The sequence below is a fragment of the Pseudomonas vranovensis genome (assembly GCF_040438935.1).
GTDB classification, from domain to species: Bacteria; Pseudomonadota; Gammaproteobacteria; order Pseudomonadales; family Pseudomonadaceae; genus Aquipseudomonas; species Aquipseudomonas vranovensis.
The window spans coordinates 750,496-1,657,525 of sequence record NZ_CP159259.1 but is presented as its reverse complement, the minus strand read 5'-3'; the positions used below and the strand labels follow the sequence as shown (position 1 = coordinate 1,657,525).

Sequence of the window (907,030 nt, the reverse complement as noted above, 5' to 3'; positions counted from 1 at the left end):
GACCGGCTACTACCGGGTCGGTGAAATGATTCAAGGTCTGGGCTGGGAAATGTATCGCTATCCCGTTTCCCTTGATCAACTGCTCAAGGGCAACACAAACGAAATGGCGCTGCAGCCGCAGCCGGTAACCTGGCTCAAGCCCATCCGCGTCCCGCAGCCCGACACCTGGCTGAACAAGACAGGCTCGACCAATGGATTCGGCGCCTATGTCGCGTTTGTTCCGTCGAAGAACATCGCCATTGTGCTGCTGGCGAACAAGAACTACCCCAACGCCGAGCGAATAAAAGCGGCCCACGCGATTCTCGGCGCAGTGGACCGCTAGGGCCTCAAGGCGTGCCGTTACGCCCATGCAATCGGTAGCCTTCACGCGCATTCAAGCGGTCGTAGTAGGCCTGCACGGCGGGAAGCGGAGGATGCTCGATCGGGGTCTGAAACCAGCGATTGACCGACAGCCCAATGGGGATATCGGCCAGGCTGAAGGTATCGCCACTGACATACGCACCGGTGCGCTCCAGCTGGCGATCGAGAATCGTCATGTTGCGCGCCCAATTGCGGCAGGCCGCCGCAAGGGCTTCCGGGTCCTGATGCGCGGGCGACTGGCGAACCCGCGAGAGAAAGGCATAGCGCCATGCACCATTGAGGTCGGTGGCCTGCCAGTCCATCCATTGGTCAACCCGCGCCCGCAACTGTGGCGCGGTGGGATACAGGTGCTCACCGCCATAGCGATTAGCCAGGTAGCGGATGATGCTGTTGGACTCCCACAACACAAAATCGCCGTCCTGGATCACCGGCACCATTGCGTTGGGGTTGAGCGCCAGAAAGGCCTCGTCCTGGGTCGACTGGAAGCCCGAGCCCCACTCTTCGCGCTCGAAATCCAGGTCCAATTCAGCGCACGTCCACAGCACCTTGCGCACGTTGATCGATGAAGCCTTGCCCAGTATCCGTAGCATCACTCACTCCTGTGGGTTTATTGATCTGGATATGAGCACACGTCGCAACCTGGAATCCATCGTTACCTGAGCGTCGTCTCCTCACAATGCACGCCCCAAATACGGTGCCTCGTTTTGCGCCAAGGCACCGTGGGAGCTCTGCAGCAGTGTCCGTGGCAGTACAAAACCCTTGAATGGGCGCTGGGTGATCGGATTCAACGCTTTTTCAGAACTCAATTGATAGCGCATCATGCCATCGCCGGTCTTGAAGCTCAGATCGACGCTGGTTGCAGTTCGACCATTGAGACTGCCGCGGCCGAGCAGACGAAACATCGACCAGGGACCACGAAACTCCAGACTGCTGCTATTACCGTTCAACTTGATCAGGGTCAGGTTACTGCGCACCTGCTGACTGAGTGTATTGGGCCAGATCAGGCCAGTGATAATACTGGGGCCATGGGTGTATGAGACAAGTTGGCCATCGAGGTCCAGCACACTGGTACGCTGGTTTGCGCTCAGTCCCAATGGTTCGACGCTGAACTGCACACTCAGGCTTCCCCGATGATCGAAAAACGTCTCGCGAATGCGATCAGCAAGCTCCAACTGCTCAATGACGTCGGTGCGAACCAGGTAGCCGTTACGGCTGTGGGAGTACAAGGCGTCCAGATTGTCCTTTAGAAATACCTTCAAGTACTGATCCTGGAACTGCTGCAAACGGCCTCTGGGTCCGAAAAACGCTTCAAAGTCGTCCAGCGCTGCATCCGGCCCGCTGGCAACAAACGGATAGCGCCCGGCCAAGCGCTGCTGGAAGAAGCTGTAGACTTCCGACTCCCAACGTTTCTCCAGCTCACGCAGTGCTTCCTCCACCAATACTTGGGCGGTCTGATCCGCGACTTTCCGGATGTGCTGGTTTATCGGCTCAGGCAAGCCGGTTGCTACACGCTGCAATGTGCTGATCGGGTCGGGAGCAGTCATGGAGAAGCGGTTGAGTACCGTGCTGAGTGCGGCCTTGCCACGATCAGGGCTATCCTGTACCGCCTTGGCATAGTCATAGACCGCCATGACGGCATTAAGTGTTTCATCGTAGTTGGTCGGTTTGTCTCCCTTGGCCGCCAACAACTCGGCCAATCCGGAAAATGCCCTGCGGATCCCCATGGCTTGATGCGGGTGGGCAACATCGAGACTGGCTACCTCAAGTGCCTTGGCTGCTTGCCCCTCGACAACCGGCAGCTGCAGATTGATGACGGTGTTGTCGCGTACAACCTCCAGTAGCCGGCGCAGGGGTGCCGAAGGCCCGGTCAAGTGCTCCAGCACTGACACACCATGGGCCAGGTCTTCAAAATCAGTCACGGCCAACTGGTTCAAGGCCCGACGCCAGCTGTCAACGTAATCGGCATAGTAAAGCGCGCGGATACGCTCGGTAAGCGCCTGCTGGTCAACCGCCGAATAGTCCAGCCGGTCGCGCTCGCCCAGCGCCCATTGATCGACCATCGCCAAGTCTGTGATGCCCTGACTATTGGGTTCGAAGTAATCCTTGTATCCCTTGGCCGTCAGTAGCGGTGCCAACAACATGGCGTCCGAAGTCGGTTCGTCACGGGGGCTGGCCAAAGGCTGATACACCACATTGAAGGCCGGGCCGACCTCATTGCGTAAATCCAGCCCACTGTGCAGCTGCTCTTGGGCCTGCTGTTTCAGTGTCATGTAGATGCGCTGTGGCAAGGGCACCTTGCGTAACACGTGCTGCACCTGTGCAACTTGCTGGCGAAACTGTGGCAAATCGGCTTCTGCATAAGTCAGCGCATACTGCAGATGACGCATCAGGTCGCGCTGCACCTGGCCTTGGCCCGGGAATGCGGCCTGCCATTGACGCGCCATCCACTCCTCGACCATGTGCGGGCGGCGATTGTTCTTATCTTCGATCATCCGATACACACGCAAGGCTGCCATTTGCGCTTCACTGCCCTCAGGGGCTGCGTTCATGGCGTCGACAACCCCACTGGCTAGCGCCGGTAGAAACCGCCGCGACAACAAGGTCAAGTAAGCCTGGTCCACGGTTGGCCCAATAGACTTGCCCTGGTAAAGACCCGCGTCTGCCACCAACGGCCAAGCCGAGCGATAGTCCCCATACACCGAGACGGCATCACGAATTTGGTCCAGCGGGGCCAACAAGTTGCGCGCGGTCGGGTCGATTCGGGTGTCGATGTCGCGACCGCTGAACTCCTGACTCTTGGCCAGCACACTCATGGCCTTGTCGCGGTTGCCATCGAAATTGCGTTGCCAGGTCGCCACACCGATGGCGACGGCCAGCACCCCTAGCCCCGAGCTGACCCACAACAAGCGCCGCTTGCTGCGTGCCACCTTGACGTTGTCACCCGCCAGCCCCGCCTCCGGGTAGATGACCTTCCGGAACACCTGCTGAGCAAAGTAGACCTGCGGCGCCACCTGCGGCCTTGTATCACTCAGAGGCACCGCCAGCTTGTAGGGTTGGGCGGCAGCCCGTACAAAGGCATTGTTGGTTTCGCCCTGCTGGCACACCGAAGAAAAGTACAGGCCACGTACCAGCGCAGGGGTCGTGAAACGGTCGCTGCCCAGCGCCTCGGTCAAGAAGCGCAACAACGCAGGACGCAGACCGATCAGTTGGGCTTGCAATGAAAGGAGCCGCTGGCGCTGATCAGTCGAAGTGATCGCCCCCATGCAATCCAGTACGTGCTCTTCAAGCACCTCGAGCAAGTGATCATAGTGAGCTGCGCATTCTTCCAGCCAGGCGTCAAACGAGGTAACCGCGTCCAGCTTGAAGGTAAATCCAAGCATCTGCTCACGAACCGAAACGGGTAACCTGGCAAATAGCGCGTCAAAGCCCTCGATCAGATCGAACTTGCTCAACACCACATAGAGCGGCAGCCGCGACCCCAACTGACTGCTGAGCTCATACAGGCGAGCGCGCAGCACATGCGCCAGCTCGATTCTTTGTGTCGGCGAGGACTGCAATAAAGCGGACAGGTCAATAACCAGGACAATTCCGTTGAGGGCGCGGCGACTTCGGTTACGCGCCAGCCACTCCAGCAAATGGCTCCAGAGCCTGGCTTGCGTACCGGGCGGTAGCAATGGACGTGTCTTGGCTTTTGCGCTTTGCGCATTACCCTCGGTCGCAGCCTGTGCAACAAGCTCGCCCGGCGGGTCGATAATTACCGCATCGTTGCCAATCCACCAATCCACGGGATACGCCAGCTCACCATCTGCACGGCTGCGGGCCTGGGCCTTGCTCACGCGGGTCAATGCAAAGCTTTGGTCGGAACGCGTTATAAAACTCGACTTGCCTGCGTTCTCCTCACCCAATACCAGGTACCACGGCAACTGATAAAGCGCTCGACGCCCCCCTGCATTGTCGAGAAAATTGGCAAGGCTTCGATTCAGCGCGCCCTCCTGGGCTTGCACATAAGGCAAGCAGGGGTCGGCGACTACCGACGCTTCATGTCGACGCTCACCTTGCAGGCGCCGAAAGCGCGACCGCAACAACAAGGCCCAGAACAGCAAGGGCAGCAGCACGGCAAGAAGGCTGGCGATGCTACGGTGCGCCATACTGGCCAAGGGTTGCTGCTCACGCCAGGTCCATTGCGGCCCTAGCCACCAGATACCCACCAACAACAGCACTGTCCCAAATACCCACATCAGTGGCAAGACCCCGGTGACCCGACGCAATGCTGACAACCCCCAACGCTTGAAGTAATCCCGGAATTTCCCCATCGCAGACTCCTAACGCCCTGTTGGTCTAATCGTTCAGCCGTGACGAGCCGCCACACTGCTTGAGTTTCTGATAAACGTCGGGTTCCCACTGCGTGGCCATGGTTTCTTGCATGGTGCGCGCGACGCCTGCACACAGGTCACCTGCCAGCCATGACAACCCACGCGAAGCCAGCAAGTCAGCGGCAATCAACGTGGCATGGCAGCGCTCACGCGGCGAACGGTAGTCGCCCTGCAATGCCTGCAGGCGCAGTAGCACGTGCTCGACCCCTTCCTGCTCGAGCTGGGCAACAAGTTCTTCTCGCAAACGTTGAAATTCATGGCAGTGCGAGTCCGCCCCTTGCGCTGTCCCGCTGCCTTTCAGCCAGGCCATGCATTGCTCATCGACAAAGGCTGTGCCGTCGCTGAAACAAAGCTGCTGCATGGCTGGCAAGCGCCTGACAAAGCGCTCGGTTGCCTGGCGAATAGCTTCAGCCACTTCGCCCATGGCCAGTCGGTTGGCAATGCTAGCGGCCATGAAGCTCCCTCGCGCCCAGAATGGCGAGGCGACTACACTGCGCTCCACCCTGAGCAGCAGCTCAGGCTCGACCACCGTGCCGGACAAGGCATCCTGGTATCGACTCACGATTTCAACCGGGACGGCCATCAGCTCCGTACGCAGTTCTTTTCTGACAGGAGGCAACGCATGAACATGTGCCCACAGCCCAAAGCGGCGCAGTTGGTAACCCGTTGGGTCATAGATGTCCTGCTGATTGATGAACTCGGCCATGGTCAACACGGCGTGTCGAGTTTCGCGATCATTGCCCAGCGAAATACCGTTCTGAGCAGACAGTAGCGTCCGGCCAAGAGAGTCGTCGCTACTCGAGGGAACAATTGCCAATGACTGCTTTGACGGGCCGTCGCGGGCTGCGGTCGCCTGCTCCTCGAGCAATCGCTGCAGCTCCAGCAACGCTGCCTGGTCCAACTGCGCGCTACCTGAACACTTCATCAACCGTGCAAGTGATTCTTGCGCCAAGGCGCCGTGAGCGGGCACGAAGCTCGCCCGCTCCAGTGTCGGCAGCGTAGTTGCCAGGCGTTTGAGCAGTCCTTCGACGAGTTTGCGCTTGGTCAGGTATCCCGTCGGCCCCGGTTTAGGATAGGCACTTTCCCAATAGGTCTCGACCATACCGGCCAGCACGTTCACCACGGTACACCAGCGTTCCCAGCAGCGACGGCGCAACCAGGCGGTGCCCAGATGGACAAGAATGCGGAATTGCTTGCATCGGCTACTCAGGTACTGCTGTGAAGCTTCCTCTATGTACTGCCAGTCGATGTTGGCTTCCTGCAACCCGCCCAGCTTGACCATCTCCTGGTCGATTGCTTGATAGGTTTCGTCTTCAATGTCGAACAACCCGGCGGGCGTCTTCGAATCGATCGGAGCCAAGAGTAACGCTGCCACCTGAGCAGGTGCTTCGACTACCAATGACATGCTGTACGCGCCTGGTTGATCATGGGCGCCAGGGTGTTGCTATCGAACACCAGGCCATTGAGCAGCGCATTGTCGCTGCTGATGTGAATGTATTGCCAATCGAGCACGCCCTTCACCATCTCGATTGCGGTTCGACCGCGACCGACGTCAATCACCGTGCCATCTTCCATCACCTGCCAAGGCCGCTTGCTTGCAGCGCCGAGGTTGGGCCCCAAGCCAATGCTGACGCGACTGGTTTCCACAGGCTGTGCAGTGAGCAACTGCAGACGGGTAATGTTCTGCACACAGCTGATTGCCAAATAGGTGTGGGGATGTGCAGAAGCCGGTGCCGAAATCAATACCCGTTGCTGCTTGCCGTCGACGCTTTCATTCTCGCTGCTCATGACGAAACCCGATTGGCCAGGCGCTCGCTGCACCTCATTGGACATGATCAGGGTCCGGGTCGGGGCTGCAGGTTCCGGTATTTGCCTGACGGGTAACCGGGGTACCACTACCGGTGTTCCCGCCGCCTCATCAAAACATGCAAGACGCTCGACGTTGGAGACAATACCGGTGCAGTCACGCGGGCCACTTGCCTGAACTTGTCCCACACAGAACAACAAGTAACTCCCCAGCGTCCAACCAACATAACGATCCATCAGCGCCAACCCTGTCGTTGAAATTATACGTACCAATGACCTACCTCCGTCTGCACACTTGCACGGAAATACCTCACCAGTGAATCGGACGGGAGCTTAGGGTATTAACTTGGATAAAAACAAATAAACATGAAGTAACACCTTGCGACTCGACGCAAACACCTCACCCCATGCATCGTCTTAAAAAAAAGCAAGCACCTACTTACAGCCACCAGAATTTTCCTACAAACAGTTCGCAAACCATTTAATTGCCAGCACCTGATATTAGAAAAAGAAACTTCCTACAACCTGAATTGACTTAATGGAGTTCTCCACGCATGGCCAAGCCATCAAGCTCTGTCGCCCCCAAAGAACGTATAAACATAAAATATGTCCCTGCCACGGGCGATCAACAAGCGGAAGTCGAACTGCCGCACAAGATGCTGATAACGGGTGACTTTGGCCTGATTGATGATCGTGCCCTCGAAGACCGACAAGTCATGCGCGTGGACAAACACAACTTCAACAACGTGCTCGACGATGCTGACGTTCGTTTGGACATGAACGTGCCCTTGGCGCTGAGTCAGGCACCAGATGCAGAGATGCAGGTGCGCCTGCAGTTTCGATCGATCAACGACTTCGGGCCGGATGCAATTGCCCGCCAGGTCCCGGAGCTGAACAAACTACTTGAACTGCGTGAAGCACTGGTGGCCCTCAAGGGCCCGCTGGGTAACGTTCCGGCCTTCCGAAAGCAGTTGCAGTACCTGCTGAGCGATGAGCAGTCGCGCAACCAACTGGCCCAGGAGCTGGAGCTTGTTCTGGAAGCCCCCAACGAAGATTGACAGCCCGCCTTGAGTCCGGCCCTGCCGGTCTTGAAATCGACAACGGAGCGACACGATGCCAACTAGGACCACCCCGAACACGTCACCAACAACAGTGGGTGACCCCTGTCTGCTTGATCAAATCATGGCCGAAACCATGTTGCAGCCAACCCAGGAAGGTTACCTGATCGCCAAGCAAGGGGTTGCAGCATTTATTACGGAAATACTGAAAAGCAACGAGCGCGACCAACTCATCAACAAGCATCGTGTCGATCTAATGATTGCCGAACTGGACCGCGCACTCGGGCGGCAAATGGACATCATCTTGCATCAACCCGAATACCAGCAACTGGAATCAGCCTGGCGCGGCCTGAAGCTGTTAGTGGACCGAACCGACTTTCGCGAGAACATAAAACTCGAGGTGTTGCACATCAGCAAGAATGACTTGCTGGAAGACTTCGATAATGCCGGCGACATTACCAGCAGCGGTCTTTACAAACATGTCTACACCGCTGGCTTTGGACAATTCGGCGGTGAACCGGTTGCCGCCATGATCGGCAATTACTCATTTGGCCCGTCTTCCAGTGACATAAAGCTGCTTAGTTATGTCGCCTCCGTGGCCGCCATGTCACATGCACCATTCATCACAGCCCCCGGGCCTGATTTTTTCAACCTGAACAGCTTTGAAGACCTGCCTAATCTGAAAGAGGTGAAGGACATCTTTGAGGGGCCCCGCTTCGCCAAATGGCGCTCCTTTCGCGATGCCGAGGATTCACGCAACGTCGGATTGGCATTGCCACGCTTCATGCTGCGCCAGCCTTACGAGCGTAACGAACACCCCATAACCAGCTTCAGCTATGACGAAAACATTGACGGCGAGCACAGTAACTACTTGTGGGGCAATGCCGCGTTCCTGCTGGCCAGTTGCATCAACGAAAGCTTTGCCCGTTACCGCTGGTGCCCAAATATCATCGGCCCGCAGTCCGGCGGTGCGGTGGACGATCTGCCGGTTCATCTGTATGAGTCCCTTGGCCGGTTACAGGCAAAAATCCCCACTGAGGTGTTGATATCGGACCGCAAGGAATTTGAACTGGCCGAGGAAGGTTTCATCGCCCTGACCATGCGCAAGGACAGCGACAATGCCGCGTTCTTCTCGGCCAACTCGGCGCAGCGACCCAAGGTGTTCCCCAGAACGCCCGAAGGCCAGGAAGCACAGACCAACTACAAATTGGGTACTCAGTTACCTTACCTGTTCATCGTCAACCGCCTGGCCCACTACCTCAAGGTTCTGCAGCGCGAGCAGATCGGTAGCTGGAAGGAACGCCAGGACCTGCAAAGCGAACTCAGCCGCTGGATCAAACAGTATGTAGCCGATCAGGAAAACCCTTCTGCCGATGTCCGCAGTCGCCGTCCATTACGCGCGGCCCGAATTGAAGTGACCGATGTTGCCGGCGATCCAGGTTGGTACCAGGTTTCGCTCGCGGTACGCCCTCACTTCAAATACATGGGCGCCAACTTCGAGATTTCCCTGGTAGGGCGGCTCGACACCCAATGAGCAGCCTGTTTGAGCGCCTGAAATCCGATACACCTGCGCGGCGCCCGTCGCATTGCCAGGAATACGTCGCAGAGAAGTTCGAGGCGATCAAACAGCACCTGGAGCGCCTGCTGAACAGCCGTCAAGGCAGCTCGCAAAGTAGTCCAGCACTGGGCTTGCGCGACTTCAACGACCATGCACTAAGCCGCGGTGACGTATTGAAACAGATCGCTGCCGACATTCGTCGCACCATCCATTTGTACGAGCCGCGCATCAAGGTATGCGCAATACGGTGTCAGCCTGATCCCGAGGTCCCCCTGCAGTTGGACTTTCGACTCGAATGCCAACTGCAGGTACGCAACCAGCAACAGCAGTTGCAAATCGAGCTACTGGTCAATGGCCATAACCGCTACACCAAAGTGAGGTAAGCCATGACCCTCAAAGACCGCTTTGGCGAAGAGTTGAGCTACCTGCGAGAGTTGGGTGCCGAGTTTGCCCAGGACAACCCGCAACTGAGCCGTTTCCTGGGTGAACAAGGCGGGGACCCGGACGTCGAACGACTGTTGGAAGGCTTTGCATTTCTGACTGCCAAGTTACGCCTGAAACTCGAGGATGACCTGCCAGAGCTCACCCATTCACTGTTGCAAATGCTCTGGCCCAACTACTTGCGCCCCCTGCCCAGCGCGACGATCGTTCAGTTCACCCCTGTGGAGCAATCGATCAGCGAGCAACAATGCATTCCCAAGGGCGCTCGACTGTTCGCACACCCTGTCGAAGGCGTGGCCTGTGAGTATCGAACCTGCACAGAGGTCAATATCTATCCCCTTGCCATTGCCAATGTCGACGCCACGCATACGCGCGAACGCTCCACCGTGTGTATCGACCTGGACACCCTGGTGAACAGGCCCTTGAACACCTTGGGCTGTGATCGCCTTGACTTCCACCTCAGCGGTGATGACCGAAACGCACAGAGCCTTTATCTGTGGCTTTCGCACTACCTGAGCGCTGTCAGCATCACAGTCAACGGGGAACGTCGACAACTGCCGGCAAGCTCGCTGGCGTTTCCCGGATTCACCCCCGAAGAAGCACTACTGCCCTACCCTCGCAACGTTTTTGACGGCTATCGGATACTGCAGGAATATTTTGTCTTCCCGCAGCGCTTTCACTTTTTCACCCTGACGCAGTTGAGCCGCCTATGGCCCGATCAGGACAGCCGCAAGATCTGCCTGGAATTTCACTTCAGCCGCCCCCTGCCCGCGACCCTGCGTGTTGGTAATGGTGACTTCAGCTTGTTTTGCGCACCGGCAATCAACCTGTTCGAACACAGCGCCGAACCCATTGACCTTGCTGGCCACGCCGACCAGATACGCCTCACGCCCAGCGGCCAGCGCCCGGATGCCTACGAGATCTTCAGCGTCGACCAGGTGGCAAGCTGGCGCGTGGCGACGGATGGCAATAGCAGCGAACGGCTGCGAATCTTCCAGCCCTTCGAGTCATTCGCCCACGAGATTGAAGTCGCCCGGGGCCGAACGGCATTGTATTACCGCTGCAAAGTCGAAGAATCGCTACGGGGTGACGGGCTGGAACACCGAATCGCTTTCGTGCGCGGCGACGAGAGTGCCTACATCGGAGACTTGGAAACCGCCTCGGTAGACCTGACGTGTACCAACCGCAACCTGCCGCTGGCACTCGGCGTGGGCGACATCAGCCTCGCCACCGAGGCGACTCCTCCCCTGGCCAGTTACCGCAACATCACTCGTCCAACCCGCCCCTACCGCCCGGTACTCGACGGTCAACTGCAATGGACGTTGATCTCCAACCTGTCGCTCAACTACCTGTCACTGCTCTCGGCCGAGCCGCTCAAAGCTGTGATCAGTGCCTATGACTTCGCGGCCTTGCATGACATCCAGCAGGCCCGCGCCACCCGCAAGCGCCTCAACGGTATTGGCCAAGCCCGCACCGCCCCCCTGGACTGGTTGATCAAGGGCTTGCCCATACGCGGCCTGCAAACCCGGTTGGAGCTCGACCAGGACGCTTTCTTGTGCGAAGGCGACCTGTACCTGTTCGGCACAGTCCTTTCGCATTTCTTCGCACTGTACGCCAGCGTCAATTCCTTCCATCAACTGGAAGTGATCAACACAACCAACAACGAGCACTACACATGGCCTTTGCTGACCGGCAGACAACCACTGATCTAGCCAACACGTTGCTCGCCGAGGCCCACCAGCACAACTTCTTCCAATTACTGGAGCGGCTGCACGGGCTGCATGGCGATGACCTGGAGCCACAGCGCCCGATTGCCTCAGCACGTCAGCGCGTGTGGCTACGAAGCGATGCGTGCCTGTCGTTCCCCGCTTCCGACATCCGCAAGGCCGAACGTATGATGCAGACGTCGGACGGTCAGCGCTACAACGTCTGCGCTACCTTCTTCGGCCTGCACGGTACCGATTCACCCTTGCCCGGCTTCTATCTCGACCAGGTTGCCTATGAGCAAACTCAGGGCATCGGTATTCGCCCTGCCTTTCTGGACTTTTTCAACCATTACCTGCTCAGCCTCTTGCATCGCAGCTGGCGCAAGTACCGCTATTACATCCGCTTTCAGGCGCAAGCCAACGATGACTTTTCCCGCTATGTATTCGCCCTCATAGGCTTGAACGACGGGCAATTGCGTGGCAACACCGCCCTGCCCTGGGGCCGACTGCTCAGTTTTGCCGGCGTCATTGCCAGCCGTAGCCGCGCCCCCGGCACGGTCGCAGGGATCATCGCCCATTGCTTTGATTTGCCCTGCGTACAGATTCGTGAATTCGAAGCGCGTTCGCTCCGGCTTGATCCCCGACAGATGCTCAGCCTGGGCCGGCAGAACGGCCACCTGGGCAACGACTTTACTGTCGGCACGCGAACGCGCACGCGCAGCAGCAAATTTACCCTTGTCATTTCCCAGCTTACCCAGGTGCGCTTGCGTGAATTCCTGCCCAGTGGCGAGCACTTCGAACGGATACGCGCGCTCATCGACTTTCTCCTGCGCGACGGCTTGGCATATGACCTCGAATTGGTGCTCAAGGACGATGAAGTGCCTGCCTTTTGCCTGAGTCGCAACCACGGCACTCACCTGGGGTGGACCAGCTTCATTGAAATCATTCAAGGGCAATGCGAAGGCATTGTCAGGATCAAGGTACGTTCATGAGCCGTCTCACGTTGACCGTCTGCAACCCTGGGCGCCTGCAGCATGGGGTCAAGCCCAGCCACCAGCTTGATACCCGGGGCGGCACCATTGGCAGCCAGGGGGCTAGCTGGCGATTGAGCGACTGTGACTGCAGCGTTCAACCGATCCACTGCGAAATCCTCTGGACGGAAGGCTGCTTCTGTGTGGTCGATCGCTGCGGACAAACCTACCTCAACAACAATGACCTGAGCCTCGGAACACTCGCACCCGTGCGTTTGTGCGATGGCGACCACCTGCGTATCGGCGGCTTTCAGGTTCAAATCCATACCCTCACAGACGGAACCACACAGCATCTGGCACGCCACTGTGTGACGGCGTTGATCAATGAGCACGAACAGGTACTCGATACGTTCATCCGTGATCTCCCCGCCGAAGTGCCCATCCCCGTCCTGCGCAGCGCGCCGTCCCGGGTGTTCGCCGAACTGAGCCGAACACGGACAACGGGTGAAGGGCTGGACCCTCTGGCGGCGCTGGATGCACTGCGCTCACCTGCGCGACCTGAAGATTACTGGATCAACTGCACCCTGACATCGGTGCTCCCATGAGCCTGCGAACACACTCGATAATCGTGTCGCTATGCCTGGTGCTGGGTGGCTGCACCACTCTGGGCAAAATGGGTCAGGTCATCATGGACCCGTCGATTGCGGTCGGAGGCCTGGGGGACCAACCCACACAGGTAGCCCTGAGCCTGTACGCCAGCCCGACACTCAACGGCAATCCACGAAGTGTGGAACCAGCAGTAGCCGCGCATGCATCGGAAATGCCCCCTGCCCCTTATGCGGTGAGCCTCACCGCCGCAGACCCACACGCGCTGACTGGCAAACTGCTGGGCTTGCTGGCGCATCTTCAAAGCGAGTTTCCGGCCATGTCACCGGTACCGCCAGATCCGCAGGACACGCTGGAGCAATCACCCGCTGTGCTCGACAGTCTGGGGCACTACGAAGCGGCAGGCGTTCACTTGGCAATGCCGGGTACGCCACCTGCGACCGCGACCCGAATCGCCACACCGATTGCCGTGAAAGTGCTGCAACTACGCGATGACTCGTTGCTGTTGAACGCCACGTTCAGCGCCCTTGATGAGGACCTTCAGAAAGCATTGCGCAGCACCTACGTTCGTGATGACGACTACTTGTTGCTGCCAGGTCAGTTCAAGTTCGTACCGTTTGAAGCCATCGAACCGGCAACTCGATTCATCGCCGTGATCGCCAGTTACCGGGATAGAAACGATGTCACCTGGAAACAGGCACTTCGTATCGAGCCACACGGTCGCAAGGTCGCCTTGGCAGTACAGGTCGAAGATAAACAGGTGCTGTTGAAGGAAGAAAGCTGATGCCCGTCAACAGCCTCGCACACCGAAGCAACTCCACTCCATTCCTGGATTTCCACTCATGAGTTCACGCAACCCGGTCATCTGGCGCGAAGGTTTGTTCGTCAAGCCGCAGCACTTTCAACAACAAGCCCGGGCAACCGAGGCAGCGGCGCACCAGCGTTTTTCCAGTTTGAACCCGGCCTTCTACGGATTCAGCGAACTTGAACTGAACCAGGAGTACCTGACCTTCGGTAAAGTCGCCATCACCCGTGCCAGGGGCGTCATGCCCGATGGCAGCGTGTTCGATATTCCCGCCGACATGCCGCCTCCTGCCCCCCTTGAAATACACGACGGCGGTATCGCCAAGCGGGAACTCTACCTGTGCCTGCCATTACGCACAGAAGGCGGCTGCGAAGTGACCTGGCCCGACAGTGAAGCGACCCGCCGCTACATCGCCAGCCCACAGGAGCTCAAAGACACCCATACCCACGATGGCGATCTGGTTCAGGTGGAACTTGCTGTACCCAACCTGCAGATCAAGCTCGACAACGACGACAGCAGCACCTATACCCGGCTTGCCCTGGGCCGGGTACTCGACAAACGCCCCGACGGCAGCCTGCTGATGGACGAGACGTTCTACCCCACCAGCGTGTCCCTGCAGGCGATCCCCGCACTCAAGCGCTTTCTCGATGAGATTTCCGGCATGTTCCGCGAACGTGCGCGCAACCTGGCTACGCGCATCGGATCATCCGGGCAGTCGGGTGTCGCCGATGTGACCGACTTCAACCTGCTGCAGGCCCTGAACCGTTGGTTCCCCTACTTCCAGCACCTGGCGCGTCAGCCCCATGCGCATCCGGAGCAGCTCTATGTTGCCCTTAGCCAGGCCTGTGGCGAGTTGGTGACCTTTACCGATCACCAACGCTTGCCTCAGGAATACCCGGCCTATCAACACAACGCATTGCACACCTCATTTCGGCCGCTGGAAGAGACATTGCGTCGTGCCTTGGGCACCGTGTTGCAACCACGCGCCATTTCGCTGCCAATTTTCGAGCAACAGTACGGTGTTCTAAGCGCCAGCCTGGAAGACAGACGCCTGTTGGACACCGCCGCGTTTGTACTTGCAGTGCGCGCAAACCTGCCAGCAGAAAGTCTGCGCCAGCAATTCTTGCAAAAGGCCAAGGTGACGTCGCTCGAATCACTGACCGACCTTGTGCAACTGCAACTGCCCGGAATTCCCCTTACCCCCTTGCCCGTGGCGCCGCGCGAGCTGCCGTTTCATGCTGGTTTCAGTTACTTCGAGCTGGAGCGACGCAGCGCCGCCTGGCAAGCCTTGAAAGACAGCACAGGCTTTGGCTTCCACATTGCCGGCGAATTCCCTGACCTCGAGCTGCAGTTCTGGGCCATCAGGAGCGATTGACATGACTCCAGCCGACAACACGCCATATACGCTGGATAAAACGCTTCTGACGGCCCAGCTTCCGCGGCCCCCTGCCAGCACGCACGCAACGCCTGAGCCTGAGAAGGGCTCAACCACGCCATCAGCCAAGGCAGTACTTGATATCCACTATCCGGCAGACCCTGAATTCCAGCTGCGGGGTGGTTTCAAGAACCCGATGGTCGACGCCGCCATGCCACTGTTCGGTCTGGCCATGCGCCTACGCACAACTGATACCCCCAACGACATCGGTGCGTTGTACGCCGATGTACACAATCAGGTCACCACCGTGCTCGAAGAAATTCGCCTTCACCCCTACGAGCCGGCCCAGCAACTGGCCTATTCCTACGCGTTGTGCCTGTACCTGGACGAAAGCGTGTTGGGCACCACGTGGGGCAACAACTCCATCTGGAGCCACAAGCCGCTGCTCAGCGAGTTCCACCACGAGACGTGGGGAGGCGAGAAATTTTTCACCGTATTGTCGCGAATGATGATGGAACCTCAGCGCTACCACGACGTACTGGAGTTCATGTACTTGTGCCTGTGCATGGGGTTGAGGGGCAAATACGCCATTCAGCCCAAAGGCGATGAGGCCTTGCAAGGGATCATCAGCCGATTGCAGCGCATGATCCGTGACCTGCGAGGCACCACTCCCGAACAACTCAGCGACCCGTTGAGCAATGTGGCCTCACGCAACTTTCGCATCAATCGGCAATGGCCCTGGTGGAGTCCCTTGCTGATCGCCGGGGCTCTTCTGGCCACTTTGTATGGCCTCTACACCTACCAGTTGCAAGCGATCTCCCATGAGGTGCTGCAGTCGCTGGGCGCAATTCTTCGGCTATAGCCGGCGGCAACCACCAGACCGTTCAAACACCTGACAAGCGCCCGCACTGCCGTTTTGGCAGCCTGGCCTTGTTGCCCACGCCATCTACCGATGGCCACGCTCACAGGCTGTGAGCGTGATTGACAATGAAGCAGGAGATAACCATGCCAACACCCGCCTACATCAAAATCGAAGGGGAAACCCAAGGCAACATCACCCAGGGTGCCTTCACCTCCGACTCGGTCGGCAATGTGTTTGTCGAGGGTCACGAAGATGAAATCCTGGTACAGCAGATCCAACATCAGGTCACTGTGCCAACCGACCCGCAAAGCGGCCAGCCCGCGGGCCAGCGGGTACACAAGGCGTTCCGGTTCACCAGTTCGCTGAACAAAGCCACTCCGTTGATGTACCAGGCCCTGGCCAGCGGTGAAAAACTGCCGACCGTAGAAGTCAGCTGGTACCGCACCTCGTCCGAGGGCAAGCAGGAGCACTTTTTCACCACCAAGCTTGAGGATGCCACCATCGTCGACATCAACACTGTCTTGCCTCACGCACAAGACGAACAAAACGCCAACTACACCCAGTTGATCGAAGTCGCCATGGCTTACCGCAAGATTACCTGGACCCACACCACCGCTGGCACCGAAGGTTCGGACGACTGGCGCAAGCCGATCGAAGCCTGACCCTGTTACCCCTCATCAGGTCGAGAACAGGTTCGATGCCTGGGTGGGTACACCCAGGCCTTTTCAATTCGCCTTCGACCACGCCGGAGAACTGCCACTTTTCTCATTACTGTGGGCGCAAGGCCAATGGCAACCAAGCGCTGGCACTCAAGCCCGAACGGCTGCTCGACGCCATGCTTGCCATCGGCTGGAGAGCGCAGAACCACACTTGAGCATAAAGCCTCTCGTTGCTGCGACAATTTGTCGGTATGGTGGTATTCGGAAGATGGATGTTTACCCGCTCACAGGAAACCCAGAATGCCCCAACGTGAAGTCATCAATGCCTCCGTAAGCCCAAAAGGCAGCCTTGAAACACTGTCTCAACGTGAAGTCCAGCAACTGAGTGAAGCCGGTTCCGGCAGCCTGTATACCCTGTTCCGCCAATGCGCCCTGGCAATCCTCAACACCGGCGCCCATGTCGACAACGCCAAGACCATTCTCGAAGCCTACAAGGACTTCGAGGTGCGTATTCACCAGCAGGATCGCGGTGTACGCCTGGAGCTGCTCAACGCGCCGGCCGACGCCTTTGTCGATGGCGAGATGATTGCCAGCACCCGCGAGATGCTGTTCAGCGCCCTGCGCGACATCGTCTACACCGAAAGCGAACTGGCCAGCCAGCGCATCGACCTGGAAAGCTCCCAGGGCATTACCGACTACGTCTTCCACCTGCTGCGCAACGCCCGCACCCTGCGCCCGGGCGTGGAGCCGAAGATGGTGGTGTGCTGGGGCGGTCATTCGATCAGTACCGAGGAATACCAGTACACCAAGAAGGTCGGCCATGAGCTGGGCCTGCGCAAGCTGGACGTCTGCACCGGCTGCGGCCCTGGCGTGATGAAAGGCCCGATGAAGGGCGCGACCATCGCCCATGCCAAGCAACGCATGAGCGGCAGCCGCTACCTGGGCCTGACCGAGCCAGGGATCATCGCTGCCGAAGCGCCGAACCCGATCGTCAATGAGCTGGTGATCCTGCCGGATATCGAAAAGCGCCTGGAAGCCTTTGTGCGTGTCGGCCACGGCATCATCATCTTTCCCGGTGGCGCCGGTACCGCCGAAGAGTTCCTGTACCTGCTCGGCATTCTCATGCACCCGGACAACCGCGACCTGCCGTTCCCGGTCATCCTCACCGGGCCGAAGAGCGCCGAGCCGTACCTGCAGCAGCTGCACGCCTTCGTCGGCGCCACCTTGGGCGAAGAGGCGCAAAGCCACTACCAGATCATCATCGACAACCCGGCCGAGGTGGCCCGACAGATGGTCGAAGGGCTCAAGGAGGTCAAGCAGTTCCGTCGCGAGCGCGCCGACGCCTTCCACTTCAACTGGCTGCTGAAGATCGAAGAAGGCTTTCAGCGCCCCTTCGACCCGACCCACGAGAACATGGCCAGCCTGCAGTTGCGCCGCGATCTGCCGGCCCATGAACTGGCCGCCAACCTGCGCCGGGCGTTCTCCGGAATTGTCGCCGGCAACGTCAAGGACAACGGTATCCGCCTGATCGAAGAAAAAGGCCCGTACGAAATCCACGGCGATCCCGTGGTCATGCAGCCCCTGGGCAAACTGCTGGAAGCCTTCGTTGCCCAACACCGCATGAAGCTACCAGGGGGTGCTGAATATGTGCCCTGCTACCGCGTCGTAAGCTGATCCCCTCCTGCGTTTTATTGCGGACACAGCGTGTGTCCGCAATATTTGCTGCCATTTTCCTACACCCTTCAGTGAACCAGCCTACATAAAAGTGGTCTTTGAGCTGGCGGCTTGCGCGCACGCCCACGTTCACCGGCCCAGTCAGCGGGCTTTTATTTTTTATTTCACGCGAAGACCACCATGCCTATCTCTCGTCCTGTTCCTGCGGCGCTCGCCTCCCGTTCTTCCTTTTTCAACCGCTCACGCACCAGGCTGGCGGTCGGCATGCTCGGTGCTTTGCTGAGCGTATCAGGCGTGCTGCAGGCGGAAGAAACCACCAGCAACGAGCGCTGGGTCAGTGACAGCCTGACCACCTACGTACGCAGTGGCCCTACCGATGGCCATCGGATTGTTGGCAACCTCAAGTCCGGACAGAAAGTCACCCTGCTCACGACCCAGGGCAACTACAGCCAGGTGCGTGGCGAGTCCGGCGATACCGTGTGGATTCCCAGCGGCGATCTGCAGAGTGTGCCCGGCCAGGCCGAGCGCGTACCGCAGTTGACCGAGCAGGTCAGCCAACTGAGCGAGAAGCTCAAGACCATCGACGACAGCTGGAAGACTCGCGTGCAAGGGATGCAAGAAACCCTGGATTCGCGCAAGGCGTTGATCGATGAACTGGAAGCCCGCAGCAAGGCGCTCAATGCCGAACTTGCCGACACCCAGTCGGAATTGCGCAGTACCCAGGCGCGCCTGGGCGACGAGAATAAACAGGTGCTGATGCGCTACATGGTGTATGGCGGCGGGATCGCCGGTGCCGGCTTGCTGGCGGGCTTGATTCTGCCGGCCCTGACCCGTGGCCGTAAGCGCAATGATCGTTGGTTCTGATCTGTCGGCAATTCAACCGCAAACAGCGGAGTGACGTCGCTGCGGGATGCCCTTAATCTGCCAGGACTTATCCAGGGAAGATTGAGGCTTTGACGATGTCACCTGCTGAACTGCTGTTATACCGCCTCACCCTGCCCGCCCCGATCGGGCAGGTACTGATCGTCAGCAATGGGCACGAACTGGTCGGCCTGGAGTTCGACGAGCCAGAAATACGCCTGCTACGGCTGCTCCACACCCGCTTCGGCAGTGGCCTCAGATTACGCGAAACAGCGGATCTGGCGCCGTTCAGCACGCCGGTACAAGACTATTTTGCTGGTGACCTGCATGCCCTCGACGCGCTGGCGGTAGCCGCGGGTGGCACCGCCTTTCAACAGCGGGTCTGGACGGCATTGCGGCAGATCCCCACCGGCACCACTCGCACCTACGGACAAATTGCTGTCGCTATCGGCAGCCCCTCGGCGGCGCGGGCAGTAGGCCTGGCCAATGCCTTGAACCCGATAAGCCTGGCCATTCCCTGCCACCGGGTGATCGGCAGTGCAGGCTCACTGACTGGTTACGGTGGTGGTATTGAACGCAAGCGCTGGCTGCTGGAGCACGAACGCAGGGGCTGCCCGTGAGCGGCGGGCCATGGCGTTTGCTGGGCGCCGATGGTGCTGTGTATCTGAGCGATCAACCCGGGCAATTGGGCGGGCACCGCCGCAGCAAGCTCTATGGACGCCTGGATTGCCCCTGCGCACTGCGAGCCATCGCCCGGGGCGGCTATGTGAAGCAGCGGGTATTTTTTTGGGATGCACAGACGGCCCGCGCGGCGGGCTACCGACCCTGCAAGATCTGCAAGCCCTTTTGAGACATCACCCTCCGACGACGGCTGCGCACGCCTGGAGCCACTCGACCATCACCTTGACCCGCAGCGGTAGCGGCTCGCGCGGCGCGTGTACCAGGTAGTAGCCCTGCCCGGCCGTCGGCTCGAAGCCGCCCAACGGCAGTATCAGCAACCCCTGGTCCAGCAGCGGCTGTACCAGGCGCTGGCGCCCCATCGCCACACCGGCATGGTTGCTGGCGGCCAATGCACACAGGTCGGCGCGATCAAAGGTCAGGCCAGCGCTGGGCAGTTGCACCCGGTGTTGTCGGGCCCAGCGCTGCCACTCGGCGTCGAAGGCTGCGTGTTCCCAGGCCAGGGCATCGTGCAACAGGGTGCATTGGTCGAGGCGATCCGGCGCATCAAGCAGGCCGTGGCGCTCGGCATAGGCCCGGCTGCACACCGGCGCCACCTGTTCGGTCATCAACAGGTGGCTGGCCAGGCCGGGAAACTCGCCATCACCATAGAGCAGTGCCAGGTCGATGTGACGGGCACGAAAGTCGACGGCTTCGTTACCGGTACGAATGTCCAGGCTGATCTGCGGGTAGCGTTGCTGGAAGTCCGCCAGCCGCGGCACCAACCAGCATTGGGTGATCGACGGCCGCGCATACAGCGTCAATGCCCCGCTGACGCTGGCGGTCGAGTCCGGTTGCAGGGCTTCCTCCAGGTTTTCCACCACCCCCTGTATCAGGCGGTACAAGCGTTCGCCTTCCGCCGTCAGACGTATGCGTCGGGTCAGGCGCTCGAACAGGCGCAACGAAAGCGCCCGCTCCAGGCGGGCGATGCGATGGCTGACGGCACTCGGCGTCAGGCACAGTTCCTCGGCCGCCAGGGTAAAGCTCAGGTGCCTCGCGGCGACGGCGAAGGTATGCAGGTTGGCGAACTGGGCCCCGGTCAAGCGGGCGCTGAGGCGAGTCGGCAACGTCTGCACAGCTACTGCCCGGCCAATTCAACGCGGCCCTTGGCCAGGTAGGCGTCCATTTCCGTCCGCGGCACCATGCTGCCACCCGTGCCCCAGACCAGATGTGTGGCCTGCGCCATGCGCGTGTCACTGAGCCCCAGGCGCTGGCGATAGCCTTGCTGCTCCTGCAGCACCTGCACCATGCCCGGCACACCGGCCAGTGCCGACGGCTCCAGTTCATGGCCTTCGCAGGCCTGCATTTGCGCCAACAAGCGGTACAGGGTGGCGTCGTCCACCGTGTAGTAGCCATCGATCAGGCGCTGCATGGCCCGCCCGACAAAGCCGGAAGGCCGGCCCACGGCCAGGCCATCGGCGGCGGTGTGGTTGTCGATGCCGAAGTCGTATACCGAGACGTGGTCATGCAGGCCGGTGTAAACGCCGAGCAACATGCTTGGCGAATGCGTGGGTTCGGCAAACAGGCAGTGTACGGCGTCGCCGAATACCAGCTTGAGGCCAAACGCCACGCCACCAGGCCCACCGCCCACGCCGCACGGCAGATAGACGAACAGCGGGTGCTCGGCATCCACTGCGATGCCTTGCTCGACAAACTGGCGCTGCAAGCGCTCGGCGGCCACGGCATAGCCGAGGAACAGGTTGCGTGAGTTCTCGTCATCGACGAAATGGCAGTGTGGATCGGCTTCAGCCTCACGACGTCCCTGTTCCACCGCCACGCTGTAGTCGGCGCTGTATTCGCGCACCTCTACACCGTGGGCGCGCAGGCGATCCTTCTTCCATTGCCGGGCATCGGCTGACATGTGAACCGTGGCCTTGAAGCCCAGGCGCGCACTGATGATGCCGATGGACAACCCCAAGTTGCCCGTGGAGCCCACGGCAATGCTGTACTGGCTGAAAAATGCCCGCGCCGCGTCACTGTCCAGCCTGGCGTAGTCATCGCCCGGCTGCAGCAGGCCACCGGCCAGGGCCAGGTCTTCGGCGTGCTTGAGCACCTCGTAGATTCCGCCGCGGGCCTTGATCGACCCGGAAATCGGCAGCAGGTTGTCGGCCTTGAGCCACAACGCGCCGCCTTCTGGCAGTTGATGCTCGGCGCGCAACACTCCCTGCAGGGCGGGCAGCGCCAGCAACGGCGATTCGATGATGCCGTGGCTGGCACGGGTTTCGGCGAAGGCCGAGGCTATGAACGGTGCAAACCGCTGTAATCGCGCGCTGGCCTCGCGGACGTCTTCAGCGTTCAGCGGCACATCGCTCAAGGCCTGGGCGCTGGGTGCGATGGCGGGATTGAACCAGCTGGTTGCCCGCAACGCTACCAGCTCGGCGATCAGCGGGTGAGTCTGGCACCAGGCATCGACAGTCTTTTCCAGCGGCATTACGGTACTCCCTTGGCAATCGGATAGAACGATTAAGCGTCAGGCACCGGGCGCTTTACAACCGATGGTTGCTCACAGCATGGATGATCCCTGTTCAACCATGCGCCGCCGTGCAAGCCTGCCTACTTCTGCTACCTTGGGATTACCCCCTTCTCCGCATTTCGCACAGGTGACCCCTCATGGCGCGCACCACCCCCATCGAGCTGTACCGCAACATCGGCATCGTCGCCCATGTTGATGCCGGCAAGACCACCACCACCGAACGCATCCTGTTCTACACCGGGGTCAACCACAAGATGGGCGAGGTGCATGACGGCGCCGCGACCATGGACTGGATGGCCCAGGAGCAAGAGCGCGGCATCACCATCACTTCAGCCGCCACCACGGCGTTCTGGCAGGGCTCGACCAAGCAGTTCCCCGACAAGTACCGCTTCAACATCATCGACACCCCCGGCCACGTCGATTTCACCATCGAGGTGGAGCGATCGCTGCGGGTACTCGACGGAGCGGTGGTGGTGTTCAGCGGCGCCGATGGGGTGGAACCGCAATCGGAAACAGTCTGGCGCCAGGCCAACAAGTACCACGTCCCGCGCATGGCCTACGTCAACAAAATGGACCGCCAGGGCGCTGATTTTCTCAAGGTGGTCAAGCAGATCGACCAGCGCCTGGGGCACCACCCGGTCCCCATCCAGCTGTCGATTGGCGCCGAGGAACACTTCGTCGGCCAGATCGACCTGGTGAAGATGAAAGCCATCTACTGGAACGAAGACGACCAGGGCACCAGCTATCGCGAGGAAGCCATTCCCGCCGACATGCAGGACCTGGCCAATGAGTGGCGTGCCCACATGATCGAGGCAGCCGCCGAGGCCAATGACGAGTTCATGGAGCTGTACCTCAATGGCCAGGAACTGAGCAATGAACAGATCAAGGCCGGGCTGCGCCAGCGCACCCTGGCCAATGAAATCGTCCCGGCCATCTGCGGCTCCTCGTTCAAGAACAAGGGCGTGCCCCTGATGCTCGATGCGGTGATCGACTACCTGCCGGCACCGTCGGAAATCCCCGCCATCCACGGCACCGACCCCGACGACGAAGAGAAACACCTGGAGCGTCACGCCGACGACAATGAACCGTTCTCGGCCCTGGCGTTCAAGATTGCCACCGACCCCTTCGTCGGTACCCTGACCTTCGCCCGGGTGTACTCCGGCGTCCTGAGTTCGGGCAATGCCGTGCTCAACTCGGTCAAGGGCAAGAAGGAGCGGATTGGCCGCATGGTGCAGATGCATGCCAACCAGCGCGCCGAAATAAAGGACGTGTGCGCCGGCGACATCGCCGCGCTGATCGGCATGAAGGACGTCACCACCGGTGACACCCTGTGCGACATCAACAAGCCTATCATCCTCGAACGCATGGACTTTCCCGACCCGGTGATCTCGGTGGCGGTAGAGCCCAAGACCAAGGCCGACCAGGAGAAAATGGGCATTGCCCTGAGCAAGCTGGCCCAGGAGGACCCGTCGTTCCGGGTACGCACCGACGAAGAAACCGCGCAGACGATCATCTCCGGCATGGGTGAGCTGCACCTGGACATCATCGTCGACCGCATGCGCCGCGAGTTCGGGGTCGAGGCCAACATCGGCAAGCCGCAGGTGGCCTACCGCGAAAAAATCACCAGGACGTGCGAAATCGAAGGCAAGTTCGTGCGCCAGTCCGGTGGCCGTGGCCAGTACGGGCATTGCTGGATCCGCTTCGCCCCGGGAGAAGAAGGCAAGGAAGGCCTGGAGTTCGTCAACGAAGTGGTCGGTGGCGTAGTGCCGCGCGAGTATATCCCGGCGATCCAGAAAGGCATCGAAGAGCAGATGCAAAACGGTGTGGTGGCCGGGTATCCGCTGATCGGCTTGAAAGCGACCGTGTTCGATGGTTCGTACCACGACGTCGACTCCAACGAGATGGCCTTCAAGGTGGCCGCCTCCATGGCGACCAAACAACTGAAGGAAAAAGGCGGCGCCGTGCTGCTGGAGCCGGTGATGAAAGTCGAAGTGGTGACACCTGAGGAATACCAGGGTGACATCATGGGTGACCTGAGTCGACGTCGCGGGGTCATTCAGGAAGGTGGCGAGACCCCGGCTGGCAAAGTGGTGCGGGCCGAGGTGCCGCTGGGCGAGATGTTCGGCTACTCCACCCAGATGCGCTCCATGACCCAGGGCCGGGCGAGCTACACCATGGAATTCACCAAGTATGCCGAGGCACCGGCGAGCATTGCCGACGCGATCATCAAGAAACAGGGCTGACCACCGTGGGAGTGGGCTTGCCCCGCGATAGCGATCTCCAGTCACATCGCTATCGCGGGCAAGCCCGCTTGCGCACCAATACGATTGAACTCCCGCACCCGCCGCTTTTCCCAAGCTAACAAGCAGCCGAAAAGCCGCAGGTCACTGCCATGCCCAAGCCGTTGCAGGAATACGCGCACAAGCGCAATTTCGACGCCACCCCGGAACCTGCTGGAGCGCGCTTGCCCCGCGAATCAAGCGGCGCCCTGCAGTATTGCATCCAGAAGCACGACGCCAGCCACCTGCACTACGACTTCCGCCTGGAACTCGACGGCACCCTGAAAAGCTGGGCCATCCCCAAGGGGCCATCGCTGGATCCCAAGGTACGACGCCTGGCCGTTCATGTCGAAGACCATCCGCTGGACTACGCCAACTTCGAAGGCCATATTCCTGAAGGTCACTACGGCGCCGGTGATGTCATCGTCTGGGACCGTGGCGTGTGGCTGCCCGAAGGCGACCCACACAAAGACTATGCCAAGGGCAAACTGCGCTTTCGCCTGCAGGGCGAGAAACTCTCCGGTACCTGGAACCTGTTTCGCACCCACCTGGCCGGCAAGAAAGAACAATGGCTACTGGTCAAGTCGGCTGATACCCAGGCTCGCCCCGAAGCCGAGTACAACGTGCTGGAAGCCGAGCCCGACAGCGTCCTGAGCGACCGCACCCTGGTCACGGACAAGCCGCCTAGACCCCGTAGACCCCGGGCGAAAAAAGCCCCTCTCCCCGACAGTCTGAAACCCCAACTGGCCACTCTTGTGGAATCCCCTCCGGAAGGTGACTGGCGCTATGAGGTGAAGTTCGACGGCTACCGCGTCCTGGCTCGTATCGACCATGGCAAGGTGCAACTGTTCACCCGCAACGGCCACGACTGGACTGCCAAGCTGGCCCGTCAGGCTGCCGCCCTCAAGACACTGAAGCTTGAATCGGCCTGGCTCGATGGCGAAATGGTGGTGAACAACAGCGAAGGCGTAGCAGATTTCCAGGCCTTGCAGAACGCCTTCGACAGTGCCAGCGACGCGTCCATCCTCTACTACCTGTTCGATGCACCCTACCTCAACGGCGTCGACCTGCGCCCGTGTCCGCTGGAGCAGCGTCGGGCCGCGCTGGCCAAGGTACTGGAAGATGCAGACGACAGCTGCGTGCGCTTTTCCGCCGATTTCGACCAAACGCCTCAGGCCCTGCTCGACAGCGCCTGCCGCCTGCAACTCGAAGGCCTGATCGGCAAGCGCGCCGGCAGCCCCTACGTCAGCCGGCGCAGCAGCGACTGGATCAAGCTCAAGTGCAAGCAGCGCCAGGAATTCGTGGTCATTGGCTTCACCGATCCCAAGGGCAGCCGCGAAGCGTTCGGCGCATTGCTGCTGGGCCTGCATGACCCCGACACTGGCGAGCTGCGCTATGCCGGCAAGGTCGGAACCGGCTTCGACAGCGCCGGCCTCAAACGCATTCACCAGCGCCTGAGCCCGTTGCAGATCAAAAAAACACCGCTGGCCCAGCCGCCTGCCGGGGCCGAGGCGCACGGCGTGCACTGGCTCAAGCCCCAGGTGCTTGCCGAGGTCTCATACGCCCAGATGACCCGCGATGGCATCGTGCGCCACTCGGTGTTCCACGGCCTGCGCGATGACAAACCGGCCCGCGCCATCAGCCTGGAGCAGCCTGTGAAAACGCCGCCAAGTACCTCATGCCTGCACCTGACTCATCCCGAGCGCATTGTCGATGCCAGCACCGACGCTACCAAGCGCGACATCGCCGAGTACTACGCCCACGTGGCGCCCTGGATCCTGCCGCACCTCAAGCGCCGGCCGGTGGCACTGGTACGCGCCCCCGACGGTCTGGCCGGTGAGCTGTTCTTCCAGAAAAACGCCGCCCAGCTGAACCTTCCCGACGTTGAAAGCCACGACAAGGCCGAGACAGGCCAGGCCGTGATGATCATCGACCAGGCCAATACGCTGCTCGGTGCAGTGCAGATGAACACCCTTGAACTGCACACCTGGAACGCCACCGCCCAGGACTTCGACAAGCCGGACCGGCTGGTGCTCGACCTTGACCCCGATCCTGCCCTGCCCTGGAAAGCCATGCTCGAAGCCACTCAACTGACCCTGACGCTGCTGGATGAACTGGGTTTGCAGGTGTTTCTGAAAACCAGCGGCGGCAAAGGCATGCACCTTGTCGTGCCCCTCACCCGCCGCGCTGGCTGGGATGAGGTCAAGGCCTTCAGCCATGCCATCGTCAAGCACCTGGCCGGGCTGTTTCCAGAGCGCCTGTCGGCTGTCTCCGGGCCGAAAAACCGCGTGGGGCGGATCTTCATCGACTACCTGCGCAACGGCAAGGGCGCCACCACCGTGTGCGCCTACTCCTTGCGCGCTCGCGAAGGCTTGCCGGTTTCGGTACCGATCCATCGCGAGGAGTTGACCGAACTCAAGGGCGCCAACCAGTGGACACTGCACACCGTTGGCGAGCGCCTGGCCGAAGGCGATGATCCCTGGGCCGGTTACGCCAAGGTTCGCCAATCGATTACCAAAGACATGCGCCGCCGCCTGGGGCTTGAATGATGCGCGATCTGAACCTGATCGACCTGCTGCAATGGCCGGCCATGCTCACCACTGTGCTGGCCGCCTGGTGGATTGGCTCGCGCAAGCCCCAGCGCCGGCGCATCGGCTTTGCCTGCTTTCTGGCCAGTAATCTGCTTTGGACGCTCTGGGGCTGGCATGCACAGGCCTGGGCGCTGATCGTGCTGCAAATCTGCCTGTGCGCCATGAACCTGCGCGGGCTGAAAAAAACCACACCGGCCCAGGAGCAACGCTCATGACCCTTGCCCAAAACGACCTCGCCGTTGCCCTGATGCCCTGGCTCGAACAGGTCACAACCAGGCCTCTGGACACCCACACCGACCGGCTGCTCCAGACCTGCCTGGCGCAATGCCGGGCCAATGGCCTGGACCAGTTGCCGCTGCCCGGCCATGGCCGCACACTGCAGCGCTGGCAGGTACTGGCCCAGGTCGCTGCCGCCGACCTGGCCCTGGCCAAGCTCTATGAAGGCCATACCGATGCCCTGGCGATCATTACCGAGTGCGCCGCCACCGACCTGGACACGCGCGGTACCTGGGGCGTGTGGGCGGCCGAGCCACCGGATGCGCGGGTACAGATCGTCGCCCGTCATGGCCGCGAAGTGCGTCTGCAAGGACGCAAGGCCTGGTGCTCCGGCGCACTGCAGATCGACCGCGCGTTGCTCACCGCGTGGGATGAGCAACAGCGTCCGCAACTGGTGGCGGTCAGGCTCGATGATCCCGGCCTGCGTGTGCTGGGTACCGGCTGGCAGGCGGTGGGGATGGGCAGCACAGCCAGTGTCGAGGTCGCCTTCGAGCTATGCGCTGGGCAGCAGGTGGGCGACAGCGGGCACTACCTGAGTCGCCCGGGCTTCTGGCACGGTGGCGGTGGCATCGCTGCCTGCTGGTATGGCGCGGCCTCGGCGCTGGCCAATTACCTGCATGAACATTGCGCAAGCCACCAGGACCCCCACGCCCTGGCCCACCTGGGCGCGGTGGATGCGCAACTGGCCGGTGCGGCGGCGAGCCTGCGCGAAACCGCACAGTGGATCGACGGTCATCCGGGAGCCGATGCCGAGGTTCCCGTACGCCGCCTGCGGGCCCAGGTCGAAGTTGCCGCGACCGCCGTGCTGGCCCACGTCGGCCGTGCCCTGGGCGCTACACCCTATTGTCGCATTGCGCATTTCGCCAGGCTCGCCGCCGACCTGCCGGTGTTCCTGCGCCAGAGCCACGCGGAGCGCGACCTGGCCGAGCTGGGCCGCCGGGTGGCCAGTGCGCCAATGACGGAGTGGTCACTATGACAACCTTCCAGGCACAGGATCCAGGCACCCCGTTGGCCCAGTGGCAAGCCTCGGCGCAGCTGCAGGCGGTGCCGGCCATCAGTCTTGAGCAATTGCTCCCGATAGGCTGTCGACTGGTGGTCGTGGCGCCCCACCCGGATGACGAAATACTCGGTTGCGGTGGCCTGCTGGCCATGCTGCACGGGCGCGAGCCGGCACTGTTGCTGGTGTCGGTCAGCGATGGTGAAGCCAGCCATCCGCACTCCCAGCAGTGGAGCCAGGAACGTTTGCGCGAGCAGCGCCCACGGGAAAGTGCGGCGGCGTTGCGACGCCTCGGCCTGGACCTTGGCCAACTGCAGTGGCTGCGCCTGGGGCTGGCCGACACCACCGTGGCCCAGCACGAACGCTGGCTGGCGGAACACCTGGTCGGGCTGCTGCGGCCCCAGGACCGGGTATTGACCACCTGGCGCCTGGATGGCCACAGCGACCACGACGCCGTGGGCCGTGCCTGCGCCCGGGCGTGTGAAACCGTGGGTGCGCAACTGCTGGAGGTGCCGATCTGGGCCTGGCATTGGGCCCGCCCCAACGACCCGCGCCTGCCCTGGCCGCGTGCCCACAAGCTGTTTCTCGACCCCGGCGTGCGGGTGCTCAAGCAACAGGCCATTGCCGCCCACACCAGCCAGCTGCTGGCCGACGGCGACACCCCGGCGGTGCTGCTACCGACCACCCTGGTGCGCTTGCTGCAACCGTTTGAACTGGTGTTCACATGAGCATGCCGGCCGAGTACTTCAAGCAACTGTTCGCCCACAGCGACGATCCCTGGGCGTTTCGTACCCGCTGGTACGAAAAGCGCAAACGCGACCTGCTACTGGCCTGTCTGCCGCGCCAGCACTATCAGCGAGTGTTCGAACCGGCCTGTGCCAACGGTGAGCTCAGCGCGGCACTGGCCGAACGCTGCGAGCAACTGCTCTGCCAGGACCTCGATGCCACCGCCGTGGCGCTGGCACGCCAACGCCTGCGCCCATGGCCCCATGTTCGGGTCGATCAGGGTCACCTGCCGGGTGACTGGCCCGGCGGTGAGTTCGACCTGATCGTTCTCAGCGAAATCGGCTACTACCTGGACCCGGTCCAGTGGCTGGAGGTACTGGAGCACGCCCTGGCCTGCCTCGGCACCAACGGTGCACTGCTGGCTTGCCATTGGCTGCACCCCATCGACGGCTGCCCGCAGAGCGGCCATCAGGTCCATGCGCTGCTGGCCAAGCGCTTGGCGTTGTACCGTTGCGTGCGCCATGAAGAGGCCGACTTCCTGCTGGAGTATTGGAGCCTACAGCCCAGTGCCATCGACCTTGAGGAAAACTGCCTGTGATCGCCGTGATTGTCCCGGCCCACAACGAGCAGCACTTGCTCGGGCCCTGCCTGCGTGCCCTGTTGCACGCCCGCCGAGCGGTAAAAGCACTGGGCGAGGCGGTGCAGATCGTGGTGGTCCTGGATGATTGCAGCGATGCCACCGAGCAGGTGGCGCAGGCATATGGGGTCGAGGTGCTTAGCGTCAGTGCGCGTAATGTCGGCTATGCCCGGCGTGCGGGTGCGGCGCTGATGCTCGAGCGCGGGGCACGCTGGCTGGCCTTCACCGACGCCGACAGTTGTGTGCCGGTGGACTGGCTGGTCTGCCAGCTGGACTTTGCCGCCGATGCGGTGTGCGGGACCGTGCATGTGCCGCGCTGGCAGGCGTACCAGGACGCAGCCCTGCGCGCACGCTACCTGGCCCGCTACCAGGCCCGGGAAGGTCACCGCCACATTCACGGGGCCAACCTTGGCGTCTGCGCCAGGGCCTATGAACGGGTCGGCGGTTTTCAGCCCCTGGCCGTAGACGAGGATGTGCAACTGGTCAGTGCGCTGCATGCCAGCGGGGCGCACATCGTATGGACAGCCCTCAACAGCGTGTCCACCAGCAGCCGCGGCGATTGCCGGGTAAGCGGCGGCTTCGGCGACTTTCTCAAGCGCCTGGGCGAGCCCGCGCCGGGTCTTGAAGATAGGCCTTGAGGTAGTCGATCCAGGCGCGCACCTTGCGCGGTACATGACGGGTGTCGGGGTATAGGGCGTACACGCTTTGCCGGGCAAATCGATAGCCGGGCAAGGTATCGAGCAGCTCACCACTGGCCAGGTCGTCGGCCACCAGCCAATGCGGCAGCAACACCACGCCCATTCCCTGCAAGGCAAACGCCCTGAGGAGCGAGGCATTGTCCGCGACCATCACTGCCGGCCCGCGCCCCTGATAGACAGCGGCATTGCCGCAGGCGTCTTCGATTGGCCAGCTGTCGTGCTGCTGGAAACGGCTGTGCAACAACTGCGGCAGTTGTCCCAGGCGCTCGGGGTGGTCAAGCCCGCCCTCCATCTGGGCCAGCAGTGCTGGCGCCGCCACCAGGCACACTGCATAGCGATCCAGGCAAACACCACGGTAGCTGGAGTCGTGTACCTGCCCCAGACGGATGGCCACATCAACCCCGTCGCGCACCAAGTCCACCTGGGCGGTATGGGTCTGCAGGTGTACCTGCAACTGAGGATGTTGCCGGCAAAAGCCTTGCAACGCCGGCGCTAGCACCGTCAGGCCGTACTCCACGGTGGACGTGATCCGCAGGCTGCCCTGCAAGCCGCTGTGCTCGGCCCGGGCCTCATCGATGGCCACCTGCGCCGCCTGCACCACCTCCAGGCAGCGCCGGTAAAAGCGCTCACCCGCTTCGGTCAGGGCAACGCGCCGGGTTGTACGGGTCAGCAGGGTGACGCCAAGCTCGGCTTCCAGTTGCTTGATACTGAAGCTGACCGCGGCGCGAGTTTGCTGCAACCGCGCCGCCGCGCCGGTGAAGGAGCCGCTCTGCACCACTGCGCAAAACAGTTCGAAGCGGTCGAGGCTGACCATGCAATGCGCCCTTGATTGTCAAAATAATCTGCACAATCTGGCGGATATCAGAGGCTTATTCAAGCCCCTCGCGCCCTCTAGACTTCGTCTTTCCTTAATGCGCTGCCTACCATGCCCGCCCCTTCCAAAGTCGCTTTCATCTACCTGCTTGGCTTCGCCCTGGACCTGCTCAACCTGTTCGCCCTGGGCAGCGCCTACCCAGTGATGGGCCAGGAGCTGCAGGCTTCGGTAGCCCAACTGAGCTGGGTCAGCAACCTCTACCTGATTGGCCTGACCCTGGTGATCCCGCTGGGCAGCTGGCTTGCCCGGCGCATCGGCGAGCGCCAGACTCTGCTGCTGTCGCTGCTCCTGTTTGGCCTTGCCACGGTGCTTGCCGGCAGCGCGCGCGCTATTGACAGCCTGCTGCTGTGGCGCCTGCTGCAGGGGGTCGGCGGCGGGCTGTTGATTCCGGTGGGGCAAGCCATGGCCTACCGCGCCTGCCCGCCTGAACAGCGCCACGCCCTGACTGCGCGCGTGATGATGGTTGCCCTGTTGGTACCGGCCCTGTCGCCTGCCGTGGGAGGGATGCTGGTGGATCACGCCAGTTGGCGCTGGATCTTCTTCGCCCTGTTGCCGCTGACCTTGCTCACCGGCCTGTTGACCCTGGCCTGGTTACCGACACGCGTACCGCGGCCCGGTCCCGGCCCCTTGCTCGACCTTGCACTACTGCGCCAGCCGCTGTTGCGCACCGCGATGCTGGTGTACCTGTGCGTGCCCGGCGTGTTCATCGGCGCCAATCTGCTGGCCGTGTTGTACCTGCAAGCACAACTGGGGCTAAGCGCCACCTCCACCGGCGCGTTGATGCTGCCCTGGTCGCTGGGTGCCCTGGCGGCGATCAGTCTGGTGCGCTGGCGCTTCAGGCAATGGGGCCCGCGGCCTTTGCTGTGCGCCGGCATCCTGTTGCAAAGCCTGGCGCTGATCGGGCTGGCAATACCCGGGCTGGCGCAGTTGAAGGGGGTGCAGGTGTTGATCTTCCTGCTCCTGGGCCTGGGCAGCAGCCTGTGCAGCAGTAGCGCACAAAGCCTGGCCTTCATTGCCATCGCGCCCGAGCGCATGGGCGCTGCCAGCACCCTGTGGAATCTCAACCGACAACTGAGCTTTGGCCTGGGAGCTGGCGTGCTTGGGGCCATGCTCGACGCCTTGCTGCCTCGTCCCACAGCCTACACCCAGGTGTTTGTGCTGGCCGCTGCAATCACCCTGCTGGCCCTGCCGGCAGTACTCAAGCTACCCGGGGCGCAAGCCCTGGGGCTTTCCTCTACTGCGTTGGAATCCTGACCATGCCTACTGACCCTGTGTGTTTTGCCGCCGTCATCGACCTCCATGTGCTGATCCAGCAATGGTTGGCCGGCGCGGCCCAGAGCGATCAATTGCCCGCACTGATGGCGCACTTCAGCCCGTCGTTTTCAATGATCGGGTTGTCCGGGCTGCAATTGGACCATGCGGGACTGCACGCGTTGTTCACCCAAGCCTACGGCAAGCGCCCTGGCCTTGAGATCGGTATCGACGAATTGCAACTGATTGCACAAGCCGATGGCCTGACGGTGGTGCATTACCGCGAGCACCAGCACGATGCCCGGGTGCTGCACAGCGTACGGCGCTCGACGGCGGTGTTCGAGCAACTGAAGAATGGCAGCCTACGCTGGCTGCGCCTGCATGAAACGCCCTGCCCCTGAGGCTCAGGCTTTCTTGCGCGTCTTGCGGGGGGTGGCAGGTGCTTTCTTCTCGGTCGCCGTCGCCTTCTTCGCTGGCGCCTTGCGCCCGCCCAGGCTGCGCTTGAGCAGTTCGGTGAGGTCGATGATGTCGGCGCTCTTCTGCTCGCCTTCGCCCTCCAGCGGCTCGACCGTGCTGATCTTGCCCTGGCTGGCTTTCTCCTCGACAAGGTCCATGATGGTGTCCTTGAAGTCGTTGCGGTACTCATCGGGCGTCCACTGCCCGCTCATGTCGTCGATCAGCCGCTTGGCCATCTCCAGCTCGCGCTTGTCGAGGCTGGCCTCACGCACATTTTTGTCCAGCTCCAGGGCATCCAGGCTGCGTACTTCCTCGGGCCAGCGCAGGGTGATCATCACCAGCGCGTCTTCGAGCGGCCGCAGCAGCGCCAGGTGTTGCTGGGTGTGCAGCACGACTTTGGCCAGAGCCACCTTGCCGGTGCTTTCCAATGCCTCGCGCAGCAAGGCGTAGACTTTGCCACCGCGCTTGTCGGGGCTCAGGTAATAAGGCGTCTCGAACTGCTGCAGCGGTATCTCGCTGCTGTCGACGAAGGCGAAAATGTCGATGGTCTGGGTCGCCTCGGGACGGGCCTTGTGGATTTCCTCCTCGCTGATGACCACATAGCGACCCTTCTCGTACTGCACACCCTTGACGATATGTTCACGGCTGATTTCCTTGCCCGTGACCTTGTTCACCCGCTTGTAGCCCACCGGCTCCATGCTGCGCCCATCGAGCCAGTCAAAGTCGACCCGGTCGCTCTTCACTGCTGAATTGAGCGAAACCGGGATATGCACCAGGCCGAAGCTGATGGCACCTTTCCAGATGGCTCTGGCCATGACCGGACTCCTTTGAGGACCGCTGTTAGTGCATGCGACTACCGCCGGCCGCGAAGGTTTGATCCCGCCGACTCACGGCGTCGGATTGCCGCCGGTGACACCGAACACTTCCCCGGTGATATAGCTCGACTCCTGGCTCGCCAGCAGTACATACACAGGCGCGCATTCGGCCGGCTGGCCGGGACGCTTCATGGGCGTGTGGCCGCCGAAGTCAGGGATCTTCTCATCCGGCTGCCCGCCGCTGGGTTGCAGCACGGTCCAGATCGGCCCGGGGGCCACGGCATTGACTCGAATACCGCGTTCGATCACTTGTTTGGCCAAGGATTTGGTAAAGGCCACGATCGCCGCCTTGGTGGTGGCGTAGTCGAGCAACGTCGCCGAAGGGTCGTAGGACTGGATGGAAGCGGTGTTGATAATGGTCGCCCCTGCCGGCATCAGTGGTACGGCGGCCTGGCACAGCCAGAACATCGCATAGATGTTGGTTTTCATCGTGGCGTCGAACTGCTCGCTGCTGATCTGCCCCACCTGCTTGCGTGCCACCTGCTTGCCGGCGACGTTGACCAGGATGTCGAGCCCACCCAGTTGTTCATGGGCCTGGTCGATCAGCTCGCGGCAGAACGCTTCGCTTTTGATATCCCCCGGCAAGGCAATGGCGCGGCGTCCTTCGGCCTCGATCAGCTTGATCACCTCGCGGGCATCGGGCTGCTCAATGGGCAGGTAGTTGAGCACGATGTCGGCCCCTTCACGGGCAAAGGCAATGGCCACGGCGCGGCCGATGCCCGAATCGGCGCCTGTGATCAACGCCTTGCGGCCCCTGAGGCGGCCAAAGCCCTGATAAGTGGTTTCGCCGTGGTCGGGTTTGGGACGCATGTTCAGGTCCAGTCCCGGTGCCGGCTGGGACTGGGCCGGGAACGGGGGATGCGGGTATTGGGTCAGGGGGTTTTGCATCTGGTACTGATTGCGCGGTTTGTCGCTGGACATGGTGGCCTCCCGGTAGCGGATTCAGCGCCAGCAAAGCAGCGCCCGTTTCTACTTGGAAGGAATGGCATGGCCAAGGTTTGAATCGAAATGCTGCCGCGCCGACCAGCGGTCCGCTGGGTAAAAAAGCTGAACTCCAGGCCTGCTGACGTCTCGTAGATAGAACAGTGGATCGCCGCCTCACAGGAGTTATGCCCATGAATCGCCTTCCTTCCCGATTTGCGCTGGGCCTGTTTGCCCTGCTGGCCTTGCAGGCACAGGCCGGTGACAACACCTTCATCGACGAGGCCATGAGCGCCGGCATGGCCGAAATCCAGACCAGCCAACTGGCCCTGGAAAAATCCGACGCTGCAGACATCAAGGCGTTTGCCCGCCTGATGATCAAGGATCACACCCAAAGTAATCAGCAGTTGCTTGAACTGGCAAAAAAGCATGACCTCCCGGCGCCAAACGATGCCGCCCTGGCCGACAAGGCTCGTAAAATGATGTTGCAGGTGCAAGACGGTGCTTCGTTCGATGCCGCCTATGCCAGCCATCAGGTCGATGCCCATGAACAGGCGATCCGCCTGTTTGACGAGCAGCGCCAGTCAACCTCGGCCCCGGCAGACCTGCGCAACTTTGCGACCAATGCCTTGCCGACCTTGCAGCATCACCTGCAGGAGGCCAAGAAACTGGAAAACGAATACCGCGCGGCTGAATGAAGGAGGGCCCAGGCATGAGAATGGCAAACCGCGCCTGTGCGACCTGCCTGCAGATCGACTTTGTCCAGGATACCTTGTTTGGCCCGGTGGCCCGCAGTGCGGAATGCGAGGTGCAGCTGGCGCCGTTGAACCTCAATGGCTTGCCGGGATTGCAGATGCAGGTGCGTGCGCCGGTACCGGACAAGCTTGAGCGCTCCCACAGTGTGGCATTTACCTGGGAGGGCCGGATCTATCGGGGCATCGTGCATTACCACAGGCAGTGTGACGATGGCGGGCTGCAATTGCAGCTGGAATTGCAGTAACCGCCGGCAGCGTCATCCGTTCGGCGGGCAATCAGTAGCCGCTGCCGAAGGACGAGGCTGCGATCGACTGCGTAGCAGTCGCCAATTATCCAGCAGCCTTGCCAGAGGCACAGCCACAGCCACTGGCCGTACACGGTTTGCCGGATGGATGATGGTCGGCACAGGCCTGGCAGCAATACGCCTTGCCTTCACGCATCACCGCATTGGCGCCCACTTTGCAATTGCAGCCGGGGCAGGCACAGGTTTGCTCGTTCATGTCGTTGACTCCTGAGGTTGTGGTCGTCACTGATTACGACTGAACGCACCCTTCGATGGTTCAAAAAAGATGAACCCCCGGCACCCCGCCCGCCTCAATAGAACAGGGAGCGGCAATTCCGCCTTCTGTTCAGTCTGGAGGTCACCATGACTACCCACCTGCTCAAGCTCTTCACCCACCCAGGCGACGCCTGGATCGACATCCGCCACGAGGAAGAACAACACCCGCGCCACTACCTGCCCCACCTGTTGGTGTTTGCCCTGATTCCCGCCTTGTGCCTGTTCATCGGCACCACCCGTTTCGGCTGGAGCCTGGCCGGTACCGAGCGAGTGCGCCTGAGCGTGGGCAGCGCCGCGGAGCTGGGCATTCTCCTGTACCTGACCATGCTGTTAGGGGTTGCCGTCATGGGGGGATTCATTCGCTGGATGTCGCGCACCTTCGATACCCGCCCAAGCCTTGAACAGTGCATCGGATTCGCCGCATACGGCGCCACACCGTACTTTGTGGCAGGTATTGCCGGGCTGTATCCAGGCCGTTGGCTGGCGCTGATCGCCCTGCTGGCAGCCTCGGCCTATGCCACCTTTCTGCTGTTCATCGGCCTGCCCACCTTTTTGCGCCTGCGCAAGGAACAGGGCCTGTTGTATTCGACCAGCGTCTGGGCGGTAGGCTTGCTGGTGCTGGTGACCATCCTGGTGTCGATGATCCTGTTCTGGTTCGACGTGCTGGGGCCGGAATACATGCGCCCGGCAGCCTTGGGCTGAACCGGCCGCATGGGCCTCGGGCTCAGGCAATCGCCCTGGGCTTGAGGCCGGCGTGACTGCACCCGAGACGCTGTTCCTCACGCACCTGGGCCACCAGGTTGGACACGTCGTGGCAGGTGGTCAGGCTGTCCAGGCGTGTTTCGGTGACGATCAGGTCGTCGCCCTGCCCCAGCCGTATCGTCAGCCAGACACCATCGGTGCAAGTGACTTCACAGCACTCGGGCAGAAACGCCTGCTCGATGAGCTGGCGCAGTTCAAGGGTAGAAACACCGATCAGTGACATGGTGCGATCCTCGTGTCGGAAAGCCCGACTTCTCAGTTACCACCGCCAGGCTGGCCAAGGCCAATTGATATTGACGATGGTGCGCCGCTTGCCTCATGTACCCGGGCAATTACATGGGGTCTATCTAAGAAGAAGACTGCAGCTTGAGTGAAGTTCAGTGCACCAACCCAACTGCGCGATGAACGGAAGACCTGCGCCGTTCGTCATCTCACGACAGATAAATTTCAAACTTTGCAGCTTCCGCGATCGCCCAACCTGTACAAGGCAACACTGCCTTGCACTTCCATAGCACAGTGAGGAAGCACATCATGGCTAACAAAGACACTTCCAACCCCGGGAACTTCGCCAACGACCGCCAGAAAGCCTCCGACGCCGGTAAAAAAGGCGGCCAGGCTTCCGGTGGCAACGCGGGTGGCCAGACCCGTAAACCGGAAATGGGCAACAAGCCCGGCATGGGTAACAAGACAGACCGCAAGCCAAGTGGCGGCGGCCGTAGCTGATGGACGAACGACCGGCGCACCTTCGGTGCGTCGGTCTCGAGGCGCGCCGATGAGTCAGCAGGTGATTCATTTTCACTGCCAGATCGACCAGCGCACCACCGAGCGCTTTCGCGACCGGTGCCTGCAAGCCATCGACGAGGGGGCCGGCCAGCTGTTGCTGTACCTGTCGACCACCGGAGGCAGCACCAACTTCGGTTTCTCCATCTACAGCTTCATCAAGTCGCTACCCGTGCCGGTGTGCGCGGTAAATGCCGGCAACATCGAATCGATGGGCATCATCATGTACCTGGCCGCCGGTGTACGCATTGCCGCACCGCACTCGCGCTTTCTGATCCACCCCATGACGTGGCACTTCAGCCAGAGCGCGGTAGACCACTCGCGCCTGCGGGAGTACCTGTCGAGCCTGAACAACGACCTGGAACGCTACGTCCGTATCTTCGAGCTGGAGACGCTGCAGGCCGAGCGCAAGCTGGATATCTTCCAGTGCCTGTCGGCCGAAGAGAAAGTCATCCCCGCCTATGACTCCCTTGCCTGCGGCATCGCCCATCGCCTGGAACAGGTTGTGTTCGACAAGGATGCACGGCACCTGACGATCAGCGGCGAAGACTGAAATCCGATTGAATTTTTTTGCCGCACCGGGACTCAGTCATTGCAGTAGAAGGATTTTTCCAGCGACTGCACTGAAAGGATCGTCAAAGGCCCATGAACGACGCAAAACTCTTCGTGATCGACTACCAACTGCACGGCTCCCCCAAGTCTTTCATCATCCGTGCAGAGAGGATGGACAACGCCGAAGCCTGGCATTGGGCCAGTTGCGACGCGGGTGTTGGCAGGATTGGCCGTTATGGTCGGGAGCAGGTGAAAAAAGTCAGCAAGCCCCTGGCCGAGCGTTATGGCATCACCGCAGTGACCTGGCGCCAGACCGGTTAAGCGCCGGCCAGCGACGCCCACAAATGCTGGGCCGCATAAGCCCGCCACGGGCGCCAAGCCGGCGCGCGTTCGGCCAGTGGCACTGCGGCACCTTCCAGCATACGCAGGGCCTTGACCAGCGCCACATCGCCCAGCGGGAAGGCATCGGCCGCCCCCAGTTGGCGCAAGGCCAGGTACTGCGCGCTCCATGGGCCGATCCCACGCTGCCGGCACAGGCGCTGGACCCACGTCTGCAGGTCGCCATCGGCCCGCAGCAAGCGAGGATCGGCGAGCATCGCCAGCGCCATGCCAGACAAGGTCGCGGCCCGTGAACCGGGCATGCCCAGACCGCTGAGGTCGCCATCAGCGATGGCTTGCGCTACCGGGAATACATGGGTCAGACGCGGCTCGATGGCAAGCGGTGCGAGCAATGGCTGACCATGGCGAACCACCAACCGGCCCGCCAGGGTCATGGCCCCCGCCACGCTGATCTGCTGGCCCAGCACCGTGCGCATGACTTGCTCGAATGCATCCCAGCCCCGGGGGACGCGCAGCCCCGGTCGCGCGGCAATCAGTTGCGCCATGAGCGGGTCCTGAGCCAGTTGTCGTTCGATCAGACCGGGATCGGCATCCAGATCGAATACCCGCCGCACCCGGGCGATCAACCCCGGCAAGACCTGTCGGGGAAGCCCGTACACGCTCAAGGCCAGGCACCGCCCCCTGGCTGGCCGGCACTCGACCATGCCCTGGCGGGTACCGAGCCTTACCGTACGCCGGTAGACGCCTGCCTGCGTGACCTCTATCCCGACGATCGAGCGCGCCGCCAGAAACCCCAGCATCGACGGCCAATGATACGGCGCGCGGTACTTGAGCCACACCGTCAGCACCGGTTGGCCGCTTACCTTGCAGCGATAGGCATGAAGCGCAGTGGTCTGGGTCATCGGCAGGGCCTGTTGAACATGTTGGATACCGACAGTGATGTTACAAAGAATTTCAGACAAGTACCGGGGTCTATTCCATACCTGCCCCGTGGAATCGCAACCATGAAATTCGAACGCTTCGCCCAGGCCATGTCACGGCGCACCGGCAGCTCGCACACCTTCGTTCTGGCGTTGGTGCTGATCGTCATCTGGGCAGCCACCGGACCCTGGTTCGACTACAACGATACCTGGCAACTGATCATCAATACCTCGACCACCATCATCACGTTCCTGATGGTGTTCCTGATCCAGAACACCCAGAACCGCGACAACGATGTGCTGCACCTGAAGATCGACGAATTGCTGCGCGCCACTAAGGCTGCGCACAAGGCCATGCTCAACCTGGACGACCTGGACGCCCGGCAGCTCAAGAGCCTGTTGCAGGAATACAAGGAGATCGGCGCCAACGACGTTGAAGCCCTGGAGCCTGAACCAGACACTGCATCCGGACGCCGTGAGCGTCCGGATGCAGAGCGGTGACCGGTATTACTTACCGTTGGTGAGGGTGTTGTAACTGGTGATCAGGTTGCGGTAGTCCGGGATGTGGTTGGAGAACAGCGTACCCAGGCCCTCGATGTCGTTGCGCCAGTCGCGGTGCAGTTCGCACGCCAGGCCAAACCAGGTCATCAACTGGGCACCGGCTTGTGACATGCGGTCCCAGGCCGAATCACGGGTCAGCGCGTTGAAGGTCCCCGAGGCGTCGGTCACCACGAACACTTCAAAGCCTTCGGCCAGGGCCGACAGTGCCGGGAACGCCACGCAGACTTCAGTCACCACGCCAGCGATGATCAGTTGCTTCTTGCCCGTGGCCTTGACCGCCTTGACGAAGTCTTCGTTGTCCCAGGCATTGATCTGGCCAGGACGGGCAATGTACGGCGCGTCCGGGAATTGCTCTTTGAGCTCGGGTACCAGCGGGCCGTTGGGGCCGGTTTCAAAGCTGGTGGTGAGGATGGTCGGCAGGTTGAAATACTTGGCCAGGTCACCGACGGCCAGTACGTTGTTCTTGAACTTGTCCGGATCGATATCACGCACCAGCGACAGCAGGCCAGTCTGGTGGTCGACCAGCAGGACCGCGGCGTTGTTCTTGTCCAGACGGACGTAGGGTTTGCTCATGGTCTAACTCCTTGCGTTGGGATGTCGATGCCATGTGGGCATCCGACATGAGGGATCAGCGGGACGAATCCAGTTGTTCGTTTTCTGTGGCGACCTGTTGCGCCTTGAGGTAACTCTCGATCAGCAACTGGTAGTGCGGGAACACCGCGCTGTAGGCCTCGGCCCACTGCTGGGCATCCGCACGGTTCCAGGTGCGCTGTACTTCCGAGCAGACGGCAGCGGTGTCCATCGGTACCACACCGGCCTGCATCACACGGGCCAGGGTCACTTCCTGGGCCATCTTCGAATAGGTGCCGCTGGCATCGATCACGGCAAACACCTGGTAGCCGGCATTGACGGCGCTGATGCTCGGGAAGGCCATGCACACGCTGGTGATAGTGCCGGCGATGATCAGCTGCTTTTTACCGGTGGCTTCAACGGCGGCGACGAACTCGGGATTGTCCCAGGCGTTGATTTCACCTTTGCGTGCGACGTATTTAGCGTGGGGCGCGGCTTCGTGGATTTCCGGAATCAGCGGGCCGTTGGGGCCTTGGGGAACAGAGGCGGTGGTGATCACCGGGATCTTGGCCAGGCTGGCGATCTTGGCCAGGGTGATGGCATTGGCCCGCAGTTCGGTCATGGGCATGTCCTTGACCGTCTGGAACAGACCGCTCTGGTGATCGATCAGCAGCATTGCAGCGTTATCAGGGTCGATACGCGGGACCTGGCCATTGAAATTGGCAACGTTGGCAAATGTACTCATGACACATTCTCCTTGGGGGTGGAGTGCAGGTTGTGCCTGCCATCCGGGTCAAGGCCGCCCTGACGGACGGCCTTCGGGTTTATGAGACTAGCTGTCGTGTCGCGGTCCGCTCGGGCCGTTCATCTGTCCAAAACGCCCGGCACGAAAATCCTCGAACGCCTCGGCAATTTCAGCGTCAGTGTTCATCACGAACGGGCCGTAACCCACGATCGGCTCGTCCAGCGGCTCGCCGCTGAGCAGCAGCACCAGGGCCTCGGTTTGCGCTTCGAGCAACAGCTCGTCTCCGGCACGGTCGAACAGCACCAACTGCGCCGGGCCTACTGCACGCTCGCCGTTCACCAGCACCTTGCCGCGCAGCACCACCAGTGCCGTGCTGCGTCCTGCTGCGCTGGGCAAGCGCACCGGCGCACCGGGCTTGAGTTGCAGGTCCCAGACATCCATCGGCGTGAAGGTGTGTGCCGGGCCCTTATGGCCGCGGTACTCACCGGCAATCACCCGCAGGCTGCCGCTGCCGGCACCCAGGGGCACGGTAGGGATGTCACTGGCCAGCAAGGTCTGGTAACCGGCCGGGGCCGATTTGTCCTTGGCAGGCAGGTTGACCCACAGTTGGACCATCTCCAGGGTGCCACCCGACTTTGCGAACGCTGGCGAATGGAACTCTTCGTGCAGAATGCCGTTGGCGGCGGTCATCCACTGCACATCGCCCGGGCCGATCTGGCCGCCGGCACCGGTGGAGTCGCGGTGCTCCAACTCGCCCTGGTAGACGATAGTCACCGTCTCGAAACCGCGGTGGGGATGCTGGCCAACGCCACGACGGGCTGTGGTCGGGGTGAAATCGTGGGGGCCTGCGTAGTCCAGCAACAGGAACGGGCTGATGTGCTGGGCCAGGTTGTCGTAGGTGAACAAGCTACGTACTGGAAAGCCATCACCGACCCAATGTGGATTGGGGCTGCTGTAAACGCCTTGGATCTTTTTCATGAGAATGCCTCCTCTCGTGTATGGATATACCTTACGAGCGCAACGACATCTGCGGTAGATCAGTTAAACTGCCCTCAGCGTTCCATATGGAGAACACTGGTGGAAGACCTCAACGACCTTTACTACTTTGCCCAGGTGGTCGATCACGGCGGCTTTGCCCCCGCTGGCCGCGCCCTGGACATGCCCAAATCAAAACTCAGTCGACGCATCGCCGGCCTGGAAGAACGCCTGGGGGTACGCCTGATCCAGCGCTCGACCCGGCACTTTTCGGTCACCGAAATCGGCCAGGCCTATTACCGCCATTGCGTAGCCATGCTGGTAGAGGCCGAGGGCGCGGCCGAACTGATCGAGCGCAACCGTGCCGAGCCCCAGGGCGTGGTACGCCTGAGTTGCCCGACGGCCTTGCTGGATTTCTGGGTGGGGGCGATGCTGACCCGCTTCATGGTCCAGTGCCCGCTGGTGCAATTGCACATCGAAAGCACCAACCGCCATGTCGACCTGATCCAGGAAGGCATCGACATTGCCTTGCGCGTGCGCGTGCCACCGCTGGAAAGCAGCGACCTGGTGATGAAGGTACTGGCGCGCAGCACGCAGCACCTGGTTGCCGCGCCCGAGCTGATGCAGAGCCTGCCGGAGCGCCCAGTACCGGCGGACCTGAGCGCCCTCCCCAGCCTGCACTGGGGCAATCCGCAGCGTGATTACCACTGGAACCTCCAAGGCCCGGACGGTGCCAGTGCGAGTATTCGCCACACCCCGCGGCTGGTTACCGATGACCTGGTGGTATTGCGCCAGGCGGCGGTGGCCGGCGTGGGCGTGGTACACCTGCCGTTGGTGGTGGTACGCGAGGACATCGATGCGGGTCGCCTGGTTCGTGCAACGCCGAACTGGGCGCCGGAATGTGGCGTGGTGCATGCCGTGTTTGCATCGCGGCGGGGATTGCTGCCTTCGGTGCGCAGCTTGCTGGACTTTCTGGCCGCGGAGTTTGAAGCCAGCGACATCGCCTGACGGTGGGACTGTCGCCTCGCATCGCGGGGCAAGCCCGCTCCCACCGCTGCAGGAGCGGGCTTGCCCCGCGATGGTCAAATCCCACAAGCGCCGCGCACGGCTAACAGCATCACCACTAAAAATGGATACGCGCGCGGGGCAAGTCCAGACGTCGCCCCACTCCTACAGCAGGAACGCCTGTACACGCTCACTGCAGGCAGCAGGATCCTCCTGCATGAAACAATGCCCGCCGGCCACCTGCAAAGCCGCCACATGATGGTTGCCCTGCACCCAATGCTGCACTGATTGCGGCACAAACGGATAGGTATCCTCGCCATAGATCACCAGGCACGGCGTCTGCACCTGCGTCAGCGACGCCCACATCCGCCGCGGAAACGAACTGAAGATTTCCACCTCGCGACTTGGCCGGCACTTGAGCACCACGCCCTCGCCACAATCGCCAATGGCGTGTTCGATGTAGGACTGCAGTGCAGGTTCGCTCCAGCCCTTGAAAATCCCCCTGCCCTCCAGCGATGTCCGCGCGGCGGATCGATCCGGCCAATGGCTGCGCCGAGTGGCCGCCTTGCGCGCCAGCGCATGACGCTGGTGCAAACCCACCAGCCGGGCAGCGCCCATCAGGCCCATCATCCGGCGACTGAACAACACCGGGTCGAGCAGCACCGCACGCTGGAACAACTGTGGTCGCTGCGCCAGGATCAGGCCCGTGAGCACCCCGCCAAAGCTGTGGCCGACAGCATGACGTGCAACCTCGCCATACTCGCCGCGCCCGGCTTCGAAGGCCTCGATGGCAAGCTCGGCAGTACGGTTCCAGCCCGCGAAGGGGCCGCCATGATCGCTGTCGCCATGGCCTTGCACATCACACAACCAGAGGTCGAAATGCTCGGCAAGGCGCGCCAGCAAGGGCTGGTACACCAGGCTGCAAAAGCCGTTGCCGTGTAGAAAGTGCAGCAGGGGTTTACCGCTGGCGGGTGAGCGCCAGCCACGCAAGGTAAAGCCGGCACTCGTGTCATGGGACCAGGGAATCAACTGCATGTGCCCGCTTGCTCTTGTCAGGAAAAGCTCGATTCTACAAAGAGCAGCGGGTACAGGGATATCACCAGCAACGCGGCCATCAGGACATTGAACAGCATCAACCAGCGCGGTTTCTGCAAAACGCTGCGCAAGGCACTGCCGAACATCACCCACACACAGACGCTGGGCAGGTTGACCAAGGCAAATACAGTGGCGATGACGATCACATTGGTCACGTAGCCCTGGGCCGGCGTGTAGGTGGTGATCGCCCCCACCGCCATCACCCAGGCCTTGGGGTTGACCCACTGGAATCCCGCCGCGCCCCAGAAGCCCAACGGCTTGCGGCTTTGGCGATCACTGACCGACAACGGCCCGGAGGTGGCAATCTTCCACGCCAGGTACAGCAGGTAGGCCGCGCCCACGTAGCGCAATACGGTGTAGATCGGCGGGTAGGCTTTGAACACCTCGCCCAGGCCAAAGCCCACCGCCAGTACCATGACCATGAAACCCACGCTGATGCCCAGGGCGTGGGGAATCGAGCGGCGTACACCGAAGTTCACCCCCGAGGCCAACAGCATGGTGTTGTTGGGCCCCGGGGTGATCGAGGACACGAAGGCGAACAGCACGAAGGCAGTTATCAGGTCGAGTGAGCTGAGCATGGCGGGCGTTCCAAGGGGGTCAGGGCTGTATTGACACTAACGGAGCACTGCCCTGCCCCCACCATACAGTTGGCAAAAATATCGCCGCTACACTTGACTGTCCTGTTTACGCCAACGCCTCGGCGATGAAGTCCAGGCGGTCCTGGCCGAAGAACATCTGCTCGCCGACAAAGCAGCTGGGCGCACCGAAAACGCCGCGGCGCACGGCCTCTTCCGTAGCTTCCTTCAGGGCTGTCTTGACCTCGGCATCGGCCGTCCAGGCCAGGAACTGCTCCGCATCGAAACCCGCCTCCTGCAGTACCGCTGCCACTATCGCCGGGTCAGCCAGGTTGCGCTGCTGCACCCACAGGGCCTGGAACATGGCCGTGACATAGGCCTCGAAACGCTGCGGCTGGTGCAGTTGCACGGCCACCGCGCCGCGCATCAGGTTGAGGGTATTGATCGGAAACCCCGGCGGGAACGCCAGGGTCACGCCATAGCGCTGGGCAAAGCGTTGCATGTCGACGAACACATGGCGGGCCTTGGCCGGCACCATCGCCGGTGACGCATTGCCGGTGGCCTGGAACACCCCGCCCAACAGCATCGGCCGGTACACCAGTTGCGCCCCGTGACGGGCACAGAGGCTCGGCAGTTGGGTCCAGGCCAGATAACTGGCAGGGCTGCCCAGGTCAAAGAAATACTCAACGGTCTTGCTCATGGCACAGCTTCCTTTTTTGTTGTATGGGACTTACCAGCGCTCCATCCAGGGCCGCAAGTCGAGCTCGAAGGTCCAGGCATCACGCGGTTGGCTGTGCAGGTACCAGTAGCTGTCGGCGATGTGAGCAGGGTCGAGGATACCGTCCTGGTCCTTGAGTGCGTAACGCTCTGGAAAGGTGTCGCGGATGAACGCGGTATCAATGGCACCGTCTACCACCACGTGGGCGACATGAATATTACGGGGGCCAAGTTCGCGCGCCATGCTCTGGGCCAGGGCCCGGATACCGTGCTTGGCGCCAGCAAAGGCGGCAAAGCCGGCGGCGCCGCGCAAGCCAGCGGTAGCGCCGGTGAACAGGATCGTGCCGCGCTCGCGGGTGGCCATGCGTCGTGCCACCGCCTGACTGGTCAAAAAGCCCGCGAAACAGGCCATTTCCCAGATCTTGAAGTACTTGCGTGCCGTTTCCTCAAGAATGCTGCACGGCACGTTGGCGCCGATATTGAACACAAAGGCTTCGATCGGGCCGATGCTGCCCTCGATCTGCTCCACCAGTGCAGTCACCTCATCTTCCTTGCGCGCATCGGAGCCAAAGCCATAGGCCTCGCCACCGAAGGCGCGGATCTCGTCCACCAGCGGCTGCAGCTTGTCGACGCTGCGCCGGGTGACACAGGCGACATAACCCTCACGGGCAAAACGCTTGGCAATCGCCCCGCCGGTCGCATCTCCGGCGCCTACCACCAGCACCACTTTCTTGCCCTGGGTCATCCATCGCCTCCATTAGTAAACGATCATTTAGTTAACGAACGCTATGCTATGATCCTGGCTTCGTCAAGGTGCAAAACGGGACCCGCCAGCGTGCGCTACTCCACTACCCACAAAGAACAAACCCGGCAAAAACTGCTGGAAAGCAGCGGCGCCCTGGCCAAGCGCGGGGGCTTCAACGCCACCGGCGTTGCCGGTTTGATGAAAGCCATCGGCCTGACCGGCGGCGCGTTCTACAACCACTTTGCCTCGAAAGACGACCTGTTCACCGAAGTGGTACGCCGCGAACTGTCCCACAGCCCGATGGCCCAGCAACCGATGAACCGCGAGCGACTCGAGCGTTGCCTGGACCAGTACTTGACCCTCGCCCATGTGCACAACCGAGAAGGCGGTTGTGCCATCCCGGCCCTGGGCGCCGAAATCGCCCAGGCGCCGTTGCCCGTGCGTGAAGAAGCCGAGCACTGGTTGAGTGCCCTGCAACACGCCTGGGCCGATACCCTCCAGGACCCGGCCCTGGCCTGGGCGCTGCTCAGCCAATGCGTGGGCGCTCTGGTGATTGCGCGCATGCTGGCCTGCGAAAGCAGCCAGCAGGAAGTGCTCAAGGCCTCTCGTGAATTCCTGGCCGGAGCCCTGCATGATCACCCGTGAAGCTTATTGGCTTGGTCTCGCCCTGCTCTTGCCCCTGAATGCCCTGGCCGCCTGCCCCGCCGGGCAGTATGAAATCTGCCTGGGCACGTGCATCTGCTCGCCGTTCGATCCGGGCCAGGCCGGCACCGTGCTCGATGACCTCGGACGCATGGCCAGCAGCTCTCTGGCCCTTGCCTTGCAACAGGCGCGCAACACGGCTGCGGTTGGCGAGGTACTGCCGATCCCCTTGCACATTCGCGCCCAACTCGAACCCTATTACGACTTTCAGGTGCTCGACGCCGCGCGCTACAAGGTCGGCGACCAGCAGGCCCTGGACAGCGCCAACGCCCTGCTGCAGAACCCGGACGTCAACGCCGTGACCCTGATCGACATCATCGTCTTTCGCAACCAGGCCGATGCCGAGGACAACGCCGCGCTCTGGGCCCACGAACTGCAGCATGTGCAGCAGTACCAGCAATGGGGTGTGGAGGAGTTCGCTCGGCGCTACAGCCGCGACTTCGACGCGGTGGAAGCACCGGCCTACGAGATCCAGGCCAAGGTCAGCAAGGCCCTGCGCGAGCGCGCTTCCGGGCAGGCGCGCTGAACTACACTTAAAATTCCCACTACGGGAAATCGCCCGAGGTTGCCGATAGCTGCGACGACCCCGTTGACGTTGGACTTCTTACAGGAGAACACGCAATGGACGAAGCCAAGCTCAATGACTTCATGGGTAAGCTGGTCAACGACATGGGCGCCGCCGCCCTGCTGGCCAACCTGATCCTCGGCGATGAACTGGGCCTGTACCGGGCCATGGCCGACAGTCAATTCATCACCCCCGACGAACTCGCGAAAAAGACCGGCTGCAATGCCCGGCTGCTGCGCGAATGGCTGAGCGCCCAGGCGGCGTCGGGTTACATGGAACACCGCGATGGCCGCTTTCGCCTGCCCGAAGAGCAGGCCATGGCCCTGGCCATCGAAGATTCGCCGGTGTATGTCGCCGGCGGCGCATCGGTCATTGCTGCCCTCTACCACGACAAGGACAAACTGGTAGCCGCCATGCGCGGCGATGGCGCCCTGCCGTGGGGCGATCACCACCCGTGCATGTTCAGCGGCACCGAGCGGTTCTTTCGCCCCGGCTACCGTGCGCACCTGGTGGCTGAATGGTTGCCGACCCTGACAGGTGTGGTCGACAGACTCCAGGCCGGCGCCAAGGTCGCCGACATTGGCTGCGGCCACGGTGCCTCGACAGTGATCATGGCCCAGGCCTTCCCGGCGTCGCAGTTTCTGGGGTTCGACTACCACGCCCCGTCGATCACGGTGGCCAACCAGCGTGCCGCCGAAGGCGGGGTGGCCGCACGCGCGCAGTTCTTCCAGGCCAGTGCCAAGGACTTTCCCGGCGATGACTACGACCTGATCTGCTATTTCGACTGTCTGCATGACATGGGCGACCCGGTGGGTGCTGCGCGCCGTGCCTTCGAGGCGCTCAAGCCCGCTGGTACGGTGATGCTGGTCGAACCCTTTGCCAATGACAGCCTCGATGAGAACAGCACCCCGGTGGGCAGGTTGTTCTACGCAGCGTCGACCTTCATCTGCACCCCCAATTCACTGTCCCAGGAGGTGGGGCTGGGGCTGGGCGCCCAGGCAGGGGAAGCGCGGTTGCGGGCGGTGTTTCAGGAAGCGGGCTTCAGCCATTTCAGGCGGGCGACAGAAACCCCCTTCAACCTGATCCTCGAGGCGCGCAAATAACGCGTCAGTCCTCGGCTTCGGGGAAATTGCGACAACTCTTGCGCTCGGCCAGCTCCCTGTCACTGGGGCGCTGGTCGACGAACACGGCGTGGCCGTCCTTGTAGATTTCCAGGTAGCCCCAGTGCAGGTCCTGCTCGCGTTGGCCGGGCTTGGGTGGCTCGCGCCACCAGGGTTCTCGACTGATCGGCTCCATAGAGGTTGTCCAAGGCAAACATGACTTCACTATAGACCGCTGCACCACCGCAGCCAGCTACGCTGCCGATCGCAGCCTCGTACCTCGGCAGCGGCTATATGCCATTCCCTTCGCCGCTGCCGTCGGCCAGGTTCATCGAGGCGCACATTCAGGCATGCACCCAGCGCCGATGCAGCCCCCGCGCCAGCGCATCGAGCATGTACCCCAGCGCCCCAATCAACAGCACCATGGCCATCAATTCCGAGTAGGCCAGGCGGTCACGGGTATCGAGGATGAAGTAGCCCAGCCCGGCACTGACCCCGAGCATTTCGCACGGCACCAGTACAATCCACAAGATGCCGATCGCCAGGCGCACACCGGTCAGCACATGCCCCAGTACCCCCGGAATGATCACCTTGCACAAGGTCTCCCAACGCGTCGCACTCAAACTGCGGCTCAGCTGCAACCAGCGCGGGTCAAGCTGGCGCACCCCGGCTGCGGTATTGAGCAGAATCGGCCAGAGCGCCGCAAAGGCCAGCAGGAAGTAGATCGGCTGGTCACCCACGCCCATCAGCATGACCACTACTGGCATCCATGACAGCGGCGAGATCATGCGCAAGAACTGGAACGCTGGTGTGGTCGCCGCTTCCAGATGGCGGTAGCTCCCCACCAGCAACCCCAACGGCACGCCGATCAACAACGCCAGCCACAAGCCGATGAGGATGCGCTTGAGGCTCACCCACGCATGTTCGTACACCTCATGCTGGCCCAGCAGCTCGATCAGGCTGCTCAGGGTGGCCTGCGGCGAGAAGCGCGCCGACAGGCCATCGGCCTCACCGAACAGCTGCACACCCAGCCACCACACCAGCAACAAGCCGAGCAAGCCGGCGGCGCCCAGGGCGCCATGAACTGCGTGCTTGCCCATCAGATCGCAAACTCCTCGCTGCGCTCGAAACTGTCCGGCAAGCCGAACGCCTTGAGCCCGCCAACCGCCTCGATGCTGTTGCGCACAAAACGGTCATCGACCAGGTCGCGGGCAGTCTGCTGCGGGTCCAGCCCAGCCAGAAAGCCCTTGTCGCCCTCGATCAGGGTGTTCTGCAGACGGCGCACCAGTTCCTCGGTGTAGCTGGGGAACGGGTAAGGCTGGAAGTCGATGCGCTTCTCGTCCCACTGCGCATGCTGAATTGCACCGCTGGCGATATAGGCCGCACGGTCATCGGCAGACGGCGCCAGTACGTTGCTGAGCACCTGCGGTGTATGCGGGGTGTAGCGATTGGGGCCGGCCTTGGACAGCAACGCCGCCGCCTCGGCGCGGTGATCGCGGGTCCATAGCTGGGCCTTGACGATGGCGTTGACCACCTTTTGCGACCACTGCGGGCGATTGTTCAAGTCATGTTCGTGCATGAACACCACGCAACAGGCATGGTTGCGCCAGATGTCCCCGGTAAAGCGCTGTACCCGGCCCACCTTCAAGTCTTCTGCCAATGCATTGAAAGGCTCTGCGACGATGTAGCCGGCAATGCGCTTGCTGGCCAATGCGGGCGGCATGTCGGACGGTGGCAGTACCAGCAGGTTCACTTCATTGGCCGCAATCTGCGCCGTCGCAGGCTTGGACACCGGCTGCAGGCCATGGTCGCGGAACAACTGCTGCACCACCACGTTGTGGATCGAGTACCAGAACGGAATCGCCACGGTCTGCCCGCCCAGCTGCTTGACCTCGGCAATGCCCGGCGCCACGGTCAGGCCCGAGCCGCCCACATGGTTCCAGGCCACCACCTTGGCCGGCACCTTGCTGCCATAGCGCGCCCACACCGTCATGGGCGAGAGCAGGTGAATGACGTTGACCTGGCCGGAAATGAACGCCTCGATCACCTGGGCCCAGCTTCGCAGCAGCACCGGACGCTCGGCCTTGATGCCTTCGGCTTCGAACAGGCCATTGTTGTGCGCCACCAGCAACGGCGTGGCGTCGGTAATCGGCAAGTAGCCGATACGCACCGGCGCATCGGGATCGCTTGCGGCTCGCGCCTGCAGGCTGCTCAGCAGCGGCATGGCGCCACCGGCGGTCAGCAAGGCGCTGAGTTTGATGAAATCACGACGAGTGTGGGTGAAGTCGTCCAGGCACATGGGCAGTCTCCGACGGCAGCGGCAAAGGTTCAGGTGTGGGTTCGGTGCGGCTGGCCCGCCGAAGGGTTTTGAGAATGTCGATACGTAGCGCGCCCAACTCCTCGACCCGCTGCTCGCGAGGCTGCGGCAGGTCGATGTGCCATTGGCCCAGGGTGCGCGCCGGGTGGTTGCCCAGTAGCAATACCCGGTCAGACAACAGCAGGGCTTCGTCGATATCGTGGGTAATCAGGATCGCCGCCGTGTTGTGCTGGGCGATCAATTGCAACAGCAGTTGCTGCATGTCGGCGCGGGTCACTTCATCCAGGGCACCGAACGGCTCATCGAGCAGCAGCACCTGGGGCTGGCGCGCCAGGCAGCGGGCCAGCGCGGTGCGCTGGGCCATGCCACCGGAGAGCTGTGCCGGGTACTGATCGCGTGCAGGCTGCAGGCCGACCGCCTCGATGGCGTGATCGATCCGGGCACGGCGCTCGCTGGCGGCAATTCTGGGCTGACGGGCAAAGTCCAGGCCGAAGGCGACGTTCTTCTCAAGGCTGAGCCAGGGCAACAGGCTCGGGTCCTGGAAGGCCACCGCCAGCCGTGGGTGTGGGCCCTGCAGTGGCTCACCGAGCAGGCTGACGCTACCCGCGCGCGCCTGCTGCAACCCGGCCAGCACCCGCAGCAGGCTCGATTTGCCGACTCCGCTGGGGCCGAGGATGGTAATCACCTCCCCCGGCGCCAACTGCAGGTCAAAATCTTCCAGCACGCTCTGCCAGCCTTGGTCTCGCGGGTAGCCGAGGCTGACTCCGCGCGCTTCGAGTAACACCTGGGTCATGCTGCCGACGCCTGGCGCTGCAGTTCGGCACGCAGCTGTACCAGGCTCGGGGTGACAATCGGCACAAACGCCGACTCACGCCAGCGCCGGGCAAAGCCTGCTCCGAAGGCGGTGAGGTAAGCCTTGCCGCCGCTGGCCTGCAGTTCCAGTTGCACAGCGTCGGCCGCAGTTTCGGCCAACAGGATGCGCAGCTTGAACAAGGCCGCCGGCTGCGCCAGGAAACGGCCATCGAGCACACCTTGCTTGAGCTCGCGAACGGTGTTTTCCAGACGCTCGTTCAGCACGTTCAAGGTTTCGGCCAGGAACGAACGCGCGCCTTGCAAGTGCGCCTCGACTTCACTCAAGGAGCGCCGCGACAACCCGATCGCCATGCCGCACTGCAAGCCAAGGAACGCCGGACGCACTGCCGGCAGGAATTGCTTGGCGTTCTCGTGCAGCAACCAGTCACGGCTGACAGCCACCTTGTCGAAACCGAGCGCTGCCGTATTGCTGGACTGCAGCCCCATCAGTTGAAGATCGTCGGAGCGCGTCAGGCCCGCCGCGTTGTCGGGGATGGCCAGCACAAAGGGTGATGCGCCCTCCTCGTCGATGGCGGCTGCCACCACAAAGCCGCCCTTGCGCAGGTTGGTCACCCAGTACAGACGACCGTCCAGGGTCCAGCCGGCAGCCTGGGGGCTGGCCTTGACTTGCAGCGCCTCGATGCCGGAAAGGAATTTCATTGCGTTGGACAGGCCCGTGGCCCCGGCCAGCTCACCGCTGAGCAAGGACGGCAACAAGCGTTCGCGCAATCCTACATTGGGGCTTTGCAGCAGGTATTCGATAAAGGCGCGCTGGCCCCAGAACACAAAGGCCGCCGCCAGCGAGTGGCTGGCTACCTGGGCCACGGCTTCGATAGCATCGGCAACCGTGCCACCGCTGCCGCCCAGGGTCGGGTCGATGCCAGCGCGCAACACCTGGGCCGACGCCAGTTGACCCAGCACGGCCTGCGGGTCGCACTGACCCTGGTCGAGCGCTTCGGCCTGGGCATCGAGCCACCGAGCGAATGCGGGATCGAGCATGGGTTTACTCCTTTAAAAATGCGCCAGTAAACACTGGCGCCATCGATTCGTTATACCGAAGGCTGCCAGCGGTACTTGCTCAGCTCGTCATTGAGCGGGGTTTGGGCGAACACATTAGCAAAGTTGCACAACGTCGCGAGGCTCACGCCCAAAATCACTTCAAGTGCATGACCTTCGCTGTAGCCGGCTTCGCGGAAGGCGGTGTAACCCACATCGCTGACATCGCCACGGGTAGCGATCACCTCACGGGTGAACGCCGCCAGGGCTTCGAGCTTTTCCTGTGGCAGCTCGCCGCGAGCACGCAGGGCGTCGACCACGTCTTGCGGCAACTTGGCCTTGTTCAGGGCAACGGCAGTGTGGCCGGCCACGCAGAAGTCGCAGCCGTGGTTGGTGGCAGCGATCAGTTGCACCACTTCACGCTCGGCCAGGCTCAGCTCGGCCTTGCCATTGAGGGCCGAGACGGTGACGTAGGTTTCCAGTGCGGCCGGGGCGTTGGCCAGCACGCCCAGTAGGTTGGGGATGAAACCCGAGTTTTTGTGGGCGCTTTCCAGGAAAGGACGGGCAGCTTCCGGGGCGGTTTGCAGTGTGTGTAGAGTGACGCGCGACATGGAGTGGACTCCTGCATACTAGGGTGTGCTACCAGTCTGTTGGTTATAAGAAATACCTTCCATATTCTAGAGTCGCTATTACTTGCTTCTGAGTCTTTCCATTAGATGATTTCATCCAGCCCACTTGTCGATTGGTTATTAGAAAGCCTTGAGCTAGACGCCACGCTGTTCCATGTAGGGCGTTACTGCGGGGGCTGGCACGCCAGCACCCAGGGCCTGGCGCGGGCCAGTTTTCATTTGATCGTGCAGGGCCATTGCTGGCTGCACATCGACGACCAACCCGAGGCCATTGCCCTTGAAGCCGGTGATGCGGTGTTCCTGCTGCGCGACCTGCCTTATCGGTTGTCGGGTACGGCTGACGGCGAACGTGCCCGTGAGCAACCGCGCATGGCCATGCTGCCCCTGGACACCGGCGCCAACGACGGCGTGGGCCTGGTGTGCGGGTTCTTTCATTTTCACCCGGGGCTGTCGTCGCTGATTATCGAGGGCCTGGCTGACTGGATCATCCTGCGCGCCGGCGACCCTGCCCTGAGCGCCGCCACCGCCCTTTTCGAGTTGATCCTTGCCGAGTGCCAGCGCCAGCCGTCGCCCTCCTCGGCGTTGCTTGAGCGCTTGAGCCACCTGTTGTTTCTCTACGTGCTGCGCCAGCACGTGCAAGGCGACGCTGGCATGAATGGTCTGGTGGCCCTGGCCCGTCACCCGCAATTCGCGCCTCTGGTCGAACAACTGATCGCCCACCCCGAGCACCCCTGGCCACTGGAAAGCATGGCGGCTTGCACGGGGCTTTCACGTTCGGCCTTCTTCAAGCGCTTCACCGAACTGGCCGGAGAGTCCCCGGGGCAAGTGCTGCTGGCCCTGCGCATGCGTCATGCCTGCCAATTGCTCAAGGCCCACAATACCGTCGAGCAGGTGTGCGCCGCCGTCGGCTACCAGTCCATCGCCGCCTTCACCCGCGCCTTCAGCAAGGCCGTCGGCGTGCAGCCAGGTGCCTACCGGCGACAGCACGAGGGACGCTGAAGCAGTCACCGTGCGGTAATCGAACACAAGCGTCTTTCAGCCCTCAAGTTTGCCAGCAGCAGCTCCGATAGCAGACCACACAGCCCCGACTGCCCGGCACCGGGTGGCGCTGATAACAACTACAAAGGAGTACTGCCTGCATGTTCGCCGACTTGAAAATCCGCACTGGCATGTTCTGGGTGCTGGCGCTGTTCACCCTCACCTTGCTGTTCTCGACCCTCAGCGCCTGGCGCGCGGCAGTGGGCAGCGACCAGCAGATCACCGAACTGGACCAGACCGCGCACCAGGCGGACCGGCTGAACAACGCGCTGCTGATGGCGATCCGCGCCAGTGCCAACGTGTCTTCGGGCTTTATCGAGCAGAGCGGTGGCCACACTGAGAGCGCCAACAAGCGCATGGCAATGTCCGAACAGTTGATCGCCAACAGCCGTGGGCTGTTTGCCGAGCTGGTCGCCACTGCCCAGGAGCCTGCGTTTAGCGCCCTGGCCCTTGACCTTCAACGTACCTTCGATGAATACGCCCAGGCAGTGGCCGGCCAGCGCGAAGCGATGCGCATGAACGACCTGCAGCGCTACTTCAGCGTCAACACCAACGCCGGCAATGCCATGGCCCGCCTGCAGGCCTTGCGTCAGCAACTGGTGGCGGCCCTGAGCGAGCGCAGCCAGCAGATCATGCTTGAGTCCGACCGCCGCCTGCAGGCCGCCAAGGTGCTGAGCGTGGCCCTGGTGGTGCTCACGCTGTTTCTGGCCGCACTGTGCTGGGCTTTTGTCGCCCGCCGTGTGTTGCGTCCGCTGCTCGACGCCAGCGGGCATTTCCAGCGTTTCGCCCAGGATGACTTGAGCGTGACCGTGCAGGTCACCACCCGCGATGAAATCGGCCAGCTGTTCGCCAACCTTGCCCACATGCAAAAAAGCCAGCGCGTCACCCTGGCCCAGTTCACCGCCTACGCGGCGCAAGTGGCGCAGGCCGCGCAGGTGCTGGACAACATCACTGAACAGAGTACCCACAGCCTGCGCCAGCAGGACCAGGAGCTGGAACAGGCCGCCACCGCCGTTACCGAAATGACCACTGCCGTGGAGGAAGTAGCGCGCAATGCGGTGTCCACTTCGCAGGCAGCCAACGCCTCGAACCAGCTTGCCGAACAGAGCCGCCAGCAGGTCGGCGAAAACCTCGACGGCACCCGTGCGATGGCCGGCGAAGTGCAGATCAGCAGTGAGCGCCTGCAACAACTGGCCGGGCAGATTCGTGACATCGGCCAGGTACTGGAAGTGATCCGCGCGGTGTCGGAACAAACCAACCTGCTGGCCCTCAACGCCGCCATTGAGGCCGCCCGCGCCGGTGAGGCCGGGCGAGGCTTTGCCGTGGTGGCCGACGAAGTACGGACCCTCGCCTACCGCACCCAGCAATCGACCCAGGAAATCGAGCAGATGATCGCCGGGGTCAAGCAAGGTACCGAAGCAGCGGTGGCATCGATGCAGGCCAGTACCCAGCGTGCTCAATCGACACTGGGCATTACCCAGGCTTCAGGCCACGTGCTGGAAGGCATCTATAGCGCCATTGGCGAAATCAACGAGCGCAACCTGGTGATTGCCAGCGCGGCGCAAGAGCAGGCGCAGGTGGCGAGGGAGGTGGACCGCAACCTGTTGAACATCCGTGAGCTGTCGAGCCGCTCGGCGTTGGGCGCGCAACAGACGCGGGAGGCCAGCCAGGGATTGTCGCGACTGGCTGAGGAATTGACCGGATTGGTGGGGCGGTTCCGGGTGTGACCGTGATTGCGGGGCAAGGTAGAACTTGCCCCGCGATGGGGCTCAAACATCCACCAGGACCTCGAACCCACCAAAAATCATCCGCTGCCCATCGAATGGCATGGGGTTCTTGTCCGGTTGCAGCCGCGCATCGTCCATCACCTGCTTGAACCCGGCATCCCGCTTCTCGCGGGAAGGCCAGAGAATCCAGGAAAACACCACCGTTTCATCCGGCCTGCATTTCACCGCCATCGGGAACGAGGTGACCTTGCCGTCCGGCACATCGTCGCCCCAGCATTCGATGACCTTCAGGGCACCGGCTTCCTTGAACACGACGGCTGCTTTTTCGGCGTGCTGCTTGAATTGCTCGCGGTTGGCGGTGGGCACTGCAATGACAAAACCTTCGACGTAAGCCATGGTGATTACTCCTGCATTGGGGGTGTCTGCGAAGTAGTCGATCGGCTGACAAGGGAATCGACAACGCCCGCTGATCATCGACAAACGGCTGCAGGAGCAACTGCCTGGCACAGGCTCTGTGGGAGAATCCATGGTTCATGGCAAGGTCTCAAACAGCCTCTTGATCGGAAAGCTGCATCGGCCCTGTCGTTGGCAAGCCAGCGCCCACAGGTTCGGCGTCGCCCTGAGATACACCACACTTGCGGTACATACGAATCCTGTGGGAGCGGGACTTGCCCGCGATCGGCCGCGCAGCGGCCGTGTTCCAGGCAACTGCAGATTCGCGGGATGTTTTGGCCGCTCGCGGGGCAAGCCCGCTCCTACAGGTTCAATGCCTTGGCCATTTCCGCCGTCGGCTTCCACCCCAGCCCTTCATACACCGGCCTGCCCGCCTCGGTCGCATGCAGTACGGCGAAGTTGATACCTCGCTGGGTAAATTCTGCCTGCGCCAGTTGCATCAGTGCGGTGGCCAGGCCCCGGCGTCGGTAAGCAGGTTCGATAAACACGTTGAGCACATAGCCACGCTCACCTTGGGTCGGGTGGAAGGGATGAGGTGGCCAGTCGAGGGACATCAGGCCAATCGCCGCCACGGGTTGATCGGCGTCCAAGAAGGCAAAGCCGTAGTAGCGGCCATCGACCAGGCGTGGTTCAAGCCAGGCCCGGAAGTGTTCGGTCATCAGGCGCAATTGTGCAGGGTCACCGCTCGCTTCGAGGAACATTGCTTCGCGATGCGCGCAGATCATCTCAAGGTCGGTCGGCACCAGCCGACGGGGGGTCAATCCGGAAACGCTCATGGCCAGCACCTGGGGGGAGCGTTTGATGCTAGGCCGGGGCTATCCAGTCGGGTAGATACAGATCAAACGCAAACTCGGCATACAGGCTGAGTGCGGCGATGGATATTCCTCGCCCTACTCCGGCAACCCCGCCAGCCGAAGCCCTTCGGCAAACCGTGCAAGGTCTTCTGGGCGCTGGATCGGCAGCCACTCCCTCAACGTCGACACGCGCAGCGTGGGATCCAGCTGCTGCAGGCGCCCGGCGGCCTGCTGCGCCTTGTCCATCCGCCCGCTGAGCGCATAGCTGGCGGCCACCAGGGCAACCGGTGCCAAGAGGTTGGGCAGGTTGCCCAGGGCCTTTTCCGCCCAACTGCCGGCGGCATCGAAGTGCCCGGCGAAGAACTGCGCCAGCGCCATGCCGATCTGCATTCTGAACATTTCCGGGTCCAGCGGGCTCAAGCGTACCGCATGGGTGAGGTCGGCGATGGCGGCATCGGTTTCACCCCGGAATGCACGTAATATCCCGCCCAGGTACCAGGCCGGCGCCAGGTTGGGATTGAGCAGCCGGGCTCGGTCCAGCAAGGCAATGCCGCCATCGACATCACCGGCCAGGTGGGCCAGTGCATGACCGCCGCGGGTCAAGGCTACCGCATCGTCGCGGCCAAGGGTCACGGCCAGGCGCGCCAGGCGTGCTCCTTCGGCAATTTCCACCGCTCGGTTGTCCATCCAGCCATTCAATTTTCGCCAGAAGTGGCACCAGGCGGCCATGCCGTAGGCCGAGGCGTATTCAGGGTCCAGTTCGACGGCTTTGTAAAACAGCAGCAATGCCTGGTCAATGGCCTCGCGCGTGCCGTTGTGCAGTTTGGCAACGCCTTGCAGATAGTAGTCATAGGCGTCCAGGCTGTCGGTGGGCTTGCGCTTGGCCCGTTCGATCTCCGCCCGCTCAAGCTGCGGGGCAATGGCACCCACCACATTTTCGGTGACCTGGTCCTGCAACTCGAAGATGTCATCGAGCAGGCCTTCGAAACGCTCGGCCCACAGGTGAGTACCGGTGCTTGCATCAATCAGTTGGCCAGTGATGCGCACCTTGTTGCCGGCTTTGCGCACGCTGCCTTCGAGTACGTAGCGCACGCCCAGCTCCTGGCCGACGGCATGTGCATCCACCGCTCGGCCCTTGTAGGTAAAGCTGGTATTGCGAGCAATGACGAACAGCCAGCGCAGCCGCGACAGGGCGGCGATGATGTCTTCCACCACGCCATCGGCGAAATAGTCCTGCTGCGCATCGCCGCTGAGGTTATGAAACGGCAGCACGGTAATGGACGGTTTGTCGGGCAGCGCCAGTGCCACGGCCGGTGCAGTGGGCTCAAGGCTCACTGGCTCACCTTCCTCGCGCTTGATCTGGCCGACAAAGCGGTAGCCCTTGCGCGCCACCGTGCGCACCAGGCGTTGTTCCTCGCCGGTATCGCCGATGGCCTTGCGCACTGCATTGATGTGGCTGGTGATGGTTGATTCGGAGACGATCCGCTCGTCCCACACCGCCTTGAGCAACTCATCCTTGCTCATCACTCGCTCGCCGTTACTGACCAGCTGCAGCAGCAGGTCGAACACCTGTGGCCCGACGGCCACGACCTGACCGCGCAGGGTCAGCTCCCGGCGCTGCTGGTCGAGCACGTAGTCTTCAAACACGAATTGCAAAGTACGGATCCTTTGGTCGAGTGCTCTCGACTCCGTGTCCGAGCGGGCTGGTGGCTGCTTTCGATCATACGGCAGCCTGCCGGTCGCTGCACCGTCACGCAAGACGGCCGGCGAAATTGGACAGAAATCCAAGCACACTCGAAGGCAAACCCAAGGCGGGCACAAGGACTTCCCTCCTCTACCGGCGCACGCTCTGTACATCGACAGCAACGGTTGCCGTCGGCAAGCGGAGAAACACCATGAAGATCGTCGTTATCGGAGGCACCGGCCTCATCGGCTCAAAACTTGTGAACACCCTTCGTCAGCGCGGCCATGAGGCGCTCGCCGCCTCCCCCAATACCGGCGTGAACAGCATCACCCGTGAAGGACTGGCCGAGGCCATGGATGGCGCCGACATTGTCGTCGACGTCGCCAACGCCCCTGCCTGGGACGACCAGGCGGTGCTGGAGTTTTTCCAGACCTCGACCCGCAACCTGTTGGCAGCCGAAGCCGCTGCGGGTGTACGCCATCACGTGACGCTGTCGATTGTCAGCTGCGAACGGCAACCCGAGAACGGCTACTTTCGCGCCAAGGTTGCCCAGGAAAACCTCATCAAGGCCTCCGGCATGCCGTACAGCATCCTGCGGGCCACGCAGTTCTTCGAGTTTGTCGGCGGCATCGCCCAGTCAGCCACGGTGGGCGAAGAGGTCCACCTGTCGCCCGCGCTGATCCAGCCGCTGGCATCGGACGATGTTGTCGCGGCGCTGGCCGATGTCACCCTGGCCACACCACTCAACGGCACGGCAGAAGTCGCCGGGCCCGAGGCCATGCCAATGGACGAGCTGGTGCGACGCTTTTTCCACGCCACCCAGGACACCCGCAAGGTGGTCGCTGATGTACACGCCCGCTACTTCGGATCCGAGCTCGACGATCAATCGCTGACCCCGGGCAGCCGCAATCCGCGCCTGGGTGCCATCCGTTTCGAGGACTGGCTCGCAGCCCAGGCCGGGCGCTGAGCCTTCCCTCATCTACTTGAACAGGAGCACTGCCATGTTTAGCCGAACTGTACTGGCCGCCGTCTTTGCGACCTTGACCCTCAGCACGGCCTGGGCCGCCGAACCGCAGCCGGGCAAGGTCACGGTGGTGTTCGACCGCGCCCTGCCCAATGTACCGGGCAAGAGCATGAAGGGTGTGCTGGTGGAATACGCCCCTGGTGGCGCCTCCCCGGCCCATCTGCATCCGAAGTCGGCCTTCATCTATGCCACGGTGCTTGAGGGCGCGGTGCGCAGCAAGGTCGGTGACGCGCCAGAAAACGTCTATGAGGCCGGCGAAAACTTCGTCGAAGAACCCGGCGCCTTCCATGCCGTCAGCGCCAACGCCAGCACCACCGAGCCTGCCCGCCTGCTGGCGGTATTCGTGCTCGACAGCAGCGAGAAGGAGCTGGTCAAGCCGGTCAAGCCCTGACCCCCACTCACTGCCCGACCCTCGGCAGCCCAGCGTTGCCGAGGGCGCTGGCCCTGCACAGGACACACCAACATGAACGCCCCGCAAACCAGTGTCGACAGCGCCCCACACGCCCAGGTGCCTGACCCGCCACGCCCGGGCAAGCGCAAGGCCGTCGGCCTGTTGTTGTGCGCCAGTGCCCTGGCAGTGATGGTGGGCGGTTGGGTGATGGCATTCGGCGGCGCCAGCATCTCGACCGACAACGCCTATGTGCGCGGCGACGTCACCTCGCTTGCCGCCAAGGTGGCCGGTTATGTCACAACGGTCGAGGTCAGGGACAACCAGGCGGTGCGGGCCGGCGAGGTGCTGTTTCGTATCGATGACAAGGACTACCGTGCGCACCTGGCACAGGCCGCGGCCAATGTCAGCGCAGCCCAGGCACGCTTGAGCCATATAGACGCCCAGACCCGCTTGCAGCATGCCCTTATTCGCCAGGCACAGGCGCAGCACCGCTCGGCCGCCGCCGACATGAACCTGGCCAACAAGACCCATGACCGCAGCCGCAAACTGATCGTCAGCCACGCGGTCAGCCAGGCCCTGGTCGACGAAACGGGCGCAGCACGCTCCAAGGCAGTGGCCAGCGTGTCGGCGACCTCCGCGTCCGTGGACGCTCAGCAGCAGACCATTGCCGTACTGGTGGCCCAGCGCGAAGCCGCCGTGGCTGCGGTGATGCAGGCTCAAGCCGCACTGGACCTGGCCCGGATCGACCTGGACAGCACCGTGGTGCGGGCACCGATAGGCGGCATTGTCGGTAACCGCCAGGTACGGGTGGGCCGCTACGTGACAACCGGCGTTGCCTTGCTCGACATCGTGCCGGTCGACGATGTGTGGGTGGTGGCCAATTTCAAGGAAACCCAGCTTGAACAGCTGCAGCCCGGCCTGCGTGTGCGCATCACGGTCGATGGCTTTCCTGATGACGTGCTTGAAGGGGTGGTCGACAGTTTTGCTCCGGGTAGCGGCTCGGCCTTCAGCCTGTTGCCTACCGACAACGCCACCGGCAACTTTGTCCGGGTGGTGCAGCGGGTGCCGGTCAAGATCAGCCTGGCCAGCAACCCGCTGCCGGGGCGTATCGTGCCGGGACTGTCGGCGCGGGTCGAGGTAGCCCTTGGGGGTGGATCGTGAGCCGGGTAGCCGCTGCCCTGCTCCTGATGGGCATCGTCCTCGCCGCGCTCACTGAAGCAATCGCCAGCACCGTACTGGCTTTGGGACGCAGCGACATCATCGGCGATACCTACGCAACGCCCGATGAGTTCGCCTGGCTGGACATTGCTTACACCGCATTCAAGTTGATCGGTTTCATGACGGCACCCTGGTGGTTCAAGTGTTTCTACCCCCGGCACGTAATCCTGGCCGCAACCCTGATCATGGGCTTGGCGTGCGCTGGCGCCGCCCTTACCGCGCAACTGGAGCTGCTGGTGCTGCTGCGAGCGGTGCAGGGCTTTGCCGGCGCAACCGTGCTGGTCGGGGGGCAGGCCATCCTCTTTCGCACCTATGCCCGTGCCTACCAGCCCGTGCTTCAAGCCGTGTTTGCCATGGGCGCTGTGGTCGCCCCCGCTACCCTCGCGCCAGCCCTGCAAGGGTGGTTACTCGACAGCCAATCCTGGGCTTGGATCTTCTTCTGTGTAGTGCCCCTTGCCTTGATGGCGGCGGGACTACTCCTGTTCGTTGACGCGCCTGTGCCCCGCCGTCACCGCGCCCGGCATTTTGACTGGACAGGGTTTGTCCTGATGTCTTGCGGCCTGCTCTGTTTTACTTACGTACTCAGCCAGGGCAGCCGCTGGGACTGGTTTGAAGCGCCGCGGATCCTGTGGCTGACAATGCTCGGGACAAGTGCCTTGCTGGCGTTTGTCGGCCAGCAACTGCAGGCCGATGGCGAGCGTCTGCTGGATTTCACCCTGTTCAAGTCGAGTGATTTTGCGTTCGCCTTCATTGTCAGCTTTGTTGCCGGTGCAGCCCTGTTTGGCAGCGCGTACCTGATCCCGGCGTTCGCCCTGTCGGTGCTCGGGTTCACCCCAACAGACGCCGGCCTGTTGCTGTTGCCCAGCGGTGCGGTGTTTTGCGCCGGGCTGCTGGTGTCGGCCTACCTGTTTCAAGCGCGCCGAATCGCGCCATTTGTCACCGTGCCCTTCGGCATCCTGATGCTCATGCTGGCGATGTGGATGTTGTCGGGTTCTACCAGCGAAAACGGCAGTGACGACATGATGGCGGCCCTATTGTTGCGCGGCCTGGGGCTGGGCTTCCTGTTCCTGTCGATCACCTTGATTGCCTTCAGTCACCTCGGCAACCGCACCCTGGCCGCTGGCATCGGCCTGTTCAATACCGGGCGGCAGCTGGGAGGTTTGATGGGCGTTGCAGGATTGCAGACCCTGATCGATCACAACCTGGTCAACAATGCCGTGGTACTGGGGACGCACCTCATGCCAGGATCACCGGCCCTGTTCGAACGACTGTCGACCACCACGGCCTTGCTTGCCAGCAAGGGCCTGGATGCAGAGGCGGCAGGTCGGGCGGCGACTAATCTGTTGGGGCGGGTGGTGTCGGGACAGTCGATGGTGATTGCCTTCGATACGGCGTTTGTCGCGGTTGTCCTGCTGTTTGCCGTCGCGGCGCCTGTGCTGGTGGGGATCAAGATCGGGCTGGGGAAGTATGCCAATGGGTATTGATTGCAAATCATGCCTGCGCCTGCCCGGCACTTTGCGCTAATGTCGATCGCCAGAACTTCCCCAGCACAGGAATGCCCATGACATTGACTGCCGAACAACTGGTCAGCATTGCGATGACCAACCCGGTCAACGTTGCCGTCACCTCGCGCCTGCCCTCCCTGGGTCTGAGCCAGTGCCTGCTCACCGCGGGCTGCCTGTTCCAGGCAGTGTGGAACCGGCAAGCACAGCAGCCGGCCGGCTGGGGGATCAAGGACTATGACGTCTTTTACTTCGACCCGGACCTGTCGTGGGAAGCCGAGGATGAGGTGATCCAGCGCGCCGGGCCTATGTTCCAGGACTTGGGCGTGAACATCGAGGTACGCAATCAGGCACGCGTACACCTGTGGTATGGCGAGCGCTTTGGCCGGTCTTATCCGCAGCTGCAGTCGGCCAGGGACGGAGTTGACCGCTACCTGATTGCCGGGACTTGCATTGCACTGGACCCGGACACAGGCGAAGTCTATGCCCCTTATGGCCTGGAGGATGTGTCGCACGGATGGTTGCGGATCAACCCCAGGAACCCGCAACCGGACCTGTTCGCGCAAAAGGCCAGGAGCTACCAATCCCGCTGGCCCTGGCTGCAGCTTGTGTAGGCGCGGGCTTGCCCCGCGATGCGGTATAACCGTCGGATCGAGCCCCGCTACTACATCACGCGCAAGGAGGCACCCATGAGTGCACAGGGAAAAGACCGTCAGATCGACAATATCGAATTCAATGTCAGCGACATCGCCCGCAGCAAAGCCTTCTACGGCAGTGCGTTCGGCTGGAGTTTCGTTGACTACGGCCCGACTTACACCGAGTTCAGCGACGGTCGACTTTCCGGCGGGCTCACCACTGGCGAGCCCGTGCGACCGGGCGGTCCGCTGGTAATCCTCTACGCCGATGACCTGGAGCAGACCCAGCTAAGGCTAAAGGCCGCCGGCGCCACCATCAGCCGCGAGACGTTCGCGTTCCCGGGCGGGCAACGCTTTCACTTCATCGATCCGGATGGCTATGAGCTAGCGGTCTGGTCGGCAGCCGGGACTACCGGCTGATTCGTCGGCCACTCCTGCAAAAACGCCCCGATCATCGGCACCAACCACTCGGTCCGGGCTGTCACCTGCAGGTGATCGGTGCCTGGCAGCACCACCAACTGCGCCTGCGGCAGCAGCCTGAACAGCTCCACCGCATGCTCTGGCCGTACCACATCCGAATCTCCCACCACGATCAGGGTCGGCGCGGTGATACCGCCAATCACTTCTGGGGCAATGTCCTGGAACTCGCGCATCCGTCGCACCGCCTTGTCGTGCATCAGTTGCAGGTGCCCAGGCTCTGGTGCCACCGCCAGGTAAGCCTGCTGCAACGCCTCGGGCATGGTCTGGAGGCTGGCGGAATCGATCAGTTCCCATAGCCAGGTGTAGGCGCCAGCGCGGCTGACCAACGCCGAAGCCAGCATCAGCTTGCGCACTCTCCGGGGGTGCCTGATCGCCACCAGGGCGGCAATGGTGCCGCCATTGCTGAAGCCAAACAGGTCTGCCTGCCCGATACCCAGATGGGCCAACAGTCCCGCCGTATCATCAGCTGACTGCACGAAGCTGAAGGCCCGCTCAACGATGTCGGCGGTATGGCCGTAGCCCTGCTGTTCAAAGGCGATGACCTGGCGCTCGGCCGCCAGCGCCGGGAGGAGCTGGGCGAAGGAGGTCTCGATGGTGTCGCCACCGCCATGCAGCAGTATCAACGGTGGTTGGTCAGCCTGGTGCTCGCCGTGAATCTCGTAATAGAGGTGCAAGCCGTTTACGGGGGCGTAACCCGATTGTGGGGTGGTCATGATCGAGTGCTCGGGCTGGAGGGATGTATCTGGTCGAACGGGTGGAAGGGAAATCGACAAATCCAGCGCAGGGCAATCCCGCGATCTACCGCCTGTGAGCAGTCGACACACCCGAGTGGATATCTACGCAAACCTGATTATGCTTCAGCATGTGTTCAATATTTGCGCAATCGGTAGTCCAAGACATCAGCCCCAGGGCCTGGGTGCGGCAATATCGATGAGGTGCTCCGGCCTACAAGAACAAGACGGAGAACACTAATGGCGGCAATCGACAACACAACCTCAGGCAGCGCACCCAAACGCGGGATCACCCGGGAGGAGCGCAAGGTCATTTTTGCCTCCTCCCTGGGGACCGTATTCGAGTGGTATGACTTCTACCTCTACGGCTCCCTCGCCGCGATCATCGCCAAACACTTTTTCGCCGGTGTCAACGAAACCACCTCTTTCATCTTTGCCCTGTTGGCTTTTGCCGCGGGCTTTGCCGTACGCCCATTCGGTGCCATAGTGTTCGGCCGCCTGGGCGACATGATCGGGCGCAAGTACACCTTCCTGATCACCATTGTGATCATGGGCGTGTCCACCGCGATTGTCGGTCTGCTACCCAGCTACGCCACCATTGGCGTGGCGGCGCCGATCATCCTGATCACCCTGCGGCTGCTGCAGGGCCTGGCGCTGGGTGGCGAGTACGGCGGGGCGGCGACTTATGTGGCCGAGCATGCGCCACAAGGCAAGCGTGGCTACTTCACTTCGTGGATTCAGACCACCGCGACCCTGGGGCTGTTTCTGTCACTGCTGGTGATCCTGGCGTGCCGGACAATCCTCGGCACCGAAGCCTTCGAGGCCTGGGGCTGGCGGATCCCGTTCCTGCTGTCGATCCTGCTGCTGATCGTATCGGTGTACATCCGCCTGCAACTGAGCGAGTCGCCGGTGTTCCAGAAGATGAAGGCCGAAGGCAAGGCCTCCAAGGCACCGTTGACCGAGTCCTTTGCCCGCTGGGACAACCTCAAGATAGTCATCATGGCCCTGCTTGGCGGCACTGCCGGCCAGGCGGTGGTCTGGTATACCGGCCAGTTCTACGCACTGTTCTTTCTGCTGCAGATGCTCAAGATCGACCCACAGACCGCCAACCTGCTGATAGCCGGCTCGCTGTTGATCGGCACGCCGTTCTTCATCCTGTTCGGTAGCCTGTCCGACCGTATCGGCCGCAAGGGCATCATCATGGCCGGCTGCGTCCTCGCCGCTCTCACCTACTTTCCGATCTTCCATGCGCTGACCCAGTACGGTAATCCGGATGTGTTCACCGCCCAGGAGAAGAACCCGGTCACGGTGATTGCCGATCCCAACCAGTGCTCGTTCCAATTCGACCCGGTAGGCAAGGCCAAATTCACCAGTTCCTGCGACTTGGCCAAGAGCGTGCTGGCCAAGCGGGCCATCCCTTACGAGAACCAGAAAGCAGAACCGGGCGCGGTGGCGCAGATCCGTATCGGCGAGAACGTGGTGCAGAGCTTCGAGGGGACCGGGATGCCGGCTGCCGACTTCAAGGCCCAGAACGATGCCTTCGCCGTAACCCTGGGCACTGCACTCAAAAATGCAGGCTACCCGGAGAAAGCCGACCCGGCCAAGACCAACTACCCGATGGTGCTGTTGCTGCTGACCATCCTGGTGATCTACGTGACCATGGTGTATGGCCCGATCGCCGCGTGGCTGGTCGAGCTGTTCCCGACCCGCATCCGCTACACCTCGATGTCTCTGCCCTACCACATCGGCAATGGCTGGTTCGGCGGTTTCCTGCCGACGGTGGCGTTTGCCATGGTGGCGGCCACCGGGGATATCTATTACGGGCTGTGGTACCCCATCGTCATCGCGGTAATGACGGCCATCCTCGGCACCTTCTTCCTGCCTGAAACCAAGGACCGCGAGATCAACCAGATCTGAAGCTATGGCCTTGTCGCCGGCCGAGCCCGCTCTTGCGAGAGCTGGCTTGCCCGGCGACAAGGCCAGTGCAGCCTGGCTATCTCGTGGTGTCTGAATTACGACCCGCCCTGAATGTGCATCAGGTGCAACAGGTGCTCGACGATTTTCCCTGACGATACATCCGATGCCGCGCCCGGCTTGCGGGCCTCGCGCGGGGTGATACCCCGGTAGTAGATGTCTTGCAGACGAGGCAGCGCTCCCGCTCGAGCGTACCTTGCGGTGGTACAGGGTGCAGTCCTTGAGAGCAGCAGGCACAGAATCACCTTCTCGCGCAGGCTCCCGCGCGGTCGCTTGTCACCGGCACGGGCCATGGCCTCGAACAGTTTGTGCATGTAACACGAGAGGTGGAACACATCATCCTCATCCAGGGCGTGCCCCCGGCTGATGGCAACGTCGACCTGGCAGCTGAAGCGTCTGTGCTTTTCAATTTCCCGTTGTGCCCGCCCAGGGTGCAGAAAGTTACCCGCAGCCTCGATGACGTCGGCCTGCACGCCGTGTACCACGAAATCGAATCGCTGCTGGCCATGGCCGTCGTCTTCGCCAGACCGGCTGTGGTACAGCTCGATGGGCGGCAGCGATTTGTCTGCCTTGTCCGTTATCTCCTGCAACTGCACATCGAGCGTGAAGCCCAATGCATCCAGGTGAGACAGCGCCTGGCCGATAATCTCGCCGATACGCCGGCGATAATCGCGGTTGAACTGCCCCTGCTGCTCGAAAATAGCCCCTTCGACTTCGTTGATGTCCCAGAGGATTTCGTGCAGGTGCGCACAGGTATCGAGGTACCAGTAACTGAGTTGTGCTGGCAGATCGCGTGACCATGCCTGCTCGGCTGCGGCTGCAGTTTTGGACTGCTCGTCTCGCAAAGCCTGCAGTTCGGCCTGCAGTTGCTCGATCTGCTGCTGGTAGCCCTTGACAGTGATTTGATGCTGCTTGTCCTGAGCCTTGAGGCTCTTGGCCAGGTCAGTGGTGGCAGTCAGGCTACTGAACTGGGTTTGCCCCGGGGTCGCCAGAAAACTGGCTACCGGCACGCGCGCGCCCTGCCCCAACACCTGGTCACACCACTTGGCAAAGGTCATGCCTTGCGCAGCCTTCACCGACACGACCGCCTTCAGCGCCCGGTCCAACTGAGCCTCTTGCAGCGCGGAGAAATCCGCCAGCACGCCATATTTGCTCAGCACACTCAGCTGCGCCATCCGGGCCTTTTTCTCTGCACTCAACGCCTGCTCTCCATGACCGCCCCAACGGCAGGCACTCGCCTGCCGTCCATTGGGCGAGAGCATGCCAGCAGGCAAGGCAAAGTGCCAGCAGTGGAGCAGTTGCCTTTAACGGTCAGCTGAAGGCGTTGATGAACCAGGTAATCAACGGCAAGGCCACAATGTCGATGAGCACCGCACCACACAGCGGCACGATGATGAAGGCCTTGTAGGAGAACACTTTGTAGTGATCACAGATCGCGCCCATGTTGGCCACCGCGTTCGGTGTGGCACCCAGACCATGCCCCATGTAGCCCGCGCACAGCACCGCCGCGTCGTAGTTGCCGCCAAACAGGCGGAACAGCACGAAAATGCACAGCAACACCATGATCACTACCTGCACCACCAGGATCATCAGCAACGGCAGGCCCAGTTGTTCCAGTTCCCAGAACTTGAGGCTCATCATCGCCATGGTCAGGAACATGCCCAGGCTGATGTCGCCCAGGGTACTGACGGCGTTGTCGGGAATCTCGATCACCCGGGCACGATCGTTGAGGTTGCGCAGGATGATGGCGACGAACATTGCCCCGACATACACCGGCAAGACGATGCCCAGGTGTTCCTTCAAGGCGTCGCCGATCCAGAAGCCCAGCACCATGATCACCAACATGCAGGTCAGCAGGCGCAGCAGCACCGGTGCATCGAGGGTGACACTCGGCGACTCGTTGGCTTTTTCCAGGGCTTGCAGCGAGTCGACTTTGTCGGCCTGTACCACCAGCTTCTTACGGTCGATCAGATAGCGCGCCACCGGGCTGCCCAGCAGGCCGCCGGCAACCATGCCGAAGGTGGCCGACGCCAGCGCCGCCGTGGTTGCCCCGACCGTACCAAGGTTTTCGGCGATCGGCCCGAACGCGGCGGCCGCACCAAAGCCCCCTTCCAGCGACACGGCACCGGCCATGATCCCCAGCAATGGGTCAATGCCCAACGCCTTGGCCATGCCGACGCCCACCAGGTTCTGCAACAGGGCCAGGCCCCAGCAGGCACCCAGGTAGATGAACAGGATCTTGCCACCCTGGCGCAGCAGGCCCAGGCTGCCACCGAGACCGACAGTGGTGAAAAATGCCACCATCAGCGGTGTTTGCATGGCGGTATCGAGTTTGATATCCAGTAGCTGCTGGTCACGCAGCAGCCATACCACCAGGGCGAAGCCAAAGCCGCCAATCACCGGCGCCGGTACACAGAGTTGGCGCAACCAATAGCTGTGCTTTTTCAGTTGTGAACCCATCGCCAGCAGCAGGAGCGCCAGGGCAACGGTCGTCAGTGCATCGAGTTGCAACGTCAGCATGGTTAAACACTCTTGTTTTTATACTTGGATTAGTGGGGTTGTTGGGCTCAGTCAACCAGGCTCGCCAGTAGCCGCGCGCCGATACGGGCGGTACGTTGATCCTGGTCCAGGCCTGGGTTGAGTTCGGCGACATCAGCCATGCGCAACTTGCCGCTGGCCTTGGCACGCCGGGCCAGGTGCTCGACCACCATCAGATCGACGCCGTGGGCCGAGGGTGCGCTGACGCCTGGGGCCTGGCTTGCCGGTAGCACATCCAGGCACAGCGTCATGTACAAGTGGTCGATGCCATTGAGGAATTCATCGACAACGGCCTCGATGGCCGCAATGTTCCAGGGCTGCATCTCGCGGTCCAGGCAATAGCGCACGTTCAAGCGCGCAGCCTGGTCGAACAGGGCCTGGGTATTGTTCAGCTCGCTCACCCCCAGGCAGCAGTAGTCGAAGGCCATCCCAGCTGCTTCGCAATACTCGGCAATCTGCCGGAAGGGCGTGCCGGAGCTGCCGTGCTCGGCATGACGCAGGTCGAAGTGGGCATCGAAGTTGAGAATGCCAATACGCGGCTGCGCTTGCTGGCTGCGCAAGTGCTGGGCCAGGCCAAGAAAGCTCGCATAGGCGATTTCGTGGCCGCCACCCAGGCCCAGGGGCAAGTGGCCCTGGTCGAGCAACTGGCTGACGCGCTTGGCATAGGCCTGCTGGGCGCCCTCAAGGTCAGTTCCCGTGCAGACAACGTCGCCGCTGTCATAGAGCGGACGCTGGCCACGCCAAGCCAGATTGGCCAATGCCTTGCGCAGTGCGGGTGGCCCCAGGCGTGCGCCACTGCGGCCCTGATTGCGGGTGACACCCTCGTCACAGGCCAGCCCGACCAGCGCCGTTCCGGGCGGCTGTGCGCGGCTGTAGGCCTGCACCCACTGGTGCCAGCGCAGTGCCGACGATCCCTCGCCAGCATCAATACGGCCCTGCCAGACAGGCATGGCAAGATTTGCAGTCATGCGGGTACTCCTGGTTGATTCAGTCCAGCCGCGCACCGACGCGCAGGGCGACCTCACGGGTCCAGCGGGTCAAGCGGTCGCTGTTGTGCTCGGCGCGAAACGCCGGCGCCATCAGGCTGATTGCGCCGTGCAGGCGGTCGCGGCTGTCGAGGACCGGGGCGCTGACACCCCAGATACCATCGTCGATTTCACCCAGGCTGACGGCGTAGCCCTGGGCACGAATGGGGATGAAGCTCTGGCGATAGACCTCATAGCCGTCGGCATCCACGCCAAGCGCCTGAAGAATCGCCTGGCAACGCTCGGGCTCCATATGCGCCAGCAGCACTCGCGCCGAGGCGCCGACCAGCAGTGGTTGGGCCAAGCCTTTCTGATAGCAGCAGCGCAGTGGCTGCACGCTGTCGATCAACTCGATACAAATGGCCTGGCCATTGCTGGGCACCATCAAGGCCACGCTCTCCTGGCTGAGCTCGGCCAGGCGCTTGAGCTCGGGCTTGGCAAGCGATACCAGCAGCGCTTCGCGATCGAACTTCTTCGCCAGCTGCAAACAGGCAGGCCCCGGCAGGTAACGGCCGTGGCCGTTGTCCTCGGCCAGCCCCCACCGCAACAACGTTTTCAGATGCCGATAGGTACTGCTCAGCGGTTGCTGCAGCTGCAGGCTCAACTCCTTGGCCGACACGGCTTCGTTGGCCTGGCCGAGGGCGACGAGAATCTGCAGCAGGCGATCAGTCGGGGTGGTGTAGTTCATGTGTGCTCCTTGCGAACATGGTGCACAGAGTTTTCCCAGAGGATGAAACTGGATTCCCAGTGAGTGGGAAATTACTTGATTAAAGCCGACGAGAGGCGCCTGGGCGCCCCTCAACGAAAGGCCGCCGACGAACGTCAGCGGCGGGCGGGGCTCATTTCTTGCCAAATACCGGCCGGAAGAACGAACGTTCATAGCTGAGGATGCACCGGGTGTCCTCTGCGTACTGGAACGCGGCGATGCATTCAGGGTCGTTCATCGAGTCCTGGCGGTAACGCTCGTACTCGGCGAGGCCTGGAAAGGTGAACATCGCCAAGGCAATGTTGTTGGCGCCTTCGCTGGGCAGGAAGTAGCCGTGGTGCTGACCGCCGAAGCGCTCTACCAACGGGATCCAGAGTGTGCCGTAGTGTTCGAACTCGGCCAGTTTGTAAGGGTCCAGGACGTAACGTAGATAGCAGGTGACCATAGCTGTGCTCCTGTTGGTTTCGGGTAATCGCAAACGCCTATCCTCGCAGGTGGCGCATAAAACAAAGAAGCGAAATTTCCCACGCCAACTTAGGACCTTCCGGGAACGACTTACCTCGACGCAGCCTATAAGGTTCATGCCCTTGCCCCCTACAGGACAAGGACTTCCCTGCCGCGCCAGTCAGACCTGCGCTTTACCTTCCAGCCCCTGGCCAGCGAGGCACAGTTCGAGGTCATCGACTTCGACCTCGAAGAAGGCCTGTCCCAACCCTTCAGGCTTGCCCTCACGCTCTCCAGCCATGACCCCGACATCGCGTTCGCCGGCCTGCTCGACAACCCCGCGCGCTTCACCCTCTGGCAGGGCGAGGCCTGGTCAGCCGCCTCACCGTCGGCACCAGCGGCTTTCGCCGCACCCGCTACCAGGTGCTGGTCGAGCCCACCCTGGCACGCCTGGCCTTGTGCTCCGACTGGCGCATTTTCCAGGCCCTGAGCGTGCCGCAGATCATCGACAAGGTGCTCGGCCAGCACCGCATCTTCGACCGCAAGCTCATCACCACCGCCACCTACTCGCCCCGTGAGTACTGCGTGCAGGCCGGCGAAACCGACCTGCAGATCCTGGCCCGCCTGGCGGCCGAAGAAGGCTTGCTCTCAAATGGGCCGCAGGATTTACCTGAGCCTCCCCCCCCCTCCAGCCTCGTCTGTCTCGCCGACAAACTACCTTTCGCCGATTTCATGAATGGCGGCACTCGTTTCGCAGCAGCTTGACCAGCACACGAGGCAAGTTGTGGGCCCCCATCATGGTTCCGCTTCGGTTGCTCTGGCTGATCTGGGATGTCTTTCCGGAATACCTGACCGAACTCATTCAGTACAACGTGCCCTACACCACCTTCCCCCGCGCTATCGACGAGCTCTGCGGCTTTGCGGAAAAGCGCAAGCCCGTCATTCGCGTCAACGGGAAGATTGTCGACCGGTAACCCTCAAGGCGCCTCGGCAAACGCTGCCTGCGCGTCCCATCCTCCACCCAGTGCGGCAATCAACTGCACACTCGCCACCAGACGCCCTTGCAACAAGTTCAGCACACTACGCTCGTTGCTCAGTGCAGTGGTCTGTACATTGACCACGTCCAGGTAGGCAATCAGGCCAGCCTTGTACTGGTTATTGGTCAGGCGCAACGACTCGCGCGCCGAGTCCAGGGCTTCGCTGCGAATGCGGGCTTCGTCTTCGTAGACCTTGAGTTGCACCAGGTAGTTTTCCACTTCCTTGAAGCCGTCGAGCACGGCCTGGCGGTACTGGGCCACGGTCTGGTCATAGACCGCTTCACTGCGGTCGACCTCGGCTGACCGCTGGCCGCCGTCGAACAGGGTCATGGCCAGTTGCGGGCCAACCGACCAGAAGCGGTTCGGCAGGCTGATCCAGTCGTTGAAGCTGCTACTGCTGTAGCCGCCACTCATGCTCAGGGTCAGGTCGGGGAAGTAGGCGGCCCGGACGACACCGATGCTGGCGTTGGCCGACATGACTTTGCGCTCGGCCGAGGCGATGTCAGGACGGCGTTCCAGCAATTGCGATGGCAGCGCCAGCGGCACCTGCGGCAGTGCCGGGATGTCCTGGCTGTCGGCCAGGGCAAAGCCCGCCGGCGCCTTGCCCAGCAGTACCGCGATGGCGTTTTCCAGCTGGGCACGCTGCCACACCAGGTCGACCAGGTCGGCCTGGGTGGTCTTGAGCTGGGTTTGCGCCTGGGCTACCGCGTCCTTGCCGGAGACACCGGCACGGTACTGGTTTTCGGTCATGGTCAGTGAGCGCTGGTAGGCCAGGACGGTGGCTTCGAGCAGGCGCTTCTGTTCGTCCATGACCCGCAACTGCAGGTAGTTCTGCACCAGTTCCGACTGCAGGCTCAGGCGAATCGCCGCCATGTCGGCAAGGCTCGCCTCGGCACTGGCTTCATTGGCCGCCAGGCTGTCGCGCAGCTTGCCCCAGAGGTCGGCTTCCCAGCTCACACCGAGGGTGGTGCTGTAGGTGTTGCGAATACCACTGCTGTTGTTGCTCAGGCTTGAGCTGGAGCTGCCAGTCCCCTGGCTTGAACGGTTCTTGCCGGCGTTCAGGTCAAGGCTTGGAAACAGTGCGCCACGGGCACTGCGCACCAGGGCCTGGGCCTGACGGTACTGGGCCTCGTACTGGGCGACGGTCTGGTTGCTGGCATTGAGCTCGTCAACCAGGCCATTGAGCCGTGCATCGCCATACAGCTCCCACCAGGCGCCACGCGCCAGGGCGTCCGACGGATTGGCCTGGGTCCAGCCGGCAGCGTGCTTGAACTGCACTGGCGTGGGACTCTCGGGCCGATGGTAGTCCGGACTCAGGGTACAGGCGCTGAGCATGGCCAGGCACAGGCTGGAGGCCAGCAAGCGTGAACCCCGGGCGCCGAGCAGCTGCAGCGTGCGGTTGGAAAGGGTCGGACGTCGGGTCATAGCGGGGTTTCCAAAGCAGCGTCGGTGCGCACGCCACGCCAGTGATTGAAACGATGGCGCAGGCGGTCCAGATAGAGGTAGACCACAGGGGTGGTGTAAAGCGTAAGGACCTGGCTGAAAACCAGCCCGCCAATGATGGTCAGACCCAGCGGCTGACGCATCTCGGAGCCCTCGGCATGGCTGAGCAACAACGGCAAGGCGCCGAGGATCGCGGCCAGGGTGGTCATCAGGATCGGCCGCAGACGCAGCAGGCAGGCTCGGCGGATCGATTCCTCCGGGCTCAGTTGATCGTGACGCTCCAGTTGCAAGGCAAGGTCGATCATCATGATCGCGTTTTTCTTTACCACACCGATGAGCAGGAACAGCCCGAGCAGCGAAATCAGACTGAACTCGCTGCCCACCACGTACAGGGTGAGCAAAGCCCCGACCCCGGCCGATGGCAGGGTCGAGAGAATGGTCAGCGGGTGGATGTAACTCTCATACAGAATGCCGAGCACCAGGTACACCGCGAGCAAGGCTCCGAGGATCATCCACGGTTGCCCTTCCTGGCTCTTGGCAAAGGCATCGCCTGTACCGCCCACCTTGGCGATCACGTCCTCGGGCAAGCCGACCTTGGCCACGGCCCGCTCGACCGCAGCCATGGCCTGGTCCTGACTGTAGCCCTCGGCAACATCGAAGTTGATGTTCTCGGAGGCAAACTGGCCTTCATGGCTGACACGGTCATCGGCCAGGCTGTTCTCGTAGTGGGCAAAGGTTGACAGCGGTACCCGGGCACCCTCTGCGGTGATGACCTGGACCTGCTCCAGGGTGCGAGGGTCCTGGGCGTACTTGGGATTGACCTCCATCACCACCTGGTACTGGTTCAGGCTGTCGTAGATGGTCGAGATCTGTCGCTGGCTGTAGGCATTGTTGAGCACCGAGGTCACCATGCTCATGTCGATGCCCAGGCGCTTGGCCTGCTCACGGTCGACCACCAGAGTGATCTGCTCGGTGCCGCCGCCTTCGCGGGCATCGATGGCGGTCAGCTCAGGCAATGCCTTGAACGCGGCGACCACTTTCGGGTACCACTCACGCAGGGCTGACAGCTCGCTGCTTTGCAGGGTATAGAGGAACTGCGAGGTGCTCTGGTCGCGACCGCCGCCAAACTGCAGGTCCTGGTCGGCCATCAGGAACAACCGCCCTCCCGGCACCTTGGGCATCTCTTTGCGTAGCCGCTCGATGATCTTCTGCGCCGACTCCTTGCGCTCGCTGATCGGTTTCAGACGCACCAGCACCATGGCGTTGTTGGTGCCGCTGTTGCCGCCGATAAAACCTGCCACGCTCTGCACCGCAGGGTCCTTGAGCAAGGCGCGCCGATAGATTTCCATCTTCGGCTGCATCACCTGGAACGACAGGCCGTCATCGCCACGCACAAAGCCCATCAACTGGCCGGTGTCCTGCTGCGGCAGGAAGGTCTTGGGCACCACCACATACAGGGCGATGTTGACCGCGATGGTCACCAGCAGGCTCAACAGCGTCAGGCGTCGGTGGCGCAAGACCCAGTCCAGGCTCCGAGCGTAGCTTGCCATCATGCGCTGGTTGAGTTGCTCGCTCCAACGCTGCAGGCGGGTCTGCTCACCCTCGGGGTGGGCTTTGAGCCAGCGGGCACAGAGCATCGGCGTCAAGGTCAGGGAGACTACCAGCGAAACGATGATTGCCGCTGCCAGGGTGATGGAAAACTCGCGGAACAACGACCCGACAATGCCACCCATGAACAGGATCGAGACGAACACCACCACCAGCGAGAGGTTCATCGACAGCAACGTGAAGCCGACTTCCTTGGCCCCAAGGTAGGCGGCGCGCATCGGTTCCACACCTTCATCGATATGCCTGGAGATGTTCTCCAGCACCACGATGGCATCGTCGACCACCAGTCCCGTGGCAAGGATCAATGCCATCAGCGATAAGTTGTTCAGCGAAAAACCACACAGGTACATCACTGCAAAGGTGCCCACCAGCGAAACCGGTACCGCCAGGGTCGGGATAAGCGAAGCACGCAGGTTGCCCAGGAACAGGAACACCACCAGCACCACCAGCACCACAGCGATGATCAGGGTGTGCTCGGCTTCCTTGAGGGTCGCAGTGATCACTGGGGAGCGATCCATGGCCACGTCCAGCTTGACGCTGGCCGGCATTAGCGACTCAAGAGCCGGCAGCTGCTCCTTGATCTTGTTCACCGTCTCGATGATGTTGGCGCCGGTCTGACGGTTGATCACCAGCAATACCGCTTGCTGATCGTTGAAAAAGCCACTGTTGTAGCGGTTCTCCACCGCATCGCTGACCTTGGCCACATGGCTCAGGCGCAGCACTGCGCCGTCCTGGTAGCGAATTACCAGGGGCTCATAGTCCTTGGCCTTTTCCAACTGATCGTTGGCTTGTACCTGCCAGTTGCGCTGGCCGTCTTCGATAAAGCCCTTGGGCCAGGCGCTGGTTGGCGTTGGCGATGGTCTGGCGCACGTCGTCCAGGGCCACGCCGTACTGGTTGAGCAACTGCGGCTCGAGCTCGATGCGCACTGCAGGCAGGGAGCTACCGCCGATCTGCACCTCCCCTACCCCAGGCACCTGCGACAGGCTCTGGGACAGGATGGTCGAGGCCAGGTCATAGAGCTGGCCCTTTTGCAGCACGCTGGAAGTCAGTGCCAGCACCATGATCGGTGCCTGGGACGGGTTGAATTTCTTGTAGGTGGGCATGCTGCGCATGCCGCTGGGCAGCAAGTTGCGCGAGGCGTTGATCGCTGCCTGCACCTCGCGGGCCGCCGCATCGACATCACGGCCCTGGTCAAACCCCAGGATGACCCGGGTCGAACCTTGGCTGGAACTGCTGGTCAGCGTCGTGACCCCGGAAATCGCGCCCATGGAGCGCTCCAGCGGGGTCGCCACCGTCGAGGCCATGACCTCAGGACTGGCACCGGGCAGGTTGGCCTGGACCACGATCACCGGAAACTCGATCTGCGGCAGCGGCGCCACTGGCAGCAGGCCAAAGCTGACACCGCCCAGCAACATGATCGCCAGGCTCAGCAGCATGGTGGCTACCGGCCGGCGGATGAAAGGTGCGGACAGGTTCATGGCTGGGCCTGCACCACGGTGTCAGGCTGACGGCGCCAGCGACGGGACAGGCGGTCGAAGTACAGGTAGATGACCGGCGTAGTGAAGAGCGTCAGCACCTGGCTCACCAGCAATCCACCCACCATCACCAAACCAAGCGGCTGACGCAGCTCGGCGCCGGAACCGGTGGCGAGCATCAACGGGATGGCGCCGAACAGCGCCGCCAGGGTGGTCATCAGGATCGGCCGGAAACGCAACAGTGCCGCCTGGTAGATTGCCGTCTGCGGGTCCACGCCCTGGTTGCGTTCGGCTTCCAGGGCGAAGTCGATCATCATGATCGCGTTCTTCTTGACGATGCCGATCAATAGAATGATGCCGATGATGGCGATCATACCCAGATCGTTACCGGTCAGGATCAACGCCAGCAAGGCACCCACGGCGGCCGATGGCAGGGTCGAGAGAATGGTGACCGGATGGATGTAGCTCTCGTAGAGCACACCCAGCACGATGTACATGGTCACCACCGCTGCCAGAATCAGCAGCAAGGTGCTCGACAGCGAGGCCTGGAAGGCTTCGGCAGCGCCCTGGAAGCGAGTCTGCACGCCGACCGGCATGCCGATCTCCTGCTGCACCTGCTCGATCACCTTGACTGCCTCGCCCAGGGCCACGCCCTCGCCGAGGTTGAACGACATCATCACCGCCGGGAACTGGCCGATATGGGCAATGGCCAGTTGTGCCTGGCGTTGCTCGATGCGCGCCAGGCTCGACAGCCGTACCTGGCCGCCATCCGTGGCCTTGACGTGGATCTGCTCCAGTACCTGCGGCCCCAGTGTGGACGCCGCTTCTGCCTGCAGCACCACGCGGTACTGGCTGGCCTGGGTATAGATGGTCGAGATCTGCCGCTGACCAAAGGCGTCGTACAGCGCGTTGGTGATGTCGGCGACATTGATGCCCAGACGGCTGGCAGCGTCACGGTCGATCACCAGGAATACCTGCAGGCCCTTGTCCTGCAGGTCGCTGGCTACGTCAGTGAGTTCCGGACGCTGCTGCAGGGCATCGACCAGCTTGCCGCTCCACTGCGCCAGCAACTCGGCATCAGGCGACGACAGGCTGAATTGGTACTGGGTGCGGCTGACCCGGTCTTCGATGCTCAGGTCTTGCACCGGCTGCATGAACAGGCGAATGCCGATCAGCTTGTCGACCTCCGGCTGCAGGCGGGCAATCACCTGGGCCGCCGTGAGGTCACGCTCGCCATGGGGCTTGAGGTTGATCAGCAAACGGCCGCTGTTGAGCGTGGCATTGTCGCCATCGACACCGATGTAGGACGACAGGCTCTGCACTGCCGGGTCCTGCAGGATGATCGCACTCAGCGCTTGCTGGCGCTGGCTCATGGCCGCGAACGACACCGACTGCGGCGCTTCGGAAATGCCCTGGATGACGCCGGTGTCCTGCACCGGGAAGAAGCCCTTGGGCACCACCAGGTACAACAGCACAGTCAGGCCCAGGGTGGCCACCGCCACCAGCAAAGTCAGCGGCTGATGCCTGAGCACCCAGGTAAGGCCGCGGCCGTAGTAGTCGATCATCCAGTCGACCCAGGCTCCGCTGGCACGGTAGAACCGGCTCTGCTCTTCAGGCTTGGGCTCGCGCTTGAGCAAACGCGCGCACATCATCGGCGTCAGGGTCAGCGAAACTACCAGTGAAATCAGGATGGCCACCGCCAGGGTGATGGCAAACTCACGGAACAGCCGCCCGACCACATCGGCCATGAACAGCAACGGGATCAGCACCGCGATCAGCGAGAAGGTCAGCGAGATCAGGGTGAAGCCGATCTGCCGGGCGCCCTTGAGCGCGGCCTGCATCGGCGTCTCGCCCTCCTCGATATGCCGCGAGATGTTCTCCAGCATGACGATGGCATCGTCCACGACAAAACCGGTGGCGATTGTCAGGGCCATCAGCGTCAGGTTGTTGATCGAGAACCCGGCCAGGTGCATGACGGCGAAGGTGCCGATCAGCGACAGCGGTACTGCCACCGAGGGAATGATGGTGGCGCTGAAACGGCGCAGGAACACAAACGTCACCATGACCACCAGGGCAATGGCGATCAGCAACTCGTGCTGGACGTCCTTGACCGAGGCGCGGATGGTCTGGGTACGGTCGGTGAGCACGGTGACATCCAGGCCCGCCGGCAGGTTGTCGGTGATCGACGGCAGCATGGCCTTGATCCGGTCGACCACCTCGATAACGTTGGCCCCCGGCTGGCGCTGGATGTTCAGCAGCACCGCCTGGTTCTGGTTGGCCCAGGCCGCGAGACGCTCGTTCTCGGCGCCGTCGACGATCTCGGCAACATCCTTGAGGCGCAGGGGTGCGCCGTTGTTGTAGGCCAGGATCAGGTTGGCGTATTCCTCGGGAGAACGCAGCTGGTCGTTGGCATCGAGCATCGACACCCGGGTGGGGCCGTCGAAGTTGCCCTTGGGCTGGTTGACGTTGGAAGCGCCGATCAGGGTGCGCACATCGGCCAGGTTCAGGCCCGCCGAGGCCAAGGCATCGGGGTTGACCTTGATCCGTACCGCCTGGCGCTGGCCGCCGGCGATGCTGACCATGCCGACACCGCCGATCTGGGCGATTTTCTGCGCCACCCGGGTATCGACCAGGTCATTGAGCTTGGGCAGCGGCATGGTCTGGGAAGAAATGGCCAGGGTCAGCACTGGCGTGTCGGCCGGGTTGACCTTGTTGTACACCGGGGGCGCCGGCAGGTCGGTAGGCAGCAGGTTGGTGGCAGCGTTGATGGCTGCCTGCACCTGCTGCTCGGCCACGTCCATGTTCATGTCCAGGCTGAAGCGCAGGGTCAGCACCGAGGCGCCGCCAGAACTGGTGGAGGCCATCTGGGTGAGCCCGGGCATTTGCCCGAACTGGCGCTCCAGGGGCGCGGTGACCGCACTGGTCATCACCTGGGGGCTCGCACCTGGGTAGAGGGTCATGACCCGGATGGTGGGGTAATCGACCTGGGGCAATGCCGCTACCGGCAGCAGTTTGTAGGCGATCAGGCCGGCCAGCACGATGGCCAGCATGCTCAGGGTGGTCGCCACCGGGCGCAGGATGAACAGCCGCGAGAGGTTCATGCGCCAGCCTTGCCCTGGGTGCCCGGGGTGATGGCGGCGTCCTTCTTGTCCTGGCCCTGCAGGTGCTGGCCAGGGGTCACCGGTACTTCGGCGCTGTCGTTGACCACTTCAACATCGCTGCCGTCGCGCAGACGGTCAGTGCCTTCGAGCACTACCCGCTCACCCTTGGCCAGGCCTTCGAGGATCACCGTATGGTCGCCATCGCTGGCACCCAGCTTGAGCGGACGAATACGTACCTTGTTCTCCCCTTCCAGCACATACACGAACGAGCCATCGGTGCCGAACTGGATCGCCGCCGAGGGCGCCAGCACTACATCTTTGAGGGTGTCGGCCAGCAGGCGCACGTTGACGAACTGGTTGGGGAACAGCGCTTCGTCCTGGTTCTCGAAATAGGCCTTGAACTTCAGGGTGCCAGTGGTGGTGTCGATCTGGTTGTCGAGGCTGCGCAGCACGCCGAGCGCTTGCTGCCGGGTGTCGCCACGGTCCCAGGCTTCCACCGGCAGCTTGGCGCCGCTGCGGTAGCGCGCCAGCACGGTGTTGAGTTCAGATTCGGGCAATGTGAACGCGACGGTGATCGGCTGGGTTTGGGTGATCACCACCAGGGCGGTGGTGTCATTGGCCGCCACCAGGTTGCCGACATCGAGCTGGCGCAGACCCAGGCGCCCGGTGATCGGTGCGCGAATGCGGGTGAAGTCCAGGTTCAGCTTGGCGTCGCCGACGGCCGCCTGGTTGGTCTTGATCGTGCCCTGGTACTGGCCGACCAGTGCAACCTGGGTGTCGAGCGTCTGCTTGGCGATACTGTCTTCGGTATACAAGCCCTTGTAACGCTCCAGGTCGATCTGGGCGTTTTTCAGCTGCGCCTGGTTCTGCGCCAGGGTGCCTTCGGCTTGTTGCAGGGCGTTCTGGTAGCTGCGCGGGTCGATCTCGGCGAGCAGGTCGCCGCTCTTGACCTTCTGCCCTTCCTGGAAGTTGACCTTGACCAGTTCGCCGCCCACCCGGCTGCGCACATTGACGGTATTGGTCGCCGTCACCGTGCCCAGGGCCTTGAGGTACACCGGGAAGTCGCCCACGGTTGCCGGCTCCACACGCACCGGCACCGGCCCGCCAAAGGCGCCAAACCCGGGCCGCCCGCCCTTGCCTCCCGGCGCACCGGCTGCCTTGTGGGCGGCTGGCGACGGCCACAGCCACCAGCACAGGCCGGCGACCAGCAGCAGGATCAGCAGGCCGACAAGCCAGCGACGAGAGGAACGGGAACGAGAAAGCATCGGGTGATCGACCATTGTGCGGATAGGAATTCTTTTGAGGAGGCTGAACGATAAGCACTGCGGGCAGATAAGCAAAGCGCCTTTACCGGCAATTTACCTTGGCTTACGTTGGTAAGACGATGAAGTTTAAATAAAAACGGCCTGGACAAGGTCCAGGCCGCAACAACTCTTACAATTTGGCAGCTTCGCAGGCTTGCCCCGCGATCGGCCTTACTTCAGTACAGCCAATGCTGCATCGTAGTTCGGCTCTTCAGCAATTTCGCCCACCAGCTCAGCGTGCAGCACCTTGTCGTTCTCATCCAGGACCACCACGGCGCGGGCAGTCAGGCCGGCCAGCGGGCCATCGGCGATGGCAACGCCGTAGTTCTCGATGAACTCGCGGCCACGCAGGGTGGACAGGTTCTGGACGTTTTCCAGGCCTTCAGCGCCGCAGAAGCGCGCCTGGGCGAATGGCAGGTCGGCCGAGATGCACAGCACCACGGTGTTGTTCAGTTCAGCGGCCTTCTTGTTGAAGGTGCGAACCGAGGTAGCGCAGGTTGGGGTGTCGACGCTTGGGAAGATGTTCAGCACTTTGCGCTTGCCGGCAAGGCTTGCCAGGGTCACGTCAGCCAGGCCAGCACCAACCAGGGAAAACGCTGGAGCCTGGGCGCCGACTTTAGGCAGATCGCCTTTGACCTGTACCGGGTTGCCTTTGAGAGTCACTTGAGCCATGAGCTGAGTCCTTATGCGGGGGTGAGTAAAGGACCAGAGTTAATCATGAAAGTGCCCGGGCACCTATGGGGGAAAGTTAAATTGTTGCATTGCCAGACAATTTTTGTGGACAAACCAGTCATCCGAAAGCAGACAATCCTGCTTCCGGAGGGCCACTTCATCATCAGCTGAGCAGCGAGTACACCAGCGCAGAGATCGCCACCAGGCCTACGGCAACCACAAAGACGTTGGACATCTGCCCGCTGTACTTGCGCATGGCCGGCACCTTGCGGATGGCGTACATCGGCATCAGGAACAGGATCGCCGCGATCACTGGGCCACCCAGGGTCTCGATCATGCCCAGGATGCTCGGGTTGAGGGTGGCGACTATCCAACAGATCACCAGCATGAATGCTGCAGTCATGCGGTCCAGAGCCTTGGCACCTGGGCGCTTGCCGGCCTTGACGATCAACCCCTTGAGGCCTTCGCTGGCACCGATGTAATGGCCCAGGAACGACTTGGCAATGGCAATGAACGCAATCAATGGCGCGGCAAAGGCGATGGTCGGGTTGCTGAAATGGTTGGCAAGGTACGACAGAATCGACAGGTTCTGCGCCTTGGCTTCGGCCAGTTGGCCGGGCGTCAACGTCAGGACGCAACTGAACACGAAGAACATCACCATCGCCACCATCAGCAGATGGGCACGGCACAGGATCTGGCCGCTGCGCTCATCGGCGTGCACGCCATAGCGGCGTTTCTGGTCGACGGCAAAGGCCGAGATGATCGGCGAATGGTTGAACGAGAATACCATCACCGGAATGGCCAGCCACAACGTGTGCAGGAAGGCCGAACCCGACGGCAATTCGGTAGCGGTGGTAAGGATCCCGCCGCTCCAGTGCGGAATCAGGAACACCGCCAGAAAGGCCAGGGCGACGATAAACGGATAGACCAGCAGGCTCATGACCTTGACGGTGGCCTGCTCGCCACAGCGAACGATGGCCAACAGGCCCAGGATCAGCACGAACGACAGCACCGCGCGCGGTGGCGGCTCGATGTGCAACTGGTGCTCCATGAAGCTGCCCACGGTGTTGGTCAGCGCCACGCTGTAGATCAGCAGGATCGGAAAGATGGCGAAGAAGTACAGCAAGGTGATCAGGGCGCCCGCCTTGATGCCGAAGTGCTCTTCGACAACGTCGGTGATGTCGGCCCCCTCGCGCCCGGAGAGCACGAAGCGGGTCAGGCCGCGGTGAGCGTAGTAGGTCATGGGGAAGGCCAACAGGGCCAGAATCAATAAGGGCCAGAAGCCACCGAGCCCGGCGTTGATCGGCAGGAACAGGGTTCCGGCGCCGATGGCTGTGCCGAAAAGGCCCAGCATCCAGGTGGTGTCCTGACGGGACCAGTTGCCGAGGGCAACGGGGGTCGATTCGAAGCGTTGTTCAACGCTTTGGGCCTGCTCGTTCATCCGGGTGCAACTCCACTCGCAAACTGCAACAGGGCTGAGAGCAGCGAGCCAGAGGCCTCACCACTGCTCAACCATACAAAGAAGGGCGCGATTGTGCGCCCATTGGTTGCACTTGCAAAGTCTTGACCGAGGAGCGGTTGCACCTTTTACAACTACAAAAGCAAATGTGGGAGCGGGCTTGCCCCGCGATGGGCCAGCCCAGACGATACAGGTGTATTGGCTGAACCGAACTCATCGCGGGGCAAGTCGAGACGTCGCACCGCAGCTCCCACCCACAGGGATCATTGAACCGCAGCAATCGCCTCGGCTACTTGCTGCAGATTGTCCGGACGCAGGCCCGACATGCACACTCGGCCGCTGTCGATCAGGTACACACCGAACTCGTCACGCAGGCGACGCACCTGCTCGACGCTCAAGCCGGTGTAGCTGAACATCCCGCGCTGGCTCAGGAAGAAGCTGAAGTCCTGGCCCGGCAGCAGCACGGCCAGGGCATCTACCAAGCCCTGGCGCATTTCCAGGATGCGCAGGCGCATCTGTTCCACTTCGGCCGCCCACTGGGCATTGAGCACGGCGTCGCCCAGTACGGCCGCAACCAGTTGCGCGCCGAAGTTGGGCGGGCTGGAGTAGTTGCGGCGTACGGTGGCCTTGAGCTGGCCCAGCACGCTCTGCGCGGTATCGGCATCGTCACACACCACCGACAAGCCCCCTACCCGCTCGCCATACAGCGAGAAGATCTTCGAGAACGAGTTGCTGACCAGGCACGGCACACCGGCACGGGCCACTTCGCGAATGGCATAGGCATCTTCGGCCAGGCCTTCGCCGAAGCCCTGGTAGGCGATATCCAGGAATGGAATGAGGTTGCGCGCCTTGACCACCTCGATCACCTGTTGCCATTGCGCCTGGCTCAGGTCGACGCCAGTGGGGTTGTGGCAGCACGGGTGTAGCAAGACGACGCTGTTGGCCGGCAGGGTGTTGAGGGTTTCGAGCATGCCGTCGAAGTCCAGGCCACGGGTGCCCTGGTCGAAGTACGGGTAGGTATTGACCTTGAACCCTGCACCTTCAAAGATCGCCCGGTGGTTGTCCCAGGTTGGATTGCTGACCCACACCTGGGAGTCCGGGAAATAGCGTTTGAGGAAGTCGGCACCGACTTTCAGCGCACCGGAGCCACCGACCGTCTGCACGGTGGCAACGCGCCCGCCCTGCACGGCGGGATGATCAGCACCGAACAGCAGCGCCTGGATCGCCTGGCGATAGCTGTTCAAGCCTTCCATCGGCAGGTACAGCGAGGCTTCGTGAGGCTGGCCGGCCATGCGCCGCTCGGCTTCGCCAACCGCTGCCAGCTGCGGAACCACGCCTGCGGCGTCGTAATACAGGCCGATACTCAGGTTGACCTTGTTGGCACGAGGGTCGGCCTTGAAGGTCTCCATCAGGGACAGAATCGGGTCGCCGGCATAGGCATCGACATGTTTGAACACAGCGTGCAGCTCCTTGGGTCTGGGCAAAACGAAAAAGACTGTGCCGAGGATACCTGTAGCCGCGCCGAAGCAACATGTCCGTTGGTGCAACTAATCTGTGCATCCCTGCATGTCGCGGGCCGTACTCGGCCAAGGCAGCCAGCCTTGGGTGAAGGCAAGGTACAACAGCGCACAGACATTGGCCGTCGATGTCTTGTCGAGCATGTTGCGCCGATGCGTACGCGCGGTCTGGTCGCTGATACCCAGCGCACGGGCAATCTGCTTGTCGCTCAGCCCCTGGGCCAGGCAGCCAAGCACGTGCTGTTCACGTGCAGACAACGGCGTTGGCAACCTTGGTTGCCCGGCCTCAAGGTCGGGGCTGAGGCCAGGCACAGATAGCGCGCCACCAACGCACTGGCCCTGCCGACCTTGAGTTTGGCGTGCACATTCTCGCGGTGTTTGCGCGCCGTAGACAGGGCGATGAACAACCGCTGGGCGACCTCCCGATCAGTCAATCCTCGCGCAACCCACGACAGCACTTCGGTTTCCCGGTCGCTCAATCGCATGTTCTGTCCTTGAACTGTTCACTGCCGCGCGATGGCCTGCCGGCGCCTGAAACCCAAGCCTAGGACCTGCCAAGGCACTGTCAAGGCTTCCCCGGTTGGTCCTCTTTACATACCGCATTTGCCGAATGTTCCTACGCCATCGACGGACAGATCATTCAACTGCCGACGTTTTTCAACCCGGTGGTCGGCGGCAGGGAATGCCGCTGCGAGTCGCTGCTCGGCCTCACTCAATGGAAAAGGAATGCACACCATGAACTGGAACCGCTCGTTTACCGATCTGATCCGCAATGGCCGCGCCGCGTACTGGGGCAACTGGACCCTGGACCAGAAAATGAAAGTCGGCAGTGTCGGCTTTGTGTCCCCCGACAATGGCGACTTCACCCTGGTGCAGGAACAGGCTCCGGGCCTTACCGTCAGCACCCGCAATGCGCCCAACCAATGGAAGCTGTCGTCGAGCAATGTGAAGCGTACCCAGAGCAGCGTCAGCCTGGATGGCTCCGCCACCGACCCTGAAACCGGTACCAAGATCACCGCAGGCACGGAGGTCAAGTGGGACTTTGCCTCCTCCGGTTCCATCGCCTCGGAGTTCGGCATTGCCTCGGAGTCGTACCTGGCCGACCTCACCGTCCTGACCCAAGCGCAAACCCTGCAGTGGCTCAAAGACCAGGCGAGCCGGGTCAGTATGGCCTCGAGCAACGGCATCGCCCAAGGTTTTGGCGTGATCACCAGCGTCATCTACGCCACCAGCGGGCTGAACGTCGGCTCACAGGACAACAGCTCCTCGTTCTCGGTCACCGGCTCTGTCGGTGGCGTGCAGGACCTGTTGGCCAGCGCCGACGCCAAGGGCTCTTATGTGTCGACCAACCAGACCAAAAGCGTCGACCAGCACCTATGGCCCGACAAGGCCAGCACCTTGGCCAGCCAGCCGATCCCGATCGCCTACACCTTTGCGTCGTTCGACGGCGACCTGTTGATCCCCAACTGGATCACTCGCCTGGGCGGCCTGCAGATCCTGTTCAACAACAAGCCTGGCTGCACCTACATCACCGACATCACCCTCGACTACGACACCCCCACCGGCAAGCAGCACCAGTCGTTCAGCCTCAGCGGCGGCCTGTCGAAAACCGTCGGCAACATCCCGCTCAATGCCACCAACATTACCGCCCAGGTCAAGTTCAAGGGCGTGATGAACAGCGACAACTACAGCTTCAGCTGGCCCAGCCCGCTGGGCCAGTGGCTGACCGGCAGCCGGGAAATCCAGATGACCGGTGTATGGCCAGGCAAGACCTCGGCCCAGGACCTTCAGCGTTGAGCTGCGTGCTGATCACTCAATAAAAAAGCAGCCCGCAAGGGCTGCCGCGAGGACACCATCATGTGTAAATGCACATCGGATTTTTTGGTCAAACACGTCCGGATCCTTGGCCAGCGCCAGCCTGACGACCTGTACAACGAACTGATCATGCGTGATCTGGAAATACCCAGGCAGGCGATGGTCATTCTCAACGAGCCCATCACCAACAACCGTGAGAGCGTGGTCCACCGCGCGGGTATTGTGTTGCAGGCAAGGGCCGAAGAGTTCGGCCATGAATACCCCAACACCGTGATGTTCATGGATCTGACGACCTTGCAACAGGTCTGCACAACGCTGGACTCGTTACCGTCCAACCGACAGGACTTCAACTGCCGGGTGCGCATCCCCTGGATCGTGACGTGGAAAGGCGTCAGCAACTATGAAGTCATCGAGAATGCTTCAGGCTTTGCCGCCTCCACCGATGACAACGGCTACTGCAACCATTACCGCGCGCCGTTGACCGACGCGCAAAGCTATACCAATAACTGGAGCCCTAAAGGTCTGTAGCCACAAACCCCATCGTCAACCGTCGACGATGGGGTTCATCTTCATGCCTGCGCCATCGCCTGCAATTGCTCAAGCTCCTGCACCGTCAGGCTCACGCCCTCCTGGTCGGAGACCTCGCGCTCGCGAAAACGCCGCTCGCCCGGCATACGACTCAACCCCACCGCGTGCATCTGCTCCACCAACTGCCGGCTGCGCTCGGCAAAGTGATTGCCTTCAGCCTTGGCCGGATCAATGACAATGATCAATTGGCCGGTCCAGGGGGTTTTCGCCCCAGGGTGCTGTGACCAGTCGAACTCGAACGAGAAGTTGCCACCGGTCAACGCCGCAGCCAACAGCTCGACCATCATCGACAGTGCCGAGCCCTTGTGCCCGCCAAAAGGCAGCAATGCGCCGCCGTCGAGAATCTTGCGCGGATCGCGAGTCGGCTGGCCCTCGCTGTCTACACCGATGCCATCGGGCAGCATCTCACCCTTGCGCGCAGCGATCTGAACATCACCATGGGCCATGGCGCTGGTGGCCATGTCGAACACGATAGGGTCGCTCTCGGCACACGGCGCGGCAAAGGCAATCGGATTGGTGCCGAACAGTGGCTGGCGGGCACCGTGGGGCACCACGCAGGTCATGCTGTTGACCACGCTCAAGGCCACCAGCCCCTCTTCGGCAAACGGCTCGACATCGGGCCAGAGCGCAGCGAAATGATGCGAGTTGTGGATAGCCAGCACGGCGATCCCGGCACTGCGGGCCTTCTTCACCAGCAGCTCGCGGGCTGCCGCCAGGGCTGGCTGGGCGAACCCGCCGCCGGCATCGACGCGCACGAAACCACTGGCCACATCATCCACCACCGGCACCGCCTGGCCATCGACCCAGCCGCTGGCCAAGGTCGACACATAACCGGGAATACGGAACACGCCATGACTGTGAGCGCCGTCGCGCTGGGCGCTGGCGCAATTGTAGGCAAGGCTGGCGGCTACCGCATCACGGGTGCCGTTATGAACAAAAATGCGGTGCAACAAGGCCTGCAAGTCGGCAAAGGCAATCTGCGTGACAGCAGTGTCGGGGCGTGCGGACATCTGAAGCTCCCTTTTTGGATTTGGTATGGGCTGCAGCGCTGGGCATGGCGGGAACTCTCGCGCAGTGACAGCAAACTGTCAAATGTTGACTTGGTGACAGAAAACATTCATTTTCTGTTTTCAAGTGCAACCGCCTTCGAGAACTGCCCGTGAGCCAACCGATCAAGCAACGCCTGGAAAACAGCCTGCACAACGCAGCGGCTTCGGGTCGCAAGATCGCCAGCTACATGCTCGCCAACCTCACCGACCTGCCGTTTGAAACCTCGGCAAGCCTGGCAGCGAAAATCGGCGTCAGTGAGTCCAGTGTCGGGCGGTTCTGCCGTGCCCTGGGCTATGAGCACCTCAAGGCGCTCAAACACGATCTCAAGGACGATCTGGGCGATGGCCCCTGGCTGGTCGGTGATCGTTTGCAAGAATTCCGCCAACACCATGGCAAGGATGCCGCCGGCATCGCCCGCAGCCTTGAGCAAGAAGTCGGGGCGCTGGTGCGGGTCTATGAGTACAGCCGTACCGACGCCTGGCAAACCGTCAGCCAGCGCCTGGCGCAGCGGCGCAAGGTGTTCGTCGCCGGCTTTCAGACCGAGCGCGGCATCGCCCTGTGCATGACCCACCTGCTGCAGTACTTGCGCGATGGCGTGCAGGTGGTTGACGGCAGTGCCGGGCATTTTGGCGAGGTACTGCTCAGCGACCCGGCCGACAGCGCCCTGGTGGTGTTCGAAGCGCGTCGTTACTCACGCCATGCCCTGACCCTGTGCCGCAAGGCACACGAGGCGGGCATCCCGGTAACACTGGTAACCGACACCTTTTGTGACTGGGCCGATGCCAACGCCGATGAGGTGTTTCGTATCCCCACCGAATTCAATCTGTTCTGGGAGTCCACCGCGACGATGCTGTCGTGGGTACACCTGATGGTCAACGAGGTCTGCAAGAAGCTAGGACCGGATGTTGAAAAACGCTTGGAAGCAACTGCCGCTCTACACAACGAATTCGTTGGCTACACGTCAACGAGCAAACAATAGCAAGAGTGCAAACAACAGATCGAGGTGTGACATGAAACCCGTTATCCGCTTTGCAGGTGCGTGCGCCCTGCTGCTCGCCGGCATCACTTCGGCCCATGCCGAGACCCTCAAGATTGCCACTGAAGGCGCATACCCGCCGTTCAACTATGTCGATTCGGATAACCAGCTGCACGGCTTTGATGTGGACATCACCAAGGCCCTGTGCGAGCAGATGAAAGTCGAATGCACCCTCGTTGCCCAGGACTGGGAAGGCATCATCCCGGCGCTGATGGCCAAGAAGTACGACGCGGTGGTGGCCTCGATGATCGACACCCAGGAGCGGCGCAAGAAAATTGCCTTCACCAACCACTACTACAAGACCCCGCTGTCGGTTGCCGTACCCAAGGACAGCGAGATCAGCGACGCCCAGACCGATTTCAAGGGCTACACGGTCGGCGCGCAAGCCTCCTCGACCCAGGCCATCTACGCTGAAGACGTCTATGGCAAGGCCGGTGCCGACGTCAAACTCTACCCTACCCTCGATGAAGCCAATGCCGACCTCGCGGCCGGGCGCCTGGACGGTGTGATCGCCGACAAGTTCCCCCTCCACGAATGGCTGGGCAAGGCCGGCAAGGACTGCTGCAAGATCCTTGGCGACGTCAACGGCACCAAGGCCGACGCCTCGATTGCCGTGCGCAAGGAAGACACCGCCCTGCGTGAGCGGCTGAACAAAGCCCTGGACGAAATCGTCGCCAACGGCACCTACCAGAAGATCGCCAGTCGTTACTTCGACTTCGATATCTATCAGTGAGTAATCGCGGGGCGACGTCTCGACTTGCCCCGCGATCAACCCATAGAAGCACCGCTCACTCTTCCAGCAAGAGGGTTCGCCCATGCTCGACCAACTGTCCCTGTTATCTTTCGCCAGCGGCGGCTGGGGCCAGGCCCTGCTGGCCGGCGCCCTGGTGACCATTTCGCTGGCCCTGGCCTGCCTGCCGATCGGTTTGCCGCTGGGCCTGGGCGTGGCGCTGATGGCCCGCTCGCCCAAGCGTTTTCCGCGGGCCGTGGCGACCGTGTTCTCCACGGTTTTCCGTGGCCTGCCTGAACTGCTCACCCTGCTGATCATCTACTACGGCTGCCAGATCGCCGCGCAGAAAATCCTCGCTGCCATGGGCTATGAAGGCGAAGTGATGATCAACACCTTCCTGGCCGCAATGATTGCCTTCAGCCTGGTATTCGCCGCCTTCTCCAGCGAAATCTGGCTGGGTGCCTTCAAGACTGTCGCCAAAGGCCAGTACGAAGCCTCCCAGGCCCTGGGCCTGAGCAAGGCCACCACCTTTCGCAAAGTGGTGTTCCCGCAACTGGTACGCATTGCCATGCCGGGGTTGTCGAACAACTGGCTGTCGCTGCTCAAGGACACCTCGCTGGTCTCGACCATCTCGCTGGTCGACCTGATGCGCCAGACCAACCTTGCCGTCAGCGTGACCAAGGAGCCGATGTTCTTCTATGGCGTCGCCTGCCTGGGCTATCTGCTGTTCTCGGCACTGTCGGGCCGGGTCTTCGTGTACATCGAACAGTATTTCAGTCGCCACATGCGGAGCGCCCGGACATGAGCTTCGATCAACTGCTGGCACTGGTACTGGACCCCGACCTGCTCGAACGCTACGGCCCTCGCTTTATCGACGGCCTGCTGGTGACCGGCAAGCTGGTGGCGATTTCCTTCACCCTGGGCGCCCTGCTGGGCATGCTCCTGGCTCTGGCGCGGCTGTCGAACAACGTGCTGTTGCAGCGCTTCAGCGCCGGCTACATCTACTTCTTCCGTGGCTCGCCACTGCTGGCGCAGCTGTTCCTGCTGTACTACGGCCTGGGCTCGCTCAAGGCTTTCTGGCAGGACGTCGGCCTGTGGTGGTTTTTCCGTGACGCCTGGTACTGCACGGTACTCGCCTTCACCCTCAATACCGCGGCCTACCAGGCGGAGATCTTTCGTGGCAGCCTGCTGGCCGTTGCCCCCGGCCAGTACGAGGCGGCCAAGGCCTTGAGCCTTAAACGCTCGACGACTTTTTTCAAGGTGATCCTGCCGCAGTCGCTGATCGTTGCCATCGGCCCGCTGGGCAATGAACTGATCCTGATGATCAAGGCCAGTGCGATTGCATCGCTGGTGACCATCTACGACCTGATGGGCGTGACCAAGCTGGCCTTCTCGCGCAGCTTCGACTTCCAGATCTACCTGTGGGCCGCCGTGCTCTACCTGCTGATCGTCGAGATCGTGCGCCGCAGCCTCAAACACATAGAAGCCCGACTGGGCCGCCACCTGCGCTGATTGCCTGCTCTGTGAGGATCGTTCCAATGCATTGTCAAACCATCGTTCTGGGCGCCGGGATTGTCGGCGTCAGTACGGCCCTTCACCTGCAGGCCCGCGGGCGCAAGGTCATCCTCATCGACCGCGACGAGCCTGGCAGCGGCACCAGCCATGGCAACGCCGGGCTGATCGAGCGCTCGAGCGTCATTCCCTATGCCTTCCCCCGCGAGCTGTCGAGCCTGCTGCGCTACGGCCTCAATCGCCAGTCCGACGTGCGCTACAGCCTCACCCACGTACCGAAGATCGCCCCCTGGCTGTTCAAATATTGGCAAAACTCCTCCACCGCCGGCCTGGCCGTGGCCACCCGTGCCATGCTGCCGCTGGTGGAGCGCTGCGTGGAAGAGCACGATGCCCTGATCGAAGCGGCAGGGCTTGGCGAGCTGGTCAAGGCCAACGGCTGGATCGAGGTGTTTCGCAACGACGCCGCCTTCAGCAAGGCAAAGGTCGATGCCCATGCGCTCAAGCCCTATGGGCTGAACTACGAAATACTCGACCGCCAGCAACTGCATGCCCGTGAAGCGGACCTCACCCCTGATGTGGTCGGCGGCATCCACTGGCTCGACCCCAAGACGGTCACCAGCCCCGGCGCCCTGACCCGTGGCTACGCCGCGCTGTTCGTCAAACGCGGTGGCCAGTTCATCCATGGCGATGCGCGCACGCTGCGCCAGATCGACAGCGAGTGGCAGGTCGACAGCCGCCAGGGCCCGATCACCGCGCCCGAGGTGGTGATTGCCCTGGGTCCGCAGGCAGGCGACCTGTTCAAGCCGCTGGGCTACCGCATCCCGCTGGAGATCAAGCGCGGCTACCACATGCACTACCAGGGCCGTGACGGTGCCCAGCTCAAGCACTCGATCTGCGATGGCCAGGGCGGCTATGTGCTGGCGCCGATGGCCCAGGGCATTCGGCTGACGACCGGCATCGAGTTTGCCGCCAGCAGCGATGCCGCCAACGAGATCCAACTGCAGCGCTGCGAAGCCTTGGCGCGCAAGATCTTCCCGCTGGGCAAGCGCGTCGACGCCCAACCCTGGCTGGGCCGACGCCCGTGCCTGCCCGACATGCGCCCGGTCATTGGCCCCGCCGCAGGGCACAAAGGCCTGTGGTTCAACTTCGGCCACGCCCACCATGGCCTGACCCTGGGCCCGGTCAGCGGCCGCTTGCTGGCCGAGATGATGACCGGCGAAACCACCTTCACCGACCCTGCGCCCTACAGCGCGGCACGCTTCAATTGATCGCGGGAGAATAACAACATGACCGCTTCACTGAGCCTTGCATCCAGCCACCCTGCCGCGCAAACCGACCCGCGCAAGGTCGTGGTGCGTATCGAGGGGCTGAACAAACACTACGGCGCCTTCCATGTGCTGCGCGACATCAACCTCAACGTGCGCGAGGGCGAACGCATCGTCCTGTGCGGGCCTTCGGGGTCGGGCAAGTCGACCTTGATCCGCTGCATCAACCGCCTGGAAATCGCCGAGCATGGCAGCATCCGTGTCAACGACACCGACCTCGCCCTGACCACCCGTGAAGCGGGCCAGGTGCGCAGCGAAATCGGCATGGTGTTCCAGCACTTCAACCTGTTCCCGCACATGAGCGTGCTGGACAACTGCACCCTGGCGCCGATGACCGTACGCGGCCTGTCACGCAAGGAAGCCGAGGAGCGTGCGCGGTTCTATTTGAACAAAGTGGGCATCGAAAGCCAGGCCGGCAAATACCCCAGCCAGCTCTCCGGTGGCCAGCAGCAACGGGTGGCGATTGCCCGGGCGCTGTGCATGAAGCCGAAGATCATGCTGTTCGACGAGCCGACCTCGGCGCTGGACCCGGAAATGGTCGCCGAAGTGCTGGATGTGCTGGTGAAACTGGCCGACACCGGCATGACCATGCTCTGCGTGACCCACGAGATGGGCTTCGCCCGACAGGTGGCCGAGCGCGTGTTGTTTCTCGACGGCGGGCAGATCATCGAGGATGCCAGCCCCGAGGCGTTCTTCAACAACCCGCAGAGTGCGCGGGCCAAGGGGTTTCTTGCGCAGATTCTGCACTGACTGAACACATCGCGGGGCAAGTCTCGACTTGCCCCGCGATGTATTGATCAAGCCAATGTGAACGTCAGCACCGCGCGCCTGCGCACCTCCCACCCCGAAGCGCTGTTAATAATAATTAACTGCGAAATCGACGCCCGCACCGTGCCATCTGGCCTGCAGCCCTAAAATTGCACTTATGCAATGAGAGCCTTCGCCTGCGCAATCTGAAGTCGTTTGACATATTAAACGGCTCTGGCAAGCTGTATGACAGGTTTCGACCGGAAATGCTGGCCTAGCGCGGCGTTCCGGCAGTGCTCGAAACCTCAGGTAGCGCCCAGGTTTCAATTGCGCGCCTGCACAATAATGACAGGCCGCGCCTGTCCCAAGGTGACATATGCCCAACAGCAACATTGGCAATAAGAATCAAACCCTTCGTAAACCCGTCGTCCTGATGACCATGGGCTCCCAGGAGCGCAAAGGTCACGATTATCAGGTCATGACCCACAAATACATTACCCCTCTGGTTGAACACGCTGGCTGCGTTCCGGTGCTGGTTCCGACCTGCTGCGGCGTCGAAGACCTGGAAACCTACCTGGACATGGCCGATGGCGTGTACCTGACCGGTGCCGGCAGCAACATCGACCCGGCCCTGTACGGCCAGGAGAACGAAACCCCGGGCAAAGGCCAGGACCGCAACCGCGACCTGTTCGACATTCCGCTGGTCAAGCTTGCCATCGCCCGCGGCCTGCCGATCTTCGGTATCTGCCGTGGCATGCAGGAAATCAACGTGGCCCTGGGGGGTGACATCTACCAGAAGGTCTACGCCGAGCCTGGCTTCAACGATCACCGGGAAAACCCGGAAGATCCGGTCGATGTGCAGTACAGCGCGGTTCACAGCGTGCGTATCGAGCAAGGCACCTGGCTGCAGAAGCTGCTCAAGACTGACGAGATCCGCGTCAACTCGCTGCACGGCCAGGGCCTGAAAAACCTCGGCAAGGGCATCGAGCCACTGGCCCGCGCCGAAGACGGCCTGGTCGAGGCCATTCACGCGCCAAGCCTGTCGCCGTTCCTGTTCGCCGTTCAGTGGCACCCGGAATGGCAAGCCGCGAAGAACCCGGACTCCGTGAAGATGTTCGAAGCCTTCGGTGAAGCCTGCCGCAAGCAAGTGGCCAAGGTATCGGGCGTAAAGAAGCTTAGCTCCGCCGCCTGATGCAAACATTGTGGGGCAACTGCCCTTGTAGCCGCTGCCGCCAGGCTGCACAGCAGTCGCCCTGCTAATTCTACGGCCGCTTCGCGGCCGATCGCAGCCTGCTGGCAGCGGCTACTCCCCGCGATGCTTTTTAATGATCCCCATCAATAGCAATCCCCGCCCAACACGCGCACCCTGAACGAAGACTGCACGACCCAGCCACGCACACCTGTTCAGGAGAAATGGCCATGTCCCGCATGAAAGCGGCAATCTTCGTCGAGAAGAACCGCATTGTTCTGGATGAAAAACCCATTCCCGAAGTGGGTCCCTCCGATGCGCTGCTGCGCATTACTACCACCACCCTCTGCGGCACCGACGTGCATATCCTGCGCGGCGAGTACCCGGTCGCCAAGGGCCTGACCATCGGTCACGAGCCGGTCGGCATCATCGAAAAACTCGGCTCACAGGTCCAGGGCTTCATCGAAGGCCAGCGGGTGATCGCCGGCGCCATCACGCCCAGCGGCCACAGCTACGCCTGCCTGTGCGGTTGTGCTTCGCAGGACGGCCCCGGCACCGCGCACGGCTTTCGCCCGGCAGGTGGCTGGAAATTCGGCAATACCATCGACGGTTGCCAGGCCGAGTACGTCCTGGTGCCCGATGCCATGGCCAACCTGTCACCGATTCCAGATGGGCTGAGCGATGAGCAGGTGCTGATGTGCCCGGACATCATGTCCACCGGGTTCTCCGGAGCTGAACGCGGGGGCGTGCGCATTGGCGACACCGTCGCGGTATTTGCCCTGGGACCGATTGGCTTGTGCGCTGTGGCCGGGGCCAAGTTGATGGGTGCAACCACTATCATCGGCGTCGACACAGTCCCCGCGCGCCTGAGTGTTGCCCGCCAACTGGGGGCTACCCACGTGGTCGATTTCAAGCAAGGCAACGTGGTGGAGCAGACCATGGCCTTGACCCATGGCCGGGGTGTGGACGTGTCGATCGAAGCCCTTGGCACTCAATCGACCTTCGAGTCGGCGCTGCGCGTCCTGCGTCCGGGCGGCACGCTGTCGAGCCTTGGGGTGTACTCGTCCGACCTGAGCATTCCGCTGTCGGCCTTTGCCGCCGGCCTGGGTGACTACAGCATTGTCAGTACCCTGTGCCCCGGCGGCAAGGAGCGCATGCGCCGGTTGATGGAAGTGGTAGGCAGTGGCAGCGTCGACCTCAAGCCACTGGTGACCCACCGCTTCAAGCTCGACGATATCGAAGCGGCCTACGAGCTGTTCGCCCATCAGCGTGACGGGGTGATGAAAGTAGCGATCACCCCGTAAGCCCAGGCACGTGCTAGCGTGCAGTATCAGCAGCCGCTGAGCTGCACCGGGCGCCGCTCGCCGACAAAGAAAAACGGGCGCAGGCGCACGCCCACCAGGTTGCCGGCATAGGCGGCGACCAGCCACAACCAGCCATGCAGGCTGCCCGAGGCAATACCACTGAAGTACGCACCGATGTTGCAGCCATAGGCCAGACGCGAGCCGTACCCCAGCAGCAAGCCGCCCACCACCGCCGCGACCAGTGAACGCAGCGGAATGTTGAGGTTCGGCGCAAAGCGCCCGGCAAGCCCGGCGGCGAGCAAGGCCCCCAGCACGATACCGATGTCCATGACCGTGGTGATGTCCTGCCAGAGCGGCGAAGCCAGGGCCTTGGCGTTGGCAGGCGCTTGCCAGAACACCCAGCTGCCGACATCCACGCCCAGCCCGCTCAAGGTCTTGGCGCCCCACAAGGCGAACGCCGAGGTAATGCCCCAGGGGCGACCGGCCAGCGCCAGGGTGGCGTAGTTGAGGAGTGCCAGCGCTACCGCGCCCCACACCAGCGGCCAGGGCCCTTGCAGGAAACGGCGCAAGCCGCGCACATCGCTCTGCACCGGCGACTCCAGTTGTCCGTGACGGCGCTTCTCCAGCAAACGGGTCAGCCAGGCGATGGCGGCAAACACCCCCAGGCTCGCCACCAGGGCCGGCATCACGCCCCATTCCTTGACGATCGACGTGGCAGGCAATGAAGGCAGCGCAAACCACCAATCGGCATGGTGGGTCGCGGTCACCGAACCGATGATGAAGAACAGCAGCGTCACCAGCATGCGCGCATTGCCGCCGCCCACCGTGAACAGCGTGCCCGACGCACAACCGCCGCCCATCTGCATGCCGATACCGAAGATGAACGCACCGAACACCACCGACACCCCGATCGGGGCGACCAGCCCGGTCACTGGCGTGCCGAACAGGGTGCCTGCACTCAAGGCCGGGAAAAACAGCAGCACGGCCACGCTGAGCATGACCATCTGCGCACGCAGGCCAGCACCGCGGCGTTCGGTGATGAACACCCGCCAGGCCGAGGTAAAGCCGAAGGCAGCATGGTAAAGCGTCAGCCCCAGGGCCGCGCCGACGATTAGCAGCAAGACCTGTTGCAGGCCGGCGGCGCTGTTGAGGAAGAACGCACCTGCCAGCAACAGCGCCAGCGCACACATCGGAACAGTGAAGCGGCGCTCAGGCGCTGCTGAAATGGTAAGACCCATCGTGGTACTCGGATAAAGGCAGAACGGGTCGCGAGTATACCCCGATCAGACCGGTCGTTCGATGCCAGGACCCTGCAGCCGCGGCGCCCAGTCTTCGACTTCGGCCTTTTCCAGACGGCGCTCCAGGGTACGCCGCCAGGAGGGTGCCAGTGGCAGTGCCAGGCACTGGCGCAGAATGTCGGCGTCCACCTGCTTGTCGAACAACACTGACGATAACCGCGCCACAGACCATTTCGGGCAAGGCCGTTCGATCAATTCGATCAGCGCCCCTGCAGCCACCATGCCCTCCTCCAGCACGCGGTAATACCAGCCGGTACGGCCACTCTGCTGGACCCTTAACGACATGTCCCTGACCCCAAAGCGGTCATTGAGCTTCCAGCACGGCATGCGCCCCTGGGAGATTTCCAGCACCGCGCTGCCCACCCTCAGGCGATCCCCTAGGCACACCGTGTGCTCGGTCCAGCCGTAGGTGCTGAAGTTCTCGCCGAAGGCACCCGGCGCCTGCAGCAGTGGATGGCCACCCAGTTCCAGGGCCCATGCGTCGTAATGCTCGCGGGGGTAATGATGGATCGCCTTTTCCTTGCCGCCGTGTACCCGCAGGTCGCCCTGTTCGTCGCCGGCCAGGCCCAGCGCGGTCACCGCGACCTCCCCGGTACGCGGCTGCTTGTCGATGGCACTGTGCGAGCCCGGCCGGGTGTAGAGCACCGCCCTGCCGGTGAGTACGGTATCAAGCATCACGAGGTTTACCGTCATGGGCAGTCACTCCGTCAGTTCGGCGAGCTGATGCTCGCGGCAGATCAAATCGCATTCGGCCACGGCCAAAGGCTCCCGGGTCAGTTCACAAAAACCACCGGTGGCCGTAATGCGATGAAAGCGGCAGGTCTTGCACAGGCCGAAACCCGGTACGTTTTCGTTGCGCTGGAGGGTGCGCAACAGGTCGGCCAGCAACCCCTCCAGGTCCTGGGCGCGCGCGCCCATGCGCTCGGTGGCGGCGACCAGGAAGTCCGGCGGCATTACCGCGTCGAGCAAGGCCCGGGCGGGTTCGGTCAGGCTCAAGTGTACGCTGCGTTTGTCACTCACCGCCTGGGTCTTGAGGATCAAGCCCTTGGCCTCCAGGGCCTTGAGCGACTGCGACACCGTCCCCTTGGTCAGCCCCAGGTACTCGGTCACCGCCAGCGGCGTGTTGGAGTAGCGGTTGCAACGCGCCAAATACAGCAAGGCGCTCAATTGAATGGGCTGCAGATCCGCCAACAGCGGGTGCTGGCGAAACCAGACGCGGGTCAGGCTCGACAGCCTTTCCAACAGGTCGAATAGCACGGCGGGTGGCCTCGATTGATGACGTCGATAGATAGTATCGAATAAAAACTATATTGACAAAGACCGGGATAGGCTTAGGCTGTTTGGTATCGATTCGAAACCATAATCCCAAGTCGGAGTCATCCCATGAAACGCACACTCGCCTTCACCCTCACCTTGCTCGCCACCCAGGCCTGGGCCCATGAAAGCCCCGGCATCACCAGTGCCAAAGGCAATGCCGAGGCCGCCTTCGATCTGGTCCATACCCGGGTCTACAAGCAAGGTGACAACCTGGTGTTCGAGCAACTGGTCGACGGCAAGGCCGGCAGCCGCCTGCCCACGGCCAAGGGCGCGTTTGCCGGCGCCGAGGTCTACAGTTACGTGTGGCCCACCAGTCTTGACAGCAGCAGCGTAGGCTTCGACGCCAAGGCCGGCATCCTGGCCCTGGCCCTGACCTCGCATCCGGACTTCGACGACACACCCAAGCTCGATGAAAACCGTGACGGCAAGGCCGACAACGACGGTGGCCTGTGGCACTCCCACTGGGTGGTGTTGAGCAAGGATGAAAGCTGTGGCCCGGGCGGGCTCAAGGTGCGGGACATCCCCGAGGGGGCAAAACCGACGCTTCCGGCCACCTGGCCGGGTGCGCCGATCTACATCGATTCCCCCGGCTACGACCTGAGCCTGGACAAGAATGCTGCGCGGATCAGCGTGCCGCTGGCGGCAGTGGGCTTTCCACAGGGCTTCAACTACGACGGCGTGACGGCGGCGCTGAAGATCAATGCCGACCTGCACAACCCGTTGCTGTGCGTAAGCAGTGTGTGGGATGTCAGCTCGGGGGACCTGTCGTTGCCGGGCCGTTGGACGCTTAATAAGCAGTAATCTATCGCGGGGCAAGCCCGCTCCCACCCGTTTGTGAGTACCAGTGGGATCGGGCTTGCCCCGCGATCAACGCTGTAGCTATGCTCAAGCACATGGACACCACCCCGCCCACCCGTTCCCCCTGCCCGCCCGGCGCCTGCGATTGCGGCCGTGAAACGCTGCAGGACCTGCGCATCCTGCTGCTCACCCGGCTAGAAGAAAAGCGCCTGCTCGAACGCCTGGAAAACCTGCAGAGCCTGGCCGACCTCGAGCATATGCAGCGCAAGCTGTACGAGAACCTGGGCATTCGCCTGCGTATCAGTCCAAGCTTCAACGAAGTGCGGACCATGCGTGGTTTCACCATCCAGATCGACGACCTGCCGGGCCTGTGCCGCAAGACCCGCCAGAGTATTCCTGCCGCCATACGCCGGGCCCTGGAGCGTCAGCCGGAGATTGCCTACCGGCTGCTCGATGCCCACGACCTGTTGCGCGACGCCTGACCGCTCCTACCAGTTGTAGGTCAGGTCGGTGGTCAATGTACGCCCTTCACCGTAGTAGCAATCCACAGTGGTGCTGCAACGGCTGACATACTTTTTGTCTTCCAGGTTCTGCAGGTTGACCTGCAACTTGACGCCCTTAAGGCGCAGCGGCGACTGCTGGAAATCGTAGGAAAGCATGCCGTCATACACGGTATAGGACGGTACGTGGAAGTTGTCTTCGGCAAAGTCACTGCCGTCACTGCCACGCACATACCGCGTGCCCAGGCCCATCCCCAGGCCCGCCAACGGGGTATCGCCAATAAAGTGATAATCCAGCCACAACGAGGCCGTCATCGGTGGCGTGCCCGAAGGGTGGCGCCCATCGCGCCCGTCGTTGTCCTTGGTGTAGGTCACGTCGTTACGCGACACCGAGGCGATCACCCCCAGGTTGTCGGTCAGGTTGGCCTTGCCCTCCAGTTCCACACCGCGCGAACGCAATTCACCTATCTGGCTGCTGAAGGCCATGTCGTTCGGGTCGGTGGTAAGGATGTTCTGCTGCTTGATTTCGTACACCGACAGCTGGATGAAGCTGTCCTGGCCTGGCGGCTGGTATTTGACCCCAGCCTCGACCTGCTTGCCGGTGGACGGCTCGAACGGTTTGCCGCCACGGTCGGTACCGCTCAATGGCAGGAAGGATTCGGAGTAACTGACGTAAGGCGTGACGCCATTGTCGAAGGCGTAGCCCAGCCCGGCCCGGCCGGTGAACTTCTCATCCTTGACGTTGCTGAAGTTGCCGGCAATCGGCTGGCGGGTGTCCACCTCGACCCAGTCATAGCGGCCGCCCAGGGTCAGGAACCAGTTGTCCCACTTCAACTGATCCTGCACATACAGGCCCGTCTGGGTCACGGTGTTGTCCCAATCGTACGGTTGACCAAAATTCAGCGCTTGGCCGTACACCGGCGAATACAGGTCGATGATCGGCGGATTGCGGTCATACAGGCCGAGGAACTTGGAATTGGAGTGATAATAGTCGACCCCCACCAGCAGGGTGTGGGCCACATCGAAGGTGTTGAATTTGGCCTGGACCATGTTGTCGACGCCAAACACCTTGTTGCGCTGCGCCCAGTCGACGCCGTAGCGGGTCTGGTAACGCTGGTCGTCGACGCCGGTCTGCGGGTTGGTGACGAAACGGTAGCCATGCAGTGGTGCCCGGTAACGGTCGTCGACATAGGCGTAGCGGGTGTTCTGCTTGAGGGTCCAGACATCGTCAAGGGCATGGCTCAATTCATAGCCGAAGGTGTATTGCTCGCGGTCATAGGCATTGACGCCCGGCTCGCCGATAAAACGGCTGCGCTTGATCCGCCCGTTGGGGCTCTCGAACACCGTACCCACGGCAGGCAGGCCCTGGGCCTCCGGCACGCCATTGTCTTTCTGATAATGGCCGTAGAGCGTCAGGCGCGTCTGCTCGTTGGGGGCCCAGGTCAGGCTGGGCGCCAACACAAAACGCTGTGATTCGACGTAGTCGATCTCGCCATTCTTGTCGTAGCCGCTACCGGTCAGGCGATAAAGAAACTCGCTCTGCTCATCCAGTGGCCCGCCGAAGTCGAAGGAAGCGGCACGACGATCCTGGCTGCCGCCCCCCAGCACTACCTCGCGCAACGGGGCACTGGTCGGACGCTTGGACACCATGTTGACCAGCCCGCCCGGCTGGTTCTGACCATAGAGCACCGACGCGGGCCCCTTCATCACCTCGATACGCTCCAGCAAGTAGGGGTCGATCTGCAGCGCACCACCGGTACTGCCGCCCCCGTAGGGCAAATGCAGGCCATCCAGGTACAAGGGGGTCGGGCTGAATCCCCGCGAGGTAGGTTCGTCGAAGATACCGACACGGTCGGAAAAGCCCCCGCCGGTGATGCCGGGGGTATAGCGCAGGGCCTGGGTCACTGACTGCGAGCCCAGCGCCTTGATCTCTTCCTGGGTGATGATGTTGATGGTCTGCGGCGTTTCCAGCACCGAGGTATCGGTCTTGGTGGCGGTACCGGTGCGCTTGGCCACATAGCCCACTACCGGGCCCCAGGCGTCTACATCACCCTGGCCTGTGACCTGGGTGGCGCTCAGCTCCAGGGCATTACCGGCAACCGCAGGCTCCAGGCTCCAGGTGCCGCCAGCGGTGATACTCAAGCGCAGGTCACTGCCCCGCAGGGCCTGGCTGGCGGCCTGTTCAGGGGTGAACTGACCACTGACCCCGACAGCCCGCTTGCCTTGCACCAACGCAGGGTTCACCGACAGCACACGCCCGGACTGACGGGCTATGCGGCTCAGGCTTTCGCCCAGGTCGCCGGCGGGAATGTCGAAGGCCTGGGTGGCACTGACGGTGCGCTCGTCCTGCGCCAGGACGTACATCGGTGCGCTGCTGCCCAGCGCGATGGCAAGTGCCAGCAGGCTGGGGCGGATCATGGAATCGGGCATTGGCTGTGGGCTCGTTGAAAGTTGTTGTCCATAACGAGGACACGCCAGTAGCCGGATCCCCTCACGGCCCGCTGAATTTTTCAGTCAGATCACATCGATGCGGGTCAACCAACTACCAAGGCTGTCGACCCGTATGGGCAGGGTTTCACTCAGCGACAGCAAGGTGCGATCACTGTCGTCCAGCGGGAAGCTGCCGTACACGCGGATTTGTGCCGCTTGCGGGCTGATGCGCAGCAGCCCGGCGCGGTAGGGGCGCAAGGCCTCGACCAGATCACCCAGCGGCTCGTCGCGTACATCAACCCGGCCATCGGTCCAGCTGGCGCGGGTGCGCAGCGACGGTGCCAGGGCCTCGCTGTGCAGGCCGTCGAAGCGAAATGCCTGGCCCTGGTCAACCCTGAGGGGCGCATCACTGCCGGTACTGAGCAGCACACTGTGCTGCTGCACAGCCACCAGGCTTTGCCGATCTTCCTGGCGCATCACGAAACGCGTGCCGAGGGCTTGCACCCGGCCCTGGCGTGTAGCGACGACAAACGGCCGACCGGGTTCGGCGGCCACTTCGACCTGCAGCTCACCTTCGCGCAGCACTACCAGGCGTTGGCTGGCATCGAAGCGCAGGTCCACAGCGCTACGGGCGTTGAGACGCAAGCGCGAGCCATCGGCCAGGGTGTAGGTGCGGCGCTCGCCGGTACCGGTGTGCAGGTCGGCCAGCACATCACCCAACGGCATACGTCGATGGACAAGCCCCGCGCCGCCCAGCCCCAGCAACAGCATCGCCAGCCCCCCCCCCAGCACCTTGCGCCGCGACGGCGAAGCCTGCGTGCGCAGGCTGCGGCTGGCCATGGCCAACTGGCCTGGGGTGCGCTGCTCGGCCAGTTGCAGGTCGGCCAGGGGTTGCTCGAGCACCGCGTTGACCCGTTGCCAGGCCGTCTGGTGGCTCGGGCATCGCTGCAGCCACAGCTCGAAGGCGTGCTGCATGCGGCTGCGCGTCGGCGCTTGTTCGAGTTTGAGCAGCCAGCCCACCGCTTCGTGGGTAGCGCGATCGACCGGTACGTTACTCATTCAGGGCTCACACTCAGGCAATGCAAGAAGGCCCGGCGCAGGTCGCGTTCCACCGTCGCCAGCGATACACCCAAGTGCTCGGCAATCGACGGTTGGCTCAACCCTTCCAGGCGATGCAGAATGAAGGCGTGACGAACCCGTCGCGGCAACCCATCGAGCAGACGGTCGATCTGCGCCAGGGCTTCGCGTACCAACAGCACGTCTTCGGCGGACGGCATGCACTGCAGCGGCAAGCGCCCCAGCTCTTCCAGATACGCCTGCTCCAATGCACGCCGGCGAAACAGGTTACTGAGCAACCGTCGGGCAACCGTGGCCAGAAAGGCTCGGGGCTCCTCGATGGCTGGCAATGCCGTGCTGCCCATGGCCCGGACAAAGGTGTCCTGAGCCAGGTCGGCAGCGTCATGAGGGCAGTTCAACCGGCGATAAAGCCAGGCACGCAACCAGCGATGATGATCGCTGTACAAATGGGCCACGACAGCCTTTGAGTCGACAGAGCTGGTCACTTCGATCATCACGCGCTAATGGTAATTACTCGCATTATCGTGATGGCACCGTGAATATACAATCCCCCTTCCAGGAACAGATGACAGATGCCCGCCCTGACTCCCCGTGAGGTCTACCAGCAATTGCGCGACGCCGCCCTGGGTATTCGTGCGCTGCAGCCACTGGCGCCCTGCTCCACCCGCGGCCAGGTACACGTAGACATCGAGGGCTGGCAGTTGCTGCTGGACTTCGAAGGCCATCGCCTGCACCACTGCGAACACTGCCGCCACCCCGATGGCCGTGAGGGGTCGCTGGACACCTGGCAGCGCTACGGTACCGATCCGGTGAGCTTGCTGAGCACCTGGGAGTTGGCGCAGATCGAGCGGTTGTTGCTGGGCATCATGCAACGCTAGTTGCTACCCTGCCTGGCGACTGTCTGACCTGCACAACAAGGATGTGGTGATGCAACGATATACCCTTCGACCCGCACAACCTGGCGATGGCCAGGCAATCTTCGATGTTACCCACCAATCAATCAGCGCCTTGGCCAACGACCATTACCGCCCTGAGCAACTCAAGGGCTGGATGGGCGAACGAACACCCGCGTTCTATGAGCAACAGATCGAACACACCCAGATGGTCGTGGCTGTGCATGACGGCAGGATCGTGGGTTTTGTCGATGCAGCGCCCGGGGAAGTGACGCGCCTGTTCATCCTGCCCGAAGCCTCAGGTACGGGCCTGGGCGCGCGCTTGTTGCAGATCGGGATCGACAAGGCACGGGCTCCAGGCATCGACGTCATCAACGTGGAATCGACCTTGAACGCCGAGGGCTTCTACCAGAAGCACGGGTTCGTGACACGCCGCCGGGGAGTCTTCAGCCATGGGGTCGGTGGGCAACCCATCGACATCGTCCACATGGAACTGCACACGTAGGAGCGGGCTTGCCCCGCTCCTACAATAGACAGCCGGCTACACCACAGCCGATCACCACCAGCCACGGCGGTAGTTTCCAGCGCATCAACGCCAGCAGTGCCAGCAGCGCCAGGCCAATATCCACCGGATGCAGAATGGCGTTGGTCCACACCGGCTGATACAACGCCGCCAGCAGCAACCCGACCACCGCCGCGTTGATGCCCTGCATCGCCGCTTGCATGCGCAGGTTTTGCCGCAACTGCTGCCAGAACGGCAGCGCCCCCATCACCAGCAGAAACGACGGTACAAAGATCGCCACCAGGCACAGCACGCCGCCCGCCCAGCCCGACGGCCCGGTTTGCATCGAGGCACCGAGGAACGCAGCAAAGGTAAACAAGGGGCCCGGCATTGCCTGGGTAGCGCCGTATCCCGCCAGGAACGTTTCGTTGCCCACCCAGCCCGCGGGCACCACTTCGGCCTGGAGCAACGGCAGCACCACGTGACCACCGCCGAACACCAGCGACCCACTGCGATAGAAGGCATCGAACATCGCCAGGGCTGGGCTCGGCCAGCGCTCGGCCAATAACGGCAACCCCAGCAACAAGACAACAAACAGCGCCAGCCAACACATACCAGCGCGTTTGCTGACCGTGATCGGCAATGGTTCATGGCCGATGGCCTTGCCGGGCGTGAACAGAATAAGCCCCACCACCCCCGCCGCCACCATCACGCCTGCCTGCGCCCAGGGCGACGGCACTACCAGCACCAGAGCTGCGGCCATCAGCATCAGCGCAATCCTCGATGCATCTGGACACAACGCACGCCCCATGCCCCACACCGCCTGCGCCACCACCGCCACGGCGACCACATGCAGACCATGCAACACACCGGAGGGAATGGCAGCGCCAAAACCGGCAACACCCAGGGCGATCAGTATCAGCATGAGCGCAGAAGGCAGCGTAAAACCCAGCCAGGCGGCCAGCGCGCCCCGGTAACCTGCTCGCGCCAGCCCCAGGGCGATGCCGACCTGACTGCTGGCAGGGCCTGGCAGAAACTGACAGAGCGTCACCAGGTCGACGTAGCTGCGCTCGCTGAGCCAACGTCGGCGGGTGACGAACTCGTCGCGAAAATAGCCCAGGTGAGCGACCGGGCCGCCGAACGAGGTCAGGCCCAGTCGCAGGAAGATGAAAAAGACCTGCCACGGGCGGGGTGACGGATTGTGAGGCATACACGGTGTCTGATCGGCTGAGATGAACACAGTCTATCGCGGGCGACTGCTGCGCAGTCGATCGCAGCCTCGTTCCTCGGCAGCGGCTACACACGGGTGTAACCGCTGGCGACAGTCTGCGGCTCGCGTAGCCGTCAGAACGCTTTGCTGGCACTGACCACGACGGTTGCCGAACACAGGTCGTCATAGCCGTACCAACTCATGCATTCGCTTTTTTTCAGGTCGGTATCGATGTAGCTCAAGCCCCAGGTGACACCGACGAACTCGCGTGTCAGTTTGGCTTCCCACTCGTAGTAGGCGTCGCGATTATCACCATTGGTGGCCCAGAACGCGGGGTCCTTGACGTCGTTGTAGCCCAGCCGCAACTCCACCCCGACCTCGGCAGGCAAGGTGAAGCTGTAGCCCAGGTAGCTATAAAGGGTGTCCTGGTCCTTACCGAAGGCGTTGGGAGAATCACTGGAGTAGTTGACGCTCAGCTTGACCCCATACAGGTCGAGGATGGCGTAGACCTCGCTCATGTTGAACTGCCCTTCCTTGGGATAGCTGTACTTGAGATAGCCAAGGTCCAGGCTGATGGCATCGGTGGCCTGCCAGTACCAACCAGCGTAATAGTCCACCTCCTGGCGGGTCTTGTAGTCGAAGCCGTAGTCGACGTTCGAAGTCCAGGCGCCGACGTACAGGCCACTGCCGTGGATCAAGGTAGCACCCGCTTGCAGCGCCGGGTCGCCGAGGGTCTGCGACACGCCCCGGGAGCGATAGTCGCTGACGGCGGCCAGGGTCAGCTCCAGGTTGAAATCGTCGTTCAGGGTCAGGGCCTGACTGGTCAAAGGGACCAGCATCAGGCTGGCAACGGTAAAGATGGCGCGTGCGTTCATACGAAACCCTTGTTGTTATCGATGTACGGGCAGATTCGTGCAGGCGAGACCCGGCCCATCGCGGGGCAAGGAACCAGGCATCGTGGTCAGGGCGCGCGGTCAGGACGCCGGGGCGTAGACCTGTTTGCCGGCGAAGAAGGTTTTCAGCACTTGGGTATCGAACAACTCGTCGTTGCTGACCTTGAACACATCACGGTCGAGCACGATCAGGTCAGCCTGCTTGCCCGGCGCCAGCGAGCCGATCTGCTGCTCAAGACGCAGGGTCTTGGCGGCATTGAGGGTGTAGGCCTGGAACATGACCTGGCGGTCGACGCTCTCGTTGGCATTGAGTACCCCCAACGGTCCCTTGCGGGTGATGGCCTGGGCAATGGCGTTCCAGGGGTTGGGACTGGACACTGGCCAATCACTGGCACCGGCAATCGTCGCACCAGCCTTCTGCAGGGAATGGGCCGGGTATTGGTAGCCGTAGGCCGAGGCGCTGATGTACGGCTTGACCAACTCGACGGTGTAGCTCTCGCCAGTGGCCCAGAGCAATTGCATCGATGCGATCACGCCCAATTGCTTGAAGCGCGGAAAGTCCTTGGGGTCGACCAGTTGCAGGTGGCTGATGCTGTGGGCCTTGGGGGTGCTGCTGAGCGTGCGGGCATACGCCACGCCGTTGAGCGACTCACGCACCGCCCGGTCGCCCACCGCGTGCATGTGTACGATCCAGTCACGTTTTTCGGCTGCAGCCAGCAGTTCGCCGAAGTGCTCCGGCTCGATCAGCAACTGGCCGTTCTTTTTGCTGTTCTTGTACGGCGCAATCACTGCAGCAGTCTGGCCGGGGTACTCCAGAACGCCGTCGACAAACACCTTGATTCCCGGAAAGCTCAGGTTCGGTACCCCCTCGAACTGCTTCATTACCTTGGCCAGCACTTCAAGGTCGGCGGGCCGACTCTTGGGGTTGACGATCATCAAGGCGGCGACGTGGGCATTGAGCTCACCCTTCTCGGCCAGGGCGCGGTACAGCGGCAACACACCGACACTCTGCTCGGTGGCCTTGAAATCAAACAGCGAGTCGCCGCTACCGGCGTTCGAGGCGGCATCCATCCAGGCCGTGACCCCATACTGGTTATTGATCCGCACCGCCTCTCGGGCGGCCTTGATCATGACCTCTTCACTGGCGGGCGGAATCTGGCTACGCACCTGGTCCCAGCGCGACTCGGAGAAGTAACCGTTGGGGGTGAAGTCGGCGTCGTGGCCGACGTAGCTGCGGTCCTGCTCCGACATGCCCTTGACCAATGCCGCGTCGATGTTCAGGCGCTTGAGCATGGCGTTGTTGGCCCAGCCGGTATGGCCGTCGATACCGCCGAGCACCAGCGGTTGGTCCACCCAGTGCCCCTGGTTGAACACCTGGCCCAGCTCGCGGCTTTGCTCCCAATAGGCCGAGCTCACCCCGGCAATACTGATCACATCACCTGCCCGGCCGCGCCCCTCCTTGACCTCGGCCAGGATCCACTGCTCAAGTTCCGGCAGCGGTTTTTCTTCGTCTTGCAGGTTGGCACCCAGGCTGTCGAAAGCAGCCACCACCGGGTGACTGTGGGTGTCGATCATGCCGGGCATCAGCACCTTGCCGGCCAGGTCGATGCGTTGCGTATTGGCATCGGCCAGCGCGTTGATCTGGGCATCGCTGCCCACTTGCAGGATCTTGCCGTCCTTGACGGCCACCGCTTGCATCAGCCGCTGCCCGGGCTCGGCGGTGTACACCTTGCCATTGACCAGCACGAGGTCGGCGGCAGCCAGGGCGTGAAAGGACGAAACGGCCAGCGCGGTGGCCAACAGGGTGGGAATCAATCGTTGCATTGGAACGCTCTCTTGTTTTTATCGGGGCTGCGCACACCCTATAGCGCGCCGCCGAAGAGCGAACCTCTGCAAATGAGGAGGGTCAGGCGGATTTTTCACCCCCTGCAAGCCCGGAACGCAAGGCAGAGCCCAACTCCACCTTGCTCTTGACCCCCAATTGGGCGTAGCAGTTGCGCAAATAGGTGCGCACTGTGGCCGGGCTGAGCGACAGAATGCGGGCGATTTCCTTGTATGAATGGCCCGCGGCGAACAGCATCGCCGCCGTGCGCTCGCGGGGCGCCAGCATCACACCGGGTGGCGGCGCTTCCAGTGACAGGATCACATGCTCGCCATTGGGGCTCAGGGTCAGGGCACAACGTCCCAGGCGCATCACACAAGGTACTTTGTGCAACTGCGCGATCACCTCGGAGGGCAGCACCGAACCGTGCCAGCCCGGCACCTCGCGCTCGATCGCAGCGCACAGGCGCGCGCCGATGTGCAACAGGCTGCCATCCAGGCGTGCCACACCGAAATCACTGGCGCCGTTGCCGGTGTCGACCCGGATCATGTCCTGGACCTGGAACCGCCACAATTGCAGCAAGTGATCGCAGAAGGCGGCAAACAAGCCCTCTTCGCTGACATCGAACGCCACATCGTCAATACCCCGGTACAGGCAGACAAAAAAATTGAGCCCGCTTTCGGGCAGTTCGAAGGTAATGCACATCAGGTGGTAGAGGTCGTAGCGGCGGGCAAACACATTGACCGCTTCGACCGGGTCGGTGAATTCGCTGTCGCGCACCACCCTGCCCACCCTGGCCAAGGTGTCGTGGGCAAAGCTGTCGAAGCCGGCCACCTGGCGCCATTCGGCAGCGAACGCGTCGGGCAGGTCGATACGCCCGTGCATCCAACTTTGCGGCGCTACGCTGGCAGCGCCTGTAGACATCTCACCCCACCAGGCCGAGGCAAAGGGCACCAGCTCACGGAAGGACTGCAAGCCATCTGCGATAAAGTGCGAGCCGCCCTCCTCGCGCGCCAGGCTGGCCAATTGCAGAACACAACGATTGAACGCCTGCAGCGTTGCCATCGACAGCTGTGGTGCCACGTTGGGTATTCCTTGTTGTTGAGATTTTCGCGGGGCAGTGAGAGCGGGCTTGCCCCGCGATCGATCAGTACACCGCCCCGACCGGATACACGAACGCATTCACGTCATAGAACGGCGTACGCTGGTAAAACCACTGCAAGCGCGCACCGGGGCTGGCGGCAAAGGTCTTGTCGTCCTTGAGCTTCTTTTCGAACTCGGCCTTGAGCGCCGGACTCTCGGCAAGCATCTTGCGCGCCATGGGTTCCATCACGTATTCCTCGGGTTCTTCGGCCACCACCAGGGTCGAGTTGAAGAACCCCCAGGCCCAGAATGAATCCGGGCTTTCCGGGTACAGCAAATTGACCGCCAATACGCCCAGAGGCTGGTCAAGGTCGATGACCACCGAACCTGCCGGAAAGGTCTGCAGGCGCTCGAACGGCTTGCCCACGCCACTGACCGGCAGACGCCCTTCGTAACCGGGAATCTGGTTCGGTTGCGCGCGATCGGGCTCGAATCCGCCGGCCACCTTGACCTGGTCCATGCGATAGAGGGTGACCGCCATGGCAGTGGGCTTGTCCAGGGTGGTCATCTGGATGCCATGGGCCTTGAGCCGGGCAATCACCTCGCGCCATTGCGCGGGCACCACATACTGCTGCGGACGCTTGACCACAAGGTCCGGCTCGCTGTTGCCGGTGACCGGCACCGTCAGCTTCTTGGGCTTGTTGCTCCAGACAATGGTCTTGGCCCCCGTGATCGGCGACTGCTCGTAGCGGTAGTCTCCCACGGTGAACGGCGTAGTCTGCACCTTGCCTGGCTTCCAGGTGAGGGTCACGTCCTGCTGGGCTTCAAGACGCTCGCGGTCCTGGCGAATGGCTTCCCTGAGCGAGGCCGACTGGTCGCCGATCACCTGGATCATTTTCTTGAGCATCACGTAGTTGCCCAGCACCTGGGTCTGATAAGGGTGCAGCGCATGCTGCTCGATCAAGATCGACGGCACGTTGCGGATGTCGCCGTACTGGTTGGAGAACCGTGCGAAGTCGGTGCGGTATGGGTAGTAGCCCTGGCTCGGGTCCTGGTTGTCGTTCAGGCTGATGCACTCATGCACCACATGGCCGTCTGCCTCCAGGGCCTGGTACACCGGCGCGCGCATGACCGTGTCCATCCAGGCGCTGCTGGCCGGCGACCAGCCATTGCCGTTGTGGCAATAGGAACTGTCGTAGGGGTACATGGCGCCGTCGGTGGAGTGGGTGTCGGCAAAAAAGCTCAGGTCATAGGTATTGAACACCCAGGCGACGTTGCGGATCTCGGCGCTGTCGAGCTTGGTGAAATCGCGGTTGAGGTTGTAGTTCAGGCCGTTGACCCGCCAACCGGTTTCCTGCGGGCCGTTCTGGTTGATCCGGCCGTAGGCGCTGCGGCGCAGGTCGCCGTCGATGTTGACGGTGGGTATGAACAGAATGTTGACCTTGGCCAGCAGGCTGGCAAGCGGCTTGTCACCCGTGGTCATGTCGCGCAGCAGCATGAACATGGCGTCCTTGCCGTTGGCCTCGCCAGGGTGGATCTCGGCCTCGACGAAGATCGTCGGCTTGCCCGAATCGTTGAGCCCGGCCGGCGACTTGTCGACCTCAAGCGAAGCGATGGCCATCACCATCGGATGACCCTCGGCGCTTTTTTCCGGCAACTCGTGCAGCACGACACTGCCACCGGAAGCCGCCGCCAGCTTGGTCAGGTAGGCACGGGTTTCATCGTAGTTGCTGGTCTGGTTGAAGTTGCTGGCCTCGGCCTGGGTGATCAGCGGGTCATCCGCCTTGGCAATGTAGCGGGTGCTGGTCAGGGCTTGCTCGAACATCGGCGGCAGAATGCGCTGCTTGGCCGCCTCGGGATAACCGCTATCGTCGATATAGGAAGGCGCGCCGGGCAATGCCGCCAGTGCCGGCAGGCCTGCGCTCATCAGCATCGCGGCAACGAGGGGCTGCAAAAGCGGGTGTTTCATGATGTTTCCCTATCATGAGAGGCAGACGCCACCTTAAACCACAATGCCAAGCCAGACGAGAGGCAGACCACCATGCTCGAAAACCTGTTCACTTCCCTGCCTGCGGACACCACCCAGGAACACATCGACAACCTGCTCAGCCGCCCTGGCCTGCGCATTGAGCGCATCGTCTCGTTTGGCCAGGCCAGCCCACCGGGCTTCTGGTATGACCAACCGCAGGGCGAATGGGTCGTGGTCCTCAGCGGCTCGGCCGGGTTGCGCCTGGAGCACGAGGCAGTTGAACGCGTCATACGCCCGGGCGACTGCATCGAACTGCCCGCCCACTGCCGGCACCGGGTGGAGTGGACCGACCGTACACAAGCCACCGTTTGGCTGGCGGTTCACTGGAGTTGAAAGCGAGCCCCGCGTGATGGCGGCCGCATTGCGGCTGATCGCAGGCTGTTGCCAGCGGCTACGTAACCGCTGCCGAGGAACCAGGCTGCGATCGACTGCGCAACAGTCGCCATCCACTGGCATCGCAGGGCAAGCAGGCGCTTACAGGAACGGTTGTTCTTCACCGGGACTGCGGTCGAAATGGCGCTTGTATTCACGGCTGAACTGCGAAGTACTCTGATACCCCACCCGATGCGCCACCTGCGCCACCCCCAGCCCTTCACCGATCAACATCTGCTGGGCCTTGAGCAAGCGCAGCCGCTTGAGGTACTGCATCGGCGACAGCAACGTGCTGCGCTTGAAATGCTCATGAAAGGTCGAGGCACTCATGTTCGCGCACCCCGCCAACGCATCGACACTCAAGGGTTCGGCATAGTGCTCACGCAAATGACTGAGTGCCGCGGCGATCCGCGCAAAGTGCCCCTGCTGCTCCACCAATGCCCGCAACACCCCCGCCTGCGGCCCGCGCAGCGCCACATACAACACCTCCCGCACACGCGCCGCGCCCATCACCTGACTGTCGAGCGGATCCTGCAAACAACGCAACAACCGCTCGACACTGTCGCGCATGGCGTCATCCAGCACCGCCGAAGTCATCGACTCCGGCGTCTGCGCTGCGATTGCCTGGTCAGGCGGCAGCCCCATGCTCTGCACCAGCTCCCCCAGGACGATGCGGTCAATGGCTACCGAAACTCCCAGCAACGGCTCCTGTTCAGTGGCAAAGGTCTCGCACATGAATGGCACCGACAACGCCTGCACCAGATAATGCCCTGCCCCGTATTCCAGGGTACGTGGCCCCAGGCGCGCCAGTTTGCTGCCCTGGGCGAGGATCATCAGGCTCGGTTCATAGATTTGCGGGCTGCTGGCCACGTAGCGATTGGCCAGAAGCACCTGCACCTGGGGCAAGTGCGTTTCGACGAACCCCGGACGCACGGCCAGGGTACGGATCAACGAGCAAAGGGTGGCGTTGGCATCAACGTGGCGGGTCAGTTGCATGGGAATCCGAGATGGAGGAATAGACACTGCCATGATCGCAGCTTCAAGGGCCACTGTGTGCAAGTCTCAGCCAACTCCGGAGTTTTAGGCATGACTGACGGAGGATTGATGGTGGGCAGCCACCCTGCCCCTGCGGACAATGGGCGCTCATCCGCTTAAACGATTTAGCGAGGTCTCCATGTACACAGCAATCGGCTACGCCGCCCAGTCCGCCACTGCCCCCCTGGCCCCCATGACCTTCCAGCGCCGCGCCCTGCGTCCCGATGATGTGGCCATCGAGATTCTCTATTGTGGTGTGTGCCACTCGGACATCCACCAGGCCCGCAATGACTGGGGTATCGCCGTGTACCCGCTGATGCCCGGCCATGAAATCGTCGGCAGGGTCACGGCGGTGGGCGACAACGTCAGCCGCTACCAGGTCGGCGACAACGTCGGTGTCGGCTGTATGGTCGACTCCTGCCAGCACTGTGAAGCCTGCCGGGCAGACCTGGAGCAGTACTGCCTCGAAGGCCCGACCATGACCTACGCCACCCCGGACCGCATCGACGGCAGCAACACCATGGGCGGCTACTCCAACAGCATCGTGGTCAGCGAGCGCTTCGTCCTGCACATTCCGGCGGCCCTGGACCTGGCCGGCGCCGCGCCGATCCTGTGCGCCGGCATCACCACCTACTCGCCGCTCAAGCACTACGGGGTCAAGCCCGGCGACCGCGTGGGCATTCTGGGCATGGGCGGCCTGGGCCACATGGGCATCAAGTTTGCCAAGGCTCTGGGTGCTGAAGTCACCTTGTTCACCCGCTCGCAGAGCAAGGCCGAAGAAGCACGCCGCCAGGGCGCCGATCATGTGATCGTGTCCACCGACCCTGCGCAGATGCAGGCGGCGGCCGAGCAGTTCGACTTTCTGCTCGACACCATACCGGTACAACACGACCTGAACCCTTACCTGCAAACCCTGAAGTTCGATGGCGTACACATCCTGGTTGGCCTGATCGAACCCGTGGACCCTGCCCTGCATGCCGCCAACCTGGTGATGAAGCGCCGGGTGCTGGCCGGCTCCCTGATCGGCGGCATCGCCGAAACCCAGGAGGTGCTTGAGTTCTGCGCCGAGCACGACATCCGCTGCGACATCGAGATGCTCGATATTCGTCACATCAACGAAGCCTACAGCCGAATGATTGCGGGCGATGTGAAGTACCGGTTTGTGATCGATATGGCTACGCTCAAAGGCTGACGGAATTACTTCAGGTGCAGGGGCTCGCTCAAGGCCCCTGCCAGCCAACAGGGTTTCTCCAAGGAGAAGCAACCATGAGCAAAGCCAACGCCGGCGCCATCAAATCCCCACCTGCCAACCCTGCGGTCACCCGCACCCCGATTCCCGGCCGCGTGTTCGACGCCCGCCCTGACCGCCTGGATTTTCGCGACCTGCCTTACGCCCCTCCGCTGCGTTCCTTGCCGCCGTGCTGGCCGCCGCAGACTGACCTTGCGATGTACCTGAAAAGCTATGTGGCCCAAGGCCTGGTGCTGGATCAAGGCAACGAAGGTGCCTGTACCGGGTTCGGACTGGCCTGCGTGGTCAACTACCTGCTCTGGCTCCAGCACCTTGAACTGGGCAACACAGGCAGCTTCGAATCGGTCAGCCCGCGCATGCTCTATGAGTTGGCCCGTCGTTACGACGAGTGGCCGGGCGACGACTACCAGGGTTCAAGTTGCCGGGGCGCGCTCAAGGGCTGGCACAAGCATGGGGTGTGCAGTGAAACGCTCTGGCCATTTTCGACCCAGGGGTTCATCCGGCCGCGACCGCGCTGGGACACCGATGCCGCCAGGCGGCCACTGGGCGTGTACTACCGCATCAACAGCAATGCCGTGGTCGACCTGCAGGCAGCGATTTTGAACATTGGTGCGGTGTACGTCTCGGCGAGCGTGCATGACGGCTGGGAAACCCTCATGCACGCGCGCGCCACCTCTGTGCCGAAGAACCTCGACAGCCTGCCGGTCATCCCTCCTGCGCAATCGCCCGGCTCACTGGGAGGCCACGCCTTTGCAATTGTTGGCTATGACCACCGGGGCTTTGTGATACAGAACTCGTGGGGCACCCGTTGGGGGCGCTCAGGTTTTGCCGTGTTGCCCTATGAAGACTGGGTGATCCATGGCACCGATGCCTGGGCCTGCGCACTGGGTGTGCCGCAACAGCTATTGGTACCCGGCATTGGCAAACCCGGCAAGTCGGGGTTACGCGATCAGGTGTCCTCGGCTTTTCGCATTGGCTCCGGGCGTTCGCTGACCGGCCTTGACCGCTCGGCGCGGGTGCCGGGCAATCCGGTCGACGACCCTTGGCCGTTCGATCACCCGTTCAACGAACCTCGCTATCAGCCGGTCAGCACGCCGCGGGCCTATGAGCTCACCCTGGTGACCGGCAATGACGGTGAAATAGTACCCACCGATTTCACCCGTGGCCCGCTGGATCGCGCCGGGCTGGTCAAGGAAGTGGTGCATGAACGACCGCTGGCCTGGCTGCAGACACAACCGCAGAAAAAGCTGCTGCGCGTGGTGCTGTATGTCCATGGCGGGCTGAACAACGAAGACGAGTCGATCCAGCGCATTCGAGTATTGGCGCCGTATTTTCTGGCCAACGGTATCTACCCGCTGTTCATGACCTGGAAGACCGGCCCGGGCGAAACACTGGCCGACATGGCCGAGGACTGGCTGCGCAAACTGTTCGGCACCGATGAGCGTGCAAGTGGCGTGGAGGATATGGTTTCTGAGGCCAAGGACCGAGCCATCGAAGCCCTGGCCCATGTGCTGGGCACCGGGATCTGGTCGCAGATGCGCAGCAACGCCCGTGACAGCAGCCAGCCTGGCCATGGCCTGGATCTGGTGGGCCGGGCCTTGCAGGCGCTGGCAGCTGACCTGCAGGCCCGGGGTGCAAAACTGGAGCTGCACCTGGTGGGTCATTCGGCCGGGTCGATCTTGCTCGGCCATCTCCTCGACCTGCTAGGCAGAAACACGCCCCAACCGCTTAAAGTGCAGAGCTGCGAACTGTTCGCCGCCGCCTGCTCCACCGGCTTTGCCCTTGAGCACTACCTCAAGGCCCATGCCAATGGCGTGTTGAGCCTGGACCAACTCTGGCTGGATGTGCTGAGCGACAGCAATGAAAAGGATGATGGCCTGCCGACGCCGGAGTTTGCCGCGTATGGCAAGTCGCTGCTGTACCTGGTGTCGCGCGCCCTGGAGGATGTGCGCAAGCAACCCCTGCTGGGCATGGCACGCGCCCTGGACAAGCGTTTTGCCAACGACAAGGACCAATGGGATGCCAGCACTCTGCCCGCTGTTCAGCAGTGGCTGGCGAACTGGCCGACCAAGCCTGACCGCTTGCGTATCTGGCAATCGCCCCGGGTAAGGAACACCCGTGACGGCCAGCAGATACCCTCGACCCACGGCTCTTTCGACAACAACATTGAAGTGCTCACCTTCGTGCTCATGCGCATCTTGGGCAAGCAACTGATCGGCCCACTGGAATGGCTGGACTATTGAGCCGACAAAAAAGGGGCCGCACTGGCGGCCCGGCACGGCTCAAACCCCGGTAGCCTTGAGCATTCCGCGCTCGACAATAAAGTCGATGACCCGCTGCAGGCCCTGCCCGGTCTTGAGGTTGGTGAAGGCCCAGGGCCGTTCGGGGCGCATGCGCTGGGTGTCCTTTTCCATCACCTCGAGGGAAGCGCCGACGTAGGGCGCAAGATCGATCTTGTTGATCACCAGGAAATCCGACTTGGTGATGCCCGGCCCGCCCTTGCGCGGGATCTTCTCGCCTTCGGCCACATCGATGACATAGACCGTCAGGTCGGCCAGCTCCGGGCTGAAGGTGGCACTCAGGTTATCGCCGCCACTTTCGACAAAGATCACTTCGAGGTTACCGAATTTGCGTGCCAGCTCCTCCACCGCCGCCAGGTTCATCGAGGCATCCTCGCGAATGGCCGTGTGCGGGCAGCCACCGGTTTCCACCCCGACGATGCGCTCCGGGGCCAGGGCGCCCGCTTCGGTGAGGATGCGCTGGTCTTCCTTGGTGTAGATGTCATTGGTCACCACGGCGATTTCGTAGTGGTCGCGCATGGCTTTGCACAGGGCTTCGAGCAGTGCGGTCTTGCCGGACCCAACCGGGCCGCCGACACCGACGCGCAGGGGTTGCTGGTAGCTTTGCATGGGGCTTTCCTCAGGATCGGAACAATCGGGTGTATTGGGTTTCGTGACGCGCCGAGGCAATTGCCAGCAGTGGCAGGCCACCGCCGAGCTGGTCATCGGCTAACTCAAGGGCGTGTTCCAGCACCAAAGGCAGCTCGGCGCACAGATCACGCAGCAGGCTCTGGGCCGCTTGCTGCCCGAAGGGCACCAGCTTGACGCCGGCCATCACGGCCCCTTCAAGCCAGGTGAAGCCAAGCCCCAGGGCCAGGTCGCGCAACGGGATTTTCCAGTGCGCCCCCAGCCAGGCCATGCCCCCCAACTGGCTCAGGGCCAGGCTCGACCGCCACGCGGGCGCCTGGCACAACTGCCAGCCATCGAGCAGCCGTGCCAGGGCCATGCCACGCTGGCGCTCTTCCAGGCGCAGCTCGGCGGTTTCACGGTTGGCCAGCAGGAACTGGCTCCAGCGCGCGAACGCCTGCGCATCGTCGTCGCGACAGGCCTGGTACAGGCGCACCAGCAAGGGCCAGTCGATGCAGCCCAGGGTGTCGTCCAGCTGTTGCCGTTGCCACTGGCGAAAGCCTTCGGCGCCCTGAACCCAGCCCGCTTCCACCGCCCACTCCAGCCCTTGCGAATACGTGAACCCCCCCACCGGCAGGTTGGGGCTGGCCAGCTGCAGCAAGCGCAGCAGCTTCAGCTCAGTGCTCATCAGCCGGCCAGTACCAGTGCGGCGCCGGCCAACAGGCCGCCTCCGAAGGCTTTTTGCAGCCTGTCATGACGGCGCAGCAGGCAACCGCCGGCAAAACCTGCCAGCAACAGCAGGCCGCTGACGGTCACAAAACCTGCGCTGAACAACCAGAACGCACCGGGGCTGGCCTCAACGCCATGGGCCCAGCCATGGAACAGGGCGAACAGCGGCATGGCCAGGGCCAGCAACACTTGGCGGCGGGGCAGCAACAACGCGGCGGCAGCCACCAGCAGCGAACCGATGATCATCTGTTCCATACCGATCACGCCACCGAACAGATGGCCCAGCAAGGCGCCGCCAAACATCGCTGTCAATGTCAGCAAAGGCAGTGCCAGGGTACGGCCGGTCAGAGCTGCCAGTACGCCGGTGCCCAGCAGCATCAACAGGTGATCAAGGCCGGTGAGCGGGTGCAGCAAGCCGTCCTGTAAAGGGTTGGCGTCGTGGCCCGGATGGGCAAACGCAGGGACCGCGACCAGCAGCAAGGCAAGTGCCAGGGACGTTTTCATCGGGGTATCTCCTTATAAGAAATCAGTGGTGAGCGACGCGCACAAAGGGATGGTCGGTATGCGCATGGCTGTGCGGCGCGCTCTGGTAGGCACCGGCTTCGGGTTCGAACGGCGCCTGCTCCACGCTGACCTGCAGGCCCAGGCCACGGACCATTTCGTCCAGCACATGGTCGTGCTGGTAGCGCACAAAGCCGGCTTCGATCTGCAGCGGCACATGGCGGTTGCCCAGGTGATAGCTGGCCCGCGCCAGCAGCAACGGATCGGCGCAGCGCACCGTGGACACCTGCTCGGCGGCGGCCAGCACGCGGATCACCTCTGCGCCCTGCTCCGCCGCCAGCAACTCGCCGCCGCGCAGCAGTTGGCCACGTTCGAGCATCAGCCCGGCTTCACGGCCATCGTCCAGGGTGACGCGCACACGGCTCTTGATGCGGGTATCCAGGCTCAAGGTGACGGTGCCACTGACGTGTTCGGCGTCTGTGACCCGACGGGTCAAAAGAATCATGCTCGCTCCTTCAAAACAGAAAATAACGTTGCGCCATCGGCACAACGGTGGCCGGCTCGCACACCAGCAGCTCACCGTTGGCGCGCACCTCGTAGGTTTGCGAATCCACCTCGATCACGGGCAGCAAAGCGTTGTGGACCATGTCGCCCTTGCGCACCGTGCGACAGCCGCGGGCCACGCCGATCAGGCTGCGCAGGCCCAGTTCATGATGAACGCCGCGCGCCACCGCCGACTGCGACAGGAAGGTCATGCGCGTGGCATTGCGCGCAGCGCCCAGGGCACCGAACATCGGCCGGTAGTGCACCGGCTGCGGGGTCGGGATCGAGCCGTTGATATCGCCCATGGGCGCCATGGCAATCATGCCGCCCTTGATCACCAGAGCCGGCTTGACCCCGAAGAACGCCGGAGCCCAAAGCACCAGGTCGGCCAGCTTGCCGGCCTCCACCGAGCCCACTTCGTGGGCAATGCCGTGGGTCAGGGCCGGGTTGATGGTGTACTTGGCAATGAAGCGCTTGACCCGGAAGTTGTCGCTGTAACCGCTGTCGGGTGCCAGTGGCCCGCGGCGGCGCTTCATCTGGTCGGCGACCTGCCAGGTGCGCAGCACCACCTCGCCGACCCGGCCCATGGCCTGGGAGTCGGACGAGGTCATGGAGAAAGCGCCGATATCGTGAAGGATGTCTTCGGCGGCAATGGTCTCGCGGCGTATGCGCGACTCGGCGAACGCCACGTCCTCGGCGATGCTCGGGTCCAGGTGGTGGCAGACCATGAGCATGTCCAGGTGCTCATCCACGGTGTTGATGGTGTAGGGCAAGGTCGGGTTGGTGGACGATGGCAGCACGTTGGCAAATGCGGCGGCGCGGATGATGTCGGGCGCATGGCCGCCACCGGCACCTTCGGTATGGAAGGTGTGAATGGTGCGGTCGCCGATGGCCGCCAGGGTGTCCTCGACACAGCCGGACTCGTTGAGCGTATCGGTATGGATGGCCACCTGCACGTCCAGCTCTTCGGCCACGGCCAGGCAACAGTCGATGGCCGCCGGGGTCGAGCCCCAGTCCTCATGCAGCTTCAGGCCCACGGCGCCGGCGCGGACCTGCTCGCGCAGCGCCTCGGGCTGCGAGGCGTTGCCCTTGCCGAGCAGGCCGATATTGATCGGCAGCTCGTCGGCGGCCTGGAGCATGCGCGCCAGGTACCAGGGCCCGGAAGTGCAGGTGGTGGCGTTGGTGCCGGTGGCCGGCCCGGTGCCGCCGCCGATGAAGGTGGTGATGCCGGAGGTCAGCGCCTCTTCCACCTGCTGCGGGCAAATGAAGTGGATGTGCGAGTCGATGCCGCCGGCGGTGACGATCTTGCCTTCGGCGGCAATCACCTCGGTGCCGGGACCAATGGGCAGGGTCACACCGGGCTGCACATCGGGGTTGCCGGCTTTGCCGACCCCGACGATGCGGCCATTCTTGATGCCGATGTCGGCCTTGACGATGCCCCAGTGGTCGATGATCAGGGCGTTGGTCAGCACCAGGTCCATCGCCACGGTGGCGAGCATCTGGCCCTGGCCCATGCCGTCGCGGATCACCTTGCCGCCGCCGAACTTGACCTCTTCGCCATAGATCGTGAAGTCCTTCTCCACCTCCACCCACAGTTCGGTGTCGGCCAGGCGTACACGGTCGCCCACGGTGGGGCCGAACATATCGGCGTAGGCGCGTCGGGAAATCCGGCTCATCCCTGCACCTCCAGCTTGCCCATCACCTTGCCTTGAAAACCGTAGACCTCACGCTTGCCTGCGTACGGCACCAGGGTCACGGTACGCGCCTGGCCAGGCTCGAAGCGCACGGCAGTGCCGGCCGCGATATCCAGACGACAGCCCAGGCTGACCTCGCGCTCGAACACCAGGCAGTCATTGACCTCATAGAAGTGGTAGTGCGAGCCGACCTGCACCGGGCGGTCGCCGTGATTGGCCACGGTGACGCTGACCCGCGTGTAGCCCACGTTCAATTCGATGTCGCCGTCGGCGACCTGTACTTCTCCGGGAATCATCCTGCGCTCCTAGACAATCGGGTCATGCACGGTCACAAGCTTGGTGCCGTCAGGGAAGGTCGCCTCGACCTGGACGTCGGGGATCATTTCACTCACGCCCTGCATGACCTGGTCGCGGCTGAGCACTTCGCGGCCCAGGTTCATCAGTTCGGCGACGGTGCGCCCATCACGGGCCCCCTCCATCACCGTGGCACTGATCAGCGCCACCGCCTCCGGGTAGTTCAGCTTCAGGCCGCGGGCCAACCGACGCTCGGCGAGCAAGGCGGCGGTGAACAGCAGTAGTTTGTCTTTCTCTCGCGGGGTCAGCTCCATGGCGTTCTCTCAAGTGGCCCAGATACGCGGCGGGCATGGCGCCAGACCGACCACTTCGGGTCGCAAGGCATGCCAGATCCGCTGCAGGGTGAGTTGCAGGCGTTGGTTGTCGTGGTCCAGCAGACGCACCACCAGCAATTGCCCGAGCAAGGTCGCCCCGGCGGGAACGGCAAGGTGCTCGATCAGGCTGCGAGTCTGTTCGAGCAAGGCGTCGGTGGCCGGGTAGGCGCAAAAGGTGGCTTGCAGTGGGTAACCGCCGAGTTTTTGCAACTGGCCGCCTTCGATGCGCAGGCGTTCGTGCAGGCCGGGGTCGTCGGGCACGTCGATCTGCAGGCGGCTGTCCAAGGCACCGTGACTGAAAGGCTCGTTCATCACCGGGCGCCCCAGGCACAGGGTTTCCCAGGCCAACAGGCGTGCCCCGGGCTCCAGGCTGAAGCGATTTTCGAGGCGCACACGCGCACCGGGAAAGCAGATGCTGCCTTGGGGCAGCCACTCCAGGACGCTGTCGGCGGCCAGGTGAAAGTGCTGGTCGAGGGTCGAGGTCTGGCCGTTGCTGCGGTAGAACTTGGTGGCGCCGGGCATGGTCAGCAGCGCATGGCTGCCGGCGTCGAGGTGCACGTCGAGCACCAATTTGTCGCCACCGACCACTCCACCGGGCGGATGCAGCACATAAACGTGGCACGGGGCGCCCTCGGGGTAGAACGGGCGCTGCACCAAAAGAGGACCAAAATGTCGCCGCGCACCAATACAGGTCTTTTGCCCACGGCGTACGAAGCGCAGCACCAGTTCGGCGCGCCAGCCGGTGCCGTGGGCAGTGAGGTCCAGTGGTTGGGCAAGCGTCATGCATCTGATCCCTGTAAATACGGAGTCCGACGTATTTGATGGATCGGCTGTGCCTCGGGTTATACGGGGAAGCGTTCGAGGTTTGACCAATCGATCAGCAATCGATGCAGGGGGACAAAGCACATAGCGGGCCAGATGTGGGAATGCGCGCAACTGTCTTGAATCACGACCGCTGCACGGTCGATCGCAGGCTGTCGCCAGCGGCTACACCGGCAATCTGTAGCCGCTGCCGAGGAACGAGGCTGTGATCGACCGCACAGCGGCCGTAATCCAGGCGACGCCCTATTTGATGGTTACTGCGCCTGCGGCATCTCCCCGCGCGCCAACCGCGTATTGATGTCTTCGATCACCGCTGGCAGCTCTGCGATGGTGTCGATCAGGTAATGCGGGCGCGAGCCTTCGAACATCCGGCCGATACGGGCACGCTCCTGCTCCAGGATGTCCAGCGGCAAGGCTTTATAGGCCTCGTAGGTCAACCCCAGGGCATTGCCCGAGCAGGTCAGTGCGACGGTCCACATGCCCGCCTTGCGACCTTCGAGAATGCCCGGCCAGGTGTCGTCCACCTTCACGCAAGCCGCCACATCGTCGATGCCCAGGGCGATGACGTTGGCCAGGGCCTGGGCCGGCCAAGGACGACCATTGGGGGTTTCGTCGGTGGCCACCACATGGTCGGCGACGTAGCCATTGCGCTGCGCCAGTTCCACCACTTTTTCCATTACCACTTTCGGATAGCCCGAGCACGAGCCAATCTTCAGGCCTTGTTCCCGCAGTTGGGCAATCGCCTGCAAGGCCCCCGGAATCAACGCCGAATGCTCGGCGATCTTCTCGATCTGCAGTGGCATGAAGCGGTTGTAGATGGCGGTGACATCGTCATCGCTGGGGTTGCGCCCGAACACCAGGCGATAACGCTCGGCAATCTGCGGTTGATCGCACAAGGTGCGGATATGGTCCCACTTGCCCATGCCCATGGGGCCGCGGGCTTCCTCCAGCGATACGGCCACGCCGAACTCGGCAAAGGCTTCGACGAAGATCTGGGTCGGCGCGAACGAGCCGAAGTCGACCACAGTACCCGCCCAGTCCAGGACGACCGCTTGCAGGCGTTCAGGGTTTTGATATTGCATGGTGATTCTCCGGTTTTCAGGGATGAGAGTGCCCGCACCTTGCAGGCAAGGCGTTGTCGATGGGCCAGGGTTGAACGGGCTTAGCTGTCCGGTGGCACGCCGGTGTCGAACAGCTCGGCAATGATCGGGCGATTGCGCCGTATCGCCAGGCAACACAGGTAGTAGCTGATGTGAAACGGCTCCTCGGTAAACGACACGGCCTTGGTGCCAGGGCGGTCGGCGTATTCCACGGCGGCGACAAAGCCGATGCCGATGCCCTGCACCACCGCATGCACAATGGCCTCGCGGCTGTTGAGCTCCATGGCGCAGTCCAGGGGCACGCCATAACGCTGGCAGCCTTCCTCCACCAGTTGCCGGGTGCGCGAGGCCGCTTCGCGCAACACCAGGCGCTGGCCACTGATCTCACGTACGCTGACCTGCTCCTGCGAGGCCCACGGGTGGTCATCACGCACCACTGCCAGAATCGGCACCGTACGGTACAGGTGGGTGCTCAAGCGCTGGTCGAAGGTCGACAGCGCCAGGATCGCCACGTCGATATCGAAGGCATAGAGTCGCTCCAGGGTCTGCGCCTCGGTGGTGAACGAGGTGTTCAGGTCGATATCCGGGTACTGCTGCATCAAGCTGTAGGTCAGGCTCATGGCGATCGGTGGCGACACCGCGCCGATGCGCAGCATGCCTTGCTTGCGCTGGGCGAAGCGCTGCAGCAGCTGCACCGCTTCGTCCTCCTGACCGAACAGGCCCTGGGTGATGTCATACAGCTTGTGCCCCGCCGCGCTCAGTTCGATGTAGCGGCCGCGGCGGTGGAACAGCTCGACCGAAAACTTCTTCTCCAGGGTGCTCACCTGCTCGCTGACAGTAGGCTGGCCGACACTCAAGTACTCGGCGGCCAAAGTAAAACTGCCGGTCCTGGCCACCGCGTGAAATGAACGCAACCATTTGTGGTACTGGTACATGAGCAGCTTCCGCTTCCTGGAGTCGGTTCTAGGTTAGATGATCAACGTCGCACGAACAGCGCCACCACTGCACTGCACAGGCAACTGGCGGTGACGACGATAAAGATCAGCGAGGTATTGCCTGTGGTGTCGAGCATCCGCCCGATCAGCGGTTCGGCAAGACCGGCAAACAGGTACGACGAGAAGTTCATCACCCCCGTAGCCGTCCCGGCACGCTTGGCACCAACCAGGTCCGGGCACAACGCCCAAAAGCTCGAGGCCGGGCCATAGACAAAGAAGCCGCAGAGGAACAAGGCCACCAACCCCACGGTACTGTGGGCCGGCAAGCTCCACATCCACAGGCTGGTCAGGGCCCCCAGGAACATATAGAGCATGATCGCCAGGTAGCGCTTGGAACCGAACAGTTTGTCCGACACCCAGCCGTTGCTCAGCGCCCCCACTGCCATACCTACCGGCAAGGCCACGGTGATCCACTTGGGATCGATGAAGCTCTGGCCCGATTTCCAGTCGGCACCGAGAAAATGTACCGGCACCCAGACGATCAGGCCGTAGCGCGCCGCGTTCTGAAAGCCCAGGGACACCGCCGCAATCAGCAGCCGCACGTTCTTGAGCACAGCCTTGTAGCGCTGGGCCGAGCTCTCTTCGTTTTCATGGCCGACCTCATGGTTCTTGTCTTCGGCGTTGGCCACGCCGGTGTCGTCCAGCGGCTTGAAGCCCATGTCCTGCGGTCGCTCACGGGCCACCAGGTAAAAGACGATGCCACCGGCCAGCATCAGCAGCACTGGCAGGCGGAAGATCCAGCGCCACTCCAGGTGCAGCACTTCCAGCACTACCACCGAGGTGACATACGACAGCACCGAGGCGCAGCCCGCAGCAAATACATAGAAGCCATACACCCGGCCCCGCTCGCCGGCGCTCCACCAGTTCGACAGCAGTCGGCTGCCCGGCGCCCAGCCCAGGGCCTGGAAGTAACCATTCACGCCCCAGGGCAGGATCAGGCTCATGAAGCCACCGGCAAAACTGGTCACCCAGTTGGCCGCGCACGAGAGCACCGCGCCCAGGCTCATGATCCGCCGGCCGCCGAACTTGTCGGCCAGGTTGCCATTGATGGCCTGGCCGATGGCATAGGCCCAGAGCATGGCAGTGGAGGCCCAGCCGAGGGTTTCCTTGCTCAGGCCGAATTCGGCCTGGATGCCGGGAATGGCGAACCCGAAGGTTTGCCTGCCAGTGTAGAAAAACAGGTAGCAGAACATCGCCGCCAGCAACATTCGCCATTGCGCGGTGCGAAACGGTGACGCAGGGACAGCCAGACCGGACAGACTTTCGGCACGATTCATGATGATTTCCTTTTTTGTTCGCTAGCGCGAGCCACGGCCCGCGTTACGGCACTCTTGGTTGGTGCAACAGGAAACAGAGCGACCCTACAGGGCGCCCACTACGTTGGGAAACGAAATTCAGGCGGCGCTGGCGCCGATGAAATTCTTGCCCCGGGCGCCTTGCAAGGCGTGGGCGATCATCGCCTGGGCCTCGTCGGCACCGACGCCGTAGTCGGCAAAGTCGGTCTTCACCCCAAGGCTGTGCAGGAAGTTGCGCAAGCGTGTGCGGGCCTGCTCCAGGTCCGGGCCGAACACCCGCTGCAAGGTGCGGTCGCGACCGCCGTCGCGGCCCCAGGCCAGGCCCAGCACCAGCGGCAGCGAAAAGGAACAGGCAATGCCGTGGGGCAGGCCGTGGCGCAGGGTCATTTCATAGGAGATGGAATGCGCCAGCGCCGTTTTGGTGTTGGAGAACGCCATGCCGGCCTTGAGTGCGGCCAGCGCCATGCGTGCGCGCAGGTCACGGTTGCCCAGGTCGCGTTGCAGTTGGGGCAGGCAGTCGAGGATGTCTTCGATGGCCGACACCGCGAAGGTATCGGAGAGCGGATTGGCGTTGACGTTCCAGATCGCCTCAAGGGCATGGGACAGTGCATCCAGCCCGGTGGATACCGTCACCCCGGCCGGCACGGTAAGCATCAGGTCGGGGTCGACGATGGCCGCCTTCGGCCAGGTGCAGTCCAGGTGCAGCGAGTACTTCTTCTGCGCGGCGCTGTCCCAGATGGTTGCCCAGGGCGTTACTTCACTGCCGGTCCCGGCGGTAGTGGGGGCGGCGATCAAGGCCTTGCAGCGCGCAGGAGTGAACGGTTGGCCGAGGGCCAGCAGGTGCAGCAGCTCATCGAACTGCCCCGATTCGGTACCGACGATCAGCGCCTTGGCCGTGTCGATGGCACTGCCGCCGCCCAGGGCGATGACGGTCTGGCAATCGCCGGCCTCGGCCCAGAACCGCTCGTAGGTGGTGCGCAGTTGCGCCACGTCCGGGTTGGGTTGTACATCCTCGACCACATGACACAGGCGCTCACCCAGCAGGGCCTGCACCTGGTCGATCAAGCCCAGGGCGCGGGCCTCCGGAAAGGTCACCAGGGCAACCTGCTGGCCTGCAGTCAGGTCGCTGATGCGGCTCAGGCTGCCACTGCCGAAGCAAGTGGCCACCGGGTTATGGAAGTAGGCAGGCATGGCGGTTCCCTTTGTTGTTGTTTTGGCTGGGGACATAGTCATGGCCAGGTCGCCTGGGCTCAAATCGATTGATTCAAGGCTTGCATTGGCTGAACCGATAACAGGAATGGCAGTAACCCTTTGCACAACGACGACTCCAGTCAGAACGCTGAATCGCGGGCGAAGCCGGGCCGAGTCGGACCCTGGCTCGCCAGTCGAGATGATTGAAAAAGTGGGGTGACTCAGTGGCGGCTGGCGCCCTGGATTCGATGGCGCAGGCGGCTGGAGACCAGGTCGGCGGCCACCACCATCAGGGTGATGACGATGATGCAGGTGGCGGTTTCCTGGTACTTGAACAGCTTCAGGCTGCTGACCAGTTCAAACCCCAGCCCCCCTGCCCCGACCATGCCCAGCACCGTCGCCGAACGCAGGTTGACCTCGAAGCGGTACAACACCACGGCGATCCAGGCGGTGATTACCTGTGGTATCACGCCAAACACGATCACCTGCAACGGCCGGGCGCCCGTGGCCTGCAAGGCCTCGATCGGTCCCTGGTCGATCTCCTCGATGCTGTCGGCAAAGAACTTGCCGAGCATGCCCACCCCGTGCAGCGCCAGGGCCAGCACGCCCGGGAACGGTCCAAGGCCCACCGCCGACACGAACACCAGCGCCAGGATCAGCTCGTTGATGCTGCGGATCACGTTCAGGGTTTGCCGGGTGCCGGCATACAGCCAGCGATTGCCCTGCAGGTTGCGCGCGGCCAGGAACGCCAGCGGAATGGCGAAGACGATCCCCAGCAGAGTGCCCCACAGGGCGATCTGCAGCGTCTCGACGGCCGGCTGCCACAACCTTGGCAGGATGCTCAGGTCAGGCGGCATCGAGCGGGCCAGGAAGTCGCCGATCTGCGGCAGGCCATTGCTCAGCTCACTCCAACTCAATTGCGTGCCCTGGGCGCTCCAGTGCAGCAAGGTCACGGCCAGCAGCACCCAGGCGCCGGTGACGATCCACCCGCGTGGGGTGTCTGGGGTACTGACCAACCATTGGTAATGCGTGGGTTGTGGGTTCATCAGGCAATCCCTCCGCCAATCTGCATACACGGCACCGCTACCGGGGCCTGGTTGGCATCGGACGGGCGCTCGGCCTGTGGGTAGATGCGTTGCAGGCAGGCCTCGTCCAGCGTCTCGCGCTGGCTGTCGAACACCAGCCGACCATGGGCCAGGCCGACGATGCGGTCACCGAATTCACGGGCCAGGTCCACCTGGTGCAGGTTGCAGACCACAGTAATGCCCAGCTCGCGGGTAGCATCGCGCAGGTATTGCATCACCCGCCGGGCGGTCTTGGGGTCCAGGCTTGCCACCGGTTCGTCGGCCAGGATCACCTTGGGCCGCTGGGCCAGGGCCCGGGCGATGCCGACCCGCTGCATCTGCCCGCCCGACAGCGAGTCGGTGCGGGCGCAGGCCTTGTGCTGCAGATCGACCTGTTCCAGGCAGTTCATTGCCAATGCCACGTCGCTGCGGCTGAACAGCTGCAACAGCGAGGCCAGGGTCGACACCGAGCCCAGGCGCCCGGTGAGCACGTTCTTGAGTACCGACAGGCGCGGTACCACGTTATGGTGCTGGAAGATCATCGCCACCTGCCGGCGCAACTCGCGTTGCTGGCCTGCACCCATGGCGTCGATACCGGCAATCTGCAGTTCGCCGCTGTCGGCCTGGGCCAGGCGGTTCATGCAACGCAGCAAGGTCGACTTGCCGGCCCCGGACTGGCCCAGCACCACCACGAATTCACCGGCGCCGATGTCCAGGTCGATGCCCTTGAGCACGGCGTTGTCGGCGTAGTCCTTGGCCAGGCTGCGCACGCGGATCATTTCATGCTCCGTAGGTCGAGATCGAGGACCTTGGCGGTGTCGCGCACCACGTCATAAGCGGCATCGGTAGTCGGCTGAAAGCCGTTGAGTTGGCCCTGGTCGCCCCAGGGCACGTCCTTGATGTTGGCCATGGCGGTGGCGATTTTCTGCTTGAGGGCCGGGTCCAGGTCCTGGCGCCAGACCATCGGCGACTCGGGAATATCGGACGACGACCAGACGATCTGCAAGTCGTCCGGCTTGATATGCCCCTGGGCCACGGCGGAGGCATAGATACGATCCGCCACGGCCGCCGCATCGACCTTGCGGTTGGCCACGGCGAGGATGCTGGCGTCGTGGGAGCCGGAGAAAATCACCCGGGAAAATACCTTGTCCGGCACATAGCCAGCCGCTTCCAGGCCCGCCTTGGGAAACAGATGACCGGACGCCGAGCTCGGGTCGACGAAAGCGAAGGTATGGCCCTTGAGGTCGCTCAGTTGCTTGATGCCGCTGTCCTTGCGCGCCACGATCTGGCTGCGGTAGGCACTCTTGCCGGTCTTCTTGGTCACCGCCACGGCAAAGGCATCGACACCCGCCACCTGGTGCGCCAGCACATAGGAGAACGGGCCCAGGTACGCCACGTCGAGCTTGCCCGAACGCAACGCCTCGATCACGCCGTTGTAGTCGGTGGCCACGAACGGCTTGACCGGCATGCCCAACTGGCGCTCCAGGTCCGCCAGTACCTGCTTGCTGCTTTCGATCATGGCCTGGGAGTCTTCCGAGGGAATCAGGCCGATGCTCAACGACGATTGCGCAGAAGCCTGGGCGCAGGCAATCAAGGGCAACAGGGCAAAGCCGGTCAATCGGAGCAGTTTGGCGAACGGGTTCATGGGGAGTGTCCTGCAGGTGTTGTTTAAGGTCACTCCACACTAGGGGTGTCACGTGACAGTCACAGCTTCAATTCACTATGCGTTTTCCCGCAAAACCATTGATGGAAGCTATGGATGTCCACCACCAAGTTGCGCACCTTTCTCGCCGTCGCCCGCCAGGGCAGCTTCAGCGCTGGCGCCCGTGCCCTGGGTTTGAGCCAGCCAACGGTAACCACGCAGATCCAGGCCCTGGAACGTGACTACAACGTCGAGCTGTTCCATCGCCGCGGGCGGCGCATCGAGCTGACGGTAGTGGGTCGCCAACTGCTGCCCATCGCCCAGCAACTGGGCATGCTGGAACTTGAAGCGTTCAACCTGCTGCGCGACTCCGGCAAGCTCAATCGTGGGCAGCTCAAGATCGGGGCGGTGGGGCCCTTTCATGTCATCGAGATGGTCGATGCCTATCGCCACCAGTACCCGCAGATCGACTTGTCGATCAAGGTCGGCAACTCGGCCACAGTGCTGGCGGAGTTGGAAAACTATGTGACCGATGTGGGGGTGCTGGCAGGCCTGCATGAAGACCCGGCCTTCAGCGCGCAGTTGTATGCCCGCCACCCCGTGGTGCTGTTTGCCCATGTCGAGCACCCGCTGGCCCGCTTCGATGAAGTCCCCCTGCAAGCCCTGCAGGGCCAACCCCTGCTGCACCGCGAAAGCGGCTCCACTACCCGGCTGGCCCTGGAAAAAGCCTTGGTCGAGCATGAGGTCACGCCGCGGGTGGTGATGGAGATCGGCAGCCGCGAAGCCCTGCGCGAGGCGGTGATCCGCGGGATCGGCGTGGGCGCGGTGTCGGAGGCGGAGTTCATTGCCGATGCGCGGATCAAGACCATCCGTCTACAGGGCGATCCGGTACACACCGAAACCTACCTGTACTGCCTGGCAGAGCGGCGCAACAGCCAGGTGATTTCGTCATTCCTGGACCTGGTAAGTGCACGCGAGGGCTGCGCCTGAACTGAACAGGGTCATGCGCGTGCAACTTGAGCGAACCGGCGGCCCGCAGGTGCTGCAACTTAAAACGGTACAGGTACAGCATTGGCGAGCTGAGCGCCAGCCGCCTGGTGGCAACTGGACAGCGAAGCCGGGGTCTACTCCGTGCGCCCCGGCGGCCGCTTCAACAGCACGGCGACCACGGTGTTCAGAACGACAATTCGCCAATGGCGCCCCTAACGCTGATTCAGTCGCCCTCGTAGGCGTGCTCGAGTGCCGCGAGGTCCATCTTCTTCATTTGCAGCATTGCGGCCATGACCCGCCCGGCCTTGTCCGCGTCCTGATCCTCGATCATCTCGAACAATCGCACCGGTACCACCTGCCAGCTCAGGCCATAACGGTCCTTGAGCCAGCCACAGACCTGCGCCTGCGGGTCACCTTCTTCGCCGAGGGTATTCCAGTAGTGGTCGATCTCGGCCTGACTCTGGCAGTTGACCTGAAGCGAGATGGCCTCAGTGAATTTGAAATGCGGACCGCCATTGAGCGCACTGAACTGCTGGCCGTCGAGTTCGAAGGAAATCGCCATGACAGAACCCGCCGGGCGCCCGTGGATTTCGGTGCCGACATCGCTGTAGTAGCGGGTGCTGAGAATTCTGGAAGAGCCGCCGAAGGTCTGGATGTAGAACCGCACGGCCTGCTCGGCCTGGTGGTCGAACCACAGGCAGGGGGTGATGGTCTGGATGCGTTGCATGTGGGCCTCCCTTGAAATGGAATCGCGGGGCAAGCCCGCTCCTACGGGTAGGAGCGGGCTTGCCCCGCGAAGGGCCACCCAGGCAACAGAAGGCCCTTAGTAGTAAGCGTTCTCTTTCTGACTGTGGTCAGTCACGTCACGCACACCCTTGAGCTCAGGGATACGCTCGAGCAAGGTCCGCTCGATGCCTTCCTTCAAGGTGACGTCGGCCTGGCCGCAGCCCTGGCAACCGCCGCCGAACTGCAGTACGGCAATGCCATCCTCGACCACTTCGATCAGGCTGACCTGACCGCCGTGGCTGGCCAGCCCCGGGTTGATCTCGGTTTGCAGGTAATAGTTGATGCGCTCGTTGATCGGGCTGTCTTCATTGACCATCGGCACCTTGGCGTTCGGCGCCTTGATGGTCAGTTGGCCACCCATGCGATCGGTGGCGTAGTCGACCACGGCGTCCTCAAGGAACGGCACGCTGACGGCGTCCAGGTAGGCGGTGAAGCTGGCAAGACCCACGGCGGTGTCTTCCGGCTTTTCTTCGCCCGGCTTGCAGTAGGCAATGCAAGTCTCGGCGTAGGTGGTGCCTGGTTGGGTGATAAAGATGCGAATGCCAATACCCGGGGTGTTCTGCTTGGACAGCAGATCAGCCAGGTAATCATGCGCGGCGTCGGTAATAGTTATGGCGCTCATGGAAGTTCCTCACAGACTTGCCGGCAGTTTACGCCAACCTTGGCGCCGAACAAAGTCCTAGTAATTTTGTCGGGAAAGCGTTACAGGCACGGGGGCCCCCGCAGGCGGTGCGAACCAGCCACTCAACTGGCGGTAAAGGCGCTTTTCCAGCAGCAGGTAGCTACCCCAGGACAGCAGTGCAATCAACGGCACGCACAGGGCAAACACCGCATAAGGGCTCATCCCCAGGCGCTGGCTGGCGAACCAGCCACCGTACAGCACCAGCACATGCACCAGGTACACCGAATAAGAGCTGTCGCCCAGCGCCTTGAGCAACCGGTTGCCCTTGAAGTACGGCTCCAGCGACACGCAGGCCAGTACGATCAAGGCACTGGGCAAGCCCCAGTGCAGCAGGCGCCGCGACGCATCGAGAAAATGTATCGCCACCGCCGCCATTGCCAGCATCGCCAGCGGCAGCCACAGGCCCTGGACAATCCAGCCGCGCCGATACAGCACGCCGATGCCGATCCCCAGCAAGAACTCGTAGACGATGTTGTTGCGGTAGAAATGATTGAGCAGCCCGGCCCGGGTGAGCACCTCGCTGACCAGCAGCAAGACCACCGCCACCAGCAGTACCCGGTGCTGCTGGCGTACCAGAAATACCAGCGAGAACAACAGGTAGAAGAACATTTCGTAGTTCAAGGTCCAACCGACATTGAGCGTCGGGTACTGACCGTAGCCACCAGGGTTCTCCGCCGGGATGAACAGCAGCGACAACACGAAATGCTCAAGATCGACGGCCTGGTGCGGCATCCACTGCCGCGCCGTAAGCAGCAACAGGCCCATCAACGCGGTGTAGAACCAGTAGGCCGGCACGATACGCAGCGCCCGGTTGAGCAGAAACCGCTGGGGTGCGATGCCCTTGTCGCGGGTCGACAGGTAAATCACCATCCCGCTGATGACAAAAAAGATGTCCACCCCCACGGCGCCCCGGTCGGTGAGGAACTGGCCGATGGGGCCACTGGCATGGAAGTCGAAGAAGATCTGCATGAAGTGGTGACAGACCACCACCCAGGCGGCGAGCGCCCTCAAGGCTTGAAGCGAAAACAGCATCCGGATACCTGCTGGAAAATCCCACCCAAGCCCCGGCCGGAACCGGGGCCGCTTGCAGGTGGGACCGCAGGATGCCGGGAAAGGTCAACCGACCTTCCCGGCGGCGAGGCTCAGAGGTTCTCGTAGCGGTTCATGTCGAGCACGCCCGCTTCCACCGGATCAGTCTCCTGGATGTACGTACTCAGGTCATGGAAGTACTGCCAGAACTGCGGATGGCTGCGGCGCACGCCCCAACGCATGACCAGGCGCTCGAACTTGGCCGTATCGTCACGCGCCAGTTCCATGTCCTCGACAAACTCCGGCACGTCGCTGGCCGGAATGTTGAAGATGAAATTGGGGTAGCTGCTGAGCACGCCCGGGTACAGGGTCAGGCTGTCCAGGCCCGGCTGGTAGCGATAGGCCTCGCCGAGCATGAACGCCACATTGCTGTGGGCGCGATTGCGCATCAGGCTGTAGACCTGGCGCTGGCCGCCCTGCCCCTCGATGCGCAGCATCGTCGCCTCGGGCATCTGGCCGATCACTTTCAGCCCTGCGGCCGGGCGCGACACCAGGCGGCTCAGGGCCTGCTCGACGCCACGAAACTCCTCGCTCATTTCCGGGCGCGAGCAATAGGCGCTCATGCAACGGTTGATCGGATCGGGGGCGGCGTTGAGGCTGCCGGTGCGCTGGATCAGCCTGAGACCGAAATCGCGCTTGGGATCATTGGCTGCCAGCTTCAAGGCCGTCGGGGTATCGGTGTCGATATCCTCGTAGTCCAGCCACATCTTCACCTTGCCGCTGTTCTGGTACCAGTCGCTGAGGATCGCGCCCCGCTGATCGGCCGGCATCAGGCGCAGGAAGTTGACCTCGGCGCCATTGCGGATCAGGTCGAAATACAGGCGCGTCTGCGCCTGGTGCGAGACGTTGCCATACACGTCGAAGTTGACGGCCAACTGATAGTAGGTGCGCTCGAACAGGGGGTAGTCGAACAGCCACATCGTCTTGGGCACATCGCCAATCAAGCCCTTGGTCACCGAGGCGCTGTCGAAGTGACGGAAGATGGTCAGCAGCGCATTGTCGTTGCCGGCCCACAGGGTCGACCAGCTTGGCGGCGGCAGGTCGGCGTAGGTGTCGCGGCGCAGGCTCTCGTATTCGTTGCGCTTGTCGCGGTAGGCATGCCAGAGGCTGATGATGCTGCCCACGTCGTCGATCTGCCCGGGCATGGCCAGCAGCGGTGTGGCCTGGCCGCGGTATTCGGCATCGGTCACATAGCGGTCATGGGCCGGTTCCTGGAACAGCGCCCAGAAGTGGTCGCGGATCACGTCGGTAGCAATCTGGCCGCGGCACACCGGGCCACGGATGAAGGTGCGCACGAAGTACTCGGCGTTATCGAGCATGAACTGATAGCGGGCCACGGCGGGAATCGCTTCGAAGGTTTCGAAGGGGTTGGCGCGGTGGCGCGGGCCGTAGCCTGGCAGTGCATTGGCATGCCAGTCGCCGCTGTAGAACAGTTGCTTGACGCGCTTGAGCTTGTTCGGGCCCATCGGGTAGGTGATGTGGGTTTTATGCACGATCACGCCTTGCACCGGCATCAAGCGATAATAAAAGTCGGTGCCGGGCGGATCGTTGGGCCGGCGCGTGGCGATCAGGTCGATCGGCTGGCCGCTGGGCGTGCGCGAGCGCACCCACTGGAAGAAGTGCCCGCGCTCACCGCCCACAAAATGGATGTGGGCCAGGAACAAATGCTCATAGAGCCAGCGGCCGACCAAGGCCTCGGTCGAACCCGGGCGGTTGAGCAGCGCTTCCCAGTCGGCGATCTGCGCAGCCTCGGTGGCGCTTGGCCGGATCGCCTCGTGCTCCACCGGGGCACCGGCGGCAAGCCAGCGCTGCAGCGTCTGGTACTCGGCATCGGTAAGGCCGGTGACCGCCAGTGGCATGCCCTCCTTGGGGTGGGCACCGGCGTAGGCGTCGAACTCGCCCGGCTGCGGGCACATGTTGTTGCGGTTCAGGCCCAGGACGATCTCTTCGGGCACCTTGGCGTTGGGCGTCAGCGGTGTCTTGTGGCCCAGCTCAAGCATCCGTGCCATCAGCGCGGCCTGGCTGCCCTGGTTGTCGAGCACCGAGTAGAAACCCTTGCGCTGCCAGCCCCCGGTGCTTTGGGCATCGTAGAAAAGCCGCGTCGGGGCGACGGCCTTGCTGCGGTCACCCTGGTACACCGGCACCTTCGAAGCGCCGCGCGAGGCGCCCTCGGCACTGCCCAGGTTGAGCTGGCAGGCAGCGTCGTTGCAGGCGTGGCAGGCCACGCATTTCTCGGTGAAGATCGGTTGGATATCCCGGGTATATGAAATAGCCGGGCTCGATTGAGGGGCTTGCCCTAGCGCTGCGCCACTGATGAACAGGGCGAAAGCGCCGGCAAGTAAACGATGCACCATGTGCCGAATGTCCTGGGTATTGATAGCTTCACGATTCTACCGGTGCTGGCGGCGCGCCAACATGAATGAAATTCATGTAAACCTTCGACACGTCTAAAAACCGCGCAGCTTTGTTATTATTCCGCAACTTTTGTTTTCGCCCGACCAGGTAGTCCTATGTCTGACCGCAGCGCTCGTTTCCAAGCACTTCAGCAAGCACTCAAAGAGCGCATTCTGATTCTCGATGGCGGCATGGGTACTATGATCCAAAGCTACCGCCTCGAGGAACACGACTATCGTGGCACGCGCTTCGCCGATTGGCCAAGCGACGTCAAAGGCAACAACGACCTGTTGCTGCTCTCGCGCCCGGATGTCATCGCCGCCATCGAAAAGGCCTATCTTGACGCTGGCGCCGATATCCTCGAAACCAATACCTTCAACGCCACGCAGATTTCCCAGGCCGACTACGGCATGGAGTCGCTGGTGTACGAGCTGAACGTCGAAGGCGCGCGTATCGCCCGTCAGGTCGCCGATGCCAAGACCCTCGAGACGCCGGACAAACCCCGTTTCGTTGCCGGCGTGCTCGGCCCGACCAGCCGCACCTGCTCCATCTCCCCGGATGTCAACGATCCAGGCTTTCGCAACGTCACCTTCGATCTGTTGGTAGAAAACTACATCGAGGCCACCCGTGGCCTGATCGAGGGCGGCGCCGACCTGATCCTGATCGAGACCATCTTCGACACCCTCAACGCCAAGGCGGCCATCTTTGCCGTGCAGCAGGTGTTCGAGGAAGACGGCCTCGAATTGCCAATCATGATTTCCGGCACCATCACCGATGCCTCCGGCCGCACCCTGTCCGGCCAGACCACCGAGGCTTTCTGGAACTCGGTGCGCCACGCCAACCCGATCTCGGTGGGCCTGAACTGTGCTCTCGGCGCCAAGGACCTGCGTCCGTACCTGGAAGAGCTGTCGACCAAGGCCGGCACCCATGTCTCCGCGCACCCCAATGCCGGCCTGCCGAACGCCTTCGGCGAGTACGACGAAACCCCGGCCGAGATGGCCGTGGTGGTCGAGGAGTTCGCCGCCAGCGGTTTTCTCAACATCATCGGCGGTTGCTGCGGCACCACCCCCGGCCACATCCAGGCGATTGCCGAAGCGGCCGGCAAATACCCACCGCGCGCCATCCCGGACATTCCCAAGGCGTGCCGGCTGTCGGGCCTGGAGCCCTTCACCATCGATCGCAGCTCGCTGTTCGTCAACGTCGGCGAGCGCACCAACATCACGGGCTCCGCCAAGTTCGCCCGGCTGATCCGCGAAGAGAACTACACCGAAGCCCTGGAAGTGGCGCTGCAACAAGTTGAAGCCGGTGCCCAGGTGATCGACATCAACATGGACGAAGGGATGCTCGATTCCCAGGCGGCCATGGTCAAGTTCCTCAATTTGATCGCCGGTGAACCCGACATCTCGCGCGTGCCGATCATGATCGACTCCTCCAAGTGGGAAGTGATCGAAGCGGGCCTCAAGTGCATCCAGGGCAAGGGCATCGTCAACTCGATCTCGATGAAGGAAGGCGTCGAGGCCTTCAAGTATCACGCCAAACTGTGCAAGCGCTATGGCGCCGCCGTGGTGGTGATGGCCTTCGACGAAGTCGGCCAGGCCGACACCGCCGCGCGCAAGCGCGAGATCTGCCAGCGCAGCTACGACATCCTGGTCAATGAGGTGGGCTTCCCGCCTGAAGACATCATCTTCGACCCGAACATCTTCGCCGTGGCCACCGGCATCGAAGAGCACAACAACTATGCCGTGGACTTCATCGAAGCCTGCGCCTACATCCGCGACCACCTGCCCTACGCACTGAGCTCCGGCGGGGTGTCCAACGTCTCGTTCTCGTTCCGCGGCAACAACCCGGTGCGCGAGGCGATCCACTCGGTGTTCCTCTACCACGCGATCCAGAATGGCTTGACCATGGGTATCGTCAACGCTGGCCAGTTGGAAATCTACGACGAGATCCCTCCCGCGCTGCGCGAGCGGGTCGAGGACGTGGTGCTCAACCGTACCCCGGAAGGCACCGACGCCCTGCTGGCGATTGCCGACGACTACAAGGGCGGCGGCGCGGTCAAGGAAGTCGAGAACGAAGAATGGCGCTCGCTGCCGGTCGACAAACGCCTGGAGCACGCGCTGGTCAAGGGCATTACCGCCTTTATCGTCGAAGACACCGAGGAATGCCGCCAGCAATGCGCGCGGCCCATCGAAGTGATCGAGGGCCCGCTGATGAGCGGCATGAACGTGGTCGGCGACCTGTTCGGCGCCGGCAAGATGTTCCTGCCCCAGGTGGTGAAGTCCGCACGCGTCATGAAGCAGGCCGTTGCCCACCTGATCCCCTTCATCGAAGCCGAGAAAGGCGACAAGCCCGAAGCCAAGGGCAAGATCCTCATGGCCACGGTCAAGGGTGACGTACACGACATCGGCAAGAACATTGTCGGCGTGGTACTGGGCTGTAACGGCTACGACATCGTCGACCTGGGCGTGATGGTGCCGGCCGAGAAGATCCTGCAGACCGCTCGCGAGCAGAAGTGCGACATTATCGGGCTGTCCGGCCTGATCACCCCGTCGCTGGACGAGATGGTCCATGTTGCCCGCGAAATGCAGCGCCAGGATTTCCACCTGCCGTTGATGATCGGTGGCGCGACCACCTCCAAGGCGCATACCGCGGTGAAAATCGAGCCCAAGTACAGCAACGATGCGGTGGTGTATGTGACCGACGCCTCGCGTGCGGTGGGTGTGGCCACGCAGCTGCTGTCCAAGGAACTCAAGCCGGGCTTTGTCGAGAAGACTCGCCTGGACTACATCGACGTGCGCGAACGCACCGCCAACCGCAGTGCCCGTACCGAGCGCCTGAGCTACGCGCAGTCGATTGCCGCCAAGCCGAAGTACGACTGGGCCGGCTACCAGCCGGCAGTGCCGAGTTTCACCGGCGTCAAGGTGCTGGAGAACATCGACCTCAAGGTATTGGCCGAGTACATCGACTGGACGCCGTTCTTTATCTCCTGGGACCTGGCGGGCAAGTACCCGCGCATCCTCACCGACGAAGTGGTCGGCGAGGCAGCCACCGCCTTGTTCAAAGACGCCCAGGAGATGCTCGCCAAGCTGATCGACGAGAAACTGATCAGCGCCCGTGCCGTGTTCGGCTTCTGGCCGGCCAACCAGGTCAACCATGACGATATCGAAGTCTATGGCGCCGACGGCCAGCCGCTGGCCCAGCTTCATCACCTGCGCCAGCAGACCATCAAGCCGGACAGCAAGCCCAACTTCTCCCTGGCCGACTTTGTCGCACCCAAGGAAACCGGCATCACCGACTACGTGGGTGGCTTTATCACCACCGCCGGCATCGGCGCCGAAGAAGTGGCCAAGGCCTATCAGGACAAGGGCGACGACTACAATTCGATCATGGTCAAGGCCCTGGCCGACCGCCTGGCCGAAGCCTGTGCCGAGTGGCTGCACGAGCAGGTGCGTAAAGACTACTGGGGCTACGCCAAGGACGAGCACCTGGACAACGAAGCACTGATCAAGGAGCAGTACTCGGGCATCCGCCCTGCCCCGGGCTACCCGGCCTGTCCTGACCACACCGAGAAAGAAACCCTGTTCCGCCTGCTCGATGGCACCGCCATCGGCGAGACCGGCCCCAGCGGTGTGTTCCTTACCGAACACTTCGCCATGTTCCCCGCGGCGGCGGTCAGTGGCTGGTACTTCGCCCACCCACAGGCGCAGTACTTTGCCGTGGGCAAGGTCGACAAGGACCAGGTGCAGAGCTACACCGCGCGCAAGGGCCAGGACCTGAACGTGAGTGAGCGCTGGCTGGCGCCAAATCTGGGGTACGAGAACTGAAATCGCGGGGTAAGCCCGCTCCCACCGGTCAAGGTAGGAGCGGGCTTGCCCCGCGATCCGGTCTAGACTGAGAAAACTCCTACACCAAGGACTTACTCATGGACGACCCAGCCCAAGGCAAGCCACCCACCTTCTGGCAGATGCTGCAAAGCATCCTGGCAGCGGCGTTTGGCGTTCAAAGCGGCAAGAACCGCGCCCGCGACTTCAACCACGGCAAGGCCAGCCACTTCATCGCGCTGGGCACCGTGTTCACCTTGATTTTCATTCTGGTCTTGGTGGGGCTGGTGCAACTGGCCATGCACCTTACTGCCCGCTGAAATGCAATCCGCCCGCAGATGTCCATTCTGCGGGCGGTTCATGGTTACCCATCGCGTGATGTCACTGGTGGCTGACCCAGTACACGGCGGTCACGACTACCAGGATGATCAGACAGAGTATCGCCCAGGCATCGACACTGCTGTCACTCTTACCCGCTTTGGTCGAGTTTCCCATTGCATCGCCTCTTGTAGTGGTTATGGGAATGCATGTCACCCGTAGCAGTTAAGTCCAGCAATGCCCTTTGCTCAAGCAGGGGTTTTCAATAGTTGACCGGCGCCTCAAGAAAGGGGTAGCGGTAGTCCGCCGAATGCCCCTCGGCGCTGAAGCGATGAAAGTCCAGGCCATAGTCGTCCCGGCCTTGCTGGTTCAGCCAGCGGCGCGCCCGTACTGGATCGATCAGTTGCAGCGCCGGTATCTGGTGATCGCGATGACCATCACGGTCGATGGGCAGGTTGTGCGCATCATCGTGCAACAGGACCATGGCCCAGCCCCCCAGCGAAAAGTGCCCGCCCATCAACACGCTCAAGCGCCCGTCGATACGCGCCTGCAAGGCCTGCGGGGAGCTGTTGACAGCACTGAACAGCACATCCTGGCCCGGCATGCGCCCGGCCTCGGCAAACGCCTGCATGGCGCCAAAGGCCATCTCGTCATTGGCCGACCAGACCAGTTCGATCTTCGGGTAGCGCTTGAGCAGTTGCTGGGCCTGCTCAAAGGCCCGCTCCTTGCCCCAGCCGCCATACACCACCTGGCGCAGGCGCACCTCGGGGTGCTCGGCCAGGGCCCGGCGCATGCCCTTTTCGCGCAGTTGCGCAGCCGGCGTGGTCTTGATGCCGGAAAAAGCCAGCATCTCGATAGGCCGCGTGATGCCCGGCCGGGCGCGCAAGGCAATCAGTTCCTTGAGCATCTGGTAGCCCGCCTGCTCGTCATTGCCAACCAGGGTCCCGAGCACGGGCGCGTACTTGTCCGGATGCTCCTGGATAAGTCTTGCCTGATTTTCAGTCAGGCCGTTGTTGACCAGGAACAGCTTGACCCCGCTGTCGTGCGACAGACGGATGATTTCGGGCGCGATGTACTGCTCGTTGACCAGCACCAGGTAGTCGGGGCGCTGCGCACTTTCGAGTACCTGGCGTGCCTGGGTCAGCGCCAGCGCTGGCCGGCGCTCGCTGTACTGGATGCTCAGGTCCATTCCCAGGTCGCTGGCGGCGGCTTGCATGAAGCGCGAGTAACTGACCCAGAACGTTTCGTTGGAATAACCCGGATTGAGGAACACCACCGACGCGCCCTGGGCACTGGCCACCAACGGCAGACTCAGGCACAGACTTCGGCACAGGGCCTTGAGCATGCGGATTCGCTCCTGCCATTCAAACCGTCAATTATAAACACCAGCGGGGCCCAAACAGCCAAATGCCAGTCAGTCTCACTTAGTCCAAATGGTTCTTTTCATATGCAAAAACATCACTTTTGCGCATAAACGCAAACTGCTATCTTTCGTCCGCTCCGCTTGGGAGTGCGCGGCTGTGCGCGCGATTAGCTGCAAGCAGCTTGAGAACAGGACCCCTATGTACGTATACGACGAGTACGATCAGCGGATCATCGAGGACCGCGTCAAGCAGTTCCGTGATCAGACCCGCCGCTACCTGGCCGGTGAGCTGAGCGAAGAAGAGTTCCGCCCCCTGCGCCTGCAAAATGGCCTCTATATTCAACGTTTTGCCCCGATGTTGCGGGTCGCGGTGCCCTATGGCCAGCTGACCTCGCGTCAAACGCGGATGCTGGCGAAGATCGCGCGCGACTACGACAAGGGCTACGCCCACATCAGTACCCGGCAGAACGTGCAGTACAACTGGCCTGCGCTGGAAGACATCCCCGAGATCCTGGCTGAGCTGGCCACCGTGCAGATGCACGCCATTCAGACCAGCGGCAACTGCCTGCGCAACGTCACCACCGACCAGTTCGCCGGTGTGGCCGCCGATGAAGTGATCGACCCGCGCCCTTGGTGCGAGATCGTCCGTCAGTGGACCACCTTCCACCCCGAATTCGCCTACCTGCCGCGCAAGTTCAAGATCGCCATCAACGGCTCGACCAGCGACCGCGCGGCCATCGAAGTCCACGACATCGGCCTGGAGCCGGTGTACAACGCCGCAGGCGAGCTGGGCTTTCGCGTACTGGTCGGTGGCGGCCTGGGCCGCACCCCGGTGGTCGGCGCCTTCATCAATGAGTTCCTGCCCTGGCAGGACCTGCTCAGCTACCTGGACGCGATCCTGCGGGTGTACAACCGCTACGGCCGTCGCGACAACAAGTACAAGGCGCGGATCAAGATCCTGGTCAAGGCCCTTACCCCTGAAGTCTTCGCCGAGAAGGTCGATGCCGAAATGGCCCACCTGCGTGGTGGCAGCACGACCCTGACCGAAGCCGAAGTGCAGCGCGTAGCCAAGCACTTCGTCGACCCGGACTACAAGGTGCTCGACAACCTCGACTTCAGCGAGCTCGAACAACAGCACCCGGGCTTTGCCCGCTGGCGCACCCGCAACGTACTGGCGCACAAGAAGCCTGGCTACGTTGCCGTGACCCTGTCGCTCAAGCCGACCGGCGTTGCCCCGGGCGACCTGACCGACAAGCAGCTCGATGCCGTGGCCGACCTCGCCGAGCGCTACAGCTTCGGCCAGCTGCGCACCTCGCACGAGCAGAACATCATCCTGGCCGACGTCGAGCAGAGTCAGCTTCACGCCCTGTGGCTGGAACTGCGCGAGAACGGATTCGCTACGCCGAACATCGGCCTGCTGACCGACATCATCTGCTGCCCGGGGGGCGATTTCTGCTCCCTGGCCAACGCCAAGTCGATCCCGATCGCCGAATCCATCCAGCGCCGTTTCGACGACCTGGACTACCTGTTCGACATCGGTGAACTGGACCTGAACATCTCCGGCTGCATGAACGCCTGTGGTCACCACCACGTCGGCCACATCGGCATCCTCGGGGTGGACAAGAAAGGTGAGGAGTTCTACCAGGTATCCCTGGGTGGCAGCGCCAGCCGCGACGCCAGCCTGGGCAAGATCCTCGGCCCGTCCTTCGCCCAGGACGACATGCCGGATGTGATCGAGAAGCTGATCGACGTCTACGTTGAAAAACGTACCGAAGACGAGCGTTTCATCGACACCTACCAACGTATTGGCATCGACCCTTTCAAGGAACGCGTCTATGCAGCGAATCATTAAGAACAACGAAATCGTCGACGAAACCTGGCACCTGCTGCCCAAGGACGCCAACTTCGACGAGTTGACCAACTGTGATGACTACATCGTGCCGTTGCAGTTCTGGCGTGACCACGCCCATGTACTCAAGGCCCGCGACGGCGGCCTGGGTGTGTGGCTGGACGCCGATGAAGAAGCCGAGGAAATCGGCGACGACGTCGGACACTTCCAAGTGATCGCCCTGAACTTCCCGGCCTTCACCGACGGGCGCAACTACTCCAATGCGCGCCTGTTACGTGACCGCTACAAGTTCACTGGCGAGCTGCGTGCCATTGGCGATGTACTGCGTGACCAGCTGTTCTACCTGAAACGCTGCGGTTTCGACGCCTTTGCCCTGCGCGCCGACAAGGACCCGGTCGAAGCCCTGGAAAGCCTGAAAGACTTTTCGGTGACCTACCAGGCCGCCACCGACGAACCGCAACCGCTGTTCCGTCGTCGTTGACGAAAACGGCTCCCGTGCCATCCCTGGCGCGGGAGCCGTTTTGATTCCAGGCAACTACAAATGGGTAACCTGGCCTGGCAGGGTGTTCCAGATCGTTGCGGTCAGGTCCTCTACCAATCGCTGTTCTTCAGCGGCACGACGTTGTTGAATGGTTTCAATGTTTTCGAGGTAAACCTGGTCACTCATCCTTTCCTTGTCTTTGTCCAACGCTACGAGCCGGGAAAAATAGGGCCGGTTGGCCTCATCGAAACGTGCGCGATAGCGCGACTTGAGGAACTCCACCCAGAAATCCCGACTCACAATAGATGCCTTCAAGGCGTCGGCCGTCTCGCCTTCCAACACTTCGGTACCGGCAGCGTCCAGTAGTACCTGGCTGACTTCGGCCTTCCCCACATAGATCATGCGTCGCGGCTGCCCCGGAAGTTCGAGCCGCTCGGCCAATCCAATCCGGTAAGCCAGGCGAACTTCTACCTCGTCGACCGACCGACCCGCCTCACGCCGCACAGCGATCTCGCGCAAGGCAATTCGCTCGACAGCGTCCAGGCGACTCAATCCCCGCGCCAACTCCATCAGTGCATGTTCGGCGCCGACGACTGTCCCGCTCTCACGCGCTTCCTGTACCAGCGCCATCACTTCCAGCTGACTGAACACCAGGATCGTACCGTCGCCGCATGTATGCGGATGCGCCACAAACTCGAACAACTCCTGGCGCAGGCGCGTGCTGTTGTTGGCAGCCGCGAGCACCTTCCACACTCGCTCGCGCAACACGGCATAGCCACGCTGAAAGTCGGCGGTGTTGCGCAGGTCGTCGAGCAACCGGAAGAAGTCGCCGCTGTCCGGCTCAGCAGCCAACGTACCCCAGTACTGGGTTATCTGCGCACGCTGACCGGCATCGACGCCGACCAGCCACCGAGAGGAAGCGTGCGCCGGCGAGGCATCGACGCGTACATGCCCTGCTCGCTGCCCCGTCCTAATCCCGAATGTCGTACCGGTGCGCTGACGATAGCTGCCCAGGCGGGCAAGGCTCTGGGCATCAAGCGGATTACCGCTCAAATTGGTCACCGCATTGACCCAGTCGAACCGGGCGGCCTGGGCCGAGGGCTCGAGGACATCCGCCGGAATACGGGCAATCTGGTTGTCGCGCAAATCCAGGACCAGTAACCGTTGCAACTCAAACACGCCTGCCGGCCAGTCGTGGATGCCTGTATTTCTCAACGTCAAGTTGAGTATCTGCGGTAAATGGGTGAGCGCTGGCGGTCTGCCCAGGGGGTTGTTTTCCAGTTGCAAAAACTTCAGGTTGGTCAGTCGATTGAGCACCGACTGAGACGCTTCATTGATGACAAGATTGTTGTTCTGAAGACTGAGTCTGGTCAGTTGTTGCAACTCACCCACCACCTCCCCCAGCCTGTGCAAGCGATTGCCGTTAAGACTCAGCCAGCGAAGGCTACTGAACGCCCGAAGGAAATCATCCGATACGCTGCCCAAACCCATATTGGCAAGGTTCAAGTCGGCAACATGACTGAAGTCCGCCGATAAGCCCGGCAAGCTCCCCAAGCGTATGTCCCCCAGGTCCAGGCGATACCCAATACATCGACCATCGGCGCTGTGTACACGGATGGTCTCCCGACGCCACGCCTTCTTGATACGTTCGGCAACCCGGTACAAGTCAGCGGAACGCACCGTCCGGGCCCAGCCGTCGCCCGCATCGACAAGTTGGCGTCGATCGACCCAGCGGTCCAGGACCTCTACCAGATGTCGGTATTGCTCGTGGCGCTGCGTCAGTGCGGCAATCCGCTCGGCATCCGACGCCCCCAGCGCCTCCAGAAAGGGCCCGAGTTCATCATCACTCATCACGGGGTACAAGCTGTGCACCTGGCGCTTCAGGGCACTACTGAACCGAACACTCGCAGCGCCTCGGCCGCTGAGCGGGTACCCCACACGGCCATCAGCCAATCGCAGGGGCGTGCGCAACCAGGGCTGCACAGGTTGCTGACCAAGCACTGCCGAGGCGCGCAGCCGATCCCCCGCTGCAAGCCTGACCAATGCTGTGCGCAGGCGCTCATGATCGCTCAACTGCAGGCCCAGCGCCTGCCGCTCACTGTCCGGCAACGCCTTGAGCAGCGCGCTGGCCAGCGTATCATCGGTGGTCAATTCGTTACCCTGCGCATCGTAGGCACTGTATCCTGCGGGCCTGCACACCAAGGTCTTGGGCGTTCCGCTCGGCTCGCCCACCTCGGCGATGAGCGTGCCATTGACGCTGCCGTCGTATACCCGCAGGTGAATCTTCCCACTCCAGCCTGGCAGACCTTCGAGCATCCGCACCGCCAGACAGTCGCTGTCAAGGCTCGATAGCTGCGGCCAATAGATGCCCTCAAAGGCGCGGTTGAGTCGGATCTGGCGCTGATAGAGACGCGCCTCTTCGGCCAAACGCAAAGGCAGGCGGGCATCGGCACCCTGCATTTTCTCAAACTCCAGCGGGGTGGCATGACTGACGAGCTCTTCGCAGACCTGGGTCGGTAACGTCGCAAAACTCCGTTGCAGCAAGCTCGCTTCAGCGCTGGCCGAGTTGCCCGACGCGGCAAAGATTCGCTTGAACAGTATCCTGCGGCCGTGCTCCGCCTGTTGCGCCATCAGCGTGCGCAACGTCTGCAATCGGTCGGCACGCTGTACATGGACACCAAGCAATTGGTTGATGGCCTGCTCATCAAAGTCCCGCAGTACTATTTCCGGCAGTCGATTGGCAACCAGTTCACTCATCGGCACCTTGAGGGGTTCAACTCCAGGCCAGCGCTCCTGGCCGTAGTGCGTCGACACGGGCGAAAACTCGGCGCCGTCGATGACCTCGATCGGTCGGCGAGGCCACCCTGGCATTTCGATCGCCAACAAGGCAGCACAATCCCGGCCAACCCCACCTGGCAGGCCATTGCGCACGTTGCCGATCCAGGTATCGAGCTGACGGTTCAGCTGTAGACGTTGCAAGGTATCGATCAACAGCGGCGGCATCGGTGCCTGGGCCACATGCACGGTTCGCAGCACATCGTCACTGATACCGCTGATGTCGGCGGCGATCATCAACTGCGTATCGTCCACCCCCTCCGCGAGAGGGCCTAAGCGGCGCATCAGCTGGGTGCGGCGCCAGGTCAGCGGCTGCTCGCCATGCGCCACCCATCCGCCTTGACCGTTGTGCCGAAGCAGTGGTTGATACGCCAGGGGATCATGGGGATGAACCATGCGCCACTCACCGTGAGCGTCATGAGTGACTTCGTGGGTGCGATTGTCGAGGCGTATGTAGTGTTTGTCGGCTATCTGGAAAAGCCCTTGCTCGTTACTTTCGTGACCGACCAGCGCGATATCACTGGCATACGGTGTCAGGTCCGGTTTCCATAGACGAACCTGACCATCTGGTCGTTTGACCTGGACCAGGCAGTCCACGAACTCACTCGACTCCAGCCTGGCAGCCGCACCACCGGCCATTCCCAGCCCGGCCACCAGCGCGATGTTCAGCCCCACCGACTGCAAATGCGCCCACACCTGATCCAGGTCGCCATCCTCCCAGGCTTGAGCCCCCTCGACCACCTCATTGACCAGTTGCGCAGCACCGACCACGGCCATCACTTCGCTCAGTCCCGGTACAAAGAAGGCCGCCGCATTGAGCACGTTGAACCCGATACCTTCCCAGTACGCCAGGCGAGCTTCACGGGCTTGCTCGTCTGCGTCGGCGCTGGGTACGGCAAGGACTCTGGCGTCAGCCTTGAGTCGTTCCAGGTGGCGGTCTTGCAAGTAACCGAACAGCTCGGCGTCAATCGGCTCTTCACGTACCTGCAGGTTGCCGTGGGGATTGAACTGGCGGACATAAACGCCGTTGGCTTGTTGCACCTGGTGGTACAGCACACTGTCAAGCTGGTCCAGCACATGGGACTCCCGGGCCTTGCCCGCATACTGGCGCAGCAACACCTGATAAGCCGGCGAACCCAGATTGATGTGCAAGTCCTGCAAGGCCGCGAATGCCGAGGGGTACTCCTTCAAGGGACACAAGGGCGCGCCAGGCATATACACCACAATCGGCTCAACCTGCTCACTGTTCTCCCGGTCAGCGCCCATCACCACCACTTCGGACAACGGCGCACCGAACATTTCCATTCGCCAGCAACGCACCGGTTTGCCGTTGAAGTGCGCTGCGCGCTCCCCCTGCAACAGGCTGCTCAGCATCTGCCGGGCTTGCGCACTGATCGCCCCTTTCATGAAAGCGATCTGCATCTGAACCCGCAACTGGTCCTTGCGGGTGGCAATGGCCTGGGTACGTATCTGGACGCGGGTTTCGGGGGCCTCGAACACCTGTTGCAGGTGCTGCTGGTACCGCCCACCCAGGTCCAACTCATGGCACAGGCGGGCGAACCGGCTGGGTTCAATGTCCAGCTTGCTCTGATAGCGATAGCCAAAGCGCGGATACGCTTGCTCGGTTGCCGGCAACAGCTCCATGAGCAGTGCATCCTTAGGCGCCAGGGCGCTGCCCTTTTCAAACTTGGCGTCCTCGGCAAAATTCTGCAGGGCGGCCTGCATCAGGCTCTGACGACGCGGAACGTTCTTGACGATGAAACCAAGCAGATGTGATTCGGGATGAAACTGGACGAATTCCACCGTGTCCACGTCTGGTGTGATATCCAGCTCATGGGTCAGGCGCGCTCGAAACAAGGGCTCGGCAAACTCGCCGATGCCCTTGAGCGGTTTGAGGGAGGTTGCCAGTGCCTGGGCCGAGGCGCGTCTGCGAGCCTGATAGTCGAGCAACGCCTGGCGCTCGCCTGGCAGGGCACTGCTGAACCAGTCGGCAGTGCCGGTCGAGGTGAATTGCTCGGCGACCTGGTGGTTGCGCAAGCGCTCAACGTCGTCTGGCGTGGCGTGCTTGAGCCAGTCGGGCAAGCGGCTTTGCAGGAAGGGGCCATTGAGGCCGGGGATGGATATCGAGCGAGGGGTTGGCATCGCGGTTTCTCCTTGGGCGAATGAGACCGAAAGGAGAACCGCTTTACCGACGCCAAAGGCGCTACATAATGCTTATCGCCAGCGACCGAGCTTGCTCCACAACCCCAGCAGGGTGTTTTCGATCGACCCGCTGGCCGCCAGCCCTACCCGCTCCTGCAGGCTTTTACGCTCGGCGAAGTGCAGGTGGTACAGGTTCGATTCCCGTGCCCGCTCGCCCAGGTATTCATCGCTGGTCTTGAGTTCGTCGACCAATTGCTTGTTCAGCGCCGCGACACCCAGCCAGACTTCGCCGGTAGCCACTTCGTCGATATGCAACTGCGGGCGATAACGCGAAACGAAGTCCTTGAACAACTGATGGGTCACATCCAGGTCTTCCTGGAACTTCTCCCGGCCCTTCTCGGTGTTCTCGCCGAACACGGTCACCGTGCGCTTGTATTCGCCAGCGGTGAACACCTCGAAGTCGACATCGTGCTTTTTCAGCAGGCGATTGACGTTGGGCAACTGGGCCACCACGCCGATCGACCCGAGGATGGCGAAAGGCGCACTGACGATTTTCTCGCCAATGCACGCCATCATGTAGCCACCGCTGGCAGCGACCTTGTCGATGCAGATGGTCAACGGTATGCCCGCCTGGCGAATACGCGCCAGTTGCGAAGCCGCCAGGCCATAGCTATGCACCATGCCACCGCCACTTTCCAGGCGCAGCACCACTTCATCGCGCGGGGTGGCCAGGGTCAGCAATGCGGTGATCTCATGGCGCAGGCTTTCAGTGGCCGATGCCTTTATGTCGCCATCGAAATCCAGGACGAACACCCGCGATTTATCCTCGGGCTTCTTCTTGAGTTGCTTCTCGGCCTTGGCCTGCTGCTTGCGCAGCGCCTTGAGCTGGGACTTGTCCAGCAGGCTGGACTCCAAGCGCTCGCGCAAGTCCTTGTAGAACTCGTTGAGCTTGCTGACCTGCAACTGCCCGCCCCCCTTGCGCCGGCCCTTGCCGCGCAACCCGGCAATCGCCGACAGGACAATCAGAATCGCGATCACCAGGGTCGCGGTCTTGGCGAGAAAGCTTGCGTACTCTGCAAGAAACTCCACAGTAACTCCTTAACATGCCTGCGCCCCTGTGGCGCGAACCGATAGTCAAGCATACCGACGCGGCGGCACTGCTGCCAATGTAGGAAATTTCCGGAAATGCAGTTCAAACGCTCTTTTCAAACGCTTGTATGTTTTTCCGTTGACAGCCTGTCGACGGCGCCCTAACCTCGGCTCATTCTTCTTGCAGGCAGACGACGTGGGCAGCATCTACCTGATTCGACATGGCCAGGCCTCCTTTGGTGCAGACGACTATGACGTTCTCTCGCCCATGGGCATCCGCCAGAGTGAAGCACTCGGCGAGCACCTTGCCCAGTTGGGGTTGCGCCTTGATCGCTGCCTGGCCGGCGACCTGCGTCGCCAGCAGGACACCGCTCGCCTGGCCCTGGCGGCCATGCACAATGCAGGTTGCGAGGTCCCGCTGCTGGAAACCGATACGGCCTTCAATGAGTTCGACGCCGACGATGTGATCCGCAGCCTGCTCCCGGGCCTGCTGCCCGAAGAGCCCGAGGCCTTGCATATCCTGCGCAACGGTGCGCAGAACCGTCGCGAATTCCAGCGCTTGTTCGCCCTGCTTATCCAACGCTGGCATGGCGGTGAACATCAAAGTGATTGCCTGGAGTCCTGGCAGGGTTTTGTCGAGCGGGTCGATGGCGGCCTTTCGCGCGTACTGCAGCAAGCGGACAGCAACGACAACATTGCAATCTTTACTTCAGGCGGCACCATTGCCGCCTTGCTACACCGCGTAACCCGTATCACTGCCAGCCAGGCCTTCGAGCTCAACTGGCAGATCATCAACACCTCGCTCAGCCAACTGAGGTTTCGTGGCCGCGAGGTGGCCCTGGCCTCCTTCAACAGCCAGGCCCATGTGCAGCTGTTGAGGGTACCGGAACTCATCACCTACCGATGAACACCGGCGCGTTGTGACCTCGCCGGTCACGCCAATCACTTAATAAGGAACACACCATGAGCGATGTAGCAAAAGCCGTCGAAGCGATGAAAGCCAAATTCAACCCAGCTGCGGCTGCCGGTCTGGACCTGGTATTCGGTTTCAACATCACCGACGAAGACAAGCACTACGCCCTGATCGTCAAGGATGGCACCTGCGAAATCCAGGAAGGCGAAAACGTCGACGCCAACTGCACCCTGGTGCTGGACAGCGAAACCCTCAAGGGTATCGTCAGCGGCGACACCGACGGCATGCAGGCCTTCATGGGCGGCAAGCTGCGCGTTGAAGGCGACATGATGCTGTCGATGAAGCTCAGCGAGCTGTTCCCGGCCTGAGCCCTGCGCTGATGCCGAACAAAACCGAAGTCCTTGCGGCTTCGGTTTTTTTCGTCTGGTGGTTTCAGGCCAGGCATCAGGAGCGTTGATCGACCTGCAACACGCTGGCCTATAAGACCCTGCAAGGCTTGTTCGGGCCCGACGCGAGAATTAGATTAGCCAATAATCTCTGGCTTCGATCATAAGGTAAAAGCATGACGCTCACTGATCAGTCCACCCAGGTCCGCCCCGGCGAAGAGCTCGACGCCGCCGTCATCGCCCCTTACCTGAAGGCGCACATCGACGGCCTTAGCGGAACGCCGACCATCAGCCAGTTTCCCGGCGGCGCCTCGAACCTGACCTACCTGGTGCAGTACCCCACGCGCGAGTTCGTCCTGCGGCGCCCGCCGTTCGGCCACAAGGCCAAGTCGGCCCATGACATGGGTCGCGAGTTCCGCATCCTCAACCAGCTAAACAGCGGCTTCCCCTACTGCCCCAAGGCCTACGTCCACTGCACCGACGAGTCGCTGATCGGTGGCGAGTTCTACGTGATGGACCGGGTCAAGGGCATCATCCTGCGCTCGGACCTGCCGCCCGAACTGGGGCTCGACGCCGAGCGCACCGAGGCACTGTGCAAGAGCTTCATCGACCGCCTGGTCGAGCTGCACCAGGTGGACTACAACGCCTGCGGCCTGGGCGACCTGGGCAAGCCCGAAGGCTATGTGCAGCGCCAGATCGAAGGCTGGAGCAGCCGCTACGAAAAGGCCCTGACCCCGGACGCGCCGCGCTGGGAAACGGTGATTGCCTGGCTGCGCGAAAAAATGCCGGCTGACCACCCCAAGCCTGCCATTGTTCACAACGATTACCGCTTCGACAACGTCATCCTCGATGCCGACAACCCCATGCGCATCATTGGCGTGCTCGACTGGGAGATGACCACCCTTGGCGACCCGCTGATGGACCTGGGCAACACCCTGGCCTACTGGATCGAAGCCAGCGACCCAGCGCCGATGCAGCTGATGCGCCGCCAGCCGAGCAACGCCCCGGGCATGCTCACCCGACAGCAGTTCGTCGACTACTATGCCCTGCGCGCCGGCATCCAGATCGACAACTACGACTTCTACTACACCTATGGCCTGTTCCGCCTGGCCGGGATCGTCCAGCAGATCTACTACCGCTTCTACCATGGCCAGACCCAGGACAAGCGCTTCGCCCAGTTCATCCACATGAACAAGCTGCTGGAGCACATGAGTCTGCAGGTCATCGCAACGTCCAGCCTCTGACGACTACAACAAGGAAAACACCATGTCCAAGACCCAACTGTTCGACCTAGACGGCAAGATCGCCTTCGTTTCCGGTGCCAGCCGCGGTATTGGCGAAGCCATCGCCCACCTGCTGGCCCAGCAAGGCGCCCATGTAATCGTCTCCAGTCGCAAGCTCGACGGCTGCCAGCAAGTGGCCGACGCGATCATCGCCGCCGGCGGCAAGGCCACGGCCATTGCCTGCCATATCGGTGAAATGGAGCAGATCAGCCAGGTCTTCGCCGGCATCCGTGAACAGTTCGGTCGCCTGGACATCCTGGTCAACAACGCGGCGACCAACCCACAGTTCTGCAACGTGCTGGACACCGACCTGGGCGCCTTCCAGAAGACCGTCGATGTGAACATCCGCGGCTACTTCTTCATGTCGGTCGAAGCCGGCAAACTGATGCGCGAAAATGGTGGCGGCAGCATCATTAACGTGGCCTCGATCAATGGTGTGTCGCCGGGGATCTTCCAGGGCATCTACTCGGTAACCAAGGCCGCGGTGATCAACATGACCAAGGTGTTTGCCAAGGAATGTGCGCAGTTCGGCATTCGTTGCAACGCCCTGCTGCCAGGCCTGACCGACACCAAGTTCGCCTCGGCGCTGGTCAAGAACGACGCGATCCTCAACACCGCGCTGCAGCAGATCCCCCTCAAGCGCGTGGCCGATCCCAAGGAAATGGCCGGTGCCGTGCTGTACCTGGCCAGCGATGCATCGAGCTACACCACGGGCGTGGCGTTGAATGTGGATGGTGGTTTCCTGTCCTGATAAAAGCCTTGCGGGGCAAGCCCGCTCCCGCAGGGCAAGACAGTTGCTCTCACTGTGGGAGCGGGCTTGCCCCGCGAAGAGGCCCTGACAGGCGGCCTCGATCTCCATTACCATATCGGCCGTCAGGCGCAGCTCCTTCTGCGCCCAGCCGATTAAGCTCATGCCATGCCCTTCGAACTCAGCGTAGACCTCACCACCCTCGCCATTCTCGCCGCTGTCGCCTTTGTTGCCGGATTCATCGATGCCATCGCCGGAGGCGGTGGCCTGCTGACCACCCCTGCCTTGCTGACCGCCGGGATGCCACCGCACCTGGTGTTGGGCACCAACAAGCTCAGCTCGACCTTTGGTTCGGCTACCGCCGGTTTCACCTATTACCGCCGCAAGTTGTTCCACCCCGCACAGTGGCGCCATGCCTTGGGCGGCACCTTTGTCGGCGCCCTGATCGGCGCGGTAGTCGCCCATTACCTGCCGGCCGAATGGCTGAACAAGATGCTGCCGGTGATCGTCTTCCTGTGTGGCGTCTACCTGCTGTTCGGTGGCACGCCCAAGGCGCCGCTGGACGCCGACGTGCCGGTCAAGAAGAAGTGGCAACTCCCCCAGGGCCTGACCCTGGGTTTCTACGATGGCGTGGCAGGTCCCGGCACCGGCGCTTTCTGGACCGTCAGCACGCTGCTGCTCTACCCCATCGACCTGGTCAAGGCCAGCGGTGTGGCGCGCAGCATGAACTTCGTCAGCAATGCCGCGGCACTGTCGGTGTTCATCTTTTCCGGTCAGGTCGACTGGCTGGTAGGGTTGTCGATGGGCTCGGCGCTGATGGTTGGCGCCTTCTTCGGCGCGCGTACCGCCATCAGCGGCGGCAGCAAGTTCATCCGCCCGGTGTTCATCACCGTGGTGCTGGCCCTGACCGTGCGCCTAGCGTGGCAGCACTGGTTCGGCCAGGCCTAAGCGACGGGCCACGTACAGGTCGATCAGGTACCGGGCAATCGAGCGCCCTGCCGGCAACGGCGGGAGCGCATCGACCCGGAACCACTGGGCGTCCTCGATCTCGTCCGGCTGCATGACGATCTCCCCGCCCGCGTATTCGGCATGAAAACCCAGCATCATCGAGTGCGGGAACGGCCAGCACTGGCTGCCGACGTACTGGATGTTCTGCACCTCGATCGCCACTTCCTCGCGCACCTCGCGCACCAGGCAATCCTCGGCTGATTCGCCTGGCTCGGCAAAGCCGGCCAGGGTGCTGTAGACGCCGGTGACGAAGCGTGGAGAACGGGCCAGGAGGATTTCGTCGCCACGGGTGATCAGCACGATCATGCTCGGCGAGATGCGCGGGTAACTGCGCAGGTCACAGGGCTCGCAGAACATCGCCCGCTCCCAGTGGATCTGCTGCATGGGCTGGCCACAGCTGCCACAAAACCGGTGTTCACGGGCCCAGGTGCCGATCTGCGCGGCGTAACCAAGAATCTTGTAGGTATCGAAGTCGCCTTCGAGCATGAACTGGCGCAAGCCGCGCCAGCGGCAACCGGCTACAGCCTGCGGATTGCGCAGTTCAAGCAGGAACACCGGCTGGCCATCGAAATGGCCGATGCCGTGCTCGAACAACACGTCCAGCCCCTGACGCTTGAGCCAGTCGCGCGGGAACAGCGCGCCGTTGTCGTCAACCAGGAAGCCCTCGCGGCACCGGGCTACCGCCCAGCCGCCAGCGAGGTTTGTGTCCAGTACCGCGGTGGTCCAACGCACTGCCATGTTCCGGTTCCTTGCGCGGCCCGCCGCTGGTGTCAGTCGGCGAACTCGGGTTTCTGTTTGCTCATGTGGGCAGCCACGGCCACCCGCAGATCGGTGGATTGCAACATGGCGGCGTTCCAGGTGGCAATGTAGTCCAGGCCATCGTCGATACGGTGATCGCGCATATAGCTGATCATTTCTTTGGTGCCGGCCACGGCAATCGGGGATTTTCCCGCAATTTCGGCAGCAATGGCAAAGACTCCGTCGAGCAAGACGTCATGGTCATCGTAGACCCGATTCACCAGGCCGATACGCTGGGCCTCGTCGGCCTCGACATTGCGCCCGGTATAGGCCAGCTCGCGCATGATGCCGTCGCCGATGATCCGTGGCAGGCGCTGCAGGGTGCCAACGTCGGCGGCCATGCCCATGTCGATTTCCTTGATCGAGAACTGCGCGTCGCGGCTGCAGTAGCGCATGTCGCACGCCGAGACCAGGTCGATGGCGCCACCGATGCAGTAGCCGTGAATGGCCGCCAGGACCGGTTTGCGGCAGCTGTCCACAGCTGTGAACGAGGCCTGCATGCGTACAATGATCCGGCGCAGGGTCCGGGCGTTGCGCCCTACGTCCTTGCCCAGCTCGTTGGCCAGCGAGGCCAGCAGCATCAGGTCGATACCGGCGGAGAAGTGTTTGCCCGCACCGCTGATCACCACCGCGCGCACCGCATCGGTCTCGTCGATCCACTTGAAGATGTCGACGATTTCGCTCCAGAACGGCGCGTTCATCGCGTTGTACTTTTCCGGGCGATTGATCTGCACGTGGGCGATATGGTTGTTCAGTTCGACCTTGAATGCCTGGTAGTCGGTCACAGCGCGCTCCTTGAGGGGGAAGGACAATCGCAGGACTATATCAAGGCCTCAAGGCCGGGCTAGACCGCGCTTGTGCCAAAACCGGGACTTTTACCTTGATCTGACGGCCTGTATCCGGCACCTTTCGCACCTGTTGAATTATTAGGATACATTTTCATGTCCCGCTCCCTGGCCGGCGCCCTGGCCCACAACTTCCTCGGGCAGTCGCCCCGCTGGTACAAGGCGACCCTTTGCCTGTTCCTGCTGCTCAATCCGATACTGCTGTTTACCCTCGGTCCGGTAGTCACTGGCTGGGTGCTGGTGATCCAGTTCATCTTCACCCTGGGGATGGCCCTCAAATGCTACCCGCTGATGCCTGGCGGCCTGTTGATGGTCGAAGCGTTGTTGCTGGGGATGACCACACCCCAGGCGCTGTATGACGAACTGCAGCACAACTTCCCGGTGATCCTGCTGTTGATGTTCATGGTCGCCGGGATCTACTTCATGAAGGACCTGCTGCTGTTCGTGTTCTCGCGCATCCTCCTGGGCGTGCGTTCCAAGGCGATGCTGGCCCTGCTGTTCTGTTTCCTCTCGGCCTTCCTCTCGGCCTTTCTCGATGCCCTGACCGTCACCGCAGTGATCATCAGCGCGGCTGTGGGCTTCTACTCGGTCTACCACCGGGTCGCGTCGGGGACCAACCCGCGTGAAGAGTCCGACCTGGACAGCGACCACGACATCGCCCAACTGCAGCGCGATGACCTGCAGCAGTTTCGCGCCTTCCTGCGCAGCCTGCTGATGCATGGCGCCGTGGGTACCGCCCTGGGCGGCGTCTGCACCTTGGTCGGCGAGCCACAGAACCTGTTGATCGGCCATGAGATGGGCTGGCACTTCGGCGATTTCTTCTTCAAGGTCGCCCCCGTGTCCATGCCAGTGCTGGCGGCGGGCCTGGTAACCTGTGTGCTGCTGGAAAAGCTGCGCTGGTTCGGTTACGGCACCCTGCTGCCGGACAACGTGCGCGACGTGCTGGCCGCCTATGCCGCCGAAGACGATGCCCAGCGCACCGCGCAACAACGGGTGGCGCTGCTGGTACAAGGCCTGGCGGCCTTGATCCTGATCGTCAGCCTGGGCCTGCACATTGCCGAAGTCGGCCTGATCGGCCTGCTGGTGATCGTGCTGATTACCGCCTTCACCGGCATCACCGATGAGCACCGCCTGGGGCGCGCGTTCCAGGACGCGATGCCGTTTACCGCACTGCTGGTGGTGTTCTTTGCCGTGGTGGCGGTGATTCACGACCAGCAGCTGTTCACGCCGCTGATCCAGTGGGTACTGGCACTGCCAACCGAACAACAGCCAGGCATGCTGTTCATTGCCAATGGCTTGCTGTCGGCGATCAGCGACAACGTGTTCGTAGCCACCATTTACATCACCGAGGTCAAGCAGGCGTTTCTCGACGGCCACATGAGCCGCGAGCACTTCGAGACCCTGGCGGTGGCGATCAACACCGGCACCAACCTGCCGAGCGTGGCCACGCCCAATGGCCAGGCTGCGTTCCTGTTCCTGTTGACCTCGGCCATTGCCCCGCTGATTCGCCTGTCGTACGGGCGCATGGTGTGGATGGCGCTGCCCTACACCGTGGTGATGGGTGGATTGGGCTGGTGGGCGGTGACGTACTGGCTGTAAACCTGATCGCGGGGCAAGCCCGCGCCCACCGACACTCGGTAGGTGCGGGCTTGCCCCGCGATCGCTTCACCCGCTTTGCGCCCGGTCCCGCGCCGGGCACTGCGCCCGGTGCAGGTTCAACGCCGTATTGATGATCCCGATATGGCTGAAGGCCTGGGGAAAGTTGCCGAGCATGCGCCCGCTTAGCGGGTCGTACTGCTCGGCCAGCAGGCCGACATCGTTGCACAGCCCGCTCAGGCGTTCGTACAGGTTCTGGGCATCCTGGTCGCGGCCCAGTAGCACGTACACATCCGCCAGCCAGAACGAACACACCAGGAACGTCCCCTCCCCCGGCGTCAAGCCATCACAGCCGCTGTCGGTGTTGTAGCGCAGCAGCAGGCCATTGCGCAGTAACCGACGTTCGATCTGCTCAAGTGTGGCCAGAAAGCGCGGGTCGTCGGCCGGCAGGAAACCCGTCAGGGCAATCTGCAACAGGCTGGCATCCATCTCGGTCGAGCCGTAGGCCTGCACGAAGCAGCCCAATGCCGGGTCAATGCCCTGCTCACAGACTTCACGGTGAATCTTCGCCGCGACCTGCCGATAGTGCCGCGCCCGGGCCTGTCCTTCCTCGGTGGTGTCGCTCAGGCTCGCCGCGCGGTCAAAGGCCACCCAGGCCATCACCTTGGAGTGAGTGAAGTGCTGGCGACCACCGCGGACCTCCCAGATCCCCTCGTCGGGTTTGCGCCAGACCTTTTCCAGGTACGCCAGAATCACCCGCGAGATCGCCGCGCTGCGCGGATGCCGAGGCAGGCCCCCGCGTACCGCCTGGCAAAGGGCATCGGCCATTTCGCCATAGATGTCCAACTGGTGCTGCAGGGCGGCGGCGTTGCCAATGCGTACCGGCTGTGAGCCTTCGTAGCCGCTGAGCCAGGGCAGCTCAAACTCCTGCAAGCGACGCTCACCCGCCAGGCCGTACATGATCTGCATCTGCTCCGGGTTGCCCGCCACCGAGCGCAACAGCCACTCGCGCCAGGCCTGAGCCTCCTCGAAGTAGCCCAGGTTCATGAACGCCAGCAAAGTCATGGTTGCATCACGCAGCCAGCAATAGCGGTAGTCCCAATTGCGCTCACCGCCCAGGTGCTCGGGCAACGAGGTGGTCACCGCCGCAACGATGCCACCGGTGGGGGCATAGGTCATGGCCTTGAGGGTGATCAGCGAGCGTTTTACCAAGGCTGTCCAGGGACCGACATCAGGACAACGCCCAGCGAAAATCCGCCACTGCTCTGCCGTTTCTTCCAGGGCTTTTTCGACGGCAAACGGGGCCGGCAATGGCAAGTGGGAGGCTTGGTAGGTGAGGCTGAAGGCCAATTGCTGGCCCTGCTGGACACTGAAGCGACTGCCCACATGCTGGTCGTGGGAATGGGTCGCTACTTCACTGCGCAGTACCAGGCGATCCGGCCCCACTACCGCTGTCAGTACCAGGGGCTCGCTCTTTTCGACCCAAGGTACGCTGTTGCCGTAGTCGAAGCGCATGACCAGGTCCATCTCGAACGGCACGTGGCCTTCGAGCCCTTCGACCACGCGTACCACGCTGTTGTGATCGGCCAGGGGCATGCAGTCGATGACCCGGGCTCGACCACTGGCGGTGACGAAGGTGGTCTGCAGGATCAGCGTGTCCTCCAGGTACTCCCGGCTCACCTGCTCCACCGCCTCGCTGGGCGCCAGACGCCAACGGCCGTTTTCCTCCTCCCCGAGCAAGGCGGCAAATACCGCTGGTGAATCGAACCTGGGCAAGCACAGCCAGTCCAGTGAGCCATCGCGCCCCACCAGGGCAGCGCTGCGACAATTTCCAATCAATGCATAGTCTTCGATCAAGCCGGGCATCGGCCCTCCTCTTGCGTGCGTTAACCAATGCTGTGCCAGACCCTCCGATCCCGGGCCAGCAACTCGTCAGCCGCGGCCGGGCCGTCTTCACCGGCGGCATAGGGTTGCACCTCGCCGCCCTCCGCCCAGGCATCGAGAAATGGCTGCACCGCACGCCAGCCGTTCTCGATGTTGTCGGCGCGCTGGAACAGTGTCTGGTCGCCTGTCAGGCAGTCGTAGATCAGGGTCTCGTAGCCGGTGGACGGCTGCATTTTGAAGAAATCCTTGTAGGCAAACCCAAGCTCGACGTTCTCCATCGCCAGGGCCGGGCCTGGCCGCTTGGCTTGCAGGTCAAACCACATGCCTTCGTTGGGCTGGATCTGGATCTTCAAATAGTTGGGCTTGAGCTTGTCGACTTCGGTGTCGCGAAACTGTGCATAGGGCGCAGGCTTGAAGCAGATGGCGATCTCGGTATCGCGCACACTCATGCGCTTGCCAGTGCGCAGGTAGAACGGCACCCCCACCCAGCGCCAGTTGTCGATCATCACCTTCAGCGCCACGTAGGTTTCGGTCTGGCTTTGCGGGTCGACCCGCGGTTCCTCGCGGTAGCCGGACAGTTTCTTGCGTCCCAGCTTGCCGGCGGTGTACTGCCCGCGTACCGAGTTCTTCAGGGCCATGTTCTTCGACCAGGGGCGAATGGCGCCGATGACCTTGGCCTTCTCGCTGCGTACTGCATCAGCGCCAAATGCCGCGGGCGGCTCCATGGCAACCATGGCCAACAGTTGGAACAGGTGATTGGGCACCATGTCACGTAGGGCACCGGTATGGTCATAGAAGGCGCCCCGGGTCTCCACCCCGACAGTTTCAGCGGCGGTGATCTGCACATGGTCGATGTAATGGTTGTTCCAGAAGGCCTCGAACAGGCCGTTGGAGAATCGACTGACCAGAATGTTCTGCACCGTCTCCTTGCCCAGGTAATGATCGATGCGGTAGATCTGTTTCTCGCTCATCACCTTGAGCAGGCAGGCGTTGAGCGCCTCGGCGCTGGCCAGGTCCGAACCGAACGGTTTCTCCACTACCACCCGGCGAAAGCCCTCGGTTTCGTCGAGCAGGCCAGCGGCCCCCAGACGCTGCACCACTTCGCCGAAAAAGCGCGGTGAAGTGGCCAGGTAAAACACCGCATTGCCGCTTGGGTTCTTTTCAATCCGCTGGGCGATGGCCTGGTAGGTAGCCTCGTCAAGAAAGTCGCCGGTAAGGTAGCCAATGCGTTTGGCCAAACGGCTCCAACGCTTGTCGTCCAGGCACTTTTCGGCGCCTTCGCTGGCCTTGTCGCGCTCGCGCATGAACGCTTCCAGGCGTTCGGCGAATTCGGCGTCGGTGGCGCTGTTATGGTCCACCCCGACAATGCGCAGGTTTTTGTCCAGTAAGCCATCACGGCTGAGGTTGTAGAGTGCCGGCATCAACAGGCGCTTGACCAGGTCGCCGTTGGCGCCAAACAGGAACAGGGTGCAAGGCGGAGCCGCTTCGATCTGTGGTGTAGTCATTCGGGCTTTTTCTCGACATGGCCACCGAAACCGAAACGCATTGCCGAAAGCATCCGATCGGCGTAGGTGCCCTGCTGCTGACGTGAACGGAAGCGGGCGAACAGCGCACTCGACAGCACCGGCACCGGCACCGCCTGCTCCACGGCGGCATCAATAGTCCAGCGCCCTTCGCCACTGTCGGCCACCGAACCGCTGTAGCCGCCCAATTGCGGGTCTGCCACCAGGGCGTCGGCCGTGAGGTCCAGCAACCAGGAGGTCACCACGCTGCCGCGACGCCACACCTCGGCGATCTCGGCCATGTCCAGGTCAAAGCGCTGTTCGGCCGGCAAGGCATCACTGCCCTTGCTCTTGAGGATGTCGAATCCCTCGGCGTAGGCCTGCATCAGGCCGTACTCGATACCATTGTGGATCATCTTCACATAGTGCCCGGCACCTGCCGGGCCGGCATGGATGTACCCTTGCTCGGCGCACCCGGCCGGGCCCTGGCGGCCTCGAGTGCGGGGGATGTTGCCGACACCGGGGGCCAGTGTGGCAAACAGCGGGTCGAGGCGATCGAAGACCGCCTTCTCGCCACCGATCATCATGCAGTAGCCACGCTCCAGGCCCCAGACGCCACCCGAGGTGCCCACATCCATGTAATGCAGCTGCCGCTTGCCCAGGTCGCTGGCACGACGGATGTCGTCCTTGTAGAAGGTGTTGCCGCCATCAATGATCACATCGTCGGCGTCCAGCAGGTCGGCCAGTTGCGCGATGGTCTGCTCGGTCGGCTCACCCGCCGGCAGCATCACCCACACCGCGCGCGGCTTGTGCAGCTTGCCCACCAGCGCGCCCAGGTCATGCGCGCCGACAGCACCCTCGGCTGCCAGGGACTCGACGGCCTTGCGGTCGCGGTCATGCACCACCGTCTGGTGGCCGCCGCGCATCAAACGTCTTGCGATATTGCCGCCCATGCGGCCCAGCCCCACGATTCCCAGTTGCATGTGCCGATGCTCCCCTTGAATGAAAACTGCCGGTTCAGGCCTTCAAGGTTAGTCCAGCACCGGCAGACTTGGTTCAGCGACGAACGGCAAGACAGCAAGAAACAAAAAAGTTCCCATGCACTTAAAAAGAATTCAGAATCCCCGACCGACCGAGCAACTACGCTTGTACTCAACAACCAGCCATTTGCGAGGTGTGCAATGGGAACCCTTCTGGCGAAAATGCCGCCCCAGACGCTCTACGTCACCATTACCCGGGAAGAGTTGCGGCGCCTGCGGGAAGAACGCGAGCTGTTGCAACAGCAAGTCGCCACGCTGAGTCGACAGTTGGAACAAGCCAAGTCCGACAGTAAAAATTCTCTCGCCTGATACTCACGGGCAGGCTCTCCCCCACCTGCCCGTTCACTGTTGCCCCAACCCTACAACACCTTGGTCCAGAACTGCATGGCGCCATAGGCCGGGTCGAAGCGGGCATGTTCAAAACCGAAGGTGCGGTAGCTGCCCTGGGCTGCGGGATTGCCTTCGAGCACCTCCAGGGTCAGCTTGCAGCAGCCGCGCTGGCGGGCGATTTCTTCGACCTTGGTCAACATGCGCTGGCTCAACCCTTTGCCGCGATGAGCCGGCACCACCGACACGTCATGAATGTTCACCAGCGGCCGGCAGGCAAAGGTCGAGAACCCTTCAAAGCAGTTCACCAGCCCCGCCGGCTGGCCATCGACAAAGGCCAGCACGCTGAAGGCATGCGGCCGCCGGGCCAGCTCCTCCGGCAGCTGCGCCAGCAGGTGCGGGTCAAGCGCCTGGCCGCCGCCCATGGGGTCCCGGGCATACTGGTCCAGCACCAGGCCGATGGCTTCCGCGTGCATCGGGTTGCTGTAGCTGGCCTGTAAAACCAGAATCTGTTCGGCGGCGTCCATGGTCATCCTTGTCCCTGTAATAAGTGTTGCCCCGGCAAGGCTGGGGAAAGTCGGGCGATTGTACGGTATGACACAGACCGAAAGTAAAGTGACCAGCGGGTCACATTCCCCCACGTATCTCTCCTACACTCAGTAGCGGCCACGAGATTGTTCGGAAAACCAGGCTGAAAAAAGTCGAACTTTCTGAAATCGCAACAGGTCAGCAATTTAGTAGGCCATCGTTTCTGGTCAACCAGGCGCGGCCCACCCACCCCAATCTGTCACCACGCCGCCGGCACGGATCGCCGACTTGCGTAGCGCTTGCGCGCATGACGTCGGGGCATGGATCGCAATGCAACTCCACACATAGAGAGACGCCTTTAGCAGACACACAACAACGGGTGACCACACCCGCAACATAGGGACGGAGAGAAGTATGATCAGTGCCGCTGTCGAGCCTAACGTAGAGCATTTCACCCCGGACAACCGTGAGCCGCTGGCCACGCATTTCAATACGACAGCCAAGGCACCCGACGCCGACTCCCGGCACACGCAAAAACGCAAGGTATTGTTCGTCACCTCTGAAATTGCCGACCTGGTCAAGACCGGTGGCCTGGGCGATGTTTCCGCCGCCCTGCCCCGGGCCATGCGCCACCTGCACGACGTGCGCGTACTGATCCCCGGCTACCCGCAGGTGCTGGAAAGCGAGTACCCGATCCATCTGGTGGGAGAGTTGGGTGGGCACGCGGCGTTGCCGCCCTGCAAGATCGGTCGCATGGACCTGTCCGATGGCCTGGTGATCTATGTCTTGATCTGCCCGGAACTGTACCAGCGCGAAGGCACGCCCTATGGTGCCAACAATGGTCGAGACTGGCCTGACAACCACATCCGTTTTGCCCGTCTGGGCCTGGCCGCCGCCGAGATCGCCGCAGGCGAAGGCATGGTGCACTGGAAGCCGGATCTGGTGCATGCCCATGACTGGCCCGCAGGCCTGGCGCCGGCCTATATGCACTGGCGCGGTCTGCAAACCCCCACCCTGTTCACCATCCACAACCTGGCCTACCAGGGCGTGGTCAGCCGGGCCTGCTGCCCGGAGCTGGCCATCCCCGACCACGCCCTGCAACAGGAGGGCATGGAGTTCTACGGCAAGCTGTCGTTCCTCAAGGCGGGCCTGGCCTACTCCAGCCACATCACCACGGTCAGCGCCACCTACGCCCGGGAAATCACCACCCCGGACTTTGGCTGCGGCCTGGACGGCTTTCTTGGCAGCAAGGCCCAGCAAGGCCTGCTCAGTGGCATTCCCAACGGCATCGACGAAAGCTGGGACTCGGCCAGCGACCCGCACCTGGCCCGCCCGTTCAGCCTCAACGACTGGGAGGGCAAGGCGGTCAACAGCCGCCAGGTCCGTGAACTGTTCGAACTCGAGCCCTCCAGCGGCCCGCTGTTCGCGGTGGTCTCGCGGCTGGTCTACCAGAAGGGCCTGGACCTCACCCTGGGAGTGGCCGACTACATCGTCAGCCGGGGTGGCCAGATCGCGATCATCGGCCGCGGCGAGCCGGAAGAAGAACACGCCATGCGCGAACTGGCGCTGCGCTACCCCGGCCAGATCGGCGTGCGCATCGGCTTCAACGAAACCGATGCCCGGCGCATGTTTGCCGGCAGTGATTTCCTCCTGATGCCGTCGCGCTACGAGCCCTGCGGCCTGAGCCAGATGTACGCCCAGCGTTTCGGCTCGCTGCCGGTGGCGCGCAATACCGGCGGCCTGGCCGACACCATCGACAACGGCGTCACCGGCTTCCTGTTCGACGAATCCACCGTTGAAAGCTACCGCCAGGCCCTGAGCCGGGCCTTCTATGTCTATGGCAAGAAAGACCTGCTCAACGCCATGCGCTGCCTGGCCATGACCCAGCCCTTCAACTGGTGCCAGGCCGTGGAGCCCTATGCGCGGCTGTATGAGGAACTGGTGGAGCGGGCGCGGGTGATGGCGCGTTAAGGACGAGGTGGCAGGTATGCCCTTGAGGTCAGAGCCAATCGCGACCCACGGGGCCGTGATGCTTGATAGTGAAACCGCACGCTTTGCGTTATGGGCACCAGATGCCCACAGCGTAGAGGTGTGCCTGGAGCCGGATGTGCGCCACGCCCTTGAGCGCGGTGCCGACGGTTGGTTCAGCGCACGTCTGCCAGCCATCGCTGGCAGGCGCTACCGCTACTGCATCGACGGCGACCTGCAGGTGGCCGATCCGGCCTCGCGCTTTCAGCCTGAAGGCGTACACGGCCCCAGCCAACTGGTCGACCTTGCCAACTACCCCTGGCAGCACAGCCACTGGAACGGCCGCCCCTGGCCGGAGGCGGTGATCTACGAAGTCCACGTGGGCCTCATGGGCGGCTACGCCCAACTGATCCAGCAACTGCCGCGCCTTGCCGACCTGGGCGTGACCGCTATCGAATTGATGCCCCTGGGCCAGTTTCCCGGGGAGCGAAACTGGGGCTATGACGGCGTGCTGCCCTTTGCCCCACAGCACAGCTACGGCACGCCCGAGCAACTCTGCCATCTGATCGACCAGGCCCACGGCCACGGTTTGATGGTGCTGGTGGATGTGATCTACAACCACTTCGGCCCCGACGGCAATTACTTGAACCGCTACGCATCCGGCTTCTTTCGCCAGGATAAGCACACCCCCTGGGGGGCGGCCATCGATTTTCGCAGCCCGCAAGTGTGCGACTTTTTCATCGAGAACGCCCTGATGTGGCTGCACGTCTATCGCGTCGACGGCCTGCGCCTGGACGCCGTGCATGCCATCGGGCACCCCGAATACTTGCGCGAGCTGAGCCAGCGGGTGCGCCAGTCGCTGGCACCCGAGCGGCAGGTCTGGCTGGTGCTGGAGAACGAGCACAACCAGGCGCACCTGCTTGAACAGGCGTACGACGGCCAATGGAATGATGACGGTCACAACGCCCTGCATGTGTTGCTCACCGGCGAGCACGAAGCCTACTACGCCGACTACCGCCAGGCGACCATCCAGAAACTTGCCCGCTGCCTGAGCCAGGGGTTCGTGTTCCAGGGCGAAGCGGACCGCACCGGTCGCCCGCGCGGCGAGCCCAGCGCGCACCTGCCGCCCTGCGCCTTTGTGCTGTTCCTGCAGAACCACGACCAGGTCGGCAACCGTGCCCTTGGTGAACGCTTGACGCGGCTGTGTCCGCCCCAGGCCCTGCGCGCCGCCACCACCCTGTTGTTGCTGTCGCCAATGATCCCGCTGCTGTTCATGGGTGAGGAATGGGGCAGCGAGACACCGTTCCTGTTTTTTACCGACCACCACGATGAACTGGCCGACGCCGTGCGCGAAGGGCGACGGGCCGAGTTCGCCGGCTTCACCGCCTACGCCGACCCGTTGCAGCGGGCCGCCATTCCCGACCCCAATGCCCTGGCCACCTACAGCGCTTCGCGCCCCCTGGTGCCAGATACCCCTCAGCAACCCTGGCAGGCTTTTTACCGCCAGCTGTTGCACCTGCGTCACCAGCACATCGTCCCCCACTTGTCCGGCTGCCACGCCGAAGGCGCCGAGGTGATCGGCGACAAGGCACTGAGTGCGCGCTGGCGCCTGGCCGATGGTCGCACCCTGCGCATTGACCTGAACCTGAGCGCAGCACCGGTGCCCTGCATGCTGCCCCAGGTCTCGACTCACGTGTATGCCTGCACGAGCGAGCCGTTGCCCAGCGACCAACTCCCCCCTTTTGCCACCCTGGTCAGCCTGCTGCCCAGCCCATCGCCGGAGCCTGTCCATGACTGACGCACACCTGCAGGAACTGGCAGCCCTTGCCGGGCTTTCTGTGGACTGGATCGACGCCAATGGGCGAGCACAACGGGTCAGCGATGATGCCTTGCGCCAGGTACTGGCTGGGCTTGGCCATCCGGCCGACGACCCCGTAGCCATTGCCGCGAGCCTGGCCGCCCTGAGGACCGCCCACGACGCCCGGCACCTGCCGCCGCTGTTCACCGTCGATGAGCAGCAGGCGCTGGACCTGTCTGCCTACTTTGCCGCCGCCAGCCCCGTTCGCGTGCAGCTTGAAGACGGCAGCGAACAACACCTGCAGCTCGACCCGAACGCCGCCCTGGCGCCGGGACTGCCAGTCGGCTATCACCAGGTGAGCATCGATGAGCGTCACTTTACCCTCGCCGTTGCCCCTACCCGTTGCTTCAGTTTCAGCGATGCATTGCACACGCCAACGCCGCGCTGCTGGGGTATCAGCGCCCAGCTCTACAGCCTGCGCCGCTCCGGTGATGGCGGCTACGGCGATTGCCAGGCACTGGAGCAACTGGCCCGCAGCGCCGCCGAACGGGGTGCCGATGCCCTGGCCATCAGCCCGCTGCACGCGATGTTCGCCAGCGACACTGGGCGCTACAGCCCGTACTCGCCGTCCAGTCGCCTGTTCCTCAACAGCCTGTACGCCAACCCTTCCGTCATATTGGGTGAGCATGTGGTGCGCGTGGCCATCGATACCCTGGGGCTTGAACCGGCCCTTGAGAAGCTCGAAGCACTGCCGCTGATCGACTGGCCCATGGCGGGGGCGGCGCGCTACCAGCTGCTGCAGGTGCTGTTTGATGATTTCATCGACGGCGATCATCCCTTGCGGGCCGATTTCGACAGCTACTGTGCCCATGCCGGCGATGCCCTGGAACAACATTGCCGGTTTGAAGCGCTGCTGGCGGAGGCTTGCACCCGGGGCCTGAACCCCGACTGGCGGCAATGGCCGAACGCCTGGCATGACCCCCAGAGCCCCGAAGTTGCAGCCTTTGCCCGTGAGCACCGCGAACAGATCCAGTTTCACGCCTTTTGCCAATGGCTGGTCGAACGCAGCCTGCAGCGCGCTCAGGATGCTGCCCGCAGCAACGGCATGGCCATCGGCCTGATCGCCGACCTGGCCGTGGGCGCCGACGGTGCCGGCAGCCAGGCCTGGAGCCGCCAGGACGAGCTGCTGGCCGGGCTCAATGTCGGTGCGCCACCCGACATCCTCAACCGCTCGGGACAGAACTGGGGCATCTGTGCCTTTTCCCCCGAAGGCCTGCGACGCAATGGCTATCGCGCCTTTATCGAGATGCTGCGGGCCAACTTCGCCCATGCCGGGGGCCTGCGCATCGACCACATCATGGGCCTGCAGCGTCTCTGGCTGGTGCCACTGGGCGCCCATGCCCGTGACGGCGCCTACCTCAATTATCCGCTGGACGATCTACTGCGCCTGCTGTGCCTGGAGTCGGTGCGTCACCGCGCCGTTGTCCTGGGTGAAGACCTGGGCACCGTTCCCGCCGGGCTTCGGGAAAAACTCGGGCAGCGCGCCATTCTCGGTATGCGCGTGCTGCAATTCGAGCAGGACCCACCCGGCCACTTCAAACCCATTCTCGACTGGCCGGACAATGCCCTGGCCACCCCCAGCACCCACGACCTGCCGCCACTGGCCGGCTGGCTGCAGGCCCGCGACATCGACTGGAACCAGCGTCTGGGCCTGATCGATGCCATCACCGAACGGCACTGGCGCGAAACCCGTCAACAGGAGCGGCTGGGGCTGCAGCGTACCCTGGAGCACAATTACGGTGCCCTGGCCGACACCGATGGGCTGATCGACGCCTGCGTTCGCTTTCTCGGGCACACCCATGCTCCGTTGGTGTTGCTGCCGCTGGAGGATCTGCTGGGCATCGACGAGCAACCCAACCTGCCCGGCACAGTCGATAGCCACCCCAACTGGCGCCGTCGCTTTGCCCTGCCGGCCAATGCGCTGCTCGACGACGATGACGCCGCACGACGCCTGGAACTGCTCGCCCAGGCCCGCGAGCAGGCCTGGGAGCGCGACCGATGAAACCCTTGAGCGCCACCCTGCGCCTGCAGTTCCATGCCGGCTTCAGCCTCGACGATGCAGTGCCGCTGGTGCCCTACTTTTCCCGCCTTGGCATCAGCCACCTGTATGCCTCCCCGCTGCTCAGTGCCAGGCCGGGCTCGATGCACGGCTACGATGTGGTCGACCCGACCCGGATCAACCCCGAGCTTGGCGGTGAAGCGGCACTGATTCGCCTGGTGGCTGCGCTGCGCCAGCATGGCATGGGACTGATCCTGGATATCGTCTCCAATCACATGGCCGTGGGCAGCGACAACCCCTGGTGGCAAGACCTGCTGACCTGGGGCCGACGCAGCCGTTACGCGACGTTCTTCGATATCCAATGGCACTCCAGCGATCCCTTGCTGGAAGGCCAGTTGCTGTTGCCCTTTCTGGGCAGCGACTATGGCGCGGTGTTGCAGGCAGGTGACCTGAAGCTGCGTTTCGATTCAGCCAGGGGCAGCTTTCATGTACAGCACCATGAGCACCGCTTTCCCATCAGCCCGACCGACTACGGGCAAATTCTTTGCCTGAGCGACAGCACCGAGGTTCAGGCCCTGGGCATGCGCTTTGTCGCCCTGCACAGCGCAATGCAGGCCGCCGACAAGGCGCCAGGTTTGCAGCAGGAGCTGGCGGCGCTGGCCATCGAGTACCCCATCGATCATCTGCTGCCGGCCTTCGACGGCCGCAGCACCGAGGGTTTCGAGCGCCTGCACGGTTTGCTGGAAAGCCAGGCGTACCGCCTGGCCAGCTGGCGCACCGCGGCCGACGACATCAACTGGCGGCGTTTTTTCGACATCAACGAATTGGGCGGTTTGCGGGTCGAACGCAGCGAGGTGTTCGAGGCCACCCACCACATGCTCTTCGAGCTGATCCGCCGCGGCCTGGTCGACGGCCTGCGCATCGACCACATCGACGGCCTGGCCGATCCGCGCGGCTATTGCCGCAAACTGCGCCGACGGGTGGACCGGCTGCTGGCCGAGCGCCCCTTGAGTGCAGCGCTGGACCATTTCCCCATTTATGTCGAAAAAATTCTCGCCGCCAATGAACAGTTGCACAGCGACTGGGGCATGGATGGCACCACCGGCTACGAGTTCATGAACCAGGTCAGCCTGCTGCAGCATGACCCGACCGGGGAAGCCATATTGGGTGAAGCCTGGAGCGCCCTCAGTGAACGCCCGGGCTTCGCCGAGGAAGTACGCCTGGCCCGCCAGCAGGTGCTCAATGGCAGCCTGGCCGGCGACTTCGAGTCGGTGGCCCAGGCGTTACTGCAGGTGGCCCGTGACGATCTGATGAGTCGCGACCTGACCCTGGGCGCAATACGCAGGGCTCTGCAGGCACTGGTCGAGCACTACCCGGTATACCGCACCTACCTCAACGCCGCTGGCCGTCCCGTCGAGGACGAAGCCTTTTTCCAGCATGCCTTGCAGGGTGCCCGAAAAACCCTGGGCGAAGGCGACTGGCCGGTGCTCGATGCCCTGCAAAACTGGCTGGGAGGCCAGCCCTGGCGCCGCCTGCCCGCCGGGCGCGCACGCAAGCACCTGCGCCATGCCTGCATTCGCTTCCAGCAATTGACCTCGCCAACCGCCGCCAAAGCCGTGGAGGACACCGCCTTTTACCGCTCAGCGCTGCTGCTTTCACGCAATGATGTGGGCTTCGACGCCGAGCGGTTCAGTGCGCCGGTCGAGGACTTCCATCAGGTCTGCCTGCAACGTCAGCACACCTTCCCGCTCAACCTGCTGAGCACCGCCACGCACGACCACAAACGTGGCGAAGACAGCCGCGCGCGCCTGGCAGTACTGAGTGAGCGCAGCGCGTGGCTGGTCAGCCGGGTGGAGCACTGGCGAGAATTGGCAGCGCCCCTGCGCACCGAACTGGCCGACGGCGTGGCCCCTGCCCCCGGTGATGAGTGGCTGCTGTACCAGACGCTGCTGGGCAGTTGGCCGTTGGCCCTGGATGAAAGCGACCCAGTGGCCCTGCGCACCTATGTGCAGCGCTTGCAACAGTGGCAACGCAAGGCGTTGCGCGAAGCCAAGCTGCGTAGCAGCTGGAGCGCCCCGAACGACGTTTATGAACAGGCTTGCCTGGGCTTTGTCGAAGCCCTGCTGCTGGACCCGCAGAACCAGCAACTGCGTCATTCCATTGCCCTGGCCGCACAGTCCATTGCCTGCGCCGGCGCCCTGAACAGCCTCGGCCAGTGCCTGCTGCGCATGACCGCACCGGGGGTGCCGGACGTGTATCAGGGCAATGAATTCTGGGACTTGAGCCTGGTGGACCCGGACAACCGCCGCGCCGTTGATTTTGCCGAACGCCGCCAAGCCCTGGATGAAAGCACCAGCACGGCGCAGCTACTCCAGGATTGGCGCAATGGCCGGGTCAAGCAGGCGCTGATCAGCCAGGTGCTGGAACGTCGCCTGGACTATCCCGAGCTGTTTGCCGAGGGCCGTTACCTGCCGCTGGAGGTGCGCGGCAGACACGCCGAGCGGGTCCTGGCCTTTGCTCGCGTGGGTGACTCGGCGCGGGCGATCGTAATCGTCCCGCGGCTGGCCTGCGCCTTGCTTGCAGATACCCCGATTCCCTTGATCCCGGCGCAGAACTGGGACGACACACACCTGCTGTTGCCATCTGCCTTGTCACCTGCTAACTACACGGGACTTTTTGCCAGCAGCGCAGTCACAACCTCAAAGGAGCTGTTGCTCAGCGCTGTACTCAGGGAGTTCCCGGTCAACGTATTGATTGATCATGCCTAAGCCATCAGGAGCGTCGAGATGAGTGTCGAAGAAAAACGAATCCGCGAATTCGCCTACCAGATCTGGGAGTCCGAAGGTAAACCCGAAGGCCAGGAATCGCGCCACTGGGAGATGGCGCGCAAGCTGGCCGAAGCCGAAGCCCTGGCTCCCAAGGCCACCCCGCGCAAGGTCAAGGCCAAGCCGGGGGCGCCGCTGCAGGTGACGCCCGCCAAGCCGGCGGCAGCTAAAAAGCCGCGCAGTACGACCAAGAAACCGCCTGTTGCTTGATAGCCATCGCGGTGCGACGTTTCGACTTGCCCGCGATGTCCCAATACCAACAAGGAGTCCCATGACCAAGCCCAGACCCACCGACGCCCCCGTCGCCGAACCCTCGCGTATCCGCGAAGGCCTGCCCTTTCCGCTGGGCGCCACCTGGGACGGTCTGGGGGTCAATTTCGCCCTGTTCTCCGCTCATGCCACCAAGGTCGAACTGTGCCTGTTCGACTCAAGTGGTGAAGTTGAGCTCGAACGCATCGAGCTGCCCGAATACACCGACGAAATATTCCACGGCTACCTGCCCGACGCCCACCCGGGGCAGATCTACGGCTACCGGGTCCACGGCCCCTACGAGCCGCAGAACGGCCACCGTTTCAACCCCAACAAGCTGCTGATCGACCCGTATGCCAAGCAATTGATAGGCAGCCTGAAGTGGTCCGAAGCCCTGTTCGGCTACACCATCGGCCACCCCGACGGCGACCTGAGTTTCGATGAGCGCGACAGTGCGCCCTTCGTGCCCAAGTGCAAGGTCATCGACCCCGCCTACACCTGGGGCCGCGACCAACGCGTGGGCATTCCCTGGGAACGCACCATCCTCTATGAAGCCCACGTGCGCGGCATCAGCATGCGTCACCCGGCAGTGCCAGCCGGCAACCGCGGTACCTTTGCCGGGCTGATGTGCGACGAGTTGCTCGGTCATATCAAGCAGTTGGGGGTGTCTTCCATCGAGCTGCTGCCGATCCATGCCTACGTCAATGACCAGCACTTGCTGCAAAAGGGCCTGAACAACTACTGGGGCTACAACAGCATCGCGTTTTTCGCCCCACACCCGCGCTACCTGGCCAACGGCAAGATCGCCGAGTTCAAGGAAATGGTCGCGCACCTGCACGACGCCGGCCTGGAGGTGATTCTGGATGTGGTCTACAACCACACCGCCGAGGGCAACGAGTTGGGCCCGACCCTGTCGATGCGCGGTATCGACAACGCCTCTTACTACCGCCTGATGCCAGACGACAAGCGCTTCTACATCAACGACTCAGGCACCGGCAACACCCTGGACCTGAGCCACCCCTGCGTGCTGCAACTGGTCACCGATTCGCTGCGCTACTGGGCCGGCGAGATGCACGTGGACGGCTTTCGTTTCGACCTGGCCACCATCCTTGGGCGCTATCACGAAGGTTTCGATGAACGCCACAGCTTCCTCGTGGCCTGCCGCCAGGACCCCCTGCTCAGCCAGGTCAAGCTGATCGCCGAACCCTGGGACTGCGGCCCCGGCGGCTACCAGGTGGGCAACTTCGCTCCCGGCTGGGCCGAATGGAATGACCGTTTTCGCGACACGGTACGGGCCTTCTGGAAAGGCGACGAAGGCCAGCTGGCCGACTTTGCCGCACGCATGACCGCCTCTGGCGAGCTGTTCAACCGCCGCGGGCGACGGCCGTATGCCTCGATCAACTTCATCACCGCCCATGACGGTTTCACCCTGCGCGACCTGGTTTCGTACAACGACAAGCACAACGAGGACAACGACGAGAACAACCAGGATGGCAGCAACAACAACCTGTCCTGGAACCACGGCGCCGAGGGGCCGACCGACGACCCCGAGATCAACGCCTTGCGCCTGCGCCAGATGCGCAACTTCTTCGCCACCCTGCTATTGGCCCAGGGCACACCGATGATCGTCGCCGGTGATGAATTCAGCCGCACCCAGCACGGCAACAACAATGCCTACTGCCAGGACAGCGAAATCGGTTGGGTCAACTGGGACCTGGACGATGAAGGCGCGGCACTGCTCAAGTTCGTCAAGCGCCTGACCAAACTGCGCCTGGCTTACCCGGTGCTGCGCCGCTCGCGCTTTCTGGTCGGCGACTACAATGAGGCGATTGGGGTCAAGGATGTCACCTGGCTGGCCCCGGATGGCAGCGAGATGAGTGTTGAACAATGGCAGGACAGTCAAGGAAGGACGCTCGGCATGCTGATGGATGGTCGTGCCCAGGTCAGTGGCATCCCGCGACCGGGGGCCGATGCGACCTTGCTGTTGATCGTCAATGCCTACCACGATGCCGTCACCTTTACCTTGCCCCAGGTGCCCGAGGGCGAAAACTGGAACTGCCTGCTCGACACCGACCGGCCACAACTGCGCAAGGGCGAACAGCATGAGTTCGACTCGGCGCTGGAGGTAGCAGGACGGTCACTGGTGCTGCTGGAGTTGCAACGCGAGGACGACTCATGAAGGCCGGGAACTGAACCCGACCGGGGCCAGTCCCATGCAGTAGGCTTGCCGACAAGGAGCAATCGTGAATCTCGAACCGCACCCCACCCTCCTTGCAGATACCCGCCAGGCACCTCCGGTGCAGCGCTTGCGGGTGCTGACCGTCAACACTCACAAGGGCTTTACCGCCTTCAACCGTCGCTTCATCTTGCCGGAACTGCGCGAGGCGGTGCGCAGCACCCAGGCCGATATCGTGTTCCTGCAGGAAGTGCTCGGCAGCCACGACCGTCATGCCGCCCGCTACGCCGGCTGGCCGCAAACGTCGCAGTACGAATTCCTCGCCGACAGCATGTGGAGCGATTTCGCCTATGGGCGCAATGCCGTCTACCCGGACGGCCACCACGGCAACGCCCTGCTGTCCAAGTACCCGATCATCGAACACCGCAACCTCGACGTCTCGATCACCGGCCCCGAGCGCCGTGGCTTGTTGCATTGCGTACTGGATGTACCCGGGCAGCACCAGGTGCACGCCGTGTGCGTACACCTGTCGCTGCTGGAAAGCCACCGGCAAAAGCAGCTGCAGCTGCTGCGCCGACTGCTCGACTCGCTGCCGGTCGATGCACCGGTGATCATTGCCGGTGACTTCAATGACTGGAAGCTACGGGGCAACCGCACGCTGGGGTTGCACCGCGGGTTGCACGAGGCGTTCGAACGTCATCATGGCCTGCTTGCCCGCACGTACCCCGCCCGCCTTCCGTTGCTGCGCCTGGACCGTATCTACCTGCGCAATGCCAACAGTCACGCCCCGCAGATCCTGGGTAACAAACCCTGGAGTCACCTCTCCGACCACCTGCCCCTGGCCGTAGAAGTACACCTTTAGCAATGATTCGGCATAGCCACCACGGCTGAAAGAGCCGTGGCGACTATGAAACGTGAATAATTGTTAATTTTCAGCCAATTGGAGCATCCAATAGCTTGACAACAGATCTATAACGCCTTCTTGACGCCCGCCCGGTCCTCTCCTTAGCTACAAGTAATGCCGCATCCTTATTCCGAGCCTCTAGCTCGCGCCTTTCGGCGCGTGGCAGGAACTGTTTTTTGCTGGTTTGGGTCGCCCTCTGGTTTTGTCTTACAGCCCGTGACATCAGGCCAGGACCTTGGCTGTAATACAGAGGAGATCCGCCATGAAAAAAACTCCGACTCCTACGGGCTTTGAGTATGTTTTCTATGCGGTTTCCACGTCGCTGCTTCTTGCAACCCCGTTGGAAACCCATGCGTTGGGCCTGGAGGATAACGACCCGTTCAACAGCTTCATGCAGAGGCAAACCCAGGTAAAAGGACAAGACCTGCCGCCACCCACGCTGGTACTGGTACCCGTCAGTGCCAGTGGCCTGGGCCTGCACACCTTGAATGCATTTTCCGAACGCATGTCCGAGCACAACTCTCCGGCGGCCAGGGATGCCATTGCCAGCCAGTGGGCGCAGTTCTTCCCGGCACCGATGAAAAATGGCGCACCTGAACCTTCGCGCCTGGACGCGCGCACCCCGACCCTGCAGATCAGCCCGGACCTGTTCGTGCGTGAAACCGGCAGTGGCAATACTCACCGTGCCGGCTTCTTCGTTGGCCACAGTAACCTGCAGAGTGGTTTCGATGGCATGCACAAGCCCCAGGTCGGTGACAAGCAATCCACCGTCAGCCTCGATGGTGAAAGCCTGGGTGTGTACTGGAGCATGACCCACGCCCAGGGCTGGCACCTGGATGCCGTGGCCATGGGTACCCGTTTCGACATCAACGGGCGCAGCGAAACCGGCCAGCGCCTGGATGGCAATGGCCATGCGGTGACCTTGTCGGTTGAAGGCGGCTACCCTATCAGCCTGGGTGAGAACTGGACCATCGAGCCCCAGGCACAGTTGATCAACCAACAGTTCTTTCCTGGCAGCCAGACGCCGGCGGCTACCCAGCAAGCCTTCGATGAGCAACCGAACTGGACCGGCCGGGTCGGGGCCAAATTGTCGGCACGCTATAACCTGCGCGGCATGCCGATCGAACCCTTCCTGCGTACCAACGTCTGGTACGACTTCTCCCATTCCGACACTGTAAGCCTGGACCAGGTCGACAAGATCAGCAGCGGGCGCAACTCGGCCACAGTGGAAGTGGGATTGGGGCTGGTGGCACGGGTGACGCCCAAGGTCGCTCTGTTTGTCAGTGCCGACTACAGCAGCGATGTGGATGACAACGACTTGAATGGCCTGATCGGCAACCTGGGTGTGCGGGTCAGGTGGTAGGGCAGCAACTGTCTTGCACGGGCAAGGTTCTTTAGCCCCCACAGGTAGTGTATGTGCCGGTGGGAAGGGGCTTGCCCCGCGAAGGCCAGTGCAGGCAATACAGGCCTCGCGCGAGGAAAGCTCGCTCCAACAGTCAGGCGGGTCGCAGGATCAGCACGCCCAACGGTGGCAGGTTCAAGGCCAGCGACTGCGGCTGGCCGTGGCTGGGGATAGCCTCGCTGATGACCTCGCCCAGGTTGCCGTAGTTGGTGCCGGCATAGCCTTCGGCATCGCTGTTGAGCACCTCGGCCCAGCGCTCGCCAAAGGGCACCCCGATGCGATAGCGCTCCCTCGGCACCGGCGTGAAGTTCGCCACCACCAGCAATGGCTCGCCGCTCGCGCTCCAGCGCAGCCAGGCATAGACGCTGTTATGGGCATCGTCGCCGATCAGCCATTGGAACCCCTGGGGCAGGCAGTCCTGTTCGTGCAGCGCGCGCTCATCACGGTACAGGCGGTTGAGATCGCCGACCAGGCGCTGCACCCCCAGGTGCTCGGGGTACTTGAGCAGGTACCAGTCCAGTTCGCTGTCGTGGTTCCACTCGCGCCACTGGCCGAACTCGCAGCCCATGAACAGCAGCTTCTTGCCCGGATGGGTCCACATGAAGGTCAGGTAGGCGCGCAGGTTGGCGAACTTCTGCCAGCGGTCACCCGGCATCTTGTCGATCAGCGAGTGTTTGCCGTGGACCACTTCATCGTGGGAAATCGGCAGAATGAAATGCTCGGAGTAGGCGTAGATCAGCCCGAAGCTCATCTCATTGTGATGGTAGGTACGGTGGATCGGGTCGTTCTGGATGTAATGCAGGGTGTCGTGCATCCAGCCCATGTTCCATTTGTAGGCAAAGCCCAGGCCGCCCTGCTGGGTCGGCTGGCTGACCCCGGGCCAGGCCGTGGACTCTTCAGCGATCACCAGGGCTCCCGGCGCTTCAAGCGCGACCACATCGTTTAGGTGGCGAAGAAAGTCGATGGCCTCGAGGTTTTCCCGACCACCATGGCGGTTGGGCACCCACTCGCCGGCTTTGCGTGAGTAGTCGCGGTAGAGCATCGAGGCCACGGCATCGACCCGCAGCCCGTCGATATGAAAATGCTTGAGCCAATGCAAGGCCGAGGCCAGCATGAAGCCATGCACTTCGGTGCGGCCCAGGTTGTAGATCAGCGTGTCCCAATCCTGGTGAAAGCCTTCGAGGGGGTTGTCGTACTCATACAGCGCCGTGCCGTCGAAGCGCGCCAGGCCATGGGTATCGGTGGGGAAATGTGCCGGCACCCAGTCGAGGATCACCCCGATGGATGCCTGGTGACAGGCATCGACGAAGGCGGCGAAGTCTTCTGCACTACCGTAGCGTGCAGTCGGCGCGAACAGCGACAGCGGCTGATAGCCCCATGAGCCGCCAAACGGATGCTCCATGATCGGCATCAGTTCGATATGCGTGAAGCCCATCTGCTGGATGTATGGCACCAGTCGTCCGGCGAGTTCGCGCCAGTTGTAGAAGCGCGCCACTTCACCGGTGTCGTCCAGCTCGCATTGCCAGGAGCCTGCGTGCAGCTCGTAGATCGACAACGGTGCATGGGTCGCCTGACGTTCACCACGGACCTGCATCCAGGCCTGGTCCTGCCAGTCGTGTGCCAAGGGGCCGGCCACCCGTGAGGCAGTGCTGGGCGGCAGCTCCGTGGCGCGGGCCAAGGGGTCGGCCTTGAGCGGCAGGATGCCTTCGCGACCCAGCACTTCGTACTTGTAGGCTTCGCCGGCCGTCAGGCGCGGCACGAAGATCTCCCACACGCCGGAAGGATGACGCAGGCGCATCGGGTGGCGACGCCCGTCCCAGTTGTTGAAATCGCCCACCACCGATACTCGCCGGGCATTGGGTGCCCACACGGAGAAGCGTACGCCGTCGATGCCTTCTACCTGTGTCAGTTGCGCGCCCATGCTGCCGGAAAGGTCACGGTGGTTGCCCTCGGCAAACAGATAAAGGTCCATGTCCCCCAGCAGCGGGCCGAAGCTGTAAGGGTCTTCGGTCAGTTGCTCGCCTCCGGCCCAGTTGATCCGCAGCACATAGGGCTGGTGCTCGGGCAGGTGAGCGATGAACAGGCCCGGCACCGATTGCTGCTCGAGTTCGCCCAGCACCCGCCCGTCATCACGGGCCAGGGCTTGAGCGCTCAAGGCATTGGGCAAATAGGCGCGGACAAACTGGCCGCCTGCACCATCCGGGTGCGGGCCGAGCACGGCGAACGGGTCGGCGTGCTCGGCCCTGACCAGGGCGTCGCTGTCTCGATGACCCAGCCCGCCTTCCTCGCGCTTGCGTTGATTCATTACGTTTCTCCCCAGGTACTTGTCAGGCCATGCAGGCCATGCAAAGGCACGGCCAGCCAACTTGGGCGGTTTTCGGCTTCATACAGGATTTCGTAGGCGGCCTTTTCCAGGCTGAACAGTTCCAGTGCCGCGCGCTCGCCGTCGGCATGTTCCCAGGCATGGGGCATGGCCGCGGTGGCCAGCCCATAGGCCTCGACAAAGGCATGCCGGGCCTGGTGCAGATAACGCCTGGCAACCCGCTGACGTGCCTGCCGGGCACTGTCCGAGAGGTCGACACTGGAGGCACTGCGCAGCACCATGGCAGCAGCATAGTCGAAGGATCGCAACACGCCGCTGACATCCTTGTAAGGGCTGTGCCTGGCCCTGCGCTCCTCGAGCAGGCGCGCAGGCTCACCCTCGAAATCGATCAGGTAGGCATCGCCCTGTACTACCAGTACCTGGCCCAGGTGCAGGTCGCCATGCACGCGCATCAACAGGCCGCCCTGGGCTTGCTTGCTCAGGGCCATGACCGTGGCCAGCAGGTCCTTGCGTTGCTGTTGCAGGTCATCGACCACAGCCTGGCTTTCGGGGTCCAGTTCGCCACGGTGCTGTTTGAGCACGTCCAGGGCACGGGTCAGTTGCGCGCTGATCTGCTTGCCCCAGGCCTGGCAATCGCGGGCGCTGCTGACACGCTGCTGGAAGGCCGACTCCTTGGTTGGGGCTGCGAGCAGCAGATGCATTTCGCCCAGGCGTTGCCCCAGCAACGCGGCAAAATCGGCCAGGTCCTGCAGCGCATCGGTATGGGCATCCAGCGTTTGCTCGCCGGGCTCCAGTTCGTCGCGGATAGCGCGTTCCAGGTTGTTCTGGGTCCAGTCCCAGGCGTCCCCCTGGTTGCTCAGGTAGCCTTGGGCAATCATCAGCAGGTGCGGTTGTTGCTGGGCATCGATACGGCTGACCCAGCCCAGCAAGGGCGAGATATTGGTAAAGCCTGAGGCCGTGAGGTAGGCGCTCATTTCCAGCTCCGGATGCACCCCCGGGTTGACCCGGCGGATCAGCTTGAGCACCAGGCTGCCGCCGACCACCACCGAGCTGTTGGACTGCTCGGCCGAGAGGTAGCGCACCTCGGCGTCGTCACCCAGGTTCAGGGCGGCCAGCTGCTCGGTGGCATTGAAACACAGCTCACCTTCGGCACAGGGCAACCGGGTACCTTGCTTGCAGCCGAACAGCACGGCACGAACAAAGCTTTCCAGCACGAAGCCATCGGTGATCAAACCCACCTGACGCCCGCGCCGTACCCGCGCCAGGGCCAACTGCTGGGGGGGCGCGCTGTTGATCTGCTCTTCGCCGATCAGGCCGAATGGCAGTTGATAGCGACTGCTGTGACCGCCACCTTTGACTTCGATCTCACTGAGCAGCACCGGACTGGTCGGCGCACCAAAGCGCACGCCATAGGCAATGTGTACCTGATCGATGCGGGTTTCCTTGCCAGCGAACCAGCGGCGCTTGGGCAGGTACTGCGGCAGGATGCTGTCTTGAAGGGTGTAGCGGGCCGGTGCTTCGAGCAACTCTTCCATGCGCTTTTTCAGTACCAGCGTGGTGAACTCCGGCAAGCTCTGGGCCGGTTCCTGGTGCCAGCTGGGCATCTGGTCCTTGGGCGCCAGCAGGAACCAATAGAAGCCATAGGGCGGCAGGGTCAACAGGAACGGCAGTTGGCCGATGGGCGGGAAGGCACTGGCGCCGAGCATTTCCACCGGGACCATTCCGGCGAACTGCGACAGGTCGAGTTCGGCGGCCTGGGCGGCACGGGAGACGTTGGCCACACACAGGATGATCTCGCTCTTGCCGTCGGGGCCGGTGTATTCGCGGATATACGCAAGGATACGGCGGTTGGTTGGCGAGAGCATTTTCAAAGTGCCCCGCCCGAAGGCTTTTTGCTGCTTGCGCACCGCCAGCAGGCGTCGGTTCCAGTTCAGCAGCGAGTGCGGATCATGGGCCTGGGTCTCGACGTTGACCGAGGCGTAGCCGTACAACGGGTCCATGATCGGCGGCAACACCAGGCGTGCCGGGTCGGCACGGGAGAAGCCGCCGTTGCGGTCGATCGACCACTGCATGGGGGTGCGCACCCCGTCGCGGTCGCCCAGGTAAATGTTGTCACCCATGCCAATCTCGTCGCCGTAGTACAGCGTTGGCGTGCCGGGCATCGACAACAGCAGGCTGGAGAGCAGCTCCACCCGCCGCCGGTCACGCTGCAGCAAGGGTGCCAGGCGCCGGCGAATCCCCAGGTTGATCCGTGCCCGACGGTCTTCGGCATAGTAGTTCCATAAGTAGTCGCGTTCGCGATCGGTGACCATCTCCAGGGTCAATTCATCGTGGTTGCGCAGGAAGATCGCCCATTGGCAGTTGGGGGGGATCTCCGGGGTCTGGCGCAGTATGTCGGTGATCGGAAACCGGTCTTCCTGGGCCACGGCCATGTACATGCGCGGCATCAGCGGGAAGTGAAACGCCATGTGGCACTCATCGCCCTGCCCTTCGCCGAAATACAGCTGGGTGTCTTCGGGCCACTGGTTGGCCTCGGCCAGCAGCATGCGGTCGGGGTAGTTGGCGTCGATCTCGGCGCGGATCTGCTTGAGCACCTGGTGGGTTTCGGGCAGGTTCTCGTTGTTGGTGCCATCGCGCTCGATCAGGTATGGGATGGCGTCCAGGCGCAGGCCGTCCACCCCCAGGTCGAGCCAGTAGCGCATGACCCCGATCACCGCCTTCATTACCTGGGGGTTGTCGAAGTTGAGGTCGGGCTGGTGCGAATAGAAGCGGTGCCAGAAGTACTGACCGGCCACCGGATCCCAGGTCCAGTTGGACTTCTCAGTGTCGAGAAAGATGATGCGCGTACCGTCGTATTTCTGGTCGGTGTCGGACCATACATAGAAGTCCCGGGCCTTGCTGCCGGGCTTGGCGTGACGGGCCTTCTGGAACCAGGCGTGCTGGTCGGAGGTGTGGTTGATGACCAGCTCGGTGATCACCCGCAGGCCGCGCCTGTGCGCCTCGGCGATAAAGCGCTTCACATCGGCCAGGGTGCCGTAGTCGGGATGTACGGCCTTGTACTCGGCAATGTCATAGCCGTCGTCGCGCCGTGGCGAAGGGTAGAACGGCAGTAACCACAGGGTATTGACACCAAGTTCCGCGATGTAGTCGAGCTTGGCGATCAGGCCGGGGAAATCACCGATGCCATCGTTGTTCGAGTCGAAGAACGATTTGACATGCACCTGGTAGATGATCGCGTCCTTGTACCACAGGGGATCGTCGATAAAGGCTGTCGGGCGGGTACGCTTGGCCATGGTCGACTCCTTTCTAGAGGGCTTTTTCGATACGCCAGATTCCGAACGGCAGGTGCCAGGGCTCGATGCGCATCCATTGGGTCTTGCCGTGCCAGGTCCAGCGGTGGCCGGTCATCAGGTCTTCACCGAAGGTGTCGGCGTTGTCATCCAGGCCCAGCTCCCACAGCGGCAACTCGAAGTGCGCCTCCTGGGCGTTGTGCGGGTCGAGGCTGATGGCGATGAGGATGAAGTTGTCGCGCTCGGCGGTACGCTTGCCGAAATACACGATGTTGTCGTTCCAGGCATTGAAGAACGCCACGCCCAGGTGGGTCTGCAGCGCCGGGTTCTGGCGGCGGATGCGGTTGAGCTGAGCGATTTCGGCAATGATGTTGCCCGGCTGGGTGAAGTCCCGCGGGCGGAGCTGGTACTTCTCCGAATCCAGGTATTCCTCTTTGCCCGGTATCGGCGTGGCCTCGCACAGTTCGAACCCCGAGTACATGCCCCACAACCCCGAGCCCATGGTGGCCAGGGCGGCGCGAATGAGGAACCCGGCGCGACCGGACTCGTGGAGAAAATACGGGTTGATGTCGGGGGTGTTGACGAAGAAGTTGGGGCGGTAGCAATAGCGCCAGGGTGGCTGGTTGAGCTCCTCGAAATAAGTTTGCAGCTCGGCCTTGGTGTTGCGCCAGGTGAAGTAGGTGTAGCTCTGCGAATAGCCGACCTTGCCCAGGCGCGCCATCATCGCTGGCTTGGTGAAGGCTTCAGCGAGGAAGATCACCTCCGGGTGCTGGCTGCGGATGTTGGCGATCATCCAGTGCCAGAACGGCAACGGCTTGGTGTGCGGGTTGTCGACCCGGAACATCTTCACCCCTTCCTGTACCCAGCCCAGCACCACATCGCGCAGAGCCAGCCACAAGGCCGGCACGGCATCGGCGGCATAGAAGTCGACGTTGACGATGTCCTGATACTTTTTCGGCGGATTTTCCGCGTAGCGAATCGTGCCGTCCGGGCGCCAGGAGAACCAGCCGGGATGCTCTTTCAGCCAGGGGTGCTCCTGGGAACACTGGATGGCGAAGTCCAGAGCGATCTCCAGGCCGTGCTCGGCGGCAGCAGCCACCAGTCGACGAAAGTCCTCGCGGCTGCCCAGTTGCGGGTGGATGGCTTCGTGTCCGCCCTCTTCATTGCCGATGGCGTAGGGGCTGCCCGGGTCGCCGGGCTCGGCCTGCAGGGCGTTGTTGCGGCCCTTGCGGTGGCGTACGCCGATGGGGTGAATGGGCGGGAAATACAACACATCGAAGCCCATGTCGCGGATCATCGGCAGGCGTTCATGCACATCGTTGAAGGTGCCGTGCCGCTCGGGGTCGTCAGTGATCGAGCGGGGAAACAGCTCGTACCAGCTGGCAAACAGCGCCTGGCGCCGCTCCACATCCAGGGGGTATTCCGGACTGCGGCTCAGGAAGGTGCGGTGATCGGCTTCGCGCATCAAGCTGGCAGTATTGGCATGCAGCAACTGCGCCACCTGCTCTTCGTGGGTCAGGGTTGGCAGCGCCAGGCGCAGCCCTTGCAGCTGTTCGCGCAACAAGCCCTGGCTGCGTTCGATATTGTGATCAAGCAGCAGCAAGCCTTCCTGCAACTCCAATGGCACGGGTACGCCTGCATTGAATTTTTTCTCAAGGTCATGGCAATACGTGGCGAAGGGGTCGATCCAGGCTTCGATGCTGAACAGGTGCCGACCTTGCTCGATAACGGTGAACTCGGCCTGCCACAGGTCATTGCCAGCGAACGTCATCGGCACGCAGTGCCAGCGCCGGCTGTGGGCCTGGCGCCAATTGAGCATCACCGCCAGTGCATCGTGGCCATCACTGTAGACCTTGCTGCTGACCTGCACCGCCTCCCCCACCACCGCCTTGACCGCGAACAGGCCGCCATCGAGCAGAGGCTGGGTATTTTCGATCGCGATCCTGGGTTCGAGCAGGGCCTGAGACAGGCTGATGGCCTGGTCGGCGTGGTCATTGGCCGGGGCTGTACGGTCGGTTTCGAAGGGCTCATCGCGGGTCATCGATCCTTGCTCCGTTACGAGGTAGGCGTAAGAGTTCAGAGCAGATGGGCGGCGTGGGGTTCAAAAAAAATGAGCGATTGGCGCCCGGTGCAGTCGAAAACAACTGAGCCCGTCATCCATAACCCCCTTGCGAGGTCAGGCCATGAACATTCCCATCCCGGCAGAAACGCCCGATCCGAATATCGACGACCCGACGCTGCCACCCGAGGTGCCGGAGGAAGAGCCCGATGAATTGCCGGTCACACCGACGGTGCCACCCACCGTGGGCGACCCGCCCAGTGACGAGCCGCCGGTGAAAGCGTAGACGATCGCGGGGCAAGCCCGCTCCCACAAAGCCCACCGCTGTGGGGGCGGCGGTGCGACGGCTCGACTTGCCCCGCGACGGCCTCAACCCCTGGCCAGCTCCTCGATGCTGATCTCGCGCATCCTGAACTTCTGCACCTTGCCGGTCACCGTCATCGGGAACTCGTCGACAAAACGGAAGTAACGCGGGGTCTTGAAGTGGGCAATGCGGCTCTTGCACCACTGCTGTAGCTCGATCTCGCTGACGCTGTGGCCGGGGTGGAACTTGATCCAGGCAACGATCTCCTCGCCATAGCGCTCGTCCGGAATACCGATCACCTGCACATCGGCCACCGCGGGGTGGGTGAAGAAGAACTCCTCCAGCTCCCGTGGATAAATGTTCTCGCCACCGCGGATGATCATGTCCTTGTTGCGCCCGGCGATACACACGTACCCCGCCTCGTTCATGGTCGCCAGGTCGCCGGTGTGCATCCAGCCGGCCGGGTCGATGGCTTCGAGGGTCGCGTCGGGGTTGCCCCAGTAGCCCAGCATCACGCTGTAGCCACGCGTACACAGCTCGCCAATGGTGCCGCGCGGCACGATGCAGCCGTGCTCGTCGACAATCTTGCTTTCCAGCTGCGGCTGGGTACGCCCTACCGTGGTGACACGCAGCTCCAGGTCGTCATCGGGACCTGTCTGCAGCGACACCGGGCTGGTCTCGGTCATACCGTAGGCAATCTGCACCTCGCTCATGTGCAACTGATCGATCACCCGGCGCATCACCTCGATCGGGCAGGTGGCCCCGGCCATGATCCCGGTGCGCAGGCTCGACAGGTCGCGCTCGGTGCGCTGGGGGTGGTCGAGCATGGCGATGAACATGGTCGGCACACCGTAGAGCGCGGTGGCCTTTTCCTGGGCGACGGTGTCCAGGGTCAGCAACGGGTCGAAGGCGTCGTTGGGGTAGATCATGGTGCTGCCGTGGGTGATGCAGCCCAGGTTGCCCATGACCATGCCGAAGCAGTGGTACAACGGCACCGGGATCACCATGCGGTCGTGCTCGGTCAGGCCCAGGCTTTCACCGACCATGTAGCCGTTATTGAGGATGTTGTAGTGACTGAGGGTGGCCCCCTTGGGGAAGCCGGTGGTGCCGGAGGTGTACTGGATGTTGACCGGTTGATCGAACTGCAGGCTGTGCTGGCGGGCCAGGTAGTCGTCCGGGGTGGTATGCGCCGCCAAGGCTGCCAACTGCTCCCAGGCCAGGAAGCCTGCCGGTGGCGCGGCATCGAGGCTGATCAGCCCGCGCAGGGCCGGCAACAGCTCGCTGCAGAACTCGCCAGGCACTTGATCGCCGAGCTCGGGCAACAGCTCACCGAGCATGGCGTGGTAATCGGAGGTCTTGAAGGCACCGGCGCAGATCAACCACTGGCAACCCGACTGTTTGAGCACATACTCAAGCTCGCTGGTGCGATAGGCGGGGTTGATATTGACCAGGATCACGCCGATCTTGGCGCTGGCGAACTGGGCAATGCACCACTCGGCGCAGTTGGGTGCCCAGATACCCAGGCGGTCGCCGGTCTTGAGCCCCAGGGCCATCAGCGCCCGGGCGTGACAGTCAACGCTGTCGGCCAGTTGCTGCCAGCTGTAGCGCAACTGCTGGTGGCGCACCACCAGAGCCTCGCGCTGGGCAAAATGCGACACAGTATTGTCAAACGCCTGGCCGATAGTCATGGCCAGCAAGGGCTTATCCTGGCGCCCCTGGGTATAGCTCGGTTGATTCATGGCGGTCCCTTGTTGTGGTTGTTCTGGGAACTGATTCAAGCGGGTCCTACTCTGGCTGATATTTACGTTAACGTAAAGGTCATGGCGCGATTGACAGTGACCGACCGCAGGTTTACGTTAACGTAAAGGTGATTGATAGACCTGTAGCCGCGGGCTTGCCCCGCGATACTCCTGAAATCCAAGAACAAAAAGGTGCCCACATGCGTTATCCGACCCTGAACTTCGCCCTCGGCGAAACCATCGACATGCTGCGCGACCAGGTACAGTCTTTCGTCGCCGCCGAACTGGCACCTCGCGCCGCACAGATCGACCAGGACAACCTGTTCCCCGCCGACATGTGGCGCAAGTTCGGCGACATGGGCCTGTTGGGCATCACCGTCTCCGAAGAATACGGCGGCGCCGGCCTGGGCTACCTGGCCCACGTGGTGGCCATGGAAGAAATCAGTCGTGGCTCGGCCTCGGTCGCCCTCTCCTACGGCGCCCACTCCAACCTCTGCGTCAACCAGATCAACCGCAACGGCAACGCCGAGCAAAAAGCCAAGTACCTGCCCAAGCTGATCAGCGGCGAGCACATCGGTGCCCTGGCCATGAGCGAGCCCAATGCCGGCTCCGACGTGGTGTCAATGAAGCTGCGCGCCGAAGCATGTGGCGACCATTTCGTCCTCAACGGCAGCAAGACCTGGATCACCAACGGTCCCGACGCCAACACCTATGTGATCTACGCCAAGACCGACCTGGACAAGGGCCCTCACGGCATCACCGCCTTTATTGTCGAGCGTGACTTCAAGGGCTTCAGCCGCAGCAACAAATTCGACAAGCTGGGTATGCGCGGCTCCAACACCTGCGAACTGTTTTTCGACAACGTCGAAGTACCCAGGGAAAACATCCTCGGCGCCCTCAACGGTGGCGTAAAAGTGCTGATGAGCGGCCTGGACTATGAACGCGTTGTGCTCTCCGGTGGCCCGACCGGGATCATGCAGGCCTGTATGGACCTGGTCGTGCCCTACATCCACGACCGCAAGCAGTTCGGCCAGAGCATCGGTGAATTCCAGCTGATCCAGGGCAAGATCGCCGACATGTACACCCAGCTCAACGCCAGCCGTGCCTACCTGTACGCCGTGGCCCAGGCGTGCGACCGCAGCGAGACCACTCGCAAGGACGCCGCCGGGGTGATCCTCTATACCGCCGAGCGCGCTACCCAGATGGCCCTGGAGGCTATCCAGATCCTTGGTGGCAACGGCTACATCAACGAGTTCCCGGCCGGTCGCCTGCTGCGCGACGCCAAGCTCTATGAAATCGGCGCAGGCACCAGCGAGATTCGCCGGATGCTGATCGGGCGCGAACTGTTCAACGAAACCCGCTGAGCGAGTCAGCGGTTAGCTTCAAGCGACAAGCTGCAAGTAAAAGCAGTTGTAGCGCCGATCAACTCTTGCAGCTTGAAGCTTGCCGCTTGAAGCTGCGCCAGGAGCCCCGATGATTCTGAAATCCCATTTGAACCCCCGCGCTCCCGAGTTCGCCCAGAACAGCGCGGCCATGCTCGAGCAAGTCCAGGGCCTTCGCACGCTGCTGGCCAAGGTCCACCAGGGCGGCGGCCACAAGGCCCAGGAGCGGCACACCTCGCGAGGCAAATTGCTGCCGCGCGATCGCATCGACCACTTGCTCGACGCCGGTTCGCCGTTCCTGGAAATCGGCCAGTTGGCCGCACATGAGGTGTACGGCGAGGACGTACCGGCAGCAGGCGTGATTGCCGGCATCGGCCGAGTCGAAGGCGTCGAATGCATGATCGTGGCCAACGACGCCACGGTCAAAGGCGGCTCCTACTACCCGCTGACGGTAAAAAAGCACCTGCGTGCCCAGGCCATCGCCTTGCAGAACCGCCTGCCCTGCCTGTACCTGGTGGACTCCGGCGGTGCCAACCTGCCGCGCCAGGACGAGGTGTTCCCGGACCGCGAGCACTTCGGGCGAATTTTCTTCAACCAGGCCAACATGAGTGCCTTGGGCATTCCGCAGATCGCCGTGGTCATGGGTTCATGCACTGCAGGCGGCGCCTATGTGCCAGCCATGGCCGACGAAGCGATCATGGTGCGCCAGCAGGCCACGATCTTTCTGGCCGGCCCGCCGCTGGTCAAGGCGGCCACCGGTGAAGTGGTCAGCGCCGAGGACCTGGGCGGTGCCGATGTACATTGCAAGACCAGCGGCGTGGCCGACCACTATGCCGACAACGACGAACACGCCCTGGCCATCGCTCGGCGCTGCGTGGCCAACCTCAACTGGCAGAAGCTCGGCACCTTGCAGCAACGGGCACCGATCGCGCCGCTGTACGACGCCCAGGAGCTGTACGGCGTGGTGCCGGCCGATGCCAAGCAACCGTTCGATGTGCGCGAGGTGATTGCCCGGCTGGTGGACGGTTCGGTGTTCGACGAGTTCAAGGCACTGTTCGGCACCACTTTGGTGTGCGGCTTTGCCCACCTGCACGGTTACCCGATCGCCATCCTGGCCAACAACGGCATCCTGTTCGCGGAGGCTGCGCAAAAAGGCGCGCACTTTATCGAACTGGCCTGCCAGCGCGGCATTCCCTTGCTGTTTTTGCAGAACATCACCGGCTTCATGGTGGGTCAGAAGTACGAAGCCGGCGGTATCGCCAAGCATGGCGCCAAACTGGTGACCGCCGTGGCCTGTGCCCGGGTACCGAAGTTCACCGTGATCATCGGTGGCAGTTTCGGTGCCGGCAACTACGGCATGTGCGGCCGCGCCTACGACCCACGGTTCCTGTGGATGTGGCCCAATGCACGCATCGGTGTCATGGGCGCCGAACAAGCCGCCGGCGTGCTGGCCCAGGTCAAGCGCGAGCAGAGCGAGCGTAGCGGCCAGCCGTTCAGCGCCGAGGACGAGGCACGGCTCAAGCAGCCGATCCTCGATCAGTACGAACACCAGGGCCACCCGTACTACTCCAGCGCCCGCCTGTGGGATGACGGCGTCATCGACCCGGCACAAACCCGCGACGTACTGGGCCTGGCATTGTCCGCAGCCCTCAACGCACCGATCGAACAAAGCCGTTTCGGCATTTTCCGGATGTGAGCATGAGCGACTTCACTACCCTTGAACTGAACAAGGACTCCCGTGGTTTCGCCACCCTGTGGCTGAGCCGGGAAGACAAGAACAACGCCTTCAACGCCCAGATGATCCGCGAGCTGATCCTGGCCATCGACCAGATCGCCGCCGACGCCAGCTTGCGCTTCGTCCTGCTGCGCGGCCGTGGCCGGCATTTCAGCGCAGGCGCCGACCTGGCCTGGATGCAGCAATCGGCAGCGCTTGACTACAACACCAACCTGGACGATGCCCGCGAGCTGGCAGAGCTGATGTACAACCTGGCCAAGCTCAAGGTACCGACTCTGGCCGTGGTCCAGGGCGCAGCCTTTGGCGGCGCACTGGGCCTGATCAGTTGCTGCGACATGGCCATCGGCACCCGCGAGGCACAACTGTGCCTGTCGGAAGTACGCATCGGCCTGGCGCCTGCGGTGATCAGCCCGTTCGTGGTACAGGCCATGGGCGAGCGCGCCGCACGTCGCTATGCCCTGACCGCCGAGCGCTTCAGTGGCGAGCGCGCCCGTGAACTGGGCTTGCTGGCCGAGGCGTACCCGGCCGCCGAGCTTGAGCAACAGGTCGAACTGTGGATCGACAACCTGCTGCTCAACAGCCCCCAGGCCATGCGTGCCAGCAAAGAGTTGCTGCGTGAAGTGGGTCACGGCGAGCTGACCCCTGCCCTGCGCCGCTACTGCGAGAATGCCATCGCCCGTATCCGCGTGAGCCCCGAGGGCCAGGAAGGCTTGCGCGCCTTCCTGGAAAAACGCACACCCGCCTGGCAGGGCGAACCGTCGAACAAGGAGCCGCGCCCATGACCCGCACGCCATTGACTACCCTGCTGGTTGCCAACCGCGGCGAGATCGCTTGCCGGGTGATGCGCACCGCCAAGGCCCTGGGCCTGACCACCGTGGCCGTACACAGCGCCATCGACCGTGAAGCGCGGCACAGCCGTGAAGCCGATATCCGCGTTGACCTGGGTGGAGCCAAGGCCGCCGAAAGCTACCTGGACATCGACAAGCTGCTGGCCGCGGCCAAGGCCAGCGGCGCCCAGGCGATTCACCCGGGTTACGGCTTCCTGTCGGAGAACGCGGGCTTCGCCCGTGCCATCGAAGCGGCCGGGCTGATCTTCCTCGGCCCGCCGGCCAGCGCTATCGACGCGATGGGCAGCAAGTCGGCCGCCAAGGCCCTGATGGAGCAAGCCGGCGTCCCCCTGGTGCCGGGCTACCACGGTGAAGCCCAGGACCTGGAAACCTTCCGCGCTGCCGCCGAGACCATCGGCTACCCGGTGCTGCTCAAGGCCACCGCTGGGGGTGGCGGCAAGGGCATGAAGGTGGTCGAAAGCGAAAGCCAGCTGGCCGAAGCCCTGGCCTCGGCCCAGCGTGAAGCGCAGTCGTCGTTTGGCGATGCGCGCATGCTGGTGGAGAAGTACGTACTCAAGCCGCGTCACGTAGAGATCCAGGTATTCGCCGACCAGCACGGCAACTGCCTGTACCTCAATGAGCGCGACTGCTCGATCCAGCGCCGCCACCAGAAAGTCGTCGAGGAGGCCCCGGCACCAGGCCTGAGCCCGGCCCAGCGCCAGGCCATGGGCGAAGCGGCGGTCAAGGCCGCCCAGGCCATTGGTTATGTCGGCGCCGGTACCGTCGAATTCCTGCTCGATGCCCGCGGCGAATTCTTCTTCATGGAAATGAACACCCGCCTGCAGGTGGAGCACCCGGTGACCGAAGCCATTACCGGCCTGGACCTGGTGGCCTGGCAGATCCGCGTGGCTTGCGGCGAGCCATTGCCGATCACCCAGGAACAAGTGCCGCTCAATGGCCACGCCATCGAAGTACGCCTGTACGCAGAAGACCCCGCCAACGACTTCCTCCCTGCTACCGGGCAACTGGTGCTGTACCGCGAGTCGGCGCCGGGTGAAGGGCGCCGGGTCGACAGTGGCGTCAGTGAAGGCGACAGCATCTCGCCGTTCTACGACCCGATGCTGGGCAAGCTGATCGCCTGGGGCCAGACCCGCGAACAGGCACGCCTGCGCTTGCTGGCGATGCTCGATGAGTTCGCCATTGGCGGGCTGAAAACCAACATCGCGTTTCTGCGGCGGATCCTTGCGCACCCGGCGTTCGCCGAGGCCGAGCTCGATACCGGTTTCATCCCGCGCTATCAGGAACAGTTGTTGCCAGCCACCCAGCCACTGCCCGCCGCGTTCTGGCAGGCCGCGGCTGAAGCCTGGATTCAGAGCCAGCCGGTCCAGCACCGTGGCGATGATCGCCACTCGCCCTGGGCGGCAAACGCGGGCTTGCGCCTGGGCGTGCCGGCGCACATCAGCCTGCACTTGAATTGCAACGGCCAGGACCAGGCCGTGGGGCTCAGTCATGCGGCTGCGCCAACGCTGACACTGGACGGCGAACAGCTAGTGATCGAGCAGGATGGCCTGCGCCGTCGGCACTTGGCAATCCGTCGCGGCACCACCCTCTATCTGCAGTGGGACGGCGAGCTGCACGCGGTGACCCCGTTTGACCCGATTGCCGAGGCCGATGCCAGTCACAGCCACCAGGGCGGCCTGAGTGCGCCCATGAACGGCAGTATCGTGCGGGTATTGGTCGAGGTAGGGCAGACGGTTGAAGCGGGTGCTCAATTGGTGGTGCTGGAAGCCATGAAGATGGAACACAGCATTCGCGCAGCGCACGCCGGGACGGTCAAGGCGCTGTTTTGCCAGGAAGGCGAGATGGTCAGTGAAGGGGCTGTGCTGGTGGAGCTGCAAGAAGACTGAAAACACATCGCGGGACAAGTTCGCTCCTACTGTAGGAGCGAACTTGTCCCGCGATGCCGTTCAAAACCTCACAAACGCCTGCACCACCACACCCAGCACTTCACACTGCGCCGTGAACACTGCCTTGGGGTACGTCGGATTGAGGGGTTTCAGGTAGCGTTGGCCACCCTCCTCGATCAGTTGGCGAAAAACCGGGCCCGTGCGATCGGGCAAGCGGGCGATCACCAGCTTGCCCGGCGCGACGCTCACGCCCGTATCCACCAGGATCAGCATGCCCTCCGGCACACTCAAGCCCATTGGCGCGGTCATCGCATCGCCTTCCACCGGCAACCAGAACGTTCGCCCCAACGCGACATGGTCCGACGACTGGCGCACGCAAGGCCTTGTAGGCTCGATCGTCTCCAGGCCATCCCAGGACAGGATCGGGTAGCGAAAATACAGATCGTGCTTCTGGTGCTCCAGGTCCAGGGTTGCCGCCGATGTACCGGGCAGCACACCATAAGTGCCGCTGGTTTCCGACGTGTGCGAGGGAAACACCATCTGCAATGGCGGCAAGCCGACCTCGATCAGAATCTGGTTCAGCACCCTGAGCCTGGGCTCGCGTTCTTCGCGCAACCAATGCCCGACTGCACCCTGGGTGACCCCGATGCGTTCGGCGAGATTCTCCTGCGTGACTTTGAGTTCACGCATCCTGGCCTTGACCAGATCAGTCCAATTATCCATCGCTGGCACGATACGGACTGCTCCCTGACGCTCAATACACAAATTGTAGTATTTAAAAAGCGGTCACAACTACATTACGTATTATTATTCGCGCCTACCTTAGATCGCTTACCCATATGGCAGGTAGCCGAATGAAACAGACACTTCCTGAAATGGATATCAACCTGGATAACGAAGCACTGAGCACGAGCGACGCTGCCCGCAAAGCGCTGGATTTCTACCTCAATCCAACACCGGTGATACCGACAGCGGAGGAACCCTGGTTGATTCCGCGAGGAACCCTCAGCGGCCCTGAAGCGGCCGAACGTGCCGTGCAGTTGCTGCTGTGTGCCGAAGCCACCGCCTGCGAGTCGGCCAACGGGTTGCAGGGAAGGCCGCGACAACTGGCCTTGGCCGTGGTGCACATGATCAGCCTGGCCAAGGCCATGGTCGAACACCTGCCCACCGAACAGCGGTGTAGAGGGACAGAAAGCTAACGTGGGAAGTCGCTGCAATGACGGCGCCAGCGCCGCTCATTCAAGGAGGGAGCGCATTCGGTAAAGTTTTTTTACGGAATGACGGAAAATTCATTTGACTTGCAAATGATAACGATTATTATTGCTCACAACTGGTCGCGAGACTGGTTGGATAAACTGAAAGCCCTTAGGTCGGACTCTCAGATTATCTCCTCATCAGGCTAATCACGGTTTTTGACCCGGCTTTTTGCCGGGTCTTTTTTTTGGCTCTTCAGGCTAATGAAGGCGGGTGCTGCTTGAATGGCCGCGATGATAGCAAATGAATGTCTCATCGTGAAGGATGTAACGGCGCTTTGCAGAATTAGCACTTGAGAATCAATCTCGTTAAGACTAAGCTGTTGCAGCGTCACGGAGGACGCCCCCTTCCCCCTCTGAGCAAGGAGCTTGTACATGACACGTCTGCTGCTGCCCCTTGAGCATCAACCCGAATCCCAGCACCTTGCGGACGACACCCTGCTGCAACACCTGAAGAAGCTGCCGCGTCGCGTCCAGCAAGTCTTCCTCCTCAGCCGCCTCGACCAACTGAGCTTTGCCAGCATCGCCGAACGCCTGAGCCTGCCAGCACTGACTGTCGAACGCCACATGAACCAGGCCCTGCAGAGCGTACGCCCGCAAGGCGACGTCCTCGCGAGCATGGCCGGGCAATGGTATGTACGCTTGCAGAGCCCGCAGGTGACGGCCAGCGAGCGCATCGACTTTCGCCGCTGGCTGGACGCCGCCCCCGAACATCGCGAAGCCTTCCACGCCACCGAACTGCGCTGGCGCACCTTGCTGGCGCCGGCGCAGCGACTGGGGCACGACGCCTGGTACCGCGAGCCACGCGCGGCCTTGTCGGTGGGCGGTTGCTCGGTGGCCATAGGCCTGGGTCTGGCAGCATTGGCAGCGATCGGTTTCTGGTCCTGATCCAGGCGTGTAGAGTGGGTGCCACAACAACTCTACAGGTGCCTGGTGATGACTGTGACGCTGCCCCCTCTGCATATCGACTGCGATTTCGATTCCGGCAATATCCTGATCAACGATGCCAGTGACCCGCGCCTGACCCGCCTGGCTATACGGCCCGACACCCACAGCGGTCACTTCCAGTGGTTTCATTTCAAGGCCAGCGGCCTGACCCCAGGCCAGCAGCACGGCTTCGTCCTGGAGAACGCCGGCCAGTCATCCTATAACGGGGCGTGGACGGGCTACCAGGCAGTGGCATCCTACGATCAGCAGCACTGGTTCCGCGTCCCCACCCGCTTTGATGGCAAAGCCCTGAGCTTTGATCTTGCCGCCGAGCAGCCACAGGCCTGGTTCGCCTATTTCGAGCCCTACCCCCGCTCCCGCCACAACCAATTGATCGAACGCGCCAAGCACTTGCCGGGTGTCGAACTGTTGGCCACCGGCCGCAGCATTGAAGGTCGTGATATTCCCTTGCTGCGCGCAGGCGACAGTGCGCCCGGCAAACGCAAGCTGTGGCTGATTGCCCAACAGCACCCGGGCGAACACATGGCTGAATGGTTCATGGAAGGCGTGATCGATCGCCTGGAGCACAATGACCCGACGCTGCAGGCGTTGCTCCAGCGAGCCGACCTTTATTTGATCCCCAACATGAACCCCGATGGCGCCTTCCGTGGCCACCTGCGTACCAATTTCGCCGGCCAGGACCTCAACCGCGCCTGGCAGAGCGCAAGTATCGACAAGAGCCCGGAAGTGTTCTTCGCCCAGTCGCAAATGAAGCAGCACGGCGTCGACCTGTTCCTGGATGTACACGGCGACGAAGAAATCCCGCATGTGTTCACCGCCGGCTGCGAAGGCAACCCTGGCTACACCCCGCGCCTGGCTGAACTGGAGAAAACCTTCCGCGACAGCCTGTGCAAACGCACGGTGGACTTCCAGCAGGTTCACGGTTATCCGCGCTCGGCACCGGGCCAGGCCAACCTGACCCTGGGTGCCAACAGCGTCGGCCAGGCCTACGACTGCTTGTCGCTGACCCTGGAGATGCCCTTCAAGGACCACGACGACGCCCCCAACCCGCAAACGGGCTGGAACGGCCGACGCTCCAAGGATCTGGCTGACGCCGTGCTGGATGTCCTGGGACAGATGGTCGACACCCTGCGCTGAGGCGTGTCGACCGCTTTGATTGGCTTCAAGCCTGACCGTGGGCCTTGTGCTTGAGCTTCTCGGTGTCGACCCGCACGAACACCGAGTCGGCCGTCACGGTCAGCACATCACCGGCCCACACCTCGCAGATCACCCGGCTCTTGCGCCCTACCTCACCTTCGACCCGGGCCTTGAGCAGCAACTCGACCCCCATGGGTGTCGGCTTGAGGTAGGTCAGGCTCAATTGCCCTGTCACGCAGTCCAGGCGTGGCAGACTGCCGGGTTCACGGCCTTCGGCGCGGTAGTGGTAAGCCATGGCCGTCCAGTTGGAATGGCAGTCGACCAGCATCGCCAGCAGCCCGCCGTACACCAGCCCCGGCCATCCGAGAAAGGTGCTGTCCGGTGAGTGCCGGCAGATCAGGTGAATACCGTCCTCGTCCCAATGACTTTTAACGTGCAAGCCGCTTGGGTGGGAACAACCGCAGCCATAGCAGACGCCTTCGGGTGCGGCCAGTTCCTGGAGGGATAGCAGGTGGTTACTCATAAGCTTCCTGATTGTCTGTTTTAGAGGGAAAGCGAGGGTTGATAGTAACGTCGTGTAACGCAAAAGCCCATGAACCGGTCATGGGCTTTTTTGCGCTTCAACCTTGCAAAAGTGCGGGCTAGGCGCCTTTGCCCGATACCGCCGGTTGACCTGCCAGGGCGCTGGAGCCCGCTTTGCGCCGGGTCAGCGAGATCAGCAGAATGGCCAGGGTAACGCCTGCAGTCATCAGGGTTTCATAGCGGTAGGCCGGGCTGATCAGCATGTACCCCAGCACGGTGACGATTAGGCCGATCACCAGCCATGTGAGCCACGGGAACAACCACATTTTGAAGGCCAGTTCGGTACCTGCACGGTCGGTGATAGCACGCATACGCAGCTGCGATACGGCGATCACCAGGTACACCAGTAGAGCGATGGCACCCGTGGTCGAGAGCAGGAAGCCAAACACTTTGCCGGGGAACACATAGTTGACCAGGCATCCGGCAAACCCTGCAAAAGTCGAGAGGATCACCGCCACGGTGGGTACGCCGTTGCCGGAAATACGCTTGGTCATTTTCAGCGCCTCGCCGCGTGAGCCCAGCGAGTAGAGCATACGCGAAGCGGTGTAGAGTCCCGAGTTCATGCAACTGGTCACCGCCACCAGGACCACCAGGTCAACCAGCAACTTGGCCCCCGGTACGTTCAGCACTTCCAGCACGCGCTGGAACGAGCCCACGGATTTGAGCCCCGGGTCATTCCAGGCCACCAGCGAGACAATGAAGAAGATCGACACGATGTAGAAAATCGCGATGCGGTAGACCACCAGGTTGGTGGCCTTGCGGATCTTGTCTTTGGGGTTGGCGGTTTCGTCGGCTGCAATGGTGACGATCTCGGCACCAAAGAACGAGAAAATGGTCACCAGTACGCCGCCCAGCACCGCGCCGAAGCCGTTGGGCATGAAGCCCCCGTTGGCCCACAACTGGCTGACCCCGGAGGTCTGCTGCGCCAGTGGCCACACTCCGAACACCGCCAGGGTGCACACGCCGATGAAGGCCAGGATCGCCACCACCTTGATCAGGGCGAACCAGTACTCGAACTCACCGAAGTTCTTTACGCTGATCAGGTTGGTGCACGACAGCACGATCATGATCAGAAACGCGAACAGCCAGGACGGCACACCGGGGAAATAGGCATGGAGGATGTCGGCGCCGGCAATGGCTTCGACCGGGATGATCAGCACCCAGAACCACCAGTACAACCAGCCGATGGTAAAGCCGGCCCAGGGGCCGATGGCCTGGCTTGCGTACGTTGAGAACGAGCCACTGTTCGGGTTGGCGATGGCCATCTCACCCAGCATGCGCATCACCAGCAGCACCAGCAGGCCGGTCATGGCGTAGGAGATCAGGATGGCTGGCCCGGCCGTGGCGATGGCAGTGGATGAGCCGATGAACAGTCCGGCGCCAATGATTCCGGCAATGGAAATCATCGACACCTGACGGGAGGTCAGGCCATGTTGCAGCGAACGCTGTTTCTTTTGTTGTAGCGATGCCATGTTCAACCCTCAACTGGGTATGCCGCTGCACATCAGCGCAGCCGACAGGAATAGAGCAGATTTTTATTTTAAGGAGGACGCTTGTTGTTATCCGCGGCTCGTCCCACGCCGAATAAAAGTTATTCTCACCGGTGAAAAAAATGAACTTTGCGAGCAGGAAAAGACGGCCAGTTAGTTACCCTGGCCACTAAGGTTTGCCTACTGTGAATTTCAGTTGAAATCCTTGATGCGGGTCAGTATTAATCTAGAGGGCCGCCTGTCACAAACGACCTTTTAGAAACACATGATTCCATTACGGAATGACCTCACGCCTTTTTCGCCGGATTGACCGCCCATGTCCAAACGCCTGATGCCCTCGACCACCGCCCTGCAGTGCTTCGAAGCCGCCGCCCGGCACCTGAGCTTCACCCGCGCCGCCCAGGAACTGCACCTGACCCAGAGCGCGGTCAGCAAGCAGGTCGCCCAGCTTGAAGACATGCTCAGTCATCCCTTGTTCCAGCGCATTCGCCGGCGCCTGCACCTGACCCCGGCCGGCGCCCTGTACCTGACCGAGGTAAACAAGATCCTGGTCCAGCTGGACATGTCCAGCCGCTACATCCTCAGCTATGGCGGCGAAACCGAAGTACTGCGCATTGCCACCCAGCCAACCTTCGGCGAGCGCTGGCTGGTGCCCAACCTCAAGGGCTTTGGTGAGCGTTACCCGCGCATTCACCTGGACGTACGCAACGCACTTGAGCCCTTCGACCTGGTCCAGGCCAAGGCCGATATCGCCTTCTTCTTCGGCCAGGGCACCTGGCCCGGGGCAACCTGCATCGAGCTGTTCAACGAACAGGTGGTACCGGTGTGTTCACCGCAACTGCTGGCCCGCCACAGCTTCGACAGCGCCAGCGCCCTCACCGCGCACCGCCTGCTGCAATGCACATCGCGCCCGGAAGCCTGGCACGAATGGTTCCAGGGCCAGGGCCTGCACAGCGAAAACAGCTACCATGGCCCGCGATTCGACACCTTTTCCATGTGCATCCGCGCAGCCCAGGCCGGCTGCGGTATCGCGCTGATACCCCAGTACCTGGTGGCTGAGGAGCTGCAGGAGGGCAAACTGGTGATCGCCTGGGCACACGCCAAGCCCAGCGAGGGCTCGCACTTCATTGCCCATGCTGAACATGCCGCCGAAGTGCCCAAGGTGCGGGCGTTCGTTCAGTGGATCAACGAGCGTGTCCGTTTCCAGGGGAAACTTCAATAATTGCCGGAATGATTCCAATCCTTTAATTCGTTTGCGCGCCTGTCGGTTGTCTCGCTTATATACCGGCATAACTAATCAGAGGCCGCGTGCATATGAGCCACGAATTTATCAGTCAGTCCATCTCCGTAGTTCATCCGATAACGCTGTCCCACGGAAAAAACGCGGAAGTCTGGGATACCCACGGCAAGCGGTATATAGATTTTGTCGGCGGTATTGGCGTATTGAACCTGGGCCATTGCAACCCGAGTATTGTCGCGGCGATCCAGCATCAGGCCACACGCCTCACCCACTACGCATTCAATGCCGCCGGGCATGAGCCGTACATTGAACTGATGCAGCGCCTGGCAGCGTTCGTACCGGTGTCCTACCCGTTGAGCGGCATGCTCACCAACAGTGGCGCAGAGGCGGCGGAGAACGCCCTGAAAATTGCCCGGGGCGCTACGGGCAAGACGGCGATCATCGCCTTCGACGGTGGCTTTCACGGTCGCACCCTGGCTACCCTGAACCTCAACGGCAAGGTAGCCCCTTACAAGCAGCGGGTCGGCGTACTGCCGGGACCGGTGTATCACCTGCCCTTCCCCAGCGCCGATACCGGCGTGACCAGCGAACAGGCTCTGGCGGCCCTGGAGCGGCTGTTCAGTGTCGAGATCGATGTCGACGAAGTGGCGGCAGTGATCTTCGAACCGGTACAGGGCGAAGGCGGCTTCCTGGCCATGGAACCGGCCTTTGCCCAGGCGCTTCGCAGCTTCTGCGATCGTCATGGGATTGTGCTGATTGCCGACGAGATCCAGTCCGGTTTCGGTCGCACCGGCCAGCGCTTTGCCTTCCCCCGCCTGGGCATCGAACCCGACCTGCTGCTGGTGGCCAAGAGCATCGCCGGCGGCATGCCGCTGGGGGCCGTACTTGGGCGCAAGGACCTGCTCGACAACCTGCCCAAGGGCGGCTTGGGTGGCACCTATTCGGGTAACCCGATGGCCTGCGCTGCGGCCCTCTCGACCCTCGAACAGCTGACGGATGCCAACCTCGCCGCCTGGGGCGAGCTGCAGGAAAGCGCCATTGTCAGCCGCTACCAGCGCTGGCAGGCGCAGAAGCTGTCGCCCTGCCTGGGCCGTCTGACGGGAACCGGTGCCATGCGCGGCATCGAGCTGGTCGATGCCAACGGCGCGCCCGCCCCCGCGCAACTGGCCCGGGTGCTGGAAGCGGCCCGGGACGCCGGGCTGCTGCTGATGCCCAGCGGCAAGTCACGGCACATCATCCGCCTGCTTGCCCCGCTGACGATCGAGCCTGAGGTACTGAACGAGGGGCTGGACATTCTTGAACGCTGCCTCAGGTAGCGTTCACTGGCGTCAGGCGCCCGGACAATCGCTGGTCTAGCATTGTCTTACCCATGCGCCGCCGGTATTGGCCTATGTGGAACTGAACAGCAGTTATCACCCTGCGTGCCAATAAAGGTTCTCCGCCATGAACAGACCCCGTCGCGGGTTCTCCCTGCAGGTGCTCATCGGCCTGGCGATCATGGTCAGTACCCTGCTGCTCTGCGGGGTGCTGGCCTATCAGGGCTATCACGGCATCAAGCAGGCGCTGGTGGCCGCCTCGGCAGATTCCACGCACCAGTTGGGCCGCACCATCAACGAGCGCGCCCAACGCTTGATCGACCCGGTGCTCAGTACCATCCGCCTGCTGGCCTATGACCCTATCTCCCAGGCCCGCACTCTGTCACAGCGCCTCGACCGCCTGCCCTTGCTGGTGGCGAGCCTGAACGCCAACTCAACGCTCAGTGCGGTGTATGTCGGCTATCCCAATGGTGAGTTCCTGCTGGTGCGCGAGCTGCGCAACGCTACCGAGAAACACGACCTGCAAGCCCCGCCGGGCTCGGCCTACCTGGTACAGAGCATCAGCCAGGACAGCGCCGGCCAGATGCAGGGCGAATGGCGTTTCTACGACCTGCAACTGATGCAGCTCAAAAGCGTCGCCAAGCCTGATTACCGCTTCGACCCACGCACCCGTGGCTGGTTTGTCACGGGCATGGAGTCCGCAACTGCCGTGCTGACAGAACCCTATGTGTTCTTTACCACCCGAGAAATCGGCCTGACGGTAGCGCAGCGCAGTGTCGACGGTGCGGCAGTGATGGGCATGGATGCCTCGGTCAATGACCTGGGCGGCGAAGTCAAAGACCTGCGCATGACCCCCGGTACCGAAATGGCCGTGGTGGACAGTAAAGGTAACGTGATCATTTACCCGGATCTGCAGCGAGTGGTGGTCAGGGAGGGAGAAAAGCTGCGCTTGTCGCGACTGGACGAGCTGGGGGTAAGCAGCCTGGACTGGTTGCTGGCCAATGACCACAAGGGCCTGGACCCCATCCGCTATCATTCCGCCGGCCAGGACTGGTATGGCATTCAGGTGCCCTTGTCGTCCTTTATCCAGCATGACATCCGAATGCTTATTGCCATACCGGCCAGCGAACTGCTGACTGGCGCGCGCCGTGCGCTGCTCGAAGCGGCGCTATGGGCAGGCGCCTTGACTGCCCTGTTATTGATGGCGGGCTGGGCGCTGTCCCAGCGCATCGCGCAACCGTTGCAGGCGCTGACTCATCAGGTGCGGGCACTGGCCGGGTTCGATTTTGCCCAGAAGGTGGGAGTCAAGTCGCGGATCACCGAGGTGGGCGAGCTCAGCCAGGTGCTGGGCAGCATGTCGCGCACCATCAACAATTTTCAGGCCATCACCCTGGCCCTCAGCCGGGAAACCGACCTCGACAAGATGCTCGAGCAGGTGCTGGGGCAACTGGTGGACGCCACATGCGTCGAAGGCGGCGCGATATATCTGCACCGGGAAGAATCCCAAGTCCTGCAACTGGCGGCCCATTGCCGCAGTGACCCGTTCCCCCCGGAACTGCACCTGGCGACCCATTGCCCGGAAGCACTCAATACCGCTGTGGCTCGGGCGCTGCCGAGCCAGGTACACCCGCTGACTGTTGCGCTGAACGACCGCAGCGAGCGTCTGCTTGGCATCCTGGTACTGCAACTGGGGCCCGCCCAGCAGCAGCCGGGCGGCGTGCAGCAACCGTTCCGCCAGTTCGTCCAGGAATTGTCCGGGGCTGCGGCTGTTGCCATCGAAACGCGCCAACTGATCGAAACCCAGCAACGCCTGCTGGACGCCATCATCAAGCTGCTGGCCGACGCCACCGACGCCAAGAGCCCCTACACCGGCGGCCACTGCCAGCGGGTACCGCAGCTGGCCGAAATGTTGCTGGACAAGGTGATCGAAACCCAAAGTGGTCCTTATGCCGATTACCGCATGAGTGAAATCGAGCGGTATGAATTCAGGATCGCTGCGTGGCTGCATGACTGCGGCAAGGTCACCAGCCCCGAATACGTGGTCGATAAAGCCACCAAGCTGGAGACGCTGTACAACCGCATCCATGAAATCCGTACCCGCTTCGAAGTGCTGTGGCGCGACGCCGAACTGGAGCACTGCAAAGCCCTGGCCGCCGGCGGCGATCAACAGGCACTGCAAACGGCCCTCGACCGTCAAAGGGCCACGCTTCAAGAGGAGTTTGCCTTTGTTGCCACTGCCAACATCGGTGGCGAGTTCATGAGTAACGAGGCTATCGAACGCCTCCAGCAGATCGGCGCGCGGCGCTGGGTCCGGCATTTCGACAACCGCCTGGGCGTGTCCCGTGACGAAGCCGAGCGCCTGGCAACGGCGCCGTCGCCTGCCTTGCCGGTGCAAGAGACATTGCTGGCCGACCGCGCCGACCATCTCGTGCCCTGGGGCGAACGCAAGCCACCGGTGGACAAGCACGATCCGCGCAATATCTGGGGCTTCGACATGCGCTTGCCGGCGCAGGCCTACAATTATGGCGAGCTGTACAACCTCTCCATCCGCCGCGGCACCTTGACCGACGAAGAGCGCTTCAAGATCAACGAACACATCGTGCAGACGATCATCATGCTCAACACCTTGCCGTTGCCGAGCCACCTCAAACGCGTGCCCTCCATTGCCGGCAACCATCACGAAAAGATGGACGGTACCGGTTACCCGCGCCGCCTGCACAAGGACGACATGAGCATCGCCGAACGGGTGATGGCCATCGCCGACATCTTTGAAGCACTCAGCGCGGCGGACCGGCCTTACAAAACGGCCAAGACCCTCTCCGAGTCCGTGAAGATCCTCAGTTTCATGGCCCGCGACCAGCATATCGATGCAGAGCTGTTTCGCCTGTTCCTCACCAGTGGCGTGTATCGCCAGTACGGTGAGCAGTTCCTTGGGCGCGATCAGCTCGACGAGGTGGATATCGAGCCCTATTTGGCGGCGCTGGATAGCGCTTGACGGCGTCGCCCCTACCCTTGCGGCCCTACTGTAATGCGCCCGGCCAGTGTTCGACGCCATTGGCAAAATGGCGTGCGCGCAAGCCGCCGGCCTTGAGGGCGGCGACCGCATCGCGGGAAAACACGCACCAGGGACCACGGCAATAGGCGATTACCTCCTGGCTCGGTGGCAGCTCGCCCAGGCGCTGCTGCAACTCACGAAATGGAATGTTGATGGCGCCGGGCAAGTGGCCCTGGGCGAATTCGTCGGCGGGCCGCACATCAAGCAATGTCACGCTGTGCTCGCGCAAACGCTCGAGCAACTCTTCACGGCTGATGGCTTCCAATTGTTCGGGGGTGTGCTGGCTGTCGTCGAGCAGCTCGCGCATGGCGGCGCGGTTGAACTCGGCCAGTTGCCCAAGTGCGGCGAGCAGCCCGTGGATGGGGCCTTCGCCGAGGCGGTACAACACACGCTTGCCGTCGCGGCGGGTCTGCACGAAACCGGCCCGACGCAGGTGCTGCAGATGTTGCGAGGCATTGGCCACCGACAGTTCACACTGCTGCGCCAACTGCTCCACGGCACGCTCACCCTGAGCGATGGCGTCGAGCAGGTTAAGGCGATGGGCGTGGCCCAGGGTTCGGGCCAGTTCGGCGATATCGTGCTGAAATTGAGAGTTGAGGTCAGTCATTGACAGCACGGTAGCATTGACCAATCATTCAATCAATTCATTGAATGATAAACAGGAGAAACCCATGCTCGAAGGATTCATTCTCGCGGTGCTGATCGGCCTGACCGCAACGGCGCTGGCCGACCTGTGGACACTGTTCCAGCAGCGGGTACTCGATATCCAGGGACCGAACTGGGCACTGGTGGGCCGCTGGGTCGGGTATATGCCCCAGGGTCAGTTCTTCCATGCCAGCATCGCCAAGGCGCCGGCCTTGCCCTCGGAGCGTGTGCTGGGCTGGGCCACCCACTACCTGACCGGCATCGTTTTCGCCGCCGTTCTGCTGGCCCTCAACGGGCTGGACTGGGTACGTCAGCCTGTCTTGCTACCGGCGCTGGCGCTGGGTGTGGCGACGGTCCTGGCGCCGTTTCTAATCATGCAACCCGGAATGGGCCTGGGCATTGCCGCGTCGAAAACCCCCAACCCACCGGCGGCACGCGTGCGCAGCCTGGTGGCCCACATCGTGTTCGGCGTGGCCTTGTATCTGGCGGGGCTATTGTGGTCGGCCGTGCTGGCCTGAATCATCGACTGTGATGCAACCAGCACTTAATGCGGGGCCACAGGCCGGAGGGTGGTAGCTGCACCGGCAACAGCGCGGGCTCGACCGTGAGCCGTGGCTCCCAGCTATCCACCAGCGCCTTGAGTTCAGCATCATGGCTCATATGATGCTCGAACTCGGTGCGCGGCCCGGCTGCGAGGGTTCCCAGAACATACTCGGCAGCCAGTTGGTCAAGCTCGTCCTGGGGCTCGTTGTCATCAACATTGCTCATTCCCGGCACTCCGGCTGCGCAGCCAGGATTTGCCTGCGACCTACAGCATACAACCAAGGCCGATGGCTGGGTCGCGAGGGGATGAACGTTACAGGCCGAGTTCTTGAGGGGTGAGCATGTCGCATTCAAAGGCGATCCAGCCGCCTTCGAGCTCGGCATGACCGTTGACGATCGGGCCGTAGTAGCTCAGGCCGTTGTCCAAGGTGACGCAAATGTGCGTGGCCTTGTCGGGTGCTGCCAGGGCACCGACAAAATGCACCTTTTTCAGGGTTTCGGTCACCGCTTCAAGGCCGACCCGGATCGCGACGTTTTCCACCGCTTCGACGTCTTCGTGCAAGTCGTCGCTGACGGTCACGGTGGCTGTGTAGTTGTACATGCTTGAACTCCAACGACGGATAGATCGGCGTCTACTGACGCACGCGGGCGCCTAGGGTAAAGGACTGGCGCACAAAAATCCCGCGCACTTCGACATCCGGCGCCGGCAAAGGCTGGTATTGTGCGCGCCCGCCATGATCAATCAGGGAAACGACATTGACCGCTGAACAACACCTGACCTCGGACCTGTTCGAGGTCGACAAGCGCCTGGGCCTCAAGCCTGTGGTGGATTTCAACAGCTACCTGCAAAAAGCCTTCGGCGACGGCCCTTGCCGCTGCAGCCGCTGCCTGGCCACCGCCGGTGACGAGTCGGGTTACGAGCATGCGCACACCTTCGACCTGCAAGGCCAGACGGTCAATCGCCGCTTTGCCACGACCTCAGGCAGTGATGTGTTGCTGGTACTGAGGAAAGCCTGGTTGTCGTACACCAAGGCCGAGCTGTCGCCGCTGGGCAATCTGGACCTGGACACCCTGCGCGCCTTCGTCGAACCGCAACTGCACAAGCGCCTGGTGCCCCTGCTGCTGGCCAGCGGGTTGGTCCGTAGCATTGAGGGGCAACTGGTACTGCAGGTTCAGGCAGGCGACTGAATAGCGCCTGCCTGGCGACTGCCGCGCAGTCGATCGCAGCCTCGTGCCTCGGCAGCGGCTACAGAAACCAGTGTAGCCGCTGGCGACTGCCTGCAATCGACAGCACAGCGGTCGTGGCTCAAGTCAGTTCCCACACCCACGCGGTCACCCACCCACCGCCAACGCATAGGGCCCCTCGGCCAGTTGCTCGCGCAGAAATGCCACGCAACTGCGCACCTTGGCCGAGCTGCTCGAGCGCGCTGCTGTCACCGCCCAGACATCCGCCGGCTGGTAGTACGCCGGCAGCACCCGCACCAGCGATCCATCCTCAAGATTACTGACCACATCCCAGTAGGACGCCATGATGATGCCGTGGCCGTCCAATGCCCACTGGCGCACGATGTCACTGTGGTTGGCCGCCATGGGCCCGGTGACCTTGACCGTCTCGGCGCCGCCCGGACCGGTCAGTCGCCATACCCCGAAGCGGTCGTCGCGGCTGCGAAACAACAGGCAGTCCTGCTGCGCCAGTTCCGCCGGTACCCGCACCGGGCCGCGGCGCGCCAGGTAGTCGGGTGCCGCTGCCAGCACGCGCTTGTTTTCAGCAATACGATGAGCGATCAGGTGCTTTTCCTGCACCTCCCCCACGCGGATATCAATGTCGAAGTTCTCCCCGATCAAGTCCACCCGACGGTCCATCAGCTCCAGCCAGACATCCAGGTTCGGATGGCGCTTGCGCAGCAACGACAAGATCGGGGCGACATGCTCGCGCCCCAGGCGCAGGCTGGTGCTGATGCGCAAGGTACCGCGCGGCTCGCTATGCGCCCCGGACAGCGACTCGAGCATCGACTCGACGTTCTCGAGGATCTTCTGCGCCCAGATGAAGGCTGCCTCGCCATCGCTGGTGATGTTTACCCGTCGCGTGGTGCGGTTGAACAACTTCACCCCCAGCAGCGTCTCCAGGGTGGCGATACGCTTGCTGACGTGAGCCGGCGACAGCCCTATCTCGGTGGCTGCGGCAATGAAACTCGAACGCCGGGCCACTTCACAGAACAACTGCAGGTCGCGCAGCAGCGGATCATTATTCGCTAATAGCGCATTCTGATTCTTCATTCAGCCCGATTATCTCCCCAGCGTTTTTTATTAGCCTCTCACAAAACCGCCGCCGCGGTCAGCCTTGCCCACACAAGAACAATGAGAGCGCCATGACCACCCTACGCATTGCCGTCGCCGGCGCCGGCCTGATCGGCCGTCGTCACATCGAACTGATCCAGGCCAGCACCACCTGCCAACTCTGCGCGCTGGTCGATCCGGCACCGGCCGCCGCAGCACTGGCCCTGGCCGCCGGGGTGCCGTTGTACGCCTCGCTGGAACAGTTGTTCGCCGAACAGCGCCCGGACGGAGTCATCCTCGCTACGCCCAATCAACTGCATGTTCAAGGCGCCCTGGCCTGCGTCGAGCAAGGCGTGGCCGCGCTGATCGAAAAACCGGTGGCTCACAGCCTCGCAGAAGGCAAGCGCCTGCTGGCCATCGCCGAGCAACGCGGCGCACGACTGCTGGTGGGCCACCATCGCGCCCACAGCGCGATTCTCGACAAGGCCCGCGAGGTCATCGCCGAGGGCGTCCTCGGCAACCTCGTGGCGGTGATGGGCAGCGCCCTGTTCTACAAGCCCGATGATTACTTCGACGCCGCGCCCTGGCGCCGCGAAGCCGGGGGCGGACCGGTGCTGATCAACCTGATCCACGAGATCGGCAACCTGCGTTCGCTGTGCGGCGAGATCGTTGCCGTGCAGGCCCAGGCCTCCAGCGCCACCCGCAGCTTTGCCGTGGAAGACAGCATCGCCATCAGCCTGCGCTTCGCCAGTGGCGCCCTGGGCACCTTCATGCTCTCGGACACCGCCGCCTGCGCCCGAAGCTGGGAGCAGACCGCCCGGGAGAATCTCGATTACCCAAGCTATGCCGACGAAGATTGCTACGTGATAACCGGCACCCGTGGCTCGTTGTCGATCCCGACCATGCGCCTGAAGTACTACCAGCGCGATCAAGACCGCTCCTGGTGGAAGCCCTTCAGCACTGCTGTGGCGACACTGGAGCAGGCCGACCCGCTGCAACGCCAGCTGGGGCACTTCTGTCAGGTGATACGCGGCGAGGCCCAACCGTTGGTGACCGTGCTTGACGGCCTGCGCAACCTGCAGATCGTCGACGCCATTGCCCAGGCTGCCCGCAGCGGCCAGACCGTACTCACCGAATCGCTTTAACCCGCCGTACCTCCATAACAACAACAAACGGAGACACCCAATGGCCAAACATGCCGGGGGGCTGCACGCTACGCAGCAAACGAAAAAAGCCACGGCCAGTGGCTGGGTCGGTTCGGCCCTGGAGTACTACGATTTCTTTATCTACGCCCAGGCCGCGGCACTGATCTTCCCGCAGATCTTCTTCCCTTCCAGCGACCCCAGTGTGGCGATCATCGCCTCGCTTGCCACCTACGGCGTGGGTTACCTGGCGCGCCCGGTAGGCGCCTTCTTCCTCGGTCACTGGGGCGATACCCGCGGGCGCAAGAATGTGCTGTTGCTGTGCATGTTCCTCATGGGCCTGGCCACCGTCGCGGTCGGCCTGCTGCCCACCTACAACCAGATCGGCTACTGGGCGCCCGCGCTGCTGGTGCTGCTGCGCCTGATCCAGGGTTTCGCCGTGGCCGGGGAAATCGCCGGGGCGAGTTCGATGATCCTTGAACATGCCCCGCCCGGGCGACGTGGCTTCTTTGCCAGCTTTACCCTGCAAGGGGTGCAGGCCGGGCAAGTATTGGCCGCGGCGATCTTCCTGCCACTGGCCTACTTCATGCCCGAGGAAGCATTCAACAGCTGGGGCTGGCGGATTCCGTTCCTGCTCAGCGCCGCCGTGCTGATCGCCGCCTTCATCATCCGCCGCGAGGTGGAGGAACCCCAGGCGTTCACCCGCAAGGTCAACCCGCAGGTTCGCCAACGCTCGCCGATTCGCGATGCGTTCAAGTACAGCTGGCGCGGCATGCTGGTGGTGCTGGGGGTATCGCTGATGAACGTGATCCCGGTGGTGACCACCGTGTTTGGCGCCGCCTATGCGGTGCAGCCGGCCTACGGCGTGGGTTTCGACAAGAGCGTGTACCTGTGGATTCCGGTGGTGGGCAATATCGTCGCGGTGCTGGTAATTCCCTTTGTCGGCAACCTTTCGGACCGGGTCGGACGCCGGCCGCTGATCATCGGCAGTGCGCTGGGCTGCGGCCTGATGTCGTTCCTGTACCTGTATGCGATCAGCCTGCACAACCTGCCGCTGGCCTTCGCCGCCTCGCTGCTGATGTGGGGAATGATCTACCAGGGCTACAACGCGATTTTCCCCAGCTTTTTTCCCGAGCAGTTCCAGACCCACTATCGGGTGTCGGCCATGGCCATTGCCCAGAACGTCGGCTACATGTTCACCGCCCTGCTCCCGGCCCTGTTTACCGCCGTGGCACCGCCTGGCTCGGACAACGTGCCGCTGCTGATCGGCAGCATCACCTGCGTAGTGACCGCGATCTCGGCTATCGCTGCCTGGAGTGCGCCGGAAACCTACCGCACCCCCCTGGATCAACTCGGCCGCGGTGATGCCGTCGCCCTGGACAAACCCACCTATGACGCCCTGCGCGCCACCTCACTGACGGGAAATCTGCACCCATGACCACCCTGCTCGTGCTCAACGGCCCCAACCTGAACATGCTTGGCCTGCGTCAGCCCGACGTCTATGGCCGGGAAACCCTGGCCGATGTCCAGGCCCTGTGCGAACAGGCCGCCAGCCGCCAGGACCTGGCCCTGGAGTTTCACCAGACCAACCACGAAGGCCAGATGATCGACTGGATTCACCAGGCGCGTGGCCGGGTGGCCGGTATCGTTATCAACCCTGGCGCCTGGACTCACACCTCGCTGGCCATTCACGACGCACTGATCGCTGCCGAAGTACCGGTGATCGAGGTGCATATTTCCAACGTTCACCGCCGCGAAGCCTTCCGCCACCACTCCTATGTGTCGCTGGTGGCCAAGGCGGTGCTGGCCGGCTTCGGTACCCACGGCTATGTGTTGGCCATCGACCATTTCGCCCGTGAACTGCGCGCACAACAAGGAGGTGATGCATGAAAACACTCGCCAACCCCAGCCAACGGCTGCGCCTGGGTTTCGTTGGTGGCGGCCTGGAGTCGTCGATCGGCGCCACCCACCGCTACGCCGCTCACCTTGACGGGCACTTCGAGCTGGTCGCCGGGGTGTTTGCCCGCGACCCGCAGCGCAACCTGGCTGCCGCGCAGGCCTACGGCGTGGACCCAGAACGTATCTACAGCGACTTTGCGCAGATGGCCCGGGTCGAAGCCGGGCGCGCCGACGGTATCCAGGCGGTAGCGATCATGGCGCCCAATGCCGTGCATGTGCCAGCGAGCCTGGCCTTTCTCGAACACGGCATCGATGTGATCTGTGACAAGCCCCTGGCCACCAGCCTGGACGAGGCCAGAACACTGGTCGAGCGGGTGCGTCAGGGCCCGGCGCTGCAATTGCTCACGCACAACTACAGTGGCTATCCGATGATCCGCGAAGCCCGGGAGCTGATCGCCCGGGGTGCGATTGGCGAGGTGCGCCTGGTGCAGGTCGAGCACGCCAGCGCCTTCGGCACCCACCCGCTGGAGCAGCAAGGGGTCAAGAGCCTGGCCTGGCGCACCGACCCAAGTCAGGCTGGCACCTCGTCGGTACTCGCCGATGTTGGCGTACACGCCCACCAGTTGCTGCGCTTTGTCACCGGCCAGGAAATCAGCGAAGTTTCTGCCGAACTCAGCACCCTGGTGCCGGGACGCCGCTCCGACGACAACGCTCATGTAAAGCTGCGCCTGAACGGTGGCGCCCGCGGGATGCTCTGGGCAAGCTTTGTCGCCGCTGGTCATCGACATGGTTTGCAGATCCGGGTCTTCGGCTCGACCGGCTCGCTGTACTGGCACCAGGAAGAGCCGGAACGCCTGGAGCTGCGTCATCAGGACCAGCCCCATCAGGTACTGCGCCGTGGCGAAGCCTGGCTAAGCGATGCAGCGAAGCAGGCTACGCGGATCAAGGCTGGTCAACCGGAAGGCTTGCTCGAAGCTTTCGCCAACATCTACAGCGACGCCGCCGAGCTGATCCGGGCGCGACGCGAGCAACGCCCAAGCTCCCCACTGGTGCGTCTGTGTCCGAACGCCGAAGACGGCTTGCGCGGCATGGCTTTCATTGAGGCGTGTGTGCGCTCCGACCAGGACCAGGGCTGCTGGACCACGGTGTCCTGAGCCCCTTCGCTGCAGGGCTCAGTCTTCCAGCGGTTTTGGAGGCGCGGCCGGCTTCGCGGGTTTGGCAGGCTTGGCCGGCTTGCCATCTTTGCCCGGCTTTGCCTCTGCCACGGGAGCTGCCACGGTCGGTGGGGTAACCGCCTTCTCGGCAGCGGGCAATTCGTCCACTGCCTTGAAGATCGATTCAGGTTCGACCGAGCCATCGTGCTCGATCACATGCTTCTCGCCATCCTTGCCGACCAGAATCACCTGGGTGCCGGCACGCGCCCCCAGCTTCAGCTCACGGATCAGGGCCATGGTGGTCTGTTGTTCAAGGTTCTTGTCATCGCGCTTGCCGACCATGCCGGCAACGCTGTAGAGCACCAGGCTACGTTCATCGAAGGCCTTCTTGGTGGCCGGGTCCTTGAGCGCTTCGTTCAGGCCGCGCAGGGTCGGGTCGGCGGTGCTGGGGGCGATCACAATCAAGGGGCGGGACTTGTACAGGTCCTGGGTCAGGGGGGCGTCGTCAGCGAGGACGGGGCCGGCAATGGCCAGCAAGGTGGCGAGGGTCAGTGACCGGACGAGCATGCGCATCTCCTTCAAATTCCATGCATCAAAGACTACAGATCGCGTCGAAAGATCCGAGGTGCGAGCCTAAACTACAGGACGAATTCCGTGGGCTGGCCAAAGGTAACTTCCGATTTCCAAGTAGAACCTTCGCCTCGTCCAGAGACGGCTGACATCTGAATCTGAGGATAGCTGAAGCTGTCAGCCATGCCTGTCACCCCGCTGCCGAAGGACTGGACCATGAGCCTTGTCGAAATCCTGCTGTTGCTGCTGATACTTGCCACCGCCCTGGGCTGTGGCTTGATGGGCGGGCTGTTCTTCGCCTTCTCCAACTTCGTGATGAAAGCCCTGGAGCGCATCCCCGAACAAAGTGCGGTGACGGCCATGCAGTCGATCAACCAAGTGGTGCTCAACCGGTTGTTCCTGGCCTTGTTCTTCGGCACGGCGCTGACCAGCGTGGGGTTGTTGATCTGGGCCTACCAGCGCTGGCCGCTGCCGGGCAGCCTGTGCATGGCCATTGGTAGCGCGTTGTACCTGGCGGGCAATGTCGTGGTGACGATGCTGTTCAACGTGCCGAAAAACCAGGCCCTGGCCAAGCTTGATCCGGGCAGTGCCGAGGCCGCTGCGGCCTGGCAGCGCTATGTGCCGGGGTGGAACCGCTGGAACCATGTGCGCACGGTGACCGCGCTGGCGGCGGCTGCCTGGTTGATGTTGGCCCTGGGGTTGATCCGGGGCGTGTAGGAGCGGGCTTGCCAGCGAGGAGGCCAGTGCAGCGTGCCTGGCAGGTGGTGCCTGGATTACGACCGCTTTGCGGTCGATCGCAGCCTCGTGCCTCGGCAGCGGCTACACATGATGGTGTAGCCGCTGCCGATAGCCTGCGATCGAGCGCGCAGCGGTCATGGTTCAAGGCAGTTGCTCCCACAGGCAAGCTAGAACAAACCCATCTGCCGATCGATCAAGGCCGAAAAATCATCCTGCACAAACGGCAGGATGGCATCGGCCACCGGTTGCAGTTGGCGGGTCAGGTAATGGTCATAGTCGATGGCCGCGTGCCGGGTCTCCAATGGCTCGGGCCCGGCCACGGTAATCACATAGCTGATCCACCCACCATTCTGGTACTGGCGCGGGCGCCCCTGGCGCTGGTTGTAGTCATCAGCCATTCGCGCCGCCCGCACATGGGGCGGTACATTGCGCTGGTAATCAGCCAGGGGTCTGCGCAAGCGCTTGCGGTAGATCAGCAGCTCATCGTGCTCACCGGCCAGGGTCTTGCGCACGTATTCGCGCACGTACGCCTGGTAGGGCTGGCGGCGGAATATCCGTTCGTACAGTTCCTGCTGGAACTGCCGGGCCAGCGGCGACCAGTCGGTACGCACGCTTTCCAGGCCCTTGTAGATCATTTCTTCATGCCCATCACTGCGCTGCACCAGCCCGGCATAGCGCTTCTTGCTGCCCTCCTCGGCACCGCGGATGGTCGGCATCAGGAAGCGCTTGTAGTGGGTCTCGTATTGCAACTCCAGGGCGCTGTCCAGGCCGTAGGTACCACGCAGGTGTTCACGCCACCACTGGTTGACCTGCTGTACCAGGCGCCGGCCGATGACATCGGCATCGGCCTCGTCATGGGCACGCTTGAGCCAGACGAAGGTGGAGTCGGTGTCGCCATAGATCACGGTATAACCCTGAGCTTCGATCAACTCGCGGGTGCGGCGCATGATTTCGTGGCCACGCATAGTGATCGACGAGGCCAGGCGCGGGTCGAAAAAGCGGCAGCCACTGGAGCCCAGTACGCCATAAAACGCATTCATGATGATCTTCAAGGCCTGGGACAACGGCGCGTTGTGGTCGCGCTTGGCCGTTTCGCGCCCCTGCCATACGCGCTCGACAATCGCAGGCAGGCAATGCTGGGTACGCGAGAAGCGTGCGCCGCGAAACCCCGGCACCGAGCTTTCGTCATCCGGCGCACGCAAGCCTTCGACCAACCCCAGCGGGTCGATCAGGAAGGTGCGGATGATGGACGGGTACAGGCTCTTGTAGTCGAGCACCAGCACCGACTCGTACAAGCCCGGCCGCGAATCCATGACAAAGCCACCGGGGCTGGCTTCGTCCGGTCGCTCGCCCTGGTTGGGTGCAACAAAACCCTGGCGGTGCATCAGGGGGATATACAAATGGCAGAACGCAGCCACCGAACCACCACTGCGATCAGCCGGTAGCCCGGTGACCGTGGCACGCTCCAGCAAAAAGGTCAGCAGTTCGGTCTTGGCAAAAATGCGTGTAACCAGCTCACAGTCCTTGAGGTTGTAGCGGGCCAGGGCCGGCTTGTCCTCGGCAAACATGCGGTTGATCTCATCCATGCGCTGGTACGGGGTATCGATGGCCTTGCCTTCGCCGAGCAGAGTCTGGGCAACGTTCTCCAGGCTGAACGAGGGAAAGCTCCAGGTCGCCGAGCGCAGCGCCTCGATGCCGTCGATGATCAGGCGTCCCGAGGCACCGGCAAAAAAGTGCGTACGGCTGCCATGCTCGCGCCACTCCATCACCTCGCCCTCGCGTCCCAGGCGCAGCGGCACCTGCAACTGCTGGGCGTGAGCGTGCAGCACGCGCAGGTCGAACTGCACCAGGTTCCAACCGATGATCGCATCCGGGTCGTGTACGGCCAGCCAGTGGTTCAGACGCTCAAGCAATTGGCCGCGGCTGTCGCAATACTCCAGGTCGAAATCGATGCCCCGGGCGTCGCCATTGGCAGGCCCGAGCATGTACACCTGGCGCTGGCCGCAGCCTTCGAGGGCAATGGAATAGAGTTCGCCGCGTTCGGTGGTTTCGATGTCCAGGGACACCAGTTTCAGTGTCGGGCGGTAGTCGGGGGCGGGCTTGAGCTGGGCATCGTGCAGCACGCCGTGCTCATCTGGCGTGCCGCTGAAGTTGACCGGCGCGGTGATAAAGCGCTCCATCAGGTAGCGCTCCGGCGGACGGATATCGGCTTCGTAGACCTGCACTCCAGCGGCGCGCAGGCGCTTTTCCAGCTGGATCAACTGACGGTGCTGGCGGCAGTAGAGGCCCAGCACCGGGCGCTGTTCAAAGTCGCGAAGGCCAAGCGGGCGCAGGCTCACATCGCGCTCACCGCGCAGCACGGCCTGTGCTTGCGCCTCATGTGCTGCAGGAACAAACGCCACCGACGTCTGCACCGACAAGCGCACACGCCGAGGGCCCTGATCGGTGGCCAGCCAGAACTCCACGCAGGTACCTGCCGGGGTATCGCGCCAATGCCGGGTCAGGACAAAGCCCTGCTGTAACTCCACCGCTGCAACCTCAATACCGCTGGATAGGGAGTGATTCTACCCTAGCCCGCCACCCGGGCGCCCGGTGTAAAGCCATGGCGACGGGATTGCCCGGCAATCAGCAACGCAGCGCCAATCAAGGCGAGCAACACCCAGGCGAAACTGCCGACGCCCCACTGGGTCAGCAGTACACCACCCAGCAAGCCGCCGGCGGCTATGGCCAGGTTCCACACGGTGACAATCATCGACTGCGCCACATCAGCGCCCTCCCCGGCGGCGTCGGCGCTGGCCGTCTGCAAGAGAGTCGGCGCACCGCCGTAGGTCAGGCCCCAAACCGCCACGCTGAAAAACACCAGCGTCGGCGACTGGCCGGCAAAGCCAAGCACCAGCGCCACGGCACCAAAGCCTGCGAGGCTGAGCACGACCATGGTGCGCAAGTGCCGGTCGATCCAGGCGCCTACGAGGGCAATGCCGGCCAGGGCGGCGATACCGAACGTCAACAACACCAGCCCGGTGCTGGCGGCCATGTTCGCCGCCGCCAGAAACGGCACGATGTAGGTGTACAGCACGTTGTGGGCCAGCACCCAGGTGAGGATTACCAACAGCACGGCCACCACCCCCGGCGTGCGCAGCACCTGGGCGATTCCCGGGCGCTGGCCCGGCGCGTGCCCGTCGAAGTCCGGCACCTTGTACAGCACCCAGACGATCAGCAACACGCTCGACAGCGAGACCCAGGCAAAGGTCGCCCGCCAACCCACCCACTCGCCCAGCCAGGTACCGACCGGCACGCCCAGCGACAACGCCACCGGTGCCCCGATCATCGCCACGGCCATGGCCCTGCCTTGCAGGACCGGGCTGACCATGCGCCGTGCATGCCCTGCAATCACGCCCCAGGCAAGGCCTGCCGCGACCCCGGTCATGAAGCGTGCGAACAGGGTCAGCAGGTAAGACTGCGACACGGCGGTCAGGGTGTTGAACAGCAGGAAACCGACAATCGCCAGTAGCAACACCGGGCGCCGGCGCCAGCCCTGGGTCAGGGTCACCAGTGGAATGGCCGTGAGCAAGGAGCCCAGCGCGTACACCGTGACCAATTGCCCGCTCATGGCTTCGCTGATGTGCATGCCCGCCGAAATCTGCCCGAGCAACCCGGCGGGCAGGGTCTCGCTGAGAATGGCAATGAAGCCGGTCATTGCCAGCGCCAGCAAACCGCTGAGCGGAAAAGGCTGTTCGCTGGCCTCCTCGGGGGTGGTCTGGGCAGCAGCGCTGCAACTCATCTGAGTCATGGTGGAACTCCTGTTTGAAAGACAGGCGAACCTTACTGGCTGCGGCCACTACGGAAAAAGACGGGTACTATTCCGTACATCCAGGACACTGATGTCCGCAATAGGAGTTGCCCGTGGACAGTCTCAACGGTTTCGTGGTGTTCGTACGGGTAGCCGAAACCCGCAGTTTTGTCGCTGCGGCGCAATCGCTTGGTGTCAGTGCCTCGGCCATTGGCAAGCGAGTCGCGCGCCTGGAAGCCCGCCTGGGTGTGCGGCTGTTTCACCGCAGCACCCGCAGCATCACCCTCACCGCCGAAGGCACGGTGTTTCTGGAGCGCAGCCGGCGCATCCTGGCCGAGATCGAGGCCACCGAACTTGAACTGTCGCAATCGACGGAAACCCCGCGCGGGCGCCTGCGCGTCAGCCTGCCCCAGGTCACTGCGCTGGTAATGCCGGCCTTGAGCGAGTTCATGGCGCTGTACCCGCAGGTCGAATTGGACCTCGATTTCAGCGACCGCATGGTCGACATCATCGGTGAAGGGTTCGATGTGGTAATGCGCGGCGGTACGCCGTCGGACTCACGCCTGAACGCGAAATTCCTCGGCCACTTCCACCACTTGCTGGTGGGCTCCCCTGGCTACTTCCAACGCTGCGGCATGCCGCGTCACCCTGACGATCTGGCCGGTCACACCTGCCTGCATTACCGCTTCCCCAGCAGCGGCAAGCTTGAGCGCTGGCCACTGCGCAGCGAGCAGCCGGGACGCGAGTACGAAATTCCGGTGTCGATGGTCTGCAACCATGTCGAGACGCGCGTGTGCTTTGCCATGCGTGATCGCGGCATCACCTGCCTGCCGGATTTCACCGTACGCCAGCAACTGGCCAAGGGAGAACTGACTACGGTGCTGGACGACTTCATGGAGCGGCGCGGCAGTTTCTACTTGCTGTGGCCGTCGGGGCGGCAGATGCCGTCGCGCTTGCGAGTGTTCATCGACTTCATGAGTGAGCGGCTATTTACCGAACCGGCCTGTGGGAGCGGGCCCGACTATTAGTCATATAAATAATCAATGCCCTGCTGCGGCAGCTGCGGTGCGCTTTTCAGCAGGAACTCACCCAGCGCCCGCACCTGCCGGGCCTGGGGACTGGACCTGAGCCATGTCAGGTAATAACCCTCGCCGGTCGCCACAGCCTGTGGGAACGGCGTCACCAGCCGACCGCCCTCGAGCTCGACCTGGGCCAGTAGCAGGTCGGCGACGGCAACACCTGCGCCTTGCTGGGCAGCGGACATGCCCTGATCAAGGGTGTCGAACACTTGCCCACGGTCGATCGCCAGCTGCAGCGCCCCCAAGCGGGTGAGCCAGCGCCGCCAGTCGCGGCGGTCTGGCGAGGGATGAAGCAATTGGCTGGGGTCCAGTTCAGACAGCGCGCGGGCACTGGCGGCGCAGTGATCCGGGCTGCACACCGGTACCAGCCACTCATCGAACAGTCTGAGGCTGTCGACCTCGGCGGCAAAACGCCCATCGGCCAGCAGGATCGCGGCCTCAAAGGGTTCGCTGTAGAAGTCGACACGGTCGATATCCATCCAGACGCTCGATAACTGCACCCGACTGTGCGGCGCCTGCTCGCGATACTGGTCGAGGGCCTTGAGCAGCCAACGCACCGTGAGGGTCGAGGGTGCCTTCAGACGAATACCGCTGCGGTCTTTCCTCAACAGCCCGCAAGCGTTTTCAATGATCTTGAACCCGACCTTGAGCTCCTGGGCGAGCAGCCGCCCGGGCTCGGTCAGCGTCAGCCGGGGCCCGCGCCGCTGGAAGAGAGCGCAGTCGTACAGACTTTCGAGGGTCTTGATGTGGTGGCTGACAGCACCTTGGGTCAGTGCCAGTTCCTGGGCGGCGCGGGTGAAGGAGCCATAGCGGGCAGCCACCTCGAAGGCCCGCAATGCCTGGAGGGCGGGGATGCGTTCAGACATGGTCGAATTCAAGCATGAGTAAAACTAATAGAAAGCCATAGTAACAGGCGTTTTACAAGGGTCAGGGTGCTGCCGAAAATACCGCCAACCCTTTACCGCCCGAGCCTGCCGATGAACATCACTTTGCTGCTGTCCTATGCCCTGACCGTCCTGCTGTTGATTGCCACCCCCGGCCCGGTGGTGGCGCTGGTTGTCGACACAGCCGCCCGCGCCGGTCGGCGCCAGGCCGTGGCCACGGCGCTGGGCACCAACGGTGCATCCCTGGTGCTGATCGCCGTGGCGGCCGCGGTAATACTCACCAGCGTGGTAGTCGACCCGCGGTGGCTTGCGGCCTTGAGCCTGGTGGGCTGCCTGTTCATCGCCTACCTGGCGATGGGCAGCCTGCGCCAGGGTCGCCAGGACGACGCTGCCCGACCCGCTACTCGTGGTGCCCGGGGTGGCTGGTGGCAAGGGTTTGCCGTCGGCCTGTCAAACCCCAAGGACATCCTGTTCTTTGTGGCCTTTTTCCCACAGTTCATTCAGGTGAGTACCCATGCAGGTCACAGCCTGTTACTACTTTCCCTTGTGTGGGTGGTGATCGATGTGGCGATACTGGGCCTTTATATTTTCATGACACAGCGACTGATTGCCTCCCGCCATCACCACCTGATCCGCCTGACCAGCGGTGGGTTGCTGCTGGTGATCGCCGTGGCGGGGCTGTTCTACAATCTTGATGCGCTCCGCTCCTGATCCGGTGCGGGTTTGGACTGCGGTCCTGGTACGGTTAGAATGAACACCGAACACCCAGGCCCCTTCGAACCACACTATGGACAGTCGGATTGAACCCTGAACTTCACAGCCGTACCCAATTATTCATGCACAGCCGCCAGCACCTGCTTCAAAAAGGCCTCACCGTGATACGCGCGCAGGTTCTGCGCGGCCTGATCCTGGTGATGGCTCCTGCCTGCGCCCTGGCTGACGATTCGCCCATCGACCCGCATGCCGACCTCTTGTACCGCCAGGCCCTGACCTTTCTGGAGCAGGCTGAAGCCCAGAGCAGCGGCTTCAGTCTCAAGGCCAGCACCACCGACCAGGACCTGGCCCAGCAAGGCCAGGCGCTGGGGCGCACCCTTGCGCCGGCGGTGAGCCTGCTGAAAAAAGCTGTCGAGCGCGACCATCCCGTGGCCCGCTACCGGTTGGCGCTCTACTACATGACCTACCTCCCCGCCAGCCAGATTCCCGAGGCGGCCTGTCCGCTGCTGCAAGACAGCCTTGCCCAGGGCTTTGCGCCAGCCGCACTGGGGATCGAGACCTGGTGTACCGACTACAGCCAGAGCAGCGCCTTTGCCAGGGACCTTGAAAAAATCCCCGCCCTGGCCCCCCGCTACGCTTCCTACTACCCGCAGCCGGCCGAACGCCTGCAGTGCAACCGCCAGCAGCCTCAGGGGCTGGCCATGCAGTGGGGGCGCCAGCGTGACTATCAGGCTGAAATCTATCGCTTGCAGGGCAACCTCTACCCGGGGCAACGCCAGGTCTACTGGCAGAAGGCGGTGGACCTCAACGGTTGCTTTGCCGCCCAACAGCAGTTGCTCAGCCGCCACCACTGACACCCCGCCGCATGCGCGGGTGACCGCGCACAGCAAGATCGTTCAAGTCACCCGCCTGCCGCTCTGGCATGCTGTACATCCTTGTTCAGCTGCCGCAGATTTCCATGTCCAATCCTCCCTTCGCCCGCCAAGCGTTTATCCAGGGCGCCATTGCCATCCTGCCGTTATCCCTCGCCGTTGCTCCCTGGGGCTTGTTGGCCGGCTCGATGGCCATCGAAGCCAACCTGACCCCGTGGGAAGGCCAGGGGCTGTCGGCCATTGTCTTTGCCGGCGCGGCCCAGCTGGTGGCCATCGGCATGATCAAGGGCGGGGCCAACCTGTTCTCGATCCTCTTGACCACCCTGCTGCTGACGTCCCAGCACCTGCTCTACGGGCTGTCGATGCGTCCAGTGTTGTCGGGGCTGCCCACGCGCTGGCGCCTGGGCCTGGGTTTTTTGCTCACCGATGAGTTCTTCGCCCTCACCAGTCAGTACGACCAGAAGCAGTTCAACCGCTGGTATGCCCTGGGGGTGGGCCTGACGTTCTACATTGCCTGGAACCTGTTCACCCTGGTCGGGATCATCCTGGGGCAGAATATTCCGCACCTGGACCAGTTGGGCCTGGACTTCTCCATCGTCGCCACCTTCGTTGCCCTGATTGCGCCCCTGGTGCGCAACCTGCCCACTGTAGTGTGTGTCGCGGTGTCGTTGTTCAGCTCGGTGCTGTTCAGCTTCTGGCACTGGGAAACCGGCCTGGTGGCCGCAGGCCTGCTGGGCATGAGCGCCGGCTTCATCTGCCAGAAATTCAGTGGAGTGCGCGCATGATTTTTGCCTTGATTATCGGCATGGGCCTGTTGGTGTTTCTCAACCGCTATGCCTTTCTCGAACCACGCCTGCCTTTGCGCCTGAGTTCCAACGCGCGGCAGTTTCTGGGCTTTGCCGTACCGGGCATGCTCACGGCGATTTGCGGACCGATCATTTTCCTGCCCGGCCATCAGCTCGACCTGAGCCTGGCCAACCCCTACCTGCTCGGTTCGGGGGTGGCTGTAGTGCTGGTACTGTTGACCCGCAGCACCTTGATCAGCATGCTGGTGAGCATGGCTTTCTTCTTTGTCATTCGCTGGTGGTTGAACGGCACTCCATGAACGCAGCAGCACAAGAGCAGACCCGCTTCTGGCAAGCCCCGGCGCTGGGTGATATCGAGCTGTTGCACGCCCGGTACATCCAGCAGCGCTTTGCGCCCCATGTGCATGAAGGGTATGTAATTACCATTATCGAGTCCGGTGCCCAGCGCTTCTGGCACCGTGGCAGCGAGCACCTGGCCCCCGTGGGCAGCATGGTGCTGATCAACCCGGACGAGTTGCACACCGGGGCCAAGGCCCATGAACAAGGCTGGCGCTATCGCGGCTTTTATCCCGACAGCGAGCGCATTACCGGCGTGCTCGACGAATTGGAAATCAAGCGCGACGGCCTGCCCGGCTTCCAGGCCAGCGTGCTGCACGACCCGCAACTGGCCAAGGCATTCAGTTGGCTGCACAGCTCTGCCGAGCATGGCGCCAGCGCCCTCGAACAACAAACCGCCTGGCGCGAGGCGGTGTTGTTGCTGCTGCAGCGTCACGCCCACGTGGTCAGCCCGCGAACACCGGGCAATGAGCCGTGCGCCGTGGCCCGGGCCAAAGAGTTGATGGACAGCCGCCTGGCCTACCCGCCTTCGCTGCAGGAACTGGCCGAAGCAGTCAGCCTGTCGCCGTTTCATTTTGCCCGGGTGTTTCGCCAGGCCACCGGCTTGCCGCCGCATGCCTGGCTCAAGCAACGTCGCTTGAGCCGTGCGCGAGAACTGTTGAAGAACGATTGCCTGCCCTTCAATGTGGCGTTTGCGTTAGGGTTTTCGGACCAGAGCCACCTCAACCGGCAGTTCAAGCAGGCCTATGGGGTGACACCTGGGGAGTATCGCCAGGCAAAAGCACCGCGGGGCAAACACGCCCCCGAAGGAGCGGCGCTGCGACGTCTCGACTTGCCCCGCGTTCTGGATCCTCAAGCCGGAGCCGACGTCCGGATCAAGTGATCAAAGGCGGCCAGCGAAGCCTTGGCGCCCTCACCCACGGCAATCACGATCTGCTTGTACGGCACCGTGGTCACATCACCTGCGGCAAACACACCCGGCAGGTTGGTCTGGCCACGGGCATCAACAATGATCTCGCCACGCGGAGACAGCTCCAGCGTGCCCTTGAGCCAGTCAGTGTTGGGCAGCAAGCCGATCTGTACAAAGATGCCTTCCAGCGCGATGTCATGCAGCTCATCGCTATTGCGGTCTTTGTAGCGCAGGCCGTTGACCTTCTCGCCGTCGCCCAGCACTTCGGTGGTCAAGGCGCTGGTAATGACCTTGACGTTCGGCAGGCTGTGCAGCTTGCGTTGCAACACGGCGTCGGCGCGCAACTGGCTGTCGAACTCGATCAGGGTCACGTGGGCGACGATACCGGCCAGGTCGATGGCCGCTTCCACACCGGAGTTTCCGCCACCGATCACCGCCACGCGCTTGCCTTTGAACAGGGGGCCGTCGCAGTGCGGGCAGTAGGCAACGCCACGGCTGCGGTACTCTTTTTCACCCGGCACGTTCATTTCGCGCCAGCGGGCACCAGTGGCCAGGATGACGGCCTTGGCCTTGAGCGAGGCGCCACTGGCCAGGCGTACTTCATGCAGGCCGCCGTCCGTGGCCGGGATCAGCGCTTCACCGCGCTGCAGGTTCATGATGTCGACGTCGTACTGCTTGACGTGCTCTTCCAGCGCCATGGCCAGTTTCGGGCCTTCGGTTTCCTGCACCGAGATGAAGTTCTCGATGGCCATGGTGTCGAGCACCTGGCCGCCGAAGCGCTCCGCGGCAACACCGGTGCGAATGCCTTTGCGCGCGGCATAAATGGCCGCTGCGGCGCCGGCCGGGCCACCGCCGACCACCAGCACGTCAAAGGCGTCCTTGGCGTTGATCTTCTCGGCCTGGCGTTCACCTGCGCTGGTGTCCAGCTTGGCGAGTATCTCTTCCAGGCCCATGCGGCCCTGGCCGAAAACTTCACCGTTGAGGTAGACACTCGGCACGGCCATGACCTTGCGCGAGTCGACTTCGGCCTGGAACAACGCACCGTCGATGGCAACGTGACGCACGTTGGGGTTGAGCACTGCCATCAGGTTCAGCGCCTGGACCACGTCCGGGCAGTTCTGGCACGACAGCGAGAAGTAGGTTTCAAAGTTGAATTTACCCTTGAGGGCGCTGATCTGCTCGATGACTTCCGCGCCGGCCTTGGACGGATGACCGCCGACTTGCAGCAGGGCGAGCACCAGCGAGGTGAATTCGTGGCCCATGGGGATGCCGGCAAAGCGCAGGCTGATGTCTGCCCCGGGCCGATTGAGCGAAAACGAAGGACGACGGGCGTCGCTGCCGTCTTCGCGCAGGGTAATCAGGTTCGACAGGCCGGCGATTTCTACCAGCAAGTCGCGCAATTCGCGGGATTTCGCGCCGTCATCGAGGGAAGCAACGATCTCGATCGGCTGAGTGACCCGCTCCAGGTAGGCTTTCAACTGAGTTTTAAGCGTGGCGTCCAACATACGGGCGATTCCTTTTTCAAACGGTAGAAAGTAAAACGCCCGGGCGAAAGCGCCCGGGCGTTTTTGCGGGGCGGTGACAACGTCAGGTGCGGCAGACCACCGCCCTCGGCTGGCTCACGGTCTTAGATCTTGCCGACCAGGTCCAGCGATGGCGCCAGAGTGGCTTCGCCTTCTTTCCACTTGGCCGGGCAGACTTCGCCTGGGTGGGCAGCAACGTACTGGGCAGCCTTGATCTTGCGCAGCAGCTCGCTGGCGTCACGGCCGACACCACCGTCGTTCAGTTCGACGATCTTGATCTGGCCTTCCGGGTTGATCACGAAAGTGCCACGGTCAGCGATACCGGCTTCTTCGATCAGCACGTCGAAGTTGCGCGAGATGACGTGGGTCGGGTCACCGATCAGCGGGTACTGGATCTTGCCGATGGTGTCCGAAGTGTCGTGCCAGGCTTTGTGGGTGAAGTGGGTGTCGGTGGACACGCCGTAGATTTCAACGCCCAGGTCTTTGAACTCGGCGTAGTTGTCGGCCAGGTCGCCCAGCTCGGTCGGGCAGACGAAAGTGAAGTCGGCTGGGTAGAAGAACACCACGGACCATTTGCCCTTGAGGTTGGCTTCAGACACTTCGACGAACTTGCCCTGGTGGTAAGCAGTGGCTTTGAACGGTTTTACCTGGCTGTTGATGATAGGCATGAGTGACTCTCCTTCAGGGGGTTGAAAAATCTGATGGGAGAATCGTAGCTAATACACCGGCTCAATGCTCATTGGCAAAGCTGATGCTGCTGATTGGTTTTGGCTATAACGGGAGAGTATTAATAGAAGGGAATGGATGGAAGCATCGCGGGGCAAGCCCGCTCCTACGTTCTAGGAGCGGGCTTGCCCCGCAATAGCTCTACCCTCAACGAGCAGGCGTACGCAGCGTAACGAACTCCTCCGCCGCCGTAGGGTGTACCCCGATGGTCTCATCGAACTGCTGCTTGGTGGCACCGGCCTTGAGCGCAATGCCCAGGCCCTGGATGATCTCGCCCGCATCCGGGCCGACCATGTGGCAACCCAGCACGCGGTCGGTTTCGGCATCGACCACCAGCTTCATCAAGGTCTTTTCCTGCACCTGGGTCAGGGTCAACTTCATTGGCCGGAAGCGGCTCTCGAAGACCTGCACCTGGTGCCCCTGCTCCAGCGCCTGCTCTTCGGTCAGGCCCACGGTGCCAATTGGCGGCTGGCTGAACACCGCCGTCGGAATGTTCTGGTAGTCCACCGGGCGGTACTGCTCAGGCTTGAACAGGCGCCGAGCAACGGCCATGCCTTCGGCCAGGGCGACCGGGGTCAGTTGCACGCGGCCAATCACATCGCCAATGGCCAGGATCGAGGGTTCGGTGGTCTGATAAAGGTCATCGACGCGGATGAAGCCACGCGGGTCCAGCTCGACCCCAGTGTTTTCCAGGCCCAGGTTGTCGAGCATCGGCCGACGGCCCGTGGCGTAGAACACGCAGTCGGCTACCAGCTCGCGTCCGTCCTTGAGGGTGGCCTTGAGGCTGCCGTCGTCCTGGCGGTCGATACGCTGGATGTCGCTGTTGAACTGCAGGTCCATGCCGCGCTTTTCCAGCTCTTCCTTGAGGTGGGTACGCACCCCGCCGTCGAAGCCGCGCAGGAACAGGTCGCCGCGGTACAGCAGCGAAGTCTTGGCGCCGAGCCCCTGGAAGATACCGGCGAACTCGACAGCAATGTAGCCGCCGCCCACGACCAGCACGCGCTTGGGCAGTTCCTTGAGGTAGAACGCCTCGTTGGAGCTGATCGCCAGGTCCTTGCCCGGGATGTCGGGGATCTGCGGCCAGCCGCCGGTGGCGATGAGGATGTTCTTGGCGCTGTAGCGCTGGCCATCGACTTCCACTTCGTGGGCGCCGGTGAGCCTGGCGTGTCCTTCGAGCAGGGTCACCCCGCTGTTGACCAGCAAGTTGCGGTAGATGCCGTTGAGCCGCTCGATCTCGCGATTCTTGTTGGCGATCAGTTGACCCCAGTCGAACTGGGCATCTTCCAGCGTCCAGCCAAAGCCTGCCGCCTGCTCGAAGTCATCGGAAAAGTGGGCGCCATACACCAGCAGTTTTTTCGGCACGCAGCCAACGTTGACGCAAGTACCACCCAGGTAGCGGCTTTCGGCCACCGCCACTTTCGCACCGAATCCGGCAGCAAAACGCGCCGCGCGCACACCGCCGGAACCGGCGCCAATTACGAACAGATCAAAATCATGGGCCATTTCAGTCTCCTTGCCAGGCCGACAGCATACCCCCTGTCAGGGGCCGCAAACAAAAAAGCCACCCGAAGGTGGCTTTTTCATACAACACCGAAATATCAGTAGGCTTTGCCGGTCTTGTAGAAGTTTTCGAAGCAGAAGTTGGTCGCCTCGATGTAGCCTTCAGCGCCACCGCAGTCAAAACGCTTGCCTTTGAACTTGTAGGCAATCACGCAACCGTTCTGTGCCTGTTTCATCAGGGCATCGGTGATCTGGATCTCGCCGCCTTTGCCTGGCTCGGTTTCTTCGATCAGCTTGAAGATATCCGGGGTCAGGATGTAGCGGCCGATAATGGCCAGGTTCGACGGGGCGTCTTCAGGTGCCGGCTTCTCGACCATGCTGTTCACACGATAGATGTCGTCACGGATCATCTCGCCGGAGATCACGCCGTACTTGTTGGTTTCCTGCGGGTCGACTTCCTGGATGGCAACGATCGAGCAGCGGAACTGGTTGTACAGCTTGACCATCTGTTGCAGCACACCGTCACCTTCGAGGTTGACGCACAGGTCGTCAGCCAGCACGACCGCGAACGGCTCGTCGCCGATCAGCGGGCGGCCAGTGAGGATGGCGTGGCCCAGGCCTTTCATTTCGGTCTGACGGGTGTAGGAGAACGAGCACTCGTCGAGTAGACGGCGAATACCGACCAGGTACTTCTCCTTGTCGGTGCCCTTGATCTGGTTTTCCAGCTCGTAGCTGATGTCGAAGTGGTCTTCCAGGGCACGCTTGCCGCGACCGGTAACGATGGAAATCTCGTTCAATCCAGCTTCCAGCGCTTCTTCAACGCCGTACTGGATCAGTGGCTTGTTCACCACCGGCAGCATTTCCTTGGGCATGGCTTTGGTAGCAGGCAGGAAGCGGGTGCCGTAACCGGCTGCCGGGAACAAGCATTTCTTGATCATAAACGTCCTTAACAAGGGCTTTGCGTACGAAATTCGGCGCAGTCTAATCAGGCAGCAGTCACCTTACAATGCCCTGCCACCGGGCGACCGATGCCATGATAGAGAAATCCTAGTGGAGATAGTTCCCCCGGATCATAAATATTGCGCCCATCGAAGACCACGGGCATACGCATCAGGCCGCGCAAACGCGGCCAATCAGGTTGTCGGTATTGCTTCCATTCGGTCACCAGCACCAGGGCGTCGGCGCCTTCGGCGCACCCGTAGGGGTTGCCCGACAAACGCAGGCGGCCACTGGCCACGGCCTCGGGATAACGCTGCGCCACACCTTCCAGGGCCGCAGGATCAGTGGCCTGGACCCGCGCTCCGGCTGCCAGCAGCGCCTCGATCAACACCAGGCTCGGTGCCTCGCGCAGGTCGTCGGTGCCAGGCTTGAACGCCAGCCCCCAGAGCCCTACCACCCTGCCCTGCACAAAACCGCCAAAATGCTGGACCAGCGCCTGGAACAGCAGGGTTTTCTGCAGTGCATTGCGCGCCTGAACCGCATCGAGTATGGCTGTGGGATAGTCCGCGGCCCGGGCGGTATGGATCAAGGCCCGTACATCCTTGGGAAAGCACGAGCCGCCATAACCGCAGCCGGCGTAGATGAAATGGGTGCCGATGCGCGTATCACTGCCGATACCACGGCGCACCTGCTCGATATCTACATCGAGGCGTGCGCACAGTCCGGCCAGCTCATTGATGAAGGAGATTTTCGTCGCCAGAAAGGCGTTGGCAGCGTACTTGCTGAACTCGGCCGCCCTTGGGGTCATCAGCAGCACCCGATCATGGTTGCGCACGAACGGGGTGTACAGGCGCTGCAACAACGCCGTGGCATGCGGGTCGTCACAGCCCAGGACGATCCGGTCAGGGCGCATGAAGTCGTCGATGGCGCTGCCTTCCTTTAGAAACTCCGGGTTGCTCGCCACCGTCACGGATACCTTCAGCCCGCGGGCCTTGAGACCCTGCAGGATACGCCAGGCCACCTGTTCGCAGGTGCCCACCGGCACGGTCGACTTGTTGACCACAAGGCATGGCCGGACCAGCAGTTGTCCCAGTGCGTCGGCCACGGCCAGTACATGACCAAGATCAGCCGAGCCATCCTCCTGGCTGGGTGTTCCGACAGCGATAAAGGCCACATCGGCCTGCGCCACGCCGTTTTCCAGTGCCTCGGTAAAACTCAACTGACCGCTTGCCAATTGCGCCTTGAGCAGCGCGTCAAGGCCTGGCTCATGGATCGGGCATTCACCGCGCTGCAGGCGTGCGAGCCGTTGCCGGTCGCGCTCCACGCATACCACCTGGTTACCCATTTCGGCAAAACAGGCCGCCGTCACCAGCCCCACATAACCCGCTCCGATTACACACAGTCGCATGGCCGCCTCTCCTTGCTGGGATGCAGTCATTGCAACGAAGGGGTGTTGCACCGGCATGACGACTTGGCGTCATGCCGGTGACAAGGCGCTACTTGCCGGTGCCCTGGCCGATCAATACACCGTCAAGTTTCTGCCCGTACAGGTTGACCCCGTCATTGGCGTGGTACTTGAGGCGGGTCTTCTCGATCGAGCCTTCCACCAGGCGCGGGTCCTGCGGGCGTTCATGGCGGTTGATGAAGGCGGCGACGTCCCAGGCCTGCTGGTCACTCAGGCTGCCGGGCTTGCCCAGGGGCATGTTGTACTTGATAAAGGACGCGGCGGTGTTGATCCGGTGCATGCCGGCGCCCCAGTTGTACGAGTCCTTGCCCCACAGCGGCGGCATGACGTAGTCCTTGGCCACTTTCTGCCCTTCGCCATTGGCGCCGTGACAGATTGCGCACTGCTGCTGGTAAACCTGCTCGCCGCGCTTGAAGTCATAGCCCAGGGCAGGCTTGGGCACCTCGGGATAACCCCGACCCGGCGTTTCCACACCGATCGGCGCCTTGCTCGCCAGCCAGTAGGCATATACCGACAAGGCCGTCATCTCCGGGCTGTCTGCCGCCGGTGGCGTGCCGTTCATGCTGAACTGGAAGCAACCCTGGATACGCTCGGCGAAGGTGTTGACCTTGTCGTTTTTCTTGCGGTACGCCGGGTACATGGGATACGCGCCCCACAAGGGAGCCGAATTGCCCAGGCGCCCCTGGTCCAGATGGCAGTTGCTGCAGTTCAGACCGTTGCCCACCTTGTCGGGCATCATCCTCCGGGTATCGACAAACAAGGCGTGGCCCTGGCGGACCATTTTGCCGAAGGCGTTGTCTGGCAGTTCACTCTCGGCAGGCGGTGCAAACCCCGGGGCGCCGCTGGAAGGCGGAACCGTGATCTGCGACTGATCATCCATGGCTATCGGTGCGGCGTGGGCAGTGCCCAAAGCCAGGGCCAGCGCCCCGAACATCAATGGTTTCATGGCTTGACCTCCGGGCTTGCTGGGTTGGCGAAGTAGTCGGCAACCGCTTTGATTTCTTCATCGCTCATCGCCTTGGCAACACCGACCATCAACTGGTTCGGGTCGTTGCTGCGACTGCCGTCGCGCCAGGCGTTGAGTTGCGCCACCAAGTAAGCAGCCGGCTGATGCGCCAGTGGAGGAAAGTGCTCGCCAACCCCGACGCCGCCAGGGCCGTGACATTGCACGCAGCCAGGCAGCTTGCGACTCCAGTCGCCATACAGCGCCAGCTTCTGAGTGGCGTCGCCGGCCATCTGCTGGCGCCGGGTATCGGCCACCGGGTCGCTCGGCATGGTCGCCAGGGTGGTGGTGACCGCCTGGATTTCCTCATCGCTGAGGGCCTTGGCCAGTGGCTCCATGATTGGGTTCTTGCGGGTGCCGTCACGAAAATCGTGCAGCTGTTTGCTCAAGTACGCGGCAGGCAACCCGGCCAGGCGCGGAAAACCAGCCGCCGCCATGCCCTTGCCATCGGGGCCGTGGCAACCCAGGCAAGCCATTGCGGCGGGGTTCTGCCCGCCCTGGCTGAAGATTTTCTGGCCGTCTGCGGCATGAGCTGTGGTGACTGAGAACAGCAGCAGGCTGCTCATCAGGATTCGATCCAGTGGGATCATCACGGACTCCATTTTCTTGTTATAAGCTTAGGCTTATTAGTCATAAGCCAACAGATAGTAGGCCCATCCGCCGCCAGCGACAACGCTGTAGGACGCAAGAAAATGGCAAATCGCCAGCTGAAACGATTAGCTTGCTATTAAATAGCGTAACGGACTCAGCCCGAGATGCAGTGCGTTGCTGCAGTTTTTACATCGCCCAGGCGCAAGGGGAAATTGTTCAAGCGTTCATACAACTTGATACTGCTGCCGCCACCGCGTTCGTTGATGTCGACCAGCGCTGCGGGACCGGCGCCGACCTTCTGTGGCACGACCAGACGCAAGCCATCGTGGTGCTTCTCCACTTCCAGCGGGCCGCGGGTCTCGGCCAGCTCCTGCTGCACGCAAACGGCGTACTCCTGAGGCTTTTTGCCGGAGATCACGCTCAGGGTTTCCGGGGTGTTTTCGAGCTCCGAAACACTTGCACAACCCCCCAATGTCACTGCCAGCGCTGCTACAACCCACTTCATCAAGCTACACCTCCACCACGGAAAGACACTCTGACCGCGCCAAGTCCATTTTGCTCCCTTCGTTGGCAGATTTATCGCGCTGGCCGGTACGAAGGGCGCCAGCCCGACCGGTGATCATGGTATCGTTTCGGTTTGCCGACAGATCCATTGCGGAGAGCAACATGAAATTCGTACACCAGCGCGAGCACCTCAACGAGGATGACATTGTCGTCATCCACTGCTCCCAGCGCTGCAATATCCGTCTGATGAACGACGCCAACTTCCGCAGCTTCAAGAATGGCGGGCGCCACACCTATCACGGCGGTGCGTTCGTCGACTTCCCGGCCAAGATCACTGTGCCCAGCACCGGATTCTGGAACATCACCATCGATACCGTCGGCCCTCGCGCGCTGTCGGCCGTGACCAAGCCGACCTTCACCCACACCATCAAGATCATCCGCCGTTCGTCCTCGAAGCTGAGATAAGCCCATGAGCCAGACCATCAAGTACGTCATCAAGTACAAGCTCGACGGCGAGCGTCGTTTCGACTTCGCCCTGCTCAGCAGCGACGCGCCGGAGCAGGTCCAGGCCGCGCTGGAAAAACTGCACGGTGACGACGCCAAGAAAATCACCGACATCAAGGTGAGCAAAGCCCTGTAATCGCCACACCGCACAAGGAAGCCCAGGCATGAACCGTTGGCCAGATACCCGACTTCTTGACGTGTTCGGCATCGAAGTGCCGATCATCCAGGCGCCAATGGCCGGTTCCACCGGTTCGGCCATGGCAATTGCCGTGAGCAACGCCGGCGGCCTGGGCTCCTTGCCTTGCGCAACATTGGGCCTTGAGCAGATCCGCAGTGAGCTTGAAGCCTTCAGGCAGGCCAGCACCGGCCCGCTCAACGTCAACTTCTTCTGCCATCAACCGCCCCAACCCGATCCTGCCCGCGACGCGGCCTGGAAGCAGGCACTCAAGCCCTACTACGAGGAACTGGGCGCCGACTTCGACGCGCCAACGCCGGTGTCCAACCGCGCACCGTTCGATGACGCCACGTGCCAGTTGGTCGAGCAGTTCAAGCCTGCCGTGGTCAGTTTTCACTTCGGCCTGCCGGACGCTGACCTGCTGGAGCGGGTCAAGGCTACCGGGGCCAGGGTGCTGTCCAGCGCCACCACCGTCGACGAAGCCGTCTGGCTGGAGCAGCATGGATGCGATGCGATCATTGCCATGGGCTACGAAGCCGGCGGTCATCGCGGGATGTTCCTCAGCAACGACCTGAACACGCAGGTCGGCACGATGGCGCTGGTGCCCCAGATAGTGGACGCCGTGAAGGTGCCGGTGATCGCCGCCGGCGGTATCGGTGATCATCGCGGCATTGTCGCCGCCCTGGCCTTGGGCGCCTCGGCCGTGCAGCTGGGTACCGCCTACCTGTTGTGCCCGGAAGCCAAGGTGTCGACGGCTCATCGCCAGGCACTGCAGAACGCCAAGGACAGCGACACCGCCGTGACCAACCTGTTCACCGGCCGCCCGGCCCGCGGCATCAATACCCGGATCATGCGCGAACTGGGGCCGATGAGCGTGCTGGTGCCGCACTTTCCGCTGGCAGGTGGTGCGTTGATGCCGTTGCGGGCAATCAGCGAGCCCACTGGCAGCAGCGACTTCAGCAACCTCTGGTCTGGCCAGGCAGCGCGCCTGGGCCAGGCGTTACCCGCGGGTGAACTGACCCGCAGCCTTGCGCAAAAAGCCCTCGCTCAGTTACTTCGTTAAATCAGAGCTTTCCGTTTGTCGGACAATCGCTATATATTCATGTATACAACGATTACCCCTCAGCCCGTGGAGCTGTGTTTCATGAGTAAGTGCGCACCCCGTTTTGCCCTGGCCGCCCTGGCCGCGTACATGACCATCAACAGCGCCTGGGCCGATGAAGTCCAGGTTGCGGTCGCCGCCAACTTCACCGCGCCCATCCAGGCCATCGCCAAGGACTTTGAGAAAGACACCGGGCACAAGCTGGTAGCCGCCTACGGCGCCACCGGGCAGTTCTATGCGCAGATCAAGAACGGCGCGCCGTTTGAAGTCTTCCTGGCCGCCGACGACAGCACCCCGGCCAAGCTCGAAAGCGAAGGCGACAGCGTCAAGGGTTCGCGCTTCACCTATGCCGTGGGCACCCTGGCCCTGTGGTCGGCCAAAGAGGGTTACGTGGATGCCAAGGGCGAGGTCCTGAAGCAAAACCAGTTCAAGCACTTGTCCATCGCCAATCCGAAAGCCGCACCCTATGGCCTGGCCGCCACCCAGGTACTGGACAAGCTCAAGCTGACCGACGCCACCAAGGCCAAGATCGTCGAAGGCCAGAACATTACCCAGGCCTATCAGTTCGTCTCCACCGGCAATGCCGAGCTGGGTTTTGTCGCCCTGTCGCAGATCTTCAAGAACGGCAAAGTCAGCCAGGGCTCGGCCTGGATCGTACCGGCCACCCTGCATGAACCGATCAAGCAAGACGCGCTGATCCTCAACAAGGGCAAGGACAACCCCGCAGCCCAGGCGCTGGTGGATTACCTCAAGGGCCCGAAAGCCGCTGCGGTAATCAAGTCGTACGGCTACGAAATCTGATGCCTCTGGATGCCAGCGACCTGGGTGCCATCTGGCTGACCTTGAAACTGGCCAGCCTGACCACGTTGATTCTGCTGTTGGTCGGCACCCCCATCGCCTGGTGGCTGGCGCGCACGCGCTCCTGGCTGCGTGGGCCGGTGGGGGCTGTGGTGGCTTTGCCCCTAGTGCTCCCCCCCACGGTTATCGGCTTCTACCTGCTGCTGGCCCTCGGCCCGCACGGCTGGATCGGCCAGGCCACCCAGGCCATGGGGCTGGGCACCGTGGTGTTCAGCTTCACAGGCCTGGTAATCGGCTCGGTGATCTACTCGATGCCCTTTGTCGTGCAACCACTGCAGAACGCCTTCAGCGCCATTGGCGAACGCCCGCTGGAGGTGGCCGCGACCCTGCGTGCCACGCCCTGGGACTGCTTTGTCCATGTGGTGTTGCCGCTTGCCCGCCCAGGCTTTATCACTGCCAGCATCCTTGGCTTTGCCCATACCGTGGGCGAATTTGGCGTAGTGCTGATGATTGGCGGCAACATCCCCGACAAGACTCGCGTGGTGTCGGTGCAGATCTTCGACCACGTCGAAGCCATGGAATACGCTCAAGCGCACTGGCTGGCGGGTGCCATGCTAGTGTTCTCGTTCCTCGTGCTGCTGGCGCTGTACACCAGTCGCCGGGGCAAGTCGGCCTGGAGTTGAGTGATGAGCGCAACGATTCATGCGCGGCTCAAGGTTGCCCGCAACGATTTTGAACTGGATGTCGACCTGCAGTTGCCTGGGCGCGGCATCAGTGCCCTGTTTGGCCACTCCGGCTCCGGCAAGACCACCTGCTTGCGCTGCCTGGCCGGCCTGGAACGCGCGCCCGAGGCCTACATCGAAGTCAACGGCCAGGTATGGCAAGACTCGCGGCGCAAGCATTTCCTGGCCCCCCACTTACGCCCGATCGGCTATGTGTTCCAGGAGGCCAGCCTGTTCCCGCACCTGCCGGTACAGGGCAACCTGACCTTCGGCTGGCGACGCATTGACGCGAAAGATCGCAAGGTCAGCCTGGACCAGGCCTGCGCGCTGCTGGGTATCGAGCACCTGCTCGAGCGCAAGCCAGCCACCCTGTCCGGCGGCGAAGCCCAGCGTGTGGGCATTGCCCGAGCGCTGCTCAGCAGCCCGCAGCTTTTATTGATGGACGAGCCGCTGGCGGCCCTCGATGGGCCGCGCAAGCGCGAAATCCTGCCCTACCTCGAGCGCTTGCACGACGAGTTGGAGATCCCGCTGATTTACGTCAGCCACGCCCAGGATGAAGTTGCCCGCCTGGCCGATCACCTGGTGCTGCTGGAGCACGGCAAAGTCCAGGCCAGCGGCCCGATTGCCGCCACCCTTGCCCGCCTCGACCTGCCCCTGGCGCGGGGTGACGACGCCGGAGTCATCATTGAGGGCCAGGTGAACAGCTACGATCCGGGGTATCAATTGCTCGGCCTGCAACTGCCGGGCAGCGCCTTGCAACTGCGCCTTACCCACGACCCAATGGCCCTCGGCACCTCGTTGCGCCTGAAAATCCAGGCCCGTGATGTCAGCCTGAGCCTGGCCCACGAGAGCCAGTCGAGCATTCTCAATCGGCTGCCGGTGCAGGTCACCGGTCACCAGCCGGCAGATAACAGCGCCCATGTACTGGTGAGCCTGGAGGCCGATGGCAACGTGCTGCTGGCGCGAATCACGCGCTATTCGGCCGACCAAATGGGCTTGCATACAGGCCAGCAACTGGTGGCGCAGATCAAGTCGGTGGCACTGCTGGGCTGATCGCGAGGTCCATAGAACAGGCCCTCGCGATCGGACCCCGGACTATGCCCGACATTCCCCTGCCCGATGAGTTGCACTATGTCGATGACAGCCAGCCGGGCCTGCGTCGAAAAACACTGCGTGGGTCCTTTGTCTATGTCGATGCCGCGGGCCGGCGCATCAACGACCCCGTCACCCTGGAGCGCATCAAGGCGCTGGCCATTCCCCCGGCCTACACCGACGTGTGGATCTGTGCCGACCCGTGCGGCCACCTGCAAGCCACCGGGCGTGATGCACGCGGCCGCAAGCAATATCGCTATCACTTGCAGTGGCGGGACTTTCGCGACAGCCACAAGTACGGCCGCATGCTGGCCTTCGCCAACCTGCTGCCCAAGCTGCGCAGCCAGCTGGACAGCCACCTGGCACGCCCCGGGTTGGACCGGGAAAAGGTCCTGGCGCTGGTCGTGAGCCTGCTCGACACCACACTGATACGAGTGGGCAGCCGCCAATATGCCCGCGACAACCACTCATTTGGCCTGACCACCCTGCGCAATCGCCACGTCAAGGTCCAGGGCAGCGCCATACGCTTCTGCTTTCGCGGCAAAAGCGGCATCGAACACCAGGTGACCCTGCGCAACCGCCGCCTGGCCAATCTGGTCAAGCGTTGCATGGACTTGCCGGGCCAGGACCTGTTCCAGTACCAGGATGAACAGGGCCAACGCCATTGCATCGGCTCGGCCGACGTCAACGCCTTCTTGCAACAGCTGACCGGCAGCGACTTTACCGCCAAGGACTACCGCACCTGGGCGGGCAGCACCCTGGCTCTGAACCGATTGCGCACGCTGCAGTGGCAACCGGAGCCACAGGCTCGCCAGCAAATCGTTGAAACGGTCAAGCACGTGGCCCTGCGCCTGGGCAATACGCCAGCGGTGTGCCGACGTTGCTACATTCATCCGGCCTTGCTGGAGTGTTTTGCCCGTGGCGAGTTGGCCAAACTGCCAACTGCACGAAAACGCAAGGGCCTGGAGGTCGAGGAAGTTCGCCTGTTGTTGTTTCTACAGGGTATTGCCCCTTGAAATTGCCTTCGATTGACCATAGTTCTCATATCATGCAGAGAAATTTCCCATATTCGTCCAACCCCCCTATGCTTGCGGGTGTGAGCAGCGTTCGCTGCTGCGGAGCGCTCAATTGCCCCCTGGGGACCTGCTACTAAAGACTCACTACAGAATCTGTGTTCGGAGGAATTAATATCCGCCGAAAGCGTCTTTAATGAAGGAATAGAGGAACGCGTTGCGCGTGTTTCCGGCCGCTGCAGGCAAGGCCTGTGGGGCAACTTACGTTACCAAGGAGATATAAATGCTGATACTCACCCGCAAGGTTGGCGAAAGCATCGTCATCAATGACGACATCAAAGTCACCATTCTGGGCGTCAAAGGTATGCAAGTGAGGATCGGCATCGATGCACCCAAAGATGTCCAGGTGCACCGCGAGGAGATTTTCAAACGCATCCAGGCCGGCAGCCCGGCACCGGACAAAGGAGACGAGCATCACGAGTAACCCTCGCTGACTCAAGCCGCACGGATGCGCTTGACCCTGCCACGCAAGCCCTGGCAGCAGGCCGCAATGGCCTCATGATGGTTCGGGTGCGCCGACCAGCTCCTTGACCTTGGCAATCATCTTGTCGATGTCGAACGGCTTGTCGAACACAGCTACGAACAAGTCGGGATTGTCTCGCCCCTGATGGGCCTGGGCACCGCTCATCAAAATGACCGGCAAGCCCTGCAATTGCAATTCTTCGCGGATCTTTCTTGCCAGCTCTTCGCCATTGAGCTGCGGCATCATGTAGTCGGTGATCACCAGCTCCACGCGCTTTTCTTTCAAGAAATCCAGTGCCTTCTGCCCATTGCTGGCCGTTTCGACCACGTAGCCTTCATCCTCAAGGGCGTAGCCGAGGATATTGGCGATCAAGTACTCGTCGTCGACGACCAGAATCGTACTCATGGCAGTGCAGCCTGCAGACTCACGCGCCCTGCACCGGCGTCGCGGTACCGGACAGCACCGCCGTGGCCTGGGTGAAGGCTTTTTTCAGATCAATACCCTGGTCGCTGATGATCAGCTCCAACAGCGCCGGATCGTAATAGCTGTCCCTCACCTTGAGAATCGACAACAGGCGCTTGAGTTCCGAGTCCAGCTCGACAAATCGCATCAGCAGCAGGTTGTCGACGATGCTCGAGAGGTCTGGTGCAGGTGCGTTGATTTCTGATCCGAAGATATCGCGCATTTCCCAGGTGGCCATGACACAGACGTCACGGGCGCGCAGTTCGCCGGTCAGGGCGCGGAAGAATTCATTCAGCCTCGCAGGATTGGTCGCCAGTCGGGTGAAGGCGCCCAGGCTGTCGATCAGCACACGACGAATGCCATGCGCCTGGACGTGCTGCAGCAAACGCGCACCGACATCATCGAGCAACCCCTCGGTAGTTGGCTGCCAGACGATATGCAATGCGCCGCTACGCTCCAGGCCGGCAAAGTCATGGCCAAGGGCGCTGGCCTTGAGGCGCAAACGCTGGGGCGTCTCATAAAAGCCAAAATGCAGGCCGGGTGCATCGACAGTGGACGCGGCCAGGAAACTCACACCCAGGGACGTCTTGCCGATACCCGAAGGCCCCATCACCAGGGTCAGCGACGCGTCGGGCAACCCACCGCCCAGCAGCTCATCGAATACCTTCACACCACTGCCGACTCGGCCAAGCACATCGCTGCCCAAGCTGCTCGGGTGGCTGTAGAGCGATTCCAGCCTGGGGTAGACCTGCAGGCCGTGATCCGTGATCTCGCATTCATGCAAACCTGACAGCGCCCCGCTGCCTCGCGTCTTGCGCAGCTGGATGCGCCGGATCGAGCGGTTGCCGACCAACTCCTCGCCCAATTCGATCACACCATCGACCATGGTGTGCTCCGGGCTACCGTCGTCCAGTCGCGAACTGGTGAGAAACAGCACCGTGCAGCCCGCGAACGCCGCATGCCCTTGCAGCTCGGCAATGAATTTCTTGGTATCAAGAGGCGTTTCAGCCCGGGAGCGGGCGGTGAGCAAGCCGTCGACGATCAACAACGTAGCCTGGTGACGATTGATTTCCCCACGCAGCAACTTGACCACCTCGTCCAACCCTTCGCTCTCCAGCGTGTCGAATGCGCTGACAAACTGGATCTGATTGCCGATCAGAGCCGGATCGAAAAAGGCCAGGGTCGAAAGGTACTGGAACAAGCGCTCGTGGGATTCGCTCAACAAGGTCGCTACCAGTACTCGCCCACCCTGGCCGACATGGTTGAAGGCCAGTTGGTTGGCCAGAATCGTCTTGCCCGACCCCGGTCGCCCTTGAACAATGTAGGAGGCGCCGACGATCAGACCGCCCTTGAGTAGCGCATCGAGCCCAGTGATATCGGTGGCAAGTCGTTTGAGCTGTTCCACGATAGTGCGACCTGTTCAATTCGTCGTTGAGGTGACCGGTTGGTAGGCCGGCAGGTACAGCGTCATGCAAGTGCCGTTGTCGGCGCTGCTGACGACGGTGACCGCGCCATTGCTTTGCCTGGCAAAACCATAGACCTGGCTCAACCCTAATCCAGTTCCCTTGCCAAAGGCCTTGGTGGTGAAAAAAGGTTCAAAAATACGCGGCAGCACATGCGGGGCAATGCCTCGGCCATTGTCGCTGACATCCAGGCGCACAAAGCTGCCCTGCAGGTCATCGACCTCCCCTTGCAAGTGGCAGTTGCGCGCCCGCAAGTCGATCACCCCGTCGTGCTCGACGGCATCGCGGGCATTGAAGATCAGGTTGAGCAAGACCATCTGCAGTTGACTACCATCGACTTCGACATCCTGCACGTCTTCGTCGATCCGTATATGCAGCTCGATGTCTTTGGGCAGTGCCTGCCCGAGCAACATCCGCGTCGAATCGATCAAGGGGGGCAAGGCGACCCTTCCGGTGTTCATTGCCTTGTGCCGGGCAAAACTCAGCAACTGCTGGGTCATCTGGGTGCCCCGCTCACCGGCATCGAGAATATGCTCGAGCAAACGCTGGGTACGCTGCGGATCCCGGCTGCTGAGGGCCAGGCGGGCCGAGCCGAGAATGATGGTCAGAAGGTTGTTGAAGTCATGGGCCATGCCCCCGGTCAATTGGCCGAGGGCTTCAAGCTTTTGCGCCTGGAACAACTGCGCACGCATGGCATCGAGCTGCTGGGCTGCCTCGCGGCGGTCGGTGATGTCGCGGGTGACTTTCGCAAGGCCGACAATTTCGCCCTCCGTCCCACGGACCACATCCAGTGCTGCCAAAGCCCAGAACTGCGTGCCGTCCTTGCGCACACGCCAGCCCTCATCCTGGGCAACACCGGTACTCAAGGCCAACGCCAGGAGCCTGGCCGGCTTGCCTTCGACACAATCCTGCTCGGTGAAAAACAGCGAGAAATGCTTGCCGATCACTTCGTCGGCGCGCCAACCCTTGATCCGTTGTGCACCTGCGTTCCAGGACACTACATACCCATCGACATCAAGCATATAGATGGCGTAGTCCACCACCGCCTGCACCAGTTGCTCATAACGACTGGCATGCATGGTGTGTAAATCCGAGCGATCAGAAGGCCCCATGGCAGCTCCACGCAAATCGCAGACGTAGTCAAGAATAGACAGCATACGCTGCTTGCAACGACTCAGGCCCGGCAATTGTTCCGGTGTGTCGCTACTGTGTTTGCCTGGGGCGGGTCTTGAACACAAGGTACAGGCACCCCGCCAGAATCAGTGCCCCACCGGTAAACGCGTATACCCGCTGCTCGGTGGCAAGGTCCGGATCACTGCCCATCAACACCAGCAGTACACCCGATGCGATCAGGCTGAAAAACAGAAAGGCTGCTGCCAACCAGGCATTGACGAACAGCAAGCGCCAGAACCACCGGGCACGAGACCTGGGTGGCTGAGGTGAAGGGAGCTCGGGGGCAGACACGTCGCGACTGGCTCATGTTGGATCCAATGAGCGGTACAGTGGCCGAATGACATTTCGGTGTCAATTGCTCTATAGTCAGCCCTTCCCTGCTCGTATCAACCATTAATGAGGGCGCAACACTTGGCTGCCGACCCACGGATGAAAGGCATTCACGACGATTTGCACAGCACCGCACGCGAACTTGAACGTGTGTCGCGAGAGCTAGGAGGCCACGCCCGCTACCTGCAGTGCTCGGTCCACCACACCGATGCCGCCGAGGTGCTGGGGCAGATTCAGGGGCTGCAAGCTTCAGTTGAGCAACTTCGCGACGTTGCACATCGAATCCGTCGATAAGCCCCGCCCAAGCACACCTGGGGGCCGGCGTGCGGTTGACTCAAATATAACGATGAGTTATAAAGCACGCTTGATTGCGGAGGAAAAGCATTTTCCCCAGGGCTTTGATTCAATCGCGCGCCCGGTCGCCAGACGCTTTCAAACCTGTGCGAGTGTGGTGGAATTGGTATACACAGCAGACTTAAAATCTGCCGGCGTGAGCCTTGCGGGTTCGAGTCCCGCCACTCGCACCATCTTCTGAAAAAGGCGCCTTCAAGGCGCCTTTTTGTTGCCTGCGATTCATGCCCTTCCCTGCCTGCGGCGCAAAGGCTGCACGCACCTGCTATGGTGAAATTGCCCCATCACAAAGGAAGGCAGCCATGCGCTATACCCTGTTCGACAACCAGCGTGACGTGATCATCCTGCTTGCGCGGATTCTATTGATGATCCTGTTCGTGATGTCTGGCTGGAGCAAGATGACCGGCTTTTCCGGTACCGTCGAGTACCTCGGCTCCCTGGGCGCGCCCATGCCCCAGGTGGCTGCCGGGGTGGCAGTAGCCATGGAGTTCTTCATCGCAATACTGTTGATTCTCGGGTTCTATACCCGCCCACTGGCGTTTCTGTTCGCCCTGTTCGTGGTGGGTACCGCCGTTATCGGCCACCCATTCTGGAACATGGTCGACCCGGCGCGTGCCGCCAACAGCGTTCAGTTCTTCAAGAACATGAGCATCACCGGCGGCTTGCTGCTGCTCGCCGTTACCGGTGCCGGCAGATTCTCGGTAGACGGGCGATAGTTCCACCACTTTTAAGAGCGGGCTCGCCCGCGATAGCAGTCTGCCTGACGCACTGCATCGCGGGGCAACCCCGCGACTACAAGTCGTCCAGGGTATCGACGCCTTCGTCCCAGTCCACGTCGTCTTCTTCCTCATCCGCCGGATCATACATCGGGTCGACTTCGTCCTGTAGCGCGGGATCGGCGTCATAGAACTCATGATCCAGCAAGTGATCGTGTTCGGGTTCGTGAAGGTCTTGTTCGTCGTGCATCGAAGGTTCCAGATTTTCGCGCCTGTATAAGTGCGCAATGATTACAGCTCACTCCTGGCGAAGCAACGCGGCATTGGCCTGTCGAACCATCTGTACCCATTCACTGGCACTCACCGAGCCTGAGTGCTCAAGCCGCTCTGCAGCCAACAGGGCCTGGTCATATTCCGCTTCTTGCAGGGAGTGCTCGCCAAGATACCTGGCCCGCCATTCCAGCATCGCCGCAGCGCCTTGTTTATCGTCCATCCCCATCCTCACGTTGCGCTGATTGAAGGCACGCAATCCAGGTGCCGCCTGAAAGGCGGCGAGATTACACCACATCAAAGCCAATGAGAATTGTTTGCATTTTTACCCTTATCAGAAACAGACGAGCGGACAATCGCTTGCGCTGGGCATCTGCGTCGCAACGGCCTCGTGAGGCACTGTTTTGGTCGCTAACGACCTTGTTGGCTGTCAACACAGCGACTAATACTTAAGTCTTACCTGGGGAGGTATAAAAAATGCTGCCAAGATTCGTTGTCGTTCCAGCAGTGCCCATTGAGACGCATTCTGTACGCAACGGCACTCGATACTACGCAACTACCGTCACGGGAGGTTTTGACCTCTATGACAATCAGGAAAAGCTTCGACTCAAGCCCAGCTATCCCACCCGGGCCGAGGCCGACGCCGAATGCGCCAGAAGAAACAGCGAGCCCAGCTGTCACTATGCGGTCTTTCCTCAACTACGGACGGTTTGAGCCATACCTGATCCTTGCTGTTCAACGGTTGTCCCAGCGGCTCTTCGTGGCACTTGTCTGCGGGAGACTGGCAGATTCGGGCAACCCGCACAGGTGAGCTACGCTCAATAGGTTGACACGAGCGTGCTGTACTCGCGTCTGGCTGGTTTTATTTCGTTCGGGAGAACCGTTATGAAGTACCTGGCAGCGTTTATCGTCACACTGACACTGGGCAGTTCCGCCTTCGCCACTGAATGCGATGACAGCATCAAACAGCTCGAAAATATCGACAAGACCGACGGCCAGGCCCTTGCCGGTGGTAAGGTCGATGAGTTTCGCGAATTGCTCGATCAGGCCAAGCAGGCACAAAAAGCAGGCGATGAAGAGCTGTGCAATGCTTCAGCGCAGCGCGCCCTGCAGATCTACAAGGTTGGACGCAGCAAATAGGCGAACACCTTGACTCGGTCGCTGCCGCTTGAGCCTCCACGACCGCTTCGCGTTCGATCGCAGCCTGGCGGCAGCGGCTACGAGCAGGACTGCATTTCCTGCTGAATACTCCCCTGGCTAGTTTGTTCGAACTACCCGGATTTCCCCCTCAATATCCTCCCTTCTGCTGTCGCGGTTTCACCACCTGTCTCTCTAGTATCGAAGTCAAAAATCAACAATAACAATGGAGACAGGACATGACCCGCACAGGGAAATGGTCACGCCTACTTGCCGTGGCAGGTGCACTATTAATCGCGTCACTGGGTGTAGGCGCCGCCGACAAACCGAACATCCTGGTGATCTTTGGTGACGATATCGGCATGTTCAATATCAGCGCCTACAACCAGGGGATGATGGGCTACGAGACCCCCAACATCGACCGCATCGCACGGGAAGGCGCATTGTTCACCCACTCCTATGGCGAGCAGTCCTGCACCGCCGGCCGCTCGGCCTTCGCGCTGGGCCAGCACCCCTTCCGCACCGGCCTGTTGACGGTCGGAATGCCGGGCTCCGAGCATGGCATTCCGGACTGGGCACCGACGATCGGTGATGTGATGAAACAGCAAGGCTATACCACCGGCCAGTTTGGCAAGAATCACCTGGGTGATCGCGACCGGCATCTGCCAACCAACCATGGTTTCGACGAGTTCTTCGGCAACCTCTACCACATGAATGCCGAGGAAGAGCCGGAAACCTACTACTATCCCAAGGACCCCGAGTTCCGCAAAAAGTACGGTCCGCGCGGGGTGATCCACTCCTACGCCGACGGCAAGATCGAAGACACCGGTGCCCTGACCCGCAAGCGCATGGAAACCATCGACGATGAACTGGTGCAGGCCACCGAAAACTTCATCGACAAGGCACACAAGGCAGACAAGCCCTTTTTCGTCTGGTTCAACTCCACTCGCATGCACATCTGGACCCACCTGAAGAAGGAGTCCGAAGGCAAGACGGGCGTTGGCCTGTACCCGGACGGTATGGTCGAGCACGACGGTCATGTCGGTCAGTTGCTGAAAAAGCTCGATGACCTCGGGATCGCCGACAACACGATCATCATCTATACCACCGACAACGGCGCCCAAAAGTTCTCCTGGCCCGACGGTGGCACCTCGCCCTTTGCCGGCGAAAAAGGGACATCCAACGAAGGGGGGCATCGCGTGCCTTTGTTGGTCAAATGGCCCAAGGTCATCAAGCCGGGCAGCCACTACAACAACTTGATTGCCCACAACGACTGGATGCCCACGCTGGCTGCCGCCGCCGGAGACCCGACGCTGGTTACCGACCTGGCCAAGGGTGGCAAGCTCAACGGCAAGGACTACCGTGTCCATCTGGACGGCTACAACTTCCTGCCGTTTTTCAAGGGGGAGGAGAAGAGCAGCCCACGCGAGGAGTACTTGTACTTCAGCATGGGTGGTGACCTGGATGCGATCCGCTGGAAGGAATGGCGGGTCAGCTTCGCCACCATGGACGGCGATTTCGGTACCGCGTCGCGCAAGGTGACCAATGCCCCGATACTCACCAACCTGTTGGCCGACCCGTTCCAGACCGCTCGCCAGGAATCGCCTCTGTCCAAGCGCTGGGCAGCCGACCAAATCTGGCTGTTCGTTCCGGTACAGGCCAAGGTCAAGTCCTTCCTGGCCAGCCTGTCGCAGTACCCGTTTCAGGAAGGCGTCAGCCTGAACGTCGGCAATATCAACTACCAGAGCCTCGCGGTGAAGAAAGCGCTGATGGGCCTGAAGAACGCGCCACCTGCCAAGCCAGGCGAATAGAGGTAATCGAGGACCTGAAACACAAGGGCAGCCATTGGCTGCCCTTTTTCGTTGGCGCTGCGATCAGTGCGCTGCGAATCAAACGTCGTGCCACGACACCGCGCTTTCGGTCGCGGCTCGCGAGGTGAAAAAGCGATTGGCCGGCGCGTCGTGATCGGCATGCCCAAACGACACACCACACACCACCAACCGGCTTTCATCAATTGCAAAGTGGCGCCGCACAAACGCTGCATGGCTGGCCAATGCGGCCTGAGCGATGGCCCCGAGTCCCAGCGCCTCGGCAGCAAGCAGCAGGTTGGCAACATAACCACCACAATCGACGGCACCGTAGGTGCCGAGCCCTCGTTCGGTGGTAATGATCGCGACGTGTGGCGCCCCGAAGAGTGAAAAGTTGCGCAGCATCTGCTGCCGACTCGCCATTCGGTCACCCGGTGCAATACCGATACTCTCGTAGAGCTGCTGCCCACATTCGCGCCGGCGTTGTTGGTAAACCCCGTTATATTCAGCCGGAAAATCAAAGTCCGGCTGAGCGGAACCGGACAGCAACTCGGCTGCATAGGCAGCCCGAAACCGCTCCGTCGCCTCGCCACGGGTAACGATGACTTGCCAAGGCTGAGTGTTGCACCATGAGGCCGAGCGCTGGGCCAGCGCGAACATGTTCATTGCCACCTCATGCTCGACGGGCTGTGGCAAAAAGCCCCGGCAACTGCGGCGGCGGTGTAACAAGCGTTCCAACGTGTCGAGGGGTGCTGGATTCATCGTGGAGCCCTGTTCGATTCATGAAAATCATCCCGACACTAATGCTGAGGGGCGCTCCCTGGTTGGCACAACCACCTCCAGTGGGTGGGCAGGGAAGCACTCGGCATGCTTGTGTTTACTTTGCGTGGCCTCCGTGGGCAAGCCCTGCCCTGCTCATGCGGTCCCCCTGCGTTTTTGAATCAGCACCGCGAGCCCCGCCAGGAGAATGGCGAGCAGGTACGCAAACAAACCAAGGTTGATCCCCACAATCATTTTTTCCGAGCCATCCGTGAGCACCATTGAGCCCCCGTAGCCGTCACGCAGCCAGTAGGCCATCAAGAAGCCCCCGGTGACGAACACGGTAAGCAGGCTCGCCAGCCTGAGGTCATCCTTGCCCCACACAAGCCACACGCTGAATGCGCCAATGGCCGTATTGGTAAACAACTGCCACGTCTCGTGCAGACGCGCATGGGGCGCCCACGCCTGATTGAAGACATGGGTATCATTGATCTCGAGAATCGGTACAACGACGGCGTAAAAAACAATGCCAACGGTCACCAGGCACTTTTCCAGCATGTAAAACCTCCCTGTCCTGCGTTTATCCAACGTATCCGGCAGGCTGCTCATCCCGCTGCAGAGTGGTGCAGACCCGCCCATCATGCGACAAAGCGCAGAGGACGTTGCGGTCAATTTCGCCGGACTTGCGCAACTTATGGCGCCGAAACATTTTTTTCAGCGTTTTCAACCAGATACACCGACTTATTCAGGCAAAACAACTAGCCCACTCTTCCTATACTGCAGGGCGGCGTCCGCATGCCTGCGCGCTCCAGCGAGCCAGGGTGCTTGTTGTGCTGGCAAGTGGATAGCCGCTCTGCGGAAATGATAGGACAGGAATCGCCTCACGTTTCCATGCAACTAATAAGTCTAAGAACGAGAAAAGTGTAATGAATAAACAATCCATCCAGATTGCGCTGGCTTACATGTCCGTGGTGATCGGCGGCGGCTTCGCCTCCGGGCAGGAGGTACTGCAGTTTTTCACCGGCTATGGACTGATAGGCATTGTCGGTACTCTGGTCAGCGGTGTGCTGTTTGCCTTCCTCGGCATGCAGATCGCCCGGATGAGCTCGCAGATGCAAGCGAACTCCCACAAGGAAGTCCTTTACCGTTTGTTCGGTACTCGAATCGGCTTGGTCGTCGACGTCGTGCTGTCGTTCTTCCTCTACGGTGTCGGCGTTGTGATGCTGGCTGGCAGCGGCTCGATCTTTGCCCAGGAGTACAGCATGCCGCCGTTGTTCGGCGGTGTATTGATGACTGTGCTGGTGATCGCCACCCTGTGCCTGAACGTCAAGCGCATCATCAATCTGATCAGCGCAGTCATGCCCTTCCTGCTGGCAATGGTCCTGATCATCACCACCTACTCGATCTTCAACTACAACGCCTCGGTCGAGACCCTCGACGCCGTTGCCCGCGAGAACAACGAAACGGTCACCGGCAACTGGTTCGTCGGCGCCCTGCTGTACGCATCGTTCAACATCGCCGTAGGCTTCCCGATGCTGGCCGTTATCGGCGGCATGACCAAGCAGCCCAAGGCCGCAGCCGTCGGCGGCATACTCGGAGGCCTTGGCCTGGGCGCGCTGATCCTGCTGCTGAACATCGGCCTGTTCGCCAACATCAACCAGCTGCAGGGCATCGAGATGCCGTCGCTGGCATTGTCGGGGCGCATCTCGCCAATCCTTTCGGTGGTCATGTCGATCGCGCTGGTCTGCATGATCTACAGCACTGCGGTCGGTATGTTCTTTGCTTTCAGCGCCCGCTTTGCCAAGCCTGATTCACGCCGTTTCAAACTCGTCAGCGCAGTGACGGTTTGCGTGGGCCTGGCCTTGAGCCTGGGTGGTTTCAGCAAGTTGGTCGGCACCGTCTACCCACTGCTGGGCTACGTCGGTTTTGCACTGATCCTCGCCATTGGCTTCAGCTGGATTCGCGGCCGCTCCGCTGCCAAGGCGCAACGCGCCGAACTGAACGCCCTGTCCTGAGGCGCGTAGACAAACGCAGTCAAGCCCTTTCAGGGCTTTCCAAAAAACCGATGCCAGGTCCGGGCATCGGTTTTTTTATGCCCGTTCAACGGCCCCCGCCCTGTACTTCCATGTGGAGACGCACCGCTGTGCCTCCAGGCTGATCGGAGACTGTTTCCATTCGTTAACACTTGTAAGTTGATACTTACGAGCTAGGTTTGTTCCTAAAGCTCGGTACAGCACATTCCCTAGCAGGAGCGTTCAATGAGAATGGCAGCTCTATCCTTGACCAGCGTCGACGCAGCGTCATCAACTTCTGGTCCACTATTGTCACGCCCGGACACTGCAATCACTGTCTCGGCGGGATACTCGCCGGGACCGCACAATTCGCCACTAGGAGCTACACGATGAAGTCGAAGTACCTGATGATCACGCTCTGCGTCACCTCACTGGCACTCTCAGGCTGTGCCAGCAAGTATGTTGAATCCGATCAATATTCCGGTTTTCTCAAGGACTACAGTGCCCTGAAGGAGGAAAAGTCACCGTCGGGCGCGGCAGTGATGCGCTGGATCGACCCAAAAGTCGATGCCAACAAGTTCAGCAGCGTCTATATCGAGCCAAGCCAACTTTACCCCAAGCCTCAAGCGACGGAAAAAATCCCGGACACCACCTTGCAAGGCATCACCCAGTACTACAACCAGGCCCTGCAGACCCAGTTTTCCAAGGTCGTTCCGCTAGCCAAAGGCCCGGGACCAGGCGTGTTGGTCGTACGGCCGGCGATCACCGCCGTGAGTGCCAAGACCAAGGGGCTGCGTCCGTATGAAGTGATCCCGATCGCCCTGGTCGCCGCAGGCGTCAGTGCTGCCACCGGCATTCGCGATCAGGACACCAGCCTGTCGACCGAAGCGCAGTTTCTCGATGCCAGCAACAACAAAGTCGTTGCCCAGGTCGTACGCAAAGGCGCCGGTGCCGACCTGGAAAACTCCGACCAGGTCATGACGGCCAAGGACGCCAGGGCCGTGCTCGATGGCTGGGCCATCGACATGGTCAAGTCGTTCGAACAACTCAGAACCAAACACTAGGACACGGCCCAGATGCACAAAGCCCAGCGCGACGCTGGGCTTTGAGTACGACCTACGTGTGTGAGCACATCAGCGCTGCGTCCAGCAATCTTCCCTTGTCATACCAGGCATCTCGTTGATAGGCAGAGAATTGATGCTGGCTGCCGGAGCCGTGGACCTCGACAAGGCCAGTGGCTTTATTGGGGTCGGTGCTTTCAACAAAAAGCTTGAGCGTGTCGTTCTCCTTGACCGTGTAGGTTTTTGAGTTTGGACTGCCTTGAAGCTCATCCTGCACACATACAACATAATCGGGTGGACTCTTCCCCGTGCTACCAGAGGTGTAATCATCGCCCTCACGGATATCTGGGTTTTGTGCACAGCCTGCGAGCAAGCAGGCAACGAAAAGCGACAACGTCAAATCACAGGTGGCCGACCTTGAACCCTTCATGTGACACCTTCCGTCTGCCCCCGGGTAAATCAATGGATAGCTACGGATAAAAGCTGCCATTTTTTAGTTGTAGGCCAGACTGACACTCAACAAATCCATCGCCCCTAGAGCGTAGCGCTCGCCACAAATGAAGATTATTCTCGTTTGCTATCTTCCCTACGCTGAATCTGAATAACAACCTGCATCAGCGTGGGTAGTGTTGCCCCGCGCCAATTACAGCTAATCCGTACGTGGGGTTGCAGTGGTCCTGGATGCGCCCTTACGGCGATGGAGAATCCGCAGCAACAACGCGTCCGTGCTGCGCGGCTGCAGCAGACGGACAAGCCATGTCCCAGCAGCTTGGAATAGTGAGCATCGCGTCTGGACGTCTTTCCTGAAACGACTACTTTTAACTCTGTCAGTTGCCACCACACCCATCCTCCACAGTCTGGGACGGCCCCGGGCATGTTTCAAAGCAGGCATCGCATGCAATACAACTATTCGCACTTTGCGACCCACTGGTAAAGGAGCAAGTCAGATGACGCGCGTACGCAAGTGGCTACCCAGAGTCGCCTTGATGGCAACCTCGCTCATGGCGCTATCGGCAACTGCCGCCGCTGCCGACAAACCGAACATACTGGTTATCTTCGGCGACGACATCGGCCAGACCAATATCAGCGCTTACGCTGACGGCGTGGTGGGTTATGAGACCCCGAATATCGACCGCCTAGCCAAAGAAGGCATGAAATTCACCGACTACTACGCGGAGAACAGTTGCACGGCTGGGCGATCGACATTTATTACCGGGCAGTCGCCATTGCGCACTGGCCTCTCCAAAGTGGGTATGCCTGGTGTGCCGGTCGGGCTGCAGGCAAGGGATATAACGATTGCTCAGGCGCTCAAGGCCCAAGGCTATGCCACCGGTCAGTTTGGCAAGAACCATTTAGGGGACAAGGACGAATACCTCCCAACCAACCACGGCTTCGACGAGTTCTTCGGCAACCTGTATCACCTCAACGCCGAAGAGGAACCAGAGCGCCCGTACTGGCCAAAAAACAACGCTGCATTTGTCAAAGCTGCATCGCCACGCGGAGTGATCCACAGCTACGCCGATGGCAAGATCGAAGACACCGGTGCACTGAACAGCAAACGCATGGAAACAATCGATGACGAGACCACTCAGGCCGCCATCAATTTCATTGAGAAACAGGCCAAGGCTGACAAACCATTCTTTGTGTGGATGAACACCACTCGCATGCATGCTTTCACACATGTACGTGATTCCATGAAGGGCCAGAGCGGTATGCCAGGCAACGAATATGCCGATGGCATGCTTGAACACGACGGCGACGTCGGCAAGTTGCTCAAGAGCATCGATGACCTCAAGCTCGCCGACAACACCATCGTTGTCTACACCACTGACAACGGCCCTAATCAATGGTCCTGGCCGGATGCCGCGACCACACCCTTCAGGAACGAGAAAAACTCCAACTGGGAAGGGGCTTACCGCGTTCCAGCAATGGTCCGCTGGCCCGGGAAGATCAAGCCTGGCACCGTTTCTACCCAGATGTTCTCTGGGCTGGACTGGTTCCCGACCTTGCTGGCTGCAGCAGGCGATACCGATATCAAAGATCGCCTGCTAAAGGGAACCAACGTCGGAGGGAGTAACTTCAAGGTACACCTGGACGGCTTCAACCAGCTGGACTACTTGACGGGTAAGGCTGATAAAAGTGCTCGTAACGAGTTCTTCTACTTCAGCGATGATGGCGACCTTGTAGGCATGCGCTATGACGATTGGAAGATTGTCTATTGCGAACAGCGTGCACCCGGTGGCTTGAAGGTATGGAGCGAACCTTTCACGTGCCTGCGAGTACCCAAGCTCTTCAACCTGCGCATGGACCCGTATGAGCGTGCCGACGTGGTATCCGACCAATACTATGATTGGCTGACCAAGAATGACTACTTGATATTCGAGGGCACTCAGAAAGCGGCGGCTTTCCTGGAAACATTTGTCGAATACCCACCGAGCCAACGTCCTGCGAGCTTCAGTATCGACCAGATTCGCGCCGACGTAGATAGACGAATTGAAGCGAAAATGGATCAACAGAAGAAGTGAGTGATGCTGCACCAGCGTCCGCCCAAGGGCGGGCGCGCCCCGCTGTTTCACAGTAATCGTGAAAGCTCTGGACTCGTCCTGCAGTGCTCCAAAAGGTCAAGTCCAGCCTCCCTGCCGAAAAAGTCCGAGGCGATTCCCACAGGACAGACCGGCGCTCTTAGCCTTGACCGTCATGCACGGTTACCCTCACTCCGGTAGCCACAATCTCGTACTCAGTTTCAGATATTTTTTTCACGTCGCCGCCGAATTGCATCTCGAAATGCTTCAAGCCTTCATGCCGAACCATACCGTGTGGCGAGCGCTCAACGGTCTCGTCCTGATAGATGTTAATCACGTACTCCACGTTATCCGTGCCAACACCCATGATCTTTCCAACATACTTATCTGCCATGTCCGGAGTCCTTGCGTGAAGTCTCGAAGTAGCGGGTACCGACAGGCGCGTCCTTCCCTACCTGGAACCGCCGCGCCACAAAATCACGGTTTCACCGGCTGTGGCGCGGAAGCTTGAACATTTTCAACAACGCGAAGTGCTGCAGATTTGCCAGGAAAACTGATTACTTGAGCTGCAACCGAAGGTTGTTCAAATGCTCAAGTGCAGCCTCCTTCTCCTCCATGGCGGCCGGGCCCTCGCTGCCCATGATTGAGGAATAGGCGTCCTCGTAGACCTTCGCAACAATCTGAGCGCTCTCGGACCGCTTCAGGAAAGCCATTAGAAGGTGTTCAACTGCATCCACTTGCGCTTGATTCAAGCTCACAACAACCTCCTAGACCCGGCCCCATGCCGGTCACCCCGTAATAACCCATCCCACCCATAATTGCCACCATGGTGCATCCGGCCACGGAGGGCGACGCATGCAGGGCGTTCAGGGCTGGACAGCGGGCTGGCGTTCTGCCCAGACCTGATCGGATGAATATATTGGGACTCCAGATCAACAACCTCCAATGACCAGACACAAAGAGGCCGAAGCCTCTGAGCTTCGGCCTTCATCATTACGCCACTTGACGTGGTTTCGCCGACTCGTGACCAGCAGCAAATACCAGTGCCCGGCCAGTGCCCCAGGCCAACGCGCGAGTCATCGTTTCATGAGGTCGGGATGGGTAAGCCTCTTCCACAATGCGGTCTCCACTTTTGGCATATACCCCAATAAAAAGCTGAGTTTCCCCTGTGCGGGAAAGGCGGGTTTGAACATCAATCATGCTGCCGTCATCAAGGATTTCATCGTGATAACGATGGTGAAGGGTGGGGTCTGCCCAGGCCCAGAATACATCGCCGCGATATCTCATACCGAATCTCCTCTGATTACCCAGTAGGCGCGGTAACTGATGAGATAGATATCCATTTCGCTTATAGGCGACCATCGGTGCAATAACCATCCTTTATTGGCCGATACGGCATCCAAAAGCCCAATTCACCCTCTATTGAACAGCCGCTATTGGGCGGGAGGCATCGTCATGTCAAAGAAACTCAAGTCATCGCTGCTTGTACTTTCGGCTTTTCTGCGTGCCAACGAAAACCCCGCAGACGTTAATCTGCGGGGCTTTCAAAAAGGCAAGCCGACTATGCCTTCCATTCCAACCATTCACCTCGGCAGCTGGGAGATGAGTTTAATCCGCCCCGCCACCTATAGCCGGCCGCAAACTACCTGAGCAGGCCCGCAAACACCTTTGCCAGATTCTCCACCGAGGCGCGCATTTCGCCAGGCGTGTGTGCCGCGAACCCCATCAGAACGCCAACATCATTTCTCGGCGTCGCATGTAAGCCGCCAAGCCCCAGCAGGTCGATACCAACCGCTCTTGCCGCCGTGACCACAGCATCTTCCGAGAGGTCCTGGACGAAATGGCAGGGCATCTGCAGTCCTCCGGCCGGGATGCGCGGCGCTAGAAACTCTCCCAGGCGCTTGTGCACGAGTTCAGCTAGTACGTCCCGTCTCTCGCCATACAGCGCCCTCATGTTCCGCACATGAGCCGTGTAGTGCCCGCCTTCCATAAACCTTGCCAGTGTCAGTTGGGCAATGGACGCTGTATGCCCATCCTGCAGCGTGCGGGCGCTGGTCATCGGGGCGACGAGATTGGGCGGCAACAACAGATAGCCAATACGCAGCCCCGCGAACAGCGACTTGGTGAAGGTGCCGATGTAGAGTGTCCGCTCATGCGGGTCCAGGCCCTGCACGCAGGCAGTTGGCCTGCCTTCGTAGTGGAATTCACTGTCGTAGTCATCCTCGATGATCCAGCCACGCTGCTGCCTTGCCCATTCGATCGCGAGCAACCGTCTGTCAAGCGACAACGTCGCCCCGGTTGGGTATTGATGGGAAGGCGTAAGAAAAACCGCCCTGGCATTACTGGCCAGCGAGCTCATGCCCTCCACCTGCATGCCGCTATCATCCACCGGCACGGGAATGCACTTGAGGCCTGCGGCGGCAACAGCTTTGCGGGTGCCTTGGTAGAGAGGGTCTTCGACCAGCACCGGGTCGCCCGCATCCATGAGTAGTTGCGCGCACAGGCCAAGCGCCTGCTGTGAACTGGTGAGAATCAACACCCGATCGGCGGACGCCTTCGCCCCACGTTCAAGGTTGAGGTAGTCAGCGATTGCAATCCGCAGTGAAGCCATGCCTTGGGGCGCACTGTGATCCAGAGCCTGGGTGCCATATTCCTTGTACACCTGGCGCTCCAGCTTTTCCCAAATTGCCAAGGGAAAGCGCCGGGTCTCGGCTACCCCAGGTGCGAAGGGGCGCGGTGCTTGAAAGTTGTCCACGCCCCCGCCCTGAAGCATGTCCATCGCCCTGCGGCTGAGCTGAGGTGGGCCATCGCAGACAGCCTCGCGTTGGCGCTTTCGCATTGGCAGGTGCCGAGCACGTTGCGAAACGAAACTTCCGCTGCCCACGCGGCGCTCGATGTAACCCTCTGCATGCAACTGACTGTATGCCGCCTCTACGGTATCCCTCGACACGCCCAGGGAACGGGCCAAAGGACGTGAGGCAGGCAACGCCTTGCCGACCGGCAGCGCGCCATCAAGTACCAATTGACGAATCGCCCTCTGGATACGTACATGCAGCGACAACGTTCCATGAGCGGGGTCGGTCATCCAGGCTTTAACCGACTGCAACTGTGAGTGCTTGAACATTGGTCTGGTTCATTTGCAGAAAGTGGTAGGGCAATTCCGGCCATTCTATCGCTATAAATGCATTGTTTTCCGACCATTCTTCAACCGAAAGGGGTTCCACGATGACAGCTGCACAACAATTCGTTTCCGTTCGCGAGTTGGAACAGAGTGATTACCAACCATGGTCCCTGTACTGGGACCAGTATCAGGCGTTCTACAAGGTGGAACTGAGCGAGGACACGACAGAGCTGACCTGGGCTCGGTTCTTCGACCCTGCAGAGCCCGTGCACTGCGCCGTTGCCACGGAAGGTGAGCGGCTTCTCGGCTTCGTCCATTTTGTTTTCCATCGCTCGACCTGGGCGCGTAACAACTTCTGCTACCTCGAGGACCTGTACGTCTGCCCCACTGCCCGGGGGAAAATGGTTGGCAAGCAGTTGATCGAGTTTGTTCAGGGGCAGGCGCAGGAGAAACGCTGCGATCGGCTCTATTGGCATACCCAGGAGACTAACCAGACCGCACAGCGACTATACGATTGGATAGCCGAAAAGCCGGGGGTGATCGAGTACCGGATGGCACTGCCTGCGCTGGACTGAAGCGAATACCACACAACGCTTGCCCCCCCGCAGATCTACTCTGCGGGGCTCGCAATAATTAAGTTGGAATCACATGGCATTGACGGATTCTAGAATGGGTTCCCTATACCGCCATGCATCGAAACCACTGCGCGCACCTCATCAACCTCTGCCGCGCCGGTGATGCTCCCTCCCCTGGGAAAACAACAAACTGCTGCGCCAGTAGTTGCCGAAAACGCAGGAGAACTCACTCAGAACAGCAACCGGAGCATATCGGCCAACTGCCGGGACTCGGCATCGGCTGAACGACTGCAGGCTTTCAACGCTTGCTGCAGGCACACCACAAAACAGCGCGCTGCAGGATCCAGGGCCTGATCGCGCAAACGCACGACGCTGATGTCGCCCTCCTCCAACGTTTCATCCAGCGCCAGAGCTGTGGCCTTGCCGCGCAAAGGTTCACACAACAACATCGGTTCGGGCGAATAGCCCAACATGCCGGCATCGATGATCAGGCTGCTCAGCATGGCACTGGACTGGGCGCAGACGATGCGCCCGGGAGCAACGCTGTAGCCGTGGCGGCCAAACAGATGGCGCAAGACCTGATCCTGGCTGGCCTGGGTGAAGTTCATCACCCAGTCCTGCTCCAGCAACTGCCCCAACGACCGGGCCGTCCGCAGGGGATGTTTGTCGTTTGCCAATACCCGCATGCGATAGCGGGCCAGCGGTTCATGGGCGAACTCCTGACCGGGCAGATTGCCCGCAGGGCCGAGAGCAAACTGCATCTGGCCGGTGCGCAGCAATGACAAGCTGACTGCTTGCAAACCTTCGTAGAGCTCCAATTGCACAACAGGCATCTCGCGACGAAAAGCCTGCACCGCCACGGCCAGCAAGGTCTGTCCGAACCACGGTGTTACCCCCACGCACAGCCGCGTCGGCGCTTCGCCGCGCAGACTGGCAAGATCACGCTGGGCACTCTCCAACTGGCTGGCGATCTGCCGGGCATGGGGCAGCAAGGTCTGCCCGGCCACCGTCAGACGTGCCCCCCCGGCATGACGCGACAACAGCGCAAGCCCCTGCTCTTCTTCCAGCTCACGCAAGGCCCGGGTGATCGCCGCCTGGGACAACCCCAGGCCCCGCGCCGCCGAGCGAATGCCCCCACTGTCGGCCACTGCGATCAGGGCCTGTAACTGATGCAACTTCAAGCGTTTCTCCTGCCTGAACACCAAAGGTCGTCACGACAACCATTTTGCAGCTTATGTGCACCGCTTGCTGGCGCTAGGTTAGATCACGCGAACGCGCCAGCCAACGGGCCGCGCAGTGTCGCCTTGCGAACCAGGACAAGACAATATGCACGACACCGATATTGACCCCGGCATCAAAGCCATCACTCCCGCCATGATCGAGCTACGCCGGGCAATCCATCGCCAGCCTGAGCTGGGCTTTGAGGAATTTGCCACCCGGGAGCGCGTGATCAAACACTTGGAGGATTGGGGCTACGAGATCCACAAGGACATGGCCACCACCGCCGTAGTCGGTACTTTGCGTTGCGGCCAGGGTCCGTCACTGGGCCTGCGTGCAGAACTGGATGCCCTACCGATCCAGGAACACGGCACGCAACCTTGGGCCAGCGCTACACCGGGCAAGATGCACGCTTGCGGGCACGATGGCCATACAGCAATGCTGCTCGCCGCGGCCTGCGAGCTGGCCCGCGTGCGTAGCTGGCAGGGCACCTTGCACGTGTTCTTTCAGCCTGCCGAAGAAGGCCATGGCGGCTCAGGCGCCAAACGCATGCTGGATGAAGGCGTCTTCAAACTGTTCCCCTGCGACGCCCTGTTCGCCCTGCACAACTCGCCCGGCATGCCGGTCGGCAAGTTCGGCATATTGGCCGGCCCCTGCATGGCATCCACCGATAGCGTCAGCATTGTCATCCATGGCAAAGGCGGCCATGGCGCCATGCCGGAGAAGACCATCGACCCAGTGGTGATCGGCGCGTCATTGGTGTTGGTCCTGCAGACCATCGTCTCGCGCAATGCGCCACCTAGCGAAACCGCGATCATCACCATCGGCGCCTTCCTCGCCGGTGACGCCGCCAATGTCATCCCGCAGACCGCCGAGCTGCGTCTCAGTGTCCGCACGCTCAATCCGCAAGTCCGCAGCCTGCTGCGCCAACGTATTCAGACCCTGGCCGAATTGCATGCACAGAGCTATGGCGCACAGGCCGAAGTCAGCTTCGGTAGCGGCTACCCGGTGCTGGTCAATGACCCGACAGCCAGCCGACTGGCCGAGCAGGTGGTGCGAGACTGGCTGGGTGACGATGGCCTGGTGCATAACCAGAAACCCATTTGCGCCAGTGACGACTTCGCTTTCTGGCTGGAGCAGATACCCGGTTGCTACGTGCTGATCGGCAACGGCGACGGCGCTGGAAATTGTGAAGTCCACAACCCTGGCTACGACTTCAACGACCAGATCCTACCGCTGGGCGCAACCTTCTGGGTGCGGCTGGCGCAGCGTTTTCTCGACTGAATCGACCTCCCCGAGAGCACCATTGCGATGACAACAAAAACAACAACACTCGACCTCAACTGCGAACTTGTCCGACCGAAAAACCATCGGGCTATCGCCGCCATCTGCCTAGGCAACGCTCTGGAGTTTTACGACTTCCTGGTCTACAGCATGCTGGCGACGCTGATGGCCAGGCTGTTTTTTCCATTCGGTGACCATCCGCTGATCCCCCTGATGCTGTCGCTGGCGGTATTCGGCACTGGCTTCGTCATGCGCCCGCTGGGTGGCCTAGTGATCGGCATGTATGCCGACCGTGTCGGACGCAAGGCAGCAATGCGCTTGACCTTGTGGCTGATGGCAATCGGTTCTTTGCTGTTCACCGTTGCCCCGACCTACGCCCAGGCAGGACTGCTCGGTCCGGCCATCGTCATCGCTGCGCGATTGCTGCAAGGCTTCGCCGTCGGTGGCCAGATCGGCACCTCGACCACCATGCTGATGGAGTACGCCGACAAGCATTCGCGCGGCTACTACTGCAGCTGGCAGACCTTCAGCCAGAGCCTGGGTATCCTCATCGGCGGCTTGATGGTCATGGGCTTGAGCAACCTACTCAGCCCCGAGGCCATGGACAGCTGGGGGTGGCGCCTCGTGTTCGCCATGGGCATCCTCGGGATCCCGGTCAGTGAGTACATTCGCCATCGCCTGGAGGAAACCGTCGTCCATCGTCAGTCTCAGCGAACCAATCCACCGCTGTCGCGCTCCGGGCAGTTGGCACTGTTGCTGCAGCACCCGCGGCAGCTGCTCGCCGGTGTCCTGCTGGTGGTTGGCGCCACGGTGCCGATCTACACCATTCAGTTCTACCTGGCCAACCACGCCGTCGGCGTACTCGGCATGCCGCTGAGCGTCGGTGCTTGGGCAGCCATTTGCGCCTGCCTTCCGCCGTTATTGCTGTCGGCCCACGCCGGGCGCCTGAGTGATCGCATCGGCCGGCGCAAGGCTATTTTCTGGCCACTTCCGATACTGCTGCTGGCGATTTACCCGGCATTCCTGCTAATCAACCAGTACCCGAGCATTAGCATATTGCTGACCGTAGTGACCTTGCTGTGCATCCCCCTGACCTACACCATCGTGCCTAACCTGGCGATGCTGCCGGAACTGTTCCCCACGCAGATACGCGCCAGTGGCATGTCCCTTGCCTACTGCATCGGCGTGGCGCTGTTCGGTGGTTTTGCGCAGTTCTTCGCCGCCGGCCTGGTAAGCCTCACAGGCAGCCCCAACGCCCCGGCCTGGTACATCTTCGCCGCGATCCTGCTGTCGCTGATAGGTTTGAAGCTGGCCCCCGAGACCGTCGGCAAAGACCTCAGCTGAGTCACCCCCGCTCAAGGACGAGCACAACCATTCCCCCTTTTGCGACGCGCCATTGCGTCGTGCATCCAGCTGCGCGAAAAACAATAACAACAGGTGCTACAACCATGCCTCGTCCCCACGCCAAACTGCTCTGCGCTGCCCTGCTGACCGGCGACTCCTCGCTACTTCTGGCCAGCACCGACGGTTTTGTAGAAGCCAGCCGTCTTGAACTGATCAATCGCAACTACTACTTCAATCGCGACCTGCGCAACGGTGCAAGCAACACTCAAGGCGTAAATCCGAAACTACCGGCCAGTGATCGCAACGGCTACCGCGAAGAATGGGCTCATGGCCTGATGCTGCGCTATACCTCAGGCTACACGCCGGGCGCGCTGGGCCTGGGAGTGGATGCCCACGCCCAGCTGGGCGTCAAGCTCGATAGCGGCGCCGGTCGCACCGGCACTGCCCTGCTGCCGATCAACCACAATCGCGAGGCCGATGCGAAGGTCGAAGACCACTACAGCCAAGCGGGCGCCGCACTCAAGGTGCGGGCCTGGGGCACTGAACTGAAATGGGGCGAAATGCGCACCAGCACGCCTGTCTTCACCACAGCCGACAGCCGTCTGCTTCCAGAAATGGCCACTGGCATGTACTTGCGCAGCCAGGCGCTACCTCCCCTGCAGCTTGAGGCCGGACACTTCACCGCCTACCACGAATTTGCCTCAAGCAACCGCGATGACAGCCTGCGCACCCGCTACTCCGATGCCCAGGTCCGCAGCCTGGATTTCATCGGCGCCAGTTATCGCCTTGGCGATACCTTAGGGCTGAAGCTATTTCACGCCCGGGCAGAAGACAACTGGCTGCAGAACTACCTCAACCTCAACTACGATGTGCCCTTGAACAATGGACATGGGCTGAACTTCGATACCCATCTGTATCGCAGCGATGCCACCGGTCGGCAGTTGTCAGGGCCGATCGATAACACCAGTTGGAGCCTGGCGACCGCTTACCGCGTGGGCGCACACAGGCTCACCCTCGCCTACCAGCAGATCGATGGCGAAACACCGTTCGACTATGTCGGCGGCCTGTCGATCGACTTGACAAACTCGGTACAACTCTCCGACTTCAACGCCCCTGGAATGAAATCGCAACAGGTGCGTTATGACTTGGACTTGGCATCGCTAGGCATCCCCGGCCTGAATTTCATGACTCGCTACGTCACCGGCCGCGGTGCCAGTGACAGTGGCTGGACGCCCAGTACGCAGTTTTCGGGGGGCCGGCTTCGACCTATGGCATGTACGACGGTGCACGTTGGCATGAGCTGGATGTCGACATCCGTTACGTCGTGCAACAAGGCTGGGCCAGGGGCATGCTGCTGCGCACGCGGTTCGCCGTGTATCGCGGCAACCACGAAGCGGCGGCGGATCTGCAGGACATCAATGAAGTCCGAGTGATCGTGGAGCATCCACTTGATTGGCTGTAGGGCTTCGACAATGGTTTGGTTTCGGCTGGCACGCGGCTGGAGCGCATCAAGCTCAGAACCAGAGATCACCTGTCGCCGTTCTTCATTCTGAGCGGTAATGACAAGAGACTGTCGTGGGAAATGTTGCGTAACCGTTGGCAAGATGCGCGGAGGCTGTGCGGGTGAAAGCGGTCAGCGAGAGGAAGCCAGAACTTGCGGATCGGATTGCTCAATTTCAGTTTCGAGATACCAGGCCGAAGGCTGCAGCGGAAATCACTGACCTGGCCGACGCCAGCCTACTGCTGGGTCACTCCAAGGAGGGAATTACCGAGCGGGTTTATCGCCGCACAAAGGCCATCGGCAAGCCTTCCGAATGACAAAGTTTCGAAACTCCACCCTTTTCCGACCCACAAAAGAAAACCCCGCAGACGTTGATCTGCGGGGTTTTCAATAAGGAAGGCCGAGGACGGAATCGAACCGGCGTGGACGGTTTTCAATCCGTGATCTATTTACTTATTTTTCGAATGCTTACATAGCACTCGATTCCGCATCGAACCAAATTATAAAAACAGAAGCTCATAAAGAGTATCGCCACCCTTACATTTATCGCGAAACACAGGAGGTTTCGCTCGACGCCCCCATTAAAGTGCAAAGCGGAACTTCTCTAACCCGCCGAACAAGAAATAAATTGTAACAATGACCTCTTGAAATACTCTAAACACCTAGAAACCAACATTGACCGAGCAAAAATGAGAAACCTTGCCTTTTATAGCTGGATGGAAACCCAGTTCATTAAAGCCCGACCCAGTGGTAACGTATGCTTTCGCATTGCTCAGCAGAAGAAACACCATGAGCAAACTTGTTGGTTGAATAAAGGATTAACGAATGACTATCGAGCGAGAGATTTTCTCGGCCCTTATCGCGCAGAACGCATTTCAAGATGAAAAGCCGAGCGTACAAAGCTACGCCCAGCTAGCCGTCGACAAGGGATTTAGAGCGCTTTCGTCAAAGCAACAGGCAGTGGTAAGCCCTTTCCTGCAAAAAAAATGCGAGGGCATGAAAAAACCAAATGAAAAACATAACAACTGCCAGAATATTATAGGCGGTCGTGAATTGGTTACAGCCCTTGAAAAATCCGAGCGCTATAAAGGATGGCGCTGCGAGAGCTGCCGAAGTGCAGCTGAAAACCAATAAATCGATCCAAAGAGAGTAACAAGCTAAAGGCCCATAAAAACAACCAGAAAAACCACTCTTGCTCTCACTGCTCCTGAACGTTATTGCAGCAGGCCACCCTAGGCCTGCTCGCAGGTCTTTCTTTTCCTTAGGCCCTGATCAATAGCCTCGATCAAATCGCCGCTCACTCGTCACGCACTTGAGCACTTCGGAAAAATTTTGCACGACGCAGCCAAACCATTCTGCGTGTCTAATTTTCAAGGAGAAAATAGTGCCCATATATCAAATAGCACGGCTGGTTGTTTTCGGTATCGTCACACTCTGGTGGGGCTACCGATTGGACAAGAAGAACCGTCAAAAAGAGGTGGCCGCAAAAGACAAAGCGAAATAATAACCTCCCAGGGTCGCTGGCAGACATCCCTGATAACGGTTCCTGCATCGCCCAGGCTGGTGGTGCCGGCCAGTCAATTGTGTCGGGGTATCCGGCCTGCTCCGGTAGCCGGTTCAGGGCCACCCGGTATTTTTCCCAGGCCTTGAGCGCGACCACCTCTGCCTCGGTGGCTTCGTCGATATCGACCGTATCCTGCAGTGGGGCGATGGCAGCAACGGCAGAGGCACGGTAAGCGGCGGTCTCGGCGACCACGGCGGCCAAGTACTGCCGAGCTGCGGCCTGCTCTTTCATTTCCTTGGTGACCATACGAGTCCAGTCGATATTGCCGTTCATGCTCCCGACTCCTGGGCGGCGGGTTCTGCAACGACATCAGTCAGCAACGGCACTCGGCCACTCGGTGGGCTGATAATGTCCGCGGGGAACAGCGCGGCGTGCGGGGCATCGTCTGCGCAGGGCAACTGCAAGGTGATCTGGAGCTGGCCGTTGACCCGCTCCACCGGCGCGACAAACCATTCATACAGAATGGCAGCCTGCGGCAGTGGCCCCTTCAAGCAGCACAGCCTAGGTGCCCTGCTCGACTGCATCATGCGTCGAGCAGGGCAACACCTGTCACCGTTTTTCATCGTCAACGAGCATGGCAAACGGATAGCTGGTCGATGCTGCGCAACAGGTGAGCAGATGCGCGTGAGGCTGACTGGGTGAAGGCGGAAGTAGAGAAAAGCGCTGACCTGACCAACCGCATCGCCCAGTTCCAATTCAGGAATATCCGACCGAAAGCGGCTTCAGAGATCAACAATCTGAGCGATGCGAGCGTGCTGCTCGGCCACTCGAAACAGGGCATCACGGATGCGCGTTTACCATCGCGTCGGCGCCATTGCCAAGCCCTCCAAGTGAGGACCGTTTTGGGGCTGTCGTCTAATTGTTTTGGGACTTCCGAACTTTCCAGCGCACAAAGAAAAACCCCGCAGACGTTAATCTGCGGGGCTTTCAATAATGGAGGCCGAGGTCGGAATCGAACCGGCGTAGACGGATTTGCAATCCGGAGCATAACCACTTTGCTACTCGGCCTCAAATGCCAGAGACTCCCAAAAAGCAATCTCAAACATATACAACTCTTTAAGGAAATAACTCACTAAAACTGCTATCTCCTTGAAAACGCTAGCCTTTTCAGCTGCCTCGTTTTCGATGGACGCAATTATGTACTCATTCCTTTGTGCTGACAACCCCTTGAATTCAAAAAGTTTTATTTTTTTCAATCAAGAGCGCTGATGAGCAGTGCGCCGGGGTTTGCACGCAGGATTCGGGGTGACGCCAGCCCGGCAAAGGGTCTTATCATACAGGTTATGCCCCGCTCCGTTCCGGATATCCGCGCCAATGATGCAAACCGAACTGGATCTGTTCAACCCCACGAGCCCGCAGCCACCACAGTGGGTCGCTGCACGTGCAGTGGTACTGCCCGGTTTTGCCTTGCCCGCGGTACCGGTGTTGTTACCAGCATTGCGCACGGTCATCGGCGAGGCGCCCTTTCGCCATATGGTCACCCCAGGCGGATTGAAGATGGCGGTGGGGTTGACCAACTGTGGCCGCTTGGGCTGGGTCAGTGATGCTCAGGGCTACCGCTACAGTCCGGTCGACCCACTGAGTGGTCGCCCCTGGCCAACTTTGCCCGAAGCGCTGCTGAGGCTGGCCAGTAGCGCTGCCGATGCCGCCGGGTTTGAAGGGTTTGTACCCGATGCCTGCCTGGTCAATTGCTACCGCCCCGGTCATCGATTGAGCCTGCATCAGGACCGCGACGAGCGCGACTTTACTCAGCCCATCGTGTCGGTATCGCTGGGGTTGCCGGCGGTGTTTCTACTGGGTGGCCACAAACGCGGCGATCCCACCCAGCGTATCGAGCTTCGCCATGGCGATGTGCTGGTCTGGGGCGGCGAGGACCGGCTGCGCTTTCATGGCGTGCAACCGCTCAAGCCTGGAGTGCATCCGCTGCTGGGCAGTCGGCGGATCAACCTGACCTTGCGCTCGGCCGGATAACCCGCCGCCTGCCTTGACCGGCGCCAGGCAGGCGCTCCATGATCGGCCTCCTCCCCGCCTTTCAAGGAACGATTGCATGAAGCTGGAAACCCTGGCCATCCACGCGGGCTTCAGTCCCGACCCCACCACCAAGGCCGTGGCCGTACCGATCTACCAGACCACTTCGTTCGCCTTCGATGACACCCAGCACGGTGCCGACCTGTTTGACCTGAAGGTGGCCGGCAACATCTACAGCCGCATCATGAACCCTACCAATGATGTGCTCGAACAGCGTATGGCCGCCCTTGAAGGCGGGGTCGGTGCCCTGGCGGTAGCGTCGGGCATGGCGGCCATTACCTATGCCATCCAGACCGTGGCCCAGGCCGGTGACAACATTGTTTCGGTGGCCAAGCTCTATGGCGGCACTTATAACCTGCTGGCCCATACCCTGCCACGCTTTGGTATCCAGACCCGCTTCGCCGCCCATGACGACATCGACGCCCTCGAGGCGCTGATCGACAGCAACACCAAGGCGGTGTTCTGCGAGTCGATCGGCAACCCGGCCGGCAACATCGTCGACGTGCAGGCGCTGGCCGATGCCGCCCACCGCCACGGCGTGCCGTTGATTGTCGACAACACCGTGGCCACCCCGATCCTGTGCCGGCCGTTCGAGCACGGCGCCGATATCGTCGTGCATTCGTTGACCAAGTACATCGGCGGGCACGGCACCAGCATTGGTGGCATTGTGATCGACTCGGGCACCTTCCCCTGGGCCGATCACAAGGAGCGCTTCGCCCTGCTCAATACGCCCGATCCGTCCTACCACGGTGTGACCTACACCGAAGCCTTCGGCCCTGCGGCCTTCATCGGTCGTTGTCGGGTGGTGCCTCTGCGCAACACTGGTGCGGCACTGTCACCGTTCAACGCCTTCCTTATTCTGCAAGGCCTGGAGACCCTGGCTTTGCGCATGGAGCGCCACACCGAGAACGCCTTGAAGGTTGCCCATTACCTGCAGGCCCATGACCAGGTGGCCTGGGTCAAATACGCGGGCCTGCCCGACCACCCCGAGCATGACCTGGCCCTGCGTTACACCCAGGGCAAGCCGGCGTCGATCCTGTCGTTCGGGATCAAGGGCGGACAAGAGGCCGGGGCGCGCTTCATTGATGCGCTGAAGCTGGTGGTGCGGCTGGTAAACATCGGGGACGCCAAGTCCCTGGCCTGCCACCCGGCCTCGACCACTCACCGCCAGCTCAATGATGAAGAACTGGAAAAGGCCGGTGTGCCGCGCGACATGGTGCGTTTGTCGATCGGTATCGAGCATTGCGACGACATCATCGCCGACCTGAGCCAGGCACTGGAAGCCAGCAGGTCGTAACCTGCAGGAGCGGGCTTGCCCCGCGACAGCGATGTAACTGCCCGATCGCTGGCGCGAAACAAGCCCGCCCCACAAAGCTGTATATGCATACAGATAAAACTTGCCACTCCCTTCGTTCCTGCGCATGCTATGCCCTCCCCAGCCACAGAACGACACCCCGCCGGCATGCGCCTGTTTCTCTGCGAAAAACCCTCCCAGGCCAAGGATATCGCCAAGGTCCTCGGCGCCAACCGCCGGGGCGATGGCTGCTGGGTAGGTACCGATGTCACCGTCACCTGGTGCATCGGCCACCTGCTCGAAACCGCTCCGCCCGACAGCTACGATGCCCGCTACAAGCGCTGGGTTCTGGCCGACCTGCCGATCATTCCCAGCCAGTGGAAGATGCTGGTCAAGCCCAAGACTGCCAGCCAGTTCAAGGCAGTCAAGCGCCTGCTCGGTGAAGCCCGGGAGCTGGTAATCGCCACCGATGCCGACCGTGAGGGGGAGATGATCGCCCGGGAGCTGGTGGAACACTGCCGCTATCGCGGACCGATTCGCCGGTTGTGGTTGTCGGCGCTTGATGACGCCTCGATTCGCAAGGCCCTGGCCGCGCTCAAGCCCGGCACCGAGACCTTCAGCCTGTATCACTCGGCCCTGGGTCGCTCGCGTGCCGACTGGTTGATCGGCATGAACATGAGCCGGCTCTTCACCCTGCTCGGACGTCAGTCCGGCTACCAGGGCGTGCTGCCCGTAGGCCGGGTGCAAACGCCGACCCTGCGCCTGGTGGTTGACCGCGACCGCAGCATCGCCGATTTCGTGCCAGTGGCGTTCTGGGCCATTGATGTACAGCTCGACAGCGCGGGCACCCGCTTCACCGCGCAATGGCGGGCCGCCGAAGACGCCTGCGACGATCAGGGCCGCTGTCTCAATCAAGCCCTGGCCCGGCAGGCTGCAGCAGCCATCGGCAATGCGGTCGCTGCCCGGGTGGTAAACGTGGCCACTGAGCGCGTGCGTGAAGCCGCACCGCTGCCCTTCGACCTCGGCACCCTGCAGGAGCTGTGCTCGAAGAAACTCGGCCTCGGCGCCCAGGAAACCCTCGACATCGCCCAGGCGCTGTACGAAACCCACAAGCTCATCACCTACCCGCGCAGCGACTGCGGCTACCTGCCGTTGAGCCAGCACGCCGAGGCACCGACCATTCTTGCCGCCTTGCTGCGCGCCGATCCAAGCCTTGCGCCGTTACAGGGGCACTTGCAAGCCCAGCGCCGCTCACGGGCCTGGAACGACGCCAAGGTCAGCGCCCACCACGGTATCATCCCGACTGCCGCGGCCAGTGATCCGTTACGCTTGCCGGCCAAGTACAAGGCGGTCTATACCCTGATCCGGGCCCGCTACCTGGCGCAGTTCCTGCCCAACCACGAGTACGACCGTACCCAGGCCGACTTCGACTGCGCAGGCTTTGCCTTGCGCGCGGTGGGCAAACAGATCGTCGAGCCTGGCTGGCGCCGCGCCCTGCCCGAAGCCCTGACCCCGGCCAAAGGCCGTGAAGCGCCGGTGGCCCAGGTACTGCCGCCACTGCGCGAAGGCCAGGACTGCGCCGTGGCCGAGGTCAACCTCAAGGATTTATGGACCCAACCGCCCAAACCCTTCACCGAAGGGGACCTGATCAAGGCGATGAAGAACGTTGCCAAACTGGTGGACGACCCGCGCCTTAAACAAAAACTCAAGGACACCACCGGCATCGGCACCGAGGCCACCCGTGCCGGCATCATCCAAGGCTTGCTGGATCGCGGCTACCTGGTCAAGAACGGCAAGGCCTTGAGCGCCACCCCGGCAGCCTTCGGCTTGATCGACAGCGTGCCCCGGGCCATAGCCGACCCTGGCACTACCGCGATCTGGGAGCAGGCCCTGGACATGGTCCAGAGTGGCGAGATGAGCCTGGAAGAGTTCGTCGCCAAGCAGTCGGCGTGGATGACCAAGCAGGTGGAGCGCTGTGCCGGATTGAGCCTGACCATCAGCGGCCCTGCACCGGCGCGTGCGCCGTGGAAGAAGAAGCGCAAGAGCAGCACGCGCAAAGCCAAACCCAAACCGTAGAAGCAGGCTTGCCCCGCGATGCGATGCGACGCTCAGATCGCTATCGCGGGGCAAGTCGAGACGTCGCACCGCCGCTCCTGCAGGGTTATCTATGACCTCGGTTTCATGGCCTGCAGGGTATAGCTCAATGGCAGCCGCCAGCGGTCCTGGCTCAATACCCACTCACCGTTGTCCTGCAGGCTCATCTGCCCCGGCAAGGCTTCCCACGGGATGCTGTCATGCTCTACCAGCGCAGTGATCAGCAGGCCATGGCCCAGCAAGGCGCTGACGACCTCGCCCAGGCCATGGTTCCACTCGTGGGTGACGGTCTGTGTCAGCGGCGTGTCGGTCTGGACATAGGTCTGGTCACTGTCCCAGACCGTCGGCGCCTCACGCTCGAAATACGGAAACTCGATCACCAGTTTGTCGCGATGATCCTCGTTCACCGCCAGCAGCATCGGATGCCCTTCACGCAGGAACAAGCGCCCACCAGGCTTGAGCAACGCCGCCACGGTACGCGCCCAGCGCTCGATGCTGGGCAGCCAGATCAACGCGCCGATGCCGGTGTACACCAGGTCGAAGCTGCCCGCTTCCAACACCTGGTCAGCGGCGTACACATCCGACTCGACATAGTCGATCAACGTGTCGCAACGCTTGGCCAGGGCACGGGCTTGAAGCAGCGATTGCGCTGAAAAATCCAGCCCCGTCACCCGGGCTCCGAGTCGTGCGAGCGACAAGGTGTCAGTACCGATATGGCATTGCAGATGCACCGTGCGTGCGCCGTGGATATCGCCCAGACGTGGAACATCGAAGCGCACGACCTCGCTCAAATGCGCGGGGTCGGCAACAAACGCATCGACTTCATAGTCGCTGGACGCCGCATGCAGCGGCGCCCTCTCGTCCCAGCTCTGGCGGTTCAGTTCCATCGAGTCGCTCATGACAGTCCTTTCAGGGTAATCGGCGAAGAGCTGGAACTATAGTCGGCTCAAAGCGCCAGGCTCAAACTGACCATCAAGTTGCGCGGCTCGCCCGGCAGGTTCCACACCGCGTTGTAGCCGCGCTCGTAGTACTTGCGGTCGAACAGGTTGTTCAGGTTGAGCCCGACAGTGGCGTCTTCACTCACCTTATAGTGGGCCAGCAAATCCACCGTGCTGTAGCTCGGCAGCCGGAAGCTGCTGCCCGCCTGCCCCGAGCGCTCACCGACATAGTTGGCCGCCGCGCCTACATCCGACCCCTGCAGAAATCCGCTCTGGAATTCATACACGGCCATCAGGCTTGCGCTGTGTTGCGGTATACCCAGCAGGTCGCTGCCCTTGGGCAGGTTGGCATCGCCCTTGGTCACTTCGGCATCGATATAGGCATAGGCGCCAATTACCCGCAGCGCTTCGCTGAGCTGGCCGCTGAACTGCAGGTCGACGCCCTGGCTGCGCGCCTTTCCGGCTGCGATGCTGTCACCAAAGGCATCGGTGGTGATGACGTTTTCCTTGTCGATGTGAAACAGCGCCAGGGTCGCGCCCAGGCGGCTGTCGAACAGGTCGAGCTTCAAGCCCGTCTCGTAACCCAGGCCCTTCTCCGGCTTGTACACCTGGCCCCGGGTACCGATGCTGTTGGGCTTGAACGAGGTGGACGCATTGGCGAACACACCGACTTCAGGAGTCAGCTGGTACAGCAGCCCCACACGCGGGGTGGCCACGTCTTTCTTCTGCGTGTTGCTGACTTGGCTGGTGCGGTTCTGCGCCGTCTGTTCGATGTGCTCCAGTCGCACGCCGACCAGGCCGCGCAGGCGCTCGGTGAAGGTGATCTGGTCCTGCAGGTTGAGCGCATAGCTTTCGGTGCGTTCGAAGAAGTCGTTGGGGTTGACCAGCGCAGGCTTGGGTTTGCCATACACCGGGTTGTAGATGTCCAGGCCATAGGCGGGTGTCGTCACGCTCTGCGGGTACTTCTGGCTGTTGCGGTAGTTCTCGTATTCGAGGCCGATCAGGCTCTGGTGTTGCCAACTGCCAACGTCGAACTCGCCGTGCAGCTCGGCCTGGGTGATGGTGTCGTTCCACTCGAAACTGCGCTCGCGATAAAAACGGCTGAGCGTATTGCCCACCAGGCGTTGCGGCTCGGAACTGTTGCCCTTGAGTCGGCCCTGGGTGTAATGGTTGGCCAGGCGCAGCTTCCAGTTTTCGGAAAGGTAGTGTTCCAGGGTCAGGTCGAGCGTCTGGTTGTCGTTGTGGATACGCCCGTCATTGGGGTCGCCGAAAAAACGCGAGCGGCTGACCGGTCCCAGCTCGTTGTTCACCGCCGGTATACCGCGGTCGAACACTGACTCGGTGCGCGAGAACTCGCTGTCGAGCGACACCAGAGTGTCCGGGCTCAACTGCCAGCTCAGCGAGGGGCTGACGATGCGCCGCTCGCTGCCGACGTAATCGCGAAAGCTGCCATTGTCCTCCACCGCCATGTTCACCCGTGAAAGCACACGGCCGTCTTCGCTCAGGGGCGTGTTCACGTCCAGGCTGCTGCGGTAACGGTCCCAACTGCCGGCGCTCGCTTTGAAGTGAGTGAAGGCCTCGGCTTGAGGCCGCTTGGTGACGATGTTCACCAGCCCGCCCGGATCCCCTCGCCCATACAAGCTGGCTGCCGGTCCCTTGAGCACTTCGATGCGCTCGATGTTCGAGGTGTCCGGAGCGCTGTAACTGCCACGGTTGACGGCAAAGCCGTTCTTGTACAACTCGCCGGTAGTAAAGCCACGCACGCTGTAGTTGAGGAAAGTCAGGCCACCGAAATTGTTCTGCCGACTCACGCCGCCGGCAAAATCCAGGGCGCGGTCGATACGCGTGGTGTTGAGGTCATCGAGCACCTGGCTCGGCACCACGGCAATGCTCTGGGGCGTGTCGCGAATGTCGGTATCCGTCCGGGTTGCTGTGCTTGAACGGGTCGCGCGATAGCCCTGCACGGGGCCATTGGCGGTTTCTTCGAGTGGGCGATCGGTGACGCTCAAGGCATCGAGCAAGACCGGGGCGGCGGCCGCTGCTGGCAAGGCAAGCAATGAAACAGACAAACCGAGGGACAACCTTGCGAAGGGGGCGTACATGGGAGGCTCCTTAAAATTATGTAATAACATAACAATAAGGAGCGAAGCATAAAAGATTACCGGCCAAAAACCACCAGCTCTCCAGCTGTCGCCAGCACCAGGCTCAGGCCGCTATAGGAAAACCCGAACGCGCGCACTTCAAGCTCCACCCCCAACTTGTGAAACACCGCTGGCCGATGATACCGCGCGCCGTGCAGCCACGACCCTGGCTCGACCAGCAGCAAGTGCTGCTCGGGCCAGGCCAGGGTGATGTCTTCGATCATCCAGCCGTCGGCAGTGGCCACCGGCAGGCGGCCACCATGTATTCCGGCCATAGGGATCACCCGGTCCCGCAACGGCCCCAGGCCCCGGGTTTCCAGAAAGCGGTCGCTGCCCAAGTTGTCGGTGCGGTCGCGCGCGACCTTTTCGCCGGTGTGGCAGTCAATCACGCTGCGCCCGGAACTTGAGGCGACCAGCAACAGCTCGCTGTCGCGGTCAAAGCCGACTTCCATCAGGCCCACGATGCTAAGGCGCGCCTTCAACTGCCAGGGCGCGGGAGGTGGCGTGACCTGCAGTTGCACGATCTCGCGGCGCAGCGGGTCAAGGTGGGATGTGGGCATGTCGCGGCTCCATGTGTGGCGCGAGCGTCAGGTGTGTACCTTCGATTAGGCCCTATCCCGGACGCGAAAGCGATACGCCACACGCACATCGAGACGCGGTGCAAAGTGCCAATCTCTGGCATCATCCAGCGGTGCCGTCACCCCTGCCCTGCGGAGCTCAAATTGCCCACCCCTCGTCACTTCAGCCAGAAAACCAGTACAACAAACATGCTGAATCTCAAACACCCCCAGAGCCCCTCCGCGCCGGCCTACCGCGTGGGCTTCTTGCTGCTGGAGAACTTTTCCATGGCCAGCTTCACCGTGGCCATGGATGTGCTGGTCACCGCCAACCTGCTGCAAGCCGAGTTGTTCGCCATCACCCCGCTGTCGCTGGGCAGCGAACGCGTGACCAGCGACCTGGGCCTGGATATCTATGCGACCCGTATCGAGCGCAACGCGCTGGAGTCACTGGACCTGCTGGTAGTCTGCGGCGGCCTGCGCACGCCGCTCAAATACCCCGAACTCGACCGCTTGCTGGTCGATGCCGACGCCCATGGCCTGGCCCTGGGCGGGTTGTGGAACGGCGCCTATTTTCTCGGCCGCGCCGGGGTTCTGGACAACTACAGCTGCACCATCCACCCCGAACAACGGGCGAGCCTCGCCGAGCGCAGTGCGCAGAGCACCATCACCCCGGCAAGCTTTGTGCTGGACCGCAACCGCTTGACCGCCGCCAGCCCCAACGGCGCGCTGGAAATGATGCTGGCGTTGCTCAAGGTGCTACAAGGCGAGGCACTGGCGGGTGGCGTCGAGGAGATCCTGGCGTTTTCCGGTGCGCGTTTCCGGCGAGTGGACAGCAGCTCGAAAAAGTCCATGAGTGCGCCACTGCGCACCATTGTCGAGCTGATGGAAAACAACCTGGAAGAAACCTTGAGCCTGGACCAACTGGCGGAATACAGCGGGCGCTCGCGCCGCCAGATCGACCGCCTGTTCCAGGCCCAGCTGGGTACCTCGCCCAGCCGCTACTACATGGAACTGCGCATCACCAAGAGCCGGCGCCTGTTGCAGTATTCGGACCTGCCACTGATGGATGTCGCCATCGCCTGCGGCTTTGTCTCGGTGTCGCACTTCAGCAAGTGCTACAGCGCCTACTTCGGCTATCCGCCTTCACGGGAGCAGCGGCTGGGCGAATAAGCGCGACGACGGATGCCCAGGCTCATCATCCCTTCCAGCACCAGCACCAGCACCGCCAGCCAGATGGCAATGTACGTCGGCCATTGCGCTGGTGCGATAGTCTCCCCCAGCAGCACCGAGGCCAGTACCAGCAACACCGGCTCAACGTAGATCAACAGGCCGAACAGGGTCAGGTTCAGGCGCGGCCCCGACAGCGCCTGCAAGGCCAGGGCCGAGGCGCTGATCGCCCCCAGGCCCATTACCAGCCAGGGCAAGCTCGAACCACTGCCGGCCACACCCAGCACCACCCCGCCCTTGAATACCAGCAACAGGCTGACCGGCAGGCTCAGGCTCATGTCGAACCACAGCCCACCCATGGTATTGCTGTCGCTGACCCGACGCAGCCAGAAGTACAGCGGATAGCCCAATCCCACCGCCAGCACCGGCCAGGTAATGGCCTTGGCAATGGCAATCTGGTTGATGACGCCCAGCGCCGCCAACGCACATGCCAGTAGTTGCAGCCGGCTGATGCTGTCCTTGAAGGCCAGGCGACCGACAATGACCATGGTCAACGGCATCAGAAAGTAACCCAGCGACACATCCAGGCCATAGCCATTGATCGGTGCCCACATGAACAACCACAACTGCACACCGAGCAGCGTCGCCGACAGCAGGCGCACTGCCCAGAACAGGCGTTCTTCAAACACCCGCGCAAACAGGCGGCGTACTTCGTGCCAATGGCCGCTGGCGATCACCATCAGGGTCAGGCAAGGCACCGTCAGCAGGATGCGCCAGCCGTAAATTTCCTCACCACCGAGGTCTTGCAGCAAGTGGGTATAGGCATACATCACCGCGAACAGCACCGAGGCGAGAATATTGAGCACAACGCCAAGGGTGGCATTGGGGGTGCGAGTGTCCATGGTGCAAGCCTTCTGGTCAGGGGCAGAGGGTGATAATTTATTGCGTTGCGCCTGATAAGTGCCCTCGTTTTCCACCCAGCAAATGAGAAAATCTTGCACATGAATACTGCGCTCGACGACTTCGACCTAGCACTGCTCGACGCCTTGCAACAGGACAACAGCCTGCCCTTGCGCGAACTGGCCGAGCGGATACACCTGTCCACGGCATCGGTGCAACGACGCATGCAGCGGCTAAAAAAGGCCGGGTACATCCAGGCCAACACGGCAGTGATCGACCCGGAAAAAGTCGGCCAGGTGATCACCTTGATGGTCGAGGTACACGCCGACCGCACCCAGTCGGCGGACCTTCAGGTGATGAAACAGGCGTTTTCGGGGCCTGAAATCCAGCAGTGCTACTACGTCACCGGTGACGCCGACTTCATGCTGGTGCTGACGGTGGCGAGCATGGGCGAGTTCCAGGCCCTCACCCAGCGCCTTTTCCACGATAACCCCAATGTGAAATGGTTCAGGACCATCGTGGTGCTGGAGCGGGTCAAGTCGACCTTGCACGTGCCCCTGGTCTCCCACGCTTAAGGACCCTGGCGAATGGAAATTGCGCAGTCGCACATCCTGTACGAGACCGAACACTGGATCCTCAACCATCACCTGGCCTCTGCCCTGCCGGGTTACCTGATGCTGGGCACCCGCGCGCAGATCAACTCGCTGGCCGACCTGCCGCCTGAGGCACTGGTGCAAATGGGTAGTTTGATGGCCGACGTGCAACGGATCATGGAAACCGAACTCAAGCCCAGATGGCTGTACATCAGCCGCTACGGACACATGCCGGGGCTGGCGCTGCACTTTCACTTCATCCCGGTGTATGACTGGGTGGAGCGGGCATTCTGGCGGGATGAGCGTTATCGGGCGCTGCAAGGCTTCGGCTCGCGGGAAGCGGCGCAAAACCTCACTGATGGCGCGGAGCTGACGTTGTTCATCTGGCGGGAGTTCGGCGAAAGCCCCACCCCGCCGGCCATCGAAGGACCCGCGGTGGATGAGGTGATCGAACACTTGCGCCAAGCCTGCAGGAGCGGGCTTGCCCCGCGTTAGCCCTTGCCTGGAATACGGCCGCTACGCGAGTCACCAGCCTCGTTCCCCAGCAGCGGCGACAGGCCAGGCCTGTGCAGCCGCTGGCGATGGCACAAGTCAGTTCAATCCTGCTCCAGCGCCTCACGCAGCTCTTCGGCCGTGGCGTACTCACGCTGCGCCACCACTTGCCCCTTGTCCAGCTGCAACCACAGCACCTTGTCTTCGGCGCCTGCATAGCGCGTCGCAACGCTGCCCTCACGATCGAGCAGCACGCGGTAGCTGTAGTCGCGCATGGCCGGGATGGCGAACAGCTTGGAGATCAATGCCGGCATGCGCTGGATGTCAGCAACGAACACCGCATTGCGTTCCTCAAGATACCCTTTGGGACGATCAGCCAAAGCAGCCTTGACCAGCTTGGCACCCTCCATGTTGCTCGCCACCAGCAAGGTACGGGTCTGGTCATTGAGGCTGTATTCCTGGTCATGCTGATCCAGCAAGGTCCAGGGCGCCAAACGCTCGCCAACCTCGACGGCCTGGGCAAACAACGGCATCAGGCTCAGCAGTAAAACGATCGGGTATTTCACAAGTAACCTCATCGCAGAAAAAACCAGTGCCGATCCTACCTTGAATACCAACATGAGGCGTCACTACATCCACCCCAGCCATTTCCACCAGGTCGCCGCGAACACCAGCATCAGCAGATACCCGATCAAGGTGATCAGTATCCCGACACGGGCGAATTGCTTGGCACTGAAGGTCTCGGTGCCCAGGCACACCATGTTCTGAGGGGCGTTGATCGGCAAAATGAAGCCGTAGCTGACGACGAAACCCAGGGCCATGGTCATGCCCAGGCGGCTGAAATCACCCGGCAATGTCTGCAACACCGAGATAAGAATTGGCAGCAGCGCCGAGGTCAGCGCCGTGGCACTGGCAAAACCAAGGTGAATCAGAATCAGGAACGCCGCCAGGATCGCGAACACGCCCAGGGTGCCCAACTGATCCAGCCCGGTATGGGCCACCACCTGCGCGCCGAGCCATTGCCCGGCCTGGGTGGTCAGCAAGGTGGTTCCCAGGCTGATACCGACACCGAAGACAATCACCGTGCCCCACGGAATGCGCGCCTGCACATCTTTCCAGGTCATCACCCCAAGGCGCGGCAACAGCAGAATCACCAGGCCCGCATAGGTGGTCGAAGTGGTATCGAAGTGATGCAACTTGCCTTCAGTGGCCCAGGCCAGCAGCAACAGGACCGACACCGCCAACAGGCGCTTCTGCGCTCCGCTCATGGGACCAAGCTCGGCCAGGGTCTTGCTCACCGCTGCCTTGCCGCCGGGAATGCTGTCACTCTCGGGTGGCATCATCTTCAGCACGACGAAGATCAGCACCGCCGACATGATCACCGCCCACGGGGCACCGGCAACCAGCCAGTCGATCCACGACACCCGGGCGCCGAGCATCTTGTCCATGAAGCCCACCGTCAGCAGGTTCTGCGCCGCCGCCGTCTGGATGCCGATGTTCCAGATACTGGTGCCCTGGGCCACGATGATCATGATTCCGGCGGCGATGTTGGAGCGCTTGTCGACACCGAAGGCGGCAATCACCCCCATCATGATCGGTACTACACAGGCACTGCGCGCCGTGGCGCTGGGCACCACCAGGCTGAGCAGGATGGTCACCGCCACTGCGCCGAGCAGAATGCGCCGGGTACTGACACCCACGCTTGAGAGCGTCACCAGGGCAATGCGCCGGTCAAGGCCGGTATGGGTCATGGCCGCAGCAATGAACAGGGCGCCGACCACCAGGGCCAGGGCGCTGTTGGAGAACCCGGTCAGGGCCAGGCTGATGGCTGCGGACGAACCATAGGTGACCGAAGGGTCGGCCACGGTCGGTGCAGTACCGAGCAAAAAAGCCATGAGCGAGGTGATCATGATCGCGCTGGCCTCGTACGAGACCGCCTCGCTGATCCACACCACCACGGCAAACGCCAGAATCGCCAGTACCCGGTGCCCGGCCACCGGCAAGTCGGCCGGCAGCGGCAACAAGAGCACACCGATCAAGGCGGCAACCCCCACCAGCAGGCCGATCGGAACCTTCATTCGGGTGCTTTGCGCATCCGCTGCGCTGGCCGACGAACGCATGTGAATCTCCGTGCAATGTATGAGCGGCCATGATCGGATACATCCCCCACCGGCGAACTGATTCGCATCAATTACCAAGGAATCGAGCATTGTCCGACAAGAATGTAGTGCCACAAAAAAATCACTACAAAACATATTGACGCCGTTCATCGGCCCTTGCATGATGAGGTCGTCTCCCCGATCGGGGACACTGGCAAGGGTGTTCCAGGCAGCTCGAAGGATCCATGAGCTGTATGCGGATGGGTACTGCCCAAAAGGCAGCGTGTAAAAGCCCCCAGTTGCGACGCTGCTGTAGCAGCTTTCTTTCAACGCTACATGTGATGTGCGCCGAGTTTGAACTCAACTACGAATGGTCTAGGGGGCTTTATGATGAATCTGAACAATCAACCGACTGTTGACGAATTGGCCCGGCTGTTCGCCGCGCGCAAAGACACGCTCGACAGCCACATCCTCTGGGTCTGTGAACGCGGCGAAGTGCGTCTCGACAGCCTGGGGCCACTGACCGATGAAGCACAGTTCGAGCAACGTACGCCGAACATGCGCGCCCGGTTGAAGATGTACCGTCGTGGCCAGGGCTATGTCGGCAAGAAAGCCGCCGCCGACACCCAGTACGTAGGCCGCGTTCTGCAGACCCTGCAACACGAGTGGGCCGAGCTGCAGGACAAACCGGGGGTCGCGGTCATCGACCGCCTCTGCTAAGTCACCCAACGGCAACACGCAAAGCCCGATCCGCAAGGATCGGGCTTTTTTCATTGCCGCGCGCACTGGCTACAATGACCGCCTTTTCTTCAAGAGCATGCTTATGAACAGCCCCCTATTCGGCACCGGCGATGCCTCCTACCAGGCTGCTGGCGGTATCGACGGCCTACGCCGCCTGGTCGACGATTTCTACCGCCTGATGGACCAGACCCCAAGTGCCCGCCCGGTGCGCCAGATGCACCCGGACAGCCTCAAGGCCTCGCGGGACAAGCTGGCCTGTTTTCTCAGCGGCTGGCTCGGCGGTCCGGCGCTGTTCAGCGAACGCTATGGCTCGATCGCCATCCCCGCTTTTCATGCTCAATGGCCGATCGATCAGTCCCACAGCGATATCTGGTTGAGCTGCATGGAGCAGGCAATTGCGCTACAGGGTTACTCACCCGAGTTCGCCGAATACCTGCTGCGCCAGTTGCGCGTGCCGGCCCAGCGTATTGTCCAGGCCAGCCGCAACCGCCACGCTCAGGCCTGACGCCGCAGCGGCGCCTGCTCCAGCGGCAGCCAGCCGGTGGCCAGCGCGCGAGCACGCTCTACACCCCAGGCCATGGCCCGGGTCATGGTCTCGCCAGGGCGGTTGTCGTAGTACTCCTCCACCATTGCTTTGCCCTGGCGCGCATAAATGCCCAGGAACAGTTGCGTGGCGCCGGTGCGTGACAGCCTGACCTGGACGTCAATGCTGGTACCGTCACTGAGCGCTTCTTCATGGCTGCGGCTGTGCAATTGCGCATCCGCCCATTTCCAGAAAGTTTCTTCCCTGATACGCATCGACTGGCTCCTGTGTAGTTGACGGCGGGGCAAGTAAGTCATACCTGAGCGCGACAGGCGAGCGCCTATTTCGCATCCGTTGAGCAAGGTCAAATAATGCAGAAAAAACCCCGCCTATGGAGGCGGGGTGATGTGAACCTGTTCACTTTTTTGCCGGAACCCTGGGCATGAACCTGCCCTGCTTGGCGCGTTGCACATGGCTGGGCTTGACCTGGTCCGAGTCATCCAGGGTCATGTGGGCAAAGCCCAGGCGGTAAGCCGCCTGACCGCAACGCACCTGGCTGTTGATGGGAAATTCGTCGCCGTTGTCCTCGAAATAGGATTCGCTCATGCCCTGCCTCCCTCTGACAGCGGGGCGGTACCGGCAAGCAGATGTTTGCCCAGGAAAATACCGACCCAAGAGCCTCTGAGACTAGCCGGTCATTTAGAGACTTCCTGGCCGAAAACCAAAAAGCCCGACCAATGGCCGGGCCAGATTGTCGCACCCAAGGCTCAGCGGAGCTTGACGGCAGTACCGGTAACGAACACCACGACCATCCCGCCACGGGACGACGGCATGCTGATTTCATAGTCCAGCCCCACCACCGCATCGGCCTGCAGGCTGCGGGCACGGGCCTTTATCTCGTCGGTGGCCTGGATGCGTGCCTCTTTCAAGGCGCTTTCCAGGGTTTGCGAACGGCCACCAAAAAAGTCGCGAAAACTGGTGAACACATCCCGTACCACGTTGATGCCCTGTACCGACTCGGCGCTGACCACATCCAGGTAGGCGACGATCTGACGGCCTTCGACGGTGCCTGTGGTGGTGACAATCATGCTGCTCTCCTTCGGTCTTGCAGGGTGTACGCCGCACGCAGGTGGCGGCAAAAGAAGGCGATGGTAACAAAATCCCGCCGCCGCCCCGCCGCCATTTATACAAGCACCAACTTGTTTAACCCGACAGGCACACCTAGACTCCCCCACTCACATCCGCGAAGGAGTCGCGCATGCACCCTGCCCCTCAGTCTGCCTCCTGGGCGCAGCTACTCAAGGGCCGCAATGCCCTACGCTCGATCGCCCTGGCCGGTGGCGTGGGGTTGCACGCCATCAACGTCTACATCGTCACCACTATTTTGCCGACGGTGATCGCCGACATCGGCGGGCTGGCCTTCTATGCCTGGAGCACCACGCTGTTTGTGGTCACCTCGATCATCGGCTCGACCCTCTCGGCACGATTGCTCGAACGCCTCGGCGCGCGACGCGCCTTCCTGCTGGCATTGGCCGTGTTTGCCGCAGGCTCGGCCCTGTGCGCCGCCGCCCCGAACATGACGGTGCTGCTGGCCGGTCGCAGTGTGCAGGGGTTTGGTGGTGGCATCCTGTTTGCCCTGAGCTATGCCTTGATCCGTCTGGTGTTCGATGAGGCGTTGTGGCCGCGCGCCATGGCCATGGTCTCAGGCATGTGGGGCGTCGCCACCCTGTGCGGGCCCGCCATCGGTGGCGTATTCGCGGAACTCGGCCATTGGCGCTGGGCGTTCTGGTCGTTATTGCCGGTGGTAGCCCTGCTGGCCCTGATCGTGATCCGGCAACTGGGCAGCATCGTCGCCCCTGCGCCAACGCGCTCGCGCCCGCCCTATGGCCTGATCGCCTGCCTGGTCGTCTCGGTGCTGGTGGTCTCGACCGCCAGCCTGTCCAGCCAGTTGCTGTGGAACCTGTTGGGCATCGTCGCAGGTCTTGCCATCGCCGTGCTTATAGCCCGCCTCGACCGTCACCCTGAACGGCGTCTGCTGCCCACCGGCTCATACTCTCTGGGCACCCGTCTGGGCGTGCTGTACGCCATGATGTGCCTGCTGATCACAGCCATGACCAGCGAAATTTTCGTGCCGTACTTCCTCCAGCAGATCCACGGCCTTGGCCCGCTGGCCGCCGGCTACATGACTGCCGCCATGGCGGCAGGCTGGACCTTGGGCGCCCTGTTCGGTGCCGGCCGCTCGGGCGAGGCGGCCGAACGCCTGATGCGGTTCGGGCCTGCGGTGATCGTGGTGGCCTTGCTGGCCTTGGCATTGATGACACCCCAGGCGCATTGGCTGCACAGCGCAGCCGGTGTAGCGAGTTACTGCCTGGCCCTGGCCGGCGTCGGCCTGGGCATTGGCCTGGGCTGGCCGCACCTGCTGACCCGCGTGCTGAGTGCAGCCCGCCCGGGCGAGGAAAATCTGGCATCGGCCTCGATCACCACCGTGCAACTGTATGCCACCGCCCTGGCTGCTGCCCTGGCCGGGCTGGTGAGTAATGGCGCAGGCCTGGTTGACCCAGGCGGTGTAGCCGGCGCCCAGAATGCCGCCGCCTGGCTGTTCGGGCTGTTTGCCCTGGCCCCGGTACTGACGTTGCTGCTGGTCTGGCGCATCACCGGCACACCGGCCAAGGTCCCGGCCTGATGCATTGCGTATCCATCCTTGTGCAGGACGCCCACCGTGCATGACACCGCCGCTTCCCCGCTCCCGACGGCCACCGCCGAGCGCATTCTGTTTCTGCTCAAGACCCGGGGCCCGCTGAAAACCACCGACCTTGCCAGCCTGCTGCACATCAGCTTCGAGGCCACACGCCAACAGCTTCAAAAACTGCAGGGCGCGGACCTGATCGCTGGTATCAGCGCACCGGCCAGCGGTGCCGGGCGACCGTCACAAAAGTGGGTACTCACCGAGACTGCGCAACGACGCTTCCCCGACACCCACAGTGTGCTCACCTTGCAACTGATCGAATCGGTCGAGCAGGTGTTTGGTGCCGAAGGCGTCGATCAACTGATCAGCCGCATGGAGGCCACAAACCTCAAGGAGTATCAGCATGCCTGCAGCCAGGCCCGGAACCTGGAGGATAAGGTCCGCACCCTGGTGCAATTGCGCGAGCAGGCCGGCTATATGGCGCAGATGCAAACCTGCGACGATGGTTGGCTGATCATCGAGCACCATTGCCCGATCTGCGTTGCGGCCAGCCGCTGCCAGGGGTTCTGCCGCTCAGAGCTGCAGACATTCCAGGCGGTGATCGGCAATCAGGCGCAAGTGGAGCGCTGCGAACACCTGCTCTCGGGCGACCGGCGTTGCGTCTACCGTATCACCCCTGAACCCACCCTTAAGTCCACTACTGGGTGAACGGGCCTCCTGGCTCAGGCCTCGCCCTGGCCGGCCAGCCTGCGGGCGGCCATCAGCCTGGGACCGAACACATTGATCAGCAGCCCGGCCATCACCAGCAATGCGCCCCACCCCTGCAGCGGGCTCAGACGCTCATCGAGCAGCAACGCCGAAGAACTCAGGCCCACTACCGGGACCAGCAGCGAAAACGGCGCCACCTTGCCGGCCGGGTAGCGCGACAACAGGTAGCTCCACAAGCTGTAGCCCAGCATGGTGGCGACAAACGCCAGGTAGGCCAGTGACAGGATCGAGCTCCAGCCAATACCGCGCAGGGCGCTCTCGATCAGCACCGGCCCTTCCAGCCACCACGACAGTGCCAGGAATGGCAACGGCGGAATCAACCCGCCCCAGATCACCAGCGCCACCAGGTCGATGTTGCCGAACCGCCGGGTGATGATGTTGCCCATGGCCCACATGGCAGCGGCGCACAAGGTCAGGATCAAGGCGAAAAACGGCACGCGGGCGCCGTTCTCGCTGCCGATCAGGGCCAGCCCTGCAGCGGCGACCAACAGCCCCAGCACACTGGCTGCGCGCAGCCGTTCACCCAGGAACATCGCGGCAAAGAACAGGGTGAAAAACGCCTGCGACTGCAGGACCAGCGAGGCCAGCCCCGGCGGCATACCGTTGCCCATGGCCTCGAACAGAAAGGCGAACTGCCCCAGGGAAATGGTGGCACCGTAGGCGATCAACCAGCGCCACGGCAACTGCGGGCGCTTGATCAGCAACACCGCCGGGAACGCTACCAGGGCAAAGCGCAAGGCCCCCAGCAACATGGGCGGCAGGCCATCCAGGCCCACCTTGATCACCACGAAGTTGACGCCCCAGGCGATGATCACCACCAGTGCCAACAGCAAGTCCTTTAATGGCATAGTCCCCACCCGCTCTTTGTAATATTTGGCAACATCATAACCCCTAATCGGGGGAGGATCGCACACCCTCGGGGACTGCCTCCTAGCGCTTCGTCGAGGGAATGCGATTATCGGGCCGCGCGCGCTCCAGCTTGATGGCGATGAACTTGGACGTCGGCGTGTAGGTTCGGTCACCGTAGCTTTCCAGCGGCACCAGCGGGTTGGTTTCTGGGTAGTAGGCCGCCGCCTGCCCCTCGGGAATGTCGTAGGCCACCAGGGTAAAGCCGCTGACCCGACGCTCGCGGCCATCCGCCCAAAGCGAGACCAGGTCTACCTTCTGGTTCGGCGTGAAGCCCAGGCGGCGGATGTCCTGCTCATTGGCGAACACCACTTCACGCAGGCCGAACACTCCGCGATAGCGATCATCCAGACCGTACAAAGTGGTGTTGTACTGATCGTGGGAGCGCAGGGTCTGGAGGATCAGGTCGGGCTTGTCGCCGCGTGCCAGCACCGCATCATTGACCAATTGCGCAGGCAACGCGCTTGGGCTGAATTGCGCCTTGCCCGATTCCGTCTGCCACTGCCGCTCCGCCGCAGCGTTACTCAGGTGAAAGCCACCCGGGTGCTGCAAGCGCGCATTGAAATCTTCGAAGCCCGGCAGGGTGTCGGCGATCAGGTCGCGGATACGACTGTAGTCGGCCACGGTCCAGTCCCAGTCGATCGGCCGGTCACCCAGGGTGGCCTTGGCCATGCCGGCTACGATCCACGGCTCGGAACGCAGCAACGGCGAGTGCGGCTTCAACTGGCCATAGGACACATGCACCATGCTGAAAGTGTCCTCCACGGTGACACCCTGTGGACCTTCGGCCTGCACATCGATTTCGGTACGGCCCAGGCAAGGCAAGATCAACGCATCACGCCCAGTGACCAGGTGCGAACGATTGAGCTTGGTGGCGATGTGTACCGTCAGCTCGCAGTTGCGCAACGCCGCGTGGGTACGCGGGGTGTCGGGGGTGGCCTGGGCAAAGTTGCCGCCCAGGGCAATGAATACCTTGGAGCGTTTTTCCTCCATGGCCTGGATCGCCAGCACGGCGTTGTGCCCGTGCTCGCGCGGCACCTTGAATTCGAATCGCTGCTCCAGCGCGCCAAGCAACCAGGTGGGCGGCTTCTCGTCGATGCCCATGGTGCGGTCGCCCTGGACGTTGCTGTGACCGCGCACCGGCGAAAGACCTGCGCCCGGCTTGCCGACATTGCCGCGCAACAATTGCAGGTTGATGATTTCCTGCACGGTCGGCACCGAATGGCGGTGCTGCGTCACCCCCATCGCCCAGCACATGATCACCCGCTCGGCACGCCGGTACATGCGTGCCGCCAGCTCGAGTTCGGCCAGGCTCAGACCCGACTGCTCGACAATGTGCGACCAGGTGGTGGCATCGAGTTCCGCCAGGTAGGCGTCCAGGCCCGAGGTGTGCTCGGCAATGAAGGCGTGATCGAACACCGCCGGTTCACCATTGGCCTGGGCTTCGCGCTCCCACTTGAGCAGGAACTTGGCGATACCGCGCATCACCGCCATGTCACCGCCCAGGGCTGGGCGAAAGTAAGCCGTGTTGGTTGGCCGTGAGCCGTTGCTGAGCATTTCCAATGGATGCTGCGGGTGCTGGAAACGTTCCAGGCCTCGCTCTTTCAGGGGGTTGAAGCACACCACCTGGGCGCCGCGTTTGACCGCCTCTCGCAAGGGCTCCAGCATCCGCGGGTGGTTGGTGCCCGGATTCTGGCCGATGACAAAGATCGCATCGGCTTGTTCCAGGTCGTGATACACCACGGTGCCTTTGCCAACCCCGAGGGCCTCGCCCATCCCTACCCCACTGGCCTCATGGCACATGTTCGAGCAGTCGGGAAAATTGTTGGTGCCGAAGGCCCGCACGAACAGCTGGTACAAAAACGCCGCTTCGTTACTGGCCCTGCCCGAGGTGTAGAACTCGGCCTGGTCGGGTGAGTCCAGCGCATCAAGGTGGCGGGCGATCAACGCGAACGCCTCCTCCCACGAAGTCTCCACATAGTGGTCAGTGGCCGCATCGAAGCGCATCGGATGCGTGAGTCGTCCCTGGTATTCGAGCCAATAGTCGGTCTGGTCGGCCAGGGCGCTGACGCTGTAGCGGGCGAAAAAGCCCGGGGCGACAGAGCGCCCGGTAGACTCCCAGTTAACCGCCTTGGCGCCGTTCTCGCAGAACTTGACCATATCGCTTTCAGGCGATTCGCCCCAGGCGCAACCGGGGCAGTCGAAACCGCCGTTCTGGTTGGTCTTGAGCATGGCCCGCAGATTCTTGAACGCGTTGTCACTGCCCAGCCAGCTCTTGGTCACGCTTTTGAGCGCGCCCCAGCCGGCGGCCGGGCCATTATAGTTTTTGATGTGTTCGTCTTGACTCATCAGGATATTCCTCGATGTGCACGCAGCGGTTTGAACAATCTCAAGACAAAGCGCCGCCGTCCGGCATCATTAACGGGTGTTATTCAACTAACAGTCAGTTGCACACCGGCCACGCTTCAAGTTGTTCTACCGCTCCAGCCTATTGACCCTCTTCTGGCACGTCCAATCGAAAGTAATGACAGGATGATCAAGGATCTCTATCAAGCCACAACCAGCAAAATACGGGCCCTCCAGCCGTGATAGAGGGTACTTATCGGTTGGTCATTAAAAGCAATTTGACGCACCTTCCCGTGCTACCTATGCTCGACACAAGTTGGGAGAGTTATTTAATTAACGTTCAAAGAATGCGTTCACCACCACGACCCAATTGGCAATTAAAAAGAGGTAATGGCAACCGTGAATGCAACGGACAAGACACTGGTCGACGGCTTCAATCGAAAGATTGATTACCTGCGCATGTCGGTCACCGACCGTTGCGACTTTCGATGTGTCTATTGCATGGCCGAAGACATGCAGTTCCTGCCGCGCCAGCAAATCCTCAGCCTTGAAGAGCTGTACCAGGTGGCTGAACGCTTCGTTGCCCTGGGCACCCGCAAGATCCGCCTTACCGGCGGTGAACCACTGGTGCGCAGCGGCATCGTCGGGCTGTGTGCCCGCATCGCCGCCCTGCCGGGCCTGCGCGAGCTGTGCATGACCAGCAACGGCTCGCAACTGGGACGCCTGGCCGGGCCGCTGTTCGATGCCGGCCTTTCACGCCTGAACATCAGCCTGGACAGCCTCGACGCCCAACGCTTCAAGGCCCTGACCCGCACGGGCGACCTGGAACAAGTGATCGCCGGCATCGACGCCGCGCGCGCCGCCGGCTTTCGTCGCACCAAGCTCAACTGCGTGGTGCTCAAGGGCCGCAACGATGGCGAAGTCAATGATCTGGTGCGCTTTGCCATCGATCGCGAGCTGGATATTTCCTTCATTGAAGAAATGCCCCTGGGCGTCATCAGCGAACACCAGCGCAGCGAGTCCTACTGCTCAAGTGATGAGGTGCGCCAGCGTATCGGCGAGCAGTTCACCCTGATCGAATCGGCTGAATCCACCCAAGGCCCTTCGCGCTACTGGCGCCTGGCCGAGGCGCCGCAGATCCGCATCGGGTTCATATCGCCCCACAGCCACAACTTCTGCGCCACCTGCAACCGGGTGCGGCTGACCGTCGAAGGGCGCTTGCTGCTGTGCCTGGGCAATGAGCATGCCAGCGACCTCAAGCACGTACTGCGTGCTCACCCTGGCGACAGCACCCGCCTGGACCAGGCCATTTGCAACGCCATGGCCCTCAAGCCCTATCGCCATCACTTCGACGTCAATGGCGATGTACAGATCCTGCGCTTCATGAACATGACCGGCGGCTGAGTGCTGCCGCCGCCGATAGGACCTCCATGATCGTTCACCCCAAGCCCAACCTGCTCAACGTCCTGATCAGCCTCAAAGGCTCCATCGCCAAACGCATCGCCCGGCGCACCTTTATGGTCACAGCGCTCGCCTCATTGATTGTGCTGATCGAAAACCTGCACCCCGCGTTGTTTTCCAAGGTCAATGCCACACCCTTCACCCTGCTCGGCCTTTCGCTGTCGATCTTCATGAGCTTTCGCAACAACGCCTGCTACGACCGCTGGTGGGAGGGTCGTAAAGCCTGGGGGCTGGTGATCATTGAAGTGCGCTCGTTCATCCGCGAGAGCTGCGTGATTGCCGACGCCACGTTGCGCGAGCGACTGCTGCTGGGCCTGTGCGGCTACGCCCATGCGCTCAATGCGCGGTTGCGTGGTGAAGACGAACTCAAAGCGGTGCGCAACTGGGTGCCGGACGTACACACCCTGGCCGAACACAACATCAGCGACGCCATCCTGCAAGACACCGGCAGCACCTGCTCGCGCCTGGCAGAAGAACACACCATCAGCGAATGGCGCTACATGACCCTGGAGCAGCGCCTGCGCGGGTTGTCCGAAGCCCAGGCCGTGTGCGAGCGGATCAAGAGCACACCACTGCCCTTCCCTTACACCCTGCTGCTGCACCGCACCATCTACATGTTCTGTGTACTGTTGCCGTTTGCCATGGCCCAACCGCTGGGTTGGCTGGCACCGATTTTCACCGCGATCGTCAGCTACACCTTCTTTGGTCTGGACGCCATCAGCGACGAACTTGAAGACCCGTTCGGCCGTGAAGAAAACGACCTGCCCACCGATGCCATGGTACGCACCATCGAGCGCGAAATACTGACCGCGATCGGCCGTACGGACCTGCCCGCACCGTTGCAGCCGGTGGATTTTGTGCTCACCTGATCAATGCCTGAGGGGGCTGGTTTGCCGCTCGAACGGCGCCTGGACTGCGACCGATTCGCGGCTGATCGCAGCCTCGTGCCTCGGCAGCGATTAAGGTTGCAGGCCAAACCCGTAGCCGCTGGCGATAGCCTGCAATCGGCTGCGCAGCGGTCGCCCGGGCCTACGCCAGCAAACTGGCAAACGGGATGAAGTCGAGCGAATCGCCTGCCTTGAACGTGGTACCCACCGGCACCTCAAGCAGTCCATCCGCCCAGGTAGCACTGAGCAAGGTCCCCGAGCTCTGGTTCGGCTGCAACACCGCTCGACCCTGCTCGATACTGACCCGCAGGTACTCCTGACGTCGTCCCGCCCTGGGCCAGTCAAACCCGCAGACCACCGGCAAGCGCATCTGTTCGACCCGGGTACGCCCCATGCGACGCAGGATGTAAGGCCGGGCTAGCATCAGGAAGGTCACCAGCGACGAGCCCGGATTACCCGGCAATCCAATGAACGGTACGCCGTTGAAATGAGCGAAGGTAAACGGCTTGCCTGGCTTGATCGCCAATTTCCACATCAGCACCTCGCCCGCTTCGCGCAACAGTGATCCGATGCAATCGGCATCCCCTACCGACACACCACCACTGCTGATGATCAAATCGGCGTTGCCTGCCCGTTCAAGGGCTGCGCGTATCAATGCCAGCTCGTCATTGACCTTGCCCAGGTCGATGACGTCACAGCCCATGCGCTGCAACAACGACTGCAATACCACACGGTTGCTGTCGTGGATCTGTCCCGGGGCCGGTACCTCGCCCTCGCCCACCAGTTCGTTACCCGTGGACAGCAAGGCGACCTTGAGACTGCGCACAACCGATACGCGATAGATACCCTGGCACGCCAGCACCCCCAGGGCGATCGGACTCAACACCGTACCCTTGCCCAGCAGCAACTGACCGACAGCGGTCTCGCTGCCTTGCTGGCGAATGTTGGCGCCCTCGCGCAGAGTACCTTGCACGGCAATCCGACCGTCCTCCAGTACTGTGCAGTTTTCCTGCATCTGCACGCAGTTGGCGCCTTGGGGGATCGGCGCCCCGGTGAAGATGCGCGCACAGGTGCCCGGTGCCAGCGGCTCACCCGCCTGACCGGCAAATACGGTCTGGGAAACGGGCAAGGGAAAACCAATGGCATCGACCAGGTTGAAGGCGTAGCCATCCATGGCACTGTTCGACCAGGCTGGCGCATCGACAATCGCTACCACGTCACCGGCCAGCACACGACCCTCGGCATCGGCCAGGCCCAGCGTCTCGACCGCGTCGAGCGGGGCACGCTCTGCCAGCGTCAGCAGTTGGCCCAGCGCATCGTCAACCGCCAGTAGCGCAGGTGTATTCATTGGCGCGACTCACACAGTTGGCCAGGTTTCAGATGGGCGACAAAGTTGCAGGGCCGGTGACGGGCATCGAGCTGCTCGGCAAGAATCCCCTCCCAGGCGGTACGACAAGCGCCGGTGGAGCCCGGCACGCAGCACACCAGCGTACCGTTGGCCAGGCCCGCCAGGGCGCGGGACTGTACAGTGGAGGTGCCGATATCCAGGATCGACAGGGCACGGAACAATTCGCCAAAGCCCTCGATATGTTTGTCGAGCAGGCACGCGACCGCCTCGGGCGTGCTATCGCGGGCGGTAAAGCCGGTGCCACCGGTCACCAGCACCACTTGCACCTGCTCGTCGGCAATCCAGGTCGCCACCTGGGCGCGGATCTTGTAGATGTCGTCCTTGACCAGGGCACGCGCCACCAGGCGATGGCCCATCTCCACTGCGCGGGTGGCCAGCAGTTCACCGGAGGTATCGGTCTGGAAGGTGCGTGTATCACTGACCGTCAGTACGGCAATGTTGAGCGGCACAAAGACCGCGTCCAGTTTCACACTCATATCGGTAGGCTCACCAAGGTTCATTATCTACGGGCAAACTAGTGGCTGACGCCTGGGTCGTCCAATCGACAGTTCCCAACACCCCATCGACCTCATCTATTGGCAACGCACCGCTCTGGGCCGGGCTTGATCGACCTCACCTATCAGCCGTTCACGATTTCTCATTGGACGAATATCAGTGCCATCGGTAACACTGGATATTCGCTTCAGATCAATTGCCGGGCCGTGCCATGGACATCAAACAACTCAAGTTTCTCATCGCCCTGGACCAGACCCGCCACTTCGGCCAGGCCGCCGCCCTGTGCCACGTCACCCAGCCTACCCTGTCGATGCGCCTGCGCAACCTTGAAGATGAGCTGGACCTGGTGCTGGTGACCCGCGGCCAACGCTTTGAAGGCTTCACTGAAGCCGGTGAGCGTATCCTCGCCTGGGCCCGCACCCTGCTGGCCGCCTACGACGGCTTGCAGGCCGAAGCCGCCAGTTGTCGCGGGCAGATCGTCGGCAGCCTGCGCCTGGGCATGGTGCCACTGTCGAGCATCAACCCCATGAGTTTTCTCACCCCACTGGCCCAGCGTTACCCCGAGTTGCAGTTCCAGCTCTCGTCCCTGAGCTCGGAGCAGGTCATCGATGGCTTGAGCCGCAACCAGCTCGACCTTGGAATCTGCTATCTGGACCAGATCAACACCGCCTACTTCGAGGTGATTGAACTGGGCTCCACCAGCATGGGCCTGCTGTACGACACCCGCCACTTCCAGTTCGACCAGCCCGAGCTACCGTGGGACCAGATCAGCGACCTGCCCTTGGGGATGCTCTCCAAGGGCATGCACTATCGCCAGTCGGTAGACCTGAGCTTTCGCAGCCGGGGCCTGTACCCCAAACCAGTACTGGAGAGCGACTCCACTTACCAGTTGATCCAGGCGATCTGCACCGGCATCTGCTGCGCCATCATGCCGCTCAACTGCGGGCTGGACGACCTGAGCGAACACATCCGCATCGTGCCGATTGCCAGTGCCAGCGTGCATGCGCCCATCGGCCTGTTGCTGCGCCGCAGCGAACCGCGCTCGGCCCTGGCGGAAAAATGCTTTGCCGAGGTCAAGGCCCTGCTCGATAGGCCATGACGACAAGCGCCCGGATCAGGGCGTACGCTGCGCCAGGTCTTCGAGCAAGTCGGCCGAAGGCACGAAAAACAGCCCCCCGGTGACCGCCGTACTGAAATCCAGCAGGCGGTCATAGTTGCCCTCGGGGTTGCCGACGAACATGTTCTCGAGCATCCGTTCGATGGGCACCGGGGAGCGCGCGTAACCGATGAAATAAGTGCCGAACTCACCGGCACCAGGGCGTCCGAAAGGCATGTTGTCGCGCAGGATCTTCAACTCCTCGCCGTTGCTGTCGGTGATGACGGTCAAGGCACTGTGCGAGCAACTCGGCTTCACCGACTCGTCCAGTTCGATATCCGACAGTTTGGTGCGCCCGATAACCCGCTCCTGGGCCTCGACCGACAACGCATTCCACGCCGTCATGTTGTGCAGGTACTTCTGCACCAGCACATAGCTGCCCGCCCTGAACGCCGGATCTTCATCGCCAATCAAGGTAGAGGCCTCGGCCTTGCGCCCTTCCGGGTTTTCGGTGCCATCGACAAAACCGATGATGCTGCGCATGTCGAAGTAGCGAAAGCCCTGCACCTCGTCGACCACCGTGACCGCATCGCCCAGTGCCTGCATCAACTGGGTGGCCAGTTCGAAGCACAGGTCCATGTGTTCGGCGCGAATGTGCAGCAACAGGTCACCTGGCGTCGCCAGGGCACGGCGTGCTGGCGGGCCGAACTCACGAAAGCCATGGAGGTTTGCCGGACGTGGCTGACCGAACAGGCGATCCCAGGCGCTGTCAGCAAAGCCACAGACACACGACAGGTTGCCGCCCTGCGAGCGCTTGCCCACCGAGCGGGTCAGCCCGGCGACGTCGGCGCACCAGCCGCGTACCTGTTCGGCTGCCGCCTCGCCGGGGTTGAGGGTGACAACGAGGTAGATCGCGCTGCGGGTGATGGGACTGCAGACGGCTTGGGGTTCGGGCATCGATTCAGGCATGGAGGTGAATACTGTGAGGCTGAAAACCTGCAGCCTAGCAGAGCTGCAATGTTTCGACACATTCACTTGACCGTAATTGTATATACATGCTCATATCTGCTGGCGTCGCCGCCCCGCGTCCGGCCGGTGACCCGACCGCTCGACAACAACAATATGCGGAGATCCACAGCAATGACCCAGGCCAGCGCCCCGCGCAGCAAGCCCTTGATCGAGCGCCGCTCGATTGACTACATCCCGGAGAATGAACGGCACGGACGCCTCTACAGCCAGTTCACCCTGTGGCTGGGTGCCAACCTGCAGATCACTGCCATCGTCACCGGGGCCTTGGCCGTGGTGCTGGGCGGCGATGTGTTCTGGTCGTTGATCGGCTTGCTGATCGGCCAACTGGCCGGCGGCGCGGTCATGGCCCTGCATGCAGCCCAAGGCCCCAAGCTGGGCCTGCCGCAGATGATTTCCAGCCGCGTGCAGTTCGGTGTCTATGGCGCGGCCATCCCGATTGCCCTGGTGTGCCTGATGTACCTGGGCTTCACCGCCACCGGCACGGTGCTCTCCGGCCAGGCCATCGGCCAGTTGCTGAGCGTCAGCGACAGTACCGGGATCCTGATCTTCGCCGCGGTCATCGTCCTCGCCACGGTGTCCGGCTACCGCGTGATCCACTGGATCGGGCGCATCGCCAGCGTGTTGGGGATCATCGCCTTCGTCTACCTGTTCAGCCGCATCATGGCCATTGCCGACATCAGCCAGTTGCTGGAAAACCGCCACTTCACCTGGGCCTCGTTCTTGCTCGCGGTGTCGCTGTCGGCGTCCTGGCAGATCGCCTTCGGTCCTTATGTGGCGGACTACTCCCGCTACCTGCCAAGCAGCACCTCCTCGTTCAAGACCTTCCTCGCCGCCGGCCTGGGTTCGGTGATCGGCGCCCAGGCGTCGATGGTCCTCGGGGTGTTCGCCGCCGCCATTGCCAACGGCCAGTTTTCCGGGCGTGAAGTGGCCTACATCGTGGGCCTGGGGGGCACCGGTGCCACCGCTGCACTGCTGTACTTCAGCATCGCTTTCGGCAAGGTGACCATTTCCACCCTCAACTCCTACGGCAGCTTCATGTGCATCGCCACTATCATCAGTGGCTTTCGCGGGCACATCGACGTCAGCCGCCGCCAGCGCCTGCTGTTCGTGCTCGCCATTGTCGGTGCCTCGACGGTGGTTGCCTTGCTCGGCCAACACTCGTTCCTCAGCGCCTTCAAGTCGTTCATCCTGTTCCTGCTGACCTTCTTTGTGCCCTGGAGCGCGGTCAACCTGGTGGACTACTACTTCATCACCAAGGAACGCTACGACGTACCGGCGCTGGCCGATCCCAAAGGCCGCTACGGACGCTGGAACATGTCCGGCATCATCGTCTACACCCTCGGTGTGCTGGTGCAGATGCCGTTCATTTCCACCAAGCTCTACACCGGCCCGATGGTCGCCTACCTGGGCGACGTCGATGTGTCGTGGATCATCGGCCTGGTCGTACCGAGCGTGCTCTACTACCTGGTCGCCCGTGGCAAGGCCGCCCAGGCACCGGCGCGGATGATCCTGCCAGATGCCGTCCGTTCCTGAGCCGAGCCCTTCGGTTACCCACCGCCCTGGCGGTGGGTAACCACCGTTCGGCGCCCCAATCATTAACGACATATTTCTATGCTGTAATTGATCTTGTAGGCCACTTCACCCCTCGAGGGTACTGCCATGAAGATCAAACTGCCCGTTGTGCTGCTGCTTGCAGCCTTGTGTACGCTCCCCGCCCTCAGCACCACCGCACAAACCACCTCGTCCCCCGCCGACTCGGCCACCTTGACCACCCGCCTGGCCCTGCGTGATCTGTGGGTGGAGCATATTTTCTGGATTCGCAATTACGCCCTGGCCAACCAGCTGGGTGATCGCCAGCAAGCCGAAGTCGCCAGCCAGGAGGTGGTCAGCAACGCTACCGCCATCGCCAACAGCATTGCCCCGCTCTACGGCCAGCCTGCCGCAGATCAGCTGTTGAAACTGCTTGGCGGGCACTGGGGGGCGGTCAAGCACTACAGTGATGCCAGCGTCAGCCAGTCGGCCAGCGGCAAACAAGCGGCCGTGGCCGAGCTTTCCAGCAACGCCAAGGCCTTGGCCAAATTCCTCGCCACTGCCAACCCCAACCTGCCGGAATCGACGCTCAACACCCTGCTCGCCGCCCATGGTGGGCACCATGTCGCCCAGATCGACGAATTCGGCAAGAAGGACTACAAGACAGAAGCCGTCACCTGGAAACACATGCGCGAACATATCCTGGGGCTGGCCGATGCCTTGACGGCGGCATTGGTCAAACAGTTCCCGAACAAGTTCTGAGCGAGGTCAACCAATGTTCGAAGGCTTGGGACGCACCCAGCAGGATCTGCTCTCGGCACTGTTGTACAAGCCCGCCGGCATGAGCATTGAAGAACTGGCCGGCCAGCTGGCAGTCACCCGCACGGCTGTGCGTCAGCACCTATCGGCGCTGGAGCGTGATGACCTGGTGACGCGCGGTGAACTGCGCGCCACCGGTCGGCGCCCCGAGCAGTTGTATCAACTCAGCCGCCAAGGCCAGGAGCTGTTCCCGCGCCACTACCACCTGCTGGCGAATCTGCTGATTGGCGAGGTCGCCAGCTTGATCGGCGAAGAGGCATTGATTGGTCTGATGCGCAGCCTGGGCGAAAAAATCGCCCGTGACCTGAGCGCAACCCGGCTGGACGAAGCACAGATTGCTGCCCGCATGAAGGAGGTTGGCTACGAAGCCGAAGTGTTTTTCCGCTCAGGGGGCCCTGTGCAGATCGTCGCCCACAACTGCGTGTTCCATCAGTTGGCCGAGGCTCACCCGCAAATCTGTGAGCTCGACCTGGCGCTGATTGGCAGTCTGGGAGGTGGGCAGGTGCAGCACCTGGAATGCATGCTGCGCGGAGGACAGGTGTGTCGTTTTCAATTGTTGCGCGACGCCTCATAGCTTGGCGATCGACACCTCGGTGGATTTGACGAAGGCAATCACCTCACTGCCCACCCGCAATTCCAGCTCATGCACCGAACGGGTGGTGATCACCGAGGTGACGATTCCGGCGGAGGTCTGCACGTCGATCTCCGAAACCACCGGTCCTTCTATGATCTCCTTGACCGTGCCCTTGAACTGATTGCGTACGTTGATCGCCTTGATGGTCATATGCTGCTTCCTCGTTCTGGATGCACTGCCGCGCAGTGCTTGAGGTGGAGAGTGCGCTGCACCGATTAAAATTAAAAAGAATAAATACTTACTTAGTAAGATCGTTTAGAAATATAAAAAACGACATAACTAAAGATCTATAAGTTATTTATTTTAGATTTTTTAGATCATTTAGCATCACTGTATCTCTCCGAGCCCCAGTGAGCGCACCTTGCATATCGCCCCCTCAACCCCATTGCAGACAGCCCGGGCCCTGGCCAGCGAGTTTGCCCGCACCGTCGTCGAACGTGACCGCCAGGGCGGTACGCCCAAGGCAGAGCGCGATGCCATACGTCGCAGCGGCCTGCTGGCCCTGAGCATTCCCCGCGAGTTCGGCGGTCTGGGTGGCAGTTGGGCGCAAACCTTCGAGGTGGTGCGCGAATTTGCCCGAGTCGACAGCTCCCTGGCCCATGTCTTCGGCTTTCATCACCTGATGCTCGCCACCGTGCGCCTGTTCGCCACACCCGCGCAGTGGCAGCCCTGGTTCGAGCTCACCGCCCGCAAGCACTGGTTCTGGGGCAACGCTCTGAACCCGCTGGACACCCGCACCGTGGTCAAAGACCACGGCAGCTATCGCGAATTTTCCGGCAAGAAGAGCTTCTGCTCCGGCGCCAGCGACTCGCAAATGCTGATCGCTTCAGCCGTGGATGAAGCCGCCGGCGGCAAGCTGCTGATCGCCGCCATTCCCAGCGGCCGCAGCGGCATCACCCTGCATAACGATTGGCACAACATGGGCCAGCGCCAGACCGACAGCGGCAGTGCCACCTTCGAGCGGGTGCGGGTGGAGGAAAGCGACCTGTTGCTCGACCCTGGTCCCCTGAGCACGCCCTTTGCCTGCCTGAGGCCGTTGATTGCCCAGTTGCATTTCGCCCATGTCTTTCTCGGCATTGCCGAAGGCGCTTTCGAAGAAGCACGTCACTACGCCCTGACGGAGTCGCGGCGCTGGTTCAAGTCCCCGGTCGAGCAGGTGCATGAGGACCCATATGTACTCAATCACTTCGGTGACTTCTGGGTGCGTCTGCAGGGTGCGCGGGGCCTGGTGCAACAAGCCACCGCAGCGCTGGACGACGCCTGGAGCAAAGGCCCGGCGCTTACCGCCGAGCAACGCGGGCGCCTGGCAGTGACCATCGCCACCGCCAAGGTCGCCGCCAGCCGCGACGGCCTGGAAATTTGCAGCAAGGTCTTCGAAGTCACCGGTGCCCGTGCCACCCAGGCCTCGGTAGGGCTCGACCGCCACTGGCGCAACCTGCGTACCCAGAGCCTGCACGACCCGCTGGACTACAAGCTGCACGAACTCGGTGAGTGGGCCCTGAACGGGCAACTGCCGACTCCGACCTTCTACTCATAGTGTGACCGCCATGCAATTGTTGACCCTCCCGCCCTCACCGGCCCTGGCCACCTCGATCCGCGCCACGGCGCAGGTGTTCGAAGACCCCAAGTCACAGGCCCTGCTCGCGCACCTGCAACAGGTCGCCCCCAGTGAAGCCAGCGTACTGATCATCGGCGAGACCGGAACCGGCAAAGAGCTGGTGGCCCGCCACATCCACAACCTCAGTGGTCGGCGCGACAAGCCCTTTGTCGCAGTCAACTGTGGCGCGTTCTCCGAGTCGCTGGTAGAAGCCGAGCTGTTCGGTCATGAAAAAGGCGCCTTCACCGGCGCCCTGGGTGCCAAGGCCGGGTGGTTCGAGGAAGCCAATGGCGGCACCCTGTTCCTCGATGAGATTGGCGACTTGCCCATGGCCATCCAGGTCAAATTGCTGCGGGTATTGCAAGAACGCGAAGTGGTGCGCCTGGGGTCGCGCAAAAGTATCCCCATCGATGTACGGGTGCTGGCGGCTACCAACGTACAACTGGAAAAAGCCATCAACGCCGGGCATTTTCGCGAAGACCTCTACTACCGCCTGGACGTTGTCAGCCTGGAGCTGGTGCCTCTGCGCGAGCGGCCTGGCGACATCCTGCCGCTGGTGCGCCACTTCATCCAGGCCTACAGCCAGCGCCTGGGCTATGGCGCGGTGAGCCTGAGCAGCGAGGCCGAAGCCAGGCTGCGCAGCTATGGCTGGCCGGGCAATATCCGCGAGTTGGAGAACGTGATTCACCATACGCTGTTGATCTGCCGCGACGGTGTGATCCGCCAGCAGGACCTGCGCCTGTCGAACCTGCGCATCGAACGCGCCGACGACAACGGCGACTGCGACGACTCGGCCGACGGGTTGCTTGAGCGCGCCTTCCAGAAGCTCTTCGAGCAAGCGCCTGGTGCGTTGCATGAGAAAGTCGATGATGCGTTACTGCGCGCAGCCTACCGCTTCAGTCATTACAACCAGGTCCACACCGCCAACCTGCTCGGGCTTAGCCGCAACATCACCCGTAGCCGGTTGATCAAGATCGGTGAACTGGCGGTGAACCGGCGGCGGCCGGCCGAGACTGTTCAGGGAGAGCGCGTGCTGAACCTCTCCATCTGAACCAGGTACGACCTGAACTGGGCGCACTTCATGTAGGAACGGGCTTGCCCCGCGAGAGGCCGTCACAGAACTCACCATTCCGCCAGCCACACCGCATCGCGGGGCAAGCCCGCTCCCACCGAGGAACATCTCACCCGCCGGCGAAGGTGAGCGGCGGCTGAACCGGGTACGCGCCTATCGGTAGACATCCCGCCCCGCCTCCGGCGCCAAGTGTCGGAACACCAGCGCCGACGCCATGCACACCACTGCGCACACGCCCATCACCGTGGCGATATCCCCCACCCCTACCTGTTGCTCAGCCTTGAGGCTCATCAACACGCCCAATAACGAAGCCGCAATGCCCACCGACACGCTCATGGTCAATTGCACCGTGGCCGCCGACAGGCTGCTGGCCCTGCTGTGCAACCGCGCCGGCACATCGGCATAGGTCAGTCCGCCCATGGCACTGAACTGCAGGGAACGGATCAGCCCGCTGCAGAACAACACCAGCACCACCAGCCAGTAGGGCGTATCCAGGTCGAAGCGAGCGCAGGCCAGCAGGCTCAGCCCCGTCATTACCGCGTTGAGGCTCAAGGTTCGGCGAAACCCCAGGCGCCGCACGATCCGTACCGCCAGCAGTTTCACCACAAACGCCCCCACCCCGCCGGTAAAGGTCAACAGCCCCGCCTGTAACGGGCTCAGGCCAAAGCACAGTTGAAACAGCAGCACCATCAGAAAAGGCTGCGCCGCCGTGCCCAGGCGAAACAGGTTTCCACCCCAGTAGCTGAGGGCAAAGCTGCGCACCCGCAGCGGCGAAAAATCCAGCAAGGGCTGCGCACACCGCCGGGCATGGCGTACATACAGCAACGCCGCCAACGCCCCGAGCACCAGCAGTACCGCCACCCACCGACGCGCCAGCAAGCCGTGGCCCAACGCCTCGAATCCGAACACCAACGCCCCCAGGGCGACGCTGCTGAGCAGCAACCCGCGCCCATCCAGCGGCCGATCACTGGCGCCCGGGTAATCCGGGATGTGTCGCAGTACCAGGTAGATCCCCAGCACCCCGATGGGCAGGTTGACCAGGAAGATCCACTGCCAGGACAGCAACGTCACCATCAAGCCGCCCAGCGGTGGCCCGAGCATCGGCCCGATCAGGGGTGGAATGGTCAGGTACGACATGTTGCGCAGCAGGTCCTCACGCGGTGACCAGCGCAACAGGATCATCATCCCCACCGGCACCATCATCGCCCCGGCCGCCCCCTGGCACAGCCGCGCCAGGCACAGCTGCAGCAACGAGCCGGCCAGCGCGCAGGCCAGCGACGACAGGGTGAACAGCACCATCGCCAACACGAACAAGCGCCGTGGCCCGAAGCGGTCGGCAGCCCAGCCACTGACCGGCACCGCCAGGGCCGCGGCCAGCAGGTACAGCGACACCACCAGGTTCATTCGCACACTGGGCACGCCGAGTTCGACGCCCATCTGCGGCAAGGCGGTCATCACCACAGTGGCGTCGATCAGCTCCATCAACAACGCACACCCAATAATGACCGGCACCCGCCGAGACGTATTGGCGACCGGCGGGGTCAGGAGCGGCGCCTGCAGCGCGCCCAAGTCAGAACAACCCCGAGGTCGGCGGTGGCGTGTCGGTCAAGTACCAGGCCCCCACAGCCGCCGCCTTCCAATGACGCGGGTTGTGGTTGGCCACGGTGCGGGCATTGCGCCAGTGGCGGTCGAGGTTATGGCTACGCCCGGTGGTCGAGGCGCCGCCGACATCGAACAACAGCTCTGCGGCCTTGAGCGCCGACTCGGCGGCAATGTACTGCGCCTGGGCGACATCGATGGCGGCCTGATCGACCAGCGCCGGATCAAGGTCGGCGGCCCAGGCCCGGTCGATAGAGGCTGCGGCGCGCAGCACCACCGCTTCGACAGCGAAGGCCCGGGCCGCGATATCGCCGACGCTGTGTTGCACATACGGATCATCGACCGAGCGCGTGGCGCTGCTGTGCTTGATCGGGCGGGCATGCTCGCGGGCAAAGCGGGTGGCATCGTTCAGGGCATTGCGGGCGATACCTGCCTGCACCGTGGCCAGGAACAACTGCAGGAAGGGCGTGACGATGGTGCGTTTGCCCTCCTCCACGGTGCGCGTACGAATCTCGTCGGCATACACCCGTACATCGTTGAGCCGGGTGGTACCACTGGCCGTCAGGCGCTGGCCCATCGCGTCGAAATCGTCCAGCAGCTCAAGGCCCTGGCGATCACGGGGCAACACGAAAGAAACCGGCTGGTCGTCTTCATCCAGGGCCACGGCACTGACCCAGTCTGCATACAGGGAGCCGGTGCTGTAGTACTTGCTGCCACTGGCCCGGTAGTGCTCGCCATCGCGAACGATGCGCGCACTGATCGCGCCGTTGACCCCGCCCACTTCCCAACCGGCGTTGCCCAGCACCGCACCGTCCAGGTAACGGGCGAACCAGCGCTGGCGCTCCACCTCGGCGCCCTCGGCACGGGACGCCAGCAGCCCTTCGACAAAACCGAAGCCGGGGCGCAATGCCTGGGCGACGTTGGAGTCCACCGAAGCGATGCGCAGCAGCAGGCCGATCACATCGCTGACGCTGCCTCCCGGCCCGCCGTGGGCTTCAGGAATGCGGCAGGTGTAAAGCCCGGCCTCGGCGATCTGACGCACCGCCTCATAGGGCAACCGGCGTTCGCGTTCACGTTGTGCAGCGCCTGCGCCAATCAGCGGCAGCAGGTTCTCGGTGTTGCCCTTGAGGTCGTCCAGGTGACGGCGTTGGGGTACTGCAAGTAAGCCAGGCATAAAGCATCCTTGTACAAATCGGGCGAGTCAGATCGCCAGGCGGAGAAATTCAAAACGGGTGCACCGGCCGCTTTCCAGGTGCGGGATGGCATCGAGCAAGGCACGGGTATAGGGGTGTTGCGGGCGGTCGAAAACATCGCGCACCGGGCCGCTTTCCACCGCCACGCCGTCCTTCATCACCAGCACATGGTCGCTGACATGGTTGATCACCCCCAGGTCGTGGGAGATGAACAGGCACGCCAGGCCCAGTCGCTGCTTGAGGTCGTCGAGCAGCTCGAGAATCTGCGCCTGCACCGACACATCCAGGGCTGAAACCGGCTCGTCGCACACCAGCATCTGCGGCTGCGCCGCCAGCGCCCGGGCAATGGCGATGCGCTGTCGCTGGCCGCCGGACAGCTCGATCGGGCGACGCTCCAGCAGGCCCGCATCAAGGCGTACCAGGTCCAGCAGTTCCAGCGCTCGGGTGCGCCAGCTGGCGCGCAGGTGCCCGGCCACTTCCAGCGCCTCAAACAGCACCCGCTGCACGGTGTAGCGTGGATCGAAGGAGCTCAGCGGGTCCTGGAACACCACCTGGATGCTGCGCCGCAGCTGGCGTTTTTCACCATCGCCAAGGCTCAGCCAGGGCCGGCCCTTGATCTGGATATCACCGCCATCGGGGGGTTCCAGGCCGAGGATCATTCGGGTCAGGGTGGTCTTGCCCGAGCCCGACTCACCGACGATCCCCAGGGTGCGGCCCTTGTGCAGTTGCAGCGAGACGCCATCGACCACCGTGCGCAGTTGCCCGTCCGGGCCCTTGAAGGCTTTGCTCAGGCCCTGCACCTGCAACAGTGGCGCAGCGGTTTCGACCGGCGCCTGGCTAACCGCGGCCAGCGCGGGCAACTGGGGCCGGCGAAAATGCACGGCAGCACCCGCCTTGAGCAGGTACTGGGTGTAGGGGTGCTGCGGGGCCTGCAGCACCGCTTCGACGCTGCCCTGCTCGACGATCACCCCGTTGTGCATCACCGCCACCCGATTGGCCAGGCGCGAAACCACCGCCAGGTCATGGCTGACGATCAGCATGGCGGTGCTGTCGCCACGCAGCGATTCAAGCAGGTCCAGCACCTGGGCCTGCACGGTGGCATCCAGCGCCGTAGTGGGCTCGTCGGCGATCAGCAGGCGCGGGTTGCAGGCAATGGCCGAGGCGATCAATGCCCGTTGGCGCAACCCACCCGACAACTGCCAGGGATACTGCCGCGCCCGCAGTTCAGGCGACGGCACGCCCACCAGGCGCAGCAGTTCCAGCACCCGTGCCTGGCGCTGCTCACGGTTCAATGCGCCGTGCAGTTGCAGGGGTTCTTCGATTTCCTTGCCCACCGGCCGCAAGGGATCGAGCGAGCCCAGGGCGTCCTGCATGACAAAACCGATCTGCGCGCCGCGCACCTGGCGCCAGGCGCGCTCCGAGAACGCACGCAGATCCTGCCCGGCAAACGCCAGGCGACTGGCCTGAACCTGGGCATGGGCGCCGGTGAGCCCGGCCAGGGTGCGCGAGGTGACGCTCTTGCCCGAGCCGGACTCGCCCACCAATGCCAGGCACTCCCCGGCCTGCAGGTTGAAGCTGATGCCCTTGAGCACCGGCGCGCCGTTTGCAAAGCGCACCTGCAGGTCGCGCACATCAATCAAGGGTTCCAGCGGTTTGATGCTCGCGTTCATGAGCGTTTACCTTCGTTGCGGCGCAGCAGTTCGCGGCCGATGGCAGTGATCGAAACCACGGTGAGGGTGATCGCCAGGGCCGGCCAGGTCGCCAGCCACCAGGCGTTGGCCAGGTAATTGCGGCCAATGGCGAGCATGCCGCCCCACTCCGGCTCGGGCGGCGGCGCGCCAAAGCCGAGGAAGCTCAGGGCGGCGCCGGCGACGATAGTGCTGCCGATGCCGATGGTGGCCAGGATCAGGATCGGCTTGATGGCGTTGGGCAGCACGTGCCGCCAGATCACCTGACGCCGTGCCAGGCCCAGGGTAGTGGCCGCTTCCACATAGCCGGCACCGCGCACCACCAGGGTTTGCGCACGCACCAGGCGGGCATAGCGCGGCACACTTGCGACACCCACGGCGATGATAGTGTTGACGGCGCCCTGACCGAAAAAGGTGATGATCACCAGTGCCAGCAGCAGGTCGGGAAACGCCAGCAGCACGTCCACCAGGCGCATCACGGCACCATCCACCCAGCGCGGTCCGAGCCCCGCTGCCAGCCCCATCACGGTCCCCAGTACAAGGCCCAGGGCGGTGGCGCTCAGGCCCAGCACCAGCGAGGGGCGCACCGCGTACACCAGCCGCGCAAGAATGTCGCGGCCGTTCTCGTCGGTACCCAGCCAATGCAGGCTGCTCGGAGGCTGGAACGCCTGGCGCGCGCTGGCCTCCAGCGGGTCGGCCGACACCAGCCAGCCTGGCGCCAGCGCGGCCGCCAGCAGCAGCGCGACGAACAGCGCCGCCAGCACCAGGCCCGGGCGCACAGCCAGTTGTTGCAGCTGTCGACGCCGTCTGCCAAAGCGCGCCTGGGCCTGGATCAGCCCGGCACTGGGCAACACCGCGGCAGTTGAATTGAGCGGCGCCATCGGCCACCTCCAGTCACAAAGGGTTGGGATTCAAGGCGCCGGGTTGGGGACCTGGCGGTGGATCTGTTCGATGCGCGCCAGCGTCTCCTGGTCGAGCTTCACATCCAGCGCATCGAGGTTGTCGGCCAGTTGCACAAGGCTGGTCTGCCCGGTCAGGGCGCTGCTGACAAAGGGCTGGTTGATGACAAAAGCCAGGGCCAACTGCGCCGGGCTCAGCGCCAGTTCGGCGGCCAGGGCCACGTAGGCGGCAATGGCCTGGTGGGCGCCGGGGCTGTCGTAGCGATTGAAGGTGCGGTACACCGACGACAGCCGCGAGCCCTCGGGCAAGGCGCCGTTGAGGTACTTACCGGTCAGGGCACCGAAAGCCAGCGGCGAGTAGGCCAGCAGGCCGAGGTTTTCACGCTGGCTGAACTCCGAAAGGCCACCCTCGTACAGGCGATTGAGCAGGCTGTAGGGGTTCTGGATGCTGACAATGCGCGGCAGGTCCTGCTCGCGGGCCTGGCGCAGGAACTCGGCCACGCCCCAGGGCGTTTCGTTGGACACACCGATATGGCGGATCTTGCCCGCCTTCACCTGCTCTGCCAGCACCTGAAGTGTTTCGCCGATGCTCACAGTCTGGGCGTCGTCGGCCACATAGGGATATTCGCGCTGGCCAAAAATATTGGTGGTGCGGTCCGGCCAGTGCAGTTGGTAGAGGTCCAGGTATTCGGTTCGCAGGCGCTTGAGGCTGCCGTCCAGGGCCGCGACAATGTTGGCGCGGTCGTGGCGCGTACGCCCTTGGCGGATATGCGCGCCCGCCCCCGGCTGGCGTGCCGGGCCGATGATCTTGCTGGCCAGTACCACCTCATTGCGCCGCCCGGTTTTGGCCAGCCAACTACCGATGAAGCGCTCGGTGCTGCCCCAGGTTTCGGCGTGGGTTGGCGTGGGGTACATCTCGGCGGTGTCGATCAGGTTGATGCCGGCAGCCAGGGCCGCATCGAGCTGCTGGTGGGCGTGGCTTTCGCTGTTCTGGTGGCCCCAGGTCATGGTGCCAAGGCCGAGGATGCTGACCTGGATGTCGCTGTTGCCGAGTGTGCGTTTGATCATGGTGAGTCCGTGTGCGATAGGAGAATTCAGACAGCCGCGGCTGCCCGTTGGTATTGGCTGGCCGGGTACGGCAGGCCCAGGTGGTCACGCAGGGTGCTGCCCTGGTAGTCGTGGCGGAACACACCGCGCTTTTGCAGCAGCGGCACCACCTCGTCGACAAACGCCTCGACACCGGAAGGGAACATGTCGGGCATGATGTTGAAGCCGTCGGCGGCACCGGCACGGAACCAGTGCTCCAGGGTGTCGGCGACCTGCTCCGGGGTGCCGACCATCAGCCGGTGGCCTACCAGAATCCGCCGCGACAGCTCGCGAATGGTCAGGTTCTCCCGGCGCGCGAGGTTCAACTGGGCTTCGAGAAACCCATGGGAGCCGCGCTCGAAGGCATTGACCGGGCCAATGCGCTCCCACGGCAAGGGCGCGTCCAGTTGCAGCTCGCTGACCGCCAGCCCTACCCGCGCCGCCACCTGGTTGATCAGCCCTTCTTCGCCGTAATAGGCATTCAACTCATCGAAGCGCGCATGGGCCTCGGCCTCGGTGCTGCCGATCACCGTCGACAGCCCCGGCATGATCTTCAGGTGCTCGGGGTTGCGCCCCCACTGACGAGCGCGCTGCTTCATCTCCTGGTAGAACGCCAGGCCATCGACCAGGGTGGTCTGGGTGGTGAAGATTGCATCGGCATAGCGCGAGCCCAGGGCCTTGCCGCCCTCGGATGAACCGGCCTGCACCAGCACTGGCCGGCCCTGGGGCGAGCGCGGCAGGTTCAGCGGCCCCTTGACCGAGAAGTGCTGGCCGACAAAGTCGATGGCATGGACCTTGGACGGGTCGGCAAAGCGCCCGTCACGGGCATCGCCGATCACCGCATCGTCTTCCCAGCTGTCCCACAGTTTGAGCGTCACGTCGATGAACTCGTCGGCCCGGGCATAGCGGTCGACGTGACGCGGTGCCCCGGCCAGACCGAAGTTCTGCGCGGCGGCGTCGCCGGCGTTGGTGACCACGTTCCAGGCCGCGCGCCCGCCACTGATATGGTCGAGCGAGCTGAAGCGCCGGGCCAGGTTGAATGGGTCGTTGTAGCTGCTCGATGCCGTGGCGATCACGCCGATGTGCTGCGTCGCCAGGGCCACGGCGGTGAGCAGTACAGTCGGCTCCAGACGCCCGGCGGGCTGCTGGGCGATGTCACCGACCAGCGCCGGGCCATCGGCAAGGAAGATCGCATCGAGTTTGCCGCGTTCGGCGATGCGGGCGATGTTGCGGTAATACTCGACATCCAGGTAGGCATCGGCGGCCACCTCAGCCTTGCGCCAGGCCCCGGCGTGGGCGCCGAAGCCGAGGATATTCATACCGATGCTCATCTGTGCGGTGGACTGGCTCATGGCAACTCCAAAGTGAGGGGTTTCAAACGGCACTGGCTTCATCGCGGGCACCGGTATCCTGCTGCGCGGCATGCAATGCACGCCAGGCCGCACCCGGGCTGATGCCGTTCAGGTAGTAGTTGCCCAGTGCCTGCTCGCGGTACATCGCCGGATTGTGCGAGGCCAGGGTGCGGGCATTGCGCCAGTGACGGTCCAGGCGCCGGGCCTGGCTAGTGGCCGAGGCTCCGCCTGCCTCGAACAGCAAGGTGGTGGCTTCCAGCACTTGCTCCAGCACGATCTGCTGGGCCTGAAAGGTGCGGATGTCGGCCTCCACGTAATGGGCTTCGGTGACCGAACCGCTCTGCTCGGCTTCGTGTACCTGCTGCAGCACCTGGGCCACGTCCAGCACCAGGGCTTGCGCGGCATAGGCCAGGCTCGACAGGCGGCCGATCACCCGTTGCACCAGCGGATCATCCTTGGGGCTGGACTGCCCGGGAATGCCGAAGGCGCGGGTGCGGCCCTGCACGAACGCGGTGGCATCGCGCTGCACGGCGCGGGCTATACCGGCCAGGGTGGCCAGGTGGAACAGCTGGTAGAACGCCGAAAGGTACGACTCGGCGCGCAACTCGCCCGGTTTGAAGCGGCGCAATACCTGCTCCGGCGCCACCGCCACTTGATTGAAGCGGGTGGTGCCGCTGCCGCTCAGGCGCTGGCCAAAGCCGTCCCAGTCGTCTTCCAGGCGCACGCCAGGGGCCGAGGTCGAGACCACCACGCTGACAAAGTCCTTGTCGTCCACCGCCACCGCTGCCAGCCAATCGGCGTAGATGGCGCCGGTGCAGTAGTACTTCTCGCCATCCAGCAACCAGCCGGCTTCAGGCGCTGCGGGGTCGGCCGGGCTGAGCAGCACCGAGTTGCCGGTGGTGTCGGTGCGCTCGGCCATGGCCGCGCCCCACAGCTGCCCGGCCGCCACCTTGGTCAGCCAGTACTGCCGGGAATCGGCATCGTCACTGGAGAGCCGGCCTTCGACAAAGCCGAAGTGGGCACGGAAGATCTGCGGCAGGTTGGAATCTGCTTCGGCCAGATCGATCAGCAAGCGAAACAGCACCGGCAGGCTGACGTGCGAGCCGCCCTGGGCCAGGGGCACGCGTAGCGCACCAAAGCCCGCCTGGCGCAACCAGGTCACGGGGTCGTGAGCCAGCTGACGCTGCTGTTCGCGTTCGACCGCGCCTTGGCCAATACGGCTGAACAGCGGGGCAAAGCGTGCCAGCAGTTGCGGGTAATCCAGGCCGGCGCTGCTGGCGGCCTGTGGGGTGTGCGGTTGATGAGCAGTCATGGTGAGTCCTTGATGCGGGTTCATACCCGAGTGCTACGGGGGTCGACCCAATGGTTGATCAGGTCGACGACAAAGTTGACGACCACATAAATGGCCGCCGCCAGCAGGGTGATGCCCAGCAGCAACGGCATGTCCTTGCTCAGGGCGGCGTCGAGCATCAGCCGGCCGATGCCCTGGCGGGCAAACAACATTTCGATGATCACTGCGCCGCCCAGGAGGCTTGCGAAAACAAACCCCGACAGCGTCACCAGCGACACCAGGGCATGACGCAGCGCGTGCTTGAGACGCACGCCAGTCTCGGACATGCCCCGGGCCCGGGCCATGGCGATGAAGGGTTGTTCGAGGATGTCCTCAAGCGCCTGGCGCAGCACCTGGGTCAGCACCGCCGCAATCGGCAAGGCCAGTGCCAGGCTGGGCAAGATCAACGCCTGCCAGCTGCCGGAGCCCGAGGGCGGCAACAGGTGCCAACCAAATGAAAACAGCAACAACAACAGGATGCCGATCACGAACGATGGCGCCGACGACAGCACCAGCTCCGTGCCGGACACCAGCGAACGCACCCAACGCGGCCGGTTGGCGCTGAGCACCGCGCACACCAGCGCCAGCAGCACCGACACCAGCGCCGCGGCCAGCGACAGCTGCACGGTGGCGCCCAGTTGCCCGCCGATCACTTGCAGCACCGGCATGCGCAACCGGTACGACTCGCCCAGATCGCCCTGGGCCAAGCGCCCCAGGTATTGGCCGTACTGCACCAGCAGCGGCTGGTCCAGACCATATTCGGTGCGCACCTGGGCAATCAGCTCGGCACTGGGCATCGCCTCGGGGCCGCCAAGAATCGCCAGCGCCGGGTCGCCAGCACTGAGGTTGATGGCCAGGAAGGTCAGGGTTGCTGCGCCCCAGAGCACGCCGACACCGGCCGCAAGGCGCCAGAAAATACGCTGCAGGGTGTTCATAGGCCCTCCTGGTCGAGCCAGACGCTGGTGAAAAACGGGGTGTTGTGCGAGGTGTCGAAAATCAAGCCCTTGACCGCTTTGCGGTAAGCCAGCAGCACATGGCTCTCGAACACCGGTACCGCCGGAATGGTGTATGCCAGACGTTCCTGGGCGGTGCGGTAGAGCCCGGCCAGCTCAGCCGGGTCGGTAGTGCGCCGGGCCGCGCTGAGCACCCGGTCAAGTTCGGTGTCGCGAAAACGTCCGGCGTTCTGGCCGATCAACTTGGCCGTGCTGATCGCCTGGCTGTGGTAGAGAATGAACAGCCCGTCCGGTGTATTGGTGTGCCAGTAGCCGCCGCCGATCAGCTGGAAATCGCTGGCGTAGCGGCGCTGGGTGACTTGTGCCAGCGGCAGCAGGTCGATGTCGATTTCCAGGCCGATCTTTTTCAGGTCCGACTGGATGGCCACGGCGATGCTGCTGGGGTAGGCGGCGGTCTCGTAGGTGAGCAGGTGCGCGGCCAGGCGCTGGCCGTTCCTGACCCGATAACCCTGGGCATCGCGTTGCTGCCAGCCAGCCTGGTCGAGTATGCGGTTGGCCTCGTTCACGTCGTAGGCCAGTGCATCCTTGAACGCCGGGTCGTAGTAGCGGGTGTTGGCCGCGAGAAAATCACCCTTGGCCAAGTACTCGCCAAAGCCGGTGATCCACGCCAGGCCTTCGCGGTCGATGGCCTTGGCCACGGCCCGACGCACGTCGACGTCATCAAAGGGAAAGCGCTCGACGTTGAAGGTCAGGCTGCGAAACGGGTTGGCCTTGCGGATGCGGCTGCGCAGTTCGAGCGCGGGGTTGCTGCGAATCGCCCGGGCGTTCTGGGTCGGGGCATCGACGGTGAAGTCCGACTGGCCCGACTCCAGGGTACTGAAGCGGATCATCGGCTCAGGGACGATACTCAGCTCCAGGCGGTCCAGGTAGGCCTCGCCCTGGTGACGGGTCACGGCCGGCGCCCAGTTGTAGCCCTTGCGCTTGACGAAGTTAGCGCCCTGGTCACGGGTGTAGCTTTCCAGTACGAAGGGCCCGGAGCCGATCGGGTGCTCGGCGATGCTCTTGGGTGCTTCGAGAATCTGGCGGGGCGAAATCATGCTCAGCCAGGATTGCGCCAGCACATCGAGAAACGGCGAATAGGGCTCGCGCAGGTGCGCCTCGAAGGTGTACTCATCGATGATGCGCCCGTCCACATAGGGAGCAATGTAGGCCGCCGCCAGCGGCGACTTGGTGGCCGGGTCGCGCATGTGCTCAAGGTTGACCTGCAATGCGCGGGCGTTGAATTTCTCGCCGTCGCTGAAGGTCACGTCGTCACGCAGGTGAAAGGTGTAGGTCTTGCCGTCGGCCGAAATATCCCAGGCCTTGGCCAGCCACGGCGAGATGTTGCCCTGCTCGTCCTGGTACAACAGGCAGTCGAACAGGATGCGCCCCAGCCACTGCACATTGCCGTGGGAAATCGAGTGTACATCCAGGGTGGTGGTGTCCGAGGCGGTCGATACCCGCAGGGTGCCGCCGGACTTGCCCGGTGTGGCCTCGAAATAATCCTGGGCGGCATAGCTCAGGGTACCGTTGCTGAACGTACCATCGATTGCGCTGGTAGCGCCCTGCCCCGCGTCACCCGCAGGCTCGCAGGCCGCCAGGGCCAGCAGCGCGCCGAGCGCGCCCAGCCGTGTGAATACACTCATGTGGTTCTCCCGCGGGTGCCGAGCAAACGGCACCCGCCCCTGGCTCAGAAGTTGTAGGCGATACCGGTGTAGGCACCGAAACCGTCACCCGGATACAGCGCCGCGGTGTCCTGGCCCCTGGCGTCATAGGTAGGCAGCAGTGCGGTGGCGTAGTCCTGATCGGTGAGGTTCTTCAGGTCCAGGTACACCTGCCACTTGTTGTTCGGCGCGTCGTAGCCCAGGCGTGCCCCCCACAGGGTGTAGGACGGCGCGTAGAAACTGTTGGCGTAATCCACCGCCGTGCGCGAGGCCGAGCGCACATTGACCCCGGCGTAGAAGCCGTTGGCGTATTGGTAGAACAGCTCGCCCTGATAGATGTGCTTGGGCAGGCCGGGCAGCTCGTTCTTGCTGAACAGCGGGTCGTGCTGGTAGTGGAAGTCGTTGAGGGTGTAGGCCTGGCGCCAGCTCAGTACATCGCCGTTGGCCCGTTGCCACAACTTGGTGGTCAGCCCCGCTTCGACGCCCTGGTGAATGGTCGGGCTGGCGTTGGCGGTGGAGACCACCGAAGCCGAGGTGGTGGTCGCCGGGATGATCTCGACGTTGAGCAACTCGTCCTTGATCCAGGATTTGTACAGGGTCAGGCTGCCGTCGAAGATCTCCGAGCGACCGCGAATGCCCAGTTCCACGGTGTTGGCGCTTTGCGGCACCAGGGTCTTGGCGAAGTTGGTGGTGACCCCGGAACCGGAACTGGACCAGGAGCTGGGCGGGTCGATTGAACGGCTGACGTTGCCGAACACCTGCACATCGGGCGTCACGTAGTAACGCAGGCCTGCACGCGGCGCCAGCTTCCATTCCTGGTAGCGGTAATGGCTGGGAAAGCTGCTGGTGTTGGGCCGGTCGCTGAAGGTCACATCGACATTGCGCTTGACCTCGATGGCCGAGACGCCGGTAGACAGGTACAGGTTGTCGGTCAGGCCCAGGTCGTTGCCCAGGGTGAACACATGGTCGAAGGAGCCGTCGTACTCGACCTGCTTCTGCAGCACGCCAAGGTCTTTGTCACCCTTGTAGGTACGCACCCCCGAGCGGATGTGCTGGGTGCTGGTCCAGCCCACCGTGGTGGTGCTGGGCAGGCCCAGCAGTTCATCGCTGCGGGTGTAGTTGAGCGAGTAGTTGATGTCGCGCCAGTCCCAGTAGTTGGGGTTGACCGTGCTCTTCTTGCTGAGGATCTGCGGGTAGTTGTGATAGACCAGGCCGGCCACCAGCGTCGAGTCGTCGTCGAAGGTGTAGGTGGTCTTGCTGCCGACCCAGGTCGAGCCTTCCTTGGTGGAGTCGGCGCGGGTGGCCTGGGTGGCCGGGTTGGTCTGGGTGGCGTTCTTTTTCAGTTGCGCCCGGGTCAGGGTGCCCGAGTTCTCGTGGTACTCCTCGCGGTAGCGGATATACAAGCGGGTTTCGAGTTTCGGGTTGAAGCGATAGCCGAAGTTGGTCACCACGCCCTTGGCCTTGGTGAAGGTGAAATCCTGGTAGCCGTCGCGGCGCGAGTTGTCGACGCTGATGAAGTAATCGCCATTGCCTGCCGCGCCGCCGGTGCTCAAGGTCTGCTTTTGCCAGCCGAAGCTGCCGCCCTCGACCTTAATGCGGTTACCCGGCGCGGTGAGACCCGACTGGGTGACGAAGTTGATGGCCCCACCCAATGACAAGGCGCCGAACTCGAAGGCGTTGGCCCCGCGCAGCACTTCGGTGTAGTTCAGGCCCTGGGTGTCGAGCAGCTCATAGGGCGTGCCGCCGGCGCCGGTGAGTGCCAGGCCGTCGAACAGGAACTTGGTGCCTTCGCGGAAATAGCCAGGCGAGGTATTGGCGCCCGAGCCACGAATGGAAATCTTGATCGCGTCGTTGCCACCGGCGGCCTGGGCATACACACCCGGCTGGTAGGCCAGGGTGTCTTCCAGGGTCGCCGAGCGGCCCTTCTCCACCTCGGCCTGAGTGACCAGGCTGGTGCCCCCGGGGATTTCGTCCAGTTGCGCCTGGGCCTGTTCCACTGGAGTGACTTTTGCGGCCTGGACCGTCACGGTCTGCAGGCGTTGTTCGGGTGCTGCGCCGTCCTGGGCCTCGGCCAAGGGGGCCAGGGTCAGCAGTGCTGCGCCAACGCCGGCCAGTGTCCAATCTCTCCCTACTACTTTGGTCGAATGAATGCGTATTGCGGATGTTGCCCGAGGCACGAAATTCAAGGTCTTGCTCCCCACCTGATTAAAAAATAGGCGAGTTTCTATTGGTATAGTCAATCTCGAAGAGGGCTGTTGCAGCGACCGTGCCAACCTTTAAAACCCTTTGTTTACGGGTAGTTGGCACGCCATTGCCGGTTAAACCATTGTTCGGATTACAGGCGATGTGTGGATCTGCTGTTGCCTGACAAACAGTTGGCCAGGCGATAGATCAAGCCTTGGTAAAAAATGCTTTGATAGATTTGCTCGATAGGCTCATCGACAGCCTTGATTAGCCCGTACATTCAGTAAGGGAATACACTACCGCGCATCCGCGTCATCCGAGCCCTGCGCCAGACAGGGCCTGCAACCAATCGTGACCTCACCCCAGCCAACTGCGCTTGCGACGCCTTGTTGCCGGGCATGCCCATGCCTGTGGCTTTGTGCAGCCGCTAAAAAATAAGGAGATACCCATGGGACTCGGCAGACGCCAGTTCTTCAAGCTCTGCACCGCCGGTGTCGCCACTGCCACCTGTGCCTCCCTGGGCTTTGCCCCCGGCATGGCCCAGGCCACGCAGTCGCGCCAGTACAAGCTGCTGCGCGCCAAGGAAACCCGCAACAACTGCACCTACTGCTCGGTGGGCTGCGGGATTCTCATGTACAGCCTCGGCGACGGCGCCAAGAACGCCAAGGCACGTATCTTCCACATCGAAGGCGACCCGGATCACCCGGTCAGCCGTGGTTCGTTGTGCCCCAAGGGCGCGGGCCTGGTGGACTACGTCCACAGCGAGCAGCGCCTCCTGTTCCCCGAATACCGCGCGCCCGGTTCGGATAAATGGCAGCGCATCACCTGGGACCATGCGATTGAGCGCATTGCCCGGTTGATGAAGGACGACCGCGACGCCAATTTCATCGAGAAGAACGCCAAGGGCACCACGGTCAACCGCTGGTTGAGCACCGGCATGCTCTGCTCCTCGGCCGCCAGCAGCGAAACCGGCTCGCTGGACCAGCGCTTCACCCGCGCCCTGGGGATTCTTGGCACCGACAGCCAGGCCAGGGTCTGCCACGCACCGACCGTGTCGGCCCTGGCGCCGACCTTCGGCCGTGGCGCGATGACCAACAACTGGGTCGACATCAAGAACGCCAACGTGGTGCTGATCATGGGTGGCAACCCGGCCGAGGCACACCCGGTAGGCTTCAAGTGGGTGATCGAGGCGAAGATTCGCAACGGCGCCAAGGTCATTGTCGTCGACCCGCGCTTCAACCGCAGCGCCGCGGTGGCCGACATCTACTCGCCGATCCGCGCTGGCTCCGACGTGACCTTCCTGATGGGCGTGGTCAACTACCTGATCAGCCACGACAAGGTCCAGCACGAGTACGTGCGCCACTACACCAATGCCAGCCTTATCGTGCGCGAGGACTACCACTTCGACGACGGCCTGTTCAGCGGCTACGATGCCGGCAAGCGCAGTTACGACCGCAGCTCATGGACCTACGAGCTGGATGAAAAAGGCCATGCCAAGCGCGACCTGACCCTGAGCCACCCGCGCTGCGTGTGGAACCTGCTCAAGGCCCATGTCAGCCGCTACACCCCCGAGGTGGTCACTAACATCTGCGGTACACCCAAGGAGGACTTCCTCGAGATCTGCGCGATCCTGGCCAGCACTTGCGTGCCCGACCGCACCGCCACTTTCCTCTATGCCCTGGGCTGGACCCACCACACCAACGGTGCGCAGATGATCCGCGGCTCGGGCATGATCCAGCTGCTGTTGGGCAACATCGGCATGGCCGGTGGCGGGGTGAACGCCCTGCGCGGCCACTCCAACATCCAGGGCTACACCGACCTTGGCCTGCTGTCGCTGCGCCTGCCCGGCTACATGAACCTGCCCTCCGACGAGCAGACCACGCTGGCCACTTACCTCAAGCAGACCACCCCCACGGCGCTGCTGGAAGACCAGGTCAACTACTACAAGCACACACCCAAGTTCTTCATCAGCCTGATGAAGAGCCTGTGGGGCGACAAGGCCACCAAAGACAACGACTGGGGTTTCGACTGGCTGCCCAAATGGGACGACAGCTACGACGTGCTCAACTACAGCAACCGCATGTTCGAGGGCAAGGTCAACGGCTACATCGCCCAGGGCTTCAACCCGGTGGCGGCCTTCCCCGACAAGAACAAGGCCCAGGCGGCGCTGGCCAAGCTCAAGTTCCTGGTGATCATCGACCCGCTGGCCACCGAAACGTCGAGCTTCTGGCAGAACCACGGCGAGCAGCACGATGTCGACACTGCCGCGATCCAGACCGAAGTGTTCCGCCTGCCCTCCTCTTGTTTCGCCGAGGAAGACGGCTCGATCGTCAACTCCGGGCGCTGGCTGCAGTGGCATTGGGCAGGCGCCGCACCGCCCGGCGAGGCCTGGCACGATGGCAAGATCCTCGGCCACCTGTTCATGAAAATCCGCGCGTTGTATGAGAAAGAAGGCGGTGCCAACCCGGCTCCGATTCTCAACATGGCCTGGGACTACGCCGACCCGTTCGACCCCAAGCCCGAAGAAGTGGCCAAGGAGTCCAACGGCCGCGCCCTGGCCGACCTGCACGACGAGCAAGGCCAGCTGATCTTGCGCAAGGGCCAGTTGCTCAGCGATTTTTCGCAGTTGCGCGATGACGGCAGCACCCAGTGCTTCAACTGGATCTTTGCCGGCTCCTGGACCGAACAGGGCAACCAGATGGCCCGGCGCGACAATGCCGACAGCGGCCTGGGCTGCACGCCGGGCTGGGCCTGGGCCTGGCCGCAGAACCGACGCATTCTCTACAACCGCGCCTCGGCCGACCCCCAGGGCAACCCGTGGGACCCGAAACGCAAGTTGATTGGCTGGGACGGCCAGCGCTGGAGTGGCGTCGATGTACCCGACTTCGCCATCAACGCCGCCCCCGGCGGCAAGGTCAATCCGTTCATCATGCTGCCCGAAGGCCTGGGCCGGCTGTTCTCGGTCGGCGCCCTGAACGACGGGCCGTTCCCCGAGCATTACGAGCCGACCGAAAGCCCGCTGGCGAACAACCCCTTGCACCCGAACGTTACCTACAGCCCTACGGCGCGGGTGTACGAAAGCGACCGCAAGCGCATGGGCAAGCGCGAAGACTTCCCCTACGTGGCCACCACCTACTCGATCACCGAGCTGTTCCGTCATTGGACCAAACACGCGCGGCTGAACGCCATCGTCCAGCCCGAGCAGTTCATCGAGATCGGCGAAAAACTGGCCAATGACAAAGGCATCGTTCAGGGCGACACGGTCAAGGTGACCACCCAGCGCGGCTACATCAAGGCCAAGGCCGTGGTGACCAAGCGTATCCGCCGGCTGGCGGTGAACGGCCAGGATGTCGACACCATCGGCATCCCTTGCCACTGGGGTTACGAGGGCGCCACCCGCAAGGGCTTCTTGGCCAACACCCTGACCCCGGGCATCGGCGACTCGAACACCCAGACGCCGGAGTACAAGGCATTTCTCGTGAACATTGAAAAGGTCTGAGGGCGAAACCATGTCCATGCAATCCCAAGACATCGTCCGCCGCTCGGCCACCAGCGTGCTGACCCCGGCGCCACACACCCGCGATCACCAGGCTGAAGTTGCCAAGCTGATCGACGTGAGCATCTGCATCGGCTGCAAGGCTTGCCAGGTGGCGTGCAACGAGTGGAACGACCTGCGTGACGAAGTCGGCCACAACGTTGGCGTGTACGACAACCCGGCGGACCTGTCTGCCGAGACCTGGACGCTGATGCGCTTCGACGAAGTCGAAGACGAAAGCGGCAAGCTCGAATGGCTGATCCGCAAGGACGGCTGCATGCACTGCGCCGACCCCGGCTGTTTGAAAGCCTGCCCGCAACCGGGGGCGATCATCCAGTACGCCAACGGCATCGTCGACTTCCAGTCCGAGCACTGCATCGGCTGCGGCTACTGCATCGCCGGTTGCCCGTTCGATGTGCCGCGCATCAGCCAGAAAGACAACAAGGCCTACAAATGTACCCTGTGCGTGGACCGCGTTTCGGTCGGCCAGGAGCCTGCATGCGTCAAGACCTGCCCCACCGGTGCGATCAACTTCGGCAGCAAGCAGGACATGCTGCACCAGGCCAGTGAGCGGGTCACCGAACTGCAGGGCCGCGGCTTTGCCGGCGCCGGTATCTACGACCCGCAAGGCGTGGGCGGCACCCATGTGGTGTACGTACTGCAGCACGCCGACAAACCGCAGCTGTACCACAAGCTGCCGACCGACCCGCGCATCAGCACCGCCATCCAGGGCTGGAAAGGCTGGATGAAACCGGTGGCCGCGGCTGCGTTCTTCGCCACCCTGGCCGGCACCCTGTTCCACTACATCGGCGTGGGCCCCAACGAGGTCGACGAAGCGGACGAGAAACGTGAGGAGGACACCCACGCATGAACACCGACAAACTGATCCTGCGCACTCGCTTCATCGACCGCGCCTGCCACTGGTTCATGGTGATCTGCTTCTTTGCCGTGGCGTTGTCTGGCCTGTCGTGGTTCTTCCCCTCGTTCAACGGCCTGAACGCGGTGTTCGGCACCCCGCAACTGGCGCGTATCCTCCACCCGTTCTTCGGGGTCGTGGTGTTCGTGCTGCTGATGTTCCTGTTCGTGCGCTTTGTGCGCTACAACCTGCCCGAACGCGAGGACGTGCAGTGGTTCAAGAACGTCAAGCAGGTACTGGCCGGCAAACATGACCCGGCGCTGAACATCGGCAAGTACAACGCCGGGCAGAAGGTGCTGTTCTGGGGAATCATGGGCCTGATCAGCCTCTTGCTGCTCAGCGGCGTGGTGATCTGGCGGCCTTATTTCGCGCCGCTGTTCAGCATCCCGGCCATTCGCATCGGCTTGCTGGTACACGCCCTGGCCGGTATTGCCCTGATCCTGCTGATCATTGGCCATGCCTACCTCGCGTTCTGGGTCAAAGGCTCGATCCGCGGCATGGTCACCGGCTACGTCAGCCGCGCCTGGGCCAAGACCCACCATGACCGCTGGTACCGCCAGATCAGCAAGCAGGACAAGCCAGGGAGCAAACCATGAGCATCCACATGACCCCGGTGCAAACGCCCACCGGCGGCGTCAACGAGATCGTTGCCGTACTGCTTCCTGCACTCAAGAAGCGCTACAGCAAGCGTGCCGCGCGCCTGCGCCAACTGGCGCAGGGCCATGCCATGGGCGACTACCTCGACTTTTGCGCGCAACTGGCCCAGGCCCAGCAACAGTTGCTTGAACACATACCGTTGCCGTCGGCGCTGGTGACGGGTCTGGCTGAACGACTGGGCACAGGCCAGCCCCCCCTCGACAACGCCGATTACCCCCGTGATCGGTACTGGCAAACGTTGTTGCACGGCTTGATCGATCACTTGCACGCCGACGCCAACCCGGCAGTGCGCGCTACCCTCGACAGCCTTCGCGAGCACAGCCCCGAACAACTGGAAGACCTGGCCAGTGCCTTGCTGACGGGCGACTTCGAGCAGGTCGGCAGTGGCCAGGCACTGTTTGTGTGGGCGGCGCTGTCGCTGTACTTCACCCAACTGGCCAGTGCCCTGCCCGCGTCGGCCAGCGCCGCGTTGGGTGAACAGCGCCAGCACTGCCCGGTGTGCGCCAGCGCGCCGGTGGCCAGTGTAGTGATGACCGGCGCCCAGGCCGGCTTGCGGTACCTGCAGTGCAGCCTGTGCGAGTGCCGTTGGCACATGGTGCGGGTCAAGTGCAGCAACTGCGAAGGCACCGGCGCGCTGGACTACTGGTCGCTGGACCGTCAGGATGCCGCGTTCAAGGCTGAAAGCTGCAACGACTGTCACAGTTACCTGAAAGTCTTCTACCCGGAAAAGGACCGCGACCAGGAACTGCTGGCCGACGACCTGGCGTCCCTGGCGCTGGATGCCGAGGTGGAACGTGAAGGGTACGGGCGTAGTGGCATCAGTCCGTTTCTATTTCCGGGTTGATATCGCCCACCACAGAGGTTTCCCATGGGCCTGAAAAAATCGTCTGCTGAACTCAAGCGCGACCTCAAGAGCGTCGCCTCGAACCTTGAGCGCACAGCGGGTGAAATCAGCAAACTGGCCGAACGCATCGACGGCGTCGATGTGGTGGCCGTGTTGCACTTGATGAACCGGCTGTATAAAGACTCCGACAAGCTTCACGCGTATGCCGACGAAATCAAGAGCGGCCGTATCGTGCGGGGCAAGGCGGAGTAAACCATCGCGGGCCAGAGCACAGCGAATTGTGCTCTTGACTTTGATCGTCCGGCCCGTTGACCAGAAGGGCCGAACGGAGGTGTCGCGCAGCGTAGAGCCCCTGGTGGGGCGAGAATTCTGCCTACTTTTTTTCGACTGAAGAAGTAAGGCGCCGTAAGGGCGCAAAGGTGACTGCGCATCACCCTCAACAATGGTTAAACACACAAGGCCGAATCGCGGGGCAAGCCCGCTCGTACCAGTAGGAGCGGGCTTGCCCCGCGAGAAGCCTGTCCAGCCTGCACATTCGGTGTTGCCTGCATTACGGCAGCGGCGCGGCCGACCGCGGATGAATCCGCTCCCCCACACAGCAAGAGCACAGCGAAGGTAGGGCCCCTGGCCGCGTGGTACGGATCAACCCACCCGCCCCGCCACCAGCAACACCCCAATCTGCTCCGCCAACCCCAGCACCTGCAGATACACCGCACTATCAGCCAACAGGCTACGCCCCTCTCCCTGCTGGACCAGCGTTGCAGCCCCAAACCGATCCCCGAACAACATCAACGCCCGCGCACTGTCATCCTGGCGCGACGTCCAGCACAACCCCTGCACCTCAGCGCATTGCCTGTGAATCGCTTCGGCCCACAGCCGCGTCAACGGATACTGATCCTTCTCGGTATCGATCAACACCTTGCGCGGCACCCCCAGCTTGCGCAGCGCCTTGCTACCCAGATCCACCAACAACAAATCCTGCCCGCAGTGCAGCAACGAATGTTGCTGCCCCACCAGCTTGCCCTTGTCATAGGTTTTGAACCCGGCCACAAAGGGCACGTCATGAAACACCGTCTCCATCGCCGCACAATCGAAACTGGTGCCACCGTACAACGTCGGAATCGGCCGTCCATGCACATCACGAATCGGACTGAAACGCGCATTGCCCCGAAGGCCTGGATTGAATTGGTCAGCGCCATAGCAATCGAGGTGTACCCGATGAATCGGCGTACCCGCCGCCCAGGTCAGGGTCGATAGCTGCAGCCTGTCTGGCGGCTGCGGCGTATCAGCCATGGGCTACAACCTGCAGCTCATCCTCGGCAGCGGCAAGTACCCGGTCAGGCTCCCGGGCCAGCAGGTCCAGCGGACGCTGTCCCGCCAGAAAGCTGTTGGCCGACATGAACCAGTAGGCCAGGCCCCAGCTGTCTTTATGCTCGCCAAACCGCTCCAGCACCGGGGCCATGGCTTTCAACGGCCGGTAGCCGCCGGCAGCGTCCAGGCCATAGGCCGGAAAGTAATCCACACCATGGTGGCGCAAGGCAAAGATCGCCCCTTCACGCTTCCATTTGTTGGGTTGGGCGCTGGGGTTGCTCAGGCTGAACCCGGCAAGCCCGGCGATCTGCGCCGCGGTCAGCCACTCGCCGCTCTCCAGCACTGCCGTACGCGCCTGGGCCAGCATCGCAGCCTCCTTGAGCGCGGTGGGCGTGGGCGGCACCTTGGGTACCAGGGCCTCGACGATGGACTCCAGCGCCTGCCGGTGCTGGCGACCAACCAGGTCTTTGACGAACCCGGCAATGCTGGCAAAGGTTTCGGCAATGGCATCTGCCTCGCGCGGGCTGGCCTGGGCAAGGGCCACGGCGACGACTTTTTCGGCTTCGCGCTGCCGCTGCTGCTGCTGCTTAGGATCGGTCCGGCGGTTCATGGGACCTCCGCATGATTAGATCGGATATGAATAATTCATACTAATCCAGATCACCCTGCACCTCCATCCGCGCGCACTCGTGCCGACGACCGGCGCGCAAATCCTGTGGGCCGTCTTACACTTGGGGGAGTGTCTTTCCCCCTGCGTGCATGGAGCGCAACACAATGCCAAGCCTGGATTTTCTCATTACCTCCCTGATCGTCGTGCTGATCCCCGGTAGCGGTGTGATCCTGACCATCTCCACCGCCCTGGTGGCCGGCACGCGTGCCAGCCTGTACACGGCGCTCGGTTGCACCGCCGGGATCGTCCCGCACTTGCTGGCCTCGATCCTCGGGCTGTCGGCAATCCTGCACACCAGTGCCCTGGCCTTCCAGGCGCTGAAGTTCGCGGGCGTCGCCTACCTGCTGTACCTGGCCTACGCCACCTGGCGCGACCGCTCGGCCTTTGCCGTCGACAGCAACACCAAGGTCGGCAGCGCTGGCAGCCTGATGCTGCGGGCGGGCCTGTTGAACATCCTCAACCCCAAGCTGACCATTTTCTTCCTGGCATTCCTACCCCAGTTCATCACCCAGCAGGGTGGCTCGGTGACCGCGCAGATGCTCAGCCTCAGCGGGGTGTTCATGCTCATGACGTTGGTGGTGTTCATGTTGTACGGCCTGCTGGCCAACCTGTTCCGCCGCGCGGTGATCGAGTCGCCGCAGGTGCAGAACTGGCTGCGCCGCAGTTTTGCGGCATCCTTTGCCGGCCTGGGCCTGAACCTGGCGTTCGCCCAGCGCTGAGGAGCGCGTGCGATGAACCGCTGTGAGGTACTGATCGTCGGTGCCGGCCCCACCGGGCTGGTGCTGGCGTTGTGGCTGAGCAAGCTGGGCGTGAAGGTGCGCATCATCGACCGGACCGCCAGCCCCGGTACTACCTCGCGCGCCCTGGCGGTGCAGGCCCGGACCCTTGAGTTGTACCGTCAGTTGGACCTCACTTCGGCGGTCCTCGAGCAGGGCCACCGGGTGCCGGCGGCCAACCTCTGGGTCAAAGGCGAAGCAGCCGCGCGCCTGCCCTTCAGCGCAATTGGTGCCGACCTGACCCCCTACCCCTTCCTGCACATCTACCCCCAGGACGAGCACGAGCAACTGCTGATCGAGCGCTTGCGAGGTTTTGGTGTGGAAGTGGAGCGCCAGACCGAACTGCTGGGCTTCAACCAGGATGAGGGGGGCGTCAGCGCCCAGTTGCGCCACGCCGACGGGCTGCAGGCGCAGTGCGAAGCGGCTTACCTGGCCGGCTGCGACGGTGCCCGCTCGACCGTGCGCAAGGCACTGGGCATCGGTTTTCCTGGCGGCACCTACCAGCAGGTGTTCTATGTGGCCGATGTGCAGGCCCAGGGCCCGGCACTCAACGGTGAACTGCACGTGGACCTGGACGAGGCAGACTTTCTGGCTGTCTTTCCCCTGGCAGGCAGTGGCCGTGCGCGCCTGATCGGTACAGTGCGCGATGAACGTGCCGAACACCCCGATAAACTGCGCTTCGAAGATGTCAGCCAGCGGGCTATCGAGCACCTGAAGGTGCAGGTGCAACAGGTGAACTGGTTTTCCACCTACCGGGTCCATCATCGGGTAGCCGAGCAGTTCAGCCAGCAACGTGCGTTCCTGCTCGGCGACGCCGCCCACGTTCACAGCCCGGCCGGTGGCCAGGGCATGAACACCGGTATCGGTGATGCCATCAATCTCGCCTGGAAGCTGACCAGCGTGCTGCGCGGCCAGGCCGAGGACAGCCTGCTCGACACCTTCGAGATCGAACGCAGCGCCTTTGCCAGGCGGCTGGTGGCGACCACCGACCAGGTGTTCAACTTCATCACCGCCGATGGCCGCCTGGCCGGCCTGCTGCGCACCCGCCTGGCACCGCGCCTGTTCCCGCGAGTGGTAGCGTTGAAGTCGGCGCGCGAATTCCTCTTTCGGACGGTCTCGCAAATCGGCATCAACTATCGCGACATGCCGCTCAGCGTTGGCAGCGCCGGCCATGTTCATGGCGGCGATCGCATGCCATGGGTGGCCGATGACGGACGCGACAACTACAGCACCCTGACCCGCGTGCGCTGGCAAGTACAGGTGTACGGCGCGGTAGGTGCCGACCTGGTGCAATGGTGCGGCACCCGTGGCATACCGGTGGAGGTATTCAACTGGAGCGAAGCCCATGAAGCTGCCGGGCTGATGCGCGATGCGGTGTACCTGCTGCGCCCCGACAGCTACGTCGCCCTGGCCTGGAGCAACGCTGGGGCGGAGGTACTGGAGCAGTACTTTGCCGAGCGCGGGCTGACCGGCCGCTGATACGCGGCCGTCAGATCATTGCCTCGCCGCGCTTGCGGGCTGCACGTATATCGCGCCAGAGGGTCACCAGCAGCACCATCAGTACCACCAGCGAGATCGCCGGCCAGACCAGAAAATATACTGTCAACCACATACCACTTCTCCTTGTATCGAAGGTTGTTCACGCTGGAACGAGGTCACCCGCGTTGCCAGCAGGTCGAAGTCGAAACGCTCGTGGTTGCGCAGGCTCAGGGCCACGCAGACCACTGTGCTGACCCCGTAGGCGGTCAGCGAACCCAACAGCACGATGTACTCGCGCAAGGTGCCGATGAACGTCGGCAGCATGATTGCCAGTGCCACTGCAGCCACCGCAAATGCCGCCATGCGCCCGAAAAAGCCGAAGGTCATCAGCCCCAGCACCACCGCGCCACCCACCGCCGCGCAGATTTCGAAGAACACCGCCACCGCACCGTCGACCTGCACCAGTTCGAAGCGCACCACGGTGAACAGCAGCACCGCCGACAACACCGACCAGACAAAGGCGCGGTTGTTGACCCGGTCCCAATAGCAACTGGCGATCACCGGGAACACAATCGCTCCCCACAGGGCACCGACAAACACCAGCATGACCAGGATGTCGAACTTGAGACTGGCGAATACCACGCCGAACAGCGTGGCAATCACCATGGTCGCGCGCCCCCACCAGAGCATGCGACGCGGGTCCGGGTTGCCCTTGGCGAGGTTCTTGCCGTACACATCGGTCATGACGATCGCCGAAAGTGCGGTCAGGTCGGAATCGGCGGTCGATGACAGCGAGCCGATCACCAGAATGAAGAACAACGCAATTCCAACAGGGGGCAGGTAGGTCGAGGCCATCTGCGGAATGATGTTGTTCATGTCGCCGTTGACGGGCTCGAGCCCGGTGAACAACGCCAGCAGACCCAGCATGCCCAGGCCGATGACGATGGCGCCATAGCCGATGGTGGCAGTCAGGAAGGTCGGCTTGATCAAGTCTTCACGCACGGCGAACAGACGCTGGGCAATGGTCTGGTTGCCAATGGCATAGGCCAGCACGGCCACGAAGTACGGTGCGCCCTGCTCCAGGATCGCCTTGGTGGAGTAGAAGTCGGCTTGCTGGGCATCCAGGCGCCACATATTGGCGGCCAGCAGGTCGGGACCACCGGCATTGAAAAAGATCAACGGAATAATAATGACCGCGGCCAGGATCATCGCCACCAGTTGGGCGAAGTCGGTCATCACCGAGGCGCGAAAGCCCGACCACAGCGTATACGACAGTACCCCGAGACCGGCGATCAGCACGCCCTGGATGAAAGTCAGCGGGCTGAGCATCGACACCAGCGCACCCGCAGCCGTGAAATTGACCATCAGGCTGATGCAACTGCCAATGATGTTGGACACCGCCATGATCATCTGGCTGGAGGTGCCATGGCGGGCGTGAAGGATTTCGGCCAGCGTGTGGGCCTTGGGCGCCAGTTGGCGAAAGCGCCTACCGAAGGGGTAGATGAACAGGATCATCAGCGCGCCCCAGAAGCCATAGTGCAGTGGCCCGGAGAGGCCGTACTTGAAGCCCGACGTGGCGCTGGCATAGAACGAGGCGGCCCAGATCCAGGTGGCGATCATGCTCGCGCTCGACAGCCCGAAACCCACGGCGCTGTTGGAGACCATGAAACCATCGACGTTTTCGTTTTTCTCACGAATCAACAGTGACAGGAGGAAGGTGGTGCCGTAGAAGCCGACCAGCAGCAGAATCGCCGAGGTGGCTGACAGCTGAAAAAAAGCAGTGTCTTGCATCGTGTTTTCCCTTTCTCTTTCGCAGGTTCGGTCATGCATGACCAGAGGTGGCTGCGAGAAGGCCGTTTGCGCGGGGTGCGATGGGCGGCGAGCCCCATGGCCAAGCCGTCGAAACACTGAGCAGAATTGCGGATGCGCGTGGACTTGCGCGAATGTGCAAGACGCGCCTGGGGCGCGAGGTATCTGCGAAACAAGGCAGAGCGTGCTTCGACGCTGGGCGTCGGGCCACTGAGCGTGACCTGGATGTTGACCCGGCAAAAGCAGGGCCAATGGTGAATTGCGAGAGAGGGAGTATAGGGAGACAGGGGGCGATGGTCCAGCCTTGGACCCGTCCCCCTGAACGCTACAGCGGGCGATCGGCCATACCGGCATTGGCAAAGCGGTAGGTGGTGACCCCGCACAACAGCAGGCCGACCACTGCCAGCGAGCCACCCACCAGGCCGATATTGGCCAGCCCCATATGCACGCTGACCAGGCTGCCGATCAAGGCCCCGGCGCCAATACCGATGTTGTAGATCCCCGAGAACATTGCCATGGCCACGTCCGTGGCATCGGAAGCCAGGATCAGCACTTTGGACTGCAGCGCCAGGCTGAAGCACATGATCGAGATGCCCCAGAACACACTCAGCGTACCGAGCAGGCCGAAGTCGGCGGACAACGGCAACAGCAGCAACAGGCAGGCCGCCAGCATGGCAATGGCGGCAATCAGGAAACCGCTGGGGAAACGTTCGCTGTAGCGGCTGAACAGCACTGAGCCAAACACCCCAGCACCACCGAACAGCAACAGCAACACGGTGGTCAGCTCGCCACTGATCTGCGCGACGTTCAAGGCAAAGGGCTCGATGTAGCTGTAGGCGGTGAACTGCGCGGCAATCACCAGCGCCACCAGCACATACACCGTGACCAGTGCCGGGCGCTTGAACAACACCGGTACACTGCGCAGCGAGCCCGAGTTCTGGCTAGGCAGCAACGGCAGCGACTTGACCAGGCAAATCAAGGTCGCCAATGCCACCCCGGCAATGGCCAGGAAGGTGGTGCGCCAACCCAGCGCCTCCCCTACTACCCGCCCCAGGGGGATGCCCATGACCATCGCCAGGGTGGTGCCAGTCGCCAGCAGCCCCAGGGCCTTGGCCTGTTGCCCCGGCGGCGCCACCCGCACGGCCAGCGATGCGGTGATGGCCCAGAACACGGCGTGGGCCAGGGCGATGCCGATACGGCTGAGCAGCAGCATGCCAAAGCTCTGCGCCACCCCCGAGAGCAGGTGGCTGACGATGAACAACGCGAAGACGATGATCAGCAGTTTACGCCGCTCGATGTTGCGGGTGAGCAGCATCATCGGCAGCGACGCCAGGGCTACCACCCAGGCATAGATAGTCAGCATCAGGCCGACCTGGGCGGTTGGCATCTGAAAGCTTTCGCCGATGTCACTGAGCAGGGCCACCGGCACGAACTCGGTGGTGTTGAAGATAAAGGCCGCCAGGGCCAGGGCGATCACACTGAGCCAGCTGCCGGCTCGCGCATCCACGGGGGTATTCATCGGTGGGGGTGTTACTCCAGATCGATTGCAGTCGCAAGGCACGGATCGTGCGCCCAGCATGAAGCACCCAAGGCCGTCGGACCTGAGTGGAAGCGTGTGCGCAGAGGAATTGGTTATAAGTATGCGGGGTATCGCTTGGCGGCAAGGATAGTACGTCATGGGCCGGGTCACAACCGCGCGGCGGGCGTGCATCTGCAGTTTTAGCGGGCACTGCTACACTGAATTCGCACGCGGAGGATTACACCATGTCCGACAAAGAAATCACCAAACTTCTGACCCTGATCGACCATCGGCAGACCACATTGGCCAGCGCCTGCAAAGAGATTGCCGACTGGATCGACCGCCAGGGCGATATCCCGGTGGCCGGCAAGATCCGCGCCAGCCTCAAGGCGGTGGAAGCCGACGAAGCCCTGGTCAAAAAGACCCTGACCTCGCTCAACGTCGAACGCCCGCTACCGCGTTTTCGCTGATCGTCGCCACACCTGACATTAAGCTCAACCCGGCTTCATGGCTGTGCTGCCGCGTTTTTCATAATCGCGAGGACTTGTCATGCGTATGCCTCCCCTTCTGCTTGCCGCACTGCTTGTTGCCAGCCCGCTGGCGATGGCCAAGACCGAATGTTCCAAGGCCGACAAGGTCCAGTGGCAAGACCCGGACAACTTCCAGCAAGAGCTGAAAAAGCAAGGTTACGAGATCAAGAAGTTCAAGATCACTGACGGCAACTGCTACGAGATCTATGGCTGGGACAAGGACAAGCGCAAAGTGGAAATCTACTTCGACCCGGTCACGGGCAAGAAGGTGAAAGAAGAGATCGACTGACGTGAAGGCCGACACACTGCGCCTTTGGGACCCCATGGTGCGGTTTTGCCACGGGTCGCTGGTGGTGGCCTTTGTCGGGGGCTACTTCTTCACCGAAGAAGGTGATGGCTGGCACCGCTGGCTGGGCTACTACGCCGTGGCCATTGTGCTGGCCCGGACGCTATGGGGGTTTGTAGGTACACCGGCAGCGCGCTGGTCCGACTTCTGGCCCACCCCTGCCCGGCTCAAATGGCACCTGCACGCGCTGATCCAGGGCAAGGACTATCACCGCCTCGGCCACTCGCCCATCGGCGCACTGGTCATGGTGCTGATGATGCTGTTGATGGTCGGGCTGGGTGTCAGCGGTTTTCTGATGGAGGAAGTGGACTACTTCTGGGGTGAAGAACTGCCGCGCGATATTCACGAGTACATGGCCAACACCTTGCTGGGGCTGGCCTGTGTACACATCGCCGCGGCGGTGTTCGAGAGCCTGCGGCTTAAAGAGAACCTGCCGCTGTCGATGATCACCGGTAGGCGGCGCAGCCGCTGACTACAACACCAGGTGACTGCATGGCGCTTGCTGCGCAGCCGATCGCAGCCTCGTTCCTCGCCAGCCTGCGATCGGCCGCACAGCGGTCGTGGTCGGCAATCACAACCTCAGAAGCGATAGTTGGTGCTCAGCTCCAGGGTGCGCGGTGCGCCCGGAGTAATCAGGTCGACCGAGCCGTGGGCCGAGGCGTAGTAGTCGCGGTCGAACACGTTGCGCAAACGCAGTGCCATGTCCCACTTCGGCTGGTTGTACAGCAAGGCCGCATCGACGGTGGTGTAGGACGGCATCACCACCACGTTGTCCAGCGCGGTGTAGCGCTGGTCCACATAGTTGGCACCCATGCCCACCCGCCAGGTTTCGGTCAGGGAGCGCACCAGCCACAGGTTGGCACTGGTGCGCGGGGTCAACGTTGGGGTCTGGCCTTCGTTAGCTACGCCGTTGGTGCTGCTGTTGGACTTGGTGATTTCCGCATCCAGGAAGGCAAAACCACCATACACCTGCCATTTGTCTGTCAGCTGACCGCTGACGGTCGTTTCGACACCATCGGTACGCTGCTCGCCCGACAACACCAGGTTGGCCGGGTTGGCCGGATCGGTGGTCTTCATGTTGGTGCGCTCCAGGCGGAACACCGCAGCCGTCACCGACAGGCGACTGTCGAGCAGGTCCCATTTGGCACCGATCTCGTAGTTAGTGGTTTCTTCCGGCTCCAGCCCCTGGTTGCCGGTGCTCAGGGCAAACACCTCGGACGAGGGCTGGTAGGAGCGGCTGACCGATACGTAGTAGGACTGGATCTGGTCGGGCTGGAACACCAGGCCAATACGCGGGCTCCAAGTGGTGTCGGTACGGGTGAGGTCGGCGCCGCTGAGGTCATCGGCGTATTCCTGCTCGAACACGTCGTAGCGTACCCCGACCAGAGCCTTCCACTGCGGAGCCAGGTCGATCAGGTCCTGCACGTAGAAGCCGGCGGTGTCCTGGGTGGTGGTGCCCTTGGTGGTCTGGCGGTTGGCCTGGAACGGCACATCCACCAGCCCCTCGCGGAACACCGGTACCTGGGCCACGTTGTTCTGGCTGAACACCGACTGATCCTTGACCTGACGGCCCAACTCCACCCCGTACAGCAGGTTGTGGTTCATGCCGGCCAGTTGCGCCTGGTGCTTGAGCTCGGTCTGGTTGAACCAGCCGTCTTCGGTGCGCTGCACATTGCCGCGGTTGAGTTTGACCAGCAATTCACCATTGGCAGCGGTGACAAAACGCGTGGGGCTGGCATCGGCCAGGGTATTGTTGCGGTCCAGGTCGTAGTGGTAGTAGCGGCTGGTGTTGCTCAGAGTGAAGTCGTCGTTGAGGCGGTAATCAACGCCTGCGGTGAACGAGAACACTTCGCTGCGGGCGTAGTCGTCATCCGGGTCGCCGGCGCCAAAACGCTTGTCGCGGTCGACATCCACCGGGCGATCGCCCAGGGCGGGAATGCCGAAATCGATCAGGCGCTTGTCATACAGGTAGGTGGCGCCGACGGTCAGGTCCAGGTCGTCGGAGAGCTTGAAGTAGGCGGTCGGCGCGATGGCCTTGCGGTCGATGTAGCCGTCATCGCGGAAGGTGTCGCTGTCTTCCAGGGCGCCAGTGATGCGGAACGCTTTGTCGCCCTGCTGCTGGTCGGCCCAGCCAGCATCGAACTGGGTGCGGCGCTTGCCTTCGCTGTCGAAGGTTACGCCCGCTTCCTGCACCGGGTTGAAGTTGGGCTTCTTGCTGACGTTGTTGATCAGGCCACCCGACGACCCGCGCCCGTACAGCACCGCCGCCGGGCCCTTGATCACCTCGACCCGCTCGACATTGGAAAGGTCGCGATAGTACAGGGCATCGTCGCGCAGGCCATCGACGTACATGTCACCGATGGCGCTGAAGCCACGGATGGTGACCTGGTCGCGCTGGCCGTCGCCGTTGGACAGGCCGATACCGGGCACGTTCTTGAGCACGTCTTCCATCGACTGCGCGCCCTGGTCCTTGATCACGCTTTGCGGCACGACGTTGACCGTCTGCGGGATGTCGCGCAGCGGGGCATCGATTTTCAGCGCGGTCTTGCTTTCGCTGGCCTTGTAGCTCTGTTCTTCATAACTGCTGTTGACCGAGGTTGCCGGTATAGCCAGGGTTTCGGCTTGCAGCGCTGGAGCAACCAACATGCCCAGCACGGAAAGAGAGGCCGGGCGAATGCGCGAAAATGCCACCATGCGTTCCTTTTTGTAAAGATTGTAAAGAAGGGCGCGAATGGTAACGATTTGTAAATGAGAAGTGAACGCTATTACTGTAGAAGTTTTGAAGACGCGCACAAAAAAGCCAGGCTGCAGTCGTGGACTGCAGCCTGGCTTTTTTTAACCATCGCGGGGCGATCAATGCATGTGCTTGTGCTCATGCATTTCGGCGTTCAAGGCACGTACCGGCGCGTTGATCTCGAGGGTCTGCTTCTGGCCCTTGGCGTCTTCGATCACCAGGGTCAGGGGCACCTGCTCGCCTTCCTTGACCTGTTGTTTGAGCTTCATCAGCATCACGTGGTAGCCGTTGGGGTCGAGGCTGACGGCCTTGCCGGCGGGCAAGTCGACGCTCTGCACCTGCTTCATGCCCATGACGTCGTTGTTCATGGTCATCTGGTGTACCTGGACGATTTCGGCCACAGGCGACTGCACGTCCACCAGCTTGCTGTCGCTGCTGGCGGTCAAGGTCATGAAGGCACCGGTGGACTGCTGGTGCGCCACGGTGGCACGAACCCAGGCATCGGTGACGCTGGTGTCGGCCAATGCCGGCAGGGCCAGGCCGAAAACAGCCAGGGCGGCCAGGGTGCGTTTGAGGGTTGGATAGCGCATCAACATACCTCCATGACCGTGAGCAGATCTTCCGTACACTCTTTGGCGGTCAGTGAATGGGACAGTCCCAGGCGCAGCTGGCCACGGGAGTCGAAGACGTAGCTGGTCGAGGTGTGCGAGATCGTATAGGTATCGCCCGCCGGGACCTTTTCGTAGAACACGCCAAATTCCTTGGCGGCTGCGGCGGTTTCCTCAAGGGTGCCGGACAACGCCACGAACGAAGGGTCGAACGCCTTGACGTAGGCATCGAGCACCTCGGGGGTGTCACGTTCCGGATCCAGGCTGATGAACACCACCTGCAAGAAGCCGCCATCGCGGCCCATCAGCTTCTTGATCTGCGCCGCGCGCGCCAGGGTGGTCGGACACACCGCCGGGCACTGGGTAAAGCCGAAGAACACCATGGGCATGGTGCCCCAGAAGCTGGACAGCGTACGTTCGTTGCCCTGGGTGTCCTTGAGTTTGAAGGAACGGCCAAGGATCTTGTTGCTCATGTCCTTGCCGTACTTGAACGACAAGGCGCCACCGCCTCTGTCGCAACCTGCCAGAACCCCGAGGCTCAGCAGGCTGATCCCGGCCATGACCTGGCGCCGGGTCAGTAAATCAGTCATGTAACCATCCTTTTGGGAAGGTGTTTCGCCTCGTATGCGAGGCCTGTCGAAAAAGCGCGACATTTTGTCATGTGGGCCCGCCGGGGTTCCAGCGCCGATCGCTCCGTACGTCTGTAACCCTTTAATTACGGGGTGCGGCCCGTTGTCGCAGAATGTGACAAGAACCTCAACCAACCGATAACCCACTACCACCCTGCCCGCCCATCCGATCAAGTGCCTCACAAAGCTCACCTCTACCGCTATATAATTTTGTATATTGCGTGACGAATGGCCCAGCCAGGCGAGAACACCGATGGAAAACCTGTTGTATGAACCTACCCAGGGCACACCCGCCGGCGTGCCCTATGTCAGTGCCCGGGCGGTGGAGAAAAGGCCCAACGAGCCGGGGCGGCGCAATCGCGCGTTGATTTTGCGGGTTGCAGCCAAAGCGTTCGCCCGTAACGGTTTCGCCGCCACCACCCTGAGCGAGGTTGCGCAGTTGAGCGGTTTGCCCAAGGCCAACGTGAACTATTACTTCCTGTCCAAGGAAAACCTCTACCGGCAGGTACTCGACAGTGTCGCCCAGCGCTATCTGGACGCCTTTACCCAGTTGCGCCCGGAAAACTCGCCGCGGGAGGCCCTGGAGCGATTGATCCGCGCCAAGTTCAAGATCATTCGCACCCGTCCGTGGGCGGCGAAAGTCTTTGTCGCGGAAATGATGCACGGCGCGCGGCACCTGCCCCGCGAGCATGCGGTGCGCCTGCAGCATGAAGTGGACCGGGGTGTCGAGTGCCTGCAACAGTGGATCGACAACGGCCAACTGGCCGCCATCGATGCCCGGCACCTGCTCATCAGTCTCTGGTCGACCACCCAGGCCTATGCCAATTTCGGCGCCCACCTTGTAAGCGATGCGCACAAGAGCAAGGCCAGCGACACCGACCTGGACAACGCCGTGGCCAGCATCACTCGCCTGGTGCTGCGCGGCGTGATGCCGGCCTAGGCGCTCTGCACCTCGGCGTCGTCGGCCACCACGCGGTTACGGCCCCCGGTTTTAGCACCGTACAAGCGCTGGTCGGCGCGCTTGAGAATGGCCCCGGAAGCCTGCGAATCGACGCTGCGGCAGGCCACGCCGATCGAGATCGTGAGTGTTCCCACCTGGGCTATTTCGGTGGTAGCAACGGTATGGCGGATGCGTTCGGCAATGTCCCGGGCCGCCTCCAGGCTGGATTCCGGCAGCACCAGCACGAACTCCTCGCCACCGGCACGGCAGGCCAGGTCTTCGGCGCGGGAACACTGCTGAATGATCGCAGCCACCTGTTTGAGGGCGATGTCGCCGACGTCATGGCCAAAGGTGTCGTTGACCCGTTTGAAGTGGTCGATATCCAGGGCCAGCACGGCATAGTCGCGTTCCGTCTGATCGAGTGCTTGCAACGAGGCATCCATTGCCCGGCGGTTGGCCAGCCCCGTCAATGCATCGCTCTGGGCGGCCTGGCTGAGGCTGCCGATTTTTTGCCGCACCCGCTGCACGCTGCCGAGCAAGGCCTGGCGAATGGCCGCCGCCTCCCGGTACCAGGCATTGATGGCATTCAGCTCTTCAGACGTATTCGGGGCCGACAGGCGGTTGGCGCTTTTTGCCAGCTGCTGCAACGGCCGGGTAATCAACATGGTGCCGAGCAGAATCAATATCAGCCCCACCAGGCCCGCCGGCACGATCTTGATCAGCATGTCGCGCATCAGTGTTTCCAGCGGCGCCAAGGCCAGCGCCCTGGGCTGCTGCGCGACCACCGCCCAGTTGGCGTTCTTCACCTGGGCGTATCCGGCCAGCATCTGGATGCCCTTTAGGTTCGGCACATCCATGGCCCCGTTTTCGCCGCGCAAGGCAGCATCGACGGTCGGGCTTGAGGTAAGCACTTCGCCGATACGCGGATGATCAGAGTGATACAAAAGGCGCCGGTTGTCGTCGGCAACGAAGGCGTAGGTACCGTCATGGTGATAGTGGTTGCCGATCAGCGTGTGCAGCACGCCTTGGTCACGGATGAATACCGATGCACCAACGACACCGAGAAACTCCCCGGCCGCACTGAAAATGGGATTGGAGATAAACACGATCAGGTTGCCCGTTACCGTCACATAGGCATGACTGACCAGAGGGCGGCGCTCCTTGAGTGCCTGCTGGATTTCATCGGACCTCAATGTGGTACCGATCAAGTGCGCCTGATCGGGGTACGCCTGCAGGACCTTGCCACTGGCGTCGATAATGCGCACGGCGTTGAAGTCGGTGTCCTGGGCGTGCAGGCGCACGGCTTCATCCTTGAGCAACTGCGGGTTGCCAAAGTCCCGGGCAACCATCTGGCTGCTGTAGCCCAGATGATGGTGGGCCGAACTCAGGAACTGGCCGATGCTCGAAGCGACCTTGGAGGCGTAGGCGCGGTTCGCCTCCAGGCGTGAGTGGATCAACGCATCGCGCTGTACGCCATAGGCCACCCACAGGCTGTTGCACAGCGTGGCCATGACGGCCAGGAGGACGAAGGTAAGGATCAGGCCGCGTAGGCCGATGGCGTTCGGACGTAAGTACTTCATGCTTCCTGCCGTAGGTAAATCCTGCGTTTGTAGCCTAGCTGTTATGGGTCGCGGGGCAAGCCCGCGCCTACAGTGGAAGCGGGACCGTTACACCACGTCCACCCACTGCGCGCCCACCAGGCTTGCCAGGTGTCCTGGCTCGATCCGCACCGCAGCGTTGGGTGCGCCGCCTGCCGGGAATACAACGGAAAAGCTTTTGAGCGACACATCGCAATACACCGACAACGGCCGCACCAGCCCGAACGGGCAGACGCCACCGACCGGGTGCCCGGTCGCCTCTTCGACCTGCGCGGCATCGAGCATGCGCGCCTTGACGCCAAAGTGCTGCTTGTACTTGCGGTTGTCCAGGCGCGCATCGCCCCGGGTGACCAGCAGAATGACCTCCTCGCCCACCCGCAGTGACAGGGTCTTGGCAATCTGGCCATGTTCGACCCCCAGGGCCTCGGCGGCCAGGGCGACGGTGGCGGTGCTGGTACCCAGCTCGACGACTTCGATATCGGGGGCGTGATGGGCAAAATAAGCCCGGACTGACTGCAAGCTCATGAGTGACGTGTCCTTGTGATTGAGGCGTTGCGGTTTGACCCAAAGCCGCAATGGAACATGACCCCCTCACACTTGGCAAGCACCCGACCGGTCAGTGCAACGCCCGCGTCACCAGGAAATTCTGCAGGTCGGGTTCATCATCCAGCTCAATGGCCCGGACCGGCCGTGGCAACGCGTCGAGTACCTTGCGCCAGAATGCGTGGGCGGTTTCGTCCTGGTCGTAGTAACGGATCAACCAGTCGCTCTCCCCGCTCATCAATACCTGGCTGGCCAATGCGCTGGCGATGCCCTTGCGCCGGTAGCGCCTGAGGATGAACAGGTCGGCCAGCTCCAACGCATTGAACGCCGGCAGTTCACTGCGCTCGATCAGCATGAAGCCTGCAATGAAACCCTCGACCAGAATCAGGTTGGCGCTCCAGTCCGGCTCTTGCCAGTAGCGCAGCAGGTGCTCGTCATGAATGTAGAAACGGCCGTCCGCCTCCACGTCTTCCTGCTCCCAGTCCGAGGACTCATAGGCATAGAACTGGTAGAGGTTGCGGATCAGTTCGACGTGTTCGGGGCCGGTTTGCAGCAGCTCGACGGTGAGTTCGCTCATGGCTGGGCCTCGAAAGCAGACAGGCAGGAATCATGGATCGAAAGCATGGGGATCTCGGTCTAAAAACAAGGGTGCCTGATTGGCGGGCGCCATTGTTATCAATGCCGGATCGCGGGGCAAGTCGAGACGTCGCACCGCCGCTCCCACAAGGAGGTCCTCCATGAAGGCGATAGACCCACCACCGATGTCCCGCCGCAGCGTCCTCGCCTACGCGATCGTCCTGCCACTGGCGCTGCTGGCCTTGATCTTCCTGCCCGCCGGCAGTCTCACCTGGGCTCCCGGCTGGAGGTTTCTCGGCGTGCTGGTGGTGGGCTTTGGTGTCTCGGCCCTGATACTGGCCCGGGTCAACCCGGTGATCTACCGCGCGCGCAGCCGCTTTCAACCCGGCACCAAACGCTGGGACAAGGCCTTGCTGGCAATCATTCTGCCGGCGATGACCGCCGTGTTGCCCGTGGCGGCGCTCGATGCCGGGCGCTTTCACGGGTCATCAGTACCGGGCTGGATGGTACTGCTGGGCTACCTCGGCATTCTTGCAGGGATCGCGGTGACCGCCTGGGCGCAGGCAGTCAATCCGTTCTTCGAGCCCGGCGTACGTATCCAGTCCGAGCGCCAGCAACGGGTGATCGACAACGGCCCCTACCGCTTTGTCCGCCACCCCGGCTACATCGCCGCGCTCTGGCTATTTTTCGGCATGGCGCTGGCGCTGGGCTCGTTCTGGGCGCTGCTCCCGGCCGCCCTGGCCGCAGCGCTGCTGGTGGTGCGTACCGGCTGGGAAGACCGCTTGCTGCAGGCCGAACTTGCCGGGTACGCCGCCTACGCCCAACGGGTGCGCTGGAAACTGATGCCCGGCCTCTGGTAGCGCAAGCCTGGTCAGTAAGTACCGCGCAGGGTCAGCATAAAGTTGCGCGGGTCGCCGTAGTAGTTGCCATAGGTCGAGGTGCCGACGGTCTGGTAGTACTTCTTGTCGAACAGGTTGTTGCCGTTGAGCGCCAGGTCCCAGTGCTCGTCCAGTTTGTAGTCCACCAGCGCGTTCCAGGTGGCATAGCCACCCTGGCCGAAGTCGAACGGCACGTTGCTCTGGGCCACGCTGCCATCGGGATTGAAGCGCGTGGTGGTACCCGACACATAGGTGGCGCTCTGCACCTGCACACCGCCGCCCACCTTGAAGTCGTGCAGCACGCCTGGCAGGCGGTAGGTGGTGTAGAGCTTGAACAGGTGCTTGGGCATGACCGTGCTCAGCGGGACATCGGCACTGCGGTTACGGTTGAGGTTGAAGGTGTAGCCACCGATCAGGGTCCAGTCCGGCAGCAGCTCGCCAGAGGCTTCGATGTCCACACCCTTGCTTACCACCTTGCCGTTGCTCAGGTAACAGCAGCTACCGGCGAACAGGCTGCTGGTGCCGGCGTAGGCCGGGTCGATCACTGCCTCGTTTTCGCGGGTGGTGTAGTACAGGGCGATGTTGGTGTTCAAGGCGCCGTCGAACAGTTCGCCCTTGACGCCGGTCTCGTAGGTTTTGCCCTTCATCGGCTCGATCGGGCTGCCTGGCTGTGGGCCGGAGAGCTTGTTGGCCTGGGGCTTGTAGATTTCCGAATAGCTGGCGTAGGCCGACCACTGATCGCTCAGGTCGTAGACGATACCGCCGAAGGGCGTGAGTTTGGTGCCGATGCGCTGGTCGACATCCGACACCGGGCTCCACACATCGCCACTGCGGGTCTGGTAGGTCTGGTTGAAGTGATAGCGCTGGGCCCGGGCACCGACGATCAGGTGCAACGGTTCGGCCAACTGCAGGCGCAGGCTGGAGTACAGGCCGTACTGACGCTGAGCATTGGGGTTGTAGTCGCGGCTGTAGTCGGTGTGATTGGCCGGCTTCTCCCAGGGCGTTGCCGCCGGGTCGAAGACGTTCACCGGCCCGCCAAAGCCCGGGTGCGGCGCAGTGCCCAGCCAGCGGCTGTCGATGCGCTGGTAATCGGCGCCCACCACCAGTTGGTGATCGAGGCCAAAGGCCTGGAAGTCGCCGGCCAGGTTGACGTCGTACAGGTGCTGCTCGTTTTCCTGGCGGCTCTGGGTACCGTACCACGTCACCCCAGTGCCGGTGGTGGGGCTGACCGCATTGAGGGTAGAGGCGGTCTTGAACCAGGACACATCCCAGATGTTGGTGTACGACAGGTTGAGCTTCCAGTCGTCGTTGAAGCGGTGGTCGTACTTGGCGAAATACTCACGCGCGGTAGTGTCGGCAAACGCCCAGCTCTGGGTCAGGCCGGTGTGCCGCGGCAGGCCCAGGTCGGCACCGTCGCTGTAGCGTGGCACCGAACTCTGGGTGCCGTTTTCATGGGATTTGTTGTAGCGCACGCCGAAAGTGAACATGTCGGCGTCGGTGAGATCAGCCTCCATCACCCCGTACACCAGCGGCTTTTGTGTGCTGCGCTTGTCGACGAAGTACTGGCGGTCGGTATTGGCCACCACCAGACGCCCACGCAGGCGACCGTCCCAGCCCATGGGGCCGGTAAGGTCCAGCTCCTGGCGGTAGTTGTCCCAGCTGCCGGCGCTCAGGGTCAGCTTGAGCTGGTTGTAGGCCATTGGCCGTTTGCGCACCAGGTTGATAATGCCACCAGGGTCGCCCGAGCCACCGAACAGCGCCGCCGAACCACGCAGCACTTCGACGTGGTCGAACTCGGCCAGGTCGAAGATGTTCGAGGAGTAGAACGAGCCCATGGCAGTACCCAGCGCCTGGGGGGCAGCGCCGTCGATCTGCAGGTTCTGGATGGAGAAGCCGCGGGAGATGAAGTCCTGGATACGGAAGGTGGTGCTCTGGGTAATCACCCCAGGCGTGGCCTTCATCGCTTCGTTGATGTCGGTCATCTGCTGGTCTTCGATCAACTGACGGGTAATCACCGAGACCGACTGTGGCGTTTCCCGCAGACTGGTGGGCGACTTGGAACCGACGCTGATCAGGCCCGGCGCATAGCTGCCGGTGTTCTCGGTACTTTCCCCCATGCCCTGCCCGGCCACGGTGGTCACGCCCAGCTCCAGGGTTTGCCCGGACTGCAGATCGAGCACCGGCAACAGCACATAACCGTCGTCGCTTTGGCTGCTGCGATAGCCGCTACCGTCGAGCAAGGTGGCAAAACCGTCTTCCACGGTGTAGTTGCCGACCAGGCCATGGCTGGCACGCCCCGCCAGTTCATCAGCCTGGAACACCAGGGCGACACCGGCCTGCTGGGCAAAGCGGTTCAGCGCAGTGCTCAGCGGCCCGGCCGGAATGTCGTAACGCTGCTGGGACTGGGCCACAGCCAGTTGCGGCATGGCCACGACCACCCCGGCACAGGCCAGGTGAATACACAGCGCAATGGGGCTCAGGGTGGGTGAGGCAGCAAATCGACGCATGGTGCAACGGCTCCTGTTTTAATCATGTTGGCCCTTTGCTTGACGGGCCACGCTGACAATGCGGAACCGATGGAAATGATTATTTTTCAGCTGGTCGTCGTTCGATGCGCGTCCACAGCGGCGTAAACGACTGCAGACAGATCGGCAAGGCCTGGGCCAGCAGCTGCAAGGCACGCTGGGTATCGTCCAGTGGCAGTACGGCAGACACCTTCAGATCGGCCAGAGCCGCCGCATCGAATTGCAGGTGCCCGCGACGCTGACGCCCCAGTGCCTCCAGCACCTTGGGCAGCGGCCATTGCTCGACCACCAGTTGATGCCCCTGCCAGGCCTGCTCGAAGCTGGCAGGGTCGATATCCGGCAGCCGGCCCACTGCATCGGGACGCACCCATACGCGCCCGCCGCTGCGCACCTCCAGCGCCTGGCTGTGGTCCGCGCTTTGCGCCGCCACGCTGGAGTGCAACATGCTCAACTCGCTCTGGCCTTGCCCACGGCTGACCACAAAACGCGTGCCCAGGGCCTTGAAACTGCCTTCATCCGTGACCACCACGAACGGCCTGCCCGGGTCTGGCGCAACGTCCACCAGCACCTGACCGCGCAGCAACTCGACGCGACGCTGGCCACTGCCGAGGTTCAGATCGACAGCGCTGTTGCCATACAGGGTGATACGCGAGCCGTCTTCCAGCGTACGGGTATGCCACTCGCCTGGCGCGGTGTGCAGGTCGACGAACAGGTCATCGATGCGGTAGCCGCCCAAGTGCATCACCAGCCCCAGGTTGGCCAGTAGAACGCCCAGGCCCAACAGGTGGCGCGCACGCGGTACCTTGTTGCGACGCTTGCCGTTGGCCTCCAGTGCAGCCCGTACGGGCCGGCGCTGCGAGCACAGGCCGTGAAGCTGCGCAACCACGCTGCTGATGCGATCGAACGTGGCCTGGTGGCGGCTGTCGAGCTGGCGCCAGCGCTCGAACGCCTGGCGCTCCTGCTCGCTCAGCTCGCCTTCGCCCAGGCGCAGGACCCACTCGGCAGCCTGGGCCTCGATGCTGTCATCGACGTGCATTGGCCTCACACATCCAGGGCCTGGTTGCAGTGCATCAGCGCCTGCAACAGGTACTTGCGCACCATGCGCTCGGACACTTCCAGACGCTGGGCGATCTGGACCTGGGTCAGTTCGTCGAGGTAGTAGTCGACGAAGGCCTGGCGCACCTTGTCGTTCAGGCCTTCGAGTACAAAGGCGATCTGCTCCAGGGCTTCGAGGGTGGTGAGGATCTGCTCGGGTGACTGATGGCCTTCGAGCACATCGACGGTCAGCGCCAGCTCGCGCAGGTAGGCATCTTCGATGTGCTGGCGGCGGGCCTTGTCGATGATCAACCGGCGCGCGGTGGTGCTGAGGAATGCCCGCGGCTCGCGGATGCCCACCAGCGAATCGCGTGATCCCAGGATACGCAGGAACGTATCGTGGGCGGTGTCGGCGGCATTCTGCGGGCAACGCAGCTTGCGGCGCAGCCAGGTGAACAACCATCCATGATGCTCGTTGTACAGCTCATGGATCGCACGCTGGAAGGTCGGCTCGGCAGCAGACATGGACGCACCTGGAAAAGATGTAAGTGAGAATTGTTCCGAATGGTATCGACACTACGGTCGCCCGGCAACCGTTGAATCGATAGGCGCCTGCCCTTCAGCCCAACTCGCAGCTCCACATCTCCACCGCAGGCTGACTCGCCTGTGGCGGCCCCAGCCAATGGCTCAAGACCAGGCAGCGGCCGTCGATGCACAGGTGATAGTCCCCGGCCTGGGGCGTACGCCCCAGGCGCAGGGGCTGCAACGGCGGCAATTGGCGCTGGTAATGCCAACTGCCGTCGTGCAAGCGGGCATCGTCGGGGATCTCCATGCCAGCGCCCGAGCCCTTCACCCGTGCTTCCCCGAGCAGCAACCCCGAGGGCGCGACGCGATAGTCCTCCTCCCAGCGGACCTTCTCGATGCTGTGGTTCCAGGCCAGGGTGAAGTCGTCCACCAACAACTGGCTCCACACCACCCCGGCCAACCCCATGCACAATCCGATCACGCCAGCGCCACAGCCCTGCGGGTACGCCACAGGTGCTGGCCGAGCAACAGCAGGCCCAAGGCAAAGCCCACCTCATCGGTCATCGGCACCGCCAGAATCAGCAGGCCGCCCACGAGCAGTGCCATTACACGCTCCCACCAGGTCAGATGCCCTCTCAGGTAGCCGATCGACGCCGCGCCCCACAGCCCAATGGCAAACGCTGCCTTGAACACCATGTAGACACTCGCCCACACACTGTCACCCTGCAGCATCAGCGCCGAGTCGTAGACCGCCATGAACGGCACCACGAAACCGGCAGCGGCGATGCGTACCGCCCACAGGCTGATCTTCAGGCCCGACGCCCGGGCGATCGGCGCGGCGGCAAAGCAGGCCAGTGCCACCGGCGGCGTGAGGTCGGCGAGAATGCCGAAGTAGAACACGAACATGTGCGAAACGATCAGCGGAACACCCAGTTCCATCAATGCCGGCGCGGCGATGGAACTGGTGATGATGTAGTTGGGGATGGTCGGGATGCCCATGCCCAATACCAGGCAGGTGAGCATGGTCAGCACCAGAGACAACAGCAAGCTGTCCTCGCCGATAGCCAGGATGTAGCCCGCAAAGGTGGTGGCAATGCCGGTCAGGCTGACGATGCCGATGATCACCCCGACCAGCGCACAGGCGATACCCACTGGTACGGCATGACGAGCGCCTTCCACCAGCGCATTGAGACAGACCCGCAAGGTATCGCGCCCGCCCTTGATGAACCAGCAGACCGCCACCAGGGCAGCGATCACGGCAAAGATCACACTGATGCCCAACTGGAAGAATCCGGCACACAGCACCCCCAGCGCGATCCAGAATGCCACCCGCAAGCCGGTGCTGGACACCTTGAGAATCAGTGCCGAGCCGAGAATGACGATTGCCGTCAGGGCAAGGCCGACCATGCCTGAGAACAACGGCGTGCGGCCGGAGAACAACAGGTACACGAGCACGAACAATGGAATCAGCAGGTACCAACGCTCGCGCACCGCAGCCCAGGCATTGGGGCACTGGTCTTTGGGCAAGCCCTGAAGGTCGGCCTGCTTGGCCGAAAGGTGAACCATCCAGAACACCGAGCCGAAAAACAGCAACGCCGGAATCAGCGCCGCCTTGGCGACTTCGATGTACGGCACGTTGATGGTCTCGGCCATGATGAACGCCACTGCGCCCATCACTGGCGGCATCATCTGGCTGCCCATGCTGGCGGTGGCTTCCACGCCACCGGCAAAGGCCGGCTTGTACCCGGAGCGCTTCATCAACGGAATGGTGAACTGTCCGGTGGTGACCACGTTGGCCACCCCGGAACCGGTGATGGTGCCCATCAGTGCCGAGGACACGACCGAGACCTTGGCCGGGCCACCTACCTTGTGGCCGAACAGGCCCATGGAGAAGTCGGTGAACAGCTTGATCATGCCGGCCTGCTCGAGAAAGGCACCGAACAGGATGAACAGGAAAATGTAGCTGGCCGATACATAGGTCGGAGTGCCGTACAGCCCTTCGGTACCAAACGACAGCTGGTTGACGATCTGGTCCAGGCCGTAGCCACGATGCGCCAGGTCGCCCGGCAGGTATTCACCGAACAGTCCGTAGGCAAGGAACAGGCCACAGATGATCGGCAAGGCACTGCCCATGACCCGTCGTGCGGCCTCGAAGACCATGACGATCAGGATGAGCCCAATCACCATGTCGGCCTGGGACAAGTCACCCGAACGCTGGATCAGATCGCCCTCGAACCACCACTGGTACAACGCCGTGCCCAGGCCCAGCAGGCCCAGCAACCAGGCCAGGGGCTGGTACGGACGGGCCTTGCCGAGTGCCGGGTAGCTGAGGAACACCAGCATCAGCAAAAAGCCCACGTGCCCGGCACGCTGCACCTGGCTTGAGAACGGGTGGAAGGCTGCGGTAATTATCTGGAAGGTGGTAAAGGCCAAGGCGACGATAAACAGCGCCTTTGGCCAATTGCCAACGCCGGCCGTCAGGCCTTGTGGTTGTTCACTCATGGATCAGTACCTCGGTGATCACAAACGTGCAACAAGTCGGACCTGGCATGACCAGGCCCGACCAGCGAATACGCGATGGCTTACAGAGCACCTTGCTCTTTGAAGTAGCGCTCGGCGCCGGGGTGCAGGGGAATAGGCAGGTTCTGGGTGGCTGTCTCGAGCGAAATGTCCTTGGCCACAGAATGTGCGGTCGACAGGCGATTGAGGTTGTCGAACATCAACCTGGTCATCTGATAGGCCAGTTCATCGGAGACCTTCTCCTGGCTGACGAGAATATTGGCCACCGCCGCCGTCGGCACATCAGTGTCCTGACCGTCGTAGGTACCGGCCGGGATGGTGCTAGCCTGGTAGGCCGAGTTGCCGATGCTGGCGACGACATCAGCAGGAATGGCGACGAAGCGGATCTTCATGGTCGAGGCCAGGTCGCGGATAGCCGCCATGCCCAGGCCCGCCGACTGCAAGGTGGCATCGAGTTGGCGGTTCTTGATCAACTCGACCGACTCGGCGTAAGGCAAATATTCAACCTTGCCCATGTCTTCATACGAGAGGCCGGCAGCCTTGAAAATGGCCCGGGCATTGAGCTCGGTCCCCGATTTCGGCGCGCCTACCGAAATGCGCTTGCCCTTGAGGTCCTCCAGGGTCTTGATGCCGGACTCTTCACTGGCAACGACCTGGATATAGTTGGGATAGGTACTGGCAATCGCCCGCAGCTTTTTCAGCGGCTTCTTGAAGCCTGCTTCTTCTTCGCCGTTCCAGGCATCGGCTACCGAATCGGCCAGGGCCAGGGCCAATTCGCCACGGCCTGCCTCCAGCAGATTGAGATTTTCAACCGACGCCTTGGTGGCCTGCACCGATGTCCTGGAACCCTCGATACCTGCGCTATAGGCCTGCGAAAGGCCGACACCAATGGGGTAGTACACCCCGCTGGTACCGCCGGTGAGGATATTGATGAAAGTAGGAGCGGCGAATGCCGCACTGCTGGCGGTGAGGGCCGCTGCGGCAGCAAAAAGGCCCAGGCGCATGCTCGATCGCATAGGGTTGACTCCACTATGGTTTTGTTTTTCGAACCCCGGATTATGGTGACACTTGCCGGGCCCATCCTTCAGAACCGTCTGAAAAAAACGCCTTACTGGTGGCCCCCTGCCCTCTGTCACATTGGCAAACTCGCTTTCCTTTCAATAGCTTAGGTAGGCATCATGCGGGCTTATGGATTGACCCTCGCAACCGTTTTTCTTGCCACGTTGTCCCTTGGTTCGCACGCCAAGGCACTGGGCCAGAATGATCGCTATGTGTGTAGTTGGGGTTCGGATATAGCCGCTGGCGCGCAACAATCGAAGCTTGCCGGGGTGACCTTGTACTCGGCGCGCAAACGACTACAGGCGCGCAAATTCCCCAAACCCTGGATGCGCATGACCGCCATGGGCATCACCGAGCAGACCTACAACAGCCAGTCACGTCTCAAGCCTGCGGCCATCAAGCAGACCTACTACGAGCAGTGCGTCCACCACGCGGTGGCACGCCGGTAGTCACCCGGGGCGTGTATCATCCTCGACGGACTTTTCACGGACGCTCGATGGATGAAAGCGCTCTACCACGGCAGTTGCTTGTGCGGCGCCGTTACCTACCACATCGACTCGCCGATCAAGGCCGTCAGCCATTGCCATTGCAGCCAGTGCCGCAAAGGCCATGGCGCGGCCTTCGCGTCCTATGGCAGTGTGCCCGGTGCCGACCTGACGTGCCTGGACCCGCAGGGGCTGGTGCGCGTGTACCACTCTTCGCCGACGGTCAGCCGCAGCTTTTGCTCGTGCTGTGGCGCGAACCTGTTCTGGGCTGATGCGGCAGGCGCTTTTCCAGACTGGATCAGTATCGCCCTGGGAACGCTGGACACGCCCTTTGAACCTGCCCGGCAGAAGCATGTGCATATAGGGTCGAAGGTGTGCTGGTGGGTGGAAAGAATGGAATGACCACTCGGTAGCTACTGCCGTCAGGCTGCGATCGAGGGCATTGCAGTCGCAGGCACATGACCGCTTCGCGCCCAATTGCAGCCTGGCGGCAGCGGCTACCCGCGACTGGTCACGTTGGACAACCCGACAAACCCCACCATACTGACTCGTCACTGCAAGCAAGCACGCTAGCAGCCCCTGAATGATCTACACACTCCAAGGAGCTCCCATGGCAGGTTGGTTCGAGTTGGGCACCAGCAGTGACGGCCAGTACCGCTTTGTTCTCAAGGCCGGGAATGGTGAAGTCATCCTCACCAGTGAGTTATACAAAGCCAAGGCCTCTGCCGAAAGCGGCATCGCCTCGGTCCAGGCCAATAGCGGCACTGACGAACGCTATGAGAAAAAGGAGGCCAGCAACGGCAAGTTCCACTTCAACCTCAAGGCGGCCAATCATCAGGTCATCGGCACCAGCCAGTTGTACGCCACCGCGCAATCACGCGACGCGGGCATTGCCTCGGTGAAAATCAATGGCAGCAGCAAGACCGTCAAAGACAACACCTGAGTACAGCGTGTACCGGGACAAGTCCGCACCTACCCGGTAGGAGCGGGCTTGCCCCGCGATACCAGCGTGACCCAGTAACGACTGCGAGCTTGTACAGTGACCGGAAAATTGGCGGCCAGGTAAGCAAGGATCGAATCGGTGTCATGCAGCGGGAACGTGCCACTGACCGTATGCGATTCAAGCGCCGGCTCCCACCGCAAAACCCCCGGACGATAGCGTGAGACCTCGCGCAGAAACTCGCCCAGTGGCACATCCGTGACATTCAGCACACCGTCACGCCAATCCGGTGCGTGCGGGTCAAGACGCCCCATGGCGCCACTGCCATCGGCATACACCGTCAACTGGTCACCGTAATGCAGCGCCAGCGCCATTCCGTGCTTTATCTGCACCTGCACCGTGCCGTACAGCACGGACAGCCGGCAAACCCTGTCATCGCAACGCACGCTGACCTGCGCCTGGCCCACCGTTACCCGAGCCGGCCCGAAGTCGACATGCAAGGGGCGCGCATGGTTGACGCTCAGGGCAAGCTCGCCCTCGATCAGCCTTACGCAATGCTGAGCGAGGTCCAGGTTCACTGCCGTCGCGGTGTTCAATTGCAGCACGCTGCCATCTGCCAGGCGCACACCGCGTCGCTCACCAACCGTCGTGCGCAGATCGGCGCTCCATGCGGCCAGCGGCAATTGCCAGCCCAGCAACCCACTGCCCGGCACCGCAACGGCCAAGGCCAGCCCGTACTTGAGCATGGTGCGACGGCTGGCCTGTGTGCTCCCTGCCACGTTCATGACCAACCCCTGTGGCACGAATAAAGCCGCAGATGCTAATTGGCCATCACCTGATCGGCCAGCACTTTCTGCATGTGTGCGCCACCTTTACCGCGTGGACTGAAACCGCGCGCACTGCCCCTCCAGCCGATAACGCACTGTCACCAGTTGCCCGCTCGTGTCTTCGTAGGTAATCAGCATCGGCGCCGCTTCACAACCGCGGGCCTGTGGGGTCTGCTCGATCAAGCGGGCTACATCCATGGAAGTGCCAACGCGATAGTCCTGAACAACCGGGACGGGTTTTCCGATGCTTGCTGCATAGGCCTGCACTGCCTGCTCATGGGCAACCAGACGCGCATCCTTCACTTCTGGTGCCGAGGCCAGCGCGTTTTGGCCGGCCAGCAGCAACACCACCGCCGCCACCAAACCTTGCTTGCGCTTCATTTCGGCTTACCTCGCTCGTAGTGGCTCGATTTGCCAAGCCAAACACTCCTGAGCTTACGCCCGCAATGACAGACCGGCTACAAGGCGACACCCAGTGCATTGCGCAGCGCTGCGCCCCGGCTGTCGGAGGCCGCGCTGATCAACGCGTAGTTGTAGTCACCCTGGGACCAATAGCGAGCCTGCAGTTGTCCGTCGATGCGCTCGCCGCTGGGCATGCGCCCATAGTGCTCGCCGGGTGAACGCAGAAACAGGCTGACCCGCTGGCCGTGGGCATCTTCAAACACCAGCAAGGCGGCCGGGCCCTGCTCGTTGCTCAACAGCCGTGCCCCTAACGGGGTGAAGCCATAGACGGAAAAATCCGGCAGGTTGCCGACGTGCTTGAAATGCTCGCCCAGCCAGGCCTGCAGGCGAGCCGGGTCGCGGGCGCTGAGATCCAGGGCGCTGGCACCGGCGAACAACCGGTGCGCCTGCACGGCATCGGCCATGGGCGGGTTGCCGGCCAGCAGGCTCGACTCGCGTACGTGCCAACCGCCCAAGCCGCCAATCCCCAGTGTCACCAGCAAGACAGCGGCATTGGCCCAACGCCGCTGGCGCTTGCGGCGCAGTTCACGACGAATCGCCGCAGGTTCCAGTCGCGGGTTGGGGGCTCGCCCGGCAAGACCGGACAAGGCTACGCGCAAGTGCCGGGCATCGTTGCGCCAGCCTTCGACCCGGGCCGCCTGCTCGGGGTTGGCCGCCAGGTAACGCTCCACGGTGCGCCGACGCTCGCGGTCCAGGCGCTCGTCGACATAGGCATGCAACTCTTCTTCAGAAGGGATCAACTGACTCATTTCAACCTCCGCAACGCCGGGGGCGGTGTATTGCCCTCGGCCAGTTCGCGCAACGCCGTGCGCGCCCGCGACAATCGCGACATCACCGTACCGATGGGCACCTGCAACGCCTGGGCCGCCTCCTTGTAGCTCAGCCCCTCGACGCTGATCAACAGCAGCAAGGCCCGCTGCTCGGTGGGCAGGCGAGCGAAGGCGGCGAGGCCCGACTGGGCCAGGACGATGTCTTCGGTGGCATTGCCCGCCTCCTCCCCCCGCCCGAACCAGGCCAGCCAGCGGGCATGACGACGTTCCCGGCGCTTGCCATCGATGAATTGCCGATACAGGATCGAGAACAGCCAGGCCCTGAGGCTACCGTCCTCACGTTGCTGGCCACGATGGGTCAAGGCGCGCTCGACCGTGGCCTGAACCAGGTCGTCGGCGCTGCTGGCTTCACGGGTCAGCCACAAGGCAAAGCGGCGCAGCCTCTCGAGCATCTCGCGCAGTTGGTCGTCGTCCAGGTCGTTCATGTGCTGAGCCTTGGCCTGTAGGTGCGGCGGTGCGACTTGCCCCGCGATAAAATTTCAAGAAAGACGCCGGAGAAAGCAATTTATTCCCTGGCGCCGGAATAAATCCCCGCCCCCAACGTCGTACCGGCTCATTCATTGACCCGGATTGTTCCCATGAACACACCGTTACGCGGTACACCTCGCGCCTTGCGCCTGGCAGCCATCGGTGTCGGGCTGGCGGCCCTCGGCGCAGCCTTTGCTTACGCCGCCGGCTGGATCGGCGCCGAGCGACTGACCCCGCAACGCATCATCGACACCTTTGAAGCCCAGGGTGGCCACTTCCCCGGCTACCGTAAAAACCACGCCAAGGGCCTCTGCGTCAGTGGCTACTTCCAGAGCAGCGGCCTGGCCGAACCACTGTCCCGCGCCCGGGTGTTCAACCAGGCGAAGGTGCCGGTGATCGGGCGCTTCGCCATCGGCGGCAGCAACCCCTACAGCCCAGACACCAGTGTGCCAGTGCGCAGCCTGGCGTTGCAGTTCAGCAGTGATGACGGCCAGCAGTGGCGTACCGGCATGAACACCCCGCCGGTACTGCCGGTGAATACCCCCGAAGCCTTCTACCAGCAAATCCTGTCCATGAAGCCGGACCCCGCCACCGGAAAGCCGGACCCGGCCCGGATCCAGGCATTCTTTGCCGCTCACCCGGAGAGTGCGGCCTTTCGCCAATGGGCCAAGGACTACAAGGCACCTGACAGCTTCGCCAACTCAAGCTACAACAGCATCAATGCCTTTGCCTTGGTCAACGGCAGTGGTACGCGCCAGTTCGTGCGCTGGAGCCTGATACCGCAAACGCCGTTCGCGGCCCTGCAAAGCCCGATCGACGACCGCGACTACCTGCAGCACGACCTGCATCAGCGCCTGAGCGAGGGCGCATTGCGCTGGACCTTGCGCCTGGCCCTGGCCGAACCTGGCGATCCGGTCGATGACCCGTCGCAGCCCTGGCCGGCCCAACGCCGTAGCATCGATGCGGGCACCCTGGTGATCGAACAGGTGGACGGTCCCGAGCAAGGCGCCTGTCGCGACCTCAACTTCGACCCATTGATCCTGCCCTCGGGCATCGAACCCTCGGACGACCCGATCCTCGCGGCGCGCTCATCCGCCTACGCCGTGTCGTTCAACCGCCGCAGTCGCGAAGCCGGCCACCAGGAAGCACAACCATGAACGCCTCCTCACCCTCTGTCTTTCACCCCCTGGCAAGGCTGCTGCACTGGCTGATGGCGCTGCTGATCCTGGCGATGTTATTCGTCGGGGTGAGCATGGTCGTCGACCTGTCACCCCGCCACACCATGCTGATCAGCCTGCACAAAGCCATTGGCCTGGCCTTGCTGATACTGGTCGTGGTCCGTATTGCCATGCGCCTGACCTTGCCCCACCCTCCGCTGCCCCGCGATTTGCCGCCCTGGCAGCGCCTGGCCGCCGGCGCCTCGCACCTGGTGTTGTATGCCTTGATGCTAGCCATGCCACTGATCGGTTGGGGCATGCTGTCGGCCGGTGGCTACCCTCTGCCGCTGCACTTGCCGGCCCTGGTGCCGCACGACCTGCAGCTGTATGCCGTGTTGCGCCGAGCCCATGGCTGGCTGGCCTATGGGCTGTTCGCCACGGTGCTGGTACACCTGGGCGCGGCATTGGTCCACGCCCTGGTACGCCGCGACGGTGTGATGCGCAGTATGTGGCCCGGGCCGGTTCGGCCCGATCAGTGAGCCGTCCATGACCGGTATTGTCGGCCAGCCTTTTACGGCACAATGCCCGGCCCGCCTTCACTGCCTTGGATAGCCCATGAACGCCGCACAGGACCCTGCCCAACCCGATACAGCCCAAGCCACCTTCGACCTGCGCCCGCTGCTGATCGCCAACATGGCCTGCACCATGGCGATGATGGCGTTCGTCGCGCTGATCGGCCCCATCGCGCGCACTTTGGGGCTGGCCACCTGGCAGGCGGGGGCCGCGGTCACGGTGGCGGGGGTGATCTGGATGCTGCTGGCCAGGCCCTGGGGCCAGGCCAGTGATCGCCTGGGCCGACGCCGCGTGCTGCTGCTCGGCACGGCCGGCTTCACCCTCGCCTACTGGGCCTTGTGCCTGTTCATCGATACCGCCCTGCATCTGCTGCCCAGTGCCGCGCTGGCCTTCGCCGGCCTGGTGATCGGCCGCGGCCTGATCGGCGCGTTCTATGCGGCCCTGCCGGTTGCGGGTGCGGCGCTGATTGCCGACAACATTGCTCCGCAGTACCGCGCCCGAACCCTGGCGTCACTGGGTGCGGCCAACGCCGTGGGCCTGGTGATCGGTCCGGCCCTGGCGGCGCTGCTGGCACGCTACAGCCTGAGCCTGCCGTTCTATGCCATGGCGATCCTGCCGATGCTGGCGTTCCTGGTGTTGCTACTCAAGCTCAAGCGCCAGGAACTGCACCTCAAGCAACCACCGCGCCCGGTACGTCTGACCGACCCGCGCCTGCGCCGACCGCTGCTGGTGGCGTTCGTGGCCATGATCAGCGTGTCGGTGGCGCAGATCACCGTCGGTTTCTTTGCCCTCGATCGCCTGGGAATGGGCCCGGCAGAAGCGGCGCAAACCGCTGGCATTGCCCTGACCATGGTCGGTGTGGCGTTGATCGTGGCGCAATTGTTGGTGCGCAAGCTGCAGTGGCCCCCGCTGCGAATGATCGCCGTCGGCGCCAGTATTGCCGCCGTGGGCTTTGCCACTGCCGCCTTTGCTACCAGTGCGACCCTGCTGTCGGCGTGCTTTTTTGTTTCAGCCTGCGGCATGGGCTGGGTGTTCCCGGCGTTCTCGGCGCTGGCGGCCAATGCAATGGACGCCTCCGAACAGGGTGCCACGGCCGGGTCCATCGGCGCTGCGCAAGGCCTGGGCGTGGTCGTAGGGCCACTGGCCGGCACTCTGATCTATGCCGTCGACCCCCGCCTGCCGTACCTGATCGTCGCCGCGTTGTTGCTGATGATCGGCCTGTGGCCGCATCCGCGCCCGGCATCCGTACAAGCGGGCCGCTAATAGGTGACGGAATGTGCTTTAATGCTTCGCCCAAAATTTTCAACTTATAAGGCGGCTATGGACACGGGGACACGACTCAAACTGGTGCGTGAACGCAACAAACTCTCCCAGCGGGAGCTGGCCCGTCGCAGCGGGTTGACCAACTCGACAATTTCCCAGATCGAGCAGAACCGCGTCAGCCCCTCGGTCAGTTCCCTGAAAAAACTGCTCGAAGGCATTCCCATGTCCCTGGCGGAGTTCTTCAGCTTCGACGAGCCGCCACGCGAGGAACGTTTCGTCTTCCGCTCCACCGAACAGCCCGACCTTGGCAACAGCGGCCTGCGCCTGCTGCTGGTCGGCGCCAGTGTCGAGGGCCGGCAGATGCGCATGCTGCGCGAGCTTTACGCCCCCGGTGCAGACTCCGGCGATGAGCCGATCGTGCATGCCGAAGGTGAAGAGTGCGGCCTGGTCACCCGTGGCACCATCGAGCTGCGCGTCGATGGCCAGGTCAGCATTCTCAACTCCGGTGACGGCTACTACTTCCCCACCACCCTGCCCCACAGCTTCAAGAACATCGGCCCCGACGAAGCCGAGATCATCAGCGCCAACACCCCGGCGAACTTCTGACAGGGGGGGCTTGCTCCCGCCTGGCGACAGCCTGCGATCGACCGCTCAGCGGTCGTGGCTCAGGTCGCTCGCTCCTGCTCCCAGCAGTTGCTGGATCATGGCCATCGCCCAGCAATTGACCCATGCCATCGGCGGTACCCTGACCCTCAACAACCGACCGGGAGGCGGGCTGTGCGCGCAGGTGGATCTGCCGTCGCAACGACCATAGCGGCAGCGACTATTGCGCGGGCAACACTGCCGCCTTGTTCACGTCCTTGAGCAGGAACACCACGAACTTCGCCGGTTTGCTCTGGCTGGCGTTGCGCCCCACCGTGTGGATGTCGGCCGGGCCTTCATGAAAGCTCTGCCCAGGCATGAGGGTAACCTCCTTGCCCCCCTTCACGCCCATCACCACCGACCCTTCCAGCACATAGACAAATCCGTGGGCATCATGGCGATGCACGGGGTCGGCGCCACCTGGTGGGTACTCGACCTCCAGGATCAATACTTCCTTGCCCGGATAGTCGGGCAGCGCCTGGGTCATCACCGGCTTGACGCTGGGCGGTGGCGCAGTGGGTGTCTGGGCATGGACGCTGATGACGGCCATCAAGGGGAAAAGCATGAACAAAGACTGGATGCGCATGTCGCTCTCCTGGTCCGGTGTATCAATGTTGGACAGCGGTGGTTTTCAGCCAGGTCTGGAAGTGAATGGCGCCCAGGCGCGCACCGGCGTCGGGCGTCAACGAGCGGTCGTCGATGGGGGCGCCGAAGTAAGTGGCCTGGGGGTCGGCGATGACTTCGCGAGGGTCCTGGTTGTACTGCAGGTAGCTGCGCACAAATTCCACCAGCGGCAAGCGCTCGGGGCCGGCGACTTCCAGCGTGCGGTTGGCCGGGGCCTGCTCGGCACTGTCGGCCAGGGCCTGAGCAACGTCGGCCGATGCCACCGGCTGCAAGGCAGCGTCGGTCAAGCGCACCCGGTTGCCCTCAGCGCCAGAGTAGGCAATGCCCGCCATGAACTCGAAGAATTGTGTGGCGCGCAAAATGGTGTACGGCACCCCCGACTGCTTGATCAGTTCTTCCTGGGCCATCTTGGCGCGAAAGTAGCCGCTGTCGAGCATGCGTTCGGTACCCACCACCGACAGCGCAATGTGGTGGCCCACGCCCGCGGCCTTCTCAGCGGCAAACAGGTTGCGCCCGCAGGTTTCAAAGAACGACAGCGCCGCGGCATCTTCGAATGACGGGGAGTTGGATACATCGACCACCACCTCGGCACCCTGCAGCGCCGGGCCCAGGCCTTCGCCGGTGAGAGCATCGACGCCGGTTCTGGGAGAAGCGGCCAGCACAACATGGCCCTTCGCCCGCAAGTTGTTGCACAACTGGGCACCGATCAGACCGGTGCCCCCGATCACGACGACTTTCATGGCCGACTCTCCCACGGTTGGTTAGTAGCAACCCTTCATCGTAGTTCGTCGTACAACCGGGGGCGTGGCAGCGGATCAGTGGTTGTCGTGCAGTTGCCACTCGGCGCTCTGGGCGAAAAACGCTTGCGCGTTGTCTTCCAGGCTTTCCAGGTGATAGCCGCCCTCCTGCACGATCAGGCACGGCAGGCCCAGGCTACGAATTCGCTCGCCCAGGAGGGCGAAACCTTCGCGGGTGACGGCAACCTTGCTTTGCGGGTCCAGTTCGAAGATGTCGAAGCCCAGCGACAGCACCAGCACCTGCGCGTCAAAGTCCTTCACTGCGGCCAGGGCCAGGTCCAGGTACGCGAGAAAATCCGCCTCGCTGGCACCGTGGACCATGGGCAGGTTCAGGTTGTAGCCCTCCCCGGCGCCGCTGCCGCGTTCATCGGCAAAGCCAGCCACACCTGGGTAGAAGTTGGTGGGGTCGCCATGCACCGAGACGTACAGCACATCATCCCGGGCGTAGAAAATCTCCTGGATACCCTGGCCGTGGTGCATGTCGGTGTCGAGTACCGCCACTCGCTCGAAGCGCTCGCGCAGCACCTGGGCGGCAATGGCGGCGTTGTTCAGGTAGCAGAAACCACCGGCAGCTTCGGCACGGGCGTGATGGCCCGGTGGCCGGCACAGGGCATAGGCAGCCGGCTCGCCATCGAGCAGCGCCCTGGCCCCGGCCACCGCGCTTTGTGCCGACCAGTAGGCCGAGCGCCAGGTCAGCTCGCCCACCGGGCAGCTGCCGTCGGCCAGATAACAGGCCGCCTGGGCAAGGATGCCGCGCAGTGCGTTGGGTTCGCGCACGAAGATGTTCGACATCACTTCATCGCCCCAGTCTTCGGGTACTTCCTTCCAGCGTCGATGGGCCTCTTCAAGGAACGTCAGGTACGGCGCACCGTGTACCGCCAGAAGCGGCTGCAGGCCGCCATCCGTGGGCTCGACGATCTCGAAGCCCAGGCGCTTGGCCGCCTGCAGCAGGTGCCGAGCACGCTCGGGCACTTCCTGAGGCGTGCGCATCTGGCCGCGGGAATAGTAGCTGCGCGGGTGGTGCAGCAGCTGTTCGGGGTGAAAGTAGCAACGCATGAGCTTCTCCTTAATCGACCCGGCCGGCACGGGCCAGCACGGCGTTGAGCAGTACGTCGGCGCCCTGGCGCACGTCCTCGGGCAGCACGTCTTCGGCCTCATTGTGGCTCAGGCCGCCCACGCAAGGGATGAACACCATGGCGGTCGGGCAGTAGCGCGCCAGCAGGATCGCATCGTGACCGGCACCACTGACGATGGCTTGCTGTGCGTATCCCAGGCCGTCCACCGCCGCCTGCACGGCGGCCACGCAGTCGGCATCGAAGGGTGTCGCCGGGCTGACCCAGTGGCGGTTGATGGTGACCCTCAAGCCACGCAGCGCGGCGATCGCCCGCAAGCGCGCTTCGACCTGCAGCTCCATTTCTTCGATGGCGCTGTCGTGGTGGTGACGCAGGTCCACGGTGAACTGCAGCAAGCCGGGGATGGTGTTGCGCGACGACTTGGCGATGCTCAGCTCGCCTACGGTAGTCAGGCCCTCGGGGGCGAAGTCGCTGGCCAGTTGTTCGATGGCCTGGATCATCGGGGCGGCGCCATAAAGGGCATCCTTGCGCAGGGGCATGGGTGTGGTGCCCGCATGGGCAGCCATGCCCTCGACCTGCACATCGAGCCAGCGAATGGCCTGGCCACCGCTGACCACACCGATGTTCTTGGCGTTGTCCTCAAGGATCGGGCCTTGCTCGATATGCGCCTCGAAATAGGCATCCACCGCCCCGCCCAACGGACGTTCGCCGGCGAAGCCGGTTCGCTCCAGTGCCTGGGCGACACTGATGCCCTCGGCATCGCGTACCGCCAGCGCGTCCTCGAGCTTCATGCTGCCGGTGAACACCGCCGAGCCGAACATGGCCGGGGTGAAGCGGGCGCCCTCCTCGTTGGTCCAGACGGCGATTTCAAGCGGCTTATGCGTCTGGATCTTCAAGTCATTGAGACGACGTACCACCTCAAGACCGGCCAACACGCCATACACGCCATCGAAGCGCCCACCTTCGGGCTGGGTGTCGAGATGACTGCCCATCATCACCGGTGCGGCATCCGGATCGCACCCTGGGCGATGGGCAAACAGGTTGCCGATAGGGTCGACGCTCAGGGTCAGGCCGGCTTCACGGCACCAGTGGGCGAACAGCTCGCGCCCGGCCTTGTCTTCTTCGCTCAGGGCCAGGCGGCAACTGCCGCCCCGGGCGGTGGCACCCACTTCAGCCATGGCCATCAGGCTCGCCCACAGGCGTTCGCCGTTGCTTTTCAACATCACAGCTACTCCAGAACTCATCGAAATTTCAGGCCATTTCCAGGCGGTGGGCGGCAGCATGGCGGCGCGCCAGGGCCAGCACACAGAGCAGCGAAATCGCCGCAATCACGCTGTAAAACACTGCCATCGGCCACCATTGGCCGGTGAACGTGTGTGCAAGCCAAGTGCCCACCAGCGGCGTCAGGCCGCCAGCAATGGCGCCACACACCTGATAGGCCATGGAGATCGCGGTGTAGCGCACATGGGTGTCGAACATGCCACTCACGTAGCCTGCGATCACCGCATAGAACGACGCCATGCAGATCACCGCCAGGGCAATGCCGACAATGATCAACGGTGCCTGGCCGGAACTGACCAGCACGAACATCGGATAGGGCGAGGCCATGGCCAGCAGCGACACCAGGCACAGGAACCGGGTGGCGCCCATTTTCTCCGCCACCCAGGCAGCCATGGGCTGGATGCAGAACTGAATGATCGCCACCACGAACAGGCACTCAAGGATCAACGAGCGTGGCAAGGCCAACTGCTGGGTGGTGTAGGCGATCATGAAGGTATTGGTGAAGTACACCCCGGCAATCCCCAGGGTATTGGCGCCGATGCACAGCAGCAGTGGGCGCCATGCAGTGCGCAGCACTTCCATGACCGGTGCCTGCTCCTTGCGCTTGGCCTTGCTGGCCTGTTCGCGACTGGCGAGGAACTCCGGTGACTCATTGACCCCCAGGCGAATCGCCAGGCCCACCAGTAACAACAGCGCACTGGCCAGGAACGGCAGGCGCCAGCCCCAGCTCATCAAGTCTTCTTCAGGCAGGCGGGTGACCGCGCTGAAGGCCAGCAGCGACAGGATCAAGCCCGCCGGGCTGCCCAACTGGGCGAAGGAGGCAAAGAAATTGCGCCGGCCCTTGGGTGCGTGTTCTCCGGCCATCAACACCGCCCCGCCCCACTCCCCGCCCACGGCAATGCCCTGGACGATGCGCAGCAGGATCAGCAACACCGGTGCGGCGGCGCCAATCTGCGCATAGGTGGGAAGCAAGCCGATGCAGACCGTAACCACGCCCATCATCAGCAAGGTGATCACCAGCGACTTCTTGCGCCCGATGCGGTCACCAATATGACCGAAGACGATTCCGCCCAGAGGCCGGGCGAAAAAACCCACGGCGAAGGTGCCGAAGGCGGCCATGGTGCTGAAAAGTTTGTCATCGGAGGGGAAGAACAAGGCGCCGAACACCAGGGCAGCGGCAGTGGCATAAATGTAAAAGTCGTACCACTCGATCATGGTGCCGATAAAAGCGGCAGCCGCGGCCCGGCGAGGCTGGGGCGAAGCGGGAGGCGTCATGGGTCAGGCTCCTTTGATTATTTTTCTGGCAGGAGAGAACGGTGTGTCCGGGGCGCTCTGACGGCGCCTGTGCAGGATCGATTTTTTGCCTGGGGCTATGATTAGTCAATTTTCTATTTATTATTCACACTATTAGCCGCCCTTATATTTACAGAGCCCACCATGCCTGACCGCCTGCTCAACGACCGCCTGGACTGGAACCTGCTGCGTACCTTCCGGGTGATCGGCCAGGAACTGAGCATCAGCCGCGCCGCCGCCCGCCTGCACCTGACCCAGCCTGCGGTGAGCCAGGCGCTCAAGCGCCTGGAAGAACAACTCGGCCGCCAACTGATCGCCCGACGCGGCCCGCGCTTTGCCCTGACTGAAGTAGGCGAGCAGATCTTCCACCTGGCCGGGGAAATCTACGGGCAGATGTCCCAGGTCAGCGGTGTGCTGGAACAACCGGCGGATGAAGTGATCGGCAAGGTGCGGCTGCTGATGATCAGCCGGATCTGTTCCGAGCCCTTTGATGACTTCCTGGCCGAGTTTCATCGCCAGCATCCCCGGGTAGACCTGGAGATCGACGTAATGCGCAGCTCCGACATCATCAGCGCCCTGCAGGAAAAGACCGCGACCCTGGGCTTGAGCCTCAACCGTCGCCCGCAGCCGCGCCTGGAGCAGCGCTTGTTCCTGCGCCAGCGCTACGCCTTTTTCTGTGGCAAGCACCATGCGCTGTTCGGCAAGCAGCAGGTGGCCGAAGGCGACCTGCAGAAAGAGAATTTTGTCAGTTTTACCAGCGACCAGATTGGCGGGATGCTCTCGCCATTGACCATCTTTCGTGACCAGCAAGGCTTCAGCGGGCGCATCGTGGCGTCGTCGCCGAGCCTCGAAGAAGTGCGGCGTCTGGTGATTGCCGGATTTGGCATCGGTTGTTTGCCGGCCCATGTTGTGGCCGCGGATGTCGAGGCCGGGTTGCTCTGGCAACTGCCGCCCAATGAAGGGATTGCCGATGTCGACATTCACCTGCTGTGGAACCGTGAGCAACGCATGAGCCGGGCCGAGTCGGTGTTCATCGAGGCCGCTCAAGCCAGTTGTGGGCTGGCTTCGTAGCAGCGGCTACGGTTTTGCCGATAAATATCTGCAACACACCCCACACTGTCTATTTTATTAGACGTTCGTATTACACGCCATTCGGCCATAACTGTTGGTGTAGAGCACCAGGATTGATATTCCCCGACAAACTCTTGAAACAATTTGTCAGAATTTAATTGACACACCTCTGTCACCTTCTTATTTTCGCTCCTGCCTCACCTCCTTCAAAAAAATAATTCAAAACAAAACACGGGCCAGTGCCATCCATGATGCCAGTCTCTTCACGCGCACCCAGCAAGCAGAACAACGGACCCGTTCTCAGCGTTACCCCTCGCCAGCCCGCTCCTCAGAACCAGGAGCGCGCCCAGCATGCCCAGTAATAACGCCGCAGCCCCCGACGCCCAATTCAAAAAAACGCTCAAGCTCTGGCAGGTGGTGATCATCGGCCTGGCCTACATCGCCCCGATGACCGTGTTCGACACCTTCGGCATCGTCTCCGGCATTACTGATGGGCATGTACCCAGCGCTTATGTGTTGGCCCTGCTCGGCATCCTCTTCACCGCCGTGAGCTACGGCGTGCTGGTTCGCCGCTTTCCGGAATCCGGCTCGGCCTACACCTACACCCGCCGGGCGATCAATCCGCATGTGGGCTTTCTGGTTGGCTGGTCGTCGCTGCTCGACTACCTGCTGCTGCCGATGGTCAACGCCTTGCTGGCCAAGCTGTACCTGTCGGTAATGTTCCCCGAGGTGCCGGCCTGGGCCTGGGTGGTGGGTTTTGTGACGGTGATGAGCCTGATCAACATCCGCAGCATCAACCTGGTGGCCAACTTCAACACGCTGTTCGTGGCGATCCAGGCCATCATCATCGGTGTCTTCATCTACCTGACCGTGCGCGGACTGCACAACGGTGAAGGCCTGGGCACCACGTGGAGCCTGCTGCCGTTTGCCGGCGAAGACACCCACCTCAATGCGCTGGTGGCCGGCGCCACCATCTTGTGTTTCTCGTTCCTGGGCTTTGATGCAGTCACTACCCTGTCGGAGGAAACCGAGAACGCCGAGAAGGTCATCCCGCGGGCGATCTTCCTGATTGCGCTGATCGGTGGCCTGGTGTTCATCATCGTTTCGTTCTACATCCAGTCGTTCTTCCCGAACATGGACCGCTTCCAGGACCACGAGGCCGCACTGCCGGAAATCGCGCTGTATGTAGGCGGCAAGCTGTTCCAGTCGATCTTCATCTGCTGCACCTTCATCAATACCCTGGCCTCGGGCCTGGCCTCACAAGCCAGCGTGTCGCGCTTGCTGTATGTGATGGGCCGCGACAACGTCATCCCCAAGCGCTACTTCGGCCGCCTGCACAGCACTTGGAAAACCCCGGTGATCAATATCGTGATCGTCGGCTTCATCTCGCTGTCGGCTATTTTCTTCGACCTGGTGACCGCCACCTCGGTGATCAACTTCGGTGCGCTGGTGGCCTTCAGTTTCGTGAACCTGTCGGTGATCGTTCACTGCTACTGGCGAGAAGGCCAGAACAAGACCCTGGCCGACAAGTTCAAGTACCTGGTCGTGCCCACTATCGGTTTTTGTATCATCGCCATCCTGTGGCTGGACCTCGATGAGCACTCGCTGCTGTTCGGCGGGGTCTGGGCCGCGACCGGGGTGTTGTACCTGGCGTACCTGACCAAAGCCTTCAAGGTTGCGCCGCCGAGTTTCATTGCCGAGTAGAGCCCCATGAGAACAGCCCGTCGATATCGACGGGCTTTTGCGTTCAATACCGCCAACAATAAGGACGTCCCCATGCTGCTGCGCCGCCTGCTGATTCAATGGAAGATCACCCTGCTGGCAGGCCTGTGCCTGCTGGCCATCGTCGCGGTGCTGATGGCGGCGGCGCTGTTTCAATCCAGTCGCAGTGCCGCCCTGGTCAACAGCGCCAACACGCAGATACTCGACCAGAACGCCCGCCTGCGCCTGCACACTTATGCCCAGCTGCAGGCGTCGCGCATCCAGCGTTACTTCAAGGATGCCTACCTGTATGGCAACGGCGTCGCCCACCTGATGACGGCGCTCAAGGCGCAAGGCAGCGATAACCTGCGCCAGGTGCTGACGGCGCAGGCGAAAACGGCACTGGGCGACAATCCGGAACTGCTGGGCCTGTACCTGGTGTACTTGCCCGATGCGCTCGACGGCAAGGACAGCGCTTTCATCGATCAGGCCGACCTGGGCAGCAATGAGAGCGGACGCTTTTCCCTGTATTGGTCGCAACCAAAGCCCGGCCAACTGGAGTCCGAGGCGATGCCTGAGTCCATGCTCGCCGACACCACCCTGGGCGCCAACGGTTTTGCCTACAACCGCTGGTTGACCTGCCCATTGGAAACCGGCGAAACCTGCGTGATCGATCCCTACTTCGACACCGTCGGCGACCGTACGCCATTGATGACCAGCATTGCCATCCCGCTCAAGCAGGGCGGCAAGGTGATCGGCGTGATGGGCCTGGACATCAGCCTCGACAACCTGCAGCAACTGAGCCTTGAGGGTCGTCAGGAACTGTTCGACGGTAACGGCCAGGTCAGCATCATCAGCCCTGCCGGCCTGCTGGCCGGGCATAGCCGTGACGGCGGCCAGCTGAGCAAGAAGTTCGAGGCAGTGTTCGGCCCGCAAGCCAGCGCCCTCACCGCACAGATCCGCGCCGGCAAGGCGGCCGAATTCACCAGCGATGGCATGCTCCAGGTCAGCCAACCGTTTGTGCCGGTACCCGGTGCGCAGCCGTGGAACCTACTGCTGGAAGTACCCGAAGCGGTATTGCAGGCCCCGGCCATTGAGCTCAATGCGCGCCTGGACGCCCATAATACCCGCGCCAACCTGACCAGCCTGCTCATGGCTCTGGGCGCCGCCGTGCTCGGGCTGCTGGTGATCTGGATGACCGCCCGTGGCGTGACCCGGCCGATCCTCAAGGTGGCGGCGATGCTCAAGGACATCGCGAGCGGAGAAGGCGACCTCACCCGCCGCCTGGACTACAACGGCAAGGATGAACTGGGCGAACTGACAGGTTGGTTCAACCGTTTTCTCGACAAGCTGCAACCCGTAATTGCCGACGTCAAAACCTCGGTACAGGATGCACGCGGCACTGCCGACCAGTCGGCAGCCATCGCCAGCCAGACCAGCGCCGGCATGCAGCAGCAATTTCGCGAAGTGGACCAGGTGGCCACTGCCTCGCAGGAAATGAGCGCCACTGCCCAGGACGTTGCCCGCAACGCCGCCCAGGCGGCGGAAGCGGCGCGCGGTGCCGACCAGGCTACCCGTGAAGGGTTGGCGCTGATTCGCACCACTACCCGCGCTATCGAACAACTGGCCTGCGAGATGACCGCCGGCATGGAAGAAGTGCAACAACTGGCCAGCCGCAGCGAGCAGATCGGATCGGTACTTGAGGTTATCCGTTCTATCGCCGAGCAGACCAACCTGCTCGCCCTGAACGCCGCGATCGAAGCGGCCCGTGCCGGTGAAGCGGGCCGGGGCTTTGCCGTGGTGGCAGATGAAGTGCGCAACCTGGCCAAGCGCACCCAGGACTCGGTGGATGAAATCCGCGTGGTAATCGAAGGGCTGCAGCAAGGTACGCGCGAGGTAGTCGGCTCGATGCACAGCAGCCATCGTCAGGCTCAGAGCAGCGTGAGCCAGGCCGAGCAGGCGCTGCCGGCGCTGCAGCGGATTGGTGAGGCGGTGACAGTGATCACCGACATGAACCTGCAGATTGCCTCGGCCGCCGAAGAACAGAGCGCGGTGGCTGAAGAGGTGAACCGCAATGTAGCGAGCATCCGAGACGTGACCGAATCGCTATCCGGGCAGGCTGAGGAGTCGGCACAGATCAGCCAGGCGTTGAACCGCCTGGCCAATCATCAGCAAGGGCTGATGGCGACGTTCAAAGTGTAGAAGCCGCCTTGCTGCACTACCGCGATGTGGTTGGAAGATCGCGCTGGAGGGGCAAGCTCGCTGCTGCGGGCCGAGGGGACTCCCCGGCCCCTTGGCAGGCTACGAAGTCTTCCTTGCGCAGCGCTACCAAAGCAATCAGCGACACCACCCCGGTGCCGATGTAGAAGTACCACGGTGACGAAATATCCCCGGTCTGCTGGATCAGCCAGGTCGAAATGAACGGCGCACTGCCGCCGAACACCGCCACCGGAATGTTGTACGCCACCGCAATCCCCGTGGAGCGGATGCGCGTGGGCAGCAGTTCGCTCATGGTGGCGTAGGTGGACGAGGCATACAGCCCGAAGAAGATCGCCACCGCCATCAACGGCAGGAAGAACGAACCCGGCGTGGCCGTGGGCGCCGCCTTGAAGAACCAGTACATCGAAAGCGTTGCCAATACCCCCACCACTATCAGGAAAGGTTTGCGCCCGTAGCGGTCGGTGAACAGCCCGCCAAACGGCATGACGAATGCGGCCGTCAAACTGGCGATGAACACGTAGAGCAGCGTGGTACCACTGTCGAACTTGAGGATCCGCGACATGTAGGTGGAGGCGAACGTCAGTACCAGGTAGAAGATCGAGCTGTGCAGGGTGATGATGAAAAACACCAGGGTGATCGCCCGCTTCCATTGCCACACTTCACGCAGCGGTGCCTTCGAGGTTTCCCCGGCCCTCTGCAGCGCCAGGAACTCAGGGCTGTCCTCGAGTTTGAGGCGAATGTACATGGAGATCAGCCCCATGGGGCCGGCGACCAGGAACGGAATGCGCCAGCCCCAGTCCTGCATCATTTCCGCACCCAGCAGCCAGGTCATACCATTGGCGACCGCACCACCCAGCACCAGGCCAAGCACAGCGGTCACCATCAGCCAACAGGTAGAGAAGCCCCGCCGCCCGGGCCCTGCATATTCAGAGATGAAGCTGGTGATGGTGCCGATCTCGCCACCGGCAGAAAAGCCTTGAACGCAGCGAATCAGTACCAGCAGGATCGGCGCGGCGATACCAATGGAGGCGTAGGTGGGCAGCATGCCCAACAGGCAAGTGGAGCCTGCCATCATGACCAGGACAGTGATGAGCGTTTTGCGCCGGCCGACCCTGTCGGCCAGCGGTCCGAAAAACAGACCACCCAGTGGCCGGATGAAAAAGCTCAAGGCAAAGGCGGCAAAACTGCTGAGCAAACTGGTGGTCGGGTCGTCGGAGACGAAAAACGCCTGGCCGATGTACACCGCCAGAAAGCCGTACACGCCATAGTCGTACCATTCAATGAGGTGCCCAGAGGTTGCACCGATAAAGGCGCGGCGCCGTTGCCGGGCCGGGTTGTGCTGACGCGTTGCCATAGAAGTATTCCTGTCTTGTTCTTATTGATGGAAAACAGTCACGGGGAAACAACCGTACCGGGAGCCTCCTGCAGCCATTGACGCAGTGCAGTCTTGGGCACCTTGCCGTAGCTGTTTTTCGGCAATTCGGTGAGGAACACGTACTTCTTCGGCTTTTTGAACGACGCCATGCGCGCGACGAACCAGGCCGTGAGCGATCGTTCATCCAGCGGCTGGTTGTCACGGGCAACCACAAAGGCCACCACCGACTCGCCCCACTCTTCGTCCGCCTCGCCAACCACGCACACCTCGAACACCTCGGGGTGCAGCGCCAGCACCTCCTCCACCTCTCGCGGATAAACGTTGCTGCCGCCGGAGATGATCACGTCTTTGCAGCGGTCGGTGAGGGTCAGGTAGCCATGATCGTCAAAGTAGCCAATGTCGCCGGTCAGCAGCCAGCCATCGACCAGTGCCTCGCGTGTAGCCACCTCATTGCGCCAGTAGCCATGCATCACCGTCGGCCCACGCACGGCAATCTGGCCAGGCTGCCCTGCCGGCAGCGAGTGCAGCTGGGTATCGAGCACGCAGACATCCACACAGGCATGTGCCCGCCCCACCGAAGAGACGATGCGGGACCAGTCCGGGCGCTCACGATCGGCGATCAGCTCGCGGGACAAGGCGCTGATGGTCATCGGACTCTCCCCTTGGCCGTAGATCTGCACCAGACGCGGGCCAAAGGTGCTGAGCGCCTCCTGGAGATCGGCCAGGTACATCGGCGCACCACCGTACACGATGGTCTTGATGCCTTCGCCGGCATAGCCGATACACCGGGCCTGCTCGACCATGCGCTTGACCATGGTCGGCGCCGCGAACAGCGTTACGTTGCCCAGCTGGGTGGCAAGCCCGAACAGCTCGTCGGCCTTGAAGCCACGACTCTCGGGCACTACATGCCGGGCGCCGCAGCGTACATGGATGAAGTTGTACAGGCCGGCACCGTGGGACATGGGCGCGGCATACACCACGGCGTCCAGGGCACTCACCGCATCCACATCCAGCGGGTAACACAGCGACATTGCCGCCAGATTGCCATGGGACAGCATCACGCCCTTGGAGCGCCCGGTGGTCCCGGAGGTGTAGAACAGCCAGGCCAGGTGATCGGCGTTGCAGCTATAGGGGACGGGCTGGACACCACCGACATCGATCGTTGTCCGGCTGCGCCCCGCCATCTCGCGGCAGGCCAGCTCGTTGGGGGCAAAAACCTGCCCGTCATCCGTGAACAGTACCCGTGCCTGGGCGTTGTCAACGATCCAGCCGGCTTCGCTGCGGTGCAGCTTGCAATTGATCGGCACCACCACGCCGCCGACCCACCACACCGCGTACATCAGCTCCAGGTACTCGCAGCAGTTCTTCATGAACAGCGCCACGCGATCACCCGGTTCGACCCCGTGCTGGTGAACCAGCTCGTGGGCCAGGCCGCGCACCCTGGCAGCAAAGCCCTGATAGTCGGCAACCTGCCGCGCCCCTTCGAACAGCGCCGGACGCCCGGGCCAGCACTGGGCAGCGGCATGCAGCCAATTGGCAATATTCACCGTTACGCCCTCCGCGCCTGCAGCACCGTGGCGTAGTTGGCCACCGCCATTCCACCCATGTTGAACAACAGGCCGAACTCGGCATTCGCTGCCGCCAGGCCGATCGGGTTGCCGGTCAACTGGCCGAACGCCAAGGCATGCATCGACACCCCCGTGGCCCCCACCGGATGCCCCTTGGCCTTGAGCCCGCCCGACAGGTTTACCGGCAAAGTACCGCCGGCCTGCACGATCCCCTCTTCCAGTACCCGATGACCCTGACCTTTCGGCGCCAGGCCCATGGCTTCGTAGATCAGCAATTCGGCGATTGTGAAACAGTCATGAACCTCGGCAAAATTCAGCTCATCCAGCGTGACCTGCGCCTGGCTCAGGGCAGACTGGATCGCCCGCTGCGGGCCTTCGAACGCCAACAGGTCGCGCCGGGAAAGCGGCAAAAAGTCATTGACCTGAGCCATGCTGCGGATCGCCACCTCACGACGGAACTGCCTGGCGCGTTTTTCCGACGCCAGCACGATCGCCGCCGCGCCGTCGGTGACCAGCGAGCAGTCGGTCAAGCGCAGCGGCTCGGCGATGTGGGGGTTGCTCTCGGACACCGTATTGCAGTGCTCGAAACTCATGGCCTTGTGCATCTGCGCCAGCGGGTTGGCCATGGCGTTGTCGTGGTTTTTTGCGGCAATCGCAGCCATGGCCGCCAGCGGACTCTGGTAACGCTGGCCGTACCCCGCGGCTGCCAGCCCGAACAGCTGAGGGAAGCTCAACCCAGCCTCTTCTGCATCATGCTGATACCCCGCCCCGGCCAGGGCTTGGGTAACCTGTGCGGTGGAGTTCGAGGTCATCTTCTCGGCCCCCACCACCAGCACCAGCTCCGCAGCGCCCGAGCGAATCGCATTGATCCCCGCCTGAATCGCCGCCGCGCCCGAAGCACAGGCGTTCTCGCAACGCGTGGCGGGTTTGAAGCGAAGCGCAGGATCGGCCTGCAGCATCAACGATGCCGGGAAACCGTCGGGAACCAGCCCCGAATTGAAATGCCCGAGATACAGCGCGTCGATCTCCGAAGCGGCAACATCCGCATCCGCCAGCGCGGCACGGGTGACATCAACGATCAGATCTTCCAGCGTGGCATCGTTCAGGCGGCCAAAACGCGAATGCGCGGCGGCGACGATGCTGATGGAATCGGTAGCCATAGTTTTATCCTTGTGGTTGAACAGGCGTTCCCTACAATGGCCCCAACCTCCAGGCCCTCGCTATTCGTGCAACTACGTATAGGGATGAGTAGCCCGACTGATAGATACTGCGTGGGAAAACTCCATAGAAACGAGGGAGGCCTGCCCCATGACCGACCCAGCCCGACAACTGCAAGACCTTGAACGCCTGGCCTTCCAGGTGTCGCCCGCGCCACAAGTCATCACCGGCAACCGCCGCATGCTCGACCTCAACGAAGCCTTCCAGAGCTTGTTCGGCTACGAGCGTGATGAGCTGATGGGCGAACTGATCCTCAAGCTCTACCCGTCGCAAGCCGACTACCAGGCCATCGGCGAACGCAGCCTGAGCTGGCTGCGTCACGCCAGGAACGGTGCCTACTCTGACGAGCGTTTCATGCAGCACCACAGTGGCGAAGTCTTCTGGGCCCGCGCCAATGGCTACACCCTGACCCCGGATGATCCATTCCAATTGATGGTGTGGCATTTCGAGCGTATGGACCGGGTGTTCAGGCCTACCGTCAACCTCACGCCCAGGGAGCGGGAAATATCCGCCCATATTGTCAACGGACTGACGTGCAAGGAAATTGGCCGCAAGCTGAATATCTCGCACCGAACGGTGGAAGTGCATCGGGCGCGCCTGATGAAAAAGCTTGAGGCAAAAAACAGTGCAGAATTGGTGTCGCGGATTATTGTGTTGAACTGAGCAGCTCTCCCCCGACCCGCCACTCGTCGCATTTGGAAATATTACCTCAACTTCCCTCCAGCCTCTGGCGTGGCTATTGCACAAGCCGGCTCTAGCGGCCCCGGGAAGACGTAATTCTGACGCGGCAGCGGCCACAATAATTGCTTGTTATCGGAGATGCACCGTGTCGACGCTCAGTGAAATCGCAATGAACCACGCGAGAATGGTCAAAAGGCTGGCGGAGGAATCGCTTGAGCAGGAAGCTCGACTGCCACTGATCGTGGGTGGTTTCGAAGTATCAACCACTGATACACCTGAGCACATGCCGCTGCACTTCATCATGGACGCTCAAGACAGGACAATCGACCTGATCGCTGTCGCTGTCTGAGCGAGAGGAACGTCGAGCAGTCCTTGACAAATTTTTCACGGAGCAAGGTGCACATTACCCCTACTCTCTCGTGACACCTTAGGCCCGCTACTTGCGGGCTTTTCTTTGCCTGCCATTTCACCGGTTCAGTTGAGCAGCACTCAAACTTAGTGCAAGCTCCAAGGAACTCTCGCACCCGAAAAGGATTTCAAGGATGCCATTTCCACCAAACGAGCGAACCGCGCTGCTGGCACTCAAAGGCGTAGGTCCTACCGTCATCACCCGGCTTGAGCAGATGGGGATCGAAACGCTGGCAGAGCTGGGTAAATCGGATGTCGGCGACATCCTGGCTCAAGCATCGGCAGCTGTAGGATCAACCTGCTGGAAAAACAGTCCACAAGCCCGCGCAGCCATCACCGCGGCGGTTGATCTTGCCAGAGGGTCGATTGGAAGCAGCGTGGACGGGTAGGCTCGTTGGCTCTGCTCTTCTAGTTGCCGAGACAAACTTGTCTCGGCAACCTGATTGAGGTTGCAATCTTCGTCTTGGCAGGCGATTCGTGCGGACCGGATCGGATGATATTCCCGAAAAACCGCACGCATGAAAAAGCCCAACCTGATAAGATTGGGCTAAGTCATTGAAAATAATGGTCGGGACGGAGTGATTCGAACACTCGACCCCTTGCACCCCATGCAAGTGCGCTACCGGGCTGCGCTACGCCCCGACTGGGCTTGAAGCATGTTCCCCTAGTTGCTGAGAACGTTGAAGAATGTACCCTAACCTTTTGAATTATGGAAGCATTTTTTCCAAAATTCCCGGCCCGATAAAGACTACTTCTTCAGCACCACCAATACATCCTCAAGCTCGACAATCATCTGCCGGATCAGCTGTTTGTACTGGGTAGTGTCGTCCTTGGCTTCATCGCCAGAGAGGCGCAGTCTCGCCCCGCCGATGGTGAAGCCCTGGTCGTACAACAGCGCGCGGATCTGGCGGATCATCAGCACGTCCTGGCGCTGGTAATACCGCCGGTTGCCGCGTCGCTTCACCGGGTTGAGTTGCGGGAATTCCTGCTCCCAGTAACGGAGCACATGCGGTTTTACCGCACAAAGCTCACTCACTTCACCGATGGTGAAGTAGCGTTTGCCTGGAATCGGCGGAAGCTCGTCGTTATGACTTGGTTCCAGCATAAGCCTCAACTCGGGCTTTCAACTTCTGCCCTGGACGAAAGGTGACGACTCGACGCGCCGTGATCGGGATCTCTTCCCCTGTCTTGGGGTTGCGGCCCGGCCGCTGGCGTTTGTCACGCAGGTCGAAATTGCCGAATCCGGACAATTTGACCTGCTCGTTGTCTTCTAGAGCGTGCCTGATTTCCTCAAAGAACAGTTCGACCAATTCCTTGGCCTCACGCTTGTTCAGGCCCAGCTCCTCGTACAGCCGTTCGGCCATCTCAGCTTTCGTCAGAGCACCCATACGCTATTTCCTTAACGTGGTGTTCAACCTTTGTTCGAGCGAGGTGAGGATGTTTTGGGTCGCGGTATTCACCTCTTCATCATTAAGAGTGCGCGATGGATGCTGCCAGGTCAAGCCAACGGCCAGGCTTTTTCTATCAGGATCAATGCCTTTACCCTGATAAACATCAAACAGCCTGAGGTCTGTCAGCCATTCGCCTGCATTGTCACGAATTACTTCAAGCACTGAGCTCGAAGCAACATCACGTCCTGCCACCAACGCCAGGTCACGACGCACTTCCGGGAATTTCGACAACTCGCTGAACTTCGGCAGGCGACCTTCGGCCACCTCACCCAGGACCAGCTCAAAGACGAAGACCGGACGATCCAGTCCCAGGGTCTTGGCCAACTCCGGGTGGATCGCACCCAGGTAGCCGACTTCGCGACCGTCACGCTCGATGCGGGCGGTCTGGCCTGGATGCAGTGCAGGGTGCTTGCCCGGTACGAAACTGAACTCGGCCAGCGAACCCGAGAAGCCCAACAGTGCTTCGACGTCAGCCTTCACATCGAAGAAGTCGATGGTGTCGCGACCGTTGGCCCAGCCTTCCGGCAGGCGACTGCCACACACCACACCAGCCAACATTGGCTGCTGCTGCAGGTTGCCCAACTGGCCGACAAAGCGCAGGCCGCTTTCGAACAGACGCACGCGGTCTTGCTGACGGTTGAGGTTGTGCTGCAGCGACTTGACCAGGCCCGGCCACAGGGAGGCACGCATGGCCGCCATGTCGCTGGAGATCGGGTTGGCCAGCAACAGCGGTTCTACGCCAGGGCTGAACAGTTCGAACAGTTTCGGGTCGATGAAGCTGTAGGTGATGGCTTCCTGATAGCCGCGGGCAACCAGCAGGCGGCGCAGGGCCGGCAGCTCGCCACGGGCTTCGGCCTTGGCCTGCGGGGCCAGGCGCGCTTGCGGGTATCGAACCGGCAGGCGGTTGTAACCGTAAAGGCGGGCCAGCTCTTCGATCAAGTCGACTTCCAGGCTGATGTCAAAGCGGTGGCTGGGTACTTCGACCTGCCACTGCCCTGCTTCACCGCTGGTTTTCAAGCCCAGCGCGTTGAGCAGGCGCTCGACTTCAGCAGTGTCCATGTTCATGCCGAGCATCTGGTTGATGCGCTCGGAACGCAGTGCCACCGGTGCAATCTGCGGCAAATGCTGCTCGCTGACGGTTTCGATAACCGGACCGGCGTCGCCACCGACGATGTCCAGCAGCAGGCCAGTGGCGCGCTCCATGGCTTCGCGGGCGAGCTGCGAGTCGACACCACGCTCGTAGCGGTGCGAAGCGTCGGTGTGCAGGCCATAGGAACGGGCCTTGCCAGCGACCGAAATTGGCTCGAAGAAGGCGCTTTCAAGGAAGATGTCGCGCGTGGTGGCAGAAACACCACTGTGCTCGCCCCCCATGACGCCGGCGATAGCCAGGGCGCGGGTATGGTCGGCGATCACCAGGGTATCGCTGCGCAGTGCTACTTCCTGACCATCAAGCAGGACGAGCTTCTCGCCCTCCTCGGCCATGCGTACGCGGATGCCACCGTTGATTTCGGCGAGATCGAACGCATGCAGCGGCTGGCCCAATTCGAGCATTACATAGTTGGTGATGTCGACGGCAGCATCAATGCTGCGGACGTCAGCGCGACGCAGGCGCTCAACCATCCACAACGGAGTCGGACGCGACAGGTCGACGTTGCGGATGACACGACCCAGGTAACGCGGGCACGCAGCCGGCGCCAAGACTTCGACTGGGCGCACTTCGTCATGCACGGCGGCAATGGCGGGAACTTGCGGACGAGTGACCCGCTCTGCGTACAGGGCGCCAACTTCACGGGCAAGGCCAGCCAGAGACAGGCAGTCGCCACGGTTCGGGGTCAGGTCGACCTCGATGCTGGCGTCGTCCAGGTCCAGGTATACGCGAATGTCTTCGCCAACCGGAGCGTCGGCAGCCAGCTCCAGCAGGCCGTCGTTCTCTTCGCTGATCTGTAGCTCGGCTGCCGAGCACAGCATGCCATTGGATTCAACGCCACGCAGCTTGGCTTTCTTGATTTTGAAGTCGCCCGGCAGTTCGGCACCGATCATGGCGAACGGGATCTTCAGGCCAGGGCGCACATTAGGCGCACCACACACTACCTGGAAGGTCTCGCCGCCGTTGCTGACCTGGCACACGCGCAGCTTGTCGGCGTCAGGGTGTTGCTCGGTGCTCAGCACCTCACCGACGACGATACCGGTGAACTGACCGGCAGCCGGGGTAACGCTGTCGACTTCAAGGCCGGCCATGGACAGACGGGCAACCAGCTCGTCTCGGGATACCTGCGGGTTTACCCAACCGCGCAGCCATTTTTCACTGAATTTCATCCTGCTCTCCTGAAAGATTCGTTACGGGTGCGCGACCTAGCGAAATTGCGCAAGGAACCGCAAGTCGTTGTCGAAGAACAGACGCAAATCGTTGACACCGTAACGCAGCATGGCCAGGCGCTCGGCCCCCATGCCAAAGGCAAAGCCCTGGAACTCTTCAGGGTCGATGCCAGACATGCGCAGCACGTTCGGGTGAACCATGCCGCAGCCCATGACTTCCAGCCAGCCGGTCTGCTTGCAAACGCGGCAGCCTTTGCCGCTGCACATCACGCACTGGATGTCGACTTCAGCCGAAGGCTCGGTGAAAGGGAAGAAGGACGGACGGAAGCGAACCGCCAGTTCCTTTTCGAAGAACACCCGCAGGAATTCTTCGATGGTGCCTTTGAGGTCGGCGAAATTGATGTCGCGATCGATCAGCAGGCCTTCGACCTGGTGAAACATCGGCGAGTGGGTCAGGTCGGAGTCGCAACGATAGACGCGGCCCGGGCAGACAATGCGGATTGGCGGCTGGCTGGACTCCATGGTCCGTACCTGCACCGGCGAGGTGTGGGTGCGCAGCAGCATGTTGGCATTGAAATAGAAGGTGTCGTGCATTGCCCGAGCCGGATGGTGGCCGGGAATGTTGAGCGCTTCGAAGTTGTGGTAGTCGTCTTCGACCTCTGGGCCTTCGGCGATGCCGTAGCCGATATGAGTGAAGAACTGCTCGATGCGCTCCAGGGTGCGGGTGATCGGATGCAGGCCACCGGAGGTCTGGCCACGGCCCGGCAGGGTCACATCAATGCACTCGGCGGCCAGGCGGGCGCTGAGCTCGGCTTCTTCAAAAGCCGCCTTGCGCGCGTTGAGCACCTCGGTGACGCGCTCCTTGGCGTCGTTGATCAGCGCGCCAACCTTTGGCCGCTCTTCGGCAGGCATATTGCCCAGGGTCTTCATCACCTGGGTCAGCTCGCCTTTCTTGCCAAGGAATTGAACCCGGATCTGTTCCAGGGCATTGATGTCTTCAGCGCGTTCCACGGCCTCCAGGGCTTGGGAGACCAGCGCGTCCAGGTTTTCCATGTACAGACTCCAGATACAAAATAGGGGAAGAGCGCAGGCTCTTCCCCTATTAAGACGTTTAACACCCGGCGCCGGAAATGACGCCGGGTGATTGTCGGGGGTACTTAAGCCAGCGAGGCTTTAGCTTTCTCGACAATCGCAGCAAACGCCGCTTTTTCGTTCACTGCCAGATCAGCCAGAACCTTACGGTCGATTTCGATCGACGCTTTTTTCAGGCCAGCGATCAGGCGGCTGTAGGACAGACCGTTGATACGCGCACCAGCGTTGATACGAGCGATCCACAGAGCGCGGAACTGACGTTTTTTCTGACGACGGTCGCGGTAGGCGTATTGGCCTGCCTTGATGACCGCTTGCTTGGCAACACGGAAAACGCGCGAGCGTGCACCGTAGTAACCTTTAGCCAGTTTCAGAATTTTCTTGTGACGCTTACGAGCGATGACGCCACGCTTTACACGAGCCATGAGTAACTTCCTCTATCTTTGACCAAAAATTAACGAAGGCGCAGCATGCGCTCGACTTTTGCAACGTCCGACGCGTGCAGCAAGCTGCTACCGCGAAGTTGACGCTTACGCTTGGTCGACATTTTGGTCAGGATGTGGCTCTTGAAAGCGTGCTTGTGCTTGATGCCGTTAGCCGTTTTCAAGAAACGCTTGGCTGCACCGCTTTTGGTTTTCATTTTTGGCATGTTCGGATACTCCGCATTCAGTTGATAAACATAACCGCTAGGCCTGCCGTGCCCAGGTGGTTATTTCTTTTTCTTGGGGGCGATGACCATCAAAAGCTGGCGTCCTTCCATCTTAGGATGCTGTTCGACGGTCCCGTATTCGGCGAGATCAGCTTCGATCCGCTTCAACAGTTCCATACCCAGCTCCTGGTGGGCCATCTCACGACCACGGAATCTCAGAGAGATCTTGGTCTTGTCCCCATCACTAAGGAAACGTACCAGGTTGCGTAGTTTTACCTGGTAATCCCCTTCCTCCGTCCCTGGACGAAACTTGATTTCTTTGATCTGGATGATCTTCTGGTTCTTCTTCGCAGCGGCCTGTTGCTTCTTCTTTTCGAACAGGCTCTTGCCGTAGTCCAGGACTTTACAGACCGGAGGTACGGCATCAGCAGAGATTTCTACCAGATCCAGCTTCGCTTCTTCAGCGATACGAAGCGCTTCTTCAATCGAGACGATGCCCAACTGCTCGCCGTCAGCGCCAATTAACCGAACCTCACGTGCCGAGATATTCTCGTTGATCGGGGCTTTCGGTACAGCTCGTTTGTCTTGTCTCATATCACGCTTAATAGTAATTACTCCGAATCTTGGCGACCACGCCGGGAAACCGCTTGCGCGAGCAAGTCCGCGAATTGGGCGACGGGCATCGAGCCCAGGTCTGCACCTTCACGGGTACGCACAGCGACAGTTTGCGTTTCGACTTCCCGATCCCCGATAACCAGGAGATAAGGAACCTTGAGCAAGGTATGCTCGCGGATCTTAAAGCCAATTTTCTCATTTCTCAAGTCGGACTTGGCACGGAAACCGCTTTCGGCCAGAGTTTTTTCCACTTGCTGAGCAAATTCAGCCTGCTTGTCGGTGATATTCATGATCACCGCCTGGGTTGGCGCGAGCCAAGCCGGGAAGGCACCTTCGTAGTGCTCGATCAGAATTCCGACGAAACGCTCGAACGAACCGAGGATTGCGCGGTGCAACATCACTGGGTGCTTGCGACCGTTATCTTCGGAGACGAACTCTGCGCCCAGACGGATCGGCAGATTGAAGTCGAGCTGCAGGGTACCACACTGCCACACGCGGCCCAGGCAATCCTTGAGCGAGAACTCGATCTTCGGACCATAGAAGGCGCCCTCACCCGGCTGCAGGTCGTACGGCAGGCCGGCGCTGTCGAGTGCAGAGGCCAAAGCGGCCTCGGCGCGGTCCCACAGCTCATCGGAACCCACACGCTTCTCAGGGCGGGTGGAGAGCTTCATTTCGATGTCTTTGAAGCCGAAGTCGGCGTAGACATCCATGGTCAGCTTGATGAAGGCCGCGGACTCGGATTGCATTTGTTCTTCGGTACAGAAGATATGCGCGTCATCCTGGGTAAAACCACGCACCCGCATGATGCCGTGCAGCGCACCGGATGGCTCATTACGGTGGCAGGCACCGAACTCGGCCAGACGCAGCGGCAGCTCGCGATAGCTCTTCAGGCCCTGGTTGAACACCTGCACGTGGCAAGGGCAGTTCATCGGCTTGATGGCGTAGTCACGGTTTTCCGACTGAGTGGTGAACATGTTGTCGGCATAGTTGGCCCAGTGACCGGATTTCTCCCACAGGGAGCGGTCGACCACTTGCGGGGTCTTGATTTCCTGGTAGCCGTTGTCACGCTGCACCTTGCGCATGTACTGCTCAAGCACCTGGTACAGGGTCCAGCCGTTAGGGTGCCAGAACACCATGCCCGGCGCTTCTTCCTGGAGGTGGAACAGGCCCAGGCGCTTGCCGATTTTACGGTGGTCGCGTTTTTCCGCCTCTTCAATGCGCTGAATGTAGGCAGCCAGCTGCTTCTTGTCGGCCCAAGCGGTGCCGTAGACGCGCTGCAGCTGCTCGTTCTTGGCATCGCCGCGCCAATAGGCGCCCGACAACTTGGTCAGCTTGAAGGATTTGAGGAAGCGTGTGTTCGGCACGTGCGGGCCACGGCACATGTCGACATATTCTTCGTGGTAGTACAGGCCCATGGCCTGCTCATCCGGCATGTCTTCGACCAGGCGCAGCTTGTAGTCTTCGCCGCGGGCCTTGAACACTTCGATCACCTCGGCGCGCGGGGTGACCTTCTTGATGACATCGTAATCGGTGTCGATCAGCTGCTGCATGCGCTGCTCGATGGCCGCCATGTCGTCAGGCGTGAAAGGACGTTCGTAGGCGATGTCGTAATAGAAGCCTTCGTCAATGACCGGGCCGATGACCATCTTGGCGGTCGGGTACAGCTGTTTGACGGCGTGGCCGACCAAGTGAGCGCACGAGTGACGGATGATCTCCAGCCCCTCTTCGTCCTTGGGCGTGATGATTTGCAGAGTGGCATCGTGTTCGATCAGGTCGCAGGCATCGACCAGCTTGCCATCGACTTTACCGGCGACGGTGGCCTTGGCCAGGCCGGCACCGATGGATGCGGCGACTTCGGCTACGGATACGGCCTTGTCGAACGAACGTTGACTGCCATCGGGAAGAGTAATAATGGGCATGGCGCCTCCTCTCCTAGTGGTGACCCCTACCAAAGGTCACGTGGGTTGGGATGAGCCAGTACGCGATCCGCCCCTGTCCTTGCCTAAGCAAAGCCTGCCTCACAGTGGCAGAAGCCCGAGAGCCTGCCAGGGAACGAACCAGAGTGACTGGAAGTGGGTAAACAATTGAGTGGGGAGTTTCAAGCTGCAAGCGCCAAGAAAAAGCGTGCGGCAATCCCGAGCTGGGCATGCTAGCACAAAGCTTTGCGGCGATTGGCGCCTGGGCAGAAATATTCGGAAATTACGCCTTTGGGGTGAACTTGCGCGGATTTTTTCCGCTCAGAGTTTGTGAAGCGTCCTACTCTTGTGAGACTCGACCCCAAGGAGTGTTTGGTTATGCGACTTCAGTCTCTTCTGGCCCTGGCGGCTGCTTCTGCCCTGCTACTGCCGCTGGGGGCCCATGCCGGAAAGCTACCTGCAGGCTACCAGGCCAATTGCGTTGCCCAGGCGCAACAACAAGGCGTGGCAAAAACCGCGGCCGAACAGCACTGCACTTGCGCGGGCAAAGTGATCGAAAAGGAGTTCAGCGATGCTGAAATCAAGGACCTGGACAGCCGGGACGGCATCGACGCCAGCACAATGAAGCGCGCACAAGAAAAAGTTGCAGCCGCCTGCGCCCCGAAAAAATAGGCGTTTGGCCAGGTAATCCATCGCAAATTTGCTCCAGATCAGCAATCTGCGAAGGTAAAAGGGGCTACAAGCCCATAATTAGACTATGATGGTCGGCGTGCACCCTGTTGGCCTCGGCAACACCGCACTACTGAAAATCATGTTTCCTGGAGATACACCCATGTCTAATCGCCAAACCGGCACCGTAAAATGGTTCAACGATGAGAAAGGCTTCGGCTTCATCACTCCACAAGGTGGCGGCGACGACCTGTTCGTTCACTTCAAGGCTATCGAAACCGACGGTTTCAAAAGCCTGAAGGAAGGCCAGACCGTTTCCTTCGTTGCCGAAAAAGGCCAGAAGGGCATGCAGGCTGCACAAGTTCGTCCAGAGTAAGATCTGACGAATAAAAAAACCCGTCCATGTGACGGGTTTTTTTGTGCCTGTAGGCGCGGGCTTGTCTTGCGATCGCGATCGCAAGACAAGCCATAAAGGTCGGATTCAGCCGCAGTTGACGCGAGTGACAACGCCCTGGGCATCGGTATTCAGATTCAAACGCTCGGAACGGTACTCCAGCGTCATGACATCATGAGGTCCAATGGCGCGAGCCAGTTGCGAACCGCTGGCCTTGCGGGCCTGCTCCACCAGCTGGGGGGTCACCTGCTTGCCGACGGCGAACCCGGCACCACTGGCCTGGCAACGGCCGTCAGTGTTCGCAGCCACAGGCTCAGTCGTCTTCGACGAAGAACCGTCTGTGCTGCAACCGGCCAGAGCGGCAACCGCCAACAGGCTCATCAATGATGCACGGAACATGAATCCTCCTTTGAATTACAGAATGCTGTCCATCTGACAGCCTCGCTGGTTTTTCGTTGCAAAACCCGTCAAGTCTGCCTGAGCCAGCGCGCTCAAGGAAAAACCGAATCGTCACGGGATTTTGCGCAAGACCTCTCTGTCTTCAGTAAAGGTCGATGTAATCGCTCGCAGGTTTGGGCCAGTTATTCTTCAAGGCATTGAATACCTGCAACACCCAGCGCTCGTCTGCCGCGGCCTGCGCACCGACGCAACCGGATCCCGCTGCCCAGGTTTCCAGACGAAAGGCCAGCCCTTCGAGCTCACGACCACCCACCACCTGGGAAAGCCAGGCAATACCCCCGCGGTTGACCCGCAACTGGTTGTGCTGGGCGTTGTTGCCTGCGGCAAGCATGCTGCGCACGGCCTCAAGGGTGAACTGTTCGGGGTTGTTCAAATCGATCTGCACAGCGCGCTTCCGACAAACTGGAAACCGTTAGTTTGCCACGGCCCCTGCTCTTATGCCTAAGTCGCAGTGCCTTGCAGCGCCTTGACATGATTAACTGCACTCCTTGGGCAATGGCAGCTTGGCCTTGCTCTTCAATCGCCAGGGCCCGGCGTTTGAACCCACAGTGCGCGCAGTTTTTATCCGGAAACGTTCATGACAAGCCACACCATCGATGCCGACATCAAGGTCAAATGGCCCGAAGGCCAGAGCGCCTATAGCCCCGCCAGCGCCGAAGAGCTGATGCTGATTGCCGTCGACCTGCTGGTCAAAGACCTTGGTAACGAAGCCGCGCGCAGCTTCGTCGACCAGGTCTTCGAGCGCTACGCACACACTACGCCAGACGCCCAAGCCGCGTACTGAGCAGATCGAAAAAGCCCTGGGCATCGGCACTGTTGATCCACATCACATTCGCCGGTTGCCCCAGTGCGTCATGCCAGTCGGCAATGGTCTGGCCATAGGTCGGACCTTCGCGGCTGTCGACCTGCATATGGATCTGTCGCCCGGAAAACAGCTCAGGCTTGAGCAGGTAGGCGATCATGCTGGCGTCATGTACAGGGCCGCCGGGTAGGCCGTAGCGCGCCATGTCGGCGGTAACGTAGGCATCGAGGATATCCACCACCCGCGCGCTGGCCGCATTGCCCACGGCGGCCAGCTGCTGAAGTCGCGCCTCGCTGGTCAGCACCTTGTGGGTGACGTCCAGCGGCAGGTATGTCAACTTCACGCCACTGCTGAGCACCACTTCTGCCGCCTCAGGGTCGGCGAACACGTTGAATTCGGCCACCGGCGTAATATTGCCGCCATTGAAGTGCGTGCCGCCCATTACCACCACGTCCTTGATACCCCGGGCAATCTCCGGCGCCTGGATCAGTGCCAGCGCGAGATTGGTCTGCGGACCGAGCATGGCCACTGTGATACTGCGCGACTCGGCATTGCCGAGCATGTCGATCAGGTACTGCACCGCGCCGCCTGCAGCCAGGCCCAGCCTGGGCTCGTACACTGCAACACCCGGCACGCCCTCTTCGCCATGGATATCGGCCGCGTACACAGGGGCGCGCAACAACGGCCTGGAGGCTCCGGCATATACCGGGATGTCTTCGCGCCCTCCCCACTCCCTGGCCAGGCACGCATTACGCGAAGTCTTGCCCAGGCGCACGTTGCCGGCCACGGTTGTAATGGCGAGGATGTTCAGCTCATCGGGTGATGCCATGGCCAGTAGCAACGCCACCACATCGTCAGCACCCGGGTCGGTATCAATGATCAATTGGATCGGGGCAACCTGGGCGGACTTGGCCGTCAACAGGGACATCAGCAGCACTCCTTGGAGCAAACGATTGGCGAATACACCTAAAAGATCACACCTGCGATCAAGGCGATGTTGCTGTACGGCTTGCATTCACCGGTGCGCACCACAGCGCGGGCGCCACGACTGAGCTGCTTGAATTCGGCATGACTGAGCAGGTTGCGGACGCCGAGCTGGCCATGGGCAAAACATTGTTCAATGGTGGTCAGGGCGGGGGGATTGGCCTTGAACAGCTCATCGGCCAGCACGTGGCTTTCAACCTGCATTTCGCTGAGTACGGCACGCAAGGTACTGGCAAAGTCCGGGATGCCAGGCGTCAAGGCCAGGTCGATCAGCTCGACGCCGGGTGGCACCGGCAAACCGGCGTCGCCGATCACCAGGATGTCACCATGACCGAGGGAGGCTACAACCCTGGACAGGGCTATGTTGAGCAAGGCGGTCTTTTTCATGACTGCAACTCGACCAGATAGGGGATCGAAGGCTGGGCGCCAGCGCGAGTGACCGACACCGCCGCCGCGCGCTGGCCGAACGCGATAGCCTCGCCATCTTCCATGCCCCGCGCCAGGGCTGCAGCAAAGCCACCAACGAAGGTGTCGCCAGCGGCCGTGGTGTCCAGCGGCTGGACCACCGGCGCCGGAAAGTGGCGCATGCCCTGAGCACTGGCAAACAATGCGCCCTGGGCGCCAAGGGTGACAATCACGTTTTTCACCCCCAGGTTGCGCAGATGGCTGGCCGCCACCTCGGCGCCGGTCAGGTCAACTACTGGCAGGCCGGTCAGTGCCTGGGCTTCGCTCTCGTTCGGGATCAGGTAATCGATAGCGTCGTACCAGTGTTGAGGCAAGGGGCCGGTGCATGGCGCCGGGTTGAGGATCACCGTCTTGCCCAGCGCACGACCGCGCGCCAGGGTGTAGGCGACCGTCGCTGGCGGCACTTCCAGCTGGCAGATGATCACCTCGGCACCTTGCAGCAACTGGTCGAAAGCCTGCACCGACTCAGGCAGCAACTGGCCATTGCCACCGGGAATGATGACGATGGAATTCTGACTGCTGGCATCCACGACAATCAGCGCCAGGCCACTGGAGACCCCAGCGCACACGCCCACTCCCTGGCAGTCAATCTGCTCATCGAGCAGCGCCTGGCGCAGGTGCTGGCCATAGGCATCGTCACCCACCTTCCCGATCATCGCCACCGGCGCCCCCAGTCGCGCCGCGGCCACTGCCTGGTTGGCGCCCTTGCCGCCAGGGACGGTGGCGAAGGATTCGCCCGCCAGGGTCTCGCCCGCGCGCGGCAGCCGCTGGGCGCGGGCCACCAGGTCCATGTTCAGGCTGCCGACCACCACTACCTTGGCTTGCATGTTCGTGTTGCTCTCAGCGGTAATCATTGAAAAGGTCCGGACGCGGCGCAGTCGACTCGCGCAATACGATCTTTGGTGCAACGATGCGCTGCTCTGGCGCACCGCGCAGCGGCTGGGCGATGCGTGACAGCAACAAAGCCGCGGCACTTTCGCCCAACTCGCGAATCGACTGCCCCACCGTAGTAAGCGCAGGAAACACATAGCGACTGAGCTGGATGTCATCGAAGCCGATCACCGACAGCTCGCTCGGCACACAGATGTTGCGCTCGGCTGCCGCGCGCAGCACGCCGATGCCGATCATGTCGTTGCCGGCAAATATCGCCGTCGGGTGCTGGCCCTCCAGCAACCGCGCCGCCGCGGCGTAACCGCCCAGGCTGGTGAAGTCACTGCTGAGAATACGCTCTGGCGCCACCGTCACCCGGGCTTCAGCCAGGGCACGCTCGAACCCCGCGAGGCGCAGCTGGGCGACGCTGGTGTTGTCCGGGCCGCCAATGCAGGCGATATCGCGATGCCCCAGGTCCAGCAGGTGGCGAGTGGCAAGGTAGGCGCCCTGCTCATGGTCGATTCGTACGATGTCGGCCTCAACCCCCTCCAGCGCCCGGTCGACGATCACCATGGGCGTACGCACCGCAGCAAGGCTGTCGAGCAAATCGCTGTCTTCGCCCACCGAGGCAACGATCAGGCCGTCGATGCGCTTTTCCAACAGCACGCGCAGGTAGCTGCGCTGTTTTTGCGGGTTATCGTCGGAGTTGCACAGGATCACACAGTACCCCTTGCGCTCGCAGCCGTCCTCGATGCCTCGGGCCAGCTCGGCGAAGTACGGGTTGACGCTGTTGGGCACCAGCAAGCCGATGGTGGCAGTGCTTCGCGCCTTGAGCGAGCGCGCCACGGCGCTGGGCACATAGTCGAGCTCAGCGATGGCGGCTTCCACTTTCAGGCGCACCTGTTCGCTGACCGGCCGAGTCTTGTTCAATACATGGGACACGGTGGTGTAGGAAATCCCCGCCAGTGCCGCGACATCTTTGATCGTTGCCATTGTTCAATTCCGCCGGCTGAGCACGCCGGCTGACGGTAGGTGTCGAGGACCACGGCGATCACGATGACCGCCCCAGTGATAATTCGTTTGGTGGGCTCCGAAGCGCCGATCTGCGCCAGCCCTGCGGCCAGCACCGAAATAATCAACACGCCGAAAAAGGTGCTGATCACCGAGCCGCGCCCGCCCATCAGGCTGGTGCCACCGATGACCACGGCGGCGATCACCTGCAGCTCAAGGCCGGAACCTGCGTTGGGGTCAGCTGCCTCCAAGCGGGAAATCTGGAACAGCGCCGCGAGCCCGGCGAGCATCCCCATCAGCGAGAACACCAGGACCTTGTACGGGCGCGGATCGATACCGGCCAGGCGCACTGCCTCTTCGTTGGTGCCAATGCCGATCAGGTAGCGGCCGAACACGGTGCGGGTCAACACCAACTGGGCGAGGACAATGACCAGCAAGGCGATAATGAATGACGGCGACACGCCGAATGCCAGTGGGTTGGAGAGCCAGGCGAAGGCGTCTCCGATATAGGCGGTACGCGAATCGGTCAGTTGATACGCCACGCCCCGCGCCATTTCCAGCACACCCAGCGAAACGATGAACGAGGGAATCCGCCAGGCCACCGTAATTGCCCCGGTGACGCTTCCGGCCAATGTCGCCACGCCCATGCCCAGCAAGGCCGCCGGCAATACGCTCCAGCCCCAGCCCAGTATCGCCATACTGACCGCCGACGCCGCCAGGGCCAGCACTGAACCTACCGACAGATCGATGCCTCCGATGATCAGGACGAAGGTCATGCCCACCGCCAGCACCATCAGGTCGGGAATCTGGTTGGCCAGGGTGCTGAAGGTGCCATAGGAAAGAAAGTGATCGCTCAACAGCGAGAACAGTACGATCATGGCCAGCAATGCGCCTGCCAGGCCCAGGTAGGTACCCAGGCCATAGCAGGTACCGCTGCGCTTGTCGCGAGGGGCGGTGGTGTCCGGTACAGTGGTTTTCATAGGGCCGTCCTGGGTGCTGCATCGTGCAGCAGCGCATCTTGTTTTTCATAGCCGGCGAACGCCGCGGCCAGGAGTTGGTCCTGGGTCCAGTGCTCGCGCTCGAAGGTGTCGACCAGGCGCCCGGCGCTGAGTACGCCAATGCGGTCGCAGATCAGCATTAGCTCGCGCAGGTCACTGGAGACCACCACCAGCGCCTTGCCCTGGCGCGCCAGTTCGGCGAGCAGGCCGTAGATATCGAACTTGGCGCCAACATCAATGCCGCGGGTCGGCTCATCGAACAGCAACACGCTGCAGTCGCGCTCAAGCCAGCGGCCGATGACTACCTTCTGCTGGTTGCCACCGGACAGCTCCCCCACCACCTGGTCCGGGCTGGAGCTGCGAATGCGCATGGCGCTGATTTGCCGTTGGGCAAGCGCTCGCTCGGCGGCGCCGTCAAGCACCCCAGCGCGGGAAATCGCCGGCAGGTTGCCCAGGGCGATATTGGCGCTGATCGATTGCGATAACAGCAACCCCTCACCCTTGCGGTCTTCGGTGATCAAGGCGATGCCTTCACGCACGGCCAACTTCGGCGAGTGGATCTGTACCGGGCGCAAGGGGCTGCCCAGTTCAATACTGCCGCTGTCGGCTCGATCAGCACCATAAATCAGTCGCAGCAGCTCAGTGCGCCCGGCTCCGATCAGTCCCGAGAGGCCAAAAATCTCACCCCTGCGCACCTCAAAGGACACATCGCGAACCTTGTCGGCCCGACTCAGCCCATTGACCTTGAGGAGCGGCGCGCCAATCTGGCGCTGGCCCAGATCGATATGCTCGGCGAGTTCGCGACCCACCATCAGGTTGACCAGTTGCGCACTGCTGTAGCGCTCCATGGGCTCGACACACACCAGTTTGCCGTCGCGCAGCACGGCAATGCGCTGGGCGATACGCTTGAGCTCTTCAAGGCGGTGAGAGATGTAGACGATAGCCACGCCCCGCTGCTGCAGGCGCTCGATCTGGGTGAACAGCAACTCGACTTCGCGCGCGGTGAGCATGGCCGTCGGCTCATCGAAGATCAGCACACGGCAGTCGCCAACCAGATTGCGGGCAATTTCCACCATTTGCTGACGGCCGATACCCAGCTCGCCAACCGGCGTATCCGGGTCGATGGCCTCCAAGCCAACCTGAGCCATGGCTTGCTGGGCCATTTGGCGCAAGCACCTGCGGTTGATCCAGCCAGCACGACTGGGCAGGTTGTCGAGAAACAGGTTCTCGGCCACGCTCAGGGTCGGCAGCAGGTTGAGTTCCTGCATGACCATGCGCACACCCGCGTGCTCGGCGGCCGCGCGACTGCCCGGTCGGTAGGGCTGCCCCAGAAAATGCATCTGCCCGGTGCTGGGCACTTCAAGGCCGCCGATGATCTTGGAAAGGGTGCTCTTGCCCGCTCCGTTCTCGCCGGTGAGCGCCAGCACCTCGCCGCGATACAGGCTCAAGTCGATATCGCCCAGCACGGGCTGGGCGTAGGTCTTGCCGATTGCGCTGACTGAAAGTACAACATCCGCCGTCGCTGACATTGCCGATTCTCCTGGCGCCTGCCCTGTGGGGCAGGCGCACATTGTGCGACTACGGCTGGGTGACCAGCTCGACCGGGGTCTGAATGACGTTGTCCGAATCCACTTCAGGCTTTTCGCCCTTTAGCATCTTCAGTGCCGCCTCGATGCCGAACACTGCCTGTTTGGCCGCGTACTGATCGGCCGTGGCGAGCACGCGACCGTCCTTGAGCATCGGCTTGATCGCATTGATGTTGTCATAGCCGACCACCTGCACCTGGCCGGCCTTGCCCGCCGCCCGCACTGCCGACACCGCCCCCAGGGCCATGCTGTCGTTACCGGCCAGCAACGCCTTGATATCCGGGTGCGCATTGAGCATCGAGGCGGCAACTGCGTTGCCTTTGGCAATTTCCCAGTCACCCGACTGCACCGAGACCACCTTCATCTGCGCCGCTTCCATTGCATCCTTGAAGCCTGCGGTGCGCTGCTGGGCGTTGGTGGTGGTGGAGACACCCTCGATAATACCTACCTGGTCACCGGCCTTGAGTTTCTCCTTGGCCAGGTACTCACCCACCAGACGTGCGCCCTTGCGGTTATCGGGACCGACGAAAGGCACGCTGAGGTTTTTGCTCTTGAGCACCTCCGGGTCCAGGCGGTTGTCGATATTGACCACGGTGATGCCAGCATCCATGGCCTTTTTCACCACCGACACCAGGGCCTTTGAATCGGCAGGCGCGATGACCAGGGCATTGACCCCGGAAACGATCATCTGCTCGACGATACGAATCTGGTTGCTTGAGTCGGTCTCGTCCTTGATGCCGTTGGAGATCAGCGCGAAGTCACCTGCATGGGCTTTCTGGTAGGCCTTGGCACCGTCTTCCATCGTCAGGAAGAACTCGTTAGCGAGCGACTTCATTACCAGTGCAACCTTGGGCTTTTCATCAGCCAGGGCCTGGGACAAGGGTGCGGCAAGGGTAAACGTCGAGAGTACGGCGACAGCCAGCAGGCGCCCTGGGAACGGCAGCTTCATGGGTTTACTCCGGATCTTGTGATTTTTATCGGGTCGCAAACGTTTGCGTTAGCTCACTATGGAAATGTAACCAAACTTTGTCAAATCCGCTGCCGAAGACCGTCTGGATAGCGCGCGTAGGAATTATCGTTCAAAACAACCGTAAAACCGAACACTCCTTGCAGGCAATATTCGGAATTCCGAATATCCAGGGCCTTGAACCGCCTAAGACGTAAATCATTTTTTATAGCTAAATCAATCAGTTATGTATAAAAACCGACTAACGGGCGAGCTGGTACGCTTTCTGCTCCCTCCCCCGAGTTACACAGCAAACGCCATCAATAAGAGAGAACAATAATGAAAGCTGCGCTTACCTCCTTCGCCCCAGGGGCCTTGGCCCTTCTGCTGCTCCTGCCTACTGGTGTCAGCGCCAAGGAAGCCGAAAATCAGCAAAAACTGGCCAACGTCGTGATTCTCGCCACTGGCGGCACCATTGCTGGCGCAGGCGCCAGTGCCGCTAACAGCGCGACCTACCAGGCGGCCAAGCTGGGCGTCGACAAGCTGATTGCCGGCGTTCCGGAACTGGCCAACATTGCCAACGTGCGCGGCGAGCAAGTGATGCAGATCGCCTCCGAGAGCATCAGTAACGAAAACCTGCTGCAACTGGGCAAGCGCGTGGCCGAACTTGCCGACAGCAAGGACGTCGACGGCATCGTCATCACCCACGGCACTGACACCCTGGAAGAAACCGCCTACTTCCTCAACCTGGTAGAGAAGACCGACAAACCGATCGTAGTGGTGGGCTCGATGCGTCCAGGCACCGCGATGTCGGCCGACGGCATGCTCAACCTGTACAACGCCGTGGCCGTTGCCAGTGACAAGCAGTCGCGCGGCAAGGGCGTGCTGGTCACCATGAACGACGAGATCCAGTCTGGTCGTGACGTCAGCAAAACCATCAACATCAAGACCGAAGCCTTCAAGAGCCCATGGGGCCCACTAGGTATGGTGGTCGAAGGCAAATCCTACTGGTTCCGCCTGCCGGCCAAGCGCCACACCATGGATTCGGAGTTCGACATCAAGAAAATCAGCAGCCTGCCTGCCGTGGACATCGCCTACGGCTACGGCAACGTGACCGACACGGCCTACAAGGCGCTGGCCCAGAACGGCGCCAAGGCGATCATTCATGCCGGCACCGGCAACGGTTCGGTATCGTCGCGCGTCGTGCCCACCTTGCAGGAACTGCGCAAGGAAGGCGTGCAGATCATTCGCTCTTCCCACGTCAATGCCGGCGGCTTCGTACTGCGCAACGCCGAGCAGCCAGACGACAAGAATGACTGGGTCGTGGCCCACGACCTGAACCCACAGAAAGCCCGCATCCTGGCCATGGTCGCCCTGACCAAGACCCAGGACAGCAAAGAGCTGCAGCGTATCTTCTGGGAGTACTGAGTGAAATGCGCTGGCTCCCCGTGCAGGTGGGCCAGCGCCTCTCCCCTTCGGCCAAAATCGCACTGAACAGATTGCAGCAGCATCTGCGGTTTGGTGTCCGATGCGTTCTTTCACTGACGAGCAGTTGCGAAAAGACCCACAGTAAAATACTGTATGCGCATACAGCAAAACAAGGAACGCTTCGTGGCCACCACCTCCGCACCTGCCAGCAGTTACGAACAACTGGGCATTCGCATCCAGAAAATCATCAACTCGCCCACCGCACAAAAAGCGCGGGCTGCACTGATCTTCCGCCTGGAGCATGAGTCGCCCGACGACTGGGCAACCCTGCTCGAAGAAATCGCCGAGAACGACAACGTCACCCTCGCCTATCGCGACGACGGTGGCGTGCAGATTTTCTGGGTTGTGCCGAAGGAAGATTGATTGCGCATGAGCGTTTCGTTTTTTGCAGTCGCTTGCCTGCTGTTCAGTGTCACGGCCGCCCATGCCGATGCACCACGCACCTTCAGCGAAGCCAAGAAGGTTGCCTGGCGCCTGTATGCGCCGCAGTCCACCGAGTTCTATTGTGGCTGCAAGTACAACGGCAACAAGGTCGATCTCGCTGCCTGCGGTTATGTACCCCGCAAGAATGCCAACCGCGCCTCGCGCATCGAGTGGGAACACATTGTCCCTGCATGGCAGATCGGCCACCAGCGCCAGTGCTGGCAGGACGGTGGGCGCAAAAATTGCGCGCGCAACGACAAGGTCTTCCAGCGCGCCGAAGCCGACCTGCACAACCTGGTGCCGAGTATCGGCGAAGTGAACGGTGATCGCAGCAACTTCAGCTTCGGCTGGCTGCCCGAGCAGCGCGGGCAATACGGCTCGTGCCTGACCCAGGTGGACTTCAAGGCCAAGAAGGTCATGCCTCGCCCGTCGATTCGCGGGATGATCGCACGCACCTACTTCTATATGAGCAAGCAGTACAACTTGAAGCTGTCCAAGCAGGACCGACAATTGTACGAAGCCTGGAACAAGACCTACCCGCCGCAGGGCTGGGAACGCCAGCGCAATCAGCGGGTGGCCTGCGTGATGGGTCGCGGGAATGACTTTGTCGGCCCAGTGAACCTCAGCGCGTGCGGCTGAGGCTCAGGCCAGTGCTTGCAGGTAGGCACTGGCCTGCTGGTAGCGGGCCAGGCGAGCCATGTCTTCAGGGCCGGGAATGGCGATGCGCGTCAGGTCGCTGTTGTCGGCAAGGTCTGCCAGCTTGACCACCCGCGCCAGCGGGTCGCCTCCCAGGCGGATGACGAAGGCTTCGTAGCTTTCGTTATCGCGCCGACTCAACGCTTGCACCGCCGCCAGAATCTTCAGGGCGAAACCTTCACGGGCCAGGTCCGACAGGGTCATGGGCGAATCTTCAAGCACATCGTGCAGCACCGCGACAATGCGCTGCTCTACGGTCGATACCCGCAGCATCACCCGCAATGGATGCAGAATATATGCAGCACCACCCTTGTCGTGCTGCCCTTCGTGCGCCTTTGCCGCCACCGCAATGGCCCGTTCCAACGTCGACATTAGGCCCCTCCCACTCAACGCCCGCGCCATTCACGACGCGCCATGCTGTAGACATCGGTCAACCCGCCGCCACACAAAGCATAGTCAAGCAATTGTCCTTCGACTTCAAAGCCATGGCACTTGCACAACCCCTGAACATGCTGTTCGGTGGCACGCTGCAGGGTAATGACGGGGGATGCTTTCTTCATCACGGCTCTCCTTGCGTTGAGCCGTGAGTGTACGGGGCCGGGAAAGATGCTGGCTAGCGCGTCGCACCGTGCTGGATGATCACCGAGTCAGTCCCCAGGCGCGCCATCACATCGTCTTGCCGCGATTCGGCCTCGGCTTTGGTCGCGAACGGGCCAAGCAGCACCACCGGCTTACCGTCGCGATAGGCGACCGAAGACGGAATCTGCTTCTCGATCAGGCGTGCGGTCATGTCGCTCAGGGCGCCCATGTTCGGGCCCTGGACAATCTCGACATCCCAGCCTTCAGGGGCGGGCTGGTCAGCCAGGGCGTCGGCGCGGCGCTGCAGATCGGCACCGCCGCAGATTTCGCGAATACGCAGGTTGCTACCCTTGTCGGCGAGGAGAATCTCGTAGCCGTCGGTACCCTTGATTGCCACGTAGCTGCGGTATGGCAGGAAGGTGCCGGTATCGTCCTTGGTACGCACCTGGCCACAGATATCACCCTGAGTGTCGGTCCGTACGTTGGCGAACTTGGCTGTCTTGGGGTTTGGCAGCTGTTCGGCAATCTGCTTGTGAACACCTTCGATTTCGTTTTCACAGCCGGCCAGCGCCAGAACTGCCATTACCATCGCCACTTTGCGCACGCGTCTATCTCCTGAATACAAGCGGCGGATTCTAGCATTTATGGGGCGTAGCCGCTGCGGTCGGGCTGCGATCGGGCGCGAAGCGACCGCAATACTTGCATCGGCGGCAGTTGCACAGTTGATCGCAGCCTGGCGGCAGCGGCTACCGCATTCAGGAAACCGGAATGCAAAAAGGGCGATCCTTTCGGATCGCCCTTTCTGTCGAGATTTGGTAGGCACAATTGGACTCGAACCAACGACCCCCACCATGTCAAGGTGGTGCTCTAACCAACTGAGCTATGTGCCTGCTGTGGGGCGCATAATACGCAGGCATGTACCTGTCGTAAAGCGAAATTTCATAAAAAAATCAGCAGCTTTAGTCTTTCGAGCAAACCCGCCCAAAACAAAAAAGGCGACCCTTGCGGATCGCCTTCCTGGTACCGCCAGCAGGGGCGGATTTGATTTGGTAGGCACAATTGGACTCGAACCAACGACCCCCACCATGTCAAGGTGGTGCTCTAACCAACTGAGCTATGCGCCTGCTGTGGGGCGGCATTCTACGGAATCGGCTGACAGTGTCAACTCTTTTTTTCACGCTAAGCCACTGAATCTTAAAAATATTTATGAAAACCCCCAGTAAAGGATTTTCAACACACGACTAGCGGGTGTTTATTATTATTGATAGCATCGGTACAGTCGTAAAAAATATAAAACAGAGGTTTCGCAGCATGGCCAATACCCCCTACCCTCAATCCTACTACGCCGCATCGGCCAATCCGGTACCGCCGCGCCCGGCGTTGCAGGAAGAGGTCCAGACCGACGTCTGCGTGATCGGCGCCGGCTACACCGGTCTGTCCAGCGCACTGTTCCTGCTGGAAGCGGGCTTTAGTGTAACCGTGCTGGAAGCTGCCAAGGTTGGTTTCGGCGCGTCGGGCCGCAACGGCGGCCAGATCGTCAACAGTTATAGCCGTGACATCGACGTGATCGAGCGCACCGTCGGCCCCAAGCAGGCGCAACTGCTCGGCCATATGGCCTTTGAAGGCGGCCGTATCATTCGTGAGCGCGTGGCCAAGTACAACATCCAGTGCGACCTTAAGGACGGCGGTGTGTTCGCAGCCCTGACCGCCAAGCAGATGGGCCACCTGGAATCGCAAAAACGCCTGTGGGAACGTTTCGGCCACACCCAGCTGGAACTGATGGACCAGAAGCGTATCCGTGAAGTGGTCGATTGCGACCAGTACCTGGGCGGCATGCTCGACATGAGTGGCGGTCATATCCACCCGCTGAACCTGGCCCTGGGCGAAGCTGCCGCGGTCGAGTCGCTGGGCGGCAAGATCTACGAGCAGTCCCCGGCCGTGCGCATCGAGCGTGGCGCCAACCCTGTCGTCCATACCCCGCAAGGTAAAGTGCGCGCCAAGTTCATCATCGTTGCCGGTAATGCCTACCTCGGCAACCTGGTGCCGGAGCTGGCCGCCAAGTCCATGCCGTGCGGCACCCAGGTCATCACCACCGAGCCACTGGGCGAAGACCTCGCACGTCAGCTGCTGCCACAAGACTACTGCGTCGAAGACTGCAACTACCTGCTCGACTACTACCGCCTGACCGGCGACAAGCGCCTGATCTTCGGCGGCGGTGTGGTCTACGGTGCGCGCGACCCGGCCAACATCGAAGCGATCATCCGTCCGAAGATGCTCAAGGCCTTCCCACAGCTCAAGGACGTGAAGATCGACTACGCCTGGACCGGTAACTTCCTGCTGACCCTGTCGCGCCTGCCGCAAGTGGGCCGCCTGGGCGACAACATCTACTACTCCCAGGGTTGCAGTGGCCACGGCGTCACCTACACCCACCTGGCGGGCAAGGTGCTGGCTGAAGCCCTGCGTGGCCAGGCCGAGCGATTCGACGCCTTTGCCGAGCTGCCGCACTACCCGTTCCCGGGTGGCCAGATGCTGCGCGTACCGTTCAGTGCCCTCGGCGCCTGGTACTACAGCCTGCGCGACCGCCTGGGCTTCTAAGCCAGAACCCGGCTTGCGCCGTCACTGGCCCAGGGCGCTGACGGCCTGCCGGGCCGCTTGTTCCTGGCCCGCCTGGGCCAGGTCATTGGCCGCCTTGAGCCAACGATTACGATCTACCTGGGCCGGCAATTGGCCTGGCTGCTGCACCAGTACCGCCCACCCCCCCTCCTCGCTCCACGCCGACGTGAAATCATCGAAGTCCATCAGCATGCGCCTGTGATTACCGGAGCGCAGCAGTACACGCTGCTTGTAGCGGTCGTAACCGACCATCAAGGCATAGCGTGGCTGCGCCCAGAACGTCGAGCCTTCGGAATAACGCAGCAGCACCGGATTGCCGGCCGACACCTGCGCCAGCAAAGCGTTGAGTTTCGGCTCCAGCGGGTAAACCACCATGCCGTATTGACGGGCAACGTTCTGCATCGAGTCCTGCAGTTTATCCACGCCCTGAGGCAGGCCCAACTGCTGCTCAAGCAAACCTGGCGTAATACGCACCCCCTGTTGCGACAGCATGGCCGCCAGCGCCATTGGCGCGCTCTGATTGGCATTGCCGCGGTAGAACGGCACCGAACCGATTTCGACGCGCTGCGCCAGACCGTCCTTGATCGGGGCCGGTGGCTGGCTGGCACACCCCACCAGCGCAACAGCCAGCGCACAGGCCGCCAACAGGCGACGCGGGGAGGAACATGAGAAAGACAGTGGCAGCATGAACATTCGCTTGTGCTGATGCCCGGCAGACAGCGCCCGGCCCTGGGTTGCGATCATAGGCTGGCAGGCGGTGCGGGTATAGCCCGGTGGGGGCTTAGAACAAAGTAACCCAAGGGGCTAGACCATCGGTCCATGGCCTGCAACATGCCTTCGGCTAGACTACAGGGGTGTCCGCGCGACCAGCATCAAGGGCTGGCCAGGGACCTGAGGAGGCATACATGAGCCTGACAATGGCAATCCTGATGCTGGTCGGCGCCTGGTTGAGCGTCGCCGCCGCCATGCTATGGGGCGTCCTGCGGATTGCCCGCCGTCATCACCCACACCCTACCTTGCCGAAAAAGAGCAACGAGCCTGTACCTGCCCGGCGCAGTCGCCGGCATGCCGATGCGCATTGATCCCTGAAAGCATCGCGGGGCAAGCCCGCTCCCACGCTGTGTGGGAGCGGGCTTGCCCCGCGATTCACGCTTATCAACCGGTTATCAGCTTTCAGTCGCCTCACGCTTCAACCGTGCCCGACGCGACATGATGTTCAGCACCTCGATCGCCGTCGAGAACGCCATCGCCGCATACACATAGCCTTTCGGTACGTGGGCGCCGAAGCCCTCGGCGATCAGGGTCATGCCGATCATGATCAGGAAGCCCAGGGCCAGCATCACCACGGTCGGGTTGTCGTTGATGAACTTGGCCAGCGGGTCAGCCGCTACCAGCATCACGATCACGGCACTGATCACAGCAATGATCATGATCGGCAGGTGCTCGGTCATGCCCACGGCGGTAATGATGCTGTCGATCGAGAAGACGATATCCAGGATCAGGATCTGACCGATGGCAGCGGCAAAGCCCAGGGTGATGGTCGAGGACGCCTTGGCTTCAGCCTGGGCGCGTGGATCGACGCTCTCGTGGATCTCCTTGGTCGCTTTCCACAACAGGAACAGGCCACCGGCGATCAGGATCATGTCCTTCCAGGAGAAGGTATGCCCGAACACATCGACCACGGGTTCGGTCAGCTGGACGATCCAGGCCACGGTGCTCAGCAGGCCCAGGCGCATGATCAGCGCCATGCTGATACCGATGCGTCGCGCCTTGGAACGAAATTCCACCGGCAGCTTGTTGGTCAGGATAGAGATGAAAATCAGGTTATCGATGCCCAGCACGATCTCCATGGCCACCAGGGTGGCCAGGGCTACCCAGGCGGTCGGGCTTGCAGCGAGTTCCAACAAGTATTCCATGAATCAATCCTGAATCGAGGTAAGGGGTGGGTCAGATTTCTTGAGCGCTGTCATCGCGCTCGGATTTGCCGGCCTTGTCGCCACCCTGGGAGCCCGTGGCTTCACTCAGGGCCTGCTGGGCCGCGTCGTTGGTTTTATCGATGGCCTCCTTGGCCGACTCCGCTGCCTGGTTGAGCATCTGCTGGGCGGACTTTTCCGCCTGCTCGCAACCGCTCATGGCCAACAGGGCCAGCAGCAACACCAGGGGTGTACCGATGGATTTGAAGTGAAGCATCTGTGGATCTCCGTGCAAATGAATCAGTGCCCAGTCAGCAGCACCGTGATGGCTGGGGATTCTAAATATCTGGATACATCAGGAAAATTCGTATTTTCGGCAGTTATACTTCGGTTTTTACGAATCCGGACTCGGCATGCTCAATTATCGACAGCTGCACTACTTCTGGGTGGTCGCTCGCACCGGCAGCATCGTGCGCGCCGGCGAGCAACTGAACCTGACGCCCCAGACCATCAGCGGGCAGATCAGCCTGCTGGAGCAAACCTACGGCATCGAGCTGTTTCGCCGGGTCGGCCGGCAACTGGAACTGACCGAAAGCGGCCGCCAGACCCTGACCTACGCCGAGCAAATGTTCCAGATTGGCGGTGAGCTTGAGGCCATGCTGCGGGCACGCCCGGATGAGCAACAGATCCTGTTCCGGGTCGGGGTGGCCGATGTGGTGCCCAAGTCGATCGTCTACCGCCTGCTGGCACCGACCATGGACATGGAAGACGCCCTGCGCCTGAGCTGCCGCGAAGACAAACTCGAACGCCTGCTGGCGGACCTGGCGATCCAGCGCCTGGACCTGGTAATTTCCGACAGCCCCATGCCCAGCCATCTGGACATCAAGGGCTACAGCCAGAAACTGGGCGAATGCGGCATCAGTTTTTTTGCCACCCCTAGCCTGGCCGCCAGCCTCGGCGAGGACTTTCCGGCCTGCCTGCAGAACGCACCGTTACTGATTCCCGGCCAGGAAACCGTGGTGCGCAGCCGCCTGCTGCGCTGGTTCGCCGAACAACAACTGCAGCCCAGAATTGTCGGCGAGTTCGATGACAGCGCCTTGATGCAGGCCTTCGGCCAATCCGGCAGTGGGATTTTCATCGGCCCCAGCGTGATTGCCGATGAGGTGTGCAATCAGTACGGCGTCGAACTGATCGGCCAGACTGACGCCGTGATCGAGTCGTTCTACGCCATCTCGGTAGAGCGCAAGGTCAAGCACCCCGGCATCATCGCCATCACCGAAGGCGCCCGGCGCCAGCTGTTCAACTGGTAGTGCGCACCCGCGCCAGGCCCAGCGCCAGCGCCAGCAGCACCGACAGGCCAATCAGCAAGGCGGCGGAATAACCGAGACTGGCCAGACCCAGGCTGTCGATCACCCGGCCACCCATCACGGCCCCCAGGCCGATACCCAGGTTGGCCCCGGCGATATTCAGCGAAGCGGCAAAGGCCGGTGCCTGCGGCGCAGCCTTGATCACCCGCACATGGCTGACCAGGAACAACGCCGCCTGCGCAGCCCCCCAAATCGCCAGCGCCACGATCAGGCCGTAAGTGGAATGAATGCTCGGCACCAGGGCAATCAAACCCACAAGCATCACCGCGCAAAAGCCTGCCGACGCCAGCAAGGGGTGGCGATCCACAGCGCGGCCGCCCAGGCTGTTGCCAATCAGGCCCACGGCACCGAAGCCCATCAAGTACCAACCGACCCGCGCCCCGTCGAAGCCCGCCAGGCGTTCGAGAATGTCGGCCAGGTAGGTGTAGGCGGTAAACATGCCGCTGAACACCAGCACCGAGAGCAGCACATGCCCTTGCAGCAGACCACTGCGCAGCAATCCGAACTGACCGCGCAACGAAGTGACCTGGTTATGCCGTGGGGTGCGCGGCAAATAGAAGTGCAGCAGCAGCGCCTTGGCCAGGGCCAGTACCGCAAGCAGGGCAAATGCCGCGCGCCAGCCCAGGGCGTCGCCTATCAAAGTACCGACTGGAATACCGAATACCGTGGCACACACGACGCCAAAGCTGATTTTCGCGATGGCCCGGCCGGCATAGGCCGGGCCGACAATATCCACTGCCGTTTCACTGGCCAGCGACCAGAACACCGGCAAGCCCAGCGCTGGCAGCAACCGCGCCAGGCCCATCACATAGATGTTGGGCGCCAGTGCTGCCAAGGCATTGCAACCGGCGAACAACAGCAAAATGCCGACAAACAGGCGCTTGCGCTCAAGGCGCGCGCACCAGGCCGTGAGGAACGGCCCGAAGCAGGCCACGGTAAACGCAAACAGCGTGACCAGCAGGCCGGCCTGGGGAATGCTCACAGCCAGGTCCCGCGCAATGCCCGGCAACAGGCCGACAATCACGAACTCAGTGGTCAACACGGTGAAGCCTGCGGCAGCCAGCAACAGAATCGGCAGTAACATCTACACTCCAGAAGTTCTAAACATCCACGGCCCGCGGCCGTTTCGAGGGGGCGCGCATACTACACCCGCCGCGCGACCGTCTGACACAGGGCCGTCACCAAAAGTGGCTGCTGTGCTAAAGTCGCGCCCCTTTCACGGCCCTGAACGCCTGGCGCCCCTGCATTTTCGGCGTCGCGACGGGCTTGGAGCCCTCTTACAAGACCGAGAAACACCCGACATGACACCCGTTCTAAAGCTGTTGAGCCGTACCAGTCTGGTGGTACAGATCATGATCGGCCTGGTGGCCGGTATCGCCCTGGCCCTGTATGACCCCGAAGTCGCCCTGACCCTGGGCTTCGTCGGCAAGGTATTTGTCTCTGCCCTGAAGGCTGTTGCACCCATCCTGGTGTTCATCCTGGTCATGGCCTCCATCGCCAACCATAAGCACGGCACCGAAACCCACATTCGCCCGATCCTGGTGCTGTACCTGCTCGGCACGTTCGCCGCGGCCGTGGTCGCCGTCATCGCCAGCATGGCCTTCCCGTCGAACCTGACGCTGAGCACCTCGGACGTTGCCCTCAGTGCTCCTGGCGGTATCGCCGACGTGCTGCAGCGCCTGCTGCTGAGCGTGGTCGACAACCCGGTCAACGCCCTGATGAACGCCAACTTCATCGGTATCCTGGCCTGGGCAATCGGCCTAGGCGTGGCGATACGTCACGCTGGGCAAACCACCCGCACCGTAGTCGAAGACCTGTCCAATGGTGTGACCCTGATCGTGCGTGTGGTGATCCGCTTCGCGCCGCTGGGTATTTTCGGCCTGGTCTCATCGACCCTGGCCCAAGCGGGCCTGAACGCCCTGCTCGGCTACCTGCACCTGTTGGCCGTGCTGATCGGCTGCATGCTGTTCGTGGCGCTGGTGGTCAACCCACTGATCGTGTTCTGGAAGATCCGCCGCAACCCCTACCCGCTGGTGCTGCTGTGCCTGCGTGAAAGCGGCATCACCGCCTTCTTTACCCGCAGCTCCGCCGCCAACATTCCGGTCAACCTGGCCCTGAGCGAAAAACTCGGCCTGCACGAAGACACCTACTCGGTGTCGATCCCGCTGGGCGCAACCATCAACATGGCCGGCGCTGCCACGACCATCACCGTCCTCACCCTGGCAGCGGTACACACCCTCGGCATTGCCGTCGACATCCCCACCGCCATCTTGCTCAGCGTCGTTGCAGCCGTGTGCGCCTGTGGTGCTTCGGGCGTGGCTGGTGGTTCGCTGCTGCTGATTCCGCTGGCGTGCAGCCTGTTCGGCATTCCCAGTGAAATCGCCATGCAAGTGGTGGCCGTGGGCTTCATAATCGGTGTGCTGCAGGATTCGGCGGAAACCGCGCTGAACTCCTCCACCGACGTACTGTTCACCGCGGCGGCCTGCATGGCCAACGACCGTCACACTGCCTGAGCCTGACCCGCAGCCGGTGCGTCCTGCACCGGCTGCTTGTGTTTTACCCTGTCGCGCACCTAGGCTAGAGGCCTTACTTCGCAAAGAGACAGGGTCATGTCCGACGAAAACGAATCCCCTTCCGAAGCCCGTTTCAACAGCACCGAGATCCGCGTCCTCGGCTCGCTGATCGAGAAACAGGCCACCAGCCCCGAAACCTACCCCCTGACTTTGAACGCCCTGGTGCTGGCCTGCAACCAGAAGACCAGCCGCGAACCGGTGACGAACCTGAGCCAGGGCCAGGTCGGCCAGGCCCTGCGCGCCCTTGAGGGCCAGGGGTTGACCCGTTTGCAGATGGGCAGCCGTGCCGACCGCTGGGAACATCGTGTAGACAAGGCCCTGGAGCTGGTACCCGCCCAGGTCACCCTGCTGGGCCTGATGTTTTTGCGCGGCCCGCAGACGGTGAACGAACTGCTGACCCGCAGCAGTCGCATGCATGAATTCGAGGACGCCGAGCAGGTGGTACACCAGCTGGAGCGACTGATCGCCCGCGGCTTTGCCTTGCACCTGCCGCGCCAGGCCGGGCAACGGGAAGATCGCTACACCCACGCCCTGGGTGATCCGGCCGAGATCGAAGCGATTCTGGCAGCGCGCCAACAAGGACCGGAACGCAGTGGCGGTGCAGTGTCGCTGGAGCGAATCGAGGCCCTGGAAGCACGTATTGCCGCCCTGGAAGAACGCCTGGCCCAGCTGGAATAACTGGCGTCTGCCTGACGACCGCTGCGCAGTCGATCGCAGCCTCGTTCCTCGGCAGCGGCTACAGCGTGCAGGCCATGTCCGTGTAGCCGCTGGCGCCAGCCTGCGATCGGCTGCGAAGCGGCCGTAGTTTCAACCCAACCTGGCAAACGCCACTGCCAGCTTCACCTGTTCCGGCGTCGGCCTGACCCCGGTGTACAGCACAAACTGCTCCAGCGCCTGCAAGGCAATCACCTCAAGCCCAGTGATCACTGCCCTTCCCTGGCGTTCAGCCTCGATAATAAACGGTGTGCGCGCCGGCATCGCCACCACATCGAACACCAGCTGCGCCGCCGCAATCGCCTCGAGGCTGAACGCAAGATGCTCGGCCTCCACCCCGCCAGCCATGCCAATGGGCGTGACATTCACCAGCATCGGCGGGCACAGGTCTCCCAGGTCTGCCTGCCAGCGATAGCCACAGCTATCCGCCAACTGCCGTCCCGCCTGTTCATTGCGGGCCACGATAGTACCCTGGGTAAAGCCGGCATCCCGCAAGGCGCTGGCCACCGCCTTGGCCATGCCGCCACTGCCGCGCAAGGCAAACGCCGTGTTCGGATCGACCCGGTGCAATTCAAGCAACTGGCGCACGGCCAGGTAGTCGGTGTTGTAGGCCTTGAGCCTTCCACCGTCGTTGACAATGGTATTGATCGAGTCGATCGCCGCGGCCGAAGGGTCGATCTCATCGACCAGGGCCATACAGGCTTCCTTGTACGGCATCGACACGCCACATCCACGAATCCCCAGCGCGCGAATGCCACTCACCGCCGCGGGCAAGTCCTGGGTGGTCATGGCCTTGTAATAGAAATCCAGGCCCAGTTGCTCATACAAGTGGTTGTGAAAACGCACCCCGAAACTGCCGGGGCGACCGGCCAGGGAGATGCACAACACGGTGTCTTTACCGGGAACGTGGGCCATTTGAAACTCCTTTGCGTTCGAGTCGGCATTATGCACAGCGCTCGCGTCTACCGTTGATCGGCGCTTACAAAACCTTTACTCAGACGCACTGTGCAACGCTCGGTTCCCGCAGTCTTATAGAGGTATCCCCACGTGGGTGGCTCTGTGAGGAATTCGCGATGAACCGTCATCTGCCGTCAATCGCCCTGCTGGTCGGCGCCCTGGCTGCCAGCGCGCAGGTCGCCGCCCATGGTGGGGGTGGCGGTGGAGGTCGTGGCTGGTACGGCCCAGCCCCGCTGATTGGCGCGGCGGTGGTCGGCGCCGTGGTTGGTTCGACGCTCTATGGCGGGCGCGACCGCACGGTCTACATTGAGCGCCAGCCGGTCTACTACAGCCCACCACCGGTGTATTACCAGGTTCCCCCGCCGGTGTACTACCAACCGTACCCGGTGGTCGAGCGCTATGCACCGCCGCCGCCACCCTATTACCGCGAACGCTACTACGGCCCGCCGCCGGTCTACTACGGCCCGCCGCCGGTCTACTACGGACCGCCGCGCTGGTAAGGCCGGGTCGATGACAGTGATGAACACTATCGAGCCGGTTGATTTCAACCGGCTCACTTCACGACGTAAGGTAGGCCCATGAATCGCAGGAGAACACCCATGGCCCCTATCAGCATCATGTCCGTCATCGGCAGCGCCGTCCCTGCCTCGCTAAGGGAGCTGGGCCTGCTGGCCTGCTGGTACTTGGTCCGCGAAGGTGAGGCGGTGTCCGGCCCGCTGACCTCCCTGACCGATGCCCAGGCCCTTGCCAGTCGCCTGCAGTACCCCGGCATGCGCGCCTGAGGCCCAGGCACTTTTATCGTGCGTTGCTCCGCACAGCCCCTTGCCCCGCCATTTGGCGGGGCTTTTTATGCACGCGACATCTCCGGGAGACTCAATCCAGGGCCCCCGTGAGCACTTCGTAAATGATGCCGGTGGCAATTGCCACCAGGATCAGGTCCGTGCCAGCCTGCTGCCATTCATAGCCATCGTAGTGCGGAAGCCTGCCCAATAGCCTGCCGTCCAGTTTTTTAGCAATGCCGGGGGGCAGTGGCTTTCCTCTGGCCAGGTTCTTCTGGATTCCTGGAGGCAGCGCCGAACCCGGGCTCCAATAGTCGTGGTAGTCCGTCAGAATGTTGAACACATCACCACGATTGATGCTGGGCCCATAGCTCCAATCGCCGTGATCCGAGCCCTTGGATTTCCCCGCGCCGCCCTGGTTGCCAGGGTTATGAGATTTCTGTGAATTGCCCTTGCCGTTGCCTTGACCATTGCCCGGATCGGCCAGCGCACCCACAGAAGTTGCGGCCAACGCCAGGCTGGTCAGCGCTGCGATGAATGTCTTGGATCTGAACATATCCGTACTCTCGTAAAGGGGGAAATACCCTCTGCAATGTAGACGACGCCCGCCTGGAAAGTTCATCCTGCACGCCACTGAAGACGCACCCTTCGTGCCCAAAGAACGGGTACGGGATTAAATCTTTTTCATATTTGCCCCAGCAGATACAGGGCAATCGACAGCAACTCGGCCATACTCCAGAATGCAGCGGTTTTTTTGGGGGAAAACCCTTGCACAGCCAACGACATAACAACTTTTAGTGAGCCTCAACGTGAAAACTTCCCTTTCGATTCTAAGCCTGCTGCTGTTGCTCACGGGTACCGCGACTGTCCCCACGGCCGCTGCTGCGCAACCCCCCGCCCAGGTGCAACGCGATCCTGCCAAGTTGCATCTGGCTTCCGGCGCGGCGTTGTTGATCGATCTGCAGACCAACAAGGTGCTCTACGCCAACAACCCCGACCGGGTGGTACCGATTGCCTCGGTGACCAAGCTGATGACCGGCATGGTGGTGCTCGACGCCAAGCAGAACATGGATGAAATGCTCACGGTTACCATCGCCCAGAACAAGGAAATGAAAGGTGTGTATTCGCGCGTACGGCTGGGTAGCCAACTGAACCGCAAGGACATGCTGCTGATCACCCTGATGTCGTCGGAAAACCGCGCAGCTTCTACCCTGGCCCACAACTACCCAGGCGGTTATAGCGCCTTTATCAAGGCAATGAACGCCAAGGCCAAGGCCCTGGGCATGAGCCAGACCCGTTATGTCGAGCCCACCGGGTTGTCGCACAGCAACGTGTCCACAGCCCGAGACCTGGGCAAGCTGCTGCTGGCCGCGCGCAATTACCCGATGCTCAGCGAACTGAGCAGCACCCCCGAGAAAACGGTGGCGTTCCGCAAGCCCAACTACACCCTGGGCTTTCGCAACACCGACCATCTGGTCAACAAGAGCAACTGGGACATCAAGCTGACCAAGACCGGCTTCACCAATGAAGCCGGCCACTGCCTGGTGCTGTTGACCAAGATGGACAACCGCCCGGTGGCCATGGTGATTCTCGATGCCTTCGGCAAGTACACCCACTTCGCCGATGCCAGCCGGATGCGCCAGTGGCTGGAAACCGGCAGCGCCAAGCCGGCGCCGGCAGTGGCCATGCGCTACAAGTCCGAACGCAGCCAAAACCGCCCGACAGTCGACTGACCTCAGGCGCTGGTGCTGACCAGCGAACCTGAGCTTGCGCCACCGCTCTCGGTCAAGGCCTTGAGCAGTGCGGCGGTGGCCGCGCCCAGCGCCGCCATGGTGGCGCTGACGGCCGACTGCGCGGCGGCAACGGCGGCTGCCTTGGCGGTTTCTTCCATCCGGCTGGCCATTACCTGCTGCAGGTGCTTCTGCTGTTCTTCCAGCTGCTTATGCAGCTTCTCGATCATGTGTCGCAACTGCTTGACATGGGCAGGCTCCGAGTCGGCCCGCGGATCACTGGCGCCACTGGCCTGCGCCTTGGAATTGCGAAAGCTGGACGGATCAACCACCACGTTATCGTCCGAAGCCTCTGCAGATAGCTGCCCTGCGTTGACCGCAACCCGCGAACCGGAGGCCAGAGAGGTGCTTTGCAGGGGATTTCCGTTGAGCGTTACGGCACCGATGCCTGCCATGGAGGGATCTTCCTGATGGGTACTTGGGATGTCGTACGTATCGGCCGCCCTCGCAAAAACTTGAAGCAAATGGATATCCCGCACAAGCCGGCGACCTGCTATCGCTCCGGCTATTCAGGGTACGGCTCAGTAAGTACCGCGCAGCATCAATACAATATTGCGCGGGTCACCGTAGAAGTTGCCGTACATGGCGTTGCCAATGGTTGAGTAGTACTTCTTGTCAGTCTGGTTGTTGCCGTTGAGCGCCACGCTCCAGTGATTGTTCAGCCGGTAGTCGGCAAAGGCGTTGTACAGCGCAAAACCCGGCTGGGAGAAGTCAAGATTAACTTCCGAGACGTAGCTCGCACTCTGGGTCGTGATACCCCCACGCGCAGGTTCTCCAGCGCGCCGGGCATGCGGTAGCTCAGGAATGCCTTGCCCAGGTGCTTGGGCGTCAGGCTCAAGGCCGTGGCGGTGGTCGAGCCGCTTGCGGTCGCTACGTTGCGGCTATGGTTATAGGTGTAGCCAAAGGTACGCTCCAGGCGCTCGGTAATCCGTCCGCTGGCTTCGAAATCAATACTCTTGCCGATGGACTGGGTCACCGAAAACTGACTGAACGCGGTCGGACGCTTGCGCACCAGGTTGACGCTGCCGCCCGGTTCGCCGTTGCCCGAGTACAGGCCATCGGCACCCCGCAGAATCTCCACATGGTCGTAGATGGTCATGTCTAGGTCTTTCCCGGCGAAGGCACTGCCCCTACCGGCGTGCCGCCATCCAGGCGGACGTTAGTGATCTCGAACCCGCGCGCCAGGTAGCGCGAGTTGGTCATGCTGCCCTGGTAGGCAGTGAGGTCTGGGTGAGCACGTCATTCATGGAGGTCAGATGCAGGTCTTCCATCCGTTGCCGGGTGATGACGCGGATGCTCTGCGGGGTGTCCTTGATCGACTGGGGCATCTTGCCGATCGACACCCTGCGGTGTAGGCACCAGTGCCTTGCGTGGTCGCCCCAGCCCGGTGCCGGTGATGCTGGTAGTGCCGAGCTCCAACGCTGCGTCGTCGGGGGGGGGGCCAGCAACAGCACGGTACCGTTGTCGACCTGGTAAAGCAGGCCGCTGCCGCGCAATAGACGCGACAGGGCATCGTTGGATTCCATCGCACCGTTCACCGCTGCTGCACGCTTGCCTTCCACCAGGCTTGGCTCGTACAGCACCTGCACGCCCGACTGCTCAGCAAATGCGCGCAAGGCGCCGACCAGGCTCTGGGCCGGAATGCTGACGGTTACCGATGCAGCTTCGGCCATCGGGGCAAAACCCACTACGCCCAACAGCACCCAGGATGCGGAACGGGAGCGCGCCCTCCGGCAAAACGGCGACATCCGTGAACGCAAACGACGTGCGGCAAGCCCCATGACAACCCATGCATAAACAAGAATGATTATGTTTTAATTACGCGTTTCCAATTCGACGAAGCCGTGAATCCAAACCGGATAACTTTTTCGATCAATTTGCGAAAGGGCTGCATCGGCGGGGCTTTTCGGCAGCCGCAGGGGAGCGTCCTGGGCACGTGGGCCATGGACTGCCCCACTGGAATGGATGACAGATTGAGAAGATTTGCGACGGGCTGCCCTTGAAGGAGAGCCTTAGTAAGAATTAGATACATTTTCTTCAAAATAAGCAGACGGGTTTCGCCCTGCTCATCCGTCCTTATAGAGACGGGCAACTTATCTGACGAGATCGGCTGCCCACCGTTCACCTACAAAAGACAGGCTCATGTCGAAAAAGTCACGCTCAAAAATCTGGTTCCTGGTCCATAGCTGGCTCGCGCTGCCGATCTGGTTTTTCGTGCTGATCGTGTGTTTTACCGGCACATTGGCCGTGGTCAGCCAGGAGATCGTTTGGCTTGCCAACCCGGACGTACGCGCCACCAAGCCAAGCCCCGATGCCGAACGCCTCAGCTTCCAGCAAGTGCTCGATGCCATGCAAAAGGCCGAACCGGAGATGGCCGTGCGCTTTATCAGCCAGCCCGACGGCTCGCACTTTGCGCTGACTGCGGCGGTGACCTACCCCGACGGCAGCGCACCGACGCTCTACGTCAACCCCTATACCGGGGCGATCCAAGGCAAGAGCCCGTCGTTCAACTTCGAGGGTTTCACCCGCGCCCTGCACGGCTGGTGGCTGGTGCCCTTCACCAATGGCTACAGCTGGGGCTGGTACCTGGTGTCGCTGCTGGGCTTGCCGATGCTGGCGTCGCTGGTGACCGGCCTTGTGGTGTACAAAAAGTTCTGGAAAGGCTTTTTCAAGCTGCCACGGGCCAACCACGGCTCGCGAATTTTCTGGGGCGACCTGCACCGCTTGAGTGGAGTGTGGTCAATCTGGTTCATCGCCGTCATTTCCATTACCGGCACGTGGTTTCTGATCCAGGCGATCCTGGGCGACAACCACATCACCATTTCCACTGAGCCTGTGGTGCCAGTGATTGCCCGTGAAGATGTGCCGCGCAGCGAATCGGGCGCACCCGCCCCGCGCATCGACCTGGATGAAGCCGAGCGCATCGCCAAGTCACAGATTGCCGGCCTGGATGTGAGCTTCATCCAGATGCCGGGCAACGCCTACTCGCACCTGTACCTGGGTGGCCGTGGCTGGTACCCGCTGATGTTCCAGACGGTCAACGTCAACCCGTACAACAGCAAGATCGAGGCGCAGTTCCTGATCGAGGACCGTTCGCCCCTGGAGTTCGTCACCGAGTCCATGCGCCCGTTGCACACCGGTGACTTCGGCGGCCTGATCATCAAGTTGATCTGGGCCTTCTTCGGCCTGCTGCTGTCGTTGATGGTGCTCAGCGGCTTGCTGATCTGGACCAAGCGCACCGCCCAGGCCACCGCCGCCGCGCTCAAGCGCAGCGAGCGGGCACCACGCAAACAGGCCGTTAGCACCAACCCCGAGACCGCCACGGAGACCAGCGTATGAGCAAGGCAGCCGTCGAGACCGCCAGCCCGTTGAGCCGTTGGTGGCACAAGTGGCGTTTTCACTTGAATATCCTGTTGTTGCTGATCCCGTTGGGCTTCATGCCCAAGTACTTTGCCGATGCCGCGCTGTTTCGCGGAGACAGCGGCCTGGGTGAGCGCGAACTGGGTGATGTGCAGGTAGGGCGCTGGAGTGTGAAGCTGGCCGAAATGCGCGACGAAGCCCCGCGCCAGGACGGCCCCGCCGGTTACTTCAAGACGTTCAACCTGGCGCTGTGCCAAACCTGCATTCCCGAGGTCAAGGCCGTCTACCTGCGCATCGGCAAGCCGCGAAGCCTGCGCGCTGCCGGCACCATCTTCTTCGGCCCGCCCTACCGCATGAGCACCGGCCTGCCGGTACCGGCCAAGACGCGCCCGGACGCCGAGATCTGGATCACCCTCGAAGGCTGGGACGGCAGCATGCAGCAGGGCTCCATCCCCCTGGCCAAGGCCTCGCCGGCTACCGTGGCCTGGCTGAACAAACAAGGAGGCAAGTAATGACGTTTACCGCCCGCAGGCTGCTTGTGCCCCTGCTGTTGCTCGGCACCGCCGGCCCGGCCCTGGCCCACAACCCGATGTGCGAGTGCAAGCCCATCGACGGCGAGCAGATCGAATGCACCGGTGGCTTCTCTGACGGCAGCGGCGCGCCAGGGGTGACCCTGGATGTGATCGGCTACAACGAAGAGATCCTTGTGCCCGGCAAGCTTGGCGACAACTCCAAGCTGACCTTCAAGCGCCCGGAAGGTGAATGGTACGTGCTGTTCGACGCAGGCCCAGGCCACGTAGTGGAAATTGACTACGCCGATATCGGTGAGCCATGAGCCGGGTCCAGGTAGTGCGCCCCGCCGGTGCCGGGCATGAAACCCTTTATGTGCTGCTGGTGAGCCTGTTCATCCTGGCCATGGCCGCCGGGGTGGTGGCGCTGCGCGGCGAAAACCACGACGAGGTCAGCATCGAGGCCCATCAACTCGATGCCCGCCGCGACCTCAACGCTGCCGAACAAGGGGTGTATGCCGACCTGCGGGTGGCCTTCGAGGAAATCCAGCTGCTGCGCGAAGACCAACCGGCACTGGTCGAGGTGGCCGTGCTGGCCGAGGAAGGCTTCCCGCCGTTCGTGACCGATGCCAGTAGCGCCAGCCGTGGCGAGCATCAATGGCAGGTGCTGGGCGACCAGGCCTACCTGGGCCTGAGCCAGTCACCGAGCGTGGCCGGCAGCTTCCTGCTGCTGGTGCCCAGCGCCCATGACGGCGCCGCCGACATCTGGCTGCAGCGCAAGGCGGGCGCCAGTGCCCCTGGCGACTTCACCCCCGCTGCCCTGATCGCCGCCGGCTGGCAGCAGATCGCCGCCCACTACGACGCCGGTGTCACCCGCCAGCATCGCCACTGATACAAGGACGCCCCATGCTTCGCTCCGCCCTCGCCCGCCGTGTTCTGAGCCTGTTGATCGCCTGCGCCCTGCCAACCCTGGCCCTGGCCGACAACGGCAAGCCGCTGCGTATCGGCATCACACTGCACCCCTACTACAGCTACGTGAGCAACATTGTCGGCGACAAGGCCGAGGTGGTGCCGCTGATTCCGGCAGGCTTCAACCCCCACGCCTACGAGCCACGGGCCGAGGACATCAAGCGCATCGGCAGCCTCGATGTGGTAGTGCTCAACGGCATCGGCCACGATGACTTCGCCGACCGCATGATCGCCGCCAGTGAAAAACCGCAGATCACCGTGATCGAGTCCAACACCAACGTACCGCTGCTGGCCGCCACCGGTGTGGCTGCACGTGGTGCAGGCAAAGTGGTGAACCCGCATACCTTCCTGTCGATCAGCGCCAGCATCGCCCAGGTCAATAACATCGCCCGGGAGCTGGGCAAGCTCGATCCGGACAACGCCAAGTACTACAGCCAGAACGCCCGTGCCTACGCCAAGCGCCTGCGCAAGTTGCGCGCCGACGCCCTGGCCCAGGTCACCGAGGCGCCGGGCGCGGAGTTCCGCGTGGCCACTATCCACGCCGCCTACGACTACCTGGTGCGCGAATTCGGCCTGGAAGTGACCGCCGTGGTCGAGCCTGCCCACGGCATCGAGCCAAGCCCCAGCCAGTTGAAAAAGACCATCGACCAGCTCAAGGCCCTGGACGTGAAAGTGATCTTCTCGGAGATGGACTTTCCCTCGGCCTATGTCGAGACCATCCAGCGCGAGTCGGGGGTGATGATCTATCCGCTGACCCATATCTCCTACGGTGAGTACAGCAAGGAAAAGTACGAGGTGGAGATGAAGCGCAACCTCGACACTGTGGTGCGTGCGATCAAGGAGTCCAAGGCATGACCGTGGCCGAAACCGTCGTCAGCCTGCCTTGCGGGCCGGACATCGAATTTGCCGGTATCGACTTGACCCTGGGCCGCACGCGGATTCTCGACCAGGTCAGCTTCAAGGTCGCCGCCGGCAGCGTGCATGCACTGGTGGGCCCGAACGGCGGCGGCAAGAGCTCGCTGATCAAGACCCTGCTGGGGCAGATGCCGCACCAGGGCCAGTTGACCCTGACCTGGCCAAGCGACGCACAGATCATCGGCTATGTGCCCCAGGCCCTGGAGTTCGACCGCGGCCTGCCAATGACCGTGGACGATTTCATGGCTGCCATGTGTCAGCGCCGTCCCGCCTTTCTCGGCCTGTCGCGCAAGGTGGCGCCCGCCATCGACGCGGCACTTGAGCGGGTCGGCATGCTCGACAAGCGCAAGCGGCGCATGGGCGCCCTTTCCGGTGGTGAGCGCCAGCGCGTGCTGCTGGCCCAGGGCTTGATTCCGGCACCGCAACTGCTGGTGCTGGATGAGCCGATGTCGGCGCTGGACGAAGCCGGCATCCAGGTGTTCGAGCGTCTGTTGCTGGACTGGCGCGCCGCCGGCACCACCGTGCTGTGGATCGAGCACGACCTGCAGGCGGTCACGCGTTTGGCCGACCGGGTGACGGGCCTGAGTCGCCGGGTGCTCTTCGACGCCCCGCCCAAGCAGGCCCTGACGCCTGAGCGCCTGCTCAGCCTGTTCTCCATCCATCCGCGCAGCGAGAGCATCGCCTGATGAACTACGAAGAATTCCGCCTGCTGATCCAGGCGTGGGCCAACGCAGGCTACTTGCCCGAAGCCCTGGCCTACGGTTTTGTGGTCAACGCCCTGCTCGCGGGCCTGATGATCGGCCCGGTGCTGGGCGGCCTGGGCACGCTGGTAGTGGTCAAGCGCTTTGCCTTCTTCTCCGAGGCGGTGGGCCACGCGGCGCTCACCGGCGTAGCCATCGGCATCCTGCTGGGCGAGCCCTACACCGGGCCCTACGGCAGCCTGTTCGGCTACTGCCTGCTGTTTGGCATCTTGCTCAACTTCCTGCGCAATCGCACAGGGCTGTCGCCCGACACACTGATCGGCGTGTTCCTGTCAGTGTCCCTGGCGCTGGGTGCGAGCCTGTTGCTGATGCTGGCCGGCAAGATCAACGTTCACATTCTCGAGAACGTACTGTTTGGCTCGGTGCTCACCGTCAATCCCCAGGACCTGCTGGTGCTCGGCATTGTCGGCAGCCTGGTGCTGGCCCTGGCCCTGCCGTTGTACAACCGCATCATCCTGGCCAGCTTCAATCCGCAACTGGCAGCAGTGCGCGGCGTCGCCGTGAAGAGCCTGGATTACTTGTTCGTGGTGCTGGTGACCCTGGTGACCGTGGCGGCGGTGAAGGTGATCGGGGCGATCCTGGTGGGCGCCCTGCTGGTGATCCCGGCGGCGGCGGCGCGGTTGGTCAGCCAGTCGCTCAAGGGCTTTTTCTGGGCGTCGGTACTGATCGCCACCCTGAGCACCCTGATCGGTATCCTGCTGCCGATCGTGTTCGACCTGCCGGTGCCTTCGGGCGCGGCGATCATCCTCGTCTCTGGTGCCTTTTTCGCACTCGCCGCACTGGCACGCGGCCTTGTTCCACGCCTGCAAGGAAACCCGGCATGACCTTCAAGCTCCAACATCTGTGCCTGGCCCTGGCACTCGCCGGCCTGCCCTCCCTGGGCCAGGCCCAGAACACCCCGACGGCCCCTCAGCAACAGGCCACCACGACCACCGTCCTGGCCTCGCTACCCGTCACCCACGCCCTGGCGACCGCCCTGCTCGACGGTACCGCCGTCAAACTGCAGCGCGCGGCACCGGCAAACATTCCAGCTTCGCGTCAATCGTCGTACTTCAGCGGCCGGGGTGGCGCCAGCCTGCAAAAAGCCGCAAGCCATGCCGATGCAGTGATTGCCCTGCGCTCGATCTGGGGCGATGACCCGCTGTACCCGATGGCCCGCCGCAGCAACATCCGCATTATCGAAATCGACGCCGCCCGCCCGGTAGACGGCGCCTTGCCAGGGATTGCCGTACAGGGCAGCAACGCCTTTGCCGCCTACCCCTGGCTGAACCCGACCAACCTAGGACGCATGGCCGACGTACTGGCCAACGACCTGGGACGCTTGAGCCCAAGCGATCAACCGAAGATCCAGGCCAACCTTGCCAACCTCAAGCGCCAGTTGCTGGAACTGAGTGCCGGCAGCGAATCGCGCCTGGCCGAGGCCGACAACCTCAGCGTGGTCAACCTCTCGGACCGCCTGGACTACCTGATCAGCGGCCTGAACCTGGATCTGATCGACCACCCGCGGGTGGCGGACGACCAGTGGGACGCTGCCGCGCTCAAACGCTTGGGCGATGAACTCAAAGGCCAGGACGTGGCGCTGGTGCTGCACCACAAACAACCGAGCAAGGAAGTGACGGAAGTGATCACCACGAGCGGCGCGAAGCTGCTGGTGATCGACACCGACCCGCAGGACACCCTGGCGGGATTGAAGGCCAGTGTTGACCAAGTGGTAGCCGCCTTGCGGTAGGAGCGGGCTTGCCCCGCGATAGCAATCCCACAGTTACTTCGCATTGGCCGCTGCCTCTTGGCGACCGCTGCGCAGTCGATCGCAGCCTCGTTCCTCGGCAGCGACTACAAATTGCCGATGTAGCCGCTGGCGACAGCCTGCGATCGAGCGCGCAGCGGTCGTGGTTCAGACGGTGCTTTCACTTGGTTAACGCTTCATGCACCGCTCATAGCGCTCGTCCACCCGATTGGCAAACCAGGCCGTGGTCAACTTGCGGGTAATCTTCGGGCTCTTCAACTCGATCCCTGGCAGCTGCGCGCGCGGCAGCGTCTTGCCCGCCTTCCCTTCAGCCAACGCATACACTCCGCTATACAGCCGGGTCTCCTCGAACGCCAGGCTATCGCCCTTCTCCAGCTGACTGCGGATACTCGGGTTACGCAAACCAAGCTGCTCCCCCAACCGCCGCGCCGCCTTCTCGGTAGTGCCCGGAAAAATCGCCCCCGGTGCAATCAAGTCCCCGTCCAGCGCCAAGGTCACCCCACTGGCCCGGCTCAAGGCGCTCTGGAACGCCGCATTGCGACTGGCATACCACCCAGCGTTGAAGTCGGCGAATCGGTACAGCTGCCGCTCGTAATGACTGGGATACCCCAACAAATGAGCGATACCGAAATACATCCCGCCGCGACGGCTGAACACCTCCTGTCGAATCGTCCCCGAATGACTGTAGGGATACCCCTGCGCATTACGCTCGGCAAAATCGATACTCACCTGCATCGGCCCACCGGTATGCACCGGATTCAAATCCCCCAGCAGCGTCCGCCCCAGCGGCACCGTACCGATCAGGTCATCGAAGATCGCACTGAGTTGCTTCTCGCTGCGCACCACGCTCAACCGCTGGCTGTACGTCTGGCCATTGGGCGAACGCGTCTGCAACGCCGCGTTCACCAGCATCTGCGGGATATGCAAGCTGGCCGCGCGCCGGTCGATTTCCTGGCGGGCAATGCGGCCAAGCCCTGGTACTTGCGGGTCGGCCTGGAAGGTCGACTCCTGCTCGGTCACCGCCAGCACCGCGCACAGGTTGGAGCGGCTGGGGGTGATCTTCTGTGTGGTGAAGGCCGTCTGGATATCCCGGGCCCAACCCTCCCGGTCCTTGGTGGATGCAGGCAACAGCCGCAGAATCTGCGCCCGCACCTTCGCTGGGTCGCCTTCCGGTGCCTCGCGCTGGGTGACGCAACCCTGCACCGTCAGCAACACAGCAATCGCCAACAACCCTCCACTGAACCGCATGTACCGCCCTCGCCTGGTGATTGATCAGCAGCACAGTAGCGAGGGCCAGGACCGACTGCAATCAAGCGCCAGTTATTGGAGGTAGAAGTTGTAAGAGACCGGCAAGTGATCGGACGGTCCGGCAACCCCGACCCTGCCCGGCGTCAACGGCGCGAGCGTACCGTTGCTGACGGCGTAGTCGAGCATGTTTTGCGGGGCAGTGCTGGGGTGGGTGCTTCCATTGGCCGGAACCACTTGGGCGATGTCGGGAGGCGACACCCAGTTCCCGCGGTCTGCGTGCTGGGGATCGGACACCCGCGGGTCACGTTTGAAGTCTCCCAACATGACGTAGGGGGCACTGACATGCCAGCTGACTTCGCGCAACAGCCTCGGCGCGTTGGCTCCACCACCGGAAATGGCATGCAGGTTAGTCACCACAATGTCCTCGACCAGCCCCTGTAAACGCAGACGCAGCCCCAGTACAGGTCGGATGGGGGCGCCAGGGGATCACGCGGTACACCATCGGCAATGACCAGCGCCGACTGGATACTCAGGCCCGCCCGCTCCGCCACCACGATGGCAAGGTTCACCCGCAAACGTTGAACGTCGAGAAAGAACAGCTGGTAGCCCTCCGGACGGCTTGCAGTGCCTCCAGACCAACGATAGTGGTTGACGTCATGCGGCTGGCCGAACGGGTCGTCTACGCGCATCTGCTCCAGATGCAAAACGGAGAACGGCGCCACCCCGGCCTCCTGCAATACCACCACATCGTGTTCCCGGGCGAGCTGAGGTACGCGTGTGCGCCATTTGTAGTCGGTAGTTTGCGCTCCGCCCTGCAGGTTCCAGGTGGCCACGCTCAGGGCTATCGGGGCACCGCCCCGACTGCCACGGCCAATATCGATCTGTATGCCATCGTCACGCTCGCCGAGCCTGGCGTGATGGTAGTCACGTACCGCTCCATTCAAACGTATATGGGCATGCCAGGGCCCAATGGCCGCCCCCAACGATGATCTGCAACATGCGCAGCGCGTCAAACGCGTCGAGCGTATGGGGCCCTTCCTGGCTGCGCAGTCCATTCATCAACAAGGCATGATGGATAGGGTAGAGCGAAAGCAGCACCGCCAGGCTTGGAGCCCGCGGTGCGCGGGCAATGGCGAGGATCACACGCTGCTCGTTGCAAAGCCGCTGGAGCAGGCGGGTGAAGGCGCTGGCATACCCCGCCTGCAGCGTCTGGTTACTGCTGCGCATGAACAGCGAAGACATCCGGCTGGCCAGATACGCGCTGGTGGGGGTGCCTCCTCCGGCGAGCGAACGAGCAACTCGACAATCTCTCCAATAATAAAATCAAGCTGCGTTGCCAAGGAGTCGGCAGGCAGCCCGGCAATCAACAAATGGTCAATGTAGTGTCGAATATCCTGATTCAGTGGCATGGCACGAGTCCTTGGAAGAAGACAACTGCTCGGCGGGATACAGCTCAACCCTGACCGTGGTACAGCACGCACAACACACCGTCCTGAACCGCCATGGATACCTGAAACTTCGCCCCCAGGGCCAAACTGGTATCCGGCTCACTGACCACGTTGCCGTCGTAGCAAAAGAGATCGAGCGCCCTGCTTCCCAGGTTTCCTTTCCAGCCACTGAACACCAGCTTCAACAAACCATTGTGAATCGCCATCCCCGGGGAACTTGAATAGTCCTGTCCGATAAATGACTTGGCGCGCGTCCAGGCAGCGTCGCCATCAAACCTCAACAAGAGTGATCCCTTTCCGAGTTCATTATTGGCCACGATATGAATCAGCCCCTGATAACTGATGGCCACCGGATCGAGCGTGCAGGAAAGCTCGAGCGTGCTGTCCATCTTGAGGGTCTTCGCTTCACTCCACGTCAGCATGTCGCGCGTGGTTTTCCACAACACTGTGGTGGTGCCTGGCACCGTGTAGAACATATAGAGCCCCCGTTGTGCTCCACCACACTGGGCCCGCCACTGAACTGTATAGGGAAATCGATCGCGTTGAAGCCTCCACTGAGATCATCATATTCGCCAAGTTTGGCTGAAACGCTCAGCTCGCGAGGATGGTGCTGACCACTGCACAGCACATACAGTTTATTGTTGAACACAAAAATGGCGGGCGGTCCGGAAAGGCTTTCGATGCCGATCGCAACCGGGGCACTCCAGGAGGCGGCAGAGGGCTTGGTAATGAAACTGACGTGCTCATCCTCGCCATCTGCAATATAGGAACAGAACAACGTGCCCTTGTAGTTGACCACCCGGCAGCCATATTTCATGTCCGCCGGGGTGGCGAGCGAATTGCTTAAAACCCGAAACGACTGTTGGTGTACCAGCACTTCATGGTGACTGCCCCCTTTGAATGAGGGGACAGTAGATCTTGCATTACTGCGCACTGGCATTCGGAACCCGTTCATCGGCTTGACGCTCTATCCCGCACGCGGTTCACTGCCGGCGCTCAACTGTCTCCCGGTACGATGTAGGTTTTGCTGATATGCCGGAACTGCTCGTGACTGGAACTTCCCATCAGTTCGAATACCACCATCTCGCGGGTAACGATTTGCGCCCCTGCATCGCGCATGCGGCCGATGCCCGCAACCTTGCTAGCGCTGGTGCGGCTGTCACAGGCATCTTCGACCACGAACACCTGCTTGCCCAGCTCTCGCAGGCCAAGCACAGTCTGCAGCACGCACACATGGGTCTCCATACCGCAGACGATCACTTGCTCCCGGGCCAGTAGCGAGGCCGGCAGGCAGTTGGCGGCAACACAGGAGAAGTGCAATTTTTCCACCACCTCGGCAGCGGGCGAGGCCTCGATCAGCGCCGCAACGGTGTGGCCCAGCCCCTTGGGGTACTGCTCGGAAAACACCGTGGGTACGCCCAGCGCATGCGTAGCGGCCAGCAGCCAGCGAGTGCGGGCCAGGGTGCCGGTCGGGTCGCTGACCGCACCAATGAGCTTGTCCTGCACATCTATGACCAGCAGAGTGGCCTGGTTAGGCTTGATCAACATCCCTAGCACCTCGTCTTGAGTGAGCCGCCAAGGCTCGCCCAGCAGCAGCCGTGGCGTCAATGGCCGGCAAGTGACCGCCCACTTCACGCCGGACTGGAAAAATTCGCCGCAACGCGCCATCCTCCCCGCTTTTTTTCCCGCTCACCTCGCCAAGGACCCTGTTCATGCACGCCCAACCCCTGACCCCCAGCGAGTTCGAGTTCATCGAAGACACCTTGCTCAAGTATGGCGACGACCACTCCGTGCTCAACCCTTCCGAGCTCGACGGCTACTTCACGGCACTGGTGTCGAGCCCTGCGCAGGTGGATATCGCCGAGTGGTTCCCGGCCATTTGGGGCGGCAGCACCCCGGAATGGCAAAAGCCCGAAGAATGCCGCCGCTTCATCGACCTGTGCGTGCGCCACCTCAACACCCTGGCCACCCAGCTCGCTACCGCACCCGAGGCATTCAAGGCGCGCTTCGAACAAACCGAACATCGCGGCCAACCCCTGATCCTGGCTGAAGAATGGTGCTTTGGCTACGTGCGTGGCGTGGCGGTCGGCAACTGGCCGGCACTGGCCGAGCCAATGGCAGGCCGCCTGCAACTGATCACTGACTGCGCCGAGCAGGACAACTACGAACTGCCGGTGGATTTCGACGTGGTGCTGCATCGCCAGCGCGTGGCAGCCATCGAACCGGCTGCGCGGGCCTTGCATGATCATTGGCTGGCGCAACGCTGAAAAACCTGTAGTCGCTGCCTGACGGCAGCGGCTACAGGCGGATGCACCACGGATGGCTATAGTCATTGACTGACTCTTCTGCCAAGAGGTGCCCCCCATGCTCACCATCGGCTATGCAGCACAAACCCCGCAGGCGCCACTGGCGCCCTTCACCTTCCAGCGCCGCAGCCTGCGTCCCAACGACGTCGCCATGCAGATCCTCTACTGCGGCGTGTGCCACTCCGACCTGCACCAGGCCCGGGATGACTGGGGCTTCAGCCGCTACCCGATCGTCCCCGGCCACGAAATCATCGGCCGGGTAACCGACATTGGCAGCGCCGTTACCCGCTATAAAGTTGGCGACACCGTGGCTGTGGGCTGCATGGTCGATTCCTGCCAACAGTGCGACCAGTGCCGCAAAGGCGAAGAACAACTGTGCCGCGAGAACAACACCCAGACCTACAACGGCCTGGACCGCATCAGCAAAGAGCCCACCTACGGCGGTTACTCCAAGCACCTGGTCGTGCGTGAAGAATTCGTGCTGCGCGTACCTGACGGCCTGGACCTGGCCAAAGCGGCCCCGCTGCTGTGCGCCGGCATCACCACCTACTCCCCCCTGCGCACCTGGAACGTCGGTCCCGGCAGCCGCGTGGCGGTGATCGGCCTGGGTGGCCTGGGCCACATGGCGGTGAAACTGGCAGCCGGGCTGGGCGCCTTCGTCACCGTACTCAGCCGCACCCCGGACAAACTCGCCGACGCCCTGGAGCTGGGCGCCGACAACCTGCTGGTATCGACCGACGCCAAGGCAATGGCCGCTGCCCGTTCGAGCTTCGACCTGATCATCGACACCATCCCCGTGCGCCACGACGTATCGCCGTACATGGCCTTGCTGGACGTCGACGCCACGTTGGTGATCGTCGGCCAGGTCGGCCCCATCGACGAACAACTCACCGTGCCCTTTATCCTTGGCCGCCGACGGCTGGCCGGCTCGCCCATTGGTGGCATCGCCGAAACCCAGGAAATGCTCGACTTCTGCTCCCGCAAAAACATCCTTCCGGACTGTGAAATGATCCGCATGGACCAGATCAACGAAGCCTTTGAGCGCATGGAACGCTCGGATGTGCGCTACCGCTTCGTCATCGACATGGCCAGCCTGGACGACGCGGCGAAACCTTAAGCCTGATGACCCCATCCGCTGGGGTCATCACCCCCAGCCTGCGATCGGCCGCAAAGCGGTCGTAATCCAGCCCCCTCCAACCGTGCAGGCACCCGCCCATCTCCCGGCACTGGACACCAATGATGGCCAATTAGTAGCATCACATTCCAAAACCCGTGTTGTCCTACAAAAAACTAGCCAGGGAGGCTGCATGTCCACCATCGTCCACCGACCGATCCACGTCGCACCCCGCCCCACCCTCACCTGGACCGACACTTGGCAAGGCCCCGACAACGGCCTGATCCGTTGCTGGGAAATCGGCCGTGAACGCGCCCTCAAGCACCCGGAAATCGCCCAACGCTGCCTCGCCGGCGAACTCCCCGTGCTGGGCTGGAAAGGCGGTGTCGAACGCACGCTGAAAAAGCGTGAAAAATACGGCTCGCTGAAATACCTCGCCCAATGGCAGGGCCTGCGCGGCGAAGACCTGCGCATTGATACCAGTAACGAACTGACCCTCAACTGCTCGCGCACCGGGATGGTGGTGACCTTTACGCCGGATGCGACCAAGTACTACAACCCGCAGCTTGAGATGGAAGAATAAGGAGCGTTGCAACAGGGTCGGGCTGCTTGCTCGTCGGGGAAGCCTGAATGCCCGGACGGCAGCGTTCAAAAAGACCACCGATGATGTAAGGCGAACAACGCGAGGGGCAACTATTGGCCAGGAGCGGAGCCCAGCTGCTGGGCATTGAACCAACTCTGAAACGCATCGATTCAGTGACTGTGTAAAAGGCAGGGGCAGGATTTTTATCCGCCCCTGCAATTGCCTGGTCTCTTTCGAGAGCGAACCGATTGGCGTTCGCTGCAGACATTGCGCGCGTGACACCCGAGCAGGTTTTCAGCGTGCAATTTTCAATAGTTCAACTGACCACAACCCTGATTTTTCATCAGGCACGATCTGATGGATTTGGCCTGTATCAGCGCGCCTCAAGCAGGGAGGCGAGCGGTTTTGGCGCGTAGAGTGCACTTTGGAATGCCGGTACATATTCGTACTTCATCATTTTTCCAAGCTTCAAGGCGCGGAGGTATTTCGCCAGGCTGCCGTCGCCCAGTGTGAGCGTAGCCGAATCCACACCCCGGCTGTAGCCGTGACTGAGCTGGCGGGAAACAGCATACCCATAGGCCAGTTGGCCCAGGTGGTCGAGGTTAGTGAAGCTGCTGGTGACGATATCGACAACGTGAGAGCGCTCGTCGATCTTCTCGGCTTTGAAGGACACGTCGACTTTTCCGGTCTGGCTGTCGGTGATGTCATAGACCACAGAGTGAGCATCCTCTTTACGGTCTATACCGGTCAGCCATTTCGGCAGGTTGTAACCGATGACACCGCGAACCCTTGCACGCTCTGTATTGGCAGGAGCTGCACAGCTCCAACACTTCGGGCGGCATCAGTGCCCGGAGTGCGTCCAGGTCGGCCGTAAAGACTGCCGTTACTCGGCTGTTCGGGTAGTAGAAGTTTGGGGAGTACGACTCAAGGCCAATGTCGACCTTGTGTTTTTCCAATCCGTTGAACAGCTCAAATCGACGCCGGGTAGTTCTGCTGCAATCACTGACGAGGGAGGATTCGAGCGATAACGATCGTACAGGCCACCCTTGACGACGGGTACTGGGTGGCCTGCGATTATCTTTGTATCCGTAGGGCTGGGAATTTCAGGCGTCCCCGCCAACACATGGCTGGCAACAGAGCTGAACAGCAATCCTGTTAAAACGGCGCTGGCGAGTTTCAATCTCTCTCCAGGTGCTTGGATCAGCGTGATGGCATCGACCGGAAAATTTCACTGGGCACCTCCTGCGCCTTGATACTCCACGCCGTCACGCCAGTCGAGATTCGCCAGAGCAAGCCTTTGAGATCGCTGAAAAAACGTCAACGTTAAACCTGACTTTAATGTCAAACATCCGAGAGACAGATTTCAATGACCGCTTTGAGCGACATTCAACCCTCCATTCCACCGCTGTTTTTTGGCTCTGCACAACGCTCTGGAGCCCCCCCGAACCGGGTAGCTCCTGCCATAAAGTCATTCGCGATAGTTTTGAAGCTGAAGAAAGGCGTCAAGGCGTTCGTTGAGAAGCGCAATCCCGATTTTGCCGGGCGCGACTGACCCACCCTGCACGCTTACACCCTCCCCCGACAGCAGAGTCGTTACATGACACTCATGAAAACCCGTATCACCGAACTGCTGGGCATCCAGTACCCCATCATCGAAGGTGGCATGCAATGGGTCGGGCGCGCGAAGCTGGCCGCTGCTGTCTCGAACGCCGGCGCGCTGGGCATGGTGACGGCTCGCACACAGCCCACACCAGACGACCTGCGCGATGAAATCGAGCGCACCCGTGAGCTGACCTCGAAGCCTTTCGGCGTGAATCTCACCTTGTCACTGACCGCCAATGACGTGAACTACGACGGCTGGATCGACGCCATTATTCAAGGCGATGTACGCATCGTCGAGACGGCCGGCAACAACCCCATGCCCGTTATTGCCAAGTTGAAGGCGCATGGCATCAAGGTCATTCACAAATGCACATCGGTACGTCATGCCCTTTCGGCACAGCGCTATGGTGCAGATGTAATTTCGATCGATGGTTTCGAAGCCGGCGGGCATTGCGGCGAAGACGATGTGCCAGCCCTGATCATGATTCCTGCCCTGGCCAAGGTGCTGAAGATTCCTTTCATCGCCTCAGGCGGTATCGCCAACGGGCGCAGTATGGCGGCAGCGCTTGTCCTGGGCGCCGACGGCGTGAATATGGGGACGCGCTTCATGCTGACCCGGGAATCTGCCATCCATGACGACGTCAAGGCAGCCTTGTTGGCAGCGACAGAGCGCGATACCACGCTGATCAAGCGAACCCTCAAGCGAACGGCGCGCTTTTTCACCAATCCCGTCGCACAGGAAATCGTCGCACTGGAGCAGCGCCCTGGTGGCGCGACCTATGATGACTTGCAGCATCTGTTGTCCGGCCGTCGTGGCCTCGACGGCCTGGAGTCGGGTGATGTCGCGGCCGGTCTTATCTGTGCCAGCCAAGTGATCGGATTGGTCGACGATATCCCGACCTGCGCCGAACTGGTGACACGCATGGTCGCTGAATGTCGCGAAGGGCTGGAGCAGACGCTGGATCGTATGAACCGATAATCGACTCGATCATTGGGTCGTGATCGCGGCGAAAAAGGGCGAATGGCGTATCTTGTCGAGTTGTCGATCCGATCAACGCGCCAAGGAGAGCCCATGCTCAGTTCACTCATATTAAATGGTCAGCCACGAACGTCTGACCCATCGGAACTGATAGTCCCCTGGTGGAGCTTTACCAAAACAGTCCTGGCAGCGACAGCCCTCTCGCTGGTGCGTGATGGCCGGGTCGGATTGGACGAGCCAATGCCTGATCAACCTTTCACGTTGCGCCAGCTACTACGGCATGAGGCAGGTCTTGCCGATTATGGCGAACTTGCGGAGTATCACGCCGCCGTTGCCAACGGTGAGTCAGCCTGGCCGGCAAGTGAAATGATGCAACGCCTCGAGGGTACTCGGCTTCGATACAGCCCCGGAACCGATTGGCGCTACTCGAATGTTGGCTACTTGCTCATCGGCAGGCTTATTGAACGGCTGACTGATCTGGCGCTTGATGAAGCAGTGACTCAACGCGCGCTGATCCCGTTGGGCCTGGCGGGCGTCCGCTTGGCCAGAACGCGCGAAGCGTTGCAAACGACCCATCTTGGCAGCAGCTCAAACTATGATCCCGCCTGGGTCTACCATGGCTTGCTGATCGGCCCGATTTCACAAGCAGCGCTATTCCTGGATCGGCTCCTCTCGGGCAACCTTCTCTGCACGGCCTTGCTCCAGGAAATGCAGGCTGCACGAACACTGGGCGGTCCGATTCCCGGCCGCCCATGGATCACCCCCGGCTATGGGCTGGGTGTGATGCAGGGTTCAATTGACGGCGGATACTCCCTCTGCGGACACACAGGCTGCGGGCCTGGCAGTGTCATTGCCGTTTACCGTATTTGCGACGGTGACGCATCGGCGTGTTTCGCTGCTTTTGAGGCAGGCGCCAGCCAAGGGGCCGTCGAAGGCATCGTTGCAGAACAGCTGATAGATGCCCTGCGGCAGGAAGCGAAACACCTATAAGCTCTTTGGCGTCGGCCTCATGGTCCGCCCGATAACCGCCAGAGGTCGATAGCTGCAGCCCCGTCGACGCGCCCCCATCGCTTCAGCTATCGCTCAAACACAGCCGCATCAATTCAAACTCACACCTCGCCTGTACCAAGCGTTTCTCCCTCAAGGTGATAGACCGTCGGTTCTTCCGAGAAATACTCCTGTAAACCCATCATGAACAGCCGATGGTCTTCACTCGCTTCAAAACCCGGCGTGTGATCCTCGAGGGATTGCCATCGCACGATCAAGTTGAACCGCTCGGGGGTTTCAATTCCTTGCGCCAGCGTGTGCCCGAGGTAACCTTTTGCGCGGCCAAGCAAAGGTGCGACTTCGGCAAATGCGCGCTTGAACCTTTCAATGTGCTCCTGATGAACAGGTAGCAGAGCGATTTCATAAATCATGGCGTTGCCTCGACTGCAATCGCGATTTTGCCTTGAATACCGTTGTGGGGACTTTCCAGCCGGGCATGGGCAAGCGGGATATCGGCAAGCGAATACACCGCGCCCACATGCGGCCGCAGGTAACCGCGCGCGACCAACGTGCTCAACTCATCAAGCTTGCCGCGGTTCTGCCGGGTAAAGACGAAGTGATAACTCGCGTTCTTGCCCCAGGCCTGAACCAGGTTTTGTGGCTGAGCAATGTCCACGATCGAGACAACGCGGCCAAGCTGTGCGAGCGCGTCGGGGCTACGCGACAATGTGTTGCCGCCGACGGTGTCGAACACGACATCGACGCCGCGGCCCGCCGTTTCCCGCATGATGGCATCGACGTAATCCTCCTTTTCGTAGTCGATGATCACATCGGCACCCATACGGCGTGCGAACTCGAAGTTTGCTTCGCGCACGGTCGTGAAAACCTTCGCACCCATGGCTTTCGCCAACTGGATCGCTACATGGCCGACGCCTCCCGCGCCGCCGTGTACCAGAATGCTTTCCCCAACGCTGAGCCGCGCGCGCACGGCCAGGGCTTCCCACGCCGTTCCACCGACCAGGCTCAGGCTTGCCGCCTCAAGGTGGCTTAGCGAAGGCGGCTTGTTCCCGATGATGCTTACGGCGGCAACGTGGTACTCGGCATAGCTTCCAGGGCCGTCGAATATTTGCGGGGTGTACCAGACTTCATCGCCCGGCGCGAAGGCTGTCACACCCGGCCCGACGGCCTCGACAACACCAGAGACGTCGTGCCCGGTAATGGTCGCAAGTTGCACCAACCCGGAATAATCGCCACGTCGGACCTGATAATCCAACGGATTGATGGACGTTGCGTGTACCCGGACCAGGACTTGCCCTGTATGCGGCACAGGCTTGGGTACGTCGCACAGCTCGAACGATTCCGGGCCGCCGAATGATTTGAGTAGAACTGCTTTCATTGCAAAGCCTCGCTTCGTTGAACGCGCTTGTCCAAAAACTCACGGATGACGGGAATGATCTGCATGGCATGGGTTTCCAGCGCGAAGTGGCCGGTGTCATAAAAGCGAATGTCGGCGTTGGCAATATCGCGCTTCCAGGCCTCTGCCCCGGCTGGCAGGAAGAAGGGATCGTTTTTTCCCCAGACGGCCAGCAGCGGCGGCTGGTACTGGCGGAAGAACGCCTGGAACGTCGAATACATCGCAACGTTCGAGGCGTAGTCCAGAATCAGGTCGAGCTGGATATCGGCATTGCCAGGCCGGGATACCTGAAGCCCTTCCAGCGTGTAGCCATCGGGCGATACCAACCCCTTGTCGGATACCCCTTCAAGGTACTGCCATTTGATCGAAGCCGGTGTCGGGAAGTCGTGCAGGGCCTCGCGGTTCGGCTGGCTGGGCTCGCGCCAGTACCTCTGAATAGGTGCCCAGCTTTCGCCCAACCCCTCCTCATAAGCGTTGCCATTCTGAGAAATGATCGCCGTAACCCGAGCAGGATGTGCAATGGCAAGGCGCCATCCAACCGGGGCGCCGTAGTCGTGAACCATGAGGGCATAGTGGTCGAGGCTGAGCTGCTCGGTGAATTGCCCGATCGTTTCAGCCAGTTGGCTGAAGGTATACGCATACTCGCCCCGCGCAGGTGCCTCGGTGAAACCGAATGCCGGTAGATCCGGCGCGATCACGTGGTAGCGGTCGGCTAGCGCGGGAATGAGATCGCGGAACATGAACGACGAAGCTGCGAAGCCGTGCAAAAGCAGTACTGTCGGTGCGCCTGGCCGGCCTGCCTCACGATAGAAAACCTTTACGTCACCTACCTGTTCATAGCGGTAGTGAACCGGATGGGAAGCGGTCATGATGCAAGTCCTCTGTAACCGTTAAAATAAGAATTTGAAGGTTACTCACCATTTTGGTAACCTGTCAAAACAATTTTTGCGGTTACAGATCGATATGAACCCGACTACCGATACGCCACAGGGCGCGCTCTTCGTGGCTGACAACCTGGCCCTCGATTTCATCAACACGGAATACGGGGTCGGCGACCATCGACATGACTGTCTTGTTGATGACCAGAGCGTGGTCGGCTGGCTCAAGGCGGCGGGCCAGTTGCCCGCCATCGTTGGCGAGCAGATCCCGCATGGACTGCTGGCCCTTGCCCGCCAGCTTCGCGAGTGCTCGAGAGCGGTGGTCAGCGCCGCCATGAACGGCGTTCCAACGGACCTCAGCGTGATCAATCAAGTGCTGGAAGCGGGCCGCCCGGCGAGGATGCTGGAATGGGACGATGCCGTGCATGGGTTTCGCATCGACGTCCACCCGCGCGATAACAGTGCGGCAAGCCTGCTTGGGCCTGTGGCGGAGTCATTGGTGGCTCTGGTGACGAGCGACAAGTTCGAGTTCGTTCGCCAATGCGAGGCCCACGACTGCGTCCTGCTCTTCCATGACCTGACCAAGTCCCACCGCCGCCGTTGGTGCAGCATGGCGACCTGCGGCAACCGAATGAAAGTGGCAGCATTTCGATCCAGGAAGAAACCCTGAACAAGGGTGGGGAGACCTTCGCCGTGTGCCAGGTTTACAGGGCTGCGGCACGATGTCCGCTTCCGCAATTTGCAATAGATCCAGGCGGCGCAGCAGGCCCAGGCTTCGGCGTCCCCACGAGCTTTCACGCCGGGCGCGCAGAGGCTCCACACGCCAAGGCCCAGACCGCCAATGCGGCAGCACTGATCAAAGCCCCCAGCAGGCTGACCGCCATCCACCCCCAAAGCGCATACACCTGGGTCGCAGCGGCGGCCCCCAGCGCACTGCCAACCGAGTAGAAGCACATGTAGGCGCCGACCATACGACTCTGGGCATCGGGCCGAGCAGCAAAAATGAGACTCTGGTTGGTGACGTGTACCGCTTGCACCGCGAAGTCGAGCAGCACCACGCCGCACACCAGCGCAACCAGTGATGTCTCGGTAAAAGCGATGGGCAGCCACGACAGCACCAGCAGGCCCAGCGACAGGCCAGTGACGCGCTGCGCAAAACCTCGATCAGCCCAGCGACCGGCGCTTCTGGCTGCCAGCGCCCCTGCGACACCGGCCAGGCCAAACAGGCCGATGGCCGTGTGTGAAAGCGCTAATGGCTCAGCGCTCAATGGCAGCACCACCGAGCTCCACAGCACGGAAAATGCGGCAAAGGTCAGCATCGCCAACAGGCCCCTTACCCGCAACACCGGCTCGGTGATGAACAACGTGAACAGCGACCGGACCAGCGCTGGGTAAGACTGCTGGCGGCGTGGCGACTCGGTGGCGGGAACCACTTTCCAGAACACCACGGCGATGCTCAGCATCAAGCCCGCGGATATGAAATAAACCGCGCGCCACCCCGCAAGGTCGGCGATCAGCCCCGAGGTAAACCGGGCCAGGAGAATGCCCAGAACAATTCCGCTGGTCACGGTGCCCACGGCCTGCCCGCGTTGCGAGGGTGTTGCCAACATGGCGGCATAGGCCACCAGCACCTGAACGACTACGGCCAGCACACCCATCACGATCATGGCACCCAGCAGGGTCAGCCACTGCTGTGAGGCGCCCACGGCGGCCAGTGCACCAGCAGACAGAATCACCTGGATCAGCACCAGCCGTTTGCGATCAACCCTGTCGCCCAGCGGCACGATCAATAGCAGCCCCAGCGCGTAGCCGACCTGGGTGGCCGTCACCACCATGCCGATCATGCCCGGGGTCACGCCCAGGCTTTGCGCCATAGAAGCCAGCAAGGGCTGGGCAAAATAGACGTTGGCAACGGCCAGTGCACAGGTAACGGAAAACAACAGCGTGAGTAAGGGAGACAGCCCCGAGGGCTGTCTGATGAAACGTTGGTGGGTAAGGCCGGCATCTGCTGTCATGTTCGCCTCCGTGGCGCTAAACTGGTTTCAATTCGAAACCTGAGTGCATTGTTGTCAATTAAGGTTTCAAAATGCAACCACATTAAACCGACACTCCCTACCCCACAGGTAAATACGATGGTCGAAGGTACTGCACCGCCCAACAGCGAATGCCCGGTAGCAAGAACATTGGAGGCCATTGGCGATCGCTGGTCGCTGATGATCATCCGTGACGCATTTGACGACGTTCGCCGGTTCAGCGAGTTCCAGAAGCGTTTGGGCGTGGCCAAGAACATCCTCGCGTCGCGCCTCAAGGCCTTGGTCGAGGCAGGTGTATTCGACATTTGCCCGGCATCGGATGGCAGCGCCTACAAGGAATACGTGCTCACCGCAAAAGGACGGGAGATCTTCCCGGTGGTGGTGAGCATGAGGCAGTGGGGCGAGCGCTTTCTGTTCGAGCCGGGCGATACGCATTCCGTGCTGGTAGACAACGCGTCCGGGCAGGCGTTGATGCCGCTTGAGGTTCGTTCAGCCAGTGGTGAAGTCTTGGGGCCGTTTGACTGCCACAAAGTCAGACGTACTGCCGACGCCTCGTGAATCGACTGCCAATCCAACCGCTACCCGAACGACCTGATGGAAATCGCCATGCACCCGAACAAAGCCTGCGCTGTTGTCCTCTCCCCTGCGCCACGCCCTCGCCTCCTGCTGTTTCGTCATCCCCTGGCGGGGGTACAACTGGTCAAGGGCACCATCGAGGACGCAGAAACACCCGCTCAAGCGGCGGTGCGCGAGTTGAAGGAGGAAGCGGGCCTCAGCGCCAGCCACATCACAGTCGACCTGGGCTGCTGGGAGGCGGGGCACCTGGGCCAGGTCTGGTCGTTCCAGCTGTGTCAGGTGAATGAGCCGCTGCCTGAATGCTGGTCGCATCACACTCTTGACGACCATGGTCATGATTTCGAATTTTTCTGGGCCTCGCTCGATCAGTTGCCGTATGCCGATTGCCACCCGGTGTTTCGCCGGGCGCTCGAGTTTTTGACGATCGCACTGTCCCGCGCCCCTGGGTGACAGGATGCGGCCCTGCAAAAAAAACCCGGCTCAAGCCATGAGCCGGGTCCCTCGGCAACATCGCCGACAAGCGTCGATCAATGGGCCGGGCTGCTCAGCGTGTATGCAAGGCCTTGGCGCCTTTGCCTGCCGGCAGCAGCCAGGCGGCCAGCGCCGGCAGCAAGAGGATCGCGCCGAGCATGTTGACCAGAAACATGAAGGCCAGGAGGATGCCCATGTCGGCCTGGAACTTGAGGTTCGAGAAGGCCCAGGTGGCAATCGACAAGGTCATGGTCACCGCCGTGAACACCGACGCCGTGCCACGCTGCTTGAGCGCTTCGACAAACGCCTCGCGCAGGTTCGCCCCACTCTCGTGCATCTCGTGCTTGATGCGCTCGAACAAGTAGATACCGTAGTCCACGCCCACCCCCACACCCAGCGCAACCACCGGCAAGGTATTGACCTTCACGCCGATACCGAGCAGCGCCATCAGGGCGTTGCACAGCACCGTGACCAATGCCAGGGGAATGATCACGCAGAGGGTGATGCGCAGTGAGCGGAACATCCACAGGCACAGCAGCGTCACCGAGGCAAACAGCGCGCCGTTGACCAGCGTGTCGCCGGCATGCACCACTTCGTTGGTGGCGGCCATGACACCGACGTTGCCCGACGCCAACTGGAAGCTGACCTGATCGTTGTCATTGACCGCCTTGAACGCCTTGATCTTGTCCATCAGCCGGGTAATGGTATCGGCCTGGTGGTCGCGGGTGTAGATCGACACCGGAATGGCATTGCACGCGCTGTTCATGTACTCGGTACCCACGCGGGTGGCAAAGCCGACACCCTGGGCGATCTGGGCGGTGGACTCGGGCAGTACACGCCACTTCAAGTCGGTTTCAGCGTAGGCCTGGGTGATGTTGCCGACGAAGCCGGCCAGGCTGCGCACTGAAGACACGCCCTCGTCCTGACGCAAATACAGCTCCAACTCGTTGATCGGGTCGAGCACTTCCCGTTTCACGCAGGGCGTCTCCTCGCCCTGGGCTTTGACAATCACCTGCAGCAGGTCGACGCCAATGGCGAAGTCACGGGTGATGGCTGCCACGTCCTGGTTGTAGCGCGAATCGGGGCGCAGTTCGGGTACGCCCACGCCAATGTCGCCAACATGCAGCTGGCGAGCCTCGATAAGCCCCCACCCCAGCAGCAGCGCCGCGCACAGCAACGCCCAGGCCGCGCCGCGACGGGTCGCCAGCACGCCCAGCCGCTCCCATACGCCGGCACCGAGGGTTTCCTTGCCGCGCAGTTTCTGCGCATCGGCGGCAGACAAACGCATGAACGACAGCAGTATCGGCAGCAGCATCTTGTTGGTGACAATCATCACCGACACACCGAGGGTGGCGGTGATGGCCAGCTCGCGGACCATCTCGATGTCCACCAACGCAATCACCATGAAGCCCAGGGCGTTGGCCAGCAGCGCAACAGCACCCGGCACGAAGAGCTTGCGAAAGCAATTGCGCGACGCGGTGATGCCGTCTGCACCCTGCAGGGTTTCCAGTTTCCAGGCGTTGGTCATCTGCACGGCATGGGACACACCGATGGAGAAAATCAGGAACGGCACCAGGATCGACATCGGGTCCAGCGTCAGTTCGAGCAGCGGCAGCAACCCAAGCAGCCAGACCACCGGCACCATGGCGCAAATCAGCGCCCAGCCGGTCAGCATCAGCGAACCACAATACCAGTACAGCAGCAGAGCGCTGATGACGAAGGCAATCACAAAGAAGGCCAGGACATCAGAAGCACCCTCGGCGATATCGCCAATGGATTTGGCGAAACCGATGATGTGGATGCTGATGCCGGCCCCCTGGTTGTCCTGGCGGATCCGCTCAAGGGCATTGGCGACCGCCTGCAGGTCCAGGCGCTGGCCGGTGACCGGATCGGTCTCCTGCAGGTTGGCCACCACCATGGCCGACGACAGATCATTGGAGACGATGCGTCCCATCCAGTCGGACTTGAGCGTGCGCTCACGCACCTGGGCAATCTGCTGTGGGGTTCCGGCATAGCTGGAGTCCACCAGGTTGCCGCCGGTAAAACCGTCCTCGACCACCTCGGTGTAGCGCACGTTGGAGGTGAACAGCGAGGTGACCGAACTGCGCTCCACGCCGTTGATGAAGAACACTTCATCCGACACCTGGCGCAGTACCGCCATGGCCTGGGGCGTGAAGATCTCGCCCTTGTCGCTTTTTACCGCCAGCAGCACCTTGTTGGCCCCACCGAAGTCCTTCTGGTACTCCAGAAAGGTCTTCATGTACGGGTGGTGCAACGGAATCATCTTGAAGAAACCCGCCTCCACTTTCAGATGGGTAGCGCTGTAGCCCAGCGCCAGGGTGATCAGCATGAACAGCGCCAGCAACGGCTTGCGCTGGTGGAAAATCCAGTACGACACTTTACCGACCAGGCCCTGGGCAACGTTGTTGCGCGCCAGTTCCTCGTGCCTGCCTACGTATTTTTCCTGGATGCTCATGGGTGTGCTCCGGTGGCAATCAGCGAGGTGATACCGCGGTCACCGACAGCGAGCAGCCGCCCGCTGTCGAGCTCCAGCGCCTTGGCCAGGCTGGCGTGAGTGGATGGCAAGGCGGTGAAGCTGTGCCCCTGGTCATCGCTGGCCAACAACAAACCGCTGTTGCCAAACACCAGGACCCGCCCGGAGGCAAGCTCGACCGCACCGTTGAAGGCCAGGGTCGTTGCACTGTCGCGCTGGCTCCAGGTCTGGCCGCCATCACTCGACACCCAGAGGTTGCCGCGCATGCCGTAGATCAGCAGGTCACCGTTGCGCAACTGCTGGGCGCCGAACAGACTGCCGGCGTAGGGACTGGCCAATGCCTGCCAGGTTTCGCCACGATCACGTGATTGCGCCAGCGTGCCGCTCTCGCCCACCAGCAACCAGTTGCCATCGGCCAGGGCGATGATCCGGGAAATGTGCCGGTCGAACGCCTCTTCCACCACCGGCAGGCGCTCCCAGGTAAGGCCGTTGTCTTTGGACAACAGGTAAAGGCCGAACGCCCCCCAGGCGGCCATGCGCCCTTCGCCCATTGCCGCGACGCCAAGCAGTGCATCGCCATTGGCCGCTGTCTCGAGCGCCGTCCAGTGCCTGCCACCGTCCTCTGTGCGCAACAGCACGCCACCGTGCCCGACGGCAACGCCGACGTCGGCATTGGCAAAGGCCACGCCGCACAGGGTGCGAGTGGTTTGCGTGCGCACGGTTATCCAGCCTTGTGCCTGTTGATCGGCGACCATCACCACGCCCCGTTCGCCGACGGCGACCAGATGCTGCCCACTGTTCGCAAGGCCAAGCAGCAGGACATGGTTGGGACTGACTTGATAATCAAGCCCGGGCGGCTCGGCATGTGCAGCGGTGGCCAGCAGGCACAGGCCTGCGCCCGCCAGGAAATCCAGGAGGCGAATCGACATAGCAAAATTCCAGTGAGCATCGAGCGGACGGGCAGCCGCTCGATGCAGGGTTGACGAAAGCGGGTCCGGACTACTTGCCCATGCGCCGCAGGGCGTCAGGCTGGAAATCGACGAAGCGGCCCTTGGTGCCGAATTTCCAGGGTTGCTGCTCTTCGTTGGCAAGCCCTGCGAGGTAGTAGCTACCGTTGCTCAGGTCGTGCCAGATGTTGGCGCGATACCACGACACCTGAGCGTCGTAGTACTGGATCAGCGGATGCACACCCACACGCCACAAAGTGCCGCGGGTGTCATAGGCATCGCTGGCCAGTACGGTCCAGGAGTCTTCGTCCAGGTACATCACGCGCTTGCCATACACGTGCTTGGCATCCGGGCGCAAGGTGCCTTCGACCACCCAGACACGGTGCAGCTCATAGCGCATGAAATCCGGGTTGGGCGTGTTGGCAGTCAGGATGTCCTTGTACTTGGCTTGTTTGGAGCCGAGCTTGTAGTCGTTGTACGGCACGTACATTTCGCGCTTGCCGATCAGCTTCCAGTCGAAGCGGTCGGGCGCACCGTTGTAGCCGTCGAAGTCATCGGTCACCCGCAGGCCTTCGGTACCGTCGTTGACGTTGTCGTAGGCCAGGTCCGGGGCGCGGCGCACACGGCGCTGGCCGACGTTGTAGATCCACGCCGAGCGCACCTCCTTGACCTGGTCGATCGGCTCCTGCACCAGTTGCACGGTGCCCGCCAGGGTGGCCGGGGAAATGAACCGCGCCGAATAGTTGAGCAGGCGGTTTTCCGAGGACTTGTCCATGTTGGTGTCGAACACGCGGTTCTCTTCGAGACGCACGGTGTAGTAGTCCCCCCCGCTGCGCACCGGGAACGATGCGTAAGTGCGCTGCAAGCCGCCCCCCAGGTAACGCACATTGTGATTCCACACCGCTTCCAGGCCATTCGCTGGAATCGGGAACGGCGTGGTCGAACCATTGAGGTTGCTCACCCCGAAACCGTTGAGCTGGGCATGCACGGCCTCCTGCCTGACCTTCTCGGCAATCGACGGCGGCACCATGGCCGTGCGGTGGGTGGGATAGACCGGCATCGCAAAGGTGGGGTATTTGGCCAGCAGCGCCTGCATGCCCGGAGTGATCTTGTCCTTGTACTGTGCAAGGTTCGCAGCGGTAATGGTAAACAGTGGTTTTTCGTCGGCAAACGGGTCGATGTAGCCCTGCTCCGGGCTCCAGCCGGCTGGCGGTTGTGCCAGGCCACCGGTGTATGCGGGGATCGAGCCATCGGCATTGCCGGCCATCTCGCCGCCCAGCGGGGTCAGGTCCTTGCCCAGGCGCGCGGCCTGGTCGGCGGTGATCTGGGCATGTGCCTGGCCACTCAGGGCGAGCAGCAAGGCAGACGCCAGGCCGCCCAGGCGCGCGGCATGAAAAATAGTGCTCATGGGATGTACCTCTTGTTGTTCTGTCAGAAGCTGTAGCTGTAGTTGGCGGCGTAGAAATCGCGGTCGTGCAGGGGGTCGTACTCGGCGCTGTTGTCAAAGCTCACGTAGCTGAAATCGAGCTTGTGTTGTTGGTTGTAATCGAAGGTAATGCCCACCGCGCTGGTAATCCGGCCTTCGTTGAACTGCCCATCCATCGACACACCGTCAACGTCCTGGCCTAGGAAGGCATAGGGTGATGCCGTGATGCTGGTGCCCAGGAAGTTGTTGTAGTCCAGTTGCCCGCGCAGGCGATAACCCCAGGCAAAGTCGGTGACATACCCGTCGTTCTTGCAGCCAGCCGGGCTTGAATTGACCAGGTCAGGTACCGGGTTGGTACAGGTGCTGCCCCCGGCTGGAATCGTCGGTGACGAGCCCAGGCCGTAGATGAAGCCGCGGCCGTAGCGGCGGTCATCGTCGCCCTGCCCTACGTTGTTCCACTGAAAGCCCACCTCGGCCACCACCGTCAGGTTCTGGGCCTTGAGTACATTGGGGAACACGTTCACGCCATTGATCTGGAATTGGGTTTTCTCGTAGCGGTCCCATCCTGCGGTGAAGGGCGCGCTGTTGACCTTGACCGCCTGCAGCAGGTCGGCAGACGGGCCGATGCCGGCCAGGGCACCGTTGAGCAAGTCGCCGCCATTGATCTGCACGGGCTGGTTCGGCGAGTAGCTCAGTTCCGAGCCGATCGACCACCCCGCCAGCGTGGTGGTGAAACTCAGCCCGAACAGGCGGATGTCTTCCGGATACTCCCAGCTTGGCCCCACGAACTGCCCCTCGGTATTGCGCGCAATCGCGCCGGGCGTGCCGGCCTCCGGGAACTGCGACAGCGACGCCGAGTCGGTACTGCGCAAGCCCAGGTAGGGGGTGCGGGAGTGATAGTTGAGGTAGTACAGGCCCATCTCGCCATCGAGTGCATCGAGCGGAAAGCGAAACGCCACGCCCCACTGTCCACTGTCGTGCGGATCCTTGCCCTTGACCTGGGGCAAGTACGCACCGGCGGCAATCTTGGTCGGCGAGGACGGGTCGGTATCGCCCAGGAAGGTCCCCAACTGGCAGTCGCCGAAGTCATTGCCCACCGCACCTTCGGTTACCGACCAGTAATGACCGCAGCCTTCGATGGCGGTGCTCTCGTACTTGAGCTGGTAGAACGCCTCCATGGAAATCCCGGCTGGCAAGCCGATGTTGAGGTAGCCCATCCACACCGGAATCAGCGCTTCCTTGAGTTCCGTGCCAGGACGGCGCAAGGCGGGTACATCCAGCGGGTTGATCTGGTTGATGCCCTGGATATAGGCACTTTCACCCCAGTTGACCACCTGGCGTCCCAGGCGCACCTGCACTGGTGTTTCATCGAAGTAGTAGGTGTTGTAGGCGTAGGCATCGAGCAGGTAGACGCCGCTGAACTTCTGCAGATCGGCATAGCCGTCGTCATTGAGCGGCCTCTTGCGATACCCGCTGGAGGCACTGCCGAAATTGACGTCTTCGTCCTTGAGCGCCTGGTCGTACCAGCCCTTGACCCTCACCAGCCCGCCCATGTCGCCATTGCGCAGCGACAGATCGGTGACGAACTTGGCAATGGTCGAGACGCGGTCGCCTTTGTCGTAGTTGAGGTTGCCGGCATCCACCGAGCCTCCAGTACCGCCGGACTTGCCCAGCAAGGCGCCGTTGGCGGCGCTGTAGAGCGCGCGGTCCTGATCCTCCGCACGCCATTGCGAACCCACCGACAGCGTGGTGTTCCACTCCCCTTCCCAGCCATTTTCCAGCTGGAATGGCAGTGCCTGGGCGGCACCGGCCGACACGCAGGAAATGGCGACCGCCAGCGGTTTCACAAAGGTACGGACGTTATAGCTCTTATGCTGCATGCAGGTCTCCGCCATCATCGCCCTTACCGTGCGAGACCGGATTCGGTCCGCGGGGTGAGCGTTCTTGTTTGTTGGCGCAAGCATGCCCATGGGTGGAGCAGATCCATTTGTCCGTTCACGTCAGATATTTGTCATTAGCTACCAGCACTCCAATTAAGCTGTAGCCAAGGGATAAAAATCGGAGACGATGTCTTCGAACCCGGGAGGAGGTGCCCGTAGTGCCCGTATTTGGCCACCGTTTGAGTCATCACAATAAGAATCGAGACCATGACCGCCCTGATCAAAACCACTTCGCTGACAGGATTTGCGCAACTTGTGCGTGAGTTGAACGGCAATCCCGAGGACCTGTTACGGCAGATGCAGATCGAACCGGCGCTGCTCGACAACAGCTCGGCGGTAATCCCTTACCGGGCGATGATCAACCTGCTTGAATTGAGTGCCGAGCGTTTGCAGTGCATCGATTTCGGCCTTCGTCTTGCCGAACGGCAAAGCATCACGATCCTCGGCCCGCTGGCGGTGATCGCGCAGAATGCGCGCAATGTCGGCGAGGCGCTGGTCGAGATCATCCGTTTCCTGCACATCTACAGCCCCGGCATATTCATACACCTGGATACCGAGATCGACCCGGCACACCCCCACCTGATCTACGAGATGCGCCTGCGTCCAGCCCCCCGGCAACGCCAGGTGATCGAGTTGACCCTGGGCGTCATGTTCAAGACGCTGCACATGCTGTTCGGGCCTGGATTCCGCCCGCATTCAGTGCTGTCGCGAACCGAAGCGCGCTTGCCACAGAGTCGCTACCAGCGCTTTTTCGGCGCCCGTACCTATTTTGGCCAGGCGCAGAATGCACTGGTGCTGCTGCCGGGGCAGCTGACCAAATCGATCGACCAGCACAATCGCCAGCTGCACGACACGATGATGGATTACATCAGCGACATAGGTGCGGTGAACCCGTTGGATATTGGCAGCCAGGTGGAGTACTCGATCCGTCGCCTGCTGCCGACCCTGCGCTGCGCGCTGCCGTTGATCGCCGAGCAGATGGGCATGCGCGAACGATCCCTGCAGCGCCGCCTGGGCGAAAGCGAGCTGGTGTTCGAGGACATGGTCGAGGCTGCCCGCCGGGAGCTTGCCGACCTGTACCTGGCCGAAGCCAACATGCCCATGGCACAGATTGCCGGCTTGCTGGGTTATGCCGAGCAGAGCTCGTTCAACCGTGCCTGCCGGCGCTGGTACAGCATGTCGCCCCGGGAGCGCCGCGCACTGCTGCGTGCCGGCCAACAGGGGTTCGGCTGATACGCGAGTGAGCTGCCGCGTGGGCTTCGGCAATCCTGGTGGCCGGGCCTGGCGCAGCGGGCCGGCATGCAGGTGTGCATGCCGGCCTCACGTACTCAGCCGGCGGTGTAGTTGGCGTTGCCGGGGCGGATGTAGCGGGCCGGCTGCAGGCCGCGCTCTTTCACCAGGCGTTCGATGATCTGCATGATGTCGGTGGCGTCCATGACATTCACAAAGTTGCCGTCCTGATCGAAATTCACATTGGCCCCGTGAACCACCATGAACGTGTCGGTGGGTTCGGTGTTGTCTTGCGGCACCATGAAGGTGTGGATCGAGCCGCCCGGTTCGTAGAGGTAGCAACCCGCGGTCTGGGGCTGGTCCGGGAACTCGACGTAGTTCCACCTACCCGAGAGCGTGAACAAGTGGACAGGGCCGGTGTGGTAATGGCAAGGAAGCCGTACACCCGGCTGGAAGATTACCCGCAACGCCCATACCCCGAGGTTTGGGTCCAGGTACAGCGGCTGTACGTCAACACCGGGGAAATGCGGGGCCATCGCATCGGTGTAGATGGGCAAGTCCCGGGTGTTGAGCGTCAACAGTTCTTTGTGATCGAAAAGGGGTGTCGGCATAGGCATTGTTATTGTCCTCATTCGGGCTGTTGCACGAAACGGCGGTCGTGCCGAGGACATAGTGCGATGCGGCCCCGCTCAAAAATTGTCATCTGCGGTCAGCAACTTGTCAGTTGACGTCACATTGATGACCTTCCCGGCGTTCTTAACAATTGTTAATGCTGCCCCCCGCCTGACCTGCCCAGAATAAAAAAACAATAAACGACAGGAGTGCAGCATGCCTACACCACCCTTATGCGCGAACACGGTCTATGAGCTCTTCCAGGCGTCGGCCAGCGCTTATGGCGAACAACCCGCGCTGACCTACCTCAGCAGCCTGGACCCGTTTCAGGAGCAGCGCATCGGTTATGACGCGCTACTGGCCAATATCAACCGCGCAGCACGCCTGATCCTGGACCTTGCCGGCACCCGTAAACCGGTCGTGTCACTGCTGCTGCCGAACATTCCTCAAAGCCAGTACCTGCTCTGGGCCGCAGCCAGCGTTGGTGTTGCCAACCCGCTCAACCCGCTGCTCAGTGAGGATGCGCTGTACAACCTGATGCTCAAGGCGAAGACCGAATTGATCTTCGTAGCCGGGCCTATGCCAGGTTCCGACCTGTGGCAGAAAACCCTGAACGTCGCACAACGCCTGCCACACCCGGTCAAGTGTGTTTCGGTCATGGCGCCCGGAGGCGAGTACTGCTTCGACACCCTGCTCGAAGGCTATCGTGCCGATGCACTGGAGCCTGGGTTGCAGCCCCGGGCCGATGATATCGCCGCCTACTTTCACACCGGAGGCACCACCGGCCTGCCCAAACTGGCCCGCCACACCCACGCCAACCAGGTGGCGGCAGCGCACGCCTATGTACGCTGCATGGAAGCCGGCCCGACTGACGTGGCGCTCAATGGCTTGCCCATCTTCCATGTCGCCGGCGCGTTGGTGAACAGCCTGGGCGGCCTGGCGAGCGGCTTGCACATGCTACTGCCGACACCGTCGGGGTTTCGCAATCCCGAGGTGATCCAGCGTCACTGGCAATTGGTCGAGCACTACGGCATCACCATCAGTGGCGGTATACCGACCTCGGTCGCGGCAATGCTCGATGTCCCCCTGGGCAACCATGACATCAGCTCCCTGCGGTTCATGATCAGCGGCGGCGCGCCGGTGCCTGCGGCGCTTTGCGTACAGCTGCGCGAAGCCACCGGGCTGAATCTGTACCAGGCCTACGGTATGACCGAGGCAGCGGGCGTCATTACTTTGCCCAATCTGCAATGCCCCTCCATTCCCGGCAGCGCCGGGCACGTGAGTGGTGCAATGGAGGTGCGGATCGCCAGCAACGGTGAGATCTGCGTGCGCGGGCCGACGGTGTTTCCCGGTTATCTGGAGCAACGTGAAAGCCCGCTGGACAACGGCTGGCTGCGCACTGGCGACCTCGGCCGCCTGGACGAGCTGGGCAACCTGTACATCACTGGCCGGGCCAAGGACCTGATCATCCGCAGTGGCCACAACATCGACCCGGCACTGATAGAGAATTGCCTGGAGTCCCACCCTCAAGTTTCACTGGCGGCGGCCGTGGGCATGCCTGACGAATATGCCGGCGAACTGCCCGTGGTTTTTGTCCAGTTGCGCCAGGGCAGCCAGGCCAGTGCCGAGGCGCTACGCCAGTACGCCTTCGAAAATATCGCCGAACGCCCCGCCTGCCCGAAACAGGTCTTCCTGATCGACGCCCTGCCGGTCACAGCAGTGGGCAAGGTCGTCAAGCATCGCCTGCGCGAACTGGCGGCCGCATACATCTACAACGAACGTGCCCGGCAGCACTGCGGCGAAGCGTTCTGTGCAGAAGTCACCCAGCAAGGTGATGGCAGCCTCGTGGTCAATCTCGATAGCGTGCCACCTGAGCACCTACGCGGGTGTGCAGCACTGGCTGAGCGTCTGGGTATGCGGGCGCAGAGCGTCAACAGCCCAATTTGCGTTTAATCCGCGAGAAAGACACCGCATCCATGCTCAGGTAGCTGGCCAGCTGGTACTGCGGTACCCGCGCCAGCAACCAGCTTTCATTCTCCTGCAGCCAGCGATAGCGTTCCTCGCTATTGCTGGTGAGCAGCAGCGCCTCCCGCGACTCGTTGCGCAGCATGATTTCCCGGGTAACCTTGTCAAGCATCCCCTGCATCTGCACGCTGGGCCCTGGTTGACGGGCCAGAACCTGTAGTGGCACAGCCACCAGGTGGCTCTGTTCCAGTGCCTCAATGGTGTAGGTACACGGTTGGCGCTTCAAATAAGCGCTGAGCGAACCAACGATCTCACCTTCGCGAAAAAAAGCCTTGTTCCACTCCTTTCCTTCCGGCGAAGCATAGTAGTAGCGCACCAGGCCGCTGAGGATGACGAAGAAGTGCGTTGGCGTTTCACCGGCACGGATGATGCGCTGATCGCGGGCATAGTCACGCTGTTCGAGCACCTGCAACAGGTGCTCCCAGAGCCCGGGATCACTCACGCCATAACGGCAGAGCACGGCCCTGAACTGCGCTTGAGCACTCGCATCCAGGAGATTGTTCACAGCATTTCGCGCCCCGGGGAAGTGTGGTTGACGGCGCCAAGACAGGGTGAAGACAGGCAAGACAAGCCCCCGGAGCCTGTGAAAAATCAGCTATGCGACAGCGTCGCCCTGTGCGTCACGAAACAGCATAGCTACACACTCGGCAGTCAGCGCCGGTTCCTCGGCGCCTTCCAGCTCCAGCTGCGCCAGCAGAATCAACAGCGTACGCCCACCGTCCTTGACCTCGGCTGAATGCACCGAGGCCCGCGCCCGCACGCGCGAGCCGGCACGCACAGCGTTCTTGAAGCGTACGTTGGTCACGCCGGCATTGACCAGGCTGCTCACACCGGCAGGCACAATGCCCATCTGCATCATCAAACCACCGAGCAGCGACAGGTTCAGAAAGCCGTGGGCGATGGTGGTGCCAAAAGGGCTTTCGGCCTGGCAGCGCACCGGGTCGACGTGTATCCACTGGTGGTCTTCCGTACAGTGGGCAAATTCATCGATACGTGCCTGATCGACCGTGGCCCATTCAGAAACGCCGAGTTCCGTGCCAACGAACCGGGCCAGGTGGTCGTAGTGATAATCGAGGTTCATACAGTGCACTCCAGCGCGGCAGCATCTTCAAGAATCATGCTCGCGCCCTTCTCGCCAATCATCGTGACGGGCTGGTTGGTATTGCCGTTGACCAGGGTAGGCATGATAGACGCGTCGATTACGCGCAGCCCCTCAAGACCGTGTACACGCAAGCGCGCATCCACCACCGCCATCGCATCGCTGGCCGGTCCCATCTTGCAGGTGCCCACCGGGTGGTAGGCCGTTTCGACGTTCTGTCGCACCCAGGCTTCGAGCTGTTCATCGGTCTGCACATTCGGCCCAGGGTTGAGCTCGCACTTGTTGTGCGCTGCAAGGACCGGTTGGGCGACAATGTTGCGCATCATCTTGACGCCCAGTACCAGCCGCTGCAGGTCCCGGGCGTGGCTCAGGTAGTTGGGGTCGATCAAGGGCGGTGCCAGCGGATCACTGCTGCGCAGGCCGACGCGACCACGGGAAAGCGGACGGCCATCGTTGATCGCCATCGAGTAACCGAAACCGGATGCCGACAGCTTCATGTCACGTCCATGGTCGCGATACATGATAGGGGCGCAATGCAATTGCATGTCGGGCATGGATGCCTGGGGCAACGAGCGCACAAAGGCACCTGCCTCGATCACATTGGTGGTGAGCATGCCGCGGCGGCGGAATACGAACTGCACCATGGCCTGCACTGCCTGCAGCAGCGACGAGGGGTGCAAGGAAATCCCCCGGCGTGTGTGCGTACGCACGTTGAGCACCACAGCCAGATGATCCTGCAGGTTCTGCCCTACCCCTCCCAGCTCGTGGCGCACCTGAATGCCATGCTTTTCAAGCTCTTCCCGCGGACCGATGCCAGACAACAACAACAGCTGCGGCGACTGGAACGCACCGCCGCAGAGAATGACTTCACTGCCTGCCCGTGCCTGGCACACCTTGCCGTTGCGCATGTACTCCACCCCCACGGCCCGCTTGCCTTCGAGCAACACCCGTGTGGCGTGCGCACCGGTGATGATGCGCAGGTTGTCCCGGCCCCGTGCCGGTGCCAGGTAGGCCCGTGCGTTGCTGCAGCGCCGGCCGTCCTTTTGGTAGGCGCGTTGCAGGCAGGCCCCTTCTTGGTCGACGCCGTTTGGGTCGCTGCTGCGTGGCAGCCCGGCCTGCGTACAGGCCTCGATGAAGGCGTGTCCATAGAGGCTGGTCCAGCGCCGCTCAGCAATGTTCAGCGGCCCGCCCTTGCCGTGGAACGGTGCATCGGCAGGTTGGCTGGCGGGCTCGAAGTTTTCCGACTTTTTGAAAAAGGGCAAGACATCGCGAAAGCCCCACCCCGGGCACCCCAAACGCTCCCATTCATCGTAATCCCAAGGCTGCCCCCGGGTATTGACCGCCAGATTGATACTGCTTGACCCGCCCAGGCAGCGACCTCGCGGCTGAAACAGCCGGCGGTTCGCCAGCTCAGGCTGCGGTTCGGTTTCAAACAGCCAGTTGTAGCGACGGCTTTTCATCAGCGCCACAGCGCCGGCTGGAATCGCCACCAGCGGGCTCCAGCGACCACTCGGCCCAGCTTCCAGCAACAGCACGCGGTTGCTGGCACATTCACTCAAACGGTTTGCCAACACTGAGCCGGCGGACCCGCCACCGACAATAATGTAATCCCACTCGTTGCCGCTCATTTCAGGTACCTTTTTTATTGTTGTGCGGTCACATCAATTGAACAGATCAGGGTCGCTGTGGATGATTTGATCCCACAGCGGTTGTGCCTGAAACCAACCCGCGAACGGCGTACCGACCTGGGCACGCACGCCCAGCGCCGTTTCGTGAGCAATCAGCTTGGGCGTGCCAGGCGGCCATGGCCAGCAACTGCGCCTGACAGGAACGCTCCATCGTGATGAACCACCAGATGGCCTCGGCGACAGACTGGCCGACCGTCAGCAGGCCATGGTTCTGCAGGATCACCGCTTTGTGTTTGCCCAGCGCTTCGCCGATACGCACACCTTCGTCCACTTCGGTCGCGACACCGCCGAATTCGCTGTACAAGCCATGGTCTTCGTAAAAGGCGCAGGCATCCTGAGTGATAGGCGCAAGCTTGATGCCCAGGCTGGAAAACGCCTTGCCGTGCAACGAGTGAGCATGCGCAGCAGCAAGGGCATCGGGCCGTGCGGCATGGACATGCGAGTGGATGACCAGGGCCGCGCGATTGACCGCGTACTGGCCCTGGACAACACGGCCCTCATGGTCGACCAGAACCAGGTCTGAAGCACGAATACGGCTGAAACTCATACCAAATGGGTTAACCCAGAACCACTCGGACGGCCGCTCGGGATCACGCACGGTGATGTGCCCCGCCACGCCCTCCGAGAAGCCGAACCGGCCAAACAGTCGCAAGCCGGCGGCCAGCTGCTCTTTGCGGTATTGGCGCTCGTCGGCAATGCAGTCGAAGCTCGGTGGCTCTGGAATCCGGACCCCTTCGGGACGTGGGCCGAACAGGCTGTTGACCAGGGCTGCAGGTAGTTTTGTTGTCATTGTTGTAGGCTCCAGCGGCGCGAATCGAATGCACCATTGCAGGTTTAGGTGCTAAAAAAATAAACAAAAAACACTGAATTAACTTGACTGTTCACGAAGACAAACTTGACTATTCGCGAGTTCTTACTTCCCTTCACCAAGGCGCCGACAGGTAACGAGCTGATGAACAATTTCGTCCGAAGTGGCTCGCTTTCAGGCTTTTCCGAGCTGGTCCGCGAACTGGGCCAAGAGCCCGAGCGCCTGCTGCGCGAAACCGGCTTGAGTCAGGCGGTGATGCACTCACCGGACCTCTACATCCCGTATGTCGCGATGGCCGAACTGCTGGAACTGGCTGCCGTGCGCTGCAACGCGCCAGACTTCGGTGTGCGCCTGGGCAACCGCCAGGGCCTGGAGGTGCTCGGCGCGCTCGGCTCGTGCCTGTGCATACAGGCCACCGTGGGTGACGCCATGCAGTTGCTGCAACGAAACATGGACTTCCACGCCCACGGGCTGCTCTGGGAAATCAACACATCCGCATCGCATTTCGAGATCGACCTCAGGTTTGCATTTGCCCTGGAGGTCAATTGCGACCAACTCAATGCGTTGACACTGGCGGTATTCGCCCAAGGCATCCGGCAACTGCACAATGTCGATTTGCTGCCGCTGGAAGTAGGTCTGCAAATCCCCAGGCCTGCCAACACCCAAGCCTACGAAGATGTCTTGGGCGGCACAGTTCGCTATGACCAGCCGATAAACCGGATGAGCTACCCGGCCACCCTGCTGGAACAGCCCGTTGCGGTGGAGCAGCGCTGGCGCAATCACCTGACGCTGCAATGGCGAACCGGTTGGCAACGCCTGGCCCCAAACAACCTGGCCCGCCAGGTGGAAAGCGCCATCGATGCCTTGCTGCCCACGGGCGAGTGCAATCTGGCCATGGTGGCAAAGCTGGTAGAAATGCATCCACGCAGCCTGCAGCAACGCCTCCAGACACAGAACAGCAGCTTTGCGCACACGCTCAAGTCGGCCCGCCTGCGCTTGGCCAAGCACCACCTGACCAGCAGCACCATCGACCTGACCACCCTGGCGCTGAACCTGGGCTTTGCCGACCTCACCGCCTTCAGCCGCGCGTTCAAACAATGGACCGGGATGTCGCCACGAAAGTGGCGACAACAGGCCGACGCCCCATAAACGGCAGCCGAATGAAGGGAACCTCGCCGTACTCAACTCTTCATGCGGATCATCAGGTCGAGCATCTTTTCAACTTTTGCGCCGTATGGCGGCAGCATCATGTTGATCGCCCGAATCGGTCCCTGGTACAGCACCGGGCGCATTTTGGAGAATGTCAGGAAGCCCTCGTAGCCATGGTAATGGCCCATGCCGCTGTTGCCGATGCCACCAAACGGCGGGCTGTGGACACTGACATGCAACAGGCTGTCGTTGATGGTCACGCCCCCGGACAGCGTGTTGTAGATGTACCAGTCCGCCAGGCTACGCTCGTTGGTATAGGCATAGAACGCCAGCGGCCGCGGGCGACTGTTGATGTAGCCGGTCACTTCTTCGCGGGTGCGGTAGGTCTTGATCGGCAGAATCGGGCCGAAGATCTCGCGTTGCATCAGCGTCATGTCTTCGGTTGGATTGAGCACGATGGTCGGCGCCATGATCCGGCGGCCAGCATCGGGCGTCTGCGGCTCGATCAGATTGACCAGCGTCGCACCCTTGGCCTTGGCGTCGTCCAACGCCGCGTGCAAGCGGTCAAAGGAGCGCTGGTCGATCACCGCGGTGTAATCGCCGTTGTTGATGTTCGGATAGTGCTTGGCGCAGTAAGCCTTGGCCGCCTCGACAAAAGTGGCAACCTGGCTTTCAGGCAAGAACAGATAATCAACGTTGGTGCAGATCTGCCCGGCGTTGAACGTCTTGGCCCACAGAATACGCTGTGCGGCTTTCTCGATCGGAAAGTCCGGCGCGACCACAGCGGGCGACTTGCCCCCCAGCTCAAGCGTCACCGGCGTGAGATTGTGCGCAGCGTTGGCCATGACCGCTTTGCCGGTGGCAGGTGAGCCGGTGAAGAAAATATGGTCGAACGTCAACGCCGTAAACGCCGGGCCACGACCACCGCCGTCTTCGAAGAACGCCAATTTGCCTGCAGGGAAATAACGCGGCGCCAGTGTTTTCAGCAAACTCGCCAAGTGATTGGAGTTCTCCGACATTTTCACCATGGCGCTGTTGCCTGCAGCAAAAATGCAGGTCAACGGGTGAAAGGCCATGGCGATCGGGAAGTTCCACGGCACCACGACCCCGACCACGCCTATTGGCTGCGGGATGAGGCGGGCCCGCGCCAGCGGCAGTTGCATCGGATCAACGTGACGCTTCTGTGGCTTCATCCACTTCTTCACCCGCTTGATGGTGTCTTGCAAGCCATCCAGGGTGACTGCAATCTCGGCGAAGGTGGTTTCAAAGCGCGAACGGCACCCGTAATCCTTGTTGACCGCCTCGATGAGCGCTTCACGGTTATCGGCCACCAGGCGCACCAACGCCTTGAGGTCAGTCACACGCTGAGTGGCATCGGGGTAGCGGTTGGCTTCGAAATGAGCCCGCTGACTTTCCAGGCATTGAAAAAACTCAGCTGGGATTTCGACTTTAGCGTTCATAGATGTCTGTCCGTGCGGGGGTCGGCGCTTGAAAATATACAAATAGCAGTCAAAAAACTTGACCATCTACGAACTCAAACTTGACCATTGGCGAACAGGGTGTACATCGATGAACACCGGCAGGAGCGCGCTTGCCCCGCGATGCGGCTTGTCAGCCGCACCGCATCGCGGGACAAGCCCGCGCCTACCGGATGGCGGCCAAGTAGTGCGCTACCAGGGCATTGGCATGGCCGTGTCCCAGGCCATGCTCGGCCTTGAGTGCAGTCACCAGTTCCATGTGCTTTTTTGCGCCGAGTGCTTCCAGCACACTGAGCCAATGACTGATCGGCTGGCCGTACTTTTTCTCGATCGAAGGAAAGTACGAGGCCGGGCCTTTCACTTTTGAATCTTCGCTCATGATGCAATCCCCTAGGCGTGGAAAAACAGCATAGCCCGCGCCTGCAGTCAGTGGGGGCTGGCGGTAGCGAGGGGCTGCGAGATGGCCTCCTCATCTATCTGCGCCATGCTCATCTGCGCCGTTTCCTTCAACAACAACGAACACACCGCCACCAGCGCCAGTGCCCCGGCGCCATACAGCGCCGCGCCGATCTGGTAGCTCGCCGAGATCCCCGAGTAACGCATGCTGCGGGGAAACTGCTCTCCCAGGAATGCCGGGATCGGCCCCTGGGTCGCCCCCATCAGTGCGCCAGTCAGGCTGTAGGCAAACAGGGCAACGGCGAAGCGCTGCATATCGACCAGGTTGAAAAAGGCGAACAAGCCAAGAGCCATGACCAGCGCACCGAACACCATCACCGTGCGCCGCCCGAGGCGGTCGGACAAGTGCCCGAACAGCGGCGCCGACAGCACGATGGCAACCGACAAGGTCAGGTCGAACATCAAGGCATCGGTACTGCTGAAGCCCACTTGGGTGGCGTAGGTCAGGAAGAAGGTACTGCCAATGTAGGCGATGGTGCAGTAGCCAAAGGCAATCCCGGTGCACAGCAGCAGTTGCCGTGGCCGTTGACGCAGTGCTTCGGCCAGCGGGGCGCGTACCGGTTTGATCGCAGGTTGGGCGACCGGTGCTGGCGCCTTGAGGCGCGCGTACAGGCCGATCAGCACCAGGGTGCCGCCCAGCCAGAACGGTATGCGCCAGGCAAAATCCACCAGATTGTCGTTGTAGGCGGCACTGACCAGGGCAAACACGCCCGCCCCAAGAATGCCGCCGACGCCAATGCCCATGCTGGTGAAGCTGCCCCACAGGCCGCGCCGGCCAGGCGGCGCCGACTCGATGCCGAACAGCGCCGCGCCACCCCACTCGCCGCCCGCGGCAAAGCCCTGGACCAGGCGCAGCAGCACCAACAGGATCGGCGCGGCCACACCGATGCTGGCATGGCCAGGCAGGCAGCCAATGAGAAAGGTGCTCAAGCCCATGAGCAACAGGGTGGCGACCAGCACTTTCTGCCGACCGATGCGATCACCGTAGTGGCCGAACACCAGGCCGCCCAACGGCCGGGCGAAGAAGCCGGCACCGAAGGCACTGAAGGCCACCAGGGTTGCGGTCAGATGGTCCATCTGGGGGAAGAACACCTGGGGGAAGACCAGGGCAGCAGCGGTGCCGTAGATGATGAAATCGTAGAACTCCAGCGCCGTACCCATGCCGGAAACGCAAAAGGTCCGGAAGGCAGAGCGGGAGGACGCAGGATGGGAATGATCCGCATGCATTGTTGTTGTTCTCGTTGTGCGGGTGCCGCCGTGCGGGCGGCACCGGGCGGGTTCAGAAACGTTCGTAGCCGGCTTTGGCCAGGTGCAGCGGCGTACCCGCCACGTACTCCAGAACGCAGTGCTCGGTATCGATGCCCACGCTCAGCAGGGTTTCCCAGCGTTCGGTGTCGGGCATGCTCAGGTCCGGGTAGAAGCAGATCGGTGCGTTGGCGCCTTCGCCACCGCACATGGCCTGGGCGCGGGCGCGCAGGTCGGCACGGCCCATTTGCCCGACCACCTGTTCCAGATGACCCAGCCGGCACTGGGTGTCGGGGCGGTCGGCAACCTGTTCGCCCTCGCTCAGGTACGGGTCGAGGAAGTGGTTGGTGTGCAGCAGCCAGCCGTCGTCACGGGGCAACACCAGCGCTGTGCGCTCGGGGCTGAGCTCGATGCTCGCAGCACGCGGGCTGCTGTCTTCGCGGGAGAACACGGTGAGCACCGTGGACGCGCTGACCCGGGCCGAACGGGCCAGTTCGATGGCCTCCTCGACACTGCTCGCCTCCTCCAGCAAGCGACGGGCAATGGCATGTACCGGCACACCACCGCTATTGTTGTCGCTGCTGTGGTGAAGGATATTGAAGTGCAGGCCAACGCCTGCACTGTTGACGCCCAGCTTGGCCAGCATGCCGAACTCGCAGAACAGTTTGACGTGCATGCCGCGTGTGGTATCGAGCGCCAGCATCAGGCCATGGGGGCACAGGCTGTCGTGCCAGTCCCAGGTTTGCAGGGTCAGCGGCGCGCGCGGCCCGCGCGGGGCATGCACGGTGGTGGAGCATTCGTGGTGACGGGTACGTGCCGCCAGTACTTCGGTGCGGGCATTCAGGCTCGCCAATTGCCACAGCGGCAACTCGGCGCCACTGGCCATGGCGATCACTTCGGCGGCCAGCTCCGGGCGCCAGGCCTCAAGCGCCGCCAGGCTGTTTTCACCGATACGTTGTGCTTCGCTCAGGGACACGCCCACCCGGGGGAAGAAGTCCAGGTACAGGTGGGTGGTGTGGCGGATCTGCTCGGCGAAGCGCTCGCCGATCTGGCGGCCACGCTCGGCGGGGCTGTGGGTCTGGGTGACGAGGGTATGGATCTTCACTGCGCGAGGGCTCCTGGTACAGCGGGCTGTGTGGTTGCTATCGACCAAGCCTAACGACCCGTTCCGCGCCGATCATTGCCACAACCCGCACAACTTTTGTGCCCAACTGGAAAAACTCAGCCTCGCGCCCGGCCCTCCAGCCCCTGGCCGCGCAAGTGCTCGTGCAGCAAGGCGATGAAGGCCTGCACTTTGCGGGTGTTGCGCCGGTGCGGCAGGTACAGCACATGCACCCAAGGTCCGAATGCGCTCAGCGCACGCCAGTAGTCGGGCATCACCTCCACCAGTTCACCCTTGGCCAGATACGGTGCCGCACACCAGGTGGGGACGAACTGCAGGCCCTGGCCATCGAGCAGGCAAGCCAGCAGGAAGTCGAAGTTGTCGCTCACCAGCCTGGGCGTGGGCTGGCGTACCCGCAGCGATTGGCCCTCGCGTTCGATCCACCAGTAACTGCGGTTGAGCAAGGGGTGACGCAACAGCAGCCAGTCGTGCTGGGCGTAGTTCTCCAGGGTAATGGAATCACCACGCCGGGCCAGGTAGTCGGGGCTGGCACAAAGGATCACGCGGTTCTCGATCAGCGGCTGGGCAATCAGCTCGGGCTGGTCGGTGGGGCCGTCGCGCAACGACAGGTCGAAACCGCCGTCGATCAGGTCTTCGTTGGCATCGTTGAGGTTCACCTCCAGGCGCACTTGCGGGTGCTCGCGCATGAACCGGCAGCACACCTGGTTGAGGAACGCCGGGCCGAACGACGGCGGCGCGGTGATGCGCAACGTGCCGCGCAAGGCGTGCTGCAACTGCTCCACCTCTTCGGTGACCAACTGCAGGTGCATCAACGCCTGGCGGGCGCCCTCCAGGTAGATCGTCCCGGCTTCGGTCAGGGCCATGCGCCGTGTGGTGCGCTCGAACAGGCGCACGCCCAGCTCGGCCTCCAGATGGGCCACGGCCTTGGTGATGGCCGACGGCGTCTTGCCCAACTGCTCGGCCGCACGACTGAAGCTGCCCTGCTCGGCAGCGGCAACGAAGATGGTCAGGGCCGTCATTTTGTCCATGCTGGGTTCCTGTTCGGCACACGCGGATGCGTTCAAAACGCGCCGAGTATAGGCCAGGGATTATTTCCAAAGGGCGAAAAAAGTTGTGCCTGCCCTCGTCTTTAACCGCCCCCAGGCCTTGGCTAGGCTGCGGCTCCATCACAACAAGAACGAGGCATCGAATGAAGCAGTTCCTGAAAATGGCCCTCAGCGCCGGCCTGGCCTGCACGGCCCTGCCGGGTTTCGCCGCGGTGGACCTGATCCTGCACAACGCCAAGGTCTATACCGCCGAGCCGGGCCAGCCGCTGCAGCAGGCCGTGGCGGTGGAAGGTGACAAGATCGTCGCGGTTGGCACCGACGACGCAGTGCTGCGTTTGAAGGCCGATAGCACTCGGGCCATCGACCTGGGCGGCAAGGTGCTGATGCCCGGGATGCTCGATTCCCACTCCCACGCCATCAAGGGCGGCCTGCAAATGGAACTGGCCAACCTTGCCGGCGAGCAAATCCCCCTCGACCAGTTGGAGCAGCGCCTGCGTCAGTGGCGCGACGACGGCAAGGCGCGCCGAGGCGAATTCCTCAGCGTCGGCGGCCTGCCTTCGACTTACTGGGACAACATCCCGGCCCTGGAACAGCGCTTCAACCACGGCGAATGGGCCGCGCAACCGATTCTCTTTGCCGCCTATGACATGCACACCGGCTGGGCCAACCAGGCCATGCTGACGCGTGCCGGGGTCGATGCCAAGACGATCACGGCCCTGCCGGCCGAAGCACGCAACACCATTGGCCAGCACAAGGACGGCACCCCCAACGGCTTCCTCGTCGACGCCAGCTACTACCCAGTGAGCGACCTGTTGCCGCCTCTGTCCCACGACACGCTGATGACTGCCGGGCGCATGGCCCTGGATTACTCGAAAAAGCTCGGCATCACCGGTTGGATGGACCCGCTGGGCAACGAGCTGCCTGGGGCCGACGTCAAGAACAACTCGCTGGGCGTTCTGCCGATCTACAAGGAACTTTCCGACAAGGGCGAACTGACCGCCCACGTCGCGGCCCTGCTGATGGCCGACTCCAAGGCCCGCCCTGCCGACCTGGACGAACTGGACAAAGTGCGCCAGCAGTTCCAGGGCGTACACAACCTCACCTTGCCGGGTATCAAGGTATTCGCCGACGGTGTCGCGGAGATTCCGGCCCAGAGTGCGGCGATGCTCGAACCCTACAAGAACTCCGGCCAGCGCGGCGAGCTGCTGCTTGACCCAAAGCACTTCGGCGAGCTGGTCAGCGCCGCCGATGCCCGTGGCTGGCTGGTGCATGTGCACGCCATCGGCGACCGTGCCGTGCGCGAAACGCTCAACGGCATCGCACAGGCCCGGCGTGACCGCCACAGTGGCATCCCCCACTCCATCACCCACCTGCAGATGGTCAGCCCCAAGGAATACGCACGCTTCAAGGACCTCGACGTGATCGCCTCGATGCAGTTGTACTGGGCCAGTGCCGACGAATCCAACATCGACCTGGTCAAGCCCTACGTGGACGCCATGGCCTTCATGCACACCTTCCCGGCCCATTCGCTGCTCAAGCACGGCGCGACCATTGCCGGTGCCAGCGACTGGCCGATCACCACCCCGGACCCGTGGAAGGCCATCTACCAGGCGGTCAGCCGCAAGGGTTCCAAAGGTGTGCTCAATGCCGACGAAGCCATCGACCGCCAGGTGATGTTCCAGGCCTACACCCTCAATGCCGCCCGGGCCATGCGCCTGGAGCAACTGACCGGCTCGCTCAAGGTCGGCAAGCAGGCCGACATGATCGTGCTCGACCGCGACGTGTTCAGCGTTGCTCCCGAGGCCCTGCGTGACACCCAGGTCACCCAGACCTGGTTCGCCGGCCAGCAGATCTACGCCCGCTGAGCCCGCAGCACCCGTGGCAGCGCCGCGCCGCCACCCCCTGTAGCGCCCACAACAACAATAATGGAACGCCCTTCATGAACCCGCGCACCCTTATCGCAGGCGGTCTGCTCGCCTGCGCGCCGTTTGCCCATGCCATCGACCTCAACGAAGCCTTCAGCCTGGAAGCCAAGGTCGGTCTCTTCAGCGACTACCGCACCCGCGGCATCTCCCAGACCCAGAACGACCCGGCCCTGCACGGTTCACTGACCCTGTTGCACAGCAGCGGCCTGTATGCCGGGGTATGGAGTTCCAACGTCGACTTCGGCTTCGACAGCCGCACGCGTCAGGAGCAGGATTACTACGCCGGCTACTTCTGGCAGATCAACGACGACGTCACCCTCGACACCTCGTATATCCACTACGTCTACCCGCGCCAGAGTGCCCTGAACTACGGCGAGTACCATGCCGAACTGCGCGCCTGGGGGGTGCTGCTCGGGGGCAACTACTCGGGCGACTTCAACCGCGACCAGTCGATGCTCTACAGCTATGTAGGCTACGGCACGCCACTGCCCTACGACACGGGCCTGCAAGTGCGTTACGGGCGCAACGACTACAAGGACCCGAGCTGGTTTTCCAGCGACGGCGGCAGCCGCAGTGCCTACCACGAGTGGGAAGTGAAGCTCAGCCGCACGATGCTGGCCCTGGACTGGTCGCTGAGCTACATCGACACTGACCTGTCCCAGGCTGAATGCGCCAGCTATCTGGGCTTCGAGGATATCTGCAGCGCTGCCGTGGTGGCCTCGGTCAGCAAGACCTTCTGACGTTCCATCCTGCACACAGGCCCGACCGCTGCGCGGCTACCCAAAGGCTGTAGCCGCTGCCGAGGCTACGATCGCCTGCAAAGCAGTCGCCCGCTAGCGCGGGAACAAGAAGGTCACCGCCGCCCGGAAGCCCCAGCCCTGCGGGCCATTGTCCGGGCTGTCGAGCCAGTACCTGGGCCCAACCTGCACGGTCAGCGGGTGACCACTGATTTTCAGCAACTGGGTCACGGTCAGGTTGACCGGTACCGACCATTCGCGGGTTTGCCAGTCGTAGGTGGATTCGGTGTTGATCCCGTAGGTGGTCAGGCTGCTGTTGGTGTAGGAGAAAAATGGCTGCAGGAAGGTCTGGTTGACCTTGTCCTTGTCATCCGGCGGACTGCCGTCCAGGCCCCAGATATGGTTGGCCAGGATGCCCCGGGTCCAGCCGTTCGATTGTTTGAGCGCAACGGCTGTCGGGCCCAGCCCCCATTGCTCGCTGCCGAGCAATTCATCGCTGCCCGTGGGGATCAACAGCGCAGGGCCGGCTCCGAGTATCCAGCCGCTGTCGGTGGGCTGCTTGGGCGAGAAGAAAAAGCTCTGGGTGATGTCGCCAACACCGGATTTGTCCGCCGCACCACCCGACACCAGCCCGTGCTGATCGATGATCGGCAGGATGGTGCGAGAAATGAGGTTCCACTCGTCGTTCAACTCAAATGGCAGCACTGGCTGGATGTGCGTAACGCTGTGCATGCCCTCGCCCGACGGCCCGATCTTCTGATCCCAGTTGTATTGCACAGGCAGGCTGTACATGGCTGCTACCGGGTTGAGGGCTTTTTTGGCCAGCTCTGCCGAGTCCTCCGCCTGGGCGATTGGAGCCAGGCTCAACACCATCAACGAAACGGGCATCCATTGCATCACATTCATCGTCACTCACCTGTCTGCTCGGTACCGGGTTAGCGTAGGCAACTGTGAGGGATGTGCAATTCTGCACAGGAATGTGGGAGCTGCACGGGCTTCATCGCTGGCACGCCAGCTCCCACCGGGCGTTGCATGTTCGTCAATGGGCCGATGCGCCGCTGGCGCCGACACCGGTCTGGCCGCGTACGTACTGGTCCTCGAAGGCTTCGCGTTCGGCCTTGGCGCGGGCGCTCTGGTCGAGTTTCGAGAACACGTAAGCCGCCAGGAATGCCAACGGCATGGAGAACAACGCCGGCTGGGTATACGGGAACAGCGGCTCGCTGAAGTGGAACACATCGACCCACACCAGCTTCGAAAACACCACCAACGCCATCGCACTCACCAGCCCCAGGTAGCCGCCTGCCAGCGCACCACGGGTGGTCAGGCCACGCCAGAACATCGAGAGAAACAGCACCGGGAAGTTCGCCGAGGCGGCAATACCAAACGCCAGCGCCACCATGAACGCCACGTTGGTGTTCTCGAATACGATGCCCAGGCCAATCGCGACCAGGCCCAGCCCGAGGGTGGCGAACTTGGTCACTCGCAGCTCCTGCGCCTCGCTGGCCGTGCCCTTCTTGATCACCCGCGCATACAAGTCGTGGGCGATGGCCGAGGCACCGGCCAGGGCAAGCCCCGACACCACCGCCAGGATGGTGGCGAAGGTCACCGCCGAGAGAAAGCCCAGCAGCATGTTGCCACCCACGGCCTGGGCCAGGTGCATGGCGACCATGTTGCCGCCGCCCAGCAGTTTGCCGCCGGCCTGGCCACCTTCGAAGTACTGCGGGTCCTGGCTGACGATGACAATCGAGGCCAGGCCCAGCAGGAAGATCACGTTGAAGAAATAGCCGATGAAGCCCGTGGCATAGAGCACCGACTTGCGCGCCTCCTTGGCGTCGCTGACGGTGAAGAAACGCATCAGGATATGTGGCAAGCCGGCGGTCCCGAACACCAGGCCCAGGCTCAGCGACAATGCCGTCAGCGGATCGGCCAGCAGGCTGCCAGGTGCCAGCAGGCGATCACCCAGCCCATGGATGCTCATCGCGCGGGTGACCAGGGTGTCGTAGCTGAAGTTGAACTCGTTCATCGCCAGCAGCATCACCAGGGTGCCGCCCACCATCAGCAGGAAGGCCTTGATGATCTGCACCCAGGTGGTCGCCACCATGCCACCGAAGGTCACGTAGAGCATCATCAGCGCACCGACGATCAGCAGCGCGATGTGATAGTCGAGGCCGAACAGCAGCTTGATCAGTTGCCCCGCCCCGACCATCTGCGCCACCAGGTAGAAGCACACCACGGTCAACGAGCCGATCGCCGCCATGGTCCGCACCTTGCCCTGATCGAGGCGGTACGAGGTGATGTCGGCGAAGGTGAACCGCCCCAGGTTGCGCAGCCGTTCGGTCATCAGCAACAGCAGCACCGGCCAGCCGGCGAAGAAGGCGATCAGGTAGATGTAGCCGTCCATGCCTGAGGTGTAGATCAGCGCAGTGATGCCCAGCAAGGTCGAGGCCGACATGTAGTCGCCCGCCAACGCCAGGCCGTTCTGGAACCCCGAGATACCACCGCCGGCGCTGTAGAAGTCGGCGGTCGAGCGAGTACGCCGCGCGGCCCACCAGGTGATGGCCAGGGTGAAGACCACGAACACCATGAACATGCCGATGGCATGCAGGTTCAAGGGCTGGCGTGTTGCCGCCTCCATCGCTGGCGAAGCCAGCAGCGAAGTGGAGAACAACACCGTGCCAAGGGCGAGCAGGCAACGTGCGTTCATCGTGCCTCCTCCTGCTCGACCTGGGCGATCAGCTCGCGGGTCATGCGGTCGAACTCGCCATTGGCGCGGTACACGTAGAAGCCCGACAACGCGCAGAAGAACACGAACAGCGACACCCCGGCGACCACGCCGAAGGTCAGGTTCGAGCCCTCGGCAAGGCGCTGGCCGATCAGCTCGGGCCAGAACGACACCAGCCCCATATAGGCGTAGAACACCGCCACGATCACCACCAGAAGGCCCAGGGTGAGCCGGTTGCGTCGAGCCACCAGCTCGATGAATTGGGTGTTGCGCCGTATGCGTGCATACAAGGGACTGGAACTGGGCATGTGACCACCTCTGACGAAAGCACTTGTTGTTATTGGAAAAGGCGTGCGACGGGTCGATCAGTGTTCGATCTGGCAGGGCACCTCCTGTGGCGCTTTGGCCCACTCACGCAACACGAACTTCTGGATCTTGCCGGTCGCAGTCTTGGGTAGATCCACCAGCGAGACATGCCGCGGTGCCTTGAAATGCGCCAGTCGCTGGCGACACCAGAGGACCAACTCATCAACGCCGACACTGGTGGCGGCATCCGCGCGCAAGGTCACGAATGCATGGGGCGTTTCGCCCCAGTGCGGGTCGGGTCGGGCCACCACGGCTGCCTCGATCACCGCAGGGTGTTGATAAAGCACTTCTTCGATTTCCAGCGAACTGATGTTCTCGCCACCGGAGATGATGATGTCCTTGGAGCGGTCCTTGATCTCTACGTAGCCATCGGCGTGCAGCACTGCCAGGTCGCCGGTGTGCAACCAGCCATCGGCAAAGGCTGCGCGAGTCGCCGAGGCGTTGTTGAGGTAGCCCTTCATCACCGTGTTGCCGCGCACTACCAGCTCACCGAGGGTCACGCCATCGGCCGGCACCGGCTGGCCACTCTCGACGTCGAGTACGGTGGCTTCTTCAAGCATTGGGTGGGCCACGCCCTGGCGGCCCATGAACTGCGCACGGGCCTCCAACGGCAGTTCGTCCAGGCCCGGTTGCCACATGCACAGGGTGCTCGGCCCGTAGCTTTCGGTCATGCCGTAGGCATGGGTGATGCTGAAGCCACGCGCCTCCATGGCAGCGATCACGGCGCTGGGCGGCGCAGCGCCACCGGTGATCACCGCCACCGGCTGACCGGCGCGGTGCTCGAACTGTTGCTCGGCATGGATAAGCATCGACATCACCACCGGCGCCGCACTCATGTGCGTGACGCCGTGCTCGGCGATGGCGGTGTAGATCGAAGTGGTCTGCACTTTGCGCAGGCACACATGGGTACCACCGCACAGGGTCACCGCCCAGGTGTGGCTCCAGCCGTTGCAATGGAACATCGGCAGCGTCCACAAGTACACGCTGCGCGGCCCGAGCTGGAAGATCAGCGCCCCGGCACAGGCATTCAGGTAGGCGCCGCGGTGATGCAGCAGCACGCCCTTGGGGTCGCCCGTGGTGCCGGAGGTGTAGTTCAAGGCAATCGACTGCCATTCATTTTCCGGCAGCGAAAGCGCCCGCCGGGCATCGCCCTGGGCCAGGAACGCTTCGTAGTCCAGTTCGCCGATCAGCTCGCCGCCAAGGGCCTGGGCATCGTCGATATCGATCACCAGGGGCCGGCTCTCCAGCAAGCTCAGGGCCTGGCGCACGGTGGCACTGAACTCGCGGTCACAGATCAGCACCTTGGCCGCCGAGTGGCGAAGGATGAAGGCAATACTGTGCGCTTCCAGGCGAATGTTGATGCTTACCAGTACAGCGCCTGCCCCCGGCACGCCATAGTGCGCTTCAAGCAGCTCCGGCACGTTCGGCGCCAGCACCGCAACACGGTCACCGCGCTGCACGCCGACCCGCTCCAGCGCACTGGCAAGGCAACGGCTGCGTTGGTGAAGCTGCCGGTAGCTGTAGCGACGGCTACCGTGGATCACCGCGTCGCGGTCCGGATAGATGTGCGCGGCACGCTTGAGGAAGGACACGGGCGACAGCGGCACATAATTGGCGTCGTTGGGCGCAAGCTCCGCTTCAAACATCGAAGGCATCATGTAGGGCTCTCCTGACCGTCATCGGTCTGTTGTTGTGCTTGAGAGGCGTTGCAGCAGGCGGCCTACAGGCCGCTGCACAGATGCCCTCCATCGACCACGATTTCGGTACCGGTCATGGCCTTGCCGGCATCGCTGGCCAGCAGCAACAGCGCACCGTCGAGGTCCGTCGGCTGGCAGAACGCACGGCTGGGAATACGCGCACGCAGCTTCTCTCCCGCGTCGCTGCGAAGAAAATCCTCGTTCAGTTCGGTCATCACATAGCCCGGCGCCAGGGCGTTGACCCGGATGCCATGGCGCGCCAGCTCCAGCGCCATGGCGCGGGTCAGGTGGGCCAGTCCGGCCTTGGCCGCAACGTAGGGACTGACCGCACCGGCGACGCGACTGGCGAGAATCGAGGTGACATTGATCACACTGCCGCCGCGCTGCGCCTGCACCATCCGCCGCGCGGTTTCCTGGGCAACGCTCCAGGCGCCCTTGAGGTTAGTGTCGAGAATCTGGTCCCACCCCTCGTCGTCATAAGCCAGCACATTGCGGCTGTCGCTGACACCGGCGTTGTTGACCAGGATGTCCAGCGGGCCGACTTCATCGAGGCAACGGCAGATGGCGTCGCGGCGGGTGACGTCGAGCGAATGGGCGCTGGCCCGGCCACCGGCCGCCTGGATATCGTCCACCAGTTGGCGCAACGGCTCGCTGCGCCGCGCCGCTACCGCCACCTCGGCGCCAGCGGCCGCCAGGGTCAGGGCGAAATGCCGGCCCAGGCCACTGGAGGCGCCTGTGACCAGGGCACGACGGCCTTCAAGGTTGAACAGTTGGGCAATAACGGGCTGCATCAGTGCGCTCCTGTGCGGCGGTCGAGGATTTTTTTCGCCAGGCTCATGCGATGGACTTCGCTCGGGCCGTCGTAGATGCGAAACGGCCGGATGTCGCGGAAAATCCGCTCGACCACGGTGTCGTCGGTCACACCGCGACCACCGAGCATCTGCACGCAACGGTCGACTACCCGCCACAGCGCTTCGGCGCTGATCACCTTGGCCATGCTCGAATCGACATTGCCGCGCTGGCCCTGGTCGAGCACCCAGGCGCAATGCCAGACCGCCAGGCGCACCACGTGCAGGTCCATCATGTTGTCCGCAAGCATGAAACCGACGCCCTGGTGCTCACCCAGCGGCTTGCCGAACGCGTCTCGGGTACGGGCGTAGTCACAGGCGATGTCGTGGGCCCGACGGGCCGCGCCGAGCCAGCGCATGCAGTGGGTCAGCCGGGCCGGTGCCAGGCGTACCTGGGCATAGCGGAAGCCGGCACCGATCTCACCCAGCACGTCGCTGGCCGGAATGCGCAGATTGTCGAAGCGCAACTGGCCGTGCCCCCCGGTAAAGCAGCTGTCCAGAGAGTTGAGCTGACGCTCGTGGACAATGCCCTCGCGGTCCATGTCGGACAGGAACATGGTGGCGGTGCCGTCTTCCATGCGCGCCATGATGATCACGAAACGCGCGCCCTCGGCGCCGGTGATCAGCCACTTGTGACCGTTGATGAGATAGTCGTCACCGTCGCGGGTGGCCGTAGTACGCAGCATCGACGGATCGGAGCCGGAGCCCGGCGCCGGCTCGGTCATGGCAAAGCAGGAACGGATATGGCCCTGCACCAGCGGACGCAACCAGCGGTCTTTCTGCGCTTCGGTGGCGACCACGTCCATCAGGTGAATATTGCCTTCGTCCGGCGCATGGATGTTCAGCGCCACCGGGCCCAGCGGCGAATAACCGGCCTCTTCGAAGACGATGGCCTTGGCGATGTGGCTCAACGCCTGGCCGCCCATTTCGCGGCTGGCGTGCGGGGTCAACAGGCCAGCCTTGCGGGCGCGCTCGATGAGCTCCTGGCGCAGGCTTTCACCAGGGCCATGGGCGGTCTGGCGCGGGTCTTTTTCCAGCGGGATCACCTGCTCGGCGATAAAGGTGCGGGTCTTCTCTTGCAGGGCGAGCAGGTCGTCGGGGAGCGTGAAGTTCATGGCTGTCCTTGGGTGCTTGGCACGGTGCGGTATTCAAGATGGGCGACGGGTGCGCTCATGGCAGCGCCTTGGGATTGCTGATTGCCAGCTGTGCGAGGGTGGTCTGTTGCAGCGCCTCAAGCAGCCGGCTGCGTTCATCGCCACCATCGAAACGGCCTTCGCGGATTGCGGCAGCGAGCCCTTGGCGGGCGTCACCCAGTGACAACTGGCGGTCGTCCAGCAGCGCCTGCAGGTGCTCATGCTCCAGACCATCGGCGCTGTTTGCGTCCTGGTATTCGCGACCCGCGATGGCCATGGCATTGGCGACCATCAGGGTCAGGTAGCGTTTGTCGGCAGGCAGTGCCGGCAGCAGTTCCTGCAGCAGGGTCTGGCGAGCGATATGCAGCAGTTCGCGGGCGTCGGGGTGGTTCATTGTTTCGCTCCTGAGGTCAGGCGCAGGATTTCCAGTTCCAGCTCCGGCAGCAGGCGCCCGGTAAGCGCCAGCTCGAGTGACGGCTCTTCGCCCGAGAGATGGCGCTGGGTTTGTTGCAGGGCGATCACCGCCCAGCGCAAGGTCGCCATCACTTGCCAGTAATCGAGTTGTTCACGGTCGATGTGCAGCGCAGAAACCTCGCGGTAGCCGCGCAGAAAGTCCTCCAGTTGCCCGATGCCGCCTGCCTCGAGGTCTGGTCGAGCGAAGCGCCAGCAACGGGCGCAGAACCAGCCGATGTCTTCACGGGGGTCGCCCCAGCCGGTGAATTCCCAGTCCAGTACGGCCTGCAAGCCTGCTTCGTTGGCCAGGTAATTGCCGCTGCGATAGTCGCGATGCAGCAGGCACACCGTGCTGTCGGTCGGTGCGTTGAGCTCGCACCAGCGCAGGCCCCATTCCAGCACGGGGTGTGCGCCTTGATGGCGATCGAGAAAAGCGCGGTGCGTGGCGATGCTGGCCAGTGCCGGCGCGACGTCGGGCAGCGGCAGAAAGCCCAGCTCGCCACAGGGCGGGCGCAGTTGATGCAACCGCGCAAGGTTGGCACCCAACTCGGCAGCCAACTGCGCATTGCCTTCGGCAGCGCACTGGCCACTGAGCAACCGGCCCGCCGCAATGCCGGGCACCCACTCCATGAGGAAAAAGGCGCGGCCAATCACCGCCGGGTCCCGGCACAGCCACAGCGGCCGGGGCACTTTTACCCCGGCGCGATGCACCCGACTGAGCACGGCAAATTCCTGGGCGCGGCTCAGGCTAGCCGGCAACGCGGAGGCGGCGTCGCTGCGCAGAACCCAACGCTGTACACCGGCAAAGGGGCCGCCGTCGAGCTGCACGTCGAGCAGCCAGTTTTCCTGGATCGCCCCCCCTGAAAGCTGTTTGCGCTGCAAGATGACCACCCGCTGCGCCTGGGCCTGCTCGCCAATGAACGCCAGCAGGGGTTGATCGTTCGCCGCGTCGCTGTGTACGCCAGCGGCCTGGGATGCTGCGTTGAGACTGCTCATGACTCGATTCGCCCTGCCCTTGGGTATTTTTATCGGGGTTTGCGTATGGCGAATTAGCTATAGCAACGGCCGGGCCAACTCCTGTCAGTACAGCCATGATTCGCCGCCAAGCCCCGCTCTTGTTGGGCAGCGCAAGTTTGCTCGATCACCCTTGAGCGGCATGGCAGTGGAAAGCCGTTTCACTTCCGAATCAAATCTGTTCAACTCTGAAAAACAATTTCATCCTTGAATAGAGGAGCCCCACATGCCGCTGCCCCGCGCCCAGATCGTCGTGCTCATCAGCCACCTGCAACGCCCCGACCAGCAGAGCCGGCTGGCGCGGGTAGTCGAAGGGTTGATGGGCGACTTTGCCGAAGAGACCCGCATCCAGGTGCTCGACACCTCGGTGGACGAAGCGCTGCAGGTGGCCTGCGAGCTGGAGCGGCGCGGCGAAGTCGATGTGTTCGTGTGCGCTGGCGCAACGGCGGCCTACCTGCGCAAACACCTCACCCGCCCGGTGCTGTCGATGCGCATCAGCGGCGCCGACCTGCTGCGCGCACTGGAGCAGGCGCGCGCGCACTCTTCACAGGTGGCAATCCTCAGCTACAGCCACATCAATGCCGAACTGCAGGCCATGGCCGGGCTGTTCACCGTGCAGTTCCACCAGGCGTCCTACACCACCCTGGAGCAGGCACGGGCAGCGGTGGACCAGGTGGCGAAGCTGGGATGCCGTAGTGTCATCGGCTCGTCGACGGTGCTGGAACTGGCCGAGCAGGCGGGCCTGCATGGGGTGCTGTCGCTGAGCACCGAGACCGTACGCAAGGCACTGGAAGAAGCGATTGGCATTCTGCACAGCCAGCGCATCGAGATCGCCAAGCGCCAGCACCTGAACGGTGTGTTGCAACACATCCCCGCCGGTGTGGCGGCGATTGACAACCATGGCATCGTGCAGTCGCTGAACCCGGCGCTGGCGCTGCTGCTGGACCTGCCGCCCAGCGCTGCACTGGGGCGCCCGCTGCAGGAGTTGTGCCCGGCGCTGGACCTGGCGCAAGCATTGCGCGATGGCATCGGCGAGGAAAACCAGGTGATCCGCCTGGGGACCCACCAGGTGGTCAGCAACCTGCTGCCGATCCTGGAAAACGGCCAGCGTACCGGCATGGTGCTGACCTGCCAGGACACCACCGCTGTACAGCGCGCCGACCAGCGCATCCGCGCCTCGCGCCGCCCCGGTGCATTCGTTGCCAAATACCGGCTGGAACAGATCAGCGGCAACAGCCTGGCCAACCGCGAACTGCTGCGCCTTGCCGAGCGCTATGCCCTGACCGACTCGACCATCCTTATCACCGGCGAGAGCGGCACGGGCAAGGAACTGCTGGCCCAGGGCATCCACAACGCCAGCAAGCGACCCCATGGGCCGTTCGTAGCGATCAACTGCGCAGCCTTCCCCGAGTCGCTGCTCGAAAGCGAACTGTTCGGCTATGAAGAAGGCGCATTCAGCGGTTCGCGCAAGGGCGGCAAGCCGGGCCTGTTCGAGGCAGCGCATCGCGGCACGCTGTTTCTCGATGAAATCGGCGACATGCCGGTGTCACTGCAGACCCGCCTGCTGCGTGTGCTACAGGAACGTGAAGTGTTGCGCCTGGGCGGCACCGAGCCGATCTCCATCGACGTGCGCATCATCGCCGCCACCCACCAGGACCTGCGCGGCGCTATCGAGGCCGGACAGTTTCGTACCGACCTGTATTACCGCCTGAACATCCTGCGCCTGCAGACCCTGCCACTGCGCGAGCGACGCGAGGACATCGCCCTGATCGCCCGCGGTATCGTCCAGGGCCTGCTGGTCAGCGGCCAGCCACGCGGTGCAGGCGCCCTGCCCCCGGCCTTGATGCCGTACCTGCTGGAGTACCCCTGGCCGGGCAACGTGCGCGAGCTTGAGAACATCGTCGAACGCGCGGTGCTCTCGGCCAAGGAGCTGACGCATCATGGCGAGATCGACCAACAGCGGCTGGCGCGCTTGCTGCCTGAGTTGTTCGAACAACGCGAGGGCCCCTCGGCGCCTTTACCGGCAGTGACCGAAGACCTGCGCTCGCTGGGCAAGGCAGCGCAGTTGACGCATGTGCGCCAGACCCTGGAGGACTGCCAGGGCAATCACGACGAAGCGGCACGGCGGCTGGGTATCAGCCGCACGACCCTGTGGCGGCGCTTGCGGGGCTGATCAGCCCTTGTGGAAGCTGGCGCCAGTACCGCCTATGACCGCTTCGCGGCCGATCGTAGGCAAGACCAGCCCCATAAGTACTGTGCAGGGCAGCTTCTCCAGCAAAGCTCACACCACCGCTGTAGAAATAGGCTCGCCCGGCGAAACGGCCGGCACATGCGCCTGGTAAAAACACTTGAACGCCTCCGCCGGCATTGCCTTGGCGAAATACCACCCCTGGCCGAACTGCACCCCCTGACGGCGCAGGTAATCCGCTTGCGCCTGGGTCTCGATGCCCTCGGCGACGATCTGCAAGCCCAGGCTCCTGGCCATGTCGATGATATGGGTGGTCACCGAGCCGGCACCGGTGTCCGGGTCGAGGGTATCGACGAACGACTTGTCGATCTTCAGGATATCCAGGGGCAGTTGCTGCAGGTGCTGAAGGCTGGAAAAACCCGTACCAAAGTCATCGATGGCTGCCTGGTACCCCAATGCACGCGCCCGGTTCATGGCCGCCCGAGCGCTTTCGATCGCGACGAAGCCACGTTCTGTCGCTTCCAGCCAGATCTGCCCGGGATGCACTCCCGATTTATCCAGGGCACGCTCGAGCGCGGACAGGAAGCGGCCACTGCTGACATCCTCGGCCGCCAGGTTGATGGACACATGCAGGCTGCGATCCTCCACCAGCAGCGGGCCCAGGTCATGCATCACCTGCTCGAACACCTGATCGGTGATCGGCAGGATCAAGCCGCTCTTCTCGGCCAGCGGTATGAACAGGTCCGGGCTAACCAGGCTACCGTCCCGCCGGCGCCAGCGCAGCAGCGCCTCGGCACCGATGCAGCGGCCATCGCTCAGGCGCATGATTGGCTGGTAGTGAACAATGAACTGACGCCTGCGCACCGCCAGCCTCAGCTCGGCCAGCGGCGACAGACGCTGGCGTGTGCGCCTGATGAGCACCACCGCGAGCCCACCGGCAATCAAGCCGCCGATGGGCAGCAGCAACAGCTCCATTCTTATCAACCCTTGCAGCAACTCCTGGCGAGACAGTGCGGCAATGGCCACCCAATCGCCGCTGTGAACCAGGGTGTAGAGATAACCCTCCTCAAGCCCCTTGGCCGAGCCCGTATGCACGCGGCTCAGGAACCGCTCGACGCCCGGCCGCGAGGTACTGACCAGATGGCCACCCGCAGTACCCACTGCAAGATGGACGTTGTCTTCGAGGGGCACCTGGAGGAACTGCTCAGGGTCCACCAGCACGTTGAAGGCGGCGTACTGCAGGGCCATCATCGGTTTGGCGTGGACGATGTGCGGTTGCACACCAATGGATACACGCACGCCATCGGTGGTGGTGAAGTCTTCCCGCCAGGGCTTCACATGCTGGCCCATCGAGCCCCATGAACCGCAGGCGAAGACTTCTTCCTCGACATACCCGACCGACTTCACGGAAAACGTATTGATGGTCAACAGGCGCATCTCATCGATGCTTTCCGGTGTGCAGGGCACGAGGTGGGAGCCGGCAATGCGCTTGAGCGCGCCGGCCGCTTCATTGACGGTGCCACTGGCCCGGCCGGAGGCCACGACGGCCAGGGATTCCAGGCGTTGCTGGGCGGAGTGCAGATTGAGCATCCAAGCCAGATACCCCATCAGCAGAACCGGCAGAAGGACGCAAGGGAAACCCAGGAGGATGCTTTCCCAGACGATGCGTTTACGGTTCATGGTGCCGCCTTGGCCATTGGCCTGTGCCCAGCTACGTCAGCCTAGGCCTGCCCAGGCGCCGCCACATTGCCGCAGATCAACTTCCCCACCGGTGGCAACGGGCTTGTCCGCAATTGCGGTGTGCCAGGCAGATTGCTATCGCGGGGCAAGTCGAGACGTCGCACCGCCGCTCCTACAGGATCCGGTCCCACTGGGTTGCTACCTCCTGCACACTCGCGCATTTGATCCCGGCAAGATCGGTCGGGTAGTCGACACCCGGGTTCTCGCAAAACCGCGTGGCGGTGAATTGGCCGTTGCTGGCCCGCAGGATCAGGCCGGTGTCCTGGCACAGCGAACTGGCCAGGTACAGCACACCCGGTGTGACCCACTCCGGCTTGAGGTTCTCGGGCGGCTGGGTGATGCCCCACATGCGTGTCTTGGCCACCGGCGACACCGCGTTGACCAGGATGCCGTGCTCGCGGCCCTCCATGCTCAGTGCGTTCATGATGCCGATCTGCGCCATCTTTCCGGCCGCGTAGGCCGTCAGGCCGACCTGGGCGTATTGCGCATACATGGCGCGGTCGGAGGTGGTCAGCACCACCCGTGGGGCGGCGGAGCGCTTGAGGTGAGGCCAGGCATGCTTGCTCAACCAGATCGGTGCCTGCACGTTGATGCCCAGCGAGCGTTGCAGGAACGCAGCGTCTTGCTCTTCGATCGACTGATAGCCAACCCAGCCAGCGTTGTGGATTAGGATGTCGAGCCCGCCGAATCGCTCGATGGCCAGCGCCACCAGTGCCTTGCACCCCGCCTCCTCATCCAGGTTGCCTGCGTGTGCCACCACCTGCCCACCTTCGGCCTGCAATGCGCGTACGACGGCAGTTGCGACGCTTTCATCCTGGCCTGCGCCCGCCCGATCCGTACCCAGGTCGCTGATGACAACCCGGGCGCCTTCGGCCAGCAGGGCCTTGGCGTACGCGAGCCCAAGGCCTTGGGCTGCACCGGTGACGATGGCGACTTTATCTTTGAACAGCATGGTCCACTCCTTTGGCTAAGACTGCGACAGCCTAGCAGCCCTCAGCGGGCACTGGCATCCGCCTCGTGCTCGTCGGCAAAGGCCATGAACATCTCAAGGTCCAGCACCTCCAGCTTGATCCTGGCGATGAACGCCGAGAACGCCAGGTTGGCCGCCAGCAGCCGCAGGTCGCTGGCCCAGGCCGGGACATGGACCGGTCCCTTGAGCCAGCCTGAGTCGAACAGCGGCCCCAGGCGCACGGTATCGCTCAGGCTCAGGCGGCCGGCAAACAGGTGCCCGACCAGCTCCGGCCGGTTGTCGCGAATGGCGATGCGCATCAACGTGTGGACGCCAAGCAAACCGGTGAGGTAGGCCGCGTCCTTGGTGAACGCCGAGCCGCCACGCAGGTCGGCGCCACGGAAAATCCGTTGGGTCGAGCGGAAGGACTCCTCTTGTGACTGGCCCGCCGCCAGGAACCCTTCAAATACCTGGATGAAATCGGCGCCATCCATCGCCTGCTGGACCGCCAGCACACGCAGGGCCAGGCGACGCAGGCGGTTGATGTCCATGCTGCCGGTGAACAACTCGGCCAGGGTAGCGATGCCCTCCTGGGTCTGGGTGGTACGCGGCGCCCCCAGGCCCAGGCATTTGAGGTTGGGTTGCAACGCGCCGTTCTGCGCGGTGGCGACATGCACAAAGGCTTCGTGCTGCAACAACTGTTGCTTGTCCAGCTCCGAGAACAGTGCGCTGGCACGCAAGCGGATACGGCTCGTTCCGGCGATGGCCTTGGCGGCGAGGCTCGGGGCCAGCTTGATGGCGACCTGGCCGATGCCAAAAAAACGGTCCAGCTCCGGCTGCATCCAGGCAGCAAATTCTGCCGCCGGGATGTTGGCCTCGGTGGATGGAATACGGGGGCCGCCCAACAGCGCGTCGGTGGTGGTGAGGAAGAACCGGGCGGCGTCCAGCATGCTTAGCTGCTGCTTCGGATAATAGAAATCCGGTCGCCGGTACAGCGCCGAGGAATAGCCCGTGAAGGCCGGTGTGCCGATGGCACCCAGCATCCGTGCGGCGGTGGCGTAGCTGCGGGCGGTCATGGCCAGGTAGTGCCCGGCCGGGTGGCCTTCGTCGCACCGGCCGGCGAAGGCTTCAAGCGCGACAATGTCGCTGCTGTGGTCACGCGGGCGCTGCTCGACGTCGGGCAACCGCGCTTTGCCGCTGCGCCAGTTCGCCAGGAACACCGGCTCGACCCCATCGGGCCACGCCAGCGCATCCAGCACACGAATCTTGCGCGCCAGCAGCGGTAGCGCGGCATCGAGCTCGGTCAACATGGCAAGGCTCATGGCGAGACCCATTGGCGATGAGGTTTCATCGAATAAGCGTAGCCGCTGTCGGCAGGCTGCGATTGGCTGCGCAGCAGTCGTCTCAGGGCCCTGCGACCGCTTTGCGGGCGATCGCAGCCTGGCGGCAGCGGCTACAAAACCAGTCGCCCCAAGCGGCGTGGCAACTAGCCATCATTTAATGCTCAAGATCTATCTATCCATGGCCGATACCATTCGAACGTCCCGATAAAAATCGAGTGAACTCACCACGCCATGAACAGAAGTCTTCGTTTCAGCCACAAAATTCTTTTGGCAGCGTCTTTGATCGTGATGCTCGCCTTCACCCTGTTCACCCTCTACAACGACTACCTGCAACGCAATGCCACCCGCGTCAGCCTGGAAAACTACCTGGCCGAAATGGGCGAATCGACCGCCACCAACATTCGCAACCTGCTGGAGGGGCGGATCACGCTGGTGGAAAACCTGGCGCAGAACATCGCCCAGGAACCTGCCAATGCCGAGACGCTGATGGGCCAGCAGGCGCTGGTTTCGAGCTTCCTGACCGTTTACCTGGGCAAGGTCGATGGCGGCTTCAGCGTGCGTCCCGACACCAAGATGCCCGAGGGCTACGACCCGCGCCCCCGTCCCTGGTACAAGGACGGCATGGCTGCCAGCGGCGCGATACTCACCGAACCCTACATCGACTTGACCACCAACAAGACGGTGATCGGCATCCTCAGCAAGGTGTCCAGCAGCATCGGTGTGGTCGGTGGCGACCTGTCGCTCGAAGGCTTGGTGCAGATCATCAATTCGCTGAACTTCGGCGGCATGGGCTACGCCTTCCTGGTCAACGACCAGGGCAAGATTCTGGTCCACCCGGACCAGGCGCTGGTAATGAAATCGCTGTCAGACCTGTTCCCGGGGCGCACGCCGAGACTGTCCGGTGAGCTGACCGAGGTCCAGGCCGATGGCCAGGCCCGTCTGCTGACCTTCACGCCGATCAAGGGGCTGCCTTCGGCCAACTGGTACATCGGCCTGTCGGTGGACAAGAACAAGGCCTATGCGATGCTCAGCGAGTTCCGCACCTCGGCGGTGATCGCCACCCTGGTGGCCGTGGCGATCATCATCGCCCTGCTCGGCCTGCTGATCCGCGTGCTGCTGCAACCGCTGCACACCATGACCCGGGCCATGGAAGACATCGCCCAGGGTGAAGGTGACTTGACCAAGCGCCTGGCCATCCACAGCCACGACGAGTTCGGTGACCTGGGTAACGCCTTCAACCGCTTTGTCGAACGTATCCATACCTCGATCCGCGAGGTGTCCTCGGCCACCGAGCAAGTCAACGAAGTAGCCCTGCGGGTGGTCAGCGCCTCCAACTCGTCGATGGTCAACTCCGACGAGCAATCCAACCGCACCAACAGCGTTGCCGCCGCGATCAACGAACTGGGCGCTGCCGCCCAGGAAATCGCCCACAACGCAGCGCAAGCTTCGCAGCAGGCAAGCTCGGCGCGCCGCCTGGCCGAAGAAGGCCAGCAGGTGGTCGACCGCAACATCGCCGCCATGAGCCGCCTTTCCGACCTGATCTGCACCTCCAGCTCGCACATCGAGACGCTCAACAGCAAGACGGTGAACATCGGCCAGATCCTCGAAGTGATCACCAGCATTTCCCAACAGACCAACCTGCTGGCCCTCAACGCCGCCATCGAAGCGGCGCGGGCCGGTGAAGCCGGTCGTGGCTTTGCCGTGGTCGCCGATGAAGTACGCAACCTCGCGCACCGCACCCAGGAATCGGCGCAGCAGGTACAGAACATGATCGAGGAATTGCAGGTGGGCGCCCGCGAGTCGGTCGAAACCATGGGCCAGAGCCAGCGCCACAGCCAGGACAGCGTCGAAATCGCCAATCAGGCCGGTGAGCGCCTGGGCAGCGTGAACCTGCGCATTGGCGAAATCGACGGGATGAACCAGTCGGTGGCCACAGCGACCGAAGAACAGACCGCCGTGGTCGAGGCGATCAACATGGACATCAATGAAATCAATATGCTCAACCAGGAAGGGGTCGAGAACCTGCAGGCCACCTTGCGCGCCTGCGCTGACCTGGAACAACAGGCCAGCCGCCTGAAGCACCTGGTGGGCAGCTTCCGTATCTGAGCGCACTGACGGTGGGGGCCACTGTCGTACACAGCACTGGTGGGAGCCCCCAGTGCTGTTACGGCTCCAGCAGTTCGCTGATCCATCGAACGTGCCGGGCGACCTCTTCAGGCGCCGCCTGGTGTGCCAGGATCCGTTGCTTGAGCCGCAACCGGCGTTGCCATTTGCGCAGGAACGCCTCGCTGCGCGCCTGCATCAGCAACGGGCCGAAGTACAGCTCCAGGTCGGTGTACGCCACAGGCTCGCCACGCTCGGCGACGATGATCTCGTAATCGAAGCGGTTCTCGCGCAGCACCTCTTCATGGAGGATGCGGTAACCGTTTTCCATCAGCCACCGGCGCAATGGCTGTTCGCCGCCGTTCGGCTGCAGGATCAGCCGCGCCTTCCCGCACAGGCGCATGTTGTCGCGCTCGAGGATGTCGCGGATCGTCTCGCCGCCCATACCGCACAGACTCACGGCGGTGATCCCGTCACTCGGCTCGATCGCCGCCAGGCCGTTGGCCAGGCGTACGGTAATGTGCTGTTCCAGGCCTTCTTCGCGCACCGTGCGTTCGGCCGCGCGAAAAGGCGTCAACGCCACCTCGCCGGCCACCGCCGCCGCAATCAGGCCACGGCGCATCAAGGCCACCGGCAGATAGCCGTGATCCGAGCCGATATCGGCCAGGCGCGCCCCGGCCGGCACCTGCGCTGCCACGCGCTCAAGGCGCATGGACAATGTCTGTTCGTTCAACCGCTGCCCTTCTTCATTTGCCCGGATCGGGGCGCGATTCTGTCGGGCAATGCCGCGCATTTCAACCCGCCGGGAACAACTGACTTGGACCAGGACCGCTGCGCGCTCGATCGCAGGCTGCCGCCAGCGGCTACACGGTTTGGCCTGCACCTGTAACCGCTACCCGACCGCGCAGTCTTTTATCCGCTCACGCAGCCATTTCAGGCCAGGGTCGGTATCGAACCGGTTGTGCCAGTAGGCAACCAGTTCCGGCGCCGGAAAGTCGACCGGCGGCTCGTGGCAACTGAGGCCGAACGTTGGCGCAAAGACACGGGCGATCGGGCCCGGCAAATTGCAGATGTAGCCTGTCTGTGAAGCGATCACCGGCATCGCCATGAAGTTCTGCACCAGTACCCCGATGCGCCGGGCAAGGCCTCGGGCCTTGAGGGTGGTATCGATGATGTTGCCTTCGCGCTGGTGTATTTCGATCATCACCTGTGGCCGTTCGAGGTACAGCTCCAGGGGGAAGCGTCCGGGCGCAAGGCCTTCGCGCTCCCAGATCAGCGTAAGCAGGGAAACCGTGGTGATCGACTCGTGGCGCAGGCTCGCACCCTGCGCCATGGGCGTGCTGATGACCAGATCAATTTCACCTCGCTCCAGCAACGGCGCCAAGGTGCTGGCAGGCGGCAGCGGCACCACCTCGATCATCACCCCGGGTGCCTCGCGGGCGATGTGTTGGATCAGCCTGGGCAGGATCAGGAATTCGACGAAGTCGCCTGAGGCAATCCGGAACGTGCGCTGCGCTGCCCCCGGCAGAAAGGGTACGGAGCCTTGCAAAACGTCATCCAGCCGCGTCAGTGCATCACGCACCGGGCCTATCAGTTCGGTGGCGCGCGCCGTCGGCACCAAGCCGTTGCGCCCGTTCACGAACAGTTCATCGCCCAGCCGCTCGCGCAATCGTCGCAGGGCATGACTCACCGCTGGCTGGCTGAGTGCCAGGCGCTCGCTGGCGCGAGTGACGTTCTGTGTCTCCCACAAGGTGGCGAAAACCACCAGCAGGTTCAGGTCCAGGGTACGGGTATTAATATTCTGCATTCCCGGAATTCCACATATTCATTTCCTTCACGGTACAGGCTTTGGTGTAGTCGCTCCACCCATCATCTGTGCGAGCGCGCAACCATGAATAACAATAAAACCCTGCAAATGGGCTGGTTCATCCCAACCATTGGCGACACCACTGCCTTCAGTGATCCGACCAAAAGCATCTCGCAGTCCCGCGAGCATTTCGAGCGGGTGGCCGTTACCGCCGAAGAAGCCGGGTTCGATTACGTATTGGTGCCAGTGACCCCCTTCTGCTGGGACGCCTGGGTGACCGCCGCATTCGTGATTGCCCGCACCGAGCGTCTGAAGGCGTTGGTGGCGGTCAAGCCAGGCTTCATCCATCCGGTCGCCCAGGCAAAGATGTTCGCCACCTTCGACCAGATGTCCAAGGGCCGCATCTACATCAACCTGATCGCCGGCCTCAGTGAGAAAGATGCCTACGCCGAGGGCCAGATCAGTTCCAAGGAAGGGCGTTATGAGCAGATGGAAGAAGAAGTCGAGCTGATGAAACGCCTGTGGACCGAGGAAAGCGTGGAGCACGAGGGCAGGTATTACCAGGCTCACGGCCCGAAGATCATCCCGGCACCGCTCCAGCAGCCTCACCCGCCGTTCTTCCTCGGTGGCGGCTCCGAACAGGCCGCCGAAATTTCGGCCAAACACTCCTCGGTACACCTGTTCTGGGGCGATTACCCGGAGCGTATCGCCGAACAGGTCAAGGAAATGCGTGAACGCGCGGCCAAGTATGGCCGTGGTGAGGAGATCGAGTTCGCCATGCGTCTGCAGATCATCTGCCGCGAGACCGAAGAGCAGGCCTGGGCCGCCGCCGATGCGCTGGTCGATGGTGCCGACCCGGCCTGGACCGAGCAGGTCAAAACCATGATGGCTGAGTCTGTCGCCAACCAACGGCAGAAAGAACTGTCCCGAACGGTCGGGCGCAAGATGACCCCGCACCTGTGGACCGGCATCACCGAGGTGCGGCCCGGTGCCGGCGTGGCGGTGGTCGGCAACCCCCAGCAAGTCGCCGACCAGTTGCTGGCCTTCGTCGACGCCGGTTGCACCGGCTTCTGCCTCTCCGGCTACCCGCACCACGAAGAAGCAGAGCGCTTCGGTCGCCTGGTCATGCCACTGCTCAAGCGCTGAGTCACTCCACACCAACAACAATTAGCCGCTGGCACGCCCGGCGGCAATGGAGTCCATGTCAATGAACACTTCCAACTTCGAACCCCGGCAGTTCCGCCAGGCGCTGGGCGCCTTCACCACCGGCGTGACCATCGTTACCACCCGTGGCCTGGATGGTCAGGACTATGGACTGACTGCCAACAGTTTCAACTCGGTCTCGATCGACCCGCCGATGGTGCTGTGGAGCATCAACAAGGATTCCTCCTCGGCACACGCCTTTACCGAGGGCTCGCACTTTGCCGTGCACATTCTGGCAACTGACCAGGAGGTGTTGTCCAACCGTTTCGCCAAAAGCGCCAGCGACAAGTTCGAAGCGCTCGAGCTGCAACGCGGTCCTAGCGACATTCCCTTGCTCGATGGCTGCTCGGCTCGCTTCCAGTGCAAGACCACCTACCAGTACGAGGGTGGCGATCACATCATCCTGGTCGGTGAGGTACTGGCCTTCGACCGTGTCGACAAAGCCCCTCTGGTATTCCACGGTGGCGGTTACCGCCGCCTGCTTCCTGTGCAGAACAACATCGACGGCGCTCCCGCAGCGCGCTAGGGCAACACTGCGCGGTGTGCCGAACGCCGCGCGGCCTCGACTTCAACACTCAGTCCCAGAGGTAAACCGTCGATGACCCGTACAACAACTCTGCACACTGCGGCCGTGCCCTGCCCTGCACCGTGGCTACCCAGCCGTGGCCAGGCCAGCTATGCCCTGGGTGTGCTGCTGCTTGCCTATATGTTCTCGATCATGGACCGGCAGATTCTCAGTCTGCTGGTCGGGCCGATCCAGCAGTCCCTTCACGTCAACGACACCTGGATGGGCATGCTCCACGGTTTCACGTTCGCGGCCTTCTACTCCCTGGCAGGCCTGCCACTGGCCCGACTGATCGATCGTGGCAATCGGCGCCTGATTATCACGGTCGGCATCGGCGTATGGTGCCTGGCCACCGCTGCCAGCGGCCTGGCCACCGAATTCTGGCACCTGCTGGTGGCCCGCATCTGTGTGGCGGTGGGCGAAGCAGTACTGCTGCCGGGTGCCGTGTCGCTGATCAGCGACCTGTTCGTGCCACACAAGCGCGGCCGCGCCCTGGGTGTATTCGGCGCCGGCGGCCCGGTCGGTGTGGGGGGTGGTCTGCTGGCCACCGGCCTCGTGCTCGGCTACTTCAGCGCCCATCCCGTGACCTTGCCCGTACTGGGAACCCTGGCTCCCTGGCAGACCACGTTGATGTCCATCGGCCTGCCGGGGCTGATCGTACTGGCACTGATGTTTGGCGTACCGGAACCGCGCATGCGTGGTGCCAGGGTTGTGCCGGGGTCGGCGCCGCTGGGCGTGCCGCTGGCGGAAGTCGGGGCATTCCTGCGTAGCAACCAGCGTTCCTTCGCCACCATTGTGCTCGGACTGGGCTGCTACAACGCCGCAGTCTATGGCGGCGGTACCTGGGTGCCGAGCTATCTGGTACGCGAGTTCGGCTGGACTTACGCCAAAGCCGGCACCGTGATGGGGCTGATCATGTGCGTAAGCGCGCCTCTGGGTGTGCTCGGTGCCAGTTGGCTCGGGGAATTCTGGCACCGTCGCGGCGTGGAAAACGGCAACCTGCGCGTCGCGATCATCGCCAGCATCGGCCTGCCCGTGGGCGCGATCCCCTTGTTGCTGGCGCCCGATGCCTCCATGGCGCTGCCGTTCCTGGCCCTCACCGCCGCCTTATGGGTGTGCCTGTTCGGCGTTGGCCCAGCGTTGATCGTCGAGATGTCGCCCACGCCGATGCGCGGACAGTTCATCGCCTTGTTCACCGGTGTCCTCAACCTGCTCGGTGCCGGCATCGGCCCGGTGGCCATCGGCGTCATCACCGACTACGTGCTGGCCGACCCTGCCGCCATCCGCTACTCGATCCTGGCCGTCACGCTGATTGCCTGCACCCTTGCTGCAGTACTGCTGTCGGGTGCCCGGCGCAGCTTCAGCCGGACCCTGCAGTTGGCGCGTGGATGGCAGCCTGGCTCCAACTGTGCAATCCAACCCGGTAATAAACGAGACCCCTCATGAATACAATCAAAGGCAACTGTCTGTGTGGCGGCATCCACTACTCCAGCCACCTCGCCCCGCTGTCCACCGCAGTCTGTCACTGCATCGACTGCCAAAAGCAGAGCGGCAGCGCTTTTTCGGTCAACCTGCTGGTGCAGGCCGAAGGCTTCCTGGTCCAGGGCGTCAGCCTGGGTTGTTACGCCAAGGCCGGAGGCAGTGGCCTGCCGGTCAAACGCTACTTCTGCACCCGATGTGGCTCGGCACTGTATTCGGAAATCGCTTCGATGCCGGGCGTGCTGGCGGTCAAGGCCGGCACCCTGAGCCATCCGCGCAACAGCGCACCGAATCTGCACCTGTGGTGCGCCTCGGCACAGCCCTGGGTGGTGATCGACCGCTCCCTACCGTGCTTCGAGCAGACACCCACCGAGTGAACGACCACGACCCGGCGGAGGCTTGCTGCAACCGGCCGGGCACGAGATGCCTTTCATGACCAAAGACGTACAGTGCGCTGTGCCTGTCAGCGCTTTCAGACAACGACTGGCCCGCATGCAGGCCCTGGGCCCCGGATTACTGGTCAGCCTGGCCATCGCCATGGCCTCGGCGTTCATCGCTGACCATTATGGTGGCCCCACCCTGCTCTACGCCTTGCTGTTTGGCATGGCATGCCACTTTCTCAGTGAAGACAGCCGCTGCGTTGCGGGCATCACCTTCACCTCGCGGACGGTCCTGCGCCTCGGTGTGGCCTTGCTGGGCGTGCGAATCACTCTGGAGCAGATCGGCTCGCTGGGCTGGTTCACGGTGCTGGCGGCCGTATGCGCAGTCACCGCGACGATTCTGGTCGGCTGGATGAGTGCCCGCCTGCTGGGTGTACGTGACGACTTCGGGGTGTTGACCGGAGGTGCCGTCGCCATCTGCGGTGCCTCCGCGGCCCTGGCGATCTCCGCCGTACTGCCCAGGCATGAGCACAGCGAGCGCGATACGTTGCTCACGGTGGTCGCTGTAACCGGGCTTTCGACCGTGGCAATGATCACCTATCCGATTATCAGCAACCTGCTGGGCTTTTCGCCCGCGCAGGCCGGGACCTTTCTGGGCGGCACCATTCACGATGTGGCGCAGGTAGTCGGCGCCGGATACATGATCTCTCCGGCAACCGGCGACATCGCCACCGTGGTGAAGTTGTTGCGTGTCGCCCTGCTGGTGCCCGCAGTGGTGGTAATCGCATGGCTGTTTCGCAGGCAGCAGAGCACACAAGCGCACAGTGAACGGCGCATCCCGCTGGTACCGGGATTCTTGCTGGCGTTCATCTGCCTGGTCGCGGTCAACAGCAGTGGATTGATGCCGCACTTCGTTGTCCAGGCCCTGAGCGAAACCTCGCGAGCCTGCCTGGTGGTCGCCATCGCGGCCCTGGGCTTGAAAACCTCGCTGCAAAAACTGGCCACCGTTGGCTGGCGCCCCATCGCCTTGATGGTCGGCGAAACATTGTTCCTTGCGCTGTTGGTGATTGGCCTGCTGTACCTGGGCCGATGAATGAATGAGCGTTTTCTAACGTGAGAGCAACCCCATGAAAACAACAATAAAATTTGTGCAAACCGGCGCGCTGGCGCTTTCGCTGATGGCCTCGGCAGTGATGGCCAAGGTGTCCCCCGAGGAGGCTGCGCAACTGGGCACCACGCTGACACCAATCGGTGCCCTCAAGGCCGGCAATGCGTCGGGCAGCATTCCGGCCTGGGCCGGCGGCCTGCCCGCCACTGCGGGCACAGTCGACAGCAAGGGCTTTTTGTCCGACCCCTTTGCCGCTGAAAAGCCCTTGTTCGTCATCACCGCAGCCACGGTCGCGCAGCACAAGGACAAACTCACGGCGGGCCAACTGGCCCTGTTCGAGCGCTACCCGAGCACCTATAAAATCCCGGTGTACCCGACTCATCGCAGCGCAGCGCTGCCAGCAGACATCTACCCGGTGATCAAGGCCAGTGCGGTCAAGACCGAACAGGTCGATGGCGGTAACGGCCTGAGCGGCTTTGCCGATACCCGCTATTACGCCTTCCCCGTGCCGCAGAGTGGCATCGAAGTGCTGTGGAATCACCTGACCCGCTACCGGGGCGGCAACATCAACCGCTTGGCAACGCGGGTTCAGCCGCAAGCCAACGGCGATTTCAGCATGGTCCAGCTCGAAGACGAGATTTCGTATCCGCGCGAACTGCCGGGCCTGGACAAGCAGAAGGCCGAGAACATCCTGTTCTACTTTATCCAGCGCGTGACAGGGCCGGCACGCCTGGCCGGCAACGTGCTGCTGGTTCACGAAACCATCGACCAGGTGAAGTCGCCGCGCGATGCCTGGCTGTACAACGCAGGCCAGCGCCGGGTGCGCCGCGCGCCCCAGGTTGCCTACGATGGCCCGGCCACTGCCGCCGATGGCCTGGCCACCTCGGACAACTACGACATGTTCAACGGCGCGCCGGATCGCTACACCTGGGAACTGGTCGGCAAAAAGGAGCTGTACATTCCCTACAACAGCTACCGGCTCGACTCACCCAGCCTCAAGTATGCCGACATCCTGCAGGCCGGGCATATCAACCAGGACCTGACCCGCTACGAGCTGCACCGCGTCTGGGAGGTGGTGGCCAAGGTCAAGCCGGGGCAGCGCCACATCTATTCGACACGGCACATGTACTTCGATGAGGACACCTGGCAATTGGCAGAAGTGGATCATTACGACGGCCGCGGCCAGCTGTGGCGTGTGGGAGAGGGGCATGCCCAGCAGTACTACCACAAGCAAGTGCCTGGCTATACCGCCGAAGTGCTGTACGACCTGCAGTCTGGCCGTTATTCGGTGCTGGGCCTGAAAAACGAAGAAAAGCGCAGCATCGAATTCGGTGCCGTCGCCTCGGCGAGCAACTACACCCCGGCTGCACTGCGCCAGGCAGGGGTGCGCTGACGGGTAGGCGCTTCTGCCTTGAACCACGACCGCTGCGCGGCCGATCGCAGGCTGGCGCGGCTACATCAGCCTGGCCTGCACGCTGTAGCCGCTGCCCAGGAACGAGACTGTGATCGACTGCACAGCAGTCGCAACCCGGTCAGCAGATTGACCTCGGCATTGTCAGGCCCAAAGGTGGTTCGCTCCCGCCGGCTTGGGCCGGTAGGGGCGGGCTTGCCCCGCGATTTGGATGTGTGTGTTTATCCATTATCTGGGGTGGTGCTGAGTTACCCTTGTGCCCTTACGGCGCCCTACTTTCTTCTTGGAAAAAGTAGGCAAAACGCCTGCACCACCAGGTGCCCTACGCTGCGCTTCGGGTCCCCTCGCTCCGGTGTCGCTACGGGGCAATGCGAGCTACGCGTTGCAAGCAACTCTACGCTTCGCATCTTCGGCCAAGGCCGAAGGCGCTTTGCGCCAGCCCCTCCACGACACCTCCGCTCGGCCCTTCTGGTTAACGGGGCAGAAGATCAAGAGCACAATTCGCTGCGCTCTTGCTGTCCAGTGGTGTCCGTATGAGCAACTGTCTTGAACCACGACCGCTGCGCGGTCGATCGCAGGCTGGCGCCAGCGGCTACACCGGCAATTTGTAGCCGCTGCCGAGGCACGAGGCTGCGATCGACTGCACAGCAGTCGCATGGTGGGAGCGGGCTAGGCAGCCTGGCGGCGCATTGCCAGGATCGCCGCGCCAAAGCCGATGAATGTCGAGCCCACCAGCCGGCTGATCCACACCGAGAACGCAGGGCGTGTCAGCACACCCTTGGCCCGGGAAGCCAACGCGGCATAGACGCTCAACGACGCCAGTGACAACGCCATGAATATCGAGGTCAGGAGCAGGAATTGCGGCAGCAGCGCTGCGCCCTGGTCAATGAACTGCGGGAACAGTGCAGTGAAGAACATCGTCGCCTTGGGGTTGGTGGCCGCAGTCAGGAAGGCCGATTTGTACAGTTTCATGCGCGATGGCTTGACCTGACTACCACCAGCCTGGACATCCCCTGCCAGCATCGGGGTCTTCTTGAGCAGCTGCTTGGCACCCAGGTAGAACAGGTAGCCTGCGCCCAGGATCTTCACGGCGTTGAACATCCACTCCGAACTCGCCAGCAAAGCCCCCAGCCCCAACATTGCCGCAGCCGACAGGCAGAACAGCCCGCTGGCATTGCCGATCGAGGACCACACGGCGTAACGCGGCCCGTACGCCAGGCTGTTGTTGATCGCCATCAACGTCGCCGGGCCAGGGCTGGCGATGGCAATGGCTGCCACCAGGGTAAACGCGAGAATCGAGTGAAGGTCCATTTTCAGCTTCTTGGTACGCAGGTAGGGATTGGCATGTTACAGGACAATCGCGAGTTGTCTGAACAGCGCAGCCACAACAATTCCCGCCGCAATGGCCGGCAGCGGCTTGCGCAGCGCCAGCATCACCACGGCCGTTGTCAGCAAGGCGAGCCGCGCGCCGTTGTCACCAGTGACCGCCAATGGCGCCAGCACCGCCACCAGAACCGAGCCGGACATCGCACTGATGAACTGCTGCACCCGGTAGTTGATCGGAACAAAGGACATCACGAACACACCACCCCAGCGCGTGACCAGGGTGACCACCGCCATGATCAGGATGATGAGAAAGGTGCCGGACCCTGCGCTATCAATGCTCATTCTTTTTCTCCATCCACACCGCGCCCAGAATGCCTCCGGCCAGGGCGCCCACCACGACATGACTGTTTTCCGGCAAGTAGGCGTACGCCAGCAACGACGAGCCCGCCGCTACACTCCAGATGACCAGCATGCGCAGGTTCTTTTGCCCCCCGATCACCATGGCCAGCAAAAAGCAGCCCATTACCATGTCCAGGCCCAGGCTCACCGGGTCCTGGATCGCGCTGCCGAACACCAGCCCCAGCCAGCTGCCCAGTGCCCATGCCGACCACAGGGCGAGCCCACCGCCAAACAGCAACCCCAACCCCGACTTGCCAGCGTTGTAGGCCTGCATCGACATCGCCCAGTTGGCGTCCGAAACCACCAGCATCACACCGTAGCGCTTTGCCCGCGGAAGGTCGCGAAGCCAGGGGTACAAGGTCGCTCCCATCAACAGGTGGCGGGCATTGATTGCAAACACGGTGACCATCAACGGCACGACCGGCACCTGCTGCCCCCACAGATCCAGCGCGGCGAACTGCGCCGCGCCGGCAAACACCAGCGCGCTCATGAGCACCGTCGAGGCATCGTCCAGGCCCCGCTGTGCCGCGGCAAGCCCGAAGGCCACGCCAAACACCACAACAAACAGGGAAATGGGCAAGAGCTGTTTGAAGCCCTGCCCTACCTCCTGCCAATTCAGCGCGACTGCGCTTTTTTCAACGCTCAAGAAATCTCACCTCTTCTGTTGCTAGCGACAACACTGGGGTACTGCGAGCCCTACCATCCATCAGTTGGATCCCACGCCCGGAGCAGGCCACTAGACTTCATATGGGGGACGAAATCAACACACCTCACATCCGGAGATCTGTGATGAACAGAGCATCTTGGCTGGCGTTGGTAGTGGCGGTTGGGGCAGTTTCAGGCTGCGCGAGCAGGTCCGAGATTGTCGATGTCCCCCTCCAGGCTACCGCGCTGAACGCAACGCACATCGCACGCGCCACCCTCAGCCCGGTGGGCGATCAAACCAGCATCAAGCTCACGGTCGGTGGCGTGCCCCACGACATGGCCGTTTCCAACCGCCTGGACACTACGATCGTCGCGGGGTCATGCCAGCACCCGGGCAAACTTGCCTACACCACCCCGCAGGCCAACAGCGTCGACTATCCCTCGCTGGCACCGCGTACCCAGTACTGGGCACAGGCACCCGTGGCGTTGAGCCAACTGGCCAAGGGTGACCATGCCCTGGTCGTTCGCACCAGCCCTGCAGACGGCAGCCAGCCGCTGTTCTGCGGCGATATCAAAGAAGGCTAAAGGCAGGGCGACTGCGATACAGTCGATCGCAGCCTCGTTTCTCGGCAGCGGCTACAGATCACCCCGTGTAGCCGCTGGCGACAGCCTGCGATCGGCCGCGCAGCGGGCGTGAGTAAGTCAACGCCTCCTGTGTGTCAGTCCATCTCTTCAAGAGATGACTCCATCTGAAATCAGCACTACGGGTGTTGGCCAAAGCCTGCCTAAGATGAGCAACAACTCCCTACAAATGCCGCATGACCGACGCGGCGAACAAGAACCGGAGACTGCTCGATGCCCCTGCCCCACTCCCTGCGCGATGACCTGTGCCTGCTGCTCGGTGACCGGCTCTCTACCTCCGCCAGCGTGCGCGAACACCATGGCAGCGATATTTCCGCCCTCGACCCAATGCCGCCGGATGCCGTTGCCTACGCCAACAGCCTTGACGATATTGTCGGCATCAGTGTCGCGTGCTATCACCACGACGTGCCGATGATCGCCTATGGCAGCGGCACCTCGCTGGAAGGTTGGTTGCAGGCCACCCATGGTGGCGTGAGCATTGATGTCTCGGGCATGAACCAGATTGTCGAAATTCGCGTCGACGACATGGACGCCACCGTACAACCGGGTGTGACCCGCAAGCAGCTCAATGCCGCCTTGCACGGTACCGGGCTGTTCTTCCCCATCGACCCGGGTGCCGATGCGTCCCTGGGCGGTATGGCGGCAACCCGCGCCTCGGGCACCAACGCCGTGCGCTACGGCACCATGCGCGAAAACGTGCTGGGCATGACCGCCGTGCTGGCTGACGGACGCGTGATCAACACCGGTGGCCGGGCGCGCAAGTCTTCGGCAGGTTATGACCTGACCCATCTGCTGGTGGGCTCGGGCGGTACGCTGGCGACCATCGCCGAGCTGACCGTCAAACTGCACCCGATTCCGGAGGCCATTTCGGCAGCCGTGTGCCGATTCCCCAGTGTCGATCACGCCGTACGTGCGGTGATCCAGATCATCCAGCTGGGCGTGCCCATCGCCCGTATCGAGTTGCTCGACGCGCTGACCATGCGCGCCCTCAACGCCTACAGCAAGACGCAACTTCGCGAGGTGCCCTCGTTGCTGTTCGAGCTGCATGGCTCCGAGGCCGGTGTGAAGGAACAGCTGGAAACGGTGCGCATGGTCGCCGACGAACACCAGGGCCTGGACTTTGAATGGGCGGTGCATCCAGAAGACCGCAGCCGCCTGTGGCAAGCCCGCCACGACGGCTATTTCGCTGCCCTGGCCCTGCGCCCTGGTTGTCGCGCCCTGACCACCGATGCGGTGGTGCCGATCTCGCGCCTGGCCGACTGTATTGAAGCGACCGCCGCAGACCTTGCGGAAAATGGCTTGCTCGCCCCCATTTTCGGCCACGTAGGCGACGGCAATTTCCATGCGTTGATCCTGGTTGACCCTGACGATCATGGCGAAGTCGAACGCGCCGAAGCGGCCGCTCATCGACTGGCCGAACGCGCGATTGCCATGCACGGCAGTTGCACCGGCGAGCACGGCATCGGCTTGACCAAACAGCACTTCATGGCGGTTGAACACGGGGCTAACGCGGTGGATGCCATGAAAGCGATCAAGGCCGCACTGGACCCGAAGCAACTGATGAACCCCGGGAAGATTTTTCCTCGCGGACACGCCACCGGCTGAGGCGCTGTACCCTCACCGGCCCCGTACGTTCCCGTGCTGCAGGAAGCCCAAATGGAAATTCGCCAGATCAGATACTTTGTCGCTGTGATTGATTGCGGCAGCTTGTCCCAGGCCGCGCGCCAGGTGCATGTGGCGCAATCGGCCTTGAGCAAACAGATGTCGGCACTGGAGGACGAGCTGGGCGTGCAGCTGTTTCATCGCAGCCACAACGGCGTGGTCGCCAGTGAAGCCGGCAAGGTGTTCTATGAATATGCCCAGGGCATGCTCAAGCACCTGCTCGACGCCCGCGCCGCCGTCACCAGCAGCCCGGACGCGGTCAGCGGCTCGATCATCGTGGCGCTGCCGCAAAGTGTCGCCACCATCCTCGCCATGCCCTTGATGCGGGCGGTGGCCGCACGCTATCCGCAGGTAGCATTCCACCTCAATGAAGAGCTGACCGGCAACGTCATGGACCAACTGATCCGTGGCCGCGTGGACCTTGCCCTGTTCAGCTCTGCCGACCTGCCTGCACAGGTGCTGTTCAGTGCCCTGATCGAAGAAGACTTCTACCTGATCCACCGGGCCAATGCACCGGATGCACCGCCTGCCGGTGACGTGTCACTGGAACAGGCGCTGGCACGGCCGCTGGTGTTTCCCAGCCAGGCCCATGGCCACAGCACCCGCACCCTGGTTGAACAGGCAGTGGCACAACACGGGCTGACCGTGGGCGAGATCGCCATGGAGGTCAACTCCGTCCACATCCTCAAGAGCGCGGTCGAGGCTGGCATTGGCCACACCATCATGCCGTTGAACCTGGCCATGCGCGAAATCGAAGACGGGCGCCTGGTAGCCCATCGGGTTGCCGCCGAGGGGGTGTCGCGCACCCTGGGTATCTGCAGTTGCGCCTCGATGCCTGCCAGCCAGTTGAAAACGCTGATCAGCGAGTTGATCCGCGAAGTTGTCCGGGACATGTGCGCGTGCGGTGACTGGCCGGGAGGCCGCGCGCTCTGACCCGTTGCATTGCCATTTGCCGATTGCCCCTACAACAACAAGAAAGAGGCTCGAGATGACCCCCCTACCGCCACTCCCCGGCGACCTGCCGGACGCCGCACTGCACGCTGCATACCGCAAGACCGCGTGGCGGATCATTCCGCTGCTGATTGTCTGCTACCTGGTGGCCTACCTCGACCGGGTCAACGTCGGCTTTGCCAAGTTACAGATGCTCGATGACCTGAAATTCAGCGAGGCGGTATACGGCCTGGGCGCCGGCGTGTTCTTCGTCGGTTACCTGATGTTCGAGATTCCCAGCAATATCGCCCTGCACAAATTTGGCGCCCGACGCTGGATCGCCCGCATCATGATGACCTGGGGCCTGCTGTCGGCTGCGATGATGTTCATCGAAACGCCGATGACCTTCTACGTGCTGCGCTTTCTGATCGGCATCGCCGAAGCCGGTTTCTTTCCCGGGATCATCTTCTACCTCACCACCTGGTTTCCCAGCCATCGCCGCGGCGTGATGATTTCAATGTTCATCGCTGCCCTGCCGATATCGAGCATGCTCGGCTCGCTGATTTCCGGCTTGATCATGCAGTACTTCGATGGCGTGGCCGGTTACGCCGGCTGGCAGTGGCTGTTCGTGATCGAAGGATTGCCAGCGGTGGCATTGGGCGCTGCGGTGTTTTTCCTGCTGCGCGATCGCATTGCCGATGCCCGCTGGCTCAGCCCCGAAGAAAAGCGCGGGATGCAGGCGGCGCTGGATCGCGAAGCCAGGGCCAAGTCTGGTCACTCGTTGCGCGACGGTTTGCTGAACCCGAAAATCTGGCTGTTGGGCGGGGTGTATTTTTGCCTGGTGCTGGGGCAGTACGTCATCAGCTTCTGGATGCCCACCATCATCCGCAACAGTGGCGTCGCCGAGCCCTGGGCCATCGGCGTGCTGACGGCGATCCCCTATTCGGTGGCGACGGTGAGCATGGTGCTGGTGGGGCGCAGCTCAGACCGACTTCGCGAGTACCGCTGGCACCTGGCGATCTGCGCTTTCATTGGCGGTGCCGGGGTGGTGTTCGGTACGTTGTTCGGTGACAGCCTGTTGTTGTCGATGATCGGCCTTACCGTCGGCACGGCGGCGATGATCAGTAGCTTGCCGGTGTTCTGGGGCATGCCCACGGCGGTGGTCGGTGGCGCGGCCGCAGCGGCGGCGATTGCCTTGATCAACTCGCTGGGCAACGTGGCCGGGTTCTTCAGCACCATTGTGGTGGGCTGGTTGACGCAGCTCACCGGGAACACCCATGCAGCGATGTACTTCATGGCCGGGGCACTGGTGATCGGTGGGCTGCTGGGGTTGAGCGTGTCGCGTTCGCAAAGCGAAAGCAGCCCGCTGGCAGGCTTGCCCCGCGATGCGATGTGAGACACAGATCGCTATCGCGGAACATGTGTGAGCGGCGGTGCGACGTCTCGACTTGCCCCGCGATCCTGATTCAGAAAGCTCACCAGCTCACGGCCATGGCTGCTGAGTGATTCCCAGCCCTTGATGCACAACCGCAGCTCAAGGGTTGCCCAGCGCTCCCCCAGCAAGACCATCCGCACCGGCAACTCCTGCTCCATGCGCAGCGCGGTAGTCTGCGGCAGCATGGCAATGCCGGCACGCTGGGCGACCAGTTGGGCGATGGCCTCGAAGCTCGGGGCCCGCACACGGATCTGCAACGGCATGGCCAGTTTTCTCGCCCGCTCTTCGACAAAACGCTGCATGGCCCGCTCAGCCGGCAGGCCAATGAACGGGTAGCTCAGCGCATCGCTCAGGCGGGTGTGCTCGCACGCGGACAGTGGGTGCTCGTCAGGCACCAGCATCACCAGCCGCTCGTTGCGAAACGGCAACGACAGCACACCATCGCTGATGACACTGCCGTCATACACGCCGATTTCGCATTCGCCGGTCAGTACCGCCCGCATGACGTCGGCACTCCGGTACTCGGTCAGTTGCAGATCGACCTCGGGATAGTCGGCCAAGAATGCCCCCAGTACCGCCGGCAACAGGGTGCTGGTGGTCACGGTGGTGGCCGCCAGGCGCAGGGTGATGCGGCGCTGGCCGGCGAGCTCCTTGAGGGTGTCCTGTAGCTTTTGCGCCTCGCCCAGCACGCTGCGGGCCGCCTCCAGTACCAGCCGACCGGAGGGGGTGAGTTGCATGCCATCAGCCTTGCGCGTGAACACAGTAATGCCACAGCGCTCCTCGAACAGGCGCAGGCGGCTACTGGCGGCAGAGACTGCAACCGGAATACTGGCCGCCGCCTTGCTCAGGCTCCCGGTGGTGGCAATCGCGATCAGCAGGCGTAAGTCGGAGAGGTCGAAATGCACGTGGCGTTCTCTTTTGGCGAAGGCTTCGTTCGTAAAAATGCGATTCTTCGGAATTTACGTTCTCTTTAGAATAACCCCTGTCTCCATTCCTCTCCTGGGTTGCCCATGAATAATTTGCGTGCGTTGTGCCAGCGCTGCGTCCATAACGGCAGCCTGTTCGCGGTGCTGTCTGCCCTGGGGTTCAGCCTCAAGGCGATTTTCGTCAAGTTGTCGTATGCGGCAAGCCAGGTGGATGCGATCACACTGCTGGCGATGCGCATGGGCCTGGCCTTGCCGCTGTTTGCCTGGCTGGTATGGGCCAGCCGCGGCCCGAGCAACGCGCCGCTGGGCTGGGGCGATGGGATGCGGGTGATGCTACTGGGCTTGTTCGGTTACTACCTGGCGAGCCTGTTCGATTTCTATGGCCTTGAGTACATCAGCGCCGGGCTTGAGCGGCTGATCCTGTTCACTTACCCGACCCTGGTGCTGGTATTCCAGGCCATCGCCCTGCGCGAACGCCCTACCCTGCGCACTCTAGCGGCGATGGGTCTGTGCTACCTGGGCCTGGGGATCGCCTTCGTGCATGACGTCAGCGTCGCCGGCATGGGCAACCAGGTGATCGTCGGCGCGGCGTGGGTGTTCGCCAGTGCGGTGACCTATGCACTGTATTACTCGGGCACAGGCATCATGCTCAAGCGCATGAACTCCATGCGCCTGGCGGGGCTTGCGGGCGGTGCGTCATCGCTGATGGTGCTGGCCCATTATCTGCTGGTGGCCGATTTCGCCGGGCTCTGGCAACTGCCCACGGCGGTATGGGTGTATGCAGCGTTGATGGCGGTAGTGTCCACGGTGCTGCCAATCTATTGGGTAGCCCTGGCGATCCAGCGCATGGGCGCCACGCATACCGCCGCCGTCGGTAACCTGGGGCCGGTGCTGACGGTACTGGCCTCATGGGCGGTGCTCAGTGAGGAGGTGTCGGTGTACCAGATGGCCGGGTTGGCCCTGGTGCTGTTCGGGGTCTCGCAGTTGAAACCTGCGAAGGCAAAGGCGCAGGCACCCGAGCAGGTCGAGGCCGCCCCACAAAAGGCTTAGCGTGCAGGTCAGCTAGACTTGAGGGTCCTGGTGCCAGTCGTTGTGCAAGGCACCAGCCCCAAGCGTAGTTACTCTCACCGAGTCGACCTGAGTACACACCATCATGTGTAAATCATGTGATTCAACGTCCACGTCCACCCCCACCGATCGTCGTCGCTTTCTTCAATTTGCCGGTCTCGGGGCCAGCGCCCTGCTACTGGCTGGCGCGTTACCTGCACGGATGATCCAGGCCGCGGAGAAATCGTCTGCGCCCCCCAAACCCCAGAACGTCATGACGCCCGACCAGGCCCTGCATCGCTTGGTCGAGGGCAACGAGCGGTATGTCAGTGGCAACTCCGATACACACGACTTTCTGGATGAACGCGAAGCATTGGTTTCCGGCCAGAACCCGTTCGTGGCAGTGCTCAGTTGCTCCGATTCACGGATCGCCCCGGAGTACGCCTTCGACACTGCACGCGGCGATCTTTTCGCCATCCGTGTGGCCGGCAATTTTGTCACCGACGAAGGCCTGGCCAGCCTTGAATATGCAGTGGCCGTGCTCGGCGCCCCGTTGATCCTGGTGCTGGGCCATGAAAGCTGCGGCGCCATCGATGCCGGTATCAAGGCGGTGAAGGACCAGACCGTGTTCCCCGGGCATATCTCCAAACTGACTGACGCACTCAAGCCCGCCATCGAAAAGGTCATCAAGCAACCCGGCAATCTGATGGAGAACGCGACGGTGCAGAACGTCAAGGACTCCATCCAGCGCCTCAAAAACGCCACCCCGCTACTCACCGATGCCCTTGGCAAAGGCACGCTGAAAGTCGTCGGCGGTGTCTACCGCCTGAGCACCGGCAAAGTCGAGCTGTTTAGCTGAGGCCAGAAAACAAAAAAGCACCCGAGGGTGCTTTTTTGCTTACTGCCATTCAGCTGGACAACGCGGCCACCTTGGCCCGCGCACTGTGCAGCTTTTTGTAGCTTTCGATCAGCCGCAGGTGCTTGTCGAGCCCTTCAAGCTTCATGCTCGTCGGCGTCAGGCCGAAGAAGCGCACGCTGCCGTCCACCGACCCTGTCACCGCATCCATGCGCGGATTACCGAACATGCGGCGGAAGTTGACCTCGTAGTCGGCCATCTCCAACTCGTCATCGAGTTCCACCTCAAGCGCCACGTTCAAGGCCTGGTAGAACAACCCGCGCTCAACGGTGTTGTCGTTGAACTGCAAGAAGGTTTCCACCAACTCCTTGGCCTCGTCGAATTGCTGCAACGCGAGGTGGATCAGCAGTTTCAGCTCAAGGATGGTCAACTGGCCCCAGGCCGTGTTTTCGTCGAATTCGATGCCGATCAAGGTAGAGATATCGGTGTAGTCATCGAGCTCGCTCTCGATCAGGCGATCGAGCAGTGCCTGCAGGTCGTCTTCGTCCAGGCTGTGCAGGTTGAGGATATCGGCGCGGAAGAACAGTGCCTTGTTGGTGTTGTCCCAGATCAGGTCGTCCACCGGGTAGATCTCCGAGTAACCCGGTACCAGGATGCGACAGGCCGTTGCGCCCAGGTGCTCGTACACCGCCATGTACACTTGCTTGTCCATGCCTTCGAGAATGCCGAACAAGGTGGCGGCCTCCTCGGCGTTGGCGTGCTCGCCCTGCCCGGAGAAGTCCCACTCGACAAATTCGAAATCGGCCTTGGCACTGAAGAAGCGCCACGACACCACACCGCTGGAGTCGATGAAGTGCTCGACAAAGTTGTTCGGCTCGGTCAACGCATGGCTTTCAAAGGTCGGCTGAGGCAAATCGTTCAGGCCCTCGAAGCTGCGACCCTGGAGCAACTCGGTCAAGCTGCGCTCCAGCGCCACCTCAAGGCTTGGGTGCGCACCAAAGGAGGCGAACACACCGCCGGTGCGCGGGTTCATCAGGGTGACGCACATGACCGGGAAATCCCCGCCCAGCGAGGCATCCTTGACCAGGACCGGGAAGCCCTGTTCTTCCAGCCCCTGGATACCGGCCAGAATACCGGGGTACTTGGCCAGGACCTCCTGCGGCACATCCGGCAGAGCAATTTCGCCTTCGAGGATTTCACGCTTGACCGCGCGTTCGAAGATCTCCGACAGACACTGTACCTGGGCCTCGGCCAAGGTGTTGCCGGCGCTCATGCCGTTGCTCAGGTAGAGGTTTTCGATCAGGTTGGAGGGGAAGTACACCACCTCGCCGTCCGACTGACGTACAAACGGCAGCGAGCAGATACCGCGTTCCTCGTTGCCGGAGTTGGTGTCGTACAGGTGCGAGCCGCGCAGCTCGCCATCGGGGTTGTAGATCTCCAGGCAGTAGGCGTCGAGCAGGCCAGCCGGTAGCGCGTCTTTGCGGCCCGGTTTGAACCAGCGCTCGTCGGGGTAATGCACGAACGGCGCGTTGGCAATTTCTTCGCCCCAGAACTGGTCGTTGTAGAAGAAGTTGCAGTTCAGCCGCTCGATGAACTCGCCCAGCGCCGAGGCCAGGGCGCTTTCCTTGGTGGCACCCTTGCCGTTGGTGAAGCACATCGGCGATTGTGCATCGCGGATATGCAGCGACCATACGTTGGGAACGATATTGCGCCACGACGCGATCTCGATCTTCATGCCCAGGCCCGCCAGGATCCCGGACATGTTGGCGATGGTCTGCTCCAGGGGCAGGTCCTTGCCGGCGATGTAGGTGCTGGCGTCCGAATCCGGATTGACCATCAGCAATGCCTGGGCGTTGGCATCGAGGTTTTCCACTTCCTCGATGACAAACTCCGGCCCGGTCTGCACCACTTTCTTTACCGTGCAACGATCGATGGAGCGCAGGATGCCCTGGCGGTCTTTTTCGGAGATATCCGCCGGCAGCTCGACCTGGATCTTGAAGATCTGGTTGTAGCGGTTTTCCGGGTCGACAATGTTGTTCTGCGACAGGCGGATATTGTCGGTGGGGATGTCACGCGTCTGGCAGTAGAGCTTGACGAAGTAAGCCGCGCACAGGGCCGACGAAGCCAGGAAGTAGTCGAATGGACCCGGGGCAGAACCATCACCCTTGTAGCGAATGGGCTGATCGGCCACCACCGTGAAGTCATCGAACTTGGCTTCAAGTCGAAGGTTGTCGAGAAAGTTAACCTTGATTTCCATGCGGGATTACCATCGAGCAAAACAATTTGGCCGCCATTATCCGGTTTTTCACCCTGAAGTCCCGCGCTTTCGAGCGATGGCCGCTGACCGGTCCCGGGCTACGGCTTCACGACAGCGACTATTGCCTCGACCACGCCTTGTGCAAGGGGTAGATCGCGCTGCGCGTAAGAACGCAGGTTGGCTTGGGTGTCGCCCTCGGGCACTTCCTTGAGGACATGATTGACGCGGGGAAGCACCTTCACGATGGCGTCTGGCTTTGCCTTTGACAGCGCTCGGGCATCCTCGGTGTGTACCTGCAGGTCGTCAGTACCTTGAAGGATCAGCACCGGTCCATTGACGTTCTTGATGAGTTGCACGGGATCGACCTGGAAAATGCTGATCAGGTATCCCTGCACCTGCGGTCGAAACAATGGTTCCAGCGGCGCGGAGACCTCGGCCACCGTCTTGCCCTGCTCAAGCGCGCTGATGATGTTCAGTGCCTCGGGCATCAACGGCTGGTTGGCGGGGTTGCTTTCGAGCTGATCGCGCAATACCGAGGCCAATGGCCTGCCTGGTGTAGCGACCAGAATCAGGCCGCACAGGCGCGTGCTGTGTTGCGCCGTCTGCAGTGCGACCAGGCCACCTTCGCTGTGGCCCAGCAGCCAGATGCAACGCTGGCTGCCGCGATCAGCGAGGTACTCGACCCAGGCACCTACGTCGTAGGCATAGTCCTGCATCCGTACCTGATCCGGATCGGTGATCGCAGCCCGGCTGCCAAACATCCCGCGCTTGTCGATACGTACGGAATGGATGTCGCGTGCTGCGAGTTCCTGCGCGAGCAGTCGATAGGGCGCTGCACGGATACCCAGCGGGCTGTTGCCGTCTCGGTTGGTCGGACCGGAGCCGGGGATTATCAGCACCATGGGGGCCGAGGGCTCAGCCCCACTGACCAGGGTGCCCTGCAATGGCCCCTCAGGCCCGGGAATCTGCAACACCTGCTCGGCCATCGAGTGAATGGAAAACACCATCAAGAGCGCTGTGATCGACATCCTTGCCCGGCTCAAAGTCTTGAATCCTCATGGTTGTGCGCACGGTCCGAGTGCGCGGCAATGATTGGACCCCGCAGTCTGCCACAGTCCTTCAACGCCGATGCGCCCCTCCAAGGTTTCCCCAGGCTGCCGGCACGGGTATCCTCTGCCCCTCTAGAACACGCTTTCCAGGACGGTGACCATGACCAGGTTCCTTCTGCTGGCCACGGTGTTGTTGCTCAGCCCTGCGCTGATGGCCCAGCAGATCCAGCGCCAACTGGGCGATTTCGACTTCAAGCTGGGCACCAGCGCCTCGCGCACCATGGCCCAGGGGCTGATTTCGCCAGGCGCCATCGGCGCCTTTCACGGGGGTGTCGACCTGACCCACGCCGACGGCTGGTACATCGGCCAGTACGCACCGAGCATGGGCCTGACGCCCACCTCTTCCCTGCAGCTGGACAGCTACTTCGGCTACAAACAACGCTTCGACGACAGCCTGGGTTATGAAGTGGGGCTGATCCACTACAGCCACCCGACCCTCGCGGACCGCGACAGCTATGCCTTGTATGGTGGCCTGACCTGGCTGGGCAGCCGCCTGGGCGGCGCCTTCAACGACAAGCCCGCCAACCGCACCGGCACTCTGTTCGCCGACTTCGGCCAGTTGCCCATGGTGGATGTGGGCCTGACCCTCAAGCTTGCCTATCACCAGTTGGGCACACCGTATGCCCTGAGCAACGGCGGTCAGGTGAACAGCTTCAATGACTGGTCACTGAAGCTGTCGCGGCCGTGGTTCGGCATGGACCTGGATCTGATCTACAGCAATTCCAACCTCAGTGGCGGGGGATGTGATGCGTATTCGGGAATGAATACGTACTGCGACAGCATGGTGACGTTCAAGGCGCAACGCAGCTTCTTCTGAGGGACAGGAGCTGCTCTCGCGGGATCAAGTTTTACTTGATGTGCTGTACCCACGGCCACCACAGTGGCCCGTCGTGCCGCTACTCGACAATCGCCGGATGCGCCTGCACCGGGCCACCCAGCACCTCGCGGTACGAGGGCGGCTGCGTGCCGTCCAGATCGACAATGCCATACGCCAGCGCCGCTTCTGCGCCGATCAGCACCTGCCCGGATTGCGTCATGCGGTTCGAATCGCAATACAACGCGTGAATGACCTTGCCGGTGAACGCCGGGCTTTCCAGCACAAACGAGAAGTCCTCGTAGCGCTCCGGGTGGTCTTCCAATGCGCGTGTCGTGCGCTCCGTGCGCAGCGGGCCCATCCAGATGGACACCACCGCAACGTCATAGGGGCGAAGATCCACGGCCATGTCCTTGGCGAACTTGTCGACACCGGCCTTCTGCGCGCCATATGCAGCACCGTGCATATAGCAGTTCGAGCCGAATGACGAGGTAAACGCGATCAGCCCGCCCCGCCGCTTAGCCATCAGCGCAGCCGCATGCCAGCTCGCCACATAGGCCGAGCGCAAGCCGACATCAAGGATGTTGACAAGATCGAGCGACTTCTCCCAGAACGGGCCAGGCTCAATCAGTTGATCGTGCAGAAAGGTCGCGTTATTGACCAGGATATCGAGCCGCCCGCTTTCGCGTTCGACCCGTTCAAACAGACTCCGCACCTGCTCGTCATCGGCGTGATCACAGGCGACGGCGATGCCTTTGCCGCCCAACGCGTCGATCTCGCGCGCGGTCGCGTGGATCGTACCTGGCAACGGCGCGTCGCCCTCGTTCTGCGAGCGGCCGGTCACATAAACCGTCGCGCCTTCCGCGCCGAGCGCCAGTGCAATGCCTTTGCCGGCACCGCGCGACGCGCCTGTCACCACCGCGACCCGATTGCTGTGAGCGTTATTCATTGGCGAACGCCTGTGCTGCGGACTGAATGACCGGCACCGCGATTGGCTGAACCCCGGCAAAGCGCACACCGGGCGCCGTGTCCTCGTAGCTCGCCTCCAGGGTGGACGTTACAACGCAGCGCGTGGCAGAGATCTTCCACTGGCCGTCGATCTTGCGGTACTCATCCTCGTAGTACGCACCGAGTTGCGTGATGACGCGCGAGCGCGTGTCGATCATCTGGTAATGCAGGCCCCAGGTGCCGCGGGCTTGTGCGTGATCAAGGACATCGATCTGCGGGTTGACGCCGTGATGCATCTCGACGACGTGCGGGTGGCAGCCAAGCGCCTCGAAAATCGCCACCAGCTGATCGCGGTCCTCGAACGCACCGATCCGGCCATAGTCGATGCGCACCGGGCCTGACGCGAAGCAGTCGCGCATACCCTGCGCATCCTTGAGGTCGCAACAGGCCAGATAGCGCGCTTTAAGCCGGCGAATCGCCTCGGCGTCTTCGAGCAAGCGCAAACGCGATTCCAGTTCATCGGTGGGGGTCATGCCATCTCCTCGGGTCGTGCCGGTTCGTGAGCCTGGGCAACAAGGTACAAGCACCGCCACACCGAGCAGTAATCCAAACAGACGATGTGGCGTCTCAGCGCTCGTAGGCGCTCAGCGCAGCAGCCAGCATCTGGTGGACATGATCCCTGAGGGCCTTGGGCTCCAGCACTTCGATATCCGCAGCATTGGCCATCAGGAACAGTCGCAGGCCCTGCGAGTCGCGAATCGTGCAGGTCAGCAACCACCTGTCTGCGCAGGGGGCCAGGGTCTGGTCTTTATCAAGCGGATTTTCTGAAAGCCGGTTGTACAGGTTGTCCCTTAGACGAAGGCGCGTTAACTGGGGAGGCGTGTGCAGGGTCACGAGGTCTTTCTGGGCTTCGTCCGAATGAATATCGTAACCCTCCGGGTCTTGGATAGTGCGCTTGCCCGGCTCGACCTTGGTGATTCGATGAAGCATCAACGCACACAGTGTATTGGGCCCGTTGCTGCTGTACTTGCCTCGCGGCACGCCAGCATCGGGCGCCTTGCCCAGCCAGTTTTCTTCGGCGACAAAAGCAGAGAGATAGATATTGGAGTCCTGGTGCGACAAACCCAGTGGCTTGAGTTGGTAGATGCACTCGACACCTTCGGCATCGCGAGGCCGATACCAAACCTCCAGGGGCCTGTCCTCAAGGATGGCCTCCTGCAGACGCTTGAGGTGTTCGGCGTTGTGCTTGCCCGGCTGCAGTACCGTAAACCGGGTGCCGGAAGTAATGCGTTTGCTGAAGTCGAGCTTGCGCCTGGCACCATCCTGCATCACTAGGTCAGCGTAGTCCCGCAGGCCTTCGAGCTCATGGGTAGCTGACTGCAGGCCGAAGCGTTCGGCGTGCTGGAAAATGGCCGTGAGCGACATTGCGTCCGAGGGTGAAAGGACAAGCGAGTGGCTTCGGCCAACCGCTTTCCAGAGCAACTCCCGCCGGTCCTCCTTGCTCCTTTCGGATTGAACGTATTTCAGCCCTTTCAGCACCTTCAGGTCACGAATGGTGGTCTTTTCGTGATGGATATCACCGTCATCACCATGACGCTCGACCCAGAGGACCAGCTTCTTGTGAACGTCTGCGGTGGAAACGGGTTCACCGGCGGCATGGAGGATTTGTCGCAAATAATCACGACGGTGAGCACGATTGATCATTTTTTTAATTCAGGACAAGAAGTGTCCCTATTGGAGTTCAGGATGGTCCTCGTTGGCAAGGCAATCATGCGGTTAACGCAGCAGACGAGGGACACACACCATGAGCGACATCACGCTGTTGAAAGCGCTGATTGTTCAGCGCGCGATGGGGGGTATCGGCGCTGCTGAACTTCGCCAGCAGGTCATGCAGCAATCACCTCAGCTGACGGAGGCTGCGCTTCAGTCGGTCTTAGTGGGGTTGCAGGAAGAAGACCGGCTATGTGGTCACGAGGTTGAAGGCCAGTGGATGTACACCGCGATCGACAAGAACGATCCAGGCTATACCCCGCTGGAGTACAGCCCGCAATTTGCGGAGCAGATTATCGCGGCGTCGTGTGAGGCGTTTCATGAGATCGACGTGGACGACATGATCAGTCAACTCGATGCCATGATCGCCAAAGCGCGAGCGCGTCAGAACAACAGTTAATATCGAGCGCCCCTGCGCGGCTCAATTGAATGGAAGTAGAAACCATGGCAACGAAAGATGTGAAGTCGGCGATTATCAACGCCAAGCCGGGCATTCAGAAGTATCTGGCCCTGATGGAGCAAGTAGACAAGGTGAACGTCTCGACGGATGCCGTTTTTCGCCGCGCATACAACGGGTTCTACCGGGTTCAACGGCGCACGCCCTCCTGGTACGACACCTACTACAGCCTCATGGAGCAGTTGAAAGGCTCGAAGCCTACGTTTGCTGAGATTCTCGACCATTTGTACGCGGCCACTGAACGCTACGAACCCTCATTTTCCAGCAAACTGGTCGCGACGCTGCGGCCTGACAAGCCTGTCTGGGACATTCATGTGCTGCGCAACGTCAACCAGACGGCGCCCGCCTACCACTCCAAGACCAAGGTTGAAGACGCCAAGAAACGCTACGCGGACATCGAGAATTGGTACCAGAACTTCCTGCCATCCGATGAAGGCATCAGCTGGATCACACAGTTCAACGCACTGGTACCTGCGCACGACAAGCTGAGCGATCTCAAGAAAGTGGATTTCATACTCTGGCAGACGCGCGACTAGCAGCGGTGAATGGTACAGGCTTTGTACTTGGCCGCTCCGGAGCCTGCCAGGTTGACTCCACAGCGGCGAAATATGACCGGTATCGACGCGAAGCTGCCGTTGGTGAATGGCAGCTATCGGCCAGAAGCAGCCATTCCCAAACTCCACAAAATCCAGCAAGAAACCGAAGACCTGCCCCGCCAATCACAAAGGAAGCGGTCTGTCTTGAATGACCCGCTTCATGACCAGGGTAGAGGTCAGTCGTTGCACATTAGGCAAAGTCGAAAGGCTCTCATCGTAAAGTCTTTGGAAGGCTGGCAAGTCCTGGGCAATGACGTGCAGCAGGTAATCTGGCTCCCCAAATAATCTCTGGGCATCGACCACCTGAGGTATATCAATGAGCGCCGTCTCGAATGCCTCGACAGCGTGCCGGTCACCCTCTCGAAGGGTGGCAAAGACCATGGCAGAAAAATTCAGGCCCAATGCACCGGGGTCAAGCTGCGCGCGATAGCCCAGCAATACACCTGACGCCTCCAGTGCCCGCACTCGCCGATGGCAAGGAGAGAGACTCAGGCCTACACGTTCGGCAAGCTCAGTGACCGAAAGGCGACCATCTTTTTGCAGCTCAGCAAGAATCTTCCGGTCAATCCTGTCCACGTAGAAAAATCTCCCAACCTACAAATAAAAACGACCATCTTTGAAAGCTAATTCTAAGCCTATTTCATTAATCTTCCACCAGCCATTAACTACCGTTCACCTCTTGAGAGAACCAGAGGGACGGGCTTTGATTTGAGAACTGGAATGATGAATTACACGGTGAATTATGATCTGGCGCAGGTGACGCCATGACCTTCAATGTTTTGGTTGCCTTTTGAGCGGTGTCGATTTTGTTCGTCATCACGCCTGGAGCCGATTGGGCTTACGCGATATCCGCCGGCTTGAAGCATCGAGTCGTCATTCCCGCTGTGGGCGGACTGCTATCCGGCCACTTGATTGCCACAATGGTTGTAGCCGGTGGTGTTGGCACTCTGGTCGCAAACCACCCTGTGACCATGTCGGTGCTGACGATGGCTGGGGCGGGTTACCTGCTGTGGTTAGGCATCAATATGCTCGTATCTCCCTCTACACCGCGCGCGGATGAGGTTCAGGCGTCAGGCTCATGGAAGCGCTGGGCGCTCAAAGGGCTTTGCGTCAGTGGGCTAAATCCAAAAGTGTTCCTGCTGTTCCTGGCGCTCCTGCCTCAATTTGCCGACGCCACTGCACCTTGGCCTGTACCGATGCAGATGATTGCGCTCGGGCTCGTCCACACTTTCAGTTGTGGCGTGATCTACCTTCTAGTCGGATTTGGCTCGCAGGTTGTTCTGCGGACACGCCCAGCCGCCGCTCACCTGGTCAGTCGTTTTTCTGGAGCGGCCATGACCCTCATCGCCGTGGCTCTGTTTGCCGAACAACTGCTGCGTTAATACACCTTCTGATTCTCCCACCCTCGCCTTCCAAGGAGTCGTAATGAAAAGCCCTAGAGAGTGCGCTGCCGAAGGTCTCAAGGTCGGTGACCGGTTCACAGTAGTCCGTTGCTTTTCAGATGACGATATTCGTCAATTCGCGCACATTTCACGAGACTACAACCCGGTTCACTGTGATGCACGCTACGCGCAGCTATGCAGGTTCAAGGCACCCATTGCCCATGGGCTTCTGACTGCCAGCCTGGTCACCGAAATTGGCGGGCAGATTGGTTGGCTGGCGACAGGGATGAGCTTCGAGTTCAAGCATCCCGTTTACGCGGGACAACCGATTACCTGCCACTGGCTCATCGCTGATATTGATGAGCGGGGTCACGCAAAGGCCGAAGTCAGGATAACCAACTCAGAAGGTATCACGGTAGTGGAGGCGACAACCTCTGGTGTGCTGCCAAGAACTGACGAGCGTGAGCGCCTCACTCAGATGCTCTCTGAGGGAGATCCCACCAATGGTGCTGCCCGCCCCATGAATTGACTGCATGAAATGGGTCAATCTCGTCAATTCGTGACCGGCCGCTATGGGTCGGGAGCTGACAATCGGGAGCGGCCGCTTTCGACCCATAGCTGCCCTTCGCGCAGGGCAGCTTACGGCCAATTGCAGCCTTCGAGGGCAGGCAGAAACCGGCCAGAAGCGGATATCGATCTGTCGCGATGCCAGCCCCTCAATCAGTCAGCCGCTTCTCCATCGGTTGATAGACCAGCCCGGAAAACTCACCCACCTCCCCCGCCATCGCAAACCCGTAACGTTCATAAGCGGGCACTGAGGGCAGCGACGCCCTGACCGTCACCACATGGGCTCTGGCCTGCTCCAGCGCCGCATTCACCAGACGCTTCCCGACGCCGCGACGCTGCCAGCCAGGCGCAACGAACAGCATCGCCACATGGCGCCCTTCCTTGAGCTCAATCAGCCCCGTCAGGGCTCCGTCTGCGACACACACCAGCATCAGGTTGTCACCCATCATTCGCTCGGCAAACGCCTGCTGTGCGGCCACCTTGGCGAAAGTCTCCACGCCCTGCGCCGACAGCGAAGGCGCAACCGCTAGCGTGAACGACTCCAGGCAAAGGGCATTGGCGCTGGGCAAGTCGGCGTGCGTCATTTTGCGTATCTGCATGGCCATCTTCCGTGATTGAAATGTATGAGTCACTCTTCTCCAAGACAACTAGGGGTCAGCGGTCTGTTCGAGCAAATGCTTTCAGTCGCCTGCTGGCGTGTACCCATGGACTGCGGCATCAGCATGAACATATTTTTGCTTATCCGCTATGAAGGGAGTGTCGAGCGTGCCCAAGGCTATCGAAACCCAGTCGGCAAACGCCCCTTGTGTTCGTGACCAGAACAAGGTCGAACCACACTCCACGCAGAACTCGTGCACGACCGTCTCTGATGGGGCATCGGCTTTGATGCAGGTGGAACCCGCTAGTATGCGAAGCGCGCTGCGAGGAACGCTGCCATAAGACGCGAGCATCGCCCCGTGCCCTTTGCGACACCGGCTGCCGGTTAGCGCCCCCAACCCTCGACGGGGGTTACGGGGCACCTTGCATCGCGCGTTTGTCCGGCACATCGGAGTGACACCGGCGGAATACCGCAAGCGCCACGCGCGCACGGACTAAGATGGGAGCACCGGGGGCCGGGTTCTACGTATTTGCTCGATGACGAATGTTCCGATTAAGCTGGCGACATGACGCTATGAGGATGGATTCGATGTTGCGTATACCGCTAGGAATGGGCCTGTTGCTTGCCGCTGTGCTGGTCGAAGCGGCTCCGCTGCAGGTGCCCACCCCGGTCGAGCTCAAAAGCCAGCTCGAAAGTCTCAAGCCGGGTCAGTTTCTCTGGTACCCACAGGTCTCGCCGGTGGGGCCAGTGACCGTAGTGGTCAGCCTCACCGAGCAACGTGCCTACGTCTATCGCAATGGGATCGCCATTGGGGTCAGTACCGTGAGCAGTGGCAAGGCAGGCCGGGAAACCCCCACCGGGGTCTTCAGCATTCTGCAGAAAAAGGTCGAGCATAAATCCAGCCTCTACAACAGCGCCCCGATGCCCTACATGGAGCGACTGACGTGGGACGGCATTGCTTTGCACGCGGGCCATCTGCCGGGATACCCCGCCTCGCATGGTTGCGTGCGCTTGCCGATGGAGTTTGCCAAGAAGCTGTATGAAGTCACCGGTTTCAGTTCGACCACAGTCATTGTTTCCGATACCCATAGTGCCCCGGTGGAGGTCTACCACCCTGGCGTACTGGCGCCTACGGTCAGCGAAGGCAAAGCCCAAGGCCCGCTGGTATTGAGCAACCAACAGTTCTGGAACGATCCAGATCCGACCGCAGGGCCACTGTCGATCCTGATCAGTCGCGCCGACCTGCGCGCCTACGTGTATCGGGGTGGCCAGTTGATCGGCTCGGCACCAGCACTGTCGCAGGCAACCGGTCAGCATCGCAGTGGAATGGCGGTGTATTCCCTGCTGCAAAAGCCATCCGTCTTGGCGCTGGATGCCGCGCTGCCCTTACGCTGGTCGGTGGTAGGCCTGAGCAACCCGGAGTACGGCGATACACCCTATGAACAGCTGGGGCAATTGAACCTGAGCCCGGAATTTCGTGGTCATTTACTCGCGGCGATGGACGTCGGCACGATGTTGGTGATCACCGATTGGGCGTCCACCCGGGAAACCCGCAGCGAAGGGAAATTCACGGTCATCAGCACCGAAGACCACGAAGATCTTAAGCCATTGGTCAAGAAATGATCGGAAACCCACTAAAAATCAAGCAAAGTAGTGCTCTTTGGTTTCCGTATGACAAGCCTGCTTTCAATTGCAGGCAAGTCTTTAACAGGGTAATCCATGTCGATCTTCAAACCCGTGCGGGGAGCTATACGGCTCTCAGCGGCCAGTATTGGCCTGTTTTTCCTCAGCACCTGTCATACCGCCCATGCGCAATCCATGCCTAGCGCCACCGAGCTGAAGCAATTGGCGCCGAGCGCCAACCTCTCGACCCTCGCCCTGGCACTCACCGCCTATACCTGCGCCAGTCACAGCGACGCGGACAAGTTGCTGACGGTGATCGATTACTCCAAGGCCTCGCGTGACAAGCGTCTGTGGGTGTTCGACTTGCGCGCCAGGAAACTGCTGTTCGAGGAGTGGGTTGCCCATGGCAAGAACAGCGGCGCTGATGTGCCGACAACGTTCTCCAACACCCCGAACAGCTACCAATCCTCCATCGGCCTGTATGAGACCGGGCAGACCTATAGCGGCAAGCACGGCCGCTCGCTCCGCCTTCAGGGGCTGGAGCCGGGGTTCAACGACAACAGCATGTCGCGGGCGATTGTCATGCATGCCGCCGCCTATGCCGACCCCAAGGTCGTTCCCGGCCTCGGTCGCCTCGGTCGCAGCCAGGGATGTCCTGCCGTTCGCCCGGCAATTGCCGGCAAGCTGATCGATACGCTGCAACGCGGCAGCTATGTGTTCGCCTATTACCCGCAGCAAGACTGGCTGAAAAAATCGCGCTTCCTTAATACCCAGAGCTGTCCGCTGGCTAATCAATCGCTCGCCAGCAAGTAGGTGCTCGCCCTTACTTACGACCGGTTTCTGCCAGTCACCGAAGACAGCTTTGGGTTGGGAGCTGCCATCGGGAGCGGCCGCTTTCGACCCATAGCGGGCATTGCGTTCGGGCCTGGCTTGGGTAAGTAAGCAGGGCCAAACTCATCAGCTCCTTGAGCTTCCCCCTCACTATTGGCACATCCGACCCTCAGGATGGATTTTTCATCAGGCTTAAGGAGAGCGCCGTGTTTCCCATGAATGTGTGGTTCGCCTACACCGCCGCCTGCGTGCTGTTAGTTCTGGCGCCGGGCCCTGACAACTTGTTGGCCATCGGCCGTGGTCTCGACCAGGGAAAAGTCGCAGCGGCGGTATCAGGGATGGCTTCAGGCGCAGGCATTCTATTCACGTCGCAGCCGCTTCGTTAGGGTTGACCCTTCTAATGTAAACCTCGGTGCTTGCATTCTGGGTGATCAAACTCATGGGTGCCGGCTATCTGCTCTGGCTCGGCATCAAGGTCTTGCGTGCTCGCAGCCTGATCAGTTTTCAACCGGCATCGAGGCAATCTTTGCCCAGCATTTTTCTGACCGGGCTGCTTTCGGCTGCGCTCAACCCGAAGCCAGGCTTGTTTGTGCTGGCATTCATTCCCCAGTTCGTCGATCCGGCACGTGGATCGGTTAGCGTGCAGATGATGGTTTACGGCGTTTGGTTCGCTGTACACACAGCGGTGGGGTTTGCTTTGATGGGCGTTTTCGCCACGGTGCTATCTCGCTACCTGTACCAGCGACAACGGTTGGTGAATGGGCTATCCACGCCTCCATCCGCATCAAGAGCGCCTACCAGACCAACGCCCAGGCCTATGAACTGGCCGCCCCGAGGTCCGTAACCTGCTCTGGGGTTCGCAGCACACGCTGGAAATGAGCCTGGCGCTGATCGAGACGTTGCTGGATGAAGTAGAAGCACGGACGGCGACGTCAACGGTTCTGCAGCGCTCGGTTGAAGCCTTTCAAGCTGCAGTGAAGTAGTGACTGCGGGTTGACCAGGGGCCGCCGATGCGGCCCTTCGCACGCTGCGCATTGGCGCAGCAAGGTGGCGAACGGGAGCGAGTTCAGCCCGGCGCAGCAGTTTCGGCACGGTGGTGATTTGAACCACGACCGCTGCGCGGCCGATCGCAGGCTGGCGCCAGCGGCTACACCGGCAGTCCGTAGCCGCTGCCGAGGAACGAGGCTGCGATCGACTGCGCAGCAGTCGCCAGGTGGGAGGCGGTGCGAAGTCTCCACTTGTCCCGCGAGAGGCCAATACATCCAGCAAATCCGCTGTTGCCTGGAATACGACCGCTACACGGCCGATCGCAGGCTGGCGCCAGCGACTGCACCGGCAGTCCGTAGCCGCCCCCGATGAACGCATTGAACCCATTGTCAGCCGCATTGAACGGCGTGCACCCTTTAAAAATCATCGACCTCGGGCGCACGGAACGCCTTGCTGTAGTAGCCGGACGGGTCGAAACAACAAACCTGCTTCTTGCCGGCTGCAAGCATTTCGCAGGCATCACCAATTCGTTTTGCGCGCGTCTTGAGTTGCTTGGCTGAAGTAATCCAGTGAATCCAGTCGACGCGTGCGATGGTCGTCGTATTGTTCCAGACTTCACGAGCCTCGGGCGTGGCGGCCAAAGCCTCTTGAAAGTCCGTTGGGATGTCAGGCTCGGGTTCCTTCTTCACAGGGGCTAGCTCGAGTGTAACGATATCCCCAACGGCCGCGCCTGCGGCTTCGAGTAACGCGCTGCCAACCTGCAGCCAATGGCTCCGCTGGCCATCTGGCTCAAGGGTTGCCTGGAAAGGATGACCATTGATTGTGCCTTCGACCGTCGTCCTTCCTCGCCTCGGAAGCTGTTCACTCGCGTCTCTAGGCAGTACGACGAACGCCCACGACGTATCATTGCCAGGCTGTGCCGGACGAAGAAGCTTTGCCTCGAATCGGGATTTCGCGTCGATTGTTGTCATTGCTACGCCTCCAACTAATTCACCTATCTACACTATCCAGCGGCTGCTACTGACCGATAGCAACCACCGCAATTCCCGCACCGATCGCCCTACCCCTCAAGCACCTTGCACATGATGATTGTTTGCTCGGCACCGTAGAACTCGTCGCGCACTTTCTGAAAGCCAAGCGCCGCGTAAAAGCCCTGTGCCGTGATTGAAGAAGGTACGTGCACAATCTCAATTCCGGAACGGCGGGCGTCTGAAAGAATCTCGCTCATCAGCCGCCTGCCAATACCGCCGCCTTGATAGCACGGATCGACAAACACGCTTCTGATGACATCCATCTCCAGGCTCGCGGTGGCGATGATTCGCTGGTCGGCGGAGGCCACATAGACGTGACGCTGTTTCAGCAAACGCAGGATGGCCTGAGGGGAAAAGCTCTGCTCCACCCGAGCAATCACCTCCGGCGAATAGTCCTTTGAATTGCTTTCGCGCAGGGCGCTGATCACCACCAGGCTGATGCCGGATGCATCATCGTCAGTGGCACGACGAACATTACAGTCCATACCCGGCGCCTCATTGCTGCTGTTTTGTGTTGGATCGGTACAGCGCAGAGGGTAGCGCATGCCGGTGGGCAATCGTAAGGCAAGCCACAGAGGATGCGAAGGTGCCGGGCGAGCAAAGGATGGGGCTGATATCATTCAAGCATCCACCAGCCGGGTTAGACCATGAACCGTCAAAAAAAGATCAAGCAGCTACTGAAGGCGCATGCCAAAAAGGCCAGTGCCAAATTGGCACCGAAGAACAAGCCTAAATACATCAGCAAGGCTGATCGCTTGAAGCTTGCGGCTGAAACCGGCCAGGACTCAGACATTCCCACCGAGTGAGTAGCCCCGGACGTTGTGGGAGCCGGACTTGCCAGCGATTGACCGCACGGCGGTCGTCATTCAGGCCCCCGTGACAGGCAAGCTGCACTGGCCTCATCGCTGGCAAGCCATCTCCCACACGTTTTCTAGGTACCCGCTCCTGCTCAGATTGAGCGCTGGTTGACGCGGTTCATCAGTTGCTCTGCAGTTTCTTTGCGTTCCGAGTAGCGATCGACCAGAAATTCCTGACGATCGCGCAGCAGTACGGTGAATTTCACCAACTCTTCCATGACGTCAACCACGCGGTCGTAGAACGGCGACGCTTTCATTCGCCCCCCTTCGTCGAACTCCAGGTAGGCCTTGGGCACCGACGATTGGTTGGGGATGGTGAACATCCGCATCCAGCGCCCCAACACGCGCAACTGGTTGACCACGTTGAACGACTGCGAGCCGCCGCAAACCTGCATCACTGCCAGCGTCTTGCCCTGGGTCGGGCGCACGGCGCCCAGTTCCAGCGGGATCCAGTCGATCTGTGCCTTGAACACAGCCGACATCGCCCCGTGGCGCTCCGGCGAACACCAGACCTGACCTTCCGACCACAGCACCAGGTCGCGCAGTTCCTGGACCTTGGGATGGTCGGCCGGAACATCGTCGGGCAGTGGCAAGCCGGACGGATCGAAGATTCGTGCTTCGGCGCCGAAATGCGTGAGCAGGCGGGCAGCCTCCTCCACCAGCAAACGGCTGAACGAGCGCTCTCGGGTCGACCCGTAAAGCAACAGGATGCGTGGCTTGTGATCGCCGGGACTCAACACCTGGACGTTGTCGAACAGGCTGGGATCAAGGTTGGGCAGATGCTCTGACATGGGTCCTCCGGTTTAAAGCGTGCCGATGCGATCAAGCTCGCGCTGGCGTTCATCGCGGCCAAGTCGGCCAAAGGGAAGTGCGAGAAAGGCTTGGCAGCGTCGTTCAATTCGCACCAGGGTGGAACGGAAGGCAGCATCTATCGCCGCCTCGTCACCCGTCACCTCGGACGGATCTTCCAGCCCCCAATGGGACTTGAGCGCCGGGCCGAAATACACCGGGCAAGCTTCGCCGGCCGCCCTGTCGCAGACGGTGATGACGATGTCTGGCGGGCTGTCTTTGAATGCGTCGTTGCCCTTGCTGTGCAGGCCGTCGATGCAGATACCGGCCTGCTGCAACGTGGTAAGGCTGCGTGGCAGCACCTGCCCCTTGGGAAAGCTTCCAGCACTGACGGCTTCGATGCCTTGCGGTGCCAGGTGATTGAACAGGGCTTCGGAAAGAATGCTGCGGCAACTGTTGGCCGTGCACATGAACAGGATTCGCATGAGGGGAGGCTCTCTGGATCAGAATTCAACAACAGGCAACGTCGCGCACCGGACGACCATCCATGTGCTGCAGGCGTAGGGCGTTGTTCTTGAGCCAATCGGCATTGGCCTTCGCGGTGACGTGCAGGATTTGCCGGACCCACTCGGGCAGGTCCGGATTGAGCCGGTAATACACCCACTGGCCCTGGCGGCGATCGAGCAGCAGTCCATTGCTGCGCAACTGTGCGAGGTGACGGCTGATCTTCGGCTGGCTGTCACCGAGCGCACACATCAGCTCGCAGACACACAGCTCCCCCTGATCGGCAATCAGCAGGGTGGCGCGCACGCGGGTCTCGTCGGCCAGGCTCTTGAAGACTCCGGGGGGCGTGATCATGTAGCGCACTCTATATATGGGCTGGCGAATATACGCATTTCCATATATTTAATGCAACCCGCCCCTCCTTTGAATCCCATCCCAGAGCCTCATAGCCAGGTCGCGTAATCCGTGTAGCCCTGCGCGTTGCCTCCAAAGTACGTGCTGCGATCCGCCTCATTCAGTGGCGCATCCGCCTTCAGGCGTGCCACGAAATCGGGATTGGCCAGGATCATCTGTCCATACGACTCCAGATCAGCGAGCCCCGCGGTGACATCGTCCCCGATCTGATCCCGAGGACGACCCGGGCGATTCAGAATCAGCGTCTGCTTCCAGCGCTTGCGGATATCTGCCAGAAGCGCCTCGTCCCCCTGGTGCATGATGTGCAAGTACACGAGCCCCAGCTTGTCGAGTTCGGCCACCAGATAACGGTAGAGGTCAGGCCCTTCCACACCCTCGTCAATGCCCCACAGCGCCATACCGGGCGACAGGCGAATGGCCGTACGGTGCGCACCGATTTCTTCGGCGATGGCAGTGGCGACTTCGATGGCAAAGCGCGCGCGGTTTTCAATCGAGCCACCGTATGGGTCGGTCCGGGTATTGGCGCTTGGGGCGAAGAATTGCTGAATGAGATAAGCGTTGGCACCGTGAATCTCCACACCATCAGCGCCGGCCTCGATCGCGCGGCGAGCGGCAAAGCGGAAGTCGGCAACCGTCTGGCGCACCTCGTCGGTGGTTAAAGCACGTGGCGCCGGAATGTCCTGCATGCCGTTTAGCGTGAACATGGGCGTGTTCGGGCTGATGGCCGAGGGTGCGACACCCTGGCGATGATGCGGGGTGTTATCGGGGTGCGACATGCGTCCGGCGTGCATCAGCTGGATAAACAGACGACCGCCCTTTTCGTGTACCGCTGCAGATATTTTCTTCCAGCCCGCAACATGGGCGTCGGTGTAGATGCCGGGGGTGTTGAGGTAGCCCTGTCCGTCCTCCGAGGGCTGCGTGCCCTCAGCCACGATCAAACCGACACTGGCGCGCTGCGCATAATACTCGGCTGCCAACGCGCCTGGACTGCCATCGAATTCGGCGCGGCTGCGGGTCATGGGCGCCATGACCAGGCGGTTCTGCAAAGTGCTATGGCCCAGAGGGATGGAATCAAAAAGTTGGCGCATGAGGATCTCACTTCGAAGCAGGTAAGGATGAGTGGTGAAACGATCATCGCCTGCTTACGATTTGGGATAAATACGCTATTTTGGAAAGAATTAATCCATTAATGGCGCAATCAATGATCCCACTAAATGACATCGCGCTATTCGTCGAGGTCGTGCGAACCAAGAGCTTCGGCCGGGCGGCCGACGCCATGGGCATCCCCAGTTCAACGCTGTCGCGCCGCATCAGCGCGCTGGAAAAGGCCATCGGCTTGCGCCTGCTGCACCGCACAACCCGCAAAATCGAACTGACCGAGGCCGGCCAGCTGTACTTCGATCGATGTAAACGCATCGTTGACGAGGCTCGCCTGGCGCATGAACAACTGAGCGAGATGCTGGACCAGCCCAGCGGTGTGTTGCGGGTATCGATGCCGGTGGATTTCGCCAACATTTACCTGGCGCCCCTGATCGCCGAATTCGCTGGTCTTTATCCGGGTATCAACTTTGAATGCGACCTTTCGCCACGACGGGTCGACCTGGTCGCCGAAGCCGTGGATGTGGTCATTCGCATGGGAAACCCACCGGACTCTAACCTGATCGCGCGTCCACTTGCTCGTTTACCACGATACCTCTACGCCTCACCTCGTTATCTTGCGCGCTTTGGTGAGCCTGGCCATCCCTCGGAGTTGGTCAACCACCAATGCTTGCGATTGAACACGCCAAGCACCAATACGTGGGTATTGCATCAGGAACAGGAAGCTGTCGAAGTCGCTGTCGGCGGCCGGTTTCTGCTCAACAGCGTGGGGATGCTCAAGCGCCTGGCAGCGCTGGACCTGGGCGTCATCATCATGGAGAAAGAAATCGTCGCAGACGACGTGGAGAGTGGCCGGCTACGTCGAATCCTGGGGCAATGGCAGGCAAGCGCCGTTCCGGTTTATGCAATCACCGAGACACGGCTTTTGCCTGCGAAGACTCAGCGGTTCATCGAGTTCTTGCGGGATCGTTTGAGTGGATCGGGGGGTAGCGCATAAGCAATTGATCGCGGGGCAAGCCCGCTCCCACCTGGGCAACACAAAACCGCTAGGAGCGGGCTTGTCCCTCGATCGACTGCACTAGCGACGGTAGTAGCGGCGGTCGTCCTCGTAACGATGACGCATGGCCCGGTCATGGTGGCGCTCCCAATCACGATGGCGGGCAGCTTCGCGGCGCGCCTGCTCCCTGCGCCATTGATCCCGGCGCCAGTTGTCGCGGCGCCAGTCATCTCGACGATCATCCCAACGGTGGTCATGCCGGTAGCGGTCGTCATGGGCCAACACCGGCCCCGCCTGCTCACTGGCCAGGGTAGCCCAGGGGTTACCGGCAACCTGTACGGCTGCAACTTGCACAGGTGCGGTCTTGATCTGTGTTGCCGATGCCGAGCCCATTGCCGCGAACGCGAACAGGCCAAAGAGCACCATCCGTGGGACATGGAATTTCATGAGCGAGACAACCTCTGCTGATCGTATGAATATGTGGCCATCCGGCTGCACCTTGCAACCGAATGTGCCTATCCACATAGACCGGCAAACCGGAAAAAGTTCTAAGGCAGCTTCGCTTTAAATGCCGTTGATCAGCTCGCTTACCCGTCGTAGGTCACCTCGACCGACGCCACTCGCGCCTGCCCGTACGGCATATGCGGTGTGGAACTGCCTGGTCGAGTACACGATCGACCAGCACTGGCCCGCGCAGGTCAACGCCAACAACCTCTTCGACAAAACCTACTACCAGACGGTCAACTCCAGCGATGGCGGCAACGGGTACGGAGCGCCGCGCAACTACATGCTGACCTTGCGCGGTACCTTCTAGAAACGACTATTGCTGTGACCCCAGGGGCGCGGGCTATGATCAGGCAATACCCACCAGGCGTGCCTGACCTATGCCCGTTGACCTCCAAGCCCTTTACCCCAAGCTGATCCACCTGATGCTGGACACGGTCTTTGTAGTCGACCGGGACAACCAGATCGCCTTTGTCAGTGATGCCTGCCAGACGCTGCTCGGCTACCGTGCCGAAGAGCTGGTCGGCACGCCGATCACAGACTATATGCACCCTGACGACCTGGCGGCCACGCGTGCCTCGATCATCCGGGTAATGAATGGTCATTCCCACGTCGATTTTCGCAACCGCTATATCCGCAAGGATGGCAGTATCGTGCATATCCTCTGGGCGGCTTTCTGGTCCGAGGATGTGGGCGCGCGGATCGGTGTCGCCCGAGATGTGACGGCCCTGTGGCAGGCCGAAGAAGAACTGCGGTTTCTCGCCCACCATGATCCGCTGACAAAACTCATCAACCGCTCGGTTTTCAATGACCGGCTGGGCACAGCCCTGCGCACGGCGCAACGCCACAACAGCACACTGGCGTTGCTGTTTCTCGACATCAATGACTTCAAGGGCATTAACGATGGCCACGGCCATGCGGCGGGCGACCGGGTGCTTTGCGCCATTGCCCGGCGACTGGAGCACTGTGTACGGGAGACCGACACCGTGGCCCGGATGGGTGGTGACGAGTTCACGATACTGTTGACCGATGTCCAGTCTCCGGATGTGGTGCATGAGGCCGTGGCGCGTATCGTTGCAGTGATGGCCGAGCCGCTGGGTGAAGGGTTTGACGGCATAAGAATGCCGTCCTGCAGTGTCGGCGTGGCCTGCTACCCCCAGGACGGGGAAGATGCCGATACATTGCTCAGCCATGCCGATGACGATATGTACCGGGTAAAGCGGCAGCGATCTGCTGCCGGTTGAGAAGCTGGCGCACAGTACCCCGTGGGCGCTAGCGTGCCAGCGATGAGACCAGGGCGGCATGCCGATCACGTGGCGTGTGGAATGCGACCGCTGAGCGGTCGATCGCCGGCAAGCCCGGCTCCCACAAGGTCACCCTCAAAAACTCGCCTTGACCGACACCATGAAGTTGCGCGGTTCGCCATAGTAGTTGCCGAACGCCTCGGTACCGATGGTGGCGTAGTAGCGTTTGTCGAACAGGTTGTTGCCATTGAGCGCAACCGACCAGGTGTCATCGATGCGGTAGCCGATGCGGCCATTCCAGATCGCATACCCCGACTGGCTGATTTTTTCGTTACTGGAAGGTGAAACCCGGAAGTTGTCACTCTGTGCGTTCACGCCCGCACCGAGGGTGAACCGCTCCAACGAGCCGCCCAGTGCATAGTCTCCCCACAAGCGCAGCATGTGCCGCGGCACATAGGTGTTGAAGGCAGCGCCATCCAGGCTGGTGTCGATGTCTTCGAGGGTTTTGGTCTGGGTGTAGGTGTAACCGGCGAGCAGTTGCAGGCGCTCGATGACTTCACCGCTGATCTCGGCCTCGAAACCCTGGGCGCGAACCTTGCCGGCATTGACATAGCAATAGCCATCGGACGACGGGCAGGATGAGTTGTAGTCGGTCTGCGCCTGGTCTTTCTGGATCGTGCGGAACAGGTTGAAGGCGCTGTTCAGGCGACCGTCGAACCAGGCGCCCTTGATCCCCAGTTCATAACTCTGGCCCACCAGTGGCTTGAGCGACGAACCGTCCTCGGAACGGTAGTTGCCTTGGGGGGTGAAGATCTCTGCATAACTGGCATAGGCCGTGAGGTTCTCGTTCAGGTCCAGCAGCAGGCCGGCGAAGGGCGTGACCTGGCCGGTCTCCGTGGTGCTGGCGTGCTGCGAAGTGCCGGTGTTGATGAAGTCGTAATCGGTGTCGGAGCTATACCAGCTCACCCGGCCACCGGCGACGAACGTCAGTGGATCCGCCAGTTTCAGGCGCAAGGTCGAGTACACGCCTTTTTGCTTGGTCACCGAATTGACCGGCCCGCCACGGGATGAATTGTCGATGAAGTAGCTGTCGCTCGGCTCAGGAATGTGTTTGTCGGGGTTGAACACATTCTGGCGCTGCGGCAGAAACGCCACCGAGTAGAAATCGTCCTTTTTCGCCCGGCTGGCATTGAGGCCCACCACCAGCTCATGCTGCTGGCCAAAGCCCTCGAATCTGCCATCCACGTAGGCGTCGAGGCCGTAATCCACCTGGTCGTAGTTGTACAGGCTGCCCAGCATGCCGGTGGTATCCACGCCGGGTGTGACGGCGCCGGAGGCGAATGCGTACTTGATGTCCTGGGTGTTTTTTGAATAGACGCCGGCAACCTTCAGGGCCCAGTCGTCATTGATCTGGTGCCTGAGGTCACCAAAGAAGGTGGTGCGCTTGCTGCGCCAGGTGTTCCACGAAGGGTCCAGGCAGGTCGAGCGGCTGAGGTTCAGGTCGCTGCGGTCGCGGTAGCGCGGCAGCCCACCCCAGCATGGGTTGGCATCGACATCCTCATAGGCAATACCCAGCCCGACCGTGGTGTCCGGGTTCAGGTCAGCGTCGAGGGCACCGTAGTAGACCTGGTCCTTGCGACTGGCGTCGTCGATGAAATAGTGCCGGCTCTGCTCGGCGGCGACCGCCCGGCCACGCAGCGTGCCGGTGCTGTTGAGCGGGCCACCGGTATCGACCTGCGCGCGATAGTTGTCCCACGTGCCAGCGGACAGCGTGATGTCGGTATGCGCGGCCGCCTGGCCGCGTTTGCGCACGAAGTTGACCCCGCCGGCGGTGCCCCCGGCGCCTTTCATCATGCCTGCAGCACCGCGCAGCACTTCGACCCGATCGTAGTACGCCATGTCGCCACTGAAGCTGTCGGCCTGGACATAGAGGTTGCCCATGTCCAGCGGCACGCCGTCGTACTGATACTGCCCCGACATGCGAAAGCCGCGCGAATAGAAGTATTTACCGCCCATGGTCGAGTCGTACACGGTGATGCCCGGGGTCTTCTCCATCACCTGGTCGATGGTGGTGAGGTTCTGGTCATCGAGCAGCTTGCGGGTCATCACCGTGACCGATTGCGGCGTTTCCTTGAGGCTGTGCTCGCCCTTGCCGATGGTCACGGCACCGGTGGTGTACGAGCCGCTGTTCTCCGTGGTGGCGCCCAGCGTTTGGCCATCGACGTTGGTCACACCCAGCTCCAGTGCCGAACCGCTCGTTGCCACTGGCAACAGTACATAGGTGCCGTTGGCCTGGGGGACAGCTTGCAGCCCGCTCCCGGCCAGTATCCTCGCGAAGCCTTCGCTGACCCCAAACGCGCCTTTGAGCCCCGGCGAGTGCAAGCCCTGGGTCTGGCGCGCATCGAAGGAAATCGCTGCGCCTGCGGCACTGGCGAAATGGCTGAGCACCTCGGTCAGGCTGCCACCGGCGATGTCGAAAGTTTGCACCCGCTGCTGCGCCGGCACCTGCGCTGCCAGCGTTGCCGTCGACCATCCACCCGCCGCCGTTGCCGCCAGCAGCCCGACCGCTACTGCGCTCCCCAGACGACCTTTTTTGAACACCCCGGACATGCGTACCCTCCCCCAACAATCGATCAATAGAAACTCATTGAGGGATGAGCCGAACGATGCGCAGCAAAAGTGCAAATGCAAAAAAATTAGGTGCTGTAGCCGCTGCCACCAGGCTGCGCAGCAAGCGCCCTGTCAATGCACATCATGGCCTGAAACACTGGCCCAATAGCGGCTGTACCGGGTAACCCGTAGTGAAAATCCGCTCTCCAGCGCCGCCAGTGCCCTGTCGGTGTCATCGATGGGAAACGCGCCGGACACCTTCAATCGGGCAATGCGTGGATCACAGCGCAAGATGCCACTGCGGTAGCGCGACAGGTCGGCCAACAGTTCTGCCAGGGGGCGGTCGATGGCGATGATGCTGCCCTGTTGCCAGGCCCCCACCGATGCATCGTTGTGGCGCAGCCCACCCAATGCGCCGCCGCCGAAATCAACGGACTGGCCTGCCTCTACACGCACCGCGGAGCCACCACCCGGCACGCTGACCTGCACCGCTTTCTCGATCACTGCCACGTCACGCATCTGCCCCAGGGACCGAACGATGAAGCGGGTACCCAGCGCCAGCACCTCGCCATGGCCGGTCACGACCTTGAACGGCCGCTGCAACGGATCGGCTGCAGTACTCACAAGGATCTCGCCGCGCACCAGTTCCAGTACACGCTGTTGAGCGTCGAAGCGCAGATTGACGGTGGTGTCGGTGTTGAGCAGCAAGGTACTGCCATCGGCCAAGCGGAACTCACGGCGCTCGCCCACTGCGGTACGAAAATCGGCAAACAGGCTCCGCGAGGTTTCACTGCGCCAACCCAACCAGCCTACGGATGCGGCAGACGCCAATACCAGCACACTGCCCAGCACCTGGCGCCGGGAGCGATCAACCCCGCGCAATGCAGGCCCCGCCAGCGCGCCCGGCACATTCGCCATCTGCTCACCCACCGCCGCCATCCGTTGCCAGGCCTGCCGGTGCACAGGGTCGGCGAGCAGCCAGTCGTTCCAGGCAGCCCGATCCGCGTCGCTCGCCACACCGGAGCGCAGCCGCGCATACCACTGGGCCGCAGCGCGAATGGCTTTTGATTCGGCGGGGGAAAGGCTCATGCCTGCTGCATCTGGACTTGCATCAGGCAGCAATGCTCCATGGCCTTGGCCATGTAGGTGTTGACGGTGCGAGGGCTGATGTTCAACCGCTCGGCAATCTGCGCATAGGTCAGGCCGTCGAACTGGGAAAGGATGAACGCCTGCCGGACCTTGGTGCCCAAGCCGTGCAGCAGGCGGTCGATGTCCACCAGCGCCTGCAACAAGATCGCCTGCTCCTCCAGTGAGGGTTGCTGCGCTTCGGGCATGGCGGCCAGCGCGTGCAGATACGATTGCTCCAGCGAGCGGCGGCGGAACAGGTCGATCAACAAGCCCTTGGCGATCCTCGACAGGTAAGGCCGCGGCTCGCGAATCTCCAGTGCGTTGCGCGCCTTGAGGACCCGTACGAACGTGTCCTGCGCCAAGTCCGCTGCATCGCAGCGGTTGCCCAGGCGCTTGCGCAGCCAGCCATTGAGCCAGTCATGATGGTCGCAATACAAATCATTGACGGCACTGCGCAGGGAGAGATCGTTGGCGGGCATGACGAGGGAAAAATTCGCGAGTGATAATGACTCTTATTGTCACGGCTAAAACAAATGATTTGCAATAGCCTCTCCGTGTTTCAATGGCTCGCCTCAGCGCCTCTCATCAAGGATCATGCTTGTCGCTGATATTCAATTGCTCACAGCTGGCCTGTAGGAGCGGCGGTGCGACATCTCGACTTGCCCCGCGAAAGCGATCGCACTGGCACACCGCATCGCAGGGCAAGCCCACAAGAGACTGACTCTATCACCCCCCAACACTCCCGCTATTAGCCCTCGCCCTTCTCCACGACTAGCCTATATTTATCGCTGCACTGATCCGGCCGGATGGCTTCTGGGAAGGCGGTAACACAGCGGCGACAGCCGCCCTCTCCCGCAGTGGACATCAAGCCGATAACGAGATTGCCGCTTCGCTTGCCTGTCCGTGATAGCCATCCTGAGGTGAAACAGTCATGTCAAACGAGTCAAAATGCCCGTTCAATCATGCCGCTGGCGGTGGCACCACCAATCGTGACTGGTGGCCCGACCAGCTGAACCTGAAGATCCTGCATCAACACTCCAGCCTGTCCGACCCTATGGATGAAGGCTTCGACTACGCCAAAGCCTTCAAGGGCCTGGACTTTGCCGCCCTCAAGCAAGACCTGCGCGCGCTGATGACCGACTCCCAGGACTGGTGGCCCGCCGACTTCGGCCACTATGGCCCGCTGTTTATCCGCATGGCCTGGCACAGCGCCGGTACCTACCGTATCGGTGACGGCCGCGGCGGCGCAGGCTCGGGCCAACAGCGTTTCGCCCCGCTCAACAGCTGGCCCGACAACGTCAGCCTCGACAAGGCCCGGCGTCTGCTCTGGCCGATCAAACAGAAGTACGGCAAGAACATTTCCTGGGCCGACCTGATCGTGCTTACCGGCAACGTCGCGCTGGAATCCATGGGCTTCAAGACCTTCGGTTTTTCCGGTGGCCGCGCCGATGTCTGGGAGCCGGATGAAGACGTGTACTGGGGCTCGGAGAAAGTCTGGCTCGGTGGCGACACTCGCTACGGCAAGGCCCAGCCGCCCGGAGACGCCCCACTGGTGGCGGAGCCGTCGATGCACGGCAAAGAAGAAAGCCGCACCGACAACCCCGGCCGCAACCTGGAGAACCCGCTGGCCGCCGTGCAGATGGGGCTGATCTACGTGAACCCGGAAGGCCCCGAAGGCAACCCCGACCCGATCGCCTCGGGCAAGGACATCCGCGATACCTTCGGCCGCATGGCCATGAACGATGAAGAAACCGTGGCGCTGATCGCCGGCGGCCACGCCTTCGGCAAAACCCACGGTGCGGGACCTGCCGACAACGTCGGTGCCGAACCTGAGGCAGCAGGCCTTGAAGAACAGGGCCTTGGGTGGCGCAACAAATTTGGCACCGGTGTCGGTGCCGATGCCATCACCAGCGGCCTGGAAGTCACCTGGACCTCGAAGCCTACGCAATGGACCAACGAGTACCTGGAAAACCTGTTCAATTTTGAATGGGAACTGACTAAAAGCCCGGCCGGCGCCAATCAATGGAAACCGAAGAACGGCGCAGGCGCAGGCACAATCCCGCATGCCTTCGACCCGTCGAAAAAGCAGGAACCGCGGATGCTGACCTCGGACCTGGCGCTGCGCTTCGATCCGATCTATGAACCCATCGCCCGGCGTTTCAAGGAAAACCCCGAGCAATTGGCCGACGCCTTTGCCCGCGCCTGGTACAAGTTGATCCACCGCGACATGGGCCCGCTGTCGCGCTACCTGGGCCCGGAACTGCCCAACGAAGAACTGCTGTGGCAAGACCCGCTGCCCAAGGTCGACCATGCCCTGGTCAGCGACGCCGATGTCGCTGCGCTGAAGGCCAAGGTGCTGGGTTCGGGCCTGTCGGTGTCGCAACTGGTGTCGACTGCCTGGGCGGCCGCCTCAAGCTTTCGCGGCTCGGACAAACGCGGAGGTGCCAACGGTGGCCGCCTGCGCCTGGCACCGCAGAAAGACTGGGAAGCCAACCAGCCAGCACAACTGGCCGAGGTGCTCGGCAAGCTGCAGAGCATCCAGAGCGAGTTCAACGCCGGCGGCAAGAAAATCTCCCTGGCCGACCTGATCGTGCTGGCGGGCAATGCGGGGGTGGAGCAAGCGGCGAAAAACGCAGGCTACAGCGTCACTGTCCCCTTCTCCCCCGGCCGCACCGATGCCTCGCAACAACAGACCGATGTCGAATCCTTCAATCTGCTGGAGCCGGTTGCCGATGGTTTCCGTAACTTCATCAAGGCTGGGGTCAAGGTCAAGCCCGAGGCGCTGCTGGTGGACAAGGCGCAACTGCTGACCCTCACCGCGCCGGAGATGACCGTACTGGTGGGCGGCCTGCGGGTGCTGGGCAACAATGCCGGCAAGAGCGCCCACGGGGTGTTCACCAAACGGCCGGAGCAGTTGACCAACGACTTCTTCCAGAACCTGTTGGACATGAGCGTGGAATGGAAACCCACCTCCAGCGCCAACGACACCTATGAAGCCCGCGATCGCAAGACCGGCGAGGTGAAATGGAGCGGTACTCGCGTTGACCTGGTGTTTGGCTCCCATGCCCAATTGCGGGCACTGGCCGAGGTGTATGCCAGCAACGATGCCAAGGACAAGTTCGTCCATGACTTCGTGGCCGCTTGGACCAAAGTGATGAACCTGGACCGTTTCGACCTGGCGTAGGAGGCACGCCAAAACGCCCCGGCTTGAGGGTTCAGGCCGGGGCGTTTTTTTATTCTGATGCGTATTTTTCTGCGCTATCTGCATCTGTAATGCATGGCCTGAGACTCCGACAATAAAACCCTGTAAGGCGCGTTTGCCTCTTTCCTGTTCAATTCGGAGTTCCTATGGGCAAGCTTGCATTTTTCGTGGTTGGCTTTCTGGTGCTGGCTATCGGTATCGGCGCGCTGGGCACCATCTCTCCACTGTAAAAACCCTTGGTGCAATTGTCGTGAACCACGACCGCTGTGCGGTCGATCGCAGGTTGTCGCCAGCGGCTACGCGGGCCATCTGTAGTCGCTGACGAGAAACGAGGCCGCGATCGACTGCACAGCAGTCGCCAGGTAGGAGTAGCGGTGCAACGCTCCTACGCTGTCATCTTCATGTCATGGATCGAGTGGCAAGATCATCGCCCACGCTTTCAGCGTTACCGATGAACGAGCAAGGAACACTCGATGAAAAGCGACACCTCCCTGTTTGCGGCCATTGACCTGGGGTCCAATGCGTTTCGCATGATGATCGGCCAACCGGTCAAGCGGAACCGGCAATGGGTCATCGAAGAGGTGAAGTCCTTGCGCGAACCCGTCCGTCTGGCCGAGGGCCTGCACGGGGGTGCCCTGGATGAACTGGCGCTGGACCGGGGCTGGCAAGCCCTCGCCCGCTTCGGTAAGAAACTGCGCGGTTTCGAGCCTGGACGCGTGCGCGCAGTGGCCACCAGTGCCGTCCGCGAAGCGGCGAACGCCAGGCTGTTTTTGAGCGATGCCCAGCGTCACCTGGGGTTTCCCATTGATGTGATCTCGGGCGAAGAAGAGGCCAAATTGGTGTACGCCGGCGTCAGCCATCGCATCCCTGCGTCCGATGCCATGCGCCTGGTAGTGGACATCGGCGGCGGCTCCACCGAGCTGATACTGGGCCGGGGCGAGCAGGCCCTGCTGACCGAAAGCCTTACCATCGGCAGCGGCACCTGGAGTACACGTTTTTTCCCCGGCGGCCTGGTATCGGCACAGGCACTGCTGGACGCCGAGCGCTGCGCCACGCTGCAGTTCGAGAAAGTCGCCCGTCGTTATCGTCACTTGGGCTGGCAGCAGGCAATCGGCTCATCCGGCACCGCCCGAATGCTGGCCAAAGTGCTCAGGGCCAATGCCTTGAACGACTGTGGCGAAGGTGGGATCACCTATCGCGGCCTCTTGCGCCTGGCGGTGTTGCTGCTCGAGGCCGGGCATGTCAACTGCACCCACCTGGGCGGTTTGCAGCCCCATCGCCAGAACGTGTTGCCCGGTGGCCTGGCAATCATGCTGGCAGCCTTCAAGGCGTTCGGGATTACCGAAATGACGCCATCCGAGCCAGGGCTCAGGTTTGGTCTGCTGCATGGTTTGATGCAACAGCGTTGAGGTCAAACGGACACAAGCGTTGGCATCCGCGAGAAAAATCAGTACAGTCCCGAACGCTACATGACACGCTCACCTGAGGACGACCTCAGGCTCGAATACTGATCGGGGACGGCCCTGGACTTCCAAGGAAGCAGGCCGTGACCGATCTATCCGCACTCCCTACCTCCCCCCTGTCATTCACCCCGGCGCAGCGCTTTCGGTTCTGTCCGTCAGCCCCGTGTGCCTGTGGCTAACCCGTTCCCGTACGAAGATTTCAATGGCTTGAGCAACGCCACCTTGATCCATTCACACCGGGGACTGAACCATGACAGACACAGCCACTATCTCGCACAACTGGGCGTTCGGCGTCTTCTTGCTAGGCGTCGTCACGCTTTGCCTGTTGATGCTGGGCATCTCCAGATTCCTGGGCGGCAAGGCCTGGGGGCGGAGCAAGAACGAACCCTTCGAGTCCGGGATGCTACCCGTGGGTACCGCCCGCCTGCGGCTATCAGCCAAATTCCACCTGGTTGCAATTCTGTTCGTGATCTTTGAAGCCGAGGCGCTGTTTCTGTTTGCCTATGCCGTCTCGGTGAGGGAAACAGGCTGGGCCGGCTTTATCGGAGCGGTAATCTTCGCCGGCATCCTGTTGCTCGGGTTGGTGTACGAAGGCGCGATGGGCGCCCTCAATGGCGGCGTTGCAACAAAGCCCCGGGGTGCCGGCAAAAACGTCAACCCGCCATCGTGCTCACAGGGAGACTGACCCATGAACACAGCGCCAAGCCAGAACACCCTGTACAGCGACGCCATCAAGCGCCCACTCATTCCCCTCTCGACCTGGATACGCCTGACCGGCGCCTGGCTGGTGGTCGGCCTGTTCATGCTGCTGGGTGCAGACCTGCTGGGCAGCACCTTGAACTCGTTGACCTCGACCTGGGTGTTTCTGCTGCTGTTCTTCACGATCCTGATGGCGTCTTCTGGCGTGGTACACGAAGCCGACCACCTGGCACAGCAGCTGGGCGAGCCCTACGGCACACTGATTCTGACGTTGTCGATTGTCTCGATCGAAGTGATCCTGATCGCCTCGGTATTACTGGGGCCCGGCGAGTTCCCGAGCATTGGCCGGGATTCGATCTTTGCCGTGATGATGATCATCATGAACCTGGTCATCGGCATCTGCCTGCTTGCCGGCGCGGCGCGCAACGGCGAGCAGGCGTTCAATATCCAGGGTGCCAATGCCTACATTTCCATGATCGTGTTGCTCACCGCGATTGCCTTGATACTGCCCAACTACACATCCAGCACCGGCGAGTTCAGCGTCACCCAGGCGGTTGGCATTTCGGCGCTGACCCTGGCGCTGTACGCCGCATTCCTGTGGATGCAGATGCGCAGCCACCGGCGTTTCTTCATGCAACCACCCGCCGGCCAGATGAGCATTGCCCAACCGCAAGCGCGCAGCGAGACGCTGCAGAGCAGCGACCACACCTCGCTCGATCGCAAAGAAATCCTGGTACGTTCCCTGGTGCTGCTCGGGCTGATACTGCCCATCGTGTTGCTGGCGCACTACCTGGCCGTGGTGACCGACTACGGCATCGAGGCCGTCGGCGCCCCTACTGCGGTGGGCGGTGTGTTGATCGCGATCATTGTCTTCACCCCCGAGTCCATCACCGCCGTGAAGGCAGCGATCAACAACGAGATGCAACGGGCGATCAACCTGTGCCTGGGTGCATTTGTCTCGACCGTCGGCCTCACGGTGCCGGCGGTGCTGGTGATCGGCATGGTCACCAACAAGCAGGTGGTGATGGGGATTTCCAACACCGAAATCCTGCTCTTCGTCATCACTGTGGTGCTGACCATGCTGAGCTTCAACAGCCAGAAAACCTCACCGATTCAGGGCCTCATGCACCTGGTGGTCTTTGCAGTGTTCGGGCTTGTGCTTTTTTACCCTTGACTGTGGGAGCGGCCTAGGCATTGAGTTGCTGCAACACCACTTCCAACGGATGGCGCAAGGTGCGGTCGGCCTGGCGCTTGACCTGGCTACGGCATGAATACCCCGTGGCCAGCGCCTCCCCTTCCTTGTCCAGCTTGCCCGCCCAGGACTGCTCGAAGATGACCTTGGAGGTGTCCTGGTTGCGGGCTTCGTGACCGTAGGTACCCGACATGCCGCAGCAGCCGGTGGCTTCGGTGGACAGTTTCAGGCCCAGGCGGGCGAACACCTGCTCCCACTGGCGGGTACTGGCAGGGACGTTGGTCTTCTCGGTGCAGTGGGCCATCAACCGGTAGGTAGCGGTGACGCGGGTCGGCTGCTCGGGCAGTACGTCCATCAACCACTCCTGGGGCAGCAGCACGGTCGGGCAGCCACCCAGGCCTGGCACTTTCTGGTACTCCTGGCGGTACACCAGGGTCATCGCCGGGTCCAGGCCCACCAGCGGCACGCCGCACTCGGCCAGGGCGCTGAGCTGGCGAGCATTGCGGATCGCCGCCTTGTTGAAGGCACCGAGGAAGCCCTGTACGTGCAGCGGCTTGCCGTTGGCGCTGTAGGGCGCCAGGTACACGCGGTGGCCCAGGCGGTGGACCAGGTCGATAAAGGCCGCCAGCACCGGGGTCTCGAAGTAGCGAGTAAAGGCGTCCTGGACCAGGACGATGCTGCGCTCGCGCTGGGCCGGGGTCAGTTCACGCAGCGCCGGGATGCTGGCCATGCGCACATTGCAGCGGGTCAGCGTGGCCTGCAGGTTGTAGCGGCTGATCAAGGGGCTGTCGAGCATGCCGACATGACGCTCCAGCAATGTGCTCACCCACTTCGACCCCATCACGGCGTTGTACAGGCCGGGGGCATGGGCCAGGTACGGAATGCTGAACTCCAGCGAACCGATCAGGTAGTCACGCAGCGGCCGCTGGTAGCGCCCATGGTAGAGCTCAAGAAAGCGTGAGCGGAACTCAGGCACGTTGACCTTGATCGGGCACTGCCCCGCGCAGGATTTGCATGCCAGGCAGCCGGCCATGGCGTCGTACACCTCATGGGAGAAATCCGCCTCGCCCTTGTTGCGCGCCAGGTTGTTGCGCAGGCGCGTCGGCAGGCCCTTGAGCCAGGCCACCTTGCCCTTGGCGACGTCGAGCACGTCAATACTGGCGGCGCCCTGCAGGCGCAGCCATTCGCGAATCAGCGAGGCACGGCCCTTGGGGGAGTGCTGGCGTTCGCGGGTGGCTTTCCACGAGGGGCACATGGCGTCGTTGGGGTCGTAGTTGTAGCAAGCGCCGTTGCCGTTGCAATGCACGGCGCTGCCGAAGCTTTGCCACACGCGCTCGTCGATCTGGCGGTCGTAGTCGCCGCGCAGCGGTGCCTCGTTGACCTTGATCAGGCCCTGGGCGCTGTCGGGCGGGGTGCAGATCTTGCCGGGGTTGAGCTGGTTGTGCGGGTCGAATGCGCCCTTGAGCGCCTGCAGCGACGGGTACAGCTCACCGAAGTACTCGGGCACGTACTCCGAGCGCAGGCCCTTGCCATGCTCGCCCCACAGCAGGCCACCGTAACGCAGGGTCAGCGCCGCCACGGCATCGGAAATCGGCTTGACCAGCGCGGCCTGGGCGGGGTCTTTCATGTCCAGGGCCGGGCGCACATGCAGCACGCCGGCATCGACGTGGCCGAACATGCCGTAGGCCAGGCCATAGCTGTCGAGCAAGGCACGGAAATCGGCAATGTAGTCGGCCAGTTGCTCCGGCGGTACGGCGGTGTCTTCCACGAACGGCTGCGGGCGCACTTCACCTTCGACGTTGCCCAACAGGCCCACCGAGCGCTTGCGCATCGTGTAGACCCGGGTCACCGCCTCGGCGCCTTCGGCCAGGGTGTGGCCCAGGCGCTCCACGCCCTTGTCGGCCTGCAAGTGTGCGACAAAGGCTTGCACCCGCGCATTCACTTCGGCCGGGTCATCCCCGCAGAACTCCACCAGGTTGATGCCCAGGGTCGGGCGTTCGGCGTCGGCGGGGAAATATTCGGCAACGCTGTGCCAGACGATGTCTTTCATCGCCAGCATCAATACCTTGGAATCGACGGTTTCGATCGACAGCGGCTTGTGCGCCATCAGTGCATTGGCGTCGCGCAGGGCGTCCATGAAACTGGTGTAGCGCACGTTGACCAGCACGGCGTATTTGGGAATCGGCAGCACATTGAGCTTGGCCTCGACCACATAACCCAGCGAACCTTCGGCGCCACACAGCACGCTATTGAGGTTGAAGCGCCCTTGTTCATCACGCAGGTGCGCCAGGTCATAGCCGGTCAGGCAGCGGTTGAGCTTGGGGAAGGTCTGCTCGATCAGCTCGGCCTGGGTTTCCTGGATCCGTCGTGCGGTGCGATACACCTCACCGGCGCGACCGGGCTCGGCACAGGCAGCCTCCAGTTCGGCGTCGCTCAAGGGCCGGGTATGCAGGCGCTGGCCGCCGAGCAACACGCTATGCAGCTCCAGGACGTGGTCGCGGGTCTTGCCGTAGGTGCAGCTGCCCTGGCCGCTGGCGTCGGTGTTGATCATGCCGCCGACGGTGGCGCGGTTGGACGTCGACAGTTCCGGGGCGAAGAACAAGCCATGTGGCTTGAGCGCGGCGTTGAGCTGGTCCTTGACCACACCGGCCTGGACCCGCACCCAGCGCTCCTCGACATTGATGTCGAGGATGGTGTTCATGTGCCGCGACAGGTCGACGACGATGCCGTCGGTCAGCGACTGGCCATTGGTGCCGGTGCCGCCACCGCGCGGTGTGAGCTTGACGTCCTTGAAGCGTGGCTCGGCCATCAGGCTGGCAATGCGAGCGACGTCGTCGGCGTCCACGGGGAACACAGCGGCCTGGGGCAGGCGCTGGTAGATGGAGTTGTCGGTGGCCAACACCGTGCGGGTGGCGTAGTCAGCGCTGAGCTGGCCACGGAAACCTGCACTGCGCAGCGCGTCGAGGAAATCAGGGTACAGCGTGGCCGGTGCAGTGCTGGTCAGTCGGGCGATCATCGGGGGATGGCCTCATTTATGTCAGGCTAATCAGGAATATGTGCCGAAACGGTATGGTCAGTACACCGCCGGGTAGTGGATGATGCCAATGATCCCGTAGCCTTGCGCCCAGCACAAACGGATATTCCCGCAACCTTTGATGACTTTTACGAATGAATTACCGCAACCTCACCCCGTCCATGTCGTTATTGCTGGCCTTTGAGGCTGCCGCCCGGCATGAAAGCTACACCCGCGCCGCCGTGGAGTTGTCGCTGACCCAGAGCGCGGTCAGCCGCCAGGTCCAGGCGCTGGAGCAGCAACTGGGGGTGATGCTGTTTCGCCGCGAAGGCCGCACAGTCAAACTCACCAATGTCGGCCGCCTGTATCAGCGCGAAATCGCCGAGGCCCTGGGCCGGGTGCGCAGCGCCACGTTGCACGCCATTGCCCACCAGGCCGGCGGCGGCAGCCTGCGCCTGGCGACCCTGCCTACCTTTGGCTCGAAATGGCTGCTGCCGCGCCTGCATGCGTTCTACCGCAGCCATCCTGAGGTGATGGTGCATATCAATTCACGGATCGAACCGGTGGACTTCGCCACCAGCGGCATCGACGCCGCCATCATAGTGGCCACCAGCGACCTGCCCGGACTGATCTGCCATCGCCTGCACGCCGAAGAACTGATGGTCATTCTTTCCCCCACGCTGGCCGCCACTCGCCCAGCGTGGAGCCCCCAGGACATCAGCCAGCAGGTACTGCTCAGCGTGGCCAACAACCCCAATGCCTGGGGCGAGTGGTTCACCCACCACGGCCTTGCACACCAGGCCATGCGCCTGGGGCCGAGTTTTGAACTGACTTCGCACCTGATCCAGGCCGTGCGCGCCGACATCGGCATCGGCCTGGTGCCGCGTATCCTGATCACCGAAGAGCTGGCCAGCGGCGAACTGTGCAGCCCTGCCCTGCCTTATGCCAGTGCCCGCAGTTATTACCTGGTCTATCCACCGCGCAATCAGGCGTTACCGGCGCTGCAAGCGTTTCGGGAATGGTTGCTGGACAAGGCTGGAAAGGGACTGGCCGATTAATGTAGTCAAGAACCGACTGCCTGATAAACAGATTTGCTTTAAAAACGCCAGTTGATACTTCAACCCCATAAAATGGCACGCTTATTATTGGCGCCAACTTATTTAAGCCAGCAACTACTGGCGAAACCCGGGCCCAGGCACTGACTGTATAAATGTAACTTACAATTAATCACAAAGGCAGTAGACACGCCGTTCGACAGCGGCTACCACGCGCTTCAAAGCCCCCACTCCTAGCAAATTGCCATTATTTTTACGGCGCAGTCCTACACATAGAAAAAGAGCAGCTATGTTGCTAATTAACAGGTCCGCAACGGACCTCTGGTGCGCCGAAGGTGTCCCTGATGAAAACAACAATAATGGTTGCCGCTGTTACCGGTGCGCTAACAAGCGCCCTGCCTGCCCTTTCCGTTGCTGCACCCTCTACTGACCCGGTGTTTACGGTGGGCCTGATCGGGAACTATAGCGAACTGGAATTTGAAGGCCAACGCTCCAGCGATACGGAATATATACCTGAAGGTGGCCTGTTCATTAACTACGGCAATAAACTCACGGCGCAGAGCGGTCTGGTTTATCACGCCGAGCTCAGTGGCCAGTACGTGGAGCGCCAGGGAGAGCGGGTCAAGGACGCCCAGGCCGACCTGGACCTGGGCTGGCGCATGGCACTGGATGACAGCAACTTTATCGATGTGCTGCTGGGCGCAGGCTACAAATGGAACCGCTTTCACCCCGACTACAGCAAGTACGACATTGACCTCACCAGCCGCACGCCTTTCGCCAAACTTGCAATTGGCTATAACCATCTTTTCACCACGGCCACCGTGCGATTGGAAGCCGGCGTGCGTAAAACAATTGATGGCGATTCGCAGTTGGATATCAGTCGCGTCGGCGATGACAGCCTGGACTTGAAAGATACCAGCAACCCCTATGCCGAACTGCAGGTATTGTTCAATCAGCAGGGGAACTTCCCGGTGATGGCCACGCTGTACTACAGCCATTTCAAATACGCGCTGGATGGCCAGTTCCTCATCAACAACTTCGACAAGCAAACCCGAAATGAATATGGCGCCAAGCTGGGCTTGGTGTTCTGACGCTTGCGGGTCAAGCCTTCGGCTGATGGCTGGTCACGCAGTGGATGCCACCGCCACCCGCGGCAATGGCGTCGATGTTCAGTTGCACCACTTCGCGGCCGGGGTAGCACTGTGACAACAGGTCATAAGCAGCAGCGTCTGCCGTGTTGTCACCAAACTCGGGCGCAATGACCGCACCATTGATGACGAAGTAATTGATGTAACCGGCGGCAAAGTCAGGGTTGTTCCTGCTGAATTTGCTTTTGCGCGGTTTGAGCGGTGGCGACAGGGTAAGCACCTGCAAGGGGCGACCCTCGGCATCGGTGGCCTTTTTGAGGATTTCCAGGTGGGCCAACGTGACCTTGTGGTCGTATGAATCGGGATCGGTGTCGAGGTTGGCAATCACGACCCCGGGTTTGACGAAGCGGGCATAGAAGTCGACATGGGCGTCGGTAATGTCCTTGCCCTTGATGCCCGGCAGCCAGATGATTTTGCGCAGGCCCAGGCGCGCCTTGAGTTCTTTCTCGACTTCGGCCTTGCTCCAGTCGGGATTACGGTTGCGATTGATCCAACTGCTTTCGGTCATGATCCCCGTACCGTGGCCATCCACCTCGATACCCCCGCCCTCGCCCACCAGCTCGCTCTGGATGTAGTGTGCATCCGTCCTGTCGGCGACCAGCCCGGCCAGCTGCGCATCGTCTTCGTGCTGCTGCTTGTTGCCCCAGCCGTTGAAGTTGAAGTCCACCGCACCCAGGCCGCCCTCGTCATCGATGACAAAGTTGGCGCTGGTATCACGCATCCACACATCATCCAGTTCGGTAATGACGTAGGTGATGTTGGCGGTGCCGCAGCGCTCCTCGGCAAGCGCCCGTTCGTGCTTGCGGCAGAACACCGTGACCGGCTGGTAATGCGCGATGGTGCGGGCGATCTCGCCGATGGCTTGCTGCACGTCGGCGGTAAAGTCTTCCCAGATGTCTTCCTGGGCGCCAAAGGCGATAAACGCCCGCTGGTGGCGGTCACCTTCATCGGGCATGCGCCAGGTGCCCGCGCTGGCAGCGTGGGCGCGCGCGGGGTTGAGACCGAGCCCGAGCGCCACGGCCGCGCTGATGCCGGCAACGACCGAAGCCTGTTTGATGAAGTCACGACGCGTCGTCATAGATGAGTCCTTGAAGGGTTGCCGGAGCACTTACTGCGCGGTGGCGGTCTTGAATTTGGTCCAGGTGCGCATGCGGGCGCGCATGTCGGCCTGAGGAATGTCCTGGCCTGGAATCAGCCGCTCGTACGTGGCCTCGTCCAGGTAAATGTCCGGGTTATTGCGCATGCTCGCCTCGACATCCGGGCGCGCCTTGGCGTTGGACGTGGGATAGCCGGTGAAGTTACTGATTGCAGCCATGTTCTGCGGGCGCATGACAAAGTTGATGAAGGCATAGGCGTACTCCGGATGCCTGGCGTCCACCGGAATCGCCATGGTGTCCATCCATAAGGTAGTCCCCTCCCTGGGAACGCGGTACTGGAACCGGGTGGTTTTGCCGGCACTGTCGGCGGTGCGCTGCGCCTGGGTCATGTCACCGCTGTAGCCCAACGACAGGCATAGGTTGCCGTTGACCAGATCGGTCACCGGCTGGGACTGGAACTTGCGAATGTAAGGCCTAATCCTGAGCAGTACCTCGCTGGCCGCGGCCAGGTCTTCACGTCGCCCACTGCGCGGTTCGCGGCCCAGGTAATTGAGCACCACCGCCAGCACTTCATCGGGCGAGTCGATCATCGAAATGCCGCAGTCGCCGAACCTGGCCGCAAGCTCCGGTTTGAACAGCATGTCCAGGCTGTCGACCGGCGCATCGGGCATGCGCTGGCCGATCTGCTCGGCGTTGTAGGTCAGGCCGATGGTGCCCCAGGTATAAGGCACGGTAGCAGGGCTTGAATGCACATAGTGCGTGCGCAGTTTTTGCAGGCCAGGCTCGATATCGTTCATGGCGGTGAGCCTGGATTGATCCAGCACCTTCAGGCCGCCGGCACGCATCAGGCGCTCAGCCACAGTGTCGCCGGGGAAGATCAGGTCATAGCCGCTACCGCCAGCCATCAGCTTGGCTTCCAGGGTTTCGCTGCCGTCCATGACGTCATAGATCACCTTGATACCGGTTTCGGCGGTGAACCTGGCCAGGGTGTCCTCGGCAAAGTAGTCGGCCCAGTTGTACAGCCGCAGGGTTTTCTCTTCGGCGTGCAGCGATGCCATGCTGCACCCCAGGGCAAGGCCCAGCACGCACAGCAGACGGTTGTGGGCAGCGTTCATATCAGACTCCTTGGGCGTTCCAGCGAGCATTGAGGTGACGGCCGTCCTGGCTCAACAGCGGTCCGTACATTTCCGGCCGGCGGTCGCGGTAAATGCCCCAGCTCAGGCGCTCTTCGGCCATCGCTGCCAGGTCCAGACTGCTCAGCATCACACCGGTACTGCTGCGGTCGGCCTCTGCCAACAACTTGCCCTTGTGGTCGCAGATGAAGGAGGAGCCATAGAAGTCCATCTGCAAGTGCGCATCGGTGGTCGCCACTTCCCGGCCGACACGGTTGGCCGCCACCACCGGCAGGATGTTGGCGGCGGCATGACCGCGCATCGCCATCTGCCAGTGATCACGAGAATCCAATCCAGCACAGCCAGGCTCCGAGCCGATGGCGGTGGGAAACAGCAGGATTTCGGCGCCCATCAATGCCAGGCAGCGGGCGGTCTCGGGAAACCACTGGTCCCAGCAGATGCCCACGCCAATGCGCCCGGCAGCGGTGTCCCAGACCCTGAAGCCGGTATCGCCGGGACTGAAGTACTCCTTCTCCTGGTAGCCGATGGCGTTGGGGATGTGGGTCTTGCGGTACACACCGAGCAACTGCCCATCGGCATCGACCACGCTCAGGGAATTGAACCAGGCGTTGCCGGCCCGCTCGAACCAGCTCAACGGCAGCACCACTTCCAGTTCCCGTGCCAGTGCGGCGAAACGCTTGAGTACCTTGCTGTCGCGGTACTCCTCGGCCAGCGCCAGGTGCTTGTGGCTTTGCTCGATGCAGAAGTACGGCGTGGCAAACAGCTCTTGCAGCAGGACCAGCCGGGCGCCCTTGGCTGCGGCCTCTCGCACCAGCTGCTCGGCGTGGTCGAGGTTGTGTTCAAGGTTCCAGGTGCAAGGCATCTGGGTGGTGGCGACGGTCAGCAGGCTCATGGCATCAACCCTCCACCGGCCAGGCCGGCTGCTGCTGGGTGATGCAGTGCACCCCGCCACCGCCATGGGCCAGGTGGTTGATGCGCACCGGTACCACTTCGCGCCCCGGAAACGCCTGGGCCAATACCTGCGCCGCCACGTGGTCGGCATCGATGCCGTAGGCCGGCATGATGATCGCGTGGTTGGCAATGTAGAAGTTGGTGTAGGAGGCGCAGAACACTTCGGCGTCGGTGTCTACCGCTTCGCTGGCCTCAAACAGTTCGATCAGCTCGAAGGGGCGGCCCTGGGCATCGGTGGCCAGCTCCAGCGCACGACGGTTTTCCCGTACCACCTCGGCGTATGCCGAACCCTGGTCATGGGTGGCGTCCACCAGCAACACGCCCGGGCGAGCGAAGGCACACACGCCATCGACATGGCCATCGGTCATGTCGCCGGTCACGTAGTCGGGATCGCCCGGCAGCCAGATGGTTTTCTTGATGCCCAGCAAGCGGTTGAAGATACGCTCCATTTCGGCCTTGCTCATGCCCGGATTGCGATTGGGGTTGAGCAACACCGACTCGGTGGTGATCAGCGTGCCTTCGCCGTCGACATGTATGGCGCCGCCTTCGTTGCTCAAGGGCGTGCCGAAGCACGGCAGGCCCAGGCCATTGAGTACGCGGCGGGCCAGGCCTTCGTCCAGGTCATGGGCCGATTTGCCGCCCCAGGCATTGAAGCGCCAACTAACGCCCGCCACACCCTGCTGTGGGTGGCACACAAAGCTTGGGCCCGAATCCCGGCACCAGCTGTCGTTCACTGCCAGCGCGATCAACTCGATGTTTGGCCCGCACAGGGCCTTGGCACTGGCCACCGCAGCAGGGTCGACCACCAGCTTGACCGGCTCGAAGCGGGCGATGGCGTTGGCCACGCGGGCAAAGTCTTCCTGCACTTGCGCCAGGGTCACGCCCCAGCCCGACTCCCACAGCGCCTGGTTGTGGGGCCATACCATCCAGGTTGCCGCGTGCCGGACCCACTCTGCCGGCATCCACCACCCTTCGTTACGCACGTCGCTCTGTTGCATGACAAATACCCTTGAGTTAAGCCATTGTGTTCAATGAAAACTGCCTTGGCGGTCTTGGCATGCATGCTAAGGCTGTAAAAACGGGCAAACAAACGATGGATTTTGCAGAAAACTGATTAGGAAACCTTATCAATGCTCAAGCACTGGCCCCCACTGAGCAGCCTTCGCGGCTTTGAAGCGGCCGCCCGATTGGGCAGCTTTCACAAGGCGGCCGAAGAGCTGCACCTGACCCAATCGGCCATCAGCCAACAGATCCGCAGCCTTGAGGCCTACCTGGAACAGCCCTTGTTTTTCCGCAGCGGGCGCAGTGTCAGCCTGACCGATGCCGGGCACGACCTGCTCAGCACCACCCAGGCAATGCTGCAGCAATTGGCCGTGGGCATCCGTCGCCTGGGGCAATACCAGAAGCCCAATCAATTGGTGCTCAACACCACCCCGGCGTTCGCCCGGCACTGGCTGCTGCCGCGCCTGGGTGACTTTCGCCGCCAGCACCCGGAGGTGGATTTGTGGATCTTCACCACCGACGAAGTGCCCGACATGGCCAGCCAGACCATCGACCTGGCAGTGCGCGATGACATCAGCGCCCAGGCCGAATGCAGCTTCAAAGTGCTGCATGCCGACCGCCTCTATCCGGCGTGTCACCCCAGCGTGATGGCGCTGCCTCGAGAGCAACGCACCACCTTGCATGGCGAGCGGGAGATGGACTGGAGCCACTGGGCGGTAGAAGCCGGCGTCGATGTCGGCCAGCAAGACCAGGGGTTGAATTTCTCCGACCCAGGGCTGTTGCTCGATGCCGCGATCTCGGGGCTGGGCGTTGCCCTGGTCAGCGAACTGCTTAGCCAGCAGGCGCGTGAAAACGGGCTATTGCAACCCTTGGTGGAGCAGACCATTCGCGGCCCGAACTGGGCCTTGCTGACCCATCGCGACAGCGAACACGACCCCTTGGCGCAAAGCTTCAGTGGCTGGTTGCACGACAACCTGCAAGGCGCGGGTACACTACCGGCAACTTGACCCTGGCGCGGAAACCCTGCATGAAAGTTGGCGTGATCTCCGACACCCACGGCCTGCTCCGCCCTGAAGCGCTGGACGCCTTGAGCGGTTGCGAGCGGATCATCCATGCCGGCGATATCGGCAAGCCGGAAATACTCCAGCAACTGGCGGCCATCGCGCCCTTGCAGGTGGTGCGCGGCAACAATGACCTGAACCTGGCCTGGGCCGGCAGCCTTGCCGACCACCTGCGTTTCACGCTCAACGGCTGGCAGGTGCTGCTCGTGCATGACATTGCCGATGTGCCAGCGCTGCTCGATGACGGCATCCGGCTGGTGATCACCGGCCACTCGCACAAGCCTTTGATCGAATGGCGCGGCGGGCGCTTGTACCTCAATCCGGGCAGCGCCGGCCCCAGGCGGTTCAAGTTGCCGGTGACCCTGGCGTTGCTTGAAGTACTGCCCGAATTGCTGGAGCCGCAGCTAGTCTCTTTGGTGGAGTGACCCTTCACGCAAGCCCCGGCAAATTATGTACTAACTTGTTAATTAGCTTGCTAAGGGTATAATTCGGCCACCCCCCCTTCGAGTTTTTTTCGATATGAAGCACGCACCGCGCGCCGCTGGCGCCTCCTCATTCATCCTGGTTGGCCTGGGCGTGATCATCGCTCTGCTCGGCCTTGCACTGGCCGCTGGCGGTGTAAAGCTGGCCGGCCTGGGTGGTTCCTGGTACTTCTTGCTCGGCGGTCTGGCGATGGCGGTTTCCGGCCTGCTGATTGCCCGCCGCAAGCCTGCCGGTGCCTGGTGGTTCGCCGCCTTCCTGGTGGCCACCGCGATCTGGGCCCTGGCCGATGTGGGGCTGCAGTTCTGGCCGCTGTTCTCGCGCCTGTTCATGTTTGGCGCGATTGGTTTTGTCGTCACGCTGGTCTATCCGCTGCTGGCCCGTGCCAACGGCGCCACGCCGGGCCGTGGCGCCTATGGCGTAGCCGGCGTGCTGGCCGTTGCGCTGGTCATTGCGGTGATCAATATGTTCGTCGCTCACCCCAGCGTCGCGCCGACCGGCACCGGCCCGGGCATCACCCCGGTAGACCCTGCCACGGCGCAAAAAGACTGGGCCCACTACGGCAACACCGAGGGTGGCAGCCGCTTCGCAGCGCTGGACCAGATCAATCGTGACACCGTCAGCAAACTGCAAGTGGCCTGGACCTACCACACCGGTGACGTGGCCCTCAGCGACGGCAACGGTGCCGAAGACCAGTTGACCCCGCTGCAGGTCGGTAACAAGGTGTTCATCTGCACCCCGCACAACAACCTGATCGCTCTCGATGCCGATACCGGCAAAGAGCTGTGGAAGAATGAAATCAATGCCAAGTCGGCCGTGTGGCAGCGTTGCCGCGGCATGGCTTACTTCGATGCCACGGCCCCCGTCGCCCAACCGACCCAGCCTGACAGCTCGGCGATCATCGCCGCCAGCGTACCGGCGGGTGCCAACTGCCAGCGCCGCCTCCTGACCAACACCATCGACGCCCGCCTGATCGCGGTGGATGCCGATACCGGCGCGTTCTGCCAGGGCTTTGGCAACAACGGCCAGGTTGACCTCAAGGCCGGCCTTGGCAATGTGCCCGACAGCTACTACCAACTGTCGTCGGCGCCGCTGATGGCCGGCACCACCGTGGTGGTCGGCGGGCGCATTGCCGACAACGTGCAGACCGACATGCCCGGTGGCGTGATCCGTGGTTTTGACGTGATCAGCGGGCAGATGCGCTGGGCCTTCGACCCAGGCAACCCCGAAGACCGCAACGCCCCGACAGGCGACGCCACCTACGTGCGCAGCACGCCCAACAGCTGGGCGCCGATGTCCTACGACCCGGCCATGAACACCCTGTTCCTGCCCATGGGCAGCTCGTCCACCGACATCTATGGCGTGGAGCGCACCGCGCTGAACCACAAGTACGGCGCTTCGGTGCTGGCCCTGGATGCCAGCACCGGTGCTGAAAAGTGGGTGTACCAGACCGTGCACAACGACCTCTGGGACTTCGACCTGCCGATGCAACCCAGCCTGATCGACTTCACCAAGGCCGATGGCCAGTCGGTGCCTGCAGTAGTGATCGGCACCAAGGCCGGGCAGATCTTCGTGCTCGACCGTGCCACGGGCAAGCCGTTGACCCAGGTCGATGAAGTACCGGTCAAGGCGGGTAACATTCCCAACGAACCCTACTCGCCGACCCAGCCCAAGTCGGTAGGCATGCCGCAGATCGGTGCCCAGCAACTGACCGAAGCAGACATGTGGGGTGCAACGCCGTTTGACCAACTGCTGTGCCGCATCGACTTCAAGAAAATGCGCTACGACGGCCTGTACACAGCGCCCGGCACCGACCTGTCGCTGAGCTTCCCCGGCTCCTTGGGTGGCATGAACTGGGGCAGCCTGTCTACCGACCCGGTGCATGGTTTTATCTTCGTCAACGATATGCGCCTGGGCTTGTGGATTCAGATGATCCCGTCGCAGAACAAGGGCCAGGCCGCCTCCGGTGGTGAAGCGCTGAACACCGGCATGGGCGCGGTACCGCTCAAGGGCACGCCGTACGCGGTGAACAAGAACCGCTTCCTGTCGGTGGCCGGCATTCCATGCCAGGCACCGCCTTTCGGCACCCTCACCGCCATCGACATGAAGACCCAGAAAATCGCCTGGCAAGTACCGGTGGGCACCGTCGAAGACACCGGTCCCCTGGGCATCCGCATGCACCTGCCGATCAACATCGGCCTGCCGACGCTGGGCGGCACCCTGTCGACCCAAGGTGGCCTGGTGTTCATTGCCGGCACCCAGGACTTCTACCTGCGCGCCTTCAACAGCGGTAATGGTGAAGAAGTCTGGAAAGCTCGCCTGCCCGTGGGCAGCCAGGGTGGACCGATGACCTACGTGTCGCCCAAGACCGGCAAGCAGTACATCGTGATTACGGCCGGTGGCGCGCGTCAGTCCACCGATCGTGGTGACTATGTGATGGCTTACGCGTTGCCTTGATTCAACCCTTTTTTGCGGGCAAGCCCGCTCCTTGCAGGAGCGGGCTTGCCCCACGATCGCCTCAAAGATTCAGGAACACCCCTCAATGCTTTCCGCTTTGCGCATTACCTCCTGCCTGCTCACCACCCTTGTCAGCACCACTACCCTGGCCCAGGACGCCACCCTCACCGGTGACTGGGGCGGCCTTCGCCACCAGTTGGACGAACAAGGCATCAAATTCACCGGCGACTACAGCGGCGAGACCGCCTATAACGCCAACGGCGGCCTGCACCGCTCGGCGCGCTACTCGCAGAACATCAAGCTCGGCGTGCAGTTCGACCTGGAAAAACTGTACGCCGTGGACGATGGCGGCAAGGTCCAACTGACCCTCAACGACCGTCGTGGCAACAGCGCCTCCGAAGACATGGTGGGCAACCGCCTGCCGATCCAGGAAAACTACGGCGGCCTCTACACCCGCCTGACCGAACTGAGCTACGAGCGCACGCTGTTCACCCCGGCCCTGAACGTCAAGCTTGGCTACATGGCCATGGGCAACGACCTGGGCGGGCTGGACAGCGGCATCCTGTGCAACTTCATGAACGCCGGTTTCTGCGGGCATCCGCTGAACATGTCGGGCGGTAGCGGCTGGACCAACTACCCCAACGCCCACTTGGGGGTACGGGTCAAATACGACCTGTCGCCGGCCTGGCAGCTACGCGTGGCGGCATTCAATGTCGACCCCGAAAGCAACGGCAACGCCAGCCGTGCCTGGCACGTGGGCCCCAAGCACACCACCGGCACCGTGGTGCCGCTCGAGCTGGTGTACAAACTCGCGGGTGACCTGCCTGGGGAATACAAGCTGGGTTACTACTACGACAGCTCCGATGCCAAGCGTATTGGCAGCGACGATGAAGTGGCCGGTCGGGGCGGTCATTACCTGCTGATCGATCAGGCCGTCTGGAACTCCCAAGCTTCAACGGGCCGCAGCCTGCACGTGTTCGGCCAGTACTCGGCCGCGAGTGCGGCGGCGTCGCCCTTCAAGACCTGGTATGGCACAGGCCTGGTGCTGTACAAGCCGTTTGCAGGCCGCCCCCGCGATACCGTTGCCCTGGGCTATGGCCGTGCCGTGCCCAACCCCCGCAGCCGTGACGTGCAACAGGACGCCGCGCTGGCCAACGGCGAGGCGTTCCCCCACCTGGACAGCGCCGAACAGCTGATTGAACTGAGCTACGGCTACCAGGCCACGCCCTGGCTGACCTTGCGCCCGGATGTGCAATACATCATCGAGCCGGGGGCGTTCTCGGGCGAGCAGATCGACAACGCCCTGGTACTGGGCTTGCAGGTCAAGGCCACGTTCTAACGCGCCGCCACTGCCTCGATCTCCACCTGCATGCCTCCCAGCGCGAGCCTTGGCACCGGGATCAACGTGCAGGTGGGCTTCATGTGCGGGCCCCAGGCGCGGTCGGACTCAGCGACCCACTGACGCAGTTTTTCAGCCGAGTGATCGACGATCAGCAGCGTCAGCTTGAACACATCCTCAAGCCCCGCGCCGCGCGACTGCAACGCCGTCTGCAGGTTGGCCAGAGCCTGGCGGGCCTGGTCGGCAAAGTTGGCTGAAAGCCGCCCCTCGACGTCCTCCCCCCCTGCCCGGCGATATACAGCAGCATCGCCCCGGGGCTTACCTCGGCGACGTGGGAATAGGCGTTGGCGCTGGGGTCGTAGAGGCCCCGAGGGTTGGACAGGCGAAAGGTGCTGGGCATGAGGGAGGCTCCTGTGTGGAAAGAGCCTGCAGTGTCGAACCTCGACTTAACTTCAGGTCAAGCCCCTGCACGCGTAGCCGCTGCCGCCAGGCTGCGATCGGCCGCAAAGCGGTCGCAGAGTTGCCAGGCGGTAGCGGCTACCAAGTGCCTGCTATCATCCTGCCTTCACCCCAACTCGATGAGCCCTCTCAATGCACCTCGCCCCCGCCATCCCGGTTCTGCGCATCTTTTCGGTGGAAAAAGCCAAGGAATTCTATTTGGACTTTCTCGGCTTCACCCTCGACTGGGAACACCGTTTCGAACCCGCCCTGCCGCTCTATGTCCAGGTCCATCGCGACGGGCTCATCCTGCACCTGAGCGAGCACCACGGCGACAGCACGCCTGGCTCTACCGTGTTTGCACGCGTCGAGGATATCCAGGCCCTGCAGCGCGAGCTGATTGCCAAGCAATACGGCTATTCGCGCCCCGAAGCCCAGCACGTCGGCTGGGGCCTGCAAATGGAAATCGCCGACCCGTTCGGCAATCGCCTGCGTTTCTGTCAGCAGATCGAGGACTGAACGGTGCTTTACCTGCCAGGCACCGCGCACTAAGCTGCGTACCTGAACCGCTCGCACCGAGGTGTAGTCCGATGCGCCATTAATGCCGCCGTCTGTTCGACGGCCCGTCTTCATCCCCCTTTACCGGGGACGTTGCTGGCATTTCGTGGAGTGTCGTATGACCCCTGTCTCGATCCTGACGCTCGATGGCGTCGCCTTTGCCTTGCCCGATGGCAGGCCGTTGTTTACCGACCTGAATGAATGCTTCGACCAGCGCCGCACCGGCCTGGTCGGGCGCAATGGCGTGGGCAAGAGCCTCCTTGCGCAAATCCTCGCCGGGAACCTGGCACCCACCGCTGGGCACTGCCGTGCCACTGGCCGGGTGCATTGCCTGGCGCAGCAGATTGCCGGCCCCGACACCACCGTGGCGCAACTGGCCCAGGTCGGCGAGGTGCTCGATGCCTTGCGCCGCATCGAGGCCGGCAGTTGCTCGCAAGCCGACTTCGACACCGTGGGCGAACGCTGGGATATGCGCGAGCGCCTGCAGGCGCAATTGGCGCGCCATGGGCTGGAACAATTGGATGCAGACCGGCCGGTCGCCACCCTGAGCGGCGGCCAGGCCATGCGCGTGGCCTTGCTCGGGGCATTTCTCAGTGAGGCCGACTACCTGATCCTCGATGAGCCGAGCAATCACCTGGACGGTCCCGCTCGCGCCCAACTGCTCAGCCTGCTCAAAGAATGGAACAAGGGATTGCTGGTAATCAGCCATGACCGTGAACTGCTCGCGCACATGCAGCGGATCGTCGAGCTTTCGCCCCTTGGCCTGGCCAGTTACGGCGGCAACTACAGTGTGTATGCCCAGTGCAAGGCCGATGAAAGCGCCCAGGCCGAGCGCACGCTGGAGCGCCTGAAGCTGGAACGTCAGCGCCAGGCCCGCGAGCTGCAGCAACAACGCGAGCGGCTAGAGCGGCGCCAGGCCAGGGCTGGCCGGGAGGCGCGCGACAGTAACCAGGCGAAGATACTCCTGGATCGCAGGCAGGAACGCAGCGAAGCCACTGCCGGCAAACTGCAGCGCGACCATCAGGCCGCCCGGCAGGCTATGGCGCAGAGGGTGCGTGAAGCTGCCCGGCGGGTGGAGGCCAGCAACGCCATCGTCCTCCAGGCACCGGCCCCTGCGCGACAGGCGGGCAGCCCGCTGCTAACGCTGCAGGCACTGCGCCTGCCTTTCGGTGATCCGCTACAGGCACCGCTGGACGGGTGCCTGTACAGTGGCGAACGGGTCGCACTGATCGGCGCCAACGGCAGCGGCAAGTCGACGCTGCTCAAGGTGCTGGCAGGTCTTCTCGCACCCCATTCCGGCCACGTCGAGGTTCGCGTTGAAGTCGCCTACCTCGATCAGCACTGCAGCCTGTTGCCTGCCACGCAGTCGGTGCTCGACTACCTGCGCCGGCGCTCCGCCAGCCTCGATGAAAGCAGCCTGCGCACGCGTCTCGCGCAGTTGGGCCTGGGTGCCGAACGGGTGGAGCTGCCCAGTGGTGTGCTCAGTGGCGGGGAGCGCCTCAAGGCGGCCCTGGCGGGTGTGCTCTATGGCGATACGCCGGTGCAGCTATTGCTGCTGGATGAGCCGAGCAATCACCTCGACCTGCCCGCCCTCGCCGCCCTGGAAAACATGCTGTGCCAGTACCGCGGGGCCCTGCTGGTGGCCTCGCACGACACAATGTTTTTGCAGCAGTTGGGGCTGGACCGCGCGTGGCGACTGGAACGCTGAAACGACAAGGCCCCGTCCATTGCTGGACGGGGCCTTGGTTTACCCTGCTGCCTGGTGTTCAAACTATCGTACCTGCCCCGCGATTGGCGGCGGTCGTGGTACGTATCGAGGTCAGCGGGCAAAGCTTCGTTGAATTCATGGTGCGCCTGACTGAGTAGTCTGTCCAGCTCAATGTGCAGCCAGATGGCCCAACGGTAGTGGCCCATGGGGCTTGACCGTCTGGATGGCGAAATTGCTGCGAATATCGCTGACGCCCGGCAGTTTGAGCAGGGTGTCGATCAGAAAGCGTTCGTAGCGGCGCAGGTCCGGCACCACCACCTGGAGCAGGAAATCCGACTCACCCGACACCAGGTGCGCGGCAATCACTTCGGGCAAAGCCAGTACCGCGTTCTGAAAGGCCTGGGCGGCCGGTTCGTGATGGCGCTCGACCTTGACCCCGACGAACACTGTCAGGCCCAGGCCGACTTCGTTGCGGTCCAGCTGGGCCGCATAGCCCTTGATCATCCCCGCTTCCTCCAGCAGTCGGACCCGACGCAGGCAGGGTGACGGCGACAGGCCGATCATTTCGGCAAGCTCCACATTGCTCAGGCGAGCATTGCGCTGCAGGGCGTCGAGAATCTTGCGGTCAAAAGCGTCCAGGGTAATTTTTGGCATGATCGGTATATTCCTTTACTGACCGTGGCAGTTTATATCAATACACCCTGTATTCCACGCAACTTTCGCAAGCACCTGCCAGCCCCTCCCGGCATAGAATTTTCGCCTGACCATTGATTGCCGGGAGTGGGTGAAATGACTCAATACAGCATGTTTTGCGCCGCACTGCTGGTGGTGTACCTGGTGCCCGGACCGGACATGTTCCTGCTGCTCAATACCGGCGCCAGCGAAGGCCGCCGCCAGGCCCTGATGACCGCACTGGGCCTGGCCCTGGCGCGAGCCGCTCATGTCACCCTGGCTGCCCTGGGGCTGGCGGCGCTGCTGCGAACCCACCCCTGGGCCTTCGACCTGCTCAGTATTGCCGGGGGGTTGTACCTCGCCTGGTTGGGCTGGCAGTTGCTGTGCGCTCCGGTCTCGGCCTTGCCCAGCAGCACAACCACGGCCCGCAACCCTGGCCATTGGTCGGCCGCCTTGAAAAAAGGACTGCTGACCAACCTGCTCAACCCCAAGGCCCTGTTGTTCTGTTCGGTGTTGCTGCCACAGTTCATCAGCCAGACGGGCGGACCGATCGGCCAGCAATTTGCCATTCTCGGCGCGGTGCTGGTGGTGGTCGGGCTGGGATTCGACAGCTTCTATGCCCTGAGCGGTGATCGCCTGGGCCGCTGGGTGGCCGCCAGTCCCTGGAAACAAAAGCTGCAGAACCGCCTGTTCGGCACCCTGCTGATCGGCTTCGGTGCGCGCCTGGTGCTGCTGCGCGAGCTGGGCGGGTGACGATTTACGCTGATTTTCACTGCGACCATGGTCCAATCTATGACTGGGCGTTTCCGATCTGCACGGGATGTATTATCGTGGCTGCGTGCGCTATTTCAGCCGCCTGAGCCATCAGGCATATGCCAACCATTCGAGGGTGCCATGAGTAACGAAAGCATTAACTGGGACAAGCTGGGCTTCGACTACATCAAGACCGACAAGCGCTACCTGTCCTACTTCCGTAACGGCGAGTGGGACGCGGGCACCCTGACCGAAGACAACCAGCTGCACATCAGCGAAGGCTCGACCGCGCTGCATTATGGCCAGCAATGCTTCGAAGGCATGAAGGCGTACCGCTGCAAGGATGGTTCGATCAACCTGTTCCGTCCTGACCAGAACGCCCTGCGCATGCAGCGCAGCTGCGACCGCCTGCTGATGCCACAAGTGCCTACCGATGTGTTCATCGAGGCCTGCAAACAAGTGGTCAAGGCCAACGAACGCTTCGTGCCGCCGTATGGCAAGGGTGCCCTGTACCTGCGTCCGTTCGTGATCGGCGTAGGCGACAACATCGGCGTGCGTACCGCCCCGGAGTTCATCTTCTCGATCTTCGCCATTCCGGTCGGCTCGTACTTCAAGGGCGGCATGACCCCGCACAAGTTCCTGATTTCCGACTACGACCGCGCCGCACCACAAGGCACCGGTGCCGCCAAGGTCGGCGGCAACTACGCAGCCAGCCTGCAGCCAGGCTACAAGGCCAAGCAGGCCGGTTTCGCCGACTGCATCTACCTTGACCCGTTGACCCACACCAAGATCGAGGAAGTCGGCTCGGCCAACTTCTTTGGTATCACCGCCAACAACGAGTTCATCACGCCGAAGTCGGCCTCGGTGCTGCCGGGCATCACCCGCCTGTCGCTGATGGAACTGGCGCAATCGCGCCTGGGCCTGAAAGTGATCGAGGGCGACGTACTGATCAACAACCTTGGCCTGTTCAAGGAAGCCGGTGCCTGCGGTACCGCCGCGGTGATCACCCCGATCGGCGGCATCCAGTACAACGGCAACCTGCACGTGTTCTACAGCGAGACCGAAGTGGGCCCAGTTACCCAGAAGCTCTACCAGGAGCTGACCGGTATCCAGAGTGGCGACATTGAAGCGCCGGCGGGCTGGATCGTTAAGGTTTGATGACCTGACAGCATCGCGGGCAAGCCCGCTCCGGCATGGGGCGGGCTGCCTGGCGATCATGAATTTTTCTTTAACCCGGGCACCGCCTATTCTTTGGCACAATCAAGTCTCTACTCGCCGCCCAGGTAATAGCATGCTCCGCGTACTGACTATCGAAGACGATGCGGTCACCGCACAAGAGATCGTCGCCGAACTTTCCAGCCATGGCCTGGAAGTGGATTGGGCCGACAACGGCCGCGAGGGCCTGGCCAAGGCCATTGCCGGCGGCTACGACCTGATCACCCTGGACCGCATGCTCCCCGAGCTCGACGGCCTGACCATCGTCACCACCCTGCGCAACCTCAAGATCGTCACGCCGATCCTGATGATCAGCGCCCTGTCGGATGTCGACGAACGGGTGCGCGGCCTGCGTGCCGGTGGCGACGACTACCTGACCAAACCCTTTGCCTCCGACGAAATGGCCGCCCGCGTAGAAGTGCTGCTGCGACGCAACAGCGTGCCACTGGCGCAGACCCGCCTGCAGGTCGGCGACCTGGAGCTGGACTTGATCAGCCATGAGGCACGGCGCGGCGAGCACACCCTCAACCTGTTGCCCACCGAGTACAAGTTGCTGGAGTTTCTCATGCGCCACGCCGGCCAGGTGATTACCCGGATGATGATCTTCGAGGAAGTCTGGGGTTATCACTTCGACCCCGGCACCAACCTGATCGACGTGCATATCGGCCGCTTGCGCAAGAAGATCGACGCCGCCGGCCAGGCCCCGCTGATTCGGACCGTGCGGGGCTCGGGCTATGCCATTGCCGAACCCGTCTAAGGGCTGGAGCTCGTCCACCAGCCGTCTGCTTGCGCTCTACAGCTTTCTGTTCGTAGCCTGGAGCAGCATCCTCATGGGAGTGCTGTACTTCGAGGTTTCTGGCTACCTGAACAAACTCACCCGTCACTCGTTGCTGCAGCGCCAGCACCTGTTCGCGCACATGAGCGGCAAGCAGCTCGACGACGCCCTGATCGCAAGCCAGGCCTTCGAGGAACGCAGCTTCGATGCCTACGGCCTGTTCGATGCACAGTTCAATCCCCTCCTCGGCGGACAGGTCCGCCAGGTACCGGCAGACCTGGGACTGGACGGCAAGATCCATGAGTTGAACCGCTGCCTGGACGCCGACGACCCACACCTGCCCCGCGACAGCTGTGACGCGGTGGCGATCAAAGTGCGCGATGGCCGCTGGCTGATCCTGGTGCGCGACAACGGCTCGCTGTTCGTGGTTACTCGCATCATCCTCCATGCCCTGCTCTGGGGCCTGTCGCTGACCATCATTCCCGGCATCGCCGGCTGGTACCTGCTGCGCCGCCGACCGCTCAAGCGTATCCGCGCGATCCAGGCGACTGCCGAGCAGATCGTCGCTGGCGACCTGACCCGACGCCTGCCGCTGTCGCAGCGGCGTGACGAGCTGGACATGCTGGCGGCTATCGTCAACGCCATGCTCGACCGCATCGAGCGGCTGATGCATGAGGTCAAGGGTGTGTGCGACAACATTGCCCACGACCTGCGCACCCCACTGACCCGGCTGCGCGCCCAGCTCTACCGCATCCGCCAGCAGGCCGGCGACGACTCGCCCCAGGCCGAAGCGCTGGAGCAGGCCATTGGCGAGACCGACACGCTGATGGCGCGATTTCGCGGCTTGCTCCGTATCAGCGAACTGGAAGACCGCCAGCGCCGTGCCGGCTTTGTCGAACTCGACCCGCGAGCCCTGCTGCTGGAGATGCACGACTTCTACTTGCCGCTGGCCGAGGATGGCGAAATTCGCCTGAGCCTGGAGGTACCTGCCCAGCTACCACCGCTGCATGGCGATCGCGAGCTACTGTTCGAGGCGCTGGCCAACCTGCTCGGCAACGCCATCAAGTTCACCCCCGCAGGCGGCCAGGTGCGAATGCGCGCCAGCAGTGATGCCGGTGCTGTGCAGATTGAGATTGAGGACAGCGGACCGGGAATTCCCGAGGACGAACGCGGGGCGGTGTTGAAGCGCTTCTATCGCAGCGAGGAAGGCCATCGGCACCCGGGGTTCGGGCTGGGGTTGTCAATCGTTGCGGCGATTGTCGATTTGCATGGCTTTGACTTGGAGGTCGGGACGAGTGAGTTGGGTGGGGCGAGGTTGGTGGTGATTTGTCGGGCCCTGATCGCGGGACAACCCGCTCCTAAAGTGTAGGAGCGGGTTGTCCCGCGATTGATCAGTCGGCCAGGCGCCAGGTAGTCCCGCCCTTGCCGTCTTCCAGCACCACGCCCATGGCGGTGATCTGGTCACGAATGCGGTCGGACTCTGCCCAGTTCTTGTCGGCACGTGCCTGCAGGCGCACCTGGATCAGGGCTTCGACTTCAGCCGCATCGACCTTGCCTTCGGCACCGGCACGCAGGAAGTCGTCAGCATCCAGTTGCAGCACACCGAGCAAGTCACCCATCTCACGCAGGCGACCGGCAAGGCCAGCCGCGACCTCGGGCTCGCTGTCGCGCAGGCGGTTGATCTCGCGCACCAGGTCAAACAGCACGGCGCAGGCCTCGGGGGTGCCGAAGTCGTCGTTCATCGCCAGGGTGAAGCGGTCGACATAGGTCTCGCCACCCTTGGCCTCGACTCGCGGCAAGCCGCGCAGGGCATGGTAGAAACGCTCCAGCGCGCCCTTGGACTCGCGCAGGCTGTCTTCGGAGTAGTTGATCGAGCTGCGGTAGTGGCTCGACACCAACAGGTAGCGGACCACCTCCGGGTGATACTTGTCGAGCACGTCGCGAATGGTGAAGAAGTTGTTCAAGGACTTGGACATCTTCTCGCCATTGATGCGGATCATGCCGCAGTGCATCCACGAATTGGCGTACTGCTTGCCGGTGGCGGCCTCGCTCTGGGCGATTTCGTTTTCGTGGTGCGGGAACTCCAGGTCGTTGCCTCCGCCGTGGATGTCGAAGCTCTCGCCCAGGCAGCAGGTGGACATAACCGAGCACTCGATGTGCCAGCCCGGACGGCCCGGGCCCCATGGCGATTCCCAGCTCGGCTCGCCCGGTTTTACGCCCTTCCACAGGACGAAATCGAGCGGATCCTGCTTGGCTTCGTCGACCTCGATCCGCGCACCGATGCGCAGGTCTTCGATCTTCTTGCGCGACAGCTTGCCGTAGCCGACGAACTTGCCGACGCGGTAGTACACGTCGCCATTGCCGGGTGCATAGGCGTAGCCCTTGTCGATCAGGGTCTGGATCATCGCGTGCATGCCGGCGATATGGTCGGTGGCACGCGGCTCCTGGTCCGGCGGCAGAATGTTCAGGCGGCGCTCGTCTTCGTGCATCGCGTCGATCATGCGGGCGGTCAGCGCGTCGAACGACTCGCCGTTCTCGTTGGCCCGGTTGATGATCTTGTCATCGATGTCGGTGATGTTGCGCACGTAGGTCAGGTCGTAGCCGCTGTAACGCAGCCAGCGGGTGACCAGGTCGAAGGCGACCATGCTGCGGCCGTGACCCAGGTGGCAGTAGTCGTACACGGTCATGCCGCAGACGTACATGCGCACCTTGTTGCCTTCGAGCGGCTTGAAGACTTCCTTGGTTTTGCTAAGCGTGTTGTAGATGGTAAGCACGAGCGTTCCTCAGCTGCCCCACGAATCGCGCAGGGTCACAGTCCGGTTGAATACCGGGCGACCCGGCTGGGAGTCTTTCAGGTCGGCGCAGAAGTAGCCTTCGCGCTCGAACTGGAAGCGGTCTTCTGGCTGGGCCTGGCCCAGGGAAGGTTCCGCGCGACAACCGGTAAGGACCTGCAGCGAATCGGGATTGATGTTGTCGAGGAAGGTGCCGCCATCTTCGGTCTTCTCAGGGTTGGCCGAGCGGAACAGGCGGTCGTACAGACGCACTTCGCACTCCACGCTGGCCGCCGCCGGTACCCAGTGGATCACACCCTTGACCTTGCGGCCTTCAGGGTTCTTGCCCAGGGTGTCCGGGTCGTACGAGCAGCGCAGCTCGACGATGTTGCCTTCGGCGTCCTTGATCGCTTCGTCGGCGCGGATCACGTAGCTGCCGCGCAGACGCACTTCACCGGCCGGCTCCAGGCGCTTGTAGCCCTTCGGCGGCGCTTCCATGAAGTCGTCGCGGTCGATGTAGAGCTCGCGGGCGAACGGCAGTACGCGCACGCCCATGTCTTCTTTCGGGTGGCGTGGCAGTTCGAGGTTCTCGACCTGGCCTTCCGGGTAGTTGGTGATGACCACTTTCAGCGGACGCAGCACGCACATGGCGCGAGGCGCGGTGCGGTCGAGGTCTTCGCGGATGCTGAATTCGAGCATCGACATGTCGACCACGCCGTCGGACCGGTTGGTGCCGATCATTTCGCAGAAGTTGCGGATCGAGGCCGGGGTGTAGCCGCGGCGACGGAAACCCGACAGCGTCGACATGCGCGGATCGTCCCAACCCTGGACGTGCTGCTCGTCGACCAACTGCTTGAGCTTGCGCTTGCTGGTGATGGTGTAGTTCAGGTTCAGGCGGCTGAACTCGTACTGGCGCGGCTTGGCCGGCACCGGCAGGTGGTCCAGGAACCACTCGTACAGCGGACGATGGCCTTCGAATTCGAGGGTGCAGATGGAATGAGTAATGCCTTCGATGGCGTCCGACTGACCGTGGGTGAAGTCGTAGTTCGGATAGATGCACCACGTGTCACCGGTCTGGTGGTGGTGGGCATGGCGGATGCGATAGAGGATCGGATCGCGCATGTTCATGTTCGGCGAGGCCATGTCGATCTTGGCACGCAGCACACGCTCGCCGTCCTTGAATTCGCCGGCTTTCATGCGCGCGAACAGGTCCAGGTTTTCCTCGACCGAACGCTCGCGGAACGGGCTGTTCTTGCCAGGTTCGGTCAGGTTGCCACGGTATTCCTTGGACTGCTCGGGGGTCAGGTCGCAGACGTAGGCATCACCAGCCTTGATCAGCTCCACGGCCCAGTCGTGCAGTTGGTCGAAGTATTCCGAGGCGTAGCGCACCGGGCCGGTCCACTCGAAGCCCAGCCACTTGACGTCGCTCTGGATGGCGTCGATGTACTCCTGGTCTTCTTTGGCCGGGTTGGTGTCATCGAAACGCAGGTGACAGGCTCCGCCGAACTCCTGGGCCAGGCCGAAGTTCACGCAGATCGACTTGGCATGGCCGATGTGCAGGTAACCGTTGGGCTCTGGCGGGAAACGGGTGACGATGCTGCTGTGCTTGCCCGAGTCCAGGTCGGCCTGCACGATCGGACGCAGGAAGTTCGCAGGGACGGCGGGCGCGCCTTTGGCAGCGGCGTTGGGAGCGGTGTCGGCAGTGGGCTTGCTCATAGGATCCTTGAAATACGGGTACACGGCCTGGGTAGGCCGACTGAATCAAAGCGCTTATCATAGCCGAAGCGGTCGAGCTGCCGACAGCGCCCTGCCGACAAACTGGCGGGATATTCGACCGGCAATGCAAAAAAACTGCCGCGAGCCACGTATCTCGGGTTGTAGACTGTGCGTCAGGTTTACATCGCGTTGCGGCGCGACCCTATTTCAAATGCCTTGAAAGAGCGAATCCCAGCATGTCCAAAGTCAAATTGAGCACCAACCACGGCGACATCATCCTGAAACTGGACGCCGAAAAGGCCCCTAAAACCGTCGAGAACTTCGTTCAGTACGTTAAAGAAGGCCACTACGACAACACCGTGTTCCACCGTGTGATCAAGGGCTTCATGATCCAGGGCGGCGGCTTCGAGCCAAGCATGAGCCAGAAGAAAACCCGTGCCAGCATCCAGAACGAAGCGGACAACGGCCTGAAGAACACCAAGTACAGCATCGCCATGGCCCGCACCATGGAGCCACATTCGGCCTCGGCGCAGTTCTTCATCAACGCCTCCAACAACGACTTCCTCAACCACAGCGGCAAGAACGTGCAGGGCTGGGGCTACGCGGTATTCGGTGAAGTGACCGAAGGCCAGGACATCGTCGACAAGATCGAAGGCGTTGCCACCGGTTCCAAGGCCGGCCACCAGGACGTGCCGAAAGACGACGTGATCATCGAGAAAGCCGAGATCATTGAGTGATACTGCTGATCTCTGATCTGCACCTGCAAGAAGAACGCCCGGACATTACCCGGGCGTTTCTTGATCTGCTTGACGGACGTGCCCGCCACGCCCGGGCGCTGTACATCCTCGGTGATTTCTTCGAGGCCTGGATCGGCGACGACGCCATGACGCCCTTCCAGACCAGCATCTGCACTGCCCTGCGCGCCCTGAGCGACAGCGGCACACAGGTGTTCCTGATGCACGGCAACCGCGATTTCCTGATTGGCGAGCCCTTCTGCAAGGCCGCAGGCTGCACCTTGCTGGCCGACCCCTGTGTGGTGGAGATGGGAGGTGAGCCGGTGCTGCTGATGCATGGCGACAGCCTTTGCACCCTGGACCTTGCGTACATGAAGATGCGCCGCTATTTGCGCAACCCGGTCAGCCTGTGGATCCTGCGGCACCTGCCGCTGGGCACCCGGCAAAAACTGGCGCGCAAGCTGCGCAGCGAAAGCCGGGCGCAAACGCGGATGAAGGCCACCGACATCGTCGACGTGACCCCGGAGGAAGTGCCGCGGATCATGGCCCAGTATGGCGTGCGCACCCTGGTGCATGGGCACACCCATCGTCCGGCGATTCACAAACTGGTGGTCGACGGCCAACCGGCGCGGCGTATCGTGCTGGGCGACTGGGATCGCCAGGGCTGGGCGCTGGAGGTGGATGAGCAAGGGTTTCAGTTGCAGCCGTTTGCTTTTCCCTGATCGCTGATCGCGGGGCAAGTCGAGACGTCGCACCGCCGCTCCTACAGGTTGCGGGAGCGGCGGTGCGACTTGCCCCGCGATGTCTCAATGCCCCGCCGAAGCAGGCCCGGCCTTGGCCGCAAACGGCGGCCTGGCCAGCCACACCAGCAGAATCAACCCCGCGAACACCCAACCCATCAGGGTGAAGTAATCCACCGTCGACATCATGTATGCCTGGCTGCTGAGCATGCGCTCAAGCTGCGCATACGACTGCCCGTTCGCCCCGCCCAGGTGGTTGAGCGCCTCGCGGGTGGCCGGCTCGTAGGTGCTGATGCTCTCGCTCAGGTAGGCATGGTGCTGGTCGGCCCGGCGGATCCATATCCAGGTGGTCAGCGAGGCGGCAAAGCTGCCGCCCAGGGTTCGCAGAAAGGTGGCCAGGCCCGAGCCATCGGCAATCTGGTGCGGCGGCAGGTCCGAGAGCAGGATGCTCAGGGTCGGCATGAAGAACAGCGCCACGCCGATACCCATGAACAACTGCACCAGGGCGATGTGCTTGAAGTCCACCTCGTTGGTGAAACCTGCACGCATGAAGCAACTGGTGCCGATGGCCAGGAAGGCCAGGCCCGCCAGCAGGCGCAGGTCGAACTTGTGCGCGTACTTGCCGACAAAGGGCGACATCAGCACGGGTAGCAAACCGATCGGCGCCACGGCCAGGCCGGCCCAGGTGGCGGTGTAGCCCATCTGGGTCTGCAACCACTGCGGCAAAATCAGGTTGATGCCGAAAAAGCCTGCATAACCGAACACCAGGACAATGGTGCCGATGCGAAAGTTGCGGTGTACGAACAGTCGCAGGTTGACCACCGGGTGCTTGTCGGTGAGTTCCCATATGATGAATACCGCGATGAACACCACCGAAATCAGGCTGCCAATCACGATGAAGTTCGACTCGAACCAGTCGAGGTCATTGCCTTTGTCCAGCACGATCTGCAAGGCGCCAACGCCGATGATCAAGCACAGCAAGCCGACGTAGTCCATGGGCTGGCGACGAGTGCTGACGGGACGCGTGCGCATCTGCTGGCGCACCACCGCCGCGGCGAACAGGCCGATGGGCACGTTGATGAAGAAGATCCACGGCCAGCTGTAGCTGTCGGTGATCCAGCCGCCCAGAATGGGGCCGGCAATCGGCGCCACCACCGTGACCATCGCCAACAGGGCCAACGCCATGCCCCGCTTGGCCGGCGGGTAAACGGCAATCAGCAGGGTCTGGGTCATCGGGTACAGGGGGCCCGCAACAATACCTTGCAACACGCGAAAGCCGACCAGCTCCGGCATCGACCGGGCAATACCGCACAGGAACGACGCCAGCACGAACAGCAAGGTGGCCCAGATGAACAGTTTCACCTCACCAAAGCGCCGGCTCAGCCAGCCGGTCAGCGGCAAAGCGATGGCATTGCTGACTGCAAACGAGGTAATCACCCAGGTGCCCTGCTCCACACTCACGCCCAGGTTACCGGCAATGGTCGGCAGCGCCACATTGGCGATGGTGGTGTCGAGCACCTGCATGAAGGTCGCCAGCGACAGGCCGATGGTGGTCAGCAGCAGGCTCGGCGGCGTGAATGACGCGGTGTTGCTCATCGTGCGGCCGTCTTGCTGGCCGCGGCACTGTTGTCATGGATCAAGCGGGTGATCATGGCGTCGGCTTCGACCAATTGGCGGTCATACACCTTGGTGGTGAACGAGGCCTTCTGCGGCGGCAACTGGGCCAGCACCGGGCCGCTCTGGTCATGCATGTCGACCGTGACCTGGGTCGACAGACCGATGCGTAGCGGATGCGCCGCCAATTGCTCGGCATTGATATGGATGCGTACCGGTACCCGCTGGACGATCTTGATCCAGTTACCGGTGGCGTTCTGCGCCGGCAGCAAGGCAAAGGCACTGCCAGTACCGGCCCCCAGGCTGTCGATGGTGCCGCTGTACTTGACCTCGCTGCCGTACAGGTCGGCAACGATATCGACCGGCTGGCCGATGCGCATGTTGCGCAACTGGGTTTCTTTGAAGTTGGCGTCGATCCACAGCTGGTCCAGGGGGATCACTGCCATGGTCGCGGTGCCCGGCTCCAGGCGCTGGCCCAGTTGCACGGTACGCTTGGCCACATAACCGGTCACCGGCGCCACCAGGGTGGTGCGAGCAGCCGCCAGGTACGCCTGGCGCAGTTGAGCGGCAGCCGCCATCACTTCAGGGTGCGAGGACACCACGGTGTCATCGACCAGCGCGGTGGTGGTGTTGAGCTGCTGACGGGCATTGATCAGCGCGTTCTGGGCCGAGGCCAGGTCGTCACGGGCGTGGGACAACTCTTCCAGCGAGATCGCCCCGCCAGCGGCCAGGGTCTTGCGGCGGGTGTAGTTTTCCTGGGCCTTGGTCTGCTCGGCCTGACGCGCCGCGACCTGGGCTTTCATGCCATCAACGTTGCTGTACAGCCCGCGTACCCGGCGCACGGCGCGGGCCAGCTCGGCCTGGGCTGCCTGCAGGCCGATTTCGGCATCGCTGGGGTCGAATTCGATCAGCACCTGGCCCTCATGCACCAGGTCGCCATCGTCGGCGCCGATACTGACGACGGTGCCGGTCACCAGCGGAGTGATTTCCACCACGTTGCCATTGACGTAGGCATCGTCGGTTTCTTCGTTCCAGCGCCCGTACAGTTCATGCCAGGCCCAGACGGCGCCACCGACCACGACGATCAGCAGTAACAGGCCGAGCAGCCAGGTCTTGCGCTTGCGCGAGGTGTTGAGGTCCTGCGCGGCGTCGGCAGGCTCCGGAGTGTTGGCAATGGCCATGTCGAGTACCTAGGCTTACGCGTGTTCAGAAATGGAAGGCTGGGCTGCGGCAGTGCGCAGGGCCGTCAGGGTGTCACCGGCGGCGAGCAGGACCTTGGTCAGCAGGCCTTCAAGGCTTGCCAGCTCGTCCGGCGCCAATATGCCCAGCAGCTCGTTCATGGCTGCAGCGCCGATCTGCGGTAGCTGGTCGGCAAGCGTGTGCCCTTCCTCGCTCAGCGCCAGGCGCACCTGGCGGCGATCATCCGGACAGCGGCGGCGCAGAAGCAGGTCTTTCTGTTCCAGGCGGTCGAGCATGCGCGTCATCGAACCGCTGTCCAGGGCCAGGTAACGGCACAGCTCGGCGGGGGTGTCGACGCCGTACTGGGCGACGATGATCAGCACCTTGAACTGCGCGGCGGTCACGCCGAAGGCCTGCAGGTGGCTGTCGAGAATGCGGTCCTTGACCAGCGCGGCACGGCCCAGCAACAGGCCGAGGGTGCAGGACTGGAAGTTCTCGGGGGTGTAATGCGGCATGGCGGGAGATACCTGCTCAAGCAGTTAGTAACATAATGTTACTGCTTAAGCAGCTAACGTCAAGGCATTAATTAGCTAGCTCATTATCTGGCAAGCCGTAACCGCCAGGCTACGGCTACGGTGCAGTGGTCAGGGTCAGGGTCAGGCAGGAATTCCGCTGTGAAACCGGAACTCCTCATCCGGCGTGCTGATCAGTTCGGCTTCCACCGCCCTGACCTTCTCCACCACCCGCTCGATATCGGCCGCATCACCGTACTGGTGCGCCAGCTTCAGGTACCCCTGATAGTGGCGGGCTTCGCTATTGAGCAGCCCGTGATAGAACTTGCCCAGCTCTTCATCCAGATGCGGCACCAGCGCGGCAAAGCGCTCGCAACTGCGCGCTTCAATAAAGGCGCCGACGACCAGTGTGTCGACCAGCTTGACCGGCTCGTGGGTGCGCACCACCCGGCGTAACCCCGAGGCGTAGCGCCCGGCCGACAACGGGCGCAGGCCGATCTTGCGGCGCTTCATCAGGCGCAGTACCTGCTCGTGATGCACCAGCTCCTCGCGGGCCAGACGCGACATCATGTTGATCAGGTCCAGGTGGGTGTTGTACTTGGCCATCAGGCTCAGCGCGGTACTGGCGGCCTTGAACTCGCAGTTCTTGTGGTCGATCAGCAGGGTTTCCTGGTCGGCAAGGGCCGCCTGGACCCAGGCATCAGGCGTACGGCATCCAAGAAAGGCTTCGATTTCGGGAATAAGGGACATAGGCTCACAAACAGGCAGGGCAACGGCAAGACCGGCGATTATACCGGCGGCGGTGGCGATCACCAGTGACTATGCTTGATATGTATCAACGCCCATTGCACTTGGCGCCGACTATAGTCAGGCATTGGTCGCCATTTCTGAAGGGAGTTCACGCTCATGCAAGAAGTACGCAGCATCCTGGTGGTACTCGACCCCGAACACGCCCATAGCCGTGCGCTGACCCGGGCCAAACTGATCGCCGGTGCCACGGGCGCACGTCTGCATCTGCTGATGTGCGACAAAAAGCAGGACCACAGCGCCTTGCTCAGCCTGCTGGCCAGCCAGCTGCATGACGATGGCTTCGACAACGTGACCCATGAGCAGGCCTGGCACGACACCCTGCACGAATCGATCATCGATGTGCAGCAGGCCGAGGGCTGCGACCTGGTGATCAAGGAACATCGCCCGGACAACCCGCTGAAAAAGGCACTGCTCACCCCCACCGACTGGAAACTGCTGCGCCAGTGCCCCTGCGCGGTATTGATGGTCAAGCACGAACGGCCCTGGACCGGCGGCGTGATCCTCGCAGCAGTCGATGTCGGCAACCATGATGAAGCGCACCGCCTGCTGCACAAGAACATCATCGACCACGGCTATGAGATCGCCAACCTGGCCAAGGGCAATCTGCACGTCATCAGCGCCCATCCTTCACCGATGCTGTCGGCGGCCGACCCGGTGTACCAACTGAAGGAAACCATCGAGCAGCGCTACCGTGAGGAATGCAGCGCCTTCCAGGCCGAATTCGATATCAAGGATGATCGCCTGCATGTGGCCGAAGGGCCGGCGGATGTGTTGATCCCCTACACCGCCAAGAAATACGAGGCGGTGGTGACGGTGATCGGTACCGTGGCGCGCACCGGGATTTCCGGGGCACTGATCGGCAACACCGCCGAGGTGGTACTCGATTCGCTTGAGAGTGATGTACTGGTGCTCAAGAGCGAGGAGGCGCGCGTACACCTGACCGAGCTGGCACAGGGCTGACTTCCCGGCGGACCTTCACGACCTCATCGCTGCCAAGCAAGCTCCCACAAGCACCCCAGGCACCAACCCTGTGGGCGCTGGCTTGCCAGCGATGCTCTTGAACTCACCCCAAGGCATCCTTCAGAAAGCCCGGCGCGATGTAGCGCTGATAATGCGCTTCCGACAGCAGGAAAAATTCCCGATCAATGGCATCGCGCAACTGCGGCAATTCCCAGTCGCGAAACTCCGGCAACAACACCATGCCATAGGCTTCAAGGTCGCGTATGACCCGCGCGCCACGGGCGATCAGCTGGTAGGCCCAGCAGTATTCGGACTGGTGCGGCACGAAGCGGATCTTGCGCTGCTCCAGTTGCAGGCGCAGGCGCGTGGCATCAAAGACCTCAAGTTTGGCGACCATGACCTGCACCAGCAATTGCTCGAGGCGCAGCCAGACCGCACGCTTTTCGTCGTCGTTGTAGCCGTTCCAGTTGATCACTTCATGATGAAAACGCTTGCAGCCGCGACACACCAGATCCCCGTAAACCGTGGAACAGAGGCCGACACAAGGCGTTTTAATTGACTGATTGGACATGAAAAAGACAACAGCTTGGCGGTGGAACAGGCCGCCATGTTAGCCCTTTGTCTAACGGGGGTCACTCGTTAAAGTCCTACAGCGCGCCTTACCTTTATCCAGTTTTTACCGTAGAATCACCCGGCCTTTTTAAGGCGCCAAATGTCCGTTGGAAGCTGTTTTCAAAGCGTCACGAGCACAGTTCATCCGGTAGAACGGCGTTGGCCCGGGATATTCGCCTGTCGCATATCCCGCGCCAGCCCTCATCAGCCTCCGTTCTACAGGCGTAAAACTTTGAAAGCAGCTTCTGTGAGGATTTCCTGCAACCCTGGCTACGCGGCCCAAGAAGCCGTATTGCGCACGGGTGCTGGACTTTCTGGATGAGCGTCCCGGACACCCATTTGGGACCACTGATGAGGGTAATAACTGTGCTTGAAGCCTACCGCAAACACATCGAAGAGCGTGCCGCCCAGGGTATCGTGCCCCAGCCGCTTAACGCCGAACAAACCGCAGGCCTGGTCGAGCTGCTGAAGAACCCCCCTTCTGGCGAAGAAGCCGTCCTCGTCGACCTGATCACCAATCGCGTTCCACCAGGAGTGGACGAAGCCGCCTACGTCAAGGCTGGTTTCCTCTCTGCTATCGCCAAGGGCGAAGCCACCTCCCCGCTGATCAACAAGCAACGCGCCGTTGAGCTGCTGGGCACCATGCAGGGCGGCTACAACATCGCCACCCTGGTCGAGCTGCTGGATGACGCAGCACTGGCCGCCGTCGCCGCCGAACAACTCAAGCACACCCTGCTGATGTTCGATGCGTTCCACGACGTCGCCGAAAAAGCCAAGGCGGGCAATGCCCACGCCAAGGCTGTGCTGGACTCCTGGGCCGCCGGCGAGTGGTTCACCAGCAAGCCTGCGATCGCTGAAAAATACAGCCTGACCGTCTTCAAGGTCCCTGGCGAAACCAACACCGACGACCTGTCCCCTGCCCCGGACGCCTGGTCGCGCCCAGACATCCCGCTGCACGCCCTGGCCATGCTGAAAATGGCCCGTGACGGCATCGTGCCTGAGCAACAAGGCGCCATCGGCCCGCTCAAGCAGATCGAAGAAGTCAAAGCCAAAGGCTTCCCGGTTGCCTACGTCGGTGACGTGGTCGGTACCGGCTCCTCGCGTAAATCCGCCACCAACTCGGTGCTGTGGTTCTTCGGCGACGACATCCCGTACGTACCGAACAAGCGCGCCGGTGGCTTCTGCTTCGGCTCGAAAATCGCCCCGATCTTCTACAACACCATGGAAGACGCCGGCGCTCTGCCAATCGAGTTCGACGTATCGAACCTGAACATGGGCGACGTCATCGACGTCTACCCACACGCCGGCAAAGTCTGCAAGCACGGTACCGACGAAGTCATCACCACCTTCGAACTGAAGACCCCGGTGCTGCTGGACGAAGTCCGCGCTGGTGGCCGTATCCCGCTGATCGTTGGCCGTGGCCTGACCGACAAGGCTCGCACCGAGCTGGGCCTGCCGGTTTCCGATCTGTTCCAGAAGCCTGAGCAGCCTGTCGACACCGGGAAAGGCTATACCCTGGCGCAAAAAATGGTCGGCAAGGCCTGCGGCGTGACTGGCGTTCGTCCAGGCACCTACTGCGAGCCGAAGATGACCACCGTCGGCTCCCAGGACACCACTGGCCCGATGACCCGTGACGAACTGAAGGACCTGGCGTGCCTGGGCTTCTCTGCTGACCTGGTCATGCAGTCGTTCTGCCACACCGCGGCCTATCCAAAGCCGATCGACGTCAACACCCACCACACCCTGCCGGATTTCATCCGCACCCGTGGCGGCGTGTCCCTGCGTCCAGGCGACGGCATCATCCACAGCTGGCTGAACCGCATGCTGCTGCCTGACACCGTCGGTACCGGTGGTGACTCGCACACCCGTTTCCCGATCGGTATCTCGTTCCCGGCCGGTTCCGGCCTGGTCGCCTTCGCCGCTGCCACCGGCGTCATGCCGCTGGACATGCCGGAGTCGGTACTGGTTCGCTTCAAGGGCAAGCTGCAACCAGGCATCACCCTGCGTGACCTGGTACACGCCATCCCTTACTACGGCATCAAGAACGGCCTGCTGACCGTTGAGAAGAAGGGCAAGATCAACGCCTTCTCCGGCCGCATCCTGGAAATCGAAGGCCTGGACGAGCTGACTGTCGAGCAAGCGTTCGAACTGTCCGACGCCTCGGCCGAGCGTTCCGCTGCCGGTTGCACCATCAAGCTGCCAGAAAAGGCAGTGGCCGAGTACCTGAAGTCGAACATCACCCTGCTGCGCTGGATGATCAGCGAAGGTTACGGCGATGCCCGCACCATGGAGCGTCGTGCCCAAGCGATGGAAGCCTGGCTGGCCAATCCGGTTCTGCTGGAAGCCGACAAGGACGCCGAATACGCCGAGATCATCGAGATCGACCTGGCCGACATCAACGAGCCTGTGCTCTGCGCCCCGAACGACCCGGACGACGCCCGCCTGCTGTCCACCGTTCAAGGCGAGAAGATCGACGAAGTGTTCATTGGCTCGTGCATGACCAACATCGGTCACTTCCGTGCTGCCGGCAAGCTGCTGGAGAAGGTCAAGGGCTCGATTCCAACTCGCCTGTGGCTGTCGCCTCCAACCAAGATGGACGCACACCAGCTCACCGAAGAAGGCTACTACGGCATCTACGGCAAAGCTGGCGCGCGCATGGAAATGCCGGGCTGCTCGCTGTGCATGGGTAACCAGGCACGTGTAGCGGCGAACTCGACCGTAGTGTCGACTTCGACCCGTAATTTCCCGAACCGTCTGGGTGATGGTGCCAACGTGTACCTGGCCTCTGCCGAACTGGCTGCCGTTGCCTCAATCCTGGGCAAACTGCCGACCGTCGAAGAGTACATGGAATACGCGAAGAACATCGACAGCATGGCTGCCGACGTCTACCGCTACCTGAGCTTCGACCAGATCGCCGAGTTCCGTGAAGCTGCTGCGAACGCCAACATCCCGGTCGTTCAAGCGTAAGCTGACTTAGCGTAAAAAAACCCCGCCAATCGGCGGGGTTTTTTATTGGCTTCAGCTCAACCTGCAGGAGCGGGCTTGCCCCGCGCTACTATGCGACTGGCTCACCGCTATCGCGGGGTCGCACCGCCGCGCCTACAGATCAGATTACGAACAAGTCGACGAACCGGTGTACCGCTGTCGCTTCAAGCGCCGCCTGGTCCTTGCACAATGCAAAGATCTCACCCACCCGCTGCCCGGCAAAGCGTGTGGCAAGGTTGGCCTTGAACTTTTCTTCGAGCAACGGAACCCCCTCGGCGCGACGCCGGCGGTGGCCAATCGGGTACTCCACCACCACCTGCTCGGTACTCGATCCATCGCTGAAGAACACCTGCAGCGCATTGGCAATCGAGCGTTTGTCGGCCTCCAGGTATTCACGGGTAAATCGCGGGTTCTCGACGATCTCCATTTTTTCGCGCAACCGATCGATGATCGGGTGGGCGGCATGGAATTCATCCTCGTACTGCTCGGCCACCAGGTGGCCAAAAATCAACGGCACGGCGGTCATGTACTGAATGCAGTGGTCGCGGTCAGCCGCGTTGGCCAGCTTGCCGACCTTGGAGATGATGCGGATCGCCGACTCGTGGGTGGTGATGACGATCCGCTCTATCTCATGCAAGCGGTTACGCACCTGTGGATGCAATGCCACCGCTGCTTCACAGGCAGTCTGGGCATGGAACTCGGCGGGGAAGCTGATCTTGAACAGCACGTTTTCCATCACGTAGCTGGCAAACGGCTGGGAGAAACTGAACGAGCGCTTGCCTTCGGGCTTGAGCGCCAGGTCCTTGTTGGTATGGCTGAACAGCACATCGTAGAAACCCCACTGCGGCGCAGTGAGCACACCGGGCACCCCCATCTCGCCACGCAAGGCGATATCGGCCAGGCGCACGCCACGACTGGAGGCATCTCCCGCCGCCCAGGACTTGCGCGAGCCGGCATTGGGCGCATGACGGTAGGTACGCAAGGCCTGGCCATCCACGAACGCATGGGAAAGCGCCGACAGGAGCTGTTCGCGATTGGCGCCCATGAGCTTGGCGCACACCGCCGTGGAAGCCACCTTGACCAGCAGCACGTGGTCGAGGCCGACGCGGTTGAAGGCGTTCTCCAGGGCAATCACGCCCTGGATCTCGTGGGCCATGACCATGGCTTCGAGCACCACACGCATGCTCAAGGGCGCTTCGCCATTGGCCACGCGCTTTTGTGAAAGGTGGTCGGCCACCGCGAGAATGCCGCCGAGGTTGTCCGACGGGTGCCCCCATTCGGCGGCCAGCCAGGTGTCGTTGTAATCGAGCCAACGCACGATGCTGCCAATGTCCCAGGCCGCCTTGACCGGGTCCAACCGGTAACTGGTGCCCGGCACGCGTGCGCCATGGGGCACTACCGTGCCCTCCACCAGCGGCCCCAGATGCTTGGTGCATTCGGGGAAGCGCAGCGCCAGCAGGCCGCAGCCCAGGGTATCCATCAGGCAGTTGCGCGCCGTGTCCAGCGCCTCCCCGGATTCGACGGTGTAGGTGAGGACATAGTCAGCGATGTCCTGCAGCACCCGGTCGTAGTCGGGACGGTTGTTCAGATCAACGTTGGCACTCATTTCACATCTCTCTGTTGGGTAAACAGGGAGCCAGGCGCCGCTAACGGTTAGAAGGCATCACCGGGTACACGCACCCAGCCCTCCATCAGTATGCGAGCACTGCGGCTCATGATTGCTTTGGTTACAGTCCATTCACCGTTCACCTGGCGAGCCTCGGCGCCAACACGCAAGGTGCCCGACGGGTGCCCGAAACGTACGGCGCTGCGCTCGCCTCCGCCGGCCGCCAGGTTCACCAGGGTGCCCGGCACGGCGGCAGCGGTACCGATGGCAACAGCAGCGGTGCCCATCATGGCGTGGTGCAACTTGCCCATCGACAGCGCCCGTACCAATAGATCAACGTCACTGGCGGCCACGGTTTTGCCGCTGGACGACTGATAGGCTACAGGCGGCGAGACGAACGCAACTTTGGGGGTGTGCTGGCGCTTGACAGCTTCGTCTACGTGGGTGATCAGGCCCATGCGCACGGCACCGTGGGCACGGATGGCTTCAAAACGGGCCAGTGCCTGCGGGTCGCTGTTGATCGCGTCCTGCAGTTCCGTGCCGGTGTAGCCGATGGCTTCGGCCTGGATGAAGATGGTCGGGATGCCGGCGTTGATCAGGGTCGCCTTGAGGGTGCCGACACCGGGCACTTCCAGGTCGTCGATCAGGTTGCCGGTGGGGAACATCGAACCGCCCTCGCCGTCTTCGTCGGCGGCCGGGTCCATGAACTCCAGTTGCACTTCAGCGGCCGGGAAGGTCACGCCGTCCAGCTCGAAATCACCGGTCTCCTGCACTTCACCGTTGGTGATCGGAACGTGGGCGATGATGGTCTTGCCGATGTTGGCCTGCCAGATACGCACGGTGGCGGTGCCGTTCTGCGGCACGCGACTGCCGTCGACCAGACCGGCGCTGATGGCGAAGGAGCCGACCGCCGCCGAGAGATTGCCGCAGTTGCCGCTCCAGTCGACAAAGGCCTTGTCGATCGACACCTGGCCGAACAGGTAGTCGACGTCATGTTCGGGCTTGCTGCTGCGCGAGAGGATCACGGTCTTGCTGGTGCTGGAAGTAGCACCGCCCATGCCGTCGATCTGCTTGCCGTAGGGATCGGGGCTGCCGATCACGCGCAACAGCAGCGCGTCACGGGCGACGCCAGGAACCTGGGCGCGCTCGGGCAGGTCTTGCAGGCGGAAGAACACGCCTTTGCTGGTGCCGCCACGGATGTAGGTGGCGGGGATTTTTACTTGGGGTACGTGAGCCATGTCTGGGGTCCTGAGTGCGCTGTGGAATCGCGGGGCATGCCCGCGCCTACAGGGAGCGGGCTTGCCTCTCGACAATGCCCTGCCTTAAACGGTCGCCGATTCGAGGAAGTCCTGGGCAAAGCGCTGCAGCACGCCGCCGGCTTCATAGATCGACACTTCTTCGGCGGTATCCAGGCGGCAGGTGACCGGCACTTCAAGACGCTCGCCGCTACGACGGGTGATCACCAGGGTCAGGGTCGCCCGCGGGGTGCGTTCACCGACCACGTCGTAGGTTTCGGTACCGTCGATGTCCAGGGTCTTGCGGTTGACGCCCGCCTTGAACTCCAGCGGCAACACGCCCATACCCACCAGGTTGGTACGGTGGATGCGCTCGAAGCCTTCGGCGACGATGGCCTCGACACCCGCCAGACGCACGCCCTTGGCTGCCCAGTCGCGGGACGAGCCCTGACCGTAGTCGGCACCGGCAACAATGATCAGCGGCTGCTTGCGGTGCATGTAGGTCTCAATGGCTTCCCACATGCGCGTGACCTTGCCTTCCGGCTCGATCCGCGCCAACGACCCCTGCTTGACCTTGCCGTCTTCGCGAACCATTTCGTTGAACAGTTTCGGGTTGGCGAAGGTGGCGCGCTGGGCAGTCAGGTGGTCACCACGGTGGGTGGCGTAGGAGTTGAAGTCCTCTTCCGGCAGGCCCATTTTCGCCAGGTACTCGCCGGCAGCGCTGTCGAGCATGATGGCGTTGGACGGCGACAGGTGATCGGTGGTGATGTTGTCCGGCAGCACGGCCAACGGACGCATGCCCTTGAGCGTACGCTCACCGGCCAGTGCGCCCTCCCAGTACGGCGGACGGCGGATGTAGGTGCTCATCTCGCGCCAGTCGTACAACGGCGGCACCTTGGGACCGGTGTCTTCCTCGATGGTGAACATCGGGATGTAGACCTGGCGGAACTGCTCCGGCTTGACCGCTGCCTTGACCACCGCGTCGATCTCTTCGTCGCTCGGCCAGATATCCTTGAGGCGGATTTCCTTGCCGCCGACCACGCCCAGCACATCCTTCTCGATGTCGAAGCGGATGGTGCCGGCAATGGCATAGGCCACGACCAGGGGCGGAGAAGCCAGGAACGCCTGCTTGGCATACGGATGGATACGGCCGTCGAAGTTGCGGTTGCCCGAGAGTACGGCGGTGGCGTACAGGTCGCGGTCGATGATTTCTTGCTGGATGACAGGGTCCAGCGCACCGGACATGCCGTTGCAAGTGGTGCAGGCAAAGGCCACGATGCCGAAACCGAGCTGCTCCAGCTCATCGTCCAGGCCTGCTTCTTTGAGGTACAGGGCAACGGTCTTGGAGCCTGGTGCCAGCGACGATTTCACCCAGGGCTTGCGGGCCAGACCCAACTTGTTGGCATTGCGCGCCAACAGGCCTGCCGCGATCACGTTGCGCGGGTTGCTGGTGTTGGTGCAGCTGGTGATGGCGGCGATGATCACGGCGCCATCGGGCATCTGCCCCGGCACGTCTTCCCACTGACCGGCGATGCCTTTGCTGGCCAGGTCGCTGGTGGCGACGCGGGCGTGCGGGTTGGACGGGCCGGCCATGTTGCGCACAACGCTGGACAGGTCGAAGCGCAGCACGCGCTCGTACTCGGCATCGGCCAGGCTGTCGGACCACAGGCCGGCGATCTTGGCGTAGGTTTCCACCAGCTTGACCTGATCGTCTTCACGGCCGGTGAGCTTGAGGTAGTCGATGGTCTGCTGGTCGATGGAGAACATCGCAGCGGTGGCACCGTATTCCGGAGCCATGTTGGAGATCGTGGCGCGGTCACCCAGGGTCAGGGCGCGGGCGCCTTCGCCGTAGAACTCGAGGTAGGCACCCACGACCTTTTCCTTGCGCAGGAACTCGGTCAGGGCCAGTACCACGTCGGTTGCGGTGATGCCCGGCTGCGGCTTGCCCGACAGCTCGACGCCGACGATTTCAGGCAGGCGCATCCAGGACGCCCGACCGAGCATGACGTTCTCGGCTTCCAGGCCGCCCACACCAATGGCGATCACGCCCAGCGCATCGACATGCGGGGTATGGCTGTCGGTGCCTACGCAGGTATCGGGATAAGCAACGCCACGTTCGGCGTGGATTACCGGAGACATCTTCTCCAGGTTGATCTGGTGCATGATGCCGTTGCCAGGCTGGATCACGTCGACGTTCTTGAACGCCTTCTTGGTCCAGTTGATGAAGTGGAAGCGGTCTTCATTGCGACGGTCCTCAATGGCGCGGTTCTTCTCGAACGCCTGCGGGTCGAAACCACCGCATTCCACGGCCAGGGAGTGGTCGACGATCAACTGCACCGGTACCACCGGGTTGACCTGGGCCGGGTCACCGCCCTTGTCGGCGATGGCGTCGCGCAGGCCGGCCAGGTCCACCAGGGCGGTCTGGCCAAGAATGTCGTGGCAGACCACACGGGCCGGGAACCAGGGGAAGTCCAGGTCGCGCTTGCGCTCGATCAGTTGGCTCAGCGAGTCGTTGAGGCTGGTCGGGGCACAACGGCGCACCAGGTTTTCAGCCAGTACGCGCGAGGTATAGGGGAGACGGTCATAGGCGCCGGGCTTGATGGCATCGACGGCCGCACGGGCGTCGAAATAATCCAGGCCAGTGCCCGGCAGGTTCTTGCGAAATTCAGTATTCATGGCACAGGGACTCAATCACGGTAGGGTCGGGAGGCAATCCGGCCACCCCCTCCTTGCTGTTGTGGGTGCAGGCTTGCCCTGCGATAGCGATCTATCGATGACATCGCTTCGCGGGGCAAGCCCGCTCCTACCCGCAGGAGGGAGCGTCAGCCGTTTGCTCAGCGTTGTTCGATTGGCACGAACTTGCGCTGCTCAACGCCGGTGTACTCGGCGCTCGGGCGAATGATGCGGTTGTTGGCACGCTGCTCGAACACATGCGCCGCCCAGCCGGTCAGGCGCGAGCAGACGAAGATCGGGGTGAACAGCTTGGTCGGGATGCCCATGAAGTGGTACGCCGAGGCATGGTAGAAGTCGGCGTTGGGGAACAGCTTCTTCTGCTCCCACATGGTCTTGTCGATGGCTTCGGACACCGGGTACAGCACGGTGTCGCCCACCTCGTCAGCGAGCTTTTTCGACCAGCCCTTGATGACTTCGTTACGCGGGTCGGACTCTTTGTAGATGGCGTGGCCAAAGCCCATGATCTTGTCTTTGCGCTCAAGCATGCCCAGGGTGCCGTTGATGGCTTCCTGCGGGGTCTTGAACAGCTCGATCATTTCCATGGCCGCTTCGTTGGCGCCGCCGTGCAGCGGACCGCGCAGCGAACCGATGGCGGCGGTGATGCACGAGTACAGGTCCGACAGGGTCGAGGCACACACGCGGGCGGTGAAGGTCGAGGCGTTGAACTCATGCTCTGCGTAGAGGATCAGCGATACGTTCATCACCTTGACGTGCAGCTCGCTCGGCTTCTTGCCGTGCAACAGGTGCAGGAAGTGGCCGCCGATGGTGTCTTCGTCGCTGGTGCAGTCGATGCGCACACCATGGTGGCTGAAGCGGTACCAGTAGCACATGATCGCCGGGAACAGTGCCAGCAGGCGGTCGGTCTTCTCGTGCTGGAGGTCGAAGCTCAGCTCTGGCTCCAGGGTGCCGAGCACCGAGCAACCGGTACGCATCACGTCCATCGGGTGGGCGGTGACCGGAATGCGTTCGAGCACTTCTTTCAGCGCTTGCGGCAGGTCGCGCAGGGTCTTGAGCTTGCCCTTGTACTCGGCCAGCTGGGCCGCGCCGGGCAGTTCACCGTAGAGCAGCAGGTAGGCGACTTCTTCAAACTCGGCATGCTCGGCCAGTTCACGAACGTCGTAGCCACGGTAGGTCAGACCGGCTCCGGCCTGGCCTACGGTCGACAGTGCGGTTTGCCCGGCCACTTGACCACGCAGGCCGGCACCACTGAGTACTTTTGCTTCGGCCATTGTTTTTCTCCACTCTTGAATTTGTTATTGGATATCTGGCTAATCGCGGGGCAAGCCCGCTCCTACAGGTTCGAGACGTTCAACCCTTCTTCTGGGCGAACAGCGCGTCGAGGCTTTGCTCGAACGCGTGGTAGTTGATGGCGTCGTACAGCTCCATGCGAGTCTGCATGGTGTCGATGACGTTTTTCTGCGTGCCGTCGCGGCGCAGCGCGGTATAGACGTTCTCGGCAGCCTTGTTCATGGCGCGGAACGCCGACAGCGGGTACAGCACCAGCGAGACATCGACCGAGGCCAGCTCCTGGGTGGTGTACAGCGGCGTGGCACCGAATTCGGTAATGTTGGCCAGGATCGGCGCCTTCACGCGGTCGGCGAAGGTCTTGTACATGGCAAGTTCGGTGATCGCTTCCGGGAAGACCATGTCGGCACCGGCCTCGATGCACGCCGCAGCGCGATCCAGGGCCGCTTCCAGGCCTTCGACGGCCAGGGCATCGGTACGCGCCATGATCACGAAGCTGTCATCGGTACGCGCATCGACCGCAGCCTTGATGCGGTCGACCATCTCCTGCTGGGACACGATCTCTTTATTGGGACGGTGGCCGCAGCGCTTGGCGCCAACCTGGTCTTCGATGTGGATCGCCGCTGCGCCGAACTTGATCATCGACTTGACGGTACGGGCCACGTTGAACGCCGAGGAGCCAAAGCCGGTGTCGACATCCACCAGCAGCGGCAGGTCGCAGACATCGGTGATGCGGCGCACGTCGGTGAGCACGTCATCCAGGCCGGTGATGCCCAGGTCAGGCAGGCCCAGGGAGCCGGCAGCTACACCGCCACCCGACAGGTAGATGGCCTTGAAACCGGCACGCTTGGCCAGCAGCGCGTGGTTGGCATTGATCGCACCGACCACTTGCAACGGGTGTTCGGCGGCGACGGCATCGCGAAAACGCTGGCCGGGACTGCTTTTCTGACTCATGACTCACCTCGTGGGCTGGAAGCGTCCAGGTAGTGACGCTCGATGTTGCGTTTGGATGCGCCGATATGCCGGCGCATCAAGAGCTCGGCCAGTTCACCGTCACGGTCGGCGATGGCATCGAGAATCCGGTGGTGTTCGGCAAACGCCTGGCGCGGCCGATTGGGGGTGGCGGAAAACTGGATGCGGTACATGCGCACCAACTGATACAGCTCGCCACAGAGCATCTGCACCAGGGTGCGGTTACCGCTGCCCTGGATGATCCGGTAATGAAAGTCGTAGTCGCCTTCCTGCTGGTAGTAGCCAAGGCCTGCCTGGAAGGTGGCGTCACGCTCATGGGTATCGAGCACCCGTCGCAGCTCATCGATCTCGGCTACGCTCATACGCTCGGCAGCCAGGCGACAGGCCATGCCTTCAAGGGACTCACGAATTTCGTAGAGCTCGATCAGTTCGGCATGGTTGAGCGACACCACCCGCGCCCCGACATGCGGGATGCGCACCAGCAGGCGCTGGCCTTCAAGACGGTGGATGGCTTCGCGCAGCGGCCCACGGCTGATGCCGTAGGTGCGCGCCAGCTCAGGCTCGGAGATCTTGCTGCCCGGGGCGATCTCGCCCTTGACGATGGCGGCCTGGATACGCCGGAAGACGTTTTCAGAGAGGGTTTCCGAATCCTCTGCTACTGCGCCGGGGGCTTGGGCTGTGTCCAGCATATTGTCGACACCTCGTAAATCAATGAGGCCAAAACTAGCCAAATCGACAGCAAGAGTCAAAGACAAAATGAACATTGTCGACAATCGTCTAAGAACGAACTTCACTGTCCCCGGCGTTGTCTGAGTGCAGCCGCTGGCGCCAGCACACCAGCGTGATAGAATGCCGCGCCTCACACGAGGCATGAATAGTGTGCCTGTCATCAATTTGTGTTGCTGACAGATGAACGAGGAAGCTTGCGCAATACTGCCAGTGGCCTTGACCCGAACATCGCACAGCACCGCGCCAGGATTTATGAGACTTACGCCCCTCCCACTGTTGTTCAGCCTGTTCTTCCTGCCTGCCCTGAGCCAGGCCGCGGAAAAGACCGTGTACGGCCTTAATGAATATGCCCGCCTTGCCGATATCGACCTGGAGGTTGCCGCCAAGCTCGATACCGGGGCCAAGACCGCCTCGCTCAGCGCCCGCGACATCAAGCGCTTCAAGCGCAACGGCGAGTCCTGGGTGCGCTTCTACCTGGCAATTGACGCCGCCCACGCGCATCCGATAGAACGACCCCTGGCCCGCGTCAGCAAGATCAAGCGCCGCGCCGGCGATTACAACCCCGACGAAGGCAAGGCCTACACCGCCCGTCCAGTGATTGAAATGAACATCTGCATGGGGACGGCCAAACGCGTCATCGAAGTGAACCTCACCGACCGCAGCGCGTTCCAGTACCCGCTGCTGATCGGCTCGGAGGCACTCAAACACTTCGATGCACTGGTCGACCCAAGCCTTAAATACGCGGCCGGCAAACCTGCCTGCGCCCCTGACGCTCACACCGCAGAGTAATCCCGATGCGCTCTCTTACCCTTCATCTGAAAGTCCTGATCACCGTACTGGTGCTACTGGGCATCATTGTCACGGCCTATCAGATCTTCTTCCTCGGCATCCCGGTGACCGAAGACGAAACCGACGACCTTTGGAACATCGATGCCAAGGTCGAGTTCGTCGCCAACCCCAAGGACCCGGTCAAGGTACAGATGTTCGTGCCACCGCTGAGCCGTGACTATGTCAGCCTCAACGAGAGCTTCATCTCCAACAACTACGGGGTGAGCGTCAACCGCGTCGACGGCAACCGCAAGGTCACCTGGTCGGCCCGTCGCGCCAGCGGCAACCAGACCCTGTACTACCGCCTGGTCCTGACCAAGCGCTACAGCACCGAAAAAGCCAAGATCAAGGGCCCGACCTTCCGCGACAGCCTCGCTGTCGAAGGCCCGGAGAAGATCGCCGCCGAAGCCCTGATGGCGCCGATCCGCCAGCACTCGGCCGACGTCGAGACCTTTGTCAGCGAGACCATCAAGCGGGTCAACAACCTCAACGACGACAACGTCAAGCTGCTGCTGGCCGGCGACACCTCGTCGCTGAACAAGGCCAAGGTCATCGACCTGCTGCTGTCCATTGCCCACGTGCCGGTTGAGAAGGTCCACACCATCCGCCTGGTCGCCGACCAGCCGCAAACCCCTGAGCTGTGGCTGCGCAGCTTCAACGGCACCGACTGGCTGTACTTCAACCCGGATACCGGCGAGCAAGGCCTGCCGACCGACCGCCTGCTGTGGTGGACCGGTGACGACAACCTGATCACCGTCGATGGCGGCAAGAAAGCCAACGTCAGCTTCAGCCTCAACAACAGCGAGATGAACGCCATCCGCCTGGCCAAGCTGACCGACGAGAACACCGACGCCGACTTCCTCGAATACTCGCTCTACGGCCTGCCCCTGCAAACCCAGCAGACCTTCATGATCATGGTAATGATCCCGATTGGCGTGCTGGTGATCCTGGTGCTGCGCAACCTGATCGGCATCCAGACCCTGGGCACCTTTACCCCGGTACTGATCGCCCTGGCCTTCCGTGAAACCCAGCTGGGCTTCGGTATCATCCTGTTCACGGTGATCACCGCACTTGGCCTGTCGCTACGCTCCTACCTCGAACACCTCAAGCTGCAGATGCTGCCGCGCCTGTCGGTGGTCCTGACCTTCGTGGTGGTGCTGATTGCCGCCATCAGCCTGTTCAGCCACAAGCTGGGCCTCGAGCGTGGGCTGTCGGTCGCACTGTTCCCGATGGTGATCCTGACCATGACCATCGAACGCCTGTCGATCACCTGGGAAGAACGTGGTGGTGGCCATGCAATGAAAGTCGCCATCGGCACCCTGTTCGCTGCCTCCCTGGCTCACCTGCTGATGAGCGTGCCGGAGCTGGTGTACTTTGTGTTCACCTTCCCGGCGGTACTGCTGATTCTGGTCGGCTTCATGCTGGCGATGGGTCGCTATCGCGGCTACCGCCTGACGGAGCTGGTGCGCTTCAAGGCTTTCGTGAAGGCTGACGCCTGATGATCGGACTCTGGAAAACATGGAAAGCCCTGGAGGCCCGGGGCATCATGGGTATCAACCGGCGCAATGCGGACTACGTCCTCAAGTACAACAAGCGCAACTTGTACCCGATCGTCGATGACAAGATCATCACCAAGGAACGCGCCATCAAGGCCGGCATCCATGTGCCGGAAATGTACGGGATCATCTCCACCGAGAAAGAGATCGACAAACTCGGCGAGATCATCGGCGGGCGCAACGACTTCGTCGTCAAGCCTGCCCAGGGCGCCGGCGGCGACGGCATCCTGGTGGTGGCCGATCGCTTCGAGGACCGCTACCGCACGGTCTCGGGCAAGATCATCAGCCACGAAGAAATCGAGCACCAGATCTCCAGCATCCTCACCGGCCTGTACTCCCTGGGCGGTCACCGCGACCGCGCCTTGATCGAGTACCGGGTCACCCCCGACCAGATCTTCAAGAGCATCAGCTACGAAGGTGTGCCGGACATCCGCATCATCGTGCTGATGGGCTACCCGGTGATGGCCATGCTGCGCTTGCCAACCCGCCAGTCCGGCGGCAAGGCCAACCTGCACCAGGGCGCCATCGGCGTCGGTGTAGACCTGGCCACCGGCCTGACCCTGCGCGGCACTTGGCTGAACAACATCATCAGCAAGCACCCAGACACCACCAACGCGGTGGACGGCGTGCAACTGCCGAACTGGGACGGCTTCATGAAGCTTGCGGCCGGCTGCTACGAGCTGTGCGGCCTGGGCTACATCGGTGTCGACATGGTCCTGGACCAGGACAAGGGCCCGTTGATCCTCGAGCTCAACGCCCGTCCCGGCCTGAACATCCAGATTGCCAACGATTGCGGCCTGACCAAGCGTACCCACGCCATCGAGGCTCACCTGGAGCAACTGGCCAAGGACGGCAAACAGGAGACCGCCGAGGAGCGCGTGCGCTTCGCCCAGGCGCTGTTCGGTCACGTACCCTCCACCTGATGCAAACACCTTGTTCGCGTCAGCCCACAGCGGCTGACGTGGGCCAGGCGCTCAAGGTCGCAGTCAGCCCTAGGCGCATGTCCTGCACAGGACTACAATCGCCTCCCCGCATTCATAGCTGTTCACTTGCATGCCGACCTGTACGCTCCATCCCCTGCCCTACCTCGCCGACCCTGCAGACTACTTTGCGCGCATCCGCAAGGCACCCGGCGCCGTGCTGCTCGACAGCGCCCGCCCGAGCGCCGAACGCGGCCGCTACGACCTGCTCAGTGCCTGGCCGGTGCAAAGCCTGGTGCCCGAGGCCGGGGAACGCGGTGAGGCCTACCTGCAGCGCCTGCGCGCGAGCCTCGAGCACCTGGGCCGCGCCGAACTACCCGAGACCGTCGAACTACCCTTTGCCGGCGGCTTGATCGGCTATCTGAGCTACGACTTCGGCCGTCGGCTTGAGCAATTGCCCGAGATTGCCGTCGACGACCTGGGCTTGGAAGACGCACACCTTGGCCTTTACGCCTGGGCACTGATCAGCGATCACAAGCGCACGCAGAGCCAGTTGGTGTTTCACCCAAGCCTGGCCGAGGCCGAGCGCCAGCGCCTGATTGCACTGTTTGAAGGCCCGGCGACGAACGAGCAAGCGCACTTTTCCCTGCAGGCGCCGATGCGCGGTGACATCAGCGCCGAGGACTATCGCCAGGCGTTCGACCGGGTGCAGCAGTACATCCATGCCGGCGACTGCTACCAGATCAACCTCACCCAGCGCTTTCGAGCCCCCTGCCAGGGCGATCCGTGGCATGCCTACCAGGCCCTGCGCCAGGCTTGCCCGACGCCTTATTCGGGCTTCCAGCTGCTGGCCGACGGCAGCGCCCTGTTGAGCTTCTCGCCGGAGCGTTTTATCCAGGTCAGTGCAGGCCAGGTGGAAACCCGGCCGATCAAGGGCACCCGGCCACGCAGCGCCGATACCGCAGAGGATGTCCGCAATGGCGCCGAACTGCTGGCCAGCAAAAAGGATCGCGCCGAGAACCTGATGATTGTCGACCTGCTGCGCAACGACCTGGGTCGCACCTGCGAGATCGGCTCGGTAAAAGTGCCGGAGCTGTTCAGCCTGGAGAGTTACCCCAATGTCCATCACCTGGTCAGCAGCGTCACTGGCCGGCTGGCCGCCGACAAGGACGCTCTGGACCTGATCGCCGGCAGCTTCCCCGGCGGCTCGATCACCGGCGCACCGAAAATTCGCGCCATGCAGATCATCGACGAACTGGAGCCCAGCCGTCGGGCGCTGTACTGCGGCTCGTTGCTGTATGTGGACGTGCGTGGCGAGATGGACAGCTCCATCGCCATTCGCAGTTTGCTGGTCAAAAATGGGCAGGTGTACTGCTGGGGCGGGGGGGCGGTGGTGGCCGACTCGGACTGGCAGGCGGAGTATGAAGAGTCGATTACCAAGGTGAAGGTGTTGCTCAGGACGTTGCAGTGGCTTTGAACGCATCGCGGGGCAAGCCCGCTCCTACTGGAGCCAGCTTGCCCCGCGAAAGGCCGCTACAAATTCAACGACCGGTTGGACGCCTTGATGAACTCTTTCTTCAACGCCTCGAAGTCATGCACCGCTGGAAACTGCGGGAACTCACGAATCACGTTCTCTGGCGCATGGAACAGGATCCCCGCATCGGCCTCGCCCAGCATGGTGGTGTCGTTGTACGAGTCACCAGCGGCAATTACCCGGTAGTACAGGCTCTTGAAGGCCAGCACCGACTGGCGCTTGGGGTCTTTCTGGCGCAGTTGGTAGCCCGTCACCCGATCGGTCTCGTCGGTGATCAGCCGATGACACAGCAAGGTCGGGAAACCCAGCTGGCGCATCAGCGGCTGGGAGAATTCGTAGAAGGTGTCGGAGAGGATCACCACCTGGAAGCGCTCGCGCAGCCAGTCGACGAATTCAATGGCGCCGTCGAGCGGCTTGAGCGTGGCGATGACCGCCTGGATGTCGGACAACTTCAGACCGTGCTCATCCAGAATACGCAGGCGCTGCTTCATCAGCACGTCGTAGTCGGGAATATCGCGGGTGGTGGCCCGTAGCGATTCGATTCCGGTTTTTTCCGCGAAGGCGATCCAGATTTCAGGGACCAATACGCCTTCCAGGTCGAGACAGGCAATTTCCACAGCACACTCCTCGAACAACGCCAAAAATGGGAAGCCGCACTCTACATGCGAGGCGTCTGCCCGGGCAATTTTTGTTAAGATCGGCACATTACGAGCGCCAAGCGCCATTCAATGACCGGAAGCCGCCTGATGAGCCAACCCTTCGACGTCGCCGCCCTGGCCGCGACCTATGCCAACAAGTCCCCGCAAGACATCCTCAAGCTCGCCTTCGAGCACTTTGGCGATGACCTGTGGATCTCTTTCAGCGGCGCCGAAGACGTGGTGCTGGTCGACATGGCCTGGAAGCTGAACAAGAACGTCAAGGTGTTCAGCCTCGACACCGGGCGCCTGCACCCGGAGACCTACCGCTTCATTGACCAGGTGCGCGAGCATTACAACCTGCCGATCGAGATCCTTTCCCCCGACCGCAGCAAGCTCGACCCCTTCGTCAAGGAGAAGGGCTTGTTCAGTTTCTACAAGGACGGCCACGGTGAATGCTGCGGCATTCGCAAGATAGAACCACTGCGACGCAAACTGAGCACTGTCAGCGCCTGGGCCACCGGCCAGCGCCGCGACCAGAGCCCGGGTACCCGCAGCCAGGTGGCCGCGCTGGAAATCGACGGCGCGTTTTCCACGCCCGAGCGCACACTGTACAAGTTCAACCCGCTGGCACAGATGAGCAGCGAGGAAGTCTGGGGCTACATCCGCATGCTCGAGCTACCGTACAACAGCCTGCACGAGCGCGGTTTCATCAGCATCGGCTGCGAGCCGTGCACCCGGCCAGTACTGCCGAACCAGCACGAACGTGAAGGCCGCTGGTGGTGGGAGGAATCGACCCAGAAGGAATGCGGGCTGCACGCCGGCAACCTGATCAGCAAGGGCTGATCGCCAGGCGCACAAAAACCGGCTTCGGCCGGTTTTTTAATGCCTGCGCAAAAGTGACTTGCGTGGAAACCCATGTGTATCGCTACACCAATACACATGGACGCCATGACCCTGCACATCGAGCCCAGCGCCCGCGATCCAATCTATCGCTAGATCGTCCAGATCACCCGTCTGATCAGCGCGGGCATTAAAAAACCGGCGCCAGGGCCGGTTCTTTTGTGGCAGCGATACCGTATCAGTGTACCGGCAGCTCGACGCCTTCGAACAACTCTTCAAGCTCTTGCTTGTTGTGGCACTGGATGGCCTTGGCCATCACCTCGCGGGTCAGGTGCGGGGCGAACTTCTCGATGAAGTCGCACATGAAGCCGCGCAAGAAGGTGCCGCGACGGAAACCGATCTTGGTCACGCTGGACTCGAACAGTTCGCTGGCATCGAGCACTACCAGGTCGCTGTCGAGCTTGGGATCGACGGCCATCTTGGCGACGATGCCGACACCCAGCCCCAGGCGTACATACGTCTTGATGACGTCGGCGTCGGCGGCGGTGAATACCACCTTCGGGGTCAGGCCGCGGTGGCTGAACGCTTCGTCAAGCTTGGAGCGACCGGTGAAACCGAACACATAGGTCACGATCGGGTACTCGGCCAGGGCTTCGAGGCTGAGCTTGGGCAACTTGGTCAGCGGGTGACCCTGGGGTACGACCACACAGCGGTTCCAGCGGTAGCACGGCATCATCACCAGGTCGCCGAACAGCTCCAGGGCTTCGGTGGCAATGGCAAAGTCGACGGTGCCATCAGCGGCCATTTCGGCGATCTGCATGGGCGAACCCTGATGCATGTGCAAGGCTACTTCCGGGTACTGCTTGATGAAGCTGCTGATCACCGGCGGCAGGGCGTAGCGCGCTTGGGTGTGGGTGGTAGCGATCGATAGGGTGCCCTTTTTCTCGTTGGAGAATTCCTGGGCAATCTGCTTGATGCTTTCGACTTTGCGCAGGATCTCGCCAGCCGTGGTGATGATACGTTCACCGGCCGGGGTCACGCGGGTCAGGTGCTTGCCGCTACGGGCGAAAACTTCAACGCCCAGCTCGTCCTCGAGCAGGCGGATCTGCTTACTGATGCCCGGCTGAGACGTATACAGGCTCTGCGCTGTCGCGGAGACGTTGAGGTCGTGGTGCGCCACTTCCCAGATGTAGCGCAATTGTTGAAGCTTCATAGGTATCCCTCAAATCTGCTGGGGCGTCACCGGCAGCAGCGACGATTTATAACTATATTAGTGGTTTGAAGAATAAATCTAGAACTATTTTGGCAGTCTAGTACTAATCCGCTTACAACGCCCCCTCAGGCCTTCCTACGCCCCAGGTGCTGCGCCAGAGGCACCATATAAACCGGTACTGGCGACAGTTGCAGCAGGCGCACCGCAGTACGGCCAATGGGAATATCGACACCCGCCCCCTGGCTGTGGCTGCCGAAGATCAGCAGGTCGACACTCAGGCGCTGGGCCTGCTCCAGAATCACCTGGGCCGGATCGCCTTGGCGTACGCGCACAGCTTTGATCAGAGCCAGATCGGCCTCCTCCCCCAATTCGTCACGAAAGTTTTCCAGCACCCGCTGCTCGATGTTGGCCATGACACTGTTGACACCCTGGCTGTGCAATTCATCGAGGGTGCGTTCGTCTAGATAGCTTTGCAGCAGCGACTCGGCGAACTGCCCCATGGGTTCGACAGCGTGAATCACGTAGAGCTCTGCGTTGAAAGTTCGCGCCAGCGCCAGCGCGTGTTGCATGACAAAAGGCGCGTATACACCGAGGTCGGTGGCATAGAGCATGGAACGGATCATACGACCTCCTGAACTGCCGCCTGGGCAGAGCAAGCTTCAGCTTAGCAGCGCCCGGACAACGCGCCGTTCCGTCCAGCGCCGGGCGCAGAGGCCTCAGCCGAGGGTCGGTTCGTTGCTGATTCCATGGGGGACATGGCCGGTTGCCACAACGCTGCGCGCACGCTCGCAATGGCCTGCCTGGTCATCGAAGAACACATCGGCGGCAAAGGCTTCAAGGAACGCTGACTTGTCCAGACCGCCGAGAAACAACGATTCATCCAAACGGATATCCCACTCACGCAAGGTGCGAATTACCCGCTCATGAGCCGGCGCCGAACGGGCTGTCACCAGGGCTGTGCGGATCGGGCAGGCACCCTCGGGAAATTCCTTCTGCAACAGATTGAGCGCCGCCAGAAACGGCTTGAACGGCCCGCCCCGCAGCGGCTCGCGGGCCGATTGACGCTCGCTCGCCTGGAACGCCTCAAGGCCGCCCAACTGATAGACCCGCTCGGACTCATCGGAGAACAGCACCGCATCGCCGTCGAAAGCAATGCGCAGCTCATCATTGGCTGCGCGCTGAGCCCCGCCGGAAAGGATGGTCGCGGCGGCAAAACCGGCTTCCAGGGCGCTGCGCACATCATCGGCATCGGTGGACAGGAACAGATGGCAACCAAAGGCCGCCAGGTACGGGTAAGGGCTGCGTCCACCGACGAACGCTGCGCGGTAGATTCCCAGGCCATGATGCTCGATGGAGCTGAACACCCGCAGGCCTGTGTCGGCGCTGTTGCGCGATACCAGCACCACCTCGACCCGTGGTTGGCCGAGGTGGGCGTTGAGGCCAAGCAGCTTTTGCACCAGCGGGAAGGCATCACCCGGCGCCAGCACCTCGTCTTCGTGGTCAATCTGGTACTGACGGTAGGCTTCAACCCCTTGGGCCAGGTAGATACGATGACTGTCGCTGAGGTCGAACAAGGCCCGCGAGGAAATGGCGACGACGAGTTTGTCACCCAGGTTTTTGCTCATTCGTGGCTCCTTTGCGGGACCTCTGGCAGCGGCGGTGCGACGTCCCGACTTGCCCCGCGATTATCCTGGTCGATGAACGCCAGCGCCTGATACAACGCCTCGATGCGCGGCAAGCTGCACCCCGCCTCGCGCGCCCGGGCCAAGGGTTCTGCATAGATCACGTCCAGCTCAAGCGGACGCTGCCCAGTGAAGTCGTGATACATGCTTGGCCAGTAGTCGGGCATTTTTTCGGTCGCCGCGAATAAATGCTCAGCATAGCCTTCAGGCACTTCATGACCGCGCGAACGCGCGCCTTCGACTACCTCGGCCATCAGTGCCTGGATCAATGCCCGACTGTGCGGGTTGCTCATCAAGGCTGTGGTGTTGGCCCTGAGCAACACCGACAGGCCGTTGTAAGGCACGTTCCATACCAGCTTCTGCCAACGCGCCTGGGCAAGGTTGCCCATGGCCTGCGAATCGATACCGGCCGCGCGGAACAGGTCTGCCCCGGCCTCGGCAATATTCTGGCGCATCACCGCATCCACGGCAGGACCGCTGTGATAACCCAGATTCACCGCCCCCAGGGCCTGGTGACGGACAACCCCTGGCGCTTCGCGATTGACGCAGATATAGCACAGGCCTCCGAGCAGATGCAGGCTGGCGGGCAACAGCGGACGTAACTGCTCTTCAACACCCAAGCCATTTTGCAGCAGCACCACTTTGCAATCGGCCGCAGCAGCCTTGGCAATCACCGGCGCAAGCTCGGCATTGCTGGTGGTTTTGGCACCCACCAGCAGCCAGTCGCAGGGCGGCATATCGGCAACGTCGGCGTAGGCCTGAACCGGCATCTGCAGGGTGCCATGCACGGCGCTTTCAACCCTTAACCCGTGGGTGTTGACTGTGTCAAATTCGCTGCGCAGCAGGAAATGAACGTCCAACCCGGACCTGGCCAGCATCAACCCATAAAAGCCGCCAATGGCGCCGGTTCCGATGATGCCGACTCGTGGACTGCTAGTGCTCATCCTGCTTCCCTCGATTGCTAAATTTTTGTTCAGTTTTTTGACACTTGAATCAACCGCTTTTCGAACGATCACTATACTTAGGCGAGCAAGGTCAAAAAATCGACACGGAGTCGAGCATGCGTGGATACCTGCCACACCCGGACGATGTTCCGGTCGAACTGGTCTTACGCCAGTCGCCCAGCCTGTTTCGCCAGCGCCTGCACACTATCAGCCTGGGCGGTATCGCCTGCAACCATCCCCGCGCCTATCGCCGGGGCATGGCCATCGAAATGTTCATTCCATCACTTGGTGAGTCGGCACGTTACCCCGGCTACGTGGCTTGGTGTCAGAAGCACCAGGATGGCTACCGGGTCGGTATCGCCTTCATCGATGAACAGGCATTGTTCGGCGCGAGAATGAGCGAGCAGGTCTGCCAGATCCAGCACCTTTACCAGCAGCAGGCCCTGGACGAAACCACCTCGCCCGACCTCGACACCCTCGCCTGCCAATGGGTCAGCCTGCACGCCAGCGAGTTCTCCGAGGCCAGCCTTGAAGCCACGCATACCCGACAGATTCTCATTTAACGACAAAAACCCTGCCCCAGCGGGCTTACACACGCAGGAAAGCGGGCTCTGCCCATTGTCGAGCCACGGTGTAACGCGCTAAGGTTCGGCTCCCCGCTGCGTACAATCTTGCTGCTCCGCCGCACGGGGATCGCTGGCGGCCGGCACCCGTGACCTGACGAGTAACACGATGGCTGATTTACCGATCGATGACCTAAACGTTGCCTCCAACGAGACCTTGATCACCCCCGATCAGCTCAAGAAGGAAATTCCCCTGAGCGCCACTGCGCTCAAGACCGTGACTGCGGGCCGCGAAGTGGTGCGCAATATTCTCGACGGCAAGGACCACCGCCTGTTCGTGGTGATCGGCCCCTGCTCGATCCACGACATCAAGGCCGCCCACGAGTATGCCGAGCGCCTCAAGGCCCTGGCCGCCGAAGTGTCCGATACCTTGTACCTGGTCATGCGCGTGTACTTCGAGAAGCCACGCACCACCGTCGGCTGGAAAGGCCTGATCAACGACCCGTACCTGGACGACTCCTTCAAGATCCAGGATGGCTTGCACATCGGCCGCCAACTGCTGCTGGACCTGGCTGAAATGGGCCTGCCTACCGCCACCGAAGCCCTCGACCCGATCTCCCCGCAGTACCTGCAGGACCTGATCAGCTGGTCGGCTATCGGCGCGCGCACCACCGAATCCCAGACCCACCGCGAAATGGCCTCCGGCCTGTCTTCGGCCGTGGGCTTCAAGAACGGTACCGACGGCGGCCTGACCGTGGCGATCAACGCCCTGCAGTCGGTCTCCAGCCCTCACCGCTTCCTGGGTATCAACCAGGAAGGTGGCGTGTCGATCGTCACCACCAAGGGCAATGCCTACGGCCACGTGGTACTGCGCGGCGGCAACGGCAAGCCGAACTATGACTCGGTCAGCGTCGCCCTGTGCGAGCAGGCACTGGCCAAGGCCAAGATCAAGCCGAACATCATGGTCGATTGCAGCCACGCCAACTCCAACAAGGACCCGGCCCTGCAGCCACTGGTGATGGAGAACGTTGCCAACCAGATTCTCGAAGGCAACCAGTCGATCATCGGCCTGATGGTCGAAAGCCACCTGAACTGGGGCTGCCAGGCAATTCCGAAGAACCTTGACGACTTGCAGTACGGTGTTTCGATCACCGACGCCTGCATCGACTGGGAAGCCACCGAGAAAACCTTGCGCAGCATGCACGCCAAGCTCAAGGACGTGCTGCCCAAGCGCAACCGCGGCTGATCGCCACACACAAGAACGCCGGGCAATGCCCGGCGTTCTTGTGTGTGCGCTTGAATGACAGCCCAGGGCTGCCCTTCGCGATTCTCAAGCCTTGGTGGAGTGCCGCTGCTGGCGCTCCATGTAACGTTCCACGTACGAGCATGACGGAATCACGGTGTAGCCCATGTCTTCTGCATACTGCAACGCCTTCTCGGTCAGCGCCGCGGCAATACCCCGGCCCCGCAACGCATTGGGAACAAAGGTGCGGTAGATATCCAGGGTCTGCTTACCCAGGTCCATGTAGGTCAGGTAAGCACGATGACCGTCCACACTGGTCTCGAACTGATGACCAGCCTGGTCATGGTGGATGGACAACGCCTCGCTCATCACTACTCCTCGCGGGTCTTATGATCTGACCCTTACCTTACCGATGTTTGTCCGGCGAAGGAACCTCTACGCCACCCCGTGCCCGGTTGGACAGCAAGAACAGCATGGTCGTTCTCTGGCAAATGAGCACGTACAAATAGTAGGCGCCCAGGGCCCGGATACTCAAGGCGACTGGTCGCAAAAATCACGCACTTGCAGCAGGTGAACCAGGTGGCGCACAGCCGCCTGAACAGTTGCCGGATGTTGTAGTGCTAAGACGTTTGATGACACTTTAAGTCACCTTTAGTTCAACAAAAAGCAAGTTTGCTACACTCTCTTACGCCCGTACAGGCAGCGTCCAGGCGGTTTTCCAGAAAACCCGGTGTCGGCACAAGCGCAAGCGCATTTTTTTTCCAGTTCTTGCGCTCTGTCAGTTTACTTACTACAAGTAATGGGTACTATGTACGCCGGTCAGTTTCTCATTGTTGAGAGATGGCTATTTAATAGAAAGTCCTTGAAGGGGAACACGATGAACAACGTTCTGAAATTCTCTGCTCTGGCTCTGGCCGCAGTTCTGGCTACCGGTTGCAGCAGCGTATCCAAAGAAACCGAAGCTCGTCTGACTGCTACTGAAGACGCAGCAGCTCGTGCACAAGCTCGTGCCGATGAAGCCTATCGCAAAGCTGACGACGCTCTGGCTGCAGCTCAAAAAGCTCAACAGACCGCTGACGAAGCCAACGAGCGCGCTCTGCGCATGCTGGACAAAGCCAGCCGTAAGTAATAATCCCTCGGGATTGTTATTTGGAGCCGACCCACTTGTGGGTCGGCTTTTTTATTGCCCGAAAGAAAGTAACCCTGCACAAACGACGAGGCCTGCACAATGGCAGGCCTCGGGTACACCAACGCAAGGGTTACTGCATGTCTAGCGGTACGCTCGACACCATTGGCTGCTGGGCAGTGATCGGCACGGCGATTTCCACCGGCATGCCATCTTCGGCGGCGACCACATCACGCACCATGTCCCAGTTCATGCGCAGGTTGTTGGCAAGATCTTCACGCTTGAGCAAGGCGTTGATTACCGCGGTGTGCTTGTCGACCACCGAGGGATCACCTTTGTCATCCAACGGCGTGTGCGCCTCCAGATAGACCTTGCCAGCACTCACTCCGAACTTGTACGGCTCATTGATGATGCGCACCGCAACTCCGACCGGGGCCATCTTGGCCAGTTCCAGCACGTTGTTGTTGAACATGCGGAAGCAACCGTGGCTGGTACGCATGCCGATGCCGAACTTCTTGTTCGAGCCGTGAATCAGGTAACCCGGTACACCCAGGGTGAACTTGAACGGGCCCAACGGATTGTCCGGGCCAGCAGGCACCACGGTCGGCAGGATGTCACCGTCTGCGGCGTGCTCCTTGCGGATCGAGGCCGGCGGCGTCCAGGTCGGGTTCGGCGTCTTGGCGGTTACCTTGGTATTGGCGATGGGCGAGCCCCAGCCTTCACGACCGATACCGAGCGGATAGGTATGTACCACGTTCTGCCCTTTCGGGTAGTAGTACATGCGGTACTCGGCGAGGTTGATGACGATACCTTCGCGCGGGCCCGGCGGCAGGATGAAGCGGGTCGGCAGGATGATTTCGGTGCCGGCACCTGGCAACCAGGGGTCGACGCCCGGGTTGGCGGCGATCATTTCCAGATAGCCGAGGTCATTGGCAGTACCGATGTCGGCGAAGGTATCTTCGTACTTGGCCTTGATCACCTGGACCTGGCCAATGACGTCTTCACCTGGCGGTGGCAGGGGAAACTCCAGCGCAGCAGCAGGACCTGCCGCCAGCAGGGCGGCCAGGGACAGGCAACGGGTGACGGCGGGAAAGCGCGGCAACATCCGGGAAATCCTTCGCTAATTCAGTGAGGTCAAGACGACGATTGTACACCGCCCCCGGCACAATCGGGAGGGATCGAGGTATTTCAGGAGATGAAAGGCGCTCTCAACCGACTTCCAATTGTGGCCAGACCGGCCGCGTGCCGCGGCGCTGTGCATCGAGAATCGCCCGGCACAGGGTACACAGGCGACGGTCGCGATAGATACCGCGCTCGACAGTCGACCAGCGCGGTTGCGCCGGCAACAGCGTGCCGCACAAGGTACGGTCGGCCGAGCCGCCGAGTTCGAGCTGGCGGGCCACAAGATGGACGCGGATCTCCTGGCAGGCGAACAGGTCAAGCTGTTCGTCAGGCTCGATCAATTGATAGGCATACAGGGACCAGGCGGGACGCGGCATCGGGGGCTCCAAATCGGGGGCGCAACATTAGCCGAAAGCCGGTCACTATAAAAGCGTCAAAGCAGCGGTTTCAGTTGCGGCCAGGCATTTTCCAGCAACCTTTCCTGCGCCCCCTGCCCCGGATGGATGCCGTCGGCCTGCATCAGCTCGGGCACACCGCCCACCCCCTCAAGGAAAAATGGCACCAGCGGCACCTGTTTCTCGCTCGCCAGGTTTTCATAGACCCTGGCGAAAGCCGTGGTGTAGCGCACGCCATAGTTGGGCGGCAGGCGCATGCCCAGCAGCAGGACTTTGGCCCCCGCCTCTCGGGATCGGTCAATCATCGAGGCAAGATTTTGTTGCAATTGCGTAGGAAGCTGCCCACGCAGGCCATCATTGCCACCCAACTCCAGCACCACCAGCTCCGGTTTGTGCTCTGCAAGCAGCGCCGGCAGCCGCGCCTGACCGCCTGCACTGGTGTCACCGCTGATCGAGGCATTGACCACTTTACTGTCGAAACCCTCGGCCTTCAGCCGCTGCTCCAGCAAGGCAACCCAGCCCTGGCGGGTATCCAGGCCGAAAGCGGCACTGATACTATCGCCGACAATCAAGACGGTACCCGCTGCTGCGCCCTGGGCCATGCACATCAAGGCCAGGCCAGCACTCATAAACCACACTCGCATCGGATTCTCCATGGGCCCCAGCATTCTCACTGCGCGGAACCTTAGCAAAGTGGTTCCCAGCGCGGAAGGCGACCTGACCATCCTGCACGAACTCTCACTGGAATTGAAACAAGGCGACAGCCTGGCGATTGTCGGTGCCTCGGGCTCGGGCAAATCGACCCTGCTTGGACTGCTGGCCGGCCTGGACCTGCCCAGCGCAGGCTCGGTGACCCTCGCCGGCCATGACCTCGGCCCGCTGGATGAAGACCAGCGCGCCCGAGTTCGCGCCGAACACGTCGGCTTCGTGTTCCAGTCGTTCCAGTTGCTAGACAGCCTCAATGCCCTGGAAAACGTCATGCTGCCCCTGGAGCTGGATGGTCGCCGCGATGCCCGCGAACATGCCCGCAGCCTGCTGGAGCGGGTCGGCCTGGGCCAGCGCCTGAGTCACTCACCGCGCCAGTTGTCCGGCGGCGAGCAGCAACGGGTAGCGATCGCCCGAGCCTTTGCCGCCGAACCCGCGGTGCTGTTTGCCGACGAACCCACCGGCAACCTCGACAGCCACACCGGCGAGCGCATCAGCGACTTGTTGTTTGAACTGAACAAAGAACGCGGTACCACCCTGGTACTGGTCACCCATGACGAACGCCTGGCACAACGTTGCCGTCGTCTGATCCGCCTGGACGCCGGCCACCTGGTCGCGCCGCTGGAGCCCTGATGGCCCGCCTGCCGTTTTTCCGCCTGCTGGCACTGGCCGTGCGCCAGTTGCTGCGTGATGCCCGTGCCGGTGAACTGCGCGTGCTGTTCTTTGCCTTGCTGGTCGCTGTGGCGGCCAGCACGGCAATCGGTTACTTCGGCGCCCGCCTCAACGGCGCCATGCTGCTGCGCGCCACCGAATTTCTCGGCGCCGACCTGGTACTGCGCGGCAGCTCGCCCGCCCAGCCCGAGCAGATCAGCGCCGGCAAGACAGCAGGCCTGCAACACGCCCAGGTGGTCGAGTTCTCCAGCGTGATTGCCACCGACAACGGCATTCAGCTCTCTAGCATCAAGGCCGCCGACAACGCTTATCCGCTGCGGGGCGAACTGCGCAGCGCCCCCGAGCCGTATGCCAGCGAAACCCGTGGTGGCGGCCCGGCACCGGGCGAGGCCTGGGTCGAGTCGCGGCTTCTGGCGGCCCTGAACCTCAAAGTCGGCGATAGCATCGACGTCGGCATGAAAACCCTGCGCATGAGCCGGGTGCTGACCTACGAACCGGACCGTGCCGGCAACTTCTACAGCCTGACGCCCCGCGTATTGATCAACCTGGCCGACCTCGACGCCACCGGCGTGGTACAACCCGGCAGCCGGGTCAGCTACCGTGACTTGTGGCGCGGCGAGCCCGAGGCCCTGGCCACCTACCGGGACAGCGTCACCCAGGGGCTGGCGCCTAACCAGCGCCTGCAGGATTCGCGCGACGGCAACCAGCAGATCGGTGGCGCCCTGGGCAAGGCCGAGCGCTACCTGAACATGGCCAGCCTGGTTGCTGTGTTGCTGGCCGGTGTGGCAGTAGCCCTGTCGGCCAGCCGCTTTGCCACCCGCCGTTTCGATGCCAGCGCCCTGCTGCGCTGTCTGGGCCTGTCACGGCGCCAGGCGCTGAGCCTGTTCTGCCTGCAACTGGCAATCCTCGGCAGCCTCGCTGCCCTGGGCGGCGCCCTGATTGGCTGGCTGGCCCAACTGGGCTTGTTCCAGTTGTTGCAAGGCCTGATGCCGGCGCAGGTCCCCCCCGGGGGGCTGGCCCCAGCCCTGGCCGGTATCGCCACTGGCCTGGTGGCCCTCGCCGGTTTCGCCCTGCCACCATTGGCAGCACTGGGCCGCGTACCACCGCTGCGGGTACTGCGCCGCGACCTGCTGCCCGTACCACCAAGCAGCTGGCTGGTGTACGGCGCCGCCCTGCTGGCCCTGGGCCTGATCATGTGGCGCCTGAGCCTGGACCTGTTGCTCACCTTCGCCCTGCTCGGTGGCGGTCTGGTGGCCGCAGTGCTGCTTGGCGGCCTGCTGTTGCTGGGCTTGCGCAGCCTGCGCCGAATGCTGGCCGGCTCGCCCCTGGCCTGGCGCCTGGGCCTGGGCCAACTGCTGCGCCATCCGCTGGCCGCAGCCGGACAATCCCTGGCCTTCGGCCTGATCCTGCTGGCCATGGCCCTGATTGCCCTGCTACGAGCCGAGCTACTGGATACCTGGCAGAACCAGCTACCCAAGGACGCACCAAACTACTTTGCCCTTAACATCCTGCCCGATGACAAAAACAGCTTCCCCCAGCGTCTGAATGAGTTCTCCGCAGAAGCCGCCCCCCTGTACCCGGTGATCCCAGGCCGCCTGACCGACATCAACGGCCAGGCCGTGCAACAGATCGTCAGCAAGGAATCCACTGGCGATCGCGCCGTACAGCGCGACCTGAGCCTGACCTGGGCCGCCGACCTGCCAACGGGCAACGCCTTGAGCGAAGGCCAGTGGTGGCAAGCCAGCCCGGCCAATGGCGACGCCCTGCCCGGTGTCTCGGTCGAGGCCCAACTGGCGCAAAGCCTGAAGCTCAAGCTGGGCGACCAGCTGACATTCAACATCGGCGGCCAGCAACGCCAGGCGGTGGTCACCAGCCTGCGCACCGTCAATTGGGACAGCTTCCAGCCCAACTTCTACATGATCTTCCAGCCTGGCACCCTGCAGGACTTGCCAACCACATACCTGACCAGCTTCTACCTCGCCCCCGGTCACGATCAACAAGTGGTCGCCTTGTCGCGTGCCTTCCCGGCGGTGACGATCCTGCAGGTCGACGCCCTGCTCGAGCAGCTACGCAGCATCCTTGCCCAGGTGACTTTGGCTGTGGAGTACGTACTGTTGTTCGTGTTGGCGGCGGGATTGGCCGTGTTGTTCGCAGGGTTGCAGGCCACCCTGGACGAACGCATCCGCCAGGGCGCCCTGCTCCGTGCGCTGGGTGCCAGCCGGGCACTGTTGATCAAGGCACGGCGCATCGAGTTCGGCCTGCTGGGCGCCGCCAGCGGCCTGCTCGCCGCCATTGGCTGCGAGCTGATCACCCTGCTACTGTACCGGTATGCCTTCGACCTGACCTGGAGCCCGCACCCCTGGCTGTTGTTGCTACCGGTGATCGGCGCCCTGCTGGTCGGCGGCGCCGGAGTCTACGGCACCCGCCGAGCCCTCAATGCCAGCCCGCTCAAAGTGCTGCGCGAGGGCTGATCGCCCACCTGCCTCAAGTGGGCCCGGCCGGGCTCACTTGGCATCCCGAGCACTCCTCCCCGTACCACGCATCGACATCCGCAGCCATTGGCTCACGCCTTGCTAGGCTCACCCTGCAGCACCAATCCCTGGCGCCGTGATGGAGGTTCGCATGAGCATTACGAAATCTTTATTGGCATTGTCCGTCGGAGCAATCCTGTCGACATCAACAGTGATGATCCCTGACACCCTGTCCGGATTTTCGAGTGCCTATGCCAAGGACGGTGGCGGTGGCGGTGGCGGTGGACATGGTGGCGGCGGTGGGCATGGTGGTGGGCATGGCGGCGGTGGACACGGCGGAGGCAGCGGTGGCGGACACGGTAGTGGCAACGGTGGCGGCCATAGCGGCGGAAGCGGACACAGCGGCAGTGATCATGGTGACGGCCATGCCGGGCACAGCAGCACTGGCGAATCCTCCTCGGGTCGTTCTGGCACCCACGCCGAGCCGGGCGATGATCATGGCGTCCACGCGGGGGGCGAGCCAGGTGACGACAAGGGCGGGTTACGCTGACTCCCCCTCCCCGCTTTCGGGGCAATGACACCAGATCCGGTGTGCGCCTGACGTTGACACAAGAGCGCCAGGCGCTTTGTTGCGCCCCGTCGATGAGATATCGTTGAGCCGCCCACCCAATCGGCACACACCCTTAAGGATGAAGCTTGGCTACGAACATCATCACGCGAGAAGGCCACGAAGCACTCAAGAGCGAACTGGATCACCTGTGGCGCACCTACCGCCCCGAAATCACGGCAAAAGTGGCCTGGGCAGCATCGCTTGGCGACCGCAGTGAGAATGCCGACTATCAATACAACAAAAAGCTGCTTCGCGAGATCGACCGTCGCGTTCGCTACCTGCGCAAGCGCCTGGAAGACGTCAAGGTCGTCGACTACTCCCCTGAGCAGGAAGGCAAAGTGTTTTTCGGCGCCTGGGTGGAGATCGAGAATGACGATGCTGAACGCAAGACCTTCCGAATCGTCGGCTACGACGAAATCTACGGGCGCAACGACTACATCTCGATCGACGCCCCAATGGCCCGTGCGCTGCTGAAAAAAGAGGAAGGCGACGAAGTGGTGGTACAGACGCCGAGTGGAGAAGCGACCTGGTACATCAACCGCATCACCTACGGCTCGCCCCCGACTCCTGCAGACGCATAACGGTTGTCGAGTGTTTGCTGCCGGTGCGTGACTTGCACCGGTGCTAGTCCCGTCCCACGAAAGTGCCCCGGCACCTGGAACAGCAGACAAACACAACAACAGGGTCTGAAACCCATGCATGCCCAACGAAAAGCGCTGCACAACGAGTTGCACGCCCGCCCGTCGCTGTACTTCGACGAGCCGGCCCATGTTTTCCACCTGGCTTTTCTCGGCACTGCCGCACAATGCGACGCCCTGCTGCAACGCTGCTGCCCCGACACCTTCGAGCCCGATGCGGCCCAAGGCATCACCCAGCTGGACGGTCATCCGTTCAAATGGGAGCGCCACGCCGAATTCTTCACCTTGACGCTGGTGATGCCCGCTGCCAGCAGCGAACTCAACTGGACCACCCTCCCCCAAGCCCTGGCGCAGGCCATCGAACCCTGCCAGCAGCAGATCATCAACTCGGTGCAAGTGATCGTGCGCGATGAGACCGGTCTCGACCTTGCCTGCTACGGATTCAAAGACCCTTGCGGCTCCTGCGTTGGCGGCGGCGATGCGGTGGTGTGGAGCGATTTTCGCCTGACCGAAGACGGCACCAGCCGTTTTCTGTTCATCAACCGCCGCCTCAATGCCTATCGGCAAGGACGAATGATTCGCCGCCTGCTGGAAATCGAGACCTACCGGATGATGGCTTCGCTGGCACTGGACAACGCCAAGGCCCTGAGCAGTCAGCTCGATACCTATGACCGCACCCTGGTCAGCCTGTCGGAGCGCAACGTCGCCAGCGATGGCGGCAATGCCAAAGCGCTGCTCGAAGACATCGCCCAACTGTCGCGCCAGGTGGTGGGCAGCACGGTAAAGAACCGCCATCGTTTCAGCGCCACCCAAGCCTATGCGCAACTGGTGTTCGAGCGTTTGGGTGAACTGCGCGAAAGCCACGTCGCCGATTGCCAGCGCCTGGGGGTGTTCATCGAGCGGCGCTTCAAACCCACGGTGCGTTACTGCACCGCCACCGAACAACGCCTGGAACACCTGGCCGAAAGCGTGGCGAACCTCGGCGAGCTGCTGCAAGCACGCGTACAGGTTGAAATGGAAGAACAGAACGCCGAGATACTGCGCAGCCTGAACGCCCGCGCCGACACTCAGATCAAGATACAGCGGGCGGTAGAAGGCCTGTCGATCATTGCCATCACCTACTACCTGCTCAGCCTGCTGAAGCTGGTCTACAGCGGCCTGCACACCCTGGGCGCACCGCTCAGCGCGCGCGAGGCGCTATTGGGCATGGCGCCGTTGGCGATCCTGATCCTGCTGGTGATATTGCTGCGCATCCGCAAAGCCAAGGAGCATTGAGCGTCAGGCCTACGCGCGAGTGATCAGCCCCTGCCGAGCAACCCGGGTCAGGTGGCCGATCACCTCGGCGGCATCTTCGGCAGTGGGCGACTGGATGACGGCCAGGTCGAAACGGTCGCTGGCAAACTGGCTGAGCGATGCACGGGTATCGGCGAACTGAATCAGAAAAGCGGTAGCGCGGCCTTTACGACGAGGCCAGCCATCGAGATAACGCAGAAGCGTGGGCTGGTGAGAACCGCCCAGGAGAATACGCGGCACGCGCGCGGCCTGACTGGCAGGCAGAGGGCTCAAGCAGACACTGGTACGTGGACAACTCATGGAATGATACTCCGCCTCGCAGATCCCGCTGGGCTGCGGTGGGAGGCGTCACCGAACCAGCGTTTTAGCGGTATTTGGAAAAACCGAGAGGTTCCTCCTGCGCCCCGCAAGTAGCTGTTTAAATCGGCGCAAGTCAGCATGCTAGAGAAGCTGCTGCCTGGATGTCAACTCAGCTTCGCTTCAAGTGGCAAGCTTGAAGCCTCAAGCCGCAAGCAAGGACGAAGCGAATTGTGCTTTCGGTCTTGTTTTTGCTTTCTCCTACCGTTCGAGCGCCTTACGCTCACGGTCAAATGCCAGGAAGTACTTGTTCACACTGTTGACGTAACTGACCGGCCCCATCCCCACCTGCTCCATGGCAATCCGCTCAGTCTGAAAAAACCACTGGTTACCATTGAGCCCCCGCCGCCGCGCCTCGGCCCGCATCGCCTGCACCCGCTCCGGTCCAAGGTTATACGCCGCCAGCGTAAACGCCATACGCTCACGCTCATTCAACTGATTGCTGGAAAAGAACTTGCGCCGGATCAGCGCCATGTACCGCGCACTGGCCCGCACATTGCCATCGACGCTGCTGATGTTGCTCACCCCGACCCGCTGCGCCGCACTGGGCGTAATCTGCATCAACCCGTGCGCTCCACCGGCACCGCGGGCAGCGGGATTGAGCGAAGACTCCTTGAACGCCACCGCCGCCAGATTCAACCAATCGATATTCTGCTCGCTGGCATGGCGCTGCAGCACCGGCCTGAGTGCTTCCAACCGCTTGCGGTCACTGCGGGCCAACGGGTTATGTACCCGGTACAAACGCCGATAAATCCGCTCGAACGCTGCATCCTGATTCTGCGGTGGCTTATATCCCTGCAAAAAACGATCGACACTGGCGTGCAGCATCACGGCATCGCGCCGCACATACCAGCGCATGGCCTCGGGAGCCGCCACTTGCACCCTGCGATCCACACGCAGCTTGGGCATCACCCGTGCCCAGCGCTCGGCAATCGGCTGCTCGACCACTGTCAGGTGGAAGATGCCGGCCTGGACCATTTCCAGCACATCCTCCACCGCCAGAGTCGGGTCCACCCACTCGACCTTGATCGGCGCCAGTTTGCGCAAGGCCAGCTTCTGGTTGATCTCATGCAGGGTATCGCCGGCCGCACTGGCGCTGGTCAGCGCCAGCGTGCGACCGGAAAGCTGCTCGACTCGCTGGAAACTGCGCTCGCCCTTGCGCCCCACCAGTACCATGGGCACCTTGTCCACCACCGGATCGCTGGCCACCAGGCCGCGCGTGGAGGTCGGATCGAGCAGCTCACCAGGGGCTACCAGGTCAGCTTCGCCGCGTTGCAACGCCGCCAGCAATTGCTCCTTGGCCCGGGGAATGATTTTCAGGCGGATTTCCTGGCCGTCCTGGGCGCGGGCATTGAGGTAGTGCTCAAAGGCCCGCAAGCGGTGGTACTCGACACCTACCGGCTCGCCCTTGACCTCACCGGAGCTGTTGCGGCTCTGATTGACCAACACCTTGAGCACCCGGGTGCTGCGGATCTGCGCCAGGTCGCGAACCTGGGCCTTGGGTACCGACTGCTGCGGGCCGGGCAGGCGCGCGCTGGCCGGCCCTGCCTGAAGCAGACCGAGGCCCAGCACGATCAACAAAAACAGCGCACGCGTCATCCGTTTGAAGGCTCGCGGGGGTGGGGTTGGCGCCATAGCTTGCAGTCGTTCCATGACAATTGACCGCAAAAGACCACGACAACGCGTTGAAGTTCTTCGATTTATCGAAATTCCTCGAGCTTTGCTATGCTGGCCGGCTTCCGGCCTGAGGTAGCACCATGCAACTCATCGACATCGGCGTCAATCTGACCAATCCAAGTTTTGCCGACAAACATGCGGCCATTCTTGAACGCGCCGAGGCGGCGGGTGTGGTGCAAATGATGGTCACTGGCACCAGCCTTGAAGGCAGCGAACAGGCCCTGGAACTGTGCCAGGCACTGGATGAGAGCGACCAGCGCTTGTTCAGCACCGCCGGCGTCCACCCCCACGATGCCAGCAGCTGGAACAGCGACAGCAACCGCCACCTGCGCGCCTTGCTCGAGCAGCCCCGGGTACAGGCCGTAGGTGAATGCGGGCTGGACTTCAACCGCGACTTTTCGCCGCGCCCGCAACAGGAAAAGGCCCTGGAAGAACAACTGGCCCTGGCGGTGGCGCTGCAAATGCCGGTGTTCCTGCACGAGCGCGACGCCAGCGTACGCCTGCTGGCGATCCTCAAGGACTACCGCGACCGCCTGCCCGCCGCCGTGGTGCATTGTTTTACCGGCGAGCGCGCTGCCCTGTTCGGCTACCTGGACCTGGACCTGCACATCGGCATCACTGGCTGGATCTGCGACGAACGTCGCGGCACCCACCTGCACCCACTGGTCAGCAGCATCCCTGAAGGCCGCCTGATGCTGGAGAGCGATGCACCTTATCTGCTGCCACGCAGCCTGCGGCCCAAACCGAAAAGCGGCCGCAACGAACCGGCCTTCCTGACCGAAGTGCTGCGCGAAGTGGCCTTGCACCGCGGCGAAAGCCCCGAACAGCTGGCAGCCCACACCACCGCCTGCGCCCGCGCCTTCTTTAACCTACCCGCGATTATTTGACGCATATCAAAGCGCCCCTCTGATAGGCTCGGCACAATGATGGCACCTTGCCAACATTGTTTCCGCTCAATCAGAGAAGACCTTACATGGGTGCCTGGCTTAGCAATATCTCCCTGAAGTACAAGTTCTGGGCCGTCAACGCGGTGGCCTTCGTCACAACGCTGTTCCTGGTGCTGTATGCCGTTCACCTGGAGCAACAGGCCCGGGCACAGAATGCCCAGGACCAGGCTCAGGCCCAGGCGCAATTGCTCGCCGCCTGGCCTGCCGGGCAGGCCCTGCCGCACAACCGCCTGTGGCTGCAATACGCCCCCGGCACAGCGCCAGACTTTGACGGTGAACAGCTCCAGCCCCTGGCCAACGCCCAGGGCTGGGTGCAACTGCATGGCCTGGCACTGACCGGTAGCGATCCGCTCAGCGGCGCTCAGGTGATCAGCCGCGACGGTCAGCAGATCGCCGTACTCGCCCCCTCCCCCAGCCTGCTCCAGGTGTTCACCGACCGTTTCACCAACTATGCCGTCTGCGTGCTGATCCTGATGCTGGCGATGCTCTGCGCCTCGCAGTTGCTGATTCGCTTCCTCCTCAGCCAGCTCAACACCCTCAAGGATGTGATGCTGCACGTGGAGAAAACCGGCGACCTTTCGGCGCGGGTGCCGTTGTCGTGTGGTGATGAAGTGGGGCAGATGGCCAGTGCCTTCAACGCCATGCAGACCACCTACCACCGGGTGGTCAACACTGTGGCACGCACTGCCGCGCAGCTGGATTCCGGCGCCGCGCGCCTGGCCGCCAGCATGAATGACGTGCGCCACGGCATGCTCGGCCAGCAGAGCGAGACCGACCAGGCCGCCACCGCCATCAACGAGATGTCGGCCACCGTCTACCACATCGCCCAGCACGCCGGTGCCACCCGCGACCTGTCGCAGACCGCCGATACACTGGCGGGCAGCGGCCAGGCAGTGGTCAGCCGGGTGCAGACCTCGATTGCCGGTCTTTCCAGCGGTGTGCAGCAAACTGCCGAGATGATTCGCCAACTGGCCGAAGACAGCCAGAAGATCAACGGCGTGGTCGGAGTGATTCACAGCATCGCCGAACAGACCAACCTGCTGGCACTCAACGCGGCCATCGAAGCGGCCCGCGCCGGTGACCTGGGACGTGGCTTTGCCGTGGTTGCCGATGAGGTGCGCAACCTCGCCAAGCGCGTGCAAGCCTCCACCGACGAGATCACCACCATGGTCTCGGCGCTGCAGGCCGGCACCCGCGACGCCGTGGACTTCATGCAGGAGAGCTCGTTCAAGGCCGACGACTGCGTCCAGCAGGCCCAGGAAGCCGGTGTCGCCCTGGCCGAGATCACCAGCGCCGTGGCGCAGATGCGTGAAAGCAACACCCAGATTGCCGTGGCCGCTGAACAACAGAGCCAGGTGGCCGAGGAAATGAACCGGGCGGTGGTCAGCATTCGCGATGTCACCGAAGAGACCGTTCAGCAGACCGTCGACTCAGCTACCACCAGCAGCGAACTGGCCACCCTGGCCGGTGAATTGAACAAGGCCATCGGCCAACTCAAGCTATAAGGCCGATAGGCGCCACTCATTGGCCCCCTGACGGGGGCCGCACTATTCTTCAGACAGAACCCTGAGGAATTGCCCATGAGCAAACGCTTGCCCAACTTGCCCGCCTGGCAATGGCGTGGCTACCACCACAATCACCGCAACCCGACCAACCTGGTGTTGCACCTGATTGCCGTGCCGCTGTTCATCCTCGGTGTACTGCTGGTGTTGTCGGGGCTGTTCTCGCTGGACCTGGGACAACTGGCCGTCGGCATCATCGCCCTGATCGCCGGCCTTGGCCTCCAGCGCCAGGGTCATCGCCTGGAAGCCGAGCAACCCGAGCCCTTCAGCGACCGCAAAGACGCCATCGGCCGCCTGTTGGTGGAGCAGTTCATCACTTTTCCGCGCTTTGTCCTGAGTGGCGCCTGGTGGCGGGCCTGGCGTGACCGCCATCGCCACTAGGCGAAGACAGTCACCGTCTGGCGGCTGATCGCCAGCAATTCGCCCGAAGCCGTCCATAGGGCGGCTGCCGCGTGCCCGTAACCGTCACGAGCATGTTCGGTCTGTGCGCAGTACTTGAACCAGTCGTGGGTAGTGAGGCTTGGCACCGGCTGAATGAACTCGATGGTCCAGGTCAGGGTGCTGCCGGCCGCCGGCCTGTTCAAGTGCGAAAGCAACGTGGGCGGCCAGGCGTCCACCAGCGCCAGCAAGTGCGCTTCGCTAAAGGTTTCATCACCGCCCTCGTCACGCAACCTGACCCAGCCGCCCATGTTGCGCGAGGGGGTGTTGCTGAACGGGATACCGCCAATGGCCCAGCGCAGCGCCACGTGGCGCATGAACTCGGGGGTAACGCCTTTGATATAGGGCAGCTCGGTGGTGGATTCGTCCAGGCCTTTCATTTCGATGGCAGGCAACGCAGGCACATCGACCACCGAGTCGCGCCCGGCGCCAAAACTGCCTTGCATCAAGGTCACCACCTGGCCGTTCTGTACCGCTCGACCCAGCAGTGAACTGACCGCCTTGCCTTCGCGCAGCAGTTCCACCTCGAAGCTGATCGGCACTTCCGGCTCGGCCGGGCCAATAAAGGTGATGGACAGCGAACGCACCGGGCGACCCGGCGAGGTCTTGGCGCGCATGGTTTCGTACAGCAGGGCGGCCATCAGGCCACCAAAACAGGCACGACCTTGCGCCCAGCTGGCAGGAATGGTCACCGCCTGGGGATGCAGGCGGACCGCTTTGAGCAATTGCGAAAGATTCATGCCGGACTCATCCGTGGGAAAAATCCGATCTTAACCAGCGCAAGCGCCAGCGACAGCCCGCATTTCGGCCATATCAGCGGCTTATCGTTGCGCCAGAGCCTTCTGCAGGCGTTCCAGGGTGGTATCGGCACGTTGTTCGGCGCTGAGCACTTGTGCTTTCCACTGCTCAACACAAGGTGCCAGGTCGGGCTGCTGGTCGGCTTGCAGCAGCCACTGATGCAAGTCGTGCCAATCGCCCAGATCACCTTGCGCCCGTTTCAGCGCCCGTTGCAGGCGCTTGCCGGCGTGCTCCAGTTGCGGGTAGGCATCGGCGCCGTAGCGCACGCGCTTGATCAGCAGGCGCAGGCGATGACGGTCGTGGGCGGGATCGTCGAGGGCCTCGCGCAACTGCGTCCACTGTTTTTCCAGGCGCTTGTCGATGCGCGGGTGCAGTTTGCGGATCAAGCCTTCACGCTGGGCGGCGCGCAGGAAGATCGGAAAGGCATCGACAATCGCCAGCAACCGCGCAAGCTGCGCACTCTCGGCAACGCTGGCGAAGGTTTCCGTTCGGTGGGCCAGGCGCTGGCGTGCGGCCTCAAACTGCTCGCGTTCAAGCAATTGCGCTGCCAGCACTTCACGGTCGCGCAACGGCGTCGTCAATTCACCCAGCGCCTTGGCCGCGCCTTCAAGCTGCTCGACCCCAGGCAACTCGCGCAGTGGCCGCAACAGGCTGCGCAAGCGCCGGGTGGTGGTGCGCAGGTCATGCAACGCCTCGCTGTCGGTGTCCGCGGCAAGGCGGGCCTGGCAAGCGAGCAGGCGAACCTGCAGGGCCAGTACCTGGGCAATCACATGGTCGAGCATGGCCGACATGGTGTTCTCCTGTGTCAGCGACCGGCGCGGGATTCACGAATGTAGAAGCGGGCCTTCTCGGCCTTCTTGCTGCAGCCCTCAAACGCCTCGAACTGCTGCTGGGTCTTGGCCCCGGTCAACAGCGACAACGCCTTGGAGTAGCTGACAGTACCGGCAAAGCCTTCAGCCTTGGCCAGGTCGAGCTCTTTCCAGGCCGAATCCAGCTGATTGGCGCAACTGTCGCGGTAGGCGGTTTTACCTGCACAACCGGTCAACACCAGGGCAATCAGGGGCAGGCAGATCCAGGCTTTCATCGGTATTACCTCAAAAGAAATGTTCAAGTGGCGAGTTCGACGGCTACAAAGAAGAAAAGTGCCCGGCAAGCGTAGCGCAGCGCGTATGACGATTGAAGCACAGACACAAATGGGCGCATTGTTAGACCATCGATAAAGCACAGACGGGGGGCATCATGGGCAAACGCGTAGCATTGGTGCTGGGCTCGGGGGGCGCCCGCGGGTATGCGCATATCGGCGTGATCGAGGAACTTGAACGACGTGGCTATGACATTGCCTGCGTGGCCGGCTGTTCCATGGGCGCGGTAATTGGCGGCATCTACGCCGCCGGCAAGCTCGAGGAGTACCGCAACTGGATCGAAAGTCTGGATTACCTGGACGTATTGCGCCTGGTCGATGTCAGCTTCCGCCTGGGCGCCATTCGTGGTGAAAAGGTCTTCGGCCAGATTCGCAAGATCGTTGGCGAAATCAATATCGAGGAGCTGCGTATCCCCTACACCGCGGTAGCGGCCGACCTCACCAACCAGCAGGAAATCTGGTTCCAGGAGGGCTGCCTGCATCAGGCCATGCGCGCCTCGGCGGCGATTCCCAGCCTGTTCACTCCGGTGGTGCAAGACAACCGCATGCTGGTCGATGGCGGCATCCTCAATCCGTTGCCGATCATACCGGTGGTGTCCAGCCACTGTGACCTGATCATCGCCGTGAACCTCAACTCCACCAACCAGAAGCACTACCAACTGCCGGTGATCGAGCGCCCGGCGGCGTTCAAACTGCGTTTTGACAACCTGATCAACTCCCTGGGCTCGCACCTGCCGTTCCGGCGCAAACAAGCCGAGCAACTGATGCGCATCGAACAAGGGCTCGCGACCGAAGCTGCACAGATTCCCAACCCCTGGCTCAGTGATGCGGCCGACCCCGAAGCCCAGCAGCCCGCTGCCGCACCCGAGAGCGACGGCGCACCGAAATCGGCGAGCGGCTCGTTCATCATCGACAACGTCGGGCCAGCCTCGTTGCTGGACTTGATCAACCAGAGTTTCGAAGTGATGCAAACCTCCCTGGCCCAGTACAAGATCGCCGGTTACCCGCCGGATGTACTGATCAACGTGCCCAAGCGGGTGTGCCGGTTCTTCGAATTCTACAAGGCGCCGGAGCTGATTGCCCTGGGCCGGGAGATTGCGCGCGATACCATGGATAACTACGAGGCTGAGCGGCGCTGACTGGCCAAGAGCATCGCGGGGCAAGCCCGCTCCTACAGCCGTGGGAGCAGGCGTGCCCCGCGAAAACCATTACCCCGCCTCCGGCCCCACCAACCGATACCCCACCCCCGGTTCGGTGATGATGAAGCGCGGCGCCGTAGGATCATCTCCCAGCTTCTGCCGCACATGCGCCACGACGATGCGCAGGTAGTGGCTGTCATCGACATGGGTCGGCCCCCAGATGTCCTTGAGCAGTTGCTGCTGGGTAATCACCCGGCCAGGATGCGTGGCCAGTTGCGCCAGCAAGGCGTACTCCTTGCGCGTCAGGGCAATTTCAACGCCATCGAGGGTGACTTTGCGAAAGGCCAGGTCCACCGTCAACGGACCAAAGCTCGGCGCCACGTGGGGGGCTGCGCCCTGCGGCACCTGACGCAACAACGCCCGCACCCGCGCCAAAAACTCCTGAATACCGAATGGCTTGGTGACATAGTCGTTGGCACCGTTGTCCAGTGCCTCGACCTTCTGGATTTCACTGGCCCGCACCGACAACACCAACACCGGTACCGCGCTCCACTCGCGCAGTTCGCGCAGCACCTGCTGGCCGTCCATGTCCGGCAGGCCAAGGTCGAGCACCACAAGGTCCGGCCGGCTCAGCGCCGCCTGGGCCAGGCCTTCGGCACCGGTCGCCGCCTCCAGCACCTTGTAGCCCTGGGAACTCAGGCTGATGCGCAGGAACTTGCGGATCTGAGGTTCATCGTCGATGACCAGCAGGGTGGCGATCTGGCTCATGGGGCTTCGCTTTCAGGCTCGGGCTGGGTGGGAAGCGGCAAGCATAATGTGATGCAGGTGCCACGGCCATCGATACCCTCCTCCACACGAATATGCCCGCCGTGGGCACCGATCATGCCCTGGCAGATCGCCAGGCCCAGCCCGGTGCCCTGCCCACCTCGGTCGCCACGCGCGGCGGTGTAGAACATGTCGAAAATCTTCTCCCGGTCTACCAGTGGAATGCCCGGCCCTTCATCGCTGACAGCAAAATGCAGTTGTTCATCAACCGCCGCAACCTGCAACACCAGGCGGCCATTGGCAGGCGAAAAGCGCGCGGCGTTCTCGAGGACATTGACCAACGCCTGCTCAATCAGCGCAGCGTGTACAAACAACAACGGCAAGCCCTCCGGCACCTCGGTGGTCAACTGCAACGGCGCCAGCACCACACGCAGACGATTGAGCGCGCTGCCGACGATATCGGTCGGTGCCACCCAGTCACGGGCCAGTTTCAGCCCGCCGTGCCCCAGGCGTGTCATGTCCAGCAGGTTCTGGATGTAACGATCCAGGCGTTCGGCTTCATCGCGCGTGCCTTCGAGCAGTTCTTTCCGATCGGCCTGGGGGATCGCATCGCCAAGGGCCAGCAGGCTGTCGATACTGCCGCGCATGGCCGTCAGAGGCGTGCGCAAGTCATGGGACACCGACGCCAGCAAAGCGCTGCGCAACTGCTCGGTTTCGCCATGCAAGCGTGCCGCCTCCAGTTGCTCTGCCAGGCGCGCCCGGGCCAGCGCCTGGGCCAGTGGCTGGCTCAAGGCCTTGAGCAAACGCCGCCGTTGAGGCGTCAGGTTCTGGCCCTGCCGCGGGCGCACGCCCAGCAGCGCCAGCGGCGATTCGTCTACCGACAGTGGCCACCACCACCATCGACCATTGGGCAACGTATCGCTACCCAGCCCCGCTGCCTGATCGTGCTGCCAGGCCCAATCCGCCGCGGCACGCTCGTTGTCGCTGAACTGCGGACTGTCGCCGCTGGCCACCTGCAAGCGTCCGTCGGCACCGCGCTCAAGCAGGCAGACCTTGAATTCGTGCCAACCATCGAGGTGCTGTCCGGCGGCATTGAACACCGCCTGGCGGTCGGTGGCGGCAGTGAGCTTTCGCGACAGTTCCAGCAGTTGGTTGGTCTGTTCCTGGGTTTCGCGCAGCGCCTGCAACTGCCGACGCTGACGGGCAGCGAGGTTCCCGGTGAGTGCGGCCATGAGCAGGAAGAACAGCGAGGTCAGCACGTCTTCTTCACGCTGGATGCTGAACGAGAAATTCGGCGGAATGAACAAGAAGTCATAGGCCAGGAACGACATCACCGCACAGGCCAATGCCGGCCCCAGGCTGCTGCGCACCGCTACCAGCAGCACCGCGGCAAGAAACACCAGGGAGATGTTCGGCAGCGCCAGCACGCTGGCCACCCCCCAGGCCAGGCCAGTTGCCAACAGCGTGGCCACCAGGGCCAACAGGTAATGGCGCCACACCCAGGCCTTTTTCGCTACCGCACTGGGCGGCTCGGGTTTGTCGTCGCGGTCCAGTACGTTGATTTCCAGGCCATGGGCTTCACGCAGCAACCGCGTGGCCACGCCCGCGCCGAACAAGCGTCGGCGCAGGCGATCACGCGACTGCCCCACCAGCACCAGGTTGGCACGCCGTTCCAGGGCATGCTGGATCAGGGTCTTGGCCACTTCACCGGCACGCAGCAGCACTACTTCGCCGCCCAGGCGCTCGGCCAATTGCTGGGCCGCTTGCAGACGCTGGCGAGCGGTTTCATCACGCAGCTTGCCGTTATCGACATGCACCAGGCTCCAGGGCAAATGCCGCCGCTGCGCCACGCGGCAGGCATGGCGCACCAGGCGTTCGGCCTGGGCGTCGCCATCCACGCCAACCAGCAAGCGTCCGCGCAAGGCCGGGGCATCCTGGCCCAACTGGCGATAGCCGTGGGCAAGATCGGCATCGACCTGGGCAGCGGCGGTCTGCATGGCCAGTTCGCGCAAGGCGGTCAGGTTGGTCTGGCTGAAAAACGCATCGATGGCGGCGCGCGCCTGTTCGGGCACATAGACCTTGCCCTCGCGCAGGCGCTCAAGCAGTTCCCGCGGCGGCAGGTCGATCAGCACCAGCTCGAAGGCTTCCTGCAGCACCCAGTCAGGCAGGGTTTCGCGCACCTGCACACCGGTTATGCCGCGCACCTGGTCATTGAGGCTTTCCAGGTGCTGGACGTTGACCGTGGTGAACACGTCGATGCCTGCAGCCAAAAGCTCCTGCACGTCCTGCCAGCGTTTGGCGTGACGGCTTCCGGGGGCATTGCTGTGGGCCAGTTCATCGACCAGCGCCAGGTGCGGCGCGGCCTTGAGCAAGCCGTCGAGGTCCATTTCTTCCAGCTGCACGCCACGGTACTCCGAGCGCACCAGCGGTTGCTGCGCAAGCCCCGCCAGCAAGGCTTCGGTTTCGGCCCGGCCATGGGTTTCGACCACCCCCGCCAGCACCTGCACGCCCTGGCGCACCTGGGCATGGGCGGCCTGCAGCATGGCGTAGGTCTTGCCGACGCCAGGCGCCGCCCCGAGGAACACTTTGAGTCGGCCGCGCCCTTCGCGCGGCAATCCCGCCAACAACGCATCGGCGCGTTCGGAGTTGCTATCGCTCACTGCTCTTCCTTATTTCGAAACCGGGGCGAGCCGTTCGAGGGCTGCGTTCAAGGTCAGCACATTGACCACCGGCGGACCGATCAATGGCTGCAGGGTGGACTGCTCTACCAGGGCTTGCAAGGACTGTGTGGCAACCTGCCGCGCCGCCGCCACGCGCGGCAGCTGATAGGCCACGGCAGCGGGTGACAAATGCGGGTCCAGGCCGCTGCCGGAGGTGGTCAACAGGTCCAGCGGCACTGCCCCCTGCTGCTCGACATACTGCTGCGCAGCGCTGTCGGCGATACGCTGGGCCAGCGCCGGGTTGCTCGGCGCCAGGTTGCTGGCACCACTGGCCACGGTGGCGTAATCCGCCGCCGAAGGCCGCGGGTGGAACCAGGCATCGCCAGTGAACGCCTGGGCGATCAAGCGCGAGCCGCGTACCTGGCCCTGGTCATCGCGCAGCAGGCTGCCGTTGGCTTGCTCGGGGAAAGCCACCTGGGCCACCCCGGTAACCACTAGCGGGTACACCGCGCCGGTGATCAGGGTCATCAGCAGGATCAGGCTCAAGGCCGGACGAACGTAAGTTGTCATGGTCATCTCCTTGGTCTCAGACCAGGTGCAAAGCGGTGAGCAGCAGGTCGATCAACTTGATCCCGGCAAACGGCACGATCAGCCCGCCCAGCCCGTAGATCAGCAGGTTGCGGCGCAGCAGGTGCGCAGCGCTGGCCGCCTGCACGCGCACCCCGCGCAGCGCCAGGGGAATCAACACGACGATGATCAGCGCGTTGAACACAATGGCCGAGAGAATCGCGCTCTGCGGGCTGCTCAAGTGCATCAGGTTGAGCACGCCCAGCTGCGGGTAGATCGCCGCGAACAGCGCCGGCAGGATGGCGAAGTACTTGGCCACGTCGTTGGCGATCGAAAAGGTAGTCAGCGCACCACGGGTCACCAGCAGCTCCTTGCCCACCTGCACCACGGCCAGCAGCTTGGTCGGGTCGCTGTCCAGGTCGACCATGTTGGCGGCCTCGCGGGCGGCCTGGGTGCCATCGTTCATGGCCATGCCGACATCGGCCTGGGCCAGGGCCGGGGCGTCGTTGGCGCCGTCGCCGCACATCGCCACCAGGCGTCCGTCGTTCTGCTCCTGGCGAATGCGCGCCAGTTTGCGCTCGGGCGTAGCCTCGGCCAGCACATCATCGACACCGGCTTCGGCGGCAATGGCGGCAGCCGTCAACGGGTTGTCGCCGGTGACCATCACGGTACGGATCCCGAGCTTGCGCAGCTCGGCAAAGCGCTCGCGAATGCCAGGCTTGACCACGTCCTTGAGGTGGATCACCCCCAGCAGGCGCTTGTCGACACACACCAGCAACGGCGTACCGCCGCTCTGGGCGATCTTGTCCACTTCGCGGGACAACGCTGCTGGCATCTCCAGGCGCTGCATCCCCACGAAGGCCAGCACCGAGTCCACCGCGCCCTTGCGAAAGCGGCGCTGCTGGTAGTCGACACCCGACAACCGGGTCTCGGCAGTGAAGGCCACGGGCGTCAGTTGATCCGCAGCGGGCTCGTCGAAGTCATGCAGCTGGCGCAGGTACTCGACAATCGACTTGCCTTCAGCGGTGTCGTCTGCCAGCGAAGCCAGCAAGGCACCCTCGCCCAGCTCCTTGCTGGTGACTCCGGGGGCGGCATGCAAAGCACTGCAACGGCGGTTGCCAAAGGTAATGGTGCCGGTCTTGTCGAGCATCAGCACATGCACGTCACCGGCCGCTTCCACTGCACGACCGGAGCGGGCGATTACATTCAGGCGCACCAGGCGGTCCATGCCGGCAATGCCGATGGCCGACAGCAAGCCGCCAATGGTAGTGGGGATCAAGGTCACCAGCAGCGCCACCAGAAACACCAGCGGCAGGCTGCCGCCGGCAAAGTGGGCGAAGGGCTGCAAGGTCACCACGACCACCAGGAAGATCAGCGTGAGGCCGATCAGCAGGATGTCCAGGGCAACTTCGTTGGGGGTCTTCTGGCGCTTGGCGCCCTCGACCAGGGCGATCATGCGGTCCAGGGTCGACTCGCCCGGGTTGCTGGTGATGCGGACCAGCAACCAGTCGGACACCAGCCGGGTGTTGCCGGTGACCGCCGAACGATCGCCGCCGGACTCGCGGATCACCGGAGCGGATTCACCGGTAATCGCCGCTTCGTTGACCGCCGCAATACCTTCGAGCACCTCGCCGTCACCGGGGATCATCTCGCCGGCCATGACCTTGACCACATCGTCCTTGCGCAGGCTGGTCGCAGGCACCACCTCGAAACCGCCCGAAGGGTTACGGCGCCGCGCGCTGAGGCCCTGGCTACCGGCCTTGAGGCTGTCGGCGCGGGCCTTGCCACGACCTTCGGCCAAGGCTTCGGCAAAGTTGGCGAACAACACCGTGAACCACAGCCACAGGGCAATCTGCACCGCCACCGCCGTGGGCACATTGTTGTCGGGCACCAGGCTCAGCACGGTGGTGAAGAGCGCGGTCAGCTCCACCACCAGCATCACCGGCGAGCGCTTCAGTTGACGCGGATCGAGTTTGACAAAGGCCTGCACCAGCGCCGGGCGCCATAGCGCGGCAAAGGTGGTGGGTGCCGCAGAGGCCGGGGCTGCTTTCACTTCAGGAATCGGCATATTCATGATTCGCTCCTCAGAAACCCAGGCTCAGGTGTTCGGTAACCGGGCCCAGGGCCAGGGCCGGAAAAAGGTCAGGCCGCCAATCAGCAGGATGGTCACCACCAGCAAGGTGGCGAACAGCGGGCCGTGGGTGGGGAAGCTGTTCTCGCCCACCGGCGCGGCCTTTTTCATCGCCAGGCTGCCCGCCAACGCCAGCACCGGCAGGATGTAGCCGAAGCGGCCGATCAACATGCCCAGGCCAAGCATCAGGTTGTGGAAGGTGGTGTTGGCACCGAAGCCGGCAAAGGCCGAACCGTTGTTGGCACTGGCCGAGGTGTAGGCGTACAGCAACTGGCTGAAGCCATGGGCACCAGGGTTGGTCACCGCCGCCGCAGGACCCGGCAGGCTGGCCGCCAGGGCGCCGAGCACCAGAACCCCCACCGGCATCACCAGCAAGGTGGCCACCAGCAGTTGCACCTCCCGTGCCTGAAGCTTCTTGCCCAGGTATTCCGGCGTGCGGCCGATCATCAGGCCAGCCAGGAACACCGCGACCAGCACGTTGAGCAACATGCCGTAGAGCCCTGCCCCCACGCCGCCGAAAATCACCTCGCCAACCATCATGTTGACCAGCGCGACCATGCCGCTGATGGGGTTGAGGCTGTCGTGCATGTTATTGACCGAACCATTGGAAGCCGCGGTGGTGGTCACCGTCCACAGCACACTGGCGGTGGTGCCCAGGCGCATCTCCTTGCCTTCGAGCGGCGCGGCCTGCTCCACCTGCGGGTTATTCAGGCTCGGGTTGACCTGATATTCCGACCACAGTGCAGTCGCGCCACCGATCAGGAACAGCGCCAGCATGCAGGCGATGATCGCGCGGCTCTGGCGCAGGTCTTTGACGTAGTGGCCGAAGGTAAACACCAGCGCCGCCGGAATCAGGATGATCGAGGCCATTTCAAACAGATTGCTCCAGGCCGTCGGGTTCTCGAACGGGTGCGCCGAGTTGACGCCGAAGAAACCACCGCCGTTGGTTCCCAGTTGCTTGATGGCGATCTGGCTGGCCGCTGGCCCCAGAGGGATGGTCTGGTCGGCACCTTGCAGGGTCAGGGCCTGAACGTAATGACCGAAGGTTTGCGGCACGCCCTGCCACACCAGCAACAGCGCCAGCAGCAGGCACAGCGGCAGCAGTCCATAGAGGGTGGCGCGGGTCATGTCGACCCAGAAGTTGCCCAGGGTCTGCGCCGAGCGCCGGGCGATGCCCCGGCACAGCGCCACCAGCACGGCAAGGCCGGTGGCGGCACTGACGAAGTTCTGCACGGTCAGGCCGATCATCTGGCTCAGGTAGCTCACCGAGGCTTCGCCGCTGTAGGCCTGCCAGTTGGTGTTGGTGACAAAACTCACCGCCGTGTTGAACGCCAGTGACCATTCCTGGCCCGGCAGGTGCTGCGGGTTGAGCGGCAGGTAGCCTTGCAACAGCAGCACGGCGAACACCAGCACAAAGCCCGCCAGGTTGAACGCCAGCAAGGCCAGGGTGTACTGCTTCCAGCCCTGCTCGGCCTCCGCATTTACCCCGGCCAGGCGGTAACAGCCCCGCTCCACCGGCCCCAGCAGCGGCGACAGCCAGGTGCGCTGGCCTTCCATCACCTGGTAGTAAAAGCGCCCGAGCCAGGGCGCCGGTACCAGCACCAGCGCAAAGAACGCCAGCAGCAACGCGTAATCGTAACTGTGCATGGCCGCTCCTAGCCCCGGTCGGCGCGCAGCAGCGCGACCATCAGGTAGATCATCAACGCCACTGCCAGCAGCAGCGACACCCCGTCCAGAATGCTCATCGAATCTCTCCGTCCTTACGGCGTTTTGCCGCTGACGGTCATTGTCCGAAGAGGTGCTGTAAAGGTGCGAGACCGGGACCGGCTTGAACCCATAAAGAATGTGTAAAGACCGCCTTCAATGCCCCGCCAGTGCCCGCCACTGTGCCGGCTGCACGTAATGCAGGGCCCAGTTGATGACTGCCTCGGCCGGCATCGGCCGGGCAATGCCATAGCCCTGGGCGACATCGCAGCCCAGCCCCATCAGCAACTGGCCATGCTCCAGTGTCTCCAGCCCCTCGGCGATTACCTGGCGACCAAAAGCGCGGGCCAGGCCGATCACCGCGCGGGTCAGGGCCAGGTCGTCATGGTCGTGAAGGATGTCGCGCACGAATGACTTGTCGATCTTGATGGTGCGGGTGGGCAGGCGCTTGAGGTAACTGAGCGACGAGTAACCGGTGCCGAAGTCATCCAGCGAGAACTGCACGCCCAGCTGCTTGCAGGCCTCCAGGCACTGGCTGACCCGCTGGATATTCTCGATGGCCACCGACTCGACGATTTCCAGGTCGAGCATCTGTGGCGCCACGCTCGGGGAACTCGCCAGCAGGCGCTTGAGGCGCTCGACAAAATCGCTGCGCTGAACGTGTCGAGCGGCAATGTTCACACTCACTGGCCACACATGTCCGAGCTGCTGCCAACGCTGCATCTGCTCCAGGGCCTGGGCAATCACCCACTCGCCGATCTCGACGATCAGGTCGGTCTGCTCCACCAGCGGCAGAAACTCACCCGGTGCCACCAGCCCTTCGGCCGGATGCTGCCAACGCAGCAAGGCCTCGAAACCCAGCACCTGGCCGCTGCGCATGTTCACCTTGGGCTGATAGTGCAAACGCAGCTCGCCTTTGACCAGCGCCTGGCGCACCCGCTCCACGGTCTGGTGCGTGGCCTTGACCTCGCGGTCCAGCGACACATCGAACAGGTGGTAACGGTTACGTCCGCTCTGCTTGGCCACGTACAGCGCCTGATCGGCGTGACGCACCAGGGTGTCGGCGTCTTCGTTGTCGAGGGGAAACAGGGTGACGCCGATACTGGCGCTGACACTCACCTCCTGGTCACGGATCGAATACGGCGCGGCAATCGCCTTGAGTACCCGGTCCAGCGCCGCCTGCAGCGCCGACGGGTGTTGCACATGGCGCAGAATCAGTACGAACTCGTCGCCCGAAAGCCGCGCCACTGCATCTTCACCGCGCAGGATGCCCTTGAGGCGCTTGGCCACCTCCACCAGCAGCACGTCACCACTGGCATGGCCGTAGCCGTCATTGACCGCCTTGAAGCCGTCCAGGTCGAGCATGCACACCGCCAGGGCGATGCCTTCGCGACGGGAGAACGCCAACGCCTGGTTGAGCAGGTCGGAGAGGTAGGCGCGATTGGGCAAGCCGGTCAGCACGTCATGCCCCACGCGCCACTGCAGTGTGTGCAGCAACTGGCGCTTCTCGGTGACGTCGAAGCGGATCGACACGTACTTGCGCACCATGCCGCTGGCCGGGTCGATCAGCGGCACCATGGTGCTGTCGACCCAGTACAGCGAGCCGTCCTTGGCGCGGTTGCAGATCTCGCCTTTCCAGACCTTGCCGGCGACCAGGGCCCGCCACATGCCGTCGAAAAAGTCCCGATCGTGCAGGCCCGAATTGAGAATGCGGTGATTGGCCCCCAGCAACTCTTCGCGGCTGTAGCCGGAGATGCTGCAGAACTGCTCGTTGACGTAAGTGATCCGACCGCTCAGGTCGGTTTCGGAAAAAATCGCGGCCGCATCGACGGCCGCACGGTAGTTGTCATCCATGAAACGCTCGTTACCCTTCGCGTCAGCGGTTGAATCGCTCGACCAGGGCACGCAGGCCCATGGAAATGTGTTCCAGTTCTGCCCCGCGGGTGGCGGCGGCATTGGCGTTCTGTGCGGTGTGCTGCACGGTCCCTGCCACGGTGTTGATTTGCTCGGACACCGACTCGGCCACCGACGACTGCTCCTCGGCGGCAGCAGCCATCTGCTGGCTCATGTCGCTGATGTGCTCGACCGCCGCACGAATGCCCAGCAGTGCCTGCTGCGCCTCAAGTACCCGGGCGACGCCTTGTTCGGCCTCGTCAATACCCAGGCTTGCGATGTTCACCGCATCGACCGCGCCAGCCCGCAGGCTCTCGATGATGCCCTGGATCTGTAGCGTCGATTGACGGGTCTTGCCGGCCAGCGCGCGCACCTCATCGGCCACCACGGCGAACCCGCGCCCCTGCTCGCCGGCACGGGCCGCTTCGATGGCGGCATTGAGCGCCAGCAGGTTGGTCTGGTCGGCAATCGAGCGGATCACTTCGGCGGCGACCGAAATGTCCTCGGTCTGCCCGGCCAGGTGGGTTACCGCCTGATTGATCTGGCTGACCGTGCTGGCCAGCAACTGGATCGCGTCACGGGTGGTGCCCACCACGTCATTGCCCTGCCCGGCCAATTGGTTGGCCGTGTGGGCTTGGCCCGCGGTCTCGTGTACATGACGCGCGACCTCGGCAATCGAGGCGGCCATCTCGGTCATCGCCGCGGCGGTCATGTCGGTCTCGGCGCGCTGATCCAGCAGCGCCGACTCGGTATGGCGCGACAGACGGCTGGAGTCACCCGCCGCCTCGCTCATCTGCACGGCCAGGTCGCTCAGGCGCGTCAGTGCAGTCTTGAGCCGCGCTTCTTCACTGATCAGGATCATCTGCAACTGGGCCATAGGGCCCAGCGCATCACTGTAGGTCAGCGCCACAACCGGGTCGGCAAAGGTGTTGCTGGAGCAGCGGGCGATCTGCGCCAATTGCTGACCCATGCGCTGGTGGGCCCACAGGCCGACCAGGCCAAACAGCCCCAGCGTGATGCCATGGGCGGGCCAGCCGGGTAGCCACTGCTGGGCCGCAAGGGCGGCGCCCCCGGCAAGCAGCGGCACGCCCAGCACCTGCCCGAACTGGGCCATGCGACGTGTGGCCGAGACCGCAGGCTTGCCTTCGCGCAAACGGGCGTACAGTGCTTCGGCACGGCGCACCTGATCGCGCGTCGGCTTGACCCGCACCGACTCATAGCCCACCACCCGGCCACCTTCCAGGATCGGCGTGACATACGCACTGACCCAGTAGAAGTTGCCGTTCTTGCAGCGGTTCTTGACGATGCCCATCCAACTTTGGCCAGCCTTGAGGTACTGCCACATCTGCTGGAATACAGCTGGCGGCATGTCAGGGTGGCGTACCAGGTTGTGTGGGCTGCCGATCAGTTCCGCCTGACTGAAACCACTCATGGCGGCGAACTCGGCATTGCAGTAGGTGATGTTGCTAGCGGTATCGGTGGCAGAAATGAGCCGTTGATCCTCGCCGAACGTCTGTTCGACCGAGGTGACCGGCAGGTTGAAGCGCACGATGAAACTCCCTTTATAGCAGCAACAAGCAGCACGTCCGGGCCCTGGCCACTGTTTTTTAACTGATCGATTAAATAACCCTACTAATTACATCATATTTCTGTAACAAATAGTTATTGAAATCATAGCGACCAAATGCTAATGTCATTCAATAACTGGTTGATTATTAAGTAGATTTAGTGGTCGGCACGGACAAGTTCTGTCCCTGATTCGTTCGGATTTCAGGACATGTCCTATGGACCCCGCGCCTGCCGATCTCAAGAATCCAGCGCTGTACGATGCCAACCAGAGAACGTCGAATGTGCAAACCCTGCGATGCCCAAGAACAACAACCGGCAGTACCCGAACGACGTCACTTCCTGCGCCTTGCCGGGCTAGGCGCCAGCGCCGCAATGCTTACCAGCCTGTTGCCTGCCGGCGCCGCATTGGCCGGCCCCGCCCCCCAGGTACCCAAACCACAAAACCAGCTTGACCCTGACCAGGCGCTGGAGCGCTTGATGGCGGGCAACACCCGCTACATCCAGGGGGTGGCCAAGCGCCACGATTTCTTGTCCGAACGCGAGGCCCTGGCCGGCGGCCAGAACCCCTACGCTGCGGTGCTGGGCTGTGCAGATTCACGCATTGCCCCGGAGTACGCGTTCGATACCGGTCGCGGCGATCTGTTCGCCGTGCGCATTGCTGGCAACTTCGTCACCACCGATGGACTGGCCAGCCTTGAATACGCGGTGGCGGTGCTGGGCACCCCACTGGTAATGGTGCTGGGGCATGAAAGCTGTGGTGCGGTGGCAGCCGGGGTCAAGGCGGTCAAGGACGGCGCGCGGTTTCCCGGACAGATCCAGAGCCTGGCCGACGCTATCCGCCCGGCTGTGGAAAAGGTCATCAAGGCGCCGGGTGACCTGCTCAACAATGCAATCGAGCAGAATGTGCGCGAGACCGTGCATAACCTTACCGCCCGCTCAGCGGTGCTGAGTGAGGCGGTAAGCCAGGGCAAGCTGAAAATTGTCGGGGGCCTCTACACGCTGCAGAGCGGTCAGGTGCAGTTGCTGTCATGAACAACGGCAGGAGCAACTGACTTGCACAGACGCTGTGGGAGCCGGACTTGCCTGCGATCGGCCGCACAGCGGTCGTATTCCAGGCAACACCGGATTTGCTGGATGTATTGGCCTCTCGCGGGACAAGTCGATACTCCGCACCGCCCCTCCCTCCTGGCGACTGCTGCGCAGTCGATCGCAGCCTCGCTCCTCGGCAGCGACTACGGACTGCCGTGTAGCCGCTGGCGACAGCCTGCGATCGGCCGCGCAGCGGTCGTATTCCAGGCAACACCGGATTTGCTGGATGTATTGGCCTCTCGCGGGACAAGTCGATACTCCGCACCGCCCCTCCCTCCTGGCGACTGCTGCGCAGTCGATCGCAGCCTCGCTCCTCGGCAGCGACTACGGACTGCCGTGTAGCCGCTGGCGACAGCCTGCGATCGGCCGCGCAGCGGTCGTGGTTCAAGAAGGATGATTCGTGCTTTCAGAATCAGGCTCTTGAGCTCGCCTTCAGAAGTCAGACGAATCTGATTTTTATCCAAGGACGCACGCTCTACCCTCGCGGCTGTTTGTTTCGCTACATCGGTATGCATTGTGTCCAAGCTCTTTTTCCTGATTGCCGCAAGCTGCCTGTTTGCCAATCTCACCCTGGCCAACCCTGCACCAGAAACCCGCAAGAAGGCCGCCCCTGCCAAGCCCATGGCAACATCCGCCGGCGCCAGTCCCAAGCGCATCGACAAGGTAGTCAAGCGAGCCCATCAACTGATCGGTACGCCGTACCGCTTTGGCGGCAGCTCGGTCAGTACCGGCTTCGATTGCAGCGGCCTGCTGGTGTACCTGTTTCGCAGCGAGGCCGGTATTCATCTGCCGCGCACCACCCGCTCGATGCTCAATTCAAAGGCGCAAAAAGTCCCGCGACATAAACTCACTCGCGGCGACGCCGTGTTCTTCAGTCATAACGGCCGCAGTGCCGTAGGCCACGTCGGGATCTACATCGGCGGCAATCGTTTTATCCATTCGCCCAGGACCGGCAAGTCGATCCGCATCGACTCACTGAACAACAGCTACTGGAACAAGAACTATGTCGTCGCCAAGCGCTTTCACGACGCCCCGGTCACGCCGAAAACCCGGCGCCGGTAACGCAGGTACACCCCACAGAACTTCAGTCGGCAACGGCACCACCGAGCCAGCGGTGCGAGAGCGAGCCAGACGCGATCAATCATCATGCATCACCCTCACTGGTAGACGTTGATGGGGAGCGGCGACCGTCCTCGATTGACGAGGCAGGCGGACGTTGTTGCATAAGATGGCAGACAAATAGTGAATATCCCGCAGCGAGGATAGCGGCCACAAATAGATTACTGAGGAAGTCGATCCAATTTTTGGACAACTCCCCATTCTGTGGAAGGAGTGAATCTAGGGCGTACGACCCCATGATGACAGTACTAAATAACATCAGACGTCCGGGCATTCTACTGGTGGCTCGACTGGAAAAGTCTGCAGCGGTGGCCCGGTTGAAATCGAGCCCTACTTCTAAGCCCGTACGAAGCCCGCGAGGAATAGACCGTTGCTCAATTGTATGTTGCGTTGCCCGCAGCGTCATATCATCTATCATCTCGCCGACAGAATTGATCGCGCTACGTATTAACTCGTTCCGCTATTGAAAGGTCCCAATTGAGGCGGCGCTGGCACCGGCAGGAGACGCCACAGCACCCGAGAGCATACCTCCCGCCAATTGATTGACTCCGTAGGCTGCCGCTGACACACCCACCGCAGGTAGAGACAGTCCATTATTATTGTCAGACTGCCTGACATACATCTCAACAATGTCCCGCAAGACGCAGTACAGCTGCGCCGAAATAAGAGTAGATGCGCCTCGAGCCAGTGTTCCCGTCGCCTGCGCGCCCGCCAGTGCTATGAGGCTTCCAATACCCCCCAATACTCGTCCTGTTCTCGTGGCGCGGGTAGCCGTGTGATTGACTTCATCTCGAATTCCGCCCGCTATGGTCAACGCGACGGGTAGTGCTCCGAACGTGCCACCCATGACAGCACGGGCCGAGGAGGAAATGGCGTGACGCGAGAAAGCGGATTCCATTGCATAAGCAATGGATTGCCGAATAAGGGTGGGCACTCCAACGCTCAGCGAAATTCGCGACCAAGTAGTCAAAACATTTAGAGTCCAACGCTGACCCACTAGCATTCCTGGCCTCAATATTTCGTCACAGAAAAGTCTAATAGCGAAGTCAATATTACCCATCTGCTCGCCTGAGACGTGTGCACGTGATTGAACAACAACGACATCCATAACAACATCCTTTTGCAACCCAGGGGCCATTAGTTCGAAATCCTTGCGCGCCGATACTCATCCACCACTGCTTGCCAAGTGAATAAAGTACTGAACGACAAGCGAGGAAGCTAAGCAAAGTCTGCCGTGGGCGACATGGGATTAGTCCTAATTCTCTGTACTTATGTGTAAACGAGCACAACTAGAAAGATCAGTCTTTCTAATCGGGAATGTTCAAAATGAATCGCCCGCACGGAGCCATGGCTGCATCAGACGAAAGCGAAGAGAACGCCGTATGCGCCGATGGCTATCCACAGGCCGGCCCGCTGCTGGGCAGCCTCTCCAGCCGGCATTCAACAGCCGGACTAACCGGTCTTACCAGCTGGAATGTCCGGAGATACCGCCCCCCCACGCCGCTAGGGACGCGAACGACAGCGATCAGGAATCCTTTCAGGTGTGCGAACGCGCCTGTAAACAACTGATTCCCATAGAAACAGCCTCTGACCAGTTGCTTCTGACGAAGAATCCCTTGCCAATCCAGAAAATCCGCGCCTAAACTGGCCTCGCACTGGACATACCGGTAAGACCACAATAATTAAGTCCTCCGCTCTTTCGCCTTCCCCCGGTGATCGAAGCAAGGACACCGATCAGAGATCCCTCCCATGCTCAAATGGTGCTCGCGTTCGATCTTCCTCCAAGTAGTGCTGGGCCTCGCGTTAGGCATTGCCTGCGGCCTCAGCTTTCCCGAAGTTTCCCTGCAGCTCAAACCCTTGGGCGACGGCTTTATCAAGCTGATCAAGATGCTCATCGGCCTGATCGTGTTCTGCGTGGTGGTCAGCGGTATTTCCGGTGCGGGTGACCTGAAGAAGGTCGGGCGGATCGGCCTCAAATCGGTGATCTACTTTGAAATCCTCACCACCATTGCCCTAGTCATCGGCCTGGTGTTCGCCTTTACCTCCGGCATCGGCAGCGGTGCCAACATTCACCTGGACCAACTGTCAGCCGCCGAAGCCGGCAACCTGGCCGAGCGCGGCCAGCATATCCACGGCACCGCCGCCTTCCTCATGGACCTGATACCCACCTCGGTAGTAGGCGCCTTTGCCGACAACAACATCCTTCAAGTGCTGCTGTTCTCGGTGCTGTTTGGCAGTGCGCTGAACCTGGTGGGTGAAGCCGCCTCGGGCATCTCGCGGCTGATCAACGAACTGAGCCACGTAATATTTCGCATCATGGGCATGATCGTGCGCCTGGCGCCACTGGGCGTGTTCGGCGCCATCGCCTTTACCACCAGCAAATATGGCCTGGAATCGCTGCAGCACCTGGGTGGCCTGGTGGCGCTGTTCTACCTGACCTGCATGGGTTTCGTGCTGCTGATCCTGGGCACGGTGATGCGCGTGTCAGGCCTGCGTATCCTGCCGTTCATCAAGTACCTGCGCGAAGAACTGACCATCGTCCTGGGCACGGCTTCGTCCGACGCCGTGCTGCCACAAATCATGCGCAAGCTGGAGCATTTGGGCATCGGAAACTCCACCGTCGGCCTGGTGATTCCCACCGGTTATTCGTTTAACCTCGACGGCTTCTCGATCTACCTGACCCTGGCCATCGTCTTTATCGCCAATGCCACCGGTACACCATTGGCCATGACCGACCTGTTGACCATCCTGCTGGTCTCCCTGATTACCTCCAAAGGTGCCCACGGGATTCCCGGCTCTGCCCTGGTAATCCTTGCCGCGACCCTGACCGCCATCCCCGCGATTCCGGTGGTCGGCCTGGTGCTGGTGCTGGCCGTGGACTGGTTCATGGGCATCGGCCGGGCGCTGACCAACCTGATCGGCAATTGCGTGGCCACCGTAGCCATCGGCCGCTGGGAAGGCGATATCGACATGGAGCGGGCCAACAATGTACTGGCCGGCAAACAGGGCTTCAGCTTTGCCCAGCGCAAGGCCCCGACCGCCCACCAACAAGAGTTTTGAGTGACCGGGCCGGCACTACGGTGCCGGCCCCAGGAGCACAACATGCAATCGATCTCAGGGAGTGAACCGTGATCAGCTCATCCACCGTCGTCAACTCCGTGGTAGAAAAACTGCGCCAGGCCCTGGATCGTGGCCAATGGCGTTCGGGCGACATGCTCCCGGGCCAACGCGAACTGGCCGAGCAACTGGGCATCAGCCGCCCGAGCCTGCGCGAAGCGGTCACCGTGCTGGAAACCCTGGGCCTGGTGCGCTCGCTGCCCGGCAAAGGCGTGCTGGTGCTCGAACCCGGCAGCGTCGAGCCGATGCAGGCCCAGAACGCCGTGGCCGAAGCCAGCCTCGAAGACGTACTGCAACTGCGCTACACCCTGGAGCCATTCATTGTCGGCCTGGTAGCCCAGTCCATCAGCAGCAAGGAAATCGGCCAGTTGCGCCTGACGCTGATGGACATGCGCGAAGCACTTGAAGCCGAAGACAGCGAAGCGGGTGTCAACGCCTACATCGCCTTCCACGAAGAGCTGTTTACCCTGACCGCCAACCCGATCTTCCAGAACGTGGTGCAACAAACCAGCAATGCCCTCAAGCAAAGCGCCGGTGTACTGCGCAACTCGCCCGAGCACCTGGCCGCGCGACTGGAAGAAAACGAAGCAGTAGTACGTGCCATACGTAACAAGAACAGCGCCCAGGCCAGCGCGCAGATGCGCCACCACATCCTCCAGGAAGGCCGGCGCATGGGTATCGAACTGAACATCCCGGACGAACACCCGGGCAACTGACCTCAGGAGAGCAGTGATGACAGCCAGCGCCCAAGCCCCTGTGACCACCTTGCCACCGCTGCTCGCCCACGGCGAAGTGCGCCTGTCGGCCGAGCAGATCTACCCGCGCCTGTTCGACGCCATCCTCGAACAGCGCCTGGCCCCCGGCAGCGCCCTGCCCGAGCAGGCACTGGGCGATGCGTTCGGCGTCAGCCGCACGGTAATCCGTCGTGTCCTGGGCCGGTTGTGCGACCAGCAGGTGATCGTCCAGCGCCCCAGCCACACAGCGCACCTGGCAGCCCCCGACCCGCAACAGGCACGGCAGATCCTCAGCGCCCGGCGCCTGGCCGAAACCACCCTGATCACCCTTGCCGTGCAACGTTCGCGACCGGCCAAAGTCCGCCAGTTGCGCGAACTGGTTGCCCGCGAGCGGCAGAGCCATGAACAAGGCCAGCGCTGCACCGCGATCCGCCTGGGTGGCGAGTTCCATCTGAAGCTGGCGGAAATCGCCAACAATGCGCCCCTGACCCGTTTTCTCAACGGCCTGGTGCCACAGACGTCGCTGATCATTGCCCAGTATGAAAGCCGCCCGTGCAGCCACTGCGCCTGGCAGGAACATGCGGCGCTCATTGATGCACTGGAGAAAGGGGATGGAGAAGCAGCGTTGGCGTTGATGCATGAACATCTGGATCATATTGAGGCGAAGTTGGAGTTGGGCAGTTGAAGGCATTTGGAAAGTGAAACGTACGCTGCTGGCCGACAGCTGATCAGCAGCGCTCTACGATAAAGTGAAATTTCCCACGCAGTTTTAGGATCACCCAGGAACGACTTGCCCCCGCCCTGCCGTTTAAGGTTCGTGCCTTGTGCCACGCATGCTCAAGGACGCCTCATGTTCAGCCTGGATGAAATCTTCGCCATCAATCGCAAGTTCTGTGAACAGCTGAGCGAACCCTTCGACAACAGCCCCGCCGTCACCTGCACCCGCACTTTCACCCTCCTGCCCCTGCGCTACGCCGTCGTCGGTGGCAACCACGGCCAGCGCCAGCAACTGCCCGAGCTGCCAGCGCACCTGCACCACCCGCACCAGGTCGGCGAACTGCAGCACGCCAGCTATGCCATCCGCACCCTGCGCGAGGGCTTTCTCTATGTCCTCGAAAAACGCAAGACCACCGGCCGCTACACCTGGCACCCGCCCTACCGCATCGCCGCCAACGGCTTGCTGTCCCTGACCGAGCCCGGCCTCCCCCATGCCCCACCACCCCCGGCCTTCAGTGCCCAGGATGCAGGACGCCAGATCGCCTGGGCGTTCAATGTCCACGACCTCGACGACCTGCACGAACTGCGGCTGTTCTACAGCCCCGACCCGCTGACCCTGGCAGCGCAGCAACAGCTGCTGCGCCGGCGCGACAGCCTGCCCGCCCTCGACATCCGCAAGTACGCCGCTCCCTCCTGCGCCGTCCCCGCCCCCCATGTGCTGACCCACGACCAGCTCGACACGGTGGTCGACTTCGCCGCCGAAAGCGACCCGGCCCTGCGCAAACTGCTCGACGCCCAGCTCTTCGGCGGCCCGCAGGTGATCTCCAGGGTTGCCTCGCAGCAAATGCTCCAACCCGCTGCCGGCAAGGCCAACCCCCGCGGTATCGCCATCGTGGTCGAGGACGCCATCGGCATCACCCAGGAACTCAACGCCTGGCGCAATGCCGGGCTGGAACAGTTGAAGGACTGGCTGGAAAACACCCCGGCTCCCGACGCCAAGGGCAACCCCGGGCCCAGCAACGAGCGCAAGGTGCTGGTGGCCCAGGCCTTCACCGAGCTGCACAGGAACTTCAGTGAGCGCAAGGTTGCCGCCCATGTACGCAAACGTACCCAGGCAATCCGCGAACGGCTCGACGAAAGCAACAACACCATGACGGCGCGTCTTGATCCGCAGCGGTGGCAAGACACCAAGGAACAGATTCTCGAAGCCACCAGCGAGCTCCACCGTCGCGACCTTGAAGCCCGCGCGCAGACCGGCGAGTTTTCCAGGCTGTTCGACGAACGCTACCTGCCACGGGTGGACCTTGCGGCCATGCAGCAACAACTGGCCTGGTTCGAGATTGAGAGTAACAAGGCCCAGGCCGCGGCCGAAGCCCGGGCGGCGGATCACCTGAGCTGGCTGCAGCACCCACGACTGCAGGACGCCCTGGCCCTCTACGACCCCGACGACCTCATCAACGGCCTGTGCTTCGCCCACCAGACCGGCCTCTGCGTAATCGGCATGGAGGGCGTACCGGCCGGCGCCGACCTGCTCAGCCGCTGGTGGCGCGCCGACAGCGTGACCCCCGACAACCTGGCCCTGCGCAGCTTCACCTACAACCAGCGCAGCATTGCCGAAGCCCTGGAGCAAACCCGCACACAGTTGAAATACCAGCCCCTTGAGGGCGACGACCTGAAGCAGTTCGAGAACGCGCTGAAACTGAGCAAGGCGTTGGCCGCGCTGTTCAGCCAGGTGGACGGCCAGCTGGACCTGATCGCCCGACACGGCCATATCAACGCCGCCGGGGCCCTGGCCTGGCTCGGCCAACTGGGCCGTGAAGCCGCAAGGGCCGGCGCCCCCAACAGCCTGGATCGGGCGATGCACCGGCGCCTGGCCAGCTACCTCACCGCCTCGCTCGGTGAGCAAGCCGTGGCCCTGCGCCTGGCCGAACTTGCCCAAGCGGGCCAGGCGCCATCTTCCGGTCGCGTTTCCGCCCCAATCCTGCGACGCCTGGACAGCGCCTATGCCACCAGCCTGCAGAATGCCCACAGCAACTCGTTCTACCGACTGCGGGTGGCCAGCGGCCTGCTGTTGCTGGAGGCCAGCCTGTTGCTGTTGCAAGGGCGACGTGACGACAAGGATCGGCGCTTCTGGAGTGAAGTGGCTGCGGCGGGGTTGACCAGTGTGGCGGCAGGACTGGAACTGCTGGCAGTGGGTACCGGGCAGGCGCTGGCGAATGTCGGGCCGAACAGCGCCACCGCACGGGGGGCGCAGATCAGCCTGGGGCGGTATCGGCTGTGGGGGGCGGGGATGGCGGCTGCGGGGGGGTTGGTGAGTATCGGGTGGGATCTCAAAGACGGCGTTAATGCGTTCGCAAAGTCGGACGACCTATCGAACTCGCGACAAAGTACTATCGGCGCTGCCTACACAATAAGAGCGACTGCCACGCTTGCCCTATTGAGTGGGCAAGGTGGAATTGCCTTTTCCCAAGCAGGGGCTTACTTCCGGTGGCTGGCGCTGAAGGGTGGCCGCTTTATACCCGGCGTATTGTTAGATGTACTGTCCCGTTGGGCCACACGCTTAGCCGTCAACCAGACTGCCATACTGCTACTTGGTCGTATGGCTTGGGGGGGAGGCCTTATCGTGCTGACTGCCACCATTGTATTGCTGATACTCGATGAGAGTGCTCTGGAAAAATGGTGTGACAAATGCTGCTTCAGCCGCAATCGAGAGACCAACCGTTACAACAGTGCCGAAGATGAATTAAGCGCATTTTTCGATGCCATTGAAGGGACCCTATAGTGAATTTCGCAGAATGGGGCTTCTGGCAGGCCATGCTGGAAACAGATGAAGACCGCAAGAACGACAAAGAAATAGAAAAAAAATACGGTTTAAAAGAAATAGCCGCTTATGAATATGAAGACGATGAAAGTCAGAAAGAAGCGCAGCAGCGCGCCAGCGAAACACCGAGGACTCGAGGACCGGTATACGCACTCGATCAAACCATACTGGAAATTCGTTGTGGCATGCTGGAAGCAAAAAGGGGCCTTGTAACTCTATTTTCATTGGCGATCATCACTTTCGCATCAATCACCACCTTATTTTCCATCTACTTTCTAGCAAGAATGCTCAACCAACTTTCTTCCCAGACCCCATTCGATTTTTTCGCCACGATCCCGATTGCATTATATTCCACTATTGCAGTAGCTACCTTTGGGATCTATTTCAAGTACGGCTATCACCTTTCCCGCCTTGAAATGTTCACCTCTCGTCATTTACTGATCCGCTTCAACCGCAAAACCCAGCAAGTCTATCTACACCGCCCCAGCTACTGCGGTGGCATCGTGACCTTGCCCTGGAAAGGTGTGACCTCATCAGGATCCAGTGAAAACACCGCAATTGCCGACGGCATCGGCGTGCCACTTCTACTCTACTGGTCACCGCGCGTCACCGGCACCCTTCACCCTGAAGGCGCCTGGGTCGGCAAGGCCGGTAACAACCAGGCCGAGCTGCGTGACGAATGGGAGTTCATCCGCCGCTTCATGGACGAAGGCCCCCAAGGCCTGCCGCGGCCCCGCATCACCTCGCATTTCCCTTGGCCCTGGCAGGCCTTCACCCCACAGTTCGAAGGGCTCACCCACTATTTTCGTCGTGCCTCCCGAACAACCAAGGTAGGGCTGCTGCTGATCTGCCCTGCCTTCCTGATCATCGGTCTCGGCCATTGGCTAAGCCTGCTGCTGTGCTGGAAACCGCGCTGGCCGAAACTGATCCGCCAGGCCGGGCTGCCTGGCAAACCCATCCCACCGCTGACCACTCTTGCCGATCGCCCCCCACATATCCAGGAACGCTTGCGGGCCAACGCGCATCTGTGGACAGTGCGGCCGGGCAAGCGCCCCGAAAAGAAGCCTCGGCGCAGACGCGGAAAATCCGAAGTCGGTCAGTCTTGAACCATCGTTCCTGCAAAGTGCCGTCCGCTTACCTGCCCAAAACAGCCCCCAACAGCCTGGACCGGGCGAAGCATCGGCGCCTGGACAGCGCCACCGCACGGGGGGCGCAGATCAGCCTGGGGCGGTATCGGCTGTGGGGCGCGGGGATGGCGGCTGCGGGGGGATTGGTGAGTATTGGGTGGGATGTTCAGGACAGCATCGGAGAGCTTGATAGAAACACCACGCGAAATAATCTATTGGCTACTGCTTATGGTGCTCGAGCGATTGCAACTATCAGTCTATTAATAGGCCACGGCGGGATTGCTTTTTCCCAAGCAGGGGCCTATTTCGGTTGGCTTGCCATGCAAGCTCGAAACACGGGACAAGAAGCACGCTTTTTAACCCTGGCTCGACTGTCTACTCGCTTGACAACCAACCAGACCGCCATGCTCTTGCTGGGCCGTATGAGCTGGATTGGTGGCGCGATTGTTCTGGGGGCTACGGTGATACTCATGATTATCGATGAGAGCGCTCTTGAAAAGTGGTGTAGCCAGTGTTGCTTTAGCCGTAATACCGAGACAAAGAAATACAAAAATGATAGCGACGAACTCGGCGCACTGTTCGACGCCATCAACGAGGTGGTGTGATGTATTTTTTTGAATGGGGGTGTTGGAAAATGCAATTAGAGCGAGAGGACGCTCGCAAAGGCGATGAAAAATTTGATAGAAAGTGGGGCATTAAAAGAGAGCTACCCTATGAAAGTGAAGATGATGAAGATCAGGCCGCATCACGCTTTTGCGTCAGCGAGACACCAAAAACTCGAGGACCGGTTTATGTTTTTAGCGAAAACATAATAGAACTTCGCAGTGGCATGTGGGAAACAAAACGCGGCCTAATAACAATATTGTCACTTGCCTTTTTCATGCCAGTTTTTCTCTACTCAGGAGCCCTCATAGAATTAATCTTCACTTTTATTGAGAGCCTTATTGAACAGGAGACTTACAAACACCTCCTGTTTCCGGTGGTTTTTTATAGCCTTATGATATCAACGATTGCCGGGGTCTATTTCAAATTTGGCTTACGCATTTCCCGCCTTGAAATGTTCACCTCTCGCCATCTACTAATCCGCTTCAACCGCAAAACTCAACAAGTTCACCTGCATCGCCCCAGCTACTGCGGCGGCATCGTGACCTTGCCCTGGAAAGGTGTGACCTCCTCAGGCGCAAGTGATAAGACTGCAATCGCAGGAGGCGTAGGTGTCCCCTTGTACCTCTACTGGTCACCGCGCGTTACCGGTACCCTCCACCCCGAGGATGCCTGGGTCGGAAAGGCCGGCAACAACCAGGCCGAGCTTCGCGACGAATGGGAGTTCATCCGTCGCTTCATGGACGAAGGCCCCCAAGGCCTGCCGCGGCCCCGCATCACCTCGCATTTCCCCTGGCCCTGGCAGGCCTTCACCCCTCAGTTCGAAGGGCTCACCCACTATTTTCGTCGTGCCTCCCGAACAACCAAGGTAGGGCTGCTGCTGATCTGCCCTGCCTTCCTGATCATCGGTCTCGGCCATTGGCTAAGCCTGCTGCTGTGCTGGAAACCGCGCTGGCCGAAACTGATCCGCCAGGCCGGGCTGCCTGGCAAACCCATCCCACCGCTGACCACTCTCGCCGATCGCCCTCCGCATATCCAGGAACGCTTGCGGGCCAACGCGCACCTGTGGACAGTGCGGCCGGGCAAGCGCCCCGAGAGAAAAACAGGCGCTACTTTCCGCCGGCGACAACCGAAGCCCAACAACTCTGAACAGTCTTAGCCACCTTGAGCGGGTTTGCCCCGCGATGGACTGCAGTCCGGCCCCCTATGTCCGCTCCTATACTCAGATAGGTATACCCAAACGCCAGACTGTCCACAGAGGCTGCGATGTGAATCCGCCTTCCCCGCTCACCTTCCTTTTGCTCACCCTGCTGCTGGTGTTGGGTGGCTGCGCCTCCAGGCAAAAACCTGCCGAACCGCCCCCCGTGCAACTGAACCCCGCCACCTGGGAGCAGATTGACCGGGAGATTATCCAGGCCTCCCTGGCCGCCACCAGTTCGGTCAATGACTACACCCGACGCTCGATGCGGGTATGGAAAGACCGGGTACAGCAATACACCGAGAGCGATTTCATTCCCTGGTTCACCGGCTACTGGACCCAGCAATGGCTGACCATGAAGGTGGCCTGGTACAAGATGAACAGTGGTGACGGTAAAGATCCTCCGGAAAAGCGCCTGGCCCTGTACCTGCAGGAGCAGTATCACCAACGCGTGCTCGACCAGGTGGCCAAGGAGATCGACCCCGAGGCGATCCGTGACCGCGCCATGGAACTCTATATCCAGTTGCTCGGCCAGCAGCTGCAACAACTCGCCCAACGCTACCGGGCGCCACCCGAGCAGTTCAACCTGCGCCTGACGCGCATTCAGGCCATCACACTCGCCCCGCCCGCCACCCACAACGCCTCGCTGTACCAGTTGCTGTTCAGCAAATCACTGGCCGAGCAACCGGCTTATGCGGCATTGGTCACGCGCATGCACAGCGCCGTACGCGCCGGTACCCAGCGCTCGGATATCGGTTTGTCATCGGTGGCGCAGCAGGCCAGTGAGAAAATCGGTGCAACCCTGGCGCCGCGTGGTATTGCCAGTGCCGTGGCCAGCGCGGTGGGCCGCACCGCCGGTGCGCTGATTTCGGTGGTCGCCACGGGTTATGGGGTGTTCTCCCATAGCCAGGAGCAGCCGGCGATGATCGAGCAGTTGCGGGTAATCCTCAATGTGGCGCTCAACGAGGAGTGGCGAGAGCTGATGGAAAACCGCAAGACCGGGGCCATGGCCGGGGTGTACTACCTGTCGGGCGAGATCGAGGACGACTTGCTCGGCGCCACCCGCCTGCAAAAAGAACCGGACTCCGGCTCGCTGCGGATCGTCATCCCTGCCCAGTGATTCACGCCGCCGCAGCCTGCACTTGTGCCGAGGTCGGCAGGCCGAAGATCCGGTCGAATGCCCAGTTGTAGAGGAAGGTGTAGCAAGGGATCAGGATGATGAAGGCCAGGTCCACCAGGAAGGCTTCGACCAGGCTCATGTCCAGCCACCAGGCGATCAGCGGGATCAGGTAGATCACCAACGTCAGCTGGAAGCCAATGGCATGGGCAATCCGGCGGACGACGCTGCGTCCGCGCTTCACCTGCCGACTTTCCCAGTACTCGAACAGGGTGTTGTAGATAAAGTTCCAGGCCATGGCGATCGTGGTGATCATCACCGCCAGGGGGCCGGTATTGCTGGGAGCGGTGTCCGATAGATAGGCCAGCCCCAACGTCGACATGCACAGGCCGATCATTTCGTAGGCGGTCACGTAGACCAGTTTGCGTTTGACACCTTGCACTGTATTACCTCGAATCCGTTGTAAAGCGCTGCCGGAGCAGGCAGCAGAGGCGCGCTAGAGTGCGTCAATCTTCTTGACAGCAAAAGTAAACAGCTATCAGATTTACTGACAGGAGATTGGCCTTTGAATTTTTCCAGCGATAACATCGAACTGTTTCTCGCGGTGCTCGACTGCGGCTCGTTCTCGGCCGCTGCCCGCGCCTTGGGTCGGGTGCCATCAGCGGTGAGCATGGCCATCGGCAACCTTGAAGCCGAGCTGGGCTTTGCCCTGTTCCAGCGCACCCACCGTGAAACCCGTCCCACCGCACTCGCCCAGGCGCTTGAACCCCACGCCAGGATGATTGCCGCGCAGTTGAGTCAACTGCAGGTGCATGCGCTGGAGCTTTCCCAAGGCTTGGAAAGTACCCTGGCCATCAGCGTGGTGCCGGATATCGACCACGCTCCCCTGCTGAACGCGATCAAGACCATCAGCGAGCGTTATCCGCTACTGGAAATCGAGGTACTCAGCGCTCCCCAGGAGGAAGCCTTGCAGCTGCTGCACTCAGGTCGCGTGAGCCTGTGCCTGGCGTTCGCCAGATTGTCGGTCGACCCGCAGCAGCGTTTTCAGAACATCGGCATGGAGTCGCTGGTGGCGACCCTTTCACCGCACCACCCTGCCCTGCAGCGCCAGCCCCGGCAGATTGCCTACCTGGAAGACCTGGCCAATGTGCGCCAGATCGTGGTGGCCAGCCGCGACCTGCCGATTACCGACACCCGCGCGCTGATCGGCAAGGCGTTCTGGCGCACAGACAGCTTGAGCATGGCGCTGGAGATGGTCGAAGCGGGGCTTGGCTGGGGCGACTTTCCGTTGTCACGGGTGGCGCCGCTGATTGAGGCCGGCCGCCTGCTGCGCCTGGACTTCAAGAACACCCGCAACGAACTGCAGTTGCCGGTGCATGCCTTCTGGCGCCACAACCAGCCCCTGCAAAAGGCGGCGCAGGAACTGGTGAGGTTGTTGTAAAAGCAACGGTCTAGGACCACGACCGCTGTGCGGTCGATCGCAGGCTGTCGCCAGCGGCTACACCGGCAATCTGTAGCCGCTGCCGGGGAACGAGGCTGCGATCGACTGCGCAACAGTCGCCAGGTAGGCAGCCGTGCCCCCACAGCAGCCCACGTCTACAGACCTGCGGCAATCTGCCTATCAACCTTTCAGCATTGCGGCCGATACCCGTGAGAACAGGTACGAGCACTCGCCAAAAGCACCGCTCGGCACTCCTCTTCACTGGCACAAGGTCTCGGAACATGAACCTGAAATTTCGCCACAAGATCCTGCTGTGCGCCTGCGGCGTCGTGGTTCTGGCATTTGCGTTGTTCACCCTTTACAACGATTACCTGCAGCGCAATACCATTCGGCAGAACATCGAGTCCTCGGTCAAGCAAGCCGGCGCCCAGACGGCCAGCAGCGTGCAGAACTGGATGAGCGGCCGCATCCTGGTGCTGGAAAACCTCGCCCAGAACGTCGCCCACCAGGGCGCCAATGCCGACTTCCCCGGGCTGGTCGATCAGCCTTCGTTCACCAGGAACTTCCAGTTCACTTATGTGGGCCAGGCCAACGGCGTATTTACCCAGCGCCCGGACGCCAGGATGCCGGACGGCTATGACCCACGCCAACGCCCCTGGTACACCGCAGCGGTAGCCGCCAACCAGACCATGCTGACCCCGCCCTACATGGCGGCCGTCGGCGGCCTGGTAGTGACCATCGCCATGCCGGTCAAGAGCAAGGCCAACGGTGAGTTGATCGGCGTGGTCGGTGGCGACCTGAGCCTGGGCACCCTGGTCGACATCATCAATGCCGTGGACTTCGGCGGTATCGGCCATGCCTTCCTGGTCGACCGCAATGGCCAGGTGATCGTCAGCCCGAACAAAGACCACGTGATGAAAAACCTCAAGGACATCTACCCGGGCAGCAGCCTGCAGGTAGCCCCGGGGATTCACGACGTCACCCTGGGCGGCGAAGAGCGGATCATCTCGTTTGCCCCGGTCAGCGGCCTGCCATCGGCAGACTGGTACATCGGCCTGTCCATCGACAAAGACAAGGCCTATGCCGGCATCAGCCAGTTCCGTACCTCGGCCATCATCGCCATGCTCATTGCCGTGGCCGCCATTGCCGGCGTACTCGGCCTATTGATCCCGGTGCTGATGCGTCCGCTGACCACCATGGGCCGTGCCATGCAGGACATCGCCCAGGGCGAAGGCGACCTGACCCGCCGCCTGGTAGTAGAGAACAAGGACGAATTCGGTGAACTGGCCGGTGCCTTCAACCAGTTCGTCGAGCGGATTCACGCCTCGATTGCCGAAGTATCGTCGGCCACCCGCCAGGTACACGACCTGTCGGAGCAGGTAATGAGCGCCTCCAATGCCTCGATCATCGGTTCCGAAGAGCAGAGCCTGCGCACCAACAGCGTGGCCGCGGCGATCAACGAACTGGGCGCCGCCACCCAGGAAATCGCCCGCAACGCCGCCGACGCCTCGCAGCACGCCAGCGGCGCCAGCGAACAGGCCAACGATGGCCGTCAGGTGGTGGAAGAAACCATCTCGGCGATGACCTCGCTGTCGCAGAAAATCAGCCAATCCTGCGCGCAGATCGAAACCCTCAACACCAGTACCGGTGACATCGGCCAGATCCTCGATGTGATCAAGGGCATCTCCCAGCAGACCAACCTGCTGGCCCTCAACGCAGCCATCGAGGCGGCCCGTGCAGGTGAAGCCGGTCGTGGCTTTGCCGTAGTCGCCGACGAGGTTCGCAACCTGGCCCATCGCACCCAGGAATCGGCCGAAGAGATCCACAAGATGATCACCACCCTGCAGGTCGGCTCCCGCGAGGCGGTACACAACATGAACGCAAGCCAGGTGTCGAGCGAGGAAAGTGTGATGGTCGCCAACCAGGCCGGCGAGCGCCTGAGCAGCGTGACCCAGCGCATCGGCGAGATCGACGGCATGAACCAGTCAGTGGCCGCCGCCACTGAAGAGCAGACCGCCGTGGTCGAGAGCCTGAACCTGGACATCACCCAGATCAACGTGCTGAACCAGCAAGGCGTCGCCAACCTCAACGACACCCTGCGCCATTGCGATGCCCTGGCCCAGCAGGCCGGCCGCCTGAAGCAACTGGTCGACAGCTTCAAGATCTGACCGCTGCACTCTGGCGAGAGGCACACTGCGCCCCTCGCCAGTATTCCCCGCTACAGTGCGACGGCCCGTTTGAAACGACCGATGCGCAACCAGCCGATCAACACTGCCAGCATCAGCACAAAGCCCAGGTAACCGAAGAACGGATACACCTGGCCGACCAGGCTGATGAAGCCGATCAGGCTGCAGACAAACGCGGCTACACCTGCCGCCACCGAGCCCAATCGAAAACTGCGTGTTCCCGCCGGCAACAGCCGCGCCACGAACGAGTAGAGCGTGCCCACCGCCGTGTTGACGATCATGCCGAAGATGATCACGCACATCACCACGCCCAACGCCGGGGAAATCTCACTGGCAATCGAGAGCATCGGCATCGGCAGATCGGCCACCGAATCCAGCCGCGACAGCAGGCCCGCGCTCATCACCAGCATCAAGCCGCCCAGCGCCGCACCACCGAGGATCCCGCCCCAGATCGCGGTTTTCTCAAAGCGTGCCGAGCCCCCCAGAATCGCCAGGATCGGCGCACCGGCCACGATGTTGTACGACACATAAAGAAAGGCGCCAAGCAGCCAATGACTGGTGCCGGCCTCTTGCCGGCTGGCCACTTCATTCAGGGCCGTAAAGCTCAGGTCGCGGGTGAATACGGCGTATACGGCAATGGCACTGGCTACCAGGATCAAAAATGGCGTGACCGCACCAATCAGCACAATCACCTTCTGCACATCCAGACAGACCACGGCGATCACCAGCAAAGTCACCAGCATGCTGCCTGCCAGCGCCGGCACGCCAAACTGCTGCTCCAGCAATGCGCCGCCACCCGCCAGCATCACCACCGTGACCGCGAACATGAAGAAGGTGATCATCAAGTCGACGAACAGGCCCAGGTAGCGCCCGCAGATGGCGTACACCACATCCTTGTGCGAGACCGCCTGAAGCCGGTTGCCAAGGCCGGCCAGGGCCATGCCGAGAAAAGTGAACAGCGCCGCGCTGACCAGGGCGCCGAGCAGCCCCCAGAGGCCGAAGTCGACGAAGAACAGCAACAACTCACGCCCTGAGGCGAAACCTGCACCGACGATGACGCCGATAAACGCACCGGCAATTTTCAGCTGCTCTTGCATGTCTGAATCCTCTGGTCTGCTTGGCCCTGTGCGGGCCTTGTTGTTTTTGTCCAGCAATGCGCCAGGGCGGCGCGGGTGTTGCTCAGTCGTTGCCGATCCAGGCCTGCACTTCGATCTCCACATCCACACCCAGGGCAAGGCCTGCGCTGACGGTGGAACGCACCGGGTAGCCCTGGGTGAAGAATTCCTTGTACACCTCGTTGAAACCGGCGAAATGCTGCATGTCCGACAGCCATACCGTAGCCTTGACCACTTGCTCGAAACCAACACCGCATTCGGCAAGGGTTTCGCTGATGCGCTCAAGGGTGGCGCGGGTCTGGGCCTGGATATCGCCGCGCACCACTTCGCCTTCGCGGGTCATTGGCACCTGGCCGGAAAGAAACACAAAGCCACCGACCTTCACCGCCTTGGAGAACGGGAATGGCAAATGGCTGGGGATACGCTGGATGCTCGAAGACATGGAAAAGTCCTTCTACGGTGGTTAACGAAAACGTGCCGGTGACAAGCGCTGGGGCTCGACACCTTCGGCACTGAGGGATTGCGGCAACGGCTGGCCGAGCAGCAAGGCGGCGGCCAGTTGCGACACACCGGCCGCCGACTGGATGCCATAGCCACCCTGGGCGGCCAGCCAGAAAAAGGCCGGTTGCTCGGGATCCTGGCCAATCACCAGGTCGCCATCGGCGACGAATGAACGCAGCCCGGCCCAAGTGTGGCTGGGGCGGCGAATGCTCAACGTGGTCATGCTCTCGATGTTGTAGATGCCCAGGGCTACATCCAGCTCTTCAGGCATCACGTCCTGGGGCGCGACGGGGTCGGCGTTGGCCGGGGAGCCGAGCAACTGCCCGGCGTCAGGCTTGAAATAGAAGCTTTCATCAACACCGATCACCGCGGGCCAACTGGCAAAGGCCTGGTCTTGCGGGCCTTCGAAGGTGAAAGCGCTGCGTCGGCATGGCTGCAGGCCCACTGGCTGCACACCACACACGCGGGCCACTTCATCGGCCCAGGCGCCAGCAGCATTGATCAATTGGCGCGCCTGTACGCCGCTGCCATCGGCCAGGCTCAAGTGCCACAGGCCTCCATCGAAATAGCCTTCGACCACCTCGGCATTGCATTGCACCTGCCCCCCGGCCTGGCGAAAGCCACGCAGAAAGCCCTGGTGCAAGGCGTGTACGTCCAGGTCCATCGCGCCCGGCTCGTGAATGGCCCCGGCCAGGGTGTCGGCGCGCAGGCTCGGCACCAGTGCCAGCGCCGCCTGGTGGTCGAGCAGCGTGACTTCGGTGCCGTTGGCCAGGCCCTGGGCGTAGGTGGTGGCGAGCAGGTCCTGCTGGTCCAGGTTGGCGACATACAGGCAGCCGCGCGGTTCAAGCAACGGATGCTCGCAGAAACCCTGCGGCGGCGATTCATAGAATGCCCGGCTGGCGCGGGTCAGCGCCTGGATCTGTTCGGTGCCATAGGCCTCCATGAACATGGCCGCCGAACGCCCCGTGGAGTGATAACCCGGTTGGGCTTCACGTTCCAGTATCAGCACCTGCTGCGTGGGTGCCAGCCGGTACCCGAGAGAGGCACCGGCAATACCGCCGCCAATGATCACGCTGTCGAACGTCTGCGTCATAACCTTGCCATCGCCTGTTCAAGAAGCCGAAATTATCACTTATGAGAATTCTAATATATGAGAATTTAGAAATACGCAAGCGGCCACGGTAAGATGCCTGCCCTGATGCCCGACCGAGATCCTTGATGAGTGCCGACCGCTCCCCTGCTGCCGACCGCCCTGGCGCGTTGCCCCTGATCGACCGCGCCGAAGTCGGCGCCCGCCTGCGGTTGGTGCGCAAAGGCCAGCAATTGACCCTCAAGCAATTGTCGGAGCGTTCCGGGGTGCCGGTGTCGACCTTGTCGAAAATGGAACTGGCGCAGGTGTCGGTGAGCTACGAAAAACTCGCTGCGGCGGCGCGCGCACTGAACGTCGACATTGCCCAGCTGTTTCGCTCCACCGGCATGGGCGATGCCCCGGCGCCGACCACGGTGGTGGTCAACTCACTGCCCACCGCGCCCGGCTACAGCACCGGGACCTACGACTACCACCCCATCGCCGGGGAATTCCCCGAGCGCCTGATGACGCCGATGTATGCGCGGATCATTGCCCGCGAGCGGCAGCAGTTCGATGAATTCATCCGCCACCCGGGGCAGGAGTTTGCGCTGGTGCTCAGTGGGCGGGTACGAATCGTGTTCGAGACGGGCGAAACGGTGAGCATCGGGCCGCAGGAGACGGCGTACTTCAACAGCAACGTGGGGCACATCTACCTGTCGGAGACGGATGATGGCGGCGATGCCCATGTGATGGTGGTGATGACGGATCGGTGATCCAGCGGATCGCGGGGCAAGCACCCTCTGGCGACTGCTGCGCAGTCGATCGCAGCCTCGTGCCTCGACAGCGGCTACAGGCAAACCGGTGTAGCCGCTGGCGACAGCCTGCAATCGAGCGCGCAGCGGTCGTGATTCACACCGTTCAGGCAAACCGGTGTAGCCGCTGGCGATAGCCTGCGATCGAGCGCGCAGCGGTCGTGATTCACACCGTTCAGGCAAACCGGTGTAGCCGCTGGCGATAGCCTGCGATCGAGCGCGCAGCGGTCGTGATTCACACCGTTCAGGCAAACCGGTGTAGCCGCTGGCGATAGCCTGCGATCGAGCGCGCAGCGGTCGTGATTCACACCGTTCAGGCAAACCGGTGTAGCCGCTGGCGATAGCCTGCGATCGAGCGCGCAGCGGTCGTGATTCAGACCGTTATTGTTGACCCTCTCTCAGCTCACGGTCCTCCAGCGCATCCAGCAAGGCCTCTACCAACCCCTTGGCCATTTCCACCGAATGCAGGGTGGCCCAGAGAAAGCCCTTGGCGGCGTCGTCGATGCCATCGGATGCCTTGTGCGCCGTATCGTAGGCGCAGCGCAAGTACAACGAGGCATGTACCAGTGCGTCGTGAGGGGCAATGCCGGCGTTGACGGAGAAGAGCTGGGGATGGCCTGCGGCGCAATCGCCGAAAGGTTTGTCGCGGGTGGGATAGAGCGAAGTCGGTGGATCGGGGACAAGTTTTTTCATGGCTAACCCATTCAGTTGGGCTGCAACCCGTCGTTTCCACACTAAGGGTGGCAGCTGTACGCGGGGTGGAAAACCGAGCGAACGGGTAAGCCCGGCAGGCCAAAAGACCTCCCGCGCACAACTGCCATAACGACAACACCGTTCAACTTGCTCGAGTTTCCACACCCGATCGCTGCACCAGCAACGACCCGAGGAGCCTAGAAGGAGCGGCTTCCAAGGGCAATCAGAACGAGGTCGACAGACTGCGTACGATATTTCCTAGGATCAAAATTAGCCAGTCAAGAAACATCCGGAAGCACCCCGCCCGCACCCACCGTGGTTATAACCTAATAACGAACTAGTCTATTTGGCTATAAAAAAACCTTTATGCTGGCTGCCATCCGATCACGGGCACGTTGGGCGTTTAGAGATTATGGATGTAGGTTCTTTCGGCTTTACCATTGCAGGCCTCGTCGTAGGTTTTATCGTCGGCATGACCGGCGTCGGCGGCGGCTCCTTGATGACCCCCATCCTTCTCTGGTTCGGCATCAGCCCGGCCACCGCCGTCGGTACCGACCTGCTCTACGCCGCCATCACCAAAGCCAGCGGCGTGTGGGTGCATGGCAAAAACAAGAACATCGACTGGAAGATTACCGGCTGGCTGACCCTGGGCAGCGTCCCGGCGGCCGCCCTGACCTTGTGGTTCCTCAGCTCCCTGGACGCCGACACCCAGGCCGCCAACGCCGTGATCAAACAAGGCCTGGCCGTGGTGCTGATCCTCACCGCCCTGGCCATCCTGTTCAAAAGCAAACTGCAAGCCTTCGCCAGCAAACACGCCGGCGACCGCTACCACCTGAGCGGCACCAGCCTCAACCTGCTGACCGTTGTCACCGGTGTGATCCTCGGCGTCATGGTCTCGCTGACTTCAATCGGTGCGGGCGCCCTGGGCACCGTGGCATTGTTCCTGCTCTACCCGTTCCTGGTTACCCGCCGCCTGATCGGCACCGAAATCGCACATGCCGTCCCCCTCACCCTGGTCGCCGGTCTGGGCCATGCCAGCATGGGCAACATGGACTGGTCGCTGTTGGGCTACCTGCTGCTGGGGTCGCTGCCAGGCATCTACTTCGGCAGCCACCTGACCGGTAAAATTTCCGACAGCGTATTGCGCCCTTGCCTGGCAGGAATGCTATTGATGATCGGTTACAAGCTGGCGTTTTGATGGCACTCCATGAAGGCTAAATACCATTAGTCCGAAAGAATTGTCCTACAGTCCTCTGGCTTGACGCTTATGCCATCTAGCGATTAATCTCGCGGGCCTTTACAGCATGGAAGCTATCCGGTTCCCCCAAAACACGGCGCGGAACAGGGTTTTCCTGAAATGAATTCACCAGTGTGCCCGGCACACTGCTTCGCTTTGCGGTAAACATCTTGAAGCCTCGTTCTTCCTTCCAGATTCAAAAATCAGTCATCTTTGCCCTGGTTCTCCGCGAAGCGCGCGCGCGTTTTGGTGATCGTCGGATGGGGGCGGTCTGGACGTTGATCGAGCCTATTTGCCACCTCCTGATCTTCAGCGTGCTGTTCGCACTGATTCGCGGGCGTACAGTGGCCGGTGTCGAGTACCCGGTGTTCGTACTGGTAGGCATGGCCCCCTTCCTGCTATACCGCAACACCGCCCTGCGCTTGATGGACAGCCTTCGCGAAAACCGCTCTCTGTTCGGCTACAAGCAAATCAAACCTCTGGACACCTATATTGCTCGGGTGCTGGTAGAAACCTGCATCAGCGCAACCGTGTACGCAATTCTTGTCTTCGGCTTTGCCTGGTACGGGTTCGACATGTCTGTACACAGCCCACTGCAGTGGACGGCGACACTGGCGCTGGGCCTGTTGTTTGCCTTTGGCCTGGGCATGTTGCTGGCGTTGATCACCCACGCCCTGCCCAGCTTGAAGATGATCATCCGCATGGCCTTCTTCCCGCTTTACTTTATCTCCGGCGTACTCCTGCCAGCGGCCTACCTCCCTCAGGCCATGATGCCTGTGCTGCTGCTCAATCCGTTCCTGCACTTAGTCGAATTGATCCGCGCTGAAGTACTGCCTCACTACACCCCCGTCGATGGTGTGTCTGAAACCTACGTCATTACCTTCACCATCGTGCTGCTGTTCATTGCGCTGGGCAGCTACCGTGCCCGCCGCTTGCACCTGATGTCGACCAAGAACGGATAAGGACAGTCCACCGTGTTCGAACTTAAAAACGTCACCAAGTCCTATCTGACACCCAATGGTCGCCGATACGTCTTTCGTAATCTGTCGCTGGCGATTCCGCCAGGCAAGAACATCGGCCTGATTGGCCGCAATGGCGCGGGAAAATCCACCTTGATGCGCCTGCTTGGCGGGGCTGACATTCCAGACTCCGGCTCGGTAGTGACCGACCGCAGTATCTCCTGGCCCGTGGGTTTGACCGGTGGTTTCCAGGGCAGCATGACCGGCCGCGACAACATCAAGTTTGTGTGTCGGGTCTACGGCGCTGAAGGCGAGGCCATGCGCGAGAAGGTCCGCTACGTCCAGGAATTCGCCGAAATCGGCGACTGGATCGATGAGCCGATCAAGACTTATTCCTCCGGCATGCGCTCCCGCGTGGCCTTCGGCCTGAGCATGGCATTCGACTTCGACTACTACCTGATCGACGAAGTGATGTCGGTAGGTGATGCCCAGTTCAAGCGCAAATGCGCCGAAGTCTTCAAGGAAAAACTGCAGAAATCGAACGTCGTGCTGGTCTCCCACTCCATGCCAGAGATCGAGAAGCTCTGCGATATCGTCCTGCTGGTACGTGATGGCGGCATTCAGGTTTACGAAGACGTCGCCGAAGGCATCAAGGCCTACAACAGCTGACCCAACACCCCTTTTATCGCAGCACCGTTCCACATCAAGGATGCATCACATATGAGCAGTACGGGTAAAAACAAGGGCTGGCGCCTGGCGATTGGCATGGTGATCGTGCCGATGATCCTGGCGGCTATCTACTACGGCGTGTTCGCCTCCGACCGCTACGTCAGCTCCGCCCAGGTGGTAGTCCGCCAGGATGGCGGCAACCAGGGCGCCCAGGTACCAGGCCTGGCCACCCTGCTGACCGGCACCAACCCGGCCTCCCGGGAAGAAACCCTGTACCTGCGCGAGTACATCGTGTCGATGGACATGATGCTGCTGCTCGAAGAGCGCCTGCACTGGATCGAGCAATATGCCGCCCAGCGCAGCGACATCTTCTTCTGGCTCGACAAGGATGCCGAACGCGAAGACCTGCTCAAGTACTACCAGCGCATGGTGTCGGCACACTACGACGAAACCACCGGCCTGCTGCGCGTTGAAGTACAAGCCTTCACGCCAGAGCTGTCGGAGCAGATGCTGCGCACCATCCTCAAGGCCAGCGAGCACTTCGTCAACGAAGTGAGCCACAGCATTGCCCGCGAGCAAATGAAGTTTGCCAAAGGCGAACTGGAAACCGCCCGCGTCAACTACGCCGAACGCAAGACCGAATTGCTCGACTTCCAGAACATCAACAAGGTACTGGACGGTGGCAACACTGCCCAAAGCCGCGCCACCATCATTGCTGACCTCGAAGGCCAGTACACAAAAGAGCAGGCGGTACTCACAGAGATGCTGTTCAAACTGCGTGCAGACTCGCCACAGGTAAAACAGCAGAAACAAAAGGTCAACGCGATCACCCAGCAATTGGCCAAAGAAAAACGCCTGCTGGTTTCCTCGCCCAACGGTTCTCAACTGAACGTAGTCGCCTCGCGCTACCAGCAACTGACCCTGGATGCCGGCATCGCCGAGGAAAGCTACAAGACCGCAGTCGCCGCCCTCGACAACGCCCGTATCGAGGCCAGCAAAAAGATCCGCACCCTGGTCACCGTAGTCAGCCCCAACACCCCACAACTGGCCCTGTACCCAGAGCGCTTGTACAACCTGGCAACCATCCTGCTAGGCCTGCTCATGCTGTACGGCATTACCCGCTTCATCCTGGCTTCGATCGAGGATCATCGTGATTAAATCCCTTGTTGTCTCTCACAAGTTCAACCTGAAACTGGCAGCACTGACCCTCGCGACCCTGGGCCTGGCGGGATGTGGCGGCACCCTTTCCGGTGCCGGCCCGTACAAGGGCGACATCGAGGCCAAGAACCAGCCGTACAACCTGGTTGAAATCAACGCCAACACCATCGCGCCTTACATGCGCGGTGCAGTGCGCCCGGTACAGTCGAGCATCGCCAAGCCGGTGGCGCCCACCGCGCGCCTGATGGCTGGCGACATCCTCAATGTGCTGATCACCGACAACGCGCCGGAAGGCTCGGCGCTGTTCGCGCCACTGGCTACCGGCGGCACCCAGCTCAAGACCCGCATCGACGACCAGGGCATGATCTCCCTGCCCTACGTGGGCCGTCAGTTTGTGGCCGGCATGACCCTCAACCAGGTTGAGAACATGATCCGCAAGCAGCTCAAGGGCGTGACCACTGACGTGCAGACTCACGTTGAGCTGGTTGGCGACCTGTCGGGGTCGGTACTGGTAGCCGGTGCGGTAAAAGCGCCTGGTCGCTTCAGTACTCTGCAAGGCCCGTTGACCCTGCTTGACGCCGTCAACCAGGCGGGCGGCCCAGTACTGGAGCCGCATCTGGTTAATGTCACCGTGCGAACGGGCAACCAGGTTCAACAGTTCAACTATGAAGATGTACTGGCCGGCAACAACATGGTGCTGCGCCCGAACTCGGAAGTGGTGCTGGATCGCGCCCGTCAGCGATTTGTTGCGATGGGGGCCGTGCAGGAGCCGGGCTTGAAGGACCTGCCATCTCATAATACCAGCCTGCTTGATGCTCTAGGCAGCGTAGGCGGACTGCGCGAAGCCAACGCCAATCCAGAGGGAGTATTTGTGTTCCGCCTGGACGAAAACACTACAAGAAAACCAACTGTTCTTCGCCTGGATATGCGTGACCCAGCTGCAATTTTTTATGCACGCCAAATCGTGATAAAACCAGACGACACTATTTACGTAACAAATGCCGCCGTATATGAGTGGCAAAAAATCGTGACACCCATTGTGCAAACCTTAGTATTGAGCCGCGCCGTCGGCAACTAACATTTAGGCGCCCCAAAAATCCAAAAAAATGGCGCTATCGAACTAAAACCACCAGCAAACATTATTGCCAGGTAACAACCTGGCAATCTTAAAATCCGAAGTCGGAAAATCACGGCCAATTAAAGCTACTAACAATTTAAGGGATAGATATGAAAGTGGCAACCAACACCCCGCAGAACGAATCAAGCACAACCGAACCAATTAACATTGTGTTTTCAGCCGACCGGAAATTTCTTCCTTATTTTGCAACCTCTCTATACTCACTAATTTCAAACTATAAATCTCCACGCCCACTGCATGTTTATCTGCTTACAGATGAAAATTTTACAGTGGACGATGAAAAGAAAATTAACCTCATGCGTTCGAAGCGGAAATTCAAGCTCATCCCGCTCCCAATCGACGCAAAGCGCTTCATGAAAGTCAAAACCACAGAAGGAATCTCTGTGGCTGCCTACAATCGACTCTACATGCCATCTGCGCTCCCCCAAGATGTCAAAAAGGTAATATATCTAGATAGCGACCTAATTATCGAGCGATGCATATCGGAAATTTACGACCTCCCATTGGAGGGGATCATCGCGCGAGGTGTAGAAGACTCTATCAGTACATTCTACAAAACAAAATACGACCTTGACCCAACTTCACACCACATCAACTCTGGGGTAATGCTCTGCAATATCTCACTGATGCGAAAGATGAATGTAGAGGAATTGATCGAAGAATTCTTAAAAGTACATCAGTACCGAATCGTCATGGGTGATCAACAAATCATCAATGAAGTCCTCTACGATTACATCAAGCCCTTGCCCCTTATATGGAACGTACATGGCTCGATGTTCAACAAGAAGTGGATCAGGGAGAAAGTAGGCGTCGACAACTCACTCACCATCAAAGAAGTTGAAGAAGCTGTTGCCGCACCTGCAATCATTCATTACACATACAAGCGGAAGCCATGGATGTCCCTGGAGCACCCCCGTGCACGCACATGGCATCGCTATAACGAAAAAACACCATACAAGACTGGCTTGCCGCCAGATGCAAACCAAAAGAGCAGCCCACAGAAACCTATCTCCGGCCAAAAAACCGAACAACCAAACAAAAAAATTACGTGGGAGAGCCGTCTTAAAAAAGCAAATGGCTACCTAAAGAGCATTCTTCGGCTCCGAGAAACACGACTCTCGGTCAATCGACTGGAACGCTCATTGCTGGATCTTTCTCAAACGAAGCCACAGCAAGTCATCCTAAAACAGCATTCTTCAGGGCCCGAAATTCAAGTACAAGAAGCGTTGCTTCAACGAACTCTTTTTGAACGAGGCACCCTGCTAAGCAAGCAAAAATTCTCCGCACGTGCCTTTGCGGAATCCTTAAGTCCAGACAGTCCGGTTCTTTCTAATGCAATGCAAAAAGACTTAGACGGCGGCTTTAATGAAAATCTAAAAACAATCCTGCGCACCTCAAACATCGCTAGGCAAAATAATACAGACTCAGTATTCAATTTAATTTTGGTGTATAGAACGCACCTTCCCGAATTCTGGAACTGCATTAACAACTCACAATTCTACGGAACTCCGTTGATTTTTGCGGAAATGAGCTTTTTTTCTGCATTTTCAACCTACTTCGATAAATCATCAAAACCTAGCGAGCGAAAATGCCTAGGTTTTATACTAGATGACATGGGCCCATATTTCGATGCACGTCAACCTTCTCGTCTAGAAACAACACTGAATGATCCATTGTTCCATCTTGACAAACCCCAGCACCTGAGGGTGGAGCGGGTAATTAACAGTATTATCAAAAAACGTATTACCAAATATAATAAGTATGTACCAACCGAAGCCCCCAGCACGAACATTAAACCTAACTCTGTACTTGTTATCGATCAAAAACGGGGCGATGCATCAATCGATTTCGCCAAGGCAGACAACTCCACATTTGATCGAATGCTTAAATCAGCACTCGAGGAAAACCCTGGACACACCATTTACCTGAAAGCGCATCCAGACAACATTCACCGAAATGTCGACATGCAGTCCACAATTCTTGACCCCCGTATCAAAATTGTTTCGGACGACATATCAGCACCAGACCTATTGGATGCAGTAAGCAAAGTTTATGTGGTGTCCTCTCAAATGGGATTTGAAGCGTTAATTCGAGGTAAAAAAGTCGTGGTCTTTGGCCTGCCATTTTACTCCGGCTGGGGCTTAACAGATGATCGCACCCCCCTACCTCGCCGCAAAAAACAACGCACGATAGAAGAACTTTTTTATGCTGCTTGCATAAAGCTCTCGGTCTACCTCAACCCTCGCACTGCCGAGCTTGTAGAGATCGAAGAAATGCTAGACCTGATCATGAAAATGCGAGAACGCTTCCTCACTCCCACGATCAACGTCGCACAAAAGAAAATTTCAACCAAAAAAGCAGAAGTAGCTTAAAAACTTAAAGCAGGAAAGGCCCGCAATAGCGGGCCTTTTCTACAATTCACATAAAATACATTTAAACAAATAGCAATAAAACACAAACCACATCGACACACAACAAAACCGGCAGAAGCAATAACTTACGACCAATCACCAACCAACTCCAACCCCCCAGAAAAGTTAACTTCACCCCAATTGCTTCTCCAGCTTATCTATATATAAGCCAAGCTCAACCTTATGACGCTCGAGACCAATCAGATCTTTTTTTCCCGATAAAAACCCGAGACGCTCACTGATAGGCAACCGATCCGCATGCACCTGAAGTGCCTTAGGGGATCTCATCCAGTTCAGATCATAGTAATCTTTCATATCGTTCAGCAACCGAACATTTCCACTCTTTTCAATACTCAACTCAAACATACGTTCTAACAATCTAAGATCAGCCATCGGCCTAACAGACGAATGCCCAGAATCAGACAGCGAAAACATTTGACAAGGGATTTGTCTATTTATCTCAAAGACATGCCTAGCGTCCACCAGATGTAAATCATCATAAATTATATACACTTCATCAATAGCCGAATCCAAAGAAATGGGCTCCCCGTAGCTTTCGATTTCTTTATGCTCGGTGCGCCAACGCCTTTCGAACCCCCCCACTATACTCGGGTTAATACAAAACTGAGGAGATATAGCCAGAACGACATCAGCCTTCATACGCCGCGACAATCTAATTGCGGCATGCCCACCTAAACTCGCCCCCATTACCACCCGTTTCTCAAAGCCATCAAGGATTTTTTCACATGACTCAATAGCGGCCCCAATCTCACGAGTGTGAAACCAATGATTCCATTTAGAAATAAAAAAAAGCCCCGAATGTCCAGATCTAGATATTTCCGCCTCCCACCCTCCTTTCAAAGGCAACTCAGGAATCAGCCTCATTCTTTCGCCAGAAATATGTGAGTTAAACGTACAAATTAATTTCGATGAGTCTTTAGCCCCCCGAATAAAGACAACACTTAGATCGCCTCCAGAAAATATCTCGTACCGCTCACCAACCTTGTAATCACAATTTACTTTACCGAAATAGCTCATCCCTTTCACCCCTTGCCACCTATAAGCAAAATTCCTCGCCGACGCACCAAAACTGCTAGCACTCCTCTTAATCCTTTCAAGTAACCACCACCTATTAACCATTTAACTCTTCAAACATTACAGTCATTTATTCATTTATCTAAAATCAGCACAAACATATCGACATTGCGGACACCTGCCAAACCAATCCGCAAAAGCCCTCATCAACACACATCAGCACCACTCACTAAATTATATTGAGTTACTGCACGCACTGCCTTAATTACCATTATAAAAACCAACAAATCAATAGCTAGCCAAACAACGCCCACAAACCAACAACCTCTAACATAAAATAAAAAAAACAGCAAGCCGCCACATCATAAAAGACAGGCACAAGCCCACCAAGCAACAAGCAACAAGCAACAAGCAACAAGCAACAAGCAACAAGCAACACCAAGATTCAGCCTAAGCCACCCTACTACATCTCGGCGCCCCTTAAAACAAATGACAAACCGCCCCAACACTTGATAGACTCACTAGCAAACTAAACCAACCAACACACCAACAACCCAGGATCTTTTTAGGCTTTAGGTATTCTTAACCCTTTTGTTTCACCGATTATTTTTTGGCCACTACCATGATCAAAGTTACTCCCACTATTGAATGCTCTAATTCCGCACCTTTCGTCCTCTTCGGCGGCATCAATGTCCTAGAATCCCAGGACTTGGCTCTGACCGCCTGCGCCGAGTATGTACGCGTCACCGAGAAACTGGGCATTCCCTACGTGTTCAAGGCGAGCTTCGACAAGGCCAACCGCTCCTCCATCCACTCCTACCGTGGCCCAGGCATGGAAGAAGGTCTGCGCATTTTCGAAAAAGTGAAGGCTGAGTTCGGCGTTCCGGTCATCACCGACGTCCACGAAATCTATCAGGCCGCCCCGGTTGCCGAAGTATGCGACGTGCTCCAGTTGCCTGCGTTCCTGGCCCGTCAAACAGACCTGGTTATGGCCCTGGCCAAAACCGGTAAGCCGGTCAACATCAAGAAGCCTCAGTTCCTGAGCCCGTCGCAAGTGCAGAACATCGTGCACAAGTTCAAGGAAGCCGGTAACGACCAACTGATCCTGTGCGACCGCGGCACCTGCCTGGGTTACGACAACCTGGTGGTCGATATGCTCGGCTTCGGCGTGATGAAGCGCACCTGCGACAACCTGCCAATCATTTTCGACGTGACCCACGCCCTGCAACAACGCGACCCATCGGGCGCTGCGTCCGGTGGCCGTCGTGAGCAAGTGGTCGAACTGGCCCGTGCCGGCATGGGTGTTGGTCTGGCAGGCCTGTTCTTGGAGGCCCACCCGAACCCGGACCAAGCCAAGTGCGACGGCCCAAGCGCGCTGCCGCTGGATCAACTGGAGCCATTCCTGGCGCAAATCAAAGCTCTGGATGATCTGGTCAAATCGTTCACACAGCTGAACATTGCCTGAAGCTGCGTCTATTAAAGCAAGGATTGTGAACATGACAAGGACAGAACAACGGGTCGCTATTGTCATTCCCGCCCGCTATGGCTCCACTCGCCTCCCCGGCAAGCCGTTGGCCGATATCGCCGGCAAGCCGATGGTGCAGCACGTGTACGAGCGTGCCCTGCAGGTCGCCAATGCCCAGGTAGTAGTCGTTGCCACCGATGACGAGCGCGTCGCACAAGCCGTGCGTGCGTTCGGTGGCGAATGTGTAATGACATCACCATACCACCCCTCCGGTACCGACCGCCTGGCCGAAGTCATGGCTCAGGTTGATGCGGATATCTACATCAACCTGCAAGGTGATGAGCCGCTGGTGCGTCCGGCGGATATCGAAGCACTGGCTGCCGGCATGCTCGCCGACACCAGCGTGAAGGTTGGCACCTTGTGCCACTCGATCGACAGCCATGAAGCCGGCAATCCCAACACGGTGAAAGTGGTGCTGGCGAACAACGGCAATGCGCTGTACTTCAGCCGGTCGCCAATCCCTTACCCGCGCGACGGTGAAGTGGCGAACTACCTCAAGCATGTTGGCGTCTACGGTTATCGCCGCGATGTATTGGCCGACTACAGCGGCTTGCCGCAGCCGATGCTTGAACATGCAGAGAAGCTTGAACAATTACGCCTGATGGCCGCCGGTTACTGCATTCGCGCCTACCAGGTCGAGCCAACCGGCCCAGGCGTGGATACGCCGGAGTGCCTGGAACAAGTGCGCGCGCTGATGATCGGCCAGGTACCAACTGCGAAGCCCACGCTGAATGACGTTCGCCTAGTCATTACCGATGTCGATGGCGTCCTCACTGATGGCGGCATTTACTACGACTCCACTGGCGAATGCCTGAAGCGCTTCCATGTTCGCGACGGCATGGGCATGCGCCTGCTGGAAGAGAATGGTGTGCGTGTTGCGGTGTTGTCGGGTCGTGATTCTGCGACACTGCGCAAGCGCGTTGCCGATCTGGGCATTACCCTCTGCCAGTTCGGCGTGAAAGACAAGCAAGCAGCCTGCAATCAGCTGATGGCTGAAGCGAGGGTCAGCTCTGCACAAACGGCGTGTATCGGTGACGACTGCATCGACTTGCCGGCCTTTGCAGCCTGCGCCCTGTCGTTTGCCGTGGCCGATGCGCCTCAGTACGTCAAGGCAGCGGCTACCCATGTGCTATGTGCTGCAGGTGGTAACGGTGCGTTCCGTGAGGTGGCGGACGCAATTTTGTTTGCGCAAGGCAAGGATGCAGTGTTGGGCACTGCGGCAGGCTATGCCCAGGTTATGGCGAAAATGGCGCAATGATCTAAGGAATACGCTACCAACTGCCCCTCACTATCAAGTTCATAAAGAAAAATTTGAGTTGTCATGATTAAGAAATGTCTATTCCCCGCCGCCGGTTACGGCACCCGCTTCCTGCCTGCTACCAAAGCCATGCCCAAGGAAATGCTGCCAGTGGTGAACAAGCCACTGATCCAGTACGGCGTTGAAGAAGCGCTGGAAGCTGGATTGAACGAGATTTCCATCGTTACGGGTCGCGGCAAGCGCGCCCTGGAAGACCACTTCGACATCAGCTACGAGCTGGAAAACCAGATCAAGGGCACCGACAAGGAGAAGTACCTGGTCGGTATTCGCCGTCTACTCGACGAGTGCTCGTTCTCCTACACCCGTCAGACCGAAATGAAAGGCCTGGGCCACGCCATCCTCACTGGCCGCCCGCTGATCGGCGACGAGCCGTTCGCGGTCGTGCTGGCTGACGACCTGTGCGTCAACCTCGAAGGTGACGGTGTGCTGCAACAGATGGTCAAGCTGTACAACCAGTTCCGCTGCTCGATCGTTGCCATCCAGGAAGTCGACCCGCAGGAAACCAACAAGTACGGCGTGATCTCCGGCGAGATGATCCGTGACGACATCTATCGTGTGAACAGCATGGTCGAGAAGCCGGCACCTGAAGACGCCCCGTCGAACCTGGCCATTATCGGCCGCTACATCCTGACCCCGGACATCTTCAAGCTGATCGAAGAAACCGAGCCAGGCAAAGGCGGCGAGATCCAGATCACCGACGCCCTGATGAAGCAGGCGCAGAACGGTTGCGTAATTGCCTACAAGTTCAAGGGCAAGCGTTTTGACTGCGGTGGTGCTGAAGGCTACATCGAGGCGACCAACTTCTGCTTCGAGAACATCTACAAGACCGGCAAGGCTTACTGAAAACGGCCTAGATTCCAGAAACTCGTGAACGGCGCGCTTCTCTCAAACGTCTGAATTGATCTTCCAGCGCCCCGCCCGAGTTTCGGGAAACTTTGGCAAAGACAGCACTGTAGACTTGCACAAAAAAACGGGGCCATTTCCAGGCCCCGTTTTTTCTTGCCCCGACAACTTCATTTCAATCGAAAATTTCAACCACGCCCACAACCGCATCGTCATGGTCGGTAACAGCCAGGGCACGGATCTTGTTGTCCCGCATATAGGCTTCAGCTTCCGACAACTGCGCGTCCGACTTGATGGTGTGCGGATTGGCGGTCATGAAGTGAGCCACAGTGGTATGAATGATCCCTTCATTTTCGAGCAGCGCACGACGCAGGTCGCCGTCCGTGACGATACCGACCAGCTTGTTCTCGTCCATGACCACGGTCAGGCCCATGCGGCATTGGGTCATGACCATCAGGCAGTCGTGAAAGCTGGTGGCCGGGGCAACGACCGGTGCTGGCGAGTGCATGACATCACTGACGCGGGTCAGCAATTTACGGCCCAGGCTGCCGCCGGGATGGTAACGGGCGAAGTCCATCGGTTTGAACTGGATGGCTTCGATCAGCGCTACCGCCAGCGCATCACCCATGGCCATGGTCGCCAGGGTGGACGTGGTCGGCGCGAGATTGTTGGGGCACACTTCACGCTCGACGGAAATGTCCAGCCAGATGTCGGCGTGCTTGGCCAGGGTCGAGTTGCCATTGCCGGTCATGGCAATGAACTTGTTGCCAAAGGATTTGAGGCTTGGGATCAGCTTGATCAACTCATCGGTCTCGCCGCTGTAGCTGATCAGAATCAGCACATCGATCGGCTTGAGCATGCCCAGGTCGCCATGGAAGGCTTCGGCCGGGTGCAGGAAGAAGCTTGGGGTACCAGTGGATGCAAAGGTAGCAACCATTTTTTGCCCGATCAGGCCGGATTTACCCATGCCGCAGACCACGGTGCGTCCCTGGCATCCGAGGATCAGTTCAACAGCCTGCTGGAATTCGCCATTCAAGCGGTCAGCCAGTTGGGTAACCGCCTGGGCTTGAGCGATAAGGGCTTCTTTAGCAATTGCAAGGTGGTTCATTTTTTGACTTTCGTCCCTGAAAAACAACATGGTTTCGAGGGCGGAATTTTAAGGATTTTGCAACATTTAGAAAAGTGCATTTACACCTGTGTAGGCAATTTAAACAGTTTAATGTGCGCCCCATCCCACAGCGCTGCGCCTCTCGGTAAACTTTTCGTTGTGCCTGTGCGCTGTATGGCTCAGCATATTGTTACCAAAACCGCTACAAATCGGACAAACGGCAGTTGCCTAAGTTGAATTTCATGAATAGGGATCTACACCCCCTGCAAGGCTGCAGAACGCTTTATCGCTGGCAACAAGGCCGACTGGAACACCACCTACGCGCGCTGATGCCCCAATGGGGTGAACTGCCACTGGCTATCACCAGCCAGGACCTGGACTCCAACGCTTCATTCGTCAACTACGTACGCCACCACCAGCTTCTTGACCCCTGCACGGGCCAGTCGGTTGAGCTGGTCGAAAAATCGATTCGCAAGGTTGCTTTTATCGGCAGCCAAGAAGCGCGTTTCCACCGCGCCCAGGGCATGCTCAGCGGCAGTGAACACTTTCACTACCCCGCCTGCCTGGGGGTTATTGAAACCCCCGGCGAAAGCCTGATTTTCACCGAGTTCGTACGCGGTAAACCGCCGCACATGCAAGCCATCGCCAAACAGCTGGCACTGGGCATTGTCGAGCTTGAAAGTTTGAGCCATCGCCATTTGTGCAAGCAGCCCCTGCACAAGGCCCCACTGCTATGGACCATGGACTTCTTCCGGCCCTGGTTCCTGCTGCGCCCACGCTTCAACTTTGCCCGCTGCCTGCCCGAACTCGAGCGCCTGGCACAGAGCGATGAGCATTTCACGGGCCTGGCAGACAAGTTCAAGGCCTTCACTCCCGTGCTGGCCCGCCTTCAAGCTGCAGCCAAGCGCAGCCCCCGCTGCATCAGCCACATGGATTACCTGCGCAAGAACCTGTTCGTCGACAACGGAAAACTGCAGCTGATCGACTGGAGCGAGGTCAAGGTCGGGCGCGTGGGCTTTGATGGCGGCGCCTACCTGGGCAGCTTGTTCCGTCGCAAGGACATGAAAGTGTTCCTCGCAGCCCAGCAGGAATTCATCGAGGCCTACCGTGCAGCCTTGCCCCCGTGCTTTGACACCGACGAGGCCTTGCGCAACCTGAACTACATATTCCTGCTGACTGCGCTGTACCACTGCCTGCGCCCGGAAACCATCGAGGAGTACCAGGCAAAGGAACGCATGGCGGTGCTGCGGGAAAAGTACGACTACCTGCTCAGCCTGCTTTGAGCAACGCAAGGGTGTAGCAGCCCCTTGAGTCAGCCAGCAAAAACTCGGATATTTCTGATTGATTTGTACGAAATGTCCGTCATCCATTTGTTAATTTGTATTAACATCCGCGCGACATAATTTTCCCGATAGCCACCCTATCGGTTCTGCCGTGCGCAGCCACACACTCAAATGGATTTTCGCTCCACGTTTATGGATGACGCTTTTCCTCGCCCGCGCTTGTTGATCCTGTCCAAAGGTGCTCAACGCATTACCACGCTGCCCTCGCTGCTGCCCGATTTCGCGCTGCATAACGGCACCGTGGCCGATGCAGAGCAGGCCGAGCAGATCATGGCCTGGGGGCGCAAACCCAGCGCGCACAAGGCGATGGCCATCGCGGCGAAAAACAACAAGCCCATCCTGACCCTGGAAGACGGGTTTCTGCGCTCCGTAGGCCTGGGTGCCGATGACCCACCGCTGTCGCTGATCGTCGATGACGTGGGTATTTACTACGATGCCAGCGCTCCTTCGCGCCTGGAACAGCTGATCGCCGCCCCCCTGACTGCCAGTGAAAGTGAGCGCGCCCTGGCGCTGCAACAGCTATGGCAGCAACAGCGGGTATCCAAGTACAACGACGCCCGGATCGAGCCTCTCGATCTGCCAGACGACTGCGTACTGGTCGCCGACCAGACCTTCGGTGATGCCTCGCTGCAAGGCGCTGGCCCGGACGACTTCATGGCGATGCTTGGTGCAGCCCTGGAGCGCTACCCCACCAGTACGGTCCTGCTCAAGGTTCATCCGGATGTCGTTGCCGGCCGCAAGCAGGGGCATTTCGACCTGAAGGCACTGGCAAGCCACCCTCGTGTGCAGGTGCTGTCGCGCAATGTTCACCCGGCCGAGCTGCTGCCGCGCATGCGCGCCGTGTACGTGATGACCTCACAACTGGGCTTCGATGCGCTGCTGTGGAGCGTACCTGTGCATACCTGGGGCATGCCTTTCTATGCCGGCTGGGGCTTGACCCATGACCGCCTTCCGGCACCGTCCCGACGCATGCCGGCAAGCCTTGCACAGTTGATTCATGCAAGCCTTGTGGGCTACCCCCGCTATGTTTGCCCCGAACGCGGCCAGCCTTGCAGCCCGGAAGTGCTGATCAACTGGCTCGGCTTGCAACGGCGCCGTCGCAGCATGCTGCCGACCACGGTGCAGATGCTTGGCTTCAGTCGCTGGAAAGAACCACTGGTGAAGCTGTTCTTCGACGGTACGGCCATTCGTTTCGTCAAACCAGAGCATCCACTTACCGACAGGCATCCAGTGGTGTCCTGGGGCTGCAAGCACGACGCCGACCTCAGTGCGCACCCTCACCCGGTCCACCGCGTCGAAGATGGCTTCCTGCGCTCGGTAGGCCTGGGCGCAGGCAAGGCTCGCCCCTTGTCCTGGGTGGTCGACGACCTGGGTATCTACTACGACGCCACACGCCCCTCGCGCCTGGAACATATCCTGCGTACCGAGCCCTTCGAGCTGGCGCTGGTTGATCGAGCAAAAGCACTGCGCCTGGCCATCTGCCAGGCAGGCATCACCAAATACAACCTGCCCGGCAGTACCTGGCAGCGCCCCGCAAACGTACAACGGGTAATCCTGGTGACCGGCCAGGTGGAAGGCGACGCTTCGATCCGCTTCGGCGCCCTTCGAATCCGCAGCAACCTGCAACTGTTGCAGGCCGTGCGCAAGGACAACCCCGATGCCTGGGTGCTGTACAAGCCGCACCCGGAAGTACTGGCGGGCACCCGGGCGCGGGGCGATGACGAAGCCCAGACGGTGCATTGGTGCGATGAGGTCATTGGCGACACACCGCTGCAACAGTTGCTCGATACCGTCGACGAGGTGCATGTGCTGACGTCCCAGTCCGGCTTCGAAGCCTTGCTGCGCGGCGTGCCAGTCACCACCTACGGCCAGCCGTTCTACGCCGGCTGGGGATTGACCCTCGACCGCGGCCTGCACGACGACGTGCAAGCCCGACGCGCACGGCAACTGAGCCTCGATGAGCTGGTAGCCGGCACGCTGCTGCTCTACCCCACCTACGTCAGCCGCATCACCAATCGCTTCACCACCGCCGAACAGGCTCTTTACGAATTACAGCATTGGCACACGTTACCGCAGCCCGGAGCAACATCCAGATGGCAAGACTTGATTCAGCGCTTGAGCAGTTTATTGGGCTTGAAACGCCTGAGAAGCTGAAGGCGCGAGCAACGCTTCGCCCTCTAGCACCTCATCCGCGCAACAGCTTTCTGTTTCTACAGGGTGTCAGCTCGCCGTTTTTCAGTCGGCTGGCCAAGGCCCTGCGGGCCATCGACCAGTGCGTGAACAGCATCAGTTTCAATGTCGGTGATGTGCTGTACAGCGCAGGCTCGCGCACCGCTTATTCGGCCAGCCCCGATGGTCTGGAGGCCTTTTACAGCGAGCGCTTTCGCCAACTGGACGTCACCGACCTGGTGCTGTTCGGCGACTGCCGCCCGGTGCATCGCCCAGCGGTGGCCCTGGCGCGTCGCCTGGGCATCCGTGTGCATGTATTCGAGGAAGGGTATTTTCGGCCCTACTGGATCACCCTGGAGCGCGACGGCGTAAACAACAATTCGCTGCTGCCACGGGACCCCGACTGGTACCGCGACGTCGGCAAGCACATTGTCCGTTACGGCAATGGCAATGCATTCAAGCTGTCGTTTGTGTCTCGGGCCGCCCACGATATGCTTTATCACAGCGGCGGGGCGCTGAACAAAGTGTGCTTCCCCCACTACCGCACCCATGCGCCGTACAGCGCGGCCATGGAGTACGCCGGGTTTATCCGCCAAGGTCTTCGCTTACTGTTTGCCACGCGCCGCGCCAATCAGCTGGTAGACGAAGTGGCTCGCGAACACCGTCCGACGTTCCTGTTGCCGCTGCAACTGGACAGCGATGCCCAGATCAAGGACCACTCGCCGTTCGCCAATATGTTTGAAGTGATCGACCATGTGATTGCCTCGTTCGCCGCGCACGCACCCACGGCGGCACGCCTGCTGGTGAAGAACCACCCGCTGAGCCCGGGCCTGGTCGACTACCAGCGCATCACCCAGGCGCTGGCCAAGCAGTACGGTGTCAGTGACCGGGTCGACTTCCTGGCCACCGGGCACATGCCGACGCTGCTCTCGCACATTGCCGGGATGATTACCGTCAACAGCACCGCAGGTGCATCGGCACTGCTGCACAAGCGCCCGACCTTCGCCCTGGCCAACCCGATCTACGCCATGCCGGGGCTCACCCAACAAGGCAGCCTGGACGACTTCTGGCAGCATCCTGAAGCGCCAGACATGGCGTTGTTCCACCACTTTCGCAACACCGTCATCCACACCACGCAGGTCAACGGCGGCTTCTACACCCGCTGCGGCATCGACATGGCCGTGAGCAACTGCCTGGACGTGCTGATGGCGAAAACTTCAAGAATCGAAAACTACCTATGACGCACCACTCTTCACCCCGCTGCATCCTTATCACGGGTGCCACCGGCGGCATCGGTGGCGCGCTGGCGCCGGCCTATGCCGCGCCAGGCGTGACCTTGATTCTGCAAGGCCGCCGCCTGGACCGCCTGGAAGAAATGGCCAATGAATGCCGTGCCCTGGGCGCCTGCGTGTTGCTCGAGGCGCTGGACGTACGCGACCTGGACGCGCTACGCGCCATGGTGCGCCGGGTCAGCGATGCCGAGCAGCCCGACCTTGTACTGGTCGGTGCCGGCCTCAACACGGCGGTGGGCAGCAACGGTGAAGCCGAGTGCTGGGATGAAAGCCGCGCCCTGCTAGAAGTGAACGTGATGGCGGCGCTGGCCACGGTGGAAGCGGCCTTGCCGGCCATGCGTGCCCGCGGCCACGGGCAGATCGCCCTGTTCAGCTCGTTGGCGGGCTGGCGCGGCTTGCCGGTAACGCCAACCTACAGTGCCAGCAAGGCGGCAATCCGGGTGTATGGCGAAGCCATGCGCGACTGGCTGGCGCCGCAGGGCGTGAAGTTGAACGTGATTATCCCCGGCTACGTCGAATCGAAAATGTGCTTCGAAATGCCCGGCCCCAAACCGTTCCTGTGGACGGCCGAAAAAGCCGCCCGGCGCATCAAGCGCGGGTTGGCCGCGGACCAGGCACGCATCAGTTTTCCGTTCCCACTGAGTTTCGGTACCTGGCTGCTGGGGGTAATCCCGCAGCGCCTTTCTTCGTTCATCCTGCGTGGTCTGAATTACAGTGATTGAGTTGTCCATCCTGCAGGTCGGCGTTATCGGCCTGCTGCTCACCGTGCTGGTCGAGCGCCTGCTGGTCCCTCGCCCGAATCTGCGCCGCCCGTTGGGTTGCTGGCTGCTGCACAGCGGCTTGTGGTGCGCGTGCCTGGTGTTACTGTACGGTATGACCGCCCGCCCACTGTTCAGTGGCGTCAACGTGCTGTTGTTATGGTTGTTGATCGTGATGGTCAGCAACGCCAAGTACCACTCGTTGCGCGAGCCGTTTGTGTGCGCCGACTTCGAATACTTCAGCGATGCGGTGCGCTTTCCGCGGCTGTACCTACCGTTTTTTGGCTTCGGCAAGGCAGCGCTGCTGGCCCTGGGGTTTGTTGCTTACCTGTGGGCCGGGCTGACGTTCGAGGCGCCTGTGCCGGGTGGCCGTATCGAGGCGTTCTGGCTGGGGCTGGGTAGTTTGTTGCTGTTGAAGCTTGGCCATCGTCGCCAGGTGCCGAGCTTCGATGCCGAGGCGGACGTAAAACGCTGGGGCTTGTCTGCCAGCCTGTGGCGCTACTACTGGGCAGCCCGCGCGCCGGTTGACCGCGCAGCATTGGGCTCGGCGTTCAACACCCCTGCTCACGGGCCCGTTGCCGCGCCCCTTCCCGACCTGGTGTCGGTGCAGAGCGAATCGTTTTTCGATGTGCGCGACCTGTGGCCTGGCGTGAAAACCCAGGTGCTGAGCGAGTACGACCGCCTTGCCGGTGAGGCCCTGGCCCGTGGCAAGCTGCAGGTCGCCGCCTGGGGTGCCAATACCGTGCGTACCGAATTCGCTTACCTGACTGGCATCGCCAGCGATCGCCTTGGCGTACACCGTTTCAACCCCTACCGGGTACTGGCGCGCCAGGGCTTGCCGAGCATTGCTGCGCACCTCAAGGCCAAGGGCTATCGCACGGTCTGCATTCACCCGTACAACGGCAGCTTCTACGGTCGCAACAAAGTGCTGCCGGCGCTGGGTTTCGATGAATTCATCGACGTACGCAGCTTTGACAGCACGCAAAAAGCCGGCCCCTTCATTGGCGATTGTGCCGTGGCCGACAAGATTCGCGAACTGCTTCAAGACCCGACGCGCAAGCAGCCGCTGTTCATCCACGCCATTACCATGGAAAACCATGGTCCGCTTCACCTTGAACAGGTCGAGGCCGACGAACTTCCCAACTGGTTCGACCGTCCGTTGCTCACCGGCATGAATGACCTGGCGCCCTATGTGCGCCATATCGCCAACGCCGACCGCATGCTCGGTAAACTGCGCGACACCTTGCTCGCACACCCGAACGAAGCACTGCTGTGCTTCTTCGGCGACCACGTGCCGATCCTGCCGAATGTCTACCAGGCCATTGGCGCGCCGGCGGGCGATACCGATTACCTGATCTGGTCCAACCGCTCCCGGCCCGGCGCGCATCCAAGCCCTATTCGGGTCGAGGCGTTGTCCAGCCGCCTGGTCGATTGCGCACACCACCAACGCGCGCGCGCCGCTGTCGTTGGCGTGGCCTGAGTCGTGGTGACGATCGTGCTGGGGTCAACCCTTGCGCCGGCGCAAACTGCCGATCCTGCCTTGCAGCGGGTGGTGACCCAGGGGCGCGGCTCGTTGGCATTCATCCTGGGCAACACGGCCTGCCGCCAGCGCCTGCTCGGCACCTGCATCAACTGGGACCGGGTATTGCTGGCCATGGAACAAGGCCAGGCACTGGGGTATGTGGCTTTCAAGCATCACTTGCGTGGCCCCTTTGCCCTGCGCGTGCAGCCGTTTGTCCAGGAATTTGGCAGGATTCAAGGCTGGGTCCGCTTCGCCGCATTCTGCCTCAGTGAATACCGAGAATGGCGCTACTCGTTTCTGCTGTATGGATTGCGCGTGAACAAACCGGCACGTAACCGTGGCATCGGCTCTGCACTGGTGCAAGCCTGCTGCGCGCAGGCTGCAGCGGACGGCTTCAAGGACGTGTTTCTCGAAGTGCCGTTGAACAACGACCGTGCGCGGGCGCTTTACCTGCACAACGGCTTTCGCCTGTTGCGCAAGCGCTGGGTTCCCTTCCCGCCCGTGCGCAGCATGCACCGGCTCGCGGAGCCAGCCTTGTGAGCGAGCTGAAGGTCGACCTGCAGCCGCTGGTGAATGGCCCAGGCTGGATTGGCGTGATGTCCCAGTGGGTGGCCTGGAAAGTGCTGCACCTGCCGCAGTTTCTCGGCCCCGAAGGCCCACCCTGTTGGTTGTGGCGACGCGGGCGCAAGGCCCCCAACGGCCTGAAGGCCATCGCCGGCATCGGCTACAAGGACTCCTCGGCCCAGGCCCGAGTACTGTGCAAGCGCTGGGGGTTGCCCTACATCGCCATCGAAGACGGTTTTCTGCGCTCGTCTTCACTGGGTGTCGAAGGCGACACACCGATGTCGCTGGTGGTCGACCCGGTGGGCATCCACTACCTCGCTGATCGCCCCTCGTTACTGGAGAACATCCTCCAGGCGCCAGACGCGCTCACCCCTGCCGAACTGAACAGTGCCCGCCAGCTTATTGCGCTGATGCGCAGCAGCGGCATCGGCAAATACAACAATGCCCCGGACCTGGACCCGACAGATCCATTGGGGCGCGAGCGGCCACTGGTACTGGTGGTAGACCAGACAGCAGGCGACTACTCGATTCCCGGCGGCGGCCTGACCGAGGCCGACTACGTTCACATGCTCGATGCCGCCCTGGCGGAAAACCCCGATGCCGAAGTGCGCGTGCGCATCCATCCCGACTGCGTGGGCGGGCACAAGCCCAGTTGCCTGCTGGCCGCTGCCACCGCGCGGGGCGTCGCCCTGGAAGCCCGGCCAGTGTCGTGGGCATCCCTGGCACGCCGTGCCCGGCGGGTGTATATCGGCACCAGCCAGGCCGGGCTTGAAGCGTTGATTCAGGGAGTACCGGTGACCTGTTTTGGCCTGCCGTTCTACGCAGGCTGGGGCCTGACCGACGACCGCATGCCGATCCCGAGGCGAACGGCGCGGCCCGACCTGGTGCAACTGGTGGCGGCTGCCTATGTCCGCTACTGCCGTTATGTCGATCCGTTGACCGGGCAACTCACCGATGCACTCACCGTAGCCCGGCAACTGGCCCGAAAAAAAGCCCAGGACGCCGAGTTTGCCGGCAGCATCACCGTGCTCGGGGTCAAGCGTCACAAGCAACACAACATCCGGCGTTTTTTCAGCAGCCGCTGGGGTCACCTGACCTTCGCCGAAGACAGTCCGACCCTGGTGGCCGATGTCGCGGCCAGGCAGGGCAAGGTGATGGTGTGGGCCGCACGCGAACCCGCAGACCTCAAGGCACGTGCCGTCGCGCTCAATGTGCCGGTATGGCGCATCGAAGATGGTTTCTTGCGTTCCAATGGCCTGGGGGCCCTGAACGCACCGGCGCTGTCGCTGGTGCTCGACCGCAGTGGCATGCACTTCGATGCCAGCACCCCCTGCGACCTGGAGACCTGGCTCGAACAGATGGACTTCTACGCCGACGCCCTGGCCGAAGCCGCCCGCCTGCGCGAACGTATCGTTGCCCAGGGTGCCAGCAAGTACAACCTCAAGAGCACTGTTGATAACCAGGTTCGCGCCCGCCCCGGCCAACGCCGGATCCTGGTACCCGGCCAGGTGGAGGACGATGCCTCGCTGCGCTGCAGTGGCGGCGCCCTGCACGATAACCTCGAACTGCTCACCCATGTTCGGGCCAATGCCCCGGATGCCTGGATCGTCTACAAGCCGCACCCGGATGTAGAAGCGGGGAAACGCCGGGGCAACGCCCCCTCCGATGACCTGCTCGGACTGGCCGACCAAGTACTGCCGGGGGCTGACATCGCCAGCCTGTACGACCAGGTCGACGAGGTGCATACCCTCAGTTCCACCTCAGGCTTCGAAGCCCTGTTGCGCGGGCTGAAGGTCGTCACCCACGGCACACCGTTCTACGCCGGCTGGGGCTTGACCCATGACCACCAGCCTTTTGCGCGCCGCACCCGGCGCCTGACCCTGGACCAGTTGGTAGCCGGCGCCCTGTTGCGCTATGCGCGCTATGCCGACCCCCAGCACGCTTTGCCCTGCGATGCCTGGCATGCCCTGACATGCCTGTCGAACCGTCGCCCGCAGCCCCTGGCGCAGCACCCGCGCCTGCTACCGCTGCTCAATTACACCCGGACCATGCTCGGCTACGGCCGTACAGCGGTCCCACTGAAGGATTAGACCATGCCTGCATCACTGAAGGATCTGGGCCGTTATGCGGCGCTGCCCTGGCATTGCCTGCAACTGCTGACCCACGCCAAGTCGTTCGAGAACAACCCTGTGCTGGGCAGCGCCCGGCTCAATGCCCTGGGCCTGCACGTGCAGCGTCGTCAACTGGCCATGGGGATGGCGGCGATGCGTCGCCGTGCGCTGGCGCCAAGGTTGGAAGCGGGTGAGCTGGCACACTTTGAGGAGCAGGGCTTTTTCGTCCGTGAAAACGCCTTGCCTGCCGAGCAGTTCGCCGCCTTGCGGGCCGAGCTTGGCAACCTGCGCAGCACCGGTTGGGAGATGCGCCAGGGCAAGGCCGTGACCCGACGCGTGAGCCTTGATCTGGATGTGCTGGAGAAGAACCCGGCCAGCGCCGCGTTCGTGGCCGACCGCAGCGTGCGCGACTTGATCGCCTATGCATCGTCCAACACTGGCGGCATCACGTACCAGTTGCAGTCGATCGTGATCGACGGCGTCAATGCCGAGCAGGACCCGCAAACCCGCCTGCATGCCGACACCTTCCATCCGACGGCCAAGGCGTGGTTGTTCCTGGATGACGTGGAAGATGACCAGGGACCGTTCAGCTACGTGCCGGGCTCTCATCGCCTGACACCGGAGCGCCTGGCCTGGGAATACCGCCAGAGCCTGAATGCCGCGCGCTCGCCGGAGCAGATGCACCGCGAGGGATCGTTTCGGATTCACGAGCATGAACTGACCGGGCTTGGCCTGCCCATGCCGCGACGTTTTTCGGTGCCGGCCAATACGCTGGTGGTGGCGGATACATCGGGCTTCCATGCCCGTTGCCCGAGCTTGCGCCCGAGCCACCGGGTGGAAATTTACGCGAGCCTGCGGCGCAACCCGTTCATCCCTTGGCGCGGCGCCCACCTGTTCGCCCTGCCGTGGATTGCCAACCATCACATGCGATGGGACATTCGCCTGAAGCAATTGATGGGATTCGACAAGCGCAGCCACTGGCGTTTTATCGAAGCGCTGAACGCTTACGAAAAGCCGTACATCTGACCTTCGCGGCCGAGCGCAGACTGTCGCCAGCGGTTACGCCGGTAATCTGTAGCCGCTGCCGAGGCACGAGGCTGCGATCGACTGCGCAGCAGTCGCCTGGTAGGTGCAATTGTCTTGAAGCACGACCGCTGTGCGCTCGATCGCAGGCTGTCGCCAGCGGCTACGCCGGTAATCTGTAGCCGCTGCCGAGGCACGAGGCTGCGATCGACTGCGCAGCAGTCGCCTGGTAGGTGCAATTGTCTTGAAGCACGACCGCTGTGCGCTCGATCGCAGGCTGTCGCCAGCGGCTACGCCGGTAATCTGTAGCCGCTGCCGAGGCACGAGGCTGCGATCGACTGCGCAGCAGTCGCCTGGTAGGTGCAATTGTCTTGAAGCACGACCGCTGTGCGCTCGAGCGCAGGCTGTCGCCAGCGGCTACGCCGGTAATCTGTAGCCGCTGCCGAGGCACGAAGCTGCGATCGACTGCGCAGCAGTCGCCTGGTAGGTGCAATTGTCTTGAAGCACGACCGCTGTGCGCTCGATCGCAGGCTGTCGCCAGCGGCTACGCCGGTAATCTGTAGCCGCTGCCGAGGCACGAGGCTGCGATCGACTGCGCAGCAGTCGCCTGGTAGGTGCAATTGTCTTGAAGCACGACCGCTGTGCGCTCGAGCGCAGGCTGTCGCCAGCGGCTACGCCGGTAATCTGTAGCCGCTGCCGAGGCACGAAGCTGCGATCGACTGCGCAGCAGTCGCCTGGTAGGTGCAATTGTCTTGAAGCACGACCGCTGTGCGCTCGATCGCAGGCTGTCGCCAGCGGCTACGCCGGTAATCTGTAGCCGCTGCCGAGGCACGAGGCTGCGATCGACTGCGCAGCAGTCGCTCGGTGGGGTGGGAGCAGCCTCGCCCCGCGATACATCACGAAAGTCTGGCCATCTCTTCGGCGACGATGGCCACGGTGCTGATGATCTGTTCCTCGGTGTGTTCGCAAGACACGAAGAACCGCACCCGCGCCGCCTTCTCCGGCACTGCCGGGTAGAGGATCGGCTGCGCATTGATGCCGCGCTCGAACAACGCACTCGACAACCGCCCTGCCTTGAACGAGCTGCCGGTAATCACCGGGATTACCGCAAGCCCGGTGCTGGTGGCGGTATCCAGGCCGGCCGCTTTGGCCAGGCGCAGGAACAGTTCGCCACGGGCCTGTACAGTCTGCACACGCCCCTGATCACCCACCATGCACTTGAGCGCCGCCAGCGCCGAAGCGGTCACCGAAGGCGGTATGCCCACGCTGTACAAAAACCCCGGCGCCAGGAACTTGAGGTGCTCCACCAGCGCCGTGTTGCCAGCAATGTAACCGCCACAGCTGGCCAGGGTCTTGCTCAAGGTTCCCATCCAGATATCGACGTCATCACCCGCCAGGCCGAAATGCTCGCGAATGCCTTTGCCGGTCGCGCCCATCACCCCCAGTGAGTGCGCCTCGTCGACCATGAGGAAGACTTTGTGCTTGCGTTTGAGTTCGACGAAACGCGGCAGGTCCGGGTAGTCACCATCCATGCTGTAGATGCCTTCGACCACCACCAGCACCCGCTCGAAGTGCTGGCGCTGTTCGAGCAGAACCCGGTCCAGTGCCTGCCAGTCGTTATGGGCGAAGCTCAAGCGCCGCGCCCCCGACAACTGGATGCCCTGCAGCACGCTGTTGTGGATCAGTTCGTCATGCAGCACCAGGTCACGCGGGCCGAACAGGTAGCCAATGGTGGTGACGTTGGTGGCGTGGCCACTGACAAACACCACGGCATCGTCGACCTCATAGAGGTTCGCCAGCTCACGCTCCAGTTCGCGGTGCAACGGGCGGTCACCCGACACTGGCCGACTGGCCGACACCGAGGTGCCATAGCGATCAATCGCGGCCTTGGCCGCTTCGGCCACTACCGGGTGACCTGAATAGCCAAGGTAGTTGTAACTGGCAAAGTTGATGTACTCGCGGCTGCCGATGCAAGTTTCTGCACCCGCCGTACCTTCGTGCATACGAAAGAACGGATTGGCCAGACCCAGACGGGCAGCGCTCTGCTGCATCACCCGCAACTGCTGATAGCCGGGGTGCTGGTCGAAGCGGTAGAACGCCTCGGGCACTTTGAGCGCCGCCTGTTGTGCCTGCTCCAGGGTCGCGCCGCCGGCCGTATCGCCCGCCTCGCTGCGACGGCGTTCCAGTGCTTGCTGGATCAGCCGCTGCTTGATACCAGCGCCAAGGCCGGTGGGCGTTTTTGCAGTCATCGGACTATCACTCAATCAAACATCACTCAATCAAACGGTTAGGGACTGCAGTGTTATCGGCAAGCTCGGCGTTAAGTTCAGCGATTTGCTCACGGCTCAGCTCGCTGCCGTGGCGGGCCAGTACGTTCTCGGCAACGGCGGCAGGTGCCGACGCTTCGTTGGCCCCGCCATCACCGCGCAGCAACTCCAGAATGCGCACGCTGAGTTTGTCGATGCTGGAGCTTTCGCTGAGCTCCATGACCGGCAAGCGAATGCCGAAACGCTCTTCCAGCGCGACGACCAACTCGACACTCATCAGCGAGTCCAGCCCCAACTCTTGCAGCGGGCGCTGGGTGTCCAGGCGCGCGGCCGGCAACCGGAGGATTTCGCAGACTTCGTGCTTGAGCAGCTCGACAAAGCGCTCCAGCACTTGTTCATCGTCAAGCTCGGCAAGCATGCGCTGAATGTCTTCGGCGTCGTTGTCGTCGTCCTGTTCGCCGCCGTGGGCACGGACCAGCTCAACGAAGCGCGGTGTCGCCGCACTGGGCAGGAAGCGCGACAAGGCCTTCCATTCCAGCTCGAGCACACCGACACCATCGTCACCCTTGAGCAGCATCTGCTCCAGGTGCGCAAGCGCCACCTCGGCCCGCAGGGCTGCACCGCCCATACGGCTTTGCAGGGCATCCTTGATCTGCGCGTTGCGGGCCAGGAAGCCGACGTCGTCGATAGCGCCCCAGAGCACGGCGGTAGCTGCCAGCCCCAGGCTGCGGCGATGGCGAGCCAGGGCTTCGAGCCAATGGTTGGCCGCCACGTAGTTGGCCTGCCCGGGGTTGCCGAACAGGGTGGTGGCCGACGAGAACATCACGAAGAAGTCCAATGCCAGCTCACGGGTCAGTTCGTGCAGGTATTGCGCACCCTTGGCCTTGGGTTCCAGCACACGCTGCAACTGCTCGGCATCGAGGTTGCGAATAAGACTGTCATCGATCACCGTGGCCGCATGTACCAGGCCGCGCAATGGATAAGCGCTGGCATTGATGCGTTCGAATACAGCGCGCAGCTGCTGCGCGTCGGTGATATCGCAGGCCAGGGCCTGCACATCGATACCCTGGGCCTGCCATGCCGCCAGGGCTGGTTGCGCCTCGACGCTGGCCGGGCCACGGCGGCCGAGCAACACCAGGTGGCGCGCACCTTTATCCACCAGCCACTGCGCCGTGCGCAGGCCGAAACCGCCCAGGCCGCCAGTGACCAGGTAGGTGGCATCAGCACTGAGCTGCAGGTGCTGAACCGGCTGTTGGCGGGTTTCCACCAGTTGTTCGATCGGGTTGCCATAGGTGACCACGATCTTGCCGATCTGCCGGGCCTGCTGCATGTAGCGGAAGGCCTCGACCACTTGGTTGGCATCGAACTCGCGGAACGGCAACGGGTGGAGGATGCCCTGCTCGAAGAGCGCCATCATCTGCGCGAACAGGCGTCGGGTCAGGTCCGGGCGCTCGCTCATCAGTTGGTCGGCATCGATACCGAAGTAACTGATGTTGTTGCGGAACGGACGCAGGCCGATACGGGTGTTCTGGTAGAAATCACGCTTGCCCAGTTCCAGGAACCGGCCAAACGGCTTGAGCACCCGCAGGTTGCGGTTGATCGCTTCGCCCGCCAGGGAGTTGAGCACCACGTCGACGCCTCGCCCGCCGGTCATCGCCAGCACTTCGTCGGCATAGGCCAGGGAGCGTGAATCGAACACCTTGTCGACACCGAGCAGGCGCAGGAAATCGCGCTTTTCGTCGCTGCCGGCGGTGGCGTAGATCTCCGCGCCGCACCACTTGGCGATCTGGATCGCAGCGATGCCCACGCCACCGGCGGCGCCATGGATCAGCACCTTCTCGCCTGGCTCCAGGCGCGCCAGGTAATGCAGGGCGTAGTAGACGGTGAAGAATGTACTTGGAATGGTCGCCGCCGCCTCGAACGACATGCCATCCGGAATGCGCGCCACGGCGTTGGCGTTGGTCACCAGGCGGTTGGCAAAGCTGCACGGTCCGAAGCCCACCACACGGTCGCCCGGGGCGAAATCGCCAAGTACATCGGCGCCTTTGCCCTGCACCACGCCAGAGAACTCAAAGCCCAGGGTCGGCCCGGAGAAGCCGTTTTCGATGGCTTCATCCGACAGCAAGCCAAGGGCGAACATCACGTCGCGGAAGTTCAGGCCGGTGGCCCGCACGGCAATGTCCAGCTCGTCCGGGGCAGGCAGGCGCGGCTCGCGCACTTCCCAGCGCAGGTTGCGCAACTGGCCGGGCAGGTCGAAGCCCAAGCTGATGCGCTTGTCGGTATCACCTACTACCTGGGCCTGATCGTGCAACACGCGCAAACGCGGTACGTAGCGTTGGCCATCGGCAGTGATCGCAAGCTCGGTCTCGCTATCGGCGTGCAACAGCGCTGGCAGCAGGCTGTCGATCGGTGCACTGAAGGCCAGGTCGAGCAGGCGGACCTTGCAACTGGCCGACTCGTTCGCCAAGGTGCGGCCGAAGCCCCAGAACGCAGCATCGGCGATGGCATCGACGTTCCCGGCGTTCTCACCAGCGTACAGGTGAGTGGCAGCGCCGCGGGTCAACAGCCAGCATTGCGGCGCCATGCCAAGCGACTCGCACGCCTGGACCAGAGCAGCCGCCTGCATGCAGCGCAGGCCCTGGCCATCAAGGCCATGGTCGGTATCGAACCCGACCAGGTGCAGGAGCTGCTCCGGTGCCTGGTCCAATGCAGCGAGCTGCTGTGCCAGCGCCTGCGCATCGCCTGGCAGCAGCAGGCTGACCTGCTGGCCTTGCTCGCGCAGGGCCTGGGCCAATTGCGCAGCGGCGCCCTGCCCGGCTTCGGCCAGCACGGCCCAGCGTTGCATCGCAACGTCGGATGCGGGTGCGCATTTGCTGTCGGCATTTTCGGCCAGCAACAGGTAACTGCCACAGGCAGTGCCTGGCAAGGCTTCCAGGGTGTGGGTCAGGGTCAGGCCGTGGCGCTGCAGTTCATGCAGCCAGAACGATGGCCGCTGCTGCCGCGACAACGCCTGTTGCGGGCCCGCCAGCCACCAGCCGGCCTGGGCACCGAAGACGAAGTCGGCCCAGCGCGCCGGGTGCTGCGCCAGCAAGGCCAGTTGGCCGTGCGGACTGAGCCGGCTCGCGGCCTGGCGCAAGGCTTCACCGATGCTGTCCAGCGCCGCCAGGTCAGTGGGCGCCAGCACCCAGTCGAACACACGGGCATCGGCCAGTTGATCAAAGCCGATGATATCCAGCGCCGGGCAATCGTCGCGCAGCATCTGCGCCAGCTCCGGCTCCTGAACGCAGTAGCTGTAGTCGATGCGATCAAAGTCGATACCCGCGTACAGCGACTCGATAAAGGACTGGCCACCAAAGCCGAGCTCCAGTACGCGCAAGCGCTGACCCGCCGGCAAAGTGGCCAATCGTTGGGCGAGGGTCTCACGCACCCCGGCAAGCAGGCGTTGCTGGCCCGCTGCACCCAGTACCAGGCGTACCAGGTTGGCCCCGCTTGTTTCTCGCGGCAGCAGTTGTTCAAGGGCCTGGGTACCCTCCAGCAGGGTCGGCAAGTGGCGGCCGATACGGCCGACCGAATGAATGATCTGGAAGTGTTCCGGGTAGCTCCTGAACAGCTCCTGCCAGATGTCCTCGGAGGCAGGACGCTCGCCCGCCTCGACCATCTGCCAGTTGCCGTCGGCATCACGGCTCAGGCTGCCATCGTCATGGCCATGGCGCAGCAAGGTGGCCAGGTAGTCACCGGGCACGCCTTCGTGCTGCGACCACAGGGCAACCTGCTCGGCGCTCAACTGGCCGCCGGCCTGCTCGATCAGGTCGAGGACAAAGCTGGAACACAGGGCGTCGAGCAACGGCTCGACTTCATTGAGGTAACGCGCCTGCACGGCTTCGTCACCCAGCCCTTGCAGGTGGCCCACCAGCGGCGTGCAGGCCTGGGCCTCACGCAACACTGGAACGACCTGGCCCGGTGCAACAACCCCGACGTGAGCCATGCGCTTGATGTCGCCAGAGCGGTCTCGCTGCAGGCGCACGCCACGGAAGCGCGCATCCTTGATAAACAGCACGGCTTCGCCGGCCGCATCGAACAGGGTGAAATCCACCAGCAACGAATGCTCGGTGCGTTTGAGCTGCACGACCTCAGCCAGGCACGGCACACCGCCGGCCTTGGCAAAGGCGATACGACCGAACTTGACCGGAATGAACGCCAGGCCCTTGTTGCTGCCCGGTTGGCTGACCAGCAGTTCGGTGATCAACTGGAAAGCGCCGTCGAGCAAGGCCGGATGCAGGTGCAGCGAGGCCAGTTCAGCAGCGATGGCATCAGGCACGCTCAGTTGCGCCAGCACGCGCGCAGGCTCTACCCACACGGCAGATACCGCCTGGTAGGCCGGGCCGTAGTTCAGGCCAACCGCGCAGGTCAGCGCCAGGTGCTGCTCGCCGGTGAAGTCCGCCGGGCGCTGCGGCAGTGCCGGTGCACGACCACCGAGCAGCACGCCACGGGCTTCACCCGGCAGGCGCGCCACCACGTGCTGCACCCACTCTTCACGCTGGGCCAACGTGCGCGAGGTAACGCGCAAGGTGCCGTCTGCCTCTTCAACGTTGACGCGGATTTTCTTGCTGCCTTCGCTGCCGAGCAGCAACGGGTTATGAATTTCCAGTTCTTCGATATCGACGAACTCGCCCGGCTGGTGCAGCAAGGCCACCGCCAATGCCAGCTCGGTGAAACCGGCGCCGGGGAACAGCACCGACTCACCGACCTTGTGATCGCCCAAGGTGGGGAACAGTTGTGTATCGAGACGGTTTTCCCACGTCAGCGCGCGGTCGGCCAATGGATAGCCCAGCAGCGGGTGTACACGCTCGCGCTGCAGTACGCCGAAGGATTCGGCGCTGACCGGCAGCTGGAAGTGGTCTCGCTGCCAGGTGTAGTTCGGCAGGCGCAGGTTGTTGCCGGCCACCGGGAAGTGCGGCTGCCAGTCCGGCTCGGCGCCAGCAATCAGCAGCTTGGCCACGCAACGTTCCAGCAACGCCGGGCTGTTGTCCTTGCGCAGCAAGGTGCCGATCACTTGGCCAGCGAGCTCGCGCGCATTCAGGGCGTCGGTGACATAACCGCGCAGGATCGGGTGCGGACCGACTTCGACGTAGAGGTTGAAGCCCTGCCCCGCCAAGGCGTCCATCGCGCCCTGGAACAACACCGGGAAGCGGATGTTCTGCCACCAGTAGCGGCTGTCCAGGCGCTGGCCGTCCAGCTCGCCGCCAACGACGGTCGAGTAGAACGGGATATCGCCGCTGCGCGGCTGAATGTGTGCAAGGTCAGCAATGACCTGCTGTTCGATCGGGTTCATCGCCGGGGAATGGAAGGCATAGTCCAGGCCCAGGCGGCGGGCGAACACCTGACGCTCGGTGAGCACCTCTTCAAGCGCGGTCAACGCCTCGACACCACCAGCGACCGTGGCGCCACGGGCACTGTTTTCGCCGGCGACTACCAACTGGCTGTCCAGGCCCTGCTCACCCAGCACGGCGGCGGTGGCTTCGCCCGACAGGCCCACGGCGGTCATCTGGCCGCTGCCACGGGTCAGGCCCTGCAGGCGGCTGCGGTGGAAAATGACCTGTGTGGCGTCTTCCAGGCTCAATGCACCGCAGGCCCAGGCAGCGGCCACTTCACCCACGCTGTGGCCAATCACTGCCGCCGGATGGAATCCCTGGGCTGCCAACACACGGGTGACCGCCACTTGCAAGGCGAACAGCGCCGGCTGGGCGATTTCAGTGCGTACGTAGCGGTCTTCACCGTTTTCACCGAGCAGCTCGGCGCGCAGCGAATAGCCCGCCAGCGGTTGGAAAATGGCATCGACTTCAGCCACGGCAGCCTCGAACAGCGGGTTGCCGAGCATCGCGCTGCCCATGCCCTGCCACTGTGAACCGTTGCCGGAGTAGACGAAGACCGGCCCCTGGACCTTGTCCAGCGCCTGGCCGGCCTCGAGCACCGAGCTCAGCTCGCTGAGACTCGGATCGTCGGCATAGTCCGCCAGCGCCTGGGCGGCCTCGGCCGGATCGGCGCTGATCAGCAGCAAGCGATGCGAGTGGGCGTCACGACGGAACATGGCCTGGTAGGCCACGTCGTAGTAATTGGCCTCGGGGTGCGCGGCCAGGTAGTCGGCAAAGCGTTCGGCGGTGGCACGCAAGCCGTTGGTATCCTTGGCGCTGAGCATCAATGGCAGGCGGCGCGCCTGGGTCGGTGCGGCAGACGCCGGAAGCGGCTCAGGGCTTTGCAGAATGACGTGCGCGTTGGCGCCGCCGAAACCGAAGGAGTTGACCCCGACGGTCAACTGGCCCTCTGGCTTGAGTGCGTGGGTCTGGGTCACGACCTTGAGGTTAAGGTCGGCAAACGCAATATTCGGGTTGAGCTCCTCGACACCGATGGTGGCCGGCACTTTGCGTTCGATCAGGCAATTGAGCGCCTTCATCAGGCCGGCAACACCGGAGGCTGCTTCCAGGTGGCCCAGGTTGCTCTTGACCGAGCCGATCGGCAACGGATTGCCGGCGCCACGGACCTGGCCCAGGGCTTCACCGATGGCGCGGGTCTCGACCGGGTCACCCACCGCAGTACCCGTGCCATGCGCTTCCAGGTAATCAAGCTGCGAAGGATCGATACCGGCCTTGGCGTAAGCGTGCTTGAGCAGCGCGGCCTGGGCATCGGCATTGGGCAGGGTCAGGCTCGACTTGCGGCCATCGGTGTTCACCGCACTGGCGGCGACCACGGCCAGGATCGGGTTGCCGTCGGCCACGGCCTGGTCGTAGTCCTTGAGCAGGAACAAACCACCGCCCTCGGAGCGCGCATACCCATCACCGCTCTCGTCGAAGGAGTGGCAACGCCCGGTGCGCGACAGCATCGAGGCCTTGGCGAAGATCATGAAACCGAACGGGTGCATGTGCAGGCTGATGCCGCCAGTCACAGCCTGATCGATATCACCACTGAGAATGGCCTGGCAGGCCTGGTGAAAGGCCACGAGCGAAGACGAACAGGCCGTATCGATAGCCATGCTCGGGCCGCGCAGGTCGTAGAAGAACGACAGGCGATTGGCCGCAATGCTCATGGTATTGCCAGTGGCGGTGGCGGCGTCGATCGAGGCCATGTCTTCCACTAGGCGATAGGCCTGCTCCACCGCGGCGATGCCCAGGTACACACCACAATTGCTGCCACGCAGGCTGGACGGCTTGACGCCGGCGTTCTCGAAAGTTTCCCAGCACATTTCCAGCAACATGCGTTGCTGCGGGTCCATCACCGCCGCTTCGCGTGGCGAGATATTGAAGAAGCCCGCATCGAATGCACTGACGTCGCCCAGGGTGCCGGCTGCGAAGGTATAACTGGTAGCCGGGTTGGCTTTGTCCGGGTGCAGGAACTCGGCATGGTCCCAGCGCGAGGCGTCGACCTGGGTAACCAGGTCCCGCCCGGCCATTAAGTTCTGCCAGAAGCTGCTCGTGGTAGAGCCGGGAAAACGGAAAGAACAACCAACAATTGCTACCTGTCTACGCTTTGTCAAAACCCATTCCTTTAAAACTCTTCCGGGCACCATCCCATCCATCGGACAGCCGGCGTGCCAGGCCATATTCTTTTGGCAAGTCGTTAAACGTCACCTGCGGATCATTGTTATCTGGAGCTTGCCTTGCTGCGCACAGAAAGGGTGCAAGGCTAATGGCCTACACGCATCACGTAGGAAATCTTCAGAAATATTGTAGGAATGATACGCGGTATGACCGGCCAGGGAAAACCCAAAGCGGCGCGTGGCGGCACGAATGTTCGAAGTGGTTCACGTGAGTGAGAATTGGTCGCAAGGTCGGGCTGATATTTGGCCTCGTTTTCAACCCGCCGCTTAAAGGCGTGGATCATAACGGCACAAAAAGAGGTTTTTGTGACAGCCCTGCCCCCCAACACTCATTTTCCTCCCGAGCGCCTCCGGCACTACTGATTGTTGGCGGCCAACGAACTTGCGACTACTGACAGGCGAATCCCACGCGCTCTTGGTAGAATGCCGGCTTACCGCGACAGATCCCGAGCACCAATGCCAGCCACTACTGCGTCAACTTCTGTAAATCCACGTTCTGAGCCCTCCCGCCGCTTCAGCGTTGCGCCGATGATGGATTGGACTGATAGGCACTGCAGATTCTTTCTGCGCCTACTCTCCAGCAACGCCCTGCTCTATACCGAGATGGTCACCACCGGCGCCCTGTTGCACGGCGATACCGAGCGCTTTTTGCGCCATGACGAAGCCGAACACCCCCTGGCCTTGCAACTGGGCGGCAGTGTGTCGGCGGATCTGGCGGCCTGCGCCAAGCTGGCCCAGGATGCCGGGTACGATGAGGTGAACCTCAATGTCGGCTGCCCTAGCGATCGGGTGCAGAACAACATGATCGGCGCCTGCCTGATGGGGCACCCGGCTTTGGTAGGCGATTGCGTCAAGGCGATGCAAGATGCGGTGCAGATTCCGGTAACGGTAAAACATCGTATCGGGATCAACGGGCGCGACAGTTATGCCGAGCTGTGTGATTTCGTTGGCCAGGTGCATGATGCCGGCTGCCGCAGTTTTACCGTGCATGCACGCATTGCGATTCTTGAAGGGCTGTCGCCAAAAGAGAACCGCGAAATTCCACCGCTGCGTTATGACGTAGCTGCACAACTGAAGGCCGACTTCCCTGATCTGGAGATCGTGCTCAACGGCGGTATCAAGACCCTGGCCGAGTGCCGGGAGCATCTGCAGACGTTCGACGGGGTGATGCTTGGCCGCGAGGCCTACCACAATCCGTATGTGCTGGCCGAGGTTGACCAACAGTTGTTCGGCAGCCAGGCGCCGGTGATCAGCCGCAGTGAGGCACTGTCCAAGCTGCGCCCCTATATCGCCGCGCACTTGGCATCGGGCGGCGCCATGCACCATGTGACCCGGCACATCCTTGGCCTTGGCCAGGGCTTCCCGGGGGCGCGCAAGTTCCGTCAGTTGCTGTCGGTGGATATCCACAAGACCAACGACCCTCTGGCACTGCTCGATCAGGCCGGCGAGCTGTTGCAGGGGCGCTGACTCCGGAACCTGTGCCCACTTGCGGACTCGAAGTCTTATCCTTTGCCCCGGCGTACCTGCCAGCCCTTGAGCGGCTGGCAACGCTCGGGTAATGTCGATCCACCGCACAGGACAGAGCACGCCCATGACCTCCAAGCTGGAACAACTCAAGCAGTTCACCACTGTAGTTGCTGACACGGGTGATATTGATGCCATCAGCCGTCTGAAACCGGTCGACGCCACCACCAACCCTTCGCTGCTGCTCAAGGCCGCAGCGATGCCCGGCTATGCAGATCTGCTCAAGCAGTCGGTCGAACACGGCAAGGGCGATGTCGGCCTTGCCTGTGACACCTTTGCCGTGGCCATTGGCGCCGGCATTCTCAAGGTGATTCCGGGGCGTATCTCTACCGAAGTCGATGCCCGGCTGTCTTTCGATGAACCTGCCTTGCTGGCCAAGGCCCGCCAGTTAATCGAGCTGTACGACAAGGCCGGTATTGGCCGCGACCGCGTGCTGATCAAGCTGGCTTCGACCTGGGAAGGTATTCGGGCCGCCGAGAAGCTGGAGAAGGAAGGCATCCAGACCAACCTCACGCTGTTGTTCTCGTTTGCCCAGGCACAAGCCTGTGCCGACGCCGGGGTGTTCCTGATTTCGCCGTTCGTGGGCCGTATCTACGACTGGTACAAGAAGTCCACCGGCAAGGAGTATGTTGGCGCCGAAGACCCGGGCGTGCAGTCGGTGACGCGAATCTACGACTACTACAAGACCAACGGTTACAACACCGTGGTCATGGGCGCGAGCTTCCGCAACATTGGCCAGATCGAGCAACTGGCTGGCTGCGACCGACTGACCATCAGCCCCGAACTGCTGCAACAGCTCAGTGACGACCAGGGCGACCTGCCGCGCACCCTCAAGCCGGGCAACAAGGGCGAGCCACGCCAGCACCTGAGCGAGGCGCAGTTCCGCTGGGCATCCAACGAAGACGCCATGGCCACCGAGAAGCTGGCCGAGGGGATTCGTCAGTTTGCACGGGACCAGGAAAAACTTGAGGCTTTGCTGGCTGCAAAAGCCTGATACAAATCGGGTTTGCCACTGAGGCGAGGAATGCGGAGCATTCTTTCCTTTTCGCGGGTCAAGCCCGCTCCTACCGGCTGTAGGAGCGGGCTTGACCCGCGATGCTTTTGACTTTGCTTTCAGAGATCTGATGCCTGAACTTTCTGCACTACCCGCCGTACTGGCCGGCCCCCTGTTGCGCCGCCTCGAATCACAACGGATGGTGTTCTGGCTGGTCGCCTCGCAGCCCCTGCAGCCAGCGCTGGCGTTGAGTGTTACAGGCATTACCCCCAGCATCGACTGCCAGGTCATGCCTATCGGTCGCCAGGCCTTCGTACACCTGATCGACATTCACCTCGACAATCCGTTGCCCTGCGATGAGCAGATCGACTATGACCTGATCCTGCAAACCGATGCCGGCCCCCAAGGCATCGCCCAATGGGCCCCGCACTTGCTCTACGACGGCGCCCGGCAGCCGAGCTTCGTCCTTCGTTCACGCCTTGAACATCTGCTCCACGGTTCCTGTCGCAAGCCGCACCACCCTGCCGCCGACGGCTTGCTGTGTGCAGACCGCCTGCTGATGGAATGCACCAACCCCACGGCGCGCCCGGCCCTGCTGATGATGAGTGGCGACCAGGTGTATGCCGATGACGTCGCCGGGCCCATGCTGCGCGCCATTCATGCATTGATCGAGCGACTGGAGCTGTTTGACGAGCAACTGGAGGGCGCCGTGGTCGATGACAGCCAGGCGCTCTACCGGCACGCCGCCAGCTATTACCACCGCGCTGACCTGCTGCCTGCACTGGAAAGCAACGAAACCCTGCGCGAGCGCTTTTTTGGTGGCGCACGCAAGCCGATCTTCACCAGCAGCAATGCCGACAATCACCTGGTGACTTTTGCCGAGGTCATGGCCATGTACCTGCTGGTGTGGTCGCCGGTACCGTGGACGCTGGTCGACGTGCAGATGCCGGCCGGGCTCACCGAGCAGCGTCAGGAGCGCTTCGAGCAGGAGCAGCAGTTGATCCTGGGCTTCGTCAGCGGCCTGGGCGGGGTCGCCCGGGTGCTAGCACACCTGCCAAGCCTGATGATTTTCGACGACCACGACATTACCGATGACTGGAACCTGTCGGCGCAATGGGAGGAGACCGCCTACGGTCATCCGTTTTCCAAACGCATCATCGGCAATGCACTGCTCGCCTATTTGCTGTGCCAAGGCTGGGGCAACGACCCCGACGCCTGCCGACACCTGATACTCAAATGCCAGGCATTGAGCCAGAGCGCTTTGGCCGACCAGCCCCTGGATGCTCCATTGCAAGATGCCCTGATCGAGGACGTGCTGCGCTTCCAGGGCTGGCAGTTTGTACTGCCAAGCAATCCGCCACTGCTGGTGCTCGATACCCGAACTCGCCGCTGGCGTAGCGAAAGCAACTTCAAGAAGCCGTCCGGCCTGCTCGACTGGGAGGCCTTGAGTGAACTGCAGCAAGCCTTGCTCGACCACCCCTCGGCCATCATCGTGTCGCCCGCCCCCATCTTCGGCGTCAAGCTGATCGAGACGGTGCAGCGGGCGTTCAGCTGGCTAGGCTATCCCCTGCTGGTCGATGCCGAGAACTGGATGGCCCACCGCGGCGCTGCCCAGGTGATTCTGAACATCTTCCGACATTCGCGCACACCGGGGCATTACGTGGTGCTGTCGGGCGATGTGCATTACTCGTTTGTCTATGAAGTACTGATCCGCCACCGCCAGCGCAGCCCGCACTTGTGGCAGATCACCAGCAGCGGCATCAAGAACGAGTTTCCGCGGCGCCTGCTGGATATATTCGACCGCCTGAACCGCTGGCTGTATTCACCCCGCTCTCCCCTCAACTGGCTGACCAAGCGTCGCCAGATGGAAGTCATTCCACGTACGCCCGCGCACAGCAAGGCCGGCGAGCGGCTATGGAACAGCGCAGGCCTGGGCCAGGTGTTTTTCAATGAACAAGGGCAGCCGCAGCGGATATTCCAGCTCAACGCCAATGGCGCAGCAAAAACCGAGTTCCCGCCAAGGGCAACGGACTAGCCGGGAAAGGCAGGCGCCATGAGGCGCCTGTTGTACGGGTCAGGTCCGCTCGAGGGCGTTGACCAGGTCATGAAAGGCTTCACGATTGGAGTCGTTCAGGCCCATGAGGATCTTGTGGGCCTCAAGCACCTTGGAGCGCACGATATCTTCGCTCTGGTCCTGGGAAGGCAGGTCGGTCAGGCACTCCGGGCACGGGATCGGCCGATCGACGATGTTGAACACCTGGTCGAAGCCCATCGACTGCAGCAACCGCGAGATGTCCGGGTTGGTGGTCACCACGGTAGGCAGCAGCCCGACCTTCTGCCGCGACAGGATCGAGAGTTTGGCCAGCAAACCCAGGGTGGTGCTGTCGATGCTTTCGGTTTCGGTCAGATCGATGACGATCGCCGAGAAATTCAGCGCCGTGAAGATCTTTTCAATCGTCGCATCCAGCGCCGAACACAAGGTCAGGCGCACTTCACCGACGAACTTCAGCACAAAGGTGCCGCTCTGCTCGGCGAACTGGATTCTACCCGTACTCATTGAAGGTTCCTGCTCAACACCAATAGGGCGATATCATCCGGCATCTCCCCAAGCGTAGCCAATCCGAATCGTTGGCGCAGCCCATCCAGGCTGCCTCCTGCGGCCTTGATGATTTCAGGCAGGGCCGCTTCTTTATCTTTGAGTGTTTCCCCAGGCAAAAGGTCCAGAATGCCATCAGAGAGCAGTGTCAGGCTGAACTGCGGTGGCAACTCCAGGACGTGATCCTGGTAAGTTGCCTCTTCGAACAATCCGACCGGCAAACCGCGGCCTTCCAGATAACGGCTCTGGCCCGGGGTATAGAGCACGGGCAGCGGCAAGTGGCCGCCAATGCTGTAGGTCATGATGCCAGTGTCTTCGTCGATTACACCACCGACCATCGTTACGTGCTTGCCCAACTTGCAGTTGATCAGGCCGCGGTTGATATGCCCGAGGACTTCCGACGGCTTGAAGTCACGCAGGGCCGCGCTGCGCTTGAATTCGAACAACAGCCGGGTCGTCATGAACTTCAACAGCACCGTCACGAATGCCGACGACGCCCCGTGCCCGGAAACGTCTGCCAGGTAGAAAGCGATGCGGCGCTCATCGACCCGAAAATAGTCGGCAAAGTCACCCGACAGGTACAGCGACGGAATAATCTGGTGCTCGAACGACAGTTCGTCGGCGACCCAGGGGCTTTCCGGCAGCATGTTCATCTGCACCTGGCGCCCGGCCGTCTGGTCTTCTTGCAGTAAATGCAAGCTGGCTTCCAGTTCGCGGTTGGCGGTCTCGAGTTTTTCCCGGTAACGCTGGTTTTCCAGCACCAGGTGAGCTCGATCCAGCGCACGGCGTACCGAATGCTCCAGTACCGCAAGGTCTTCCAGGGGCTTGATCAGGTAATCGGCGGCGCCCAGGCGCAACGCCTCGACCGCGTCGTTCATGACCCCGGCGCCAGAGACCACGATCACCGGCAACTCGGGGGCACGCTCGGTCACCTGGCGAATCAGCTCCAGACCGCCCATTTGCGGCATGCGCAGATCGCAGATCACAAGATCGGGCTGGTGCTGTTCGAAGACCTGGAGGCCCTGCTGGCCATTACTCGCTTGCAGGACACTGAAACCACTGTCTTCAAGGTAGGCGGCGAGACTCGCACGTACGACGTCGTCGTCATCGATTATCAGCAGCGTTGCACTGGTTTTCTGCATGTGGGCAAACGGCGCCAGAATTAGGTTGGCGTAGGCGCGCTCGACAAGGCTTGAGCACGCATACTGGATTCGCTTCTAGCCACTCTTCTATGAGTTGTAGGACAAGACAGGCTGTCCGGCAACTAGCAGAGGTGCCCTGTAAGGCGCAGACGGTACTCCCATCCGCCGGGCGTTTCAAGGGTACGCCGATGCCCGCCGCTGCTCTTTACAGGCTAAAGAGCCGGGAGTTATAAAAACCCTTCGAACCGCGACGCAATGGAAGGATGCAGGTATGACCTCAACGCCTACGGACTACAGCGAGAAACGCGACTTCATACGAATGCAGGTAGATGCGGGCGTGAGCCTCATCCATGCGGGACAGGTCGTTGCAGCCATCTGCCTGGACCTTTCCAGCAGCGGCATGCAGATTCAGTCGCCTCGTCAGTTCAAGGTGGGCGACAACCTCGAGGTGCATATCGACTCCGAGCATCCTGCGCTCACGGGCCTTCAGGCCAGCACCGAAGTGGTGTGGATCGCCGACCAGCCCCGGGGCCAACAAAAGCTCGGCCTGCGCATTATCAGACTGATCTGAATCCGCATGCACAAAAAAGGCGACCCTGGGGTCGCCTTTTTTTCAAGCTCGCACGCCTTAAAAGTCGTCGACGACTTCGCCATCTTTGACTTTGAACTCGCGATTCTGCAGGTAAGCGTTGCGGATGAACACGTACTTGTCGCCGCTGATCATCTTTTCTGCCGACAGCAGGCTGGCGCGGGTGTCGACTACATCCACGGCGAGTGCTGTGTTGCGGGTCGGTACGTGGTCGATATAGCGGTAGGGTTCGGTGTAGGTGTCCGGGTACTTCGCAACGGCGTCACGCACGGTGCTTGGGCCAAGCAGTGGCAGCATCACGTACGGGCCGCTGCCCACGCCCCAGTAGCCCAGCGTCTGGCCGAAGTCTTCATCGTTGCGCTGCAGGCCCATCTTGGTACCGACGTCGAAGAAGCCGGCCAGGCCGAAGGTGGTGTTGACGATCAGGCGTGCCGTGTCGACACCGGCAGCATGCGGCTTGAGCTGCAGGACGTTGTTGGCAAGGTTGGTCACGTCCCCCAGGTTGCGGAACATATTGTGGATGCCGTCTTCAAGGAACTGCGGGGTAACTGCCTGGTAACCTTTGGCCAGCGGCTTGAGCGCATAGGTGTCGACCGTGTCGTTGAACCTGAAGATCGGGCGGTTGATGCTCTCCCAGGGATCTTCCTCGGTGGCCGCCTGGGCCGCGCCGACCGACGCCAGCAGCAGGCTTGCACAGACACAGGCCCGCGCCATCCGATCGATCACATCAGTACCGATCCTACGCATAGAGTTACTCCTCGACAGTCACAGCACCAAGCGTCAAGCACCTGGCGTTTAAAAGGAAACAAGTATAAAGGGTCTTTCAGTGATAACCAGCCTGACACAAAGGAGGTCATGAAATTGTGAACATCTGTTTCTTGGCAATGTAACCAGAGCGTAACAACCCCCGCGTAGCCTGCAGGCTATTTCAGGGACGTTTCCATGCCAGACTCCCCCGCCTTCACCGCTTTGCTGTTTGGTCTGCGCGACTGCCTCGTCGACGTGAGCAAGCCTTCGAACTTCCCGCAACCCACCCCCGGCGCCCTGCACACCCTCGACTGGCTGAAACAGCAGCGGGTGCCCTGCGCCTGGCTGGACGAATTGAGCGACGCCGACGCCGAGCACATCGCCAGCTCACTGCCTGACTGGATCAAGGCCCAGCACCACACGCCTGCGCCATGGCCGGCACCGGATGCGTGCTGGCAGGCACTGATGAAGCTCAAGACCCGCACGCTGGATGGCTGCGTGCTGGTCAGTGGCGAGCCGCGCTTGCTGCAATCGGGGCTCAATGCCGGCCTGTGGACCATCGGCATTGCCACCTGCAGCTCGCTCTGTGGCGTCGACAACCAGCAGTGGCAGGCACTCAGCCCCCAGGAGCAGGAACGCAAGCGTGGCAAGGCCACCCTGCAACTGTTTGCACTGGGCGTGCATTCGGTAATCGACCACCTCGAATCGCTCGGCGACTGCCTGGCCGATATTGCCCAGCGTCGGCTCAAAGGCGAAAAGCCCTGACGCAGGGCCCTTGATCCGGGTCATGCAAAGCGCTCGCCGGTGGATTACTCTGTAGGACAAGGCATGGACCTTTCGCCCGTCGGCGGGGTCCATGAATGTGCCTATCCATAGAGGGAGATCACCCATGCCTGCCCGCGAACTGCAAGAGCAACTCAACGCCCTGCGCGAGCAACTGGAGCAAAACCCGCCGCTCTCGGAAGAGGAGCGCGTCCACCTGCATGAGTTGATGCAGCAGATCGAGGCCAAGATCGAATTGGAAGCCGTTACCCCGGACAACAACCTGGTCGATGGCGTCAACCTGGCCGTGGAGCGCTTTGAAGTCGATCACCCCGGCCTGACCGCCACCTTGCGCAATATCGTTCAGAGCCTGCAAAGCATGGGTATCTGAACCCCCGTCAGCAATAAAAAGCCCCGTCATTGGACGGGGCTTTTTCGTTACTGGCGAACCAGGCGCAGGTTCGGCAGCGTCACCGCCTCAGTGCTGCGGTAGGGGTTGATGTCCAAGCCGCCGCGGCGCACATAACGGGCGTATACGGTCAGGAACTCGGGGTTGAGCAAACGCTTGAGGTCCAGGTAGATACGCTCGACACACTGCTCATGGAAGTCTGCGTGCTGGCGGAAGCTGATCAGATAGGTCAGCAGGCTGGCATGATCCAGCGCCGCACCGCGGTAATGCACGGTAACACTGCCCCAGTCCGGCTGGCCGGTGACCGGGCAGTTGGATTTGAGCAAGTGGCTGTGCAAGGTTTCTTCGACAATACGACTGCTGTCGCTGCGCAGCAGTTCAGGTTGAGGCTGTTCGTAGTTGCTGATGCTGACATCCAGGTCATCGATACACACACCTGGCAAGGCAACCACGCCCTGCCCTTCGACTTCGGCCAGGCTGCGGATTTGCACCTTGACCGGCTTGCCGGCAGCAGCGGACAGGTCCTTTTCAAGGCAGGCCTGCAGCGCATCGTACGACTCGAATGCTGTTTGGTTCAGCGAGTTCAGGTACAGCTTGAATGACTTGGATTCGATGATGTTCGGCGAATCGGCGGGAATGGCGAACTCGCCGATTGCCACCACCGGCTTGCCCGAAGGCAGCAGCCAGGACAGCTCGAAACAGTTCCAGAAATCCACACCCTGCCAAGGCAAGGTCTGGGCAGTGACACCCAGTTCGGCCCATTTCGCGGCGCGAGGGATCGGGAACAGCAGCGAGGGTGTGTAAGTGGCGATGTATTCGCTGGATTTACCCAGCGGGGAATGTTCGGCGGCGGGATGCATGGCTCAAACCTGAAGGACGAAAATGCCCCTAGTTTATAGGGTTTGTGCCATGCATTGGGATCGAGCTGTTATTGGCCGATGGTCAGCCTGCCGACCATGCCTGCCTGGTAGTGTCCCGGCACGTTGCAGGCAAACTCGATGGGGGTGGACTCGCTGAAGGTCCAGGTCAGCTCGCCACGCTTGCCAGGCTCGACCATCACGGTGTTGGGGTCGTCATGCTTCATGCGTTGACCCTGCTGCATGTTGCCGTGGCCCATGGCGGCGTGGTCCATCTGACCTTGCATGGCGATCATTTCTTTCTGGTGCTTGGCATGCATGACCGCATCGCCCAGGCTGAACTCATGTATTACCGCGCCCTTGTTGACCAGCACGAAGCGCACCGTTTCGCCGGCCTTGACCTGCAGGCTGCGCGGTTCGTAATACATGTCGCCCATGACGACTTCCACGGTGCGGTCGGCTTTGGCAGCGGGTGCTGGCGCACCAAAGGCAAAGGAATGCGCCGGTGACGCCAGTGCTGGAAGGCTGAACAGCGCCAAGGCACCGGCAAAAATAACGTGTTTCATCAAAGGCTCACTCCAGGGTTGCGACGAATCAGGCTTCACTGTAGAAAACCGGCGCTGGCAGCTACCTGACAAAAAGATTACAACTTTGTCAGCTTGGCCATCCACAGCGCCCGGCGCGGTATAACCACCCGGCAACCCACGTCCAAGAGCCACCTGATGAAACTGCTGATCGTCGAAGACCAGACCAAAACCGGCCAGTACCTTTGCCAGGGCCTCAGTGAAGCAGGCTTTGCTACCGAACTTGCCGCCGACGGCAACACCGGCCAGCACCTGGCCCTGACGGGCGACTACGATCTGCTGATCCTCGATGTGATGCTGCCCGGCCGCGATGGCTGGCAGATCCTGCAGGCCGTACGCGCCGCCGGCCTGGAGATTCCGGTGCTGTTTCTCACCGCTCGCGATGCCGTGGAAGACCGCGTACACGGCCTGGAGCTGGGCGCTGACGACTATCTGGTCAAACCCTTTGCGTTCTCCGAGCTGTTGGCACGGGTACGCAGCCTGCTGCGCCGCGGCAGCAACCCGACCCAGGAAACCAGCTTGGGCCTGGGCGACCTGCGCCTGGATCTGATTCGCCGCAGGGTGGAACGTGCCGGTCAACGCATCGACCTGACCGCCAAGGAATTCGCCCTGCTCGAACTGCTGTTGCGACGCCAGGGCGAAGTGCTGCCAAAGTCACTGATCGCCTCGCAGGTCTGGGACATGAACTTTGACAGCGACACCAACGTCATCGAAGTGGCCATCCGCCGCTTGCGCCTGAAAATCGACGACAACCACGAACACAAGCTGATCCATACTGTGCGCGGCATGGGCTATGTACTTGAAGAGCGGGCGGCCTGATGCGTCGATTGTCCCTGGGCAGTCGCCTGGCGCTGCTGTTCGCTGCGTGTACGGCAGCGGTGTCACTCACCGCTGGCGTGCTGTTCAGTCGCGCCAGTGAAATCCATTTCATCGAGCTCGACCAGCAACTGCTGAACAGCCGGCTGTCGGTGCTGCGCCAGATGCTCGATGGTGTTCACGATGCCGCCAGCCTTGCCCCGCGCCTGGGCGACCTGCAATCGGAGCTGAGCCATCAGGCGGACCTGGCGGTGCGTATTCGCGGCACGGATGGCCAGGTCCTGTTCGACAGCCTGGCAGGCCTGCCGGACTCACCCCGGATGCCGGGCCTGAGCACCCTGCACAGCACCAGCAGCGATTACCGAAGCTTGTGCGTTAACCTCGACAGCGGCGATCCAGCGTCCGCCCAACTCACGCTGTTTCTGGACATCACTCACCACCAGCACTTTCTTCAGCGCATGCAGCAGTTGATCTGGCTGACGGTCGGTCTCTCGGCCCTGGCCACGGCACTGCTCGGCGCCTGGGCGGCGCGCAGTGGCTTGCGTCCGCTGCGGCAAATGGGCGAAGTGGCCTCCAAGGTATCGGCGCGCTCGCTGACCACCCGGCTGCCCGAGGGGCAGATGCCGCTCGAACTGGAGGAGCTGGCGCAAACCGTCAACGCCATGCTCGAACGCCTGGACAACGCCTTCCAGCGTCTGTCGGCGTTCTCCGCCGACATTGCCCATGAACTGCGCACCCCGCTGTCCAACCTGTTGACCCACACCCAAGTCACCCTCACCCGCCCCCGCGACCTGGACGAGTACCGTGAAGCCCTGCACAGCAACCTTGAGGAGCTGCAGTGGATGGCACAGCTGGTCAACGACATGCTCTACCTGGCCAAGGCCGACCATGGCTTGTTGATGCCCAGCCGCCAACGGCTGGACCTGGCAGCGGAAGCAGACGCACTCATCGAGTACTACGCGCCCCTGGCCGAAGATGCTGGCGTGACACTGACGCGGGTGGGTAGAGCGAGCCTTGAAGGCGACCAGAATATGCTGCGCCGGGCCCTGTCGAATCTGCTGGACAATGCCTTGCGCTTCACGCCCGCTACCGGTGAGATCCGCGTCATTATCGAGGTGGAAGGCAAGCAAGTGCGCCTGCTGGTGGCCAACACTGGCGAGCCGATTGACCCGGCCCTGTTGCCGCGCTTGTTTGACCGGTTTTATCGGGCCGATCCGGCGCGACGGGAAGGCAGCAGCGAGCATGCGGGGCTGGGGCTGGCGATTACCCGATCGATCGTGCAGGCCCATGGTGGAGCGATTCGGGGGGAATCAAACGGTGGGTGGACGCGGTTTGTGATTGAATTGCCAATGGCCGGGTAGGAGCGAGCTTGCCCCGCGATGCGACCGAACGATCGCATCGCGGGCAAGCCCGGCTCCTACAGGTATCAGTCGTAACGCAAGGCGTACGCCGGCTCTACCTGCGATGCGCGCCACGCCGGATACAGCGTCGCCAGGAAGCTCATTACCAACCCCGCGCTGCAGATCAACGCCACATCGCCCCACTGCAGCTCCGACGGCAGACTGCTGATGAAGTACACATCGGAGGTGAAGATGTGCTGGCCACTGACGCGCTCCAGCCAGCCGACGATCTGACTGACATTGAGCGCGGCGATTACCCCGAGCACGCCACCGATCAAGGTGCCGACAATACCGATCAAGGTCCCCTGGACCATGAAGGTGCCCATTATCTGCGCCGGTGTCGCGCCGATGGTACGCAGGATGGCGATGTCCGCACCCTTGTCGTTGACCACCATGATCAGCGTGGCAATGATGTTGAACGCCGCCACGGCGATGATCATCAGCAGCAACAGGCCGATCATGGTCTTTTCCATTTTCATGGCACTGAACAGGCTGCCCTGGGTGTGCGACCAGTCATCGGCGCGGTATTGGTCGCCCAGCCCGGCAGCAATGGCCCTGGATACCTGCGGCGCGCTGTACAGGTCCTTGAGCTTGATCCGCACGCCCTGCACCTGGCCCGGCTGCCAGCGCTGCATCTGCGCGGCATCGGCCAGGTGGATGTAGGCCATGGAGCCATCCAGTTCGGCCCCCACCTTGAACACACCCACCACGTTCAGGCGTTGCATGCGCGGAGTGATACCGCCGGGTGCGCTGCTCACTTCCGGGACGATCAGGGTCAGCTTGTCACCGACGTTCAGGCGAAAGCGCCGGGCGGTGATCTCACCGATCACCACCCCGTACTCACCTGGTTCGAGGTTCTGCAGACGCCCCTGGACGATGTGCTGGCCGACGATCGAAACCTTGCCCTCTTCGGCCGGATCGATACCGCTGACCTGAATCGGCTGCATCGCCCCTTTGTACGAGAGCATGCCTTCCATTTCGGTCAGCGGTGCTGCAGCCATTACTTGCGGGTTCTTCAGCGCCGCCTCGGCTGCTGGCCGCCAGTCATCCAGCGGCTGGACTCCCAGAATGCTGGCATGAGGCACCATGCCCAGGATCCGCGAGCTCATTTCACGCTGGAAGCCGTTCATCACCGACAACACCACGATCATCGCCAGCACACCCAGGGACAGGCCGATCATCGAGGTCATGGAGATGAACGAGATGAAATGGTTGCGGCGCTTGGCGCGGGTGTAGCGCGCGCCGATGAAGATAGACAAGGGTCTGAACATGAACGGAAGCACCCAGGTAAAGAAAAGAATCAAGGTGCCCGCCGCAGGTGGCGGGCACTCAACACGCCCAGATCAGATCGGCACCAGGTGCCCATCTTCGAGGCGCAGCACACGGTCCATCTGGCGCGCCAGGTTGAGGTCGTGGGTCACGACCAGGAAGGCCGTTTGCGAGGCGCTGCTCAGTTCCTGCATGAGGTCCTGGATACCCTGGGCGGTGTGATGGTCGAGGTTGCCGGTGGGCTCATCGAGCATCACCAGGCCTGGGCGGTTCACCAGCGCACGGGCGATCGCCACGCGCTGACGCTCGCCACCGGACAGCTCGGCCGGCTTGTGCGTCAGGCGATGCCCCAGGCCCACGCGCTTGAGCAGCGCTTCAGCACGCTCACGAGCCTCAGGAATGGCGGTGCGCCCGATCAGCAGTGGCATGCACACGTTTTCGAGCGCGGTGAACTCCGGCAACAGGTGATGGAACTGGTAGACGAAACCCAGCGCGCGGTTGCGCAATAAGCCACGGGCACGCTCATTAAGTGCCGACAGCTCTTCACCGGCCAGCCAGACGCTGCCCTGGGTTGGCGTATCGAGGCCGCCGAGCAGGTTGAGCAAGGTACTTTTACCCGAGCCCGAACTGCCAACGATGGCAACCCGCTCGCCGGGGTGCAGCTCCAGTTGCAAACCGGACAACACCTGTACCGACTCCGGGCCTTCCTCGTAGGACTTGCCCAGGTTGCGGCAACTCAGCACTGCTTTATCACTCATGCCCAACTCACTCATAACGTAGCGCCTCCGCAGGCTGGGTGCGTGCCGCACGCCAGGCCGGATACAAGGTGGCGAGGAAACTCAGGACCAATGCCGCACCGCACACCATCCATACATCCTCGGCCATGACCTGGGACGGCAGGTAGTCGATGAAATAGACGTCGGCATTGAGAAACTTGTGGCCGATCAGGGTTTCGATGCCGGCAATCGCGGCGCTCACATTGAGCGCGGCGAAGATGCCGACCAGCGCACCGATCAGGGTGCCGACCACGCCGATCACCGTACCCTGGACCATGAAGATCGCCATGATCTGCCCGGGGGTCGAGCCAAGGGTGCGCAGGATGGCGATGTCGCCCTTCTTGTCGTTGACCACCATGACCAGGGTGGAAATGATGTTGAACGCCGCCACGGCAACGATCAGCAGCAACAGCAGGCCGATCATGGCCTTCTCCATGCGGATAGCCTGGTACAGGTTGCCGTGGGTGCGGGTCCAGTCACGGGCATAGAACTCTTGCTCTCCCAGCTTCTGGGCGATATCCCAGGCAACGCGCGGGGCCTGGAACAGGTCATCGAACTTCAGGCGCAGGCCCTGTACCTGGTCCGCCTTCCAGCGGTGCAGGCGCGAAAGATCCGAAAGGTTGGTCAGCCCCAGGTAGCCGTCGATTTCACCGGCCCCCACATGAAAGATGCCCACCACAGTAAAGCGTTTCATGCGCGGGAACATGCCGGCCGGGGTGACGGTGACCTCGGGTGCGACGAAGGTCAGCTTGTCGCCGATGCCGACGCCCAGCTTGGCCGCCGCCTTGTCACCGATCATGATGCCGAAGTCGCCCGGGGCCAGGTCATCGAGCTTACCCTCGCGGATAAAGTTGTCGATGATCGACACCTGCCGTTCCTGGGCAGGGTCGATGCCATTGAGCAGCACCTTCTGCACCTTGCCCTCATGGGTGAGCAAGCCTTGCATCTGGGTAAAGGGCGCGACAGCCACCACCCGTGGGTTCTGCTTTACTTGATCGGCAAGGGCAGGCCAGTTGTTGAGCGGCTGGCCGGTTTCCAGGGTGGCATGGGGCACCATGCCCAACACCCGGGTGCGCATTTCATGATCGAAGCCATTCATCACCGACAACACCACGATCATCACTACCACGCCCAGGGCGAGGCCGATCATCGAGGTCAGGGAAATGAACGAGACGAAGTGGTTGCGACGCTTGGCACGGGTGTAGCGCGTACCAATGAATACGAAGAGAGGTCTGAACATGTCGGGGCTTGTTCGGGTGAAAGAGGAACGTCCTTGTGGCGGGGCTTGAATAGCAGCTTTACACTCAGACCACCGCCGCTACCATGGGTTCGCCATGTCGACACTAGATGAAGAAGATCGCCGCGAATACTACCGTATCGAGGACCGGATCGCACTGGAAATTAGCCCACTGAGTGGCGCTGAAGCCCTTGGGACAGACTTGTTGCAAGATGATTCCCCACTGTTCAACCTGCTCAGCGAACTGCACCTGAGCGAGTTCGAATCCCAGCACCTGCTGCGCCAGCTCAGCGAAAAGGATCGTACCCTGGCGGCGTTCCTCAAGGCTCAGAACAAACGCATCGACCTGCTCAGCGCCGTGGTTGCCCAGACCCTGCTCGGCCAGCTCAATGCACCGCAACCTGTCGTGTTGTCGGAAGGCGGTATCGAGTTCACCCAGGCCCAACCCATTGCCGCTGGCAGCCGGATTGCCGTGAAGATGGTACTGATGCCCCAGGCCCTGGGACTGCTGCTGCGCGCCAGGATCACCCATTGCGACCCACAGGCCGACGGCCAGCACGAGATAGGCAGCGAGTTCATCGATATGACCGACGCCCAACGCCAGTTGCTGGCCCGCTACATCCTGCAACGGCAGGCGCAACAACGTCGCCAGGCGCTGGAACAATCCAACCCGAGCGCTTCCTGAGTTTCACTCTTTCTTGAAGGAACAAACGTGACCCAGATTTACGGCCACCGCGGCGCCAAGGGCGAAGCCCCTGAAAACACCCTGACCAGCTTCCAGCAGTGCCTTGGGCACGGCGTGCGTCGCTGCGAACTGGACCTGCACCTGTCGGCCGACAACGAGCTGATGGTGATTCACGACACGACCCTCAAGCGCACCACCGGCCGTAACGGCAAGGTGGTCGAGCACACGGCAGCGGAGCTTGTGACTTACGACGCCCGCAAAGGCTGCCCTGAATGGGTATCGCCCTGCCCCATCCCGCGCCTTGAAGAGTTGTTTGAAAAGTGCGACTTCGAGCATTGGCAGCTTGAGGTCAAGAGCGCCTCGCGCACGCGCGCCGTCACCACCGTACTGGCCATTCGTGAAATGGCCCTGCAGTTCGGCTTGCTCGACAAGATCACCATTACCTCCAGCTCACGGGAAGTCCTCGGTGCTGCTCAGGAGCTGACCCCGGATATCTCGCGGGGGCTGGTAGCCGAAAGGGCCTGGCTCGACCCACTGAAGGTCGCCCAGAACTATGGCTGCAATCTGCTGGCATTGAACTGGACACTGTGCACCCCGGAACGCCTGATGAAGGCCCAGCGCCAGGGGTTGCACGTGTCGGTGTGGACAGTCAACGAGCCGGCGCTGATGCGCAGGCTCGCCGACTTCGGCGTAGACAGCCTGATTACAGACTTTCCCGGTTTGGCCAGCGCCACTCTCGAGAATCGCTGAAATCGGTCTCCCCGGCCGGCTCAGGCCACCGGCCGGAGCCGCTCAAAAAAGCCGGTTGAGGCCGTCGTAGGCCGCCACCCGATAGGCTTCGGCCATGGTCGGGTAGTTGAAGGTGGTGTTGACGAAATACTTCAGGGTATTGCTCTCACCCGGCTGATCCATGATCGCCTGTCCGATGTGGACAATCTCCGAAGCCTGGTAGCCAAAGCAATGCACGCCGAGGATTTCCAGGGTCTCGCGGTGGAACAGAATCTTCAGCATGCCTTGCGGCTCGCCGGCAATCTGCGCTCGCGCCATGCCCTTGAAGAAGGCTTTGCCTACTTCGTAAGGCACCTTGGCCTGGGTCAGCTCCTGCTCGTTCTTGCCGATCGAGCTGATCTCCGGAATGGTGTAGATACCGGTCGGTACATCGTTGACGAAGCGCCAGCTACCGTTGTCGACGATGCTGCCAGCGGCCGAGCGGCCCTGGTCGTGGGCGGCACTGGCCAGGCTTGGCCAGCCGATCACGTCACCGGCACCGTAGATGTTCGGCACGTGGGTGCGATAGTTCTCGTCGACCTCGATCTGGCCACGGCTGTTGACCTTGATACCGATGTTTTCCAGGCCCAACTTGTCGGTGTTGCCGGTACGACCGTTGCACCAGAGCAAGGCGTCGGCCTTGATCTTCTTGCCGGACTTGAGGTGCAGGATCACACCGTTGTCCAGGCCTTCGACACGTTCGTACTCTTCGTTGTGGCGAACCGTGATGTTGTTGTTGCTGAAGTGGTAGCTCAACGCCTGGGAAATTTCCGAGTCGAGGAAGCTCAGCAACTGGCTGCGGTTGTCGACCAGCTCCACCAGAACACCCAGGCCACTGAAAATCGAGGCGTATTCGCAGCCGATGACACCGGCGCCGTAGACAATCAGTTTGCGTGGAGTGTGGCCGAGGCTGAGGATGGTGTCGCTATCGTAGATCCGCGGGTGGTGGAAATCGATGTCGGCCGGGCGATACGGGCGTGAACCGGTGGCGATGATGATGTGCTTGGCCACCAGCTTTTCCACTACGCCATTGGCGCAGACGACTTCGATGGTTTGCTCGTCGGCGAAGCTGCCGGTGCCGAAGAACACATCGACGCGGTTGCGGGCATAGTAGCCGGTGCGCGAGGCCACCTGCTTGGAGATGACTTTCTCGGCGCTCTTGAGCACGTCGGGGAACGAGAACCAGCGCGGCTCACCAATGGCCCGGAACATCGGGTTGGTGTTGAACTGCATGATCTGGCGGACCGAGTGACGCAGGGCCTTGGACGGGATGGTGCCCAGGTGGGTGCAGTTACCGCCGACCTGACGACGGCTATCGACCATCGCCACCTTGCGTCCTGCTTTGGCAGCATTCATTGCCGCCCCTTCTCCTGCGGGGCCGGAACCCAGCACCACTACGTCGTAGTTGTAGACAGCCATGCGTACTCCTTCAGAACAGGCCCGTTCGCCACATTGGCGAGCGGGGCTAGATCATGTCGCCAGGGGCGCCATGAAAAAATTCGGGTGCAGTCTAATCAAGCTTGAACGCCGCGCACATTAACCCTTGGTCGCGTCGTAGGCTAATTTTCTCTGCACTACATGTATTTCATCGCGGGGCAAGCCCGCTCCTACAGGGTTCTTTCAATCTTTGAGCAATACGTGCTCGAATGCCGGGGTTGCGCGGGACACGAAGCCATCGGCAACACGGGTCACGAACACGGCGGCGAGCTGGTGCTCGAGGGCAAAATCCCACCCCTGCTCCGGCCCGAGAATCAACAACAGCGTCGAGTAACCATCGGCCATGAGCGTCGAGCGGTCGAATACAGTCACCGCCGCCAGGTCATGCCTGACCGGTTTGCCCATCCGCGCATCGAAGGTATGTGAATAGCGCTGGCCATTCTCCTCGAAATAGTTGCGATAGTCACCGGAGGTAGACACGCCAAAACCATCCACCGGCACCACCTGGCGAGCAATCTGGCGATCGTCGCGCGGTAATTCCAGGGCAATGTTCCAGGCGCTGCCATCAGGCTTGCGCCCCAGCGCCTTGAGCTCACCGGTGACTTCGACCAGTAAATTCGCGATGCCCAGCCCTTCGAGTCGCGCCACCAGGACGTCGACGGCATGCCCGGCGGCCAGGCTGTTGAAGTCCACCTGCACGACTTCATCCTTGCACAACTGCTCGCCCACTATGCGCAAATGCCCATGCCCGACACGCTGACGTACATCAGCCAACGCCTGGACGCCGGGGACTGCTTCTGTTCTCGATTGCGGCCCGAAGCCCCACAGGTCAAGCAGCGGTTCCACCGTCAGGTCGAACGCACCCTCGCTTTGTTGCGACAGCTGCTCGCCGACCGCAACCAGCTCCAGCACATCGGCCGGCATCCACTGGCAGCTATTGGCAGGCAGGCGATTGAAGGCTTCGATCATCGAGTCGCGACGGTAGGTGGAAAACCGCTGATCGACCCCTTCGAGCACCTGCTCCACTTCACGCCGGACCTGCTGAGGTGTCGGCCCATCCGCCGTACGCACATATTGCACGGTATAGCTGCTGCCCATGGTCGGCCCGCTGACGCGCTCCAGCGACGCCGTCGGCGAGCACGCCGCAAGGACCAGCATCACACTGATCAACACCCCTCTGCGCATTCGTCCTCCTGGATCATGGGCGAAAAAAAAACGGGAACCCAGAGGTTCCCGTTTTTTGATCACGCCGTGAAGCTTAGCGTGGGAAAGCTGGCGGGTTTACACCGGCCATGTCTTCCATCACGCGCACAACCTGGCAGCTGTAACCGAACTCGTTGTCGTACCAGACGTACAGGACAACACGGTTATCGTTACAGATGGTGGCTTCGGCATCGACCACACCAGCGTGGCGCGAACCGACGAAGTCGGTGGAAACCACTTCCTGGGAGCTGACGTAATCGATCTGCTTGTGCAGATCCGAGTGCATGGCCATCTGGCGCAGGTACTCGTTGATTTCTTCGCGGTTGGTGGCTTTTTCCAGGTTCAGGTTCAGGATGGCCATCGACACGTTCGGCGTTGGAACACGAATGGCGTTACCGGTCAGCTTGCCCTTGAGCACTGGCAGTGCCTTGGCGGCTGCAGTGGCAGCACCGGTTTCGGTGATAACCATGTTCAGCGGCGCGGCGCGGCCACGACGGCTGCCCTTGTGGAAGTTGTCGATCAGGTTCTGGTCGTTGGTGAACGAGTGAACGGTTTCGACGTGGCCATTGACGATGCCGAACTTGTCGTTGACAGCCTTGAGCACCGGCACGATGGCGTTGGTGGTGCAGGATGCCGCCGAGATGATCTTGTCGTCAGCGGTGATTTCGGCGTGGTTGATGCCGTGCACGATGTTTTTCAGCGCGCCCTTGCCAGGTGCGGTGAGGATCACGCGGCCAGCGCCCGGGCAGGCCAGGTGCTGGCCCAGGCCGTCGGCGTCACGCCATACACCGGTGTTGTCGACGATCAGCGCGTTCTCGATGCCGTACTGGGTGTAGTCGACTTCGGACGGGCTCTTCGCGTAGATAACCTGGATCAGGTTGCCGTTGGCGGTGATGGTGTTGTTTTCTTCGTCAATGGTGATAGTGCCATCGAACGGGCCGTGAACCGAGTCACGACGCAGCAGACTTGCACGCTTTACCAGATCGTTCTCGGCGCCTTTGCGCACGACGATGGCACGCAGGCGCAGACCGTCGCCACCACCGGTTTTTTCGATCAGGATGCGCGCCAGCAGACGGCCGATACGACCGAAGCCGTACAGGACAACGTCGGTGCCTTTGCGCGCCGAAGCATTCTGCTGACCAACCACGTCAGCCATTTCTTCGCGTACGAACTGCTCGGCGCTACGGCCGTTGCCTTCGAGCTTGAACTTGTTGGCCAGCTTGCCCAGGTCGACCGAAGCGGCGCCCAGTTTCAGCTCGCTCATCGCCTTGAGCAGCGGGAATGTCTCGTGGACAGAGAGTTCGGTTTCGTCTGTTTGGCGATGACGGGCAAAGCGGTGCGCTTTGAGGATCGAGATCACCGAACGGTTGATCAGGCTGCGGCCATAGATCGAGCTCACCACATTGTTATTGCGGTAGAGCTGACCGATAAGCGGGATCATCGCTTCTGCAAGTGCTTCACGATCAATCCACTCACCAAGACACTGGTCGGGCTTCTGAGTCACGGGAACCTTCCACATGTAGGGACAGAAAAAAGGGGCTACATTATGACGCCCCGCAGCCCATCGAGCAATGAGCGCCTGTCGCTGATGCTTCACTGCATGGATTTAGCCTGCGCAAACCTGACAGCACGGGCCTGCGCCCGGTACAATTGGCGTCTTTGTCGCAACGCTTGGAGCTCGACCTCCCGTGCCTGTTCTGCGTCTACCGCACCTGCCGGCCACTGCCGGCAAACAAACCTGGGGCAACCTGCCGGGCGCCGCCCTGAGCCTGGCCATCGCCGAGGCGGCCAGCGCCGCCAAGCGCTTCACCCTGCTACTGACCGCCGACAGCCAGAGTGCTGACCGGCTCGAGCAGGAGCTGCGCTTTTTCGCGCCCGAACTGCCGGTGCTGCCTTTCCCCGATTGGGAAACCCTGCCCTACGACCTGTTCTCGCCGCACCAGGACATCATCTCCCAGCGCATCTCCAGCCTGTACCGGCTGCCGGAGCTTGACCACGGCATTCTCGTGGTGCCGATCACCACCGCCCTGCACCGCCTGGCGCCCACGCGCTTTTTGCTCGGCAGCAGCCTGGTGCTGGACATCGGCCAGAAGCTCGATGTCGAACAGATGCGCCTGCGCCTGGAAGCCAGCGGCTACCGCTGCGTCGATACCGTCTACGAACACGGTGAGTTCGCCGTACGCGGCGCGCTGATCGACCTCTTCCCCATGGGCAGCAAGTTGCCTTACCGGATCGACCTGTTCGACGACGAGATCGAAACCCTGCGCACCTTCGACCCGGAGACCCAGCGCTCGATCGACAAGGTCGACTCCGTACGCCTGCTGCCGGCCCGCGAGTTCCCGCTGCAAAAAGACGCCGTGACCCAGTTCAAGGCGCGCTTTCGCGAGCGCTTCGACGTCGACTTCCGCCGCAGCCCGATCTTCCAGGACCTCTCCAGCGGCATCACCCCGGCGGGTATCGAGTATTACCTGCCGCTGTTCTTCGAAGAGACTTCAACCCTGTTCGACTACCTGCCCCAGGACACCCAGGTGTTCTCGCTGCCGGGCGTGGAACAGGCTGCCGAGCACTTCTGGAGCGATGTGCGCAATCGCTACGAGGAGCGTCGCATCGACCCTGCGCGCCCGCTGCTGCCGCCAGCCGAGCTGTTCCTGCCGGTGGAAGACTGCTTTGCCCGACTGAAGAATTGGCCGCGTGTAGTGGTCAGCCAGGATGACCTGGACCGTGGCGCTGGCCGTGAGCGCTTCCCGGCCCAGGCATTGCCGAACCTTGCCATCGAAGCCAAGGCCAACCAGCCACTGGCAGCACTGTCGAACTTCCTCGACCAGTTCCCAGGGCGCGTGCTGTTCACCGCCGAATCGGCGGGCCGCCGCGAAGTGCTGCTCGAGCTGCTTGAACGCCTGAAGCTGCGCCCGCAGACGGTCGACAGCTGGAGCGCCTTCGTTGCCGGCAAGGAGCGCCTGGCGATCACCATCGCGCCGCTGGATGAAGGCCTGCTGCTGGACGCGCCAGCGATCGCCCTGGTCGCCGAGAGCCCGCTGTTCGGCCAGCGGGTGATGCAACGCCGGCGCCGGGAGAAACGCAGCGACGGCAACAACGATGCAGTCATCAAGAACCTCACCGAATTGCGCGAAGGCGCGCCGGTGGTGCATATCGACCATGGCGTGGGCCGCTACCTGGGCCTGGCGACCCTGGAGATCGACAACCAGGCCGCCGAATTCCTCACCCTGGAATATGCCGAGGGCGCCAAGCTTTACGTGCCGGTGGCCAACCTGCACCTGATCGCCCGCTACACCGGCAGCGACGACGCCCTGGCACCGCTGCATCGCCTGGGCTCGGAGGCCTGGCAGAAAGCCAAGCGCAAGGCTGCCGAACAAGTGCGCGACGTCGCCGCCGAACTGCTCGACATCTATGCCCGTCGCGCAGCGCGCAAAGGCTATGCCTTCGCCGATCCGTCGGCCGACTATGCCACCTTCAGCGCCGGCTTCCCGTTCGAAGAAACACCGGACCAACAAAGCGCCATCGAAGCCGTTCGCGACGACATGCTGGCAGCCAAGCCCATGGACCGCCTGGTCTGTGGCGACGTCGGCTTCGGCAAGACCGAAGTCGCCATGCGCGCTGCCTTCATCGCCGTCCACGGCGGTCGCCAGGTGGCCATCCTGGTCCCCACCACCCTGCTCGCCCAGCAGCACTACAACAGCTTTCGTGACCGTTTCGCCGACTGGCCGGTGACCGTCGAAGTGATGAGCCGCTTCAAGTCGCCCAAGGAAGTCGCTGCCGCAGTCGCCGACCTCGCCGAAGGCAAGATCGACATCGTCATCGGCACCCACAAGCTGTTGCAGGATGACGTCAAGATCAAGGACCTGGGCCTGGTGATCATCGACGAGGAACACCGCTTCGGTGTGCGCCAGAAAGAACAGCTCAAGGCTTTGCGCAGCGAGGTCGACATTCTCACCCTCACCGCGACGCCGATTCCGCGCACCTTGAACATGGCTGTGGCCGGCATGCGCGACCTGTCGATCATCGCCACCCCGCCAGCGCGGCGCCTGTCGGTGCGCACCTTCGTGATGGAGCAGAACAAGAGCACGGTCAAGGAAGCGCTGCTGCGTGAGCTGCTGCGCGGTGGCCAGGTCTACTACCTGCACAACGATGTGAAGAGCATCGAGAAATGCGCCGCCGACCTCGCCGAACTGGTGCCGGAGGCACGTATCGGTATCGGCCACGGGCAAATGCGCGAACGCGAACTCGAACAGGTGATGAGCGACTTCTACCACAAGCGCTTCAACGTGCTGATCGCTTCGACCATCATCGAGACCGGCATCGACGTGCCCAGCGCCAACACCATCATCATCGAGCGGGCCGACAAGTTCGGCCTGGCCCAGCTGCACCAGTTGCGCGGCCGGGTCGGGCGCAGCCACCACCAGGCTTACGCCTACCTGCTCACCCCGCCACGCCAGCAGATCACCCCGGACGCCGAAAAGCGCCTGGAAGCCATCGCCAACACCCAGGACCTGGGTGCAGGTTTCGTGCTGGCCACCAACGACCTGGAAATCCGCGGCGCTGGCGAACTGCTCGGCGAAGGCCAGAGCGGACAGATCCAGGCGGTGGGGTTCACCCTGTACATGGAAATGCTCGAGCGCGCGGTCAAGGCCATCCGCAAGGGCACCCAGCCCAACCTCGACCAGCCCCTGGGCGGCGGCCCGGAAATCAACCTGCGCCTGCCGGCATTGATTCCCGAGGACTACCTGCCGGATGTGCATGCGCGACTGATCCTGTACAAGCGCATCGCCTCGGCGGTAGACGAAGACGGTCTCAAGGACTTGCAAGTGGAGATGATCGACCGCTTTGGCCTGCTGCCGGAGCCAACCAAGAACCTGGTGCGCCTGACCCTGCTCAAGCTGCAGGCCGAAAAGCTCGGCATCAAGAAGGTCGATGCCGGCCCCAACGGTGGCAAGATCGAGTTCGAAGCCCAGACTCCGGTCGACCCACTGGTGCTGATCAAGTTGATCCAGGGCCAGCCCAAACGCTACAAGTTCGAAGGCGCCACCCAGTTCAAGTTCATGGTGCCGATGGAGCGCCCGGAAGAACGCTTCAACAACCTCGAGGCGCTGTTCGAGCGCCTGACCCCACAATCTGCGTGAAGGAAGATCCATGCGTGCCATTCGCTGCCTGACCCTGCTGCTGGCCTTGTTCGCTCCGGCGGCCTTCGCTGAAGGCGTCTATCAGGTCGAAATGATTCTGGTGCGGCAGAACGCCGTGCCGGCAATTACCAGCCAGTTTGCCCCCGAAGACTGGAGCAATGGCGCCCAGGCGCCCGCCGAAGGCGACATGCGCCAGCCATTGATGACCGATGAGGCCGCCAAGCTTGCCGCCGACCCGAGCCAGTACACCGTGCTGCTGCACAAGGCCTGGCAGCAGGATGCCGGCGCCGTGGCCATCAGCGAAGGCGAGGAACAGTTCGGCCAGTTTCCCATCGAGGGCAACCTGAGCGTGACGGAAGATCGCTTCATCGCCGTCGACGCCAGCTTCTGGGTCAACCAGTTCGACAGTAACGGCAGCGTGATCCAGAGCGAACAGCTCAAGCAGAGCAACAGTACGGTAAAGAACGGCGAATTGACCTTCCTCGATGGCGGCCACCTGGCGCTGCTGCTCAAGGTGACCGCCAATCGGCCAGTCAGTGCACCCGTTCCTGCGCCGGAGATGATGGAGCAGTAGCCTGATGCCGAAAACGCTGCGACAGCTGCTCGAAGATAGCGACTGGACCTTCGCCTTCCACCCCAGGGCACTGGAAAGAGGGTCCGAGTATGCCGATCAGCACCGGGTAACGGTGATATCACTGGAGCCCCACAGGCTTACGTCGACCTGTCGCGGTTCAGGTGATAACAACTACACCCAGCACATTCGCGTAAAGGGAAGCGAACACTACACGTCGCTCGACACCACCTGCACCTGCCCAGTCGGTTTCGACTGCAAGCACTGCGTAGCAGCCTTGTTCTCCCTGATGGATCTGCCCGAAGAGCCAACGGGAGCGCAGGGAGAGCAACTGAGCCCTACGCTCGAGCGCTGGCTGGAGCGCCTGACGGTAGCTGCCCCCGACGCTGAAAAGCCCGCCGGGCAAAGCGCCCGCACCTTGATGTATGAACTTGAGTTCAACTCGAGCGGCAACGCCACCATCACACCGTACAAATGCAAGCGTCTCAAGAATGGCCGTTTCACCGACCTCAGGCCGATCCTATACCCGCACGAAATTCTCCGGCAGAACGCCGCCCCCCAAGAAAACGATGCCAAATTCTTACGCCTGGTGGTCGCCAGAACACCCCCTGGCGCGCTTTCGAGCGGCGTACCACTCGAAGGCAGTGAAGGCGCCGAGCTGCTCGAACATGCCCTTGCCACCGGGCGCCTGTTCCTGCCGGGAGATGAAGAACCCCTCAAACCAGGCCCGCCCCTGACAGGCGAATTTCGCTGGGAAAAACTCGAGGGTGAACAATACAGAGGCTGCTGGTACCACAAGGGCAAAATGCTCAAGCGGGTACTGGCGCTGCAGCCGCTGCACTACGTTGAAGCCGAACAAGGCCGGGTTGGGCTGCTCAGCCACGACTATGATGAAATGATTGCCTCCTCCCTCGCCATGGCGCCGCCGGTGCCTGAAAGCCAGGTAGTCAGTTTCAGCCAGCGGATCCAGACCCTCAACCGGCAGATCCCCACCCCTAGAACATTGAGCGAGACAATCATCGACGGTATTGCCCCCACGCCCCACCTGATTCTGGGCAGCCACGAGTTCAGCGCTTATGTGCCGCAATCGGGGAGGATGCAACGCCAGCACCAGCATCGCGCTGCACTTTCCTTTGTGTATGACGGCATTCGCGCCAGCGGCCGCCAAGGCACCGAAGTCACCCGCCTTGACGGCAATACCAACCTGCGCATCCAGCGCCAGGCTGAAGCCGAAAAGCTGATTCGCCTGAAACTGTTGCGCCTGGGCTTCAAAGTAGCCACTCGCCAGAGCAAGGCACTGCCGGAGAGCGCAGGCGAGCTCCTGGAGCTGGCAACCGAAGGTGCCTGGCTACGCTTCATGCTCAATGACGTCCCAAGCTTGCGCGAGCAAGGCTGGGAGATCGAATACACCGACGATTTCGCCTTCAACCTGGCCGAAGTCGACAACTGGTACGCCCATATCGACGAGGCCAGCGGACGCGACTGGTTCGACCTGGAAGTGGGTATCGAGGTCAACGGCCAGCGCCTGAGCCTGCTGCCCATCCTGCTGAACGTGCTGCGCGCCCACCCGGAACTGCTCAACCCCGCCCAACTGAACAAGCGGCGCGACGACGAAAGCCTGCTGCTGCAGATACCCGCCCCACAGGGTGAGGTACGCCGCAACTTGCAAGTGGCGCTACCGTATGGCCGGTTGAAGCCGGTATTGGCGACACTTGGCGATTTCTACCTGCGCGAACCGGGCGAAGCCAGCGTGCGCCTGCCAACGCTTGACGCCACCCGACTCAACGCCCTGGAAGACATACCGCTGAATTGGCAGGGCGGCGAACAAATGCGCAACCTGGGCGAACGCCTGCGTGATATCCGCCGCCAGCCGGCACAGGTCCCGGCAGGCCTCAACGCCACGCTGCGCAGTTATCAGCTGGAAGGCCTGAGCTGGATGCAGGCCCTGCGCGAACTGGAAGTGGGTGGTATCCTCGCCGACGACATGGGCCTGGGCAAAACCCTGCAGACCCTGGCACACCTGCTGACCGAGAAGAACGCCGGTCGCCTCACTCGCCCGGCCATGGTGGTGATGCCGACCAGCTTGATTCCCAACTGGCAGGACGAAGCGGCGCGTTTTGCGCCCGGCCTGCGCGTGCTGGCCCTGCAAGGCCTCGGGCGGCGCAAGCAGTTCGACAAGCTGGAAGACTATGACCTGCTGCTGACCACCTACGCATTGCTGCCCAAAGATCTGGAGCACTTCAAGGGCCTGAAGCTGCATGTACTGATTCTCGACGAAGCCCAATACATCAAGAGCCCAGGCAGCAAGGCTGCCCAGGCCGCGCGCCAGCTCGAAGCCCGCCAGCGTCTGTGCCTGAGCGGCACGCCACTGGAAAACCACCTGGGCGAGTTGTGGTCACTGTTCCACTTCCTGCTGCCAGGCTGGCTGGGTGACGCCAAGACCTTCAACCGCGACTACCGTACACCGATCGAACGCCAGGGTAACAACGAGCGTCTGCAACACCTCAACGCCCGGATCAAACCGTTCCTGCTGCGCCGCACCAAGGAGCAGGTGGCCACCGAGTTGCCGGCCAAGACCGAGATGATCCACTGGGTCGAACTCAGTGATGCCCAGCGCGATGTCTACGAGACCATGCGCCTGGCCATGGATCAGAAAGTACGCGCCGAAATCACCCGCAAAGGTGTCGCCCGCAGCCAGATCATCATTCTTGAAGCGCTGCTGAAGCTGCGCCAGGTCTGTTGCGACTTGCGCCTGGTCAACAGCGAGGCATCGACGGCCCGCGGCGCCCATTCGGGCAAGCTCACCAGCCTGATGGAGATGCTCGAAGAACTGCTCGCCGAAGGACGCCGCGTGCTGCTGTTCTCACAGTTCACCAGCATGTTGCGACTGATCGAGGCCGAGCTTGAGCAGCGTGGCATTGCCTATGCCCTGCTGACCGGCGAAACACGTGACCGCCGTGCACCGGTACAGGACTTCCAGAATGGCCGGTTGCAGATTTTCCTGATCAGCCTCAAGGCCGGCGGCGTGGGCCTGAACCTGACCGCTGCCGATACCGTGATCCATTACGACCCCTGGTGGAACCCGGCCGCCGAGAACCAGGCCACGGACCGTGCGTATCGCATTGGCCAGGAGAAGCCGGTGTTCGTCTACAAGCTGATCACCCGAGGCACGGTGGAAGAGAAGATCCAGCAACTGCAGCAGGAGAAGTCTGCATTGGCGGCCGGGGTACTGGATGGACGCCAGGCCGGAGACTGGCGGTTGGCGGCGGAAGATATCGACGCGCTGTTTGCGCCTTTGCCGGGGCCTCGCAAAGGCTGAAAACATCGCGGGGCAGGCCCGCTCCTACCCGGTAGGAGTAGGCCTGCCCCGCGATTGCTTGCATCAGTCTACCAACTGCGCTTCCTTGAGCGCCCCAAGCGCCTCCAGCCAACGAGGCTGCTGGCGATAGTCCGTACGGGCAAAACCCTGACCGCGCATTTGCGCGATACGTGGCGACGGCTTGACCTTCAGGCGCTGGGCAGCGCTCAGGGCCAGTTCAGCCGCTGCACGGTCGTTGCACACCAGCCCCATGTCACACCCCGCAGTCAGTGCCGCCTCGATGCGGCTGGCAGCGTCGCCCACGACATGAGCCCCGGCCATCGACAAGTCATCACTGAAAATAACCCCATCAAAGCCCAGCTCACCACGCAGGATGTCCTGCAGCCAACGGCGCGAGAAACCGGCCGGCTGGTTGTCGACCTGCGGGTAGATCACGTGGGCCGGCATGACTGCAGCCAATTGCCCACCCAGGCGCGCGAACGGCACCAGGTCAGCCGCGCGAATCTGCTCCAGACTGCGCTCATCGGTCGGAATGGCCACATGAGAGTCGGCCTCGGCCCAGCCATGCCCCGGGAAGTGCTTGCCACAGGCCGCCATGCCCGCCGCCTTCATGCCGCGGATGAAGGCGCCGGCCAGGGCTGTTGCGCGCAGAGGATCACCCTCGAATGCCCTGCTGCCGACCACCGCGCTACGCTGGTGGTCCAGGTCCAGCACGGGGGCAAAGCTAAGGTCCAGGCCTACCGCCAACACTTCGGTCGCCATCAACCAGCCGCACTGCTCGGCCAGGCACTCGGCATTGTCGTTGTCGGCGATCGCACGCATCGCTGGCAGGCGCACGAAGCCCTGGCGCAGGCGCTGGACCCGACCGCCCTCCTGGTCCACTGCCAGGATCAGGTCGGGGCGAATGGCGCGGATCGAGGCAGTCAGCTCACGCACCTGGCGGGGACAGTCGATATTGCGGGCAAAGATGATCAGACCGGCCACTTCAGGCTGGCGCAGAAGCTGGCGATCTTCGGCGGTCAGCCAGGTACCGGCGATGTCCACCATCAAGGAGCCTTGCAGGCTGGCACTCATAAATGATCCTTCAATTCAGGGGCGCAGCGGCCCATAGGGGGCATGCGGCTTCTTCGATCCGCACCAGGCAATGCAGTGGCACGCGATCGAACAGGTACAAAAGGTCGGCATTGCGCAAGCGCACACAGCCATGGGACAACGGCACGCCCATTGGTTCGCTGTCGGGCGTGCCGTGCAGGTAAATATAACGACGGAAGGTGTCAACCGGCCCCAGGCGATTCAGCCCTGGCTCGCAACCGCTGAGCCAGAGGATCCGGGAGAGGATCCAGTCGCGTCCGGGGTGCAGCGCATGCAGGGCCGGGGTCCAGGTCTCGCCGGTCCAACGCCGCCCGCGCAACACCGCGCCCTGCGGCAAGCCCGCCCCGATTTTCGCCCGCACCTGATGCAGGCCACGCGGCGTACAGCCTGAGCCGCTACGCTCACCGGCACCACTCAACGCCGTGGATACCGGCAGGCGCAGGCACAGTTGCCCCCGAGAAAACCCGTAGAGGCATTGATCGGCGAGGGAGATGTGCAGTAGATCGAGACTCGGCATAGGGCGCTAGCTTAGCCGATGCGGCCGGCGGCGCCCAGCCGTTGAATCAGGCCTTGGCAGCCACCGGTGCGCTGGACGATTTGCTGCGTGGGCGCAACTGGGCTGCAGCCATCGCCTCGTCCGTAACGCCACTGTCGGCACGCATGCCGGCAGCAAGGAACGGCACCATCAGGCGCATGACCTGTTCAATCGAGGTATTGATGCCGAAGTCGGTTTCGGCAATCGCACGCAGCGCCTTGATCCCGGACATGCTGAAGGCCGCGGCACCGAGCATGAAATGCACGCGCCAGAACAGCTCGATGGGAGGAATGCGTGGAGCTGCCTCGTTGACCAGCAGCATGTAGCGGCGGAACACCTTGCCGTACATGTCTTCAAGGTAGCGGCGCAGGTGCCCTTGGCTCTGGCTGAAGGCCAATCCCAGCAGACGCATGAAAATGGACAGGTCGTTGCCGCTGCGAGGCTGTACCACCAGCGCCTGCTCGACCAGCATCTCCAGCAACTCTTCAAGACTTGGCTTATTTTCCGGTCGAGCCTGGCGACGCTCCAGCTCACGCTCGAGACTGGTGCAGAACGGGCCAAGGAAACGCGAGAAAACCGCCTGAATCAGAGCCTTTTTCGAGCCGAAATGGTAGTTCACCGCCGCCAGGTTGACGCCGGCCTTGCTGGTGATCAGCCGCAATGAGGTTTCGGCAAAACCTTTTTCCGCGAACAACTGCTCGGCAGCATCGAGAATGCGTTCAACGGTTTCCGACTGGGCCATGACTACTCCGCCTGACAAACACTTGTTTGAAACATACGTTTCAAAGCGGTGATTTGTCAAGCCTGCGCAGCCGTTTTGCGGCTACACGGTCACGTATTAAATCATACCCTCAACCGACAAGCTCTCCACTGCTGGCGAGGCCACCCCGCCCTTTCTTGCAGTTTGGCGCTTGCAGCTTGCCATCTACTGTATATAATCCCAGTCACTGTATAAAAAGACAGAGCGATCAACATGCTAAAACTGACGCCACGCCAAGCTGAGATTCTGGCTTTTATCAAGCGCTGCCTGGAAGACAACGGCTTCCCGCCCACCCGCGCCGAAATTGCCCAGGAGCTGGGCTTCAAATCGCCCAATGCCGCCGAGGAACACCTCAAGGCACTGGCCCGCAAGGGCGCGATCGAAATGACCCCCGGCGCTTCCCGCGGCATCCGCATCCCCGGCGTCGAGGCCAAAGCCGAAGACAACGGCCTGCCAATCATTGGTCGCGTCGCTGCCGGCGCCCCTATTCTCGCCCAGCAACATATCGAAGAATCCTGCAACATCAATCCGGCCTTCTTCCATCCCCGGGCCGACTACCTGCTGCGCGTTCACGGCATGAGCATGAAGGACGTCGGCATTGTCGATGGCGACCTGCTCGCCGTACACACCTGCCGCGAAGCCCGCAATGGCCAGATCGTGGTCGCCCGCCTGGGTGACGAAGTCACGGTCAAGCGCTTCAAGCGCGAAGGCAACAAAGTCTGGCTGATTGCCGAGAACCCTGAGTTCGCCCCCATCGAAGTCAACCTGAAAGATCAGGAGCTGGTGATCGAGGGCTTGAGTGTCGGCGTCATTCGCCGGTAAAAAGGAGGCGTCATGCAGTTCCCCCATGCACCACAGCAAGCACAATTGCCCCTGTTCGAAGCGTTCCTGGCCCAGCCAGTTCTGCCCGGACTGAAAGCCGCCAAACCAGCACCCCACGCAGGTACGGCGCAGGTTTTCAGCGAACTGTCCTTTCGTGGCGCATTGGGAAGCTGCCAGAACCTCCTGGCCCCCATGCTGCGTGAACTGAGCGAGCTGAGCGAAGAGCAGGACGCCCGTTGGCTGACCCTGATTGCCCCGCCAGCCATTCTTACCCAAGCGTGGCTACGCGACGCCGGCCTCAATCGCGAGCGCATCCTGTTGCTGCAACCGCGCGGCAACCAGAGCGCCCTGCAACTGGCCTGCGATGCCCTGCGACTGGGCCGCAGCCATACCGTGGTCAGCTGGCTGAATACGGTCAGCAGCAGTGCTCGCCAACAACTGAGCATCGCCGCCCGCACCGGAGACGCACAAAGCCTGAACATCCGCCTCGGCTGATAATCAGGCTTGATTTACATGGGCTTCGTCAGGCTTCCTCAGGACGAGGAGGCCGGCAGGATGATCAATGCAGGACGCGCGGCCCCTCGTCTCGCTCGATTTCGCCTTCTACAAGCTTGCCAGCCATCTGCACGCCTACGCTGAGCATGGCCTTGGCCACTTCAACATGCTGACCTTGCAGGAAAGCCTTGGCGTCCTCGGAGAAATCCAGGGTTACCAGGGAGCCTTCGTCCTCGGCGCGGCGCAACTCGATCCGGCCATCAGGCAACTCGACAATTTCTAGAAAGGACGTTGGCATAAAGGGCAGTTCTCCACGAAAGGCCACCATTGTACCAGCTTGTACCAGCGACCGCCTCAATCAGCACTCACTCAAGCCCTCGCGAAAACGAACAGTGAGGCCCTTGAGGTTCTGTCTCCAGCTTTCCAGTTCTTCTCGCGACAGCGGCGCTACCTCGGGCTCGTCCAGGCTCACCGCCTGAATCAGGGGCTGGGTCACGTCGTTTTTCGGCGCTTTTTTCGCGACCGGCGGTCGGAACAAATCGGCATAAGCTGCTAGTAGTTGCGCCAGCCAGGTCTCCCGCTGCTCGGCCAGTTCGACTAGCTCGGCCATTTCCGGAATCGCCACGGCCTCCAGCACTTCACGCGTCAACAGCAGTTCGGCACGGGGTGCGCTCGCCTGGGGCAAACGATAGAACCCGGCAATCTCATGGCACAGGCCAAGCAGTGCGCCATACAGATGGAACAGCGCTGATTCGCGCTCTGACTGAATCAGCGCTTGGGCGTTCATGGCCCGGCTTTCCTGTGCTCTGCCCAAGGCCTCAAGGGCAAGGCCCGCAAAATAGATCTTCTGGTTGGTACGGGTATAGAGTTCCTGGGCCATCTGGGAGCCCTCCGATAGGATGCAAGGCGATGAGCCAATTTACACTAGTACAGGGCTGAAAAGCATCGCGGGGCAAGCCCGCTCCCACAGTAGGAGCGGGCTTGCCCCGCGATTGCATCAACTACGCCCGATCAGCGTTTGTCTTCGACCTTCCAGGCATTGCCATCGTAGAAGGCGCGCCAGCCGGTCGGCTTGCCCTCGACTTCGGTCTGCACGTACTGCTCCTTGGTCTTGCGGCTATAGCGGATGACTGCCGGACGACCGTCGGGGTCTTTCTTCGGGGCTTCGCAGAGGAAGTGGTACTTCGGGTCGATTTCATCCTTGTGAGGAATGATCTCGATTACCAGTGGCGCACGGGTCTCGCGGTTCTTCGGGAACTGGCTGGCCGCCAGGAACAGGCCCGAAGCACCATCACGCAGCACGTAGGTATCATTGACCTTCTCGCACTTGAGTTCCGGCATCTTCACCGCATCCATCTTGGGTGGCGCCGCCTCGCCGCTCTTGAGCAGCTTGCGGGTGTTCTTGCACTCTGCGTTGGTGCAACCGAAGAACTTGCCGAAGCGACCTGTCTTGAGTTGCATCTCACTACCGCACTTGTCGCACTCAAGGCTCGGCCCTTCGTAACCCTTGATGCGGTAGTTCCCTTCTTCGATCTCGTAGCCGGTGCAATCAGGGTTGTTACCGCAGATATGCAGCTTGCGCTTTTCGTCGAGCAGGTAAGCATCCATGGCCGTGGAGCAGATCGGGCAACGGTGCTTGTTGAGCAACACGCGCGATTCCGACTCACCCTCGTCATCCGCTGCAATTTCATCACCCGGAACCAGGTTGACCGTGGCCTTGCAACGCTCTTTGGGCGGCAGGCTGTAGCCCGAGCAACCAAGGAAGACACCGGTGGACGCAGTACGGATCATCATCGGCCGACCGCAATCCTTGCACGGAATGTTGGTCAGGGTCGGCTGGTTGGCACGCATGCCCTTCTCTGCATCCTCGGCCAGTTTCAGCTTGTTGCTGAAATCGCCGTAAAACTCGTCCAGCACGTTCTTCCAATCACGCTCACCCTGGGCAACATCATCGAGGTTCTCTTCCATGCCGGCGGTGAAGCCGTAGTCCATGAGGTTGGAGAAGCTCTCCGACAGGCGCTCGGTAACGATGTCGCCCATCTTCTCGGAATAGAAACGACGGTTGTGCAGGGTCACATAGCCGCGGTCCTGAATGGTCGAGATGATGGCCGCGTAGGTGGAAGGACGGCCAATGCCGCGTTTTTCCATTTCCTTGACCAGGCTCGCTTCGGAGTAACGCGCAGGCGGCTTGGTGAAATGCTGGCTCGGGTCGATCTGTATCAGCTTGAGCACTTCGCCCTGGTTCATCTCCGGCAGCACGTCGTCATCGCCCGGCTTGCTCTGTTGTGGCAGTACGCGGGTATAACCGTCGAACTTGAGGATGCGGCCCTTGGCGCGCAGCTCGAAGTCGCCGGCGGTGACGCTGACGGTGGTCGACAGGTATTGGGCCGGCGGCATCTGGCAGGCCAGGAACTGACGCCAGATCAGCTCGTACAGGCGCTCGGCATCACGCTCCATGCCACTGAGCTTGGTCGGATGGGTGTTCACATCCGAAGGGCGGATCGCTTCGTGCGCTTCCTGGGCACCTTCTTTGCTGCCGTAGACGATCGGAGCTTCAGGCAAGTACTTCTTGCCGAACTCGCTTTCGATATAGCTGCGGGCCATTTCAACCGCATCGACCGAGAGGTTGGTCGAGTCGGTACGCATGTAGGTGATGTAACCGGCTTCGTACAGACGCTGGGCCATCATCATGGTTTTCTTCACCCCGAAGCCCAGGCGATTGCTCGCCGCCTGCTGCAGGGTAGAGGTGATGAACGGGGCCGAGGGCTTGCTGCTGGTCGGACGGTCTTCACGCTTGGCAACGGTGTAGCTGGAAGCCTTGAGCTTCTCCAGGGCCGCCATGGCTTGCGCTTCGTTCAGCGGCTTGAAGGCCTCGCCCTTCTCCCGAGCCACTTCAAAACGCACCTTGGCGTCCTTGGCGGTACCCAGGTCAGCATGCACTTCCCAGTATTCTTCCGGGATGAACGCGCGAATTTCACGCTCACGCTCGACCACCAGCTTCACCGCAACCGACTGTACGCGACCGGCAGACAGGCCACGGGCAATTTTCTGCCACAGCAGCGGGGAGACCATGTAGCCAACCACACGATCGAGGAAGCGACGCGCCTGCTGGGCGTTGACCCGATCGATATCCAGCTCGCCCGGCTGCGAGAACGCCTCCTGGATGGCTTTCTTGGTGATTTCGTTGAACACCACGCGCTTGTAGCGGCTGTCGTCACCGCCGATGGCTTCGCGCAGGTGCCAGGCAATGGCTTCCCCCTCGCGGTCCAAGTCGGTTGCGAGATAGATGGTGTCGGCATCCTTGGCCAGGCGACGCAGTTCGTCGATGACCTTTTCCTTGCCCGGGAGGATCTCGTACTTGGCCTTCCAGCCGTGATCCGGATCAACCCCCATGCGTGCAACCAGCTGCTTGCGCGCCTTCTCTTTCGGCGACAGGGCCGGCGCCTCGCCTGCGGCGGCCTTGCCGCGCTTGGCGGCAGGCTCCTTGCTGGCGCTGGCCGAACCGCTGGTGGGCAGGTCTCGGATATGGCCGATACTCGACTTCACCACGTACTGGCTGCCCAGGTACTTGTTGATGGTCTTGGCCTTAGCCGGGGATTCCACAATGACCAGCGATTTGCCCATGGATCGGAAATTTCCTGAATACTGAAAATAAAAACACGGCAGGTACCTGACGCGGCACCGCTATATATAGTGGCAATACAGTGAGGTCAAGCGCGGGGCTTTATCCGCCCTCGGCATCGGGCCGCGAAAACAGCTCGGGTTCAGCCTTGACCAAAGCAAAGCGCGGCACTTGCTCGCCGTCAACCTCGACCGACTCCAGAAACATCGAAAGTGGTCGAACCCAAAGCCCGAACTCGCCATACAGGGCCTGGTAGAACACCACCCACTCCTCGGTTTCGGAATGGCGCGCGGTGCCGAACACACGATACTCAGGCCCTTTGTAATGCCGGTAAACGCCTGGTTGTATCTGCATGTTGCTCGCCCTCTTGAAAAAAAATCCGCAAAAACAAAAACCGGGGCACAAGGCCCCGGCTTCCTTCCCCGAAACGCTTAGACGCGTTCGAAGACGGTGGTAATGCCCTGACCCAGGCCGACGCACATGGTCGAGACACCGAAGGTCCCGCCATTCTGCTTCATGACGTTGAGCAGAGTGCCGGAAATCCGCGCACCAGAGCAACCGAAAGGATGACCCAGGGCGATGGCGCCGCCGTGCAGGTTAACCTTCTCATCCATCTTGTCGAGCACTTTCAGATCTTTCAGCACCGGCAAGGCCTGTGCGGCGAAAGCTTCGTTGAGCTCGAAGAAGTCGATGTCGGCGATGGTCAGGCCAGCGCGCTTGAGCGCTTTCTGGGTCGCCGGCACCGGACCGTAGCCCATGATTGCCGGGTCGACACCGGCCACCGCCATGGAGCGGATCACGGCCAGCGGTTGAATGCCCAGGTCTTGGGCACGCTGGGCCGACATCACGATCATGCACGAGGCACCGTCGGTGATCTGAGAAGACGTACCGGCAGTTACGGTACCGCCTTTGGGGTTGAAGGCAGGCTTCAACGCCGCGAGGCTTTCCAGGGTGGTGTCCGGACGGATGGTTTCGTCATAATCGAATGTCTTGAGGAAACCGTTCTCGTCGTAACCCTGCATCGGGATGATTTCATCCTTGAACTTGCCTTCGACCGTCGCCTTGTGGGCGAGCTGGTGCGAACGCAGGCCGAACAGGTCCTGCTGCTCACGGCTGATGCCGTGCATCTTGCCCAGCATCTCGGCGGTCAGGCCCATCATGCCCGACGCCTTGGCCGCGTACAGCGACATGTGCGGGTTCGGATCGACACCGTGCATCATGCTGACGTGCCCCATGTGCTCGACGCCGCCGACAACGAATACGTCGCCGTTGCCGGTCATGATCGCCTGGGCTGCAGTGTGCAGGGCGCTCATGGACGAGCCGCACAGGCGGCTGACAGTCTGGCCGGCCGCGGTGTGAGGGATCTGGGTCATCAACGACGCCATGCGGGCGATGTTCCAGCCCTGCTCCAGGGTCTGGTTGACGCAACCCCAGATCACGTCCTCGACCTCGTTGGGGTCGACCTTGGTGTTACGCTCCAGCACCTTGCTGATCAGGTGCGCAGACATGTCTTCGGCGCGGGTGTTGCGGTGCATGCCACCCTTGGAGCGGCCCATCGGCGTGCGACCGAAGTCGACAATCACCACGTCTCTTGGATTCAGGCTCATATATTCTCTCGCTCTCTATCGTTGGGCGCTTAACCGAAGAAGCTCTGGCCGTTCTTGGCCATTTCACGCAGCTTCGCGGTGGGGTGGTACAGCGGACCCAGATCGGCGTACTTGTCTGCCAGGGCAACGAATTCGGCCACACCGATCGAGTCGATGTAGCGCAGCGCGCCGCCACGGAAGGGAGGGAAACCGATGCCGTAGACCAGACCCATGTCGGCTTCGGCGGCGGTTTCGACGATACCGTCTTCCAGGCAACGAACGGTTTCAAGGCACAGCGGCACCATCATCCAGTTGATGATGTCTTCGTCACTGACTTCACGCTGCTCGTAGACGATTGGCTTGAGCACTTCGAGTACCGACGCATCGGCGACCTTCTTCGGCTTGCCGCGCTTGTCGGTTTCGTAGGCGTAGAAGCCCTTGCCGTTCTTCTGGCCCAGGCGATTGGCTTCGTAGAGTGCATCGACGGCCGAACGACGGTCGTCTTTCATGCGGTCCGGGAAACCTTCGGCCATCACGTCGCGGCCATGGTGGCCGGTGTCGATGCCAACAACGTCCATGAGATAGGCCGGGCCCATCGGCCAGCCGAATTTTTCCATGACCTTGTCGATACGCACGAAGTCGACGCCGGCGCTGACCAGCTTGGCGAAACCGCCGAAGTACGGGAACAGTACGCGGTTGACCAGGAAGCCCGGGCAGTCGTTGACCACGATCGGGTTCTTGCCCATTTTCTTGGCGTAGGCAACGGTGGTGGCAACGGCCACTTCGCTGGACTTCTCGCCACGGATGACTTCCACCAGCGGCATCATGTGCACCGGGTTGAAGAAGTGCATGCCGACGAAGTTTTCCGGACGCTTGAGAGCCTTGGCCAGTAGGTTGATGGAGATGGTCGAGGTGTTGGAAGCCAGGATGGCATCGTCCTTCACCTGGCCTTCCACTTCAGCCAATACTGCTTGCTTGACTTTCGGATTCTCGACCACGGCCTCGACCACGATGTCGACATTGGCAAAGTCGCCATACGACAGGGTCGGGCGAATCGCGTTCAGCGCTTCAGCCATCTTGGCCGGGGTCAGGCGACCTTTTTCAACGCGGCCGCCGAGCAGCTTGGAGGCTTCGTTCAGGCCCAGCTGAATGGCGTCTTCGCGAATGTCCTTCATCAGGATCGGGGTGCCTTTGACCGCCGACTGATAGGCAATGCCGCCACCCATGATGCCGGCGCCGAGTACGGCAGCCTGCTTCACGTCACGAGCGATTTCGTCGTGGGCCTTGGCTTTGCGCTTGAGCTCCTGGTCATTCAGGAAGAGGCCGATCAGACTCTCGGCAACCGACGTCTTGGCCAGCTTGACGAAGCCTGCGGCTTCGACTTCCAGCGCCTTGTCACGCCCGAAGTTGGCCGCTTTCTGAATGCTTTTGATCGCTTCGACCGGTGCCGGGTAGTTAGGGCCGGCCTGGCCGGCCACGAAACCTTTGGCGGTCTCGAAGGACATCATCTGTTCGATGGCGTTGAGCTTGAGTTTTTCCAGCTTGGGCTGGCGCTTGACCTTGTAGTCGAACTCGCCGCTGATGGCGCGCTTGATCAAGTCCAGGGCCGCAGCCTGCAGCAGATCAGGGGCGACCACGGCATCGACGGCACCGACTTTCAGTGCGTCTTCAGCACGGTTTTCCTTGCCGGCGGCAATCCACTCGATGGCGTTGTCGGCACCGATGATGCGCGGCAGGCGCACGGTGCCGCCGAAGCCTGGGTAGATACCCAGCTTGACTTCCGGCAGGCCGATCTTGGCGCTGGTAGCCATGACGCGATAGTCGGCAGCCAGGCACATTTCCAGACCGCCGCCCAGGGCGATGCCATTGATCGCGGCAACAGTTGGCACGGCCAGGTCTTCGAAGTCGCTGAAAATCCGGTTGGCTTCCAGGTTGCCGGCGACCAGTTCGGCCTCGGGCAGCTTGAAGTTATCGACAAACTCGGTGATGTCCGCGCCGACGATGAACACGTCTTTGCCACTGCTGACAATCACGCCCTTGATAGAGGCGTCGGCCTTGATGGTGTCTACGGCCTGACGCAATTCGTTCAGGGTAAGACGGTTGAACTTGTTGACGGACTCACCCTTGAGGTCGAACTTCAGTTCGACGATGCCGCTTTCAAGAGCCTTAACCGTGATGGCTTTACCTTCGTAAATCATCAACTGATCTCCACGATATGGAAGCTGAACTGTACACGCCGAACGCTGGTGAAAGACCCGGCCGGCCATAGGCCGCTGTTTGCCGAATCCTTGCGCCAGGCACACCCGTCAGCGCGATAGTCGGGATTCTGTAAGAGCCTTCTGACAATACAAACGCTCAATTCATACGCCCGTTTGATTTGGGTACGCACACATTCAACGAAAAAATCGCTGTTGTCAAATACCCAAAAGCAGCTTGAAAACGCGACTTTGCGGTCATTATTCGCTGTTCGCGAGCAAACACCTGCATCGGTGATCAGGCCGTATTCATCGCGACGATAGTGGTCAAAGGCTTACACCTGCGTGCGCAGGATGGACATGCGCCAGCGCGCACCAAGAAGGAAATCAAAAAAGCGGCAGGTAGCGTGGCGCCCGCTACACTGGAAGGAAATAAACACTACACCGGCCTGCCTGGCCCGTCTGCCCGATGCGTGAATCGGGCTTTTTATTGGACGGTATTCCAGTGGGCGAATCAGGCTAGGGCTTTCAATACTTCGGCAATATCCTGCAACACAGCCGATTCGCCGCGTTCGCCCCAATAAAGCGCAACCATTTGCTTCCCGGCTTCGACCTTGTAGACGCTTTCGGGAAGCCGCGTGAACTGTTCCATCAAGACCGGATCGGCGCAGGGTTCGCGCCATTGATTGAGCCAGGTACCGGGCATGGTCTGCCAGTAGCTCCAGCTGTCTGCCCTGCCCTGGCGCCGCGGCCGCACGTACCGTGCGCAAGGGCTTGGCGGCTCCTTGGGCAGCCAGTGTGGCCACTCCTGAGGCGTCAGTTGCATGTTCAGCCCCATACGTCGGGCTTCCATGCGCAGGGCCATGCGACCACTCTGATTACGCGAAGGGCGCAACCAGGCCAGAGGACTCAAAATCAGCGCAAGGATTGACACCACTAGCCAGACCGTCATATCTGTTGTTCCCATAAAGCTTTGCAAATGAGCTGGTTAGCCGGGGTTTGCAGCGATCAGCCTGAAACCGACCATACTTGAACCAATGCAACTGTCAGGAGAGCTACTCATGCCCTACGAACATATTCTGGTTGCCGTCGACCTGACCGAAGAATGCGACCCGGTCATCAAGCGCGCCCGTGAACTGGCTACACCCGCGGGCACCAAGGTCTCTCTGGTACACATCGTCGAGCCCATGGCCATGGCCTTTGGTGGCGATGTACCCATGGACCTCTCGCAACTGCAACAGCAACAGTTCGACCAGGCCAAGGAGCGCATGGACCGCCTATTCAACAAGTACCCTGAGATCAACCGCGGCGACTCGCACCTGACCTACGGCCAGCCTCGCCAGGAAATCCACCAGTTGGCCAAGGACCAGAACTGCGACTTGATCGTGGTGGGCAGCCACGGCCGTCACGGCCTGGCCCTGCTGCTGGGCTCCACGGCCAACGACGTGCTGCACGGCGCACCGTGCGATGTGCTTGCCGTACGCCTGCAGAAAAAAGCCGAGTAACGCAAAAGGCCCGACGCAAGATCATGCGTCGGGCCTTTCTCGTCAGCTGTCCAGTTCGGCCCAGCGCTCCACCAGGACATCCAGTTCAGCCTGCATCTGCTCCAGGCGCGCCAGCACGGCGCTGGTCTGGTCGATTGGGCGCTGGTAGAAGGCTGGATCGGAAATCTCTTCCTGCACCGCTGCCATCTTCTGCTCCAGCTCGTCAATCTGACCTGGCAAGGCTTCAAGCTCACGCTGAAGCTTGTAGCTGAGCTTTTTCTTGGGCGCCTCGGCAGCCGCCGGAACCGGTGCAACGGCTTCGACTACGGCAGTGTTCAGCTCCGACTTGCCCGACTTGCTCTCGGAGACACCGAGCAGCTTCGGCGAACCGCCCTGGCGAATCCAGTCCTGATACCCACCGACGTACTCACGCACCTTGCCTTCGCCTTCAAAGACCAGGGTGCTGGTCACCACGTTATCGAGGAAGGCCCGATCGTGGCTGACCATCAGCACAGTGCCCTTGAACGCCGAGAGCACCTCTTCGAGCAACTCGAGGGTTTCCACGTCCAGGTCGTTGGTCGGTTCGTCCAGCACCAGCAGGTTGGCAGGCTTGCTGAACAGCTTGGCCAGCAACAAGCGCGCACGCTCGCCGCCAGACAGCGCCTTGACCGGTGTACGCGCACGCTGCGGGCTGAACAGGAAGTCGCCCAAGTAGCTCAACACGTGACGGTTCTGCCCGTCGATCTCGATGAAGTCGCGACCTTCGGACAAGTTGTCGATCACGGTCTTTTCCAGGTCCAACTGATGGCGCAACTGGTCGAAATAGGCCACTTCCAGGCGGGTGCCGGACTCGACCTTGCCGCTGGTGGGCTCAAGATCACCGAGCATCAACTTGAGCAAGGTGGTCTTGCCGGTGCCGTTGGCGCCGAGCAGGCCGATCCTGTCCTCGCGCTGCAGGACCATGGAGAAATCCTTCACCAGCTGCGGGCCACCCGGGTGACTGAAGCTGACGTTCTCCAGCACCATGACCTGCTTGCCGGACTTCTCGGCAACATCGAGCTGGATGTTGGCCTTGCCGGTGCGCTCGCGGCGTTCGCTGCGCTCTACCCGCAGCGCCTTGAGTGCGCGCACACGGCCTTCGTTACGGGTACGCCGGGCCTTGATGCCCTGGCGGATCCACACTTCTTCCTGGGCCAGCTTCTTGTCGAACAGGGCGTTGGCGGTCTCTTCAGCCGCCAGCATGGCTTCCTTGTGGACCAGGAAGCTGGCGTAGTCGCCATTCCAGTCGATCAGGCCGCCGCGGTCCAGTTCGAGGATGCGCGTGGCCAGGTTTTGCAGGAAGGAACGGTCGTGGGTGATAAACAGCACCGCACCGCCAAAACCGCTGAGGGCTTCTTCGAGCCAGGCGATGGCGCCGATGTCCAGGTGGTTGGTCGGCTCGTCAAGCAGCAGCAGGTCGGGTTCGGACACCAGCGCCTGAGCGAGCAGAACACGGCGACGCCAGCCACCGGACAGCTCGGCCAGGGTTTTGTCGGCCGGCAGCTGCAAGCGGCTCAGGGTGCTGTCGACCAGCTGCTGCAGACGCCAGCCATCACGCGCTTCCAGGTCGTGCTGGACGTGCATGAGCTTTTCCAGGTCTGCATCGCTATGGATGTTCTGGCTCAGATGGTGGTATTCGGCCAGCAAGGCGCCGACGCCGTCGAGGCCTTCGGCAACCACATCGAACACCGTACGGCCATCGGCCACCGGCAGCTCCTGCGGCAGCTCGCCGATCTTGAGCCCCGGGGCACGCCAGACATCACCGTCATCAGGCTTCTGGTCACCCTTGACCAGGCGCAGCATGCTCGATTTGCCAGTACCGTTACGGCCGATGATGCACACCCGCTCACCACGGGCGATCTGCCAGGACACCTTGTCCAACAACGGCATGGCGCCGAACGCAAGGGACACATCGCTTAATTTGAGCAGGGTCATGATCTTCTCCAAAAACAGGGCGCGCATTCTACCCGACTTGGGCCGGCTTCACATTAAGCAGGCGCTCCTACAGACTATTCCGACGACAGACTGCCCGATTACAACTCGATACAAGCACAATGCTTTCATCCGCCGGCGGCAAACGGCTAAGCTTAAGCAACGTAACCCCAACAGTGCTGGCTCCGCCGTCACTTTTCATGGTCAAACTGCCCGGAAGTCTCATGCGCAGCCGCCTGTTCAGCCTAGTTTCCTGCCTGCTTCTCTCGACCTGCGCGGCGAGCGTCGCCCAGGCCACCGATATCACCGTACAACGCCAATACTATGACGAGGCCAAGCGCGCCCTGGCCAAAGGCGACAAGGGCCCGTACCTGCGCTATGCCCAGGCGCTGCGCGACTACCCCCTGACGCCCTACCTCGCCTACGACGAGCTGACCGCTCGACTCAAAAGCGCCAGCAATGAAGAAATCGAGAAGTTCCTCGCCGCCCATGGCGACCTGCCCCAGTCCAACTGGATGAAATTGCGCTGGTTGCGCTGGCTGGCCGAGCGTGGCGACTGGGCGACCTTCAACCGCTACTACGACCCCAAGCTGAACTTCACCGAGCTCGATTGCCTCAATGGTCAGTACCAACTGAGCCACGGCCAGCGCGCCGAAGGCTTCGCCACCGCCGAGAAGCTCTGGCTGGTGGGCAAGTCGCAACCGGCCGCCTGTGACGCCCTGTTCAATCGCTGGGCCGCCGAAGGCCAGCTCACCGAACAGAAGCGCTGGGAGCGTATCAAGCTGGCTGCCCAGGCCCGCAACTATGCCTTGGCCACCGCCCTGACCAAAGACCTCACCACCCTCGCCCCTCAGGGTCGCCTGCTGGTGGACGTGGCGCAAAAACCGCAATTGCTCAATCAGCCGAGCCGTTTCGTGCCAGTCAACGAGGCCATGTCCGACGTGGTCAGCCTGGGCCTGCGGCGCCTGGCACGCCAGGACCCTGAACGTGCCATGGGCCTGCTGGACGACTACGCCAACCGCATGCATTTCTCCCGCGATGAAAAAGTCGCCATCGCCCGGGAAATCGGCCTGACCCTGGCCCGCCGGTACGACCCGCGCGCCCTCGACCTGATGACCCGCTACGACCCTGAGCTGCGCGACAACACCGTCACCGAATGGCGACTGCGCCTGCTGCTGCGCCTGGGCCGCTGGGAGGATGCCTACGAGCTGACCACGCGCCTGCCCCAGGACCTGGCCAGCAGCAACCGCTGGCGCTACTGGCAGGCCCGCAGCCTTGAGTTGGCCCAGCCGAAGAACCCGCAGATTCCAATGCTGTACAAGACGGTCGCCCGCGAGCGTGACTTCTACGGCTTCCTCGCCGCCGACCGCACGCAGACCCCGTATCAGCTCAACAACAAGCCACTGGTGCTGAGCCAGGCCCTGATGAACAAGGTGCGCAACACCCCTGGCATCCGCCGTGCGCTGGAGTTCCATGCCCGCGGCCAGATCGTCGACGGACGTCGCGAGTGGTACTACGTCAGCCGCCATTTCAACCGTGATGAAATGGTTGCCCAGGCCAGGCTTGCCTATGACATGCGTTGGTACTTCCCGGCCATTCGCACCATCAGCCAGGCGCAGTATTGGGATGATCTGGATATCCGTTTCCCAATGGCCCATCGCGACACCCTGGTCCGCGAAGCCAAGGTGCGCGGCCTGCATTCGAGCTGGGTGTTTGCCATTACACGCCAGGAAAGTGCCTTCATGGAGGATGCGCGCTCCAGCGTCGGCGCCAGTGGCCTGATGCAATTGATGCCGGCCACCGCCAAGGAAACCGCGCGAAAGTTCAGCATCCCCTTGGCCTCACCGGCACAGGTGTTCAATCCAGACAAGAACATCCAGCTGGGTGCAGCCTACCTGAGCCAGGTGCATAGTCAGTTCAACGGTAACCGGGTGCTCGCCTCCGCGGCCTACAACGCCGGCCCGGGACGTGTGCGGCAATGGCTGCGTGGCGCCGACCACCTGAGTTTCGATGTGTGGGTCGAGTCGATCCCGTTCGATGAAACCCGCCAATACGTGCAGAACGTACTGTCGTACTCGGTTATCTACGGGCAAAAGCTCAATTCACCTCAGCCGCTGGTTGACTGGCATGAGCGGTATTTTGACGATCAGTGATTGAATGAAAACATCGCGGGGCTTGCCCCGCGATCTCGTTCGGCTACAGCCTACTCCAGCACCGCCACCGCCATTCCCACCTCCAACACCCCGCTGCCATCAGCCACCAGGTTCTGCCCGAACAGCACATCCCCTTCCTTCTGCCGGTACGTCTTGAGCGTCGCCAGGGGTTCGCGGTCGGCACTGCGCTCACCAGTCTGCGGATCGATGGTGGTCAGGATGCAGCGCTCACATGGCTTGAGCACACGAAACTCCATCTCGCCGATACGGATGCGCTTCCAGCCGTCTTCGGCAAAGGCCGAAGCGCCTTCCACCACCAGGTTGGGACGAAAACGCAGCATCTCCAGCGGGCGACCAACACGCTGCACCAGGTCATCGAGCGATGCCTGGCCGATCAGCAACAGGGGGAAACCGTCGGCAAAGGCCACTCGATCACTGTTCAGGCCGTAGCCATTGGGCAAAAAGCGTGTGCGCTGCTCAGGTACATGGACCAGGCGGACATCCTTGCCTATGAATTCGCTGAGCCACTGCGCCGCCTCGTCACCGGCATCCGGCACGCGCAAGGTGTCGCGCCAGATGAGGACGCCACGCAGGTTACTGTCACCTTCAGGGACCGGCACCTGCAGCGACGCGCGCCCCGGAGCGTCCAGGACCAGCCCGCCGTCATTGGCACATGCCGCCGACAGCTGGCTCATCTGTGGATAGGCACGCTGGGTCAGGAAGCGTCCGTTGTCGCGCTCCACCAGCATCCAGCGACGGTCTCCGCTCAATCCCAGCAGATCCAGCGGGGACGATTGCAGCGCCTGGGCGCGTGCGGACTTGAGCGGGTAGCGGTACAGAGCACTCAGACGCATTTCGAGCAGCCTTGCTTGAGGGTCGGAGACCTAGCTTATACCGACTCAGGCCGTCACTTCATCCAGCATCAGGCGCTGGCGCACCACGTCGACCAGCTTGTCGGGCTGGAACTTGGAGAGGAAGTTGTCACAGCCGACCTTCTTTACCATCGACTCGTTGAAGCTGCCGGACAATGAAGTATGCAGCACCACGTACAACGCACGCAGGCGCGGATCATTGCGGATCTCGGTGGTCAATCGATAGCCGTCCATTTCCGGCATCTCGGCATCGGTGAAGACCATCAGCAGCTTCTCGCAAACATTTTCCCCGGCATCTGCCCAACCCTTGAGCAGGCGCAGAGCCTTGAGACCGTCACTGGCAACATGCATTTTCACACCCAGTTGCGACAAGGTATCGCGCAGCTGGGCCAGGGCTACGGAAGAGTCATCCACCAGCAGCACTTCACGCCCACGGGCACGGGCCATCACCGGATCCTCGAGCTTTTCACGCGAGACCCTGGCGTTGTACGGCACGATCTCGGCCAGCACTTTTTCAACGTCGATGATTTCCACCAACTGATCGTCGACCTTGCTGATTGCCGTCAGGTAATGCTGGCGACCGGCACTGGAAGGCGGTGGCATGATGGCCTCCCAGTTCATGTTGACGATACGGTCGACCCCGCCTACCAGAAACGCCTGCACCGAGCGGTTGTACTCGGTAACGATGATGGTGCTGCCTGGACCGGGCGCAATCGGACGCATACCGATGGCTTGCGAAAGATCGATCACCGGCAGAGTCTGCCCGCGCAGGTTGACCACGCCGCACACGAATGGGTGCCGTTGCGGCATCAAGGTCAGCTTGGGCATCTGCAGCACCTCCTGCACCTTGAACACGTTGATCGCGAACAATTGACGGCCAGCCAGGCGAAACATCAGGATTTCCAGCCGGTTCTCACCCACCAGCTGCGTTCTTTGGTCTACCGTGTCGAGAATGCCAGCCATTGAAGAACCCCCAGGTGTTCTAAAAAATGAATCCAATGGCCCTGTATCGGCCAGATCGCACGCAGCTTGACCCCAGTAGAAAATGCGCTGCCGAGCATTGATGTCATTTTACCATCATGCTTTACTGCGCTCACTGCCTGCCTGTCGCGATTGCCTCTAAAGGGTCGCGATCAAAACACCCCATCAGGGAAACCCCTAGTGACAATCGGGCGGGACCTGATGTTCGCGATATCCATTAGCCATTAATGTGACGCCATTCTCATTGCATGAACGGAGTCAGGCTTTTGTCAGCGATCGCCGCATTGTCGCCAATCCTTGCTCCAGCCTTGTGTGCTGGAGCCAAATGATGACTATCGACTCACTGAACAGCAGCGCCCTGCAGGATTTTCTGGTGGATGCCCAGGTCCTGTTGACCAAGGCCGAGGAGTGCCTGCAGCACCTGGAACTGATCGACAACGATCCGGATGCCTGCCACTGCCTGAAGGATACCCTCGCCACTCTGGTTGCCCGTGCCCAGGAACTGGGGTTGCTTGAAGTGGCCGGCTACTGCCAGCAACTGCAACAGTTGCTGGTGTCTGCGCAGACACCGATACACCTGCCCGAAGGTGCGCTCACGGCCATTCAAGATTGCTTGACGCTGCTGGCCTGGCAATTGGAGCTGGTGGATCCGCGTACCGGTCGCCTGAACCTGGACACCGAGGAGCAAGTGGTGCTGCTGGACAACCTGGCAAGCGCCCTGAACCCTTCTCAAGCCTGCGCCTCCTGCACTTTGATCATGTCCCCCTGCGAGCACCCTGCCCAAGTGCCCAGGATGGCTATCGAGCGCTCAACTACGGCCAACTAAGTGAAATTAGCAAACTATTTACCAGCGCAGTCCAGCGTATTGTGCGCCGCATACTAAGCTAGAACTTTTACTGCACGCCGATGACTTTCCCGCGCTGGTGAAACTGCTGATTTAATTTATCTTGTAAATGTTTCTTGCACTTCCAGCTGATGGCAAAGTGCTAGACCCTTACGCGTGCCTGCCCCCCTTACCACCCCGTAAAACCTGATGATTCAGACAGTTACAGGAGTCCGCGACCATTTTTACTTGAAGTGATACCATGCGCACCGCTGGATGACTTTTACACTTGGGTTGACCGATCTCTTCGATTTCTTACCTTGTCACAAGCATTCATGAACGCGCCCGGCAACGACCGTCAACTATTATCAAGACAATACGGCAACGCCTCTAGCTTGACCCTTGCAAGACTTCGACAGCGAAATTTCAGTGGCTTCATTTCCTATGCTCACAAGCCTCAAGACATTCACGCACTGGCGTCCCGGGGCCGCCCTGATGCGCTGGTCGGCCGCGCTTTTGTGCCTGGCCTCGATCGTCGCCAACCTGGTGCTGTATCTGGCCGGCCAACCGATGACTGCCGCTGTGATGGCCGTGCACGTGGTGGCGATGTTGAGCATCGGCTGGCACCTGCGCCACTGGGCACGCACCATTGCCCTGCGCCCGGCCGAACTTGCCGATCGCCTGCTCAAAGTCCAGGAGAACGAGCGCCAGCGCCTGAGCCGTGAACTTCACGACGAAATCGGCCAGTTGCTGACTGCAGCCAAACTTCAGGCCAGCTGGCTGCAGCGGCGCGCGCCGAACGAGCTGCAAGCGCAATGCAGCACCCTGCTCAGCACGCTGGATGACACCCTGGCCAACGTGCGCGACGTCTCGGCCATACTCAACCCTCGCCAGCTTTCCAGCCTGGGGCTGGAAGCCAGTTTGCGCGCACACTTGCTGCGGACCCTGGAGAACACCAACGTCAATTGGAGCCTGGAGTGCCGCCAACGCCTGGGGGGTGTTCCCGAGGATATGGCCATCGCAGCCTTTCGCATCACCCAGGAAGCGGTAACCAACATGTTGCGCCATGCCCGCGCCAGTAATCTGCTGGTCTGTATCCAGCGCCTGCCTGAAGGCCTGTCATTAAGGATCAACGATGACGGCCAGGGGTTTTCGCCTGCCAGCAACCCCGCCGACGAAGGACAGCGAGGCATGGCCGGCATGGCCGAGCGGGCCAGCCTGCTCGGTGGCAAGCTGTCGGTCAGTAGCCAGCCTGGCCAAGGCACCCGGATCCAGGCCCTGTTTCCCTGGCCACCGCGCACCCTCGAACGCGCCAAGACAAGTACCGCCCCATGACCTGTAGTTTGCTGCTGGTGGACGACCACTCACTGATACGCGCCGGCGTCCGCGCCCTGGTGTCGGACATTCCCGGCTATACAGTGATTGGCGAAGGCGACGATGGCAACCAGGTCATCGAGCTGGTCGAGCAACTGGACCCGGATATTGTGCTACTGGACATCTCCATGCGCTCGACCAGCGGCTTGCAAGCCCTCAGCTGCCTGCGCGCCAGCGGCTGTCGCAGCAAGGTATTGATCCTGTCGATGCACACCGATCCCGAGCTGATCATGCAGGCCCTGGAAAGCGGCGCCCATGGCTATCTGCTCAAGGACACCACGGCCACCGAACTGGAACAAGCGCTGGCGGCGCTTCGCAGCAACGAGCGTTACCTGAGCCCGGCCATTGCCCATACGGTGATCAACCAGGCTCTGCTGCGCGCCCAGACCAACAAACCACCCGCCAGCGAAAACCACAACCTGACAGCGCGCCAGCTGGAGATCCTGCGCCTGATCGTGCGCGGCAAGTCCACCCGCGAAATTGCCCAAGGGCTGGGCCTGAGCATCAAGACGGTAGAAACCCACCGCTCACAGATCATGAAACGCCTGCAGATCTACGACGTTGCAGGCCTGGTGCTGTTTGCCGTACGCGAACAGATCATCAGCCTCGACGACTGAGCAACGACGAACCGGCCGGCAGGTGTACCCGCAGCGCTGCTGGCAGCACTTCAAAGCGCAGGCTCTCACCTTGCAGCGGCTCACCGTCCAGGTTGATGTCCAGGCCTTGCGAGCTCTTGATCTCGACCCAGGGCAGGCGTGCACGCACAAACATGTTCTCAAGGCCCAAGCCATCGCTGAGCAGGTTGCGCAAGGTACTGACCATTTCCTGGGGGGCCGGCAGAATACTGATATCCAGCAGCCCGTCATCCGCCTGCGCCTCGGGGCACAGCACGTGCCCACCCCCTGCCTGCCGGCCGTTGCCGATCCCCAGGGCCAGCAAGTCGCCTTGCCATTGAAAGTCTGGTCCGTGCAACTCCACCGACGCCGCACTGAGCTCGCTGAAGCGAGACAAACCGGTGAACAGGTAGGCCGCCGCACCCAATACCTTTTTCAGGTCTTCAGACGTATTGGCCGTGACCTGGCTGCCGAACCCGCCCGTGGCCATGTTGAGGAAGACCTGCTCGCCGACCTGCCCAAGATCAATCGCTCTGGCGGGCACCTCCAGCAACGCCAGCGCCTGATCCGGTTCGAGCGGTACGCCAGCGGCCCGGGCAAAGTCATTGGCCGTACCCAGGGGCAGCAGCACCAGGCTGGCCTCAGTGCGCGCCCGGGCCATGGCCTCGGCAACGTCGCGCAAGGTGCCATCACCGCCGCCCGCCACCAGCTGGCCATATCCTGCCGCCAGCGCCTCCTCGACCAGACGGGCGGCATCGCCCCCCTCCCAGGTCACCCGTACATCCAGTTGCCAGCCACGCTCGCGCATGGCGCCAACCGCCGCCCGCACGTCCTCGTTCATGGCTTGCTTGCCGTGCAGGATCATCAAAGCCTTGCGCTGCGCCATTGTCTTCCCCACGTTTTAGATGCCTCGAGCGCCTTTGGACCGACACAAACACGTGAATGCTGCACACCTGATTGCCGATGTAACGGATAATTCCCAGGCGCCTGCATGCAGCAAAATTGTAAACATGGCCATTTGCACCCAGCACTCGACAAATTATTGGCCATACTTAATACAACCAATAAGAGTGGCATTTTATTGACACTCAAATACAGAATTTTCTTACTGCACTGTAGCTCCAGTGCACCGACTTCAAGGCCATTAGATGAGCGCTCTGATTCCCTGCATCATCGCCGGTGGCGCCGGCACTCGGCTCTGGCCCGTTTCCCGCGAAACCATGCCCAAGCCTTTCATGCGCCTGCCCGATGGTCAGAGCCTGCTGCAAAAAACCTTTGCCCGCGCCAGCAACCTGCCCGGCGTCGAGCGCGTGCTGACGGTGACCCACCGCGAGGTGTACTTCCGCACACTGGATGAGTATCGCCAGGTCAACCCGGCCAGCCTGGACCTGGACTTTATCCTCGAACCATTCGGACGCAACACGGCACCCGCCATCGCCGCCGCAGCCCTGCACTGCGCCAGCCTCTACGGCGAGGACGCCCACCTGCTGGTGCTGCCGGCCGACCACCTGATCACCGACCTGGATGCCTTCGAGCGCGCCATCGGCGATGCCCGCACGCTAGCGGAACAGGGCTGGCTGAGCACATTCGGCCTGGTACCGGATCGTGCGGAAACCGGGTTTGGGTACATCGAAAAAGGCCAGCCACTGGCCGGCCCTGGCTACAAGGTCGCGCACTTCGTCGAAAAGCCCGACGCCGAGCGAGCCCGAGCGTACCTGCGGGGCGGTCAACACTTGTGGAATGCCGGCATGTTCTGCATGCGCGTGGATGCGATTCTCGCCGAACTTGAGCGCCACGCCCCCCAGGTACTGGCCGCCGTCAACCACTGCCTGCAACACAGTTCGTGCAAGCAGGGCCTGGGTGAACTGCAACTGGAGCTCGACCCGACAACGTTCGAGACAGTGCCGGACATTTCCATCGACTATGCCGTGATGGAGCGTTCGCACCAGGTTGCCGTCCTGCCGGCAACGCTTGGCTGGAGCGATATCGGTTGCTGGCAGGCCGTGCGCGCGCTTCAAGCCGCCGACCCTCAGGGCAACCGCTGCAACGGCGAAACCGTGCTGCACGATGTACGCAATTGCTACATCGACTCGCCCCGCCGCTTGGTAGGTGGCGTGGGCCTGGACAACCTGATCATCATCGATACACCCGACGCCTTGCTGGTGGCCGACGCTTCGCGCAGCCAAGAGGTCAAGGTGATTGCCCAGCAGTTGAAGCATCAGGGCCATGCGGCTTATCGCCTGCACCGCACTGTCGATCGACCGTGGGGCACCTACACGATTCTTGAGGAAGGCCCGCGTTTCAAGATCAAGCGCATCATGGTCCACCCGCAAGCGTCACTGTCACTGCAAAAGCACCATCACCGCAGCGAACACTGGATTGTGGTCAGCGGCACAGCCCGGGTGACCAACGGCGAAAAGGAATTCCAGCTCGACACCAACGAATCGACCTTCATCAAGCCTGGGCGGGTACATCGCCTGACCAACCCCGGCGTGATCGACCTGGTCATGATCGAAGTACAAAGTGGCGAATATCTGGGCGAGGACGACATCGTGCGCTTTACTGATAGCTACGGACGCGCCCGGGAGCCAGCCATCGGCTGACACCCCGGGCGCGTCCTTGTTATCTGCATGTCGTCGTCACCGGCCCGGTAACAGAGGAAAGGGGTCATGCGCGTACTCTGGACACTGCCTTACCTGCCCTGGCCGACCACCAGCGGCGGCAAATCCCGGCAATATCACCTGCTGCGCAGCCTGGCGCAGCGCGGTCACCAGATCACCTTGCTGGTGCAATCGAAGATCCCACCCAGCGAAGCGGCGCGCCAAGCGCTCGAGCCCCTGCTCGAACGCCTGATCGTGCTGCCCAGGCGGCCCTTGCACAGCCCGCTGAATGTCCTCGCGGCGCTGTACGTCGGTTACCCCATGCGGGCCAGCGTCAACGGCCTGGCACCGCATCTGCGCCACTGCTTCGAGCACCTGCTGGACGAGCACTGGGATGTAATCCAGATCGAACACAGCTACAGCTTCCAGCCATTCGAGAGGGCCCTGCAAGCCCGCGGCCTGCCCTTCGTGCTCAGCGAACACACGATCGAATCAGCCGCAGGCGATGCCTGTCACGACCGTCTGCCGCTGTGGTTGCGCCCCTTCAATGCCTTCGACCGCTGGCGCTATCGGCACTGGGAAAGCCGTGTGCTGGGCCAGGCCCGCGAAGTGGTAGCAGTGAGCCCCTCCGATGCCGAACACATCCGCCAGATGACCGGCAACCCCGCTTCGCTGGTGATCAACGGTGTCGACTGCGCGCACTTTCACGACATTCACCCCTCGCCGCACAGTCAGCGGCTATTGTTTGTCGGCAATTTCGAGCATGGCGCAAGCCTGGAAGCGGTTGAGTGGGCGCTCGAAGACATCCTGCCGCAGGTGTGGCAGAGCAATCCGGCAGTGCGCCTGGCCGTGGTTGGGTATGGGCTGCCAGAAAGCTGGAAGTCACGCTGGACCGATCCGCGGATCGAATGGGTCGGGTATCTGCCTGATCTGCGCGAGCTTCAGCGCCATTCAGCAATTTTCTTCGCGCCACTGCGCTATGGCGGCGGCTCGAAAATCAAAGTTCTGGAGGCCATGGCGGCAGGCTTGCCGGTCGTCACTACGCTCAAGGGCGTGTCTGGATTGCAAGTGAACCTGGGCGAGCACTACCTGGGCAGCGACGACGCCGATCAACTGGCGCTGCTGATCACCCAATTGCTCAATCAGCCCTGGCGCATGCGCCAACTGTCAGAGGCGGCGCGCCAGTTCGTCAATGATCGCCATGACTGGAGCATTGCTGCCGCGCAGCTCGAAAACGTACATGCGCGCCTGACTCAGCGTGCGCCGATACGTGCCGAGCCGAGCAGCAACGGCCTGCTCAGCCGTTCAGCCGAGTAGCTCGCTCAAGGGAATGAACTGCACGCTGTCGCCCTTGGTCGGTGTAGTGCCCTCACGGACCTCCACCAGGCCCTCGGCCCACGCGGCACTGCGCAATACACCCGAGTTCTGGTTCTTGTAGATGAGCGCCTGCCCTTGCTCCAGGCGTGCTCTCAGGTACTCGCGGCGATTGCCGGCAACCGGCCAGTCGAAACCCGCAGGCACTGCAAACTGCAGCGGCGCCACATCGACCACACCCTGGCGGCGCAGCAGATAGGGACGTGTCAGCAGCCCGAAGGTCACCAGCGTCGAGGCTGGATTGCCCGGCAGGCCAATGACCGGCACACCGTTGTAGTGCCCGAAAGTCAGCGGCTTGCCGGGCTTGATCGCCAGTTTCCACAGCGCAATTTCACCGGCTTCGCGCAGGGCGAGCCCCAGATAGTCGGCCTCGCCGACCGAAACGCCTCCGGTAGAAAGGATCAGGTCGACGTGCTGCAAGCCGGCAAGGCAATCCCGGGTTTTCTGCAGGTCGTCGGCAAGAATACCGGCGTCGATCACTTCGCATCCCAGGCGTTGCAGCCAGCTCACCAGCAAACGCCTGTTGCTGTTGTAAATCTGCCCAGGCCCAAGCGGCAAGCCCGGCTCAACCAGTTCATCGCCGGTAGACAGCACAGCCACCTTGACCTTGCGCACCACGGTGAGCCCGGCAAACCCGAGCGTGGCAGCCAGACCCAACTCGATAGGCCCCAGGCGCGTACCGGCGGCCAGTACCGACTCGCCCTTGTGAGCCTCTTGGCCCTGCGGGCGAACATTCTGGCCGACGCGCAGCGGCTCGGTGAAACGTGCGCGCTGATCGGCCTGGACCTCGACGTTTTCCTGCATCTCGACGCAGTCGGCGCCTGGCGGCAGTGGCGCGCCAGTGAAAATCCGCGCACAGGTACCTGGCTCGAGCGGCTGCGGGGCGTGCCCGGCAAAAATCCGCTGGCTGACTGGCAACGGCTCGCCCTGCCAATCGGCAAGACGCAGGGCGTAACCGTCCATGGCACTGTTCGGCCAGGGCGGCAGGTCAAGTCCTGCGACCAGTTCCCGGGCCAGCACCCGGCCTTCAGCCTCTGCCAGCGCCAGCTGTTCGACCTCAACGATCGGCGCTGCTTCTGCCAGGGCCAGCAATTGCGCCAGGGCATCCTCGACCGGCATCAAGGCTCTGTTCACAGGCGCCTCAGCCACGAGTCGCGCAGGGTTCGGCCTGCTTCAGGTGGGTGACAAAGTTGCAAGGACGATGACGAGCGTCCAACTGTTCGGCAAGGATTCCGTCCCAGCCGGTGCGCACCGCATTGGTAGAACCTGGCAAGCAGCAAACCAGAGTACCGTTGGCCAGCCCTGCGAGGGCACGGGACTGCACGGTAGAGGTGCCGATATCCGCCACAGAGATGTGGCGGAACAGCTCACCGAACCCCTCGACCTGCTTGTCCAGCAGGCAAGCGACCGCCTCCGGGGTGCTGTCGCGACCGGTGAACCCGGTACCGCCAGTGATCAGCACCACCTGCACTTGTTCATCGGCAATCCAGGTGGCCACCTGGGCGCGAATCTTGTACAGGTCGTCCTTGAGCAACACCCGTGCGGCAAGGCCATGGCCGGCCTCGGTGAGTCGATCGACAAACATCTGGCCGGAGGTGTCGGTGTCCAGGGTACGGGTGTCGCTGACCGTCAACACCGCGATGTTCAGCGGCACGAAAGGGGTATCTGCCTTGGCTTTCATCAGACCTTGAATCCATGAGTGGTAGGGAGTATGGGACGAATTTATATCACAGCCCCTCGCAGGATTTTTGCCCGTCACTATCGGTTGGCAACCGCTATGCTGCAATCGACAAGGAACTTGCGCAGCCACCCTGCGTCTGAAGAACAATACGCACCATCCTTAACTGGAGAAACACCATGATTAAACGGACCCTTCCCGCTTTCCTGCTCGCCCTGGGTCTGGGCACCCTGGCCGGCTGTGCATCACCGACCGTCATCACCCTGAATGACGGGCGAGAAATCCAGGCAGTCGACACGCCGCAGTACGATGAGGAGTCGGGTTTCTACGAATTCGAACAACTTGATGGCAAGCAAACCCGTATCAACAAGGATCAGGTGCGTACCGTCAAGGACCTCTGAAACCTGCGCCAAGCCTCCTGAAGGGGGCTTGCCCGGGAGAAAATTTTGAGTAATATTTTCTCCATCGGAGTGTAGCGCAGCCAGGTAGCGCGTCTCGTTCGGGACGAGAAGGCCGCAGGTTCGAATCCTGTCTCTCCGACCAGACCGCTCAACGAAAAGCCCGCCTTGATGCGGGCTTTTTCGTGCCTGTCATTCCACAAACTGCACTGGCCAGCATTGCGCCGCGACGACGGTGCCAGCAGAATGCGCGCCTTTCGAACTTTGAGGTTGATTCACATGCGTAAGACTCTTGCCGCCCTGACCCTGGGCCTGCTGTGCGCACACGGCGCCGTGGCTGGCGATGGCCAGACTGCTATTGGCGGTGGCCTGGGTGGTGCACTGGGGAACGTGGTCGGGCAGAAGCTCGGCGGCAGTACCGGTGCCGCGATCGGTGCCGGCGTCGGCGGTGCCACGGGCAGTGCCATGGCCGCGAAGAAAGGCAACAAGACCAAGGCAGCCATTGGTGGCGGCCTGGGTTCGGCCGGTGGTTCGCTGGTAGGCAACAAGCTCGGTGGCAAGACCGGCGCTACCATTGGTGCCGGCCTGGGCGGCGCGGCCGGTGGCGCACTGGGCAACAACCTGGCCGATGACCATCGCAAGAAGCGTCACTGATAGCGTCAATTGCAGGGCAAACCCGCGCCTACCGATAGGAGCAGGCTCGCCCCGCGATGCTTTCAAGGCCCGGAAACTAAACAACCCCCTGCAAAGGGGGTTGTTCGTTTCTACCGACGCTGATGCTTACAGTGCAGGCTCAGCCTGTACCGCAGCGGTCTCTTCCGGCTGTACGGGAACATACAGCAGACCCAGGCGCGAACTGCTCCATTCACGGGTCTTGTTGGTCAGCTCAAGGTTGTTGTTGAGCTTCTGGCCGTAGGTCGGAACGATCTCCTTGAGCTTGGACTGCCACTCAGGGGTCTTGATGCGATCCTTGTAGGTCTTCTCCAGCACGGTCAGCATGATCGGTGCAGCGGTCGAGGCGCCTGGCGATGCACCCAGCAGCGCGGCGATGGTGCCGTCCTGGGAGGCTACGACTTCGGTACCGAACTGCAGCACGCCGCCGTGAACCGGGTCTTTCTTGATGACCTGAACACGTTGACCGGCCTGCAGCAGCTTCCAGTCTTGATCCTTGGCATTCGGGTAGTACTCGCGCAGGGCATCCATGCGGTCTTCGAAGCTGAGCATCAACTGACCCATCAGGTAGGTGCTCAGGTCGATGTTGTCGATACCCGCATGCGTCATCGGCAGGATGTTGTGGGTGGTCAGCGCCGCGAACATATCCAGCAGCGAACCGTTCTTCAGGAACTTGGTGGAGAACGTGGCGAACGGGCCGAACAGCAACACTTCCTTGCCGTCGATCACACGGGTGTCCAGGTGCGGAACAGACATCGGTGGCGCGCCGACCGAAGCCTTGCCGTACAGCTTGGCCTTGTGGCGGGAAACAATGTCCTGGTTGTCAGTCATCAGGAACTGGCCGCCTACCGGGAAGCCTGCGTAGCCATCAGCCTCGGGAATGCCCGACTTCTGCAGCAGTTTCAGGGCGCCACCACCGGCACCGATGAAGACGAACTTGGCCTTCACGCTGCGCTCCACACCCTTGTTGGCCAGGTCTGCTACGACCACGGTCCAGGTGTTGTCGGCATTGCGCACGATGTCGCGCACTTCGTGCTGCACGTGCAGCTTGACGTTGTCGTGCTTGGTCAGCGAAGCGATCATCTGGCGAGTGATCTCGCCGAAGTTGACGTCGGTACCAATCGACATGCGGGTTGCGGCAATCTTCTGGTCGGCAGCACGGCCTTCCATCACGACCGGCACCCACTTCTGGATCTGGGCGTGGTCTTCGGAGTATTCCATGCCGCGGAACAGTGAACTGTGCTGCAGGGCTTCATGGCGCTTCTTGAGGAACTCGACGTTCTTCTCGCCCCAGACAAAGCTCATGTGTGGAACGTTGTTGATGAACGATTTCGGGTTGCTCAGCACATTCTGCTCGACCTGATAGGCCCAGAACTGCTTGGAGATTTCGAACTGCTCGTTGACCCCGACCGCTTTGCTGATGTCGATCTTGCCGTCGGCACCTTCGCTGGTGTAGTTCAGCTCGCAGAACGCGGAGTGACCGGTACCGGCGTTGTTCCAGGCGTTGGAGCTTTCTTCGGCGACCTTGTCCAGGCGCTCGTAGATGTCGATCGACCAGCCCGGCTCCAGCTCATTGAGGTAGGTACCGAGACTTGCGCTCATGATGCCGCCGCCGATCAACAGCACGTCTACGGTTTTCTCTGGCTCGCTGGGCTTGGAGCAGCCGATGACACTCAGGCACAGGAGCGTCAGCAGGATTTTTTTCATAATTCAATCCAATTGAGGTGAAGTAATTGGCAATGACCGCTGGTCCCGTTGTGCACGCCCGGATTCTTGTTGTCGCTCGCGCAGACCAAAGCTTAGCTGGGCCCGGCACTCAGGCAACTGGCCTGAACGCACGCGCTAGGGTTGGCGGCTGGGGTTGTTCGATGGATCGGGAACGGTCGTCACCCTGACGGTTGGCTGTACAGATGGCCGCCGGGTGCTTGCGAGGCATAGGCCTACCCGCCTATAAGCACAAAGCAGGCCAACTTTTGCAATACCAAGGGCTAATAGCTAGGACGAGTCGTCGCACCCCATATTTATCGGTTTTATTGGCGACATTCCGCCACGCCTATGGCCTCGGGACCAACAATGTGGCGGATTTCCCCCCTGCCTGATCAGGCACTCAACCGCGCAGTCACTTCGCCCAACTGCCCCGACAAGCCATGCAAACGATGTCCCGCCTGCTCGGCATGCTGCACGGCTTGCTGGTTGGCGGTGGCGATACGGGTGATTGCCACCAGATTGCAAGAAATGTCTTCGGCGACATTGGTCTGTTCTTCAGCGGCGGTAGCTATCTGTCGGTTCATGTCGCGAATGGCTTCCACGGCCACGGTAATGCGTTGCAGCATCTGGCCGGCATGCTGCACCTGCTCGGCACCCTCCTCGCTACGCTGCTGACCGCTTTCGATGGCCTTGACCGCCTCCAGGGCACCGGACTGTACCGCGCTGATAATCTGGTTGATTTCAGCAATCGAGGCCGCCGTGCGCTGGGCCAGGCTGCGCACCTCGTCGGCGACCACAGCAAAGCCGCGACCCGCCTCCCCTGCGCGCGCCGCCTCGATGGCAGCATTCAGCGCCAGCAGGTTGGTTTGCTCGGCAATCCCGCGGATCACTTCCAACACCTTGCCGATCCGGGCGCTGTCAGCCTCGAGGTGGCGAATCACCGCCGCCGTGCCGGCAATTTCCTGATTGACCGTAGCGATGGTGGCGATCGTGGCCTGCATCACCTGTTTGCCTGCCTGGGCACTGTGATCGGCGTCATCGGCCGCACGCGCAGCCTCCGCGGCATGGCGCGCAACTTCCTGGGCAGTGGCCGACATTTCATGCATCGCCGTGGCTACCTGGTCGGTGCGCTGGAACTGGTCATCGGTGCCGCGGGCCATGCTGCCGGCAAGGGTGCGCAATTCGCCGCTGGCGGTTTCCAGCTCGCCTGCATTGTCCTGCAAGCGAACGATGGTATCGGCGAGAAAATCACGCAAGGTGTTGGCCGCGACCGCCAAGCGGCCCAGCTCGTCCTGGCGATTGCTGGGAACGTGCGCCTCGAAACGCCCCTGGCTCAACTGCGCGACATATTCAATCAAGCCACGGATCGGCTCGATCAGGCTACGGTTCACCAGCCACAGGCTGAGCAGGCCGACCAGCAACGCCGAGCCGAACATCACCAGCAGCCCCAGCCACACCGTACGCTCTGCCGACTGGCTGATAGCATGGGCGCGAGCCTGGGCTTCGCTGCGCAGTTGACTGACCAGTGTGCTCATTTGCTCACTGGCGGCGCGGTCCACACCCTTGACAGCCTGATCGCCGACCACGGGATCGGCGCCCGCGGCAAGAAATGCCTGCCGCCCCCGCTCATAAGCCTGCCCGAGCTGGCGGTGGCTTTCCTTCAACTGCTCGGCGCGCGCCCTGAGCGTCGCATCGCTACCCTGGATCAATTGCTCGAGAATGCGCTGTACCTGCTGCTCACGGGCGAGAAATTGCTGCCAGTATCTATCCCGTTCGGCCGGCTGTTTACCACGCAACAGCACGTTCTTCCACTCCTGAACCTGAACCTTGAACTGCAAGTTGGCCTCATCGATCAACTGTGAGGCTTGTAGCGGTCCGTCAATCAACTGCCCATACCCGCGCACACTGGACGACAGCAATTGAAAGCAGACCAGCGCGATCAGCAGTATCGCCAACAGGCTGCCACCGAGTAAGGCAAGAATTTGCACTCTGAGGGATTTACGCAACATCGGAAGGAATCTCGGTACAAGAAGATAGGGAGCAACAGGCGAAAAAAAAGCTGCCATCGGTCGATAGCAGCCAAGTTCGAGCGTTACGCAACAGCTGGGATAGATACTCTCAGGGGATTGCTACAGAAATGTGACAGCCTGTGGAACCCTGTCACAAATCCGTAATGACATTGAATTGCAGCGCCGCCAACCGGGCGTATAGCGGGCTTTCGGCAATCAGCTGGCGATGGGTGCCGATCGCCACCAGACGCCCCTGGTCAATCACCGCGATGCGGTCGGCATGCTGCACGGTGGCCAAGCGGTGAGCGATCACCAGGGTGGTGCGGCCGCTCATCAGGGTCGGCAGCGCCTGCTGAATCAGGTACTCGCTCTGGGCATCCAGGGCACTGGTGGCCTCGTCCAGCAACAGGATCGGTGCATCCACCAGCAACGCCCGGGCTATTGCCAGCCGCTGCCGCTGACCGCCAGACAACCCCAAACCCGCATCGCCCAAATGGGTCTGATAGCCCTGAGGCAATTGCAGGATGAATTCATGGGCATGGGCGCTGCGGGCGGCAGCCTCTACTTGCTCGAAGCTGGCATCGGCGCGGCCGTAGCGGATGTTCTCTTCTACGGTGCCGAAAAACAGTGCGGGATTCTGGGCCACCAGGGCGAAGTGCCGGCGCAGGTCCTGCGGGTCGAGCCGGTTCAGGTCCTGGCCATCAATCAGAATGCGGCCCTGCTGGGGATCATAAAAACGCAACAACAGGTCGAACAGGGTCGACTTGCCCGCCCCCGAAGGCCCGACCAGTGCCAGGGTTTCCCCCGCTTCCACGCTAAGGCTCAAACCGTCGATGGCCGCAGGTTCTGGCCGCGAGGGGTAGGCAAAGTGGATGCCCTGCAGTTCAAGATGACCGCTGACCCGTGCCGGCGTGCGTTCCACCCCCTCTGCCGGAGCGGTGATTTCGCTGCGTGCAGCCAGCAGCTCTGCTATTCGTTCGGCCGCCCCGGCAGCGCGCTGCAGTTCGCCAATGACTTCACTCAATGTGCCAAAGGCACCGCCCACGATCAGGCTGTAGAACACAAAAGCTGCCAGCTCTCCGGCCGTAATCCGCCCCGCGATCACATCCATGCCACCGACCCAGAGCATGACGCCAACAGCCCCGAGTACCAGTACGATCACCAGCGTGATCAACCAGGCGCGCTGCAGAATGCGCTTGCGGGCAACGCTGAAGGCCGCCTCCACCGTACTACCAAAACGCTGCTGGTCCCGCGCCTGGTGATTGTAGGCCTGCACGGTCTTGATCTGCCCCAGAGTCTCGGCCACGTAGCTGCCCACATCGGCCACGCGGTCCTGACTCTGACGCGACAGCGTGCGCACCCGACGCCCGAAGATCAGGATCGGTGCCAGCACCAGCGGCAAGGCCAGCACCACGATGCTGGTGAGCTTGGGGTTGGTGATGAACAGCAGAACGATCCCCCCCAGCACCATCAGGGCATTGCGCAGGAACAGCGACAACGACGAACCGATCACCGATTGCAGCAAGGTGGTATCGGCGGTCAGGCGCGACTGGATTTCCGAGCTGCGGTTACGCTCAAAAAAGCCCGGGTGCAGGAAGATCAGATGGTCGAACACCTGCTGGCGGATATCGGCCACGCACCGCTCACCGATCCACGACACCAGGTAAAAGCGGCTGAAGGTACCGATTGCCAGCGCCAGCACCAATATCAGGAAAAAACCGATGGACTGGTTGAGCAATTGCGGAGAGCGGGTCATGAACCCCTGATCGACCATCAGGCGTATGCCCTGCCCCAGGGACAAGGTGATGCCCGCCGTAACCACCAGTGCCAGCAAAGCCAACAACACCTGCTTGCGATAAGGTCGAATGAAGCGCCAGCCCAGGCGCAGCGCCTGGCGCTGGCGGGAAGAAAAGCGATTGAGCATGAAAGGACCGTTGATCAGCAGTTTCGTCCAGCCTACACCTGACCGCTCGTCTTGCGCCAAGGAACTCGCGGCAAGGCAGGCCGTCGGATCCGGAACGGGCATGCGAACCTTTAAGGTCCGCACTGAAAGTGGCTAGACCGTTTCGTTCTAAAGTACTGCTGGAGGTTTAGTCGGCTTTCTGGTGGACTGGAAGGGTCGTACAGTGATCACCGAAGAGGCTGTCACAGCCCGGTCACGAAGCGCATCTAGTCTGAGCTTGCAACCTGATGAGGAGACAGGAAATGGGCTTGCAACAGGGTAGTAACACGCAGCAAAAAACCACGCCTAACCCACAGGCGCCGGTAGGTGGATCGATCATTGACCAACATGGCAAAGAGATCACGATCACCGAAGAGATGATCCAGCAAGCCTGCGAGAAGCTGGAGCAGAGCCGCAAGGAACCCGCCAAGAAAGACTGACCCACCCAGATTCTTCAACCCGGCATATACGCCGGGTTTTTGTTGCCTGTGATTCAGACCAGCACGCCGCCCAGGGCACGAACCATCTGCGCCAGTTGCGGTGCGTCGCCCTGCAAGCGCACGGTCAGGCCTTCGATCTCGCGACGAGAAGGGTAATGCTTGCGCAGTGTGTCGAACGCCGCTTTTTGCTCGACCGGATCATTGCTCAGGCTGCGACGGAAATCCGCATCGTCGCGGCGCGGGTCGTACACGGCGCGGCACAGGGTAGCCAAGGCCCAGGCCGGATCGGTTTCGGCCTGCAGGCCAATTTCGGCCAACCAGGGTTGCGGCAGCAGGTCGGCCAATTGTACCGCGGCAGGCTCACCGCGCCAGGCACAGAAAGCCTGATAGATCTGTGAAGTACCGCGCTGTTTGCCGTCCAGGCTGTAGCCTGCAATGTGTGGCGTGGCCAGTACACAGAGATCGGCCAATTCCAGGTCTACCTGTGGCTCGCCCTCCCAGACATCCAGCACGGCCAGCACGTCTTCGCGCGCCAGCAGCAGCTCGCGCAGCGCCTCATTATCGATGACCGGACCACGGCTGGCGTTGATCAGCCAGGTGCCCGGGCGCACACCGGCCAACTGTCGGGCGCCGAGCAAATGCCAGGTGGCGTTTTCGCCTTCGCGAGTCAACGGGGTGTGCAGGCTGATCACGTCGCAGTCGGCGAGAATCTGCTCCAGGCTTACGTAGTCGCCGCCTTCGCGGGCCTGGCGCGGCGGATCGCAGACCAGCACCTTCCAGCCCAGCCCGCGCAACACGCTCACCAGGCGCCCCCCCACCTCACCCGCTCCGACCACACCATAGGTGCGGCGAGGCAGTTCGGCGCCATCGAGTTCGGCCAGGGTCAACAGGCTGCCCAGTACATAGTCCACCACCCCGCGCGCATTGCAGCCTGGGGCGCTGGACCACTCGATACCGGCCTGGGCAAAATAATCCAGGGCCAGGTGGTCGGTGCCGATGGTGCAGGTACCGACAAAGCGCACCTTGCTGCCTTCGAGCAATGCCTGATCGACACGGGTCACCGAGCGCACCAGCAGAACATCGGCGTCTTTCACGCAGGCCGCGTCGATGGCGCGTCCAGGGTGGCGGCGGATCTCGCCAAAACCTGCAAAAAAGGCATCGAGCAGCGGGATATTCTCGTCGGCAACAATCAGCATGGCGCTCTCCTATCGGGGTGCGCAGTGTAGGCGCTTGACGGAGGCTAATCCAGCAAGGTGGGTAACCAACCGGTGCATTTCCTGACCGAGGCGTCAAAGCGTACACTACGCCGTTCCGCGCAACTTTCTTGTGGACGCCTGCCTTGTGACATCGATGACCAACGACACCCTTCCTCCCACCCTGCCCCGCGCCGCACGAATCCGTACCGAGCTGCGCGGCCTGCTGCTGCTGGCGTTACCCATTATCGTCGCGCAGCTGGCCACTACTGCCATGGGCTTTGTCGATGCCGTCATGGCCGGGCGGGTAAGCCCACGTGACCTGGCCGCCGTGGCACTGGGCAACTCGATCTGGATTCCGGTGTTCCTGCTGATGACCGGCATCCTCCTGGCCACCACACCCAAGGTCGCACAGCGCTTCGGCGCCGGCCAGCACGCCGAGATCGGCCCACTGGTGCGCCAGGCCCTGTGGCTGGCACTGCTTGTCGGGTTGATTGCCAGCGGCCTGCTGGTTTGCGCGGAGCCGATCCTGCAGTTGATGAAGGTCGACCCGCAACTGATCGACCCCAGCATGGGCTACCTGCAAGGCATCGCCTTCGGCTTTCCTGGCATTGCCCTCTATTACGTACTGCGCTGCTACAGCGACGGCCTGGGTCGTACCCGCCCGAGCATGGTGATTGGTGTACTGGGCCTACTGCTGAACATCCCGCTCAACTACGTGCTGATCTATGGGCACTTCGGCTTGCCGGCGCTGGGTGGCGTCGGCTGCGGCTGGGCCAGCGGCATTGTCATGTGGTTCATGGCGCTGAGCATGGCCGGCTGGAGCCGCTGGGCTCCGGCCTACCAGAACAGCCGCGTGCTGGTGCGCTTCGAACGCCCGCAGTGGGCGGTGATCAAGCGCTTGATGGGCGTCGGCCTGCCGATCGGCATTGCAGTGTTCGCAGAATCGAGCATTTTCGCCGTGATTGCCCTGTTGATTGGCAGCCTCGGCGCGACCGTAGTAGCTGGGCACCAGATTGCCCTGAACATCAGCTCGCTGTTGTTCATGATTCCGTACTCATTGGGGATGGCGGTAACGGTACGGGTCGGCCAGGCCCTTGGCGCAGGTGAGCCTCGCCAGGCCCGCTTTGCCGCCCTGGTTGGGTTGGGCGCGGCACTGATGTTCGCCTGCTTCTCGGCGGGATTGATCCTGCTGATGCGCGAGCCGATTGCCTCGATCTACACCCCGGACACGACAGTGATCCAGATTGCCGCGATGCTGATCGTGTACGCCGCGCTGTATCAGTTCTCCGATGCGATCCAGGTGATCGCGGCCGGTGCCCTGCGTGGTTACCAGGACACCCGAGTCACCATGATCCTGACCCTGTTCGCGTACTGGGGTATCGGCTTGCCGGTCGGCTACCTGCTGGGCCTGACCGACTACTTCGGCCCGGCCAGTGGCCCCAATGGCTTGTGGGAAGGCTTGATCGCCGGCCTGACCTGCGCAGCGTTGATGCTGTCGATTCGCCTGGCACGCAGCAGCGGCAAACACATTCGCCGCGCTGAACGGGCTTAGTCGGCTTTCTTGCGAATCCAGTACAGGTAGATGCCCGCTTCTTCCTGTTGCTGGACCAGCTCGTGGCCCAGGAACACACAGAACTTGGGAATATCGCGACGGGTCGACGGATCGGTAGCGATCACCTTGAGCAAGCCGCCAGCGGCCAGGTCGCGCACGTGCTGGTGCAGCATCATCACAGGCTCCGGGCAGTTGAGCCCAGTGGCGTCGAGGGTTGCGTCTGGGGTGAGAACGGTCATGTAGAACTCCGGAAACAATCAGCTATTGTCGGTAGGAGCGGGCTTGTCCCGCAATTTTCATGGGCATCACTGGCCTCATCGCGGGGAAAGCCCGCTCCTACCGTGGTTTGAGGTCCAGGCGGCGCAGGTGGCAGGTGACCTCTTCACGGTCGTGGTACAGCTGCTTGCAGCCGATCGACACCTTGACCTTGCGCGCCTTGAAACCCTCCTCGATCCGCTCCAGCAAGCGCCGTACCTCGGCATAGCGCTGCTTCATCGGCAACTTCAGGTTGACCACCGCCTCACGGCACAGCCCTTCGCCCAACCAGGTTTCCAGCAGGGCTGCACTGCGCGCCGGCTTTTCGACGATGTCGCAGACCATCCAGTCCACCGTCTGCCTGGGCTTGTAGGTAAAGCCATCTGCCATCAGGTGCTGGACCAATCCGGTATCCATCAGGCTCTCGGCCATCGGGCCGTTATCAATGGCCGTCACCAACATACCGCGCTTGACCAGCTGGTAGGTCCAGCCGCCCGGCGCTGCACCGAGGTCGACGCCTGTCATGTCATCCGACAGCCGCGCCTCCCACTGATCACGGGGAATGAAGTGATGCCAGGCCTCTTCCAGTTTCAGGGTCGAGCGGCTCGGCGCTTCGCGAGGGAACTTCAAGCGCGGGATGCCCATCGGCCACATCGCCGAGTTGTCAGCTGCCGCCAGGCCGACAAACACTCGCCGGCCACTGACGAAGGTCAGCAGCAGGCGTGGTTTGCTCGGGTCGTCGACCAAGCGCCCGGCCTTGCTCAGGGCCTTGCGCAACGGCACCTCGAACTTGCGGCAGAACGTCGAAAGCTCTTTGCCGTCGTTGGTGTCCATGACTTCCAGCCACAGGCTGCCACACACCGGGTAATCGCCCAGGGATTCCAGCAACACGCTGATACGGTCGGTTTCCGGCAGCTCGATGTAGGCACCACGGGCCCACTGCCGAGGGAAGATCAACTGGCTGAAGTGCAGTTCACGCATCAAGCGCTCGGTGCCTTCGGCATCGTTGCAGATGAATTCGGCACAAGCACTCTGTGGCTTGGCCTTGGCGTAGCCGGCGACGTTCAACCGCGCGGCATGGTCGGCGATTTCGGAACACACTTCGCCCTCGAAACCGGGCCGGCAATGCATAAACAGGGTATTCATCTTCACTCCAGAACGGTTGGCGGCCAAACACCCCAACCCTGACCGGGCGCAATTCACAGCGCCGGTAAATCGGCGAATGATAAAGGAAGTTCGGAACCTGCGACACGCCCCGCCGGTCCAGTACTTGGTCAGGCCCGCCAAACAGGGCTAACCTGACCGCTCAGCCAGGTCCGTGCCGTGCGGACCGTCACAGAGGCGGTGAATCGGCGACTGCAGGGAAGATTGCCGATCACCGGCGCAGAAGGAGTTGGAAATGCCCTCGCTCGATAGCCTGAAAACCCTCAAGACCTTGACGGTCGCCGACCGTGCCTATCACTACTTCAGCCTGACCGCGGCCGCCAAGAGTCTCGGCGATCTGCAACGCCTGCCCATGTCGCTGAAAGTGTTGCTGGAAAACCTGCTGCGCTGGGAAGACGCCAAGACCGTCACCCGCGACGACCTTGGCGCCCTGGCCGACTGGCTCAAGGAACGGCGCTCCGACCGTGAGATCCAGTACCGCCCGGCACGGGTATTGATGCAGGACTTCACTGGCGTACCGGCCGTGGTCGACCTGGCCGCCATGCGTGCCGCCATGGCCAGGGCCGGCGGCGACCCGCAGCGGATCAATCCGTTGTCGCCGGTGGACCTGGTCATCGACCATTCGGTAATGGTCGACCGTTACGCCAGCCAGGAAGCCTTCGCCCAGAACGTCGACATCGAGATGCAGCGCAACGGTGAACGCTATGCCTTCCTGCGCTGGGGCCAGAACGCCTTCGACAACTTCAGCGTGGTGCCACCGGGCACCGGCATCTGTCACCAGGTCAACCTGGAATACCTTGGCCGCACGGTCTGGACCCGCGAGGAAGACGGTCGCACCTATGCCTTCCCCGACACGCTGGTCGGCACCGACTCGCACACCACCATGATCAATGGACTGGGCGTACTCGGCTGGGGGGTTGGCGGTATCGAGGCAGAGGCCGCCATGCTCGGCCAACCAGTGTCGATGCTGATTCCGGAGGTCATCGGTTTCAAACTGACCGGCAAACTGCGTGAAGGCATCACCGCCACCGACCTGGTGCTGACGGTCACCCAGATGCTGCGCAAGAAAGGCGTGGTAGGCAAATTCGTTGAGTTCTACGGCGACGGCCTGGCCGACCTGCCGCTTGCCGACCGCGCCACCATCGCCAACATGGCCCCGGAATACGGGGCCACCTGCGGATTCTTCCCAGTCGACCAGGTTACCCTGGACTACTTGCGCCTGTCGGGTCGCCCCGAGGCAACCGTCCAACTGGTCGAAGCCTACTGCAAGGAGCAGGGCCTGTGGCGCCTGCCCGGTCAGGAACCGGTATTCACCGACACCCTGGCACTGGACATGAATGAAGTCGAAGCCAGCCTGGCCGGGCCCAAGCGGCCCCAAGACCGGGTCGCGCTGTCTCAGGTCAGTCAGGCGTTCGACAACTTCCTCGGCCTGCAACTGCGTGCCTCCAACAAAGAGGTGGGCCGCCTGGAAAGCGAAGGCGGCGGCGGTGTGGCCGTGGGCAATGCCGATCAGGCTGGCGAGGCCAGTTATGAACACGAGGGGCAAAGCCACCTGCTGCGCGATGGCGCGGTGGTGATCGCGGCGATCACCTCCTGTACCAACACGTCCAACCCCAGCGTCATGATGGCCGCAGGTCTGGTGGCGAAAAAAGCCGTCGAAAAAGGCCTCACGCGCAAACCCTGGGTCAAGAGTTCGCTGGCCCCCGGCTCCAAGGTGGTGACCGACTACTACAAGGCTGCCGGCCTTACGCCCTATCTGAATGAACTGGGTTTCGATCTGGTCGGCTACGGCTGTACCACCTGTATCGGCAACTCGGGACCGCTGGACGACGCCATCGAAAAAGCCATTACCGGCGCCGACCTCACCGTGGCCTCGGTGCTGTCAGGCAACCGCAACTTCGAAGGCCGGGTGCATCCGCTGGTGAAAACCAACTGGCTGGCCTCGCCACCGCTGGTGGTGGCGTATGCCCTGGCGGGCAGCGTGCGCCTGGACCTGTCCACCGAGCCGCTCGGTACCGACACCCATGGACAACCCGTGTACCTGCGCGACATCTGGCCGAGCCAGCAAGAAATCGCCGCGGCGGTGGCCAGCGTCAACACCGCGATGTTCCACAAGGAGTACGCCGAAGTCTTCGCCGGTGACGCCCAATGGCAAGCCATCGACGTGCCCCAGGCAGCGACCTATGTGTGGCAGGACGACTCCACCTACATCCAGCACCCGCCGTTCTTCGATGACATCACCGGCCCCTTGCCGCACATCGAAGACATTCACGGCGCTCGGGTACTGGCCCTGCTCGGCGACTCGGTGACCACCGACCACATCTCCCCGGCTGGCAACATCAAGGCCGACAGCCCCGCCGGTCGCTATTTGCGCGACAAGGGTGTAGAGCCGCGTGATTTCAACTCCTACGGCTCGCGTCGAGGTAATCATGAAGTGATGATGCGCGGCACTTTCGCCAACATCCGTATCCGCAACGAGATGCTCGGCGGCGAAGAAGGTGGTAACACCTTGTATGCCCCCACCAGCGAGAAGATGGCGATCTATGACGCGGCCATGCGCTACCAGGCCGATGGTACCCCGCTGGTGGTGATTGCAGGCCAGGAGTACGGCACCGGTTCCAGCCGCGACTGGGCGGCCAAAGGCACTAACCTGCTGGGGATCAAAGCGGTGCTGGCCGAGAGCTTCGAGCGTATCCACCGCTCCAACCTGGTCGGCATGGGGGTGTTGCCGCTGCAATTCGTCAGCGGCCAGACCCGCAAGACCCTGGCCCTGGACGGTAGCGAGCGCATCGACATTCTTGGTCTGAGCAACGCGGACATCCGGCCTCACATGCCGCTGAACTTGAAGATCACCCGCTCGGATGGTCGCCAGGAACAGATCGAAGTGTTGTGCCGCATCGACACGCTCAATGAAGTGGAGTACTTCAAGGCCGGTGGCATCCTGCACTATGTGCTGCGGCAATTGATCGCAGCCTGAAACAAAGGCCCGGCCCACGACGGCCGGGCCTTCTTCGCTGGGACGCCGGCCAGCATGGCGGCGCGCCCGGTCCTTGGCATGGCCGATGAACGTGTCCTGGTTGGCGCCCAGGGAGTCGTAAGCATCAGGTCTTCACTGCCAAAGGAATCTACATGCTTGTCTCGCAAGGAATCGGACTGGCCATGCTAGGCCTGGGCTACGCCGTTGCACTTGCACACGGCAGCCTTGGCCTGCATGCCGTGCCTGGCCTGGTCGCCCTGGCAGGAGCCGGGCTGCTGGCGAACCGCTCCGTCCGCTGGCAACAGTCACTCGGCCACGCCCTGTTCATATTGCTGGCACTGAGCCTGGCCCTGCACTGGGTTCCGGGTTTCCAGGGTGCCAAGGTGATCGACAAGGCTGTTTTCAGCGATGGTGCCCTGCCGTTCTCCATGCACCTGAACCTGGACAAACCCTTGATCGGTTTCTGGCTCCTGCTGGCCTGCCCCTGGGTGCTGGGTATCGGCGGCAAACGCCCAGCGGCGGGCCTGGCCCTGACGCTGGCGACGATCATCGCCGTGTGCCTGGGCGGTGCCTGGCTACTGGGCATTGTGGCCTGGGCGCCCAAATGGCCCGAGCAAACCTGGATCTGGGCGCTGAATAACCTGCTACTGGTCAGCTTGACCGAAGAGCTGCTGTTTCGCGGGTACATCCAGGGCGGGCTCGAACGCCTGCTGCACCACCGCACCCTGGCGCTACTGCTGGCCAGCGGCATATTCGGTATTGCTCACCTGGGTGCTGGCTGGCAGTGGGTGCTGCTGGCAACCCTGGCAGGCCTTGGCTACGGCCTGGCCTATCGTCAGGGTGGGCTGTATGCCGCCGTGCTCTGCCATTTCGCGCTTAACCTGAGCCACTTCGTCGGCTTCACCTACCCCCTGTTGAAACCGTGACGAACTGCAAATATTCATTCAACAAAACCTCCACGCTGCCGATACCCCTCGAAAGCCTTGCGGATTGAACAGCTTATGCGTAACAACCAGCCGATTACCCAGCGCGAACGGACTTTCCCTGCTCAACAACGCTTGATCTCCACTACCGATGCCAAAGGTGTGATCACCTATTGCAACGATGCCTTTGTCGAGATCAGCGGTTTTTCCCGCGAGGAGCTGATGCGCGCGCCGCACAACCTGGTGCGCCACCCGGATGTGCCACCTGCCGTGTTTGCGCACATGTGGGCCACGCTCAAGCAAGGCTTGCCATGGATGGGCATCGTCAAGAACCGCTGCAAGAATGGCGACCACTATTGGGTCAACGCCTACGTCACGCCGGTGTTCGAGAACAATCAGGTGGTGGGCTTCGAGTCGGTGCGGGTCAAACCCACGGCCGAACAGATCCGCCGGGGCGAAGCCCTGTACCAGCGCATCAACCAGGGCAAGTCGGCGATTCCGCGTCGCGATAAATGGCTGCCGGTGGTGCAGGACTGGTTGCCGTTTATTCTGGTCAGCCAGGTTGGTTTCCTGATCGGCAGTTGGCTGGGGCATTCCTGGGGCTTCGCCCTGGCTGCTGCCCTGTCGGTGCCACTCGGCCTGCTGGGCTTGAGCTGGCAACAGCGCGGCCTCAAACGCCTGCTGCGCCTGGCCGAACAGACCACCTCCGACCCACTCATCGCGCAGATGTACACAGACAGCCGTGGAGTCCAGGCCCGCCTGGAAATGGCAATGCTCAGCCAGGATGCACGCATGAAGACCTGCCTGACCCGCCTGCAGGACACCGCCGAGCACCTCAACGAACAGGCGCGGCAATCCGATACCCTGGCCCATAACAGCTCGTCGGGCCTGGAGCGTCAACGAGTCGAGACCGAACAGGTCGCTGCTGCAGTCAACCAAATGGCCGCCACCACCCAGGAAGTGGCCAATCACGTTCAGCGCACAGCCGATGCCACACAGGAAGCCAATCGCCTGACTGGGCGCGGGCGCGACATCGCCGGCGAGACCCGTGATGCCATCCAGCGGCTGTCGGCTGCCGTGGGCGAAACCGGCCTGACCGTGACCCAACTGGCCCGCGACAGCGATGAAATCGGTGGCGTGGTCGATGTGATCAAAGGCATTGCCGATCAGACCAATCTGCTGGCACTCAATGCGGCCATCGAAGCGGCCCGCGCCGGCGAGATGGGCCGAGGCTTTGCCGTGGTAGCCGATGAGGTTCGCCAACTGGCCCAACGCACCGCCGAGTCTACCGGGCAGATTCATAACCTGATCGCCAAACTGCAGCAGACCGCCACCAATGCCGTGCAGACCATGGAGGCCGGCCATCGCCAGGCCGAGGAAGGCGTGGCGCGGGTAATGGAAGCCGACCAGGCCTTGGTCGGTATCAGCGAAGCAGTGGCCAACATTACCGACATGGCCACCCAGATTGCCGCCGCGACCGAAGAGCAGACGGCGGTGGCCGACGAGATCAGCCGCAATATCAGCACCATTGCCGAGTTGGCGGACCAGACCTCCGAGCAGGCCCAGCATTCGGCGCTGCTCAGTGAAGAGCTGACTCGAACCGCCACCAGCCAGTACTCACTGGTAGAACGCTTCAACCGCTGAAAAAAACGGCGCACCCGGTACCGGGTGCGCCGTTTCCTGCCTTACCAGTCGAGTGTCAGCCGACTTTCAAAATAGCGTTCTGCGCCACTGAGTGGGTCCTTGAAGCGCAGGCTATGGGCAAGCAGCTTCAATGGCCTGCTGTAGTCGTCCGGCTGGTGGACCACCTGCGGGTAGAACGGATCATTGCAGATACTCGCCCCCAGCGCAGTCATGTGGACGCGCAACTGGTGGGTCTTGCCGGTGACCGGTGACAAGCCGTATCGCCAAAGCTCGCCGTGCTTCTCCAGTACCTCGGCGAGGGTCTCGCTATTGCTCTGCCCTTCGACTTCCTGCATGCGAAAGAACGGTTCGCCATTGACCATGCGGCTTTTGTGCACCCGTGGAAACTCGAGCTCAGGCAACGCCCGGGCAATGGCCTGGTAACGCTTGTCGATCTGGCGATTGGGGAACAACGACTGGTAGGCCGAGCGACTCTGCGGATTGGCGGAAAACAACACGAGCCCGGCGGTGTGCCGGTCAATGCGATGCAGGGGCACCAGGTTGGGGTTGCCCAGGCGACGGATCAGGCGGCGCAACAAGGTGTGCTCGACATACTCGCCCGTCGGGGTGACCGGCAGGAAATGGGGTTTGTCCGCGACCACCAGGTGCTCATCGACGTGCAGGATCTGCTCTACAACCGGGATCGGCTTCTCGTTGGGCACTTCGCGAAAATAGTGGATGCGCAACCCAGGCTTGTAGGCCAGTGTCACCGCGATCGGCTCCCCCTGGGCATCCAGCACCCGTCCGCGGGCGATACGATCAAGCCATTGCTCGCGCCCAATGGCTTTGAAATGGTCGCTCAGGCAATCGAGCACCGTCTCCCAGTTGCCAGGTGGCAGGCAGACCGTGCTGGCTTGGTGCTGGGCCGGATCGAAAGGGGCAGTGGCCATGGAAACGCTCGTGACGGATTGGTCGGGCATTATCCCGCATGCCCGGCGCCTCAGCCAGCCTGGGGTGCCGCCGCCTCGACGAACTCCTTGAGCCAGCGCAGTACGTCGACAGCGTCCCAGCGGCCTGGGTCATACAAGGCATAGATAAGCCCCTGGTACCCCACCACATCCAGCGGCCGGTGAAACCCGGCACGCTGGAACAAGGCTTCGATCTCGGCAAAGCAGGTGTTGAAATGCAGTTTGTTGAACGGCGTCTTGCCCTCCAGCACCAGGCCATCGAGGCGCAACTCCAGCACCGCCTCGCTCACCACCTCGGTGGACATGCGATTGACGGTGTATTTCAGTTGTTCGACATTGACCATGATCCGGACCCTCGGGGTAAACGCCACCCCATATACTGTGTTTATATACAGCATATTCAGAGATGCCTGTCGCGTCAATCAGCCAGCGCCTGTCAGACCACGCCGGGAAGATAACCGGTACCGCGGCGGATCGTCAGCAATTGCCGACGCTGCTGCGCATCGCCAAGGCCGATGTGTACCCACTGGTCGTATTCGAGAATCAGTTGATCGAACATCAGCCGGCTGTCGGCCACGCTTCGCGCCAACGCTGCCGGTGTGACGCCCGGTACATTGATATCCGCGGCCAGGCCCCGGGTATGCGCACTCCCGGGCGTCCCGCCCAGGGCACTGTTCAGTTCGACACTGCGATAGCCACTGCTGACCAGTACTGGCTTGCCGTGCAGCAGCCGTACGCGTTCGAGAAAGGCGCACAACCGACGAAGGTTGGCCATGATCTGCGGGGAGGGTGAATTGTCGAGGCCCCGACGCGCTGCCGTCTCCGACACCGTCATCTCAGCCAGCGTGAAGTGTTCACTCAAGTACATGGCCCGCTCCTTGGCATGCGATTGCAAAGCCAGGATTGTCCATGCCCCCCCCCTGTCATGCACGACAGGAAACGCTCCCCACGTGCGGCTACTTCACCGCAAGAAGGCCACCACCTGCTCGGCGTCGAACGGCCAGTTCAACTCGGCCCCGGTGTCGCAGCGACGCAACACCGGAATCCTCAGACCGTAGCGTTCGACCTGAGACTCGTCATCGGCAATGTCGACCAGCTCGACCAGCAGGCCGTGCTCGACAAAAGGCATCAACACGGCTTCGGCCACTTCACACAGGTGGCAACCGAGGGTACCGAACAATTGGCATTCAGGAGGCATCTACAGGTACCGGCAAGAGTTACAAAGATTCATTATTCTAGGTCCGCTGCCCGTGACCGTCGAGCAGGAGGCCAAGACCATGAATGACTTCCAGTCCCCTGATCCAGGTCAGCCCTCGAACAGCGACTATTGTTCAGACTTACTGGTTTTTTGCCGCTTTCCTACATGGAGTGTTTTGTGTTCGCCAACCTGTTAATCATCCTGGCCTCGTCACTGGTCGTCATTGCCTTCTTCAGACGACTGAAATTGCCGCCGGTATTGGGTTACCTGTGCGTCGGCCTGTTTGTCGGCCCTACCGCCCTGAACTGGGTCAACGAAAGCGAAGAGCTGCCGGACCTCGCGGAAATGGGCGTGGTGTTCCTGCTGTTTTCCCTGGGCCTTGAGTTCTCCCTGTCGAAAATGCTCGCCCTGCGCAACGTCGTGTTTGGCCTGGGCAGCCTGCAGGTAGTCTGTTCGGCGGTGCTGCTGGCTGGCCTGCTGGCCTTGCTGGGCATGCCAGCAAATGCTGCACTGCTGCTGGGTGCCGGGCTTGCGTTGTCGTCCACCGCCATCGTCAGCAAGGAATTGACCAGCCTCGGCGAGATTTTCAGCAGCCATGGCCAGAACGCCATTGGCGTGTTGCTGTTCCAGGATGTGGTTGCCGTCCTGCTGCTGACGCTGGTGCCGGTGTTTGCCGGCGACGGCGGTCAGGCCTGGTACTGGGCGCTGCCGCTGACCCTGGCAAAGACCGTGGTGCTGTTCATCGGCCTGCTACTGGCCAGTCGCTGGCTGCTGCCACGTCTGTTCCATGAGGTCGCCAGCTCCCATTCGGCGGAGTTGTTCGTGCTGCTGGCACTGGTCATCGTGCTGCTGACGGCCTGGTTGACCCACCTGCTGGGCCTGTCTCCTGCACTGGGCGCGTTCCTGGCCGGCATGTTGTTGGGCGAGAGCAACTATCGCCATCAGATCGAAGCGGATATCCGCCCGTTCCGCGACATCTTGCTGGGCTTGTTCTTCGTCAGTATCGGTATGCTGATCGACCTGCAGTTGTTCGCCACCCATGGCCTGGAAATCCTCGGACTGACGCTCGGTCTGCTGCTGATCAAAGGTGTCGTGGTGGCCGCACTGGTGCGGATCCGCGGCAGCGATGCAGAGACCGCCTGGCGCAGCGGCCTGGCCCTGGCCCAGGGTGGTGAGTTCTGTTTCGCCCTGATGGCGCAGATGCAGCAAACCCAGTTGTTGCCCGAGGCCATCGGCAACTTGTTGCTGGCGGCCACATTCTGCTCGATGGTAGTGACTCCCCTGATGCTGCGCGCCGCACCTGGCATTGCTGCCCGTTTGCACCGAAAACCGAACCAGGAAGTCCACCTGGAAGAAATCGAGGCCCAGAGCGCCTCGATGAGTGGCCACGTACTGATCTGCGGTTACGGTCGTGTGGGCCAGTCGATCGGTCGCTTCCTGCGCCGGGAAAATATCCCGTTCATCGCCCTGGACGACGACCCTGTGCGCGTCCAGGAAGCGGCGGCCGGCGAAAGCAGCGTGCATTACGGCGATTCTCGCCGGGGCGAACTGCTCAGTGCCATCGGCCTGGAGCGCGCACGCTTGCTGGTGATCGCCGTCGACAAGACCGATATCGCCATGAGCGTGCTCAAGGCGGCGCGAGAGCGTCATCCGCAGGTGCAGATCCTGGTCCGCACACGCGACGACAGCCAGCGCGAAGAGTTGCGTGCCGCCGGGGCGACCGCCGTGGTGCCAGAGCTGCTCGAATCGAGCCTGATGCTGGCCTCGCACGCACTGGTCATGCTCGGCCTGCCAATGGAACATGTCCAGCAGCGTATCGACGAGGTGCGCCAGACCCGCTATCGCATGCTCCAGGCCTTTTACCACGGCGCCCAGACCAGCCCGGTGGACAGCGAAGGTCAACCCAAGGCCATGATGCATGCCGTGAACCTGGGGGCCGATGCCTATGCCTGCGGACGGGCGCTGACCGAACTGGACCTTGAGCAACTGGGAGTCGAGTTGCAGGCAGTGCAGCGCAACGGTGAAGAAGTGGCAGTGAACGCCGGCACCTGCTTGCATGCCGGCGATGCGGTGTTGCTCAGCGGCCCGCTGTCGGCGCTTGAAGCGTGCGAGGCACGCCTGGTCGCGGGGCGCTGAGGCGGATCACTCGTGGTTGGTGGCGCCGATCTTGTGAATCGACAGGTCGGCGCCGTAGTACTCCTGCTCCTGGCTCAGGCGCAGGCCATGCACCGTCTTGATCGCACCATAGACGGCAAAGCCACCGAGCAGCGCCACCATCACCCCGGCGAGGCTGCCGATCAACTGGCTTATCAGGCTGACGCCCCCCAGGCCACCCAGCGCAGTCTGGCCAAAGATCCCGCAGGCGATACCCCCCCATACACCGCACACGCCGTGCAGCGGCCAGACGCCCAGCACATCGTCGATCTCCCATGTGTTCTGCGCCGCAATAAAGCACCGCACAAACAGCCCGCCGGCTATCGCGCCGGTGGCCAGGGCACCGACCGGGTGCATCAGGTCGGACCCGGCACACACCGCGACCAATCCGGCCAACGGTCCGTTATGCAGAAAGCCCGGGTCATTGCGCCCCACCAGCAAGGCGGCGACGGTGCCCCCCACCATGGCCATCAAGGAGTTGACCGCGACCAGGCCACTGACCCCTTGTAGCGTCTGGGCACTCATGACGTTGAAGCCGAACCAGCCGACAATCAAGATCCACGACCCCAGGGCCAGAAACGGAATATTCGAAGGGGCGAAGGCCACCAACTTGCCGTCCCGGTAGCGACCATTGCGCGGACCGAGCAACAGCACTGCTGCCAACGCCAGCCAACCGCCCATGGCATGCACCACCACGGAGCCTGCGAAATCGTGGAAGCCAGCACCGAACTGCGCCTGCAGCCAGCCTTGCACCCCAAAATTGCCGTTCCAGACGATACCCTCGAAAAACGGATAGACGAACGCGACAAGCAACACCGTGGCGCACAATTGCGGCGCAAAGCGTGCCCGTTCGGCGATACCACCGGAGATGATCGCCGGAATCGCGGCGGCGAAGGTCAGCAGGAAAAAGAATTTCACCAGGCTGTAGCCGTGCTCACTGCCCAACACAGCCGCCGGTTGCAGGAAACTGACACCGTAGGAAATCCAGTAGCCCACAAAAAAGTACGCCAGGGTCGAAACCGCGAAATCGCTGAGAATCTTGCACAGGGCATTGACCTGGTTCTTGTGCCGCACGGTGCCCACTTCAAGAAAGGCAAACCCGGCGTGCATGGCCAGGACCATGACGGCACCCAGAAGGATGAACAGAGTGTTGGAGCCGTGAACGAGCGTGTCCACTGCACTTTGCAGGTTATCCATAAAGTCGGCAGGCCTCTCAAAAGAGCACCAAGACAGCGCGGGAAAACCCCTTTATGCACCAGCCTGGATCACATAAAAGCCACCTCCTTGGCCGATCCTGCTGATAAGTGGAGTTTTTCCTTGGGTTTGTCGTGGATTGGTTTAAGGTTTAAAGGTCCGTTTACCTCGGTGCGCCCGGATTCGGCGCAGGCACCGGACCCGGCGCACCAACCCACAGCAAAAGCTGTACCAGCGTTTTGAACTGAACCTTCGCAAGCCCCCATTACTCGAAGTAGCCACACACACCGTTAGGGAGAGCCCCATGGCCAGCAAATCGGCAAAGACTGCTCAAGACATATTGATGGCTGACTTCCAGGCCTTGGTTCGCGACACCGAAAAGTTGCTGGAGCACACCGCCACCCTGGCCGGTGACCAGGCTGACGAATTGCGCGGCCAGATCCATGAGAGCCTGCTGCGCGCCAGGGAAACCCTGCAACAGACCCAGGACTCGGTACGTGAGCGCGGAGAGGCGGCCCTGACGGCGACCGAGGACTATGTCCAGAGCAACCCCTGGCAATCCATCGGCATCGCCGCAGGGGTCGGCTTTCTGATCGGCCTGCTCGCCAGCCGTCGTTGAGGTCAGGGCTATGGAAAGCGAATCGTCCGGTACCACCGGGGCATCCAGCAAGCGTTTGGGTGCAGCAGTGCTTGGCTTGCTGCATGGCCACGTTGAGCTGTTCGGCATCGAACTGCAGGAGCAGAAAGCCCGCACCCTGAGCCTGCTGCTGTTCGCCGGCCTGGCCCTGGTGTTCGCCCTGCTGCTGTTGGTCGCGCTCTCGGCCCTGGTGCTGGTACTGCTGTGGGACAGCTATCGACTGGCTGGTGTCATCGGCCTGTGCGTGTTCTACGGAGTCGCGGCACTGTACTGCGGACTGCGCTTGAAGGCTGCTGTGTACGATGAATCATCGCCCTTCAGCTCGACCCTCGAAGAACTCGCCAAGGACCGGGAGCGCCTGTTGCCATGAGCCTGCCTGAACTGCCCAACACCACCAACCGCCGCGAACTGCGCAAGGCCCTGGTGCGACTGCGCCTGGAGATGCACCGCCAGGAAATCCGCCATGAATCCGGGCAACTGCTCAATCCACTGACCCGGCTGCGCGCCATGGGCGACAGCCTACAGGGCGGGCTGGGCATCAAGCATGCGCCTTTGTGGGGAATCGGCGCCGTGGTGGTGCTGGGGTTTCTGACCGGCAAAGGGGCCAGGAGCGGTGGCATGAGCCGCCTGATCCGCTTGGGCACCAGCCTGATCCCGCTACTCAAGCTGGCCCTGCAGGGTGCTGCCAGCAAGCGCTGAAGGCTGCACACCGCAGGACTTGCAGATACAGGCCCCACACGGGAAGCTAGGGGCCTGCATCTATCTGGAGTACAGGCCTTGGATTGGCAAACCCTGCTCACCCGCGAACGTCTCGGCAAGACGCTGCACAGCCCCGAAGAGCTGGGCCGCAGCCCCTTTCACAAGGACCATGACCGGATCATTTTTTCCGGTGCCTTTCGTCGCCTGGGACGCAAGACTCAGGTACACCCGGTATCGAGCAACGATCATATCCATACCCGCCTGACCCACTCGCTGGAAGTCAGCTGCGTCGGCCGCTCCCTGGGCATGCGCGTGGGTGAAACCCTGCGTGACCGACTGCCGCAATGGTGCGAGCCGAGCGACCTGGGCATGGTGGTGCAATCTGCCTGCCTTGCACACGACATCGGTAACCCGCCCTTCGGCCACTCTGGCGAAGACGCTATCCGCCATTGGTTCCAGCAGGCCGCAGGCCGTGGATGGCTGGATGCAATGAGCGAGGCCGAACGCGCCGACTTTCTCAACTTCGAAGGTAATGCCCAGGGGTTTCGTGTACTCACCCAACTGGAATACCACCAGTTCGATGGCGGTACCCGGCTGACCTACGCCACCCTTGGCACGTACCTCAAATACCCCTGGACCGCTCGCCACGCAGACGCGCTGGGCTACAAAAAGCACAAGTTTGGCTGCTACCAGAGCGAGCTGCCGCTGCTTGAACAGATCGCTCGTAAACTCGGTTTGCCACAGTTGGAAGAACAACGCTGGGCGAGACACCCGCTGGTGTACCTCATGGAGGCCGCCGACGATATCTGTTACGCCCTGATCGACCTGGAAGACGGTCTGGAAATGGACCTGCTGGATTATCCGGAAGTCGAGTCGCTGCTATTGAGCCTGGTGGGTGACGACCTGCCCGAAACCTATCGACAATTGGGCCCGCAAGACTCACGTCGACGCAAATTGGCGATTCTGCGCGGTAAAGCCATCGAGCACCTGACCAACGCCGCTGCCCGCGCATTTGTCGAGCAACAAGACGCCCTGCTGTCGGGACAGTTGCACGGCGACCTGGTGGAACATATGCATGGCCCGGCCAAGCGCTGTGTGCTCCAGGCCAAAGACATGGCACGCAAAAAGATCTTTCAGGACAAACGCAAGACACTTCACGAAATCGGTGCCTACACCACCCTCGAGATATTGCTCAACGCCTTTTGTGGAGCAGCGCTCGAACAACACGGTGGACGTACGCCTTCGTTCAAGAGCCGGCGCATTCTTGATCTACTGGGCAACAATGCGCCAGACCCTACCGCCTCGCTACACACTTCGTTCTTGCGCATGATCGACTTCATTGCCGGGATGACAGACAGCTATGCCAGTGAAATGGCCCGAGAAATGACGGGGCGCTCAAGCCCGACCTGAAAGAGTCAGGCGAACGGCCAGGCGGTACGAGTGCGTACAGTGCCCGAACACCTGGCCAGCGACTCAATTGAAGTAAATTAAAGGAAAACACCCGACACGCTTAAACACAGAGTGTACTTAGCAATACCCCGTTACCAATATCCGGATTGACAATAGTGTATTCCCAGAAGACTTGTAATCCATGCCCGCTATTTAAGTAAGACTTTTCCCATACAGGCTCTACCCACCCTTCTCTTCATGTGCGCTCTCCTATAACTGCGTTAAGGTGCAACCTTACCCATGGCACATTAACTGGAAAGTTCAACATGCACTCAGTTTTCATTGTCGACGATCACCCGGTCATTCGCCTGGCGGTACGAATGCTCTTGGAAAATGAAGGCTATCGCGTTATCGGAGAATCGGATAACGGCGTGGACGCCATGCAGATGGCCCGCGAATGCCTGCCCGACTTGATCATCCTCGACATCAGCATCCCGAGGCTGGATGGCCTCGAGGTGCTGTCGCGCTTCCACTCCATGGCCGTACCGCTGAAAATCCTGGTACTCACCGCACAATCTCCGGCACTCTTCGCTATTCGCTGCATGCATTCCGGCGCGGCCGGCTACGTGTGCAAACAAGAAGACCTGAGCGAATTACTCAGTGCAATTAAGGCAGTACTCTCCGGCTACAACTATTTCCCTAGCCAGGCAATCAACCAGCACCCGGGCGACAACGACCCGCACGAACTGGAACTGTTCAAGCACATCAATGACCGCGAATTGATGGTACTGCAACTTTTCGCCCAAGGCAGAAACAACAAAGAGATAGCCCAAGGCATGTTCCTCAGCAACAAGACCGTCAGCACTTACAAAAAGCGCCTGATGCAAAAACTCAAGGCCAATTCGTTGGTGGAACTCATTGAAATGGCCAAACGCAACTCGCTGGTTTGAGGCGGGCCATGCGAAGGTACGGACTCTCACGCTGTCTGTGGAGCATTCTGGCCAGCCTGTGCATGGGGTTGGCGGTACAGGCAGATGAAACCCAACCCAGTTCGTACAACTTGCTCAGCCGTACCCCTCCCGTTCCTTTTTCCCTCGCCCTGGACCCTGCACAACGGCAATGGATCAACCAGAAAGAGACGTTGGTACTTGGCACTTCGGCGCCGGACTATCCCCCCTTCGACATGACCGCCAGTGGCCGTGACTACGAGGGATTGACCGCCGATTATGCCGGTATCCTCAGCAGCACCCTGGGCCTGCCGATCCGTGTACGGCGCTTTGCCGATCGCCAGGAGGCGGTACGCGCCCTGGTGCAGGGCAAGATCGACCTGCTAGGCAGTGCCAACGGCTTTGAAGCTGCCACGCCCGGCGTCGTGCTTTCCCGGCCTTATGCCGTGGACCAACCGGTGCTGGTCACCCGAGAAGACGAAAACCGTCCCCTCGATACCGGCCTCGCCAATCTGCGCTTGAGCATGGTCTACCACTACCTGCCACTGGACGAAATAAGGGCCAACTACCCCGAAGCCAGGATCCAGGCTTACCCTTCCTACCAAAACGCTCTCAATGCCGTGGCCTTCGACCAGGCCGATGTATTTCTAGGCGACACCATCTCCACACACTATATGATCAACCAGGGCCACCTTCAAAACGTCAAGATGGCCAATTTCGGCAAACACGAGCCCGAAGGTTTCAGTTTTGCCGTGCAGCAGAACAATCACGAACTGCTGAAGTTGATCAACGCCACCCTCGAGAACGTCTCCAGCAATACCCGCGAAGCCATTTTCAAGCGCTGGAGCGTTGGCAGCGATGTGCTGTTGACCGATCGCAAGCTTCAGCTCTCGCCGTGCGAAGAACGCTGGTTGAGCAAACACCCGGTGGTGCGAGTCGTGGTCAACGAAACTGCAGCTCCCGTTACCTTCTTCGACAGCAATGGCAACTTTCGAGGTATCGCTGCCGACTTGCTTGAACTGATCCGCCTGCGCACCGGCTTGCGCTTCGAAGTCCAACGCGCCTCAGGTATCAGTGACATGATCGAGCGCCTGAACAACAACCAGGCCGATGTCATCGCCGCCATCGCTCCAAATACCAACGCAAGCAACCTGACCATCAGCCGCCCGTACCTGGAAAATTCCTATGTCCTGTTGACCCGCCAAGGCCCGGACCAACCGGGTGCGGTCGCGCAGCTGAAAGAGCGACGCGTCGCCCTGGTTCGCGGCAGTTCCCTGGCTGACACCCTGTACAAACAGGCGCCCGGTGTGCAACTGGTAGAAACGGAAAGTACCAACAGCGCCGTCTCCCTACTCACCAATGGACACGTCGACGCAGTGGTCACTGCCCTGATCACAGCCAATTTCAGCCTGGCGTCCCAGCGAGGGTTGACCATTCGCGCAACCGTTGGCGCCGAGCCGGCAACCTTTTCCATGGCCACCGCAGGCGCCGCGCCGGAGCTGGCCTCGATCCTGGACAAAGCGCTGCTGAGCATTGCCCCGGAAGAACTGGGGGTGATCAACTCACGCTGGCGAGGCTACCGCACCGAGACCGATGCCTATTGGCACAAATACCAGAACCTGATTTTCCAGGTCATCCTGTGCACCAGCCTGCTGTTGCTCATATCGCTGGCCTGGAACGCCCGCATGCGCCGACAGATCCAGCAACGCAAAGCGGTCGAACGCGCCTTGAGCGATCAGCTTGAATTCATGCGCGCACTGCTTAACGGTACGCCACACCCCATGTATGTGCGTGATCGCGAAGGGATGTTGCAAAGCTGCAACGACAGTTATCTGGAAGCGGTCGAACTGCAGCTGGACGAAGTACTGGGCAAAGGCATCGAGGAAGGCGTGTTGAGCGACATCAACTTTGCCGGCCAGATGCAGAGTGACTACCAGAAAGTCATCAACGAAGGCGTCCCGCTGATTGTTGATCGTCCCTTGCTGCTCAAAGGCAAGGAGCTGACCATCTACCACTGGATCCTGCCGTATCGGGACTCTCTGGGTGAAGTCCAAGGCATCATAGGGGGTTGGATCGATATCAGCGAACGGCGCCAACTGGTTCAGGACCTGCGCCTGGCCAAACAGCAGGCCGATGATGCCAACCGGGCCAAGAGCACCTTCCTGGCTACCATCAGCCATGAAATCCGCACGCCGATGAATGCCATCCTCGGCATGCTCGAACTGACCCTCGAAAAAGCCGGCCAGGGGCACCTGGATCGCTCGGCCGTCGAAGTGGCCTACAACTCTGCCAAAGACCTGCTGGCGCTGATCGGCGACATTCTCGACATTGCCCGTATCGAGGCCGGCCACCTGACCCTGGCACCGGAGCAGGTCAACCTGGTCGACCTGGTGGAGTCGGTCGGCAGGGTATTTGATGGCGTGGCACGGCAAAAGAACGTGCGCCTGCTGCTCAAGATCGCACCCGCCGCCCATTGCAACGTACTGCTGGACCCCTTGCGCTTCAAGCAGATCCTGTCGAACCTGGTCAGTAACGCCATCAAATTCACCGAACAAGGCCAGGTCATCCTGGACCTGGCCCTTGAAACAGACAGCGCGTCAGGCGCCTCGCGCCTGGAGTTGACCGTGCAAGACAGCGGCATCGGTATTCGTGAGCAGGATCAACACCGCCTCTTCCTGCCATTCGCCCAAGCCGATCCTGACAGCGAGTTGGCACGTAGTGGTACGGGCCTGGGCCTGGCAATCAGCCGCGACCTGTGCCACATCATGGGCGGCAGCCTGACGCTGCACAGTGTCTACGGTGAAGGCACCCGTGCGCACATCAGCATGCCATTGACCGGTACGGCCAGTGATCCTGACACCCCGCCCCCCGATACCGAGCCTTGCGCCGCGGTCTCCGGACTGAGGGTGCTGGTCGTCGATGATCATCCCGCCAATCTCTTGCTGATGACCCAGCAATTGAACTACCTGGAGCTACAGCACCGCAGTGCCGACAACGGCCGGGAGGGGCTGGATCTGTGGCGGAGAGAGCCTTTCGATGTACTGATCGTCGACTGCAATATGCCGCATATGAGTGGCTATCAGTTTGCCCAGACCGTCCGCGCGAACGAACTGCAAGCAGGGTTGCCGCGTTGCACGATCCTTGGCTACACCGCCAACGCCCAACTTGAGGTACGTGAGCGCTGCCAGCAGGCGGGCATGGATGATTGCCTGCTCAAACCCATCAGCCTCAAGGCCCTGGGCATGCGCCTGGCCAAAGCCCAACCCCTGCCACCCCGGCAGTCGCCTGCGCCTCTGTTCGATCTACAAGCGCTGGGGCCGGTGGTAGGCGATAGTGCTGCCGACCTGCAGAGACTGCTGGAGAAACTGCACTGCAACCTTGCCAAGGATCGGACCACCCTTGAAGAACTCGACCCGTGTCATCAAGCCGAACAGTTGATGAGCGAGGCACACCGCATGCTGGGCGCAGCGCGGATCATCCAGGCAGACACGCTGATCAATGCCTGCGAACAACTCGAGTCCGCCTGCGAAGCAAAACTGCCCACAGCTACGCTTGAACAGCTTCAGCAACAGCTACTGATTGCCACGACAGCCGTAGAATCGGCGCTTGAACAACACTTGCTCGACAGTGTCGCAAGCGCAGCGACGGCAAAAACCGGATAAAAAAAAACGGCGGCCACTGGGGCCGCCGTTTTTTTCAGGCATCAGGCAACCGGATTGATCGGCTTTTCCGGATACCAGGCGTCCAGCAGCGGGCTGACTTCAATTTTGGTCAGCTCGTTGCGACCTTTGAGCCAGCTTTCAACAGCAGCGCGCTGTTCTTCGCTGACCGAGCCACGCGCAGCCTTGCAGACCAGACCGAAGTCATCGCCGCCAACATAGTCCAGGCCATTGGCATCCATGGCTTCATCGAGGAAAGCATCGAGGAAGGCATCAACGGCTTCGTCGGACAGATCTTCCTTGAACTCCAGGTTCAGCTCAAAACCCAGCTCCTGGAATTCATCCACGCAGAGTTTTTTGCGCAGACGGCGGGAACGGTTAGTGGCCATGAAACAATCCTCTTGAGTATTAACGCGCGGCACTTTACCAGTTTCGCCGCAAGGTTGCCGGAATAAAAGCCGATAAGCCGCCCTTTTGCACTGCCCCATCGGGCCCCGCCTTGGGGCATAATGCGCGCTATATTTTTTATAACCGGGGCCTTCACCTTTTCTCGCTCCGACATTCTCCCCTCGCTCGCAGGGTTTTATTGCACATGATCAAATCTCTTCGCCCTTTTCTGCTCGCCGGCCTGCTGTTGCCAGTAGCGTTCTCCACTCAAGCGGCCGCGATCAACACCACCCTTTCACCGAAGGTCCAGCAAGCGCTGAAAACCAACAAGCTGCAGGATTCGGCCCTGTCGCTGGTAATGCTGCCGTTGAACGGCCCAGGTACTCCCACCGTGTTCAATGCCGACGTGTCGGTCAACCCGGCCTCGACCATGAAGCTGGTCACCACCTACGCCGCTCTTGAGCTGCTCGGCCCGACCCACCAGTGGAAAACCGAGTTCTACAGCGATGGCGCGCTGCGTAACGGCACCTTGCAAGGCAATCTCTATCTCAAGGGTGGCGGCGATCCGAAACTGAACATGGAAAAGCTCTGGCTGTTGATGCGCGACCTGCGTGCCAATGGCGTGCAAACCATCAGCGGCGACCTGGTGCTGGACCGCAGCCATTTCGTGCAGCCCGTGCTCCCTCACTTCAATGACGACGGTGGCGACGTAAACAAGCCCTTCCTGGTCAAGCCCGACTCGCTGCTGATCAACCTCAAGGCCCTGCGCTTCGTGGCCCGCAACGATGGCGGCAAGGTCCGGGTATCGGTCGAACCGCCGATCGCCACGATCCGCATCGATAACCAGGTCAAAGCGGTAAACAGCAAGCAGTGCAGCGGCGATGTGCGCTACAACCCGGTGACCCAGGCCGATGGCAGCGTCAGCGTGACTGTAAGCGGCCAACTGGGTGATGGTTGCAACTCGCAAACTTACCTGTCGCTGCTCGACCACCCGACCTATGCCGCCGGCGCAGTTCGGGCGATCTGGAGCGAACTGGGTGGCACCATCCAGGGGCGTGACCGCATCGACGCCGTGCCAAAGAGCGCTCGCCTGCTGGCCCGCGCCTTCTCGCCGGATCTGGTCGAGATCATCCGCGACATCAACAAGTACAGTAACAACACCATGGCCCAGCAACTGTTCCTGAGCCTCGGTGCGCAGTTCCGTACCGATGCCGACGGCGACGATGCCCGCGCCGCGCAACGCGTGGTGCGCCAGTGGCTGGCGAAAAAGGGCATTACCGCCCCGCACCTGATCATGGAAAACGGCTCCGGGCTGTCCCGTGCCGAACGGGTCAGCACCCGGGAAATGGCCGCCCTGTTGCAAGCGGCCTGGAAGAGCCCCTATGCCGCCGAGTTCATCAGCTCGATGCCACTGGTCGGCATGGACGGTACCATGCGCAAGCGCCTCAAGCGCACCGCCATGACGGGTGAAGCGCATATCAAGACCGGTACCTTGAACACGGTACGCGCCATCGCCGGTTTCAGCCGCGACAGCAACGGCAACACCTGGGCCGTGGCGGCGATCCTCAACGACCCCAAGCCCTGGGGCGCCTCGGCAGTCCTCGACCAGGTATTGCTGGACTTGTACCGCCAGCCAAAACTGGTCAATAGCACCGCAGCCGTACAACCCTGAGATGACGGCTCAGGGCAGCTCGGCCTCGACCCTGTCGCGGCCGCCCTGCTTGGCCGCATAAACCCCGGAATCGGCGCGCAGCAGCAAGGCATCGGCGCCCTCCCCCGGGCGCCAGCCGGCCACACCGAAGCTGGCGGTGACAATGCCCACCCCTTCCACCGGCACACTGCGCAGCCCCTGCCACAACTCCAGGGCCAGCGAGTGCGCCTGGACGACATTGCTGCCCGGGCACAACACCATGAATTCCTCACCACCCAGCCGACAGAACACGTCGGTGCGCCGCAGCCGGTGGTTGATGCGCTGGCACAAGCTGCGCAGCACATGATCGCCCACTGCATGGCCGAACTGATCGTTGACCCGCTTGAAATGGTCGATGTCCAGCATGATGACGGCCAGGTCCTGCTGGTCGCGATGGGCACGCTCCAGTTCCGCCTTGAGCCGCTCCTGGAAATAGCGTCGGTTGTGGATGCCGGTCAAGACATCCGTCACTGACAGCGCGCGCAGCTCTTCCTCGACCCGTTTGAGATCGGATATATCCGTGACATAGCCGTGCCAGAGTGTCCCCCCATCATCCGTCGGCTCCGGGGTTGCCTCCCCCCTGACCCAGCGTAACCCGGCCAGTGGCAACAACACCCGGTACTCTTCGCGCCAAGGGGTCAGGTGCTCGGCCGAATACCGTATCGACGTACGCACCCGTCCCAGGTCATCCGGATGAATGCGATCGAACACCGCCGTGGCATCCAGGCGCAACAGACTGGGCTCGATTTCGTAGATATCCCGCAGCCCTTCGCTGGCATAGCTGAAACAGGAGCTGCCATCCGGACGGAGACTGAACTGATAGATACCACCGGGCACCTCGGCACTGAGCTTGTCGAGCAGCCGGTCACGGGCTGCCAGGGCATCATGGATACGCTTGCGCTCGGTGACATCGATGCAAATCGCCAGGTGCCCCACCCACAGGCCATGCTCATCCAACACTGCCGTCACCAGCATGTTGGCCAGCAGGTGGCTGCCGTCCTTGCGCTGCAGCGTCCACTCACCCGGTTCACTGCCGCCTTCCTGGATAGTTTCGGCGAACATTGCCTGGGCCAGGCTGACCTCGCGGCCATAACGCACGCTCAAGGCCCTGGCTCGCTGCTGCAACTCCTCGGGCGATACCAGGGCTTCCAGAGTGAGGCTGCCCACGGCTTCCGCGCTGGTGTAGCCCAGCATGCGTTCAGCACCGGCATTGAACGTGCTGATCATCCCGCGCAGGCTGGTGGCGATGATCGCAACCTGAGTCGCAGCATCCAGCACACTGCGCAATTGATTGTGGGTATTGCGCAAGGATTGTTCGCTGACGCGCAGTTCGCCAGTGCGCTGCTCGACCAACGTCAGGGCGCGCTGACGCTGGCTGAACAGACTGAACAGCAAGGCACTGAGCATCAGGCTGAGCAACCCACCGAGAAACACCACCGCAGTCACCGCCGACGACCGATTGGCCTGCATGAACGCCAGGCTCGGGCGAATATCCAGCTGATAGTCGTGATCTGCCAGATGCAGCAGGTGGCTGGCGGCCAGCGTCGTCGTTGCGCCCTGGTTGTCGGACTGGAACAGTACCTCATGCTGGGTGTCCGGCCCCGTCAAGTCGCGGATACGCACCACCAGATTGTCCTGGGCGGCGCTTGGCAACCCCTCGGCCATCAACTGGCGCATGCTGATGACCGCCATGACATAGCCTTGCGGTTCTCGCGCAAGTTGCTGAGCCGCGAACACCGGGGCAGCCATCAGAACGCCACGGGCATAGGCCGGATCAACATCGGTAAGCGTCAGTGGCGCTGACACCGCCATGCTACCCGGTGCCGAAGCTCGCGCGAGGGTGTCCTGGCGCTGGGCCTGGGACAGCAGGTCCAGGCCGAATGGCTGACGTTGCCAGGCCAAAGCCTGGGTAAACAATACCGGGTAGTAATAGGGCCGCTCGGGTGAAGCCCGCAAGGCACCGCTGTCGGTCAGTTGAAGGATTTCATAGCGCAGACCCAAGGCCTTGCTGGCGCGCTGCTCGAAGTCGTTACGCTGCGCCGCAAACACTCGCGGCGCCCACGAATAGGCCTGGGTGCGATGCAATAGCGGCCGTGCATAGCCATTGAACTCTTCAAGGGTGATTTCGTTGGCAAAAACGAAAAACCGGCGCAAGCCATCCAAGCGCTGCACCTGATCCTCGAAGCGTTCTTCGATACGGCTGTAGCGCTCACTGGCGAGCAACTCGAAGCGTTGACGCAACTGCTGCTGATACAACTCGTGAGTGGCCAGCGCCAGTAACGCAGTCAACAGTCCACCGGCTATCAGTGCCACAAGGGCAACCAGCCAGGCAGACACTTCTTCGCTGACAAAGCCGAGCATTTTTGGACGAACGCCATGCATCGACATAGACAACACTCATAACGCCAGCATGCAGCGTTTCCCGGACCCACCTTCAGTTATAGCCATTAGCCATTAATGAAGCAATGAGGCCCGGGAAAGATCCCTGCTCAGCGTGCCTGGATGCGCCAGGCTCGATGGATCTTGGTGTTGCGGGCGAAGTCGGGGTCCAGGGTCTGGGCCGTGATTTCTTCTACCGCATAGCGCTCGGCCAGACGTTCGTCGAGCTGGAACTTGCGGAAGTTGTTGGAGAAGTACAGCACCCCACCCGGCGCCAGGCGGGCCACGGCCAGGTCAAGCAGTTCGACATGGTCACGCTGGACGTCGAACACACCTTCCATGCGCTTGGAGTTGGAGAACGTCGGCGGGTCGATGAAAATCAGCTCGAACTCGTCGCGGCAAGCTTGCAGCCAGGCCATGACATCGCCTTGCTCCAGGCGGTTCTTGTCGGAGAAACCGTTGAGCGACAGGTTGCGCCGGGCCCAGTCCAGGTAGGTGCGCGACAGGTCGACGCTGGTGGTGCTGCGCGCTCCGCCCTTGGCCGCGTGAACGCTGGCAGTGGCGGTATAGCAGAACAGGTTGAGGAAGCGCTTGCCGGCCGCCTCGCGCTGGATGCGCATGCGCATCGGGCGATGGTCGAGGAACAGGCCGGTGTCGAGGTAGTCAGTCAGGTTGACAAGCAACTTCACGCCGCCTTCGCTGACCTCCAGGAACTGGCCCTGGGTGCTCTGACGCTCGTATTGGCGGGTGCCGCTCTGACGTTCGCGACGCTTGACCACCACTCGGCTCTGGTCGATGCCCAAGGCCTGGGGAATGGCGGCCAGCGCATCGAACAGCCGGGCCTGGGCTTTCTCCGGGTCTACCGAGCGAGGCGCGGCGTACTCCTGGACGTGGACCCAGTCTTGGTAAAGGTCGATAGCCAGCGCGTACTCGGGCATATCGGCGTCATACAGCCGGTAACAACTGACTTGCTCACGCTTGGCCCACTTGCCCAGTTGCTTGAGATTCTTCTGCAGGCGATTGGCGAACATCTGCCCGCCTTCACTCAGGCGCGCAGGTTCGCTGGCCACTGCGGCAGGAGAACGCTGGACTTCACTGCCATTGCCAGTGTTATCGCGCTCAGGCTGGCGGCGCTCACCGGTGACGAACTGATCCGGCTGGACCTTGATCAGCAACAGTTTGCACGGCAATGCGCCGTTCCAGAAGGCGTACTGCTTGTGGCTGCGGATACCCATGCGCTTGCCCAAGTCCGGGGCACCGGTAAATACCGCCGCCTCCCAGTTCAAGCAGGCCTGGCGCAGGCGCTCGCCCAGGTTCTGGTAGAGATACAGCAGGCTGGCTTCGTCACCCAGGCGTTCGCCGTAGGGTGGGTTGCAGATCACCAGGCCTTTCTGATTCTGGTCGGGACGCGGCTCGAAGGTGCCGACTTCACCCTGGTAGATCTTCACCCAGTCGCTCAAGCCCGCACGTTCGACGTTGTTGCGTCCTGGCTGGATCAGCCGAGGATCGGCCTCGTAACCGCGAATCCACAGCGGCGGTCGCGCCAGGCCGGCCTGGGCCCGGGCCAGCGCCTCGTCGTGCAGCTTGCGCCACAGCGCCGGCACATGGCCAAGCCAGGCGCTGAAGCCCCAGCGCTCGCGCTTGAGGTTAGGGGCGATGTCGGCGGCAATCATCGCTGCCTCGACCAGGAAGGTACCCACACCGCACATCGGGTCGGCCAGGGCGCCGCCTTCGGCGGCAATGCGCGGCCAGCCGGCACGAATCAGAACGGCGGCAGCCAGGTTTTCCTTGAGCGGTGCGGCGCCTTGCTGCAAGCGATAGCCACGCTGGTGCAAGCTGTGACCGGAAAGGTCCAGGGAGAGAATGGCTTCGCCGCGCTCCAGGCGCAGGTGAACGCGCAGGTCCGGGTTGAGCTTGTCGACCGACGGCCGCTCGCCATCGCGAGTACGCAGCTTGTCGACAATGGCGTCCTTGACCTTGAGGGCACCGAAGTGGGTGTTATCGATACCCGAGCCATGACCGCTGAACTCCACCGCCAGCGAGCCGCTCGGCTCCAGGTGATCCTGCCACTCGACGTCGTGGATACCGTCGTACAGGTCATCGGCGTTCTTCATGTTGAAGCGCTTGAGCACCAGCAACACGCGGTTGCCCAGGCGTGACCACAGGCACAACCGGTAGGCGGTTTCCATGTCGGCCGAGCCGCGAATGGCGGAGGTGTGCTCGCGCACCTCTTCAAGGCCAAGGCCGCGGGCTTCTTCGGCAAGCAGGCCTTCAAGGCCTTTGGGGCAGGTAAGGTAGAGTTCGAAACGGTCCGACATGAGGTATCCAGTGCCTTGAGCAAAAAGTGGAGGACAAGCGCATTGCCCTGCCGATGTTTAATCGAACGCCTTTCCAGCGAGCGCTCGAATGGCACTGCATCAGTGCCGGGCCACCCGGAAAACCGACCTTTTACCTAGGGCAAAAAGTCTTTGATTGCCGGGCAGAATGAAAATTTCACGATTTACAGGGTGAAAAATGACCCTTCGTCGCATTAGCTGCCTTGTTACAAATTATCACCCAGCAATGGCCAAGTGACTTCAATTCTTATCAAACCCTGATCATAGCGGGCTTTGCGTCTGAACCTGCTCCGACGCAAATATTTACTTATCACGTGACCCTCACAAAGGTTACGTCCTTATGACAAAACGATCATTCACACTGTGTCGTGCATTGGTTAGAACTCATCTCAGGTTGTCACCGCAATGGGGCAACACCTTCGCTCGCGACGCCGGCAGCGAGCGCAAACCGGTAGAACGATTCTGCCCGGCCTCCTAGAGGCCGACGGGACATTACAGTCAACAAGTGAGGGCAACACCCTATGAGAAGACTTAAGCGTGATCCGTTGGAACGAGCATTTTCACGTGGCTACCAATATGGGGTCACCGGCAAATCCCGCGAGCTTTGCCCCTTTACTCTACCGTCTGTACGCCAGGCATGGATCAATGGCTGGCGCGAGGGACGCGGCGACAACTGGGACGGTATGACCGGCACTGCGGGTATTCACAGACTCAACGAACTTCACGCCGTTGGCTGAACGAGGATCTGAATTCGATTAACCATGCGCGCCCCATCCGGGCGGCGGGCTAAGGCCCAGGGGCCCCTTCAAGGGGCCCTTTTTTATGCCCGCGCTGTTAGCGTGGCATGGCGGCGATAGCGTCGACAGCCTCGCGAATCAGCGCAGGCCCCTTGTAGATGAACCCCGAGTAGATCTGCACAAGGCTGGCGCCCGCAGCGATTTTTTGCGCGGCATGCTTGCCCTCGGTGATTCCGCCTGCAGCGATGATCGGCAACTTGCCGCTCAGCTCGCCAGACAGCACCTTGACGATATGAGTACTCTTCTCCAGCACCGGCGCCCCCGACAAGCCACCAGCCTCATCGCCATACGGCAGGCCTTCGACCCCTTCGCGGCCCAGGGTGGTGTTGGTGGCGATCACCGCGTCCATGCCCGATTCGGTCAAGGCACTGGCCACCAGCGCTGTTTCTTCATCGTTCATGTCTGGGGCGATCTTGATCGCCAGGGGTACATGCTTGCCGTACTGTGCGGCCAGATGCCCACGGCGTTCGGCCAGGGCGTCGAGCAACTGCTTGAGCGAATCGCCAAACTGCAGGCTGCGCAGGCCCGGGGTGTTCGGCGAGCTGACGTTGACGGTGATGTAGCTGGCGTGGTCGTAGACCTTGTCCAGGCAGATCAGGTAGTCGTCCACCGCACGCTCGACCGGGGTGTCGAAGTTCTTGCCGACGTTGATACCCAGTACGCCCCGGTACTTGGCCGCCCGAACCCGATTGATCAGGTTGTCGACCCCCAGGTTGTTGAAGCCCATGCGATTGATGATTGCTTCGGCCTCAGGCAGTCGGAACAGCCGCGGCTTGGGATTGCCCGGCTGCGGACGGGGTGTCACCGTACCGATCTCGACAAAACCGAAACCCAACTGGGCAAAGCCGTCGATAGCCGCACCGTTTTTGTCCAGCCCTGCCGCCAGCCCCACCGGGTTGGCGAATTCCAGGCCCATGACCGTCACCGGCACAGAAGCCGGGGCTTTGGTCAGTATCCCGTTCAGGCCCAGGCGGCCACCGGCGCCGATGAGGTCCAGGGACAGGTCATGGGAAGTCTCCGGGGAGAGCTTGAACAGCAGCTGGCGGGCCAGGGTATACATGGGCGGGCTTAGCTCGACGTGAGTGAGGGGGGCGATTATAGCCGTGGCGTCGTCCGGGGGACAGGGCCGCCTTGGCATATGCGTTGCTTTATCGACAGTAACGCCAGCCACGCAAACGGCACGGCCTGACCCTCGATACAGGCGCAATACTGTGAAAAACGACTTCCCCGCTACTCCCCTGGCCTGGGTCAACGGCAGCGATGCGCCCGAGAAGCACAGCCTGGACATCGGCTTCATGGCCCTGAGCGACTGTGCCTCGGTGGTGGTCGCCGCTACCCAGGGCTTTGCCCAGCCCTATGGGCTGACCCTCAACCTCAAGCGCCAGAGCTCCTGGGCCGGGTTGCGCGACAAACTGGCCAGCGGCGAGCTGGATGCCGCCCACAGCCTGTACGGGCTGATCTATGCAGTACACCTGGGCATTGGCGGCACCAGTGCCACCGAGATGGCCGTGCTGATGGGACTGAACCAGAACGCCCAGGGCATCAACCTGTCCTCGGCGCTGCAACGCCAGGGCGTGACCAGTCCCGAGGCACTGGAGCGTTTCGTGCACCAAAGCAGCACAAAACTGACCTTTGCCCAGACCTTCCCCACCGGCAACCACGCCATGTGGCTGTATTACTGGCTGGCCAGCCAAGGCATCCATCCGCTGCACGACGTCAACAGCGTGGTGGTGCCTCCGGCACAGATGACCGTCCACCTGAAGGCCGGGCGCATCGACGGCTTCTGCGCCGGCGAGCCGTGGTCGGCCGATGCTGTCGAACAGGGCAACGGCTTCACTTTGGCCACCAGCCAGTCGATCTGGCCCGATCACCCGGAAAAGGTCCTCGGTTGCACCCGCGCCTTTGTCGAGCAGTACCCCAACTCGGCCCGGTCGCTGGTCATGGCAATTCTGGCCGCCAGCCGCTTTATCGAACACAGCCCGGACAACCGCCACAGCACAGCACAACTACTCAGTGGCAAGGCCTACCTGGATGCGCCGCTCTCGAGCATCGAACCGCGCTTGCTCGGCGACTACCATGATGGCCTGGGCAATCACTGGCACGATCCCCGCGCCCTGTGCCTGCACGATCAGGGGCGCGCCAATCTGCCCTACCTTTCCGATGGCATGTGGTTCATGACCCAGTTCCGTCGTTGGGGCCTGCTACGCGAAGACCCGGACTACCTCGGCGTGGCCCGGCAGGTACAACAATTGGCGCTGTACCGCGACGCCGCCACTGCCCTCGGGGTGCCCTGCGATGCCCGGAACATGCGTAGCAGCCAATTGATCGACGGTATCCTGTGGGACGGCAGCGACCCGTCCGCCTATGCCCGAGGCTTTCGCCTTCACGCGCTGGCCGACTCGCCCGCTGCACTGGCCCAGCACTGACAGGGAGACGCCACGATGTTGCGAATCCTGTTGATCGATGACACCGAGAAAAAAGTCGGGCGCCTGAAGGCGGCGCTCGTCGAAGCCGGCTTCGAAGTAATCGAAGAGTCCGGGCTGACAATCGACTTGCCGGCGCGCGTCGAAACGGTGCGTCCGGACGTCGTGCTGATCGATACCGAGTCACCCGGCCGGGATGTCATGGAACAAGTGATCCTGGTCAGTCGCGACCGGCCACGGCCGATCGTGATGTTCACTGATGAACATGACCCTGGGGTCATGCGCCAGGCAATCCAGGCCGGAGTCAGTGCCTATATCGTCGAGGGCATCCACGCGGCCAGGCTGCAGCCGATCCTGGACGTGGCCATGGCCCGCTTCGAGAGCGACCAGGCGCTCAAGGCCCAGCTTCAGGCACGCGACCAGCAACTGGCTGAACGCAAACGCATTGAACTGGCCAAGGGGCTGCTGATGAAAATGAAAGACTGCAATGAAGAGCAGGCCTATACCCTCATGCGCCGCCAGGCGATGAGCAAGCAACAGAAGCTGATCCAGGTGGCCGAACAGATCATCGCGATGAGCGACCTGCTTGGCTGAACTGGCGTTGGCCCGGCTCTTGCTAAAACTTCTCTACAGGTAGCCAACGGCGGTTGCCCCTTCACGACAAAGACGTCGCTCCCCACTCGCACCAGCGGGTCGGGTGGCGACGTCTTTTTCGTTTCTGCCCCTAGAGGGCGCGACCTGCAGTGCAATGTTCAACGAGGTGTTCGATGAATACGAGTTTCTGGAAGTCCGGGCATATCCCCACCCTGTTCGCCGCCTTTTTGTACTTCGACCTGAGCTTCATGGTCTGGTACCTGCTGGGCCCCCTGGCGGTGCAGATCGCCACTGACCTGCAACTGACCACCCAACAACGCGGCCTGATGGTGGCCACACCGATCCTGGCGGGGGCCTTTCTGCGCTTTGTCATGGGCGTTCTGGTGGATCGCCTGTCGCCCAAGACCGCCGGCCTTATCGGCCAGGTGATTGTCATCGTGGCGTTGTTCTGCGCCTGGAACCTGGGCATCCACAGCTATGAGCAGGCGCTGCTACTGGGTGTGTTCCTGGGCGTGGCAGGCGCCTCCTTTGCCGTCTCGCTGCCGCTGGCCTCGCAGTGGTACCCGGCCCAGCATCAGGGCAAGGCCATGGGCATTGCCAGCGCCGGCAACTCCGGCACGGTGTTCGCCGCCCTGCTAGCGCCCGTGCTGGCCGCGAGCTTTGGCTGGAACAACGTATTCGGCTTTGCCGTGATCCCCCTGGTATTGACCCTGGTACTGTTCGGCCTGCTTGCCCGCAACGCGCCTCAACGCCCCAAACCCAAGGCCGTGGCCGATTACCTCAAGGCTCTGGGCGACCGGGACAGCTGGTGGTTCATGTTTTTCTACAGCGTCACCTTTGGCGGTTTCATCGGCCTTGCCAGCGCCCTGCCCGGCTACTTCAACGACCAGTACGGCCTGAGCCCGGTCACAGCCGGCTACTACACCGCCGCCTGCGTGTTTGCCGGCAGCCTGATGCGCCCCCTGGGTGGTGCCCTGGCCGATCGCTTCGGCGGGATTCGCACCTTGCTGGCGATGTACACCGTGGCCGCTGTCTGCATCGCTGCAGTGGGCTTCAACCTGCCAAGCTCGATGGCCGCACTGGCCTTGTTCGTCAGCGCCATGCTCGGTCTTGGTGCTGGCAATGGCGCTGTGTTCCAGCTGGTGCCCCAGCGCTTTCGCCAGGAAATCGGGGTGATGACCGGCTTGATCGGCATGGCCGGAGGGATTGGAGGCTTTTTGCTCGCGGCTGGCCTGGGGGCAATCAAACAGCACAGCGGTGACTATCAGCTGGGGCTCTGGTTCTTCGCCAGTCTGGGTGTACTGGCCTGGTTCGGCCTGCACGGCGTCAAGCAACGCTGGCGCACCACCTGGGGCTCGGCAGCCGTCACCGCGGCACGGGTCTGAGGCAATGCCATGAGCCTGCAACTGAGCTTCGCCCAAGCAAGCGCCACGGGCCCCAGGGAGCAGAACCAGGATGCTCTGCGCCTGGTCACGCCCAATGCCGAGTTGGCTGCCAGCAAAGGCTACCTGTTCGCCCTGGCCGACGGTGTCAGTCAGTGTGCCGACGGCGGCCTTGCGGCACGCGCGAGCCTGCAGGCCCTGGCACTTGACTACTACGCCACCCCGGCCACCTGGAGCGTGCCACAAGCCCTGGACAAGCTGCTGCTGGCCCAGAATCGCTGGCTACGGGCCAACGGTGGCGGGCAGCCCCTGCTGACCACCCTGAGCGCCCTGGTGATGCGCGGCCGGCGCTTTACCTTGGCGCACATCGGCGACTGCCGGGTGTATCGCTGGCAGGATCAGCAATTGCAACGCATCAGCCAGGACCATGTCTGGGACCAGCCCGGCATGCAGCACGTCCTCAAGCGCGCCCTGGGCCTGGACCAGCACCTGCTGGTGGACTATCTGGAAGGCGACATGCGCCCAGGCGAGTGTTTTGCCCTCCTCAGCGACGGTATCTGGGCGAGCCTGAGCGAAACCCAGATCAAGTCGGTGCTGCGTGACCAACCTGACTTGCAGGCGGCCGCCCAGACTCTCGTCAAGACAGCCCACTTATGCGGCAGCCAGGACAATGCCAGTGCCCTTCTGGTGCGGGTCGAGCAACTGGGCACGGCATCACTTGGCGATACCTTGGCCCAGCACCAGCAGTGGCCCTTGCCACCGGCACTGCGTATTGGCCAAGCCATCGACGGCTGGCAGGTCGAGCAGCCACTGGGGCACAGTCGTCAGTCGCTGCTGTATCGGGTACGCGATCACCAGCACAATCCCTGGCTGTTGAAAACCTTGCCATTGGCGCGTGAGAACGAGTCTGGCGCCCTGCAGGGCCTGCTGTTGGAGGAATGGTTTCTGCGGCGCATGGCAGGCCGTTTTTTTCCTGAAGTGCATGTGGCCGGCCAGCGCCAGCACCTGTACTACGTGATGCGCGAATACCGCGGCCAGACCCTCGCCCAACTGCTGAAACAGTCCGGCCCGCTACCGTTGGCGCAGTGGCAAGGGCTCGCCCAGCAACTGCTCCAGGCCGTCGGCATGTTGCATCGACGCAACATACTGCATCGCGACATCAAGCCCGAGAACGTCCACCTGGACGAAACAGGCCAACTGCGCTTGCTTGATTTCGGCCTGGCGTATTGTCCGGGCCTGTCCGAGGACCGCGCCCATGAGTTGCCAGGCACCCCCTCGTTTATTGCCCCCGAAGCATTTGAAGGCCAGGCCCCAAGCCCACGACAGGACCTCTACAGCGTCGGTGTGACGCTGTTCTACCTGCTTACCGGTCAGTACCCCTACGGCGAGATAGAAGCCTTTCAGCGGCCCCGCTTCAACCAGCCGGCCACTGTTGCGCGGTTTCGACCCGATGTACCGGAGTGGCTGGAGCGGAACCTGATCCAGGCAGTTGCAGCCGACCCAGCCCAACGCTTTGAAACTGCCGAGCAATGGCTGTTGTTGCTTGAGCAAGGTGAACGTCAGCCTCTGATACTTCGGGCACGCCCGCTACTTGAGCGTGAGCCGCTGAAAGTCTGGCGCGGCCTGGCATTGCTGTCCTTGTTACTGAACCTGATCCTGCTGATCAGCCTGCTAAAGGGCTGACAGCCTCCAAGACCGATGAGGAGCTCCCGATGAATGCAAAAGTCTGGCTGATTGGAGCGGGTCCTGGCGATCCGGAGTTGCTGACACTCAAGGCCGTGCGTGCCCTGGGCGAAGCCGAAGTCGTCCTGATCGACGATCTGGTCAACCCGCTGATCCTGGAGCACTGCCCGCAGGCAAGGGTCATTGCCGTAGGCAAGCGCGGCGGCTGCCGCTCGACACCCCAGGCGTTCATCCAGCGCCTGATGCTGCGCTACGCCCGCCAGGGACGCTGCGTGGCGCGGCTCAAGGGGGGGGATCCGTGCATATTCGGGCGTGGCGGCGAGGAAGCGGCCTGGCTGCAAGACCATGGCATAGACGTCGAGCTGGTCAATGGCATCACTGCCGGGCTCGCCGGGGCCACCCAGTGCGGAATCCCCCTGACCCTGCGCGGGGTCAGCCGCGGCGTGACGCTGGTGACCGCCCATACCCAGGACGACAGCCCGCTGAACTGGCAAGCGCTTGCCCAGGGCGGCACCACACTGGTGGTGTACATGGGCGTCAGCAAACTGGATGAAGTGCGCCAGGGCTTGCTGGAAGGCGGCATGTCCACCGACACACCGGTGGCCATGATCGAGAACGCCTCCCTGCCCCAGCAACGCGAACAACGCACCACCTTGGCCAGCATGACCGAAGACGCTGCCAGCTTCGAACTGTGCAGCCCGGCCATCCTGGTGATTGGTGAGGTGGCGGGACACCAGGCGGCGGGGCTGATCCAGCTGACTGCCTGAATCGCAGGCAAAGAAAAGCCCGGCCTAGGCCGGGCTTTTCAGTAGCGCTTGGACCAATTACTTGGCTTGGGCTTCTACTTGTGCTTCTACGCGACGGTTAACAGCGCGACCAGCGTCGGTAGCGTTGTCAGCAACCGGACGGGTTTCACCGTAGCCAACCGACTCAACGCGGTTCGACTCAACACCGTACTCGTTGGTCAGAACTTGCTTAACGGCGTTTGCACGACGCTCAGACAGCTTCTGGTTGTAAGCATCAGGACCGACGGAGTCAGTGTGACCTTCAACGGTGGTGGTGGTCTGTGGGTACTGCTTCATGAAGTCAGCCAGGTTTTTGATGTCACCGTAGCTGTTCTGCTTGACGACCGACTTGTCGAAGTCGAACTTCACGTCCAGCTCAACACGAACGACTTCAGCAACAGCTGGGCAGCCGTCAGCGTCAACAGTAACGTTTGCTGGGGTGTCAGGGCACTTGTCGACGTTGTCGCAAACGCCGTCGTTGTCGCTGTCGGAGCAGACTTCAGCTACTGGAGCTGGAGCTGGAGCAACCTTGCCGCCGCTGCCACCGAAGTTCAGACCCAGACCGAGGGATGGACCCCACTCGGTGTTGCCGTTGTCGATGTTGTACATGGCTTCAACGCCAGCACGGGCGAAGAACATGTCGGTGATGTACCACTTGGCACCAGCGCCAACGTTGGCGAAGGTGGAATGGTCACGACCGTTGTTGAAGCTCTGGCCGATGCTCTCGTGCGCGAAACCAGCCGAGACGTAAGGACGTACTGCGTCGCCTACGGTGCCCAGGTGGTAGGTAGCGTCGAGCTTGGCCTTGGAGCCTTTGATGTCCTTGTTGAAGACATCGCCACGAACGTTGTGAGTTTCGTTGTAGCCCAGATCCAGAGACAGATCGTCAGTCAGGAAGTAACCGAGGCGAACACCTGGGTTGGTGCCGTCGTTCTGAAAATTGCGCTCGCTATCGTAGTACTGCTTGGTAACGTTGCCTTCAATTTCGACCGCGCCTTGGCCTTGTGCCAGAGCGCCGAGCGAAGTTGCGGCTACAAGAGAACCAATGGCCAAGCCCAAGGTGTTTTTCAATTTCATCCGTTAAATCCCCATCTGGTGATAGTTAAGCAGTCCCACCAACATCCGGGGGACAACTCGACGGCAAGTCTAGCAGAACTTGCCGGTACGTTAGAGATATTTGCGCGCTGCTAAGTTTCAGCAAGGCCCGCAAATTTCTCACGTAGCTTGTCAAGCGCACGCTTGTACCGCATTTTCGTTGCGCTCAGGCCCATATGCATGATATCGGCGATTTCCTGAAATTCCAGTTCTGCGACAAATCGTAGCACCAGAATTTCACGGTCAATCGGATTTACATGCACTAGCCATTTATCCAGCCCACCTTTCTCTTCCGGTTTCGGCGCCTTCTCTTCCGAGGCCTCCTCAAGTGGATCAAGACTCAAGGCATCCATCAGTCGACGCTTGCGCCGCTCCTTGCGGTACTGGGTGATGCATTCGTTATACGTGATGCTATAGAGCCATGTTTTGAACTTCGACTTACCCTCGAAGTTCTTCAGGCCATAGAGCACCTTCAGCATGACCTCCTGACAGACATCGTCAGCATCCCGATCGTTCCCCAGATAACGTGCGCATACGTTAAAAAGAGTTCGCTGGTAACGGCGCATGAGTTCCTCATACGCGCGAGTAACATGAAACAGCTCCTCATGCGAACGCGCCACCAACTCCTCATCAGTGAGCTCGCGGGGGTCGTAACGCATGGGCAGCGAGTGAACTTTATTCAAAACGGATCTGGCCGACAGTCAGGTCAATGTCGCCGCTTACCCCTGCCTGGGGCAATTTTGCGGCGGCATACATTAGCAGGATTACCCGGTTAGCGGCTATTGACCCGCTGCTCCAGGAGAATCCGGTTGGACAACGAGACCAGTTCGCCGTCGTCAGTCAGCAACGTCGTCTTGACGGTTCCGATCTCTTCGATCTGCCCTTCAACCTCTCCAACCTGCACCTGTTGGCCTACCTGGTACAGCTCCCGCACATAGATTCCGGCCAGGATCTGCCCGGCGATTTCACGACTGCCCAGGCCCATTGCCAGCGCAACGGCCAGACCAACGGTAATCAATCCGATGACGATTACGTGATTGAGCAGGTCGGTCTTGACCTCAAGCTGGCTGATGGCCACCGAGATACTGATGATGATGACCAGGCCCTGGGCGATCCGCCCGACACCTGCGGCATACTCCAGGCCAATGCCTTCGGCTGCACCGCGAACCAGGCCATTCACAAGCTGTGCCAACAGTACACCCGCCAGCAGTACCAGCGCCGCCCCGAACACCTTCGGCAGGTACAGGGCGAGCATGTCCAGTGTCGCCGAGACCCGCTCGAGACCGAGGGATTCAGCGGCAGAGACCAGGAAAATCAACAGCACGAACCAATAGACGATCTTGCCGATCAGCGTCGAGATAGGCACCTGGATGCCAACCCTGCTGAGCATCTTGGTCAGGCCCGTGCCGCCCATCAGACGATCGAGGCCCAACTTGGCCAGCAACTTAGAAAGCAAGGTATCGAGCAACTTGGCAACAACAAAGCCCAACAGCACCACGACCAGTGCGCCAAACAGATTGGGGATGAAGTTCGCCACTTTGGTCCACAACGCAGTCATCGCGGTGACCAGGCTCTGGGTCCAGAGATCAAGTTCCATATTCAATCGGCCTTATCAGCTTTACGAACGGTAGCGTTACGTCGGACCGGCGCAACATGCGCCGAACCATTGTTGACGGCAATCATCAGTGCCTGGCTCCAGCGGCCAAGCAGGCTGAACAGATCGCCTGCACCCACCTGACGGTTGGCGGTTTTCAGGACCCGGCCCAGGCATGCATCGTCGTCTCGGTCCTGGCCGGACGACGAAGCCTTGAGCAGGTCTCGCAGGGATTCTTCAAACGGATCGTGCATGGGCACCTCGCGCAATATCTGTCAAAGACGAGATCGCCCCGGCGCGGGTCACATGAACCCGGTAGACAGTAAATGACTGAGCGTTCACAAAAGCCACTGCGTCATACCCAGCGCAGGCGGCGGAATAACCACCACTGCCCCAGCGCCAACCCCAGCACCAACAGGCTGGCGAACAGGAAGCCGTAGGGGCTTTCGGCACCTGGAATTCCCCCGACGTTGATCCCCAGCAGCCCGGTCACGAAGCTCATAGGCAGGAAAATGCAGGTAATGATGCCGAAGCGGTACATGGTTCGGTTCATCCGCTCGGCCCGGCGACGATCCTCGCTTTCCAGCACCAGGGCCGCCCGCTCGCGGGTCAACTCAAGTTCTTCCAGGTAACGGATCAAGCTGTTGTTCAGCTCGTTCCAGTAGTCGGTGTCGTCTTCGGCAAACCAGCTCCACTTGTTGCGTGCCAGTTGGGCGTAGATTTCCCGCTGAGGGGCGAGAAAGCGCCGTAAACCGGCAGCACGACGGCGAATCTGTTGCAGGGAACCCTGCTCCGGCGCATACCGCTTGTCAGCTTCGAGCTTTTCTTCTTCCAGATCGACCACTTCCGAGAGGTCGCTGACCAATGCCTGGACCTTCTCGGTAAGCAACTGCGCCATGCTCAGCAGCAACTCGGAAGCGGTTTTCGGCCCACGCCCCTCGGCCAGTTGCTGAAGCAGCTCGTCGCTGGCGCGCAAGGGACGCAGGCGGAGTGAGATCACGCGCTGCGCCTGGGCAAAGATGCGCACCGAGACCATGTCTTCAGGCTCGGCACCGGGGTTGAGATTCACCCCGCGCAGAAACAGCAACATCTGCTCTTCTGGCAAGGTCAACAAGCGAGGACGGGTGTTTTCTTCAAGCAGCAGGTCACAGGCGAACTCGTTCAGGCCACTGTCGTGGCGCAACCAGGTCCGGGTTTGCGGGTGACTGCGGTCCCAGTGCAACCAGAGGCTCTGCTCTGGCTGCAACTGCAGACCGTTCAGTTCAGTTCGAGCGATCGAACGCGCACCGCCTTTGCCATCGAGCACCAGGGCATGAACCAGCCCCCACTGCGCGTTTTCTTCCTCGAACATTCCTGCTCCACTCAGCGGTCTACGTACTTATTCAGGCATCTTAAGCGGGCTTGGCGAGACAATCACGCCGTTGTTGTCGGCATAGATGTACTCACCTGGACGGAAGGTCACCCCAGCAAAGTTCACCACCACGTTGAGGTCACCGATGCCGCGCTTGTCGGTTTTCATCGGGTGGCTGGCCAAAGCCTGCACACCGACGTCAGTCTGGGCGATGACGTCGACGTCGCGAATGCAACCGTAGATCACCAGGCCTTCCCAGCCGTTCTTGGCGGCTTTTTCGGCGAGCATGTCGCCCAACAGCGCGCGACGCAGCGAACCACCGCCATCGACCACCAGCACTTTGCCCTTGCCGTCCAGGTCGACCTGCTCCTTGACCAGGGAGTTGTCCTCGAAGCACTTGATGGTGACGATTTGCCCACCAAAGGAATCGCGGCCACCGAAGTTGCTGAACATCGGCTCCAGCACCTGGACCAGATCCGGGTAGGTGTCGCACAAGTCGGGCGTGAGGTAATGCATGGGAAACTCCTGTCGATTGCCTAGACATTGGATGTAAGTGTCGCAGTGTCATTGAAGAGACGAGGTGCGGCGATACCGCCCAAGGCTACACCGTCCAGAGACCTGCGGTCACCCGATGTCGCGCTTGGCCACCCTCTCAAATGAACATATCAACTTCGCCAAAGCCCAAAATGACCAAAATCAAAAAGCGCGTCACATCTTAGCGATAACCAGGCGTCGGCGAAACGCTCGGTGCTACGCCTTCGAACAACGGCTCCAGCGGATTGCGCAGCCAGCGCTCGACCAGCGGCCAGACCTGTACTTGCGCCGACTTGCTGACCAGCATGTCGACATGGCCGAAGTTGTCGAAACCTTCTTCGCGCCCAAGGCGCACGAACTGCTTGGCTTCGCTGCCCACTTGTTCGAACAGCTTGCGACAGGCCCAGACCGGATCCTGCTGGTCGCCAGCCGCTGCCACGGCCAGCACCGGCACACTCACGTCGGCAAGGCCGGCCCACCAGTCGCGCTCCTTGTCGCCGAATCGGCCGAACAAACCAAACCAGCGCATGCTTTCCAGGGCCAGACCGATCGGCTCGTCTTCCGGGCCACGCTTGAACCGGGCACCCGAGATCTGCACAAAACGCTTGAGCAGCAAACGGCCGCCCCATTCCACCGGCGGGACTTTCAACGGCCAATAGGTACGACTGACCTGAGTGCCGAAAAACGCGGCACTGGCGACCAGGTCGGCGTCCAGGTACTGACCACCCAGCGCAGCTGCCAACGTGGTGCCGCCCAGCGAGTGCCCTACCCAATGTGCGGCGCGGCCACTCTTTTCCCTGACGAACGCACCAATCACCGGCAGGTCGTAGCGTGCGTAATCGGCAACTCGGTTATTGCGATAGTCGCGGTTACGCGGGGATAACCCGTGGCCGCGCATCTCCGCAATCCACACGTCAAAACCGGCACGCGCCAGTTGCGCACCCAGGCCAATGCCCCGGGGCGAATACCAGAAACGCCGGTTGGAAAAGCTGCCATGCAGCAAAATGACCGGGATGCCACGCACCTCGGTCTGATCGGCCATGCCCAGGCGGGTAAGCGCGAGCTCCACGGTGCGATCCGGGCTGTTACCGGCCTTGATCCGGTAGACATCTTCGCTTAGATCACCCCGGCGCTCGGCACTGAGCAAGGCCACGGGAAATAGGGTGCTGCTGCTTTGCATAGGGTTCTTGTACGAAAAAGGGCGGGAACCATCACTGGAACTCGCCCTGGAAGATCAACGAAAGACGCGGCCACTCACGGAGCGACCGCGCCTTTCACTTCAGTACATCAGATTGCATCCTGGCCTTCGGCGAGGAAGAACCAGGTCTCGAGCACCGAGTCCGGGTTCAACGAAACGCTCTCGATGCCCTGTTCCATCAGCCATTTGGCCAGGTCGGGGTGGTCCGATGGGCCCTGGCCGCAGATGCCGATGTACTTGCCGGCCTTGTTGCAGGCCTGGATGGCATTGGCCAGCAGCTTCTTGACCGCAGGGTTACGCTCGTCGAACAAGTGAGCGATGATTCCCGAGTCACGGTCCAGGCCCAGGGTCAGCTGGGTAAGGTCGTTGGAACCGATGGAGAAACCGTCGAAGTATTCCAGGAACTCTTCGGCGAGGATCGCGTTGGACGGCAGCTCGCACATCATGATGACGCGCAGGCCGTTCTCGCCACGGGCCAGGCCGTTTTCGGCGAGCAGGTCGACAACCTGGCTGGCTTCGCCCAGGGTGCGCACGAACGGCACCATGATCTCGACGTTGGTCAGGCCCATCTCGTTGCGGACGCGCTTGAGTGCGCGGCACTCGAGCTCGAAGCAATCGCGGAACGACTCGCTGATGTAGCGCGAAGCGCCGCGGAAGCCCAGCATCGGGTTTTCTTCTTCCGGCTCGTAGAGCTTGCCGCCGATCAGGTTGGCGTATTCATTGGACTTGAAGTCCGACAGACGCACGATGACCTTCTTCGGCCAGAACGCCGCCGCCAGGGTGCTGATGCCTTCAACCAGTTTCTCGACGTAGAATCCGACCGGGTCGTTGTAGCCGGCGATGCGCTTGTCGACGCTCTCCTTGAGCTCTGGCGGCAAGCCGGCGTAGTTCAGCAGCGCCTTGGGGTGCACGCCGATCATGCGGTTGATGATGAACTCCAGGCGCGCCAGGCCGACACCGGCGTTGGGCAACTGGGCGAAGTCGAACGCGCGGTCCGGGTTGCCGACGTTCATCATGATCTTGAACGGTAGATCAGGCATGGCATCGACCGAGTTCTGGCGGATGTCAAAGCCCAGCTCGCCTTCGAAAATGAAACCGGTATCGCCTTCGGCGCAGGAAACGGTCACGCCCTGGCCATCCTTGAGCAGCTGAGTGGCGTTGCCACAACCGACCACTGCCGGTATACCCAGTTCACGGGCAATGATCGCGGCATGGCAGGTACGGCCGCCACGGTTGGTCACGATGGCGCTGGCGCGCTTCATCACCGGTTCCCAATCCGGGTCGGTCATGTCGGAGACCAGCACGTCGCCTGGCTGGACCTTGTCCATTTCAGACACGTCCTTGATGATCCGTACCTTGCCCGCGCCGATGCGCTGGCCGATGGCACGGCCTTCGGCCAGCACGGTACCGGTTTCCTTGAGCAGGTAACGCTCCATGACATTGGCCTGGGCGCGGCTCTTCACGGTTTCAGGACGGGCCTGAACGATGTACAGCTTGCCGTCGTCGCCGTCTTTGGCCCACTCGATGTCCATCGGGCACTTGTAGTGCTGCTCGATGATCATCGCCTGCTTGGCCAGCTCGCTGACTTCGGCGTCGCTCAGGCAGAAACGGGTGCGGTCAGCCTTGTCGACATCGACAGTCTTGACCGAACGACCGGCCTTGGCTTCTTCGCCATAGACCATCTTGATGGCCTTGCTGCCCAGGTTGCGGCGCAGGATGGCCGGACGACCGGCTTGCAGGGTGCCCTTGTGGACGTAGAACTCGTCCGGGTTGACCGCGCCTTGAACGACGGTTTCACCCAGGCCGTAGGCGCCGGTGATGAAGACCACGTCACGGAAACCCGACTCGGTGTCCAGGGTGAACATCACACCGGCAGTACCGGTTTCCGAACGCACCATGCGCTGTACACCGGCCGACAGGGCGACCAGCTTGTGGTCGAAGCCCTGGTGGACACGGTAGGAAATGGCGCGGTCGTTGAACAGGGAAGCGAACACTTCCTTGGCGGCGCGAATGACGTTATCCACGCCACGGATGTTCAGGAAAGTTTCCTGCTGGCCGGCAAACGAGGCGTCTGGCAGGTCTTCGGCGGTGGCCGAGGAACGTACGGCAACGGCCATGTTCGGGTTGCCCTGGGACATCTGCTCGAATGCCGTGCGGATTTCGCTGTTCAGGCGCTCAGGAAACTCGGCTTCCATGATCCACTGGCGGATCTGGGCACCGGTCTTGGCGAGCGCGTTGACGTCGTCCACATCCAGCGCATCCAGCGCTTCATGGATCTGGGCGTTCAGGCCACTCTGCTCGAGAAAGTCACGGTACGCCTGAGCCGTAGTGGCAAAGCCGCCGGGAACCGATACACCGGCGCCCGCGAGGTTACTGATCATCTCGCCGAGGGATGCGTTCTTGCCCCCCACATGCTCCACATCATGGACGCCGAGCTTATCGAGGGAAACTACGTACTCTACCAAGGTGATCTCTCCACTAACTGTGTTGGAAAAGCTCAGGTCGCCCGCCTGCCAGCTCTGACTTGGCCGGGCGCTTGTGGCCTGGACCTGGAAAATAAGTGAGAATGCCGAACACGTCGTTCGGCAAACCGAACCTATCATAAACAAGATTCGTCATCAGCTTAAGGCCCAAGGCGCAAATGAAACGAACTGCTTTCTTTATTTCAGACGGCACCGGCATCACGGCCGAGACCCTGGGGCAAAGCCTGCTTGCCCAATTCGATAGCATTCCGTTCAATAAATTCACACGCCCGTACATCGACAGCGTGGAAAAAGCGCGGGCCATGGTACAACAAATCAATATGGCCGCCGAAAGGGACGGCATGCGCCCGATCATCTTCGACACCATCGTCAACCAGGATATCCGTGAGGTGCTGGCCACTTCCAACGGTTTCATGATCGATATCTTCTCGACCTTCCTGGCCCCGCTGGAGCAGGAGCTGACCGCGCACTCGTCGTATTCGGTGGGCAAATCCCATTCCATTGGCGGCAACTCCAACTACATGGAGCGTATCGAGGCAGTCAACTTCGCCCTCGACAATGACGACGGCGCCCGCACCCACTACTACGACAAGGCCGACCTGATCCTGGTGGGCGTATCGCGTTGCGGCAAGACCCCGACCTGTCTGTACATGGCCATGCAATTCGGTATCCGTGCGGCCAACTACCCGCTGACCGAAGACGACATGGAGCGCCTGCAACTGCCCCAGGCACTGAAAAACCACCAGAACAAGTTGTTTGGCCTGACCATCGACCCGGATCGCCTGACCGCCATTCGTCATGAGCGCAAGCCCAACAGCCGCTACTCAAGCTTTGCCCAGTGCGAGTTTGAAGTGCGCGAGGTAGAGAACCTGTTCCGTCGCGAAAACATCCCCAACATCAACTCCACCCATTTCTCGGTAGAAGAGATCGCGGCAAAGATCCTGGTAGAAAAAGGTGTAGAGCGCCGCTTCAAATAGCCGCTGCCGCAAGGCTGCAGCTACACAAAAAAGCCCCGGCAATTGCCGGGGCTCTTTTATTTCAGCTCAGACTCAGGACGGTACCACGGCCGCCTGCCCGCTCATGGCCAGATCCACCAGTTCGCGGTTGGCGACCGCATACATGGCGTAATCGGTACCGGTCGCGGCCCGCAGGTCGTCAAGCATGGCACGCCAGCGCTCGACCATCACCCGGTGCTGCTCCAGCCACAGGGCTACCCGTGCGTCCATGTCTTCAGGTGCATCGACCATCTGCAGGACCGAGATGGTGATCGCCCGCTGCTGCAGGTCGATGTCATCGCGGAATGCCTCGCGGGCCAGGGCCTGCCAGTTGTTTTCAACCGACAGGTTGCTGATTTCCTGCAGGTACCAGGTCAGGTCCAGGGCACTGCCGACGGCGAAGAAGGCCTTGGCCACTTCGGCCGGATCCTGACCCGTGACGTCGGATGCCTCGATGATTGGCAGCAAGGTGTACAGGTGAGTGGTCCCGGCAACCATGCGTGCCAGCAATTCCGGCACACCGGCCTCGACGAAGCCCTGGTAGCGGGTCATCCAGCGCTGACGGGTCGGCCCCTCCAGCAGTTCGTCGAGCTTCAGCCCCAACTGCGCGATCTTCGGCCCGAAGTGGGCGACATCGCGACCCGCATCCTGCTCGTTGCGACGGCTGCGCAGGAACCAGCGGGTGGCCCGGCGCCCCAGGCGCATCAACTCGTCCATCAGGGTCAGCTGGATTTCAGCCGGCACCTGGTAGTCCAGTGCCTCAATCTGGCGGAACCAGTGCGGCAGGTGGAAGATGTCCCGCACGATGACATAGGCGCCGGCAACGTTCGCCGGGCTCATGCCGGTGGACTCCTTCAGGCGCTGGACGAAGGTGATACCCATGTTGTTGACCAGATCGTTGGCAATCTGGGTGCTGACGATCTCGCGCTTGAGGCGGTGGCGGCGCATGGCCTCGGCGAACTTGTTGACCAGTGACGGCGGGAACGCGGTTTCCATGTCGCGGGTCAGGTAGTCGTCATCGGGTACCAACGACTTGAGCAGCGCTTCCTTGAGGTCAATCTTGCTGTAGGAGATCAACACCGACAATTCGGCACGGGTCAGGCCCTGGTTGGCGGCAATACGCTCGGCCAGTTGCTCCTCGGTCGGCAGGAACTCGATGGCACGGTCCAGCTTGCCACGGCTTTCCAGGTCTGCCATCAGCCGCTTGTACTCGGCAATGCGCTCCCGGGCACGACGGGCAGCCAGCGACAACGCCTGGGTCTGCTTGTAGTTGTTGCCCAGCACCAGGCCCGACACTTCGTCGGTCATGCTGCCCAGCAGCTGGTTACGTTGCTTCTCGGTCATGTCGCCGGCCTGCACCACTTCATTGAGCAGGATCTTGATATTGACCTCGTGGTCGGAGCAGTCCACACCACCGGCGTTGTCGATGAAATCGGTGTTGGTGGCGCCGCCGTTGAGACCGAACTCGACCCGGCCCAACTGGGTCATGCCGAGGTTGCCGCCCTCGCCCACCACCTTGCAGCGCAACTCATTGCCGTCAACGCGCAGGGCGTCGTTGGCCTTGTCGCCGACATCGGCATGGCTTTCTTCACTGGACTTGACGTACGTGCCGATACCACCGTTCCAGAGCAGGTCCACCGGTGCCTTGAGCAGTGCATTGAGCAGCTCGGTCGGGGTCAGCTTGTCGGCCTCGATGGCAAAGCGCTCTTTCATTTGCGGGGTGATCGCGATGCTTTTTGCGCTGCGCGGGAAGATCCCGCCGCCCTCGGACATGATGCTGGTGTCGTAGTCGCTCCAGGCCGACCGCGGCAGGTCGAACAGGCGCTTGCGCTCGGCAAAGCTGCTGGCCGGCTCCGGGTTCGGGTCGATGAAGATGTGCAGGTGGTTGAACGCGGCCACCAGTTGCAGCTTGTCGGACATCAGCAAGCCGTTGCCGAACACGTCGCCGGCCATATCACCCACGCCCACCACGGTGATCGGGTCTTCCTGGACGTTGATGCCGCGCTCCCGGAAGTGACGCTGCACACCGACCCAGGCACCACGAGCAGTGATGCCCATTTTCTTGTGGTCGTAACCGGCCGAGCCGCCGGAGGCGAATGCATCGCCCAGCCAGAAGCCGTAGTCGATGGCGATGCCGTTGGCGATATCGGAGAAGGTCGCGGTGCCTTTGTCGGCCGCCACGACCAGGTACGGGTCGTCATCGTCATGACGCACGACGTTGGCTGGCGGCACCAGGACGCCGTCCTTGAGGTTGTCGGTGATATCCAGCAGGCCGGAAATGAAGATCCGGTAGCAGGCGATGCCTTCGGCCTGGATCTCGTCGCGGCTACCGCCCAGGGGCAGGCGACGCGGCAGGAAGCCGCCCTTGGCGCCGACCGGGACGATGACCGAGTTCTTCACCTGCTGGGCTTTTACCAGGCCCAGCACTTCGGTACGGAAGTCTTCCTCGCGGTCCGACCAGCGCAGGCCACCGCGGGCCACGTTGCCAAAGCGCAGGTGCACACCCTCGACACGCGGGGAGTAGACGAAAATCTCGAACTTGGGCACCGGCTTGGGCAGTTCGGGAATCAGCTTGGGGTTGAACTTGAAGCTGAAGTACGACTTGGCCTGGCCCTGGGCGTCGGTCTGGTAGAAGTTGGTGCGCAGGGTAGCCTTGATCAGGTCCAGGTAGCGACGCAGGATGCGGTCTTCGTTGAGCACCTGGACATCGTCCAGCGCGGTGAGGATCGCCTGTTCCAGGCGCTGCTGCTTGTCGTCCAGGTCTTCGCCTGTGAGCTTGCGCGCCAGGTAGAAGCGGGTCTTGAACAACCGGGTCAATTCGCGGGCGATGTCGGTGTGGTTGTTAAGGGTGCTGGCGATGTAGCCAAGATCGAAGCCCAGGCGGATCTGCTTGAGGTAGCGGGCATAGGCACGCAGCAGCGCCACATCGCGCCACGGCAGGCCGGCGGTCAGTACCAGGCGGTTGAAGGCGTCGTTTTCCGCATCGCCATTGACGATGTGGACAAACGCATCCTGCAGGGTGTCGTTGAGCTGCTGGATATCCAGGTTCAGGCCTTCGCTGTAGGTGAAGGCAAAATCATGAATCCAGAATTCGCGGCCGCTGGCATGGCGCAGGCGGTACGGGAACTCGCCCAGCACACGCAGGCCCAGGTTTTCCAGGATCGGCAGCACGTCCGAGAGCGCCAGCGGGGTATCGGCGTGGTACAGCTTGCAGTGCAGTTGCTGTTTACCAGCCTGGGTCAGCGGCTGGTAGAAGCTCATCACCAGCGGCTTGCGCTCGGACAGGGTCAGCAGGTGCTGCATGTCGACCACTGCCGAGTGGGCGGCGAAGCGCTCACGGTAGCCGGCCGGGAAGCCTTTCGGGAAGTCGGCCAGGACATTGGTGCCCTGGGCTTCGCCGAAGCTTTCGACGGTCAGGCTGGCATAGTCGTCCTGCCATGAACGGCAGGCCTGGATGACTTCGTTTTCCAGTTGTTGCGGGTCGATGTCGATACGGTTCTTCGGATCGACACGCAGAATCAGCTGCACGCGGGCCAGCACCGACTCGGAGAAGAACGTCCAGAACTCGCAGTCGCTGGCCTTGAGGCGCTCCATCAGCACCTGCTGGATCTTCTGGCGCACTTCGGTGGAGTAGATGTCACGCGGCACATAGGCCAGGCAGTAGCAGAAGCGGCCGTAGGGGTCCTTGCGCAGGAACACGCGGATCTTGTTGCGCTCCTGGATCTGCACGATCGACATCACGGTGGTGAACAGCTCGTCGATCGGGGTCTGGAACAAGTCGTCGCGGGGCAGCACTTCCAGTACCTGCGCCAGTTCCTTGCCCAGGTGGGCCTTGGGGTCGAAATGCGAGCGACGCTCGACTTCGGCCACCTTGCCACGGATATAGGGGATGTTGCGGACGCTCTCGCCGTACACCGACGAGGTGTACAGTCCCATGAAACGGCATTCCTTGATGACCTTGCCGTCGGCATCCAGCTGGCGGATAGAGACATAGTCGGGGTAAGCCGGGCGGTGTACACGGCTCGGGTAAGCGGCCTTGGCGAACGACAGCAGCAGCGGCTCGTTGAGGTAGTTGACCGCATAGTCTTCGATGCGCAGGTCTTCGGCGGTCAAGCCGGCACGCAGCAGGCGGGTCAGGCCGAGGAAGGAGTTTTCGTCATACACCAGCTGGCCGCCCTGGGCATCGCCATGGACAACGAACTCCTCATAACCGAGGAAGGTGAAATGATTGCCCAGCAGCCATTCGAGGAAGGCGCTGGCTTCGGCCTTTTCGCCCTGGGCCGGGGCATACGGGGTTTGCTCGACCAGCGCGGCGATTTCACGCAGCTTGGCCTTCATCGGTTCGAAATCGGCAACGGCAACGCGCACTTCGGCCAGTACCTGCTCCAACTCGCGGGTCAGTACGTTGAGTTCGGCATTGTTGGCGCAGCGGTCGATTTCCAGGTACATCAGCGATTCTTGCAGTACGCCCTCGCCCTGGGTGCCCTTGGGGAGAATCTCCAGCAGCTCGCCCTTGGCCCCGCGACGCACGCTCAACACAGTGGTCTGCAGGGTATGGATGCTGTAGCCGCGGCGGTTCAGCTCGGTGCGAACCGAGTCGACCAGAAATGGCAGGTCATGGTGCAGGACTTCGACCGCCGTGTGGGTCGACTGCCAGCCATGGCGCTCGTAATCGGGGTTGTAGACCCGAACCTCAGGCGTGGTGTGATCGAAACGTTCGATGATGCGCCAGGCAGAGAGGGTGCAACCGGCCAGGTCCGACAGGCGGCGCTGGGTGAGTTCGTCAAGAGAGATGATGCCGAAGAACTGTTCGGCGAACAGCGCCACTTGTGGCAGTGCCTGTTCGCTGATGTGCTGCGCCAGCGCCGCTTGCAGTTGATGCTGAAAGTCGGCCTTGCTGGCTGCGGTGAAAAACGCCATCTGTGGTACTCCGCTTGGGCTTTGTTATGGAGTGAAGCGTCGTGCGCGTCCGCCGTATACGGATCAACGATAGCCAACCCGTAGCCGAAGGACGGTAAAACCGGAAGAACAGGTGCAAAACGCGACTCATGGGTCACATCCCCCCTTCCACGGATGGGCATCTGCAAAGACGACTGCGCCAGAGGGGCTGTGTCTTTACGGGTGTCCATCGACAGCGCAGCTTAACGAGTGCCCGCCCGCCCCTGCTTGCGGTGCTGCGACATATTCGGACATTGAGGTGCAACACCACGTTTATCCGGGGGCCGAAGACTGGCAGAATCGTGTTTCAACTTATTTATCGAGCTGCCCATGCAACTGACCACCGCCCTGCTCTTCGCCACCCCTTGCGATGATGAAGAAGACAACATGGCCACCCTGTGCTGCCAAAGCGACAAGGGCCAGATGTTCCTCATGACCCGCTACCCGGACGAAGACACGGTGGACATCACCCTGGATGACGAGCCCAGCACCGTCGATGGCCTCAAGGTCACCCTGAGTGCCACCCGCCTGCTGATCGAAGTGGCACCGGGCGATGCCGATGTGTTCAACGGCGATGATCATCTCGAGATCACCCTGAGCAGCGATGGCACCGACCTGGCCGAGGTCGAAGAGACCCTGCAGAACATCCTCCAGGGCACCGGCACCTACATCAGCGAGCTGTAGACGACGCTGCGGTTTCTTGACAAGAAACCGTGCCATAGGCATTGTCTGACAACCTGATCAATGAGCAATACCCCATGCTTGAGCTTCAGCGCCCCGATACGCTGGTCGAACGCGTCGTCGGGGCCATCCGTGCAGAGATCGATTCCGGGCGCCTGGCGGCCGAATCGCGCCTGCCCACCGAACAGCAACTGGCCGAACAGCTGAACGTCAGCCGCTCGGTGGTGCGCGAGGCGGTGGCCCAGCTCAAGGCAGACGGGGTATTGATCGCCCGCCGGGGCCTGGGTTCGTACATTTCCCAAACCCCGACCGGCACGGTATTCCGCTTCCCTTCCGCCCAGGGCCGCAGCCCGGACCTGGTGCAGATGTTTGAAGTGCGCCTGTGGATCGAAACCCAGGCTGCCTCCGTTGCCGCCCAGCGCCGCGATGCCGCGGACCTGGCGCGCATGAACACGGCCCTGCAGGAAATGCTCGACAAACGCAGCGACTTTGCCGCCGCTGCAGCCGCCGACGTCGCCTTCCACCGCGCCATCGCCGAAGCCAGCAAGAACGATTACTTCATTGCCTTCCACGACTTTCTTCGCGGGCAGCTGGCTGCCGCGCGCAGGACCGCCTGGGAAAACTCCGCCGTCCACTCGGTAGGGGGCTCGGCCGATGCCAACCGTGAGCACCAGGCGCTGTACCAGGCCATTGCCGATGGCGACCGCCAGGCCGCGGCCGCTTGCGCCGAAGCGCATCTGCGCGCCTCGGCCAAACGCCTGAAGCTGGATTTGCCCAGTATCGATTGACCCATATTTGCCGTATAGAGCGGGCGCTGGTGCACAGCGCCCTTTTGTTTGACCTACTTAGTCTGACAACCTGATAAGCAGACTCTCTGATAAGAACAAGCCAAGGTGACACCTGCATGATCTACGACTACTGCATCATCGGCGGCGGCATCGTCGGCCTCGCCACCGCCATGGCGCTGCTCGAACGCCAGCCTGGCGCCTCACTGGTAATTCTGGAGAAGGAAAACACCCTCGCCCGGCACCAGACCGGCCACAACAGTGGCGTGATCCACGCGGGCATCTACTATGCCCCGGGCAGCCTCAAGGCCGACCTGTGCAAGCGTGGCGCCCAGGCCACCAAGGACTTCTGCACCGAGCACCAGATCAAGTTCGACGTCTGCGGCAAATTGCTGGTGGCCTCCACGCCGCTGGAAGTGCAACGCATGCACGCCCTGTACGAGCGTTCGCAGCAAAACGGCTTAAAGGTCGAGCGCCTGGACGCCACCGAGCTGCAGCGCCGCGAACCGAACATCGTTGGCCTGGGCGGACTGTTCCTCGATGCCACCGGCATCGTCGACTACAAGCAGGTCTGCCAGGCCATGGCCCGGGTGATCCAGGCCGCAGGCGGCGAAGTACACCTGTCGACCACGGTGCAGGCAATTGTCGAGAACGACGATAGCGTCACCATCAGCAGTGACGACAAGGTCTGGCGTGCCCGCCAACTGGTGGCGTGCGCCGGTTTGCAATCGGATCGCCTGGCCGCGCTGGCCGGGGTGAAGATCGATCACCAGATCATCCCCTTTCGCGGTGAATACTTCCGCCTGCCGGCGAGCAAGAACGACATCGTCAACCACCTGATCTACCCGATCCCCGACCCGGAGCTGCCGTTCCTCGGTGTACACCTGACGCGAATGATCGACGGCAGCGTCACCGTCGGGCCGAACGCCGTACTGGGCCTGGGCCGCGAGAACTACAAGAAGTTCTCGGTGAACTGGCGCGATGTCGCCGAGTACGCACGCTTCCCCGGCTTCTGGAAAACCCTCTGGAACAACCTGGGTTCCGGCACCACCGAAATGAAGAACTCGCTGTTCAAGGGCGGCTACCTGGAGCAGTGCCGCAAGTACTGCCCGTCACTGAACATCGAAGACCTGCTGCCCTATGAAGCCGGCATCCGTGCCCAGGCAGTGATGCGCGACGGCACCCTGGTGCATGACTTCCTGTTCGCCGAGACGCCACGCATGGTTCACGTCTGCAACGCGCCGTCACCGGCCGCCACCTCGGCCATCCCGATCGGCCAGATGATCGCCGACAAGATACTCAAACCTCGCTGAAACCCTGCTGCACACATAACTACAAAGACAAAAAGGAAACCTCCCATGTCGGTACATGAGGCGGCTGCGGCCGCGACAGAAACTCCGGAACAGAAAAAGAAGCGCCTGCGCAAAGTCGCGGCGGCCACCATCTTCGGCTCGATGCTGGAGTGGTATGACTTTTACCTCTACGCCACCATGGCGGCGATCGTGTTCTCGAAGATCTTCTTCGACGCCAGCAACCCGGCCGTGGCCTCGCTGCTGGCCTTCTCCACCTTCGCCATCGGCTTTATCGCCCGGCCGTTCGGCGGCGTCCTGTTCGGCTACCTGGGCGACCGTTTCGGCCGCAAACAGGTACTGGTCATCACCTTTTGCCTGATGGGTGTGTGTACCACCCTGATCGGCCTGATCCCCAGCTATGCCACGATTGGCATCTGGGCGCCGATCATCCTGGTCTTCGTGCGCATCATCCAGGGCCTGGGTGCCGGTGCCGAGCTTGCGGGCGCGGCGGTCACCTCCTACGAACACGCCAGCGAAGGCAAGCGCGGCAGCCAGGGCGCCTGGCCGGCGCTGGGCCTGAACCTGGGCCTGCTGCTATCGTCGCTGACCGTCTACCTGCTGACCATGAACGGCAACGACTTCCTGTTGGCCGGCGGCTGGCGTATTCCGTTCATCTGCAGCATCGTGCTGGTGGGTGTAGGCCTGTGGGTACGCCGCAGCATTCCGGAAACCCCGGACTTCAAGGAACTGGACAAGGCCCCGAAAAAAGATCAGGTCTCGCCGCTCAAGCTGCTGTTCAAGAATGACCTCAAGGGTCTGGCCGTGGTGTTCTTCGTGGCTATCGGCTACAACGCCCTGAGCTACATTTTCAAGACCTTCTCCCTGGCCTACCTGACGCAGTTCAAAGGCGTCGAAGCCCATGTCACCTCGCTGTCGGTGACCATTGCCAGCCTGGTGGCGATCTTTGCCGTGCCGTTCTTCGGCTGGCTGTGCGACCGCTGGAGCAGCAAGAACGTGCTGATCCTGGGCGGCATCTTCTCGGTGCTGTTCGCTTACCCGTTCCTGGCCCTGCTCAACACCGGCGAGCCGATGATGATCTACCTGGCCATCGCCATCGGTACCGGCCTGCTGGCACCAATGATGTTTGCGCCACAAGGCTCGTTCCTCAGCCGCCAGTTCCCGACCCAGACCCGCTCCTCGGGCTTCGGTACCGGGCGTGAAATCGGCACCGCTGTAGCCGGTGGCCTGGCGCCGCTGGGTGGCCTGGCTCTGGTGGCCAGCTCCGCGACCCACTCCACCGATGGCGTGGTGGTGATCCTGGCGGTCGCTGCGGTGCTGGTGGTGGTGTTTGCCTTGTGTGACCAGGGCTACAAGCACTCCAAGTTCAAGAACTGAGTGACGTGATCGCGGGGCAAGCCCGCTCCTGTAGGAGCGGGCTTGCCCCGCGATGCTTTTCCAACTGCACAAATTTACGCGACGCCATTAGTCCCCAGCCCCCCGGATGCATTAAAGTATCAGCCCCCGCCCGGGCGCTTTCACGCGGTACGCCCTGGCTTATTTCCAGGAATCGTCAACGATGGAACACCGTGAGGCGCTGATCGCGCTGCGCACCTTTCTTTCAACCCAGATCCTGGGCCAGGAAAAACTCGTTGAGCGCTTGCTCATTGTGCTCCTGGCCGACGGCCACATGCTGGTCGAAGGCGCCCCGGGCCTGGCCAAGACCAAGGCCATCAAGGAACTGGCCGAAGGCGTCGAGGCCGAGTTCCATCGTATCCAGTTCACCCCCGACCTGCTCCCGGCCGACATCACCGGCACCGAAATCTATCGCCCGGAAACCGGCAGTTTCGTCTTCCAGCAAGGGCCGATCTTTCACAACCTGGTACTGGCCGACGAAATCAACCGCGCCCCGGCCAAGGTCCAGTCCGCCCTGCTCGAAGCCATGGCCGAGCGCCAGGTCAGCGTCGGGCGCAGCACCTATGAGCTGTCGCCGTTGTTCCTGGTAATGGCCACCCAGAACCCGATCGAGCAGGAAGGCACCTACCCGCTGCCCGAAGCCCAGCTCGACCGCTTTTTGATGCACGTGAAGATCGGTTTCCCGGATGCCTCGGTGGAGCGCCGCATTCTCCAGCAGGCCCGCGGCGAGGCGCTCAATGGCGAGGCCAAGCCCGAGCGACGGGTCAGCCAAACGGCGATCTTCGCTGCACGCAAGGAAATCCTCGGTTTGTACATGGCCGACGCAGTAGAGGAATACCTGGTGCAACTGGTCATGGCCACCCGCACCCCGGCCAAGTTCGACCTGGAGCTGGCCGACTGGATCGCCTACGGCGCCAGCCCGCGTGGTTCCATTGCCCTGGATCGCTGCGCACGGGCCCACGCCTGGCTGGCCGGGCGCGACTTTGTCAGCCCCGAAGACATCCAGGCGGTGCTGTTCGACGTGCTGCGCCACCGCATCATTCTTTCCTTCGAGGCCGAGGCCGCCGGGATCGATCAGGACCGGGTGATCCAGCGCATCCTCGACGTCGTCGCCGTCGCCTGAGCCCATGCCCGATCGCCTGCTGGCCGCGCCCGGAATCCGTATCAGCCTCGCCGAGCTGATCGATATGCGTCATCGCGTACGCGAAGTGCAGTTGTTCTCCCGGCCCGGCCAGCGCAGCCCGCTGGTGGGCCTGCACCACTCCAAATTGCGTGGCCGCGGGGTCGATTTCGACCAGGTCCGGGTCTACCAGGCCGGCGACGATGTGCGCAACATCGACTGGCGGGTGACTGCACGCACCCAGGAGCCACACACCAAGCTGTTTCACGAAGAACGCGAGCGGCCGATTTTCATTCTGGTGGAGCAGAGCCAGCGCCTGTTCTTCGGTTCGGGGTTGATGTTCAAGTCGGTGCTTGCCGCGCAGGCCGCTGCCCTGATCGGCTGGGCCGCCCTGGGCCACAACGACCGTATTGGCGGCCTGGTGTTCGGCGACAACGAGCACTATGAAATCAAGCCCCGGCGCAGCAAGCAGAGCCTGCTGCAACTGCTCAACCGCCTGGCCCGGGTCAACCAGTCGCTGCACACCGAGGCCCAGCCCCAGGCCGACAGCCTGGGCCTTGCCCTGCGCCGCGCCCGCGAGGTGCTGCGCCCGGGAAGTCTGGCAATCATCATCTGCGACGAACGCGCCCTGAGCCCGACCGTGGAGCAACAATTGAGCCTGCTGGCCCGTCACTGCGACCTGCTCCTCCTGCCGCTGTCCGACCCTCTGGACCACGCGCTGCCTGCTGCCGGCCTGCTGCGTTTTGCCCAGCACGGAGCCCAGCTTGAGCTCGACACCCTCGACCCCACCTTGCGCAAGAGCTACCGTCAACAGAGCGACGCACGCATCGAGCGCTGGGAACTGCTGGCGCAAAAACTGCGGGTGGTGCTGATGCCCTTGAGCACTCAAAGCGAAATGATCGAACAACTGCGCGAATATTTGAACGCGCAACGACCGGGGAAAGCCCAGTGAACTCACTGGAGCAACTGCAACCGCTGATCGCCCCACCTCCTGTTGGCTGGTGGCCCTTGGCGCCGGGATGGTGGCTGTTGCTGGCGTTGCTGCCGCTGCTGGCCTGGGGCCTGTGGCGCTTTCGCCACTGGCGCCTGGGCAAAAAACCCATCGTGCGCGCCGAACTGCCACTGGACCCGATCCGCGTCGAAGCCCTGGCCGAGCTTGCCCGCCTGCCCAAACCCTACGACGGCGAACCGGCCGGCGCCTGGCTGCAGCAGATCAACGCCCTGCTCAAGCGCCTGTGCCGCAACCATTACCCCGGAAGCCACAGCCATACCCTCAACGGTCGTCAGTGGCTGGCCTTTCTCGACAACCGCTGCCCGGCCGCCGGCGCTGACCCGCTGGATGGTGCTGGTAGAAGGCGCCTACAAGCCCGAGTGCAAGCTCGACGACAAGGCCATTGCCGGGCTCAACCAAGCGGTCGAAACATGGATCCGCAAACATGTTTGAATTGGCCTGGCCGTGGATCTTCGCGCTGTTCCCGCTGCCTTGGCTGGCGCGCCTGCTGCTGCCTGCCGCCGACAGTGGCGAGCCGGTACTCAAAATCAGCTTTCTCGACGAACTCGAAGGCCTGGCCGGGCGCCGGGCGCGCCTGAACCTGCCAACCTGGCGCCAGCAGGCTCCCTTCGTGCTGGTCTGGCTGTTGCTGCTGTTCGCCGCCGCCCGCCCACAGTGGCTGGGTGAGCCCTTGCCGGTGGCCGCCAGCGGTCGCGACCTGCTGGTGGCGGTGGATGTCTCCGGTTCGATGGACTTTCCCGACATGCACTGGCAGGGCGACGAAGTCAGCCGCCTGAGCCTGGTCAAGGCCTTGCTCGGCGATTTTCTTGAAGAGCGCCAGGGTGACCGCGTGGGCCTGATCCTGTTCGGCAGCCAGGCTTACCTGCAGGCCCCGCTGACGTTCGATCGCCACACCGTGCGCACCTTCCTCGATGAAGCGCAAATCGGCATCGCCGGGAAAAACACGGCCATCGGCGATGCCATTGGCCTTGCCCTCAAGCGCCTGCGCCAACGCCCGGCCCAGAGCCGCGTGCTGGTGCTGGTGACCGATGGCGCCAACAACGGCGGGCAGATACACCCGCTGACCGCCGCGCGCCTGGCCGCCCAGGAGAACGTCCGCATCTACACCATCGGCATCGGCGCCGACCCGGAAGCGTCCGGCACGGGGGGCCTGCTCGGTATCAACCCAAGCCTCGACCTGGACGAAGCCTCCCTGCGCGAAATCGCCGAACAAACCGGTGGCACCTACTTCCGTGCCCGTGACGGTGAAGAACTGCAGGCCATCGACAATGCCCTGGACCGCCTGGAGCCTGTGGCCCAGCAGCCCACCCAGGCACGTACCGCCCAGGCGCTGTACAGCTGGCCCCTGGCCCTGGCCTTGTGGCTCAGCCTGTTGCTGGTGATGCGCGAGCAATGGCCCGATAACCTGCTGCAACGGCTACTGCAACGTCTGTCGCAGCGCCTGGCGCGTCGACCGGGCTTTCTCGCCCCGCACCCGCAATGGCGCGAGCGGCTCAAACGCCTGCGCCTGAGGAGACGCCGATGATTGACCTCTGGCCGCAATGGTTGCGCCCTGCCTGGCTGATCGTGGTGCCGCTGCTCGCCTGGCTGCTGTGGAAACTCTGGCACCGGCAAAAACGCGCCGGTCGCTGGCAGATGATCCTGCCACCCAGCTTCCATGCCGTATTGCTCGGCGGTGGTACTGGCCGCGCCAGCAAATTGCCGTGGATTGCCCTGGGCCTGGCCTGGCTGCTCACCGTTCTGGCACTGCTGGGCCCCAGCTGGCAGCGCCTGGAAGAAACCCGGCAGCGCCCGGCCGACCCACTGGTGATCCTGCTGGAGCTGACCCCGCAGATGCTCGCCGAGGATGCCCAGCCCAGCCGCCTGGAACAAGCCCGGCGCAAGATCCTCGATGTGCTCGAACATCGTCGCGATAGCCAGACCGCCATTATTGTCTATGCCGGCAGCGCCCATACGCTGGTACCGCTATCGGACGACCTGGCAACCAGCCGCAACCTGCTCGAAGCCCTCACCCCATCGATCATGCCCCAGGCCGGCCAGCGCGCCGATCTGGCTGTACGCAAGGGGCTGACCCTGCTGGCCCAGGCAGGCCTGGGCCAGGGCCGCCTGCTGCTGGTGGGATCATCCTTGAGCGCCCGGGAGCGCGAAGGGATCAGCCAGGCCCTCGGACGACAGGGCCCCAGCCTGCTGATGCTGGGGATTGGCAGCGCCGAGGGCGCTCCGGTCAAACAGGCCAACGGTGAATTCCTCAAGGATGATCAGGGCGGCATCCTCATGCCCCGCCTGGACAGCGCCAGCCTGCGATCATTTATCAACAGCACCGGTGGGCGCTACCGCAGCGCCCGTATCGATGACCTGGACCTGCGCGGCCTGCGCCTGTTCGACACCCCAAAACGCCTGCGTGACGATGGCCAGACCCTGCAACTGGACAGCTGGGCCGACCAGGGCTATTGGCTGTTGCTGCCACTGCTTCTGCTCGCTGCCTGCGCCGGGCGCCGCGGCTGGTTGTTCTGCCTGCCGCTTTTACTGGTGCTCCCCCAGCCGAGCCATGCCTTCGAGTTCAATGACCTGTGGCTGCGGCCCGACCAGCAAGGCCAGCGGCTGCTCGAACAACAGCGCCCAGCCGAAGCCGCCGAGCACTTCGAGGACCGCCAATGGAAAGGCCTGGCCCTGTATGAAGCGGGCGACTTCAATGGCGCGGCCCGCCTCTTCGCCCAGGGCAGCAGCGCCGCCGACCATTACAATCGCGGTAACGCCCTGGCCCGCAGCGGTGAGCTGGAGGCCGCCGTCGACGCCTATGAACAGGCGCTTGAGCGTCAACCGGAACTGCAGGCCGCACTGAGCAACAAAGCGTTGGTCGAACGCCTGATGCAGGAGCGCCAGGCCGAAAAGCCCAAGCAGCCTCCCCAGGACACGGAGCAGAGCACGCCCGAAGCCCAGGCAGATAACGCCAGCAGCGCACAGAACAACCAGGCCCCGGCCAGCGAGAGGCCTGCGCAACAGCCCAGCGACGCCGACAAGGAGGCCGACAGCGCCGCCGAACAGGCGCAGAACCTGGCCAGCAATGGCGATGGCGATGACGAACAAACCACCCAGCCGCCCAAACGGCCGCTGGACAGCACCCTGGATGCCGAACAGCGCCAGGCCCTGGAACAATGGCTGCGGCAGATCCCGGACAACCCGTCCGAGCTGTTGCGGCGCAAATTCTGGTACGAACAGCAACAGCATCAGGAACCCCATCAATGAGTCGCGTCTGCGTCTTTGTGCTCGGCCTCTTTCTTTGCCTGCAGGTACAGGCCGCGGCGTTGCTTGCCACGGTCGACCGCACCCGCCTGAACGCGGGCGAAACCCTGGAGCTGACCCTGCAGACCCAGGATGTGACCCAATTCGGCAAGCCCGACCTGAGCCCCCTGGACGCCAGCTTCGAAGTGCGCGGCACCCGCCAGGTCAACAGCCTCAACAGCCTTGACGATCAGGCAGGCGGTACCCGCTGGATCATCACCCTGCTGCCGCGCCAGAGCGGCAGCGTGGAGGTCCCGGCGCTGCAGATCGGTGATCTGCGCAGTGAGCCGATCAGCCTGCAGGTGCTGGTTGAAGCGGCCAACAATGAAAACCACGGCCCGGTATTCATCGACGCCAGCCTCGACCAGCCTGAAGTCTATGTACAGGCCCAGGCCGTACTGACCCTGAGCATCTATCACTCGGTGCCCCTGTACGACGACAGCAGCCTGAGCCCCTTGCAACTGGCCGACGCCAAGGTCGAACCGCTGGGTGAATCACGCACCTTCGAGAAAGACATCGACGGGGTACGCCATGGCGTGATTGAAATGCGCTACGCAATCTACCCGCAGCACAGCGGCGACCTGAAGATCCCCGCCTTGACCTTCAGCGCCACCGCCGCCCAGACCGATGCCGAACAGGAGCTGAACGCCCCCCGGGCCGGCAAACAGGTGCATGTGAGTTCTTCGGCACTGGTGCTCACGGTCAATCCGATCCCTTCCGACTACCCGGCCAACGCCCCTTGGCTGCCGACCAGCAACCTGAGCCTGGAGGAACACTGGAGCCCGGATCCGGCCCAGCAACAGACCCAGATCGGCGACTCTCTGACCCGTACCGTGATTGTCCAGGCCGAGGGCTTGTCCAGCGCCCAACTGCCGCCGCTGCCGGCTACCGAAGTGGTCGGCCTGCGCCGCTACCCCGACCAGCCGCAATTGCGCAACCAGGTCAACGACCGTGGCCTGCTCGGTATCCGCGAAGAACGCGAAGCCCTGGTGCCGACCCACGCCGGCAGCCTCGAATTGCCGGCCCAGGAAGTGTTCTGGTGGAATACCCGCGAAGACCACCTGGAGCACAGCAGCCTGCCGGCGCGCAGCCTGCAGATCCAGGACAACCCGGCCCTGAGCGCTGACAAGCCAGCCAGCACTGATCCCCTGAGCACCAGCGGGTACCCGCTGTGGCCGTGGCAACTGAGCACCTTTATCCTGGCCCTGACCACCCTGCTGGGCTTTGCCCTCTGGTGGCGGGCGCGCTCGCAGCCAGCGGTGTTACGCGCCGCGCAGACCGGCCCGAGCCCGCGCACCTTGCTGGACGATCTCAAGCGCGCCTGCCAGGCCAACGACCCCCAGGCCACTCGCCAGGCCCTGGATGCCTGGGCACGCCAGCAACCGGAAACCCTGGCCGAAATGGCCGCCCGCTTCGTGCCACTGTCCGATGCACTGGACGGTCTGAACGGTGCCCTCTACAGCGAAACCGGGCAGTATTGGCAGGGTGATGAACTCTGGCGTGCCATCGGCACCATACCGGCGGCCGAACAGATCCAGCCGGCCGCAAGCGACAACGGCAGCCTGCCGCCGCTCTACCCCAAATAACCTTCAGGCGCAGCCCCCCGGGCGCTGTGCCGGCAATCTGCGGAACCCCTCATGCGTCTGTTTCACACCTCCGACTGGCACCTGGGACAAACCCTGCATGGCCAGGAACGCGATTTCGAACACGCCTGCTTTCTCGACTGGCTGCTCGGCCAGCTCAAGCTGCGCCAGCCCGATGCCCTGTTGATCGCCGGTGACATCTTCGACACGGTCAACCCGCCGGTCAAAGCCCAGGAGCGTCTCTACGACTTCATCGTCCAGGCCCACGAACAGCAACCCAAGCTGAACATCGTGATGATTGCCGGCAACCATGACTCCGGCTCGCGCATCGAGCTGCCGGCACCGCTGATGCGGCGCCTGCGCACCCACGCTCTGGGCCGGGTGCAGTGGCTCGACGAAGGCGTTCTCGACAGCGACCGCCTGTTGATCCCACTGACCAACGCCCGCGGCAAGGTCGCCGCCTGGTGCCTGGCCCTGCCCTTTCTGCGCCCGGCCGAAGTGACCGGCGCCCACCTGGGCGACGATTACCTGCGCGGTATCCGTCAAGTACACGAGCGCTTGATCGATGCCGCGCTGGAGCGACGCAAGCCGGGCCAGGCACTGATCGCCGTCAGCCACGCGCACATGGCCGGCGGCTCGATCTCGGAGGACTCCGAACGCAGCCTGATCATCGGCAACGCCGAGGCCTTGCCTGCCAGCCTGTTCAGCAAGGACATCAGCTACGTGGCCCTGGGACACCTGCACAAGCCGCAACGGGTCAACCGCGAAGAGCGTATCCGCTACAGCGGCTCGCCGATCCCGCTGTCGTTTTCCGAGATTGGCTATCAGCACCAGATCCTCGAGATCGAACTGGACGGCGCCAGCCTGGCCAGCGTCGAGTCGCGCCTGGTACCGCGGGCGGTGCATTTGCAGCGCCTGGGCCCAGCGCCTCTGACCGAAATCCTCGAACAACTGGCCGGCTTGCCGGTGGTCGACCTGCTCGAAGACCCGCAGCGCCAGCCGTGGCTGGAGATTCGGGTGCAACTGGACGAGCCGCAGCCCGACCTGCGCCAGCAACTGGAAACCGCCCTGCAGGGTAGAGCCGTACGCCTGGTGCGCATCGGCGCTGAATATGCGGGTAACCGCGCAGGCGAGGACCTCGATGAAGCCGCGCTGGTGGAGCTGGGCCAGATGACCCCGCACGAGCTGTTCAGCCGCGCCTGGGCCCAGGCCTACGGCAGCGCCGTGGACGAACAGACCCTGGCCGATTTCGCCCTGTTGCTGCAGGACGTCCAGCACGAGGAGCAGCAGCCATGAAGATTCTTGCCATCCGCCTGAAGAACCTGGCCTCCCTGGCCGGCCCCTTCGAAATCGACTTTACCGCCGAGCCCTTGGCCAGTGCCGGCCTGTTCGCCATCACCGGCCCTACCGGCGCCGGCAAGAGCACCTTGCTCGATGCCCTGTGCCTGGCACTGTTCGGCGCGGTACCGCGGCTGAGCAACATCGGCCGCGAAACCAAGCTGCCGGAAGTCGACAGCGACATCCTCACCAGTGACCCGCGCACCCTGTTGCGCCGCGGTACCGGCAGCGGCTTTGCCGAAGTCGACTTCGTCGGCATCGACGGGCGCCGCTACCGTGCCCGTTGGGAAGCCAACCGCGCTCGCGATAAAGCCAATGGCAAACTGCAGGGCAGCCGCCAGAGCCTGCACGACCTGGACAGCGACCAACTGCTGAGCAACCAGAGCAAGGCTGAGTACAAACAGCTGATCGAGTCGCGCCTGGGGCTGAACTTCGAACAGTTCACTCGCGCCGTGATGCTGGCCCAGAGCGAGTTCAGCGCCTTCCTCAAGGCCGACGACAAAGACCGTAGCGAGCTGCTGGAAAAACTCACCAACACGGCGATCTACAGCCAGCTGGGGCGCCGCGCCTACAGCAAGAGCAAGGAAGCCGAGGAAGCCCACAAGGCCCTGCAGGGCCAGGCCGCCGGCGTCATGCCGATGACGCCCGAAGCCCGTGCCGATCTCGACCAGCGCTATAACCTGGCGGTGGAACAACTCAAGGGTGAACAGGCGCAACTGCGCCAGCTCGAACTGCAACGGGCGTGGATGACCGAGTTGCTGCAGTTGCAGGCCCAGGTACAAAACAGCAGCGAGCAACTGCACAGTGCCCGGCAGCACAGCGACAGCCTGCACGGCGAGCGCCTGAACCTGAAGCGCCTGGAGCACCTGGCGCCGCAGCGGCATCAGTTCGCCCGCCAGCAGGCGCTCGACAGCCAACTGTCACCCCTGGCTGCCAGCATCAGTGCCCAGCAGGTGCAGCACGACGCGTTGCTTACCCACCAGCAGCAGTTGCAGCAGCAACAGGTCGACGCCCAGCAGGCGCTGGCACAAGCGTTGGCTCGGCAGAGTGAAAGCGCCCCGTTGCTGCGCCAGGCCTTTGCCGAACAGAACACCCTGGCGCGCCTGTCCCAGGAACTGAGCAACTGCCAACACCTCAAGCAGCAGGCGGAGCTTGCTTGCAGCGAGGGCCAGCAGCAGCTGGACAACGTGCTCGAACAACAACGACTGACCGAGCAACGCCTTGGCCAGATCAGCGAGCAACTGGCCCAAAGCGCTTCTCTGGCAAGCCTGGGCGATGCCTGGAACGCCTATCGCGATCGCCTGCAACAACTGATGCAACTGGGCAACCGACTGAGCCAGGGGAGTGCAGAACTGCCCAGCCTGCAGGACCGGGCCACGCAAGCCAGCGCTGCGCTGGAGCAACAGCGCGCCGCCATCGCCCTGCTCTATCACGAAGCCCAGGCCGAGCCCGATGCCCTGGCCGAACAAGTCGGACTGCTTGGCGAACTGCTGCAGAAAAACCGCCAGCAGCAACGCCAGGTGGAAGCACTCAGCCGTCTCTGGGCCCAACAGCAGGACCTGGATCAGCGCCTCACCGGCCTGCGCGAACGCCAGCAGGCTGCCCTCAAGCAACGCGAGCAACTGATCAGCGAAGGCCTCAGCGGCAAGACCCGGCTGACCGCCGCAGAGCAGGCGCTTGACGTCACCCGGCAACTGCTGGAGCGCCAGCGCCTGGCTCGCAGCCAGAGCGTCGAGGAATTGCGCGCACAATTGCAGGATGACCAGCCCTGCCCGGTGTGCGGCAGCCAGGAGCACCCCTACCATCAACCTGAAGCCTTGCTGCAGAGCCTGGGACGGCATGACCAGGACGAAGAGCGCAACGCCCAGCAGGAAGTCGATGCGCTGAAACAGCAGCTCGACGAGCTGCGTACGCAACTGGGCGGCGTCAACGGCCAGATCAAGGAGTACCTGCACCAGCAGGAGCAACTGGCCGAGCAACAACAGGCTCTGGCGCCCGCCCTGCAGGCCCATGAACTCTTCCCTGTGCTCTGCGAGCAAGACCTCAGCCAGCGTACAGGCTGGCTGGAACTGCAGGCACGGCGCCTGAACGACGATATCAGCCGCGACGAGCAACGCCAGAACATCCTGCTGACCTTGCAAAAAGACGCCGCTCGCCTGCAGCAACAACTGCACGCTGCATCCGAAGCCTGCCAGCAGGCCAATCAGCAACTGAGCCATCAACAACAGGCCCTGGCTGCCGATCAGGAACGCCTGGAGCAAGACCTGGGCAGTTTCGCCAACGTACTGCCAGCCGATATTCTCGACGACCTGCGCCAGGCACCGGCCGCGACCTTCCTGCGCCTGGACCAGCAACTGGCCCTGCGCCTGGACCAGCTGCAACGGCAAAAGGATGAACAGCAAGAGTTCGGCGAGCGCCAGCAGACCTTGGACAAAGCACAGCTTCAGCAGCAGGCACGCGTGCAGAGGCAACAGGAACTGCAGCAGCAGTACGTCGAACTTGAACGCCAGCAACATGCCAGCCAGGCAAGCCTGACCACCCTGATCGGCGAGCAACCCAGTGCCGAGCAGTGGCAACAGCACCTGGAACACGCCGTGGAACAGGCCCGCCACCTCGACGCCCAGGCTGCCCGCCAATTGCAGGATACCCAGGCACAGCTGATCGAGCTGGCCGCCCGGATCAAGGCCAACGAGGAACGCCTGAACACGCTGGAGCAGGAAGGCAATGAAGTCCGCGCGCAGATCGAGCAGTGGCGTCGGGCACATCCCGAGCTCGATGACAGTGGTCTAGAGCAACTGCTGGCGCTCGACGACAATGCCGTCGCCCACTTGCGCCAGCGCCTGCAGGACAGCGACAAAGTCCTGGAGCAAGCGCAGATCCTGCTCAAGGAGCGCCAGCAACGCCTGGAACAACATCAGGCCCTGGCCACGCCCGAACTGCCGACCGAGGCGCTGGAACAGGCGGTTGAAAGCCTGCAAGGCCAGCTTGCGATCAGCGAACAAACCTGCGCCGAGCTGCGCGCCGAACAAGCCGACGATCAACGTCGGCAACAGGCCAACCAGGCCCTGGCCGAGCAAATCGCCCGGGCTTATGCCGAGTGGCAGCGCTGGGCACGGCTCAACGCCCTGATCGGCTCGGCCACCGGCGATACCTTCCGCAAGATCGCCCAGGGCTACAACCTCGACCTGCTGGTACACCACGCCAACGCCCAACTTCGCCAACTGGCCCGCCGCTATCGCCTCAAGCGGGGCGGCAGCCTGCTCGGCCTGTTGGTAATGGACACCGAAATGGGTGACGAACTGCGCTCGGTACATTCGCTGTCTGGCGGCGAGACCTTCCTGGTGTCCCTTGCCCTGGCCTTGGGCCTGGCATCGATGGCGTCGAGCACCCTGCGCATCGAATCGCTGTTTATCGACGAAGGCTTTGGCAGTCTGGACCCGGAGTCCCTGCAACTGGCCATGGATGCCCTGGATGGCCTGCAGGCCCAGGGCCGCAAGGTCGCGGTGATTTCCCACGTGCAGGAGATGCATGAGCGCATTCCAGTGCAGATCCAGGTGCGACGCCAGGGCAACGGCCTGAGCAGTGTGGAGGTCAGCGGATGATCCTGTATTCGTTTCGCCGCTGCCCGTGGGCTATGCGCGCGCGCCTGGCGCTGCGCTATGCCGAGTGCCCGGTGGAGGTTGTCGAAGTAAGCCTGAAGGCCAAGCCTGCCGAACTGCTGGTGCTTTCGCCCAAGGGTACGGTGCCGGTATTGGATACGGGTGAAGGCGTGCTCGATGAGAGCCTTGAGATCATGCGCTGGGCGTTGACCCGGCATGACCCGCAAGACTGGTTGCTGCGTAGCGACCCTGAGGCGGCGCAGGCGACCGATGCGTTGATTGTGCGTAACGACCGCGACTTCAAGCTTCAGGTGAACCTGTACAAGTACGCCGAGCGTTACCCGGAACACTCGCGTGAACACTATCGCCAACAGGCTGAGGGCTGGCTGGTGGAGCTGGAAGCGCTACTGGCACAGCACACGTATCTGTTCGCCGAACATCCGAGCCTGGCGGACGCTGCATTGATGCCGTTGATGCGTCAGTTTGCCGGGGTCGAGCCGCAGTGGTTCGCCGAGGCGCCCTACCCGCGCCTGCGTGCCTGGCTGCAAGGGTGGTTGGAGTCGGCGTTGTTCAAGGCGGTTATGGCTAAGTAGGCAGATTGATCACGGGGCAAGCCCGCTCCCACAGATCCAGTGGGAGCGGCCTTGCCCCGTGATCAACTTCAATGCTGCGACTTAGGGTCCAGCGCCGCATAGAAGTGAGCACTTTGCTGCAGGTACTTCTGGGTGTAGCTGGGAGTGGAGGATGTGCGCTCGCTGATTTCAACCTGAGCGTGGGCAGGCAGTACAACCGAAGCAGAAATGGCAGAAGCGGCGATGACCGGGAAGATGTTGAAGTTCATGGCGCGGACCTCGAAGTCTGTGGTTTGAAGTGGCCGTCTCGGGCCTTGGTCCAAACTTACGCCGCTGACGCGGCGCACAGAAATTCATTGCAGCAGTAGCCATTATCAAGGCGGTTGATAGTCAGTCGACAAACTTCAGGTCGGACGGCGCAGCCTGGGGCAGTTTCTGTACGGTTTCACCGAGCATGCCGCTGCGTGGGTCGCGGCGGATCACCACGATCTCGTTGCTCTTCTGGTTGGCCACCAACAGGAACTTGCCCGACGGGTCGAGGGTGAACTCGCGGGGGTGGTCGCCCTCCACGCCGCGCTGTTGCACCTTCATCAGTTTGCCGCTGTCGTCATCCACGGCGAACACCACAATCTCGTTGGCCGTACCACGGTTGCTGACGTACAGGAATCGCCCGTCGGCCGACAGGTGCAAGGCACCCGCCGCCTTCGCGGCGGCATCGCTCTGCTCGGTCAATGGCAGGCGCTGGCGTTCGGTCAGTTTGCCGTCGTTGTGTTCGAAGACCACCACCTGGGCGCTCATCTCCAGTGTCAGGTAGGCCTGTTTGCCATCGCTGCTGAACGCCAGGTGACGCGGCCCGCTGCCGGGCGGCAGGTCAACCGAAGGCGGTTCGGCCGGGCTCAGCGGATGCTTGGGGCTGGCCCCGTCGTAGCGGTAGATGAACACCTTGTCGGCGCCCAGGTCGCTGGCGAAGACAAAATGCCCGTCGGGGGACGACACCACCGAGTGTACATGCGGCCCGGCCTGGCGCTGCGGATTGGCGCCGCTGGCCTTGTGGCGGTCCTGCTGTACCGACGCCTGCAACTTGCCGGCCTTGTCCACTGGCAGCACGCTCAGGCTGCCGCCAGGCGTGGGCTGCACGCCGTAGTTGGCGACGAACAGGTAGCGTTGGTCGTGACTGAGGCTGGCGTGGGTTGGCTCGTCGCCGGCGCTGCTGACCTGGCTCAATGGCTTCAGGGTGCCGTCTTTGGCGCTGACGGAAAAACTGCTGGCCTGGCCCTTGCCATCACCGTTCTCGTTGACCGCGAACAGCAGGCGCTTGTCCACCGACAGGGCCAACCAGGAAGGGTTTTCGCTTTTGAGCACCTGCAACGGCGTTTCGCCGATCAGGCCACTGACGCTGCTGAAGGCATAACGGTACAACCCCTCACTGGCACCATCGGTGTAGCTGCCCACCAGCAACTGCGCGCTGTGGGCGGTGGCACATACACTCATGGCACTAGCGATCAGCAGGGTCGTCAGCTGGCGTTTCATCGTCATCCTCGTCCGGTGCGCGAAAGGCACTCATACAGACTAGTCGATGCTCGCTGGCGTCGGCAGCGATCAGCCAGTCCTGGCCGTCGGCACGGGCGGCGGCGATCTGCTCAGGGGTGAAGGACCACTTCTTCAGGGCACGGCCATCCATGCTTTCGATGTGCAGGCCGGTGTCGTCGAAGGTGAAGTCAAAGGCGTGCAAGCCGTCGACCAGGAGCATGTCGCAGGTTTGCAGGGCTTGGGAAAGGGTTGTCATTGCGTGGGTATCATCGAGGGGTAAAGCGGCATGATACCTGAAAGCATCGCGGGGCAAGCCCGCTCCTGCAGTTCCCTGCAGGAGCGGGCTTGCCCCGCGCTATCACTCAGTGAGCAAAAATCGACTTGCTCTCCTGACCCGCCATTTTCTCCGGCTTGATGAGGAACCGTGCCAGCGCCGGCAGCAGCCACAGCGCACCGAACATGTTCCACAGCAGCATGAAGGTCAGCATCAGGCCCATGTCGGCCTGGAACTTGATGGCCGAGAAGATCCAGGTGCATACACCGATGGCCAGGCACAGGCCGGTGAACAGCACGGCCTTGCCGGTGGACTTGAGCGTCTGGTAGTAGGCTTCCTGCAACGGCAGGCCAGCACGCAGGAAGCTCTCCAGGCGGCTGTAGATGTAGATACCGTAGTCCACACCAATACCCACGCCCAGCGCCACCACCGGCAAGGTCGCCACCTTCACGCCAATGCCCATGAAGGCCATCAGGGCGTTGCCCAGCACCGAGGTCAGTACCAGGGGCAGGACAATACACAAGGTCGCCGCGAACGAGCGGAAGGTGATCATGCACATCACCGCCACGCAGATGTACACCAGGATCAGGATGGTCAGCTCGGCCGACTTGATCACTTCGTTGGTGGCCGCCTCGATCCCGGCGTTACCCGCGGCCAGCAGGAACTCCAGACCGTCCTTGTTGTGGGTGTCGGCAAACTCTTTCACCGCATTGACCGCACGGTCCAGGGTCTCGGCCTTGTGGTCGTTGAGGAACACCAGCACCGGTGCCAGCGAACAGTCGGCGTTGTACAGGCCGTCGGCACGGGCAATGGAGCTGTTGAGCACGTCCGGGTTGCGCGACAGGCTTTCCCATTTCAGGTTGCCCTCGTTCATGCCCTTGATCATCTGCTTGGACACCGTCACCAGCGAGATGGCCGACTGCACGCCCGGGGTGTTCTCCATCTTCCACATCAGCTCGTCTATCGGCGCCATGGTGGAATACACCGAGCAGCCTTCCGACGGCGTCTTGACCATCACTACCAACACGTCGGAGCTGGTCGAGTAATTGTCGATGATGAAGCTGTTGTCCTTGTTGTAGCGCGAGTCCGGGCGCAGCTCCGGCGCCCCCTGGTCGAGGTCGCCGATCTTCAGATTCTGGCTGTACCAGAGGCCGCCACCGAAAGCCAGCAAGGCCAGGACGATGGACACCGGCGCCACCTTGGCGCTGGCGAAGTTGGACAGCAGGCGCCAGAACGGGTGTTCGCGAGTTGCGTCCTTCTTGCTGCGCTCGATGGCTTTCTTGCTGATGCCGACATAGGAGATCGCCACCGGCAGCAGGATCAGGTTGGTGAACACGATCACCGCAACACCGATGGACGCGCCGATGGCCAGCTCGCGGATCACACCGATGTCGATGATCAACAGGGTGATGAAGCCCACGGCGTCGGCCAGAATGGCGATCATCCCCGGTAGGAACAGCTGGCGGAATGTTCGCCGTGCGGCGGTCAGCGCGTTGTCGGCATCGCTCGATTGCAGGGCAATACCGTTGATCTTCTGCACACCATGGGAAATACCGATGGCGAAGATCAGGAACGGCACCAGCATCGAATACGGATCGAGTCCGAACCCTACCGCGTGCATCAGCCCCAGCTGCCAGACCACTGCCACCAGGGTGGTGATCAGCACCGCGATGGTGCTGCGAATGCACCAGGTGAACCAGTACAACAGCACCCAGGTGATCACCAGGGCGATACCGAAGAACATCACCACCATGATCAAGCCATCGATCAGGTCACCGACCTTCTTGGCAAAACCGACGATGTGTACCTTCACATTGGGGTTCTGGGCCTGGAACTTGTCGCGGATCTTTTCTTCAAGCTGGTGGGAGAACTGCTGGTAATCGAGCTTGATCAGCTTGCCCTGGTCCTGCGGGTCTGGATAGGACTCCAGCAGCGGCACATCGATGATGCTCGACTTGAAGTTGTTGGCCACCAGGCGCCCGACCTGGCCCGACTTGAGCACGTTGTTGCGCAACAGGTCGAGGCTGTCGGCCGAACCGTCGTAGGTGTTGGGGATGACCTCGCCGCCGGCGAAGCCCTCTTCGGTCACTTCGGTCCAGCGAACGCTGGGGCTCCACAGCGACTTCAGCCCGGAACGGTCGACACCGGGAATATAGAAGACCTCGTCGTGGATCTGACGCAGGGTCTCCATGTACTCCTTGCTGAAGATATCGCCATCGGTAGCCTCGACCGAGATGCGCACGGTGTTGCCGAGGTTGGCCAGGTCGTTACGGTGTTCGAGCATCTTCTCGATGAAGGGATGCTCGAGCGGGATCATTTTCTCGAAACTGGTCGATGGACGAATCTGCGTGGCCTGCCAGAACAGGAACACACTGACCAGCAGGCAGATAAGAATCACCACCGGGCGGTTGTTGAAGATCAGGCGCTCAAGGAGCGTCGCCTTGTCCTGATGGTGTTGCTGCTGGTTCATGTTGAACTGCTCCTGACTGGTCATGGCTGCACTCCTTCGGCGCCCTGGGCCGAAGCCAGGTGCACGCCACCCTGGCCGACAAGGATCAGGCCTTCGCCGTTACGACCGCTGACACCCGCCAGGGCGATGCGGTCAGCGCGGTTGAAGACGCTGAAGGTCTGGCCGTCGTCGCTGCTGCGCAGGACGGTGCCGCCATTACCGACCAATACCAGGTTGCCATCATCGAGAAGCGTAGCGCTTGCCAGGCCAAATTCGAGGGCCCCGCGCGCGGCTTTCAGTTCGACTTGCTGCCAGCTGTCGCCAAAATCGGTGGAGCGGTAGAGGTTGCCACGCAGCCCATAGGCCAGCAGCGTGCGTGACTGGGCGGTGCCGATCACGCCGAACAGCGAGCCCTCATAGGGACCTTCGAGCTTCTGCCAGGTCTGGCCGTCGTCGCTGGAACGGAACATGCTGCCCTGTTCGCCAACGATGAACAGGCCTGCGTCCTTGACTGCAGCGATACCGTTGAGGTGCAACTGGTCTTCGTTGTCCAGACGTTCACCGACCTCGTTCCACTGCTGGCCACCGTCGGTGGTCTCCAGCAGCGCACCGTAGGCGCCCACGGCAAAGCCATGCTGGGCGTCCTTGAACCAGACATCCAGCAACGGCGCTTCACGCTTGAGGTCTTCGAATTGTTTGGTCCAGGTCACACCACCATCGCTGCTGGCGAGGATCTGTGCGTCATGGCCGACCGCCCAGCCGTGCTTGTCGTCGACAAAATAAACGGCGGTGAGCAGTTGCCGGGTCGGCACCTTGGACTGGGTCCAGGACTTGCCCTGGTCATCGGAGAAGAGAATATGGCCGCGATCGCCGACAGCGATCAGGCGTGGGCCGGCTTGGGTCACGTCAAGCAACAGGCTCTTTTCGGCCTTGGCCGATTCGGTGGAGTAGACCTTCGGTTCGGAAGCAGACGCCTCCACCGTACTGGCCCACATTCCCATTGCCATCACCAGCAACCCGCTGGCGGCCAATGCCCATGGGCGTGCGCGCAAAGCGCCGCCGGTACCTGCCAAATAAGGCTCGGTCATAGATCTGTCCCCCGATTATTGTTATTTGGGTCAATCTATTTGCAGGTACTGCCAAAAACCGTGTTCCAGAGCCCCGCAATAGCTGGGAGCCATCCTATCGGGGTTTGCGAAGGGCTGACAACGAACGGGACGTTATCTTTTGTTAAGCAGGAAATGCATCGCGGGGCAAGCCCGCTCCTACAGGGCTTGCAGGAGCGGGATTGCCCCGCGATGAGTGCATCAGGCCAGGCTTTTGCTTACAACTTCATAGACATCGCTGGACAGCGAACCGGACGCCAGAATGCGCTCCAGCTCGCCCTTCATCAGGGCCTGGCGAGCACTGTCGTACTTGCGCCAGCGAGTCAGCGGCGCCAGCTGGCGCGAGGCGATCTGCGGGTTGAGGGCATTGAGCTCGATCACCAGGTCCGCCAGGAAGCGATAGCCAGAGCCGTCTGCCGCATGGAAGTTGACCAGGTTCTGGCCGGCAAAGGCGCCGACCAGGGCACGGACCTTGTTCGGATTCTTCATCGTGAACGCTGGATGCTGCATCAGCGCCTTGACCCGTACCAGACCACCCGGGAGGGTGCTGGCGGCCTGCACGCTGAACCACTGGTCCATGACCAGCGGATTGTCCTTGAAGTTCTCGGCAAAGACGTCCAGCGCCTTGGCCCGTTCGGCTTCGAACGGCGAGTTGACCAGCACGGCCAGCGCGGTCAGACGCTCGGTCATGTTGTCACAGGCGTCGAACTGCTCCAGCGTCGCGGTCAGCACCTCGGCCTTGCCGCTGAGCATCAGGTACGACAAGGCGATGTTCTGCAGGCTGCGGCGGGCAAAATGCTCGGCTTCGGCCACGTACTCGGTGCCTCGCGATATGCCGCGGTTGGCCTGGTAGCGAGCATCGAGGGCATCGAACAACTGGTCGGCGATCTGCTTGCGGGCGAACTCGCGGGCGGCGTGGATGGCATCGACATCGGCCACTTCGCTGATTTCGGTGAGATAGGCTTCGCTCGGCAGCGAGAGCATCTCGGCAACCATGGCCTGATCGAGCTGCTCATTGGCCAGCACTGCACCCAACGCGGTGACCAGGCGCTGGTCGAGCACCAGGGCGCTACCCTGCTGGTGCTGGACGATCAGCTCCTGGAGCACCTGTACCGACAATTGTTGCCCGGCTTCCCAACGATTGAAGCCATCACTGTCGTGTTGCATCAGGAACATCAACTGGTCGCGATCATACGGGAAGCTGAGTTTGACCGGCGCGCTGAAGCCACGCAGCAGTGACGGCAGCGGCTTGGCCGCAACATCGACGAAGGTGAAGGTCTGCTCGGCCTCGGTCACCTGCAGCACGCGCGAGGTACCCGCCGCCGTCGCTTCGCCTTGCAGGCGCAGGGCGATGTCGTTGCCCTGGGCGTCGAGCAGGCCCAGTTCGACCGGAATCACAAACGGCTTTTTCTCGACCTTGTCCGGGGTGGCCGGGCAGCTCTGGCGGAAAGTCAGGCTGTAGGTCTGGGCCGCGCTGTCGTACGCCTCGCTTACCGCGAGGCGCGGCGTACCCGCCTGGCTGTACCAGCGCTTGAACTGGGTCAGGTCGACGCCGTTGGCATCTTCCATGGCCTTGATGAAGTCGTCGCAGGTCACGGCCTGGCCGTCATGACGCTCGAAATACAGGTCGCTGCCTTTGCGGAAACCTTCGGCGCCCAGCAGCGTGCGGACCATGCGTACCACTTCCGAACCTTTCTCGTAGACGGTCAAGGTGTAGAAGTTGGAAATCTCGATGAAGCTGTCCGGGCGTACCGCGTGAGCCATCGGACCGGCATCCTCGGCAAACTGGTGGGTACGCAGGTAGGCAACGTCTTCGATGCGCTTGACCGTGCGCGAGTTCATGTCGGCGCTGAACTCCGAGTCACGGAACACCGTGAAGCCTTCCTTGAGCGAAAGCTGGAACCAGTCGCGGCAGGTCACGCGGTTGCCCGACCAGTTGTGGAAATACTCGTGGGCAACCACAGCCTCGACCCGCTGGTGGGCAGCGTCGGTGGCGGTTTCGGCACGGGCCAGAACGCAACTGGAGTTGAAGATGTTCAGGCCCTTGTTTTCCATGGCGCCCATATTGAAGTCGTTGACCGCCACGATCATGAAGATGTCGAGGTCGTATTCGCGGCCATAGACTTCTTCGTCCCAGCGCATGGACTTTTTCAGGCTGGTCATGGCGTGCTGGCACTTGTCGATGTTTTCCGGCTCGACATAGATGCGCAGGGTCACGTCGCGACCCGACTGGCGGGTGAACTTGTCTTCGACGCACCACAGGTCACCGGCCACCAGCGCGAACAGGTAGGCCGGTTTCATGAACGGGTCTTCCCAGGTCGCCCAATGCCGGCCATCGTCCTGCGGACCGCTGCCGACCGGGTTGCCGTTGGACAGCAGTACCGGGTAGCGATGCTGTTCGGCGATCACCGTGGTGGTGAACGTGCTCATCACATCCGGGCGGTCGAGGTAGTAGGTGATCTTGCGAAAGCCCTCGGCCTCGCACTGGGTGCAGAACATGCTGCCGGACTTGTACAGACCTTCCAGTGCAGTGTTGCTCTCGGGGTGGATCTTCACGCTGGTGTCGAGGGTGAAGGTCGCAGCCTTTGGCTGCACCGTCAGGTGGCTGTCATCGAGCTGGTAGTCGCCAGCGCTCAAGGCCTGGTCATCCAGGGCCACACTCAACAGTTCCAGTTGCTGGCCATCCAGTACCAACGGCGGCAAGCCGGTACCGCGGGCGGGGTTGCGGCGCATGACCAGCTGCGCGTGGACCAGGCTGTGGTCCTCGAACAGTTCAAAGGTCAGGTGCGTCTCGTCGATCAGGTACTCGGGCGCCTGATAGTCCTTGAGGTAGATCACTTGCGGCTGTTCGGTACGCATGTGGCGGTCCTTTTACTGATGCACGGCGAGCTGGTACGCCGTGTACTTGCGGATGTTGATCACGCCGGTGTCGAAGATCAGGTACTGGCCCTTGATGCCCAGCAGCGTGCCTTCAGCCACGGGATTCTTGTCCAGGTTGAAGCTGACGATCTTGCTCGGATAGGCCTCGACCGGGTAGCGGATTTCCAGCACTTCGCCGTCGTTGAGCGGCTGGATGGCCTGCAGGCCGAAACGCCCCTGCAGGGCACTGAGACCTTCGGCGCAGCTGGCGAACAGTTGCGCGCGCACCGCCAGCAGGTCGACCGCCTCGGCATCGCCTTTGAGCAAGGCTCGCCAGTTGGTGCGGTCGGCCACCTGGCTCCGAAACAGGTCTTCGACCAGTCCCGACTGCTGGCGGGTAGCAACGCGCACGATCGGCAGGGCCTGACTGGCACCCTGGTCGAGCCAGCGGGTAGGCAGCTGGCTGGCACGGGTGATGCCGACCTTGATGCCCGAGGAGTTTGCCAGGTAGACCACATGATCGGTCATGCAGAACTGCTCGCCCCAGCCGGGTTCGCGGCAGGTGCCCTGGTCGTAGTGGCATTTTTCCGGTGCCATGATGCAGACATCGCACTGCGCCAGCTTGGTCATGCACGGGTAGCAATAACCCTGGCTGAAGCTGGTCTTGGTCTTGCGACCGCAGTGGGTGCAATGGATGGCCCCGAGGTATTCCAGGCGCAGGGTCTTGCCGATCAGGGGATTGACCGGCACTTCCTGCTCGCCCAGACGAAAAGCGTACTGCACCACAGGCGCGTCGAGACGCGCCGACATTTTACTGATGGAGCCGCGGCCAAGTTCGATCAATGGATCGCATCCGACTTGAACAGGATGTTCGGCACGGGTGCCGACTTCGATGCGCATTCCTGCGGGCCCATGTAGCCGGTGCGCTGTTCTTCGGGCAGGTTCTGGATTTCCCAGGCGATCACTGCCTGCAGCGAGAGCTCTTTCTGTTCGGTGGTGAGCTTGCGCCCGTCCGCCCATTTACCCAGTTCCACGGCCAGTTTCAGGCTTTCGTAGATTTCCGGCGTGATGTTTTCGATCATTTGCGCAAAAGTGGACATAGCGTCTCCCAAATCAAGCCGTCAGTTTACGCCGGGCCAGCGCCCCGCCCAAGAGCCCGCTCAGGCAACCGACCAACAACCCACCGACGTGGGCGGCGTTGGCAATCTGGCCAAAGCCGAGCAGGCTGACCAGCCCGGACAGGCACAAGAGCAGCCAGGCCAGCATCATCACCAGCACCCCACGCGGCATGCGGTATACCGGGTTGGGTGCCAACCACTGGTACAGCCAGACATGCCCGAGCAATCCGTAGAGCACCCCGGAAAGGCCGCCAAACAGGCTCGGCCCACCGAACAGGTACTGCGCGGCATTGGATACCAGGCTGAACAGCAGGGTCAGGCTCAGCAGCGACCAGGGTCCCTGGCGCAGCTCGATTCGCCGCCCCAGCTCCCAGTACCACAAGGCATTCATGGCTAGGTGAAGGATGCCGAAGTGCACCAGCATCGGTGTGAATAGCCGCCACCACTGGCCGTCGGCAAGGCTTGTCGGCAGCGGCGTGAAGTACAGGTACTCGCCTTGCACGCGAAAATCGAGAAAGGTCAGCCAGCTCAGGGTGGCGAAATTGTCGCCAAGCCCCGTGAGGCCGGCGACGATCAGGCACAACAGCAACACCGCGGCGGTGGCCTTGCTCGCTCGCAGTTGCTCGCCAAAGCCCGGGCGGGCCGGTGGCGCGAGCATGGCGCCGGCAGGCGGCTCGAAGTCCGCGTTGCCCTCGGGAAAGCGCTGGTACAGTTCGCGTACATCCTCGGCCAGGTTTTCCGCCACCCACAACACCTGGTCACCGCCCTCCTCGCTGACCCGGTGCGGTACCTGCAGGCGCCGCAGCAGGCCGACAAAACCGCTCAGGTCGGTGTTCAAGGGCATGCGCAATACCACCACTGCACTCATTGGCTGGCCTCCGGCCGGTCCACATCGACCCACACGAACTTGCGCGGGTCTATTCGGGTTTCATCGTCGAGTCGATACGCGACCAGCTTGCCGTACAACACCGCGCTGTAGTCCAGGCAGGCCAGGTTGGAGCGGATCGGTGCCGGCTTGCCGCTACGCCAGTAGTGCCCGACGAACAGCATCGGCTCGTCCTCGCCGTAGCGCAGCAAGGCGTTCTTCTGGCTGTGGCTCAAGGGCGTGCTGGCGACCTTTTCCGGCAATGCGTCGGGCTGGAAGACAATGTCGCCGTAGGTCTGCGGGTCTTCTTCCCAGAACTTGGTGCGGAAGAAGGCCCGTGTCAGGCCGTCGCCGCCGGTCAGGGTCAAACCATCCGGCAGGCGCATGTCGGTGCCGCGCAGCAAGCGATTGCAGACCATCGAGGCAAAGCTGTCCGACACCCCGGATGCCTGGATGAAGTGTTCATCGATGCGGCCATCGGCATATTGCTGGCGCAATGGCTCGATCAGCCGTGGGTCCCAACAGGCGTGGACCAGGCGGAACCGGCCGGCATCGATGAACAGCGGCAGTTCGTAGAACCATTCGAGAAAATCATGCCAGTCGCCCGGATGTTGCTCGAACTGGGTCAAGGTTTCGTAGATCAGGCGGCCGTGGCGCGGGGTGTGCTCGCGAACAAACTGTTTGCCACTTTCAGGCAAGGCCGGGGTGTTCCAGCCCAGGGCGTTGTACTCATGATTGCCCATGATGCAGTAGGCCTGGCCAGCATCGACCATGTCATGGACGATGTGCAGCGCCTCGCGGATCCGCGGGCCCCGGTCGATGATATCGCCGAGGAACAGCGCCTGGCGCTGGGCATGGCGCCAGACGCCGCCCTGGCGCTTGTAGCCAAGGGCATCGAGCAGGCGTTCGAGGGTGTGTGCACAGCCGTGCACATCACCAATCAGGTCGTAACTACGGGCTGGATCGAGCATCACTCGCCTCCACCACCCAGGCGGCTGCCCCAACCGAGTTTGGTCCGGCATACCTCGTAGTAATTGTGATCCAGCGGGTGAATCAGGCGCAGTTTCTGCGGTTTCTTGTTCACCGTGATGGTGTCGCCCGGGGCGCAGGTGAAGTGGTTCTGGCCGTCACAGGAAATCTGCGGGTAGATCTGCAGGTCCTTGGACACCACGATCTTCAGCTCGCTGTTGCCGTCGACCACGATCGGCCGGCCAGACAAGGTATGCGGGTACATCGGCACGATGACGATGGCGTCGAGCTTGGGGTGCATGATCGGACCGCCCGCCGACAGCGCGTAGGCGGTCGAGCCGGTCGGCGTGGCGACGATCAGGCCGTCGGCCTTCTGGCTGCAGACGAACTGGCCGTCGATGTAGATCTCGAACTCGATCATGCGCGTCGATTTGCCCGGGTGCAGCACCACATCGTTGAGCGCATCGCCCTGGCCGATGGCTTCGGCGTGACGACGAACCTCGGCCTGGAGCAGAAAGCGGTTTTCCACCAGGTAATGGCCGTCGAGCACCTCGGCGACTTTTACCTCCAGCTCGTCAGGGCGGATATCGGTGAGAAAGCCCAGGCTGCCGCGGTTGATACCCAGCACCGGGGTGTTGTGCTTGGCCAGGGCACGGGCGGCGCCGAGCAGGCTGCCGTCGCCGCCTACCACGATGACCAGGTCGCAGACCTCACCCAGCAACTTGCGCGAGGACGTCTGCAGGCCGTGGCCGGGCAGGACTTCGGCGATGGTGTCCTCGAGGATCACGTGCAGATGCCGCTGCAGCAGGAATTTTTTCAGTCGGCGAATGGTATCGAGCACCTGGGAGCTGCCGAGGCGGCCGATGATACCGATATTGCGAAATTGCTCCATGGGGCTCCTGCTAGGCGCTACGGCGGGTAAAGAGGCGAAGTTCGCCAAAGAGTTCGATTATGGGCGAAAGCCCCGGGCAGCGGCAAACGCAGGAGAAAATCGTCAAGGTGCGCGGCTGAAGGACTATGCTCGCTGGATGAACCCTTTTCCCGGCCTGATCGACCTGCCCCGCCAGTTGCGCCACCCTCAGGTGCGCGACCTGGCCTGGGTCATCCTTGCCCCGCCAATGCTGCACGAGACGCCCTGGCCCCAGCGTCATCCACTGGCGGCCAGCGATTGGGTCGCCGATCCTGAACAACTGCGGCAATGGCTCCTGGATCTGGATCACGACAGCAATGCCCTGCAGCACTGGTTGGCCCAGGCCGCCACACGGCGCCTGGGGCTGTACTACGAGCGTCTATGGCAGTTTGCCCTGCAACACGCGCCGGGGGTGACGCTGCTGGCGGCCAACCTGCCGATCCGCACTGGCGGGCACACGCTGGGCGAACTGGACATCCTCCTGCACGACAGCGAAGGGGTTCACCACTTGGAGCTGGCCATCAAACTGTACCTGGGGCCGCCGGGGGGCGATGGCAAGGATCCTGCGCACTGGTTGGGGCCGGGCTGTCATGACCGTCTGGACCGAAAACTGGCGCACCTGGCTGAACATCAACTGCCGATCTCGGCGCGGGAAGAAAGTCGAGAAGTGCTGGCGGCGCTGGATATCACCCAGCTCAGCGCCCAGCTCTGGCTGGCGGGCTACCTGTTCTACCCCTGGCCCGGGCATGCCGATGCTCCCGAAGGCGCCCATCCGCAGCATTTGCATGGAAGGTGGTTGCATCGACGAGATTGGCCGGCATTCATCGCCCAGGACCCACAGGCCTTTTGGCAGCCCATCCCGCGCCATGCCTGGCTGGCATCGGCCCGCTGCAGCGAGCAGGAACGCTGGTCGCGGGAACGGTTTGAAGCGTGGCTGCAGCTACTGGATCCGTTGGCGCCTGCGCAACTGCTGGTGCGCTGGGTAGCGGGCGAAGATGGCGATTGGGAAGAGGCGGAGCGACTGTTCCTGGTAGCCGATGCGTGGCCGGACTTCCCGGCGTGATCGCACCTGCAGATTGCTGCGCAAGACAGTTACGTCTATCGGGCGACTGCTGCGCAATCGATCGCAGCCTCGTTCCTCGGCAGCGGCTACGGATAGCAAGCCGAACCGGGGTAGCCGCTGGCGATAGCCTGCGATCGACCGCATAGCGGCCGTGGTGCAAGGCCGTTGCCCCTACCCCAACCGCAGCGCCAACGCTGCCAGGGTCACCAGCAGCACCGGCACCGTCAGCACAATCCCCACCTTGAAGTAATACCCCCAGCCGATCTTCACCCCCTTGCGCTCCAGTACATGCAGCCACAGCAAGGTTGCCAGGCTACCGATGGGGGTGATCTTCGGCCCCAGGTCGCTACCGATCACATTGGCATAGATCATCGCCTCCTTGACCACCCCACTGGCCGAACTCGCATCAATCGACAACGCACCGATCAACACGGTCGGCAAGTTGTTCATCACCGACGACAACAGTGCCGCCAACAGCCCCGTGCCCATGGCCGCGCCCCACACCCCGCCGGTGGCGAAGCTGTCGAGCCACCCCGCCAGGTTGTCGGTCAGCCCGGCATTGCGCAGACCATAAACCACCAGGTACATCCCCAGGGAGAACACCACGATGTGCCAAGGCGCCTCCTTGAGCACTTTACGTGTGGAGATTTTGTGACCGCGCGCCGCCACCAACAGCAACACCAGCGCACACAGCCCCGCGATCGCGCTGATGGGAATCCCCAGCGGCTCCAGGGCAAAGCAGCCGACCAACAGGATCGCCAGCACCAGCCAGCCGGCCACAAAGGTCGCCGGGTCGTGTACCACACTGCGCGGCCGGTCCAGTTGCAAGGGGTCGTAGTCAGCCGGGATGTCGCGGCGGAAGTACCACAGCAGCACTGCCAGGGTGGCCGCCACACTGACCAGGTTCACCGGCAGCATCACGGCGGCATAGCGGTTGAAACCGATACCAAAGTAGTCGGCCGAGACGATATTGACCAGGTTCGACACCACCAGCGGCAGGCTCGCCGTATCGGCGATAAAACCTGCCGCCATGACGAACGCCAGGGTTGCCGCCGGGCTGAAGCGCAGGGCCAGCAGCATCGCCACCACAATGGGCGTGAGGATCAGCGCCGCACCGTCATTGGCGAACAGCGCCGATACCACCGCCCCCAGCAGGACGATATAGCAGAACAGGCGCCGCCCGCTGCCCCGGCCCCAACGCGCCACATGCAGCGCGGCCCAGGCGAAGAAGCCTGCAGCATCGAGCAACAGGCTGATGATGATCAGGGCGATGAAGGTGCCGGTCGCATTCCAGATGATCTGCCACACCACCGGGATGTCGCTCCACTGCACCACCCCACACAGCAGTGCCAGCAGCGCACCGCCGGTGGCACTCCAGCCTACGCCCAGCCCTTTGGGTTGCCAGATCACCAGGGTAATGGTCAGAAGGAAGATCAACGACGCCATCAACATGAACACAGCCTTGCTTTCGAGGAAAAGACGCGGCGAATTCTAGCGACAGATCAATACCGAAGTGGCCATATTTTGTTGCAATAGCCCGGTAAACGGCACGCAAGCGTTTACAGTTATGTCCATGCGCCACCAAGAGCGCGAGCCCAGACCTGAGAATGAGGAATGACCATGACCCTGAATCCCCCCCAGGCTCGCTACGGCAGCCTGTCAATTGCCTTGCACTGGCTGATGCTGGTGCTGCTGGTGGCGGTCTACGCCCTGATCGAGTTGCGCGGCCTGTTTCCCAAGGACAGTGCCGGGCGCAACCTGATGAAGGAGCTGCACTTCATGCTGGGGCTGACCGTATTCGTGTTGGTCTGGCTACGCCTGGCCCTGCGCTTGAGCCGCCCTACTCCACCCATCGTTCCCGCTCCACCCGCCTGGCAGACCGGCCTGGCCCACCTGATGCACCTGGCCCTGTACCTGATGATGATCGGCCTGCCGATTGCCGGCTGGTTGATTCTCAGTGCGGCGGACAAGCCGATTCCGTTCTACGGCCTGGAGCTTCCCGCCTTGATCACACCGGACCCGGACCTTGCCAAGTTCATCAAGGGCTGGCACGAGCGCATCGGCACCTGGGGCTATTGGCTGATCGGCCTGCACGCCGTGGCCGGGCTCTTCCATCACTATGTGCAACGTGACAACACCCTGGTGCGCATGCTTCCGGGCCACCACTAGGCAAAGCCGCGGCGGCCCTGCAGGCCGCCGCTGTGCAGGAAGATCAGGCGAGTACCCGGGGCAAAGACGCCCGCCTCGACCTGCTCGCACAACGCCAGCAATGCCTTGCCGGTGTACAGCGGCTCCAGCGGCAGGCCAGCTTCGGCCTCGCAGGCTTCGATAAACGCCTGCAACTGCGCATCGACCTTGGCAAAACCACCGCGACTGGCATCGTGCAACACATATCCCTGCCGCCCTGACAGCGCCTCGACCGCCACCTTCACACCATGATCCTTCGGCACCGCCAGCGCGCCGAACACCGGGTGTACGCCGGCTTCAGCCTGCACCAGCCCCGCCAAGGTAGTACCCGTACCCGCTGCCAGCCACCAGCCGTCGTAGTCGGCCCAGCCCAAGGCTGGCAACTGTGCCCGGGCCTGTTTGACGATCAAGGCGCAGCCCTTGGCGCCCAACGGGCCTCCACCGCCTTCAGGTACACAGTGCCAACTCGGATACAGAGCCTGCCAGGGATGCCAGAAATCCGCTTGATGCCGAGCCCGGTAGCCGGCGTAGCCCAGCCAGTGCAACTGCATGCCGAACGCCTGCAAGTCGCGCACCGTGGGCGTGTCCTGGGCATGCCCGCGCAGCAGTCCTGCCGTGGCAAAGCCGAAGCGTTTGCCGGCAGCAGCCAGGGCATGCAGGTGATTGGAATAGGCGCCGCCCAAGCTGATGACGCCCGGCGAGCCTGCGGCCTGGGCCAGGCGCAGGTGTTCAAGCAGCTTGAACCATTTGTTGCCACTGATCAGCGGGTCGATCAAGTCCAGGCGCAGCACCGCCAGCTCGATGCCGAACGGCCGCAACCAGCTGAGTTCGAGGCGTTGCAAGGGGGCTTGGGGGAGGGAATCAAAACCGGTCATGAACAGTTCACTGGCGCAGGGACGCGCCAGTTTACCAGTGCGGCGGGGTGGGCTCCCCGCCGCACGCAACGCTTAGAGCTCTGCCGCCAGGCGCGAGCCCTGGTTGATCGCCCGCTTGGCATCCAGCTCGGCTGCCACATCGGCGCCACCGATCAGGTGAACCGACTGCCCGGCCGCCTGCAGCCCCTCGTGCAGTTCGCGCAGCGGATCCTGCCCTGCACAGATCACGATGTTATCCACAGGCAGCACCTGCGGCTCGCCCTCGCCGATGCGGATGTGCAGGCCGGCGTCGTCAATGCTCAGGTACTCGACGCTGTTGAGCATCTGCACCTGCTTGTTCTTCAGCCCCGTGCGGTGAATCCAGCCGGTGGTCTTGCCCAGCCCGTCGCCGACCTTGGATTTCTTGCGCTGCAGCAGGAACACCTGGCGCGCCGGGGCATGGGGCTCGGCCTTGATCCCGGCAACCCCGCCACGGGCCTCGAGTGCCGTGTCGATACCCCACTCCTTCCAGAACGCCTCACGGTCCTGGCTGGTGGCCACGCCCTGATGCACCAGGTACTCGGAGACGTCAAAACCGATACCGCCTGCACCGATCACCGCCACCTTCTGCCCCACCGGCTTGCGCTCGAGCAGCACGTCCAGGTAGCTCAGTACCTTGCTGTGCTCAATGCCAGGAATCGCGGGCAGGCGCGGTGCGATACCGGTAGCCAGGATGATCTCGTCGTAACCCCCAGCTGCCAATTGCTCGACATCGACACGGGTGTTGAGGCACAGCTCGACCCCGGTGGTCTGCAGCTTGCGTTTGAAGTAGCGCAGGGTCTCAAAGAACTCTTCCTTGCCCGGCACGCGCTTGGCCACGTTGAACTGGCCACCGATTTCGCTGGCCGAGTCGAACAGCGTCACCTGGTGACCGCGCTCTGCCGCCACCGTGGCAGCCGACAGCCCCGCCGGGCCGGCACCGACCACGGCAATGCGCTTGAGCTGAGTGACTGGCAGGTAGTTGAGCTCGGTTTCGTGGCAGGCACGCGGGTTGACCAGGCAACTGGTCAACTTGCCGCCAAAGGTGTGGTCCAGGCAGGCCTGGTTGCAGCCGATACAGGTGTTGATCTCATCGCCCCGGTCGGCGGCGGCCTTGTTGACGAACTCGGGATCGGCGAGGAACGGGCGAGCCATCGACACCATGTCGGCATCGCCCTCGGCCAGGATCTGCTCGGCCACTTCCGGGGTGTTGATCCGGTTGGTGGTGATCAGCGGGATCTGCACCGCGCCACGCAGCTTGGCCGTGACCTTGCTGAATGCCGCGCGTGGCACTTTGGTGGCGATGGTTGGAATTCGCGCTTCGTGCCAGCCAATACCGGTATTGATCAGGGTTGCACCGGCCTTTTCAATGGCCTGGGCCAGTTGCACGACTTCTTCCCAGTTACTGCCACCTTCGATCAGGTCCAGCATCGACAAGCGGAAGATGATGATGAAGTTCGGGCCAACCGCCTCACGCACACGGCTGACGATTTCCACCGCCAGGCGCATGCGATTCTCGTAGCTGCCGCCCCAACGGTCGGTACGGTGGTTGGTGTGGGCAGCGAGGAACTGGTTGATGAAGTAGCCTTCCGACCCCATGATCTCGACGCCGTCGTACTCGGCGCTTTGCGCCAGCAGCGAGCAGGTGACGAAATCCTGGATCTGCTTCTCGATGCCCTCTTCGTCCAGCTCGCGCGGCTTGAATGGGTTGATCGGTGCCTGGATGGCACTCGGCGCCACCGATTTGGGGCTGTAGGCATAGCGGCCAGCGTGAAGGATTTGCATGCAGATCTTGCCACCGGCCTCGTGCACGGCCTTGGTGACGATGCGGTGTTTGTCGGCTTCTTCCGGGGTACTGAGCTTGGCGGCACCGGAATACACCCCACCCTCCACGTTCGGCCCGATGCCGCCAGTAACCATCAGACCGACGCCGCCACGGGCACGCTCGGCAAAATACGCGGCCATACGCTCGAAACCGCCCGGCTTCTCTTCAAGACCGGTGTGCATCGAGCCCATCAGGCTGCGGTTGCGCAAAGTGGTAAAGCCCAGGTCCAGCGGGGCAAGCAGGTGCGGGTAACGAGCGGCGGCCATAGTGAACTCCACAACAGGCGTAATCACGGAATGCGGGCGCCTCACCGGTGTGGCGGGGCCCGTCAGTTATCTGTGACCGACATTAAAGAGCCTGCGTGCGGGGTTCAATGATCGAAAGTGACAGGTTAATGACCCTGTAGTACAAGAAGCCTGCCCTCCTGCCTGAATGACAGGAGGACGCGCTGCCCCTCAGTCAAGCGTCGGCGCTTACCATTGGTGGGTGTAGCTGGCCGTCAGGACGGTGCCGGGTGCCGGCAGGTGGCTGGTGTTGTTGCTGCTGCGCATCAGCTGGCTGTACAGCGGGTAGTAGTCGCGATTGAACAGGTTCTGCAGGCCTACGCTGACCTGGTCGTCCTTGCTCAACTGGTACTGGCTGATCAGGTCCACGGTGGTATAGCCATCGACCTTGCGCCGGCCGAAACTGGCAACGCCATCCAGGCGGTAGTCATCACCGTCAAAGTAGGTGGCCTGCAGGCGGTTGCTCCAGACGTCGCTCGGTTTGAACTGTACGTAGGCGGTCAGCTTGAGTGGCGGGATGCGATACCCGGTCATGTCTTGCCAGTCTCCCCCATCCGGCTGCTCACGGCCCTTCATCCAGGTGAAGGTACCACCGGCTCCCCAACGCTCGTCGCTGTTCAGCCAGTCGGCGCTGCCTTCCACACCGTAGATCCGCTCCTTGGTGCGCGTCAGGATCAGGCCGTTGTTGAAGCTCTGCACATCGCCAAGCTTGGAGGTGGTGTAGAACACTGCCAGCGTCGCCAGGGTCTGCTCACCCAGGGCGCCCCGCCAGCCCAACTCGTAGTTGTTGGTCTTCACTGGCTCCAGGTTCGATGAGTCGATATCAAAGCCGCGACGGGCATTACGCAGTTGCACGCCAATGTCGGGTAACTGGAAACCCTGGCTGAACGCCGCATAGACTTCCTGGCCCGCCACCGGGGAGTAAGTCACGCTGAGGTTGGACAGTACGGAATCGTACTGGACGTCACCGCCCTGGACCGTAGCCGGCTGGACAGCGGTGGATTCCGATAGCGGGATGAAGTCGTCGTATTCGGCGGTGGCGTACTCATAACGAACACCGCCCTCCATCGACCATTGATCGTTGAACTTGTGCTGCAGTTGCGCAAAACCGCCGACACTGCGTGTGGTCAGGTCGGGCATGTACGTCAGCTTGCCGATCTTGTCGAACACCCTGCCGCCGCTGGCGTCATATGCCTGCGGGTCGAAGATGTCGATGGGCATGTCGCTGCGCTCCTGGTTGAAGTCAGCGCCCCACAACAGTTCTGTATTGCCCTGGTTGCCGAGCGGGGTGCGCAGGGTTACACGACTGCCGAACACTTCGCTGTTCTGCATCACCTGATCGACATTGCGTCCACGCGTGGCCACCGCCCGTGCATCGAAGGGTGTAAAGCGGGTGAAGTAGTCGCGGTAGTAGAGCTGCGCATTGAGCGAGCCGCCGAGGATATCGGTGTGTGCGTACTCAAGATTCAGCAGGGTGTTCTTGATCTGGTTCTGCTCATCCAGCGACAAGCCGGACAGCGGCCGCGCCGGGACCGAACCCGGCGGCAGGCTGGCCACGGACGGATCGGAGGTGTAGTCGGTGTCTTGCTCGGCGTTGTAATGGCTGGCCGACAGCTGGATGCGCTGGACCTCATCGATGCGCAAACCCAGTTTGCCGCCGATGTTGTAGGTGTTCGAATCAAACAGATCACCCTGGCTGGGCTCCGGCGCGATGCGGTGCCCGTTGGCATCATAGGAAGCGCCAATGTGTCGGGCGCCGAAGTCCATGGCGTAATCGACCTGGCCCTGGGAGCCGGACAGGTGATGCTGCAACTGGCCGCCAAGGCCATCGCTGTCCAGTTGGCTCAGGGGCGACACCGCGATCAGGCTGGTCTGCGCACGCGGCTCACCACCGGCCGGGCGGGTGGTGATGGAGATGATGCCACCCGTTGCACCGGCCCCATAGATAGCACTGCTGCCGCGGATCACTTCGATGCGCTCGATCAGTGCCGGGTCGATGTTCGCCAGGTTGCGTGAGGAGTCACGGTTGGTGTTGAGCGGCACCCCATCCACCAGCACCAGCATCGTACGTCCGCGCAGTGTCTGGCCGTAGTCGGTGATAGTACGGCTGGAGTCGGCCATGCCGGGAATGCTTTTGGCCAACAAGGTGGCCAGGCCATCGGAGCCTTGGCGCAGTTGCTCAATTTGCTCGCGCTCGATGACATTGACCTGCCGGGCTTGCGGCACCAGGTCGCTGTTGAGTCGTGAAGAACTGATTTCCAGGCTGGCCAGCTCTACTGCACCGGTTCCGCTGGCAGCCGCCTCGGTGACTGGCGTGGACGCGCTCGGCACCACCAGGTAGGTGTGTTCGTCTTGCTCCTGGGCCGTCAGCCCGCTCTTGCCCAGCAGCCGTTCAAGTGCTTCCTGCAAGGTATAGCGGCCGTGCAATGCCGGTGCGGTCTTGCCGGCAGTGACTTCACTGGCGAACAGGATCTGTGCCGAGGATTGGCGGGCTACGGCATTGAGGGATTTCTCCAGCGAATTGGCTGGAACATCGAAATCGACCGGTGCAGATTGCGCCAATGACCATTGGCTGAGCAACAGACTGCTAGCCAGCAAGGACAAGCGCACAGGCGCACGCAGGAAGGGCTGACTCACGTTTTTATTCTCCACGGATTAAGGTTGCATGGAGATAGCCGCCAGCAGTGCCGCGTAACCCTACCTCGGTGGACAATTATTTTTTCGGGTCGCGCGATTTGATCAGCACCGCACCATCGGCTGCGCTGGCAACACTCACCGGCAAGATGCCGGGCAACAGCGCCAGCAGACGGTCAACGTGATCGCTGTCGAACACACCGGACACCGGCAACCGGGCGAGGCTCGCGTCCATGAGCGTGATCGGCTGGCGGTGGTAGCGCTGGAGCGTGCCGATGACCTCGGCCAGCGGGGTGCTTTCAAACACCAGCCGGCTGTCTTTCCAGGCACTGACATCGTCGGCGCTGACCTGCGTCACCTGGCCTGGGACACCTTTGCGCATGCGCAATTGCTGGCCTGGCCCGAGCAGCGCAACGGCGTCGGTAGCAGCTCCCCGAACAGCCACCTTGCCTTCGGCCACGGTGACCTGCACCTCCTGTTCGAGCCGATTGACGTTGAAGTGCGTCCCCACTACACGCACTGCGGCCGACCCGGCGTCGACCAGGAACGGGCGGTACACCATCGGCGCGACGTCAAACAGCGCCTGGCCCCTTTTCAAGGTGACCTGGCGCGTGCGCAGGTGCCAACTGACCGTCATCTCACTGTCGCTGTCGAGCAGGATCGTACTGCCATCGGCCAGTTGCAGCGCCTGGCGCTGACCAACCTGGCTGGCGACATGCTGGGATTGGTAGGCGGGGTCGACCCAGGCCGCGCCGGCAGCCATCGCCAACAACAGCAAACCGAGGGTCTTTGCAGTGCTGCGCTTGTTCTTGGCCGGGGTGGGCACGGGCAGTGGAAAGCGCTGCTTGAGCGCTTCACGAAAGCGGGCGATAGCCTCGTCTTCCTGGCTGAAGTCCTTGGCATCGCCCGGCGGCCGGCTCATGACAACACCTCGGCACCCAAATACTCTCGGCAAGCGTTCATGCCCAGGCGAAGGTGCTTCTCTACAGTTTTCAGGGAAATGCCCATGCGTTCGGCAACTTCGGCCTGGGGCAACTCGTGCACCTTGTGCATGACGAATACCATCTGGCAGCGCGGCGGCAGTTTGGCAATCGCTTCAGTCAGTAGCTCCAGGGCCCTGGCCCCCTCAAGATGGCGTTGCTGGCTCGGCGCAGCGCTGGCGACCTCCGGCAATGCTGGCACCGCCACCATCCAGGTCTCGCGCCGGCGATCGCTGCGATAGCGAGTGACGGCCGTGTCGTGGGCGATTTTACGCAGCAACGCCAAAGGCGCGCGCACATCGTCCTTTTCATCCTTTTCGAGCAACTGGATACACAGGTCATGGACCACATCACGTGCGAATACCCGCTCGCCAAAACGCCGGCGAACGTGATCCACCAGTTCTTCATAATGACGAACCAGCGTAGCGAGCAGTGATGGCTTGGGAGGGTCGACCTGCACGATGACCTGCGCGAAAGAAAGGACAAGAGCCTGGCGTGGAGAAATTTGTCGGGGAGTATAAATGCGAATACATTTCATTTAAAGCATCCCTACACTCAATGGCTTGCGGGACAAACACAGGTTCCCCGGTAAAACCCGCCGTTATGCCCTTGATCTGCGGTATTGCTCTGTGGAATTTTCAGTGCAAACTATCGCCATGCGAAAAATTCTGTTGAGCGCACTGGCGCTGGTTGTCATTGCTGCGATGAGCGGCTACGGGTTCTGGACCGAGCAGCGGCCGGTGGGGCACTACTTGTCTGACCTGCGTATCGAACTGGCCCTGAGCGAAGGCACTCCCACAGGCAATGGCAACCTGCTGGGGGTCGAGCCGCAGCTTTACCCGGGTGACTACCAGAACCTGCATCGCCTGCATCGCAAGTTGGCTGCCTATCTGGAACAGGCGCGCAGCCAGGGCCTGATCAATGACCGCACTATTGTCATCCTGCCCGAACACATCGGCACGTGGCTGTGGGCAAGGGGCGAGAAGAACGAGCTTTACCAGGTGACGGAGCGACGCGAGGCCTGGCAGTGGCTGGAGCTCAGCAATCCGATCCGTTATGGCCTGGCCATGCTCGGCGCCGAAGGCGATGACTGGCGCGCCGATGCCCACTTGCGCATGAAGGCGCAACAGATGGCCAACGACTACCAGCAACTGTTCGGCGGCCTGGCCAAGGAATTTGGCGTCACACTGGTCGCAGGCTCCATCGTGCTGCCCTCCCCCTATGTGGAACGCGGCACCCTCCAGGTCGGCACCGGGGCGCTGTACAACAGCACCCTGGTGTTCGCAGGCGACGGCTCGGTACTCGGCCAGCCGCAACTTCAACAGCACCCCGACGGTGACGTACGGCGCTACATCGACAGCGGCACCGACCAGCCCCCGCAAGTACTGCAGACGCCGGCAGGTCGCCTGGGCGTGCTGATCGGCAGCGACAGCTGGTACCCGAGCAACCAGCAACAGTTGGCCAACCAGTCGGCGCAGTTCATTGCCAACCCGGCGTTCCTCGGCGGCAAGGACAGCTGGAGCGGCCCTTGGCGCGGCAACCGTCACCAGCCCCTGGCGGCCACACTGCCCTTCAAGCCGGGTGAGGTCAGCGAAGCCCGGGCCTGGCAGCAACTGACCTTGAACGCCAATCCCGGCGGCATGAGCAGCATGAGCGTGTTCCTGCGCGGACGCTTCTGGGATGTCGTCGCCGACGGCCAGGGCTTTGCCAACCGCGACGGGCTGAACCTCAACGGCAGCAGCGCCCACGGCGCCCGTCTGCTCAACCTCTGGCTGTAGCCCGGCCATGCCCCGCCCACGGATGCGCCTGGGTGACCTCTCAGTGGGTTTTGTCCAGAGCCTGGAGGATGTCCTGCAGCAACACGGCATCGAGCCCACAGCGCTTCTGAAGCGCTATGGGCTCGATACTGCGCGCCTGGCTGAAGCGGGGGCACGCTTGTCCATCCCGCGCTACATGCACTTGGGCCATGCCGCCATCGAGCTTACTGGCGACCCGGCACTGGGCTTACAGATGGGCCGCCTCAGCCGCTTGAGCCAGGCGGGCCTGGCCGGCGTCACGGCGGCCCAGGCACCCACCGTAGGGGATGCGGCGCGTACGCTGCTGCGTTTCGAACCGCTGTACGCCTCCAACTACCGTGGCCGCTCAAGCTTTCACGAAGACGGCAGCGGTGCCTGGCTGCGCTTCTACTCCATCAGCCCCTACAACGCCTATAACCGTTTTGTCGTCGATTCGCTGCTGTCTGGATGGTTGGCCCAGCTGTCGAACCTGGTCGGTACGCCCCTGCTGGCTGACCGGGTGGAAATCGAATTCGAGCCGCCCGCCTATGCATCGCACTACCAGGTGCTGTGCAGCACCCCGGTGCAATTTGGCGCCCAGACCAACCAACTGCACCTGAGTCGAACGAGCCTCGAGCTGCGCAACCCGGCCCATTGCCCCAGTACCTGGCAGCACCTGCTGAACTTGTGTGAGGCGGAGCTGGAGCAACGCACGCGGATTCGCAGCCTGGGCGAGCGCATTGCCCACCTGCTGGGGCCGCTGCTCAATGGCGGACGGGAACCGGATCTGGAAGAAGTGGCGCGTCATCTGCATTTGCCCACCTGGACGCTGCGACGCAAGCTGGCCGAGGAAGGCACGCAGTTTCGCGCCATCCTCAACGATACGAGACGCGACCTCGCCATGACCTACATCCGTGACACGGAGCTGGCCTTTGGCGAGATCGCCTATTTGCTTGGGTTTGCTTCGGCCGAAGCCTTCCAGCGCGCGTTCAAGCGCTGGAACAACATCACCCCGGGAGAGTTTCGTCGCAGCCAGCGGCGTACCGGCTGAGACTACAGCTCAGTGGCGTCTTCGGCAGGCTCGGGCGGATCAAGCTCCAGGGCGCGCAATTCGAGTAGTTCTTCCTGATAGTCGTCCATCGTTTGCTCCGTTGTTTCTCATTCAAGTCATTGATTCGTTATCGAGCCTAAAGTGCCGCGATGAAAGAAAAATGACAATGACACTCATCAAAACAACGTAGCAGCAGACGAGAAATTTATCCGCCTTTACAAGGGTGCCTGCTCAGGATTGTTGGCAGGCACAACCGGAGCAACGGTCGGTACCTGCTCAGCCGCCGCCGGGGCTGGCTGCTCGGCGCTGATCGGCGCGGCCTCTGCCGGTGGTGCAACGGGCATCGAACCCTTGCTGTCGTCGACTACAGGGGCCGGTGCAGCCTCGGCAGCTGCCGGCGGCTGGACCGGTGCCGTTTCGCCGGGCTGTGACGCGTCAGCAGCTTCCGGGGCCGGAACCGGGGCTGGCACTGCCGCATCGGACGGCGTCAAGGCAGCAGGCGCAGGCTCCGGGATTCCCAACTCAGGCGCAGGCTTTTCGACGGCCTTCTTCGGTGCCGCCTTTTTTTTCTGCTCCTTGGGCAGGAAGCTCTCGACCAGGGCGAAGTAACGCTCGTAGAACTTGGCCGAGGTCACCGTTTCGCTGGCGACCTTGACCATGGAGTCGTCGGAGGAGCCGATGGGCATCGACACCGAACCCAGCACCCCAACCCCGAGGCTGGCGGAGGTGTTGGATTTTTTCAGGGCATAACGGTCCTGCAGGGCATTGGCGAACATGGTCGAACGCTTCGCATCGCCGCTGTCAGGGGCGCAAACCACGTTGAAGCTGATCTGCAGGTGCGAATCGCCTGTCTGCTGGAAACTCTTGTTGCCATTCACCTGACCGGCACCGCTGCTGGTGATGATATAGCCCTGGCTGAGCAAGGCACGGCGGGCCGCTTCACACGAGCCCGCTTCGCTGACCGGGAAGTTGCGCGAAAAGGTACCCGAGTCGTCGAAATTCTCGTGTTCGTAGATGGCAGCTTTCTTCGAAGAACAGCCGGAAACACCCGCCAGCACCAGGGCCAGCCCGAGCGCACTGAAGACGGTTGATTTTGACATTGCAAATCCTGAGTAAAACGGTCGGCGCCTATTGTGCAACACATCGGCGGATCACTGAAACCACAGCCGGTCAATCACCGCGGAAAATTCATCGACACCTGGGCCTGGTCCCGTCGGGGGACGGGGCGAAACCGTTGGTCGGCAGCTTTGGGCTGAGCCGTTCAAGGCGTAGGAAGGTGTAGGCGCGGGCACAAAAAAAGCGACCCGAAGGTCGCTTTTTTTGTTGCTGTATGGCGCAGCGGACGGGACTCGAACCCGCGACCCCCGGCGTGACAGGCCGGTATTCTAACCGACTGAACTACCGCTGCGTGTCGTGCAAGCCTGGGCTGCGAAACCTCCGCTAGTCTCAGGCACAAAAAAAGCGAACCGTAGGTCGCTCTCTTTGCTGCTTCGAGGAGTTCAAGGGCCTCGAAGCGAATATGGCGCAGCGGACGGGACTCGAACCCGCGACCCCCGGCGTGACAGGCCGGTATTCTAACCGACTGAACTACCGCTGCGTATCATACAGACTTTCGCCTGCTTGAAACTGGGATCTGGCCTGAAGGCTTCGGTGCCTTCCGACCTCAAACCGGTCATTCAACCAATCTGGAGAAAAGTGGCGCAGCGGACGGGACTCGAACCCGCGACCCCCGGCGTGACAGGCCGGTATTCTAACCGACTGAACTACCGCTGCGCATATGGACTTGCGTCCGGTTCCTCTCTGGTAACACCTTCTTGCGAAAGTGTTGGGTCAGGAACATCTCAGGAAGTGGTGGGTGATGACGGGATCGAACCGCCGACCCTCTGCTTGTAAGGCAGATGCTCTCCCGGCTGAGCTAATCACCCGTGTGCTTCGCTGAGGTGGCGAAATTTACGCAGGTATCGATGCTAAGTCAATACCCCTGTTGAAGTTTTTTCAAAAAAGATGAAACCCGCAGTGTTACTTGTAGATCATCTTCTTGGTCATGCCGCCGTCGACCACGAACTCCTGGCCCGTGACGAAGCCGGCATTGCGTGACAACAGCCAGGCAACCATGGCTGCTACGTCTTCCACTGTCCCCACCCTGCCCGCTGGATGCTGGGCATGATCGGTTTCGGTCAATGGCTCGGCGCGGCGCTGGGACGGATCACGTGCATCGATCCAGCCAGGGCTCACAGCGTTCACGCGGATCTCCGGCCCCAGGCTCACCGCCAGGGCGTGCGTGAGGGCCAGTAGGCCGCCCTTGCTCGCCGCGTAGGCTTCTGTGTCGGGTTCGGACTGGGCCGCGCGGGTCGAGGCCAGGTTGACGATGGCCCCGCCATGGGCACGCAGATACGGCGCACAGTGCTTGGCCAGCAACATCGGCCCACCCAGGTTGACCGCCAGCACCCGGTTCCAGTGCGCAAGGCTGAGCGTCTCCAGGGTGGTGTTGTGCGGATCGGCGATGGCGGCATTGCACACCAGTGCATCGAGGCGACCGAATTGCCCAAGCACCTCGGCCACACCCGTCTTGACCTGACCTTCGTCGGCGACATCCATGCCGATGAACCAGGCGTTGTCACCGAGTACCTTGGCAGCCTTGGCACCACGCGCGCGATCAAGATCGGTGAGTACCACCTGCCACCCCTCGGCAATCAGCCAGGCAGCAATGCCCAGGCCGATGCCTCGCGCCGCACCGGTCACCAGGGCGACGCGGCCGTTATGGCTGCCGTCGCCCGTTGACCAGTCGATCACAGCGCCGCCAGACCACGGGCCAGGTCGGCCTTCAGGTCAACGACATCTTCCAGGCCCACGGCGACGCGGATCAGGCTGTCGCGAATACCGGCAGCTTCACGCTCCTGCGGCGAAAGACGACCGTGGGAGGTAGTGCCCGGGTGGGTGATGGTGGTTTTGCTGTCGCCCAGGTTGGCCGTGATCGAAATCAGCCGGGTGGCGTCGATGAAGCGCCAGGCGCCCTCTTTGCCACCCTTGACCTCGAAGCTCACCACCGCACCGAAACCGCTCATCTGGCGCTTGGCAAGGTCATGCTGCGGATGGCTTGCGAGACCGGCGTAATGAACCTTCTCGATGCCTTCCTGCTGCTCCAGCCACTCGGCCAGGGCCTGTGCGTTGGCACAGTGGGCGCGCATGCGCAGGTTCAGGGTCTCGAGACCCTTGAGAAAGATCCAGGCATTGAAGGGGCTCAGGGACGGCCCCGCAGTGCGCAGGAAGCCCACCACTTCTTTCATCTGCTCGCTGCGCCCGGCAACCACACCGCCCATGCAACGGCCCTGGCCGTCGATGAACTTGGTGGCCGAATGCACGACGATGTCGGCCCCCAGCTTCAGCGGTTGCTGCAGGGCTGGGGTGCTGAAGCAGTTGTCGACTACCAGCTGGGCGCCCTTGGCATGGGCGATTTCGGCAAGTGCCGAGATATCCACAAGCTCGGCCAGCGGGTTGGACGGCGACTCGACGAACAACAGCTTGGTGTTGGTCTTGATGGCCCGCTCCCAACCGGCGAGATCCACCAGTGGAACGTAGTCGACCTCGACACCGAAGCGCTTGAAGTACTTCTCGAACAGGCTGATGGTCGAGCCGAACACGCTCTGCGAGACCAGCACATGATCGCCAGCGCTGCACAGGGCCATTACGGTGGACAGAATCGCCGACATGCCAGTGGACGTAGCCACGGCCTGCTCGGCGCCTTCCAGGGCGGCGATGCGCTCTTCGAACGCACGTACTGTAGGGTTGGTGTAGCGTGAATAGACGTTGCCTGGAACCTCGCCGGCGAACCGTGCAGCGGCATCGGCCGCTGTACGGAACACGTAGCTGGAGGTGAAGAACAGCGGATCGCTGTGCTCGCCCTCCGGCGTGCGATGTTGGCCGGCGCGTACCGCCAGCGTGTCAAAAGCGACCCCTTCGAGGTCGCTGTCCAGGCGCCCGGCATCCCATTCCTGTGTCATGCCGCTGCTCCTAAATCAGTTGTTGTACAGGTCGATAATGGCACTGACCGCCTGGTTCTTGACCTTGGAGGCGTCGTTGCGCGCCTGTTCGATCTTGTCCAGGTAGGCCTCGTCGATGTCGCCGGTAACATACTTACCGTCGAACACGGCGCAGTCGAAATGCTCGATCTTGATCTTGCCACCGCCAACAGCCTCGATCAGGTCCGGCAGGTCCTGGTAGACCAGCCAGTCGGCGCCGATCAGTTCGGCGACATCCTCGGTGCTGCGGTTGTGGGCGATCAGTTCATGAGCGCTCGGCATGTCGATGCCGTAGACGTTGGGGTAGCGCACAGCCGGGGCTGCAGAGCAGAAGTAGACGTTCTTGGCACCCGCTTCGCGGGCCATCTGGATGATTTGCTTGCAGGTGGTGCCACGGACAATGGAGTCATCCACCAGCATCACGTTCTTGCCGCGGAATTCCAGCTCGATGGCATTGAGCTTCTGGCGGACCGACTTCTTGCGCGCCGCCTGGCCGGGCATGATGAAGGTACGGCCGATGTAGCGGTTCTTGACGAAGCCTTCGCGGAACTTGACGCCCAGGTGGTTGGCCAATTCCAGCGCAGCAGTACGGCTGGTGTCGGGAATCGGGATCACCACGTCGATGTCATGGTCCGGACGCTCGCGCTGGATTTTCTCGGCCAGCTTCTCGCCCATGCGCAGGCGCGCCTTGTACACCGAGACACCGTCGATGATCGAGTCAGGACGAGCCAGGTAGACGTGTTCGAAGATGCACGGGGCCAGTTGTGGGTTCACGGCGCACTGGCGCGTGTGCAACTTACCTTCCTCAGTGATGTACACCGCTTCGCCCGGCGCCAGGTCACGGATCAGGGTGAAGCCGAGCACGTCCAGGGAAACGCTTTCGGAAGCGATCATGTACTCCACGCCTTCGTCGGTGTGACGCTGGCCGAAGACGATCGGGCGAATGCCGTGGGGGTCGCGGAAACCGACAATGCCGTAGCCGGTGATCATCGCCACCACGGCGTAACCACCGACACAACGGTTGTGGACGTCAGTCACCGCGGCAAACACGTCTTCTTCGGTTGGCTGCAGCTTGCCACGCACCGCCAGTTCATGGGCGAAGACGTTGAGCAGGACTTCGGAGTCGGAGCTGGTGTTGACGTGGCGCAGGTCGGACTCGTAGATCTCCTTGGCCAACTGTTCGACGTTGGTCAGGTTGCCGTTGTGCGCCAGGGTGATGCCGTAGGGCGAGTTGACATAAAACGGCTGGGCCTCGGCCGAAGTCGAGCTGCCCGCTGTTGGGTAACGCACGTGGCCGATGCCCATGTGGCCCACCAGGCGCTGCATATGGCGCTGCTGGAACACATCACGGACCAGGCCATTGTCCTTGCGCAGGAATAACCGGCCATCATGGCTGGTCACAATACCGGCAGCGTCCTGGCCGCGGTGCTGGAGGACGGTTAGCGCGTCATACAGCGCCTGATTGACGTTCGACTTACCGACGATACCGACGATGCCACACATGCGACGCAACCCCTACTTAATGAAACTGGACTGAGCAGCTTTCAAGGCGTTTTGGGCCCCAGAAGCTGATCCTTGAACGGGAGATCAGCCGGTGCGCTGATCCCGCTGGCTAGCCACTGACTGGTGAACCCCAGAATGAGGTTTTTTGACCAGTCAGCCACCAATAGAAATTGTGGCACCAGGCGAGACTCCTGCCACCACTGATCCTGCTGTACCGGCCCCAGGCTCAACAGCCCGACAGCCACTACCACCAGCAAGGCCCCACGGGCGGCACCGAAGGCCATGCCCAGGAAGCGGTCGGTCCCGGAAAGCCCGGTGACGCGAATCAGCTCGCCGATCAGAAAGTTGATCATTGCCCCCACCAGCAAGGTGGCGACGAAAAGAATGGTGCATCCAGCGATGACCCGTGCCGAAGGCGTCTGGATATAGGCTTCCAGGTACTGCGACAGCGAACCACCGAACATCCAGGCAACAGCACCGGCGATGATCCAGGTAAGCAACGACAAGGCCTCTTTGACAAAGCCGCGCTTGAGACTGATCAGCGAAGAAATGGCGATGATCGCGAAAATCGCCCAGTCGACCCAGGTAAATGCCACAGTGTTGCCTGCAAACGGATAAGGCGGCGCATTTTACCAGAGCGGCGGGCTGTCGGTAAGCAGTGATTTGCCGCCCTGCGCTGGCCGGGCGACGAGCAATCAGCTGCGCTCGGGCTGGAAGCGCACCACGATACCGTTGAGCTTTTGCTGGCGGCTGATCACCTCGCGCAGGCGCTCGGCTTCGGATCGCTCGATCAACGGCCCGACATACACGCGATTCATGCCACCCGCCGAGCGGATATAGGCGTTGTAGCCCTGGCTGCGCAGAGTCGCCTGCAGCTTGTCGGCACCGGCTCGATTGGACAGGCTGGCCAGTTGCACCGACCAGCTGATCGGCAGGCCGTTGGCGTCGATCTTGCCTTGGGCAGGCTTGGCCGTACTGGCAACAGGGGCCGCCGGCTTGGCTTCTGGCTTGGCCGCAGGCGGTGGCGTAACGGGCTTGGCGGCTACCACAGGCTCTGCTGCAGGCGCCGGCACCGCCGTTGGCCCCGAGGCAATCGGTGTGCTCGGCGCCTGAGCAGGCGCGCTGGACTGCTCGACGATGACGGGTTGCTCTTCAGGCAAAACCTGAGGCTCCGGCACGGGCACCGGCTCGACCTGCACCGGCGCCATGCTCGGTGCAGCCGGCGCCTCGGGGGCCTCGACGCGCACCTGGCGCATTTCGTCTTCGCGAGTGAAAAGCATCGGCAAGAAGATCACCGCCAGTGCCACCAGCACCAGCGCACCGACCATACGTTGCTTGACCACTTTATCCAGCAATGCCATTTGCCCCATCCTCCGTGGCCTGCCCGCTCAGCCACTGCAGGGCCTCACCGACACAGAAAAACGATCCGAACAACAGGATTTCATCATCCGCCGTCGCCAGTGCGCTCTGCCCTTCCAGGGCCGCTGCCACGCTGGCGTAAGACGCAACACCAGCCCCCAGGCCAGTCAGTGCAGCTTCAAGCTCACTGGCCGGGCGACTGCGAACGGTATCCAGCGGAGCAACAGCCCACGCCTGGACTTGGCCGAGCAATGGCTGAACCACACCGGCAAGGTCCTTGTCGGCCAGCAGGCCGAACACCGCCAGGCGCTTGCCCCTCACCGGCCGTGCGGCCAGGCGCTGGGCCAGGTACTCGGCAGCATGAGGGTTGTGTCCGACATCCATGAGGATAGTCAAATCCTTGCCCTGCCAGCGAAAAGCCCGACGATCCAGGCGACCGACCATGCGCGTGGCCTGCAGCGCTGCAGCGATCTGCCCGGCATCCCACGGAAAATCCAGCAGCAAATAGGCCTGCAGCGCCAGGGCGGCATTTTCCATCGGCAGGTCGAGCAATGGCAGGTCGTGAAGCTCGACCACCTGGCCGCGGCTATCCACACCCCGCCACTGCCAGTACTGATCAGTGGTCGCCAGATCGAAATCACGGCCGCGCAGGAAGAATGGACACGCCAGCTCGCGAGCTTTATCCAGCAACGGCTGCGGCGGGTTCAAGTCACCACACAAGGCCGGTTTGCCCTGACGGAAGATCCCGGCCTTTTCAAACGCCACCAGTTCCCGGGTATCCCCCAGGTAATCGACATGATCGACGCCAATGCTGGTCACCAGCGCCACATCGGCATCGACAATATTGACGGTATCCAGGCGCCCGCCCAGACCGACTTCAAGCACCACGGCATCCAGTGCCGACTGCTTGAACAGCCATAACGCCGCCAGGGTACCGGCTTCGAAGTAGGTCAGGGAGATTTCGCCTCGGGCGGCCTCGACGGCAGCAAAGGCTTCGCACAACTGCTGGTCGGCCGCTTCCTCGCCGTCGATCTGCACCCGCTCGTTGTAGCGCAGCAGGTGCGGCGAGCTATAGACCCCGACCTTCAGCCCCTGGGCCCGCAGCAAGGCGGCCACAAAGGCGCAGGTGGAGCCCTTGCCGTTGGTACCGGTCACGGTGATGACCCGTGGCGCCGGCTTGTCCAGCCCGAGCCTGGCTGCAACCCGTTGCGAACGCGCCAGGCCCATGTCGATGGCCGAGGGGTGCAACTGCTCGAGATAGGCGAGCCAGTCGCCAAGGGTACGTTGGGTCATACGGTGGCAGGCGCCGGCGGTACGACGATCGGCTCGATGACTGGCGCGACGAACTTCGGCGTCGGCAGGCCCATCATTTGCGCCAGCAGGTTACCCAGGCGCGGGCGCAATTCTTGACGCGGGATGATCATGTCGATGGCGCCGTGCTCCAGCAGGAACTCGCTGCGCTGGAAACCTTCCGGCAGTTTTTCGCGCACGGTCTGCTCGATCACGCGCGGGCCGGCAAAACCGATCAGGGCTTTTGGCTCACCGACAATCACGTCGCCAAGCATCGCCAGACTGGCAGATACACCACCATAGACCGGATCGGTCAGCACCGAAATGAACGGGATGCCTTCTTCGCGAAGACGTGCCAGCACGGCCGAGGTCTTGGCCATCTGCATCAGCGAGATCAACGCTTCTTGCATGCGCGCACCGCCGGAGGCCGAGAAACAGACCATCGGGCAGCGGTTTTCCAGAGCGTAGTTGGCGGCGCGAACGAAGCGCTCGCCGACGATGGCACCCATCGAACCACCCATGAAGGAGAATTCGAAAGCACTCACCACCACCGGCATGCCCAGCAGCGTACCGCTCATGGAGATCAGCGCGTCTTTTTCGCCAGTCTGCTTCTGTGCAGCGGTCAGGCGATCCTTGTACTTCTTGCCGTCGCGGAACTTCAGGCGGTCGACCGGCTCGAGATCCGCTCCCAGCTCGGCACGGCCTTCGGCATCGAGGAAGATGTCGATGCGCGCGCGGGCGCCGATACGCATGTGGTGGTTGCACTTGGGGCAGACATCCAGGGTCTTTTCCAGCTCCGGACGATACAGCACGGCCTCGCAGGATGGGCACTTGTGCCACAGCCCTTCAGGCACCGAACTCTTCTTCACCTCGGAACGCATGATCGAAGGGATCAGTTTGTCTACTAACCAGTTGCTCATGCTTTCTTTCTCCAGTAGCGGCGACCGGCAGGCTTTGGCTGCCTGGTCACGCGTATGCCCTTGAGCTCAATTCGTGTATGACGCGATGATGGGCCGGCCCTGGCGCCTCGCATACAGCGAGCCGCCCCGGTACCGCTCCATCGTCAACCTGTAAGGGCAACGCCTGGGGCGTCACCCGATAATTTCGACCGGCCCTTGGGCACGATCCGGCAGCACCGGGCTGCGAAAGTTATGGACGATGGCGCGCGGCCAGCCGTCACATCCGCAGCAGCAGACGTTATCACGCCTGTTTCACCGCCTTGATGAACGCCTCGATGCGCGCTGCATCCTTGATGCCCTTGGCCTGCTCTACCCCACCACTGACGTCTACCGCATAGGGGCGAACCTGGCTGATTGCACTGGCGACGTTATCCGGCGACAGGCCACCCGCCAGGATGATCGGCTTGCTTAGCCTCTCGGGAATCAGCGACCAGTCGAACGCCTCGCCCGTACCACCCGGCACACCGGCAACATAGGTATCGAGCAGAACCCCGCTGGCGCGGCTGTACAGCTTGCAGCTGGCTTCCAGGTCATCCCCCGGGCGCACCCGCAGGGCCTTGATCCAGGGCCGGCTGTAGCCTTCGCAATCGGCAGGGGTTTCATCACCGTGGAACTGCAGCAAGTCCAGCGGTACGACCTCGAGGATTTCGTTGAGTTCGCAACGGCTGGCATTGACGAAAAGGCCCACGGTGGTCACGAACGGCGGCAAAGCGGCAATGATTGCCCGCGCCTGCTGCACATCCACCGCCCGCGGGCTCTTGGAATAGAACACCAGGCCAATGGCATCAGCGCCCGCCTCGGCTGCGGCCAGCGCATCCTCGATGCGGGTAATACCGCAGATTTTGCTGCGAACGGCGCTCATGACCTGTGAACCTCAGCTGATCCGGAAAGCCCCGGATGTTAGCAAATGGCTTGCGGGCCGTCAGCCGCCAATGCTTCGTAGCCGGTGAGGAAGTGCGGGCCGATATAACGCTCGGGCAATGCGAACTCGTCGTGGTATTCGACCTGAACCAGGTACAGGCCGAACGGATGCGCGGTAACCCCTCCGGTACGCCGCTCGCGGCTCTCCAGCACATCCCTGGCCCATTCCACCGGACGCTCGCCGGCACCGATCGTCATCAGCACGCCGGCAATGTTGCGCACCATATGGTGCAGGAAGGCACTGGCACGGATATCGAGCACGATCATTTTGCCGTGGCGAGTCACCCGCAGGTGGTGGATGTTCTTGATTGGCGACTTGGCCTGGCACTGGCCTGCACGAAAGGCACTGAAGTCGTGGGTACCGACCAGGTACTGGGCAGCCAGGGCCATGCGCTCGACATCCAGTGGCCGGTGATTCCAGGTCACTTCCTGGCCCATGTGCGCCGGACGAATCTGGTCGTTGTAGATCACATAGCGATAGCGCCGGGCGACGGCCTTGAAGCGGGCATGAAAATGCGCGGGCATCTCCTTGGCCCAGGTCACGCTGATATCGTGAGGCAGGTTGATGTTGGCGCCCATGGTCCAGGCTTTCATGCTGCGCACGGCCTGGGTGTCAAAATGCACCACCTGGCCGCAGGCGTGTACACCGGCATCGGTTCGCCCGGCACACAGCAAGGTTACCGGCGAATCGGCCACTCGGGACAACGCCTCTTCCAGTGTCTGCTGGACACTGAGCACGCCATCGGCCTGACGCTGCCAGCCACGGTAGCGTGAACCCTTGTATTCAACGCCCAGGGCGATGCGAAAGAAGCCTTCGGCCGCCGATTCGGCAACCGTGTTATCAATGATTTCCAAGAAGATACAGCCTGTCGATTTTGCAGATGGCGGGAATTATAACGACAACGGCAGCCACTCGGGCTGCCGTCGGACGTTCAGAGGCCGGACTCAGACCAGGCGCGAAAGCATCTCTTCAGCTTCCTGACGCTGGGCATCACTGCCCTCCTTGCAGACTTCGTCGAGAATGTCGCGGGCACCGTCATGGTCACCCATGTCGATATAGGCCCGGGCCAGGTCTAGCTTGGTTGCCGCCTCATCGGCGCCGCCCAGGTAGTCGAACTCCAGGTCATCGCTCAAGTCGTCGCTGACAACGGCGTCTTCGGCGGTGAAATGCGGCTCGATCGAAGGTTGCTCCAGGCTCTGGGACAGCTTGTCGAGCTCGGCGTTGACGTCATCGAGTTCCGAGGCGAAGTGCTTGGCCGCATCGGACTCATCGTCCAGTGACAACGACAGGTCGAAATCTTCCGGCAGGTCGAGCTCGCTCAGCGGATCGAACTCCGGCATCGACTCATCGAACGCGGCAAGCTCGGCGGCAATATCCACCGGCTCGCTCTCCGGCAGTACAGCCGGCTGGTCGCCAGCCACATCGAGATCGAAATCAGAGAGATCGGTCAGCTCGGGGACTTCTTCAGCCAACGGCTCGGCTGGCGCCAGATCGTCCGTCTCGACAACCGGTACCTGAAGTTCAGGCTCCGGCGCGACCTCGACGGCTTCGGCCTCTGCAACCGCCGCTTCGTCGAGCAGCGGTGGCTCTTCCAGCTCCAGGCCCTGCAGACCTTCGTCCAGACTCAGGTCGAAAGCGCTGTCCAGGCCATCCTCGACAATCAGCTCTGGTTCCGGCTGCAGCTCTGGCGCCGGTTCTGCCTCTGACTCCAGAGCGGCAACTGCTTCCGGGTCAGGTTCCAATTCCGGTTGCGACTCCGGCTGAGGCTCGTCGTCTGCCTGCGGCTCGTCGTTGAGCAGGGCCTGGACGTACTGGGCATCCAGTTCGGCAGCCAGGGCCGCGGCACCGATTCCGCCTGCGGCCGCCAGTGCCACCATGGCCGGGAACCGGCTCTTGAGGGCTTCGACATCCGCGTGATTCTGGCCGGTGGCGATCAACTGACGCTCATGCCCCACGAAGGCATCGCGATCGCCTTGACGGGCATAGACTTCCATCAGTTTCAGGCGCAGGTCACTGCGTTGCGGTTCAGCCGCAACAGCAGGCTCAAGCAGCTCGGCCGCCTGGTTGAGTCGACCCTGGGCAACGCACTGTTGCACTTCATCAAGCAGCGCGTCACCCGTAGGTGCAGGCGCAGCGTCGGCCGCCGGAGCAACCAGAGGGGCTGCCATCGGCTGCGGCTGATCGGGTTCGACCGGCTTCACTTCGCTGGCAGGTGCTTCGGCGGCAGTGGCGGCCGCAGCCGACGCGGCTACCACGGCCGGCGACAGCGTTACCTTGGGCTCTTGCGCCTCCAGGCCGTCGAAACTGTCCGGCGGCAGGTCAAGGTCCGGCCCGCGATCACCTTCTTCGGCCAGGGCGCGGGCCATGCGCAGATGCTTTTCTGCCTCCTGATCGGCCTTGCGCTTGCGTGCCAGCAGCAACAACAGCAGCAGCAGTACCAGGAAGGCGGAACCGGCGATCAACGCCAGCAGGTAGGGGTTGGCAAGCAGGTCATCGAGCATTTTGCCGGAGCTGGCCGGTGCAGGTTGTTCCGCGACCGGTGCCGGCGGCTCAAGCGGTGCTGTATCGACCGCTGCCGGTGGTGGCGTGACCACGGCGTCTTCTGGCGAAGGCTGCAAGTCGGCGGAAACGGCTGGCGGCTCACCGGAAGCACCCTGGGCTTCAAGCCTGGCCAACTGGTCATTCTTGAGGGCGATCAGGCGTTCGAGCTTGTCCAGCTGGCTCTGCAGATCTTCCATGCGATCCTTGAGCTCGGCATTGTCGCGACGCGTGGTGTCGAGAGTTTCCTGGGCCACGGCGAGTTTGTCGCTGACACCCTTGCCGTTACCGGCAGCCTTGCTGCCCGGTGCTACCAGGCGCAGGTTGTCCTGGTTGGCGATTCGCGCCGGAGCGGCCTCGGCACCAGCGCGGTGCGTGGCGTCCAACTGCCGGGCCCGCGGCCCCAGGCGCCGGCCTTCGCGCCAGGCGGAATACTGTTCGGCAACTTCAGCCACCGCTTCGGTCTGGGGAATGCTGGCGATCTGTTGTTGATCGGGCATGCGCAGGACCTGGCCGGTCTTGAGCAAGTTGATATTGCCATTGATGAAAGCATCGGGGTTCAACGCCTGGATGGCCAGCATGGTCTGCTGCACCGATCCACCCTGGCGGGCCTTGGAGGCAATTTCCCACAATGTGTCTCGACGCACCGTGGTGTAGTTGGCTGCAGCACTGGTCGCCGGCGTAATTGCCGAGTCAGGCTTGGCGCCCGGCAGCGCCGAGGCGTTGACCAGTACGCTGTAGTCCCGCAACAGGCGGCCGCTTGGCCACATCACCTGGACAATGAATTTGACCATCGGCGCCGGCAGCGGCTGGCTCGAGGTCACCCGCAACACGCTTTTGCCGTTGGGGTTGATCACCGGGGTGAAGGTCAGGTCATTGAGGTAAGCCTGACGCTCGATGCCGGCCTTGGCGAACTCTTCAGGCGGCGCCAGGCTGGGTGCCATTTCAGTTGCCGTCAGGTCGCGCACATCGAGCAATTCGATCTCGGCGTCCAGGGGCTGGTTCTGCGCCGACTTGAGCGTCAGCTCACCCAGGCCAAGGGCATGCGCCATACCGGACGACAGCGCCGACGCCGCGGCAATTGCTAAGACCAGTTTGCGAATTCGAAGCATGACCTCTTCCTTTGATAGAACCGTCCCCGGCAACCGAGAATTATCGGGTAAAAATTATCGGCAAGTATCTTTTACACAATGTGTTTTATCAACAATTGCGCCAGCTGCACGGCGTTCAGCGCCGCACCTTTGCGCACGTTGTCAGTGGTCAGCCATAGATTCAGCTGCTCGACCTCGTCGATCCCACCGCGTACTCGTCCAACATAGACCACGTCCTGGCCGACTGCGTCACCCACCGGCGTCGGGTAATCACCCTCCTCCACCAGCTCGATGCTGTCGGCCGCCTCCAGCGCAGCATTGACCGCAATCAGGTCGACCGGTTCACGGCTCTGCACGGTCACACTGTAGCTATCGCCGAAAAACACCGGGACTTGAATGCATGTCACGGAAATCTTCAGGGCCGGTAGTTCAAGCACCTCACGCAGTTCATCGACCAGGCGACGCTCCAGCGCGCCATGTCCCTGATCATCGCTGGCACCGACCTGGGCCAACACGTTGAATGCCATCTGGCGGTCGAAAAAGCGTGGCTCCAGCGGTCGGGCATTGAGCAGCTCGGCCGTCTGGCGGGCCAGTTCATTTACCGCCTCACGCCCCTGGGCAGAGACCGCCAGACAGGCCGTCACCTGAACCCGCTCGATATCGAGCAACCCCTTGAGGGGCGCCAGCGCAACAGCAAGCGCTACCGCTCCGGCGCTCGGGCTGCTGACCTGAACCGGTTGCGGCAGGTTTTCGAGACGCTCAGCGTTGGCTTCGGGCACCACGGCTGGTGCCTGGCCGGCGGGCAAGCCTCCGGACAGATCGATCACCATGCAGCCTGCTGCCTGGGCCCGAGGGGCAAAGCTGCGGGTTACGGCTGGCCCTGCTGCGAAGAACGCGAGCTTCACTTTGCTGAAGTCGAAACTGTCGACCTCGCGTACCCGCAGGCTTTTACTGCGAAACATCACGCCACTGCCTGCCGATTCGTTGCTGGCCAGCAGGTGCAGGGTTCCCACGGCAACATCCTGCTCTTCGAGAATCTGCACAAGGGTTTCACCGACTGTACCGGTGGCACCGATGACGGCGATATCAATAGGCTGGCTCATGGAAAAATCCTCTGCTGGAACGGCGGGAGCGGCACTTTACTTGGATTTGTGGCCGTGGAATACCTGCAATGAAAAAGCCCGTGCTGTTGGCAGCACGGGCTTCGGGTTCATCTCGCTGCCGCGATCAACGCTCCAGCAGGATCCGCAGCATGCGACGCAGCGGCTCGGCAGCGCCCCACAGCAGTTGGTCGCCGACGGTGAAGGCGCCCAGGTACTGCGACCCCATGTTCAGCTTGCGCAGACGACCCACCGGGATGTTAAGGGTACCGGTGACGTTGGTCGGGCTCAGCTCCTGCATGCTGATTTCACGCTGGTTCGGCACCAGTTTCACCCAAGGGTTGTGCTGGCTGATCATGCCTTCGATGTCGGCGATCGGGACATCCTTGTTCAGCTTGATGGTCAGCGCCTGGCTGTGGCAGCGCATGGCGCCAATCCGCACGCAGATACCATCGACCGGGATCGGGCTCTTGAAGCGGCCGAGGATCTTGTTGGTCTCGGCCTGGGCCTTCCACTCTTCGCGGCTCTGGCCGTTCGGCAGCTCCTTGTCGATCCATGGGATCAGGCTGCCGGCCAGCGGAACGCCGAAGTTCTCGGTCGGGTAGGCCTCACTGCGCATGGCCTCGGCCACCTTGCGGTCGATGTCGAGGATGGCGCTGGCCGGGTTGGCCAGGTCATCGGCCACGGCCGCATGGGTAGCGCCCATCTGGCGGATCAGCTCTCGCATGTTCTGCGCACCGGCACCGGAGGCCGCCTGGTAGGTCATGGCACTCATCCACTCGACCAGGCCGGCCTCGAACAGGCCGCCCAGGCCCATCAGCATCAGGCTGACGGTGCAGTTGCCACCGATGTAGTTCTTGGTACCGGCATCGAGCTGCTGGTCGATCACCTTGCGGTTGACCGGGTCCAGGACGATGACCGCGTCATCCTGCATGCGCAGGCTGGAAGCGGCGTCGATCCAGTAGCCCTGCCAGCCGGCTTCGCGCAGTTTGGGGAAAACCTCATTGGTGTAGTCGCCGCCCTGGCAGGTCAGGATCACATCAAGGGTCTTGAGCTCTTCAATGCTGTAAGCGTCCTTGAGCGGAGCAATATCCTTGCCCACAGCCGGACCCTGGCCACCCACGTTGGAGGTGGTGAAGAACACCGGCTCGATGAGATCAAAATCCTGCTCTTCCAGCATCCGCTGCATGAGCACGGAACCGACCATACCGCGCCAACCGATCAGACCTACACGTTTCATCGCAACTACACCTTTGCTAAAAAGTGGGCCGCTGCTTCACAAGGAAAAACAGCAGCGGGCCCGAGAGATTACAGATTCCGCAGCGCTGCGACTACTGCGTCGCCCATTTCCTGCGTACCCACTTTGCTGCAGCCGGTCGACCAGATGTCGCCCGTGCGCAGCCCCTGATCCAGCACCTGGCTGACAGCCTGTTCGATCGCTTCGGCAGCCGCCTGCTGATTGAAGCTGTAACGCAGCATCATCGAGACCGACAAAATGGTTGCCAGCGGGTTAGCGATGCCTTGGCCGGCGATGTCTGGGGCCGAACCGTGGCAAGGCTCGTACATGCCCTTGTTGTTGGCATCCAGCGAAGCTGACGGCAGCATGCCAATGGAGCCGGTGAGCATGGAAGCCTCATCCGACAGGATGTCACCGAACATGTTGTCGGTGACCATTACGTCGAACTGCTTGGGCGCACGCACCAGTTGCATGGCAGCGTTGTCGACGTACATGTGCGACAACTCCACATCCGGGTAGTCCTTGGCCACCTCCTCGACGATTTCGCGCCACAGCTGGCTGGACGCCAGGACGTTGGCCTTGTCTACCGAGCACAGCTTCTTGCCGCGCACACGGGCCATGTCGAAGCCGACGCGGGCGATACGGCGGATTTCGCTCTCGCTGTAAGGCAGGGTGTCGTAGGACTGGCGCTCGCCGCCTTCCAGCTCGCGGGTGCCACGCGGAGCACCGAAGTAGATACCGCCGGTCAGCTCACGGACAATGAGGATATCCAGGCCAGAAACGATTTCCGGCTTGAGCGAGGAAGCATCGGCCAACTGTGGATAAAGAATCGCCGGACGCAGGTTGGCGAACAGGCCCAGCTGCGAACGGATTTTCAGCAGGCCGCGCTCAGGACGGATGTCGCGCTCGATCTTGTCCCATTTCGGACCACCCACGGCGCCCAGCAGTACGGCGTCGGCCTGGCGCGCACGCTCCAGGGTTTCATCAGCCAGCGGCACGCCGTGCTTGTCGATGGCAGCGCCACCGATCACGTCGTGGGAAAGGCTGAAGCCAAGCTGGAACTTGTCGTTGGCCAGTTCCAGCACCTTGACCGCCTCGGCCATGATTTCCGGACCAATGCCATCACCTGGGAGAATCAGAATCTGTTTGCTCATGGGTTCCTCTTGTTCGACTCAAGCGACACGCCGCACTGGCCTGCCGGAAAATTAATCAGCACTCGGCCCAGAGCACCAGAACATCGGTGCTGAAGGAGCCGTCGGCTTCAATCTGGTAATACTGCCGTACTTCTTCGCCCATCGCCTGCTGCAAATGGCGTATGGCGCCGCGCATCACGTCCGGGGTACGCATACGCTCGACCCAGGAACTGAACTCCAGGCGCAAGCGCTGGCGCGTGTGACTGCGGGTGTACAGGCCCGCCTCGCTGACCTGTTGCAACCATTGGGCTGCCGAATAATCGCGCACATGGCTGGTGTCACGCATCACCTCGACGCTCTGCAAATACGTGTCGAGCAACGGACTGCCAGGCGACATCACATCAATGAACGCCGCCACCCCACCCGGCTTGAGTACCCGGCGCACTTCGCGCAGGGCCAGGCCCAGGTCGCTCCAGTGGTGTGCCGAGTAGCGGCTGAAGACAAAGTCGAAGGATGCATCGGCGAATGGCAAGCGTTCGGCGGCACCGCATTCGGTGGTGATATTGGCAAAGTTGCGCTCGGCGGCGGCAGCGGCAACCACGTCGAGCATCTGCTGCGACAAGTCATAGGCCACTACGTCGCGCACCAGCGGTGCAATGTGGAAGCTGACATGCCCGGCACCACAGCCAAGGTCCAGCACACGCGCCTGGCCTTGCCCGACAAGTTCAGCCTGCAGCAAGGCGAACTCACTGCCCTGGGCGTGAACGGCACTGCTCAAGTAGGCACTGGCTTGCTCGCCGAACTGGCGCTGGACGACTTCCGTATGGGTGGTGCTGGTCATTGGGGGCTCCGGGTACTTATCGCGGGGCAAGCCCGCTCCTACAGGGTTTGTGGGAGCGGGTCTGCCCCGCGATCACATCAACGATCAAGCATCACGAAACAACCAGGGCTGGCTGGCCCGGTGCTTGGCTTCGAAAGTGGCAATGGCATCGCTGTCCTGCAAGGTCAGGCCGATGTCGTCCAGGCCGTTGAGCAGGCAGTGCTTGCGAAACGCATCGATCTCGAAGCTCAGTACCTTGCCGTCTGGACGGGTCACGGTCTGCTCTTGCAGGTCGATGGTCAGCTGGTAGCCAGGATCGGCCTCGACTTGCTTGAACAACTCATCCACTTCCTCATCGCTGAGGATGATCGGCAACAAGCCGTTCTTGAAGCTGTTGTTGAAGAAGATATCGGCATAGCTCGGCGCAATGATGCTGCGAAAGCCGTACTCCTCAAGGGCCCAGGGCGCGTGCTCGCGGCTGGAGCCACAACCGAAGTTCTCACGGGCGAGCAATACGCTGGCGCCCTGGTAACGATCGTGATTCAAGACGAAGTCCGGGTTTTTCGGACGCTTGCTGTTGTCCTGATACGGCTGACCCACATCCAGGTAGCGCCACTCGTCGAACAGGTTGGGGCCAAAGCCGGTGCGCTTGATCGACTTCAAGAATTGCTTGGGAATGATCTGGTCGGTGTCGACGTTGGCGCGATCCAATGGCGCGACGAGGCCGGTGTGCTGGGTAAAGGCTTTCATGCTGCGCTCCCTTGGATCAACTCACGTACATCGACAAAGCGACCGGTTACTGCGGCGGCGGCGGCCATGGCCGGGCTCACCAGGTGGGTACGACCGCCAGCACCCTGGCGACCTTCGAAGTTGCGGTTGGAGGTCGAGGCGCAATGCTCGCCGCTCTCCAGGCGGTCCGGGTTCATCGCCAGGCACATGGAGCAACCCGGTTCGCGCCACTCGAAACCGGCTTCGACGAAGATCTTGTCCAGGCCTTCTTTTTCCGCCTGGGCTTTCACCAGGCCCGAACCCGGCACCACGATGGCCTGCTTGATGGTCGAGGCAACCTTGCGACCCTTGGCGATCACGGCAGCGGCGCGCAGGTCTTCGATCCGCGAGTTGGTGCAGGAGCCGATGAACACCCGGTCGAGCTGGATGTCGGTAATCGCCTGGTTGGCGCTCAAGCCCATGTACTTCAAGGCCCGCTCGATGGAGCCGCGCTTGACCAGGTCGGCTTCGGCAGCCGGGTCCGGTACGCACTGGTCAACCGCCAGCACCATTTCCGGCGAGGTGCCCCAACTGACCTGCGGCTTGATCTGCGCAGCATCGAGTTCGACCACGGTGTCAAACACAGCGTCGGCGTCGGAAACCAGTTCTTTCCAGGCTTCCACCGCTTGCGCCCACTGCTCGCCTTTCGGCGCGTATGGACGACCCTTGACGTACTCCACGGTCTTCTCGTCGGTGGCCACCAGGCCTACCCGAGCACCGGCTTCGATGGACATGTTGCAGATGGTCATGCGGCCTTCGACGGACAGGTCGCGAATGGCGCTGCCGGCAAACTCGATGGCATGGCCGTTGCCGCCCGCCGTACCGATCTTGCCGATCACGGCCAGGACGATATCCTTGGCGGTGACGCCGAACGGCAACTGGCCTTCGACGCGCACCAGCATGTTCTTCATTTTCTTGGCCACCAGGCACTGGGTGGCGAGCACATGCTCGACCTCGGAGGTGCCGATGCCATGGGCCAGGGCACCGAAGGCGCCGTGGGTGGAGGTGTGCGAGTCGCCGCAGACCACAGTCATGCCCGGCAAGGTTGCACCCTGCTCCGGGCCGATGACGTGGACGATGCCCTGGCGCACGTCGTTCATCTTGAATTCGGTGATGCCGTACTCATCGCAGTTTTCGTCGAGGGTCTGGACCTGCAAGCGCGACACCTGGTCGACAATGGCCTCGATACCGCCTTTGCGCTCTGGCGTGGTCGGTACGTTGTGATCGGGCGTGGCGATGTTGGCATCGATGCGCCAGGGCTTGCGATTGGCCAGGCGCAGGCCTTCAAAGGCTTGCGGCGACGTCACTTCATGAATGATGTGACGGTCGATATAGATCAGCGCCGAACCATCGTCGCGCTGTTTGACCAAATGCGAATCCCAGAGCTTGTCGTAGAGCGTTTTGCCGGCCATCAGACTGTTCCTCATCAGCGTCTTTCTATGCCAATAACCCCTTGGCTTGTACGGACGATGCTATGCCGGTAGATTGAATAACTCAAATTCATAATTTTTATGCTTTGGATAACCAAAGGGAATACCTGCACCGTGGACCTCGCCAACCTCAATGCATTTATTGCCGTGGCTGAAACCGGCAGCTTTTCAGGGGCCGGCGAACGCCTGCACCTGACTCAACCTGCCATCAGCAAACGTATAGCCGGGCTTGAGCAACAGCTGGACCTGCGCCTGTTCGATCGCCTCGGGCGAGAGGTCAACCTCACTGAAGCCGGCCGCGCCCTGCTGCCACGTGCCTACCAGATCATCAACGTACTGGACGACACTCGCCGCGCCCTCACCAATCTCACCGGTGAAGTGGCAGGTCGCCTGACCCTCGCCACCAGCCACCACATCGGCTTGCACCGGTTACCCCCGGTTCTGCGGGCATTCACCCGCCAATACCCTGAGGTTGCACTGGATATACAGTTCCTGGATTCGGAGGCTGCCTACGACGAGATTCTCCATGGCCGCGCAGAAATTGCCGTGATCACCCTGGCACCCGAGCCGCACCCACTGGTCAGGGCGGTGCCGGTCTGGGACGACCTGCTGGACTTCGTCGCTGCCCCGGAACACCCGCTGGCACGCAATGGCTCAGTGAGCCTTGCCGATGTCGCCCACCACCCGGCGGTGTTTCCCGGTGGCAATACGTTTACCCATCACATTGTTCAGCGACTGTTCGAGGCCCAGGGCCTGACGCCGAACATTGCCATGAGCACCAACTACCTGGAAACCATCAAGATGATGGTTTCCATCGGCCTGGCGTGGAGTGTGCTGCCACGTACTATGCTCGATGAGCAGGTTGCGCCTATCGCTTTGCCGGGCATACAGCTGTCCCGCCAGCTAGGCTACATTCTGCACACCGAGCGAACGCTATCGAATGCCGCCAAAGCCTTCATGGCCCTGCTCGACAGCCATGCACGGCACCCCTGAGCCATTGAGGTAGAACCCAGTCAGTAGGACCCTCAAGGACGCGTCACCTGCCAAAGGTCTGGTACCGATGCCCAAATCAGCAAACCGCTTTCCGCGCCTGCCACGCATCCATGCGGCGGATCCCCAGGCGTCGGAGCAGACCTGGGAGAACGCCCCACAACTGTTGGCGGCGCTCAATGGCGCGCACCTGGGCGCCTGGTTCTGGGACATAGAAACCGGGCAAATCAGTTGGTCACGCGGCACCCAGGCCCTGTTCGGCTTCGACCCGGATCAACCCTTGCCCAATGACCTGGACTATCTCGAATTGCTGCCTGCCGAAGATCGCGCCCGCACCCTGCAGGCCTTTCATGCCGTTATCAACGGCGAGCCGGTGGAGCAAGCCCTGCGCCATCGTATCCGCTGGCCAGATGGCAGCCTGCACTGGCTGGAAATCAACGGCAGCCTGGCAAAGGACAAACTGGGTCGCCCGCAGATGATTGGCGTGATCCGCGAAATCACCCGCCAGCGAGACCGGGAAACCGCGCTGATCAATTCGGAGAAGCGCTTTGCCACGCTGTTTCACCTGAGTCCCAACGTGGTGCTGCTCACCCGCCGCTCCGACGGCCTGATCCACGAGGTCAACCAGCACTTCGAGCAGATCCTCGGCTGGCCTGGCCACCAGGTCATCAACAAGACCACCCTCGAGCTGGGCCTGTGGGCCAACCCGCAGCAGCGCAATGCCGTGCTTGAAGCCACCCGGGGCAACAGTGGCCCGGTGACAATGGAGGTGCAGTTCCGCGCCAGCAGCGGCAAGATCCACGACGGTATCCTCAGCACCCAGAACATCGAACTCGAAGGCACGGTCTACCTGCTCAGCACCTTTGTCGACACCAGCGAACGCAAACGCGCCGAACAAGCCCTCAAGGACAGCCAGGAACGCCTGGACCTGGCCCTGGACTCCGCCCAGCTGGGCACCTGGGACTGGCATATTCCCAGCGGCATGCTCTATGGCTCGGCCCGCGCTGCCGAGCTGCATGGCCTTGAGCCGGTCCCCTTCCATGAGTCCTTCGAGGCCTTCTTCGAGGGCGTGCCGGAACTTGAGCGCAGCACCATGCGCCAAGCCTACCGCAGCCTTCGCGAGGGCCCCGCCGGCAATTACCAGATCACCTACCATATCCAGCTGGAAAACGGCACTTCGCGCTACATAGAAAGCCGGGCCCGGCTGTATCGCGACGAACACGGCAAGCCCCTGCGCATGGCTGGCACCTTGCTGGACATCACCGACCAGGTCGAGCGCGAACAACGGCTGACCAGTTCGGAAGAAAAATTCGCCAGCCTGTTCCAGGCCAGCCCCGACCCGATCTGCGTCACCCGCCAGGACAGCGGCCGATTCATCGAGATCAATCCGGCGTTTACCCAGATTTTCGGCTGGGGCACTGACCAGGTCATCGGCCATACCGCCGAAGAAATCGGCTTGTGGGCAGAATCCGCCGAGCGCGCCCGACGCATCGAGCAAGTGATTCGCGACCAGGCTTTGAACAATGTCGCGGTGGTGGTCAACCACAAGGATGGCCAACCGCTGACCTGCGTGATTTCCAGCCGCCTGATCACGGTCGACAATCACCCTTGCAGCGTCACTACCCTGCGCGACATCACTCAGCAGCAACGGGCCGAGGCCGCGCTCAAGGCCAGCGAGGAGAAATTCGCCAAAGCGTTCCACTCGAGCCCAGACGCCATCACCATCACCGAACTCGAAAGCGGCCGCTACCTGGAAGTCAACGACGGCTTTTGTCGCCTGACCGGCTACAGTTCGGCCGAAGTCATCGGCCGCACCGTGTATGAAATCGGCATCTGGGCCGATGACAAGCAACGCACGGCCCTGATCAGCGAACTGCAGGACAGGGGCCGGGTACACCACCGGGAAATGCTCGGGCGCAACAAGCGTGGCGAGATACTGACGGTAGAAGTGTCGATCGAGCCGCTCGTGCTGAACGAAACGGAGTGCCTGTTGCTGACTGCCCGAGACGTCAGCCAATTGAAGAATGCCCAGGCGCAGATCCGCCACCTGGCCTACCACGACCCACTCACCAACCTGCCCAACCGCGCCTTGCTGATGGACCGCCTGAGCCAGCAGATCGCCTTGCTCAAGCGCCACAATCTGCGCGGTGCCCTATTGTTCCTCGACCTGGATCACTTCAAGCACATCAACGACTCCCTGGGCCATCCGGTGGGCGACACGGTTCTGAAGATCATTACCGCCCGCCTGGAAGCCAGCGTGCGCCTGGAAGACACCGTCGCGCGCCTGGGAGGTGATGAATTCGTGGTGCTGCTCAGCGGCTTGGAAGGCAGTCGCGACGAGGTCACGGAAAAGGTCCGGGAACTGGCCGATACCTTGCGCGAATTGCTGGCCGAACCAATGTCCCTGGATGGCCAGCGCCTGCAGGTCACCCCCAGCATCGGTGTGGCGCTGATTCCCGATCACGGCTCGACGCCGGCCGACCTGCTCAAGCGCGCCGACATCGCCCTGTACCGGGCCAAGGATTCCGGCCGCAACACCACCCAACTGTTCCATTCCACCATGCAAAAGGCCGCCAGCGAGCGTCTGCGCATGGAAAGCGACCTGCGCCTGGCCCTGGCCCGCGGTGAACTTGCCCTGCACTTCCAGCCACAGGTCGATGCCCGCGACAACCGCATTGTCGGCGCCGAAGTGCTGTTGCGCTGGCATCACCCGCAACTGGGCCAGCAGCCCCCGGCACAGTTCATCCAGGTACTGGAAGAAAGCGGCCTGATTCTCGAAGTGGGTAGCTGGATCCTGGAAGAAGCCTGCGATGCCTGTGCCGGCATGCTACGAGATCACCTGATCGACCCCGACGACTTCAGCCTGTGCGTGAACATCAGCCCCCGCCAGTTTCGCCAGAACGACTTTGTCGAACGTGTGCTGCGCAGCCTCGATGACTTCCGCCTGCCATACAAGATGCTCAAGCTGGAAATCACCGAAGGGATCGTGATCCAGAACCTGGAAGACACCATCAGCAAAATGCGTGAGCTCAAGCGTTACGGCGTGAGCTTTGCCATGGATGATTTTGGCACTGGATACTCATCGCTGACCTACCTCAAGCGACTGCCGGTGGATGCGCTGAAGATCGACCAGTCGTTTGTACGCGATGCGCCACTGGACCCCAACGATGCAGAGATTGTCCGGGCCATCGTGGCCATGGCCCAAAGCCTTGATCTGGCGGTGATTGCCGAGGGGGTGGAGCTGTCGGAGCAGTTGGAGTTCCTGGAGCGACTGGGGTGTTTCCTGTACCAGGGCTACCTGCACAGCAGGCCGTTGCCGCTGATCGAGTTTCGCCGCATGCTCCTCGAAACCCCGGCGCTGTAGCCGCTGCCGCGAGGCTGCGATGAGGGCGAAGCGCCCGCAAAAATGGCAGGGGGAAAGAACAAACAAAAAGGGCACCCGAAGGTGCCCTTTTCTACATCACCGCACTCAGTTCAGCGCAGGCTTGCTGTCCCCGTTGATCGGGATGCGCTTGGCCTTGGCCTCTTCAGGCACGATGCGCAGCAGGTCGATGCTGAGCAGGCCGTTGGCCAGACCCGCGGCTTTGACCTCGATATGGTCGGCCAGGCGGAAGGACAACTTGAATGCCCGTTGGGCAATACCCTGATGCAGGTAGGTGACGCTTTCACCGTTGTTGTCACGCTTGCCGCCAGTAACGGTCAAGACGCCTTTTTCCACTTGCAGCTCCAGGTCTTGTTCCTGGAAACCAGCTGCGGCAACAACAATTCGATAGTGGTCATCGCCATGTTTTTCAACGTTGTAGGGTGGGTAGCTGCTACCCGCCTCGTTACGTGCCGCGGATTCGAACAGGTCGTTGAAGCGGTCGAAGCCTACGGAATGACGGAACAGTGGAGCCAGAGAAAAAGCAGTAGTCATGGTGCATCTCCTGAGAATCAGCGAGGTTTTTAGTAACGCGACCCGACTTCGGCATCGCGTACTCCCTAGATAAGGACCCCCGCTTTTTTTTCAAGCGACCCTGCAAAAAAAATTTCAGGCTGCCTCGCTGACCGGCATACCAATCAATTGCCCGACGCGATCGCAGTCGGTTTCCCGGCGCAGCGCGGTGAACAGCTCGACAGCCTCCGGGTAAGTACGGGTCAGCATTGCTACCCATTGCTTCAAGCGCCCCGGCGCCTGCCTGGGGGTCAACTGCGCACACGCCTGGCCCCAGAAGTCGTGGATCAATGGCAACAGGCTCTGCCAGTCCATGGACACGAATTCGACACCATCACGTTCAGCGGCGATCTGTCGGGCAAGGTCCGGACGAGACACCAGGCCACGGCCGAGCATGATGTCTTCGACACCGCTGACCTCGCGGCAGCGTCGCCAGTCGTCAAGGGTCCAGACTTCACCGTTGGCGTAGACCGGCACCTTGACCACGTCCTGCACCCGGGCCACCCATTCCCAATGCGCAGGTGGCTTGTAGCCATCGACCTTGGTCCGCGCATGCACCACCAACTGTTCGGCGCCGCCTTCAGCCAGGGCCAGGGCGCAGTCCAGGGCGCCGTCCGGGCTGTCGAAGCCCAGGCGCATCTTGGCGGTTACCGGAATGTGTGCAGGTACCGCACGGCGCACTTCCCTCAGAATGGCATGGAGCAACTCTGGCTCCTTGAGCAGTACCGCACCCCCACGGGACTTGTTCACCGTCTTGGCCGGGCAGCCGAAGTTCAGGTCGACCACCGGTGCCCCCAACTCACACGCCAGGACGGCGTTCTCGGCGAGGCACACCGGGTCCGAACCCAGAAGCTGCACGCGCAAAGGCACTCCGGCCAGGGTCTGCGCACCATGACGCAGCTCCGGCGCCAGTTTGTCGAAGGTGGCTGCCGGCAGCAGCCGGTCGCAGACGCGAATGAACTCGGTGACGCACCAGTCGATACCACCCACTTGGGTCAGTACGTCACGAAGGATGTTGTCGACCAGCCCCTCCATCGGGGCCAGGGCAATTTGCATGGAATGCATCTCGGGTGAAAAATGCCGGCAGTCTAGCAAAATCCGCTGGCTACAGCGTCCCGGTCATCAGCGCCGGGCCGTAGCCGTCGATGAATTCGCTCGGCATGCGCTTGGGCCGCCCTGTGGATAACTCGATGCAGACGAAGGTTGTTTGCGCTCGCAACAAGGTGGTGCCATCGCTGGGTCGCACCAACTGGAAACGCCGAGACATTTTCAGGCGCTGGTCCCAGTCGACGATCCAGGTTGCCAGTTGCAACTCGTCGTCCTCATAGGCAGCGGCCAGGTAGTCGATTTCGTGGCGGACAACGGCCATGGCCCGGTCCAGCCAGGCGGTACTCGACCAGGTCCAGTCCCAGGCGCTGGGAGTGGCGCCAGGCGCAGCGCTCGAGCCAGGTGACATAGACCGCATTATTGGCGTGGCCGAGGCCGTCGATATCGTCGGCACCGACACGCAGGTCGATGGTGAACGGTGTTGCCAGATCCCAACTCATGCCCGCTCCAGGTCTGTGATGAACGGGCAGAGTGTAACGGATGCTCAGGCTGATTGCCGGGCTGGCACATCATGCCGTGCCAGCAAGGCCATGACGCCTTCAATCAAACGCGGGTCAGACAACACACGCTGGTGTCCACCTTCGGGCAGCAACATCAAGCGGCTGTCGAACCAGGCATCGTGAATTGCGCGAGCCTCGCTGGAAGGTACCAGGCTGTCGTCCTCGGCATGCGCGATCAACGCCGGAATCTCCAACTGGTAGCTGCTGACGTTCAGGCGCGAGACTTGAATCCCGACATCACGCTCGATCTGGCGAATAAAGGCCGCTCGCGCCCGTGCCGGCATGCCCAGGCGATGGGCAAAGCTACGCAATACGCCCATCAACTGCGCGGGGGCGGCAATACTGACCGCCCGCTCTGCACGCAACCCCCACTGCAGCGCGAGCATGACGCTGGCGCCACCCATGGAGTGGCCGATCACGGCTTTAAGTGGTGGCAACTCGGCGGCCGCCTCCAGTAGCGCCCGGGCAAACAACACGACGTTTGCCTGGTGGCCCGGCGAGTGACCATGAGCCGGCCCTTCCAGTGACACGGCGGTATAGCCCGACTGCACCAAGGTATCGATCAGGTGCGCAAACTGGGTGGGCCGCCCTTCCCAGCCGTGCATCAGCAGCACTGTAGGCCCCTTGCCCCAGCGCAGGGCCGACAGCCCGAAACGCAAGGTGATACGCTCTGCACGCGCCAACAACGGCAGTTCCCATTCACGCGCTGGCAAGTTGCGCGGTGTCATGAAGGCCCGACGCATTTTGCCCGCCACATGTTCCGGCGCCAGTCGTCCGAGGGTGCCGTTGACGCTACGAATCCAGGTCAAGGTGTTCATCGCTTCGCTCCGGTAGGTCTCGCAGTTTCAGACAACCGCCGACTTGGCGGCACGCAGAATACGATCAGACAGTTCGTCAGTGCCCAGGGCACGTGCCAAGGCCAAGCCACCGACCATCAAGGCCAGGTCTGCCAGGACTTTGTCGGCTTCTTCGGGACTGTCGGCGAGATTGGCCATCATCAATTCGATGTGCTCGGCCAGCACCTCACGAAAAGCATCTGGCAGGCGCGACATCTCGCCCAGGGAGTTGGGCAGCGGGCAGGCGCGCTCGGTCGCGTCCCGGTGCTTGCGCGACAGGTAGAAGGCAGCCACCAGGGCACGACGCTCTTCGCCGCTCATGTTCGGATCGACTTCGGCTAGCAGTGCCCGGCGCTCATTGAGCAACTGGCTGAAGGCTTCGAGCATCAGGGCATCCTTGCTGTCGAAGTGCGCATAGAAGCCACCCACCGTCAGCCCCGCCGCCCCCATGACCTCATTGACGCTGGGCTCGGCCGGGCCATGCTGGATCAATGCACTGCAGGCAGCTTCGAGTATCCGTTCGCGGGTTTTCGCTTTTTTGTCGTTCATGACTTGCCTCCAAATATTATGCCTAGAATATTATTCTCATAATATTTTTATGCAAGCGCCATCCCCTGCCATTTGTCGCGCAGGGAGTACAGAGAGGAGGGAAACTTTTTTCGAGGAAAAAACAAAAGGCTCATTCAATAATCGAATGAGCCTTGAAATCCCACAAAGTGGGTAAAATGGCGTCCCCTAGGGGACTCGAACCCCTGTTACCGCCGTGAAAGGGCGGTGTCCTAGGCCACTAGACGAAGGGGACTTGTAACCTTCGTACAGATCCGTTTACACGAATCCTGGCAAAATTGGTGGAGCTAAGCGGGATCGAACCGCTGACCTCCTGCATGCCATGCAGGCGCTCTCCCAGCTGAGCTATAGCCCCAGATTTCTAGCCTCGCGGCCCAGCGACCTCTTTCGATATCGCTTGTGTAAAACTGGCGTCCCCTAGGGGACTCGAACCCCTGTTACCGCCGTGAAAGGGCGGTGTCCTAGGCCACTAGACGAAGGGGACGAACCTTCTTACCTTAACAACCCGGCTGCTGTAACCCGGTTGACTTCGCAGTCAGTGTAGCCGACTGCGAATCGGAATTTGGTGGAGCTAAGCGGGATCGAACCGCTGACCTCCTGCATGCCATGCAGGCGCTCTCCCAGCTGAGCTATAGCCCCACTATGTCGCTTTGAACCGAATCGCTTGGCTGGGTGCTTCGCGTTTCGTTTTCGTTCATCGCTGTGGACGGGGCGCATATTAAGATCGGATTGCAGACCTGTCAAATATATTTTCAACAAAATCCAAAAAAAATTTCCGAGATAACAATCACTTACCGGCCTGGCGCGTGAAACACCCCGGTTTTACGGGGGTTTGGCACATCGCGGGGCGAGCCCGCTCCTGCAACAGGAGCGGGCTCGCCCCGCGATGTTTCTTTCGGAAAATCAATCAGGCAATGGTGCCCAACAGTTTTTCCCACTCTTTGTTTTCTTTCTTCGACACCCCACCGAGCAGGTCCAGGGCCTGGCGCAGGCGGTAGCGGGTCAGGTCCGGGCCGAGGATCTCCATGGCGTCCAGCACAGACACCGAGCTGGCCTGGCCACTGATCGCGGCGAACATCAGCGGCATCGCATCACGCAGCTTCAGCTCAAGCGCTTCGACCACTGCCTGGATGCAACCGGTGATGCGGTCTTTCTCCCACTGACGCAGGCTTTCAAGCTTCCACAAGATCAACTGCATGACCTGACGCACCTGGTCAGCCGACAGCTTCTTGTGCTCGAACAGCTTGGCATCGAGCTTGAGTGCCCCTTCAAAGAAGAAACCACCCAACGGCGCGATCTGGCTGAAGGTCTCTACCCTGCCCTGCACGTGCGGTGCGATCTTCATCATGTAATCGCTGTTGAACGCCCATTTCTGCACCCGTGCGGCGAATTCTTCCACCGGCAGGTCACGCAGCCACTGGCCATTGAGCCACGACAGTTTCTCGATATCGAAGATCGGGCCACCCAGGGAAACGCGCGACAGGTCGAAGTGCTCGACCATCTCGGCCAGCGAGAATTTCTCGCGCTCGTCCGGCATCGACCAGCCCATGCGGCCCAGGTAGTTGAGCATGGCTTCAGGCATGAAGCCCATGCGCTCGTAGAAGGTCACCGAAGTCGGGTTCTTGCGCTTGGACAGCTTGCTCTTGTCGGGGTTGCGCAGTAGCGGCATGTAGCACAGCACCGGCTGTTCCCAGCCGAAGTACTCGTACAGCTTGATCAGCTTGGGCGCCGACGGCAGCCATTCTTCACCGCGCAGCACGTGGGTGATGCCCATCAGGTGGTCATCGACCACGTTGGCCAGGAAGTAGGTCGGCAAGCCATCGGTCTTCATCAAGACCTGCATATCCATGCGGTCCCATGGAATCTCGACATCGCCACGCAGCATGTCCGGCACCACGCACACACCTTCGCTCGGCACCTTCATGCGGATCACATGCGGTTCGCCAGCGGCCAGGCGGCGCTGCACTTCTTCAGGCGAGAGCAGCAAGGCACGGCCGTCGTAGCGCGGGGTTTCGCCGCGGGCCATCTGCTCGGCGCGCATCTGGTCCAGTTCTTCAGCGGTGCAGAAGCACGGGAATGCATGGCCGGCATCGACCAGTTGCTGGGCGTACTGCTTGTAGATGTCGCCCCGCTCACTCTGCCGATACGGGCCGTGCGGGCCGCCAACATCCGGGCCTTCGCTCCATTCGATGCCCAACCAGCGCAGGGCGTCGAAGATCTGCTGTTCGGACTCGCGGGTCGAACGCAACTGGTCGGTATCTTCGATACGCAGGATGAACTCGCCGCCGTGCTGCTTGGCAAAGCAGTAATTGAACAGGGCGATGTAAGCGGTGCCGACGTGGGGATCGCCAGTAGGCGAAGGCGCGATACGCGTGCGAACGGTGGTCATGGACAGTCTCGAACTAGAGATGAAACAAAGGCTGGATGTTAACAGGGAGCGGGCATCGGGCTCCAGCAATGGGCGCGATCGGCACTTGTGGTCGTGGATCCAAACACGGTTAAATTTGCTTACATTATTGGAACGATCGTCTCATGCCTGCTCAACTCAAGCGTCGCCTGCTGGTTTTTCTCACCCTTGTCCTGCTGATTGCCCTCGCCTTTCTCGCCCACTGGTACCTCAAGGGACGCTTCTACGAAAGTACCGACAACGCCTATGTACAGGGCGAAATCACCCGGGTCTCCAGTCAACTGGGTGCGCGCATCGATGAAGTACTGGTGCAGGACAACCAGCATGTTGCCAAGGGCGACCTGCTGGTGCGCCTGGAGCCGGACGACTTTCGCCTGGCCGTGGAGCGCGCCCGCGCAGCCCTCGACACCCGCGAAGCCGAACGCCTGCAGGCCGAAAGCCGCCTGACCCAACAGGCCAGCCTGATTGCCGCTGGCCAGGCCCAAGTCGCCGCCAACCAGGCCACTCTGGGGCGCGCCGAACTGGATCTCAACCGTGCCCAGGCGCTGCGCAAGCCGGGCTACGTCTCCGAGGAGCGCGTAACCACCCTGTCGGCGGAAAACCACGTCGCCCGCTCCCAGGTGAGCAAGGCGCAGGCAGACCTGCAGGGCCAGCGCCAGCAGGTCAACGCCCTGACCGCCGAGATCAAGCGCCTGGACGCCCAGATCGTCAATGCCCGCGCCGAACTGGCCCAAGCCGAACTGAACCTGACCCGCAGCGAAATCCATGCGCCGATCAGCGGCATGATCGGCCAGCGCGCCGCCCGCAACGGCCAGGTGGTTCAGGCCGGCGCTTACTTGCTGTCTATCGTTCCGGACGAGGACATCTGGATTCAGGCCAACTTCAAGGAAACCCAGATCGGCCATATGCAACCGGGGCAAAAAGCCGAACTGGTGTTCGACAGCTATCCCGACACCCCGATTCAGGCCCGGGTCAACAGCCTGTTCGCCGCCTCCGGTGCCCAATTCAGCCTGTTGCCGCCGGACAACGCCACCGGCAACTTCACCAAGGTGGTCCAGCGCATTCCAGTGAAACTCACCTTCGACGCCGACAGCCCGCTGCACGGCAGGATTCGCCCTGGCATGTCGGTTACCGCGACTGTGGATATCCGAGACAACGCCGACCATGGCCGGTGATCAACTGATCCGTCCCGTCGGCGAACCCAGCCGACGCGACTGGATCGCGGTCATGAGCGTCATGCTCGGCGCCTTCATGGCGGTATTGGACATCCAGATCACCAACTCCTCGCTCAAGGATATCCAGGGCGCCCTGTCGGCGACCCTGGAGGAAGGCTCCTGGATCTCCACCTCTTATCTGGTAGCCGAGATCATCATGATCCCGCTGACCGCCTGGCTGGTGCAGCTGCTGTCTGCCAGGCGCCTGGCCGTCTGGGTTTCACTGGGGTTCCTGGTGTCTTCGCTGCTGTGCTCGATGTCCTGGAACCTGGAGAGCATGATCATTTTCCGCGCCATGCAGGGGTTTACCGGCGGCGCCTTGATTCCGCTGGCCTTCACCCTGACCTTGATCAAGCTGCCTGAGCACCATCGCGCCAAAGGTATGGCCATGTTCGCCATGACGGCCACCTTCGCCCCCTCCATCGGCCCGACCCTGGGCGGCTGGCTCACCGAGAACTGGGGCTGGGAATACATCTTCTACATCAACATCCCACCGGGGCTATTGATGATCGCCGGCCTGATGTATGGCCTGGAAAAGAAAGAAGCTCACTGGGAGCTGCTCAAGAGTACCGACTATGCCGGCATCGTCACCCTGGGTGTGGGCCTGGGCTGCCTGCAGGTGTTTCTGGAGGAAGGCCACCGCAAGGACTGGCTGGAGTCGAGCCTGATTGTCGGGCTTGGCAGCATCGCCCTGATGAGCCTGATCACCTTCGTGATCCTGCAATTTTCCAAGCCCAACCCGCTGATCAACCTGCGCATTCTCGGCAATCGCAACTTCGGTTTGTCGAGCATCGCCAGCCTTGGTATGGGGGTCGGGCTATATGGTTCGATCTACCTGCTGCCGCTGTACCTGGCGCAGATCCAGAACTACAACGCCTTGCAGATCGGCGAAGTCATCATGTGGATGGGCATTCCCCAACTGTTCCTGATTCCGCTGGTGCCGCAGTTGATGAAGGTCATCTCGCCGAAAATCCTCTGCACCCTGGGCTTTGGCCTGTTTGGCCTGGCCAGCTTCAGTTCCGGCGTGCTCAACCCGGACTTCGCCGGCGAACAATTCAACCAGATCCAGATCATCCGCGCACTGGGCCAACCAATGATCATGGTGACCATCTCGCTGATTGCGACGGCGTACATCCTGCCGCAGGACGCGGGTTCGGCGTCGAGCCTGTTCAACATCCTGCGCAATCTGGGGGGCGCCATCGGCATTGCACTGCTGGCGACCTTGCTGGATGCGCGCACCAAGGTGTATTTCGATTACCTGCGTGAAGCGCTGGTGCCGAGTAACCCGCAGGTAGCCGAGCGCCTGGCACAGTTAGCCGAGCGACTGGGGAGTGATGCTGCGGCACTGGGCAAGTTGAGTGAGATCACCCACCAGCAAGCGATGATCATGGCCTATAACGATGCCTTCCACTTTGTGGGCATCGGCTTGGCGATCAGCATGGTGGCGGTGTTGATGACACGCAGATTGCCGCAAGGGCTCAAGGCCGGAGAAGCACACTGACCTGCAGAAGCGGGCTTGCCCCGCGATAGCGGTGTCCTTGATGGATCGCTATCGCGGGACAAGCCCGCTCCTACAGTCAGGCGGTAAGCAGGCGCTCGCGCAATGCGGTGATCTCGTCGCGCAGCTGTGCTGCGGCCTCGAATTCCAGGTCGCGTGCCAGTTGGTACATCTTCTCTTCCAGCAGCTTGATGCGCTTGGCAATCTCGCCCGGTGAGCGCAGCTCGGCCTCGTAGCGCGCGCTTTCTTCGGCAGCCTTGGCCATGCCCTTGCGCTTCTTACTGCGCGAGCCGGGCACGTTGGCACCTTCCATGATGTCGGTGACGTCCTTGACCACACCCTTGGGCACGATGCCATTGGCTTCATTGAATGCAATCTGCTTGTCACGACGGCGCTCGGTCTCACCCATGGCTCGCTCCATCGAGCCGGTAATTCTGTCGGCATAGAGAATAGCGCGACCGTTGAGGTTGCGGGCGGCACGACCGATGGTCTGGATCAGCGATCGCTCGGAACGCAGGAAGCCTTCCTTGTCGGCATCGAGGATGGCCACCAGTGATACCTCGGGCATGTCCAGGCCCTCACGCAACAGGTTGATCCCCACCAACACATCGAAGGTACCCAGGCGCAGGTCGCGGATGATTTCGACCCGCTCCACCGTGTCGATGTCCGAGTGCAGGTAGCGCACCCGCACATCATGGTCGGCAAGATAGTCGGTGAGGTCTTCGGCCATGCGCTTGGTCAAGGTGGTGACCAGCACCCGCTCTTCAACGGCGACCCGCTTGCGGATCTCGGAGAGCAGATCATCGACCTGGGTGATGGCCGGGCGCACCTCCACCTGCGGGTCGACCAGGCCGGTCGGGCGCACCACCTGCTCCACTACCCTGCCAGCGTGCTCAGCCTCGTACGGCCCAGGGGTCGCGGAGACGAAGATAGTCTGCGGGCTGACCGCCTCCCATTCGTCAAAGCGCATGGGCCGGTTGTCCAGCGCCGAGGGCAGGCGAAAACCGTACTCGACAAGGGTTTCCTTGCGTGAGCGGTCGCCTTTGTACATCGCCCCGACCTGCGGAACGCTGACGTGGGATTCGTCGATCACCAGCAAGGCGTCGGGCGGCAGATAGTCGTAGAGGGTCGGCGGCGGTGCCCCTGCCGGGCGACCGGAGAGGTAGCGCGAGTAGTTCTCGATGCCATTGCAGTAGCCGAGTTCGAGAATCATCTCCAGGTCAAAACGGGTGCGCTGCTCCAGGCGCTGGGCTTCGACCAGCTTATTGGCCTTGTGCAGGTATTCCAGGCGCTGCTGCAGCTCTTCCTTGATACCTTCCATCGCCTCCAGCAAGGTTTCGCGCGGGGTCACATAGTGGCTCTTGGGATAGAACGTGAAGCGCGGCAACTTGCGGATCACCTCGCCGGTCAGCGGGTCGAAGGCCGCGATGTTCTCCACCTCGTCGTCGAACAGCTCGATGCGGATGGCCTCGAGGTCCGATTCGGCCGGGAAGATGTCGATCACATCCCCGCGTACACGGAAGGTAGCCCGGGCAAAATCCATTTCGTTGCGGGTGTACTGCAGGTCGGCCAGGCGCCGCAGCAAGGCACGCTGGTCGAGCTTGTCACCGCGATCCACGTGCAGGACCATCTTCAGGTAGGTTTCCGGGCTGCCCAGGCCATAGATGCAGGACACCGTGGTGACAATGATCGCATCGCGCCGCTCAAGCAGTGCCTTGGTCGCCGACAAGCGCATCTGCTCGATGTGGTCGTTGATCGAGGCATCCTTCTCGATGAAGGTGTCGGAGGACGGCACGTAGGCTTCGGGTTGGTAGTAGTCGTAGTAGGAAACGAAATACTCCACGGCGTTGTTGGGGAAAAACGCCTTGAACTCGCCGTAGAGCTGCGCCGCCAGGGTCTTGTTGGGCGCCAGCACCAGGGTCGGGCGCTGCACCTGGGCAATCACGTTGGCGATACTGAAGGTCTTGCCCGAGCCGGTGACCCCGAGCAGGGTCTGGTGCGCCAGGCCCGCCTCGATGCCTTCGACCATCTGGCGAATGGCCTCCGGCTGATCGCCGGCTGGCTGGAAACGGGTGACGAGCTGAAACTCGGACATGACGGACCTCTGATTTTTCACGGCTGCAGGCAACTGTATCTATAGACAGTAGTTATACCGAATTAGTGGCGCAAAGCGCCAGTTTCAACTCAGTGTCGAGGGCAATTGCTGTATTGGACGGGTCAATTCGACTAACGGTCGAAAAATATTCGGCGAAACAGCAGGAAAAGCTGCGCTGGACTGTCGCCGTGACCGACCGGTATCACTATACTGACTCCCCGTTTGTGCACCGCTCTAGTGCATTCGACTGGAGCGTGCGACCTCTTTCACTCTCCATTCAGAGCCAAGGTAATAATGAGCCTGTTTTCCGCTGTCGAGCTGGCACCACGCGATCCCATTCTGGGCCTCAACGAAGCTTTCAACGCCGATACCCGTAGCAACAAGGTCAACTTGGGTGTAGGTGTGTACTGCAACGAAGAAGGGCGTATCCCACTGCTGCGCGCAGTGATCGAAGCCGAAACCCAGCGCGCTGCCCAGCACGCTTCCCGCGGTTACCTGCCGATCGATGGCATCGCCGCCTACGACCAGGCCGTGCAGAAGCTGCTGTTCGGTGCCGAGTCACCCCTGCTGGCCGCAGGCCGTGTCATCACCACCCAGGCCGTGGGTGGTACTGGCGCCCTGAAAATCGGTGCAGACTTCCTCAAGCAGATTTCGCCAAATGCCGTGGTTGCCATCAGCGACCCTAGCTGGGAAAACCACCGCGCGCTGTTCGAAGCCGCCGGTTTCCCGGTCCAGAACTACCGCTACTACGATGCTGCCACCAACGACGTCAATCGCAGCGGCATGCTGGAAGACCTCAACGCCCTGCCCTCCGGCTCGATCATCGTCCTGCACGCCTGTTGTCACAACCCGACCGGCGTCGACCTGAGCCTGGACGACTGGAAAAACGTTCTGGAAGTCGTCAAGGCCAAGGGCCACGTGCCGTTCCTCGACATGGCCTACCAGGGCTTTGGCGATGGCATCCACGAAGATGCATTTGCAGTCCGCCTGTTCGCCGAATCGGGTCTGGATTTCTTCGTCTCCAGCTCGTTCTCCAAATCCTTCTCGCTGTATGGCGAGCGCGTTGGCGCCCTGTCGATCATCACCGAGTCCAAGGAAGAAAGCGCTCGCGTGCTGTCCCAGGTCAAGCGCGTGATCCGTACCAACTACTCCAACCCGCCGACTCACGGCGCCACTATCGTCGCCACCGTGCTCAACAGCCCGGAACTGCGTGCGATGTGGGAAGCCGAGCTGGGTGAGATGCGCCAGCGCATCCACGGCATGCGCAAGCAGATGGTCGAGCTGCTGGCCGAATATGGCGCTCAGCGCGATTTCAGTTTCGTCGGTCGTCAGCGCGGCATGTTCTCTTACTCGGGCCTGACCGTTGAGCAAGTCGCACGCCTGAAGAACGAATTCGGCATCTACGCTCTGGATACGGGTCGTATTTGTGTCGCCACCCTGAACCAGAGCAACATTCATGGGGTGACCAAGGCCATCGTCGAGGTCCTGTAACTGACCTTTTGCCAAGGGGAAGCTTGACTTCCCCTTAGCAATCAGTAAGATACGCCACAGATTCCGCGATAGCTCAGTCGGTAGAGCAAATGACTGTTAATCATTGGGTCCCAGGTTCGAGTCCTGGTCGCGGAGCCAAATACCTGAAAAACCTCCAGTTGCGTTAAGCACTGGAGGTTTTTTCGTTTCTGCCCTCCGCATTTTTTCCTAGGGCTTGTAAGGCTCGGTCACGGGTCGCTGCTCATCCACCAGTGTCCACACCAGCAACTTTGCCGGCGCCGTCTCACTGCCATTGCGCGACACCAGGTGTACCGCCCCCGGCGGTTCGTACCAGAATTCGCCCGCCTTGTAGGCCGTTGGCTGCTGCTCACTCTTGAGCTGGGACACCACAGTCCCTTCCAGCACATACGCCATGACCGCACCCGGATGCCGATGCGCCACGGACTGCTGGCCCGGCGCATAACTGACCGTCAGCATGATGGCTTTCTTGCCTGGCGCATTGCTTGGCAACTGCTGTTGCAAAACCTTGACCGCTTCCCAGCCCTGCTCCGGGCCATGAGCCCAGGCACCCGGCAGAACAAACAGGCTGGCAACGATCAGACTACTGAGGGGTAACAGGCGGGGCTTCATTGGCATGACCTCTGATGTATGAGTACCGGCAGGCTATGCCGGCACTCACGAGGTAAAAAGCACCAATTCGGGGAAAAACGCGGAGGCTAATCAACTACGACCAATGGGGTAGAACGTGCCGCCACTCCAGACTCCCAGCCACTGCTGGCCATCGATCTGTCGCGGCACAGCCAACTCGACCAGTTGATAGAACACATTACGATGGATCAGCGCCTCGAGGTTGCTGCGCATATGAACGTAGGGCGAGGGTTCTTGAGTTTGCGCGTCGATCTCGAAACGCAATGGATGCTCGGGACCGGCCTCGACCTGGTCCTCGACATTGCTGGTGAAGCGCAGTACCTGCTGCTTACCACTGCCTTGCACCTCAAGGGCTACCGCCACAAAGGGTGCGTCGTCGACCTTGATGCCGACCTTCTCCACCGGCGTCACCAGGAAGTAGTCGTCACCGTCGCGCCGAATGATGGTGGAGAATAACCGCACCATCGGCTTGCGCCCAATCGGCGTCCCCAGGTAGTACCAGGTACCGTCGCGAGCAATGCGCATGTCGATGTCGCCGCAGAAATCCGGATTCCACAGATGCACAGGTGGCAAACCTTTCTCCGCCTTGGGAATCTGCGACAGCAGATCGTTTGCCTTGCCGGAATCCGTCATTACATTCTCCTATCGACTCATGCCCAGAAGGCTACGAGCGTAATCCTCAAGGGGTGGGCCGAGCAAATCTTCCGGCTTGTTATCGTGGAACGTCAGCAAACCGCCACGGCTTTTGATCCGCGCGGTGTCGATCAGGTAGCGGGTATTGGTCTCGATCAACATCAACTGGACCACGCCGGTGTCGATGCCCAGACGATCCACTGCTTGCTCGTCATACCATTCGTCACCGTTGCCGATGCGATCATCGGTACGCGCAAAGCGGGTGTACAGCAGGTAGTGGGCACCCACCGAACGAGCCTCCACCAGCGCTTCTTCCAGGCCCAGGGGGCCTTGGGCACGTCGCACCATGGGGAAGTACTCGACAAAGCCCTTGAACGCTTCCTCGGCGACCACATTGGGTCGTGGATAAGGGCCTTTGCCCGGCGGCACGAAAGCGCCCTGGCCAATGTAGATGAATGAGTCAGGCTGCAGACGGACCGACAGCGAACGACGCGTGTCGCTATGGTCGAGCAAGCCGGCGTCGCTCATGTGATAACGGGCGCCCTCGCCCATGTCGCTGACATTCATGCAGCCGCCCAGCGCCATCAGCGCCAGCAGCAGAACCAGGCTACGCATCTATCCTCCAGTGGCCGGTGACGGAAAACCGGCGAACGGCTGACAGATGCAGCTTTTGCGCCAGTCTTAGCCACCAATGATCTTCATCACCGTTGCACCGCCGGAAAATGCCACGGGCTGCTTGTCGCCCAGCGCCTTGAGCAGCAAACCCTGCAAGGCAGGCAAGGCCTCGTGGCGGGGCTTATCAAGCAGATCGCCGACATAGTGACGGTTGCTCGATGACAGGCAACCGTGCAGCCAACCGGTCGACGACAGGCGCAGACGCGAGCAGGTACGGCAGAACGGCACGCTTTCGTTGGCAATCACACCAAAGAAGCCATGACCGGGAATCTGATAGCGCAGGGCCGTGGCATCCACAGGCGCATTGGCCTGCAGGTATTCGTAACGCTCGCCGATCAATTGCAACAGATGCTCGAGACTGACGAACTGTTGCAGGAACGCGTTGCCGTCACGCGCCAGATGCCCCATGCGCATCAGCTCGATGAATCGCAGCTCGAACCCCCGCGCCATGCAGTATTCAAGCAACGGCACTACCTGATCGAAGTTCTGCCCGCGCAAGGGCACCATATTGACCTTGATCTTGATCCCGGCCGCACTGGCCTGCTCCATGCCATCGAGCACCGTGGCCAGATCGCCACCACGGGCGATACGCCGGAATGCATCGGGATCAAGGGTATCGAGGGAGACGTTGAGCCGGCGAATGCCAGCGGCGCGCAGCAAGGGCAGCTTGCGAGCGAGCAGTTGACCGTTGGTGGTCAGGCTGATTTCATCCAGGCCAAGGGTGGCGACGGAGGCGAGGAAGGTTTCAAGCTTGGGGCTGACCAGCGGCTCGCCCCCGGTCACCCGCAGGCGCTCGATGCCGGCCGCTTCGATCAGATAGGCCACGCCACGGGCCATGGCTTCGGCAGACAACTCATCCTGGGCCGCCACCAGACGCTTGCCGTCCGGCACACAATACGTACAGGCATAGTTGCAGGCAGCGGTAAGACTGACGCGCAAGTTGCGAAAACGCCTGCCTTGGCGGTCGACGATCATGGGTGACTCCGGCATGGATGAATCGGGCCTGCAAAACCTGACTCAAAAATCAAGTTTTTGCAAGCCTCATACCTGAGTATATTCCCGCCAGGGTCATCCCTGTAGCGCCATCGGCGCCCTGAATGCCTCAGCTGCCGGCGCCGTCCGGGTCACGCTTGCGCTTGTTGCCCATGCGCACGCCGATGTCCATCAGGAACTGGAAGAAACCTTCCTGATCCTCCAGCACATTGCTCCAGAACGGCGAGTGATAGAGCGCTACGGCCCCATGCACCAAGGCCCAGGCAGCGCAATAATGGAAGTACGGCGGTACGTCTTCAAGCTTGCCTTCGCTGATGCGACCCTTGATCAGCAGGGTCAGGCGCTCGAAGTTGGACGCACGGATCTTGTGCAGCTCCTCGACCATCTCGGGAACCTGGTTACCCTTGACCACCTTCTCTTCGAGGCGATCGAACAACCGGTAGCGCTGCGGATCACGCATGCGAAATTCGAAGTAGGCGCGCGACAGGGCTTCCTTGTCGCGGTCAACGTCGGCAGAGTGCAACAGTTCGTTCAAATCGCGCTCGTAGTCGAGCATCAGGCGCAGATAGATCTCCGCCTTTGACTTGAAGTGCTTGTAGATCGTGCCTTTGCCGATACCGACAGCATCAGCGATCATCTCGACGGTGACACTGTCTTCACCCTGTTCGAGAAACAGCTTGAGCGCGGTATCGAGAATTTCTTGCTCACGGCGACGAAACTCACGGACCTTACGAGGTTCTTTCTGCATAAGAAGGACTGGATCAAAATCGAAGCCGGTTATTATGCCTAACTTGCGCCAAAATGCACGGATCATCCAACCATGTCTATGTTTCTTGAAGAGTTCGAACAGGCCCCGGGCCTTCGCTATCTGAACCATGCAGCCGTGGCACCCTGGCCGAAACGCGCCAGCCAGGCGGTTGCGCGCTTCGCCCAGGAGAACGTTTTACTGGGCGCAAGGGACTATCCGGACTGGATGCTCATGGAGCAGCGCCTGCGTGAACGCCTTATGCGCCTGACGAACGCGCCGTCGACCGATGACATCGCCCTGGTCAAGAACACCTCCGAAGCGCTTTCATTCGTCGCCTTCGGACTCGCCTGGCAGGCCGGTGACCAGATAGTAATCAGTGACGAGGAGTTCCCCTCCAACCGCATTGTCTGGGAGGCTCTGGCCAACCAGGGCGTCGAAGTGGTCCAGGTCAGCCTCAAGGGGCCGGACCCGGAAGCCGATCTGCTGGCGGCCTGCGGGCCTCGGGTTCGATTGCTGGCCATCAGCGCAGTACAATTCGCCAGCGGGCTGCGCCTGGACCTGGCACAGCTCGGCCAGGGCTGCCGCGAACGCCAGGTACTGTTCTGTATCGATGCCATCCAACAATTGGGCGCCCTGCCCTTTGATGTCCAGGCCTACCAGTGCGATTTCGCCATGGCCGACGGACACAAATGGATGCTCGGCCCGGAGGGCCTTGGAGTGTTCTATTGCCGGCGCGAAATTCGCCCTAGGCTCAAACTCAGCGAATACGGCTGGCATATGCTCGAGCACATGGGCGACTACACCCGCACCACCTGGGAACCAGCACACAGCGCCCGGCGCTTTGAATGCGGCAGCCCGAACATGCTCGGCGCAGCAGCCCTGGAGGCCAGCTTGTCGCTGCTTGAAGCTGTGGGCATGGACCAGGTGGCTGCCTTGCTGGCCGAGCGAGTGGCCTGGTTGCACGATGGTCTCGCGGCGATTCCCGACGTACGCCTGCACAGCCCACAGGACCCGACACGACGTGGCGGCATCGTTTCATTCAGCATCGACGGGATTGATAACCTTCAGGTCTATCAACACTTGAAGCAGGAGCAGGTGGTCTGCATCACTCGAGGCCAAGGTATACGATTTTCACCGCACTTCTACACGCCCGAGGCGATAATCGACGAAACTCTCGCAATAGTGAGACAAATAGCAGAGCGTTGAGTGCTCAGCAGCGGCAGCCGTATTCCAAATCTGTTTAAAAAACGACCAGCCGGCGCTGGCAGCCCGCCAATCCTGACCAATACTTCAGGTGTTGGCGCGGCGCATCCCCCCAAGTGGCGCGCCGATAAAGGTGCTCAGGGACCGCGTACCTTTGTTTTACTCCTAATGGTCTTAACCCGGATTCACCCCCCAGAACCCGGGTTTTTTTTGCCTGCATTTTGTGCCTGCGAGCTTGCCCCTAGCGGACCCGTGCCAGCGGAAACAGACGCTTGAAGTTGGCCGTGGTCTGCTCAGCCAGTTGCTCATAGCTTTCTCCCCGCAGCATCGCGACAAACTCCGCCACTTCACGCACGTACTGCGGCAAGTTCGCTTTGCCACGATGAGGGACAGGCGCCAGGTATGGAGAGTCGGTTTCTACCAGCAGGCGATCGGCCGGGACTTGTCGAGCCACATCCCGCAGGGCATCGGCATTGCGGAAAGTGACGATACCAGACAGCGAGATGTAGTAGCCCAGGTCCAGCGCCGCCCTGGCCATGTCCCAGTCCTCGGTGAAGCAGTGAAGCACCCCCGTCTGACTCAAGTCGGCCTCGCGCAGCAACGCCAGGGTATCGGCCCGGGCCGCCCGCGTATGGATGATGACCGGCTTGCCGGTGACTTTCGCCGCCTGCAAGTGAAGACGGAAGGAGTCCTGCTGGACCTCGGCCGCCTCGGGCTCGTAGTGGTAGTCCAGCCCGGTTTCACCGATGGCTACCACGTGCGGGTGTTCAAGCTCCTTGAGCAGCCATTCCAGCGGCGGAGCGCCGTCAGGGGTCAAGTCCAGCGGATGAATCCCCACCGAACAGTCGACATCGCTGTAGCGCTCGCTGAGGTCCTTGACCGCCTTGGCGTTGTCGGCACTGACGCCGATACACAGAAAGTGACCGACACCTCGCGCCCGGGCCGCCTCGAGGGCGGCATCCAGGGAGTCCTGGTGCGCGGAAAGGTCGAGACGATCGAGGTGACAATGGGAATCTACAAGCATGGCTTCACGACAACACTGAAAAATGAATGAATTCGAACGCCGGGCTCAACGTTGGCCAGGCAACATCGCCCAGGACGCCAGCAGCGCCTCGAGCAGCAGCACACGATTGAGATTGGCCTTCGACAGCACCTTCTGGCGCTGGGCGAGGATCCAGTCCTGAATCTCCAGCACCTTGCCCTTGCTGCTTTTCTGCGCCAGGTACTGCACGACTTTGCGCATGTCGCTCAAGCCTAACCCTTCCTCGTCTTCGGTCAACTGGTAGCGCAGGACCAGATTGGACCAATCACAGAACCAGTCGAACAACTGCAGCAAGGGGATAGCATTCCAGGCTTCAGCGAGCTGGCTGGGGGACAGCTGCTGCTTGAGCAGCTTCTTGACCCCCTCGACCACCAACGCACGCTGCTCGCGCACACCCTGGGCCTGAAGGCTGACCGCCGCCAGCGGCGAACCCGCTGCCAGGGTGAGCAACTCAAGGCGCTCCTGTTCGTCACAATCAGGCAGCGCCTTGCTTAGCCAGGCCACGCTTTGGGCGGTATCCGGCAGCGGACAGGCCTGCTGGACACAGCGACTTTTGATGGTCGGCAGCAAGCGGCTGGGCTGATGGCTGACCAGCAACAACACGGTGTTGCCCGACGGCTCCTCAAGACTCTTGAGCAAGGCATTGGCAGCGTTGATGTTCATCGCCTCGACCGGCTCGATCAGCACCACCTTGCGCCCGCCCAGTTGTGCGGTCTGAACCACGAACGACACCAGGTCACGCACCTGGTCGACCTTGATGGGCTTGTCGGCCTCCTCCGGTTCCAGTACGTAGTTGTCCGGGTGACTGCCGGCAGCCAGCAACAGGCACGACTTGCACTGGCCACAGGCCTGGAGATTGGCCGGGCGCTGGCATAACAGCAACGCCATCAGGCGCTCGGCCAGCGCGCGCTTGCCGATGCCCAGAGGACCATGCAGCAGGTAGGCATGGGCATGCTGTGTACGCCCGGCCAGTTGCTGCCACAAGGTCTGCTGCCAAGGGTAGGCCTCAGCCACGGCAACGCTCCAGGATCTGCGGCAGCAAGGCATCCAGAGACTGTTGTACCTGTGCCAGGGTCTGAGAGGCGTCAATCAGCGTGTATTGCTCGGGAGCAGCCTTGGCACGCTCCAGGTAGGCTTGGCGTACAGCCTCGAAAAAGACCTGCCCCTCCTGCTCGAAGCGATCCAGGCGACCACGCGCCGCCGCCCGCGACAATCCGATGTCCACAGGCAGGTCGAAGACCAGGGTCAGGTCCGGGCGTAGCTCGCCCTGGACGAACTGTTCCAATGTGGCGATGCGCGACACCGACAGGCCGCGACCGCCGCCCTGATAGGCATAGGTGGCATCAGTGAAACGATCGCACAACACCACCGCCCCTCGGGCCAGGGCCGGGCGAATCACTTGCGCCAGGTGCTGGGCACGGGCGGCAAACACCAGCAACAGCTCGGTGTCGGCATCCATGATCTCTTCGCTGGGCGCCAACAGCAGTTCGCGGATCCGCTCGGCCAGCGGCGTACCGCCTGGCTCACGGGTCAGGACCACATCCACGCCCTCGGCCCGCAGGTGCTCGGCAAGGTACTCGCGATTGGTGCTCTTGCCAGCGCCTTCGGGACCTTCCAGGGTAATAAACAAGCCGCTCACAGGCAGTCCTTACAGTTGATCATTGCGGGGTGGGTTCGCTGGCTGGCGCTTCCGGTTCAGGGAGCGCCTGGCCTGCCTCGCCAGGGGGCTCTTCGACGGGGGCTTCCTGGGCAGGAGCCTCGACTGGAACCACAGGGGCCGGGCTCGAACGATAATCGGCACGACGCTTGATTTGATATTCGCGAACAGCCGAGTTGTGCGCATCCAGGTCATCAGAGAAGACATGGCTGCCATCGCCACGCGCCACGAAGTACAGGCTGGTACCCGGGGCCGGGTTCAGCGCGGCATGGATGGCTTCACGCCCCACCATGGCGATCGGGGTCGGCGGCAGTCCAGCATTGGTGTAAGTATTGTAGGGCGTCGGTTCACGCAGGTCGGCACGGGTGATCTTGCCGTTGTAACGCTCGCCCATGCCGTAGATGACTGTCGGATCGGTCTGCAACAACATGCCGATACGCATGCGCCGCACGAACACGCCGGCGATCTCGCCACGCTCCTGGGGCACCCCCGTCTCCTTCTCCACCAGCGAGGCCATGATCAGCGCCTGGTATGGATCACGATACGGCAAGTCGGCGGGACGCGCCGCCCACTCCTTGGCCAGCACCTCTTCCAGGCGGGCGTAAGCCTGCTGGAGAAACTCTACATCGGTCATGCCACGAACAAAACGGTAGGTATCCGGGAAGAACCGCCCTTCGGGAAACACACCGGGATGGCCAAGCTTGTCCATGACCTCGACATCACTGAGGCCGTCGATGGTCTGCTTGATCTTTTCATGCTTGGCCAGTGCCGAGCGTACCTGGCGGAAGTTCCAGCCCTCGACCAGGGTCAGGCTGTATTGCACCACATCACCCCGACGCCAGACTTCGAACAGGTCGCGTACGGTCATGCCGGGCGTCACGCGGTATTCGCCCGTGTGCAACGGCACGCCTGCCATGTTGAAGCGCCAGTACAGGCGCAACCAGAACGCGTCGTTCAGCAGGCCGTCTTTCTCCATGCGGTAGAACATGCGATTGGGGTTGGTGCCGGTCGGCACGTCGAGCAATTGCTCCTGGCTTACATGCAGGGTCTGCTCGAGCGCCGAGTTCACTTTCCAGGCCGAAAAACCCAGCATCAGGCCTGCCAGGATCAATCCGGTCTCCAGCAGCACCAAGAATTTACGTCTCACAAATCAGGTATCCAGTAACGTACGGGCAATGGCCTGCAGTTTACGGGTGAGTGGTCCCGGCGACCAGTTCAGCGAGTCAAATGCGCGCACGGGCCAAACGCCATAAACGCTGTTGCAGACGAAGACTTCATCGGCCTGCTCCAGGTCCTGCAGGGACAGATCGGCAATCCTCACCGGAATACCAGCTGCTCCAGCCTGCGCGATCAGCGCCGCCCGCATGACGCCGGCCACACCGCAACGACTCAGGTCAGCGGTCAGCAGCTGGCCATCACTGACCAGGAACAGATTGCTGTACACCCCTTCGATGACCCGGCCCGACGTGTCGCGCATCAAGCCTTCGGCATGCTCGGGATCCTGCCATTCGGAACGCGCCAGGACCTGCTCGAGCCGATTGAGATGTTTGAGCCCCGCCAACAAGGGTTGTTCCGCAAGACGCGTGGTACAGGGGAACAAAAGAATACCCTGCTCGGCATTCCGGGCAGGATAGAAGGGCAAGGGACTGCCCTGAAGGATACGTCGTGGCGCCGCCCCAGCGGCAGGCGCATAGCCGCGCTGGCTGTCGCCACGCACAAGAATCAGTTTGAGTACTCCGTCACCCAACGCACTGGCGTAACGGCAGAGCTCATCGCAAACCAGGCCGTGATCAACACTGATCGCCAGGCGCTGGCAACCCAGCGCCAGGCGCTCGAGGTGGTACTCGAGCAACGATGGCCGACCGGCCCGCACAGCGATGGTCTCGAACAGACCATCGCCGTAGGCCAGCCCGCGGCTTTGCAGATTGACTGCATCAGCCGGCAGGCCATCGAGCCAACTGTGCATCAGTCGGCGAACCGGCGGAACACCAGCGAGCCGTTGGTACCACCAAACCCGAAGGAGTTGGACAGCACCACGTCGATCGGCATGTTGCGCGCCTCATGCGGCACGAAGTCCAGGTCGCAACCTTCGTCCGGCTCATCGAGGTTGATGGTCGGCGGTGCTACCTGGCTGTTGATCGACAGCACGCTGAAGATCGCCTCTACTGCACCGGCGGCGCCGAGCAGGTGGCCGGTCATCGACTTGGTCGAGCTGATTGCCAGCTTGTAGGCATGATCACCAAACACCGACTTGATCGCCGAGGCTTCTGCCAGGTCGCCTGCTGGCGTCGAAGTGCCGTGGGCGTTGATGTAGCTCACCTGGTCAGCATTGAGGCCGGCATCACGCAGGGCGTTGACCATGCAACGCGCGGCGCCGCTGCCGTCTTCTGGCGGAGAGGTCATGTGGTAGGCGTCGCCACTCATGCCAAAGCCGACCAGCTCGGCATAGATGGTCGCGCCACGAGCCTTGGCGTGCTCGAGCTCTTCAAGCACCAGGGCGCCGGCACCGTCAGAGAGGACGAAACCGTCACGGCCTTTATCCCATGGGCGACTGGCCCGGGTCGGGTCGTCATTGCGGGTCGACAGCGCGCGCGAGGCACCGAAGCCACCCATGCCCAAGCCGCAGGCTGCCATTTCCGCACCGCCAGCGATCATCACATCGGCTTCACCGAAGGCGATGTTGCGCGCAGCCATGCCGATACAGTGAGTACCGGTGGTGCAAGCAGTGGCAATGGCGTAGTTAGGCCCCTGTACCCCCAGATGGATCGACAGGAAACCGGAAATCATGTTGATGATCGAACCTGGCACGAAGAACGGCGAAATGCGTCGCGGGCCCTGATCATGCAGCGTCCGACTGGTTTCTTCGATATTGGTCAGACCGCCGATACCCGAGCCCATGGCGACGCCAATGCGCTCGCGGTTGGCATCGGTCACTTCCAGGCCGGCGTTGCGCACTGCCTGAAAACCGGCTGCCAGGCCGTACTGAATGAACAGATCGAGCTTGCGGGCTTCCTTGACCGACAGGTACTGCTCAACCTCGAAGCCCTTTACCGAGCCGCCAAAACGGGTGGAGTAGGCAGACAGGTCCGTATGTTCAATCAGACCTATGCCACTGCGGCCAGCCAGAATGCCCTGCCAACTGCTCGGCACATCCGTACCCAGTGGCGACAGCATACCCATACCGGTGACCACGACGCGTCTACGCGACACAGCACTCTCCTTATTCACATTGACTACATGTCTTGTAAAGAAAAAACCGCACGCCGGCGAAGGCAGTGCGGTTTTTCCATGACAAGAAGCGACGACTACAACGTCTTAGCCCTGGTGGCTGTTGACGTAGTCGATAGCAGCTTGAACAGTAGTGATCTTCTCAGCTTCTTCGTCAGGGATTTCGGTCTCGAATTCCTCTTCCAGAGCCATCACCAGCTCAACGGTGTCAAGGGAATCGGCACCCAGATCTTCGACGAAGGAAGCAGTGTTCACTACTTCTTCTTCTTTAACGCCCAGTTGCTCGGCGACGATTTTCTTGACGCGTTCTTCGATGGTGCTCATACCTTGTTTTCACTCCTAATGGACATATGTCAGGCAGCTGGCCGGTGTGTAAGTGTATAGAAAGACGTCTGCTTTTCAAGCGCAACACGCCTCGCCAGACCACACCTGCCAACCGACTAGAATCTGGTTGCAGCTTTATAACGGATTTTAGACAGCTCGTATGACATTTTTTTGAAGCAATCCGTCACATTAGATTTACATATACATGCCGCCGTTGACCGGAATCGTAGCGCCAGTCACATAACCTGCGCCGTCGGAAGCCAGGAAAGCCACCACATTGGCGATCTCCTGAGCCTGGCCCAGACGCCCCAGGGGAATCTGGGTCTGCAGCGCTTCGCGTTGAGCTTCCGGCAATTCGCGAGTCATGTCGGTATCGATGAAGCCTGGGGTCACCGAGTTGACGGTGATGGCACGGGAGCCGACTTCACGAGCCAGGGCGCGACTGAAACCTTCCAGGCCGGCCTTGGCGGCTGCGTAGTTGACCTGGCCGACGTTACCCATCGCACCCACCACCGAACCGATGCTGATGATACGACCCCAGCGCGCCTTGGTCATGCCGCGCAACACGCCCTTGGACAGACGGTAGAGGCTGTTCAGGTTGGTGTCGATGACGTCGAACCACTCGTCGTCTTTCATGCGCAGCATGAGATTGTCACGCGTGATACCAGCGTTGTTGACCAGGATGGTCGGCGCACCGAACTGTTCCTGGATGGCAGCGAGGGTGGCAGTGACGGATTCGTCACTGGTCACGTTCAACTCCATGCCGGTGCCGGTGATGCCGTGCTCCTTGAGGGTGGCGGTAATGCGCTCGGCACCCGAAGCGGAGGTCGCGGTACCGATCACGGTCGCGCCCAGACGGCCCAGCTCCAGGGCGATGGCCTGGCCAATACCACGGCTGGCGCCGGTTACCAGTGCAACTTTACCTTGCAGGCTCATGCAAGCTTCTCCTAATTCAGGCCAGCGCCGCACGGGTGGCGGCGAAAGCATCCGGGGTATTGAGGTTAAAGGTGTTGACGCCGTCAGCGCAGCGCTTGTTCAGACCAGCCAGGACCTTGCCCGGACCACACTCGACCAGCTGCACCGCGCCATTGGCGGCCAGGGTCTGCACGCACTCGACCCAACGGACCGGCTTGAACAGCTGCTCGAGCAAGTCGCGCTTGAGGGTGTCCAGGTCGGCCGCCACGGCAGCGCTTACATTTTGTACCAGCGGGATCTGCGGAGCCTTCCAGTCGATGCCATTGACCGACTCGGCAAAGCGCTCGGCAGCAGGACGCATTAGCTCGCAGTGCGATGGCACGCTCACCGGCAGCGGCAGCGCACGCTTGGCGCCCTTGGCCTTGCAGGCCTCCATGGCACGCTCGACGGCTGCCTTGGCGCCAGCAATGACCACCTGGCCAGGCGAGTTGAAGTTCACCGCACTGACGACTTCACCCTGGGCAGCGTCGGCACAGACGGCCACGACATCGGCGTCGTCCAGGCCCAGGATGGCTGCCATGGCGCCCTGCCCGGCCGGAACGGCTTCCTGCATGAGCTGACCGCGGCGCTCCACGAGCTTGACCGCATCGGCCAGGCTCAGGCTGCCGGCGGCAACCAGCGCACTGTACTCACCCAGACTGTGGCCGGAAACGAATGCAGGACGCGCACCACCTTCCGCCAGCCACAAGCGCCACAGGGCGATCGAGGCAGTCAGGATGGCCGGCTGGGTTTTGTCGGTTTGATTGAGTTGCTCTTCCGGGCCGTTCTGGGTCAGCGCCCAGAGGTCATAGCCCAGAGCCTCGGAGGCCTCGCGGAAGGTATCAATAACCAACGGATACTGAGCGCCCAGCTCGGCAAGCATGCCGAGGGACTGCGAACCTTGACCGGGAAAGACGAATGCGAGGGATGCAGACATTGAACAAGCCCCTAATGATCTTGTCGTCGGAAATGAAGCGCCCAGCGCGCGGCTGAGCACAAGAAACTGAAAACTTGGATGTTAACGCGGACCAAGCGGTCACATTTAACCACTTCCTGACGGATATGCCTAAAGCAACAGGTCTTCCAGCCGCCCGTGCAGACGCTGGGGCAGGTTCTCCTGAATTTCGATCAGGGCCCGCTGGATGGCACTCTGAAAGCCCTGCACACCCGCAGAACCGTGACTCTTGATGACGATGCCCTGGAGGCCGAGAAAACTTGCACCGTTATGACGCGCCGGCGCGAGATCAGCCTGCAGGCGCTTGAGCAGCGGCATGGCCACTGCACCTGCCAGACGCGCCCCAAGCCCACCCTTGAAGAGGGCCTCGATGCGCGAGCCGATCATGGTCGCAAGCCCCTCGCTGGACTTGAGCAGGATATTGCCTACGAAACCGTCGCACACCACCACATCCGCCTCACCACGGTACAGACCGTCGCCTTCAACGAAGCCAATATAGTTGAGGCCGCGAGCGTTCTGCAGCAGGCTGGCTGCCAGCTTGACCTGCTGATTGCCCTTGATGTCCTCGGTACCAACGTTGAGCAGCGCCACCCTCGGCCGGGAAATCCCCAGGGCCTGGGCCGCAACGGAGCCCATGACCGCAAACTGGAAGAGGTTTTCTGCACTGCAGTCGACATTGGCACCCAGGTCAAGCAACTGGCAGTAGCCGGACTGGGTCGGGATGGCCGCAACCATGGCCGGTCGATCGATGCCAGGCAGCGTCTTGAGCACATAGCGCGACAGCGCCATGAGCGCCCCCGTATTACCCGCGCTCACGCACGCCTGCACCTTGCCATCACGCAACAATTCAAGCGCCACGCGCATGGAGGAATCGGGCTTGCCACGCAAAGCCTGGGAGGGCCGCTCGTCCATGCCGATCACTTCGCTGGCAGCGACAATCTGCAGGCGCGCGCGATCCGCTGCCGGCTGGCCAGCGATCAGATCTTCAAGGAGGGAGGGTTGACCGACAAGGGTCAGGTGCAGCGAGGGGGTAGCTGACAGGCAAGCAATACTCGCCTGAACAATGCTGCGGGGACCGAAGTCCCCGCCCATTGCGTCAATCGCGATGATCTGAGCGGACAAGGATTACTCGTCAGCGCCCTTGTCGATCACTTTACGACCACGGTATACGCCTTCTGGCGATACGTGGTGACGCAGGTGCACTTCACCAGTGGTTTTCTCTACGGACAGAGCGTTTTCCGAGAGGGCGTCGTGCGAACGGCGCATGTCACGGGCAGAGCGGGATTTTTTGTTCTGCTGAACAGCCATAATTGATTAACTCCTAAACGTTTGGGTCACGCTTTAACTGCGCCAATACACTGAACGGGTTGGACCGTGTTACCTCGTCCTTGCTCGGTTCGGGCTCATCGGCGCCCGCCGGCTGCTGGCATTCTTCCGGATGATGAGCAGGCACGATGGGCAAGGCAAGCAGAAGCTCCTCCTCGACCAAGGCCTGCAGATCCAAAGGATCTTCGCCCAGTTCCAGCACGTCATAACCTTTCGGTAACGACTGGGTATTCGCACCCTCCTTCACCACGGCGTAGGTACACTCGCTGTGGATCGGCAGGGTGACCAGCTCAAGACAACGCTGGCAAACCATTTTGACCTCGACGTCGAGTGAGGTGTGGATAACCACGGCCTTCTGCTCGTCTCGCTCAAAATCGAATTTAGCCTGCACCGTACCGACATTATCGGAAAGCGGGTCGCAGAGTCTCTCCAAATCGGCGAGCTGCAGCGTTCCTTCAATAGAAACACCACGATCGGCCAATTTGCGCGGGTCAACGTGAGGTGGAATCGGGTCATTCAACATAGGCGCAGCATTCTAGGGACGACCCCCGCCCCTGTCAAAGGAAATTCGGCTCCGTTCAGCATGTTAGAATCGTTTCACCTGCCCAGGAGTTCATCATGCTGCCTTTGTTACTGGCTTCCAGCTCACCCTATCGCCGCGAATTGCTCGCCCGCCTGCACCTGCCATTCAGTTGGGCAAGCCCCGACATAGACGAACAACGATACCCGCAAGAGCCAGCCCTGGACCTGGTAAAACGACTGGCCCGGGAAAAAGCCCAGGCACTCGCGACAAACCACCCCGACCACCTGATCATCGGCTCCGACCAGGTTGCCGTACTCGGCGAACAGATCCTCGGCAAGCCGCACACCTTCGAGCGAGCCTGCGAGCAGTTGCTCGCGGCCAGCGGCAATCACGTCACCTTCCTAACAGGCCTTGCGCTGCTCAACAGCCAGACCGGCCACTGCCAGGTCGATTGCGTGCCATTCACGGTCAACATGCGCGAACTGGACTTGCCACGCATCGAGCGCTACCTGCGCATCGAGCAGCCCTACGATTGCGCCGGCAGCTTCAAGGCCGAGGGCCTGGGTGTCAGCCTGTTCCAGAGCACCCACGGCGTCGACGCCACCAGCCTGATCGGCCTGCCACTGATCCGCCTGATAGACATGCTCCTGCAAGAGGGCATCACCTTGTAGGAGCGGCACGAAAAAGCCGGCCTCAAGGGGCCGGCTTCTACATCCCGGGACACTCAGCGCAACGAAGGCCCCTGAAAGCCCATCCACATCGCCAGACGCTCCGCAATGCTGGTACCCAGGCGCTTGGAGAAGCGATCAAAGGGTGACTCTTCGATAGTGAAGTCCACCAGCTCCTTCTCGCCCACCACCTCACGTGCCACATAACCGGCACTGCCCAGGCCATCGACCAACCCCAGGGCCAGCGCTTGCTCACCGGACCAGATCAGGCCACTGAACAGCTCGGGGTGCTCCTTGTCCTTCAAGCGCTCGCCACGCCCCTGCTTGACACTGGCAATGAACTGCTTGTGAGTGGTTTCCAGCACCCCCTGCCAGAACGCCGTCTCTTCAGGCTTCTGCGGCTGGAACGGATCAAGAAACGCCTTGTGCTCGCCAGCAGTGTAGGTACGACGCTCGACACCAAGCTTCTCCATCGTACCGACGAACCCATACCCCGCCGCCGTGACACCAATGGAGCCCACCAGGCTGGCCTTGTCGGCATAGATTTCGTCGGCGGCACTGGCAATGTAGTAAGCGCCGGAAGCCCCCAGGTCACTGATCACCGCATACAGCTTGATCGCCGGATACTCCGCGCGCAGCCGGCGAATTTCATCGTAGACATACCCGGACTGCACCGGACTGCCACCCGGACTGTTGATACGCAGAATCACTGCCTTGGTTTTCGAGTCCTTGAAGGCCTCTCGCAGACCACCGACGATGCTGTCGGCACTGGCAGGCTCCTGGTCGGCAATCACCCCGCGCACCTCTACCAGCGCTGTATGCGTGACACTGCGCGAGGCAGCCTTGTCCATGTTCATCAAAGGCGAAAACAGGGCAAGGATGCCGAACAGGTACATAAAGGTCAGCAACTTGAAGAAGATCCCCCAGCGCCTGGCGCGACGCTGTTCTTGCACGCCCGCCAGGAGGGTTTTCTCCAACAACTTCCAGCTCTTTTGCTCTTCATTGCCTTCGGCGCTTGGCGCCTTCCACTCGTCAGCCATGCTCACCTACCCTGGAAATACTTCGACAGGCGACCGGCTCAACCAGGCCTGCAAGTGTGAAAAATGCTCTAGACAGACCTGCGGCCTGAAGGCACTCAATGCCTCGAGCGACATCGCCCCATAACCGACAGCGGCCGAATGCATACCGGCGTTGCTGGCCATCAGCAAGTCGAATGACGAGTCACCCACCATCAATGCACGCGACGGTTCGACCTGGCAATGGGCGAGAATCTCTACAAGCATCTGCGGATGCGGTTTGCCACGGCTTTCGTCGGCAGCGCGCGTGACATCGAAGTAATCCTGCCAGCCATTGGCTTGCAATACTCGATCCAGGCCACGACGCGCCTTGCCGGTAGCCACTGCCAGACGATAGCCCTCGGTTCGAAAGGCCTCAAGCGACTCGACCACCCCTTCGAACAAAGGCGAAGGCTGCACATCCAGCGCCATGTAGACATCGGCATAATGCTGGCGAAACGTTGCGACCTGCTCGTCACCCAGATGCGGATACAAGGTGGCAATGGCCTCGGGCAGCGCCAGGCCAATAATGCCCTTGACCGCCGCGTCATCACAGGTTGACTCCCCTACCCGACCTGCAGCCAGGTGCATGGCCTGGACAATACGCCCGATAGAGTCAGCCAGGGTGCCATCCCAATCGAAAATCAGCAGGTCGTAATCACGCTGCACTCAAGCGCTCCACAGTCTTGGCCCACATGTCGTCCACTGGCGCCTCGAGCTTGAGCTCACCACCATCGGGCAGCGGAACGGTCAAGGCATAGGCATGCAGGAACAAACGCTTGCCCCCCAGCTCTCGAATTTCACGAGTGAAGTCTTCATCACCGTACTTGCTGTCGCCGGCAATGCAATGCCCGGCATGCAGGGCATGGACACGAATCTGGTGAGTGCGACCAGTGATCGGGCGCGCCTCGATGATGGTTGCGAACTCGCCGAAGCGGCGCAGAACACGGAACAATGTCAGCGCTTCCTTGCCCTCATCGTTGACCTCGACCATGCGTTCACCAGAGCGCAGGTTGCTCTTGAGCAACGGCGCATTGACCTGTTTCTTGGCTGTCGCCCAATGGCCTCGTACCAGCGCCATGTAACGCTTGTCGACACCATCGCCACGCAAGGCGGCATGCAGGTGACGCAACATGCTGCGTTTCTTGGCAATCATCAACAGGCCGGAGGTATCGCGATCCAGGCGATGAACCAACTCCAACTCCTTGGCATCCGGACGCAACTGACGAAAGGCTTCGATCACGCCAAAACTCAGACCGCTACCGCCATGAACGGCGATACCAGCTGGCTTGTTCAATACGATCAAGGCCTTGTCTTCATAGACAATGGCGGCTTCAAGACGCTGAAGCAAACCCTGGGCCACCGGCACAGGCTCGTCGCGCTCAGGCAGACGAACGGGCGGCACCCGCACGATGTCACCGGCCTGCAACTTGTACTCCGGCTTGATCCGCCCCTTGTTCACGCGCACTTCGCCTTTACGCAAAATGCGGTAAATCAAGGTCTTGGGAACACCCTTGAGCGCAGTAATAAGAAAATTATCGATTCGTTGGCCGGCAAGTTCCGGCGCGACCTCGATCAGCTGGACGCCGGAGGTCGGAGGGGCATTAGTCGTCATTTGCCAATCATAACAATTTTTTATGGATTTGAAGCACTTAATGATTGCTGCTATAGTCGCGAACGCCGCCAAAAGCGGCAGGCCAGCGGACTCACGGCTTCTACCGGCCCTGACCGACGCAATTCTCGAGGACGCGAGGCCGTCCGACGGGGCTTTTGCCAGTTTACAGAAATGCCTGGAATCGCCACCAGCGCCGTGCAGAGAAGACCGATAAAAAACTACAAGAGCGGTATTTCGCCCTCCCCCACGTTTTTTTCGATGCCACTCTGTCAGTGCCGTCAATTTCACGCAGTCTTGGCGAAGGCTTCGGAAATACCAGCCTTGGACATAAAAGGCGCGGGCTCCCCAATTGGAGCTGGCGATAAATGCAACCCGTTGCGGATTCAGCGCGCGGCAGCACCCGAATTATCAGGGATACGTGTAGGGTGGAGATGCACAACCGTCGGACCGTGTAGTACTGCGTCCAGTCCAGCGGCCTTTAGGCCAGGCGACCGGACCCGGTCTTGATCAAGATGCCCCTGGGGCGTCCACGGCCGAAGGCTGATTCCTCCTCCTGACTGAGTGCATTTGACACCACAGCAAGCAGGACGCGTCGTCGCGACTTCGGCAGCACTGGGTTACCAGACTGGCTCGAATGTCGCTGGACACGGGGGTGGCCCGCCACCCCTTGCGCACCTGACACCGACCGTGAGAAGTCGTGTGTGCCGAACGCCGTTTCCGGCAGCCCGGAAACCGACGGTATTACATGAAAAGAATGCTGATTAACGCAACTCAACCCGAAGAGTTGCGTGTAGCTCTGGTGGACGGCCAACGTCTCTACGACCTGGACATCGAGTCCGGTGCGCGCGAGCAGAAGAAGGCCAACATCTACAAAGGCCGGATCACCCGGATCGAACCTAGCCTGGAAGCCGCATTCGTCGACTTCGGCTCCGAACGCCATGGCTTCCTCCCCCTCAAGGAAATCTCCCGCGAATACTTCAAGAAGTCCCCGGAAGGTCGGGTAAACATCAAGGAAGTACTCAGCGAAGGCCAGGAAGTCATCGTCCAGGTCGAAAAAGAAGAGCGTGGCAACAAGGGCGCCGCCCTGACCACCTTCATCAGCCTGGCCGGTCGCTACCTGGTCCTGATGCCAAACAACCCACGTGCCGGCGGTATCTCCCGTCGCATCGAAGGCGAAGAACGCAATGAACTGCGCGAAGCCCTGAACGGCCTGGTCGCACCCGCCGACATGGGCCTGATCGTGCGCACTGCCGGCCTGGGCCGCAGCAGCGAAGAAATGCAATGGGACCTGGATTACCTGCTGCAACTCTGGACCGCGATCAAGGAAGCCTCCCTGGACCGTTCCGCACCTTTCCTGATCTACCAGGAAAGCAATGTCATCATCCGCGCAATTCGCGACTACCTGCGCCAGGACATCGGCGAAGTGCTGATCGACAGCATTGATGCCCAGGAAGAAGCCCTGACCTTCATCCGCCAGGTAATGCCGCAGTACGCCAGCAAGATCAAGCTGTACGAAGACAGCGTCCCGCTGTTCAACCGCTTCCAGATCGAAAGCCAGATCGAAACTGCCTTCCAGCGCGTGGTCGACCTGCCGTCCGGCGGCTCGATCGTGATCGACCCGACCGAAGCCCTGGTGTCCATCGACATCAACTCGGCACGCGCCACCAAAGGCAGCGACATCGAAGAAACCGCCCTGCAGACCAACCTGGAAGCGGCCGAAGAAATTGCCCGCCAGCTGCGCCTGCGTGACATCGGCGGCCTGATCGTCATCGACTTCATCGACATGACCCCGGCCAAGAACCAGCGTGCCGTCGAAGAAAAGGTGCGCGAGTGCCTGGAGGCCGACCGCGCCCGCGTACAGGTTGGTCGTATCTCGCGCTTCGGCCTGCTGGAAATGTCCCGTCAGCGCCTGCGTCCATCCCTGGGCGAAAGCAGCGGCATCGTCTGCCCACGCTGCAGCGGCACCGGCATCATCCGTGACGTCGAGTCCCTGTCGCTGGCTATCCTGCGCCTGATCGAAGAAGAAGCCCTGAAAGACCGCACCGCCGAAGTTCGCGCTCAAGTGCCGATTCCGGTTGCCGCCTTCCTGCTCAACGAAAAGCGCAACTCGATCACCAAGATCGAACTGCGCACCCGGGCGCGTATCGTCATCCTGCCGAACGACCACCTGGAAACCCCACACTTTGAAGTCCAGCGTCTGCGCGACGACAGCCCGGAAGCCCTGAGCAGCCAGTCCAGCTACGAAATCGCCGCGGCCGAGACCGAAGAAGTCCAGCCGACCGCAGCCACCCGCACCCTGGTTCGCCAGGAAGCCGCGGTCAAGACTGCCCCGGCACGCGCCAATGCACCGGTGCCGACCACCGTCGAACAGCCGGCAGCCCCGGTCCACGTTGCGCCTGAGCCAAGCCTGTTCAAAGGCCTGGTGAAGTCGCTGGTCAGCCTGTTTGCCGGCAAGGAAGAGCCTGCCGCCGCGCCAGTCGTTGCCGAAAAGCCAGCGACCGAACGCCCGCAGCGCAACGAAGAGCGCCGCAACGGTCGCCAGCAGAGCCGTAACCGCAACGGCCGTCGCGAAGAGGACCGTGATCGCAAGCCTCGCGAAGAACGCGCACCGCGTGAAGAGCGTCAGCCTCGCGAAGCCCGTGAACCTCGCGAAGAAACCCAGGCCCGTGAAGAGCGCGCCCCTCGCCAGCCACGCGAAGAGCGTCAGCCACGTGCTCCACGTGAAGAGCGCCGCTCCCGCGAAGACCGTCCGGTCCGCGAACTGCGCGAGCCACTGGATGCCGGCACTCCAACCGTACGCGAAGAGCGCCCTGAGCGTGCCCCGCGCGAAGAACGCCAGCCTCGTGAAGAGCGTGCCCCCCGCGAAGAACGCGCCCCACGTGAAGAGCGCGCCCCGCGCGAAGAACGTGCGCCGCGTGAAGAGCGTCAACCACGCCCACCACGTGAAGAGCGCCAACCGCGTGCCGCCGAACAGGCTGCCGAAGCTGCTGAAGAGCAACTGCCGAACGAAGAATTGCTGCAGGACGACAACCAGGAAGGCGCCGAAGGCGATCGTCCACGTCGCCGCTCCCGTGGCCAGCGTCGTCGCAGCAACCGTCGCGAGCGTCAGCGTGACGCCAACGGCAACCTGGTAGAAGGTGCCGAGGAAGGCAACGAAGAACAGCCACAGCCAAGCGCGCTGGGTGCTGAACTGGCTGCCGGCCTGGCCGTTACCGCTGCCGTTGCAACCAGCAACATCAGCGCCGATGCCGAGGCCCAGGCCAACCAGCAAGCCGAGCGTGCTACTGCTGCTGTTGAAGAGCAGGCACCTTCTGATGAAGCAGTTGCCGAGCCTTCGATTGTCGAAGCCGCTCAGCCCGTGACTGAAGTGACCGAAACCGTTGAAGTGGCTGAAGTCGCAGCAGCCCCGGTTGTCGAGCAGCCCTTCCAGGCACCGGTAGAAACTGCTGAAGTCAGCATCGCACCAGTGGTTGAAGAAGTGGTTGTCGCTCAGGTTAAAGCTGTCGAGCCAGCCGTTGCCACCGAACCTGAAATCCAGGTACCGGTGCAAGCTGAACCTGAAGTGGTTGCCGAAGTAGCCGCAGAACCTGCCCCGGCTGTTGTCGAAGCTCCGGTTGCAGTCGCTGAAGCACCTGCCGAAGCGCCAGCCGAAGTGACTGAGGCACCTGCTGAAGCACCCGCTCCAGCCAGTGCCCTGACCAGCAACGGTCGCGCACCTAACGACCCACGTGAAGTCCGTCGCCGCAAGCGCGAAGCCGAGGCAGCTGCCGCTGCTGAAGCCAAAGCAGCGGCCGAGCAGCAAGCCGAAGCCCTGGAAACCACCGAAGAGCACAAACCGCTCGTCTGATCTTCCAGGCAGTAAAAAGCCCCGCCAGGTAACTGGCGGGGCTTTTTTTTTGCTGCTTTCGCGCGGTAAGCCCGCCCCTGCGGGTCAGTACAGGTTCGGCTCCATCTCCAGCGTCACACCAAAACGCTCAAGAATGTCGGCCTGGATCTTCTGTGCCAGCTCATGCAATTGCAAACCCGTGGCCTGGCCGTAATTGACCAGCACCAGCGACTGCAAACGGTGCACACCGGCATCGCCTTCACGATGCCCCTTCCAACCCGCCTGCTCGATCAGCCAACCGGCCGCCAGCTTGAACTGCCCGTCAGCCTGTGGATAAGCCACCAGCCCCGGATACTGCACACGGATCTTGTCAGCCAGTACAGCGGCCACCATCGGGTTCTTGAAGAAGCTGCCGGCATTGCCCAACTCAACCGGATCCGGCAGTTTTTCCCGACGGATACTGCAAATGGCATCGCTGACATTTTGCGCAGTCGGCTCAGAGATGCCCTGCTCGCTCAGACGCTGACGAACCGGACCGTAGTCCAGGTGGGCATGCATCACCCGGCTCAAGGCAAAACGCACGCGCAGAATCAACCAGCGTCCGGGATGATGCTTGAAAACGCTGTCGCGATAAGCGAACTGGCATTGCTCGAGCTCGAATTCGTGCAGCTCACCGGTCTGGCGATCCAGCGCCGTCAACCCGACAAACACATCCTTGATCTCGACTCCATAGGCACCGATGTTCTGCATCGGCGCTGCACCGACGGTGCCAGGGATCAAGCTGAGGTTCTCCAGGCCCGCGAGCCCCTGAGACAAGCACCACTGCACAAAGGGATGCCAAGGTTCCCCCGCTTCAGCCTCGACAACCACCCGTTCACCGTCGTCAGACAGAATGCGCACCCCGGCACTTGCCATGCGCAAGACCAACGCCTGCACATCCGCGGTGAGCAGCAGGTTGCTGCCGCCACCAATCACCAGCACTGGCAGCCCTTGCGCAGCCGCCTGCGCCAATGCCTGGCGAGCATCTTCGTCGCTGTGCGCCTGGGTGAAGTAGCGCGCCTTCACATCAATGCCGAAGGTGTTGTACGGCTTGAGCGATACCTGCTCCTGCCACTGCCCGCTCATAGACGTCCCTTGAGTTCGATGACCAATTGACGGCAGGCTGTTTCGATCAAGTCCAGGACCTGCTCAAAACCTTGCTCGCCGCCGTAGTAAGGGTCCGGCACCTCGTCCAGTGCCCCTTCGTAACGACGCAGGAACAAGTCGAGCTCGGCTTTCGCACCGGCCGGCTGCATGGCCTGCAAGTGGCCAAGATTGCTCTTGTCCATGGCCAGGATCAGGTCGTAGTCATTGAAGTGGGCGCTGCGCACCTGCTGCGCACGCTGCTGCGACAGGTCGTAACCACGCAATTGGGCGGCGCGCCGGGTACGACTGTCGGGCTGCTTGCCGACATGCCAATCACTGGTACCAGCCGACGCTACTTCGATCAGCACCTCCAGCCCTTCAGCCTGCAGCTGATTACGCAACACGCCTTCAGCCGTGGGCGAGCGACAGATGTTGCCCAGGCACACAAACAAGACCCGCATCAGGCCTCCAGCAAGCGCCTTACGCGCTCCAGGTCTTCAGGAGTATCGACGCCCACCGGGGGGGCCTCGATGGCGTCGGCCACATGAATGCGCACACCATGCCAGAGCGCTCGCAACTGCTCCAGCGATTCGGCCTGTTCCAGCCAGCAGGGTCCCCAGTTGACGAAGTCATGCAGAAAGCCTGCACGGTAGGCGTACATGCCGATGTGACGGCGATAAGGCACGCCCTCGGGCAGAGTATCTCGACTTTTTGCAAAGACATCGCGCGCCCAGGGCAACGGCGCCCGGCTGAAACTCAAGGCCAAGCCGTTGCAATCGCTGACCACCTTCACCGCGTTGGGGTTGAATACGGCAGTGACGTCTTCGATCGGCTCGGCCAGCGTGGCAATGCCCGCTTCAGGATGAGCCGCAAGATTCGCGGCAACCTGATCGATGATGATTGGTGGTATCAACGGCTCATCACCCTGGACGTTGACGACAATGGCGTCGGGCGCCAGGCCCAACTGGGCTGCGACTTCGGCCAACCGGTCAGTGCCCGACTCATGGTCTTCCCGGGTCATCAGCACTTCAGCGCCAAATGCCTGGCACGCCTGGTAGATCCCGGCGTCATCCGTGGCAATGACCACGCGGCTGGCACCACTCTTGCGCGCCTGTTCCCAGACATGCTGGACCATCGGCTTGCCAGCGATCAGCAACAATGGCTTGCCGGGCAAGCGGGTAGAACGCAACCTCGCAGGAATCACTACAGTGAACGTCTGGCTCATTTATCAAGGCGCTCTTCATCGGTCAGCGTACGGGCTTCGCTCTCCAGCATTACCGGGATTCCATCGCGAATCGGGTAGGCCAGGCCTGCGCCCTTGCTGATCAGCTCGGTCTTGTCGGCACTGAGCTTGAGTGGGCCTTTGGTGATTGGGCAGGCCAGGATATCGAGCAATTTGGTGTCCATGGGTATTCCTCAGGCCAATGGCCGGAAAAAGAAAAGAATCAGGGCTGCGGTGCCTGCAACAGCCGTTCGAGCTGCGCATCCAACCAGGCCGCGAAGGCCGGCGATGGCACGGCGTCGACCGCCAGGTACCACCAGTCATCAGCGGCGAAGGCCCGGCACTTGACCGCATCCTTCTCGGTCATGATCAGCGGCAGCGCCGGTGTGAAACTGAGGGCCTGGGCGCTGTACACCGCGTGATCGGCAAACGCATGCGCTACTGGCCGCCAGTCTAGCCCTTGCAGGGTATTGAAGAAACGTTGCGGGTTACCGATACCCGCCACGGCATGCACGGCCTGCCCAGCGGGAAAGTGTTCCAACCCCACACGCTCACCACTGCGGACATTGACCAGGGCGGTGGGCTTGAGGACAAAAGCAAAGCCATCGTCGCGATCGCCGGCGGCCCCGTTGTAGAGCACCGCATCAACATCCTGCAGGCGCTCCACAGGCTCACGCAGCGGACCTGCGGGCAAGCAAAGGCGATTGCCCAGGCCGCGGGCGGCATCGATCAACACCAACTCCAGATCGCGCGCCAGCCGGTAATGCTGCATCCCGTCATCACACAGGATCAGGTCCAGCGGTTCACTGGCCAGCAATGCCTGCACGGCGCGCGAGCGGTCCGGGTCGATCATCAACGGCACGCCACTGCGCTGCACAATCAGCAAGGGCTCATCGCCGGCTTGCGCTGCGCTCTGCTCGGCACTGACGCGCCAGGGTAATCGAGGAGGTTTGGCGCCGTAGCCACGGCTAACCACACCGACGCGCAAGCCTTGCTGACGACAGTGCTCGATGAGCCAGAGAATCATGGGGGTTTTACCGGTGCCGCCTACGGTGATGTTACCCACCACCACAACCGGCACCGGGGCCCGGTAGCTGCTGGCCTCCCCCGACAGGAAGCGCGCACGCTTGCGCAGCACCACCCGGCGATACAGCGACTCCAGCGGGCGCAACAGCGCCAGGGCCGGGTGCCCGGTATACCAGGCATTGAGCAGGCGATCGGCAAAGGCCATCAAGGAGTCCCCGAAGCAGCCTCGACCGTGGTCATGCGCAATTGGCTGAAACCGAGCTTGCCGGCCGCATCCATGGCAGTCACCACCGCCTGGTGCGGGGTCTTGCCGTCGGCGCTGATCGACAACGGCATTTTGGTATTACCTGCAGACTCTTTTTGCAGGGCTTCGATCAGGGTGGCCAGATCGCTCTTGGGCAACAGGTTGTTGTTGACCGAATAGACGCCATCAGCGCTGATGGTGATGTCCAGTTGCTTGGTTTCGGTATCGGGCGCCGGGGCGCCACTGACCGACTCCGGCAACTCGACCCGCAACTGGGTTTCACGGGTGAACGTGGTGGTCACCACAAAGAACAGCAGCAGGATGAACACCACATCGATCAATGATGCCAGGTTGATGTCCACGGTCTCCCGTGGCTTGCGCCGGAATTTCACGCCTTGCCCTCGGCCAGATCGACATCCCGATCGCCCTGCACAACCTCGACCAGCTTGATGGCTTCCTGCTCCATGCCAACCACCAGCTCATCGATGCGCCGCTGCAGGAAACGGTGGAAGAACACCGCCGGGATACCGACCATCAGGCCTGCTGCCGTGGTGATCAGCGCCTTGGAGATACCACCGGCCAGCACGGAGGCGTTGGCGGTCATGCCGGTGCCCATGAACGAACTGAAAATGTCGATCATGCCCAGCACGGTACCGAGCAAACCGAGCAGTGGCGCCATTGCGGCAATGGTACCCAGGGCATTGATGTAACGCTCCAGCTCGTGGATAACCCGTGCCGCGGCTTCTTCGATGCACTCTTTCATGATCTCTCGACCATGACGGGAGTTGGCCAGGCCGGCAGCGAGGATCTCGCCGAGCGGCGAATCGGCGCGCAGGGCCTTGAGCTTGTCACTGGTGAGTTGTTTGTCCTTGATCCACATCCAGACCTGCCCGAGCAGGTGCGGTGGGGTGACCCGGCTGGCACGCAGGGTCCACAGGCGCTCGGCGATGATAGCCATGGCAGCGATGGAACTCAGAATGATCGGCAGCATCATCCAACCACCGGACTTGACCAATTCCCACACAGTTAGCATCCCCTTGAAAAAGTCCGCCACTTTACCATAGGACCCTTGGGCACTCATCTGCCGAAGGTCGTCAACTGGGGTCACGCCAGAAACGTGGCGGATCACGCATCCCCAACGGCTCGCCGAAGTCGCCCAGACGCAGGCGCACTGCGCCGCGTACGGCGCTGTCGAAGACTTCGATGCCATTTGTTCGGTAGCGTTCCATGACCTCGGCATGGGGATGGCCGAACGCGTTGTAGCGCCCCCTGGAGATCAATGCTCCGCGCGGCGCGGTGGTACTCAACAACGATTGGCTGGACGAACTGCGGCTGCCATGGTGCGGAGACTGCAACCAGTCGACCCGGGTGGCCTGCCAGTCATGTGCCCAGGCCCGCTCGCCGGGTGCATCCAGGTCCCCGGTAAGCAACAACCGCTCACCACTCGCCTCAACCAACAGCACACAAGAGTCCTGGTTGCTGTCACGAGCGCCTGGCCACTGCCAGAGCGAAAAGCTCACTCCATCCCACTGCCAGTGCTGGCCGTTGTCGCAAGGCTGCGCCTGCAATACCGCCGGCAGTCTTGCCGACCCTCCAGCCACGACCCTGAGCACTGGCAGACCGCGCAGCACCGCTGGGGCACCGCCCGCATGATCGGCATCGGCATGACTGAGAAGCATGAGATCGAGCGCATTCACACCCAGCTTGCGCAATGTCGGCAGCACGATGCGCTCCCCCAGGTCCTGGTCTCCCATCGCGGGCCCTGCGTCATACAGCATCGCGTGGTCGCGGGTGCGCAGGACAAAGGCCAACCCCTGGCCGACATCCAACTGCCAGACTTCCACCTGGCCGTGGGGCACCCGCTCCCTGGGCGCGAATACCGCCAGTAGCAGCAGTGGCCAGCCCAGCACCCGCATCGGCACTCCGCGGGGCAACAGCAGCAACAGCGCGCCTGTACATACCAGCCCCCACACGAACCAGGACAAGGGTTCTGGCACCCACGCCGGGTGCCAGTCCGCCAGTGCCGCCAGCAGTCGAAACAAACCGTCGAGCAAGCCGCCGGCCATCCAGAGCAGGGATTCGCCCACCAACGGCACGGGTAACAGCAACGTCCCCAGTAGCGCCAAGGGCAGCACCGCCAGGCTGATCCAGGGCACGGCAAACACATTGGCCAAGGGCGCCGTCACACTGACCGGCAGCTCCAGCGCCAACAACACCGGCAGAAGCCCCAGTGCAATCAGCCACTGCGCCCGCCCCCAGGCCAACCAGCGGTTCCAGGCGCCCAGGCGGCCACTGAAGGTCAGGGTCAGTACCGCAACAGCGGCAAACGACAACCAGAACCCAGGCAGCAAACTGGCCAGTGGCTCCCACAGCAACACCGCAACCAGCGCCAGCAATAACGGCAGGCCTACGCCGAGATGGCGAAAGCGCAAGCGCCATAGCAGCACCATCGCAAGCATCATGCAGGCACGCTGCACCGGCACCTGGAAGCCGGCCAGCAACCCGTACCCCAGGGCAGCGGCAAACCCCAGGCCGCACGCCCAAGGCAACCAGGGCAGGCGTTGAGGCCACCAACCCAATCGGGCCAGTGCGGCGATCAGTCCATAGACCAAGCCGGCCAGCAGGCCGATGTGCTGACCGGAAATCACCAGCAAGTGAACCGTGCCAGTGGCCTGCAGTACATCCCAGTTTTCCCGGGCAAGGCCCTTGCCATCGCCTAGCACCAGCGCCACCAGCTCGGCCTCACGCCCCTGGGCATCGACACTCAGCAAGCGCTGGCGCACGCCATCGCGCCAGGCGGCTTCAGCAAGCGCCAGGCGCTCACCGGCCTTGACACTGCCGGTAGCGCCGACGCGTCGAGCCAACAAGGTCGCTTCGCGATCCGGACCATGAGGGTTGAGCAAGCCGTGGGGGCGCTTGAGGCTGACCGCCAGGCGCCAACGCTCGCCACTGAATACCGGTGGCCCGCCAAACCAGCTCAGTTGCAGCCGACGTGGCAACTCGGCGCGCCGCGAGTGAGCCTCTTCAAGCTCGAACCGCACCACGCGCCCACCCTGCTCGGGCAACCCGACCACCCTGCCCTCCAGCCACACAGTGCGACCATCAAGTGCCGGTGCCAGGCGATCATCCAGCGCCTGCTGCGCCGAAACACACGCCCAGCTCAATCCCAGCAGGAACAAGCCCAGTAGGCGAGCCCGCCAAGGCAGGCAACAAAGCCCGATCAGGGCCATCATGGCCACTATTCCGACCGATGGCACAGCCGGTAGAACCCTGAGGCACAACAGGCCCAGAGCAAGCGCTAACATCCCTGTGCGCATGATTTGAAGCTCCAGTAAAAATCCGTCCCCTGAGGCTTAGTTCACTGGAGTCGTGCATCCGCTCAATAATTGTCACAAAGTCTGTAATGGGGCGTTTTTAGATTCCGTGCATACTTGCCACCTTCATATAGCCGAGAGCCTACATGCCGCGTCGTCTCTTCAAACGCTACATGCCCGACCCGACCAGCATCAGGGAACACAAATCCTTACGCTTTCTCGGCCGGCTGTTGCACGACCCGAACCTCTGGCACCTGAATCGGCACTCGGTTGCGCGAGCAATGGCGGTTGGCCTGTTCGCCGCGTTTATTCCGATTCCGATGCAGATGCTGCTGGCGGCAAGCCTGGCGATCATGATTCGCGGCAACCTGCCGATTGCGGTCAGCCTGGTCTGGCTGACCAATCCGATCACCATGCCGCCGGTGTTCTTCTGCACCTACCAGATGGGCGCCTGGCTGATGCAGATCCCCCCCAGGACCTTGCCTGAGGAACTGACGTTCGAATGGATCACCGACCAGCTTTCCACCCTTTGGCAGCCCTTTCTGCTGGGCTCAGTGGTGTGCGGCCTGCTGCTCGGCGGCCTGGCCTACTGCCTCACCATGCTCTACTGGCGTTGGTGGGTGGGCCGGCAGTGGCGCCGGCGCAAGCAAAAAGCGTCAGGTACGCATTCCTCGCCCACTGACCAGTAGGCGAGTGCAGCCGAAGTACAACACGGCGGTGGCAATCAGCATGAAGGTGATGGCCACGCCGATGCGTATATCCGATACCCCGAGAATACCGTAGCGGAACGAGTTGACCATGTGCAGCACCGGGTTGGCCATCGACACCGTCTGCCAGAACGGTGGCAGCAGGTTGATGGAGTAGAACACCCCACCCAGGTAAGTCAGCGGCGTCAGGACGAAGGTCGGGATGATCGAGATATCGTCGAAGTTGCGCGCAAACACGGCGTTGATAAAGCCGAGCAACGAGAAGATGGTCGCGGTCAACACCACCACCAGAATGGTCACGCCCAGGTGGTGTACCTGCAGGTCGGTGAAGAACAGCGACAGCAAGGTCACAATCAACCCCACCGCCAAGCCGCGCAACACGCCGCCCAGGGTGTAGCCGATGAGAATGGTATGGGGAGAAACCGGCGAAACCATCAGTTCCTCAATAGAGCGCTGGAACTTGCTGCCGAAGAAACTCGACACCACATTGCCATAGGAGTTGGTGATCACCGACATCATGATCAGCCCCGGCACGATGTACTCCATGTAGGTGAAACCACCCATGTCGCCGATCTGCCGACCAATCAGGTTACCGAAGATCACGAAATACAAAACCATGGTGATCGCTGGCGGCAGCAATGTCTGTGGCCAGATTCGGGTAAAGCGGCGAACCTCGCGATAGACGATGGTATTGAGGGCGACCAGGTTGGCGCTCAGTTCCGAACTCATACCGCCACCTTCGCCAGGTTTTTCTCAACCAGAGACACGAACAACTCCTCGAGACGATTGGTTTTGTTGCGCAGGCTTTGCACTTCGATGTTCTGCAGGGCCAGCTGGCTGAACAGCGCAGTAATGCCCACGTCCTTGTCCACCTGGACTTCCAGGGTATGCGGGGTGACCAGCCGGCACGGGTAACCGACCAAGCTGGGCGCCTGGGGCAGGTCCTGCTTGAGGTCGAGCAGGAACGTCTCTACATGCAGCTTGCTTAACAGCGAGCGCATGCTGGTGTTCTCGACAATGGTGCCGTGGTCGATGATGCCGATATGACGGCAAAGCTGCTCGGCTTCTTCCAGGTAGTGCGTGGTCAGGATGATGGTAATGCCCTGCTGGTTCAGCTCGGTCAGAAAGCTCCACATCGAGCGACGCAGTTCAATGTCCACCCCCGCCGTTGGTTCGTCGAGAATCAGCAGGCGTGGCTCATGCACCAGCGCCCGGGCGATCATCAAGCGACGCTTCATGCCACCGGAGAGTGAGCGCGACGGCACATCGCGCTTGTCCCACAACCCCAGCTGGGTGAGGTACTTCTCGGCGCGCTCCTTGGCCACCTTGGCTGGGATACCGTAATAGCCGGCCTGGGTCACGACGATATCGAAGGTCTTCTCGAACTGGTTGAAGTTGAACTCCTGCGGCACTACGCCAATACAGCGCTTGAGCGCGGCCGGCTGGCGATCCAGGTCGTTGCCGAAGATATTCACGGTGCCACTGGTCTTGTTGACCAGCGTCGAGAGGATACCGATGGTGGTGGACTTGCCGGCACCGTTGGGGCCAAGCAGGGCGAAGAAGTCACCTTCGGCGACATCCAGGTCGATGCCCTTGAGGGCCTGGAAGCCGTTGCCGTAGGTCTTGGTTAGCTGCCTTATGGACAGAGCAGAACTCATAGCGGGTCATGCACCAGAATGAAGGGGTCAGGAAGCGACTGGACAGACCGGCCGCAGTGAATATGGCCATGGTGCTTGCCCAGGCCATACAAGTACAGTCATGTGTATCGATAATAACTATCAGGGTGACCGCAGCGATCAGGTCAGCGCGGTCATCACTGCAGCCTGATAGGCCGGGCGTTCCTGCAAGCGCTCGTACCAGGCGCGCAGGTGGCGCATCTCGGGCCGTTCGATGGGCATTTCAAACCATGCGTAGACAAAACAGCCCAGGGGGATATCACCCATGCCCAAGTGCTCCCCCGACAAGTACGGACGCTCGGCCAGCGTCTGATCGGCGATCGACAGCAGTTGCGCACAGGTCTTGTGTGCGGCATTGATCGCCACCCAGTCCTGCTGGTCGGCCGGCGTGCGCAGGATGCCCCAGAACAAAGGCCGGAACGGCGAGGCCAGAGAAGACGTGACCCAATCCATCCACTTGTCCGCCTCGGCGCGCTGACGAGGCTCATTGATATACCAATCGACATCCTTGCCATATTGCGCACACAGATAACGCACGATGGCATTGGACTCCCAAAGCACCAGTCCGTCGTCCTCGATCATCGGTACCAGGCCATTGGGATTCAGCGACCGGTATTCGGGCTCGTTGACCAGGCCGAAGGCGCCGCCGGCATCGATCGACTCATATTCAAGGCCCAGTTCCTCGGCGCACCACAGCACTTTCCTGACATTGGTCGAATTCTTCCGGCCCCAGATCTTGAGCATGACGTCGTCCTGATGAATGTTCGGGCCGCCCAGTCTACTCCTGACATTTTTCGAGGCAATCGTTTGGGCATTCCGGCGAACTCCCGGAACTCCACCCGGTCATTGTTCAAGCAAGCCGAATATTGGATGCCGACTAAGCTCTGAGGGGTCGCTCGATACCCCGACGTTCACGGAGGAAAGGATATGTTGCTGTTGTGGTTGGTTGTTTTGGTGATCGGTGCAGCCTATCTGGCCCACCGACGCATTGGCGCCGTGCCGGCGCTGGCCATCCTCGCGGCCTATGTGCTGCTGATGGGTATTTTCAGTCACGCGCCCGGATGGCTACTGGCGATCTTCTGGCTGGTGCTAGCGGCAAAAGCGGCCCTGGTGCTGCTGCCCGACCTTCGCCGCAAGGTCTTCAGCGGCCCGCTGTTCGGCTGGTTCCAGCGCACCCTTCCGCCCATGTCGCAGACCGAGCGTGAAGCCATAGACGCCGGCACCGTGTGGTGGGATGGCGAGCTGTTCAGCGGTCGCCCGAACTGGAACACCCTGCTCGGCTACTCCCGGGCAGAACTGAGCGAAGAGGAACAAGCCTTCATCGACGGGCCTACCGAGGAACTCTGCGCCATGGTCAGCGACTGGCAGATTGGCCAGGACCTGGACCTGCCGCCCGCGGCTTGGGAGCATATCAAGTCCCATGGTTTCTTCGCCCTGATCATTCCCAAGGAATACGGCGGCAAGGGCTTCTCGGCCTACGCCCACTCTCAGGTCGCCATGAAGCTGGCGACGCGCAGCGGCGACCTGGCCTCGACCGTCATGGTCCCCAACTCCCTGGGGCCGGCCGAACTGCTGCTGCACTACGGCACCGACGAGCAACGCAACCATTACCTGCCACGCCTGGCCCGCGGCGATGAGATCCCCTGCTTTGCCCTCACCGGTCCACTTGCTGGCTCCGACGCAGGTGCCATGCCCGATACTGGCATTATCTGCAAAGGCCAATGGCAGGGCGAAGAGGTCGTTGGCCTGCGCCTGAACTGGGAAAAGCGCTACATCACGCTGGGACCCGTTGCGACATTGCTGGGCCTGGCCTTCAAGGCCTATGACCCGGAACACCTGCTGGGCGATGAGGAAGAACTGGGCATCAGCCTGGCGCTTATTCCCACCGATCTCCCAGGCGTCGAGATCGGCCAGCGCCACTTGCCCTTGGGGGCAGCCTTCATGAACGGTCCCAACAGTGGCAAGGACGTGTTCGTGCCGCTGGACTTGCTGATCGGCGGCCAGGCCATGCTCGGCAAAGGCTGGATGATGCTGATGAACTGCCTGTCGGTCGGACGCTCGATCTCCTTGCCCGCAGTGGGTACGGGTGCTGCCAAGTACACCAGCCTGGTCACCGGCCAGTACGCGCGGATTCGCGAGCAGTTCAATGTGCCGCTGGCGGCCTTTGAAGGCATCCAGGAATCCCTGGCGCGGATCGGCGGCAATGCCTTTCTGATGGACAGCGCCCGCCTACTCACGGCGAAGGCTGTCGACCTGGGAGAAAAGCCTTCGGTGCTGTCGGCGATTCTCAAGTACCACCTGACTGAACGCGGCCGCGAGTGCATCCAGCACGCCATGGACGTACATGGCGGCAAGGGCATCATCATGGGGCCGAACAATTACCTTGGGCGAAACTGGCAAGGGGCGCCGATCTTCATCACGGTAGAGGGCGCCAATATCCTCTCGCGCAACCTGATGATCTTTGGCCAGGGTGCAATTCGCTGCCACCCCTTCGTACTCAAGGAAATGGCCCTGGCCGGACGGGAAGACCATGTCCAGGCGCTCAACGAGTTTGACCAGTTGCTGATGCAGCACATCGGCTTCGCTGTCGGCAATGCTGCCAGCACCCTGGTCCTGGGCCTTGGCCTGGGCCACTTCGAGAAGGCCCCCGGCGATGCCCTGAGCCAGGGCTATTTCCGGGCCCTCAATCGTCAGGCGGCGGCGTTCGCCCTGCTAGCTGACCTGTGCATGATGCTGCTCGGTGGTGAGCTTAAACGCCGCGAGCGACTGTCTGCACGCCTGGGCGATGTGTTGAGCAACCTCTACCTGAGTTCAGCCGCACTCAAGCGTTACTACGACCTTGGCTCCCCAGAACATCTGCAACCGCTACTGCGCTGGGCCCTGGAGGAAAGCCTGGGCCTGGCAGAGAAAGCCCTGGACCGCCTGCTCGACAACTTCCCCAATCGCTGGCTGGGCTGCGCGTTGCGCCTGGTGGTTTTCCCGTTTGGGCGCCGGCATACCGGTCCAAGCGACGCACTGGACGCAGAGGTGGCTGCGCTGATCGGCCGCGCCAAAGGCGACCCGGCACTGGAGGAACTGCTTGCCGGCTGCTACCGCCCACAAGACCCCAATGATCCAGTTGGCGCCTTGCAACAGGCCAGCACCCTGCTCGATGCGTGCATTCCCTTGCAGCAAAAACTGCATCAGGCGCTAAAGAGCGGCCAGGTCAACCCGACACCAGGCGAGTCAGCTATCGAGGCGGCCCTGCGCGTCGGCGCGCTTGAGGCTGACGAAGCACAGACCCTGCACGCCGCCGAGGCAGCTCGACGCACCGTGATAGATGTCGATGCATTCAGCAAGGAAGCTCTGCAACCCACCCCTGGCAAAATTCGATAAGGGCCGGGACATCGGGCGCCGGGAGCCGTATACTCCCGCGCCCGTTTTTGCTCATGAGGACCGCCTGCATGGCTACCGATCGCCTGGAATATCATCTCGCCCTGCTCTCCCACCTGCGCACTATCCTGGCTGCCCTGGGAGAGGCCGAGCAGGTGCCGGAAGAAAGCCACGCGCTGTTCCTGGAGCGTTTCGACGACCTGATGCTACAACTGCCGGTCGACCCGGAAAGCACCTACCTGGGCCAGGACCTGATGTGCCAGGTTATCCAGCGCTATCCGCAAATCGCCCATCTGGTACCACGAGACCTGCTGTGGTTCTTCGGTGGTGACTGTCTGCACTACATGCCGGACGAAGAACTTCAGGTGTACCAGACCCTGGAAGAGCGTCGTTACGAAGCCGAGCAGAGCGACGAGCCCTTCGACTGGAACCAGGAAAAACAGCTGCTGAGCATGTCCGACGACGACAGCAAGCACTGAAAAGACTCGCTGCAATTCCCGACGGGGAATTGCAGCGACCTGGCCACACCAGGCAGCGTTGCCCCGCAATAGATATTTAGCCCCCAGCCGTTACAACACCCTTTCATTCTTCCTGCACTCAACCACGGGCCAAAAGGCTCATAGACTGCAGGAAGCCATCATGTCAGATCAGCCACGAACCCCACCCGTTCATCCTGATGAAGCTGCTTTTCATACCGCGCGCAGCCATATGGATCAGCGCGTCTTGACGTATATCGAGAACAATCTAAACCTCTATTTCGGACCACTCGACAGCGAAAGCCAGCAACGATACCTACAGCTGAGCAAGCTGATTGGCACTCAACAGAACACCTTGATTCAGTTACTTGCCGATTGCATGGCAACGTTCGAGCAAGACAGCGTCAAACGCCTCCAGGACTCCCTCCCCGTTCATGGCCAAGAGCGCATCGATCCAACGACCTGGTACTTCCACACTAAAATTCTTGAAGTGCCCGTTCGTAGCCGTAGAGACCTCGCCGCCACCGCCGCCAGAGAACGCACTCAGTCCTTTACCCTCTGGGATGCGGCAAGGTTGGATTTATCCCACACGTATCCGCCGTCCTACCAAAACAGCTATCTGGAACACAGCTATATCAGTCGACATGCCAATGGCGCAAAGGAGCACACGCCAGTCCTCAGTGCGGAAACCTTCGAGCAGGTTGCCCACCGCCTTGATCTGGGGACAGCGTTGCAATCACGCCTGGACACGGCAATGACTGCCGATGCTAATAGGCTCCTATCTCAATACCATGAGAACCTGTTCGAACTTGCCGGACTGGATGCCATTCGCGAACCGCAAGCAAACGGTATTACGCCACAGGAATTACCCGCAATAGCTGGCATCTTTAACGATAAAGCCCAGCCTTGGACCCAGTGCAAACTCACGTTCGCCGACGCATCCATTCCGCTGCCTTTTTTTCTTCGGCGGTTTACGGCATTCGGCACTCACCAAAGCGTCAGCTATTTTCCAAATCGCCCCGGCGGGGCTTTGCGTCGACACTTCAGTCACGACGAGGCCGTTGACTCAATCATCGAGCAAATTCGAGCGAACCCCACGGAGGCCTGGTTTATCGCAGCCTTGAAGCACAGTGACCAGATAACGCTGCGCAATCACCTGAAAACCCCCGCCATCAATCGATCAGACCTGAACTGGGCAGCCAAACTTCTCTATGCCGCCTTCGGAGACACAACAACGCCGCAGCACACACTCGCGATCAGTCCATACGCCTGTAAAGACTCACTGCGCGAAAACTTGACCCTGCTGGAAAAGTCCACGGTCAAATCGAACCTGGCTTCATTGGCGGTGACACTTGGCGAGCGACGCTTCAAATCGCTGTCCGATCACGCCAGCATCGTTTTATGGCAGACATTGGAGCTACTCACGCTTCCTGCGCCGGGGGGCGTTACCGGGCTCAACCGGGTAATGTTGGCTGCTACGTTTGGCAGCATGGCCTATCAGACCTTCACTGCCGGCATTGCCCTGAATCACGGCAATCGTACGGAGTTCATACAAGCGCTGGGCGATATCTCGGATCTTGCTATCAGCGCCCGCCTACAAGGAATAGGGGCCAGGCTCTCAAGGCGCCGGACTCGCCAACTGATCAACTCCATGGGCAATCCCAGCATCGTCAACCTGGGAAGTCACCGGCAGGCCCTGCACTGGCCGGACGACGATCACCATGAATATCTTTCAGCGTACGACAGCACCGACAACTTGACTGACACCCTATTGCTTCAACAGCTTCTGCCTGAACATCTGCCGACCATCGAACCCCAGAGGGCCCAGTGGTTACTGGGCCTGGCGAATGTAGAACGCTCGCAACTGGACCTGCTCTGGCGCTCAGGTGCCACACCTCCCTGGCAATTGCTCGAAGTACTTCAACTGGAGCTCACGGATTTCAAACCTGGTTTTGCAGACGATCCCGGGGCATTGACCGAGCGATTTCCTGCGCTTTCTCCAGCAGCGCGTGACCATCTGTTTCTGCAGCACCCAGAGTTGCGCACGCTCGGCAGCGACAGCCCGATCTCCAGTGAGGCACTGAACGCCATCCTGCAAGTACAAATGGAGCAACGCGTACTGCAAGGTGTTTTTGGCTTTTCGGCAACCGCAGATTTTTCAAACCCCGCCGATAGCGAAGCGCTATTTTGCGCGCTCCTCATCAGCCGCCCTGGCTGGCCAACGTCGTTGGGCATTCGTGTGCACACAGGTGCAATTGATCACGGCGGACAAGTCACTGCTACACCCACTGTCCTTGCCCAATACGCATTGGAAGCCCCCCAGACCTTCATTAATCTGTACCGCACATCCAATCGCTACGCAGGTAGCTTCCACACCGGCGACTTGATTCAGATCGGGTCCGGCCAGGCCGGCTTGGCCAAAGCGATACTTCGCACGCTAAATGACGAACAACGCATAGCTATCGGCTTCGATGTCTACGCCAACGACGCACTGATCAACACCCTTCAGCGCCAGGCCGCAGGGCTGCGTTCCGATCTGGTGGAGTTGTTACCGCATACCAATCAGTTTCCACTGAGCGCATCGCGGTTATCCACCTTTCGCCTGCCAATGGACGTCGGGGAAGCACAGCCCAATAGCGAAGGGATTATCACACTTGATCACAAATACTATGTGTTGATCGAAGACGGCGTGTATCAAGTGCTGCGTGACAAACAAGCCTCTTCACCAGCGCAAGCAATCTGGCGCATTGTACATGCCCAAGACCCTGTTGCTCAGGCAGCGAACAACGAGTACCAGGCATCACGTCCCGGCCGCAGCGAGGCTATCGCTCTGGACGGTCAGGGCCACTGGCAAGGCATTCTAATTGGTGGGCTAGGAGGGTCTGGCAGGGGTGCTGGTGGTGGACGCAAGTTGATGGAAATAAAGGCAAAGAACGAAAAGATCAAGCAGGAGCTCAATGCGTCAGCAGACAAACTCGATAAGTTTGTAAGGGTCATGCCAATCATCGCGAACGTTACATCCCAGCCTGGGGCGAAGCGCGACACAGCCAAGCAAAAATACCACGAATACATTCAAGACCTGGAGCTGCACAAGACCTTGCTGGAGCAGCACCGGGAATTCCTCACCCTATTGGACTCTCCCGCTCACTTCCAAAAAAGCTACCAATTGATTGTAGGGAAATTGATTCTCGCGCTGAATCACGTTGCCCTGATCGCCGATCTGGACATGCACGACAGGCTGGACGACGACAATCTGGACCCCACTTCGGGCCTGGATATTTTCAATGCTTTACTCACGCCTAAAGTATGCGGCGACTACCGTAGGTCTCGACGCATTGCCCTGGACAGTTTTATCGAAAAACTTCCCTTGACGCATCAACGCGACCAGCTCTTGGCTCAACTTGACCAGCAGGCGCTCCCCCGAGTCGAGTATCAACAGATCAATGATATCGACTCACTATACACGCACTACCAAGTCCGCATCGGTATGGTGAATCTGCGTAGCCAGTTGCTGAGTGTCAGCGATACACACGACTTGACTGCGCCCGCAACACTCAGGCCGCAACCGTTGCACCTGCAACATGACTTCACCCAGGCAGCCTTGTTACTGATCGATATCGCTCAAACGCCTGAAGACAAACAATTCGCACTGCTCGCACACCTCCAGGAACGGCTTGATGCAATCGGTGAAGGATACAAACTCCTCAAGGAAGACCATCCTTCCAATGCGCTCGATTCCGACGCCGCGCACATTGATGAATGCATCAAAGTTGTGGACTTTTTCCGTGACCGAAGCCTGCAGCAATTGCAAGTTCTGTTGCAACAGAATGAAGGGAAGCAAGCGCCCTCCACCGACTTGAAGGGCATAGACATCGAATACCTGCCAGCCCTGCCCTCCACCTCTTCACATCCACACACCGTCCGCCGAAGCAAACGCATCATTGCCATGCAGCATCACGACAACTACCGGCTGGTACTGGCGGAGCAGCGGGGAGCCGATACCAACACGTTGACTTTGCTGGATGTCAGTGATGGATCGACGCCACGACAGGTTGAGCACACCCTACTCAATGGATGGCGGGAAAAAGTCATCGCAGCCGAGCGCACACTCGCTCAACTGGGTAATGCTGCAACTCGAAACCTCAAGGATATTGATCGACTCGTTCGGCAGGCCAACGCTCAGGCTCAGGGGAACGATGCAGTGGCTGCAAACGTCTACGAACCCTTACTAAACCGCGTCGACACCTTGAACGCCTTGATCGCAAATTTTGACAGGCAGGCGACTAACGCCCCGCTTGAAACCCAATGGCTCGAGCAGCGCCAGGACCTTGTCAAAAACAGTGACATGTTGCGAAATCTGGCCCACGAACTGACGCTGAAGATCTACAAGAACCCTGAAAAACCCAATGCCAGCTACCTGACCAATCTGATACGCCTGCAAGAGGTCAACGTCAGAAAACTGAACGACACCAGGCTTTTGATTGGTAAAGGCAGCAAACGCCACTACATGGATAAATACCTGATCACCGATCTGCAGGCCCAGCCGCTGTGGGAAGCCCATTTTCATTACCCTGAGGCCAACACCCCACGAGAGCGCTTTGCTCACGGTAGCGGCCACCTGAAATCACTGGCGGATGCACGCAAGGGTATCGAGTACCAACGCCGGCAGGCGCAGCAAGGCCTGGAAGTACGAAGTATTCTGCGGGTAGAAGTCTCAACATCGCTGGGGAGTTCGCTATTCAGCCTTGCCGATCAGCATCGTCACTGATGTAGAGGAATATGGGGGCAAAAAAAAACGCCGTTCAATTGAACGGCGTTTTTAGATTTGGAGCGGGAAACGAGACTCGAACTCGCGACCCCGACCTTGGCAAGGTCGTGCTCTACCAACTGAGCTATTCCCGCATTTTGAAGCATCCGGCTTTCACCGGGCAGAAAAAAAGGGCAATTGCCCTATTTTCCTGATCTGCAGCGTGCCAACGCCACAGAAAGAATTTGGAGCGGGAAACGAGACTCGAACTCGCGACCCCGACCTTGGCAAGGTCGTGCTCTACCAACTGAGCTATTCCCGCAAAATGGCGTCCCCTAGGGGACTCGAACCCCTGTTACCGCCGTGAAAGGGCGGTGTCCTAGGCCACTAGACGAAGGGGACGACGCCCAAAACATGCAACGCATGTTTCAGTGACCAGATTCAAACCCTGAAGGCCTGTATCTGGATTTTTACAAGCCCTGCCGTAAAGCAGAGCTTTTGTAAACTGGAGCGGGAAACGAGACTCGAACTCGCGACCCCGACCTTGGCAAGGTCGTGCTCTACCAACTGAGCTATTCCCGCATTGGCGTCCCCTAGGGGACTCGAACCCCTGTTACCGCCGTGAAAGGGCGGTGTCCTAGGCCACTAGACGAAGGGGACACACTACAACATTCACTCCCTGCCGCGTTCCGCTGTGTGCTTTACGCTGCAAGTGGCGCGCATTCTAGGGATGCTTTGGGAAGTCGTCAACCCCTCTGTATAAATTTATTTAAATCAATGACTTCCCAGTGCTTTGCAGTGCTGTACCTGGATGGCCCGCGCCTGGTCCTTGGCGTTTATTTATTGGCACACATCTGTGACCCAAACCCTTACGGCTGCGGCAACCCAGCGGCAAAACGCCATCAAGGGGCCGTGACTACCGCCAAACAACCCTATCCGCCTAAATGCTTAGCCACTACACTCAAATGGTAAATCATCCTGTATGAGGCGTTAACGGTGACACCACTTATGATCACCCTGCTTATTGTGGCGGGGATCGCGTTATTGATCGTGATCGGCTATCTCAATAACGTAGTCGAGAGTAACAAGCTCGAGCGCGCGCGGCTGAAGATCGAGCTGGCTGATCGCTTGCGCCGCTGTGGCGAGATCACCGAAACCTTTCCCGGCCAGTTGATGACCCCTGCCCTGAAACTGCTGCTGACCCGCCTTGAACTCAACCTCAACCAGCGCCAGCTCGCCGTGGACAAGCACAACGGCGAAATCCGCGCACGCATTGCCGAACTTGAAGCCCTGATCGCCCAGGGCGAGGCGCTGCCGGTGAACAACCCACCCGCGCCGATCCAGACCGAAGCCCGGGCCAAGGATGTACGTTTTCTGCTCGAAGGCCTGCACAACCAGATTACCCGCGCCGCCCAGGAAGGGTTTCTGCCTACCAGCGAAGCCAAGGCCTGGATCAAGGAAATCCGCCACATCCTGGTACTGCTGCATATCGAGTTCTTCAACAACCTGGGCCAGCAGGCGCTGCAGCAGAACCAGCCGGGGCACGCACGCCTGGCCTTCGAGCGAGGGGTCCAGTACCTGCGCAAGCAGCCAGACCCAGCGCTGTACCGCGAACAGCTCGAGTACCTGGAAAAGCTCCTGGCCCGCGCCAACGCCCAAGTGTTGAGCCAGCTCGAGCCCGCAGCAGATGAAGTCAACGAGCTGACCGAAGGGCTGAAGACCGACGGCAACGATGACTGGAAGAAGAAGGTTATCTACGATTGATTTGCAGGAGCGGGCTTGCCCCACGGTAGCGATTTGACTGATTAATCGCTATCGCGGGGCAAGCTCGCTCCTGCGCGTATCAGCAGTCGGTCAGGCGCAGGAAAATCGCCGCCAACTTCTCAAGCCCAGCTTGGTCCTCGACGCTGAAGCGTCCATGCCTGGGGCTGTCCAGATCCAGCACACCAATCAAACGCCCTTCCTTGACCAGCGGGATCACCAGTTCGCTGTTCGATGCGCTGTCACATGCGATATGCCCCGGGAAGGCATGCACATCGTCGACTCGTTGAGTTTCACGACTGGCCGCCGCCGCGCCACAGACACCCCGACCGAACGGGATACGTACACAGGCAACCTGCCCCTGGAATGGCCCGAGCACAAGCTCCTCATTGCGATTCAGGTAGAATCCCGCCCAGTTCAGATCTTCAACCTGGCTATAGATAAAAGCCGAGAACTGCGCCGCATTGGCGATAAAGTCACGCTCATCGGCAAACAAGGCTTCCAGCTGCGCTGCCAACAGGCCATAGCCCTCCAGCCCGGCCTCGGAAGCGTTCAGGTCGATCATTGCTTTTGCTCCAACAGTTGCAGTCCAACCCAATAACGAGCGAACTGATAGGCACAACGGCCATTACGGTTGCCGCGGCCGGTTGCCCAGCGCACTGCGGCTTTTTCAAGTTCCTCGTCACGCTGCCAGACCAGCCCCGGCCCCTTGGCCAGCTCGGTGATCCAGTGTTCGACCACATCGAGGAAGTGCTCCTGGGTAAAGGGGTAGAACGACAGCCACAGCCCAAAACGATCCGACAAGGCAATCTTGTCTTCTACCGCCTCGTTGGGGTGCAGCTCGCCGTCAACCATCTTCCAGTTTTCATTGTCGCTCTGCTTCTCCGGCACCAGGTGCCGGCGGTTCGAGGTGGCGTACAACAGCACGTTGTCCGGTGCTTGCTCAAGCGAACCGTCGAGCACGCTCTTGAGCACCCGATAATCACCTTCCCCGGCTTCAAACGACAGATCATCGCAGAACAGTACGAAGCGCTGAGGCAGCTTGCTCAGTTGCTCGACCACGCGCGGCAGGTCGGCCAGGTGATCGCGTTCAATCTCGATCAGGCGCAAGCCTGCCTCGGCGTGCTCAGCCAGCAAGGCGCGCACCAGCGAAGACTTGCCCGTGCCGCGCGAACCCCACAGCAACGCATGGTTGGCGGGCATCCCGTCGAGGAACTGACGCGTGTTGCGCCCCAACTGGTTGCGCTGCACGTCAACGCCAATCAGGTCCGACAGGCGCATATCCAGGCTGACCTCCAGCGGCAGCAAGTAGCCGCTGCGACCGTCGCGCTGCCAACGTGCAGCCAGGCAGTGGTTCCAGTCGATCTGCGGACGTGGTGCGGGCAGCAAGGGTTCGAGGCGAGCGAGCACCGTTTCGGCGCGCTCCAGAAAAGCATTCAAACGAGAGTCCACAACAGCTCCTCAAGACAAATTCAAGGACAACGGCGCAACTGAATGCGTGACAGGGCATGCCAGCAGCCGGGGTTGATCGGCTATGCTTGCGCAGCGCACGGAACGTGAAACTGGCTCGGGGCTCATGGATATAAAGTTCACCAATCGCCTGTCCTACAAGCAAGCCCGACTGACGGTCCTGGTCGGCTTCATCCTCGGGACCTTGCTCAGTCTCATCCAGATCGGTATGGATTATGCCAGTGAAGATGCCTCCATCAACCGTGAGATGCAGGCATTACTGAAAATCAGCCATAACCCGGCTTCACGCATTGCCTACAACATAGATGCCGAACTTGCCCAGGAGTTGACGGGCGGACTGCTGCAATCGCCAGCGATCACCCGAGCCTGGCTGATCGACAACAATGAAACCGTACTGGCCGACGTCCATCGACCACGCCAGGAAAGCAGCTACCGCTTTATCAGTGACTTTCTGTTCGGTGAAAGCCGACAGTTCCAGGACCCCTTGTTCTTCAGCCACATGCCAGACGAGTACCTGGGTACCTTGTACCTGGAGGTTGATACATTTGCCTTCGGCAATCGCTTTCTCGAACGGGCCGAAATCACCCTGCTCAATGGCTTCGTACGCAGCCTGGTCTTGACCTGCATCCTCCTTGCCCTGTTCTACTTCATGCTGACCCAACCGCTGGTGCGGGTGATCAGCGCCCTGGCCAAGAGTAATACCCGCCACCCCGCACAATCGAAACTGTCGTTTCCGCCGGGCCACGAACACGATGAGATTGGCGTACTGGTCAAAGTGGCCAATCAGCAATTCGTCAGCATGAGCACTGAAATCCAGCAGCGACGCAATGCCGAGAATCGCCTGACCGACTATCTCAACGAGCTGGAAAACATTGTCTCGGCGCGCACCCTCGAGCTCAAGGCCAGCAATACCCGCCTGAGCCAGTCCAACGAGGAGCTTGAACAGGCAAGGCGCCAGGCCCTGGATATGGCGCAAGCCCGGGCGGCTTTCCTGGCCAACATGAGCCATGAGATCCGCACCCCGCTCAATGGCCTGCTGGGCATGATCGCTCTGTGCCTGGACAGCCCGCTCAATGCCGAACAACGCCAGCAATTGTCCATCGCCCATGATTCAGGAAAAGTGCTGGTGGAACTGCTCAACGATATCCTCGACCTCTCCAAATTCGATGCAGGCCAGCTGGAGCTTGAACGCATACCGTTCGACATGGGCGCCCTGGTCGAAGACACCGCCAACCTGCTGTCACAAAATGCAGCGCCCAATGTCGAGCTCACTTGCCTCATCGACCCGCAGTTTCCCTCCATGGTCCTGGGCGATCCCACACGCGTGCGGCAGATAGTCAGCAACCTGCTGTCCAACGCACTCAAGTTCACCCGTTTCGGCCGTGTCGACGTGCGCCTGGGCGCCTATACCGGCGGTGTACGCCTGGAAGTGTGCGACACAGGCATCGGCATTCCGAGGGAAGCCCAGGTGCGCATTTTCCAACCATTCACCCAGGCCGGTGCCGGCATCACCCGCCAGTACGGTGGCACAGGCCTCGGCCTGGCACTGACCAACAACTTGTGTGAAGCCATGCAGGGGCGTCTTAGCATCAGCTCGGAAGCCGGCTTCGGCAGCCAGTTCTGTGCCGAGCTGCCCCTGCCCACCCACAGCCTGGCTGTACCGGCCGAGCGCTTGCGCGGTCGTATTGCCGCCATCAGCAATGCCGCCAGCGGCCTGGCCGAGTTGCTGGAAACCGTGCTACCCGACTGGGGACTGGATTATCAGCGCTACGACAGCCCCGACGAACTGAACAGTGCCGCACCCGATCTTCTGATCACCGATAACCTGGACTGTCTGTTCAGCCTGCGTCCGCAGATCACGACGCCGATTTTGCTGGTGACCGCCTACGGCAACTTTCTCCCCGGCGAACAGGCGGCGCAGCTGGCGCCGCTTCAACAACAAGCCCGTCCCCTGGCACGCAACGCCCTGTACCAGACCCTGCGACGCACTCTGATTGGCAATGACAGCACCCACCTGTCGGCACACCACGGTGCCCTGCTCAGCGAACGCCGCGCACGCATTCTGTTGGTGGAAGACAATCCGGTGAATCAATTGGTGGCCAAGGGCATGCTGGCCAAACTGGGTTGCGAAGTGAACATCGCCGCCCACGGCGCCGAGGCACTGGAGCAGTTGCATGCCACACCGTTCGACCTTGTCTTGATGGACTGCAACATGCCGGTCATGGACGGCTATGAGGCCAGCCGCAGAATCCGCCAGAGCGGACACTGGCCCGACCTCCCCATCGTCGCCCTGACCGCCAACGCCATGCCCGAAGAGCGCGAGCGTTGCCGGGCGGCGGGCATGAACGACTACCTGGCCAAGCCTTTTCGACGAGAAGAACTACTGGCCCTGATCGACCATTGGGTTCCCTTGACCGCTACCTGAGCAACTTCTCGATGGAGGCAGCCAAGACCTCGGGCTTGGTACTGGGTGCATAGCGCGTGACACGACCGCTGGCCGGATCGACGAGGAACTTGGTGAAATTCCATTTGATCCTTTGCGAGCCGAGCAACCCTGGCGCGCGCTTTTTCAGCTCTACGAACAAGGGGTGCGCCTGGGCCCCGTTGACCTCGATCTTGCGAAACAGCGGAAAGCTCACACCGAAGTTCTTCTCGCAGAATTGGGCAATCTCCCGCGCATCGCCCGGCTCTTGCTTGCCAAACTGATTGCACGGGAACCCCAACACCACCAGGCCGCTGTCGCGATAGCGTTGCCAAAGCTGTTCGAGACCCTTGTATTGCGGGGTAAAACCGCACTGGCTGGCGGTGTTGACCACCAGTAGCACCTTGCCCTGGAAATCCCCCAGGACCTTCTGCTCACCGCCCAGGGTAATGCAGGGAAGGTTCAGCAACGCGTCGGCCATGGCCGCATCTCCTCAGTTAGCGTGGAACCAGGTCCAGACAGACCGAGTTGATGCAATAGCGTAGCCCGGTCGGCGGCGGCCCATCGGGGAATACATGACCCAGATGGGCATCGCATTGGGCACAGGTCACTTCGGTGCGAATCATGCCGTGGGAAGTATCACGAATCTCGACCATCGCGCTGTCCTGGATGGGCGCGTAGAAGCTCGGCCAGCCACAACCGGAGTCGAACTTGGACTTTGAATCGAACAACGGGGCAGTGCAGCAGATGCAGTGGTAGACGCCGTCGGTCCTGGTCCCGTTGTATTTGCCGCTGAATGGGCGCTCCGTGCCTTTCAGGCGGCAGACGTTGTATTGCTCGGGGTCGAGCATTGCACGCCATTCATCCAGGGTTTTCTCGATCTTGTCCATTTGCAGGCCTCGGCAGACTAAAAACCCCGCGCTGCGTCTTTTCCACAACGCGGGCGGCACGTATATTATTGCGCCTCATCAGACATCAGTCTGGCACCCGCGTTACACGCATTTCAAACGTTTTCACAGCGCAGTGCGCGGCGATCTTTTCTAATCGGGATCACATCATGCAGGTCAGCAAATCGAACAAGCTCGCCAATGTCTGCTATGACATTCGCGGCCCGGTGCTCAAGCACGCCAAACGCCTGGAAGAGGAAGGCCACCGCATCCTCAAGCTGAACATCGGCAACCCGGCGCCCTTTGGTTTCGAGGCGCCGGATGAAATCCTCCAGGATGTCATCCGCAACCTGCCGACGGCCCAAGGCTACAGCGACTCCAAGGGCCTGTTCAGCGCGCGCAAGGCGGTAATGCAGTATTACCAGCAAAAGCAGGTTGAAGGCGTCGGCATCGAAGACATCTACCTGGGCAACGGTGTTTCCGAACTGATCGTGATGTCGATGCAGGCCCTGCTCAACAACGGCGATGAAGTACTGATCCCGGCTCCCGACTACCCGTTGTGGACCGCCGCCGTGAGCCTGGCTGGCGGCAACCCGGTGCACTACCTGTGCGACGAGCAGGCCGACTGGTTCCCCGACCTTGACGACATCAAGTCCAAGATCACCTCCAACACCAAGGCACTGGTGATCATCAACCCGAACAACCCGACGGGCGCCGTGTACTCGCGCGAACTGTTGCTGGGCATGCTCGAGCTAGCACGCCAGCACAACCTGGTGGTGTTCTCGGACGAGATCTACGACAAGATCCTCTACGACGAAGCCGTGCACATCAGCACCGCGTCGCTGGCCCCGGACCTGCTCTGCCTGACCTTCAACGGCCTGTCCAAATCCTACCGGGTGGCAGGCTTCCGTTCGGGTTGGCTGGCCATCTCCGGGCCCAAGCAACATGCCCAGAGCTACATCGAAGGCATCGACATGCTGGCCAACATGCGCCTGTGCGCCAACGTGCCGAGCCAGCACGCCATCCAGACTGCCCTGGGCGGCTACCAGAGCATCAATGACCTGGTCCTGCCGCCTGGGCGCCTGCTCGAGCAGCGCAACCGCACCTGGGAGCTGCTCAACGACATTCCCGGCGTCAGCTGCGTCAAACCGATGGGCGCGCTCTACGCCTTCCCACGGATCGACCCGAAAGTCTGCCCCATTCACAACGATGAGAAGTTCGTTCTCGACCTGCTGCTCTCGGAAAAGCTGCTGATTGTCCAGGGCACGGCGTTCAACTGGCCATGGCCGGATCACTTCCGCGTGGTCACCCTGCCAAGGGTCGACGACCTGGAGCAGGCCATTGGCCGTATCGGAAATTTCCTAAAGACATATCAGCAGTAATCTGCAAGCACATGGGAAGCGCCCGCGCCTTACGGCGTGGGCCTTTCAGATCAAGCCCCCACCTTTTACAGGACTCGGCGCTCTGGCGCGCGGGATAGCGGAATTCGGCTGTAATACAGGAAAGTACACAGTTTGAAATAGTCGCCCGGTTGAATCACTGGGGCCCGCACCTTATATACCCCGCATACGTGACATTTTTATCCGTCAGGAGAACGTAACAACCATGATGCGCATCTTACTGTTTGTAGCCACCAACCTTGCGGTTGTGCTGATTGCCAGCATTACCCTGAGCCTGTTCGGCTTCAATGGGTTCATGGCGGCAAACGGGGTTGACCTCAAGCTCGACCAGCTGCTGATTTTCTGCGCCGTGTTCGGCTTTGCCGGCTCGTTGATCTCGCTGTTCATCTCCAAGTGGATGGCGAAGATGAGCACCGGCACCCAGATCATCAGCCAGCCGCGCACCCGCCACGAACAATGGCTTTTGCAAACCGTCGAAGAGCTGTCCCGCGAGGCCGGTATCAAGATGCCGGAAGTGGGCATCTTCCCGGCCTACGAGGCCAACGCCTTTGCCACCGGCTGGAACCGCAACGACGCCCTGGTTGCCGTCAGCCAGGGCCTGCTGGAGCGTTTCTCGCCCGATGAAGTGCGCGCCGTACTGGCCCACGAGATCGGCCACGTGGCCAATGGCGACATGGTGACCCTGGCGCTGGTACAGGGCGTGGTCAACACATTCGTCATGTTCTTCGCCCGCATCATCGGCAACTTCGTCGACAAGGTGATCTTCAAGAACGAAGAAGGTCAGGGTATCGCCTATTACATCGCAACCATCGTTGCCGAATTGGTCCTGGGCATCCTGGCCAGCATTATCGTCATGTGGTTCTCGCGCAAACGCGAGTACCGTGCCGACGAAGCCGGTGCCCGCCTGGCCGGCACCAGCGCAATGATTGGCGCCCTGCAGCGCCTGCGCTCGGAGCAAGGCGTGCCGGTGCACATGCCCGACACCCTGAACGCCTTCGGCATCAATGGCGGCCTCAAACAGGGCCTGGCCGGCCTGCTGATGAGCCACCCACCGCTGGAAGATCGTATCGAGGCCCTGCGCCGCCGCGGCTGATCGACACAGCAATGAAAAAGGGCGACTTCGGTCGCCCTTTTTTATCAACGCTGCAAGCGGTACACCCGCTCGAACAGCGTCTTCATCCCCGCCTGCACAAACTTCGGACTCTGCTCAATCACATCCCACGCCTCCAGCGTCTTCGGCTGCCAAGTGGCAAACAGCCGCTGCACCTCCTGGTCGGGCACCGAGAAAGGCGGCCCGTCCAGGCGCTGCTGGTCATAATCCAGGGTAATCATCAGGCCTTTGCAGCCTTGGGGCATGCAGTCGTTCAGCAGCGCAGCATAGCGTTCACGCATGGCCGGCGGCAGGGCAATCACCGCGGCACGATCATAAAACCCGGCACAGTCGCTGACGTCATCCTTGCGCAAGGCAAAGAAGTCGCCACACCACAGCTCCAGGCCGTCGTGCCGATACACCTTGAATGCCCCACGCTGGCTGACTTCAGGCTGCAACTGCTGCTCGGCAAAAAAATCCTCGATGGCGCGCTGGGACAGCTCGATACCGAGCACCTGGTGCCCTTGCCCCGCCAGCCAGGCCAGGTCCAGGCTTTTGCCACACAACGGCACCAGCACCTTGCTGCCCGCCGCCAGGCCCAGCGAGGCCCAGTGCCTTTGCAGGTAGGCGTTGACCTGCCCCTGATGAAACCCGATCTGATTGTCTGCCCAGCGCTTGTGCCAGAACTCCGCTTGCATGGCATACCTCGAATTTTTCGATCAAATAATGCTAAAACTTATATTAGATTTAGATCAATGACCTGATTGAAGATAGAGCCATCTTAACCTTCAGGACCTTTGCCATGCTCCCCAGCCTGTTTATTTCCCATGGATCACCCATGCTGGCCCTGGAACCTGGTGCCAGCGGCCCTGCCCTTGCCCGCCTGGCCGCCGCACTACCCAGGCCCAAGGCCATCGTGGTGGTGTCGGCGCACTGGGAAAGCCGTGAGCTACTGGTGAGCAGCAGCCCGCAGCCCGACACCTGGCATGACTTTGGCGGCTTCCCAGCGGCCCTGTATGCCCTCCAGTACCCGGCCCCGGGTGAGCCTGCCCTGGCGCAGCGCATAAGCGAACTGCTGTGCAGCGCAGGGCTGCCCGCCCGCCTCGACCCGCAACGCCCGTTCGACCATGGCACCTGGGTACCGTTGTCGCTGATGTACCCCAATGCGGACATCCCCGTGGTGCAGATCTCCCTGCCCACCCAGCTCGGGCTGAAACTGCAGGAAATGGTCGGCCGCGCAGTGGCCGGCTTGCGTGAAGAGAACATCCTGCTGGTGGGCTCAGGCAGCATCACCCATAACCTGGGCGAGCTCGACTGGCGCGCCGGCCCCGATACCATCGAACCCTGGGCCAAGGCATTTCGCGACTGGATGATTGAAAAACTTGCGGCCGGCGACACCCAGGCCCTGCACGATTACCGCCACCAGGCACCGTTCGCCGTGCGCAGCCATCCGAGTGACGAGCACCTGCTGCCGCTGTACTTTGCCCGGGGTGCGGGCGGGCAGTTCGGCATTGCTCACCAGGGGTTCACCCTCGGAGCCCTCGGGATGGATATCTATCGATTCGAGTAGGAGCGGGCCTGCCCCGCGATAGCGATTTGCCCAGCAGCCCGCCCCCACCAGGCAAAAAAAATCCCCGAACATGTCGGGGATTTTTTTATGGCTCGCGGATCAGTCTTCGCGGTAGCGGCGCAGTTTCAGCTGCTTACCGGCAACACGAGTGTCCTTGAGCTTGGCCAGCAGACGCTCCAGACCTTCTTCCGGCAGCTCGACCAGACTGAAGCTGTCGCGCACTTGGATGCGGCCGATCGCTTCGCGGGCCAGGCCGCCTTCGTTGAGAATGGCGCCCAGCAGGTTCTTGGCAGCGATACCGTCACGCGCGCCCAGCGCGGTACGGCAGCGTGCACGACCTTCGCCCAGCGGCATTGGCGCACGACGCTCACGCTCGCCACGCTCTGGACGCTCGCCAGTGCGCTCACGCGGGGTATAGGTCGGAACCAGCGGCTGCTCTTTCTCGACAGCTTCCAGGGTCAGGGCCTGACCGTTGGTAGCCTTGCGCAGCAGAGCGGCGGCCAGGGCACGCGGGCTGCAACCGATGTCGGCGGTCAGGCGATCGAGCAGTTCACCGTGGGTCGACTCGGCGTCGGCTACCAGCGGCGCCAGGCTGTTGGTCAGCTTCTTGATGCGAGCATCGAGAACGGCCTGGGCGTTCGGCAGGCGAACTTCGGCAACCTTCTGACCAGTAACACGCTCGATCACCTGCAGCATGCGGCGCTCGCGCGGGGTGACCAGCAGCAGCGCACGACCTTCGCGACCGGCACGGCCAGTACGGCCGATACGGTGAACGTAGGACTCTGGATCGTATGGCATGTCAACGTTGAACACGTGAGTGATGCGCGGTACGTCCAGACCACGGGCAGCAACGTCGGTCGCAACCACGATGTCCAGGCGGCCATCCTTGAGCGAGTCGATCACGCGCTCACGCTGGTTCTGGGCAATGTCACCGTTCAGCGCAGCGGCTTTGTAGCCTTTGGCTTCGAGGGCACTGGCCAGGTCCAGGGTCGCTTGCTTGGTACGTACGAAGGCGATCAGCGCGTCGAACTCTTCCACTTCCAGCAGGCGCAGGACAGCGGAAACCTTCTGATCGGCGTGGACCATCAGGTGAGCTTGTTCGATCGCGGTAACGGTCTGGGTCTTGCTCTGGATCTTGACGTGCTTCGGGTCACGCAGGTGACGCTCGGCAATCGCGCGGATCGAAGCTGGGAGGGTGGCCGAGAACAGAACGGTCTGACGGGTTTCCGGCATGGCCTTGAAGATGACTTCCAGGTCATCCATGAAGCCCAGCTTGAGCATTTCGTCAGCTTCGTCGAGCACCAGGTGGTTGACGGTCGCCAGGACTTTTTCGTCGCGACGCAGGTGGTCGCACAGACGGCCTGGGGTAGCAACGACGATTTGCGCGCCATTGCGGATTGCTTTGAGTTGTGGGCCCATTGGGGCACCACCGTATACGGCCACCACGGTTACGCCCGGCATCTGCTTGGCGTAGGTTTCAAAAGCGGTGGCTACTTGCAGCGCCAACTCACGGGTTGGCGCCAGGATCAGGGCTTGCGGCTCGCGCTTGCTCGGGTCGATGCGGTTCAGGATAGGCAGTGCGAAGGCAGCGGTTTTACCGGTACCTGTCTGCGCCTGACCGATCATGTCGTGACCGGCGAGAATAATCGGGATCGATTGCTGCTGAATGGCCGATGGCTCTTCGTAGCCGGTAGCCAGCACAGCAGCAACAATGCTCGGATGAAGATCGAGAGCGGCGAAGCCGCCGGTTTCCTGGGTCATGGGTCTGCCTCTAAGTGCATCCGCAAAGACCCATGCTCCAAAGCTGCACATGCCTTGTAAGACCCGAAGGTCACCCTGGCAGCTTTGTCGGCGGGGATTTGCGAAAACGATTGAAGAAAAATAGGAACGTCTAAGGAGAGTCCGCGGTGCGGACGCGCAGCCGAAGCTGGCTTCGGGGAATTGCACTACCTAAACGAGGTCCGGTAAAAGACCGGCGCGTACTATACCTGAATTCGGAATTTACGGGAGATTTTTTTATTGCAACACGCCAGCGCCAGACCCCGTTCAAACGGCGTCTGGGGTGGTAACGCTGCTGGCGGCTGAATCGTTTTTCTGCCGACAGCTCAACGGCGCGCCTCAGGAGGCCGGTCGAATCGCTGCGATGAGCGGTTGCAACGAGTAACCCAGGCGTGGCGCCAGGGCGTCGGCGCGGGCATTGAGCCCGGCCAGGTCCAGCTCCTGATCAAGATCGGCCGGTACCATGAGGATCACATTGCCCTCCTTGACCGGCAGCTCCCAGTAATGACGATGGTACAGCCCGCGCAACAAGGCTGCACCCAAGGGCTTGCCATCATCGCCAGCCCACTGGTTGATCACCAGCCAGCCGCCAGGATTGAGGCGCTTCTGGCAGTTTTCCAGAAAACGCCAGGCCAGGTGCGCCACTCCTGGGCCGTGATCGGTATAGAGGTCGACGAAAATCAGATCGGCAGGTTCAGCGCTGTCCAGCAGCTCCACCGCATCACCTATGCGGATATACAGACGCGGATCGTCGTCCAGGCCAAGGTACTCGATGGCCAGACGCGGTACATCGGGACGCAGTTCAATGGCCTCGATGTCTTCGAGCGGCAGAAACTTCATGCAGGCCTGGGTCAGCGTACCCGCCCCGAGGCCCAGAAACAGCGCGCTCTCGGGCTCGGCATGGCCCAACGCGCCGATCAGCATGGCACGGGTGTAGTCATACTCCAGCCAGCTCGGATCGGCCGTAAACACGCAGCTTTGCTCGATGGCCTCGCCGAACTCGAGAAACCGATAGTCATCGACTTCCAGCACACTGATGGTGCCGTAGTCATCCTTCACCTGGGCCAGCAGCCGCTCCACCCGTTCCTCTGTCATGCTGTCTCCCGGCACACGCCGCTACCCCAGGCAAAAACCGCCATTGTCCGTCAATGGCGCCAGTGCAACAAGGCGCGCGGCAACTGTTAACATGGCACACAGCCCTTTTACGACAAGATCGAGCCCGTGATGAACCAACCCTGGAGTCCTGACAGCTGGCGCGCCCTGCCGATCCAGCAGCAACCGACCTACCCCGACGCTGCCCATCTGCTCAACGTCGAGCAGACCCTCGCCAGCTACCCGCCGCTGGTCTTTGCCGGCGAGGCCCGGGAGTTGCGTCGACAGTTTGCCGAAGTGACCCAGGGGCGCGCGTTCCTCCTGCAAGGGGGCGATTGCGCCGAAAGCTTCGCCGAGTTTTCGGCAGCGAAAATTCGCGACACCTTCAAGGTTCTGCTGCAGATGGCCATTGTCATGACTTTTGCCGCCGGCTGCCCGGTGGTCAAGGTCGGACGCATGGCCGGCCAATTTGCCAAGCCCCGCTCGGCGGGTGATGAGACCATCGGCGGCGTCACACTGCCGGCCTACCGTGGCGACATCGTCAACGGCATCGGTTTTGACGAAAAAAGCCGTGTGCCGGACCCCGAGCGCCTGCTGCAGGCCTACCACCAGTCCACCGCCAGCCTCAACCTGCTGCGCGCCTTTGCCCAGGGCGGTTTTGCCGACCTGCATCAAGTACACAAGTGGAACCTGGACTTCATCGCCAACTCGGCCCTGGCCGAGAAGTACAGCCAACTGGCCGACCGCATCGATGAAACCCTGGCCTTCATGCGTGCCTGCGGCATGGACAGCTCGCCGCAGCTGCGCGAAACCAGCTTCTTCACCGCCCACGAAGCCCTGCTGCTGAACTACGAAGAAGCCTTCGTGCGCCGCGACAGCCTGACCAACGACTACTACGACTGCTCGGCGCACATGCTCTGGATCGGGGATCGCACCCGCCAGCTCGATGGTGCCCACGTCGAATTCCTGCGCGGGGTGAACAACCCGATCGGGGTAAAGGTCGGCCCGAGCATGAATACCGAAGAACTGATTCGTCTGATTGACGTGCTCAACCCGGACAACGACCCCGGGCGCCTCAATCTGATCGTGCGCATGGGCGCAGAGAAGGTTGGCGATCACTTGCCAGCACTGATCCGCAGCGTCGAGCGTGAGGGTCGCCAGGTACTGTGGAGTTCGGACCCGATGCATGGCAACACCATCAAGGCCAGCAGCGGCTACAAGACCCGCGACTTCGCCCAGATTCTCAGCGAGGTCAAACAGTTCTTCCAGGTGCATCAGGCCGAGGGTAGCCATGCTGGCGGCATCCACATCGAAATGACCGGACAGAACGTCACTGAATGCATCGGCGGCGCCCGCCCGATCACCGAAGATGCCCTCTCGGACCGCTATCACACCCACTGCGACCCGCGCATGAACGCCGATCAGTCGCTGGAACTGGCCTTCCTGATCGCCGAGACCCTCAAGCAAGTCCGCCGCTGAACACACTGCGGGCCAGCGCCGGGCGCAAACGCTCGGCACTGGCCCGCGGGCAATTCAGTTGAACCTGTGACAAGCCCAGCCAGGTCGCCATGCGCCACAAATTATCGGCCAGTGCCTGAATCCCACCCTCGTCCAGGCCGTGCGCTTCCTCGTGTACTGCATGGATCGCCAGGCGGTCGCTGGCGCGCTCGGCACGCAAGTCCACCCGCGCAGCGATCCGCTCGTCATGCAGGAACGGCAACACGTAATACCCATACACCCGCTTGTGCGCCGGGGTGTAGATCTCCAGCCGATAGCGAAAGTCGAACAATCGCTCGGTGCGCTCACGCGCCCACACCAGCGAATCGAAAGGCGAAAGCAAGGCACTGGCGGCCACCTTGCGCGGCAAGCGCACATCACTCATGCAGTACGCCGGCTGCGGCCAGCCCTGCACCGAACATACTTCAACGACCCCCTCCTCCACCAGTTCAGCCAGGCGCGCACGGCTATCAGCGGGACTCAGGCGGTAGTAGTCCCGCAGGTCCTTCTCCGTTCCCACCCCCAGGGCATTGGTCGCTTGCAACAACAACCCTCGCTGGGCCTGGGCTTCATCCAGCGGCGGCTGCTGCAGCAACGCCTGAGGCAGGACCCGCTCGGGAAGATCGTACAGGCGCTCGAAACCGCGGCGACCGGCCACCGTGACCAGTCCGGCGGCGAACAACCACTCCAGCGCGTGCTTTTCCGCGCTCCAGTCCCACCAAGGGCCGGCACGCTCCTCTCGGGTCGACAGGCTGCCAGCCCCCAGTGCGCCCTGCTCCGTCACCGCCGCCAACACCCGGGCAATGGTCGGTTGTTGCTCACGACCAAAGCGGGCCAGTTGCTGGTAGATGCCCTGCCCCTGGCGCGCCCGGTCCATGCGCCAACGCAGCAAGGGATAGAGCGCCAGCGGTAGCAGCGAGGCTTCATGGCCCCAGTACTCGAACACTTTGCGTTGGCGGTTACGCCCCCAGGCGAGTTGGTCGAGCAAGGCCTGTGGATAACTGCCCAGGCGAGAAAACAGCGGCAGGTAATGGGAGCGCACCAGGGCATTGACCGAGTCGATCTGCACCACACCCAGGCGCTCGATCACCTGCGACAGGTGAGCGGCACGGACCTGAGCGCGCGGCGCACGGGTAGCGAAACCCTGGGCCGACAAGGCCAGACGACGTGCCTGCGCATGAGAAAACGATTGAGTGGTGGGCATGCCCGGCTCCTTCTGAACAAGCCCACTCAAGGTAATCCCGCCCTGTGTGGGGCGCGACTCATTTTTTCAGGGGGTCATCCCAGAACGGGCGCTCCACTTCCTGCAGCACATCGGCGCGGCTCATGCCGATATCCTGCAGCGCCGCATCACTCAGGCGCGCCAGCTCCATGCGCTGGCGATGCAATTGCCGCCAGCGTCCCAACTGCTGCACCACGCCGTGGACCAGGGGAGTGAACCAGCCCTGACGGGACTGGGGATACATCAGAATGAGCATTTTCTGACCTTTCATCGTCGTACCCTCCGTGTTGGATGACGTCAGTGTCAGCCCGGGTCTAAGATCAATCCAACGAATGTTCCTGATGCAATACATCTAGGAGATTGATGCCTTGTCCCAGTACCAGAGTATCGATTCCGAGGTCCTGCGCACGTTTGTGGCGATCGCCGAACACGGGGGGTTCACCCGCGCCGGGGAGGTGGTCAACCGCACTCAGTCGGCGGTCAGCATGCAGATGAAACGCCTGGAAGAGGACATCATCCAGCGTCAGCTATTCGAACGGGACGGGCGCCAGGTACGTCTGACCGCCGAAGGCCAGGTGCTGCTTGGCTATGCCCGGCGCATCCTCAAGCTGCATGGCGAAGTCTTCAACACCCTGCGCATGCCCCATATGGTCGGAACGGTGCGCATTGGCACACCGGATGACTATGCCATGCGATTCTTGCCGGGCATTCTGTCCAGCTTCGCCCAGGCCTACCCGTTGATCCAGGTGGAGGTGCATTGCGAGAGCTCTCGCCAATTGATGCAGCGCCAGGACCTGGACATGACCATCATCACCTGCGAACCCGGCCATGAGGTCGGCCAGTTGCTGCGTCGCGAGCGTGCGGTGTGGGTGCAGGCGCAAGGCTTTTGCCCGCACGAACACACGCCCCTGCCACTGGCGGTGTTCAACACCGACTGCTGCTGCCGGACCTGGGCCTGCAACGCCCTCGACGCGCTCGGAAAGGAATATCGCATTGCCTACACCAGTGCCAGCACCCCGGCGATCATGGCGGTGGTCAGCGCCGGCCTGGCCGTCACGGCCCAGTTGCAGAGCCTGATCACCAGCGACCTGCGAATCATCGGCGAGGCCGAGGGCCTGCCGGAGTTGCCGACCGCAAGCATCATGCTGCTGCGCAACGGCCCCCATCAGTCGCAGATGATCGACTGCATGGCGGATTACATCGTCGAAGGCTTCAGATCTTGAGGGCGAGCATCACTGCGCAGACCACCAGGAAACCGCAAAACAGCGTGCGCAAGACTCTTTCCGGCAAGGCGTGAGCCAGCTTCACCCCCCAGCTGATGCTGAGCAGCCCGCCAATCGCCAATGGTATGCCCATGCTCCACTGCACATGCTGGTGGAGACCATAGGTGAGCAATGTCACCGCGGTACTCGGCGCTGCCAGGGCCAGCGAAAGCCCCTGGGCAACCACCTGGGTGGTACCGAAGACACTGGTAAGCACCGGCGTTGCCACCACGGCTCCACCCACACCGAACAGGCCGCCCAGCACACCGGCGCCCCCACCCAGCACCCCCAGCCAAGGCCAGCCGTGACGCATCTCACTGCTAGGCTGCGCCTTGGGCATGAACATCCGCACCAGGTTCCAGGCCGCCAGAGCTACCAGAAACAGCACGAAGCCAAAGCGCATGGCTTGGGCATCGACACCTACAGCCCAGATCGAACCCAGCCAGGCAAAGGCGAAACTGGCGATCGCCAACGGCAAGGCATGGCGCAGTTCGATCCGATTACGCTGGTGATAACGCCACAACGCCAGCAGCACGTTAGGTACAACCATCACCAGCGCCGTGCCCTGGGCCAGCTGCTGATCAAGTCCAAACAGCACACCGAGCGCGGGAATCGCGATCAATCCCCCGCCGATACCGAACAATCCTCCGACGGTTCCCAGTGCCGCGCCCAGCGCTATGTACATCGCCCACTCGATCATTGCTGCCTCTCAAGAAATCCAATCGGTGCATGCTACCGACCCGATGCTAGCGGGGAAACGCACAGCAACGCACAATGGCTATGCACTTTACGCAAAAGCAGATCTCGCGAAATGAACCCTGACACCCTGACCGAACAACTCAGCCTGTTCCTGGACGTGCTGGAAACCGGCAGCTTTTCCGCCACCGCCCGCCGACACCCGCTGACCCCATCGGCGGTAGCGCGGCGCATCGACACCCTGGAAAGCGCCATTGGCAGCCGCCTGTTCGTGCGCAGTACCCATGCCGTACGCCCCACCCCAGCGGGCAATGCCTTCGCCGAGCGAGCGCGGCGCATCGTCGAAGAGCTGCGCCTGGCCCGCGCCGAAGCCGTGTCACTGAGCAATGCTCCGGAGGGCCTGATTCGCATCGACGCCCCGGCAGCATTTGGCCGTCGCCACCTGGCACCCGCCATTGCCGACTTTCTGGTGGCCTATCCCGGGCTCGATGTACAGCTACGCCTGATCGACAGCTTTGTGGACCTGCACGGCTCGCACCTGGGCGAAGTCGACCTGGTACTGCGCGCAGGTCCGCTGGCGGACACCCGCCTGGTGGCCACTTCCCTGGCCAAGATGGTGCGCATTGCCTGTGCCAGCCCCGCGTACCTGGCTGCCCGCGGCATTCCTGCCACACCGGCCGAGCTACCCGACCACGACGGCCTGGACTGGGACGGCCTGGCGCCGCCCTTCGCCTGGCGCTTCGCGGTGGAGGGCCAACTGCGCCTGTACCGCCCGACGCGGATGCGCATGAGTGCCAACAACGCCGAAACCTTGTTGTTCGGCGCCCTCGCCGGCCTGGGCATCGCCCACTTGCCCACCTGGCTGATCAGCGACTACCTGTTGCGCGGTGAGCTTTTGCCTCTGTTTTGCGAAAGCGGCCTGCCACCGGCCGAGTCCAGCGGCATTTACGCCTTGCGCCTGGAACATGAAACGAACTCTCGCAGCCGTTTGCTGCTCGAATTCCTCAAGAGCCGCTTCAGCCCGGTGCCCCCTTGGGACTTGGCCGTGCAAAGCGAGCTGCGCTGGTAATAAGTGCGCTAATGAACAGCGTGCTAAATTCAAAGGATCAACTGATCAAAGGAACTGCATGAACGCCGATACCCAAGCCCCAGGCCCGTGCGACGAATTGCTTCTGAACAACCAGGTGTGCTTCGCCCTGCACTCCACCTCGCTGCTCATGACCAAGGTCTACAAACCATTGCTGCAAGCGCTCGGCCTGACGTATCCACAGTACCTCGCCATGCTCGTGCTCTGGGAGCAGGACGGCTTGACCGTGGGTGAAATCAGCCACCGCCTGCTGACCGACCCCGGCTCGCTGACGCCGCTTCTCAAGCGCCTCGAAGCCGAGGGGCTGCTCAAGCGTACTCGCAGCCGCGACGATGAACGGGTGGTGCTGGTGCAACTGACCGAACAGGGTCAGGCCCTGAAGGAGCAGGCCAAACGCGTCCCACCGTGCATCCTCGGCGCCAGCGGACAGAGCCTTGAGCGCCTTCAACAGTTGCAGGCCGAACTGCTGGAGCTGCGGGCCAACCTGCAACAAAGCCTTTGAGGTCTATGCTGTGAGTGACCGTTCGTAGCAAGGTCGAAAAATTAACTTGCGCACTAAATAACTGCGCGCTAAGTTAATTCCCGTACCCACTCAGCGCCACGGCGCAATCCATGCGAGGCTCAAGATGCAAAAGGTCACTCCGCTGTACATTGCAGAAGCTACCTCCACCGGCGGTCGCGATGGTCGGTCCAAATCCAGCGACGGCATTCTCGATATCGCCCTGGCCACGCCCAAGGAGCTGGGCGGCGCAGGCGGCGCTGCTACCAACCCCGAGCAACTGTTTGCCGCCGGCTACTCGGCCTGCTTCATCGGCGCACTGAAGTTCGTTGCCGGCCAGCAGAAAAAAGCCATTCCTGCCGACAGTTCGATCAAGGCCCGCGTGGGCATCGGCCAGATCCCAGGCGGATTCGGCCTGGACATCGACCTGCATGTGAACCTGCCCGGCCTCGAACAAGCCGATGCCCAGGCCCTGGTCGACGCCGCGCACCAGGTGTGCCCGTACTCCAACGCCACCCGCGGCAATGTTGATGTACGCCTGCATGTCACGGTCTGAGGGTAAAACCCAGGCATAAAAAAACCCGGCCAAGGCCGGGTTTTTAGTGGGCGCAAGAATTACTTCTTGGAACGGCCCTTGAAGCTGCCATCGCGAGTGTCGATGTCGATCATCTCGTCGATTTCAATGAAGTCGGCAACCTGGATTTCAGTACCGTTGCTCAGCTTGGCTGGCTTCATTACCTTACCCGAAGTGTCGCCGCGAGCAGCGTTTTCGGTGTAGACAACCTTACGGCTGATGGTGGTCGGCAGTTCAACCGATACCAGGCGCTCTTCGAAGAAAACGGCTTCGCAGACGTCAGTCATGCCTTCTTCGATGTAGGGCAGAACGGCCTCGATGTCTTCGGCGTTCAGCTCGTACATGGTGTAGTCGGTGGTGTCCATGAAGGTGAAGGTGTCACCACTGATGAACGACAGGGTCGCTTCTTTGCGATCCAGGATCACGTCGTCCAGCTTGTCGTCCGCACCGTAAACGGTTTCGGTCTTGTAGCCGGTCAGCAGGTTCTTCAGCTTGGTCTTCATGATCGCGCTGTTACGGCCCGACTTGGTGAATTCAGCTTTCTGGACCAGCCACGGGTCGTTATCGATCCGCAGTACGGTACCGGGTTTCAGTTCTTTACCAGTTTTCATTGCGAGATATCCGAATTTGGATGGATTTACAAAAATCGAGGCCGCGTATCATAGCCAATTTCGATAAAACTGTACCAGCGCCGTGGCAAGGTCCGGCTGAGCGGCCTGTGCCGCGCTCCAGCGGCGGGCATGCTGGTCGAGCTCGTTCCAGTGCTCCAGCACCTGTTGCCAGGCCTGGCCCATGTCGCGATCCATGTTCCAGGCGCGCCACAACTCGACGATGGCCGTCTTGGCTGAAGGCGACAGCCCTGCGACGTAGTGATCTAGGAACGCTTCGAGCTTTTCCCAGTGGGCGTACTCTTCCTGCACATAAATATGCCAGAGCAGCGGCCGCCCCGCCCATTGCGCGCGAATAAACGAATCCTCGCCGCGCACGGCATTGAAATCGCAGCACCACAACAGCTGGTCGTATTCATCCTGACTGACGAAAGGCAGGATCTGCACCGTCAGCGCGCCGCGCGTGGCCACGCTGCCCACCTGCAGGGTGCCCTCGCCCAGCCAGGCCTGTACATCTCCAAGAATACGACCCTCGGGCACCAACAGATGGTTGGCACGACTGTCGGCAGCCAGGGCATCGAGCCAGCTGGCCAGGCCCGAATTTTCGTACGCGAACAGCGAAATCAGGCGAGCATCGCCGACCGGAGCGACGCCCAGCCCCTGGAGAAACGCTGCTCGTGCAGCCGGAGCCTGCTCGAACGCCTCACGCCGCGCCAGCAAGCTCGCCTCACGCAACAGGCCTCCGGTCCTGGACGTAAAGCCCGGGAAGAAAAACACCTTGCGCAAGCCATTGGGCTGGGGTGATGGCAAGCCATGGCAGCCTTCGACCCAGTCTTCTGCACTCAGGTATTCAAGGTTCAGCCATAACGGAGCGCGGGGACGGTCGAGCATGGCCTGTACATAGGCGGCCGGCAGCTGACAGGCGAAGGCACCGATTACAACGTCCGCCACGGACGTTTCCTGCCACTCAGGCAGCCAGTGGCAAACTTCAACCCCTTGTTGCCATTGATGCGCAGCGCCGGGCACGGCCTGGGGGCAGATACGTTCGAAGGCCGTCAGGTCATCCACCCACAGGCGCACTTCGACATCCTGCTCGGCCACCAGTTGCCGGGCCAGGCGCCAGGTCACGCCGATGTCGCCATAGTTGTCTATGACACAACAGAAGATGTCCCAATGCGCTTTCATCGCGGGCCCCTTGGCAAAAGCGCCGATTGTCCGGGTAAATCATCGCAGACAAAAGCCTGGCAGGAAAAAAACCTGTTGGCCGTGCGAGAATGGCCGACCGTGTCCTGGCCAGGAGGCCGTCATGCCCCGTCCTCGCGAATTGAAGATCACCCTCAAGCCTGTGCAATTGATTCTGTGTGTGGCCCTGGGCCTGTGGCTGGGCGCCCTCGCCATTGCCCTGAGCCTGTGGCTGGCATGGCGCCTTCTGCCTGAAACCGCGCAGCCCCTGACCCAGCAGGTCGTACCGCCAACCGAGGCTCCGGCAAGCGTCACACCGGAAGTTGACCAGCAAACCCGGATGTTCGAGCAGTACAAACGGATACTGCGCAATCAGGAAGTGCAACAGGCCGAGGATCAGGCCCAAAGCAGTATGCGCAACCTGTCCAACCCCAAGTGCCAGTTCTGGCTGCAGCAAAACCGTAACGCGCCGACCGAAAAGAGCCGCGCCCTTGTCCTGGAATTCTGTAACTGACGCCATCATGAACAAAGCCGAACTGCTCACCCGCATCATCGAGACCTTGAGCCTGGACCTGGACGTGGTTCAACGGGCGGCGCAGACCGCCTATGAAACGGCCACCGCCGAAGAGAACATTGCCGAGAACAAGTACGACACCCTGGGCCTGGAGGCCTCCTACCTGGCGACCGGGCAAGCCCGGCGCATGGAAGAGATCCGCCAGGCACGAGCCGCCTACCTGCAGTTGGTGCTGCGTGACTACGACTCGTCATGCGGTATCCAGGTCAGTAACCTGGTTACACTGGAGGCCGACAATGGCAGTTGCCAGCGCTTGTTTCTCGGACCAGAAGCTGCGGGAATGAAGATTGGCCAGGGGGCCGAAGTGGTGACAGTGATCACTCCGCGCTCGCCTCTGGGCCAAGGCTTGATTGGCAAAGGAGTTGATGAAGAAGTCAGCCTGGTGCTGGGGGGCAGGCAGCAGCATTTTTGGGTGGTTGGGGTCTGCTGATCGCGGGGAAGGTCCGCGCCTACCGATTGAGGCTTGCGTCGAACTTCTGTGCCAGGCCCTGGGCTGCAAACTGCTCGAGGACGAAATCCACGAAGGCTCGCGTCTTGCCCGGTAGCAGCTTGTGCTCTGCGTAGTAGAGCGAGATGTTACCGTCATCCACATACCAGTCCGGCAGTACCCGCACCAGGCTTGCCGCCTCAAGGTAGGGCACCGCGAACGGCATGCTCACCAGTGCCACGCCCAACCCCTGCTGCGCAGCCGCGCAGGCAGCCTCCGAGTCACTCATGGTCATGCGCACCCGAATGTTCAACGGGCTTTGTTCCTGCTGCTGATTGGTCAATGGCCAGGAACGTACCCGCCCGGTCTGCGGTGAACGTATGAGGATGCCGTCCAATGCCTGCAAATCGCCGGGCTGCCTGATCGGCGAGTGGCGCTCGATGAACGCCGGGGCCGCCACCAGAATCCGGTGTGCCGGGGTCAACTTGCGCGCCACCACCCCCTGGGGCAGATCAAAGCCGCCACCGATCGCGGCATCAAAACCCTGGCCGATCAGGTCGACCTGACGATTATCGAAGTGCCAGTCCGGGCTGATGGCCGGATAGCGCTGCAGAAATTCGCCCAACAGCGGCACGATGTACAAACGCCCGAACACCGTGCCCATGCTTACCTTCAAGGTGCCGGTCGGCTGCCCCTCAGCGCTGGCCAGGTTGGCCACCGCATACTGGATGGTCTGCAGGCTCCCCGCCACCTCCCCCAGAAACCGCTGGCCGGCTTCGGTCAGGGTCAAGCGTCGGGTGCTGCGCTGGAACAGGCGCACGCCCAGGTTCGCCTCCAGGCGTGCGACGTTCTTGCCCACCGCCGCCGGCGTCAGGCTCAAGCGGCGGGCAGCCTCGGCGAAGCTGCCCACTTCTGCACTGCGCACAAAGCATTCGAGACTGCTGAAGGTTTCCAAGGCGACAATTCCATACTTGTGGTTTACACAGACTATAGCGATTACCGGCTATTCAGAGGGTAATACGGCGCCGATACTGGGCGTCATCCAAGGCATTCGGCCTTGTTCTTTCGGGAGCACAGCATGTCGACCCAAATTCGCCTCAACGGCAAAGTGGCCCTGGTCCAGGGCGGTTCACGCGGTATCGGCGCCGCAATCGTCAAACGCCTGGCCGCCGAAGGCGCCCGTGTCGCCTTTACCTACGCCCACGCCACCGAACAGGCCCAGGCGCTGCAACAAAGCATCATTGCCAACGGTGGCAAAGCCCTCGCCATCCAGGCTGACAGCGCCGATGCCAGCGCCGTGCAGCAAGCCGTGCAAACCACGGTGGATACGTTTGGCAGGCTGGACATCCTGGTCAACAACGCCGGTGTACTGGCCGTTGCGCCCTTGCTGGAGTTCGACCTGAACGACTTCGACCGCACCCTTGCGGTCAACGTGCGCAGTGTCTTCGTTGCCACGCAGGCCGCGGCCCGGCATATGGGCCAGGGCGGACGCATCATCAACATCGGCAGTACCAACGCCGAACGCATGCCCTTTGCCGGTGGCGGCCCCTACGCCATGAGCAAGTCGGCGCTGGTCGGCCTGACCCGCGGCCTGGCAAGGGACCTCGGCCCATTGGGCATCACCATCAACAATGTGCAACCCGGCCCGGTGGATACCGAGATGAATCCGGCCAAGGGCGAGTTCGCTGAAAGCCTGATGGGCTACATGGCAGTGGGGCGATACGGCGAAGTCGAAGAAATCGCCAGCTTCGTTGCTTACCTGGCCAGTCCCGATGCGGCTTATATCACCGGTGCCAGCCTGACCATCGATGGCGGCTTCGCTGCCTGATGCAGTCAACCTCCTTGCTTGGCGTCCAGGCTTTGTTCAATCATCTGAACAAACGCCCTGGCGGCCGGAGTAGGGTTTTTCGACCAGATCACATAGAGGTGGCGCCGCGGTGCATCGCGTACGGCTGCAATGGCCACCTCCCTGAACGACTCGGCAATACGCGCCGGCACCAACCCCACTGCCAGCTTGCGCTGGACGAATTTCTCGACCAGGCGAACATTGGTCACCTCGAACTGCACTCGATGGCCCAAGCCGGCAGCAGCGAACGCCTCGTCGGTCTGGCGACGGGCGCCCGTTCCCGCCGGAAAATCCACAAGCGGCTGGTTTTCCAGGTGCGCCAACGACAAGCCCTCGACCACCACCAGTGGATGATCCAGGGCCAATACCGCCACCAACTCCTCTTCGGCCACAAGACGGTACTCGACGCCTTCAAGGCGCTCCCCCGGCCACACACCGATGAACCCCACATCCAGTCGCCGCTCGCGTACGTCAGCAATCAGCAGTTCGCTCTTGGCCATCAGCCAGCGGATATCCACTCGTGGATACTGGCGATGAAAACCGGCCAGCAAGTCGACCAGGTCCAGTTCGGTCAGCGAGGTAATCTCGCCGATGGACAACTGCCCACGCACCTCGCCACAGGCGGCAGCCACGTCTTCGGCAATTCGCCGGGTGGCCTCCAGTGCGGGCCGGGCGCTCTGCACGAATGCCTCGCCCGCTGGAGTCAGGCGTACCCGCCGCGAGCTACGCTCGAACAGGCTGACACCAAGGGTTTCCTCCAGCCGGGCGATCTGGTGACTGAGGGCCGACTGCACGACGTGGCAACGCTCTGCGGCGCGGGTGAAGCTGCCGGTATCCACGACTGCGAGGGCATATTCGATTTGCTTGAGGTTCATGGATCAATCTATTTTCAAGATGGATAGAATGAAAACGATACATTGGCGTCATGCTAGCGTATTTCCGATACTGTCACTTCCTAACTGCCACTGATCGAGACGGTCCATGA

General features: G+C 61.9%; 833 protein-coding genes, 20 tRNA genes and 12 pseudogenes (2 of these 865 running past the window's edge). 393 read left to right on the top strand and 472 right to left on the bottom strand.

Annotated features, from left to right (window positions below; all coding sequences use genetic code 11):
* Positions 1 to 322, top strand: the end of a protein-coding gene (ampC, locus tag ABVN19_RS07825) for a class C beta-lactamase (RefSeq protein ID WP_105642695.1). The gene continues 848 nt to the left of window position 1, outside the view; only the last 322 of its 1,170 coding nucleotides appear in the window; its start codon lies off the left edge, out of view; it ends in the stop codon at positions 320 to 322.
* 4 nt (positions 323 to 326) lie between these two features.
* On the opposite strand, the gene ABVN19_RS07820 is transcribed toward ampC, so the two are convergent.
* From ABVN19_RS07820 to vasI, 4 genes are all read right to left on the bottom strand, one after another.
* Complete coding sequence (locus ABVN19_RS07820) at positions 327 to 950, bottom strand: glutathione S-transferase (protein WP_028942080.1); 624 nt, start codon at positions 948 to 950, stop codon at positions 327 to 329.
* An 81-nt stretch (positions 951 to 1,031) separates the two neighbouring features.
* The gene (tssM, locus tag ABVN19_RS07815) at positions 1,032 to 4,673 is read right to left on the bottom strand and encodes a type VI secretion system membrane subunit TssM (protein WP_105642694.1); all 3,642 of its coding nucleotides are present in this window, start codon (positions 4,671 to 4,673) and stop codon (positions 1,032 to 1,034) included.
* 25 nt (positions 4,674 to 4,698) lie between these two features.
* On the bottom strand, positions 4,699 to 6,138 hold the full coding sequence (tssA, locus tag ABVN19_RS07810; RefSeq protein ID WP_028942078.1) for a type VI secretion system protein TssA: 1,440 nt from the start codon (positions 6,136 to 6,138) through the stop codon (positions 4,699 to 4,701).
* A complete protein-coding gene (gene vasI / locus ABVN19_RS07805) occupies positions 6,126 to 6,776 on the bottom strand; it encodes a type VI secretion system-associated protein VasI (protein WP_084167919.1) in 651 nt (216 codons plus the stop codon). The genes tssA and vasI overlap by 13 nt, the downstream gene beginning before the upstream one ends.
* Positions 6,777 to 7,093: 317 nt before the next feature.
* Here vasI and tssB point away from each other — a divergent pair, with 317 nt between their 5' ends.
* The 14 genes from tssB (at position 7,094) to ABVN19_RS07735 (ending at position 19,965) form a co-directional block, all read left to right on the top strand.
* The gene (tssB, locus tag ABVN19_RS07800; RefSeq protein ID WP_028942076.1) at positions 7,094 to 7,597 is read left to right on the top strand and encodes a type VI secretion system contractile sheath small subunit; all 504 of its coding nucleotides are present in this window, start codon (positions 7,094 to 7,096) and stop codon (positions 7,595 to 7,597) included.
* Between the two features lie 55 nt (positions 7,598 to 7,652).
* On the top strand, positions 7,653 to 9,131 hold the full coding sequence (gene tssC / locus ABVN19_RS07795) for a type VI secretion system contractile sheath large subunit (protein ID WP_105642693.1): 1,479 nt from the start codon (positions 7,653 to 7,655) through the stop codon (positions 9,129 to 9,131).
* A complete protein-coding gene (tssE, locus tag ABVN19_RS07790; protein WP_028942074.1) occupies positions 9,128 to 9,538 on the top strand; it encodes a type VI secretion system baseplate subunit TssE in 411 nt (136 codons plus the stop codon). The genes tssC and tssE overlap by 4 nt, the downstream gene beginning before the upstream one ends.
* Positions 9,539 to 9,541: 3 nt before the next feature.
* Positions 9,542 to 11,308 carry a type VI secretion system baseplate subunit TssF gene (tssF, locus tag ABVN19_RS07785; protein ID WP_028942073.1) on the top strand — a complete coding sequence of 589 codons (1,767 nt, stop codon included), beginning with the start codon at positions 9,542 to 9,544 and terminating at the stop codon, positions 11,306 to 11,308.
* Positions 11,272 to 12,294 carry a type VI secretion system baseplate subunit TssG gene (gene tssG / locus ABVN19_RS07780; RefSeq protein WP_028942072.1) on the top strand — a complete coding sequence of 341 codons (1,023 nt, stop codon included), beginning with the start codon at positions 11,272 to 11,274 and terminating at the stop codon, positions 12,292 to 12,294. Before tssF ends, tssG begins: the two co-directional genes overlap by 37 nt.
* Entirely contained in the window at positions 12,291 to 12,878 is a 588-nt protein-coding gene (locus tag ABVN19_RS07775) for an FHA domain-containing protein (RefSeq protein ID WP_051270413.1), read from the top strand. Before tssG ends, ABVN19_RS07775 begins: the two co-directional genes overlap by 4 nt.
* A gap of 2 nt (positions 12,879 to 12,880) precedes the next feature.
* Complete coding sequence (gene tssJ / locus ABVN19_RS07770) at positions 12,881 to 13,663, top strand: type VI secretion system lipoprotein TssJ (protein WP_028942071.1); 783 nt, start codon at positions 12,881 to 12,883, stop codon at positions 13,661 to 13,663.
* Between the two features lie 58 nt (positions 13,664 to 13,721).
* Positions 13,722 to 15,059: a type VI secretion system baseplate subunit TssK gene (gene tssK / locus ABVN19_RS07765; protein ID WP_105642692.1), complete on the top strand. Its 1,338-nt coding sequence runs from the start codon at positions 13,722 to 13,724 to the stop codon at positions 15,057 to 15,059.
* A gap of 1 nt (position 15,060) precedes the next feature.
* The gene (gene icmH / locus ABVN19_RS07760) at positions 15,061 to 15,921 is read left to right on the top strand and encodes a type IVB secretion system protein IcmH/DotU (protein WP_105642691.1); all 861 of its coding nucleotides are present in this window, start codon (positions 15,061 to 15,063) and stop codon (positions 15,919 to 15,921) included.
* Between the two features lie 143 nt (positions 15,922 to 16,064).
* The gene (locus ABVN19_RS07755; protein ID WP_028942068.1) at positions 16,065 to 16,583 is read left to right on the top strand and encodes an Hcp family type VI secretion system effector; all 519 of its coding nucleotides are present in this window, start codon (positions 16,065 to 16,067) and stop codon (positions 16,581 to 16,583) included.
* 297 nt (positions 16,584 to 16,880) lie between these two features.
* On the top strand, positions 16,881 to 18,254 hold the full coding sequence (gene ppnN, locus ABVN19_RS07750; protein ID WP_028942067.1) for a nucleotide 5'-monophosphate nucleosidase PpnN: 1,374 nt from the start codon (positions 16,881 to 16,883) through the stop codon (positions 18,252 to 18,254).
* Positions 18,255 to 18,434: 180 nt separating this feature from the next.
* Positions 18,435 to 19,118, top strand: a complete 684-nt coding sequence (locus tag ABVN19_RS07745) for a TIGR04211 family SH3 domain-containing protein (RefSeq protein ID WP_028942066.1) — start codon at positions 18,435 to 18,437, stop codon at positions 19,116 to 19,118.
* 95 nt (positions 19,119 to 19,213) lie between these two features.
* A complete protein-coding gene (locus tag ABVN19_RS07740; protein ID WP_051270410.1) occupies positions 19,214 to 19,735 on the top strand; it encodes a methylated-DNA--[protein]-cysteine S-methyltransferase in 522 nt (173 codons plus the stop codon).
* On the top strand, positions 19,732 to 19,965 hold the full coding sequence (locus tag ABVN19_RS07735; protein WP_084167916.1) for an Ada metal-binding domain-containing protein: 234 nt from the start codon (positions 19,732 to 19,734) through the stop codon (positions 19,963 to 19,965). The genes ABVN19_RS07740 and ABVN19_RS07735 overlap by 4 nt, the downstream gene beginning before the upstream one ends.
* A gap of 4 nt (positions 19,966 to 19,969) precedes the next feature.
* Here the strand turns inward: ABVN19_RS07735 and dsdC are convergent, their stop codons facing one another.
* Both dsdC and dsdA read right to left on the bottom strand, forming a co-directional pair.
* Positions 19,970 to 20,908 (bottom strand): DNA-binding transcriptional regulator DsdC, encoded by a 939-nt coding sequence (gene dsdC, locus ABVN19_RS07730; protein ID WP_028942063.1) that lies wholly within the window; start codon positions 20,906 to 20,908, stop codon positions 19,970 to 19,972.
* 2 nt (positions 20,909 to 20,910) lie between these two features.
* Positions 20,911 to 22,263, bottom strand: a complete 1,353-nt coding sequence (gene dsdA / locus ABVN19_RS07725; RefSeq protein WP_105642690.1) for a D-serine ammonia-lyase — start codon at positions 22,261 to 22,263, stop codon at positions 20,911 to 20,913.
* Positions 22,264 to 22,442: 179 nt separating this feature from the next.
* Here dsdA and fusA point away from each other — a divergent pair, with 179 nt between their 5' ends.
* The 7 genes from fusA (at position 22,443) to ABVN19_RS07690 (ending at position 30,449) form a co-directional block, all read left to right on the top strand.
* The gene (gene fusA / locus ABVN19_RS07720; RefSeq protein ID WP_028942061.1) at positions 22,443 to 24,548 is read left to right on the top strand and encodes an elongation factor G; all 2,106 of its coding nucleotides are present in this window, start codon (positions 22,443 to 22,445) and stop codon (positions 24,546 to 24,548) included.
* 149 nt (positions 24,549 to 24,697) lie between these two features.
* Positions 24,698 to 27,133 carry a DNA ligase D gene (gene ligD / locus ABVN19_RS07715; protein WP_028942060.1) on the top strand — a complete coding sequence of 812 codons (2,436 nt, stop codon included), beginning with the start codon at positions 24,698 to 24,700 and terminating at the stop codon, positions 27,131 to 27,133.
* Complete coding sequence (locus ABVN19_RS07710) at positions 27,130 to 27,390, top strand: hypothetical protein (RefSeq protein WP_028942059.1); 261 nt, start codon at positions 27,130 to 27,132, stop codon at positions 27,388 to 27,390. The genes ligD and ABVN19_RS07710 overlap by 4 nt, the downstream gene beginning before the upstream one ends.
* Positions 27,387 to 28,427, top strand: a complete 1,041-nt coding sequence (locus tag ABVN19_RS07705) for an acyl-CoA dehydrogenase family protein (RefSeq protein ID WP_028942058.1) — start codon at positions 27,387 to 27,389, stop codon at positions 28,425 to 28,427. The genes ABVN19_RS07710 and ABVN19_RS07705 overlap by 4 nt, the downstream gene beginning before the upstream one ends.
* Complete coding sequence (locus ABVN19_RS07700) at positions 28,424 to 29,176, top strand: PIG-L family deacetylase (protein WP_105642689.1); 753 nt, start codon at positions 28,424 to 28,426, stop codon at positions 29,174 to 29,176. Before ABVN19_RS07705 ends, ABVN19_RS07700 begins: the two co-directional genes overlap by 4 nt.
* On the top strand, positions 29,173 to 29,772 hold the full coding sequence (locus tag ABVN19_RS07695) for an SAM-dependent methyltransferase (RefSeq protein ID WP_028942056.1): 600 nt from the start codon (positions 29,173 to 29,175) through the stop codon (positions 29,770 to 29,772). The genes ABVN19_RS07700 and ABVN19_RS07695 overlap by 4 nt, the downstream gene beginning before the upstream one ends.
* Entirely contained in the window at positions 29,769 to 30,449 is a 681-nt protein-coding gene (locus ABVN19_RS07690) for a glycosyltransferase (RefSeq protein WP_028942055.1), read from the top strand. Before ABVN19_RS07695 ends, ABVN19_RS07690 begins: the two co-directional genes overlap by 4 nt.
* Here ABVN19_RS07690 and ABVN19_RS07685 read toward each other — a convergent pair.
* Positions 30,403 to 31,323 carry a LysR family transcriptional regulator gene (locus ABVN19_RS07685; protein ID WP_105642688.1) on the bottom strand — a complete coding sequence of 307 codons (921 nt, stop codon included), beginning with the start codon at positions 31,321 to 31,323 and terminating at the stop codon, positions 30,403 to 30,405. The genes ABVN19_RS07690 and ABVN19_RS07685 overlap by 47 nt on opposite strands.
* A gap of 111 nt (positions 31,324 to 31,434) precedes the next feature.
* Here ABVN19_RS07685 and ABVN19_RS07680 point away from each other — a divergent pair, with 111 nt between their 5' ends.
* Positions 31,435 to 32,637, top strand: coding sequence for an MFS transporter (locus ABVN19_RS07680; RefSeq protein WP_105642687.1), 1,203 nt, complete (start codon positions 31,435 to 31,437; stop codon positions 32,635 to 32,637).
* A gap of 2 nt (positions 32,638 to 32,639) precedes the next feature.
* Complete coding sequence (locus tag ABVN19_RS07675) at positions 32,640 to 33,035, top strand: hypothetical protein (protein ID WP_028942052.1); 396 nt, start codon at positions 32,640 to 32,642, stop codon at positions 33,033 to 33,035.
* Between the two features lie 3 nt (positions 33,036 to 33,038).
* Here ABVN19_RS07675 and ABVN19_RS07670 read toward each other — a convergent pair whose 3' ends face one another.
* Complete coding sequence (locus tag ABVN19_RS07670) at positions 33,039 to 33,905, bottom strand: Ku protein (protein ID WP_028942051.1); 867 nt, start codon at positions 33,903 to 33,905, stop codon at positions 33,039 to 33,041.
* 72 nt (positions 33,906 to 33,977) lie between these two features.
* Entirely contained in the window at positions 33,978 to 34,886 is a 909-nt protein-coding gene (locus ABVN19_RS07665) for an SDR family oxidoreductase (RefSeq protein ID WP_105642686.1), read from the bottom strand.
* A gap of 194 nt (positions 34,887 to 35,080) precedes the next feature.
* Between ABVN19_RS07665 and ABVN19_RS07660 the strand changes: the two genes are divergently transcribed.
* Together ABVN19_RS07660 and ABVN19_RS07655 are read left to right on the top strand one after the other, a co-directional pair.
* A complete protein-coding gene (locus tag ABVN19_RS07660; protein WP_028942049.1) occupies positions 35,081 to 35,584 on the top strand; it encodes a DUF4142 domain-containing protein in 504 nt (167 codons plus the stop codon).
* Between the two features lie 14 nt (positions 35,585 to 35,598).
* Positions 35,599 to 35,886: a hypothetical protein gene (locus ABVN19_RS07655; RefSeq protein ID WP_028942048.1), complete on the top strand. Its 288-nt coding sequence runs from the start codon at positions 35,599 to 35,601 to the stop codon at positions 35,884 to 35,886.
* 85 nt (positions 35,887 to 35,971) lie between these two features.
* Here ABVN19_RS07655 and ABVN19_RS07650 read toward each other — a convergent pair whose 3' ends face one another.
* On the bottom strand, positions 35,972 to 36,142 hold the full coding sequence (locus ABVN19_RS07650) for a metallothionein (protein WP_028942047.1): 171 nt from the start codon (positions 36,140 to 36,142) through the stop codon (positions 35,972 to 35,974).
* Positions 36,143 to 36,288: 146 nt separating this feature from the next.
* Between ABVN19_RS07650 and ABVN19_RS07645 the strand changes: the two genes are divergently transcribed.
* On the top strand, positions 36,289 to 36,903 hold the full coding sequence (locus tag ABVN19_RS07645; protein WP_028942046.1) for a Yip1 family protein: 615 nt from the start codon (positions 36,289 to 36,291) through the stop codon (positions 36,901 to 36,903).
* A 22-nt stretch (positions 36,904 to 36,925) separates the two neighbouring features.
* Here ABVN19_RS07645 and ABVN19_RS07640 read toward each other — a convergent pair whose 3' ends face one another.
* Complete coding sequence (locus tag ABVN19_RS07640; RefSeq protein ID WP_028942045.1) at positions 36,926 to 37,186, bottom strand: DUF1652 domain-containing protein; 261 nt, start codon at positions 37,184 to 37,186, stop codon at positions 36,926 to 36,928.
* A gap of 308 nt (positions 37,187 to 37,494) precedes the next feature.
* Between ABVN19_RS07640 and ABVN19_RS07635 the strand changes: the two genes are divergently transcribed.
* The 3 genes from ABVN19_RS07635 to ABVN19_RS07625 all read left to right on the top strand — a co-directional run bounded on the left by ABVN19_RS07635 (position 37,495) and on the right by ABVN19_RS07625 (position 38,616).
* The gene (locus ABVN19_RS07635; RefSeq protein ID WP_028942044.1) at positions 37,495 to 37,686 is read left to right on the top strand and encodes a KGG domain-containing protein; all 192 of its coding nucleotides are present in this window, start codon (positions 37,495 to 37,497) and stop codon (positions 37,684 to 37,686) included.
* Positions 37,687 to 37,735: 49 nt separating this feature from the next.
* Positions 37,736 to 38,296, top strand: a complete 561-nt coding sequence (locus tag ABVN19_RS07630; RefSeq protein WP_028942043.1) for an ATP-dependent Clp protease proteolytic subunit — start codon at positions 37,736 to 37,738, stop codon at positions 38,294 to 38,296.
* 92 nt (positions 38,297 to 38,388) lie between these two features.
* Positions 38,389 to 38,616 (top strand): DUF6555 family protein, encoded by a 228-nt coding sequence (locus tag ABVN19_RS07625; RefSeq protein WP_028942042.1) that lies wholly within the window; start codon positions 38,389 to 38,391, stop codon positions 38,614 to 38,616.
* Here the strand turns inward: ABVN19_RS07625 and ABVN19_RS07620 are convergent.
* Positions 38,613 to 39,536 carry an AlkA N-terminal domain-containing protein gene (locus ABVN19_RS07620; RefSeq protein ID WP_084167915.1) on the bottom strand — a complete coding sequence of 308 codons (924 nt, stop codon included), beginning with the start codon at positions 39,534 to 39,536 and terminating at the stop codon, positions 38,613 to 38,615. The genes ABVN19_RS07625 and ABVN19_RS07620 overlap by 4 nt on opposite strands.
* Before the next feature lie 102 nt (positions 39,537 to 39,638).
* Between ABVN19_RS07620 and ABVN19_RS07615 the strand changes: the two genes are divergently transcribed.
* On the top strand, positions 39,639 to 40,055 hold the full coding sequence (locus tag ABVN19_RS07615) for a low affinity iron permease family protein (protein WP_028942040.1): 417 nt from the start codon (positions 39,639 to 39,641) through the stop codon (positions 40,053 to 40,055).
* 6 nt (positions 40,056 to 40,061) lie between these two features.
* Here ABVN19_RS07615 and ycaC read toward each other — a convergent pair whose 3' ends face one another.
* The 3 genes from ycaC to ABVN19_RS07600 form a co-directional block, all read right to left on the bottom strand.
* Positions 40,062 to 40,688: an isochorismate family cysteine hydrolase YcaC gene (gene ycaC, locus ABVN19_RS07610; RefSeq protein ID WP_028942039.1), complete on the bottom strand. Its 627-nt coding sequence runs from the start codon at positions 40,686 to 40,688 to the stop codon at positions 40,062 to 40,064.
* Between the two features lie 55 nt (positions 40,689 to 40,743).
* Positions 40,744 to 41,430, bottom strand: coding sequence for a hydrolase (locus ABVN19_RS07605; protein ID WP_028942038.1), 687 nt, complete (start codon positions 41,428 to 41,430; stop codon positions 40,744 to 40,746).
* Positions 41,431 to 41,517: 87 nt separating this feature from the next.
* Positions 41,518 to 42,408, bottom strand: coding sequence for a pirin family protein (locus tag ABVN19_RS07600; protein ID WP_028942037.1), 891 nt, complete (start codon positions 42,406 to 42,408; stop codon positions 41,518 to 41,520).
* A 96-nt stretch (positions 42,409 to 42,504) separates the two neighbouring features.
* On the opposite strand from ABVN19_RS07600, the gene ABVN19_RS07595 reads away from it, so the two are divergent.
* Entirely contained in the window at positions 42,505 to 43,413 is a 909-nt protein-coding gene (locus ABVN19_RS07595) for a LysR family transcriptional regulator (protein WP_028942036.1), read from the top strand.
* 162 nt (positions 43,414 to 43,575) lie between these two features.
* Here ABVN19_RS07595 and ABVN19_RS07590 read toward each other — a convergent pair whose 3' ends face one another.
* The 4 genes from ABVN19_RS07590 to ABVN19_RS07575 all read right to left on the bottom strand — a co-directional run bounded on the left by ABVN19_RS07590 (position 43,576) and on the right by ABVN19_RS07575 (position 46,542).
* Positions 43,576 to 44,445: an alpha/beta hydrolase gene (locus tag ABVN19_RS07590; RefSeq protein ID WP_105642684.1), complete on the bottom strand. Its 870-nt coding sequence runs from the start codon at positions 44,443 to 44,445 to the stop codon at positions 43,576 to 43,578.
* A gap of 17 nt (positions 44,446 to 44,462) precedes the next feature.
* A complete protein-coding gene (locus tag ABVN19_RS07585) occupies positions 44,463 to 45,083 on the bottom strand; it encodes a LysE family translocator (RefSeq protein ID WP_028942034.1) in 621 nt (206 codons plus the stop codon).
* Between the two features lie 106 nt (positions 45,084 to 45,189).
* Positions 45,190 to 45,780, bottom strand: coding sequence for a 2-hydroxychromene-2-carboxylate isomerase (locus ABVN19_RS07580; protein WP_028942033.1), 591 nt, complete (start codon positions 45,778 to 45,780; stop codon positions 45,190 to 45,192).
* 30 nt (positions 45,781 to 45,810) lie between these two features.
* Positions 45,811 to 46,542 (bottom strand): SDR family oxidoreductase, encoded by a 732-nt coding sequence (locus ABVN19_RS07575; RefSeq protein ID WP_105642683.1) that lies wholly within the window; start codon positions 46,540 to 46,542, stop codon positions 45,811 to 45,813.
* A 90-nt stretch (positions 46,543 to 46,632) separates the two neighbouring features.
* Here ABVN19_RS07575 and ABVN19_RS07570 point away from each other — a divergent pair, with 90 nt between their 5' ends.
* The 3 genes from ABVN19_RS07570 (at position 46,633) to ABVN19_RS07560 (ending at position 48,912) form a co-directional block, all read left to right on the top strand.
* Positions 46,633 to 47,187, top strand: coding sequence for a TetR/AcrR family transcriptional regulator (locus ABVN19_RS07570; protein WP_028942031.1), 555 nt, complete (start codon positions 46,633 to 46,635; stop codon positions 47,185 to 47,187).
* The gene (locus ABVN19_RS07565; protein WP_105642682.1) at positions 47,174 to 47,770 is read left to right on the top strand and encodes a DUF4157 domain-containing protein; all 597 of its coding nucleotides are present in this window, start codon (positions 47,174 to 47,176) and stop codon (positions 47,768 to 47,770) included. The genes ABVN19_RS07570 and ABVN19_RS07565 overlap by 14 nt, the downstream gene beginning before the upstream one ends.
* 95 nt (positions 47,771 to 47,865) lie before the next feature.
* A complete protein-coding gene (locus ABVN19_RS07560; protein ID WP_028942029.1) occupies positions 47,866 to 48,912 on the top strand; it encodes a class I SAM-dependent methyltransferase in 1,047 nt (348 codons plus the stop codon).
* A gap of 4 nt (positions 48,913 to 48,916) precedes the next feature.
* On the opposite strand, the gene ABVN19_RS07555 is transcribed toward ABVN19_RS07560, so the two are convergent.
* The 6 genes from ABVN19_RS07555 to ABVN19_RS07530 form a co-directional block, all read right to left on the bottom strand.
* Positions 48,917 to 49,105 carry a hypothetical protein gene (locus ABVN19_RS07555; RefSeq protein ID WP_028942028.1) on the bottom strand — a complete coding sequence of 63 codons (189 nt, stop codon included), beginning with the start codon at positions 49,103 to 49,105 and terminating at the stop codon, positions 48,917 to 48,919.
* 148 nt (positions 49,106 to 49,253) lie between these two features.
* A complete protein-coding gene (locus ABVN19_RS07550) occupies positions 49,254 to 50,009 on the bottom strand; it encodes an ABC transporter permease (RefSeq protein ID WP_028942027.1) in 756 nt (251 codons plus the stop codon).
* A complete protein-coding gene (locus ABVN19_RS07545) occupies positions 50,009 to 51,208 on the bottom strand; it encodes an ABC transporter substrate-binding protein (protein WP_028942026.1) in 1,200 nt (399 codons plus the stop codon). The genes ABVN19_RS07550 and ABVN19_RS07545 overlap by 1 nt, the downstream gene beginning before the upstream one ends.
* On the bottom strand, positions 51,174 to 52,019 hold the full coding sequence (locus ABVN19_RS07540; protein ID WP_028942025.1) for an ABC transporter ATP-binding protein: 846 nt from the start codon (positions 52,017 to 52,019) through the stop codon (positions 51,174 to 51,176). Before ABVN19_RS07540 ends, ABVN19_RS07545 begins: the two co-directional genes overlap by 35 nt.
* The gene (locus tag ABVN19_RS07535) at positions 52,016 to 53,077 is read right to left on the bottom strand and encodes an acyl-CoA/acyl-ACP dehydrogenase (protein ID WP_105642681.1); all 1,062 of its coding nucleotides are present in this window, start codon (positions 53,075 to 53,077) and stop codon (positions 52,016 to 52,018) included. The genes ABVN19_RS07540 and ABVN19_RS07535 overlap by 4 nt, the downstream gene beginning before the upstream one ends.
* Before the next feature lie 50 nt (positions 53,078 to 53,127).
* Positions 53,128 to 53,685 (bottom strand): carboxymuconolactone decarboxylase family protein, encoded by a 558-nt coding sequence (locus ABVN19_RS07530; RefSeq protein WP_028942023.1) that lies wholly within the window; start codon positions 53,683 to 53,685, stop codon positions 53,128 to 53,130.
* Positions 53,686 to 53,790: 105 nt separating this feature from the next.
* Between ABVN19_RS07530 and ABVN19_RS07525 the strand changes: the two genes are divergently transcribed.
* Complete coding sequence (locus tag ABVN19_RS07525) at positions 53,791 to 54,702, top strand: AraC family transcriptional regulator (protein ID WP_028942022.1); 912 nt, start codon at positions 53,791 to 53,793, stop codon at positions 54,700 to 54,702.
* A gap of 140 nt (positions 54,703 to 54,842) precedes the next feature.
* The gene (locus ABVN19_RS07520) at positions 54,843 to 56,468 is read left to right on the top strand and encodes a methyl-accepting chemotaxis protein (protein ID WP_105642680.1); all 1,626 of its coding nucleotides are present in this window, start codon (positions 54,843 to 54,845) and stop codon (positions 56,466 to 56,468) included.
* Between the two features lie 42 nt (positions 56,469 to 56,510).
* Here ABVN19_RS07520 and ABVN19_RS07515 read toward each other — a convergent pair whose 3' ends face one another.
* The 3 genes from ABVN19_RS07515 to ABVN19_RS07505 form a co-directional block, all read right to left on the bottom strand.
* Positions 56,511 to 56,864: a DUF1428 domain-containing protein gene (locus tag ABVN19_RS07515; RefSeq protein WP_028942020.1), complete on the bottom strand. Its 354-nt coding sequence runs from the start codon at positions 56,862 to 56,864 to the stop codon at positions 56,511 to 56,513.
* A gap of 359 nt (positions 56,865 to 57,223) precedes the next feature.
* Entirely contained in the window at positions 57,224 to 57,697 is a 474-nt protein-coding gene (locus ABVN19_RS07510) for a GNAT family N-acetyltransferase (protein WP_105642679.1), read from the bottom strand.
* Positions 57,698 to 57,811: 114 nt separating this feature from the next.
* Positions 57,812 to 59,371, bottom strand: coding sequence for a winged helix-turn-helix domain-containing protein (locus tag ABVN19_RS07505; RefSeq protein ID WP_105642678.1), 1,560 nt, complete (start codon positions 59,369 to 59,371; stop codon positions 57,812 to 57,814).
* A 239-nt stretch (positions 59,372 to 59,610) separates the two neighbouring features.
* Here ABVN19_RS07505 and ABVN19_RS07500 point away from each other — a divergent pair, with 239 nt between their 5' ends.
* The 6 genes from ABVN19_RS07500 to ABVN19_RS07475 all read left to right on the top strand — a co-directional run bounded on the left by ABVN19_RS07500 (position 59,611) and on the right by ABVN19_RS07475 (position 64,589).
* The gene (locus tag ABVN19_RS07500; protein WP_105642677.1) at positions 59,611 to 60,366 is read left to right on the top strand and encodes an SDR family oxidoreductase; all 756 of its coding nucleotides are present in this window, start codon (positions 59,611 to 59,613) and stop codon (positions 60,364 to 60,366) included.
* 34 nt (positions 60,367 to 60,400) lie between these two features.
* Positions 60,401 to 60,814 carry a cupin domain-containing protein gene (locus ABVN19_RS07495; protein WP_105642676.1) on the top strand — a complete coding sequence of 138 codons (414 nt, stop codon included), beginning with the start codon at positions 60,401 to 60,403 and terminating at the stop codon, positions 60,812 to 60,814.
* A gap of 72 nt (positions 60,815 to 60,886) precedes the next feature.
* Positions 60,887 to 61,975 (top strand): HlyD family secretion protein, encoded by a 1,089-nt coding sequence (locus ABVN19_RS07490; protein WP_105642675.1) that lies wholly within the window; start codon positions 60,887 to 60,889, stop codon positions 61,973 to 61,975.
* Between the two features lie 26 nt (positions 61,976 to 62,001).
* The gene (locus tag ABVN19_RS07485; protein WP_105642698.1) at positions 62,002 to 63,516 is read left to right on the top strand and encodes an MFS transporter; all 1,515 of its coding nucleotides are present in this window, start codon (positions 62,002 to 62,004) and stop codon (positions 63,514 to 63,516) included.
* Positions 63,517 to 63,593: 77 nt separating this feature from the next.
* Positions 63,594 to 64,148: a nucleotidyltransferase family protein gene (locus ABVN19_RS07480; protein ID WP_105642674.1), complete on the top strand. Its 555-nt coding sequence runs from the start codon at positions 63,594 to 63,596 to the stop codon at positions 64,146 to 64,148.
* A 75-nt stretch (positions 64,149 to 64,223) separates the two neighbouring features.
* Positions 64,224 to 64,589, top strand: coding sequence for a VOC family protein (locus ABVN19_RS07475; RefSeq protein ID WP_028942012.1), 366 nt, complete (start codon positions 64,224 to 64,226; stop codon positions 64,587 to 64,589).
* Here the strand turns inward: ABVN19_RS07475 and ABVN19_RS07470 are convergent.
* The gene (locus ABVN19_RS07470; protein ID WP_051270408.1) at positions 64,547 to 65,362 is read right to left on the bottom strand and encodes an alpha/beta hydrolase; all 816 of its coding nucleotides are present in this window, start codon (positions 65,360 to 65,362) and stop codon (positions 64,547 to 64,549) included. The two genes, ABVN19_RS07475 and ABVN19_RS07470, sit on opposite strands and share 43 nt — an antisense overlap.
* A 258-nt stretch (positions 65,363 to 65,620) precedes the next feature.
* Between ABVN19_RS07470 and ABVN19_RS07465 the strand changes: the two genes are divergently transcribed.
* Entirely contained in the window at positions 65,621 to 67,297 is a 1,677-nt protein-coding gene (locus ABVN19_RS07465) for an MFS transporter (RefSeq protein WP_028942011.1), read from the top strand.
* Between the two features lie 95 nt (positions 67,298 to 67,392).
* On the opposite strand, the gene ABVN19_RS07460 is transcribed toward ABVN19_RS07465, so the two are convergent.
* The 5 genes from ABVN19_RS07460 to ABVN19_RS07440 all read right to left on the bottom strand — a co-directional run bounded on the left by ABVN19_RS07460 (position 67,393) and on the right by ABVN19_RS07440 (position 72,068).
* The gene (locus tag ABVN19_RS07460; RefSeq protein ID WP_028942010.1) at positions 67,393 to 68,553 is read right to left on the bottom strand and encodes a hypothetical protein; all 1,161 of its coding nucleotides are present in this window, start codon (positions 68,551 to 68,553) and stop codon (positions 67,393 to 67,395) included.
* Positions 68,554 to 68,665: 112 nt separating this feature from the next.
* Positions 68,666 to 69,874 carry a sodium/glutamate symporter gene (gltS, locus tag ABVN19_RS07455; RefSeq protein ID WP_028942009.1) on the bottom strand — a complete coding sequence of 403 codons (1,209 nt, stop codon included), beginning with the start codon at positions 69,872 to 69,874 and terminating at the stop codon, positions 68,666 to 68,668.
* Positions 69,875 to 69,921: 47 nt separating this feature from the next.
* Entirely contained in the window at positions 69,922 to 70,860 is a 939-nt protein-coding gene (hutG, locus tag ABVN19_RS07450; protein ID WP_105642673.1) for a formimidoylglutamase, read from the bottom strand.
* Between the two features lie 19 nt (positions 70,861 to 70,879).
* Entirely contained in the window at positions 70,880 to 71,605 is a 726-nt protein-coding gene (locus tag ABVN19_RS07445) for an IclR family transcriptional regulator (protein WP_105642672.1), read from the bottom strand.
* 151 nt (positions 71,606 to 71,756) lie between these two features.
* Positions 71,757 to 72,068 carry an NIPSNAP family protein gene (locus tag ABVN19_RS07440; protein ID WP_028942006.1) on the bottom strand — a complete coding sequence of 104 codons (312 nt, stop codon included), beginning with the start codon at positions 72,066 to 72,068 and terminating at the stop codon, positions 71,757 to 71,759.
* A gap of 422 nt (positions 72,069 to 72,490) precedes the next feature.
* Here ABVN19_RS07440 and ABVN19_RS07435 point away from each other — a divergent pair, with 422 nt between their 5' ends.
* Both ABVN19_RS07435 and ABVN19_RS07430 read left to right on the top strand, forming a co-directional pair.
* Complete coding sequence (locus ABVN19_RS07435; RefSeq protein WP_256585936.1) at positions 72,491 to 72,832, top strand: contractile injection system protein, VgrG/Pvc8 family; 342 nt, start codon at positions 72,491 to 72,493, stop codon at positions 72,830 to 72,832.
* Positions 72,833 to 72,864: 32 nt separating this feature from the next.
* Positions 72,865 to 73,041: a hypothetical protein gene (locus tag ABVN19_RS07430; protein ID WP_158259248.1), complete on the top strand. Its 177-nt coding sequence runs from the start codon at positions 72,865 to 72,867 to the stop codon at positions 73,039 to 73,041.
* A gap of 3 nt (positions 73,042 to 73,044) precedes the next feature.
* On the opposite strand, the gene ABVN19_RS07425 is transcribed toward ABVN19_RS07430, so the two are convergent.
* The 9 genes and pseudogenes from ABVN19_RS07425 to ABVN19_RS07385 all read right to left on the bottom strand — a co-directional run bounded on the left by ABVN19_RS07425 (position 73,045) and on the right by ABVN19_RS07385 (position 86,169).
* Positions 73,045 to 74,529, bottom strand: a complete 1,485-nt coding sequence (locus ABVN19_RS07425; RefSeq protein WP_105642670.1) for an efflux transporter outer membrane subunit — start codon at positions 74,527 to 74,529, stop codon at positions 73,045 to 73,047.
* Positions 74,526 to 77,634, bottom strand: a pseudogene (locus ABVN19_RS07420) (efflux RND transporter permease subunit). Before ABVN19_RS07420 ends, ABVN19_RS07425 begins: the two are co-directional and overlap by 4 nt.
* A complete protein-coding gene (locus tag ABVN19_RS07415; protein WP_028942001.1) occupies positions 77,631 to 80,732 on the bottom strand; it encodes an MdtB/MuxB family multidrug efflux RND transporter permease subunit in 3,102 nt (1,033 codons plus the stop codon). Before ABVN19_RS07415 ends, ABVN19_RS07420 begins: the two are co-directional and overlap by 4 nt.
* Complete coding sequence (locus ABVN19_RS07410; RefSeq protein WP_028942000.1) at positions 80,729 to 82,012, bottom strand: MdtA/MuxA family multidrug efflux RND transporter periplasmic adaptor subunit; 1,284 nt, start codon at positions 82,010 to 82,012, stop codon at positions 80,729 to 80,731. The genes ABVN19_RS07415 and ABVN19_RS07410 overlap by 4 nt, the downstream gene beginning before the upstream one ends.
* A gap of 195 nt (positions 82,013 to 82,207) precedes the next feature.
* Positions 82,208 to 82,708 carry a thiol peroxidase gene (tpx, locus tag ABVN19_RS07405; RefSeq protein ID WP_105642669.1) on the bottom strand — a complete coding sequence of 167 codons (501 nt, stop codon included), beginning with the start codon at positions 82,706 to 82,708 and terminating at the stop codon, positions 82,208 to 82,210.
* 163 nt (positions 82,709 to 82,871) lie between these two features.
* On the bottom strand, positions 82,872 to 84,149 hold the full coding sequence (locus tag ABVN19_RS07400; protein ID WP_028941998.1) for a serine/threonine transporter: 1,278 nt from the start codon (positions 84,147 to 84,149) through the stop codon (positions 82,872 to 82,874).
* A gap of 281 nt (positions 84,150 to 84,430) precedes the next feature.
* Positions 84,431 to 85,624, bottom strand: coding sequence for an amino acid aminotransferase (locus tag ABVN19_RS07395; protein ID WP_028941997.1), 1,194 nt, complete (start codon positions 85,622 to 85,624; stop codon positions 84,431 to 84,433).
* 90 nt (positions 85,625 to 85,714) lie between these two features.
* Positions 85,715 to 85,942 carry a LuxR C-terminal-related transcriptional regulator gene (locus ABVN19_RS07390; protein WP_051270405.1) on the bottom strand — a complete coding sequence of 76 codons (228 nt, stop codon included), beginning with the start codon at positions 85,940 to 85,942 and terminating at the stop codon, positions 85,715 to 85,717.
* Positions 85,894 to 86,169 (bottom strand): helix-turn-helix transcriptional regulator, encoded by a 276-nt coding sequence (locus ABVN19_RS07385; RefSeq protein WP_084167924.1) that lies wholly within the window; start codon positions 86,167 to 86,169, stop codon positions 85,894 to 85,896. Before ABVN19_RS07385 ends, ABVN19_RS07390 begins: the two co-directional genes overlap by 49 nt.
* A 250-nt stretch (positions 86,170 to 86,419) precedes the next feature.
* On the opposite strand from ABVN19_RS07385, the gene ABVN19_RS07380 reads away from it, so the two are divergent.
* A complete protein-coding gene (locus tag ABVN19_RS07380) occupies positions 86,420 to 87,481 on the top strand; it encodes a hypothetical protein (RefSeq protein WP_028941996.1) in 1,062 nt (353 codons plus the stop codon).
* Positions 87,482 to 87,541: 60 nt separating this feature from the next.
* Complete coding sequence (locus tag ABVN19_RS07375; protein ID WP_028941995.1) at positions 87,542 to 88,027, top strand: hypothetical protein; 486 nt, start codon at positions 87,542 to 87,544, stop codon at positions 88,025 to 88,027.
* 41 nt (positions 88,028 to 88,068) lie between these two features.
* Here the strand turns inward: ABVN19_RS07375 and ABVN19_RS07370 are convergent, their stop codons facing one another.
* Positions 88,069 to 89,097, bottom strand: a complete 1,029-nt coding sequence (locus tag ABVN19_RS07370; protein WP_028941994.1) for an Ldh family oxidoreductase — start codon at positions 89,095 to 89,097, stop codon at positions 88,069 to 88,071.
* A 149-nt stretch (positions 89,098 to 89,246) separates the two neighbouring features.
* Between ABVN19_RS07370 and ABVN19_RS07365 the strand changes: the two genes are divergently transcribed.
* From ABVN19_RS07365 to ABVN19_RS07330, 8 genes are all read left to right on the top strand, one after another.
* Positions 89,247 to 90,116 carry a MurR/RpiR family transcriptional regulator gene (locus ABVN19_RS07365; protein WP_028941993.1) on the top strand — a complete coding sequence of 290 codons (870 nt, stop codon included), beginning with the start codon at positions 89,247 to 89,249 and terminating at the stop codon, positions 90,114 to 90,116.
* 31 nt (positions 90,117 to 90,147) lie between these two features.
* A complete protein-coding gene (locus tag ABVN19_RS07360) occupies positions 90,148 to 90,906 on the top strand; it encodes a transporter substrate-binding domain-containing protein (protein ID WP_028941992.1) in 759 nt (252 codons plus the stop codon).
* A gap of 82 nt (positions 90,907 to 90,988) precedes the next feature.
* A complete protein-coding gene (locus tag ABVN19_RS07355; RefSeq protein WP_028941991.1) occupies positions 90,989 to 91,708 on the top strand; it encodes an ABC transporter permease subunit in 720 nt (239 codons plus the stop codon).
* Entirely contained in the window at positions 91,705 to 92,415 is a 711-nt protein-coding gene (locus ABVN19_RS07350) for an ABC transporter permease subunit (RefSeq protein WP_105642667.1), read from the top strand. Before ABVN19_RS07355 ends, ABVN19_RS07350 begins: the two co-directional genes overlap by 4 nt.
* A 26-nt stretch (positions 92,416 to 92,441) precedes the next feature.
* Complete coding sequence (locus tag ABVN19_RS07345) at positions 92,442 to 93,683, top strand: FAD-binding oxidoreductase (protein WP_105642666.1); 1,242 nt, start codon at positions 92,442 to 92,444, stop codon at positions 93,681 to 93,683.
* Between the two features lie 18 nt (positions 93,684 to 93,701).
* Entirely contained in the window at positions 93,702 to 94,490 is a 789-nt protein-coding gene (locus ABVN19_RS07340) for an amino acid ABC transporter ATP-binding protein (protein ID WP_028941988.1), read from the top strand.
* A 373-nt stretch (positions 94,491 to 94,863) separates the two neighbouring features.
* Positions 94,864 to 95,679 carry a type 1 glutamine amidotransferase gene (locus ABVN19_RS07335; protein WP_105642665.1) on the top strand — a complete coding sequence of 272 codons (816 nt, stop codon included), beginning with the start codon at positions 94,864 to 94,866 and terminating at the stop codon, positions 95,677 to 95,679.
* 227 nt (positions 95,680 to 95,906) lie between these two features.
* Entirely contained in the window at positions 95,907 to 96,980 is a 1,074-nt protein-coding gene (locus tag ABVN19_RS07330; RefSeq protein ID WP_105642664.1) for an NAD(P)-dependent alcohol dehydrogenase, read from the top strand.
* A 26-nt stretch (positions 96,981 to 97,006) separates the two neighbouring features.
* Here the strand turns inward: ABVN19_RS07330 and ABVN19_RS07325 are convergent, their stop codons facing one another.
* From ABVN19_RS07325 to ABVN19_RS07315, 3 genes are read right to left on the bottom strand one after another with little or no spacing between them, the layout of a single operon-like run.
* On the bottom strand, positions 97,007 to 98,218 hold the full coding sequence (locus ABVN19_RS07325; protein WP_028941985.1) for a YeeE/YedE family protein: 1,212 nt from the start codon (positions 98,216 to 98,218) through the stop codon (positions 97,007 to 97,009).
* Between the two features lie 45 nt (positions 98,219 to 98,263).
* Complete coding sequence (locus ABVN19_RS07320; protein WP_028941984.1) at positions 98,264 to 98,971, bottom strand: MOSC domain-containing protein; 708 nt, start codon at positions 98,969 to 98,971, stop codon at positions 98,264 to 98,266.
* 6 nt (positions 98,972 to 98,977) lie between these two features.
* Entirely contained in the window at positions 98,978 to 99,535 is a 558-nt protein-coding gene (locus ABVN19_RS07315; protein WP_028941983.1) for a MarR family transcriptional regulator, read from the bottom strand.
* 126 nt (positions 99,536 to 99,661) lie between these two features.
* Between ABVN19_RS07315 and ABVN19_RS07310 the strand changes: the two genes are divergently transcribed.
* Together ABVN19_RS07310 and ABVN19_RS07305 are read left to right on the top strand one after the other, a co-directional pair.
* On the top strand, positions 99,662 to 100,396 hold the full coding sequence (locus tag ABVN19_RS07310) for a hypothetical protein (RefSeq protein WP_105642663.1): 735 nt from the start codon (positions 99,662 to 99,664) through the stop codon (positions 100,394 to 100,396).
* A 92-nt stretch (positions 100,397 to 100,488) separates the two neighbouring features.
* On the top strand, positions 100,489 to 100,875 hold the full coding sequence (locus tag ABVN19_RS07305) for a hypothetical protein (protein WP_028941981.1): 387 nt from the start codon (positions 100,489 to 100,491) through the stop codon (positions 100,873 to 100,875).
* 6 nt (positions 100,876 to 100,881) lie between these two features.
* Here ABVN19_RS07305 and ABVN19_RS07300 read toward each other — a convergent pair whose 3' ends face one another.
* The 3 genes from ABVN19_RS07300 to ABVN19_RS07290 all read right to left on the bottom strand — a co-directional run bounded on the left by ABVN19_RS07300 (position 100,882) and on the right by ABVN19_RS07290 (position 104,894).
* Entirely contained in the window at positions 100,882 to 103,323 is a 2,442-nt protein-coding gene (locus ABVN19_RS07300) for a TonB-dependent siderophore receptor (RefSeq protein ID WP_105642843.1), read from the bottom strand.
* Positions 103,324 to 103,407: 84 nt separating this feature from the next.
* Positions 103,408 to 104,382, bottom strand: a complete 975-nt coding sequence (locus ABVN19_RS07295) for a FecR domain-containing protein (RefSeq protein ID WP_028941979.1) — start codon at positions 104,380 to 104,382, stop codon at positions 103,408 to 103,410.
* Positions 104,379 to 104,894 (bottom strand): sigma-70 family RNA polymerase sigma factor, encoded by a 516-nt coding sequence (locus ABVN19_RS07290; protein ID WP_177431081.1) that lies wholly within the window; start codon positions 104,892 to 104,894, stop codon positions 104,379 to 104,381. Before ABVN19_RS07290 ends, ABVN19_RS07295 begins: the two co-directional genes overlap by 4 nt.
* A 78-nt stretch (positions 104,895 to 104,972) precedes the next feature.
* Here ABVN19_RS07290 and ABVN19_RS07285 point away from each other — a divergent pair, with 78 nt between their 5' ends.
* Together ABVN19_RS07285 and ABVN19_RS07280 are read left to right on the top strand one after the other, a co-directional pair.
* Positions 104,973 to 105,278 (top strand): hypothetical protein, encoded by a 306-nt coding sequence (locus ABVN19_RS07285; RefSeq protein ID WP_028941977.1) that lies wholly within the window; start codon positions 104,973 to 104,975, stop codon positions 105,276 to 105,278.
* Between the two features lie 49 nt (positions 105,279 to 105,327).
* Positions 105,328 to 105,798 (top strand): GNAT family N-acetyltransferase, encoded by a 471-nt coding sequence (locus tag ABVN19_RS07280; RefSeq protein ID WP_105642587.1) that lies wholly within the window; start codon positions 105,328 to 105,330, stop codon positions 105,796 to 105,798.
* A 19-nt stretch (positions 105,799 to 105,817) separates the two neighbouring features.
* Here the strand turns inward: ABVN19_RS07280 and chrA are convergent, their stop codons facing one another.
* The 5 genes from chrA to ABVN19_RS07255 form a co-directional block, all read right to left on the bottom strand.
* Positions 105,818 to 107,005: a chromate efflux transporter gene (gene chrA / locus ABVN19_RS07275; RefSeq protein ID WP_105642588.1), complete on the bottom strand. Its 1,188-nt coding sequence runs from the start codon at positions 107,003 to 107,005 to the stop codon at positions 105,818 to 105,820.
* Positions 107,006 to 107,139: 134 nt separating this feature from the next.
* A complete protein-coding gene (locus tag ABVN19_RS07270) occupies positions 107,140 to 107,880 on the bottom strand; it encodes a TorF family putative porin (RefSeq protein WP_028941974.1) in 741 nt (246 codons plus the stop codon).
* A 99-nt stretch (positions 107,881 to 107,979) separates the two neighbouring features.
* On the bottom strand, positions 107,980 to 109,722 hold the full coding sequence (locus ABVN19_RS07265) for an amidohydrolase (RefSeq protein ID WP_105642589.1): 1,743 nt from the start codon (positions 109,720 to 109,722) through the stop codon (positions 107,980 to 107,982).
* Positions 109,723 to 109,804: 82 nt separating this feature from the next.
* Entirely contained in the window at positions 109,805 to 110,785 is a 981-nt protein-coding gene (locus tag ABVN19_RS07260) for a helix-turn-helix transcriptional regulator (RefSeq protein WP_105642619.1), read from the bottom strand.
* An 82-nt stretch (positions 110,786 to 110,867) separates the two neighbouring features.
* Positions 110,868 to 112,772 (bottom strand): M14 family metallopeptidase, encoded by a 1,905-nt coding sequence (locus tag ABVN19_RS07255; protein ID WP_028941971.1) that lies wholly within the window; start codon positions 112,770 to 112,772, stop codon positions 110,868 to 110,870.
* 72 nt (positions 112,773 to 112,844) lie between these two features.
* On the opposite strand from ABVN19_RS07255, the gene ABVN19_RS07250 reads away from it, so the two are divergent.
* Complete coding sequence (locus ABVN19_RS07250) at positions 112,845 to 113,165, top strand: cupin domain-containing protein (protein ID WP_105642590.1); 321 nt, start codon at positions 112,845 to 112,847, stop codon at positions 113,163 to 113,165.
* Between the two features lie 141 nt (positions 113,166 to 113,306).
* Here ABVN19_RS07250 and ABVN19_RS07245 read toward each other — a convergent pair whose 3' ends face one another.
* Positions 113,307 to 114,200 (bottom strand): AraC family transcriptional regulator, encoded by an 894-nt coding sequence (locus ABVN19_RS07245; RefSeq protein ID WP_105642591.1) that lies wholly within the window; start codon positions 114,198 to 114,200, stop codon positions 113,307 to 113,309.
* A 178-nt stretch (positions 114,201 to 114,378) separates the two neighbouring features.
* Between ABVN19_RS07245 and ABVN19_RS07240 the strand changes: the two genes are divergently transcribed.
* On the top strand, positions 114,379 to 115,431 hold the full coding sequence (locus tag ABVN19_RS07240; protein WP_105642592.1) for an NAD(P)-dependent alcohol dehydrogenase: 1,053 nt from the start codon (positions 114,379 to 114,381) through the stop codon (positions 115,429 to 115,431).
* Positions 115,432 to 115,505: 74 nt separating this feature from the next.
* Positions 115,506 to 117,731, top strand: coding sequence for a C1 family peptidase (locus ABVN19_RS07235; protein ID WP_051270402.1), 2,226 nt, complete (start codon positions 115,506 to 115,508; stop codon positions 117,729 to 117,731).
* A 39-nt stretch (positions 117,732 to 117,770) separates the two neighbouring features.
* On the opposite strand, the gene ureG is transcribed toward ABVN19_RS07235, so the two are convergent.
* The 15 genes from ureG to phnD all read right to left on the bottom strand — a co-directional run bounded on the left by ureG (position 117,771) and on the right by phnD (position 130,641).
* Entirely contained in the window at positions 117,771 to 118,397 is a 627-nt protein-coding gene (gene ureG, locus ABVN19_RS07230) for an urease accessory protein UreG (RefSeq protein WP_028941966.1), read from the bottom strand.
* A gap of 10 nt (positions 118,398 to 118,407) precedes the next feature.
* Positions 118,408 to 119,082: an urease accessory protein UreF gene (locus ABVN19_RS07225; RefSeq protein WP_105642593.1), complete on the bottom strand. Its 675-nt coding sequence runs from the start codon at positions 119,080 to 119,082 to the stop codon at positions 118,408 to 118,410.
* A complete protein-coding gene (locus ABVN19_RS07220) occupies positions 119,082 to 119,627 on the bottom strand; it encodes a HupE/UreJ family protein (RefSeq protein WP_028941964.1) in 546 nt (181 codons plus the stop codon). Before ABVN19_RS07220 ends, ABVN19_RS07225 begins: the two co-directional genes overlap by 1 nt.
* Before the next feature lie 22 nt (positions 119,628 to 119,649).
* Positions 119,650 to 120,129, bottom strand: coding sequence for an urease accessory protein UreE (ureE, locus tag ABVN19_RS07215; RefSeq protein WP_105642594.1), 480 nt, complete (start codon positions 120,127 to 120,129; stop codon positions 119,650 to 119,652).
* Positions 120,130 to 120,139: 10 nt separating this feature from the next.
* Positions 120,140 to 121,843 carry an urease subunit alpha gene (ureC, locus tag ABVN19_RS07210; protein ID WP_028941962.1) on the bottom strand — a complete coding sequence of 568 codons (1,704 nt, stop codon included), beginning with the start codon at positions 121,841 to 121,843 and terminating at the stop codon, positions 120,140 to 120,142.
* Positions 121,840 to 122,157: an urease subunit beta gene (locus ABVN19_RS07205; RefSeq protein WP_028941961.1), complete on the bottom strand. Its 318-nt coding sequence runs from the start codon at positions 122,155 to 122,157 to the stop codon at positions 121,840 to 121,842. Before ABVN19_RS07205 ends, ureC begins: the two co-directional genes overlap by 4 nt.
* 9 nt (positions 122,158 to 122,166) lie before the next feature.
* Positions 122,167 to 122,469: an urease subunit gamma gene (locus ABVN19_RS07200; protein ID WP_028941960.1), complete on the bottom strand. Its 303-nt coding sequence runs from the start codon at positions 122,467 to 122,469 to the stop codon at positions 122,167 to 122,169.
* Between the two features lie 9 nt (positions 122,470 to 122,478).
* Positions 122,479 to 123,312, bottom strand: a complete 834-nt coding sequence (locus tag ABVN19_RS07195) for an urease accessory protein UreD (protein ID WP_028941959.1) — start codon at positions 123,310 to 123,312, stop codon at positions 122,479 to 122,481.
* Between the two features lie 293 nt (positions 123,313 to 123,605).
* Positions 123,606 to 124,433, bottom strand: coding sequence for a phosphonoacetaldehyde hydrolase (phnX, locus tag ABVN19_RS07190; RefSeq protein ID WP_105642595.1), 828 nt, complete (start codon positions 124,431 to 124,433; stop codon positions 123,606 to 123,608).
* An 80-nt stretch (positions 124,434 to 124,513) separates the two neighbouring features.
* Positions 124,514 to 125,386, bottom strand: a complete 873-nt coding sequence (locus tag ABVN19_RS07185; protein WP_028941957.1) for a LysR substrate-binding domain-containing protein — start codon at positions 125,384 to 125,386, stop codon at positions 124,514 to 124,516.
* Positions 125,387 to 125,427: 41 nt separating this feature from the next.
* Positions 125,428 to 126,723 carry an MFS transporter gene (locus ABVN19_RS07180; RefSeq protein WP_028941956.1) on the bottom strand — a complete coding sequence of 432 codons (1,296 nt, stop codon included), beginning with the start codon at positions 126,721 to 126,723 and terminating at the stop codon, positions 125,428 to 125,430.
* Positions 126,724 to 126,840: 117 nt separating this feature from the next.
* Positions 126,841 to 127,932: an iron-containing alcohol dehydrogenase PsrA gene (gene psrA, locus ABVN19_RS07175; protein ID WP_028941955.1), complete on the bottom strand. Its 1,092-nt coding sequence runs from the start codon at positions 127,930 to 127,932 to the stop codon at positions 126,841 to 126,843.
* Between the two features lie 221 nt (positions 127,933 to 128,153).
* A complete protein-coding gene (gene phnE / locus ABVN19_RS07170; RefSeq protein ID WP_028941954.1) occupies positions 128,154 to 128,978 on the bottom strand; it encodes a phosphonate ABC transporter, permease protein PhnE in 825 nt (274 codons plus the stop codon).
* Complete coding sequence (phnC, locus tag ABVN19_RS07165) at positions 128,978 to 129,775, bottom strand: phosphonate ABC transporter ATP-binding protein (RefSeq protein WP_028941953.1); 798 nt, start codon at positions 129,773 to 129,775, stop codon at positions 128,978 to 128,980. Before phnC ends, phnE begins: the two co-directional genes overlap by 1 nt.
* Positions 129,772 to 130,641: a phosphonate ABC transporter substrate-binding protein gene (gene phnD, locus ABVN19_RS07160; RefSeq protein ID WP_028941952.1), complete on the bottom strand. Its 870-nt coding sequence runs from the start codon at positions 130,639 to 130,641 to the stop codon at positions 129,772 to 129,774. The genes phnC and phnD overlap by 4 nt, the downstream gene beginning before the upstream one ends.
* Before the next feature lie 114 nt (positions 130,642 to 130,755).
* Here phnD and ABVN19_RS07155 point away from each other — a divergent pair, with 114 nt between their 5' ends.
* Entirely contained in the window at positions 130,756 to 131,628 is an 873-nt protein-coding gene (locus ABVN19_RS07155; RefSeq protein ID WP_105642596.1) for a LysR substrate-binding domain-containing protein, read from the top strand.
* Between the two features lie 223 nt (positions 131,629 to 131,851).
* On the opposite strand, the gene ABVN19_RS07150 is transcribed toward ABVN19_RS07155, so the two are convergent.
* The 4 genes from ABVN19_RS07150 to ABVN19_RS07135 form a co-directional block, all read right to left on the bottom strand.
* Entirely contained in the window at positions 131,852 to 132,355 is a 504-nt protein-coding gene (locus ABVN19_RS07150) for a VOC family protein (RefSeq protein ID WP_028941950.1), read from the bottom strand.
* Between the two features lie 96 nt (positions 132,356 to 132,451).
* Positions 132,452 to 133,036: a Fe-S biogenesis protein NfuA gene (nfuA, locus tag ABVN19_RS07145; RefSeq protein WP_028941949.1), complete on the bottom strand. Its 585-nt coding sequence runs from the start codon at positions 133,034 to 133,036 to the stop codon at positions 132,452 to 132,454.
* Between the two features lie 57 nt (positions 133,037 to 133,093).
* Positions 133,094 to 134,128: an acyltransferase gene (locus ABVN19_RS07140; protein ID WP_105642597.1), complete on the bottom strand. Its 1,035-nt coding sequence runs from the start codon at positions 134,126 to 134,128 to the stop codon at positions 133,094 to 133,096.
* Between the two features lie 110 nt (positions 134,129 to 134,238).
* Entirely contained in the window at positions 134,239 to 136,539 is a 2,301-nt protein-coding gene (locus ABVN19_RS07135) for a fatty acid cis/trans isomerase (RefSeq protein ID WP_105642598.1), read from the bottom strand.
* 156 nt (positions 136,540 to 136,695) lie between these two features.
* Between ABVN19_RS07135 and metH the strand changes: the two genes are divergently transcribed.
* Positions 136,696 to 140,403, top strand: coding sequence for a methionine synthase (gene metH / locus ABVN19_RS07130; RefSeq protein ID WP_105642599.1), 3,708 nt, complete (start codon positions 136,696 to 136,698; stop codon positions 140,401 to 140,403).
* A 98-nt stretch (positions 140,404 to 140,501) separates the two neighbouring features.
* Complete coding sequence (locus ABVN19_RS07125) at positions 140,502 to 140,720, top strand: DUF2970 domain-containing protein (protein WP_028941945.1); 219 nt, start codon at positions 140,502 to 140,504, stop codon at positions 140,718 to 140,720.
* 260 nt (positions 140,721 to 140,980) lie between these two features.
* Here ABVN19_RS07125 and ABVN19_RS07120 read toward each other — a convergent pair whose 3' ends face one another.
* Positions 140,981 to 142,063: an ABC transporter substrate-binding protein gene (locus tag ABVN19_RS07120; RefSeq protein WP_028941944.1), complete on the bottom strand. Its 1,083-nt coding sequence runs from the start codon at positions 142,061 to 142,063 to the stop codon at positions 140,981 to 140,983.
* A gap of 217 nt (positions 142,064 to 142,280) precedes the next feature.
* On the opposite strand from ABVN19_RS07120, the gene ABVN19_RS07115 reads away from it, so the two are divergent.
* Both ABVN19_RS07115 and ABVN19_RS07110 read left to right on the top strand, forming a co-directional pair.
* Positions 142,281 to 143,933 carry a nitrite/sulfite reductase gene (locus ABVN19_RS07115; protein WP_028941943.1) on the top strand — a complete coding sequence of 551 codons (1,653 nt, stop codon included), beginning with the start codon at positions 142,281 to 142,283 and terminating at the stop codon, positions 143,931 to 143,933.
* Positions 143,917 to 144,411, top strand: a complete 495-nt coding sequence (locus ABVN19_RS07110) for a DUF934 domain-containing protein (RefSeq protein ID WP_028941942.1) — start codon at positions 143,917 to 143,919, stop codon at positions 144,409 to 144,411. The genes ABVN19_RS07115 and ABVN19_RS07110 overlap by 17 nt, the downstream gene beginning before the upstream one ends.
* A gap of 54 nt (positions 144,412 to 144,465) precedes the next feature.
* Here ABVN19_RS07110 and ABVN19_RS07105 read toward each other — a convergent pair whose 3' ends face one another.
* Together ABVN19_RS07105 and sohB are read right to left on the bottom strand one after the other, a co-directional pair.
* Positions 144,466 to 149,388 (bottom strand): NEL-type E3 ubiquitin ligase domain-containing protein, encoded by a 4,923-nt coding sequence (locus ABVN19_RS07105; protein ID WP_105642600.1) that lies wholly within the window; start codon positions 149,386 to 149,388, stop codon positions 144,466 to 144,468.
* 72 nt (positions 149,389 to 149,460) lie between these two features.
* The gene (gene sohB, locus ABVN19_RS07100; RefSeq protein WP_028941940.1) at positions 149,461 to 150,477 is read right to left on the bottom strand and encodes a protease SohB; all 1,017 of its coding nucleotides are present in this window, start codon (positions 150,475 to 150,477) and stop codon (positions 149,461 to 149,463) included.
* Between the two features lie 196 nt (positions 150,478 to 150,673).
* On the opposite strand from sohB, the gene ABVN19_RS07095 reads away from it, so the two are divergent.
* The 5 genes from ABVN19_RS07095 (at position 150,674) to ABVN19_RS07075 (ending at position 154,755) form a co-directional block, all read left to right on the top strand.
* Positions 150,674 to 151,384 (top strand): histidine phosphatase family protein, encoded by a 711-nt coding sequence (locus ABVN19_RS07095; RefSeq protein ID WP_028941939.1) that lies wholly within the window; start codon positions 150,674 to 150,676, stop codon positions 151,382 to 151,384.
* A 56-nt stretch (positions 151,385 to 151,440) separates the two neighbouring features.
* Positions 151,441 to 151,758: an SCP2 sterol-binding domain-containing protein gene (locus ABVN19_RS07090; RefSeq protein ID WP_105642601.1), complete on the top strand. Its 318-nt coding sequence runs from the start codon at positions 151,441 to 151,443 to the stop codon at positions 151,756 to 151,758.
* Between the two features lie 194 nt (positions 151,759 to 151,952).
* Positions 151,953 to 153,020 carry a phosphotransferase family protein gene (locus tag ABVN19_RS07085; RefSeq protein WP_028941937.1) on the top strand — a complete coding sequence of 356 codons (1,068 nt, stop codon included), beginning with the start codon at positions 151,953 to 151,955 and terminating at the stop codon, positions 153,018 to 153,020.
* Between the two features lie 22 nt (positions 153,021 to 153,042).
* The gene (locus ABVN19_RS07080; protein ID WP_028941936.1) at positions 153,043 to 153,810 is read left to right on the top strand and encodes an SDR family oxidoreductase; all 768 of its coding nucleotides are present in this window, start codon (positions 153,043 to 153,045) and stop codon (positions 153,808 to 153,810) included.
* A gap of 165 nt (positions 153,811 to 153,975) precedes the next feature.
* The gene (locus ABVN19_RS07075) at positions 153,976 to 154,755 is read left to right on the top strand and encodes a TSUP family transporter (RefSeq protein ID WP_028941935.1); all 780 of its coding nucleotides are present in this window, start codon (positions 153,976 to 153,978) and stop codon (positions 154,753 to 154,755) included.
* On the opposite strand, the gene nudC is transcribed toward ABVN19_RS07075, so the two are convergent.
* Complete coding sequence (gene nudC / locus ABVN19_RS07070) at positions 154,723 to 155,553, bottom strand: NAD(+) diphosphatase (RefSeq protein WP_028941934.1); 831 nt, start codon at positions 155,551 to 155,553, stop codon at positions 154,723 to 154,725. The two genes, ABVN19_RS07075 and nudC, sit on opposite strands and share 33 nt — an antisense overlap.
* A gap of 32 nt (positions 155,554 to 155,585) precedes the next feature.
* The gene (locus tag ABVN19_RS07065; RefSeq protein WP_105642602.1) at positions 155,586 to 156,398 is read right to left on the bottom strand and encodes a crotonase/enoyl-CoA hydratase family protein; all 813 of its coding nucleotides are present in this window, start codon (positions 156,396 to 156,398) and stop codon (positions 155,586 to 155,588) included.
* Positions 156,399 to 156,554: 156 nt separating this feature from the next.
* Here ABVN19_RS07065 and nhaB point away from each other — a divergent pair, with 156 nt between their 5' ends.
* Entirely contained in the window at positions 156,555 to 158,057 is a 1,503-nt protein-coding gene (gene nhaB, locus ABVN19_RS07060) for a sodium/proton antiporter NhaB (protein ID WP_028941932.1), read from the top strand.
* Positions 158,058 to 158,123: 66 nt separating this feature from the next.
* On the opposite strand, the gene ABVN19_RS07055 is transcribed toward nhaB, so the two are convergent.
* The 3 genes from ABVN19_RS07055 to gnd are packed head-to-tail and all read right to left on the bottom strand — an operon-like array spanning position 158,124 to position 162,444.
* Entirely contained in the window at positions 158,124 to 159,920 is a 1,797-nt protein-coding gene (locus ABVN19_RS07055) for a glycoside hydrolase family 15 protein (protein WP_028941931.1), read from the bottom strand.
* Positions 159,921 to 159,940: 20 nt separating this feature from the next.
* Positions 159,941 to 161,443, bottom strand: a complete 1,503-nt coding sequence (gene zwf, locus ABVN19_RS07050) for a glucose-6-phosphate dehydrogenase (RefSeq protein WP_105642603.1) — start codon at positions 161,441 to 161,443, stop codon at positions 159,941 to 159,943.
* Positions 161,440 to 162,444 carry a phosphogluconate dehydrogenase (NAD(+)-dependent, decarboxylating) gene (gene gnd / locus ABVN19_RS07045; protein ID WP_256585930.1) on the bottom strand — a complete coding sequence of 335 codons (1,005 nt, stop codon included), beginning with the start codon at positions 162,442 to 162,444 and terminating at the stop codon, positions 161,440 to 161,442. Before gnd ends, zwf begins: the two co-directional genes overlap by 4 nt.
* Positions 162,445 to 162,621: 177 nt before the next feature.
* Here gnd and ABVN19_RS07040 point away from each other — a divergent pair, with 177 nt between their 5' ends.
* On the top strand, positions 162,622 to 162,789 hold the full coding sequence (locus ABVN19_RS07040) for a DUF6026 family protein (RefSeq protein WP_167332089.1): 168 nt from the start codon (positions 162,622 to 162,624) through the stop codon (positions 162,787 to 162,789).
* A gap of 50 nt (positions 162,790 to 162,839) precedes the next feature.
* Here the strand turns inward: ABVN19_RS07040 and ABVN19_RS07035 are convergent, their stop codons facing one another.
* Positions 162,840 to 163,334, bottom strand: a complete 495-nt coding sequence (locus tag ABVN19_RS07035; protein ID WP_028941928.1) for a GNAT family N-acetyltransferase — start codon at positions 163,332 to 163,334, stop codon at positions 162,840 to 162,842.
* A 415-nt stretch (positions 163,335 to 163,749) separates the two neighbouring features.
* On the opposite strand from ABVN19_RS07035, the gene glgA reads away from it, so the two are divergent.
* From glgA to ABVN19_RS06995, 8 genes are all read left to right on the top strand, one after another.
* On the top strand, positions 163,750 to 165,306 hold the full coding sequence (gene glgA, locus ABVN19_RS07030) for a glycogen synthase GlgA (protein ID WP_028941927.1): 1,557 nt from the start codon (positions 163,750 to 163,752) through the stop codon (positions 165,304 to 165,306).
* A gap of 37 nt (positions 165,307 to 165,343) precedes the next feature.
* On the top strand, positions 165,344 to 167,101 hold the full coding sequence (treZ, locus tag ABVN19_RS07025) for a malto-oligosyltrehalose trehalohydrolase (RefSeq protein ID WP_105642620.1): 1,758 nt from the start codon (positions 165,344 to 165,346) through the stop codon (positions 167,099 to 167,101).
* Complete coding sequence (malQ, locus tag ABVN19_RS07020; protein ID WP_105642605.1) at positions 167,094 to 169,163, top strand: 4-alpha-glucanotransferase; 2,070 nt, start codon at positions 167,094 to 167,096, stop codon at positions 169,161 to 169,163. Before treZ ends, malQ begins: the two co-directional genes overlap by 8 nt.
* Complete coding sequence (locus tag ABVN19_RS07015) at positions 169,160 to 171,928, top strand: malto-oligosyltrehalose synthase (protein WP_105642606.1); 2,769 nt, start codon at positions 169,160 to 169,162, stop codon at positions 171,926 to 171,928. Before malQ ends, ABVN19_RS07015 begins: the two co-directional genes overlap by 4 nt.
* Before the next feature lie 18 nt (positions 171,929 to 171,946).
* Positions 171,947 to 172,195, top strand: coding sequence for a DUF2934 domain-containing protein (locus ABVN19_RS07010; protein ID WP_028941923.1), 249 nt, complete (start codon positions 171,947 to 171,949; stop codon positions 172,193 to 172,195).
* A gap of 61 nt (positions 172,196 to 172,256) precedes the next feature.
* Entirely contained in the window at positions 172,257 to 174,413 is a 2,157-nt protein-coding gene (gene glgX / locus ABVN19_RS07005; RefSeq protein WP_105642607.1) for a glycogen debranching protein GlgX, read from the top strand.
* A gap of 64 nt (positions 174,414 to 174,477) precedes the next feature.
* Positions 174,478 to 175,272 carry an endonuclease/exonuclease/phosphatase family protein gene (locus tag ABVN19_RS07000; protein ID WP_051270396.1) on the top strand — a complete coding sequence of 265 codons (795 nt, stop codon included), beginning with the start codon at positions 174,478 to 174,480 and terminating at the stop codon, positions 175,270 to 175,272.
* Positions 175,273 to 175,576: 304 nt separating this feature from the next.
* Positions 175,577 to 176,677, top strand: coding sequence for an autotransporter outer membrane beta-barrel domain-containing protein (locus ABVN19_RS06995; RefSeq protein ID WP_028941920.1), 1,101 nt, complete (start codon positions 175,577 to 175,579; stop codon positions 176,675 to 176,677).
* A gap of 133 nt (positions 176,678 to 176,810) precedes the next feature.
* Here the strand turns inward: ABVN19_RS06995 and glgB are convergent, their stop codons facing one another.
* The 3 genes from glgB to ABVN19_RS06980 are packed head-to-tail and all read right to left on the bottom strand — an operon-like array spanning position 176,811 to position 184,370.
* A complete protein-coding gene (gene glgB, locus ABVN19_RS06990; RefSeq protein ID WP_028941919.1) occupies positions 176,811 to 179,021 on the bottom strand; it encodes a 1,4-alpha-glucan branching protein GlgB in 2,211 nt (736 codons plus the stop codon).
* Complete coding sequence (gene treS / locus ABVN19_RS06985) at positions 179,021 to 182,332, bottom strand: maltose alpha-D-glucosyltransferase (protein ID WP_105642608.1); 3,312 nt, start codon at positions 182,330 to 182,332, stop codon at positions 179,021 to 179,023. The genes glgB and treS overlap by 1 nt, the downstream gene beginning before the upstream one ends.
* Positions 182,333 to 182,345: 13 nt before the next feature.
* Positions 182,346 to 184,370 (bottom strand): alpha-1,4-glucan--maltose-1-phosphate maltosyltransferase, encoded by a 2,025-nt coding sequence (locus ABVN19_RS06980; protein WP_105642609.1) that lies wholly within the window; start codon positions 184,368 to 184,370, stop codon positions 182,346 to 182,348.
* 142 nt (positions 184,371 to 184,512) lie between these two features.
* Between ABVN19_RS06980 and ABVN19_RS06975 the strand changes: the two genes are divergently transcribed.
* Complete coding sequence (locus ABVN19_RS06975; RefSeq protein WP_167332088.1) at positions 184,513 to 184,674, top strand: hypothetical protein; 162 nt, start codon at positions 184,513 to 184,515, stop codon at positions 184,672 to 184,674.
* 83 nt (positions 184,675 to 184,757) lie between these two features.
* Here ABVN19_RS06975 and ABVN19_RS06970 read toward each other — a convergent pair whose 3' ends face one another.
* A complete protein-coding gene (locus tag ABVN19_RS06970; protein WP_105642610.1) occupies positions 184,758 to 186,431 on the bottom strand; it encodes an AMP-binding protein in 1,674 nt (557 codons plus the stop codon).
* Between the two features lie 200 nt (positions 186,432 to 186,631).
* On the opposite strand from ABVN19_RS06970, the gene ABVN19_RS06965 reads away from it, so the two are divergent.
* From ABVN19_RS06965 to ABVN19_RS06950, 4 genes are all read left to right on the top strand, one after another.
* Complete coding sequence (locus ABVN19_RS06965; protein ID WP_028941915.1) at positions 186,632 to 187,795, top strand: isovaleryl-CoA dehydrogenase; 1,164 nt, start codon at positions 186,632 to 186,634, stop codon at positions 187,793 to 187,795.
* 109 nt (positions 187,796 to 187,904) lie between these two features.
* Complete coding sequence (locus tag ABVN19_RS06960; RefSeq protein ID WP_028941914.1) at positions 187,905 to 189,509, top strand: carboxyl transferase domain-containing protein; 1,605 nt, start codon at positions 187,905 to 187,907, stop codon at positions 189,507 to 189,509.
* A 2-nt stretch (positions 189,510 to 189,511) separates the two neighbouring features.
* On the top strand, positions 189,512 to 190,330 hold the full coding sequence (locus ABVN19_RS06955) for a gamma-carboxygeranoyl-CoA hydratase (RefSeq protein WP_028941913.1): 819 nt from the start codon (positions 189,512 to 189,514) through the stop codon (positions 190,328 to 190,330).
* Positions 190,327 to 192,282, top strand: a complete 1,956-nt coding sequence (locus ABVN19_RS06950) for an acetyl/propionyl/methylcrotonyl-CoA carboxylase subunit alpha (RefSeq protein WP_105642611.1) — start codon at positions 190,327 to 190,329, stop codon at positions 192,280 to 192,282. The genes ABVN19_RS06955 and ABVN19_RS06950 overlap by 4 nt, the downstream gene beginning before the upstream one ends.
* A 60-nt stretch (positions 192,283 to 192,342) precedes the next feature.
* Here ABVN19_RS06950 and ABVN19_RS06945 read toward each other — a convergent pair whose 3' ends face one another.
* Positions 192,343 to 193,005, bottom strand: coding sequence for a S24 family peptidase (locus tag ABVN19_RS06945; RefSeq protein WP_028941911.1), 663 nt, complete (start codon positions 193,003 to 193,005; stop codon positions 192,343 to 192,345).
* A gap of 131 nt (positions 193,006 to 193,136) precedes the next feature.
* On the opposite strand from ABVN19_RS06945, the gene ABVN19_RS06940 reads away from it, so the two are divergent.
* Positions 193,137 to 193,481 carry a hypothetical protein gene (locus ABVN19_RS06940; protein WP_146117350.1) on the top strand — a complete coding sequence of 115 codons (345 nt, stop codon included), beginning with the start codon at positions 193,137 to 193,139 and terminating at the stop codon, positions 193,479 to 193,481.
* Positions 193,482 to 193,681: 200 nt separating this feature from the next.
* Here ABVN19_RS06940 and ABVN19_RS06935 read toward each other — a convergent pair whose 3' ends face one another.
* Positions 193,682 to 193,870: a hypothetical protein gene (locus ABVN19_RS06935; protein WP_146117351.1), complete on the bottom strand. Its 189-nt coding sequence runs from the start codon at positions 193,868 to 193,870 to the stop codon at positions 193,682 to 193,684.
* A gap of 40 nt (positions 193,871 to 193,910) precedes the next feature.
* Here ABVN19_RS06935 and ABVN19_RS06930 point away from each other — a divergent pair, with 40 nt between their 5' ends.
* Entirely contained in the window at positions 193,911 to 194,423 is a 513-nt protein-coding gene (locus ABVN19_RS06930; protein WP_028941908.1) for a DUF4880 domain-containing protein, read from the top strand.
* Between the two features lie 48 nt (positions 194,424 to 194,471).
* Positions 194,472 to 195,620, top strand: coding sequence for a M14-type cytosolic carboxypeptidase (locus tag ABVN19_RS06925; RefSeq protein WP_028941907.1), 1,149 nt, complete (start codon positions 194,472 to 194,474; stop codon positions 195,618 to 195,620).
* Positions 195,621 to 195,645: 25 nt separating this feature from the next.
* Here ABVN19_RS06925 and ABVN19_RS06920 read toward each other — a convergent pair whose 3' ends face one another.
* A complete protein-coding gene (locus ABVN19_RS06920; RefSeq protein WP_028941906.1) occupies positions 195,646 to 196,143 on the bottom strand; it encodes a PaaI family thioesterase in 498 nt (165 codons plus the stop codon).
* Between the two features lie 118 nt (positions 196,144 to 196,261).
* Positions 196,262 to 197,674 carry an amino acid permease gene (locus ABVN19_RS06915; RefSeq protein ID WP_028941905.1) on the bottom strand — a complete coding sequence of 471 codons (1,413 nt, stop codon included), beginning with the start codon at positions 197,672 to 197,674 and terminating at the stop codon, positions 196,262 to 196,264.
* Between the two features lie 334 nt (positions 197,675 to 198,008).
* Between ABVN19_RS06915 and ABVN19_RS06910 the strand changes: the two genes are divergently transcribed.
* The 3 genes from ABVN19_RS06910 to ABVN19_RS06900 all read left to right on the top strand — a co-directional run bounded on the left by ABVN19_RS06910 (position 198,009) and on the right by ABVN19_RS06900 (position 203,243).
* Positions 198,009 to 198,914: a LysR substrate-binding domain-containing protein gene (locus tag ABVN19_RS06910; RefSeq protein ID WP_028941904.1), complete on the top strand. Its 906-nt coding sequence runs from the start codon at positions 198,009 to 198,011 to the stop codon at positions 198,912 to 198,914.
* Between the two features lie 92 nt (positions 198,915 to 199,006).
* Positions 199,007 to 200,248, top strand: a complete 1,242-nt coding sequence (locus ABVN19_RS06905) for an aspartate aminotransferase family protein (RefSeq protein WP_105642612.1) — start codon at positions 199,007 to 199,009, stop codon at positions 200,246 to 200,248.
* 127 nt (positions 200,249 to 200,375) lie between these two features.
* Complete coding sequence (locus tag ABVN19_RS06900; protein ID WP_105642613.1) at positions 200,376 to 203,243, top strand: HD domain-containing phosphohydrolase; 2,868 nt, start codon at positions 200,376 to 200,378, stop codon at positions 203,241 to 203,243.
* Between the two features lie 25 nt (positions 203,244 to 203,268).
* Here ABVN19_RS06900 and ABVN19_RS06895 read toward each other — a convergent pair whose 3' ends face one another.
* Positions 203,269 to 203,910, bottom strand: a complete 642-nt coding sequence (locus tag ABVN19_RS06895) for a metalloregulator ArsR/SmtB family transcription factor (protein ID WP_028941901.1) — start codon at positions 203,908 to 203,910, stop codon at positions 203,269 to 203,271.
* A gap of 64 nt (positions 203,911 to 203,974) precedes the next feature.
* Between ABVN19_RS06895 and ABVN19_RS06890 the strand changes: the two genes are divergently transcribed.
* On the top strand, positions 203,975 to 204,466 hold the full coding sequence (locus ABVN19_RS06890) for a DUF2938 domain-containing protein (RefSeq protein WP_028941900.1): 492 nt from the start codon (positions 203,975 to 203,977) through the stop codon (positions 204,464 to 204,466).
* A gap of 1 nt (position 204,467) precedes the next feature.
* Here ABVN19_RS06890 and ABVN19_RS06885 read toward each other — a convergent pair whose 3' ends face one another.
* Both ABVN19_RS06885 and ABVN19_RS06880 read right to left on the bottom strand, forming a co-directional pair.
* Positions 204,468 to 204,716 (bottom strand): hypothetical protein, encoded by a 249-nt coding sequence (locus ABVN19_RS06885; protein ID WP_028941899.1) that lies wholly within the window; start codon positions 204,714 to 204,716, stop codon positions 204,468 to 204,470.
* Positions 204,717 to 204,804: 88 nt separating this feature from the next.
* On the bottom strand, positions 204,805 to 205,092 hold the full coding sequence (locus ABVN19_RS06880; RefSeq protein WP_028941898.1) for a hypothetical protein: 288 nt from the start codon (positions 205,090 to 205,092) through the stop codon (positions 204,805 to 204,807).
* Between the two features lie 155 nt (positions 205,093 to 205,247).
* Between ABVN19_RS06880 and ABVN19_RS06875 the strand changes: the two genes are divergently transcribed.
* Complete coding sequence (locus ABVN19_RS06875) at positions 205,248 to 205,679, top strand: hypothetical protein (protein ID WP_105642614.1); 432 nt, start codon at positions 205,248 to 205,250, stop codon at positions 205,677 to 205,679.
* A gap of 144 nt (positions 205,680 to 205,823) precedes the next feature.
* Here the strand turns inward: ABVN19_RS06875 and ABVN19_RS06870 are convergent, their stop codons facing one another.
* A complete protein-coding gene (locus tag ABVN19_RS06870) occupies positions 205,824 to 206,768 on the bottom strand; it encodes a LysR family transcriptional regulator (RefSeq protein ID WP_028941896.1) in 945 nt (314 codons plus the stop codon).
* A gap of 92 nt (positions 206,769 to 206,860) precedes the next feature.
* Between ABVN19_RS06870 and ABVN19_RS06865 the strand changes: the two genes are divergently transcribed.
* From ABVN19_RS06865 to ABVN19_RS06850, 4 genes are read left to right on the top strand one after another with little or no spacing between them, the layout of a single operon-like run.
* Complete coding sequence (locus ABVN19_RS06865) at positions 206,861 to 207,913, top strand: Gfo/Idh/MocA family oxidoreductase (protein ID WP_028941895.1); 1,053 nt, start codon at positions 206,861 to 206,863, stop codon at positions 207,911 to 207,913.
* 40 nt (positions 207,914 to 207,953) lie between these two features.
* A complete protein-coding gene (locus ABVN19_RS06860) occupies positions 207,954 to 209,348 on the top strand; it encodes an MFS transporter (protein ID WP_105642615.1) in 1,395 nt (464 codons plus the stop codon).
* On the top strand, positions 209,345 to 209,800 hold the full coding sequence (aroQ, locus tag ABVN19_RS06855) for a type II 3-dehydroquinate dehydratase (RefSeq protein ID WP_105642616.1): 456 nt from the start codon (positions 209,345 to 209,347) through the stop codon (positions 209,798 to 209,800). The genes ABVN19_RS06860 and aroQ overlap by 4 nt, the downstream gene beginning before the upstream one ends.
* Positions 209,797 to 210,963, top strand: a complete 1,167-nt coding sequence (locus tag ABVN19_RS06850) for a Gfo/Idh/MocA family oxidoreductase (RefSeq protein WP_028941892.1) — start codon at positions 209,797 to 209,799, stop codon at positions 210,961 to 210,963. Before aroQ ends, ABVN19_RS06850 begins: the two co-directional genes overlap by 4 nt.
* 18 nt (positions 210,964 to 210,981) lie before the next feature.
* Here the strand turns inward: ABVN19_RS06850 and ABVN19_RS06845 are convergent, their stop codons facing one another.
* A complete protein-coding gene (locus ABVN19_RS06845) occupies positions 210,982 to 211,530 on the bottom strand; it encodes a DUF4174 domain-containing protein (protein WP_028941891.1) in 549 nt (182 codons plus the stop codon).
* Between the two features lie 219 nt (positions 211,531 to 211,749).
* Here ABVN19_RS06845 and ABVN19_RS06840 point away from each other — a divergent pair, with 219 nt between their 5' ends.
* Positions 211,750 to 212,250 (top strand): anthrone oxygenase family protein, encoded by a 501-nt coding sequence (locus tag ABVN19_RS06840; RefSeq protein WP_028941890.1) that lies wholly within the window; start codon positions 211,750 to 211,752, stop codon positions 212,248 to 212,250.
* 188 nt (positions 212,251 to 212,438) lie between these two features.
* Here ABVN19_RS06840 and ABVN19_RS06835 read toward each other — a convergent pair whose 3' ends face one another.
* Entirely contained in the window at positions 212,439 to 214,799 is a 2,361-nt protein-coding gene (locus ABVN19_RS06835) for a DNA polymerase II (protein ID WP_105642617.1), read from the bottom strand.
* A 41-nt stretch (positions 214,800 to 214,840) separates the two neighbouring features.
* A complete protein-coding gene (locus ABVN19_RS06830; protein ID WP_028941888.1) occupies positions 214,841 to 216,052 on the bottom strand; it encodes an MFS transporter in 1,212 nt (403 codons plus the stop codon).
* 122 nt (positions 216,053 to 216,174) lie between these two features.
* Between ABVN19_RS06830 and ABVN19_RS06825 the strand changes: the two genes are divergently transcribed.
* On the top strand, positions 216,175 to 217,089 hold the full coding sequence (locus ABVN19_RS06825) for a LysR family transcriptional regulator (protein ID WP_028941887.1): 915 nt from the start codon (positions 216,175 to 216,177) through the stop codon (positions 217,087 to 217,089).
* On the opposite strand, the gene ABVN19_RS06820 is transcribed toward ABVN19_RS06825, so the two are convergent.
* The gene (locus ABVN19_RS06820; protein ID WP_028941886.1) at positions 217,086 to 218,006 is read right to left on the bottom strand and encodes a LysR substrate-binding domain-containing protein; all 921 of its coding nucleotides are present in this window, start codon (positions 218,004 to 218,006) and stop codon (positions 217,086 to 217,088) included. The two genes, ABVN19_RS06825 and ABVN19_RS06820, sit on opposite strands and share 4 nt — an antisense overlap.
* Before the next feature lie 111 nt (positions 218,007 to 218,117).
* Here ABVN19_RS06820 and ABVN19_RS06815 point away from each other — a divergent pair, with 111 nt between their 5' ends.
* From ABVN19_RS06815 to ABVN19_RS06795, 5 genes are all read left to right on the top strand, one after another.
* Entirely contained in the window at positions 218,118 to 218,735 is a 618-nt protein-coding gene (locus ABVN19_RS06815; protein WP_028941885.1) for a LysE family translocator, read from the top strand.
* Positions 218,736 to 218,938: 203 nt separating this feature from the next.
* The gene (locus ABVN19_RS06810) at positions 218,939 to 219,592 is read left to right on the top strand and encodes a hypothetical protein (protein WP_051270448.1); all 654 of its coding nucleotides are present in this window, start codon (positions 218,939 to 218,941) and stop codon (positions 219,590 to 219,592) included.
* 104 nt (positions 219,593 to 219,696) lie between these two features.
* A complete protein-coding gene (locus ABVN19_RS06805) occupies positions 219,697 to 220,395 on the top strand; it encodes an AzlC family ABC transporter permease (protein ID WP_028941883.1) in 699 nt (232 codons plus the stop codon).
* Positions 220,392 to 220,715, top strand: coding sequence for an AzlD domain-containing protein (locus ABVN19_RS06800; protein ID WP_105642618.1), 324 nt, complete (start codon positions 220,392 to 220,394; stop codon positions 220,713 to 220,715). The genes ABVN19_RS06805 and ABVN19_RS06800 overlap by 4 nt, the downstream gene beginning before the upstream one ends.
* Entirely contained in the window at positions 220,712 to 221,635 is a 924-nt protein-coding gene (locus tag ABVN19_RS06795) for an AraC family transcriptional regulator (RefSeq protein WP_245219019.1), read from the top strand. The genes ABVN19_RS06800 and ABVN19_RS06795 overlap by 4 nt, the downstream gene beginning before the upstream one ends.
* Here ABVN19_RS06795 and ahpF read toward each other — a convergent pair.
* The 8 genes from ahpF to ABVN19_RS06755 form a co-directional block, all read right to left on the bottom strand.
* Positions 221,605 to 223,167: an alkyl hydroperoxide reductase subunit F gene (ahpF, locus tag ABVN19_RS06790; protein ID WP_028941881.1), complete on the bottom strand. Its 1,563-nt coding sequence runs from the start codon at positions 223,165 to 223,167 to the stop codon at positions 221,605 to 221,607. The two genes, ABVN19_RS06795 and ahpF, sit on opposite strands and share 31 nt — an antisense overlap.
* 122 nt (positions 223,168 to 223,289) lie before the next feature.
* Positions 223,290 to 223,853 carry an alkyl hydroperoxide reductase subunit C gene (gene ahpC, locus ABVN19_RS06785; RefSeq protein WP_028941880.1) on the bottom strand — a complete coding sequence of 188 codons (564 nt, stop codon included), beginning with the start codon at positions 223,851 to 223,853 and terminating at the stop codon, positions 223,290 to 223,292.
* 205 nt (positions 223,854 to 224,058) lie between these two features.
* The gene (gorA, locus tag ABVN19_RS06780; protein ID WP_028941879.1) at positions 224,059 to 225,414 is read right to left on the bottom strand and encodes a glutathione-disulfide reductase; all 1,356 of its coding nucleotides are present in this window, start codon (positions 225,412 to 225,414) and stop codon (positions 224,059 to 224,061) included.
* A 95-nt stretch (positions 225,415 to 225,509) separates the two neighbouring features.
* Complete coding sequence (gene galU, locus ABVN19_RS06775; RefSeq protein ID WP_028941878.1) at positions 225,510 to 226,349, bottom strand: UTP--glucose-1-phosphate uridylyltransferase GalU; 840 nt, start codon at positions 226,347 to 226,349, stop codon at positions 225,510 to 225,512.
* 47 nt (positions 226,350 to 226,396) lie between these two features.
* On the bottom strand, positions 226,397 to 227,758 hold the full coding sequence (locus ABVN19_RS06770) for a UDP-glucose/GDP-mannose dehydrogenase family protein (RefSeq protein WP_028941877.1): 1,362 nt from the start codon (positions 227,756 to 227,758) through the stop codon (positions 226,397 to 226,399).
* A gap of 88 nt (positions 227,759 to 227,846) precedes the next feature.
* Positions 227,847 to 228,761 (bottom strand): c-type cytochrome, encoded by a 915-nt coding sequence (locus ABVN19_RS06765; RefSeq protein WP_028941876.1) that lies wholly within the window; start codon positions 228,759 to 228,761, stop codon positions 227,847 to 227,849.
* On the bottom strand, positions 228,758 to 229,408 hold the full coding sequence (locus tag ABVN19_RS06760) for a c-type cytochrome (protein WP_105641758.1): 651 nt from the start codon (positions 229,406 to 229,408) through the stop codon (positions 228,758 to 228,760). Before ABVN19_RS06760 ends, ABVN19_RS06765 begins: the two co-directional genes overlap by 4 nt.
* Before the next feature lie 155 nt (positions 229,409 to 229,563).
* Positions 229,564 to 229,914 (bottom strand): hypothetical protein, encoded by a 351-nt coding sequence (locus ABVN19_RS06755; protein ID WP_028941874.1) that lies wholly within the window; start codon positions 229,912 to 229,914, stop codon positions 229,564 to 229,566.
* A gap of 161 nt (positions 229,915 to 230,075) precedes the next feature.
* On the opposite strand from ABVN19_RS06755, the gene ABVN19_RS06750 reads away from it, so the two are divergent.
* The 8 genes from ABVN19_RS06750 to csrA all read left to right on the top strand — a co-directional run bounded on the left by ABVN19_RS06750 (position 230,076) and on the right by csrA (position 235,803).
* Positions 230,076 to 230,378 (top strand): DUF1883 domain-containing protein, encoded by a 303-nt coding sequence (locus ABVN19_RS06750; RefSeq protein WP_028941873.1) that lies wholly within the window; start codon positions 230,076 to 230,078, stop codon positions 230,376 to 230,378.
* A gap of 4 nt (positions 230,379 to 230,382) precedes the next feature.
* Positions 230,383 to 230,553, top strand: a complete 171-nt coding sequence (locus tag ABVN19_RS06745) for a hypothetical protein (protein WP_167332087.1) — start codon at positions 230,383 to 230,385, stop codon at positions 230,551 to 230,553.
* A gap of 28 nt (positions 230,554 to 230,581) precedes the next feature.
* Positions 230,582 to 231,655 (top strand): nitronate monooxygenase, encoded by a 1,074-nt coding sequence (locus tag ABVN19_RS06740; RefSeq protein ID WP_028941872.1) that lies wholly within the window; start codon positions 230,582 to 230,584, stop codon positions 231,653 to 231,655.
* Between the two features lie 81 nt (positions 231,656 to 231,736).
* Positions 231,737 to 232,495 (top strand): molybdate ABC transporter substrate-binding protein, encoded by a 759-nt coding sequence (gene modA / locus ABVN19_RS06735; protein WP_028941871.1) that lies wholly within the window; start codon positions 231,737 to 231,739, stop codon positions 232,493 to 232,495.
* On the top strand, positions 232,495 to 233,175 hold the full coding sequence (modB, locus tag ABVN19_RS06730; protein WP_028941870.1) for a molybdate ABC transporter permease subunit: 681 nt from the start codon (positions 232,495 to 232,497) through the stop codon (positions 233,173 to 233,175). Before modA ends, modB begins: the two co-directional genes overlap by 1 nt.
* 3 nt (positions 233,176 to 233,178) lie before the next feature.
* Positions 233,179 to 234,267, top strand: a complete 1,089-nt coding sequence (modC, locus tag ABVN19_RS06725) for a molybdenum ABC transporter ATP-binding protein (protein WP_105641759.1) — start codon at positions 233,179 to 233,181, stop codon at positions 234,265 to 234,267.
* 44 nt (positions 234,268 to 234,311) lie between these two features.
* On the top strand, positions 234,312 to 235,322 hold the full coding sequence (locus ABVN19_RS06720; RefSeq protein ID WP_028941868.1) for a DNA topoisomerase IB: 1,011 nt from the start codon (positions 234,312 to 234,314) through the stop codon (positions 235,320 to 235,322).
* Between the two features lie 280 nt (positions 235,323 to 235,602).
* On the top strand, positions 235,603 to 235,803 hold the full coding sequence (gene csrA, locus ABVN19_RS06715) for a carbon storage regulator CsrA (RefSeq protein ID WP_028941867.1): 201 nt from the start codon (positions 235,603 to 235,605) through the stop codon (positions 235,801 to 235,803).
* Between the two features lie 72 nt (positions 235,804 to 235,875).
* On the opposite strand, the gene ABVN19_RS06710 is transcribed toward csrA, so the two are convergent.
* The 4 genes from ABVN19_RS06710 to ABVN19_RS06695 all read right to left on the bottom strand — a co-directional run bounded on the left by ABVN19_RS06710 (position 235,876) and on the right by ABVN19_RS06695 (position 239,168).
* On the bottom strand, positions 235,876 to 236,247 hold the full coding sequence (locus tag ABVN19_RS06710) for a response regulator (RefSeq protein WP_028941866.1): 372 nt from the start codon (positions 236,245 to 236,247) through the stop codon (positions 235,876 to 235,878).
* Positions 236,248 to 236,266: 19 nt separating this feature from the next.
* Positions 236,267 to 237,712, bottom strand: a complete 1,446-nt coding sequence (locus tag ABVN19_RS06705; RefSeq protein WP_028941865.1) for an ATPase domain-containing protein — start codon at positions 237,710 to 237,712, stop codon at positions 236,267 to 236,269.
* Positions 237,713 to 237,724: 12 nt separating this feature from the next.
* Positions 237,725 to 238,846, bottom strand: coding sequence for an ATP-binding protein (locus ABVN19_RS06700; protein ID WP_105641760.1), 1,122 nt, complete (start codon positions 238,844 to 238,846; stop codon positions 237,725 to 237,727).
* Between the two features lie 124 nt (positions 238,847 to 238,970).
* On the bottom strand, positions 238,971 to 239,168 hold the full coding sequence (locus ABVN19_RS06695; protein ID WP_084167913.1) for a hypothetical protein: 198 nt from the start codon (positions 239,166 to 239,168) through the stop codon (positions 238,971 to 238,973).
* A 544-nt stretch (positions 239,169 to 239,712) separates the two neighbouring features.
* Between ABVN19_RS06695 and ABVN19_RS06690 the strand changes: the two genes are divergently transcribed.
* Positions 239,713 to 239,797 (top strand) — tRNA-Leu (locus ABVN19_RS06690).
* Positions 239,798 to 239,923: 126 nt separating this feature from the next.
* Positions 239,924 to 240,337 (top strand): DoxX family protein, encoded by a 414-nt coding sequence (locus tag ABVN19_RS06685; RefSeq protein ID WP_028941862.1) that lies wholly within the window; start codon positions 239,924 to 239,926, stop codon positions 240,335 to 240,337.
* Between the two features lie 76 nt (positions 240,338 to 240,413).
* On the opposite strand, the gene ABVN19_RS06680 is transcribed toward ABVN19_RS06685, so the two are convergent.
* Positions 240,414 to 240,587, bottom strand: coding sequence for a hypothetical protein (locus ABVN19_RS06680; RefSeq protein WP_167332086.1), 174 nt, complete (start codon positions 240,585 to 240,587; stop codon positions 240,414 to 240,416).
* 48 nt (positions 240,588 to 240,635) lie between these two features.
* A complete protein-coding gene (locus ABVN19_RS06675; protein ID WP_028941861.1) occupies positions 240,636 to 240,830 on the bottom strand; it encodes a hypothetical protein in 195 nt (64 codons plus the stop codon).
* A gap of 254 nt (positions 240,831 to 241,084) precedes the next feature.
* Between ABVN19_RS06675 and ABVN19_RS06670 the strand changes: the two genes are divergently transcribed.
* The 3 genes from ABVN19_RS06670 (at position 241,085) to ABVN19_RS06660 (ending at position 243,555) form a co-directional block, all read left to right on the top strand.
* The gene (locus ABVN19_RS06670) at positions 241,085 to 241,321 is read left to right on the top strand and encodes a hypothetical protein (RefSeq protein ID WP_084167912.1); all 237 of its coding nucleotides are present in this window, start codon (positions 241,085 to 241,087) and stop codon (positions 241,319 to 241,321) included.
* Positions 241,322 to 241,492: 171 nt separating this feature from the next.
* Entirely contained in the window at positions 241,493 to 241,747 is a 255-nt protein-coding gene (locus ABVN19_RS06665; RefSeq protein WP_036989325.1) for a hypothetical protein, read from the top strand.
* Positions 241,748 to 241,983: 236 nt separating this feature from the next.
* Positions 241,984 to 243,555: an arylsulfatase gene (locus ABVN19_RS06660; RefSeq protein WP_105641761.1), complete on the top strand. Its 1,572-nt coding sequence runs from the start codon at positions 241,984 to 241,986 to the stop codon at positions 243,553 to 243,555.
* A gap of 78 nt (positions 243,556 to 243,633) precedes the next feature.
* On the opposite strand, the gene ABVN19_RS06655 is transcribed toward ABVN19_RS06660, so the two are convergent.
* Positions 243,634 to 244,314, bottom strand: coding sequence for a nitroreductase family protein (locus ABVN19_RS06655; protein WP_028941858.1), 681 nt, complete (start codon positions 244,312 to 244,314; stop codon positions 243,634 to 243,636).
* A 153-nt stretch (positions 244,315 to 244,467) separates the two neighbouring features.
* Entirely contained in the window at positions 244,468 to 244,869 is a 402-nt protein-coding gene (locus tag ABVN19_RS06650; protein ID WP_105641762.1) for a hypothetical protein, read from the bottom strand.
* A 368-nt stretch (positions 244,870 to 245,237) separates the two neighbouring features.
* Here ABVN19_RS06650 and ABVN19_RS06645 point away from each other — a divergent pair, with 368 nt between their 5' ends.
* Complete coding sequence (locus tag ABVN19_RS06645) at positions 245,238 to 246,326, top strand: membrane protein (RefSeq protein WP_028941856.1); 1,089 nt, start codon at positions 245,238 to 245,240, stop codon at positions 246,324 to 246,326.
* Between the two features lie 386 nt (positions 246,327 to 246,712).
* A complete protein-coding gene (locus ABVN19_RS06640; RefSeq protein WP_028941855.1) occupies positions 246,713 to 247,387 on the top strand; it encodes a DUF3313 domain-containing protein in 675 nt (224 codons plus the stop codon).
* 52 nt (positions 247,388 to 247,439) lie between these two features.
* Here the strand turns inward: ABVN19_RS06640 and ABVN19_RS06635 are convergent, their stop codons facing one another.
* The gene (locus tag ABVN19_RS06635) at positions 247,440 to 247,814 is read right to left on the bottom strand and encodes a hypothetical protein (RefSeq protein ID WP_028941854.1); all 375 of its coding nucleotides are present in this window, start codon (positions 247,812 to 247,814) and stop codon (positions 247,440 to 247,442) included.
* 517 nt (positions 247,815 to 248,331) lie between these two features.
* Between ABVN19_RS06635 and ABVN19_RS06630 the strand changes: the two genes are divergently transcribed.
* Positions 248,332 to 249,909 carry an arylsulfatase gene (locus ABVN19_RS06630; protein WP_028941853.1) on the top strand — a complete coding sequence of 526 codons (1,578 nt, stop codon included), beginning with the start codon at positions 248,332 to 248,334 and terminating at the stop codon, positions 249,907 to 249,909.
* Positions 249,910 to 250,066: 157 nt separating this feature from the next.
* On the opposite strand, the gene ABVN19_RS06625 is transcribed toward ABVN19_RS06630, so the two are convergent.
* The 3 genes from ABVN19_RS06625 to ABVN19_RS06615 form a co-directional block, all read right to left on the bottom strand.
* Complete coding sequence (locus ABVN19_RS06625) at positions 250,067 to 250,300, bottom strand: hypothetical protein (RefSeq protein WP_028941852.1); 234 nt, start codon at positions 250,298 to 250,300, stop codon at positions 250,067 to 250,069.
* A gap of 163 nt (positions 250,301 to 250,463) precedes the next feature.
* A complete protein-coding gene (locus tag ABVN19_RS06620; protein ID WP_028941851.1) occupies positions 250,464 to 250,664 on the bottom strand; it encodes a hypothetical protein in 201 nt (66 codons plus the stop codon).
* Positions 250,665 to 250,899: 235 nt separating this feature from the next.
* Complete coding sequence (locus ABVN19_RS06615; protein ID WP_084167911.1) at positions 250,900 to 251,193, bottom strand: hypothetical protein; 294 nt, start codon at positions 251,191 to 251,193, stop codon at positions 250,900 to 250,902.
* 168 nt (positions 251,194 to 251,361) lie between these two features.
* On the opposite strand from ABVN19_RS06615, the gene ABVN19_RS06610 reads away from it, so the two are divergent.
* A complete protein-coding gene (locus ABVN19_RS06610) occupies positions 251,362 to 251,556 on the top strand; it encodes a hypothetical protein (protein ID WP_146117319.1) in 195 nt (64 codons plus the stop codon).
* Here the strand turns inward: ABVN19_RS06610 and ABVN19_RS06605 are convergent.
* The gene (locus ABVN19_RS06605) at positions 251,549 to 253,030 is read right to left on the bottom strand and encodes a PLP-dependent aminotransferase family protein (RefSeq protein WP_028941850.1); all 1,482 of its coding nucleotides are present in this window, start codon (positions 253,028 to 253,030) and stop codon (positions 251,549 to 251,551) included. The genes ABVN19_RS06610 and ABVN19_RS06605 overlap by 8 nt on opposite strands.
* Positions 253,031 to 253,131: 101 nt before the next feature.
* On the opposite strand from ABVN19_RS06605, the gene ABVN19_RS06600 reads away from it, so the two are divergent.
* Complete coding sequence (locus tag ABVN19_RS06600; RefSeq protein WP_028941849.1) at positions 253,132 to 253,602, top strand: GNAT family N-acetyltransferase; 471 nt, start codon at positions 253,132 to 253,134, stop codon at positions 253,600 to 253,602.
* A gap of 230 nt (positions 253,603 to 253,832) precedes the next feature.
* On the opposite strand, the gene ABVN19_RS06595 is transcribed toward ABVN19_RS06600, so the two are convergent.
* Positions 253,833 to 254,783 (bottom strand): LysR family transcriptional regulator, encoded by a 951-nt coding sequence (locus ABVN19_RS06595; RefSeq protein ID WP_105641763.1) that lies wholly within the window; start codon positions 254,781 to 254,783, stop codon positions 253,833 to 253,835.
* A gap of 145 nt (positions 254,784 to 254,928) precedes the next feature.
* Here ABVN19_RS06595 and ABVN19_RS06590 point away from each other — a divergent pair, with 145 nt between their 5' ends.
* The 6 genes and pseudogenes from ABVN19_RS06590 to ABVN19_RS06565 all read left to right on the top strand — a co-directional run bounded on the left by ABVN19_RS06590 (position 254,929) and on the right by ABVN19_RS06565 (position 260,083).
* The gene (locus ABVN19_RS06590) at positions 254,929 to 256,104 is read left to right on the top strand and encodes a M20 aminoacylase family protein (RefSeq protein WP_105641764.1); all 1,176 of its coding nucleotides are present in this window, start codon (positions 254,929 to 254,931) and stop codon (positions 256,102 to 256,104) included.
* 27 nt (positions 256,105 to 256,131) lie between these two features.
* The gene (locus tag ABVN19_RS06585) at positions 256,132 to 257,448 is read left to right on the top strand and encodes an MFS transporter (RefSeq protein ID WP_028941846.1); all 1,317 of its coding nucleotides are present in this window, start codon (positions 256,132 to 256,134) and stop codon (positions 257,446 to 257,448) included.
* Positions 257,449 to 257,552: 104 nt separating this feature from the next.
* Positions 257,553 to 258,659 (top strand): annotated as a pseudogene (locus ABVN19_RS06580) (OprD family outer membrane porin); the annotation flags it as partial.
* 62 nt (positions 258,660 to 258,721) lie between these two features.
* Positions 258,722 to 258,910 carry an OprD family outer membrane porin gene (locus ABVN19_RS06575; protein ID WP_353632796.1) on the top strand — a complete coding sequence of 63 codons (189 nt, stop codon included), beginning with the start codon at positions 258,722 to 258,724 and terminating at the stop codon, positions 258,908 to 258,910.
* Between the two features lie 161 nt (positions 258,911 to 259,071).
* A complete protein-coding gene (locus ABVN19_RS06570; protein ID WP_028941845.1) occupies positions 259,072 to 259,266 on the top strand; it encodes a hypothetical protein in 195 nt (64 codons plus the stop codon).
* Between the two features lie 508 nt (positions 259,267 to 259,774).
* Entirely contained in the window at positions 259,775 to 260,083 is a 309-nt protein-coding gene (locus ABVN19_RS06565; protein ID WP_028941844.1) for a hypothetical protein, read from the top strand.
* A 229-nt stretch (positions 260,084 to 260,312) separates the two neighbouring features.
* Here the strand turns inward: ABVN19_RS06565 and ABVN19_RS06560 are convergent, their stop codons facing one another.
* From ABVN19_RS06560 to ABVN19_RS06550, 3 genes are all read right to left on the bottom strand, one after another.
* Positions 260,313 to 260,786, bottom strand: coding sequence for a tail fiber assembly protein (locus ABVN19_RS06560; protein WP_105641765.1), 474 nt, complete (start codon positions 260,784 to 260,786; stop codon positions 260,313 to 260,315).
* Positions 260,783 to 261,004: a hypothetical protein gene (locus ABVN19_RS06555; protein ID WP_146117320.1), complete on the bottom strand. Its 222-nt coding sequence runs from the start codon at positions 261,002 to 261,004 to the stop codon at positions 260,783 to 260,785. Before ABVN19_RS06555 ends, ABVN19_RS06560 begins: the two co-directional genes overlap by 4 nt.
* A gap of 443 nt (positions 261,005 to 261,447) precedes the next feature.
* Positions 261,448 to 261,521: transfer RNA gene (locus ABVN19_RS06550), tRNA-Cys, on the bottom strand.
* A gap of 306 nt (positions 261,522 to 261,827) precedes the next feature.
* Between ABVN19_RS06550 and alkB the strand changes: the two genes are divergently transcribed.
* From alkB to ABVN19_RS06535, 3 genes are all read left to right on the top strand, one after another.
* Positions 261,828 to 262,484: a DNA oxidative demethylase AlkB gene (alkB, locus tag ABVN19_RS06545; protein WP_028941767.1), complete on the top strand. Its 657-nt coding sequence runs from the start codon at positions 261,828 to 261,830 to the stop codon at positions 262,482 to 262,484.
* 76 nt (positions 262,485 to 262,560) lie between these two features.
* Positions 262,561 to 263,838, top strand: coding sequence for a bifunctional O-acetylhomoserine aminocarboxypropyltransferase/cysteine synthase (locus tag ABVN19_RS06540; RefSeq protein WP_028941766.1), 1,278 nt, complete (start codon positions 262,561 to 262,563; stop codon positions 263,836 to 263,838).
* Between the two features lie 165 nt (positions 263,839 to 264,003).
* Positions 264,004 to 265,911, top strand: a complete 1,908-nt coding sequence (locus ABVN19_RS06535) for a DNA topoisomerase III (protein WP_105641767.1) — start codon at positions 264,004 to 264,006, stop codon at positions 265,909 to 265,911.
* An 89-nt stretch (positions 265,912 to 266,000) separates the two neighbouring features.
* Here the strand turns inward: ABVN19_RS06535 and ABVN19_RS06530 are convergent, their stop codons facing one another.
* Genes ABVN19_RS06530 through ABVN19_RS06520 form a run of 3 tightly spaced genes read right to left on the bottom strand, consistent with a single transcriptional unit; the run spans position 266,001 to position 269,568 of the window.
* Positions 266,001 to 266,828 carry a class I SAM-dependent methyltransferase gene (locus ABVN19_RS06530; RefSeq protein WP_028941764.1) on the bottom strand — a complete coding sequence of 276 codons (828 nt, stop codon included), beginning with the start codon at positions 266,826 to 266,828 and terminating at the stop codon, positions 266,001 to 266,003.
* 47 nt (positions 266,829 to 266,875) lie between these two features.
* The gene (locus ABVN19_RS06525; protein WP_177431048.1) at positions 266,876 to 268,969 is read right to left on the bottom strand and encodes a TonB-dependent siderophore receptor; all 2,094 of its coding nucleotides are present in this window, start codon (positions 268,967 to 268,969) and stop codon (positions 266,876 to 266,878) included.
* 56 nt (positions 268,970 to 269,025) lie between these two features.
* Entirely contained in the window at positions 269,026 to 269,568 is a 543-nt protein-coding gene (locus tag ABVN19_RS06520) for a hypothetical protein (protein WP_028941762.1), read from the bottom strand.
* Between the two features lie 162 nt (positions 269,569 to 269,730).
* Between ABVN19_RS06520 and ABVN19_RS06515 the strand changes: the two genes are divergently transcribed.
* Positions 269,731 to 270,738, top strand: a complete 1,008-nt coding sequence (locus tag ABVN19_RS06515) for a GlxA family transcriptional regulator (RefSeq protein WP_028941761.1) — start codon at positions 269,731 to 269,733, stop codon at positions 270,736 to 270,738.
* On the opposite strand, the gene rarD is transcribed toward ABVN19_RS06515, so the two are convergent.
* Entirely contained in the window at positions 270,702 to 271,637 is a 936-nt protein-coding gene (gene rarD / locus ABVN19_RS06510; protein ID WP_105641768.1) for an EamA family transporter RarD, read from the bottom strand. The two genes, ABVN19_RS06515 and rarD, sit on opposite strands and share 37 nt — an antisense overlap.
* A gap of 99 nt (positions 271,638 to 271,736) precedes the next feature.
* Between rarD and ABVN19_RS06505 the strand changes: the two genes are divergently transcribed.
* The gene (locus ABVN19_RS06505) at positions 271,737 to 272,210 is read left to right on the top strand and encodes an Lrp/AsnC family transcriptional regulator (RefSeq protein WP_036989307.1); all 474 of its coding nucleotides are present in this window, start codon (positions 271,737 to 271,739) and stop codon (positions 272,208 to 272,210) included.
* A gap of 12 nt (positions 272,211 to 272,222) precedes the next feature.
* The gene (locus ABVN19_RS06500; protein WP_028941758.1) at positions 272,223 to 272,723 is read left to right on the top strand and encodes an HIT domain-containing protein; all 501 of its coding nucleotides are present in this window, start codon (positions 272,223 to 272,225) and stop codon (positions 272,721 to 272,723) included.
* A 101-nt stretch (positions 272,724 to 272,824) separates the two neighbouring features.
* Here ABVN19_RS06500 and ABVN19_RS06495 read toward each other — a convergent pair whose 3' ends face one another.
* Entirely contained in the window at positions 272,825 to 273,286 is a 462-nt protein-coding gene (locus ABVN19_RS06495; protein ID WP_028941757.1) for a hypothetical protein, read from the bottom strand.
* A 63-nt stretch (positions 273,287 to 273,349) separates the two neighbouring features.
* Entirely contained in the window at positions 273,350 to 274,840 is a 1,491-nt protein-coding gene (locus ABVN19_RS06490) for a DASS family sodium-coupled anion symporter (protein ID WP_028941756.1), read from the bottom strand.
* Between the two features lie 366 nt (positions 274,841 to 275,206).
* Here ABVN19_RS06490 and ABVN19_RS06485 point away from each other — a divergent pair, with 366 nt between their 5' ends.
* Together ABVN19_RS06485 and ABVN19_RS06480 are read left to right on the top strand one after the other, a co-directional pair.
* Positions 275,207 to 275,539, top strand: coding sequence for a hypothetical protein (locus ABVN19_RS06485; protein ID WP_028941755.1), 333 nt, complete (start codon positions 275,207 to 275,209; stop codon positions 275,537 to 275,539).
* A gap of 103 nt (positions 275,540 to 275,642) precedes the next feature.
* Complete coding sequence (locus ABVN19_RS06480) at positions 275,643 to 276,065, top strand: group II truncated hemoglobin (protein ID WP_105641769.1); 423 nt, start codon at positions 275,643 to 275,645, stop codon at positions 276,063 to 276,065.
* On the opposite strand, the gene ABVN19_RS06475 is transcribed toward ABVN19_RS06480, so the two are convergent.
* From ABVN19_RS06475 to ABVN19_RS06465, 3 genes are all read right to left on the bottom strand, one after another.
* Positions 276,056 to 276,358, bottom strand: a complete 303-nt coding sequence (locus ABVN19_RS06475) for a hypothetical protein (protein ID WP_028941753.1) — start codon at positions 276,356 to 276,358, stop codon at positions 276,056 to 276,058. The two genes, ABVN19_RS06480 and ABVN19_RS06475, sit on opposite strands and share 10 nt — an antisense overlap.
* 142 nt (positions 276,359 to 276,500) lie before the next feature.
* A complete protein-coding gene (locus ABVN19_RS06470) occupies positions 276,501 to 276,689 on the bottom strand; it encodes a hypothetical protein (protein ID WP_105641770.1) in 189 nt (62 codons plus the stop codon).
* A gap of 161 nt (positions 276,690 to 276,850) precedes the next feature.
* Entirely contained in the window at positions 276,851 to 277,171 is a 321-nt protein-coding gene (locus ABVN19_RS06465; RefSeq protein ID WP_105641771.1) for a YbjQ family protein, read from the bottom strand.
* Between the two features lie 170 nt (positions 277,172 to 277,341).
* On the opposite strand from ABVN19_RS06465, the gene ABVN19_RS06460 reads away from it, so the two are divergent.
* Both ABVN19_RS06460 and ABVN19_RS06455 read left to right on the top strand, forming a co-directional pair.
* Positions 277,342 to 278,766: an MFS transporter gene (locus tag ABVN19_RS06460; protein WP_028941750.1), complete on the top strand. Its 1,425-nt coding sequence runs from the start codon at positions 277,342 to 277,344 to the stop codon at positions 278,764 to 278,766.
* 36 nt (positions 278,767 to 278,802) lie between these two features.
* Entirely contained in the window at positions 278,803 to 279,477 is a 675-nt protein-coding gene (locus tag ABVN19_RS06455; RefSeq protein ID WP_105641772.1) for a metalloregulator ArsR/SmtB family transcription factor, read from the top strand.
* Between the two features lie 14 nt (positions 279,478 to 279,491).
* On the opposite strand, the gene ABVN19_RS06450 is transcribed toward ABVN19_RS06455, so the two are convergent.
* Together ABVN19_RS06450 and ABVN19_RS06445 are read right to left on the bottom strand one after the other, a co-directional pair.
* Positions 279,492 to 280,385, bottom strand: coding sequence for an EamA family transporter (locus ABVN19_RS06450; RefSeq protein WP_105641773.1), 894 nt, complete (start codon positions 280,383 to 280,385; stop codon positions 279,492 to 279,494).
* Between the two features lie 82 nt (positions 280,386 to 280,467).
* Positions 280,468 to 282,792, bottom strand: a complete 2,325-nt coding sequence (locus tag ABVN19_RS06445) for an FdhF/YdeP family oxidoreductase (RefSeq protein ID WP_105641774.1) — start codon at positions 282,790 to 282,792, stop codon at positions 280,468 to 280,470.
* 387 nt (positions 282,793 to 283,179) lie between these two features.
* On the opposite strand from ABVN19_RS06445, the gene moaA reads away from it, so the two are divergent.
* Positions 283,180 to 284,193, top strand: a complete 1,014-nt coding sequence (gene moaA, locus ABVN19_RS06440; protein ID WP_036989300.1) for a GTP 3',8-cyclase MoaA — start codon at positions 283,180 to 283,182, stop codon at positions 284,191 to 284,193.
* Positions 284,194 to 284,219: 26 nt separating this feature from the next.
* Entirely contained in the window at positions 284,220 to 285,119 is a 900-nt protein-coding gene (locus ABVN19_RS06435; protein WP_105641775.1) for a bestrophin family protein, read from the top strand.
* A gap of 160 nt (positions 285,120 to 285,279) precedes the next feature.
* On the opposite strand, the gene glp (ABVN19_RS06430) is transcribed toward ABVN19_RS06435, so the two are convergent.
* Complete coding sequence (gene glp / locus ABVN19_RS06430) at positions 285,280 to 286,485, bottom strand: gephyrin-like molybdotransferase Glp (protein WP_105641776.1); 1,206 nt, start codon at positions 286,483 to 286,485, stop codon at positions 285,280 to 285,282.
* Complete coding sequence (gene moaB, locus ABVN19_RS06425) at positions 286,482 to 287,021, bottom strand: molybdenum cofactor biosynthesis protein B (RefSeq protein ID WP_028941743.1); 540 nt, start codon at positions 287,019 to 287,021, stop codon at positions 286,482 to 286,484. The genes glp (ABVN19_RS06430) and moaB (ABVN19_RS06425) overlap by 4 nt, the downstream gene beginning before the upstream one ends.
* 230 nt (positions 287,022 to 287,251) lie before the next feature.
* Between moaB (ABVN19_RS06425) and ABVN19_RS06420 the strand changes: the two genes are divergently transcribed.
* Complete coding sequence (locus ABVN19_RS06420) at positions 287,252 to 288,139, top strand: LysR family transcriptional regulator (RefSeq protein WP_028941742.1); 888 nt, start codon at positions 287,252 to 287,254, stop codon at positions 288,137 to 288,139.
* Between the two features lie 15 nt (positions 288,140 to 288,154).
* On the opposite strand, the gene ABVN19_RS06415 is transcribed toward ABVN19_RS06420, so the two are convergent.
* On the bottom strand, positions 288,155 to 289,105 hold the full coding sequence (locus ABVN19_RS06415; RefSeq protein ID WP_028941741.1) for a Dyp-type peroxidase: 951 nt from the start codon (positions 289,103 to 289,105) through the stop codon (positions 288,155 to 288,157).
* A 171-nt stretch (positions 289,106 to 289,276) separates the two neighbouring features.
* Between ABVN19_RS06415 and ABVN19_RS06410 the strand changes: the two genes are divergently transcribed.
* The 3 genes from ABVN19_RS06410 (at position 289,277) to ABVN19_RS06400 (ending at position 292,088) form a co-directional block, all read left to right on the top strand.
* A complete protein-coding gene (locus tag ABVN19_RS06410; RefSeq protein WP_105641777.1) occupies positions 289,277 to 290,698 on the top strand; it encodes a cytosine permease in 1,422 nt (473 codons plus the stop codon).
* 126 nt (positions 290,699 to 290,824) lie between these two features.
* The gene (locus tag ABVN19_RS06405; RefSeq protein ID WP_105641778.1) at positions 290,825 to 291,457 is read left to right on the top strand and encodes a hypothetical protein; all 633 of its coding nucleotides are present in this window, start codon (positions 290,825 to 290,827) and stop codon (positions 291,455 to 291,457) included.
* Between the two features lie 13 nt (positions 291,458 to 291,470).
* Positions 291,471 to 292,088 carry an HTH domain-containing protein gene (locus ABVN19_RS06400; protein WP_028941738.1) on the top strand — a complete coding sequence of 206 codons (618 nt, stop codon included), beginning with the start codon at positions 291,471 to 291,473 and terminating at the stop codon, positions 292,086 to 292,088.
* Here ABVN19_RS06400 and ABVN19_RS06395 read toward each other — a convergent pair.
* Positions 292,083 to 292,298 carry a TOBE domain-containing protein gene (locus tag ABVN19_RS06395; RefSeq protein ID WP_010227092.1) on the bottom strand — a complete coding sequence of 72 codons (216 nt, stop codon included), beginning with the start codon at positions 292,296 to 292,298 and terminating at the stop codon, positions 292,083 to 292,085. The genes ABVN19_RS06400 and ABVN19_RS06395 overlap by 6 nt on opposite strands.
* 211 nt (positions 292,299 to 292,509) lie before the next feature.
* Here ABVN19_RS06395 and ABVN19_RS06390 point away from each other — a divergent pair, with 211 nt between their 5' ends.
* Complete coding sequence (locus tag ABVN19_RS06390) at positions 292,510 to 293,685, top strand: acyl-CoA dehydrogenase family protein (protein ID WP_028941737.1); 1,176 nt, start codon at positions 292,510 to 292,512, stop codon at positions 293,683 to 293,685.
* Between the two features lie 10 nt (positions 293,686 to 293,695).
* Positions 293,696 to 294,796 (top strand): sigma-54 dependent transcriptional regulator, encoded by a 1,101-nt coding sequence (locus ABVN19_RS06385; protein ID WP_105641779.1) that lies wholly within the window; start codon positions 293,696 to 293,698, stop codon positions 294,794 to 294,796.
* Between the two features lie 174 nt (positions 294,797 to 294,970).
* Here ABVN19_RS06385 and ABVN19_RS06380 read toward each other — a convergent pair whose 3' ends face one another.
* The 10 genes from ABVN19_RS06380 to ABVN19_RS06335 all read right to left on the bottom strand — a co-directional run bounded on the left by ABVN19_RS06380 (position 294,971) and on the right by ABVN19_RS06335 (position 308,797).
* Positions 294,971 to 296,299 (bottom strand): MFS transporter, encoded by a 1,329-nt coding sequence (locus ABVN19_RS06380; protein ID WP_167332082.1) that lies wholly within the window; start codon positions 296,297 to 296,299, stop codon positions 294,971 to 294,973.
* A gap of 88 nt (positions 296,300 to 296,387) precedes the next feature.
* On the bottom strand, positions 296,388 to 297,590 hold the full coding sequence (locus ABVN19_RS06375; protein WP_105641780.1) for an acyl-CoA dehydrogenase family protein: 1,203 nt from the start codon (positions 297,588 to 297,590) through the stop codon (positions 296,388 to 296,390).
* 27 nt (positions 297,591 to 297,617) lie between these two features.
* Positions 297,618 to 299,279: an ABC transporter ATP-binding protein gene (locus ABVN19_RS06370; protein ID WP_105641781.1), complete on the bottom strand. Its 1,662-nt coding sequence runs from the start codon at positions 299,277 to 299,279 to the stop codon at positions 297,618 to 297,620.
* Positions 299,276 to 300,178, bottom strand: a complete 903-nt coding sequence (locus tag ABVN19_RS06365; RefSeq protein WP_105641782.1) for an ABC transporter permease — start codon at positions 300,176 to 300,178, stop codon at positions 299,276 to 299,278. Before ABVN19_RS06365 ends, ABVN19_RS06370 begins: the two co-directional genes overlap by 4 nt.
* Before the next feature lie 30 nt (positions 300,179 to 300,208).
* Positions 300,209 to 301,264 (bottom strand): NADP(H)-dependent aldo-keto reductase, encoded by a 1,056-nt coding sequence (locus tag ABVN19_RS06360; protein ID WP_028941731.1) that lies wholly within the window; start codon positions 301,262 to 301,264, stop codon positions 300,209 to 300,211.
* Between the two features lie 26 nt (positions 301,265 to 301,290).
* On the bottom strand, positions 301,291 to 302,634 hold the full coding sequence (locus ABVN19_RS06355) for an LLM class flavin-dependent oxidoreductase (RefSeq protein WP_028941730.1): 1,344 nt from the start codon (positions 302,632 to 302,634) through the stop codon (positions 301,291 to 301,293).
* Positions 302,635 to 302,656: 22 nt separating this feature from the next.
* Entirely contained in the window at positions 302,657 to 303,946 is a 1,290-nt protein-coding gene (locus ABVN19_RS06350; RefSeq protein WP_105641783.1) for an acyl-CoA dehydrogenase, read from the bottom strand.
* Between the two features lie 20 nt (positions 303,947 to 303,966).
* Complete coding sequence (locus ABVN19_RS06345; RefSeq protein ID WP_028941728.1) at positions 303,967 to 304,899, bottom strand: ABC transporter permease; 933 nt, start codon at positions 304,897 to 304,899, stop codon at positions 303,967 to 303,969.
* Positions 304,896 to 306,602 carry an ABC transporter substrate-binding protein gene (locus tag ABVN19_RS06340; protein WP_028941727.1) on the bottom strand — a complete coding sequence of 569 codons (1,707 nt, stop codon included), beginning with the start codon at positions 306,600 to 306,602 and terminating at the stop codon, positions 304,896 to 304,898. Before ABVN19_RS06340 ends, ABVN19_RS06345 begins: the two co-directional genes overlap by 4 nt.
* 44 nt (positions 306,603 to 306,646) lie before the next feature.
* Positions 306,647 to 308,797, bottom strand: a complete 2,151-nt coding sequence (locus ABVN19_RS06335; RefSeq protein ID WP_245219027.1) for a TonB-dependent receptor — start codon at positions 308,795 to 308,797, stop codon at positions 306,647 to 306,649.
* A gap of 455 nt (positions 308,798 to 309,252) precedes the next feature.
* Between ABVN19_RS06335 and fdnG the strand changes: the two genes are divergently transcribed.
* From fdnG to ABVN19_RS06310, 5 genes are read left to right on the top strand one after another with little or no spacing between them, the layout of a single operon-like run.
* A complete protein-coding gene (gene fdnG, locus ABVN19_RS06330) occupies positions 309,253 to 312,303 on the top strand; it encodes a formate dehydrogenase-N subunit alpha (protein WP_084167901.1) in 3,051 nt (1,016 codons plus the stop codon).
* A gap of 10 nt (positions 312,304 to 312,313) precedes the next feature.
* On the top strand, positions 312,314 to 313,210 hold the full coding sequence (fdxH, locus tag ABVN19_RS06325) for a formate dehydrogenase subunit beta (RefSeq protein WP_028941724.1): 897 nt from the start codon (positions 312,314 to 312,316) through the stop codon (positions 313,208 to 313,210).
* Positions 313,207 to 313,851, top strand: coding sequence for a formate dehydrogenase subunit gamma (locus tag ABVN19_RS06320; RefSeq protein ID WP_028941723.1), 645 nt, complete (start codon positions 313,207 to 313,209; stop codon positions 313,849 to 313,851). Before fdxH ends, ABVN19_RS06320 begins: the two co-directional genes overlap by 4 nt.
* On the top strand, positions 313,848 to 314,756 hold the full coding sequence (fdhE, locus tag ABVN19_RS06315) for a formate dehydrogenase accessory protein FdhE (RefSeq protein ID WP_028941722.1): 909 nt from the start codon (positions 313,848 to 313,850) through the stop codon (positions 314,754 to 314,756). The genes ABVN19_RS06320 and fdhE overlap by 4 nt, the downstream gene beginning before the upstream one ends.
* Positions 314,757 to 314,780: 24 nt before the next feature.
* The gene (locus tag ABVN19_RS06310; protein ID WP_028941721.1) at positions 314,781 to 315,008 is read left to right on the top strand and encodes a hypothetical protein; all 228 of its coding nucleotides are present in this window, start codon (positions 314,781 to 314,783) and stop codon (positions 315,006 to 315,008) included.
* A gap of 390 nt (positions 315,009 to 315,398) precedes the next feature.
* Here ABVN19_RS06310 and ABVN19_RS06305 read toward each other — a convergent pair whose 3' ends face one another.
* Entirely contained in the window at positions 315,399 to 316,049 is a 651-nt protein-coding gene (locus tag ABVN19_RS06305; RefSeq protein ID WP_105641784.1) for an RES family NAD+ phosphorylase, read from the bottom strand.
* Positions 316,042 to 316,677, bottom strand: coding sequence for a hypothetical protein (locus ABVN19_RS06300; protein WP_105641785.1), 636 nt, complete (start codon positions 316,675 to 316,677; stop codon positions 316,042 to 316,044). The genes ABVN19_RS06305 and ABVN19_RS06300 overlap by 8 nt, the downstream gene beginning before the upstream one ends.
* A gap of 164 nt (positions 316,678 to 316,841) precedes the next feature.
* On the opposite strand from ABVN19_RS06300, the gene ABVN19_RS06295 reads away from it, so the two are divergent.
* The gene (locus ABVN19_RS06295; protein WP_028941718.1) at positions 316,842 to 317,456 is read left to right on the top strand and encodes a LysE family translocator; all 615 of its coding nucleotides are present in this window, start codon (positions 316,842 to 316,844) and stop codon (positions 317,454 to 317,456) included.
* Positions 317,457 to 317,468: 12 nt separating this feature from the next.
* Positions 317,469 to 318,992 (top strand): FAD-dependent monooxygenase, encoded by a 1,524-nt coding sequence (locus tag ABVN19_RS06290; RefSeq protein WP_028941717.1) that lies wholly within the window; start codon positions 317,469 to 317,471, stop codon positions 318,990 to 318,992.
* Positions 318,993 to 319,002: 10 nt separating this feature from the next.
* Here ABVN19_RS06290 and ABVN19_RS06285 read toward each other — a convergent pair whose 3' ends face one another.
* The 3 genes from ABVN19_RS06285 to ABVN19_RS06275 form a co-directional block, all read right to left on the bottom strand.
* Positions 319,003 to 319,125 (bottom strand): putative transporter small subunit, encoded by a 123-nt coding sequence (locus ABVN19_RS06285; protein WP_209420922.1) that lies wholly within the window; start codon positions 319,123 to 319,125, stop codon positions 319,003 to 319,005.
* Complete coding sequence (locus ABVN19_RS06280) at positions 319,116 to 320,783, bottom strand: sodium:solute symporter family protein (RefSeq protein WP_105641786.1); 1,668 nt, start codon at positions 320,781 to 320,783, stop codon at positions 319,116 to 319,118. Before ABVN19_RS06280 ends, ABVN19_RS06285 begins: the two co-directional genes overlap by 10 nt.
* A gap of 343 nt (positions 320,784 to 321,126) precedes the next feature.
* Positions 321,127 to 322,320, bottom strand: a complete 1,194-nt coding sequence (locus ABVN19_RS06275) for a sugar transporter (protein ID WP_028941715.1) — start codon at positions 322,318 to 322,320, stop codon at positions 321,127 to 321,129.
* 245 nt (positions 322,321 to 322,565) lie between these two features.
* On the opposite strand from ABVN19_RS06275, the gene ABVN19_RS06270 reads away from it, so the two are divergent.
* From ABVN19_RS06270 to ABVN19_RS06260, 3 genes are all read left to right on the top strand, one after another.
* A complete protein-coding gene (locus tag ABVN19_RS06270) occupies positions 322,566 to 322,790 on the top strand; it encodes a hypothetical protein (RefSeq protein ID WP_028941714.1) in 225 nt (74 codons plus the stop codon).
* An 85-nt stretch (positions 322,791 to 322,875) separates the two neighbouring features.
* Positions 322,876 to 323,139, top strand: coding sequence for a PepSY domain-containing protein (locus ABVN19_RS06265; RefSeq protein WP_028941713.1), 264 nt, complete (start codon positions 322,876 to 322,878; stop codon positions 323,137 to 323,139).
* Between the two features lies 1 nt (position 323,140).
* Positions 323,141 to 323,668: a cytochrome b/b6 domain-containing protein gene (locus ABVN19_RS06260; RefSeq protein ID WP_028941712.1), complete on the top strand. Its 528-nt coding sequence runs from the start codon at positions 323,141 to 323,143 to the stop codon at positions 323,666 to 323,668.
* Positions 323,669 to 323,775: 107 nt separating this feature from the next.
* Here the strand turns inward: ABVN19_RS06260 and ABVN19_RS06255 are convergent, their stop codons facing one another.
* The 3 genes from ABVN19_RS06255 to ABVN19_RS06245 all read right to left on the bottom strand — a co-directional run bounded on the left by ABVN19_RS06255 (position 323,776) and on the right by ABVN19_RS06245 (position 327,128).
* On the bottom strand, positions 323,776 to 325,890 hold the full coding sequence (locus tag ABVN19_RS06255) for a TonB-dependent siderophore receptor (RefSeq protein ID WP_105641787.1): 2,115 nt from the start codon (positions 325,888 to 325,890) through the stop codon (positions 323,776 to 323,778).
* 159 nt (positions 325,891 to 326,049) lie between these two features.
* Positions 326,050 to 326,520: a copper chaperone PCu(A)C gene (locus ABVN19_RS06250; protein ID WP_028941710.1), complete on the bottom strand. Its 471-nt coding sequence runs from the start codon at positions 326,518 to 326,520 to the stop codon at positions 326,050 to 326,052.
* Positions 326,520 to 327,128 (bottom strand): SCO family protein, encoded by a 609-nt coding sequence (locus ABVN19_RS06245; RefSeq protein WP_028941709.1) that lies wholly within the window; start codon positions 327,126 to 327,128, stop codon positions 326,520 to 326,522. Before ABVN19_RS06245 ends, ABVN19_RS06250 begins: the two co-directional genes overlap by 1 nt.
* A gap of 292 nt (positions 327,129 to 327,420) precedes the next feature.
* Here ABVN19_RS06245 and ABVN19_RS06240 point away from each other — a divergent pair, with 292 nt between their 5' ends.
* Complete coding sequence (locus ABVN19_RS06240; RefSeq protein ID WP_084167900.1) at positions 327,421 to 328,107, top strand: TetR/AcrR family transcriptional regulator; 687 nt, start codon at positions 327,421 to 327,423, stop codon at positions 328,105 to 328,107.
* On the opposite strand, the gene ABVN19_RS06235 is transcribed toward ABVN19_RS06240, so the two are convergent.
* From ABVN19_RS06235 to ABVN19_RS06225, 3 genes are all read right to left on the bottom strand, one after another.
* Positions 328,104 to 329,687 (bottom strand): sensor domain-containing diguanylate cyclase, encoded by a 1,584-nt coding sequence (locus ABVN19_RS06235; RefSeq protein ID WP_105641789.1) that lies wholly within the window; start codon positions 329,685 to 329,687, stop codon positions 328,104 to 328,106. The genes ABVN19_RS06240 and ABVN19_RS06235 overlap by 4 nt on opposite strands.
* Before the next feature lie 87 nt (positions 329,688 to 329,774).
* A complete protein-coding gene (locus ABVN19_RS06230; protein ID WP_028941706.1) occupies positions 329,775 to 330,230 on the bottom strand; it encodes a YbaK/EbsC family protein in 456 nt (151 codons plus the stop codon).
* Positions 330,231 to 330,321: 91 nt separating this feature from the next.
* The gene (locus ABVN19_RS06225) at positions 330,322 to 330,825 is read right to left on the bottom strand and encodes a GNAT family N-acetyltransferase (RefSeq protein WP_028941705.1); all 504 of its coding nucleotides are present in this window, start codon (positions 330,823 to 330,825) and stop codon (positions 330,322 to 330,324) included.
* Between the two features lie 160 nt (positions 330,826 to 330,985).
* Between ABVN19_RS06225 and ABVN19_RS06220 the strand changes: the two genes are divergently transcribed.
* Entirely contained in the window at positions 330,986 to 331,684 is a 699-nt protein-coding gene (locus tag ABVN19_RS06220; RefSeq protein ID WP_245219007.1) for an isoprenylcysteine carboxylmethyltransferase family protein, read from the top strand.
* Positions 331,685 to 331,695: 11 nt separating this feature from the next.
* On the opposite strand, the gene ABVN19_RS06215 is transcribed toward ABVN19_RS06220, so the two are convergent.
* The 6 genes from ABVN19_RS06215 to ABVN19_RS06190 form a co-directional block, all read right to left on the bottom strand.
* On the bottom strand, positions 331,696 to 334,209 hold the full coding sequence (locus ABVN19_RS06215) for a TonB-dependent siderophore receptor (protein ID WP_353632795.1): 2,514 nt from the start codon (positions 334,207 to 334,209) through the stop codon (positions 331,696 to 331,698).
* A 79-nt stretch (positions 334,210 to 334,288) separates the two neighbouring features.
* Positions 334,289 to 335,263 (bottom strand): FecR domain-containing protein, encoded by a 975-nt coding sequence (locus tag ABVN19_RS06210; RefSeq protein ID WP_105641791.1) that lies wholly within the window; start codon positions 335,261 to 335,263, stop codon positions 334,289 to 334,291.
* 5 nt (positions 335,264 to 335,268) lie between these two features.
* On the bottom strand, positions 335,269 to 335,787 hold the full coding sequence (locus ABVN19_RS06205) for a sigma-70 family RNA polymerase sigma factor (RefSeq protein ID WP_028941701.1): 519 nt from the start codon (positions 335,785 to 335,787) through the stop codon (positions 335,269 to 335,271).
* A 94-nt stretch (positions 335,788 to 335,881) separates the two neighbouring features.
* Positions 335,882 to 336,268 carry a DUF1850 domain-containing protein gene (locus tag ABVN19_RS06200; protein ID WP_028941700.1) on the bottom strand — a complete coding sequence of 129 codons (387 nt, stop codon included), beginning with the start codon at positions 336,266 to 336,268 and terminating at the stop codon, positions 335,882 to 335,884.
* Positions 336,265 to 338,289 carry a TRAP transporter permease gene (locus ABVN19_RS06195; protein ID WP_028941699.1) on the bottom strand — a complete coding sequence of 675 codons (2,025 nt, stop codon included), beginning with the start codon at positions 338,287 to 338,289 and terminating at the stop codon, positions 336,265 to 336,267. The genes ABVN19_RS06200 and ABVN19_RS06195 overlap by 4 nt, the downstream gene beginning before the upstream one ends.
* 80 nt (positions 338,290 to 338,369) lie before the next feature.
* Positions 338,370 to 339,323, bottom strand: a complete 954-nt coding sequence (locus ABVN19_RS06190; RefSeq protein WP_028941698.1) for a TAXI family TRAP transporter solute-binding subunit — start codon at positions 339,321 to 339,323, stop codon at positions 338,370 to 338,372.
* A 162-nt stretch (positions 339,324 to 339,485) separates the two neighbouring features.
* On the opposite strand from ABVN19_RS06190, the gene ABVN19_RS06185 reads away from it, so the two are divergent.
* The 3 genes from ABVN19_RS06185 to ABVN19_RS06175 all read left to right on the top strand — a co-directional run bounded on the left by ABVN19_RS06185 (position 339,486) and on the right by ABVN19_RS06175 (position 340,794).
* A complete protein-coding gene (locus ABVN19_RS06185; RefSeq protein ID WP_028941697.1) occupies positions 339,486 to 339,815 on the top strand; it encodes a hypothetical protein in 330 nt (109 codons plus the stop codon).
* Positions 339,816 to 339,866: 51 nt separating this feature from the next.
* Positions 339,867 to 340,253, top strand: a complete 387-nt coding sequence (locus ABVN19_RS06180) for a GFA family protein (protein ID WP_028941696.1) — start codon at positions 339,867 to 339,869, stop codon at positions 340,251 to 340,253.
* A gap of 208 nt (positions 340,254 to 340,461) precedes the next feature.
* Positions 340,462 to 340,794 carry a YegP family protein gene (locus tag ABVN19_RS06175; protein WP_028941695.1) on the top strand — a complete coding sequence of 111 codons (333 nt, stop codon included), beginning with the start codon at positions 340,462 to 340,464 and terminating at the stop codon, positions 340,792 to 340,794.
* Between the two features lie 29 nt (positions 340,795 to 340,823).
* Here ABVN19_RS06175 and ABVN19_RS06170 read toward each other — a convergent pair whose 3' ends face one another.
* The 4 genes from ABVN19_RS06170 to ABVN19_RS06155 all read right to left on the bottom strand — a co-directional run bounded on the left by ABVN19_RS06170 (position 340,824) and on the right by ABVN19_RS06155 (position 343,335).
* On the bottom strand, positions 340,824 to 341,576 hold the full coding sequence (locus tag ABVN19_RS06170) for a FecR domain-containing protein (protein ID WP_051270372.1): 753 nt from the start codon (positions 341,574 to 341,576) through the stop codon (positions 340,824 to 340,826).
* Positions 341,577 to 341,663: 87 nt separating this feature from the next.
* Positions 341,664 to 341,999, bottom strand: coding sequence for a DUF2790 domain-containing protein (locus ABVN19_RS06165; protein WP_028941694.1), 336 nt, complete (start codon positions 341,997 to 341,999; stop codon positions 341,664 to 341,666).
* 77 nt (positions 342,000 to 342,076) lie between these two features.
* Positions 342,077 to 342,829, bottom strand: a complete 753-nt coding sequence (locus ABVN19_RS06160) for an anti-sigma factor (protein ID WP_028941693.1) — start codon at positions 342,827 to 342,829, stop codon at positions 342,077 to 342,079.
* Positions 342,826 to 343,335, bottom strand: coding sequence for a sigma-70 family RNA polymerase sigma factor (locus tag ABVN19_RS06155; RefSeq protein WP_036989297.1), 510 nt, complete (start codon positions 343,333 to 343,335; stop codon positions 342,826 to 342,828). Before ABVN19_RS06155 ends, ABVN19_RS06160 begins: the two co-directional genes overlap by 4 nt.
* A gap of 153 nt (positions 343,336 to 343,488) precedes the next feature.
* Between ABVN19_RS06155 and ABVN19_RS06150 the strand changes: the two genes are divergently transcribed.
* The 4 genes from ABVN19_RS06150 to ABVN19_RS06135 all read left to right on the top strand — a co-directional run bounded on the left by ABVN19_RS06150 (position 343,489) and on the right by ABVN19_RS06135 (position 346,977).
* On the top strand, positions 343,489 to 344,535 hold the full coding sequence (locus ABVN19_RS06150) for a catalase family peroxidase (protein ID WP_028941691.1): 1,047 nt from the start codon (positions 343,489 to 343,491) through the stop codon (positions 344,533 to 344,535).
* Positions 344,532 to 345,074 (top strand): cytochrome b, encoded by a 543-nt coding sequence (locus tag ABVN19_RS06145; protein ID WP_028941690.1) that lies wholly within the window; start codon positions 344,532 to 344,534, stop codon positions 345,072 to 345,074. The genes ABVN19_RS06150 and ABVN19_RS06145 overlap by 4 nt, the downstream gene beginning before the upstream one ends.
* A 76-nt stretch (positions 345,075 to 345,150) precedes the next feature.
* Positions 345,151 to 346,371, top strand: a complete 1,221-nt coding sequence (locus ABVN19_RS06140) for an MFS transporter (RefSeq protein WP_028941689.1) — start codon at positions 345,151 to 345,153, stop codon at positions 346,369 to 346,371.
* Between the two features lie 57 nt (positions 346,372 to 346,428).
* Positions 346,429 to 346,977, top strand: coding sequence for a cupin domain-containing protein (locus tag ABVN19_RS06135; protein WP_028941688.1), 549 nt, complete (start codon positions 346,429 to 346,431; stop codon positions 346,975 to 346,977).
* 217 nt (positions 346,978 to 347,194) lie between these two features.
* Here the strand turns inward: ABVN19_RS06135 and ABVN19_RS06130 are convergent, their stop codons facing one another.
* The 5 genes from ABVN19_RS06130 to ABVN19_RS06110 all read right to left on the bottom strand — a co-directional run bounded on the left by ABVN19_RS06130 (position 347,195) and on the right by ABVN19_RS06110 (position 352,063).
* A complete protein-coding gene (locus tag ABVN19_RS06130; protein ID WP_319801996.1) occupies positions 347,195 to 347,563 on the bottom strand; it encodes a cupin domain-containing protein in 369 nt (122 codons plus the stop codon).
* A 58-nt stretch (positions 347,564 to 347,621) separates the two neighbouring features.
* Positions 347,622 to 348,377 (bottom strand): SDR family oxidoreductase, encoded by a 756-nt coding sequence (locus ABVN19_RS06125; protein WP_028941686.1) that lies wholly within the window; start codon positions 348,375 to 348,377, stop codon positions 347,622 to 347,624.
* Positions 348,378 to 348,452: 75 nt separating this feature from the next.
* Positions 348,453 to 349,490, bottom strand: coding sequence for a histone deacetylase family protein (locus tag ABVN19_RS06120; RefSeq protein WP_028941685.1), 1,038 nt, complete (start codon positions 349,488 to 349,490; stop codon positions 348,453 to 348,455).
* Positions 349,491 to 349,500: 10 nt separating this feature from the next.
* A complete protein-coding gene (locus ABVN19_RS06115; RefSeq protein WP_105641792.1) occupies positions 349,501 to 350,730 on the bottom strand; it encodes a Zn-dependent hydrolase in 1,230 nt (409 codons plus the stop codon).
* Positions 350,731 to 350,758: 28 nt separating this feature from the next.
* Positions 350,759 to 352,063 (bottom strand): MFS transporter, encoded by a 1,305-nt coding sequence (locus tag ABVN19_RS06110; RefSeq protein ID WP_028941683.1) that lies wholly within the window; start codon positions 352,061 to 352,063, stop codon positions 350,759 to 350,761.
* Positions 352,064 to 352,225: 162 nt separating this feature from the next.
* On the opposite strand from ABVN19_RS06110, the gene ABVN19_RS06105 reads away from it, so the two are divergent.
* The 3 genes from ABVN19_RS06105 (at position 352,226) to ABVN19_RS06095 (ending at position 357,055) form a co-directional block, all read left to right on the top strand.
* Complete coding sequence (locus ABVN19_RS06105; protein ID WP_105641793.1) at positions 352,226 to 353,152, top strand: LysR family transcriptional regulator; 927 nt, start codon at positions 352,226 to 352,228, stop codon at positions 353,150 to 353,152.
* 351 nt (positions 353,153 to 353,503) lie between these two features.
* Positions 353,504 to 354,856, top strand: a complete 1,353-nt coding sequence (locus ABVN19_RS06100; RefSeq protein ID WP_028941681.1) for an APC family permease — start codon at positions 353,504 to 353,506, stop codon at positions 354,854 to 354,856.
* Between the two features lie 72 nt (positions 354,857 to 354,928).
* Positions 354,929 to 357,055, top strand: a complete 2,127-nt coding sequence (locus tag ABVN19_RS06095; RefSeq protein WP_105641794.1) for a methyl-accepting chemotaxis protein — start codon at positions 354,929 to 354,931, stop codon at positions 357,053 to 357,055.
* 16 nt (positions 357,056 to 357,071) lie between these two features.
* On the opposite strand, the gene ABVN19_RS06090 is transcribed toward ABVN19_RS06095, so the two are convergent.
* Genes ABVN19_RS06090 through ABVN19_RS06080 form a run of 3 tightly spaced genes read right to left on the bottom strand, consistent with a single transcriptional unit; the run spans position 357,072 to position 361,176 of the window.
* A complete protein-coding gene (locus ABVN19_RS06090) occupies positions 357,072 to 358,427 on the bottom strand; it encodes an MFS transporter (protein WP_105641795.1) in 1,356 nt (451 codons plus the stop codon).
* A gap of 38 nt (positions 358,428 to 358,465) precedes the next feature.
* Positions 358,466 to 359,995, bottom strand: a complete 1,530-nt coding sequence (locus tag ABVN19_RS06085; protein WP_105641796.1) for an AMP-binding protein — start codon at positions 359,993 to 359,995, stop codon at positions 358,466 to 358,468.
* Positions 359,996 to 359,997: 2 nt separating this feature from the next.
* Positions 359,998 to 361,176 (bottom strand): thiolase domain-containing protein, encoded by a 1,179-nt coding sequence (locus tag ABVN19_RS06080; RefSeq protein ID WP_105641797.1) that lies wholly within the window; start codon positions 361,174 to 361,176, stop codon positions 359,998 to 360,000.
* Between the two features lie 148 nt (positions 361,177 to 361,324).
* Between ABVN19_RS06080 and ABVN19_RS06075 the strand changes: the two genes are divergently transcribed.
* From ABVN19_RS06075 to ABVN19_RS06065, 3 genes are all read left to right on the top strand, one after another.
* Entirely contained in the window at positions 361,325 to 361,897 is a 573-nt protein-coding gene (locus ABVN19_RS06075; protein ID WP_028941676.1) for a LuxR C-terminal-related transcriptional regulator, read from the top strand.
* 163 nt (positions 361,898 to 362,060) lie between these two features.
* A complete protein-coding gene (locus ABVN19_RS06070) occupies positions 362,061 to 362,264 on the top strand; it encodes a hypothetical protein (RefSeq protein WP_028941675.1) in 204 nt (67 codons plus the stop codon).
* A gap of 193 nt (positions 362,265 to 362,457) precedes the next feature.
* Positions 362,458 to 362,712, top strand: a complete 255-nt coding sequence (locus ABVN19_RS06065; RefSeq protein ID WP_105641798.1) for a Pathogenicity locus — start codon at positions 362,458 to 362,460, stop codon at positions 362,710 to 362,712.
* Between the two features lie 176 nt (positions 362,713 to 362,888).
* Here the strand turns inward: ABVN19_RS06065 and ABVN19_RS06060 are convergent.
* From ABVN19_RS06060 to thrS, 9 genes are all read right to left on the bottom strand, one after another.
* Positions 362,889 to 362,965 (bottom strand) — tRNA-Pro (locus ABVN19_RS06060).
* Positions 362,966 to 363,071: 106 nt separating this feature from the next.
* Positions 363,072 to 363,428, bottom strand: coding sequence for a MerR family transcriptional regulator (locus ABVN19_RS06055; protein WP_010222411.1), 357 nt, complete (start codon positions 363,426 to 363,428; stop codon positions 363,072 to 363,074).
* A complete protein-coding gene (gene ihfA, locus ABVN19_RS06050) occupies positions 363,409 to 363,711 on the bottom strand; it encodes an integration host factor subunit alpha (RefSeq protein ID WP_002553164.1) in 303 nt (100 codons plus the stop codon). The genes ABVN19_RS06055 and ihfA overlap by 20 nt, the downstream gene beginning before the upstream one ends.
* A 3-nt stretch (positions 363,712 to 363,714) precedes the next feature.
* Positions 363,715 to 366,090 carry a phenylalanine--tRNA ligase subunit beta gene (gene pheT, locus ABVN19_RS06045; RefSeq protein ID WP_028941673.1) on the bottom strand — a complete coding sequence of 792 codons (2,376 nt, stop codon included), beginning with the start codon at positions 366,088 to 366,090 and terminating at the stop codon, positions 363,715 to 363,717.
* A 36-nt stretch (positions 366,091 to 366,126) separates the two neighbouring features.
* Positions 366,127 to 367,143 (bottom strand): phenylalanine--tRNA ligase subunit alpha, encoded by a 1,017-nt coding sequence (gene pheS, locus ABVN19_RS06040; protein WP_028941672.1) that lies wholly within the window; start codon positions 367,141 to 367,143, stop codon positions 366,127 to 366,129.
* Between the two features lie 104 nt (positions 367,144 to 367,247).
* Positions 367,248 to 367,604 carry a 50S ribosomal protein L20 gene (gene rplT, locus ABVN19_RS06035; RefSeq protein ID WP_010222414.1) on the bottom strand — a complete coding sequence of 119 codons (357 nt, stop codon included), beginning with the start codon at positions 367,602 to 367,604 and terminating at the stop codon, positions 367,248 to 367,250.
* Positions 367,605 to 367,633: 29 nt separating this feature from the next.
* Positions 367,634 to 367,828, bottom strand: a complete 195-nt coding sequence (gene rpmI / locus ABVN19_RS06030) for a 50S ribosomal protein L35 (protein WP_027620572.1) — start codon at positions 367,826 to 367,828, stop codon at positions 367,634 to 367,636.
* 60 nt (positions 367,829 to 367,888) lie between these two features.
* The gene (gene infC / locus ABVN19_RS06025) at positions 367,889 to 368,440 is read right to left on the bottom strand and encodes a translation initiation factor IF-3 (RefSeq protein ID WP_174446961.1); all 552 of its coding nucleotides are present in this window, start codon (positions 368,438 to 368,440) and stop codon (positions 367,889 to 367,891) included.
* Positions 368,440 to 370,362, bottom strand: coding sequence for a threonine--tRNA ligase (gene thrS, locus ABVN19_RS06020; protein ID WP_028941670.1), 1,923 nt, complete (start codon positions 370,360 to 370,362; stop codon positions 368,440 to 368,442). The genes infC and thrS overlap by 1 nt, the downstream gene beginning before the upstream one ends.
* Positions 370,363 to 370,737: 375 nt before the next feature.
* On the opposite strand from thrS, the gene ABVN19_RS06015 reads away from it, so the two are divergent.
* Both ABVN19_RS06015 and ABVN19_RS06010 read left to right on the top strand, forming a co-directional pair.
* Positions 370,738 to 371,031, top strand: coding sequence for a hypothetical protein (locus ABVN19_RS06015; RefSeq protein WP_028941669.1), 294 nt, complete (start codon positions 370,738 to 370,740; stop codon positions 371,029 to 371,031).
* Between the two features lie 160 nt (positions 371,032 to 371,191).
* Positions 371,192 to 371,404, top strand: a complete 213-nt coding sequence (locus ABVN19_RS06010) for a cold-shock protein (RefSeq protein WP_007956027.1) — start codon at positions 371,192 to 371,194, stop codon at positions 371,402 to 371,404.
* Positions 371,405 to 371,509: 105 nt separating this feature from the next.
* Here the strand turns inward: ABVN19_RS06010 and ABVN19_RS06005 are convergent, their stop codons facing one another.
* Together ABVN19_RS06005 and ABVN19_RS06000 are read right to left on the bottom strand one after the other, a co-directional pair.
* Positions 371,510 to 371,821 carry an I78 family peptidase inhibitor gene (locus ABVN19_RS06005; protein ID WP_028941668.1) on the bottom strand — a complete coding sequence of 104 codons (312 nt, stop codon included), beginning with the start codon at positions 371,819 to 371,821 and terminating at the stop codon, positions 371,510 to 371,512.
* A 142-nt stretch (positions 371,822 to 371,963) separates the two neighbouring features.
* Positions 371,964 to 372,266, bottom strand: a complete 303-nt coding sequence (locus tag ABVN19_RS06000) for a hypothetical protein (protein WP_105641799.1) — start codon at positions 372,264 to 372,266, stop codon at positions 371,964 to 371,966.
* Between the two features lie 192 nt (positions 372,267 to 372,458).
* On the opposite strand from ABVN19_RS06000, the gene ABVN19_RS05995 reads away from it, so the two are divergent.
* A complete protein-coding gene (locus ABVN19_RS05995; RefSeq protein ID WP_028941666.1) occupies positions 372,459 to 372,665 on the top strand; it encodes a hypothetical protein in 207 nt (68 codons plus the stop codon).
* On the opposite strand, the gene ABVN19_RS05990 is transcribed toward ABVN19_RS05995, so the two are convergent.
* The 7 genes and pseudogenes from ABVN19_RS05990 to ABVN19_RS05960 all read right to left on the bottom strand — a co-directional run bounded on the left by ABVN19_RS05990 (position 372,637) and on the right by ABVN19_RS05960 (position 379,546).
* Positions 372,637 to 373,611 carry a nucleoside hydrolase gene (locus ABVN19_RS05990; protein ID WP_028941665.1) on the bottom strand — a complete coding sequence of 325 codons (975 nt, stop codon included), beginning with the start codon at positions 373,609 to 373,611 and terminating at the stop codon, positions 372,637 to 372,639. The genes ABVN19_RS05995 and ABVN19_RS05990 overlap by 29 nt on opposite strands.
* A gap of 38 nt (positions 373,612 to 373,649) precedes the next feature.
* Positions 373,650 to 374,054: a D-ribose pyranase gene (rbsD, locus tag ABVN19_RS05985; protein ID WP_028941664.1), complete on the bottom strand. Its 405-nt coding sequence runs from the start codon at positions 374,052 to 374,054 to the stop codon at positions 373,650 to 373,652.
* Positions 374,051 to 374,959, bottom strand: a complete 909-nt coding sequence (gene rbsK / locus ABVN19_RS05980) for a ribokinase (protein WP_028941663.1) — start codon at positions 374,957 to 374,959, stop codon at positions 374,051 to 374,053. The genes rbsD and rbsK overlap by 4 nt, the downstream gene beginning before the upstream one ends.
* Before the next feature lie 13 nt (positions 374,960 to 374,972).
* A complete protein-coding gene (locus ABVN19_RS05975; protein ID WP_028941662.1) occupies positions 374,973 to 375,995 on the bottom strand; it encodes a LacI family DNA-binding transcriptional regulator in 1,023 nt (340 codons plus the stop codon).
* A gap of 32 nt (positions 375,996 to 376,027) precedes the next feature.
* Positions 376,028 to 376,993 (bottom strand): annotated as a pseudogene (locus tag ABVN19_RS05970) (ABC transporter permease); the annotation flags it as partial.
* Positions 376,990 to 378,540 carry a sugar ABC transporter ATP-binding protein gene (locus ABVN19_RS05965; RefSeq protein ID WP_028941660.1) on the bottom strand — a complete coding sequence of 517 codons (1,551 nt, stop codon included), beginning with the start codon at positions 378,538 to 378,540 and terminating at the stop codon, positions 376,990 to 376,992. The pseudogene ABVN19_RS05970 and the gene ABVN19_RS05965, both read right to left, overlap by 4 nt.
* 49 nt (positions 378,541 to 378,589) lie before the next feature.
* Entirely contained in the window at positions 378,590 to 379,546 is a 957-nt protein-coding gene (locus tag ABVN19_RS05960) for a sugar ABC transporter substrate-binding protein (protein ID WP_028941659.1), read from the bottom strand.
* Between the two features lie 336 nt (positions 379,547 to 379,882).
* Here ABVN19_RS05960 and ABVN19_RS05955 point away from each other — a divergent pair, with 336 nt between their 5' ends.
* From ABVN19_RS05955 to ABVN19_RS05945, 3 genes are all read left to right on the top strand, one after another.
* Positions 379,883 to 380,971 (top strand): asparaginase, encoded by a 1,089-nt coding sequence (locus ABVN19_RS05955; protein ID WP_028941658.1) that lies wholly within the window; start codon positions 379,883 to 379,885, stop codon positions 380,969 to 380,971.
* A 153-nt stretch (positions 380,972 to 381,124) separates the two neighbouring features.
* Positions 381,125 to 381,394 (top strand): DUF1654 domain-containing protein, encoded by a 270-nt coding sequence (locus ABVN19_RS05950; RefSeq protein WP_028941657.1) that lies wholly within the window; start codon positions 381,125 to 381,127, stop codon positions 381,392 to 381,394.
* Positions 381,395 to 381,400: 6 nt separating this feature from the next.
* The gene (locus ABVN19_RS05945; protein WP_028941656.1) at positions 381,401 to 382,093 is read left to right on the top strand and encodes an endonuclease I family protein; all 693 of its coding nucleotides are present in this window, start codon (positions 381,401 to 381,403) and stop codon (positions 382,091 to 382,093) included.
* Between the two features lie 3 nt (positions 382,094 to 382,096).
* Here the strand turns inward: ABVN19_RS05945 and ABVN19_RS05940 are convergent, their stop codons facing one another.
* The 5 genes from ABVN19_RS05940 to ABVN19_RS05920 all read right to left on the bottom strand — a co-directional run bounded on the left by ABVN19_RS05940 (position 382,097) and on the right by ABVN19_RS05920 (position 383,853).
* Positions 382,097 to 382,522 carry a bifunctional (p)ppGpp synthetase/guanosine-3',5'-bis(diphosphate) 3'-pyrophosphohydrolase gene (locus tag ABVN19_RS05940; protein ID WP_028941655.1) on the bottom strand — a complete coding sequence of 142 codons (426 nt, stop codon included), beginning with the start codon at positions 382,520 to 382,522 and terminating at the stop codon, positions 382,097 to 382,099.
* Positions 382,523 to 382,536: 14 nt separating this feature from the next.
* Entirely contained in the window at positions 382,537 to 382,710 is a 174-nt protein-coding gene (locus ABVN19_RS05935; protein WP_156905589.1) for a hypothetical protein, read from the bottom strand.
* Positions 382,711 to 382,763: 53 nt separating this feature from the next.
* Positions 382,764 to 383,333, bottom strand: a complete 570-nt coding sequence (locus ABVN19_RS05930) for an SPOR domain-containing protein (RefSeq protein ID WP_028941654.1) — start codon at positions 383,331 to 383,333, stop codon at positions 382,764 to 382,766.
* A gap of 209 nt (positions 383,334 to 383,542) precedes the next feature.
* Positions 383,543 to 383,619, bottom strand: a tRNA-Val gene (locus ABVN19_RS05925).
* A 157-nt stretch (positions 383,620 to 383,776) separates the two neighbouring features.
* Positions 383,777 to 383,853: transfer RNA gene (locus ABVN19_RS05920), tRNA-Val, on the bottom strand.
* A gap of 187 nt (positions 383,854 to 384,040) precedes the next feature.
* On the opposite strand from ABVN19_RS05920, the gene ABVN19_RS05915 reads away from it, so the two are divergent.
* Positions 384,041 to 385,324, top strand: coding sequence for an FAD-binding oxidoreductase (locus tag ABVN19_RS05915; protein ID WP_028941653.1), 1,284 nt, complete (start codon positions 384,041 to 384,043; stop codon positions 385,322 to 385,324).
* A gap of 21 nt (positions 385,325 to 385,345) precedes the next feature.
* On the opposite strand, the gene ABVN19_RS05910 is transcribed toward ABVN19_RS05915, so the two are convergent.
* Positions 385,346 to 386,086 carry a PA2778 family cysteine peptidase gene (locus ABVN19_RS05910; RefSeq protein WP_028941652.1) on the bottom strand — a complete coding sequence of 247 codons (741 nt, stop codon included), beginning with the start codon at positions 386,084 to 386,086 and terminating at the stop codon, positions 385,346 to 385,348.
* Between the two features lie 161 nt (positions 386,087 to 386,247).
* On the opposite strand from ABVN19_RS05910, the gene ABVN19_RS05905 reads away from it, so the two are divergent.
* A complete protein-coding gene (locus ABVN19_RS05905; protein ID WP_167332081.1) occupies positions 386,248 to 386,424 on the top strand; it encodes a hypothetical protein in 177 nt (58 codons plus the stop codon).
* 84 nt (positions 386,425 to 386,508) lie between these two features.
* Here ABVN19_RS05905 and ABVN19_RS05900 read toward each other — a convergent pair whose 3' ends face one another.
* Positions 386,509 to 387,258, bottom strand: coding sequence for a TerC family protein (locus ABVN19_RS05900; protein ID WP_028941651.1), 750 nt, complete (start codon positions 387,256 to 387,258; stop codon positions 386,509 to 386,511).
* Positions 387,259 to 387,289: 31 nt separating this feature from the next.
* Positions 387,290 to 387,532 (bottom strand): hypothetical protein, encoded by a 243-nt coding sequence (locus ABVN19_RS05895; protein WP_028941650.1) that lies wholly within the window; start codon positions 387,530 to 387,532, stop codon positions 387,290 to 387,292.
* A gap of 136 nt (positions 387,533 to 387,668) precedes the next feature.
* Between ABVN19_RS05895 and nhaR the strand changes: the two genes are divergently transcribed.
* Positions 387,669 to 388,565, top strand: coding sequence for a transcriptional activator NhaR (gene nhaR / locus ABVN19_RS05890; RefSeq protein ID WP_028941649.1), 897 nt, complete (start codon positions 387,669 to 387,671; stop codon positions 388,563 to 388,565).
* On the opposite strand, the gene ABVN19_RS05885 is transcribed toward nhaR, so the two are convergent.
* Positions 388,555 to 389,706 (bottom strand): MFS transporter, encoded by a 1,152-nt coding sequence (locus tag ABVN19_RS05885; protein WP_105641800.1) that lies wholly within the window; start codon positions 389,704 to 389,706, stop codon positions 388,555 to 388,557. The genes nhaR and ABVN19_RS05885 overlap by 11 nt on opposite strands.
* A gap of 217 nt (positions 389,707 to 389,923) precedes the next feature.
* On the opposite strand from ABVN19_RS05885, the gene sstT reads away from it, so the two are divergent.
* Both sstT and ABVN19_RS05875 read left to right on the top strand, forming a co-directional pair.
* Complete coding sequence (gene sstT / locus ABVN19_RS05880; RefSeq protein ID WP_028941647.1) at positions 389,924 to 391,135, top strand: serine/threonine transporter SstT; 1,212 nt, start codon at positions 389,924 to 389,926, stop codon at positions 391,133 to 391,135.
* 96 nt (positions 391,136 to 391,231) lie between these two features.
* Positions 391,232 to 391,873, top strand: a complete 642-nt coding sequence (locus tag ABVN19_RS05875) for a DUF480 domain-containing protein (RefSeq protein WP_028941646.1) — start codon at positions 391,232 to 391,234, stop codon at positions 391,871 to 391,873.
* Positions 391,874 to 392,002: 129 nt separating this feature from the next.
* Here the strand turns inward: ABVN19_RS05875 and ABVN19_RS05870 are convergent, their stop codons facing one another.
* Positions 392,003 to 392,824: a shikimate 5-dehydrogenase gene (locus ABVN19_RS05870; RefSeq protein ID WP_105641801.1), complete on the bottom strand. Its 822-nt coding sequence runs from the start codon at positions 392,822 to 392,824 to the stop codon at positions 392,003 to 392,005.
* Positions 392,825 to 392,982: 158 nt separating this feature from the next.
* Between ABVN19_RS05870 and ABVN19_RS05865 the strand changes: the two genes are divergently transcribed.
* On the top strand, positions 392,983 to 393,366 hold the full coding sequence (locus tag ABVN19_RS05865; RefSeq protein ID WP_105641802.1) for a hypothetical protein: 384 nt from the start codon (positions 392,983 to 392,985) through the stop codon (positions 393,364 to 393,366).
* A gap of 99 nt (positions 393,367 to 393,465) precedes the next feature.
* Positions 393,466 to 393,648 (top strand): hypothetical protein, encoded by a 183-nt coding sequence (locus tag ABVN19_RS05860; RefSeq protein WP_028941643.1) that lies wholly within the window; start codon positions 393,466 to 393,468, stop codon positions 393,646 to 393,648.
* A gap of 91 nt (positions 393,649 to 393,739) precedes the next feature.
* Here ABVN19_RS05860 and ABVN19_RS05855 read toward each other — a convergent pair whose 3' ends face one another.
* Positions 393,740 to 394,201 (bottom strand): anti-virulence regulator CigR family protein, encoded by a 462-nt coding sequence (locus ABVN19_RS05855; protein WP_028941642.1) that lies wholly within the window; start codon positions 394,199 to 394,201, stop codon positions 393,740 to 393,742.
* A 253-nt stretch (positions 394,202 to 394,454) separates the two neighbouring features.
* Between ABVN19_RS05855 and pbpG the strand changes: the two genes are divergently transcribed.
* A complete protein-coding gene (pbpG, locus tag ABVN19_RS05850) occupies positions 394,455 to 395,378 on the top strand; it encodes a D-alanyl-D-alanine endopeptidase (protein WP_028941584.1) in 924 nt (307 codons plus the stop codon).
* 2 nt (positions 395,379 to 395,380) lie between these two features.
* On the opposite strand, the gene ABVN19_RS05845 is transcribed toward pbpG, so the two are convergent.
* Positions 395,381 to 395,830 (bottom strand): hypothetical protein, encoded by a 450-nt coding sequence (locus ABVN19_RS05845; protein ID WP_105641803.1) that lies wholly within the window; start codon positions 395,828 to 395,830, stop codon positions 395,381 to 395,383.
* A 15-nt stretch (positions 395,831 to 395,845) separates the two neighbouring features.
* Between ABVN19_RS05845 and ABVN19_RS05840 the strand changes: the two genes are divergently transcribed.
* Positions 395,846 to 396,037, top strand: a complete 192-nt coding sequence (locus tag ABVN19_RS05840; RefSeq protein WP_146117321.1) for a hypothetical protein — start codon at positions 395,846 to 395,848, stop codon at positions 396,035 to 396,037.
* A 56-nt stretch (positions 396,038 to 396,093) separates the two neighbouring features.
* Here ABVN19_RS05840 and ABVN19_RS05835 read toward each other — a convergent pair whose 3' ends face one another.
* Both ABVN19_RS05835 and ABVN19_RS05830 read right to left on the bottom strand, forming a co-directional pair.
* Positions 396,094 to 396,534, bottom strand: a complete 441-nt coding sequence (locus tag ABVN19_RS05835) for a hypothetical protein (RefSeq protein ID WP_105641804.1) — start codon at positions 396,532 to 396,534, stop codon at positions 396,094 to 396,096.
* Positions 396,535 to 396,634: 100 nt separating this feature from the next.
* Positions 396,635 to 397,108: an STN domain-containing protein gene (locus tag ABVN19_RS05830; RefSeq protein WP_158259228.1), complete on the bottom strand. Its 474-nt coding sequence runs from the start codon at positions 397,106 to 397,108 to the stop codon at positions 396,635 to 396,637.
* 469 nt (positions 397,109 to 397,577) lie between these two features.
* Here ABVN19_RS05830 and ABVN19_RS05825 point away from each other — a divergent pair, with 469 nt between their 5' ends.
* Genes ABVN19_RS05825 through ABVN19_RS05790 form a run of 8 tightly spaced genes read left to right on the top strand, consistent with a single transcriptional unit; the run spans position 397,578 to position 403,678 of the window.
* Positions 397,578 to 398,774, top strand: coding sequence for a PepSY domain-containing protein (locus tag ABVN19_RS05825; protein WP_028941580.1), 1,197 nt, complete (start codon positions 397,578 to 397,580; stop codon positions 398,772 to 398,774).
* Entirely contained in the window at positions 398,771 to 399,307 is a 537-nt protein-coding gene (locus ABVN19_RS05820) for a hypothetical protein (RefSeq protein ID WP_028941579.1), read from the top strand. Before ABVN19_RS05825 ends, ABVN19_RS05820 begins: the two co-directional genes overlap by 4 nt.
* Positions 399,307 to 399,630 carry a hypothetical protein gene (locus ABVN19_RS05815; protein WP_028941578.1) on the top strand — a complete coding sequence of 108 codons (324 nt, stop codon included), beginning with the start codon at positions 399,307 to 399,309 and terminating at the stop codon, positions 399,628 to 399,630. The genes ABVN19_RS05820 and ABVN19_RS05815 overlap by 1 nt, the downstream gene beginning before the upstream one ends.
* Entirely contained in the window at positions 399,627 to 400,196 is a 570-nt protein-coding gene (locus tag ABVN19_RS05810) for a DUF6162 family protein (protein WP_028941577.1), read from the top strand. The genes ABVN19_RS05815 and ABVN19_RS05810 overlap by 4 nt, the downstream gene beginning before the upstream one ends.
* A 14-nt stretch (positions 400,197 to 400,210) precedes the next feature.
* Positions 400,211 to 401,128 (top strand): metal ABC transporter substrate-binding protein, encoded by a 918-nt coding sequence (locus ABVN19_RS05805; protein ID WP_028941576.1) that lies wholly within the window; start codon positions 400,211 to 400,213, stop codon positions 401,126 to 401,128.
* Positions 401,125 to 401,874, top strand: a complete 750-nt coding sequence (locus ABVN19_RS05800) for a metal ABC transporter ATP-binding protein (protein ID WP_028941575.1) — start codon at positions 401,125 to 401,127, stop codon at positions 401,872 to 401,874. The genes ABVN19_RS05805 and ABVN19_RS05800 overlap by 4 nt, the downstream gene beginning before the upstream one ends.
* A complete protein-coding gene (locus ABVN19_RS05795) occupies positions 401,874 to 402,773 on the top strand; it encodes a metal ABC transporter permease (RefSeq protein ID WP_028941574.1) in 900 nt (299 codons plus the stop codon). The genes ABVN19_RS05800 and ABVN19_RS05795 overlap by 1 nt, the downstream gene beginning before the upstream one ends.
* Positions 402,770 to 403,678: a zinc ABC transporter substrate-binding protein gene (locus ABVN19_RS05790; RefSeq protein ID WP_028941573.1), complete on the top strand. Its 909-nt coding sequence runs from the start codon at positions 402,770 to 402,772 to the stop codon at positions 403,676 to 403,678. Before ABVN19_RS05795 ends, ABVN19_RS05790 begins: the two co-directional genes overlap by 4 nt.
* Before the next feature lie 186 nt (positions 403,679 to 403,864).
* On the opposite strand, the gene ABVN19_RS05785 is transcribed toward ABVN19_RS05790, so the two are convergent.
* From ABVN19_RS05785 to ABVN19_RS05760, 6 genes are all read right to left on the bottom strand, one after another.
* Complete coding sequence (locus ABVN19_RS05785; protein WP_036989290.1) at positions 403,865 to 404,944, bottom strand: DUF1615 domain-containing protein; 1,080 nt, start codon at positions 404,942 to 404,944, stop codon at positions 403,865 to 403,867.
* Between the two features lie 72 nt (positions 404,945 to 405,016).
* Complete coding sequence (locus tag ABVN19_RS05780) at positions 405,017 to 405,358, bottom strand: hypothetical protein (protein WP_028941571.1); 342 nt, start codon at positions 405,356 to 405,358, stop codon at positions 405,017 to 405,019.
* The gene (locus tag ABVN19_RS05775; protein WP_105641806.1) at positions 405,355 to 405,888 is read right to left on the bottom strand and encodes an endonuclease/exonuclease/phosphatase family protein; all 534 of its coding nucleotides are present in this window, start codon (positions 405,886 to 405,888) and stop codon (positions 405,355 to 405,357) included. Before ABVN19_RS05775 ends, ABVN19_RS05780 begins: the two co-directional genes overlap by 4 nt.
* The gene (locus tag ABVN19_RS05770; protein ID WP_028941569.1) at positions 405,869 to 406,186 is read right to left on the bottom strand and encodes a hypothetical protein; all 318 of its coding nucleotides are present in this window, start codon (positions 406,184 to 406,186) and stop codon (positions 405,869 to 405,871) included. The genes ABVN19_RS05775 and ABVN19_RS05770 overlap by 20 nt, the downstream gene beginning before the upstream one ends.
* Before the next feature lie 211 nt (positions 406,187 to 406,397).
* Positions 406,398 to 406,868: a hypothetical protein gene (locus ABVN19_RS05765; RefSeq protein WP_028941568.1), complete on the bottom strand. Its 471-nt coding sequence runs from the start codon at positions 406,866 to 406,868 to the stop codon at positions 406,398 to 406,400.
* 520 nt (positions 406,869 to 407,388) lie between these two features.
* On the bottom strand, positions 407,389 to 407,940 hold the full coding sequence (locus tag ABVN19_RS05760) for a hydrolase (RefSeq protein ID WP_028941567.1): 552 nt from the start codon (positions 407,938 to 407,940) through the stop codon (positions 407,389 to 407,391).
* Between the two features lie 164 nt (positions 407,941 to 408,104).
* Between ABVN19_RS05760 and ABVN19_RS05755 the strand changes: the two genes are divergently transcribed.
* From ABVN19_RS05755 to ABVN19_RS05745, 3 genes are all read left to right on the top strand, one after another.
* On the top strand, positions 408,105 to 408,659 hold the full coding sequence (locus tag ABVN19_RS05755) for a UPF0149 family protein (RefSeq protein WP_105641807.1): 555 nt from the start codon (positions 408,105 to 408,107) through the stop codon (positions 408,657 to 408,659).
* A 97-nt stretch (positions 408,660 to 408,756) separates the two neighbouring features.
* Positions 408,757 to 409,815: an NAD(P)-dependent alcohol dehydrogenase gene (locus tag ABVN19_RS05750; RefSeq protein WP_105641808.1), complete on the top strand. Its 1,059-nt coding sequence runs from the start codon at positions 408,757 to 408,759 to the stop codon at positions 409,813 to 409,815.
* A 190-nt stretch (positions 409,816 to 410,005) separates the two neighbouring features.
* A complete protein-coding gene (locus tag ABVN19_RS05745; protein WP_028941564.1) occupies positions 410,006 to 410,395 on the top strand; it encodes a hypothetical protein in 390 nt (129 codons plus the stop codon).
* Positions 410,396 to 410,768: 373 nt separating this feature from the next.
* On the opposite strand, the pseudogene ABVN19_RS05740 reads toward ABVN19_RS05745, so the two are convergent.
* Positions 410,769 to 411,518: pseudogene (locus ABVN19_RS05740) on the bottom strand (hypothetical protein).
* A gap of 243 nt (positions 411,519 to 411,761) precedes the next feature.
* Between ABVN19_RS05740 and ABVN19_RS05735 the strand changes: the two are divergent.
* The 3 genes from ABVN19_RS05735 to ABVN19_RS05725 all read left to right on the top strand — a co-directional run bounded on the left by ABVN19_RS05735 (position 411,762) and on the right by ABVN19_RS05725 (position 413,966).
* Positions 411,762 to 411,947, top strand: coding sequence for a hypothetical protein (locus ABVN19_RS05735; RefSeq protein ID WP_146117322.1), 186 nt, complete (start codon positions 411,762 to 411,764; stop codon positions 411,945 to 411,947).
* A gap of 45 nt (positions 411,948 to 411,992) precedes the next feature.
* Positions 411,993 to 412,976, top strand: a complete 984-nt coding sequence (locus ABVN19_RS05730; protein ID WP_245219004.1) for a nitronate monooxygenase — start codon at positions 411,993 to 411,995, stop codon at positions 412,974 to 412,976.
* A 93-nt stretch (positions 412,977 to 413,069) separates the two neighbouring features.
* On the top strand, positions 413,070 to 413,966 hold the full coding sequence (locus ABVN19_RS05725) for a serine hydrolase domain-containing protein (protein WP_028941561.1): 897 nt from the start codon (positions 413,070 to 413,072) through the stop codon (positions 413,964 to 413,966).
* A 119-nt stretch (positions 413,967 to 414,085) separates the two neighbouring features.
* Here the strand turns inward: ABVN19_RS05725 and ABVN19_RS05720 are convergent, their stop codons facing one another.
* From ABVN19_RS05720 to ABVN19_RS05710, 3 genes are read right to left on the bottom strand one after another with little or no spacing between them, the layout of a single operon-like run.
* Positions 414,086 to 414,394, bottom strand: a complete 309-nt coding sequence (locus ABVN19_RS05720) for an antibiotic biosynthesis monooxygenase (RefSeq protein WP_028941560.1) — start codon at positions 414,392 to 414,394, stop codon at positions 414,086 to 414,088.
* The gene (locus tag ABVN19_RS05715) at positions 414,391 to 415,359 is read right to left on the bottom strand and encodes a zinc-dependent alcohol dehydrogenase family protein (protein WP_028941559.1); all 969 of its coding nucleotides are present in this window, start codon (positions 415,357 to 415,359) and stop codon (positions 414,391 to 414,393) included. The genes ABVN19_RS05720 and ABVN19_RS05715 overlap by 4 nt, the downstream gene beginning before the upstream one ends.
* A complete protein-coding gene (locus ABVN19_RS05710; RefSeq protein ID WP_036989282.1) occupies positions 415,356 to 416,246 on the bottom strand; it encodes an alpha/beta hydrolase in 891 nt (296 codons plus the stop codon). Before ABVN19_RS05710 ends, ABVN19_RS05715 begins: the two co-directional genes overlap by 4 nt.
* 94 nt (positions 416,247 to 416,340) lie before the next feature.
* Here ABVN19_RS05710 and ABVN19_RS05705 point away from each other — a divergent pair, with 94 nt between their 5' ends.
* Positions 416,341 to 416,925, top strand: coding sequence for an ABATE domain-containing protein (locus ABVN19_RS05705; RefSeq protein WP_028941557.1), 585 nt, complete (start codon positions 416,341 to 416,343; stop codon positions 416,923 to 416,925).
* 124 nt (positions 416,926 to 417,049) lie between these two features.
* Here the strand turns inward: ABVN19_RS05705 and ABVN19_RS05700 are convergent, their stop codons facing one another.
* Positions 417,050 to 418,270: an MFS transporter gene (locus ABVN19_RS05700; RefSeq protein ID WP_105641810.1), complete on the bottom strand. Its 1,221-nt coding sequence runs from the start codon at positions 418,268 to 418,270 to the stop codon at positions 417,050 to 417,052.
* 117 nt (positions 418,271 to 418,387) lie between these two features.
* Between ABVN19_RS05700 and ABVN19_RS05695 the strand changes: the two genes are divergently transcribed.
* Complete coding sequence (locus tag ABVN19_RS05695; protein ID WP_105641811.1) at positions 418,388 to 418,846, top strand: helix-turn-helix domain-containing protein; 459 nt, start codon at positions 418,388 to 418,390, stop codon at positions 418,844 to 418,846.
* Between the two features lie 48 nt (positions 418,847 to 418,894).
* Positions 418,895 to 419,314, top strand: coding sequence for an NUDIX domain-containing protein (locus ABVN19_RS05690; RefSeq protein ID WP_028941554.1), 420 nt, complete (start codon positions 418,895 to 418,897; stop codon positions 419,312 to 419,314).
* Between the two features lie 94 nt (positions 419,315 to 419,408).
* Here the strand turns inward: ABVN19_RS05690 and ABVN19_RS05685 are convergent, their stop codons facing one another.
* The 4 genes from ABVN19_RS05685 to ABVN19_RS05670 form a co-directional block, all read right to left on the bottom strand.
* Positions 419,409 to 421,811 (bottom strand): efflux RND transporter permease subunit, encoded by a 2,403-nt coding sequence (locus ABVN19_RS05685; protein WP_028941553.1) that lies wholly within the window; start codon positions 421,809 to 421,811, stop codon positions 419,409 to 419,411.
* A complete protein-coding gene (locus tag ABVN19_RS05680) occupies positions 421,808 to 422,758 on the bottom strand; it encodes a YCF48-related protein (RefSeq protein ID WP_105641812.1) in 951 nt (316 codons plus the stop codon). Before ABVN19_RS05680 ends, ABVN19_RS05685 begins: the two co-directional genes overlap by 4 nt.
* A gap of 70 nt (positions 422,759 to 422,828) precedes the next feature.
* Complete coding sequence (locus tag ABVN19_RS05675) at positions 422,829 to 424,184, bottom strand: DUF1329 domain-containing protein (protein ID WP_028941551.1); 1,356 nt, start codon at positions 424,182 to 424,184, stop codon at positions 422,829 to 422,831.
* 23 nt (positions 424,185 to 424,207) lie between these two features.
* Positions 424,208 to 426,082, bottom strand: coding sequence for a DUF1302 domain-containing protein (locus ABVN19_RS05670; RefSeq protein WP_105641830.1), 1,875 nt, complete (start codon positions 426,080 to 426,082; stop codon positions 424,208 to 424,210).
* A gap of 267 nt (positions 426,083 to 426,349) precedes the next feature.
* On the opposite strand from ABVN19_RS05670, the gene ABVN19_RS05665 reads away from it, so the two are divergent.
* The gene (locus tag ABVN19_RS05665) at positions 426,350 to 427,375 is read left to right on the top strand and encodes an AraC family transcriptional regulator (protein ID WP_028941549.1); all 1,026 of its coding nucleotides are present in this window, start codon (positions 426,350 to 426,352) and stop codon (positions 427,373 to 427,375) included.
* A gap of 95 nt (positions 427,376 to 427,470) precedes the next feature.
* Here the strand turns inward: ABVN19_RS05665 and ABVN19_RS05660 are convergent, their stop codons facing one another.
* Positions 427,471 to 427,983: a 2,4'-dihydroxyacetophenone dioxygenase family protein gene (locus ABVN19_RS05660; protein ID WP_245219002.1), complete on the bottom strand. Its 513-nt coding sequence runs from the start codon at positions 427,981 to 427,983 to the stop codon at positions 427,471 to 427,473.
* Positions 427,984 to 428,200: 217 nt separating this feature from the next.
* Between ABVN19_RS05660 and ABVN19_RS05655 the strand changes: the two genes are divergently transcribed.
* Positions 428,201 to 429,937 (top strand): AMP-binding protein, encoded by a 1,737-nt coding sequence (locus ABVN19_RS05655; protein ID WP_105641813.1) that lies wholly within the window; start codon positions 428,201 to 428,203, stop codon positions 429,935 to 429,937.
* Here ABVN19_RS05655 and ABVN19_RS05650 read toward each other — a convergent pair.
* The 4 genes from ABVN19_RS05650 to ABVN19_RS05635 all read right to left on the bottom strand — a co-directional run bounded on the left by ABVN19_RS05650 (position 429,915) and on the right by ABVN19_RS05635 (position 433,586).
* Positions 429,915 to 430,514: a cyclic nucleotide-binding domain-containing protein gene (locus ABVN19_RS05650; RefSeq protein WP_028941546.1), complete on the bottom strand. Its 600-nt coding sequence runs from the start codon at positions 430,512 to 430,514 to the stop codon at positions 429,915 to 429,917. The genes ABVN19_RS05655 and ABVN19_RS05650 overlap by 23 nt on opposite strands.
* 90 nt (positions 430,515 to 430,604) lie before the next feature.
* Complete coding sequence (locus ABVN19_RS05645; RefSeq protein ID WP_028941545.1) at positions 430,605 to 431,090, bottom strand: MaoC family dehydratase; 486 nt, start codon at positions 431,088 to 431,090, stop codon at positions 430,605 to 430,607.
* The gene (locus ABVN19_RS05640; RefSeq protein ID WP_105641814.1) at positions 431,087 to 432,736 is read right to left on the bottom strand and encodes a choline dehydrogenase; all 1,650 of its coding nucleotides are present in this window, start codon (positions 432,734 to 432,736) and stop codon (positions 431,087 to 431,089) included. Before ABVN19_RS05640 ends, ABVN19_RS05645 begins: the two co-directional genes overlap by 4 nt.
* Before the next feature lie 46 nt (positions 432,737 to 432,782).
* Positions 432,783 to 433,586: a class II aldolase/adducin family protein gene (locus ABVN19_RS05635; RefSeq protein ID WP_353632794.1), complete on the bottom strand. Its 804-nt coding sequence runs from the start codon at positions 433,584 to 433,586 to the stop codon at positions 432,783 to 432,785.
* A 162-nt stretch (positions 433,587 to 433,748) separates the two neighbouring features.
* On the opposite strand from ABVN19_RS05635, the gene ABVN19_RS05630 reads away from it, so the two are divergent.
* The gene (locus ABVN19_RS05630; protein WP_105641815.1) at positions 433,749 to 434,753 is read left to right on the top strand and encodes an AraC family transcriptional regulator; all 1,005 of its coding nucleotides are present in this window, start codon (positions 433,749 to 433,751) and stop codon (positions 434,751 to 434,753) included.
* A 32-nt stretch (positions 434,754 to 434,785) separates the two neighbouring features.
* Here the strand turns inward: ABVN19_RS05630 and ABVN19_RS05625 are convergent, their stop codons facing one another.
* The 5 genes from ABVN19_RS05625 to ABVN19_RS05605 all read right to left on the bottom strand — a co-directional run bounded on the left by ABVN19_RS05625 (position 434,786) and on the right by ABVN19_RS05605 (position 440,083).
* Positions 434,786 to 436,213, bottom strand: coding sequence for a coniferyl aldehyde dehydrogenase (locus tag ABVN19_RS05625; RefSeq protein WP_105641816.1), 1,428 nt, complete (start codon positions 436,211 to 436,213; stop codon positions 434,786 to 434,788).
* Between the two features lie 184 nt (positions 436,214 to 436,397).
* Positions 436,398 to 436,610 carry a DUF4287 domain-containing protein gene (locus ABVN19_RS05620; protein ID WP_028941540.1) on the bottom strand — a complete coding sequence of 71 codons (213 nt, stop codon included), beginning with the start codon at positions 436,608 to 436,610 and terminating at the stop codon, positions 436,398 to 436,400.
* 47 nt (positions 436,611 to 436,657) lie between these two features.
* Positions 436,658 to 437,848 carry an MFS transporter gene (locus tag ABVN19_RS05615; protein ID WP_256585830.1) on the bottom strand — a complete coding sequence of 397 codons (1,191 nt, stop codon included), beginning with the start codon at positions 437,846 to 437,848 and terminating at the stop codon, positions 436,658 to 436,660.
* Positions 437,849 to 437,966: 118 nt separating this feature from the next.
* A complete protein-coding gene (locus tag ABVN19_RS05610; protein ID WP_105641818.1) occupies positions 437,967 to 439,037 on the bottom strand; it encodes a C45 family peptidase in 1,071 nt (356 codons plus the stop codon).
* Positions 439,038 to 439,153: 116 nt separating this feature from the next.
* Complete coding sequence (locus ABVN19_RS05605) at positions 439,154 to 440,083, bottom strand: LysR family transcriptional regulator (RefSeq protein WP_028941537.1); 930 nt, start codon at positions 440,081 to 440,083, stop codon at positions 439,154 to 439,156.
* A gap of 161 nt (positions 440,084 to 440,244) precedes the next feature.
* Between ABVN19_RS05605 and ABVN19_RS05600 the strand changes: the two genes are divergently transcribed.
* Positions 440,245 to 441,966: an amidohydrolase gene (locus ABVN19_RS05600; protein ID WP_028941536.1), complete on the top strand. Its 1,722-nt coding sequence runs from the start codon at positions 440,245 to 440,247 to the stop codon at positions 441,964 to 441,966.
* Positions 441,967 to 442,040: 74 nt separating this feature from the next.
* Positions 442,041 to 442,766 carry a TorF family putative porin gene (locus ABVN19_RS05595; protein WP_105641819.1) on the top strand — a complete coding sequence of 242 codons (726 nt, stop codon included), beginning with the start codon at positions 442,041 to 442,043 and terminating at the stop codon, positions 442,764 to 442,766.
* A 93-nt stretch (positions 442,767 to 442,859) separates the two neighbouring features.
* Here the strand turns inward: ABVN19_RS05595 and ABVN19_RS05590 are convergent, their stop codons facing one another.
* The 8 genes from ABVN19_RS05590 to ABVN19_RS05555 all read right to left on the bottom strand — a co-directional run bounded on the left by ABVN19_RS05590 (position 442,860) and on the right by ABVN19_RS05555 (position 450,978).
* On the bottom strand, positions 442,860 to 443,660 hold the full coding sequence (locus ABVN19_RS05590; RefSeq protein ID WP_245219025.1) for a transporter: 801 nt from the start codon (positions 443,658 to 443,660) through the stop codon (positions 442,860 to 442,862).
* 142 nt (positions 443,661 to 443,802) lie between these two features.
* Complete coding sequence (locus ABVN19_RS05585; protein WP_105641820.1) at positions 443,803 to 445,467, bottom strand: cation acetate symporter; 1,665 nt, start codon at positions 445,465 to 445,467, stop codon at positions 443,803 to 443,805.
* Complete coding sequence (locus ABVN19_RS05580; protein WP_084167895.1) at positions 445,464 to 445,793, bottom strand: DUF485 domain-containing protein; 330 nt, start codon at positions 445,791 to 445,793, stop codon at positions 445,464 to 445,466. The genes ABVN19_RS05585 and ABVN19_RS05580 overlap by 4 nt, the downstream gene beginning before the upstream one ends.
* Before the next feature lie 57 nt (positions 445,794 to 445,850).
* Positions 445,851 to 447,509, bottom strand: coding sequence for an acyl-CoA synthetase (locus ABVN19_RS05575; protein WP_105641821.1), 1,659 nt, complete (start codon positions 447,507 to 447,509; stop codon positions 445,851 to 445,853).
* Between the two features lie 62 nt (positions 447,510 to 447,571).
* Positions 447,572 to 448,339, bottom strand: coding sequence for an SDR family oxidoreductase (locus ABVN19_RS05570; protein ID WP_105641822.1), 768 nt, complete (start codon positions 448,337 to 448,339; stop codon positions 447,572 to 447,574).
* Complete coding sequence (locus ABVN19_RS05565) at positions 448,339 to 449,511, bottom strand: acyl-CoA dehydrogenase family protein (RefSeq protein ID WP_028941529.1); 1,173 nt, start codon at positions 449,509 to 449,511, stop codon at positions 448,339 to 448,341. Before ABVN19_RS05565 ends, ABVN19_RS05570 begins: the two co-directional genes overlap by 1 nt.
* A gap of 55 nt (positions 449,512 to 449,566) precedes the next feature.
* Positions 449,567 to 449,923, bottom strand: a complete 357-nt coding sequence (locus tag ABVN19_RS05560) for a DUF6285 domain-containing protein (protein ID WP_105641823.1) — start codon at positions 449,921 to 449,923, stop codon at positions 449,567 to 449,569.
* Positions 449,920 to 450,978, bottom strand: coding sequence for a phosphotransferase family protein (locus ABVN19_RS05555; RefSeq protein ID WP_036989277.1), 1,059 nt, complete (start codon positions 450,976 to 450,978; stop codon positions 449,920 to 449,922). The genes ABVN19_RS05560 and ABVN19_RS05555 overlap by 4 nt, the downstream gene beginning before the upstream one ends.
* 244 nt (positions 450,979 to 451,222) lie before the next feature.
* Between ABVN19_RS05555 and prpR the strand changes: the two genes are divergently transcribed.
* The gene (prpR, locus tag ABVN19_RS05550) at positions 451,223 to 453,169 is read left to right on the top strand and encodes a propionate catabolism operon regulatory protein PrpR (RefSeq protein WP_105641824.1); all 1,947 of its coding nucleotides are present in this window, start codon (positions 451,223 to 451,225) and stop codon (positions 453,167 to 453,169) included.
* A gap of 108 nt (positions 453,170 to 453,277) precedes the next feature.
* Here the strand turns inward: prpR and ABVN19_RS05545 are convergent, their stop codons facing one another.
* From ABVN19_RS05545 to ABVN19_RS05535, 3 genes are all read right to left on the bottom strand, one after another.
* Positions 453,278 to 454,864 carry an EAL domain-containing protein gene (locus ABVN19_RS05545; RefSeq protein ID WP_105641825.1) on the bottom strand — a complete coding sequence of 529 codons (1,587 nt, stop codon included), beginning with the start codon at positions 454,862 to 454,864 and terminating at the stop codon, positions 453,278 to 453,280.
* Positions 454,865 to 455,036: 172 nt separating this feature from the next.
* The gene (locus ABVN19_RS05540; RefSeq protein WP_105641826.1) at positions 455,037 to 455,876 is read right to left on the bottom strand and encodes an SDR family NAD(P)-dependent oxidoreductase; all 840 of its coding nucleotides are present in this window, start codon (positions 455,874 to 455,876) and stop codon (positions 455,037 to 455,039) included.
* A 41-nt stretch (positions 455,877 to 455,917) separates the two neighbouring features.
* Positions 455,918 to 457,195 (bottom strand): flavohemoglobin expression-modulating QEGLA motif protein, encoded by a 1,278-nt coding sequence (locus tag ABVN19_RS05535; RefSeq protein ID WP_105641832.1) that lies wholly within the window; start codon positions 457,193 to 457,195, stop codon positions 455,918 to 455,920.
* 252 nt (positions 457,196 to 457,447) lie between these two features.
* Between ABVN19_RS05535 and ABVN19_RS05530 the strand changes: the two genes are divergently transcribed.
* Positions 457,448 to 459,322 (top strand): methyl-accepting chemotaxis protein, encoded by a 1,875-nt coding sequence (locus ABVN19_RS05530; RefSeq protein ID WP_105641827.1) that lies wholly within the window; start codon positions 457,448 to 457,450, stop codon positions 459,320 to 459,322.
* Positions 459,323 to 459,380: 58 nt separating this feature from the next.
* Here ABVN19_RS05530 and ABVN19_RS05525 read toward each other — a convergent pair whose 3' ends face one another.
* Positions 459,381 to 460,052: a tRNA (adenine(22)-N(1))-methyltransferase TrmK gene (locus ABVN19_RS05525; RefSeq protein WP_280643186.1), complete on the bottom strand. Its 672-nt coding sequence runs from the start codon at positions 460,050 to 460,052 to the stop codon at positions 459,381 to 459,383.
* Positions 460,053 to 460,211: 159 nt separating this feature from the next.
* Complete coding sequence (locus ABVN19_RS05520; RefSeq protein WP_028941521.1) at positions 460,212 to 461,126, bottom strand: LysR family transcriptional regulator; 915 nt, start codon at positions 461,124 to 461,126, stop codon at positions 460,212 to 460,214.
* Positions 461,127 to 461,210: 84 nt separating this feature from the next.
* Here ABVN19_RS05520 and ABVN19_RS05515 point away from each other — a divergent pair, with 84 nt between their 5' ends.
* From ABVN19_RS05515 to ABVN19_RS05490, 6 genes are all read left to right on the top strand, one after another.
* Positions 461,211 to 462,272: an LLM class flavin-dependent oxidoreductase gene (locus tag ABVN19_RS05515; RefSeq protein ID WP_105641828.1), complete on the top strand. Its 1,062-nt coding sequence runs from the start codon at positions 461,211 to 461,213 to the stop codon at positions 462,270 to 462,272.
* A 61-nt stretch (positions 462,273 to 462,333) separates the two neighbouring features.
* A complete protein-coding gene (locus tag ABVN19_RS05510; RefSeq protein ID WP_051270361.1) occupies positions 462,334 to 462,855 on the top strand; it encodes a flavin reductase family protein in 522 nt (173 codons plus the stop codon).
* Between the two features lie 72 nt (positions 462,856 to 462,927).
* Entirely contained in the window at positions 462,928 to 464,340 is a 1,413-nt protein-coding gene (locus tag ABVN19_RS05505) for an MFS transporter (RefSeq protein WP_051270356.1), read from the top strand.
* Positions 464,337 to 464,750: a GFA family protein gene (locus ABVN19_RS05500; RefSeq protein WP_028941518.1), complete on the top strand. Its 414-nt coding sequence runs from the start codon at positions 464,337 to 464,339 to the stop codon at positions 464,748 to 464,750. The genes ABVN19_RS05505 and ABVN19_RS05500 overlap by 4 nt, the downstream gene beginning before the upstream one ends.
* A 55-nt stretch (positions 464,751 to 464,805) precedes the next feature.
* Positions 464,806 to 465,846, top strand: a complete 1,041-nt coding sequence (locus ABVN19_RS05495; RefSeq protein WP_105641833.1) for a putative sulfate exporter family transporter — start codon at positions 464,806 to 464,808, stop codon at positions 465,844 to 465,846.
* Positions 465,847 to 465,880: 34 nt separating this feature from the next.
* Positions 465,881 to 467,254, top strand: a complete 1,374-nt coding sequence (locus ABVN19_RS05490; RefSeq protein WP_028941517.1) for a DUF1329 domain-containing protein — start codon at positions 465,881 to 465,883, stop codon at positions 467,252 to 467,254.
* Positions 467,255 to 467,941: 687 nt separating this feature from the next.
* On the opposite strand, the gene ABVN19_RS05485 is transcribed toward ABVN19_RS05490, so the two are convergent.
* From ABVN19_RS05485 to ABVN19_RS05475, 3 genes are read right to left on the bottom strand one after another with little or no spacing between them, the layout of a single operon-like run.
* The gene (locus ABVN19_RS05485; protein ID WP_028941516.1) at positions 467,942 to 468,583 is read right to left on the bottom strand and encodes a LysE family translocator; all 642 of its coding nucleotides are present in this window, start codon (positions 468,581 to 468,583) and stop codon (positions 467,942 to 467,944) included.
* Positions 468,584 to 468,619: 36 nt separating this feature from the next.
* Complete coding sequence (locus ABVN19_RS05480; protein WP_028941515.1) at positions 468,620 to 468,940, bottom strand: AzlD domain-containing protein; 321 nt, start codon at positions 468,938 to 468,940, stop codon at positions 468,620 to 468,622.
* Complete coding sequence (locus ABVN19_RS05475; protein WP_051270353.1) at positions 468,930 to 469,643, bottom strand: AzlC family ABC transporter permease; 714 nt, start codon at positions 469,641 to 469,643, stop codon at positions 468,930 to 468,932. Before ABVN19_RS05475 ends, ABVN19_RS05480 begins: the two co-directional genes overlap by 11 nt.
* 143 nt (positions 469,644 to 469,786) lie before the next feature.
* On the opposite strand from ABVN19_RS05475, the gene ABVN19_RS05470 reads away from it, so the two are divergent.
* From ABVN19_RS05470 to ABVN19_RS05455, 4 genes are all read left to right on the top strand, one after another.
* On the top strand, positions 469,787 to 470,227 hold the full coding sequence (locus ABVN19_RS05470) for a hypothetical protein (RefSeq protein WP_028941513.1): 441 nt from the start codon (positions 469,787 to 469,789) through the stop codon (positions 470,225 to 470,227).
* Positions 470,228 to 470,497: 270 nt separating this feature from the next.
* Positions 470,498 to 471,889 (top strand): FAD-linked oxidase C-terminal domain-containing protein, encoded by a 1,392-nt coding sequence (locus ABVN19_RS05465; protein WP_105642514.1) that lies wholly within the window; start codon positions 470,498 to 470,500, stop codon positions 471,887 to 471,889.
* Positions 471,890 to 471,940: 51 nt separating this feature from the next.
* On the top strand, positions 471,941 to 472,879 hold the full coding sequence (locus tag ABVN19_RS05460) for a LysR substrate-binding domain-containing protein (RefSeq protein ID WP_028941511.1): 939 nt from the start codon (positions 471,941 to 471,943) through the stop codon (positions 472,877 to 472,879).
* A 55-nt stretch (positions 472,880 to 472,934) separates the two neighbouring features.
* On the top strand, positions 472,935 to 474,272 hold the full coding sequence (locus tag ABVN19_RS05455) for an MFS transporter (RefSeq protein ID WP_028941510.1): 1,338 nt from the start codon (positions 472,935 to 472,937) through the stop codon (positions 474,270 to 474,272).
* An 11-nt stretch (positions 474,273 to 474,283) separates the two neighbouring features.
* On the opposite strand, the gene ABVN19_RS05450 is transcribed toward ABVN19_RS05455, so the two are convergent.
* Positions 474,284 to 475,216: a LysR family transcriptional regulator gene (locus tag ABVN19_RS05450; RefSeq protein ID WP_028941509.1), complete on the bottom strand. Its 933-nt coding sequence runs from the start codon at positions 475,214 to 475,216 to the stop codon at positions 474,284 to 474,286.
* Between the two features lie 105 nt (positions 475,217 to 475,321).
* Here ABVN19_RS05450 and ABVN19_RS05445 point away from each other — a divergent pair, with 105 nt between their 5' ends.
* A complete protein-coding gene (locus tag ABVN19_RS05445) occupies positions 475,322 to 476,287 on the top strand; it encodes a DMT family transporter (protein WP_028941508.1) in 966 nt (321 codons plus the stop codon).
* Between the two features lie 103 nt (positions 476,288 to 476,390).
* The gene (locus ABVN19_RS05440; RefSeq protein ID WP_105642513.1) at positions 476,391 to 477,143 is read left to right on the top strand and encodes a carbonic anhydrase; all 753 of its coding nucleotides are present in this window, start codon (positions 476,391 to 476,393) and stop codon (positions 477,141 to 477,143) included.
* 49 nt (positions 477,144 to 477,192) lie between these two features.
* On the opposite strand, the gene ABVN19_RS05435 is transcribed toward ABVN19_RS05440, so the two are convergent.
* A complete protein-coding gene (locus ABVN19_RS05435) occupies positions 477,193 to 479,397 on the bottom strand; it encodes an OsmC domain/YcaO domain-containing protein (protein WP_105642512.1) in 2,205 nt (734 codons plus the stop codon).
* 98 nt (positions 479,398 to 479,495) lie between these two features.
* Positions 479,496 to 480,404, bottom strand: a complete 909-nt coding sequence (locus tag ABVN19_RS05430; RefSeq protein ID WP_209420920.1) for an alpha/beta fold hydrolase — start codon at positions 480,402 to 480,404, stop codon at positions 479,496 to 479,498.
* 202 nt (positions 480,405 to 480,606) lie between these two features.
* On the opposite strand from ABVN19_RS05430, the gene ABVN19_RS05425 reads away from it, so the two are divergent.
* Positions 480,607 to 481,323 (top strand): TorF family putative porin, encoded by a 717-nt coding sequence (locus ABVN19_RS05425; RefSeq protein WP_028941504.1) that lies wholly within the window; start codon positions 480,607 to 480,609, stop codon positions 481,321 to 481,323.
* Positions 481,324 to 481,402: 79 nt separating this feature from the next.
* On the opposite strand, the gene ABVN19_RS05420 is transcribed toward ABVN19_RS05425, so the two are convergent.
* From ABVN19_RS05420 to ABVN19_RS05410, 3 genes are all read right to left on the bottom strand, one after another.
* On the bottom strand, positions 481,403 to 482,269 hold the full coding sequence (locus tag ABVN19_RS05420; RefSeq protein WP_028941503.1) for an SDR family NAD(P)-dependent oxidoreductase: 867 nt from the start codon (positions 482,267 to 482,269) through the stop codon (positions 481,403 to 481,405).
* Entirely contained in the window at positions 482,262 to 482,801 is a 540-nt protein-coding gene (locus ABVN19_RS05415) for a nuclear transport factor 2 family protein (RefSeq protein ID WP_051270350.1), read from the bottom strand. The genes ABVN19_RS05420 and ABVN19_RS05415 overlap by 8 nt, the downstream gene beginning before the upstream one ends.
* Before the next feature lie 94 nt (positions 482,802 to 482,895).
* On the bottom strand, positions 482,896 to 483,972 hold the full coding sequence (locus tag ABVN19_RS05410) for a WYL domain-containing protein (RefSeq protein ID WP_028941502.1): 1,077 nt from the start codon (positions 483,970 to 483,972) through the stop codon (positions 482,896 to 482,898).
* A 100-nt stretch (positions 483,973 to 484,072) separates the two neighbouring features.
* Here ABVN19_RS05410 and ABVN19_RS05405 point away from each other — a divergent pair, with 100 nt between their 5' ends.
* Both ABVN19_RS05405 and ABVN19_RS05400 read left to right on the top strand, forming a co-directional pair.
* Positions 484,073 to 484,438 (top strand): hypothetical protein, encoded by a 366-nt coding sequence (locus ABVN19_RS05405; RefSeq protein ID WP_105642511.1) that lies wholly within the window; start codon positions 484,073 to 484,075, stop codon positions 484,436 to 484,438.
* A gap of 44 nt (positions 484,439 to 484,482) precedes the next feature.
* Positions 484,483 to 485,031, top strand: a complete 549-nt coding sequence (locus ABVN19_RS05400; RefSeq protein ID WP_028941500.1) for a hypothetical protein — start codon at positions 484,483 to 484,485, stop codon at positions 485,029 to 485,031.
* Between the two features lie 183 nt (positions 485,032 to 485,214).
* On the opposite strand, the gene ABVN19_RS05395 is transcribed toward ABVN19_RS05400, so the two are convergent.
* Positions 485,215 to 485,667: an Lrp/AsnC family transcriptional regulator gene (locus tag ABVN19_RS05395; RefSeq protein WP_105642510.1), complete on the bottom strand. Its 453-nt coding sequence runs from the start codon at positions 485,665 to 485,667 to the stop codon at positions 485,215 to 485,217.
* A gap of 221 nt (positions 485,668 to 485,888) precedes the next feature.
* Here ABVN19_RS05395 and ABVN19_RS05390 point away from each other — a divergent pair, with 221 nt between their 5' ends.
* Positions 485,889 to 486,473 carry a LysE family translocator gene (locus ABVN19_RS05390; protein ID WP_256585924.1) on the top strand — a complete coding sequence of 195 codons (585 nt, stop codon included), beginning with the start codon at positions 485,889 to 485,891 and terminating at the stop codon, positions 486,471 to 486,473.
* Positions 486,474 to 486,516: 43 nt separating this feature from the next.
* The gene (locus tag ABVN19_RS05385) at positions 486,517 to 487,002 is read left to right on the top strand and encodes a MaoC family dehydratase (RefSeq protein WP_105642509.1); all 486 of its coding nucleotides are present in this window, start codon (positions 486,517 to 486,519) and stop codon (positions 487,000 to 487,002) included.
* 187 nt (positions 487,003 to 487,189) lie between these two features.
* On the opposite strand, the gene ABVN19_RS05380 is transcribed toward ABVN19_RS05385, so the two are convergent.
* The gene (locus tag ABVN19_RS05380) at positions 487,190 to 487,639 is read right to left on the bottom strand and encodes a GNAT family N-acetyltransferase (RefSeq protein ID WP_028941497.1); all 450 of its coding nucleotides are present in this window, start codon (positions 487,637 to 487,639) and stop codon (positions 487,190 to 487,192) included.
* A gap of 81 nt (positions 487,640 to 487,720) precedes the next feature.
* Positions 487,721 to 488,017: pseudogene (locus ABVN19_RS05375) on the bottom strand (GFA family protein); the annotation flags it as partial.
* A gap of 209 nt (positions 488,018 to 488,226) precedes the next feature.
* Here ABVN19_RS05375 and ABVN19_RS05370 point away from each other — a divergent pair.
* The 3 genes and pseudogenes from ABVN19_RS05370 (at position 488,227) to ABVN19_RS05360 (ending at position 490,936) form a co-directional block, all read left to right on the top strand.
* Positions 488,227 to 489,261, top strand: a complete 1,035-nt coding sequence (locus ABVN19_RS05370; RefSeq protein ID WP_028941496.1) for a L,D-transpeptidase — start codon at positions 488,227 to 488,229, stop codon at positions 489,259 to 489,261.
* A 96-nt stretch (positions 489,262 to 489,357) separates the two neighbouring features.
* Positions 489,358 to 490,074: a murein L,D-transpeptidase catalytic domain family protein gene (locus ABVN19_RS05365; protein WP_028941495.1), complete on the top strand. Its 717-nt coding sequence runs from the start codon at positions 489,358 to 489,360 to the stop codon at positions 490,072 to 490,074.
* Between the two features lie 233 nt (positions 490,075 to 490,307).
* Positions 490,308 to 490,936 (top strand): annotated as a pseudogene (locus ABVN19_RS05360) (LysE family translocator).
* A gap of 559 nt (positions 490,937 to 491,495) precedes the next feature.
* On the opposite strand, the gene ABVN19_RS05355 reads toward ABVN19_RS05360, so the two are convergent.
* Positions 491,496 to 492,050, bottom strand: coding sequence for a YdeI/OmpD-associated family protein (locus ABVN19_RS05355; protein WP_028941493.1), 555 nt, complete (start codon positions 492,048 to 492,050; stop codon positions 491,496 to 491,498).
* Positions 492,051 to 492,139: 89 nt separating this feature from the next.
* Positions 492,140 to 492,595: a GNAT family N-acetyltransferase gene (locus ABVN19_RS05350; protein ID WP_105642507.1), complete on the bottom strand. Its 456-nt coding sequence runs from the start codon at positions 492,593 to 492,595 to the stop codon at positions 492,140 to 492,142.
* A gap of 162 nt (positions 492,596 to 492,757) precedes the next feature.
* Between ABVN19_RS05350 and ABVN19_RS05345 the strand changes: the two genes are divergently transcribed.
* Positions 492,758 to 492,916, top strand: a complete 159-nt coding sequence (locus ABVN19_RS05345; RefSeq protein ID WP_084167893.1) for a DUF2986 domain-containing protein — start codon at positions 492,758 to 492,760, stop codon at positions 492,914 to 492,916.
* A gap of 143 nt (positions 492,917 to 493,059) precedes the next feature.
* On the opposite strand, the gene arsH is transcribed toward ABVN19_RS05345, so the two are convergent.
* From arsH to ABVN19_RS05325, 4 genes are all read right to left on the bottom strand, one after another.
* The gene (gene arsH / locus ABVN19_RS05340; protein WP_105642506.1) at positions 493,060 to 493,758 is read right to left on the bottom strand and encodes an arsenical resistance protein ArsH; all 699 of its coding nucleotides are present in this window, start codon (positions 493,756 to 493,758) and stop codon (positions 493,060 to 493,062) included.
* Between the two features lie 12 nt (positions 493,759 to 493,770).
* On the bottom strand, positions 493,771 to 494,241 hold the full coding sequence (locus tag ABVN19_RS05335; protein ID WP_028941490.1) for an arsenate reductase ArsC: 471 nt from the start codon (positions 494,239 to 494,241) through the stop codon (positions 493,771 to 493,773).
* 25 nt (positions 494,242 to 494,266) lie between these two features.
* Complete coding sequence (locus ABVN19_RS05330) at positions 494,267 to 494,614, bottom strand: metalloregulator ArsR/SmtB family transcription factor (protein ID WP_105642505.1); 348 nt, start codon at positions 494,612 to 494,614, stop codon at positions 494,267 to 494,269.
* Positions 494,615 to 494,703: 89 nt separating this feature from the next.
* The gene (locus ABVN19_RS05325) at positions 494,704 to 495,762 is read right to left on the bottom strand and encodes an alkene reductase (protein WP_028941488.1); all 1,059 of its coding nucleotides are present in this window, start codon (positions 495,760 to 495,762) and stop codon (positions 494,704 to 494,706) included.
* Positions 495,763 to 495,875: 113 nt separating this feature from the next.
* Between ABVN19_RS05325 and ABVN19_RS05320 the strand changes: the two genes are divergently transcribed.
* Positions 495,876 to 496,769, top strand: coding sequence for a LysR family transcriptional regulator (locus ABVN19_RS05320; RefSeq protein WP_105642504.1), 894 nt, complete (start codon positions 495,876 to 495,878; stop codon positions 496,767 to 496,769).
* A gap of 81 nt (positions 496,770 to 496,850) precedes the next feature.
* On the opposite strand, the gene ABVN19_RS05315 is transcribed toward ABVN19_RS05320, so the two are convergent.
* Positions 496,851 to 497,216 carry a hypothetical protein gene (locus tag ABVN19_RS05315; RefSeq protein ID WP_028941486.1) on the bottom strand — a complete coding sequence of 122 codons (366 nt, stop codon included), beginning with the start codon at positions 497,214 to 497,216 and terminating at the stop codon, positions 496,851 to 496,853.
* A 121-nt stretch (positions 497,217 to 497,337) separates the two neighbouring features.
* Between ABVN19_RS05315 and ABVN19_RS05310 the strand changes: the two genes are divergently transcribed.
* Together ABVN19_RS05310 and ABVN19_RS05305 are read left to right on the top strand one after the other, a co-directional pair.
* A complete protein-coding gene (locus ABVN19_RS05310; RefSeq protein ID WP_146117345.1) occupies positions 497,338 to 497,583 on the top strand; it encodes a TonB-dependent receptor in 246 nt (81 codons plus the stop codon).
* A gap of 70 nt (positions 497,584 to 497,653) precedes the next feature.
* The gene (locus ABVN19_RS05305; protein WP_028941485.1) at positions 497,654 to 498,517 is read left to right on the top strand and encodes a sensor domain-containing diguanylate cyclase; all 864 of its coding nucleotides are present in this window, start codon (positions 497,654 to 497,656) and stop codon (positions 498,515 to 498,517) included.
* Between the two features lie 135 nt (positions 498,518 to 498,652).
* On the opposite strand, the gene ABVN19_RS05300 is transcribed toward ABVN19_RS05305, so the two are convergent.
* The 3 genes from ABVN19_RS05300 to ABVN19_RS05290 form a co-directional block, all read right to left on the bottom strand.
* On the bottom strand, positions 498,653 to 501,127 hold the full coding sequence (locus ABVN19_RS05300) for a TonB-dependent siderophore receptor (protein ID WP_105642503.1): 2,475 nt from the start codon (positions 501,125 to 501,127) through the stop codon (positions 498,653 to 498,655).
* A gap of 132 nt (positions 501,128 to 501,259) precedes the next feature.
* On the bottom strand, positions 501,260 to 502,216 hold the full coding sequence (locus tag ABVN19_RS05295) for a FecR domain-containing protein (RefSeq protein ID WP_028941483.1): 957 nt from the start codon (positions 502,214 to 502,216) through the stop codon (positions 501,260 to 501,262).
* The gene (locus ABVN19_RS05290; RefSeq protein ID WP_028941482.1) at positions 502,213 to 502,734 is read right to left on the bottom strand and encodes a sigma-70 family RNA polymerase sigma factor; all 522 of its coding nucleotides are present in this window, start codon (positions 502,732 to 502,734) and stop codon (positions 502,213 to 502,215) included. The genes ABVN19_RS05295 and ABVN19_RS05290 overlap by 4 nt, the downstream gene beginning before the upstream one ends.
* Before the next feature lie 452 nt (positions 502,735 to 503,186).
* Between ABVN19_RS05290 and katG the strand changes: the two genes are divergently transcribed.
* From katG to ABVN19_RS05270, 4 genes are all read left to right on the top strand, one after another.
* Entirely contained in the window at positions 503,187 to 505,439 is a 2,253-nt protein-coding gene (gene katG / locus ABVN19_RS05285; RefSeq protein WP_028941481.1) for a catalase/peroxidase HPI, read from the top strand.
* A 491-nt stretch (positions 505,440 to 505,930) separates the two neighbouring features.
* The gene (locus ABVN19_RS05280) at positions 505,931 to 506,866 is read left to right on the top strand and encodes a Ppx/GppA family phosphatase (RefSeq protein WP_105642502.1); all 936 of its coding nucleotides are present in this window, start codon (positions 505,931 to 505,933) and stop codon (positions 506,864 to 506,866) included.
* Positions 506,867 to 507,170: 304 nt separating this feature from the next.
* Complete coding sequence (gene ndhC, locus ABVN19_RS05275) at positions 507,171 to 507,605, top strand: NADH-quinone oxidoreductase subunit A (RefSeq protein WP_105642501.1); 435 nt, start codon at positions 507,171 to 507,173, stop codon at positions 507,603 to 507,605.
* 3 nt (positions 507,606 to 507,608) lie between these two features.
* Positions 507,609 to 508,793 carry a calcium:proton antiporter gene (locus ABVN19_RS05270; protein WP_051270345.1) on the top strand — a complete coding sequence of 395 codons (1,185 nt, stop codon included), beginning with the start codon at positions 507,609 to 507,611 and terminating at the stop codon, positions 508,791 to 508,793.
* 13 nt (positions 508,794 to 508,806) lie between these two features.
* On the opposite strand, the gene ABVN19_RS05265 is transcribed toward ABVN19_RS05270, so the two are convergent.
* Positions 508,807 to 511,827 carry an FAD-binding and (Fe-S)-binding domain-containing protein gene (locus ABVN19_RS05265; protein ID WP_105642500.1) on the bottom strand — a complete coding sequence of 1,007 codons (3,021 nt, stop codon included), beginning with the start codon at positions 511,825 to 511,827 and terminating at the stop codon, positions 508,807 to 508,809.
* A gap of 152 nt (positions 511,828 to 511,979) precedes the next feature.
* Between ABVN19_RS05265 and ABVN19_RS05260 the strand changes: the two genes are divergently transcribed.
* Positions 511,980 to 512,882, top strand: coding sequence for a LysR substrate-binding domain-containing protein (locus tag ABVN19_RS05260; RefSeq protein ID WP_028941477.1), 903 nt, complete (start codon positions 511,980 to 511,982; stop codon positions 512,880 to 512,882).
* Positions 512,883 to 513,223: 341 nt separating this feature from the next.
* Positions 513,224 to 513,970 carry a hypothetical protein gene (locus ABVN19_RS05255; protein WP_105642499.1) on the top strand — a complete coding sequence of 249 codons (747 nt, stop codon included), beginning with the start codon at positions 513,224 to 513,226 and terminating at the stop codon, positions 513,968 to 513,970.
* A gap of 10 nt (positions 513,971 to 513,980) precedes the next feature.
* Here the strand turns inward: ABVN19_RS05255 and ABVN19_RS05250 are convergent, their stop codons facing one another.
* Genes ABVN19_RS05250 through ABVN19_RS05235 form a run of 4 tightly spaced genes read right to left on the bottom strand, consistent with a single transcriptional unit; the run spans position 513,981 to position 518,206 of the window.
* Positions 513,981 to 515,105, bottom strand: a complete 1,125-nt coding sequence (locus ABVN19_RS05250; protein WP_105642498.1) for an agmatine deiminase family protein — start codon at positions 515,103 to 515,105, stop codon at positions 513,981 to 513,983.
* 30 nt (positions 515,106 to 515,135) lie between these two features.
* On the bottom strand, positions 515,136 to 516,239 hold the full coding sequence (locus ABVN19_RS05245) for an extracellular solute-binding protein (protein ID WP_105642497.1): 1,104 nt from the start codon (positions 516,237 to 516,239) through the stop codon (positions 515,136 to 515,138).
* A gap of 1 nt (position 516,240) precedes the next feature.
* The gene (gene aguB, locus ABVN19_RS05240) at positions 516,241 to 517,149 is read right to left on the bottom strand and encodes an N-carbamoylputrescine amidase (protein WP_105642496.1); all 909 of its coding nucleotides are present in this window, start codon (positions 517,147 to 517,149) and stop codon (positions 516,241 to 516,243) included.
* Between the two features lie 4 nt (positions 517,150 to 517,153).
* Positions 517,154 to 518,206: an agmatine deiminase family protein gene (locus ABVN19_RS05235; RefSeq protein WP_028941472.1), complete on the bottom strand. Its 1,053-nt coding sequence runs from the start codon at positions 518,204 to 518,206 to the stop codon at positions 517,154 to 517,156.
* Between the two features lie 132 nt (positions 518,207 to 518,338).
* Here ABVN19_RS05235 and ABVN19_RS05230 point away from each other — a divergent pair, with 132 nt between their 5' ends.
* The 4 genes from ABVN19_RS05230 (at position 518,339) to ABVN19_RS05215 (ending at position 523,547) form a co-directional block, all read left to right on the top strand.
* Positions 518,339 to 519,217 (top strand): LysR substrate-binding domain-containing protein, encoded by an 879-nt coding sequence (locus ABVN19_RS05230; protein WP_028941471.1) that lies wholly within the window; start codon positions 518,339 to 518,341, stop codon positions 519,215 to 519,217.
* A gap of 20 nt (positions 519,218 to 519,237) precedes the next feature.
* Positions 519,238 to 519,696: a metallophosphoesterase family protein gene (locus tag ABVN19_RS05225; protein ID WP_028941470.1), complete on the top strand. Its 459-nt coding sequence runs from the start codon at positions 519,238 to 519,240 to the stop codon at positions 519,694 to 519,696.
* Positions 519,697 to 519,790: 94 nt separating this feature from the next.
* Positions 519,791 to 522,208 carry a glucose/quinate/shikimate family membrane-bound PQQ-dependent dehydrogenase gene (locus tag ABVN19_RS05220; RefSeq protein WP_028941469.1) on the top strand — a complete coding sequence of 806 codons (2,418 nt, stop codon included), beginning with the start codon at positions 519,791 to 519,793 and terminating at the stop codon, positions 522,206 to 522,208.
* Positions 522,209 to 522,293: 85 nt separating this feature from the next.
* A complete protein-coding gene (locus ABVN19_RS05215) occupies positions 522,294 to 523,547 on the top strand; it encodes a carbohydrate porin (protein ID WP_105642495.1) in 1,254 nt (417 codons plus the stop codon).
* Here the strand turns inward: ABVN19_RS05215 and ABVN19_RS05210 are convergent.
* A pseudogene (locus ABVN19_RS05210) lies at positions 523,544 to 523,947 on the bottom strand (RidA family protein). The gene ABVN19_RS05215 and the pseudogene ABVN19_RS05210 sit on opposite strands and share 4 nt — an antisense overlap.
* 191 nt (positions 523,948 to 524,138) lie before the next feature.
* Here ABVN19_RS05210 and ABVN19_RS05205 point away from each other — a divergent pair.
* Both ABVN19_RS05205 and ABVN19_RS05200 read left to right on the top strand, forming a co-directional pair.
* Positions 524,139 to 524,504 (top strand): glyoxalase superfamily protein, encoded by a 366-nt coding sequence (locus tag ABVN19_RS05205; RefSeq protein WP_028941467.1) that lies wholly within the window; start codon positions 524,139 to 524,141, stop codon positions 524,502 to 524,504.
* A gap of 157 nt (positions 524,505 to 524,661) precedes the next feature.
* Positions 524,662 to 526,251 carry an ABC-F family ATP-binding cassette domain-containing protein gene (locus tag ABVN19_RS05200; RefSeq protein ID WP_105642494.1) on the top strand — a complete coding sequence of 530 codons (1,590 nt, stop codon included), beginning with the start codon at positions 524,662 to 524,664 and terminating at the stop codon, positions 526,249 to 526,251.
* Between the two features lie 168 nt (positions 526,252 to 526,419).
* On the opposite strand, the gene ABVN19_RS05195 is transcribed toward ABVN19_RS05200, so the two are convergent.
* Positions 526,420 to 526,896, bottom strand: coding sequence for an Lrp/AsnC family transcriptional regulator (locus ABVN19_RS05195; RefSeq protein WP_028941465.1), 477 nt, complete (start codon positions 526,894 to 526,896; stop codon positions 526,420 to 526,422).
* Positions 526,897 to 527,040: 144 nt separating this feature from the next.
* Here ABVN19_RS05195 and ABVN19_RS05190 point away from each other — a divergent pair, with 144 nt between their 5' ends.
* From ABVN19_RS05190 to ABVN19_RS05175, 4 genes are all read left to right on the top strand, one after another.
* Entirely contained in the window at positions 527,041 to 527,676 is a 636-nt protein-coding gene (locus tag ABVN19_RS05190; protein WP_028941464.1) for a LysE family translocator, read from the top strand.
* Positions 527,677 to 527,817: 141 nt separating this feature from the next.
* Entirely contained in the window at positions 527,818 to 528,834 is a 1,017-nt protein-coding gene (locus ABVN19_RS05185; protein ID WP_028941463.1) for a branched-chain amino acid aminotransferase, read from the top strand.
* Positions 528,835 to 528,967: 133 nt separating this feature from the next.
* Complete coding sequence (locus tag ABVN19_RS05180; RefSeq protein WP_105642493.1) at positions 528,968 to 529,648, top strand: response regulator transcription factor; 681 nt, start codon at positions 528,968 to 528,970, stop codon at positions 529,646 to 529,648.
* Positions 529,626 to 531,035, top strand: coding sequence for a HAMP domain-containing sensor histidine kinase (locus tag ABVN19_RS05175; protein WP_105642492.1), 1,410 nt, complete (start codon positions 529,626 to 529,628; stop codon positions 531,033 to 531,035). The genes ABVN19_RS05180 and ABVN19_RS05175 overlap by 23 nt, the downstream gene beginning before the upstream one ends.
* Before the next feature lie 22 nt (positions 531,036 to 531,057).
* Here ABVN19_RS05175 and cysS read toward each other — a convergent pair whose 3' ends face one another.
* Both cysS and ABVN19_RS05165 read right to left on the bottom strand, forming a co-directional pair.
* Complete coding sequence (cysS, locus tag ABVN19_RS05170) at positions 531,058 to 532,440, bottom strand: cysteine--tRNA ligase (protein ID WP_105642491.1); 1,383 nt, start codon at positions 532,438 to 532,440, stop codon at positions 531,058 to 531,060.
* A 9-nt stretch (positions 532,441 to 532,449) separates the two neighbouring features.
* Entirely contained in the window at positions 532,450 to 534,153 is a 1,704-nt protein-coding gene (locus ABVN19_RS05165; protein ID WP_105642490.1) for a glutamine--tRNA ligase/YqeY domain fusion protein, read from the bottom strand.
* 236 nt (positions 534,154 to 534,389) lie between these two features.
* Here ABVN19_RS05165 and ABVN19_RS05160 point away from each other — a divergent pair, with 236 nt between their 5' ends.
* Both ABVN19_RS05160 and ABVN19_RS05155 read left to right on the top strand, forming a co-directional pair.
* Positions 534,390 to 534,890, top strand: coding sequence for a peptidylprolyl isomerase (locus ABVN19_RS05160; protein ID WP_028941458.1), 501 nt, complete (start codon positions 534,390 to 534,392; stop codon positions 534,888 to 534,890).
* The gene (locus tag ABVN19_RS05155) at positions 534,887 to 535,609 is read left to right on the top strand and encodes a UDP-2,3-diacylglucosamine diphosphatase (RefSeq protein ID WP_028941457.1); all 723 of its coding nucleotides are present in this window, start codon (positions 534,887 to 534,889) and stop codon (positions 535,607 to 535,609) included. Before ABVN19_RS05160 ends, ABVN19_RS05155 begins: the two co-directional genes overlap by 4 nt.
* An 84-nt stretch (positions 535,610 to 535,693) precedes the next feature.
* Here the strand turns inward: ABVN19_RS05155 and ABVN19_RS05150 are convergent, their stop codons facing one another.
* The 4 genes from ABVN19_RS05150 to miaE all read right to left on the bottom strand — a co-directional run bounded on the left by ABVN19_RS05150 (position 535,694) and on the right by miaE (position 539,682).
* Positions 535,694 to 537,223 carry a DHA2 family efflux MFS transporter permease subunit gene (locus ABVN19_RS05150; RefSeq protein WP_105642489.1) on the bottom strand — a complete coding sequence of 510 codons (1,530 nt, stop codon included), beginning with the start codon at positions 537,221 to 537,223 and terminating at the stop codon, positions 535,694 to 535,696.
* Positions 537,220 to 538,422, bottom strand: a complete 1,203-nt coding sequence (locus tag ABVN19_RS05145) for an HlyD family efflux transporter periplasmic adaptor subunit (RefSeq protein ID WP_028941455.1) — start codon at positions 538,420 to 538,422, stop codon at positions 537,220 to 537,222. The genes ABVN19_RS05150 and ABVN19_RS05145 overlap by 4 nt, the downstream gene beginning before the upstream one ends.
* Positions 538,423 to 538,437: 15 nt before the next feature.
* On the bottom strand, positions 538,438 to 538,935 hold the full coding sequence (locus ABVN19_RS05140) for a MarR family transcriptional regulator (protein ID WP_028941454.1): 498 nt from the start codon (positions 538,933 to 538,935) through the stop codon (positions 538,438 to 538,440).
* A 141-nt stretch (positions 538,936 to 539,076) separates the two neighbouring features.
* Positions 539,077 to 539,682 (bottom strand): tRNA isopentenyl-2-thiomethyl-A-37 hydroxylase MiaE, encoded by a 606-nt coding sequence (miaE, locus tag ABVN19_RS05135; protein WP_028941453.1) that lies wholly within the window; start codon positions 539,680 to 539,682, stop codon positions 539,077 to 539,079.
* 156 nt (positions 539,683 to 539,838) lie between these two features.
* Between miaE and ABVN19_RS05130 the strand changes: the two genes are divergently transcribed.
* Positions 539,839 to 540,702 (top strand): universal stress protein, encoded by an 864-nt coding sequence (locus ABVN19_RS05130; protein WP_028941452.1) that lies wholly within the window; start codon positions 539,839 to 539,841, stop codon positions 540,700 to 540,702.
* 103 nt (positions 540,703 to 540,805) lie between these two features.
* On the opposite strand, the gene ABVN19_RS05125 is transcribed toward ABVN19_RS05130, so the two are convergent.
* Complete coding sequence (locus tag ABVN19_RS05125; protein ID WP_028941451.1) at positions 540,806 to 541,273, bottom strand: DUF1289 domain-containing protein; 468 nt, start codon at positions 541,271 to 541,273, stop codon at positions 540,806 to 540,808.
* Positions 541,274 to 541,680: 407 nt separating this feature from the next.
* On the opposite strand from ABVN19_RS05125, the gene acnB reads away from it, so the two are divergent.
* Positions 541,681 to 544,281, top strand: coding sequence for a bifunctional aconitate hydratase 2/2-methylisocitrate dehydratase (gene acnB, locus ABVN19_RS05120; protein WP_028941450.1), 2,601 nt, complete (start codon positions 541,681 to 541,683; stop codon positions 544,279 to 544,281).
* Between the two features lie 139 nt (positions 544,282 to 544,420).
* Here the strand turns inward: acnB and prpD are convergent, their stop codons facing one another.
* From prpD to ABVN19_RS05090, 6 genes are all read right to left on the bottom strand, one after another.
* Complete coding sequence (gene prpD / locus ABVN19_RS05115; RefSeq protein ID WP_028941449.1) at positions 544,421 to 545,905, bottom strand: 2-methylcitrate dehydratase; 1,485 nt, start codon at positions 545,903 to 545,905, stop codon at positions 544,421 to 544,423.
* Positions 545,906 to 545,952: 47 nt separating this feature from the next.
* Positions 545,953 to 547,143, bottom strand: a complete 1,191-nt coding sequence (gene prpF / locus ABVN19_RS05110; protein ID WP_028941448.1) for a 2-methylaconitate cis-trans isomerase PrpF — start codon at positions 547,141 to 547,143, stop codon at positions 545,953 to 545,955.
* An 84-nt stretch (positions 547,144 to 547,227) separates the two neighbouring features.
* Positions 547,228 to 549,816 (bottom strand): Fe/S-dependent 2-methylisocitrate dehydratase AcnD, encoded by a 2,589-nt coding sequence (gene acnD, locus ABVN19_RS05105; protein WP_105642488.1) that lies wholly within the window; start codon positions 549,814 to 549,816, stop codon positions 547,228 to 547,230.
* 158 nt (positions 549,817 to 549,974) lie between these two features.
* Positions 549,975 to 551,102 (bottom strand): 2-methylcitrate synthase, encoded by a 1,128-nt coding sequence (gene prpC, locus ABVN19_RS05100; protein ID WP_028941446.1) that lies wholly within the window; start codon positions 551,100 to 551,102, stop codon positions 549,975 to 549,977.
* A 79-nt stretch (positions 551,103 to 551,181) separates the two neighbouring features.
* The gene (prpB, locus tag ABVN19_RS05095) at positions 551,182 to 552,072 is read right to left on the bottom strand and encodes a methylisocitrate lyase (RefSeq protein ID WP_028941445.1); all 891 of its coding nucleotides are present in this window, start codon (positions 552,070 to 552,072) and stop codon (positions 551,182 to 551,184) included.
* Entirely contained in the window at positions 552,069 to 552,779 is a 711-nt protein-coding gene (locus ABVN19_RS05090) for a GntR family transcriptional regulator (RefSeq protein WP_028941444.1), read from the bottom strand. Before ABVN19_RS05090 ends, prpB begins: the two co-directional genes overlap by 4 nt.
* Positions 552,780 to 553,071: 292 nt before the next feature.
* Between ABVN19_RS05090 and ABVN19_RS05085 the strand changes: the two genes are divergently transcribed.
* From ABVN19_RS05085 to pabB, 4 genes are all read left to right on the top strand, one after another.
* Entirely contained in the window at positions 553,072 to 553,608 is a 537-nt protein-coding gene (locus ABVN19_RS05085) for an ATP-dependent zinc protease (RefSeq protein WP_028941443.1), read from the top strand.
* A gap of 5 nt (positions 553,609 to 553,613) precedes the next feature.
* The gene (locus ABVN19_RS05080; RefSeq protein ID WP_028941442.1) at positions 553,614 to 555,146 is read left to right on the top strand and encodes an inactive transglutaminase family protein; all 1,533 of its coding nucleotides are present in this window, start codon (positions 553,614 to 553,616) and stop codon (positions 555,144 to 555,146) included.
* A 2-nt stretch (positions 555,147 to 555,148) separates the two neighbouring features.
* A complete protein-coding gene (locus ABVN19_RS05075) occupies positions 555,149 to 556,126 on the top strand; it encodes an alpha-L-glutamate ligase-like protein (protein WP_167332091.1) in 978 nt (325 codons plus the stop codon).
* 130 nt (positions 556,127 to 556,256) lie between these two features.
* On the top strand, positions 556,257 to 557,600 hold the full coding sequence (gene pabB, locus ABVN19_RS05070; protein ID WP_028941440.1) for an aminodeoxychorismate synthase component I: 1,344 nt from the start codon (positions 556,257 to 556,259) through the stop codon (positions 557,598 to 557,600).
* A 56-nt stretch (positions 557,601 to 557,656) separates the two neighbouring features.
* Here pabB and thrH read toward each other — a convergent pair whose 3' ends face one another.
* The gene (gene thrH, locus ABVN19_RS05065; protein ID WP_028941439.1) at positions 557,657 to 558,274 is read right to left on the bottom strand and encodes a bifunctional phosphoserine phosphatase/homoserine phosphotransferase ThrH; all 618 of its coding nucleotides are present in this window, start codon (positions 558,272 to 558,274) and stop codon (positions 557,657 to 557,659) included.
* Between the two features lie 129 nt (positions 558,275 to 558,403).
* Here thrH and ABVN19_RS05060 point away from each other — a divergent pair, with 129 nt between their 5' ends.
* Positions 558,404 to 559,138 (top strand): phosphoadenylyl-sulfate reductase, encoded by a 735-nt coding sequence (locus tag ABVN19_RS05060; RefSeq protein ID WP_028941438.1) that lies wholly within the window; start codon positions 558,404 to 558,406, stop codon positions 559,136 to 559,138.
* 235 nt (positions 559,139 to 559,373) lie between these two features.
* On the opposite strand, the gene cysB is transcribed toward ABVN19_RS05060, so the two are convergent.
* The 4 genes from cysB to ABVN19_RS05040 form a co-directional block, all read right to left on the bottom strand.
* Positions 559,374 to 560,348 (bottom strand): HTH-type transcriptional regulator CysB, encoded by a 975-nt coding sequence (gene cysB, locus ABVN19_RS05055; RefSeq protein WP_028941437.1) that lies wholly within the window; start codon positions 560,346 to 560,348, stop codon positions 559,374 to 559,376.
* A 125-nt stretch (positions 560,349 to 560,473) separates the two neighbouring features.
* The gene (locus ABVN19_RS05050) at positions 560,474 to 560,971 is read right to left on the bottom strand and encodes a universal stress protein (protein ID WP_028941436.1); all 498 of its coding nucleotides are present in this window, start codon (positions 560,969 to 560,971) and stop codon (positions 560,474 to 560,476) included.
* 93 nt (positions 560,972 to 561,064) lie between these two features.
* A complete protein-coding gene (locus tag ABVN19_RS05045; RefSeq protein WP_028941435.1) occupies positions 561,065 to 561,973 on the bottom strand; it encodes a 5'-nucleotidase in 909 nt (302 codons plus the stop codon).
* Positions 561,970 to 562,974: a putative 2-dehydropantoate 2-reductase gene (locus ABVN19_RS05040; RefSeq protein ID WP_051270342.1), complete on the bottom strand. Its 1,005-nt coding sequence runs from the start codon at positions 562,972 to 562,974 to the stop codon at positions 561,970 to 561,972. Before ABVN19_RS05040 ends, ABVN19_RS05045 begins: the two co-directional genes overlap by 4 nt.
* A gap of 116 nt (positions 562,975 to 563,090) precedes the next feature.
* Here ABVN19_RS05040 and ABVN19_RS05035 point away from each other — a divergent pair, with 116 nt between their 5' ends.
* Positions 563,091 to 563,537, top strand: a complete 447-nt coding sequence (locus tag ABVN19_RS05035; protein WP_028941434.1) for a PilZ domain-containing protein — start codon at positions 563,091 to 563,093, stop codon at positions 563,535 to 563,537.
* A 169-nt stretch (positions 563,538 to 563,706) separates the two neighbouring features.
* Positions 563,707 to 564,783 carry a 3-deoxy-7-phosphoheptulonate synthase gene (locus ABVN19_RS05030; RefSeq protein ID WP_028941433.1) on the top strand — a complete coding sequence of 359 codons (1,077 nt, stop codon included), beginning with the start codon at positions 563,707 to 563,709 and terminating at the stop codon, positions 564,781 to 564,783.
* A gap of 84 nt (positions 564,784 to 564,867) precedes the next feature.
* Here ABVN19_RS05030 and ABVN19_RS05025 read toward each other — a convergent pair whose 3' ends face one another.
* On the bottom strand, positions 564,868 to 565,149 hold the full coding sequence (locus ABVN19_RS05025) for a GNAT family N-acetyltransferase (RefSeq protein WP_028941432.1): 282 nt from the start codon (positions 565,147 to 565,149) through the stop codon (positions 564,868 to 564,870).
* Between the two features lie 508 nt (positions 565,150 to 565,657).
* Here ABVN19_RS05025 and oprI point away from each other — a divergent pair.
* Positions 565,658 to 565,909: an outer membrane lipoprotei OprI gene (gene oprI, locus ABVN19_RS05020; protein WP_003259780.1), complete on the top strand. Its 252-nt coding sequence runs from the start codon at positions 565,658 to 565,660 to the stop codon at positions 565,907 to 565,909.
* Between the two features lie 130 nt (positions 565,910 to 566,039).
* Here oprI and ABVN19_RS05015 read toward each other — a convergent pair whose 3' ends face one another.
* The 3 genes from ABVN19_RS05015 to ABVN19_RS05005 all read right to left on the bottom strand — a co-directional run bounded on the left by ABVN19_RS05015 (position 566,040) and on the right by ABVN19_RS05005 (position 568,067).
* The gene (locus tag ABVN19_RS05015) at positions 566,040 to 567,011 is read right to left on the bottom strand and encodes a L,D-transpeptidase family protein (RefSeq protein WP_028941431.1); all 972 of its coding nucleotides are present in this window, start codon (positions 567,009 to 567,011) and stop codon (positions 566,040 to 566,042) included.
* Positions 567,012 to 567,114: 103 nt separating this feature from the next.
* Positions 567,115 to 567,405: a hypothetical protein gene (locus ABVN19_RS05010; protein WP_028941430.1), complete on the bottom strand. Its 291-nt coding sequence runs from the start codon at positions 567,403 to 567,405 to the stop codon at positions 567,115 to 567,117.
* Positions 567,406 to 567,461: 56 nt separating this feature from the next.
* On the bottom strand, positions 567,462 to 568,067 hold the full coding sequence (locus ABVN19_RS05005; protein WP_028941429.1) for an arylesterase: 606 nt from the start codon (positions 568,065 to 568,067) through the stop codon (positions 567,462 to 567,464).
* A 10-nt stretch (positions 568,068 to 568,077) separates the two neighbouring features.
* On the opposite strand from ABVN19_RS05005, the gene ABVN19_RS05000 reads away from it, so the two are divergent.
* The 5 genes and pseudogenes from ABVN19_RS05000 to ABVN19_RS04980 all read left to right on the top strand — a co-directional run bounded on the left by ABVN19_RS05000 (position 568,078) and on the right by ABVN19_RS04980 (position 573,794).
* Positions 568,078 to 568,761, top strand: coding sequence for an ABC transporter ATP-binding protein (locus ABVN19_RS05000; RefSeq protein WP_028941428.1), 684 nt, complete (start codon positions 568,078 to 568,080; stop codon positions 568,759 to 568,761).
* Positions 568,761 to 571,271, top strand: coding sequence for an ABC transporter permease (locus ABVN19_RS04995; RefSeq protein WP_028941427.1), 2,511 nt, complete (start codon positions 568,761 to 568,763; stop codon positions 571,269 to 571,271). The genes ABVN19_RS05000 and ABVN19_RS04995 overlap by 1 nt, the downstream gene beginning before the upstream one ends.
* A 151-nt stretch (positions 571,272 to 571,422) precedes the next feature.
* Positions 571,423 to 571,809: pseudogene (locus ABVN19_RS04990) on the top strand (hypothetical protein); the annotation flags it as partial.
* A gap of 158 nt (positions 571,810 to 571,967) precedes the next feature.
* A complete protein-coding gene (greB, locus tag ABVN19_RS04985) occupies positions 571,968 to 572,462 on the top strand; it encodes a transcription elongation factor GreB (protein WP_105642486.1) in 495 nt (164 codons plus the stop codon).
* 114 nt (positions 572,463 to 572,576) lie between these two features.
* The gene (locus tag ABVN19_RS04980; protein WP_105642485.1) at positions 572,577 to 573,794 is read left to right on the top strand and encodes a DUF3422 domain-containing protein; all 1,218 of its coding nucleotides are present in this window, start codon (positions 572,577 to 572,579) and stop codon (positions 573,792 to 573,794) included.
* A gap of 9 nt (positions 573,795 to 573,803) precedes the next feature.
* Here the strand turns inward: ABVN19_RS04980 and ABVN19_RS04975 are convergent, their stop codons facing one another.
* On the bottom strand, positions 573,804 to 574,112 hold the full coding sequence (locus ABVN19_RS04975; RefSeq protein ID WP_028941423.1) for a hypothetical protein: 309 nt from the start codon (positions 574,110 to 574,112) through the stop codon (positions 573,804 to 573,806).
* A gap of 258 nt (positions 574,113 to 574,370) precedes the next feature.
* Complete coding sequence (locus ABVN19_RS04970) at positions 574,371 to 575,768, bottom strand: transglycosylase SLT domain-containing protein (protein ID WP_028941422.1); 1,398 nt, start codon at positions 575,766 to 575,768, stop codon at positions 574,371 to 574,373.
* Positions 575,769 to 575,926: 158 nt separating this feature from the next.
* On the opposite strand from ABVN19_RS04970, the gene ABVN19_RS04965 reads away from it, so the two are divergent.
* The 3 genes from ABVN19_RS04965 (at position 575,927) to ABVN19_RS04955 (ending at position 578,736) form a co-directional block, all read left to right on the top strand.
* Entirely contained in the window at positions 575,927 to 576,733 is an 807-nt protein-coding gene (locus ABVN19_RS04965; protein ID WP_105642484.1) for a TatD family hydrolase, read from the top strand.
* Between the two features lie 86 nt (positions 576,734 to 576,819).
* Positions 576,820 to 578,298, top strand: coding sequence for a methyl-accepting chemotaxis protein (locus tag ABVN19_RS04960; protein ID WP_028941420.1), 1,479 nt, complete (start codon positions 576,820 to 576,822; stop codon positions 578,296 to 578,298).
* A 75-nt stretch (positions 578,299 to 578,373) separates the two neighbouring features.
* The gene (locus ABVN19_RS04955) at positions 578,374 to 578,736 is read left to right on the top strand and encodes an Mpo1-like protein (protein ID WP_028941419.1); all 363 of its coding nucleotides are present in this window, start codon (positions 578,374 to 578,376) and stop codon (positions 578,734 to 578,736) included.
* On the opposite strand, the gene ABVN19_RS04950 is transcribed toward ABVN19_RS04955, so the two are convergent.
* From ABVN19_RS04950 to ABVN19_RS04940, 3 genes are all read right to left on the bottom strand, one after another.
* Positions 578,733 to 579,533: a thioesterase family protein gene (locus ABVN19_RS04950; protein ID WP_028941418.1), complete on the bottom strand. Its 801-nt coding sequence runs from the start codon at positions 579,531 to 579,533 to the stop codon at positions 578,733 to 578,735. The genes ABVN19_RS04955 and ABVN19_RS04950 overlap by 4 nt on opposite strands.
* 81 nt (positions 579,534 to 579,614) lie before the next feature.
* Entirely contained in the window at positions 579,615 to 580,382 is a 768-nt protein-coding gene (locus ABVN19_RS04945) for a CHAD domain-containing protein (protein ID WP_028941417.1), read from the bottom strand.
* Between the two features lie 14 nt (positions 580,383 to 580,396).
* Positions 580,397 to 580,675 carry a hypothetical protein gene (locus ABVN19_RS04940; protein ID WP_028941416.1) on the bottom strand — a complete coding sequence of 93 codons (279 nt, stop codon included), beginning with the start codon at positions 580,673 to 580,675 and terminating at the stop codon, positions 580,397 to 580,399.
* Between the two features lie 155 nt (positions 580,676 to 580,830).
* Between ABVN19_RS04940 and ABVN19_RS04935 the strand changes: the two genes are divergently transcribed.
* Positions 580,831 to 581,871, top strand: a complete 1,041-nt coding sequence (locus tag ABVN19_RS04935) for a patatin-like phospholipase family protein (protein ID WP_105642483.1) — start codon at positions 580,831 to 580,833, stop codon at positions 581,869 to 581,871.
* Between the two features lie 69 nt (positions 581,872 to 581,940).
* On the opposite strand, the gene ABVN19_RS04930 is transcribed toward ABVN19_RS04935, so the two are convergent.
* The 8 genes and pseudogenes from ABVN19_RS04930 to ABVN19_RS04895 all read right to left on the bottom strand — a co-directional run bounded on the left by ABVN19_RS04930 (position 581,941) and on the right by ABVN19_RS04895 (position 593,140).
* Positions 581,941 to 582,639 (bottom strand): response regulator, encoded by a 699-nt coding sequence (locus ABVN19_RS04930; RefSeq protein WP_028941414.1) that lies wholly within the window; start codon positions 582,637 to 582,639, stop codon positions 581,941 to 581,943.
* The gene (locus ABVN19_RS04925) at positions 582,636 to 585,296 is read right to left on the bottom strand and encodes a sensor histidine kinase KdpD (RefSeq protein ID WP_105642482.1); all 2,661 of its coding nucleotides are present in this window, start codon (positions 585,294 to 585,296) and stop codon (positions 582,636 to 582,638) included. The genes ABVN19_RS04930 and ABVN19_RS04925 overlap by 4 nt, the downstream gene beginning before the upstream one ends.
* A gap of 9 nt (positions 585,297 to 585,305) precedes the next feature.
* Positions 585,306 to 585,866 (bottom strand): potassium-transporting ATPase subunit KdpC, encoded by a 561-nt coding sequence (gene kdpC / locus ABVN19_RS04920; protein ID WP_028941412.1) that lies wholly within the window; start codon positions 585,864 to 585,866, stop codon positions 585,306 to 585,308.
* A gap of 16 nt (positions 585,867 to 585,882) precedes the next feature.
* Positions 585,883 to 587,937: a potassium-transporting ATPase subunit KdpB gene (kdpB, locus tag ABVN19_RS04915; protein WP_105642481.1), complete on the bottom strand. Its 2,055-nt coding sequence runs from the start codon at positions 587,935 to 587,937 to the stop codon at positions 585,883 to 585,885.
* A 10-nt stretch (positions 587,938 to 587,947) separates the two neighbouring features.
* A pseudogene (gene kdpA, locus ABVN19_RS04910) lies at positions 587,948 to 589,641 on the bottom strand (potassium-transporting ATPase subunit KdpA).
* 8 nt (positions 589,642 to 589,649) lie between these two features.
* Complete coding sequence (gene kdpF, locus ABVN19_RS04905; RefSeq protein ID WP_105642480.1) at positions 589,650 to 589,739, bottom strand: K(+)-transporting ATPase subunit F; 90 nt, start codon at positions 589,737 to 589,739, stop codon at positions 589,650 to 589,652.
* Between the two features lie 115 nt (positions 589,740 to 589,854).
* A complete protein-coding gene (locus ABVN19_RS04900) occupies positions 589,855 to 591,552 on the bottom strand; it encodes a GGDEF domain-containing phosphodiesterase (protein WP_028941409.1) in 1,698 nt (565 codons plus the stop codon).
* 22 nt (positions 591,553 to 591,574) lie between these two features.
* Complete coding sequence (locus tag ABVN19_RS04895; protein WP_028941408.1) at positions 591,575 to 593,140, bottom strand: PAS domain-containing methyl-accepting chemotaxis protein; 1,566 nt, start codon at positions 593,138 to 593,140, stop codon at positions 591,575 to 591,577.
* A gap of 299 nt (positions 593,141 to 593,439) precedes the next feature.
* Here ABVN19_RS04895 and ABVN19_RS04890 point away from each other — a divergent pair, with 299 nt between their 5' ends.
* The 10 genes from ABVN19_RS04890 (at position 593,440) to ABVN19_RS04845 (ending at position 606,805) form a co-directional block, all read left to right on the top strand.
* The gene (locus tag ABVN19_RS04890) at positions 593,440 to 594,192 is read left to right on the top strand and encodes a carbonic anhydrase (RefSeq protein ID WP_028941407.1); all 753 of its coding nucleotides are present in this window, start codon (positions 593,440 to 593,442) and stop codon (positions 594,190 to 594,192) included.
* 573 nt (positions 594,193 to 594,765) lie between these two features.
* Complete coding sequence (locus ABVN19_RS04885) at positions 594,766 to 595,311, top strand: C40 family peptidase (RefSeq protein ID WP_028941406.1); 546 nt, start codon at positions 594,766 to 594,768, stop codon at positions 595,309 to 595,311.
* 1,806 nt (positions 595,312 to 597,117) lie between these two features.
* Complete coding sequence (locus tag ABVN19_RS04880; protein WP_028941405.1) at positions 597,118 to 598,428, top strand: C4-dicarboxylate transporter DctA; 1,311 nt, start codon at positions 597,118 to 597,120, stop codon at positions 598,426 to 598,428.
* A gap of 68 nt (positions 598,429 to 598,496) precedes the next feature.
* Positions 598,497 to 599,201 (top strand): FadR/GntR family transcriptional regulator, encoded by a 705-nt coding sequence (locus tag ABVN19_RS04875; protein ID WP_028941404.1) that lies wholly within the window; start codon positions 598,497 to 598,499, stop codon positions 599,199 to 599,201.
* A gap of 16 nt (positions 599,202 to 599,217) precedes the next feature.
* The gene (locus ABVN19_RS04870) at positions 599,218 to 599,904 is read left to right on the top strand and encodes a GntR family transcriptional regulator (protein WP_105642478.1); all 687 of its coding nucleotides are present in this window, start codon (positions 599,218 to 599,220) and stop codon (positions 599,902 to 599,904) included.
* 165 nt (positions 599,905 to 600,069) lie between these two features.
* Complete coding sequence (locus ABVN19_RS04865; RefSeq protein WP_353632793.1) at positions 600,070 to 602,718, top strand: T6SS effector BTH_I2691 family protein; 2,649 nt, start codon at positions 600,070 to 600,072, stop codon at positions 602,716 to 602,718.
* Complete coding sequence (locus tag ABVN19_RS04860) at positions 602,718 to 603,863, top strand: DUF6708 domain-containing protein (RefSeq protein WP_353632792.1); 1,146 nt, start codon at positions 602,718 to 602,720, stop codon at positions 603,861 to 603,863. The genes ABVN19_RS04865 and ABVN19_RS04860 overlap by 1 nt, the downstream gene beginning before the upstream one ends.
* Complete coding sequence (locus tag ABVN19_RS04855) at positions 603,860 to 604,489, top strand: hypothetical protein (RefSeq protein ID WP_146117360.1); 630 nt, start codon at positions 603,860 to 603,862, stop codon at positions 604,487 to 604,489. The genes ABVN19_RS04860 and ABVN19_RS04855 overlap by 4 nt, the downstream gene beginning before the upstream one ends.
* Positions 604,489 to 605,646 (top strand): DUF6708 domain-containing protein, encoded by a 1,158-nt coding sequence (locus ABVN19_RS04850; protein WP_353632791.1) that lies wholly within the window; start codon positions 604,489 to 604,491, stop codon positions 605,644 to 605,646. The genes ABVN19_RS04855 and ABVN19_RS04850 overlap by 1 nt, the downstream gene beginning before the upstream one ends.
* Positions 605,647 to 605,755: 109 nt before the next feature.
* Complete coding sequence (locus ABVN19_RS04845) at positions 605,756 to 606,805, top strand: hypothetical protein (protein WP_036990392.1); 1,050 nt, start codon at positions 605,756 to 605,758, stop codon at positions 606,803 to 606,805.
* 1 nt (position 606,806) lies between these two features.
* Here ABVN19_RS04845 and ABVN19_RS04840 read toward each other — a convergent pair whose 3' ends face one another.
* The gene (locus ABVN19_RS04840; protein ID WP_105642834.1) at positions 606,807 to 607,244 is read right to left on the bottom strand and encodes a PACE efflux transporter; all 438 of its coding nucleotides are present in this window, start codon (positions 607,242 to 607,244) and stop codon (positions 606,807 to 606,809) included.
* Between the two features lie 123 nt (positions 607,245 to 607,367).
* Between ABVN19_RS04840 and ABVN19_RS04835 the strand changes: the two genes are divergently transcribed.
* Together ABVN19_RS04835 and ABVN19_RS04830 are read left to right on the top strand one after the other, a co-directional pair.
* Complete coding sequence (locus tag ABVN19_RS04835; RefSeq protein ID WP_028945978.1) at positions 607,368 to 608,243, top strand: LysR family transcriptional regulator; 876 nt, start codon at positions 607,368 to 607,370, stop codon at positions 608,241 to 608,243.
* A 281-nt stretch (positions 608,244 to 608,524) separates the two neighbouring features.
* Positions 608,525 to 610,411 (top strand): methyl-accepting chemotaxis protein, encoded by a 1,887-nt coding sequence (locus ABVN19_RS04830; protein ID WP_105642833.1) that lies wholly within the window; start codon positions 608,525 to 608,527, stop codon positions 610,409 to 610,411.
* A 50-nt stretch (positions 610,412 to 610,461) separates the two neighbouring features.
* Here ABVN19_RS04830 and ABVN19_RS04825 read toward each other — a convergent pair whose 3' ends face one another.
* The 3 genes from ABVN19_RS04825 to ABVN19_RS04815 form a co-directional block, all read right to left on the bottom strand.
* Positions 610,462 to 611,526, bottom strand: a complete 1,065-nt coding sequence (locus ABVN19_RS04825) for a membrane protein (RefSeq protein ID WP_028945976.1) — start codon at positions 611,524 to 611,526, stop codon at positions 610,462 to 610,464.
* A gap of 82 nt (positions 611,527 to 611,608) precedes the next feature.
* Positions 611,609 to 611,986, bottom strand: a complete 378-nt coding sequence (locus ABVN19_RS04820) for a RidA family protein (RefSeq protein WP_028945975.1) — start codon at positions 611,984 to 611,986, stop codon at positions 611,609 to 611,611.
* A 21-nt stretch (positions 611,987 to 612,007) separates the two neighbouring features.
* Positions 612,008 to 613,138: an FAD-dependent oxidoreductase gene (locus ABVN19_RS04815; protein WP_105642832.1), complete on the bottom strand. Its 1,131-nt coding sequence runs from the start codon at positions 613,136 to 613,138 to the stop codon at positions 612,008 to 612,010.
* A 125-nt stretch (positions 613,139 to 613,263) separates the two neighbouring features.
* Here ABVN19_RS04815 and ABVN19_RS04810 point away from each other — a divergent pair, with 125 nt between their 5' ends.
* On the top strand, positions 613,264 to 613,887 hold the full coding sequence (locus ABVN19_RS04810) for an XRE family transcriptional regulator (RefSeq protein WP_028945973.1): 624 nt from the start codon (positions 613,264 to 613,266) through the stop codon (positions 613,885 to 613,887).
* Between the two features lie 420 nt (positions 613,888 to 614,307).
* Here the strand turns inward: ABVN19_RS04810 and ABVN19_RS04805 are convergent, their stop codons facing one another.
* Positions 614,308 to 614,619 carry a DUF3077 domain-containing protein gene (locus ABVN19_RS04805; RefSeq protein WP_028945972.1) on the bottom strand — a complete coding sequence of 104 codons (312 nt, stop codon included), beginning with the start codon at positions 614,617 to 614,619 and terminating at the stop codon, positions 614,308 to 614,310.
* A 412-nt stretch (positions 614,620 to 615,031) separates the two neighbouring features.
* On the opposite strand from ABVN19_RS04805, the gene ABVN19_RS04800 reads away from it, so the two are divergent.
* The 6 genes from ABVN19_RS04800 (at position 615,032) to ABVN19_RS04775 (ending at position 622,152) form a co-directional block, all read left to right on the top strand.
* Positions 615,032 to 615,817, top strand: coding sequence for a sulfite exporter TauE/SafE family protein (locus ABVN19_RS04800; RefSeq protein WP_028945971.1), 786 nt, complete (start codon positions 615,032 to 615,034; stop codon positions 615,815 to 615,817).
* A 299-nt stretch (positions 615,818 to 616,116) separates the two neighbouring features.
* Positions 616,117 to 616,818: an ABC transporter permease gene (locus ABVN19_RS04795; protein WP_256585953.1), complete on the top strand. Its 702-nt coding sequence runs from the start codon at positions 616,117 to 616,119 to the stop codon at positions 616,816 to 616,818.
* 12 nt (positions 616,819 to 616,830) lie between these two features.
* Entirely contained in the window at positions 616,831 to 617,484 is a 654-nt protein-coding gene (locus ABVN19_RS04790) for an ABC transporter ATP-binding protein (protein WP_105642831.1), read from the top strand.
* A 51-nt stretch (positions 617,485 to 617,535) separates the two neighbouring features.
* Entirely contained in the window at positions 617,536 to 618,642 is a 1,107-nt protein-coding gene (locus ABVN19_RS04785) for an ABC transporter permease (RefSeq protein WP_105642830.1), read from the top strand.
* The gene (locus ABVN19_RS04780) at positions 618,635 to 619,720 is read left to right on the top strand and encodes a polysaccharide biosynthesis/export family protein (protein WP_105642829.1); all 1,086 of its coding nucleotides are present in this window, start codon (positions 618,635 to 618,637) and stop codon (positions 619,718 to 619,720) included. The genes ABVN19_RS04785 and ABVN19_RS04780 overlap by 8 nt, the downstream gene beginning before the upstream one ends.
* A gap of 149 nt (positions 619,721 to 619,869) precedes the next feature.
* On the top strand, positions 619,870 to 622,152 hold the full coding sequence (locus ABVN19_RS04775) for a glycosyltransferase (protein WP_105642828.1): 2,283 nt from the start codon (positions 619,870 to 619,872) through the stop codon (positions 622,150 to 622,152).
* Between the two features lie 171 nt (positions 622,153 to 622,323).
* Here ABVN19_RS04775 and ABVN19_RS04770 read toward each other — a convergent pair whose 3' ends face one another.
* Entirely contained in the window at positions 622,324 to 623,229 is a 906-nt protein-coding gene (locus ABVN19_RS04770) for a hypothetical protein (RefSeq protein WP_146117359.1), read from the bottom strand.
* Between the two features lie 619 nt (positions 623,230 to 623,848).
* On the opposite strand from ABVN19_RS04770, the gene kdsA reads away from it, so the two are divergent.
* The 3 genes from kdsA (at position 623,849) to galU (ABVN19_RS04755) (ending at position 626,912) form a co-directional block, all read left to right on the top strand.
* Positions 623,849 to 624,691, top strand: a complete 843-nt coding sequence (gene kdsA, locus ABVN19_RS04765; RefSeq protein WP_105642826.1) for a 3-deoxy-8-phosphooctulonate synthase — start codon at positions 623,849 to 623,851, stop codon at positions 624,689 to 624,691.
* Between the two features lie 31 nt (positions 624,692 to 624,722).
* A complete protein-coding gene (kdsB, locus tag ABVN19_RS04760; protein WP_105642825.1) occupies positions 624,723 to 626,009 on the top strand; it encodes a 3-deoxy-manno-octulosonate cytidylyltransferase in 1,287 nt (428 codons plus the stop codon).
* Positions 626,010 to 626,072: 63 nt separating this feature from the next.
* The gene (gene galU / locus ABVN19_RS04755; RefSeq protein WP_353632790.1) at positions 626,073 to 626,912 is read left to right on the top strand and encodes a UTP--glucose-1-phosphate uridylyltransferase GalU; all 840 of its coding nucleotides are present in this window, start codon (positions 626,073 to 626,075) and stop codon (positions 626,910 to 626,912) included.
* A 175-nt stretch (positions 626,913 to 627,087) separates the two neighbouring features.
* Here galU (ABVN19_RS04755) and ABVN19_RS04750 read toward each other — a convergent pair whose 3' ends face one another.
* Positions 627,088 to 628,020, bottom strand: coding sequence for a KpsF/GutQ family sugar-phosphate isomerase (locus ABVN19_RS04750; RefSeq protein ID WP_105642291.1), 933 nt, complete (start codon positions 628,018 to 628,020; stop codon positions 627,088 to 627,090).
* Between the two features lie 242 nt (positions 628,021 to 628,262).
* On the opposite strand from ABVN19_RS04750, the gene ABVN19_RS04745 reads away from it, so the two are divergent.
* From ABVN19_RS04745 to ABVN19_RS04710, 8 genes are all read left to right on the top strand, one after another.
* On the top strand, positions 628,263 to 629,303 hold the full coding sequence (locus tag ABVN19_RS04745; protein ID WP_256585893.1) for a phosphotransferase: 1,041 nt from the start codon (positions 628,263 to 628,265) through the stop codon (positions 629,301 to 629,303).
* A gap of 192 nt (positions 629,304 to 629,495) precedes the next feature.
* Positions 629,496 to 631,517 (top strand): capsular polysaccharide biosynthesis protein, encoded by a 2,022-nt coding sequence (locus ABVN19_RS04740; protein ID WP_105642293.1) that lies wholly within the window; start codon positions 629,496 to 629,498, stop codon positions 631,515 to 631,517.
* Positions 631,457 to 632,773 (top strand): capsular biosynthesis protein, encoded by a 1,317-nt coding sequence (locus tag ABVN19_RS04735; RefSeq protein WP_105642294.1) that lies wholly within the window; start codon positions 631,457 to 631,459, stop codon positions 632,771 to 632,773. Before ABVN19_RS04740 ends, ABVN19_RS04735 begins: the two co-directional genes overlap by 61 nt.
* Entirely contained in the window at positions 632,770 to 633,546 is a 777-nt protein-coding gene (locus tag ABVN19_RS04730) for an SDR family NAD(P)-dependent oxidoreductase (RefSeq protein WP_105642295.1), read from the top strand. Before ABVN19_RS04735 ends, ABVN19_RS04730 begins: the two co-directional genes overlap by 4 nt.
* 7 nt (positions 633,547 to 633,553) lie before the next feature.
* Positions 633,554 to 635,062, top strand: a complete 1,509-nt coding sequence (locus ABVN19_RS04725) for an LTA synthase family protein (RefSeq protein WP_177431075.1) — start codon at positions 633,554 to 633,556, stop codon at positions 635,060 to 635,062.
* A 3-nt stretch (positions 635,063 to 635,065) separates the two neighbouring features.
* Positions 635,066 to 635,644, top strand: coding sequence for a GNAT family N-acetyltransferase (locus tag ABVN19_RS04720; protein WP_105642297.1), 579 nt, complete (start codon positions 635,066 to 635,068; stop codon positions 635,642 to 635,644).
* Positions 635,641 to 637,758 (top strand): capsular polysaccharide biosynthesis protein, encoded by a 2,118-nt coding sequence (locus ABVN19_RS04715; RefSeq protein WP_256585896.1) that lies wholly within the window; start codon positions 635,641 to 635,643, stop codon positions 637,756 to 637,758. Before ABVN19_RS04720 ends, ABVN19_RS04715 begins: the two co-directional genes overlap by 4 nt.
* Before the next feature lie 3 nt (positions 637,759 to 637,761).
* The gene (locus tag ABVN19_RS04710; protein WP_105642298.1) at positions 637,762 to 638,805 is read left to right on the top strand and encodes a phytanoyl-CoA dioxygenase family protein; all 1,044 of its coding nucleotides are present in this window, start codon (positions 637,762 to 637,764) and stop codon (positions 638,803 to 638,805) included.
* An 893-nt stretch (positions 638,806 to 639,698) separates the two neighbouring features.
* On the opposite strand, the gene ABVN19_RS04705 is transcribed toward ABVN19_RS04710, so the two are convergent.
* Together ABVN19_RS04705 and ABVN19_RS04700 are read right to left on the bottom strand one after the other, a co-directional pair.
* Positions 639,699 to 641,051, bottom strand: a complete 1,353-nt coding sequence (locus ABVN19_RS04705; RefSeq protein ID WP_105642299.1) for an aminotransferase class I/II-fold pyridoxal phosphate-dependent enzyme — start codon at positions 641,049 to 641,051, stop codon at positions 639,699 to 639,701.
* Positions 641,052 to 641,073: 22 nt separating this feature from the next.
* Positions 641,074 to 648,597, bottom strand: coding sequence for a type I polyketide synthase (locus ABVN19_RS04700; RefSeq protein WP_105642300.1), 7,524 nt, complete (start codon positions 648,595 to 648,597; stop codon positions 641,074 to 641,076).
* Positions 648,598 to 649,116: 519 nt separating this feature from the next.
* Here ABVN19_RS04700 and dusA point away from each other — a divergent pair.
* The 3 genes from dusA to ABVN19_RS04685 all read left to right on the top strand — a co-directional run bounded on the left by dusA (position 649,117) and on the right by ABVN19_RS04685 (position 653,213).
* Positions 649,117 to 650,127, top strand: coding sequence for a tRNA dihydrouridine(20/20a) synthase DusA (gene dusA, locus ABVN19_RS04695; RefSeq protein WP_105642301.1), 1,011 nt, complete (start codon positions 649,117 to 649,119; stop codon positions 650,125 to 650,127).
* Between the two features lie 124 nt (positions 650,128 to 650,251).
* A complete protein-coding gene (tal, locus tag ABVN19_RS04690; protein WP_028945952.1) occupies positions 650,252 to 651,178 on the top strand; it encodes a transaldolase in 927 nt (308 codons plus the stop codon).
* Between the two features lie 130 nt (positions 651,179 to 651,308).
* Positions 651,309 to 653,213: an alkaline phosphatase D family protein gene (locus tag ABVN19_RS04685; protein ID WP_105642332.1), complete on the top strand. Its 1,905-nt coding sequence runs from the start codon at positions 651,309 to 651,311 to the stop codon at positions 653,211 to 653,213.
* A 39-nt stretch (positions 653,214 to 653,252) separates the two neighbouring features.
* On the opposite strand, the gene rssC is transcribed toward ABVN19_RS04685, so the two are convergent.
* Positions 653,253 to 653,735, bottom strand: a complete 483-nt coding sequence (gene rssC, locus ABVN19_RS04680) for an anti-sigma factor antagonist RssC (protein ID WP_028945950.1) — start codon at positions 653,733 to 653,735, stop codon at positions 653,253 to 653,255.
* On the bottom strand, positions 653,732 to 654,916 hold the full coding sequence (gene rssB / locus ABVN19_RS04675; RefSeq protein WP_028945949.1) for a two-component system response regulator RssB: 1,185 nt from the start codon (positions 654,914 to 654,916) through the stop codon (positions 653,732 to 653,734). Before rssB ends, rssC begins: the two co-directional genes overlap by 4 nt.
* A gap of 271 nt (positions 654,917 to 655,187) precedes the next feature.
* On the opposite strand from rssB, the gene ABVN19_RS04670 reads away from it, so the two are divergent.
* Positions 655,188 to 655,487, top strand: a complete 300-nt coding sequence (locus ABVN19_RS04670; RefSeq protein ID WP_028945948.1) for a PilZ domain-containing protein — start codon at positions 655,188 to 655,190, stop codon at positions 655,485 to 655,487.
* Between the two features lie 57 nt (positions 655,488 to 655,544).
* Here ABVN19_RS04670 and ABVN19_RS04665 read toward each other — a convergent pair whose 3' ends face one another.
* A complete protein-coding gene (locus ABVN19_RS04665; protein ID WP_028945947.1) occupies positions 655,545 to 656,252 on the bottom strand; it encodes a VacJ family lipoprotein in 708 nt (235 codons plus the stop codon).
* 195 nt (positions 656,253 to 656,447) lie between these two features.
* Here ABVN19_RS04665 and ABVN19_RS04660 point away from each other — a divergent pair, with 195 nt between their 5' ends.
* Both ABVN19_RS04660 and ABVN19_RS04655 read left to right on the top strand, forming a co-directional pair.
* On the top strand, positions 656,448 to 657,017 hold the full coding sequence (locus ABVN19_RS04660) for a hypothetical protein (protein WP_028945946.1): 570 nt from the start codon (positions 656,448 to 656,450) through the stop codon (positions 657,015 to 657,017).
* Positions 657,018 to 657,141: 124 nt separating this feature from the next.
* A complete protein-coding gene (locus ABVN19_RS04655) occupies positions 657,142 to 657,405 on the top strand; it encodes a DUF4404 family protein (protein ID WP_028945945.1) in 264 nt (87 codons plus the stop codon).
* Between the two features lie 47 nt (positions 657,406 to 657,452).
* Here ABVN19_RS04655 and queF read toward each other — a convergent pair whose 3' ends face one another.
* Positions 657,453 to 658,283 carry an NADPH-dependent 7-cyano-7-deazaguanine reductase QueF gene (queF, locus tag ABVN19_RS04650; RefSeq protein WP_105642302.1) on the bottom strand — a complete coding sequence of 277 codons (831 nt, stop codon included), beginning with the start codon at positions 658,281 to 658,283 and terminating at the stop codon, positions 657,453 to 657,455.
* Positions 658,284 to 658,351: 68 nt separating this feature from the next.
* Positions 658,352 to 658,846, bottom strand: coding sequence for a cupredoxin family protein (locus tag ABVN19_RS04645; protein ID WP_028945943.1), 495 nt, complete (start codon positions 658,844 to 658,846; stop codon positions 658,352 to 658,354).
* Between the two features lie 156 nt (positions 658,847 to 659,002).
* Here ABVN19_RS04645 and ABVN19_RS04640 point away from each other — a divergent pair, with 156 nt between their 5' ends.
* Together ABVN19_RS04640 and ABVN19_RS04635 are read left to right on the top strand one after the other, a co-directional pair.
* Complete coding sequence (locus ABVN19_RS04640; protein ID WP_028945942.1) at positions 659,003 to 659,683, top strand: heavy metal response regulator transcription factor; 681 nt, start codon at positions 659,003 to 659,005, stop codon at positions 659,681 to 659,683.
* Positions 659,680 to 661,041: a heavy metal sensor histidine kinase gene (locus ABVN19_RS04635; protein WP_105642303.1), complete on the top strand. Its 1,362-nt coding sequence runs from the start codon at positions 659,680 to 659,682 to the stop codon at positions 661,039 to 661,041. The genes ABVN19_RS04640 and ABVN19_RS04635 overlap by 4 nt, the downstream gene beginning before the upstream one ends.
* Before the next feature lie 65 nt (positions 661,042 to 661,106).
* Here the strand turns inward: ABVN19_RS04635 and ABVN19_RS04630 are convergent, their stop codons facing one another.
* From ABVN19_RS04630 to ABVN19_RS04620, 3 genes are all read right to left on the bottom strand, one after another.
* Positions 661,107 to 662,351, bottom strand: a complete 1,245-nt coding sequence (locus tag ABVN19_RS04630; RefSeq protein ID WP_028945940.1) for a lipoprotein-releasing ABC transporter permease subunit — start codon at positions 662,349 to 662,351, stop codon at positions 661,107 to 661,109.
* A 72-nt stretch (positions 662,352 to 662,423) separates the two neighbouring features.
* Positions 662,424 to 663,107: a lipoprotein-releasing ABC transporter ATP-binding protein LolD gene (lolD, locus tag ABVN19_RS04625; RefSeq protein WP_177431073.1), complete on the bottom strand. Its 684-nt coding sequence runs from the start codon at positions 663,105 to 663,107 to the stop codon at positions 662,424 to 662,426.
* Between the two features lie 7 nt (positions 663,108 to 663,114).
* On the bottom strand, positions 663,115 to 664,365 hold the full coding sequence (locus ABVN19_RS04620; protein ID WP_028945938.1) for a lipoprotein-releasing ABC transporter permease subunit: 1,251 nt from the start codon (positions 664,363 to 664,365) through the stop codon (positions 663,115 to 663,117).
* Between the two features lie 94 nt (positions 664,366 to 664,459).
* Here ABVN19_RS04620 and ABVN19_RS04615 point away from each other — a divergent pair, with 94 nt between their 5' ends.
* Both ABVN19_RS04615 and ABVN19_RS04610 read left to right on the top strand, forming a co-directional pair.
* A complete protein-coding gene (locus tag ABVN19_RS04615; RefSeq protein WP_105642304.1) occupies positions 664,460 to 665,047 on the top strand; it encodes a PilZ domain-containing protein in 588 nt (195 codons plus the stop codon).
* 27 nt (positions 665,048 to 665,074) lie between these two features.
* On the top strand, positions 665,075 to 665,797 hold the full coding sequence (locus tag ABVN19_RS04610) for a glycerophosphodiester phosphodiesterase (RefSeq protein WP_028945936.1): 723 nt from the start codon (positions 665,075 to 665,077) through the stop codon (positions 665,795 to 665,797).
* Positions 665,798 to 665,839: 42 nt separating this feature from the next.
* On the opposite strand, the gene sthA is transcribed toward ABVN19_RS04610, so the two are convergent.
* The 3 genes from sthA to ABVN19_RS04595 all read right to left on the bottom strand — a co-directional run bounded on the left by sthA (position 665,840) and on the right by ABVN19_RS04595 (position 669,974).
* On the bottom strand, positions 665,840 to 667,234 hold the full coding sequence (sthA, locus tag ABVN19_RS04605; protein WP_028945935.1) for a Si-specific NAD(P)(+) transhydrogenase: 1,395 nt from the start codon (positions 667,232 to 667,234) through the stop codon (positions 665,840 to 665,842).
* 201 nt (positions 667,235 to 667,435) lie between these two features.
* Positions 667,436 to 668,437, bottom strand: coding sequence for an FAD:protein FMN transferase (locus ABVN19_RS04600; protein ID WP_105642305.1), 1,002 nt, complete (start codon positions 668,435 to 668,437; stop codon positions 667,436 to 667,438).
* Positions 668,438 to 668,510: 73 nt separating this feature from the next.
* Positions 668,511 to 669,974, bottom strand: a complete 1,464-nt coding sequence (locus tag ABVN19_RS04595) for a glyceraldehyde-3-phosphate dehydrogenase (RefSeq protein WP_036990390.1) — start codon at positions 669,972 to 669,974, stop codon at positions 668,511 to 668,513.
* Between the two features lie 169 nt (positions 669,975 to 670,143).
* On the opposite strand from ABVN19_RS04595, the gene mfd reads away from it, so the two are divergent.
* The 3 genes from mfd to ABVN19_RS04580 are packed head-to-tail and all read left to right on the top strand — an operon-like array spanning position 670,144 to position 677,483.
* Positions 670,144 to 673,593, top strand: coding sequence for a transcription-repair coupling factor (gene mfd / locus ABVN19_RS04590; RefSeq protein WP_028945932.1), 3,450 nt, complete (start codon positions 670,144 to 670,146; stop codon positions 673,591 to 673,593).
* Between the two features lie 10 nt (positions 673,594 to 673,603).
* Positions 673,604 to 674,167: a CsiV family protein gene (locus tag ABVN19_RS04585; RefSeq protein WP_028945931.1), complete on the top strand. Its 564-nt coding sequence runs from the start codon at positions 673,604 to 673,606 to the stop codon at positions 674,165 to 674,167.
* A gap of 4 nt (positions 674,168 to 674,171) precedes the next feature.
* Positions 674,172 to 677,483 carry a DEAD/DEAH box helicase gene (locus ABVN19_RS04580; RefSeq protein ID WP_105642306.1) on the top strand — a complete coding sequence of 1,104 codons (3,312 nt, stop codon included), beginning with the start codon at positions 674,172 to 674,174 and terminating at the stop codon, positions 677,481 to 677,483.
* 63 nt (positions 677,484 to 677,546) lie between these two features.
* Here ABVN19_RS04580 and nagZ read toward each other — a convergent pair whose 3' ends face one another.
* Genes nagZ through ABVN19_RS04565 form a run of 3 tightly spaced genes read right to left on the bottom strand, consistent with a single transcriptional unit; the run spans position 677,547 to position 679,852 of the window.
* Positions 677,547 to 678,545 (bottom strand): beta-N-acetylhexosaminidase, encoded by a 999-nt coding sequence (gene nagZ / locus ABVN19_RS04575; RefSeq protein ID WP_177431076.1) that lies wholly within the window; start codon positions 678,543 to 678,545, stop codon positions 677,547 to 677,549.
* A gap of 22 nt (positions 678,546 to 678,567) precedes the next feature.
* A complete protein-coding gene (locus ABVN19_RS04570; protein WP_028945929.1) occupies positions 678,568 to 679,092 on the bottom strand; it encodes a L,D-transpeptidase in 525 nt (174 codons plus the stop codon).
* A 46-nt stretch (positions 679,093 to 679,138) separates the two neighbouring features.
* Positions 679,139 to 679,852 (bottom strand): TetR/AcrR family transcriptional regulator, encoded by a 714-nt coding sequence (locus tag ABVN19_RS04565; protein WP_028945928.1) that lies wholly within the window; start codon positions 679,850 to 679,852, stop codon positions 679,139 to 679,141.
* Positions 679,853 to 680,083: 231 nt separating this feature from the next.
* Between ABVN19_RS04565 and lexA the strand changes: the two genes are divergently transcribed.
* The gene (gene lexA, locus ABVN19_RS04560; RefSeq protein WP_028945927.1) at positions 680,084 to 680,692 is read left to right on the top strand and encodes a transcriptional repressor LexA; all 609 of its coding nucleotides are present in this window, start codon (positions 680,084 to 680,086) and stop codon (positions 680,690 to 680,692) included.
* Between the two features lie 12 nt (positions 680,693 to 680,704).
* Positions 680,705 to 681,187 (top strand): SOS-induced cell division inhibitor SulA, encoded by a 483-nt coding sequence (sulA, locus tag ABVN19_RS04555; protein WP_028945926.1) that lies wholly within the window; start codon positions 680,705 to 680,707, stop codon positions 681,185 to 681,187.
* A 64-nt stretch (positions 681,188 to 681,251) separates the two neighbouring features.
* On the opposite strand, the gene ABVN19_RS04550 is transcribed toward sulA, so the two are convergent.
* The 7 genes from ABVN19_RS04550 to ABVN19_RS04520 all read right to left on the bottom strand — a co-directional run bounded on the left by ABVN19_RS04550 (position 681,252) and on the right by ABVN19_RS04520 (position 689,542).
* Positions 681,252 to 681,485 (bottom strand): hypothetical protein, encoded by a 234-nt coding sequence (locus ABVN19_RS04550; protein WP_010226971.1) that lies wholly within the window; start codon positions 681,483 to 681,485, stop codon positions 681,252 to 681,254.
* A gap of 60 nt (positions 681,486 to 681,545) precedes the next feature.
* Positions 681,546 to 682,067: a DUF6586 family protein gene (locus ABVN19_RS04545; RefSeq protein ID WP_028945925.1), complete on the bottom strand. Its 522-nt coding sequence runs from the start codon at positions 682,065 to 682,067 to the stop codon at positions 681,546 to 681,548.
* A 131-nt stretch (positions 682,068 to 682,198) separates the two neighbouring features.
* Positions 682,199 to 684,811: a type I DNA topoisomerase gene (gene topA, locus ABVN19_RS04540; protein ID WP_028945924.1), complete on the bottom strand. Its 2,613-nt coding sequence runs from the start codon at positions 684,809 to 684,811 to the stop codon at positions 682,199 to 682,201.
* Positions 684,812 to 684,911: 100 nt separating this feature from the next.
* Positions 684,912 to 685,163, bottom strand: a complete 252-nt coding sequence (locus tag ABVN19_RS04535; protein WP_028945923.1) for a DUF1653 domain-containing protein — start codon at positions 685,161 to 685,163, stop codon at positions 684,912 to 684,914.
* A gap of 77 nt (positions 685,164 to 685,240) precedes the next feature.
* Positions 685,241 to 686,416, bottom strand: a complete 1,176-nt coding sequence (gene fadA, locus ABVN19_RS04530; protein WP_028945922.1) for an acetyl-CoA C-acyltransferase FadA — start codon at positions 686,414 to 686,416, stop codon at positions 685,241 to 685,243.
* A gap of 29 nt (positions 686,417 to 686,445) precedes the next feature.
* Complete coding sequence (gene fadB / locus ABVN19_RS04525; RefSeq protein WP_105642307.1) at positions 686,446 to 688,593, bottom strand: fatty acid oxidation complex subunit alpha FadB; 2,148 nt, start codon at positions 688,591 to 688,593, stop codon at positions 686,446 to 686,448.
* Between the two features lie 511 nt (positions 688,594 to 689,104).
* The gene (locus ABVN19_RS04520) at positions 689,105 to 689,542 is read right to left on the bottom strand and encodes a hypothetical protein (RefSeq protein ID WP_028945920.1); all 438 of its coding nucleotides are present in this window, start codon (positions 689,540 to 689,542) and stop codon (positions 689,105 to 689,107) included.
* A 109-nt stretch (positions 689,543 to 689,651) separates the two neighbouring features.
* Here ABVN19_RS04520 and ABVN19_RS04515 point away from each other — a divergent pair, with 109 nt between their 5' ends.
* The gene (locus ABVN19_RS04515; RefSeq protein ID WP_028945919.1) at positions 689,652 to 690,095 is read left to right on the top strand and encodes a universal stress protein; all 444 of its coding nucleotides are present in this window, start codon (positions 689,652 to 689,654) and stop codon (positions 690,093 to 690,095) included.
* A gap of 42 nt (positions 690,096 to 690,137) precedes the next feature.
* Here ABVN19_RS04515 and ABVN19_RS04510 read toward each other — a convergent pair whose 3' ends face one another.
* A complete protein-coding gene (locus ABVN19_RS04510) occupies positions 690,138 to 692,048 on the bottom strand; it encodes an ATP-binding cassette domain-containing protein (RefSeq protein WP_028945918.1) in 1,911 nt (636 codons plus the stop codon).
* 221 nt (positions 692,049 to 692,269) lie between these two features.
* Between ABVN19_RS04510 and ABVN19_RS04505 the strand changes: the two genes are divergently transcribed.
* Positions 692,270 to 694,198, top strand: a complete 1,929-nt coding sequence (locus tag ABVN19_RS04505) for a transglycosylase SLT domain-containing protein (RefSeq protein ID WP_028945917.1) — start codon at positions 692,270 to 692,272, stop codon at positions 694,196 to 694,198.
* 50 nt (positions 694,199 to 694,248) lie between these two features.
* Here ABVN19_RS04505 and ABVN19_RS04500 read toward each other — a convergent pair whose 3' ends face one another.
* Positions 694,249 to 695,052 (bottom strand): MOSC domain-containing protein, encoded by an 804-nt coding sequence (locus ABVN19_RS04500; protein ID WP_028945916.1) that lies wholly within the window; start codon positions 695,050 to 695,052, stop codon positions 694,249 to 694,251.
* A 45-nt stretch (positions 695,053 to 695,097) separates the two neighbouring features.
* Entirely contained in the window at positions 695,098 to 696,033 is a 936-nt protein-coding gene (locus tag ABVN19_RS04495) for a chemotaxis protein CheV (RefSeq protein ID WP_028945915.1), read from the bottom strand.
* A gap of 346 nt (positions 696,034 to 696,379) precedes the next feature.
* Here ABVN19_RS04495 and ABVN19_RS04490 point away from each other — a divergent pair, with 346 nt between their 5' ends.
* From ABVN19_RS04490 to ABVN19_RS04480, 3 genes are all read left to right on the top strand, one after another.
* Positions 696,380 to 696,877, top strand: coding sequence for a hypothetical protein (locus ABVN19_RS04490; RefSeq protein ID WP_036990389.1), 498 nt, complete (start codon positions 696,380 to 696,382; stop codon positions 696,875 to 696,877).
* 441 nt (positions 696,878 to 697,318) lie between these two features.
* Complete coding sequence (locus ABVN19_RS04485; RefSeq protein ID WP_028945913.1) at positions 697,319 to 698,209, top strand: sensor histidine kinase; 891 nt, start codon at positions 697,319 to 697,321, stop codon at positions 698,207 to 698,209.
* Positions 698,206 to 698,865: a response regulator transcription factor gene (locus ABVN19_RS04480; RefSeq protein WP_105642308.1), complete on the top strand. Its 660-nt coding sequence runs from the start codon at positions 698,206 to 698,208 to the stop codon at positions 698,863 to 698,865. Before ABVN19_RS04485 ends, ABVN19_RS04480 begins: the two co-directional genes overlap by 4 nt.
* Here ABVN19_RS04480 and yegS read toward each other — a convergent pair.
* Positions 698,849 to 699,748 carry a lipid kinase YegS gene (gene yegS, locus ABVN19_RS04475; protein ID WP_028945911.1) on the bottom strand — a complete coding sequence of 300 codons (900 nt, stop codon included), beginning with the start codon at positions 699,746 to 699,748 and terminating at the stop codon, positions 698,849 to 698,851. The genes ABVN19_RS04480 and yegS overlap by 17 nt on opposite strands.
* Positions 699,749 to 700,010: 262 nt before the next feature.
* Here yegS and ABVN19_RS04470 point away from each other — a divergent pair, with 262 nt between their 5' ends.
* Together ABVN19_RS04470 and ABVN19_RS04465 are read left to right on the top strand one after the other, a co-directional pair.
* On the top strand, positions 700,011 to 701,465 hold the full coding sequence (locus tag ABVN19_RS04470; protein ID WP_028945910.1) for a mannose-1-phosphate guanylyltransferase/mannose-6-phosphate isomerase: 1,455 nt from the start codon (positions 700,011 to 700,013) through the stop codon (positions 701,463 to 701,465).
* Between the two features lie 66 nt (positions 701,466 to 701,531).
* A complete protein-coding gene (locus ABVN19_RS04465) occupies positions 701,532 to 702,779 on the top strand; it encodes a glycosyltransferase family 4 protein (RefSeq protein ID WP_105642309.1) in 1,248 nt (415 codons plus the stop codon).
* Here ABVN19_RS04465 and glp (ABVN19_RS04460) read toward each other — a convergent pair.
* A complete protein-coding gene (gene glp / locus ABVN19_RS04460; protein WP_105642310.1) occupies positions 702,768 to 703,955 on the bottom strand; it encodes a gephyrin-like molybdotransferase Glp in 1,188 nt (395 codons plus the stop codon). The two genes, ABVN19_RS04465 and glp (ABVN19_RS04460), sit on opposite strands and share 12 nt — an antisense overlap.
* Positions 703,956 to 703,977: 22 nt before the next feature.
* On the bottom strand, positions 703,978 to 704,517 hold the full coding sequence (moaB, locus tag ABVN19_RS04455; RefSeq protein WP_028945907.1) for a molybdenum cofactor biosynthesis protein B: 540 nt from the start codon (positions 704,515 to 704,517) through the stop codon (positions 703,978 to 703,980).
* A 176-nt stretch (positions 704,518 to 704,693) separates the two neighbouring features.
* Between moaB (ABVN19_RS04455) and ABVN19_RS04450 the strand changes: the two genes are divergently transcribed.
* From ABVN19_RS04450 to ABVN19_RS04440, 3 genes are all read left to right on the top strand, one after another.
* Positions 704,694 to 704,915, top strand: a complete 222-nt coding sequence (locus ABVN19_RS04450) for a YgdI/YgdR family lipoprotein (protein ID WP_028945906.1) — start codon at positions 704,694 to 704,696, stop codon at positions 704,913 to 704,915.
* Positions 704,916 to 704,980: 65 nt separating this feature from the next.
* Positions 704,981 to 705,057 (top strand) — tRNA-Pro (locus ABVN19_RS04445).
* A gap of 134 nt (positions 705,058 to 705,191) precedes the next feature.
* Positions 705,192 to 705,566: a glycine zipper domain-containing protein gene (locus ABVN19_RS04440; RefSeq protein WP_028945905.1), complete on the top strand. Its 375-nt coding sequence runs from the start codon at positions 705,192 to 705,194 to the stop codon at positions 705,564 to 705,566.
* A gap of 126 nt (positions 705,567 to 705,692) precedes the next feature.
* Here the strand turns inward: ABVN19_RS04440 and mqo are convergent, their stop codons facing one another.
* The 3 genes from mqo to ABVN19_RS04425 all read right to left on the bottom strand — a co-directional run bounded on the left by mqo (position 705,693) and on the right by ABVN19_RS04425 (position 711,224).
* A complete protein-coding gene (mqo, locus tag ABVN19_RS04435) occupies positions 705,693 to 707,291 on the bottom strand; it encodes a malate dehydrogenase (quinone) (protein WP_028945904.1) in 1,599 nt (532 codons plus the stop codon).
* A 392-nt stretch (positions 707,292 to 707,683) separates the two neighbouring features.
* On the bottom strand, positions 707,684 to 709,300 hold the full coding sequence (locus ABVN19_RS04430) for a methyl-accepting chemotaxis protein (RefSeq protein ID WP_105642311.1): 1,617 nt from the start codon (positions 709,298 to 709,300) through the stop codon (positions 707,684 to 707,686).
* Between the two features lie 151 nt (positions 709,301 to 709,451).
* On the bottom strand, positions 709,452 to 711,224 hold the full coding sequence (locus ABVN19_RS04425; RefSeq protein ID WP_028945902.1) for an ABC transporter transmembrane domain-containing protein: 1,773 nt from the start codon (positions 711,222 to 711,224) through the stop codon (positions 709,452 to 709,454).
* A gap of 281 nt (positions 711,225 to 711,505) precedes the next feature.
* Here ABVN19_RS04425 and ABVN19_RS04420 point away from each other — a divergent pair, with 281 nt between their 5' ends.
* Entirely contained in the window at positions 711,506 to 711,682 is a 177-nt protein-coding gene (locus ABVN19_RS04420; protein ID WP_167332141.1) for a PA1571 family protein, read from the top strand.
* Between the two features lie 53 nt (positions 711,683 to 711,735).
* Here the strand turns inward: ABVN19_RS04420 and pdxB are convergent, their stop codons facing one another.
* Positions 711,736 to 712,878 (bottom strand): 4-phosphoerythronate dehydrogenase PdxB, encoded by a 1,143-nt coding sequence (gene pdxB, locus ABVN19_RS04415; protein WP_028945901.1) that lies wholly within the window; start codon positions 712,876 to 712,878, stop codon positions 711,736 to 711,738.
* A gap of 145 nt (positions 712,879 to 713,023) precedes the next feature.
* Here pdxB and ABVN19_RS04410 point away from each other — a divergent pair, with 145 nt between their 5' ends.
* Positions 713,024 to 714,430 (top strand): MATE family efflux transporter, encoded by a 1,407-nt coding sequence (locus ABVN19_RS04410; protein WP_028945900.1) that lies wholly within the window; start codon positions 713,024 to 713,026, stop codon positions 714,428 to 714,430.
* Here the strand turns inward: ABVN19_RS04410 and tusA are convergent.
* Both tusA and rlmM read right to left on the bottom strand, forming a co-directional pair.
* Positions 714,427 to 714,669, bottom strand: a complete 243-nt coding sequence (tusA, locus tag ABVN19_RS04405) for a sulfurtransferase TusA (protein WP_028945899.1) — start codon at positions 714,667 to 714,669, stop codon at positions 714,427 to 714,429. The two genes, ABVN19_RS04410 and tusA, sit on opposite strands and share 4 nt — an antisense overlap.
* A gap of 97 nt (positions 714,670 to 714,766) precedes the next feature.
* The gene (rlmM, locus tag ABVN19_RS04400; protein ID WP_028945898.1) at positions 714,767 to 715,831 is read right to left on the bottom strand and encodes a 23S rRNA (cytidine(2498)-2'-O)-methyltransferase RlmM; all 1,065 of its coding nucleotides are present in this window, start codon (positions 715,829 to 715,831) and stop codon (positions 714,767 to 714,769) included.
* A gap of 253 nt (positions 715,832 to 716,084) precedes the next feature.
* On the opposite strand from rlmM, the gene acnA reads away from it, so the two are divergent.
* The 3 genes from acnA (at position 716,085) to ABVN19_RS04385 (ending at position 721,393) form a co-directional block, all read left to right on the top strand.
* On the top strand, positions 716,085 to 718,826 hold the full coding sequence (gene acnA / locus ABVN19_RS04395) for an aconitate hydratase AcnA (RefSeq protein ID WP_028945897.1): 2,742 nt from the start codon (positions 716,085 to 716,087) through the stop codon (positions 718,824 to 718,826).
* Positions 718,827 to 718,978: 152 nt separating this feature from the next.
* Positions 718,979 to 719,752, top strand: coding sequence for a type II CAAX endopeptidase family protein (locus ABVN19_RS04390; RefSeq protein ID WP_028945896.1), 774 nt, complete (start codon positions 718,979 to 718,981; stop codon positions 719,750 to 719,752).
* A gap of 75 nt (positions 719,753 to 719,827) precedes the next feature.
* Entirely contained in the window at positions 719,828 to 721,393 is a 1,566-nt protein-coding gene (locus tag ABVN19_RS04385; RefSeq protein ID WP_028945895.1) for a PAS domain-containing methyl-accepting chemotaxis protein, read from the top strand.
* Between the two features lie 41 nt (positions 721,394 to 721,434).
* On the opposite strand, the gene ABVN19_RS04380 is transcribed toward ABVN19_RS04385, so the two are convergent.
* From ABVN19_RS04380 to ABVN19_RS04365, 4 genes are all read right to left on the bottom strand, one after another.
* Positions 721,435 to 722,322, bottom strand: coding sequence for a pseudouridine synthase (locus ABVN19_RS04380; RefSeq protein WP_028945894.1), 888 nt, complete (start codon positions 722,320 to 722,322; stop codon positions 721,435 to 721,437).
* A gap of 50 nt (positions 722,323 to 722,372) precedes the next feature.
* Positions 722,373 to 722,684 (bottom strand): hypothetical protein, encoded by a 312-nt coding sequence (locus tag ABVN19_RS04375; RefSeq protein WP_028945893.1) that lies wholly within the window; start codon positions 722,682 to 722,684, stop codon positions 722,373 to 722,375.
* A 92-nt stretch (positions 722,685 to 722,776) separates the two neighbouring features.
* On the bottom strand, positions 722,777 to 723,208 hold the full coding sequence (locus ABVN19_RS04370; protein ID WP_028945892.1) for a D-Ala-D-Ala carboxypeptidase family metallohydrolase: 432 nt from the start codon (positions 723,206 to 723,208) through the stop codon (positions 722,777 to 722,779).
* Between the two features lie 93 nt (positions 723,209 to 723,301).
* A complete protein-coding gene (locus ABVN19_RS04365) occupies positions 723,302 to 723,538 on the bottom strand; it encodes a glutaredoxin family protein (protein ID WP_028945891.1) in 237 nt (78 codons plus the stop codon).
* Positions 723,539 to 723,715: 177 nt separating this feature from the next.
* On the opposite strand from ABVN19_RS04365, the gene ABVN19_RS04360 reads away from it, so the two are divergent.
* On the top strand, positions 723,716 to 725,674 hold the full coding sequence (locus ABVN19_RS04360; protein ID WP_028945890.1) for a monovalent cation:proton antiporter family protein: 1,959 nt from the start codon (positions 723,716 to 723,718) through the stop codon (positions 725,672 to 725,674).
* A 6-nt stretch (positions 725,675 to 725,680) separates the two neighbouring features.
* Here ABVN19_RS04360 and ABVN19_RS04355 read toward each other — a convergent pair whose 3' ends face one another.
* Positions 725,681 to 726,889: an ammonium transporter gene (locus ABVN19_RS04355; protein WP_028945889.1), complete on the bottom strand. Its 1,209-nt coding sequence runs from the start codon at positions 726,887 to 726,889 to the stop codon at positions 725,681 to 725,683.
* Positions 726,890 to 727,190: 301 nt separating this feature from the next.
* On the opposite strand from ABVN19_RS04355, the gene ABVN19_RS04350 reads away from it, so the two are divergent.
* The 6 genes from ABVN19_RS04350 to ABVN19_RS04325 all read left to right on the top strand — a co-directional run bounded on the left by ABVN19_RS04350 (position 727,191) and on the right by ABVN19_RS04325 (position 734,220).
* Positions 727,191 to 727,505, top strand: coding sequence for a YqjD family protein (locus tag ABVN19_RS04350; protein WP_028945888.1), 315 nt, complete (start codon positions 727,191 to 727,193; stop codon positions 727,503 to 727,505).
* Positions 727,506 to 727,515: 10 nt separating this feature from the next.
* Entirely contained in the window at positions 727,516 to 727,893 is a 378-nt protein-coding gene (locus ABVN19_RS04345; RefSeq protein ID WP_028945887.1) for a phage holin family protein, read from the top strand.
* Entirely contained in the window at positions 727,890 to 728,222 is a 333-nt protein-coding gene (locus ABVN19_RS04340; protein ID WP_028945886.1) for a hypothetical protein, read from the top strand. The genes ABVN19_RS04345 and ABVN19_RS04340 overlap by 4 nt, the downstream gene beginning before the upstream one ends.
* A gap of 78 nt (positions 728,223 to 728,300) precedes the next feature.
* The gene (locus ABVN19_RS04335; RefSeq protein WP_028945885.1) at positions 728,301 to 729,632 is read left to right on the top strand and encodes a deoxyguanosinetriphosphate triphosphohydrolase; all 1,332 of its coding nucleotides are present in this window, start codon (positions 728,301 to 728,303) and stop codon (positions 729,630 to 729,632) included.
* Positions 729,633 to 729,937: 305 nt separating this feature from the next.
* A complete protein-coding gene (locus tag ABVN19_RS04330) occupies positions 729,938 to 730,561 on the top strand; it encodes a response regulator transcription factor (protein WP_028945884.1) in 624 nt (207 codons plus the stop codon).
* An 8-nt stretch (positions 730,562 to 730,569) separates the two neighbouring features.
* Entirely contained in the window at positions 730,570 to 734,220 is a 3,651-nt protein-coding gene (locus ABVN19_RS04325) for a transporter substrate-binding domain-containing protein (protein ID WP_028945883.1), read from the top strand.
* 41 nt (positions 734,221 to 734,261) lie between these two features.
* On the opposite strand, the gene ABVN19_RS04320 is transcribed toward ABVN19_RS04325, so the two are convergent.
* A complete protein-coding gene (locus ABVN19_RS04320; RefSeq protein WP_028945882.1) occupies positions 734,262 to 734,606 on the bottom strand; it encodes a YggL family protein in 345 nt (114 codons plus the stop codon).
* Positions 734,607 to 734,809: 203 nt separating this feature from the next.
* On the opposite strand from ABVN19_RS04320, the gene dacB reads away from it, so the two are divergent.
* A complete protein-coding gene (dacB, locus tag ABVN19_RS04315) occupies positions 734,810 to 736,276 on the top strand; it encodes a D-alanyl-D-alanine carboxypeptidase/D-alanyl-D-alanine-endopeptidase (RefSeq protein WP_028945881.1) in 1,467 nt (488 codons plus the stop codon).
* Positions 736,277 to 736,285: 9 nt separating this feature from the next.
* Here dacB and ABVN19_RS04310 read toward each other — a convergent pair whose 3' ends face one another.
* Together ABVN19_RS04310 and rlmKL are read right to left on the bottom strand one after the other, a co-directional pair.
* The gene (locus ABVN19_RS04310; protein ID WP_105642312.1) at positions 736,286 to 738,682 is read right to left on the bottom strand and encodes a diguanylate cyclase; all 2,397 of its coding nucleotides are present in this window, start codon (positions 738,680 to 738,682) and stop codon (positions 736,286 to 736,288) included.
* A 101-nt stretch (positions 738,683 to 738,783) separates the two neighbouring features.
* A complete protein-coding gene (gene rlmKL / locus ABVN19_RS04305; RefSeq protein WP_028945879.1) occupies positions 738,784 to 740,991 on the bottom strand; it encodes a bifunctional 23S rRNA (guanine(2069)-N(7))-methyltransferase RlmK/23S rRNA (guanine(2445)-N(2))-methyltransferase RlmL in 2,208 nt (735 codons plus the stop codon).
* A 539-nt stretch (positions 740,992 to 741,530) separates the two neighbouring features.
* Between rlmKL and rmf the strand changes: the two genes are divergently transcribed.
* Positions 741,531 to 741,746, top strand: a complete 216-nt coding sequence (rmf, locus tag ABVN19_RS04300) for a ribosome modulation factor (RefSeq protein WP_010223328.1) — start codon at positions 741,531 to 741,533, stop codon at positions 741,744 to 741,746.
* A 97-nt stretch (positions 741,747 to 741,843) separates the two neighbouring features.
* On the opposite strand, the gene ABVN19_RS04295 is transcribed toward rmf, so the two are convergent.
* The gene (locus ABVN19_RS04295; RefSeq protein ID WP_105642313.1) at positions 741,844 to 742,866 is read right to left on the bottom strand and encodes a quinone-dependent dihydroorotate dehydrogenase; all 1,023 of its coding nucleotides are present in this window, start codon (positions 742,864 to 742,866) and stop codon (positions 741,844 to 741,846) included.
* 151 nt (positions 742,867 to 743,017) lie between these two features.
* On the opposite strand from ABVN19_RS04295, the gene ABVN19_RS04290 reads away from it, so the two are divergent.
* The 5 genes from ABVN19_RS04290 (at position 743,018) to cobA (ending at position 748,655) form a co-directional block, all read left to right on the top strand.
* Positions 743,018 to 744,232: a CmpA/NrtA family ABC transporter substrate-binding protein gene (locus ABVN19_RS04290; protein ID WP_105642314.1), complete on the top strand. Its 1,215-nt coding sequence runs from the start codon at positions 743,018 to 743,020 to the stop codon at positions 744,230 to 744,232.
* Positions 744,233 to 744,247: 15 nt separating this feature from the next.
* Positions 744,248 to 744,823 (top strand): ANTAR domain-containing protein, encoded by a 576-nt coding sequence (locus tag ABVN19_RS04285; RefSeq protein WP_028945876.1) that lies wholly within the window; start codon positions 744,248 to 744,250, stop codon positions 744,821 to 744,823.
* A gap of 173 nt (positions 744,824 to 744,996) precedes the next feature.
* Positions 744,997 to 746,208, top strand: a complete 1,212-nt coding sequence (locus ABVN19_RS04280) for a nitrate/nitrite transporter (RefSeq protein ID WP_353632789.1) — start codon at positions 744,997 to 744,999, stop codon at positions 746,206 to 746,208.
* A gap of 9 nt (positions 746,209 to 746,217) precedes the next feature.
* Entirely contained in the window at positions 746,218 to 747,888 is a 1,671-nt protein-coding gene (locus ABVN19_RS04275; RefSeq protein ID WP_028945874.1) for a bifunctional protein-serine/threonine kinase/phosphatase, read from the top strand.
* 29 nt (positions 747,889 to 747,917) lie between these two features.
* A complete protein-coding gene (gene cobA / locus ABVN19_RS04270; RefSeq protein ID WP_028945873.1) occupies positions 747,918 to 748,655 on the top strand; it encodes a uroporphyrinogen-III C-methyltransferase in 738 nt (245 codons plus the stop codon).
* A 57-nt stretch (positions 748,656 to 748,712) separates the two neighbouring features.
* Here cobA and ABVN19_RS04265 read toward each other — a convergent pair whose 3' ends face one another.
* The 8 genes from ABVN19_RS04265 to ppsA form a co-directional block, all read right to left on the bottom strand.
* Positions 748,713 to 749,750, bottom strand: coding sequence for an OmpA family protein (locus ABVN19_RS04265; RefSeq protein ID WP_028945872.1), 1,038 nt, complete (start codon positions 749,748 to 749,750; stop codon positions 748,713 to 748,715).
* A 110-nt stretch (positions 749,751 to 749,860) separates the two neighbouring features.
* Positions 749,861 to 750,451 carry an RNA polymerase sigma factor SigX gene (sigX, locus tag ABVN19_RS04260; RefSeq protein ID WP_028945871.1) on the bottom strand — a complete coding sequence of 197 codons (591 nt, stop codon included), beginning with the start codon at positions 750,449 to 750,451 and terminating at the stop codon, positions 749,861 to 749,863.
* Positions 750,452 to 750,540: 89 nt separating this feature from the next.
* Positions 750,541 to 751,365, bottom strand: coding sequence for a mechanosensitive ion channel domain-containing protein (locus ABVN19_RS04255; protein ID WP_028945870.1), 825 nt, complete (start codon positions 751,363 to 751,365; stop codon positions 750,541 to 750,543).
* A gap of 2 nt (positions 751,366 to 751,367) precedes the next feature.
* Positions 751,368 to 751,616 (bottom strand): hypothetical protein, encoded by a 249-nt coding sequence (locus tag ABVN19_RS04250; protein ID WP_028945869.1) that lies wholly within the window; start codon positions 751,614 to 751,616, stop codon positions 751,368 to 751,370.
* A gap of 101 nt (positions 751,617 to 751,717) precedes the next feature.
* Positions 751,718 to 752,713, bottom strand: coding sequence for a zinc transporter ZntB (locus ABVN19_RS04245; RefSeq protein ID WP_105642316.1), 996 nt, complete (start codon positions 752,711 to 752,713; stop codon positions 751,718 to 751,720).
* A gap of 27 nt (positions 752,714 to 752,740) precedes the next feature.
* Complete coding sequence (gene rraA / locus ABVN19_RS04240; protein ID WP_028945867.1) at positions 752,741 to 753,229, bottom strand: ribonuclease E activity regulator RraA; 489 nt, start codon at positions 753,227 to 753,229, stop codon at positions 752,741 to 752,743.
* Positions 753,230 to 753,428: 199 nt separating this feature from the next.
* Positions 753,429 to 754,427 (bottom strand): alpha/beta fold hydrolase, encoded by a 999-nt coding sequence (locus tag ABVN19_RS04235; RefSeq protein WP_036990387.1) that lies wholly within the window; start codon positions 754,425 to 754,427, stop codon positions 753,429 to 753,431.
* Between the two features lie 107 nt (positions 754,428 to 754,534).
* Positions 754,535 to 756,910, bottom strand: coding sequence for a phosphoenolpyruvate synthase (gene ppsA / locus ABVN19_RS04230; protein ID WP_028945866.1), 2,376 nt, complete (start codon positions 756,908 to 756,910; stop codon positions 754,535 to 754,537).
* A gap of 176 nt (positions 756,911 to 757,086) precedes the next feature.
* Here ppsA and ABVN19_RS04225 point away from each other — a divergent pair, with 176 nt between their 5' ends.
* Positions 757,087 to 757,905: a pyruvate, water dikinase regulatory protein gene (locus ABVN19_RS04225; RefSeq protein WP_028945865.1), complete on the top strand. Its 819-nt coding sequence runs from the start codon at positions 757,087 to 757,089 to the stop codon at positions 757,903 to 757,905.
* A gap of 72 nt (positions 757,906 to 757,977) precedes the next feature.
* On the opposite strand, the gene ABVN19_RS04220 is transcribed toward ABVN19_RS04225, so the two are convergent.
* A complete protein-coding gene (locus ABVN19_RS04220; RefSeq protein WP_028945864.1) occupies positions 757,978 to 762,843 on the bottom strand; it encodes an NAD-glutamate dehydrogenase in 4,866 nt (1,621 codons plus the stop codon).
* A gap of 348 nt (positions 762,844 to 763,191) precedes the next feature.
* On the opposite strand from ABVN19_RS04220, the gene ABVN19_RS04215 reads away from it, so the two are divergent.
* From ABVN19_RS04215 to ABVN19_RS04155, 13 genes and pseudogenes are all read left to right on the top strand, one after another.
* Positions 763,192 to 763,545 (top strand): hypothetical protein, encoded by a 354-nt coding sequence (locus ABVN19_RS04215; protein ID WP_105642317.1) that lies wholly within the window; start codon positions 763,192 to 763,194, stop codon positions 763,543 to 763,545.
* 74 nt (positions 763,546 to 763,619) lie between these two features.
* Positions 763,620 to 764,330, top strand: coding sequence for a FadR/GntR family transcriptional regulator (locus ABVN19_RS04210; protein ID WP_028945862.1), 711 nt, complete (start codon positions 763,620 to 763,622; stop codon positions 764,328 to 764,330).
* Between the two features lie 116 nt (positions 764,331 to 764,446).
* A complete protein-coding gene (gene lhgO / locus ABVN19_RS04205; RefSeq protein WP_105642318.1) occupies positions 764,447 to 765,640 on the top strand; it encodes an L-2-hydroxyglutarate oxidase in 1,194 nt (397 codons plus the stop codon).
* Between the two features lie 45 nt (positions 765,641 to 765,685).
* Positions 765,686 to 767,014: an MFS transporter gene (locus ABVN19_RS04200; RefSeq protein ID WP_105642319.1), complete on the top strand. Its 1,329-nt coding sequence runs from the start codon at positions 765,686 to 765,688 to the stop codon at positions 767,012 to 767,014.
* Positions 767,015 to 767,195: 181 nt separating this feature from the next.
* Complete coding sequence (locus ABVN19_RS04195) at positions 767,196 to 768,155, top strand: MoxR family ATPase (RefSeq protein WP_028945859.1); 960 nt, start codon at positions 767,196 to 767,198, stop codon at positions 768,153 to 768,155.
* 4 nt (positions 768,156 to 768,159) lie between these two features.
* A complete protein-coding gene (locus tag ABVN19_RS04190) occupies positions 768,160 to 769,104 on the top strand; it encodes a DUF58 domain-containing protein (RefSeq protein WP_028945858.1) in 945 nt (314 codons plus the stop codon).
* Positions 769,101 to 769,596: pseudogene (locus ABVN19_RS04185) on the top strand (DUF4381 domain-containing protein). Before ABVN19_RS04190 ends, ABVN19_RS04185 begins: the two are co-directional and overlap by 4 nt.
* The gene (locus ABVN19_RS04180; protein WP_028945856.1) at positions 769,589 to 770,689 is read left to right on the top strand and encodes a VWA domain-containing protein; all 1,101 of its coding nucleotides are present in this window, start codon (positions 769,589 to 769,591) and stop codon (positions 770,687 to 770,689) included. Before ABVN19_RS04185 ends, ABVN19_RS04180 begins: the two are co-directional and overlap by 8 nt.
* Entirely contained in the window at positions 770,686 to 772,410 is a 1,725-nt protein-coding gene (locus tag ABVN19_RS04175; RefSeq protein ID WP_105642320.1) for a tetratricopeptide repeat protein, read from the top strand. Before ABVN19_RS04180 ends, ABVN19_RS04175 begins: the two co-directional genes overlap by 4 nt.
* The gene (locus tag ABVN19_RS04170; RefSeq protein ID WP_028945854.1) at positions 772,407 to 774,032 is read left to right on the top strand and encodes a BatD family protein; all 1,626 of its coding nucleotides are present in this window, start codon (positions 772,407 to 772,409) and stop codon (positions 774,030 to 774,032) included. The genes ABVN19_RS04175 and ABVN19_RS04170 overlap by 4 nt, the downstream gene beginning before the upstream one ends.
* A 51-nt stretch (positions 774,033 to 774,083) precedes the next feature.
* A complete protein-coding gene (locus ABVN19_RS04165; RefSeq protein WP_105642321.1) occupies positions 774,084 to 775,325 on the top strand; it encodes an exonuclease SbcCD subunit D C-terminal domain-containing protein in 1,242 nt (413 codons plus the stop codon).
* A complete protein-coding gene (locus tag ABVN19_RS04160; RefSeq protein WP_105642322.1) occupies positions 775,322 to 778,969 on the top strand; it encodes an AAA family ATPase in 3,648 nt (1,215 codons plus the stop codon). The genes ABVN19_RS04165 and ABVN19_RS04160 overlap by 4 nt, the downstream gene beginning before the upstream one ends.
* Positions 778,966 to 779,559 carry a glutathione S-transferase gene (locus tag ABVN19_RS04155; RefSeq protein WP_105642323.1) on the top strand — a complete coding sequence of 198 codons (594 nt, stop codon included), beginning with the start codon at positions 778,966 to 778,968 and terminating at the stop codon, positions 779,557 to 779,559. Before ABVN19_RS04160 ends, ABVN19_RS04155 begins: the two co-directional genes overlap by 4 nt.
* 68 nt (positions 779,560 to 779,627) lie before the next feature.
* Here the strand turns inward: ABVN19_RS04155 and ABVN19_RS04150 are convergent, their stop codons facing one another.
* The 11 genes from ABVN19_RS04150 to ABVN19_RS04100 all read right to left on the bottom strand — a co-directional run bounded on the left by ABVN19_RS04150 (position 779,628) and on the right by ABVN19_RS04100 (position 791,600).
* On the bottom strand, positions 779,628 to 779,807 hold the full coding sequence (locus ABVN19_RS04150; protein ID WP_105642324.1) for a hypothetical protein: 180 nt from the start codon (positions 779,805 to 779,807) through the stop codon (positions 779,628 to 779,630).
* Positions 779,808 to 779,928: 121 nt separating this feature from the next.
* Positions 779,929 to 781,068, bottom strand: coding sequence for a lactonase family protein (locus tag ABVN19_RS04145; protein ID WP_028945851.1), 1,140 nt, complete (start codon positions 781,066 to 781,068; stop codon positions 779,929 to 779,931).
* Positions 781,034 to 781,324 (bottom strand): DUF5629 family protein, encoded by a 291-nt coding sequence (locus ABVN19_RS04140; protein WP_028945850.1) that lies wholly within the window; start codon positions 781,322 to 781,324, stop codon positions 781,034 to 781,036. Before ABVN19_RS04140 ends, ABVN19_RS04145 begins: the two co-directional genes overlap by 35 nt.
* Positions 781,325 to 781,430: 106 nt before the next feature.
* On the bottom strand, positions 781,431 to 783,836 hold the full coding sequence (locus ABVN19_RS04135) for an RND family transporter (RefSeq protein ID WP_051270713.1): 2,406 nt from the start codon (positions 783,834 to 783,836) through the stop codon (positions 781,431 to 781,433).
* A complete protein-coding gene (locus ABVN19_RS04130; RefSeq protein WP_051270712.1) occupies positions 783,833 to 784,879 on the bottom strand; it encodes a YCF48-related protein in 1,047 nt (348 codons plus the stop codon). The genes ABVN19_RS04135 and ABVN19_RS04130 overlap by 4 nt, the downstream gene beginning before the upstream one ends.
* A gap of 219 nt (positions 784,880 to 785,098) precedes the next feature.
* Complete coding sequence (gene pepN / locus ABVN19_RS04125) at positions 785,099 to 787,756, bottom strand: aminopeptidase N (protein ID WP_028945847.1); 2,658 nt, start codon at positions 787,754 to 787,756, stop codon at positions 785,099 to 785,101.
* 12 nt (positions 787,757 to 787,768) lie between these two features.
* Complete coding sequence (locus tag ABVN19_RS04120; RefSeq protein ID WP_028945846.1) at positions 787,769 to 788,599, bottom strand: DUF2797 domain-containing protein; 831 nt, start codon at positions 788,597 to 788,599, stop codon at positions 787,769 to 787,771.
* Complete coding sequence (locus tag ABVN19_RS04115) at positions 788,596 to 788,856, bottom strand: DUF1315 family protein (protein ID WP_028945845.1); 261 nt, start codon at positions 788,854 to 788,856, stop codon at positions 788,596 to 788,598. The genes ABVN19_RS04120 and ABVN19_RS04115 overlap by 4 nt, the downstream gene beginning before the upstream one ends.
* Before the next feature lie 13 nt (positions 788,857 to 788,869).
* Positions 788,870 to 789,742 carry a rhomboid family intramembrane serine protease gene (locus ABVN19_RS04110; protein ID WP_105642325.1) on the bottom strand — a complete coding sequence of 291 codons (873 nt, stop codon included), beginning with the start codon at positions 789,740 to 789,742 and terminating at the stop codon, positions 788,870 to 788,872.
* Positions 789,739 to 790,710 (bottom strand): metallophosphoesterase, encoded by a 972-nt coding sequence (locus ABVN19_RS04105; RefSeq protein WP_028945843.1) that lies wholly within the window; start codon positions 790,708 to 790,710, stop codon positions 789,739 to 789,741. The genes ABVN19_RS04110 and ABVN19_RS04105 overlap by 4 nt, the downstream gene beginning before the upstream one ends.
* On the bottom strand, positions 790,710 to 791,600 hold the full coding sequence (locus tag ABVN19_RS04100; RefSeq protein ID WP_028945842.1) for an NAD(+) kinase: 891 nt from the start codon (positions 791,598 to 791,600) through the stop codon (positions 790,710 to 790,712). The genes ABVN19_RS04105 and ABVN19_RS04100 overlap by 1 nt, the downstream gene beginning before the upstream one ends.
* 136 nt (positions 791,601 to 791,736) lie before the next feature.
* Here ABVN19_RS04100 and ABVN19_RS04095 point away from each other — a divergent pair, with 136 nt between their 5' ends.
* Positions 791,737 to 792,681, top strand: coding sequence for a DUF1853 family protein (locus ABVN19_RS04095; RefSeq protein WP_105642326.1), 945 nt, complete (start codon positions 791,737 to 791,739; stop codon positions 792,679 to 792,681).
* Positions 792,682 to 792,852: 171 nt separating this feature from the next.
* On the opposite strand, the gene ABVN19_RS04090 is transcribed toward ABVN19_RS04095, so the two are convergent.
* Positions 792,853 to 794,133: an arsenic transporter gene (locus tag ABVN19_RS04090; protein ID WP_028945840.1), complete on the bottom strand. Its 1,281-nt coding sequence runs from the start codon at positions 794,131 to 794,133 to the stop codon at positions 792,853 to 792,855.
* Positions 794,134 to 794,301: 168 nt separating this feature from the next.
* On the opposite strand from ABVN19_RS04090, the gene ABVN19_RS04085 reads away from it, so the two are divergent.
* Positions 794,302 to 794,850, top strand: coding sequence for a cytochrome b (locus ABVN19_RS04085; protein WP_028945839.1), 549 nt, complete (start codon positions 794,302 to 794,304; stop codon positions 794,848 to 794,850).
* On the opposite strand, the gene ABVN19_RS04080 is transcribed toward ABVN19_RS04085, so the two are convergent.
* The 5 genes from ABVN19_RS04080 to ABVN19_RS04060 all read right to left on the bottom strand — a co-directional run bounded on the left by ABVN19_RS04080 (position 794,847) and on the right by ABVN19_RS04060 (position 801,944).
* Positions 794,847 to 795,743, bottom strand: coding sequence for a pyridoxal-phosphate dependent enzyme (locus tag ABVN19_RS04080; RefSeq protein WP_028945838.1), 897 nt, complete (start codon positions 795,741 to 795,743; stop codon positions 794,847 to 794,849). The two genes, ABVN19_RS04085 and ABVN19_RS04080, sit on opposite strands and share 4 nt — an antisense overlap.
* Positions 795,744 to 795,815: 72 nt before the next feature.
* Complete coding sequence (locus tag ABVN19_RS04075) at positions 795,816 to 797,852, bottom strand: NADPH-dependent 2,4-dienoyl-CoA reductase (protein WP_105642327.1); 2,037 nt, start codon at positions 797,850 to 797,852, stop codon at positions 795,816 to 795,818.
* Positions 797,853 to 798,059: 207 nt separating this feature from the next.
* The gene (locus tag ABVN19_RS04070; RefSeq protein ID WP_105642328.1) at positions 798,060 to 800,507 is read right to left on the bottom strand and encodes a TonB-dependent receptor; all 2,448 of its coding nucleotides are present in this window, start codon (positions 800,505 to 800,507) and stop codon (positions 798,060 to 798,062) included.
* A 76-nt stretch (positions 800,508 to 800,583) separates the two neighbouring features.
* Entirely contained in the window at positions 800,584 to 801,426 is an 843-nt protein-coding gene (locus ABVN19_RS04065) for a FecR domain-containing protein (protein ID WP_105642329.1), read from the bottom strand.
* The gene (locus ABVN19_RS04060) at positions 801,423 to 801,944 is read right to left on the bottom strand and encodes an RNA polymerase sigma factor (RefSeq protein WP_028945834.1); all 522 of its coding nucleotides are present in this window, start codon (positions 801,942 to 801,944) and stop codon (positions 801,423 to 801,425) included. The genes ABVN19_RS04065 and ABVN19_RS04060 overlap by 4 nt, the downstream gene beginning before the upstream one ends.
* 196 nt (positions 801,945 to 802,140) lie before the next feature.
* Here ABVN19_RS04060 and ABVN19_RS04055 point away from each other — a divergent pair, with 196 nt between their 5' ends.
* Together ABVN19_RS04055 and ABVN19_RS04050 are read left to right on the top strand one after the other, a co-directional pair.
* Positions 802,141 to 803,262 (top strand): nitrilase-related carbon-nitrogen hydrolase, encoded by a 1,122-nt coding sequence (locus ABVN19_RS04055; protein ID WP_028945833.1) that lies wholly within the window; start codon positions 802,141 to 802,143, stop codon positions 803,260 to 803,262.
* Positions 803,263 to 803,269: 7 nt separating this feature from the next.
* On the top strand, positions 803,270 to 804,310 hold the full coding sequence (locus ABVN19_RS04050; protein WP_028945832.1) for an AraC family transcriptional regulator: 1,041 nt from the start codon (positions 803,270 to 803,272) through the stop codon (positions 804,308 to 804,310).
* A gap of 215 nt (positions 804,311 to 804,525) precedes the next feature.
* Here the strand turns inward: ABVN19_RS04050 and ABVN19_RS04045 are convergent, their stop codons facing one another.
* From ABVN19_RS04045 to leuC, 21 genes are all read right to left on the bottom strand, one after another.
* Positions 804,526 to 805,410 carry a DUF2242 domain-containing protein gene (locus ABVN19_RS04045; RefSeq protein WP_105642330.1) on the bottom strand — a complete coding sequence of 295 codons (885 nt, stop codon included), beginning with the start codon at positions 805,408 to 805,410 and terminating at the stop codon, positions 804,526 to 804,528.
* Positions 805,411 to 805,641: 231 nt separating this feature from the next.
* Positions 805,642 to 805,718: transfer RNA gene (locus tag ABVN19_RS04040), tRNA-Asp, on the bottom strand.
* Between the two features lie 112 nt (positions 805,719 to 805,830).
* Positions 805,831 to 805,907: transfer RNA gene (locus ABVN19_RS04035), tRNA-Asp, on the bottom strand.
* A 99-nt stretch (positions 805,908 to 806,006) separates the two neighbouring features.
* Positions 806,007 to 806,083 (bottom strand) — tRNA-Asp (locus ABVN19_RS04030).
* Positions 806,084 to 806,159: 76 nt separating this feature from the next.
* Positions 806,160 to 806,235, bottom strand: a tRNA-Val gene (locus ABVN19_RS04025).
* Positions 806,236 to 806,329: 94 nt separating this feature from the next.
* Positions 806,330 to 807,103, bottom strand: a complete 774-nt coding sequence (locus tag ABVN19_RS04020; protein WP_028945830.1) for an SDR family oxidoreductase — start codon at positions 807,101 to 807,103, stop codon at positions 806,330 to 806,332.
* Positions 807,100 to 808,311, bottom strand: a complete 1,212-nt coding sequence (locus tag ABVN19_RS04015; RefSeq protein ID WP_028945829.1) for an O-succinylhomoserine sulfhydrylase — start codon at positions 808,309 to 808,311, stop codon at positions 807,100 to 807,102. The genes ABVN19_RS04020 and ABVN19_RS04015 overlap by 4 nt, the downstream gene beginning before the upstream one ends.
* 15 nt (positions 808,312 to 808,326) lie before the next feature.
* Entirely contained in the window at positions 808,327 to 809,832 is a 1,506-nt protein-coding gene (gene purF / locus ABVN19_RS04010) for an amidophosphoribosyltransferase (protein ID WP_028945828.1), read from the bottom strand.
* A 41-nt stretch (positions 809,833 to 809,873) separates the two neighbouring features.
* Positions 809,874 to 810,428 carry a CvpA family protein gene (locus ABVN19_RS04005; protein ID WP_028945827.1) on the bottom strand — a complete coding sequence of 185 codons (555 nt, stop codon included), beginning with the start codon at positions 810,426 to 810,428 and terminating at the stop codon, positions 809,874 to 809,876.
* Between the two features lie 99 nt (positions 810,429 to 810,527).
* On the bottom strand, positions 810,528 to 811,193 hold the full coding sequence (locus ABVN19_RS04000) for an SPOR domain-containing protein (protein WP_028945826.1): 666 nt from the start codon (positions 811,191 to 811,193) through the stop codon (positions 810,528 to 810,530).
* Positions 811,177 to 812,484 (bottom strand): bifunctional tetrahydrofolate synthase/dihydrofolate synthase, encoded by a 1,308-nt coding sequence (folC, locus tag ABVN19_RS03995; RefSeq protein WP_028945825.1) that lies wholly within the window; start codon positions 812,482 to 812,484, stop codon positions 811,177 to 811,179. The genes ABVN19_RS04000 and folC overlap by 17 nt, the downstream gene beginning before the upstream one ends.
* Positions 812,481 to 813,401, bottom strand: a complete 921-nt coding sequence (gene accD, locus ABVN19_RS03990) for an acetyl-CoA carboxylase, carboxyltransferase subunit beta (protein WP_028945824.1) — start codon at positions 813,399 to 813,401, stop codon at positions 812,481 to 812,483. The genes folC and accD overlap by 4 nt, the downstream gene beginning before the upstream one ends.
* A gap of 280 nt (positions 813,402 to 813,681) precedes the next feature.
* Positions 813,682 to 814,302, bottom strand: coding sequence for a phosphoribosylanthranilate isomerase (locus ABVN19_RS03985; protein WP_028945823.1), 621 nt, complete (start codon positions 814,300 to 814,302; stop codon positions 813,682 to 813,684).
* A 38-nt stretch (positions 814,303 to 814,340) separates the two neighbouring features.
* Positions 814,341 to 815,216, bottom strand: a complete 876-nt coding sequence (gene truA, locus ABVN19_RS03980; protein ID WP_028945822.1) for a tRNA pseudouridine(38-40) synthase TruA — start codon at positions 815,214 to 815,216, stop codon at positions 814,341 to 814,343.
* Between the two features lie 90 nt (positions 815,217 to 815,306).
* A complete protein-coding gene (locus ABVN19_RS03975; RefSeq protein ID WP_105642819.1) occupies positions 815,307 to 818,012 on the bottom strand; it encodes a FimV/HubP family polar landmark protein in 2,706 nt (901 codons plus the stop codon).
* Between the two features lie 71 nt (positions 818,013 to 818,083).
* On the bottom strand, positions 818,084 to 819,094 hold the full coding sequence (locus tag ABVN19_RS03970; protein WP_028945820.1) for an aspartate-semialdehyde dehydrogenase: 1,011 nt from the start codon (positions 819,092 to 819,094) through the stop codon (positions 818,084 to 818,086).
* A 124-nt stretch (positions 819,095 to 819,218) separates the two neighbouring features.
* The gene (gene asd, locus ABVN19_RS03965) at positions 819,219 to 820,331 is read right to left on the bottom strand and encodes an aspartate-semialdehyde dehydrogenase (protein ID WP_010223256.1); all 1,113 of its coding nucleotides are present in this window, start codon (positions 820,329 to 820,331) and stop codon (positions 819,219 to 819,221) included.
* Positions 820,332 to 820,399: 68 nt separating this feature from the next.
* On the bottom strand, positions 820,400 to 821,482 hold the full coding sequence (gene leuB / locus ABVN19_RS03960; protein ID WP_028945819.1) for a 3-isopropylmalate dehydrogenase: 1,083 nt from the start codon (positions 821,480 to 821,482) through the stop codon (positions 820,400 to 820,402).
* Between the two features lie 55 nt (positions 821,483 to 821,537).
* On the bottom strand, positions 821,538 to 822,302 hold the full coding sequence (locus tag ABVN19_RS03955) for a class I SAM-dependent methyltransferase (RefSeq protein WP_028945818.1): 765 nt from the start codon (positions 822,300 to 822,302) through the stop codon (positions 821,538 to 821,540).
* A gap of 84 nt (positions 822,303 to 822,386) precedes the next feature.
* A complete protein-coding gene (leuD, locus tag ABVN19_RS03950; RefSeq protein WP_028945817.1) occupies positions 822,387 to 823,031 on the bottom strand; it encodes a 3-isopropylmalate dehydratase small subunit in 645 nt (214 codons plus the stop codon).
* Positions 823,028 to 824,461 (bottom strand): 3-isopropylmalate dehydratase large subunit, encoded by a 1,434-nt coding sequence (gene leuC / locus ABVN19_RS03945; RefSeq protein ID WP_028945816.1) that lies wholly within the window; start codon positions 824,459 to 824,461, stop codon positions 823,028 to 823,030. The genes leuD and leuC overlap by 4 nt, the downstream gene beginning before the upstream one ends.
* A gap of 132 nt (positions 824,462 to 824,593) precedes the next feature.
* Between leuC and ABVN19_RS03940 the strand changes: the two genes are divergently transcribed.
* A complete protein-coding gene (locus tag ABVN19_RS03940; protein ID WP_028945815.1) occupies positions 824,594 to 825,472 on the top strand; it encodes a LysR family transcriptional regulator in 879 nt (292 codons plus the stop codon).
* Between the two features lie 67 nt (positions 825,473 to 825,539).
* Positions 825,540 to 828,833, top strand: coding sequence for a PAS domain S-box protein (locus tag ABVN19_RS03935; protein WP_028945814.1), 3,294 nt, complete (start codon positions 825,540 to 825,542; stop codon positions 828,831 to 828,833).
* Between the two features lie 105 nt (positions 828,834 to 828,938).
* On the opposite strand, the gene ABVN19_RS03930 is transcribed toward ABVN19_RS03935, so the two are convergent.
* The 10 genes and pseudogenes from ABVN19_RS03930 to gltX all read right to left on the bottom strand — a co-directional run bounded on the left by ABVN19_RS03930 (position 828,939) and on the right by gltX (position 834,802).
* Entirely contained in the window at positions 828,939 to 829,385 is a 447-nt protein-coding gene (locus ABVN19_RS03930) for an Hsp20 family protein (RefSeq protein ID WP_028945813.1), read from the bottom strand.
* A 114-nt stretch (positions 829,386 to 829,499) separates the two neighbouring features.
* Positions 829,500 to 830,459 carry a tRNA-dihydrouridine synthase gene (locus tag ABVN19_RS03925; RefSeq protein ID WP_105642818.1) on the bottom strand — a complete coding sequence of 320 codons (960 nt, stop codon included), beginning with the start codon at positions 830,457 to 830,459 and terminating at the stop codon, positions 829,500 to 829,502.
* Between the two features lie 49 nt (positions 830,460 to 830,508).
* Positions 830,509 to 830,950: pseudogene (locus ABVN19_RS03920) on the bottom strand (thioesterase family protein).
* 44 nt (positions 830,951 to 830,994) lie between these two features.
* Positions 830,995 to 831,828, bottom strand: a complete 834-nt coding sequence (locus ABVN19_RS03915) for an alpha/beta fold hydrolase (RefSeq protein ID WP_028945810.1) — start codon at positions 831,826 to 831,828, stop codon at positions 830,995 to 830,997.
* A gap of 27 nt (positions 831,829 to 831,855) precedes the next feature.
* Positions 831,856 to 832,395, bottom strand: a complete 540-nt coding sequence (locus ABVN19_RS03910) for a TetR/AcrR family transcriptional regulator (RefSeq protein ID WP_028945809.1) — start codon at positions 832,393 to 832,395, stop codon at positions 831,856 to 831,858.
* A 177-nt stretch (positions 832,396 to 832,572) separates the two neighbouring features.
* A tRNA-Glu gene (locus ABVN19_RS03905) sits at positions 832,573 to 832,648 on the bottom strand.
* A 44-nt stretch (positions 832,649 to 832,692) separates the two neighbouring features.
* Positions 832,693 to 832,768 (bottom strand) — tRNA-Ala (locus ABVN19_RS03900).
* Positions 832,769 to 832,821: 53 nt separating this feature from the next.
* Positions 832,822 to 832,897: transfer RNA gene (locus ABVN19_RS03895), tRNA-Glu, on the bottom strand.
* A gap of 79 nt (positions 832,898 to 832,976) precedes the next feature.
* A tRNA-Ala gene (locus tag ABVN19_RS03890) sits at positions 832,977 to 833,052 on the bottom strand.
* A 268-nt stretch (positions 833,053 to 833,320) separates the two neighbouring features.
* Complete coding sequence (gene gltX, locus ABVN19_RS03885; RefSeq protein WP_028943796.1) at positions 833,321 to 834,802, bottom strand: glutamate--tRNA ligase; 1,482 nt, start codon at positions 834,800 to 834,802, stop codon at positions 833,321 to 833,323.
* 143 nt (positions 834,803 to 834,945) lie between these two features.
* Between gltX and ABVN19_RS03880 the strand changes: the two genes are divergently transcribed.
* Positions 834,946 to 835,995 carry an HlyD family secretion protein gene (locus ABVN19_RS03880; RefSeq protein ID WP_028943795.1) on the top strand — a complete coding sequence of 350 codons (1,050 nt, stop codon included), beginning with the start codon at positions 834,946 to 834,948 and terminating at the stop codon, positions 835,993 to 835,995.
* A complete protein-coding gene (locus ABVN19_RS03875; protein ID WP_036989776.1) occupies positions 835,985 to 837,535 on the top strand; it encodes an MDR family MFS transporter in 1,551 nt (516 codons plus the stop codon). Before ABVN19_RS03880 ends, ABVN19_RS03875 begins: the two co-directional genes overlap by 11 nt.
* Before the next feature lie 76 nt (positions 837,536 to 837,611).
* Here the strand turns inward: ABVN19_RS03875 and uvrB are convergent, their stop codons facing one another.
* Positions 837,612 to 839,627, bottom strand: coding sequence for an excinuclease ABC subunit UvrB (uvrB, locus tag ABVN19_RS03870; RefSeq protein ID WP_028943794.1), 2,016 nt, complete (start codon positions 839,625 to 839,627; stop codon positions 837,612 to 837,614).
* A gap of 294 nt (positions 839,628 to 839,921) precedes the next feature.
* Here uvrB and ABVN19_RS03865 point away from each other — a divergent pair, with 294 nt between their 5' ends.
* Both ABVN19_RS03865 and ABVN19_RS03860 read left to right on the top strand, forming a co-directional pair.
* A complete protein-coding gene (locus tag ABVN19_RS03865; RefSeq protein ID WP_105642806.1) occupies positions 839,922 to 841,118 on the top strand; it encodes an amino acid aminotransferase in 1,197 nt (398 codons plus the stop codon).
* Between the two features lie 62 nt (positions 841,119 to 841,180).
* Positions 841,181 to 841,256 (top strand) — tRNA-Asn (locus ABVN19_RS03860).
* 69 nt (positions 841,257 to 841,325) lie between these two features.
* Here the strand turns inward: ABVN19_RS03860 and ABVN19_RS03855 are convergent.
* From ABVN19_RS03855 to ABVN19_RS03835, 5 genes are all read right to left on the bottom strand, one after another.
* The gene (locus tag ABVN19_RS03855; protein WP_105642805.1) at positions 841,326 to 841,748 is read right to left on the bottom strand and encodes a cupin domain-containing protein; all 423 of its coding nucleotides are present in this window, start codon (positions 841,746 to 841,748) and stop codon (positions 841,326 to 841,328) included.
* Between the two features lie 90 nt (positions 841,749 to 841,838).
* Positions 841,839 to 842,399 carry a DUF1285 domain-containing protein gene (locus ABVN19_RS03850; RefSeq protein WP_028943791.1) on the bottom strand — a complete coding sequence of 187 codons (561 nt, stop codon included), beginning with the start codon at positions 842,397 to 842,399 and terminating at the stop codon, positions 841,839 to 841,841.
* A 9-nt stretch (positions 842,400 to 842,408) separates the two neighbouring features.
* Complete coding sequence (locus ABVN19_RS03845) at positions 842,409 to 843,014, bottom strand: DUF4823 domain-containing protein (RefSeq protein ID WP_105642804.1); 606 nt, start codon at positions 843,012 to 843,014, stop codon at positions 842,409 to 842,411.
* 66 nt (positions 843,015 to 843,080) lie between these two features.
* The gene (locus ABVN19_RS03840) at positions 843,081 to 844,049 is read right to left on the bottom strand and encodes a radical SAM protein (protein ID WP_028943789.1); all 969 of its coding nucleotides are present in this window, start codon (positions 844,047 to 844,049) and stop codon (positions 843,081 to 843,083) included.
* Between the two features lie 127 nt (positions 844,050 to 844,176).
* Positions 844,177 to 844,815, bottom strand: a complete 639-nt coding sequence (locus ABVN19_RS03835; protein ID WP_028943788.1) for a TetR/AcrR family transcriptional regulator — start codon at positions 844,813 to 844,815, stop codon at positions 844,177 to 844,179.
* A 72-nt stretch (positions 844,816 to 844,887) separates the two neighbouring features.
* On the opposite strand from ABVN19_RS03835, the gene ABVN19_RS03830 reads away from it, so the two are divergent.
* Positions 844,888 to 846,021, top strand: a complete 1,134-nt coding sequence (locus ABVN19_RS03830; RefSeq protein ID WP_028943787.1) for an aminotransferase class V-fold PLP-dependent enzyme — start codon at positions 844,888 to 844,890, stop codon at positions 846,019 to 846,021.
* A gap of 238 nt (positions 846,022 to 846,259) precedes the next feature.
* Here the strand turns inward: ABVN19_RS03830 and ABVN19_RS03825 are convergent, their stop codons facing one another.
* The 12 genes from ABVN19_RS03825 to ABVN19_RS03770 all read right to left on the bottom strand — a co-directional run bounded on the left by ABVN19_RS03825 (position 846,260) and on the right by ABVN19_RS03770 (position 856,027).
* Positions 846,260 to 847,042 (bottom strand): TatD family hydrolase, encoded by a 783-nt coding sequence (locus ABVN19_RS03825; protein ID WP_028943786.1) that lies wholly within the window; start codon positions 847,040 to 847,042, stop codon positions 846,260 to 846,262.
* Positions 847,043 to 847,087: 45 nt separating this feature from the next.
* Entirely contained in the window at positions 847,088 to 848,074 is a 987-nt protein-coding gene (locus ABVN19_RS03820; protein ID WP_028943785.1) for a DNA polymerase III subunit delta', read from the bottom strand.
* Positions 848,067 to 848,699: a dTMP kinase gene (gene tmk, locus ABVN19_RS03815; RefSeq protein WP_105642803.1), complete on the bottom strand. Its 633-nt coding sequence runs from the start codon at positions 848,697 to 848,699 to the stop codon at positions 848,067 to 848,069. Before tmk ends, ABVN19_RS03820 begins: the two co-directional genes overlap by 8 nt.
* Positions 848,700 to 848,718: 19 nt before the next feature.
* Positions 848,719 to 849,864 (bottom strand): endolytic transglycosylase MltG, encoded by a 1,146-nt coding sequence (mltG, locus tag ABVN19_RS03810; RefSeq protein WP_218274697.1) that lies wholly within the window; start codon positions 849,862 to 849,864, stop codon positions 848,719 to 848,721.
* Between the two features lie 3 nt (positions 849,865 to 849,867).
* Entirely contained in the window at positions 849,868 to 850,683 is an 816-nt protein-coding gene (gene pabC / locus ABVN19_RS03805) for an aminodeoxychorismate lyase (protein WP_028943783.1), read from the bottom strand.
* Positions 850,683 to 851,927, bottom strand: coding sequence for a beta-ketoacyl-ACP synthase II (gene fabF, locus ABVN19_RS03800; RefSeq protein WP_028943782.1), 1,245 nt, complete (start codon positions 851,925 to 851,927; stop codon positions 850,683 to 850,685). The genes pabC and fabF overlap by 1 nt, the downstream gene beginning before the upstream one ends.
* Positions 851,928 to 852,032: 105 nt before the next feature.
* Positions 852,033 to 852,269 (bottom strand): acyl carrier protein, encoded by a 237-nt coding sequence (gene acpP / locus ABVN19_RS03795; RefSeq protein ID WP_025261008.1) that lies wholly within the window; start codon positions 852,267 to 852,269, stop codon positions 852,033 to 852,035.
* A 195-nt stretch (positions 852,270 to 852,464) separates the two neighbouring features.
* Positions 852,465 to 853,205, bottom strand: a complete 741-nt coding sequence (gene fabG, locus ABVN19_RS03790; RefSeq protein ID WP_028943781.1) for a 3-oxoacyl-ACP reductase FabG — start codon at positions 853,203 to 853,205, stop codon at positions 852,465 to 852,467.
* Between the two features lie 16 nt (positions 853,206 to 853,221).
* Positions 853,222 to 854,160 (bottom strand): ACP S-malonyltransferase, encoded by a 939-nt coding sequence (gene fabD, locus ABVN19_RS03785; RefSeq protein ID WP_105642802.1) that lies wholly within the window; start codon positions 854,158 to 854,160, stop codon positions 853,222 to 853,224.
* Between the two features lie 129 nt (positions 854,161 to 854,289).
* On the bottom strand, positions 854,290 to 855,300 hold the full coding sequence (gene plsX / locus ABVN19_RS03780; protein ID WP_084167958.1) for a phosphate acyltransferase PlsX: 1,011 nt from the start codon (positions 855,298 to 855,300) through the stop codon (positions 854,290 to 854,292).
* A 3-nt stretch (positions 855,301 to 855,303) separates the two neighbouring features.
* Positions 855,304 to 855,486, bottom strand: coding sequence for a 50S ribosomal protein L32 (gene rpmF, locus ABVN19_RS03775; protein ID WP_010223221.1), 183 nt, complete (start codon positions 855,484 to 855,486; stop codon positions 855,304 to 855,306).
* Positions 855,487 to 855,499: 13 nt separating this feature from the next.
* On the bottom strand, positions 855,500 to 856,027 hold the full coding sequence (locus ABVN19_RS03770) for a YceD family protein (protein WP_028943778.1): 528 nt from the start codon (positions 856,025 to 856,027) through the stop codon (positions 855,500 to 855,502).
* A gap of 95 nt (positions 856,028 to 856,122) precedes the next feature.
* Here ABVN19_RS03770 and ABVN19_RS03765 point away from each other — a divergent pair, with 95 nt between their 5' ends.
* Positions 856,123 to 856,698, top strand: a complete 576-nt coding sequence (locus ABVN19_RS03765; RefSeq protein WP_028943777.1) for a nucleoside triphosphate pyrophosphatase — start codon at positions 856,123 to 856,125, stop codon at positions 856,696 to 856,698.
* A 53-nt stretch (positions 856,699 to 856,751) separates the two neighbouring features.
* On the opposite strand, the gene ABVN19_RS03760 is transcribed toward ABVN19_RS03765, so the two are convergent.
* From ABVN19_RS03760 to rluC, 3 genes are read right to left on the bottom strand one after another with little or no spacing between them, the layout of a single operon-like run.
* Positions 856,752 to 857,735 carry a S49 family peptidase gene (locus ABVN19_RS03760; protein ID WP_105642807.1) on the bottom strand — a complete coding sequence of 328 codons (984 nt, stop codon included), beginning with the start codon at positions 857,733 to 857,735 and terminating at the stop codon, positions 856,752 to 856,754.
* Between the two features lie 6 nt (positions 857,736 to 857,741).
* Positions 857,742 to 858,419, bottom strand: coding sequence for an HAD-IA family hydrolase (locus tag ABVN19_RS03755; RefSeq protein WP_105642801.1), 678 nt, complete (start codon positions 858,417 to 858,419; stop codon positions 857,742 to 857,744).
* Positions 858,409 to 859,365, bottom strand: a complete 957-nt coding sequence (gene rluC, locus ABVN19_RS03750; RefSeq protein WP_105642800.1) for a 23S rRNA pseudouridine(955/2504/2580) synthase RluC — start codon at positions 859,363 to 859,365, stop codon at positions 858,409 to 858,411. Before rluC ends, ABVN19_RS03755 begins: the two co-directional genes overlap by 11 nt.
* Positions 859,366 to 860,110: 745 nt before the next feature.
* On the opposite strand from rluC, the gene rne reads away from it, so the two are divergent.
* Positions 860,111 to 863,212 carry a ribonuclease E gene (gene rne / locus ABVN19_RS03745; RefSeq protein WP_084167957.1) on the top strand — a complete coding sequence of 1,034 codons (3,102 nt, stop codon included), beginning with the start codon at positions 860,111 to 860,113 and terminating at the stop codon, positions 863,210 to 863,212.
* 84 nt (positions 863,213 to 863,296) lie between these two features.
* Here the strand turns inward: rne and murB are convergent, their stop codons facing one another.
* The 8 genes from murB to ABVN19_RS03705 all read right to left on the bottom strand — a co-directional run bounded on the left by murB (position 863,297) and on the right by ABVN19_RS03705 (position 870,125).
* Positions 863,297 to 864,316, bottom strand: a complete 1,020-nt coding sequence (gene murB / locus ABVN19_RS03740) for a UDP-N-acetylmuramate dehydrogenase (protein ID WP_105642799.1) — start codon at positions 864,314 to 864,316, stop codon at positions 863,297 to 863,299.
* On the bottom strand, positions 864,313 to 864,777 hold the full coding sequence (locus ABVN19_RS03735) for a low molecular weight protein-tyrosine-phosphatase (protein WP_028943771.1): 465 nt from the start codon (positions 864,775 to 864,777) through the stop codon (positions 864,313 to 864,315). The genes murB and ABVN19_RS03735 overlap by 4 nt, the downstream gene beginning before the upstream one ends.
* Positions 864,777 to 865,541 carry a 3-deoxy-manno-octulosonate cytidylyltransferase gene (kdsB, locus tag ABVN19_RS03730; protein WP_028943770.1) on the bottom strand — a complete coding sequence of 255 codons (765 nt, stop codon included), beginning with the start codon at positions 865,539 to 865,541 and terminating at the stop codon, positions 864,777 to 864,779. Before kdsB (ABVN19_RS03730) ends, ABVN19_RS03735 begins: the two co-directional genes overlap by 1 nt.
* Positions 865,538 to 865,723 (bottom strand): Trm112 family protein, encoded by a 186-nt coding sequence (locus ABVN19_RS03725; RefSeq protein ID WP_011532874.1) that lies wholly within the window; start codon positions 865,721 to 865,723, stop codon positions 865,538 to 865,540. Before ABVN19_RS03725 ends, kdsB (ABVN19_RS03730) begins: the two co-directional genes overlap by 4 nt.
* A 38-nt stretch (positions 865,724 to 865,761) precedes the next feature.
* Positions 865,762 to 866,769: a tetraacyldisaccharide 4'-kinase gene (gene lpxK / locus ABVN19_RS03720; RefSeq protein ID WP_028943769.1), complete on the bottom strand. Its 1,008-nt coding sequence runs from the start codon at positions 866,767 to 866,769 to the stop codon at positions 865,762 to 865,764.
* Positions 866,769 to 867,200 (bottom strand): biopolymer transporter ExbD, encoded by a 432-nt coding sequence (locus ABVN19_RS03715; protein ID WP_028943768.1) that lies wholly within the window; start codon positions 867,198 to 867,200, stop codon positions 866,769 to 866,771. The genes lpxK and ABVN19_RS03715 overlap by 1 nt, the downstream gene beginning before the upstream one ends.
* A complete protein-coding gene (locus ABVN19_RS03710; RefSeq protein ID WP_167332113.1) occupies positions 867,197 to 867,832 on the bottom strand; it encodes a MotA/TolQ/ExbB proton channel family protein in 636 nt (211 codons plus the stop codon). Before ABVN19_RS03710 ends, ABVN19_RS03715 begins: the two co-directional genes overlap by 4 nt.
* A 70-nt stretch (positions 867,833 to 867,902) precedes the next feature.
* The gene (locus tag ABVN19_RS03705; protein ID WP_105642798.1) at positions 867,903 to 870,125 is read right to left on the bottom strand and encodes a DNA internalization-related competence protein ComEC/Rec2; all 2,223 of its coding nucleotides are present in this window, start codon (positions 870,123 to 870,125) and stop codon (positions 867,903 to 867,905) included.
* Positions 870,126 to 870,268: 143 nt separating this feature from the next.
* Here ABVN19_RS03705 and ABVN19_RS03700 point away from each other — a divergent pair, with 143 nt between their 5' ends.
* A complete protein-coding gene (locus tag ABVN19_RS03700; RefSeq protein ID WP_028943765.1) occupies positions 870,269 to 870,811 on the top strand; it encodes a DUF2062 domain-containing protein in 543 nt (180 codons plus the stop codon).
* On the opposite strand, the gene ABVN19_RS03695 is transcribed toward ABVN19_RS03700, so the two are convergent.
* The 3 genes from ABVN19_RS03695 to ABVN19_RS03685 all read right to left on the bottom strand — a co-directional run bounded on the left by ABVN19_RS03695 (position 870,779) and on the right by ABVN19_RS03685 (position 873,249).
* The gene (locus tag ABVN19_RS03695) at positions 870,779 to 871,558 is read right to left on the bottom strand and encodes an ABC transporter permease (protein WP_028943764.1); all 780 of its coding nucleotides are present in this window, start codon (positions 871,556 to 871,558) and stop codon (positions 870,779 to 870,781) included. The genes ABVN19_RS03700 and ABVN19_RS03695 overlap by 33 nt on opposite strands.
* Positions 871,555 to 872,487, bottom strand: a complete 933-nt coding sequence (locus tag ABVN19_RS03690; RefSeq protein WP_028943763.1) for an ABC transporter ATP-binding protein — start codon at positions 872,485 to 872,487, stop codon at positions 871,555 to 871,557. The genes ABVN19_RS03695 and ABVN19_RS03690 overlap by 4 nt, the downstream gene beginning before the upstream one ends.
* Before the next feature lie 138 nt (positions 872,488 to 872,625).
* Positions 872,626 to 873,249, bottom strand: a complete 624-nt coding sequence (locus ABVN19_RS03685) for a glutathione S-transferase (RefSeq protein WP_028943762.1) — start codon at positions 873,247 to 873,249, stop codon at positions 872,626 to 872,628.
* Positions 873,250 to 873,432: 183 nt separating this feature from the next.
* Here ABVN19_RS03685 and ABVN19_RS03680 point away from each other — a divergent pair, with 183 nt between their 5' ends.
* From ABVN19_RS03680 to ABVN19_RS03670, 3 genes are all read left to right on the top strand, one after another.
* A complete protein-coding gene (locus tag ABVN19_RS03680) occupies positions 873,433 to 875,880 on the top strand; it encodes an acyl-CoA dehydrogenase (protein ID WP_028943761.1) in 2,448 nt (815 codons plus the stop codon).
* A gap of 68 nt (positions 875,881 to 875,948) precedes the next feature.
* Positions 875,949 to 876,356 carry a PA2817 family protein gene (locus tag ABVN19_RS03675; protein WP_028943760.1) on the top strand — a complete coding sequence of 136 codons (408 nt, stop codon included), beginning with the start codon at positions 875,949 to 875,951 and terminating at the stop codon, positions 876,354 to 876,356.
* Between the two features lie 160 nt (positions 876,357 to 876,516).
* Positions 876,517 to 881,121 (top strand): hypothetical protein, encoded by a 4,605-nt coding sequence (locus ABVN19_RS03670; RefSeq protein ID WP_146117357.1) that lies wholly within the window; start codon positions 876,517 to 876,519, stop codon positions 881,119 to 881,121.
* A 58-nt stretch (positions 881,122 to 881,179) separates the two neighbouring features.
* Here ABVN19_RS03670 and ABVN19_RS03665 read toward each other — a convergent pair.
* From ABVN19_RS03665 to ABVN19_RS03645, 5 genes are all read right to left on the bottom strand, one after another.
* Positions 881,180 to 881,255 (bottom strand) — tRNA-Gly (locus ABVN19_RS03665).
* A gap of 91 nt (positions 881,256 to 881,346) precedes the next feature.
* A tRNA-Gly gene (locus ABVN19_RS03660) sits at positions 881,347 to 881,422 on the bottom strand.
* Positions 881,423 to 881,426: 4 nt separating this feature from the next.
* Positions 881,427 to 881,502: transfer RNA gene (locus tag ABVN19_RS03655), tRNA-Glu, on the bottom strand.
* A 104-nt stretch (positions 881,503 to 881,606) separates the two neighbouring features.
* Positions 881,607 to 881,682 (bottom strand) — tRNA-Gly (locus ABVN19_RS03650).
* Positions 881,683 to 881,684: 2 nt separating this feature from the next.
* Positions 881,685 to 881,760 (bottom strand) — tRNA-Glu (locus ABVN19_RS03645).
* A gap of 336 nt (positions 881,761 to 882,096) precedes the next feature.
* Between ABVN19_RS03645 and ABVN19_RS03640 the strand changes: the two genes are divergently transcribed.
* Positions 882,097 to 882,864, top strand: coding sequence for a hypothetical protein (locus ABVN19_RS03640; RefSeq protein WP_028943758.1), 768 nt, complete (start codon positions 882,097 to 882,099; stop codon positions 882,862 to 882,864).
* Positions 882,865 to 882,943: 79 nt separating this feature from the next.
* On the opposite strand, the gene ABVN19_RS03635 is transcribed toward ABVN19_RS03640, so the two are convergent.
* Both ABVN19_RS03635 and ABVN19_RS03630 read right to left on the bottom strand, forming a co-directional pair.
* A complete protein-coding gene (locus ABVN19_RS03635) occupies positions 882,944 to 883,426 on the bottom strand; it encodes a GAF domain-containing protein (protein ID WP_028943757.1) in 483 nt (160 codons plus the stop codon).
* Positions 883,423 to 884,313, bottom strand: coding sequence for an ATP-binding protein (locus ABVN19_RS03630; protein WP_028943756.1), 891 nt, complete (start codon positions 884,311 to 884,313; stop codon positions 883,423 to 883,425). Before ABVN19_RS03630 ends, ABVN19_RS03635 begins: the two co-directional genes overlap by 4 nt.
* A gap of 82 nt (positions 884,314 to 884,395) precedes the next feature.
* On the opposite strand from ABVN19_RS03630, the gene ABVN19_RS03625 reads away from it, so the two are divergent.
* On the top strand, positions 884,396 to 886,756 hold the full coding sequence (locus ABVN19_RS03625; RefSeq protein ID WP_105641754.1) for a response regulator: 2,361 nt from the start codon (positions 884,396 to 884,398) through the stop codon (positions 886,754 to 886,756).
* Here ABVN19_RS03625 and ABVN19_RS03620 read toward each other — a convergent pair.
* Together ABVN19_RS03620 and msrB are read right to left on the bottom strand one after the other, a co-directional pair.
* Entirely contained in the window at positions 886,749 to 887,234 is a 486-nt protein-coding gene (locus tag ABVN19_RS03620) for a glutathione peroxidase (protein WP_105641753.1), read from the bottom strand. The genes ABVN19_RS03625 and ABVN19_RS03620 overlap by 8 nt on opposite strands.
* A gap of 16 nt (positions 887,235 to 887,250) precedes the next feature.
* Positions 887,251 to 887,643: a peptide-methionine (R)-S-oxide reductase MsrB gene (gene msrB / locus ABVN19_RS03615; protein WP_028943753.1), complete on the bottom strand. Its 393-nt coding sequence runs from the start codon at positions 887,641 to 887,643 to the stop codon at positions 887,251 to 887,253.
* A 167-nt stretch (positions 887,644 to 887,810) separates the two neighbouring features.
* Here msrB and ABVN19_RS03610 point away from each other — a divergent pair, with 167 nt between their 5' ends.
* Both ABVN19_RS03610 and htpX read left to right on the top strand, forming a co-directional pair.
* Entirely contained in the window at positions 887,811 to 889,022 is a 1,212-nt protein-coding gene (locus tag ABVN19_RS03610; RefSeq protein ID WP_028943752.1) for a pyridoxal phosphate-dependent aminotransferase, read from the top strand.
* A gap of 223 nt (positions 889,023 to 889,245) precedes the next feature.
* Complete coding sequence (gene htpX / locus ABVN19_RS03605) at positions 889,246 to 890,133, top strand: protease HtpX (RefSeq protein WP_028943751.1); 888 nt, start codon at positions 889,246 to 889,248, stop codon at positions 890,131 to 890,133.
* Positions 890,134 to 890,177: 44 nt separating this feature from the next.
* On the opposite strand, the gene ABVN19_RS03600 is transcribed toward htpX, so the two are convergent.
* On the bottom strand, positions 890,178 to 890,828 hold the full coding sequence (locus ABVN19_RS03600; RefSeq protein WP_028943750.1) for a thiopurine S-methyltransferase: 651 nt from the start codon (positions 890,826 to 890,828) through the stop codon (positions 890,178 to 890,180).
* Between the two features lie 104 nt (positions 890,829 to 890,932).
* Between ABVN19_RS03600 and ABVN19_RS03595 the strand changes: the two genes are divergently transcribed.
* Entirely contained in the window at positions 890,933 to 891,700 is a 768-nt protein-coding gene (locus ABVN19_RS03595; protein ID WP_028943749.1) for a class III extradiol ring-cleavage dioxygenase, read from the top strand.
* Between the two features lie 99 nt (positions 891,701 to 891,799).
* Here ABVN19_RS03595 and ABVN19_RS03590 read toward each other — a convergent pair.
* Positions 891,800 to 893,495: pseudogene (locus ABVN19_RS03590) on the bottom strand (DEAD/DEAH box helicase).
* 323 nt (positions 893,496 to 893,818) lie between these two features.
* Entirely contained in the window at positions 893,819 to 894,574 is a 756-nt protein-coding gene (locus ABVN19_RS03585; protein WP_028943747.1) for a spermidine synthase, read from the bottom strand.
* Between the two features lie 129 nt (positions 894,575 to 894,703).
* Between ABVN19_RS03585 and ABVN19_RS03580 the strand changes: the two genes are divergently transcribed.
* A complete protein-coding gene (locus tag ABVN19_RS03580; RefSeq protein ID WP_028943746.1) occupies positions 894,704 to 896,050 on the top strand; it encodes a class II 3-deoxy-7-phosphoheptulonate synthase in 1,347 nt (448 codons plus the stop codon).
* On the opposite strand, the gene ABVN19_RS03575 is transcribed toward ABVN19_RS03580, so the two are convergent.
* A complete protein-coding gene (locus ABVN19_RS03575; protein WP_105641752.1) occupies positions 896,031 to 897,272 on the bottom strand; it encodes a crosslink repair DNA glycosylase YcaQ family protein in 1,242 nt (413 codons plus the stop codon). The genes ABVN19_RS03580 and ABVN19_RS03575 overlap by 20 nt on opposite strands.
* Positions 897,273 to 897,330: 58 nt before the next feature.
* The gene (locus ABVN19_RS03570) at positions 897,331 to 897,534 is read right to left on the bottom strand and encodes a DUF1127 domain-containing protein (protein WP_319801994.1); all 204 of its coding nucleotides are present in this window, start codon (positions 897,532 to 897,534) and stop codon (positions 897,331 to 897,333) included.
* Positions 897,535 to 897,658: 124 nt separating this feature from the next.
* Here ABVN19_RS03570 and ABVN19_RS03565 point away from each other — a divergent pair, with 124 nt between their 5' ends.
* Complete coding sequence (locus ABVN19_RS03565) at positions 897,659 to 898,513, top strand: LysR substrate-binding domain-containing protein (protein WP_028943743.1); 855 nt, start codon at positions 897,659 to 897,661, stop codon at positions 898,511 to 898,513.
* Here the strand turns inward: ABVN19_RS03565 and ABVN19_RS03560 are convergent.
* On the bottom strand, positions 898,503 to 899,252 hold the full coding sequence (locus tag ABVN19_RS03560; protein WP_028943742.1) for a sulfite exporter TauE/SafE family protein: 750 nt from the start codon (positions 899,250 to 899,252) through the stop codon (positions 898,503 to 898,505). The genes ABVN19_RS03565 and ABVN19_RS03560 overlap by 11 nt on opposite strands.
* 111 nt (positions 899,253 to 899,363) lie before the next feature.
* Here ABVN19_RS03560 and ABVN19_RS03555 point away from each other — a divergent pair, with 111 nt between their 5' ends.
* The 3 genes from ABVN19_RS03555 (at position 899,364) to ABVN19_RS03545 (ending at position 901,390) form a co-directional block, all read left to right on the top strand.
* Complete coding sequence (locus ABVN19_RS03555; RefSeq protein WP_028943741.1) at positions 899,364 to 900,317, top strand: LysR family transcriptional regulator; 954 nt, start codon at positions 899,364 to 899,366, stop codon at positions 900,315 to 900,317.
* Between the two features lie 58 nt (positions 900,318 to 900,375).
* Positions 900,376 to 900,837, top strand: coding sequence for a MarR family transcriptional regulator (locus ABVN19_RS03550; RefSeq protein WP_028943740.1), 462 nt, complete (start codon positions 900,376 to 900,378; stop codon positions 900,835 to 900,837).
* 124 nt (positions 900,838 to 900,961) lie between these two features.
* On the top strand, positions 900,962 to 901,390 hold the full coding sequence (locus ABVN19_RS03545) for an organic hydroperoxide resistance protein (RefSeq protein ID WP_028943739.1): 429 nt from the start codon (positions 900,962 to 900,964) through the stop codon (positions 901,388 to 901,390).
* A 59-nt stretch (positions 901,391 to 901,449) separates the two neighbouring features.
* Here ABVN19_RS03545 and efp read toward each other — a convergent pair whose 3' ends face one another.
* Together efp and earP are read right to left on the bottom strand one after the other, a co-directional pair.
* On the bottom strand, positions 901,450 to 902,019 hold the full coding sequence (gene efp / locus ABVN19_RS03540; protein ID WP_028943737.1) for an elongation factor P: 570 nt from the start codon (positions 902,017 to 902,019) through the stop codon (positions 901,450 to 901,452).
* A 48-nt stretch (positions 902,020 to 902,067) separates the two neighbouring features.
* The gene (gene earP / locus ABVN19_RS03535; RefSeq protein ID WP_105641750.1) at positions 902,068 to 903,201 is read right to left on the bottom strand and encodes an elongation factor P maturation arginine rhamnosyltransferase EarP; all 1,134 of its coding nucleotides are present in this window, start codon (positions 903,199 to 903,201) and stop codon (positions 902,068 to 902,070) included.
* A 121-nt stretch (positions 903,202 to 903,322) separates the two neighbouring features.
* On the opposite strand from earP, the gene ABVN19_RS03530 reads away from it, so the two are divergent.
* Complete coding sequence (locus tag ABVN19_RS03530) at positions 903,323 to 903,712, top strand: hypothetical protein (RefSeq protein WP_105641749.1); 390 nt, start codon at positions 903,323 to 903,325, stop codon at positions 903,710 to 903,712.
* 7 nt (positions 903,713 to 903,719) lie between these two features.
* Positions 903,720 to 904,202, top strand: a complete 483-nt coding sequence (locus tag ABVN19_RS03525) for an elongation factor GreAB (RefSeq protein ID WP_028943734.1) — start codon at positions 903,720 to 903,722, stop codon at positions 904,200 to 904,202.
* A gap of 19 nt (positions 904,203 to 904,221) precedes the next feature.
* Here ABVN19_RS03525 and ABVN19_RS03520 read toward each other — a convergent pair whose 3' ends face one another.
* Entirely contained in the window at positions 904,222 to 905,154 is a 933-nt protein-coding gene (locus tag ABVN19_RS03520; RefSeq protein ID WP_028943733.1) for a LysR family transcriptional regulator, read from the bottom strand.
* A gap of 123 nt (positions 905,155 to 905,277) precedes the next feature.
* Here ABVN19_RS03520 and ABVN19_RS03515 point away from each other — a divergent pair, with 123 nt between their 5' ends.
* Complete coding sequence (locus ABVN19_RS03515) at positions 905,278 to 906,027, top strand: 3-oxoacyl-ACP reductase family protein (protein WP_028943732.1); 750 nt, start codon at positions 905,278 to 905,280, stop codon at positions 906,025 to 906,027.
* Positions 906,028 to 906,032: 5 nt separating this feature from the next.
* On the opposite strand, the gene ABVN19_RS03510 is transcribed toward ABVN19_RS03515, so the two are convergent.
* The gene (locus ABVN19_RS03510; RefSeq protein ID WP_028943731.1) at positions 906,033 to 906,920 is read right to left on the bottom strand and encodes a LysR family transcriptional regulator; all 888 of its coding nucleotides are present in this window, start codon (positions 906,918 to 906,920) and stop codon (positions 906,033 to 906,035) included.
* 106 nt (positions 906,921 to 907,026) lie between these two features.
* Here ABVN19_RS03510 and ABVN19_RS03505 point away from each other — a divergent pair, with 106 nt between their 5' ends.
* A protein-coding gene (locus tag ABVN19_RS03505; RefSeq protein WP_353632788.1) for an MFS transporter crosses the window boundary here: on the top strand, positions 907,027 to 907,030 show its 5' end (the start). It continues 1,190 nt past the right edge of the window; the window shows 4 of its 1,194 coding nt (coding positions 1–4); the start codon lies at positions 907,027 to 907,029; its stop codon lies beyond the right edge, outside the window.

Bases quoted from the DNA above. Each gene is read 5' to 3' on its own strand.
- ABVN19_RS03725 (WP_011532874.1), bottom strand. From the start codon at position 865,723: ATGGACACCAAATTGCTCGATATCCTGGCCTGCCCAATCACCAAAGGC.
- lexA (WP_028945927.1), top strand. From the start codon at position 680,084: ATGCTAAAACTGACGCCACGCCAAGCTGAGATTCTGGCTTTTATCAAG.
- ABVN19_RS05750 (WP_105641808.1), top strand. From the start codon at position 408,757: ATGCTCACCATCGGCTATGCAGCACAAACCCCGCAGGCGCCACTGGCG.
- ABVN19_RS04145 (WP_028945851.1), bottom strand. From the start codon at position 781,068: ATGAAACGCCAGCTGACGACCCTGCTGATCGCTAGTGCCATGAGTGTA.
- ABVN19_RS07150 (WP_028941950.1), bottom strand. From the start codon at position 132,355: ATGCAACGCATCCAGACCATCACCCCCTGCCTGTGGTTCGACCACCAG.
- ABVN19_RS07425 (WP_105642670.1), bottom strand. From the start codon at position 74,529: ATGACCCGACGTCCGACCCTTTCCAACCGCACGCTGCAGCTGCTCGGC.
- ABVN19_RS07260 (WP_105642619.1), bottom strand. From the start codon at position 110,785: ATGGCAACGCTGCAGGCGTTCAATCGTTGTGTTCTGCAATTGGCCAGC.
- ABVN19_RS06205 (WP_028941701.1), bottom strand. From the start codon at position 335,787: ATGTCTGCTGCCGAGCCGACCTTCCAGCGTGCGATCCATGAGCTGTAC.
- ABVN19_RS05935 (WP_156905589.1), bottom strand. From the start codon at position 382,710: ATGAAGAAAGCATCCCCCGTCATTACCCTGCAGCGTGCCACCGAACAG.
- fusA (WP_028942061.1), top strand. From the start codon at position 22,443: ATGGCGCGCACCACCCCCATCGAGCTGTACCGCAACATCGGCATCGTC.
- ABVN19_RS04820 (WP_028945975.1), bottom strand. From the start codon at position 611,986: ATGTCTTCGAGCATCCAGCGTATCCCCAGCCATTTGCCATTCCCGTTC.
- ABVN19_RS04160 (WP_105642322.1), top strand. From the start codon at position 775,322: ATGAAGATTCTTGCCATCCGCCTGAAGAACCTGGCCTCCCTGGCCGGC.
- ABVN19_RS05795 (WP_028941574.1), top strand. From the start codon at position 401,874: ATGAACTACGAAGAATTCCGCCTGCTGATCCAGGCGTGGGCCAACGCA.
- dacB (WP_028945881.1), top strand. From the start codon at position 734,810: ATGATCAAATCTCTTCGCCCTTTTCTGCTCGCCGGCCTGCTGTTGCCA.
- ABVN19_RS06015 (WP_028941669.1), top strand. From the start codon at position 370,738: ATGCGACTTCAGTCTCTTCTGGCCCTGGCGGCTGCTTCTGCCCTGCTA.
- alkB (WP_028941767.1), top strand. From the start codon at position 261,828: ATGATGCAAACCGAACTGGATCTGTTCAACCCCACGAGCCCGCAGCCA.
- ABVN19_RS06420 (WP_028941742.1), top strand. From the start codon at position 287,252: ATGGACATCAAACAACTCAAGTTTCTCATCGCCCTGGACCAGACCCGC.
- kdsA (WP_105642826.1), top strand. From the start codon at position 623,849: ATGATCAAAGTTACTCCCACTATTGAATGCTCTAATTCCGCACCTTTC.
- ABVN19_RS05185 (WP_028941463.1), top strand. From the start codon at position 527,818: ATGAGTAACGAAAGCATTAACTGGGACAAGCTGGGCTTCGACTACATC.
- ABVN19_RS05510 (WP_051270361.1), top strand. From the start codon at position 462,334: ATGAACACTTCCAACTTCGAACCCCGGCAGTTCCGCCAGGCGCTGGGC.
- ABVN19_RS05915 (WP_028941653.1), top strand. From the start codon at position 384,041: ATGGCCAATACCCCCTACCCTCAATCCTACTACGCCGCATCGGCCAAT.
- ABVN19_RS06375 (WP_105641780.1), bottom strand. From the start codon at position 297,590: ATGCCTGGCTTACTTGCAGTACCCCAACGCCGTCACCTGGACGACCTC.
- ABVN19_RS03555 (WP_028943741.1), top strand. From the start codon at position 899,364: ATGAACCCTGACACCCTGACCGAACAACTCAGCCTGTTCCTGGACGTG.
- ABVN19_RS07560 (WP_028942029.1), top strand. From the start codon at position 47,866: ATGGACGAAGCCAAGCTCAATGACTTCATGGGTAAGCTGGTCAACGAC.
- ABVN19_RS06820 (WP_028941886.1), bottom strand. From the start codon at position 218,006: ATGTCTGAACGCATCCCCGCCCTCCAGGCATTGCGGGCCTTCGAGGTG.
- ABVN19_RS05265 (WP_105642500.1), bottom strand. From the start codon at position 511,827: ATGATCGCCCGACTGACCAGCACTGCACCGGCCACGCTGTACCCTGAT.
- ABVN19_RS03600 (WP_028943750.1), bottom strand. From the start codon at position 890,828: ATGCAAGCGGAGTTCTGGCACAAGCGCTGGGCAGACAATCAGATCGGG.
- ABVN19_RS04830 (WP_105642833.1), top strand. From the start codon at position 608,525: ATGAACCTGAAATTTCGCCACAAGATCCTGCTGTGCGCCTGCGGCGTC.
- rarD (WP_105641768.1), bottom strand. From the start codon at position 271,637: ATGGACACTCGCACCCCCAATGCCACCCTTGGCGTTGTGCTCAATATT.
- tssE (WP_028942074.1), top strand. From the start codon at position 9,128: ATGAGCAGCCTGTTTGAGCGCCTGAAATCCGATACACCTGCGCGGCGC.
- ABVN19_RS06565 (WP_028941844.1), top strand. From the start codon at position 259,775: ATGACTATCGAGCGAGAGATTTTCTCGGCCCTTATCGCGCAGAACGCA.
- ABVN19_RS04500 (WP_028945916.1), bottom strand. From the start codon at position 695,052: ATGCGTCTGAGTGCTCTGTACCGCTACCCGCTCAAGTCCGCACGCGCC.
- ABVN19_RS06610 (WP_146117319.1), top strand. From the start codon at position 251,362: ATGTCAAAGAAACTCAAGTCATCGCTGCTTGTACTTTCGGCTTTTCTG.
- ABVN19_RS06295 (WP_028941718.1), top strand. From the start codon at position 316,842: ATGCCAAGCCTGGATTTTCTCATTACCTCCCTGATCGTCGTGCTGATC.
- ABVN19_RS05540 (WP_105641826.1), bottom strand. From the start codon at position 455,876: ATGCTGTTCAAAGATAAAGTCGCCATCGTCACCGGTGCAGCCCAAGGC.
- phnD (WP_028941952.1), bottom strand. From the start codon at position 130,641: ATGAACCCGTTCGCCAAACTGCTCCGATTGACCGGCTTTGCCCTGTTG.
- pheT (WP_028941673.1), bottom strand. From the start codon at position 366,090: ATGAAATTCAGTGAAAAATGGCTGCGCGGTTGGGTAAACCCGCAGGTA.
- ABVN19_RS04280 (WP_353632789.1), top strand. From the start codon at position 744,997: ATGAATACGAGTTTCTGGAAGTCCGGGCATATCCCCACCCTGTTCGCC.
- ABVN19_RS05030 (WP_028941433.1), top strand. From the start codon at position 563,707: ATGGCTGATTTACCGATCGATGACCTAAACGTTGCCTCCAACGAGACC.
- ABVN19_RS05975 (WP_028941662.1), bottom strand. From the start codon at position 375,995: ATGGCAACGATCAAAGATGTCGCGGCACTGGCGGGGATTTCCTACACC.
- cysB (WP_028941437.1), bottom strand. From the start codon at position 560,348: ATGAAGCTTCAACAATTGCGCTACATCTGGGAAGTGGCGCACCACGAC.
- ABVN19_RS04595 (WP_036990390.1), bottom strand. From the start codon at position 669,974: ATGTGGAAGGTTCCCGTGACTCAGAAGCCCGACCAGTGTCTTGGTGAG.
- ABVN19_RS07090 (WP_105642601.1), top strand. From the start codon at position 151,441: ATGAGCGATGTAGCAAAAGCCGTCGAAGCGATGAAAGCCAAATTCAAC.
- phnC (WP_028941953.1), bottom strand. From the start codon at position 129,775: ATGATCCGCGTGCGCAGCCTGGCCAAGGACTACGCCGACAACGCCGTG.
- ABVN19_RS04140 (WP_028945850.1), bottom strand. From the start codon at position 781,324: ATGACAACCCTTTCCCAAGCCCTGCAAACCTGCGACATGCTCCTGGTC.
- ABVN19_RS05270 (WP_051270345.1), top strand. From the start codon at position 507,609: ATGAACACAGCGCCAAGCCAGAACACCCTGTACAGCGACGCCATCAAG.
- ABVN19_RS05090 (WP_028941444.1), bottom strand. From the start codon at position 552,779: ATGCTGGACACAGCCCAAGCCCCCGGCGCAGTAGCAGAGGATTCGGAA.
- ABVN19_RS07545 (WP_028942026.1), bottom strand. From the start codon at position 51,208: ATGTGCCTGGACGACTTCACCCACACTCGTCGTGATTTCATCAAACTC.
- moaB (WP_028945907.1), bottom strand. From the start codon at position 704,517: ATGAAAGCCAAGGCAGATACCCCTTTCGTGCCGCTGAACATCGCGGTG.
- ABVN19_RS06140 (WP_028941689.1), top strand. From the start codon at position 345,151: ATGAACGCCGCACAGGACCCTGCCCAACCCGATACAGCCCAAGCCACC.
- ABVN19_RS05125 (WP_028941451.1), bottom strand. From the start codon at position 541,273: ATGTCCAATCAGTCAATTAAAACGCCTTGTGTCGGCCTCTGTTCCACG.
- ABVN19_RS07680 (WP_105642687.1), top strand. From the start codon at position 31,435: ATGCCCGCCCCTTCCAAAGTCGCTTTCATCTACCTGCTTGGCTTCGCC.
- ABVN19_RS07650 (WP_028942047.1), bottom strand. From the start codon at position 36,142: ATGAACGAGCAAACCTGTGCCTGCCCCGGCTGCAATTGCAAAGTGGGC.
- ABVN19_RS03685 (WP_028943762.1), bottom strand. From the start codon at position 873,249: ATGCTCAAGATCTGGGGCCGGAAGAATTCGACCAATGTCAGGAAAGTG.
- ABVN19_RS05250 (WP_105642498.1), bottom strand. From the start codon at position 515,105: ATGACGACGCGTCGTGACTTCATCAAACAGGCTTCGGTCGTTGCCGGC.
- ABVN19_RS06135 (WP_028941688.1), top strand. From the start codon at position 346,429: ATGGACACGGGGACACGACTCAAACTGGTGCGTGAACGCAACAAACTC.
- ABVN19_RS05875 (WP_028941646.1), top strand. From the start codon at position 391,232: ATGTCCGACGAAAACGAATCCCCTTCCGAAGCCCGTTTCAACAGCACC.
- ABVN19_RS05345 (WP_084167893.1), top strand. From the start codon at position 492,758: ATGAACCGTCAAAAAAAGATCAAGCAGCTACTGAAGGCGCATGCCAAA.
- tssK (WP_105642692.1), top strand. From the start codon at position 13,722: ATGAGTTCACGCAACCCGGTCATCTGGCGCGAAGGTTTGTTCGTCAAG.
- ABVN19_RS05140 (WP_028941454.1), bottom strand. From the start codon at position 538,935: ATGCCGCATTACACCCCCGAGAACTTCCAGTCCTGCACCCTCGGCCTG.
- ABVN19_RS03935 (WP_028945814.1), top strand. From the start codon at position 825,540: ATGCCCAAATCAGCAAACCGCTTTCCGCGCCTGCCACGCATCCATGCG.
- ABVN19_RS06940 (WP_146117350.1), top strand. From the start codon at position 193,137: ATGAAACAGACACTTCCTGAAATGGATATCAACCTGGATAACGAAGCA.
- ABVN19_RS07080 (WP_028941936.1), top strand. From the start codon at position 153,043: ATGTCCAAGACCCAACTGTTCGACCTAGACGGCAAGATCGCCTTCGTT.
- ABVN19_RS03825 (WP_028943786.1), bottom strand. From the start codon at position 847,042: ATGCTTGTAGATTCCCATTGTCACCTCGATCGTCTCGACCTTTCCGCG.
- ABVN19_RS06320 (WP_028941723.1), top strand. From the start codon at position 313,207: ATGAACACCGACAAACTGATCCTGCGCACTCGCTTCATCGACCGCGCC.
- ABVN19_RS05060 (WP_028941438.1), top strand. From the start codon at position 558,404: ATGAGCCAACCCTTCGACGTCGCCGCCCTGGCCGCGACCTATGCCAAC.
- ABVN19_RS04975 (WP_028941423.1), bottom strand. From the start codon at position 574,112: ATGAGTTGTCCACGTACCAGTGTCTGCTTGAGCCCTCTGCCTGCCAGT.
- ABVN19_RS05665 (WP_028941549.1), top strand. From the start codon at position 426,350: ATGACCGCCCTGATCAAAACCACTTCGCTGACAGGATTTGCGCAACTT.
- rpmI (WP_027620572.1), bottom strand. From the start codon at position 367,828: ATGCCAAAAATGAAAACCAAAAGCGGTGCAGCCAAGCGTTTCTTGAAA.
- ABVN19_RS06680 (WP_167332086.1), bottom strand. From the start codon at position 240,587: ATGCACGACGAACAAGACCTTCACGAACCCGAACACGATCACTTGCTG.
- ABVN19_RS07710 (WP_028942059.1), top strand. From the start codon at position 27,130: ATGATGCGCGATCTGAACCTGATCGACCTGCTGCAATGGCCGGCCATG.
- ABVN19_RS07205 (WP_028941961.1), bottom strand. From the start codon at position 122,157: ATGATTCCCGGAGAAGTACAGGTCGCCGACGGCGACATCGAATTGAAC.
- modC (WP_105641759.1), top strand. From the start codon at position 233,179: ATGAGCGCAACGATTCATGCGCGGCTCAAGGTTGCCCGCAACGATTTT.
- prpR (WP_105641824.1), top strand. From the start codon at position 451,223: ATGCCGCTGCCCCGCGCCCAGATCGTCGTGCTCATCAGCCACCTGCAA.
- ABVN19_RS06230 (WP_028941706.1), bottom strand. From the start codon at position 330,230: ATGAGCTTGCAGTCAGTCCGGGCTTATTTTGCCCATCACGCCCCCGAT.
- ABVN19_RS06995 (WP_028941920.1), top strand. From the start codon at position 175,577: ATGAAAAAAACTCCGACTCCTACGGGCTTTGAGTATGTTTTCTATGCG.
- ahpF (WP_028941881.1), bottom strand. From the start codon at position 223,167: ATGTTGGACGCCACGCTTAAAACTCAGTTGAAAGCCTACCTGGAGCGG.
- ABVN19_RS04165 (WP_105642321.1), top strand. From the start codon at position 774,084: ATGCGTCTGTTTCACACCTCCGACTGGCACCTGGGACAAACCCTGCAT.
- ABVN19_RS06750 (WP_028941873.1), top strand. From the start codon at position 230,076: ATGAAATTCGTACACCAGCGCGAGCACCTCAACGAGGATGACATTGTC.
- ABVN19_RS05430 (WP_209420920.1), bottom strand. From the start codon at position 480,404: ATGGTGTTTTCCATTCACTCGATGGCCGAGCAGGTGTTGCAGATTCCC.
- ABVN19_RS03695 (WP_028943764.1), bottom strand. From the start codon at position 871,558: ATGAGTTCGGAACTGAGCGCCAACCTGGTCGCCCTCAATACCATCGTC.
- ABVN19_RS05280 (WP_105642502.1), top strand. From the start codon at position 505,931: ATGAAAAGCGACACCTCCCTGTTTGCGGCCATTGACCTGGGGTCCAAT.
- ABVN19_RS03985 (WP_028945823.1), bottom strand. From the start codon at position 814,302: ATGAGCGCCGTTCGCAGCAAAATCTGCGGTATTACCCGCATCGAGGAT.
- ABVN19_RS06585 (WP_028941846.1), top strand. From the start codon at position 256,132: ATGACAACAAAAACAACAACACTCGACCTCAACTGCGAACTTGTCCGA.
- ABVN19_RS07035 (WP_028941928.1), bottom strand. From the start codon at position 163,334: ATGGACGCCGCCGAACAGATTCTGGTTTTACAGGCCAGCTACAGCAAC.
- ABVN19_RS03830 (WP_028943787.1), top strand. From the start codon at position 844,888: ATGTCTATGTTTCTTGAAGAGTTCGAACAGGCCCCGGGCCTTCGCTAT.
- ABVN19_RS04250 (WP_028945869.1), bottom strand. From the start codon at position 751,616: ATGCACGATCCGTTTGAAGAATCCCTGCGAGACCTGCTCAAGGCTTCG.
- ABVN19_RS03840 (WP_028943789.1), bottom strand. From the start codon at position 844,049: ATGATCGTCGACCGCCAAGGCAGGCGTTTTCGCAACTTGCGCGTCAGT.
- ABVN19_RS04750 (WP_105642291.1), bottom strand. From the start codon at position 628,020: ATGAACCACCTTGCAATTGCTAAAGAAGCCCTTATCGCTCAAGCCCAG.
- glgB (WP_028941919.1), bottom strand. From the start codon at position 179,021: ATGAATCAACGCAAGCGCGAGGAAGGCGGGCTGGGTCATCGAGACAGC.
- ABVN19_RS06235 (WP_105641789.1), bottom strand. From the start codon at position 329,687: ATGAAGTACTTACGTCCGAACGCCATCGGCCTACGCGGCCTGATCCTT.
- ycaC (WP_028942039.1), bottom strand. From the start codon at position 40,688: ATGAGCAAACCCTACGTCCGTCTGGACAAGAACAACGCCGCGGTCCTG.
- ABVN19_RS06100 (WP_028941681.1), top strand. From the start codon at position 353,504: ATGCCCAGTAATAACGCCGCAGCCCCCGACGCCCAATTCAAAAAAACG.
- ABVN19_RS06745 (WP_167332087.1), top strand. From the start codon at position 230,383: ATGAGCCAGACCATCAAGTACGTCATCAAGTACAAGCTCGACGGCGAG.
- ABVN19_RS05040 (WP_051270342.1), bottom strand. From the start codon at position 562,974: ATGAGCACTAGCAGTCCACGAGTCGGCATCATCGGAACCGGCGCCATT.
- ABVN19_RS04130 (WP_051270712.1), bottom strand. From the start codon at position 784,879: ATGACCGAGCCTTATTTGGCAGGTACCGGCGGCGCTTTGCGCGCACGC.
- ABVN19_RS04810 (WP_028945973.1), top strand. From the start codon at position 613,264: ATGAGTGCCGACCGCTCCCCTGCTGCCGACCGCCCTGGCGCGTTGCCC.
- ABVN19_RS05680 (WP_105641812.1), bottom strand. From the start codon at position 422,758: ATGTCGATTCGCCTCCTGGATTTCCTGGCGGGCGCAGGCCTGTGCCTG.
- ABVN19_RS04365 (WP_028945891.1), bottom strand. From the start codon at position 723,538: ATGCCTCCTGAATGCCAATTGTTCGGTACCCTCGGTTGCCACCTGTGT.
- ABVN19_RS07300 (WP_105642843.1), bottom strand. From the start codon at position 103,323: ATGCCCGATTCCATGATCCGCCCCAGCCTGCTGGCACTTGCCATCGCG.
- ABVN19_RS04935 (WP_105642483.1), top strand. From the start codon at position 580,831: ATGGGCAAACGCGTAGCATTGGTGCTGGGCTCGGGGGGCGCCCGCGGG.
- ABVN19_RS07485 (WP_105642698.1), top strand. From the start codon at position 62,002: ATGGGCATCGTCCTCGCCGCGCTCACTGAAGCAATCGCCAGCACCGTA.
- ABVN19_RS04105 (WP_028945843.1), bottom strand. From the start codon at position 790,710: ATGCTCGATCCAGCCCGTAGTTACGACCTGATTGGTGATGTGCACGGC.
- ABVN19_RS05480 (WP_028941515.1), bottom strand. From the start codon at position 468,940: ATGAGCATTGATAGCGCAGGGTCCGGCACCTTTCTCATCATCCTGATC.
- ABVN19_RS03875 (WP_036989776.1), top strand. From the start codon at position 835,985: ATGGCCGGTGATCAACTGATCCGTCCCGTCGGCGAACCCAGCCGACGC.
- leuC (WP_028945816.1), bottom strand. From the start codon at position 824,461: ATGGCCGGCAAAACGCTCTACGACAAGCTCTGGGATTCGCATTTGGTC.
- rbsD (WP_028941664.1), bottom strand. From the start codon at position 374,054: ATGAAAAAGACCGCCTTGCTCAACATAGCCCTGTCCAGGGTTGTAGCC.
- ABVN19_RS05355 (WP_028941493.1), bottom strand. From the start codon at position 492,050: ATGACAACAATCGACGCGAAATCCCGATTCGAGGCAAAGCTTCTTCGT.
- ABVN19_RS04000 (WP_028945826.1), bottom strand. From the start codon at position 811,193: ATGGCATTGCTGGATAAAGTGGTCAAGCAACGTATGGTCGGTGCGCTG.
- ABVN19_RS06505 (WP_036989307.1), top strand. From the start codon at position 271,737: ATGAATACTGCGCTCGACGACTTCGACCTAGCACTGCTCGACGCCTTG.
- ABVN19_RS07010 (WP_028941923.1), top strand. From the start codon at position 171,947: ATGAGTGTCGAAGAAAAACGAATCCGCGAATTCGCCTACCAGATCTGG.
- ABVN19_RS05035 (WP_028941434.1), top strand. From the start codon at position 563,091: ATGCGTGGATACCTGCCACACCCGGACGATGTTCCGGTCGAACTGGTC.
- ABVN19_RS05485 (WP_028941516.1), bottom strand. From the start codon at position 468,583: ATGGACCTTCACTCGATTCTCGCGTTTACCCTGGTGGCAGCCATTGCC.
- phnE (WP_028941954.1), bottom strand. From the start codon at position 128,978: ATGAACCCACAACCCACGCATTACCAATGGTTGGTCAGTACCCCAGAC.
- ABVN19_RS07540 (WP_028942025.1), bottom strand. From the start codon at position 52,019: ATGACCCAGGTGTTACTCGAAGCGCGCGGAGTCAGCCTCGGCTACCCG.
- kdsB (WP_105642825.1), top strand. From the start codon at position 624,723: ATGACAAGGACAGAACAACGGGTCGCTATTGTCATTCCCGCCCGCTAT.
- leuD (WP_028945817.1), bottom strand. From the start codon at position 823,031: ATGAAAGCCTTTACCCAGCACACCGGCCTCGTCGCGCCATTGGATCGC.
- ABVN19_RS05015 (WP_028941431.1), bottom strand. From the start codon at position 567,011: ATGTTGCCGCGCTTTCCCGCCGTCACCCGTTGCCTGTCCCTGGCCGCC.
- ABVN19_RS05960 (WP_028941659.1), bottom strand. From the start codon at position 379,546: ATGAAGCTGCCGTTCCCAGGGCGCCTGCTGGCTGTCGCCGTACTCTCG.
- ABVN19_RS05885 (WP_105641800.1), bottom strand. From the start codon at position 389,706: ATGTTACTGCCGATTCTGTTGCTGGCTGCCGCAGGCTTCACCGTGTTG.
- ABVN19_RS05415 (WP_051270350.1), bottom strand. From the start codon at position 482,801: ATGACCCCCACCGATGAACTGGAATCGCGTTTGCGCTTGCTCGAAGAC.
- zwf (WP_105642603.1), bottom strand. From the start codon at position 161,443: ATGACTACACCACAGATCGAAGCGGCTCCGCCTTGCACCCTGTTCCTG.
- ABVN19_RS05675 (WP_028941551.1), bottom strand. From the start codon at position 424,184: ATGAGCACTATTTTTCATGCCGCGCGCCTGGGCGGCCTGGCGTCTGCC.
- ABVN19_RS07635 (WP_028942044.1), top strand. From the start codon at position 37,495: ATGGCTAACAAAGACACTTCCAACCCCGGGAACTTCGCCAACGACCGC.
- ABVN19_RS05205 (WP_028941467.1), top strand. From the start codon at position 524,139: ATGCACCTCGCCCCCGCCATCCCGGTTCTGCGCATCTTTTCGGTGGAA.
- ABVN19_RS05725 (WP_028941561.1), top strand. From the start codon at position 413,070: ATGCTCAGTTCACTCATATTAAATGGTCAGCCACGAACGTCTGACCCA.
- ABVN19_RS06890 (WP_028941900.1), top strand. From the start codon at position 203,975: ATGCTCGAAGGATTCATTCTCGCGGTGCTGATCGGCCTGACCGCAACG.
- ABVN19_RS04220 (WP_028945864.1), bottom strand. From the start codon at position 762,843: ATGGCGTTTTTCACCGCAGCCAGCAAGGCCGACTTTCAGCATCAACTG.
- ABVN19_RS04620 (WP_028945938.1), bottom strand. From the start codon at position 664,365: ATGTTCAGACCTCTCTTCGTATTCATTGGTACGCGCTACACCCGTGCC.
- moaA (WP_036989300.1), top strand. From the start codon at position 283,180: ATGGCAACCGTGAATGCAACGGACAAGACACTGGTCGACGGCTTCAAT.
- ABVN19_RS04630 (WP_028945940.1), bottom strand. From the start codon at position 662,351: ATGTTCAGACCCTTGTCTATCTTCATCGGCGCGCGCTACACCCGCGCC.
- ABVN19_RS06010 (WP_007956027.1), top strand. From the start codon at position 371,192: ATGTCTAATCGCCAAACCGGCACCGTAAAATGGTTCAACGATGAGAAA.
- ABVN19_RS05910 (WP_028941652.1), bottom strand. From the start codon at position 386,086: ATGATCGCAACCCAGGGCCGGGCGCTGTCTGCCGGGCATCAGCACAAG.
- ABVN19_RS07305 (WP_028941981.1), top strand. From the start codon at position 100,489: ATGGACACCACCCCGCCCACCCGTTCCCCCTGCCCGCCCGGCGCCTGC.
- glp (WP_105642310.1), bottom strand. From the start codon at position 703,955: ATGCCGGTCGAGGATGCCCTGGCGCAATTGCTGGCCCTGGCAGAAGCA.
- ABVN19_RS07335 (WP_105642665.1), top strand. From the start codon at position 94,864: ATGCCCAACAGCAACATTGGCAATAAGAATCAAACCCTTCGTAAACCC.
- ABVN19_RS04425 (WP_028945902.1), bottom strand. From the start codon at position 711,224: ATGCTCAATCGCTTTTCTTCCCGCCAGCGCCAGGCGCTGCGCCTGGGC.
- ABVN19_RS05230 (WP_028941471.1), top strand. From the start codon at position 518,339: ATGCTCAAGCACTGGCCCCCACTGAGCAGCCTTCGCGGCTTTGAAGCG.
- ABVN19_RS07605 (WP_028942038.1), bottom strand. From the start codon at position 41,430: ATGAGTACATTTGCCAACGTTGCCAATTTCAATGGCCAGGTCCCGCGT.
- ABVN19_RS06210 (WP_105641791.1), bottom strand. From the start codon at position 335,263: ATGCACGTCGATGACAGCATCGAGGCCCAGGCTGCCGAGTGGGTCCTG.
- ABVN19_RS05225 (WP_028941470.1), top strand. From the start codon at position 519,238: ATGAAAGTTGGCGTGATCTCCGACACCCACGGCCTGCTCCGCCCTGAA.
- ABVN19_RS06095 (WP_105641794.1), top strand. From the start codon at position 354,929: ATGCTGCTGCGCCGCCTGCTGATTCAATGGAAGATCACCCTGCTGGCA.
- ABVN19_RS07445 (WP_105642672.1), bottom strand. From the start codon at position 71,605: ATGAACTACACCACCCCGACTGATCGCCTGCTGCAGATTCTCGTCGCC.
- ABVN19_RS07120 (WP_028941944.1), bottom strand. From the start codon at position 142,063: ATGCTCAAGGCCCTGTGCCGAAGTCTGTGCCTGAGTCTGCCGTTGGTG.
- ABVN19_RS05700 (WP_105641810.1), bottom strand. From the start codon at position 418,270: ATGACAGCAGATGCCGGCCTTACCCACCAACGTTTCATCAGACAGCCC.
- ABVN19_RS06815 (WP_028941885.1), top strand. From the start codon at position 218,118: ATGAACATCACTTTGCTGCTGTCCTATGCCCTGACCGTCCTGCTGTTG.
- dusA (WP_105642301.1), top strand. From the start codon at position 649,117: ATGCCAGCCACTACTGCGTCAACTTCTGTAAATCCACGTTCTGAGCCC.
- ABVN19_RS05175 (WP_105642492.1), top strand. From the start codon at position 529,626: ATGCCATTGCCGAACCCGTCTAAGGGCTGGAGCTCGTCCACCAGCCGT.
- ABVN19_RS04470 (WP_028945910.1), top strand. From the start codon at position 700,011: ATGAGCGCTCTGATTCCCTGCATCATCGCCGGTGGCGCCGGCACTCGG.
- ABVN19_RS04065 (WP_105642329.1), bottom strand. From the start codon at position 801,426: ATGAGCCGGCCGCCGGGCGATGCCAAGGACTTCAGCCAGGAAGACGAG.
- ABVN19_RS04215 (WP_105642317.1), top strand. From the start codon at position 763,192: ATGCAACTGACCACCGCCCTGCTCTTCGCCACCCCTTGCGATGATGAA.
- mqo (WP_028945904.1), bottom strand. From the start codon at position 707,291: ATGAAAAAAATCCTGCTGACGCTCCTGTGCCTGAGTGTCATCGGCTGC.
- fdhE (WP_028941722.1), top strand. From the start codon at position 313,848: ATGAGCATCCACATGACCCCGGTGCAAACGCCCACCGGCGGCGTCAAC.
- oprI (WP_003259780.1), top strand. From the start codon at position 565,658: ATGAACAACGTTCTGAAATTCTCTGCTCTGGCTCTGGCCGCAGTTCTG.
- ABVN19_RS05940 (WP_028941655.1), bottom strand. From the start codon at position 382,522: ATGTCGACGTTGGAACGGGCCATTGCGGTGGCGGCAAAGGCGCACGAA.
- ABVN19_RS06920 (WP_028941906.1), bottom strand. From the start codon at position 196,143: ATGAGTAACCACCTGCTATCCCTCCAGGAACTGGCCGCACCCGAAGGC.
- acnA (WP_028945897.1), top strand. From the start codon at position 716,085: ATGCCCTCGCTCGATAGCCTGAAAACCCTCAAGACCTTGACGGTCGCC.
- ABVN19_RS05295 (WP_028941483.1), bottom strand. From the start codon at position 502,216: ATGAGCCTTTCCCCCGCCGAATCAAAAGCCATTCGCGCTGCGGCCCAG.
- ABVN19_RS07285 (WP_028941977.1), top strand. From the start codon at position 104,973: ATGCCCGCCCTGACTCCCCGTGAGGTCTACCAGCAATTGCGCGACGCC.
- ABVN19_RS06190 (WP_028941698.1), bottom strand. From the start codon at position 339,323: ATGCGATCGAGCATGCGCCTGGGCCTTTTTGCTGCCGCAGCGGCCCTC.
- fdnG (WP_084167901.1), top strand. From the start codon at position 309,253: ATGGGACTCGGCAGACGCCAGTTCTTCAAGCTCTGCACCGCCGGTGTC.
- ABVN19_RS04800 (WP_028945971.1), top strand. From the start codon at position 615,032: ATGGATGTAGGTTCTTTCGGCTTTACCATTGCAGGCCTCGTCGTAGGT.
- ABVN19_RS06960 (WP_028941914.1), top strand. From the start codon at position 187,905: ATGATTCTGAAATCCCATTTGAACCCCCGCGCTCCCGAGTTCGCCCAG.
- nudC (WP_028941934.1), bottom strand. From the start codon at position 155,553: ATGGCAGTGCGTTGGACCACCGCGGTACTGGACACAAACCTCGCTGGC.
- ABVN19_RS07355 (WP_028941991.1), top strand. From the start codon at position 90,989: ATGCTCGACCAACTGTCCCTGTTATCTTTCGCCAGCGGCGGCTGGGGC.
- ABVN19_RS04245 (WP_105642316.1), bottom strand. From the start codon at position 752,713: ATGTTCGAGGAAGAAAACGCGCAGTGGGGGCTGGTTCATGCCCTGGTG.
- ABVN19_RS05530 (WP_105641827.1), top strand. From the start codon at position 457,448: ATGAACAGAAGTCTTCGTTTCAGCCACAAAATTCTTTTGGCAGCGTCT.
- pdxB (WP_028945901.1), bottom strand. From the start codon at position 712,878: ATGCTGATTGTTGCCGACGAGAATATCCCGCTGCTCGATGCCTTTTTT.
- ABVN19_RS07075 (WP_028941935.1), top strand. From the start codon at position 153,976: ATGCCCTTCGAACTCAGCGTAGACCTCACCACCCTCGCCATTCTCGCC.
- rplT (WP_010222414.1), bottom strand. From the start codon at position 367,604: ATGGCTCGTGTAAAGCGTGGCGTCATCGCTCGTAAGCGTCACAAGAAA.
- ABVN19_RS04375 (WP_028945893.1), bottom strand. From the start codon at position 722,684: ATGGTCAATGTCGAACAACTGAAATACACCGTCAATCGCATGTCCACC.
- ABVN19_RS05625 (WP_105641816.1), bottom strand. From the start codon at position 436,213: ATGAACGCTAAAGTCGAAATCCCAGCTGAGTTTTTTCAATGCCTGGAA.
- ABVN19_RS04785 (WP_105642830.1), top strand. From the start codon at position 617,536: ATGAGCAGTACGGGTAAAAACAAGGGCTGGCGCCTGGCGATTGGCATG.
- ABVN19_RS03570 (WP_319801994.1), bottom strand. From the start codon at position 897,534: ATGTATCCCCAGTCCCGTCAGGGCTGGTTCACTCCCCTGGTCCACGGC.
- ABVN19_RS07380 (WP_028941996.1), top strand. From the start codon at position 86,420: ATGAACTGGAACCGCTCGTTTACCGATCTGATCCGCAATGGCCGCGCC.
- ABVN19_RS07625 (WP_028942042.1), top strand. From the start codon at position 38,389: ATGAACGACGCAAAACTCTTCGTGATCGACTACCAACTGCACGGCTCC.
- aguB (WP_105642496.1), bottom strand. From the start codon at position 517,149: ATGAGCCTGCTGACCGTCGCCACCACCCAGATGCCTTGCACCTGGAAC.
- ABVN19_RS04085 (WP_028945839.1), top strand. From the start codon at position 794,302: ATGACCCTGAATCCCCCCCAGGCTCGCTACGGCAGCCTGTCAATTGCC.
- ABVN19_RS04770 (WP_146117359.1), bottom strand. From the start codon at position 623,229: ATGAGCTATTTCGGTAAAGTAAATTGTGATTACAAGGTTGGTGAGCGG.
- modA (WP_028941871.1), top strand. From the start codon at position 231,737: ATGAGTAAGTGCGCACCCCGTTTTGCCCTGGCCGCCCTGGCCGCGTAC.
- ABVN19_RS06770 (WP_028941877.1), bottom strand. From the start codon at position 227,758: ATGCGACTGTGTGTAATCGGAGCGGGTTATGTGGGGCTGGTGACGGCG.
- katG (WP_028941481.1), top strand. From the start codon at position 503,187: ATGTCAAACGAGTCAAAATGCCCGTTCAATCATGCCGCTGGCGGTGGC.
- ABVN19_RS03560 (WP_028943742.1), bottom strand. From the start codon at position 899,252: ATGATCGAGTGGGCGATGTACATAGCGCTGGGCGCGGCACTGGGAACC.
- leuB (WP_028945819.1), bottom strand. From the start codon at position 821,482: ATGAGCAAACAGATTCTGATTCTCCCAGGTGATGGCATTGGTCCGGAA.
- ABVN19_RS04320 (WP_028945882.1), bottom strand. From the start codon at position 734,606: ATGGCCACTAACCGTTCCCGCCGTCTGCGCAAAAAACTCTGCGTGGAT.
- ABVN19_RS04390 (WP_028945896.1), top strand. From the start codon at position 718,979: ATGCTTGTCTCGCAAGGAATCGGACTGGCCATGCTAGGCCTGGGCTAC.
- ABVN19_RS06145 (WP_028941690.1), top strand. From the start codon at position 344,532: ATGAACGCCTCCTCACCCTCTGTCTTTCACCCCCTGGCAAGGCTGCTG.
- ABVN19_RS07345 (WP_105642666.1), top strand. From the start codon at position 92,442: ATGCATTGTCAAACCATCGTTCTGGGCGCCGGGATTGTCGGCGTCAGT.
- modB (WP_028941870.1), top strand. From the start codon at position 232,495: ATGCCTCTGGATGCCAGCGACCTGGGTGCCATCTGGCTGACCTTGAAA.
- ABVN19_RS06170 (WP_051270372.1), bottom strand. From the start codon at position 341,576: ATGAACGTGGCAGGGAGCACACAGGCCAGCCGTCGCACCATGCTCAAG.
- ABVN19_RS03585 (WP_028943747.1), bottom strand. From the start codon at position 894,574: ATGACAGAGGAACGGGTGGAGCGGCTGCTGGCCCAGGTGAAGGATGAC.
- ABVN19_RS05560 (WP_105641823.1), bottom strand. From the start codon at position 449,923: ATGAACCACCCCGACGCCCGCGAACTGCTGCATATCGCTCGCCAGACC.
- ABVN19_RS07125 (WP_028941945.1), top strand. From the start codon at position 140,502: ATGGACGACCCAGCCCAAGGCAAGCCACCCACCTTCTGGCAGATGCTG.
- ABVN19_RS06605 (WP_028941850.1), bottom strand. From the start codon at position 253,030: ATGTTCAAGCACTCACAGTTGCAGTCGGTTAAAGCCTGGATGACCGAC.
- ABVN19_RS06600 (WP_028941849.1), top strand. From the start codon at position 253,132: ATGACAGCTGCACAACAATTCGTTTCCGTTCGCGAGTTGGAACAGAGT.
- ABVN19_RS03635 (WP_028943757.1), bottom strand. From the start codon at position 883,426: ATGATCGACCTGAACGCTTCCGAGGCCGGGCTGGAGGGCTATGGCCTG.
- ABVN19_RS04385 (WP_028945895.1), top strand. From the start codon at position 719,828: ATGCGTAACAACCAGCCGATTACCCAGCGCGAACGGACTTTCCCTGCT.
- ABVN19_RS04565 (WP_028945928.1), bottom strand. From the start codon at position 679,852: ATGGCCCAGTCGGAAACCGTTGAACGCATTCTCGATGCTGCCGAGCAG.
- ABVN19_RS05705 (WP_028941557.1), top strand. From the start codon at position 416,341: ATGAACCCGACTACCGATACGCCACAGGGCGCGCTCTTCGTGGCTGAC.
- ABVN19_RS07270 (WP_028941974.1), bottom strand. From the start codon at position 107,880: ATGAACGCACGCGCCATCTTTACCGTTGCCAGCCTGATGCTGGTCCCT.
- ABVN19_RS07240 (WP_105642592.1), top strand. From the start codon at position 114,379: ATGTACACAGCAATCGGCTACGCCGCCCAGTCCGCCACTGCCCCCCTG.
- ABVN19_RS05580 (WP_084167895.1), bottom strand. From the start codon at position 445,793: ATGCCCAGTTCCAGTCCCTTGTATGCACGCATACGGCGCAACACCCAA.
- ABVN19_RS05905 (WP_167332081.1), top strand. From the start codon at position 386,248: ATGAGCCTGACAATGGCAATCCTGATGCTGGTCGGCGCCTGGTTGAGC.
- ABVN19_RS05855 (WP_028941642.1), bottom strand. From the start codon at position 394,201: ATGTTCAGATCCAAGACATTCATCGCAGCGCTGACCAGCCTGGCGTTG.
- ABVN19_RS04465 (WP_105642309.1), top strand. From the start codon at position 701,532: ATGCGCGTACTCTGGACACTGCCTTACCTGCCCTGGCCGACCACCAGC.
- ABVN19_RS05325 (WP_028941488.1), bottom strand. From the start codon at position 495,762: ATGCGCCAACTTTTTGATTCCATCCCTCTGGGCCATAGCACTTTGCAG.
- ABVN19_RS06575 (WP_353632796.1), top strand. From the start codon at position 258,722: ATGTACGACGGTGCACGTTGGCATGAGCTGGATGTCGACATCCGTTAC.
- ABVN19_RS03880 (WP_028943795.1), top strand. From the start codon at position 834,946: ATGCCTGCTCAACTCAAGCGTCGCCTGCTGGTTTTTCTCACCCTTGTC.
- ABVN19_RS04970 (WP_028941422.1), bottom strand. From the start codon at position 575,768: ATGACGCGTGCGCTGTTTTTGTTGATCGTGCTGGGCCTCGGTCTGCTT.
- ABVN19_RS04655 (WP_028945945.1), top strand. From the start codon at position 657,142: ATGCCTGCCCGCGAACTGCAAGAGCAACTCAACGCCCTGCGCGAGCAA.
- ABVN19_RS05215 (WP_105642495.1), top strand. From the start codon at position 522,294: ATGCTTTCCGCTTTGCGCATTACCTCCTGCCTGCTCACCACCCTTGTC.
- ABVN19_RS05235 (WP_028941472.1), bottom strand. From the start codon at position 518,206: ATGCAACAGAGCGACGTGCGTAACGAAGGGTGGTGGATGCCGGCAGAG.
- ABVN19_RS05465 (WP_105642514.1), top strand. From the start codon at position 470,498: ATGCCCCTGCCCCACTCCCTGCGCGATGACCTGTGCCTGCTGCTCGGT.
- ndhC (WP_105642501.1), top strand. From the start codon at position 507,171: ATGACAGACACAGCCACTATCTCGCACAACTGGGCGTTCGGCGTCTTC.
- ABVN19_RS04645 (WP_028945943.1), bottom strand. From the start codon at position 658,846: ATGAAACACGTTATTTTTGCCGGTGCCTTGGCGCTGTTCAGCCTTCCA.
- ABVN19_RS06910 (WP_028941904.1), top strand. From the start codon at position 198,009: ATGTCCAAACGCCTGATGCCCTCGACCACCGCCCTGCAGTGCTTCGAA.
- ABVN19_RS04430 (WP_105642311.1), bottom strand. From the start codon at position 709,300: ATGTTGCGTAAATCCCTCAGAGTGCAAATTCTTGCCTTACTCGGTGGC.
- ABVN19_RS06370 (WP_105641781.1), bottom strand. From the start codon at position 299,279: ATGAACGCGAGCATCAAACCGCTGGAACCCTTGATTGATGTGCGCGAC.
- galU (WP_353632790.1), top strand. From the start codon at position 626,073: ATGATTAAGAAATGTCTATTCCCCGCCGCCGGTTACGGCACCCGCTTC.
- glp (WP_105641776.1), bottom strand. From the start codon at position 286,485: ATGAATACACCTGCGCTACTGGCGGTTGACGATGCGCTGGGCCAACTG.
- ABVN19_RS06160 (WP_028941693.1), bottom strand. From the start codon at position 342,829: ATGAGTCAGTTGATCCCTTCTGAAGAAGAGTTGCATGCCTATGTCGAC.
- ABVN19_RS04955 (WP_028941419.1), top strand. From the start codon at position 578,374: ATGAGCAAACGCTTGCCCAACTTGCCCGCCTGGCAATGGCGTGGCTAC.
- ABVN19_RS06075 (WP_028941676.1), top strand. From the start codon at position 361,325: ATGACCGACCCAGCCCGACAACTGCAAGACCTTGAACGCCTGGCCTTC.
- rne (WP_084167957.1), top strand. From the start codon at position 860,111: ATGAAAAGAATGCTGATTAACGCAACTCAACCCGAAGAGTTGCGTGTA.
- ABVN19_RS05620 (WP_028941540.1), bottom strand. From the start codon at position 436,610: ATGAGCGAAGATTCAAAAGTGAAAGGCCCGGCCTCGTACTTTCCTTCG.
- ABVN19_RS06280 (WP_105641786.1), bottom strand. From the start codon at position 320,783: ATGCAAGACACTGCTTTTTTTCAGCTGTCAGCCACCTCGGCGATTCTG.
- cobA (WP_028945873.1), top strand. From the start codon at position 747,918: ATGAATGCAAAAGTCTGGCTGATTGGAGCGGGTCCTGGCGATCCGGAG.
- acnD (WP_105642488.1), bottom strand. From the start codon at position 549,816: ATGAATACTGAATTTCGCAAGAACCTGCCGGGCACTGGCCTGGATTAT.
- rraA (WP_028945867.1), bottom strand. From the start codon at position 753,229: ATGCATTACCTCACGCCCGACTTGTGCGACACCTACCCGGATCTGGTC.
- ABVN19_RS05600 (WP_028941536.1), top strand. From the start codon at position 440,245: ATGAAGCAGTTCCTGAAAATGGCCCTCAGCGCCGGCCTGGCCTGCACG.
- ABVN19_RS06300 (WP_105641785.1), bottom strand. From the start codon at position 316,677: ATGAACCGCCGGACCGATCCTAAGCAGCAGCAGCAGCGGCAGCGCGAA.
- ABVN19_RS04550 (WP_010226971.1), bottom strand. From the start codon at position 681,485: ATGCCAACGTCCTTTCTAGAAATTGTCGAGTTGCCTGATGGCCGGATC.
- glgA (WP_028941927.1), top strand. From the start codon at position 163,750: ATGATCAGTGCCGCTGTCGAGCCTAACGTAGAGCATTTCACCCCGGAC.
- ABVN19_RS03765 (WP_028943777.1), top strand. From the start codon at position 856,123: ATGCTGCCTTTGTTACTGGCTTCCAGCTCACCCTATCGCCGCGAATTG.
- ABVN19_RS07375 (WP_028941995.1), top strand. From the start codon at position 87,542: ATGTGTAAATGCACATCGGATTTTTTGGTCAAACACGTCCGGATCCTT.
- ABVN19_RS06310 (WP_028941721.1), top strand. From the start codon at position 314,781: ATGGGCCTGAAAAAATCGTCTGCTGAACTCAAGCGCGACCTCAAGAGC.
- ABVN19_RS04325 (WP_028945883.1), top strand. From the start codon at position 730,570: ATGCGAAGGTACGGACTCTCACGCTGTCTGTGGAGCATTCTGGCCAGC.
- ABVN19_RS07490 (WP_105642675.1), top strand. From the start codon at position 60,887: ATGAACGCCCCGCAAACCAGTGTCGACAGCGCCCCACACGCCCAGGTG.
- dsdA (WP_105642690.1), bottom strand. From the start codon at position 22,263: ATGCCGCTGGAAAAGACTGTCGATGCCTGGTGCCAGACTCACCCGCTG.
- ABVN19_RS04275 (WP_028945874.1), top strand. From the start codon at position 746,218: ATGAGCCTGCAACTGAGCTTCGCCCAAGCAAGCGCCACGGGCCCCAGG.
- ABVN19_RS07350 (WP_105642667.1), top strand. From the start codon at position 91,705: ATGAGCTTCGATCAACTGCTGGCACTGGTACTGGACCCCGACCTGCTC.
- tssM (WP_105642694.1), bottom strand. From the start codon at position 4,673: ATGGGGAAATTCCGGGATTACTTCAAGCGTTGGGGGTTGTCAGCATTG.
- ABVN19_RS05410 (WP_028941502.1), bottom strand. From the start codon at position 483,972: ATGATCAATCGTGCTCACCGTCGTGATTATTTGCGACAAATCCTCCAT.
- ABVN19_RS04195 (WP_028945859.1), top strand. From the start codon at position 767,196: ATGGAACACCGTGAGGCGCTGATCGCGCTGCGCACCTTTCTTTCAACC.
- ABVN19_RS05330 (WP_105642505.1), bottom strand. From the start codon at position 494,614: ATGATCACGCCCCCCGGAGTCTTCAAGAGCCTGGCCGACGAGACCCGC.
- ABVN19_RS04870 (WP_105642478.1), top strand. From the start codon at position 599,218: ATGACAGCCAGCGCCCAAGCCCCTGTGACCACCTTGCCACCGCTGCTC.
- rmf (WP_010223328.1), top strand. From the start codon at position 741,531: ATGAGAAGACTTAAGCGTGATCCGTTGGAACGAGCATTTTCACGTGGC.
- ABVN19_RS04640 (WP_028945942.1), top strand. From the start codon at position 659,003: ATGAAACTGCTGATCGTCGAAGACCAGACCAAAACCGGCCAGTACCTT.
- ABVN19_RS07555 (WP_028942028.1), bottom strand. From the start codon at position 49,105: ATGGAGCCGATCAGTCGAGAACCCTGGTGGCGCGAGCCACCCAAGCCC.
- ABVN19_RS04795 (WP_256585953.1), top strand. From the start codon at position 616,117: ATGGGGGCGGTCTGGACGTTGATCGAGCCTATTTGCCACCTCCTGATC.
- ABVN19_RS06490 (WP_028941756.1), bottom strand. From the start codon at position 274,840: ATGCGTTCGTCGGCCAGCGCAGCGGATGCGCAAAGCACCCGAATGAAG.
- ABVN19_RS04580 (WP_105642306.1), top strand. From the start codon at position 674,172: ATGCCGAAAACGCTGCGACAGCTGCTCGAAGATAGCGACTGGACCTTC.
- ABVN19_RS04815 (WP_105642832.1), bottom strand. From the start codon at position 613,138: ATGACGCAGACGTTCGACAGCGTGATCATTGGCGGCGGTATTGCCGGT.
- ligD (WP_028942060.1), top strand. From the start codon at position 24,698: ATGCCCAAGCCGTTGCAGGAATACGCGCACAAGCGCAATTTCGACGCC.
- ABVN19_RS04775 (WP_105642828.1), top strand. From the start codon at position 619,870: ATGAAAGTGGCAACCAACACCCCGCAGAACGAATCAAGCACAACCGAA.
- ABVN19_RS04200 (WP_105642319.1), top strand. From the start codon at position 765,686: ATGTCGGTACATGAGGCGGCTGCGGCCGCGACAGAAACTCCGGAACAG.
- ABVN19_RS05305 (WP_028941485.1), top strand. From the start codon at position 497,654: ATGCCCGTTGACCTCCAAGCCCTTTACCCCAAGCTGATCCACCTGATG.
- ABVN19_RS03670 (WP_146117357.1), top strand. From the start codon at position 876,517: ATGTCAGATCAGCCACGAACCCCACCCGTTCATCCTGATGAAGCTGCT.
- ABVN19_RS05995 (WP_028941666.1), top strand. From the start codon at position 372,459: ATGACAAGCCACACCATCGATGCCGACATCAAGGTCAAATGGCCCGAA.
- ABVN19_RS06240 (WP_084167900.1), top strand. From the start codon at position 327,421: ATGGAAAACCTGTTGTATGAACCTACCCAGGGCACACCCGCCGGCGTG.
- csrA (WP_028941867.1), top strand. From the start codon at position 235,603: ATGCTGATACTCACCCGCAAGGTTGGCGAAAGCATCGTCATCAATGAC.
- ABVN19_RS04015 (WP_028945829.1), bottom strand. From the start codon at position 808,311: ATGACACAGGAATGGGATGCCGGGCGCCTGGACAGCGACCTCGAAGGG.
- ABVN19_RS05300 (WP_105642503.1), bottom strand. From the start codon at position 501,127: ATGTCCGGGGTGTTCAAAAAAGGTCGTCTGGGGAGCGCAGTAGCGGTC.
- ABVN19_RS04255 (WP_028945870.1), bottom strand. From the start codon at position 751,365: ATGGAACTTGATCTCTGGACCCAGAGCCTGGTCACCGCGATGACTGCG.
- ABVN19_RS05515 (WP_105641828.1), top strand. From the start codon at position 461,211: ATGAATAACAATAAAACCCTGCAAATGGGCTGGTTCATCCCAACCATT.
- tssB (WP_028942076.1), top strand. From the start codon at position 7,094: ATGGCCAAGCCATCAAGCTCTGTCGCCCCCAAAGAACGTATAAACATA.
- ABVN19_RS04355 (WP_028945889.1), bottom strand. From the start codon at position 726,889: ATGGATAACCTGCAAAGTGCAGTGGACACGCTCGTTCACGGCTCCAAC.
- ABVN19_RS05350 (WP_105642507.1), bottom strand. From the start codon at position 492,595: ATGGACTGTAATGTTCGTCGTGCCACTGACGATGATGCATCCGGCATC.
- ABVN19_RS07220 (WP_028941964.1), bottom strand. From the start codon at position 119,627: ATGAAAACGTCCCTGGCACTTGCCTTGCTGCTGGTCGCGGTCCCTGCG.
- ABVN19_RS04995 (WP_028941427.1), top strand. From the start codon at position 568,761: ATGGCCCGCCTGCCGTTTTTCCGCCTGCTGGCACTGGCCGTGCGCCAG.
- ABVN19_RS06175 (WP_028941695.1), top strand. From the start codon at position 340,462: ATGGCAGGTTGGTTCGAGTTGGGCACCAGCAGTGACGGCCAGTACCGC.
- ABVN19_RS05385 (WP_105642509.1), top strand. From the start codon at position 486,517: ATGAAAAGCCCTAGAGAGTGCGCTGCCGAAGGTCTCAAGGTCGGTGAC.
- ABVN19_RS05715 (WP_028941559.1), bottom strand. From the start codon at position 415,359: ATGAAAGCAGTTCTACTCAAATCATTCGGCGGCCCGGAATCGTTCGAG.
- ABVN19_RS07700 (WP_105642689.1), top strand. From the start codon at position 28,424: ATGACAACCTTCCAGGCACAGGATCCAGGCACCCCGTTGGCCCAGTGG.
- ABVN19_RS05455 (WP_028941510.1), top strand. From the start codon at position 472,935: ATGACCCCCCTACCGCCACTCCCCGGCGACCTGCCGGACGCCGCACTG.
- ABVN19_RS06740 (WP_028941872.1), top strand. From the start codon at position 230,582: ATGAACCGTTGGCCAGATACCCGACTTCTTGACGTGTTCGGCATCGAA.
- ABVN19_RS06445 (WP_105641774.1), bottom strand. From the start codon at position 282,792: ATGAGTCAAGACGAACACATCAAAAACTATAATGGCCCGGCCGCCGGC.
- ABVN19_RS06410 (WP_105641777.1), top strand. From the start codon at position 289,277: ATGACCCAGGCCAGCGCCCCGCGCAGCAAGCCCTTGATCGAGCGCCGC.
- pepN (WP_028945847.1), bottom strand. From the start codon at position 787,756: ATGCGTACCGAACAGCCGCAAGTGATCTACCTCAAGGACTATCAGGCG.
- ABVN19_RS06405 (WP_105641778.1), top strand. From the start codon at position 290,825: ATGAAGATCAAACTGCCCGTTGTGCTGCTGCTTGCAGCCTTGTGTACG.
- ABVN19_RS06560 (WP_105641765.1), bottom strand. From the start codon at position 260,786: ATGAACGGCAATATCGACTGGACTCGTATGGTCACCAAGGAAATGAAA.
- ABVN19_RS06415 (WP_028941741.1), bottom strand. From the start codon at position 289,105: ATGCCTGAATCGATGCCCGAACCCCAAGCCGTCTGCAGTCCCATCACC.
- ABVN19_RS05840 (WP_146117321.1), top strand. From the start codon at position 395,846: ATGGGTACTTGGGATGTCGTACGTATCGGCCGCCCTCGCAAAAACTTG.
- ABVN19_RS05335 (WP_028941490.1), bottom strand. From the start codon at position 494,241: ATGCGAATCCTGTTCATGTGCACGGCCAACAGTTGCCGCAGCATTCTT.
- ABVN19_RS07575 (WP_105642683.1), bottom strand. From the start codon at position 46,542: ATGACCCAGGGCAAGAAAGTGGTGCTGGTGGTAGGCGCCGGAGATGCG.
- ABVN19_RS07665 (WP_105642686.1), bottom strand. From the start codon at position 34,886: ATGTCCAGCGACAAACCGCGCAATCAGTACCAGATGCAAAACCCCCTG.
- tssF (WP_028942073.1), top strand. From the start codon at position 9,542: ATGACCCTCAAAGACCGCTTTGGCGAAGAGTTGAGCTACCTGCGAGAG.
- ABVN19_RS05130 (WP_028941452.1), top strand. From the start codon at position 539,839: ATGCAAGAAGTACGCAGCATCCTGGTGGTACTCGACCCCGAACACGCC.
- ABVN19_RS04945 (WP_028941417.1), bottom strand. From the start codon at position 580,382: ATGTCGGCCATGCTCGACCATGTGATTGCCCAGGTACTGGCCCTGCAG.
- accD (WP_028945824.1), bottom strand. From the start codon at position 813,401: ATGAGCAACTGGTTAGTAGACAAACTGATCCCTTCGATCATGCGTTCC.
- ABVN19_RS03690 (WP_028943763.1), bottom strand. From the start codon at position 872,487: ATGAGTTCTGCTCTGTCCATAAGGCAGCTAACCAAGACCTACGGCAAC.
- ABVN19_RS07290 (WP_177431081.1), bottom strand. From the start codon at position 104,894: ATGATCGAAGTGACCAGCTCTGTCGACTCAAAGGCTGTCGTGGCCCAT.
- ABVN19_RS03835 (WP_028943788.1), bottom strand. From the start codon at position 844,815: ATGCAGAAAGAACCTCGTAAGGTCCGTGAGTTTCGTCGCCGTGAGCAA.
- ABVN19_RS05505 (WP_051270356.1), top strand. From the start codon at position 462,928: ATGACCCGTACAACAACTCTGCACACTGCGGCCGTGCCCTGCCCTGCA.
- ABVN19_RS06955 (WP_028941913.1), top strand. From the start codon at position 189,512: ATGAGCGACTTCACTACCCTTGAACTGAACAAGGACTCCCGTGGTTTC.
- ABVN19_RS06675 (WP_028941861.1), bottom strand. From the start codon at position 240,830: ATGGACGATAAACAAGGCGCTGCGGCGATGCTGGAATGGCGGGCCAGG.
- ABVN19_RS07330 (WP_105642664.1), top strand. From the start codon at position 95,907: ATGTCCCGCATGAAAGCGGCAATCTTCGTCGAGAAGAACCGCATTGTT.
- nhaR (WP_028941649.1), top strand. From the start codon at position 387,669: ATGCTCAATTATCGACAGCTGCACTACTTCTGGGTGGTCGCTCGCACC.
- ABVN19_RS07015 (WP_105642606.1), top strand. From the start codon at position 169,160: ATGAAACCCTTGAGCGCCACCCTGCGCCTGCAGTTCCATGCCGGCTTC.
- ABVN19_RS05570 (WP_105641822.1), bottom strand. From the start codon at position 448,339: ATGCAGCCCGTTATTGCCCAACTGTTCAACCTTGAAGGCCGTCGTGCC.
- ABVN19_RS06475 (WP_028941753.1), bottom strand. From the start codon at position 276,358: ATGCGTATCAGGGAAGAAACTTTCTGGAAATGGGCGGATGCGCAATTG.
- ABVN19_RS06900 (WP_105642613.1), top strand. From the start codon at position 200,376: ATGAACAGACCCCGTCGCGGGTTCTCCCTGCAGGTGCTCATCGGCCTG.
- ABVN19_RS04705 (WP_105642299.1), bottom strand. From the start codon at position 641,051: ATGACTGCAAAAACGCCCACCGGCCTTGGCGCTGGTATCAAGCAGCGG.
- acpP (WP_025261008.1), bottom strand. From the start codon at position 852,269: ATGAGCACCATCGAAGAACGCGTCAAGAAAATCGTCGCCGAGCAACTG.
- ABVN19_RS06615 (WP_084167911.1), bottom strand. From the start codon at position 251,193: ATGAGATATCGCGGCGATGTATTCTGGGCCTGGGCAGACCCCACCCTT.
- ABVN19_RS06065 (WP_105641798.1), top strand. From the start codon at position 362,458: ATGCCATTTCCACCAAACGAGCGAACCGCGCTGCTGGCACTCAAAGGC.
- ABVN19_RS05370 (WP_028941496.1), top strand. From the start codon at position 488,227: ATGTTGCGTATACCGCTAGGAATGGGCCTGTTGCTTGCCGCTGTGCTG.
- ABVN19_RS04615 (WP_105642304.1), top strand. From the start codon at position 664,460: ATGTCGACACTAGATGAAGAAGATCGCCGCGAATACTACCGTATCGAG.
- fadB (WP_105642307.1), bottom strand. From the start codon at position 688,593: ATGATTTACGAAGGTAAAGCCATCACGGTTAAGGCTCTTGAAAGCGGC.
- ABVN19_RS05500 (WP_028941518.1), top strand. From the start codon at position 464,337: ATGAATACAATCAAAGGCAACTGTCTGTGTGGCGGCATCCACTACTCC.
- ABVN19_RS05835 (WP_105641804.1), bottom strand. From the start codon at position 396,534: ATGACCATCTACGACCATGTGGAGATTCTGCGGGGTGCCGATGGCCTG.
- pabB (WP_028941440.1), top strand. From the start codon at position 556,257: ATGCCGACCTGTACGCTCCATCCCCTGCCCTACCTCGCCGACCCTGCA.
- fabG (WP_028943781.1), bottom strand. From the start codon at position 853,205: ATGAGCCTGCAAGGTAAAGTTGCACTGGTAACCGGCGCCAGCCGTGGT.
- ABVN19_RS05670 (WP_105641830.1), bottom strand. From the start codon at position 426,082: ATGCAGCATAAGAGCTATAACGTCCGTACCTTTGTGAAACCGCTGGCG.
- ABVN19_RS06220 (WP_245219007.1), top strand. From the start codon at position 330,986: ATGAAGGCGATAGACCCACCACCGATGTCCCGCCGCAGCGTCCTCGCC.
- ABVN19_RS05575 (WP_105641821.1), bottom strand. From the start codon at position 447,509: ATGATGCCTTCGATGTTTGAAGCGGAGCTTGCGCCCAACGACGCCAAT.
- ABVN19_RS05630 (WP_105641815.1), top strand. From the start codon at position 433,749: ATGAACAATTTCGTCCGAAGTGGCTCGCTTTCAGGCTTTTCCGAGCTG.
- ABVN19_RS06980 (WP_105642609.1), bottom strand. From the start codon at position 184,370: ATGACCCGCGATGAGCCCTTCGAAACCGACCGTACAGCCCCGGCCAAT.
- rpmF (WP_010223221.1), bottom strand. From the start codon at position 855,486: ATGGCTGTTCAGCAGAACAAAAAATCCCGCTCTGCCCGTGACATGCGC.
- ABVN19_RS05845 (WP_105641803.1), bottom strand. From the start codon at position 395,830: ATGGCAGGCATCGGTGCCGTAACGCTCAACGGAAATCCCCTGCAAAGC.
- ABVN19_RS05895 (WP_028941650.1), bottom strand. From the start codon at position 387,532: ATGCTTCACTTCAAATCCATCGGTACACCCCTGGTGTTGCTGCTGGCC.
- ABVN19_RS05635 (WP_353632794.1), bottom strand. From the start codon at position 433,586: ATGACAACAAAACTACCTGCAGCCCTGGTCAACAGCCTGTTCGGCCCA.
- ABVN19_RS05080 (WP_028941442.1), top strand. From the start codon at position 553,614: ATGCGCTCTCTTACCCTTCATCTGAAAGTCCTGATCACCGTACTGGTG.
- phnX (WP_105642595.1), bottom strand. From the start codon at position 124,433: ATGCAATATCAAAACCCTGAACGCCTGCAAGCGGTCGTCCTGGACTGG.
- ABVN19_RS06535 (WP_105641767.1), top strand. From the start codon at position 264,004: ATGCGCCTGTTTCTCTGCGAAAAACCCTCCCAGGCCAAGGATATCGCC.
- ABVN19_RS03865 (WP_105642806.1), top strand. From the start codon at position 839,922: ATGAGCCTGTTTTCCGCTGTCGAGCTGGCACCACGCGATCCCATTCTG.
- ABVN19_RS05820 (WP_028941579.1), top strand. From the start codon at position 398,771: ATGAGCAAGGCAGCCGTCGAGACCGCCAGCCCGTTGAGCCGTTGGTGG.
- ABVN19_RS07775 (WP_051270413.1), top strand. From the start codon at position 12,291: ATGAGCCGTCTCACGTTGACCGTCTGCAACCCTGGGCGCCTGCAGCAT.
- prpB (WP_028941445.1), bottom strand. From the start codon at position 552,072: ATGAGTCAGAAAAGCAGTCCCGGCCAGCGTTTTCGCGATGCCGTCGCC.
- kdpC (WP_028941412.1), bottom strand. From the start codon at position 585,866: ATGACAACTTACGTTCGTCCGGCCTTGAGCCTGATCCTGCTGATGACC.
- moaB (WP_028941743.1), bottom strand. From the start codon at position 287,021: ATGAGTGTGAAACTGGACGCGGTCTTTGTGCCGCTCAACATTGCCGTA.
- ABVN19_RS04450 (WP_028945906.1), top strand. From the start codon at position 704,694: ATGATTAAACGGACCCTTCCCGCTTTCCTGCTCGCCCTGGGTCTGGGC.
- ABVN19_RS06845 (WP_028941891.1), bottom strand. From the start codon at position 211,530: ATGCTCGTCCGGTCACTGACCCTCGCCACCTTGCTGGCCATTGCCGGC.
- rssB (WP_028945949.1), bottom strand. From the start codon at position 654,916: ATGCAGAAAACCAGTGCAACGCTGCTGATAATCGATGACGACGACGTC.
- lhgO (WP_105642318.1), top strand. From the start codon at position 764,447: ATGATCTACGACTACTGCATCATCGGCGGCGGCATCGTCGGCCTCGCC.
- ABVN19_RS03620 (WP_105641753.1), bottom strand. From the start codon at position 887,234: ATGGCCGACGCGTTGCTGAACCTTCCCTGCATTACCCTGGGCGGTGAG.
- ABVN19_RS04345 (WP_028945887.1), top strand. From the start codon at position 727,516: ATGGAAAGCGAATCGTCCGGTACCACCGGGGCATCCAGCAAGCGTTTG.
- ABVN19_RS06805 (WP_028941883.1), top strand. From the start codon at position 219,697: ATGTCCAATCCTCCCTTCGCCCGCCAAGCGTTTATCCAGGGCGCCATT.
- ABVN19_RS05865 (WP_105641802.1), top strand. From the start codon at position 392,983: ATGAACCGTCATCTGCCGTCAATCGCCCTGCTGGTCGGCGCCCTGGCT.
- ABVN19_RS05535 (WP_105641832.1), bottom strand. From the start codon at position 457,195: ATGAGCCTTGCCATGTTGACCGAGCTCGATGCCGCGCTACCGCTGCTG.
- thrS (WP_028941670.1), bottom strand. From the start codon at position 370,362: ATGCCCATTATTACTCTTCCCGATGGCAGTCAACGTTCGTTCGACAAG.
- ABVN19_RS05785 (WP_036989290.1), bottom strand. From the start codon at position 404,944: ATGCGGTTCAGTGGAGGGTTGTTGGCGATTGCTGTGTTGCTGACGGTG.
- ABVN19_RS03545 (WP_028943739.1), top strand. From the start codon at position 900,962: ATGCAAAAGGTCACTCCGCTGTACATTGCAGAAGCTACCTCCACCGGC.
- ABVN19_RS04090 (WP_028945840.1), bottom strand. From the start codon at position 794,133: ATGTTGATGGCGTCGTTGATCTTCCTTCTGACCATTACCCTGGTGATC.
- metH (WP_105642599.1), top strand. From the start codon at position 136,696: ATGTCTGACCGCAGCGCTCGTTTCCAAGCACTTCAGCAAGCACTCAAA.
- ABVN19_RS07085 (WP_028941937.1), top strand. From the start codon at position 151,953: ATGACGCTCACTGATCAGTCCACCCAGGTCCGCCCCGGCGAAGAGCTC.
- ABVN19_RS06150 (WP_028941691.1), top strand. From the start codon at position 343,489: ATGAACACACCGTTACGCGGTACACCTCGCGCCTTGCGCCTGGCAGCC.
- lolD (WP_177431073.1), bottom strand. From the start codon at position 663,107: ATGAGTGATAAAGCAGTGCTGAGTTGCCGCAACCTGGGCAAGTCCTAC.
- ABVN19_RS06340 (WP_028941727.1), bottom strand. From the start codon at position 306,602: ATGAGTGTATTCACACGGCTGGGCGCGCTCGGCGCGCTGCTGGCCCTG.
- ABVN19_RS05710 (WP_036989282.1), bottom strand. From the start codon at position 416,246: ATGACCGCTTCCCATCCGGTTCACTACCGCTATGAACAGGTAGGTGAC.
- ABVN19_RS05320 (WP_105642504.1), top strand. From the start codon at position 495,876: ATGATCCCACTAAATGACATCGCGCTATTCGTCGAGGTCGTGCGAACC.
- ABVN19_RS07640 (WP_028942045.1), bottom strand. From the start codon at position 37,186: ATGTCACTGATCGGTGTTTCTACCCTTGAACTGCGCCAGCTCATCGAG.
- ABVN19_RS07520 (WP_105642680.1), top strand. From the start codon at position 54,843: ATGTTCGCCGACTTGAAAATCCGCACTGGCATGTTCTGGGTGCTGGCG.
- ABVN19_RS06355 (WP_028941730.1), bottom strand. From the start codon at position 302,634: ATGAGCCAGTCCACCGCACAGATGAGCATCGGTATGAATATCCTCGGC.
- ABVN19_RS04175 (WP_105642320.1), top strand. From the start codon at position 770,686: ATGATTGACCTCTGGCCGCAATGGTTGCGCCCTGCCTGGCTGATCGTG.
- ABVN19_RS07535 (WP_105642681.1), bottom strand. From the start codon at position 53,077: ATGCTCGATCCCGCATTCGCTCGGTGGCTCGATGCCCAGGCCGAAGCG.
- ABVN19_RS07740 (WP_051270410.1), top strand. From the start codon at position 19,214: ATGTCACCTGCTGAACTGCTGTTATACCGCCTCACCCTGCCCGCCCCG.
- ABVN19_RS06830 (WP_028941888.1), bottom strand. From the start codon at position 216,052: ATGAGTTGCAGCGCTGCTGCCCAGACCACCCCCGAGGAGGCCAGCGAA.
- ihfA (WP_002553164.1), bottom strand. From the start codon at position 363,711: ATGGGTGCTCTGACGAAAGCTGAGATGGCCGAACGGCTGTACGAGGAG.
- ABVN19_RS06945 (WP_028941911.1), bottom strand. From the start codon at position 193,005: ATGGATAATTGGACTGATCTGGTCAAGGCCAGGATGCGTGAACTCAAA.
- ABVN19_RS07310 (WP_105642663.1), top strand. From the start codon at position 99,662: ATGAAACGCACACTCGCCTTCACCCTCACCTTGCTCGCCACCCAGGCC.
- ABVN19_RS05420 (WP_028941503.1), bottom strand. From the start codon at position 482,269: ATGAATAACGCTCACAGCAATCGGGTCGCGGTGGTGACAGGCGCGTCG.
- ABVN19_RS06590 (WP_105641764.1), top strand. From the start codon at position 254,929: ATGCACGACACCGATATTGACCCCGGCATCAAAGCCATCACTCCCGCC.
- ABVN19_RS04380 (WP_028945894.1), bottom strand. From the start codon at position 722,322: ATGGCCACTGCCCCTTTCGATCCGGCCCAGCACCAAGCCAGCACGGTC.
- ABVN19_RS07590 (WP_105642684.1), bottom strand. From the start codon at position 44,445: ATGCAGTTGATTCCCTGGTCCCATGACACGAGTGCCGGCTTTACCTTG.
- ABVN19_RS05435 (WP_105642512.1), bottom strand. From the start codon at position 479,397: ATGGAAATCAAGGTTAACTTTCTCGACAACCTTCGACTTGAAGCCAAG.
- ABVN19_RS05045 (WP_028941435.1), bottom strand. From the start codon at position 561,973: ATGAGCAAAAACCTGGGTGACAAACTCGTCGTCGCCATTTCCTCGCGG.
- ABVN19_RS05760 (WP_028941567.1), bottom strand. From the start codon at position 407,940: ATGTTGATCAAGCCTAACCAGGCCACTCTGCTGGTCATAGATGTGCAG.
- ABVN19_RS05010 (WP_028941430.1), bottom strand. From the start codon at position 567,405: ATGCCGCGTCCCGCCTGGTCCCTGTATGCCTATCAATTGATCGAGCCT.
- ABVN19_RS06450 (WP_105641773.1), bottom strand. From the start codon at position 280,385: ATGCCATTAAAGGACTTGCTGTTGGCACTGGTGGTGATCATCGCCTGG.
- ABVN19_RS06925 (WP_028941907.1), top strand. From the start codon at position 194,472: ATGACTGTGACGCTGCCCCCTCTGCATATCGACTGCGATTTCGATTCC.
- tal (WP_028945952.1), top strand. From the start codon at position 650,252: ATGACCTCCAAGCTGGAACAACTCAAGCAGTTCACCACTGTAGTTGCT.
- ABVN19_RS04310 (WP_105642312.1), bottom strand. From the start codon at position 738,682: ATGTCGATGCATGGCGTTCGTCCAAAAATGCTCGGCTTTGTCAGCGAA.
- ABVN19_RS06365 (WP_105641782.1), bottom strand. From the start codon at position 300,178: ATGGCGCCGCTCAATTCAACTGCCGCGGTGTTGCCCAGTGCCGGGCTG.
- kdpB (WP_105642481.1), bottom strand. From the start codon at position 587,937: ATGAATATGCCGATTCCTGAAGTGAAAGCAGCCCCGGCCTCTGCGGCA.
- folC (WP_028945825.1), bottom strand. From the start codon at position 812,484: ATGACCCAACGTACCCTTGGCGACTGGCTCGCCTATCTCGAGCAGTTG.
- ABVN19_RS07550 (WP_028942027.1), bottom strand. From the start codon at position 50,009: ATGGGCAAGCACGCAGTTCATGGCGCCCTGGGCGCCGCCGGCTTGCTC.
- ABVN19_RS06120 (WP_028941685.1), bottom strand. From the start codon at position 349,490: ATGCGTTGCTACTTTCACCCCGAACAGCTGCTGCACCACCCGCGCAGC.
- ABVN19_RS03625 (WP_105641754.1), top strand. From the start codon at position 884,396: ATGCTTGCGCAGCGCACGGAACGTGAAACTGGCTCGGGGCTCATGGAT.
- ABVN19_RS07135 (WP_105642598.1), bottom strand. From the start codon at position 136,539: ATGGTGCATCGTTTACTTGCCGGCGCTTTCGCCCTGTTCATCAGTGGC.
- ABVN19_RS04685 (WP_105642332.1), top strand. From the start codon at position 651,309: ATGCCTGAACTTTCTGCACTACCCGCCGTACTGGCCGGCCCCCTGTTG.
- ABVN19_RS06275 (WP_028941715.1), bottom strand. From the start codon at position 322,320: ATGAATACCCCCGTGGATGCGCGAGCCGGCAGCTGGCTCAGTGTGATC.
- ABVN19_RS05160 (WP_028941458.1), top strand. From the start codon at position 534,390: ATGTCCAAAGTCAAATTGAGCACCAACCACGGCGACATCATCCTGAAA.
- ABVN19_RS04670 (WP_028945948.1), top strand. From the start codon at position 655,188: ATGACCTCAACGCCTACGGACTACAGCGAGAAACGCGACTTCATACGA.
- ABVN19_RS06155 (WP_036989297.1), bottom strand. From the start codon at position 343,335: ATGAACGACCTGGACGACGACCAACTGCGCGAGATGCTCGAGAGGCTG.
- ABVN19_RS07675 (WP_028942052.1), top strand. From the start codon at position 32,640: ATGCCTACTGACCCTGTGTGTTTTGCCGCCGTCATCGACCTCCATGTG.
- ABVN19_RS03770 (WP_028943778.1), bottom strand. From the start codon at position 856,027: ATGTTGAATGACCCGATTCCACCTCACGTTGACCCGCGCAAATTGGCC.
- ABVN19_RS06860 (WP_105642615.1), top strand. From the start codon at position 207,954: ATGGCCAAACATGCCGGGGGGCTGCACGCTACGCAGCAAACGAAAAAA.
- ABVN19_RS07185 (WP_028941957.1), bottom strand. From the start codon at position 125,386: ATGTACCAGTACCACAAATGGTTGCGTTCATTTCACGCGGTGGCCAGG.
- ABVN19_RS06435 (WP_105641775.1), top strand. From the start codon at position 284,220: ATGATCGTTCACCCCAAGCCCAACCTGCTCAACGTCCTGATCAGCCTC.
- ABVN19_RS04950 (WP_028941418.1), bottom strand. From the start codon at position 579,533: ATGAATCTTTCGCAATTGCTCAAAGCGGTCCGCCTGCATCCCCAGGCG.
- ABVN19_RS06265 (WP_028941713.1), top strand. From the start codon at position 322,876: ATGCCTCCCCTTCTGCTTGCCGCACTGCTTGTTGCCAGCCCGCTGGCG.
- ABVN19_RS04115 (WP_028945845.1), bottom strand. From the start codon at position 788,856: ATGTCCACTTTTGCGCAAATGATCGAAAACATCACGCCGGAAATCTAC.
- ABVN19_RS05025 (WP_028941432.1), bottom strand. From the start codon at position 565,149: ATGAGCGAGGCGTTGTCCATCCACCATGACCAGGCTGGTCATCAGTTC.
- ABVN19_RS07510 (WP_105642679.1), bottom strand. From the start codon at position 57,697: ATGAGCGTTTCCGGATTGACCCCCCGTCGGCTGGTGCCGACCGACCTT.
- ABVN19_RS04095 (WP_105642326.1), top strand. From the start codon at position 791,737: ATGAACCCTTTTCCCGGCCTGATCGACCTGCCCCGCCAGTTGCGCCAC.
- ABVN19_RS07280 (WP_105642587.1), top strand. From the start codon at position 105,328: ATGCAACGATATACCCTTCGACCCGCACAACCTGGCGATGGCCAGGCA.
- ABVN19_RS05735 (WP_146117322.1), top strand. From the start codon at position 411,762: ATGACCGCTTTGAGCGACATTCAACCCTCCATTCCACCGCTGTTTTTT.
- ABVN19_RS05220 (WP_028941469.1), top strand. From the start codon at position 519,791: ATGAAGCACGCACCGCGCGCCGCTGGCGCCTCCTCATTCATCCTGGTT.
- ABVN19_RS07370 (WP_028941994.1), bottom strand. From the start codon at position 89,097: ATGTCCGCACGCCCCGACACTGCTGTCACGCAGATTGCCTTTGCCGAC.
- rbsK (WP_028941663.1), bottom strand. From the start codon at position 374,959: ATGCAAGCCAAGGTAGTGGTGGTCGGCAGCCTGAACATGGACCTGGTG.
- ABVN19_RS04330 (WP_028945884.1), top strand. From the start codon at position 729,938: ATGCACTCAGTTTTCATTGTCGACGATCACCCGGTCATTCGCCTGGCG.
- ABVN19_RS05660 (WP_245219002.1), bottom strand. From the start codon at position 427,983: ATGCCGACACCCCTTTTCGATCACAAAGAACTGTTGACGCTCAACACC.
- ABVN19_RS06125 (WP_028941686.1), bottom strand. From the start codon at position 348,377: ATGAAAGTCGTCGTGATCGGGGGCACCGGTCTGATCGGTGCCCAGTTG.
- ABVN19_RS04980 (WP_105642485.1), top strand. From the start codon at position 572,577: ATGCATGCCCAACGAAAAGCGCTGCACAACGAGTTGCACGCCCGCCCG.
- ABVN19_RS06055 (WP_010222411.1), bottom strand. From the start codon at position 363,428: ATGCTGGAACCAAGTCATAACGACGAGCTTCCGCCGATTCCAGGCAAA.
- ABVN19_RS04075 (WP_105642327.1), bottom strand. From the start codon at position 797,852: ATGGCCGCCGCTCGTTACCCGCACCTGCTTGCCCCGCTGGACCTGGGC.
- chrA (WP_105642588.1), bottom strand. From the start codon at position 107,005: ATGCCTCACAATCCGTCACCCCGCCCGTGGCAGGTCTTTTTCATCTTC.
- ABVN19_RS07340 (WP_028941988.1), top strand. From the start codon at position 93,702: ATGACCGCTTCACTGAGCCTTGCATCCAGCCACCCTGCCGCGCAAACC.
- treS (WP_105642608.1), bottom strand. From the start codon at position 182,332: ATGGCCAAGCGTACCCGCCCGACAGCCTTTATCGACGATCCCCTGTGG.
- pabC (WP_028943783.1), bottom strand. From the start codon at position 850,683: ATGCACAGTTGGCTCGATGGCCTGCCGGCTGATGCAGTCAATCTGCAA.
- ABVN19_RS06185 (WP_028941697.1), top strand. From the start codon at position 339,486: ATGCGGGCTTATGGATTGACCCTCGCAACCGTTTTTCTTGCCACGTTG.
- ABVN19_RS06350 (WP_105641783.1), bottom strand. From the start codon at position 303,946: ATGACTGCTCATCAACCGCACACCCCACAGGCCGCCAGCAGCGCCGGC.
- ABVN19_RS06865 (WP_028941895.1), top strand. From the start codon at position 206,861: ATGACCACCCTACGCATTGCCGTCGCCGGCGCCGGCCTGATCGGCCGT.
- ABVN19_RS07040 (WP_167332089.1), top strand. From the start codon at position 162,622: ATGGGAACCCTTCTGGCGAAAATGCCGCCCCAGACGCTCTACGTCACC.
- htpX (WP_028943751.1), top strand. From the start codon at position 889,246: ATGATGCGCATCTTACTGTTTGTAGCCACCAACCTTGCGGTTGTGCTG.
- ABVN19_RS04745 (WP_256585893.1), top strand. From the start codon at position 628,263: ATGAATAGGGATCTACACCCCCTGCAAGGCTGCAGAACGCTTTATCGC.
- ABVN19_RS07500 (WP_105642677.1), top strand. From the start codon at position 59,611: ATGAAGATCGTCGTTATCGGAGGCACCGGCCTCATCGGCTCAAAACTT.
- ABVN19_RS06285 (WP_209420922.1), bottom strand. From the start codon at position 319,125: ATGTGGTTGACAGTATATTTTCTGGTCTGGCCGGCGATCTCGCTGGTG.
- ABVN19_RS06225 (WP_028941705.1), bottom strand. From the start codon at position 330,825: ATGAGCGAACTCACCGTCGAGCTGCTGCAAACCGGCCCCGAACACGTC.
- ABVN19_RS05695 (WP_105641811.1), top strand. From the start codon at position 418,388: ATGGTCGAAGGTACTGCACCGCCCAACAGCGAATGCCCGGTAGCAAGA.
- hutG (WP_105642673.1), bottom strand. From the start codon at position 70,860: ATGACTGCAAATCTTGCCATGCCTGTCTGGCAGGGCCGTATTGATGCT.
- ABVN19_RS05365 (WP_028941495.1), top strand. From the start codon at position 489,358: ATGTCGATCTTCAAACCCGTGCGGGGAGCTATACGGCTCTCAGCGGCC.
- ABVN19_RS04520 (WP_028945920.1), bottom strand. From the start codon at position 689,542: ATGACGGTCTGGCTAGTGGTGTCAATCCTTGCGCTGATTTTGAGTCCT.
- tssG (WP_028942072.1), top strand. From the start codon at position 11,272: ATGGCCTTTGCTGACCGGCAGACAACCACTGATCTAGCCAACACGTTG.
- ABVN19_RS07530 (WP_028942023.1), bottom strand. From the start codon at position 53,685: ATGTCGCGCGTCACTCTACACACACTGCAAACCGCCCCGGAAGCTGCC.
- ABVN19_RS07245 (WP_105642591.1), bottom strand. From the start codon at position 114,200: ATGCAACTGACCCGCCACGTTGATGCCAACGCCACCCTTTGCTCGTTG.
- ureE (WP_105642594.1), bottom strand. From the start codon at position 120,129: ATGATTCTTTTGACCCGTCGGGTCACAGACGCCGAACACGTCAGTGGC.
- ABVN19_RS07515 (WP_028942020.1), bottom strand. From the start codon at position 56,864: ATGGCTTACGTCGAAGGTTTTGTCATTGCAGTGCCCACCGCCAACCGC.
- ABVN19_RS05190 (WP_028941464.1), top strand. From the start codon at position 527,041: ATGACTCAATACAGCATGTTTTGCGCCGCACTGCTGGTGGTGTACCTG.
- ABVN19_RS04440 (WP_028945905.1), top strand. From the start codon at position 705,192: ATGCGTAAGACTCTTGCCGCCCTGACCCTGGGCCTGCTGTGCGCACAC.
- ABVN19_RS06905 (WP_105642612.1), top strand. From the start codon at position 199,007: ATGAGCCACGAATTTATCAGTCAGTCCATCTCCGTAGTTCATCCGATA.
- ABVN19_RS07295 (WP_028941979.1), bottom strand. From the start codon at position 104,382: ATGAGTAACGTACCGGTCGATCGCGCTACCCACGAAGCGGTGGGCTGG.
- ABVN19_RS05745 (WP_028941564.1), top strand. From the start codon at position 410,006: ATGTCCACCATCGTCCACCGACCGATCCACGTCGCACCCCGCCCCACC.
- ABVN19_RS04225 (WP_028945865.1), top strand. From the start codon at position 757,087: ATGAAACGAACTGCTTTCTTTATTTCAGACGGCACCGGCATCACGGCC.
- ABVN19_RS06480 (WP_105641769.1), top strand. From the start codon at position 275,643: ATGAACAGCCCCCTATTCGGCACCGGCGATGCCTCCTACCAGGCTGCT.
- ABVN19_RS04660 (WP_028945946.1), top strand. From the start codon at position 656,448: ATGCCAGACTCCCCCGCCTTCACCGCTTTGCTGTTTGGTCTGCGCGAC.
- ahpC (WP_028941880.1), bottom strand. From the start codon at position 223,853: ATGCCTATCATCAACAGCCAGGTAAAACCGTTCAAAGCCACTGCTTAC.
- ABVN19_RS07410 (WP_028942000.1), bottom strand. From the start codon at position 82,012: ATGGTCGATCACCCGATGCTTTCTCGTTCCCGTTCCTCTCGTCGCTGG.
- ABVN19_RS06655 (WP_028941858.1), bottom strand. From the start codon at position 244,314: ATGAATCCAGCACCCCTCGACACGTTGGAACGCTTGTTACACCGCCGC.
- ABVN19_RS05945 (WP_028941656.1), top strand. From the start codon at position 381,401: ATGAGCGTTTCGTTTTTTGCAGTCGCTTGCCTGCTGTTCAGTGTCACG.
- ABVN19_RS06255 (WP_105641787.1), bottom strand. From the start codon at position 325,890: ATGGTGGCATTTTCGCGCATTCGCCCGGCCTCTCTTTCCGTGCTGGGC.
- uvrB (WP_028943794.1), bottom strand. From the start codon at position 839,627: ATGTCCGAGTTTCAGCTCGTCACCCGTTTCCAGCCAGCCGGCGATCAG.
- ABVN19_RS05590 (WP_245219025.1), bottom strand. From the start codon at position 443,660: ATGCAATGGATGCCCGTTTCGTTGATGGTGTTGAGCCTGGCTCCAATC.
- ABVN19_RS04485 (WP_028945913.1), top strand. From the start codon at position 697,319: ATGCTCACAAGCCTCAAGACATTCACGCACTGGCGTCCCGGGGCCGCC.
- prpC (WP_028941446.1), bottom strand. From the start codon at position 551,102: ATGGCCGAAGCAAAAGTACTCAGTGGTGCCGGCCTGCGTGGTCAAGTG.
- ABVN19_RS03970 (WP_028945820.1), bottom strand. From the start codon at position 819,094: ATGAGCCAGCCTATTGATATCGCCGTCATCGGTGCCACCGGTACAGTC.
- ABVN19_RS04110 (WP_105642325.1), bottom strand. From the start codon at position 789,742: ATGAGTGCAGTGGTGGTATTGCGCATGCCCTTGAACACCGACCTGAGC.
- ABVN19_RS07140 (WP_105642597.1), bottom strand. From the start codon at position 134,128: ATGCTGTTTTCGCTTCAAGCCTTGAGGGCGCTCGCCGCCTGGGTGGTG.
- ABVN19_RS05800 (WP_028941575.1), top strand. From the start codon at position 401,125: ATGACCGTGGCCGAAACCGTCGTCAGCCTGCCTTGCGGGCCGGACATC.
- ABVN19_RS05445 (WP_028941508.1), top strand. From the start codon at position 475,322: ATGAATAATTTGCGTGCGTTGTGCCAGCGCTGCGTCCATAACGGCAGC.
- ABVN19_RS06385 (WP_105641779.1), top strand. From the start codon at position 293,696: ATGCAATTGTTGACCCTCCCGCCCTCACCGGCCCTGGCCACCTCGATC.
- ABVN19_RS04135 (WP_051270713.1), bottom strand. From the start codon at position 783,836: ATGACCAGTCAGGAGCAGTTCAACATGAACCAGCAGCAACACCATCAG.
- ABVN19_RS05490 (WP_028941517.1), top strand. From the start codon at position 465,881: ATGAAAACAACAATAAAATTTGTGCAAACCGGCGCGCTGGCGCTTTCG.
- rlmKL (WP_028945879.1), bottom strand. From the start codon at position 740,991: ATGTCGGACCGTTTCGAACTCTACCTTACCTGCCCCAAAGGCCTTGAA.
- ABVN19_RS04930 (WP_028941414.1), bottom strand. From the start codon at position 582,639: ATGAGCCAGATCGCCACCCTGCTGGTCATCGACGATGAACCTCAGATC.
- ABVN19_RS04730 (WP_105642295.1), top strand. From the start codon at position 632,770: ATGACGCACCACTCTTCACCCCGCTGCATCCTTATCACGGGTGCCACC.
- ABVN19_RS03700 (WP_028943765.1), top strand. From the start codon at position 870,269: ATGCCGCGTCGTCTCTTCAAACGCTACATGCCCGACCCGACCAGCATC.
- ABVN19_RS07225 (WP_105642593.1), bottom strand. From the start codon at position 119,082: ATGAGCACTGAGCTGAAGCTGCTGCGCTTGCTGCAGCTGGCCAGCCCC.
- ABVN19_RS07655 (WP_028942048.1), top strand. From the start codon at position 35,599: ATGAGAATGGCAAACCGCGCCTGTGCGACCTGCCTGCAGATCGACTTT.
- ABVN19_RS04960 (WP_028941420.1), top strand. From the start codon at position 576,820: ATGGGTGCCTGGCTTAGCAATATCTCCCTGAAGTACAAGTTCTGGGCC.
- ABVN19_RS04150 (WP_105642324.1), bottom strand. From the start codon at position 779,807: ATGAACTTCAACATCTTCCCGGTCATCGCCGCTTCTGCCATTTCTGCT.
- ABVN19_RS07195 (WP_028941959.1), bottom strand. From the start codon at position 123,312: ATGACGCTTGCCCAACCACTGGACCTCACTGCCCACGGCACCGGCTGG.
- ABVN19_RS07685 (WP_105642688.1), bottom strand. From the start codon at position 31,323: ATGGTCAGCCTCGACCGCTTCGAACTGTTTTGCGCAGTGGTGCAGAGC.
- sthA (WP_028945935.1), bottom strand. From the start codon at position 667,234: ATGGCTGTCTACAACTACGACGTAGTGGTGCTGGGTTCCGGCCCCGCA.
- ABVN19_RS07480 (WP_105642674.1), top strand. From the start codon at position 63,594: ATGACATTGACTGCCGAACAACTGGTCAGCATTGCGATGACCAACCCG.
- ABVN19_RS07385 (WP_084167924.1), bottom strand. From the start codon at position 86,169: ATGCGATTGAGCGACCGGGAAACCGAAGTGCTGTCGTGGGTTGCGCGA.
- rluC (WP_105642800.1), bottom strand. From the start codon at position 859,365: ATGACGACTAATGCCCCTCCGACCTCCGGCGTCCAGCTGATCGAGGTC.
- ABVN19_RS06005 (WP_028941668.1), bottom strand. From the start codon at position 371,821: ATGTTCCGTGCATCATTGATGAGCCTGTTGGCGGTTGCCGCTCTGGCC.
- ABVN19_RS03705 (WP_105642798.1), bottom strand. From the start codon at position 870,125: ATGCGCACAGGGATGTTAGCGCTTGCTCTGGGCCTGTTGTGCCTCAGG.
- ABVN19_RS05255 (WP_105642499.1), top strand. From the start codon at position 513,224: ATGAAAACAACAATAATGGTTGCCGCTGTTACCGGTGCGCTAACAAGC.
- ABVN19_RS06465 (WP_105641771.1), bottom strand. From the start codon at position 277,171: ATGATTGTCACCACCACAGGCACCGTCGAAGGCCGTCAGATCGTCGCC.
- ABVN19_RS05380 (WP_028941497.1), bottom strand. From the start codon at position 487,639: ATGCAGATACGCAAAATGACGCACGCCGACTTGCCCAGCGCCAATGCC.
- ABVN19_RS06130 (WP_319801996.1), bottom strand. From the start codon at position 347,563: ATGGCCGTCATCAGCGTCCATGCCCAGACACCCACTGCGCCACCGCCC.
- ABVN19_RS06245 (WP_028941709.1), bottom strand. From the start codon at position 327,128: ATGACTGATTTACTGACCCGGCGCCAGGTCATGGCCGGGATCAGCCTG.
- ABVN19_RS03845 (WP_105642804.1), bottom strand. From the start codon at position 843,014: ATGCGTAGCCTGGTTCTGCTGCTGGCGCTGATGGCGCTGGGCGGCTGC.
- ABVN19_RS06930 (WP_028941908.1), top strand. From the start codon at position 193,911: ATGACACGTCTGCTGCTGCCCCTTGAGCATCAACCCGAATCCCAGCAC.
- ABVN19_RS06380 (WP_167332082.1), bottom strand. From the start codon at position 296,299: ATGGAGCTGATCGACGCCACTGTGGTGATGACCGCCTTGCCGCAGATG.
- ABVN19_RS07325 (WP_028941985.1), bottom strand. From the start codon at position 98,218: ATGGGTCTTACCATTTCAGCAGCGCCTGAGCGCCGCTTCACTGTTCCG.
- ABVN19_RS06400 (WP_028941738.1), top strand. From the start codon at position 291,471: ATGTTCGAAGGCTTGGGACGCACCCAGCAGGATCTGCTCTCGGCACTG.
- vasI (WP_084167919.1), bottom strand. From the start codon at position 6,776: ATGGATCGTTATGTTGGTTGGACGCTGGGGAGTTACTTGTTGTTCTGT.
- ABVN19_RS03595 (WP_028943749.1), top strand. From the start codon at position 890,933: ATGCTCCCCAGCCTGTTTATTTCCCATGGATCACCCATGCTGGCCCTG.
- tssC (WP_105642693.1), top strand. From the start codon at position 7,653: ATGCCAACTAGGACCACCCCGAACACGTCACCAACAACAGTGGGTGAC.
- ABVN19_RS05180 (WP_105642493.1), top strand. From the start codon at position 528,968: ATGCTCCGCGTACTGACTATCGAAGACGATGCGGTCACCGCACAAGAG.
- ABVN19_RS06645 (WP_028941856.1), top strand. From the start codon at position 245,238: ATGAATAAACAATCCATCCAGATTGCGCTGGCTTACATGTCCGTGGTG.
- ABVN19_RS05405 (WP_105642511.1), top strand. From the start codon at position 484,073: ATGAGCGACATCACGCTGTTGAAAGCGCTGATTGTTCAGCGCGCGATG.
- ABVN19_RS07115 (WP_028941943.1), top strand. From the start codon at position 142,281: ATGTACGTATACGACGAGTACGATCAGCGGATCATCGAGGACCGCGTC.
- ABVN19_RS07430 (WP_158259248.1), top strand. From the start codon at position 72,865: ATGGTTCCGCTTCGGTTGCTCTGGCTGATCTGGGATGTCTTTCCGGAA.
- ABVN19_RS03955 (WP_028945818.1), bottom strand. From the start codon at position 822,302: ATGACCAGCACCACCCATACGGAAGTCGTCCAGCGCCAGTTCGGCGAG.
- ABVN19_RS03735 (WP_028943771.1), bottom strand. From the start codon at position 864,777: ATGCGGGTCTTGTTTGTGTGCCTGGGCAACATCTGTCGCTCGCCCACG.
- ABVN19_RS05585 (WP_105641820.1), bottom strand. From the start codon at position 445,467: ATGAACGCACGTTGCCTGCTCGCCCTTGGCACGGTGTTGTTCTCCACT.
- ABVN19_RS03930 (WP_028945813.1), bottom strand. From the start codon at position 829,385: ATGACTACTGCTTTTTCTCTGGCTCCACTGTTCCGTCATTCCGTAGGC.
- ABVN19_RS03525 (WP_028943734.1), top strand. From the start codon at position 903,720: ATGAACAAAGCCGAACTGCTCACCCGCATCATCGAGACCTTGAGCCTG.
- ABVN19_RS05815 (WP_028941578.1), top strand. From the start codon at position 399,307: ATGACGTTTACCGCCCGCAGGCTGCTTGTGCCCCTGCTGTTGCTCGGC.
- ABVN19_RS06885 (WP_028941899.1), bottom strand. From the start codon at position 204,716: ATGAGCAATGTTGATGACAACGAGCCCCAGGACGAGCTTGACCAACTG.
- ABVN19_RS05900 (WP_028941651.1), bottom strand. From the start codon at position 387,258: ATGGAATACTTGTTGGAACTCGCTGCAAGCCCGACCGCCTGGGTAGCC.
- pheS (WP_028941672.1), bottom strand. From the start codon at position 367,143: ATGGAAAACCTGGACGCGCTGGTCTCCCAAGCCCTGGAGGCCGTGGAA.
- ABVN19_RS07630 (WP_028942043.1), top strand. From the start codon at position 37,736: ATGAGTCAGCAGGTGATTCATTTTCACTGCCAGATCGACCAGCGCACC.
- ABVN19_RS06520 (WP_028941762.1), bottom strand. From the start codon at position 269,568: ATGCCCACATCCCACCTTGACCCGCTGCGCCGCGAGATCGTGCAACTG.
- ABVN19_RS05545 (WP_105641825.1), bottom strand. From the start codon at position 454,864: ATGAACCGTAAACGCATCGTCTGGGAAAGCATCCTCCTGGGTTTCCCT.
- ABVN19_RS06115 (WP_105641792.1), bottom strand. From the start codon at position 350,730: ATGTTGAAAAGCAACGGCGAACGCCTGTGGGCGAGCCTGATGGCCATG.
- ABVN19_RS05440 (WP_105642513.1), top strand. From the start codon at position 476,391: ATGTGTAAATCATGTGATTCAACGTCCACGTCCACCCCCACCGATCGT.
- fdxH (WP_028941724.1), top strand. From the start codon at position 312,314: ATGTCCATGCAATCCCAAGACATCGTCCGCCGCTCGGCCACCAGCGTG.
- prpF (WP_028941448.1), bottom strand. From the start codon at position 547,143: ATGGCTCACGTACCCCAAGTAAAAATCCCCGCCACCTACATCCGTGGC.
- sstT (WP_028941647.1), top strand. From the start codon at position 389,924: ATGACACCCGTTCTAAAGCTGTTGAGCCGTACCAGTCTGGTGGTACAG.
- ABVN19_RS05825 (WP_028941580.1), top strand. From the start codon at position 397,578: ATGTCGAAAAAGTCACGCTCAAAAATCTGGTTCCTGGTCCATAGCTGG.
- ABVN19_RS06710 (WP_028941866.1), bottom strand. From the start codon at position 236,247: ATGAGTACGATTCTGGTCGTCGACGACGAGTACTTGATCGCCAATATC.
- ABVN19_RS04710 (WP_105642298.1), top strand. From the start codon at position 637,762: ATGCCTGCATCACTGAAGGATCTGGGCCGTTATGCGGCGCTGCCCTGG.
- ABVN19_RS07495 (WP_105642676.1), top strand. From the start codon at position 60,401: ATGTTTAGCCGAACTGTACTGGCCGCCGTCTTTGCGACCTTGACCCTC.
- ABVN19_RS06850 (WP_028941892.1), top strand. From the start codon at position 209,797: ATGAAAACACTCGCCAACCCCAGCCAACGGCTGCGCCTGGGTTTCGTT.
- ABVN19_RS05810 (WP_028941577.1), top strand. From the start codon at position 399,627: ATGAGCCGGGTCCAGGTAGTGCGCCCCGCCGGTGCCGGGCATGAAACC.
- ABVN19_RS06360 (WP_028941731.1), bottom strand. From the start codon at position 301,264: ATGATCAAACGCACACTCGGCAACAGCGACATCCAGGTCAGCATCCTC.
- lpxK (WP_028943769.1), bottom strand. From the start codon at position 866,769: ATGGCCTTTGCCGATCGCCTGCTCAATGCCTGGTATACCGGGCACCCG.
- ABVN19_RS05690 (WP_028941554.1), top strand. From the start codon at position 418,895: ATGCACCCGAACAAAGCCTGCGCTGTTGTCCTCTCCCCTGCGCCACGC.
- ABVN19_RS05425 (WP_028941504.1), top strand. From the start codon at position 480,607: ATGACCAGGTTCCTTCTGCTGGCCACGGTGTTGTTGCTCAGCCCTGCG.
- ABVN19_RS06470 (WP_105641770.1), bottom strand. From the start codon at position 276,689: ATGAGCGAATCCTATTTCGAGGACAACGGCGACGAATTTCCCATCAAC.
- ABVN19_RS03580 (WP_028943746.1), top strand. From the start codon at position 894,704: ATGAACCAACCCTGGAGTCCTGACAGCTGGCGCGCCCTGCCGATCCAG.
- ABVN19_RS06250 (WP_028941710.1), bottom strand. From the start codon at position 326,520: ATGCGCTATCCAACCCTCAAACGCACCCTGGCCGCCCTGGCTGTTTTC.
- gorA (WP_028941879.1), bottom strand. From the start codon at position 225,414: ATGGCCCATGATTTTGATCTGTTCGTAATTGGCGCCGGTTCCGGCGGT.
- ABVN19_RS04495 (WP_028945915.1), bottom strand. From the start codon at position 696,033: ATGGCTGGCATTCTCGACACGGTAGACCAAAGAACGCAGCTGGTGGGT.
- nfuA (WP_028941949.1), bottom strand. From the start codon at position 133,036: ATGAGCGCCATAACTATTACCGACGCCGCGCATGATTACCTGGCTGAT.
- ABVN19_RS04545 (WP_028945925.1), bottom strand. From the start codon at position 682,067: ATGGCCCAGGAACTCTATACCCGTACCAACCAGAAGATCTATTTTGCG.
- ABVN19_RS04050 (WP_028945832.1), top strand. From the start codon at position 803,270: ATGCCCCGCCCACGGATGCGCCTGGGTGACCTCTCAGTGGGTTTTGTC.
- ABVN19_RS05495 (WP_105641833.1), top strand. From the start codon at position 464,806: ATGACCAAAGACGTACAGTGCGCTGTGCCTGTCAGCGCTTTCAGACAA.
- ABVN19_RS07465 (WP_028942011.1), top strand. From the start codon at position 65,621: ATGGCGGCAATCGACAACACAACCTCAGGCAGCGCACCCAAACGCGGG.
- ABVN19_RS06765 (WP_028941876.1), bottom strand. From the start codon at position 228,761: ATGAAACCATTGATGTTCGGGGCGCTGGCCCTGGCTTTGGGCACTGCC.
- ABVN19_RS03575 (WP_105641752.1), bottom strand. From the start codon at position 897,272: ATGCCCACCACTCAATCGTTTTCTCATGCGCAGGCACGTCGTCTGGCC.
- ABVN19_RS06530 (WP_028941764.1), bottom strand. From the start codon at position 266,828: ATGAGCGACTCGATGGAACTGAACCGCCAGAGCTGGGACGAGAGGGCG.
- tssA (WP_028942078.1), bottom strand. From the start codon at position 6,138: ATGTCATTGGTAGTCGAAGCACCTGCTCAGGTGGCAGCGTTACTCTTG.
- ABVN19_RS06915 (WP_028941905.1), bottom strand. From the start codon at position 197,674: ATGGCATCGCTACAACAAAAGAAACAGCGTTCGCTGCAACATGGCCTG.
- ureC (WP_028941962.1), bottom strand. From the start codon at position 121,843: ATGAGCCGGATTTCCCGACGCGCCTACGCCGATATGTTCGGCCCCACC.
- ABVN19_RS06500 (WP_028941758.1), top strand. From the start codon at position 272,223: ATGGAAATTGCGCAGTCGCACATCCTGTACGAGACCGAACACTGGATC.
- ABVN19_RS06650 (WP_105641762.1), bottom strand. From the start codon at position 244,869: ATGCTGGAAAAGTGCCTGGTGACCGTTGGCATTGTTTTTTACGCCGTC.
- ABVN19_RS05310 (WP_146117345.1), top strand. From the start codon at position 497,338: ATGCCGTTGATCAGCTCGCTTACCCGTCGTAGGTCACCTCGACCGACG.
- ABVN19_RS05950 (WP_028941657.1), top strand. From the start codon at position 381,125: ATGCGCATACAGCAAAACAAGGAACGCTTCGTGGCCACCACCTCCGCA.
- ABVN19_RS05605 (WP_028941537.1), bottom strand. From the start codon at position 440,083: ATGGACAAAATGACGGCCCTGACCATCTTCGTTGCCGCTGCCGAGCAG.
- ABVN19_RS06880 (WP_028941898.1), bottom strand. From the start codon at position 205,092: ATGTACAACTACACAGCCACCGTGACCGTCAGCGACGACTTGCACGAA.
- ABVN19_RS04045 (WP_105642330.1), bottom strand. From the start codon at position 805,410: ATGTCAAAATCAACCGTCTTCAGTGCGCTCGGGCTGGCCCTGGTGCTG.
- ABVN19_RS07600 (WP_028942037.1), bottom strand. From the start codon at position 42,408: ATGAAAAAGATCCAAGGCGTTTACAGCAGCCCCAATCCACATTGGGTC.
- ABVN19_RS04585 (WP_028945931.1), top strand. From the start codon at position 673,604: ATGCGTGCCATTCGCTGCCTGACCCTGCTGCTGGCCTTGTTCGCTCCG.
- fadA (WP_028945922.1), bottom strand. From the start codon at position 686,416: ATGAGCCTGAATCCAAGAGACGTGGTGATTGTCGACTTCGGTCGCACG.
- ABVN19_RS03680 (WP_028943761.1), top strand. From the start codon at position 873,433: ATGTTGCTGTTGTGGTTGGTTGTTTTGGTGATCGGTGCAGCCTATCTG.
- ABVN19_RS06165 (WP_028941694.1), bottom strand. From the start codon at position 341,999: ATGAAGCGCAAGCAAGGTTTGGTGGCGGCGGTGGTGTTGCTGCTGGCC.
- ABVN19_RS04665 (WP_028945947.1), bottom strand. From the start codon at position 656,252: ATGCGTAGGATCGGTACTGATGTGATCGATCGGATGGCGCGGGCCTGT.
- malQ (WP_105642605.1), top strand. From the start codon at position 167,094: ATGACTGACGCACACCTGCAGGAACTGGCAGCCCTTGCCGGGCTTTCT.
- gltS (WP_028942009.1), bottom strand. From the start codon at position 69,874: ATGCTGACGTTGCAACTCGATGCACTGACGACCGTTGCCCTGGCGCTC.
- ABVN19_RS05150 (WP_105642489.1), bottom strand. From the start codon at position 537,223: ATGAGCAACACCGCGTCATTCACGCCGCCGAGCCTGCTGCTGACCACC.
- ABVN19_RS06105 (WP_105641793.1), top strand. From the start codon at position 352,226: ATGCCTGACCGCCTGCTCAACGACCGCCTGGACTGGAACCTGCTGCGT.
- ABVN19_RS07585 (WP_028942034.1), bottom strand. From the start codon at position 45,083: ATGCTCAGCTCACTCGACCTGATAACTGCCTTCGTGCTGTTCGCCTTC.
- ABVN19_RS06090 (WP_105641795.1), bottom strand. From the start codon at position 358,427: ATGGCAACGCGTCAGCACAACCCGGCCCGGCAACGGCGCCGCGCCTTT.
- ABVN19_RS05595 (WP_105641819.1), top strand. From the start codon at position 442,041: ATGAACCCGCGCACCCTTATCGCAGGCGGTCTGCTCGCCTGCGCGCCG.
- ABVN19_RS06665 (WP_036989325.1), top strand. From the start codon at position 241,493: ATGAAGTACCTGGCAGCGTTTATCGTCACACTGACACTGGGCAGTTCC.
- ABVN19_RS04880 (WP_028941405.1), top strand. From the start codon at position 597,118: ATGCTCAAATGGTGCTCGCGTTCGATCTTCCTCCAAGTAGTGCTGGGC.
- nhaB (WP_028941932.1), top strand. From the start codon at position 156,555: ATGTCCCGCTCCCTGGCCGGCGCCCTGGCCCACAACTTCCTCGGGCAG.
- fabD (WP_105642802.1), bottom strand. From the start codon at position 854,160: ATGTCTGCATCCCTCGCATTCGTCTTTCCCGGTCAAGGTTCGCAGTCC.
- ABVN19_RS07360 (WP_028941992.1), top strand. From the start codon at position 90,148: ATGAAACCCGTTATCCGCTTTGCAGGTGCGTGCGCCCTGCTGCTCGCC.
- ABVN19_RS06540 (WP_028941766.1), top strand. From the start codon at position 262,561: ATGAAGCTGGAAACCCTGGCCATCCACGCGGGCTTCAGTCCCGACCCC.
- ABVN19_RS06720 (WP_028941868.1), top strand. From the start codon at position 234,312: ATGCCCGACATTCCCCTGCCCGATGAGTTGCACTATGTCGATGACAGC.
- ABVN19_RS04100 (WP_028945842.1), bottom strand. From the start codon at position 791,600: ATGGAGCAATTTCGCAATATCGGTATCATCGGCCGCCTCGGCAGCTCC.
- rssC (WP_028945950.1), bottom strand. From the start codon at position 653,735: ATGAGTACGGGTAGAATCCAGTTCGCCGAGCAGAGCGGCACCTTTGTG.
- ABVN19_RS05615 (WP_256585830.1), bottom strand. From the start codon at position 437,848: ATGGGTACGGCGCTGGAGTTCTACGATTTCATCATCTACGGCACCGCT.
- efp (WP_028943737.1), bottom strand. From the start codon at position 902,019: ATGAAAACTGGTAAAGAACTGAAACCCGGTACCGTACTGCGGATCGAT.
- ABVN19_RS06290 (WP_028941717.1), top strand. From the start codon at position 317,469: ATGAACCGCTGTGAGGTACTGATCGTCGGTGCCGGCCCCACCGGGCTG.
- ABVN19_RS07470 (WP_051270408.1), bottom strand. From the start codon at position 65,362: ATGACCACCCCACAATCGGGTTACGCCCCCGTAAACGGCTTGCACCTC.
- ABVN19_RS04235 (WP_036990387.1), bottom strand. From the start codon at position 754,427: ATGCAAAGCAGCAGCACCCTATTTCCCGTGGCCTTGCTCAGTGCCGAG.
- ABVN19_RS04180 (WP_028945856.1), top strand. From the start codon at position 769,589: ATGTTTGAATTGGCCTGGCCGTGGATCTTCGCGCTGTTCCCGCTGCCT.
- ABVN19_RS06460 (WP_028941750.1), top strand. From the start codon at position 277,342: ATGCACCCTGCCCCTCAGTCTGCCTCCTGGGCGCAGCTACTCAAGGGC.
- ABVN19_RS04285 (WP_028945876.1), top strand. From the start codon at position 744,248: ATGTTGCGAATCCTGTTGATCGATGACACCGAGAAAAAAGTCGGGCGC.
- ABVN19_RS05565 (WP_028941529.1), bottom strand. From the start codon at position 449,511: ATGAACTTCACGCTCCCCGACGACCTGCTCGCCCTGCAAGAGAAGACC.
- earP (WP_105641750.1), bottom strand. From the start codon at position 903,201: ATGAAAGCGCATTGGGACATCTTCTGTTGTGTCATAGACAACTATGGC.
- ABVN19_RS05860 (WP_028941643.1), top strand. From the start codon at position 393,466: ATGGCCCCTATCAGCATCATGTCCGTCATCGGCAGCGCCGTCCCTGCC.
- ABVN19_RS05050 (WP_028941436.1), bottom strand. From the start codon at position 560,971: ATGATCCGTTCCATGCTCTATGCCACCGACCTCGGTGTATACGCGCCT.
- ABVN19_RS05645 (WP_028941545.1), bottom strand. From the start codon at position 431,090: ATGAACCTCGATTATCACTACGACCACCTGGCCCGGTTCGTTGGCACG.
- ABVN19_RS04210 (WP_028945862.1), top strand. From the start codon at position 763,620: ATGCTTGAGCTTCAGCGCCCCGATACGCTGGTCGAACGCGTCGTCGGG.
- ABVN19_RS04055 (WP_028945833.1), top strand. From the start codon at position 802,141: ATGCGAAAAATTCTGTTGAGCGCACTGGCGCTGGTTGTCATTGCTGCG.
- ABVN19_RS04340 (WP_028945886.1), top strand. From the start codon at position 727,890: ATGAGCCTGCCTGAACTGCCCAACACCACCAACCGCCGCGAACTGCGC.
- ABVN19_RS07200 (WP_028941960.1), bottom strand. From the start codon at position 122,469: ATGGAGCTGACCCCGCGAGAGAAAGACAAACTACTGCTGTTCACCGCC.
- ppnN (WP_028942067.1), top strand. From the start codon at position 16,881: ATGCCCCAACGTGAAGTCATCAATGCCTCCGTAAGCCCAAAAGGCAGC.
- ABVN19_RS05145 (WP_028941455.1), bottom strand. From the start codon at position 538,422: ATGGCCATTGCCAACACTCCGGAGCCTGCCGACGCCGCGCAGGACCTC.
- ABVN19_RS05400 (WP_028941500.1), top strand. From the start codon at position 484,483: ATGGCAACGAAAGATGTGAAGTCGGCGATTATCAACGCCAAGCCGGGC.
- tpx (WP_105642669.1), bottom strand. From the start codon at position 82,708: ATGGCTCAAGTGACTCTCAAAGGCAACCCGGTACAGGTCAAAGGCGAT.
- ABVN19_RS06305 (WP_105641784.1), bottom strand. From the start codon at position 316,049: ATGGCTGATACGCCGCAGCCGCCAGACAGGCTGCAGCTATCGACCCTG.
- ABVN19_RS06345 (WP_028941728.1), bottom strand. From the start codon at position 304,899: ATGAACACCCTGCAGCGTATTTTCTGGCGCCTTGCGGCCGGTGTCGGC.
- ABVN19_RS06760 (WP_105641758.1), bottom strand. From the start codon at position 229,408: ATGATCCCACTGGATCGAATCCTGATGAGCAGCCTGCTGCTGTTCTCA.
- ABVN19_RS05730 (WP_245219004.1), top strand. From the start codon at position 411,993: ATGACACTCATGAAAACCCGTATCACCGAACTGCTGGGCATCCAGTAC.
- ABVN19_RS04370 (WP_028945892.1), bottom strand. From the start codon at position 723,208: ATGTACTTGAGTGAACACTTCACGCTGGCTGAGATGACGGTGTCGGAG.
- ABVN19_RS07820 (WP_028942080.1), bottom strand. From the start codon at position 950: ATGCTACGGATACTGGGCAAGGCTTCATCGATCAACGTGCGCAAGGTG.
- ABVN19_RS06635 (WP_028941854.1), bottom strand. From the start codon at position 247,814: ATGAAGGGTTCAAGGTCGGCCACCTGTGATTTGACGTTGTCGCTTTTC.
- yegS (WP_028945911.1), bottom strand. From the start codon at position 699,748: ATGGCGCAGCGCAAGGCTTTGATGATCCTGCACGGCAAGCAAGCCATG.
- ABVN19_RS06840 (WP_028941890.1), top strand. From the start codon at position 211,750: ATGAGCCTTGTCGAAATCCTGCTGTTGCTGCTGATACTTGCCACCGCC.
- ABVN19_RS07180 (WP_028941956.1), bottom strand. From the start codon at position 126,723: ATGAATCGTGCCGAAAGTCTGTCCGGTCTGGCTGTCCCTGCGTCACCG.
- ABVN19_RS04535 (WP_028945923.1), bottom strand. From the start codon at position 685,163: ATGCAGATACAACCAGGCGTTTACCGGCATTACAAAGGGCCTGAGTAT.
- ABVN19_RS03850 (WP_028943791.1), bottom strand. From the start codon at position 842,399: ATGACGGATTCCGGCAAGGCAAACGATCTGCTGTCGCAGATTCCCAAG.
- ABVN19_RS04155 (WP_105642323.1), top strand. From the start codon at position 778,966: ATGATCCTGTATTCGTTTCGCCGCTGCCCGTGGGCTATGCGCGCGCGC.
- ABVN19_RS03925 (WP_105642818.1), bottom strand. From the start codon at position 830,459: ATGCAAATTGCCCTGGCCCCGATGGAGGGGCTGGTCGACAACATCCTT.
- ABVN19_RS06755 (WP_028941874.1), bottom strand. From the start codon at position 229,914: ATGAAGTGGGTTGTAGCAGCGCTGGCAGTGACATTGGGGGGTTGTGCA.
- ABVN19_RS05200 (WP_105642494.1), top strand. From the start codon at position 524,662: ATGACCCCTGTCTCGATCCTGACGCTCGATGGCGTCGCCTTTGCCTTG.
- ABVN19_RS03910 (WP_028945809.1), bottom strand. From the start codon at position 832,395: ATGAACGACAAAAAAGCGAAAACCCGCGAACGGATACTCGAAGCTGCC.
- murB (WP_105642799.1), bottom strand. From the start codon at position 864,316: ATGAGCGGGCAGTGGCAGGAGCAGGTATCGCTCAAGCCGTACAACACC.
- ABVN19_RS04480 (WP_105642308.1), top strand. From the start codon at position 698,206: ATGACCTGTAGTTTGCTGCTGGTGGACGACCACTCACTGATACGCGCC.
- ABVN19_RS03550 (WP_028943740.1), top strand. From the start codon at position 900,376: ATGAACGCCGATACCCAAGCCCCAGGCCCGTGCGACGAATTGCTTCTG.
- msrB (WP_028943753.1), bottom strand. From the start codon at position 887,643: ATGGACAAGATCGAGAAAACCCTGGATGAATGGCGTGCAATGCTCGAC.
- ABVN19_RS05765 (WP_028941568.1), bottom strand. From the start codon at position 406,868: ATGTTCTACACGGTGCCAGGCACCACCACAGTGTTGTGGAAAACCACG.
- ABVN19_RS03975 (WP_105642819.1), bottom strand. From the start codon at position 818,012: ATGCTTCGAATTCGCAAACTGGTCTTAGCAATTGCCGCGGCGTCGGCG.
- ABVN19_RS06670 (WP_084167912.1), top strand. From the start codon at position 241,085: ATGCTGCCAAGATTCGTTGTCGTTCCAGCAGTGCCCATTGAGACGCAT.
- ABVN19_RS04515 (WP_028945919.1), top strand. From the start codon at position 689,652: ATGCCCTACGAACATATTCTGGTTGCCGTCGACCTGACCGAAGAATGC.
- aroQ (WP_105642616.1), top strand. From the start codon at position 209,345: ATGACCACCCTGCTCGTGCTCAACGGCCCCAACCTGAACATGCTTGGC.
- ABVN19_RS05640 (WP_105641814.1), bottom strand. From the start codon at position 432,736: ATGAGCGGCAACGAGTGGGATTACATTATTGTCGGTGGCGGGTCCGCC.
- ABVN19_RS04505 (WP_028945917.1), top strand. From the start codon at position 692,270: ATGCGCAGCCGCCTGTTCAGCCTAGTTTCCTGCCTGCTTCTCTCGACC.
- ABVN19_RS05000 (WP_028941428.1), top strand. From the start codon at position 568,078: ATGGGCCCCAGCATTCTCACTGCGCGGAACCTTAGCAAAGTGGTTCCC.
- arsH (WP_105642506.1), bottom strand. From the start codon at position 493,758: ATGTCAGAGCATCTGCCCAACCTTGATCCCAGCCTGTTCGACAACGTC.
- ABVN19_RS05805 (WP_028941576.1), top strand. From the start codon at position 400,211: ATGCTTCGCTCCGCCCTCGCCCGCCGTGTTCTGAGCCTGTTGATCGCC.
- ABVN19_RS06525 (WP_177431048.1), bottom strand. From the start codon at position 268,969: ATGTACGCCCCCTTCGCAAGGTTGTCCCTCGGTTTGTCTGTTTCATTG.
- ABVN19_RS03610 (WP_028943752.1), top strand. From the start codon at position 887,811: ATGCAGGTCAGCAAATCGAACAAGCTCGCCAATGTCTGCTATGACATT.
- ABVN19_RS03760 (WP_105642807.1), bottom strand. From the start codon at position 857,735: ATGGCTGACGAGTGGAAGGCGCCAAGCGCCGAAGGCAATGAAGAGCAA.
- ABVN19_RS05245 (WP_105642497.1), bottom strand. From the start codon at position 516,239: ATGAACGCTGCCCACAACCGTCTGCTGTGCGTGCTGGGCCTTGCCCTG.
- topA (WP_028945924.1), bottom strand. From the start codon at position 684,811: ATGGGCAAATCGCTGGTCATTGTGGAATCCCCGGCTAAGGCCAAGACC.
- ABVN19_RS06640 (WP_028941855.1), top strand. From the start codon at position 246,713: ATGAAGTCGAAGTACCTGATGATCACGCTCTGCGTCACCTCACTGGCA.
- ABVN19_RS06110 (WP_028941683.1), bottom strand. From the start codon at position 352,063: ATGACGCCTCCCGCTTCGCCCCAGCCTCGCCGGGCCGCGGCTGCCGCT.
- ABVN19_RS06810 (WP_051270448.1), top strand. From the start codon at position 218,939: ATGGCTCCTGCCTGCGCCCTGGCTGACGATTCGCCCATCGACCCGCAT.
- ABVN19_RS04900 (WP_028941409.1), bottom strand. From the start codon at position 591,552: ATGGATGACAACTACCGTGCGGCCGTCGATGCGGCCGCGATTTTTTCC.
- ABVN19_RS05290 (WP_028941482.1), bottom strand. From the start codon at position 502,734: ATGCCCGCCAACGATCTCTCCCTGCGCAGTGCCGTCAATGATTTGTAT.
- ABVN19_RS04600 (WP_105642305.1), bottom strand. From the start codon at position 668,437: ATGCGCAGAGGGGTGTTGATCAGTGTGATGCTGGTCCTTGCGGCGTGC.
- ABVN19_RS07615 (WP_028942040.1), top strand. From the start codon at position 39,639: ATGAAATTCGAACGCTTCGCCCAGGCCATGTCACGGCGCACCGGCAGC.
- ABVN19_RS05990 (WP_028941665.1), bottom strand. From the start codon at position 373,611: ATGTCCCTGTTGACGGCCAAGTCCGCCCAGGTTGCCCCGATCCAATTG.
- miaE (WP_028941453.1), bottom strand. From the start codon at position 539,682: ATGTCCCTTATTCCCGAAATCGAAGCCTTTCTTGGATGCCGTACGCCT.
- ABVN19_RS04080 (WP_028945838.1), bottom strand. From the start codon at position 795,743: ATGACCGGTTTTGATTCCCTCCCCCAAGCCCCCTTGCAACGCCTCGAA.
- ABVN19_RS07250 (WP_105642590.1), top strand. From the start codon at position 112,845: ATGCTCGAAAACCTGTTCACTTCCCTGCCTGCGGACACCACCCAGGAA.
- ABVN19_RS05315 (WP_028941486.1), bottom strand. From the start codon at position 497,216: ATGAAATTCCATGTCCCACGGATGGTGCTCTTTGGCCTGTTCGCGTTC.
- ABVN19_RS05870 (WP_105641801.1), bottom strand. From the start codon at position 392,824: ATGGCCCACGTTCCCGGTAAAGACACCGTGTTGTGCATCTCCCTGGCC.
- ABVN19_RS06080 (WP_105641797.1), bottom strand. From the start codon at position 361,176: ATGGCTACCGATTCCATCAGCATCGTCGCCGCCGCGCATTCGCGTTTT.
- ABVN19_RS06195 (WP_028941699.1), bottom strand. From the start codon at position 338,289: ATGAGTGAACAACCACAAGGCCTGACGGCCGGCGTTGGCAATTGGCCA.
- ABVN19_RS04850 (WP_353632791.1), top strand. From the start codon at position 604,489: ATGTATTTTTTTGAATGGGGGTGTTGGAAAATGCAATTAGAGCGAGAG.
- ABVN19_RS07110 (WP_028941942.1), top strand. From the start codon at position 143,917: ATGCAGCGAATCATTAAGAACAACGAAATCGTCGACGAAACCTGGCAC.
- ABVN19_RS06485 (WP_028941755.1), top strand. From the start codon at position 275,207: ATGATGAATCTGAACAATCAACCGACTGTTGACGAATTGGCCCGGCTG.
- ABVN19_RS06270 (WP_028941714.1), top strand. From the start codon at position 322,566: ATGTCCGACAAAGAAATCACCAAACTTCTGACCCTGATCGACCATCGG.
- ABVN19_RS03510 (WP_028943731.1), bottom strand. From the start codon at position 906,920: ATGAACCTCAAGCAAATCGAATATGCCCTCGCAGTCGTGGATACCGGC.
- psrA (WP_028941955.1), bottom strand. From the start codon at position 127,932: ATGCCTGCCTACTTCCATAACCCGGTGGCCACTTGCTTCGGCAGTGGC.
- ABVN19_RS07265 (WP_105642589.1), bottom strand. From the start codon at position 109,722: ATGCAACGATTGATTCCCACCCTGTTGGCCACCGCGCTGGCCGTTTCG.
- gltX (WP_028943796.1), bottom strand. From the start codon at position 834,802: ATGACCACCGTTCGCACGCGTATCGCGCCTTCGCCTACTGGCGATCCC.
- ABVN19_RS06395 (WP_010227092.1), bottom strand. From the start codon at position 292,298: ATGACCATCAAGGCGATCAACGTACGCAATCAGTTCAAGGGCACGGTC.
- ABVN19_RS05955 (WP_028941658.1), top strand. From the start codon at position 379,883: ATGAAAGCTGCGCTTACCTCCTTCGCCCCAGGGGCCTTGGCCCTTCTG.
- ABVN19_RS07695 (WP_028942056.1), top strand. From the start codon at position 29,173: ATGAGCATGCCGGCCGAGTACTTCAAGCAACTGTTCGCCCACAGCGAC.
- ABVN19_RS03855 (WP_105642805.1), bottom strand. From the start codon at position 841,748: ATGAAGCCCCGCCTGTTACCCCTCAGTAGTCTGATCGTTGCCAGCCTG.
- ABVN19_RS04490 (WP_036990389.1), top strand. From the start codon at position 696,380: ATGACTATCGACTCACTGAACAGCAGCGCCCTGCAGGATTTTCTGGTG.
- ABVN19_RS03530 (WP_105641749.1), top strand. From the start codon at position 903,323: ATGCCCCGTCCTCGCGAATTGAAGATCACCCTCAAGCCTGTGCAATTG.
- ABVN19_RS06700 (WP_105641760.1), bottom strand. From the start codon at position 238,846: ATGCATGCCAGTCGTTATGAGCAACTGGTGCAGGCGGTGGTGGACTAC.
- ABVN19_RS07670 (WP_028942051.1), bottom strand. From the start codon at position 33,905: ATGGCCAGAGCCATCTGGAAAGGTGCCATCAGCTTCGGCCTGGTGCAT.
- ABVN19_RS05460 (WP_028941511.1), top strand. From the start codon at position 471,941: ATGGAAATTCGCCAGATCAGATACTTTGTCGCTGTGATTGATTGCGGC.
- ABVN19_RS04805 (WP_028945972.1), bottom strand. From the start codon at position 614,619: ATGAAAAAACTTGTCCCCGATCCACCGACTTCGCTCTATCCCACCCGC.
- ABVN19_RS05005 (WP_028941429.1), bottom strand. From the start codon at position 568,067: ATGCGAGTGTGGTTTATGAGTGCTGGCCTGGCCTTGATGTGCATGGCC.
- ABVN19_RS06630 (WP_028941853.1), top strand. From the start codon at position 248,332: ATGACGCGCGTACGCAAGTGGCTACCCAGAGTCGCCTTGATGGCAACC.
- asd (WP_010223256.1), bottom strand. From the start codon at position 820,331: ATGAAACGTGTAGGTCTGATCGGTTGGCGCGGTATGGTCGGTTCCGTG.
- ABVN19_RS05965 (WP_028941660.1), bottom strand. From the start codon at position 378,540: ATGTCAGCGACGGCGGATGTTGTACTTTCAGTCAGCGCAATCGGCAAG.
- ABVN19_RS04190 (WP_028945858.1), top strand. From the start codon at position 768,160: ATGCCCGATCGCCTGCTGGCCGCGCCCGGAATCCGTATCAGCCTCGCC.
- ABVN19_RS07580 (WP_028942033.1), bottom strand. From the start codon at position 45,780: ATGAGCAAGACCGTTGAGTATTTCTTTGACCTGGGCAGCCCTGCCAGT.
- ABVN19_RS05790 (WP_028941573.1), top strand. From the start codon at position 402,770: ATGACCTTCAAGCTCCAACATCTGTGCCTGGCCCTGGCACTCGCCGGC.
- ABVN19_RS05165 (WP_105642490.1), bottom strand. From the start codon at position 534,153: ATGAGCAAGCCCACTGCCGACACCGCTCCCAACGCCGCTGCCAAAGGC.
- ABVN19_RS07320 (WP_028941984.1), bottom strand. From the start codon at position 98,971: ATGACGGTAAACCTCGTGATGCTTGATACCGTACTCACCGGCAGGGCG.
- ABVN19_RS05260 (WP_028941477.1), top strand. From the start codon at position 511,980: ATGAATTACCGCAACCTCACCCCGTCCATGTCGTTATTGCTGGCCTTT.
- ABVN19_RS06625 (WP_028941852.1), bottom strand. From the start codon at position 250,300: ATGGCAGATAAGTATGTTGGAAAGATCATGGGTGTTGGCACGGATAAC.
- prpD (WP_028941449.1), bottom strand. From the start codon at position 545,905: ATGAGTGCCAACGTTGATCTGAACAACCGTCCCGACTACGACCGGGTG.
- icmH (WP_105642691.1), top strand. From the start codon at position 15,061: ATGACTCCAGCCGACAACACGCCATATACGCTGGATAAAACGCTTCTG.
- ABVN19_RS03515 (WP_028943732.1), top strand. From the start codon at position 905,278: ATGTCGACCCAAATTCGCCTCAACGGCAAAGTGGCCCTGGTCCAGGGC.
- ABVN19_RS07745 (WP_028942066.1), top strand. From the start codon at position 18,435: ATGCCTATCTCTCGTCCTGTTCCTGCGGCGCTCGCCTCCCGTTCTTCC.
- ABVN19_RS04170 (WP_028945854.1), top strand. From the start codon at position 772,407: ATGAGTCGCGTCTGCGTCTTTGTGCTCGGCCTCTTTCTTTGCCTGCAG.
- ABVN19_RS04350 (WP_028945888.1), top strand. From the start codon at position 727,191: ATGGCCAGCAAATCGGCAAAGACTGCTCAAGACATATTGATGGCTGAC.
- ABVN19_RS07755 (WP_028942068.1), top strand. From the start codon at position 16,065: ATGCCAACACCCGCCTACATCAAAATCGAAGGGGAAACCCAAGGCAAC.
- ABVN19_RS06975 (WP_167332088.1), top strand. From the start codon at position 184,513: ATGAACATTCCCATCCCGGCAGAAACGCCCGATCCGAATATCGACGAC.
- ABVN19_RS07400 (WP_028941998.1), bottom strand. From the start codon at position 84,149: ATGAACGAGCAGGCCCAAAGCGTTGAACAACGCTTCGAATCGACCCCC.
- ABVN19_RS04735 (WP_105642294.1), top strand. From the start codon at position 631,457: ATGGCAAGACTTGATTCAGCGCTTGAGCAGTTTATTGGGCTTGAAACG.
- ABVN19_RS06950 (WP_105642611.1), top strand. From the start codon at position 190,327: ATGACCCGCACGCCATTGACTACCCTGCTGGTTGCCAACCGCGGCGAG.
- ABVN19_RS07475 (WP_028942012.1), top strand. From the start codon at position 64,224: ATGAGTGCACAGGGAAAAGACCGTCAGATCGACAATATCGAATTCAAT.
- ABVN19_RS07255 (WP_028941971.1), bottom strand. From the start codon at position 112,772: ATGAAACACCCGCTTTTGCAGCCCCTCGTTGCCGCGATGCTGATGAGC.
- ABVN19_RS04940 (WP_028941416.1), bottom strand. From the start codon at position 580,675: ATGAAAGCCTGGATCTGCCTGCCCCTGATTGCCCTGGTGTTGACCGGT.
- ABVN19_RS06870 (WP_028941896.1), bottom strand. From the start codon at position 206,768: ATGAAGAATCAGAATGCGCTATTAGCGAATAATGATCCGCTGCTGCGC.
- ABVN19_RS07155 (WP_105642596.1), top strand. From the start codon at position 130,756: ATGTCCACCACCAAGTTGCGCACCTTTCTCGCCGTCGCCCGCCAGGGC.
- tusA (WP_028945899.1), bottom strand. From the start codon at position 714,669: ATGACCGTTCTCACCCCAGACGCAACCCTCGACGCCACTGGGCTCAAC.
- ABVN19_RS07105 (WP_105642600.1), bottom strand. From the start codon at position 149,388: ATGCCAACCCCTCGCTCGATATCCATCCCCGGCCTCAATGGCCCCTTC.
- ABVN19_RS07055 (WP_028941931.1), bottom strand. From the start codon at position 159,920: ATGCCCGGCTTGATCGAAGACTATGCATTGATTGGAAATTGTCGCAGC.
- ABVN19_RS04825 (WP_028945976.1), bottom strand. From the start codon at position 611,526: ATGCAAGAGCAGCTGAAAATTGCCGGTGCGTTTATCGGCGTCATCGTC.
- ABVN19_RS04295 (WP_105642313.1), bottom strand. From the start codon at position 742,866: ATGTATACCCTGGCCCGCCAGCTGCTGTTCAAGCTCTCCCCGGAGACT.
- ABVN19_RS06685 (WP_028941862.1), top strand. From the start codon at position 239,924: ATGCGCTATACCCTGTTCGACAACCAGCGTGACGTGATCATCCTGCTT.
- queF (WP_105642302.1), bottom strand. From the start codon at position 658,283: ATGCATCCCGCCGCCGAACATTCCCCGCTGGGTAAATCCAGCGAATAC.
- galU (WP_028941878.1), bottom strand. From the start codon at position 226,349: ATGATCAAGAAATGCTTGTTCCCGGCAGCCGGTTACGGCACCCGCTTC.
- ABVN19_RS06800 (WP_105642618.1), top strand. From the start codon at position 220,392: ATGATTTTTGCCTTGATTATCGGCATGGGCCTGTTGGTGTTTCTCAAC.
- ABVN19_RS06895 (WP_028941901.1), bottom strand. From the start codon at position 203,910: ATGACTGACCTCAACTCTCAATTTCAGCACGATATCGCCGAACTGGCC.
- ABVN19_RS05720 (WP_028941560.1), bottom strand. From the start codon at position 414,394: ATGATTTATGAAATCGCTCTGCTACCTGTTCATCAGGAGCACATTGAA.
- ABVN19_RS06180 (WP_028941696.1), top strand. From the start codon at position 339,867: ATGAAAGCGCTCTACCACGGCAGTTGCTTGTGCGGCGCCGTTACCTAC.
- ABVN19_RS05655 (WP_105641813.1), top strand. From the start codon at position 428,201: ATGCCTACACCACCCTTATGCGCGAACACGGTCTATGAGCTCTTCCAG.
- ABVN19_RS06965 (WP_028941915.1), top strand. From the start codon at position 186,632: ATGCGTTATCCGACCCTGAACTTCGCCCTCGGCGAAACCATCGACATG.
- ABVN19_RS05830 (WP_158259228.1), bottom strand. From the start codon at position 397,108: ATGGCCGAAGCTGCATCGGTAACCGTCAGCATTCCGGCCCAGAGCCTG.
- ABVN19_RS07645 (WP_028942046.1), top strand. From the start codon at position 36,289: ATGACTACCCACCTGCTCAAGCTCTTCACCCACCCAGGCGACGCCTGG.
- ABVN19_RS04510 (WP_028945918.1), bottom strand. From the start codon at position 692,048: ATGACCCTGCTCAAATTAAGCGATGTGTCCCTTGCGTTCGGCGCCATG.
- ABVN19_RS07440 (WP_028942006.1), bottom strand. From the start codon at position 72,068: ATGGTCACCTGCTATCTACGTTACGTCCTGGACCCTTACAAACTGGCC.
- ABVN19_RS05470 (WP_028941513.1), top strand. From the start codon at position 469,787: ATGAACAGAGCATCTTGGCTGGCGTTGGTAGTGGCGGTTGGGGCAGTT.
- ABVN19_RS05770 (WP_028941569.1), bottom strand. From the start codon at position 406,186: ATGTCTTCGCTGTTCATGCGCAGCAGTAACCAGACGCTGCAGGCGGGG.
- kdpF (WP_105642480.1), bottom strand. From the start codon at position 589,739: ATGAGCATTCTGGACGGGGTGTCGCTGCTGCTGGCAGTGGCGTTGATG.
- rlmM (WP_028945898.1), bottom strand. From the start codon at position 715,831: ATGAATACCCTGTTTATGCATTGCCGGCCCGGTTTCGAGGGCGAAGTG.
- ABVN19_RS04740 (WP_105642293.1), top strand. From the start codon at position 629,496: ATGGATGACGCTTTTCCTCGCCCGCGCTTGTTGATCCTGTCCAAAGGT.
- ABVN19_RS04965 (WP_105642484.1), top strand. From the start codon at position 575,927: ATGCAACTCATCGACATCGGCGTCAATCTGACCAATCCAAGTTTTGCC.
- ABVN19_RS06795 (WP_245219019.1), top strand. From the start codon at position 220,712: ATGAACGCAGCAGCACAAGAGCAGACCCGCTTCTGGCAAGCCCCGGCG.
- kdsB (WP_028943770.1), bottom strand. From the start codon at position 865,541: ATGAGCCAGACGTTCACTGTAGTGATTCCTGCGAGGTTGCGTTCTACC.
- glgX (WP_105642607.1), top strand. From the start codon at position 172,257: ATGACCAAGCCCAGACCCACCGACGCCCCCGTCGCCGAACCCTCGCGT.
- ABVN19_RS07565 (WP_105642682.1), top strand. From the start codon at position 47,174: ATGATCACCCGTGAAGCTTATTGGCTTGGTCTCGCCCTGCTCTTGCCC.
- ABVN19_RS04265 (WP_028945872.1), bottom strand. From the start codon at position 749,750: ATGAAATTGAAAAACACCTTGGGCTTGGCCATTGGTTCTCTTGTAGCC.
- purF (WP_028945828.1), bottom strand. From the start codon at position 809,832: ATGTGTGGCATCGTCGGTATCGTCGGTAAGTCGAACGTCAATCAGGCG.
- ABVN19_RS05520 (WP_028941521.1), bottom strand. From the start codon at position 461,126: ATGCAGAATATTAATACCCGTACCCTGGACCTGAACCTGCTGGTGGTT.
- ABVN19_RS07525 (WP_028942022.1), top strand. From the start codon at position 53,791: ATGATTTCATCCAGCCCACTTGTCGATTGGTTATTAGAAAGCCTTGAG.
- ABVN19_RS04420 (WP_167332141.1), top strand. From the start codon at position 711,506: ATGGGCTTGCAACAGGGTAGTAACACGCAGCAAAAAACCACGCCTAAC.
- ABVN19_RS06215 (WP_353632795.1), bottom strand. From the start codon at position 334,209: ATGCGTCGATTTGCTGCCTCACCCACCCTGAGCCCCATTGCGCTGTGT.
- ABVN19_RS07660 (WP_028942049.1), top strand. From the start codon at position 35,081: ATGAATCGCCTTCCTTCCCGATTTGCGCTGGGCCTGTTTGCCCTGCTG.
- ABVN19_RS05085 (WP_028941443.1), top strand. From the start codon at position 553,072: ATGAGACTTACGCCCCTCCCACTGTTGTTCAGCCTGTTCTTCCTGCCT.
- ABVN19_RS05685 (WP_028941553.1), bottom strand. From the start codon at position 421,811: ATGAGCATCCAGGAAAAATACGTAGGCAGGCACGAGGAACTGGCGCGC.
- ureG (WP_028941966.1), bottom strand. From the start codon at position 118,397: ATGCAAAGCTACCAGCAACCCCTGCGCGTCGGTGTCGGCGGCCCGGTT.
- ABVN19_RS03675 (WP_028943760.1), top strand. From the start codon at position 875,949: ATGGCTACCGATCGCCTGGAATATCATCTCGCCCTGCTCTCCCACCTG.
- ABVN19_RS07415 (WP_028942001.1), bottom strand. From the start codon at position 80,732: ATGAACCTCTCGCGGCTGTTCATCCTGCGCCCGGTGGCGACCACCCTG.
- ABVN19_RS06660 (WP_105641761.1), top strand. From the start codon at position 241,984: ATGACCCGCACAGGGAAATGGTCACGCCTACTTGCCGTGGCAGGTGCA.
- ABVN19_RS04865 (WP_353632793.1), top strand. From the start codon at position 600,070: ATGTTCAGCCTGGATGAAATCTTCGCCATCAATCGCAAGTTCTGTGAA.
- ABVN19_RS07235 (WP_051270402.1), top strand. From the start codon at position 115,506: ATGAGCAAAGCCAACGCCGGCGCCATCAAATCCCCACCTGCCAACCCT.
- ABVN19_RS05555 (WP_036989277.1), bottom strand. From the start codon at position 450,978: ATGAGCAGTCTCAACGCAGCATCCCAGGCCGCTGGCGTACACAGCGAC.
- ABVN19_RS04890 (WP_028941407.1), top strand. From the start codon at position 593,440: ATGTGCAAACCCTGCGATGCCCAAGAACAACAACCGGCAGTACCCGAA.
- ABVN19_RS06970 (WP_105642610.1), bottom strand. From the start codon at position 186,431: ATGAATCAACCGAGCTATACCCAGGGGCGCCAGGATAAGCCCTTGCTG.
- ABVN19_RS07620 (WP_084167915.1), bottom strand. From the start codon at position 39,536: ATGACCCAGACCACTGCGCTTCATGCCTATCGCTGCAAGGTAAGCGGC.
- ABVN19_RS05755 (WP_105641807.1), top strand. From the start codon at position 408,105: ATGCACGCCCAACCCCTGACCCCCAGCGAGTTCGAGTTCATCGAAGAC.
- sulA (WP_028945926.1), top strand. From the start codon at position 680,705: ATGCAGTTCCCCCATGCACCACAGCAAGCACAATTGCCCCTGTTCGAA.
- ABVN19_RS04570 (WP_028945929.1), bottom strand. From the start codon at position 679,092: ATGCCGAGTCTCGATCTACTGCACATCTCCCTCGCCGATCAATGCCTC.
- ABVN19_RS03915 (WP_028945810.1), bottom strand. From the start codon at position 831,828: ATGAACACCTTGACCTGGATTCGTAGCGTCAACGGCACCCTCGGACGA.
- ABVN19_RS07705 (WP_028942058.1), top strand. From the start codon at position 27,387: ATGACCCTTGCCCAAAACGACCTCGCCGTTGCCCTGATGCCCTGGCTC.